The 922,746-nt window shown below is 35.7% G+C and carries 794 protein-coding genes, 16 tRNA genes, 6 rRNA genes, 2 other RNA genes, 2 pseudogenes and 3 riboswitches (2 of these 823 running past the window's edge); of the genes and pseudogenes, 454 read left to right on the top strand and 366 right to left on the bottom strand.

Annotation, left to right across the window (positions count from 1 at the left end; all coding sequences use genetic code 11):
• From PFY10_12430 to PFY10_12400, 7 genes are all read left to right on the top strand, one after another.
• Positions 1-756, top strand: the 3' portion of a protein-coding gene (locus tag PFY10_12430; protein ID WBV55044.1) for a DNA repair protein RecN. Its footprint begins 894 nt before the window's first position; 756 of the gene's 1,650 nt are visible here — the last part of the coding sequence; its start codon lies off the left edge, out of view; its stop codon occupies positions 754-756.
• Positions 757-804: 48 nt separating this feature from the next.
• A complete protein-coding gene (locus PFY10_12425) occupies positions 805-2,271 on the top strand; it encodes a DUF5687 family protein (protein WBV55043.1) in 1,467 nt (488 codons plus the stop codon).
• A 4-nt stretch (positions 2,272-2,275) separates the two neighbouring features.
• Entirely contained in the window at positions 2,276-2,983 is a 708-nt protein-coding gene (locus PFY10_12420; protein WBV55042.1) for an ABC transporter ATP-binding protein, read from the top strand.
• 24 nt (positions 2,984-3,007) lie between these two features.
• Positions 3,008-3,943 (top strand): Dyp-type peroxidase, encoded by a 936-nt coding sequence (locus PFY10_12415; GenBank protein ID WBV55041.1) that lies wholly within the window; start codon positions 3,008-3,010, stop codon positions 3,941-3,943.
• Positions 3,944-4,047: 104 nt separating this feature from the next.
• Complete coding sequence (locus tag PFY10_12410; GenBank protein ID WBV55040.1) at positions 4,048-4,608, top strand: RNA polymerase sigma factor; 561 nt, start codon at positions 4,048-4,050, stop codon at positions 4,606-4,608.
• A complete protein-coding gene (locus tag PFY10_12405) occupies positions 4,595-5,209 on the top strand; it encodes a hypothetical protein (protein WBV55039.1) in 615 nt (204 codons plus the stop codon). Before PFY10_12410 ends, PFY10_12405 begins: the two co-directional genes overlap by 14 nt.
• A gap of 27 nt (positions 5,210-5,236) precedes the next feature.
• Positions 5,237-6,274: an outer membrane beta-barrel protein gene (locus PFY10_12400; protein WBV55038.1), complete on the top strand. Its 1,038-nt coding sequence runs from the start codon at positions 5,237-5,239 to the stop codon at positions 6,272-6,274.
• A 71-nt stretch (positions 6,275-6,345) separates the two neighbouring features.
• Here PFY10_12400 and PFY10_12395 read toward each other — a convergent pair whose 3' ends face one another.
• Both PFY10_12395 and fumC read right to left on the bottom strand, forming a co-directional pair.
• Complete coding sequence (locus PFY10_12395) at positions 6,346-6,540, bottom strand: hypothetical protein (GenBank protein ID WBV55037.1); 195 nt, start codon at positions 6,538-6,540, stop codon at positions 6,346-6,348.
• 114 nt (positions 6,541-6,654) lie between these two features.
• Entirely contained in the window at positions 6,655-8,049 is a 1,395-nt protein-coding gene (gene fumC / locus PFY10_12390) for a class II fumarate hydratase (protein ID WBV55036.1), read from the bottom strand.
• A gap of 137 nt (positions 8,050-8,186) precedes the next feature.
• Between fumC and PFY10_12385 the strand changes: the two genes are divergently transcribed.
• Both PFY10_12385 and PFY10_12380 read left to right on the top strand, forming a co-directional pair.
• The gene (locus PFY10_12385; GenBank protein ID WBV55035.1) at positions 8,187-9,794 is read left to right on the top strand and encodes a fumarate hydratase; all 1,608 of its coding nucleotides are present in this window, start codon (positions 8,187-8,189) and stop codon (positions 9,792-9,794) included.
• Positions 9,795-9,889: 95 nt separating this feature from the next.
• Positions 9,890-10,168, top strand: a complete 279-nt coding sequence (locus tag PFY10_12380; protein WBV55034.1) for a hypothetical protein — start codon at positions 9,890-9,892, stop codon at positions 10,166-10,168.
• Between the two features lie 97 nt (positions 10,169-10,265).
• Here the strand turns inward: PFY10_12380 and PFY10_12375 are convergent, their stop codons facing one another.
• Positions 10,266-11,132 carry an AraC family transcriptional regulator gene (locus PFY10_12375; GenBank protein WBV55033.1) on the bottom strand — a complete coding sequence of 289 codons (867 nt, stop codon included), beginning with the start codon at positions 11,130-11,132 and terminating at the stop codon, positions 10,266-10,268.
• Between the two features lie 150 nt (positions 11,133-11,282).
• On the opposite strand from PFY10_12375, the gene PFY10_12370 reads away from it, so the two are divergent.
• Entirely contained in the window at positions 11,283-13,343 is a 2,061-nt protein-coding gene (locus PFY10_12370) for a T9SS type A sorting domain-containing protein (protein WBV55032.1), read from the top strand.
• A gap of 173 nt (positions 13,344-13,516) precedes the next feature.
• Here PFY10_12370 and PFY10_12365 read toward each other — a convergent pair whose 3' ends face one another.
• Complete coding sequence (locus PFY10_12365; protein ID WBV55031.1) at positions 13,517-14,542, bottom strand: alpha/beta hydrolase; 1,026 nt, start codon at positions 14,540-14,542, stop codon at positions 13,517-13,519.
• Between the two features lie 228 nt (positions 14,543-14,770).
• Here PFY10_12365 and PFY10_12360 point away from each other — a divergent pair, with 228 nt between their 5' ends.
• The 12 genes from PFY10_12360 (at position 14,771) to PFY10_12305 (ending at position 35,007) form a co-directional block, all read left to right on the top strand.
• Positions 14,771-17,608 carry an alpha-amylase family glycosyl hydrolase gene (locus PFY10_12360; protein ID WBV55030.1) on the top strand — a complete coding sequence of 946 codons (2,838 nt, stop codon included), beginning with the start codon at positions 14,771-14,773 and terminating at the stop codon, positions 17,606-17,608.
• Between the two features lie 187 nt (positions 17,609-17,795).
• On the top strand, positions 17,796-18,881 hold the full coding sequence (prfA, locus tag PFY10_12355; protein WBV55029.1) for a peptide chain release factor 1: 1,086 nt from the start codon (positions 17,796-17,798) through the stop codon (positions 18,879-18,881).
• Between the two features lie 318 nt (positions 18,882-19,199).
• The gene (locus tag PFY10_12350; GenBank protein ID WBV55028.1) at positions 19,200-21,302 is read left to right on the top strand and encodes a prolyl oligopeptidase family serine peptidase; all 2,103 of its coding nucleotides are present in this window, start codon (positions 19,200-19,202) and stop codon (positions 21,300-21,302) included.
• Positions 21,303-21,553: 251 nt separating this feature from the next.
• Positions 21,554-24,604: a M12 family metallo-peptidase gene (locus PFY10_12345; GenBank protein ID WBV55027.1), complete on the top strand. Its 3,051-nt coding sequence runs from the start codon at positions 21,554-21,556 to the stop codon at positions 24,602-24,604.
• Positions 24,605-24,738: 134 nt separating this feature from the next.
• Complete coding sequence (gene scpA, locus PFY10_12340; protein WBV55026.1) at positions 24,739-26,862, top strand: methylmalonyl-CoA mutase; 2,124 nt, start codon at positions 24,739-24,741, stop codon at positions 26,860-26,862.
• 59 nt (positions 26,863-26,921) lie between these two features.
• Complete coding sequence (locus PFY10_12335; protein ID WBV55025.1) at positions 26,922-27,428, top strand: hypothetical protein; 507 nt, start codon at positions 26,922-26,924, stop codon at positions 27,426-27,428.
• A 557-nt stretch (positions 27,429-27,985) separates the two neighbouring features.
• Positions 27,986-29,377 (top strand): RtcB family protein, encoded by a 1,392-nt coding sequence (locus PFY10_12330; protein WBV55024.1) that lies wholly within the window; start codon positions 27,986-27,988, stop codon positions 29,375-29,377.
• Between the two features lie 80 nt (positions 29,378-29,457).
• Positions 29,458-30,003 (top strand): hypothetical protein, encoded by a 546-nt coding sequence (locus PFY10_12325; GenBank protein ID WBV55023.1) that lies wholly within the window; start codon positions 29,458-29,460, stop codon positions 30,001-30,003.
• Between the two features lies 1 nt (position 30,004).
• Complete coding sequence (gene prfH, locus PFY10_12320) at positions 30,005-30,703, top strand: peptide chain release factor H (protein ID WBV55022.1); 699 nt, start codon at positions 30,005-30,007, stop codon at positions 30,701-30,703.
• The gene (locus PFY10_12315) at positions 30,690-31,175 is read left to right on the top strand and encodes a hypothetical protein (protein ID WBV55021.1); all 486 of its coding nucleotides are present in this window, start codon (positions 30,690-30,692) and stop codon (positions 31,173-31,175) included. The genes prfH and PFY10_12315 overlap by 14 nt, the downstream gene beginning before the upstream one ends.
• 98 nt (positions 31,176-31,273) lie before the next feature.
• On the top strand, positions 31,274-33,874 hold the full coding sequence (locus PFY10_12310; GenBank protein ID WBV55020.1) for a T9SS-dependent M36 family metallopeptidase: 2,601 nt from the start codon (positions 31,274-31,276) through the stop codon (positions 33,872-33,874).
• A gap of 137 nt (positions 33,875-34,011) precedes the next feature.
• On the top strand, positions 34,012-35,007 hold the full coding sequence (locus tag PFY10_12305; GenBank protein WBV55019.1) for a chloromuconate cycloisomerase: 996 nt from the start codon (positions 34,012-34,014) through the stop codon (positions 35,005-35,007).
• Positions 35,008-35,023: 16 nt separating this feature from the next.
• Here PFY10_12305 and PFY10_12300 read toward each other — a convergent pair whose 3' ends face one another.
• Together PFY10_12300 and PFY10_12295 are read right to left on the bottom strand one after the other, a co-directional pair.
• On the bottom strand, positions 35,024-35,311 hold the full coding sequence (locus tag PFY10_12300) for a cytochrome C (protein ID WBV55018.1): 288 nt from the start codon (positions 35,309-35,311) through the stop codon (positions 35,024-35,026).
• A 20-nt stretch (positions 35,312-35,331) separates the two neighbouring features.
• The gene (locus PFY10_12295) at positions 35,332-35,625 is read right to left on the bottom strand and encodes a cytochrome c (GenBank protein WBV55017.1); all 294 of its coding nucleotides are present in this window, start codon (positions 35,623-35,625) and stop codon (positions 35,332-35,334) included.
• A gap of 141 nt (positions 35,626-35,766) precedes the next feature.
• Here PFY10_12295 and meaB point away from each other — a divergent pair, with 141 nt between their 5' ends.
• Positions 35,767-36,762, top strand: a complete 996-nt coding sequence (gene meaB, locus PFY10_12290; protein ID WBV55016.1) for a methylmalonyl Co-A mutase-associated GTPase MeaB — start codon at positions 35,767-35,769, stop codon at positions 36,760-36,762.
• On the opposite strand, the gene PFY10_12285 is transcribed toward meaB, so the two are convergent.
• On the bottom strand, positions 36,759-37,298 hold the full coding sequence (locus PFY10_12285) for a DUF4251 domain-containing protein (GenBank protein WBV55015.1): 540 nt from the start codon (positions 37,296-37,298) through the stop codon (positions 36,759-36,761). The genes meaB and PFY10_12285 overlap by 4 nt on opposite strands.
• 106 nt (positions 37,299-37,404) lie before the next feature.
• Here PFY10_12285 and PFY10_12280 point away from each other — a divergent pair, with 106 nt between their 5' ends.
• A complete protein-coding gene (locus tag PFY10_12280; GenBank protein WBV55014.1) occupies positions 37,405-38,211 on the top strand; it encodes a M48 family metallopeptidase in 807 nt (268 codons plus the stop codon).
• Between the two features lie 65 nt (positions 38,212-38,276).
• Positions 38,277-38,588, top strand: coding sequence for a hypothetical protein (locus tag PFY10_12275; protein ID WBV55013.1), 312 nt, complete (start codon positions 38,277-38,279; stop codon positions 38,586-38,588).
• A 38-nt stretch (positions 38,589-38,626) separates the two neighbouring features.
• On the opposite strand, the gene PFY10_12270 is transcribed toward PFY10_12275, so the two are convergent.
• The 7 genes from PFY10_12270 to pgi are packed head-to-tail and all read right to left on the bottom strand — an operon-like array spanning position 38,627 to position 45,434.
• Entirely contained in the window at positions 38,627-39,244 is a 618-nt protein-coding gene (locus PFY10_12270) for an outer membrane beta-barrel protein (GenBank protein WBV55012.1), read from the bottom strand.
• On the bottom strand, positions 39,228-40,043 hold the full coding sequence (locus tag PFY10_12265) for an ATP-binding cassette domain-containing protein (protein WBV55011.1): 816 nt from the start codon (positions 40,041-40,043) through the stop codon (positions 39,228-39,230). The genes PFY10_12270 and PFY10_12265 overlap by 17 nt, the downstream gene beginning before the upstream one ends.
• Entirely contained in the window at positions 40,043-40,795 is a 753-nt protein-coding gene (locus tag PFY10_12260; protein ID WBV55010.1) for an ABC transporter permease, read from the bottom strand. The genes PFY10_12265 and PFY10_12260 overlap by 1 nt, the downstream gene beginning before the upstream one ends.
• Positions 40,796-40,829: 34 nt before the next feature.
• Complete coding sequence (locus tag PFY10_12255; protein WBV55009.1) at positions 40,830-42,200, bottom strand: exopolysaccharide biosynthesis polyprenyl glycosylphosphotransferase; 1,371 nt, start codon at positions 42,198-42,200, stop codon at positions 40,830-40,832.
• A gap of 43 nt (positions 42,201-42,243) precedes the next feature.
• Positions 42,244-42,873: a 7-carboxy-7-deazaguanine synthase QueE gene (locus tag PFY10_12250; protein ID WBV55008.1), complete on the bottom strand. Its 630-nt coding sequence runs from the start codon at positions 42,871-42,873 to the stop codon at positions 42,244-42,246.
• Positions 42,874-42,880: 7 nt separating this feature from the next.
• On the bottom strand, positions 42,881-43,765 hold the full coding sequence (locus PFY10_12245) for a bifunctional 5,10-methylenetetrahydrofolate dehydrogenase/5,10-methenyltetrahydrofolate cyclohydrolase (protein WBV55007.1): 885 nt from the start codon (positions 43,763-43,765) through the stop codon (positions 42,881-42,883).
• A 28-nt stretch (positions 43,766-43,793) separates the two neighbouring features.
• Entirely contained in the window at positions 43,794-45,434 is a 1,641-nt protein-coding gene (pgi, locus tag PFY10_12240) for a glucose-6-phosphate isomerase (protein ID WBV55006.1), read from the bottom strand.
• 349 nt (positions 45,435-45,783) lie between these two features.
• On the opposite strand from pgi, the gene PFY10_12235 reads away from it, so the two are divergent.
• A complete protein-coding gene (locus tag PFY10_12235; GenBank protein ID WBV55005.1) occupies positions 45,784-47,523 on the top strand; it encodes a T9SS type A sorting domain-containing protein in 1,740 nt (579 codons plus the stop codon).
• Positions 47,524-47,622: 99 nt separating this feature from the next.
• On the opposite strand, the gene PFY10_12230 is transcribed toward PFY10_12235, so the two are convergent.
• Entirely contained in the window at positions 47,623-48,531 is a 909-nt protein-coding gene (locus tag PFY10_12230; GenBank protein ID WBV55004.1) for a DUF4349 domain-containing protein, read from the bottom strand.
• Positions 48,532-48,728: 197 nt separating this feature from the next.
• Between PFY10_12230 and PFY10_12225 the strand changes: the two genes are divergently transcribed.
• Positions 48,729-50,087, top strand: a complete 1,359-nt coding sequence (locus tag PFY10_12225; protein WBV55003.1) for an acyl-CoA dehydrogenase family protein — start codon at positions 48,729-48,731, stop codon at positions 50,085-50,087.
• 25 nt (positions 50,088-50,112) lie between these two features.
• On the opposite strand, the gene PFY10_12220 is transcribed toward PFY10_12225, so the two are convergent.
• The 3 genes from PFY10_12220 to lon form a co-directional block, all read right to left on the bottom strand.
• Positions 50,113-50,490, bottom strand: a complete 378-nt coding sequence (locus tag PFY10_12220; GenBank protein ID WBV55002.1) for a DoxX family protein — start codon at positions 50,488-50,490, stop codon at positions 50,113-50,115.
• Between the two features lie 125 nt (positions 50,491-50,615).
• A complete protein-coding gene (locus tag PFY10_12215) occupies positions 50,616-51,728 on the bottom strand; it encodes an AI-2E family transporter (protein ID WBV55001.1) in 1,113 nt (370 codons plus the stop codon).
• Between the two features lie 233 nt (positions 51,729-51,961).
• A complete protein-coding gene (gene lon / locus PFY10_12210) occupies positions 51,962-54,367 on the bottom strand; it encodes an endopeptidase La (GenBank protein WBV55000.1) in 2,406 nt (801 codons plus the stop codon).
• Between the two features lie 258 nt (positions 54,368-54,625).
• Between lon and PFY10_12205 the strand changes: the two genes are divergently transcribed.
• From PFY10_12205 to serS, 10 genes are all read left to right on the top strand, one after another.
• A complete protein-coding gene (locus PFY10_12205; protein WBV54999.1) occupies positions 54,626-56,776 on the top strand; it encodes a SurA N-terminal domain-containing protein in 2,151 nt (716 codons plus the stop codon).
• 130 nt (positions 56,777-56,906) lie between these two features.
• Complete coding sequence (locus tag PFY10_12200; protein ID WBV54998.1) at positions 56,907-57,857, top strand: MlaD family protein; 951 nt, start codon at positions 56,907-56,909, stop codon at positions 57,855-57,857.
• 12 nt (positions 57,858-57,869) lie between these two features.
• Positions 57,870-59,201 (top strand): (Fe-S)-binding protein, encoded by a 1,332-nt coding sequence (locus tag PFY10_12195; GenBank protein WBV54997.1) that lies wholly within the window; start codon positions 57,870-57,872, stop codon positions 59,199-59,201.
• Between the two features lie 92 nt (positions 59,202-59,293).
• Positions 59,294-60,079, top strand: a complete 786-nt coding sequence (locus PFY10_12190) for a (Fe-S)-binding protein (GenBank protein ID WBV54996.1) — start codon at positions 59,294-59,296, stop codon at positions 60,077-60,079.
• Positions 60,080-60,111: 32 nt separating this feature from the next.
• Complete coding sequence (locus PFY10_12185; GenBank protein ID WBV54995.1) at positions 60,112-61,248, top strand: hypothetical protein; 1,137 nt, start codon at positions 60,112-60,114, stop codon at positions 61,246-61,248.
• Between the two features lie 23 nt (positions 61,249-61,271).
• Positions 61,272-61,760, top strand: coding sequence for a hypothetical protein (locus tag PFY10_12180; GenBank protein ID WBV54994.1), 489 nt, complete (start codon positions 61,272-61,274; stop codon positions 61,758-61,760).
• A 122-nt stretch (positions 61,761-61,882) separates the two neighbouring features.
• The gene (locus tag PFY10_12175) at positions 61,883-63,016 is read left to right on the top strand and encodes a glycosyltransferase (protein WBV54993.1); all 1,134 of its coding nucleotides are present in this window, start codon (positions 61,883-61,885) and stop codon (positions 63,014-63,016) included.
• A 4-nt stretch (positions 63,017-63,020) separates the two neighbouring features.
• On the top strand, positions 63,021-64,280 hold the full coding sequence (locus PFY10_12170) for a polysaccharide biosynthesis C-terminal domain-containing protein (GenBank protein WBV54992.1): 1,260 nt from the start codon (positions 63,021-63,023) through the stop codon (positions 64,278-64,280).
• A gap of 23 nt (positions 64,281-64,303) precedes the next feature.
• Positions 64,304-64,807 (top strand): hypothetical protein, encoded by a 504-nt coding sequence (locus PFY10_12165; GenBank protein WBV54991.1) that lies wholly within the window; start codon positions 64,304-64,306, stop codon positions 64,805-64,807.
• Between the two features lie 72 nt (positions 64,808-64,879).
• Entirely contained in the window at positions 64,880-66,148 is a 1,269-nt protein-coding gene (gene serS / locus PFY10_12160; protein WBV54990.1) for a serine--tRNA ligase, read from the top strand.
• 51 nt (positions 66,149-66,199) lie between these two features.
• On the opposite strand, the gene PFY10_12155 is transcribed toward serS, so the two are convergent.
• The 9 genes from PFY10_12155 to PFY10_12115 form a co-directional block, all read right to left on the bottom strand.
• Positions 66,200-66,937: a hypothetical protein gene (locus PFY10_12155; protein ID WBV54989.1), complete on the bottom strand. Its 738-nt coding sequence runs from the start codon at positions 66,935-66,937 to the stop codon at positions 66,200-66,202.
• Between the two features lie 17 nt (positions 66,938-66,954).
• Positions 66,955-67,680, bottom strand: coding sequence for a sulfite exporter TauE/SafE family protein (locus tag PFY10_12150; protein WBV54988.1), 726 nt, complete (start codon positions 67,678-67,680; stop codon positions 66,955-66,957).
• Positions 67,671-68,123: a FixH family protein gene (locus PFY10_12145; protein WBV54987.1), complete on the bottom strand. Its 453-nt coding sequence runs from the start codon at positions 68,121-68,123 to the stop codon at positions 67,671-67,673. The genes PFY10_12150 and PFY10_12145 overlap by 10 nt, the downstream gene beginning before the upstream one ends.
• A gap of 101 nt (positions 68,124-68,224) precedes the next feature.
• Entirely contained in the window at positions 68,225-69,679 is a 1,455-nt protein-coding gene (gene ccoG / locus PFY10_12140; protein ID WBV54986.1) for a cytochrome c oxidase accessory protein CcoG, read from the bottom strand.
• 94 nt (positions 69,680-69,773) lie between these two features.
• Positions 69,774-70,655 (bottom strand): c-type cytochrome, encoded by an 882-nt coding sequence (locus PFY10_12135; protein WBV54985.1) that lies wholly within the window; start codon positions 70,653-70,655, stop codon positions 69,774-69,776.
• A gap of 9 nt (positions 70,656-70,664) precedes the next feature.
• Positions 70,665-70,862: a cbb3-type cytochrome c oxidase subunit 3 gene (locus PFY10_12130; protein ID WBV54984.1), complete on the bottom strand. Its 198-nt coding sequence runs from the start codon at positions 70,860-70,862 to the stop codon at positions 70,665-70,667.
• 16 nt (positions 70,863-70,878) lie between these two features.
• On the bottom strand, positions 70,879-73,140 hold the full coding sequence (gene ccoN, locus PFY10_12125; GenBank protein WBV54983.1) for a cytochrome-c oxidase, cbb3-type subunit I: 2,262 nt from the start codon (positions 73,138-73,140) through the stop codon (positions 70,879-70,881).
• A 5-nt stretch (positions 73,141-73,145) separates the two neighbouring features.
• Positions 73,146-73,370 carry a cbb3-type cytochrome oxidase assembly protein CcoS gene (ccoS, locus tag PFY10_12120; protein WBV54982.1) on the bottom strand — a complete coding sequence of 75 codons (225 nt, stop codon included), beginning with the start codon at positions 73,368-73,370 and terminating at the stop codon, positions 73,146-73,148.
• Between the two features lie 109 nt (positions 73,371-73,479).
• On the bottom strand, positions 73,480-75,855 hold the full coding sequence (locus PFY10_12115; protein WBV54981.1) for a heavy metal translocating P-type ATPase metal-binding domain-containing protein: 2,376 nt from the start codon (positions 75,853-75,855) through the stop codon (positions 73,480-73,482).
• 90 nt (positions 75,856-75,945) lie between these two features.
• Between PFY10_12115 and PFY10_12110 the strand changes: the two genes are divergently transcribed.
• The 11 genes from PFY10_12110 (at position 75,946) to PFY10_12060 (ending at position 84,722) form a co-directional block, all read left to right on the top strand.
• The gene (locus PFY10_12110; GenBank protein ID WBV54980.1) at positions 75,946-76,659 is read left to right on the top strand and encodes a Crp/Fnr family transcriptional regulator; all 714 of its coding nucleotides are present in this window, start codon (positions 75,946-75,948) and stop codon (positions 76,657-76,659) included.
• Positions 76,660-76,721: 62 nt separating this feature from the next.
• Positions 76,722-77,537, top strand: a complete 816-nt coding sequence (gene panB, locus PFY10_12105) for a 3-methyl-2-oxobutanoate hydroxymethyltransferase (GenBank protein ID WBV54979.1) — start codon at positions 76,722-76,724, stop codon at positions 77,535-77,537.
• Positions 77,537-77,860 carry a hypothetical protein gene (locus PFY10_12100; GenBank protein WBV54978.1) on the top strand — a complete coding sequence of 108 codons (324 nt, stop codon included), beginning with the start codon at positions 77,537-77,539 and terminating at the stop codon, positions 77,858-77,860. The genes panB and PFY10_12100 overlap by 1 nt, the downstream gene beginning before the upstream one ends.
• A gap of 7 nt (positions 77,861-77,867) precedes the next feature.
• Positions 77,868-78,545, top strand: coding sequence for an RluA family pseudouridine synthase (locus tag PFY10_12095; GenBank protein ID WBV54977.1), 678 nt, complete (start codon positions 77,868-77,870; stop codon positions 78,543-78,545).
• 125 nt (positions 78,546-78,670) lie between these two features.
• Positions 78,671-78,768: riboswitch (TPP riboswitch) on the top strand.
• 64 nt (positions 78,769-78,832) lie between these two features.
• Positions 78,833-79,039 (top strand): sulfur carrier protein ThiS, encoded by a 207-nt coding sequence (gene thiS / locus PFY10_12090; GenBank protein WBV54976.1) that lies wholly within the window; start codon positions 78,833-78,835, stop codon positions 79,037-79,039.
• A 24-nt stretch (positions 79,040-79,063) separates the two neighbouring features.
• Positions 79,064-80,875, top strand: a complete 1,812-nt coding sequence (gene thiC / locus PFY10_12085) for a phosphomethylpyrimidine synthase ThiC (protein ID WBV54975.1) — start codon at positions 79,064-79,066, stop codon at positions 80,873-80,875.
• Complete coding sequence (locus tag PFY10_12080; GenBank protein ID WBV54974.1) at positions 80,872-81,477, top strand: thiamine phosphate synthase; 606 nt, start codon at positions 80,872-80,874, stop codon at positions 81,475-81,477. The genes thiC and PFY10_12080 overlap by 4 nt, the downstream gene beginning before the upstream one ends.
• 3 nt (positions 81,478-81,480) lie before the next feature.
• Positions 81,481-82,101 (top strand): thiamine phosphate synthase, encoded by a 621-nt coding sequence (locus tag PFY10_12075; GenBank protein WBV54973.1) that lies wholly within the window; start codon positions 81,481-81,483, stop codon positions 82,099-82,101.
• A complete protein-coding gene (locus tag PFY10_12070; GenBank protein ID WBV54972.1) occupies positions 82,098-82,871 on the top strand; it encodes a thiazole synthase in 774 nt (257 codons plus the stop codon). Before PFY10_12075 ends, PFY10_12070 begins: the two co-directional genes overlap by 4 nt.
• 11 nt (positions 82,872-82,882) lie before the next feature.
• Positions 82,883-84,001 (top strand): 2-iminoacetate synthase ThiH, encoded by a 1,119-nt coding sequence (gene thiH / locus PFY10_12065; GenBank protein WBV54971.1) that lies wholly within the window; start codon positions 82,883-82,885, stop codon positions 83,999-84,001.
• Positions 84,002-84,011: 10 nt separating this feature from the next.
• On the top strand, positions 84,012-84,722 hold the full coding sequence (locus PFY10_12060) for a HesA/MoeB/ThiF family protein (GenBank protein ID WBV54970.1): 711 nt from the start codon (positions 84,012-84,014) through the stop codon (positions 84,720-84,722).
• A 99-nt stretch (positions 84,723-84,821) separates the two neighbouring features.
• On the opposite strand, the gene PFY10_12055 is transcribed toward PFY10_12060, so the two are convergent.
• A complete protein-coding gene (locus PFY10_12055) occupies positions 84,822-87,044 on the bottom strand; it encodes an outer membrane beta-barrel family protein (GenBank protein ID WBV54969.1) in 2,223 nt (740 codons plus the stop codon).
• Positions 87,045-87,243: 199 nt separating this feature from the next.
• A riboswitch (SAM-I-IV-variant riboswitch) is annotated at positions 87,244-87,342 on the top strand.
• A 305-nt stretch (positions 87,343-87,647) separates the two neighbouring features.
• Between PFY10_12055 and PFY10_12050 the strand changes: the two genes are divergently transcribed.
• Complete coding sequence (locus PFY10_12050) at positions 87,648-90,404, top strand: TonB-dependent receptor (GenBank protein WBV54968.1); 2,757 nt, start codon at positions 87,648-87,650, stop codon at positions 90,402-90,404.
• Between the two features lie 74 nt (positions 90,405-90,478).
• Here PFY10_12050 and PFY10_12045 read toward each other — a convergent pair whose 3' ends face one another.
• The 4 genes from PFY10_12045 to PFY10_12030 form a co-directional block, all read right to left on the bottom strand.
• Positions 90,479-91,312, bottom strand: a complete 834-nt coding sequence (locus PFY10_12045) for a DUF5694 domain-containing protein (GenBank protein ID WBV54967.1) — start codon at positions 91,310-91,312, stop codon at positions 90,479-90,481.
• 149 nt (positions 91,313-91,461) lie between these two features.
• Positions 91,462-93,729: an aconitate hydratase gene (locus PFY10_12040; GenBank protein ID WBV54966.1), complete on the bottom strand. Its 2,268-nt coding sequence runs from the start codon at positions 93,727-93,729 to the stop codon at positions 91,462-91,464.
• 318 nt (positions 93,730-94,047) lie between these two features.
• The gene (locus PFY10_12035) at positions 94,048-96,828 is read right to left on the bottom strand and encodes a bifunctional aconitate hydratase 2/2-methylisocitrate dehydratase (GenBank protein WBV54965.1); all 2,781 of its coding nucleotides are present in this window, start codon (positions 96,826-96,828) and stop codon (positions 94,048-94,050) included.
• A 181-nt stretch (positions 96,829-97,009) separates the two neighbouring features.
• The gene (locus tag PFY10_12030; protein WBV54964.1) at positions 97,010-97,153 is read right to left on the bottom strand and encodes a hypothetical protein; all 144 of its coding nucleotides are present in this window, start codon (positions 97,151-97,153) and stop codon (positions 97,010-97,012) included.
• 121 nt (positions 97,154-97,274) lie between these two features.
• Here PFY10_12030 and PFY10_12025 point away from each other — a divergent pair, with 121 nt between their 5' ends.
• From PFY10_12025 to PFY10_11985, 9 genes are all read left to right on the top strand, one after another.
• Positions 97,275-98,048 (top strand): WG repeat-containing protein, encoded by a 774-nt coding sequence (locus PFY10_12025; GenBank protein ID WBV54963.1) that lies wholly within the window; start codon positions 97,275-97,277, stop codon positions 98,046-98,048.
• A gap of 209 nt (positions 98,049-98,257) precedes the next feature.
• Positions 98,258-100,369: a TonB-dependent receptor gene (locus PFY10_12020; protein ID WBV54962.1), complete on the top strand. Its 2,112-nt coding sequence runs from the start codon at positions 98,258-98,260 to the stop codon at positions 100,367-100,369.
• A gap of 152 nt (positions 100,370-100,521) precedes the next feature.
• The gene (locus tag PFY10_12015) at positions 100,522-101,274 is read left to right on the top strand and encodes a hypothetical protein (GenBank protein ID WBV54961.1); all 753 of its coding nucleotides are present in this window, start codon (positions 100,522-100,524) and stop codon (positions 101,272-101,274) included.
• Positions 101,259-101,783, top strand: coding sequence for an acyl-CoA thioesterase (locus PFY10_12010; GenBank protein WBV54960.1), 525 nt, complete (start codon positions 101,259-101,261; stop codon positions 101,781-101,783). The genes PFY10_12015 and PFY10_12010 overlap by 16 nt, the downstream gene beginning before the upstream one ends.
• A 171-nt stretch (positions 101,784-101,954) precedes the next feature.
• On the top strand, positions 101,955-102,890 hold the full coding sequence (locus PFY10_12005; protein WBV54959.1) for a 2-hydroxyacid dehydrogenase: 936 nt from the start codon (positions 101,955-101,957) through the stop codon (positions 102,888-102,890).
• 335 nt (positions 102,891-103,225) lie between these two features.
• Positions 103,226-103,636 carry a hypothetical protein gene (locus tag PFY10_12000; GenBank protein WBV54958.1) on the top strand — a complete coding sequence of 137 codons (411 nt, stop codon included), beginning with the start codon at positions 103,226-103,228 and terminating at the stop codon, positions 103,634-103,636.
• 215 nt (positions 103,637-103,851) lie between these two features.
• Positions 103,852-105,114, top strand: coding sequence for a serine hydrolase (locus tag PFY10_11995; GenBank protein ID WBV54957.1), 1,263 nt, complete (start codon positions 103,852-103,854; stop codon positions 105,112-105,114).
• 25 nt (positions 105,115-105,139) lie between these two features.
• Complete coding sequence (locus PFY10_11990) at positions 105,140-106,867, top strand: Ig-like domain-containing protein (GenBank protein WBV54956.1); 1,728 nt, start codon at positions 105,140-105,142, stop codon at positions 106,865-106,867.
• 7 nt (positions 106,868-106,874) lie between these two features.
• Positions 106,875-107,333 carry a heme-binding domain-containing protein gene (locus PFY10_11985; protein WBV54955.1) on the top strand — a complete coding sequence of 153 codons (459 nt, stop codon included), beginning with the start codon at positions 106,875-106,877 and terminating at the stop codon, positions 107,331-107,333.
• 74 nt (positions 107,334-107,407) lie between these two features.
• On the opposite strand, the gene PFY10_11980 is transcribed toward PFY10_11985, so the two are convergent.
• The 5 genes from PFY10_11980 to PFY10_11960 form a co-directional block, all read right to left on the bottom strand.
• Complete coding sequence (locus tag PFY10_11980) at positions 107,408-107,923, bottom strand: NUDIX domain-containing protein (GenBank protein WBV54954.1); 516 nt, start codon at positions 107,921-107,923, stop codon at positions 107,408-107,410.
• On the bottom strand, positions 107,923-108,834 hold the full coding sequence (xerD, locus tag PFY10_11975) for a site-specific tyrosine recombinase XerD (GenBank protein ID WBV54953.1): 912 nt from the start codon (positions 108,832-108,834) through the stop codon (positions 107,923-107,925). Before xerD ends, PFY10_11980 begins: the two co-directional genes overlap by 1 nt.
• 5 nt (positions 108,835-108,839) lie before the next feature.
• Complete coding sequence (locus PFY10_11970; protein ID WBV54952.1) at positions 108,840-109,262, bottom strand: dCMP deaminase family protein; 423 nt, start codon at positions 109,260-109,262, stop codon at positions 108,840-108,842.
• A 42-nt stretch (positions 109,263-109,304) separates the two neighbouring features.
• Positions 109,305-110,072, bottom strand: a complete 768-nt coding sequence (locus PFY10_11965; GenBank protein ID WBV54951.1) for an enoyl-CoA hydratase-related protein — start codon at positions 110,070-110,072, stop codon at positions 109,305-109,307.
• Between the two features lie 105 nt (positions 110,073-110,177).
• Entirely contained in the window at positions 110,178-111,665 is a 1,488-nt protein-coding gene (locus PFY10_11960) for a catalase (GenBank protein ID WBV54950.1), read from the bottom strand.
• Between the two features lie 118 nt (positions 111,666-111,783).
• On the opposite strand from PFY10_11960, the gene PFY10_11955 reads away from it, so the two are divergent.
• The 8 genes from PFY10_11955 to PFY10_11920 all read left to right on the top strand — a co-directional run bounded on the left by PFY10_11955 (position 111,784) and on the right by PFY10_11920 (position 119,286).
• The gene (locus PFY10_11955; GenBank protein ID WBV54949.1) at positions 111,784-112,734 is read left to right on the top strand and encodes a LysR substrate-binding domain-containing protein; all 951 of its coding nucleotides are present in this window, start codon (positions 111,784-111,786) and stop codon (positions 112,732-112,734) included.
• A 233-nt stretch (positions 112,735-112,967) separates the two neighbouring features.
• On the top strand, positions 112,968-114,248 hold the full coding sequence (gene metK, locus PFY10_11950) for a methionine adenosyltransferase (protein WBV54948.1): 1,281 nt from the start codon (positions 112,968-112,970) through the stop codon (positions 114,246-114,248).
• An 89-nt stretch (positions 114,249-114,337) separates the two neighbouring features.
• Complete coding sequence (locus PFY10_11945) at positions 114,338-114,826, top strand: hypothetical protein (GenBank protein ID WBV58939.1); 489 nt, start codon at positions 114,338-114,340, stop codon at positions 114,824-114,826.
• A 200-nt stretch (positions 114,827-115,026) separates the two neighbouring features.
• Positions 115,027-115,617, top strand: a complete 591-nt coding sequence (locus PFY10_11940) for a sigma-70 family RNA polymerase sigma factor (GenBank protein ID WBV54947.1) — start codon at positions 115,027-115,029, stop codon at positions 115,615-115,617.
• A gap of 198 nt (positions 115,618-115,815) precedes the next feature.
• Positions 115,816-116,511 carry a YjjG family noncanonical pyrimidine nucleotidase gene (locus PFY10_11935; GenBank protein ID WBV54946.1) on the top strand — a complete coding sequence of 232 codons (696 nt, stop codon included), beginning with the start codon at positions 115,816-115,818 and terminating at the stop codon, positions 116,509-116,511.
• A gap of 83 nt (positions 116,512-116,594) precedes the next feature.
• The gene (locus PFY10_11930; protein WBV54945.1) at positions 116,595-117,044 is read left to right on the top strand and encodes a PepSY-like domain-containing protein; all 450 of its coding nucleotides are present in this window, start codon (positions 116,595-116,597) and stop codon (positions 117,042-117,044) included.
• Between the two features lie 287 nt (positions 117,045-117,331).
• The gene (locus tag PFY10_11925; protein ID WBV54944.1) at positions 117,332-118,003 is read left to right on the top strand and encodes a response regulator transcription factor; all 672 of its coding nucleotides are present in this window, start codon (positions 117,332-117,334) and stop codon (positions 118,001-118,003) included.
• Entirely contained in the window at positions 118,000-119,286 is a 1,287-nt protein-coding gene (locus PFY10_11920; GenBank protein ID WBV54943.1) for a HAMP domain-containing sensor histidine kinase, read from the top strand. The genes PFY10_11925 and PFY10_11920 overlap by 4 nt, the downstream gene beginning before the upstream one ends.
• Positions 119,287-119,297: 11 nt before the next feature.
• Here the strand turns inward: PFY10_11920 and trpS are convergent, their stop codons facing one another.
• The 7 genes from trpS to ileS all read right to left on the bottom strand — a co-directional run bounded on the left by trpS (position 119,298) and on the right by ileS (position 126,244).
• Positions 119,298-120,266: a tryptophan--tRNA ligase gene (trpS, locus tag PFY10_11915; protein ID WBV54942.1), complete on the bottom strand. Its 969-nt coding sequence runs from the start codon at positions 120,264-120,266 to the stop codon at positions 119,298-119,300.
• Between the two features lie 314 nt (positions 120,267-120,580).
• Entirely contained in the window at positions 120,581-121,225 is a 645-nt protein-coding gene (locus PFY10_11910; protein ID WBV54941.1) for a YdcF family protein, read from the bottom strand.
• Positions 121,226-121,237: 12 nt separating this feature from the next.
• Positions 121,238-121,876, bottom strand: coding sequence for a lipoprotein signal peptidase (locus PFY10_11905; protein WBV54940.1), 639 nt, complete (start codon positions 121,874-121,876; stop codon positions 121,238-121,240).
• Positions 121,876-122,070 (bottom strand): hypothetical protein, encoded by a 195-nt coding sequence (locus tag PFY10_11900; GenBank protein WBV54939.1) that lies wholly within the window; start codon positions 122,068-122,070, stop codon positions 121,876-121,878. The genes PFY10_11905 and PFY10_11900 overlap by 1 nt, the downstream gene beginning before the upstream one ends.
• 18 nt (positions 122,071-122,088) lie before the next feature.
• A complete protein-coding gene (locus tag PFY10_11895; GenBank protein WBV54938.1) occupies positions 122,089-122,334 on the bottom strand; it encodes a rhomboid family protein in 246 nt (81 codons plus the stop codon).
• Between the two features lie 80 nt (positions 122,335-122,414).
• On the bottom strand, positions 122,415-122,795 hold the full coding sequence (locus tag PFY10_11890) for a TraR/DksA C4-type zinc finger protein (protein ID WBV54937.1): 381 nt from the start codon (positions 122,793-122,795) through the stop codon (positions 122,415-122,417).
• Between the two features lie 59 nt (positions 122,796-122,854).
• On the bottom strand, positions 122,855-126,244 hold the full coding sequence (gene ileS / locus PFY10_11885) for an isoleucine--tRNA ligase (protein WBV54936.1): 3,390 nt from the start codon (positions 126,242-126,244) through the stop codon (positions 122,855-122,857).
• A gap of 335 nt (positions 126,245-126,579) precedes the next feature.
• On the opposite strand from ileS, the gene PFY10_11880 reads away from it, so the two are divergent.
• Together PFY10_11880 and PFY10_11875 are read left to right on the top strand one after the other, a co-directional pair.
• A complete protein-coding gene (locus tag PFY10_11880; GenBank protein ID WBV54935.1) occupies positions 126,580-128,262 on the top strand; it encodes a M23 family metallopeptidase in 1,683 nt (560 codons plus the stop codon).
• Positions 128,263-128,363: 101 nt separating this feature from the next.
• Complete coding sequence (locus tag PFY10_11875; protein ID WBV54934.1) at positions 128,364-129,656, top strand: AMP-binding protein; 1,293 nt, start codon at positions 128,364-128,366, stop codon at positions 129,654-129,656.
• A gap of 58 nt (positions 129,657-129,714) precedes the next feature.
• Here the strand turns inward: PFY10_11875 and PFY10_11870 are convergent, their stop codons facing one another.
• Positions 129,715-130,968 (bottom strand): NAD(P)/FAD-dependent oxidoreductase, encoded by a 1,254-nt coding sequence (locus tag PFY10_11870; GenBank protein ID WBV54933.1) that lies wholly within the window; start codon positions 130,966-130,968, stop codon positions 129,715-129,717.
• A gap of 98 nt (positions 130,969-131,066) precedes the next feature.
• On the opposite strand from PFY10_11870, the gene PFY10_11865 reads away from it, so the two are divergent.
• From PFY10_11865 to PFY10_11815, 11 genes are all read left to right on the top strand, one after another.
• On the top strand, positions 131,067-132,593 hold the full coding sequence (locus PFY10_11865; GenBank protein WBV54932.1) for an aromatic amino acid ammonia-lyase: 1,527 nt from the start codon (positions 131,067-131,069) through the stop codon (positions 132,591-132,593).
• Positions 132,590-133,696: a WG repeat-containing protein gene (locus PFY10_11860; GenBank protein ID WBV54931.1), complete on the top strand. Its 1,107-nt coding sequence runs from the start codon at positions 132,590-132,592 to the stop codon at positions 133,694-133,696. The genes PFY10_11865 and PFY10_11860 overlap by 4 nt, the downstream gene beginning before the upstream one ends.
• A gap of 15 nt (positions 133,697-133,711) precedes the next feature.
• A complete protein-coding gene (fabG, locus tag PFY10_11855; GenBank protein ID WBV54930.1) occupies positions 133,712-134,443 on the top strand; it encodes a 3-oxoacyl-ACP reductase FabG in 732 nt (243 codons plus the stop codon).
• Between the two features lie 17 nt (positions 134,444-134,460).
• Positions 134,461-135,681 (top strand): beta-ketoacyl-[acyl-carrier-protein] synthase family protein, encoded by a 1,221-nt coding sequence (locus PFY10_11850; GenBank protein WBV54929.1) that lies wholly within the window; start codon positions 134,461-134,463, stop codon positions 135,679-135,681.
• Positions 135,682-135,686: 5 nt separating this feature from the next.
• Positions 135,687-135,941, top strand: coding sequence for a phosphopantetheine-binding protein (locus PFY10_11845; protein ID WBV54928.1), 255 nt, complete (start codon positions 135,687-135,689; stop codon positions 135,939-135,941).
• A gap of 48 nt (positions 135,942-135,989) precedes the next feature.
• On the top strand, positions 135,990-136,871 hold the full coding sequence (locus PFY10_11840; protein WBV54927.1) for a lipid A biosynthesis acyltransferase: 882 nt from the start codon (positions 135,990-135,992) through the stop codon (positions 136,869-136,871).
• A 200-nt stretch (positions 136,872-137,071) separates the two neighbouring features.
• On the top strand, positions 137,072-138,607 hold the full coding sequence (locus tag PFY10_11835) for an NAD(P)/FAD-dependent oxidoreductase (GenBank protein ID WBV54926.1): 1,536 nt from the start codon (positions 137,072-137,074) through the stop codon (positions 138,605-138,607).
• 70 nt (positions 138,608-138,677) lie between these two features.
• Positions 138,678-140,345: a C45 family autoproteolytic acyltransferase/hydrolase gene (locus tag PFY10_11830; protein WBV58938.1), complete on the top strand. Its 1,668-nt coding sequence runs from the start codon at positions 138,678-138,680 to the stop codon at positions 140,343-140,345.
• Positions 140,346-140,601: 256 nt separating this feature from the next.
• A complete protein-coding gene (locus PFY10_11825; protein WBV54925.1) occupies positions 140,602-141,693 on the top strand; it encodes a hypothetical protein in 1,092 nt (363 codons plus the stop codon).
• 23 nt (positions 141,694-141,716) lie between these two features.
• Positions 141,717-143,729 (top strand): FG-GAP-like repeat-containing protein, encoded by a 2,013-nt coding sequence (locus PFY10_11820; protein WBV54924.1) that lies wholly within the window; start codon positions 141,717-141,719, stop codon positions 143,727-143,729.
• Between the two features lie 124 nt (positions 143,730-143,853).
• A complete protein-coding gene (locus PFY10_11815; GenBank protein ID WBV54923.1) occupies positions 143,854-144,219 on the top strand; it encodes a hypothetical protein in 366 nt (121 codons plus the stop codon).
• A gap of 1 nt (position 144,220) precedes the next feature.
• On the opposite strand, the gene PFY10_11810 is transcribed toward PFY10_11815, so the two are convergent.
• The 21 genes from PFY10_11810 to PFY10_11710 all read right to left on the bottom strand — a co-directional run bounded on the left by PFY10_11810 (position 144,221) and on the right by PFY10_11710 (position 163,180).
• Positions 144,221-145,387, bottom strand: coding sequence for a DUF2062 domain-containing protein (locus PFY10_11810; protein ID WBV54922.1), 1,167 nt, complete (start codon positions 145,385-145,387; stop codon positions 144,221-144,223).
• Between the two features lie 4 nt (positions 145,388-145,391).
• Positions 145,392-145,877: a hypothetical protein gene (locus PFY10_11805; GenBank protein ID WBV54921.1), complete on the bottom strand. Its 486-nt coding sequence runs from the start codon at positions 145,875-145,877 to the stop codon at positions 145,392-145,394.
• Between the two features lie 5 nt (positions 145,878-145,882).
• The gene (locus tag PFY10_11800; GenBank protein WBV54920.1) at positions 145,883-146,254 is read right to left on the bottom strand and encodes a 3-hydroxyacyl-ACP dehydratase; all 372 of its coding nucleotides are present in this window, start codon (positions 146,252-146,254) and stop codon (positions 145,883-145,885) included.
• Positions 146,255-146,260: 6 nt separating this feature from the next.
• Positions 146,261-146,893, bottom strand: coding sequence for a hypothetical protein (locus PFY10_11795; protein ID WBV54919.1), 633 nt, complete (start codon positions 146,891-146,893; stop codon positions 146,261-146,263).
• Positions 146,859-147,485: an outer membrane lipoprotein carrier protein LolA gene (locus PFY10_11790; GenBank protein WBV54918.1), complete on the bottom strand. Its 627-nt coding sequence runs from the start codon at positions 147,483-147,485 to the stop codon at positions 146,859-146,861. The genes PFY10_11795 and PFY10_11790 overlap by 35 nt, the downstream gene beginning before the upstream one ends.
• Positions 147,482-148,234 carry a polysaccharide deacetylase family protein gene (locus PFY10_11785; protein WBV54917.1) on the bottom strand — a complete coding sequence of 251 codons (753 nt, stop codon included), beginning with the start codon at positions 148,232-148,234 and terminating at the stop codon, positions 147,482-147,484. Before PFY10_11785 ends, PFY10_11790 begins: the two co-directional genes overlap by 4 nt.
• A gap of 157 nt (positions 148,235-148,391) precedes the next feature.
• Positions 148,392-149,453, bottom strand: coding sequence for a beta-ketoacyl synthase chain length factor (locus PFY10_11780; protein ID WBV54916.1), 1,062 nt, complete (start codon positions 149,451-149,453; stop codon positions 148,392-148,394).
• On the bottom strand, positions 149,450-150,649 hold the full coding sequence (locus PFY10_11775; protein ID WBV54915.1) for a beta-ketoacyl-[acyl-carrier-protein] synthase family protein: 1,200 nt from the start codon (positions 150,647-150,649) through the stop codon (positions 149,450-149,452). The genes PFY10_11780 and PFY10_11775 overlap by 4 nt, the downstream gene beginning before the upstream one ends.
• A 3-nt stretch (positions 150,650-150,652) precedes the next feature.
• Positions 150,653-150,910, bottom strand: a complete 258-nt coding sequence (locus tag PFY10_11770; protein ID WBV54914.1) for a phosphopantetheine-binding protein — start codon at positions 150,908-150,910, stop codon at positions 150,653-150,655.
• Between the two features lie 53 nt (positions 150,911-150,963).
• On the bottom strand, positions 150,964-151,503 hold the full coding sequence (locus PFY10_11765) for a 3-oxoacyl-ACP synthase (protein ID WBV54913.1): 540 nt from the start codon (positions 151,501-151,503) through the stop codon (positions 150,964-150,966).
• Positions 151,504-151,513: 10 nt separating this feature from the next.
• Positions 151,514-152,647, bottom strand: a complete 1,134-nt coding sequence (locus tag PFY10_11760) for a beta-ketoacyl synthase N-terminal-like domain-containing protein (GenBank protein ID WBV54912.1) — start codon at positions 152,645-152,647, stop codon at positions 151,514-151,516.
• Complete coding sequence (locus tag PFY10_11755; protein ID WBV54911.1) at positions 152,644-153,072, bottom strand: acyl-CoA thioesterase; 429 nt, start codon at positions 153,070-153,072, stop codon at positions 152,644-152,646. Before PFY10_11755 ends, PFY10_11760 begins: the two co-directional genes overlap by 4 nt.
• A complete protein-coding gene (locus PFY10_11750) occupies positions 153,062-154,330 on the bottom strand; it encodes an ABC transporter permease (GenBank protein WBV54910.1) in 1,269 nt (422 codons plus the stop codon). The genes PFY10_11755 and PFY10_11750 overlap by 11 nt, the downstream gene beginning before the upstream one ends.
• A complete protein-coding gene (locus tag PFY10_11745; protein ID WBV54909.1) occupies positions 154,317-155,075 on the bottom strand; it encodes an ABC transporter ATP-binding protein in 759 nt (252 codons plus the stop codon). Before PFY10_11745 ends, PFY10_11750 begins: the two co-directional genes overlap by 14 nt.
• 1 nt (position 155,076) lies before the next feature.
• A complete protein-coding gene (locus tag PFY10_11740) occupies positions 155,077-156,072 on the bottom strand; it encodes a BtrH N-terminal domain-containing protein (GenBank protein ID WBV54908.1) in 996 nt (331 codons plus the stop codon).
• A 59-nt stretch (positions 156,073-156,131) separates the two neighbouring features.
• On the bottom strand, positions 156,132-156,536 hold the full coding sequence (locus tag PFY10_11735) for a hypothetical protein (protein ID WBV54907.1): 405 nt from the start codon (positions 156,534-156,536) through the stop codon (positions 156,132-156,134).
• 13 nt (positions 156,537-156,549) lie between these two features.
• Positions 156,550-156,990 (bottom strand): ABC transporter permease, encoded by a 441-nt coding sequence (locus PFY10_11730; GenBank protein ID WBV54906.1) that lies wholly within the window; start codon positions 156,988-156,990, stop codon positions 156,550-156,552.
• 5 nt (positions 156,991-156,995) lie between these two features.
• The gene (locus tag PFY10_11725) at positions 156,996-157,427 is read right to left on the bottom strand and encodes a hypothetical protein (GenBank protein ID WBV54905.1); all 432 of its coding nucleotides are present in this window, start codon (positions 157,425-157,427) and stop codon (positions 156,996-156,998) included.
• On the bottom strand, positions 157,427-158,566 hold the full coding sequence (locus PFY10_11720) for a beta-ketoacyl-ACP synthase III (protein WBV54904.1): 1,140 nt from the start codon (positions 158,564-158,566) through the stop codon (positions 157,427-157,429). Before PFY10_11720 ends, PFY10_11725 begins: the two co-directional genes overlap by 1 nt.
• 3 nt (positions 158,567-158,569) lie before the next feature.
• Positions 158,570-159,484 carry a dialkylresorcinol condensing enzyme DarA gene (locus PFY10_11715; protein WBV54903.1) on the bottom strand — a complete coding sequence of 305 codons (915 nt, stop codon included), beginning with the start codon at positions 159,482-159,484 and terminating at the stop codon, positions 158,570-158,572.
• A gap of 45 nt (positions 159,485-159,529) precedes the next feature.
• Positions 159,530-163,180 (bottom strand): MMPL family transporter, encoded by a 3,651-nt coding sequence (locus PFY10_11710; GenBank protein ID WBV54902.1) that lies wholly within the window; start codon positions 163,178-163,180, stop codon positions 159,530-159,532.
• Between the two features lie 185 nt (positions 163,181-163,365).
• On the opposite strand from PFY10_11710, the gene PFY10_11705 reads away from it, so the two are divergent.
• From PFY10_11705 to rrf (PFY10_11575), 27 genes are all read left to right on the top strand, one after another.
• Positions 163,366-164,373, top strand: coding sequence for a hypothetical protein (locus tag PFY10_11705; protein ID WBV54901.1), 1,008 nt, complete (start codon positions 163,366-163,368; stop codon positions 164,371-164,373).
• Positions 164,370-165,509 carry an EpsG family protein gene (locus tag PFY10_11700; protein ID WBV54900.1) on the top strand — a complete coding sequence of 380 codons (1,140 nt, stop codon included), beginning with the start codon at positions 164,370-164,372 and terminating at the stop codon, positions 165,507-165,509. Before PFY10_11705 ends, PFY10_11700 begins: the two co-directional genes overlap by 4 nt.
• 349 nt (positions 165,510-165,858) lie before the next feature.
• On the top strand, positions 165,859-169,341 hold the full coding sequence (locus tag PFY10_11695; GenBank protein WBV54899.1) for a T9SS type A sorting domain-containing protein: 3,483 nt from the start codon (positions 165,859-165,861) through the stop codon (positions 169,339-169,341).
• 251 nt (positions 169,342-169,592) lie between these two features.
• Entirely contained in the window at positions 169,593-172,124 is a 2,532-nt protein-coding gene (topA, locus tag PFY10_11690; protein ID WBV54898.1) for a type I DNA topoisomerase, read from the top strand.
• A gap of 109 nt (positions 172,125-172,233) precedes the next feature.
• Positions 172,234-173,304 carry a formimidoylglutamase gene (locus PFY10_11685; protein WBV54897.1) on the top strand — a complete coding sequence of 357 codons (1,071 nt, stop codon included), beginning with the start codon at positions 172,234-172,236 and terminating at the stop codon, positions 173,302-173,304.
• Positions 173,305-173,310: 6 nt separating this feature from the next.
• On the top strand, positions 173,311-174,312 hold the full coding sequence (locus PFY10_11680) for a glycosyltransferase (protein ID WBV58937.1): 1,002 nt from the start codon (positions 173,311-173,313) through the stop codon (positions 174,310-174,312).
• Positions 174,313-174,423: 111 nt separating this feature from the next.
• Complete coding sequence (locus PFY10_11675) at positions 174,424-175,542, top strand: MraY family glycosyltransferase (protein WBV54896.1); 1,119 nt, start codon at positions 174,424-174,426, stop codon at positions 175,540-175,542.
• Between the two features lie 36 nt (positions 175,543-175,578).
• The gene (locus PFY10_11670; protein ID WBV54895.1) at positions 175,579-176,457 is read left to right on the top strand and encodes a polysaccharide biosynthesis/export family protein; all 879 of its coding nucleotides are present in this window, start codon (positions 175,579-175,581) and stop codon (positions 176,455-176,457) included.
• A gap of 4 nt (positions 176,458-176,461) precedes the next feature.
• Complete coding sequence (locus PFY10_11665; GenBank protein ID WBV54894.1) at positions 176,462-178,945, top strand: polysaccharide biosynthesis tyrosine autokinase; 2,484 nt, start codon at positions 176,462-176,464, stop codon at positions 178,943-178,945.
• 167 nt (positions 178,946-179,112) lie between these two features.
• Complete coding sequence (locus PFY10_11660) at positions 179,113-180,051, top strand: DUF6089 family protein (protein ID WBV54893.1); 939 nt, start codon at positions 179,113-179,115, stop codon at positions 180,049-180,051.
• 5 nt (positions 180,052-180,056) lie between these two features.
• Positions 180,057-180,806, top strand: a complete 750-nt coding sequence (uppS, locus tag PFY10_11655) for a polyprenyl diphosphate synthase (protein WBV54892.1) — start codon at positions 180,057-180,059, stop codon at positions 180,804-180,806.
• Positions 180,807-180,835: 29 nt separating this feature from the next.
• Positions 180,836-183,391 (top strand): outer membrane protein assembly factor BamA, encoded by a 2,556-nt coding sequence (bamA, locus tag PFY10_11650; GenBank protein WBV54891.1) that lies wholly within the window; start codon positions 180,836-180,838, stop codon positions 183,389-183,391.
• A 7-nt stretch (positions 183,392-183,398) separates the two neighbouring features.
• Complete coding sequence (locus tag PFY10_11645) at positions 183,399-183,953, top strand: OmpH family outer membrane protein (protein WBV54890.1); 555 nt, start codon at positions 183,399-183,401, stop codon at positions 183,951-183,953.
• Between the two features lie 65 nt (positions 183,954-184,018).
• Positions 184,019-184,522, top strand: coding sequence for an OmpH family outer membrane protein (locus tag PFY10_11640; protein ID WBV54889.1), 504 nt, complete (start codon positions 184,019-184,021; stop codon positions 184,520-184,522).
• 69 nt (positions 184,523-184,591) lie between these two features.
• Positions 184,592-185,077, top strand: a complete 486-nt coding sequence (locus PFY10_11635) for an acyl-CoA thioesterase (protein WBV54888.1) — start codon at positions 184,592-184,594, stop codon at positions 185,075-185,077.
• Positions 185,077-185,940 carry a dTDP-4-dehydrorhamnose reductase gene (rfbD, locus tag PFY10_11630; protein WBV54887.1) on the top strand — a complete coding sequence of 288 codons (864 nt, stop codon included), beginning with the start codon at positions 185,077-185,079 and terminating at the stop codon, positions 185,938-185,940. Before PFY10_11635 ends, rfbD begins: the two co-directional genes overlap by 1 nt.
• Positions 185,941-185,946: 6 nt before the next feature.
• Complete coding sequence (locus tag PFY10_11625) at positions 185,947-186,630, top strand: hypothetical protein (GenBank protein WBV54886.1); 684 nt, start codon at positions 185,947-185,949, stop codon at positions 186,628-186,630.
• A 714-nt stretch (positions 186,631-187,344) separates the two neighbouring features.
• Positions 187,345-188,861, top strand: a 16S ribosomal RNA gene (locus PFY10_11620).
• A 214-nt stretch (positions 188,862-189,075) separates the two neighbouring features.
• A tRNA-Ile gene (locus PFY10_11615) sits at positions 189,076-189,149 on the top strand.
• A gap of 85 nt (positions 189,150-189,234) precedes the next feature.
• Positions 189,235-189,308 (top strand) — tRNA-Ala (locus PFY10_11610).
• Between the two features lie 172 nt (positions 189,309-189,480).
• Positions 189,481-192,235: ribosomal RNA gene (locus PFY10_11605) — 23S ribosomal RNA — on the top strand.
• A gap of 161 nt (positions 192,236-192,396) precedes the next feature.
• Positions 192,397-192,505 (top strand): 5S ribosomal RNA (gene rrf, locus PFY10_11600).
• Positions 192,506-194,213: 1,708 nt separating this feature from the next.
• Positions 194,214-195,730: ribosomal RNA gene (locus tag PFY10_11595) — 16S ribosomal RNA — on the top strand.
• 214 nt (positions 195,731-195,944) lie between these two features.
• A tRNA-Ile gene (locus tag PFY10_11590) sits at positions 195,945-196,018 on the top strand.
• Positions 196,019-196,103: 85 nt separating this feature from the next.
• Positions 196,104-196,177 (top strand) — tRNA-Ala (locus PFY10_11585).
• 172 nt (positions 196,178-196,349) lie between these two features.
• Positions 196,350-199,104, top strand: a 23S ribosomal RNA gene (locus PFY10_11580).
• 161 nt (positions 199,105-199,265) lie between these two features.
• Positions 199,266-199,374: ribosomal RNA gene (rrf, locus tag PFY10_11575) — 5S ribosomal RNA — on the top strand.
• The 16S, 23S and 5S rRNA genes sit together here with 4 tRNA genes alongside, the layout of an rRNA operon.
• 200 nt (positions 199,375-199,574) lie before the next feature.
• Here rrf (PFY10_11575) and PFY10_11570 read toward each other — a convergent pair.
• The 5 genes from PFY10_11570 to PFY10_11550 all read right to left on the bottom strand — a co-directional run bounded on the left by PFY10_11570 (position 199,575) and on the right by PFY10_11550 (position 204,169).
• Entirely contained in the window at positions 199,575-200,246 is a 672-nt protein-coding gene (locus tag PFY10_11570; protein WBV54885.1) for a hypothetical protein, read from the bottom strand.
• Between the two features lie 61 nt (positions 200,247-200,307).
• Positions 200,308-201,600: an MFS transporter gene (locus PFY10_11565; protein ID WBV54884.1), complete on the bottom strand. Its 1,293-nt coding sequence runs from the start codon at positions 201,598-201,600 to the stop codon at positions 200,308-200,310.
• 35 nt (positions 201,601-201,635) lie between these two features.
• Entirely contained in the window at positions 201,636-202,139 is a 504-nt protein-coding gene (locus tag PFY10_11560; protein WBV54883.1) for a DinB family protein, read from the bottom strand.
• A 23-nt stretch (positions 202,140-202,162) separates the two neighbouring features.
• Positions 202,163-203,050 carry a fumarylacetoacetate hydrolase family protein gene (locus tag PFY10_11555; protein ID WBV54882.1) on the bottom strand — a complete coding sequence of 296 codons (888 nt, stop codon included), beginning with the start codon at positions 203,048-203,050 and terminating at the stop codon, positions 202,163-202,165.
• Between the two features lie 36 nt (positions 203,051-203,086).
• Positions 203,087-204,169: a cupin domain-containing protein gene (locus tag PFY10_11550; protein WBV54881.1), complete on the bottom strand. Its 1,083-nt coding sequence runs from the start codon at positions 204,167-204,169 to the stop codon at positions 203,087-203,089.
• Positions 204,170-204,420: 251 nt separating this feature from the next.
• Between PFY10_11550 and PFY10_11545 the strand changes: the two genes are divergently transcribed.
• The 3 genes from PFY10_11545 to PFY10_11535 all read left to right on the top strand — a co-directional run bounded on the left by PFY10_11545 (position 204,421) and on the right by PFY10_11535 (position 210,051).
• A complete protein-coding gene (locus tag PFY10_11545) occupies positions 204,421-205,014 on the top strand; it encodes a PadR family transcriptional regulator (GenBank protein ID WBV54880.1) in 594 nt (197 codons plus the stop codon).
• 224 nt (positions 205,015-205,238) lie between these two features.
• A complete protein-coding gene (locus PFY10_11540) occupies positions 205,239-208,139 on the top strand; it encodes a SusC/RagA family TonB-linked outer membrane protein (GenBank protein ID WBV54879.1) in 2,901 nt (966 codons plus the stop codon).
• 10 nt (positions 208,140-208,149) lie between these two features.
• A complete protein-coding gene (locus PFY10_11535) occupies positions 208,150-210,051 on the top strand; it encodes a SusD/RagB family nutrient-binding outer membrane lipoprotein (GenBank protein ID WBV54878.1) in 1,902 nt (633 codons plus the stop codon).
• Positions 210,052-210,106: 55 nt separating this feature from the next.
• Here the strand turns inward: PFY10_11535 and PFY10_11530 are convergent, their stop codons facing one another.
• From PFY10_11530 to PFY10_11485, 10 genes are all read right to left on the bottom strand, one after another.
• Positions 210,107-210,622 (bottom strand): hypothetical protein, encoded by a 516-nt coding sequence (locus PFY10_11530; GenBank protein ID WBV54877.1) that lies wholly within the window; start codon positions 210,620-210,622, stop codon positions 210,107-210,109.
• A gap of 21 nt (positions 210,623-210,643) precedes the next feature.
• On the bottom strand, positions 210,644-211,174 hold the full coding sequence (locus PFY10_11525; protein ID WBV54876.1) for a hypothetical protein: 531 nt from the start codon (positions 211,172-211,174) through the stop codon (positions 210,644-210,646).
• Entirely contained in the window at positions 211,171-213,927 is a 2,757-nt protein-coding gene (locus PFY10_11520) for a hypothetical protein (GenBank protein ID WBV54875.1), read from the bottom strand. The genes PFY10_11525 and PFY10_11520 overlap by 4 nt, the downstream gene beginning before the upstream one ends.
• The gene (locus PFY10_11515; GenBank protein ID WBV54874.1) at positions 213,920-214,720 is read right to left on the bottom strand and encodes a DUF3324 domain-containing protein; all 801 of its coding nucleotides are present in this window, start codon (positions 214,718-214,720) and stop codon (positions 213,920-213,922) included. Before PFY10_11515 ends, PFY10_11520 begins: the two co-directional genes overlap by 8 nt.
• 97 nt (positions 214,721-214,817) lie before the next feature.
• On the bottom strand, positions 214,818-215,396 hold the full coding sequence (locus PFY10_11510; GenBank protein WBV54873.1) for a hypothetical protein: 579 nt from the start codon (positions 215,394-215,396) through the stop codon (positions 214,818-214,820).
• 281 nt (positions 215,397-215,677) lie between these two features.
• A complete protein-coding gene (locus PFY10_11505; GenBank protein ID WBV54872.1) occupies positions 215,678-218,026 on the bottom strand; it encodes a phospholipase C, phosphocholine-specific in 2,349 nt (782 codons plus the stop codon).
• Positions 218,027-218,107: 81 nt separating this feature from the next.
• Entirely contained in the window at positions 218,108-219,583 is a 1,476-nt protein-coding gene (locus PFY10_11500) for a SusD/RagB family nutrient-binding outer membrane lipoprotein (GenBank protein ID WBV54871.1), read from the bottom strand.
• 21 nt (positions 219,584-219,604) lie between these two features.
• Entirely contained in the window at positions 219,605-222,745 is a 3,141-nt protein-coding gene (locus PFY10_11495) for a SusC/RagA family TonB-linked outer membrane protein (GenBank protein ID WBV54870.1), read from the bottom strand.
• A 184-nt stretch (positions 222,746-222,929) separates the two neighbouring features.
• Positions 222,930-224,534 (bottom strand): hypothetical protein, encoded by a 1,605-nt coding sequence (locus PFY10_11490; protein WBV54869.1) that lies wholly within the window; start codon positions 224,532-224,534, stop codon positions 222,930-222,932.
• Positions 224,535-224,659: 125 nt separating this feature from the next.
• A complete protein-coding gene (locus tag PFY10_11485; GenBank protein WBV54868.1) occupies positions 224,660-225,448 on the bottom strand; it encodes an SDR family oxidoreductase in 789 nt (262 codons plus the stop codon).
• 417 nt (positions 225,449-225,865) lie between these two features.
• Here PFY10_11485 and PFY10_11480 point away from each other — a divergent pair, with 417 nt between their 5' ends.
• From PFY10_11480 to PFY10_11470, 3 genes are all read left to right on the top strand, one after another.
• Entirely contained in the window at positions 225,866-228,754 is a 2,889-nt protein-coding gene (locus PFY10_11480; GenBank protein WBV54867.1) for a TonB-dependent receptor, read from the top strand.
• Positions 228,755-228,778: 24 nt separating this feature from the next.
• Positions 228,779-230,287, top strand: coding sequence for a RagB/SusD family nutrient uptake outer membrane protein (locus PFY10_11475; GenBank protein WBV54866.1), 1,509 nt, complete (start codon positions 228,779-228,781; stop codon positions 230,285-230,287).
• A 223-nt stretch (positions 230,288-230,510) separates the two neighbouring features.
• On the top strand, positions 230,511-232,337 hold the full coding sequence (locus PFY10_11470) for an alkaline phosphatase (GenBank protein WBV54865.1): 1,827 nt from the start codon (positions 230,511-230,513) through the stop codon (positions 232,335-232,337).
• 94 nt (positions 232,338-232,431) lie between these two features.
• Here the strand turns inward: PFY10_11470 and PFY10_11465 are convergent, their stop codons facing one another.
• From PFY10_11465 to PFY10_11450, 4 genes are all read right to left on the bottom strand, one after another.
• A complete protein-coding gene (locus PFY10_11465) occupies positions 232,432-233,433 on the bottom strand; it encodes a phosphatidylinositol-specific phospholipase C (protein ID WBV54864.1) in 1,002 nt (333 codons plus the stop codon).
• A gap of 257 nt (positions 233,434-233,690) precedes the next feature.
• Positions 233,691-234,908: a 3-phosphoshikimate 1-carboxyvinyltransferase gene (locus PFY10_11460; protein WBV58936.1), complete on the bottom strand. Its 1,218-nt coding sequence runs from the start codon at positions 234,906-234,908 to the stop codon at positions 233,691-233,693.
• A gap of 164 nt (positions 234,909-235,072) precedes the next feature.
• Positions 235,073-235,399, bottom strand: a complete 327-nt coding sequence (locus PFY10_11455; GenBank protein ID WBV54863.1) for a nucleotide pyrophosphohydrolase — start codon at positions 235,397-235,399, stop codon at positions 235,073-235,075.
• Positions 235,399-236,805, bottom strand: a complete 1,407-nt coding sequence (locus PFY10_11450) for a hypothetical protein (GenBank protein ID WBV54862.1) — start codon at positions 236,803-236,805, stop codon at positions 235,399-235,401. Before PFY10_11450 ends, PFY10_11455 begins: the two co-directional genes overlap by 1 nt.
• Before the next feature lie 185 nt (positions 236,806-236,990).
• On the opposite strand from PFY10_11450, the gene PFY10_11445 reads away from it, so the two are divergent.
• The 8 genes from PFY10_11445 (at position 236,991) to guaB (ending at position 244,462) form a co-directional block, all read left to right on the top strand.
• A complete protein-coding gene (locus PFY10_11445) occupies positions 236,991-237,242 on the top strand; it encodes a type B 50S ribosomal protein L31 (protein WBV54861.1) in 252 nt (83 codons plus the stop codon).
• 588 nt (positions 237,243-237,830) lie between these two features.
• Positions 237,831-238,991 carry a GlmU family protein gene (locus PFY10_11440; protein WBV54860.1) on the top strand — a complete coding sequence of 387 codons (1,161 nt, stop codon included), beginning with the start codon at positions 237,831-237,833 and terminating at the stop codon, positions 238,989-238,991.
• Positions 238,992-239,089: 98 nt separating this feature from the next.
• Entirely contained in the window at positions 239,090-239,599 is a 510-nt protein-coding gene (locus tag PFY10_11435) for a sigma-70 family RNA polymerase sigma factor (protein WBV54859.1), read from the top strand.
• Entirely contained in the window at positions 239,574-240,242 is a 669-nt protein-coding gene (locus tag PFY10_11430) for a hypothetical protein (protein WBV54858.1), read from the top strand. Before PFY10_11435 ends, PFY10_11430 begins: the two co-directional genes overlap by 26 nt.
• 62 nt (positions 240,243-240,304) lie before the next feature.
• The gene (locus PFY10_11425; GenBank protein ID WBV54857.1) at positions 240,305-241,588 is read left to right on the top strand and encodes a DUF4252 domain-containing protein; all 1,284 of its coding nucleotides are present in this window, start codon (positions 240,305-240,307) and stop codon (positions 241,586-241,588) included.
• An 11-nt stretch (positions 241,589-241,599) separates the two neighbouring features.
• Positions 241,600-242,100, top strand: coding sequence for a DUF4252 domain-containing protein (locus PFY10_11420; protein ID WBV54856.1), 501 nt, complete (start codon positions 241,600-241,602; stop codon positions 242,098-242,100).
• 26 nt (positions 242,101-242,126) lie between these two features.
• The gene (locus PFY10_11415; protein ID WBV54855.1) at positions 242,127-242,834 is read left to right on the top strand and encodes a hypothetical protein; all 708 of its coding nucleotides are present in this window, start codon (positions 242,127-242,129) and stop codon (positions 242,832-242,834) included.
• A gap of 167 nt (positions 242,835-243,001) precedes the next feature.
• Entirely contained in the window at positions 243,002-244,462 is a 1,461-nt protein-coding gene (gene guaB, locus PFY10_11410) for an IMP dehydrogenase (protein ID WBV54854.1), read from the top strand.
• A gap of 103 nt (positions 244,463-244,565) precedes the next feature.
• On the opposite strand, the gene PFY10_11405 is transcribed toward guaB, so the two are convergent.
• The 5 genes from PFY10_11405 to PFY10_11385 all read right to left on the bottom strand — a co-directional run bounded on the left by PFY10_11405 (position 244,566) and on the right by PFY10_11385 (position 247,407).
• Positions 244,566-244,742: a hypothetical protein gene (locus PFY10_11405; protein WBV54853.1), complete on the bottom strand. Its 177-nt coding sequence runs from the start codon at positions 244,740-244,742 to the stop codon at positions 244,566-244,568.
• A gap of 209 nt (positions 244,743-244,951) precedes the next feature.
• Positions 244,952-245,470 (bottom strand): thioredoxin domain-containing protein, encoded by a 519-nt coding sequence (locus PFY10_11400; protein WBV54852.1) that lies wholly within the window; start codon positions 245,468-245,470, stop codon positions 244,952-244,954.
• Positions 245,471-245,475: 5 nt separating this feature from the next.
• Positions 245,476-245,940, bottom strand: a complete 465-nt coding sequence (locus PFY10_11395; protein WBV54851.1) for a redoxin domain-containing protein — start codon at positions 245,938-245,940, stop codon at positions 245,476-245,478.
• Positions 245,941-246,050: 110 nt separating this feature from the next.
• Positions 246,051-246,248, bottom strand: a complete 198-nt coding sequence (locus PFY10_11390; protein WBV54850.1) for a KTSC domain-containing protein — start codon at positions 246,246-246,248, stop codon at positions 246,051-246,053.
• Between the two features lie 88 nt (positions 246,249-246,336).
• Positions 246,337-247,407: a DUF4407 domain-containing protein gene (locus PFY10_11385; GenBank protein ID WBV54849.1), complete on the bottom strand. Its 1,071-nt coding sequence runs from the start codon at positions 247,405-247,407 to the stop codon at positions 246,337-246,339.
• Positions 247,408-247,634: 227 nt separating this feature from the next.
• On the opposite strand from PFY10_11385, the gene PFY10_11380 reads away from it, so the two are divergent.
• Together PFY10_11380 and PFY10_11375 are read left to right on the top strand one after the other, a co-directional pair.
• Positions 247,635-249,524, top strand: coding sequence for a zinc-dependent metalloprotease (locus PFY10_11380; GenBank protein ID WBV54848.1), 1,890 nt, complete (start codon positions 247,635-247,637; stop codon positions 249,522-249,524).
• 54 nt (positions 249,525-249,578) lie between these two features.
• Entirely contained in the window at positions 249,579-250,025 is a 447-nt protein-coding gene (locus PFY10_11375) for a hypothetical protein (protein ID WBV54847.1), read from the top strand.
• Between the two features lie 3 nt (positions 250,026-250,028).
• Here PFY10_11375 and ruvC read toward each other — a convergent pair whose 3' ends face one another.
• A complete protein-coding gene (ruvC, locus tag PFY10_11370) occupies positions 250,029-250,583 on the bottom strand; it encodes a crossover junction endodeoxyribonuclease RuvC (GenBank protein WBV54846.1) in 555 nt (184 codons plus the stop codon).
• A gap of 102 nt (positions 250,584-250,685) precedes the next feature.
• Between ruvC and PFY10_11365 the strand changes: the two genes are divergently transcribed.
• Both PFY10_11365 and PFY10_11360 read left to right on the top strand, forming a co-directional pair.
• Positions 250,686-251,177: a hypothetical protein gene (locus PFY10_11365; GenBank protein WBV54845.1), complete on the top strand. Its 492-nt coding sequence runs from the start codon at positions 250,686-250,688 to the stop codon at positions 251,175-251,177.
• A 2-nt stretch (positions 251,178-251,179) separates the two neighbouring features.
• Positions 251,180-252,544 (top strand): M64 family metallo-endopeptidase, encoded by a 1,365-nt coding sequence (locus tag PFY10_11360; GenBank protein WBV54844.1) that lies wholly within the window; start codon positions 251,180-251,182, stop codon positions 252,542-252,544.
• A gap of 51 nt (positions 252,545-252,595) precedes the next feature.
• Here the strand turns inward: PFY10_11360 and PFY10_11355 are convergent, their stop codons facing one another.
• Together PFY10_11355 and PFY10_11350 are read right to left on the bottom strand one after the other, a co-directional pair.
• Positions 252,596-253,117, bottom strand: a complete 522-nt coding sequence (locus PFY10_11355; GenBank protein ID WBV54843.1) for a 2'-5' RNA ligase family protein — start codon at positions 253,115-253,117, stop codon at positions 252,596-252,598.
• Complete coding sequence (locus PFY10_11350; protein WBV54842.1) at positions 253,117-254,196, bottom strand: serine hydrolase; 1,080 nt, start codon at positions 254,194-254,196, stop codon at positions 253,117-253,119. The genes PFY10_11355 and PFY10_11350 overlap by 1 nt, the downstream gene beginning before the upstream one ends.
• Before the next feature lie 275 nt (positions 254,197-254,471).
• Between PFY10_11350 and PFY10_11345 the strand changes: the two genes are divergently transcribed.
• On the top strand, positions 254,472-255,881 hold the full coding sequence (locus PFY10_11345; protein WBV54841.1) for a pyridoxal-dependent decarboxylase: 1,410 nt from the start codon (positions 254,472-254,474) through the stop codon (positions 255,879-255,881).
• Between the two features lie 26 nt (positions 255,882-255,907).
• Here the strand turns inward: PFY10_11345 and PFY10_11340 are convergent, their stop codons facing one another.
• Both PFY10_11340 and PFY10_11335 read right to left on the bottom strand, forming a co-directional pair.
• On the bottom strand, positions 255,908-256,627 hold the full coding sequence (locus PFY10_11340; GenBank protein ID WBV54840.1) for a diphthine--ammonia ligase: 720 nt from the start codon (positions 256,625-256,627) through the stop codon (positions 255,908-255,910).
• A 19-nt stretch (positions 256,628-256,646) separates the two neighbouring features.
• The gene (locus PFY10_11335) at positions 256,647-257,684 is read right to left on the bottom strand and encodes a hypothetical protein (GenBank protein ID WBV54839.1); all 1,038 of its coding nucleotides are present in this window, start codon (positions 257,682-257,684) and stop codon (positions 256,647-256,649) included.
• Between the two features lie 140 nt (positions 257,685-257,824).
• Here PFY10_11335 and PFY10_11330 point away from each other — a divergent pair, with 140 nt between their 5' ends.
• Positions 257,825-260,557, top strand: coding sequence for a pitrilysin family protein (locus PFY10_11330; protein ID WBV54838.1), 2,733 nt, complete (start codon positions 257,825-257,827; stop codon positions 260,555-260,557).
• Positions 260,558-260,626: 69 nt separating this feature from the next.
• On the opposite strand, the gene PFY10_11325 is transcribed toward PFY10_11330, so the two are convergent.
• Entirely contained in the window at positions 260,627-263,974 is a 3,348-nt protein-coding gene (locus tag PFY10_11325) for a methylmalonyl-CoA mutase family protein (GenBank protein ID WBV54837.1), read from the bottom strand.
• Positions 263,975-264,156: 182 nt separating this feature from the next.
• Between PFY10_11325 and PFY10_11320 the strand changes: the two genes are divergently transcribed.
• A complete protein-coding gene (locus PFY10_11320; protein ID WBV54836.1) occupies positions 264,157-264,489 on the top strand; it encodes a hypothetical protein in 333 nt (110 codons plus the stop codon).
• Here PFY10_11320 and PFY10_11315 read toward each other — a convergent pair.
• Complete coding sequence (locus PFY10_11315; protein WBV54835.1) at positions 264,486-265,583, bottom strand: DUF3667 domain-containing protein; 1,098 nt, start codon at positions 265,581-265,583, stop codon at positions 264,486-264,488. The genes PFY10_11320 and PFY10_11315 overlap by 4 nt on opposite strands.
• Positions 265,584-265,972: 389 nt before the next feature.
• Here PFY10_11315 and rplM point away from each other — a divergent pair, with 389 nt between their 5' ends.
• The 3 genes from rplM (at position 265,973) to rpsB (ending at position 267,767) form a co-directional block, all read left to right on the top strand.
• A complete protein-coding gene (gene rplM, locus PFY10_11310; protein ID WBV54834.1) occupies positions 265,973-266,428 on the top strand; it encodes a 50S ribosomal protein L13 in 456 nt (151 codons plus the stop codon).
• Positions 266,429-266,433: 5 nt separating this feature from the next.
• Positions 266,434-266,820, top strand: coding sequence for a 30S ribosomal protein S9 (gene rpsI / locus PFY10_11305; protein WBV54833.1), 387 nt, complete (start codon positions 266,434-266,436; stop codon positions 266,818-266,820).
• Between the two features lie 185 nt (positions 266,821-267,005).
• A complete protein-coding gene (gene rpsB / locus PFY10_11300; GenBank protein WBV54832.1) occupies positions 267,006-267,767 on the top strand; it encodes a 30S ribosomal protein S2 in 762 nt (253 codons plus the stop codon).
• A 70-nt stretch (positions 267,768-267,837) separates the two neighbouring features.
• On the opposite strand, the gene PFY10_11295 is transcribed toward rpsB, so the two are convergent.
• The 9 genes from PFY10_11295 to tsf all read right to left on the bottom strand — a co-directional run bounded on the left by PFY10_11295 (position 267,838) and on the right by tsf (position 284,324).
• Complete coding sequence (locus tag PFY10_11295) at positions 267,838-268,281, bottom strand: competence protein ComL (protein ID WBV54831.1); 444 nt, start codon at positions 268,279-268,281, stop codon at positions 267,838-267,840.
• Between the two features lie 123 nt (positions 268,282-268,404).
• Positions 268,405-269,082 carry a tRNA (guanosine(46)-N7)-methyltransferase TrmB gene (gene trmB / locus PFY10_11290; GenBank protein ID WBV54830.1) on the bottom strand — a complete coding sequence of 226 codons (678 nt, stop codon included), beginning with the start codon at positions 269,080-269,082 and terminating at the stop codon, positions 268,405-268,407.
• Positions 269,083-269,157: 75 nt separating this feature from the next.
• Positions 269,158-269,937, bottom strand: a complete 780-nt coding sequence (locus tag PFY10_11285; protein ID WBV54829.1) for a hypothetical protein — start codon at positions 269,935-269,937, stop codon at positions 269,158-269,160.
• 172 nt (positions 269,938-270,109) lie between these two features.
• Positions 270,110-270,898, bottom strand: coding sequence for a hypothetical protein (locus tag PFY10_11280; protein ID WBV54828.1), 789 nt, complete (start codon positions 270,896-270,898; stop codon positions 270,110-270,112).
• Between the two features lie 151 nt (positions 270,899-271,049).
• Entirely contained in the window at positions 271,050-274,448 is a 3,399-nt protein-coding gene (locus tag PFY10_11275; GenBank protein ID WBV54827.1) for a T9SS type B sorting domain-containing protein, read from the bottom strand.
• A 111-nt stretch (positions 274,449-274,559) separates the two neighbouring features.
• The gene (locus PFY10_11270; protein ID WBV54826.1) at positions 274,560-277,385 is read right to left on the bottom strand and encodes a T9SS type B sorting domain-containing protein; all 2,826 of its coding nucleotides are present in this window, start codon (positions 277,383-277,385) and stop codon (positions 274,560-274,562) included.
• 133 nt (positions 277,386-277,518) lie between these two features.
• Positions 277,519-280,320 carry a gliding motility-associated C-terminal domain-containing protein gene (locus tag PFY10_11265; protein ID WBV54825.1) on the bottom strand — a complete coding sequence of 934 codons (2,802 nt, stop codon included), beginning with the start codon at positions 280,318-280,320 and terminating at the stop codon, positions 277,519-277,521.
• Between the two features lie 127 nt (positions 280,321-280,447).
• The gene (locus PFY10_11260) at positions 280,448-283,255 is read right to left on the bottom strand and encodes a gliding motility-associated C-terminal domain-containing protein (GenBank protein WBV54824.1); all 2,808 of its coding nucleotides are present in this window, start codon (positions 283,253-283,255) and stop codon (positions 280,448-280,450) included.
• 241 nt (positions 283,256-283,496) lie between these two features.
• On the bottom strand, positions 283,497-284,324 hold the full coding sequence (tsf, locus tag PFY10_11255; GenBank protein WBV54823.1) for a translation elongation factor Ts: 828 nt from the start codon (positions 284,322-284,324) through the stop codon (positions 283,497-283,499).
• Positions 284,325-284,467: 143 nt separating this feature from the next.
• Between tsf and PFY10_11250 the strand changes: the two genes are divergently transcribed.
• A complete protein-coding gene (locus PFY10_11250; GenBank protein WBV54822.1) occupies positions 284,468-285,163 on the top strand; it encodes a hypothetical protein in 696 nt (231 codons plus the stop codon).
• A gap of 62 nt (positions 285,164-285,225) precedes the next feature.
• On the opposite strand, the gene PFY10_11245 is transcribed toward PFY10_11250, so the two are convergent.
• Together PFY10_11245 and gltX are read right to left on the bottom strand one after the other, a co-directional pair.
• Positions 285,226-286,182, bottom strand: coding sequence for an acetyl-CoA carboxylase carboxyltransferase subunit alpha (locus tag PFY10_11245; GenBank protein WBV54821.1), 957 nt, complete (start codon positions 286,180-286,182; stop codon positions 285,226-285,228).
• A 47-nt stretch (positions 286,183-286,229) separates the two neighbouring features.
• On the bottom strand, positions 286,230-287,741 hold the full coding sequence (gene gltX / locus PFY10_11240; protein ID WBV54820.1) for a glutamate--tRNA ligase: 1,512 nt from the start codon (positions 287,739-287,741) through the stop codon (positions 286,230-286,232).
• A 358-nt stretch (positions 287,742-288,099) separates the two neighbouring features.
• Here gltX and PFY10_11235 point away from each other — a divergent pair, with 358 nt between their 5' ends.
• A complete protein-coding gene (locus tag PFY10_11235) occupies positions 288,100-289,530 on the top strand; it encodes an MAC/perforin domain-containing protein (protein WBV54819.1) in 1,431 nt (476 codons plus the stop codon).
• A gap of 75 nt (positions 289,531-289,605) precedes the next feature.
• On the opposite strand, the gene PFY10_11230 is transcribed toward PFY10_11235, so the two are convergent.
• The 12 genes from PFY10_11230 to pdxA all read right to left on the bottom strand — a co-directional run bounded on the left by PFY10_11230 (position 289,606) and on the right by pdxA (position 300,317).
• Positions 289,606-290,643: a glycosyltransferase gene (locus PFY10_11230; protein ID WBV54818.1), complete on the bottom strand. Its 1,038-nt coding sequence runs from the start codon at positions 290,641-290,643 to the stop codon at positions 289,606-289,608.
• The gene (locus PFY10_11225) at positions 290,633-291,598 is read right to left on the bottom strand and encodes a lipopolysaccharide core biosynthesis protein rfaS (GenBank protein WBV54817.1); all 966 of its coding nucleotides are present in this window, start codon (positions 291,596-291,598) and stop codon (positions 290,633-290,635) included. The genes PFY10_11230 and PFY10_11225 overlap by 11 nt, the downstream gene beginning before the upstream one ends.
• A gap of 4 nt (positions 291,599-291,602) precedes the next feature.
• Positions 291,603-292,586: a hypothetical protein gene (locus PFY10_11220; protein WBV54816.1), complete on the bottom strand. Its 984-nt coding sequence runs from the start codon at positions 292,584-292,586 to the stop codon at positions 291,603-291,605.
• A gap of 4 nt (positions 292,587-292,590) precedes the next feature.
• Positions 292,591-293,340: a glycosyltransferase family 2 protein gene (locus PFY10_11215; GenBank protein WBV54815.1), complete on the bottom strand. Its 750-nt coding sequence runs from the start codon at positions 293,338-293,340 to the stop codon at positions 292,591-292,593.
• Between the two features lie 39 nt (positions 293,341-293,379).
• The gene (locus PFY10_11210) at positions 293,380-294,144 is read right to left on the bottom strand and encodes a polysaccharide deacetylase family protein (protein ID WBV54814.1); all 765 of its coding nucleotides are present in this window, start codon (positions 294,142-294,144) and stop codon (positions 293,380-293,382) included.
• Entirely contained in the window at positions 294,141-294,932 is a 792-nt protein-coding gene (locus PFY10_11205; GenBank protein WBV54813.1) for a glycosyltransferase family 2 protein, read from the bottom strand. The genes PFY10_11210 and PFY10_11205 overlap by 4 nt, the downstream gene beginning before the upstream one ends.
• Positions 294,932-296,179: an ornithine--oxo-acid transaminase gene (gene rocD, locus PFY10_11200; GenBank protein ID WBV54812.1), complete on the bottom strand. Its 1,248-nt coding sequence runs from the start codon at positions 296,177-296,179 to the stop codon at positions 294,932-294,934. Before rocD ends, PFY10_11205 begins: the two co-directional genes overlap by 1 nt.
• Positions 296,180-296,280: 101 nt before the next feature.
• Positions 296,281-297,636: an acetyl-CoA carboxylase biotin carboxylase subunit gene (gene accC / locus PFY10_11195; GenBank protein ID WBV54811.1), complete on the bottom strand. Its 1,356-nt coding sequence runs from the start codon at positions 297,634-297,636 to the stop codon at positions 296,281-296,283.
• 98 nt (positions 297,637-297,734) lie between these two features.
• The gene (gene accB / locus PFY10_11190) at positions 297,735-298,214 is read right to left on the bottom strand and encodes an acetyl-CoA carboxylase biotin carboxyl carrier protein (protein WBV54810.1); all 480 of its coding nucleotides are present in this window, start codon (positions 298,212-298,214) and stop codon (positions 297,735-297,737) included.
• Positions 298,215-298,337: 123 nt separating this feature from the next.
• Positions 298,338-298,541 carry a 50S ribosomal protein L32 gene (rpmF, locus tag PFY10_11185; protein ID WBV54809.1) on the bottom strand — a complete coding sequence of 68 codons (204 nt, stop codon included), beginning with the start codon at positions 298,539-298,541 and terminating at the stop codon, positions 298,338-298,340.
• A 69-nt stretch (positions 298,542-298,610) separates the two neighbouring features.
• Positions 298,611-299,141, bottom strand: a complete 531-nt coding sequence (locus PFY10_11180; GenBank protein WBV54808.1) for a DUF177 domain-containing protein — start codon at positions 299,139-299,141, stop codon at positions 298,611-298,613.
• A gap of 84 nt (positions 299,142-299,225) precedes the next feature.
• Positions 299,226-300,317 carry a 4-hydroxythreonine-4-phosphate dehydrogenase PdxA gene (gene pdxA / locus PFY10_11175; GenBank protein WBV54807.1) on the bottom strand — a complete coding sequence of 364 codons (1,092 nt, stop codon included), beginning with the start codon at positions 300,315-300,317 and terminating at the stop codon, positions 299,226-299,228.
• A gap of 49 nt (positions 300,318-300,366) precedes the next feature.
• Here pdxA and PFY10_11170 point away from each other — a divergent pair, with 49 nt between their 5' ends.
• Genes PFY10_11170 through PFY10_11160 form a run of 3 tightly spaced genes read left to right on the top strand, consistent with a single transcriptional unit; the run spans position 300,367 to position 303,102 of the window.
• On the top strand, positions 300,367-300,963 hold the full coding sequence (locus tag PFY10_11170; protein ID WBV54806.1) for a riboflavin synthase: 597 nt from the start codon (positions 300,367-300,369) through the stop codon (positions 300,961-300,963).
• Positions 300,953-302,407, top strand: coding sequence for a HAMP domain-containing sensor histidine kinase (locus PFY10_11165; protein WBV54805.1), 1,455 nt, complete (start codon positions 300,953-300,955; stop codon positions 302,405-302,407). The genes PFY10_11170 and PFY10_11165 overlap by 11 nt, the downstream gene beginning before the upstream one ends.
• The gene (locus PFY10_11160; GenBank protein WBV54804.1) at positions 302,407-303,102 is read left to right on the top strand and encodes a methyltransferase; all 696 of its coding nucleotides are present in this window, start codon (positions 302,407-302,409) and stop codon (positions 303,100-303,102) included. Before PFY10_11165 ends, PFY10_11160 begins: the two co-directional genes overlap by 1 nt.
• A 3-nt stretch (positions 303,103-303,105) precedes the next feature.
• Here the strand turns inward: PFY10_11160 and PFY10_11155 are convergent, their stop codons facing one another.
• Together PFY10_11155 and rpmH are read right to left on the bottom strand one after the other, a co-directional pair.
• Entirely contained in the window at positions 303,106-303,816 is a 711-nt protein-coding gene (locus tag PFY10_11155; GenBank protein WBV54803.1) for an ATP-binding cassette domain-containing protein, read from the bottom strand.
• A 157-nt stretch (positions 303,817-303,973) separates the two neighbouring features.
• Positions 303,974-304,132: a 50S ribosomal protein L34 gene (rpmH, locus tag PFY10_11150; GenBank protein WBV54802.1), complete on the bottom strand. Its 159-nt coding sequence runs from the start codon at positions 304,130-304,132 to the stop codon at positions 303,974-303,976.
• Between the two features lie 231 nt (positions 304,133-304,363).
• On the opposite strand from rpmH, the gene PFY10_11145 reads away from it, so the two are divergent.
• Positions 304,364-305,368: a bifunctional oligoribonuclease/PAP phosphatase NrnA gene (locus tag PFY10_11145; GenBank protein ID WBV58935.1), complete on the top strand. Its 1,005-nt coding sequence runs from the start codon at positions 304,364-304,366 to the stop codon at positions 305,366-305,368.
• A gap of 49 nt (positions 305,369-305,417) precedes the next feature.
• Here the strand turns inward: PFY10_11145 and PFY10_11140 are convergent, their stop codons facing one another.
• From PFY10_11140 to tilS, 7 genes are all read right to left on the bottom strand, one after another.
• Positions 305,418-306,221: a patatin-like phospholipase family protein gene (locus PFY10_11140; GenBank protein ID WBV54801.1), complete on the bottom strand. Its 804-nt coding sequence runs from the start codon at positions 306,219-306,221 to the stop codon at positions 305,418-305,420.
• 127 nt (positions 306,222-306,348) lie between these two features.
• A complete protein-coding gene (locus tag PFY10_11135) occupies positions 306,349-307,131 on the bottom strand; it encodes an alpha/beta hydrolase (GenBank protein WBV54800.1) in 783 nt (260 codons plus the stop codon).
• Positions 307,132-307,141: 10 nt separating this feature from the next.
• The gene (locus tag PFY10_11130; protein WBV54799.1) at positions 307,142-307,651 is read right to left on the bottom strand and encodes a hypothetical protein; all 510 of its coding nucleotides are present in this window, start codon (positions 307,649-307,651) and stop codon (positions 307,142-307,144) included.
• A gap of 66 nt (positions 307,652-307,717) precedes the next feature.
• Entirely contained in the window at positions 307,718-308,233 is a 516-nt protein-coding gene (locus tag PFY10_11125) for a biopolymer transporter ExbD (protein ID WBV54798.1), read from the bottom strand.
• A 197-nt stretch (positions 308,234-308,430) separates the two neighbouring features.
• The gene (locus PFY10_11120; GenBank protein WBV54797.1) at positions 308,431-309,957 is read right to left on the bottom strand and encodes a T9SS type A sorting domain-containing protein; all 1,527 of its coding nucleotides are present in this window, start codon (positions 309,955-309,957) and stop codon (positions 308,431-308,433) included.
• Positions 309,958-310,092: 135 nt separating this feature from the next.
• On the bottom strand, positions 310,093-312,168 hold the full coding sequence (locus tag PFY10_11115; protein ID WBV54796.1) for a thioredoxin family protein: 2,076 nt from the start codon (positions 312,166-312,168) through the stop codon (positions 310,093-310,095).
• Between the two features lie 3 nt (positions 312,169-312,171).
• Positions 312,172-313,485 (bottom strand): tRNA lysidine(34) synthetase TilS, encoded by a 1,314-nt coding sequence (gene tilS, locus PFY10_11110; GenBank protein WBV54795.1) that lies wholly within the window; start codon positions 313,483-313,485, stop codon positions 312,172-312,174.
• A gap of 86 nt (positions 313,486-313,571) precedes the next feature.
• On the opposite strand from tilS, the gene PFY10_11105 reads away from it, so the two are divergent.
• Entirely contained in the window at positions 313,572-314,405 is an 834-nt protein-coding gene (locus PFY10_11105; GenBank protein WBV54794.1) for an OmpA family protein, read from the top strand.
• 58 nt (positions 314,406-314,463) lie between these two features.
• Here the strand turns inward: PFY10_11105 and PFY10_11100 are convergent, their stop codons facing one another.
• The gene (locus PFY10_11100) at positions 314,464-314,610 is read right to left on the bottom strand and encodes a hypothetical protein (protein WBV54793.1); all 147 of its coding nucleotides are present in this window, start codon (positions 314,608-314,610) and stop codon (positions 314,464-314,466) included.
• A 180-nt stretch (positions 314,611-314,790) separates the two neighbouring features.
• Between PFY10_11100 and PFY10_11095 the strand changes: the two genes are divergently transcribed.
• From PFY10_11095 to PFY10_11075, 5 genes are all read left to right on the top strand, one after another.
• Complete coding sequence (locus PFY10_11095; GenBank protein WBV54792.1) at positions 314,791-315,438, top strand: O-methyltransferase; 648 nt, start codon at positions 314,791-314,793, stop codon at positions 315,436-315,438.
• 69 nt (positions 315,439-315,507) lie between these two features.
• Positions 315,508-316,224: a C40 family peptidase gene (locus PFY10_11090; protein WBV54791.1), complete on the top strand. Its 717-nt coding sequence runs from the start codon at positions 315,508-315,510 to the stop codon at positions 316,222-316,224.
• A gap of 10 nt (positions 316,225-316,234) precedes the next feature.
• On the top strand, positions 316,235-316,702 hold the full coding sequence (locus tag PFY10_11085) for a DUF1648 domain-containing protein (protein WBV54790.1): 468 nt from the start codon (positions 316,235-316,237) through the stop codon (positions 316,700-316,702).
• Entirely contained in the window at positions 316,683-317,027 is a 345-nt protein-coding gene (locus PFY10_11080; GenBank protein WBV54789.1) for a cupin domain-containing protein, read from the top strand. Before PFY10_11085 ends, PFY10_11080 begins: the two co-directional genes overlap by 20 nt.
• Before the next feature lie 3 nt (positions 317,028-317,030).
• Positions 317,031-318,266 (top strand): 3-deoxy-D-manno-octulosonic acid transferase, encoded by a 1,236-nt coding sequence (locus PFY10_11075; GenBank protein WBV58934.1) that lies wholly within the window; start codon positions 317,031-317,033, stop codon positions 318,264-318,266.
• On the opposite strand, the gene PFY10_11070 is transcribed toward PFY10_11075, so the two are convergent.
• Both PFY10_11070 and PFY10_11065 read right to left on the bottom strand, forming a co-directional pair.
• Positions 318,258-318,884: a deoxyuridine 5'-triphosphate nucleotidohydrolase gene (locus PFY10_11070; GenBank protein ID WBV54788.1), complete on the bottom strand. Its 627-nt coding sequence runs from the start codon at positions 318,882-318,884 to the stop codon at positions 318,258-318,260. The genes PFY10_11075 and PFY10_11070 overlap by 9 nt on opposite strands.
• Positions 318,884-319,636, bottom strand: coding sequence for a glycosyltransferase (locus PFY10_11065; GenBank protein ID WBV54787.1), 753 nt, complete (start codon positions 319,634-319,636; stop codon positions 318,884-318,886). The genes PFY10_11070 and PFY10_11065 overlap by 1 nt, the downstream gene beginning before the upstream one ends.
• Positions 319,637-319,782: 146 nt before the next feature.
• Between PFY10_11065 and PFY10_11060 the strand changes: the two genes are divergently transcribed.
• The 11 genes from PFY10_11060 to PFY10_11010 all read left to right on the top strand — a co-directional run bounded on the left by PFY10_11060 (position 319,783) and on the right by PFY10_11010 (position 330,252).
• Entirely contained in the window at positions 319,783-320,250 is a 468-nt protein-coding gene (locus tag PFY10_11060) for a lipocalin family protein (protein WBV54786.1), read from the top strand.
• A gap of 174 nt (positions 320,251-320,424) precedes the next feature.
• Positions 320,425-323,238: a leucine--tRNA ligase gene (gene leuS / locus PFY10_11055; protein ID WBV54785.1), complete on the top strand. Its 2,814-nt coding sequence runs from the start codon at positions 320,425-320,427 to the stop codon at positions 323,236-323,238.
• A 241-nt stretch (positions 323,239-323,479) separates the two neighbouring features.
• On the top strand, positions 323,480-324,343 hold the full coding sequence (locus PFY10_11050; protein ID WBV54784.1) for a MotA/TolQ/ExbB proton channel family protein: 864 nt from the start codon (positions 323,480-323,482) through the stop codon (positions 324,341-324,343).
• Between the two features lie 62 nt (positions 324,344-324,405).
• A complete protein-coding gene (locus tag PFY10_11045; GenBank protein ID WBV54783.1) occupies positions 324,406-325,014 on the top strand; it encodes a biopolymer transporter ExbD in 609 nt (202 codons plus the stop codon).
• 12 nt (positions 325,015-325,026) lie between these two features.
• A complete protein-coding gene (locus tag PFY10_11040; GenBank protein WBV54782.1) occupies positions 325,027-325,599 on the top strand; it encodes a biopolymer transporter ExbD in 573 nt (190 codons plus the stop codon).
• A gap of 23 nt (positions 325,600-325,622) precedes the next feature.
• Complete coding sequence (locus PFY10_11035) at positions 325,623-326,465, top strand: energy transducer TonB (GenBank protein ID WBV54781.1); 843 nt, start codon at positions 325,623-325,625, stop codon at positions 326,463-326,465.
• 77 nt (positions 326,466-326,542) lie between these two features.
• Positions 326,543-326,737, top strand: coding sequence for a DUF308 domain-containing protein (locus PFY10_11030; protein ID WBV58933.1), 195 nt, complete (start codon positions 326,543-326,545; stop codon positions 326,735-326,737).
• On the top strand, positions 326,727-327,599 hold the full coding sequence (locus PFY10_11025) for a substrate-binding domain-containing protein (protein ID WBV54780.1): 873 nt from the start codon (positions 326,727-326,729) through the stop codon (positions 327,597-327,599). The genes PFY10_11030 and PFY10_11025 overlap by 11 nt, the downstream gene beginning before the upstream one ends.
• A gap of 89 nt (positions 327,600-327,688) precedes the next feature.
• Positions 327,689-329,338, top strand: coding sequence for a tetratricopeptide repeat protein (locus PFY10_11020; protein ID WBV54779.1), 1,650 nt, complete (start codon positions 327,689-327,691; stop codon positions 329,336-329,338).
• Positions 329,339-329,421: 83 nt separating this feature from the next.
• A complete protein-coding gene (gene bshB1, locus PFY10_11015; protein ID WBV54778.1) occupies positions 329,422-330,141 on the top strand; it encodes a bacillithiol biosynthesis deacetylase BshB1 in 720 nt (239 codons plus the stop codon).
• Positions 330,142-330,176: 35 nt separating this feature from the next.
• Positions 330,177-330,252: transfer RNA gene (locus PFY10_11010), tRNA-His, on the top strand.
• 372 nt (positions 330,253-330,624) lie between these two features.
• On the opposite strand, the gene PFY10_11005 is transcribed toward PFY10_11010, so the two are convergent.
• Positions 330,625-330,960 (bottom strand): DUF3276 family protein, encoded by a 336-nt coding sequence (locus PFY10_11005; GenBank protein WBV54777.1) that lies wholly within the window; start codon positions 330,958-330,960, stop codon positions 330,625-330,627.
• 99 nt (positions 330,961-331,059) lie between these two features.
• The gene (locus PFY10_11000) at positions 331,060-332,721 is read right to left on the bottom strand and encodes an ABC transporter ATP-binding protein (protein WBV54776.1); all 1,662 of its coding nucleotides are present in this window, start codon (positions 332,719-332,721) and stop codon (positions 331,060-331,062) included.
• A 90-nt stretch (positions 332,722-332,811) separates the two neighbouring features.
• On the opposite strand from PFY10_11000, the gene PFY10_10995 reads away from it, so the two are divergent.
• The 5 genes from PFY10_10995 (at position 332,812) to PFY10_10975 (ending at position 336,693) form a co-directional block, all read left to right on the top strand.
• Positions 332,812-333,717 carry a transcription antitermination protein NusB gene (locus tag PFY10_10995; GenBank protein WBV54775.1) on the top strand — a complete coding sequence of 302 codons (906 nt, stop codon included), beginning with the start codon at positions 332,812-332,814 and terminating at the stop codon, positions 333,715-333,717.
• A 1-nt stretch (position 333,718) separates the two neighbouring features.
• Positions 333,719-334,225, top strand: a complete 507-nt coding sequence (locus PFY10_10990; protein ID WBV54774.1) for a DUF1573 domain-containing protein — start codon at positions 333,719-333,721, stop codon at positions 334,223-334,225.
• A 5-nt stretch (positions 334,226-334,230) separates the two neighbouring features.
• Positions 334,231-334,605 carry a preprotein translocase subunit YajC gene (gene yajC / locus PFY10_10985; GenBank protein ID WBV54773.1) on the top strand — a complete coding sequence of 125 codons (375 nt, stop codon included), beginning with the start codon at positions 334,231-334,233 and terminating at the stop codon, positions 334,603-334,605.
• A 154-nt stretch (positions 334,606-334,759) separates the two neighbouring features.
• Positions 334,760-335,494: an SDR family NAD(P)-dependent oxidoreductase gene (locus tag PFY10_10980; protein WBV54772.1), complete on the top strand. Its 735-nt coding sequence runs from the start codon at positions 334,760-334,762 to the stop codon at positions 335,492-335,494.
• Between the two features lie 350 nt (positions 335,495-335,844).
• Positions 335,845-336,693 carry a mechanosensitive ion channel family protein gene (locus PFY10_10975; GenBank protein ID WBV54771.1) on the top strand — a complete coding sequence of 283 codons (849 nt, stop codon included), beginning with the start codon at positions 335,845-335,847 and terminating at the stop codon, positions 336,691-336,693.
• Positions 336,694-336,758: 65 nt separating this feature from the next.
• On the opposite strand, the gene ligD is transcribed toward PFY10_10975, so the two are convergent.
• The 3 genes from ligD to PFY10_10960 all read right to left on the bottom strand — a co-directional run bounded on the left by ligD (position 336,759) and on the right by PFY10_10960 (position 340,095).
• Positions 336,759-338,636: a DNA ligase D gene (ligD, locus tag PFY10_10970; protein WBV54770.1), complete on the bottom strand. Its 1,878-nt coding sequence runs from the start codon at positions 338,634-338,636 to the stop codon at positions 336,759-336,761.
• Between the two features lie 71 nt (positions 338,637-338,707).
• Positions 338,708-339,310, bottom strand: coding sequence for a 3'-phosphoesterase (locus PFY10_10965; protein ID WBV54769.1), 603 nt, complete (start codon positions 339,308-339,310; stop codon positions 338,708-338,710).
• The gene (locus PFY10_10960) at positions 339,310-340,095 is read right to left on the bottom strand and encodes a Ku protein (GenBank protein WBV54768.1); all 786 of its coding nucleotides are present in this window, start codon (positions 340,093-340,095) and stop codon (positions 339,310-339,312) included. Before PFY10_10960 ends, PFY10_10965 begins: the two co-directional genes overlap by 1 nt.
• A gap of 180 nt (positions 340,096-340,275) precedes the next feature.
• Here PFY10_10960 and PFY10_10955 point away from each other — a divergent pair, with 180 nt between their 5' ends.
• Positions 340,276-340,845, top strand: coding sequence for a Crp/Fnr family transcriptional regulator (locus PFY10_10955; protein ID WBV54767.1), 570 nt, complete (start codon positions 340,276-340,278; stop codon positions 340,843-340,845).
• An 83-nt stretch (positions 340,846-340,928) separates the two neighbouring features.
• A complete protein-coding gene (locus PFY10_10950; GenBank protein WBV54766.1) occupies positions 340,929-342,218 on the top strand; it encodes an adenylosuccinate synthase in 1,290 nt (429 codons plus the stop codon).
• 33 nt (positions 342,219-342,251) lie between these two features.
• On the opposite strand, the gene aspS is transcribed toward PFY10_10950, so the two are convergent.
• Both aspS and PFY10_10940 read right to left on the bottom strand, forming a co-directional pair.
• Positions 342,252-344,006 carry an aspartate--tRNA ligase gene (aspS, locus tag PFY10_10945; GenBank protein WBV54765.1) on the bottom strand — a complete coding sequence of 585 codons (1,755 nt, stop codon included), beginning with the start codon at positions 344,004-344,006 and terminating at the stop codon, positions 342,252-342,254.
• A gap of 143 nt (positions 344,007-344,149) precedes the next feature.
• Positions 344,150-344,587 (bottom strand): ankyrin repeat domain-containing protein, encoded by a 438-nt coding sequence (locus tag PFY10_10940; protein WBV54764.1) that lies wholly within the window; start codon positions 344,585-344,587, stop codon positions 344,150-344,152.
• 257 nt (positions 344,588-344,844) lie between these two features.
• On the opposite strand from PFY10_10940, the gene PFY10_10935 reads away from it, so the two are divergent.
• On the top strand, positions 344,845-344,964 hold the full coding sequence (locus PFY10_10935) for a 30S ribosomal protein THX (GenBank protein WBV54763.1): 120 nt from the start codon (positions 344,845-344,847) through the stop codon (positions 344,962-344,964).
• A gap of 54 nt (positions 344,965-345,018) precedes the next feature.
• Here the strand turns inward: PFY10_10935 and PFY10_10930 are convergent, their stop codons facing one another.
• Together PFY10_10930 and PFY10_10925 are read right to left on the bottom strand one after the other, a co-directional pair.
• Positions 345,019-345,669, bottom strand: coding sequence for a DUF937 domain-containing protein (locus PFY10_10930; protein WBV54762.1), 651 nt, complete (start codon positions 345,667-345,669; stop codon positions 345,019-345,021).
• 118 nt (positions 345,670-345,787) lie between these two features.
• Positions 345,788-346,297, bottom strand: coding sequence for a DUF2480 family protein (locus tag PFY10_10925; GenBank protein WBV54761.1), 510 nt, complete (start codon positions 346,295-346,297; stop codon positions 345,788-345,790).
• 79 nt (positions 346,298-346,376) lie between these two features.
• Here PFY10_10925 and lpxB point away from each other — a divergent pair, with 79 nt between their 5' ends.
• The 9 genes from lpxB to PFY10_10880 all read left to right on the top strand — a co-directional run bounded on the left by lpxB (position 346,377) and on the right by PFY10_10880 (position 357,364).
• Entirely contained in the window at positions 346,377-347,480 is a 1,104-nt protein-coding gene (lpxB, locus tag PFY10_10920) for a lipid-A-disaccharide synthase (GenBank protein WBV54760.1), read from the top strand.
• Positions 347,481-347,876: 396 nt separating this feature from the next.
• Positions 347,877-349,400, top strand: a complete 1,524-nt coding sequence (locus PFY10_10915; protein ID WBV54759.1) for a ComEC/Rec2 family competence protein — start codon at positions 347,877-347,879, stop codon at positions 349,398-349,400.
• 146 nt (positions 349,401-349,546) lie between these two features.
• A complete protein-coding gene (locus tag PFY10_10910; GenBank protein ID WBV54758.1) occupies positions 349,547-350,209 on the top strand; it encodes a succinate dehydrogenase cytochrome b subunit in 663 nt (220 codons plus the stop codon).
• A 15-nt stretch (positions 350,210-350,224) separates the two neighbouring features.
• Positions 350,225-352,237: a fumarate reductase/succinate dehydrogenase flavoprotein subunit gene (locus tag PFY10_10905; protein WBV54757.1), complete on the top strand. Its 2,013-nt coding sequence runs from the start codon at positions 350,225-350,227 to the stop codon at positions 352,235-352,237.
• A 24-nt stretch (positions 352,238-352,261) separates the two neighbouring features.
• The gene (locus PFY10_10900) at positions 352,262-353,029 is read left to right on the top strand and encodes a succinate dehydrogenase/fumarate reductase iron-sulfur subunit (GenBank protein WBV54756.1); all 768 of its coding nucleotides are present in this window, start codon (positions 352,262-352,264) and stop codon (positions 353,027-353,029) included.
• Positions 353,030-353,166: 137 nt separating this feature from the next.
• On the top strand, positions 353,167-354,708 hold the full coding sequence (locus PFY10_10895) for a TlpA disulfide reductase family protein (GenBank protein WBV54755.1): 1,542 nt from the start codon (positions 353,167-353,169) through the stop codon (positions 354,706-354,708).
• 115 nt (positions 354,709-354,823) lie between these two features.
• Positions 354,824-356,230: a 23S rRNA (uracil(1939)-C(5))-methyltransferase RlmD gene (gene rlmD, locus PFY10_10890; protein WBV54754.1), complete on the top strand. Its 1,407-nt coding sequence runs from the start codon at positions 354,824-354,826 to the stop codon at positions 356,228-356,230.
• A gap of 29 nt (positions 356,231-356,259) precedes the next feature.
• The gene (locus PFY10_10885) at positions 356,260-356,739 is read left to right on the top strand and encodes a DUF6452 family protein (protein ID WBV54753.1); all 480 of its coding nucleotides are present in this window, start codon (positions 356,260-356,262) and stop codon (positions 356,737-356,739) included.
• Positions 356,705-357,364 carry a DUF6048 family protein gene (locus PFY10_10880; protein ID WBV54752.1) on the top strand — a complete coding sequence of 220 codons (660 nt, stop codon included), beginning with the start codon at positions 356,705-356,707 and terminating at the stop codon, positions 357,362-357,364. The genes PFY10_10885 and PFY10_10880 overlap by 35 nt, the downstream gene beginning before the upstream one ends.
• 30 nt (positions 357,365-357,394) lie before the next feature.
• Here PFY10_10880 and PFY10_10875 read toward each other — a convergent pair whose 3' ends face one another.
• Positions 357,395-357,838, bottom strand: a complete 444-nt coding sequence (locus PFY10_10875) for a hypothetical protein (GenBank protein WBV54751.1) — start codon at positions 357,836-357,838, stop codon at positions 357,395-357,397.
• Positions 357,839-357,926: 88 nt separating this feature from the next.
• On the opposite strand from PFY10_10875, the gene PFY10_10870 reads away from it, so the two are divergent.
• The 4 genes from PFY10_10870 to PFY10_10855 all read left to right on the top strand — a co-directional run bounded on the left by PFY10_10870 (position 357,927) and on the right by PFY10_10855 (position 373,146).
• Positions 357,927-359,945 (top strand): M43 family zinc metalloprotease, encoded by a 2,019-nt coding sequence (locus tag PFY10_10870; GenBank protein ID WBV54750.1) that lies wholly within the window; start codon positions 357,927-357,929, stop codon positions 359,943-359,945.
• A 276-nt stretch (positions 359,946-360,221) separates the two neighbouring features.
• Positions 360,222-363,140: a M12 family metallo-peptidase gene (locus PFY10_10865; protein ID WBV54749.1), complete on the top strand. Its 2,919-nt coding sequence runs from the start codon at positions 360,222-360,224 to the stop codon at positions 363,138-363,140.
• 360 nt (positions 363,141-363,500) lie between these two features.
• A complete protein-coding gene (locus tag PFY10_10860; GenBank protein WBV54748.1) occupies positions 363,501-366,521 on the top strand; it encodes a M12 family metallo-peptidase in 3,021 nt (1,006 codons plus the stop codon).
• A 169-nt stretch (positions 366,522-366,690) separates the two neighbouring features.
• Positions 366,691-373,146, top strand: coding sequence for a GEVED domain-containing protein (locus PFY10_10855; protein ID WBV54747.1), 6,456 nt, complete (start codon positions 366,691-366,693; stop codon positions 373,144-373,146).
• A 98-nt stretch (positions 373,147-373,244) separates the two neighbouring features.
• On the opposite strand, the gene coaE is transcribed toward PFY10_10855, so the two are convergent.
• From coaE to ruvB, 4 genes are all read right to left on the bottom strand, one after another.
• Complete coding sequence (coaE, locus tag PFY10_10850; GenBank protein WBV54746.1) at positions 373,245-373,874, bottom strand: dephospho-CoA kinase; 630 nt, start codon at positions 373,872-373,874, stop codon at positions 373,245-373,247.
• A gap of 7 nt (positions 373,875-373,881) precedes the next feature.
• A complete protein-coding gene (locus PFY10_10845) occupies positions 373,882-374,748 on the bottom strand; it encodes an MBL fold metallo-hydrolase (GenBank protein ID WBV54745.1) in 867 nt (288 codons plus the stop codon).
• Positions 374,749-374,769: 21 nt separating this feature from the next.
• Positions 374,770-375,381: an FMN-binding negative transcriptional regulator gene (locus PFY10_10840; protein ID WBV54744.1), complete on the bottom strand. Its 612-nt coding sequence runs from the start codon at positions 375,379-375,381 to the stop codon at positions 374,770-374,772.
• Positions 375,382-375,464: 83 nt separating this feature from the next.
• Complete coding sequence (gene ruvB / locus PFY10_10835) at positions 375,465-376,487, bottom strand: Holliday junction branch migration DNA helicase RuvB (GenBank protein ID WBV54743.1); 1,023 nt, start codon at positions 376,485-376,487, stop codon at positions 375,465-375,467.
• Positions 376,488-376,635: 148 nt separating this feature from the next.
• Between ruvB and hutI the strand changes: the two genes are divergently transcribed.
• The 5 genes from hutI to PFY10_10810 all read left to right on the top strand — a co-directional run bounded on the left by hutI (position 376,636) and on the right by PFY10_10810 (position 383,631).
• Positions 376,636-377,865 (top strand): imidazolonepropionase, encoded by a 1,230-nt coding sequence (gene hutI, locus PFY10_10830; GenBank protein ID WBV54742.1) that lies wholly within the window; start codon positions 376,636-376,638, stop codon positions 377,863-377,865.
• A gap of 216 nt (positions 377,866-378,081) precedes the next feature.
• Positions 378,082-380,079 (top strand): BCCT family transporter, encoded by a 1,998-nt coding sequence (locus tag PFY10_10825; GenBank protein WBV54741.1) that lies wholly within the window; start codon positions 378,082-378,084, stop codon positions 380,077-380,079.
• A gap of 102 nt (positions 380,080-380,181) precedes the next feature.
• A complete protein-coding gene (locus tag PFY10_10820; GenBank protein WBV54740.1) occupies positions 380,182-381,267 on the top strand; it encodes a DUF695 domain-containing protein in 1,086 nt (361 codons plus the stop codon).
• Between the two features lie 21 nt (positions 381,268-381,288).
• Positions 381,289-382,203 carry a formimidoylglutamase gene (hutG, locus tag PFY10_10815; GenBank protein ID WBV54739.1) on the top strand — a complete coding sequence of 305 codons (915 nt, stop codon included), beginning with the start codon at positions 381,289-381,291 and terminating at the stop codon, positions 382,201-382,203.
• A 135-nt stretch (positions 382,204-382,338) separates the two neighbouring features.
• Complete coding sequence (locus PFY10_10810; GenBank protein ID WBV54738.1) at positions 382,339-383,631, top strand: aldehyde dehydrogenase family protein; 1,293 nt, start codon at positions 382,339-382,341, stop codon at positions 383,629-383,631.
• A gap of 137 nt (positions 383,632-383,768) precedes the next feature.
• Here the strand turns inward: PFY10_10810 and pyk are convergent, their stop codons facing one another.
• The 7 genes from pyk to PFY10_10775 all read right to left on the bottom strand — a co-directional run bounded on the left by pyk (position 383,769) and on the right by PFY10_10775 (position 390,052).
• Positions 383,769-385,214, bottom strand: a complete 1,446-nt coding sequence (pyk, locus tag PFY10_10805; GenBank protein WBV54737.1) for a pyruvate kinase — start codon at positions 385,212-385,214, stop codon at positions 383,769-383,771.
• Positions 385,207-385,680 carry an IPExxxVDY family protein gene (locus PFY10_10800; protein WBV54736.1) on the bottom strand — a complete coding sequence of 158 codons (474 nt, stop codon included), beginning with the start codon at positions 385,678-385,680 and terminating at the stop codon, positions 385,207-385,209. Before PFY10_10800 ends, pyk begins: the two co-directional genes overlap by 8 nt.
• The gene (rnc, locus tag PFY10_10795; protein WBV54735.1) at positions 385,658-386,419 is read right to left on the bottom strand and encodes a ribonuclease III; all 762 of its coding nucleotides are present in this window, start codon (positions 386,417-386,419) and stop codon (positions 385,658-385,660) included. The genes PFY10_10800 and rnc overlap by 23 nt, the downstream gene beginning before the upstream one ends.
• Positions 386,420-386,428: 9 nt before the next feature.
• Positions 386,429-387,673: a beta-ketoacyl-ACP synthase II gene (fabF, locus tag PFY10_10790; protein WBV54734.1), complete on the bottom strand. Its 1,245-nt coding sequence runs from the start codon at positions 387,671-387,673 to the stop codon at positions 386,429-386,431.
• A 32-nt stretch (positions 387,674-387,705) separates the two neighbouring features.
• Entirely contained in the window at positions 387,706-387,945 is a 240-nt protein-coding gene (locus PFY10_10785) for an acyl carrier protein (protein ID WBV54733.1), read from the bottom strand.
• 299 nt (positions 387,946-388,244) lie between these two features.
• Complete coding sequence (locus PFY10_10780; protein ID WBV54732.1) at positions 388,245-389,138, bottom strand: helix-turn-helix transcriptional regulator; 894 nt, start codon at positions 389,136-389,138, stop codon at positions 388,245-388,247.
• 89 nt (positions 389,139-389,227) lie between these two features.
• Positions 389,228-390,052: an SDR family NAD(P)-dependent oxidoreductase gene (locus PFY10_10775; GenBank protein WBV54731.1), complete on the bottom strand. Its 825-nt coding sequence runs from the start codon at positions 390,050-390,052 to the stop codon at positions 389,228-389,230.
• A 210-nt stretch (positions 390,053-390,262) separates the two neighbouring features.
• On the opposite strand from PFY10_10775, the gene PFY10_10770 reads away from it, so the two are divergent.
• Together PFY10_10770 and PFY10_10765 are read left to right on the top strand one after the other, a co-directional pair.
• The gene (locus PFY10_10770) at positions 390,263-391,159 is read left to right on the top strand and encodes an oxidoreductase (protein WBV54730.1); all 897 of its coding nucleotides are present in this window, start codon (positions 390,263-390,265) and stop codon (positions 391,157-391,159) included.
• Positions 391,160-391,245: 86 nt separating this feature from the next.
• Positions 391,246-392,055 (top strand): AraC family transcriptional regulator, encoded by an 810-nt coding sequence (locus PFY10_10765; GenBank protein WBV54729.1) that lies wholly within the window; start codon positions 391,246-391,248, stop codon positions 392,053-392,055.
• A 138-nt stretch (positions 392,056-392,193) separates the two neighbouring features.
• Here the strand turns inward: PFY10_10765 and PFY10_10760 are convergent, their stop codons facing one another.
• Entirely contained in the window at positions 392,194-394,425 is a 2,232-nt protein-coding gene (locus PFY10_10760) for a M12 family metallo-peptidase (GenBank protein ID WBV54728.1), read from the bottom strand.
• Positions 394,426-394,909: 484 nt separating this feature from the next.
• Between PFY10_10760 and PFY10_10755 the strand changes: the two genes are divergently transcribed.
• The 10 genes from PFY10_10755 (at position 394,910) to PFY10_10710 (ending at position 407,466) form a co-directional block, all read left to right on the top strand.
• Positions 394,910-396,151 carry a tyrosine-type recombinase/integrase gene (locus PFY10_10755; protein ID WBV54727.1) on the top strand — a complete coding sequence of 414 codons (1,242 nt, stop codon included), beginning with the start codon at positions 394,910-394,912 and terminating at the stop codon, positions 396,149-396,151.
• Between the two features lie 15 nt (positions 396,152-396,166).
• Complete coding sequence (locus PFY10_10750; GenBank protein ID WBV58917.1) at positions 396,167-396,895, top strand: hypothetical protein; 729 nt, start codon at positions 396,167-396,169, stop codon at positions 396,893-396,895.
• A gap of 166 nt (positions 396,896-397,061) precedes the next feature.
• Positions 397,062-399,545 carry an N-6 DNA methylase gene (locus PFY10_10745; protein WBV58916.1) on the top strand — a complete coding sequence of 828 codons (2,484 nt, stop codon included), beginning with the start codon at positions 397,062-397,064 and terminating at the stop codon, positions 399,543-399,545.
• A 241-nt stretch (positions 399,546-399,786) separates the two neighbouring features.
• Positions 399,787-400,065, top strand: coding sequence for a helix-turn-helix domain-containing protein (locus PFY10_10740; GenBank protein ID WBV58915.1), 279 nt, complete (start codon positions 399,787-399,789; stop codon positions 400,063-400,065).
• Between the two features lie 72 nt (positions 400,066-400,137).
• On the top strand, positions 400,138-401,376 hold the full coding sequence (locus PFY10_10735) for a DUF5906 domain-containing protein (GenBank protein ID WBV58914.1): 1,239 nt from the start codon (positions 400,138-400,140) through the stop codon (positions 401,374-401,376).
• A 268-nt stretch (positions 401,377-401,644) separates the two neighbouring features.
• Positions 401,645-402,628, top strand: a complete 984-nt coding sequence (locus tag PFY10_10730) for a toprim domain-containing protein (protein WBV58913.1) — start codon at positions 401,645-401,647, stop codon at positions 402,626-402,628.
• Positions 402,629-402,907: 279 nt separating this feature from the next.
• Positions 402,908-404,068, top strand: coding sequence for a hypothetical protein (locus tag PFY10_10725; protein WBV58912.1), 1,161 nt, complete (start codon positions 402,908-402,910; stop codon positions 404,066-404,068).
• Between the two features lie 94 nt (positions 404,069-404,162).
• Positions 404,163-405,536, top strand: coding sequence for a DUF262 domain-containing protein (locus PFY10_10720; protein ID WBV58911.1), 1,374 nt, complete (start codon positions 404,163-404,165; stop codon positions 405,534-405,536).
• The gene (locus PFY10_10715; GenBank protein ID WBV58910.1) at positions 405,533-406,732 is read left to right on the top strand and encodes a DUF3696 domain-containing protein; all 1,200 of its coding nucleotides are present in this window, start codon (positions 405,533-405,535) and stop codon (positions 406,730-406,732) included. Before PFY10_10720 ends, PFY10_10715 begins: the two co-directional genes overlap by 4 nt.
• The gene (locus tag PFY10_10710; protein ID WBV58909.1) at positions 406,729-407,466 is read left to right on the top strand and encodes a hypothetical protein; all 738 of its coding nucleotides are present in this window, start codon (positions 406,729-406,731) and stop codon (positions 407,464-407,466) included. The genes PFY10_10715 and PFY10_10710 overlap by 4 nt, the downstream gene beginning before the upstream one ends.
• 567 nt (positions 407,467-408,033) lie before the next feature.
• On the opposite strand, the gene PFY10_10705 is transcribed toward PFY10_10710, so the two are convergent.
• Positions 408,034-409,128 carry a hypothetical protein gene (locus PFY10_10705; protein ID WBV58908.1) on the bottom strand — a complete coding sequence of 365 codons (1,095 nt, stop codon included), beginning with the start codon at positions 409,126-409,128 and terminating at the stop codon, positions 408,034-408,036.
• A gap of 1 nt (position 409,129) precedes the next feature.
• Positions 409,130-409,945 carry a sigma-70 family RNA polymerase sigma factor gene (locus PFY10_10700; GenBank protein WBV58907.1) on the bottom strand — a complete coding sequence of 272 codons (816 nt, stop codon included), beginning with the start codon at positions 409,943-409,945 and terminating at the stop codon, positions 409,130-409,132.
• Between the two features lie 379 nt (positions 409,946-410,324).
• Here PFY10_10700 and PFY10_10695 point away from each other — a divergent pair, with 379 nt between their 5' ends.
• The 5 genes from PFY10_10695 (at position 410,325) to PFY10_10675 (ending at position 416,969) form a co-directional block, all read left to right on the top strand.
• Positions 410,325-410,558, top strand: a complete 234-nt coding sequence (locus tag PFY10_10695) for a helix-turn-helix domain-containing protein (GenBank protein WBV58906.1) — start codon at positions 410,325-410,327, stop codon at positions 410,556-410,558.
• 410 nt (positions 410,559-410,968) lie between these two features.
• Entirely contained in the window at positions 410,969-412,021 is a 1,053-nt protein-coding gene (locus PFY10_10690; GenBank protein ID WBV58905.1) for an MBL fold metallo-hydrolase, read from the top strand.
• Positions 412,022-412,023: 2 nt separating this feature from the next.
• A complete protein-coding gene (locus PFY10_10685; GenBank protein WBV58904.1) occupies positions 412,024-413,298 on the top strand; it encodes a trypsin-like peptidase domain-containing protein in 1,275 nt (424 codons plus the stop codon).
• Positions 413,285-413,842 (top strand): hypothetical protein, encoded by a 558-nt coding sequence (locus tag PFY10_10680; GenBank protein WBV58903.1) that lies wholly within the window; start codon positions 413,285-413,287, stop codon positions 413,840-413,842. The genes PFY10_10685 and PFY10_10680 overlap by 14 nt, the downstream gene beginning before the upstream one ends.
• Entirely contained in the window at positions 413,832-416,969 is a 3,138-nt protein-coding gene (locus tag PFY10_10675) for an AAA family ATPase (protein ID WBV58902.1), read from the top strand. Before PFY10_10680 ends, PFY10_10675 begins: the two co-directional genes overlap by 11 nt.
• Before the next feature lie 123 nt (positions 416,970-417,092).
• Here the strand turns inward: PFY10_10675 and ssrA are convergent.
• Together ssrA and PFY10_10665 are read right to left on the bottom strand one after the other, a co-directional pair.
• Positions 417,093-417,495, bottom strand: a transfer-messenger RNA (tmRNA) gene (ssrA, locus tag PFY10_10670).
• Positions 417,496-417,620: 125 nt separating this feature from the next.
• Positions 417,621-418,376, bottom strand: coding sequence for a hypothetical protein (locus PFY10_10665; GenBank protein ID WBV58901.1), 756 nt, complete (start codon positions 418,374-418,376; stop codon positions 417,621-417,623).
• Positions 418,377-418,536: 160 nt separating this feature from the next.
• On the opposite strand from PFY10_10665, the gene rpsU reads away from it, so the two are divergent.
• The 39 genes from rpsU (at position 418,537) to PFY10_10470 (ending at position 453,415) form a co-directional block, all read left to right on the top strand.
• A complete protein-coding gene (gene rpsU / locus PFY10_10660; protein ID WBV58900.1) occupies positions 418,537-418,734 on the top strand; it encodes a 30S ribosomal protein S21 in 198 nt (65 codons plus the stop codon).
• An 87-nt stretch (positions 418,735-418,821) separates the two neighbouring features.
• Complete coding sequence (locus tag PFY10_10655; protein WBV58932.1) at positions 418,822-419,709, top strand: tyrosine-type recombinase/integrase; 888 nt, start codon at positions 418,822-418,824, stop codon at positions 419,707-419,709.
• Positions 419,706-419,996 (top strand): HPF/RaiA family ribosome-associated protein, encoded by a 291-nt coding sequence (locus tag PFY10_10650; GenBank protein ID WBV58899.1) that lies wholly within the window; start codon positions 419,706-419,708, stop codon positions 419,994-419,996. Before PFY10_10655 ends, PFY10_10650 begins: the two co-directional genes overlap by 4 nt.
• Positions 419,997-420,103: 107 nt before the next feature.
• Positions 420,104-420,177 (top strand) — tRNA-Thr (locus PFY10_10645).
• Between the two features lie 16 nt (positions 420,178-420,193).
• Positions 420,194-420,274 (top strand) — tRNA-Tyr (locus PFY10_10640).
• 86 nt (positions 420,275-420,360) lie between these two features.
• Positions 420,361-420,433 (top strand) — tRNA-Gly (locus PFY10_10635).
• A gap of 90 nt (positions 420,434-420,523) precedes the next feature.
• Positions 420,524-420,597, top strand: a tRNA-Thr gene (locus PFY10_10630).
• Positions 420,598-420,616: 19 nt separating this feature from the next.
• A tRNA-Tyr gene (locus PFY10_10625) sits at positions 420,617-420,697 on the top strand.
• An 87-nt stretch (positions 420,698-420,784) separates the two neighbouring features.
• A tRNA-Gly gene (locus PFY10_10620) sits at positions 420,785-420,857 on the top strand.
• Between the two features lie 42 nt (positions 420,858-420,899).
• Positions 420,900-420,971, top strand: a tRNA-Thr gene (locus PFY10_10615).
• Positions 420,972-421,130: 159 nt separating this feature from the next.
• Positions 421,131-421,811 (top strand): response regulator transcription factor, encoded by a 681-nt coding sequence (locus PFY10_10610; protein ID WBV58898.1) that lies wholly within the window; start codon positions 421,131-421,133, stop codon positions 421,809-421,811.
• On the top strand, positions 421,812-423,179 hold the full coding sequence (locus tag PFY10_10605; GenBank protein ID WBV58897.1) for an ATP-binding protein: 1,368 nt from the start codon (positions 421,812-421,814) through the stop codon (positions 423,177-423,179).
• Between the two features lie 71 nt (positions 423,180-423,250).
• Entirely contained in the window at positions 423,251-424,492 is a 1,242-nt protein-coding gene (locus PFY10_10600) for a TolC family protein (GenBank protein WBV58896.1), read from the top strand.
• 4 nt (positions 424,493-424,496) lie between these two features.
• Positions 424,497-425,579, top strand: a complete 1,083-nt coding sequence (locus PFY10_10595; protein WBV58895.1) for an efflux RND transporter periplasmic adaptor subunit — start codon at positions 424,497-424,499, stop codon at positions 425,577-425,579.
• A 50-nt stretch (positions 425,580-425,629) separates the two neighbouring features.
• Entirely contained in the window at positions 425,630-428,728 is a 3,099-nt protein-coding gene (locus PFY10_10590; protein ID WBV58894.1) for a CusA/CzcA family heavy metal efflux RND transporter, read from the top strand.
• A 145-nt stretch (positions 428,729-428,873) separates the two neighbouring features.
• On the top strand, positions 428,874-429,434 hold the full coding sequence (locus tag PFY10_10585; protein WBV58893.1) for a hypothetical protein: 561 nt from the start codon (positions 428,874-428,876) through the stop codon (positions 429,432-429,434).
• Positions 429,435-429,442: 8 nt separating this feature from the next.
• Positions 429,443-430,549 (top strand): hypothetical protein, encoded by a 1,107-nt coding sequence (locus PFY10_10580; protein WBV58892.1) that lies wholly within the window; start codon positions 429,443-429,445, stop codon positions 430,547-430,549.
• A 417-nt stretch (positions 430,550-430,966) separates the two neighbouring features.
• On the top strand, positions 430,967-432,178 hold the full coding sequence (tuf, locus tag PFY10_10575; GenBank protein ID WBV58891.1) for an elongation factor Tu: 1,212 nt from the start codon (positions 430,967-430,969) through the stop codon (positions 432,176-432,178).
• 53 nt (positions 432,179-432,231) lie between these two features.
• Positions 432,232-432,302 (top strand) — tRNA-Trp (locus PFY10_10570).
• A 12-nt stretch (positions 432,303-432,314) separates the two neighbouring features.
• Positions 432,315-432,521, top strand: coding sequence for a preprotein translocase subunit SecE (gene secE / locus PFY10_10565; protein WBV58890.1), 207 nt, complete (start codon positions 432,315-432,317; stop codon positions 432,519-432,521).
• A gap of 17 nt (positions 432,522-432,538) precedes the next feature.
• The gene (gene nusG / locus PFY10_10560) at positions 432,539-433,081 is read left to right on the top strand and encodes a transcription termination/antitermination protein NusG (GenBank protein WBV58889.1); all 543 of its coding nucleotides are present in this window, start codon (positions 432,539-432,541) and stop codon (positions 433,079-433,081) included.
• Positions 433,082-433,414: 333 nt separating this feature from the next.
• On the top strand, positions 433,415-434,047 hold the full coding sequence (locus PFY10_10555) for a hypothetical protein (GenBank protein ID WBV58888.1): 633 nt from the start codon (positions 433,415-433,417) through the stop codon (positions 434,045-434,047).
• 13 nt (positions 434,048-434,060) lie between these two features.
• Positions 434,061-434,708 (top strand): hypothetical protein, encoded by a 648-nt coding sequence (locus PFY10_10550; GenBank protein WBV58887.1) that lies wholly within the window; start codon positions 434,061-434,063, stop codon positions 434,706-434,708.
• Between the two features lie 7 nt (positions 434,709-434,715).
• Positions 434,716-435,384 carry a hypothetical protein gene (locus PFY10_10545; GenBank protein ID WBV58886.1) on the top strand — a complete coding sequence of 223 codons (669 nt, stop codon included), beginning with the start codon at positions 434,716-434,718 and terminating at the stop codon, positions 435,382-435,384.
• Positions 435,385-435,653: 269 nt separating this feature from the next.
• Entirely contained in the window at positions 435,654-436,097 is a 444-nt protein-coding gene (gene rplK, locus PFY10_10540; GenBank protein WBV58885.1) for a 50S ribosomal protein L11, read from the top strand.
• 11 nt (positions 436,098-436,108) lie between these two features.
• Positions 436,109-436,801 carry a 50S ribosomal protein L1 gene (rplA, locus tag PFY10_10535; GenBank protein WBV58884.1) on the top strand — a complete coding sequence of 231 codons (693 nt, stop codon included), beginning with the start codon at positions 436,109-436,111 and terminating at the stop codon, positions 436,799-436,801.
• A gap of 17 nt (positions 436,802-436,818) precedes the next feature.
• Positions 436,819-437,415, top strand: coding sequence for a 50S ribosomal protein L10 (gene rplJ / locus PFY10_10530; protein WBV58883.1), 597 nt, complete (start codon positions 436,819-436,821; stop codon positions 437,413-437,415).
• A gap of 48 nt (positions 437,416-437,463) precedes the next feature.
• The gene (gene rplL / locus PFY10_10525) at positions 437,464-437,832 is read left to right on the top strand and encodes a 50S ribosomal protein L7/L12 (GenBank protein WBV58882.1); all 369 of its coding nucleotides are present in this window, start codon (positions 437,464-437,466) and stop codon (positions 437,830-437,832) included.
• A gap of 555 nt (positions 437,833-438,387) precedes the next feature.
• Positions 438,388-442,209, top strand: coding sequence for a DNA-directed RNA polymerase subunit beta (gene rpoB, locus PFY10_10520; GenBank protein WBV58881.1), 3,822 nt, complete (start codon positions 438,388-438,390; stop codon positions 442,207-442,209).
• 110 nt (positions 442,210-442,319) lie between these two features.
• Entirely contained in the window at positions 442,320-446,585 is a 4,266-nt protein-coding gene (rpoC, locus tag PFY10_10515; GenBank protein ID WBV58880.1) for a DNA-directed RNA polymerase subunit beta', read from the top strand.
• Positions 446,586-446,669: 84 nt separating this feature from the next.
• Positions 446,670-446,978 carry a DUF3467 domain-containing protein gene (locus tag PFY10_10510; protein ID WBV58879.1) on the top strand — a complete coding sequence of 103 codons (309 nt, stop codon included), beginning with the start codon at positions 446,670-446,672 and terminating at the stop codon, positions 446,976-446,978.
• Positions 446,979-447,242: 264 nt separating this feature from the next.
• The gene (locus tag PFY10_10505; protein WBV58878.1) at positions 447,243-447,893 is read left to right on the top strand and encodes a Crp/Fnr family transcriptional regulator; all 651 of its coding nucleotides are present in this window, start codon (positions 447,243-447,245) and stop codon (positions 447,891-447,893) included.
• 130 nt (positions 447,894-448,023) lie between these two features.
• Complete coding sequence (locus PFY10_10500) at positions 448,024-448,866, top strand: DUF5777 family beta-barrel protein (GenBank protein WBV58877.1); 843 nt, start codon at positions 448,024-448,026, stop codon at positions 448,864-448,866.
• Between the two features lies 1 nt (position 448,867).
• Positions 448,868-449,218 (top strand): hypothetical protein, encoded by a 351-nt coding sequence (locus tag PFY10_10495; GenBank protein ID WBV58876.1) that lies wholly within the window; start codon positions 448,868-448,870, stop codon positions 449,216-449,218.
• 11 nt (positions 449,219-449,229) lie between these two features.
• On the top strand, positions 449,230-449,775 hold the full coding sequence (locus PFY10_10490) for a YceI family protein (protein WBV58875.1): 546 nt from the start codon (positions 449,230-449,232) through the stop codon (positions 449,773-449,775).
• A complete protein-coding gene (locus tag PFY10_10485; protein WBV58874.1) occupies positions 449,772-450,299 on the top strand; it encodes an ankyrin repeat domain-containing protein in 528 nt (175 codons plus the stop codon). The genes PFY10_10490 and PFY10_10485 overlap by 4 nt, the downstream gene beginning before the upstream one ends.
• Positions 450,300-450,303: 4 nt before the next feature.
• Complete coding sequence (locus tag PFY10_10480) at positions 450,304-451,065, top strand: T9SS type A sorting domain-containing protein (GenBank protein ID WBV58873.1); 762 nt, start codon at positions 450,304-450,306, stop codon at positions 451,063-451,065.
• Between the two features lie 115 nt (positions 451,066-451,180).
• On the top strand, positions 451,181-452,041 hold the full coding sequence (locus tag PFY10_10475; protein WBV58872.1) for a GNAT family N-acetyltransferase: 861 nt from the start codon (positions 451,181-451,183) through the stop codon (positions 452,039-452,041).
• Positions 452,042-452,134: 93 nt separating this feature from the next.
• On the top strand, positions 452,135-453,415 hold the full coding sequence (locus PFY10_10470; GenBank protein ID WBV58871.1) for an ectonucleotide pyrophosphatase/phosphodiesterase: 1,281 nt from the start codon (positions 452,135-452,137) through the stop codon (positions 453,413-453,415).
• 103 nt (positions 453,416-453,518) lie between these two features.
• On the opposite strand, the gene PFY10_10465 is transcribed toward PFY10_10470, so the two are convergent.
• Entirely contained in the window at positions 453,519-454,415 is an 897-nt protein-coding gene (locus PFY10_10465; GenBank protein ID WBV58870.1) for an NAD(P)H-binding protein, read from the bottom strand.
• Between the two features lie 95 nt (positions 454,416-454,510).
• Between PFY10_10465 and PFY10_10460 the strand changes: the two genes are divergently transcribed.
• On the top strand, positions 454,511-454,885 hold the full coding sequence (locus PFY10_10460) for a helix-turn-helix domain-containing protein (protein ID WBV58869.1): 375 nt from the start codon (positions 454,511-454,513) through the stop codon (positions 454,883-454,885).
• 75 nt (positions 454,886-454,960) lie between these two features.
• On the opposite strand, the gene PFY10_10455 is transcribed toward PFY10_10460, so the two are convergent.
• Positions 454,961-456,013, bottom strand: a complete 1,053-nt coding sequence (locus tag PFY10_10455; protein ID WBV58868.1) for an NAD(P)-dependent alcohol dehydrogenase — start codon at positions 456,011-456,013, stop codon at positions 454,961-454,963.
• A 53-nt stretch (positions 456,014-456,066) separates the two neighbouring features.
• Positions 456,067-456,279, bottom strand: a complete 213-nt coding sequence (locus tag PFY10_10450) for a hypothetical protein (protein WBV58867.1) — start codon at positions 456,277-456,279, stop codon at positions 456,067-456,069.
• Positions 456,280-456,531: 252 nt separating this feature from the next.
• On the opposite strand from PFY10_10450, the gene PFY10_10445 reads away from it, so the two are divergent.
• The 4 genes from PFY10_10445 (at position 456,532) to PFY10_10430 (ending at position 459,740) form a co-directional block, all read left to right on the top strand.
• The gene (locus PFY10_10445) at positions 456,532-457,434 is read left to right on the top strand and encodes a helix-turn-helix domain-containing protein (protein ID WBV58866.1); all 903 of its coding nucleotides are present in this window, start codon (positions 456,532-456,534) and stop codon (positions 457,432-457,434) included.
• Positions 457,435-457,570: 136 nt separating this feature from the next.
• Positions 457,571-458,905 carry a carboxylesterase family protein gene (locus tag PFY10_10440; GenBank protein WBV58865.1) on the top strand — a complete coding sequence of 445 codons (1,335 nt, stop codon included), beginning with the start codon at positions 457,571-457,573 and terminating at the stop codon, positions 458,903-458,905.
• Positions 458,906-459,250: 345 nt separating this feature from the next.
• Complete coding sequence (locus PFY10_10435) at positions 459,251-459,544, top strand: hypothetical protein (protein ID WBV58864.1); 294 nt, start codon at positions 459,251-459,253, stop codon at positions 459,542-459,544.
• A gap of 22 nt (positions 459,545-459,566) precedes the next feature.
• Entirely contained in the window at positions 459,567-459,740 is a 174-nt protein-coding gene (locus tag PFY10_10430) for a hypothetical protein (protein ID WBV58863.1), read from the top strand.
• An 80-nt stretch (positions 459,741-459,820) separates the two neighbouring features.
• On the opposite strand, the gene PFY10_10425 is transcribed toward PFY10_10430, so the two are convergent.
• The 6 genes from PFY10_10425 to lpxK form a co-directional block, all read right to left on the bottom strand.
• On the bottom strand, positions 459,821-461,293 hold the full coding sequence (locus PFY10_10425; protein WBV58862.1) for an alpha-amylase: 1,473 nt from the start codon (positions 461,291-461,293) through the stop codon (positions 459,821-459,823).
• Positions 461,294-461,339: 46 nt separating this feature from the next.
• Entirely contained in the window at positions 461,340-462,434 is a 1,095-nt protein-coding gene (gene dinB, locus PFY10_10420) for a DNA polymerase IV (GenBank protein ID WBV58931.1), read from the bottom strand.
• A gap of 48 nt (positions 462,435-462,482) precedes the next feature.
• The gene (locus tag PFY10_10415; GenBank protein WBV58861.1) at positions 462,483-462,941 is read right to left on the bottom strand and encodes a GNAT family N-acetyltransferase; all 459 of its coding nucleotides are present in this window, start codon (positions 462,939-462,941) and stop codon (positions 462,483-462,485) included.
• Between the two features lies 1 nt (position 462,942).
• Complete coding sequence (locus tag PFY10_10410) at positions 462,943-463,458, bottom strand: thioredoxin family protein (GenBank protein ID WBV58860.1); 516 nt, start codon at positions 463,456-463,458, stop codon at positions 462,943-462,945.
• Positions 463,459-463,564: 106 nt separating this feature from the next.
• A complete protein-coding gene (locus PFY10_10405; GenBank protein WBV58859.1) occupies positions 463,565-464,380 on the bottom strand; it encodes a purine-nucleoside phosphorylase in 816 nt (271 codons plus the stop codon).
• On the bottom strand, positions 464,364-465,389 hold the full coding sequence (gene lpxK / locus PFY10_10400) for a tetraacyldisaccharide 4'-kinase (GenBank protein WBV58858.1): 1,026 nt from the start codon (positions 465,387-465,389) through the stop codon (positions 464,364-464,366). The genes PFY10_10405 and lpxK overlap by 17 nt, the downstream gene beginning before the upstream one ends.
• A gap of 49 nt (positions 465,390-465,438) precedes the next feature.
• Between lpxK and truA the strand changes: the two genes are divergently transcribed.
• The 3 genes from truA (at position 465,439) to PFY10_10385 (ending at position 468,498) form a co-directional block, all read left to right on the top strand.
• The gene (truA, locus tag PFY10_10395) at positions 465,439-466,230 is read left to right on the top strand and encodes a tRNA pseudouridine(38-40) synthase TruA (protein ID WBV58857.1); all 792 of its coding nucleotides are present in this window, start codon (positions 465,439-465,441) and stop codon (positions 466,228-466,230) included.
• A 23-nt stretch (positions 466,231-466,253) separates the two neighbouring features.
• Positions 466,254-466,598, top strand: coding sequence for a hypothetical protein (locus PFY10_10390; GenBank protein ID WBV58856.1), 345 nt, complete (start codon positions 466,254-466,256; stop codon positions 466,596-466,598).
• A 136-nt stretch (positions 466,599-466,734) separates the two neighbouring features.
• Positions 466,735-468,498 carry an ABC transporter ATP-binding protein gene (locus tag PFY10_10385; GenBank protein WBV58855.1) on the top strand — a complete coding sequence of 588 codons (1,764 nt, stop codon included), beginning with the start codon at positions 466,735-466,737 and terminating at the stop codon, positions 468,496-468,498.
• A gap of 58 nt (positions 468,499-468,556) precedes the next feature.
• Here the strand turns inward: PFY10_10385 and PFY10_10380 are convergent, their stop codons facing one another.
• The 6 genes from PFY10_10380 to PFY10_10355 all read right to left on the bottom strand — a co-directional run bounded on the left by PFY10_10380 (position 468,557) and on the right by PFY10_10355 (position 475,534).
• Complete coding sequence (locus PFY10_10380; protein ID WBV58854.1) at positions 468,557-470,335, bottom strand: M43 family zinc metalloprotease; 1,779 nt, start codon at positions 470,333-470,335, stop codon at positions 468,557-468,559.
• Positions 470,336-470,515: 180 nt separating this feature from the next.
• Positions 470,516-472,798: a patatin-like phospholipase family protein gene (locus PFY10_10375; GenBank protein WBV58853.1), complete on the bottom strand. Its 2,283-nt coding sequence runs from the start codon at positions 472,796-472,798 to the stop codon at positions 470,516-470,518.
• 126 nt (positions 472,799-472,924) lie between these two features.
• Positions 472,925-473,557: a class I SAM-dependent methyltransferase gene (locus tag PFY10_10370; GenBank protein WBV58852.1), complete on the bottom strand. Its 633-nt coding sequence runs from the start codon at positions 473,555-473,557 to the stop codon at positions 472,925-472,927.
• Positions 473,558-473,629: 72 nt separating this feature from the next.
• The gene (locus PFY10_10365) at positions 473,630-474,223 is read right to left on the bottom strand and encodes a hypothetical protein (GenBank protein WBV58851.1); all 594 of its coding nucleotides are present in this window, start codon (positions 474,221-474,223) and stop codon (positions 473,630-473,632) included.
• Entirely contained in the window at positions 474,210-474,683 is a 474-nt protein-coding gene (locus tag PFY10_10360; protein ID WBV58850.1) for an RNA polymerase sigma factor, read from the bottom strand. Before PFY10_10360 ends, PFY10_10365 begins: the two co-directional genes overlap by 14 nt.
• The gene (locus PFY10_10355) at positions 474,683-475,534 is read right to left on the bottom strand and encodes an alpha/beta hydrolase (protein ID WBV58849.1); all 852 of its coding nucleotides are present in this window, start codon (positions 475,532-475,534) and stop codon (positions 474,683-474,685) included. The genes PFY10_10360 and PFY10_10355 overlap by 1 nt, the downstream gene beginning before the upstream one ends.
• A gap of 393 nt (positions 475,535-475,927) precedes the next feature.
• Here PFY10_10355 and PFY10_10350 point away from each other — a divergent pair, with 393 nt between their 5' ends.
• The gene (locus PFY10_10350) at positions 475,928-476,140 is read left to right on the top strand and encodes a hypothetical protein (protein ID WBV58848.1); all 213 of its coding nucleotides are present in this window, start codon (positions 475,928-475,930) and stop codon (positions 476,138-476,140) included.
• A 57-nt stretch (positions 476,141-476,197) separates the two neighbouring features.
• Here PFY10_10350 and PFY10_10345 read toward each other — a convergent pair whose 3' ends face one another.
• The 5 genes from PFY10_10345 to PFY10_10325 all read right to left on the bottom strand — a co-directional run bounded on the left by PFY10_10345 (position 476,198) and on the right by PFY10_10325 (position 481,823).
• Positions 476,198-477,490: an MFS transporter gene (locus tag PFY10_10345; GenBank protein ID WBV58847.1), complete on the bottom strand. Its 1,293-nt coding sequence runs from the start codon at positions 477,488-477,490 to the stop codon at positions 476,198-476,200.
• Positions 477,491-477,510: 20 nt separating this feature from the next.
• On the bottom strand, positions 477,511-478,923 hold the full coding sequence (locus PFY10_10340; protein ID WBV58846.1) for a porin: 1,413 nt from the start codon (positions 478,921-478,923) through the stop codon (positions 477,511-477,513).
• Positions 478,924-479,025: 102 nt separating this feature from the next.
• On the bottom strand, positions 479,026-480,294 hold the full coding sequence (locus tag PFY10_10335) for a HAMP domain-containing sensor histidine kinase (GenBank protein WBV58845.1): 1,269 nt from the start codon (positions 480,292-480,294) through the stop codon (positions 479,026-479,028).
• Complete coding sequence (locus PFY10_10330; protein WBV58844.1) at positions 480,291-480,968, bottom strand: response regulator transcription factor; 678 nt, start codon at positions 480,966-480,968, stop codon at positions 480,291-480,293. Before PFY10_10330 ends, PFY10_10335 begins: the two co-directional genes overlap by 4 nt.
• Positions 480,969-481,070: 102 nt before the next feature.
• Positions 481,071-481,823 carry a DUF3575 domain-containing protein gene (locus PFY10_10325; protein ID WBV58843.1) on the bottom strand — a complete coding sequence of 251 codons (753 nt, stop codon included), beginning with the start codon at positions 481,821-481,823 and terminating at the stop codon, positions 481,071-481,073.
• 194 nt (positions 481,824-482,017) lie between these two features.
• Here PFY10_10325 and PFY10_10320 point away from each other — a divergent pair, with 194 nt between their 5' ends.
• Positions 482,018-484,105 (top strand): TonB-dependent receptor, encoded by a 2,088-nt coding sequence (locus PFY10_10320; GenBank protein WBV58842.1) that lies wholly within the window; start codon positions 482,018-482,020, stop codon positions 484,103-484,105.
• 74 nt (positions 484,106-484,179) lie between these two features.
• On the opposite strand, the gene ribB (PFY10_10315) is transcribed toward PFY10_10320, so the two are convergent.
• From ribB (PFY10_10315) to PFY10_10255, 13 genes are all read right to left on the bottom strand, one after another.
• Positions 484,180-484,827 carry a 3,4-dihydroxy-2-butanone-4-phosphate synthase gene (gene ribB, locus PFY10_10315; protein ID WBV58841.1) on the bottom strand — a complete coding sequence of 216 codons (648 nt, stop codon included), beginning with the start codon at positions 484,825-484,827 and terminating at the stop codon, positions 484,180-484,182.
• Positions 484,828-484,917: 90 nt separating this feature from the next.
• Positions 484,918-485,043: riboswitch (FMN riboswitch) on the bottom strand.
• A gap of 139 nt (positions 485,044-485,182) precedes the next feature.
• A complete protein-coding gene (locus PFY10_10310) occupies positions 485,183-485,647 on the bottom strand; it encodes a DUF1772 domain-containing protein (protein WBV58840.1) in 465 nt (154 codons plus the stop codon).
• A gap of 275 nt (positions 485,648-485,922) precedes the next feature.
• Complete coding sequence (locus tag PFY10_10305) at positions 485,923-486,702, bottom strand: alpha/beta hydrolase (protein ID WBV58839.1); 780 nt, start codon at positions 486,700-486,702, stop codon at positions 485,923-485,925.
• 115 nt (positions 486,703-486,817) lie between these two features.
• Positions 486,818-487,342, bottom strand: a complete 525-nt coding sequence (locus PFY10_10300; protein ID WBV58838.1) for a DinB family protein — start codon at positions 487,340-487,342, stop codon at positions 486,818-486,820.
• 28 nt (positions 487,343-487,370) lie between these two features.
• On the bottom strand, positions 487,371-487,874 hold the full coding sequence (locus tag PFY10_10295; protein ID WBV58837.1) for a DinB family protein: 504 nt from the start codon (positions 487,872-487,874) through the stop codon (positions 487,371-487,373).
• Between the two features lie 138 nt (positions 487,875-488,012).
• Positions 488,013-488,858: a sialate O-acetylesterase gene (locus tag PFY10_10290; GenBank protein ID WBV58836.1), complete on the bottom strand. Its 846-nt coding sequence runs from the start codon at positions 488,856-488,858 to the stop codon at positions 488,013-488,015.
• A gap of 21 nt (positions 488,859-488,879) precedes the next feature.
• The gene (locus PFY10_10285; GenBank protein WBV58835.1) at positions 488,880-489,491 is read right to left on the bottom strand and encodes a TetR/AcrR family transcriptional regulator; all 612 of its coding nucleotides are present in this window, start codon (positions 489,489-489,491) and stop codon (positions 488,880-488,882) included.
• Positions 489,492-489,637: 146 nt separating this feature from the next.
• Entirely contained in the window at positions 489,638-490,708 is a 1,071-nt protein-coding gene (locus tag PFY10_10280) for a serine hydrolase (GenBank protein WBV58834.1), read from the bottom strand.
• 17 nt (positions 490,709-490,725) lie between these two features.
• Positions 490,726-491,085 carry a DUF2200 domain-containing protein gene (locus PFY10_10275; GenBank protein ID WBV58833.1) on the bottom strand — a complete coding sequence of 120 codons (360 nt, stop codon included), beginning with the start codon at positions 491,083-491,085 and terminating at the stop codon, positions 490,726-490,728.
• A gap of 29 nt (positions 491,086-491,114) precedes the next feature.
• Entirely contained in the window at positions 491,115-491,693 is a 579-nt protein-coding gene (locus tag PFY10_10270) for an AhpC/TSA family protein (GenBank protein WBV58832.1), read from the bottom strand.
• A 108-nt stretch (positions 491,694-491,801) separates the two neighbouring features.
• A complete protein-coding gene (locus PFY10_10265) occupies positions 491,802-492,311 on the bottom strand; it encodes a hypothetical protein (GenBank protein WBV58831.1) in 510 nt (169 codons plus the stop codon).
• 30 nt (positions 492,312-492,341) lie between these two features.
• Positions 492,342-492,716 (bottom strand): hypothetical protein, encoded by a 375-nt coding sequence (locus tag PFY10_10260; protein WBV58830.1) that lies wholly within the window; start codon positions 492,714-492,716, stop codon positions 492,342-492,344.
• A 100-nt stretch (positions 492,717-492,816) separates the two neighbouring features.
• The gene (locus PFY10_10255) at positions 492,817-493,197 is read right to left on the bottom strand and encodes a nuclear transport factor 2 family protein (protein ID WBV58829.1); all 381 of its coding nucleotides are present in this window, start codon (positions 493,195-493,197) and stop codon (positions 492,817-492,819) included.
• 89 nt (positions 493,198-493,286) lie between these two features.
• On the opposite strand from PFY10_10255, the gene PFY10_10250 reads away from it, so the two are divergent.
• On the top strand, positions 493,287-493,694 hold the full coding sequence (locus tag PFY10_10250) for a helix-turn-helix domain-containing protein (GenBank protein WBV58828.1): 408 nt from the start codon (positions 493,287-493,289) through the stop codon (positions 493,692-493,694).
• 9 nt (positions 493,695-493,703) lie between these two features.
• On the opposite strand, the gene arr is transcribed toward PFY10_10250, so the two are convergent.
• The 8 genes from arr to PFY10_10210 form a co-directional block, all read right to left on the bottom strand.
• On the bottom strand, positions 493,704-494,138 hold the full coding sequence (gene arr, locus PFY10_10245; protein WBV58827.1) for an NAD(+)--rifampin ADP-ribosyltransferase: 435 nt from the start codon (positions 494,136-494,138) through the stop codon (positions 493,704-493,706).
• A gap of 16 nt (positions 494,139-494,154) precedes the next feature.
• Positions 494,155-494,610: a MarR family transcriptional regulator gene (locus PFY10_10240; protein ID WBV58826.1), complete on the bottom strand. Its 456-nt coding sequence runs from the start codon at positions 494,608-494,610 to the stop codon at positions 494,155-494,157.
• 147 nt (positions 494,611-494,757) lie between these two features.
• The gene (locus tag PFY10_10235) at positions 494,758-496,842 is read right to left on the bottom strand and encodes a M48 family metalloprotease (protein ID WBV58825.1); all 2,085 of its coding nucleotides are present in this window, start codon (positions 496,840-496,842) and stop codon (positions 494,758-494,760) included.
• A 123-nt stretch (positions 496,843-496,965) separates the two neighbouring features.
• The gene (locus tag PFY10_10230) at positions 496,966-497,280 is read right to left on the bottom strand and encodes a hypothetical protein (GenBank protein ID WBV58824.1); all 315 of its coding nucleotides are present in this window, start codon (positions 497,278-497,280) and stop codon (positions 496,966-496,968) included.
• A 48-nt stretch (positions 497,281-497,328) separates the two neighbouring features.
• The gene (locus PFY10_10225; GenBank protein ID WBV58823.1) at positions 497,329-498,504 is read right to left on the bottom strand and encodes a T9SS type A sorting domain-containing protein; all 1,176 of its coding nucleotides are present in this window, start codon (positions 498,502-498,504) and stop codon (positions 497,329-497,331) included.
• Positions 498,505-498,517: 13 nt separating this feature from the next.
• Positions 498,518-499,279 carry a hypothetical protein gene (locus PFY10_10220; protein ID WBV58822.1) on the bottom strand — a complete coding sequence of 254 codons (762 nt, stop codon included), beginning with the start codon at positions 499,277-499,279 and terminating at the stop codon, positions 498,518-498,520.
• 56 nt (positions 499,280-499,335) lie between these two features.
• Positions 499,336-500,193 carry a GLPGLI family protein gene (locus tag PFY10_10215; protein ID WBV58821.1) on the bottom strand — a complete coding sequence of 286 codons (858 nt, stop codon included), beginning with the start codon at positions 500,191-500,193 and terminating at the stop codon, positions 499,336-499,338.
• A gap of 155 nt (positions 500,194-500,348) precedes the next feature.
• Complete coding sequence (locus tag PFY10_10210) at positions 500,349-500,534, bottom strand: SymE family type I addiction module toxin (GenBank protein WBV58820.1); 186 nt, start codon at positions 500,532-500,534, stop codon at positions 500,349-500,351.
• Positions 500,535-500,628: 94 nt separating this feature from the next.
• Here PFY10_10210 and PFY10_10205 point away from each other — a divergent pair, with 94 nt between their 5' ends.
• Together PFY10_10205 and PFY10_10200 are read left to right on the top strand one after the other, a co-directional pair.
• Positions 500,629-500,847: a helix-turn-helix transcriptional regulator gene (locus PFY10_10205; protein WBV58819.1), complete on the top strand. Its 219-nt coding sequence runs from the start codon at positions 500,629-500,631 to the stop codon at positions 500,845-500,847.
• 38 nt (positions 500,848-500,885) lie between these two features.
• Positions 500,886-501,074 carry a helix-turn-helix transcriptional regulator gene (locus PFY10_10200; GenBank protein WBV58818.1) on the top strand — a complete coding sequence of 63 codons (189 nt, stop codon included), beginning with the start codon at positions 500,886-500,888 and terminating at the stop codon, positions 501,072-501,074.
• Between the two features lie 278 nt (positions 501,075-501,352).
• Here the strand turns inward: PFY10_10200 and PFY10_10195 are convergent, their stop codons facing one another.
• The 5 genes from PFY10_10195 to PFY10_10175 all read right to left on the bottom strand — a co-directional run bounded on the left by PFY10_10195 (position 501,353) and on the right by PFY10_10175 (position 507,062).
• A complete protein-coding gene (locus PFY10_10195) occupies positions 501,353-502,447 on the bottom strand; it encodes a DUF2971 domain-containing protein (GenBank protein ID WBV58817.1) in 1,095 nt (364 codons plus the stop codon).
• A gap of 195 nt (positions 502,448-502,642) precedes the next feature.
• Positions 502,643-504,490, bottom strand: a complete 1,848-nt coding sequence (locus PFY10_10190; protein ID WBV58816.1) for an NACHT domain-containing protein — start codon at positions 504,488-504,490, stop codon at positions 502,643-502,645.
• A 233-nt stretch (positions 504,491-504,723) separates the two neighbouring features.
• Entirely contained in the window at positions 504,724-506,349 is a 1,626-nt protein-coding gene (groL, locus tag PFY10_10185) for a chaperonin GroEL (protein ID WBV58815.1), read from the bottom strand.
• Between the two features lie 110 nt (positions 506,350-506,459).
• Entirely contained in the window at positions 506,460-506,738 is a 279-nt protein-coding gene (locus PFY10_10180) for a co-chaperone GroES (protein WBV58814.1), read from the bottom strand.
• A 189-nt stretch (positions 506,739-506,927) separates the two neighbouring features.
• Positions 506,928-507,062 carry a hypothetical protein gene (locus tag PFY10_10175; protein ID WBV58813.1) on the bottom strand — a complete coding sequence of 45 codons (135 nt, stop codon included), beginning with the start codon at positions 507,060-507,062 and terminating at the stop codon, positions 506,928-506,930.
• 261 nt (positions 507,063-507,323) lie between these two features.
• Between PFY10_10175 and PFY10_10170 the strand changes: the two genes are divergently transcribed.
• Positions 507,324-508,505 (top strand): hypothetical protein, encoded by a 1,182-nt coding sequence (locus PFY10_10170; GenBank protein WBV58812.1) that lies wholly within the window; start codon positions 507,324-507,326, stop codon positions 508,503-508,505.
• Between the two features lie 52 nt (positions 508,506-508,557).
• Here the strand turns inward: PFY10_10170 and PFY10_10165 are convergent, their stop codons facing one another.
• Genes PFY10_10165 through PFY10_10155 form a run of 3 tightly spaced genes read right to left on the bottom strand, consistent with a single transcriptional unit; the run spans position 508,558 to position 511,759 of the window.
• Positions 508,558-509,772, bottom strand: a complete 1,215-nt coding sequence (locus PFY10_10165) for a cation:dicarboxylase symporter family transporter (GenBank protein ID WBV58811.1) — start codon at positions 509,770-509,772, stop codon at positions 508,558-508,560.
• 53 nt (positions 509,773-509,825) lie between these two features.
• A complete protein-coding gene (locus PFY10_10160) occupies positions 509,826-511,112 on the bottom strand; it encodes a citrate:proton symporter (GenBank protein WBV58810.1) in 1,287 nt (428 codons plus the stop codon).
• A gap of 41 nt (positions 511,113-511,153) precedes the next feature.
• A complete protein-coding gene (locus PFY10_10155) occupies positions 511,154-511,759 on the bottom strand; it encodes a DUF2490 domain-containing protein (GenBank protein ID WBV58809.1) in 606 nt (201 codons plus the stop codon).
• Positions 511,760-512,073: 314 nt separating this feature from the next.
• Here PFY10_10155 and PFY10_10150 point away from each other — a divergent pair, with 314 nt between their 5' ends.
• Together PFY10_10150 and PFY10_10145 are read left to right on the top strand one after the other, a co-directional pair.
• On the top strand, positions 512,074-513,105 hold the full coding sequence (locus tag PFY10_10150) for a histidine kinase (GenBank protein WBV58808.1): 1,032 nt from the start codon (positions 512,074-512,076) through the stop codon (positions 513,103-513,105).
• Complete coding sequence (locus PFY10_10145) at positions 513,098-513,799, top strand: LytTR family DNA-binding domain-containing protein (protein WBV58807.1); 702 nt, start codon at positions 513,098-513,100, stop codon at positions 513,797-513,799. Before PFY10_10150 ends, PFY10_10145 begins: the two co-directional genes overlap by 8 nt.
• A 54-nt stretch (positions 513,800-513,853) precedes the next feature.
• On the opposite strand, the gene PFY10_10140 is transcribed toward PFY10_10145, so the two are convergent.
• The 3 genes from PFY10_10140 to PFY10_10130 form a co-directional block, all read right to left on the bottom strand.
• A complete protein-coding gene (locus tag PFY10_10140) occupies positions 513,854-514,747 on the bottom strand; it encodes a hypothetical protein (GenBank protein ID WBV58806.1) in 894 nt (297 codons plus the stop codon).
• 14 nt (positions 514,748-514,761) lie between these two features.
• Entirely contained in the window at positions 514,762-517,137 is a 2,376-nt protein-coding gene (locus tag PFY10_10135) for a M1 family metallopeptidase (GenBank protein ID WBV58805.1), read from the bottom strand.
• 67 nt (positions 517,138-517,204) lie between these two features.
• A complete protein-coding gene (locus PFY10_10130; GenBank protein ID WBV58804.1) occupies positions 517,205-517,783 on the bottom strand; it encodes a HupE/UreJ family protein in 579 nt (192 codons plus the stop codon).
• 66 nt (positions 517,784-517,849) lie between these two features.
• Between PFY10_10130 and PFY10_10125 the strand changes: the two genes are divergently transcribed.
• Together PFY10_10125 and PFY10_10120 are read left to right on the top strand one after the other, a co-directional pair.
• Positions 517,850-518,353 carry a hypothetical protein gene (locus PFY10_10125; GenBank protein ID WBV58803.1) on the top strand — a complete coding sequence of 168 codons (504 nt, stop codon included), beginning with the start codon at positions 517,850-517,852 and terminating at the stop codon, positions 518,351-518,353.
• A gap of 426 nt (positions 518,354-518,779) precedes the next feature.
• Positions 518,780-518,974 (top strand): hypothetical protein, encoded by a 195-nt coding sequence (locus PFY10_10120; GenBank protein ID WBV58802.1) that lies wholly within the window; start codon positions 518,780-518,782, stop codon positions 518,972-518,974.
• 357 nt (positions 518,975-519,331) lie between these two features.
• Here PFY10_10120 and PFY10_10115 read toward each other — a convergent pair whose 3' ends face one another.
• The 3 genes from PFY10_10115 to radA all read right to left on the bottom strand — a co-directional run bounded on the left by PFY10_10115 (position 519,332) and on the right by radA (position 523,209).
• Entirely contained in the window at positions 519,332-519,925 is a 594-nt protein-coding gene (locus PFY10_10115) for an ACP phosphodiesterase (protein WBV58801.1), read from the bottom strand.
• An 80-nt stretch (positions 519,926-520,005) separates the two neighbouring features.
• Positions 520,006-521,547 (bottom strand): M12 family metallo-peptidase, encoded by a 1,542-nt coding sequence (locus PFY10_10110; protein ID WBV58800.1) that lies wholly within the window; start codon positions 521,545-521,547, stop codon positions 520,006-520,008.
• A 312-nt stretch (positions 521,548-521,859) separates the two neighbouring features.
• Positions 521,860-523,209, bottom strand: coding sequence for a DNA repair protein RadA (gene radA, locus PFY10_10105; GenBank protein ID WBV58799.1), 1,350 nt, complete (start codon positions 523,207-523,209; stop codon positions 521,860-521,862).
• Between the two features lie 60 nt (positions 523,210-523,269).
• Between radA and PFY10_10100 the strand changes: the two genes are divergently transcribed.
• The 4 genes from PFY10_10100 (at position 523,270) to yidC (ending at position 528,039) form a co-directional block, all read left to right on the top strand.
• Positions 523,270-523,680, top strand: a complete 411-nt coding sequence (locus PFY10_10100; protein WBV58798.1) for a hypothetical protein — start codon at positions 523,270-523,272, stop codon at positions 523,678-523,680.
• 61 nt (positions 523,681-523,741) lie between these two features.
• A complete protein-coding gene (locus PFY10_10095; GenBank protein ID WBV58797.1) occupies positions 523,742-524,311 on the top strand; it encodes a YceI family protein in 570 nt (189 codons plus the stop codon).
• Positions 524,312-524,438: 127 nt separating this feature from the next.
• The gene (locus PFY10_10090; protein ID WBV58796.1) at positions 524,439-526,046 is read left to right on the top strand and encodes a CTP synthase; all 1,608 of its coding nucleotides are present in this window, start codon (positions 524,439-524,441) and stop codon (positions 526,044-526,046) included.
• A 193-nt stretch (positions 526,047-526,239) separates the two neighbouring features.
• Positions 526,240-528,039, top strand: a complete 1,800-nt coding sequence (gene yidC, locus PFY10_10085) for a membrane protein insertase YidC (protein WBV58795.1) — start codon at positions 526,240-526,242, stop codon at positions 528,037-528,039.
• Between the two features lie 61 nt (positions 528,040-528,100).
• Here the strand turns inward: yidC and PFY10_10080 are convergent, their stop codons facing one another.
• Complete coding sequence (locus tag PFY10_10080; GenBank protein ID WBV58794.1) at positions 528,101-528,685, bottom strand: ribonuclease HII; 585 nt, start codon at positions 528,683-528,685, stop codon at positions 528,101-528,103.
• Positions 528,686-529,057: 372 nt separating this feature from the next.
• Between PFY10_10080 and PFY10_10075 the strand changes: the two genes are divergently transcribed.
• The 9 genes from PFY10_10075 (at position 529,058) to argS (ending at position 550,340) form a co-directional block, all read left to right on the top strand.
• Complete coding sequence (locus PFY10_10075; protein WBV58793.1) at positions 529,058-532,018, top strand: SusC/RagA family TonB-linked outer membrane protein; 2,961 nt, start codon at positions 529,058-529,060, stop codon at positions 532,016-532,018.
• Between the two features lie 10 nt (positions 532,019-532,028).
• Positions 532,029-533,651, top strand: coding sequence for a SusD/RagB family nutrient-binding outer membrane lipoprotein (locus tag PFY10_10070; GenBank protein WBV58792.1), 1,623 nt, complete (start codon positions 532,029-532,031; stop codon positions 533,649-533,651).
• Between the two features lie 485 nt (positions 533,652-534,136).
• On the top strand, positions 534,137-537,169 hold the full coding sequence (locus PFY10_10065) for a SusC/RagA family TonB-linked outer membrane protein (protein ID WBV58791.1): 3,033 nt from the start codon (positions 534,137-534,139) through the stop codon (positions 537,167-537,169).
• A gap of 5 nt (positions 537,170-537,174) precedes the next feature.
• Complete coding sequence (locus PFY10_10060; protein WBV58790.1) at positions 537,175-538,605, top strand: SusD/RagB family nutrient-binding outer membrane lipoprotein; 1,431 nt, start codon at positions 537,175-537,177, stop codon at positions 538,603-538,605.
• Between the two features lie 524 nt (positions 538,606-539,129).
• Positions 539,130-542,135, top strand: a complete 3,006-nt coding sequence (locus PFY10_10055) for a SusC/RagA family TonB-linked outer membrane protein (GenBank protein WBV58789.1) — start codon at positions 539,130-539,132, stop codon at positions 542,133-542,135.
• 12 nt (positions 542,136-542,147) lie between these two features.
• Entirely contained in the window at positions 542,148-543,569 is a 1,422-nt protein-coding gene (locus PFY10_10050) for a SusD/RagB family nutrient-binding outer membrane lipoprotein (protein ID WBV58788.1), read from the top strand.
• Positions 543,570-543,950: 381 nt separating this feature from the next.
• Positions 543,951-546,974: a SusC/RagA family TonB-linked outer membrane protein gene (locus PFY10_10045; GenBank protein ID WBV58787.1), complete on the top strand. Its 3,024-nt coding sequence runs from the start codon at positions 543,951-543,953 to the stop codon at positions 546,972-546,974.
• 10 nt (positions 546,975-546,984) lie between these two features.
• A complete protein-coding gene (locus PFY10_10040; GenBank protein ID WBV58786.1) occupies positions 546,985-548,412 on the top strand; it encodes a SusD/RagB family nutrient-binding outer membrane lipoprotein in 1,428 nt (475 codons plus the stop codon).
• A gap of 161 nt (positions 548,413-548,573) precedes the next feature.
• Entirely contained in the window at positions 548,574-550,340 is a 1,767-nt protein-coding gene (gene argS / locus PFY10_10035) for an arginine--tRNA ligase (GenBank protein ID WBV58785.1), read from the top strand.
• Between the two features lie 34 nt (positions 550,341-550,374).
• Here argS and PFY10_10030 read toward each other — a convergent pair whose 3' ends face one another.
• The 5 genes from PFY10_10030 to ccoN (PFY10_10010) form a co-directional block, all read right to left on the bottom strand.
• On the bottom strand, positions 550,375-551,313 hold the full coding sequence (locus PFY10_10030; GenBank protein ID WBV58784.1) for a YihY/virulence factor BrkB family protein: 939 nt from the start codon (positions 551,311-551,313) through the stop codon (positions 550,375-550,377).
• Between the two features lies 1 nt (position 551,314).
• Complete coding sequence (locus PFY10_10025; GenBank protein WBV58783.1) at positions 551,315-553,642, bottom strand: BamA/TamA family outer membrane protein; 2,328 nt, start codon at positions 553,640-553,642, stop codon at positions 551,315-551,317.
• Complete coding sequence (locus PFY10_10020) at positions 553,643-558,667, bottom strand: translocation/assembly module TamB (protein ID WBV58782.1); 5,025 nt, start codon at positions 558,665-558,667, stop codon at positions 553,643-553,645. It lies immediately after the preceding gene.
• A gap of 287 nt (positions 558,668-558,954) precedes the next feature.
• Positions 558,955-559,842, bottom strand: a complete 888-nt coding sequence (locus tag PFY10_10015; GenBank protein ID WBV58781.1) for a c-type cytochrome — start codon at positions 559,840-559,842, stop codon at positions 558,955-558,957.
• A gap of 19 nt (positions 559,843-559,861) precedes the next feature.
• Positions 559,862-562,141: a cytochrome-c oxidase, cbb3-type subunit I gene (ccoN, locus tag PFY10_10010; protein ID WBV58780.1), complete on the bottom strand. Its 2,280-nt coding sequence runs from the start codon at positions 562,139-562,141 to the stop codon at positions 559,862-559,864.
• Between the two features lie 189 nt (positions 562,142-562,330).
• Between ccoN (PFY10_10010) and PFY10_10005 the strand changes: the two genes are divergently transcribed.
• The 5 genes from PFY10_10005 (at position 562,331) to PFY10_09985 (ending at position 566,949) form a co-directional block, all read left to right on the top strand.
• Positions 562,331-562,624 carry a helix-turn-helix transcriptional regulator gene (locus PFY10_10005; GenBank protein ID WBV58779.1) on the top strand — a complete coding sequence of 98 codons (294 nt, stop codon included), beginning with the start codon at positions 562,331-562,333 and terminating at the stop codon, positions 562,622-562,624.
• A 114-nt stretch (positions 562,625-562,738) separates the two neighbouring features.
• The gene (locus PFY10_10000) at positions 562,739-564,166 is read left to right on the top strand and encodes an amino acid permease (GenBank protein WBV58778.1); all 1,428 of its coding nucleotides are present in this window, start codon (positions 562,739-562,741) and stop codon (positions 564,164-564,166) included.
• 152 nt (positions 564,167-564,318) lie between these two features.
• Complete coding sequence (locus PFY10_09995) at positions 564,319-565,122, top strand: AraC family transcriptional regulator (GenBank protein WBV58777.1); 804 nt, start codon at positions 564,319-564,321, stop codon at positions 565,120-565,122.
• A gap of 101 nt (positions 565,123-565,223) precedes the next feature.
• On the top strand, positions 565,224-565,838 hold the full coding sequence (locus PFY10_09990) for a hypothetical protein (protein WBV58776.1): 615 nt from the start codon (positions 565,224-565,226) through the stop codon (positions 565,836-565,838).
• Positions 565,839-565,893: 55 nt separating this feature from the next.
• A complete protein-coding gene (locus PFY10_09985; GenBank protein ID WBV58775.1) occupies positions 565,894-566,949 on the top strand; it encodes an agmatine deiminase family protein in 1,056 nt (351 codons plus the stop codon).
• A 203-nt stretch (positions 566,950-567,152) separates the two neighbouring features.
• On the opposite strand, the gene PFY10_09980 is transcribed toward PFY10_09985, so the two are convergent.
• Both PFY10_09980 and PFY10_09975 read right to left on the bottom strand, forming a co-directional pair.
• Positions 567,153-567,223: transfer RNA gene (locus PFY10_09980), tRNA-Gln, on the bottom strand.
• Between the two features lie 171 nt (positions 567,224-567,394).
• Positions 567,395-567,465: transfer RNA gene (locus tag PFY10_09975), tRNA-Gln, on the bottom strand.
• Positions 567,466-567,565: 100 nt separating this feature from the next.
• Between PFY10_09975 and PFY10_09970 the strand changes: the two genes are divergently transcribed.
• From PFY10_09970 to PFY10_09955, 4 genes are read left to right on the top strand one after another with little or no spacing between them, the layout of a single operon-like run.
• Positions 567,566-568,573 carry an AMP-binding protein gene (locus PFY10_09970; protein WBV58774.1) on the top strand — a complete coding sequence of 336 codons (1,008 nt, stop codon included), beginning with the start codon at positions 567,566-567,568 and terminating at the stop codon, positions 568,571-568,573.
• Positions 568,574-568,604: 31 nt separating this feature from the next.
• Positions 568,605-568,997, top strand: coding sequence for an alternative ribosome rescue aminoacyl-tRNA hydrolase ArfB (arfB, locus tag PFY10_09965; protein WBV58773.1), 393 nt, complete (start codon positions 568,605-568,607; stop codon positions 568,995-568,997).
• A 46-nt stretch (positions 568,998-569,043) separates the two neighbouring features.
• The gene (locus PFY10_09960) at positions 569,044-569,691 is read left to right on the top strand and encodes a hypothetical protein (protein WBV58772.1); all 648 of its coding nucleotides are present in this window, start codon (positions 569,044-569,046) and stop codon (positions 569,689-569,691) included.
• Positions 569,692-569,718: 27 nt separating this feature from the next.
• The gene (locus tag PFY10_09955; GenBank protein WBV58771.1) at positions 569,719-570,693 is read left to right on the top strand and encodes a deoxyhypusine synthase family protein; all 975 of its coding nucleotides are present in this window, start codon (positions 569,719-569,721) and stop codon (positions 570,691-570,693) included.
• A gap of 196 nt (positions 570,694-570,889) precedes the next feature.
• Here the strand turns inward: PFY10_09955 and PFY10_09950 are convergent, their stop codons facing one another.
• Positions 570,890-571,036, bottom strand: a complete 147-nt coding sequence (locus PFY10_09950) for a hypothetical protein (GenBank protein ID WBV58770.1) — start codon at positions 571,034-571,036, stop codon at positions 570,890-570,892.
• 87 nt (positions 571,037-571,123) lie between these two features.
• Here PFY10_09950 and PFY10_09945 point away from each other — a divergent pair, with 87 nt between their 5' ends.
• The gene (locus PFY10_09945; protein ID WBV58769.1) at positions 571,124-571,420 is read left to right on the top strand and encodes an MGMT family protein; all 297 of its coding nucleotides are present in this window, start codon (positions 571,124-571,126) and stop codon (positions 571,418-571,420) included.
• A gap of 3 nt (positions 571,421-571,423) precedes the next feature.
• On the opposite strand, the gene PFY10_09940 is transcribed toward PFY10_09945, so the two are convergent.
• Positions 571,424-571,804 (bottom strand): helix-turn-helix transcriptional regulator, encoded by a 381-nt coding sequence (locus PFY10_09940; protein WBV58768.1) that lies wholly within the window; start codon positions 571,802-571,804, stop codon positions 571,424-571,426.
• 149 nt (positions 571,805-571,953) lie between these two features.
• On the opposite strand from PFY10_09940, the gene PFY10_09935 reads away from it, so the two are divergent.
• A complete protein-coding gene (locus PFY10_09935) occupies positions 571,954-572,649 on the top strand; it encodes a hypothetical protein (GenBank protein ID WBV58767.1) in 696 nt (231 codons plus the stop codon).
• 459 nt (positions 572,650-573,108) lie between these two features.
• Here the strand turns inward: PFY10_09935 and htpG are convergent, their stop codons facing one another.
• On the bottom strand, positions 573,109-575,001 hold the full coding sequence (htpG, locus tag PFY10_09930) for a molecular chaperone HtpG (GenBank protein ID WBV58766.1): 1,893 nt from the start codon (positions 574,999-575,001) through the stop codon (positions 573,109-573,111).
• A gap of 156 nt (positions 575,002-575,157) precedes the next feature.
• Here htpG and PFY10_09925 point away from each other — a divergent pair, with 156 nt between their 5' ends.
• A complete protein-coding gene (locus PFY10_09925) occupies positions 575,158-578,055 on the top strand; it encodes a prolyl oligopeptidase family serine peptidase (GenBank protein WBV58765.1) in 2,898 nt (965 codons plus the stop codon).
• Between the two features lie 270 nt (positions 578,056-578,325).
• Here PFY10_09925 and recA read toward each other — a convergent pair whose 3' ends face one another.
• The 8 genes from recA to PFY10_09885 form a co-directional block, all read right to left on the bottom strand.
• Positions 578,326-579,333: a recombinase RecA gene (gene recA, locus PFY10_09920; GenBank protein ID WBV58764.1), complete on the bottom strand. Its 1,008-nt coding sequence runs from the start codon at positions 579,331-579,333 to the stop codon at positions 578,326-578,328.
• 165 nt (positions 579,334-579,498) lie between these two features.
• On the bottom strand, positions 579,499-580,695 hold the full coding sequence (locus PFY10_09915) for an oxygenase MpaB family protein (protein ID WBV58763.1): 1,197 nt from the start codon (positions 580,693-580,695) through the stop codon (positions 579,499-579,501).
• 96 nt (positions 580,696-580,791) lie between these two features.
• Positions 580,792-581,571 (bottom strand): LuxR C-terminal-related transcriptional regulator, encoded by a 780-nt coding sequence (locus PFY10_09910; protein WBV58762.1) that lies wholly within the window; start codon positions 581,569-581,571, stop codon positions 580,792-580,794.
• Between the two features lie 395 nt (positions 581,572-581,966).
• Positions 581,967-582,971: a type I glyceraldehyde-3-phosphate dehydrogenase gene (gap, locus tag PFY10_09905; protein ID WBV58761.1), complete on the bottom strand. Its 1,005-nt coding sequence runs from the start codon at positions 582,969-582,971 to the stop codon at positions 581,967-581,969.
• Positions 582,972-582,999: 28 nt separating this feature from the next.
• Complete coding sequence (pfkA, locus tag PFY10_09900; GenBank protein WBV58760.1) at positions 583,000-583,986, bottom strand: 6-phosphofructokinase; 987 nt, start codon at positions 583,984-583,986, stop codon at positions 583,000-583,002.
• Between the two features lie 83 nt (positions 583,987-584,069).
• Positions 584,070-584,933: a DUF4846 domain-containing protein gene (locus PFY10_09895; protein WBV58759.1), complete on the bottom strand. Its 864-nt coding sequence runs from the start codon at positions 584,931-584,933 to the stop codon at positions 584,070-584,072.
• Between the two features lie 22 nt (positions 584,934-584,955).
• Positions 584,956-585,714, bottom strand: coding sequence for a TIGR03915 family putative DNA repair protein (locus tag PFY10_09890; GenBank protein WBV58758.1), 759 nt, complete (start codon positions 585,712-585,714; stop codon positions 584,956-584,958).
• Between the two features lie 103 nt (positions 585,715-585,817).
• Positions 585,818-587,077, bottom strand: a complete 1,260-nt coding sequence (locus tag PFY10_09885) for a putative DNA modification/repair radical SAM protein (GenBank protein WBV58757.1) — start codon at positions 587,075-587,077, stop codon at positions 585,818-585,820.
• 141 nt (positions 587,078-587,218) lie between these two features.
• Here PFY10_09885 and PFY10_09880 point away from each other — a divergent pair, with 141 nt between their 5' ends.
• The 4 genes from PFY10_09880 (at position 587,219) to sucC (ending at position 591,734) form a co-directional block, all read left to right on the top strand.
• Entirely contained in the window at positions 587,219-588,547 is a 1,329-nt protein-coding gene (locus PFY10_09880) for a hydroxymethylglutaryl-CoA reductase, degradative (GenBank protein ID WBV58756.1), read from the top strand.
• Between the two features lie 196 nt (positions 588,548-588,743).
• The gene (locus PFY10_09875) at positions 588,744-589,130 is read left to right on the top strand and encodes a DUF423 domain-containing protein (GenBank protein WBV58755.1); all 387 of its coding nucleotides are present in this window, start codon (positions 588,744-588,746) and stop codon (positions 589,128-589,130) included.
• Positions 589,131-589,135: 5 nt separating this feature from the next.
• On the top strand, positions 589,136-590,413 hold the full coding sequence (locus PFY10_09870; GenBank protein WBV58754.1) for a chloride channel protein: 1,278 nt from the start codon (positions 589,136-589,138) through the stop codon (positions 590,411-590,413).
• A gap of 130 nt (positions 590,414-590,543) precedes the next feature.
• A complete protein-coding gene (gene sucC / locus PFY10_09865) occupies positions 590,544-591,734 on the top strand; it encodes an ADP-forming succinate--CoA ligase subunit beta (GenBank protein ID WBV58753.1) in 1,191 nt (396 codons plus the stop codon).
• A gap of 55 nt (positions 591,735-591,789) precedes the next feature.
• Here sucC and PFY10_09860 read toward each other — a convergent pair whose 3' ends face one another.
• Positions 591,790-592,680 (bottom strand): mechanosensitive ion channel family protein, encoded by an 891-nt coding sequence (locus tag PFY10_09860; GenBank protein ID WBV58752.1) that lies wholly within the window; start codon positions 592,678-592,680, stop codon positions 591,790-591,792.
• A 97-nt stretch (positions 592,681-592,777) separates the two neighbouring features.
• Here PFY10_09860 and PFY10_09855 point away from each other — a divergent pair, with 97 nt between their 5' ends.
• Entirely contained in the window at positions 592,778-593,413 is a 636-nt protein-coding gene (locus tag PFY10_09855; GenBank protein ID WBV58751.1) for a peroxiredoxin, read from the top strand.
• Between the two features lie 102 nt (positions 593,414-593,515).
• Here the strand turns inward: PFY10_09855 and PFY10_09850 are convergent, their stop codons facing one another.
• The 3 genes from PFY10_09850 to PFY10_09840 all read right to left on the bottom strand — a co-directional run bounded on the left by PFY10_09850 (position 593,516) and on the right by PFY10_09840 (position 597,075).
• Positions 593,516-594,109, bottom strand: coding sequence for a hypothetical protein (locus PFY10_09850; GenBank protein WBV58750.1), 594 nt, complete (start codon positions 594,107-594,109; stop codon positions 593,516-593,518).
• 161 nt (positions 594,110-594,270) lie between these two features.
• Positions 594,271-594,786 (bottom strand): hypothetical protein, encoded by a 516-nt coding sequence (locus PFY10_09845; GenBank protein ID WBV58749.1) that lies wholly within the window; start codon positions 594,784-594,786, stop codon positions 594,271-594,273.
• 96 nt (positions 594,787-594,882) lie between these two features.
• Positions 594,883-597,075 (bottom strand): TonB-dependent receptor, encoded by a 2,193-nt coding sequence (locus PFY10_09840; protein ID WBV58748.1) that lies wholly within the window; start codon positions 597,073-597,075, stop codon positions 594,883-594,885.
• Between the two features lie 181 nt (positions 597,076-597,256).
• Here PFY10_09840 and PFY10_09835 point away from each other — a divergent pair, with 181 nt between their 5' ends.
• Positions 597,257-598,312: a Gfo/Idh/MocA family oxidoreductase gene (locus PFY10_09835; GenBank protein ID WBV58747.1), complete on the top strand. Its 1,056-nt coding sequence runs from the start codon at positions 597,257-597,259 to the stop codon at positions 598,310-598,312.
• A 104-nt stretch (positions 598,313-598,416) separates the two neighbouring features.
• On the opposite strand, the gene PFY10_09830 is transcribed toward PFY10_09835, so the two are convergent.
• The 3 genes from PFY10_09830 to PFY10_09820 form a co-directional block, all read right to left on the bottom strand.
• Positions 598,417-600,309, bottom strand: coding sequence for an ABC-F family ATP-binding cassette domain-containing protein (locus PFY10_09830; protein WBV58746.1), 1,893 nt, complete (start codon positions 600,307-600,309; stop codon positions 598,417-598,419).
• Between the two features lie 113 nt (positions 600,310-600,422).
• A complete protein-coding gene (locus PFY10_09825; GenBank protein ID WBV58745.1) occupies positions 600,423-601,145 on the bottom strand; it encodes an SIP domain-containing protein in 723 nt (240 codons plus the stop codon).
• Between the two features lie 89 nt (positions 601,146-601,234).
• The gene (locus PFY10_09820) at positions 601,235-602,101 is read right to left on the bottom strand and encodes an AraC family transcriptional regulator (GenBank protein ID WBV58744.1); all 867 of its coding nucleotides are present in this window, start codon (positions 602,099-602,101) and stop codon (positions 601,235-601,237) included.
• A gap of 149 nt (positions 602,102-602,250) precedes the next feature.
• On the opposite strand from PFY10_09820, the gene PFY10_09815 reads away from it, so the two are divergent.
• A complete protein-coding gene (locus PFY10_09815; protein ID WBV58743.1) occupies positions 602,251-603,891 on the top strand; it encodes an alpha/beta fold hydrolase in 1,641 nt (546 codons plus the stop codon).
• Here the strand turns inward: PFY10_09815 and PFY10_09810 are convergent, their stop codons facing one another.
• The gene (locus PFY10_09810) at positions 603,892-604,755 is read right to left on the bottom strand and encodes a GH25 family lysozyme (GenBank protein WBV58742.1); all 864 of its coding nucleotides are present in this window, start codon (positions 604,753-604,755) and stop codon (positions 603,892-603,894) included.
• A gap of 65 nt (positions 604,756-604,820) precedes the next feature.
• Here PFY10_09810 and PFY10_09805 point away from each other — a divergent pair, with 65 nt between their 5' ends.
• The 5 genes from PFY10_09805 (at position 604,821) to deoC (ending at position 609,288) form a co-directional block, all read left to right on the top strand.
• Entirely contained in the window at positions 604,821-606,083 is a 1,263-nt protein-coding gene (locus PFY10_09805; protein WBV58741.1) for an NAD(P)/FAD-dependent oxidoreductase, read from the top strand.
• Entirely contained in the window at positions 606,080-606,751 is a 672-nt protein-coding gene (gene trmD / locus PFY10_09800) for a tRNA (guanosine(37)-N1)-methyltransferase TrmD (GenBank protein WBV58740.1), read from the top strand. Before PFY10_09805 ends, trmD begins: the two co-directional genes overlap by 4 nt.
• Before the next feature lie 346 nt (positions 606,752-607,097).
• Entirely contained in the window at positions 607,098-608,036 is a 939-nt protein-coding gene (locus tag PFY10_09795) for an endonuclease (GenBank protein ID WBV58739.1), read from the top strand.
• 31 nt (positions 608,037-608,067) lie between these two features.
• Complete coding sequence (locus PFY10_09790; GenBank protein WBV58738.1) at positions 608,068-608,538, top strand: Lrp/AsnC ligand binding domain-containing protein; 471 nt, start codon at positions 608,068-608,070, stop codon at positions 608,536-608,538.
• Between the two features lie 6 nt (positions 608,539-608,544).
• Positions 608,545-609,288, top strand: coding sequence for a deoxyribose-phosphate aldolase (deoC, locus tag PFY10_09785; protein WBV58737.1), 744 nt, complete (start codon positions 608,545-608,547; stop codon positions 609,286-609,288).
• Between the two features lie 59 nt (positions 609,289-609,347).
• On the opposite strand, the gene dusB is transcribed toward deoC, so the two are convergent.
• Together dusB and PFY10_09775 are read right to left on the bottom strand one after the other, a co-directional pair.
• On the bottom strand, positions 609,348-610,343 hold the full coding sequence (gene dusB / locus PFY10_09780) for a tRNA dihydrouridine synthase DusB (GenBank protein WBV58736.1): 996 nt from the start codon (positions 610,341-610,343) through the stop codon (positions 609,348-609,350).
• A 140-nt stretch (positions 610,344-610,483) separates the two neighbouring features.
• Positions 610,484-613,681 (bottom strand): hypothetical protein, encoded by a 3,198-nt coding sequence (locus PFY10_09775; GenBank protein ID WBV58735.1) that lies wholly within the window; start codon positions 613,679-613,681, stop codon positions 610,484-610,486.
• Between the two features lie 180 nt (positions 613,682-613,861).
• Here PFY10_09775 and PFY10_09770 point away from each other — a divergent pair, with 180 nt between their 5' ends.
• Together PFY10_09770 and PFY10_09765 are read left to right on the top strand one after the other, a co-directional pair.
• Entirely contained in the window at positions 613,862-614,701 is an 840-nt protein-coding gene (locus PFY10_09770; protein WBV58734.1) for a T9SS type A sorting domain-containing protein, read from the top strand.
• Between the two features lie 173 nt (positions 614,702-614,874).
• Positions 614,875-615,645: a T9SS type A sorting domain-containing protein gene (locus PFY10_09765; protein WBV58733.1), complete on the top strand. Its 771-nt coding sequence runs from the start codon at positions 614,875-614,877 to the stop codon at positions 615,643-615,645.
• Positions 615,646-615,719: 74 nt separating this feature from the next.
• Here the strand turns inward: PFY10_09765 and PFY10_09760 are convergent, their stop codons facing one another.
• From PFY10_09760 to PFY10_09725, 8 genes are all read right to left on the bottom strand, one after another.
• Positions 615,720-618,539 carry an aminopeptidase gene (locus tag PFY10_09760; protein ID WBV58732.1) on the bottom strand — a complete coding sequence of 940 codons (2,820 nt, stop codon included), beginning with the start codon at positions 618,537-618,539 and terminating at the stop codon, positions 615,720-615,722.
• 62 nt (positions 618,540-618,601) lie between these two features.
• Positions 618,602-619,969, bottom strand: a complete 1,368-nt coding sequence (gene pyrF / locus PFY10_09755; GenBank protein WBV58731.1) for an orotidine-5'-phosphate decarboxylase — start codon at positions 619,967-619,969, stop codon at positions 618,602-618,604.
• A gap of 123 nt (positions 619,970-620,092) precedes the next feature.
• Positions 620,093-620,440: a DUF1232 domain-containing protein gene (locus PFY10_09750; GenBank protein WBV58730.1), complete on the bottom strand. Its 348-nt coding sequence runs from the start codon at positions 620,438-620,440 to the stop codon at positions 620,093-620,095.
• 83 nt (positions 620,441-620,523) lie between these two features.
• Entirely contained in the window at positions 620,524-621,063 is a 540-nt protein-coding gene (locus PFY10_09745) for a TlpA disulfide reductase family protein (GenBank protein WBV58729.1), read from the bottom strand.
• Between the two features lie 38 nt (positions 621,064-621,101).
• Positions 621,102-621,665, bottom strand: coding sequence for a thioredoxin family protein (locus tag PFY10_09740; protein ID WBV58728.1), 564 nt, complete (start codon positions 621,663-621,665; stop codon positions 621,102-621,104).
• A gap of 17 nt (positions 621,666-621,682) precedes the next feature.
• A complete protein-coding gene (gene aroC / locus PFY10_09735; GenBank protein WBV58727.1) occupies positions 621,683-622,753 on the bottom strand; it encodes a chorismate synthase in 1,071 nt (356 codons plus the stop codon).
• A gap of 45 nt (positions 622,754-622,798) precedes the next feature.
• Positions 622,799-624,439: a hypothetical protein gene (locus tag PFY10_09730; protein WBV58726.1), complete on the bottom strand. Its 1,641-nt coding sequence runs from the start codon at positions 624,437-624,439 to the stop codon at positions 622,799-622,801.
• 52 nt (positions 624,440-624,491) lie between these two features.
• Positions 624,492-625,043: a YMGG-like glycine zipper-containing protein gene (locus PFY10_09725; protein WBV58725.1), complete on the bottom strand. Its 552-nt coding sequence runs from the start codon at positions 625,041-625,043 to the stop codon at positions 624,492-624,494.
• 1,028 nt (positions 625,044-626,071) lie between these two features.
• Here PFY10_09725 and PFY10_09720 point away from each other — a divergent pair.
• Positions 626,072-629,839 carry a fibronectin type III domain-containing protein gene (locus tag PFY10_09720; protein WBV58724.1) on the top strand — a complete coding sequence of 1,256 codons (3,768 nt, stop codon included), beginning with the start codon at positions 626,072-626,074 and terminating at the stop codon, positions 629,837-629,839.
• A 1,218-nt stretch (positions 629,840-631,057) separates the two neighbouring features.
• On the opposite strand, the gene PFY10_09715 is transcribed toward PFY10_09720, so the two are convergent.
• The 7 genes from PFY10_09715 to thrA form a co-directional block, all read right to left on the bottom strand.
• Positions 631,058-631,128, bottom strand: a tRNA-Cys gene (locus PFY10_09715).
• Between the two features lie 50 nt (positions 631,129-631,178).
• Positions 631,179-631,694, bottom strand: coding sequence for an RDD family protein (locus tag PFY10_09710; GenBank protein WBV58723.1), 516 nt, complete (start codon positions 631,692-631,694; stop codon positions 631,179-631,181).
• Positions 631,695-631,728: 34 nt separating this feature from the next.
• Positions 631,729-633,093, bottom strand: a complete 1,365-nt coding sequence (locus PFY10_09705) for a DUF4403 family protein (protein WBV58722.1) — start codon at positions 633,091-633,093, stop codon at positions 631,729-631,731.
• Positions 633,094-633,126: 33 nt separating this feature from the next.
• Positions 633,127-633,495, bottom strand: a complete 369-nt coding sequence (folB, locus tag PFY10_09700) for a dihydroneopterin aldolase (protein WBV58721.1) — start codon at positions 633,493-633,495, stop codon at positions 633,127-633,129.
• A 5-nt stretch (positions 633,496-633,500) separates the two neighbouring features.
• A complete protein-coding gene (thrC, locus tag PFY10_09695; GenBank protein ID WBV58720.1) occupies positions 633,501-634,805 on the bottom strand; it encodes a threonine synthase in 1,305 nt (434 codons plus the stop codon).
• An 11-nt stretch (positions 634,806-634,816) separates the two neighbouring features.
• Positions 634,817-635,746, bottom strand: a complete 930-nt coding sequence (locus PFY10_09690; GenBank protein WBV58719.1) for a homoserine kinase — start codon at positions 635,744-635,746, stop codon at positions 634,817-634,819.
• A 9-nt stretch (positions 635,747-635,755) separates the two neighbouring features.
• The gene (thrA, locus tag PFY10_09685; protein ID WBV58718.1) at positions 635,756-638,200 is read right to left on the bottom strand and encodes a bifunctional aspartate kinase/homoserine dehydrogenase I; all 2,445 of its coding nucleotides are present in this window, start codon (positions 638,198-638,200) and stop codon (positions 635,756-635,758) included.
• A 526-nt stretch (positions 638,201-638,726) separates the two neighbouring features.
• Between thrA and PFY10_09680 the strand changes: the two genes are divergently transcribed.
• From PFY10_09680 to PFY10_09660, 5 genes are all read left to right on the top strand, one after another.
• On the top strand, positions 638,727-638,894 hold the full coding sequence (locus PFY10_09680; GenBank protein WBV58717.1) for a hypothetical protein: 168 nt from the start codon (positions 638,727-638,729) through the stop codon (positions 638,892-638,894).
• Positions 638,895-638,935: 41 nt separating this feature from the next.
• A complete protein-coding gene (locus PFY10_09675; protein WBV58716.1) occupies positions 638,936-639,130 on the top strand; it encodes a hypothetical protein in 195 nt (64 codons plus the stop codon).
• A gap of 113 nt (positions 639,131-639,243) precedes the next feature.
• Complete coding sequence (locus PFY10_09670) at positions 639,244-639,429, top strand: hypothetical protein (protein ID WBV58715.1); 186 nt, start codon at positions 639,244-639,246, stop codon at positions 639,427-639,429.
• Positions 639,430-639,459: 30 nt separating this feature from the next.
• The gene (locus PFY10_09665) at positions 639,460-639,654 is read left to right on the top strand and encodes a hypothetical protein (GenBank protein WBV58714.1); all 195 of its coding nucleotides are present in this window, start codon (positions 639,460-639,462) and stop codon (positions 639,652-639,654) included.
• A gap of 53 nt (positions 639,655-639,707) precedes the next feature.
• Positions 639,708-639,881, top strand: a complete 174-nt coding sequence (locus PFY10_09660) for a hypothetical protein (GenBank protein ID WBV58713.1) — start codon at positions 639,708-639,710, stop codon at positions 639,879-639,881.
• A gap of 72 nt (positions 639,882-639,953) precedes the next feature.
• On the opposite strand, the gene nadA is transcribed toward PFY10_09660, so the two are convergent.
• The 3 genes from nadA to PFY10_09645 form a co-directional block, all read right to left on the bottom strand.
• Positions 639,954-640,973 (bottom strand): quinolinate synthase NadA, encoded by a 1,020-nt coding sequence (gene nadA, locus PFY10_09655; GenBank protein ID WBV58712.1) that lies wholly within the window; start codon positions 640,971-640,973, stop codon positions 639,954-639,956.
• Positions 640,974-641,072: 99 nt separating this feature from the next.
• The gene (gmk, locus tag PFY10_09650) at positions 641,073-641,636 is read right to left on the bottom strand and encodes a guanylate kinase (protein ID WBV58711.1); all 564 of its coding nucleotides are present in this window, start codon (positions 641,634-641,636) and stop codon (positions 641,073-641,075) included.
• A gap of 69 nt (positions 641,637-641,705) precedes the next feature.
• Entirely contained in the window at positions 641,706-642,563 is an 858-nt protein-coding gene (locus tag PFY10_09645) for a DUF1732 domain-containing protein (GenBank protein WBV58710.1), read from the bottom strand.
• Positions 642,564-642,655: 92 nt separating this feature from the next.
• Between PFY10_09645 and miaA the strand changes: the two genes are divergently transcribed.
• The gene (gene miaA, locus PFY10_09640; GenBank protein WBV58709.1) at positions 642,656-643,570 is read left to right on the top strand and encodes a tRNA (adenosine(37)-N6)-dimethylallyltransferase MiaA; all 915 of its coding nucleotides are present in this window, start codon (positions 642,656-642,658) and stop codon (positions 643,568-643,570) included.
• A 186-nt stretch (positions 643,571-643,756) separates the two neighbouring features.
• On the opposite strand, the gene PFY10_09635 is transcribed toward miaA, so the two are convergent.
• The 4 genes from PFY10_09635 to PFY10_09620 all read right to left on the bottom strand — a co-directional run bounded on the left by PFY10_09635 (position 643,757) and on the right by PFY10_09620 (position 650,513).
• Complete coding sequence (locus tag PFY10_09635) at positions 643,757-645,169, bottom strand: efflux transporter outer membrane subunit (protein ID WBV58708.1); 1,413 nt, start codon at positions 645,167-645,169, stop codon at positions 643,757-643,759.
• A 21-nt stretch (positions 645,170-645,190) separates the two neighbouring features.
• Positions 645,191-648,361, bottom strand: a complete 3,171-nt coding sequence (locus PFY10_09630) for an efflux RND transporter permease subunit (protein ID WBV58707.1) — start codon at positions 648,359-648,361, stop codon at positions 645,191-645,193.
• Between the two features lie 42 nt (positions 648,362-648,403).
• Positions 648,404-649,564: an efflux RND transporter periplasmic adaptor subunit gene (locus PFY10_09625; protein ID WBV58706.1), complete on the bottom strand. Its 1,161-nt coding sequence runs from the start codon at positions 649,562-649,564 to the stop codon at positions 648,404-648,406.
• A gap of 352 nt (positions 649,565-649,916) precedes the next feature.
• Positions 649,917-650,513 carry a TetR/AcrR family transcriptional regulator gene (locus tag PFY10_09620; GenBank protein ID WBV58705.1) on the bottom strand — a complete coding sequence of 199 codons (597 nt, stop codon included), beginning with the start codon at positions 650,511-650,513 and terminating at the stop codon, positions 649,917-649,919.
• A gap of 165 nt (positions 650,514-650,678) precedes the next feature.
• Here PFY10_09620 and PFY10_09615 point away from each other — a divergent pair, with 165 nt between their 5' ends.
• The gene (locus PFY10_09615) at positions 650,679-651,233 is read left to right on the top strand and encodes a thioredoxin family protein (GenBank protein ID WBV58704.1); all 555 of its coding nucleotides are present in this window, start codon (positions 650,679-650,681) and stop codon (positions 651,231-651,233) included.
• 129 nt (positions 651,234-651,362) lie between these two features.
• On the opposite strand, the gene PFY10_09610 is transcribed toward PFY10_09615, so the two are convergent.
• Positions 651,363-652,262, bottom strand: coding sequence for an AraC family transcriptional regulator (locus tag PFY10_09610; GenBank protein ID WBV58703.1), 900 nt, complete (start codon positions 652,260-652,262; stop codon positions 651,363-651,365).
• Between the two features lie 123 nt (positions 652,263-652,385).
• Between PFY10_09610 and PFY10_09605 the strand changes: the two genes are divergently transcribed.
• Genes PFY10_09605 through PFY10_09595 form a run of 3 tightly spaced genes read left to right on the top strand, consistent with a single transcriptional unit; the run spans position 652,386 to position 657,557 of the window.
• On the top strand, positions 652,386-653,615 hold the full coding sequence (locus PFY10_09605) for an MFS transporter (GenBank protein ID WBV58702.1): 1,230 nt from the start codon (positions 652,386-652,388) through the stop codon (positions 653,613-653,615).
• 1 nt (position 653,616) lies between these two features.
• A complete protein-coding gene (locus tag PFY10_09600) occupies positions 653,617-655,095 on the top strand; it encodes a trehalase family glycosidase (GenBank protein WBV58701.1) in 1,479 nt (492 codons plus the stop codon).
• A gap of 17 nt (positions 655,096-655,112) precedes the next feature.
• Positions 655,113-657,557: a TonB-dependent receptor gene (locus PFY10_09595; protein ID WBV58700.1), complete on the top strand. Its 2,445-nt coding sequence runs from the start codon at positions 655,113-655,115 to the stop codon at positions 657,555-657,557.
• Between the two features lie 96 nt (positions 657,558-657,653).
• Here the strand turns inward: PFY10_09595 and PFY10_09590 are convergent, their stop codons facing one another.
• Positions 657,654-658,292: an MBL fold metallo-hydrolase gene (locus PFY10_09590; protein ID WBV58699.1), complete on the bottom strand. Its 639-nt coding sequence runs from the start codon at positions 658,290-658,292 to the stop codon at positions 657,654-657,656.
• A 72-nt stretch (positions 658,293-658,364) separates the two neighbouring features.
• Here PFY10_09590 and PFY10_09585 point away from each other — a divergent pair, with 72 nt between their 5' ends.
• Entirely contained in the window at positions 658,365-659,576 is a 1,212-nt protein-coding gene (locus tag PFY10_09585) for a DUF5103 domain-containing protein (GenBank protein ID WBV58698.1), read from the top strand.
• 376 nt (positions 659,577-659,952) lie between these two features.
• A complete protein-coding gene (locus tag PFY10_09580) occupies positions 659,953-661,932 on the top strand; it encodes a M4 family metallopeptidase (protein ID WBV58697.1) in 1,980 nt (659 codons plus the stop codon).
• A 73-nt stretch (positions 661,933-662,005) separates the two neighbouring features.
• On the opposite strand, the gene hemH is transcribed toward PFY10_09580, so the two are convergent.
• The 3 genes from hemH to PFY10_09565 are packed head-to-tail and all read right to left on the bottom strand — an operon-like array spanning position 662,006 to position 664,463.
• Complete coding sequence (gene hemH / locus PFY10_09575; GenBank protein ID WBV58696.1) at positions 662,006-663,040, bottom strand: ferrochelatase; 1,035 nt, start codon at positions 663,038-663,040, stop codon at positions 662,006-662,008.
• 10 nt (positions 663,041-663,050) lie between these two features.
• Complete coding sequence (locus PFY10_09570; GenBank protein ID WBV58695.1) at positions 663,051-663,581, bottom strand: NAD(P)H-dependent oxidoreductase; 531 nt, start codon at positions 663,579-663,581, stop codon at positions 663,051-663,053.
• A gap of 3 nt (positions 663,582-663,584) precedes the next feature.
• On the bottom strand, positions 663,585-664,463 hold the full coding sequence (locus PFY10_09565; GenBank protein WBV58694.1) for a NifU family protein: 879 nt from the start codon (positions 664,461-664,463) through the stop codon (positions 663,585-663,587).
• A gap of 152 nt (positions 664,464-664,615) precedes the next feature.
• On the opposite strand from PFY10_09565, the gene PFY10_09560 reads away from it, so the two are divergent.
• Positions 664,616-665,131 carry a gamma carbonic anhydrase family protein gene (locus PFY10_09560; protein ID WBV58693.1) on the top strand — a complete coding sequence of 172 codons (516 nt, stop codon included), beginning with the start codon at positions 664,616-664,618 and terminating at the stop codon, positions 665,129-665,131.
• A gap of 94 nt (positions 665,132-665,225) precedes the next feature.
• Here the strand turns inward: PFY10_09560 and PFY10_09555 are convergent, their stop codons facing one another.
• Positions 665,226-665,594, bottom strand: a complete 369-nt coding sequence (locus tag PFY10_09555; GenBank protein WBV58692.1) for a hypothetical protein — start codon at positions 665,592-665,594, stop codon at positions 665,226-665,228.
• Between the two features lie 161 nt (positions 665,595-665,755).
• Here PFY10_09555 and PFY10_09550 point away from each other — a divergent pair, with 161 nt between their 5' ends.
• Positions 665,756-667,882 carry a helix-turn-helix domain-containing protein gene (locus tag PFY10_09550; protein ID WBV58691.1) on the top strand — a complete coding sequence of 709 codons (2,127 nt, stop codon included), beginning with the start codon at positions 665,756-665,758 and terminating at the stop codon, positions 667,880-667,882.
• A 32-nt stretch (positions 667,883-667,914) separates the two neighbouring features.
• On the opposite strand, the gene PFY10_09545 is transcribed toward PFY10_09550, so the two are convergent.
• A complete protein-coding gene (locus PFY10_09545) occupies positions 667,915-668,763 on the bottom strand; it encodes a M12 family metallopeptidase (protein WBV58690.1) in 849 nt (282 codons plus the stop codon).
• Positions 668,764-669,144: 381 nt separating this feature from the next.
• Between PFY10_09545 and PFY10_09540 the strand changes: the two genes are divergently transcribed.
• Complete coding sequence (locus PFY10_09540) at positions 669,145-670,149, top strand: LLM class flavin-dependent oxidoreductase (protein ID WBV58689.1); 1,005 nt, start codon at positions 669,145-669,147, stop codon at positions 670,147-670,149.
• A 66-nt stretch (positions 670,150-670,215) separates the two neighbouring features.
• Positions 670,216-671,337 (top strand): 3,4-dihydroxy-2-butanone-4-phosphate synthase, encoded by a 1,122-nt coding sequence (ribB, locus tag PFY10_09535; GenBank protein WBV58688.1) that lies wholly within the window; start codon positions 670,216-670,218, stop codon positions 671,335-671,337.
• 41 nt (positions 671,338-671,378) lie between these two features.
• Here ribB (PFY10_09535) and fmt read toward each other — a convergent pair whose 3' ends face one another.
• The 5 genes from fmt to folK form a co-directional block, all read right to left on the bottom strand.
• A complete protein-coding gene (gene fmt, locus PFY10_09530) occupies positions 671,379-672,326 on the bottom strand; it encodes a methionyl-tRNA formyltransferase (protein WBV58687.1) in 948 nt (315 codons plus the stop codon).
• Positions 672,327-672,473: 147 nt separating this feature from the next.
• Entirely contained in the window at positions 672,474-674,375 is a 1,902-nt protein-coding gene (locus tag PFY10_09525; GenBank protein ID WBV58686.1) for a RecQ family ATP-dependent DNA helicase, read from the bottom strand.
• 77 nt (positions 674,376-674,452) lie between these two features.
• Entirely contained in the window at positions 674,453-675,901 is a 1,449-nt protein-coding gene (locus PFY10_09520) for an OmpA family protein (protein WBV58685.1), read from the bottom strand.
• 50 nt (positions 675,902-675,951) lie between these two features.
• Positions 675,952-677,064 (bottom strand): OmpA family protein, encoded by a 1,113-nt coding sequence (locus tag PFY10_09515; GenBank protein WBV58684.1) that lies wholly within the window; start codon positions 677,062-677,064, stop codon positions 675,952-675,954.
• On the bottom strand, positions 677,061-677,501 hold the full coding sequence (folK, locus tag PFY10_09510; GenBank protein WBV58683.1) for a 2-amino-4-hydroxy-6-hydroxymethyldihydropteridine diphosphokinase: 441 nt from the start codon (positions 677,499-677,501) through the stop codon (positions 677,061-677,063). The genes PFY10_09515 and folK overlap by 4 nt, the downstream gene beginning before the upstream one ends.
• A gap of 19 nt (positions 677,502-677,520) precedes the next feature.
• On the opposite strand from folK, the gene sppA reads away from it, so the two are divergent.
• Positions 677,521-679,275, top strand: coding sequence for a signal peptide peptidase SppA (sppA, locus tag PFY10_09505; GenBank protein ID WBV58682.1), 1,755 nt, complete (start codon positions 677,521-677,523; stop codon positions 679,273-679,275).
• A gap of 73 nt (positions 679,276-679,348) precedes the next feature.
• Here the strand turns inward: sppA and PFY10_09500 are convergent, their stop codons facing one another.
• The 7 genes from PFY10_09500 to rpmB form a co-directional block, all read right to left on the bottom strand.
• Complete coding sequence (locus PFY10_09500) at positions 679,349-679,603, bottom strand: GlsB/YeaQ/YmgE family stress response membrane protein (GenBank protein ID WBV58681.1); 255 nt, start codon at positions 679,601-679,603, stop codon at positions 679,349-679,351.
• Between the two features lie 68 nt (positions 679,604-679,671).
• Positions 679,672-680,625, bottom strand: coding sequence for a signal recognition particle-docking protein FtsY (ftsY, locus tag PFY10_09495; protein WBV58680.1), 954 nt, complete (start codon positions 680,623-680,625; stop codon positions 679,672-679,674).
• Positions 680,626-680,635: 10 nt separating this feature from the next.
• Positions 680,636-681,109, bottom strand: a complete 474-nt coding sequence (locus PFY10_09490; GenBank protein ID WBV58679.1) for a RidA family protein — start codon at positions 681,107-681,109, stop codon at positions 680,636-680,638.
• Positions 681,110-681,220: 111 nt separating this feature from the next.
• Positions 681,221-682,165 carry an MBL fold metallo-hydrolase gene (locus PFY10_09485; GenBank protein WBV58678.1) on the bottom strand — a complete coding sequence of 315 codons (945 nt, stop codon included), beginning with the start codon at positions 682,163-682,165 and terminating at the stop codon, positions 681,221-681,223.
• Positions 682,166-682,269: 104 nt separating this feature from the next.
• A complete protein-coding gene (locus PFY10_09480) occupies positions 682,270-682,422 on the bottom strand; it encodes a DUF4295 domain-containing protein (GenBank protein WBV58677.1) in 153 nt (50 codons plus the stop codon).
• A gap of 20 nt (positions 682,423-682,442) precedes the next feature.
• Positions 682,443-682,625 (bottom strand): 50S ribosomal protein L33, encoded by a 183-nt coding sequence (gene rpmG, locus PFY10_09475; protein WBV58676.1) that lies wholly within the window; start codon positions 682,623-682,625, stop codon positions 682,443-682,445.
• A 7-nt stretch (positions 682,626-682,632) separates the two neighbouring features.
• Positions 682,633-682,872 carry a 50S ribosomal protein L28 gene (gene rpmB / locus PFY10_09470; GenBank protein ID WBV58675.1) on the bottom strand — a complete coding sequence of 80 codons (240 nt, stop codon included), beginning with the start codon at positions 682,870-682,872 and terminating at the stop codon, positions 682,633-682,635.
• A gap of 239 nt (positions 682,873-683,111) precedes the next feature.
• Here rpmB and PFY10_09465 point away from each other — a divergent pair, with 239 nt between their 5' ends.
• A complete protein-coding gene (locus PFY10_09465; protein WBV58674.1) occupies positions 683,112-684,824 on the top strand; it encodes a T9SS type A sorting domain-containing protein in 1,713 nt (570 codons plus the stop codon).
• Between the two features lie 149 nt (positions 684,825-684,973).
• Here PFY10_09465 and lnt read toward each other — a convergent pair whose 3' ends face one another.
• The 5 genes from lnt to PFY10_09440 form a co-directional block, all read right to left on the bottom strand.
• A complete protein-coding gene (lnt, locus tag PFY10_09460) occupies positions 684,974-686,608 on the bottom strand; it encodes an apolipoprotein N-acyltransferase (protein WBV58673.1) in 1,635 nt (544 codons plus the stop codon).
• A 126-nt stretch (positions 686,609-686,734) separates the two neighbouring features.
• Positions 686,735-687,538, bottom strand: coding sequence for a pyrroline-5-carboxylate reductase (gene proC / locus PFY10_09455; GenBank protein ID WBV58672.1), 804 nt, complete (start codon positions 687,536-687,538; stop codon positions 686,735-686,737).
• Between the two features lie 57 nt (positions 687,539-687,595).
• Complete coding sequence (gene murB, locus PFY10_09450; GenBank protein ID WBV58671.1) at positions 687,596-688,609, bottom strand: UDP-N-acetylmuramate dehydrogenase; 1,014 nt, start codon at positions 688,607-688,609, stop codon at positions 687,596-687,598.
• The gene (locus tag PFY10_09445) at positions 688,599-689,096 is read right to left on the bottom strand and encodes a hypothetical protein (protein WBV58670.1); all 498 of its coding nucleotides are present in this window, start codon (positions 689,094-689,096) and stop codon (positions 688,599-688,601) included. The genes murB and PFY10_09445 overlap by 11 nt, the downstream gene beginning before the upstream one ends.
• 8 nt (positions 689,097-689,104) lie before the next feature.
• Positions 689,105-690,310 carry a pyridoxal phosphate-dependent aminotransferase gene (locus tag PFY10_09440; protein WBV58669.1) on the bottom strand — a complete coding sequence of 402 codons (1,206 nt, stop codon included), beginning with the start codon at positions 690,308-690,310 and terminating at the stop codon, positions 689,105-689,107.
• Positions 690,311-690,602: 292 nt separating this feature from the next.
• Between PFY10_09440 and PFY10_09435 the strand changes: the two genes are divergently transcribed.
• The 6 genes from PFY10_09435 (at position 690,603) to PFY10_09410 (ending at position 696,666) form a co-directional block, all read left to right on the top strand.
• A complete protein-coding gene (locus PFY10_09435; protein WBV58668.1) occupies positions 690,603-692,390 on the top strand; it encodes a T9SS type A sorting domain-containing protein in 1,788 nt (595 codons plus the stop codon).
• A gap of 124 nt (positions 692,391-692,514) precedes the next feature.
• A complete protein-coding gene (locus tag PFY10_09430; GenBank protein ID WBV58667.1) occupies positions 692,515-692,970 on the top strand; it encodes a DUF1801 domain-containing protein in 456 nt (151 codons plus the stop codon).
• Positions 692,948-693,598: a YiiX/YebB-like N1pC/P60 family cysteine hydrolase gene (locus PFY10_09425; protein WBV58666.1), complete on the top strand. Its 651-nt coding sequence runs from the start codon at positions 692,948-692,950 to the stop codon at positions 693,596-693,598. The genes PFY10_09430 and PFY10_09425 overlap by 23 nt, the downstream gene beginning before the upstream one ends.
• A 157-nt stretch (positions 693,599-693,755) precedes the next feature.
• Positions 693,756-694,067, top strand: a complete 312-nt coding sequence (locus PFY10_09420) for a cysteine methyltransferase (protein WBV58665.1) — start codon at positions 693,756-693,758, stop codon at positions 694,065-694,067.
• A 112-nt stretch (positions 694,068-694,179) separates the two neighbouring features.
• Complete coding sequence (locus PFY10_09415; protein WBV58664.1) at positions 694,180-694,734, top strand: LemA family protein; 555 nt, start codon at positions 694,180-694,182, stop codon at positions 694,732-694,734.
• Between the two features lie 3 nt (positions 694,735-694,737).
• On the top strand, positions 694,738-696,666 hold the full coding sequence (locus tag PFY10_09410) for a DUF2207 domain-containing protein (protein ID WBV58663.1): 1,929 nt from the start codon (positions 694,738-694,740) through the stop codon (positions 696,664-696,666).
• Between the two features lie 53 nt (positions 696,667-696,719).
• On the opposite strand, the gene murA is transcribed toward PFY10_09410, so the two are convergent.
• Positions 696,720-698,027, bottom strand: coding sequence for a UDP-N-acetylglucosamine 1-carboxyvinyltransferase (gene murA / locus PFY10_09405; GenBank protein WBV58662.1), 1,308 nt, complete (start codon positions 698,025-698,027; stop codon positions 696,720-696,722).
• On the bottom strand, positions 698,028-698,687 hold the full coding sequence (locus tag PFY10_09400; GenBank protein WBV58661.1) for a DUF4290 domain-containing protein: 660 nt from the start codon (positions 698,685-698,687) through the stop codon (positions 698,028-698,030).
• Positions 698,688-698,876: 189 nt separating this feature from the next.
• On the opposite strand from PFY10_09400, the gene PFY10_09395 reads away from it, so the two are divergent.
• On the top strand, positions 698,877-700,310 hold the full coding sequence (locus tag PFY10_09395; protein ID WBV58660.1) for an alpha-amylase: 1,434 nt from the start codon (positions 698,877-698,879) through the stop codon (positions 700,308-700,310).
• 174 nt (positions 700,311-700,484) lie between these two features.
• Here PFY10_09395 and PFY10_09390 read toward each other — a convergent pair whose 3' ends face one another.
• A complete protein-coding gene (locus tag PFY10_09390; GenBank protein ID WBV58659.1) occupies positions 700,485-700,898 on the bottom strand; it encodes a DCC1-like thiol-disulfide oxidoreductase family protein in 414 nt (137 codons plus the stop codon).
• Positions 700,899-700,908: 10 nt separating this feature from the next.
• Positions 700,909-701,370 (bottom strand): heme-binding domain-containing protein, encoded by a 462-nt coding sequence (locus PFY10_09385; protein ID WBV58658.1) that lies wholly within the window; start codon positions 701,368-701,370, stop codon positions 700,909-700,911.
• A gap of 286 nt (positions 701,371-701,656) precedes the next feature.
• On the opposite strand from PFY10_09385, the gene katG reads away from it, so the two are divergent.
• A complete protein-coding gene (gene katG, locus PFY10_09380) occupies positions 701,657-703,933 on the top strand; it encodes a catalase/peroxidase HPI (GenBank protein ID WBV58657.1) in 2,277 nt (758 codons plus the stop codon).
• Between the two features lie 475 nt (positions 703,934-704,408).
• The gene (locus tag PFY10_09375; GenBank protein WBV58656.1) at positions 704,409-705,878 is read left to right on the top strand and encodes a S41 family peptidase; all 1,470 of its coding nucleotides are present in this window, start codon (positions 704,409-704,411) and stop codon (positions 705,876-705,878) included.
• Positions 705,879-705,966: 88 nt separating this feature from the next.
• On the opposite strand, the gene PFY10_09370 is transcribed toward PFY10_09375, so the two are convergent.
• On the bottom strand, positions 705,967-706,809 hold the full coding sequence (locus PFY10_09370; protein ID WBV58655.1) for a hypothetical protein: 843 nt from the start codon (positions 706,807-706,809) through the stop codon (positions 705,967-705,969).
• Between the two features lie 471 nt (positions 706,810-707,280).
• Here PFY10_09370 and der point away from each other — a divergent pair, with 471 nt between their 5' ends.
• Positions 707,281-708,591, top strand: a complete 1,311-nt coding sequence (gene der / locus PFY10_09365) for a ribosome biogenesis GTPase Der (GenBank protein ID WBV58654.1) — start codon at positions 707,281-707,283, stop codon at positions 708,589-708,591.
• Between the two features lie 116 nt (positions 708,592-708,707).
• Here the strand turns inward: der and PFY10_09360 are convergent, their stop codons facing one another.
• Both PFY10_09360 and PFY10_09355 read right to left on the bottom strand, forming a co-directional pair.
• On the bottom strand, positions 708,708-709,190 hold the full coding sequence (locus tag PFY10_09360) for a GNAT family N-acetyltransferase (protein WBV58653.1): 483 nt from the start codon (positions 709,188-709,190) through the stop codon (positions 708,708-708,710).
• Positions 709,191-709,202: 12 nt separating this feature from the next.
• Complete coding sequence (locus PFY10_09355; GenBank protein ID WBV58652.1) at positions 709,203-713,123, bottom strand: amino acid adenylation domain-containing protein; 3,921 nt, start codon at positions 713,121-713,123, stop codon at positions 709,203-709,205.
• A gap of 144 nt (positions 713,124-713,267) precedes the next feature.
• Between PFY10_09355 and upp the strand changes: the two genes are divergently transcribed.
• Positions 713,268-713,918 (top strand): uracil phosphoribosyltransferase, encoded by a 651-nt coding sequence (gene upp, locus PFY10_09350; protein WBV58651.1) that lies wholly within the window; start codon positions 713,268-713,270, stop codon positions 713,916-713,918.
• On the opposite strand, the gene PFY10_09345 is transcribed toward upp, so the two are convergent.
• The 3 genes from PFY10_09345 to PFY10_09335 form a co-directional block, all read right to left on the bottom strand.
• Positions 713,919-714,608, bottom strand: a complete 690-nt coding sequence (locus PFY10_09345) for an alpha/beta hydrolase (protein WBV58650.1) — start codon at positions 714,606-714,608, stop codon at positions 713,919-713,921.
• Between the two features lie 76 nt (positions 714,609-714,684).
• Positions 714,685-715,335, bottom strand: coding sequence for a double zinc ribbon domain-containing protein (locus PFY10_09340; GenBank protein WBV58649.1), 651 nt, complete (start codon positions 715,333-715,335; stop codon positions 714,685-714,687).
• Between the two features lie 77 nt (positions 715,336-715,412).
• Positions 715,413-716,897, bottom strand: coding sequence for a helix-turn-helix transcriptional regulator (locus tag PFY10_09335; GenBank protein WBV58648.1), 1,485 nt, complete (start codon positions 716,895-716,897; stop codon positions 715,413-715,415).
• Between the two features lie 126 nt (positions 716,898-717,023).
• Between PFY10_09335 and aceB the strand changes: the two genes are divergently transcribed.
• From aceB to PFY10_09295, 8 genes are all read left to right on the top strand, one after another.
• Positions 717,024-718,598, top strand: a complete 1,575-nt coding sequence (gene aceB, locus PFY10_09330) for a malate synthase A (protein WBV58647.1) — start codon at positions 717,024-717,026, stop codon at positions 718,596-718,598.
• A gap of 195 nt (positions 718,599-718,793) precedes the next feature.
• Positions 718,794-720,074 (top strand): isocitrate lyase, encoded by a 1,281-nt coding sequence (gene aceA / locus PFY10_09325; GenBank protein WBV58646.1) that lies wholly within the window; start codon positions 718,794-718,796, stop codon positions 720,072-720,074.
• Positions 720,075-720,269: 195 nt separating this feature from the next.
• A complete protein-coding gene (locus tag PFY10_09320; GenBank protein ID WBV58645.1) occupies positions 720,270-720,845 on the top strand; it encodes an OmpH family outer membrane protein in 576 nt (191 codons plus the stop codon).
• Between the two features lie 149 nt (positions 720,846-720,994).
• The gene (locus PFY10_09315) at positions 720,995-721,378 is read left to right on the top strand and encodes an acyl-CoA thioesterase (GenBank protein ID WBV58644.1); all 384 of its coding nucleotides are present in this window, start codon (positions 720,995-720,997) and stop codon (positions 721,376-721,378) included.
• A 72-nt stretch (positions 721,379-721,450) separates the two neighbouring features.
• The gene (locus PFY10_09310) at positions 721,451-721,897 is read left to right on the top strand and encodes a 6-carboxytetrahydropterin synthase (GenBank protein WBV58643.1); all 447 of its coding nucleotides are present in this window, start codon (positions 721,451-721,453) and stop codon (positions 721,895-721,897) included.
• A 25-nt stretch (positions 721,898-721,922) separates the two neighbouring features.
• Positions 721,923-722,714, top strand: a complete 792-nt coding sequence (locus PFY10_09305) for a UDP-2,3-diacylglucosamine diphosphatase (protein WBV58642.1) — start codon at positions 721,923-721,925, stop codon at positions 722,712-722,714.
• A 173-nt stretch (positions 722,715-722,887) separates the two neighbouring features.
• Complete coding sequence (locus PFY10_09300) at positions 722,888-723,877, top strand: acyl transferase (protein ID WBV58641.1); 990 nt, start codon at positions 722,888-722,890, stop codon at positions 723,875-723,877.
• Positions 723,878-723,972: 95 nt separating this feature from the next.
• The gene (locus PFY10_09295) at positions 723,973-724,518 is read left to right on the top strand and encodes a hypothetical protein (GenBank protein WBV58640.1); all 546 of its coding nucleotides are present in this window, start codon (positions 723,973-723,975) and stop codon (positions 724,516-724,518) included.
• Positions 724,519-724,552: 34 nt separating this feature from the next.
• Here the strand turns inward: PFY10_09295 and aqpZ are convergent, their stop codons facing one another.
• Positions 724,553-725,269 carry an aquaporin Z gene (gene aqpZ, locus PFY10_09290; protein WBV58930.1) on the bottom strand — a complete coding sequence of 239 codons (717 nt, stop codon included), beginning with the start codon at positions 725,267-725,269 and terminating at the stop codon, positions 724,553-724,555.
• 219 nt (positions 725,270-725,488) lie between these two features.
• Between aqpZ and PFY10_09285 the strand changes: the two genes are divergently transcribed.
• The 12 genes from PFY10_09285 (at position 725,489) to PFY10_09230 (ending at position 738,583) form a co-directional block, all read left to right on the top strand.
• Positions 725,489-726,109 carry a DUF5715 family protein gene (locus tag PFY10_09285; protein ID WBV58639.1) on the top strand — a complete coding sequence of 207 codons (621 nt, stop codon included), beginning with the start codon at positions 725,489-725,491 and terminating at the stop codon, positions 726,107-726,109.
• Between the two features lie 156 nt (positions 726,110-726,265).
• Positions 726,266-726,994 (top strand): hypothetical protein, encoded by a 729-nt coding sequence (locus PFY10_09280; GenBank protein WBV58638.1) that lies wholly within the window; start codon positions 726,266-726,268, stop codon positions 726,992-726,994.
• Positions 726,995-727,002: 8 nt separating this feature from the next.
• Entirely contained in the window at positions 727,003-727,626 is a 624-nt protein-coding gene (locus PFY10_09275; protein ID WBV58637.1) for a hypothetical protein, read from the top strand.
• A gap of 65 nt (positions 727,627-727,691) precedes the next feature.
• Positions 727,692-728,390 carry a histidine kinase gene (locus tag PFY10_09270; protein ID WBV58636.1) on the top strand — a complete coding sequence of 233 codons (699 nt, stop codon included), beginning with the start codon at positions 727,692-727,694 and terminating at the stop codon, positions 728,388-728,390.
• Entirely contained in the window at positions 728,374-729,051 is a 678-nt protein-coding gene (locus PFY10_09265) for a response regulator transcription factor (GenBank protein WBV58635.1), read from the top strand. The genes PFY10_09270 and PFY10_09265 overlap by 17 nt, the downstream gene beginning before the upstream one ends.
• A 153-nt stretch (positions 729,052-729,204) precedes the next feature.
• Positions 729,205-730,521 carry a DUF2235 domain-containing protein gene (locus PFY10_09260; protein WBV58634.1) on the top strand — a complete coding sequence of 439 codons (1,317 nt, stop codon included), beginning with the start codon at positions 729,205-729,207 and terminating at the stop codon, positions 730,519-730,521.
• Between the two features lie 158 nt (positions 730,522-730,679).
• Complete coding sequence (locus tag PFY10_09255; GenBank protein WBV58633.1) at positions 730,680-732,620, top strand: ATP-binding cassette domain-containing protein; 1,941 nt, start codon at positions 730,680-730,682, stop codon at positions 732,618-732,620.
• Positions 732,621-732,701: 81 nt separating this feature from the next.
• On the top strand, positions 732,702-733,058 hold the full coding sequence (locus PFY10_09250) for a hypothetical protein (protein WBV58632.1): 357 nt from the start codon (positions 732,702-732,704) through the stop codon (positions 733,056-733,058).
• 231 nt (positions 733,059-733,289) lie between these two features.
• Positions 733,290-735,674 carry a TonB-dependent receptor gene (locus tag PFY10_09245; GenBank protein WBV58631.1) on the top strand — a complete coding sequence of 795 codons (2,385 nt, stop codon included), beginning with the start codon at positions 733,290-733,292 and terminating at the stop codon, positions 735,672-735,674.
• 47 nt (positions 735,675-735,721) lie between these two features.
• Entirely contained in the window at positions 735,722-736,312 is a 591-nt protein-coding gene (locus tag PFY10_09240) for a hypothetical protein (GenBank protein WBV58630.1), read from the top strand.
• 138 nt (positions 736,313-736,450) lie between these two features.
• Positions 736,451-737,785: a trigger factor gene (locus tag PFY10_09235; protein ID WBV58629.1), complete on the top strand. Its 1,335-nt coding sequence runs from the start codon at positions 736,451-736,453 to the stop codon at positions 737,783-737,785.
• Positions 737,786-737,896: 111 nt separating this feature from the next.
• Positions 737,897-738,583 (top strand): hypothetical protein, encoded by a 687-nt coding sequence (locus tag PFY10_09230; protein ID WBV58628.1) that lies wholly within the window; start codon positions 737,897-737,899, stop codon positions 738,581-738,583.
• A 60-nt stretch (positions 738,584-738,643) separates the two neighbouring features.
• Here PFY10_09230 and PFY10_09225 read toward each other — a convergent pair whose 3' ends face one another.
• Complete coding sequence (locus PFY10_09225) at positions 738,644-739,228, bottom strand: DUF3109 family protein (GenBank protein ID WBV58627.1); 585 nt, start codon at positions 739,226-739,228, stop codon at positions 738,644-738,646.
• 7 nt (positions 739,229-739,235) lie between these two features.
• Positions 739,236-740,141 carry a DUF6427 family protein gene (locus PFY10_09220; GenBank protein ID WBV58626.1) on the bottom strand — a complete coding sequence of 302 codons (906 nt, stop codon included), beginning with the start codon at positions 740,139-740,141 and terminating at the stop codon, positions 739,236-739,238.
• Between the two features lie 42 nt (positions 740,142-740,183).
• Between PFY10_09220 and PFY10_09215 the strand changes: the two genes are divergently transcribed.
• Complete coding sequence (locus PFY10_09215) at positions 740,184-740,417, top strand: hypothetical protein (GenBank protein ID WBV58625.1); 234 nt, start codon at positions 740,184-740,186, stop codon at positions 740,415-740,417.
• Positions 740,418-740,494: 77 nt separating this feature from the next.
• On the opposite strand, the gene PFY10_09210 is transcribed toward PFY10_09215, so the two are convergent.
• The 5 genes from PFY10_09210 to PFY10_09190 form a co-directional block, all read right to left on the bottom strand.
• The gene (locus tag PFY10_09210) at positions 740,495-740,932 is read right to left on the bottom strand and encodes a universal stress protein (GenBank protein ID WBV58624.1); all 438 of its coding nucleotides are present in this window, start codon (positions 740,930-740,932) and stop codon (positions 740,495-740,497) included.
• Positions 740,933-740,991: 59 nt separating this feature from the next.
• Positions 740,992-741,597: a fumarylacetoacetate hydrolase family protein gene (locus tag PFY10_09205; protein ID WBV58623.1), complete on the bottom strand. Its 606-nt coding sequence runs from the start codon at positions 741,595-741,597 to the stop codon at positions 740,992-740,994.
• Positions 741,598-741,666: 69 nt separating this feature from the next.
• Complete coding sequence (locus PFY10_09200; protein WBV58622.1) at positions 741,667-742,065, bottom strand: hypothetical protein; 399 nt, start codon at positions 742,063-742,065, stop codon at positions 741,667-741,669.
• Positions 742,066-742,067: 2 nt separating this feature from the next.
• A complete protein-coding gene (locus PFY10_09195; GenBank protein ID WBV58621.1) occupies positions 742,068-742,832 on the bottom strand; it encodes an exonuclease domain-containing protein in 765 nt (254 codons plus the stop codon).
• Positions 742,833-742,907: 75 nt separating this feature from the next.
• Positions 742,908-743,606, bottom strand: coding sequence for a CDP-alcohol phosphatidyltransferase family protein (locus PFY10_09190; protein ID WBV58620.1), 699 nt, complete (start codon positions 743,604-743,606; stop codon positions 742,908-742,910).
• An 89-nt stretch (positions 743,607-743,695) separates the two neighbouring features.
• Here PFY10_09190 and PFY10_09185 point away from each other — a divergent pair, with 89 nt between their 5' ends.
• The 9 genes from PFY10_09185 (at position 743,696) to PFY10_09145 (ending at position 754,411) form a co-directional block, all read left to right on the top strand.
• Entirely contained in the window at positions 743,696-745,624 is a 1,929-nt protein-coding gene (locus PFY10_09185; GenBank protein WBV58619.1) for a sulfatase-like hydrolase/transferase, read from the top strand.
• 144 nt (positions 745,625-745,768) lie between these two features.
• Entirely contained in the window at positions 745,769-746,188 is a 420-nt protein-coding gene (locus PFY10_09180; GenBank protein ID WBV58618.1) for a DUF2147 domain-containing protein, read from the top strand.
• A 110-nt stretch (positions 746,189-746,298) separates the two neighbouring features.
• Positions 746,299-747,282: a pyruvate dehydrogenase complex E1 component subunit beta gene (locus PFY10_09175; protein ID WBV58617.1), complete on the top strand. Its 984-nt coding sequence runs from the start codon at positions 746,299-746,301 to the stop codon at positions 747,280-747,282.
• Between the two features lie 103 nt (positions 747,283-747,385).
• Positions 747,386-749,377, top strand: coding sequence for a KUP/HAK/KT family potassium transporter (locus PFY10_09170; GenBank protein WBV58616.1), 1,992 nt, complete (start codon positions 747,386-747,388; stop codon positions 749,375-749,377).
• A 65-nt stretch (positions 749,378-749,442) separates the two neighbouring features.
• Complete coding sequence (locus PFY10_09165) at positions 749,443-749,916, top strand: transcriptional repressor (GenBank protein WBV58615.1); 474 nt, start codon at positions 749,443-749,445, stop codon at positions 749,914-749,916.
• 3 nt (positions 749,917-749,919) lie between these two features.
• On the top strand, positions 749,920-751,665 hold the full coding sequence (locus PFY10_09160; protein WBV58614.1) for an organic solvent tolerance protein OstA: 1,746 nt from the start codon (positions 749,920-749,922) through the stop codon (positions 751,663-751,665).
• A gap of 111 nt (positions 751,666-751,776) precedes the next feature.
• Positions 751,777-752,952, top strand: a complete 1,176-nt coding sequence (locus PFY10_09155) for an aspartate aminotransferase family protein (GenBank protein WBV58929.1) — start codon at positions 751,777-751,779, stop codon at positions 752,950-752,952.
• 189 nt (positions 752,953-753,141) lie between these two features.
• Positions 753,142-753,528 carry an START-like domain-containing protein gene (locus PFY10_09150; GenBank protein WBV58613.1) on the top strand — a complete coding sequence of 129 codons (387 nt, stop codon included), beginning with the start codon at positions 753,142-753,144 and terminating at the stop codon, positions 753,526-753,528.
• Between the two features lie 73 nt (positions 753,529-753,601).
• Positions 753,602-754,411, top strand: coding sequence for an aminotransferase class IV (locus tag PFY10_09145; protein ID WBV58612.1), 810 nt, complete (start codon positions 753,602-753,604; stop codon positions 754,409-754,411).
• Between the two features lie 327 nt (positions 754,412-754,738).
• Here the strand turns inward: PFY10_09145 and PFY10_09140 are convergent, their stop codons facing one another.
• A complete protein-coding gene (locus PFY10_09140; GenBank protein ID WBV58611.1) occupies positions 754,739-755,287 on the bottom strand; it encodes a YqgE/AlgH family protein in 549 nt (182 codons plus the stop codon).
• A 24-nt stretch (positions 755,288-755,311) separates the two neighbouring features.
• Between PFY10_09140 and pdxH the strand changes: the two genes are divergently transcribed.
• Positions 755,312-755,953 (top strand): pyridoxamine 5'-phosphate oxidase, encoded by a 642-nt coding sequence (gene pdxH / locus PFY10_09135; GenBank protein WBV58610.1) that lies wholly within the window; start codon positions 755,312-755,314, stop codon positions 755,951-755,953.
• 73 nt (positions 755,954-756,026) lie between these two features.
• On the opposite strand, the gene PFY10_09130 is transcribed toward pdxH, so the two are convergent.
• Complete coding sequence (locus tag PFY10_09130; GenBank protein ID WBV58609.1) at positions 756,027-756,317, bottom strand: HU family DNA-binding protein; 291 nt, start codon at positions 756,315-756,317, stop codon at positions 756,027-756,029.
• A 397-nt stretch (positions 756,318-756,714) separates the two neighbouring features.
• On the opposite strand from PFY10_09130, the gene PFY10_09125 reads away from it, so the two are divergent.
• The 4 genes from PFY10_09125 (at position 756,715) to PFY10_09110 (ending at position 759,453) form a co-directional block, all read left to right on the top strand.
• Complete coding sequence (locus tag PFY10_09125; GenBank protein ID WBV58608.1) at positions 756,715-757,065, top strand: aspartate 1-decarboxylase; 351 nt, start codon at positions 756,715-756,717, stop codon at positions 757,063-757,065.
• Positions 757,066-757,068: 3 nt separating this feature from the next.
• Positions 757,069-758,097 (top strand): lysylphosphatidylglycerol synthase transmembrane domain-containing protein, encoded by a 1,029-nt coding sequence (locus PFY10_09120; protein ID WBV58607.1) that lies wholly within the window; start codon positions 757,069-757,071, stop codon positions 758,095-758,097.
• Between the two features lie 109 nt (positions 758,098-758,206).
• Positions 758,207-758,782, top strand: coding sequence for a TerD family protein (locus tag PFY10_09115; protein WBV58606.1), 576 nt, complete (start codon positions 758,207-758,209; stop codon positions 758,780-758,782).
• 2 nt (positions 758,783-758,784) lie between these two features.
• Positions 758,785-759,453: a TerD family protein gene (locus tag PFY10_09110; GenBank protein ID WBV58605.1), complete on the top strand. Its 669-nt coding sequence runs from the start codon at positions 758,785-758,787 to the stop codon at positions 759,451-759,453.
• A gap of 26 nt (positions 759,454-759,479) precedes the next feature.
• Here PFY10_09110 and PFY10_09105 read toward each other — a convergent pair whose 3' ends face one another.
• The 5 genes from PFY10_09105 to PFY10_09085 all read right to left on the bottom strand — a co-directional run bounded on the left by PFY10_09105 (position 759,480) and on the right by PFY10_09085 (position 763,676).
• Positions 759,480-759,917 carry a GNAT family N-acetyltransferase gene (locus PFY10_09105; GenBank protein ID WBV58604.1) on the bottom strand — a complete coding sequence of 146 codons (438 nt, stop codon included), beginning with the start codon at positions 759,915-759,917 and terminating at the stop codon, positions 759,480-759,482.
• Positions 759,918-759,963: 46 nt separating this feature from the next.
• A complete protein-coding gene (gene tyrS, locus PFY10_09100) occupies positions 759,964-761,163 on the bottom strand; it encodes a tyrosine--tRNA ligase (protein ID WBV58603.1) in 1,200 nt (399 codons plus the stop codon).
• 240 nt (positions 761,164-761,403) lie between these two features.
• A complete protein-coding gene (locus PFY10_09095; protein ID WBV58602.1) occupies positions 761,404-762,054 on the bottom strand; it encodes an NAD(P)H-dependent oxidoreductase in 651 nt (216 codons plus the stop codon).
• A gap of 75 nt (positions 762,055-762,129) precedes the next feature.
• Positions 762,130-762,954 carry an AraC family transcriptional regulator gene (locus tag PFY10_09090; GenBank protein ID WBV58601.1) on the bottom strand — a complete coding sequence of 275 codons (825 nt, stop codon included), beginning with the start codon at positions 762,952-762,954 and terminating at the stop codon, positions 762,130-762,132.
• An 89-nt stretch (positions 762,955-763,043) separates the two neighbouring features.
• Positions 763,044-763,676, bottom strand: coding sequence for a TetR/AcrR family transcriptional regulator (locus PFY10_09085; GenBank protein WBV58600.1), 633 nt, complete (start codon positions 763,674-763,676; stop codon positions 763,044-763,046).
• Positions 763,677-763,767: 91 nt separating this feature from the next.
• On the opposite strand from PFY10_09085, the gene PFY10_09080 reads away from it, so the two are divergent.
• Positions 763,768-763,899, top strand: a complete 132-nt coding sequence (locus tag PFY10_09080; protein WBV58599.1) for a hypothetical protein — start codon at positions 763,768-763,770, stop codon at positions 763,897-763,899.
• Entirely contained in the window at positions 763,892-764,251 is a 360-nt protein-coding gene (locus PFY10_09075) for a hypothetical protein (GenBank protein WBV58598.1), read from the top strand. Before PFY10_09080 ends, PFY10_09075 begins: the two co-directional genes overlap by 8 nt.
• A gap of 21 nt (positions 764,252-764,272) precedes the next feature.
• On the opposite strand, the gene PFY10_09070 is transcribed toward PFY10_09075, so the two are convergent.
• From PFY10_09070 to PFY10_09050, 5 genes are all read right to left on the bottom strand, one after another.
• The gene (locus PFY10_09070; GenBank protein ID WBV58597.1) at positions 764,273-766,651 is read right to left on the bottom strand and encodes an outer membrane beta-barrel family protein; all 2,379 of its coding nucleotides are present in this window, start codon (positions 766,649-766,651) and stop codon (positions 764,273-764,275) included.
• A gap of 108 nt (positions 766,652-766,759) precedes the next feature.
• On the bottom strand, positions 766,760-767,428 hold the full coding sequence (locus PFY10_09065; GenBank protein WBV58596.1) for a hypothetical protein: 669 nt from the start codon (positions 767,426-767,428) through the stop codon (positions 766,760-766,762).
• Positions 767,429-767,621: 193 nt separating this feature from the next.
• Complete coding sequence (locus tag PFY10_09060) at positions 767,622-768,728, bottom strand: TlpA disulfide reductase family protein (GenBank protein WBV58595.1); 1,107 nt, start codon at positions 768,726-768,728, stop codon at positions 767,622-767,624.
• A 126-nt stretch (positions 768,729-768,854) separates the two neighbouring features.
• Positions 768,855-769,655, bottom strand: a complete 801-nt coding sequence (gene dapB, locus PFY10_09055; protein ID WBV58594.1) for a 4-hydroxy-tetrahydrodipicolinate reductase — start codon at positions 769,653-769,655, stop codon at positions 768,855-768,857.
• Between the two features lie 30 nt (positions 769,656-769,685).
• Positions 769,686-770,837 carry an Atu1372/SO_1960 family protein gene (locus PFY10_09050; protein ID WBV58593.1) on the bottom strand — a complete coding sequence of 384 codons (1,152 nt, stop codon included), beginning with the start codon at positions 770,835-770,837 and terminating at the stop codon, positions 769,686-769,688.
• A gap of 70 nt (positions 770,838-770,907) precedes the next feature.
• On the opposite strand from PFY10_09050, the gene PFY10_09045 reads away from it, so the two are divergent.
• Complete coding sequence (locus PFY10_09045; protein ID WBV58592.1) at positions 770,908-771,720, top strand: AraC family transcriptional regulator; 813 nt, start codon at positions 770,908-770,910, stop codon at positions 771,718-771,720.
• Here PFY10_09045 and PFY10_09040 read toward each other — a convergent pair.
• From PFY10_09040 to PFY10_09005, 8 genes are all read right to left on the bottom strand, one after another.
• On the bottom strand, positions 771,717-771,869 hold the full coding sequence (locus tag PFY10_09040; protein WBV58591.1) for a hypothetical protein: 153 nt from the start codon (positions 771,867-771,869) through the stop codon (positions 771,717-771,719). The genes PFY10_09045 and PFY10_09040 overlap by 4 nt on opposite strands.
• Positions 771,870-771,962: 93 nt before the next feature.
• Positions 771,963-772,163 (bottom strand): YqaE/Pmp3 family membrane protein, encoded by a 201-nt coding sequence (locus tag PFY10_09035; GenBank protein ID WBV58590.1) that lies wholly within the window; start codon positions 772,161-772,163, stop codon positions 771,963-771,965.
• A 37-nt stretch (positions 772,164-772,200) separates the two neighbouring features.
• Positions 772,201-773,283, bottom strand: coding sequence for a serine hydrolase (locus tag PFY10_09030; protein WBV58589.1), 1,083 nt, complete (start codon positions 773,281-773,283; stop codon positions 772,201-772,203).
• 205 nt (positions 773,284-773,488) lie between these two features.
• The gene (locus PFY10_09025; protein ID WBV58588.1) at positions 773,489-773,797 is read right to left on the bottom strand and encodes a hypothetical protein; all 309 of its coding nucleotides are present in this window, start codon (positions 773,795-773,797) and stop codon (positions 773,489-773,491) included.
• Positions 773,797-774,156, bottom strand: coding sequence for a hypothetical protein (locus tag PFY10_09020; protein WBV58587.1), 360 nt, complete (start codon positions 774,154-774,156; stop codon positions 773,797-773,799). The genes PFY10_09025 and PFY10_09020 overlap by 1 nt, the downstream gene beginning before the upstream one ends.
• Before the next feature lie 20 nt (positions 774,157-774,176).
• Positions 774,177-775,607 (bottom strand): hypothetical protein, encoded by a 1,431-nt coding sequence (locus PFY10_09015; GenBank protein WBV58586.1) that lies wholly within the window; start codon positions 775,605-775,607, stop codon positions 774,177-774,179.
• Between the two features lie 82 nt (positions 775,608-775,689).
• Positions 775,690-776,421, bottom strand: a complete 732-nt coding sequence (locus PFY10_09010; protein WBV58585.1) for a class I SAM-dependent methyltransferase — start codon at positions 776,419-776,421, stop codon at positions 775,690-775,692.
• 69 nt (positions 776,422-776,490) lie between these two features.
• On the bottom strand, positions 776,491-778,509 hold the full coding sequence (locus tag PFY10_09005) for a M3 family metallopeptidase (GenBank protein ID WBV58584.1): 2,019 nt from the start codon (positions 778,507-778,509) through the stop codon (positions 776,491-776,493).
• Between the two features lie 164 nt (positions 778,510-778,673).
• On the opposite strand from PFY10_09005, the gene PFY10_09000 reads away from it, so the two are divergent.
• The 3 genes from PFY10_09000 to PFY10_08990 all read left to right on the top strand — a co-directional run bounded on the left by PFY10_09000 (position 778,674) and on the right by PFY10_08990 (position 780,414).
• Positions 778,674-779,204, top strand: coding sequence for an SRPBCC family protein (locus PFY10_09000; GenBank protein WBV58583.1), 531 nt, complete (start codon positions 778,674-778,676; stop codon positions 779,202-779,204).
• Positions 779,205-779,314: 110 nt separating this feature from the next.
• Entirely contained in the window at positions 779,315-779,764 is a 450-nt protein-coding gene (locus PFY10_08995) for a hypothetical protein (protein ID WBV58582.1), read from the top strand.
• 137 nt (positions 779,765-779,901) lie between these two features.
• Positions 779,902-780,414 (top strand): nitroreductase, encoded by a 513-nt coding sequence (locus PFY10_08990; protein ID WBV58581.1) that lies wholly within the window; start codon positions 779,902-779,904, stop codon positions 780,412-780,414.
• A 25-nt stretch (positions 780,415-780,439) separates the two neighbouring features.
• Here PFY10_08990 and PFY10_08985 read toward each other — a convergent pair whose 3' ends face one another.
• A complete protein-coding gene (locus PFY10_08985) occupies positions 780,440-782,068 on the bottom strand; it encodes a serine hydrolase (protein WBV58580.1) in 1,629 nt (542 codons plus the stop codon).
• 230 nt (positions 782,069-782,298) lie between these two features.
• Here PFY10_08985 and PFY10_08980 point away from each other — a divergent pair, with 230 nt between their 5' ends.
• Together PFY10_08980 and rimM are read left to right on the top strand one after the other, a co-directional pair.
• Complete coding sequence (locus PFY10_08980; protein ID WBV58579.1) at positions 782,299-782,868, top strand: 30S ribosomal protein S16; 570 nt, start codon at positions 782,299-782,301, stop codon at positions 782,866-782,868.
• 12 nt (positions 782,869-782,880) lie between these two features.
• Positions 782,881-783,423 carry a ribosome maturation factor RimM gene (rimM, locus tag PFY10_08975; protein WBV58578.1) on the top strand — a complete coding sequence of 181 codons (543 nt, stop codon included), beginning with the start codon at positions 782,881-782,883 and terminating at the stop codon, positions 783,421-783,423.
• 10 nt (positions 783,424-783,433) lie between these two features.
• On the opposite strand, the gene PFY10_08970 is transcribed toward rimM, so the two are convergent.
• A complete protein-coding gene (locus PFY10_08970) occupies positions 783,434-783,595 on the bottom strand; it encodes an AraC family transcriptional regulator (GenBank protein WBV58577.1) in 162 nt (53 codons plus the stop codon).
• A gap of 423 nt (positions 783,596-784,018) precedes the next feature.
• Between PFY10_08970 and asnS the strand changes: the two genes are divergently transcribed.
• Together asnS and rpoN are read left to right on the top strand one after the other, a co-directional pair.
• Positions 784,019-785,467 (top strand): asparagine--tRNA ligase, encoded by a 1,449-nt coding sequence (asnS, locus tag PFY10_08965; GenBank protein ID WBV58576.1) that lies wholly within the window; start codon positions 784,019-784,021, stop codon positions 785,465-785,467.
• Between the two features lie 158 nt (positions 785,468-785,625).
• Entirely contained in the window at positions 785,626-787,089 is a 1,464-nt protein-coding gene (rpoN, locus tag PFY10_08960; protein ID WBV58575.1) for an RNA polymerase factor sigma-54, read from the top strand.
• Between the two features lie 43 nt (positions 787,090-787,132).
• Here rpoN and PFY10_08955 read toward each other — a convergent pair whose 3' ends face one another.
• From PFY10_08955 to PFY10_08945, 3 genes are read right to left on the bottom strand one after another with little or no spacing between them, the layout of a single operon-like run.
• Complete coding sequence (locus PFY10_08955; GenBank protein WBV58574.1) at positions 787,133-788,758, bottom strand: AMP-binding protein; 1,626 nt, start codon at positions 788,756-788,758, stop codon at positions 787,133-787,135.
• 59 nt (positions 788,759-788,817) lie between these two features.
• Positions 788,818-789,492, bottom strand: a complete 675-nt coding sequence (locus PFY10_08950) for a beta-carotene 15,15'-monooxygenase (GenBank protein WBV58573.1) — start codon at positions 789,490-789,492, stop codon at positions 788,818-788,820.
• Complete coding sequence (locus PFY10_08945; GenBank protein WBV58572.1) at positions 789,485-789,976, bottom strand: sigma-70 family RNA polymerase sigma factor; 492 nt, start codon at positions 789,974-789,976, stop codon at positions 789,485-789,487. Before PFY10_08945 ends, PFY10_08950 begins: the two co-directional genes overlap by 8 nt.
• A 214-nt stretch (positions 789,977-790,190) precedes the next feature.
• Here PFY10_08945 and rnpB point away from each other — a divergent pair.
• Positions 790,191-790,514: RNase P RNA component class A (gene rnpB / locus PFY10_08940), an RNA gene on the top strand.
• 130 nt (positions 790,515-790,644) lie between these two features.
• Here rnpB and PFY10_08935 read toward each other — a convergent pair.
• Positions 790,645-791,514, bottom strand: coding sequence for a polyphosphate kinase 2 family protein (locus PFY10_08935; GenBank protein ID WBV58571.1), 870 nt, complete (start codon positions 791,512-791,514; stop codon positions 790,645-790,647).
• Positions 791,515-791,591: 77 nt separating this feature from the next.
• Complete coding sequence (locus tag PFY10_08930) at positions 791,592-792,062, bottom strand: DUF1573 domain-containing protein (GenBank protein WBV58570.1); 471 nt, start codon at positions 792,060-792,062, stop codon at positions 791,592-791,594.
• Between the two features lie 129 nt (positions 792,063-792,191).
• Between PFY10_08930 and PFY10_08925 the strand changes: the two genes are divergently transcribed.
• The 6 genes from PFY10_08925 to PFY10_08900 all read left to right on the top strand — a co-directional run bounded on the left by PFY10_08925 (position 792,192) and on the right by PFY10_08900 (position 798,804).
• The gene (locus tag PFY10_08925; GenBank protein WBV58569.1) at positions 792,192-794,807 is read left to right on the top strand and encodes a valine--tRNA ligase; all 2,616 of its coding nucleotides are present in this window, start codon (positions 792,192-792,194) and stop codon (positions 794,805-794,807) included.
• 202 nt (positions 794,808-795,009) lie between these two features.
• Entirely contained in the window at positions 795,010-795,645 is a 636-nt protein-coding gene (locus tag PFY10_08920; GenBank protein ID WBV58568.1) for a DUF4241 domain-containing protein, read from the top strand.
• A gap of 57 nt (positions 795,646-795,702) precedes the next feature.
• Positions 795,703-796,596, top strand: a complete 894-nt coding sequence (locus PFY10_08915) for a ribokinase (protein ID WBV58567.1) — start codon at positions 795,703-795,705, stop codon at positions 796,594-796,596.
• Positions 796,597-796,685: 89 nt separating this feature from the next.
• Positions 796,686-797,534, top strand: a complete 849-nt coding sequence (locus PFY10_08910) for an alpha/beta hydrolase (protein ID WBV58566.1) — start codon at positions 796,686-796,688, stop codon at positions 797,532-797,534.
• Positions 797,527-798,171: an HD domain-containing protein gene (locus tag PFY10_08905; protein WBV58565.1), complete on the top strand. Its 645-nt coding sequence runs from the start codon at positions 797,527-797,529 to the stop codon at positions 798,169-798,171. Before PFY10_08910 ends, PFY10_08905 begins: the two co-directional genes overlap by 8 nt.
• Positions 798,172-798,210: 39 nt before the next feature.
• The gene (locus tag PFY10_08900; GenBank protein WBV58564.1) at positions 798,211-798,804 is read left to right on the top strand and encodes a hypothetical protein; all 594 of its coding nucleotides are present in this window, start codon (positions 798,211-798,213) and stop codon (positions 798,802-798,804) included.
• Positions 798,805-798,896: 92 nt separating this feature from the next.
• Here PFY10_08900 and PFY10_08895 read toward each other — a convergent pair whose 3' ends face one another.
• The 3 genes from PFY10_08895 to PFY10_08885 form a co-directional block, all read right to left on the bottom strand.
• Complete coding sequence (locus tag PFY10_08895; protein WBV58563.1) at positions 798,897-799,127, bottom strand: hypothetical protein; 231 nt, start codon at positions 799,125-799,127, stop codon at positions 798,897-798,899.
• A gap of 188 nt (positions 799,128-799,315) precedes the next feature.
• Positions 799,316-800,206, bottom strand: a complete 891-nt coding sequence (locus PFY10_08890; protein ID WBV58562.1) for a DUF72 domain-containing protein — start codon at positions 800,204-800,206, stop codon at positions 799,316-799,318.
• 97 nt (positions 800,207-800,303) lie between these two features.
• The gene (locus tag PFY10_08885; protein WBV58561.1) at positions 800,304-802,343 is read right to left on the bottom strand and encodes a T9SS type A sorting domain-containing protein; all 2,040 of its coding nucleotides are present in this window, start codon (positions 802,341-802,343) and stop codon (positions 800,304-800,306) included.
• Positions 802,344-802,775: 432 nt separating this feature from the next.
• Between PFY10_08885 and PFY10_08880 the strand changes: the two genes are divergently transcribed.
• Positions 802,776-805,961, top strand: coding sequence for a TonB-dependent receptor (locus PFY10_08880; protein WBV58560.1), 3,186 nt, complete (start codon positions 802,776-802,778; stop codon positions 805,959-805,961).
• 139 nt (positions 805,962-806,100) lie between these two features.
• On the opposite strand, the gene PFY10_08875 is transcribed toward PFY10_08880, so the two are convergent.
• The 3 genes from PFY10_08875 to PFY10_08865 form a co-directional block, all read right to left on the bottom strand.
• Positions 806,101-807,759 (bottom strand): ribonucleoside-diphosphate reductase subunit alpha, encoded by a 1,659-nt coding sequence (locus PFY10_08875; GenBank protein WBV58559.1) that lies wholly within the window; start codon positions 807,757-807,759, stop codon positions 806,101-806,103.
• 59 nt (positions 807,760-807,818) lie between these two features.
• Positions 807,819-808,106, bottom strand: coding sequence for a hypothetical protein (locus PFY10_08870; GenBank protein ID WBV58558.1), 288 nt, complete (start codon positions 808,104-808,106; stop codon positions 807,819-807,821).
• Positions 808,107-808,188: 82 nt separating this feature from the next.
• Positions 808,189-809,163, bottom strand: coding sequence for a ribonucleotide-diphosphate reductase subunit beta (locus tag PFY10_08865; protein WBV58557.1), 975 nt, complete (start codon positions 809,161-809,163; stop codon positions 808,189-808,191).
• Positions 809,164-809,588: 425 nt separating this feature from the next.
• On the opposite strand from PFY10_08865, the gene PFY10_08860 reads away from it, so the two are divergent.
• From PFY10_08860 to PFY10_08625, 48 genes and pseudogenes are all read left to right on the top strand, one after another.
• A complete protein-coding gene (locus tag PFY10_08860) occupies positions 809,589-810,278 on the top strand; it encodes an ABC transporter ATP-binding protein (GenBank protein WBV58556.1) in 690 nt (229 codons plus the stop codon).
• A 44-nt stretch (positions 810,279-810,322) separates the two neighbouring features.
• Positions 810,323-811,552: an ABC transporter permease gene (locus PFY10_08855; protein ID WBV58555.1), complete on the top strand. Its 1,230-nt coding sequence runs from the start codon at positions 810,323-810,325 to the stop codon at positions 811,550-811,552.
• A gap of 59 nt (positions 811,553-811,611) precedes the next feature.
• Positions 811,612-812,883 (top strand): ABC transporter permease, encoded by a 1,272-nt coding sequence (locus PFY10_08850; protein WBV58554.1) that lies wholly within the window; start codon positions 811,612-811,614, stop codon positions 812,881-812,883.
• Positions 812,884-812,914: 31 nt separating this feature from the next.
• A complete protein-coding gene (locus tag PFY10_08845) occupies positions 812,915-814,108 on the top strand; it encodes an efflux RND transporter periplasmic adaptor subunit (protein WBV58553.1) in 1,194 nt (397 codons plus the stop codon).
• Positions 814,109-814,264: 156 nt separating this feature from the next.
• A complete protein-coding gene (locus PFY10_08840; GenBank protein WBV58552.1) occupies positions 814,265-815,779 on the top strand; it encodes a glycosyltransferase family 39 protein in 1,515 nt (504 codons plus the stop codon).
• 74 nt (positions 815,780-815,853) lie between these two features.
• A complete protein-coding gene (locus tag PFY10_08835; protein WBV58551.1) occupies positions 815,854-816,759 on the top strand; it encodes an NAD(P)/FAD-dependent oxidoreductase in 906 nt (301 codons plus the stop codon).
• Positions 816,760-816,984: 225 nt separating this feature from the next.
• Entirely contained in the window at positions 816,985-818,250 is a 1,266-nt protein-coding gene (locus PFY10_08830) for a serine hydroxymethyltransferase (GenBank protein WBV58550.1), read from the top strand.
• A gap of 59 nt (positions 818,251-818,309) precedes the next feature.
• Positions 818,310-818,771: a regulatory protein RecX gene (locus tag PFY10_08825; protein ID WBV58549.1), complete on the top strand. Its 462-nt coding sequence runs from the start codon at positions 818,310-818,312 to the stop codon at positions 818,769-818,771.
• A 438-nt stretch (positions 818,772-819,209) separates the two neighbouring features.
• On the top strand, positions 819,210-821,159 hold the full coding sequence (locus tag PFY10_08820; protein ID WBV58548.1) for a nucleoside-diphosphate sugar epimerase/dehydratase: 1,950 nt from the start codon (positions 819,210-819,212) through the stop codon (positions 821,157-821,159).
• Between the two features lie 72 nt (positions 821,160-821,231).
• Positions 821,232-822,038 (top strand): polysaccharide biosynthesis/export family protein, encoded by an 807-nt coding sequence (locus tag PFY10_08815; protein WBV58547.1) that lies wholly within the window; start codon positions 821,232-821,234, stop codon positions 822,036-822,038.
• Between the two features lie 212 nt (positions 822,039-822,250).
• Positions 822,251-822,958: a polysaccharide biosynthesis/export family protein gene (locus tag PFY10_08810; GenBank protein WBV58546.1), complete on the top strand. Its 708-nt coding sequence runs from the start codon at positions 822,251-822,253 to the stop codon at positions 822,956-822,958.
• An 8-nt stretch (positions 822,959-822,966) separates the two neighbouring features.
• Positions 822,967-825,303 (top strand): polysaccharide biosynthesis tyrosine autokinase, encoded by a 2,337-nt coding sequence (locus PFY10_08805; protein WBV58545.1) that lies wholly within the window; start codon positions 822,967-822,969, stop codon positions 825,301-825,303.
• A 73-nt stretch (positions 825,304-825,376) separates the two neighbouring features.
• Positions 825,377-826,705: a nucleotide sugar dehydrogenase gene (locus PFY10_08800; protein WBV58544.1), complete on the top strand. Its 1,329-nt coding sequence runs from the start codon at positions 825,377-825,379 to the stop codon at positions 826,703-826,705.
• 133 nt (positions 826,706-826,838) lie between these two features.
• On the top strand, positions 826,839-827,966 hold the full coding sequence (wecB, locus tag PFY10_08795; GenBank protein WBV58543.1) for a UDP-N-acetylglucosamine 2-epimerase (non-hydrolyzing): 1,128 nt from the start codon (positions 826,839-826,841) through the stop codon (positions 827,964-827,966).
• A 9-nt stretch (positions 827,967-827,975) separates the two neighbouring features.
• Positions 827,976-829,184, top strand: a complete 1,209-nt coding sequence (gene wecC, locus PFY10_08790) for a UDP-N-acetyl-D-mannosamine dehydrogenase (protein ID WBV58542.1) — start codon at positions 827,976-827,978, stop codon at positions 829,182-829,184.
• Positions 829,185-829,197: 13 nt separating this feature from the next.
• Positions 829,198-830,661 carry an oligosaccharide flippase family protein gene (locus PFY10_08785; GenBank protein ID WBV58541.1) on the top strand — a complete coding sequence of 488 codons (1,464 nt, stop codon included), beginning with the start codon at positions 829,198-829,200 and terminating at the stop codon, positions 830,659-830,661.
• Between the two features lie 4 nt (positions 830,662-830,665).
• Complete coding sequence (locus PFY10_08780; protein ID WBV58540.1) at positions 830,666-831,820, top strand: polysaccharide pyruvyl transferase family protein; 1,155 nt, start codon at positions 830,666-830,668, stop codon at positions 831,818-831,820.
• On the top strand, positions 831,820-833,019 hold the full coding sequence (locus PFY10_08775; GenBank protein ID WBV58539.1) for a hypothetical protein: 1,200 nt from the start codon (positions 831,820-831,822) through the stop codon (positions 833,017-833,019). The genes PFY10_08780 and PFY10_08775 overlap by 1 nt, the downstream gene beginning before the upstream one ends.
• Positions 833,020-833,057: 38 nt before the next feature.
• Positions 833,058-834,179 (top strand): EpsG family protein, encoded by a 1,122-nt coding sequence (locus PFY10_08770; protein WBV58538.1) that lies wholly within the window; start codon positions 833,058-833,060, stop codon positions 834,177-834,179.
• 32 nt (positions 834,180-834,211) lie between these two features.
• A complete protein-coding gene (locus tag PFY10_08765) occupies positions 834,212-835,138 on the top strand; it encodes a hypothetical protein (protein ID WBV58537.1) in 927 nt (308 codons plus the stop codon).
• Between the two features lie 66 nt (positions 835,139-835,204).
• On the top strand, positions 835,205-836,269 hold the full coding sequence (locus PFY10_08760; protein ID WBV58536.1) for a glycosyltransferase family 4 protein: 1,065 nt from the start codon (positions 835,205-835,207) through the stop codon (positions 836,267-836,269).
• Positions 836,270-836,366: 97 nt separating this feature from the next.
• Positions 836,367-836,453: pseudogene (locus tag PFY10_08755) on the top strand (hypothetical protein).
• 111 nt (positions 836,454-836,564) lie between these two features.
• Positions 836,565-836,810 (top strand): annotated as a pseudogene (locus PFY10_08750) (DapH/DapD/GlmU-related protein).
• Positions 836,810-837,844 (top strand): polysaccharide biosynthesis protein, encoded by a 1,035-nt coding sequence (locus PFY10_08745; GenBank protein ID WBV58535.1) that lies wholly within the window; start codon positions 836,810-836,812, stop codon positions 837,842-837,844. The pseudogene PFY10_08750 and the gene PFY10_08745 overlap by 1 nt, the downstream one beginning before the upstream one ends.
• Before the next feature lie 48 nt (positions 837,845-837,892).
• Positions 837,893-838,297 (top strand): WxcM-like domain-containing protein, encoded by a 405-nt coding sequence (locus PFY10_08740; protein ID WBV58534.1) that lies wholly within the window; start codon positions 837,893-837,895, stop codon positions 838,295-838,297.
• Between the two features lie 59 nt (positions 838,298-838,356).
• A complete protein-coding gene (locus PFY10_08735) occupies positions 838,357-839,475 on the top strand; it encodes an NAD-dependent epimerase/dehydratase family protein (protein WBV58533.1) in 1,119 nt (372 codons plus the stop codon).
• A gap of 11 nt (positions 839,476-839,486) precedes the next feature.
• On the top strand, positions 839,487-840,623 hold the full coding sequence (gene wecB / locus PFY10_08730; protein WBV58532.1) for a UDP-N-acetylglucosamine 2-epimerase (non-hydrolyzing): 1,137 nt from the start codon (positions 839,487-839,489) through the stop codon (positions 840,621-840,623).
• 4 nt (positions 840,624-840,627) lie between these two features.
• A complete protein-coding gene (locus PFY10_08725; protein ID WBV58531.1) occupies positions 840,628-841,836 on the top strand; it encodes a glycosyltransferase family 4 protein in 1,209 nt (402 codons plus the stop codon).
• Between the two features lie 28 nt (positions 841,837-841,864).
• Positions 841,865-842,767 (top strand): NAD-dependent epimerase/dehydratase family protein, encoded by a 903-nt coding sequence (locus PFY10_08720; GenBank protein ID WBV58530.1) that lies wholly within the window; start codon positions 841,865-841,867, stop codon positions 842,765-842,767.
• A 30-nt stretch (positions 842,768-842,797) separates the two neighbouring features.
• Positions 842,798-843,349 (top strand): sugar transferase, encoded by a 552-nt coding sequence (locus tag PFY10_08715; GenBank protein ID WBV58529.1) that lies wholly within the window; start codon positions 842,798-842,800, stop codon positions 843,347-843,349.
• 97 nt (positions 843,350-843,446) lie between these two features.
• Complete coding sequence (locus PFY10_08710) at positions 843,447-844,586, top strand: aminotransferase class I/II-fold pyridoxal phosphate-dependent enzyme (GenBank protein WBV58528.1); 1,140 nt, start codon at positions 843,447-843,449, stop codon at positions 844,584-844,586.
• A 112-nt stretch (positions 844,587-844,698) separates the two neighbouring features.
• Positions 844,699-845,283: a sugar transferase gene (locus PFY10_08705; GenBank protein ID WBV58527.1), complete on the top strand. Its 585-nt coding sequence runs from the start codon at positions 844,699-844,701 to the stop codon at positions 845,281-845,283.
• Positions 845,284-845,312: 29 nt separating this feature from the next.
• Positions 845,313-845,939, top strand: a complete 627-nt coding sequence (locus PFY10_08700; GenBank protein ID WBV58526.1) for a DUF3575 domain-containing protein — start codon at positions 845,313-845,315, stop codon at positions 845,937-845,939.
• Positions 845,940-846,138: 199 nt separating this feature from the next.
• A complete protein-coding gene (locus PFY10_08695) occupies positions 846,139-848,490 on the top strand; it encodes a polysaccharide biosynthesis tyrosine autokinase (GenBank protein WBV58525.1) in 2,352 nt (783 codons plus the stop codon).
• Positions 848,487-849,908: a lipopolysaccharide biosynthesis protein gene (locus PFY10_08690; GenBank protein WBV58524.1), complete on the top strand. Its 1,422-nt coding sequence runs from the start codon at positions 848,487-848,489 to the stop codon at positions 849,906-849,908. Before PFY10_08695 ends, PFY10_08690 begins: the two co-directional genes overlap by 4 nt.
• Positions 849,905-850,543 (top strand): CatB-related O-acetyltransferase, encoded by a 639-nt coding sequence (locus tag PFY10_08685; protein WBV58523.1) that lies wholly within the window; start codon positions 849,905-849,907, stop codon positions 850,541-850,543. Before PFY10_08690 ends, PFY10_08685 begins: the two co-directional genes overlap by 4 nt.
• A gap of 170 nt (positions 850,544-850,713) precedes the next feature.
• Entirely contained in the window at positions 850,714-851,655 is a 942-nt protein-coding gene (locus tag PFY10_08680; protein WBV58928.1) for an EpsG family protein, read from the top strand.
• Between the two features lies 1 nt (position 851,656).
• On the top strand, positions 851,657-852,520 hold the full coding sequence (locus PFY10_08675; protein ID WBV58522.1) for a glycosyltransferase: 864 nt from the start codon (positions 851,657-851,659) through the stop codon (positions 852,518-852,520).
• Between the two features lie 6 nt (positions 852,521-852,526).
• Entirely contained in the window at positions 852,527-853,540 is a 1,014-nt protein-coding gene (locus tag PFY10_08670) for a glycosyltransferase (protein ID WBV58521.1), read from the top strand.
• Positions 853,541-853,816: 276 nt separating this feature from the next.
• Positions 853,817-854,836: an NAD-dependent epimerase/dehydratase family protein gene (locus tag PFY10_08665; GenBank protein WBV58520.1), complete on the top strand. Its 1,020-nt coding sequence runs from the start codon at positions 853,817-853,819 to the stop codon at positions 854,834-854,836.
• A 12-nt stretch (positions 854,837-854,848) separates the two neighbouring features.
• Positions 854,849-855,595 carry a glycosyltransferase family 2 protein gene (locus tag PFY10_08660; protein ID WBV58519.1) on the top strand — a complete coding sequence of 249 codons (747 nt, stop codon included), beginning with the start codon at positions 854,849-854,851 and terminating at the stop codon, positions 855,593-855,595.
• 98 nt (positions 855,596-855,693) lie between these two features.
• The gene (locus tag PFY10_08655) at positions 855,694-856,641 is read left to right on the top strand and encodes a sugar transferase (protein WBV58518.1); all 948 of its coding nucleotides are present in this window, start codon (positions 855,694-855,696) and stop codon (positions 856,639-856,641) included.
• A gap of 13 nt (positions 856,642-856,654) precedes the next feature.
• Complete coding sequence (locus PFY10_08650; GenBank protein ID WBV58517.1) at positions 856,655-857,848, top strand: hypothetical protein; 1,194 nt, start codon at positions 856,655-856,657, stop codon at positions 857,846-857,848.
• Between the two features lie 37 nt (positions 857,849-857,885).
• A complete protein-coding gene (gene rfbC / locus PFY10_08645; GenBank protein WBV58516.1) occupies positions 857,886-858,431 on the top strand; it encodes a dTDP-4-dehydrorhamnose 3,5-epimerase in 546 nt (181 codons plus the stop codon).
• A gap of 93 nt (positions 858,432-858,524) precedes the next feature.
• Positions 858,525-859,826 carry a 30S ribosomal protein S12 methylthiotransferase RimO gene (gene rimO / locus PFY10_08640; protein ID WBV58515.1) on the top strand — a complete coding sequence of 434 codons (1,302 nt, stop codon included), beginning with the start codon at positions 858,525-858,527 and terminating at the stop codon, positions 859,824-859,826.
• Positions 859,827-860,234: 408 nt separating this feature from the next.
• Entirely contained in the window at positions 860,235-860,876 is a 642-nt protein-coding gene (locus tag PFY10_08635) for a hypothetical protein (GenBank protein ID WBV58514.1), read from the top strand.
• Between the two features lie 22 nt (positions 860,877-860,898).
• Positions 860,899-861,612 (top strand): hypothetical protein, encoded by a 714-nt coding sequence (locus PFY10_08630; GenBank protein WBV58513.1) that lies wholly within the window; start codon positions 860,899-860,901, stop codon positions 861,610-861,612.
• Positions 861,613-861,941: 329 nt separating this feature from the next.
• On the top strand, positions 861,942-862,313 hold the full coding sequence (locus tag PFY10_08625) for a septal ring lytic transglycosylase RlpA family protein (protein ID WBV58512.1): 372 nt from the start codon (positions 861,942-861,944) through the stop codon (positions 862,311-862,313).
• Between the two features lie 62 nt (positions 862,314-862,375).
• Here PFY10_08625 and PFY10_08620 read toward each other — a convergent pair whose 3' ends face one another.
• The 4 genes from PFY10_08620 to PFY10_08605 all read right to left on the bottom strand — a co-directional run bounded on the left by PFY10_08620 (position 862,376) and on the right by PFY10_08605 (position 867,050).
• Positions 862,376-863,140, bottom strand: coding sequence for an exodeoxyribonuclease III (locus PFY10_08620; GenBank protein ID WBV58511.1), 765 nt, complete (start codon positions 863,138-863,140; stop codon positions 862,376-862,378).
• An 87-nt stretch (positions 863,141-863,227) separates the two neighbouring features.
• Positions 863,228-863,608, bottom strand: a complete 381-nt coding sequence (locus PFY10_08615; protein WBV58510.1) for an MliC family protein — start codon at positions 863,606-863,608, stop codon at positions 863,228-863,230.
• A 119-nt stretch (positions 863,609-863,727) separates the two neighbouring features.
• Complete coding sequence (locus tag PFY10_08610) at positions 863,728-865,272, bottom strand: bifunctional response regulator/alkaline phosphatase family protein (protein WBV58509.1); 1,545 nt, start codon at positions 865,270-865,272, stop codon at positions 863,728-863,730.
• A 134-nt stretch (positions 865,273-865,406) separates the two neighbouring features.
• Complete coding sequence (locus PFY10_08605; GenBank protein ID WBV58508.1) at positions 865,407-867,050, bottom strand: S41 family peptidase; 1,644 nt, start codon at positions 867,048-867,050, stop codon at positions 865,407-865,409.
• 122 nt (positions 867,051-867,172) lie between these two features.
• Between PFY10_08605 and PFY10_08600 the strand changes: the two genes are divergently transcribed.
• From PFY10_08600 to PFY10_08565, 8 genes are all read left to right on the top strand, one after another.
• Entirely contained in the window at positions 867,173-868,399 is a 1,227-nt protein-coding gene (locus PFY10_08600) for an HD domain-containing protein (protein WBV58507.1), read from the top strand.
• Positions 868,400-868,471: 72 nt separating this feature from the next.
• Complete coding sequence (lpxD, locus tag PFY10_08595) at positions 868,472-869,503, top strand: UDP-3-O-(3-hydroxymyristoyl)glucosamine N-acyltransferase (protein WBV58506.1); 1,032 nt, start codon at positions 868,472-868,474, stop codon at positions 869,501-869,503.
• Positions 869,496-870,893: a bifunctional UDP-3-O-[3-hydroxymyristoyl] N-acetylglucosamine deacetylase/3-hydroxyacyl-ACP dehydratase gene (locus tag PFY10_08590; GenBank protein ID WBV58505.1), complete on the top strand. Its 1,398-nt coding sequence runs from the start codon at positions 869,496-869,498 to the stop codon at positions 870,891-870,893. Before lpxD ends, PFY10_08590 begins: the two co-directional genes overlap by 8 nt.
• Entirely contained in the window at positions 870,894-871,682 is a 789-nt protein-coding gene (gene lpxA / locus PFY10_08585; protein ID WBV58504.1) for an acyl-ACP--UDP-N-acetylglucosamine O-acyltransferase, read from the top strand.
• Between the two features lie 35 nt (positions 871,683-871,717).
• Positions 871,718-872,281 carry an elongation factor P gene (gene efp, locus PFY10_08580; GenBank protein WBV58503.1) on the top strand — a complete coding sequence of 188 codons (564 nt, stop codon included), beginning with the start codon at positions 871,718-871,720 and terminating at the stop codon, positions 872,279-872,281.
• Between the two features lie 67 nt (positions 872,282-872,348).
• The gene (locus tag PFY10_08575) at positions 872,349-873,251 is read left to right on the top strand and encodes a UDP-3-O-(3-hydroxymyristoyl)glucosamine N-acyltransferase (GenBank protein WBV58502.1); all 903 of its coding nucleotides are present in this window, start codon (positions 872,349-872,351) and stop codon (positions 873,249-873,251) included.
• A 91-nt stretch (positions 873,252-873,342) separates the two neighbouring features.
• Positions 873,343-874,215 (top strand): succinate--CoA ligase subunit alpha, encoded by an 873-nt coding sequence (gene sucD, locus PFY10_08570; protein WBV58501.1) that lies wholly within the window; start codon positions 873,343-873,345, stop codon positions 874,213-874,215.
• An 18-nt stretch (positions 874,216-874,233) separates the two neighbouring features.
• The gene (locus PFY10_08565) at positions 874,234-874,902 is read left to right on the top strand and encodes a porin family protein (protein WBV58500.1); all 669 of its coding nucleotides are present in this window, start codon (positions 874,234-874,236) and stop codon (positions 874,900-874,902) included.
• Between the two features lie 71 nt (positions 874,903-874,973).
• On the opposite strand, the gene PFY10_08560 is transcribed toward PFY10_08565, so the two are convergent.
• From PFY10_08560 to PFY10_08550, 3 genes are all read right to left on the bottom strand, one after another.
• A complete protein-coding gene (locus tag PFY10_08560; protein ID WBV58499.1) occupies positions 874,974-876,284 on the bottom strand; it encodes an ABC transporter permease in 1,311 nt (436 codons plus the stop codon).
• 4 nt (positions 876,285-876,288) lie between these two features.
• Positions 876,289-877,200: an ATP-binding cassette domain-containing protein gene (locus tag PFY10_08555; protein ID WBV58498.1), complete on the bottom strand. Its 912-nt coding sequence runs from the start codon at positions 877,198-877,200 to the stop codon at positions 876,289-876,291.
• 106 nt (positions 877,201-877,306) lie between these two features.
• Entirely contained in the window at positions 877,307-877,657 is a 351-nt protein-coding gene (locus tag PFY10_08550) for a T9SS type A sorting domain-containing protein (GenBank protein WBV58497.1), read from the bottom strand.
• Between the two features lie 120 nt (positions 877,658-877,777).
• On the opposite strand from PFY10_08550, the gene hemB reads away from it, so the two are divergent.
• Positions 877,778-878,767, top strand: coding sequence for a porphobilinogen synthase (gene hemB, locus PFY10_08545; protein ID WBV58496.1), 990 nt, complete (start codon positions 877,778-877,780; stop codon positions 878,765-878,767).
• 50 nt (positions 878,768-878,817) lie between these two features.
• Here the strand turns inward: hemB and PFY10_08540 are convergent, their stop codons facing one another.
• The 3 genes from PFY10_08540 to PFY10_08530 form a co-directional block, all read right to left on the bottom strand.
• Positions 878,818-879,000 carry a bacteriocin gene (locus tag PFY10_08540; protein WBV58495.1) on the bottom strand — a complete coding sequence of 61 codons (183 nt, stop codon included), beginning with the start codon at positions 878,998-879,000 and terminating at the stop codon, positions 878,818-878,820.
• Between the two features lie 46 nt (positions 879,001-879,046).
• Complete coding sequence (locus tag PFY10_08535; protein ID WBV58494.1) at positions 879,047-879,775, bottom strand: hypothetical protein; 729 nt, start codon at positions 879,773-879,775, stop codon at positions 879,047-879,049.
• Between the two features lie 64 nt (positions 879,776-879,839).
• A complete protein-coding gene (locus PFY10_08530; protein ID WBV58493.1) occupies positions 879,840-880,133 on the bottom strand; it encodes a TM2 domain-containing protein in 294 nt (97 codons plus the stop codon).
• A gap of 104 nt (positions 880,134-880,237) precedes the next feature.
• Here PFY10_08530 and lptB point away from each other — a divergent pair, with 104 nt between their 5' ends.
• Positions 880,238-881,299 carry an LPS export ABC transporter ATP-binding protein gene (lptB, locus tag PFY10_08525; GenBank protein WBV58492.1) on the top strand — a complete coding sequence of 354 codons (1,062 nt, stop codon included), beginning with the start codon at positions 880,238-880,240 and terminating at the stop codon, positions 881,297-881,299.
• A gap of 3 nt (positions 881,300-881,302) precedes the next feature.
• Here lptB and PFY10_08520 read toward each other — a convergent pair whose 3' ends face one another.
• Complete coding sequence (locus tag PFY10_08520) at positions 881,303-881,743, bottom strand: Rrf2 family transcriptional regulator (GenBank protein WBV58491.1); 441 nt, start codon at positions 881,741-881,743, stop codon at positions 881,303-881,305.
• Between the two features lie 6 nt (positions 881,744-881,749).
• Entirely contained in the window at positions 881,750-882,949 is a 1,200-nt protein-coding gene (hmpA, locus tag PFY10_08515) for an NO-inducible flavohemoprotein (protein WBV58490.1), read from the bottom strand.
• Between the two features lie 306 nt (positions 882,950-883,255).
• Here hmpA and PFY10_08510 point away from each other — a divergent pair, with 306 nt between their 5' ends.
• Positions 883,256-884,335, top strand: a complete 1,080-nt coding sequence (locus PFY10_08510; protein ID WBV58489.1) for a hypothetical protein — start codon at positions 883,256-883,258, stop codon at positions 884,333-884,335.
• 180 nt (positions 884,336-884,515) lie between these two features.
• Positions 884,516-886,237 (top strand): ABC transporter ATP-binding protein, encoded by a 1,722-nt coding sequence (locus PFY10_08505; protein ID WBV58927.1) that lies wholly within the window; start codon positions 884,516-884,518, stop codon positions 886,235-886,237.
• A 68-nt stretch (positions 886,238-886,305) separates the two neighbouring features.
• On the opposite strand, the gene PFY10_08500 is transcribed toward PFY10_08505, so the two are convergent.
• A complete protein-coding gene (locus PFY10_08500; GenBank protein ID WBV58488.1) occupies positions 886,306-886,767 on the bottom strand; it encodes a carboxymuconolactone decarboxylase family protein in 462 nt (153 codons plus the stop codon).
• Positions 886,768-886,844: 77 nt separating this feature from the next.
• Positions 886,845-887,414, bottom strand: coding sequence for a Crp/Fnr family transcriptional regulator (locus PFY10_08495; protein ID WBV58487.1), 570 nt, complete (start codon positions 887,412-887,414; stop codon positions 886,845-886,847).
• 100 nt (positions 887,415-887,514) lie between these two features.
• Between PFY10_08495 and PFY10_08490 the strand changes: the two genes are divergently transcribed.
• Positions 887,515-888,468, top strand: a complete 954-nt coding sequence (locus tag PFY10_08490; GenBank protein WBV58486.1) for a YafY family protein — start codon at positions 887,515-887,517, stop codon at positions 888,466-888,468.
• Positions 888,469-888,482: 14 nt separating this feature from the next.
• On the top strand, positions 888,483-889,583 hold the full coding sequence (locus tag PFY10_08485) for a linear amide C-N hydrolase (GenBank protein ID WBV58485.1): 1,101 nt from the start codon (positions 888,483-888,485) through the stop codon (positions 889,581-889,583).
• A gap of 85 nt (positions 889,584-889,668) precedes the next feature.
• On the opposite strand, the gene PFY10_08480 is transcribed toward PFY10_08485, so the two are convergent.
• Positions 889,669-890,160 (bottom strand): DinB family protein, encoded by a 492-nt coding sequence (locus PFY10_08480; protein WBV58484.1) that lies wholly within the window; start codon positions 890,158-890,160, stop codon positions 889,669-889,671.
• A gap of 169 nt (positions 890,161-890,329) precedes the next feature.
• Between PFY10_08480 and PFY10_08475 the strand changes: the two genes are divergently transcribed.
• The 5 genes from PFY10_08475 to PFY10_08455 all read left to right on the top strand — a co-directional run bounded on the left by PFY10_08475 (position 890,330) and on the right by PFY10_08455 (position 894,732).
• Positions 890,330-890,914, top strand: a complete 585-nt coding sequence (locus PFY10_08475; protein ID WBV58483.1) for a hypothetical protein — start codon at positions 890,330-890,332, stop codon at positions 890,912-890,914.
• Between the two features lie 113 nt (positions 890,915-891,027).
• Positions 891,028-891,597 carry a cob(I)yrinic acid a,c-diamide adenosyltransferase gene (locus PFY10_08470; GenBank protein WBV58482.1) on the top strand — a complete coding sequence of 190 codons (570 nt, stop codon included), beginning with the start codon at positions 891,028-891,030 and terminating at the stop codon, positions 891,595-891,597.
• Positions 891,587-892,234 (top strand): thiamine diphosphokinase, encoded by a 648-nt coding sequence (locus PFY10_08465; GenBank protein WBV58481.1) that lies wholly within the window; start codon positions 891,587-891,589, stop codon positions 892,232-892,234. Before PFY10_08470 ends, PFY10_08465 begins: the two co-directional genes overlap by 11 nt.
• A gap of 103 nt (positions 892,235-892,337) precedes the next feature.
• Positions 892,338-893,210 carry a tyrosine-protein phosphatase gene (locus PFY10_08460; GenBank protein ID WBV58480.1) on the top strand — a complete coding sequence of 291 codons (873 nt, stop codon included), beginning with the start codon at positions 892,338-892,340 and terminating at the stop codon, positions 893,208-893,210.
• A 130-nt stretch (positions 893,211-893,340) separates the two neighbouring features.
• Positions 893,341-894,732, top strand: a complete 1,392-nt coding sequence (locus PFY10_08455; protein WBV58479.1) for an arginine decarboxylase — start codon at positions 893,341-893,343, stop codon at positions 894,730-894,732.
• Between the two features lie 55 nt (positions 894,733-894,787).
• Here PFY10_08455 and PFY10_08450 read toward each other — a convergent pair whose 3' ends face one another.
• Complete coding sequence (locus PFY10_08450; protein ID WBV58478.1) at positions 894,788-895,450, bottom strand: HAD family phosphatase; 663 nt, start codon at positions 895,448-895,450, stop codon at positions 894,788-894,790.
• A gap of 184 nt (positions 895,451-895,634) precedes the next feature.
• Here PFY10_08450 and speB point away from each other — a divergent pair, with 184 nt between their 5' ends.
• The 4 genes from speB to PFY10_08430 all read left to right on the top strand — a co-directional run bounded on the left by speB (position 895,635) and on the right by PFY10_08430 (position 898,755).
• Entirely contained in the window at positions 895,635-896,489 is an 855-nt protein-coding gene (speB, locus tag PFY10_08445) for an agmatinase (GenBank protein ID WBV58477.1), read from the top strand.
• 68 nt (positions 896,490-896,557) lie between these two features.
• Positions 896,558-897,415, top strand: coding sequence for a methylated-DNA--[protein]-cysteine S-methyltransferase (locus PFY10_08440; protein WBV58476.1), 858 nt, complete (start codon positions 896,558-896,560; stop codon positions 897,413-897,415).
• 18 nt (positions 897,416-897,433) lie between these two features.
• Entirely contained in the window at positions 897,434-898,144 is a 711-nt protein-coding gene (locus tag PFY10_08435; GenBank protein ID WBV58475.1) for a class I SAM-dependent methyltransferase, read from the top strand.
• Between the two features lie 2 nt (positions 898,145-898,146).
• The gene (locus PFY10_08430; protein ID WBV58474.1) at positions 898,147-898,755 is read left to right on the top strand and encodes an alpha-ketoglutarate-dependent dioxygenase AlkB; all 609 of its coding nucleotides are present in this window, start codon (positions 898,147-898,149) and stop codon (positions 898,753-898,755) included.
• A gap of 122 nt (positions 898,756-898,877) precedes the next feature.
• Here the strand turns inward: PFY10_08430 and PFY10_08425 are convergent, their stop codons facing one another.
• The 4 genes from PFY10_08425 to PFY10_08410 all read right to left on the bottom strand — a co-directional run bounded on the left by PFY10_08425 (position 898,878) and on the right by PFY10_08410 (position 904,618).
• A complete protein-coding gene (locus tag PFY10_08425) occupies positions 898,878-900,737 on the bottom strand; it encodes a CocE/NonD family hydrolase (GenBank protein WBV58473.1) in 1,860 nt (619 codons plus the stop codon).
• 125 nt (positions 900,738-900,862) lie between these two features.
• Positions 900,863-903,634 (bottom strand): outer membrane beta-barrel protein, encoded by a 2,772-nt coding sequence (locus tag PFY10_08420; GenBank protein WBV58472.1) that lies wholly within the window; start codon positions 903,632-903,634, stop codon positions 900,863-900,865.
• 75 nt (positions 903,635-903,709) lie between these two features.
• Complete coding sequence (locus PFY10_08415) at positions 903,710-904,129, bottom strand: SH3 domain-containing protein (protein WBV58471.1); 420 nt, start codon at positions 904,127-904,129, stop codon at positions 903,710-903,712.
• A 6-nt stretch (positions 904,130-904,135) separates the two neighbouring features.
• Complete coding sequence (locus PFY10_08410) at positions 904,136-904,618, bottom strand: BON domain-containing protein (protein ID WBV58470.1); 483 nt, start codon at positions 904,616-904,618, stop codon at positions 904,136-904,138.
• Between the two features lie 200 nt (positions 904,619-904,818).
• Between PFY10_08410 and PFY10_08405 the strand changes: the two genes are divergently transcribed.
• On the top strand, positions 904,819-906,069 hold the full coding sequence (locus tag PFY10_08405) for a cation:dicarboxylase symporter family transporter (GenBank protein ID WBV58469.1): 1,251 nt from the start codon (positions 904,819-904,821) through the stop codon (positions 906,067-906,069).
• A gap of 15 nt (positions 906,070-906,084) precedes the next feature.
• Entirely contained in the window at positions 906,085-906,834 is a 750-nt protein-coding gene (locus tag PFY10_08400) for a phytanoyl-CoA dioxygenase family protein (GenBank protein WBV58468.1), read from the top strand.
• 90 nt (positions 906,835-906,924) lie between these two features.
• Here the strand turns inward: PFY10_08400 and PFY10_08395 are convergent, their stop codons facing one another.
• Positions 906,925-909,726 carry a GH92 family glycosyl hydrolase gene (locus PFY10_08395; protein WBV58467.1) on the bottom strand — a complete coding sequence of 934 codons (2,802 nt, stop codon included), beginning with the start codon at positions 909,724-909,726 and terminating at the stop codon, positions 906,925-906,927.
• Between the two features lie 67 nt (positions 909,727-909,793).
• Complete coding sequence (locus PFY10_08390; GenBank protein ID WBV58466.1) at positions 909,794-910,255, bottom strand: hypothetical protein; 462 nt, start codon at positions 910,253-910,255, stop codon at positions 909,794-909,796.
• Between the two features lie 157 nt (positions 910,256-910,412).
• Here PFY10_08390 and PFY10_08385 point away from each other — a divergent pair, with 157 nt between their 5' ends.
• From PFY10_08385 to PFY10_08360, 6 genes are all read left to right on the top strand, one after another.
• The gene (locus PFY10_08385; protein ID WBV58465.1) at positions 910,413-911,522 is read left to right on the top strand and encodes an Mrp/NBP35 family ATP-binding protein; all 1,110 of its coding nucleotides are present in this window, start codon (positions 910,413-910,415) and stop codon (positions 911,520-911,522) included.
• Between the two features lie 45 nt (positions 911,523-911,567).
• A complete protein-coding gene (locus PFY10_08380) occupies positions 911,568-911,816 on the top strand; it encodes a NifU family protein (protein ID WBV58464.1) in 249 nt (82 codons plus the stop codon).
• Between the two features lie 114 nt (positions 911,817-911,930).
• Positions 911,931-912,500 (top strand): serine protease, encoded by a 570-nt coding sequence (locus PFY10_08375; protein ID WBV58463.1) that lies wholly within the window; start codon positions 911,931-911,933, stop codon positions 912,498-912,500.
• Positions 912,501-912,520: 20 nt separating this feature from the next.
• Complete coding sequence (locus tag PFY10_08370; GenBank protein WBV58462.1) at positions 912,521-914,104, top strand: SPFH domain-containing protein; 1,584 nt, start codon at positions 912,521-912,523, stop codon at positions 914,102-914,104.
• 469 nt (positions 914,105-914,573) lie between these two features.
• Positions 914,574-914,816: a hypothetical protein gene (locus PFY10_08365; GenBank protein WBV58461.1), complete on the top strand. Its 243-nt coding sequence runs from the start codon at positions 914,574-914,576 to the stop codon at positions 914,814-914,816.
• 5 nt (positions 914,817-914,821) lie between these two features.
• On the top strand, positions 914,822-915,436 hold the full coding sequence (locus PFY10_08360; protein WBV58460.1) for a response regulator transcription factor: 615 nt from the start codon (positions 914,822-914,824) through the stop codon (positions 915,434-915,436).
• A 51-nt stretch (positions 915,437-915,487) separates the two neighbouring features.
• On the opposite strand, the gene PFY10_08355 is transcribed toward PFY10_08360, so the two are convergent.
• The 5 genes from PFY10_08355 to ppk1 form a co-directional block, all read right to left on the bottom strand.
• Positions 915,488-918,529 carry a choice-of-anchor I family protein gene (locus PFY10_08355; GenBank protein ID WBV58459.1) on the bottom strand — a complete coding sequence of 1,014 codons (3,042 nt, stop codon included), beginning with the start codon at positions 918,527-918,529 and terminating at the stop codon, positions 915,488-915,490.
• Between the two features lie 104 nt (positions 918,530-918,633).
• The gene (locus PFY10_08350) at positions 918,634-918,795 is read right to left on the bottom strand and encodes a hypothetical protein (GenBank protein ID WBV58458.1); all 162 of its coding nucleotides are present in this window, start codon (positions 918,793-918,795) and stop codon (positions 918,634-918,636) included.
• Positions 918,792-919,451 (bottom strand): NAD-dependent epimerase/dehydratase family protein, encoded by a 660-nt coding sequence (locus PFY10_08345; GenBank protein WBV58457.1) that lies wholly within the window; start codon positions 919,449-919,451, stop codon positions 918,792-918,794. Before PFY10_08345 ends, PFY10_08350 begins: the two co-directional genes overlap by 4 nt.
• 368 nt (positions 919,452-919,819) lie before the next feature.
• Entirely contained in the window at positions 919,820-920,704 is an 885-nt protein-coding gene (locus tag PFY10_08340; GenBank protein ID WBV58456.1) for an exopolyphosphatase, read from the bottom strand.
• On the bottom strand, positions 920,701-922,746 hold the 3' portion of the coding sequence (gene ppk1 / locus PFY10_08335) for a polyphosphate kinase 1 (GenBank protein ID WBV58455.1). The gene runs 27 nt beyond the window's last position; the window shows 2,046 of its 2,073 coding nt (coding positions 28-2,073); its start codon lies off the right edge, out of view; it ends in the stop codon at positions 920,701-920,703. The genes PFY10_08340 and ppk1 overlap by 4 nt, the downstream gene beginning before the upstream one ends.

Genomic DNA, 922,746 nt, shown 5'->3' with positions numbered 1-922,746 from the left:
TCTGAACTTAACAATAAGCTGAATGCATTGCTTTTAAAGCACAATGTTGCAGATGTAAGCGAATTGAAAGAAATCAGGGATCAGCTTGCAGGTGAACAAAAAGGAGCGTCCGAACTGGAAGGACTAATCAGTGAAATTAAGGAAGATATATTAAAGAAAGAAAAATCGCTTCTATCCCTTTCTGAAAAACTTTCCAAGAACAGGAAAAAAAGTATTCCTGTATTTATCAAAAAAGCAGAAGAGCTTTTAAAGAAATTAGGACTTGAAAAAGCAAAAGTAGATATAGAGCTAGAGACAGTACCGGATTTTAATGCTTTTGGTAAAGAAAATATCCAGCTTTTATTTCAGGCTAATTCAGGATTTCCTTTACGTCCTATTCAGACGGCTATTTCCGGAGGGGAAAGATCAAGAGTAATGCTTGCTGTAAAAAAGATTATTGCCGAAAGTGATGATCTTCCTACGCTTATCCTAGATGAGATCGATACCGGAGTTTCTGGAAAAGTTGCTGAAGAGATAGGAAATCTGATGCGGGAAATGTCAAAAGACATGCAGCTCATTGTGATTTCTCATTTGGCACAAGTAGCAGCCAAAGGAAATAATAATTACAAAGTGGTAAAGCAGGATGTTGCAGGAAGGACACAATCTACAATTATCCCGTTAAATGAAGATGAAAAGCTAAATGAAATTGCCCAATTGCTTTCTGGAAGTAAGATTACCGAAGCGGCTTTAGCACAGGCCAAAGAGCTTATAGGCTGAGTTTTGTAACATTTTTTACATTATATTTACTAATGTAAAAAAAAGGTTATGTTTTTAAAATTCCTCAGGTTAGAAATCAAGAGTTTTTTTCGTGGTACTTCCGTTGGGATTAACATGGCAATGAAGATCCTTCGTTTTATGGGGATTCTTTATTTTATGGCATGTTTAGCAGGTGGAGCATTCGCAGCTTTCTTTTATGTACAGGAAGAGCTTCATCAGGATCCCTTAAAAATAGTTTCAAGATTTTTAATTATAGGATGGATTATCGACCTTGCTGCCAAATACATCTGGCAAGAAATGCCTACTCAGAACATCAAGCCCTTTCTTACCCTGAATATTTCAAAGAAAACATTGGTTAATTATATGCTGGTAAAGACATTTCTGTCTGCATTCAGCTGGTTTAATTCTCTTTTCCTGATTACCTTTTCTTTGATCGCTTTATTCAATGGATACGGGTTTTTAGAAATTTTTGGGTGGTTCATAGGAGTCTCTTCTCTTTTTTACCTAAATAATTTTATTAATATATTTTTCAATGATAAAGAAAAGGTTGCCATCGCAGTAGCGATTGTCTTTGGAGCTTTTGCTTTGTTGAACTATTACCAGATTATTCCTGTTTTATCTTATTCAGAAACGGTGTTTTATAGCTTTTATGAAAAACCGTATTATGCAGTAATCGCCTTTGTTTTGTTTCTAGTATTGTGGTGGTTATGCTTTAATCATATCCGTAGGGAATTTTATCTTGATCAGGGACTTGAAGCTAAAAAAACGATTGGTAAAACAGAAAATATCGCCTTTTTGAATAAGTATGGCGTATTAGGAACTTTTATCAATAATGACGTAAAAATGCTCAGACGAAATAAGGTAACAAAAGGTATTTTATTGGGAAGTTTCTTTTTTGTTTTTTATGGTCTTCTGATGCTGGTCTCTCCGGTATATAAGACTCCGGCTATGATGATGTTTATGGGATTGTTTGTAACTGGAGGCTTTCAATTTTTATTTGGACAGAGAGTTCCTGCATTCGACAGTTCTTATTATCCGTTGATGATGACCTTAAATGTGCCCTATAAAGAATATCTTAAAGCCAAATGGTGGCTCATGAATATTATAACCTCTCTGTCAATGGTGCTTGCAGCATTTTATGTGTATTTCGGATGGGAAATATATATCACTTTTTTAGCGGCAGGCCTATATAATATGGGAGTTAACTCACAATTTACATTATGGTCAGGAGCGTTTAATAAAACGCAGATCGATCTTAATTCAAAGGAAAAAAGAATCGGCCAAAAAAATAGTTTTAATTTAAAAGCAATGTTATTGCTGATACCTAAAATGTTGTTGCCCATGGCTGTTTTTGCTATCTCTAAATATTCTTTCGGGATCACAGGAGGCGTAATCAGCATTGCAGTTTTAGGCGTGATTGGCTTCTTGTTCAGAGAAAAGATCTTTGATATCATTGTGAGGCACTATAAAAGAGAAAAATACAGTACACTAGAGGCATTTAAAAATAAAGATTAACAGAATGATCACAATACATAATTTATCCAAAACATACGGTACAGCTACTGTTCTAAACATTGAAAACCTTGAAATCCCTCAGGGAGAAACTTTTGGGCTGGTTGGAAATAATGGTGCAGGGAAAACGACACTCTTCAGTCTGATGCTGGATCTTATTCAGCCGACAACAGGCTTTGTGAGCATTGATGGTATCAAAGTAAACGAATCTGAAGCATGGAAAAGTAAAGTTTCTGCGTTTGTAGATGATACGTTTTTAATAGGCTATCTAACACCCGAAGAGTACTTCTATTTTATCGGTGAACTGCGCGGGCAAAACAAAGCCTCTGTAGATGAGTTTTTAAAACCGTTTTATGATTTGTTTAATGGAGAAATCCTTAACTCCGGTAAATATGTCCGGGATCTGTCAAAGGGTAATCAGAAAAAAGTGGGAATTGTGGGAGCGATTATCGGAAGTCCGGAGATCATTATTTTGGATGAACCATTTGCCAACCTGGATCCTTCAACCCAAATAAAGCTTAAAAACCTGATCAAAGAACTCTCCAAGCAAGAAGGAGTTACTTTTTTGATATCCAGTCACGATTTATCGCATACAACCGAAGTGTGCAACAGGATTGTGGTGGTTAATAAAGGAAAGATGGTTAAAGACATTCAGACTAATCCGGAGACGCTGCGTGATCTTGAGCAGTACTTTGCGGATCAGGTTTCCCTATAATTTTAATTTTAAAACAAAATACAAATGAATCAAGAGTCTCAGAACGTTACTGATTATCCTAACAGTAACACTATTTTTATGGTGTGGAAGCTACATGAGGGTCCTCAATTGAAAAAAATATTTCAGCAACTATGCGCTTTGGTTTTAAATCTTAACAATTCTGTTTTCAACAGATTTCCGGATAGCAGAGCAAGCTGTATTATGGCGATTGGATATGAAGCATGGAAAAAACTGGATCTCCCAACACCACTTCCTAAAGAATTAGCCAATTTCGAAGAAATAAAAGGGGTAAAGCATACTGCTGTCGCTACTTCCGGCGACCTGCATTTTCACTTAAGGGCAGACAATAAAAGTATTTGCTTTGATATGGCCATTGAGATATCAAAATTATTAAGCTCCGTTGCTGAAAGTATATTGGAAATTCATGGATTTAAATATTGGGATGCCAGGTCAATTTTAGGGTTTGTAGATGGAACCGAAAATCCGCACGGAGAAGACCGCGATTATTTTGCAAAAGTAGGAGACGAAGATTTAGCCTACAAGGGGGGAAGCTATCTTTTTGTTCAGAAGTACCTTCACAATATGGATGCATGGAAAGGACTTTCGACTGACGAACAGGAAAAAGTGATCGGAAGGTCAAAGGAAAATGACATTGAGATGTCTGATTCCGTAAAACCATCTAATTCCCACATTGCTTTAGCCAATATTGAAGGTGAAAATGGTGAAGAATTAAAAATCGTTAGAGATAACATGCCATTTGGGAATCCATCAACCAATGAATTCGGAACTTATTTTATCGCATATGCAAGCACCTTTACAACAGTGAAAAAAATGCTTACCAACATGTTTATTGGCGATCCGGCAGGGAATTATGACAGGATTTTAGATTTTAGCACTGCTAAAACAGGGACATTATTCTTTGCTCCAACCCGAGATATGCTGGACGCTTTTTCGGGATAAAATACGGATCAACTGTTATAATATTTATCAATTAAAATAAAAAAATATTTTTTGGTGTAACCTTTTTGAAATCCTGTTGTCTTTAAAGTAGAAACTAATCTTAAATGAAACTTTTGTTTGGAAATAAAAAAGAGGATTTGCTTAGCCGCCTGAAAAAACAGGATGCGGCTGCCCAGAAATTCTTTTATGATCAAAATGTAAAAAAATTTCTAAGTGTAAGCAAAAGCTACGTCAGTGATCTGTATCAGGCAGAAGATTGCCTTATCAGAGCATTTTGCAAGATTTTTCAACATATTGAAAGTTTCAGAGGAGAAGGTAACCTTGAGGGATGGGCAAGAAGAATTGTTGTTAATGAATGTTTAAACTTTATCAAAAGCCGTAAAACCGTTTTTTACCTCGATGAAATCAACCAATCTTTCATGGATGAAAGCAATGAAGAGGAGCTAGTATTTGATTTTAATGCCCAGGAGCTCTTGGATCAGTTGCCGGATGCATATAAAATGGTTTTTAACCTTTATGTTTTGGAAGGATACTCTCATCAGGAGATTGCCGATACACTACAGATCTCCGTAGCCATGAGCAAGACGCAATTATTCAGAGCAAAAGAGAGATTAAGAAAAATTTACTTTCAACAACAAAAAACACTAAAAAATGAACACTATTAAAAATAATTTTGAAAATAAGATCAGAAAACAAATTGAAGAAAGGGAAATAAATCCTTCCAGAGATTTGTGGTCTGAAATTCAGAATCACACACAGAATAATCGTCCAAAATCAAAACTTAACTGGTTATTGGTTGCAGCGTGTCTTATCCTGCTTTTCAGTTTAGGCTCTGTTCTGGTATTTTACAATAAACAAAAGCCTTCAGAAGTTCAGATTACAGAAAGAAAAATACCTTCCGGTGCAAAGAAAGTGATAAGAGAAGTGGTAAAAGAATCTCCGGCAATGGTGCTACAGGATGTAAAAAAGAAGGATGAGACAAAGAATACTGAACCATCTGAGAATTTAGGGGCCCCTGAGGCAGTTGTATCCAGAGATAACAAAAAATTACCGGTCATTAAAGAAAACACTTCTGAGTTAATACCTGTTATTATAGAAACACCTCCTGCCAAAATTATTGCACAGACGGATTCTGCAAAGGTACCGGCTGGCAGGAAAAGATATGTTGACCCCTCAACATTGCTTTTTTCGGTTGAACATAAAGATGCCATTGAAAAGACCAAAGGCAAAAGTAATGTTGCGACTATCGATCTGAACGGCAAATAATAATTTTAACGATAAAAAAATAATACTATGATCAAGAAATTTATCCTGATAGGATTCGTGTGCCTTTTTTCAGCCACAGCATATGCACAGAAAAAACCTACGTTTAATCTTCCTTCAAAAGAAGAATCCGATGTGAGTCCTATGGTCAAGGAAAAAGTAGAAGAATATGCTACAGAGATTAATACAATTATTCAGGAGGAGAAAAAACTTATGGAAGCTGAGCTTTTAGATCTTCAGAGCAAAGGACTCGAAAAGAATGAGTTTAATAAGCAGAAAGCAGACATTGCAGATCGCTTTTCAGAAAAAATTGACCAAAGGATACGGGATTTGGGTTTTGACCTCGATATGGTGATTCAGAAACAGGTGAGGTATTCACTTCTCAATACTGATGTTACTTCCAAGGAAGAACTAAGGGCGAAGCTTTTGAAGAAGTTCAGGCCGACAAGAAGTTTAGATGGTTATTTCTCTTATGGAGTAATGACGCTTACAAATAATTTGTCCGATAATGACCTCGATAAGCATATGGGATATTCCAATAATCTGGAATTTGGCTTTAAATTTAACTATCAATTTAGCAGAACCAGTCCATGGGGGCTTATTTCCGGTGTTGGATTTTCCTGGAGAACACTGCGTTTGGATGATAATATGATTTTTGCAAAGGATGCCAATTCGAATGTCTATTTGCAGAAATATCAGGGAAGTATAGATAAAAGTAAGTTGAGAACGGGCTATATCATGATTCCTCTGGGGTTGCAGTATAATTTTTCAAAACTTAAAAGTGCAGGAATGGATATTCAGTACAGAGACTATAATAAGGGATTCAAGGTTGGAGCTAATGTGTATGGAGGGATAAAAATGTCGAGTAATAATATCTTCAAAGGAGACGGATTCGACTCGAGAGACCGTGCGAATTACCAGGTCAATCCTTTCGTATATGGTGGTCAGGTTACACTTTCCTATAACGATTTCAGTATTTTTGTAAAGAAGGATTTCAGCAATTTCTTTAAAGATGATACTTTTAAAAATGATAAAGCACTGATTTTTGGAGTAGCCCTTTGGTGGTAAGAAAACACATATATTTATATAAATCTATTGAACAAAGGCCGGAAAATGATTTTCCGGCCTTGTTTATGAAATTACATTGGCGGTTCTTCCGAACACATGTCTGCTTCTACAAAGCACATTCCAGAAGTACATGGATTTCCTGAAGGTGCGGATAAGCAGCAGCCATGATATCCGTTGTAAATGATGTGACGGGTTCCACTCGGACAAGTATGTCCACCCACTATTTTCTTTAAATTTTCTCTGTTAAGCTTTGCAAGATTTTTCATAGTTATTAGTTTAAATATTTATGTATCACTAATTTATGAAAAAAAATAATCAGAAGATCAGTGCTTAAATGCTTAAAACAAAAGCCTTAGATTTCTCCAAGGCCTTTCTGTTTGTTACTTTAAGCTTCCGACCATGTCTTCCGGTTTTACCCACTCATCAAATTGTTCAGCGGTTAAAAGTCCTAGATTAACGGCTTCTTCTTTTAATGTTGTTCCGTTTTTATGGGCTGTTTTTGCAATTTTAGCTGCATTTTCATAACCAATATGGGTATTTAAAGCAGTTACCAACATTAAAGATTTATCAACAAGCTCTTTAATTCTCTCATAATTAGGTTCAATTCCAACGGCGCAGTGGTCGTTAAATGAAATGCATGCATCAGCAATTAACTGAGCTGACTGAAGAAAATTATACGCCATAACAGGCTTGAAAACGTTCAGTTCGTAATTTCCCTGGGTCCCGGCGAAGGAGATGGTAGTGTCATTTCCTAAAACCTGCGAACAAACCATAGTTAAAGCTTCATTTTGGGTAGGGTTTACCTTTCCGGGCATGATAGATGATCCCGGTTCGTTTTCAGGAATATGAATTTCCCCAATCCCGGAACGCGGTCCCGAAGCTAATAATCTTACATCCTGGGCGATCTTAAATAGTGATACGGCCAATTGTTTTAAGGCTCCATGGGATTCCACGATGGCATCATGGGCCGCAAGTGCCTCGAATTTGTTTTCCGCAGTTATAAAAGGATGATTGGTAAACTTTGCGATATATCCTGCTACAGCTACATCATAACCTTTTGGCGTGTTAAGGCCTGTTCCTACTGCAGTTCCTCCTAAAGCTAATTCAGAAAGATGCGGAAGAGTATTTCGTAATGCTCTGAGACCGAATTCCAGTTGAGCGACATAGCCTGAGAACTCCTGTCCAAGAGTAAGGGGAGTAGCGTCCATTAAATGGGTTCTTCCGATTTTTACGACATCTTTAAAAGCTTTAGCTTTTTCGGCTAACGTATTTTTTAGTTTTTCAACCGCAGGAATGGTTACTTCAACTACTTTTTTATAGGCAGCAATATGCATTGCGGTAGGATAGGTATCATTGGAAGATTGAGACTTGTTCACATCGTCATTCGGATGAATTTCAGATTTATCACCAAGTGTTCCGCCATTATTAACATGAGCCCTATTTGATACTACTTCATTGATATTCATATTCGATTGTGTTCCGGAGCCTGTTTGCCAGATAACCAATGGAAACTGATCATTGAGCTTTCCTTCCAGAATCTCATCACAAACCTTTGCGATCATATCTCTCTTTTCAGCAGGAAGAACTCCCAGATCGGTGTTGGCATAAGCGGCTGCCTTTTTCAGATAAGCAAAAGCTTCAATAATTTCATGAGGCATTGAACCTTCCGGTCCGATCTTGAAATTGTTTCTGGATCGCTCGGTTTGCGCTCCCCAGAATTTATCAGCAGGTACCTGCACTTCACCCATGGTGTCTTTTTCTATTCTGTAATTCATTGTGGTTGAAATTTTTATAAAGTTAAAGATAAACTATAAAATTCACAATTTATAATGGTTATAAATATGGAAGGTTATTGGTGATTTTACTCATGTTTTTTTAAGTATGTTTTATTTTTGCATAAAGAAAAAATTGAATGGAATTTAGATATCAGGATCCGTATCCGATTCAGAAAGATGATACGGTTTACAAGAAGCTTACATCAGACTATGTGAAAGTAGAACAACTTGGGGAAAGAGAGATTTTAACAGTGGATCCTAAAGGATTGGAGTTATTGGCTGAAGAGGCAATGGCTGATGTTTCTTTTATGCTTCGTTCTTCTCATCTTGAAAGCCTTAGAAGAATTATTGATGATCCTGAAGCTACTGATAACGATCGTTTTGTGGCGTACAACTTATTACAGAATGCTGCCGTTGCCGTAGAAGGAGCCCTTCCTTCCTGCCAGGATACCGGAACTGCTATTGTAATGGGGAAAAAAGGAGAAAATGTGTATACAGGAGTAGATGACGGGGAGTATTTAAGTAAAGGAATATATAATACATATCAGAAGAGAAATCTGAGATATTCACAAATCATTCCTTTGAATATGTTTGACGAGAAGAATTCGGGGTCAAATTTACCTGCCCAAATCGATTTATATACCAAAAAGGGAAACTCTTATGAGTTTTTATTTTTAACAAAAGGGGGTGGTTCAGCAAATAAGACCTTCTTATATCAAAAGACCAAATCTTTACTTAATGAAAAATCTCTTGAAGAGTTTATTAAGGAGAGAATTTCAGATCTTGGAACCGCTGCATGTCCACCTTACCACCTTGCTTTGGTCATTGGAGGAACATCTGCGGAAGCTAACCTGGCAGCAGTGAAAAAAGCTTCAGCTAAATATTACGATAATCTTCCTACTTCCGGAAATGAAGGCGGACAGGCATTCAGAGATCTTGAATGGGAAGCTAAGGTTCAGAAGATTTGTCAGGAAAGTGCAATTGGGGCTCAGTTTGGAGGAAAATACCTAACACATGATGTAAGGGTGATCAGACTTCCTCGTCACGCAGCTTCTTGTCCTGTAGGAATGGGAGTTTCATGTTCAGCAGACAGAAACATTAAAGGTAAAATTACCAAAGAGGGTATCTTCCTTGAACAACTGGAAGAAAATCCTAAAAGATTTTTGCCTGAAACAGCGCCCCACCTGGAAGAGGCCGTTGAGATCGATCTGAATAAGCCAATGCCGGAAATTCTGGCTGAGCTTTCGAAGTATCCGATCAAAACCCGATTAAAGCTAAACGGAACTTTAATTGTGGCAAGAGATATTGCCCATGCGAAAATTAAAGAATTGATCGACAGTGGAAAACCGATGCCTGAATATTTTAAAAATCATCCTATATATTATGCAGGACCGGCAAAGACCCCAGAAGGGATGCCTTCCGGAAGTTTTGGCCCAACAACAGCCGGAAGAATGGATGTATATGTAGATGAATTCCAAAAAAACGGAGGAAGCATGATTATGCTGGCCAAAGGAAACCGCAGTAAGGATGTAACAGATGCTTGTAAAAAGTACGGAGGTTTCTATCTCGGTTCTATCGGAGGTCCTGCGGCTATCCTTGCCAAAGACAATATTCTTTCGGTAGATGTAGTTGATTTCCCGGAATTAGGAATGGAAGCGGTAAGAAAAATAGAGATCAAAGACTTCCCGGCGTTTATCATTACAGATGATAAAGGGAATGATTTCTTTGCAGATCTTGCGCATTAATTAGTTTAAAATCAAAATAAATAATAAAAATAGAGCCTGTATCTTTTGTGTAAAAAGGAAAAAAGTTCTATTTTTGCCTAAAATCTATAAGAAAAATGATGTTATCAGCATTTTGGCCGTTTTATCAGTTCCTTTGGACCATCTATTTTGTAACAATGTTCCTGGTAGGATTCTGGTGTATCTTTATGTTTTTTGGATTAGTAATCCCAATGTGGTTAAGCGAAGGTTTGATGGAATACTTCGGTAAAGTAAAGCCTTTCGATCCGGAAGATATCAGAAGAAAAAAAGTATATGAGCAGGAAGGAGTAGAGGTAATCTTCAGCGAGCCTAAAGGTAACGGTCCTTTCTTACACGATAGTCACGGACATCATTAATTGATTGTCATTGCTTTTCCGCCTTAATTCCGGGAAAGTGATATCAAAGCAAAACAACATATACAAAACCACTTAATCTGATTAGGTGGTTTTTTTATTACTGGTTTCTCAATTTCTCCGGAGAAAGTCCGAATTTCTTTTTGAAGGCCCTTGTAAAGTTTTGTACATATTCATATCCACATTCTATAGATATTTCCTTGATCATGATCTCCTTGTTGATGATCATTTTTTTTGCCTTAAGCATTCTGAGGTCTGAGATATAATCTGTTATGGTCATATTATACTGGGACTTGAAGGCTTTTCGAATGCTATTCTGATTAATTCCTATAATCTTGCCGATTTCTTCTACCCTGATATTTTTATGGAAGTTTTCATCCACAAATCTTTTAATGGCTGATGCGGTTTTAGGAGAGATTTCATTTGTTTTTTTTTCAACAAACTGTTCAATCATTAAAATCAGGAGTTTGATTATTTTAGCTTCGATCAGTAATTTTTGTGTAATTCCTTTTTTGGGATTGCTTAATATTTCCTTGACGATCATATGCATTTCCACTGTCATAAGTGGTGGAGTTTCCTTATGAAGAAATATATAATTATTATTCACCATTTTTTTTAAGATATCTGCGCTTTCGTGGTCAGATTCAGGTTGAATCAGTTTTTCCATATACTGATAAGTAACCTGAATTTGGAGATATTTTAGTTTTTCGGGATTTTCTGTCCAGAGTAATGAGGTATTTTCCTGGGAGGAATAATGTAATATATATTGATTTTTTTTGAATAAAAACCTTGTTCTACAATCCTGGGCCTCCAGATAGATGCCTTGACTAAGTAAAAAGAGAAGATTGAAGGTATTTTGACCCTCAGTCATAATTGATTTCGAGGATTGTTCGGGGCAAACTTCTTCCTGTATTATTTTAAAGTCTGCGGATCTGAATAATAATCCTTTTTTAGATTGTTCCTTCATGTGGCAATCTCCTTACGATATGGTACGATTGATATTTAGTTAAACACCCGATAACAAAAAGTTTGAAAATGATAACTTCAGATTACCTGAGTAGAGTACTTTTGCGCAAAGTTAAATTTAAATTTAGAATAATTAAAAATAATATTCATTATGTTGAAAATTTTATATTTTACAATGCGAAAATTGGTGCTGGGACTAGGGTTGTTCATTGGTGGAAGTATCCTATATGCTCAGCAGTGGGAAAATGTAGGTTTGAGCACAATTGTTTCTGCGGGAGGGAGTAGTAATAATAATCTGGCTATAGATCATTCAGGGAACTATTATTTATCATATTATGATGTGTCTGTTGGGAAAGGCTCGGTTCAGAAATTTGACGGAACCGTTTGGTCTTACGTAGGCGGAAGTGCAGGGATAACAAACGGATCAGCCCTTTACAATTCGCTGACACTTGACAGTTCAGGAAATCCCTATTATACCAATCAGATCGGTTACCCGGGTTCCGGTCTGGAAGTACGTCAGTATACTGGTCTTGCATGGGCACAATTACCCAATGTTACATCGAATTCAGTAAATTATCATGCTTCGGCAGTATCATCCTCCAATGTTTTATTTATATATAGTAACGATGACTCCGGAACTGTTAAACGTTACGTAAACGGATCCTGGGAACAGGTTGGAAATAGTGGTTTTTCTAATGGAGCAGCATTTGCTGAAATGGTAATAGGATCAGATAATAAGGTATATACCTGTAGTGTAGCGAACGGAGTTAATGTATATCAAAATTCAACGGGGGCAACAGCTTCCGATAATTGGACATTGGTTGGTGGAAGTGTTGTTGATGCTTCTTCATCAGGAGAACAGTATTATTCAGATATTGCAATTGATAGCAATAATAATTTGTATGTTGCTTATGTTTCCAATGCTGCGAATGGAAGGAAAGTAAATGTTAAGAAATTTAACGGAACTTCCTGGGTTCAGGTTGGAAATGCTTATTTTTCATCAGGAGCTGTTCAGTATACCGCAATTGCAGTAACACCTTCCGGTGAACCTTATGTAGCGGTTAGTCGATGGGAAAATGATAATCATTTAAGAAATACGGTTTACAAATTGGACAATGTAACTCAGTTATGGGGTGCTTTTGGAGGGGATTTTATTTCCGATGGAGGAGCTACATTTAATGATCTCGCGATCGATACATTGAACAAATATCTGGTTTTGGCTTATTCTCAGGATGGAACACGCGTAAAAAGAATTTCAATTGCCGGTTCATCTCAAACCTGTACCAATGCAGATCCGGGAAATAATCCCGGAGATACAGGATGTGTTTCTTTTACCTATAACGGAAGTCAGGTTTCTTATTCTACTGTTAGAGGTAAGGATGGGAAAATATGGCTTCAGCAGAATCTGGGAAGCATTCAGGTAGCTACCTCAATGACAGATGAAGATTCTTACGGAGACTTATTTCAGTGGGGGAGATGGGATGATGGACATCAGAAAAGAAATTCTCAAACAGTAGGCATTCCTACGCCGAATTCTCCAGATGGGTTAACCGGAATTACTTCTTTTGTAACCGGATCCTGGTGGAATGCCAATTCATTAACAGATCACTGGTCAGCAAACAATATGAATGCGGTAAACTCAGGAAACGGATATGATCCTTGTAAAGCAATAAGCCTGGATTGGAAAATGCCGAGCCAGGCAGATTGGGCTGCATTGCAAAGTGCTGAAGTAATCAATAATCCTGCAACCGCATACAGCAGTACTTTAAAATTGTCTGCGGGAGGATACAGAGGAGCTTCAACAGCTGACTTTACTTTTGTTGGGCAAAGAGGCTATTACTGGAGTTCCACCCCGTCAGCCTTCGGAGCCAAATACTTTTATATCGGGAATACTATTGGAAATCCAAATGCAGGCGGACCAAGAGGCCAAGGACAATCGGTAAGATGTGTCAAGGATGTATCTGCGCTAAGTACTTCCGAAATCAGACTTAATACAATAAGTGTATATCCAAATCCAACGAATGGAATTGTTAACATTGATGTGGATTCAGCAATAGAAAATGTGCAGGTAATGAATGCAGTAGGGCAAATTGTCAAAATTCCGTTTTTCAATAACAAGATTAATATGCAAGGAATTGCTAAAGGAGTTTATATGGTTCAGGTAAAGTTAAAGAGCGGGCAAACTTTTTCAAAAAAAATCATTAAAAACTAATACTTTACTATTGATTATTTAGAAGGTAATCGGTAAAGACCTTTGTTTTCAAAACTTATTCATATTCAATATATGACATTTTAAAAGATAGTTCATTTTTTAGTTAAATAAACCCGCAGTGTATACTATATTGTACATTGCGGGTTTTGTTTTAGGTTAAATTTTTGATTGATTTAATTTGCCATAGAATCTGCTTCAATAATAGCTTCAGCAAAAGCTTTCGGAGCTTCCTGCGGAACATTATGGCCTATTCCATTGAGGGTTTTATGTACATATTTACCGGTAAATTGTTTGGCATAAGCTTTTCCATCTGCAGCGGGACCATCAAAATCACTTGCTATAGTAATGGTGGGTACATTAATAACGGGGCGTTTGTCCAAACGTTTTTCAAGATTGTCATATTTGGGCTCTCCTTTGGCCAGGGATAACCTCCAACGATAGTTATGAATAACAATTGCCGTATGATCGGGATTTTTAAAGGATTCGGCTGTCTGATCAAAGGTTGCCGTGTCAAAATTCCATTTTGGTGAAGCAGATTTCCAGATCAGTTTATTGAATTCATATGCATTTTTAGCATATCCTTTTTCACCTCTGTCGGTAGAAAAATAATATTGGTACCACCAGCCATATTCAGCTTCCGGAGTTAATGGATTTTTATTAGCTTCTAAATTTGTGACTAAATATCCGCTTACAGAAACAAGAGCTTTTACTCGTTCCGGCCATAACGCAGCCATAATGTCTGCTGTCCGGGCTCCCCAGTCGAACCCTCCAACTACTGCTTTGTTTATTTTAAGGGCATCCATCAAGGCAATGATATCCAGGGCAACAGCAGATTGCTGGGCATTTCTCATTGTATTTGGAGAGATAAAACGGGTCGTTCCAAATCCTCTCAGATAAGGAGTAATTACTCTGTATCCTTTTTGTGACAAAATCGGAACTACTTCATTGTAACTATGGATATCATATGGCCATCCGTGAAGAAGAATAACAGGAGTTCCATTGGCTGGTCCGGCTTCAGTATACCCGATATTGAGTACACCTGCATCAATCTGCTTTAAAACTCCGAGCGAACTTTCCTGATCCTGAGGATGAGCGGATGTTTGCTGTGCGTGGAGCGAGCCCGTTGTAATAAGAATGAGAAAAACGGCATTTAGAATCAGCTTTTCCATTACATTTTGAATTTTGAATCTTTGTAACATAGCTTTAGGTTTTTGATTTTTTGGAGTGATTTTTATTTATGATTCAAAAGTAGGACGATTCGTAAAGCCTTACCATTGTTACTTATTTCAACCGGGCATTATTAATCGTGAAGCGGTCATTTTAAATTGTGAATGATTAATTAGTAATTTTTGTGTATTATTTTGTTTAAAATAAATTGCTTTTAAGAAATTAAACTATTTTAGTATATAAATAGAAAAACGACCCTTATGAAGAAATTTTACTTTTTTATATTGCTGTTGATCAATTTTTTTGTGTTCGGACAAATCAACTATACCATTACTCCCGGACAGTTTAACGAAACAGATCAGATCACACTGACAGTTCCTGGTGATCAGATTGATGAATCGGCCTGGAACGTTAGTAACCACGCGATTTATATTTGGGCATGGTCACTGGATACCAACTACATGAATAGTCAGAATTGTCCTACAAATGGGAACTGGAACAATTCTGATGATCAGAATAAACTGAATTATAATTCAACGACAGATACGTATTCACTGACTTTTACACCAACAACTTTTTTTGGAAGAACAGGAATCGGAAGATTTGGTTTTCTATTAAAAGACAAGGCGGGAACCCATCAAACTTCTCCGGATATTTTTGTAAATGTAGGTGTATTAAATCTCACCCTGACAAATCCGCTGCCAAATAGCTTGACATCTGTACCTTCAGGAGGTTCTGTTTCTATATCAGCAACAACAAACGTCGCCGCTAATTTTCAATTAAAAGCTAATGGAGTTGTTGTAAATTCAACATCTACTCCTTCTGTTTCGTACTCTTACACCTATATGGTATCTGCAGATGCTGATATGGAACTCATTGCTACAGATAATTCCGGGACTAAAAATGCGAAATTCATAATACAGATTCCAAGAAATGTAATATCTCAGGCTATTCCTTCATGGATACGTCAAGGCATTAATTATCATCCTACCGACAATACAAAGGTTGGTTTAGCATTGTATGCTCCCCATAAAAACTTTGTGCATGTCATCGGAAGTTTTAATAGTTGGACAGTAAATGATAATTACCTGATGAAAAGGGATACTACAAACCCTGATTTATATTGGATTGAGTTAGATGGGATTACTCCGCAGCAGCTGTATACTTTTCAATACCGAACGAATGACCTGAAAAAAGTAGCAGATCCTTTTTCTCCCCAGATTTTGTCTTCTTACGACGACCAATGGATTCCGTCATCCACATATCCCAATTTGCCACCCTTTCCTGCGGGACAGAATTTTGAAGCTTCTATGTTTAAAACAGGGCAGCCAAATTATAATTGGCAGGTTACCAATTTCCAGAGACCAGATAAAGAAGATCTGATTGTATACGAGTTGCTATTAAGAGATTTTACACAGGAAAAAAACTGGCAATCTCTTATCAATAAGATTACCTATTTAAAGAATTTAAAAATTAATGCGATTGAGCTTCTTCCTATTATGGAATTTGAAGGAAATCTTTCATGGGGATATAATACCTCTTTTCATTATGCATTAGATAAAGCCTATGGGACACCGGAGAAATTTAAAGAATTTGTAGATCTGTGCCACCAAAACGGGATTGCTGTGATTTTAGATGTGGCATTTAATCATGCTACGGGAAGGTCTCCATTGGTAAGATTATGGAATATTGATCCTGACGGGGATGGATATGGGGATGTAGCAGCTAATAATCCTTATTTTAATCAGGTTCCCAAACATTCTTACAATGTTTTCAATGACTTCAATCACACAAGTTCAGCCACGAGATATTATGTTGAACGGACCTTGCAGCAATGGCTGACGGAATATAAAATTGATGGTTTCCGTTGGGATCTCACCAAAGGATTTACCCAAAATTGTTCCGAAAATGATGAGACCTGCACGAATGCTTATCAACAGGACAGGGTAGATATTTTAAAGTACTATGCGGATAAACAGTGGGCAATTGACCCTAATTCATATATGATTTTTGAACATTTAGGAACAGATGCAGAAGAACAGCAATGGGCCAACTACAGAGTTGCTGAAGGAAAAGGAGTGCTGCTTTGGAATAAGCAAACAGAGCCTTATAACCAGAATACAATGGGATATAAGGAAAACAGCAATTTTGACCGGATGAATCATCAACTTCACGGATTCACCAAAATGAATGCTGTAGGATATGGAGAAAGCCATGATGAGGAAAGACTTATGTTTAAAAATTTAGAATATGGCGCGATAAACGGGGCTTATAGTGTAAAAAATCTTGATACGGCTCTTGAAAGGATGAAAGCTTTTGGAGCGACCTTCTTTACCATACCGGGACCGAAAATGATCTGGCAATTTGGAGAACTTGGTTATGAATTCAGTATTAACCGATGTGCCGACGGAACCATTAATAATGGTTGCAGAACCGACGAAAAGCCAATTGCCTTTACATTAGGTTACGATAACAACCCAAACAGAAAAGCGGTCTATGATACGTGGGCGCAAATTATTACCATTCGGAATACATATCCCGTGTTTAAATCAAAAACCTATACAGTAGAATCCAATAACCTTTCTAATGATCCGGATGGATTGATAACCAGGATATTTGTTTATGACAATCTTCTTAATAACGGGATGAAAAATGTAGTAGTTCTGGCGAATTACAATACAACAACGAAGAATGTTATTCCTTATTTTCCATATACAGGTCAATGGCAGAACTTAATGGATCAAACTATTTCAAATATTACCTCGACTACCGCTCCTATTGTATTACAACCCGGAGAATTCAGGATTTTTGGGAATTATACAGGCAATTTATCTACTGTCGATGAAAATGCACCTCATAGACTATCTCTTCAGGTAATGGAGAATCCGGTGCATAATAAAGTAGTAAAACTAAAATATTATAAGGCTAAGAATGCAGTAATTGCCTTGTATGATATGACAGGTAAAAAGTTGGAATCATTCGCGCTCAAAAATGAGAGTGGAACTTATGAGTTTAAAATGGATTATCCTGCAGGAACTTATCTTGTTCATCTGAATTCTGAGTCGGGAATTGCGATACAAAAGATCATCATTAAATAGTTTGAATGTTAAATGATTCTTTTGTACAATTGTATACTATTTAGTTTTTTTACTTTGTTGATCGTGCAAATTAGTACTTTAAAGAAGTTAATATGTATAAGGGGGCCAAAGACGGTATAAATCAGAAACTAAAGGAGTTTCAAATTGAATTAATAATTCATATCTTTGCAGCCACAAAATTTCTATAATGTCCAAGTCATTAATTCCAAAACTGGAAGCTATAAAACAACGATATAATGAGGTTGCCGACCTTATTATCCAGCCTGATGTTATTTCTGATCAGAAAAGATATTCTTCTCTGAACAAAGAATATAGCGATCTGGGAAAAATCGTTAAAGTGTACGACCAATATAAAGCGGCATTAGATACAATTGAAGAATCTGATGAAATTATTGCTGATGGTTCAGACAGAGACCTGGTAGATCTTGCTAAAGAAGAAAAATTAGAAGCTCAGGCAAAACTTCCTGCTTTTGAAGAGGAATTGAAAGTATTGCTGATTCCTAAGGATCCTGCAGATGATAAAAATATCATTGTGGAATTGCGTGCAGGAACAGGGGGTGATGAAGCAGCTATTTTTGTGGAAGATATTTACAGAATGTATACCATGTATTTCAAAACTAAAGGTTGGAGACATGAAGTAACAGACTCTAATGAAGCTGCAAAAGGCTATAAGGAATTGATCATGAAAGTGGAAGGTGAAGGAGTGTACGGAATCATGAAGTTTGAATCCGGAGTTCACCGTGTACAACGTGTACCTGAAACTGAATCCCAGGGAAGAGTACATACTTCTGCCATTACTATTGCTGTATTACCTGAAGCTGAAGAAGTAGATGTGGAGATCAATCCTGCAGATATTGAAATGCAGACTTCGCGTTCCGGAGGAGCTGGGGGTCAGAACGTAAACAAGGTTGAAACAAAAGTTCAGTTGACTCACAAACCTTCAGGTCTTGTGGTGGTATGTCAACAGGCACGTTCTCAGCTGGCTAACCGTGAATTAGCAATGGAAATGCTTCGTGCAAAATTATACGACATCAAACTGCAGGAAGTTCAGGGAGATATCGCTGCACAAAGAAAAACGATGGTATCTACAGGAGACCGTTCAGCAAAAATTAAAACCTATAATTATCCTCAGGGTAGGGTAACAGATCATAGAATCAATAAATCGATGTATAATCTGGATGCCTATATGAATGGGGATATCTCTGAAATGATTGATGCTGTAATCATGGCTGAGAATGCAGAAAAAATGAAGGGAGAAGAAGATAATTATTAAATTTTTTAAATTAAATAAATAAAATAGCCTCTGTTTTCAGAGGCTATTTTATTTTAAATGTCTCATTCGTAACACCAATCTATATTATGAAAGCTTACAGAGCTATTATTTTTATAAAACGGTATTTTCCAAACGATTAGATTGTATGGTTTGAAACAAATGGGAGATGTCTTAATTGACAAACAGCCGGATCGGATTGTCCCTAACCTTACCGATTTTATTTTGAAAGTTTTAATGTAAAATATTAATCAAATTGAGCCTGTATAACAGGTTTTTTTTATTTGATGATATTATGTATTTTTGATAAAATCCTTTGAAATGAATTTTAAACCGATCTTATTAACAGCTGGAGTTTTATTTTCAGCATCTTTTTATTCACAAAAAATGACTTATCCTAAGGCCCTAAAAGGTAATCAGACTGATACCTATTTCGGAACTGCTGTGGCGGATCCTTTCAGAGATTTGGAAAATGACTCCCAGCCCACTAAAAAATGGGTGGATGAGGAAGTTGCTTTCAGCCAGAATTACCTTTCAAAAATACCCTTTAGAGAAAAAATAAAAAATCAATTGAGGAATATCTGGAATTATGAAAAGATTTCTGCACCTTCAAATGAAGGAGATTTTACTTATTATAATAAAAATGACGGGCTGCAGGCACAATCTGTCATATACAGAACAAATAATAAAACGAAGGCTACAGAAGTATTCCTTGATCCCAATAAGTTTTCTGAAAAAGGAACCACTTCTCTTTCTCAGCTTTCATTTAATAAAAAAGGGAATTTAGCGGCTTATTCTATTTCTGAAGGTGGAAGTGACTGGAATAAAATTATCATTATTGATGCTATCACAAAGAAGCAAATCGATGATACATTGACGGATGTTAAATTCAGTGGTATTTCCTGGCAAGGAGATGAAGGATTTTATTATTCCAGCTACGATAAACCGAAAGAGGGAACTGTGCTTTCAGGGATGACCGATAAGCATAAAGTATACTTTCACAAATTAGGAACAAAACAATCTTCTGATCAACTGATTTTCGGAGGGGATAAAACACCAAGGAGATATATCGGAGCAAATGTTTCTGAAGATCAGAGATATCTTATCATATCAGCTGCTAATACTACAAGCGGGAACGAATTATATATCAAGGATCTTAAAAATGGAGGTGATTTCATACAAATTAATAAAGGATTTGACATTAGTGCGGGTGTTGTAGATACGGAGGGAGATAACCTGTTTGTTTTCACGGATAAAGACGCTCCAAATATGCGTCTTGTAAAAACCAGCATTAAAAACCCTTCTCCTGAAAACTGGATCGATGTCATTCCTCAGACAGAAAATGTATTGGGAATTTCTACCGGTGGAGGATATTTCTTTGCAACATATATGGTAGATGCCATTGATCAGGTAAGGCAATATGATAAAACGGGTAAACTTGTAAGAGATATAGTTCTTCCGGGAAAAGGAAATATTTCAGGTTTCGGAGGAAAGGAAGATGAAAAAGAACTTTACTTTTCTTTTACCAACTATATTACACCGGGAACAACTTATAAGTTTAACGCTGATACTGGTAAATCAGAGGTTTACCAGAAACCAAAGGTAAAATTCAATCCTGAGGATTACATATCTGAGCAGGTATTTTATACATCAAAAGATGGAACGAAAATTCCTATGATGATCAACTACAAGAAAGGGGTAAAGCTGGACGGTAAAAATCCTACTATTCTTTATTCTTACGGAGGTTTTAATATCAGCTTACAGCCATCATTCTCTGTTGTCAATGCGATCTGGATGGAGAATGGAGGAATTTATGCAGTTCCGAATATCCGTGGAGGTGGGGAGTATGGTAAGAAATGGCATGATGCGGGAACAAAAATGCAAAAGAAAAATGTATTTGAGGATTTCATTGCTGCCGGAGAATACCTGCAAAATAAAAAATATACTTCGAAAGAGTATATGGCGCTTTCTGGAAGGTCAAACGGAGGATTGCTGGTTGGAGCTACGATGACCATGCGACCTGATCTCGCTAGAGTAGCATTTCCAGGAGTAGGTGTTCTGGACATGTTGAGGTATAATAAGTTTACGGCAGGTGCCGGATGGTCTTATGACTATGGAACAGCAGAAGATAACAAAGAGATGTTTGATTATCTAAAATCTTATTCACCGGTACATAATGTAAAGGCCGGAACTTGTTATCCGTCAACTATGATTATTACAAGTGATCATGATGACAGGGTTGTTCCAGCGCATTCATTCAAATTCGGTGCTGAACTTCAGGAGAAACAAGCCTGTAAAAATCCAATCCTGTTAAGAATTGAAAAAAATGCAGGACATGGAGCCGGAAGATCGACCGAACAGGTTATTGGTGAAAATGCGGATTTAATTTCTTTTGCTTTGTTTGAAATGGGAATTAAATTGTAATTGATTAATTTTTTTAATAAAATATACAAATTGTTAAACCGAAAGATCAATCTTTCGGTTTTTTTGCGCGAAAAAACGTGTAATTATTTAATTTTTTTTGCATTTATGGTTTATTTTTTTAATATCAAATGTATAAGGAGGGGTTAAATTGATGCTTTAGTTGATTATTAACTTTTTTGATGTGTTATTAGTATTTTTTGTTTTTATTTTTGTTGAAATGCTTAACGTTTTTATTAAAATAAATGTAATTTATGAAAAAGAAAGTTCTACTTATTTGTGCACTAGCTGCTGGGCTTACCAGTAGTTATGCTCAAAGATGGGAATCCGTATCTCAAAAGACTTCCCAGTTACGAAAAGAAGTAGAGGTTAAATATGCTTATAAAGTAGATTTAACTTCGCTCAGAAATTTATTAAAAGATGCTGTTGAAACAGGAAACAATGCCAAACCTGTTGTTATTAATTTGCCTACCGTAGAGGGAAAAATTGAAAAGTTTGCTGTGTACAGTAATCCTGTTATGGAGAAATCTCTGGCAGATAGATATCAGTTAGGTTCATATGTTGGGGTAGGTATTGATGATCCTTCCAAATATGTAAGATTCAGTACCTCCCCAACTGAAATGCAATCTATGATTATTAAGGATGGCGTATTTCAATTTATAGAACCTATTTCTACAGATAAGCAGACATATGGAGTCTTTTACAAAACCAAGAGGACTGAAGGAGATCATGGGTTTGAATGTACAAGTGAGGAAAAGAGCTTTAAAGATATAAAGACGCTGGAGGGTAACGGAAAAAAAAAGCTTTCTAGTGTAGGAATTACAAGTAGACCTTCCAGTACAAAGTATAGAACATATAAGCTTGCACTGTCTGTTACAGGTGAATATACCCAGCATTTTGGCGGAGTACCTGGTGCTGTTGCACAGATGAATACGACGATGACTCGTGTAAACGGAGTATTTGAAAAAGATTTTGGAGTTAAATTAATTGTTCAGGATTTGCCAACAATTGTTTATAGTAACCCTGCTACAGATCCATATTCTGATGCTGCTGCTGGATCGGCAGGAGCTTGGAACTTAGAATTACAAAATACTTTAACAGCCAATGTAGGAAATGCTAATTATGATATTGGACACTTATTCGGAGCTGATGGAGGAGGGGGAAATGCAGGATGTGTTGGATGTATTTGTGTAGATCCGTCGACTGCAGAGCCAGAAGGTAAAGGTTCCGGATTTACTTCTCCTTCAAATGGAAATCCAAGTGGTGATACTTTTGATATCGACTATGTTGCCCATGAAATGGGGCATCAGTTAGGGGGAAACCATACTTTCTCAAAAAGCACTGAAGGTTCAGGAGTGAATGTAGAACCTGGGGGTGGAACAACGATTATGAGTTATGCAGGAATTACACAGGACAATGTACAAATGAATTCCGATGCTTATTTCCACTATGCTTCAATCAATCAAATACTAACAAATCTTGAAGGTAAGCCGGCTGCTTGTGGTATATCTCAAGATATTACAACGAATACTCCACCTGTAATTTCTCCTCTTACATCTTATAGCATTCCAAAAGGAACAGCATATTATTTAGATGCAGTAGCAACAGATGCTCAAAATGACCCATTGAAATATACATGGGAACAATATGACAGTGTTGATGACTTCGCTTCAATTTCAGGAGATAGTGGATGGGGATACAATACTCAGGGATCCTTAGCAAGATCTTTCTTTGGAACAGCAAGTGGAAGAAGATATTTTCCAAGTCTACCTTTAGTAATGAATGGTACTCTTACCAATAAAGCGACATGGGAAACAGTTCCTTATGTGCCTAGAACTTTACACTATGCAGTGACAGTAAGAGATGAGAATACTGTAAGACCAATGTTATCTTCTTCTGAGACTACTGTAACAGTTGGTAATGATGGACCATTTAAATTTAACGGATTAACTGCTTCCTCGGTATTATATAATAATGCTTCAAACACGATCCAATGGGAGGTGGCTAATACCAATGCAGCTCCTTATAATGTTACCAATGTGAAAATAGATTATACAACCGATAACGGAAATACATGGACTGATCTGGTAGCCACTACTCCCAATACAGGCAATTATTCCGCACAAATGCCAAGTAATTTAACAGGTGCTGTTAAGTTTAGAATATCAGCAATTGGAAATATATTTTATGCGGTGTCTCCTCAGGTTACTATTGGAACAGCACCTACATCAACGACTAATGCACCTACAGGAGTTTTCGTACTGCCTTCTGAAATTTTAAAGACCACGGCAAGAGTTTCTTGGAACAGTGTTCCCGGAGCTAATACTTATTCTATTAACTATAGAAAAGTTGGTGAAGTAAATTGGGCTAATGCGGTAAGTAATACTAATTCTGTTTCTTTAACAGGTCTTGAAGACGAAACCAGTTATGAAACCCAAGTTGCAGCTGTAGTAAACAATGTACCTGGAACATTCTCTACGAATTATACTTTCAAAACGAAAGGTTTAAGAACAGGAGTTGACTACTGTTTGATGACTACAGGAGGGAATAATCTTCTTGCACCCTACTACAGCGGGCTTATTCAATTAAATCTGGCTAATGTTAATTATTTCTCAGGTAACTTGAATACTGCAGCTAGAACCTATTTGGATTTTAGTGAAGATGCCAGTAAATTAATCAACTTAACAAAAGGTACTCAATATACTATTTCATTTAGAAATTTAGGTCATGGTCTTGGAACTTATAATGACTGGTTAGAAATATGGATTGATTATAATAGAAATGGTACTTTTGAAGCCTCAGAAAAGATAGGATCTAGTGGTGCCGTTCCTGTTTATAATGCTGCAAATGATCTTAATTTCCATGATGGGACGATTGTATTTACGGTACCTGCAACTGCCTACTCAGGTGACAAAACATTAAGAATGAGAGTGGCAAGTACTTTCTTTAATCCTGCCACTGGGCCATGTGGTACTTCCTCTATTCCGGTAGGTGGCGGTGGAGTAATTTCAACGGGTTCTTTTAGAGACTTTTCTGTAAAAATTACAGGAGCACTTGCTGTGGATGAAGTAAAAGGAACAAAATCTGAAATTGAGATTTATCCAAATCCTGCCGATACCTTTGTTGAAGTTAAAAATCTTAAAGGAAAAGCAGATTATAAGATCTACAGCGCTGAAGGAAGACTAGTACAAAGCGGTAAACTGGAAGGTCAAAGAATTAATGTAGCTTCACTTATTAAAGGAATGTATGTTATTACCATTACCGGTGAAACTAAAACATACAGTACAAAGCTGATTAAGAAATAATAAAGTTAAAAATTAGATCGGAGCCGGACAATTGTCCGGCTTTTTATTTAGCTATTGGTTTTAATAACAGGTGTTTAACTGTAGTTTCATGTTTCATTCAAAAAAATTAACTTTACGGGGATAAAATTATTGAAATGCGAAAGACAATTTCTGTAAGAAAACTGAATCTGGATATTTTGCCTAAAGAAGGTGAGATTTATAATTTCGAAAAGGATGGGTTAGAATTAAAATCATCCTACACCCATGAAGATGTTAAAGATAAAGCTCTTACAGAGACATCTCCCGGAATTTCACCTTATTTAAGAGGGCCGTATTCAACGATGTATGTTCAAAAACCTTGGACAATACGTCAGTATGCCGGATTTTCTACCGCTGAAGAGTCTAACGCATTCTATAGAAGAAACCTGGCAGCAGGGCAAAAAGGATTGTCTGTAGCATTCGATCTTGCCACCCACAGAGGATATGATTCCAATCATGCAAGAGTTGTGGGAGATGTTGGGAAAGCCGGGGTTGCCATTGATTCCGTTGAGGATATGAAGATTTTATTCAATGAAATCCCTCTGGATCAGATTTCGGTTTCCATGACGATGAACGGTGCGGTCTTACCAATCTTATCGTTCTATATTGTTGCCGCAGAAGAACAAGGTGTTCAACAGGATCAGCTCTCAGGAACCATTCAGAATGATATTCTGAAAGAGTTCATGGTAAGAAATACGTATATTTATCCACCTACCCCTTCCATGAAGATCATTGCGGATATCTTTGAATATACATCTAAATACATTCCCAAATTCAATTCTATTTCGATTTCTGGTTATCATATGCAGGAAGCGGGAGCAACCCCTGTTCTTGAAATGGCATATACATTGGCAGATGGTTTGGAATATGTAAGGACCGGAATTAAAGCCGGAATGAATGTGGATGATTTTGCCCCAAGACTTTCTTTTTTCTGGGCAATAGGCATGAACCATTTTATGGAAATAGCTAAAATGCGTGCTGCAAGATACATCTGGGCTAATCTTTTGAAACAGTTCAACCCTCAGAATCCAAAATCTTTAGCGCTGAGAACCCATTCTCAAACATCAGGATGGTCACTTACAGAGCAGGAACCTTTTAATAATATTACCCGGACTGCTATTGAAGCATTATCTTCAGCATTAGGAGGAACACAATCCTTACATACCAACGCATTGGATGAGGCGATTGCTTTACCTACAGATTATTCAGCAAAAATTGCCAGAAATACCCAGATTATTTTACAGCAGGAAAGTGGAATTTGTGATGTGGTGGATCCGATGGGAGGAAGCAATCTGGTGGAAAGTCTTACCCAGCAGATGATTGAGGAGGCAATGAGGTATATCGATGAGGTGGAACAGGAAGGAGGAATGACGAAAGCAATTGAAGCAGGAATTCCTAAAATGAGAATTGAGGAAGCGGCAGCCAGAAAGCAGGCAAAAATAGATAGCGGTGAGGAATTTATCATAGGTGTCAATTCATTTAAATCAGCTCTAAAACAAGAGCCTATCGAGATCCTCGATATTGATAATACAGAAGTTAGAAGAAAACAAATTGAAAGACTGGACTCCATCAAGCAAACAAGAAATGGAGAAGCTGTTGAAGAGATCTTAAATGAGATCAGAGAGAGTGCAAAAACAGGTAAAGGAAATCTTTTAGCTTTATGTATTGAAGCGGCAAGAAGAAGAGTGACACTTGGTGAAATGAGTGATGCGATGGAAGAGAGCTTTGGAAGATACAAAGCCAATATCAGAACAATTTCAGGAGTATATGCAATGAATGCGAGTAAAAATGAATATTTCGAAAAAGCCCTTCATCTCACTCAAAAATTTGAGGAAGAAGAAGGACGTCGCCCAAGATTAATGGTTGCCAAAATGGGGCAGGACGGACACGATCGTGGTGCTAAGGTAGTGGCAACAGCATTTGCCGATATGGGATTTGATGTGGATGTAGCTCCTTTATTTCAGACTCCGGAAGAAGTAGCGAAACAAGCTGTAGAGAATGATATTCATATTTTAGGAGTGTCTTCTCTCGCAGCAGGCCATAAAACCCTCGTTCCACAGGTCGTGGAAGAATTAAAAAAATTAGGGGCAGATGATGTAACGATTGTAGTAGGTGGGGTTATTCCTCAGCAGGATTATGAATTTCTTTACGCAAACGGTGCAGACTTTATTTTCGGCCCCGGAACCAATCTTCCTAAATGCGCTGTAGAGATCCTGGATAAGTTTCTAAACAAAAGTTAAATATTTTAATATTGGCCATTGTTGTATGGTTTTTGCACTTTTAAGTGAAAAATTTAGATATGGCTTATACAGTAATTTCAATATTCCCTGCTAATGCAGATGTAGAAGGAATAAAAAAAGAACTACAGAATCAAGGATTTAAAGAAGCGGATATCATTGTTTCAAAATCAAAATTAGAAAACGGAACATCGGCAGATGATTACGAAGAAGATGAGAAGACAAAAAGTTTTTGGGATCATATTTTTGTAAATGAAATAGAGCTGCTTACAGCTTATAGAGAAGGAAGTATAGGTAAAATTAATATAATCGTCTATACGGAAAATATAGAGGATGCAAGAAAAGCAAAGGTCATTTTGAATGAAAGTGGTGCTATAGAAGTTAAAAAAGAAGCACAGAATACGGATCAATCAACAGATAAAGATACTGCAGGTTTACCGGAAGACGTTTATAAAGGGATCATTGCTAAGGCAAAACACAATGTTTATTTTCTGGACCCGGAAAGAGTATACCGTCCTAACAGTAGAGGCATGGATGCAAGAATGGATACTTTCGGCTCTAAAGATTAAAGTAATACATGCAGATAAAAAGCTTCAACAGGAAACCTGTTGAAGCTTTTTATTTTTCAAAAATTTATAATTAAATGATTACTTTTCAGAAAATTGTATATATTTGCACCTGAAAATAAAGTTTAACCATTTAAAAACAACGAAGCAAATGTTCAAATTTCAAAAGAATTCTACAGTTGGATTGCCCCTTATGGTGGTAAGGCTTCGTGGTTTGGTACATTCATAGAACAATAGTATATTGAAATATCAGAACCCGGAGTCGTATAGATTTCGGGTTTTTTATTGCGCAATATTTCAAACCTAAGTTTCCCCGAAATCTTTTAATTTTTTTTTTTGTCTTCCAAATAATTCAGGAGAAATGAAATTTCATTAATACATAGAAATTTTTATTCAATCCGTTTTACTGGAAAGGCTAAAATAGGATCATTCAGACGGAAGAAAAATCTCTGTCTGGTTATGATGTTATTACAAATCAACTAAAATAATAGTTGAATGGTGTCTGTATGCTTAGAAGTCTATGATTCAGCATCTGGCATCTCATATCTAAATTTAAAACAATGGGAAATTTAAAACTTAAAGGAAAAGATATATTAAAATTAGGCTATCCAAATAATCAAAGTGTCAATATAGCTTTGGAAGTCATGAAAAGAAATTTTGCAACAAAGAATATCCATTACGTTAAAGCACTTCTAAAAGAAATTATGCTTCATCCGGAGAACTTTGAGAAAGATTTGACCTTCGGACAAATTGCAGAGGCTTTACTTTCTTCAAAAAAGACAGAAAAGAGAATGCTGAATACACAAAGAGCATCATTTCAGATATTTGGTAACCATATTTCTGAAGAAGCAAAGAATCAGTTATATACTGCTTTAAAATTACCAATAGCAACTCAGGGAGCCCTAATGCCTGATGCACATAGTGGTTACGGACTTCCCATAGGAGGAGTGCTTGCCGTTGAAAACGCAGTGATTCCTTATGGAGTGGGAATGGATATTGGCTGTAGAATGAGCCTTAGTATTTTGGATACACCTGTTTCATATCTGGACGGCGCTAAAGATAAATATGAAAAAGCGTTGGCTGATCATACCAAATTCGGGATGTATGAAACCCATAAATCTCATATTGAACATGAGATCTTTGATCGTGATACATTTGATCTGATTCCTATTTTAAGGAGATTAAAGGGAAAAGCAATCAAGCAAATGGGATCTTCTGGCGGGGGAAATCATTTTGTAGAATTTGGGGAGGTTGAAATTACAGAGGAAGAAGCACAGATAGGTCTGCCAAAAGGAAGATATCTGGGTATTCTTTCACACAGCGGTTCGCGTGGATTGGGAGCGGAGATAGCACAGTATTATTCAAGGGTTGCGATAGAGCAATGTCCTTTGCCTAAAGAAGCTCAAAATTTTGCATGGCTGGATCTGAATACCCATATGGGACTTGAATACTGGACAGCAATGAACCTTGCAGGAGATTATGCTTCAGCATGCCATGATGATATTCATAGAAGGCTTGTAAAAGCCGTAGGAGGAAGAGTGAAAGCAAGAATTGAGAACCACCATAATTTTGCATGGAAGGAAATTCATAATGGAAAAGAGGTAATTGTCCACAGAAAAGGGGCTACTCCTGCCAATGAAAATGAGCTGGGAATGATTCCCGGATCTATGACAGCAAAGGGATTTATTGTTCGTGGAAAAGGAAACCCTGATGCGCTCAATTCTGCTTCTCATGGTGCAGGAAGAGCGTATTCCAGAGGAGAGTGCAGGAATATGTTCACCCAGAATGATATTAAAAAAGAGCTCAAGCTAAAGAATGTTGTGCTTATGGGTGGAAATGCAGAAGAAGCTCCTATGGCATATAAAGACATCAATGAGGTCATGAACGCACAAAGTGGATTGGTGGATATTCTGGGAACATTTCAACCACGGATCGTGAGAATGGATAAATAATCAAATGATAGTTTTTAGTTGTCAGTTAAGAAATTTAGCTGGCAACTATTAACCATCAATTTTTAATTAAAAAAAGAGAAATGGGAGCACCACATAATATAAAAAGATACGGCGAAGTCTGGCCGGGATTTAGAATTCATTACGGACTTGAAATTTTAGAAAAATTAAAAAATAAAATCATTTTATCGGGAGGCTGGGCCTGGCACTTTATGTCTGAAAAAGGACATACAGAGTATAAACACGCCCATGATCATAAGGATATTGATGTTTTTGTAAAGAAAGAAGATGTTGCGGATGTGGTAATGCTGCTTGTGAAAGAAGGCTTTCAGAAGGTATGGACGCGATATGACCATCTGCCAAGTGAGGAAAATTTTAGGAGATACGAAAAAACAATAGAATTGGAAAGCGGGAAGTTCCATAGAATTACCATCGATTTTTTTGAAAGGGATGACCTGGAAACCATATTAGCCAATGGATTTACGGTTGTAAAGCCTGAAGTGTTGCTTACTTTTTACAGAAATATTCATTCCAGTGACAAATGCTGGGCAGTGATAACCGCCAGGGATTTGTTGGAAAAAGGAATTGATCCAGTGGGGCACCCAAGATTAAGTGAAATACCAAAATAAAATGGACAAACTTATACAAATCACTTCGGGAAGAGGACCTTTAGAATGCCAATGGGTAGTTGCTAAAGTTTTGAAAGTATTCCTTGAAGAAATAAAACAGGAAAAAATACAATACGAAATCATCCACAGAGAAAACGGGGATGAAAATCTGACCCTAAAATCGGTTACCCTTCTTTTAAAAGGAAAGGATACATCCGGATTTTTAAAAAACTGGTTGGGAAGTATCTGTTGGAGCGGAAGAAGTACCTTTAGAAAACTGCATAAACGGAGCAACTGGTTTATTGGAATCTTTGAAATTGAAAACACTCACGAGGTGGGTTTTAGCGAAAAGGATATTCAGTTCCAAACGACAAGAAGCCAGGGAAGCGGAGGGCAAAATGTCAATAAGGTAAATACTGCGGTAAGGGCTACCCATATTCCGACAGGAATAAGTGTTTTTGCACAGGATTCAAGGTCGCAGTTGGAGAATAAAAAACTTTCTGTTATGAGATTAAAGGAAAAAGTAATGGAATTAAATATTCAACAAATGGCCAATAGGATGCAGGAAACCTGGACCCATCATCTGCAGGTACAAAGGGGAAATCCTATCCGTACTTTTTCAGGGACGGATTTTAAACATAATTATAAAGATAAATCCTTTAAAAAAACAAGGAGCAGTCTTAAGAATGAACTTAAAAATTTAAAAAATGACCTTAACTAAAAATAAATATTATTTTGAAGCATTGGATAACTATCCATATAATCTTCCTTCTTGTCTGGAAGCTCTGAACTATGCTTTATCCTACGATCCGGAAGACGCCGACAGCCTTTGCCTGATGGGGAGAATATACAGTGAAATGTTAACAGATTATGAAAAAGCAAAATTATATTTTGCGGAGGCAATGTTTCATAATGTTTCAAATCTTAATACTCCCCAATATTATATTAAATGTCTTTTAGATAATGAAGATCTTGATGAGGCAGAAAAATTGATTGAGTACGCTTTAAAGATCAAAGGGATTGATAAGTCCAGAATATTAATTCATAAATCTTTATTGTTTGAGATCAGATTGGAATATAGGAAAGCTTTGAAACCATTAAAAGAAGCCAGAAAATACAGCTATAATAAGGAAATGATTGATATTCTTGAAGAACGGGTTAAATTTATTAAATCAAAAATGCCGAAAAAATAAAGAATTTGAACATAAGAGTATTTTTTTGATTAAAAGCAGTAGTTTTTATTAAGGATATTCTGTAAAAATTGTATATTTATTGCTTAAAAATTATATTTATGAGTAAAAAATTATTTTTATTGCCTGTGTCTGTGGTGATGCTTTTTTGTTTTGATAAAATGAACGCTCAGAATTCTGAAAATATCATTCATGATTTTTACAAAAGAAATGGACAGCTAAATTTAAAGAGCGGTAATAATAGCCAGGTTGGGATTGAGATTTTAAATAATGATTCTTCCAAAAGTTTGAACGCTAATATTTTGGATGTTCAACAAACTTACAATGGACTTAGGGTTTATAATGCTTTAGGCAAAGTCATTATAAAAAATGATAAGATCATTTCCGAAAAAAATACCTTTAGTAGAAATATTGTTATTGCTAATCAGCCAAAAGTTTTGAAAAGCCTTTCAAAGGAGTTTCTCAAGCAGCAATTGGGATTACGCGAAATCGCAAACATAGATTATTTGACAGATGTATATTTTGAGAAAAATGGATTATATATTTTATCTAAAGAGTTATTTGTTTCAGATAAAAATACGTCAGATGTTTGGCATGTAATTGCCAATGCGAGTAGTGGAGAAATACTTAGTAAGGATAACCTGACACTTGATTGTAGTTTTGAACGGAATATCCATCCGCACGAAGCCTCTAACGGATTGGAGGCAACTGAAAAGATGAATAATGTACAAATGCTTCAAGGAGTGGCTAATAAAATCCCAAATACAAAGTTGGTTAATAGCTTGTTTCCTCCTTCCAATGCTTCCTATAATATTTTTCCTTTACCTCTGGAAGCTCCCACATTTGGTTCTCGTTCAACTATTAATAATCCATGGGATGTACAAGCCTCTCCCGAGGGATGGCATTCGGATGGGACAAATAATTACACAAACACGAGAGGAAACAATGTTTATGCCTATTCAGATCAAAATAATGCCAATGTTCCAGGATATTCACCAGATGGAGGAAGCACGCTTAATTTCGATTTTCCTTTTGCAGATGGAAGATATGATGATCCTTTTGCCTACAAAGACGCTGCTATCACCAATTTGTTTTATATGAACAATAAAATGCATGATATATTTTATAAATTCGGATTCACAGAAACGGCGAGAAACTTTCAGACGAATAACTTTAATAATGGTGGAATAGGGAATGATGCCGTGAGAGCAGAGGCTTTTGATGGAAGTGGACTTAACAATGCTAATTTTAGTTCAGGTTATGAAAGGGTTGTTGGAGGGCAGCCCCAGGTTTTAGCGCCAAGAATGCAGATGTATCTTTATGATAGAACACAGACTCCTGATGATCCTATCATAAGGTATCAATACAACACTCCTGCATCAATTACTAGCAGGCCAAAAGTATTAACAGGTGGAGCAGGATTTGGACCGGTTTTTGGCCCGCCAGTGACAGGAGACCTCATTGTTTCATCACCTACAGATGCATGTACAGCGCCAGCGCCGGGGAGTCTTACAAACAAAATTGCAATTGTAACAAGTACAAGTTGTGAGTATGGTCTCAAAGTATTGAATGCTCAGAATGCAGGTGCTGTTGGTGTAATAGTCTATAGACCTTCTAATGATACTCCCACAAGCATGGGTGCTGGATCCTATGGATCTCAAGTCAATATTCCTTCTATAAACATTGGGAAAACAGAGGGGCTTTTTCTGGTTGGAGAGCTTAACAATGGCAATGCTATTAATGCCACATTGGACTTTGATTATGATGGATTTAAACATTCGAGTTTTGATAACGGAATTATTGCTCATGAATACGGTCATGGTATTTCAAATAGATTAACCGGTCAGGGATACAGTTGTCTATCGACAACTAATACCATTGAACAAATGGGGGAAGGATGGTCAGACTACTTTGCCTTGATGCTGACTACAAGACCAGGTGACACATCATCCTTAGCAAGAGGTGTAGGAACTTATCCGAAAGGGCAGCCAGTTACAGGAGTTGGGATCAGACCGGCTAAGTATTCTCCGGATTTTTCTGTAAACGGGTATACATATAATAGTACCAATACTGCTGTAGTTCCTCATGGTGTAGGATTTATTTGGGCTACCATGCTCTGGGATCTTACCTGGAAGTATGTTGAAAAGTATGGATATAATAGTGATGTATTGGCAAACCCAACATCCGGTAATGCAAAAGCATTACAGATTGTGGTTGATGGGCTTAAGCTGCAACCATGTAGTCCAACCTTTATTGATGGTAGAGATGCTATTCTTCAAGCTGATGCTATAGGAAATGGAGGAGAAGATAAATGTATGATTTGGAAAGCATTTGCCAAAAGAGGATTAGGAGTAAATGCTTCTGCGGGAAGTAAAACGGTGGGAACTGATCAAGTAGAAGATTTTACTATTCCATCGGACTGTGATAGTGTGCTTGCAACTAAGGAAAGTAACCTTGCCAATAATCAATTTATTATATTCCCTAATCCTACTTATGATGAGTTCTTTGTTGGAAATATAAGTAAATCAAAAGATGAAGTAGAAATAAGAGTATTTGATATGTCGGGAAAAGTGGTGATTACTGATTCAAGAATGCCAGAATCTAAAAAAGCCATTTCTACAAAAAGTTTTCCTAAAGGAGTATATATGGTTCATATTAAACAAGGACTTAAAAGTCAAATTGAAAAGTTAATTGTAAAGTAAAAAACAATTGTTAAGATTAGAATAAGGTTGTTTCAAGAACACTTTTACTTTCGAAATTCTGTCTGATGGCTTTGTCATTCTGGAGATTGGAGAGTATTGTTGATCTTTTGAGACAGCTTTTTTTGTAGCTTTAATGTATGGAACTGCGTTTTGAAATCAAATCCCTTCGATTAAAAGAAACTTTCTCAATAGCTTATGGTAATTATAACACCAGAGAAAGTTTGCTTATCGAATTATCTCACCATAATTGTAAAGGATATGGAGAGTGTGTTGCCATTGATTATTATAAGATTAATCTGACCATGTTGGTTTCAAAATTAAATGAAATCCGTTCCGGAATTGAAGCACGAAAAATTGAACACCCAAAAGAATTTTATCAATTTCTTTCTTTTTCAGATTTACACCCCTTTTTAAAATCTGCCTTAGATTGCGCCTATTGGGACCTTTTCGGAAAACTTGAAAATAAGAGTTTTATGGAGCTCAATGATCTTTCTTCAAAAAAATTAGTGGATAGTTCCATTACTATATCTGTAGGAACTATAGGTGAGCAAATCGAAAAAATCGAAAAAAGCATCTGGAATAAGTTTAAGGTGAAATGCAGTGGTTTACAAAAGGATGGTGTAACCAGACTTTTACAATTGGACAGGAATATCGCTCTGGATTCGAATGCCAGCTTTACGGATGATGATTGTTTATGGCTTCAGGGAAATTCCGATGTGCAAAAATTCACATACCTTGAGCAGCCGAGACCAGTCGGCCATTATCAGGTTTTAGAAAAAAATGCTTATGCTAACTGGATGGCAGACGAGGACTGTCAGGAGATGGATTCTTTAGAAGCTTTAATACCTTATTATAGAAGTGTCAATATCAAATTAATGAAATGCGGAGGTTTGACCCCTGCTTTAGAAATGATAAGAAAAGCCAGAAGTTCATGTTACAAAGTAATGATAGGATGCATGACAGAATCTACAGTTGGGATTTCTGCAGGGTGTGTTTTAACCGGACTTGTCGATTACGTTGATCTCGACGGGGCAAATCTGATCTCCAATGATTATGCTACTGGGAACTTTGTAGAAAAGGGTATCATAATTTTATCGGAGAAACCTGGATTGGGAATAGAGTTAAAAAAATAAGCTTTCATTTGAAAGCTTATTTTTTATTTACAGAAATCAGATAATCATACACCATTTGATGCTGATCATCAGTCAGTTTAGCTTTTGGAGCCATTCTGCTTAACGTTTTGATCCATCCCTGGTCGTCGTGTTTTGCAGGATCCGGTAATTGATGGCATTTGTTGCAGGAATTTTCAAAAATGGTTTTTCCCTGAGTCAGTTGTTCAGAAGCTGTATATTTAGGTCCTGTTACTGCTACACTTTTCGGTCCGCACGAAACCATAAATGCAGATCCTAAAACAATACTTAAAACTAACTTTTTCATTGTAATATTTTTAGATATGATTATTTTTTTACAGAAACAATATAATCATATACCCATTGATGCTGCTCGTCAGTGAGTTTTGCTTTTGGAGCCATAGAGTTCATAATTCCTACCCATTGAACCGGATTATGTGATGTGGGATCCGGTAGTTTATGACATCTCGTACAAGAGCTTTCAAAAATGGTCTTTCCCTGAGCGATTTGTTCAGCAGTAGATACTGCAGGGCCTATAGCTGAAGTTGCCGTTGATGATTTTGAGGTGCATGATGATACCAGAACAGCAGTAAAAAATGCTATAGCGATTATTTTTTTCATTGTTTCTTATATTTGATTGATAACAAATGTAGCAAATTCCTTATGCTATTGATAAAATCAGGTGTAGTTTTAATTTAGAAGAAATAAAATTAAAAGAGCTTTATGAGGTAGTTTGATGCTTATTTTTATATTTTTGACCTAATGAAATTTTCAACAGAAGACTTGGTGGAAGGAATACGATCAGGAAATAAACGTCTGATCGCAAAAGCTATTACTTTAGTTGAAAGCAAAAAAGCCGAACATCGCCTCCAGGCAGACGAATTACTGAAGGCAATTATGCCATTTACAGGAAATTCCATACGGATCGGAATTACTGGAGTTCCGGGGGCAGGAAAATCTACTTTCATTGAAAATTTTGGACGACTGGCTATTGCTCATGATAAAAAAGTGGCAGTTCTTGCTATTGACCCGAGTTCGGCAATCAACAAAGGAAGCATTCTTGGAGATAAAACAAGGATGGAAGAGCTGGCAAAAGAAGAAAACGCTTTTATCAGGCCTTCCCCGAGTTCCGGGTTTTTAGGAGGTGTTGCCAATACAACCTTTGAAACCATGATGATCTGTGAAGCTGCCGGATATGATTATATCCTTATTGAAACTGTAGGGGTAGGACAATCTGAGGTTCTGGTTGCCGATATTACAGACGTATTCCTGTTTCTTAAGATTATTGGTGGAGGAGATGAGCTTCAGGGAATTAAAAGAGGGATCATGGAGATGGTAGATATTATTTTTATTAACAAAGTTGAAGAAAGTAATTTACAAAAAGCCAAAACCACCAAACTTGAATTAAAAAGGGCGCTCGATTTTATTCCCCCAAAAGAAAAAGGCTGGAAAGTTCCTATTTTATTAGGTTCTGCACTTCATAATGAAGGACTGGGTGAAATCTACGATACAATAGCTGAATTTATTGATCTTAAAAAGAAGGCCGGAACATTTGATGAAATCAGAGTTCAACAGGCTGAAAAACGTTTTGAATATTGGGTTCAGGAATATATTTTAGCCATGATGAAGAAGAGTGATTCCGTAGAAGAAGCTTATTTGCATCATAAAAAAAATGCTTCAGGAATGGTTTCCAACCCAAGTACTGAAGCTAAATTGTTTGTAGAAAGATTTTTATCTAACGGGACCCGTGAAGATTAAGGAGCGGGTTCAGGCTCGTTCTTAGAAACAAATCCATCATATGATATAGGCTGTCTGTCATTACTTCGTACAGAAGTAAATGCTTTTCCGTTTTTATAAACCTCAATAATGATCTCGTCTACATTGTTTACATCATTAGGCTTAACTCTTACAATCCAGTTTCCTTTTTTATTCTGGGATTTATTCACCGTATAATCTTTCGAAGTGAACCTGTAGCTGTTGCTGCTGGTATTACCATAAGTGGGGTTAAATAGTCTTCCGAAATAAGGAAGGGTAACTTCTAACTTGTTTTTTCTCAGCTCTACCGTGTAGTTGCCGTTAAGCTGAAGAATTCTTGTCGATGTTGAGTTGGGCATAGAATTCATAATGTTGATGACGTCATAGTTGGTAGGGTTTGCCCGTTCTGCGTGGAATGTAAATTCCTGCGAATTAATCAGCGAATCTGTAGTTTTAGAATCGCCGGTATTTTGAGAAGCACAACTTTGAAAAAAGAAGATAAATCCCAAAATATATATAAGTGAAATATATTTTTTCATGACCTTAATAATTATTAAATTTAAATAGCAAAATGTATGCAAATATATGGGTTGTAAAACTTTTTGGAATAATAATTGTTAAAGTTGAATTATTAACACTTAAACTATGAAATTAACTTATCTATTAGGAATAGGAGCAATTGCTTTATCAGTTGTAGCTTGTACCACGAACCCTATTACGGGTAGATCTTCGTTGCAGTTGGCAAATAATTCTGAAATATTAACGATGTCATCTCAGGAGTATAGAACAACATTGTCCAAATCAAAGATTATATCAGGGACGGCAGATGCTAAAAGAGTGGTAAATGTAGGAACAAGAATAAAAGGAGCTGCTGAAAGATACTATCAGAGTATCGGAAGATCTGCAGATCTGGCAAACTATAGCTGGGAGTTTAACCTTCTTCAGAGTAATGAATTAAACGCCTGGTGTATGCCTGGTGGAAAGGTAGCTGTATATACAGGAATATTACCGGTAACTAAAAATGATAACGGACTGGCAGTAGTTTTAGGCCATGAGGTTTCTCATGCTTTAGCAGGACATGGAAATGAAAGAATTTCCCAGGCAATGGTAGCGCAATACGGCGGGACTATATTAGGCGGAACTATTTCTAATTCCCAATGGGCTAATATTTTCCAGAAAGTATATCCGATTGGTTCGCAGGTTGCTTTGTTAAAATATGGAAGAAATCAGGAGTCGGAAGCTGATCAGATGGGATTGTATCTGATGTCTATGGCCGGATATGATCCAAGGGAGGCAATTCCTTTCTGGAACAGAATGGAAGCTGCATCTTCTGGAAGCAGACAGCCGGAGTTTCTTTCTACTCACCCAAGTCCGGGAACGAGAATATCAGATATTCAAAAAGATTTACCAAAAGCATTGGAATATTACAAAAATGCAGGTGGGAAAATTTAATCAAATTCAGCTTTGCTAAAATTTCACTACATTAGTAAAGACTAAATCACCAAAAACACAACATTATGAAAAGTATATCAATTACAGGCCTTATACTTTTAGCAGTATCAGCTTTACTTTTTTATTTAACAACAGACTTTGCTGTTGAACAGATCAAGCTTTCTCATATTATGGGAATTATGGGGGGAATTGGGATCGGGCTTATCATAGGTGGAATGGTAGGCTATCTGAGTAAAGGATCTGCTATTAAAGAAGAGCAAAGAAGAAGGGAATTTAAGCAGCTACAGAAAGAGAAAGAAGAGTTGGAAAAACAAGCTGTGGAAATTGCAAAACGACAAACAGAATTAGAAAACCAAAATAAAAATCCTCAGGTATAATACCTGAGGATTTTTTAATAGTTGTTATTTTCTTTCGGTTAAAATTTATAACCCAAACCTACCATAAAGAGATTAGGGCGATTATCATATCTGATTTCTTCACCAGATACTCTGTTTACAAAATTTCTTTGATCTTTACTAAATGCACCTTCATATCTTGCGTTGATAAGAAGTTTTTTAATTTCAAGCTGAGCTCCGAACTGGTATCCTACAGTAAAATTATCTCTTGCATTTTCTTTAAAATCATTAAATGTATCCTCCTTAGCCAGGTTATAGCTGGCAACAGGTCCAATGAATACACCCAGCATATCCCCTAATACTTTATGACCTACAAGTACCGGTAAATCGATACGGTTGTTTTTAACATCGAATGTAGTATTGGAAACAGGATCCGTGAATTCATTTTTAAAGGTGGTGTAATACAATTCCGGCATCAGGAAAAATGCCATCGGAAGGTTAGCTTTTAATGAAAGTCCAATATTAAATCCTACATTATTCTTTCCCTTATTGTCTATTGCCGCACTTGCCGTATTGGAGATATTTTTCCACGATGGAGATCCTGTTGGAAAAATTAAGTTTGCCTTACCTGCAAGAGAAATCTGTGCAGAAGCAAACATCGAAAGGCTTAATAGCGCTATACTAAATATTTGTTTCATTTTCGTCTAGTTTTGTGATCGTATTATCAATAGTTTTATTATTTTCAAGTAAATACACTCTCAATTCTTTAAATAGCTCTGAAGAATAAACGAAGTCAATAAGATTTTTATTGCCTGCTGTAATCAGAATGTCTTTATTTCCTTCCCACTCTTTAATTCCTAATCTCAGATAGACAATCTTTTCACCTATCGTCATTACGGAGTTCATATCGTGTGTATTAATGATCGTTGTTGTGTTATATTCTTTTGTTATTTCGAGCAGTAGATCATCTATTACATTGGATGTATAGGGATCCAGTCCTGAATTTGGCTCATCACAAAACAAGTATTTAGGATTGTTCACAATGGCTCTTGCAATGGCCACCCGTTTTTGCATTCCTCCGGAAATTTCGGATGGAAATTTTTTGTTGGCTTTATCGAGATGTACTCTTCCAATAACTTCAAAAACTCTTTTTTTCTTTTCCCTGAAACTTAAATTGGTAAACATATCAAGAGGAAACATAATGTTTTCCTCCACTGTCAGAGAGTCAAACAAAGCGCTTCCCTGGAATACCGTTCCGATTTCCGATCGCAGGTGCTGCTTTTCTTCACGGGTCATTGTATTGATGTCTTTACCATCAAAAAGAATTTCACCTGAAGAAGGCTGATATACATTTAATAAACTCTTAAGAAATACTGTTTTTCCCGATCCACTTTGCCCGATAATCAGATTTACTTTCCCTTTATCAAAAGAAGTTGAAATTCCTTTAAGTACTTCAACATCATCAAAACTTTTTTTAAGATTTTTTACCTCAATCATTAGCTTAATATTAATTGGGTTAATATTAATTCGGAAATGATAATAAATACCATTGTCCAAACCACGGCTTGTGTACTCGCTCTACCTACTTCCAGTGAACCACCTTTTACGAAGTAACCGAAGTATGAAGGAACTGTTGCAATAACAAAAGCGAAAACGATCGTTTTTATAAATGCATAGTAAACGAATAAATTAGGCATATACATCTGTATCCCCGTAATATAATCGGATTCCGTCCAGTTTCCTGTTAAAATTCCGGCAATATATCCACCGCCTATACCAAACACAATACTGATTGCAATAAGAAGCGGGTTAAAAATGATACACGCAATTATTTTAGGGAGTATCAGAAAATTGGGTGAGTTAACTCCCATGATATCCAATGCATCGATTTGTTCTGAAACCCTCATTGTACCTATACTGGATGCAATATATGAGCCTACTTTTCCCGCCAGAATCAAACTGATAATGGTGGGTGAAAATTCCAGTACAAGTACTGCTTTTGTAGCGTATCCCACGAACGAAGTAGGAATGGGAAATGAAGAAGCATCAAAGTTGTTGAACATTTGGATGGCAACTACTGCTCCCACGAATATAGATGTAAAGATAACCAACCCGAATGAGTTGACTCCTAAATCATTGATTTCTCTCATGAACAGCTTCCAGAAAACCCTCATTTTCTGAGGTTTTTGCATAGATTTACCAAGAAGAATAATGTATTCCCCTACGGCTGTGAAAAACTTTTTTAACATTCTGCTAAATTAGACTTTTTTTATTAAGCATTCTTTATTTTGCGTTTTTATCTCCACCTAAAACCAGTAAAATAGTTTTCAAAATGATGATAAGATCCAGGATGAAGCTCCAGTTTCTTACATAGAAGGCATCAGCCAGTATCCGCTTTTTCATTTCAACCTCCACATCCCCGGAATCACCCCTGAGCCCGTTTACCTGTGCAAGACCTGTAATCCCTGGATTTACAGTACTTCTAAGACTATATCTTCCTATTTTGGGTTTATAATAATTATCTACTGCCAGCATATGAGGACGAGGTCCTACAATTGACATCTCTCCCCTTAATACATTAATAAACTGTGGCATCTCATCCAAGCTTGTTTTTCTGAGAAACTTACCAATCCCTGTGATCCTTGCGTCATTTTCCGATGTTGTTCTCGTTGTTGACTCATCATTCACCACCATTGTTCTGAATTTTATACAGCTAAATACTTCCTCATGAAAACCATATCTTTTCTGTATGAAAAAAACAGGCCCTTTTGACGTCAGCTTGATAAAAATTGCAATTATCGGAAATAGCCACAAGCAGATACCTATCATAACCACAAGTGAAAAAACGATATCAAACAATCTTTTTAAAAGGTAATTGGAATAATAATCCAAAGGATACTTTGCCTGATTGAGAACCGGCTGAGTCTCTACATATCCCAGGTCGTAAGCAAAAAGATCAGTCTGAGATATATTAGGGATCAGCGAAATATGCACCTTGCTTGCTTCAGCTAATCTGAAAATTTCATCCTCCATCTGAGAGGTAAATGTATTTTCCAGTGGCAGAAATAATGTATGTATTCCATTGCTCTTCCAGAAGGACTGAAGCTCTTGGGTCTGAATTATTTCAGTAGGGTATTCAAAAATTCTGTATCCGAAATCTTTCCTTTCATTCAATATGTTTTTCAAAACATTCGTAGAGCTGTTCTCACTTAGAAACATCACATTCCTGTTGTTAATTCCTATAGATCTCAGATATTTTATTCCAAAATAAATAATGGATTTTGTAATCAATATAAAAGAAAACAGGTACAGCGACAACCAAGAAAGCTCTGAGCTGAAAAATTTATTATTACTTACCTTTCTTATTAATACAAGACCAATTACAAACAATATAAAATGAGTAACGATACGTTCTATAAAAGTTGTGTAGGTAAGGTTTCTTCTTATATTGTAAATTTTGGTTCTTCCACTCAGCAGAATCCAAAAAGAGATCAACAAAAGCAAGGGGAACGAATTTTCGTACCAAATATCCTTGTCGTGTATAAGATCCCGGTTTCTGCTTAAAAAAAAGAAAATAAAAACAGATGCAATAACCAAAAGGTCAAGCAAAAGGATAATCGATTTTAAATATCTAGAGTATCGAATTCTCTGCATCTATCGCTATATAAGGGATGTCAGGAGCTAAGATATGTAATTTTTACGGGATATTAAGATATTTATGCGTCTGAACTGAGGCCTGCCATTCCGGATTTGCTAAAATAAAATCAGTAATTTTCGGATACATTTCATCACGTTTACTCCATTCACTTTGAAGATACAGCTTACAATCTTTTGAAACCTTAGCAGCTTGCTCCTGTGCAAATGCAAAATCGTGATTATTGAAAATAATTACCTTCAGTTCACTGGCTTTCTCATATACATCTTCTTTTGGAAGACCTGTTTTCTTTGGAGAAAGGGTGATCCAGTCCAGTTGTCCGCTTACAGGATAAGCCCCCGAAGTTTCAATGTGTATGGTACATCCCAAGCCCTTTAGCTTGGAGGTTAAAATATCCAGATTCCACATCAAAGGTTCACCACCGGTTAAAACTATGGTTTTACAATGTTTTGCTGCTGTTTCTGCAATTTCTTCCGCATTCATCAATGGGTGAAGATCAGGATTCCAGCTTTCCTTTACATCACACCAATGGCAACCTACATCGCAGCCACCCAATCGTATAAAATAAGCGGCTTTTCCTGTGTGTGCTCCTTCACCTTGTAAAGTGTAAAAATGCTCCATCACAGGGAGCATTTTACCTTCATTTAATAAAATATCTTCTTCTTTATTCATTTTTAAATTAGTCGTTATAGACTGAAGTTTTATAAGCAATGATGGTGTTTTTCATCAACATAGCTCTTGTCATGGGACCAACTCCTCCGGGAACAGGTGTAATCCAGCTCGCTTTTGCAGCACAGCTATCAAAATCTACATCACCTGCCAGATAATATCCTTTTGGAGAGTCATCATCCACTCTGGTAATTCCTACATCTACAATTACAGCACCGTCTTTAATCATTTCTCCCTTTAAGAAATGAGGATCTCCCAAAGCCGTAATGACAATGTCCGCTTTTTTAGTATATTCTTCAATGTCCTTAGTATAAGAGTGTGTAAGGGTAACAGTAGAATTTCCAGGGAAGTCTTTTCTTCCCATCAAAATACTCATGGGTCTCCCTACGATTTTACTTCTTCCGATAATTACACAGTCTTTACCTTTAGTTTCAATATTATATCTTTCTAATAATGTTAAAATTCCAAAAGGGGTAGCAGGTAAGAAGGTATCCATTTCCAATGCCATTTTCCCGAAATTTTCAGGATGGAATCCATCAACATCTTTTCTTGGATCAATAGCATTAATGATTTTCTCCTGATCAATCTGATCCGGTAAAGGTAACTGAACGATGAATCCATCCACAGCTTTAGATTTATTCAGCTCATCGATTTTTTCCAGTAATTCAGATTCGGAAACCGTACTCGGGAATTTAATAAGGCTGGATTGAAAACCTACTTCCTCGCAATCCTTTACTTTAGCATTTACATAAGCCTTGCTTGCTCCGTTGTTTCCAACAAGGATGGCCACCAAATGAGGTGCTCTTCTTTTGCTTTCAAGAATCTTTTCAACTTCTGTCTTGATTTCTGCTTTTATTTCTTTGGATACTTTTAGTCCGTCAAGAATTTCTGCCATTTTACTTTTTTATTAGATATTACTTTCTTTATTTATTGTCCTTATAATAATTGATCAGCCCGTTAGTCGAACTATCGTGTGACCCAATAGTTGCATCATTCTCCAGTTCAGGTAGAATTTTGTTGGCTAATACCTTTCCAAGCTCTACTCCGAATTGATCAAAACTGAAGATATTCCAGATCACTCCCTGAACAAAGATTTTATGCTCATACATTGCTATTAACTGGCCTAATGAAAAAGGAGTTAATTCTTTGAATAATATGGAGTTAGTTGGTGTGTTTCCGTGGAAGACCTTGAAGTTTAACAGCCTTTCTATTTCCTCATCCGATTTTCCTGAATTTCTTAATTCTTCCTCTACTTCTTCTTCATTTTTTCCAAAAGCAAGCGCTTCCGTCTGAGCGAAAAAGTTAGCCAGTAGTTTGTCCTGGTGATCAGAAACCTTATTACTACTTTTTGCATAGGCTATAAAATCAGCAGGAATTAATTCCGTACCCTGGTGGATCAGCTGATAGAATGCATGCTGTCCATTTGTTCCTGGCTCTCCCCAGATAATAGGACCTGTTTCATATTCCACAAATTCACCATTTCTGTCTACGCATTTTCCGTTGCTTTCCATATCTCCCTGTTGTAAGTACGCAGCAAATCTGTCAAGATACTGGGAATAAGGCAAAATAGCATAAGTAGTTGCAGCATAAAAATTACGGTACCAGATGCCAATGAGACCCATTAAAACCGGAATGTTTTCTGAAAAGTCTGTGTTCTGGAAATGTTGATCAGTATCAAAAGCTCCTTTTAACAATTCTTCGAAGTTTTCATAACCTACTGCCAGAACAATACTTAGTCCGATAGCACTCCAAAGAGAATATCTTCCGCCAACCCAGTCCCAGAATTCAAAGATATTATCTTCTGCGATTCCGAAGCTTTTAACTGCTTCAATATTAGTGGATAAAGCTACGAAATGTTTGGCAACGTCATCCTGCTTTCCAGCTTGTAAAAACCAATCTTTTGCAGAGTTGGCATTAGTCATTGTTTCCTGGGTTGTAAAAGTTTTGGAAGCAACGATAAACAGAGTTGTTTCAGGATTTAAATTTTTAACGACTTCTGCAATATGGTTTCCGTCCACATTAGATACGAAATGAACGTCCAGCCTTGTTTTGAAGTGTTTTAGCGCAGAGCATACCATCACAGGACCAAGGTCAGAGCCTCCGATTCCGATATTAACTACATCCGTGATTTCTTTTCCGCTGAATCCTTTATGCTCTCCGGAAATTATTTTCTCGGAAAAAGATTTCATATGGTCAAGGACTCTTCTGATGTGAGGCTTTACATTTTCTCCATCTACCAAAATTTCCTTATCCGAAAAATCCCTTAAAGCTGTATGAAGAACTGCTCTCCCTTCTGTTTCATTGATTTTGTCACCACTAAACATTTTAGAAATGGCGTCTTTTAGCTGGCATTCTTCAGCTAAATTCAACAACAATTCTTTAGTCCTTGAATCCATCAGGTTTTTAGAGTAATCAAAAAGAAAATTTTCTTTTTTTATTGAGAACTCTTCAAAACGATTTTCATTGTATGCGAAAAGGGTTCTTAAGTCGAAATCATTTCCTGCAAAGTGTTCATCAAGGGCTTTCCAGCTGTTGGTGTGTATGGGATTTATTTTTGATAGCATATGTTCAAAGTTAAAATTCTAGGTTGAGAATCAATAATTTTAATGGAATCTTGAGATTAAAATGCAAATTTAAGGAAAAATAAAACCTCCGGGAAAAATTGGCCATGGTAAAATGTAAAATTATGGTGATCATCCTGATGTTGTATCCTTTTCATGATTGTTGAGCCAGGAAGTGAGATTAATATTTGTTAATTTTCAATATATTATAAATTGATAATTAGTTTTTTACGGGAACCTTTGTATATTTATACGCCGTTACGTAATTCTGAATAATGCATCTCTCGCATTACCACAAAGCCTTTTAAAAGAGGTGAAACCGTGAATACATATCACTTAAATATATCGTTAAATGAAAAAAATTATTAAAATCACAGTATTATTACTGGTGTATAACCTGGGATTCGGCCAGACCAATTATTATGTAGATAAAACAAACGGAAACGATAACAATAACGGAAGCAGCACCGCTCCATGGAAAACAATACAAAAAGCAGCCACTAAGGCTACCCCAAACAGTATTGTGAATATTAAGGCAGGTACTTATTACGAAAATGTAGTTATCAACGTAAGTGGAACCAGTGGAAACTATATTACTTTTAAAAATTATGCCAATGATAATGTAATCATTGACGGAACAAATACCCCGGGAAGTACTCTGTTGACGGTGACGAATAAAAGTTTTCTGAAATTTGAAAACCTGACCATCCAAAACAAAACAGTAAATGATGCGCAGGGAGTGCTTGTTCAAACAACGGGAATCGGTTCATCTACAGATCTCACGTTCAAAAACATAACGGTTACAAAAATTAATTGGAATGCAAATAAAGATATACCGGTTAATCCTAATAATAATGCGCAGGGCTTTATTGTGTATGGTCGTAATGGCGGAATTACCAATCTTACGATAGACGAATGTAAGGTGTTTAATAATATTTTGGGTTATAGTGAAGCATTGGCTGTAAATGGAAATATAGATGGATTTATAGTCAAAAATTGCAAGGTATATGATAATACAAATATCGGAATTGATATCCTAGGACATGAGGGTACAGCATCAAATACATCATTAGATGAAGCCAGAAATGGAGTAGTGATTAATAATGAGTGTTATAATAATGTTGCAAAGTATGCAACTTCCGCAGGGATTTATGTTGATGGCGCGAGGAATATTACTATAGAAAGAAATAAAAGTTATCAAAATGGATATGGAATTGAGGTCGGAGCTGAGCGAGATGGGATTGTTCAGCAAATTACTGTAAAAAACAATTTAATATATAAAAATAAAGAAGCAGGGCTTTCGATAGGAGGGTTTGATGATAATACTACAGGTCAGGTTATTAATAGTGTTATCCGAAACAATACATTCTTACAAAACGACACTGCGAATAAAGGATCTGGAGAAATTTCGATGAGCAAAGCTTCTAATTGTACTTTTGAGAACAATATTTTTTACACTGGCCCGGAAAATTTATTGATGTTTATAGATAACAAGAGTCCACAATCGAACAATACTTTTAATTATAATTGTTGGTATACTCCAAATAATGATCAAAATGATATCGCAGTAGATTGGAGAGGAACAACGTATGATACATTTGCAGCGTATAGATCTGCAACTGGCCAGGACGCCAATTCTCTTTATGCTAATCCAAGTTTAGTATCCATTTCAAGTACACCACCTATTGTAAAATTAAACGCAGCAAGTGTTTGTATAAATAAGGGAAAACCAACTACTGCTATTACTTCAGGAGAATTGGATTTTTATGGAGCTGGAAGAATTTCAAATACAATTATCGATATAGGGGCAAGTGAGTATAGTGCTACATTAGGGACTACAACCAATGAAATTTTAAATTTTGGAACGATTTCCCCTAACCCATCAAGTGGTATTTTTAATTTTGAATTAGATGCAGATAAAAAGCCGTATTTTATAACTGTATATAATATGGGTGGACAAGAATTAAAAAATTATAACTTTTTAACGAACCGATTTTCCATAGACTTATCATGGCTTACGGAGGGGACTTACTTTGTTAAAATGCAAAATAAGAATGGAGTGTCTTCTAAAAAAATTATAATAAAAAAATAAGGAGATCATGTAAATAAAAGAAAACCTCCGAATAAAATCGGAGGTTTTTTAAATCTAAAATTATGGTGATAACCCAAAGGTTAGGATAGCATTGTGTTATTATGAAATGGGTGGGTTCGTCTTTTGAATAGGTTTTCGTCTTCTGATACAATAGATGATCACTGCTGCGATTAATAAAACCGGCCAAATGGTGATCAGTCCCACTGCAATTTTTTGAATAAGATAAAACCCTTCTACAAAGGCATTCTTAGCATCATAGATAAAATTGAATTTGTATTTATTATCAATATTTTTAGTATTCGTTATGGCAATTTCCGCAATCCGGTACTTAGGTTCTTTAATGTAAATGTCAATTGTACTATATTTCAGATTGTCAGTAACTTCAAGATTAGCAAGTTGCTGAAGATTGCCTTCCGACATATTGTCGTCGTCCAGTTTTACCTTATCCTTGTTGTTCTTCAGCTGAGTGATATTTTCACCTGTTTTTTTGATCCTTCTTCCTTCTAGTTCTGCGTATTTTATGCTCGATGTTACATCTTCTGCATTGATTGATCGAAAGTTTAGGAATAGCTTTTTGTTGTTAATCAAGGTTAAGAATTCTCCTAATTTTGGCGTAGGAATACGTACCTGCATAGCATTTTCAGTCTGGTATTTTTTTACAAGTATGGCGTCTTCATTGGAAGTATTATAAGTGTCCTCTGAAATTATATTGCTTCGTAAGTTACTATGTGTAACAAATCCTCCCAGATCCTGCACTGATTTTTCAATTGAAACGGTTGCATCATAAACGTCTTTTACCTCCATATTGACATCTGCAGTTTTAATGAACTGTTTGTCTTTTATCTTCATTGTTGCAGCAGAAGATACACTATCGGATACCATGAACGAAGCAGAGTCTGTAGCATTTGCCGTTTCGTAATCTGCTGCTACCGCTTCTCCTTTTTTACACGAGTAAATACCTAATAAAAGAACAGCAGCCATAGATAATTTAATGTAAGTAGTTTTCATAATATTTATTTTTGTTGATACCAAAGTTCAGATGGAATGGTTTGTAAAGTTTGAAAATCACAAGTAAAAACTTTGTAAATAGAAAATGATATTTAATTCATTGTAAGTCATGTATTTGTAAAATAAAGATGGTTGTAAGAATTAAATTTCGGAGTGATTTTTGTATATCTTTTACAAATTAAATCACAACTGTAAATATGTCGAATACTTTTTCCAAAATCAGAAATGCTATAGAATTATTCAGATCAATAGATTTTGATCAGTTAAGCGCAATATCCAGAAAAGTAGATCTTCCGAAGCTGATGCATAATTTCTCAAAATTAGATGACAAACAATTAGGAGGTTTAATGAAAATGCTGGATTCCGATAAAAAGAAGAGAGAGCTACCGCCCATTGACGGTGATTTTTACGATATTTATCATACGCTTACGCCTGAACAAAGAGAAATACAGCTAAAGGTGAGGGCATTTATGGAAAAGGAAGTTAAGCCTTTGGTTAATCATTATTGGTTAAGAGATGAATTTCCTTTTGAACTGATACCTAAATTCCAGAAACTGAATATTTGCGGGGTCACCTATGAAGGATATGGTTGCCCCGGAATGCCTTTCCTAATGGAGGGGGTTATTGCAATGGAGATGGCGAGAATTGATGCTTCAATAGCTACTTTTTTTGGGGTGCAGTCAGGATTGGCAATGGGATCCATTTATATATGTGGTTCTGAAGAGCAAAAGCAAAAATGGCTTCCTCAGATGCAAAAGTTTGAAAAAATAGGAGCTTTCGGATTAACGGAACCTGAAGTAGGATCCGGCGCAGCAGGAGGATTAACTGCTACATGCAAGAAAACGCCTGAAGGATGGATTCTTAACGGAGAGAAAAAATGGATTGGAAATGCTACGTTCGCTGACTTGGTGATTATCTGGGCAAGAGATGTCGATAGCGGAGAGGTGAAAGGATTTATTGTAGAAAAAGATAATCCGGGGTTCTCTGTTGAAAAAATTAAGGGAAAAATGGCTCTTCGTATCGTACAAAACGGATTAATCACTTTAAAAGATTGTCTTGTAACTGAAGAAAACAGACTTCAAAATGCTAATTCTTTTAAAGATACAGGTAAAGTATTGAGAATGACAAGGGCCGGCGTGGCCTGGATGGCGACAGGTTGCGCAAGAGGTGCTTATGAAAGTGCATTAGACTATACCAGGAAAAGAGAACAGTTTGGAAGACCCATTGCTTCTTTTCAGATGATTCAGGGGCATTTGGTAGAAATGCTATCTAATCTTACTGCGATGCAGACGTTGGTTTTCAGGCTTTCTGAAATGCAGGACGAAGGGATTTTAAAGGATGAACATGCTTCACTGGCAAAGGTTTTTTGTACTTTACGTACAAGGGATATTGTATCCAGAGCCCGTGAGGTAATGGGTGGGAATGGGATCCTGTTAGAATATGATGTTGCAAGATTTGTGGCAGATGCCGAGGCGATATATTCTTATGAAGGAACTAAAGAAATCAATTCACTAATTGTCGGTAGGTCTATAACAGGTTTTAGTGCATTTGTATAAAAAAAGACTGCAATTGCAGTCTTTTTTAGCTTACTAAAGCTTTGTATTTTTTGCTGTTATCTGCGATTATCCAGATGTTAATTAGGAAAAGGACCAGGGAAATCGCAATCCCTGTTGAAGATGGGTCTCTGTATGTATTATGCAATACAATACCCACCATGACGGGTAAAATTACAATTGCTCCTAAAGCTCTTGTTTTTGGAAAGATAAAAAGTAATCCCCCAATAATTTCTACTACCCCCACTAAAGGCAGCAGCCAGCCGATTTCACCAAATGCAGTATATAACTTTATTTGTGCTTCGGTAAGTTTGGGTGCCGGATTGTAGTGCAGAAATTTGTCGAGCCCTGCATTCAGAAACATAAGTCCGAACAGTAGGCAAAGAATGAATTTTATGACTTTCATGATTGATGGATTTTCATCAAATTTACATAAAAATACAAGAAATTGATTAAAAATATCTTTAAATCTAATGAAAGTAATTTGATTGTAGATTAAATGTTGATTATTCTTTAATGGTAAATTGGTGTTCAGTCCATTTCTTTTAAAGTAATATTCTTCGAAATTTTATAACTCTTTTTCTTTTTATTAGGCTTTTCATCTTCACCCAGTAATTTTCCCCATGGCTGTAATCCATCCACTCTCTCAAAGATGATTTTAATAATAGCAATTGCAGGAATACAAAGGAACATTCCTGATATTCCCCACAGATGTTCCCCAACAATAATCCCTATGAAAGAAAATAATGCGTTGATCTTTACTTTCGAACCTACCACAAAAGGAAGTACAATATTTCCATCCACCACATGCACTCCTATGTAACCGATAATTACATATATACAAGTAGAAGGAGTAGTCGTTGCAAAAGCTATAAAACAAGAAATGACTAAGGAAATACAAATTCCCAGATAAGGAATAACGTTGAGCAATCCTGTTAACACACCTAATAAAATAGCATATTTAACGCCTAAAATTGCCAGGATAATTGACGTAAGGCTGGATACAATAATAATCTGTATGCAAAGGCCAATAATGTACTTTTTCGTCATGACGCGAACCTCAGATACTACTTCCTGTACACTTGCTTTATGTTTTTCACTAAAGACATTAACAATAAAGTTGTTAAGGATTCTTCTGTAATTTAAAATGAAGATGAAAAACAATATAAAAAATACAAGGAAGCCTAGGCCTGTAGAAAAGATTCCAAAAGTAAATCCCAGAATAACTCCTGAGGATGATAACAGTTTATTTAAAGCTTGATCAATGTAGTCGAGTTGCTCATGAATCTTAACATTGAATGTATGATATACCCATTTTTGAAGACCGTTGAAAACGGTGTCGAATTGCATTCTTAGGTGTGGGAGGTCCTTGGTAAAACTTGAAAGTTGAGATCCAAAGAAAAATATTAATCCTGCTAAGATCACCAACATACAAAGAACAGATATCATTGTGGAAACAGAGCGTGGAAATCTTAATTTTCTTTCTAAGAATGTAGAAAAAGGCAAAAATAACATTGCCATTAAAAAAGCAAGAAAGAAAGGAGCCAGGATGCTTTGTCCTAACTCTATAAGGTATCCGATACCTATAATTGAAATAATAACAAGGGTTAGTTTTAAAAGGAAGGGAAGCTTAAAAAAATTCATAACTCATAATCTGTTTTATAAAATTAGTAAAACCCATTGAATTGAAAGGCTTTTTATTCAATTAACTTGAATTCTTTTCAGAATATAAATTAATTTGATTAAAGATGTGGTATCTAACTTCTGAATCCTGAGTAATTCTTTTAGGAAGACTTATAACTGCATGCCATACTTTTAAACAAAAACACATCTCAAAACTGAGACGTGTTTTTTTGTTTATTGACTATATGATAATATTACTTTTCTATGGCAATATCAATAACATCTTCCATTTTGTTAACGTAATGAACGTTAAGGTCTTTCAGATAATCTTTTTTGATTTCTTCCACATCTTTTCTGTTAGCTTCGCAAAGAATAACATCTTTAATACCTGCCCTTGTAGCTGCGAGAAGTTTTTCTTTGATACCTCCTACAGGAAGCACTTTTCCTCTGAGGGTAATTTCTCCCGTCATGGCCAGGTGAGGTTTAACTTTCTTGTTTTTAAAAGAAGAAACCATTGAGGTTAGCATGGCAATTCCCGCGGAAGGCCCGTCTTTTGGAGTGGCGCCTTCAGGAACGTGAACGTGAATGTTTTTCTTTTCGATATCTTCCTGATCGATTCCTAATTCTTTATGTTTTGCTTTGATATACTCCAATGCTATTGTCGCAGACTCTTTCATTACCGTTCCCAGGTTCCCTGTCATTGTCAGTGTGCCCTTTCCATTGCTGAGAATACTTTCGATAAATAAAATATCTCCTCCCACACTTGTCCAGGCCAATCCTGTAACTACTCCTGGAACTCCTGTGATCTCGGATAAACTTTTAGGTCTTGGGACACCAAGGATTTCATCTATTTTTTCAACAGTTATCTTAGGATCATAATCTTTAAGCAATGCGGTTTGTAATGCCACCCATCTTGCAATAGAAGCTATCCTTTTTTCTAATGTCCTTACTCCGCTTTCTGAAGTGTGAGCCTCTATAATATGTTTAAGTTCAGGATTTCCAAGCTTGAAAGATTTTGAAGTTAAGCCGTTTTCTTCCTGTTGTTTTTTGATAAGATGCCTTTTTGCGATTTCTGTTTTTTCCTCCATGGTATACCCTGCAATCTGGATGATCTCCATTCTGTCAAGAAGCGGGGTTTGTATGGTAGAGAGAGAATTAGCTGTAGCAATGAACATTACTTTAGACAAATCATAACCCATTTCCAGGAAATTATCATAGAATGCATTGTTTTGTTCAGGATCCAGAACCTCTAAAAGTGCGGAACTTGGGTCTCCATGGATTCCCTGTCCTACTTTATCAATTTCATCCAATACAATAACCGGATTAGACGTTCCTGATTTTTTTATGGACTGAAGAATTCTTCCTGCCATTGCTCCTATGTAGGTTTTTCTGTGTCCGCGAATCTCACTTTCATCATGAAGACCACCTAAAGATAACCGTACATATTTTCTTCCCAGGGCATCTGCAACAGATTTTCCTAAAGAAGTTTTACCTACTCCGGGAGGACCTACAAGAAGTAAAATCGGAGATTTCATGTTGTTTTTTAATTTTAAAACAGCCATGTGTTCAAGGATTCTTTTCTTTATGTCTTCCAGCCCGAAATGTGCTTTTTCAAGAACTTTTTCAGCTTTTACAATGTCGAAAACATCTTTTGTATAAGTTTCCCATGGAAGGTCCGTGAAGAAATCTAGATAATTTCTCTGAACATTATAGTCCGGAGAATTAGGGTTTTGTCTTTGTAGTCTGTTGATTTCTTTTTGAAAATGTTCTTCAACCTCCTTGCTCCATTTTTTAGTCTTTGCCTTGTTGATAAGATCTTCTACATCTCCTTCTGCTCCACCTCCAAGTTCTTCCTGGATCGTTCTGATCTGTTGGTTAAGGAAGTATTCTCTCTGCTGCTTGTCAAGATCTTTTGATGTTTTCTGATGGATCTGGTTTCTTAATTCCAGTTTTCGGTAGTCCTCGTGCATCTTTTCATAACAGCTGTTGGCTCTTGCCATCAGGCTTTTTTCTTCAAGAAGCTTTTGCTTTTCTACAGAAGGGAAACTGGCATTGGTGCAAATAAAATTCAATAAATCATCGTTATTGTTGATGTTTTTTATTGCAAAATTAGCTGCGTTTGGAATATTTGGATCAAGCTCAATTATTTTTAAAGCTAAATCCTTAATATTTTCCAGTAAAGCATCATATTCATCCTGGTTTTTGGCTTTGGTATCTTTTAATTTAGAAATTTCAGCCTTAAAATAAGGTTGTGTTTCAATAAATTTTTTGACCTTAAAGCGGTGAAAACCTTTAGTAATAGCAGTAATATTTCCTTCAGGAAGTTTGATGATCTTTATGATCTTCGCCAGAGTTCCTGTTTGATATAAGTCTTTTTCAGTAGGCTGTTCTAGTTCTGAGTTTTTTTGACTTACAATCCCAATGAAATCTCCATTTTTCTGAGCTTCTTCAAGAAGCTGTATAGATGCTTTTCTTCCCGCGGTAATAGGTATTACTACATTTGGAAACATAACCATGTTCCTCACAGGAAGAATAGGAAATATTTTTTGTTCGGAATTTTTATCAGTTTCCGAAAAGTCGGAAAGATTTATCTCTTCCGCCACAATATCAAATCCATCGCTAATCATTTCCTCCAAACTAATATCTTCAAATTCTGTCATAGTAAATCAAATGACAAATTGTCATTCTCGTTTTAAATCGTTAAAGTGATTAAGCATAATATGCTAAGAAAATACCTAGTATATTATGTTAATGTAAGATGCACAATACCTATGCCATTTGTTTTTCATTAAAAAATATGGTCAAAATTTCCTTTTTTATGAAATTTGAATTTTAAAAATTAAAAAAAGCACTTGGATTTCTGTAATTTCTTAAAAATGTGTATTTTCGCAACCTGATAAAAAACTATAATTTATAAAATGGCAATTTTAGGACAGATTAGGAATAGACCTTGGCTTTTGATGGGAGTAATTGCACTGGCGCTTTTAGCGTTTTTAGTTAATCCTGATAGCATTGATAAGGTTTTTGGAAAAAATCCTGATGTTTTAGGAAAAGTAAATGGTGAAAAGATTACCCGTGAAGAGTTTAACGATCAACTTTTCGTATTGCAACAGCAGGCAGAGCAACAAGGTCAGCCCAAAAATGGTCTTGAAGAACAAGCTTGGCAGTTGTTGGTTCAATCAAAGCTTATCAAGCAGCAGTTTGATAAGATGGGGTTTGAAATGACAGATGATTACTTCTGGAGTCAGATTCAGTATGATCAGATGTTTGCTCAAAACAAACAATTCTTTGATGAGAAAGGTAATTTTAAGACTCAAGAGCTTAAGAAACAAGTTGAGGAATTAAAAACAACAAGTGCTGAAGGATACAATCAGTGGTTGAAAACCAGAAAATCTGTTGAATACAGAATTATGGCAAGACAGGTTTTTGCTAATATTTCTACAGGGATCACTACAGGTAAGAAAGAAGCTGAAGAGTTGATGAGACAAAGAGATCAGATGGCTGATATCGATTTTGTGAAAGTAGATTACACATCTTACCTTCAGAAAAATAATATTAAAGTTAAGACAGAGGACCTTGCTGATTATATTAAGCAACATCCGGTGATGTTTAAGACTGAAGCAAGCAGAAATATTGGTATTGCTTTCTTTCCTTCTCAACCGAGTGCAGCTGATGATGCAGCAGCTTTAAAAGAAATCAATAAAATATTCTCAGGAGGAACTGATGCAAGCGGTGGGAAAGAAAATTTCCAAAATACAACCAATGACTCTATGTTTGTAATGGCCAACTCTGATATGCCTTTCAATAGCCAATATTTGAAGCCTAATCAATTGCCACAGACAATACAGTCACAGATTACAACTGCAGCTGTCGGACAGACTTTTGGTCCTTATAAAGAGCAAAATTTCTATGTGGTTTCTAAGCTTTTAGGTAAAAAGACTTCAGATTCTACACTATCAAGACATATCCTTATAGCATTCAAAGGAAGTCCTGCAGGAGAAGGTGTTACAAGATCCAAAGAAGAAGCTAAAAAATTAGCGGACTCTATCGGAGCTATTGTAAAAGCAAATCCTGCTAAATTCACAGAATTCTTAAAGCTTTCCAGCGATCCTAATTCTGCCGCTCAAGGAGGAAGTTTAGGATGGACTACTCCGGAAACTCCTTTCGTTCCTGAGTTCCTTACTTATTTGGCTAATAATCCAAAAGGAGCAACAGGTGTTGTAGAAACGCAGTTTGGATATCATATCATCAACATTGAAGATAAAAAGCCTGGTGCATTAGGATATAAAGTAGCGAATGTTGTAAAAGCAATCAAAGCTTCTGATGCTACGGAAGCAGATGTTGATAAAAAAGCAAGAAGATTCATTCAGCAGGTTCAGGGTAAATCTTTCAACGATTTCGTGAATATTGCTAAGAAAGGAAATTATCAATTCTCAAATCCTAAGGCTGCCAAAAGATTCGATGGTCAGTTACAAGGCTTAGGAACTGAAAAAGACGGTGATATTCTTGCGTGGGCTTTTGATAAGAAGAGATCTAAAGGAGATACAGAATTCTTTACAGTAGACGGAACGGGTGATAAAATTGTAGTATACCTTAATGGGAAACAGGAGAAAGGATTGGCAGATCCTGAGTCTGTAAGAGATCAGATCGAGGTGGTTGTGAAAAATAAGCTGGCTGCAAAACAGATAGCTGATAAGATTACGGCAGCTAAAGCTTCAAATCTTGATCAGATTGCAAAAATGTTTGCCACTACAAAACAAAGTGCTCAGGTGAATCTATTAAATCCTTCAGTAGCCGGATCTATGGAGCCTAAAGTTGCCGGTGCTGCTTTTGGAGTTAAGAAATCTCAACTTTCTAAACCTGTAGAAGGAGGAACGGGAGTTTATGTTCTGATCAAAAAGAATGAAACTGTAAATAAACAACCTGGAGATCTGAAGCAATTTACAGAGTCTGTTACTCAAAGAAGTGCAGGAATGTTCGGACAGGCTTGGTTAAAAAGCTTGCAGGACAATGCTGATATCGATGATTACAGAATTGAAATCTGGAATAAGCTGGGAAATCAGCATTAATAAAAAAGTAATTTTATAGATACAAAAAGCGGCATAAAAAATGCCGCTTTTTTTGTATTTAACGCAGAGGAATAAACAGAAAGATTAATTTAAAATGTGCTATATTTGCTCATTAGAAAAAAATTAGCAAGTGAAGTTCAGTAAAGAATTAAAAGCTGGTGTAATTGCACTTTTAGCTATCGTAGGCTTTGTGTTATTATTTCAATTTATGAAAGGCCGTAGCCTTTTTACTACCGATAATATATTTTACGCGAAATATGATAATGTTGAAGGGTTGGCACAATCCTCAGCAGTATCCATCAATGGCTTGAAAGTAGGGCAGGTTGATAAGATCATTCCTCAGACAAGCAAAGATGGGAAAATCAATTTTGTTGTTAAAATTACGGTAGATAATAAATTTGAGTTTTCAAAGAACTCTACTCTTGAAATTTTTGAGCCGGGATTAATGTCTGGTAAAGAAATGCGTGTTAACCTTGTATATGGAGGGGCAACGGCAAAAGATGGGGACACTTTAAAAGGAGCTTTCAAATTGGGGACATTGGGAAGCCTTTCTTCACAGGTAGGACCGGTTAAGGATCAATTGCAATCTGTTTTACATCGTGTTGATTCTTTGATGGCCAATGCCAATATGATTGTCGATGGGCAAAACAGGGCAGAGATCAAAGCTTTGCTATCCAATCTTAATAAAACTGTAGGCGCATTACAAACAACAGCAGGAAGCGTTAACAATTTAGTTGGACACAATGATCCTAAACTTCAGAAAGTTTTAGATGATGCGAGCTTAACCATGCAAAGTGGGAAAGTGACTTTAGATAAATATGGCAACCTGGCAGAGAGCATTGATACTAAAAGGTTGAATGCTACCATTGCTAATCTGGATGCTACCGTTGGTAAACTTAACCAGGTAATCGGAGGAATAGACAACGGACAAGGGAGTTTAGGGAAGTTGATGAAAGATGAACAGCTGTATAATAATTTGAACTCTGCATCTACGAATCTTAATTCGTTAATTGAAGACATGAAAGCCAATCCTAAGAGATATATCAATTTCTCCGTTTTTGGTAAGAATAATAAAGACTAATATTTACACCTTATGCAGTACATCGATAACGTTATTTTTCTGATTTTATTAATTGCTGGGTTTGGGTTGTTTGCTAAAAGCCTGATGAAAATTTACAGAAATATTCAGTTAGGCAAAGAAATCAACCGAAGTGATAAAAAGTCCGAGCGCTGGGAAACCATGGCACGGGTTGCAATGGGGCAGAGTAAAATGGTAAAGAGACCTGTAGCGGGTATTTTACACCTTTTTGTTTATGTTGGTTTTATTATTATCAACATAGAACTTATCGAGATTATTGTCGATGGGATATTCGGTACTCACAGGTTCCTTGCTTCGGTTTTTGGCCATAGCTTCTATAGCTTCTTTACGGCAACCCTGGAAGTATTGGCATTATTGGTCATCATTGGAGTTGTTGTCTTTTTTATCCGTAGAAATTTTTATGGAGTAAAGAGATTAACAATGAAAGAATTGTTTGGATGGCCAAAACACGATGCCAACTGGATTCTTATTATTGAGTTTGCACTTATGATTGCTTTCCTTAAAATGAATACAGCAGATTGGGTACTTCAGCAAAGAGGGCTTCTTCCCGAGCATGGAAGTTTTCCAGTTAGTTCAACATTATTGGGACCTATCTTCAGCAATTTTAGTGATGGCTTTTTGTTTTTCACAGAAAAAGCAGCCTGGTGGTTTCATTTTGTGGGAATTTTGTTCTTCATGAATTACCTTTATTATTCTAAGCACCTTCATATTATCCTGGCATTCCCAAGTACATGGTATGCTAATTTGGAGAAAAAGGGGAAATTCAACAATTTGGAATCTGTAACGAAGGAGATTAAACTGATGATGGATCCTAATGCTGATCCATACGCTGCGCCGGCAGAAGGCGCTGAAGCAGATGTTCCTTCCAAGTTCGGTGCTGAAGATATATTTGATCTGAATCAGGTTCAATTACTGAATGCCTACTCATGTACGGAATGCGGACGATGTACTTCTGTATGTCCTGCAAATATTACCGGTAAAAAGCTTTCTCCAAGGTTAATTCTAATGAAGACCAGAGACCGTATGGAAGAGGTTGGAAGAAATATTGACAAAAACGGAAAGTTTGTAGATGATGGCAAAAAGTTACTGAATGATTATATAACGAAAGAAGAGCTTTGGGCATGTACTACTTGTAATGCTTGTACAGAAGCTTGTCCTATATTACTGGATCCGCTTTCCATTATTTTTGAAATGAGAAGATTTCTGGTAATGGAGCAATCGGCAGCACCACAGGAACTGAATTTGATGATGACTAATGTGGAAAATAATGCTGCTCCTTGGCAGTATAATCAGGCAGACCGTTTAAACTGGGCAAACGAAAACTAGATAATTAATCAATTTGAAAATTTGAAAAATTGATTTCACTCAACCTATTTTCAAATTTCCAAATCCTCATATTTTTCAAATCGTAAGAAAAGATGGATTTCAATATAAAAACAATGGCAGAATATGCTGCCGAAGGAAAAGCACCGGAAGTTTTATTCTGGGTGGGTTGCGCTGGTAGCTTTGACGACCGTGCAAAGAAAATTACGAAAGCTTTTTGCAAAATATTAAATAAAATAGGCGTTGAATTTGGGGTTTTGGGCCAGGAAGAAAGCTGTACAGGAGATCCTGCAAAACGTGCAGGAAACGAGTTTGTTTTCCAAATGATGGCATTAACGAATATTGAAGTCCTCAATGCCTATGAAGTGAAGAAAATTGTAACGGCATGTCCTCATTGCTTCAATACGCTTAAAAATGAATATCCAAGCTTAGGTGGACATTTTGAGGTAGTACATCATACTCAATTTCTTAAAAGTTTAATGGAGGAAGGCAGATTGAAAATTGAAGGTGGTGCCTTCAAAGGAAAGAAAATTACCTTCCATGATCCATGTTATTTAGGAAGAGCAAATAATGAATACGAAGCGCCAAGAATACTTTTGGAAAAACTTGATGCTGAGTTGGTAGAAATGAAACGTTGCAAAACCAACGGACTATGTTGTGGTGCAGGAGGAGCACAAATGTTTAAAGAACCTGAAAAAGGAAATAAGGATATTAATATAGAAAGAACTGAAGAGGCATTGTCTTTTGAGCCTAAAGTAATAGCCACAGGTTGTCCTTTCTGTAATACGATGATGACGGATGGGGTGAAACATTTCAATAAAAATGATGAAGTAGCCGTAAAAGATATTGTAGAGCTTCTTGCCGAGGCAGAAGATTTATAATGTCGGATCTATTGCTGATGTATTGATTCTTAATGAAGACAAAATGGAAAGTTTCCTTCCTTTTAGTAATTCTCATTTTATCTTACCTTACGTTTTGGAATTATAAAAACAGAATATACGATTGGGATATGCCAGGATATCTGGGGTGTTTATATACCTCCCGGTTTCCGGATTCTCCTGAAAAAGTAAGGAATCTTACTTTCGGTTTTATTGAAAAAGAAGCACCCGCAGAGCAGTATAACGACATCATCGGATTGAAACCTGTAGACAGGGCAAGACAGGTTTTTAAAAACGATACGCAATCTTTTACCGAACAAATTCCTTACTTCCAGATAAAGGCCGGATATAACCTGGCGATTTCCTTTTTTTACGAAATAGGATTTTCTCCTCCTATGGCAGTTTTAGTAGCAAGCCTTATTTCTTATTTTATATCCGGACTACTGTTATTTTATATCGTTACAATTATATTTCCTCAGAAATATCTCATTGCAGCCGGGCTTACTATTGTAATAGCTCTATTACCTCCGATGACTTATATGTCCAGGGTTTCCACACCGGATATGTTTATATTTCAATTTTTACTTGTTTTTGCGATAGGTTGGATAAAACACTGGAATAAATGGATCATGTTTTTGATTCTTTTAGGCATTACATTTACACGACCTGACTATATTCCTTTTACTTTGAGCTATCTGATGAGTGTTATTGTATTTGAATATTATAAGGATAAAAAGATTGATTTCTATATCCTGATCCAGGGAGTGGCACTTTTGTGTCTGTATATGTTTATTATCAAGTTTTATAATTATCCCGGATGGAAAAATCTTTTTTATGACTCTTTTATCTACAGAAGACCAACAATATCAGCTCAACCTGCGGTGTTTACTATTGAGGAGTATCTTCATATTCTTTTAAATAAGATTATTTATTTTAAGAAAGTAAGTTTGATCTCTTTAAGTATGCTTGGTGCTGTTTTTTATCTTTCTAAGGATCAGTGGGTAAGATTATCTGCATGTCTTATTTTCGCCAATATTTATATTAAATTTATTTTTTTTCCGCATTCTTCGGGTCTTAGGTTCTTTTTTGGATTCATTATACTCCTTTTTATAATATTGTTGTATGCCTTAAGTAAAAAATACAATGGTTTTAAACTGAATAAAATTGTGTAATTTTATACTTTAAATTTACAGCAATGAAGATTGAAGAATCCAATATAGTAGAAACAAGCGATTACAGAGTTATCATATATCCGGCGACAAGGCCTTTCACCACAAAAGAAGCTAAAGTTATTACAGAGAAACTGTACGACTTTCTGGCAGGGTGGGCAGCCCACGGGAAACCTCTTTCATCATCTTTTAAAATTGAAAAGAATCAGTTTATCGTGATCTGTGTAGATGAAGAAAAAGAAATGGCTTCAGGATGCAGCATCGATGCTTTGGGAAAGGTAATGAGAGAAATCGATGCGGAGTATGAATTGGGGTTATTTGACAGAATGAAGGCGAGTTACGTTGAAGAAGGAGAAATCAAAACATTAAAATTGATCGATTTTAAGACAAAGCTTAGAAACGGAGAATTATCAAGGGATATTCAGGTATTTGATTTTTCTAAAAACACATACCTTGATTTTTTGAGTCATTTCCTGTTACCTCTTGATAAGAGCTGGGCTGCTGATATTAAATAAATTTATCGAAAGTCAAAAGAAAAGAAAAGCGGATTGTTCCGCTTTTTTTCTTTTTAAAGTATATTTGTATCCAACCGGATTTTTAACTCATTTTATTTATCCGGCTATCATTTTCCAGAACCATGCCTAAAATACTTTTTCTAACCACCGCACATAGATATGATGATGACAGGATCTTCTATCATCAGGCTAAAGAGCTTAAAGGGAAGGGGTTTGACGTGAAAATCTGTAGTTTGAGCTCCGGATACAAGGGAATTATTGACGGGATAGAAATTGAATCTTATCCGGTTTTAGACCAAAGCACGAGCAGTAAGATTAAGATTTTTAAAAGGGTTTGTGATAGTTTCCAGCCGGACAGTATCATAAGTTCAGAACCACTGGCTGTTATAGCTTCAAAAAAGATAAAGAAGGAACGGGGAATAAGTGTTATCTATGATATTACGGAATGGTATCCCTCCAAAAGAATGGTTGAAAACTTCTCATTTTTTCTAAAAGGGATTCATGCTTTTAAATTTTTGATGATTCAATTGTATGCAGGATGGATAAGTACTCATTTTATTTTTGGGGAAAACACCAAAAAATTTCCTCTGGCATATGTCTTTCCGTTTAAAAGGAATATTACTTTGCCTTATTTTCCCAATGATGTTTATATCCATCCGAATATTAAGAAATTAGATCCGAATAAAATAACATTGTGTTATACGGGGCAGATTTCCAAAGAGAAAGGGATTGAAAATTTTTTTAAAGCTATTGATACATTAAGAAAAAAAAGACCGGAACTGGAGATTGCAATTCTGATTATAGGGTCATCAAGAAAGGAAAAGGATGAAAAATATTTTTCTTACTTACTTTCAAAGTACAAGTTGGAAAATATAACCATTAAAAAGCCTGCTTCTTTTGAGACTTTTACAGAAGCATATGCTGAAGCTGATTTATGTTTTGACCTTAGGGAAATGAGCTATGAAAACCATCATTGTTTACCAATTAAAATATTCTATTACGCTGCATCTGGAAAACCTGTTATTTATACCGATTTAAAAGCTACCCGGCAGCACGTAGATGTTTCTGAGTTTGGGGTTTTGGTTGATCCTGAAGATGACGATGCTATTTCAGATGCCATTATCAATTACATAGATCATCCTGAGGTATATAACAGACATGCACTGAATGCCAGACAAGAGTATGAGGAGAAATACAACTGGAATCTCATAAAAAAGCGTTTTACAGACTTCGTCAAACAATCACTTCATAATTGATATGATGAAGCAAAATACAATTGTGAAAACGTTTATTTCCCGCTTTTTAATATTGATATTAAATTTCGGGCTGGTCATTTATACAACCAATATGTGGGGCAGTGAAGGGAAAGGGACAATTTCCATTGTGATTGCCGACCTTACCATTGTAGGCTTTTTCTGTAACATTTTTGTGGGAAGCAGCGTCACATATTTTGCCTCAAAATATAAAACGGAACAAATTCTTTTGTATGCTTATCTATGGTCTGTTTTAATAGGGATAGCTGTTCCGCTTATTTTTAGTATTATTCGTCCGGTAGAATATTTATCCTATCTCATTGGACTGTCTGTTTTGTCTTCACTTCTTGCCGCTAATATTAACTTGTTTGTCGGGCAGCAGAATATCAGAATGTTCAATCTATATACTATTTTGCAGCAGGTAGTTCATATTGTTTTTATTATAATTATTGTATACCTTATTAACATTACGTCAGTTGTTTCTTACTTTATAGCCCAGCTAAGTTGCTTTGCCGTTTTATTCATAACCAGTAGCTTTCAAATCTTACGTTATTGTGAAATTGGCCGTATTTCATTTTCTAAAAAAATTCGTAATAAGCTGTTTGATTATGGTTGGAAGACACAATTAAGTGCTTTTCTCCAGTTTTTAAATAACAGGTTATCATTTTACTTTTTAGAATTTTTTAAGGGGATTACGAGTGTTGGTGTTTTTTCTATCGGAATTGCTTTTTCTGAGGCGATCTGGACTGTAAGTAAAAGCCTTTCTGTGGTTTTATATTCAGATGTGGTTAATACCAGCAATCATAACATCGCTATTGAAAAAACAAAGATATCTTTGAAGATCAGTTTTCTGGTTACCTTACTTTTTATTATCATCATTTTGCTTTTACCAGCCCAGTTCTATGTGATGATTTTTGGTAAAGATTTTAGCGAAACCAAACGGATCACCCTGTTTTTATCTCCCGGCATTCTGGCTATAGCCGTAAGTAATATAATAGGATATTATTTTGCCGGGGTGAATAAGCTGAGAATATTAAATATTAAATCTGTAATAGGGCTTATTTTTACGATCGTTTCATCCTTTTTTATCATTCCAAGGTGGGGAATTACAGGAGCCTGTATCATAACCTCTGTTTCCTATTGTATTTCATCCGGATTATTGTTCTGGAAATTTTATGAACTGACAGAGTTCCATATCCGTGATTTTATGATTTCAAAATCTGAAATTAATTTGTTGCTGAATAAAGTATTAAGAAAAAATAATTAAAATATGTTTTATCTTTGTTCGAAATGAGAAATGTTATATTCGGAATTCTGGTAGTTTTTTTTGCGCTTCTGAGCTGTAGAAGCGACGAGGATAGTATACAAAGGATAGATCAGATTGTTAATCTGTATATGAAGAACAGTGCCGGACAGGATTTATTGAATGCCAAAAAGAGCGGCTCATTTACCGCAATTTCAATGAATGATATCAATGGGATCAGCGATAATGCTCCGGTAAGTTTTGCATTAAAGGCTACGGCAGATTCTACACTTTATATTGAGTATATTGCGGGAGCCAGAAGAGTAACTGTAGATTCAATAAGCCCTGCAGATCGAACTTACGAATCCCGTATTACATTAGCACTTACAAAAAAGCTTACAGAAACCACCAATGATGTGACAAATGATGTTCTCAGAATCCAATATCATTGGACACCTTCCGTATTCGAAGTCTCCAAAGTATTTTATAATGATGAGCTGAAGTTTACAAAACAACCAGGTGCTCCAAATGTTGTTACCATTATAAAATAATTTTAAATTTGCAAAACTGTTAGCCTGGATGATCTATGGTTTAACATTCTAATCAACTAACATCCAAATAAAATGTTACAAGTTAATTTTTTACGCGATAACAAAGAGCGCGTTTTAGAAGGTCTGAAAAAAAGACAATTCAAAAATCTTGAGTTGGTAGACGAAGCTATTGCTACCGATGACGAAAGAAAAAAAATCCAGTTTGAATTAGATTCTCAACTTTCCGAAATCAATAAAATCTCCAAAGAAATTGGGCTTTTAATGAAAGAGGGTAAAAAAGATGAAGCAGAATCAGCAAAATCTAAAACAGCACAATTTAAAGAGTCGAGTAAAGAATTACAATCACAACTGGATGTAAAAGAAAAAGACTTATTAAATATCCTGTATCAACTTCCGAATATTCCAAATGAGCTTGTAAAGAACGGAGCATCAGCAGATGATAATGAAATCATTTATCAGTCTCATGAAGTTGAAGGTCTTGGAGAAGGAGCAATTCCACACTGGGAGCTGGCAAAAAAATATAACCTTATTGATTTCGAATTAGGGGTGAAGATTGCAGGAGCAGGTTTTCCTGTTTATTTAGGAAAAGGGGCAAGAATGCAAAGAGCATTGGTACAGTATTTTCTTGATAAAAATGTAGATGCCGGATATATGGAGGTAAATCCTCCTCACGTAGTTAATGAGGCATCTGGATATGGTACCGGACAATTACCGGACAAAGAGGGGCAAATGTATCATATCGGTGCGGATGATCTCTATTTGATTCCTACAGCTGAAGTTCCGGTAACAAATTTATATCGTGATGTTTTACTGGAAGAAAAAGATCTTCCTATTAAAAATACGGCATTTTCACAATGTTACAGAAGGGAGGCCGGTAGTTATGGAGCTCATGTAAGAGGATTGAACCGTCTTCATCAATTTGAAAAAGTAGAAATTGTAAGAATTGAAAAGCCTGAAAATTCTTATGCCGTTTTGGAAGAAATGGTTGAACATATCAAAGAGATTCTTACGGATCTTGAACTTCCTTACAGGGTATTAAGACTATGTGGCGGGGATACAGGTTTTGCGTCTGCAATGACATATGATTTCGAAGTATGGAGTGCTGCTCAGGAAAAATGGTTGGAAGTAAGTTCTGTTTCTAATTTTGAAACATTCCAGGCGAATCGTTTAAAATGCCGTTATAAAACAGATGGCAAGTCTCAGCTGGTTCATACCCTAAATGGTTCTGCTATGGCCTTACCACGAATTATGGCTGCATTGCTTGAAAATAATCAGACCGAAGAAGGAATCAGACTTCCGAAAAAAGTGGCTGAATATGCAAAATTTGAATTGATTAATTAATACAGAAATATATAATATGAAAACCACCGGCATGCCGGTGGTTTTTTGTTTTTATTCTGTTGTAATAATGATCATTTTATCATCATGTTTGAACTTAAATTCTTTATCATAAAGTGCTTTAATATCGTATTCTATCCTAATCGAATGATCATCAACCTGCTGTACCCAGTCATGCTTTCCGCTAATGGATTTTATTTTGTTTTCAAATTTCAGAGTAGTTCCGATCTTCTTAAAAAGCATAGGTAACAAACCTTCAGCACTCTCGATTTCTTCTTGTGGTGTTTTTGATTTGAGCGCTTCCTCAATATTTTTAAGATTAAGATTTTCTGTATTGATCGTTAAGGTTTTACCATTCCAGTCATTATATACATTTTGATCAACAGGGAGCTGATAGCCTACGGAAAGACGATGGAGTGCATCATAATCAGGTTTTGAGAAATGGTCTAGTTTTAAAGAAAATCCTGCATATTCATTATTTTCTTTATTGGATTTCATAAAAACCTTCTTTAATATTTTTATGGAATCCTGATCCTTGATTTTACCTTTGTTTTTTTCTTTATCCAACTCATACATGCTTGTCCAGGTTGTGGGAAGTTTATCCATTTCGCCAAGCTCCTTTTTCTGTAAAGAATCCGTTGTCATGGCTTTCATTTCGGCCATAAACTCACGCACATCGATATCCATAACCGTAGAGGACGCAGCATCTTTATAATAAACTATTTCAGAATTGATGGTACAGGATTGCAATGCCAAAAGGCACATCGTGAATAACAGGAATGTTTTTTTCATGGGTATAGTAAGATATTTTAATGACAGTTTACATCATGATTATGGCCTTTCTGGATTGTCATGGCTTCAGCTTTGGGAGAAATGTAAGGAATTCCCAATTCAAGTCCTCTAACGATAAAGAGCCCGCCTAAAATAATCATGATAATAGGGATTGCTTTTAAAACCTTCATCCTGAAAGCCTGATTCATGAGATTTCCGACAAGAACTACCGCAAACATGAACGGAAGTGTTCCTAATCCAAATAAAGCCATATATAAAGCTCCCTGCAATATTCCTCCACTTGCTAGACTTGCCGTAAGAGCCATATAAACCATTCCACAAGGTAAAAATCCATTTAAAATACCCGTTGTAAATCTTGAACGGTAGTCTGCTTTTTGAAGGAGCCTTCCTAAATTTGATTTTACTGAAAAAAGGAATTTGGAGAAAAAAGGAATTTTGGACGCAAAATCTTTTCCACCAAAAGAAAAAATGGCCATAATAATCAACAGGATTCCAACACCGATTGTTAAGTACCGCTGAAATCCTGCCATTTCAAATCCTTGCCCAATGATCCCAAGAATACCACCCAAAAGAGAATACGTAAATATTCTTCCAAACTGATAGGTGAGATTCTGAAGATAAAAATTAGTAGCCTGTTTCTTTGTTAATCCCATCGATAATGCAATAGGTCCACACATTCCGATACAGTGAAAGCCGGAAGCAAAGCCTAATCCAATTGCCGATAAAATAAGTGCTATTTCCATATCACATCATAATCCATTCTGTAGTTGACCTTGTCTCTTGTCCACATTAATCGTAGGGTATAACCTCCGGTTTTTAATACCTTTGAGGGAATAACAAACGATTGATTTGCATCCAATTGTTCAGATCTTTTGATATCTAAATTCTGGTCATCTGTTCTGTTTAAAACAAACTTTACAGTAGTATTGGAATTGTTATAATCTTTTGGGAATACTATTTTAATTCCATTTGTATCTTGAGTGTAAGCAGGTTTTTCCTTAAGTTCATCTGCTCTCCTTTTAGCATCTATCACATCCTGGTATTGTAATTCTTCTTCGTAATAATTATCAGTTACCATTTCTGAATTTTTCTGCCCGTTCGGGAAAAGAAATAACATAGATAAAATAAAGATAATAAATGCAGCTAATGCCAATACAACACCGTGTCCCCAACTAAAGTTTTTCATTGCTTCCGGATTTTTTTTATTTGTCTTGTAGTATATCATTAAAAAACCTCTGTCATTTTCATTTGACTACATAAATGCGAAAATATGGAGGTTTCTGAGAATTAAAAATCTAATTTAAATGGTCCTTCGAAATAAGTTTTATAAGAATCAACCAGTTTTCCTTTCATATCGTAAACACCAATTGTAATGTTTTGCTTAGATAACTTCATGGCATCTTCAGGGAAACTTATGTTGATTGTCCCTTTCGATATCTTATCTCTTTCTACAGTAATTTTACTCGATGCACTGTAGATAATTTCACCTTTAGCAGGCTCTATTACTTTGATGGTTACAATTTTCTTGTCGTTTGTCTTATTTAAGAAAGTGTAATTATATGTATTGGTGATCTTACCATCCCTTACAAAAAATGTACTTCCTGCAGGTTTAATGAATTTAGCCTCCATTTCTCCGCGGTTGTACAGAAGGTAGCCGAGGAATCCAACAAGCAGTACGAGAACAACGGCAAATCCTTTCATCCTTCCCGTAAATTTGAATGGCGTTTGATTTTCAATCTCATTTTCAGATGCGTAGCGGATCAATCCTTTCGGAAGACCTACTTTCTCCATCACTTCATCACAGGCATCAATACAAGCGGTACAGTTCACACATTCCAACTGTTGCCCATCTCTGATATCAATTCCTGTAGGACAAACTACGACACATTGATGGCAATCTATACAATCTCCTTTTCCCGCAGCTTTTCTATCCTCGCCTTTTCTCCATTTTGACCTGTTTTCTCCACGTTTGAAATCGTAGAATACATTGATGGTATCTTTATCAATTAATACACCTTGTAGTCTCCCGTATGGGCAAACCAATGTACATACCTGCTCCCTGAACCAAGCAAACACAAAGTAAAATGCTGCTGTTAGAAGAATCATTACGATGAAATTGGTTGGATTGGCAAAAGGACCTTCAGAAACAATTCTGAAGACTTCTTTATATCCCACGATATACATAAACATAAAGTGGGTAATGATCAATGATATTACAATGTATACAAACCACTTTAAACTTCTTTTCCAGATCTTTTCGCTATCCCATGGCTGTCTGTCCAGCTTCATCTGCTTGTTTCTGTCACCTTCGATAAGGAATTCTATTTTACGAAATATCGATTCCATAAAAATTGTCTGAGGGCATATCCACCCGCAGAAAATTCTTCCGAATGCAATCGTAAAAATAATAATGAATATCAAAGATGCTATAGCACCCAAAGTAAGGATAAAAAAGTCCTGAGGATAGAAAGGCTGTCCGAAAATAAAGAACTCCCTATCGATAACATTGAATAAAAGGAAAGGGTTACCATTAATTTTTAAGAATGGAACAGCAAAGTATATAACCAATAAAGTATAACTTACAATGTTCCTATAGTTGGTGTATTTACCTTTAGGTTTTCTTGGGAACACCCATTTTCTTTTTCCGGATTGCTCCATAGTCCCTATAGAATCCCTGTAAGTCTCAGGGTCCAGAACCTGTCCCTGTCCGCCGCGTACTTCTATTTCTTCTATGTCTGACATTTTGTAGTGTATTTAAAAAAAGAAAAGCATAATCGGTTACTATTTTTTTTCTAATAACAAATTATGCTTTTCATATGTTTTAATTTTCTTTAAATTATTCTTTTTCCCAATGAGCTTCTGTTCCCTGAGGAGCTGCTCCACCTTGAGCCGGTGTAATTGGTGGTTGTTCCTGATTGATGTGATATACAAAAGCTGCAATTTTCTCAATTTCGGCACCTGAAACCTCACCATTTTTACCAAACGGTCTCATGGCAGGGTTCGTAGGAGAACCATTCCAGTCCATATGGAAAACATTTTTAAATAAAGTCTTCTCTGGTTGGTTGATCCAGTAATTATCCGTTAAGTTCGGACCAATACCTCCTCTTCCGTCTTCTCCGTGGCAAGATGCACAGTTTGTTTTGAAAAGCTCTTTACCATCTGCAATATTATCAGCCGAATATTTCGCTGTTTCAATGGTTACAGGAGGCTGAGATTTTTCGTACTCTGCAATACTTGCGATTTGCTCTTTATATTCTTTTTCATATTCGCTTAATGGATGAGCGAAGTCTGTAAAAGAGTATGCACATATATATACAATACAAAAAGCAGTCCCAAAATAAAATAACCCTACCCACCATTTTGGTAATTGATTATCGAGCTCCATAATTCCATCGAAGCCATGGTCGATAAGGATGTCTTTTTCCTCTGTAACAGATTGCTTTTTGAATGCACTGTCATACATTCTTCTTAAGAAAGGAATCTTTTTCTCAGCAAGGTAAGCCGCTTTTTCTTCAGGAGACAATTTTTTGAATCTATTATTTTCAATCAGGTCTCCAATGGCGCTATGAATATAAGCTAAGATAGCACTTATCACAACAGTTCCCCAGAAGTATGGTGAAGCTAGAAACGAGTAGCTTTGTACAAATAAATAATAAAAAACTATTAAAAGTCCAATTATTATTAAAATGTTTACAACAACCGGTGTTCTTTGTTTCATAATAAATTTTTAATTTTTTAAATTAAAGTCGTCTTCGTCATCCTGCAGAGGAGCCTCTTCTTCTTCCTTGTAATATTTTTTAGGTCTGCTAAAAACATATATTACCAAAGCTACGAAGAACAGCATAAAGAAAATCAGAGCCAGCGTCTGGTAAAAACCAGCGTTTTCTGTATTGGATAATATATCTTTAAAGTTCTGAGGAATCATTGAGCTTTAATATTTTTTAGTTATTACTTGCTGTTTTTATTTCTGTTGTTTTGATATCAGTACCTAATCTTTGAAGATAAGAGATAAGGGCTACAACCTCTTTTTTCTCTAGTTCACCTTTAGGTCTCTTCGCATAAGCCTCTTTCAGGTCATTTGCTTCAGAGAAAATATCTTTTACAATCTTCGCTGCCTGGTTATCTGCCCACTTGTTTGCAGAATCTATCTGAGGCTTTGTATATGGTACATCGAAAGTATTTTTCATCAGTAACATTTTATCAACCATTTTAGATCTGTCTAAGTTCGTAGCGATTAACCAAGGGTAACGAGGCATGATAGAACCCGCTGATGTCGATCTTGGGTTATACATGTGCTTATAGTGCCAAGAACTAGGGTTTTTTCCTCCTTCTCTATGTAAATCCGGCCCTGTTCTTTTTGAACCCCATAGGAATGGTCTGTCATAAACAAACTCACCCGCTTTTGAATATTGTCCGTTTTTACCGTTAAATCTTACGATCTCATCTCGGAATGGTCTTACCATCTGAGAGTGACAAGCGTTACAACCTTCACGGATATAAATATCTCTACCTTCAAGTTCCAACGGTGAATAAGGCTTCACTGCTGAAATGGTAGGTACACTTTTCTTAAGTGATAGAGTAGGTATAATTTCAACTGAACTACCGATAGAAATAGTGATGAAAGATAAAATACCTAATAATACAGGTGTTCTTTCTAACCAAAGGTGAGTTCCTTCTCCTTCTTTTCTGTTTTTGCTGATGTTTGCTAAAGCAGGAGCTTCTGCAGGAACTTCTTTCTGGAATGATCCTTTTCTTACCGTTGCAACAACGTTTACGATCATTAAAATAGCTCCTGAAATGTAGAAGAATCCTCCTAAGAATCTCATTTTAAAATAAGGGATAATAGCTGTTACAGTATCCAACCAGTTTTTCCACAATAGTGTTCCGTCCGGATTGAACTGTTTCCACATCAAACCTTGAGTAAATCCTGAAATATACATTGGTACTGCATAGAAAATAATTCCTAAAGTCCCTAACCAGAAATGCCAGTTAGCTAATTTTACAGACCATAATTTTGTTCTCCACAGGATAGGTACAAGATAATAGATTACACCGAATGCCATGAAACCATTCCATCCTAGTGCACCTAAATGTACGTGTCCGATTACCCAGTCAGTAAAGTGACCGATCTTGTTGATATTTTTAGTTGCTAAAAGCGGTCCTTCAAAAGTTGCCATACCATAACATGTAACAGCTACCACGAAGAATTTAAGGATAGGATTTTCTCTTACTTTATCCCATGCTCCTCTTAAGGTAAGAAGACCATTAAGCATTCCTCCCCATGACGGAGCGATAAGCATAATAGAGAACCCTGTTCCTACTGCCTGTGCCCATGCAGGAAGTGCAGTATACTGAAGGTGGTGAGGACCAGCCCAGATATATACGAAAATTAATGACCAGAAGTGGATAATAGACAGTTTATATGAGAAAACCGGTCTGTCTGCCGCTTTTGGCAAGAAGTAATACATCAAACCTAAAACCGGAGTTGTTAATACGAATGCTACTGCATTGTGACCATACCACCATTGTACGATAGCATCTTTTACCCCTGCATATGCTGAATATGATTTCCATCCTGTGAAAGATAACGGAACTTCTAAGTTATTAAAGATGTGAAGCATTGCTACTGCGATCCAGGTACCAATGTAGAACCAGATAGCTACATAAAGGTGTCTTACCCTTCTCTTAGCAATAGTTAAGAACATGTTGATACCGAAAATGATCCATGAGAAAGCAATTAATATATCGATTGGCCATTCGTGCTCAGCATATTCTTTAGAGGTGTTGATCCCCATAAAGAATGTAATGAACGTAGCAACAATCATAAACTGCCAAGTCCAGAAATGTAACCAAGATAATGTATCGCTATACATTCTTGTTTTTAATAATCTCTGTAATGAGTAATAAATACCGGTATAAACGATATTACAAACGAATGCAAAGATTACCGTGTTGGTGTGCAACATTCTGATTCTACCAAAACCAAATGCACCATGAGTATTAATTAGCCCTTGGATGTTACCACTCTTCAAACTCTGAATGGTAGTATCATCTGTACCAAATAAAAATTCAGGAAGTTCAGGGTAGAAAAGCATTAAGGCTGCTGTAAGCCCGAACAAAAACCCTATAAGCCCAAAAACTATGGTCGCATAAAGAAATGCCCGAACAATACTGTTGTCATAACTAAACTTTTGTGTCTCCATATCAACTATTCACTTTTTTCTTCAATTTTATTATTTTCTCCTTTTTCTTTCTCGTCTGTTTTGTTGCCATCTTTCTCTTTCTCCTTTATTTCACCGGAGTCAAAAAGAATTCGTACAGCAGGAGATTCATCATCCTCAAACTGTCCTTTTCGGGCGTTAACTATAAAAACGACCAAGAAAATTGCAGCTAAAGAAACACTGCATAGGATCATTAAATATAGAATATCCATCAGACAACAAAATTAACCTATTTTCGGGGTTCAAATTTAGTGAAAAATAATGACATTCATCACGAAATACCGATTCTTGCTAATTTAAAATCAGTCTAAATAAGGGCTTCTACGCCTCTTTGGTAAAGTATTTCCGTCCTAAGATCCAGGTTGAAATTGTAGTGAATGCAACTACAGTGATTGAGCTTATTGGCATGATTATCGCTGCGAATAGCGGATGCATATGGCCTGTAACAGCGTAACTTAAGCCTACTATATTGTATAAAAAGCTTATTATGAATGTCATTTTAACAATAGTAATTGAGCCTTTGCAAACGTTCAGGTACCTGTCAAGGGTAACCACTTTGTCACCATTCATGATGACATCAGATGAAGGAGTAAAGGTATTGGTGTCATCTGCAATGGCTATTCCTACATTGCTTTGTTTCAATGCTCCTGCATCATTTAATCCATCTCCCAACATGGCAACTTTGTAATTTTTATCCTGGAGTTGCTTGATGTAATTTAATTTATCCTCAGGGCTTTGATTAAATGCCATCGCTTGATAGTTGGGGATAATTTCCTTTAACTGATTTTCTTCAGAAGAATTATCGCCGCTTAAAATGAAGATTTTATAATGGTTGAGCGTTTTGAATAAGTTTTTAAGGCGACTTCTATATTCATTTTTGAATATGAATTTACCTAGAAATTCATTGTTTTTACTGATGTAGACTGCCGTTTCAAGATTTTTAGATTCCTGATTATTATATTTTGCAGATCCTATCTTATAATGGGCTCCTCTTACAGTAGCCTCATATCCTTTCCCGGAGGTCTCAACGAAATTATCAACAGGGAAGTAGTCATCATTAATATCAATAAATTCGTATAAAGATTTTGAAAGCGGGTGATTTGAATTTTTTAATAAGGTTTTGATATTCAGTGAGTCGAATTCTGAAATGGTGGAACCTTCATACTTGATATTTGTTTTTTTGCGGTGGGTAATGGTTCCCGTTTTATCAAATACAAGCGTGTCGATTTTTGCAATTTTCTCAATGGTCAGGGTATCCTTCACATAGAATTTATTTCGTCCTAAAATCCTCATAATGTGCCCGAAAGTAAAAGGAGCGGAAAGCGCCAGCGCGCAAGGACAGGCAATGATCAATATGGCAGATACCACCTGGAACATTTTTTCCAGATCAATGAATGACCAGTAAATTCCTGAAATCAAAGCTATGCCTAAGATGATAAATGTGAAATACTTGCTGATGTTATTGGTGAGAGTGTCAAGTCCTGTTTCGTATTTCTTAAATGCTTCCTTATTCCAAAGTTGAGTAAGGTAGCTTTGGTCCACATTTTTGATCACTTCAAGTTCAAGAGAAGAACCTATCTGTTTTCCACCGGCAAAAATTTTATCTCCCGGTTGTTTACTTATGCTTTCACTTTCACCAGTGATGAAACTGTTATCGATATTTCCTTCCCCGTTAATAAGAATAGCATCTACGGGGATGATTTCCTGGTTTCTAACCAGAATCCGGTCTCCTACTTTAACTTCTGAAAGTAAGATATTGTCCTGCTTTCCATTAAAATCGACTTTGGTAACTGCAATCGGATAAAAAGATTTGTAATCACGGTCGTATGAAAGAGCGCTATAAGTTCTTTTCTGAAAGGTTTTTCCTAGCAGCATGAAGAATAATAGCCCACAAAGTGTATCGAAATAGCCAGGTCCGTAGTCTGTTGCTACCTCATAAATACTTCTTCCGAAAAGAACGAAAATACCCAAAACAATAGGAACGTCAATATTAACGATCTTGTTCTTTAAACCATACCAGGCCGATTTGTAATAATCTGAAGCTGAATAGAAAACTACAGGAATGGCAAGCAGAAACATTAATGTTCTAAAAAGTCCTTTGTAGTGCTGCATCCAATAATCTTCACCTCCAATATACTCAGGAAAAGCAAGGAACATTCCATTCCCAAACGCAAAACCGGCAATGGCAAGTTTAACAAGAAGGGACTTATCAAGATGATCCACGTTTTTCTCTGCCGTTTCCAGGCTAATGACCGGTTTGTATCCGAGGTTGGTTAAAAATTTAGCGAGTTCGCTTAGTTTTAGATCGTTATGGTTGAAAGAAACCTGTAGGGTCTTTCTGGTAAAATTGACCTGTGAATATTTAATGCCGTCGTTCAGGGTATGAAGGCTTTCCAAAAGCCAGATGCAAGATGAGCAGTGGATTACAGGGATTTTAAAAGTCACAAGGCTTGTATTGCCTTCTGAAAAATCGGTGACTTTTTCAAAAATTTCCGGTGTGTCCAAATAATCGAACTGAGAGGAATTTTCGTCCGGACGAATTCCTGCTCTTTTATTCAGTTCATAAAAATTACTTAGATTGTTGGTATTCAGAATTTCGTAAACTGACTTGCAACCGTTGCAACAAAAAATTTTTTCATCAAAAAGAATTCGTTCTTTTTCTATGCCTTGACCACAATGAAAACAGTTCTCGCTCACCTCCATAAATTATTGAGGTACAAAATTATAACAAATTTTTTTGTTTATCGAGTTAAAATGTTCTATTTTTGTGATAAATGTCATATTAAAATGTCGCAGGAACAACAGATTGCAATTGAAGAGAGGTTCGCCAGAGTTTTTAATGATAAATCTTTTAAGGAAAGACTTTCAAGCGCAGATTTTGAAAAATACATTAGCACAAAAAAGAAATTAAAATTTCAGAAACACGATACTATTTTCGAAGATGGAGAAACTCCAAAGGGAGTATATTTTTTAGAAAATGGTGCTGCTAAACTTTCTAAATCCGGAGCCTTTGGAAAAGATCAGATCTTAAGGTTTATCAAAGAAGGTGATATTATTGGCTACCGTTCTTTACTTTGCGGAGAAAATTTTCAGGCTAAAGCTGAAGCAATGACTGATATTGAGTGTACTTTTCTACCTGCAGATGTATTTATGTATCTTTTAGAGGTGGATTCTCAATTGTCTTTCGTAATGCTTCAGAAAATAGCTTATGAATTAGGAGAATCTTCAAACACGATTACTTTCCTTGCTCAAAAAACCGTAAGAGAGCGATTGGCTGAAATTTTATTGCTTCTGGAACAGAAATTAGGAGTAGATCCGGAAGGGTTTATCAAAATTTCTTTAACAAGAGAAGAAATTGCCAATATCATCGGGACAGCTACCGAGAGTGCTATCCGTCTGATCTCCGAATTCAAACAGGATGATCTGATAGAAGTGGACGGAAGAAACATCAAGATCCTCAACCACGACAAACTAATGAAACTAGGTCACGTAGTTTTATAAATCATAAAAAAAATTTAAGTCGGCGGAAGCCGACTTTTTAACTTTTAAAATATAGATACATTATGTCTGTTCATTCTGAAATAAAAAAAGTTACGACTGAAACCTTGCGTAAAATGAAGTTCGACAAGGAAAAAATAACAATGCTTACAGCCTATGATTTCACTACAGCAAAGATGGTAGATGCAGGAGGAGTAGATGCTGTTTTGATAGGAGATTCTGCAGCCAATGTAATGGCAGGTTTTGAAACTACGCTGCCTATTACTCTTGATCAGATGATCTATCATGCTCAAAGCGTTGTACGTGGAGTAGACAGAGCTCTCGTTATTGCTGACCTTCCTTTTGGAACTTATCAGAGTAATCCTGAAAAAGCATTAGAGTCTGCCGTGAGAATGATGAAAGAGGGCGGTGCCCATGCTGTGAAAATTGAAGGCGGTAAAGAGATTTCAAAATCAATCAAGAAAATTGTTAATGCAGGAATTCCTGTGATGGGGCATTTAGGATTAACCCCTCAGTCTATTTATAAATTCGGAACTTACAAAGTAAGAGCGAAGGACGAAGCAGAAGCTGAGAAACTGATCAGTGATGCGCAGCTTTTAGAAGAATTAGGGTGCTTTTCTGTTGTTTTAGAAAAAATTCCGGCAGATTTGGCTAAAAAAGTATCTGAAAGTATCTCGATTCCGACAATCGGAATCGGAGCAGGCCCTGACTGTGACGGACAGGTTTTGGTTTATCATGATATGGTAGGAATGAACCAGGGATTCAGTCCAAAATTTTTGAGAAGATATCTTGATCTTTACAGTGAAATCACAGGGGCAGTTGCACAATATGTAAAAGATGTAAAAGAGGTTACCTTTCCTAATGAAAAAGAAAGCTATTAATGAGAGATAATCAACAGACTATACAAGGAGTTATTTCCGTTATCGCATTGATCTGCCTTGCCGTAGGATGGTTCAATTTCTTTTCACCGGAAACTAATGATATCCTCTCGAAAAGGGTATTTTACATCGTCATAGGAATAAGTTTTGCCATTCAGGCTCCTTTTCTGTCTAACAGAAATTTTGTATATCCAATGTATGCTGCCGCAGGCCTTTGTATTGTTGGCGCTTTTCTTCCATTGGAATCAAGGCTGGCTGCAATGAAAACACTTGGGCTTCTTGCGGGGATTATTCTTTCTTTGTCGAACAGACGACAGACTAATTAAATGTAAAATGGAGGAGCAGATTGCTTATGAAGACAACCATCTCCTGGTTGTAAATAAAAAAGTCGGTCAGCTTGTACAGGGTGACAAGACCGGTGATGAATCGTTATTAGAATCAATAAAGAACTTTATAAAGAAAAGGGATGCTAAACCGGGAAATGTTTTTCTCGGTTTGGTTCATCGTATAGACCGTCCGACATCAGGTTTGGTTATTTATGCCAAAACCTCAAAAGCCCTTTCCCGTCTTACTCAGATGGTTAAAAACAGGGAAATTAAAAAAACATACTGGGCTGTTGTTGCTAAAGAAATGATTCCGCATCACCAGAAGCTGGTTCATTATTTAAAAAAAAACGAGAAAAATAATAAAGCCATTGTTTTTCCAAAGGCAACAGATGGAGCAAAAGAGGCAATTTTAACTTATAATGTTATTAAAACCCTGGACAATTATATGCTTCTTGAAATTGATCTGGAAACAGGAAGACACCATCAGATCCGGGCTCAACTTTCCAAGATTGGAGTTCCGATAAAAGGGGACTTGAAATATGGAGCACCCAGGTCCAATCCGGACGGAGGGATCAATCTTCATGCACGGATGCTTACATTCATCCATCCTGTGACCAAAGAAGAGATCAGAATTGTAGCTCCTGTTCCGCAAAATGATGCCATATGGAGAGCATGCGAAGAATAAGTCTGAATATAAAAGTTAATCTTAACATTATACTATTAAACATACAAAAGACCATCTAAAAACAGATGGTCTTTTTGTTTTTAATGAAATCATTTTGCCTGTTTTGAAAAAATAACTAACTTCGTCCCATACTTTAGGGGTGTCTGTTCACAAGCAGACTGAGACTTTACCCTTTGAACCTGATCTGGATCATACCAGCGTAGGGAAAAGTGAGATGACTTTTTGCTGTACATTTCTATTGTACAATTATAGCCATTCCTAAAGTGATTTATAACAAAAATCTTGGAATGGAACTTATAATCAATTACACACGGAAAACTTTCGATATTCCACCGGAAAACCTGGAGGCTTTGATGGCTCTGGAGGCACCCGGCCGCAAAAAAGGAATCGCTGTTGCCTTAAACAATCGTATTATTCCCATTTCCTCCTGGCAGAATACTGTACTTCAGGACCAGGATTCAATTTTAATTATTACCGCAACACAGGGCGGCTAATCTTCGTAAAACCCCAATAATTTTATGGCACATTCAATTACGCGTTCGCCATTTCCGAACTCAAAGAAAATTTATGTTGAAGGAAGCATTCATCCTATTAAGGTTGCTATGCGCGAAATCCTATTGAGCCCTACAAAGCTCAGCAATGGAACATTGGAGAATAACCCTCCTGTCACGGTTTATGATACGTCAGGACCTTATACGGATGAAAATTCGCAGATCGATATCCAGAAAGGACTTCCAAGAATAAGAGAGCAATGGATCCTGGAAAGGGGAGATGTAAAAATTCTCGACGGAATATCGTCCGAATATGGGAAAGCCCGTTTGGCAGATCCGAAACTGGATGAATTACGTTTTTCTTATAACCATAAGCCAAAAGTCGCTCTGGAAGGAAAAGAGGTAACCCAGTTATACTATGCAAAACAGGGAATCATTACTCCTGAAATGGAGTACATTGCCATCCGTGAAAACCAAAGAATAGAACAGCTTGATTTTGTTTCCAAAGAAATGTCTTCCCAGCATGCCGGGAACAATTTCGGGGCAAGAACTCCTAAAAATAAAATTACTCCTGAATTTGTAAGAGAAGAGATTGCTGCCGGAAGGGCAATCATTCCTAATAACATCAACCATCCAGAAAGTGAACCGATGATTATCGGGCGGAATTTTTTAGTAAAGATAAATGCCAATATTGGTAACAGTGCTGTTTCTTCCAGTATCGATGAAGAGGTCGAAAAAGCAGTGTGGGCATGCAGATGGGGTGCGGATACTATTATGGATCTTTCCACAGGAAAAAATATTCACGAAACAAGGGAATGGATCATCAGAAATAGTCCTGTACCTATCGGAACTGTTCCCATTTATCAGGCACTTGAAAAAGTGAAAGGAGTTCCTGAAGATCTTACCTGGGAAGTATTTAAAGATACTCTGATAGAGCAGGCGGAGCAAGGCGTTTCGTACTTTACCATTCATGCAGGAGTGCTGCTCAGATATATTCACCTTACCGTTAATAGAGTAACGGGAATTGTTTCCCGCGGAGGCTCTATTATGGCTAAATGGTGTCTTTATCATCATAAAGAAAACTTCTTGTACACCCATTTTGAAGAGATTTGTGAAATCATGAAAAAATATGATGTAGCTTTTTCTTTAGGTGACGGACTTCGTCCGGGATCTATTGCAGATGCTAATGACGCTGCACAATTTGCAGAGCTGGAGACTTTAGGAGAGCTTACGAAGATTGCTTGGAAACATAATGTACAGGTAATGATTGAAGGTCCCGGTCACGTTCCGATGCATATGATCAAAGAAAATATGGATAAGCAGCTGGAAGAGTGCCACGAAGCACCTTTCTATACGTTAGGGCCGTTAACAACAGATATTGCGCCGGGCTATGATCATATAACTTCAGGAATCGGAGCTGCTATGATCGGATGGTTTGGATGTGCAATGCTTTGTTACGTTACCCCTAAAGAACATCTAGGACTACCCAATAAAAAAGATGTGAAAGACGGGGTTATTACCTACAAGCTGGCAGCACACGCTGCGGATTTGGCAAAAGGACATCCAGGTGCTCAGTACAGAGATAATGCTCTGAGTAAAGCAAGGTTTGAATTCAGATGGGAAGATCAGTTTAATCTTTCCCTGGATCCTGAAACGGCAAAAGCATATCATGATGAAACATTACCGGCAGAGGGAGCAAAGATTGCACATTTTTGTTCCATGTGTGGTCCTAAATTCTGTTCCATGAAAATTACTCAGGAAATAAGGGAATCCGCTGAAATGGGGATGATGATAAAATCACAGGAGTTTATCGAGAACGGAAAGGAAATTTATTTATGATCATTGTTATAAGTCCTGAAAACATTTTAATCAATGAAGCAGAATGTGTCAATAAGATGTTTCAGGATGGGCTGGAATTATTTCATATCAGGAAACCTTTTATCACTGAGGAAGAAATGATCGTTTTTTTGGATCAGATCGATGCATCATTCCGTCATCGATTGGTAATGCACGGTTATTTTGATCTGGCAGCAGAATATGGCATTTCAAGAATACACTTCAGAGAAGAGGACCGTATTAATGGATTGCATCCATGGCGTGCAAAAGGTTCGGTAATCTCTACATCGGTACATGATATCATTTCTTTTAATGCTCTTGAACCCAATTGGGAATATGCTTTTTTCAGTCCATTTTTCTCAAGCATTTCAAAACCGGGATATGGAGAACATTCCAAGGTTTTGGAGAGGATAGGACTTCGGAATAATCATGATGTAAAACTTATTGCTTTAGGAGGAATCTATGAGGAAAACATGGAGATAGCACTGAGATCGGGAGCAGAAGGCCTTGCCTTGCTGGGAGGGATCTGGATGAATGAGCAACCTGTAAAGGCATTTAATAAGTGCAGGAATAGAATGTTGGAATATAATTATCAAAACAGGTAGAAATTGGTCAAAGAAAAATTACAATATATTTCCCAGGGAAATACGAAAGAAGAACAGGAATTGAATATTTACAGGGCTCTGGACGCCGGTGTAAAGTGGGTGCAGGTTCGTTGGAAAAACGCGCCTGGGAAAGAGCTTTTTGAATTGTGTGAAAAATCAAAATTACAATGTACCGAATACGGGGCAATATGTATTATTAATGATCACATACATTTGGCAGAACTCGTAGATGCTGATGGTGTACATTTAGGATTAGATGATGGTACAATCACTGAGGCAAGACAGATTCTGGGTCCTGAAAAAATAATCGGGGGAACAGCCAATACATTAGAGGACGTCCTGCAAAGAATTGATGAATCTTGTGATTATATCGGTTTGGGGCCATTGCGGTATACACCGACAAAGGAGAAATTAAGTCCGGTACTGGGCTTTGAAGGGTATCAGCAACTGATCCGGGATTTAGAAAAAAGATCGGTTAAAATTCCTGCAATCTATGCAATTGGAGGTGTACGTCTTGAAGATGTAGAATTATTACAGAAAATTGGAATCCATGGAGTTGCTGTCTCCGGACAAATTACAGGCAGGCCGTCTGTCGTTAATGAATTTATAAAATCTTTCAAATGAATCAAATACTAACAATAGCAGGAAGAAATTTCGAATCAAGGCTATTTCTGGGAACGGGTAAATTCGGAAATCTGGCAGAAATGACACAATCTATTATTGCATCAGAAAGCAATATGGTGACAATGGCACTGAAAAGAATTGATGCTCAATCTAAGGATGACGGTATTCTCACGGCACTGCAGCCCACCAATACCCATCTTCTGCCTAACACCTCCGGAGCCCGTACTGCCAAAGAAGCAGTACTGGCTGCGCAATTGGCCAGAGAAGCGTTAGAAACAAACTGGGTGAAACTGGAAATACATCCGGACCCTAAATATTTACTGCCGGATCCTATAGAAACATTATATGCAACGGAAGAACTTGCGAAGCTTGGGTTTATTGTAATGCCTTACATTCATGCTGATCCCGTTTTATGCAAACGGTTAGAAGACGCAGGGACAGCAGTGGTTATGCCATTGGGAGCCCCTATCGGAACGAACAAAGGTCTTCGGACGTTGGATTTCCTGGAAATTATCATTAGCCAGAGCAACGTTCCTGTGGTAGTTGATGCAGGAATAGGAGCCCCATCTGATGCGGCAAAGGCCATGGAAATTGGTGCTGATGCCGTGTTGGTGAATACTGCTATAGCCGTGGCAAAGGATCCGATCAGTATGGCAATTGCATTTAAGGAAGGGATTATTGCAGGAAGAAGAGCTTACGAAGCCGGACTGGGCCCGATCAGTTCCCATGCTGAGGCATCAAGCCCCTTGACTTCATTTTTATTTGAATAAATCGTATTAGAATGAAAAATTTTGAGGAGGTTTTCACATCCTATGAGTGGAATGATATTAAACAAAAACTGGAAAATGTCACTTTATCCGATGTAGAATACAGCCTTCAGAAGAAGCAGAAAACATTGGATGATTTCCTTAATCTTATTTCAATGGCTGCGGCTCCGAAATTAGAAGTGATGGCTGGCATGGCGAGAGCGATTACCCAAAAACGTTTTGGCAAAGTAATCCAGCTTTATGCACCTTTATACCTTAGTAACGAATGTCAGAACATTTGTACCTATTGTGGTTTTAGCTTAGACAATAAACTGAAAAGAAAAACACTTTCCGATACTGAGATTATGATAGAAGCAACGGTTCTGAAGGCGATGGGAGTAAATCATATATTGCTGGTAAGCGGTGAAGCGAATAAGACCGTAGGGATTGCCTACTTTCTGAATGCTGTTCGGTTATTAAAATCCCATTTTGCCAACATTTCTATCGAAGTACAGCCATTGTCAGAAGATGAATACCGATTACTCCATCAGGAAGGAGTTCATTCAATCCTTGTGTATCAGGAGACTTATCATCAGGAAGTGTATAAGCAGTATCATCCGAAAGGTAAAAAATCAAATTTTAATTTTCGTCTGGAAACACCTGACCGAATAGGAAGAGCAGGGATCCATAAAATGGGGTTAGGTGTTTTATTAGGATTGGAAGATTGGAGAGTCGATAGTTTCTTCAATGCAGCCCACATTGATTACCTGCAAAAGCAATATTGGAAAAGTAAATTTTCCGTATCATTTCCGAGATTACGGCCCGCTGAGGGAATCATAGAACCCAACTTCATTATGGAAGATAAAGAGCTTTTGCAACTCATTTGTGCTTACCGGATATGGAATGAAGATCTTGAAATTTCCATTTCTACCAGGGAGAATGAAAATTTCAGAAATCATATTGTATCTCTTGGAGCCACTTCCATGAGTGCCGGATCTAAGACTAATCCGGGAGGCTATGCTGTAGATCCTCAATCGTTGGAACAATTTGAAACCAGTGATGAAAGAAGCATGCAGGATATAAAAAATGTGATCAGGAATGCGGGATATGATCCTGTTATGAAGGATTGGGATTCTGTGTACAGTGGTTTTTAATAGAATGATCATGAATAGCGAAGAAATGTTTTCCAGATACAGCCGTCAAATTTTTATTGATGAGATTGGTACTTCAGGGCAACGAAAAATACTTAATGCGAAAGTGCTTGTTGTGGGGGCTGGTGGATTGGGGAGTCCTGTTATTCAATATTTGGCAGCGGCAGGAGTTGGCATTTTAGGGATCGCAGACTTTGATAAAGTAGAGCTTCATAATCTGAACAGGCAGATTATTCATAATGAAAAAAGTGTCGGGATATCCAAAGTGTCCAGCGCAGTACAATTTGTTGAAGCACTTAACAGGCATATTACTATTATTCCCATTGATGAAAAGATAGATCTTTCAAATATTGAAAGGATAATTTCCACATATGACCTGATTGTAGACGGATCAGATAACTTTTCTACAAGGTATTTAATTAATGATGCTTGTGTGAGACTAAAAAAACCGGTGGTTTATGGAAGTATTCTGGGCTTTTCCGGTCAGGTGGCAGTATTTAATTACAGAGAGAGTAAAAACCTGAGGGATCTTTTTCCTGAACCACCGGTGGATGAAGATACCCCGGATTGTGATAGTTTAGGTGTTCTGGGATCATTACCCGGAATAATAGGAAGTATGATGGCACATCTGAGCCTGAAAATAATTACAGATCTTCCTGTGAATACCAATCAGCTGACTTTGGTCGATACTCTGGACTGGAGATTTCACACCATCGATTTTTAATTATATTGTTTTTAAATAAATCGGGCAATAAGAATATTCTTACTGCCCGATTTTATGATAATTGATATGTTGATGTAGTATTAAAAGACTATAACCGGATTATTTACTATCCTGCTGCATTACCCCTCCGTTATCCTCTTTCTTGCTGCTGTTTAAGATATTCGGATCCTCTTTAGCCAGTTTGTTTTTGGTTGGGATCTTGTAATTAATGGAAAGTCCGAAATTTCTTGTGTCATATTTTGTTCTCAAAGTAACCGCTTCTCCGGATGGCGGATTAGAACGAACTTGCATTACCTGTCCGTTAAAAATATCATTAGCAAATACAGAAACAGTAAGACGATTATCCAAAAACTTTTTAGTCAGTGTAATATCCAGTGAATTGCTGAATGGTTTTTCTGCTGTGAAGTAGAAATAACCTGCTTTTGGCGTCAGGTAGCTGTAGTTTGCTGTTAGCTTAATCTGTTTAGGCAGAATAAGTTGGGTCATCACATTGAAAATCCAGAATCCTTTGTTGTTTAGATTATCAATATCATGTTTCTGATATCCGGCATACAGATACATAAAATTGATTTTGTCCGGATTAAAATCAAACTTCATGATTTCGCTCATAGGCTTACTAAAAATCATGAAAGGGACAGGAAGCCCTACATTGAAATTGTGGATCCTCATGCTGGAAATGTTTATCTGCTCATTAAACAGGTTTTTTCCATTTTTTCTGATGATCTGTGCAACCTGATTTTTAGCAGAACTTACACTATATCCGATGAATGCATAATCAAAGGCGGAAAGTTTTACTTCATAATTGTCAAAGATCGTAGGCTGCAGATTCGGATTTCCGGTAACCTGGGTATTCGGTCCCTGGAATGTAGTGTTATTGGGATTAAGTGCAGAAATACTTGGCAGACTGATTTTCTTGTTATAGTTTGCTGAAACAGAAACCTGATTCATAAAGCTGTACTGAACACTTGCATTTGGAAATAATTTAAACTTATTAAAAGGGATCAGATTTTTCTGAACTATTGCACCGGTACTGTCAATCACCCTTGTAATTCCAGAGATGTCATAATTTTCAGCCCTTGATCCTAATGTGAAATCGAATTTTTTCAATTTAGCCTGGAACTCAAGATAGGTGGAAGCGGTCTGTCGTTGATAGTCCAGATTGGTCAAACCTCTGCTTTGGGTATCGAAGTTTTGTTTTTCATATAATCCACCGAAACTTACCTTTCCTCCATCAAGGATCTTGATGGGCTGCGAATAATCCACTTTAAAATTAGCAATTCTCATGTCAGATTCATTGTTCAGTAAAAGACCATCCGAAAATCTTGGAAAGTTTTCGTTAGGATTGATGTAACTGATATCTCTGAAAATATTATTCTGATCAAATTTACTCGTTGATTTGGTATATCCGAACTGGAAATCCAGTTTTTGAGATTTATCACTAAAGCGTTTCTGATAGGTTACTACCGCTTCCTGTCTCAAATTATTCGTGTAGGCGGCATCAAATGCATGAAAATATCCTTCCCTGATACTGTCTTTAACAGGAATGTACGGTAGGTCAGCAAAACCGTTACTATCTGTGTAATTGCTGTTTTTATTATGATAGATATCGTAATTTAATAATAATCTGTCCTGTCCCAGATCAAATGTTAAGCCTGATTTCGCGAAATAACCACGGCCGATTCTATCCGTATTGCTTAATAATAAATCATTTTGATTCGAATTCAGCATACTTTCCCGATAGTTCTGTCCGATGTTCAGCTGCCATCCGAAATATTTATTACGGGCGTTTAAATTTAAAGAGTTGCTGGTTCTGCTTCTCAACTTACCGTAGTTGGTAAATGAATAATTTCCTGAATAAGTTGCCGTAAGATATTTATTAGCATTTTTGTTCGTAATGATATTCATAATTGCGCCCCCGGAAGTTGCCGGGAATTCAGCGCCAGGTTGAGTGATCACCTCAATTCGGTCTACAGAATTGGCAGGCATCCCTTCCAAAAATGAATTAAGTTCATTGGAAGTAATGTTTAAAGGGCGTCCGTTAAGATAAACATCAAGGATCTTTCCCTGATACATCATACCGGCAATATCAGTAGACACCAGACCCGGAAGTTTTTTGATACCCTCTAAAACATTTCCGTTGTTCAGCTGGGGCTGTTCTGAAAAATCAAAAATAGTACGGTCTGCCTTTTGTTCAACGGCTTTTTTAGTTTTGGTAATTACAACGCCTTCGATCTGCTTTTCCTTGACCTGGTTGTTGGTTTTTTCCTGAGCCTTTGTGACAATAATGCTTAAGGAAAATAAAACGAGTACAATTTTTTTCATAATGGTTTTTACTACTATTCAGTTAGACGTTTAAAATAAAAAAATGTTACAAGGAAAGTTTTTAGAGGGTTGTTTTATTCCATGAAATACCTCACAATAGAATATAATCATATTGCATCATCATACGACTTGGTTTTGCGATTAATTTAAAAATTTTACAAATTATTTTTTTATTTGTAAAATAGTTATATCTTTGCCTCACAATTATCAAGAATCTCATAGATGGGATAGCAACCTGCAAAACAAGCAAGGTGCTGAAATAGATAAGCCGGCAAGCTCCGGAAAAAATGTTTTTCTATTCATTCCCATCTTACAATTTTTGTTTAAAATTTAAAACCAATGTTTAAGAACAGGGAAAATTACAGCACAATGAATTTGACTTTTTGCCCGGCAGATATCGAAGCAAAGCTTCTGTATGCTGGTGATCACTCATGGCATTTCGTGATGTGTATGTGTTGTTGTTCTTAGCCTCTGGTTTCTATTAACTAATAAAACCGTTTATCATTTTTCTTTTAGCCTTGTGTTTTCAAGGTTACAGGATACTTTTTGCTTAAAATTTTAAGCAAACAAAAAAATTATAATAAAAATTTAAAAATAAAACACATGCGCCATTTTAAAAATAGAAGTATCATTGCTTCGGCCACTTTAATTTCGACGTTTTACTTCGCCCAGTCTGATACTCTAAAATCAAAAAAAATCGATGAGGTTGTTCTTCTCGGTTCAAGAGGATCAGGTAGATCATTAACAGATACTCCGGTTCCGGTAGACGTTATTAACATTTCAAAAATATTGAAACAAAGCCCGGTTAATAATATAAGCCAGGCTCTAAACTATATTGTCCCTTCTTTTTCCTCCACATCGCATACTGTAAATGACGGGACGGATTTTGTGGATCCTGCACAGTTGAGGGGTTTAGGTCCCGATCAGGTTTTAGTTTTACTTAATGGGAAAAGAAGGCATCAGTCTTCACTCATCAATGTAACCCTTACACCAGGTAGGGGTTCGGTGGGAACGGATCTTAATGCTATTCCGGCTTTTGCTCTGGATAAAATTGAAGTGCTTCGGGATGGTGCTTCTGCTCAATACGGATCTGATGCTATTGCAGGAGTTGTCAATTTAGGTCTTAAAAAAAGATTGGGGTTATCCGGTCAGTTATTTTTGGGAGGATATGCTTCACCGGTTACCAACAATTTTTCCGGTGGACTGGATGGAGAAACCATCTCTTTAGACCTGAATTATGGATTCAAACTTGGAAAACAGGGTTTCTTCAATATTACCACATCAACCCAATACCGGGATCCTTATTCCCGAGCTGGTGTGAGGAATGGCGATATATACAATGCCTATAATGCTATTAACTACAGGGCTGCTCAAGATGGGATAGATATAGACGGGCTTTATAAGAATATAAATAATACTTCCAATAGCCAGCAAATTATCAATACGATTAAACAATATGCAACAAAAGTAAATTATTTTTCATCTGATTTACAGAATAAAATTGCAAACGCCAATAACATTTCAACTTTACAGGGTTTATTAGGAGGGGATGTTACCAATGATGAACTTGCATATAGAGGACTTCAACGAAAAGATTTCAGTATCAGAGCTGGACAATCGAAACTGCAGTCAGCACAGGTCTATTATAATTCGGAAATGCCGATTAATGATGACTGGAAGGTGTATTCTTTTGGAGGATATAGCTACAGGCTGGGGAATGCCGGAGGTTTTTTCCGTTTGCCTAATAGCGAGAGAAATATCAATTTTATAACACCCAACGGATATCTGCCACAGATTGAGTCTACCATTAATGATTATTCATATGCAGCTGGGATCAAAGGAAAATGGAATGACTGGAATATAGATCTCAGTAACACTTTTGGAAAGAATACTTTCAATTTTGGAGTTGTTAATACTTTTAATTCTTCATTGGTCAACAACTCTCCAAGAAGATTTGATGCAGGTGGACTTGAGTTTTTGCAAAACACCCTAAACCTTGACTTTTCCAAAAAGTATGATGTATTGCATGGGCTGAACATTGCATTTGGAGGGGAATACCGTTATGAAAATTATAAGGTGAATGCCGGTAACGAGAATTCTTATGCCTCTTATGATATTTATGGAAATGTAGTGACCGTAAATACTCCAAAAAATGAGCTTGTGACTGATTTTTTTGGCGTAACAAGACCTGCCGGTTCCCAGGTATTTCCGGGATTTAGTCCGGATAATGCTGTTTCCGGAAATAGAAATAGTGTGGCCGGATATGTAGATGTGGAGCTGGAACCAACGGATTGGTGGCTGGTAGAAGGTGCTTTGCGCTATGAAAACTATTCAGACTTTGGATCTACCTTTAATTATAAACTAGCGACTAATGTGAAGTTGGCTGATAATTTTAATTGGAGAGGTGCTGTTTCTACAGGTTTTAGAGCCCCTTCATTAGCCCAGATCTATTATAGCTCAACATCAACCTTAATTCAACAGGGTAATACTACCCAGGTAGGAACTTTTAGGAATAATTCCGAGGCTGCACAGGCGCTTGGGATTCCAAAACTGAAACAGGAAACCTCTCAGTCGTACAGTACAGGACTTACTTGGAAAGCTCCAAATTTGAATCTTGTGGTTACAGCAGATGTTTATTATATTAAAATTAAAGATAGAGTAGTGCTCACTGATTTGTTTTTCAGACCTAAAGGTACTAGAGGTGTAGATTTTCCTGAAGGATCGGATCAGGCGATTCTGCAGGATGCTTTTGACCTTGCAAGAGCTAGTGCCGCCAATTTTTTTGCGAATGCTGTAGATTCCCAGACCAAAGGGCTTGATCTTACCATTTCCCAGACATCCAATTTAGGTTCAGGAATTAATCTGGAAAATAACTTTGGGCTCAATCTGAATCAGACCAGAAGAATAGGAAATATTCATGCCTCCCCAAAATTAGTTAGCCAGATAGACAGTTACTTTTCTGAGCCTAACAGGATTTATTTTGAAGAAGCTGTACCCCGTGTAAAAGCAACTCTATCCAATAATCTTAGAGTTTCCGGATTTAATATTTTATTGAGGAATTCTTTCTTTGGAAAAGTAACCGACGCTGATGTATTGGATGCTAATTTTGATGGTGTAGTAGGAAAACAGGAACACTTTGTATTGAATAATCGTTTTGTAACAGATCTTTCAGTAGGCTATGACTTCAGTAAAAATATATCTGCAACCATTGGAAGTAATAATATATTCAATGTGATGCCTTCCAAAAATCCACTAATCAATTCCCTGACAGCAGATAATCAGTTTGTATACTCCAGACAGGTTTCCCAATATGGTATTGGAGGACGATTTCTGTTTGCAAGGGTAGAATTTAAGTTTTAAATGCTCTGGAAGCTTTGAAGCATAAAGCCATATAACAAAGGCAGAGATTTCAACTTAAATCTCTGCCTTTATATTTATAAAGAAGAAAATTCTGTGAATTCATATTCTGCAGAGCAGGTTAAAAGTTGTCTGAGGACTGCTGCATGTCCGTTTCCTATGATTACTAGAATTCTGTCGTCACTTTGATGCGGAATATTCTGTATATTACGGAATATTCTCAGATTCCTGCTATACCAATCCATGGCAAGTATATCAGCTCCGTCATAATCCCTTAATTTAAAATCTCCACTCAGATAAGCGCCATATCCATATTCGTGATATTCTTTGCTGTTAAGATATTGGAAGGTGTTCATAAGTGAGCTAAAGTTTTTGGCTTCTGAATGATTATAGAAATCAGTAAAATTTTGAGAAATGGGGTCATCACTTTTATAATCATATCCCTCTGTAAGTTTCTTAAAATATAGTGAGTCAGTCTTTCCAAACTTTTCCGTAAGGTCTTCTAATACGGAAGAGGCGTCTACACTGAATAGTTCATTGATCTTCAGTTTATTGGCAATTCTCATGGCAAGCTGATACCGTTCGTCTCTTTTATCATGGTGTTTTCCTTCATTATACTCTTTGAGTTTTTGATTGGCGTTCCATTCGGGTGAAGCTTCAATAGCAATCTTTGTTGGCCTGAACTTCTTAATATAATTTACCAGATCGGTAACCTCTTTGGATGTTTTAGGAGATAGTACATCGATCTGGTCCTGTTTTTTGATTTTATGGGCATCCAGATTAGGATAATCAAAATGGAATGAACCAACCACTAAAACTTTTGTTTTTGGAGTAGGGAAGAAATCAGATGGTTTTTTTTGAGCCTGAACAAAGCAGGAAAATAATAGAAGAGTGTAAAGAAGTGTTTTCATGATATTTTATTACTATTATTAAAACAACTTATTATATAGATTTATTACATATTCCTATAAAAATTGAAGGTTATCATATAAAGTATACATATAAATAAAAAAAACATCCCGACCGGGATGTTTTTTTTATTATCGGGGCATAAATCTATTTATGCCTCTTGCTGTTTAATAAGATTCAATGCTGAACCAGCTTTGAACCAGTCGATTTGTTGATCATTATAGGTGTGGTTAGCCATAATAATATCCTTGGTTCCGTCAGCATGTACAAATTCCAGTGTTAATTGTTTTCCGGGAGCAAACTGATCTAAATCTAAGAAGTTAACAGTATCGTCTTCCTGGATTTTATCATAATCTGCCTCATTAGCGAAAGTTAATCCCAGCATCCCTTGTTTTTTAAGGTTGGTTTCGTGGATTCTTGCAAATGATTTTACCAATACTGCTTTTACACCAAGATGTCTCGGCTCCATTGCTGCGTGTTCTCTTGATGATCCTTCACCATAATTCTGGTCACCCACAACGATGGTAGGAATACCTGCCGCTTTATAAGCTCTTTGAACAGCCGGAACTTCACCGTATTCACCCGTTAATTCGTTTTTAACATGGTTTGTTTCCATATTATAAGCATTTACTGCTCCGATTAACATGTTATTGGAAATATTATCAAGGTGTCCTCTATATTTTAACCATGGTCCAGCCATAGAAATGTGGTCGGTTGTACATTTTCCAAAAGCCTTGATTAAAACTTTAGCTCCTGTAATATTTTTACCATCCCATGCAGGGAATTCTTCTAATAACTGAAGTCTGTCTGATGTAGGGCTTACTTTTACTACCACTGAAGAACCATCTTCAGATGGAGCCTGATACCCATTGTCATCTACAGCAAACCCTTTTGCCGGTAGCTCAGATCCTTTCGGTTCGTCTAGTTTAACCTGATCTCCATTCTCTGCAGTAAGCGTATCGGTAATAGGATTAAAGTCCAGTCTTCCTGAAATTGCTACAGCAGCTACCATTTCCGGTGAAGCTACGAAAGCATGCGTATTCGGGTTACCGTCCGCTCTTTTTGCAAAGTTCCTGTTGAAAGAGTGAATAATAGAGTTTTTCTCTCCTTTATCAGCTCCCTCTCTGTCCCATTGCCCTATACAAGGTCCACAGGCATTTGTAAAGATTCTTGCGTTTTCAAATTTTCTGAATGAATTTAAGAAACCGTCTCTTTCTGCAGTGAATTTCACCTGCTCGGATCCTGGATTGATACCCAAAATAGCTTTAGGTTTTACTCCTTTTGCCACAGCATCCTCAACAATAGAAGCAGCTCTTGATAAATCCTCATAAGACGAATTGGTACAAGAACCGATCAGTGCCCATTCAACCTCTAAAGGCCATCCGTTAGCTTCTGCCTTTGCTCTGAACTCAGAAACAGGAGTTGCTAAATCCGGAGTAAATGGTCCGTTTAAGTGCGGAGCCAGCTCAGAAAGATTGATTTCAATTACCTGATCAAAATATTGTTCAGGATTTGCATATACTTCGGCGTCACCAGTAAGGTGTTCAGCAATTTTATCAGCAGCATCCACAACATCCTGTCTTCCTGTAGCAGCCAGATATCTTCTCATGGAGTCATCATACCCGAAAGTAGAAGTGGTAGCTCCAATTTCAGCTCCCATATTACAGATGGTTCCTTTACCTGTTGCAGAAAGAGATTCTGCTCCTTCTCCGAAATATTCCACGATGCATCCTGTTCCTCCTTTTACAGTAAGGATTCCTGCTACTTTTAAGATCACATCTTTTGCAGAAGTCCAGCCACTCATTTTACCGGTTAATTTTACACCGATTAGCTTAGGCATTTTAAGCTCCCATGCCATTCCTGCCATTACGTCTACAGCATCAGCACCACCTACTCCGATGGCTACCATCCCAAGTCCTCCTGCATTTACCGTATGCGAATCAGTACCAATCATCATACCGCCAGGGAAGGCGTAATTTTCCAGTACTACCTGGTGGATAATACCGGCTCCAGGTTTCCAGAAACCGATTCCATATTTATCACAAACAGAACTCAAAAAGTTGAAAACTTCAGAGTTTTTATTAATACCTTCCTGTAAATCTGCTTCTGCACCTACTCTGGCCTGGATCAGGTGATCCGCATGGGCAGTAGAGGGAACGGCAACTTTGGCTTTGCCGGCTTGCATGAACTGCAAAAGTGCCATTTGTGCTGTTGCATCCTGCATAGCTACTCTATCCGGAGCAAAATCTACGTAAGAGCTTCCTCTTTCATGTGCTGTAGTTGCATTTCCTTCCCAAAGGTGGGTGTATAAGATTTTTTCTGAAAGTGTAAGAGGTTTTCCAACGATTTGTCTTGCCGCAGCAATTCTTTCAGGGTAACGCTCGTACACCTTTTTGATCATATCAATGTCGAAAGTCATATCTATTTTAATTTTTCTTTTTCAATTTTTTTTCCGGATTTAATTTAAAAATAAGAAGCGGAAATTCTTCGAGTGCAAATCATCAAATACTATTCCTACCTTCCAAAAATGGCATAAATAAGATGAATCATTACTATTTTTAATACCTATCAAGTTAAGGAAAAAATAAATTTTGAGTTGTTGACCTAGGTTAAAATAATTCTATTCACTCTTAAATGGAAAGATTCTAAATAAAAAAAGAAAGGTTTCAATCCAATAGATTAAAACCTTTCTTAAATTATCATATAAAAGAGTCCTTCGACTTATTATTTCAAGCTCTTAATGACCAACCTGAACAAGCTCTTTAATAGGTGGAGCAAATTTAGTAAGGTCAATACCTTCAACTGCAGCTTTATATTCATCTATATTAGGAATTCTTCCAATGATAGAAGATAGAACGACAACAGGTGTTGATGCAAGCAGGGATTCTCCTTTTTTACGTTCTGAATCTTCAACTACTCTTCCCTGGAAAAGACGGGTAGAAGTTGCCAGTACAGTATCTCCTTTAGCTGCTTTTTCCTGATTACCCATGCAAAGGTTACATCCCGGGCGTTCAAGGTACATTACGTTTTTATATTCTACACGGGCTTCTCCCTTAGGAGCATTATCATCAAATTCGAAGGCAGAATATTTTTCCAGTAGTTCCCAATCCCCTTCAGCTTTAAGTTCATCAATGATGTTATAAGTGGGAGCAGCTACTACAAGAGGAGCATTAAATTCTACTTTACCTTGCTGTTTTTCAAGGTTTCTTAGCATTTGGGAAACAATTTTTAAATCTCCTTTATGAACCATACATGATCCTACAAATCCAAGATCTACCTTTTTCTCTCCTCCGTAATAAGAAAGAGCTCTGATGGTATCATGTGTATATCTTTTGGAAACGTCTTCATTGTTTACGTCAGGGTCAGCGATCATCGGCTCTACAATAACATCAAGATCTACAACAACTTCAGCGTAATATTTAGCATTCGCATCAGGAGTTAAAGCCGGTTTTTCCCCGGATCTGATCTCTGCAATTCTTTTGTTTGCTTTATTGATCAATCCCTGAAGAACCTGATTTTTATTATCCATTCCTTTATCGATCATAATCTGGATTCTGCTTTTTGCGATTTCCAATGATTCGATCAGGGTATTGTCTTCAGAAATGTTGATGGATGCTTTTGCTTTCATTTCAGCAGTCCAGTCTGTAAAGGTAAATGCTTGATCAGCAGGAAGAGTTCCGATGTGGACTTCAATAATTCTACCCTGGAACACATTTTCTCCACCGAATTGTTTCAGCATCTGAGCTTGTGTTGCATGAACCACATCACGGAAATCCATGTGTTCTTTCATGTTTCCTTTAAAGGTAACTTTTACAGATTCAGGAATCGGCATAGATGCTTCACCTGTGGCTAAGGCAAGGGCTACTGTTCCAGAGTCAGCCCCGAAAGCAACACCTTTAGACATTCTCGTGTGAGAATCACCACCGATGATAATTGCCCATTCGTCTACCGTGATATCATTAAGAACTTTATGAATTACATCGGTCATTGCATGATATTCACCTTTAGGATCACGGGCTGTAATCAATCCGAACTCGTTCATGAACTTCATAAGTTTAGGAATGTTTGCCTGAGCTTTTTTATCCCATACTGAAGCGGTATGACATCCTGATTGGTATGCACCATCTACTACCGGAGAGATCACTGTAGCCGCCATCGACTCAAGTTCCTGAGAAGTCATAAGACCTGTTGTATCTTGTGATCCAACGATATTTACCTGTACACGAACATCAGAACCTGCATGTAATACTTTACCTGGTGTTGTTCCAACAGCATTTCTGTTGAATATTTTTTCTACTGCCGTAAGGCCTTGCCCTTCATGGGAAATTTCTTTTGAAGGAGCAAAAACAAGAGGAGTTTCTATTCCTAAAAGTTGTGCAGCGAATGTTTGAAGTTTTTTACCAAAAACAATGGCATATGAGCCTCCGGCTTTAATAAACTCCATTTTCTGAGGTGTGAGAGCCTTCGAAATATCAATAAGCTCCTGATCACCTTTATATAATTTTTTCTCTTTAATGTTGATTGTAAGTACAGTTCCTGTAGCTACAGAATAGGCTTCCTCAAGGATAGGCTCTCCATTTTCATTACGAAGAGGATTGCCATTTTCATCCAGTTTTTTCACCCAGTTTTTAAGGTCAATACCTATACCTCCTGTAACATCTACGGTTGTAAGGAATATGGGAGAAATACCATTTGTACCTCCAACAATCGGGGCAATATTTACAAACGGTACATATGGACTTGCCTGCTTACCTGTCCATAAAGCCACATTATTTACTCCGGACATTCTTGAAGAACCTACACCCATAGTACCTTTTTCTGCAATAAGCATTACGCTTTTGTCAGGATGCTGTGCCTGCAGAGCTTTGATTTCTTCCTGTGCCTGAGGAGTGATCATACACTTACCATGAAGCTCACGGTCAGATCTGGAGTGAGCCTGGTTACCCGGAGAAAGTAAGTCTGTTGAGATGTCACCTTCACCGGCAATATAAGTAACAATCTTGATTTCGTCAGCAATCTCTGGTAATTTTGTGAAAAACTCAGCTTTTGCATAGCTTTCAACAATTTCCTGTGCGATTTCATTACCATTATTGAATGCTTCTTTCAGACGGTTGGTATCTGCGTCATAAAGGAAAACCTGTGTTTTAAGAACGTTTGCTGCTTCTTTTGCGATAGAAATATCATTTCCTAAAGCAAGATCAAGGAGTACTTCAATCGAAGGACCACCTTTCATGTGAGATAGAAGCTCAAAAGCAAATGCAGGTGATATCTCCTCTACTACAGATTCGCCCAGAATGATTTCTTTTAAAAATTTTGCTTTAACACCTGCTGCACTGGTCGTTCCCGGAAGGGTATTGTAGATGAAAAACTTAAGAGAATCTGCTCGGTCTGCATTAGCCGGGTCTTTAATTTGTGCGATGATTTCGCTTAGCAATTCTGCACCATCAATCGGCTTTGGATGAAGCCCCTGGTTTTTTCTTTCCTCAATCTCTTTGATGTAATCCTTATAATTATTCATATAGAAGTCTTTTCAATATTAATTAAAGGTAGATTGATAACGCCACTTTTCCTTACCAGTCAGAATTAAACCATAATATGCCGTTTTTGAGCTTTGCATTTTGATATGTAACACGGACCGGTTAAAATAAGTACAATCTACATTGCTTTTATAAAATGAAAGATAATGTTTCATGCCAAAGCTAAGTATAAAGGACCTTATCGAAAAGTGTAAATGGCTTACCTGTAGTCTGTCTTGCCGCAAAAACTCTCTTTGTAACGTTGGAAAACTTTCTGATCATATCAATATCAAATCTTGTATTCCAAAGACGTTTTAAAATTATCAAACATTTAAAAATGCTCCCAAAAGTACGAATTTTTAATATTTTATAAGGATGAAATTATTTAGATTCTTTATAAATATGATTTTTATATTTTCTATTTTGGCTGTACTTTTGCAAAAAATAAATGATGAAAGTGAAAAATGTAATGGGTTTGCTATCCCTTTTTATTTCGATTTTTGTTTTTTCACAGGCTAAATCTGTGAAGAAATATCCGGTTAAAAAAGTTTCCAAAGCGGTTGTTAAAAAAGCATCCGAACCAAAAATCAATCCCGATCTGGTTGTTATTAATGACGAGATTCCTGTTCTGATTCCACAAAAGAAGGATGGCAAATTCGGTTATGTGAACCAAAAAGGAAAATTCATTATTCAGCCTGAATACCATATTGCTGTTTTTTTTGCTGAAGACTGTAATTTACTGTACTCCCCTAATGAAAAGGTCAGAAAATTCGGAACAAAAGAATATGCTACAGTTGAAAAAGATCTGATTTCTTATAGAATAGATCAAACCGGAAAAAGAGTATATCAGTATAAAAATTCCGATCTGGGACAATGTAAGATGGAATTTAAACAGCAACAATATCAAGCCTATATTTTAAATGGCTTTTACGGAATTATTGAACCTTCAAAATTTATGAATGCTGCTGATTACAGAGAATATCAGATCTATCCTCAATATGAATATCTGCATATCATGGAAGGAGATGATGTTTCTGATCCTATGATCGTCGCTTCTCATAATGACCGCTTTGGAGTAATTGATGTTCATAATAAAATTGTGATCCCTTTCGAGTATTCCAATATTAAAAGAAATTTCAGTTGGAAATTGGGAAAGATGTTTGAAGTAACAAAAGACGGAACAAACTATTATTATATAGATTCGAAGAATAAAGCGTACTAAGAAATGTGAGCCCCAGGTATCCACATGCCTCCCAATCTCATATATTTTTTGTAATTTCGCGGCTGAAATAAAGGGGTGCTTTTACAGGCTGAGATTATACCCACTGAACCTGGAACAGGTAATGCTGTTTAGGGACGCTCTGGCTTTTGCCGGAATTGTATAATATCTTATTGATCCCCTTTTATTCATTAAATTTTAAAATTTATAGAATGAAAGGATTATTTTTTTTAGGGCTTACTGCCAGTTCAATGGCTTTTTCCCAAACCCAAAATACAGATTCCTTAAAAATCAAGGAAATTGAAGCGGTTAATTTTACCAGGAGACTTCCCGTTGCAAAGGAGATCATTAATGTACAAAGAGACCTGGACAGCAGGAACCTCGGACAGGATCTTCCCATACTTTTAAAAAATCAGACTTCTGTAATTTCCACTTCAGATGCCGGAAACGGGGTGGGATATACTGGTTTTAGAATTCGTGGAGTTGCAGGAAGGGGAATAAATGTTATGATGAATGGAGTTCCGTTTAACGATTCGGAGAGCCAGGGTACTTTTTTTGTGAATGTCCCGGATTTGACAAGCTCGGCATCACAGATTGTGATTCAGAGAGGAGTAGGAACTTCCAATAATGGGGTTTCGGCTTTCGGTGCGAGTATCAATGTTATATCCAAAGATCCGGAAGATAAGTTTTATGTAAAAACAGATGACAGTTACGGGTCTTTTAATACCTATAAATATTCTGCTGAGGTAGGTTCCGGAAAGTTTTGGAATAATCGTCTGTCATTAATGGGTAGGTATACCCACATCAGTTCTGACGGATATATTGACAGGGCTTCATCAAGATTAGATTCTTATAATTTCACTGCCTTATTTGAAGAAGGAAAAACAAGGGTTCGTCTGATGGCTTTTGGAGGGAAGGAGAAAACATATCAGGCCTGGAACGGGATAGACAGGAAAACATGGGAGACAGATCCGAAGTTTAATTATTCAGGTGCAATTTATGGCGCTGATGGGAATATCACAGGTTTTTACAATAATGAAACTGATAACTACAGGCAAAATCATTATCAGTTATTATGGGAACAGGGGTTTAATGATCATTGGAATTTAGAGACAACTTTGCATTATACCAAAGGAAAAGGGTATTATGAAAATTATAAGCAGGGAGATCCGTTTTCAAGGTATAATTTACCCAATATCATAGAAGGAGGGCAGACCATAGAAACATCAGATTTTATCAGAAAGAAATGGCTGAACAATGATTTTTACGGAATTGTTTCAACCCTTTACGGAAAATACGAAAACCTGGATCTTAATTTCGGTGCCGTAGCAAATCAGTACTATGGAAGACATTATGGGAATGTGACGGGTGTGTTCTTTCCTATTGATGAGCATGAGTATTACAGAGGGCGTTCGGTAAAAAATGAGGTGGCAGGATTTGCAAAAGCTTTGTTTAGGGTCAATGATTTTGAGTTCTTTGGAGATTTGCAGCTTAGAAATATTGACTACGATACAAAGATTTTATTGGAAGGTGATGATGAAGGTGCCAATATCAAGAAAAACTGGTTGTTCTTCAATCCGAAAGCAGGGATAAACTACAGAATAGGAAATGGTAAAATATTTTTATCCTATGCACATGCTCAACGGGAACCGAACCGGGACGATCTTATTGCCAATAATGAAGTGAAAGCTGAAAAGCTTCATGATTTCGAAGCAGGGTTTGAAAAACAGCTTGGTATTATTTCATTGACGGCTAATTTGTATTATATGTATTATGTAAATCAGCTGGTGCTTAACGGAGAACTGAATAATGTTGGAGCTTTTATCCGTACAAATTCGGGTGAAAGCTATAGGAGAGGTATTGAGATAGGGGCAGTCGCAAAAGTTTCAAAGCAATGGGAGATTTCAGGGAATGTTAGTTTAAGTCAAAATAGGAACCAGGACTTTAAAATAGAAAATAAAACGGTTGTTAAAGAATTGGGAAATACACAGATTTCGTTCTCTCCTGATGTTGTTGCTAATCTGGGATTAAAATTTAATCCTGATAAAAATTTCCAGTTTTCATTGATGAATCAATATGTCGGAAAACAATATCTTGATAACACTGAAGATCCGAATTTACAGCTTAAAGATTACTTTCTTACCGATTTTAATGCACAATATCAGCTCAGGATTGCCAACAATGATATTGCTTTAAAGCTTTTGGTTAATAATATTTTCAATAAAAAATATGTCAATAACGGTGCTGTGTATGGCGGTGAGCCTTATTATTTTTCACAAGCGGGAATTAATTTTATGTTTGGAATAAGTTGGAAAATACAATAAGAATAATGTAAAAATAGTTGTTGTTTTTTTTGAAATATGCAAAAAAGATATTTAAACTCGGAAATTATATATGATAAGACTGCTCAGGCAGTCTTTTTTTATCCAAATAAATGTCATAAAAAGTCCTGAAAAAGTTATAAATTTGCTGCCAGATGAATATTTCAGCTTACATTCTAGAATATCTGAAACAATTTGGTTCTGTTACAGTTCCAGCGTTTGGCGTGTTTTCTCTGGAGAACTCGAAAGCGATTATTAACTCTGAAAACGGAAGTATACTTCCTCCCTCCAGTCAGATAGCCTTTGCGTCAGATTATGAGGTGGAATCAGAAGAACTGGTATCCTTTATAAGTAGTCAAAAACAAATTTCAATTGAGTCTGCACAGAATGAATTGCAAATTCAGACTGATTTCTGGAAGAAAAAACTCCAGGCGGATCAGATTTTGGAAATTCAGAATCTGGGAACAATTTTTATTGAAGATGGTGAGGCCCATTTCAAAGGAAAAAGACTGGAGTCCAACCATCCTGAATATTATGGCCTGGAAGAGATCAGGCTTTCGGATATTAATAGTGCACAGAAGCCTTTGGTTTCAGAAAATAAAGAGAGCGATTATAAATTTAATAAATCTATTCTTTGGATCTTTCTGTTCATTATTCCTGTTTTAGGAATTTTGTATGTAGCATTCTCACAGCAGGAACTATTGTTTGGGAAAAAATCATTCGATAGTGTTTCTGTACAGACAAAAACAAGAAGAATAGTAAAAGATACGGTAAAGATTAAAAAAGATTCTGTTCAGATGAAAACTTTAGATTCCCTGAAAAAAGATTCTTTACCAAAGCAGATTGAAAAAGGAGCAAACCTTAAAAACACTCAAAACAACACTAAGGCAACATGGCAAAAAAAATAAAAAAAGCGTCGGAATCCCTGACGATTATGACTAATATTGTTCTTCCCAATGAAACAAATTCTTTAAGAAACCTTTTTGGTGGAGAGCTTTTGGCAAAAATGGATCGTTGTGCCTCAATTTCGGCTGCAAGACATTGTGAAAGAAGAGTAGTGACAGCATCCGTAAACCATGTTTCTTTCAATCATCCTATTCCTGAAGGTGGAGTCGTTGTTCTGGAATCAAAGGTTTCAAGGGCATTTTCTACTTCCATGGAGGTGTATGTTGATGTTTGGTTGGATGATCCCATCAATCAAAAGAAAATGCATACCAATGCAGGTATTTATACGTTTGTTGCAGTGGATGAATTTAATCGTCCGATTCCTATTCCTGAAATGGTTCCTGAAACAGAAGAAGAAAAAGAAAGGTTTGCTGCTGCTTTTCGTAGAAAAGAACTTTCATTGATTCTTTCCGGTAGAATGAAACCTCTGGAATCGGTGGAGCTTAAAAAGCTTTTCCAGGAACCGAAATAAATACGAGTAGACAAGTGGTTGGTACAAACTTCACCACTGATTTTTGCCAACATATGATCAAAAATTATGAAAGCAGGTATTTCTGAGAATGAAATATCCGGAATTGCATACACAGTGATTCTAATTGGTGTTATTGGTTAATAAAATTTGTGTCATCAGTGTTTAAATATTATGAAAATCCTTCTTTTAGATAAAAATCATCCCCTTATCACGGAACAGCTTCTCGCAAAAAATTTTATCCTGGAAGAAGACTTTACGTCTTCTTATGATGAGGTTTGTAAAAAAATTCATCATTATGACGGTGTGATTATAAGAAGCAGGATTCCTTTGGATAAGCACTTCCTTGAAAAAGGGAAAAAGCTGAAGTTCATTGCAAGAGTAGGAGCAGGAATGGAGAATATTGATATTCCCGCCGCTGAAAAGTTGGGAATTCAGCTGATTAACTCCCCGGAAGGAAACAGGGACTCCGTGGCAGAGCATGTTGTAGGAATGTTGCTGATTCTTATGAATCGCCTGTTTATAGCTTCCCAGGAAGTGAAAAACGGAATTTGGCTGCGCGAAGAAAACAGAGGTGATGAATTGCTAGGGAAAACTGTTGGGCTGATTGGTTATGGAAATATGGGCAAGGCGACTGCGAAAAGACTTTCCGGTTTTGGCTGTACTGTGATTTTCCATGATATTTTACCTGGTCTTTCTGATGAATATGCTACACAAGTTTCTTTAAAAGATCTGAAGGAAAGGGCTGAAGTTTTAAGCTTACATATTCCTTTGACCGACGAATCTTATTATCTGATCGATGGACCATTCATTTCCGATATGAAAAATGATTTCTATTTTGTAAATACGGCAAGAGGGAAAAATATTGAAACGAAAAGTTTAGTTGAGGCTTTAAGAGCTGGGAAAGTAAAAGGGGCATGTCTTGACGTACTAGAGTTTGAGAAATCTTCTTTTGAAAACTTAGAGGCAGGGGAAAATGAAGACCTGCAATATCTGCTGGAATCAGAAAAAGTAATTGTAACACCACACATAGCGGGATGGACGCATCAAAGCAAAGAAAAATTGGCCCAGGTTATTGTGGATAAGATTGTCGCTAAGTTCGCTGGTTAAGAGTAAAACAATAATAAAAAAGTGCTATCAATTGATAGCACTTTTTTATTATTAATATACTGTAAAAAGAATAAAACTGACAAATATCATAGGCTGTATTATGTCCATGGCTACACGATTTTTTACAGATTTTTCACAATGGCTTTTCAAATAGCTGTATAATTAGTGACCTCCTTGAAAAAAATAACTACATTAGCGAATGTTAATTTAAGTTTCTGATAATCAGTTAGTTGAATTTAAATAATTTATTTTTATTATGCTATTCTAACTTAAATTATTAATTGAATTGAGTCATTTTGTTTAATAATTACAGCGAATTAACCAAAATACAAATTATGAAAAAGTTATTTTTACCGATGGTATTAGTCTTATTTTCTCTCAATTTTTGCACTGTTGAGAGTAATGATACCATATCAAATCAAGAAACAAGTGCGATACAATCGAATTATCAGGGAAAGTGGATTGTTAAAGAGTATTCGATACCAAGGCTGGGAGAACAATTTTTACCAGCTGATGGTAAGGGCTGGTATATTCAGTTTAATGAAGATCAGACATTTTCAACTTCTGCACCTAAAGGAACATTTTCCGGAACTTACGAATTTAGAGATGGCACCTTTCACTGTACGACAAGTGAAGGAGTTGTGTCTAAATTAGTTATTAAAGGGACAGATGGAAATAAAGTGATCATAGATAATCTTTCTGGTACAGGAGTTAAATTCTGTACTTTTAAGGTGCTGAAAGAATAATAAGATTGTTAAGGGCTACTCATTTTTCAGTGATATTGCCCGTGATAAAAATATCAAAGAACACAAACTATTTACTTTAAAAATGGCTCAATTAAGAATAAACTGTGTAATGCAGTTTATTTTTTTTAACGATACTGTTAAATAATTCATAATTCGTATTGAGGAGTCAATATTTATTTTGAGTTTTATTAAATTGCCGCTCATTTTTGATACTCATGAAGAAGCATAATTTTGTCCTTTTTTTAGCTGCTTTTGCATTTTTGTTTTCCTGTAAGAATAAATCCGAAACTAAAGAAGCTGTAGCAGAAAATACTACTAACCTACCCAACTACGGAAATGTGGACCTGAGCAAGGTTTTTACAAAAGCAGATGATCAATTGCCTAATAAAGCTTCTCTGGTACAATATATTGATCAGTATTATAAAAAAGTATGGGATGCCGGTGACTTAAGTGGTGGAATACTTGTTGCTAAAGGAGATGACATTCTATATGAAAATTACAGAGGTTTTGGAAGAGAAGGGAATCAAATGCCTATTGATAAAAATACACCTCTTCATGTTGCTTCTGTTTCAAAGACGATGACGGCGATGGCGATGATGAAGTTAATTGAGGCTGGAAAAATAAAATTGTCTGATCATTTAACACAATATTTCCCGGGATTTCCTTATCCGAATGTAACCGTTCAGAACTTGTTATCGCAGAGAAGCGGCCTGCCCAAATACGAATATTTTATTACTAAAATTCAACCGGTTCCCGTTGAGCTTTCCAAAACATTCATGACCAATCAGGATGTATTGAATATGATCATCAAATATAAACCTGAACTGGCAAGAGACACAGATACTGGTTTTATGTATTGCAATACAAATTTTGCTTTATTGGCATTGCTGATTGAGAAGATTACAAAAACTCCGTTTCCTCAGGCGATGAAGGAAATGGTATTTGATCCTCTTAAAATGAAAAATACCTATATCTTCCAGGAAAAAGATATACCTACCGCTGCACAGTCCTTTTATTACGGGCGAGGTAAGTTATATCCTTTGGACAGACTTGACCTTATTTACGGAGACAAGAATGTATATACTACTCCAAGGGATCTTTTTAATTTTTCAAAAGCAATGTTTTCCAAGGATTTCTTAAAGCCGGAACTTATGCAGATGGTTTTTACACCTTACAGTAATGAAAAAGCCGGAATGAATAATTACGGATTAGGTTTCCGGATGAAGATTTTTGATAACGGAGAGAAGCTTACCTATCACAACGGATGGTGGCATGGAACGAATTCTGTTTTTGCTCATTTGTTAAATTCAAAGGTGACCATTGTTGCCATTGGAAACAAATATTCCAACAGGGTGTATACAGCATTGGCATTATCCGGATTATTTGAAGATTTTCCTGTGCAAAAAGATAAACTGCATAGTGTCATGAACGATAATCAGGATTCTTTAAAAAATGGACATGAAGTTTTTGGAGAATAATGTTTACTTTTGCTTAAACATATTCATGAAAAGACTTTTTTTACTATTCATTATTGGCTTTCTTGTACAGTCCTGTGCAAGAGTAGGTTCTCCGGTAGGAGGTCCTAAAGATACGCTGGCTCCAAAGTTTTTAAGCTCAAATATAGATACAACCAGAGTAAATGTTCGAAGAGATATTAAAGAACTTCGTATCGATTTTGATGAATATGTAACGCTGAAAGATATCAACAAAAATTTAATTATCTCTCCGCCTATTAAAAAAATCAAGCGGATCTTACCTTCGAATATTGCCAATAAATATCTTTTGATCCAGTGGGAAGATACCTTACAGGCCAATACCACTTATAATTTTAATTTTGGAAATTCTATAGTAGATAATAATGAGTCTAACACACTTCGTTATTTCAACTTTGCTTTTTCTACGGGTGAGAAACTGGATGATCTTTATATCAGTGGTGATGTAAGAGATGCAATATCCTTTAAAAAGGAAACAAGCACAGAAAATAAAATGGTTGTAGGTTTATACAAGGTTCAGGATACCATGAATTATAAACAAAAACCTTACTATATCACAAAGGTAGATGACGATGGCTATTATGAGCTTAATTATTTGTCGCCGGGGAAATACAAGATCATTGCCTTTGAAGATGAAAATGGTAATTCCATGTATGATCCCGGAAAAGAAAAAGTAGGATTCCAGAAAGAGCCTATCGACTTTGAAAAATCCATTTCGGGATTGAACTTAAAAGTATATCCATCGAGAAAACCATTGAAGTATGTAGAGATGAAGGAAACACCGGGAGGTATCACAATGACGTTTGAAGGAAAGCCGGATAATGTAAAGGTTCTTTCTATTAATGATAAACTTCAGGATATAAAAGTAACCCACAGACCTAAATCGGATTCTGTAAAGATATGGTTTGATGCGGTGAAAAGCAATGTAGGACAGACGACTACTGAAAATTTGAAGTTTAGTTATGATGCTGATAATAAAAAGGATACGGTTTCTGTCTTTTATAAATACAATGCGAAAAACGGAATGACCCTTGACAACAATGACGGATCTCTTTTACCTCCTAAAACAGATTTCAGGATTACTTCCAATTACGTCATTGATAAAATAAATACGGATAAATGGGTATTGAAAAGTGATAGTTTAACGACTCAGAACTTCACGGCAAAAATTTCCGAAACCAATCCGTATCAGATCCTGATTCAATCCGATTTTGTTCCGGGAAAAAAATATCAGCTGGTTGTTCCTAAAACAACTGTTCTGTCATTCTATGATAAAAACCCAACATCAAAACGGTTTGACTTTGAGGCAGATAAGGTAGAGAACTACGGCAGCCTTGCATTCAAGCTCCAAAATGCCCCCGCTTCGAATTATTGGCTTCAGCTATTGGATACATCTGAAAAAGTGGTTTACCAGAAATATACAAAGGGGGACGCTGTTAAATTCGATATTCTGAAACCCGGAGATTATGTTGTAAGGGTTCTGGTTGACAACAATGATAATAAATATTGGGATGAAGCAGACTTTCAGAACGACGTGTTTGCGGAAGACTCTTATATTTTCTATAAAGCTGTTGTTGTAAGACCTTTATGGGACAGCAATGAAGAATGGGATTTAAAGGATACAAGAGTGCTGGATACAAAAGGATTAAATATTCCTAAACCGGTTGTTGAAAAGCCTGTTGAAAAGGATAATCCTGCACTTAAGTCCGGTAATTCCGTATTGCAACCTGTGAGATAGAGAACGTATGAAAACGATAAAGAAGATTGTATTCTGGAGCCTGGTTGTTTTTGCACTCATTCAGTTTATCCCTATAGACAGGACCAATATGCCCGTTGATCATAAGGTAAATTTTGTAGATGCAAAACAAACACCCGAAAAGATCACTAAACTTATAAAAGGAGCTTGCTATGACTGTCATTCCAACGAAACGGTATATCCTAAGTATTCTTATATAGCGCCTATATCATGGTCTATAAAAAGCCATGTTAATGATGGAAGAGAGCATCTGAACTTTTCGATCTGGCAAACTTACAATTCAGATTTGAAGATAAGTATGCTTAACAGTATTATTCCAACACTTCAAAGCAGGACAATGCCGATGCCCGGATATATTGTGTATCATAAGGAGGCTAATTTATCCGAAGCAGAGCGAAAACTGCTGATCAATTATTTCGAGGAAATGCTGAAATCAAAAACTTACTGATACGCTGGTTTGTAGCGTCGTAAAATAATAATAGCAGAGCTTTGGCCCTGCTATCAATATTTTAAATTGTGTAATTATAGATTGTTTAAATATTGCTTAAAAAATATTTTCTGAGAATCAAAAGCAATATCCTCCAGTTTAATATCTTTTAGTGGAATCCACTGTGCTTCCGATATTTCGGATAATTCAATGTTAACTTCGAATTTTTTATCCACGCGGTATTCATAAAACAAATCGATCGTATTGTAGTCGATCTCTTTATATTGATAGATATTAGGTAGGCTGGTAAGGTATTTTAAATTTGAAATATCGATATTCAGCTGTAGCTCTTCAAAAAGTTCTCTTTTACAGGTTTCTTCTGCACTTTCTTTCGGGTCAACAAAACCACCTGCTAGGTCCAGCTTTCCTTTTTTAGGATCCCGGTTTCTTCTTGTCAGGTAAATTTCATCACCATATCTTATAACAACAGCCACAGCTCCTGCTACATTGTTATATAAAGTGAAATTGCATAGAGGGCAGCTCCATTTTTTTTCGCCATCCCAGTGTAGAGATTCTTTGCCACAGTTTGGACAATATTTCAATAATTTCATTAAGCAATATTAATATTTCGGGGATGGTAATTTAAAATGACATCCCGTAGTTCTTCGGTTTTTAAATGAGTATAAATTTCAGTTGTCGTAATGCTTGAATGACCAAGCATTTCCTGAATATATCTTAAGTCAGCTCCGTTTTGTAGTAAATGTGTAGCAAATGAATGTCTGAAGGTATGTGGGGATATTTTTTTACTTACACCGGCTTTATCCGTGAGTTCTTTAATAATAAGAAATACAATCACTCTGGACATGGAAGTTCCTCTGCTGTTCAGGAATAATGAATCTTCATATTTCTTGTTGATCTTGTTTTTAGAACGCACCTCTTTGATGTAACTGTTCAATAATTCAGCGGTGTAATCAGCCAAAGGAACGAAACGGGTTTTATTTCCCTTCCCGTTCACCTTAATGTAATTTTCTTTAAAATTAATGTTTGAAATTTTCAGATCAATAAGTTCTGATACCCGAAGTCCACAACCATAAAGTACTTCTACAATACACTGATTTCTTCTTCCCAGATCCGAGTTCACTTCAATGGCTCCGATAATCTTGTTGATATCCATAAGGCTTAGTGTGTCGGGAAGGTATAATCCCAATTTAGGGCCTTCAAGCAATGCTGCCGGATTATCCTCACGGGCTTCATCCTCCAGAAGGAACTTGAAAAAAGCCTTGATAGAAGATATCCATCTGGCCTGCGACCGCTCACTGAATTTTTGTTTGGAAAGATTGAAGATATACTCCTGTAAATTATCGTATCCGATCACATCCGGTCCGATATTGTCGAGGTCTTCCTCAGCGTACTCCTTTAGTTTTTTAATGTCTCTAACATAAGCGTCTAGAGTGTTTTCTGAAAAATTTCTTTCGAAACGAAGAAAGATTTCAAAATCTTTAATTTTTTCATCCCAAGTCATTTGTGTTATTTTTTTAGTTCACAATCAGAAATTTGTTCTATTTCAATATTATGGTTTTTAAGGAATGATATCCCATCGTCATCCGAATACTCATTGATATATACCAGTCTTGCAATCCCAGCCTGTAAAATTAGCTTGCTGCACTCTTTACATGGAGAAAGCGTTAAATACAGCGTTGCTCCTTTTGCAGATTGGGTAGAAGCAGCTAATTTTAATATAGCATTTGCTTCTGCATGTAATACGTACCAATGTGTTTTTCCCTCTGCATCTTCACAACAATTCTCGAATCCCGAAGGAGTTCCGTTATAACCATCTGAAATAATCATCCTATCTTTTACGATAAGAGCTCCTACTTGTTTTCTTTTACAGTAGGAAAGTTTTGCCCATTCCTGAGCCATTTTTAGATAAGCTTTATCAAACTTATTCATACCGCAGCATTGTTTTTTTCGAAATAATTTGTAAAAATAATCTTAGAAGTTAGGTTTTCTTTTTTCCAGAAAAGCACTTACTCCCTCTTGTTTATCAGCTAGTTCAAAAAGCTCGCCAAAATACTTAATCTCAGTATCAAAGCCTTTATCCGTATCCGATAAATTCACTGCATGAATAGCCTTGGAAATTGCCATGGGTGAATTGAAGGCAATAACGTTTGCTAGTTCCTTTGTTTTGGTTAATAAGTCTTCAATAGGATATACTTCGTTCACCAATCCGATTTCTTTGGCTCTTTGAGCGGGAATCATTTTAGCTGAGAAGATCATTTCGTTGGCAATACCTTTTCCGACAAGCTTAGGAAGCCTTTGCGTTCCTCCGTAACCAGGAATCAGTCCTAAGGTTACTTCCGGAAGTCCTAATTTAGCATTTTCCGAAGCATATCTGATATGGCATGCCATAGCAAGCTCTAAACCTCCACCTAAAGCAAAGCCATTGACTGCTGCAATGACTGGTTTAGAGAGATTTTCTATTTTATTAAAAAGAGAATTTTGACCGTTTTTTGCCAATTCTTCAGCCTTTTCCTGTCCGAAATCACTGAATTCTTTGATGTCTGCTCCTGCAACGAAAGATTTCTCACCACTTCCTGTAAGAATAATCACCCTGCAAGACTTGTCCAAATCCAGGTCGTCTAAAGCTGAACTTATTTCCTGGATGGTTTTAGCGTTTAGTGCATTGAGACTTTCAGGTCTGTTTATTGTAATAATAGCTAATTTATCTTCTTTTTTTAATAATATATTTTCGTAACTCATTTTTCCACTTTAAATACTAACCCTTGCAAATTATCATTTTTTTACAAAAAAAAGGAAAAAAAGTTGATATTTTTTCCTTTTTTGTTGAAATATTATTTTGTTTGCTTATTTGATGTGATTCATCATATTGCTATCGATATTGATATTTAGCTGTGATGCTACTTTCATGCCAAGTTCAATATTCGCTCTGAAAAAATGACACAGCTGACGATTTATGATTTCATCTCTCTTTGGTCCGTCAATCCCCTTCATGCTTCCCACAATATTATGGACAAGGCGTTCCCGGTCTTCAGTATTCATTGCTTTTGTATAAAGCAGCCCGGGTTGTGTATAATGATCATCATCATTTTCATTTCTGTTGTAGAAAGCTACATGAGCGCTATCAAGTTCATAATCATAACCTTTATAAGAAGGATCCGGCTTGATGTCATCAAAGCTGTTAGGATGGTAGTTAGGCTTATCAGCATATTCACTGGAGTCAGCCATAAAACCATCTCTCTGGTAATTGTTGGTAGCAAAAGGGCAACGGTTCACTTCCAGCTGATGAGCATTTACTCCTACTCTGTATCTGTGAGCATCGGGATATGAGAATAATCTTCCCTGAAGCATTTTATCCGGAGAAAAACTAATTCCATTGATCAGATTGCTAGGGGAAAATGTGGATTGTTCTACATGTGCAAAATAATTAACAGGTACTTCATTCAGTTCCATTTCTCCAACCTCAATTAGAGGGAAGTCATTCTGGAACCAAACCTTGGTTACATCAAAAGGATTCCATCTGAAATCTTTTGCCTGCTCTTCAGTCATTACCTGGATGTATAAGGTCCATTTCGGGAAATCACCATTTTCTATAGCATTACAAAGATCTTCCTGCGCAAAGTCTGGATTTTCACCAGCCATCTTTACGGCTTCCTCATTGTTGAAGTTTTTAATTCCCTGTTTTGTTTTGAAATGGAATTTTACCCAAACTCTTTCATTGTTTGCATTAATCATAGAGAAGGTATGGGATCCGAATCCGTGCATATGCCTGTAACCATGAGGCGTACCTCTGTCGGACATTAAGATCAGAACCTGGTGAAGGGATTCAGGATTCAGGCTCCAAAAATCCCACATCATTGTGGCACTCTTTAAATTTGTTTTCGGCACTCTTTTTTGAGTATGAATAAAATCAGGGAATTTTTTGGCATCTTTAATAAAAAACACAGGAGTATTATTACCTACAAGATCCCAGTTTCCATCTTCAGTGTAAAATTTTAATGCAAAACCTCTCGGGTCTCTTGCGGTATCCGCGCTTCCTTTCTCACCACCTACGGTAGAAAACCTTGCAAACATTCTGCAGGAGTTTCCCACCTTCGAAAATAATTTTGCTTTGGTATATTTACTAATATCGTGTGTTACGGTGAATGTTCCATAAGCGCCGCTTCCTTTTGCATGAACAATTCTTTCGGGAATTCTTTCTCTTACGAAATGGGCAAGGTTTTCCTGAAGAATAAAGTCCTGCAATAGGACAGGACCTCTGGGACCTACCGTCTGAGAATCCTGATGCTCAAAGTACGGAGCACCGCTGCTTAATGTTAATTTTTTAGAATCCATATAGTTAAGATTTGATTTATTTGTTGTGTTTTTGGATGTAAGAATTATCAAATTTACTTGAATTTTTAATTGCTTATAGCAAAAACATCATATCTTTGTAATAGATAATATTAATCAGATGAACATTCAGCAATTGGAGTATCTTATCGCTGTAGATAAGTACAAACATTTTGGGAAAGCAGCTCAAGCATGCTTCATTACGCAGCCTACACTAAGTGCGATGATACAGAAATTTGAGGATGAACTGGATGTAAAGGTGTTCGACAGGACTACGCACCCGATCCGTACCACTGATGTAGGGCTTCAGATTATTGATCAGGCGAAGGTGATTATAGAATCTGTCAATGAGCTGAGAAATAAAGCAAACCTGCTTAATAACATTTTAGGAGGAACAATTAACCTGGGAATTATTCCTACAGTATCTTCCTTTATTTTACCTACAGAAATTTTCAAATTCCTTGATGAGAATCCGAAAATTCAGATGAACGTGAAGGAAATGACAACAGACAGTATTATCAAAGCTTTAAAGGCTGGGGAACTGGATGCTGGAATTATTTCGACTCCGTATGATACGGCGGATGAATTCTATCAGGATTTTCTGTTCAATGAAGAGCTGATGATCTACAGTTCCGATACACAAGCTAATAAAAAGAATTCCTATATTATTCCTGAGGAGCTTAATGTTGAAAAAGTATGGCTTCTGGAAGAAGGGAACTGTTTGAGAAATCAGTTTGAAAACATTTGTCATCTGAAAGAAAATACACTCAAGCCAAAAAATCTTGACTTCCTTGCTTCCAACATCCAGACGCTGGTTCATATGGTTGATAAGGTAGGAGGAATAAGTATTCTGCCGGAATTGGCTTTAAGCCAGCTTTCTGAAGAACAGAAAGGTAAAGTTTTCAGATTTAAGAAGCCTTTCCCTTACAGGGAAATAAGCATCATTTATTACAAACCGACTTTCAAACAAAAGATTATTGACGAATTGTCTTCTTCAATCCAGTCTTCTTTAAAAGAAAGACTTAATTATAATGAAAGTCCAAAAGATTTCGTAAGCATAAAACCACAATAGTTTTTTATACTCAATCGGGATAAATCGCTTGTTTCAAGAAATTTATAATTATTTCTTAAAAGTTTTGGCTATTGAAAAATAGTCCTTAACTTTGCCCCTGTTTACAAACGAGGAAAAATTTGACCTGATTGCAACCTCTATAAAAAAAAGCTAAAACAGTATTCTTTTTGAGCTTTCCATGCAATTATTCACGTTATTCCTCATATTTTTAATTTAATAAAACAAAGAATAATATGTCTTATTTATTTACATCTGAATCCGTTTCAGAAGGGCATCCTGATAAAATTGCGGATCAGATTTCTGACGCTTTGATTGATCATTTTCTAGCATACGATAAATCCTCAAAAGTAGCGTGTGAAACACTTGTTACTACCGGACAGGTAGTATTGGCAGGAGAGGTTAAGTCGGATGCTTATCTTGATGTTCAGACCATTGCCAGAGAGGTAATCAATGGAATAGGTTATACAAAAGGAGAGTATATGTTCAATGGAGACTCTTGCGGGGTAATCTCTGCGATCCATGAGCAATCACCGGATATCAATCAGGGGGTTGATAGAAAAGTAGCAGATGGGACTTTTGAAAGCAAGGCTAATGCACAAGGTGCAGGAGACCAGGGAATGATGTTTGGTTATGCTACTAATGAGACCGCTAATTATATGCCTTTGGCACTTGACCTTGCACATACTATTCTAAAAGAGCTTTCTGCAGTAAGAAGAGAAAATAAAGAAATTACTTATTTACGTCCTGATGCGAAAAGCCAGGTTACTATTGAATATTCTGACGATCATAAACCGGTAAGAATTGATTCTATCGTAGTATCTACTCAACATGATGACTTTGGATCCGAAGAAGAAATGTTGAACAAGATCCGTGAGGATATCAAAAATATCCTGATCCCAAGAGTAGTGGCTCAACAGCCGGAGGAAATCAAAGCTTTATTCAACGATCAGATCAAATATCACATCAATCCTACCGGGAAATTTGTAATCGGTGGTCCTCATGGTGATACCGGTCTTACAGGTAGAAAGATCATTGTGGATACATACGGTGGAAAAGGAGCTCACGGAGGTGGGGCATTTTCCGGAAAAGACCCTTCAAAAGTAGACAGAAGTGCTGCTTACGCAACAAGGCATATTGCTAAAAACCTTGTAGCTGCAGGTGTTGCAGATGAAGTATTGGTGCAGGTTTCTTATGCAATTGGTGTTGCTGAGCCTTGTGGTCTGTATATCAACACATATGGGACTTCAAAAGTAGATCTTCATGATGGGGAAATTGCGAAGAAAGTTTCTGCAATTTTCGATCTGAGACCTTACGCAATTGAAGAAAATCTGAAATTAAGAAACCCTATTTATCAGGAAACAGCTTCTTACGGGCATATGGGTAAAGAACACTACATTGCTGATAAAACGTTTAATAAAGGTCATAAAAATGAGCTTACGCTTAAAGACCTGGAATTCTTCACCTGGGAGAAATTAGACAAAGTAGAAGAGATTAAAACAGCATTTGGTATTTAATTTTTTCTTTGAGATATTTATACTGCTTTATCTTTAACAAGATAAGGCAGTTTTTTTTTAATTTTACACCTTAAATAAATAAAAAGATGATGAATTTCCGATGGGTAATAACGGTTGTATCCGTATTTTTTTTATCCACCTACGCAAGTGCACAATATACCATGCACAAAATGATTAGTGTTGGATATACATATCAAAACCAAAGCTTCGGAGAATTGGGTGGAAAATTACTTTTCCTTAAGAATGACGATGTTATTTACAGATTAGGAGCTTCCGCATTAATGGGTTCCACTAATTCTAAATTTGCCATCATGCCCAAAATTCAGGCAGATGTCTTGCTTAATTTTGAAAAAAATGTAGATTTTTATCACTCTTATTATTTTTTAGCAGGAGTTGAAGGGACCAATAAATATATTGCACCCAAAGTAGGGGTTACTTTATTCGGGCTGCTGGATTTGACTGCAGGGTATGCTTTTCCCTTTGGAGACGCTGAATTGAACGGAAAACAGCTAAAAGGAGTGAATGTAAATTTTACATTAAATATCCCAACTGTCTTCATTCATGATATGTTTAAGTGATTTTTTTTAAAAATTTTTTCTAAATATTAATAATAGGTTAACAGTTATTAAAATTTTATTATATTTACATCCATAAATAAACGAACTGCTTATTGATTGGACTTTACTCTGAAAAACTGTTTTGTATTTACAGCTAAAACCAGATAAAATATCTGGAAGAAAAACTGTCGGCAAATATATATTATATTGAGAAGAAAGTCATGAAATCAAAATCGGATTGCGTATTAATTTCCCTTTACCAAAAAGGAGACGAAGGAGCTTTATCAACTCTTATTCATCGTCATCAGAGAGAATTGTTTACATTCATTTTTTACAAAATTAATGATGAAGACCTAGCTAATGATGTTTTCCAGGATACATTCATGAAAATCATCGTGATGTTGAAAGAAGGACGTTATAACGAAGAAGGAAAATTTATTCTTTGGGCTAAAAGAATTGCCTATAATCTTATTATTGACCATTTCAGATTGAAATCGAAAAATATCAAGGTTTCGGAAACAACTTTTGAAACTGACGAATATTCTATTTTCGATTTAATCAGAGAGCCTTCAGAAAATATTGAAGATCAATTAGTGACTAATCAGATTCAGGAAGATTTATTGCGAATGCTGCAATACCTGCCTCAGAATCAGCAAGAGGTTATTAAGTTAAGATTTTTTGATGGGTTGAGCTTTAAAGAGATTGCAGATCACACGGAAATGAGCATTAACACTACATTGGGACGTGTAAGGTATGCGCTGATCAACCTGAGAAAAATCATGGAAGAGAATAATATTATCCTTACCAGATAATAATTATAAAAAATTCCCGTTTTAAGGATAAACATGTTTCGCCTATGAAAAAAAATGATTCCTTAAAAGTGAAAACTTTGAAACCAAAAAAACAAACTGTTGATTTTCTACTCAACTTTTCAAAAAATCTTGGAATAGTAAAAATCAAAGATAAAAATTATTCGATCTCTAAAAATTAAAGTATTAATTTTGTGCTGTATGAAAATTCAGCACATTTTTTTTGACCTGGACAATACGCTTTGGGATCATCGCAAGAACGCTTACCTTACCATCAGGGATCTTTTCGAAAAGCAGGAAATAACACTCAAATACAATATAGATTTCGAGGAATTTCATGAAGTGTATCATGAAATCAATGAGAGCTTATGGGAAAAAATCAGAGACGGCATAATAGGTAAAGAATATTTAAGAAAACACCGTTTTCTTAATACTTTTAAACATTTTGGAGTTGAAGATGAGCAGTTGTCAGATTATTTTGAAGAACACTTTCTGGATAAAATTCTTAATCACAATGAACTGGTAGAGGGAGCTTTGTATGTTCTTGATTATCTAAAATCAAAAGAATATACAATGCACATTATTTCCAATGGCTTTAAGGAAGTCACGGAAAGAAAATGTATACTTTCAGGGATTGATCATTATTTTAATACGATCACCAGTGCTGATGCAGTGGGGGTGAGGAAACCTAATCCTGAAATTTTTGAGTATTCTTTAGGTCGTGCACACGCGAATAAGGAAGAAAGTATCTTGATAGGGGATGATTGGATTGCAGATGCGGTAGGAGCCATGAATTTTGGAATGGATGTTATTTTCTTTGATGTCCTGAACGAAAACCGGACAGAAGAAAATGTAAAGACCATTAAGCATCTTCTTCAAATCAAAGAATATCTTTAAAATTTGCTGCTTACATTTTTCCTAATTCTTTCCTAAATTAATATAGAATTTTGCTTCATAATAAATGAATAAAATTTTATATTATGAAAAGTTTAAAGAAAATCACCAGCTTACTAACCTTTATCTTAGTTTTATCAGCAGGTTTCATATTTGCACAGGATAGAGCAATCAGTCCCAATCAATTACCTGTTACTGCAAAGAAGTTTCTGGCAGGAAATTTTAAAGGTATTGCAGTAGGTTCCGTTATAGAGGACCGTGAAATATATGGAGTAGACGAATACAAAGTATACCTTTCCAACGGTGTGAAAATAGAGTTTGACAGCCAGGGAAACTGGAAGGAAGTGGATGGTAAGCATCAGAAGCTCCCGTATGGCTTTATTCCTGCAGGTATAAGAAATTATGTGGTTAAAAGCTTTCCAAACACTTCGATTATAAAAATTGAAAAAGAAAGATGGTCTTATAAAGCTGAACTATCCAATGGCGTTGACCTGAAATTCGACAAAAATGGGAATTTTAGTAAGATTGATGACTAATACTATATTAAATTTTTATGTTATGGTAAATTGGAATATAATCAACAAAGAAAGCCGAAGAAATATACTTACTTTTCTTACTATATACCATCCATGTATGATCATTGAATCGGTAAAAGATATAAAGAATAAATACAAAATCCATGTGCTGAATGGGCAAACGCTTAGTTTTCATGTGGATGGTAGTTCTATCACAAATAATTTTTAATCTTGATAAATTATAGCCTCCCGGGAACAGGAGGTTATAATTTTATATATTTGATCAGAAAGTCAGAATAATACTTACTATGAAAATTTTACTTGTTGAAGATGAGGCGGAATTAAGAAATACTGTGCAAAGCTTTCTTGAAGCACAGCACTTTATAGTAGAGTCCGCTTCTGACTATAGTTCAGGTTTGGATAAAATCATTTCATATGAATATGACTGTATTCTCCTGGATATTATGCTGCCAGACGGAAGTGGGATGGATCTTCTTAAAGAAATTAAAAGTATGCACAAAAAAGATCCTGTAATCATCCTTTCTGCAAAAGATTCTGTCGACGATAAAGTAAGCGGATTGGAAATAGGGGCAGATGATTACCTTGCCAAGCCTTTTCACCTGGCAGAATTGATGGCCCGGATTAAATCGGTCATCAGAAGGAAAAATCAGGATGGAGAGAATATAATCACTTATAAAAACATCTTTGTGGATCCTGACAACAGAAAAGTAAAGATAGGTAATGAAGAATTGATCCTTAACCGTAAGGAGTATGATCTTTTGTATTATTTCGTGATACATCCTGAAAAAACATTACAAAAAACAATGCTTGCAGAAGCAATCTGGGGCGATTATATTGATCAGGCGGATAGCCTGGATTTTATTTATTCACAGATAAAAAACCTTCGTAAAAAGCTCAAAGCGTTAGGCGCTGAAGCTGATTTTCAGGCGGTTTACGGAATAGGATATAAATTTGTATGATGAAAGTTTCTCTGAAATATTATACCATAAAATACCTGATAACCATTCTGCTATTGATCATTGCAGTGTGGGCGGCATTATTTTACGCCTATATTCTGGACGAAGTGTATGATAATGTGGATGATGGATTGAAAAACAGAAAAATACAGATTATTAAGGCAGTATATCTGGATGAGCACTTGTTAAAGAATAATGAGTTTGGTTTTAATGAATTTAAGATCAATCCTATTTCTGCAGCAGAGCATCAGGAAAAGAACAAGCTTTTTAATAAGATGTATTACATGGAATACGATGATGAAGAGCAGCCTTACAGAGTTCTTGAGACAGATTTTATAGACCAGTTTGGAAAGTATCAGAAATTGACTATCCGAACGTCCACGGTAGAAGAAGATGAGCTGGTATATGACCTTACAACAGCTCTGATTGTTTTGTATCTGTTATTGGTAATAAGCATTATCGGGATCAACGGATTTTTACTTCACAAAGCGATGAAGCCTTTTTACCGTATTCTGGATAAGCTCAGAAAATATCAGTTTGGGATTTCTTCTGATAAAGAGTCTCCAAACTATTCCATCAAAGAGTTTGAAGAGCTGGATAGAGAGATCAACGAAATGATTGATCGTAACGAGCTCGCCTTTAATCAACAAAAACAGTTTATTGAAAATGCATCTCACGAATTGCAAACACCTTTGGCAATTGCAATCAATAAAATAGATCTGGCAATACAGAATGATCAGTTTGATGAAAAGGATATGAATTTCTTTACTGACATCAAAAATGATATGGGAAGGATGGCAAGCCTGAATAAATCGCTGCTTATGCTGTCTAAAATTGAGAACAATCAGTTCAGTACGTTGTCCCATGTAAATTTTACTGCGATGATTAAAGATCTGGTCAGTAGCTATGAAGATTTTATAGAATACAAAGAGATTAAAGTAAACCTGTTGGACAAAGAAATATTTGAAACTATCTTCAGCCCTGACTTAGCCAATATTTTACTTTCCAACTTACTTAAAAATGCAGTCAGGTATAACCATCAAAATGGGATTTTAAATATTATTACCGAAAAGGACAGGATGATTTTTCAGAATACCGGATCAATGAATCCTCTGGATGGAAAGAAAATCTTCAACAGGTTTTATAAGCAAGGCACGGATAGCAGCTCTACCGGATTGGGACTTTCTATCATTAAAACCATAATAAAACAATATCCCGGATGGGATATTGTTTATGATTTTGAAGACGGAATGCATAGCTTCATTCTATCAAAGAATAAAAGTTAGCTACCTATATATTAAACTCCTAGACTTTCCCTTACACGTTTAATGGTTTCCACTGCAATCACTCTTGTTTTTGCAGCGCCTTCCTGAAGTTTTGCTTCCAATTCATCCAGGTGGGTCATATAGTACGTAAATGTTTCTCTTTCCTTCTGGAAACGGGTGGTAATCAGGTTTAAAAGTTCTGTTTTTGCATGTCCGTATCCGAAGTTTCCTGCAAGATATTTTGCTCTTAGCTCCTCTGTCTGTTCAGGAGTTGCAATCAATTGATAGATTGCAAATACTTTGTCGGTTTCAGGATCTTTCGGCTCCTCCAATGATTTGGAATCTGTCTCAATGCTCATCACCTGTTTTTTCAGTTCTTTATCCGGTAAGAAAATATTAATAATATTTCCCATGGATTTAGACATTTTGCGACCATCTGTTCCAGGGACATATTTTGTATTTTCCTGAAGTTCGGCCTGAGGAAGTACCAGTACCTCTCCCATCTGATTATTAAACCTTGAGGCTACATCCCGGGCAATTTCCAAATGCTGAAGCTGATCCTTTCCTACTGGAACTATTTCTGCATCGTACAATAAAATATCTGCAGCCATTAAAATAGGATAAGTAAAAAGACCGGCATTCACATCCTGAAGCCTGTCTGCTTTATCCTTAAATGAATGCGCCAGGGTTAATCTCTGATAAGGAAAAAAACATGATAAATGCCAAGATAGTTCACAGGTTTCAGGGATATCACTCTGTCTGTAAAAAAATGTTTTTTCAGTATCCAGCCCACAAGCAAGCCAAGCCGCAGCAATCTCGTAGGTGTTTTGTTTCAGCTCTTTTGCATCCTTTATCTGAGTTAATGAATGCAGATTAGCGATGAATAAAAATGATTCATTTCCTTCCTGTTTCGATAGTTCAACAGCAGGAATAATAGCACCCAATAAGTTTCCAAGGTGCGGTGTTCCGGTGGCTTGAATGCCGGTAAGAATTCTTGACATTTTGTTTTATTATTTATAAAAATTAACGAACCACAAATTTACGAGGTTTGGCGGGAATAATAATTAAAAGATTAAAAGATTAAAAGATTAAAAGATTAAAAGATTAAAAGATTAAAAGATTAAAAGATTAAAAGATTAAAAGATTAAAAGATTTTTGGATAAATCTCGGGAATTTTTTACAAAAAAGAAGGATCAATAGGAGCGGACTTTAGTCCGCTTTCAAAAAAAATGATCATCCATAGGGCTTTAGTCCAAAGTTAAAATTAATTTAAAATAAAAATATGCTCAATCCTCAAAATCTGGGGACACAAAAACTATGGAATCACAATCTTTTCCCCACCGAATTTCGGTTGTACCCCAAATAAAAGATCCCAGTATACTTTGGTTTTAGCAAAATACTCCCTTAGATTGGTCTTTAAACCCGCATATTTATTCACATCATTTGCATTATAACCATAGGCTTCGATTCCGTTTTTACGGGCTAAAAATACGGCTCTTTCATTGTGGAACTTTTGGGAAATGATGATGAATCTGGTTTGTCCAAAAATCTCTTTAGCTCTGATTACAGAATCTAGTGTTCTAAAACCTGCGTGATCCAGAATTATTTTATCCTGGGGAATTCCGTATTTCATTAAAGCAAGCTGCATATCCTCAGGCTCATTATAGTCCGCAGTACTGTTATCTCCACTTACAATAATGTATTGTATCTTACCACTTTTATAGAGATCTATAGCGGATTGTATTCTGTTGTAGAAGTATGCATTAGGCATACCGCTGTTTAGTGTTTTACTTGTTCCAAGGAGGATTGCTGTTTTGGTCGAAGGTAATACTGATAAGTTATCTGAAATGTATGGGGCACTTTGTTTTTTGATATTATAGTTGGCAAAGGCAATAAAAATAATTCCTGCTACGAGAAGAAGCAGGAAAATTTTAAGAGTATTTTTAATCAGTTTTTTCATCTGTATTATTTTCTAAAATTCCAGTCCGTTGGGAAAGGCCTTTTTTCTGAAAATCAATAATAATATGGCTCCTACAGTAATGGCAGAATCCGCGACATTAAAGATATATTTGAAAAATTCAATGTGCTTTCCACCAATAAGAGGGAAGCTTTCCGGTACATTCCAGTCTACCAGTGGGAAGTGAAGCATATCCACTACACAGCCTCTCATGAAAGACGAATATCCCTGTCCTGCAGAAGCTATTTTCGAAATACCTCCGTATCCGATCCAGCGGTCGATGCTAGGATCATAAACGGTGCCGCTATCGAAAATTAACCCGTAAAACATTCCGTCGATAAGATTACCGATGGCTCCTGCAAAAATTACAGCCATTGGAATGATAAGATAATTGGAAGCTCCCTGCTGAAGCCATTTTTTGAACATATAAATCATCCCTCCGATCAGGAATATTCTTAGAATAACTAAAAAATATTTACCTATAACACCTCCAAAGTGAAGCCCATAAGCCATTCCTGGATTCTCTACGAAAGTAAGCTTGAAACCCGGAAGAACGGAAACGCTATCATCAAGGTTGAAATGAGTTTTTATATATATTTTTGAAGCCTGGTCGATTAACAATACCAAAAATGTAATAGCTAATATCTTTTTCATTACTGTCCTTTAGGTTTTGAGGATTTTGCAGCTGGTTTTACATTTTTATTATCGCTTGCTTTCTTGATCACTTTTTGTCCGTTAAATGAACTTTTAACATGAGCCTTTTCAAATTTAATGTTCATTTCCTTCAGAACACTTTTCAGTGCACTCAGCTCCATAGGATTTTTGGGATGTACTATTATAGATTCCATTGTTCTGGATTTAGATTTTTACTTCTTAGATAATTCGTCAAGTCTTTTTCTGTCTTTTGGAGAAAGATCATTGATGCCGTTTTTGCCCATCTTACCTAAAAGTTTGTCAATTTCTTTTTCCCTTTCGCGTTTATCGGAATTAAACTGATCATCGATTGTATAGTTTTTGTGCTGATCAGGAAAGAATTTGTTTTTAATCCTTTCCCTGTTGAAAAACCATAAAACCACAATAAGGATCAACCCTAAAATTAAATATTCGCTCATGGATATAAATTAAAAATTAGGTTTATAAAGTATTACTGCTAATACAATATAAACCCAAATTTATTTTACAAACCTTACGGTTATTTCTGCATATTTTTCGCTTCGATGCTTAAGGTAGCATGAGGAACTGCCAATAATCTTTCTTTTGGAATCAGTTTCCCTGTTACTCTGCAAACACCATACGTTTTATTTTCTATTCTGATTAAAGCGTTCTTAAGATCACGAACAAATTTTTCCTGTCTTCCTGCTAAGATCGAGTTTTGTTCCTTACTAAGAGTTTCAGCTCCTTCTTCAAACGCTTTGAATGTAGGCGATGTGTCATCAGTCCCATTATTCTGGTCATTGATAAAGCTTTCTCTTATCAGTTGTAAATCTTTTTCTGCTTTTTCTATTTTTTCTTTAATGATCGCTTTAAACTCTTGTAAATCAGAATCATTATATCTTACTCTTTCGTCTGACATGTTCTTTTCTCTTTTTTAATAAAATTATGAAATGGAATTTGAAATGCAATAACTATATGTTAATTTTTTTCAACATTTACCTTAAAATTAACCTCATCTATCTCAATTTCGTTAAAATTTGAAAGTGAAGATACAATTTCTATTTTATTTGACAAGACCTCTGCAGAAATATATTCTTCATTTTTCTTGATATTATCAAGGAATGGTGAATTTTCTTCTATGAAGATATTTATTCTGTCTGTCAACTCGAAGTCTTTGTCTTTTCTCAGGTTTTGAATTCTATTGATGAACTCTCTTGCCACACCTTCAGATTTCAACTCGTCTGTCAACGTCAAATCTAATGCCACAGTTGTTTTTCCATCAGAAGTTACTGTCCATCCCGGAATGTCTTTTGTTGAAATTTCAACATCATTCATTGTTATTTCGTAACCTTGGATAGCTATTTTGCCTTCTTTTTCTAAATCAGCAATTTGTTCTGATGAGAAATTAGCAATTTCATTTCCAACTACTTTCATATCCTTCCCTAATTTAGGGCCTAATGCCTTAAAGTTCGGTTTAATTTGCTTTACAATTAAATGAGAAGCTTCTTCTGCATTGATTAATTGTAATTCTTTTACATTCACTTCCTGTTTGATCAGTTCCGCAACTGCAAGAATCTGTTCTTCAGCTTTGGAATCTAATACAGGAACCAATACCTTTTGTAAAGGCTGGCGTACTTTTACATTCTCTTTTTTTCTAAGAGAGAATACCATGCTTGTGATTTGCTGTGCTAAATGGGTTTTTTCAACCAGATCCTGATCGATTAAACTTTCATCAGCAACCGGAAAATCTGTAAGGTGTATTGAATCACAGTTTTCTTTTCCTGTTACCTTATTCAGATCCTGATACAACTGATCCATAAAGAACGGAGCAATTGGTGCGGATAATTTAGCAACTACCTCAAGACATGTATATAAAGTCTGGTAAGCGGAGATCTTGTCATCGGAGTAGTCTCCTTTCCAGAAACGTCTTCTGCATAATCTTACATACCAGTTACTTAAGTTGTCATTTACAAAATTACTTATCGCTCTTGCTACTCTTGTAGGTTCATAATCCTCGTAGAATGCTTTAACCTCTTTAATTAAAAGGTTCAGTTCGGAAAGGATCCATCTGTCTATTTCCGGACGGTTTTCCACATCCTTTTCTGAATAATTGAATCCATCCACATTCGCATATAATGCAAAGAAGGAATAAGTATTATAAAGGGTTCCGAAGAATTTTCTTCTTACCTCATCGATGCCCTCAATATCAAATTTCAAATTCTCCCAAGGATTTGCGTTGGAGATCATGTACCAACGTGTAGCATCCGGGCCATAAACGGAAAGAGTTTCAAACGGATCTACCGCATTACCTAAACGCTTAGACATTTTCTGACCGTTTTTATCCAGAACAAGTCCGTTACTCATAACATTTTTATAAGCAACTGAATCAAAAACGGCTGTTCCGATTGCGTGAAGGGTATAGAACCAACCACGGGTCTGATCCACACCTTCGGCAATGAAGTCCGCCGGAAAGGCCTTTTTATTGTCTATTAATTCTTTATTTTCAAAAGGGTAATGCAATTGGGCATAAGGCATAGAGCCTGAGTCAAACCATACATCGATCAGGTCGCTTTCACGATTCATAGGTTTTCCTGATGCAGATACCAAAACAACTTTGTCTACCACATTTTTATGCAGATCTACCAAAGAGTAGTTTTCTTCCGTCATGTTTCCTATTTCAAACCCTTTGAAAGGATTTTCTTTCATGAATCCTTTTTCAACGGATTTTTCGATCTCGTTGTATAGTTCTTCTACAGAACCGATTACTATCTCTTCTTTCAGGTCATCTGTTCTCCAGATAGGTAATGGAATACCCCAGTAACGGGAACGTGAAAGGTTCCAGTCATTAACATTTTCTAACCAGTTGGCAAAACGTCCTTCTCCGGTAGCTTTTGGCTTCCAGTTGATCTCCTTGTTCAGATTCACCAGGCGGTCTTTTACGGCTGTCATTTTTACAAACCACGAATCCAATGGGTAATATAATACAGGTTTGTCAGTTCTCCAGCAATGAGGATAACTGTGGACGTATTTCTCTACTTTGAAAGCTTTATTCTCTTCTTTTAATACAATTGCCAAATGAACATCCCAAGATTTTTCAGGAGCGGTCCCGTCATCATAATATTCATTTTTGATATACTTTCCTGAGAATACTTCCGGAACATTTTCTCCTTTTATAAATCTACCCTGCAGATCTACTAACGGAACAAGATTGTCGTTTTCATCTTTTACCAACATTGGAGGAATACCTGCCTCTTTAGCAACTCTGGCGTCATCCGCACCAAAAGTTGGAGCGATATGAACGATACCGGTACCGTCTTCAGTTGTCACAAAATCACCGATGATCACTCTGAATGCCTTTTCAGGGGTTTCAGACGGCGTAAACCATGGGATGAGCTGCTCATACTGAGTTCCTGCTAACTTTTCTCCGTTAAACTCTTTCAGAATCTGGTAAGGGATTGTTTTGCTCTCCGATGTATAGTTGGCAAAATCTTCCGCTGTTCCTGCTACATATTTTTTACCAAAGTTCTTTTCCAAAAGAACTCTTGCCAACACAACCGTTACAGGCTCAAAAGTATATTGGTTGAAAGTTTTAACAACAACGTATTCAATGTCTCTTCCTACAGCAAGAGCAGTATTTGAAGGCAGCGTCCATGGAGTAGTGGTCCAGGCCAGGATGTCTACATTACCTTCTACATCGTTGAACAAATCACTGGTTTCTTTTTTTACTCTGAATTGAGCTACTATGGTGGTATCCGAAACATCACGGTATGTTCCGGGCTGGTTCAACTCATGTGAAGAAAGTCCTGTACCTGCTTTTGGAGAATAAGGCTGGATCGTATAACCTTTATACAACAACTCTTTGTTGTATAATTGTTTTAGTAACCACCAAACGGTCTCCATATATTTTGATTTATAGGTAATATATGGATCATCAAGATCCACCCAATATCCTATTTTTTCTGTAAGGTTATTCCACACGTCTGTATAACGCATTACCGCTTCACGACATGCTTTATTATAATCTTCAATAGAAATCTTTTTGCCAATATCCTCTTTCGTAATTCCTAGTTCCTTTTCAACACCAAGCTCCACAGGAAGCCCGTGTGTATCCCAACCCGCTTTACGGAAAACCTGTTTACCGTTCTGAGTCTGGTAACGGCAGAAAATATCTTTCAACGCTCTTGCCATTACATGGTGAATCCCGGGCATACCGTTTGCTGAAGGCGGACCTTCATAAAATACAAACTCAGGGCTACCTTCGCGAATTTCAACACTTTTATTGAAGGTTTTATTTTGTTTCCAAAATTCCGAAACATTGTCGGCTATATCAATAAGGTTGAGGTTTTTGTATTCTTTAAATTGACTCATTGTATTATCTCAATATCGTTGATTAATTAAGTTGGCAAATTTAGTGATTTTTTGTCGGTTTATAATACATGTTTTATTTTGATATCATCTATTAAAAACTTCAATTTCAGAAATATAAATAAAGGGATTGATTATTTGTGAATTTTGAAATGCAAAATTGAGCTTTTTTAAGGTTTTTACTGGATACTTCTATGACCTTTATTCATTAAAATTATTCTCATATTAATAAAAATGGGCTAGAGCCCACTTTCAAATTATACATTTTATCATTTGGTTTTAACTTTTCTGATAAATAACCAAAATTTCGTAATTTTAAGATAACACATAAAAACCATTTGAATGAAAACCATTTCCAGATTATTGCTTATTATTTATTTGTGAGCGGGAACCTGATGCTGGCTCAAAATAGCTATCCTCAAAACTACTTTAGAAATCCTTTAAATATCCCGATACAGCTGGCGGCTAATTTCGGTGCTGTACGGCCAAATCATTTTCACATGGGGCTGGATATACGGACGAACAGTCAGGAAAATCTTCCCGTAGTAGCTGCTGCGGAAGGTTATGTAAGCAGAATAAAGGTTGAACGCTATGGTTTTGGCAATGCTGTTTATATTACACATCCTAATGGTTATACTACTGTTTATGCCCATTTAAACAAATATTTTGATCAGCTTGACGCATTCGTAAAAGAAATGCAGTATAAAGATGAAAAGTGGGAGCAGGATATTACTTTTTCTCCACGCCAGTTTCCTGTAGCGAAAGGGCAGATGATCGCTTTAAGTGGAAATACCGGCGGATCCGCCGGACCCCATCTGCATTTTGAAATCAGAGATACAAAAACGGAAGAGTGTCTGAATCCGTTGTTGTTTGGTTTTAACATTCCGGACAATGTTGCCCCCATAGTGAGTGGTTTGTATTGGTATGACAGACGGTTCAGTAGTTATGAGCCTGGGGCGAATGATGTCTCTGTTAAAAAATCAGGAAATACTTATACGGCCAATATCATATACGTCAATTCTCCGGTTGTGAGCTTAGCCATTAAAGCTGTGGATAAAGCTAATAAGGGTTTTAATCTCGGGATCTATGAAGCACAGCTTTTGATGGATAATAAATTAATATACAGCTTTACAATAGATAAAGTGAGTTATGATGATACCCGTTATATCAATGGTTGTATCGATTACGCAAAGTTCATTCGTGATAAAATGAGTATTCAGCATTTGTCTGTATTACCGGGAATGAAGCTTTCTGATTACAGTTCCGGATCAAATGGGATTATAAACCTTCCTGATGATGCGATTCATGATATTGAAATTGTATTAAAAGATACTAATGGAAATACCAGTCGGCTAACAACCCAAATCCAATGGATTAAAACCTCAGAAGGAATAGTTGAGGGTGCCCAGACAATACATCCTAATGAAGCAAGGACAATAAAAACAGAGAATGCGGAAATCAATTTGAGCAAAAATGCTCTTTATGACGCAATTAATTTTAAAATGTCTGAAAGATCTGATTCGGATGCAGTTTCAAATGCTGTCATATTACACAATCTCTATGTTCCCATTCATGATCATTATGCTCTGAAAATAAAACCCAACCGGAAATTAAATGATGAAGAAAAGAACCGCTTGGTAATTGAGCTTAACTATGGAAGTGATAAAGAGTTTATTAAAGGAAAGTGGAATGGTAGCTATCTCGAAGGACAATTTAAGAGATTGGGGGTAGCGAGAATTCTTTTGGATAATAGTGTGCCATCGGTTTCTCCAAACTGGAAAGAAGGTGCGCTTATAGCAGGCAGTTCTTTGATCCTCAGAGGGAAAACGGATATTGGAGATGTAGAATCATTTCGTGCGGAACTGGATGGGAAATGGCTTCGTTTTGCCAGAATAAAAGATAATTTCGTTTATCTTTTTGATGAAAAATGTCCTAAAGGTTCGGGTGTACATACACTAAAAGTGACAACAACCAATACTGCAGGAAACATGAATACACAAACTTTTACATTTCAGAGATAACATGTCGGGGATACACGACAATTAAAAATCATGAATACATTATACCCGAATACATTCTACAATATTTTATTTAATAAATTTGTTACATAAAAATAAAATCATTGGAATTCTATCCATCAATCGAAAAATCAAACCTTCCTGAAATTAAACAGTTTCAGGAAAAAAAACTTCAGGAACTTCTAATTTATCTTGAAAAGAATTCGCCGTTTTACCAGAGATTATTTAAAGAAAATAATATCAGCTGTGGTGATGTTCAATCTTTGGAAGATTTACGGAAGATTCCTACCACCTCAAAGGATGATCTGCAGCAGCATAACCATGATTTCTTCTGTATTCCTCCAGGGGAGATTGTAGATTACAGTACGACTTCGGGAACTTTAGGAGATCCGGTAACCTTTGGGCTATCTGATAAAGATCTCGAAAGGTTAGCTTATAATGAAGCTATTTCTTTTGCTTGTGCGGGAGTACAGAAAGGAGATGTAGTGCAGATGATTACTACGATCGACAAAAGATTTATGGCAGGTTTAGCTTATTTTCTGGGACTGCGGAAAATGGGTGTCAGTGTTGTAAGGATGGGACCTGGAATTCCGGAATTACAATGGGATTCTATTTTCAGGTATAAGCCTAAATACCTGATCACAGTTCCTTCTTTTCTCCTAAAAATGATAGATTATGCAGAAAAGAATGGGATTGATTATAAAAATTCCAGCGTTTATGGAGCTGTTTGTATTGGGGAAAGTATCAAAAACCAGGATTTTACAGATAATATTCTTTCGCAGAAAATCAAGGAGAAATGGAATATTAAACTTTTTTCTACATATGCCTCCACAGAAATGAGTACGGCATTTACCGAATGTGAGTTTCAGGTGGGGGGACATCAGCATCCGGAGCTGATCATTACAGAAATACTTGATGATAATGAAAATCCTGTACAGGAAGGTGAAAGTGGTGAATTGACTATTACTACTTTGGATGTGGAAGCTATACCATTGCTTCGATTTAAAACAGGAGATATTGTAAAAGCACATTATGAGCCTTGTCAATGCGGGCGTAACACCATGCGTCTTGGACCTGTGATCGGAAGGAAGCAGCAGATGATCAAATATAAAGGGACAACACTTTATCCACCTGCAATGAATGATATTTTGAATGATTTTAATAATTTACAATGTTATCAGATTGTTATTCAATCTAATGAAATCGGGCTGGATGAGATCATCATTAAAATTAGTACGGATAGTGAGTCTGAAAATTTCGTAAGCGAAGTACGGGATCACTTCCGGGCTAAGCTAAGGGTAAGTCCTAAGATTGAAATTGTGGAATTTGAGACTTTATCTAAAGTTGTACATAATCCCAACAGCAGGAAACCGATTACTTTTATTGATATGAGATAGATAAAAGAAATAAAGTACTTTAAACTGATAGAAAAGCGGCCTGAAACTAGGCCGCTTTTTATTGTAATTCTTGTTGTTGTTTTTCTATTTTAATCAGGTTAGCAAGATTTTTTATGACAGTATCGTGCTTCTTTACAAAAGGATTGTCTTTATTCCACACATAACCCGCCAGGACTGCACATATTTTTCTTTTGACATCTTCGTTTTCCGGCCTGTGGAAGAACAGCTCCTGTAAGTTTCCTGTATACCATTCTTTTACATAAGTGGTAAAAACATCTACACCGTATAGTATGTAATCAGCATATTCTTTTTGCCAGTCAATAGTTTCCCCGTTCAATTGTCTGATGGCAAGTTTGGCCGCCAGCATTCCGGATTCTGTAGCAAATGCCATCCCCGATGAAAAAACAGGATCTAAAAATTCTGATGCATTTCCCGTAAGGGCGAACCCGTCACCGTATAGTTTTTTTACAGAGCAAGAGTAATCAACTAGTTTTTTAGGTTCAAAGATAAAGTCTACGTTTCCAAAACGTTTCACATAATAATCCGAGAGTGAAATTGCTTTTCTGAGAGCTTCCGTTGTGTCACCATTTTCTGCAAGCTTTTCAATATAATCTGTAGGACCTACAATTCCTACGCTTGTATTTCCATTAGAAAAAGGAATGACCCAAAGCCATACTTCAGTTTCAATGATATCGAAAGAGATTAAGGTTCCTTCCGTTCCCGTTTCTCTATTGATATCTTCAACATGCGAAAAAATAGCGGAGTGAGGAGATAGTTTTGAAGGTTTTTCCAGATCAAGTAAACGAGGCAATACCCTTCCATAACCACTGGAGTCAATAACGAATTTTGCATGAATCTCTTTCATCTCGCCATTCTTATTTTTTACGGTGGTCACAGAATCGGTTCCTTCAAACCTGATGTCGATTACTTCTGTTTCAAATTCAAGGTCAATTCCTTTATTGATGACTTCGTTGGCAAGTGTATTATCAAAATCAGCTCTGGGAACCTGCCAGGTCCAGTCCCAACCTTCTCCGAATTTGTCACTGAAATCAAACAGGCAGACTTCATCACCTCTCAGGAAGCGGGCTCCCAGTTTTTTTTCAAAGTTCATTTTGTCCAGGGCAGGGAAAAGTCCGGCTTCATCAAAGTGATCCATTACTCTGGGAATTAGGCTTTCGCCAACGACCAATCTTGGGAATCTGGCTTTCTCAACAACCTTTACATTGATGTTGTTCTTCTTTAAGTATGAGGAAGATACACATCCTGAAGGTCCGGCACCGATTACAAGAACGTCTACAAACTCTTTACCCATCTTTGATTTTTTATTTTAATAATAACTTCTATCTTTGCCGCAAAATTAGTGACAATTAATTAATATTTTATAAAATTATCTACTATTACTTCTGATTAATGAAAATAGACAACTTTTTAGAACTGAGGGATTTTCAAAAAATTATTATTGAAAATGAGAAAATAGAACTGGATGATACACTTTTAACAAGAGTGGAAGAAAGCTTTCAGTTTTTAAAAGAATTTTCAAAGAATAAAGTAATATATGGTGTAAATACAGGTTTTGGGCCCATGGCTCAATTTAAAATCAGTGATGAAGACACCCATCAGCTTCAGTATAACCTGATCAGAAGCCATTCTTCAGGAATTGGGAATCCTCTTCCTGCAGCCGAAGTTAAGGCTTGTATGTTGGCGAGACTTAATACTTTGTCTTTGGGAAATTCCGGTGTTCATAGTTCTGTAGTTTATTTACTTAAAGAATTGATAAACAGGGATGTTATCCCTCTTGTTTTTGAACATGGAGGAGTGGGAGCAAGTGGGGATTTGGTCCAGCTTGCCCATTTGGCATTGGTTCTGATTGGTGAAGGGGAAGTATTTTATAAAGGAGATAGGCAACCAACAAAAAAAGTTTTTGAAACGGAAGGATTAGAGCCGATAAAAGTTGAGATCAGGGAAGGATTAGCTTTAATGAACGGAACTTCTGTAATGTCTGGTATCGGAGCTGTAAATGCTTATAAAGCGAACCAGCTTACTGAAATATCCATAAAGCTTTCCTGCGCGATTAATGAGATTGTTCAGGCTTATGATGATCATTTCTCAGAGGTTTTAAACGGAACCAAAAGACATTATGGACAGCAGAAAATTGCTGAAAAAATGAGAGCCCATTTATCTGACAGTAAACTGATCAGAAAAAGAGAAGATCATTTGTATACCCACTTCGAAGAGCAGGAAAAAGTATTTAAAGAAAAGGTTCAGGAATATTATTCATTAAGATGTGTTCCTCAGATTTTGGGACCTGTACTGGATACTTTGGAATACACAGAGAAAGTCCTTGAGAATGAGATCAATTCCGCAAATGATAATCCAATCATCAACGTTGAAGATAAACATGTATATCATGGTGGAAACTTCCATGGTGATTACATTTCGCTGGAGATGGATAAACTAAAGTTGGTCGTAACTAAATTAACAATGCTTGCAGAAAGACAATTGAACTATCTTTTGAATTCCAAGATCAATGAAATTTTACCTCCTTTTGTTAATTTAGGAAAATTAGGATTTAACTTCGGAATGCAGGGTGTTCAATTTACAGCTACTTCTACTACTGCTGAAAGCCAGATGCTGTCGAATTCTATGTATGTCCACAGTATTCCTAACAATAATGATAACCAGGATATTGTAAGTATGGGAACGAATGCAGCGGTTATTTGCAGAAAAGTAATAGAAAATGCTTTTGAGGTGTTAAGTATAGAAGCGATCACAGTTGTTCAGGCAATCGAATATCTTGGTTTCCAGAATAAAGTGTCCTCTTCAACAAAAAGCTTATATGATGATATCAGAAAAATCATCCCGGCATTCTCTGACGATATGGTGATGTACCCTTATCTGGAAGAGGTGAAACAATATTTTAAAAACAACAAAGGATGAAAAAAGTGTTGATTCTTTCTCTTATCGTATTGGGGAAAAGTATATTTGCTCAGCAGCTTGCATTGGTAAAAGAAAAGGCGAAAATAGGATATATTGATAAATCGGGAAATTACGTAATTGAACCTGCATATGAAACAGCAAGAAGTTTCTCTGACGGATTAGCAGCTGTGAAAATCAAAGATATGTGGGGGTTTGTAGGGAAAGATGGTAAAATGGCTATCGAACCTTCCTTCACGAAGGCGAGGGATTTCAATGATGGACTTTGTGCTGTGGAACGTGATGGAATTTGGTTCTATATCAATAAGAATGGAGAAAAGCTAAACATGCCGTATTCGGATAAATTATACGATTTTAACAATGGACTTGCCTTAATAAAAGTTTCAAATAAAATCGGAGCATTTGATACGGGCGGAAAGGTTGTAATACCCGCAGAATATGATGTTATCAAACCCTTTCAAAATGGTTATGCGAGGATTTCTCAGAACGGATTATGGGGAATTATTGATACAGCCGGAAAAGTGATTGTTCCTGTGGAATATAACGATATCGGAGAATATAAGAACGGAGCAACCTGGGCGCAGAAAGGAAAAGCTTATGGTATTATTGATGGAAGTACTTTTTCCATCGCTGAAGGTGCGGATAAGGTCTGGGATTTTGGAAACCAGCCCATTACTTACGCCCGCAGAAACGGAAAAATAGGATTTGTGGACAAAGCAGGAAAATGGGTGATAGAGCCTAAGTTTGATAAGGCGAGGGCATTTAATCAAAATTTAGCTCCTGCATATTCAGGAGGAAAATGGGGATATATTGATATGAAAGGAAACTTTGTAGTAGAACCTGCATATAATGATGCTGAAGTTTTTAGCAATGATAACCTGGCTCCAGTAAAGGGAAAGAATTGGGGATTCATTGATACTTCCGGTAAGCTTGTTATTCCGATGGATTATGATATTTCAGTAAGCTTTGGGTTCAATGAAAAAAATAAAGGTTTTAATGACGGCGTTTCCAGAGTGAAGAAATCCGGAAAATGGGGTTTTATTGATAAAACAGGATCCCTGGTGGGAAATAAATGGTTTTATAATGCAGAACTTTTTCAAAATTAAAACTAATTCTAAGAGATGAAATGTGCAATTGTAACAGGTGGTTCCAGAGGTATAGGAAGGGCAATCTGTATAAAACTGGCTGAGGAGAAAAATTATCATATACTGATCAACTATACTTCTAATGAAGAGGCAGCAAAGGAAACATTGGCAAAAGTTGAAGAAGTTGGAGCCACTGGAGAAATTCTTAAGTTTGATGTGGGGAATGCGGAAGAAACCCTTAAGGTTTTAGGGGATTGGCAGGAAAGTAATGCCGATGCATTGGTTGAAGTGATCGTAAATAATGCAGGGATTACCAGAGACGGTCTGTTTATGTGGATGAAGAATGAAGACTGGAATAGTGTAATTAATACCAGTTTAAATGGTTTTTTCAATGTTACGAATTTTTTCATTCAGAAATTGTTGCGTAACAAATATGGCAGGATTATAAATATGGTTTCAGTTTCCGGTGTTAAAGGAACTGCCGGACAAACCAATTATTCCGCTGCAAAAGGAGCCTTAGTGGGTGCAACAAAAGCACTTGCGCAGGAGGTTGCCAAAAGAAATATCACGGTAAATGCAGTAGCTCCGGGATTTATAAGAACAGATATGACACAGGAGTTTAATGAAGATGAATTAAAGGCAATGATTCCTGCAAACAGATTTGGGGAGGCTGAAGAAGTGGCTGATCTGGTTGCATTTCTGGCTTCACGAAAATCCTCCTATATTACAGGAGAAGTGATTAATATTAATGGTGGTATTTATTCATAATCAATAGCATAAGAAAGATGGAAAATAGGGTTGTGATTACCGGAATGGGAATTTATTCTTGCATCGGAACTTCTTTAGAAGAGGTGAAAGAGTCCCTATATCAAGGCAAATCAGGGATCGTTCTGGAAAAGGAAAGAAAGGAATTCGGATACAGATCAGGGTTAACAGGACAAGTTCCTAAACCGGACCTTAAAGGTCTTCTGAACAGAAGACAGCGTGTAAGCATGGGAGAAGAAAGTGAATATGCTTATCTTGCTACAGTAGACGCCTTAAAACAGGCTCAGGTCAGCGACAGTTTTCTTGAAGATCATGAAGTAGGTATTTTGTATGGGAACGATAGCGTATCTCAGGCTGTAGTGGAAGCGATTGATATTGCCAGGGAAAAGAAGGATACTACATTGATGGGATCAGGTGCCATTTTCAAGTCTATGAACTCTACGGTGACTATGAATCTATCCACGATTTTTAAACTCAAAGGAATTAACCTTACCATCAGCGCAGCTTGTGCAAGCGGATCACATTCTCTGGGGCTTGCTTATCTGATGATCAAAAGCGGTCTGCAAGACATGATTGTTTGCGGCGGAGCTCAGGAGACCAATAAATACTCAATGGCCAGTTTTGATGGGCTGGGTGTTTTCTCTGTAAAGGAAGACGAACCTGAAAAGGCATCAAGACCTTTCGATTCTGCACGTGACGGATTGATCCCGAGTGGGGGAGCGGCGACCTTAATCGTCGAAAGCCTTGAATCTGCCCAAAGGAGGGGAGTTCCTGTTTTAGGAGAGATTATAGGATATGGTTTTTCTTCAAACGGGGGACATATTTCTACTCCTAATGTAGATGGTCCTGCTTTAGCAATGGACAGAGCTCTAAAACAATCCGGATTAAGTGCTAAAGATATAGACTACATCAATGCACACGCTACATCTACTCCGATAGGAGATGCTAATGAAGCACGTGCGATCTACGAGATTTTTGGCAGCGAAGTTCCGGTAAGCTCTACAAAATCAATGACAGGACATGAATGTTGGATGGCGGGAGCCAGCGAAGTGATTTATTCGATGCTGATGATGGAGAATGGTTTTGTAGCTCCGAACATCAATCTTGAAAATCCCGATGAAGAGGCAAAAAGGATAAATTTGGTATCTAAAACAAAAAATCAAAAAATTGACGTATTTTTGTCGAATTCTTTTGGGTTTGGGGGAACCAATTCGGCATTAATTGTAAAAAAATTTGATTAAAAAAGATGGAAAGAGAAAAAATTGTTGCTATCGTTAATGATTTTTTAGTAAATGAATTTGAGGTAGATGGCGATGAGATAAACAAAGACGCTAACCTTAAAACAACTTTAGGTTTAGACAGTTTAGATTATATTGACATGGTTGTCATTATTGAGGCTAACTTCGGAGTGAAGTTAGGCGAAGCCGATTTTAAAAAGATGGTCACATTTGATGACTTCTACAACACTATTGAAAACAAAATAGCTAACAAAAACGCATAACTATCGACTGAACTTTATTTTTTATTATAAAAATCAGGCAGATCAAAAATGAACAAGTGGAAAGGTAAGTCTAAAGGAACAATATCAGGATATAAGATATTTGTTTACTGTATTAGAAATATCGGCATCAGAAGTTCATATTTTGTGCTTTATTTTGTAGCAACCTATTACTTTCTGTTTCTAAGAAAGAGTAATCAGTATATCTTTTATTACTTCAACAAAAGATTAAAGTATAATTTCTGGAAGTCAAAAATCGCTGTATTTAAAAGTTACTTTACTTTTGGAAAGGTTCTTATCGATAAGACAGCCATATCGGTTGGCTTAAGGGATCGGTTTACCTATGAATTTGATGGGATCCAGAATCTTAAGGACCTTCTTAATGAAAAAAAAGGCGGCGTACTTATCAGTGCTCATATCGGAAATTTTGAAATCGCGGAACATTTTTTTGCAGATATTGATTTCGATTGCCAGATTAATTTAGTGACTACGGATCAGGAAGTTACAGCCATTAAAGAATATATGGACAGTATTGCTGTTAAAAAGAGCAATATCAAATTTATTTACGTTAAAGATGATATGTCCCATATTTTCGATATCAATACCGCCTTATCTAAAAATGAGTTGATTTGCTTTACAGGAGATCGTTACTTTGAAGGCTCTAAATTCCTGGAAACCGAATTGCTGGGGAAAAGTGCCAAGTTTCCGGCAGGCCCGTTTCTTATTGCTTCCAGGTTAGGAGTGCCTGTGGTGTACGTTTATGTTATGAAAGAAAAGAATCTCCACTACCATTTATATGCAAGGGTTGCACACGTAAAAAAACGGGACGCTCAGGGGTTATTAAACTCTTATGTCGAGAATCTGGAGAATATGATTAAAAAATATCCGCTGCAATGGTTCAATTATTTTGATTTCTGGGATGATATTAATTAATTTTCTATACTTTTAAGGCATAAAAACTAACAATAACTCCAACTGCTAAGATTTCTTTAGAAGTTTAGATCAATGAAGCTTACTGTATTTGTTTTTGTCCTTGCATAATCTTAATGTAAGGAAGAAGCAAAAATAAATACTCGTCTGCTTAATAATTTAACCTCTGAATTTCTTAGCTTTAAAGAAATGAGACGCTACTTTTGAAAAAAGAATATGACATACTTGTAATCGGCAGCGGTTTAGGAGGTCTTGTTTCGGCTTTGATTTTAGCGAAAGAAGGTCTTAAGGTATGTGTATTGGAGAAAAACAATCAGTACGGAGGTAATCTACAGACCTTTTCCCGTAATAAACTTATTTTCGATACCGGTGTTCATTATCTTGGAGGGCTTTCAAAAGGCCAGAACCTGAACCGTTTTTTTTCCTATCTGGAAATTATGGATGATCTGGAAATCCAGCAAATGGATCTAAACGGATTTGATAAAATAACTTTTGACGGAGATGATACAGAATATCCTCATGCGCAGGGTTATGAGAACTTTGTTTTTCAATTATCCCGTTTCTTTCCTCATGAAAAAGAAAATCTTGAAAGATACTGTGAGGGAGTACAATACGTCTGTAATCATTTCCCCAGATATAATGTGGTTGGAAAAGACCATTACAATGAGGAGATCCTTCACCTCAATACCCGGAGATTCATAGAATCAATTACTTCTGATAAGAAGTTGCAGGCCATATTATTAGGGTCTAATTTTCTGTATGGCGGAGATTCTGAAAAGACCCCGTTTTATGTGCATGCACTTACCGTTAATTCCTGTATTCAGAGTGCTTATAAATGTGTGAAAGGAGGAAGCCAGATTTCCAAGTTGCTCATCCGCAAATTACGGGAATATGGTGCAGATGTTCACAAGCATTCTGAAGTCTCTGAAATGATCTTTAATGAGGATGTTTTGGTTGCCGTAAGGACTAAAACAGGAAAGGAATATGCTGCTAAAAAGTTTATTTCCAACATGGAAATCCGTTCTACTCTAAAGCTGATCAATGAGAAAAGACTAAGAAAATCTTTTCTTAACAGGGTTTTAAGCTGGGAGCCTATTTCTTCCTGCTTCAGTGTCTATATTGTTCTGAAGCCGGGAATTATATCCTATTTTAATCACAACATCTACCATTATTCTTACAGTGAACAGGTTTGGAATGCTTATCAGTATAAGAATGAAACCTGGCCTGAGACGTATATGCTAAGCTCCACGCCATCGAAGCATCATCCTGAATTTGCAGAAAGTATGACAGCAATTACTTATATGGATTTTGATGAGGTGAAAAAATGGGAGAAAACAGTCAATACAGTAACGGATGAGTATGAAAGAGGAAAAGAATATGAAAAGTTCAAGCAGGAAAAAGCCAACAGGATGATTGATGCGCTGGAAAAGAAAATTCCGGATCTCAGACAATCGATTAAACATATATACACCTCTTCACCGCTTTCTTATCGTGATTATATAGGAAGTTTTGAAGGAAATATGTACGGATATATAAAAAGTTCTGAAACCCCTTTGAAAACAATGGTTTCACCAAGGACTAAAATTGATAATCTCTTTTTAACCGGACAGACTGTTAATATGCATGGTATTTTAGGCGTGACCATAGGTGCTTTTAATACCTGTGCCGAGATTGTAGGGAAAGAACTTATTGATGATCGTTTGAAAAAAATGGATACAAAGAGTGACAAAGAGAGTTAATTTCAGGTTTTCAATTCGGGATGATAGAAAGTGGAATGAGGGTTTTCAATCTTCCTTTTCTATCTTACGTATTGTTGATATCTGTAAGATAGTATGCTCGCTCTTATGCACTATTACGCTCGTCTCATGTGGTATCCAAAAATCCATACATCATCTTCCTGAAGTAAAACAATATGCTTTGGAAGTTCCCAAAGTAGAGAGGATTAACGATTCTACCTTTAGTTTTAATCAGAATTATTTAACAAAGAACCGGCAGCAGCTTTGGGAATTATATATCAAGGGAAATCCTTTACAGTTGGGATACAATAATGGTGCATTGACGAAAGACCTGATGCAGAAGCAGGAAGCCATTTTTTTCTCTAAGGTAGAAGGATTTGTACCATCCAATTTTAAGCAAAAATTACTACGAGGATTTCTAAAATGGTATAACAGGAAGATGTACCTGAATGTAAGGGAAGATTATCAGGCTGAACTATACGGATTGTCCCGTTACTCCTCTGATCAGTACAACTTTATTGCTCCAAGGTATTTAAGAAGCCTATATCTTCATGGAGCTCATGATATTGGCCACGCCATGCAGGATCTTGCTTTGGTGGGATGCAGCTCTCTGGCAGTTTGGAATGATAATACGGAAGATGGAGACCTGCTGATTGGTAGAAATTTTGATTTTTATGTTGGAGACGATTTTGCAAAAAATAAGCTTGTAGAATTTATAGAACCTGAAGAAGGTATTCCCTATATGTCTATCAGCTGGCCCGGAATGATCGGGGTGGTTTCCGGAATGAATAAAGAAGGAATCACGGTGACCATCAACGCAGGGAAATCCAAAATTCCCTTAACCGCAAAAACCCCAATATCTCTTGTAACCAGGGAGATTTTGCAGTATGCTAAAAATATTGATGAAGCCATTGGTATTGCTAAAAAAAGAAAGGTTTTCGTTTCAGAATCTATATTGGTAGGAAGCGCCAATGATAAAGATGCAGTGATAATTGAAGTTTCTCCCAACAACTTTGGAGTTTACCGGGTTCAGAATTCAAGTGGTATTGTTTGTACCAATCATTTTCAATCCGAGCCTTATAAAGATGATAAGAAAAACAGGAAACATATTCTGGAAAGCCATTCAGGATATCGATATGAAAAAATTCAGGAGCTTCTTCAGGAGAACAAAAAATTAAATCCGGAAAAAATGGCTTCGATTCTCAGGGACAGATCAGGTTTAAAAGGTGAAAAAATAGGATATGGAAATGAAAAAGCCCTTAACCAGCTGCTGGCTCATCATGCCGTCATATTTTCACCTCAGAAGAAATTAGTCTGGGTTTCTTCTAATCCTTATCAGTTGGGCGAATTTGTTTGTTATGATTTAAACAGGATATTTTCCGCAGATCGTTTGAAATCCGGAGAATTTGCTGTTTCCAGCCTCAATATATCTAAAGACCCTTTCTTAGACTCCCGGGAATTTAAAAATTATGAAGAATACAAAAAGCTTCATAACCAGATAGATGATGCTTCAGAACGTACGGGAGAAATGCTGTCAGAAGATTGGATCCGGCATTATCAATCCTTAAACCCTGATTTCTGGCTTGTTTATTACCAGACGGGAAAGTATTATCTCAGTAAGAAAGACTTTTATAAGGCAAAGGCAGCTTTCGAAAAAGCTCTGACGAAAGAAATCACTACTGTCCCGGACAAAAGAAAAGTTGAAAAATATCTGAGAAAATCCGATAGAAAATTGAATTAAGACTGTTCTATCTAAAACTTTCCCATTCCCTTTAATACTATTGAATATTAGTGATCATATTTTATCTGATTTTTATTGGGTATAAAAATATATGTGTTTGTGGGATTGCTTGTATTTTCAGTTATTTTATTGAGTAATTTGTTTTATTTAGGGTAATTTGTTTTATTATTTTAATTAAAAATTACTTTTAAGTGAAAAATATTTTAAAACATTTGAATTTATTAATTATATTCGTTTGTTTAAAATTAATAAATGAATGAAGAAAATCTATTTTTTATTTCTTTTGTCCTTTCTTATTATGTACTCCTGTAAAGATGAGAGAATCGAAGGAATAGGCGTTGAAAATCCCCGTGTTAATTTCGATATTAATGCTGTTCCCTATGCAAAATTATCTACTTATTCTTTTTTCACCGGCGAATTGAAGAACCTGGTTCCGGCAACCAAAGTAATACCTTATGAACCTGCCAGTTCGCTTTTTACAGATTATGCTTTAAAGAAAAGATTTATCTGGATGCCGGAAGGTACAAAAGCTACTTTTGATGGTGATAGCAAAACATTAGACTTTCCTGTTGGCACTGTATTGATAAAAAGTTTTTATTACAATACCATACAGCCCGGTAATACAACGAAAATTCTGGAAACGAGATTAATGATAAGAAAATCCAGTGGATGGATATTTGCCGAATATTTATGGAATGATGACCAGACAGAAGCCAACCTCGTATCCGGAAACGATTTTACCAGCGGAAGCTCCAAAAATATTACATTTAAAAAAGAAAATAATGAAATTCTGAATATTGACTACAGAATTCCATCGGAATCGGAATGCTATGCATGTCACAAATTAGACAATAAGCCTGTTCCTATTGGGGTAAAGCCCCAGAATTTAAATACAACATACAATTACCCTGGAGGAATTAAAAATCAATTGCAAAAACTGGTTGACGAGGGTTATCTGGTCAGCTATCCTGCAAACATCGTTTCTACAGTGAATTATAAAGATACGAGTAAGCCTGTGGATATCCGGTTACGATCCTATCTGGATATTAATTGTGCTCACTGCCATCAGCAGAATGCACGTTGTGATTATCGGGCTATCCGATTGAGCTTTAACCAGACTACAAACCTTACCAATATGGGAGTTTGTGTACTGGCAGATGAACCGATAGATGCCTCATTGGAAAGAATTATAACACCTGGAAATCATAACAAATCAGTGATGAGCTTCAGACTTTCTTCTGTAGATGAAAGTAAGAGAATGCCTTTGCTGGGGAGAACAATTGTGCATGATGAAGGGGTTGCCCTCTTAAATCAATGGATCAATTCTTTGAACCAAAACTGTCCCTAAAAACTAAACAACCTGAAGAAAACATGAGAAAAAATTTATCCCTTTTTATTTTGTTATTCAATATAACCTGGGGAATTGCACAATTAACGTGTGCTTCTGCATTGAATGTGGTGCTGGGAACAAATACAGCACCTGTAATTACCGGAACTGCAGCTACTACGGCATGTAATATCGGACTGCCTGGTACAGCCGGATTATGGTACAAATATACCGCGACCCAGGATAGGAGTGTTACCGTCTCAACAGTCATTACAGGACAAAATGTTGATACCCGGGAGATTATATTTAAAGGCACCTGCGGAGCATTGACCTGTGTAACGGCGAATGATGATTTTTTAGGAAACGCTTCTCAGGTAACATTTACAGCACAGGCCGGCACAACATATTATATTGTTTTTGATAATAAGTGGTCCAGTTCAGGATTCAATTTCACGGTATCTGAAACGGCTCCGCTTGTCAACAGGGTGTCTTTTACCCCGCAGTCCGGTAATGTTTATGGTACTTATAATAATTGTGTAGTAGATATGAACGGGGATTATCTGGATGATATTGTATCTGTTTTGAGTAACACGCAGATTGCAATCTCCTACCAGCAGCCTGGAGGAACTTTTAATCCGGTTACCTATAACGTTCCCAACACCACAGTTACCCCTAGCTGGAGCATAGCAGCTGGAGACTATGACAATAACGGATTTAATGATCTGATATATGGTTCGGGAAATGGCATTTGTTTTTTAAAGGCCAATGCAGATGGAACGGGGTACACTTCTGACAGAAAACCCCAAACATTCCTGACACAGCGTACCAATTTTATAGATATTAATAAAGATGGAAAGCTTGATGCTTTTGTATGTGATGATAATGCGCCGAACCGGTTCTATTTGAATGATGGTACTAATATGAACCATAACCAGGGAGGATTGGGAGATTTTCCTTCAGGAGGTAATTATGGTTCTATCTGGATTGATTATGATAATGACGGAGATATGGATCTTTATATTGCAAAATGCAGTGGTGGTGGTTCAGGGCCAGGAGGAAACGTAGATGAGCTGCACCGGAATAATGGTGATGGAACGTTTACGAATGTGGCAGTGGCAGCTAATATGGCGAATCCTACACAGACATGGTCCTCTGCATGGGGGGATTTTAATAACGACGGCTGGATGGATGCTATCATTGGGATAAATTCTACCTCAAACGGGTTGAGCAGAGTCATGAAAAATAATGGTAACGGCACCTTTACTGATGTATCTGCAGGCTCCGGATATGATATTATAAGCAATCTAAGCAGGGAATATGTGGCCTATGATTTTGATAATGACGGATTCCTCGATGTATTGGGAGCTGGAAATACAATTATGTTTGGCAATGGAAACTTCCAATTCACTCCTAACCTTAATCCTTATAGTCTTGACTTTAACAAGCGTCCAATAGGTGATCTGAATAACGATGGTTTCCTGGACATTCAAAGTGGACAAACGATCATGATTAATGACGGAAATTCTAATCACTGGTTAAAAGTGACATTGAGGGGAACCCAGAGTAACAGAAATGGAATCGGGGCAAGAGTTGAGATTTACGGAGAATGGGGTAAACAGATTCGGGATGTGCAAAGTGGGGTAGGTTTTATGAATATGAATACTCTTAATGTTCATTTTGGAATCGGGCAAGCAACAACGATCGGAAAAGTGGTCGTAAAATGGCCTTCCGGATTGGTAGATGTTATTAGTAATGTTACCCCGGATACAACATTGCATGTTGTGGAAGGAACACATCTTGATGTGAAGGAAGTGCAAAATACACAAGAACTGCTGACAGTTTATCCTAATCCGAGTGCGGACCTTTTAAATTTCAAATCCAACGCCGATTTCGTTCCGGTGGAGGCCAGATTATTTGATGCAAGCGGTAGAATAGCTTTGCAGACAAAAGTTGAAAGAAATACAATATCGATTAAACAGCTGAACACAGGTACTTATATTCTCGTGTTATTAGATAAGAATGGCAAATTATATTCGCAGAAAGTAACTAAAAAATAGTACTACAATCAATTAATAACTTCAAACTGCAAAGTCGAAAGGCTATGCAGTTTTTTATTTAAAATACTATATTGCAGGCTCAAAATAATATTACATTATTCTGAGAATAAGTAAAAACGATTCAATGATTTCGAAGAAGATTAAAATCTTATTTAGTATTCCTTTTATTATTATTGTGTGCTACACTTGTTATTTAGTAAGTGTATATGATTCCATTCCCGAGATTATTCCTATCCACGGATATGGAAAAAATACAGATGGATTTGGCAGCAAAATGTTTTTATTTTTTCCCATCATTCTTAACCTGATCCTGTTGTTGTTTATCTGGTGGATTATCAAAAGCCCTCATAAAATTAATTTTTCCTTTGAAATAAAAGAGGACGAGAAAGCCAGGACCTATGCAACAGCTCAAATGGTGTTGGTTATCGTTTCGATATTTATTACTGTTATATTAACCCTTTTGTTATTTTCAGGGGTTGTATTTAAATAAATTATTCAGGATTTACTTTATTAAGAAAAAGATAGACTGCAGCACCTGAAATAGCAGATGCTGTGCTTGCAAGGATCATACTGCCGATAACATATTGAAGGAGGTTATTCTTTACCAGATCGAAATTTAATTCCTGGTTAAAAACATTGCTTTCACCATGTACGAAAGGAGCTCCGATAAATAAAGAGATTGCTATGATAAAAGGAATAAGGGGAGGTAAGCTTATATTGGATGCGACAAAAGCCAACACCTTATTTAATTTAAATAATACTGATAAGGAAATAACAAGCAGTGTCTGAAATCCCCAAAAAGGTGACAGCCCGATAAATACACCTAATGCAACGGAAAAAGCTTTCGTTCTGTTACTGCCATCACTTTCAAGCACATCCTCTTTAATGAACTTTTTGAGACTTTTCTTACGGAAATTATTAATAAAATTTCTTGGAATAATGTAGAAAAGGGTAATCGTAACAAGAATGGTATTCAGGATACTTATCCGGGTAAAATCTTTAAATGGCCTGAAATGAGAAACCCGTTCTGCAGGATCATATAGAACCTTAACAGGGACATTCTTAACAGGAATATGCCGCCATGCAGATCTTACAATAACTTCAATCTCAAACTCAAATTTTGGGGTAAAATATTTCTTGGGGATCTTTAGTAATGGATACAGACGGTAGCCAGATTGGGTATCTTCTAATTTAATACCTGTTTCAAACCAAAACCAGAAATTAGAAAACCTGTTTCCAAAGCTGCTTTTCTTAGGAATTCCGTCTTGAGACATATTTCGGTTACCGATGAGCAAAACATCTTCTTTTTCTTTGATAAGGGCTTCTGTAAAAACCGGAATGTCATCCGGGTAATGCTGGCCATCAGAATCTATTGTTATAGCGTAATGAAATCCTGATTCTTTTGCTTTTCTGAAACCTGTTCTTAAGCCGTTTCCTTTACCTTTATTTTCCTGAAGTGTAATGACTGTAATTTGCGGATAGCCGTTCAGTATCTGAGCTGTGGAATCCGTGGATCCGTCATTGACCACAATAATGTTTGAAGTATATTCTAAAACACCATCAATAACTCTTGCCAGTGTTCTTTCATTGTTGTAGGTGGGAATTAAAATACAGATTTTCTTTTCGGAAATTGTATTTTGTACTTCAGGAAGGGTCATTGTTTTATTTTAATGAAGCTTTGTCTGCTGGAGTAAAAGTTTTAGACTGCGCTGCAAATCTCTGAATATAGCTTTTTAAAGCCTGATTCTGCTTGCTGTAATTGTTCAGAATGAATAATTTATCATCTTTTAAACTGGAATGGTATCCTACAATTTTAGGAATATTTTCCTGAACGCTCAGGCGGATCACTCTCAATTCAATATTGTTAGGATTATTTTTAATAATACTTTCAAGACTTGTTGCACCTGTTTTTACAAAAGATTTTCTCTTTCCTTTTTCAGTGGTTACCTTGGCTTCCATAATTTGTGCAGCTGCTTTATAACCGGAAATAACGGGATCAGTTGAAGACTGTTTTTCCGCGATATTGATAAAGGACTGAGTATTGGCGTTCGATTGATTGGCTTTCGCATAGCTGTTTCTCAATGACTCCAGATCAGAGGACTGAAAGAAAAATGTAAATACGGCTACCAGCGATAAGATGAATTTCATAATTTCTATCTTTTATAATGTACAGACATCTTTAATGCAATAGTCTCGCCAAATAAAGTCGTGTTCTTTACTTTAATCTCATCTTCTCCTTCATTAATATCGAGCTGTACAGTAAGGTCGGGTGTTTCAAAAGGATTAATGATGGCCATAAACTTCACATTGGAAGCTGTTTTTAAGAACAACTTTGAACCGGTGATCTCTTCTGTAAGTTCTTTTACAATTTGCATCATGCACACTCCGGGCGTAACCGGATTTCCCGGGAAGTGTCCCTTAAAAATTTCGTGATCACTGTTTAATCTGATATGGGCAACGAAGCTTCCGTTTTCCGCTTTGTCGTACGATTTTAGAGTATAAAAGTCTGTAAGAATGGTTTGCATCTGTTACTAGGTTTCTGTTATTTGAACTAACTTTATATTGATCTTGAAATCTTTATGTTGAAGATTGATACTATCCGCGAATATATGTTTTTTTGCTTCAAAAGTAAAATCGATTTTTGCTTTATTATTCCTTGTATACATGATCTGATGAAGCAAGCCGTCCTTTTTATCAAAAAACAGATAATACTTGTTGTGGTCTTCCTGAGAGACAAAAATCTTTGACTGATCATTTTCAAAACTTTCCTGTACCGGATAGGTCTGCTTCAGAAGATGTTGAAAATCATTCTTCAGGAAGTTTTTTACGATTTTCTTATCGAGATCAGGAATGATATAATTGATTTTGAAATCTTGATCTGAAATTTCAAAATCAATAAGTTTATTTCCAAAATCTGATGTCAATGCCACGCGATGTGTAGTTTCGTTGATCCTTTTTATGATAAGAATTCCACTGACGTGATTTTTATAAATATCGATCTGGCATTTATACACATAATCTTCTTTTGAAGAAAAATATAAGTTCTCAACAGATTTCTCAGTGCCTGGTGCAGGTTTTAAATCAGTAAGCTGATAGGTCTTACAGGATATGAAAAACAGTAGAAGAGTACTATAAAGAAAACTCTGATGCAGAAATCGGGGCATTGATCTTTGTGTTTTTGAAAACTATATTCGTCGTATCTCCTGATGCTTCCAGCATATTGACCTGGGCAACGGTGGATTCATTTTTAGGAAAATATAGCTCGATCTGTTTGATGTACTTCAGGAGCTGAGCAGATTTAGGAGTAAATTTTGCAATATTGTAAGCAGAACTTTTGAAGTAAGTGACGATGAATTCGGGATCACTAAACATTTTTCCATTGGAGCTTCCTACAATAAGTTTGTTAATTTTTTCAAATGTTTTACTTTTTGCATCAACAGAGGATTTCTTCCCCTGATCATTGATAAAGATCTTATTTTCCTTAAAAACAATGCTGTATTGATAAGGCTTGGTGTATTTCCAGCTTAGCATATTGGGCGATTTAAGAGACATCTTACCATAGGTGACAATGTTCTTATCCAGGAAATCCATTTTTTTGGTTTGGGTAAAGTCGCTCTGCAAAGTTTTGATTTGTTGTGTTTCAGATGATACCTTCGTTACAAACGCCTTTGCCTCGGTTCCTGTCATTGCTGTGTTTTGAGCAAAAAAGAAACCTGAAACCAATAAAAATGCTCCGAAAGCAATATTTTTAATCATTTTTTATTTGATTTTATAATTGAATCAATAGTAAAAGCAGAATACTTTTTATCCTTCAAAAATAGCAATAAATCTACCAAAACACGATAGGTCTTTTCTGAAGTGTCGTGAAGAAGCACAATGCTGCCGGGTTTTATTTTAGATGTAATCCTTTTGTAGATTTTCCTTTCATCTTCTATAACGGTGTCCAGCGATCGTACATTCCAGCCGATACTTATTTTTCCGTTTCTTTTAATTGCTTTAGCTATGGAAGGATTGGTCACTCCAAATGGAGGCCTGTATAATACGGTTGTGGTGTTTCCCACAGAAGCAATTATTTCATCACATTTTGCTATTTCATCAGTCATTTTTGCTGTCGGTAGAAAACCCGTTGAGTTAGAATGGGTATACGTATGGTTTCCAATGTTATGACCTTCGGCAATAATCCTTTTGAACGTATCAGGATATTTCTCAATTTGTTTTCCAATACAAAAAAATGTTGCTTTGATGTGATGTTCCTGAAGCAGATCTAAAAATTGAGGTGTAAACTCAGTCGGTCCGTCATCAAAAGTAAGGGCAACCTCTTTAACTTTTGTTTTTTTATGGGTAATGCTATTCACAAAATAGCCCAGCTTAATATCAAAGGAACCCCAAACCACAAATGCCGAAAAAAGCAAAAAGCAGAATACATATACCCAAAAGCTCCCGTGAAATGCATAAATAAATACATTACAGAATATATAAAACAGGATCATTGAATAATGCTTCATTGTATTGTTTTTTTGAATTTCCAATCTGAAATTTTTCATCCGGGGTTTGACACAGCAGAACGAAAAATCTAAAAAATTGAGAACATACAAGGTGTTACCCGCTTACAATTTAACGATTTTGAAATGTAAAGATTAAAAATTCCGTCCTTTTATCCTATCATACCTTTTCTAACAATACCAAACTATGATCATTTCCTAAAAGATGATTGTACAAAAGCACATTTTTAATCGCATTCTTTTTTATAGAATTGATCATCATGATCTCCGGGATTTGTTGATTTTTCAGAATATGACATGCCATGAATGTTGAAAAACCACTTGCCGTATTGTATTCTCCGCTTAAATGTTTATAATATAGCAATGCTGATTCAGGAAACAGATTCATTGCTGTTTTATAATACGTATCCGATTCCTGATCGCCACTGAATCCTAAAATTACGGCATCAATATCGGTAAGAGAAAGATTATTCTTCACGAGAAAAGCTTCAATAAATCTTTCGGTTTCCTGCTGTTCAAGTTTATTGGTTATTTGAATGTCCCTGATCTGGGCATAAGAATTTTCCGCCTTATTTTTTCCAATGACAAAAAAGCTTGAACCTTCACCCCATAGTACACCTTTTGTTGTTGATGTTAAAAAATCAACAGGAAAATGTTCGGTTTTTTTAATGATGTGGCGGAGCTGGTAAAGTTCCATTGTTCTTTCGGTCTGTTCATCCGTAGAGCCAACAAGTATATTTTCAGCCTCATCATCGGTAAGCTGAAGTTTGGCATCTAGTAGGGAAAACTCTAGAGCTGAAGAAGTATTGACATAAGTAAAATTATAAGCGTGGCATTGTAGAGCCAAAGCAATCTGGCCGGCTACGGTATTGTGCGTCGACTGAATAAAATAAGTTGGAGTTAAAAATTCCTCGTGATTGTCGATTACATTTTTTAAGAATTTTTCAGAATCCTGAGAACAGCCCATTCCGGTTCCTACAATAATGGCATCCGGTTTTTCTATTCCAGCCTCTTTCAAGGCATAGTGAGATGCGACCGAGCTCATTTTTACCGTTTTAGACATCCTCCTGATCATTGCTGCGGGAATAAATTCTTTATATGCCGGTTCTATTGCTTTTACAATTGGTACAGAGTTTTCAGGTTTGAACTGACCAAAAAAATCTTCAGCTAATGTATCCTGTACCGAAATACATGAGGCCCCATTGATATACACTGAACTCATGGCTTGGAGAAAATTAGGGTTGAACAATTTCCTCCGAATCCGAATGAGTTGGATAAGACATGGTTGATATTTTTTTTCCTAAGTTCAGTAACCGGAACCAGGTTGAATTCTTCCATAGGAGTTTTAAAATTCAAATTCGGAAATATAATGCCGTGCTGAATGGCTAAAATGGAATAAACTGCTTCTATTCCTGCCGCAGCGGCTAATGTATGTCCTGTAAAAGCTTTGGTGGAGCTGAATTCGGGAACATTTCCTTCTCCGAAAATACGGATCATTGCAATTCCTTCCGACAGGTCATTATTGGGAGTGGCTGTTCCATGAACATTGATGTAGTTAATTTCCTCTTTGTTGATTCCGGAAACCTTTAATGCCTGCTGCATCGCAAGATAGGCACCTTGTCCGTTTTCAGACGACGCGGTTTGATGATGGGCATCATTTGCATTTCCATAACCTGAAAGATAGGCAAGAACCTTTTTATTCTCTTTTTTTACAACTTCATCAGACTCCAGCACCAGAAAAGCTGCTGCTTCACCTAGATTCAATCCTTTTCTGTTCTGGTCGAAAGGAGTATTATAAGAATCAGTAAGAATCATTAGGGTATTAAACCCATTGAGTGTAAATTTGGATAAAGAATCTGTTCCGCCTACGATCACACGATCCAGCACCCCATTTTTAATAAGCTTAGCTCCCATCATGATCGCATTCGCTGCCGATGAGCATGCGGTACTTATTGTTGATACCATTCCTTTTAAGCCCAGATAATCTGCAATGGCTAAAGAGGAGTTTCCTGCATCATGAGCATCAATATATTTTTGCTTTTCAGGAAAGTCTTCATAGTTGTAGAAATACTTTTCAGTAATATCCATTCCTCCGACACTAGTCGAGGAAATCAGGCCTGTTCTGAAGGCATTGATATCGGAAATTCCTGCATTTTCTACAGCTTCTTTTGCAGCAATCATTCCCAATAAAGAGGTTCTTGTAACATTGTTGTCTTCATTCAGCTGAAGGTGTTGTACAAGTTCTTCATTAGACTGTTTTATTTCACCTGTTTTAATATGTCCTGCATGGCGGGTTTCAAACATTTGGATGTCCGAAATGCCATGCCGGCCTGTTGTCAGCGAAATAAAATTTTCTTCCACGTTGTTGCCAACGGAAGAAATGATGCCCATTCCTGTTATGGCAATTTTATGACCCATTAATTATTTTGTTCTGTTTTCTTCGATGAATTTTGCCATCGTATCGATAGATTGAAAAATTTCTTTTCCTTTCTTTGGATCAGCTAATTTTATTCCATAATCCTTATCCAGAAGAACAATCAGTTCTAACGCATCAATAGAGTCTAATCCTAAACCACCACCAAATAACGGGTCTGTGTCTTTGATTTCCTCAACAGCTACATCTTCAAGGTTAAGAACTTCTATAATTTTGTGTTTTAATTCTAATTTTAAATCTTCCATAATTATTATTTTAAGGTAACCCTATAACAATGTGCCAGATTACCAATGATATTTTATAATGCGAGCAAATATACAAAAGCTTTATAACTTTCCTGATATAGTTCCACCCAGCCACACAATACATTTTCTGCTTTTCCGGACTTCAGTAATTGCTGGGCATAATTGTTTAAAAAATTTTCATCAAATTCGTCTAAAACGAAAAAAGCATTTTCAGTCTGCATTTTATGTCGGATGCTTATTTCTCCTACACAAATGTTAGGCAATGTATACACAAAGACCGCAGGGCTGGGAAAATAATTCTCGTTGGAATTGATGCTTTCCTGATATTTAAAGTCCGTATCCAGGCTTGATGATTTATTGGCAAAAACCAAAGCGGTTTTGCTGTTATCCTGATCTTTCAGAAGCATTTCTGCGGCTAAAAAAGCAAGTTTGCTTAGCGGATCCATTTTATGGAACTTAGGATAATTAAGATCAAGGTTCTTGTAGGCTTCTTTAGCAAACTCCTGAAATGTTGTTTCCTTATTTGAGAAGACCATATTCCCGTTCATGGTAATTGTAGAGTTTTCTATAGTGCAAACAGCTGTTTTCTTCATCTTATCCGGTTTAACATTTTTCTAAAACAATTGCAGCATTACATCCTCCAAAACCTGAAGCGGTTTTTAAAATATATTTAATTTCTGAGTGTTGCTGTTCTTTTATAATATGCAGAGGTTGGGAGACACCCATCTCTTTAAAGTTTTTGGAGGGAAGAAGGGTATTGTGTAAAGCGCTTTCCATTGAAATGATACTTTCTAATAATCCCGATGCACCAAGACAATGTCCGTAAAACCCCTTCATACTATTCAAAGGGACATGTTGAAGCTCCATTCTGTTAAAAGCAACAGCTTCCATTTCATCATTATACAGGGTTGCTGTTCCGTGTGCAGAGATAAAATCAATATCAGTGACAGCTACTTTAGCTTCTGCCATGGCATTCCTGATACTTTTATACAGTCCGTCTCCTGTTCTTGAGGGACCTGAAATATGGTTAGCATCATTAATAGCAGAATCTCCGAGAATTTTAAACCTAAACTGATCGGTTGAAATTGTCCCGGCAGTTAGATATACCGCTGCCGTAGCCTCTCCGATATTAATTCCGTTTCGGTTTTTATCATAAGGCTGGCAAGGTTCTGTTGCCAGAGCCTGAAAAGAGTTAAAACCGGAGATAACAAACTCCGTGATTTCATCACCTGCAATGACAAAAGCATCTTTATAATTTCCCGATTGAATCAGGTTTTTAGCTACGCCAATAGCCATCACTCCTGAAACACAGGCGTTAGAAACAACAATGGGCTTTGATTTAAATCCAAAAAAATCAGCGATCTTTTGTGCCAGGACAGAAAGAAATGCCCCCTCTGGTAAAGAAGATTGATTCTTTAGTAAGCTCACATTTCCCTTTGTGGTAGATAATATAAAAGCTGTTTCTGTAGTAATGTCGTGCCTTTCTATTAAAGGTTTTAAGCACAACAGGAACATTTTTTCCAATCGGGTGAAATTCTGGTCGGGAAAATGGCTGTTGAATTCTGTATTTAATTTTTCAGTATCCACCATTGAAGCATATACTGCTTCCTGGTTCTCTAAAATTGGATGCTGAGCAACTCCGGACTGGTTTTGCAACAGAGCATGCCAATTGTCGTTGAGGTTCATACCCAGCGGAGTGACGCAGTTATAATCAGTTATGTAAATCTCCTTCATCATGACAATTTCATTTTATCTTTCCATTTCTGAAAAAAGTCGGGATTATAGAGGCATAAATTTCCGTCATTATCTAAAAATACCTGAATGGTCTCGCCTTTGCAAACCAGTTTATTATCCTGATTGAATATTTCATAAGTAAAGATCAGTTTTGCCGCAACCGAATTCACAAAAGTAGTTTCTATCCTGAAGGTTTCTCCGTATTTTAAGGGAAGAAAATGCTCGCATGTGCTTTTTACAATAGGAGTAAGGTAACCGGCATTCTGGATGTCGAGATACGAAAGTCCGTGCTCCCTTCCAAAAGCTTCCCTTCCGTCTTCAAAATAGACAATATAATGACCATGCCAGACAATTCCCAAAGGATCTGTTTCATTGAATCTTACTCTGACTTGTTCAGAAAAGGTAATATTTTTTTCTTTAGACTGCATTTTTTTTCCTTTCGTAAAAAATAGAAATTGTGACCATAGCGATATAAAATAAAAATAATAAAATAAGCTCTTTCGCTATATCGGTGATTCCACTGTTTCTTAAAATAATATCGTAATACGCATTAAGTCCCCAGTTCATAGGTGAGAACTTGGCCATATGCTGCATAAATTCAGGCATCAGGAACACGGGAACCCAGATTCCACCAATAGCAGCCAATACAACAACAGATGTTGCGCCAAAAGGCGCAGACTGTTCCTGAGTATCTGCAATGGTTCCCAATAAAACCCCAAACCCAATAGCGGCAAGCCCGGCAAATAAAGTAACCACAATAAGGTGGAACATTTTTCCCGACACATCGAAAGCCGGAAGATTCATGTATGGGAAAAGGTATATACCTACAGCAACCATCAGTAAAAACTGAATCATACAAATGATCAGATAAGTACATGTTTTACCGAGAATATGAATATAATAAGGTGTTGGACTCACTCTGGCTCTAACACTGGTGCCCTGGCTTTTTTCTTTAACCAGATTGATGGAAAGAGGGACTACAATGAAAAAGATAGCAAATAATGTCCATGCAGGAACGTTATGCTGAACAGAATTCGGGATTATCTCCACATTGCCTTTCGATGGAGTGATCTCTTTAAAGCTGATGAGATTCTTGTTTTCCTCCAGGTTTTCTGTTGTTCCGAGCTGATTCTGGAAAGCTTTGTAAATTTTTTTATTTTCAATCTCAAAGATCATTTTATTCACAGAATTCATCACGGAGTTTTTGAAGCCTGCATTGGTTGCAGGATCAAAATATAAATGAATATCTTTTGTCTTTGGAGCTGTTTTTTTTACAGCTGCGGAGTCAGTTTCCAGTCCGAAAGAACTTACGATCGTCTGAACTTTGGATTCTATATTTGAATTCAGGTTTTTGGTTAAGTCTTCAGGAATGACAATGGCCATCTGATATTCGCCCGAAAAAACGGCGTCCCGGGCGGACTTTTCGTTGTAATGGGTCAGAAGCTGAAATGTCTTGCTGTTTTCCAGTTCCTTTTTTATATTTTGAGAAACGTCAGACTTGTCTTTATCGATAAAAATGATTGGTATTTTGGATCCTTCCAGATTTTTAAAAGTCGAATCCTGAATCAATGTGATCGTAACGATAAGCAGCAAAGGCATCACAAAAATAATAACGATCCCTCCGATATCCCTTTTTAATAAAAGGATTTCTTTAATAAAACTTCTCCACAATTTATACAACAACATCTCTTAGTTCTTTTCCGGTTAATGAAATGAAAACGTCTTCCAGATTTTCGGCGGAAGCTATCTGTGCAACAAGCTCCTCCGGGGTCCCTGTAGCATGGATCTTCCCTCTGTCGATAATGGCAATTTTTGTACAAAATTCCTCGGCTTCTGAAAGATGGTGGGAGGTATAAATAATACAGGTTCCGTTTTTATTGAGTTCCTGAAGGAAATCAATGATCACTTTTTTGGATTGTACATCTACTCCTACGGTAGGCTCATCCAGGAAAAGGACTTTAGGATTGTGAAGTGTTCCTGCAATAAGATTACAACGACGTTTCATACCTCCTGAAAATTGTTCTACCTTTTTATTGGCAAATTTTGATAATCCCATAATTTCGAGGGATTCATCAATGCTTTTATGAAGTGCTTTATGCTTGAGCCCATATAAGCTTCCAAAGAATAACAAATTCTCTTTTGCAGTAAGGGTAGGATAAAGAGCATATTCCTGAGGAACTATTCCGATGATCTGCTTTATTTTAAAACTGTTTTTCTGTGGTGAAAGACCATTAATGGTAAACTGGCCGGAAGTGGGCTTGATCAGTCCCGAAAGCATGGAAATGAGGGTCGTTTTTCCCGCACCGTTTGGCCCAAGAATTCCATAGATTTCGTTTTTGTCGATATTTAAAGAAATATCATTGACAGAAAACTCATCAGAGTTCTTGTATTTTTTATAAAGATTTTTAATTTCAATAATATGCTCTGCCATATCAGATTGCTTTTCTTAGTTTTTTATAGAAAGCTTCTTCCAGATCTGCTATATGAAGCATTGATTTCGAAAGTTCCTGATAAATATTGCTTTTTGAATTCCTGTTTTTATAAACGCGGGCAATATCCACAGCAAAGTCTCTCCATAGATCACCTATGGCTGTAATTTCTTTTGACAACTCCCTTAATTGATCATTCTTAAGAATTTCTGCTGCTTCTTGTAAAAAAGCTCCGTAAATAAATCTGAATCCGCCACCGCCGGTTCCTATTTCTTCCTGCATTCTTATTAATTGCCCCAAATAATGGTTGGTCACTTTCGTTCCTTTTTTCTCAGTCCATTTGGGAATACTTTTCGCGACCCATCTCATGGCTTTTACTCCTATGAGAGGCACGGGAGCAAGCATATTTTTACAGGTATCTTTAATCCCTTTTTTTATGGCTTCTTCCAAATGGATGTTTTCAGGGATATAAACGGGATAATACATGTGGCCTTTTGGCGGTAATGCTCCCTTTGCATATCTTACTTTTTCGAGTTCAGCTTCAGATAATGTGGTTACGTAATCCATTACAGGATCACTGATCAGAAACCTTCCGTCTTCCTTTCCGTAAACGACAAGATTATGCGCATTAAAATGAAATTTATATTCTTCCGGGAAATACGTAAGGTTAAAAACCCCGACCTGAAGTCCTGTAGGGATATTGTTCTCTAAGTTTTTTTCTAATGCTACCTGGGCATCTTTAGGATTTGAGAATTTTTGTCTTTTAATTTTAATACCCAATCTTTTTGCTGCTTTGCTGAAAATAGCACCTGGCATCGGACGATAGCTAAAGCCCGGTGCAAAGTTTACTTTTAGGAAAGGCAGATACACAAAAAATAACCCCGAACCTATTCCGAAAATCATAGGTTCGCTTAATTTTATACCTTTATAGAGTAATAAATTAGAGGCAACACCGTTTTCGCAATGAGCGGTTTGGTGGTGTTCAAAATTCAATTTCATCCTTATATTTTTTTATTTCAGGGAAGATAGAATCAGTATCAATTATGTACTTTATCTTATTATCTTCCATTGAAATTTTTTAATTCTTCTACTGTGATCCCAAATGCATCAGCATATTTTTTCAGCACAGTATCGCTTAGTGTTCTAAATACTTTTGGTTTGGTATGTCTTTTTATCCGCCACTGCCACATTCCGACATATGCAGAAAGGACAGCCATATCCATTTTATTTAATTCCATGAAATAAATGATGGGACTTACGGTCTGAGCAGCAACGTTTTGCCGGGCTTCTTCTATCCTCTCATTAATAAGAGCCATGGATTCGTCAAGGGCAAGCTTTTTGGCTTCCCAGCCAATACTGTTTGCTGTTGTATAATTGTCATTTTCATCGGTAACATATACCACTTCGGTCATGTTCGCTGATTTCAGATTACTTTCGTCCTGTGGAAGATCCTGCTTTTTCATAGTCTGTTTTTTATTATGATAGTTTTTGAATAAACAGATTGATTTCAGCTCTTATCAATAATTCATCATTATTAAAAGTTTCGCAGAAGATATTGCATATATTCTCATATTTGGAAATAAGCGATGCCTTCGAAATGATCGTATCACCCACTTTCGGTAATGAAAAGACTTCGATTTTTTTAATATTGGTAATGAATCCGATCACTTTTGTTTCTATTTCGGGCCCTTCAAAAAAACTCTGGCCTACAATAGAGGAGCATGTTTGTGCGGAATTTTCGATTAATCCTGCTTCTACAAGTTCATTGTTATGAACAAAGATATTATCTGCTGTTATCAGAAAGGAAGTAATCACATTTTCTTCTGTTAATTCCAGAATATAATCCACCATCAGCATCGGTTCCCGATGAGGTAAAAAGTTATGGATATTGATGATATTGTCTTCCTTAATTTTCATTACTATTATTTTACAACAGTTTTCATTTGAGAGCTTGCGACAGTTAGTCCGTTCAGTTTCGTAATACAGTTAACTAATGTAACTCCCATTACTTCGTTGAGGATTGCCACTTCTGTTTTTAGCTCATCTCCAAGTTTGGGTAAAGATTCCGCGTCAAAAGATTTGATGACTCCTATATAACCCGTTGGAGCTTCTTTACCTAAAAGGTAATACTTATAGCCTGTATGCAAAGCTACGCTTTGAGCCTGATGTTCGATCAATCCCGATGCCTGGAATATTCCATCCTGCAAGAAGATATTGTCTTCTTTTATCGTAAAACCCGAGACCAAATGATTCTCAGAGTATTCAGTTAATTCATTCACCATGACAAAAGGAAACCTCTGTGGAATTAAACTTTCCACAAAACTTTTATCAGATGTTGGCAGATTGATTTCCATTAGCAAACCGTTAATAATGCACAGGAGTAAGCAAACCTTCCACTTTCAGGAACACAAAGAAGTACTTTTTCTCCCTTTTTCAGTTTTCCTGAATTCATCAGTTCTTCTAAAGCAATGAAAATAGAGCCAGCTCCAATATTTCCTACTTCGGAAAGGTTATAATACCATTTTTCCCATGGGAAATCCATTCCTTTTTTGGCAAATTCTTCCTTAAGCCCATTTTTAAAGTAACCGGATGAAATATGTGCCAGGACGTGATCTATTTTTTCAGGGTCTAGCTGGTGCTTGTCGAAAGAAGCTCTTAAACTTTCTGCCCCTTTTACTAATATATATTGATCCAGAAGCTTTGTATCCTGCTTTAATGCAAAAAGAGACTGCTTCAGCCATTCATCAGATGGATAATCTGCCCATGATTTTAAGCTTCCGTCCTCTTGCTTTTCACAGCCGGAATACATACAAGCTTCAATTTCATGTGCATAAGAATAGAAATCGATGAATTCTACTTTTAAAGAAATGCTGTTTTCCCTTGGTTTGTTTTCTAATAATAAAGCACCTGCACCATCGGAAAGCATCCATCTTAAAAATTCTCTTTTAAAAGCAATAATAGGTCTTTCCTCCAGTAGTTTCAGGTTTTCTGCTTCGTGATTGAATTTATCTGCTGTCATCCAGGCCGAAAATCTCTCAGAACCTACACAAACCGCATTATCACGTACACCGGCTTTTACAGAAAGAAAACCATAATTAAAGGCATTCATTCCTGAATTACAAAGTCCTGTTGAGGTATTGATTTCTATAGATTTTCCCACATTCAGCTCTCCATGAACCATCGAAGCATGAGAAGGCTGAATCTGATCTGCAGAAGTAGTTCCACAAGATAATAACTGAATATCATCTTTCGTGAAATTTTCATCAAACAACCCTTCTACAGCTCTTGCTGTGATCTGGGCATTGGTATGGGTAGGTTGGCTGTTTTTATCTAAAGCGTAATATCTTGTTTTAATCTGATTATTTCTTAAGATCAAAGCTCTTGCTTTAGAGGGGGTGTCATTGACCAAGCCAAGATAGCTTTCCATCTCATCATTAGAAACCGGATCATTGGGTAAGTATGTTGAAGCTTTGGTTATAAATACGTCGTTCATCTCTTATTTTAAATTTATTCCTTGTAAATATTTTTTTTCTTTCATTCTTTTAGATCTCAAAAGAGGTGCCAACAATATGTGAAAAACTAAAACAATAGGGGAAATAATCCATATCGCTGCCATCAAATATACCTTAAAGAATTTGATAAGCATAGGTCGCTTTTCTTTTTTCCTGATAATAAGGTTAGACCATACAGTAAAGATTTTGTTCCCTACTTTTTCCACCCTTACTAAAAAAGGTCTGATTTCTACAGCTCCGTTCTTTACCAGTTCAGGTTGCAGATTATCATAGTGGTTATTATCGAAATGCCTTTTGATGATGTTACCGTATTTTCCGGCTCCGGCAATCTCTTCATCGGAAATTCCTGCTGCCGGAAGCATTCCCGATTTTTCTTTTTTTCCAGTTGTCAACCAGCGCAAAATAGTCAATACACTGGTATAATTATCATGTCTGTCTACCAATGCAATGTTTCCGACCAGTTTTGCATTTAAGTTTTTTAAATATACCTTAAGTTTTTCCTGCGAAAGCATCCACATATTTCGGGTTCCTGAAACAGTAACGACAGGAGTGTCTTTTAAAATGTTTTCCGCATAACCGCTTTTTAAGAAAGAGATAATTGGAATTGAGGGAGTTAAATACCAAACCTGGTACCCGAAAATAATAAGATCGAATTTCTTATTCAATACTTCTTCGGGCGGAGGAAGGATTTCTCTTGGGATCTGTAAATAAGACTCCGGGAATGTATTGAAAAAAACATCACCTGGCCATGGAAAAGGGAAGTCTTCCTTAAGCTTAATGCTATAATAGGTGACATTATATTCGTCCTTTTTATCCTCAAAAGGCTGGGCAATATTCTTTACAATATCCTCTAATTGGCCCGTTTGTGTATAGTATAAGACAAGTATGTTCTTCTGCATGGAAATTTTTATTGTTTACAAAAATATAATTTTATAATTTATCTGTTATCTCTTATAGATTTTAATTGATTCTGAACTAAAATATAAATTATATTCGTCGTTTTGAAACAATAAATTTTTAATATTGAAGAAAATAATAATATCAGGAAGCTGATCAATACTGTTTAAAGCATAGTTTTCACTGGAAACTAAAAGTATACCAACCTTTTTATTAATCTCTGAAATTGTGGATATATAGTTTATTTTTCTTTTTTTAACGAGATAATTATGATCAGCGATTTCTCTTTTTTCAATATCCGGAATCAAACTGAATATCTTGCGGTTTGCCTGTTGAAGAGAAAGTAGGATATCAATCTGGCCGTAGTCATCTGCAATATGAAGAAGCGTTGCGTCTTTAGGAATATGCTTGTTCAATTCAAAGTAAGCAGACTTATTGATCCTGAAATCTTCTTTAACCTGTTTTACAATCTCATTTTCCTTATACAAAAAGCTCAGAAACAGCTTCTTTTTAAAGTAATCCTCATCCTCCAGCTCTTCTCTTAGCTTTGAAAACTCTTCTCTGAAATAAGCGTTTATTTTTTTTGTTCGTTCAGAATACGTGGACCCAAAACTCTCATCATTTTGATGGATACGATCTCCTACTTTTACCGTAATGCTCCCATCATAAATGATAAAGTCTCCTTTTGGCAATACTTCCGAGTTGCCATGAATATATACAGGCAAAATATCCAGATTCAATTGTTCAGAAAGGTAGAAAGCTCCTTTATGAAATCTTTTGATATCATTCGTATAAGAACGTTCTGCTTCCGGAAAGACCACCAGCGAATATCCTTGTTGTACCTTTTCTTTTAGTTTGTCAATTCCGTTTTCAATACCTTGGGAAACCGGATAAAAACCTAATGCCTTTACAAGTTTTCCAAAAATGGGTGAGTTATACACCCAATCATTTACAAGATATACAATCTTGTAATTGGTCATTGCCAGTGCTAGTGTATCCAGGAATGAAGTATGATTGGCAATAATAATAGCAGGTTTACTGAAATCTTCTTCAGGATTTTTTATCACCGTCTTTTTTACAAATGGATTACTATATAAAACAGAAGTTAAAAACCGGGCAATGAATATTTTGATATACCTGAGTGTATTTCCCTTGGCATTTTTAACAAAAAAAGCGCCAAATAAGGAAAAAAGAAATCCTCCCAGCCCATAGTAGGCAAACGATACCACGGAGTGAAGGAATAATCTAAAAGTAATAGGAGAAAGTCCCTTTTTTGCTCTGTTAATAATTAAAAGTCTGAACCAGAACGGATACAAAGTAGAAGTAATGATAATAACCGAAAACATTCCTATTAAAGCCACCAGTGCCAAAGAGTGTAATGCCGGATGCTTGGCAAAAATCAATGAGCCGATCGATAAAATAGTGGTGAAAACAGCTAATATGATTGAGATCCTGTAAGTAGGAAGTTCATTTTTACCTGTAGTATGTTCCTTTTGCATAGCCTTTGTCAGAAAGATGCTGAAATCGTCTCCGACTCCAAAGATGAGGGTACAGACTACAGTACTGAAAATATTGAGTTCCAGCCCTAAGAAATAAAGAATGCCAGCTGTAACCACTCCTGTTAATACAATAGGGAACATGGTAAGGACAGTGAGTTCAAAATTTCTGAAAAAGACAATAATAGTAAGGATGATGGCGAGTAGTGAATAATTGATCAGGGTGTTGAAATCTCTTTTCAATAATCCCAGAAAATTCTCATTCATTTGCTGGCGGTCAATAGCAAGAACATCCTGCTTTTTTTCTACATCTCTGATAAAGGCATCTCTTTTAGTTTCATCCACTTTTATAATATTGGAAATAGTATGAAATCCTTTTTCATTGCTTAAAAATTCAGATACCTGTAGTGCTTTTATTTTTTCATAATCCTCAATGCTGCGGGTGGAGTAGTTTTTGTTTAAAAGTTCTGTAAATTGCTTAAAAGCTGAACTATTAAATCCAAATTTGTTTCCATTGCTTACTAATTCTGAAACCGTTTGATTTTTCTTTTGGTCGTTCCAGAATTTTTTCCAGTTTTCAATCTTTTTTTGCTGATCCTTTTCAGACAGGACTACATTGCCCAGAGAATTATAGCTCAGGATTTTTCCTTCCTTTTTTTCTTTTTCCAGAAAATGGTTCAGTTGGGTGTTTCGGGTTAATGCTTCTTCTTCAGAATTACCATAGGAAATGGTGTAGATTGATTTTGAAGTAATATCTGAAAGCTTCTGTAATTTTGCTTCACTTATTTTCAGATCATTTGGAATGTAATTTAGATCTCCAATGTCTTCATTAAAACCCACGTGCCTGAATCCAAATAAGCAGGCAATAATGACCAGGGAGCATCCTATAATTAGGGGTTTGTTCTTTTCATAGGGATAAAAGCCGATCCTGTCAATGAAATTTGTGCTTGCTTTTTCCCCTTTTTCTTTAGGATTGTATAGTTGGGGAACAATAATCAAGGCTGAAATAGAAGAAAGCATTACGATTATGGAAGCAAATAGTCCCAGATCCTTTAAGGCTTCCGATCTTACAAAGACGAGACATAAAAAAGAAACCGCAGTGGTAGCACTGCTTAAAATAATAGGTTGGGTAATTTCTTTATAGAGTTCTTCAATATTATTATTGTGTTTATAGTGTGTAAGAATGTGCAAGGCATAATCTATTGTAATTCCGATAAGGATTGCTCCGACACTTAATGAAATTGCTGAGATCTTATCCTTAATAAAATATAATATAAGCAGTGCCAGCAGAACAGAAAATACCGTAGGAAGAAAAACAATAATCGGAGTGAAGAAATTCCTGAAATAATAAATAAGCAGGATCAGCAGTACAGTCATGGAAATCATTACTGTATTCTGAATGTCCTTTTTTATCTGTTCAGCATTTGCAACCGCAATTACGGGTGAACCAAAGTAGCTGATTTCTGTTTTTCCTTTAAATTCGTTATTAAGATCATCCTTTATTTTGTTGAGCTGGTCTACAAAAAATTCATTGTTTTTAGTGTCGTTACTTTTGTTTTTAGGATCAATAAAAAGTAATAGATTTTTTCCGTTTTTCGTTACAATAAAATTATCCTCCAGCTTAAAATCTTTGCTGACGTTAAGTGCATTCAATTTTTTAATGCCTAAAAAAGTAATTCCAAGAGGATCTTTTTTTATAAATTCTTTTGTAACCAGGCTTGTTGGAGAAGCAAGAGAGATGTAATTGTTTTCTACCTGTTTTGCAATGCTGTCTTTCTGAATCTTCCTGTTGATTTCTTTATAGTCATTTTCATCTAAAAACAAAGGGAGGTTTTGATTTACAAAATCAAAAGTCTCGGAAATTTCACTGTCATTTACCTTTCCCTGAATCGCTCCGATATACTTTTCTAAAGGAGAAATTTTTTCCAGAAAAGTATTGGCGGTTTCAGAAAGCTGAAAATTATCCTCCGAAGATTTATTCTCAATGATGACGATGATCTTATCTGAAAAATTAAGTTGTTTAAGAATTTTTGCAGTAAGATCAGATTTTTCACTTTTAGGAATGATCTGATTGATGTCTTCCTCGAAATTTATTTTTGATGCAAAAAACAGGCAAACCAAAGCAATTCCCACTGCAAATAATGCAGATAGAACTCTGTTTTTGGAGATTAAATAGAATAAAAATATAAAAAAACGATGCATCGCATTAAAAAATCAAGTTTGCAAATTTAATTTTTTAAGTATTAGTTCAAAACTTTTACCCCGTAAGTTTATTTTAAAATCAATAAAATGTTTAGGTAAAATAAAAAAAACTTATACTTTTGCAAATGTCCCTCCTAATAATATATTTTAAAACAAAATTATTCTGAATAAAAAGCTGTTTTGATATGTTGAAAATATTTGATGAAAAAATAAACGGATTTTTATTTACGATAATACTTCCGCTTTTGCTGTTCTCAATGTCCTATTATGGATTTGAGTCTTCCTACACAAGATTGAAAACAGCAGAAAGGCCGCCCGATTATTTGTTTTCATCGGTCTATGCTTATCGGGTACTTCCCAACTATCTCAGTTTGTATCTTACGGACATTGTGGGATATATTATTGAAAATTATCTGGGCTTTTTTCGGAAATTTCTACATAAAAACGGAACTGCATTTTATCATGGTCTTTTTCTGATGAACAGTTTTTTCTTTATTCTTTCTTCCGTTGTTTTTAATAAACTACTTTCCCTGAAGCCGGTTTCACTTCTTTTAAACATCAATCTAAAAAGAGTTATTCATCTTCTGGCCGTGTTTTTTATTGTAATCACGCAATATGCACCTACAAATTGTGATATGATGGCACTTTTTTGTTATCTGACAGGAGTGTTTTTAACATTAAAATATTTTCATACAAATAAGACGGCATATTTTTATATTCTAATTGCTTTAATATTTCTTTCCACGTTCGTTAGGGAGACGGCTTGTCTGAATATTGCTTTTTTTGCTGCGCTCTTCCTGGATATGGATGATCTCAGAAAAGGAAATTATACAATGGTCGCAAAAACAATTCCTCTGGTGATCTCTTTTTTAACAGCCTATTTAGGATTGAGAATGATTGTTGTTCAGGAAACCACTTTTGTAGAAGGCTTTTATATCAACAGGAACTTCGAAAGCCCGTTCAATCTGGCGGGGCTGTTATTTGGATCCATAGTCTTGTATTTTGTATACCTGTTGGGCGTATCTGCTGACAATAAAACGATATTTAAAAAGTATTTATTTTTCTCATTGCCTTATCTTGCTATGATTACCATGGTGGGACTTTACTGGGAGGTGAGGCTTTTCCTTCCACTTATTCTGACAGGAATTATAGTGGCTTATCATCAATTTAAAAATTCCCTGATCCTTTCATGAGTTTATTGCATCCATATTACATCATTGCGATGATCTACATGCTTATTTTTAGTGTGCAGGAGGTCTTTGGAAATAAAGTTGATAAAAAGTGGTTTTGGTTTTTAGGGGTTTACCTGATTATTATTGCCGGGCTCAGAGATAGTGTTGGGCCGGATTATGGGAGTTATAAAGGGATTTATATCTATTCAGATACAAAAGAATATTGGAGTATCTTTTTAAAGGCCCTTCACATAGAAGGTTCAGAGAATGTTGATATAGAATGGTTGTATGCATTGATCAATAAGATCATGCTTAATGTGTTCAATGCTCCGTTTTACATGCTGACACTCGTTATTGCTATTTTTGCTATATTTTTTAAGATAAAATATACAGAAGACAATACTTTTTATCCATTTACTTTTACGCTGTTTATGTTTATTCCCAATTTCTTCATTGGAGAAAGTGGACAGATCAGGCAGAATCTTGGAACTTTTATTATATACTTCGCAATCAGGTATATTAAAGAAAGAAAATTATGGCACTATTTATTCTTTGTATTCATAGCTTCAGGGATTCATAATGTATGTTATATATTTCTACCCATGTATTGGGTTGCACGCATACCTTTAAATAAAACAATGATGCTGGTATCTATTATTGTTTCGATCTTTTTGTCTCCATTCGAAGTGTATAAGGTTTTTGGTAACTTTTTGAGTAATATTGCCTCCGATAGTATGCTTGTGGAAGGTTTTAACGGATATGTGGATGAGACGGCGCAGCGATTAAATGGGGGATTTGGTATTCCCGAAGCGTTAATGGCAATTCTCACATTCTTTTTATTTGCATTTGATACTCCCATGAAGGAAAAATATCCATATTATGAATATCATAGGAACTATGCCGTCATTGGAATCTGTTTTTATTTCATATTCAGAAACAATCCGGTGTTCTCATCCAGGCTTGCGGGAGCGTTTATTGGTTTCTCATTTGTATTGATTCCTAATGCAATGTATGTTGTTTCGGCTAATAAAAAGAGATTAATATATTCCTTTATCATTGCATTGACCATATTCAACTTCGTGGTATTTTCCAGTTTCAGAAATATTATTGCAGGTAGGTTCACCATTGACCTCTATAAAAATCATATTTTACCTTAACAGTAAAGTAAATGTATTGACAAAAGGCGCACTTTAAAGATGCGTCTTTTTTCTGTTATCCCTTATCAATGCTCGTTTCTTTACGCTCCAGGCTGTATTTTTCCTTATTATTTGTGAACTTAATATACCACAAATTTAAAATTCAATACAATAATATTGTAGTTTTGTGCTGTTTTAATCAAAATAGAATATCTATAAATAATTGTTTTATTTAATAGTATTTATATAATAATTAACTTATTAAATATATATTTATAATATAAATCACTATTTATTGATGCGGGCTTAAAATTTGTATTGGTGTTTCTACACCAAACCTAAGGATATGAGAAACAGTATACTAAAAAAAATGACGGCAATTTTTTGCCTTGTGTCAGTGAATGCCTATTGTAGCAATGGGTATAGATATGATAAAGATGATGAGTGGCCAGGTGATCACTATACAAAAGTTAACGATTCTTTGGTCAGGATACCACAAAACTATGATCAAAGAGTGATCAATTCTGCTGATACCCAAAGTTTTTCATCCCAGCTTAATGTAAAAAGTAAAGTAAACCCACTTGCCTTAGATTGGACTAAGGCGCCCAATAGTTATATTTTTGATCCTAACCAGGAATATGCCGGTCTGCTTATACCGGTCAGAAAAGCCTATGCCATGTGGGAAGATGATAAATATATAGGCAGTGAAGGTATTCCCGAAGGAAAATTAACGGCTGATGTATTATGGGAGGATGTTCCTGGGCTAATAATAAGTGGAGGTAATTACGCTCTTGAAGTACTTGATACGGGGCAGAATGCCAAAATTAAAGTTCCTGTAAATAAATCAAAAGAGGGAAATGCTGTAATAGCATTTAGAATAAATGGCGAAATTTTTTGGTCATGGCATGTATGGGTTACTGATGATCCCACTAACGGATCTGCCTATAAAAGTTTTGAAACAATTAAAAGACAGAGAAACGATGGAGTGATTGAGCAGATCCCCGATTCGGACTGGAGGTGGATGGATAGGGATTTAGGCTCTGTAAGCGGAACGATCACAGGAACAGAATGGAACAGGAATTTAGGCTTACTCTATCAATGGGGTAGAAAAGACCCGATACCCTCTCTGGTATACAGGGGTAATGATTTCTATGAAGTATCAGGATCTATCGGAAGAATAAGGCACCGGGGAGCAAAAAATTTCACTAATGCCATTAAAATTGATGATCTCAGAAAGTTTGTTTTATTATCCAATGCTGAAGTAACCAATAATATCAAGCTTTCTGTAAAAAATCCTTTGAGTCTTATCTATGTGAATAAGGATGATAACTCTGGTCCCGCATATTATAATAACAATGCTAATCTGATGGTTAACTGGTTTGGAAAATCCTCTAATTTTAAAGACTACCAGTTATCTGAGCTTAATTTATGGTCAGACAATTCACAGGGGAAAATAAACGCAACTTATACCACTGATGATTCGGCTCAACCGTACCGTGATAAGTCATCTTATGATCCTTGTCCCAACGGATGGCGGATTCCATCGGTTTTGGTTGCTAATCTTGCCTCAGCAAATTATGTGGATGATATCAGGACCGATTTTTCTCCCTTTGGAGTAAGAACCAATATGGGGAAAAATGCTTTTGAATCCAATGGCTACCATATTATAAAACCCACTGATACGAATATGCCTTTATTTATGAAGGGTATTAAATTGTATTCCAATATCGGATTTGACCTTTCTCAGGTCGGAGGTTACGATATGGGATTGTTTCCCGGAACGGGGCAGGTAGCTATTGAAACACAGGCCGGACAATATGCGGACCAGCACCATACCAACATATGGACTGCGACGATGGCCAGACAGTTTGATGCTACTCCTGCTACTGTTGCAAGAGGCTTGTATATGATTCCGGATAAAGCCCAGCCTGACATTCCGGATTCAAATTTCCCTACGATAAAAGGTAGATTTCAATATGTGCCGTTAGCAACAATGAATACTTCAGAAGCTAATGGATGTCGTTGCGTAAAAGATCCTTTGTATGTGGTTGATAATTATGATTTTCCTACGGAATTTTTAAATATTTCCAATGAATATCTTGAAGGGTTAAATAATCCGAATACTTATCAGATCGTTAAGGCGACAACTGTATCTACCATAGAGATTCCAGTGAGTAAAGCATTTTCAGTTCAAAGTCAGCTTCTTAATAATCAGGAGATTCTTAATCCTTCCAATTATAACAACCTTAAGGTAAATGTACTTTGGACAACTAATACAAGTTTAATTAGTAATGTATCAATAGCTAATCCCTCTCCTGCGTCGCTGGGCGGTTTAAGCGGGTCTAAAATTGTAGTTGCAATTAATCCCAATCAAAGTGGAAATGCGGTGGTTACTCTTCATAATGGCAATATCACTAATCCTGTTTACTGGAGCTGGCATATTTGGGTTACTGACACGCCCGTGAACAGTCTTCAATATACAACAGAATTGCCGGCCGGAAATGCCACCAATTATGTCAATTATGTAGATAAAGCAGATATTCCCTTCCGGACCGAATTTATGGACAGAAATCTGGGGGCAACGGATGCATTTCCGATGGTTGTAAATAATCTTACCCCTACCTCTGCGGAATTATCCAGAATCAGGGCATCCACTGGGCTTCATTATCAGTGGGGAAGAAAAGATCCTATTCCAACATTCCAGTATGCTGATAACAGAGGGTCATACAATGTGTTTCTTGGGAATGTTTTAGCAACCGGAACGATTAGTTATACTACCCTTGCTGCGTCTACTTATAATAATATGTCCGGAAGTTATATTGTTCCTTATAATACTTATGCTGCGAATGCAAATCTCCTGGATACAGATAAGGTGTCTGACAAAATTTCGAAAATCTTGTCTTATTCTGTTAGAAATCCTTTAGTATATATGATTCCAAGTACTTTTGCTCCCTATAATAGCAGTACACCTAATTATACAAATGGAACGGATTGGCTATCTACTGAACCGAATCTGGCGCCGGACAGATGGGGAAGAGGAGGTGTGAAATCACCGTTTGATCCTTGTCCGGAAGGCTGGAGAATTCCTGATGTGTCTGGTGTTGCAATTGTTTCCGGTAAAGATTTTGGAATGACTCCATGGTATAAAAAGGATAAAAATGTTGCAACCATGTATAGTATCGTTAACGATTATCAGGGAGTGAGAGTCAGAAATCCAAGTACGACAACTACGATTGGCTATATGTTCAATCAGTCAGCATATCCTGTCGGCAATTATCCTAATTCCGGATCCAGAGGTTTCAGAAGTGTTACAGGGAATCAATCTGCCCAGGGAACTTATAACGTCCTTAATTATCAATATCCCGGATTCTGGACCGGTGCATTGGCGTCGAATTATACAGGGCGTTCTGTAAATATGTTATTCGATGCAGCTTCCTCTTCAAACCGTATTATGGCTTTTCATGATAATAACGACCCTTATTTTGGAATGAGCTGTCGTTGTGTAAAGGTTAAATATGATGAAGACGGAAATGAAGAAGGGGTAATTACAAAACTTCAGATTACATCTTTGTCAGCGACAAAAGCTGCAACACCTTTAAATAAAGATGAGTTTTTGGATATTATGGGAAAAGAGCAGGTCTCTGTTTTTCCTAATCCGGTAAAAAGTGAACTTCATATCAAGGCACCGGATACTACCGGAGGATATTATTATCAGATATATAATATGTCGGGACAACTGATCATGTCCGGAAAATTTGAAAATGATAAGACTAATCTATCTGCATTGACATCAGGAATATATTTGATCCGGATAAATAATTCGGATAAGATTATTAAGCTTATAAAAGAATAAAAATTTAAATATAAATAGGCTGTTTCAATCACGAGACAGCTTATTTTTTACTACTTTATTTACCGATCTTATAATAATAGGTGAAAAATTCTATTAAGATGTGTTTTACTAAATTAATTTTAAGTCAATCACTTGATTGAAAAGAATAAAACCAGTATATAAATGCCCTGTAAAGTCATTTCATTTTTAAATTAAACAAGTATTGCAAAACCTATGTAATAAAAAAGCTTTACTTTTGCAAAAATTTTAGAATGTCGAAAAATTTAGTAATTGTAGAGTCCCCGGCAAAAGCAAAAACTATTCAGAAATATTTAGGAAAGGATTTTGAGGTGAAATCCAGTTTCGGACATATCCGGGATTTACCTAAAAAAGGGATGGGTATAGACCTTGAGACATTCAGTCCTGATTACGAAGTTTCTGCTGACAAAAAGAAATTGGTAACAGAATTAAAATCTGCTGTTAAAAAAGCTGAAATTGTTTGGCTTGCTTCCGATGAGGATCGTGAAGGAGAAGCCATTGCATGGCATTTGGCAGATGAATTAAAGCTTAAGCCGGAAAACAGAAAACGTATTGTTTTTCATGAAATTACTAAAAATGCTATTCTAAAAGCAATTGATAACCCGAGAGATATCGATCAGAATCTGGTTAATGCACAACAGGCAAGAAGAGTCCTTGACAGAATCGTAGGTTTTGAAATGTCTCCTGTTCTTTGGAAAAAAGTAAAACCGGGATTATCAGCGGGTAGAGTTCAGTCTGTAGCCGTAAGATTAATTGTTGAAAGAGAAAAAGAAATACGCGCTTTCAATCCTAAAGCAAGCTTTAAGCTTGACGGGATTTTCGTGAATAAAGAAGATCAGGAAATCGCTGCGAAACTTAAAAAAGATTTCGAAAAAGAAGAAGAAGCTGAAAAATTTCTGGAAAAGGCAAAAACAACAGAGTTTAAAGTTCTGAATGTTGAAACAAAGCCTGGAACGCGTTCCGCATCTGCTCCTTTTACTACTTCTACATTACAGCAGGAAGCTTCTTCCAGATTAGGTTATAATGTAACAAACACTATGCGTCTTGCACAAAGACTGTATGAGGAAGGATACATTACCTATATGAGAACAGATTCCGTGAATCTTTCTCAGGAAGCAATCGAAGGATCAAAAAGGCAGATTATATCTGAATACGGTGCCGAATATTCCGCTCCGAGAAATTATACGACAAAGTCGGCTTCAGCACAGGAGGCTCACGAAGCGATACGACCGACTGATTTCGCAGTAAAAAGTATTGGGGATGCTCAATTAAACAGATTATATCAATTAATATACAGAAGAACGCTGGCCTCTCAGATGGCTAATGCTAAAATTGAAAAAACGGTCATTGAAATAGGTAATGCGAGCTTGCCTCAGCATTTTGAAGCTCAGGGTGAGGTTATTATTTTTGATGGTTTCCTTAAAGCTTACGGTATTGTAAAAACGGAAGATGACGACGAGGAAAATAATGAGAAATTACTTCCGAAAGTAAAAGTAGGAGAGGTTTTAAGTTATAAATCAATTACGGCAACTGAAAAGTTCACCAGACCCAGCGCAAGATATACAGAAGCAGGATTGGTAAGAAAGCTTGAAGAATTGGGAATAGGCCGTCCTTCAACGTATGCACCTACCATTCAGACCATCCAGAACCGTGAGTATGTTGATAAGCGTGAGATTGAGCCACAGATTCGTGAAGTGGTGAAAATGTCTTTGGTAAAAGATAAAATTAAAAAGGTAGTACTCGACGAGAAATTCGGAGGTGATAAAAATAAATTTGTTCCTACAGATATTGGTGAGGTAGTCAATGACTTTCTTATTGATCATTTTAAAGAAATTCTTGATTACGGATTCACGGCAAGAGTTGAAGAAAGTTTCGATGAAATTGCAAACGGAGATCAGAAATGGAAGGAGATGATGACGGATTTTTATTCCAAATTCCATCCAAGAATTGAAGACGTAGAAGAAAATGCAGACCGTGCAAATGGGGATAGGCTGTTGGGTGTTGATCCAAAAACAGGTAAAAATGTTCATGCCAGAATTGGAAGATTTGGAGCTATGATCCAGATAGGGGAGACTGAAGATGAAGAAAAACCTACTTTTGCATCGCTAATGAGTGGGCAGAATATTGCAACCATTACGCTTGAAGAAGCATTGGAACTATTCAAGCTGCCTTTTGATCTGAAAGATTATGAAGGCCAATCCGTTTCAGTAGGTGTGGGGAGATTCGGTCCTTATGTAAAGTGGGGTGAAACGTATATCAGTATTCCAAAAGGAGAGGATCCGCTTTCTGTAGATCAGAACAGGGCTGAAGAAATTATCGGAGAAAAGAAAAAAGCTGATGCTCCTATTGCAACCTACAAGGGAGAGCCGGTAACCAAAGGAACAGGAAGGTTTGGTCCATTTATCAAATATCAGAGTATTTTTGTAAACGTTCCTAAAAAGTATGATTTCGATAATCTTTCTCAAAGCGACATTAATGAATTAATTGATGCTAAACTGGAGAAAGAAGCAAACAGATATATTCAGCAGTGGGAGAAAGAAAAAATATCTATTGAAAATGGAAGATGGGGACCATTTATTAAGTTTGGAAAGAGCATGTTCAAAATTCCAAAGAAAAAAGATGACACAAAATATGATGCTGAAGAACTGAAAGAAATTTCATTGGATGAGGTGAAAAAGTGGATTACTGCCCAGGATAAAAATGCTTTTGCCGAGAAAAAAAAGCCGGCAGCCAAGAAAAAAGCGACTGCCACAAAAAAGAAATAAGAAGTAATGATATTACAAAGCCATTAACAAACAGTGTTAATGGCTTTTTTTATGACCATTAAATGATTTTATTTTAATATTTTTGGTTTTTAAGACTTAATTAGAGAGAATGAATTTTGAAGATTTTATAATTGCCCCTAGGAATTTCAAAACTGAGAATTGGCAGATTGGAAACCAGATTACCAAAGAAATAAAAGAAGACAGTATTGTTTTGCTTTTCGTATCAGATTACAGAGGATCAGGTGGCGATGCTGAAGTACAGGATTTTACCTCTGTAAGAAAGGAATTTTATAAATTATCACAGTTGGATTTTGAAATTCCCATCGTTGATCTTGGAGACCTTGTTTCCGGTAAATCTGTTCAAGATTCCCATTATATCTTACAGGAGGTTCTTTCTGCCTGTCACTATAAAAGAGCAATTCCTGTCATTATCGGAGGTTCTAATGATTTCGCCTTTTCTTTATTTTCAGGATTGAATTTTCATCAAAAAAATATCAATTATACACAGATCAGTAACGTCATCTCTCTTAAACAGGGTGAGCATATCAATGAGCATACTTTTCTAAGCAAAATTTTGGGTGCCAAGAATTTTTCGATTAAGAATTACCACCACTTGGGATATCAGAAGCACCTGAACGAAGTAGATTCTGTAAAGCTGATTAAAGAAGTTGAGTTTGATATTGTCCGTCTGGCAGAAATGATGAATTCTACAGAAAAAACAGAGCCCTTCTTCAGAAAGGCTGATTTGGTTACTGTCAATTGTGATGCAATTGAAAGTTTCGGAGAACCTTTTTCAATAAATCCGCAGGTGAATGGACTAAATAGACGGGAAATCTGCGCTTACATGAAGGAAGTTGGGTTGAGTGAAAATTTGAAGTCTGTCGGAATTTTTAATTATAACATATATTCGGAAAGCCAGTTGAATCATCAATTGTTGGCACAGATGATCTGGTATCTGATAGAAGGAATTAATATCCAAAGATCACACCCAAAAGAAAGGCACTACGAAATTTTTTATGTGTTGATCGATGATAGCCAACATACATTTAAGCGTGATACGTTTAGTAATCTGTGGTATTTTGGAGATGATGAGAATATTGAGAATTGTATTCCTTGTTCAAGAAAAGATTTTGATGAAGCAAAGAAAGGCTGGTTGAATGCAAGGCTGACGAAAATTTAATTTATGATGAATACTGTTCCCTCAAAAGTTTCTATCATAGTTCCTGTTTATAATGTTGAAAATTATTTGGCTAAATGTCTCGACTCTTTGGTTAATCAAAGTCTGCAGGAAATTGAAATTATCGTTGTGGACGATGGTAGCAGTGATAATTCTGGATTGATTGCACAGGAATATGGCCAGCGTTTTCCGGAAAGACTAAAAGTTTGGAAGAAAGAAAATGGAGGTTTAAGCGATGCCCGGAATTTTGCCATCGATCGGGCGACGGGAGATTATATTGGTTTTGTGGATAGTGATGATTATGTCGGAAAAACCATGTTTGAAGAAATGTTTAACCTTGCGGAAAAGCATAATGCCGAAATGGTCATCTGTAATATTCAAAAAGTGGACGAGTCGGGAATTGTTACCCAAAAGCTTACTCAAATTCCTAATATGCCGGAAAAAATTGATTTGGAGAAAAACTTTTCTGTTTTTTCTGATCTCAGCTATTTTGCATGCAACAAGTTGTTCCGGAAGGAACTTTTTAATAATAAAAGGTTCAAAAAAGGGGTGCATTTTGAAGACATTCAGCTCATTCCACAACTTTTACTCAAGTGTAAGATTGTAGCACAGACGCAAAACTTTCATTATCACTATTTGGAAAGAAATGATTCTATCACTAAAACACATACTGAAAAAGGATTGGATATCCTCAAAGCAGTAAAAGATGTAGAATCTGAATTTAAAACATCATCCTACTCAACAAAAAAAGAGGAACTGAAAAACTTCCAGATTTTAGAGGGAGTATATAGTTTTTTGGCCTATCTGGCGTTTGTAAAAGATGATAAAGTTTTTTATGATATGGCTGATCAGCTGAAAAATTTTATAGAGGAAAGGAATATTAAAATTAAAGATATATTGTTCTATAGTCGTTTTGGTAAGAATTATATTTTATATTTGCCACTGAAAAAAAAGATATTTTATCTATTGTTTTTTGCAGGGCAAAAAAAATTGATAAGAAAGTTGATTTAAACACAAATGTAAGTACTGTCATTTCGATATATTACAAATTTCGTAGATACTATTTAGCAGATCTTAAGTAATGAGTGCTAAAGCATAATGAAAGTACTTAAATAGGAAAAAATGAAGAATTTTGAATTGTTCTTAAGCGAGATGGATATTTCTATTTTTTATGTAAAAATAGGATTTGGATTCTTGTTTTCTTTTTTAATCACGTTTTTCTCTATCCCAACCATTATTAAAATTTCCAGAAGAAAAAATCTGATGGATGAGCCGGGGGTAAGGAGTTCACACTTGAGAAAAATTCCCAATCTTGGAGGAATTGCTATTTTCTATTCTATAGGTATTTGTACTTCTATTTTTGCCTATGAACTTTTTGATCTGTATAAGTTTTTATTTGCATCATTGCTCATTCTTCTTTATGTAGGAGTAATGGACGATATTGTAGTGATGAGAGCTTACAAAAAGCTTGTTGCCCAGATTGTGGTATCCACACTTATCGTTATAGGATCTGATATAAGAATCAGAAATCTCTTTGGGATTTTTGGCATTTATGAACTTGAGTATGTTGTAAGTGTTATATTTAGTGTCATTACTTTTATTGTTCTTATTAATGCATTTAATCTCATTGATGGGATTGACGGACTCGCTGGAGGGTATTCAGTGATATGCAGTGCATTGTTTGGGATAAGTTATTATAGATTAGGAGAATATAATTATCCTCTGGTCGTATTGTCCGTTGTTATCATTGGGGCTGTTTTGGCTTTTTTATACTATAACCTCTCGAATTACAGGACCAATAAGATATTCATGGGAGATACCGGATCTATGTTGTTAGGATTTTTATTGGCATTTACAAGCATCTGTTTTATCGATATATTTATAGACAAAAAGCTTCCGGATATTCCAAGGTATCACTTACAGTCAGCTCCGGCGATAGCTGTAGCCATATTGATTTTACCTATTGTAGATACTTTGAATGTTATCTTTGTAAGACTTTGGAATAAGAAATCTCCCTTTGATGCGGATAAGAATCATATACACCATAAGCTTCTGAAGCTTGACTTTACCCATAGAAGATCGGGTTTTTATATTGTCGTCTACTATCTTTTTATAGTAATGGTGGCTTATTTTTTAAGACATATAAATGTAAATTTATTGTTATTGGTGATACTTGTGCTAGGCTTTACTGGTGCTTATTTGCCGGATTTTATTTATCGGATAAGAAATAATAGGAAGTAACAATTAAATTTTTATTTTTGTAAACAACATTTGATTATGATAAGAAATTTTAAATATTTATCCCTTTTAATCCTGCCTTTTTTCATTACATCTTGTATCACAAAAAAAGATGTAAGATATATGCAGCCTAATGAAAATCTTGTGATCAATGAGGAAGGTCTTGTTCCTTACAACATTCCCGTATACAGGATCACGAAGAACGATATACTGAATCTCAATATTGTTACTACTCCAAAGGGCGATGCAGCGCAGTTTTATTCTACTTTAAATACTTCCGGCAGTACAGTTGCTCCCGGGGTTAATCCCACAACTATAGGAACTTTAGGACGTGTTGGAAGCGGAAGTGGAGGAAGTGGTGGCGGAGGAAATACCAATTTCTATTTTAATGGATTAAAAGTGGATTCCAATGGAGATATTAATGTTTTTGGAATCGGCTACATCAAAGCAGAAGGACGTACTATCGAAGATATCACCAAAGAGATCCAGGAGAAAGTAAATGAAAATTTCCAGGATGGAAAGTCTCAGGTGAGATTAAATACGGACGGGATAACTTATTATATTCTTGGAGACACGGAAGCTGTTGCTATTACAGGAGAAAAAGTGGCTCACAAAAATACGCTTACCATTACCGAAGCACTGGCAATTAATGGAGGTTTAAATAAAAGTGTAGATAGAAAAACAATTGTTATCCACAGAAAATTACCGGAAGGAATTAAAATTGCGAAAATAGATTTAACCCGGGAAGATGTAATGAATTCACCGTATTATTATGTGCAAAATGGTGATGAAATCTATCTTAATACCAGAGGAAAAAGCTTGAATGGATTGGGGAAAGACCCTGTACAGACTATCACAACAGGAATTTCATTAATTACTACAGCGTTGTCAGTTTATTTAATCCTAACAAGACTTTAATATCATGATTCCAGGAAAAGAAACTAACGTTGAGAAGAATAATTCTCAAAAAGATAAAACCGGTTCTTTTGAATTGTTTGATGTTGAGCACTTTTTAAGAAGGATATTAAAGAACTGGTATTGGTTTGTTTTAATGCTGTTTATTGGCTACTGTATCTCATGGATGTATGGTAAATATTATGCACAGAGTATTTATGCTTCAAACCTTTCTCTAAGTGTATCTAATAATACTTCCAGCTACTTTACTCCTAACCAGTCAATTAACTTTATTTGGGGACAGGGAGGAAATCAAGACGGGATTTATTTGAAAAAAATGCTTTTGTCAAGATCACACAATGAATTTCTTGTAAAGGAGCTTGATCTTTTTGTTAACTATTCTACAAAAGGATCTATAAAATCTACTTATCTGGATAAAGACGATTCACCGGTCTTTGTGCAGATTGATAAGAAACACCTACAACAGATTAATTATCCTATTACACTGATGCCAAAAGGAGGAAATACGTATGAAGTGGTATTACCCGATAAAGGAGAATCAACTCATTTGTATAATTATGAAGTGGAGGGGTTTCAGGATATTCATAGCTTCAAAAAGCCATCGAATAAAATAATTAAAGTAGGAGAATGGTTCACAGCACCTAATATTAAATTTAGACTGCTTCAGAATCCAATAACCCCAAATATTAAACTGGATAATATTATTGTTAATCTTAGTTCTGTCAATCAGTCCGTTAATGAGATTGTATCAACCATCGGAGTAGAGTTTGATAAGGAGATCAATTCTATTATGATCATTACAAAAACAGGTTTCAATCTTAATGGAACTGTAAATTTCCTTAACAAGTCTGTAAGTGAGCTACAGAAGAAAAGGATGCTTGATAAAATGACCGTTGATAAAAATACGGAAACCTATCTTCAGGATAATCTTACAGGAGTAAGAAAGAAACTGGATTCAAGTGCTACTGTTCTCAACTATTTAAAAACTTCGGAAAAGCTCTACGACATTAAAGATAGAGATGAAAAATCTCTGACGAAGATTAAGGAACTGGAAGCAAAAAAGGCGGACCTGACAAGTAAAATTAACTCCCTTAATCTTATTAAGAACACACTGGAGAACCAGAATTTTGATAAAATGATTAGTACAAATGCTGCAGGCTTCGAAGACGGAATGTTTACGGCTTCAGTTTCGGAACTTAAAGCATTGTATCTTAAAAGGAGAGAGATGGCTACGATTTATACGCCAAATTCAGAACCTATGAAAGAAATCAACAGGCTGATCAGTGATGCAAAATTAAGCTCTTCCAACTCTTTGAGCAATTACTATAATGGATTTAATGTTGAAATCAATAAGATTAATCAACAGGTAGCTGAAGCTAATGCGGATCTTGACGCTTACCCTGAAAAGGAAAGAAAGTATTTAGATGCAGAAAGAGGATACAATATGATTGAAGCCACTTATAATAGTTTACTGGGAAGGCAGAATGAAACTAAGATGAGGATGGCGACGAATCAATCTGATATCTCTGTTATTGACCCTGCTAAAAATGTAGGACAGTCTCCTATCGGGCCCAATGTAAAAGGAACGAAGCTGGTCATTATGGGAGGTTTATTACTTCTGCCGTTTTTGTTTATTTTAATCGGAGAATTGCTGGATAATAAAATAAGAAATATTAAAGAGTTATTGAGTGCTACCAAAATTCCATTGCTTGGAGTGGTAGGTAATAATAATAATGAGAATATGCTTACCGTGCTTGATCAGCCTAAGTCTTCAGTTTCTGAAGCATTTAGAGGAATAAGGGCGAATATGCGATTTTTGTCTGATGAAAATGAAAAAAGTAAGGTTGTTTTAATTACTTCATCGATTGGAGGGGAAGGTAAAACATATGTTTCAATTAACCTTGCTTCAGTTCTTGGTTTGAGTGATAAAAAGACTATTCTTTTGGGAATGGACCTAAGAAAACCAAAAATATTCGGTGATTTCAAAATTGATAATAAATATGGAATTTCGAATTATCTTACAGGCGAAGTTTCCATTGACCAGATTATCAATAAAACAACAATTCCAAATCTTGATGTTGCCACATCAGGGCCAATTCCTCCGAATCCGTCAGAACTGTTAATGAGTAAAAAGAATATTAAATTCATTGAAGAGTTAAGGGAGATTTATGATTTTATCATTATCGATTCCCCGCCGGTAGGACTTGTTGCAGACTCATATGAATTGATGAAATATTCTGATACTAACATCTATGTGGTACGTCATGAATATACTGAAAAGTATATGCTTAAAATGATTACGGAAAAATATCATAATAATGAGATTGAAAACCTTGGTCTTGTATATAATGATTATATTATAAAGCAGGGATATGGTTATGGCTATGGATACGGATACGGTTATGGCTATTTTGATGAGGACAAAAATTACAAAGAGCCGCTATTGATTAAAATAAGAAACAAAATACAGGCAATTTTTAATAAAAAATAAAACATTAAACCCTCATTTAATGAGGGTTTATTATATAAGGCTTTTATTGATTCTATTAAAAAAAGAATATTTTCGGTACTTTGTCGTTTACTTTATAACAAATTATGTTTTTTTGTTTGTTTTTAACTAAACATTAAGAATATCATTAATATAAAAATGTTTTATATTTGCAAAAATTAAATTTTAAAATAACCATAAATCCATATTCTTTTATGAATAAAAAATTATTATTTAGCTTCCTGGCCGTCCTTGGAACAATGACTGGTGTGAAAGCACAAAGAAACGAATTGGGAGTTCGTCTAGGTATGAGTAACCTAGTGGGTGATATAGGAAGTACGAGTTATATTTTACAAAAGCCGTTGGATTTAAGCAGAGCATCAGATTGGGGAGTTCCATTTTATGGTGGTATATTATATAGATTTAATTTTAATCCCTACCAAACTGTTAGACTAGATTTAGGTTATAATCAGGTACAGTTTAGTGATAAAGCAGCGAAAGAAGATTATAGAAGAAATAGAAACTCATTTGGAAAGAATAATGTATATGAAGCAAGTTTGGTATTTGAATATAATTTTTTCCCGGTAAATAATGAGCAGATAAGTATGGTTAGCCCTTATATATTTGGGGGTATTGGAGGTTTAATGTTTGATGCTCCTAAAGCGACTTTAGTGAATGACTTTAGAAGAGATGCAGATGGAGTAGCACAAGCTCCGATTAATGAAAGGGATTTTACTACAAGAGCAGAATATTCTCTGGGTAAGAAAGTAACAATGCATGTTCCTTTTGGAGTCGGATTAAAATATAAATTTAACCATAGTTGGGCAATATTTGCGGAAGCTACGTTTAGATATACATTAACAGATCAGTTGGATCATAGTAAAATATTAACTAAAGATGTTGTATCTACCTATAATGGAGATATAGTAAATCCTACAACAGGAGGGTCTTTATTGCAAACAGGAAATTATTATGCTGTTTCAAAAGAAAGAGAAGCTGCATTTGTTAATGGAAGAAATGTTGGAGATACAAAATCTAAGGATTGGATGAATACCTTTAGCTTAGGTCTTACATTCTCCTTTGGAAGACCTCCGTGTTATTGTGAGTAATTAGTATGTCGTTGATTAAAGATAAAATAAATTCAGAGAATTTACCAAAACATGTTGCTATCATTATGGATGGCAATGGAAGATGGGCAAAATCTCGTGGTGAAGAAAGAACTTTTGGTCATAAAAATGCCATTAATGCTGTAAGAAATGCCATTAATGCGTGTAATGAGATCAATATCCCATATTTAACATTGTATACATTCTCTTCGGAGAATTGGAACCGGCCGAGTGATGAAGTAAATACTTTAATGAATTTGCTTACTGAAACATTATTGCTGGAAGCGGAAGAAATCTTCAGCAAAGGTCTAAGAATGCATGTTATTGGGAATCTGGATAAGCTGCCACCTCTTGTAAAAGAGCAGCTGCTAAGAGTGGTCGAATTAACAAAAGAAAACACAAAAGGTAATTTAGTATTAGCGATCAGCTATGGCTCGCAAAACGAGATCCTGAATGCCGTGAGAAATATAAGTTCTGATGTAAAAGAAGGCAAGGTGGATGTAGAGAATATTGATGAGAAATTATTCGAAAATTATCTCTATACAAAAGATTTTCCACCTGTCGATTTATTAATAAGAACCAGTGGTGAAATAAGAATTAGTAATTTTCTTCTTTGGCAGATCGCCTATGCAGAACTCCAGTTTTTAAATGTTCTGTGGCCAGATTTCACAAAAGATATTTTCTTCCAATGTATTGTAGACTATCAAAACAAAGAAAGGAGATATGGCCTAACCGGCGAACAAATAAAAATCCAGTAAAATTTAAAGAAAAGAAAGACTACGATAAAATGAAGTTTAGACTATTACCCATCATCATGTTTGTTGCTTCTGCACATTTTTATGGACAGGTGACTCCACAGGATAGCACAAAAGTGAATAACCCTGTGCATGCAGAAAACCAAACAGGAACCTACGTTCTTAAAGACATTGTTGTAGATGGGGTTAAGAAATATACACCTGCGCAAATCTTAAGATTTACAGGATTATCTAAAGGAGAAAGTGTGGATATCCCCGGACAAAAAGTTAGCAATGCTATCAAAAAGCTTTGGGATACCCAATCATTTTCAGAAGTAGAGGTTTATGTTCAAAGTATTGAAGGAGAAACAGTAGTTTTGAAATTTTACTTGCAGGACTTAAAAGAACTTGGAGAAGTTAAATTTTCCGGTAAAGGAATTGGAAAGTCAAAAAGCGAGAAACTAGCTAAGGATAATAACCTTAAGCCGGGAACTAAAATTACACAGAATTTAGTTTCAAGCCTAAAAACAAATGTTCCTAAAGACTATATTAAGAAAGGTTTTGCAGATGCAAAGATTTCCATTCAGGATAAAGTAAATGCAAATGACCCTGCTTTAGTGGACTGGACCATCAATGTAGATAAAGGCAAAAGAGTAAAGATTGATCATATTGAGTTCGAAGGGAACGAAAATGTGAGCGATTCTAAACTTAGAAACAAAGCATTTAAAGAAACCAAACAAAAAAGATTTGGGATCGGTGGTATCTTGAAATCCTCAAAATTTATCGAAGATAAATATCAGGAAGATAAACAAAGCCTGATCAGCTATTATAACTCATTAGGTTATAGAGATGCTGCTATCGTATCCGATTCTGTTTGGAGAAATAAAAGAAATAATTACGAAATCAACGTAAAATTAAAAGAAGGTAAAAAATACTATATCGGAGATATCACTTTTACCGGAAATACAGTATATGCCACAGAATACTTGCAAAGACTTCTCGGTTATAAAAAAGGAGATATTTATGATGCAGTAGGTTTCAACAAAAAAGTTGGAGAAGATGGAGGTAAGGAGGATGATTCCGATATCAAATCGGTATACATGAATAATGGTTACCTTTTCTCTAATGTAACCCCTGTTGAAAAATCAGTATCTGGTGATTCTATTAATCTGGAAATCAGAGTAAACGAAGGAGAACAGGCAACTTGGAACAGAGTTACTTGGCAAGGAAATACAACAACTCATGACCACGTAATTCTGAGGGCATTAAGAACAAAACCAGGGGAGCTATTTAAGAAAACCGAAATCAAAAGAACTTATTTTGATTTAGCAGGTATGTCTTTCTTTGATCCGCAACAGATCGGTCAGGATATCCAGCCAAATCAGCAGGACAATACAGTAGACATCAACTGGAAACTTGTTGAAAAAGGATCCTCACAAGTACAGCTACAAGCGGGATATGGAGGAAATAGCTTTATCGGAACATTAGGTTTAACCTTTAATAACTTCTCTTTAAAGAACTTCCTGAAGTTTAAGGATTTCAGACCTGTACCTCAGGGAGATGGACAGACCCTATCTATTCAGGCTCAGGCCGGACAATATTTTCAGAATTATGGGGTGTCGTTTACTGAACCATGGTTATTCGGAACAAAGCCAACGGCACTTTCTGTAAGTATTAATAACTCAATTGTTAGATATAGTACGTCAGTTACAACGACAAGTACTGACGCATCAAGATTGAACATTTTTTCGGCATCTGTTGGGTTAAACAGGCTATTGAAATGGCCGGATGATTATTTCTCATTGTATACTGGGATTCAGTACCAGAAATATGATTTCAAAAACTACCCATTTGACTTTGGAGGAACTACAGAGAATTACGGGACTGCCAATAACTTAAGTTTAAACTTAGGACTAAGCAGAAACTCTGCAGGTATCGACCCGATATTCCCTACAATGGGTTCCAATATCGAACTTTCTGCTAAGTTAACTCCACCATATTCATTGTTTAGTAATAAAGACTATTCTACAATGTCGCCTACGGATAAATATAAGTGGATGGAATTTTATAAAATTAAATTCAAAGCTGATGTTTATAACGAAATTGCAGGTAAGTTAGTCCTAAGGTCTTCTGCCGAAATGGGCTTCATGGATGGTTATAACAAGCAGTTGGGAGCACCACCTTTCGAGAGATTCTATATGGGAGGAACCGGGCTTTTCGGAGGAAGATATGACGGTAGGGAATTAATTCCTTTAAGAGGTTATGAAAATGCTTCTACTTACGGAGGAGATGGTACTCAGGGAGATATCACTCCACAAGGAGGAGGTACCATTTATAATAGATTTACATTGGAGCTAAGATATCCGATATCATTAAATCAGACAGCAAAAATTTATGCATTAACCTTTGCTGAAGGAGGTAACGTTTGGAACTCATGGGGAAGCTACAATCCTTTCCAGTTAAAAAGATCAGTGGGTGTAGGGGTAAGAGTATATATGGGAGCATTTGGATTGATCGGATTTGATTTTGCTTATGGATTTGATAAACCAATAAACTCATCAGAGCCTTCAGGATGGAAGACACACTTCTTAATGAACCAATCATTATAATGATCACATGAAAAAAATTAAAATCATTTTCACATTTGTATTATTTTTGCTCTTCAGTTTTAGCAATGCGCAGAAAATTGGAGTAGTTGATACAGAATATATTTTGAACAAGCTTCCACAATATAAAGAGGCAGAAGCAAGATTAAATTCGCAGATTGATACTTGGGAATCGGAACTTCAGAGTTTGAATGCTGAGTATGAAAAGAAAAGATCTGCATTTGAAAATGAGAGAGTGTTATTAGTTGGAGACCAGCTCAAACTGAGAGAAAAGGAAGTAATGGATCTCGACAAAAACATTAAAACAACAACAAGTTTACGCTTTGGAACAAACGGGGAGATTACAAAATTGAGATCTAATCTCGTTGAACCTTTTCAGGATCAAATTTGGAACGCTGTAAAAACCATGTCCGAGAAAAATGGCTTGGGCATAGTTCTTGATAAAAGCAATAACATTAATGTTATTTTTCTTCAAAAAAGATATGACTATACAGACAAAGTACTAGACATTCTTTTAAAAGGAACAGAAAAGAAAGAAAAAACTAATACAAGAGGTAAAAAGTAATCGATGGAATTAACTTTTACTGAAATTAAAAATCTAAAACAAATTAAATTATTTATTTACCAATTATGAAAAAATTAAGTGTATTATTTGCAGCGGTAATGATGGTTGTATCTGTAGGTATGGCAAAAGCTCAAAAAATTGCTACTTTAGATGTTATAGGTGTTCTTAACGCAATGCCTGAAAAGAAAAAGGCTGATGCTGACTTAAAGACTTTCTTAGATACTAAGCAAGCTGAGATCAAAAAGAAAGCAGATGCTGGACAAGCTAAATTAAAGCAATATTCTGAGGAAGCTCCTAAGAAAACTGCCGATGAAAACAAAGCAAGAGAAGCTGAATTAGCTAAAATGCAAGAAGAAATTCAACAAATGAACGATAAAGCTCAGAAAGATTTTGTGGCTAAACAAGATGCTGCTTACGAGCCTATTGAGAAGAAACTAAACGAGGCTGTATCTAAAGTAGCTAAAGCTGCAGGATATGATTTCATTATGGATGCAAACTCTTCTGCATTTGTATACAAAGGAGGTCCGGATGCGACTCCAGCTGTAAAAAAAGAATTAGGTGTTCAATAATCTAACAAATTAACAAACATTTATAAAACTTACCACCTCTTTTAGGGGTGGTTTTTTTATTTTTGCCAAATGGAAAAAGAAGTATCAACAACGGTAAAAGTCAGATTCAGTGATTGCGATCCTATCGGGCATCTCAATAATGTAAAGTATTTGGATTATATGTTTAATGCGAGAGAAGATCACGTTGAAACATTTTATGGCTTTACTTATGAAGAGTACACCAAAAAAACTGGCTGTACCTGGATTGCTATACAGAATGAAATAGCATACCTGAAAGAAGTAAGATACAATACCCAGGTTGTAATCAGCAGCAAAACAATCGACATACAAGACAGAACTGCAAAAGTTGAAATTCTTATGAAGAGTCTTGATGAAAGTACAATTCATGCTGTTTTATGGGTTACCGTAATTTATTTTAATGTTAAAACAAGAAAATCAGATATACATCCTGAAGATATCAAAGAAATTTTCCATAAGTTCTACGTAGATTTAGAAGAAAAAGATTTTCAATCGAGAGTTAAGTTTTTAAGATCCCAAAACGCAAAAAATCCATAATGAAGAAAATAGTTGTTATAGGCAGTAATGGTCAGTTAGGCAATTGTATAAGGAAAATAGCCCCTGATTTTGAAAGTGATTATGAATTTATTTTTACGGACTCTCAGACCCTTGATATTACAGATGAAGATCAGGTAGACACCTTCTTTTACGATAATAAGCCGGACTTCTGTATCAATGCATCAGCGTATACAGCGGTAGATCTGGCTGAAAAAGAGAAAGAAAAAGCATTTGCGGTAAATGCTGATGGGGTAGCACATCTTGCCCAGGCATGTTCTGAACATAAAACAGTTTTAATACATGTTTCTACGGATTATGTTTTTGATGGAGAAACAAATTTATGCTATTCAGAAGATGACTTTACAAATCCGATTGGGGTATATGGAGCATCTAAATTAAGAGGAGAAGAACTTGCATTGGAAATTAACCCTCAAACAATTATCCTAAGAACCTCCTGGCTGTATTCTGAATTCAATAAGAATTTTGTAAAAACCATGCTGAACTTGTTTTCGCAAAAGGATGAGTTGGGAATTGTAGCAGACCAATTCGGACAACCGACTAACGCAAATGATCTTGCAGAGGCCATTATGGATATTATTAAAACCTCACGTAAGAACTTTGGTGTTTTCCATTTTTCAAATTATCCTGAAACCACCTGGTATGAGTTTGCAAAAAAAATTGCTGAATTATCAGAATCATCAGTTAAATTAAATGCACTGACTACTGAACAATATCCTACTCCGGCCAAAAGACCAAAGAGAAGTACAATGTGCTTAGACAAAATTGAAGAAGTTTATAAAATTGAACCCAAACATTGGGAGAATAGTCTTGAAGAATGTGTTAGCATTCTTTCACAACAATAAATATCTATGAAGAACCTTGCAATTGTAATTTTTGTTTTTGCCATTCATTTTTTTAATGCACAAAATGTGTATTTAACAAAAGTTGAGAAAACAAATGATAACTCAGATAAATTTTTATTTAAAATTAAAGAGGAAATAAAAGATGCGCAATATCTGGGAGAAGTTGAAGTGCGTGGTTTTTCGAAAGACGATGCTGCTGTTTTTTCTATGATATTTAAAAAAGCAAAAGAAATCGGAGCAAATGCAATTTCTTTACAGCCTTTTAACAATGTAGATGGATCTCATCAGGCTTTTAATCCTTCAAATTATAAATTGAATTTATATTATTTGCCAAAAGAAAAGTTTGGTTCACAAACAGATCATATATTTTTGTTTGCATCCTCGGATAAAGATCAAAAAATTAGTGTTAATAAGAAAGACTATTTATTATCTCCAAGATCTTTTTTTGTAATAGACGTTGTTCCGGGTGAAGTGTATACCATATCTACGAGGAAATTATTAGGCTCTACGATTAAAGTTCAGCCTAAGGCAAATGAAACCAATCAGTATTTCCAGGTGTCAGCTCTCAAAGTAAAATCTGATAATACCGGAGTTGGTGGATTAAACCTTAAATCAGGTGATATTATTGGACTGGAAAAATCTTTTGCTGAATTTTTAAGTTTAATATATACCAAATTAGATTCTAAATAAGAAGAATCTTCTTGTTTGTATAAATAACGACCTCAAATTCATAGAGGTCGTTTTTCTTTTATATATACTATATGTAAACTTTATCTAGTATTTACCCGTCTCTTCATCTTTTATACTTTTCTTTTTGATAAAAACCCTTCTTTTCATAGCTTTTAATTTTTCCCTTTTCCCTTGTTATGGCAGTTTTCTCTTATGTTTTTGCTTTTATCACTCTAAACCCAGGAAAAAGCATTGAAATTTTTGGAGTTGCTTATCAGTGAGTTAAGATCAAATATGAACTAAATATGAATTTAAGTATAAAATGATTTGGATTGTTTGATGAATAAGGTGTACTTTTGCCCCACTGAAAACGAGAGATAGTAGGTAGCGCAGAAGAGGTAATTATAAACGAAAGATTTAAAAAAATAAATAATAATTTATTTTGAAAATTGAGAAAAGTTTGTATCTTTGCAGTCCCAATTAAGGGAGCGCGGAGTAAGATTGAGATAAGTGTTAGAGAGGGATTAAGGTTACAGAAAAAACTTTAAAATTTTCTTCAAAAACATTTGGTCAGTTCAAAAACATTAATTACTTTTGCACTCGCAAATCTAAAGCAAAAACGACAGAAAAAAAGCTTTAGAGAAAAGCGGAAGAAAAGAGATCATTGAAATACAATATAACAACCAAGTAAGGAAAAACTAAAGCGTCAAAACTTTGAGTGAGTCAGACAAACATACAATGGAGAGTTTGATCCTGGCTCAGGATGAACGCTAGCGGGAGGCCTAACACATGCAAGCCGAGCGGTATAGATCTTTCGGGATCTAGAGAGCGGCGCACGGGTGCGGAACACGTGTGCAACCTACCTTTATCAGGGGGATAGCCTTTCGAAAGGAAGATTAATACCCCATAATATATTTGATGGCATCATTAGATATTGAAAACTCCGGTGGATAGAGATGGGCACGCGCAAGATTAGATAGTTGGTGAGGTAACGGCTCACCAAGTCAATGATCTTTAGGGGGCCTGAGAGGGTGATCCCCCACACTGGTACTGAGACACGGACCAGACTCCTACGGGAGGCAGCAGTGAGGAATATTGGACAATGGGTGAGAGCCTGATCCAGCCATCCCGCGTGAAGGATGACGGCCCTATGGGTTGTAAACTTCTTTTGTATAGGGATAAACCTACCCTCGTGAGGGTAGCTGAAGGTACTATACGAATAAGCACCGGCTAACTCCGTGCCAGCAGCCGCGGTAATACGGAGGGTGCAAGCGTTATCCGGATTTATTGGGTTTAAAGGGTCCGTAGGCGGACTCGTAAGTCAGTGGTGAAATCTCATAGCTTAACTATGAAACTGCCATTGATACTGCGGGTCTTGAGTAAGGTAGAGGTAGCTGGAATAAGTAGTGTAGCGGTGAAATGCATAGATATTACTTAGAACACCAATTGCGAAGGCAGGTTACCATGTCTTAACTGACGCTGATGGACGAAAGCGTGGGGAGCGAACAGGATTAGATACCCTGGTAGTCCACGCCGTAAACGATGCTAACTCGTTTTTGGGTTTTCGGATTCAGAGACTAAGCGAAAGTGATAAGTTAGCCACCTGGGGAGTACGAACGCAAGTTTGAAACTCAAAGGAATTGACGGGGGCCCGCACAAGCGGTGGATTATGTGGTTTAATTCGATGATACGCGAGGAACCTTACCAAGGCTTAAATGGGAAATGACAGGCTTAGAAATAGGCTTTTCTTCGGACATTTTTCAAGGTGCTGCATGGTTGTCGTCAGCTCGTGCCGTGAGGTGTTAGGTTAAGTCCTGCAACGAGCGCAACCCCTGTCACTAGTTGCCATCATTCAGTTGGGGACTCTAGTGAGACTGCCTACGCAAGTAGAGAGGAAGGTGGGGATGACGTCAAATCATCACGGCCCTTACGCCTTGGGCCACACACGTAATACAATGGCCAGTACAGAGGGCTGCTACCAGGCGACTGGATGCTAATCTCGAAAGCTGGTCTCAGTTCGGATTGGAGTCTGCAACTCGACTCTATGAAGCTGGAATCGCTAGTAATCGCGCATCAGCCATGGCGCGGTGAATACGTTCCCGGGCCTTGTACACACCGCCCGTCAAGCCATGGAAGTCTGGGGTACCTGAAGTCGGTGACCGTAACAGGAGCTGCCTAGGGTAAAACAGGTAACTAGGGCTAAGTCGTAACAAGGTAGCCGTACCGGAAGGTGCGGCTGGAACATCTCATTTTAGAGCGTTGAAGAACGTTAAACAAAATAAAGGTACTTAAGTGTACCATGTACTTACTTAAAGAGAAGCTTTAGTTTTTTATTTGGTTGATATATAAAAAAATACAACACCCACTAGAAATTAGTAAAGGGAAGAGAGACAAGAGGAAAGATAGAAGAAGAAAGACCATGTAAGTCTGATATCTGGGATCTTGAATCTGCAAGTCTAACAAGACAGTCTCGTAGCTCAGCTGGTTAGAGCGCTACACTGATAATGTAGAGGTCGGCAGTTCGAGCCTGCCCGAGACTACTAATTATAAGACGGGAAGAGATCAGATATAAGACATGAGACATTAAGTCTGAGATCTAGGATCTGATATCTGAAGTCTACTAGAGGGGAATTAGCTCAGCTGGCTAGAGCGCCTGCCTTGCACGCAGGAGGTCAAGGGTTCGACTCCCTTATTCTCCACAGTTTGTATATGTAAAAAAGAAGCATGTAAACCTCATGACGAGAGCCGTCATTGATACATGAATACGTTTTACATTAATACAGAAGAAATAAAGATCATTGACATTAACGGTAAAGACATCACAAAGAGAAAACCGAGCACTTATAAGTGCTTGAGTAACCTAAAAATAGGAAAGAAATCGTTAAGGGCGTATGGCGGATGCCTAGGCTTTCAGAGGCGACGAAGGACGTGGTAAGCTGCGAAAAGCTGCGGGGATTGGCACACACGAATTGATCCGCAGATGTCCGAATGGGGCAACCCAATACATTGAAGATGTATTACCTCGTAAGAGGAGCAAACCCGGAGAACTGAAACATCTAAGTACCCGGAGGAAAAGAAATCGAAGAGATTCCGTAAGTAGTGGCGAGCGAAAGCGGATTAGCCCAAAAGTCTTTATATATTTAGAAGAACGTACTGGAAAGTGCGGCCATAGACGGTGATAGCCCGGTATTCGAAAGGTATATATAGATGATAAATGAGTAGGGCGGGACACGTGAAATCCTGTCTGAATATGGGGGGACCATCCTCCAAGGCTAAATACTCCTGAAAGACCGATAGTGAACAAGTACTGTGAAGGAAAGGTGAAAAGCACTTCGAATAGAAGGGTGAAATAGAACCTGAAACCGTACGCCTACAAGCGGTCGGAGCCCACAAGTTGGGTGACGGCGTGCCTTTTGCATAATGAGCCTACGAGTTAATTTTACTAGCGAGGTTAAGGACTTCAGGTCCGGAGCCGGAGCGAAAGCGAGTCTGAATAGGGCGGATAGTTAGTAGGATTAGACGCGAAACCTTGTGATCTACCCATGGGCAGGTTGAAGCTCTGGTAACACAGAGTGGAGGACCGAACCGGTTGACGTTGAAAAGTCTTCGGATGACCTGTGGGTAGGGGTGAAAGGCCAATCAAACTGGGAGATAGCTCGTACTCCCCGAAATGCATTTAGGTGCAGCGTTGATTATAAGTTTATTAGAGGTAGAGCTACTGATTGGATGCGGGGGTTTCACCGCCTACCAATTCCTGACAAACTCCGAATGCTAATAAATGTTGATCAGCAGTGAGGGCATGGGTGCTAAGGTCCATGTCCGAGAGGGAAAGAACCCAGACCAACAGCTAAGGTCCCCAAATATATGTTAAGTTGAAGCAACGCGGTTGGACTGCATTGACAGCTAGGATGTTGGCTTGGAAGCAGCCATTCATTTAAAGAGTGCGTAACAGCTCACTAGTCGAGCGGTCCGGCATGGATAATAATCGGGCATAAACATATTACCGAAGCTATGGATTTGTACATTGTACATCTGGTAGGGGAGCATTCTGTTTGCGCCGAAGCAGTATCGTGAGGTATTGTGGAGCGGACAGAAAAGAAAATGTAGGCATAAGTAACGATAAAGGGGGCGAGAAACCCCCTCACCGAAAGACTAAGGTTTCCTCAGCCATGCTAATCAGCTGAGGGTTAGTCGGGACCTAACGCGAACCCGAAAGGGGTAGTGGATGGACAATGGGTTAATATTCCCATACTTGCTCACACTAAAAAGGGGACGGAGTGCCGTACCTGCTGGAGACTGACGGAATAGTCAAGGCCTAGCCTTCGGGCGAAGCTGCTGCAGGGAAAGTGCTTCCAAGAAAAGCCGAAGTGAAGCAACCCGTACCAAAACCGACACAGGTAGTCGAGGAGAGAATCCTAAGGTGCTCGAGTGAGTCGTGGCTAAGGAACTAGGCAAAATAGTCTCGTAACTTCGGAAGAAGAGACGCCATCAGCAATGGTGGCCGCAGTGAAGAGGCCCAGGCGACTGTTTATCAAAAACACAGGACTCTGCTAAATCGAAAGATGCTGTATAGGGTCTGACACCTGCCCGGTGCTGGAAGGTTAAGGAAGGGCGTTAGCGTAAGCGAAGCGTTTGACTGAAGCCCCAGTAAACGGCGGCCGTAACTATAACGGTCCTAAGGTAGCGAAATTCCTTGTCGGGTAAGTTCCGACCTGCACGAATGGTGTAACGATCTGGGCACTGTCTCAGCCACGAGCTCGGTGAAATTGTAGTATCGGTGAAGATGCCGATTACCCGCAATGGGACGAAAAGACCCTGTGAACCTTTACTATAACTTCGTATTGACTTTGAGTAAGTAATGTGTAGGATAGGTGGGAGACTATGAAGCAGGCACGCTAGTGTTTGTGGAGTCAACGTTGAAATACCACCCTTTACTTACTTGGAGCCTAACTTCCTTTAGGAAGGACATTGCGTGGTGGGTAGTTTGACTGGGGTGGTCGCCTCCAAAAGAGTAACGGAGGCTTTCAAAGGTACCCTCAGCACGCTTGGTAACCGTGCGTAGAGTGTAATGGCATAAGGGTGCTTGACTGTGAGACCTACAAGTCGATCAGGTGCGAAAGCAGGACATAGTGATCCGGTGGTTCCGTATGGAAGGGCCATCGCTCATAGGATAAAAGGTACTCCGGGGATAACAGGCTAGTCTCCCCCAAGAGCTCACATCGACGGGGAGGTTCGGCACCTCGATGTCGGCTCGTCACATCCTGGGGCTGGAGAAGGTCCCAAGGGTTGGGCTGTTCGCCCATTAAAGTGGCACGCGAGCTGGGTTCAGAACGTCGTGAGACAGTTCGGTCTCTATCTATTGCGGGCGTTAGATGTTTGAGAGGGCTTGATTCTAGTACGAGAGGACCGAATTGAACAAACCTCTGGTGTATCAGTTGTACCGCCAGGTGCACCGCTGAGTAGCTATGTTTGGAAGAGATAAGCACTGAAAGCATATAAGTGCGAAACTCGCCTCAAGATGAGACATCTTTTAAGGGTCGTGGGAGATGACCACGTTGATAGGCTACAGGTGTAAAGTTGGTAACAGCATAGCCGAGTAGTACTAATTACCCGTAGATTTATAGCCTATAGGTTACACTAATTCAAGTCTTATAAGTGCAATACTGGTTTTGCCTTTGTGATGAAATTTACCGATAAAACAGATGTCAGATACAAGACATCAGATAACAGACTTTATAATAGGTCTGAAATCTGAAATCTAGCCTCTGATATCTTATATACCTTCTTTAGGGTGGTTTTAGCGGTGGGGCTCACCTGTTCCCATTCCGAACACAGAAGTTAAGCCCACCAGCGCCGATGGTACTGCGACAAGCGGGAGAGTAGGTCGCCGCCAGTTTTTATTAAAAGTCTCATACATGAATTTGTATGAGACTTTTTTGTTTTATAACTATATCTATACACATCTATACCTACCATACCATAGGAATAAAAGATAAATGATCATTGATGAATGATAAATGGCTATTAATAAGCGATAAGAAATAAATGATGGATGATAAATGATAAAAGATCATCCATCAATTATCAATCATCAACTATCAATCATTATTGATTAACAGACAACTATCAATTAATAGCACTCATTTATCATTCATAGTTAGTAGGACTTTGTATTTTATTCCTCTTCCAACAACAACAACAACAACAACAACAACTACTACTACTACTACTACTACTACTACTACTACTACTTTAGGCTCTTTATTCTTTTACAAGCTTTCATCAATAGAGGTGGTCTTTAGCCCTTCAGTAATAGCCTCCAAAATCCTAGTGGGTTTAGCCAACTTAAAAACGTTCCATTTTTAATTTTCAACTTTTAGGTTTTAATCGCCAATCATCAATAATATCTTAATCAATTATAAATTATTCCATATTGTTATTGCATGCACGGCTTAATGAATTATATGCCTGGAAGAATGACCTTATCCGGAATAAAGATATCCCAGTATATTGCAATTGATGAAAAGCTTTCCTTTAGGAACAGGATCTAAATCCTAGGAAATTTGAACTCCAGATTTTATCCTGCCATCCCAAGCAATACAAGATATAATATGATCTATACTTTAATACCGGGCATAATGATATGGATTACGAATATCAATATAATAGGAGGGATCATATAAAGATTTTATCTTCTACCTTTACCAGTAATAAGTATGCTGATTTATTATACAGCTATCTATTATGTGCGAAATAAGAGGAGGAAATTTAAATAAAGAATAAAGAATAAAGAATAAAGAATAAAGAATAAAGAATAAAGAATAAAGAATAAAGAATAAAGAGATACTTATTGATCTTATAAAATGCTACATCATATTTTTTGTTGTGTTCAAACCGAATTTATTGCAGTCTTTTTTTAGTCAGATATTTTTTTCTTTACTCTTCAGCACTTCATTTTCCATTTTTCTCCTTACTTTTCCCTTTCTACTTCTTGTTTTTCCTGTCTCAACCCTCCATTTTTCCATAGAAAACCCTTCATTTTATAGCTTTTATTTTTTCCCTTGTTATAGCAGTTTTCTCCTATGTTTTTGCTTTTATCATTCTAAACCCAGGAAAAAGCATTGAAATTTTTGAAGTTGCTTATCAGTGAGTTAAGATCAAATATGAACTAAATATGAATTTAAGTATAAAATGATTTGGATTATGTGATGAATAAGGTGTACTTTTGCCCCACTGAAAACGAGAGATAGTAGGTAGCGCAGAAGAGAGTAATTATAAACGAAGATTTAAAAAAATAAATAATAATTTATTTTGAAAATTGAGAAAAGTTTGTATCTTTGCAGTCCCAATTAAGGGAGCGCGGAGTAAAATTGAGATAAGTGTTAGAGAGGGATTAAGGTTACAGAAAAAACTTTAAAATTTTCTTCAAAAACATTTGGTCAGTTCAGAAACATTAATTACTTTTGCACTCGCAAATCTAAAGCAAAAACGACAGAAAAAAAGCTTTAGAGAAAAGCGGAAGAAAAGAGATCATTGAAATACAATATAACAACCAAGTAAGGAAAAACTAAAGCGTCAAAACTTTGAGTGAGTCAGACAAACATACAATGGAGAGTTTGATCCTGGCTCAGGATGAACGCTAGCGGGAGGCCTAACACATGCAAGCCGAGCGGTATAGATCTTTCGGGATCTAGAGAGCGGCGCACGGGTGCGGAACACGTGTGCAACCTACCTTTATCAGGGGGATAGCCTTTCGAAAGGAAGATTAATACCCCATAATATATTTGATGGCATCATTAGATATTGAAAACTCCGGTGGATAGAGATGGGCACGCGCAAGATTAGATAGTTGGTGAGGTAACGGCTCACCAAGTCAATGATCTTTAGGGGGCCTGAGAGGGTGATCCCCCACACTGGTACTGAGACACGGACCAGACTCCTACGGGAGGCAGCAGTGAGGAATATTGGACAATGGGTGAGAGCCTGATCCAGCCATCCCGCGTGAAGGATGACGGCCCTATGGGTTGTAAACTTCTTTTGTATAGGGATAAACCTACCCTCGTGAGGGTAGCTGAAGGTACTATACGAATAAGCACCGGCTAACTCCGTGCCAGCAGCCGCGGTAATACGGAGGGTGCAAGCGTTATCCGGATTTATTGGGTTTAAAGGGTCCGTAGGCGGACTCGTAAGTCAGTGGTGAAATCTCATAGCTTAACTATGAAACTGCCATTGATACTGCGGGTCTTGAGTAAGGTAGAGGTAGCTGGAATAAGTAGTGTAGCGGTGAAATGCATAGATATTACTTAGAACACCAATTGCGAAGGCAGGTTACCATGTCTTAACTGACGCTGATGGACGAAAGCGTGGGGAGCGAACAGGATTAGATACCCTGGTAGTCCACGCCGTAAACGATGCTAACTCGTTTTTGGGTTTTCGGATTCAGAGACTAAGCGAAAGTGATAAGTTAGCCACCTGGGGAGTACGAACGCAAGTTTGAAACTCAAAGGAATTGACGGGGGCCCGCACAAGCGGTGGATTATGTGGTTTAATTCGATGATACGCGAGGAACCTTACCAAGGCTTAAATGGGAAATGACAGGCTTAGAAATAGGCTTTTCTTCGGACATTTTTCAAGGTGCTGCATGGTTGTCGTCAGCTCGTGCCGTGAGGTGTTAGGTTAAGTCCTGCAACGAGCGCAACCCCTGTCACTAGTTGCCATCATTCAGTTGGGGACTCTAGTGAGACTGCCTACGCAAGTAGAGAGGAAGGTGGGGATGACGTCAAATCATCACGGCCCTTACGCCTTGGGCCACACACGTAATACAATGGCCAGTACAGAGGGCTGCTACCAGGCGACTGGATGCTAATCTCGAAAGCTGGTCTCAGTTCGGATTGGAGTCTGCAACTCGACTCTATGAAGCTGGAATCGCTAGTAATCGCGCATCAGCCATGGCGCGGTGAATACGTTCCCGGGCCTTGTACACACCGCCCGTCAAGCCATGGAAGTCTGGGGTACCTGAAGTCGGTGACCGTAACAGGAGCTGCCTAGGGTAAAACAGGTAACTAGGGCTAAGTCGTAACAAGGTAGCCGTACCGGAAGGTGCGGCTGGAACATCTCATTTTAGAGCGTTGAAGAACGTTAAACAAAATAAAGGTACTTAAGTGTACCATGTACTTACTTAAAGAGAAGCTTTAGTTTTTTATTTGGTTGATATATAAAAAAATACAACACCCACTAGAAATTAGTAAAGGGAAGAGAGACAAGAGGAAAGATAGAAGAAGAAAGACCATGTAAGTCTGATATCTGGGATCTTGAATCTGCAAGTCTAACAAGACAGTCTCGTAGCTCAGCTGGTTAGAGCGCTACACTGATAATGTAGAGGTCGGCAGTTCGAGCCTGCCCGAGACTACTAATTATAAGACGGGAAGAGATCAGATATAAGACATGAGACATTAAGTCTGAGATCTAGGATCTGATATCTGAAGTCTACTAGAGGGGAATTAGCTCAGCTGGCTAGAGCGCCTGCCTTGCACGCAGGAGGTCAAGGGTTCGACTCCCTTATTCTCCACAGTTTGTATATGTAAAAAAGAAGCATGTAAACCTCATGACGAGAGCCGTCATTGATACATGAATACGTTTTACATTAATACAGAAGAAATAAAGATCATTGACATTAACGGTAAAGACATCACAAAGAGAAAACCGAGCACTTATAAGTGCTTGAGTAACCTAAAAATAGGAAAGAAATCGTTAAGGGCGTATGGCGGATGCCTAGGCTTTCAGAGGCGACGAAGGACGTGGTAAGCTGCGAAAAGCTGCGGGGATTGGCACACACGAATTGATCCGCAGATGTCCGAATGGGGCAACCCAATACATTGAAGATGTATTACCTCGTAAGAGGAGCAAACCCGGAGAACTGAAACATCTAAGTACCCGGAGGAAAAGAAATCGAAGAGATTCCGTAAGTAGTGGCGAGCGAAAGCGGATTAGCCCAAAAGTCTTTATATATTTAGAAGAACGTACTGGAAAGTGCGGCCATAGACGGTGATAGCCCGGTATTCGAAAGGTATATATAGATGATAAATGAGTAGGGCGGGACACGTGAAATCCTGTCTGAATATGGGGGGACCATCCTCCAAGGCTAAATACTCCTGAAAGACCGATAGTGAACAAGTACTGTGAAGGAAAGGTGAAAAGCACTTCGAATAGAAGGGTGAAATAGAACCTGAAACCGTACGCCTACAAGCGGTCGGAGCCCACAAGTTGGGTGACGGCGTGCCTTTTGCATAATGAGCCTACGAGTTAATTTTACTAGCGAGGTTAAGGACTTCAGGTCCGGAGCCGGAGCGAAAGCGAGTCTGAATAGGGCGGATAGTTAGTAGGATTAGACGCGAAACCTTGTGATCTACCCATGGGCAGGTTGAAGCTCTGGTAACACAGAGTGGAGGACCGAACCGGTTGACGTTGAAAAGTCTTCGGATGACCTGTGGGTAGGGGTGAAAGGCCAATCAAACTGGGAGATAGCTCGTACTCCCCGAAATGCATTTAGGTGCAGCGTTGATTATAAGTTTATTAGAGGTAGAGCTACTGATTGGATGCGGGGGTTTCACCGCCTACCAATTCCTGACAAACTCCGAATGCTAATAAATGTTGATCAGCAGTGAGGGCATGGGTGCTAAGGTCCATGTCCGAGAGGGAAAGAACCCAGACCAACAGCTAAGGTCCCCAAATATATGTTAAGTTGAAGCAACGCGGTTGGACTGCATTGACAGCTAGGATGTTGGCTTGGAAGCAGCCATTCATTTAAAGAGTGCGTAACAGCTCACTAGTCGAGCGGTCCGGCATGGATAATAATCGGGCATAAACATATTACCGAAGCTATGGATTTGTACATTGTACATCTGGTAGGGGAGCATTCTGTTTGCGCCGAAGCAGTATCGTGAGGTATTGTGGAGCGGACAGAAAAGAAAATGTAGGCATAAGTAACGATAAAGGGGGCGAGAAACCCCCTCACCGAAAGACTAAGGTTTCCTCAGCCATGCTAATCAGCTGAGGGTTAGTCGGGACCTAACGCGAACCCGAAAGGGGTAGTGGATGGACAATGGGTTAATATTCCCATACTTGCTCACACTAAAAAGGGGACGGAGTGCCGTACCTGCTGGAGACTGACGGAATAGTCAAGGCCTAGCCTTCGGGCGAAGCTGCTGCAGGGAAAGTGCTTCCAAGAAAAGCCGAAGTGAAGCAACCCGTACCAAAACCGACACAGGTAGTCGAGGAGAGAATCCTAAGGTGCTCGAGTGAGTCGTGGCTAAGGAACTAGGCAAAATAGTCTCGTAACTTCGGAAGAAGAGACGCCATCAGCAATGGTGGCCGCAGTGAAGAGGCCCAGGCGACTGTTTATCAAAAACACAGGACTCTGCTAAATCGAAAGATGCTGTATAGGGTCTGACACCTGCCCGGTGCTGGAAGGTTAAGGAAGGGCGTTAGCGTAAGCGAAGCGTTTGACTGAAGCCCCAGTAAACGGCGGCCGTAACTATAACGGTCCTAAGGTAGCGAAATTCCTTGTCGGGTAAGTTCCGACCTGCACGAATGGTGTAACGATCTGGGCACTGTCTCAGCCACGAGCTCGGTGAAATTGTAGTATCGGTGAAGATGCCGATTACCCGCAATGGGACGAAAAGACCCTGTGAACCTTTACTATAACTTCGTATTGACTTTGAGTAAGTAATGTGTAGGATAGGTGGGAGACTATGAAGCAGGCACGCTAGTGTTTGTGGAGTCAACGTTGAAATACCACCCTTTACTTACTTGGAGCCTAACTTCCTTTAGGAAGGACATTGCGTGGTGGGTAGTTTGACTGGGGTGGTCGCCTCCAAAAGAGTAACGGAGGCTTTCAAAGGTACCCTCAGCACGCTTGGTAACCGTGCGTAGAGTGTAATGGCATAAGGGTGCTTGACTGTGAGACCTACAAGTCGATCAGGTGCGAAAGCAGGACATAGTGATCCGGTGGTTCCGTATGGAAGGGCCATCGCTCATAGGATAAAAGGTACTCCGGGGATAACAGGCTAGTCTCCCCCAAGAGCTCACATCGACGGGGAGGTTCGGCACCTCGATGTCGGCTCGTCACATCCTGGGGCTGGAGAAGGTCCCAAGGGTTGGGCTGTTCGCCCATTAAAGTGGCACGCGAGCTGGGTTCAGAACGTCGTGAGACAGTTCGGTCTCTATCTATTGCGGGCGTTAGATGTTTGAGAGGGCTTGATTCTAGTACGAGAGGACCGAATTGAACAAACCTCTGGTGTATCAGTTGTACCGCCAGGTGCACCGCTGAGTAGCTATGTTTGGAAGAGATAAGCACTGAAAGCATATAAGTGCGAAACTCGCCTCAAGATGAGACATCTTTTAAGGGTCGTGGGAGATGACCACGTTGATAGGCTACAGGTGTAAAGTTGGTAACAGCATAGCCGAGTAGTACTAATTACCCGTAGATTTATAGCCTATAGGTTACACTAATTCAAGTCTTATAAGTGCAATACTGGTTTTGCCTTTGTGATGAAATTTACCGATAAAACAGATGTCAGATACAAGACATCAGATAACAGACTTTATAATAGGTCTGAAATCTGAAATCTAGCCTCTGATATCTTATATACCTTCTTTAGGGTGGTTTTAGCGGTGGGGCTCACCTGTTCCCATTCCGAACACAGAAGTTAAGCCCACCAGCGCCGATGGTACTGCGACAAGCGGGAGAGTAGGTCGCCGCCAGTTTTTATTAAAAGTCTCATACATGAATTTGTATGAGACTTTTTTGTTTTATAACTATATCTATACACATCTATACCTACCATACCATAGGAATAAATGATAAACGATAAGGGTCAGTGATCATTTATCATTGATGAATGATAAATGATAAAAGATCATTCATCAATCATCATTTATCAATCATCATTTATTATTAATGCTAGCTATCTAAACTCTTTTCGAAGAAACAATCCAACATTGGTTTTGGTTACAGGGTTTAAGCCATACTGATCAAAATCTATAGCAAGTCCATATTGAAAGGCTTTGTTGTCCAATCCTATCCGAAATTGTTGCTGACTTCTACGGTGTAGTTTAAAATCTAACCAGCTGGTAGTGGCCAGTAGCTGGGTAAAGAGCTGATAATCTCGATTGATTGGATACCGATAATTGATCATTACAATAGCTTCCCGCAAAGGAATATTGATTACCATGTAAGAAAGAAGTATTATAGCGGATAATCTTGGAGTACGTTTGGAATATTGTGCTGTTAGAAAAGGAGTAATTCCGGTAGTATTAACGAATTTCATTCCGGCACCCGCCGCAAAAGGACCTGCGTAATTATAGGTTACAGCCATATTACTAAATACTTCATCAAAACGGCGATCATCTTTAGTATAGAAGCTGTGTACAGCTGTTATGTTAAGAAAATTAAATTTCTTCTGTCTATCAATTTTTTTTGTAACAATTGTGGACAGCAGTATTTTTCTATAACCTGCATCAATCTCTGTTTGAATTATCGGTGGAGATGGGATACTATCATTGGTGATTTGTGCGTGAAATAAGTATGATAAAAGTAAAAGGCAATAGCTGAAATTTTTTTTATACGAATACAGCATAGAGATATAAGTTTTAAATGAACAATTAAAATAGGTTGTATCAAAAACAGTAAGAATAAATCTATCTTTGTTCTATTGTATTAATGTCTTTTCTTAGAAGCCCTGAAGCTTTCCAATAAATGATACTTGCTAGCAATGCTACACCTGTTGCAGATAACAATGAATAGCGTATGGCATTAACACTATATGTTTCAGACAAAAGATCATTGAAAAAGCCTGGCACAGAACTGCCAAATCCATGACCGATAAAGTTGCAGGAAATGGTTAATATTGCGGCAGCCAGTGTACGTACTTCAACACGTGTGACTGTCTGAGCTACACCCCAGGATACTCCAATATGAAATGCGAGAAAAAATGTTGTAATACCGAGTCCTATAATGGCCATAGTAGCATTTGTGGAAAATAGGAATACAAGAGAAAAGGCGGCACATAAAAATGTTGCTATAGCTGGGATTTGTAAGATATATTTATAATCTTTCTTTCCAAAGGTATTAGAAAGCCATCCTCCAAGAAAAGCACCTGCAAGACCCGTTCCCCCTTTCACCACTCCTACAATCAATCCTATTTGTTTTCCATTAAAGTGATAAATTCTTCTGAGGAAAGTTGCTTCCCACGTACTTAATGCATAAATCACGAAAGCTCCCATAGTGGTTGCGATGAGTACAAGAAGATAACTTTGCCGGCTAAAAATGTCTTTAAGGGCTTCTTTTAAAGGAATTCCAAGCTCTTTTAGTTTGTAATGTTCTTCTGAGCTGCCTCGTAATGGTTCTTTCATTGTTAAACGGATAATGAGAGCAAGTATAAGTCCTGGTGCTCCGGCAAAAAAGAAGGCATAACGCCATCCCAGCATTTGGCCTACAAGACCAGCAATGATATAGCCTAACAGTATTCCAATGTGAAGACCTCCGGAATAAATGCTGAAAGCTTTAGGACGTTTTTCTTTCGGGAAAAAATCGGAAAGAAGAGAATGACCAGGAGCAGACCCCATTGACTCTCCAAAGCCAACCATAATCCTGGCAATTGTAAGCTGAAGAGTATTAGCCACAAGTCCGCTAAAAGCAGTCATGGCACTCCATATAGTAAGTCCTGTAACCACAATATTCCTTCTGTTATATCGGTCGGCAAGTCTTGCAACGGGAAAGGTCATGGCAGAATAAAATGCAACGAAAGCGAAGCCTGATAATAAACCCATCACAGTGTCTGATAGGTGGAATTCCTCTCTGATAGGGTCCAAAAGTACATTGAAAATAACCCGGTCCAATAACCCTAGCGCAAATACCAGAGTCAGTAATAGTAGTGCATAATTAGGCTGGGTTTGCCCCAGCCTTTTATGCTCAGAAATTTGAGAGTCCATATAAGTTTTATTTTTTATGTGAATATATTATATCCCTAGTTGATCTGACTCACGACCCTGTTAATTTGGGCAACGTGGATAGCATCATGCTCAACGATAAAATGATCAATAAAATCCCTAAGCTTCATTAATCCGAATTTAGGATTCATATGCTGAATTTCCTTTTCTAGGTCGGAAGGGGTCAGCTTTTCAAATAAACGGGTAATTTCGGTATAGCTTTTTTCCAACCTGTCCCGGATTTCTGTTGGTGATGGTTGAGTCTTATCCGCTTCTTCTATATTGGCTAAACGAATTGGATTATCCATTTTTCTACCAATAGAAATAGAAGGATCATCCAATACTTTTTGAATTTCGTTTACAAAGAAAATCCGGGCTTCACCAATATGCCAGAATACAATACCACAAGACCACTCTTCGCTCGAAGGCCTTATATATAGCTTTTGTATGGGAACAACTTCGTCTAACAGATTCAGAAATTTTTTTTGGGAATGTTGAAGAGATTCCTTGATCTCCTCAAGAGTTAATGTTGTATTGCTCATGATTTATGTTTTAAGAATCGTATTTATTTAATAGTATTTTGTAGCAAGCCGATATTGGTAATTTCTACTTCCACTACATCTCCTCTTTGCATGAATACTTTTGGAGTTCTCCCAAATCCGACACCAGAGGGAGTGCCAGTGGCGATGATGTCTCCGGGATTCAGGGTCATGATTTCTGATATAGCTTCAATAAGGGTGGGAACATCAAAAATGAGATCACCAATAAAAGACTCCTGCATTACTTCTCCATTGAGTCGAAGGGTAATTCTGGAAGCAGTAAGATCTTCTATTTCGTCGCGGGTTACCAGCATAGGGCCTATAGGTCCATGTCCATCAAAGTTTTTTCCCTGCATCCACTGAATAGTTCTAAATTGATATTCACGTACTGTTACATCATTAAAGCATGAATACCCAGCTACATACTCCAAGGCATTCTCTTTTTTTATATTTTTCCCTTTTTTACCGATAATAACAGCCATTTCTGCTTCATAATCTAAAGAGTTAGAGAGGTCTATATACGGGACATCTTGTCTATGTCCGTTTAATGTCGTTGCCATTTTAGCAAATAATACGGGTGTGGAAGGCATTTCTCTTTTCATTTCCATAATATGGTGCTTATAATTCAGTCCCACACATACAATTTTTTCGGGAGATCCTACTATAGGAAGCCATTCAATCTGATCTTCTTTCCAAATCGCATTTTCCGGAAGTTGATTCCAGTTTGCCACAGCATATGCGATAACTTTTTCAGCATCTGATAATCCGGAACTGCTTTTTAGAGATTCTTGTATACTGGGAGGCAGGGAAAACTTTGCCAGGCGGGCAATTTCATTAAGATCAATGATTTTTTCCTGAACAAAAGCCCCGAATTTGGGCTGTGAAGAGCCCACGGTAAACATTAATAATTTCATTGGATGTATTTTAAAATTTTAAATTGATTAGAAGAATTAGAGAGGACTTTTAAAGACTTCGCGAACGGTTTGATAACCATCATTTTCGAGATAAGGTTCTTCTCTGTATTTATCGAGTGTCTGCATCAGCGGGGTATCATTTACGGAGAATAGGATTGCATCAGAATCCTCTGAAATGTTACAATGTTCATGATAGGCCCAGGTAGGAATCACAAAGAAATCCCCTTCCGACCAGTTAAATTGTACCCCATCTATCACTGAATAGCCATTTCCTTCAAAAACATAGTATACATTGCTGGAAACATGACGATGGGCTTTGGTATGTACTTTAGGACGGATCATTTGTATTGATGCACCAAAGGTTTTCATGACTGCCTTTCCATTGAATGAATTGACGTATTCCAGGGCAACATCATCATAAGGACTCGCTTCATCTGCTTCTTTAAGATCATTAAGTGCTTTTAGGGTGTCTTTCCATTTAAAAACTGATACCGGAGGATATTCATTATTAGAAGGTTCCCATAAAGGACGGTAATTACCATTGCCATGCTTCAGTACAGACGCATTCATTTTTTTGGTTATTTCCTGTTGATCCAAATGGTAGGATTCAAAAAAATTGGCATTGAGATAGTTGGTAAGCGGAATGTCTAAAGCGTCTAACCAGATCGCATGTTTATCATTGGTAGAGCCATGATCGTGCCACAGCATGGGGGGATTAAGTACATAATCTCCTCTTTCCAAAAAGATTCTATTTCCTTCAACTGTACTATAAGAACCCTCGCTTCGGATAATGAATCTTGAGGCCTGTGAAATATGGCGGTGTGGAGGAGCGATCTCTTTACCATTTAACCATTGTAATGCCATCCATAAAGTTTCAGTGGCATAAGGTTTTCCATTAAGCCCTGGATTGCTTAATCCTAAAGCACGTCGGTCCCCTCCTTCTTCAAGATTTACGAGCTTTCCGGAAGTTGCTGCCAGTTCATAAAGTTGATCCCATTTCCAAAGCCAGGGGATTGCAGCCGGATTAGGCCGTAGCGGTAATACATCTTGCTCGACAAGCCAAAGAGGAACTAGATTTTGTTCTTTTAGTTTGGAGTATAACGCTGCTTTTTCTTTCATAATATAGTATTTATGATATTATTTTACTTTGTTTTTGCAAAATATGGATTATTGCTTTTATGATGTAAATAATATGATGATGTTAAATTTAGATATAAATAAATGAATATTCCAAATTAAATTTGAATAAATTTAAATATTTTGATAATGCATTCTTTTTGTATTATTATTTTTAAATAGTATTTAAAGTAATATTTTGAGGTTGATGAAAAAATAGAATTGTAATGAGTATATTTGTATAAAACATCTGTATGTCGACCAAACACATCATTATGTCTATGTTGGAAATAGCCCCTATGACAGGTTACGAAATTGCTCAAAATTTGAGTACTTCAGTAGTTCCGTTTTGGAGTGCTACAGCTAGCCAGATTTATAATGCTCTTAAAAGTATGAAAGAGAACAACCTGGTAGAAACTGAAAATAGTATCAGGGGAGAAAAAATGAATGTGGAGCAGTATACCCTTACCGACACCGGTCGAAAAGAGCTTGATGATTGGATTCAGGATGATATTCAATATATCCCCATTCGGGAGCCTTTTTTACTTTGGTCTTCTTACATGGAAAAGTGTACTTTAGAACAGGCACTTTCTGTGATAGATAAACATATTGAAAAATTTGAAAAAAGAGCACGCCAGCTTGAAGAAGCTACCTATAAAATACAAACCAATGAGTACAAGCTGATGAAAATGAGATCGGAATCTACTCCAAAAGAGAAGTTTAAAAAAATTCAGATGGCGCGTGCTTTTGCTTATGGGGAAATTGCTGCCAAGGCAAGGTTTGAGGTTGAACAGGCAAAACGAATCAGACAATTTGCCTATTCTTTTTTTTCAGAAAATGATTTGTAAAAGCCTGTTAGGTAAATATTCTGATTTTCCTAATTGTTATAATGCAACAGAAACACGATATTCCGGTTAAAATATAGTGGAATATTTCACTTTGTCGTCATTTTTTTGATTTGAATATAAATGTGTTAGATTCAAATTTATACATTAATTCCTCTTTTTAGATTTTGCTACTTTGTTAAATAGTATTAAAATATTATGTTTGTGTCACATCACATTAATATAATATGAATAAAACACTATTTAGGATTGGTCTACTACAATCTGTATTCTTTTGTTTCAATGGGCTTTATGCACAATCTACAGATTCAATTAAAACTTCAAAAATTGATGAAGTAGTTGTTACTGCATATGGTGTGAAAAAAGAGAAGAAATCTCTGGGATATTCTTTCCAGGATGTTAAAGGACAGGCTTTAGTAGACGCTAAGGAAAACAATGTCACCAATGCACTAACAGGTAAGGTGGCGGGACTTCAGGTTGTAAAGGGCGGATTTGGACCAGCTTCATCTTCCAGAATCAATATCAGGGGATTCAATTCCTTTGAAGGAGATAGCCAGCCTTTAATTGTCGTGGATGGTATTCCCATTAATAATTCAGCCGGAGTAAAAGGCAGGAGCCAGGACGGGGCAAAGAATAATGATTTGTGGAACCCGGATACTGATATGGGAAATGGTTTAAGTGATATTAACCCTGACGATATCGAAACTATTTCTGTTCTTAAAGGAGGAGCTGCGTCGGCATTATATGGTGCAAGAGCTGGAAACGGGGTTATTCTCATCACAACGAAATCCGGCAAAAAGAAAGGAGGAGTTGGCATCACGTACTCCACAAGTTTAGGTTTTGAAAAGATATTTATGAAGCCCGACTTGCAAAGTAACTTTGCTCAGGGAAGCAACGGACTTCCAAATCTACCAAGTAATCTTGATAATACAAACAGCTGGGGACCTCAGATCGATGGAACAGATATGAAAGTCTATGATAACCTTAAAGGTTTTTTCAGGACAGGTACGAGTGTCCAACATACAATAAGTTTTCAGGAAAACCTGGGCGAGGGAACAAACTTATATACTTCCGGAAATTATTTATACGACAATAGTCAGGTTCCCAACTCGAAGTATGAAAGATGGAATTTTATGGCTAAAATGAATTCTAATTTCGGGGCACAAAAGAGATGGACAACTGATGTGAAAATCCAGTATATAAGTACCAAGGCAAATAATCGTCCTAATGGAGGTTTGGATAATAATACTTATGGTAGTGTCTTATTAATGCCGAGGAATATTGATATAAGAGATTACAAAGAAGGAATGACCGAGAATAACGTTACGCAGAGATGGATAACAAATAACGGAGTTAATCCTTATTGGGCTTCTTACAATAGGTTGAATGAAGATAAAAAAGACCGCTTCTTGCTAAGTGGCTATCTTAAATATCAATTCAATGACTGGCTGAGTGCGGATGTTCGCTTAGGAACGGACTTTTATTCTTTGGATGCCAATGCGAAAACATGGACGGGATCCAGGCTGAATAATTCTTATAATACAAGCCAGGAAAAGTTTTATGAGAATAATTATATAACGAGTTTGAATGCCAAAAAGGACAATATTATTGGAAAATGGGGTGGTTCCTTATCTATATATGGACAAATGATGGAAACAAGGACAAATGCGATCTATCTTTCAGCTCCCAATCTGACTTCTCCCAACTTTTTTAATATCAATAATTCTGTAGGTAATCCCGACATACGGGAAGTTATTTTAAATAAAAAAATCAACTCAGCTTTTGCAGCAGCAGAAATAAATTATGATGGATATTGGTTTATTAATGCTACAGCAAGGAATGATTGGTCATCAACGCTTACGGTAGAAAACCGCTCTTATTTTTATCCTTCAATAAGTACTTCATTGGTTATTACCGATATGCTTACAAAAATAAACGGGACCAAGCTCAAATTTTTATCTTTTGCTAAAGTAAGAGCTTCTTATGCTGTAACTGGAAACTCGTTGGAAGCTTATGAACTCTACAATACTTTTGAAGTTAAAAAAGATCCTAACGGAAACGTAACAGCAGATCGGAAAAAGATTTTATATGATCCGAACTTAAGGAATGAAAAGCTTAAAACATTTGAAGTTGGTCTGGATCTGCGATTATTTAACCGGATTTCACTGGATGTCAGTTATTACAATACCAAAGCAACTGATCAGCTGATCAACCTGCCAATGAATCCTCTTTCAGGGTATGAGAAAAAAAAGATCAATGCAGGAGGCCTGCAGAATCAGGGAATTGAAGTAGTATTCAATACGGATATTGTTAAAAAACAGGATTTTACATGGAATACAAATATCAACTTTTCCCAAATGACAAGCAGAATTGATAAGATCGATGGAGAGGTTACTAAATATTCGCTTGGCGGATTTGATGATGTAAGCATATTCGCAGAGGTTGGAAGAAGATATGGTGCTATATACGGCTCCAAATTTAAGAGGGTTGAAGATACAAGCAGTCCTTATTTTGGTAAACTGATCGTAGATGGAAATGGTGCGCCTCAAAAGGAAACCGGTCTTTTCTATTTGGGAAATCAGTCTCCTAAAGCATTATTTGGTTTTACCAATAGTTTTGTTTACAAAAATTTTGGCCTTTCCTTTCAGATTGACGGGCGTATCGGTGGAGAATTTTTCTCAGGAACACAATTAGCATTGCAAAAATCAGGTTTAGCGAAAGATACTGCACCTGGCGGAAAACGCGATAATTTTGTAGTGGACGGAGTCGTTGCCGGAAATAATGGAGGTTTTACAGCCAACACTAAAGAGATTACACAGCAGAATTACTGGGAAGCGGTTACCACAGGAAATTTAGGTATTACAGAACAGAATATTTATGATGCAACGAACATACGACTAAGAAATATTCAGGTTTCTTATAACTTTCCAAAGACAATGTTTGAAAAGTTTGTGATAAAAAGCGCTAAAGTGGCATTCACAGCAAATAATGTTTGGATGATCTATAGTAAGGCAAAGGGAATTGACCCCGAATCAGTGTTCGCTATAAGTTCAAATGCGGTAGGTTTTGAAAACCTTGCCTTTCCGACCATGAGATCATATTTATTTACCATAACCTTAGGATTTTAATACAATACCCATGAAAAAATATATAATTACACTTCTCGTATTAATTTTTGTAGCATTTTCAGGATGTAAAGATTTTGAAGAAATTAATACAGATCCGTTATCTGCCAATATTGATCAGGTGCAGCCTGAATATTTTTTAAACAGTTCAATCTTAGGAGCACAGCAAGATCCCAATATTGCAGAAAGAGTTTTTGTGTTATACTGGAAAACAGCAGCAAGGCAGCATCTCAGTACGGGTATAGCCGGCGGTACGGATAATGATGCGTGGAGTGTGGAATATTGGAAGTATATCTCACAATGGCTGAATAATGCCAATGCTACGATTCAAATTGCCAATGAAAAGAAAGCTAAGGGTCAGGGACTGCCTCATTATGACAATTTGATTCAGGTTGCCCGTATATGGAGAGCCTATCTAATGAGTGAGTTTTCGGATAATTTCGGACCTCAGCCGATCCAGGCATTTCAGGCAGTTAATCCTGATTTTAATTCTGAAAAAGAAGTATATTACTATATCCTGGAGGAATTAAAAGATGCTGTGGGCAAAATCGATCTTAATCAGCCGGTGCCTGCGGACAATATCTCAAAATATGATCTTGCCTATAAATTAAAATGGAATTTATGGGTTAAATATGCCAATTCGCTTCGCATGAGAATAGCAATGAGAATTTCTGAAGTAGATCCGGTTAAGGCAAAATCAGAATTTGAGGCGGCTGTGGCAACTAATAATTTTATAAGTGTAAGTACCGAAAATTTTAGTGTCGCGGAAAAGCCGGGATGGGATGCTCTTACCGGTGTGATGTCGCGTGAATGGAATTCACAGTTATTATCTGCTACTCTTAACAATCTATATGTTGGATTAGGAGGTATAAATTCTGCAGATCAACTTAGCGCTGATAAGCATAGTGCAATACGGGACGAAGATTATATTGGAATAAGATATGATGAGCAGTTCACAAAACTTACTAATGATCCATCCGCAGGATATTGGCTGGATGGAATTCCGAACAAAATGGATCCTAGGGCATACAAAACATTTTACATTCCCGGTGATTTCAACAATCCTATTTATTCTCTTTATCCTACTTATACCAACGATGCGAAAACCAATTATGGAGAACTGAAATTTTCAGATAATACGACCATTACTGTAAATGCAGTCAATACCTGGAATGCATTTACTATTGGAAACTGGGCCGAAAAAGGACAAAGGAATGGATTACGAGGATTAATTGGCCGTGCACCGGCGTTGGGTAAGCAATACAGGGAAAGCGCTAATTCCAGGATATTTTTTGCGAGCTGGGAATCTTATTTCCTGATTGCAGAAGCTTCTTTGAAAGGATGGTCAACTCCAATGAGCGATGAAGCCGCCTATAACAAAGGGATCCAGGATAGCTTTACTTATAATGGGGTTTCTCAATTTTACGGACAGTATATTGCTTCTACCGATTATAACCGTGACGGAACTTCTGTTGCATACAGTCATATTTCGGAACCTGGAGCAACACACACAATGAAGTACAAAGATCCGGCGACCAATAATTTGGTCTCAGTCTCTGTTAACTATCCTGTTAATACGATATACAAAAATGGAGCATTTAAAAATGATAAATTAACTAAAATCATTACGCAAAAGTATTTGGCTAACATGCCGTGGCTTCCGCTTGAATCATGGAATGACCACCGAAGGCTGGGATTGCCGTTTTTTGAAAATCCGGCTGTGGAAACTCCCTTAGTTAACTTACCAGCTATTACAACAGGTAATTATATGACCAATTCAATTAAGAATTTTCCTCAGAGACTAAGGTATCCAAGCAGTTTCCGTAATTCGGATCCCGATGGTTATCAGAAAGCTGTACAGCTTTTAGGGGCAGAAGATGCTATACTGACTCCGCTATGGTGGGCAAAACACTAATAAAAATAATTCTTTTTATCCCTGTTCAGACCTTGAGCAGGGATTTTTATTTGAATTATATCGGTCCTATTGTAAAAACTATCCTTGCGTTATAAGTTGCAGCCGGAATTGTTACAGATACTCCTGTTAATTCCAATTGAAGAGGAATATTGCTATATGAGGCAAGAGCTAATACAGCAGTAATTCTGAATAATTCAAGATCAGCTTGGGTAATAGCCTGGTAAGTTGTACCTCCGGTGATGGAGCATAATACGCAAACTGTGGTTCCGTTACCTGTTCTCCTTATATTTAAAACCAGAGAATTATTCCATGTGGGATCCGGTATATAGCGTACCGTTACCTTAGCCGTACCAAGTAATAAAGGGACACTTGCAGCCAGAAGAATTTGATTGGTTGCACTTTCATACGTTCCGGCATAATTTGTTCCTGCTTCAGTGATAGGAGGGATGCTTACGGTCCAGTTGCTGCCACCTACCGTTAAAGATTGTGCATGAGCAGAGCCCGTCAATATGATTAATAAAAAAACACACAGACTACTTATAGCGTGTTTTCCTTTCTTTAAAAAATTCATATTGTATTCCATTTCTTTTTTTTATTCGGTGATGGTATAGGTAATGACTACCGGAGTATTGGTACTCGTTATGTTTCCATAAGTACTGGGAACTAAGCTAATGCTTAGTCTGTGTCCATTGTTAGCTCCGTTTCCGGTAAATGCACCTCCTATGCCTGTAATGATATTAACTGCTGTTGTGGTTAAGGTTACCTGTGCAGCTGGAGTACCCAATGTGCCTCCACCCGAGCCGGATGCAGTAGCAGCTTGTAATCTTATATTGATTCCGGGAATTACCTGGTTAACAGATGCTGTGACTCTCCTTGTGAGGCCACCAGCAGCGATGGCCGAAGTATAGTTGATCCATTTTGTTGTATTTACTGCTGGATTTACCAAAGGTAGGCCTGCTTCAGTAGGGGCTACAAAACTTAATGTGATATTTCCTGCAGGTTCGATATCCAATAATGTTACAATAGGTAATGTCGCAGCAACTGAGATCTGGGAAAAAGCTTTGCCAGATATTGAAATTATTGAAATAAATATCACATAAAATAAGGCTGATAGTGATCTCATTTTTGTTTTTTTATGGTATTATATCCTACTTTTATGCTTTCTTTTTGATACTTAATTTCGGTTTGCTGCTTTACGACATCAATAACAAGGGATTTTGTTTCAGAAGGATGTAAGGTAAAATGAAAAGTATCCATTGATATTTTGTAGCGTTTGTCAAGGCCATTTCTATACAACTTAATGTCCCAATCTCCCGGGCGTAAATAGGTGAAATCGAAATTTTCTCCTATATAAGCTATTTTACGATAGGTCTGGTCTCCATTGGAAGCTTCAATAATGATGCTTTCTTTTCTTTTTTTCTCTTTCTTAAGCTGGAACTGAGCAAAACTGAGCTGATTGGGATCCGTAGTTTCCTTAAATTGAATAACTCCCTGAATAGCGGCAGCAGTAGTTAAACCAAAATTAAATATATTCTCTTTATTTGTTAACAATACGGTAGCAGGAAGGCTGATATCCGGAATATCATTAATGTCAGTGGTTGAACGGTCGATTTCTAAAATATAGTCTCCCGGATTTATATTTTTAAAAATGAAATTTCCGTTTTTATCTGTAATGGATAAATGATTTCCCATAGTAAGTCTTATGCCCTCCACTTTTTTAACTCCCAGATTTCCGATATTTCCAGATAGTGTTGTGTACTCTGCAGTTTTTTGTACCGGCATATTCAGACGCCAGGTGTATCGTAATGAAAAAATAAAATCTTTGTTTCCTAATTGTCCTCTCTGCAAAGCATATCTACCTGATACATCAAATTCATGGCCCGGAAAAATCTGCTGATGAAATAAGACCTCAAAAAGGTTGCGGTCATTAAAATATTCTTCAGGGATATAGTTATTCTGATAGAAAATACTAAGATTTGTTTTCGGTGAAAATCTACTTATGACACGGGCACCATAGTATATCTGTTCCTGGTCTTGTAACTGATACCGGGAAGTTATTGCGTAACTTCCAAATACATTGAAGGAGGTTTTCAGCTTTTCAAAAGCCAGATTTACAGTGTAAAAGCTGGAATTTCCCGTAAATCCACTCAGGTAATTATCTGTCTTTCCAAATTGCCCCTGAAGATTGACCTGAAAAATACCAATCTGCTGATCAATACTTACCCTTACGAATCTTTCATAATAGTCAAACTGTCTCGGTTCAAGACGATCTTTATATTTCTGATATCCGTTGTATAACATGATAGAACCATTTTTAAGATACCTGTAGCTTATTCCATATTGAAAATAATTTCTGTAAGGAGCTGCTAAAAACAAAGTATCTCTTTGAAAATTTCGGGCATCCTGAACATAATTGGCAAATGCATTGAGCCTGGAGGAGATCTTATACTGGACGTTACCGTTAAATGTGCTTGTATTGCTGAAATATCCTGCAAAATCAGGACTTGATTTCATATACATCAGATTTCCGTTGATTTTCGTGTAGCTGGCAAGAAGCTGAACCATGTAGGCATTTCCTTCCATTCGATCTGTTTTGCTATAGGCTACTTCACCGGAAACATCAAGATTTTTATTCAGTTTGAATTTTCCGGTAGCATAGGGAAGGTGAGCGTTAGAATCTAATCTCAGACCACTGAAACTTAAACTTGTTTCACCGGGTCTTGGAATCTTGTACAAATAACCTGCTGTAATTTCAGATTCTTTATGAAGCCTGAATGTGGAATATACATTGAATTCATCTTTGATATCCCGGAAAAATCTAGGGTGATTGTAAAATCCTCCGATACTGACCTTTTTGAAATTATAACGAATTTCAGCTCCACGGCCATATCGTGCATACTCGGTAAGATAAGAGGAAGAATAGGTCTTGTCTCCCAGATGAACGAAAAATTCATCCCGTCTGTAGTTAATAAAATATTCCTCATATTGGGTGAAGGAATTGAATTCAACCGGGTTGGAAGTTACAGCGTGAAATTCCAATGTCCCTTTATTTTCTTTATCCAGCGTTCCTTTACCATACAATTCACCCTGGAAGCCATCGTGGTATTCTCCTCTGTTTTTCATTCCAATAAAAGCCATCGAGGCGGAAACCGGTAAACGATGGTATATATCATCTTCATCAGGTTTAACAGAAATAATTTTCGTACTGCTGTAAGCCGTTTGGGTTTCTGCCGGATGATCCACTGAATACACGGACAGGTTAAGATTTTGATATTCATTTTTACCCAGATCCGGATTTGTGACCTTACTGATGTTGATTACTTTTGCTTCGCCTGGAGGTAAAAGGAGAGTTGCATCGTGATTTACCACGGCATTTTTACTTTCCAGGATCAGTTTTTCAGTAACATTTCCACTGTTTTTAAGTAGAAAAGAGGAGGTGATGGTTTCACCTGCTTTTACGAATTCCGGAGAATTGATTGCCGTTACTGAAAGCTTTCTGACCGGGAGAACATTTATTTCTGCCGTTTTAATAAATTGATCGGTTTTATCACTTCCCAAACCTCGTAATGTTATGGTATATTTTCCCTGCGGTGTTTCTGTGGCTATACGCAATGGAACCAGATATAGGTAAGTTTCGTCGCCTGCAATTGAAACTTGATTCTTCTTTAAAATGGGAATAATGTATTGATTTGAAGTTTCAATGACAATATCATAAACCTTATTCTGAGAAGTCGTATTTTCCAGGGAAAAAGAAATAGAAGAAGCCGTTCCCGGTAGTATACTATCTTTTTTATTGACAATTTCTCTGGATTGTTTTTGTGAAAAAATAAGTACTGGGAATAGTATGAAAAGATATAAGGCCCAATTTCTAGTCATTTTTTACTTCTAGTTCCACATTAATAGCAAATGCGTTTTCATCTTCATCTGTTGCAATGATGACTGCAGTATATTTATCGGGAGGCATTTTACTGATATCAATAGGAAAGGATTTGGAGGTTTGCGGTAATAGTCCCATTGCCTGTGATGAAAATGTTCCTATTTTCTCACCGTTCTTTCGGTTGTATATCTCAACGGAAGCCGTTGATCTGCAATAGATTGCTCCCTGGTTGGCGATGGCAATTTTTAATACTTGTCTGCCCTCTTCTTTTTCAACTTTAATATTTTCAAACTTTAGATCTGGTTTTACCTTTTCGGAATCAAAATCAGTTATGATCTGGATGGCATACCTTACAACAGAAGTAATATTAATTCCCTGCTTACTATCACTCGGTTTTATTTCATCTACAGGTTCAACGATGACAACACTCCAGTAACTACCGGGAGAATTTAATTGATTAGGAACGGTAATTTCATAAAAGACCTCTGTTTTTTCTTTAGCCTTTAAAGTAAGAAAGGTTGTATTAAGCCTTATCCAATCCGTATTGGTCCTTTCATTCGTATGCGGAGTTGTATAGTAGATAGAACCATTTGACTGGTAACTGAAGTCCTGTAAAAATATTTTCACATTTTGAGGTTTGTCACCGGTGTTTTGCAAGGCTATTTTTCCTTTGTAAATCTGTCCGTTTTCTACCTTGTAATTATGCGAAAGCCCATTAAGCACAACGATACCGGCATGCAAAAATAGGTAAGGTAAGATCAGGAAAGTAAGAAGAAAGATTCGCTTTGTCATTCTTATTAAAAATTTTAAGTTGAAGATCATGCAATAGATGAACAAGAAGAAACTGACAAAGCGATTTCTTCTTATTCAAATATGTATTTTTCAGATATTAATTGTCCGAAATAGTATAAGTCACAGTAGCAACAGTTGTCGCTGTAGCTTGTAGATCAGCGTAAGCTGCAACTCCGCCAGGTCCACTTCCTGCTGCAAGGGCATACGTAAGATTATGGCCGTTATTAGCTCCATTTCCGGTATAAGCACTTCCGATCCCAGAGATAATTGTCTGGTCTGCTGCACTTAATGTAATCAGAGCTGATGGCGTTCCTAATGTTCCCGCACCAGCACCTGTTGCCGCTGCTGCGGTAACTTGAATGTCTATCCCGGGAACTAAAGCATTTAATCGAACGGTAACATTACGGGATGGATCTGCAACTGATTTTATTGAAGAGTAGTTAAGCCAAAGTGTTGTATTGGCAGGGCTTGCAACAATAGGTTGTCCAGCTTCTGTAGGAGCTGTAAATCCTAAAGTAATATTTTTGGTAGCCGCAGGTTCAATATCAACAAGCGCAACTTCCGGAACGGAAATCGTAATGGTGTGATTGTCGGTGTTGGTATCTTGTGCGTTTACATGGGCTGAAATGGCCAACGCAACTAAAGATAATGATAATGGAAGTGTGAATTTTTTCATGGTAGTTAGTTATTATTAATTTTCAAGTGAAGTTAATAAAATAAAGAGAAAGTATAAAAGATTTTATCTTTTTTATGACTCCTTACCTCCTCATTTCTAATGCGAAACATAATGAATTTTTATCACAAAATAGAGAACTATTTGATTGTTGTTATTAATAATAATGCCTAATTTTTTTATATCCGATTAAAAAATAATTCAATATTTGAGAAAATGAAAAAGAAAAAAAGTCTCACAATGCTGTAAGACTTTTGTATATTTTTTTGAAATTTCAATTGAAATTATGCCCAATGTGGATCAGAAATAGAAACTTTTCCTGTCTCTACTCTTCCTGAAAAGTGCCACATGTGACCGGATGAACTTATTTTTACGTCATACCAGCCTTTGTTCTTTTTCAGATTAAGGGTTATTTTTTCTTCATCTTTACTAAGCGCAATTTTTTTACGGGTCTTTTCATACAGGTCTTCTATATCCATCATGATATTTCCATTTTTCTTCTTTTTAAATATCAATTGAGTTTCATTATTTTTCGTATCATTAAGCATTTGTATCTCTACTTCCGGTTTCTGCACACCTTTAAATTTCCTGAAGAAACCATTGGGTCCAAAAACTTCATAATCATAATTATCCAGATAAACAGCGTGTGACAATGTTTGTTTTGAGTATAAAGCATAGGAAAAATAATAATTACCATGATCATCTAGCTTTGTTCTGTCGTAGATTAATAATGGAACTCCTGCCTCCTTCAGGTTCTCCATTTTAATACTGTTATCTGCGAGATTAACATGGTAATTGTAAGGGAGTGCATTGGATGGCTTTATCCCTCTCTCCTGAATTTCCAGTAATGCATGAGATAGCTCATGTTCAGAATGCCATTTCAGATCAGGAACAGGCTTATTCTTGGCTGCATTAATGGTTTTGGTATATTCTTTTTGATTCAGATAATCCATTTTTGGGACCGTCACATTTGAATCATTAAAAGCAGAAGTCAAATCTCCACAAATGGCTCGTCTCCAGTCACTGATATTGTCTATGGTGACATCTTTACTGAATTTTTTCCTGATGAATTTCTCAAGAAACTGTAATACAGAAGTATGATCGGAAACCTCAGAATTTACAAAACCCCCTTTTGTCCATGGGGAAGCAATGATCATCGGAACCCTGTAACCAAGTCCAACTGTTCCTTCAATACGTTCATAATCTCTCAATTGAGATGACAGCATATATTCCTGATCTTTATTAACATATTCTACTCCTTCTTTTCCATTCATGTCTACCGGCTGACTTGGATTTAGTGGCGGAGAAAAGGGTAAAACATGATCAAAATATCCGTCATTTTCATCATAATTGATTATAAAAATGGTTTTTTTCCAGGTTTCAGGATCCTTCGTCAAGATATTTAGAACTTCAGAAATATACCATGCCCCATACCAAGGTGATCCCGGATGGTCCGAAAAGTGTTCCGGAGCAACCAGCCATGAAACCAAAGGAAGCTTTTTCTCTTCAACGTCCTTACGGAACTGAAATAATACATCTCCTTTAGGAACTACTAGTTTTTCTCCATGTTCATCATTTCCTGTTTCCAGATTCCAGAAATCAGGGTCTCCTGAATTATTGGTAAATGCTTTTTCATGAAGGTTTTTTTCCATTTGGGATAATTTTGCATAGTTATCAGGATGATACTTTACCTGATCTTCCTTCAGTTCAGCTATAAGTCTCTCCAACCTTTCTTTCTGATTAGGATTCTTCTCGATTTCCTTCTGCAGGTAGCTGATCATATGGGGAATATGCTTATAATATCCTTTAGAGAATTTTACGTTGAATGCCGAAAACCATTCAATGGGATTGTCTGTAAAATTGCTCAGCCAGGCTTCCTGTTCTCCGGACATTCCTTTTGGAAGACTGATTTCATTCTGATATATTTTCCATGAAACATTTTGTTCTTCCAGTATTTCAGGGAAGCTTTTCCATCTTGCCTGTCGGTTACTGTCATAATCAATATTTTCATTATAAACATTTGCTTTTACTTTGCCGTTTTGTTGCTCTCTTAAAGTACCTGACCAATGAAAAAGCCTGTTCGGCGTTGTGCCGGTAAGCGATGAGCAGAAATATTGATCGAATACGGTAAATGCATCTGCAAGCTGGTAATAGAAGGGAAGATCCTCACGATTATAATACCCCAATGTCAGGGGTATATTCTTGTAATCTTTATTTCCAGAAGCCTTAAACTGTAACCATTGATCATATTTTCCTTTGTTAAAAGCTTTCTGCTGGTCGGACCAGGAGTGAGGTAATGAGCTCATCCATGTGGATTTCGTATTTCTTAAGTCTAAACGTGCCGGAGCAGCGTACTTTCCGTCATTTCCTTTCTGGAAAAAAACAGAATGTCCGTCTTGTTTTACAAATGCTTTTTTATCAAGGAATCCTCTTACCCCTTTCAATGATCCAAAGGCGTGATCAAATGAGCGGTTTTCCTGCATCAGAATAACCACATGTTCGGCGTCATAAAATGTAGACAAGGCAGCGGGTTCTATTGTGAGCGCTTTTAAAATGGAAGGGTGCAAAACACTTGAAGTTCCTAAACCTGCCAGTAACAAACCTGATTTCTGTAAAAATTCTTTTCTGTTCATGCTGAAATAAAATAAGAAAGAAACCGCAAGATAAAAGTATTTCCCGCGATTTCTTTCAAGTAAATTAAAAATGTTAGAGTTTTATTGTAACCACCAAGGTTTGGAATTGATATTATCTGTTCCTCCATATTGAGCTGCTAATGCGGCTTTCAGGTTTACACTGTTGTAGTTATACTCACTTTGAGGATATCGGAATCGTAAAGGTGCAGCGACCCCAGTTTGTAAAGGATAATTGGGATAGCCGGTTCTCAGATAATCATAATAAGATGTCCATTGTGACTGGTGGAACATCGTCATGTACTTCTGGGTCATAATTCTTTCCAGTTGGCTGGATAACGATGCGGAATTATCATATGCCACTAAAGGAGTAGCTAAATAATTATTCACATTAAATCCTGAAAAATAAAGATTTGGATTTTTTACATATGTCTGATAAAAACTGAAACTTGCTTTAATCCCATTGTCATAATGTGTTTTTGCAGATCCTGAAATCCAGCCTCTTGCAGTGGCCTCTGCCAGAATAAATTCCAGCTCGGAATAACTCAATACCGAAGAAGGTTCATTCGTCGGATCTTTATAAAACCGATCATTGATTTTGGAGATATTTTTTGCAGCCACTAATGCAGCATTATCAGAATAGGGGGAAACAGGATTTCCTCCATTATATCCTGTAAAATCAGTAATAGGTTTTCCTGCCTCTTTTGCTGCGGTAGTTTGGGCAGCAAATGTGAATAGTCTTGGATCCTGTCTGTTTTTAAAGAAATTAATAAAATAATCGGCCATATACAAACTTGAACCGTAACCACTGTTATTAAACATTGTGTATCTGCTGTCAGCGGCATCTGCAAATTTAAGCTCTCCATTATCCGTAATAGAAGACATCAAAGGCTGGCTTCCTGCAATAGAGGCAAATTCTGTGGCAATATTATAATTCCCTACAGTAGTTTTTTTAGAAAGGGTAATTAAAATCTTAAGACGAAAAGAGTTAATCAGTTTTTTCCACTTCGTTGCATCTCCCTGATAAATAATATCACCTTCTATCTTATCGTTGCTGTTAATAAGGTCATTGGCCTCTTTTAATTCTGTTAATATTCCGGACATTACGGCTTCCTGACTATCATATTTAGGCTGGGTAATTCCAGACTCTCCTTTTACTGCTTCAGAATAAGGGATGCTTCCGGACTTTAAACTTAAGTTGAAAAAATAATAAGCCCTGAAAAATTTACCGATCGCGATATAATTTTTATTATTGATTCTCTCAGCCTCCTGCATCATTTTAACCGTATTAAGAAGACCATTGGAATAGACCTCAAAAGATGAGTCGTTCCATTTCATGTATTGATAAACATTTTCTCCGTCTATTCCGATCATCATCCTTGAAGCATACATATTATCACCATTTACCTGGAAAGCAGACTGTGAAACGTAAGTTAAAAGAGATTTAGGATCAATAGTAGCCTGATCATTTGGATTTTCATTGATTTTATCAAGGTTGCTTTCGCATGATGTAAGGGCGAATGCTCCTATAACAATTAATGATTTTATAATATTTTTCATTTTGACTGAAATGTTATTTAATTAAAATTTAAGGTTAAATCCAACTCCAAACCATCTGCTCGATGGATCCTGGATATCATTTCCTGTTTTTATCTGGAAATCAGGGTCAGAGTATAGATTTTTGGATTTTTTCCACATTGCAAGATTATATCCGGATATATTTACCGTGAAGTTTTTTACAAATCCTTTTGGATTAAGCAAATAAGAGAAGTCGTATTCCAGAACCACAGATCTAAGCTTTATAAAGGTCCTGTCAAAGACATTGGCGAATTCTTCACTTTCATCCTGTGTCACCCTTGCCTGATACGGATAGTTTTGTGCCCAGTCCTGAAAACTGATAGGTTTTGTGTGCGGAGTATAAGTGCCGGTAGCTGCATTATAATTTACACCGTCAGGAATAAAATAATAAGTTCCCGGATTTGCATATTCCTGGTCTCTGTAAGCTACAGAATTCGGATGTTTTCCTCCCCACCACATTTTCTCAACCACCTGAGATCTCATTACTCCGCCTATACTTCCGTCAATACCGATATTTAAACTCAGTTTTTTGTATTTGAATGTGTTATTAAAGCCGAACGTCCAATCCGGATTGAAATGTCCTAAATTCGTAGGAGTGGTTGCTTTAGTTGGCATTCCTGTTTCTGCATTCAGGATTACTTTTCCATCCGGAGACTTTTGCCATGTATAGTCATAGTAAGAATCCATTCTTTCACCTAGCTTAATGTTGTTATAGTTAGGCATGTTGTCATAAATAGATGTTAGTTTTTGTTCATACTTACTCCAGTTGATCAAAGATTTCCACATAAAATCTTTTGTCTTTACAGGTATCAGCCCTAAAGAGATTTCAACTCCTTTTGTAGTATATTCATTACCATTTACATATTGAGATTTGAAACCTGAAGATTCAGCACTCGGAAATTGTAGGATATTATTGTAATCCAAAGTTCTGAAATATGTTGCATCCAGTGTTATTCTATTTTTAAATAATCCGGCACTAAGGCCTAGTTCATAAGATTTAGTCTGTTCAGGCTTTAGTGAGTTTTCATAATTTAAAGTTGTAGGATAATAATTGGTTGGATTACCATTAAAAGTAATTCCATTGTTATTCATATAATAGTTTCTGATCGAGTAGGGCTGGAAATCGTAAGCCACTTTCGCCCAGGAAGCAGATAATTTCAGAAGGTTAATGGCTTCAGGCATTTTTACAAGATTCGAAATCACAGCGCTTAATGATGCAGAAGGATAAAAATAAGACCTGTTCGCTTTTGGTAATGTAGAAGACCAGTCATTACGTCCGGAAACATTGATGAAAAAGGCATTATACAATCCAATATCTACAGTTGCATATGTACTGTAAATCAATTTTTCTTTGAGGTAATCATAATACTTTATAGCTCCGATGGAATTTGATAATTCGTACAGTTCAGGAATCTTCAAACCGTCTGTTGAGGCATTATCTACATTATTTTTATAATAGAATGTGGATGCCCCGGCATTGATGGCAAAATCGAAATTTTCAGAGATCTTTTTCTTATAAGTTGCTAAAACATCAGAGTTGAGGTTCCAGGTTTTGGTGTCGTTCAGAATGTATCCGCCACTTCGTGGAGCACTGTAATTGAAATATGAATAAGGACTTAATATTTCCTGTTTATTGTGGTTTTCAACAATAGATATCTTACCTTTAATTGAGAAATCTTCCGTTGCCTTATACTCTAAACCTGTCTGTGCGTTAATAACATTGGTCCTGTTTCTGTTCTTGTAATAGTTGGCTCCAAACCACGGGTTATTATACCATGCGTAATTCCAGTTGGCTTGTAAAGTCCCTTCCTTTCCGGGCACCCACATGTGGTTTTTCAAATCCCTTCCGTCTACGTCACCTCCCATCCAGATAAGAATAGTGTACATATGGCCACTTGGGTTATAATCGTAATTGGGAATGTTTGGGGTAAAAGTCTGGGTGAAATTAAATTTGGTATCAAAGATTAATTTGTCCGTCAGGTGGTTTTCTGAAGAGAAGTTGATCCCATAACGCTGTAAATAAGCTTCGGGAATTCTGTCGTCATAGTTCATGAAGTTCCCGGAAAGCCTGTAAATATCTTTATTATTTTTATAGCTTACGGAAAAGCTGTTGTTGTTTATGACAGCTGGCTTTAGAAATGTTTTTAAATTATCATGATATTCCCAATCAATAGGAACCCTTTCATATCTTGATTTATCATTGTACTGACTTCCTGCAACGGTTCCATACCACGGAATGACCTGCCCTGTAACTTTGTCCCTGATCGGACTGTTCCATTGCGCTATTTTTAGTCCGGGAACAAATTTCGGACCCCAGATCATGTCTCCGTCATTCACTCCTCCGTCTGCTCCATCCCAGAATTCATACTTTCCGTGAGAGCCGTTTCCATATTGAGTCTGGGTCTTCGGAAGATTGGTAAACCCGGAAGTAATCATTGTGTTTTGAGAAAACTCTACTGTAAATCCTTTCTTTTTAGCACTTTTGGTAGTGATAAGAACGGCTCCGTATCTACCTCTGGAACCATATAATGCAGAAGCTGTTGCTCCTTTTAATACGTTAATATTGTCAATATTGTTAGGATCCAGATTCTGAAATACTTCCTTTTCTACAATAACCCCATCTATAACAAATACCAGATTGGAATTTCCTCTTAATGTAAATTGAGGTGCCTGCTGCATTCCCGTAGGATTGGAAACATTCAATCCTGCAACCTGGCCGGAGAATAAATTTCCGATACTCGGAGTGGTGATGGACTCAAATTGTTTTGTCCCCACTTCCTGTGTGGAATAGCCAATTTTTTCTTTCTTTTTGGCAATCCCTAAGGCAGTGATCACAACGCCTTCGATTTGTTTTTCATTTACTTTTTTTAGAACAATGGAATATTGTCTTCTCGAAGAAACTTCTATAGTGTAGGATGAATAATCAGGTGAGAAAAACTCCAGAATATCTTTTGGATTTGCTGAAATGGTGAAATTTCCATTTTCATCTGTAATAGCTGTTTTCCCAGTGTTTTTATCGGTGATGTTAACACCGGAGACTGTATTGCCGTTTTCGGATTTTACATTTCCGGAAATGTTGACTTCTTGAGCAGTTAGGTATAGGGGGAGCAAAAAAATTGCAAAAGTAGCTAAAGTCTTCTTCATTTTTTTGAGGACAAATTTAGCGCTGCATTGTTACCTATATCTTAATGATATATTAAGATAAAAATATCATTTGCTGATCTGTATCAAGAAAAGTTAATGTAATTATAAAACAGAAAGCCCATATATATCACTTTTTTACTTTACTATAAATGGTTGTTTTTTTAAATAATAAAAGCATTTTTCATTAAAATCTGCTTAAGATCCCCCAGTGAATTTTAATGTCGTTAAACTTGAATGGATTTCCGAACTCATTACCGTTTGAAATCTGGAAGCTCATGAGCCCTATCGGAATAAAGAAATTAAATCCTAACCCAATACTGTATAGCTTGGGTTTTACATTTAAGGATTTGTTGTTAAGCTGCCCATATTGTCCAAAGAAATCAAAAAATGCCTGGCTTCCGATCAGATAGCGGTATTCTAACCCGGCATAATAGTAAAAATCAGCGGCAAGGGATTTTTCATTAAACCCACGCATGGAATTCCATCCTCCAAAACGATACAATTCGTTGGCTGAAAATTCTATTTTTGAATCCATCATGGCGCCCTCTGCCTTTATGTTGAGGAAGTGATTGCCTGAAATGTGATAATTATGTTCCCCGAAAAAATAGAACTGATTTTGGTTGGCTTTAATATTATCTTTAGTATATGTTGTCGTAAGGAAATCGTAACCGGCGTTTATTTTTGTTTTGTAGAGAAAAAGATCGATGTCAGTAGGCTCTGTCATATCAAGCCATACTCCGATCCCTTTTTTGTTGTAATCTTTTCCCTGAACATATAAAGTGTCGATAATACTTGATGTTTCAAAAGTTCCTCTGAGACCTACTTTATACCTGTTGTTGATGTGATAGTATAATGCAGGCAGTAATTTTACATTCGCAAATGTTGAATCCTGCCGGAAGATATTGACCTTCATATTGAGGCCGACATTCGATTTAAAGAGATACGGAATATCTGTTTGTAAGTCAAAAGTTTGTCCTTTGTCAGGATTTCGCTGCCAATATAAATTGATCGTTTCAAAACCATTGAACATATTCCTGAAGTTCACATTCAATGTTCCGTTCAATGTGAATTTGTCCGTTTTATCATTCCCGAAACCAATAACCCCATCAAACGTATTGGTTTTTTTCTTTTCCATGAACAAGTAGATCTGGGTGGAATCTTTTGTAAAGAGCGTTTGAGGAGGACGTTCCAGTGAAACAAACGGATGACTCTGAAAATTTTTATTAATGGCAATCAGATTTTTATCATCATAGGTTTTTCCTTTAAAATCTTTTTCAAGGTTTTTGATAAATCGCTTAGGAACTCTTTCATATCCTTTTACAACAAAACCATCGATCGTTCTTTTATCATTCTTGTTGATTTCAAGTTCAACCATTGGATAGCCGTTCTTCTGGCCTTTGTATTTGGACTTGATCCGGCTGAATGAATACCCGTCATCAACGTACCTTTTATTAATGCTCTTTTTGGTTGAATCTAAATTTTTAGTAAAAAAATCTTTTTTGATCTTCAGTTTACCTACAATTGAATCTGAGATACTGACATATGTTTCATTGAAGTTTTTTCCTTTATCATAAATGATCTCCGTACTATCCCCTTTTACTTTCACCTCCTTAAGCTGGGTGAAAAAATAGTTGTTCTGAGCCAGAGAGTCAAGGAATTTTACTGCCGAAGCGGAATCTTTTACTTTTTTTGTTTGTTTGGTTTGGCTATCTGTAAGCCAATAGACTTTTTTTTGCGCCTGAACAAAAACGCAAAACAATACAAAAAATATTTTCAGAAATAACTTCAATACTCCATTTATTTAAACCATTCAGAAATCCGGTGAAGTGAAAATTGCCGCTCAATCACAATTTTGCAAATTATAGATTTAACGATTTTATTATTTTTCCTTTCCTCACTCAATACTAACCGGAATTAATCCAGTTTATTGTATTTTTTCATTAAATTTTCATAAGTTCCCTGTGGAAGAATCCATTTCAAAGGAACTCCTATTTTCTGGCCGAATTTTCCAAAATAATAATGGGTTTTCCACTTATTTTTTGTCAGAAGGTTTTCAATATATTCTGCGACTTCTGATGGTTCTGTTCCGTCACCGACATGAGAATTCATCAATGCATACACTTTATCGAAGACACTTTTATAAGGTTCGGAAACTTTAGTTCTTACCCTGTTTTCTGCAATATTGGTTTTGATGTCTCCTAAATGGAGAGAGCATACATCGATATTCCAGGGATATACCTCATAACGCATTGCCTCAGTAACCTTATCCAAAGCCGATTTCGAAGCCGAGTAAAATCCTCTGAATGGCAGTCCCATTTCACTTCCGATACTCGATATATTAATGATTTTTCCGAATTTGTGTTTACGCATTACAGGCATTACTGCACTCATCATCTGAACAGAGCCTACCAGGTTAAGGTTGAACAGCTTCAGGATATCTTCTTTCGAAGAATCTTCTACAGCTCCTACCATTCCCATCCCGGCATTATTGATCAGCACATCAATTCTTGTTTCTGTTTTTAAGATTTCAGTTATGGCATTGCCCACTGCTGTGTTATCTGTAATATCGGTAGGAATAGACTTGAAATATTGACTTTCAGTATGTTTTCTGCTCAATCCATATACATGATGTCCTTTCTTTCCCAGATATTCTGCTAAAACGAAACCAATTCCTGATGAAGTTCCGGTGATGATAATGGTCATTTCTTTTTATTGCTTTTAGAATTGTTGTTATTCATATTTTCCGGCTACTGATTATTGACAAGTTTTTTATATTCCTCATCAGACAGCACCGGACTCGTATTTTCAGCAAATGTAAAAAAAGAATAATGAACTCTGTAACTTATTCTTCCTGAAAATACAGACTAAAGATAAGTACCAATATGTAGATAGATTGATAAACACTTTTGTTACAGGGATAAAACTTAAAATAAACTTAACCTTAATGATGTAGGGAATACGTAATTAATGTTTATTTTATCAATATTTATTTGATATGTAGTGTTTTATGTGCGGGTTTTAACCGATTGAAAAACTATTTCTTAATAGAAATATAAAAAAATGTTAATAACCCTAAGGAGTATGCTGTTCTAATTTTGCATCCGAAATCAAAAGCATGAAATGACTGTACTGAAAACTCCTGTCTCGGTGGCCTATTTAACAGGCCGCGGACTACTAATCGGCGCACTGTGTATGTCTCCGGTGTTGCTATCTCAGAAAAAAGACAGCTTAAAAGAAAAATCAATCGATGAGGTCGTCGTCGTAGGATACGGAACACAGAAAAAGAGTAAAGTATCCGGTGCTGTTTCCGAAGCTTCATTAGATAAGCTCACTTCAAGATCACTATCCGGCATCGGTGAGGTCCTTCAGGGAAAAGCTCCGGGAGTAACCGTTGTTAACGAGGGTGGAGATCCAAACGGCTCCCCGAAGGTAAATATCCGTGGTTTAGGAGGAATCAACGGTGAAACCCCACTTTATGTGGTGGATGGTGTGGTGTTTAACGGAACTCCGGCTATTAACCCTAATGACATTCAGGATATATCTGTACTTAAAGATGCTTCTGCAGCTATTTACGGAGCAAGATCCTCCGGAGGAGTAATTCTTATAACCACAAAAAGGGGGAAGAAAGGATTGCTGACTGTAGATTTTGATGTGAAGTATGGTGTTAATAAAGCGTGGAGGTTGAAAGAATCATTAAATGCTGCTGAATTTCAGGATGTGATGCGTCAGGCCTTTGAGAATGCAGGTAAACTAAGCAGTTTACCTTTGGCATTTAATGCGGATAAATATCCGGATGGAAGAGTAACAAGGACCGACTGGATGAAAGAAATTTTTCGTACGGGAACGATCCAGGAATATAATCTTAATGTAAGTGGGGGAAGTGAAAAATCCCGTTTTTTTGTTGGGATGAACCATAGGAATCTGGAAGGAATATTATTGAATACCCAGGCAAAACGATATAATTTCAGAGTTAATTCTGAGCATAAGATCAAGGATTGGTTAACCATCGGAGAAAATATGTATTATAATTACTCAGATGGAAATACCGCGGATACCAAAAGTGGATATACAGGGGCATTGGTAGCCGCGATGTATTATCCGCCAAATGTTCCTGTATATACTCCGACGGGAGCCTTTTCAGGATTACCAATTGATGTGGCTGGAGGTTACGGAGATATGATCAATCCAGTAGCCTATCTGCAAAGAATCAGCATAAGAAATCCTACCCATGAAATTCTCATCAATCCTTATGCTGAGGTCACTTTAGCTAAAGATCTTAAGTTCCGGTCGAATTTTTCTCAGACATTTAAAATAGGGACTATTAAGAATTTTACATACAGAGTTTTGGAAGTGGGAAAGATTTTCGATACCAACAATCTCGAGTATCAGTCCAACAACTCTTCGACAGCCCTTGCAGAACAGCTTCTTACGTATAAAATAGCTCTTGACAAACATAATTTTGATTTTCTGGGTGGTTTTACATTTCAGAAAACAATTGATGAAGGTTTCCTGGCGAAAGCCTATGATTTCCGAAGCGAAGTAGAAGTTTTTCAACACCTTCAGAATGCTGCGGATACCAATAAAGATGTTTCCAGTTATAAATACCAGCAATCCCTGGTATCCTATCTTGCCAGGATCAATTATGACTATGCCGGTAAATATGTGATCAGTGTATTGGGAAGAAGGGATGGATCATCCTTAGTTGCGAAGCAAAACCGATTTGCCAATTATTATGCTCTTTCAGGAGCCTGGGTAATGTCCAGGGAAAATTTTCTACAAGACATTTCCTGGCTTTCAAGCTTAAAATTAAGAGGCAGCTACGGGATACTGGGAAATCTAGGAGGGATTTCACCTCAGGCTGTTAATCCTTTAATGATCAGGGATAATAATGTGATTTTCGGGCAGGACCCTTCTCAAAACATTGCATATTATGCTACTACCAGACCCAATCCGAATTTGAAGTGGGGAAAATCGGAACAGACGAATTTTGGATTTGATGCTTCTTTTCTTAAAAACAGCCTTTCTTTACAGTTTGATTATTTTACCAAAAATTCCAAAGATCAGATATTCAATGTAAGTTTACCAAGTACCGCTACCTATAATAACCAATATGTAAATGCTGGTTTATTTCAGGATAAAGGCTATGAGTTGGGAATTAATTATAACAGCAGAAGTACAGGAGACTTTTCCTATTCAATAGGAGCAACATTTAGTCAACTAAAAAATACGGTGAAGCAGCTGGCCGATGTTAATGAGATTTTTATTAACAGCAATGGAGTGCGTGGAGTATTGAAACCCACTCGTATAAGGGTAGGAGAGTCTTTGTATTCTTACTACGGATACAAGACCGGAGGCATTTTCCAAACACAGGAAGAGATCAACAATTATAAGGATGCGAACGGAAACCTCATCCAGCCCAATGCTAAGCCGGGAGACATCAAGTTCCTGAAAAAAGAAGGAAATACAGGAGTGCTGAATAATGATGATTTTGTAAATCTCGGAAATCCCTATCCCAAGTTTTCGTACGGACTTTCCTATAATATGACCTGGAAAAATTTTGATCTCAATGTATTTTTTCAGGGAGTGTACGGGAATAAAATTTTCAACGGACTGAAGTTTATTTCATTAAATCCGGGAGGAACAGGACAGAACTACAATATGGACAGGGAAATTCTTAACGCATGGACACCACAAAATACAAATACCGATATACCTAGACTCGTTCAGGGAGATCCAAGCGGGAATTACTCTAAAGTATCGGATTTCTACGTAGAAAATGGGTCCTACTTAAGACTGAAAAACCTTACCATCGGTTATTCTTTGCCTAAAGAATTGTATGGAAAGCTTGATGTCACAAAGCTGAGAATTTATATAACAACAAATAATTTGTTTACCATCACCAAATACACAGGCTTTGATCCGGAAGTGGGAATGGATACTTATGGAGTGGATACCGGAAGATATCCTCAGGCTCGCTCATTTATTTTCGGGGTGGAAATAGGATTGTAATTTTTTAACACTAAAAAAAGAAAGATGAAATTTTTAAAAAATATATTTTGGATATCAGGGATTGCAGTCGTGCTTTCATCCTGTACAAACGAGTTAGATGTTCAGCCGGAAGGTACACCTACCGAGGCGAGTTTTTGGAAAACAGAGAATGACCTGATCACCGGAGCTAATGCTATGTATAAGCCTTTGTCCGATAGTGAGTTTTATGGGAGAGGTTTATTCTGGTTCATTAATGCCAGCGATGATATGGTTACAGGACGATCAAAAAGTGAAGCCGATAATGCAAAGAATTTCAGCAGTAATTATATTGCTGCAGGTGATCTAGAAACTCAGTGGAATAAAAGATATAATGTAATAGGTGTTGCAAACCGTGTCATTCGGAACATCGATAATATTCAGACTACAGCTGCCGTAAAAAATAAATATCTGGGAGAGGCTTTATTTATGAGCAGCCGGATGTATTTTGAATTGGCATATAACTATGGAAATGACAAAGCTGGAGTTCCTATTATCGATAGAAATAAAGAAGCCGATCCTAATCCGATACCGAGAGCGGCCAATGTAATGGAGAACTACAATTATATTGTAACCGATCTTAAGAGGGCCGCAGAATTATTGCCTGCACAGGAAGAACTGCTGGCAAAAGACTTCGGAAGACCTCACAAGGTGGCTGCATGGGCACTTCTGGCGAAAGTGTATTTATTTATGAAAGACTGGCAAAATGCTGCATTTTGGGCGAATGAAGTAATGACAAAAGGAAACAGAAATCTACTGAATAATTACGCTGATGTTTTCAAAGCTGAAAATAATTATAGCTCGGAATATATATGGTCTATACCGAGTACCCCTAAATTTAATTCGGTAGGAAGTATTCTTCCTGGCGTTATGCTTGAAAATAAAGGATGGGGATTGTATAATGGTTGGGGATATTTTCAACCTACCAAAGAATTATATGATGAATATGAAGCCGGAGATCTAAGAAGAAGTGCAACAATTCTGAAATTGGGAGATCAGTTCACGTTTAACGGAAGTGTAAGAACATATGCTTCTATCAATTCCCTTACAGGATATCAGTTTAATAAATATATGGATGCATTTAAGTACGCATTAAACAGTGGGCATGTAAGCGCTAATGGAGATTATCCGTGTACCGACCTTGCTGTTCCGATTATGCGTTATGCTGAAGTTATTCTGATCAAAGCAGAAGCAAAAATTATGATGGGACAGAATGCGGACCAGGAAATTAATATGATCCGTAACCGTGCAGGATTGGCCTCGAAAAACGGATGTACATTGGCTGATCTGAAGCACGAAAGACGTTGCGAATTGGCAGGTGAATGGGCTGACAGGCACCGGGATCTTGTGCGTTGGGGGGATGCTCAAAGTACTTATGCACAGCCTTTACATGGGATTAATGGACAAGTAGTATGGGCTGCCAGAAATTTCAATCCTTTGGTTCATAATGTGTGGGCAGTGCCACAGGTTGAAATCGTGAACAGTCACGGGATCATCAAACAAAACCAAGGCTGGTAAAACTTTAGTTAATAATGATAAACTATACCATTGCTGAAACTATGCAGTGGTATAGTTTAAACTTTTATTTTTTATGGTCATCATTGGTTTCAGATTGAAACGAAGGGATATTGAATTTTTATCTTGATAAAGATGAACAATGCAAAAATAGAAATCACAATTGAACAGATTGCCTTTTTGCTTTCAGTCTCTAAACCCTTTAAACAGGTCTTTTTAAAATATTATGAAACAAATAAAAATATGGGCTTTGTTAGCCACCGCCATTTTTTCACAAAATCAGGCGCAGAATTATCTGAACTATACTGTAAGCAATGCGCACTCACATAATGATTATGAACAGAAAGTACCATTCTGGGAGGCATATTATGCAAACTTTGGTTCTGTTGAAGCAGATGTTTTTCTTGTTAATGGCAAGCTGTGGGTAGCCCATACAGAAAAAGAATTATCTCCTGATAGGACATTGGAAAGCCTCTATCTGGACAATATTTCAAAACAAATCAAACTCAATAAAGGAACGATTTATTCGGATTCTTCTAAAAAACTACAATTGCTTATTGATATTAAGCAAGATTATAAAACAAGTCTCAATGCTTTGTTAGCAACGTTGAAAAAATATCCTGAGATTACGGGTAATTCCGGGGTCAAAATTGTAATAACCGGTAACAGGCCTCAGCCTGCTGATTTCAAAAATTATCCGGATTATCTTTTTTTTGATGGGGATCTTGATAAAAAATATACTTCTGACGAGCTTGGAAGAGTAGGACTATTCAGTGCAGATTTGCAGGAGCTGGTAAAGTGGAATGGAAAGGGAATCCCCAGAGATGAAGAAACCGAAAATATAAAAAAGGCAGTGGAGGCTGCTCATGCCCGGCAAAAGCCAGTACGTTTTTACGGAGCTCCGGATTTCCCTAATGCATGGGTGAATTTTATAGATTTGGGAGTGGATTACATCAATACCGATCACATTCCCGATCTGAAAAAATTTCTCAATACCATTCCTAGGAATTTTTATAAAAATACCAAAGAATACGCTACATATGCACCTACCTACAAAACGGATGGAGTGGTTAAGAATGTTAAAAATGTGATTCTTTTAATTCCGGATGGTACCTCTTTGTCCCAGTATTATGCTGCCTTTACAGCGAATAAAGGAAAGTTAAATGTATTTAATATCAAGGCTACTGGATTGTCTAAGACCAATTCGTCCAATGCTTATATTACGGATTCTGCTCCGGGGTCAACAGCATTTGCTACGGGAGTGAAGACGAAGAATACCTTCGTTGGAGTTGATGAAAGAGGAAATTCTATTGCACAAATTCCGGATATCATTGCCGGCCAGGGAAAGGTTTCAGGATTAATTTCTACCGGAGACGTCACAGATGCTACACCCGCAGATTTTTATGCACATTCAGATAACAGAAATAGCTCGGAGCCAATCCTGAAAGGCTTTGTGAATTCCAAAACCAAGATTCTGATTGGCGGTCCTACCAGTGGATTGACGCCGGATAATGTTTTGAAAATTAAAGAAGCAAAAATAGATACTTACCAGGATCTAAAATCTGTGAAGAAAATTAATAACCGAACATTGATCATTGATCCTCTTGCTTCAAAAAGAATAACCGAAGGAAGAGGAAATTGGTTAGCTGATGCCTTTGACCTTACCCTCAATGATCTAAAAGAAAATAAAAATGGATTTTTCATGATGGTTGAGGCATCCCAAACAGATGGCGGTGGACATAGTAATAATATTGAGCAGCTTGTTACAGAATTATTAGACTTCGATCATGTGGTAGGAAAAGCCATGAAGTTTGCGGATGAAAATAAAGAAACATTGGTGATTGTTGTAGGGGATCATGAAACCGGAGGACTGACACTGCTTGACGGAAGTCTTAAAGAAGGATGGATTTTCGGAAATTTCAGCACCAATGACCATACTTCCATTCCATCTACTGTATTTGCTTATGGCCCCAATTCTAAAGAATTTACAGGATTGTTTGAAAATACTGAGATCTTTAGTAAAATACTCAGCGCGTACGGAATAAAGAAATAAAGCTTTTATTGGAAATAATGTAATAATCATTAAAAAAGTAGCAGCCTTTAATCAATAAAGGCTGCGATTTTATTTTTCAGTTTTTTTAAGAAATCTAGTTGAAGTTAGTTTTAATAATCAATTCTGAGAGTTCCGCACTGACAAAATCTATTGGCATTATTCCGTAAGTTCCCTGTGGACTGTTCTGAAATAAAGTTTTAAGTTTAGGATTAATAGTATTGGAAACTGTAGGAATACTGGGAATTCCAAATATTAAGGGTTTATAACCACTTGTAAAATTAATAAAAAATTTACTGCTGGTATCATTTTTAGCCTCATTGTAAAGAGCAGAAATCTTATTCCATTTATCATCATTATTACTTACCTGATAATAATCCTGAACTTTTAATGAAGCATTGGGATTATTGATTTCAAAGGTTGTATTATCTGCCCATGATGTAGCATCAATTCCTTTAGCTGTTTCTGCTGAAAACCTTCTTAGTAATTTTATTTTTCCTCTCACAGATCCTAAAGTAGGAATATGAGTTCCAAGATCCCATCTTGAAGGGTTTTTCTCGATGTAAGAATCAAATGTTTTCTCAAAGGTTCTTGTTGTATTCGAAGCATTATATTCTTCTTTTACAGACATGATGATGGTCTCTGTAGGATGACTGTCTAAAAATGAGTAGCATGCATTAAGAACATCATCAAAATTTAAATTCTGATAAATAGCACCATGATGGATAGCAAAAGAATTATCAATATGTCTGCAACGGATATCCAGAAAACGGACTCCTGCATTGAGTTGCTCGCTGATGGTAAGGTTTTGGGTCTTTGCCGTACCACTGTTCGAAGGAACCTCTCTCATTGCTCCTGAATCGTGAGTGCCGGGGATAGAAATTTTAGAAAGGGAAGTATTATCCTCTAATCCGGACATCCAGTTGCTGATACCAATAGTGGCCAGAGTAACTTTACCGGTATTCTTTGCCTGAATACTGAAGTTCTTATCATCAGAGTTCATAGCGGTTAGATTTTCTGAACATGAAGAAAGCATCGTTGAGGTAGCTGTAATACCGAGAAGGAGAATCGCAAGATGTCTCACATTAAATTTGGACATAGTTTAAGTATTTTTATTTAAACCTAAAATAAGCATATATCTATTATAAGGGAGTTAAATGAATTTTAATAGATAATTAAGTTATGATGTTTAAATGTAGAAATTCTCCTAAAAGGCAAAAATTCCAGAATTGCTGAAATTGCAAAAATCGTCTGTTTTCTAAATTAACTTGAGTAGCGTATTGTCCATATAAACACAAAACGACGATCTGATGAAAGGACCGTCGTTTTGTGTTGTCGTTTGAAATATTCTTTACATTACGATATAAGAATTGTGGAAAGATCTTTCCAGAACATAGGATACGATTTTTCAACCACATTTTCTTCCTCTATAGTAAGCTCTTTGATCAGGCAGAATGGAGCAAAACTCATGGCCATCCTATGATCCTGATAAGTTTTGATCGAAATATTTTCTTCCGGTTCTCCAAAACTCACTGATTCGATTGTGAAATCTGTAATTTCAGTTTCAGTTCCTATTTTTTTTAGTTCGTTATATAAAGCCTGTAATCTGTCTGTTTCCTTAACCCTTAAGGTTCCAAGACCTGAAATGGCGAAAGGAATTTTTAATGCAGCTGCCGTTACACAAAGAGTTTGCGCAATGTCGGGGCAGTCGTTCATGTCCAGTTCAATTTTTTCCGGAAAAGAAAAGTAAGGGTCAGCCTTTAAAGTAATTTTATGTTCTTCTTCCGAAAAAGTCGTTGTAATTCCAAAGAACTTCTCATAGATGTTTGCTATTGCAGAATCTCCCTGAGTGGATTGTTTATAGAAGCTTTTCAGATGAATAGTTTTCCTTCCCAATGCACAGATAGAGTAGAAGTATGAAGCAGAGCTCCAGTCACTTTCTACTTCATAATGGATAACAGAAGATGGGTTTGCAAAAGGTTCTACTTTAATCACATTCCCCGTAAAAGTAGCATTGATACCAAATCTGGTAATAATATCAAGCGTCATTTCTATATAAGACCTCGATGTGATATCGCCGACAAGATTGATCTCCAAGCCATTTTCCAACTTCCCTGCAATAAGAAGTAAAGAAGTAATAAACTGGCTGGAAATATTGGCAGGAACATTCACCACAGATTGTGTGATCCTCTTACCTTTAATTTTTAAAGGAGGAAAACCTTCGTTCTCCATATATTCAATATCAGCTCCCAGATCACGCAAAGCGTTGACCAGGTTTTTGATAGGCCTTTCTTTCATTCTTCCGGATCCGGTTAGGATAGTATCCCTGCCCTCGAGGATAGAAAAATATGAAGTAAGGAAACGCATGGCGGTTCCGGCATGATGAATGTCCACCACTTCAGAATTTTCTGATAAGGCTTTCGTAAGCATTTCTGTGTCCTGGGAATTGGAAAGATTTCCGATTTGTATGTTATTAAACAGGCTTTCCAAAATCAACAAACGATTCGAAATACTTTTCGAACCGCTGATTTGTATGGTTTGATCTCCTTCTAATTTTGATTTCTCTAACTTCATTATTTCTATAGGTTTCAGATTTAAGTCATCAGATTTCAGACGGTTATTGTCTGTTATCATCAACGTAGTCTCTGTTTCAATTTTATTATTCTGATAAGACTCAGTCTTTTAAAAGCAGATGATAAGCTAAGTAAAGTCCTTTGTATATATTATATCTGAAATCTTTACTTCAGTTTTTCATTATTCTGATGTCGGTCTTTATCGCGATCCGTTTTTAGCTTCATTTTTTTGTCGAAAGCTTCCTGTAGATTTACCCCTGTTTGATTGGCAAGGCATAAGGTTACAAAAAGGACATCCGCCAATTCTTCACCCAAATCTTTACTTTTGTCACTTTCTTTTTCACTTTGCTCACCATATCGCCTCGCGATAATTCTGGCCACTTCACCTACCTCCTCTGTCAACATTGCCATATTGGTAAGTTCATTAAAATAACGGACACCAATTGTTTTTATCCATTCATCAACCTGCTGTTGTAAATTCGTTATTTCCATTACTGATAAGCTCCAAGAGTTGGTTGGGTAGTTCTCGATACATTGGCTATATCTGTTGAAACCGTTGCTGCTACTGCAACATTTCCTTTATTTTTAGCCGGGGAGGTAGTCTTAACTCTTAAATTCTGATGAGCAATAAAATAATTGACAAATTGCGGGTCTTCATTTTTTAAACTCTGAATGACATTAGTATTGCTGTCAAAGTTAAAGCCGGCTTCCGAAGTGTTTGAATACTTTAGCAGGCAGTTTTGGAACTGAAAATTAAATAACTGTCCTGGAGTTTGTTCAAAATTAATCGAATTATCCCTGTCGGAATATACAATACTGTTTCTCACATTAAGTTGTAATGCACCTTGTTCTGTTTGCCCAGCATCATTTTTCCACTCATTGGTAGCAAAAATTCCGTTACGGTTGGAAGAAGAAAGCGTTTTCGAATAATTGGCAATGGTAGCGTGTGTATAGTTATGGTTTCCTCCTTTAAAAATACCTATTGCAGATTCCCCGCAGTTATTCATAACAAGATTTTTTCCATTCACTGTTGAATTTACAGCATATATACCATATTCCTGAAATGTATGAATAAATGAATTGCTGATTGTGGCATTCGTCTGCTTCATCTCCAGTCCTCTTGTTCCTCCGAAAAGCCTTCCGTAATTCATATTGAGGGTAGATCCTGCTTCCATACGGATTGAATTCCAGTTTTTAGGAATAGTATCATAGTACGGATCATTCCTGTCACCCCGAAGAACAACCTCATTGTTCAAGGTTCCGTTTATATTTAATGTAGCACCTGTGCCTACTTTCATTCCGCTGTTTTTATGGAAATATACTTTGGTGCCGGGTTGAATATCCAGGGTAACATTCGGATTTATCGTAAGGTCACCATAAATAATCTTCGCTTTTGTGTTACTCCAGGTTGTATGATTACTGATCACATTAGGGTTGGTTGGAGTCTGGATAAAGAATTCAGCATCCTGAACCACAGAAAATAAAGTGACATGCTGTTGTCCCGCAGGACTCGTAAATATCACACGGTCTTCAGCAATAGCCTCCGGACCGGTAGCTTGTGGGGCAATTTCAACAAAAATATAAAGACTGTCTTTTTTTCTCAGGGGAACATCTTTAAAATCATATCCTGCCTTTCCGTCTACATTGATTTTATATAATGAAGCTGCTCCTTTTTCAAGATTAATTCTGGGAATAGAAATATCTTTGTCTTCATTATTATATACTTTTACAACATAAGTTTCAGAGCGGACTTGGTGATAGACCGTATCACAAAACACAGTGTCCCTGGAAAATCTTAATTGCTGCGAAGGAGCATCAAAGCTGATATCATCTTTATTACATGATACCACCATCAGAAGCATCCAGAAAGAAAAAGCCAGTAATAATTTGAATTTCATCGAAATTAAAGTTTAATATAGATTCCAAATTTAACGAAAATACTTTAAATTTCTTATCAAGAAAAAAATATTGGACTAGCTATTTGGATATTAGAAAAAATATTGTATTTTTGCAGCCTAAAATTAGCAGAGAAATATCCATTACTATTTCGAAAGCAAACTTTAATTTTTTTAAAAATTGTATTATGAAAAACGGAATTCACCCAGAAAATTATAGACTTGTTGTTTTCAAAGATATGAGTAACGACGAGGTGTTTCTTTGCAAGTCTACTGCAGAAACAAAAGACACTATCGAGTATGAAGGACAAGAGTACCCTTTGATCAAAATGGAAATCTCTTCTACTTCTCACCCTTTCTACACTGGTAAAGTAAAGTTAGTAGATACTGCTGGTAGAGTAGATAAATTTATGAACAAATACAAAAAATTCGCTAAGTAATTTTTTGACATTTAAAGATATTAAGGGTCTTCCAAAATTTTGGAAGACTTTTTTTTGAGCTGAGATTATTTTTAGGAGCTTTTTCCCGCTATCCACTCATACTCCTCACGCCAGGGCTAATCCAATACTTGTTGCGGGGTATCCGTTTCTATCGGGGCTAGATTAATTAATAATAAATGATAATTGATAGACAGTTGTCAATATTATAAATTAACAATCATATTTTTACAAAAGCCTACAAGGATTCATGAAACAAATGCAAAAATCTGTATGAATCTGAGAAGATCAGAGTACTAAAATATAATATATAGTAAGTAACTAACAATGCTCACTTTGATCATTAAAAAAACAGATTTCTACCGAAATTGCAGCGGTCATTTATTAAAAGATAAGATCAGCATTTATGCTTGCACTTCATACCTCGGATCCCGCATCCCCGAAATACCTTTTCTGATTTCTCATATGTTTTTGTATTTTTGTTCTGAGTAGAAATAAGGAGCTCATATCCGGAAAACAACACCACAAGTACGGTATTACTTCCAGTTTCAAGCCTTTGATTTCTAACTTCTAACCTCTAACTTCTTAAAAATGCAATTAGTATTTTCAGATGCACAATATTGGGAAGACTTTCTTCCCCTTACTTTTACCCGCCCCATTGCAGAAATGCGTTGCGGAATCCTGACATTTTCAGAGAGATGGCAGAAATTATTGGAAAACTCTGAAATTTCCTATTTCACAGAAAATTACCTTCAGGAAAAATTTAAAAACCCGGAAGAAAAAGAAAGTCTTTTTCTCGTTACTAATTTTCTACCTACTGAGCAGGTCCTGCAACAAATAAAAGACCTTAAGCAAGGTGAAGCTTTAGTATACGAAGACGAATTGATTGCGGCAAAAATCAATATGAAGGGGTTTTCCCTGAATCAGATTGAAAAAATGACTGATATCAAAGAAGAACTTGTTTTCTTTAAAAAACCTAAAGACCTGTTTACCTATAATCATAAGGCGATTGATTTTGACTTTGATCTCCTTACCAAAGGAAGAACCTCTCAGGAACTTTCCTCCACCAATGGATTCTTAGGAGAGAAAAAAGATTTATTTATTGAAGAAGGGGCACAGATAGAATTCTCAACACTCAATACAAAAACCGGAAAGATTTATATCGGAAAGAATACGGAAATAATGGAAGGCTGCCATCTTCGTGGTCCTATTGTCCTTTGTGATGATTCTAAATTTAATCTGGGGGCAAAAATTTATGGAGCAACCACCATTGGACCTCAGTGTAAAATAGGAGGAGAGGTTAATAATATTATTGTATTCGGGTATTCCAGTAAAGGTCATGAAGGATTTGTCGGAAATTCGGTAATCGGGGAGTGGTGTAATTTTGGAGCGGATACCAATTCGTCAAATATGAAAAATAACTACGGAACAGTAAAATTCTGGAGCTACAGGACGAAGGCATTTGAAGATACAGGATTACAGTTTGCCGGGCTGATCATGGGAGATCATTCCAAGACAGCAATCAATACCCAGCTGAATACAGGAACTGTAATTGGTGTTGCTTCCAATATTTTTAAAGAAGGTTTTCCTCCTAATCTCATAGAGAATTTTTCCTGGGGTGGATTTAAGGGAGATGAACGATTTAAATTGGATAAAGCTTACGAAGTGGCAGAAAGAGCAATGGCCAGAAGAAAAGTGACTCTCACAGACGAAGATAAGAGGATTTTAAAATATATTTTTGACAGCTATTAACCCTGATTATAAAAAAACTTCATTTTTTTTGAAGTTTTTTTATTTTGTGATGTAATAGAATTTAATTTTTGATTGTCTTACTCATAGAAACAAAACTTATGACCCAAGAGACCTTTAAGAATACGGTGTTTATTCTCAAAAACGAGATGTATCGTTTTGCGAAGAGGTTTGTCATGAGCAGTGATGAAGCAGAAGATGTGGTGCAGGATCTTATGGTAAAGTTTTGGCAGAAAAGAGAAGAACTGGAGCAATTCGGAAATTTAAAATCCTATGCATTAAAATCCGTTCGGAATGAATGCCTTAACAGATTGAAGCATCATGATGTGAAGGCTGGTTTTGCAGATATGCAGATTCATCGGTCGGAACTTTACAGTATGGATATTAATAACCTTAAAGAACATATTATAGGATTTATTAATGAACTTCCTGAAAAACAAAAGATGGTTATCCATTTGAAAGATGTAGAGGAATATGAAGTATCTGAAATTTCAGAGATGCTGGAAATGGAGGAAAATGCAGTAAGAGTCAATCTTATGCGTGCAAGACAAAAAGTAAAAGAACAAATCTCACAACTGATGAATTATGAACAACGATCAATTTCAAGATAAGTACGACGAAATCTTCCGTGGTATGAAGGAAGAAAAGATGAATTGGGATTTTGAAGATTTTCTTCAAAAAGCAGAAGGTATAGATAATGATGATCATAAGATCATTCCTCTGGAAAAGAAAAAAACTTCTTTCCCCAAATGGTTCTGGATGGCTGCAAGTGTAGTATTGCTTGTAAGTGCAGGATTGATCTTCAATTACTACCAAAATGTTCCGGTAGCAGACCAGTCAAAATTGGTAGAAAACCAGATCAAGCAACAAAAGCAGGATTTCATTGAAGAAAATCATGAACCAGAACGACAGGTCGCTGTAAACAGTGCAGACAGTATTGCAGCAATAAAAAGTGATTCTGTCTTTCAGAGAAACACAGTTGCGGAAAAAGATGTTCTGGATGAGATTCTTCCTAAAAGAGGAAGACTGAAAAAAGAAGTAAGACCAAAATTTACAGATAATTCTTCTTATAGAAAATTGAATGTTGCTTCGAAAGATTCTACAGGCTACAATAACAATTATGTTATTGTAAACGGAAAAAGGATCGATAATGTTGAAGAGGCTATTAATGTGACTAAATATTCATTTCAAATATTTGCAAATAATGTTAGCGAAAAGTTAGTACAGCCAAAAGTAATGGATGATAACTATTAACAAAAAAAGAGACTACTCCCTGATCAGGTATTAATTATCAGCTTAAAATTAAAAATTGACTCATGAAAAAAATATTGATAATATTCGCACTTGCCTTCTCCCACTTCTTTACAGTATATGGGCAGGATGACAAATTCGATAAACTTTTTGAAAAATACCAGCAGGTAGAAGGTGTAACTTCTATTAAAATTGCAAAACCCATGTTTGGGATGCTTAGCAGCCTGAATATCGATGATTCTCAGCTGGATCAGATCAAACCATTATTGACAAAGATTAATGGATTAAAGATTCTGATTACAGAGAGCCCTGAAAACGTAAACTCTCCGGGAGGTAAAAAAATACAAAGTAATATCTCCCAGATCAATAAAGATATTTCTACCTATTTAAATAACCTGAACTATAGCGAAGTAATGAGCGTGAATAGTAAGGAAAACAAAATAAAATTTCTATCTTCAGGAGCAAAAGAAGGAATATTGGATGATGTCCTGTTGAGTATTGATAGTGGTGATGGCGGGAATGTTTTAGTAATGCTGGATGGGAAACTATCAATGGATGATCTCAGTAAGATTATAAAATCCAGTGAAACAAAAGTAAGCTCGAGTACCAATACTACACGAAGCAGCTTTACTTCAGAGAGTAGTACTTCATACCTGAATGGTGAAGCAAGAAATGTGGGTGAGTTCTCAGGAATTCAGGTGAGCACGGGAGTAAATCTCGTTTATAAGCAGGAAAGCCCGACAAGTGTAAAGGTTATTGCAGATGCGGATAAGCTTCAATATGTAATCACCAAAGTAGAGAATGGTATTTTAAAAGTTTATGTTGACAATAAGGGCGAACGAAATGTCAGATTTAAAAACTTAAGTGTAAATGTTTCTTCTCCAAGAATGAGTAGTGTGAAAGCATCTTCCGGAGCAAACTTTACAGCAGTAAATCCGGTAAAGGAGAACCGTATGGATATTGATGCTTCATCAGGATCTACAATCAAAGGAAAATTTAATGTTTCTGGTACCACAGACGTGAGTTCTACTTCAGGAGCCAGTATAAAAGTAAGTCTTAATACTTCGTCCGTCGTTGTTAAAGCTTCAAGTGGGTCAGATACCATACTTGAAGGGCAGGCAACTTCCGGAGTTATTGATATAAGCAGTGGTGCATCTTGTAAAGCAGAAAACTTAAGATTAAGTGAATTGGAAGTGGAATCTACATCCGGATCCAGTCTTACCATCAATGTAACGGATAAGCTTAAGGCTAAAGCATCTTCCGGAGGATCCATTAAATATAAAGGAAATCCGAGAATTGACTCCAATATCAGTAAGGTTTCCGGTGGAAGTCTGAGATCCATAAACTAAACCTGATGACCATGAAAAACTTACGAACCATTTTGCTTGCAGCTTGCACGGTATTTTTGCTTCAGTCTTGTGTAGTATCACACAAACCTAATATGGAATTCTTTTCGGACTCAGGCTATGATTTTAAAGGAGCAAAGTTTGAAAGCGTCAATGTACCCATGTTCCTGGCAAAACCTTTTATCAGAAAAGCATTAAAAGAAGAAGAGGATGGTGAGGCTACCGCTCAGTTGGTAAAGAAAATATCAAAAATAAAAGTATTGACGGTAGAAAACGGAGATCAGGAGATGTTAGCAGATTATGCAAGATATCTTAATAATAACAATTATGAAGACTGGGCGACCATAAAACATAATGGAGATAATGTAAATGTTCGTGTAAAGCAATCCGGGGAAACCATAAAAAATATGCTGATCACGGTAAATTCAGATAGAGAATTGGTATTCGTGGATGTAAAGGGGAATTTTACTCCGGATGATATTTCAAAATTCATTAATTCAGCTTCAGATAAATAATTTATTTTTAACAATAAATTATTTACATGGAAAAATTAATCAGAGAAGTGCGCATGCTGAAGATATATGCAGCATCGCTTACAGTAGCTTTTGTTTTGTTGTTTTTACTGGTTTTTAAAAGCAGTAATGACCATCAGAGGTTTGAGGAAATTGATGTTGAAAGAATTAATATTGTCGAAAAAGACGGAACACTCAAAATGGTAATCAGTAATAAAAAACGACAGCATCCAGGATTACTGAATAACAAACCTCTTAAAGCAAGAGAAAGGGAAGCCGGACTGATTTTCTTTAATTCTTTAGGTGATGAATGTGGAGGATTGGTATATGATGCCGATGAAAAAGGTTCAGGAATGGTATACTCTGTAGACCAGAGGAAAACGGATCAGATCATGCAACTTCAATATAGTGAAGGTATTGGGGCGGATAAAAAAAGATCATACGGACTCAAACTTTGGGACAGACCGGATGATTTCCCGCTCGAAAAAGTAATAAGGTTTGATGATTCTTTACAAAAGCTTAATGACCCAATAGCGCTGAAGAAAGCTTTTGCCAAATTGAAAGAAGAAGGAAAATTGGGGAGTGAGCGTTTTTTCGCCGGAAAAACAGCGAATGGCGATGTAGGACTTTTTATACGGGATGATAAAGGACGCATACGTCTTAAGATCTATGTAGATAAAAACAACCAGACGCATATAGAGAGTGTCGACGAAAAGGGACAGCTCACGGCTAAATAAAAAATATATTATATTTAGTTCATATAACTCATTTTATTTTGTACAAACCGCTTTTTATATAAGGGCGGTTTTTTGATTTAACTTATTGATTATTAATTTTTATTTAAACTATTAAAAAGGATTTTCATATCTCACTAAAATAGCCTAATTTTGCAAAGAAAGTAAAGATGTCTATTCATAACAAAATTGTAGAGACAGCCATCACTTTCGATGACGTTCTTCTAGTCCCTTCTTATTCAGAAGTTTTACCTAACCAGGTATCATTAAAATCAAGACTTACCGATAAAATTACCCTGAATGTTCCGATAGTATCTGCTGCGATGGACACAGTTACTGAAGGTGATCTGGCTATTGCATTAGCAAGAGTTGGTGGACTTGGTTTCATTCACAAAAATATGACGATCGCAGAACAGGCGGCACAGGTAAACCGTGTGAAACGTTCTGAAAATGGAATGATCTCTGATCCAGTTACCCTTTCAAAAGATCATACTTTAGCTCAGGCTAAAGAAATGATGTCCAAATATAAAATTTCTGGTTTACCGGTTGTAGATCCAAATAATGTTCTTATTGGGATCATCACAAACAGAGATGTTAAGTATCAGGAAAATCTTGATATGAAAGTTGAGGAGATCATGACGAAAGAAAACCTGATCACTTCCGATAAAAACACCAATCTTGAAAAGGCTAAAGAAATCCTTCTTAAGAACCGTGTTGAAAAACTTCCTATTGTAGACAAAGACAATAAATTGGTAGGATTGATTACGATTAAAGATATCGACAATCAATTGGAGTATCCTAATGCGAATAAAGATCAGAATGGCCGCCTTATTGTAGGTGCCGGAGTAGGAGTAGGAGAAGATACCATGGACAGGATTGCAGCGCTCGTAAAGGCAGGTGTTGATATTGTAGCGATTGATTCGGCTCATGGACACTCCAAAGGAGTTTTAGATAAGATTTCTGAGATCAGAAAAGCATATCCGGATCTGGATATCGTGGGAGGAAATATTGTAACTGCTGAAGCTGCAAAAGATTTGATCAAAGCAGGAGCAAATGTTCTTAAAGTAGGTGTTGGCCCGGGTTCAATCTGTACAACCAGAGTAGTAGCAGGAGTTGGGGTTCCTCAATTATCTGCGATATATAATGTCTACGATTATGCTAAATCTAAAAATGTAGCAGTAATTGCTGACGGTGGAATTAAACTTTCTGGGGATATTGTAAAAGCTATTGCGAGTGGGGCAGGAGCGGTAATGCTTGGATCTCTTTTAGCAGGAACTGATGAAGCTCCGGGAGAAGAAATTATTTTCCAGGGTAGAAAGTTCAAGTCTTACCAGGGAATGGGAAGTCTTTCAGCAATGAAACGAGGAGGAAAAGAAAGATATTTCCAGAGTGAGGCTAAAAAATTCGTTCCTGAAGGAATTGAAGGTAGGGTTCCCCATAAAGGAAAACTGGAAGATGTGATTTTCCAATTAACCGGTGGACTTAGAGCAGGAATGGGTTACTGTGGAGCAAAAGATATTGAGGCTTTACAGAAAGATACAAAAATGGTCATGATCACAGGAAGTGGATTGAAAGAATCTCATCCTCACGATGTGATTATCACACAGGAAGCTCCTAATTATTCCTTATAATTGTAGTAATAAGATTAATATAAAAAAAATACGGCTGGCTCAATATTGAGCCAGCCGTATTTGTAATTTAACAAATAAAATAATTTTTGAATAAAAGGAAAAATTACTGTGCAATACAAGATCCTGGTGGAAGATCTGCTATTCTTCTGCAACCGCCAGGTCCACAGCAGAAAAACTCTGCATCACCACAGCCGAAATTAGGTAACTCAGCATTACACATTTTAAATCCTCCCTTAATTGTTTTCAAGCTTTCTCTTGAAATTTTTTTTGAATTTTTCATAATAAGTTAATTGTTTTAGGTTTTGTACAACGTATCAAATGTAAATTTTTTTTTCACAATTTGAATGAATTTCTTAAAAAAAGAGAGTTACTAAGGAAAATAATAATTTAAAATTCAATTGTTCTATGCGATCATTTCAGTGAAGAAAATGTATGATATTCCTCAATATGGCTTTTATCCAAAATCTATTCGGAAATAGTATCGTTAAACTAAGAAATTAGGTCAATGAATGAATCATACGTTCCGTCATAATCTTCCCATTTTTGTCCATTGACGAAAAAAGATGGAGTGCCGTTTACTCCACTGCGTACACCGCCTTCAAAGTCAGCCTCAATCTTTGCCTGAAGTTCTTCGGTGTTAATCTCATTTTCGATTTTATTCACATCCAGTTTCAGAACTTTTACACACTCTTTGAGTAGTGCTTCGTTCAATATATTTTGATTATCATAGATGAGGTCGTGCATTTCCCAGAATTTTCCTTGTTTTCCTGCTGCCTCGGCAACTGTTGCGGCTGCCATGGCATATTCATGGGCATCAGTCAAAGGAAAGTTCCTGAATACAAATGCTACATCATCACTGTTTTCCTGAACAAATCTTCTTATTAAAGGAAAAGCGTGTCCACAATACGGACATTGATAGTCACCATATTCTACTAAAACTATTTTCGCGGTATCTGGATTTCCCTGAACGTGGTCGTTAGGACCAATGGGAATTCTTAAAGTAGACATAAATATTATTTTTGTTTTAAATTTTCTAAAGCATCAATGATTCCGTCAGCTCCCGGATTAATTCCATCGGGTGATAAGTAGCTCCACTGGATGATTCCTTCAGGATCAATAACAAATAGTGCTCTTTGTGAAGTTCCGTTATCTTCATTATAGACGCCGTAAGCTTTTGAAACTTCTCCCTTGGGGTTGAAGTCTGCCAACAGGGGGAAGTGTAGTTTTCTGTTTTCCATGAAAGCATCATGGCACCAGGCGCTGTCAACAGAAATACCCAGGATATCTGCATTATATTTATGAAAAATGGAAAGCATTTCATTATATAGGCTCACTTGATCACCACAAACCGGACTCCAGTCTGCAGGATAAAAAACTAAAATCAGGTTCTTTCCTAAAAAATCAGAACGTTTTAGTTTCTGGTCGGGAGTGGCATGGAGCTCAAAATCCGGTGCCGGGGTTCCTTGTTGTAGTATCATATTTTTGTGATTAGTTGTAAATTCTTTGAATGAAAAACTAAAATTAGGAATAAGAAATTAATTCATAGCCGATAACGACTTAAATTATTGTTAAAATAAGACGCAGAATGTTATTTTATTCTGGTATACTTAAATTTCTTTTTGATAACCTTATTAAGAAATGTCCCTTTAGAAGTAAAAGCTTTGAATTGATCAACAATGATCTGGGGTACTTTCAAATAATCATAAACTGCTCCCGACTGATATACAATTCTTAGTATTTCAGTTTCCGGAAAATATTCATAACTATGTACAACTGAGGAAGGCATGGTTTAGTAACTGCAAAAAATATTCCTACTGTATAAACAAAAAAGACCTTCCGTAAATATGAAAGGTCTTTTTTTAATATAATTTAAATTATTTATTTAGATTCTCTTTAAAATCATCGATTCTATAGTCGGTAAGGGCATTGCCTTTTTCAATTTTTTCTTTGGAGTACAATCGAAAATCATTTTCTGTTTTTTCCAAAAGATGATCATAGGGGCCTACATGAGAAATTAGCTTAACCAGTACAGGAGAAATTTCCAGACAAATGAAAAGCCCCATAATAAAGGCTGCAGCTAAACCTATGATTGCGGAATTTTTTCCTAACTCATCAAGCGCCTGCAAACGGGCGGCAAATCCATTGAACTTATCCTCAAAGGTTTCAGTAGATTTTCTTTCGGTTTCCAGATTGGTGTATACTTTTGAAATTTCTTTATCCAGATATTCCAACCTTGGAGCTACTTGCTTTTGATAACTCTCAAGATCCTGACGTCTTTGCTCCTTAAGCTCCTGTTTTCTTTTGGCATTAGATCCGAAACCTACTTTTCCACTCGTTAAGCCTGATTGTTTTCCGAGGATTTCTTTTTCTAGCTCTACAGCTGCCGAATCATAAGACTTTTGGTATTGTGCAATCTTTTCTGATATTTGTTTTTTCTCAGTTTCAAAAGGACCGCTTTGCTGAAGAATTCTGCCGGTCATTTCACCCTGAAGCTGCTTTTTATTTCGCTGGATGATCGTGTTCAGCTGTTTATTGACTTCCTTTTCAAAAATTTTAAGCTCTAAAGGTTTTGAAATGATAATTCCTAAAAAAGTAGCCAAAACCAGACGTGGAATAGCCATGAGTATCTGATTCCACCATGTTCCCGTTTTTTTGATGGAGGAAACAATGTAACGGTCCAGGTTAAATATCATTAATCCCCATAAAATTCCAAAACCAACAGATGTCCATATATTATCAAATACTGTATACATGGCATAACCTGCGGAAAGTGTAGCGAAAACTGCAGTAAATAAAACGATACCTCCGATACCCGAAAATTTATTCCATTCACTTGGTGTTTTCCTTAAAATATGGATGTTTCCTCCGGAGCATACCATCAGAAACTTCTGGAACCAATTTATTTTATGATTCACCTGATTTATAGTTTGTTGTTGATTTTTCATTATTGAAAATTTATACAAAAGTAATACTAAAAATCATACCAATGCTAAAGATAGTATTATGTTTTACCAAGTATGTTTACTTGTTTTATTTATGTCACTGTTAAACAATTAGTTATAATTTTTACATATTAACATAATAAAATTCTTTATGTTTTTTCAATATATTTTGTCAATTTGTTAAAATAAATAATAGTTTTGCATCGAATAAATTAAAAAAATAGTTGAATATGAAGAGAATAGTTCTATGTTTTGCGTTGATCCTTTGGGTTAATGCATTTTCTCAAAATGTGCAAAATATTTGTGGTTTTGACCAAGTCATGTCACAAATGGATGCTAAACACCCTGAACTAAAGAAAAACAGGGAGATTGTAGAAGCCAGATTAGCTTCCATGAATAAGCAGTCTTATCTTAATAAAGTTGGCGCTAGTACTTCGTGGAACGGACTTTATACCGGACAAATTTATGAAATCCCTGTTGTAGTACATGTTATTGAATCTCAGGCAACTGCTAATGCAAATTTACATGTTACTGATCAGGAGATTATTGACTGGATTGACAGAGCTAACAGTATGTATGCTACAACTTTTGGCAATGGATTTTACCCTGAAGGTTCCGGACCAACTGGAGGAGCAGTAATTCCTTTTAAGCTCGTATTAGCTAAAAGATCACCTAGCTGTACTCCTACTACCGGTATTGTAAGATATAATGGAAGTACTATTCCAGGTTATGATACAAGGGGAGTTAAAATGCAAAGTTCAAGTGGAGCTAGTGATAGCCAGATCAAAAATGAGTTAGCGCACCATTGGCCGGAAAATTCATACTTTAATATTTATGTAGTGATCGGTTTTGATGGCCAGCAGCAATTATCTTATGGATTAATGGGATACGCAAAATTCCCGGATTCTTATGCTTATGATTATGAAAGCTTTATGAAGGTGGCAACCATTAAAAATCAAAATGATACGACATTAACTCATGAACTTGGACATGCTTTTGGACTTTATCATACATTTCAGGGAGTTTCATATACTGATCAATCAAGTTGCCCTCCTAGTAATGATTGTGCAACAACAGGAGATAGAGTATGTGATACTTCACCATCTAGAAGCATGTATGGTGTTGCTGTTCCTAACAATACTGCTATTGATCCATGTACCGGACAAAACTACGACGGAACTCAATATAATGTTATGAATTACACCAATTCTAACCGTAAATTTACGGAAGGACAAAGAGACCGGGCTATTTTGTTAATGATGGAGTATAGAAAAGATCTGCTTAACTCTACAGCGGGTAAAGATCCGTCGATTGTTATTCCTTCGCCAGTTTCTGTAGTTGCAGCCCAATGTAATCCGCCAAGTACAGCGCACCCTACCAATAATAATTTCGCGATCGGTGCTACCAACGTTAAATTTGGAACCATAAACAGTACTACTAATGGCTACGATTCAGATGAAGCAACTCCTTCGTATTATGATAATTTTGCTTCTGCAAATTGTATCAGACCTGCATACTATACCGAAATACCGTCAACTACAGGAACGGAGCTGAAAGTGACTTATGCATATACTTTTAGTCAGGCAGAAAAGTTTAGAACAAAAGTCTGGATCGATTATAATAACAATGGGTCTTTTGAAGATAGTGAATTGGTCGTAAATCATTTATCAGGCAATTTGACCGGAACAGGGATGACCGTTACCAACACGATTACTCCTCCTGCCAATGCTGTGAAAAATACTTATTTGAGGATGAGAATTGCAGTGGATGCTGCGACGTATAATTCAGTAAATCTTCCTGATCTTACCCCTTGCTCTCAGTTACAATATGGACAAATGGAGGACTATGCAGTTAAGATTTTAGAAGCATTAGGAACATCTGAAGTTAAAGGAAGTTCGGAAAGTAAAATTGTTTATACAAAATCAGAAAATAAACTTCAACTGATAGGAAGTAAAAATGTAAGTTTTGGAGATTACCAGATCTATGACATGAGTGGAAAAGTATTGCAGAAAGGTACTTCTAAAACGAATGAAGTTCAAATCAACCAAACATTACCAAAAGGAGTATACATTATCACTTACGGTAATAAAAAAGAATCAAAGAAATTTATAAATAACTAATAGAGTAAAAGGCCCTTTTTTCAAAGGGCCTTTTTTACTAAAAGATGCTAAACAATGAAAAGATTAATTTTCTTATTAAGCTGTAGTTTTATGCTAAGTTGTCAATCACAATCTCCCGCAGTAAAAAGAAAGAGTCTGGAGAGTGATCAATATTACTTTATCGGAAAATGGAAATTAGTTGAAGAAACCTATAAAGATGGAGAGATAAGTAAAATATATCCACTTCACGAATGTACAAAGAAGACCACTTTATTATTCGAAAAAGAAAATGGAAATATTTTTTTTATTAAAAAGTATGCAAATGGAAAAAACTGTGAGATAATAAGTTCGTCAGCAAGAAATTTAGTGACGATTAATAAAAATTCATTCTCATATATGGATGCAGATCTAAAAGAAAATAAACAATTTAGAATCATTTCGAAAAACAGATTTTCCATTCTTTATAATGATATCATCTATGGAAAGGTTACTGCTATAGAAGATATTTATGAAAGACAGTAACGCTTATTTTAAACGGTCAGGATTCTGCTTTAAAAAACTTTCCCATCCGGAATAAGATTTTGTATCAGCAATTGTTCCTGAATTAAAATGATGACAAACAGCTACGGCAAGACCATCAGAAGCATCCAGATATTTTGTTGGAAATTCTTTTAGCTTCAGAAGGTTTTGAAGCATCCCTGCTACCTGTTCTTTGCTGGCATTCCCATTTCCTGTAATAGCCATTTTTATTTTCTTAGGTGAGTATTCGGTAATCGGAATATTTCGATGAAGGCTCGCTGCCATTGCTACCCCTTGTGCACGTCCCAGTTTTAGCATACTCTGAACATTTTTTCCATAAAATGGAGCTTCCAGGGCAACCTCGTCCGGGTGATACTCATCAATTAAGGCTAAGGTTTTATCAAAGATGTATTTTAGCTTTGTTTCATGGTTGGGATATTTTTTCAAAATAAGCTCGTGGATGGAAACCATTTCCATCTGACCTTTTTTAATGGAAATAATCCCAAAGCCCATTATAGCAGTTCCCGGGTCAATACCTAAAATTATCTTTTCTGCAATCATTTCGTCAAAGATATGACTTTCTGAATTTTTTCCCTTAGAAAAAAAACAGTAAAAATAAATCTTATTTTGGTGAAATCTTCTTAACTTCATCAAAAAATGATTATGAAAAATTTACTAACCTTTTTAATTCTTCCGACTTTTGTGCTGTATAGCTTTCTGACAGTGAAAGACTTAAGTTATGGGGGATCATCTGAGAATGTTAATTGTCAACAAGACAAAAATCAAATTGTGTACCTGTTTTTTAAGGTAGAAAAAACGAAATCCGGTCCTGAAAAAATTACCCTCGAATCAAAGAAAATTACTGAAGGAAAGTTGAAATCCATCCCTTCTTTTGACAGAAATTCAGCAGGTCTTGGTGATTTTATTATATCACTTACTGATGCCAGCGGAAAAGAAATTGTGAAACAGCTGGTGGAAGATCCTCTGAATCAGAATCTGGAAAGTTTTGATAAAGACGGAATCGGAAGACACAAAGTTTCCTCGGATAATGCTGAATTCAGTGTGCGCTATCCTCATTCCGGAGAAATCCAGATCGTGAAAGTGGAAAAAGTTACCCATGCAGGAAATCAATTATTATTTAACCAAAAACTATAGCCATGAAAAAAACTTTATTTCTCATATTAGTAAGTTCATTGTGCTTTTCACAAACCTTTCAGACAGTTTCTCTGCTTAATAACGGTTCAAACTCTAACCGGATCAATATCGCAGTATTGGGTGATGGATTTACTTCTGCTCAGCAAACTAATTTTGTGAATTCTGCACAGTCTACGATTAACTATCTCTTTACAAAAAGCCCATATACAGAATATAAAAATTATTTTAATGCGTATGCTGTAAAAGTAGTGTCAACAGAAACAGGTGTAAAACATCCTGGAACAGCAACGGATGTTACAGAGCCGGTTATTCCTGTTTCCAATCCCAATAATTACCTGGGCTCTTCATTTGACTTTGGTGTACACCGCTGTATTTACAGCAATAGTACAAATAAAGTAGCGCAGGTTCTCGCAGCTAATGTTCCTGATTATGATATTACGTACGTTCTGGGTAACTCTACAGAGTATGGCGGATGCGGAGGTGCTTATGCATTTGCGTCGCTAAATGGCTCTTCAAATGAGATTGTAGTACATGAACTTGGGCATTCCTTTGGAAAGCTTGCGGATGAATATTGGTTTGCAGGAACAGGGGAATCACCTAACAAGACACAAAACTCCAATACATCAACCATCAAATGGAAAAACTGGTTAGGATTAAACAGTGTGGGAGTGTATCCTTATACCGAAAGCCCTTCATGGTACCGTCCACATCAAAATTGTGAAATGAGATATCTGGACAGACAGTTTTGTTCCGTTTGTAAAGAGGCCATTATTGAGAGAATACATTCATTAGTATCACCGATTGACTCTTATACACCAGCCAACAGCAGCAATGTGAATGGTAATGCCGCGGTAACATTTACTGTAAATGAAGTTTTGCCAATCCCTAATACATTGGTCAATTCCTGGACTCTCAATGGAACGGCTCTTTCTTCAACCAGCAATACCTTAACAGTTTCTCCGTCACAACTGAATAGCGGTCTTAATACCCTTATTTTCTCTGTTACCGACAACAGTCCTTTAATAAAAGTTAACAGTCACAATACGGTTCATTTTGCCACGGTAACCTGGAAACTGAATAAGACCTCAACGTTAAGGATGTCTGAAATTAAAGCAGAAGAAAGAAGATTCGGAATCTATCCGAATCCGGCAGAGAATGAATTCTACATCAAAGGTAAACAGGACTTTTCAAAGAATGTAAAAGTAGCATTGTATGATGGATCGGGTAAATTGATTCCTGTCAAATTTGAAATGAAAAATACTTCTACGATCTTTGTTAATATCAGTACTATTCCTTCTGGAATCTATACTTTAGCTGTAAGTGAAGATGAAGGTCTGATCATTTCACAAAAAATTGTAAAAGAATAAAAGTAATCGAAAATATACATAACATTATGAATCGGCCCAGTGGCCGATTTTTTATTGTAGTTTCTTTTCTATGATGGGTACCCATTTTCCGTCATATCTCAGAAGCAGAATTTTATCAACGGTAAATTTATTTTCGTAAGGTTTGTTTTGATAAACTTTCCAGGCTTTCAGGTAATTTTCAAAACTCAAATCTCTGTATCCAACGGTCATATGAGGGTTGAAGGAGCCTTTGCCAAAGCTAAATTGTTTTTTTACTCGATGGTAAATATCTATAAGGCCCGGATTGTATTCAGGATGTACAAAGATCACCGGATTTTTTGGATTCGGAAAGCTTCCAAAGCCATTGAGAACGATTTCGAATGGGGATAGAGAAGTATCTATTCTTTCAAACGCTTCAATAATATCATTCTCAAGCTCTGTCTCTCTTGAAAATGGAGGTAACAAGGTGATATGAGCATCATTTTTAACCGCTTTTGAATTTTGATAATGGTAAGCAAAGTCTTCTTTGAAGAGTTTTATTTCATTAATGATCCGTTGAGGAGGATAGATAGCAATGAAATATAATTTTTTCATTACAATTCATTTTTATTATTACTTGTTCTTATCATTTGTTGTCTTAAGTCGATAACCGTGTTTTCAATAGCATCTGTGATTTTCTTTACCTCAATATGCGGTCTGAAAACTGAAGCTTTGCCCTTTGCCTCATCAGCAATATTAGACAATATAATGACTGAAGTTTTAGTATATGGGTAATAAATGTTTAGGGAAGGAGAACCCATAACATAGCCACTGTGGAAATAGGCTGTCGGTTCGCCTATATTGAGCATTATACCATATCCGTAACCCATTTTTCCTAAAATAGCATGATGTCTTTCGGAACTTTTAGAGATGAATTTCTGAAGGGTTTCCGGTTTCAAAACTTTACCACCATATAGAGCGTTATTCCAGCGGCGTAAATCATCTATGGTAGAAAGAATTCCACCTGCCGGGATCCCAATTTCTTTTCCTCCCAATCTGCGCGGCATATTAGGAACCCTTTCCGCATTCTTCTTATTTCCAATATAAGCACTTGCGAAATTCTTTCCCTCAAAAACATCTCCTGTTGAAGAATTTTTCATTCCTGCCTTTTTAAACAATTCCTGGACGTTTTTGTCATAAGAGTTTCCTGATACTTTTTCAACGATTTTTCCCAATGCATTAAAGCCATCATTGGAATAGAAAAAACCCAATCCACTTTTGAATAAAAGCTTACCTCCCAGCGTATTTAATCCGGAGGTATGGTTCAGAAGCTGACGGATTGTAATATTTTCGTATTCTTTTGTTTGAAATTCCTTGAGGTATCTGGAAACTTTATCTTCGATATTCAGCTTGTTTTGTTCCATTTCAAGTAAAACAAGAACTGCCGTAAATTGCTTACTTACAGAGCCGATGGCAAAAATAGTACTGTCGTTGATTTTTGTTTTATTTTCAAAGTTAGAGAGTCCGCTTTCTTTTTTATATAATTGTGTAGAGTCCTTGAAAACAGCGATACTTCCATTAAAATTAAATCGTGAGAATACAGAGTCGATCTGTTTTTCCAAAAGTTTTTTCTCGAAGGCGGTAATGGTGGAGTCTACGATTGCATTCCTGTCAACCGTTTTTATAGATTCCATCGAATTCTTGCATGCGGTTAATGAGAGTGTAAAAATGATTAATGGGAACAATAAGTGGGAAAATTTCAGCATTTGTTTTTTAATTTAAAGCTACAGCATCAAAAAGGATGCAAACCATGCCAAATAAATAGAAAAAATGATGTGAGAGCTCCGGGGCCGATTTTTAAATTATTGTAATCAAGGGAAAAGCTCTGCCAAATTATGAAAGACCTGTAAATTATATAAACTAAATTATTACAGAAAGTAATATTTTTGAATAGATTATTAATTCAAAAATGGAAAAACATCTTGAAAATGATTTGTCGGAAATCGGCAACTTATTAGAAACTATAAAAAAGCAGGGGCTTGCTTATCTGGATGCTTTACCCGATAGAAAAACATCCGTTGATTCAAAGGAATATGTTTCCGAAGACAAAGTACCGGAGTCCGGATATGGAACAAAAAAAGTACTGGAAGTTTTTAATGAAAGATTTGAACCGGTTATGGTTGGATCATCAGGTCCCAGATACTGGGGTTTTGTTACAGGAGGTTCCACTCCTGCTTCTATTGCCGGAGACTGGCTGGCTTCTGTTTATGACCAGAATACCCAATCAACAAAAGGACAGGGAGGTATTTCTGCGATTATAGAGCTGGAAACCATACAATTAATGCTCGATCTTTTGGGGCTCCCTAAAAATTTTCTCGGTGGCTTTGTAACCGGAGCAACAATGTCTAATTTTACCTGTCTTGCAGTAGCAAGACAATGGTTAGGAAGTGAAAAAGGAAAAGATATTGCAAAAGACGGCATTTCGATACCCATAAAAGTGCTTACCGCGACACCCCATTCTTCAAGCCTTAAATCACTATCACTTTTAGGGATAGGAAGCGGAAATATTGTGAAAATTAAAACAATAGAAGGGAATAGGGAAGCGATGAATATAGATGATCTAGAAAATCGTATCATTGAATTAAAAGAGGAGCCATTTATCCTGATCTCCAGTGGTGGAACTGTGAATACGGTAGATTTTGATGATTTTAAGGCAATAGCTGAACTTAAAAAAAAGCATAACTTCTGGTGGCATATTGATGCTGCATTTGGAGGATTTGCAGCTTGCTCAGATGAAACCAAACATCTTTTGGAAGGCTGGGAGCAGGCTGACAGTATTACTGTGGATTGCCATAAATGGTTAAACGTTCCTTACGAAAGTGCAGTGTTTTTCGTAAAAGATCAGTACAGGTTATTACAGGTAGAGACATTCCAGAATTCCAATGCTCCATATCTCGGGGATCCATTGGAAAACTTCAGTTATCTGAACTTTCTTCCTGAAAACTCAAGAAGGTTAAAAGCCTTACCTGCCTGGTTTTCAATAATGGCCTATGGAAAACAAGGGTATCAGGAAATAGTTGAAAATAATATAAGATGGGCCAAACAGCTTGGTCATTTTATAGATAGCAGTTCGGATTTTAAACTTCTGGCACCTGTCCGTCTGAATACGGTGTGTTTCAGTTTGAAAAATGAAGCTGATCACGATAAGGTTAATGAATTCTTAGAAAAATTAAATAGTACAGGAAAAGTATTTATGACGCCTACTTTTTATAATCAGCATAAAGGGATCAGGGCTGCATTTGTAAATTGGAGAACCAATGAAAATGATATAAGTATGGTTTTTGATCTCATGAAGGAGATATCAAAGACATTGAACTAAAAAATAACGCTGTAGAACCAATCGTTCTACAGCGTTTTATTTTTGATCAGATCACAAAACCAAAAGACATATTCATCACCATTTTCATGATCCTCTGCATTTGGTTTTGGATAGGTTTTTTTTACAATATCACCAATTTCAAACTGAATTGGTGTTTTAAAAATGGGACCATCAAAAGTAAAAGTATGGAACTCGCCATTTTCTCCGCAAGGGTCTACATTTTCAGGTAAGTCCGAGATGAAATTTTCATCAATAATCCTCCCTGCAAAACTTTTATCTAAATAGGTTTCATTGACGCAAATTACGATCGTTTTAAAACCCAGATCAAGAAATTCATGAATAAGTTTTTTCGTATCTTTTTTCCAAAGTGGAAAAACAGCTTCCATCCCGATGGATTTCAATTGGTCTTCCCTATATTTTCGCAGATCTTCGAGAAAAATATCTCCAAATATGGAATGGGTGACTCCACGGGACTTTATATCGGTCATCGTTTTGTTCATGATGTCGCGGTATTGTTCCATAGATGGTTCTTTAGGAAGTTCCATTTTAATTAAAGGAAGTCCTATGCTTGAAGCTTGTTCTTCCAATAGAGAAACATGAACCCCATGCATGGAAATCCGCTGATATTCCTGATTGATACTGGTAAGAAGACCAATTATATCTAATTTTTCCTCTTTAAAGGTTTTATATAATGCAAGGGCAGAATCTTTTCCGCTACTCCAGTTGAATAAGGCTTTGGGTTTCATGTATTACTATTTCAGATGCCTATTTTTGGATTTCTTTAATCGGAATAAATGCACCATTAAGGTAGTCAATCTTTAGTTCAAATGGGTAAGCAGAAGATGAACTGGAAGCAATTAAACCTCCGACAATCCCAAAAAATATAGACGCTGTGACCACATCTCCCATTTTTGCGCTTCCTTTTACTTTACCGGTAAAATAGAAATCACCATCCTTCTTTTCAGCTTTTGAGAAAGCATTTTCCATCGGGACATAGATATAAGGAGATCCTTGATATACCAATGCATAATAGTCATTTTTTTTGATCTCCTTTTCTTTTGTATCAATAGTTTCGTAAACCTTAATGATCTTTGGAGATTTGCCATAAAATTTGGCATTGGCAATTTGTTTTTCAGGTTCCTGATTTTTAAATGAATTATAATCTTTATATAAACCTTCCTTGAGTTGATCAGAGCTGTACAGACTCAGTTTTTGCTTTTCAATCGCATCAAAATTCTTTACATCTTCCAGAGTATAATGATCTGTTGCGGTTGTTTTTTTTGAAATATTTTTGCTGATAAAATTACTCACCATCTCACTCCCTTTTTTCATCGTTGCTTTGGTAACGTCCATTGAGGAATGATCAATAACAGAGTCGATTTTGTCAAGATAGGAGTAGGTTCCATCATCATTTTTTGCAAATAAAAATGCCTGAAAATAGCAATATCCATGTTCACTGAACGCTCCTGTTACTTCTGCAAAGTATAATTGTTTAAGATACATAACGATGGTGCCATCTTCTACATTGCTTCCATTAATATGGTTCAAAAGATTTTGAAACTGATTGGCAAGGCTTACTCCGGGAACAACCTTAGCCTTTGCGTTGAATGCTCCTTTCTGTACAATCCCCAGTGAAGTGGTATCTGTCCTTATATCAATAAGCTTAATGGTTTTATAATAGCTTTTCTCCAGTTTTTGATCAGGAAAACTGATTGAGAAATCTTCTGTGCGTTTTTGAGAAAATAGAAAGATAGAGAACAATAGCATTGAAAGAATGCTGATTTTGTTGATGTATATTTTCATGACAATGAATATAATGATGATGTTTTATTTGCGAAAATAAAGAATCTGCCTGAGATTAAATAGATTTTTTATTCGTATAAATATTTCAATCAATGATGAGAAAAACTTATTAAATTTAAGAACGAAATTTATTAAATACTATGAAAAACTTACTACTGGGGACAGCTGTCCTATTTTTTACAGGAACTATTAATCCTGTCTTTTCACAGAGTACCGAGACTCCTAAATTTATTGGCAATACGGAAGGTATTAAAGAGTATACTCTTAATAATGGGATGAAAGTTCTTTTGATTCCTGATCCTTCCCAAAGCAATATGGTTGTGAATATTGTGTATAATGTAGGATCAAAAGATGAAGGATATGGTGAAAAAGGAATGGCACATTTGCTTGAGCATATGTTGTTCAAGAGTACCAAAAACCTTGGAGATATTAAAAAGCAGCTTTCTGATAAAGGTGGGCAGGCTAATGGGACAACCTGGTATGATAGAACAAATTATTATGAAATTTTCCCATCCAATGAAGAAAACCTGAAATGGTCTTTACAGATGGAAGCTGACAGAATGATCAATGCTACGATTTTACAGAGTGATCTGGATAAAGAGTTTTCAGTGGTTAGAAACGAATTCGAAATTGGAGAGAATAATCCTACAAGAGTGATGATGCAAAATGTATTTTCTAATGGATACGTTTGGCACAATTACGGGAACAGTACAATTGGCAGTAAGGAAGATATTGAACGGGTAAAAGCTCCGACCTTAAGAAAATTCTATGAGAAATATTACCAACCCGATAATGCAACTCTTATTGTTGCAGGAAAATTTGATGAGAAAAGCGCATTGAAATATATTTCTGATTATTTTTCAGTAATTAAAAAACCTTCACGTGAATTAGGAGGAACTTATACCGTAGAGCCAGCTCAGAACGGAGAAAAGTATTTTGAAATCAAGAGAAATAATGATCAGCAGATTATAGCTGCAGGTTATCATACTTCTGCCTATGCAGATAAAGATTATGCTGCCTTATCTGCACTTTATGAGATCCTTACCTCAAATCCTTCCGGATATTTGTATAAAAGTCTGGTGGAAACTCAGAAGGTTTCCGGAGTCTGGACATTCAGCCCTGTTTTAAGAGATCCGGGGATGGTGTATTTTAATTTTGATGTTCCAAAAGATAAGAACTTAGACGAAACCACCAAACTCGTAAGGGCAGAACTTGATAAAATCTCTTCCATTCAATTTACTCAGGATGATCTTAAAAGAGCGAAAGCTAAACTGATTAAAGACATCGAAAACCAGAAAAATAATACCATTAATTTTGCAATTAATCTTACCGAAATTATCGGAGCAGGAAACTATAAATTAAATTTTCTGTACCGTGATCATGTAGAAAATCTAAAACTGGAAGATATCAGCAAGGTTGCTCAAAAATATTTTAAAAGCAACAACCGTACGATGGGTGTTTTCCGACCTTCTCCTAATGAAGAAAGGGTATTCCCTACAGAATTCAGGGATAACCAGATTGCAGATCTGGTAAAAGATTACAAAGGAAGAGCTTTGGAGAAAGAACCAGCCCCTTTTGAAGCTTCCATTGCAAATATTAAGAAAAACCTTACTGAAGGAAAGTTGTCTAATGGGATGAAGTATGGGCTTATCAATAAGGAGCTTAAAGGAGAAAAAATTCAAGCGAATTTCCGTTTAAGAATCGGAAATGAAAAAGACCTGCAAGGCAAAGAAGCTATTGGAAATATTACTGCTTCTTTATTGAAATCGGGAACCAAAACCAGAACAAAAGAGCAAATAAAAGATGAATTAGATCAAATGAAATCTTCTGTGTATGCTTACATATATGACCAGAATTTAATCATTGGAGTGAATACTTACAAACAGTATTATTCAAAAGTAATGGCCATCGTACAGGATATACTGACAAATTCTACTTTCCCGGAAAACGAAATTGCCAAAACTATCACTGAAGTAAATACTCAGTTGGAAGGACAATTAAAGGATCCTCAAGCTATTGCAGGTAATGAGTTACAGAGACTGGCATCCCCATACCCTAAAACGAGTATCTTCTATGTAGCTTCTCTACAGGAGCAAATTGATGAAAATAAAAAAGTAACTAAAGCCCAGATTGTTGATTTCTATCAGAATATTATGGGGGCATCCAATGGTGTAGGTACTGTAATCGGGAATATTGATCCAAAAATTGCTTCTTCTGAATTAGAGAAAACATTTGGGAAATTTACCGCTAAATCAAAATTTGTAGAGGTAAAACCAACATTCTTTGAAACTAAAAAACAAGATAAAAATATCATAACTCCAGATAAAGAAAATGCAGTTGCCCTTGGAACTTCAAGCTTCAAGATGTCGCAGGATCATCCTGATTACCCGGCTTTAGTGATGGCAAATGAAATTTTAGGAAGTGGAGGATTCCTTTCTGCAAGATTACCAATGAGGTTGCGTGAAAAAGAAGGGATTTCATATGGAGTTGGTTCATATCTGGATGTTCCTGTTTCAAATGATGTTGCTTCATGGAATTATTATGCTTTTTTAAATCCTACAAAAAGAAATGATGTAGAAGCTGCTATTAAAGAGGAAATTAACAAAGCATTGGCTTCAGGTTTTACGCAGGAAGAACTTGATTCCAATAAAAAAAGTTATGCTAATGAAAGGAAAACCAGTTTAGGCTCTGATGGAACATTGGCTAACCTTGTAAATACTCAGCTTCTTTTTGGAGTTTCATTGGATAAATTTGATGAACAAAATACAAAAATTCAGAACCTGAAATTATCCGAAGTGAATGCTGCTTTGAAAAAATATCTTTCTGAGAATAATATTATTTCTGTTTTCGCCGGAGATTTCAATAAAAAATAGAAGTCTTATCAGATACAATTCAAATAAAAAACCGCAGAAATCCTGCGGTTTTTTTTTTCATAATATTGATTACATATTACGTCTGTATTTACCTCCTACTTCAAATAAAGCATTGGTAATTTGTCCAAGAGAGCAATATTTTACAGCATCCATCATAACAGCAAAGAGGTTTTGCTGATTAATAGCTGCATATTGTAATTCTTTTAAAGCTGCCTCAGATCTATCAAGATTGGCTTGTTGGAAATTGTGAAGTGTTTCAATCTGAACCTGTTTTTCTTCTTCAGTAGATCGAATAACTTCTCCCGGGCGAACAGTTGGTGAGCCATCTTTACCGAGGAATGTATTTACTCCGATTATAGGATATTCCCCGGTATGCTTCAGCCATTCGTAATGCATGGATTCTTCCTGGATTTTTGAACGTTGATACATGGTTTCCATCGCCCCAAGTACACCTCCCCTTTCTGTAATTCTGTCGAATTCTGCATACACAGCTTCTTCAACCAGATCCGTTAATTCTTCAATGATGAATGAACCCTGAAGCGGATTTTCATTTTTCGCCAGACCAAGCTCTTTATTAATGATCAGCTGGATAGCCATTGCTCTTCTAACGGATTGCTCTGTAGGAGTCGTAATGGCCTCATCGTAAGCATTCGTATGAAGTGAATTACAGTTGTCATAGATAGCATATAAAGCCTGAAGAGTTGTTCTGATGTCATTGAAATCAATTTCCTGCGCATGCAGTGAACGTCCGGAAGTCTGGATGTGATACTTCAGCATCTGACTTCTTTCATCTGCTCCATATTTGATTTTCATGGCTTTTGCCCAGATTCTTCTTGCAACACGCCCGATCACTGAATATTCGGGATCAATACCATTTGAAAAGAAGAATGAAAGGTTAGGAGCAAAATCATTGATGTCCATTCCTCGGCTTAAATAATATTCCACATATGTGAAACCATTAGCTAATGTAAATGCTAACTGGGAAACCGGATTCGCCCCGGCTTCAGCAATATGATACCCGGAAATGGAAACAGAATAGAAGTTTCTTACTTTTTCTTTTATAAAGTACTCCTGAACGTCGCCCATTAATCTCAAAGCAAATTCCGTAGAGAAGATACAGGTATTTTGTGCCTGATCTTCTTTTAATATATCGGCCTGTACAGTACCTCTTACAGTGGCAATCGTATGAGCTTTAATTTTTTCATATTCTTCTTTAGGAATAATTTCATCTCCGGTAATTCCCAGTAATTTTAGTCCTAATCCATTGTTGGAAGGAGGAAGCTCTCCATTATAATGGGGCCTTTGCAATCCTTTGTCATCGAACTTGGCTTTAAGAACAGCTTCTACTTTATCTTCAAGTTTATGCTCCACAATATATTTTTCAACATTCTGGTCTATCGCTGCATTCATAAAAAAGGCAAGCAACATAGGAGCAGGTCCGTTGATGGTCATAGAAACCGAAGTCATTGCATTAATAAGGTCGAAGCCGGAATACAATTTTTTAGCATCATCCAGTGTCGCAATAGAAACTCCTGCATTTCCGATTTTACCATAGATATCTGGGGGTAAGGCAGGATCCTGGCCATATAATGTTACTGAATCAAAAGCTGTAGATAAACGCTTAGCAGGCATTTCCGCAGAAACATAATGGAATCTTCTGTTCGTTCTCTCCGGTCCACCTTCTCCCGCAAACATCCTTGTAGGATCCTCTCCGGTTCTTTTGAAGGGATAAATTCCGGCAGTGAAAGGGAAGCTTCCCGGAAGATTCTCTTTACCTTTCCATAGAATAAGATCTCCCCAGTCATTATATTTTGGTAATGCAATTTTAGGGATCTTCAGATGAGACAGGGATTCTGTTGAGGTTTCTACCTTAATTTCTTTTCCACGAACAAAATATGAATAGAATTCCTGATGAAATGCCTTTTTGGTGTCATCCCAGTTTTTAAGGAAATCAATATTCTCCTGCTGGAGGTCCTTTTCTGCCTTTTGGTATTCGGCATCTAAAGTTTCGTTAGAGATAATTTTTTTCACACCATCAATATGATACATTTTTCTGGCAAGCTCAGCCTGCTTTTCAATGTTTACATCATACTGCTTATTGTTTTCAACGATCTCTGATAAATAACGAACTCTTTTAGGTGGAATTATGGTCACTTCATCTGTGATTTCCTGCTCAACGAAAGTATTGAGGTTTAGCCCCGAAAATTTGTCGTTAACTTTAGAAATTAATCTGTTGTATAGTTCTGTAGTACCGTGATCGTTAAACTGTGAAGCCTTTGTAGCATATACCGGCATGTCATCCAATGGGCTCTCCCATAAAAGATGGTTTCTCTGGAACTGTTTTCTCACGGCCTGTAAAGCATCCAATGCGCCACGTTTATCCGATTTGTTTAGAGCTACAAGATCTGCATAATCAAGCATGTCTATCTTTTCCAGCTGTGTAGATGCTCCGTATTCAGGAGTCATTACATACATGGAAACATCTGCAAAGTCTGAAACTTCAGAGCCTGATTGTCCGATACCGGAAGTTTCAAGGATAATAACATCCGGGTGGGCAAGTTTTAAAACATTCAAAGCGGAATGAATAAATGGAGAAACGGATACATTGTTTTCTCTGGTTGCCATGGACCGCATATAAACTCTTGGATCATTGATCGCATTCATACGGATTCTGTCTCCAAGTAATGCTCCTCCTGTTTTCTTTTTAGATGGGTCAATAGATATAATCGCTATTTTCTTATCTGTATTGGAACGCAGAAAACGTCTTACCAATTCGTCAGTCAATGAGGACTTACCGGCACCACCGGTACCTGTAATACCAATAATGGGAATATTCAGATCTTTTGCTTTTTCATCGATAGCTTTAACAAGATCCGGTTTTTCATCAGAGAAGTTTTCAACAGCAGAGATAATTTTAGCAATGCTGGTTGAATTTTCGAAATTGATAGAGTCCAGATCCTGTGCTGTTACATCTTTTCCTGTGGCAAAATCTGATCTGTTAACCAGATCATCAATCATTCCCTGAAGGCCAAGCTCTCTTCCATCATCCGGGGAATAAATTCTGTCGATTCCGTAAGACATAAGATCTTGGATTTCTTCCGGCAGGATTACTCCTCCTCCTCCTCCGAAGATTTTGATCTGTGGCGAATTTTTTTCTCTCAGAAGGTCATAAATATATTTGAAATATTCATTGTGTCCTCCCTGATAAGAGGTTAAAGCTATAGCATTCGCATCTTCCTGGATGGCAGTATTTACAACTTCTTCAGCTGATTTGTCATGTCCAAGGTGAATGACTTCGCAGCCGGTTCCCTGAATAACACGACGCATAATATTAATTGCTGCATCATGTCCGTCAAACAATGACGCTGCTGTTACAATTCTAACTTTGTTTTTAGGGGTATATTTTTGGGTTTCCATAAAAAATCTAGAAAATTTCTGAATTTCCAAATATAACAATAATACAGAACATAATATTGAACTTTATATTCCTTTAATTCAAGTGTTTAGGTGTTTTTGCCGAAATTGAGGTTCTCCATTTCCTTTGCATTCTGCACGGAAATAATAGGTAAATTAATTACTTTTGCATCATATATTATTATATGCAGAAAGCTTCGATTTATTTTGCGATAGGAACTGTGATCAGTTTTCTTATTAACTATTTCTTCTTAAGCAGTCAGAATATCGGGCTAGACCTATATTATGCTGTTGCTTTTGGTTTTGCGTGGGGATTGGCTTATTATTTAGATACGCCTAATTTTTCACTGCCTCAAAAGTTGGGGTTGTCTTTCGCGGCAATGGCTGTTTTGGTATTGATGGGATCTGTTCTTTTTGATTTGAAACTTGCGATTCCTTCTATTCTTAAATTTTCTACTGTATTTGTTGCTTATTATTTAATTGCGAGTTTTAGAGGCAGTAAGTCTTTACGTAATTAATGCATCGTTATAAAACTGATGTAGCTTAATATCATTAGCATAAAGAGTAATCCTATACAGTTGATGATAAATAGCAATGAACCTTTTAATATGCTTTTCCTCTTACTGTTTTCATAAAGCCTGTGGTGGGCAATAAAGAAATAGGCTGAGGTATAAAAGAATAAAGCACAATAGAATAATCCAAAAATAATTTTGATAGGGGTATAGTTGGGCAGTATTGCTGTAAGATGGTTAGCGAGAATGAAGATCAGGGTAGTTAATAAGAGAAAAGAAAAGTAATGAAGGGTAAATATTCCATGATCAAAGTACCACCATTTTTTCTTATTGTGAAATACCCATAGAAAGAATGCGAATATAGGTAAGTAAATAAAAAGGGCTTTAGGGAAAGAGTGGATGAATGTATCTACAAAACGGCCTATTATTTCTTTTCTTTTCAAACCTCTGTCCTGTAAATGGAATATTTTTTTAGCAAAAGGTCTTAAAGATTTATAATTTCCACCTCCTTTTTTGCTTAGCGAATCATATTGTTTCATTGATGTCGCTCCTAATATTGCAAATTGGTCTTTTTCAGAACTTAGCACTTCTTTTTTGTCAATAAGATCTTCAATTTTTTTTATTTTGGATATGCTTTTATGTACAATGCTGTCATTTTTATTATACCCTTCTGCAAGCATTCCGGATTTTACACTATCAATTATTTTTGCAGTCAGTTCTTTTTTCTGCTCTTTTTCTTTTTGTATGGAATGTTTTTCAGTTGCTTCATCATCTGTATTTTCTGATTGGGGGAAAAGGGTAGGGACGAAAAAAGTTATAAAACTCACAAATATGTAAAGCTTTACAGGGGCCACGTAAATTTGTCTTTTTCCGGATAGATATTCTTTGGTCAATTTTCCCGGCTGGAATAGCAGGTACTTTATCGTTTTCCAGAATTGTCCATCATAATGAGTAAAATCTTCAATGAAATGGGTGAAAAGAAAATAGAAGGGTTGTCTGGGTTCTGTATTTTCCTGTCCACAGTGTGGGCAGAATCTCTCTTCTACAAGGTGTCCGCAGTTGAGGCAGTTTTTTTCTTCTCTTATTTTTCCGTGACTCATGACTATTAAAGCTTTGCGGCAAATATAATTATTTCGAGAATGAAAAATAATTTTTTACATCAAATTAATGTAAAATATAATTTCACGGATAAATAATTGATAATAATAATGGGGTATCTTTGAATAAAAGTTAATAAAGTAAGAGTTTAGTGACTAAACTCTTTACTTTATCACCTGTGTTTTTAGAATCTTCTAAAACTTTTTTTTCATCGAATATGATTTTGCAATATCTGTGCCAAGAATATTTTCCATAGATGAAATCTGTCGAATCGTTTAAGCTAAACCCATAACCTGCATATTAAATCAAATATGTTTTTCCATTACAAATTTAATTTGTATCTTTGCACACCCTTAGAGGGAAAATTATGTTTAATCTTTAACTAAAACGTGTGAATACATTAAGTTACAAAACTGTTTCAGCGAACAAAGCTACTGCTAATAAAGAATGGGTTGTGGTAGACGCTGAAGGACAACCGTTGGGAAGACTAGCTTCTCAGGTTGCAAAGATTTTGAGAGGTAAGCACAAAACAAACTTTACACCTCACGTAGATTGTGGTGATAACGTTATTGTTTTGAATGCTGGGAAAATTACGCTTTCCGGAAACAAGTGGGAAGATAAGACTTACATCTGGCATACAGGATATCCAGGAGGTCAAAAATCTATGACTGCGGCTGAACTTCAAAAGAAAGATTCTTTGAAAGTATTAGAAAAATCTGTAAAAGGTATGTTACCTAAAAACAGATTAGGTTCTGCTTTGTTCAAAAACCTTTACTTATATGAAGGAACTGAGCACAAGCATGAAGCTCAACAGCCTAAAACAATTAATATTAACGAATTTAAATAATTAATATGTCTACAGTTCATAAAATTGGTAGAAGAAAGACTTCTGTAGCAAGAGTTTACGTAAAGCCAGGTACTGGTAACATTACAGTAAACGGTAAAGATGCTAAAGATTATTTCTCTACAGACGTAATGGTTTACAAGTTAAATCAACCATTTATCCTTTCTGAAACTGTTGGTCAGTACGACGTTACCGTAAATGTTTTCGGTGGTGGAAATACAGGACAAGCAGAAGCTATCAGATTAGGTATTTCAAGAGCTTTATGCGAAATCAACGCTGAGTTCAGATTAGCATTAAAGCCAGCTGGTTTACTTACAAGAGACGCAAGAATGGTGGAAAGAAAGAAGCCAGGTCAGAAAAAAGCAAGAAAGAGATTCCAATTCTCAAAACGTTAATTTTTTTCAGACATCAGATTGGAGACATCAGATTTCAGACTTTTTCTTGTCTGGTATCTTATATCTGAAATCTATTAATCTAAATTTTAAATTGCCCGTTACGTTTAGCATCCAAACGCTTCTCCCATCTAAAGAAGTTGTTGATTGTTTAAAAGACGGAAAGTAAACTAACAAAAACAGAAAACATGGCAAAAGCAAATGTAAAAGACCTTTTAGAGGCTGGTGTACACTTCGGTCACATGACTAGAAAGTGGAATCCAAATATGGCTCCATACATTTTTATGGAGAAAAATGGTATTCACATTGTAGACTTACATAAAACAGCAGTAAAGTTGGATGAAGCTTGTAGCGCTTTAGAAAAACTTACTTCTGCAGGTAAAAAAGTTCTTTTTGTAGCTACTAAGAAGCAAGCAAAAGAAGTTGTTGCTAAGCACGCTTCAGAACTTAATATGCCTTATATTACAGAAAGATGGCCTGGAGGAATGTTAACAAACTTTGTTACAATCAGAAAGGCTGTTAAGAAAATGAACTCTATCGATAAAATGAAAAAAGATGGAACGTTCGAAACTTTATCTAAAAAAGAGAGACTTCAGGTAGACAGACAAAGAGCTAACCTTGAGAAGAACTTAGGTTCTATCTCTGACATGGTTCGTCTTCCTTCTGCAATATTTGTTGTTGATATCTTAAGAGAGCACATCGCTGTAACTGAAGCTAAAAAATTAGGTATTCCAGTTTTCGGTATCGTAGATACCAACTCTGATCCTAGAAAAGTAGATTTCGTTATTCCTGGAAATGATGATGCTTCTAAGTCTATCGATATGATCTTAAATGTTGTTTCTGATTCTATCAGAGAAGGTCAATCTCAGAGAAAAGCTGACAAAGAAAAATCTAAAGAAGAAGGAGAAAAAGTATCTGCTGATACAGATGCTGATTTCGATGCAGAATAATTAAAGATTTTCTTTATTATATAAAAGGCCACTAATACAATTAGTGGCCTTTTTTTATGATATAAAAACTTTAGTTGGATAAAGTGATAGAGTAGGAGTTTGTAATAAATTTTGTCGATTGATATACAGAGTTGCAGACCATCCCGGAAAGCTTATAACTTTGATTTTTGGGAAGCATTACGTATCCTATTTTGTTTGCTCCAATCGGTATTTTTCTGTAGTAATTGTTTCCGCTTATTGTAAGGACCATATTACAAGGAGATTTATTCTCTACAGAAAAAGAGGTTTGTGTACTCCCTGATGAGTCATTTAACAGGTCATTTAATACTTCAGTTGTTTCAGGCTTATAAGTCTTCATTAATTCATTATACTCACGTTCCGTACTTACGCGTGATGATGTTGCAGAAGTGGATGGAAAAGGATTTCTCCTGATTGGATAATTATTATAATTTACACTACAGCTGATCATTATTAATGAGAGAATGATGCCAGGTAAGAGTAATTTCTTTTTCATATATATTTTTGAACAGTAAATGTATGATTTTACTTTTTATCTATAAAATTCTATTTCCCTATCTATTCGCATCTTATTAAAGTCAGAATAGTTGTTTTTCATCAAATGTGTTTACATATAAAACTAACTTATTCTAAACTTTATATAAGTAATAGTCTTTCCTTTTGCGGAAAAAAGTGCTTCATAATACGTTTTTATATCCCTTAAATATTTTGTGTCGGGATCATACTCCGGAGCTCCGTAAATGTCGTGATGGGCAGTGATTATTTCATAGCCGGCTCCCTGTAGAAAACCTAACGTATAGCCGTGTAAAAATTCGGAATCTGTTTTCAAATGAATGATTCCGCCTGGTTTTATGAATTTTTTATACCGATCCAGAAAGTCAGGATGAGTCAGCCTGTGTTTTGTACGTCTGTATTTTATTTGAGGATCCGGGAAAGTGATCCATATTTCATCCACTTCATTTTCTGCAAAGAAGTGATCTACAAGTTCAATCTGAGATCTTAAAAAAGCAACATTAGGCATATTGTTTTCAACAGCCTCTTTAGCTCCGAACCAGAACCTTGCTCCTTTAATGTCTATCCCTATAAAGTTCTTTTCTGGGAATGCTTTTGCAAGACCAACAGAATATTCTCCCTTTCCACACCCTAACTCAAGAACAATAGGATTATTGTTTTTAAAGAAATCAGTTCTCCAATTTCCTTTAAGTTCGAAACCACTTAAAACTTCTTCCCTTGTCGGTTGAATGACGTTAGGTAATATTTTGTTTTCTTCGAATCTTGCTATTTTATTTTTACCCATGACTATAAATGAAAATCTGGCAAAAATAGTGATTTTTATGCATAACTGGTTCCTTTTGTTCTTAAAAAGAAAAGGTTAATTTTTAGGTTCCGAGGATCCCAGTGCAACCATAATCGGTTTTTGAATCGTTTTTTGAGAGGCATATTGTGCTCCGCAAACAATGCTTGTAAAAAGATAATCTCCTTTTTGTACAACTATGGAGTTTTCATTATGTGCCGGAACAGCGAGTCTGTATTTTGTAGTACCAACACCTTCCATTCTCACGATCATGTTACAGTCTGATTTGTTTTCTATAAGCACGATACATTCTTTGCTCATAGGATCATTATCAAACAATGAATTTAGGATCTGTACTGTCCTGTTCTTATGTTCCGTGGGAGAAACTGCCATCAGCATATTGAATTCTTCTGCTTCAGCATCGGGAATTGCTACCGTTGTTGAAGATGTGTTGACTACAATTGCATTTTGTGCATTACTGGGCGTATAAACGATTGAAGATTGTTTGGCAGCTAATTCTGCTTTGTATTTTGCGATCTGCTTTTGTTTAATAATAGCATTCATTTCATCAAAAGTGATCTTGGTAGATGGCCTCCTTTTAAGCAAAGCAAGCATTTCCTGCATTTCTTTTACTTTTTGATCTGCCGGGTGAGCATTCTTGATGTACTCCCTCATCATATCCATTACTTTAGGTTTTAAAACTGATCTACGGGGATCATCCGGATGGGCATCTCTAAGAAAGGCATTGATCTCATAAATGTTTTTACTTTTTAGAATATTCGTGTAGTCCTTTCCTCTTTTCTGAGCAGAAAGGCTAATAAATAATAGTGTACCAAAGAATAGAAGTAACTTTTTCATCTGACAAATATTAGGTTAAATGGTATCTCTCCTTAATTTGTATTCAGGTCAGTTAGTCTTTAAAAAGATAACGTACCAATATAATTTTTATTTTACACTAGTACGTGAGATAAATTTAAGAATATATTGTATATAAATACAATTTTTTTGTAAATATCTCAATAACTGTATATTATTTTACAATATCTTGCAGATGGGAGTTCTTTAGCCTTCTTTGATAGATGGGTAAATATTTTTCAATTGGAATTTTTACAGCTTCAAAGTTACCTGCCTGTACATAAGGTTGTATATTCTCTGAAGAATAAACAAATTGTAAAAAGTTATCAATTAAATTCTCAGGAATTTTAAATTTCAGGAAATAATCTTTACCCAAATAGTTCTTTATTTGAGTCACCGAATTATTCATGTTCTCGTAAGCAACATAACGTTGTTTCTTTTTTCTTTCTCCAGATAAAATATCGTAAATGCTTTCAAGACTAAATGTTAAGCCACCGTCACGAAGTCCCGCTACCGGAAGCTGCGGCGGATTGCCATCTCCCTTAGGTTCCGGAAGCCCAATTACTTTTTTCAGCTCAAGGGCTTTATCTTTCTTAGCTAAGGCATTAACATCATATCGTAAATTTCCTGTAGGTTTAAATCTGCTGATGACAACCTCCTGGATATCATGATAGGCAATTTTCAGCTCGATCAGGCTTTTAATGCCGAACATCTGAGGGGTAAGGCGGATATCTTTTCTTTCTGTAACGATTGAAGTAAAACGTATAACATCTCCCGGGTTAGCCTGAATGTTAAAATCACCATTATAATCCGTAAGAACGGTTCGCTGAGTATTCAGGTTTGTTACATAAACCTGATTTAAATATAATATGGAATTGTCTCTAAGGAATACTTCCCCGGAATATATTTGAGCATTGATCCTTGCAAGAAAAACCAATAGCAAGAGTGTTATAAGTTTCTTCATATAATGTGGCAAAATTACATAGAATTACATCAATTTATACCTAGATAGATAGTGAAAACAGGTTAAAGTTATATTAAACTTTAGTTCATAAGTGTTAATGAATGTTATAACGTTGATTTTTTAGATCATTTTTCTTTCTGTTGATGTTTTGCTATCTGTTTTTTACCAAAAGCCAGCTAGAATATTTTACGACAGTACTTGCCCCGTACTCAGTCCAGCTGATGGTATACCAGTATGTTGCTGTATTCACAGGTCTTCCTCCCAGCTTCCCATCCCAGGTATAACGATTACTAGCAGTGCCTCTGAAGATTTCCGCGCCGTACCGGTCATAAATTCTAAACTCAATATTATCTTTTGTCATCAATGCGGAATAATCTATTCCATCATTATGACCATCATCATTTGGAGTGATGGTGTTGATCAGATTGATGATGGTAAAAGGCCTCTGAACTTCATTACATCTTTTGGAATCCCTTACATAAATAATATAGCTCCCTCGTGGCAGGTTTTGAAAAACGTTTGAAATCTGCCAGGTCGTTCCATCGAGTGAGTATTCATAAGGAGGAGTTCCTCCACTTGCCCCTATAGTTACTGTATTCCCGTTAATCTCTATGGAAACAATGGCTGGAGATTGAGATTCGGTAACATTTACAAACTGTCTGTAAATACAACCATTGTATTGCAGGTCTACCCAATAACTTCCTGCAGGTACATTGGAAATAGAAGATGTTGTTGCCCCTGTGCTCCAAAGGTAGCTTTCAAAGCCGGGACCTGCATCTAAAGTAGTTTTGGTATTAGGGCATATAATCTGATCAGTAAGTAAGTCTGATCGTTTAGGAGTTTTTATGGTTATGATTATCTTTCCTATTTCTGCACAAACTCCCTGCTTTTGAAATCTTACGTAAGTAGTTTGGGTACCCGTAAGGATTACGGGGTTATTGATTGGATTGATGTTATTCTGAGCATCTGTAAGAGTTGCAAAAAAAGTAGCGTTTACTGAAGGGGCTGTTGTAAATTGTGTGATATACTGACTTAAATTTACTTGTTTTATTCCGTCCAGATCATCATCACAAAAACTCTCCGTTACTGTATTTTTAAGTAAAGGAACTCTTGCACCTAATGTAAATGTAAGGGGCTGGATTACCTTTGCACATCCGTCGGGAGAATCTACTCTTATATAAATGGTTGTGGTTGCACTGTAGCTCCAGGTGTTGGGTAAATTATTGGCATTTCCGGCATCAGCATCAGCTAGATTTGCATAATATCTTACGTTTGTAAAATAAGTACTGTTTGTAAGCACCAGGGGAGTAATATTTGATAATATAACCGTTACTATACCATCAAAATTATCATCACAGAAAGTACCATTGTAATTTTGCAGAACAATTGCTACCGGGTACAGATTGAGTGTGATCTGGGCAATGCTTTTACATCCGGAAGGGTTTTTTACCACGGCATAAATGATAGTTCCATTCGGAGCTGTATAGTTATTGGGATTTGTAATCAGAGCAGTGGCATTTTCTGTTTGCGCATCAGTCAAGGTCGGATAATAGGTAATGGTTACAGGAGTACTGGTAGTAACATTCGCTGAAGTGAGATTGAAGGTGCCCTGACCGTTGATATCGCAGGCAGATAAAGTAGCATTAGTTACCATTAAAATCTGAATGTGTATCGTAACAGTCACAGTTTCGCAATCAGGAAAATCCGGATCGTTTCCACAAAATGTGTAAGTAAAGGTATCTGTTCCGGCAGTTCCTGGATTAGTTACATTATATGTGATGGCCCCTGTAGTAGGATTTATCGTTGCTGTTCCTAATGTAGGTGGCGTTAAGATGGCTATTGTTGAGATTACAGGTGTCTGGGTAGAAGAACTAAATACAGGGTTAATTGTATGGCTTGTACAAACATCATATGAGGCGGTGCTGAGTTTAGTACAATTTAAGACTTTATAAGGCTCGGTAATTAATGGAGCACAGCTACCCATTGTAACGGCGCAAGTATAATTTCCGGACTGGGTTGGGGTATATGAAACATTCGTTGCTCCCGGAATAAGAATTCCATTGCGATACCATTGATAGGCGTTATAAATAATAGGATCTACGGTAAGAACAATTCCCGGAACACAGTCGCCACCTGATTTTAAAATAACAGGTTGGGTAGGGAAGCCTGCAAAAAATCCTCCATAACCAACAGCGTCACTTCCGGCATTGATTCCGGCAGTAATTGCTTTATCGGAAACAACGGTAATGGTTCCCGTAACATTGGGAATTCCATAAGTTACCCAGTTATTTGTCCCTGTCATATTAAACGGTCCTGTTGTGGCAGGTGGTGTAATGCCGTTCACTGTTACATTGGCTCCTTTTTCGGTGATAAGATTAAGTTTTGTTGGAATGCTGAGGATTCCATTTGGATTATTATTGGAGTGGACAAAATTTTCATCTATAAATCCCAGTTCATTAATTTGCTTGGGAAGATAACAGTTGAGGGCAGGGATAAAATTAAAGCCCCCTGTAGCCACCTCATTTCCTGCGGTTGCATCCCCGGCTAACATCTGATATACGTAAGTATTTTTTGTCGTTTTAATATATAAATTATAGTGACCGTTTCCTTGCAGCTGGTACTTGGTATCTGGAATAATAAAGTATTGTCCTGTATTTAATGTAGCAATAGGAACGACTTCGTTATTTACACGGATTTGGGTATTATCTTCTGTTGCAATTACTAATGCCTCCTCCATATTGGCGCCGATATTTCCGTTTCCTTTGACGAGCGCAAATTCATTTCCAAGCCTGTCAACGGGGACAGCCTGATCCATTAGAATATCTGAACTGGTGGGGTAATTCCCTGCATACTGGCCATTAAAATTTCCATTGGTGATATTTACAGGTTTATTAGCGGTTATTTTCGCTCCAATAAATCCGTCAAAGTTTCCGGCAATATCTCCGATACCATCTATAATGTAAGATTTCCCCTTATTAAGTGTAAATGTAATCACAGGGTTAGTAGCTCCTGTTGTTCCATTTGAAAACTGGACAGTAGGCTTATATCCAGATATGGTAACCGTTGTATTGTCCTCAGTGGCCAGGATACTGGTCATAAAGTTTAAAATAATATTAGTAACACTGATCGGAGCATTGGCTGCGTAAAAAACTTTTCCAGTTGAGGGAATACCTTTTGAAGTGATAATTTCAGCATGGTTGAATACGGAAAATCTCAAATTTGCGTAAAAAGGAAATTCTGCTTTTAAATAAAGTCCTTTAGATGTGGGAGTAAATAGGTCCGTTTGCTGTGTTGTGATGATATAATCCCTTAATACATCAAATTTTTGAGGATTATTCTTACTGATGTTTACGGTACCGATTAATACATTATTATTATAAATACTTACAGGGAATGATGTTGTCCGGTTGGTAGAAAGATACAGTTTCTGATAGGGATTCGGATTTCCGGTTCTGTCTACCATCGGAGCAAACCAATGTTCTCTGTCCAATTGGGCAGATACAGACGAGAAAATATAAAATATAAATAAAAAAGATAGAATTTTATTCATTTAGTACTAGCTTTTAACGCAAATTTAATAATAATAAGTAGTAATATGTTGAAAAAATAATAAAAAAACCACGATTCGAAATCGTGGTTTTTATTATTATTCAAGAAATTCTTATTCTCTGTTTTTTACAAGGATCCAGCCGGAATATTTTATTGGTGTTTGCTTTTTATTAGGCTCATTCCAGCTAATATCAAACCAATAGTTTCCTGTAGATACTCTTTTACTTCCATTGGTTGTTCCATTCCATTTATAGCCATTGGTTTTATCTCCCTGATGGATTTTAGCACCATACCTGTCATAGATATTGAATGTTAAATTTGGTTTGTACGATAATGACGAATAATCAATTACATCATTTACACCATCATCATTCGGGGTAATTACATTAACCAGGTTTGGAATAGTAACGGAAACATAAATAGGATCACAATCATAGGCGTCTTTAACATATACAACAGCATCTCCACGTGGAATATTATTAAATACATTAGAGTCCTGCCAGTTTATGTTATCAATTGAATATTTATAAGGAGGTGTACCTCCTATAGCATATACTGTTATAGCATTACTGGTTATGTCAACATTAGAAATAACAGGTTGTTCTGCGGGATATACATTAACTGTTTGTGTTGTTGTACATTCACCCGTTTTTAATTGGACGGAATAAGTGCCGACTCCCACGTTAGTAATTGACTGTGTAGTAGCTCCTGTACTCCATAGATAAGAAGCAAATCCGGGGCCTGCATCAAGTGTGGTTTTATCTTCCATACAGATGATTTTATCAACCAGTACTGTAGATTTTACAGGTGCTAGAACAGTCAGGGTAACTTCCGCAACTCTGTAACATCCATTGGCATTGCTTACTTTAATATACACAACTCCGGTTGGTGCAATGTAGGTAGTAGGATTTGTAATTTCATTTGTTCCATTTACTGCATCAGTAGGTGATGGGTAATATTTTTTTGTGGTTCCAGCCTGTGTGGTTACTGCAGCCAAAGTAAGATTAAATAGCCCGGTTGACGGATTTTGCTCCAAGAAGCAAGCTCTCAATGCTGCATTGGTAACAGTTGGCGTTGAAGAAACTGTTAAGTTTAACGTTACCTGTTCACAATCAATAAATTCCGGAGCATTTCCGCAGAATTTATATACAATGGTATCCGGACCAAAGTATCCGAAATTCGGAACATAAGTAATAACACCGGTTACAGGATCAATTGTTGCGGTTCCATTCGCTGGTGGAGTTACAATGGTTACCGTTCCCGGAACATAAGTTTGGGTTGAATTTGTAAATTCAGGGACAATCGCCTGGTATCCCTCACACATGATTAGAGATTTTGTAGATTGTTCAAGGCAAGAGAATACTTTGTATACAGGTGTTGTAGCAGGAGGGCAGCTTCCTACGGTAATTCTTACGGTATAATTTCCCGCCTGAGTTGGAGTGTAAGAGTTGGAAGTTGCACCCGGAATTGGATTTCCGTTTAGAGACCATTGGTAGGTTTCAAAACTGTCGTCTACCTCTAAAACTATTCCTGGAATACAGTCTCCGGTTTGCTTCGCGATTACAGGGATTGATGAGAATCCTGCGAAGTATCCGCCATAACCCGCCGTGCTATATCCACCGTTGATTCCGGCAGTTACGGCTTTTGTTGATGTAATGGTAACATTTCCTGTAATTCCTTGTATACCATATGTTACCCATTGTGTATTTCCTGTAAGAGGAAATGGTCCCTGTGCTGCGGTTGGAGTAGCACCATTTACAGTAACTGCTGCACCGGCTTCAGTTAAAATATTAAGTTTCAAATTAACAGTTCCTGTATAGGTTGGCATTTCCTGAATTTTCCCGATTTCATCTATTTTTCGGGGAAGGAAACAATTTAAAGGGGGGATGTAATTGTAACCTCCCGTATTATTAGCAGAGCCGGCACCAATTAATTGGTACAAATAAACATTTTTTGTAGTACGGATATAGATATTAGAGTGACCGCCCGCTTGAGTAGCATAGTCATTGGCCATAATTCTGTAATAGTCTCCCTCGTTAATGGTAGCAACTGGAGTTGTTCCCGCATTAAGATAAATTTCAGTATTGTTTTCTGTGGCAATTATAATTCCTCCTTCCATATTGTTCTGGCTTGTGGAAATACTTTTTACCATGGCAAACTCATTCCCAAGTCTGTTCGTTGGTACGGACTGGTCCATAATTAAATCCGAACCATCAGCAGATGTTGTTGTTGCATAAAACCCATTTGAATTACCATTGGTAACGGATATAGGTTTATCGGCAACAATCTTTGCTCCAATAAATCCCGTCTGGTTAGCAACGGTATTTCCAAGTCCGGCAAGAATATAAGATTGTCCCTTATTTAATGTCGTCGTAAGTGATAGTGGAGGAGTGGTATTATTAATGAATTGTATATTGGGATCATATCCGGAAATGGTAATGGTAGTATTATCTTCTGTTGCCATTATTCCCGTTGTGAAGTTATTAGATGTGGAACTAACAGTCATAGGGGTCGCTGCGGCATAAAATTGAGTTCCAATTCCCGCTTTCCCCTTAGAAGTAACAATTTCTCCGTGAGAAATATTATATATTCTTAAAGAAGCGAAATAAGGCTTGTCTCCTTTGGTATAAACTCCAAGATTTGTGGGAACGGCAGCACTTGAAGAGCTTGTTGTTCTGATGTATTGAGCACCCAAAGTAAAGGATTGTGGGCTGTTTTTACTGATAGTAACGGTTCCGATTAATGCATTATTACTATAAATTTTGACATCAAAAGGAGTGACAGAGTCAGTAGAAAAGTAAAGCCCGTGTGCGTAGTTTGTAGCTGACGAAGATGAGCTATCAAAATAAGGAGCAAACCAGTGGTCTGTATCTCTTTGTGCAAAAAGGCAATTATAGGATAATAAACATAGGAATAAACTAAGTAAAAATCTTTTCATAGATATGGGAATTTAGGATTGTTGCAAAAATAGGAGATTATTTGATATATCATCAAGTAATTTAAAAAAAATGCAATAAAATAATAAAAAGAAACCACAATTCTAAGATCGTGGTTTGGAAATATTGTCAAATTTAATTTCTGTTTTTTACCAAAATCCAACCCGTATATTTTACAGGTGTTTTTTCTTTGTTGGATTCATTCCAGTTAATGTGATACCAGTAAGTTCCTGTGGAAATTTTTTTGCCTAAATGTTTTCCATCCCATTTGTAATTATTGAATTTATCGCCGGTGAATATTTTATTTCCGTACCTGTCATAGATAACTAGAATAAGATTCTCTTTATATGACAAGGCACTATAGTCAATATAATCATTATGTCCATCATCATTAGGAGTTATGGCATTAATAAGATTGACAACTGTAATCTCTACAGAAATCGGTTTACAATTATTGGCATCTTTTACGTAGAATGTATGTTGACCTCTGGAAAGGTTGGTAAATACATTTGAATCCTGCCAGTTTGATGTTCCATCTACGGAATATTTGTAAGGTGGTGTACCACCAGTTACAATAACAGTTGCCGTATTGTTAGAGATTTCAATCTGAGTAATTACAGGATCCTGAGTTTTGATAACCTTTACAATCTGTGTAACAAAGCATCCGTCTTTTCCAAGAATAACGGTATATTCACCAACTCCTACTCCCTCTATGGATTGTGTAGTGGCACCCGTGCTCCATTGATATGAATCGTAACCAGGGCCTGCATCAAGATTGGTTCTAGAATCAATACAAATATATTTATCAAGCAGAGTAGGAGATTTCTTAATAGGTTTTGCAATTAGTGTAATCTTTGCAATTCCTGTACATCCTTCATTACTTGTAATTTTAACATACACAACTCCTCCTGTGGATTCGTAATTTTGTGGATTTGTGATCTGATTGGTATTAGCGTTCAGGTCAGCTAAAGTGGGGTAGTATTTTTTTGTTACTAAATTGAAGTCAATAACGTTTGCTGTTGTTAAATCAAAATAAGCTTTGTCTTCATATTGACAAGCTTCAAGGGTGGCATCTTTTACGATAAAAGGGACAACTGTCAGATTTACAGTTACTGTTTCGCAGTCGATGAATTCCGAAGCATTTCCACAGAAAGTATAAACGATTACATCTGGTCCAAAATATCCCGGCGCAGGATTGTAAGTAATTATTCCTGTAGAAGGATTTAGGATTGCTGTTCCGTGAATAGGTGCTGTTAAAATTGATACAGTACTCGGAACAGGTGTTTGCGTAGAGCTTGAAAAGGTTGGGGTTATAATTTTAGTGGCACATATATTTATGCTGGTTGTTGTATTTTTCATACAGGTAAAAACCTTATAAATTGGAGTTGTTACCGGACAGCTTCCCATTGTTACTTTTACAGTGTAGTTTCCTGATTGTACTGGAGCATAGGTGCTATTTACAGCTCCGGGAATGGCGACTCCATTTAAATACCATTGATAAGTTTCATATCCATCGTCAACTTCCAAAACAATACCAGGGACACACTCACCGCTTTTTTTCGTAATTACCGGGACAGATGAAAATCCTGCGAAGTATCCTCCATAACCTGCAGTGCTATATCCTCCATTAATTCCTGCAGTTACCGCTTTTGTAGATGTGATGGACACATTTCCTGTAATCCCTTCAATGGCATAGGTTTGCCATTGGGTATTGCCCGTCAAAGGGTAAGGTCCTTGTGAAGGAGTTGGGGCGACTCCATTGACAAGGACGGCTGCACCTGTCTCAGTGAGAATATTCAATTTCAGTGTTATTGGACTGTTTATATTAGGCATTTGGTTAATATTTCCAATTTCATCTATCTTCCTGGGCAGGAAACAGTTGAGTGGTGGAATATAATTAAATCCACAAGTTGCGTTACTGTCTCCTACAGCTACAAATTGATATAAATATACTTTTTTAGATGTGGAGATAAACATATTGGAATGCGTTCCTGCTCCGGTTTGTGTGACATAATTGGATTCATTAATTCTATACCACTGTCCCGCATTTATGGTAGATATTGGATTTGGAGAACCATTTAAAAATATATCAGTATTATCTTCTGTTGCAATAATAATCCCGCCTTCCATATTTTGAGATGGGGCTGTGGACCTAGTTTTGACCATGGCAAAAGTATTGCCAAGTCTTTCAATAGGAACAGATTGATCAAGAACAGGATCAGAGCCCCCCGAGCTGAGTATTCCGAAATTACCATTACAGCTTCCGTTAGTAAGAGCTACAGGCTTATCAGCTACAACCTTAGCACCTATAAAACCTGTAAGGTTGGCGCTGGAATTCCCGGAACCTGCAAATATAAATGATTGTCCTTTGTTTAATGTGAAAGTATGTGAATTTCCTGTAAATGTTCCTCCATAAAAAGTAACGCCTGTGCTATTCCATGAGACAGTTACGGTTGTGTTATCTTCTGTAGCAAGAATTCCTGCTGTAAAATTATAAATTGCACTTATTGCGCTATTTGGACTGGATGCTATGAAAAATTCTTTGCCAATACCTGCTTTCCCTTTACTGGTGATAATTTCACCATGTGCGCTTTGTGCCATTCTTAAGCTGCAGTAAAAGCGTTTATCACCTTTAAGATATAATCCTTTATTAATTACTTTAAATCCATCAGCTATATTAGTTGCAAGTATTACATTGTTATTTAGAGTGAATGTTTGTGGATTTCCTTTGCTGATTATAGCTGTTCCAATTATAGAATTGTTGTTATAGATTTTAACTTCAAATGGGATTACTGAATCTGTTGATAGGTATAAGGCATTAGTATATCCTTCAATAGTACTGTAATAAGGCGCTATCCAGTGGTCTGTATCCCTCTGGGCAAAGAGTGTATTAATTATAAAAAGAACCAGAACTAGACTAAAGAAATGTTTTTTCATGGTATTGGGAATTATAATTTTATACAAAAATAGTAGATTATTTGATATGTTTTAATAATAATCTATTACAACAATAAAAAACCACGATTAATTAATCGTGGTCTAATTATTTAATAATTATTTAATGTTAATTTCTATTTTTTACTAAAATCCAACCCGTATATTTTATAGGTGTTTTTTCTTTGTTGGATTCATTCCAGTTGATGTGGTACCAATAAGTTCCTGTCACTATCTTTTTATCGAAATGTCTTCCATCCCATTTGTAATTGTTGAATTTGTCGCCGGTGAATATTTTATTTCCGTACCTGTCATAGATGATAAAGCTAAGATTCTCTTTATAACCCAATTCACTGTAATCAATATAATCGTTGATATTGTCGCCGTTTGGAGTTATTGCGTTGATTAAGTTAGGAACCGTAATTTCAACAGAAATAGGTGTGCAATTATTGGCATCTTTTACGTAGAATGTATGTTGACCTCTGGAAAGGTTGGTAAATACATTTGAATCCTGCCAGTTTGATGTTCCGTCTACGGAATATTTGTAAGGTGGTGTACCACCATTTACAATAACAGTTGCCGTATTGTTAGAGATTTCAATCTGAGTAATTACAGGATCCTGAGTTTTGATAACCTTTACAATCTGTGTAACAAAGCATCCGTCTTTTCCAAGAATAACGGTGTATTCACCAACTCCTACTCCCTCTATGGATTGTGTAGTGGCACCCGTGCTCCATTGATATGAATCGTAACCAGGGCCTGCATCAAGATTGGTTCTAGAATCAATACAAATATATTTATCAAGCAGAGTAGGAGATTTCTTAATAGGTTTTGCAATTAGTGTAATTTTTGCAATTCCTGTACATCCTTCATTACTTGTAATTTTAACATAAACAACTCCTCCCGCAGAACCATAGTGTTGAGGCTCTGTGATCTGATTGGTATTAGCGTTCAGGTCAGCTAAAGTGGGGTAGTATTTTTTTGTTACTAAATTGAAGTCAATAACATTGGCTGTTGTTAAATCAAAATAAGCTTTGTCTTCATATTGACATGCTTCCAGGGTGGCATCCTTTACGATAAAAGGGACAACTGTCAGATTTACAGTTACTGTTTCGCAGTCGATGAATTCCGGAGCATTTCCACAGAAAGTATAAACGATTACATCTGGTCCTAAATATCCCGGTGCAGGATTATAAGTTATTATTCCTGTCGAAGGGTTTAGGACTGCTGTTCCGTGAGTAGGTGCTGTTAAAATGGATACAGTACTCGGTACAGGTGTCTGTGTAGAGCTTGAAAAGGTTGGGGTTATAATTTTAGTAGCACAAGCATTTATACTGGTTGTTGTATTTTTCATACAATTGAAAACCTTATAAATAGGCGTTGTTACAGGAGGGCATGTTCCCATACCAACTTTCACGGTATAATTTCCTGCTTGGGTAGGAGTGTAAGTGTTGGTAGTAGCGCCAGGAATGGCAACCCCGTTTAAATACCATTGATAGGTTTCATATCCATCGTCAACTTCCAAAACAATACCAGGGACACACTCCCCTGTCTTTTTACTGATTACTGGTACTGATGAAAATCCTGCAAAGTAACCTCCATATCCTGCGGAGCTATATCCGCCGTTGATTCCTGCAGTTACAGCTTTTGTAGATGTGATGGATACATTTCCTGTAATCCCTTCAATGGCATAGGTTTGCCATTGGGTATTGCCCGTCAAGGGGTAAGGTCCTTGTGCGGCCGTTGGAGCGACTCCGTTCACTAAAACAGCTGCTCCTGTCTCTGTTAAAATGTTTAGCTTTAATGTAATCCCACTTGAAATACCCGGCATCTGATTAATGTTTCCAATTTCATCAATCTTTCTGGGCAGGAAACAGTTTAGAGGTGGGATGTAATTAAATCCACAGGTAGCATTACTATCTCCTACAGCTACAAATTGATATAAATATACTTTTTTGGATGTGGAAATAAACATATTGGAATGTGTTCCCGCTCCGGTTTGTGTTACATAACTTGTTTCGTTGATTCTATACCATTGTCCTGCATTGATTGTTGCTACAGCAGTAGGAGAGCCATTTAAAAATATATCTGTATTATCTTCTGTGGCTATGATGATTCCGCCTTCCATATTTTGAGATGGGGCTGTGGACCTAGTTTTGACCATGGCAAAAGTATTACCCAGTCTTTCTACAGGAACAGACTGGTCGAGAACAGGGTCAGAACCTCCGGATCCTAATATCCCGAAATTTCCATTGCAGCTACCATTGGTTAATGTAACGGGTTTGTCGGAGACAACTTTAGCACCGATAAATCCCGTAAGATTTGGGCTGGAATTCCCGGAACCTGCAAATATAAATGATTGTCCTTTGTTTAATGTGAAAGTATGTGAATTTCCTGTAGGTGTTCCTCCATAAAAAGTAACGCCTGTGCCATTCCATGAGACAGTTACAGTTGTGTTATCTTCTGTAGCAAGAATTCCTGCGGTAAAATTGTATAGTGAACTTGTTGAAGTGTTAGGGCTGGATGCTACGAAAAATTCTTTACCAATACCCGCTTTTCCTTTACTGGTGATGATTTCACCATGTACGCTTTGTGCTAATCTTAAACTACAATAAAAAGGCTTGTCCCCTTTAAGGTATAGTCCCTTACTTGTTGCAGTAAAAGCATTTGCTGTAGTGTTGGCCATTATAAGGGCATTGTCCGTGATGGTATAGACTTGTGGGCTCCCTTTACTGATTGTAACAGTGGTAACCACGGCATTATTATTATAAATTTGTACATCAAAGGGAGTGACCGAATCTGTAGATAAATATAATGCGTTGGTATATCCTCCAACGGTATCATAATAAGGGGCTATCCAGTGCTCAGTATCTCTTTGTGCGAAAAATAGGTTAATTGTAAAAAAGAACAGTAATAAACTGAGTAGAAATCTTTTCATAAACTTGGGAATTAGGATTTCTACAAATTTAAAATAATATTTGATATATCATTAATAAATTACGGGCTAAAATAAAAAATAATTCATAATTATATGTCAAAATCTTTTGAGTGTATGAAAATTATAATCGTAAAAAGAATAATTTTTATCATGGCGATTTTAAATTCAAAAATAATAGTAAGAGCATAAAAAAATCCCGATGAATTTTCATCGGGATTTTATTTATCTTAAGAAGACAAGATTAGTTAAGACTTACTCTTACAAATCCTGTAACTTTTAAATCTCCATTAACAGATTTTACATAGTCTGCAACAGATTGGCTTCCATCTTTAATAAATGCTTGGTGAACCAAAGTGTTTTCTTTGTAGAATTTCTGCATTTTACCTTTAAGGATATTGTCGATAATGTTTTCAGGCTTACCTTCTTTAGTAAGAAGTTCTCTTTCGATTTCTAATTCCTTGTCAATAGTTTCTTGAGAAACTCTTGTTTCGTCAAGAGCGATAGGGTTCATTGCAGCAACCTGCATAGAAACAGCTTTAGCAGCTTCATCAGCTCCTTCTACTTTAGAAGAAAGAGATGTAATTGCAGCGATTTTGTTTCCAGCGTGGATATAAGCTCCTAAGAAAGGACCTTCTAGCCTTTCAAAAGCACCGATCTCAATTTTTTCACCAATAACTCCTGTTTGCTCGATAAGTTTTTCAGCAACAGTAATTCCGTGGAAGTCTGTAGCTAGAAGTTCTTCTTTAGTTGCAGCAAAAATTGCCATTTCAGCTAACTCATAAGCTAACTCGATGAACGCTTCGTTTTTAGCAACAAAGTCAGTCTCACAATTTAAAGAAATAACAGCACCTAAAGTGTTATCTTCATTTACTCTTGCAATAACAACTCCTTCAGTAGATTCTCTGTCAGCTCTGTTAGCCGCAACTTTTTGTCCTTTTTTTCTAAGGATATCTACTGCTTTTTCGAAATCTCCTTCAGCTTCAACTAAAGCTTTTTTGCAGTCCATCATACCTGCACCTGTTTGGTTTCTCAATTTTGCTACGTCTGCAGCAGCTGGTGTATAAGACATAATATCTATTATTTTTTTTATTAAGAATTAGTTTTGATTTTTTAGTTTATTTTTGAGCAGTGCAAAGATAATGATTTTAATGACAAACTAAAAATTGACTTTTCACGTTATTTATTTGTTAATAATTTTAAAATGCTTAGTTAATGAAAAAAATATTTCTCCTTATATTTTTATGCATTTTTACACTTGGCTTTTCTCAGAAGAAGAAAAGGGCCAAATCTAAAGCTGTTGTGGAAAAAGAGACTTTGATAATATATACTGAACAGGATGCTGAAAGTTCAAAGGAGGCAAGAGTAATAGCCGGATTTTTAAAACAAAACCCGAATCATGCAAAAACAGATTACTTTAAAAGGAAGCTGATAGAAATAATTATGGCGGATAATTCTCCGGAGGCAAAACCAACTATTAAGCCTATTAGTAAAGAAAAAATAGAAAAAATTGTTAAAAATAATGAATTGAACAGTGGCAAAACACTAGCCGTAAATTCAGCATCTGCACCTTCTGAAACAAAAGTAAATTATGCCAGCGTAAGCGGAAGCAAAAAATCAGAACCAAGTGAAGAGAATAAAAGGACAGCTGCTATGCTTACTCATCTTTTTAGCAATGATACTAATTTAAAAGAGGCATACATCAATATTAAAAATAGATCGAACTGTAATTTGATTGTAAAGATCAGTGGGAAAAAATATTACAATCTAAGTGTTCCTGCAAAAGGGCAGAATTTTATTTTAATAGATAAGGGAGAATATGTTTTGACAACAATGGTTTGTGATGCAAAATATTCCTCCATAAAAAAGATCAGCAAAGATATTGAGATTGAGCTGAATGTTTCTGAATAAAAAATTGAATGATCAATATAGAATAAAAAAACGGTTAAGAATTTCTTAACCGTTTTTATTTTTTATCCTTTAAATTGCCCCATGGCAATGAATTTTTCTTGACGTTGAGTTTCAAGTTCCTGTCCTGTAAACTTAGAGAAAGCTTTAATGTTTTGCAAAATTGAACTTTTCAAATTCAAATATGCTGTTTCAGGATCGTAGTGTGCTCCTCCCAGAGGTTCTTCGATAATCCCATCAATGAATTTTTCTCTTAATGCATCTTGCGGGGTAAGATTTAATGCATTCGCTGCATCTTCCTTGTGATCCCAGTTTCTCCACAATATAGAAGAACAACTTTCGGGTGCAATTACAGTATACCATGTGTTTTCCAGCATATATACTTTATTTCCAACACCTATTCCTAATGCTCCACCGCTAGCTCCTTCACCAATAATGTAAGTGAATATCGGAGTTTTAAGCTGAACCATTTCAAAAATGTTTCGGGCAATAGCTTCACCTTGTCCACGTTCTTCTGCTTCTAATCCAGGATATGCTCCAGGTGTGTCCACTAAAGTTACAACCGGGATACGGAATTTTTCAGCTAATTTCATTAGTCTAAGAGCTTTTCTATAACCTTCAGGATTTGGCATCCCAAATCTTCTGTGCTGTCTTTCTTTGGTTGTTCTCCCTTTTTGGGTTCCGATGATCATTACTTTGTGACCATCCAGAGTAGCTAAGCCTCCAACCAATGCCGGATCATCTGCAAAATTTCTGTCTCCGTGAAGCTCCAGAAAACTACCCTTGTCTGCAATACCATTGATATGATCCAATGCATAAGGACGATCAGGGTGACGGGATAGTTGTACTCTTTGCCAAGGAGTAAGGTTTCCATAGATCTCTTTTTTCTTCTCTATGATCTTATCCTCAATTTGACTACATGCTAATTTTACATCAACACCACTTTCTTCTCCTACTAAAGAACATGTTTGGTATTGGTCCATTAATTCTTTTATAGGAAGTTCGAAACTTAAATATTCCATTCTTGAAGTAAATTATATCGTTCAAATTTATGAAAAATTATGAAACTCTATTTAAAATTATTAATAGCATTGTCTATTCTTACTATAGTTTCTTCTTTTCCAAGCAGTTCCATGATATCTGGGACATCCGGCCCTTTCAATTCTCCTACAAGAGCGAGACGTAAAGGCATCATTACTTTGCCCATTCCAAGGCCCTTGTTATCTGCAAAATCATGTACCACCTGCTTCAATGTTTCTGCATTGAACGTTTCTGTTTTTTCTAAAACAACAGAAAGTTCACTTAAAATGGTTGCAGTGTCTTCATTCCACGCTTTCTTTGATGCTTTTTCATCATAGGAAGTAGGAGCTTCAAAGAAGAATTTTCCATTTTCATAAATGTCTTTTGGAAATGTTGCCCTTTCCTTCATAAGATGGATAATTCTGATTAGTTTATCATCAGAAATGTGGGATAAATCAAGATCTGTACTTTTTAAAATGTCAAGAAGTTCTTTATCAGACTTTAACTGAATATATTGATGGTTGAACCACTCCGCTTTCTCTTTACTGAATCTCGCACCTGCTTTATGAACTTTGTGAAGATCAAATTCTTTTATCATTTCTTTCAATGGAAGAATTTCCTTATCATCAGCAGGGGACCATCCTAAGAGAGCGACCATATTAATAAATGCATCCGGAAGATATCCGTTTTCTCTGTAACCTTTGGAGATATTTCCGGTTTCGGGATCTTTGAAATCTAACGGAAATACAGGAAATCCGAATTTATCACCATCTCTTTTGCTAAGTTTGCCTTTTCCTTCTGGTTTTAAAATAAGTGAAAGATGAGCAAATTGTGGAGCTTCCCATTGCATTGCTTCATATAATAAAGTATGTAAGCCCAAAGAAGGTAACCATTCTTCTCCACGAATAACATGAGTTATTTTCATCTCATGGTCGTCGATTACATTGGCAAAGTGATAAGTGGGCATTCCATCATTTTTAACCAAAACTTTATCATCTAAAGTATTGGTATTTACAGATGATTTACCACGGATAATATCCTCAAGATTTAAAATTCTGTCGACAGGCATTTTGAATCTCACCACGTAAGGTGTTTTTTCATCCAAAAGTTTTTGTACTTCTTCTTCGGATAATGCAAGGCTGTTTCTCAGGCGATTTCTTGTTTTGTTATCATAAGAAAAAACATCTCCTTTAGCTTCGTATTCTGCACGAATAGCATCCAGTTCTTCAGGAGTGTCAAAAGCCATATATGCATAATCCGTTTTTAAGATCTGCTCAGTATAACTGTCGTAAATTTCTCTTCTTTCAGATTGACGATAAGGAGCATATTTTCCTCCTTTTTTAGGACTTTCATCAGGAATGATTCCACACCATTCTAAAGCTTCTTCAATATATTCTTCAGCACCTTCTACATATCTTGCTGTATCCGTATCTTCAATTCTCAATACAAACTCGCCACCTTGATTTTTAGCGAAAAGATAATCATATAATGCGGTTCTTACACCTCCCAAATGCAAAGGTCCTGTAGGACTTGGAGCAAAACGTACTCTTACTTTCTCCATTATCAATTTTAATTTTTTGCAAATTTACTCAAAAATATATGGTTAACAGATATTTTGCGATTCTGATATTTTCTCTAGGATAAAATTCTTATAGTATTGTTAGGTAAGGATCATATATTCTTTAGACTGTTTAGAATAAATATATGTTTGGTTAAAATTAACAATTATATAATGATGAGCGTTGGAAATAATTAATAATTGTATTGATTAGACTTAAATTAATTCAAATATTTGGGAACGTTTGTTCTTTTATTTATAGGGGTTATGGATGTTGTACAATTCCTTCTTTTGTGATATCTATCATGTGGTCATATTTTTATCTCGTGGAATGGAATTTTATTTTTGCAAAAAAAGAAATATGATAAAAAAACAATTTTCATTTTGTATTAGTGCTATACTAATGCTTTTTCTAGCTTCATGTTCTACAGAAGAACTTAATAATGAGGCCACACCAGAAAACTTGGACCGCCTGAATCGTTCAGCAGCGGGAAAATCTGCTGGAGATGGCATATATGATGTTTTAGGACATGGGTATAATGCAACTGGTGAATATGCTAATGCCAATGCTGCCGGATTTCAGGTAATTGATATAGCAAGATTTAAAGCAGAGCAAGCTTCCAGATTAGTAACTGAGAATGTAGCTACTCAGGAGTATAAAGAAGAATACGGAGAAAATGCAGAAGCTTATTCTAAAATGGTATCAACTAAAGTAGGTGCTACAGTAGGATTTCCATTGTTTAAAAAAGTTCTCTCTGCATCTTTTAATTTAGCTGTAACCAATAATAATAAATTTGATGCTAAATATATATATGGAAGTTATAATCTTACAATTAAACAAAAGAGACTAAGGTTTAATACCACATCTGATGTTTTAGCAAACTATTTGACACCAGAGTTTACTCAGGACTTACAAACTAAAACCCCACAACAAATTGTTAATGATTATGGGACTCACGTATTATTAGATATTTATACAGGAGCAAAAATGGATATTTTATTCCAATCCGAAACGACTAATGAAAATCGTGAATATGCTGCTAGAGTGGGAGTTAAGGTTGCTGTAGCATCTATTGTTGATGTAAATGTTAACAATGATGTTGAAACTTCAAGCTCTAATAAAAATTATTCTAAAAAGCTTTCTTATAAGACAAGAGGAGGAGATCCATCGAAAGGGTTAATGGGAGAGTTAAATTTAGACCAAAGTAATCCTAAGATTAATATTTCAAACTGGCAAAATAGTTCAACACCGAATAACTCTGTTTTGGTAGATTTTGGGAATAATGGATTGGTTATTATTTATGATTTGGTAAAGGATCCAGTTAAAAAGGCGCAGCTTAAAGCCTATGTTGATCAATATTTGATTGATAATCAAGTATCTTTAGATTATACTACCACTATGTTATATGGTTATAAAAATGATCCAAGTAGTGATCATTACTTTTCTTTCGAAACTAATTTGCAACCATCCAGTTATTGGACGAATGAAGGGCCAACATTTAGAGCCTTTAGGTACAAAGCTCCTAATACAATTCCTATTTATTGCTACAAAAGTACTTCAGGATCAGAGCACTATTTTTCAAAAAGCAGTACGTTGCAACCTACTTCTTATTGGAACATCTACATGGGGTTAGCCTTTTATGCATATAAAGAACCTGGCGCTGGAAGGGTAGCTATATATAACTATAAAGCAAGAAATACGGGTGATCATTATCTTTCTACAAATCCAAACTTAGGCCCATCTAGTTATTGGGTTAATGAAGGAATTGAATTTTATGCCCCGGTAAATTAATTTTTTATATTAAAACAATTAAAAATAAAAAAGGCTGTCTGAATCTTCAGGCAGCCTTTTTATATATTTGCTCATTTACGAAAGTATCCTATTCCAAATATTTACGGTATCCAGTTCCTCATTTTTCAAATTATAATTTTGGGAAACAAAGTCTGAAGCCATTTTTCCTTTATGCAAGATCTCTGAAGGATTATTTTCATAAGATTTCAATGCTTCTTCTATTTTTTGGACAAACTCAATAATATTTCCATCTTCAACAGGACTTGAGAAATCATTTTTAAAATATTCTTTTCCTCCTTGCCCCCGATATCCTATAACATAGCAACCACAGGCCATAGCTTCTACAGGAGGTAAACCAAAGCCCTCTTTGTGATTAAAACTTAAAAATAGAATACTTTCCTTCATAATATTCGCAACTTCTTCCTCAGTTTTATTATCTATCGGAACAAGGTTCCAGCCATTTAAAGATTTCCTTTGTTTTAAGATTGAAATTACCTGTGTAACATCATCACCTAGTTTTCTTGGCATAAAACAAATCTGCTTTTCTTTTTTATCATGAAAATTAAAAACACTTGAATCTACTCCCAATCTCATTTTTAATATATTGGCTAAAGGGAACGTAAATTTCATGTAATTAAGAGCGTCCTCTGAAGCAACTATAGTAGCAAGCGTTTTTGGGTGATTATATGGGTTTATTTGATAATCTTCATGTATAGAAAAATATCCAAAAGTATAGTAGCAGTTCTGATTGAAAATAACCTTTGAAATGTCTTTTTCAATATTGTGTATGTGTGGACCATATATTTCAGGGAATACCAGGATAGAATCTTTTTCAATTTTTTTACTTTTCCTTTGAAGAAAGGAAAGTGCTATTTTTCTAAAAAAGTTAACTTTTTTCTCTTTGTATGAATATTTTAGTTTTTTGAATAGGTATGGGCTATATTCAATTGGTACCTCCGTCTTAAACCAATCATCTTTTTTACCAATTTTTTTATGTAAAATAACGGCATTAAAGCCATTCCGGTTAAGTGTTTCTACCTGTCGATAGATTTGCTTTACACCTCCGCTGGCAAACTTATTATTAGGACATACAAAGTATATTTTAGTTTTCATTTAAAGAAATTATTGATTTTATCCAGTTTTTAATGTAATATTTTTCTTTGATCCAATCTAAAGGCTCCTCATATGCATTTGTAATAAAATTCTCAGGGATGATCAAATTTTTTACATCTTCAACGACAAGGATGTTATTAGGGTTATAAAAATCATAGTTAATAATCTCTTTATTCGTTGTAATTAGTTTCTTGCTCAGCCCTAAAGCTTCATAAGGCCTAAAAGATAATCCCTTTTGGTGAGGATGGGCTAGATCCAGGATTATCTTACTGTCCAGATAATATTTATATGATTTTGAAAAAGGAATAATCTCATGAATTACTTCTATATTATCGGGTAAATCTTCTTTGATTGGGACTGATTTATATGTGAAAATTTTTCCTTTTGCAGAAATGTTGTTAGAATTAAAATAATCAAAAAAATGAATTGTCTCCTCTATTCTTTGATCATAAGTTGCTAAATAGCTTACATCATATTTTACAGCAGTACTTTTATTTTTAACAAAATAAAAGTTTGTTATATAATGTAAATGATAATGTTCACAATCTTCAGAATCAAAACTACAACAAATATTAAATTGGTTAATATATTCTTTTTGAGCTGGAATTTTTTTAATACTATCCCAAAATAAAACAATTGAGACTTTAGATTTTTGTAGTGCTGAAGCTAAGTCAGCTTGACTTAATACATCGGGCCTGTTAACAAGTAGTATATCATAATCATTACTGTTAATTATATGTTGGATGTGCTGTCCTCTTTTAATATTTTTTAAGTTTTTTCTTAGAAACGTTTTCAGAAAAAAATTATATACTTTTTCAAAAATATTTTTATATTGATATGGTAGAGTAGAATTAATATGAGTAACCTCACATTCACTATATTTTTTCAAACCATCAAACACAACTTCATTAAAACCATAATACCCCGGAGCTATAAATAGGAGTTTCTTTTTCATATTCTCAATTATTCAAATCAAATAATTTATTAGTCCAATTATCAATTGTGTAAAAGTAATAAATATTGTCTGGAATCTTCTCGTACGGCTGTTCAAAAAATTGGGTATTCAGATTACTGCAGGTTTCATCTAGAACTAGGATGTTGTTGGGATTATAAAAGTCGTAGTCTTTAATAGCTTTGTTGTCGGTAATGATTTTCTTTTCGAGTGCCATTGCTTCAAAAACCCTGAAACTTAATCCGTGTTGGTTTTCCCGTGTAAGATCGAGTAGGGCTTTCGAGTTTTTATAATATCCCGGAAGATCCTGATGGGAAATTTTCTTGATACTAAAGATAATGGATAAGCTTTCCGGCACAGTAATAAATAAATTCTTTAGTTGATTTTTCCAGCTTTTCTTACCGATAATCATAATTTGAAATTTTAAATTCAAAGCGATTAACTTCTTCGTAAGTAACTTAATAAAAGAGACTCTTTTATTGTCATAGGAAGTAATATAGAAAAGATCCATTTCCGGATTCTGCTCCTCTGAAGAATGGTGGTCCAGATAAATATAATTGGTCAGCTTTTCAAAAGCGTGTTTTTTAACATCAATAATATCAAATGAAAAAATTTTATCAAAAAGCTTAAGTTTTTCAATTTCAACGGGGAGCCTTTCAAGGCTATCGTATAGATAAGTAATAAGTCTTTTGCTGTATGCCTTAATTTCCTGAAGAGTAGATATATCAAATGTGTCAGGATTTAGAACCAAAATTTGATCCTGAGGGCCTAATGCTGCAAGCGAATCGATAACAAACTGTTGTCTTTTCTCTGTTTTCAGATTCTTATTTAAAAAAACCTTACTGATGGCATTAGTTGCTCTCTCCTGAAAGTTTGAATGCGTAACGTTTCCGATTTTAATATGATGTGCATCAATACCCTTTTTACATAGTGTATCTACAATATGTTTGTCGTAGCCCCAAAAATCATAACTAATTACACAAATCTTCATTCAACTATTTTTGTTCCTTTTTTAATGATTCATACGTTTCATACGTGCTTAACGCCTGCAAATATGAAAGCTGATAACCTTCTTTTCCATCTAATATTCCTAACCGCAAAATGTATGCCTTGAAAAACTTGAACGCTGTTTTGGAATATTGTGTTATTAGATTAAATTTTTTTCCTTTATTTGATAGTTCCTGTCCTTTCAGAATTCCATAATGAATCATTTTATTTTTATAAGACTCATAATCTGAAACGGAAAAATGAAGTAGTTTATTCTTCAATTCTCCAATTGTTCCGGAAACTTCTAATGTTTCATGTACTTTTTTTTCTGAAATATATCTCGCCTTTGACTTTCTGAACAATCTGAAGTTCTTGTCAGTCTGGGTTCCTGAATAATGAATAGGTTTCCCTGCAAAGAAGAATTTTCTGTAAAAATAATAAGCATCTTTTTTGTCCGGTTTTTCAAGTTCATTAATTATTTCAGCTTTAAGATCCGGGGTAATTCTTTCATCACCATCCAGAAATAGGACCCAATCATTTTTAGCCTGATCCAGAGCTATGTTTCTTTGTTTAGTAAAATCTTCAAATTTGTTTTGGATGATTTTTACATTAGGATTAGCTTTAGCAATATCTAAGGTTTTATCGGTGCTAAAAGAATCTACAATTATAATTTCATCACAAAAATCAAAACATTCAAGGACTTCCTGTATATTTTTTTCCTCGTTATATGTTATGATTAAGCCGCTTATATTTATCATAACCATTTAGATGTTTGAAAACCATTAAAGTTAGGTCTTCTAAAACAGTTTTAATTTTCCAAAGATAAGTTTTAATTTGAATTTTTCTATGGAGTCATCCCCTTTTATATCTATTCTACATAGCTCATATTTCTTAGATGGATAGTAATTTACTCTGTTTCCAATTCTTACGGCGAAATCAATTCCCAACTTTTTTAAGGTAAAAAAAAGCTTTTTCTTATCCTCACCTTTCTTGGGGTATTTTCCATAAGGATAAGCGAGGATCTTTTTATACCTAATATGATGGTCATTGAGAATTTGCATATTTGTTTCAAGATCCTTTTCGGTTTCTTCTGGTGTTAATGTTCTCAGATTTTCATGAGCATGAGTATGCAAGGCAATCTCAAAATAATTCGGATCAAGATTTCTGATATCTTCAAAAGTCATCATGGGATAATCTTTGTATCCCTCCTGAATAAATTTTGTAGGAATAAATATAACAGCTTTTAAGTTGTATTTTTCCAATAGGGAAGGGAGATAGTCGAAATTATTTTTATAACCATCATCGAAGGTTAATATAATGCTATTCTTAGTCGGAATGTTGATATCCGAAAAGAATTTAGAAGTGTAATTTTTGTCTTTCAGATATTTAAACTGACGCTCAAGATTATCAAGGCTTACCATGAGGGCATCTGTACTTTTTTCTCCTATCTGGTGGTACATGAGGATAATCAATCTGTTTTCAGTGAAGAAAATGAGATAGAGTCTGAAATGTATCACTAACAATACCAATATAATAGATATAATAATTAGGTATAACATCATAGGGCTTTCTTGTGGTATTTTTTTTCAAGTTCTTCTAATTTTATTTTTTCACGAAGTTTAATGTACTTGAGAAATGTATAATAAGACATAGTTTTAGCGATATAGTATCCGGCAAACCCATCCAGGAAGCCAAATTTAAAGATAAAAACTTTTATAAATTCGAAAACAGGGCTTACAATAACCTTAAAACGCTTGATTCTTTTTCCTTTTTCAAACATTTTCTCGGCCATCATATCAGAATATTTATTGATTTTTGATACATGGCAATGTATACTTCTGTAGGTATAGTGATCAAGCCTGCCATCGAGATTTCCTGCTTTTTTATCAGAGATCAGATATTCATGTACTTTATCATCTGAATATTTTGCCGAATCCTTCCTGAACAATCTTTCTCGGGATACAGTTCCCCAGCCTCCATACCTTATCAAATGAGTCCCTAGGTGGTTATTAAATTTCGTCTTATAAATATGATATTCAGGATTATTTAACGACGTTACATGCCTGATAGAATTTCTTAGTTCCGTATCAGGGACTTCATCAGCGTCCAGAAATAAAATCCATTCACCAGAACATAATGAAAGGGCATGGTTTTTCTGTTCACCATACCCGTTAAATTTCTTTTCAAAAAACTTGACCTCGGGATATTGTTGAAGGACAATTTCTTTTGTGCGATCAGTTGAATAGCTATCGACGATTATAATTTCATCGACGATATTATAAAGGGAATCTAAAAGTCTTGCAATGTTATGCTCTTCATTATAAGTAATGACAGCCAGAGTAAGAGACATTATTTAAACTCGAGAATCGTTTTTTTAATGATTTCTATACAATCAAGTAACTGCTCCTCTGTAATGACCAAAGGTGGTGCTAATCTGATGATATTTCCGTGAGTAGGCTTGGCAAGCAGTCCGTTTTCTTTTAATTTCAGACACAGGTTCCACGCTGTAGAACTGTCAGGAGTATCATTGATTAGAATCGCATTTAACAATCCTTTACCTCGTACTTTAGTAATAAGGTCAGATTTTTCAATTAATTTTTGAATCTCATTTCTGAAAAGCTGTCCTAATTGTTCGGCTCTTTCAGATAGGTGCTCATCTGCTACAACATCTAAAGCTGCTACGGCTACTGCACAGGCTATTGGATTTCCTCCAAATGTTGAACCGTGCTGTCCGGGTTTAATAACGTTCATGATTTCATTGTTAGCAAGAACAGCAGATACAGGATACATTCCTCCGGAAAGTGCTTTCCCTAAAATCAGGATATCTGGCTGCACATTTTCATGGTAACAGGCAATCAGTTTCCCGGTTCTTGCAATACCCGTCTGTACTTCGTCCGCAATAAAAAGAACATTATGTTTTTTACACAGCTCAGAAGCTCCTTTAAGAAAGCCCTCATCCGGAACATACACTCCGGCTTCACCCTGAATGGGTTCAACTAAAAATGCGGCAATATTTTCTGCTTCATTGTTTAATACTTCTTCCAGAGCTGAAAGATCATTATATGCGATTTTAATAAAACCCGGTGTAAAAGGCCCATAATTTTGATTCGCATCCGGATCGTTAGAAAATGAAACAATAGTAGTTGTTCTACCATGGAAATTATTTTCGCAAACAATTATTTTCGCTGCGTTTTCTGAAATCCCTTTAACTTCATAACTCCATTTTCTGGCAAGTTTCACTGCTGTTTCTACTGCTTCAGCACCAGAGTTCATCGGTAACACTTTATCAAAACCAAATAAAGTAGTAATCTTCTTTTCGTACTCTCCTAATTTTGAATTGTAAAAAGCTCTTGAGGTAAGGGCAAGCTTTTTAGCCTGATTTACTAAGGCATCTACGATTTTTGGATGGGAGTGGCCTTGGTTTACGGCAGAATAAGCTGAAAGAAAATCATAATATTTCCTGCCTTCTACATCCCATACAAACACACCTTCTCCTCGGTCTAAAACTACGGGAAGAGGATGGTAATTATGTGCTCCATGTTTGTCTTCAAGGTCAATAAAATACTGTGAATTTTTTTCTGTTTCTACTGTTGACATATTCTTTTGGTTTTGTACAAAGTTAATAATTTAATATGATAAGGTATCAATAAAAAACTGCCCCGATTTGAGGCAGTTTCTGTTTTTTATATTAAATAATCTTAATGATTATCATATTTTCTATCCATTACAAAGTCTTCCATGAACTTTGTAGTGTAGTTTCCTGCAAGATAATTTTCGTCATCCATTAATTGTCTGTGGAAAGGAATCGTTGTTTTTACTCCTTCAATATAAAACTCTTCCAATGCACGTCTCATTTTAGCAATTGCTTCTTCACGGGTTTGAGCCGTAGTAATTAGCTTTGCAATCATAGAGTCGTAATTAGAAGGGATCGTATATCCTGAGTAAACATGAGTGTCTACTCTGATTCCATGTCCCCCAGGGATATTTAATCCTGTTATTTTTCCTGGAGAAGGTCTGAAGTCAGCATATGGATCTTCAGCATTAATTCTACATTCAATTGAATGTAATTTCGGGTAATAATTGATTCCTGATATTGGAGTTCCTGCAGCTAACAGGATTTGCTCCCTGATCAAATCATAATCAATTACCTGCTCGGTAATAGGGTGTTCTACCTGAATCCTTGTGTTCATTTCCATGAAATAGAAATTTCTGTGTTTGTCCACCAGGAATTCGATTGTTCCCACACCTTCGTAACCAATGAATTCAGCTGCTTTTACTGCTGCTGCCCCCATTTTCTCACGAAGTTCATCGGTCATAAACGGAGAAGGAGTTTCTTCTGTCAGTTTTTGATTTCTTCTTTGTACGGAACAGTCTCTTTCAGAAAGGTGACAGGCTTTACCATATTGATCTCCGGCAACCTGAATTTCGATATGTCTAGGCTCTTCAATTAATTTTTCCATGTACATACCTCCGTTTCCAAAAGCGGCTACAGCCTCCTGAATGGCAGAATCCCAATGCTCCTTAAGATCTTCTGCTTTCCAGACAGCTCTCATTCCTTTTCCACCTCCACCGGCAGTTGCTTTGATCATTACAGGATATCCTGTCTCTTCAGCAACTTTCACTGCATGCTCGTATGATTCAATAAGACCGTCAGAACCTGGAACACATGGCACACCTGCAGCCTTCATGGTTGCTTTGGCGTTCGCTTTGTCACCCATTTTCTCAATTTGTTCTGGGGAAGCACCAATAAACTTTATCCCATTTTTCTGACAGATTCTTGAAAAATTCGCATTTTCAGATAGGAATCCATAACCAGGGTGAATAGCATCTGCATTAGTAATTTCTGCAGCAGCAATGATATTTGGAATTTTAAGGTATGAGTCTTTGCTCATTGCAGGACCAATACAAACTGCTTCATCGGCAAATCTTACGTGAAGACTGTCTTTATCTGCAGTAGAGTAAACTGCAACGGTTTTGATCCCCATTTCTTTGCAAGTACGAAGAATACGCATTGCAATCTCGCCACGGTTGGCTATTAATATTTTTTTGAACATCTTCTTCAATTTGAAAATTAGATAATTTGAAAATTAGATAATGTTATTTTAATGTAGAATTTAATCTAACATCCAATGTCTAACATCTAACTTCTAAATTAAGATGGATCTACTAGGAATAAAGGTTGGTCGTACTCTACAGGAGTAGCATCGTCTACCAATATCTTAACGATTTTACCGCTGATCTCAGATTCTATCTGATTGAATAATTTCATTGCTTCAATTACACAAACGATTTTTCCGTTGGAAACTTCATCACCTACATTTACAAAAACGTCTTTATCTGGAGATGGCTTTCTGTAGAAGGTACCAATCATTGGAGACTTAATAGTTAAATACTTGCTGTCATCAGAAGCTGCTTCTACTTTTTCAGTTGGAGTAGTGGCAGCTGGAGTTTGTACAGGAGCTGCTACTTGCTGAGGAGCAGTGTGGTAAACTGCTGGTTGTGCATAGTTTACTTCGCTTCCTGCTAATGGAGTTTTAATAGTGATTTCGAAATCTTTAGTCTTGTATTTAACCTCTGAAACTTCGGCTTTAGATACAAACTTGATAAGATTTTGTATGTCTTTAATGTCCATAAATTTGATATTTGATTTTGAGCCAAAGATACCAAAAAAACATAAAAAACAACAAAAAATCGCCCAATTTTGATGAAATTGGGCGATTTTTGTATTAAAATGAGGTTTTTTTAAATTTACCTCTTAGTTTTCTTCAGTAGTTTCCACTGTTTTCTCTAGTACTACTTTACCTCTATAGTAAAGTTTTCCTTCATGCCAGTGAGCTCTGTGGTAAAGGTGGTGTTCACCTGTAGTTGCATCTTTCGCTAATTGAGGAACTACTGCTTTGTAGTGAGTTCTTCTCTTATCTCTTCTTGTGGACGATTGTCTTCTCTTTGGATGTGCCATTGTGTAATAACTTTTTTAATTTGATGAGCGATGAGATTTTTTTCATCATCTCATCATATTTAAATTATTTTAATTTTTATCTTTTAATTTTTTTAAAGCTTCCCATCTTGGGTCACTCTCATGTTCTTCCTCTTCCTTTTCTTCAATATCTTTAGGACTGAACTGGTCCAAAATTTTTAAATCTTCATCACTTACGTCAGGAGATACTTTTTTCATAGGTATGGAAAGTACTACATTTTCGTAAATCAACTGTGCTACATTGAAAGCGTGGTCCGAGCTTGGAATAGTAATAACGTTTTCGTCACTATCATCATATTCTTCTCCAAACTTGACCAGGACTTTAATTTCATTTTCAATCTGATGGTCAAAATCGGCGCTTGTAATATCGCAAACCAATTCTACGGTTCCATCAATTTTTATTTCAAACTCTAAAAAAGTAGTATGCTTTTCCAAAAGAACATCTACTGTTATTCTAGGATTTGTAAATTCCTGTTCAGTGTCAAATAATTGAAAGAACGATTGGTCTATCTCAAATTTGAACTGATGCTTGCCGTTTTTTAATCCGGAAAAGCTTACGTCATAGTTTCTTAACTTGTCCATAAAATGAGTGTGCAAAAATATGCATTTTTTTTATAATTACAAATAAAATATCAAACAAATTAATTTTAAATGTGTTTGGAAGAGTTATGCTTCATTTTCATCAGGAAGATCTTCATCTATTCCATTATCTACAGCCATTTTTCTTGGCTGCATCCTATTGCTCATGAGATCGTTATATTCGCTTCTGTTCTTAAAAATTTTAATAGCTGTAAAAATAGCTTCTGTAAAACTCTGTTCATCGGCGATATTTTTTCCTGCAATATCATAAGCGACTCCATGGTCGGGAGAAGTTCTGATAAAAGGTAGTCCTGCAGTATAATTTACACCTTCTTCATAAGCCAGTGTTTTGAAAGGAGCAAGGCCCTGATCATGGTACATTGCTAAAACGGCATCGAAGTTTTTATATTTATTGGGTTGGAAAAAACTGTCCGCAGGAAATGGTCCGAAAGCTAAAACTCCATTGTCTGAAAGTTCTTTGATGGCTGGTCCGATAATCTCTATTTCCTCGCTACCAATTACTCCTCCGTCTCCGGAATGGGGATTCAGTCCTAATACGGCAATTTTGGGTTTTTGAATACAGAAATCTTCAATTAAAGTTTGGTTTAAGGCTTTGATCTGTTTTTTGATTTTTTCTTTCGAAATACTTTCGGCCACCTTAGCTAAAGGAATATGATGCGTAGAAACGGCTACTTTTAAATCATCCGTTACTAAAAACATTAAGCCTTTTTTATTGAATTTTTCTTCAAAATATCCAGTATGTCCAGCATGTTTAAAGCCTAGTTTCATCATTTCATCCTTATTGATAGGCGCGGTAACAAGTACGTCAATGTCTCCTTTGATTAAAGCTTCTGTAGCAGCCTCCAGAGAGGATATTGCCATTTGGGTGGATTCTTCGGTAGGAGTTCCCAACTCTACATTAGAATTTTCCTTGGCAAGATTGACCATATTCAGTTTTCCCGTCTGAGCCTGAGAGGCTTCATTGATATAATTGAAATTAAGATTCAGTTTGAAAATATTCTTCTGATAGGTAAATAATTTCCCGGATCCGAAGATTACAGGAGTGAAAAAATCTGTGATCGTTTTGTCTTTCAAAGACTTCATAATGATCTCAGGGCCGATGCCATTGAAATCACCTATTGAAATTCCTACTCGTACTCTATAGTTTTTTGGACTCATTTTGATTATCTTTGAAGATTATAATTTTACAAATTTAGCAAAAAATAATATGTTCACAGGAATTATTGAAGCAGTTGGAGTTATTGAGAAAATTGAAGAAAAAGGAAGTAATATCGACTTTACATTAACCTGCCCTTTTACCAATGAGTTAAAAATAGATCAAAGTCTTGCACATAACGGATGTTGTTTGACGGTTGTGGAGATTAAGAATGACCAATATGTTGTAACAGCAATTAATGAGACTCTGGAAAAGACTAATCTTGGAAAATGGGAAGTGGGAACAGTAGTAAATCTTGAACGTTGTATGAAGATGGATGGCAGACTGGATGGGCATATTGTACAGGGACATGTGGACAAGACAGGTGAGGTTGTAGGAATCGAAAATAAAGACGGGAGCTATTTCATTACAGTAAAATATGATAATGACGGTGATTTTGTAACAGTACCTCAGGGATCAATTACTATGAATGGAATAAGTCTTACCGTTGCTAAAAGTGAGGATTTCCAATTTTCTGTCGCAATTATTCCATATACCTGGGAGTTTACGAATATGCAATATTTAAAAATAGGTGATAAAGTTAATCTTGAATTTGACATAATTGGTAAGTATATTGCTAGGTTAATTAAAAAACAGAATGGCAATTAATAAGTACAAAGGATATAGCTTGAGGAATCGAGTGTTTTTCGGTTTCTTGCTGGTATGTCTTTTAAGTGTTGTTGCTTCATCCCTCGTTCCTTACTTTGTTTTGAGAAACCATTCTTTGCAACAAAGCAAAATTGACATGCAGGAGAAAACCAGTGCTGTAATGCGCTTTCTGGATTATGAAGTAAGCAGTACGGTACTCGAAACTAAAGATCTCCCTCAGGTTTTAGGAAATAAAATTTTTGAAATTGCAGATATCAATCAGCATGATATTGTGATTTATGATTTGAAAGGACATTATCTTCTTTCCAACAGAGATCAGGGGTTAGTATCTCAAAAATCAATTCCCGTAGATATTGTTAATCGAATCCTGGCGACCGATGCCAGAGTGGATATTAAAGGATATGATCAGGCAAAGGATGCGGTATTCACATCCTCTTATATGATCCTAAAAAATAATGTTCTGGAGCCTATAGGAATTGTATATATTCCTTTATATCATAATGAATCCGCTTATCTGGAAGTGCTTCACCAATATGTTAAATATATCCTTTTGGTTGATTTCTTTCTTATTATATTCAGTATCTGGATTAGTTGGGTAACCTCAAACAGTTTGGCTAAAAATATTACGAAATTCTCTGATATGATTACGCGTATTACTCTTTTTGAGAATGAGATGCGTCCTATCAGATATTATAAAAATGATGAGCTAAATGCTTTGGCAAGAGCTTATAACAGAATGATACTTCAGATTCAGGATCAAAAAGAAAGGCTTAGGTTCAAAGCATCAGAGGAAGCGTGGAGAGAAATGGCGAAACAAGTAGCCCATGAAGTAAAAAATCCTTTGACTCCGATGAAGCTTACCATCCAGAATTTTGAAAGGAAGTTTGATCCTCAGGATCCTAATGTGACGGAAAGGGTGAAAATGATGAGTAAAACGATGGTTGATCAGATCGATTTGATTGCTACCGTAGCCTCTGCTTTTTCAGAATTTGCGAAGCTTCCCGAAAAAAATAATGAGACCATCAACCTGAATGCGGAGGTTGCTGATATTCTACGTGTTTTCAGTGATGACAGTGTTTTCGTTCATACCAACAAGGCAAATATCATGATCAACATGGACAGGATCTATCTTTCCAGGATTATTACCAACCTTGTTACCAATGCGAAGCAGGCTCAGAGCGAAGATAGAAAATTAATTATCAATGTTGATATAGAGCAGCATCAAAGAAGAGTAATGATCTCTGTGCAGGATAACGGAGTAGGTATTCCGGATAATATGTATGAAAGGATTTTTGAACCTAATTTCACGTCCAAAAACAGTGGGATGGGATTAGGCCTCTCCATGGTAAGAAAAATGGTGGAAGATTATAAAGGTGAAATTTCTGTAAAATCAGAAGTTGATAAAGGCTCCACATTTACTATAACACTACCGACCAATCTATAGTGAAACCTTTTAAGTTTAAGCAGTTTGATATTCAGCAATCCCCGGATGTTTTTCGTGTAGGGACTGATGGTGTTTTGTTAGGTGCTTTAGCTAGTGTCGATCGGGCAGCCAAAGTTCTTGAGGTAGGAACCGGTACAGGCTTGATATCTTTAATGCTTGCTCAAAGGAATCTTAATGCTGTGTTTTTAGGGTTGGATATTCAGATTGGTGCTGTTGAATTAACCCGGAAGAATTTCCGGAATTCGGTTTTCAGTGAAAGATTGAAAAATATTCATCAGGATTTTAAAACTTTTGAATCAAAAGATACATTTGATCTTATTGTTTCCAATCCTCCGTATTTTGAAGAGTCTGATTCCGGTAAAGATAAAATTGCCAGGCAGACAATTGAGTTGAATTTCAGAGAACTAATCTCCAGAATTCCGTCGTTGTTGTCTGAAAAGGGTGTTTTTTCGGTGATCATTCCTGTTGAGGTGGGAGTGGATTTTATTGGTCTTGCAAAAGAATATCATTTGTTTTTGTTCAGAAGAATTCAGATCAAAGGAATTGAACATTCAAAAGTTAAAAGACTGATATTGGAATTTTCAATAAGGGAAGGTGAGGCCGAAGACTCTGAATTGGTGATAGAAAAAAGTCCGAGAAAATACTCGGACCAATATTTAGAACTCACTAAAGAGTTTCATGTTTTTAGTAAATGAAAATTATTCGAATAATTCCGTAGTATCAAGTACGGATACCTTTCCATCTTCACATCTGATCGCTTCACCAGGGAAGTTTTGGATCATATGATAATCGTGAGTAGCCATCACTACTGCAGCTCCGTTTTCTAAAGCAACCTGCTTAAGTAAAGTCATGATTTCATTAGACGTTTCCGGATCAAGGTTTCCGGTAGGCTCATCCGCAAGAATAAGATCCGGATGATTTAATAAAGCTCTTGCAATAGCTATACGTTGTTGCTCTCCTCCTGAAAGTTCATGTGGCATTTTATGCTTTTTGCTCTTCATGTTCACGCTTCCAAGAACTTCGTTGATACGGTCTTCCATTTTGATTTTATCACTCCATCCTGTAGCCTCAAGAACAAATTTTAAATTCTTTTCCACTGTTCTGTCTGAAAGTAACTGAAAGTCCTGGAAAACAATTCCTAATTTTCTTCTCAGGTTAGGGATGTCAGAAGTTCTCATTTTAGCAAGATCAAAACCTACTACATCTCCGTGTCCTGATGCCAATGGAATATGCCCGTACAATGTCTTTAAAAGTGAGCTTTTTCCTGATCCTGTTTTTCCGATAAGATAGCAAAATCTTCCTTTTTTAATATTGAGATTAACGTCAGAAAGAACAGTGAAGTTTTTTTGAGCAATCTTTGCATGCTGTAAACTTATAATGCTGTCTCCTGAGATATTTGTATGTGGCATAATTTAATTTTAAGAGGGCGATTTCTAAAAAAAATCTTTTCAGATTTTAAAAATAGAAAAAAGAAACTTAAAGAACCTAAATTTTAGTAAATTTTAACAACAAAAAATGCCTGAAAAACTTATTTTCAAGCATGATTTGTATATGATAATTTCGAGATTATCTCTTAGCGCGAGATGCACTTATCGTTAAACTCTTTCTGCCTTTAGCTCTTCTTGCAGCCAAAACTCTTCTACCGTTTGGCGTTGACATTCTTTCTCTGAAACCGTGTTTGTTTCTTCTTTTTCTTTCTGATGGCTGGAATGTTCTTTTACTCATTACTATATATTTAAATCGTAATTATCTATTTATTTTTCAGGTTGCAAAGATAAATATTTTTTTAGAAGTTACAAATTTATATTGTTTTTTTTTGAAATTAATTTAAGCGTTTCTGAAGGTGATATTAGAAAAGTTCACTATAAATAGGGTCCCTCAGCTTATTTAAATTAATGTATGTCTCATTTATTTAAAAGCTCTATCTTTGGAGACTCAAATTTAAAGAACATAATGATGTTTACACCTACTGAACTTTTAGAAATAAAGAATCTTCTTACGCCTGAAAATAAAATAGTTATCCTTACCCATTATAATCCGGATGGAGATGCTATTGGTTCCAGTTTAGGATTAAAACATTATTTGCACGCAAAAGGCATAATGGCAGAAGTGGTTGTGCCTAATGATTTTCCTAAATTTTTGAAATGGATGCCTGAAGCCAGAAAGAATATCGTTGCTGAATATAAAAGAAAGGTTGCATTTGATCTTATTAGTGATGCAGATGTTATTTTTTGCTTAGACTTCAATTCACCTTCACGAATTGGCATTCTTGGAGACTGGCTGGTAAAAGCTACCGCAAAAAAAATTCTCATTGATCACCATCAGCAGCCTGAAGAGTTTGACTATGTATATTCAGATACCATTATCCCTGCAACTTCCCAGATGATCTATCATTTTATTGAAGCAATGGAGGATGAGGATTTGGTTAATAAAGATATTGCAGAGTGTCTTTATACCGGGATCATGACTGATACAGGAGGGTTTCGTTTCCGCTCAACAAGCGCCACGACACACCGTATTATTGCTAACCTCATTGAAAAAGGAGCTGATCCTTCCGTTATTACATCTAATACTTGGGATACCAATACCGTTTCCCGTCTGCATCTTTTAGCTCTGATATTAGGAAGAATAGAAGTGGTAAATGAGGGTACAGTGGCTGTTTTATACTTAACAAGAAAAGAACTTCAGGAATATGGGTTCCAAAAAGGAGATACTGAAGGTTTTGTTAATTATGGATTGAGCATTATCGGAGTGAAAATGTCTGCATTTTTCATGGAAGACCTGTATGAAGATTTTATCAAAATTTCTTTCAGAAGTAAAGATGATGTTGATGTTAATAAGTTTTCAAGGAAGTATTTCAATGGAGGAGGGCATATCAACGCAGCAGGAGGTAAATCAAATGATTCTTTACCGGATACTCTTGAAATATTTAAAAACAGAGTGGCTGAAGAGAATTTGTAAAATGAAACAGAAGAAGGAAGATACGAATCAAATAGCATTAAACCTGGCTTCAATTGTCAATTTTTAATTTTCTGTATCCCTTGTCTTCCAGTTCTGCACATGTATATTCATACACCTGCTGAAACATTTCATCCATATATTTTTTGTTAAATAAGCTGAACTTGGTCATTTTAGGAGGATCAAGAAAGATCTTACATGAATTCACTTTAGAATAAACCGATTTTGCAATGGCTAAATGGAGAATTCTATCAAATTCCTTTAGCAGACTCATTTTTTTAAGTTCATCATAACTGATCGAATTCACATGTGATGCAATCAGGAAATCGCATTTATCAATGATTGGTTCTATGGGTAAGTTGTCTAAAACGCCACCATCTACATATATTTTTTCTCCAATCCTTACGGGTGGAAGTATAAAAGGAACGCTTGAAGATGCTAAAAGAGGTTGAAAAAGTGGTCCTTCTGAAAAGAAGCTTACAATGCCGTGGGTCATTTCTGTTGCAGCCACATAAACAGGGATTTTCAGGATTTTAAAATCATCCTCAGGAAAGTGATCTGTAAATAGTTTTAAAATAAAATTTGAGCTGAAAATGCCATTTTTGGAAAGTTTTAAATAAGACCTGGAAAAAAAAGTGGTGCTTTTAACGATTTCCATCATCTCATCGGGAGTTTTTCCAAAAGAATAAAAAGCGCCAACAATAGAACCGGCGCTGGTACCTGAAATAATATCGGGTTTAAGATTGAATTCTTCCAACGCTTTTAAAACAGCAATATGGGCAATTCCACGCATGCCTCCACCGGAAAGTGTCAAGCCGATTACAGGTTTCTTTTTGTTGAAGGAGAATAAGCTCATTGAGAAAATTAATCTTCACTAATATACAAGAAATTTCAGAACCTTAATTGGGCTTATTGAGGATAAAATAGCTTGACTGTATTTAGTAATAATATGGCTCGTGTTGGATAACAAAAAGCCTAAATGTTTATAAAACTAAGTTTTTCGGCATATTATGAAGAAGTTCAGTATTAATGATCTCTGCACAAATGCCTGGTTTTTCCCAATGTCCGTTATGTCCGCAATCCAGAATGTATGATTTTATATTCGTCCTGTCCGGAAGGTTATTGATGGTTGTTTCTGTTTTTACTGCATTATCATGCTTTCCTGAGAGGACTAATATTTTAGCCTCAAGATTTTCCAGAACATGTTTTTTGTCCGTTCGTTCTACCATTCCTTTTACGCAGGCTAATGCTCCCATATTATTGGTAGACAGTGCAACTTCCAGAGCTGTTTCTATTTTGCCTTCAAGAATATCTCTTTCGTTAGGGTTGAATAAATTAGGAATTCCGGCCTTTGCATAATTAGGAAATGCTTCCTGAATAATTCTGTAGCTTTTTATACGTTGTTTTTTCTTTTCATCATCATCCGGAAAGTAGGTGGAAAAAAATAAGGTAAGACTTTTTATTGATTCGGGATATTTTTCAGCAAATGCCAATGAAGTATAGCCTCCCATAGAATGTCCTAACAGGTGAACTTTTTCAAGCTTTTGATCGTTTAGAACCTTTTTTACTTCATCAGCCATAAGCTCCATCGTATGAACGTCAGCCAAAATTTCTGATTTTCCGTGACCAGGGAGATCTATTTTTAAAAGGGTGAAATTTTTAGATAAGTGCGGCTCCATATCACTCCAGATAGAAAGATTTTCCATGAAGCCATGGAGTAGTACTAAAATTTCCTTTCCGTTTCCTGTTTTTTCAAAATTCAGCATGTGTTCAGAATTAAAAGTGAATATCGATATAGTCTACAAATCCTGAGCCGTTTACCATATCCTGAAGCCTCCAGGTTTTTCCGCCGTCTTTAGATAAGAAAGTTTTTGTACCCTTTCTTATATCTATTTTCCCGTTTTCGTTTTCAGAGATGCTTTGCGAAATACTTCCTGTGAAATTCATATGCTTGTCGGAAACAACTTTCATATAGCCTTCAATATGTACATGATCTTTCCCTGATTTTATATCTCCAAGAACTTTATAATGATCCTTTTCACCCTCTGTTTTTTTGAAATTGACAGAGCCTGCTTTTTTGATGAGATTATGCGTGAATTGATGATCTCCGCTAAAGTCTTTGAAATGGTTTTTACTTCTAATGCTGTCATTTATTTTTGTACGGGCAGCATTAATAGAATCGATAATTTTGACGCTATCTGTTTGGTTTGGGGTTGATTGTGTTTCTTTTTTTGAACAAGAAAAAAGTAGGGCTGTAATTGCAGCGATCATTAGTATATTTTTCATCGAAGAATAAAAATTGTATTCTCAAAAGTAAATAAAAAAGAGCACTATTATAATGCCCTTTCTGTTTTATTTTATTAATTCTTCATAAACTTTCTTTTCCCAAGGTTTCATGTCGGTGATTCCATAACGTTCCTTTTTAGAGATGGCAATGTTGTCCAGCATATCTACAAAATTTTTATAATTAGAATCATCTGTAGGTTCAATGATAATTGTGAAATTATCTTTTATAGGTGCGTCATTGTAAGCCTTCGAAATGATTTTTGAAATATTAACCCCATTATAATCGGTTTCTTTGAGATTGCTGGTGTTTAAATCTCCTTTTGTCTCCTGATGATAAAATATCCTATTATCCTTTCCGATAATAAATGTAACCTGGTTTTTGTTGTCAACTACATTTGTTGGTGGATTTGGGCTTTTTGCCGGCAATCCCAGATCCATTACATTGGGTTTTGTAAAATTGGTTGTAAACATGAAAAAGGTTATTAATAAAAAACCTAAGTCTACCATTGGAGTCATGTCCACGCGGATTAATTTTTTCCGTTGTTTTCCTCCTGATTTTTCTTGTGCGATAACTTCAGCCATAAGTACAATTTTTAAATGTTAAACGGTTATTTGATAAAGATTGAATTATTGTTCTTTATCTGAAGGAATCCATACAAAGTTTGTACCTGATTTTTCAAAATCTCACAATTTTTTAAAATTTATTAAATGTTTAGCATAAAGAAACCTTAGCGTTTTTTATTTTACTAATATTTTATGATTAATTAAGAGGTTATGTGTTATTTCTCTATGATCAATTTCTCAGATAAAATATTTTTTCCCTTATGCTCAGCGTGGATAATATAAATGCCATTGGTTAATTGAGAGGTATTAATAGAGCTTTTTTTATTATTATATTTTTGACTTTGCAATTTTCTTCCCGACATATCTGTTATCTGTACCGTAGTTCCCGTAGGCAGGTTATCCAGATAAATAAGATCTTTTGCAGGATTAGGATACAAGGAAATATTGTTTTTAATATTATTTTCTGCGGTACTTAGCTGTTCAGTTTGGATTTTTACCATCCAGCCATCGTTAAGCCCTTTATTAATGGTGATATCCCCGTCGGTAGAATAGGTTCCGCCAACTACAATATAGGTCCCGTCAGCAATCTCTATAATACCTCTGCCCATTTCATTACTGGTGCCTCCCAACGATTTTTGCCACATGATATTTCCGGAAGAGTCAGTCTTAATAATCCAGAAGTCACTGCTTCCATGATTACCCGTCACATCTCCATTGGTTGATTGGGCGTTTCCGGCAATGATATATCCGCCATCCAAGGTCCGTTGGATGGCTTCTCCATAATCAGAAGACGTTCCTCCAAATGTTTTCTGCCATTGCAGGTCACCTGACGAGTTGAGTTTCAGCATCCATACTTCACCCTGACCGTGATTTCCTGTTATATCTCCATCACTGGATTGAGTGTAGCCTACAAGTATATATCCGTTATCACTGGTGTTTTGTATATCGTACGGGTTTTCCCTTGATGTTCCGCCATATGTTTTCTCCCAGATAACAACTCCTGATGGGTCTAATTTCAGAATCCAGAAATCCGAAGTGTCGGTTGAAGAAAAGTTGTAACTTCCGATAACGACATAACTTCCATCCGGAGTTTGCCTGATCTGATTTCCATCGTCTTGATAAAGAAAACCATACGTATTTTGCCATTGTGTATTTCCGGAACTGTCTAATTTGATGATCCACATATCCCTTTGTCCGTGATTACTTGTAATATCACCATCTGTAGAGTAGGTAGATCCTATAGCAATATATCCTCCTTCATTTGTCTGCTGGATATCAACTCCATCTTCATCAGCACTACCACCCAGTGTTTTTTGCCATACAATATTGCCGGAGTCATCAAGTTTAAGTATCCATAAATCATATCCTCCATGATTTCCCATAATATCCCCATCCGTGGAACTTGTGGATCCAATGGCGATATATCCGCCGTCAGTGGTCTGCTGAATCTTAAATCCTCTGTCTATATTGCTTCCGCCATACGTTTTTTGCCATTGGATGGTACCGGAACTGTTTACTTTTACAATCCAAAGGTCTGTGCTTCCATGGTTTGTAGTTACGTCGCCATTTGAAGAGGTAGTATCCCCAATAGTGATGTATCCGCCGTCATTGGTTGTCTGGATATCAAAAAACTCTTCTCTACCTGTACCTCCAAAAGTCTTCTGCCATACTATGGAAGGTGCCTGGGCGCTTAAAGAAAGAAAATTTAAAGTGAAAAATAAAAGATAAAATAGATTTTTCATGTATACTTTTATTCTAAAAATAAATAAAAATTATTGGGTTTATTTATTTCAATAAGTAAGTGTAGACATTTTTCTAATAAGTGTAAAAAGCCCTGTCAATTTAATTGACAGGGCTGTAATATTTTAATTGGTAAACTATTTATTCTGTTTGTAGTAATTTACTCCGCATTCCAGGAATTTTTTAAACTCCTCTTTCGGCATATAACCTGATACAGGAGTATTGATTACCTTTCCGCCCGGAGTTACCAAAACGTAATGGGGTTGGGAATTGTTATTGAAATTAACCTGCTGGAATAAACTCCATCTGTCTCCGATTGTTTTTACTTTTTTAATTTGACCGTCTCCCAGATCAATTTTGGTTTTCTGATCTTCCGGAAGTTCTTCTTTGTCGTCAACATACAGAGAAGCAAGAATGACATCGTTTTGAAGGATGGGTAAAATGTCGGGTTCGCTCCAGACAAACTCTTCCATTTTTCTACAGTTTTCACAACCATATCCTGTAAAGTCAATCAAAATGGGTTTGTTTTCTTTTTTGGCTAATTCTACAGCGCTGAAAAAGTCATGTTCCGGATGCATTCCCAGAATTCCGTCCTTTTCATTATGGAAATAGCTAACGTTAAGCGGAGGAAGGATACCACTCAGTAACTGAAGTTTTGGACGCTCAGAAGGGATCAATCCCTGGATCAGATAGATTACAAATCCAATTCCCAATACTCCCAATATTTTTCTGGTGATGGATATTTTGGGTTTTTTATCATCATGGGGGAATCTGATCAGTCCAAATAAATATAAAGCAAGACCAATTGTAATGATGATCCAGATAACAATAAATAATTCTCTTTTTAATAAAAATGTTTTAGAAACAAGATCTGCTTTTGATAGGAATTTTAAAGCCAATGCGAGTTCCACGAAACCTAGCACTACTTTTACTGTATTCATCCATCCTCCTGATTTAGGAAGGCTCTGCAAAGCTTGAGGAAATAATGCTAAAAGTCCGAAAATAATTGCCCAGGCCAAACCAAAACCAGCCAATGCAAAAGTTAGTAACATCGGTACATTGGTAGATCCGGTAACAGCACTCCCTAATAAACTTCCTAAAATAGGTCCGGTACATGAGAATGAAACAATCACCAGTGTAAGAGCCATAAAGAAGATCCCAATGATACCTCCTGCTTCTTCAGCCTTGGATGATTTATTGGCAATAGCGCTTGGTAGTGTAATATCATAGTATCCGAAGAAGCTTCCGGCAAAGAAAATAAATATGATAAAGAACGCTATATTAAGCCAAACACTTGTTGAAATTTCATTAAAGATATTTCCTGCAATTCCATTAATTAAATGGAACGGAACACTTAACAATACAAATATAAGCAGGATGAAAAAACCATAGATAAGAGCATCTCTTTTTCCTTTAGCTTTATTTTTATTTCCTTTAGTAAAGAATGATACCGTTAGAGGGATCATTGGAAAAACACAAGGAGTTAATAAGGCTATTAATCCACCGATAAATCCTAAAAATAAATACGTCCAGTAGTTTTCATCAACCTTTGAAGACTTAGTACCACAATCCGTTAAAGGCTTTTTAAAATCTATTGTTTCTATTTTCAATTTTTTAGGATCCAGATGCGAAACCTGTGATACGACAATTTCGTCTTTAGACGGATTTTCTACAGCAGTTACAGTCGTTTTTGCAGAATCTTTAACTGTTTCTGAAACAGCTTCAGGGGTTGCTTCTTCAGTTGCTCCTTTTGGAGTGACCTTTTGATTGAATTCTAATGTATTGGGAGCCAGACATACCCTGTCATCACACGTTTGATAAGTGATCTCCGAGGTGACATCTGCGGGTTTTGTAGGATCTTTAAGTTTGAATTTTTGTTTAAAGCCTGCCGAGTTTGAATAGAAAACAATCGTTCCGCCAAAAGCCTCAGAGAATTCTTCATGCTTCTTTCCAACCTCCTGAAATTTTCCAATCAGTTCAATGTTTTTTCCCGAAACTTTATATTCTGTGGGAATCCCTGTATCTTCAGGAATATCTCTCGAGTAAATATGCCAACCACTTTCCATCGTTGCATTAAGAACTGCCTCGTATTGATTATTTCCCAGATCATTGATCGTGAACTTGAATTTTACAGGATTTTTGATCTGTGCATTGAGTCCTGAAAATAAGAATACCAAAGCTAATAACAGCCATGCTTTAAATTTACTTTTCATTTTTTACTTTTCATTAAAAAGGTTTAGGGTATGCTTTGTTTTTTCTGTACACACAAATCTTCTGTCTTGTCTGTAAGGAATAATGCCTAAGACGTTTTTATTGCCGTCCGCCAATACCCAAATTTTTTGCTTCGCTAAAATAGATAATTTTTCATCCTTAAAAAACTTGGAAACTTTCTTTTTTCCCGAAAAGAGTAATGGATAAAATAAATCACCTTCCTCTTTTTTCCTTAAAATTAATGGGAATTGAAGCTGTTCTGCATCAAAAGACCATTTGAAACTCTTGCTGTGCTCACTACTGTCTGTAATGAATGTGGCAAGATTGATATCAACTGAAACTTTATTGAAATCAAACTTTTCAATTAAAATTATCTGTTCTTCCTCTTTTTTATCAACCTTATTGATTATGATAAGTTCATCCCGATTAACCATCAGTTGATAATCATTGGAAAAAAAAGAACTTCCTGTAGAGGCGGTGAAAATTTTCCTGATTTCTTTTTCTTTGTTGAATCCGTATTTTTTTAAAATTTCGAACTTTATAAAATCACTTTCTTTAGCCAGCTTTTGCTTAGATAAGATTCTCTTTTCCAGGTTAAATGTAGAAATACTATTTTCTACTTCTTCTATTTGTTTTTGTATAAAATCTTTTGCCTGATTCAGGTAAGAAGAGCTTTTTTTAAAATTTTCTAAAAAATGATCATTAGTTTCAAGAAGTTTCGGGACAATTTCATTTCTGATTTTGTTTCTTAAGTAATCGTTTTTTTTATTAGACGCATCTTCTCTGTATTCAATATTGTTTTCTTTTGCAAAACTATAAATCTCTTCTTTGGAATAACCTAAAAGAGGGCGCAGGATTTTGTTCTCATTAGCAGGAATGCCGCTCAATCCGTTAATCCCTGCTGCTTTTGACAGATTAATGATGAATGTTTCTAGTTGATCATTCAGGTGATGTGCGGTTACCAGGTATTCCAGCTTTTCAGCCTCTTGTACCTTTTTAAAAAATTGATACCGGAGTTCCCTGGCCCAAAGCTGAATGGAATTTTCAGGTTGTTGATCTTCTTCCGAAACCTCATATAAATGAAATCTGATGTCATTGGCCTGGCAAAAATCCTGAACAACTTTCTGATCCGAATCAGAGTTCTTACCCCGAAGTTTGTAATTGATATGTGCAATCTGAAAATTAAGACCCAGATTACTGAATAGAAAAGCTAAAACCATGGAATCTGCACCTCCGCTTACCGCTAAAAGATAATTGTGTTTTTCGGGTGAGTTAACCAGATTTTGCAGCTGTTCTTTAATACTTAATTTTTTCAACATAACTGTTGAGAATTTCATTTGTGCAAAGATAATTCATATAATTCAATTGAATTTTCTAACTTTGATCCGTCTAAAAAAGATTATTTATGAAGATATTAAAAATTTTAGCAGTTTCTGCGATGGCGTTGGGAATGACATCTTGTGTCAGCAAAAAACAGTATGATGCACTAAGTTCGAACTACAAACAGTGCATTGAAAATATTGGCGAAAGACAAAGAGAGATTCAGGATCTGAAATCTCAAAACTCCGCATTATCCGGTGAAAATAGTTTACTAAAAAGCCAGCATGATGCTCTGAAGTCATCTTTAGATGCATGCTTATCCAATACAGGAAAAAGCTCTGCAAATATTGATAAACTGGTAGGTGAGATTAATGCTTCAAACTCATACATCAAACAATTGATTTCTAATAATGCTAAAAATGACAGTCTGAATTTAGCATTGTCAAATAAACTGAAAAGATCTTTGGATAATGTAACCGATGAAGATGTTCAGGTAAAAGTATTGAAAGGAGTTGTAATGATTTCCCTTTCAGATAAAATGTTGTACAAAACAGGAGATTATAACATTCTGCCCGCAGCTCAGGAAGTACTAGGAAAAGTAGCTAAAGTGATCAACGATTACGATAAATATTCCGTACTTATTGAAGGGAATACTGATAATGCTCCTTTGAGCTCTGCTAATTTACCAAGAGACAACTGGGATCTTTCTGCATTGAGAGGAACTGCGGTTGCTAAGGTGCTGCAAACTCAGTTTGGTGTAGATCCTTCAAGAATTACAGCTGGAGGTCGTTCAGAATACAATCCTAAAGCAACGAACATGAGTGTTTCAGGAAGAGCAGAAAACAGAAGAACTGAAATTATCATTATGCCTAAGCTTGATGAGTTTATGAAACTGATGGATATTGCTCCTAAGAAATAATACTTGAAATACATAAACATAAATAAATCCCGGAGAAATTCGGGATTTATTATTTTAATCAAACTAATTCTTCTTGTTTCAATAATGAAATAATTCGCTTAATAAATGAATCGGATAATTTGCGTTTAGTTTTTTCAGAAGATACATTCTCTAATGATCCTGTAGCTTTTCTCTTTTTCTTAGTTAGGCTTTCTTCTGTTTCCATGTTTATGATGTTTTTGCGTTTGCTGCTTAGCAAAGGTACTAATGTCAAGTCTGCTAAAACACCCGTGTTTTTACGGTATTTTAGCAGGGTGATTTTCCCATGATTAAATTGTATCTTTTATCCACAATACCACCATTTTTTCTTTTATTTAATTAAATTTGAATAACAAAAATCGATAACATGAGTTTTTTTGAAGAAAAGAACCCGGAAATGGATAGGTATCTGGAGACCCACGCTTCTTCCGAACCTGAAATTCTGAAGAGATTAAGAAAAGAAACTTTCCAGAAAACAACACAGCCGCATATGATATCCGGTTATCAGCAGGGAAGGCTTTTAACGATTATTTCCCAGATGCTGCGGCCAGTAAATATTCTTGAAATAGGAACTTTTACGGGATATGCCACCCTTTGTTTAGCTACGGGCTTATCCAAAGAAGGAAAAATTACAACATTGGATGTTAATGAAGACCTGGCTTACCTTCCAAGAAAGTATTTTTCTGAAAGTGAATTTTCGGAGCAGATCTATTTTAAACTTCAGGATGCAAAAGACTTCTTAAAAGAAACAAATGAGATTTTTGATCTTGTTTTTATCGATGCAGATAAGGATAATTATGCAGAATATTTCAGATTAATAAAACCCCATACCCAATCCGGATCAGTGGTATTGTTTGATAATGTTCTATGGTACGGTAAAGTATTGGAAGAAAACCCAAAACAAAGATCTACCGAGGTCATTAAAGAATTAAATGATTTGATTGCAAAAGATGAAGATTTTGAAAATCTTATTTTACCTTTGCGTGATGGGGTTAATTTCCTTCGAAGGAAGTAAATAGAGAGGTTTGAAATTTAAATTTTTTAATTTTCAAATCCTTAGTCATTTAATATATAAAGAAAGTTGATGAATAAAGGAATCTGTATTGTTACTGTAGCTCCTGTCCGTGCAGAAAACTCGGACAAAGCAGAGATTGTAACAGAAATATTGTTTGGTGAAAGTGCTGATATTTTGGAAGTGAATAAAAACTGGACCAAAATAAAAATGCATTATGATGGCTATGAAGGATGGATGGATACTAAACAGATAAAACCGGTATCAGACGAAGAACTTGAAAAGAGAAAAGTTACTCTGATTACGGAAGATTTCTCCTCTGTATTGATGAATGATGGTAAAACATTGCTTTCTATGGGATCAGAAGTTGAATTTCCGGCTGTGGCTTCAAGGAGAAGTCATGATATTCGGGAAAGCATTGCTTTAACGGCAAAAGAATTTCTTAATGTTCCTTATTTATGGGGAGGAAAAAGCTTTTTTGCGGTAGATTGTTCAGGCTTTACACAATTGGTGTATAAAGTTCACGACATCAAGCTTCCGAGAGATACCTATCAGCAGGCAGAGGTGGGGGAACCTTTAACCTTTGTTGAGGAAAGTCAGCCCGGAGACCTGGCATTCTTTGAAAATGCCGAAGGGAAAATTATTCACGTTGGAATTATGTTAGAAAATCAGAAGATCATTCATGCCTCTGGTAAGGTAAGAATTGACACCCTTGATTCCTCCGGAATTTTCAATAAGGAATTGAACAGTCATACCCATAAATTAAGAGTGATTAAAAAAGTTTTGTAATAACCGAAGCATGTCTGGTAAACCATTACTCATTGTAAATATTCTCTTGCTTATTTCAATTTGGATTTTTACCGGATGGAAATATGCAGAATTACCGGAAATTATTCCTACTCATTTTATGGTTAACGGAAGAATTGACGGTTACGATCATAAAAGGACAATTTGGATTTTATCTTCTATTGCTACCTTCTTATCTTTTATTCTTTTTGCGGTTACCAGAGATCCCAACTCTCCCATGCTTACTATTCCGGATCACTTCCGAAATAAAAAATCTTTAGAGCTTTTTGCATACAGTATTCTGCTACCTCTGCTATTGTTGTTTGGGTATACTCTTTTAGAAACCGTTTGGATAGCTGAAAACAGAACAAGTACTTTGGGTAATATGTTTTTCGTTTTTTTAGGCTTGATGATCCTTGTAATAGGGACAAACATATTTGTAATGTTTAAAAAAGGAAAATATGATAAAATCCAAAAATAATTCTGATCACTATATATGGGGAGAGCATTGTGATAGCTGGGTACTGAAGGATACCCAGGAGCTTTCTGTAAAGCAGGAAAAAATGCCTTCGGGAACCTCTGAAAAACTTCATTTTCATAATAGAGCTAGCCAATTCTTTTATATTCTTAAGGGAGAGGCTTCATTTGAAATTGATCAGGAAAAGTTTTTTATAAAAGCGGGTGAAAGTATTTCTATTGAGCCGAAAGCGCAACATTATATTTTTAATGATACAGAAGAAGAACTTGAGTTTTTAGTGATCTCTTGTCCTTCAACAAATAATGACCGGGTTGAAATTGAAAAATAGATGATGTCTTTTATTTATAACATACTAATTAATATCCTCATTTTCGGAATGAAAGTATTTTCGTTGTTCAATGAGAAAACTAAAAAAGGAATTGAGGGACGAAAACATTCTTTATTACTTGTAAAATCTTCATTTTCAAAAACGGATAAGGTAATCTGGATGCACGCAGCAAGTCTGGGGGAATATGAGCAGGGGCTTCCCGTTCTTGAAAGGCTGAAAGAGATTTTTCCACAACATAAAATTCTGATTACATTTTTTTCACCTTCAGGATATGAAAATGTTATCAGGAAAAAACATATCGCTGATGTTGTTTGCTATCTTCCTTTTGATACAAAAAAATCTGTAAGCGAGTTTGTTGCACAGTTCAGCCCTGAACTATTCTTTACGGTTAAATATGATTATTGGTATAATCTTTTAGCTGAACTAAAAAAAAGGAATGCCAGAATTTATGTGATTTCTGCACTGTTCTATGAAAGGCAATCATTTTTTACATCTTACGGGAAATGGTTTGTTAAACAGCTTCAGTCAAACGTTGATTGGTTTTTTCATCAGACTGAATTTTCCTACGCTCTGGCTAAAAGTATAGGATTGGTAAAATCTTCTATAACAGGAGATACAAGGTTTGACAGGGTTAAGCAACTTAGGAGCAGGGATCATCATGTAAAATTTATCAAAGACTTTACAGGAGATCAAAAAACCATTGTTTTCGGAAGTTCGTGGCATGCTGAAGAAAAAATTGCAGAGCTGGTTTCTGTAATGAATCAGGATGTGAAAATTATTATTGCTCCTCATGATTTAAAAAGAGTCCAGAACTTAAAGCAGATGTTTCCCAATGCCTTATTGTACAGTGAGATTTCTGATTCCGGATTTTCGGCTTTCAATCCTCAGCTGTTGATTATTGATAGCATCGGGCTGCTATCAAAATTATATTCTTATGCTGATATTGCCGTAGTGGGAGGTGGGTTTCATGATGCAGGTCTTCATAATATTCTTGAAGCGGCGGCTTTTGGTGTTCCTGTTGTTTTCGGAAACCACTACAGAAAAAACCCTGAAGCAGATGAACTGATTTCAGCAGATGGAGGCAAATCTTTTGAAACCGAATATTTGGCTGCGGATTTTATTCTTTTTTTAACCCATAATGAAGAGGTAATTGAAGATATGTCTCAAAGTGCCAGAAAATTTGTAGATGATAAACCCGATTCTTCGGAGCTTATTATTGAAAAGATGACATTATTTTAAGAATCCCTGGCTTTTGATCTCTTTAATGATTAAATCCAGATTTTCAGGAATACGGTCAGATTTAAGCCATCTAATATCAAAACTATTATTGATACAAAGTTTCTGTAGGTAGCGGTTATTTTGAATTTTATCTTCCAGTTCACTCAATTGCTCATCGAACTCAATCCAGTAATCTTCATCAAGCTTTTGTATAGTAAGAAGCACCTTTATTGCTTTATTGATTATATAAATGTAAAGCTTATATACAGCATCGAACCTTTGATGGTTGAGCTGAGAATTTTGGTCTAAAATTCTGTTGATGAGAAACAGGTGAAGTGATACTTCACCGAATTTATCGGTAGTAACTTTTATGTGTTCAGTTATTTCAGCGCTTATTTTTCTAATAAGAACCAGGAAATATTTTGGATTAGTAATATATTTAGATGCGAAAAGAACTTTTTCTTCAATGATATCTTCCATCTGGGATCTTTTCTGATCCGTTGTTTCTGTATCAATTAACTCAAAATATAGTTTTTTAGAAAGGAGCTTGTCTTTTTTAAGAAGTCTGAAGATCAAACGGTCTTTTTCTATAGAAGAGAAATTACTCAGTGCTGCTTTGAATTCTTTTGAATACTCCATTAATTAAAAATTTTAGAATATTTCATAAACCCGTTCAACGCCCAGTTGGCAGTATAATATAGAGACTTTAACGTAGAAAACTTCATGAAATCTTTGTACACAAGGTACTGATCTTTTACGATATGCTGTTTTTTTCTGGAAACACTCGTTGAATGCATCCTGTATTTTGCCATAGTTTTTGGAAGGGGTTTTCCCACAGGAATTTTCTTTAGTAAATTGAGCCACATAACATGATCTTCCCGTTTGCTGCCTTCCGGAAAGTATTCTTTGCCTACCCTCTGGGAATCATACATCGATGATAGGAGGGATAATCGACATGTTTTCAGTAAATTGTCAAAAGTTACTTCCTTGTCTGCTTTGAAATCTTCAATCTGAGGAATAAGCTGTTCATTGCATCTCGCATAATTGGAATAGGCAATTTCAGCATTTTCGCGCTTCATGAAGCTGATCATCTCTTCTAAAAAATCAGGCTCCCAGTAGTCATCGGCATCCAGAAAAGTAATAAATCTTCCGGTTGCTTTTTCAAGAGATAAATTTCGAGCATGTCCTGCACCTCCATTTTTTTCCGCAACAGATAACTTTATTCTTGGATCATTTACCTTACGGATTATATCCACAGAATTATCGAAAGACTTGTCATCAGTGATTAGCCACTCCCAGTCTGTAAAAGTTTGGCTCATTACAGAATGAATGGTCTCTTCCAGAAATCTGGAAGAATTATAGCATGGAGTGATTATGGAAACCTCGGGCATACGTGTTTTTATGCAAATATAAGGTTTTAAAATATCTGTTTTATTGAAGGAATTTTAAGAAAATGAAAATTATAATTGCAAAACCTAAAAAAAATGACAGAGTATTTAAAAAAAATCATAATTTTAGGCCTTGAAAAATTTGATACATGAAGAAATTAGCATTACTATTTGCAGGTTTATCATTATTAGTAGCAACCGGATGTAAGGACGACGATACTCAACAGGTATTTCCAATTAACGGACTTTGGCAACCTGTTAAAGAAGTGATTACCACTATTCCGGCAAACGGATCCGGGGTTTCAGATGAAATTACTTTTACCACTTGCCAGAAAGAATCAAGATGGTTGTTCAATGAAGGAAATACCGGAAAAAGAACCGATAAGGATGAAATAGGAACCCCTGCAATATGTAGTACTGTTTCAGACCGAAATTTTACCTATACCTATAGTACAAGTGATAAGAGGATTGAAATCAAGTATCAGGGTACAGTAGTTCCGGACAAAGGAAAAGTAACTACACTCACTGATACGACGCTGAATCTTACCATTGAAGATACTACAGATCCTAATCTATACAAGTCTACCACATATACACTAAAGAGAATTCCTCAGTAATATATATAAGGTTGAAAATAAAGAATACAGATCTCATCTTCGGATGAGATTTTTTTGTTTAAATCAAAGTATGCTAATTAATTAAAAATTAAAGTTCTATTTCTTTTAAAATCTTTATTTTTGTACCTCTTCAAATTTTTTGAAGATTAATTTTAAATAAAATCTATACATAAAGTGTTTTACGATCATCAGCAGATAGAAAAAAAGTGGCAGAAATACTGGGAAGAAAAGCAGACATACAAAACTTCCGATACAACAGATAAACCCAAATTTTATGTTCTCGATATGTTTCCTTATCCATCAGGAGCAGGATTACACGTAGGACATCCTCTTGGATATATTGCATCTGATATTTATGCAAGGTATAAAAGACATCAGGGATTTAATGTGCTTCACCCGGTTGGTTATGACAGCTTTGGACTTCCTGCTGAACAGTATGCTATTCAAACAGGACAGCATCCTGCTATTACTACTGAACAAAACATTAACAGGTATGAAGAACAATTAAGAAAAATTGGTTTTTCATTTGACTGGAGCAGGGAAGTGAGAACTTCAAATGCTTCCTATTATAAGTGGACACAATGGATCTTTATCCAGTTGTTCCATTCGTGGTACAATAAAGATACCGATAAAGCAGAGCCTATAGAAACGCTGATTCAGCATTTTGAAGAAAAAGGGACACAAGGTTTAAATGCAAATCAAAATGACGAACTTGATTTCACGGCAGAAGAGTGGAAGAATGCTTCAGATATTGATAAGGAAGATATCTTATTAAATTATCGTCTGGCTTACAGAGCTGAAACGACGGTTAACTGGTGTCCTGCTCTTGGAACAGTATTAGCCAATGATGAAGTAAAAGATGGGAAGTCTGAAAGAGGAGGTTTTCCAGTATTTCAGAAAAAGATGATGCAATGGAGTATGAGGATTTCCGCATACTCTGAGAGATTACTTGAGGGATTAAATACAATAGACTGGCCACAACCTTTAAAAGATTCGCAGGAATACTGGATTGGAAAATCACAGGGAGCGCAGGTTAAATTCAATGTTGAGAATCACGACGAAAAGATCGAGGTTTTCACCACAAGACCTGATACTATTTTCGGAGCGACTTTTATGGTACTTGCGCCGGAAAACCCATTAGTTGATACCATTACTACGGCTGCTCAGAAGGCTGAAGTTGATGCTTACATAGAAGAGACTTCTAAGAAAACAGAGAGGGATAGAATGTCTGATGTAAAAAACGTGAGTGGTGCATTTACCGGAAGTTATGCAATCAATCCTTTCAGCAATGAGAAGATGCCGATTTATATCTCAGATTATGTATTGATGGGATATGGAACAGGAGCTGTTATGGCAGTACCTGCTCACGATGAACGTGATCACAGATTTGCAAAGAAGTTTAATCTTGAAATTAAAAAGGTTGTTGAGACCGATGAAGATGTTCAGGAAAAATCTTTTGACTCTAAGACCAGCGTTTGTGTTAATTCAGATTTCCTGAATGGATTATCTTACGATGAGGCTAAAGCAAAAATGATTGCCGAAGTTGAGAAGCGTAATATCGGTCATGGAACTACAAATTACAGACAGCGTGATGCTATTTTCTCAAGACAGCGTTATTGGGGTGAACCGGTTCCTATATATTATAAGGATGGAATGCCATATACTTTACCAATGTCTTCTTTGCCTTTGGAGCTTCCCGAAGTTGAAAAATATTTACCAACAGAAGACGGGGATCCTCCATTAGGAAACGCTAAGTTTTTTGCGTGGGATGAGACAAATCAAAAAGTTGTAGCTACAGAATTAATCAATGAGGTTAATGTATTTCCATTAGAGTTGTCCACCATGCCTGGTTGGGCTGGAAGCTCATGGTACTTCTTAAGATATATGGATCCTCATAATGAAGAAGTTTTTGCTAAAAAAGATATCACTGATTATTGGGGACAGGTAGACCTATATATAGGAGGAAGTGAACATGCAACAGGTCACTTGCTGTATTCCCGTTTTTGGAATATGTTCCTAAAGGACAGAGGATACATCAGTCAGGATGAGCCTTTCCAAAAGTTGATCAATCAAGGGATGATTTTGGGAATGAGTGCATTTGTGTACAGGGTAGAAGGAACAAATCAGTATGTTTCCAAATCATTGGCAACTCAATATAAAACACAGAAGATTCATGTGGATGTATCCTTATTAAAAGGAACATCTGATGAATTGGATACTGAAGCATTCAAACAATGGAGACCCGACTATGCTGATGCTGAATTTATTTTGGAAGACGGAAAGTATATTACAGATCGCGAGGTAGAGAAGATGTCCAAGTCTAAATATAATGTCGTAAATCCGGATGATATCTGTGCAGAATATGGAGCGGACGGATTAAGATTATATGAAATGTTCTTAGGACCATTGGAACAATCGAAACCATGGAATACCCAGGGACTAAGTGGAGTGTACGGATTCCTTAAAAAATTCTGGAACCTTTATTTTAACGGAGATGTATTTGAAGTTTCTGATGAAGAACCGACAAAAGCAGAATATAAAGTTCTGCATACTTTAATAAAGAAGGTGGTTTACGATATCGAAAACTTCTCTTTCAATACCTCTGTATCTTCATTTATGATCGCTGTAAATGAATTACAAAAAATAAAATGCAACAAACGCAATATTCTTGAGCCGTTAGCCGTTATCATTTCTCCTTATGCACCACATATTTGTGAAGAGCTTTGGAGTTTGTTAGGACATACCGATTCTATTGAATTTGAAAAATTCCCTGAATTAATAGAATCATATTTAGTAGAAGATGAAATTGAATATCCGGTGAGTGTAAATGGTAAAATGAGGTTCAAATTATCCCTATCTGCTCAATTATCACCCGCGCAAGTAGAAGATTTGGTGATTAATGACCCCAAAATGCAACAGATTTTGGAAGGAAAAACCCCGAAAAAAATCATTGTAGTCCCTCACAGAATTGTGAATATTGTAATTTAAAAAAAAATTAACATTGGCAAATTAAAAAAAATGAAGGCTTAATTTTTTGAAATTTTTAAAGTATTTAAAAATACTGAGAAATATCATTAAAAAAAAAGAGAATAATTGATTTATCGAAATCGTAATAATATTTCGTTATCAAAAAAATGCAAAATGTTTATTTGAGACTATTGTATTTTAATTAATTTTGCCTTTAATTTACAACTTGATAAAATTTTAAAACAATATAATTTAGTTAAATATGGAAATGAATGTTTCAAAAAATGATGAGCAAGTAATTGCTAGAAAGGCAGGAGGTTTAAACCCGGCTATTATTATTCCTATTTTATTCGTTATAGGAGTTTGTATTTATTTATTCGTGCTAGGGAGTCCTGGTAACTTCAAAGATGCAGATAAACTAGGTAGTGGATCTGTAGCTTTTTCAAGTGTTGAAGGAAAAGACATTCACCCAGAGTCGTTTTTAGGTATTATCTACAAAGGAGGGGTTATCGTACCAATCTTGATTACTTTCATGATCACTGTAATCGTTTTCTCTTTTGAAAGATATTTCGTACTTGGTAAAGCAGCTGGAAAAGGAAACTTGGATAGCTTCGTTGTTCAGGTAAGAAGCTTATTAAACCAAAACAAAATTGATGAGGCTTTAGAAGAGTGCGACAGACAACAAGGTTCTGTAGGTAATGTAGTAAAAGAAGGTCTTACGACTTACAAAGCTTTATCTCATGATACGACTTTAAACAAAGAGCAAAAAATGGTGGCTCTTAACAAAGCTATCGAAGAGGCTACAACTCTTGAAATGCCAATGTTGGAAAAGAACATGATGATTCTTTCTACTTTAGGTACAGTTGCAACATTAGTAGCACTTTTAGGAACCGTAATCGGGATGATCAAAGCATTCTTCGCATTAGGTTCAGGTGGTGGTACTCCAGATGCTGCTGCACTTTCTACAGGTATCTCTGAAGCATTGATCAACACGGCTTTAGGTATTGGTACTTCAGCTATCGCTATTATCCTTTATAACTTCTTTACATCTAAAATTGATGGATTAACTTATAAGATCGATGAGATCGCAATGAGTATCCAACAATCTTTCGCGGAATTCAACTAAGAATTTCCAGCAAGGAATTTGCATTAGCAATAAAAGAAGTTTAATTAAAAATAATAAAAATAATGGCGAGAGTCAAACCAAAAAGACATGGAGTAGTGACGGATATGACCGCGATGTGTGACGTTGCGTTCCTACTACTTACATTCTTTATATTGACCACTCAGTTTAAAAAACCTGACGTGGAGCAGATTAAACCGCCATCTTCAATATCAGAGAAGTTACTTCCTGATGCTAGTTTAATGACTATCAACGCTACTCCGGACGGGAAATTCTATTTCCAACCGGTAGAGAATGCATCAGAGAGATTACAGCTTTTAGATAAAATGGGTCAAAAATATGGTATTACTTTTGACAACAACGAAAAAGCTGCATTTCAAAAAGTACAAGCGATTGGGGTTCCAATGAACCAACTTAAAAGCTATCTTGATTTGCCAGATGACGAGCAGAAGAATTTTAAGAGTCCTACAGGGATTCCTATGGATAGTACAAATAAGCAGTTAGTAGACTGGGTACAACAAAGTTTGAGCGTAAATCCTGAATACAAATTAGCGATTAAAGGAGACGTTACTACTCAATACCCTAAAGTGAAAAGCTTATTTGAAGGTTTAAGAGATATTGATTTTCTTAAATTTTGGTTGATTACATCACAAGAAGGTAAACCTAACGAATAATATCGAGCAGAAATGGCAGAAGTACAAGTACAGGAAAAGGGCGCCAAGGGCGGCAAGGTACGTTCCAAGAAGCAGAGTACCAGAGTTGACATGACTCCGATGGTGGACTTGGGTTTTCTATTGATCACCTTCTTTATGTTCACAACCACGTTTAGTAAACCTAACGTAATGGATTTGGGTCTTCCGGCAAAACCGAAAGAAAAAGATAAAAAACCACCTCCAACTGAAATTAAACTTTCTAACTCAATTTCATTGTTATTGGGTAAAGACAATAAAATTTTCTGGCATCAGCAAGATAATACATCTTTAACTGATCAGAATCTGAATGAAACTACTTTCGATAGAGAAGGTGTTAGAAAGGTAATTGAGCAAGCAAAAGCAAATGCGGCTGATAAAAGTAAATTTACTGTAATTATTAAGCCGACAGATGACGCTGTATATAAAAACTTTGTTGATATTCTTGACGAAATGGCAATTACCAAAAGTGAACAATACGGGGTTACCGATTTGAAACCTTGGGAGGTAGCTATTTATAACAAGAAAGTTGGGAATAATGGGGCTGCGGCTGCACCAGCTACAAAGTAATTTAACCATAAAATTGTAAATCTATGGCAGATGAAAATGTATACAGTCAGAATCTTACTTTAGACGAGATTGTATTTGAAAATAGAAACAAAGAATATGGTGCCTATGATCTGAGACATCAGTATCCAAAACTTCTGACAAGATCTTTTCTTATCGGAACGGCACTATTCCTGATTTTGGCTTTGTCTCCTTTTATTTATCTTACGATTAAAAGACTTACTGCACCAGAGAAGAAAGAAGTAAAAGCTGATTTGGTGGAAATTCTTCAGGAAGATAAAATTATTGAGCAGCCAAAAGAAGAAGAACCACCTCCACCACCTCCACCTCCAAAAGAAGAGAAAATCGAGGTAATTCAGAACGTGGTTCCAGAGCCTGTAAAAGCTCCGAAAATTGAAACTCCACCACCACCGATTTCTAAGCAATTAGAAACAACAACTGGTTTGCAAAATCAGGAGGGGGTTAAAGCTCCGGCTTACACACCTCCACCACCTCCACCATCAACGGGGACTAAAACTTCAACTGCTGAAGTTAAGCCTCAGGTAAGTGACACTCAGGTGTATACAGAGGTAGAGCAAACTGCAGAATTCCCAGGAGGTATTAATGCCTTTAGAAATAAAGTGTCTAGTAACTTTGACGGATCTGCAATGAATGGTGATGAAGGAACTGTAAAAGCTGAAGTAACTTTCGTTGTTGAAAGAGACGGTAGTATTACAGACGTTAAAGCGAGTGGAAAAAGCTCAGACTTTAATGCTGAAGCAGTAAGAACTATTAAGTCTATTAAGACTAAATGGGCTCCTGCTAAGATTAATGGACAATCTGTACGTTACCGTTTCAGATTACCATTAACAATGAATTTTGAAGGATAATTTTTATCTTTAAATAATAATTAAAAAAGAGAAGCATATGCTTCTCTTTTTATTTTTTTTGGTATTTTTGTTATATGATGTTCAATTGGTTATCCCTGGTTACGGGATTGTTTTATATCGTTTTAGGAATTGTAGTTATTTTTTACAAATTCTTCTTTATTATTTTAGAGCCTACTGTAGCGTACCCTCTTGGAGGTGTTATGATTCTGTATGGAATCTTTAGAATTTACAGAGCGGTTTCAAGAATAAAAAATTCAGGAAATGAAGAATAATTTTAAAGTAATCATACTTTTTGTCTTAAGTATAGTTGCAGTAAGCTGTAAAAAAGAAGACAAATCCCCATCCTATTATAAGGGAGATCTTACAATCCTTACTGATGAATCCTTTAAAAGTGTTACGGAAGCCTTAGCCGACGGATACATGATTAATTATCCTGAAGCGCACCTAAAGGTAGTTACAAGGAAGGAAGACCTGGGCTTTTTAGACCTTCTGAAAGGAAAGGCCAGAGTAGCGGTAATGTCCAGAGATTTAAGTCCTGAAGAGCTTAAAGCTTTTAAAGAGCAGGTGGGTTCTAAATTTTTGCCTGCCAGATTTGCTGCTGACGCAGTTGTTTTTATTGTTCCAAAAAATTCTACCAGGACCAGTATTTCAATGGATGAAATTCAAAACGGTCTTCTTTCTGATAAAAAGGAATTTGTTTTTGACGGGACTAATTCTAGTAACTTAAACTATGTGGCTCAGAAGCTTAAGAAGCAGCCTAAAGATCTCCAATTTTCTGTGATTCCAGGTAGTGAAAATATCATTGAACAGCTCAATAAATATCCCGATAAAATTGGTGTCATAGGTCTTAATACCTTTAGCCGCCCTTATGATAAAACTTCTGAAAAATTAAGGGATATGGTTAAAATATTGCCGGTTGAAAACAAAGGAAAATTATATACTCCGGATTCTGCAGGACTACGTGAAATGAAATATCCTTTTACTAGAGTTTTGTATTTTTTAACAAATGAAGGAAACTTTAACATTGCCAATGGTTTCATCAGATATTCATGTACCCAATTAGGGCAAATGATTGTGCAGAAGGAAGGTTTGCAACCCTACAATATTTACAAAAGAGAGGTGCAAATGCGTTAAAAAATATTAAATTGACTTTATCCCCCAAATAAATACACTATTTTGGTCTGAAAATTGTGTATAATATTACTCGATTTAGAAAATATAAAATGAAAGATATAATGATTATGAATGTAAAAAAGATTGCTTTTGGAGCAGCGGTGGTATTTTTTGCCAATTTTTCGTTTGCACAAACATTGCAAGATGGTATTAACAGTATCGACAGTGATAAATTTGCCCAGGCAAAGACTCAGTTCACCGATATGATTGCTAAAGCTCCTACTGCTGAAAACTATTTCTATTTAGGAAATACTTTTCTAAGACAAGGTGAGCCGGATTTTGCTAAAGCAACTGAAAGCTTCAATAAAGGTCTTGCAGCAGATAGCAAAAGCTATTTAAACAAGATCGGATTGGCAGCTGTAAAGCTTGGAAAAGGTGATAAGGCAGCTGTTGCAGAAATACAGAAAATTGTTAGCGATTCAAGAGAAAAAGATGCTGAAGTATTGTTCAGAGCTGCAGAGGCTTTAACTTTATTTGAGAAAAATAACTCTCCTGATCTTGCCATTCAATTCCTTAATAAGGCAATTGAAAGGGCACAGAAAAAAGAAGTTCCTGCGAATTATTACTATACACTGGGAGACGCTTACAGATTGAAAAAAATCCCTGGTGATGCTATGACTGCTTATGATAAAGCGTTACCTCTGGCTAAAAATAAAGCTTCTGTTTATACCAGAATGGGTACTTTATGGATGGCTGCTCAGCAATGGAAATTAGCTAAAGAAAATATTGATAAAGCAATTGCTGTAGATGCTACATATGCACCTGCTTATAAAGCTTTGGCTGCCTATGATATTAAATATCAGCAAAATGATAAAGCGACTCAGGACTTGATCAATTATACTAAATATGCGGATGAAGATCCATATACACAATTAGAAATCGCTAAGCTTTATTTTACAAACGAAGATTATAACAATTCAAGAACTGTTTTAGATAAGATCTTTGATAAAATTGATGATCCTATTAAGTTCAAATTGAGAGCTTATCAATTATATTCTGAAGGTAAATATGCAGAGGCTAAGCAAAACATGGATACTTTCGTTTCTCAGGCGGATAAATCAAGAGTACAACCTGCTGACCAGGGATTACAAGGTTTAATTGCCGCTGGATTGGCTAAGGATGAAAAAGATGCAGCAAAGAAAACTGCTTTAACAACTGAAGCTCAGCAGAAAATAGCTATCGCAAAAGCTGCAAAAGATGAAACAATGAAATGGGATATGGAATTAGCTAAGATTGCCGGAGGAGGAGCTTCTCAGGGATCAGCTGATGCAGGACCTACAAACCCTACCATTGAAGGATTAAAGCAAAAAGTAGCAGCTAATGCGCAGGATACGGATTCATTATTCAAATTAGCGACTGCTTACCAGGATGTTAAAAACTGGAACGGAGCTATATTAACATGGCAGAAAATGAGTACACTTCTTCCTGATTGGGCTCCTGCTTATTACAGTTTAGGTTATTCTTACCAACAAGCTGGGAATAATGATGCTGCGAAAATAGCGTATGAAAAATTCATCACTACTGTTAAGCCAGCAGATGTAGAGGCTAATAAACAAACTTTAGCTTATGCTTACTTTGCCGTAGCTTATATGAGCAAAGATTCTGATCTAGCTAAAGCTAAAGATTATGTTGCTAAGTCTGTTCAGTTGGATCCGACTTATCAGGATGCTGTTAAACTTAACGGTGAGATCAATAAGTAATTTAAAATTTAAATTATATATATTAAAACTTCCCATTCATAATGTTTGGGAAGTTTTTATTTTAAGCCTTATCTTTGAAAAATATGAAAACAGACATACTTGCTTTTGGAGCGCATCCTGATGACGTAGAACTGGGTTGTGGAGGTACCATTGCCAAATTGATATCAGAAGGAAAAAAATGTGTTATTGTAGATCTTACAAAAGGTGAACTGGGAACAAGAGGTACAGACGAAACCAGAAAAATGGAGGCTGCTGAATCTGCAAAAATTCTTGGGGTTTGCGCAAGGGAAAATTTAGGTATGAAAGACGGGTTTCTGGTTAATTCGGAAGAATACCAGATTAGAATTGTGAAGATGATCCGCAAATACCGCCCGGAAATCGTCTTAGCCAATGCAATTGATGATAGACATCCCGACCATGCAAAAGGAGCCAAATTAGTTTCCGATGCATGCTTTTTAGCTGGTCTTAGAAAGGTGGAGACTGTAGAAGGAGGAGAAAGTCAGGACGTATGGAGGCCTAAGCATATTTTTCATTATATCCAGTGGAAACATATTCAACCTGAATTTGTAATTGATATCTCAAATTATCTTGATAAGAAAATTGAAGCATGTCTTGCATTTAAAACTCAGTTTTATGATCCGAATTCTACCGAACCGGTAACTCCGATTGCTACAAAAGACTTTCTGGAAAGCTTAACATACAGAGCTCAGGATTTAGGGCGTCTATCGGGAGTTGCTTACGCTGAGGGATTTACGACAGAGAAGTTAATTGCTTTGAAAAATTTTGAAGGAATTGTTTTGTAATTAAAAAATCTTTCCTATATTTGCAACCACAAAACGGTGATTGTAGCTCAGTTGGTTAGAGCGTCGGATTGTGGTTCCGAAGGTCGTGGGTTCGAGACCCATCATTCACCCAAAGAAAGTACACTTTTAAAGTGTACTTTTTTATTTTATACCTTTCTGATGTTTCATTTTTTTATCCAAAAAAATATCAAAAACTTTTAATTTTATTTTAGGATCAGGATAGATTTTTATTTTGATGCTGTTTTAAGGGGAATACTTGATTGAAATAGAATGTGAAGTGATAAATATTAGGAGAATACTTTAGAAGGAGTTTTATAGCATATTTCTAACATATTACTGTTAATGAGTGGTACATCATAATTAGTATTTAAAAGTACCCTTTTGCCCATCTTTAAATTCATTGTCCTTAGAATAATCCTGTAAAAAAATAGACATAAAAAAAGCACCTTTTTTCAGATGCTTGTGTTTTTAGATATTCTTTTTTTATACTTCGTCGTCAGAATCTATAGTATAAGATTTGCTTTTGAAGTCTTTGTCATGTTTTTCTGAAATTACATCCTCACCCTTTTCATTAATGATGAAATCTGTTGACTCATTGAACATTTCCTGGAAACTCTTAAAATCTTCTTTGTAAAGGTAAATTTTGTGTTTTTCAAATGTAGCCTCTCCATTTTCACCGAAGTTCTTTTTACTTTCGGTAATCGTAAGATAATAATCCCCCGCTTTCGTCTCACGCACATCAAAGAAATATGTTCTTCTTCCTGCTTTTAACACCTTCGTGAAAATTTCATTTTCATGGCGTTCCTTGTATTCACTCATTGTTAGATATTTTTTAATCTTGTTAAGAACAAATATAAAAGATTTCTTTTAATCACAAAATTTTTTTTATGATTTATTTAACAATTTTGAATGAATCGGCTAAGCAGTTACAGAATTGGTAATTTCAGTAAGATTAAGGATTTTGTCAGCTCTTTGTGCGCTAGACTCTCTGTGTGTGATAATTATGGAGGTTGCATTGTGGATTTTTGACTCAATATTTTGCAGTATATTTTGTTCGGTTTCGGTATCTAATGCAGATAAAGAATCATCAAAAATAATGATATTTGGATCCTTAATCAGGGCTCTGGCGATACAAATTCTTTGCTTTTGTCCTCCCGAAAGCATCACTCCACGCTCTCCAACCGTCGTTTTATACTGTTCTTTAAATCCTATGATGTTTTTATGAACGTCTGCGATTTTAGCATATTCTACTACTTTCTCATGGGACGGATGGTCGATCGCAAATCCAATATTATTTTCTATAGTATCCGAGAATAAATAGCTCTCCTGAGGAATATAGCCAATAAAATCCCTGTACACTTCGAGATTGTGGTCCTTAAGATTTTTCCCGTCAATCAGAATTTCACCTTCAGTGGGGTCTATTAAACGGCATAGCAATAAGGCGATCGTAGATTTTCCGCTTCCTGTTTTCCCCATAATCGCCAATGATTGTCCCGCATTAATTGTAAAGCTTAAATTTTCTAAAGCTTTTATTCCTGTGTTAGGGTACACATATGAAACATTTCTAAATTCAATATCTCCCTTGATTTTATACTGATCAGAATTTTTGTTAATGATTTCAGATTTTTTATCCAAAAACTCATTAATCCTCTGCATGGAGGCTTCTGCTCTTTGATTGACAGATGTTACCCATCCTACCATTGAAAAGGGAAATATAAGAGTGTTGATGTACATGAAAAAGTCGGCTATTTTACCAATACTCAATTGTCCTGCAATGTATTTTTGACCACCTATAACGATGATGGCTACGTTAAGCAATCCGATTACAAATAAAATAATGGTGAAAAAATAGGCTTCTGTCTTTGCCAGATCTAATGCCTTGTCCTGATAGTCGGTTACTTTTACCCCGTAATTCTTTTTGATGTAATTTTCTCTCGCAAAGAATTTTACAACTCTTATTCCCGAAAAGCTATCCTGCACAAAAGTTGAAATGCCGGATTGGCTTTTCTGCATTATTTTTGACTTCTTGTTAATGATTGAGCTTACTTTAAAAATAAGGTATGATAAGATCGGAAGCGGCAGTAAAGTCCACAAAGTCATGGACACATCCGTTTTTATCATGTAGATGCTGGTAATAAGAAGCAAAACCAATAAATTAACGACATACATTACTCCTGGTCCCAGATACATTCTTACTGCTACAATATCCTCGCTCAACCGGTTCATGAGGTCACCGATAGTCGTCTGCTTATAGTCTGTAAGGGAAAGCTCCTGATAGTGTCTGTAGATTTTATTTTTAAGCTCATATTCAATTCTCCTTGACGCTACAATAATGGTCTGTCTCATCATGAAAGTAAAGAATCCCGTCAATAACGAACAACCAACAATTATGGCAACGTAAATTAATACCTGCCTGTTGAATCCCATTTGTCCGTTTTTGGTAAGTTCATCAACCGATTTTCCTACAAACTGAACTTTATATGTATTAAAAAAATTACTGGCAATGATAAATAACAGCCCCCAAAACAACAATATCTTGTGTTTCCAAAAGTAGGGGTTCAGGGTTTTTAAAGCTTTCATATAGTTTTACAAAATTACAAAAATACCTTCACACTACGAATTCGATAAATTTTAAATTTTGTATCTTTGCACCCATAAAAAGCTCTTTGAATGTTAGGAAGAAGACAAATCCGTGAAAAAGTGGTGGAAAATGTGTATTCATACTACCAGAATCCGATTAAATTTGATGTTTTAGAGAAAAACATGTTTTCGGGTATAGAGAAAATCTATCATCTCTATATTTACCAACTGAATTTTTTAGTAGGTCTAAAGGCGCTTGCTGAAAACCAGATGGAAATTGGGAAGAAAAAATATCTGAAAACAGATTCTGATATTAATCCCAACCAGAAATTTATTAACAATCAGGTGTTGATCAAACTAGAGGAAAACCCTGAGAGGCTATTCTTTACAGGGCAACATAAAGAATTGAAATGGGATTTACATGATGATCTATTGGTAAAAACTTTCCAGAGAATTACAGCAGGGAAACGTTACCAGGATTTCATGAAAGTAGAAGAATATTCTTTTGAAGAGGACCAGAAGTTTATCGGAAAATTATTTTTGCGCTATATCGCTGAAAATGAAGATTTTCATGATTACCTTGGAGACAAGGAACTCACCTGGTCTGATGATATTCACATTTCCAATTCAATGGTTCAAAAGACAATTGGATTTCTGAAAGAAGATGAAGAAAGCAGAACATTAATCAAAATGATCAAGGATGAAGATGATAAGGCTTTTGCAGCTAAACTTCTAAGAGATACTTTGAACAATTGGGAAAATAATGAAAAGAAACTAAGTGAAAGATTGGAAAACTGGGATTTGGAAAGAGTTTCTTTAATGGATAAAGTTATTTTGTCTACCGCTATATCGGAACTTGATAATTTTCCTTTTACACCTTCAAGAGTTATTATCAATGAATATATTGAAATTGCTAAAGTATTTGCTACAGACAGATCAAATATCTTCATTAACGGAATTTTAGATAAATATTGTAAAGATCAAAATAGAATTTAACATGAAAAAGACGTTATCAATTATCGCTTTGTCTATTATAGGCTTTGGTTTAGTTTCTTGTAAAAAAGAAAACAAAGAGGCTCAAACTGCTGAATCTGTAGCAACAGATTCCTCTGCTGCTGCAACAACTCCCGCTGATTCTGCGGTAGCTCCTGCAACAACAGAAGCGGCAACTCCGGCTCAATCTAACCAACCTTCAACTTCACTTGCTTTATCTGAAAGCAACTTCGATTTTGGAAATATCAAAAAAGGAGATAAAGTAGAGCATGTTTATGAAGTAACCAATACAGGTAAAAATCCATTGGTAATTTCTGAAGTTAAGCCTGGATGTGGATGTACAGCTCCTGACTTTACTAAAGAGCCTATTTTACCAGGTAAAAAAGGAAAGATTACCTTACATTTTGATTCTTCAAGTTTCGATGGAAATGTTCAGAAATATGCTGACGTATATGCGAACGTAGAAAAATCTCCAATTAAATTAACATTCACTGCGAATATTCAACCTTAATTAAAATGAATACATTAACCATTTTTTTACAGGCACAGCCGGCAGGAGGATCATCTTCAATGATGCTGATCATGATGGGTGTGATGTTTGTAGGTTTTTATTTCTTAATGATAAGGCCACAAATGAAAAAACAGAAGCAGGAGAAAACCTTTCAGGAAAATCTGAAAGTAGGAAGCAGGGTAGTACTAACTTCAGGCCTTCATGGAAGAATTGCTCAAATCCAGGATGATGGTTTTGTTATTGAAACATTATCAGGAAAGTTAAAGTTCGAAAAAGCGGCTGTATCAAGAGAATTTACAGACAATCGTTTTGGAGAAAAAGCAACTAAAGCAGCTGAAAAAACTGCTGAGAAAAAAGAAATTGATACTGAAAAGAAATAATTTTTTAGTTTAAAAGATAATATAACCGGCGCGGCGAACTTTGTTCACCGCGCCGGTCTTTTATATAGAGATAAGCCGACAAAAATGGTAACCAATAAATCCCTGTTGGCATAAAATCCTTACTATTTTTATAGTTTTAAATTATCTTTGTCCGATGAAGCAAAGTATACACAAAACGGTTCTGATTTTAGGAGCAAATTCCGATGTTGCAAAACAATCTTTTAAGCAGTATCTGCAAAAAGGATACTCCGTAATTGCGGCTTCCAGAAATACGGCTTCGCTGGAAAATTTTGTTAAAGAAAATCAATTAGATCAAGCGAAAATTAAGATTATATATTTTGATGCTTCCGATTTTGCTTCGCATCAGCAATTTTATGATAACCTGATGATAAAACCGGCTATTGTAGTTTATGCAGCCGGATTTCTGGTTGACAATCAAAAAGCTTTGCTTGATTTTAAAGGTGCATACCAGATGATGCAGGTAAACTATATGGGTGGGGTTTCAATTCTTAATATTATTGCTATGGACAAAAGTAATAATAACCTTGAGAGAATTATCGGACTTTCTTCACTTTCCGGAGTAAGAGGAAGAAAAAGCAATTTTATATATGGAAGCACAAAATCTGCATTCACACAATATTTAGCCGGTCTCCGACAGGAATTGTCTTCAAGAAATATTATTGTCAATGCATTGGTCATCGGATATATTCGCACTAAAATGAATACAGGTCTGAAGCTTACGGAATCCCTGATAATGGAACCGGATTATGTTGCGGAATTTGTGGTCAATGCAGGGAGCTCATTTACTATAGTCCCGAATTTTAAATGGAAAATTATTTATTTTATTTTGAAAATTTTACCTGAAAGTATGGTGGCAAAATTACCATGATATTTTTCGCTGTAAATTTATTTTTATAAATAAATTTTTAATTAAACTCTTAAATCTGTTTATTTTTAATTTTTAAGTCTCAAAAAGACTGCTCTTTTTCAAAAAAGGAGTACGGTATAGAAATTGGAAATCATTCTTTTTTTCAGTATTTTTAAAATCTGAAATGATTCTTTTACCTGAATAAATTTCGAAAAATGATCATTGAGTGCACCTGAACAGGTCGTTCTGCTATCCAATACTTTTATCATATAGATTACTTTAAACCAGGGTTTAAGGTTAATTTTTTTATGGTATGTGGATCGTTCAGAATTTATCAGAAAAATAACATATCAATTTAAATAAATACAAAAATGGATGATTTAAAATTAGACAACGTTCAACAACAGTGGGACACCTTCTTGACCTCAGCTATTGCATGGGCACCGAAAATTATTACAGCTGTTATTTCAGCATTCCTGATATATCTGGTAGGATCGTGGATGATCAGGATGATTAAAAGACTTGTTGAAAAAGCCTTTAAAAGGCGTAATATGGAGCCGTCCTTACAGCTTTTTTTATTAAATATTATCAATTGGGGACTTAATATCCTGCTCTTTATTGTAGTGGTTACCCAATTAGGAGTACAGACTTCAGCCTTTGTCGCCATGATAGGTGCTGCCGGATTAGCGGTTGGATTGGCTTTACAGGGATCTTTAACGAATTTTGCGGGAGGCATTCTTATTTTATTATTAAAACCGTTTAAGATCGGAGACTTTATTTCGGCAAGTTCCGGAGTATCCGGAACAGTAAATGCTATAGACGTTTTCCATACAAGGCTTATTACGCCTCAGAATCAGTTGATCGTAATCCCTAATGGTGAAATCTCTAACAAGAGTATTACCAATTATACGCAGTTGGGAACAAGAAAAACGTGGTTTGATATAGGAGTTTCTTATAATGCAGATCTAAAGCAAGCTAAAGAAACACTGCTGGATGCAATACATCAGAATGAATATGCTCTTAAAGAACCTGCGCCACAAGTAGTTGTTACCGAGCTAGGAGATAGTGCAGTGAATTTGTCTGTAAGGGTAATGACCACTAATGAAAATTTTTGGGCAATGAATGAAGAATTGATTATAGCTTGTAAAGCAGCCCTTGATAAGGCAGGAATTGAAATTCCTTTTCCCCAAAGGGATGTACATGTATATAATAATAACTAAAAATCTTATAATGAAAAACCTGCATTTTATCAATGCAGGTTTTTTTGTTTCATCAAGGCGTTGATTTATCCTAAATTCTGCAATAAATCCAATGCCTTCATCATATCTATTCCCTTTCCTAAAACCGGTTTAAATAAATCTCCTTTTTCTTTAATCCTGTCAAGTGCGTTGTGGATATTGAAATCTGTAGGTTTTAATCCGGGCTTTAATTCTTCCCATGCAATCGGCATAGAAACCGAAGCTCCCGGTTTTGGACGTAAACTGTAAGCACTTGCCAACGTTTGTCCTGTTCTGTTTTGAAGGTAATCCAGATAGATTTTCTTATCATCCCTTTTTTGAAGGCTTCTTTCTAAGGTGGTTATTTTAGGAAGTTTTTCATTGACCTGTTTCATGACAATATGAGCAAAATCCTTTACCTGATCGAATTCATAATTACCTCCCATCGGAATATAGATGTGAATTCCGGTACTTCCTGATGTTTTACAATACCCTTTCACTTTAATTGACTTCAGGACTTCATTTACCTGTAAAGCGGTTTCAATAACATCATCAAATGTATTTTTTTTAGAGGGATCGAGATCAAGCACTAAATAATCGGGATGTTCAAGATCAGGGAGTGAACTGTTCCAAGGGTTGAGATCTATACAACCTAGATTATTAAGATAAGCGAGTGTGGCTTTATTATTACAGTAGATATAATCAATGTACTTATCGTTGGATTCAGAATAAACCTGTGTTGTTTTTACCCATTCCGGAGTATTGTCACTGGCATCTTTCTGATAAAAACCTTGTTCTTCAATTCCGTTTGGGAAACGGTTTAAGGATAACGGACGGTTTTTCAGATGCGGTAAAATATATCTGGCAACCGATTGATAGTATTCAATCACATCTCCTTTTGATATACCATCTTCCGGAAAATATATTTTATCTTGATTTGTCAATTTTACTTTATGCTTATCTAAAGTAACTTCCTTTTCTTTTTCAGTATTTTTTGATGATGTGGTGGCTTTCATTTTTTTAGGTTTTTCATTTTTTGGGTTCACTTTATTGGCGGAATCATTGATTTCTTCCGGATTTTTATCCTCCCGGATCGTGATAAAAACAGGATGTCTGAAAATTCCGTCCTTGGTGATTTCAGAATATTTGATTTCACAAACCAGTTTCGGCTCTACCCATGTGACAGGCATATTGGTTTTGGGGATCTTGTCAAACGGTGAATTTTTTATGGTTAATTTTTTCAGACGCTGATGAAGTTGATTCAAAGATTCACTATTGAATCCCGTTCCCGTATGTCCGGAGTAAATGAGCTCTCCACCTTTATATTTTCCTAATATCAATGCTCCGAAGCCTTTTCTGGAACCTCTGGGTTCTGTGAATCCACAGATAATGACTTCTTCAGTACTGGTGAATTTTATTTTTAACCAATCAGAAGTTCTATGATTTTCAACATACTGGCTATCGGATTTTTTTGCGATCATGCCTTCAAGCTGCATTTTTTCCATCTGATTAAAAAAACTGATTCCATTTTCAGGGATATGGTCACAATATTTAATCATTTCTGTTTCTACCAATGCTTCTTTTAACAGCTCTTTTCTTTGCAATAATGGGAGTTGTTCGGTAGAATGGCCATTCAGCCAAAGCAGATCAAAAACCTGATATACAAGGGCGAGATCAGGATTATCACCAATCTGTTGTAATAGTTGGAAATTGGGCTTTCCGTTTTCGTCATAGGCCACAATTTCTCCATCCAAAATCATTTTTTGCTTTTGAAGACTAAAGTCTTGGGTAACTTTTCTGAATTTTGATAAAAAAGAAATTCCGTTTCTTGAATAAAATAAAGGATCATTTTTGCTCAGATCGGCTATAGCCCTGTAGCCGTCCCATTTGATTTCAAAGATCCATTCCGGAGAATCAAATGCTTTTTCATAGGACTTCGCCAACATAGGCTTAATGAAAGAGGTAAGCTTCTTTTCATCAGCTAATGCATTGAATTTTTTAAATTCAGGCTTTGATGTTATGACTTCTTTTTGTTGTTTTTTGGGCTTTTTTTTTCCTCTAAGAATTTTGTCACCAAAGATTTGGGAGAGGTATTGTCTTCGGCATTATAGCCAGCTTCTGCAAAGTCATCCTTATGTTTTATGAGTAACCAGGAATTCCCTTCCGTGTTTTTCATTTTTACCAAAGCAAATTCACCTTTCAGCTTTTTACCGTGTAAAATAAATTTCAAAGATCCTGCATGAAGTTCTTTCAACAATTCTTTTTCGTCAGAAAGCTTGCTGTCTTTCTCTAAAGGTTCATAAGTTCCACTATCCCAGACTTCGACTTGTCCGGCTCCATAATTTCCTTCGGGTATATTTCCTTCGAAATCTTTATAGTCATAAGGATGGTCTTCAACCATCATAGCCAGACGTTTATCCTTTGGATCTAATGAAGGACCTTTAGGAACTGCCCAGCTTTTTAGAACCCCTTCCATCTCTAAACGAAAATCATAGTGAAGATGTGAGGCCGCATGTCTTTGGATGACAAAAATAAGCTGATCCTTACTCTTTTTTGTTTTGCCTTTAGGCTCACTTGTTTCGTTAAATTTCCTTTTTTCGTTATAATCTTTAAGAGCCATCAGGATGCGTTTTTAGATTTTGAACTTTGTAAACTGGCTTTTAATTGAGCCATCAAATCAATTACTTTTCCTTCTTTTGCAGGTTCAGCTTTCTGAGCCTTAACACTCTTACCTTTAGCTTTCTGTTTAATGATCTTCATGAGTGATTCAGAGTAAGTATCCTTATACATCGTAGGATCAAACTTCTGGGAAAGCTGCTCAATAAGGCTTACTGCCATTTTTAATTCTGCAGGTTTAGGAGCTTTTTTAGCCGGGATTTTTAAATCATGGTAATCTCTTATTTCCTGATCAAAGCGTAATCGGTTGAGAATAAGAACCTCTTCTTTGTATGGCCTGATCATCCCTATTGCTTCACTTTCGCGCAATACAAATGTTCCTACACCTACCATTTCGGTTTCTGTTAAAGCTTTCATGAGAAGCCTGTAAGCATTTTCCCCATTTTTCTGGGGCTCAAGAAAATATGGATTTTCAAAATAAACACTATCTACTTCAGATTCTTTTACAAACTGGTCGATCGATAATATTTTGCTTTTTTCAGGACTTGCCGCTGCATAATCCTCATCGTCGAGAACAATATACCGGTCTTCCATCAGGTAAGCCTTCACAATATTTTCCCACTTTACTTCTTTCCCTGTTTTTTCATTAACTCTTTTGAATTTAATATTAGAAAAGTCAGATTTATCCAGCATGTCAAGATCCAGTTTGCTGGTTTCTGTTGCTGAATATATTTTAACAGGGATATTTACTAAGCCAAAGCCAATGGCGCCATTCCAGATTGCTTTCATTGTACTATGTTTGTTTAGATAACGTACAATGATTGTGCCGTATGAAAAATATTTACGTAATGTGGTACTTTATTATGATTTTATAAAATGTAAAAAGAAAAATGTGTTTTTGTTTTATTCTCAATTGACAATTGAGAATAAAAAGTATTTGTATATCTTTAAAATACTAATGAATAAAGAATGAAAGAGCTATTCAGTTACATAAGGAAATTCGCGGAACTAAGTGAAGAAGAGGAAGACCTGATTGCTGTTGGAGTACAGGAACTAACTATCCAAAAAGGAGAGGTATTTGTAGAGGCGGGCAGGATAAGCCAGATGATTGCTTTTGTAAAAGAAGGTGTATTTCGTTCATTGTATTATAATAAACAAGGAGACGATTGTACACGATATTTTATTTATGAAGGCCGGTTTATCGGAGATTTTCAGGGTTTTGTTAATCAGACCCCTTCTAACGAGTATATAGAAGCAATTACGGATGGAACTTTATGGGCCATAGATTTTAATCATTTTAAAGCCATAGAAAGCAGAATATCTGTTTGGCCGGTTCTGATCGCTAAGTTGCATGCTTTTGTAGCAGAGAATAAGCTAAAGGTTGCCAGCACGATGCTGAGCCTGGATGCGAAATCCAGGTATCTTCATTTTCTGGATCATTATCCAGGATTGGCAAACCGTGTTCCTCAGGCAATGTTGGCATCTTATCTCGGAATTACACCCTCCTCATTCAGCCGGATCAGAAAAAATATAATATAGATTTCCCTTTCTTGTCAAATGACAATTGCCCCCTCGTATTCATGCTATAGTTTTGCTCTGTAAAAAGAGATAAATTATAAAATATGGATATCGTATTAGGATTACAGTGGGGAGATGAAGGGAAAGGTAAATTCATTGACCTGATCAGTCGGAATTATGACATTGTCGCACGTTTCAACGGAGGAGCAAATGCAGGACATAGTATTGAACGAAATGGAAAAAGAATAACATTGAAAACTCTTCCTTCGGGAATATTTATAGAAGGAGTAGACAATGTAATCGGAGCAGGGATCGTATTGGATCCTGTTAATTTCAAGCAGGAAGTTTTGAAACTAAATGCTTTTGATATGAATATTCAGGTTGAAAAACGCCTGGCTGTATCTAGGAAGGCACATCTTGTGTTACCCACACATACATTAATGGACGTATTTATGGAAGAGAATTCATCCTATAATACAATTGGTACAACTAAAAATGGTATAGGACAGGCCTATGCGAACAAAATTCTGCGGCAGAATCTAAGAGTGGGTGATATTGATAGATCCGACTTTAATGAAACAGTAAATCATATTGTAGAAAGAAACTATCAGCAGCTGTTAGATTATGGTCAGATACTTCCTCCGATAACAGATCTGAAAGATACATTTTTCGATGCTATAGAGTTTCTGAAAAAATTTCGATGGATAGAAGCTGAAGTGTTTTTAAATGAATCGATCAAGAGTGGAAGAAAAATTCTTGCAGAAGGTGCACAGGCAACATTACTCGATATAGATCACGGAACCTATCCTTACGTTACATCATCTACAACGATTGCTTCAGGAGCGTGCAGCGGTTTGGGAGTCTCGCCTAAAAAGGTAGGCGAAATCTATGGGGTTACAAAAGCATATTGTACCAGGGTAGGAAATGGTGCCTTTCCTACGGAGCTTTTTGGCGAAACAGGTGAGAAGATAAGGCAAACAGGTAATGAGTTTGGTTCTAATACAGGACGGCCCCGAAGAGTAGGGTGGCTGGATCTGCCTGCTTTAAAATATGCTGTAATGATTAATGGAGTGACTCAATTGATCATTACCAAAGCTGATGTCTTGAATGGCTTTGAGTCTGTGGCTATATGTACTCACTATAAAGTCAAAGATCAGACTGTAGTGTCAGGTTTAATGACTGATGATGAAGCACGTCCGGTTTTCCGTCGGATGAAAGGATGGAAAACTGAATTTTCAGAATGTAAAGATCCTTCCTCTTTACCCGAGGAATTATTGGAGTTTATTCAATTTCTTGAAAATGAGCTTGAAATTCCTGTGAGTTATCTTTCTACAGGACCTGGCAGGGAAGATATGATAAAGGTGACTTCAAAACTGATATCTCAGATAGTATAAAATAAAAAAGCGAGGTAAAAACCTCGCTTTAATTTATGCTTTTAAATTTAATTGTAATTCCAGTTCATCCAGCTGTGCATCAGCAATTGATGCCGGTGCGTCAATCATCACATCACGTCCCGAGTTATTTTTAGGAAAGGCAATATAATCTCTGATCACTTCATTTCCGTCAAGAATGGCCACCAAACGGTCAAACCCGAAAGCTAAACCACCATGAGGAGGAGCTCCATATTTAAATGCGTTCATCAAGAACCCAAATTGCGCTTCCGCCTCTTCTTTTGAAAAACCTAATAAATCAAACATCTTAGATTGAAGTTCCCTGTCGAAAATTCTGATTGATCCTCCTCCGATTTCATTTCCATTAAGAACCATATCATAAGCATTTGCTCTGGCTTTTCCGGGATCAGTTTCCAGCAGGTGAATATCTTCCGGCTTAGGAGAAGTGAAAGGATGGTGCATCGCGTGGTATCTCTGAGTTTCCTCGTCAAATTCCAATAGTGGGAAATCGACTACCCAAAGAGGAGCAAATACATCTCCTTTTCTTAATCCCAAACGGTTTCCCAGTTCCATTCTCAATGCGGAAAGCTGAGCTCTTACTTTATTTTCATTTCCTGAAAGAATAAGCATCAAATCTCCTTCTTTCGCCCCGAATTTTTCAATGATCTTTGTTAAGTCTTCTTCGTTGTAAAACTTGTTAACAGATGATGTTTTTACGCCATCATTCTGGAATTTTGCCCACACCATCCCTGAGGCTCCGATTTGAGGACGTTTTACCCAGTCCACCAATTCGTCGATCTGTTTTCTGGTATAGTCTGCACAGCCTTCAACATTAATTCCAACTACCAATTCCGCATCATCAAATATTTTAAAATCTTTTCCTTTTACCAGTTCATTAAGCTCCACGAATTCCATTCCGAAACGGATATCCGGTTTGTCATTCCCATATTTTTGCATCGCTTCTGCAAAAGTCATTCTCGGAAAAGCTCCGAATTCCTGCCCGGTAATATCTTTGAGCAATGTTTTGGTCATTCCCTCAAATACATTCATCACATCCTCCTGTTCAACGAAGGCCATTTCGCAGTCGATCTGTGTAAATTCCGGCTGTCTGTCTGCTCTCAGGTCTTCGTCACGGAAACATTTTACAATCTGGAAATATTTATCCATTCCACCTACCATCAGAAGTTGTTTGAATGTCTGTGGAGATTGAGGTAGTGCGTAAAACTGCCCTGGGTTCATTCTGCTTGGCACCACGAAGTCTCTCGCTCCCTCCGGGGTAGACTTAATTAAAACAGGTGTTTCTACTTCAATGAATCCTTCTTCGGAAAGGTAATTTCTCACTTTCTGAGCCATTTTATGACGGAAGATTAATTTATCTTTTACCGGATTTCTTCTGATATCAAGATAACGGTATTTCATTCTTAATTCTTCACCTCCGTCTGTTTCATCTTCAATTGTAAAGGGTGGAAGTTGAGAGTCATTAAGAACGCTTAGTTTTTCAACTAAAATTTCAATTTCTCCGGTTGGAATATTAGGATTTTTGCTTACTCTCTCAATTACTTTTCCGGTAACCTGAATCACAAATTCACGTCCCAGTTTTTTAGCTTCTTCCATTAATTGAGCTGAAGAGCGATCCTGGTCTAAAACCAATTGTGTAATTCCGTAACGATCCCGAAGATCTATCCAAATCATAAATCCTTTATCACGGATAGTTTGTACCCATCCTGAAAGTGTAACTTCTTCATTAAGATTTTTTAGAGATAATTCTCCGTTTGTGTGCGATCGAAACATTAGTTTTAGATGTTAGATATTATACTTTATATACCAGACTCATTAAGGTCTGAATTTTAAAGTGCAAAGATAAGATTTTTGAAAGTCTTATAAATAAAAAAAAACTTCCCAAAGGAAGTTTTTGAATATATTTTTTAAGAAAATTATTTTAGAATTTCTGTAAGAGCCGCCTGTTTATATTTTACTGAAATGTCTTTGGCTGTTTCTCCGTTTTCATTCTTCAGATTTTTTGAAGCACCTTTTTTTAATAATATTTTAGCCAGGTCAGGTCTTCCAAATTTAGCTGCGGCCATAAGCGGACTTAGATTGCTGCAGATTTTATTGACGTCTACATTATTTGTAAGTAAATAATTAAAAATATTTTTTTTGTCGAATCTTACACTGTACGCCAAAAGATTGTAGCTGATATTTTTTTCTCCCAGACATTTATCGTAGTCTTCTTTTGGAAAAGCTTTTTTAAATGTTTCAATATTATCTGTTTGAAAAGCTATTCTCTGTTCACTTGAAATTTGCTGAGCGAATAATGAACCAGCAAAAATAGAAATTGCGAAAACCAATGTAGTAGAGATTATTTTTTTCATGAAAATTTTATTTTAAGAATACACAAAGTTAATTTATTTTTTTGATACAATTTACTATGATTATGATTTCAATTTTTGAAATTAAATAAAATATATGCTATTTGTTAATAATGACAAAATTTAATTCTGCTTTTTTTAACCGGTTGTTTGTGAGAATTTAGTCTTTTGTATACTGGTTTTATAAAAATTTTAACGGCAATATTTTGTGCTTTTTTACAAGTTTTCTTACATTAGACGTAACCAACAAATAATTTATTATGGGAAAAGGAGACAAAAAATCAAGAAGAGGTAAAATTAATAATGGCAGCTATGGAAAAAGAAGACCAAGAAAAGCCTCTAAATCATTAGAAACTTCGGAGGAAAAATCAAAGAAGTAACAGAATAAAAAAGACCGGAAATAAATCCCCGGTCTTTTTTTTATACAAATTAAATTATTTTCCGAATATACTTCCCAGGATACCACCTAGTCCGCCTTGTTGTTGCTTTTGGCCTCCACCAAGAACGCTTCCTAAAATATCATTTAATGGATTTCCTGAAGATTGAGCCTGCCCGCCACCGCCAAGAACACTACCAAGAATGTCATTTAACGGACTTGATTGCTGAGCCTGTGCCTGATTAGAGGCATTTCCAAGAATTCCACCCAATAGATCTCCCAATCCACCTGCTCCAACATTGTTCTGTTGTTTTTCTTTGCCAATATAGCCCATAATAACCGGAGCAAGCATTGCCAAAACAGGACCTATTTTATCAATGGAAATTCCCGTATTTTGTGATAACTGATTTTCAACATTTTGTTTGTCGTTACCGAAAATGTGGCTAAGGATTGAGCCTCCTTCTGCCTGTCTTGCTTCAACTTGTGAAGCATCATCCAGGATACTTCCGTTATGGTCTTTATCCAGAGCATTGTTTAATGCTTCAGCTTCTTTAGAATCCTGAGATTTATTTCTTAAGTACGAAATAATTAGGGGTGCTGCTACAGCTAACAAAGCAATAATCTGGTTTTTGCTGATTCCAAATTTGTTTTCTGCCTGTACCGCAACCTGGTTGCTTGTGTTTCCTGTTAGCAAATCGATTAAACTCATGTTGTGTTTATTTAAATTGTTAATAAACCAAAGTTATCAAAAAATATTCCCTAATAATTTTTTTAATCTAAAATTACTGTTAAAGTTTTTTATTTTTTCTAAGCAGCTGGTATCGAGTTTAGTTTTTTAAAATAGGGACATTGGAACATGCTTCGCCAAACATCAGAGATTTTACGATCGGCTTCAATTGTTCTACCAATTCTACATACGCATTCTCAGGAATTTCCTTATCCGAACATCCTTTCACCAATACCCTTTTATCTCTTAAATCATCAAAGTCATAAGTCTGTATTGCATTGTGCATTAAAATAACTTCAAGATCTTCACGGTTACCAAAGACTATTTTCTTTGCAACATCAGTAAGTTTGGCTGTAAGGACAAAATAAGCCCACAATGGAACAATAGCATCTGCCGAATTGTAAATGTATATGTAAGCATCACTATATTCATCAGTATTGATAGCGGCCACCTGTGCACGAAATTCTTTTTCTTTCAAAATCATTTCCTGAAAAAGAAAATCTTTCAGGTCGATTCCTTTTCTTGTGCCTTTTGGAAGAAGCGTGGCAAGATCAAAATTTACAAGACCGCTTTCGTTTACTTTATTTCTGATTTCAAATTCTTCTGACATTTTTTATCATTATCTTTGAACAAATTTACAAATTAAGATCCAACAAAGTTTTAATTTGTTCTCTATCCTTATTATAGAAATGAAATATTATATCATTGCCGGAGAAGCCTCAGGAGATTTACACGGGAGTAATTTAATGAAGTCTTTAAAAAAGAAAGATCCGGATGCTGAATTCAGATTCTGGGGAGGTGATCTGATGGCTAAGCAGGGAGGAACCCTTGTAAAACATTACCGTGATCTTGCTTTTATGGGATTTCTGGAAGTTGCTATGAATCTCAGGACGATATTAAATAATATTAAATTCTGTAAAGAGGACATTAAAAATAATCAACCTGATATTTTAATCTTAATTGATTATCCGGGATTTAATCTAAGAATAGCCAAATTTGCCAAAGAACTTGGAATAAAAGTAGTGTATTATATTTCACCACAGCTTTGGGCATGGAAAGAAGGCAGGGTAGAGATCATAAAAAAATATGTGGACGAAATGATGGTCATTCTTCCGTTCGAAGAAGACTTTTATAAAAAACATGGAGTTCATTCCCATTTTGTAGGGCATCCTCTGTTAGATGCTATATCCAGCTTACAGGAAATCGATATTGATGCTTTTAAGAAGGAAAACGGCTTAAATGACAAAGAAATTATTGCCTTATTACCAGGTTCGCGAAAGCAGGAAGTTGAAAAAATGCTGGAAATGATGCTTTCTGTGAGATCATCTTTTAAAGAGTATCAGTTTGTGATTGCCGGAGCTCCAAGTTTACCAAAAGATTTTTATGAATCTTATGTAGATGATAATGTGCATTTTGTTTCAAATAAAACCTATGATTTACTTAGATGTTCAAAAGCCGCTTTGGTAACGTCGGGTACAGCAACACTGGAAACTGCTTTACTGAATGTTCCTGAAGTAGTTTGTTACCGGGGAAGTAAGATTTCTTATGCTATTGCTAAAAGATTGGTTAAAAATATAAAATATATTTCTTTAGTAAACTTGATTATGGATCGGGAGGTTGTAAAGGAGCTGATCCAAAATGATCTGAACACCGGAAATTTAATCGAGGAATTAAAAAAGATACTGGATGGAAATAAAAGATCACAAGTATTGAATGATTATGTTCTTTTAAAAGAAAAGCTCGGTGGAAGCGGGGCAAGTGATCATGCTGCAGATGTGATTTTGAAAGTTTGAAATATTCAATAATAAATAACATAAATCGTAGAATTTTTTTCTGCGATTTTTATTTTTTAAAACGAATTTAATAGTCTTTTAAAGATTCTGAAATTTTGATGTGCTAATTTTTGTCTCAATAAATATTTTTGAGTAACACAAATTTTCGAATTGAATAAGCAGCCACTTTTTATTCTTGTTATATGTTTTATTCTTGGAATCTTTTTTCAGGACTATGTATCACTTGATAAGAGATTTATTGTAATTGTAACAATTCTATGTTCAGTTCTTTTGCTCGCTTTGTTTCTCCGGTCCTATCTTTCCCATAGGGTCAGACCAATTTTTTTAGCGTTGATGTTCTTTTTTCTTGGCATTATTTTACATTCATTGAATACGTTTCCTTTGAATTCTGATGTAATGAAATCAAGGGAACTTGTAACATTTAAAATAGTCAGAAAGCTAAACTCAACTGAAAAATACAAGAAATATGAGGTTATTGCTCAGGCAGAAGGAAAAAACATCAAGTCAATTTTATTTATTCCTAAGAATGTTCATCAGCTTAACTTTGATTACTATTATAAAGGCTGGGTTTTTATTCAGGAATTGAAACCTCCTGTATATGATTTTCAATTTAATTATTCCGGTTACCTTAATCGCAAAAATATAAGGTACCAGATGTACCTATCGGGAGAACTGTTATCCGTTGCCAGAAACGATATGAGTTTAAAGGAATCTATTCGGCAGAGAAGGCTTGAAGTTTTGCAAAAAATTGACGGAATAAATATCTCTCCTAAAAACAGGGAGTTTTTAAAGGGAATTATCCTTGCTGATCGAACGGAAATGGATTCAGCGGTAATACAGGATTTCAGCAAATCAGGATTGGTGCATTTTCTTGCCATTTCGGGAACGCATATAATGGTGGTTTTTGGTCTGTTCTATTTTATTTTCAGAATGATCCTTCCTTTGAAATTCAGGAAATATACAGTAATACTAAGTTTAATATTTATATGGATGTTTGCTTTGTTTATTGGATTTGGAAATTCTGTTCTGCGGGCATGTATTATGCTTACTGTTTATTTTATCTATGTTTTACTCCAGAGAAAACCAGATGTACTGCATTCTGTAGCTTTGTCCGCTTTTATCATTTTATTTATGGATTCCCAACAGTTATTTACCATTGGATTTCAATTAAGCTTTATAGCTGTCATAGGAATATTCTGGTTGAATCAGCCATTGTTAAAATGCTTTCCAAAGCAGGATAGCTATTTTAAAAAATTGCTTTTCAATACGATATCTGTTTCTGTTTCTGCTCAGCTTGCAACAATTCCTTTAGTTTTATACTACTTTCATCAGTTTTCATTTATTTCCATTGTTGCTAATTTCATCGTGATTCCCTTTTCAGAGCTTATTATTATATACTCTTTTGTTATTGCAGCTTTAGCTGCATTTAATATAGATTTTAATTTGATCAACCAAGGATATGATATCATGATTAACGGACTGCTTACAAGTATCCGTTGGTTTGCTGATTTTAATACTCTTTTTTTTGAAAATATTTCGATGAATCTTGTTGAAGTCTTTATTTTATCTGTGTCTGTCTATTGGTTGAGGTTTGTTATACTGAAATTCAATTTTGAAAACAGGATGATACTGATTTGTTTTATTCTTTTGTTTTTTATTGCAAGAGCTATCTTTACGATTGTAGAAAATCAAAAGGATGAGGTTTTAATACACGATTCAGGAAAAAATAAAGTGCTTTCAATTAAATATGGCAATAAAGCCTTGTTTTGGATATCAGACTCCACTGACAGGGAGAAAATTATTAAATATATTATTAATCCTTATTGTACTTCACGAAGAATAAAAAGTGCTGAATTAAAAAGTCTGGCCGTAACCAGGAAAAAGATTATTTACAGGGGTAAGATTTATGAGATAAATTGATGCTTGTCATTCTCTGATTTTCGCTTATTTATTAAGCTTTTACAATCTTATTTAGAAAGATTACAAACTGGCTAATAGTGAGATTTCTCACTTTTCAGTATTGTTAACATTTCCTAATTTTGTAGAAATTCAAATTTAAACTTAATATGGCAGGTTTAACGAGTTCTACAATAGGTAGAAAATATGCTATGGCATTATCAGCTATGTTTTTGCTGATTTTTCTTATACTGCATTTAACAACAAATTTATTATCTGTTATAAATCGAGATGCATTCAATACAGCGTCCGATTTTATGGGGTATAATCCTTTTGTTCAATTCTTAATGCAACCTATTCTTGGTTTCGCAGTACTTTTCCATTTTATTATGGGATTTGTTTTGGAAGTTAAGAATAATAAAGCGCGTCCGATTAAATATGATTCCAACAATGCTTCTGCGAATTCTACATGGATGTCCAGAAACATGATCATCTCCGGAGCTGTTATATTAGCTTTTTTAGCGCTTCACTTTTATGATTTCTGGATTCACGAAATCAATTATAAGTACGTAGAAGTGCTTGCACCTGATGCAGAGCGTTTCTGGCCGGAATTGCATGAAAAATTTGCAGATATCTGGAGAGTAGCTTTATATGTAATCTCATTTGTTTTATTGGGACTACACCTTGCTCACGGATTCCAATCTTCTTTTCAGTCAATTGGAGCAAGACATCCAAAATATACTCCGGTAATTAAAGCGATAGGAACATGGTATTCAATCCTTATTCCTTTTGGATTTATTTTCATCGCGATTTATCATTTTATAACTCAATAATATCACTATACTAGTATGAGTAAATTAGATTCAAAAATTCCAGCAGGTCCTCTTAAGGATAAATGGAAGCATCATAAAGACCATATGAACCTTGTTGCACCAAACAACAGAGATAAGATTGATATTATTGTTGTAGGTACTGGTTTGGCCGGAGGTTCTGCAGCTGCTACTTTAGCAGAACAGGGATATAATGTAAAGGCATTCTGCTACCAGGATTCTCCAAGAAGAGCACACTCTATTGCAGCGCAGGGAGGTATTAACGCAGCTAAGAATTACCAGGGTGATGGTGACTCTACCTATAGATTATTCTATGACACTATTAAAGGTGGTGACTACAGAGCAAGAGAGGCTAATGTATACAGATTGGCTGAAGTATCTGCCAATATCATTGACCAGTGTGTTTCTCAAGGAGTACCTTTCGGGAGAGATTACGGTGGCCAGTTAGATAACCGCTCATTTGGTGGTGTTCAGGTAAAAAGAACATTTTATGCAAAAGGGCAAACGGGACAACAGTTATTGTTAGGTGCTTATTCTGCAATGAGCCGTCAGATCGGTAAAGGTAGAATCAAAATGTACAACCGTCATGAGATGCTGGACCTTGTTATTGTAGACGGAAAAGCCAGAGGTATTATTGCCAGAAACCTTGTTACCGGAGAAATTGAAAGACATTCTGCTCACGCAGTGGTTATTGCATCTGGAGGATACGGAAATGTTTATTTCCTTTCCACTAATGCAATGGGTTCAAACGTTTCCGCAGCATGGAAAATTCATAAGAAAGGAGCGTATTTCGCAAATCCTTGTTATGTACAGATTCACCCGACGTGTATTCCTGTTCATGGAACACAACAGTCTAAATTAACTTTGATGTCCGAATCTTTGAGAAACTCAGGAAGAATCTGGGTTCCTAAAAAGATAGAGGATTCTGTTGCAATCAGAGAAGGTAAATTAAGACCTGAAAATATAAAAGAAGAAGACAGAGATTATTATTTAGAAAGAAGATATCCTGCATTTGGTAACTTAGTACCTAGAGACGTTGCTTCTAGAGCTGCTAAAGAAAGATGTGATGCTGGTTATGGAATCGAAAATAATGATACCAAAGAAGGTGTTTATCTTGATTTCTCTACAGAGATCATGAAAAAAGGTAGAGAAGCAGCAATTGAAAAGCATATTCATAATCCTACAGATCAGCAGCTTTATGATTTAGGAAAAAAATGGGTGGAGGAAAAATACGGTAACCTATTCGTTATGTACGAAAAAATTACCGCAGATGATCCTTATAAGACACCGATGAAAATTTATCCTGCGGTACACTATACAATGGGGGGAATCTGGGTAGATTATAATCTTCAGTCAACAATTCCTGGATGTTTCGTAATTGGTGAGGCTAACTTCTCTGATCACGGAGCAAACAGACTTGGAGCATCAGCATTAATGCAAGGTCTTGCGGACGGATATTTCGTTCTTCCTTATACCATTGCAGATTATCTTTCTGCTGATATCAGAACAGGAGCTATTCCTACGAATACAGGAGCATTTGAAGAAGCTGAAAAAGGGATTAAAGAGAAAATAGATTTCTTCTTAAATAATAAAGGAACCCACTCTGTAGACCATTTCCACAAGCAACTTGGAAACATTATGTGGAACAAAGTAGGAATGGGAAGGACTCCTGAAGGTTTAAGAGAAGCGATAAAAGAAATTGAAGAAGTAAGAAACGATTTCTGGAAAAATGTAAAAGTTCCGGGAGAAGGAGAAGGAATGAATACTGAGCTTGAAAAAGCTTTCAGAGTAGCTGATTTCTTAGAGCTTGGACAGTTAATGGCTATCGATGCATTACACAGAAACGAATCTTGTGGAGGACATTTCCGTGAAGATCACTCAACTCCGGATGGAGAGGCTGAAAGAGATGACGTACACTACAAATACGTTGGAGCCTGGGAATATCAGGGAGCAGATATCAATAATGAAATTCTGCATAAAGAAGACCTGATATATGAAAACATTGAGGTTAAAACTAGAAGCTACAAATAATCTCCAACCTATAAATATAAAATTATGAGTGCAAAAAAAGGCTTACATCTTACGCTGAAAATTTGGAGACAAAAAAATAATAAAACCAAAGGTCAGTTTGAGACCTATAAAATATCGGATGTATCAACAGATTCTTCATTCTTAGAAATGTTGGATATCCTTAATGAAAATTTAATTAACGAAGGAAAAGAACCGATCGCATTCGATCACGATTGCCGTGAAGGAATCTGCGGAATGTGTTCTCTTTATATCAATGGTAGAGCGCATGGACCTGATACAGGTATCACAACTTGCCAGCTTCACATGAGAATGTTCAAAGACGGTGAAACAATCGTTATTGAGCCATGGAGAAGTGCCGCTTTCCCGGTAATTAAAGACTTAATGGTAGACAGAAGTGCATTTGACAGAGTAATGGCTGCAGGTGGATTCATTTCTGTGAATACTTCAGGAAACACATTGGATGCTAATGCAATCCTTGTTCCTAAGGATGATGCTGACAAAGCAATGGATGCTGCAGCATGTATTGGTTGCGGAGCTTGTGTTGCTACATGTAAAAATGGTTCTGCGATGTTATTTGTTGGAGCTAAAGTTTCTCAGTTTGCCTTACTTCCTCAGGGTAGAGTTGAGGCGAAAAGAAGAGTTCTTAACATGGTGCAGGCTATGGATGAAGAAGGATTTGGTAACTGTTCAAATACAGGTGCTTGTGAAGTAGAATGTCCTAAAGGAATTTCTCTGGAAAACATTGCAAGAATGAACAGAGAATATATGGCAGCACTGGTAGATAAAGGATAACACCAGCTAAAGTAAATAGAAAAAATCGTCTCCTTATAGGATGGCGATTTTTTTAGTTAAATCTTTCATAAAAAGTACTATTAAATTGTATTTAGTAATACTGAAAAACCTATTTTTGTTTAATTATAAAAATCAAAATGAAAAAATATCTTTTATTGTTTATCATTGCAATATTTGTAATGTCTTGCTCTAAAAAAGTTGAAGTAAAAGGAAAAATCACAGGTGGATCTCCATTGGAGAGAATAGAGTTCATTGAAGCTTCAGGAGTTGCTACATTACCGTTGGCAAACATTGGAGTGAAAAATGACGGAACATTCTCAGGGAGTTTTGAGGCTCCAAAAAACGGGATGTATCTTATTTCCTACGCCGGAAAACAAAATCTGGTATATCTAAAAGGAGGGCAAACACTTAACATTTCAGGTAGCGGAATGAATTTTCCGAATGATTATGTAATTACAGGTGATGCAAAAAAGAATAATGATTTCTTCACGGCAACTCAAAAATATCTTACCAATTACGCTCAAACAGTTAATATGAATGAGCTGATGATGAAAGATGAAAAGGGGTTTCTTCAGGGAATTCAGAAAGTTGAAAAGGATATCAATAATAATATTGAAGAAAACGTTAAAAAATTCAGTCCTGACAGCGAGGTAGTGAATTGGAAAAAGAATGATCTTTCTAGCACTTTGTTGTCCATCATCAATCAGTATGAAATGAGACAAGGTCAAACGCCTGGAAATCCATCTTTTAAAGCCAGTAAGACTTTCACTGATTATGAAAATAAACTTCAGGAAAATAAGGATGTTATGATAAAGGAGAATCCTTACTACAGACAATACTTATTGGCTAAAATGAGTCCTGATTTTCAAAAATATGCTGAAGCCAACAGCAAAAATAAAACAGACATCACTACTTCTGAATTATTTGCCCAGTATTTAAAAACAAAAAAGGATATTTCTCAAACCACGAAAGACTATCTATTAGCATTTGTTATGGCTCAGTCTGATATCCATCCTGGATCACCGGCAAAGGTGACGGATAAAATCAAGAAGATTATTGATGAGGATATCAAAGACGCAACCATTAAAAACGACCTTAATAAGATTCAGATAGCTGTAAATGGGGTTAAAATCGGAGAAGTAGCGCCAGATGCTACTTTAATAAAGCAAGATGGAAAATCCTATAAGCTTTCTGAAAATAAAGGAAAACCTTATATGCTGTTTTTCTATGCTTCATGGAATCCATACATCAGTGAGGCTGCTGTACCGGTACTAAAAGAAGTTGTTAATTTCTATAAATCAAAAATGAATTTTGTATTTGTAAATGTTGACGATACAAAAGATCAGTTTGTAAAAACAAGCAATTCTTTATTGAAAGGAATTCCGGGAACGAATGTTTATGGTGATGGGGGACTGAACTCTGATATTGCTAAAAAATACGGTGTTTATGGATTCAAGTTACCTTGTTTTGTAATTATTGATAAAGACGGTAAAATTGCCAGCAGATCTTTTGTAAATCTTGGAGAGCCTGAATTGGTAACGATACTGGATAAATTAACCGGACTTTCTGCGCCAAAAGTTAATCCGAATGTACAATTACAACCTGGTTTGGGAGCTGATCCTTCTGCTCAGCAAGTAAATCCGCAACCTGCGAATCCTCAACCGGCTCCAACAAAATAGTAAACTTTAACATACATGAAAAACCTTGTCCTAGGATAAGGTTTTTTTTATTGTATTTTTGCAAAATGAAACCGTAAGGTTACATTAGAACAGATAGAAAAAATAGAAATTACGGATGAAAAAGAAGAAGAATATTATTCTTGAAAATATAAGATTAATAGCAGCCGGAGCAAAAGGAGTTGCCATAGGTAGAACGGAGGAAGGCAAAACGGTATTGGTTTCAGGAGCTATTCCGGGAGATGTGGTAAATGCAAGGGTGAAGAAATCGAAGTCTAAGTATTACGAAGCAGAGGCTGTAGAAGTTGTGGAAAGTTCTCCGTACAGAGTAGATCCAAAGTGTATTCATTTTGGTACTTGTGGAGGATGCAAGTGGCAAAATATGAGCTATGAAAAGCAACTGGATTTTAAACAGGAAGAGGTATATAATAATATTAAGAGAATAGGAGGAATTGAGAACTTTGAAACGTTGCCAATTCTGGGTGCTGAAGAGCAATATTATTATAGAAATAAAATGGAGTTTTCTTTTTCCAATGCAAGATGGCTTACTCAGTACGAAATCAGTTCCGAAGAAAATTTTGGAAATAAAGATGCTTTAGGATTTCATATTCCGGGAATGTGGAGCAAGATTTTAGACCTGAAAGAATGTTTTCTTCAAGAAGACCCGTCCAATGCAATTCGTTTAGCCGTAAAAAATTATGCTGTTGAAAATGGTTTGGACTTTTTTGATGTAAAAAATCAGGAAGGTTTTTTAAGAACTCTGATGATGAGGCAGAATTCCCAGGGAGAATGGATGGTCTTGTTTCAGTTATACAGGGAAGAAACTGAAAACAGAGAGAAGCTTTTTGAATTTTTATTGGGTCAGTTTCCACAGATCAAAACATTGGTGTATGCAATTAATCCAAAACAAAATGATTCGATTTACGATTTGGATATTAATGTTTACTCCGGGGAAGGATTTTTAATGGAAGAGATGGATGGACTGAAATTTAAAATCGGGCCTAAATCTTTTTTTCAAACCAACTATAAGCAGGCATTAGAGTTATATAGAAAGACATTGGAATTTGCAGATCTGAAAGGAGATGAAGTAGTTTATGATCTCTATACGGGAACAGGTACTATTGCACAGTATGTGGCCAGAAAGGCGAAGCAGGTGATAGGTATAGAATCTGTTCAGGAGGCTATTGATGCAGCTATTGAACATGCTGAACTCAATGGTCTTACGAATTGTACATTCTATTGTGGGGATATGAAGAATGTCTTTAATGATGAATTTCTCGAAAATCATCCAAAGGCGGATGTGTTGATTACTGATCCTCCGAGAGACGGAATGCATCAGAAAGTGGTAGAACAAATATTAAAGCTTTCCCCTGAAAAAGTGGTTTATGTAAGCTGTAATTCAGCTACCCAGGCAAGAGATCTTGCGTTGATGAAAGATCAATATCAGGTTGTTAAGATATTACCTGTGGATATGTTTCCGCAAACCCACCATGTGGAGAATATTGCATTGCTGATAAAGAAATAATTTACCTAAATTTGAGTTTAAATATTATTATGAAATATTTTAAATTTCTCTTATTAACCCTGATGTTGGGAATGCTTTGCTCCTGTGGCGGAGATGATGATATCTGTGAGAGTGGTGAAGGTACGCCACGAATTAAAATTGCTTTTAAAAATGCAGATAATGACAAAATCATAACATTAGACTCTCTTTACGTAGCCGTAGATTATGGAAACGGAAAAGTGCAGTTGGGAAAACAGCAAAAAATAAGTTCAAGACTCATTCCATTAAGGGTTGACGACTCCCCTTATACAGACGTATATTTCCGGTTAGCGGACAAAGGGACTGAGTCAAAGGTAAGGATAAGTTATACCACTAAATCTACATATGTATCTCCCGGATGTGGATTGAAAAAAACATATGAAAACCTGAACTCTGATTCACCAACACCGAGCAATCCGGTAAAGAAAGTTGAAATAGGACAAAATAATATAGAGAATGAAGACAAAACTAATCTTTACCTTCTTTTTTAGCATAAGCCTGCTTGGATTTGCTCAGCAAAAAAAGCCTGTGGAAAAAAAAGAAAAATGGAAATATGAACCAAATTTTATGGTTGGTTTGGATCTTCTCAATACTGGGAGTGCCTTTTTTTCGGATAGAAAACTCTACCAAGGTTTTATATCTTCCAAAATAAACGGAAATGTACATGCAATTGCAGAAGCTGGTTTTGAAAAAAATGTATACCAGAAAAACGGATATGACGCTAAAGTGAATGGGCCATTTGTTAAGCTGGGAGCTTTTTACATGTTAGCCCAGGATCCGGAGAATGAATTTAATGGTTTTTATGCCGGAGGAAAGGCAGCAGGATCATTTTATACTCAGGAGTATATGGCTGTGCCTGTGCGGGGGTTTGGAGGTAGTAATTCTTCTGTAGCTTTTCCGTCTTCTACCCAATCTTCTTATTGGCTTGAAGGAGTGATAGGAGGAAGAGTACAGTTATTTGAATCCAATTTTTATATTGATGTCAACCTCCAGCCTAAATATATGGTATTTACAACCAAACAGGACGATATACAGCCCATGATTGTCCCTGGATTTGGAAGGAGTTCTTCCAAATTCAATATGGGATTCTCCTGGAATATAGCCTATAAATTTTAAAAATATCTGAACCTGAAGTTTTCTTCAGGTTTATTTTTTTAGCAGCAGGTAAAGAGTTTCCAGTTCTTTTGGAGGTGCTCCGGCATCGAATCCGGAAGATTGATATATTTTCCCCTTATAGGTAATAATGATTACTGAAGATAAAGCACTATCCGAAAAGCGACCTGTTGTTGGAGCGGTATAGGAAGATAGTTTATCCAGATTCAATGAACTGGTTTGTTTTACAATACTTGTCCATTGAGTATCATTTGATTTTGTGATCTTTGATTCTCCATTCAGATATGTTACTATAGAATCTGAGGTAAAAGTTATTTTTCTATCGGTACCTCGGGTTTGCTCTGTTAATTCAATTTTTTCCAGATCATTTTTCTGATTATTCTTTATAACATGCTTGTTTTCTGTGCTTTTTTGAGAGTGACAACTTCCAAAAATAGTTGTTGTTATTGAGAACAATAATATGATAATGTTTTTCATTTTGTATTTTTTTGTTTTATTTATTTAAATATAGTTAAATATATTAATCTAAACTGATATATTTGCGAATCTTATAGAAATTTATAGAATGAAAAAATCTACTACTTTGAAATTTCTTTTTTTATTACCTCTATTTGCTACGGTTGCTTTAAGCGCTCAGAGCAAAAATGGAGCTGTTAAAAAGAAAGCAGACTTTGTAAGCAAATCTTCTGAAGAACTTACACAATCGCATGGTTTTGAAAGATGCTCTACAGTAGAGTATGAGAACTATTTGCAGGCAAAATTCCCTGGCAGAATGAATGCTGACCAATTTGAAGCATGGTTGGCTCCATTGGTTCAAAATGCTAAAGCTAATAAATCCCAAAATGGTAATATCATTACAATTCCTGTTGTGGTGCATGTTATCCATAATGGTCAGAATCTGGGAGTTGCTCCTAATATAGTTGATGAGCAGGTTATTTCTCAAATTACCGTAATGAATAACGATTACCGTAGACTTGCGGGAACTCCTGGTTTTAATAATAATGCAGTGGGGGCAGACGTGCAAATCCAGTTTGCTTTGGCTAAGGTAGATCCAAATGGAAATCCTACGAATGGTATTGATAGAATTAACTTATGTCAGGCTTCATGGGCAAGAGCTGATATCGAAACTTTTGTAAAGCCTGCAACTATTTGGGATCCTACCAAATACATGAATATGTGGAGTGTGAAATTTAGTGATAATACCTTGTTAGGATATGCGCAGTTCCCTTCTTCGTCAGGACTACCTGGCTTGAATGTACAGGGAGGTGAAGCTTATTCAGATGGTGTTGTGGCTAATTATGCAACATTTGGAAGCAGCGATTATAATGTAAATAATACATTCCTTCTTGGGGCTCCTTATGATAAAGGGAGAACGATGACACATGAAGTAGGGCATTTCTTAGGTCTAAGACATATCTGGGGGGATGCAAATTGTGGTGATGATTTCTGTGCAGATACTCCTACAGCTCATACATCCAATTATACTTGTAATCCTGCAATCGCAAGTTGTACCAATCCTTCTGTATTCGAAATGGTTCAGAACTATATGGATTATACGAATGATACCTGTATGAATATCTTTACAATCAATCAAAAAGATAGAATTACTGCCGTAATGAATAATTCTCCAAGAAGAATGGAGCTGAAGACTTCAATTGCAGATCAGCCAATTCCTTTATTTCCAAATGATGCAGAAGTAAAGCTTGAAAGAGAATGTGCTACAGCAACCTGTGCTACTACAGCAGCTCAAAATCCAAAAATATCTTTATATAATAGAGGAACAAGCCCATTAACATCTGCGGTAATTACTTACTCTGTAAATGGTAATTCGAAAACATACAACTGGTCGGGAAATCTTGCTCAGGATAAATACCAGATAATTACACTACCAATGGATGCTAATGTATTAGGTGGTCAAATGAATATCAATGTAACATCAGTAAATGGTACTACGGATCAAAGAGCATCTAACAGTAATATCACAGTAAATTATCTGGGAGCTGTAGTGAGAGCTGACGCTAATGTTGTATTTAATCTTCAGTTGGATCAATATGGTTCTGAAACAAGCTGGACTTTAAAGAATAGCTCAGGGGCTACTGTGGAGAGTGGAGGTCCTTATACTGATTCATCAACGGGAGCTCTTCCTGCCCTGAAGACATTTAACTGGACCTTAAGTCCTGATGAGTGTTATACATTAACAGTTAATGATGAATTTGGTGATGGATTCTATCCGTATGGAGGATATTACAATATTAAGTCTTTATCAGGAACAACCCTTCTTTCCGGATCTCATTTTGCTTCAACGCAAAGCAGATCTTTAAAAGTACAGGTACTGGGAACATCAGAATCTAACATTAAAAACAGTGGAATTCAAGTGTATCCTAATCCGGTAAATGATGTATTGAACATTACTAAAGTTTCCAATAAGGCCAATTTTGAAATTCATAATGCTGTTGGGCAACTTGTAAAGAGTGGTACTATAACCAACAATCAGATAAGAGTAGCTGAATTGGTGAAAGGGGCGTATGTCATTTCAATAAAAGATAATGCTATTTCAGAAAGCATTAAGTTTATTAAAAAATAGATTCAATAGAACAATAGAAAATACCTCAGTTTACTGAGGTATTTTTTTTACTTATAATTTAACAATTGCTTTTGTGAATTATGATTTCCAATTGCTTTATAGGACTGATTTTATTATGGGTTGAATGGTTTATTAAAAATTCAATAATATCCTGATATTTTCATTTAATAGTTTATAAGTATAAATAATTTTTTTGATTTTATTGATGTTTTGTAGTATAAATATGTATTGGTTTCATATTTTTGTTTAACCAAATTTTTAAAAAGATATTAATTTATGAAAAAACTATTTTCTACTTTATTTTGTAGTTTAATTGGGGTTTCAGCTTTTGCGCAATGGACTCCAACTAAATTTGAAAGAAGTGACAAACTTGAATCCACTAATGTGAGAAATTACTATAAGCTGGATCTCGAGAAAATTAAAACACAACTTAGAGGTGCTCAGGAAATGGGTGCTAATTCTAAACCGGTAGAGATTTTACTGCCTACTTTGAAAGGAAAGATCGAAAGATTTGCGGTGTATAGTTTCCCTGTAATGACAAAAGAATTTGCAGAGCAATACCAGCTGGGGTCTTATGTTGGGGTAAGCATGGATGATCCGGGTAAATATTTAAGATTTTCTGTGGCTCCTAATGATTTTCAGGCGATGATTATACAGGATGGGCAATATGAATTCATTGATGCTGTAAATGCTGATAAAACAGTATATGGTGTACATCCGAAAACAAAAAAAGAGGGAGCTTTTGTTTGTTCAACAAAAGAAAGTGCTGTTTCTCAGCAACAGATTAAAGAATTGTTGAAGGAAGGGAAATCCTTTGCCCATCAGCCTACTTCATTCTCTAAATCTTCTGATAAGAAATACAGAACGATGAGATTGGCTATGTCTGTGACCGGAGAATATACTCAGTATTTCGGAGGGGTTCCTCAGGCGCTTGCCCAGATTAATGCAACAATGACAAGGGTAAATGGTGTTTTTGAAAAAGATTTTGCTTTGCATTTAAATGTATTAAGTTATCCTGTTCTTATCTATGCAGATCCTGCAACAGACCCATATTCTCCTGCAGCTCAGATGGGGAACTGGAATTTACAGCTTCAAAATACACTGACTTCGGTGGTAGGAAATGCTAATTATGATATCGGACACTTATTTGGTGCTTCCGGAGGAGGAGGAAATGCAGGATGTATAGGATGTGTTTGTATAGATCCTACAACGGCAGAACCGGAAGGTAAAGGTTCCGGAATTACTTCACCTGCTAATAATGTTCCGCAGGGAGATTCTTTTGATATTGATTATGTTGCTCACGAAATGGGTCATCAGTTAGGTGGAAATCATACATTCTCGCACGGTCTTGAAGGAACGGGTGTCAATGTAGAACCAGGTTCAGGGACTACTATTATGGGGTATGCCGGGATTACAGGTCCGAATACTGATGTTCAGCCTCATTCTGATGCATATTTTCATATTGCCACAATCAAACAGGTGCAGGCTAATTTAATAGCTAAAACCTGTGATGTGGAAACTACGGTTGCTAACAACCCTCCAGTAATTGCAGCTTTACCTACATATAATATTCCTAAAGGGACAGCATTCGTTTTAACAGCTTCTGCTACAGATGCTGAAAATGATCCCTTAACATATACCTGGGAAGAAATGGATAATGCAAGTGTTACCATTAATAAGAATAATCTGGGGACTACTACTACCGGAGCTTCATTCAGATCTGTAGTTCCTACGACAAGTCCTACAAGATATTTCCCTAAATTATCCTCGGTATTATCAGGGGTTCTTAATAACTCAAATAACCAATGGGAATCTGTTTCCATGGTGCCAAGAACAACGAAATTTACAGTAACGGTAAGAGATAATAACCCTGCGGCTAATCAGCAGCAGACGCAATACGCCGATCAAACGATTATCGTGGGTAATACCGGTCCGTTTAAGGTTAATACTTTGTATCTTAATGGTGGCGGAGCTTCATCTTTAGAATGGGATGCTGCCAATACGACTGCGGCTCCTTATAGTGTTGCCAATGTGAAGATCGATTATACAACTGATAACGGGGCTACATGGACAGTGCTTGCTGCCACTACACCAAATGACGGTTCAGAAAACGTTACTTTACCTTCTGCTCTGAACGGGCAAACTATTAAATTAAGAATTTCAGCAATAGGAAATGTTTTCTATGCCGTTAAATCAATCATGGTTACTACTCTTGTTCCTTGTACGAGTGCGGCACCAATTAATATTGTTGTTTCTAATATTACAGCAAATTCTGCGGATGTTGCGTGGCAGCCAGTTGTTGGAGCTACATATAAGCTTCGTTACAAGAAGGTGTCTGAAACAGTATGGACATCGGTGGATGTAACTACTCCTTATACTACATTGAATGGTTTGATAGATGGTACAGCTTATGAAGTACAGGTGGCTACTGTTTGTAGTGGTACAACAGGAACTTATTCAGCATCCACAAACTTCACAACACAAAATTTAGCATATTGTACTTCTTCTGCAAATGATTCTACATATGAGTATATTTCTAATGTAACGGTTGCTAATATAAACAATTCGTCTCTGGCAAGTTCTTATACCAACTATACAACTAACCCTGCTTTACAGATCAATTTGGTTAAAGGCAGTACTTATCCGATTTCTGTAACTATAGGTGATCCTGATACTGATGCAGTTGCAGCATGGATAGATTATAACAGAAATGGAGCGTTTGAAGACTCTGAAAAGGTTCTTAATTTCCCAGTAGCTGCTATATCTGCTCCTGTTACCGGATCATTTACAGTTCCACAGTCTGCGGTAACAGGCCAGGCTTTAAGAATGAGGGTTATCCTTCGTTATTCAACAAGTGCCGGGGCTTCATTGGGGGCGGCTAATACCTGCGGAACTTTTTCTTATGGAGAAGTTGAAGATTACAATGTGATGGTAACATCTAATCTCGGAACTTCAGAATCTTACGTCAAAAATGAAGGGATCCAGATCTATCCTAATCCGGCGAATGATGTGTTGAATATTACTAAGGTTTCCAACAAGGCAAGTTTTGAGATTCATAATGCGGTTGGACAGCTTGTGAAAAGCGGTGTAATTACCAATAACCAGGTAAGGGTAGCTGAATTGTTGAAAGGAGCTTATATCATTTCAATAAAAGATAATACTATTTCAGAAAGTCTCAAGTTTATAAAAAAATAAATAATGAAAGGTGATTTTTATTTTGAATATTATTAATAATAATCACTGAATTTGTTTAATTAATTTTATATTAAAATATTTAACCCCTATATTTTACAGTATAGGGGTTTTTGTATGGATGTTGGTTTTTTATGATTACCTGGTGATATAAAAGTTTTTTGTGTTAATTGTTGTTAAAGTGATGTGTTTTGTTTTTTTTTTAATATGATTTTTTATCTTAAAAAAATGTGTTATTTTTTAACTAATTAGTTAGTCTTTTAGTTGTATTGAGTTTATCTGTATATTTATTGTGTTTTATGTAAAATATCTCTTCTATATTTTATATTTTTGTTAAATGTGAATTTAAAAATATATTAATTTATGAAGAAATTACTTACTATTTTGTTTTGTAGTTTAGTCGGTGGTTCTGCCGTTGCACAATGGACGCCAGCTGCTGCTAAACTAGATAACAAAAAAAGAGGTGGTGATGTAAAGGCTGTGGCTGTTGCATCTTATTTCAAATTGGATTTGAACCAATTAAGATCTCAATTGAAAAACGCGCAGGAAGCTGGGCGTAATGCTAAACCGGTTGTTGTTTCTATTCCGACACTGGATGGTAAGATTAAAAACTTTAATGTTTATAGTTTTCCTGTTGTGGTGAAAGAGCTTGCTGATCAATATGAATTAGGCTCATATGTAGGAACAGCAGTTGATGATCCTTTACAAAGTATCCGATTTTCTGTTGCTCCAAATGATTTCCAATCGATGTTATTCAATAATGGGAGTTATGAATTTGTAGAACCTGTAGACAAATCAACAGGATTATACTATGTGCATCCTAAAACAGCAAAAACAGGAGATAAAGCATTTGTATGTAGTACAGCAGAAGCTCCATCTTCCGTAAAGCAAATCGATGAATTGCTTAAAAAAGGCAAATCTGCATCAAGTCAGTTAGGCTTTACTAATAAAAGTTATGATAAGAAGTATAGAACACTAAGATTAGCAATGTCTGTTACAGGAGAGTATACCCAGTATTTTGGAGGAGTACCTCAGGCTCTTGCGCAAATTAATGCTACGATAACAAGAGTAAACTTTGTTTTTGAAAAAGATTTTGCTTTGCATTTAAATGTATTAAATTATCCGGCGCTTATTTATGCCGATCCTACGTCGGATCCATATGCTACTGTTACAAATGCCAATCAACCTCCATCTTCATGGAATACGTCTCTTAGAGATATACTGGCAACTAATGTTGGACAGGCTAATTATGATATAGGACATTTATTTGGTGCTTCCGGAGGAGGAGGAAATGCTGGTTGTATTGGTTGCGTTTGCCTTAACCCTGTAGGGACTACTTATGATCCTGTAGCGGGTTATGGGAAGGGGTCTGGTATTACTTCTCCTTTAACAGGGAGTGTAAATCCTAGTGCAGCAGCTCCGCCATCAGGGGATACGTTTGATATAGATTTTGTTGCTCACGAAATGGGACATCAATTAGGGGCAACTCATACCTTTGCTCATTCTTTAGAGAGTGCAGGAACAAATATGGAGCCAGGGTCAGGGTCTACCATTATGGGATATGCTGGTATCACCGGAGCTACTACTGATGTTCAGCCGCATTCTGATCCATATTTCCATATTGTAAGTATTGACCAGATTAATGAAAACCTGATTGATAAAACTTGTGATGTAGAAACTACAATTACCAATAATCCTCCTGTGATTGCAGATATGCCGGATTATAATATCCCTAAAGGAACTGCATTTGTATTAACGGCTTCTGCTACGGATGCAGAAAATGATCCTATGACGTATGCATGGGAAGAAATTGATAATGCCTCCGTTGAGATAGATAAAGATAACCTTGGGACAACAAGTAGTGGTGCCACTTTCAGATCTGTGAATCCAACGACAAGCCCAACCCGTTATTTTCCTAAATTAGAATCTGTATTAAATGGATATTTAGATAATAGCAATAATACCTGGGAATCAGTTTCACAAGTTGCCAGAACTACTAATTTTGCAGTAACTGTAAGAGATAATAATGCTAATCCTGCTCAACAACAATCAGATTATAATATTCAAACAGTTGTTGTTGGAAACAATGGTCCATTTAAGGTTAATACACAATATGCCAACGTCAATACTCCTACACCAATAGAGTGGGATGTTGCAGGTACTACAGCAGCTCCTTACAGTGTAGCAAACGTTAAAATTGATTATACAACAAATAACGGGACAACATGGACTGTGCTTTCTGCCTCAACACCTAATGACGGATCAGAATCTTATACGTTCCCGACTTCATTGAACGGGCAGGTGATTAAATTGAGAATTTCTGCTATCGGAAATATTTTCTATGCTGTGAAGCCTATTACTGTTGAAGCTTTTGCTCCTTGTGATGGTACGGCTCCTACCGGAATTACTACAAGTAATATTACAATTAACGGAGCAACGATCAGCTGGACTCCGGTAGCTAATGCAACATATAATATCCGTTATAGAAAAGTAGGGCAGGCTGTTTGGCAACAAACAACTTCTACTTCTCCAATAGTAACATTAACAGGATTAACAGATGGAACAGCTTACGAAGTGCAGATATCTGCAGTTTGTTCTGGAACTCCAGGTGCATATTCAGCTTCGACAAACTTTACCACTTCAGCTGTAACTTACTGTACTTCATCAAGTACAAGTGGACAAGTTAATTATATTTCCAATGTAACGTTGGGAACAGTAAATAATACTACTGTAGGAAGTTCATACTCAAACTTTACCACTAATGCTGCATTACAACCTACTTTGTTGCCTAATAGTACGAATTCAATAAGTGTTTCCGTTACTACAACAATCAGTGGTGCTTCAGTTAATGGTATGGCTGCATGGATTGATTATAATAAGAATGGGGTTTTTGAAGCTAATGAAAGAGTTTTAAATATGCCTGTGGTAGCATTACCGGTTGGAGCTACAGTTAAGACAGGAAACTTTACGGTGCCTGCAAGTGCTATGACTAATACTCCTTTAAGAATGAGAGTTGTTACTGTTCTGATAAATCCTGCAGGTATAGGCGCTACTATTCCAGATTCTTTTGCATGTGGAGGTTTCCCGAACGGAGAAGTTGAGGATTATAATGTGATCATTGCTTCTAATTTAGGAACTTCTGATACTGCTATTAAAAATGATGGTATCCAGATATATCCTAATCCGGCAAGTGATGTATTAAACATTACTAAAGTTTCTGATAAAGCTGCATATAAAATTTATAGTGCTGCGGGTCAGTTGGTAGACAGCGGGAATATCAATGGTGGAAAAATTAATGTTTCTGCTTTGATCAAAGGTGGCTATGTAATTACAATTGATGACAAAGGAAAAGATGTATTTACTTCCAAATTCATTAAAAAGTAAGATATTATTTTTATCAATAAAAAATCCTCAGGTAATCCTGGGGATTTTTTTATTTTGAACTTATAAAATATATTATTGTGAAATTTGTATAAAAAAAATGATTGTAGCCACAAATTAATAATGAAAAATGATTAGATTTGTGTAATTAATATAATATATTGAGAAGCTTATGAAGAAAATTTTTACTTCTTTCTTTCTTCTCTGTCTGTTTGTGGTCACCAGTGCACAATGGAGCCCGACATCTTTCAGAGGAGATAAAATCAGAGGAAGTTCTGAAATTAAGAACTATTACTCTCTAGACATTCCCTTATTAAAATCCCAACTGGCCAATGCACAGGAGACGGGCAAGAATGCCCGACCTGTAACAATTTCATTGCCAACCATGGATGGGAAAATTGAAAGGTTTGCCGTTTACAGCTTTCCGGTTGTTGTAAAAGAACTGGCAGACGAGTATCAACTTGGATCTTATGTCGGAGTCGGAATCGATGATCCGGGTAAGTATCTGAGGTTCAGTTTAGCGCCGAATGATTTTCAGTCTATGATCATCAAAAACGGGATCGCTGAATTTGTAGAACCTCTAAATAGAGAAAAGACAGTTTACGGTGTGCATCCGAAAACTGATAAGAGCAAAGAAGGTTTTCTATGCTCCATGAATGAAAGTCTTTTGGATAAGGAAGAGATCAATAAACTTTATCAGAAGGGATCTGCATTTAGCAATCAGACCACTAATTTTGCGAAGTCTTCAGATAAGAAGTACAGAACGATGAGATTGGTAATGTCTGTAACAGGAGAGTATACCCAGTTTCATGGAGGAACAGTTCCTGGGGCGATGGCGGCTATTAATGCAACGCTTACCCGGGTAAATGGTGTATTTGAAAAAGATTTTGCATTACACTTAAATTTACAGAACTTTCCGGGTGTAATTTATACCAACCCGGCAACCGACCCCTATTCTCCGGCTGCTGCAGGAGCTGGAGGTGCATGGAATCTAGAATTGCAAAATACTTTAACGGCTAATGTAGGTAATGCCAATTACGATATAGGGCATTTATTTGGTGCTTCCGGAGGTGGAGGTAATGCAGGATGTATCGGATGCGTTTGCGTAGATCCAACTACAGGAGTTCCGAAAGGAAAAGGATCTGGATATACATCGCCAGCAGATGGGATTCCACAAGGAGATAATTTTGATATTGATTATGTTGCCCATGAAATGGGTCATCAGTTAGGAGCAAACCATACATTTTCTCACGGTCTTGAAGGAACAGGGGTGAATATGGAACCCGGTTCTGGATCCACAATTATGGGGTATGCAGGAATTACCGGAGCTAATACCGATGTTCAGCCTCACTCAGATGATTATTTTCATATCGCCAGTATCAAGCAGGTACAGGCTAACCTAATTTCTAAAACCTGTGATGTTGAAACTACAGTTGCCAACAATCCTCCTGTGATTTCTGCATTACCAACTTATAATATTCCTAAAGGAACAGCATTCGTATTAACAGCTTCTGCCACCGATGCGGAAAATGATCCAATGACCTATACCTGGGAAGAAGTGGATAATGCAAGCGTTACTATTAACAAGAATAATTTAGGAACAACAACTTCAGGTGCAACCTTTAGATCTGTATTGCCAACGACAAGTCCAACAAGATATTTTCCTAAATTATCTTCTGTGCTTGCCGGAGTTCTTAACAATTCGAATAATGGATGGGAATCTGTTTCTAATGTTGCGAGAACAACCAAATTCTCTGTAACAGTAAGAGATAATAGTCCCATTGCGAATCAACAGCAGACACAGTTTGCTGAACAAACAATTATCGTAGGTAGTGCAGGACCTTTTAAGGTTACAACAGCAACAGCTTATAATAACGGACCAAGCACTGTAACCTGGGATGTGGTAAATACCACAGCTGCTCCTTATAGTGTTGCTAATGTTAAAATAGATTACACTACGGACAATGGAGTTACCTGGAATGTTTTGGCGCCATCTACTCCTAATGATGGAAGTGAAAGCTTAACTTTTGGAGCTTTAACATTAGGGTCTACCGTGAAAATCAGAGTAAGTGCGATCGGAAATGTATTTTATGCCATTGGCAGTGCTACAGTAGCGAGTTTAGCTGCATGTACTGGAGCTGCGCCGACTGGTATTACAGTTTCTGCAGTTACTCAGACTCAGGCTACTGTTTCCTGGGCAGCTTCTGCCGGAGCAACTTACGTTGTTCAGTATCGTCCTGTTGGAAGCACAACATGGATTACAGTAAATGCAACGACCAATACTACAGTATTAACAGGTCTTACGGATGGAATTCAATACGAAGTTCAGGTTGCTAATGTATGTTCAGGAACGCAGGGTACTTTCTCTGCCTCTGTTAACTTTACAACACCGGGACTAAACTACTGTCAGATGCAGTCAAGCAATTCTAATGATGAGTATATTGCTAATGTTACAGTAACACCTACGGGGGCTGCCGTAATGAGTAATACTTCTTTAGGAACTACCTATACTGATTACACGACGACACCAAGTGCTTTGATAAATCTTGTGATCGGGTCTGCTAACAATACAATTTCTGTTTCGAAAGGGTGGACGGGTAGTACATATAGTGAAGCTGTGAATGTATGGATTGACTTTAACCGAAACGGAATTTTTGAAACAAATGAACAGGTAATGACTTCTCCGGCAAGTACAACTACACCGGTTACAGCTACATTCCCAGTTCCTGCCAATGCATATAATGGACCTTCTACAACAAGAATGAGAGTGGCTCTAAGCTTTAGCTCTCCTTCTGTGATGTGTCAGAACTTTACTTATGGAGAAGTAGAAGATTATGCTGTGAAATTAATTCAGCCTATACCTTGTACAAGTAATGCTCCATTGAATTTAAGCGTAACAAATATTACGGCTACATCAGCTTACGTAATGTGGGACCCTGCTGTAGGAGCAACCTATATACTTGAATACAGAGCTGTTGGCGCAACCGCATGGATACCTGTTCCATTAACAACCAGTGCTTATACGATTACAGGTTTAACAGAATCTTCACAGTACGAAGTTCGTGTGGCATATATTTGTTCCGGGACTACTGGAACGTTTACAGCTCCTGTTCAGTTCAGTACTCCGGCGGTTAACTACTGTACAGTAACAGGTAACAGTACTAACGGATATATTTCAAATGTTAAGATGACTCCGACCAATTCATATATTATGAATAATGATTCCGGAGCAAACTCTTATACTGATTATTCCGTTGATCCAACTAAATTGATTACGTTAGTACGTGGATCTGCAAATAATGCAATTTCTGTGAGCAAATCATGGATCACACCGAGTACATTCCCTCCGTCTCTGGCTGTCGGAGCATGGATCGATTTTAACAGAAACGGAATTTTTGAAAACAATGAAAGGGTAATCAACAGTACAACAAGTACTACAACTCCGATTACGGCAACATATACGGTTCCAAATACATCGTATAATGGTCCGCTTACCCTTAGAATGAGAGTCATCATTTCTTCATCAAATATCAATGATCCATGTGTCAATGTTACTAATGGTGAAGTAGAAGATTATGCAGTTAAAATTGTAGACCTACAACCATGTTCTACCGCTGCACCTTCACCAATTTCTGTAACAGGTGTTAGTGCATCTACTGCGACGGTTTCCTGGTTAAACTCTACAGGTGCTACTTATGTATTAAGATATAAGGCTACAGCAGCAGCAGCCTGGACAACCGTTAATCCTGTTCCGGCGCCTGGAAATACCTATACGATCCTTAACTTAAATGCAACCACTGCTTATGAAGTACAGGTGGCAACCATCTGTGGAGGAAATCAGGGACCTTGGTCTACATCTGTGAATTTCACCACACTGGCCGTTAGTTACTGTAACTCCGGTACTGCGACTGTAGGTGACGGATATATAAATAATGTAACTGTTACTCCAACGAATTCGATTATGATGATCAATAATTCTGGAGCAACGACGTATACAGATTATTCTACTGACCCTACTAAACTTATCACATTTGTTCGCGGTTCTACCGGAAATAATATTTCTATTGGTAGAGTGATCTTATCAAGTACTTATGCTACATCAGTATGGATTGATTATAACGGAGACGGCGTGTTTGATAATGGTACGGAGAGAGTAATGAATCTTGGATATTCCAGTACTACTCCTGTGACTGCTACTTTCACGGTTCCTGCTAATGCATATACAGGAACGAACATTGTCAAAATGCGTGTTATCGTATACTATAATACAATTGATAATGCATGTCAGAACTTAACAAGTAATGGTGAAGTAGAAGATTATGCAGTTAAATTTGTAGACATTCAACCATGTACGACAGCTCCTCCAAGCAATATTACAGTGTCCAACATTACTGCGACTACTGCTAATGTTTCCTGGTTAGCATCTACGGGGGCTACTTATGTATTAAGATGGAGATTAGGGGCTACAGGAGCATGGACAACAATTGATCCTGTACTTGCACCTGGAAATAGCTACACGATTACTGGTCTTACCGAATTAACCGGATATCAGGTACAGGTTGCCACAAAATGTAGTGGTACATTAGGTGCCTTCTCTGCTTCAATTCCATTTACAACGACTGCTATCAGTTATTGTAACATGACAGGAACAGGAACCAATGATTATATAGCTAATGTAACAGTGACTTCTGTAAATCCGGGAATTGCTCCAATGAGTAATACCTCATTACAGACAAACTATATCAGTTATACTACACCAGCTACGTTGATTAACCTTGAGCTTGGCTCAACGGGAAATAAAATCGCCGTAACTAAAGGATGGGCAGGAGCAACCAACAGTGATGCTGTAAGTGCCTGGATCGACTTTAACCGAAATGGGGTATTCGAGACAAATGAACAAATCATGGCAGTAGCTTCCAATTCAACAAGTACTGTTAATGCATTGTTCAATGTTCCGTCTACTGCATACAGCGGACCTCTTACAACAACAATGAGAGTGGTGCTAAAACGTTCCAGTTCTCCTGTAATGTGTCAGGTAGCTGTGAATGGTGAAGTGGAAGATTATGCAGTGAGAATAAGACCATGTGCAACAGGTACACCTACAAATCTTGCGTTTAATACGATTACCCATACTTCAGCAATAGTAAACTGGACTGGTGTAACCAATGGGCTTACCTATATTTTACAGTACAGACCTTTAGGATCTACTGCGTGGACGAGTATTAACGTTTCTACTCTTCTTGGTAACCCTCCAATTCAGTTAACAGGTTTAACTCCTGCTACTACTTATGAGGTGCAGGTTGCTGCAAGCTGTGGTACAACACCAGGTACATTTACTGCGATTAAAACGTTCTCTACCAGATGTGATCCTACGCCTCCTACTGTAACAATCAGTAACGTAACAACAAACTCTGCATTAGTAACATGGGCACCAATTGCGCCAAGTTCAACGTATGTATTAAGATACAGAGTCGTGGGAACAACCACGTGGGTAGATGTAACTGTACCGGTAACACCAGGGAACTCTTATCAGTTGACAGGATTAAGCCCTTACACTACTTATGAGGTTCAGGTGGCTAACAAGTGTGTGGGTGAGACTACAATCAATCCATATTCAAATCCTAAAGTATTTACTACGGAAAGGACATGTGAATTACCACCTCCGGGCTTAACCATTACTAACCTGACTCCTACAACAGCTGTTGTCGTTTGGGATCCATTCCCGGGAGCTACTTATATCTTAAGATACAGAAAAGTAGGTATTCCGAGTTGGACAACGGTTCCGGTGGCTACCAATACACTTACTCTTACGGGATTAACAGAGCTGACGAAATACGAATTACAGGTTGCTAATATTTGTAGCGGTACTCCTGGTACGTATACACAGCCATACTTCTTTACAACACCTACCGTTATTTATTGTCAGATGTCGTCTGGAAGTTCAGTGAGTGAATACATTTCAAACGTTACGGTAAAACCTACTGGTAAACCGCAAATGTCAAATGATTCAAATGCTCAGAATTATTCAGACTTTACCGGAGATCCTACCAAGTTTATTGAATTGATTCAGGGATCTACGGGTAATGAGATTTCAATTGCTAAATCATGGACAGGAACAACGAATAATGAAGGTATTGCCGTATGGATAGATTTCGACAGAAGTGGAACATTTGATCCTAATGAAAGAATCCTTGTGTCTTCGCCTAACTCAACAACCCCTGTTAAAGGAACGTTCAGTGTACCTGCGGATGCATTCATCAGCATGACGGATTTTAAATATGTTGTGATGAGAGTTGCCATGCAGAAAGATGCGATTCCTGTGAATTGTATAAGTTTTGCAAACGGAGAAGTTGAAGATTATACCGTAAGAATTTCTAAGCAGGCAGTACCTAATCCTGTTAACCAGACTGAAATTCTGATCTATCCTAATCCGGTAAGCAGTATATTGTATGTGAAAAATATTAGCAAGAAAGCTAATTATAAGCTATACAACGCAGCAGGTCAGCTTGTTTCCGGAGGAATTATCCTCAATAATAAGATTGATGTAAGCGGATTGATAAATGGAGTATATGTTATCGATATCGATGATGTTCAGGGCACAGCTCAGAAGAAGTTTATCAAAGAATAATTAAATTATTTACTATTAAAAAATGAGCTCTCAGAAATGAGAGCTTATTTTTTTACATAAAAAACTCGTTAGAATTATTTTCTAACGAGCTCTTTTTTTTATTCTATTTCGAAGATGGTGCGTTCTGTCCGCTCTTTTAAATCTTCTAAATTAGTGTCATTATAGATGATATAATCAGCAAGCCTTATTTTCTCTTTTTCGGGCATTTGCCGCTCCATAATAGCCTGTACTTCGCGATAGGTTTTGTTGTCCCTGTCCATTACCCTTTTTATTCTTATGTTGTCTTGTGCAGTTACTAAAAGTGATTTGTAGCACTGCAGATTAAGCTTTAATTCAAATAATAAGGCAGTTTCCTTAAAAACTAAATATTTTGACTGTTCTTTTACCCATTGTTCAAAATCAATTCGTACAGCGGGGTGTATGATTTCATTTAATTTTTGCAGTAGATCCGAATTATTAAAAACTTTGTCTGCAACATATTTCCGGTCATAAAGGCCGGTATTATCATAAGACTGTGCTCCTAAGAGCTCTTTAATCTTTTCTTTTAGGGTATCATTGTCATTGACAATGGTTTTTGCTCTGTCGTCAGAGTAATAAACCGGAAATCCGCATTCTTCAATAAAATGGGCTACCGTTGTTTTTCCTGAACCTATTCCACCAGTAAGGCCAATGATCTTGGGTGCTGGTTCCGGTTCTGCTTTTTGTGTTTCTGAATTCAATTCTTCCATACTTCAATTAATATCCGAAAACGTCATTAAAACTGTGAACTTCATCAAGCCTTACTCCTTTATCTGTCATTTTCAGACTGGCCAGCTCATTATGTGCGTCATGCTCGAAAAACAATAAATATTCGTTATCGACACATTGCTTTAAAAATTTTCCTTTTTCCTCCATTGTCAAGAGAGGTCTTGTATCATATCCCATCACATAAACCTGGTTGATATGTCCGGCTGTAGGGATAAGGTCTGCAGCAAAAACGATTGTTTTTTCCTGATATTGAATTACAGGAAGCATTTGCTTTTCGGTATGTCCGTCAACAAAAATAACATCCATTTTCAAGTCCGGGGCGAAACCATAGTTTCCTGTCGTTGGTAGTGGTAAAAAATTCAGTTGACCACTTTCCTGCATAGGAATGATATTTTCTTTTAAAAAACTTGCTTTTTCTCGCGGATTAGGCTCAGTAGCCCATTGCCAGTGGTTTTCATTGGTCCAGAAATGAGCATTTTTAAAAGCCGGTCTGTACCCCGTTTTATCGTTATTCCATTCGATGGCTCCTCCACAGTGGTCAAAATGAAGATGGGTAAGAAAAACATCAGTAATGTCTTCCTTTACAAAGCCATATTTTTTAAGGTTTTTATCTAAATTATCATCTCCCCAAAGAGAATAATGTCCGAAAAATTTCTCATCCTGTTTATTTCCCAGACCGCAATCCACTAAAATCAGTTTCTTACCATCTTCAATAAGCAAAGATCGAGTTCCCAGTTCTATCAGGTTTCTTTCGTCTGCAGGATTGGTTTTTTCCCACAGACTCTTTGGGACGACTCCGAACATAGCGCCGCCGTCCAGCTTAAATTTTCCACATTGTATTGGATATAGCTTCATATAATATTATGTTTTATGTATTTAATTTTTGTTAAGTTTCATTTTTTCAGCAATCTTTTTTCCCTGCTCATCCGAATTTTCAAGATGGGAAATAATATTTTGATAATCTTTTTCTTTCCTGTTTTGGGAAAGTTTTTGTTTAATAAAGATCTCCGTTGGTATTACTTTTATTCCAAATGCTCCTTTCATTTCTTTTTCTACAAAATCTTTACCCATATCCTTTACCAGTACAGGGCATTTTTGAAACTTTTCATACTTATTGGTTAACTTTTCCAGATGCGCGTAAAGTTCTTCATTATTCATAAGTTCTACTTTACCATGAATTTGTACAGCTTCATAATTCCATGTTGAAACATTGATATGATCATACCAGCTACTGGAAATATAAGTGTGTGCTCCTAAAAAGTCACATAATACCTCATCTCCTTTTTTCAGTGTTTTTGCCTGTGGATTGGCTTTGGAAATATGAGTTTCAATATAAATGTGATCCGGATCATCCTCATTAAGCATCATCATGGAATGAGTGGCCCGTATCTTGTCGACTGAAGAGATAAGTAAAGCGAAAGCATTGTCTCTAATGATTTCACGCATTACATTATAATCCTCACTTCTGTATAGCTTCGGTATAAACATTAATTAATAACTCTTTATATTTCTTATCATAAGGCTAAAAGATCAACACCTTTATCAGCTCGATTATATTTTAAATAACAAGCCTAAAAAAGCTCCCCCGGATTTTTAGGTATCGGAATCTGCAAGTGTTTATAGGCTTTTTCTGTCACCTCTCTTCCCCTTGGGGTACGGATAATAAATCCTTCCTGAATTAAGAAAGGCTCATAAACCTCTTCCAATGTCTCCGGGTTTTCAGCGATAGAGGTTGCCAGTGCTGAAATACCTACAGGTTTTCCTTTAAAATTTTCAATCATGACACGCATGATCTTGTTATCCATTTCATCCAACCCAAATTCATCAACATTCAGAGAATTGAGCGCATATTTTGTGATATTGATCTCTATTTCTCCATTACCTTTTATTTCTGCAAAATCTCGTACCCTTCGCAATAAAGCATTGGCGATTCTTGGAGTTCCGCGGCTTCTTCTCGCAATTTCAATGGCTGCATCCTCGTAAATTTTTACTCCAAGAACTCTGGAACTTCTTATGATGATCATGGATAAAAGTTCTATGGTATAATATTCAAGCCTGCTTTGGATACCGAATCTCGCCAACATGGGCTTGGTAAGCATTCCGCTTCTTGTAGTTGCTCCAACCAGTGTAAAAGGATTGAGTCCGATCTGTACACTCCTTGCATTAGGACCTGTTTCCAGCATAATATCAATCTTATAATCTTCCATCGCAGAATAAAGATATTCTTCCACAACAGGTGATAGACGGTGGATCTCATCAATAAAGAGAACGTCATTTTCTTCCAGATTGGTTAAAAGGCCGGCCAGACTTCCCGGTTTATCAAGAACTGGACCTGATGTTATTTTACAATTCACACCCAATTCATTCGCAATGATGTTCGCTAATGTTGTTTTTCCAAGTCCCGGAGGCCCGTGAAGAAGAACATGGTCGAGGGCTCCGCCTCGCTTTTTAGCCGCAGTTACAAATACTTCAAGATTTTCCAACGTCTTTCTCTGTCCCGCAAAATCCTTAAAACTCTGGGGACGAATCTGTTCTTCCTGCATGAGCTCTTCATGAGAAAAGTTTTCCTTATCTGGATGTAAAAAATCAGGCATTAATTCATTTCATTTACCTCAAAGATAGGAATTTTAGACTTAGGTTGGGGAAAAGGTTATGCTAAAAAATCAAGGTTAAAAGATATTTTTTAAGTATTTTTGGAATGGAAATTTAAATCCCAATACAATATTTTCTGACCATTTACTTATGAAATTAATAGGACCATTTAAGCAAATCATTACACTCGCTAATCTTTCACTGAGAGGAAAATTATCTGATCAACAACTTGAAATTATAATTGACGGAGGCATTTTGATTGAAGGTGAAACCATTCAGAAAGTTGGAAATTTCGAAGAATTAAGATCTAAATATCCCAATGTAACAATTGAAGAGGTTGAAGGTGAACAGATTGTGCTTCCTGCTTTCATAGATTCCCATACTCACATCTGCTTTGGAGGAAACAGAGCAAATGATTTTGCTATGAGAAATGCAGGAAAAACTTATCTTGAAATTGCTGAAAGCGGAGGAGGCATCTGGAGTTCTGTACAACATACAAGAAATGCGTCAGAAGAAGAGTTGCTTAAAACTTTATCAGAAAGGATCAATTTTCTTATTTCATTGGGAATTACAACCATTGAAGTGAAAAGCGGCTATGGTCTGGATGTGGAAAATGAGCTCAAGATGCTGAGAATAATAAAAAAAGCACAAACATTAACCAAAGCCACATTAATTCCTACCTGTCTTTCCGCACATTTGAAGCCGAAAGATTTTGAGGGAGACAATAAAGCTTATTTAGATTTTATTATCACAGAAATTTTGCCTAAAGTAAAAGAAGAAGGACTTGCTAAAAGAGTTGATATTTTTATTGAAAAGTCAGCATTCCAACCGGAAGAAAGTAAGGATTTTTTATTAAAAACTAAAGAGCTCGGTTTTGAAATAACTGTTCATGCAGATCAATTTACTCCCGGAAGTTCAAGGATTGCAGTAGAAGTAGGAGCACAGTCTGCGGACCATTTAGAGGCAACAATTGATGACGATATCATGTTTCTTGCTCATTCTAATACAGTGGCCACAGCACTGCCCGGAGCGAGTTTAGGACTGGGGGAGAAGTTCACTCCGGCACGAAAGTTGTTGGATGCAGGAGCTATTCTTGCAATAGCCAGTGACTGGAACCCGGGTTCCGCACCAATGGGTAACTTGATTACCCAGGCTTCCATTTTAGCAACATACGAAAAGTTAACGACCGCTGAAGTTTTAGCAGGTATTACATTTCGTTCAGCATATGCTCTGGGATTAGAAGACAGGGGAAGGTTAGAAAAAGGATTAAAAGCGGATTTTGTAACTTTTAAAACCGATAATTTTCAAAACGTATTATATAATCAGGGAAGTTTAACCGCTGAAAATATTTATATCAATGGGGAAAAGTGGAAAGTGTAATATAAAGTACCTTTTCTCCCGTTTATCTTATTATAAGTTTCTTAATATGCTCCTGTTATTTTTCCATGGGTGAAAAGTAATTCTGTAGTTCCTAAGTGTACTGATAAAGAAAGATCATATTATTTTTCTTACTTTTTGAATGCTTTTGTTGCGGCTATGCCTGAATAATGTATCAATAATTTAATTTGAAAAATAGATATGATGAAATTTCGAAGTATGCGATCAACATTTAATAAAGGAGTAACAATTCCAAGTCTTATTTTTATTATAGGAACTTGTTTTCTGTCAGCTCTTTACCCGAAATCTACAGAAAGTATCTTAAATGGAATTAAGGAATTCATTTTTGTTAACCTGAATTGGGTTTACGTTTGGGCAGTCACCATCTTTGTGATTTTTCTCGTGTACCTTATGTTTAGTAAATATGCTAATATAAAACTGGGAGCCAATGACAGCAAGCCGGAGTATTCTCTGTTTTCATGGATTTCGATGCTGTTTGCTGCAGGGATGGGGATTGGTTTAATATATTTTAGTGTAGCGGAACCTATGCAGCATTACTCCTCTGAAGTTTTTGGTAATAACCATTATGTAAACAGGGCGAAACAGGCACAGCTTTATACCTTTTTTCATTGGGGAATCCACGCCTGGGCCATTTATGGGATTGTAGGATTATCACTTTCTTATTTTGCTTATCGATACCGGTTGCCACTTTCCCTGAGAAGTTGTTTTTATCCTTTGCTTAAAGATAGAATCAATGGAAAATGGGGAAATGTTATTGATATTTTTGCCCTTTGCTGTACCTTCTTTGGAATTACCACTACATTAGGTTTTGGGGTCGTTCAGATCAATTCCGGCTTACACATATTGGGAGCAATCCCGGAAAATAAATTCATATACCAGATCATTATTGTTTTCATTCTCATTTCTCTGGCGGTCTTTTCGGCGATCAGCGGGGTAAACAAAGGTGTTAAGATATTGAGTAATATCAATGTCATCAGTGTAATTGTTCTTCTGTTGTTTGTACTGATATTAGGACCAACCGTTTACTTGATCGGAAGCTTTACCGAAGGTTTGGGAAATTATATCAATAATTTTTTCGATCTTACCTTTAGTACCCATGTTTACGAAAAAGATACACTGCCATGGTTTTATGACTGGACGATTTTATATTGGGCATGGTGGATTTCATGGTCCCCTTATGTAGGATTGTTTATTGCGAGAATCTCAAAAGGAAGAACCATTAAAGAATTTATTCTGGCTGTTTTAATACTGCCTACATTATTTAATTTTATATGGATGTCCGTTTTCGGGAACAGTGCCATTTGGTTTGATTTCAATATCGCGCATGGTAAGTTGAGCCAATTTGCATCTGATCCTGATGCTTTAATGTTTCGTTTTCTCGAATACATGCCTTTATCTACCATTACAAGCTTCTTCGTCATCGTTATCATTATAATCTTTTTTGTGACTTCAGCAGATTCAGGAATATTTGTAATGAATAGTATCGCAACCAAAAATGCGCAGAAATCTCCAAAATGGCAATTAATATTCTGGGGGCTTTTGCTAGCTGTACTGTCACTATTATTGCTTAATGTAGGAGGCCTGAAAGCACTCCAGAGTATGACATTAATCACTGCTCTTCCATTTTCAATTATTGTACTTTTATTCATTGTAAGCTTAATGAAGGCGCTGATCATCGATCAGAAATATTATGACAGGAACTTTTCGGCTTCTGCAGTTCCATGGTCCGGTGAATTCTGGAAAGAACGTTTGAAGCGTATTGTTTCCTTTAAGGACAACTCATCCGTGGATAGCTTTATCCATACCACAGTGAAAGAAGGGTTTCTGGAGCTGCAGAAAGAATTTGCAGATAATGGGATTGAAGTGAAGATGAATTACGGCGATAATCCTACAAAAATAGAAATAGAAATTCATCATGGAGTTGTAAATAACTTTATTTATGGAATTAAAAACCAGGAAAAGACGGTATCAGAATATATTATCCATGAGGAAAATCTTCCGGACCTGGAACATAATACCACCCATTATCCGAAATCATATTTTGGTGATGCAAGAGAAGGTTATGATGTACAATATTTTACTAAAAATGAATTGATCTCCGACGTTCTGAAACATTATGAGAGGTTTCTGGAGATTGTATCGGAAGAAAAGAATGAAATGTTTATCAGCAGCAATGCCAATCAGAATAAAGTATAAAAAGGAACATCGTGTAATTGATTAAAAGGAGTTTGAGTATATGCACAATATTATATAGTTTTACCGGACAAAACTCTATTGATGAAAATAAAATAAAACAGTATGGGATTCTTCGGTAAGGAAATAAGAAATATAGGTAATGCGACCAGGAATTACAATGATTTTTGGGATTGGTTTCTGACTAAGGAAAAGGATTTTTATGAAATTATAAAAAATCATGATCATATTGAAAGTGGTTTTTTCGATATTATTTCTCCCAAACTTAAACAGATTAATCAAGGATATTACTTTCTCGTTGGTATGTACGATGATTCTACTGTAGAACTCATTATTACCGTAGATGGCGAAATTAAAAATATTGTTTTTGCAGAAGAAATTGTTGAAGCTTCTCCTGTTTTGGAGCGTTGGAAATTTACCGCTTTAAAACCTGAGATGGATGCTGCTCACGGAATTCAAATGGACGGCCTAGAGTTTACCGGTGAAAACATTTTATTTTATCCGAATGAAAGCGAGGGATATCCTGATGAAATAGACATTACCTTTGTGTATGAAGGTTTAACCCCAGGGAATAAAGAATCTGTTGTAAAAGGGATCTGTGTTTTTCTGGATAATTTTTTAGGCGAATTGAATTTTGCGACACAGATTGACACATTTAATATTATAAGTAAGGAAGAAGCGAAAAAAGAACTGATTCCAGTCATTAAATTAAAAGATTTCCTTGCATGGAGGGAGAGAGAGTTTACAGAAAAATATAAAAATGTAAAGAACATTGATGATGAAGAACAGTTTTCGGTGTTGGAAGCAAGTTTGCAAAACGGGTTGCCACTTATTGCTACAGTGAACACATCACTGTTGACCTATGATGCCAAAGCTTCCTATCCATGGATTTCAGTGATAAGAATGCAATATGAAGGAAGAAGCAATAACGGACTTCCTGAAAATGATGATCATGAAAGGCTGAATGAGATTGAAGAAAAAATTATAAATAAATTAAAAGTAGAAGAAGGACATTTGTATATAGGACACGAGAGTGCAGATAATCTCAGAGAATGCTATTTTGCAAGTAAAGATTTCCGCGATCCTTCCAGGGTTATTCCGAAAATAATCGTTGAGCATCCTGAATACGAAATTTCTCTTGAAATTTATAAAGACAAATACTGGCAGAGTTTTGAACGTTACACTATATAAATTAAAAAATTAAATAAAATCATGATTTGGCAAGGAAGATTGGATGGTGAAGAATTACTTTATCACAGAATTTTTCAAAGAGTAAAAATTGAAAATGATTACGATGTTATTTCTACTAATGATTTCGTTTTGCATGGTTTTGCTGTAGAAGAAGGAGTAAAAAGGAATAAAGGAAGATTGGGAGCGAAAGATGCTCCGGATATTATAAGAAAGAACATGTCTAATTTTCCTGTAATCCTTCCCGATTTCTCGTTGTGGGATTTTGGAAATATTACCTGCGAGGATACCCATCTTGAAAAAGCACAGCAGAGTCTTGCTAAAAACGTATCAAAGGTTTTATTAAAAGGAGGTAAATCTCTCGTTGTCGGTGGTGGACATGAACTTACATATGCCCATTATCTGGGTGTAAAAACGGCATTTCCCGAACAGAAGATCGGGATTATAAATATTGATGCTCACTTCGACAACCGCCAACCGGAAGAAGGGGTAGGAGCAAGTTCCGGAACCGGATTCTGGCAAATTGCCCAGGAAGGTGATATTCATTCTCTGCATATCGGGATCCAAAGAAATTCCAATACACTGAAATTATTCGATACGGCCCATCAATACGGAATGAAATATATTTTGGCAGACGAACTATTCTTTGAGAATCTGCCGTCCATCTATCAACGTATTAATGATTTGTTGGATGAGGTGGATGTTGCTTACCTTACCATTTGTATGGATGTTTTTAATGCATCTGTAGCGCCCGGAGTTTCAGCTTCCGCCTATAACGGTATTTTTGCAGATAGCACATTTATGCATTTTTACAGGCATATTTTGAAAAATGAAAAACTGGTCGCACTCGATGTGGCAGAAGTTAACCCTTCTTACGATATTCAGGAGAGAACAGCAAGACTTGCGGCTAGCCTGATCAACGAATGGTTTATGGTATAACAAAAAATATATTCTTTTAATAGAGAAAATCATTATTTTATTTTGCTTAAAGGAACAAAATTTGTTGCTTTCATCCATGCTTTACGGTAAAGCATTCTAATTCATTTATTTTGAATTTGAAACAAAAATTACATTATGGAACAATCAATTGAAAATAAACTTATTATTGCAGATAAGGCTTTTTCAGAATGGAAAAAAGTGCCCTTTGAAGAAAGGCAAAAATTAATTGCAAAAGCTGCGGAGGTGCTAAAAGCGAATTCAGAAAAATTCGGAGAGATCATTACAAGGGAAATGAATAAGCCCATTTCACAATCAATTGCTGAGGTAGAGAAATCTGCATTAATGATGAATTATTATGCGGAGGCTGAAAATATTTTAAAACCGGAAAAAATAGAATCTGAATATAAGTTTTCTGAAGTCCATTATATTCCGAAGGGAGTGATTCTTGGTGTGATGCCATGGAATTTTCCTTTCTGGCAGGTTTTGAGATTTGCAACACCGGCTATTTTATCCGGGAACACTGTTGTGTTGAAGCATGCTTCCATCTGCTTTGGAAGTGGTAATGCCATAGAGCAGGTATTTTTGGAAGCTGGTTTTCCACAAGGAGTTTTCCAGAATTTAGAAGTGGGACATAAGGAAGTGAAAGAAATCCTGGAACACGATGCCGTGAAAGGAGTAAGCTTAACCGGAAGTGGAAGAGCAGGAGGGGAGGTAGCCTCTATTGCAGGATTGAATATTAAGAAATCTTTGCTTGAATTGGGAGGTAGTGATGCTTTTATTATTCTGGATGATGCTGATCTTGATAAAGCAGCAAAAGTAGGAGCTCAAGCAAGACTTCAAAATTGCGGACAGACCTGTGTTGCTGCTAAAAGGTTCATTATTGATGAAAAAGTTGAGGATGAGTTTTTACCAAAATTCATAGAGGAGTACAAAAAGTTTGTTCCGGCTGATCCGATGAATAAGGAAACAAAGATCAGCGGTATGGCAAGACCTGATCTGGCTGATGATCTTGAAAAACAATTTAATAAAGCTTTAGAAAACGGAGCAGAAATTATTATCCCTCTTGAAAGGATTTCCGATCATGAATTCAATCCTGGACTAATAAGAGTACAGGAAGGTAATCCTATTTTACAGGAGGAGTTGTTTGGACCATTAGGTATGGTGATGATTGCTAAGAATGATGATGAGGCTTTACAAATGGCAAATAATATTCCTTTCGGACTTTCCAATTCGGTTTGGACACAAAATGCAGACCGTCAGATGTTTTTTATTGAAAATTTGGAATCCGGGACTGTCAACATCAATAGAATGACCAGCTCTGATCCCCGTTTTCCTTTTGGAGGAACAAAAGCATCAGGATACGGTACTGAACTTTCTTTAATTGCATTAAAAGAGTTTGTTACTCCGAAGACAATTGTGGGAAATTGATTTTTGAACAGTAGATGTATTAAAGATTTTAATACTAAATTATAATTATAAAAAGAGCTCCTGAACATTTCAGGAGCTCTTTTTTATATCAATTTGAAAAGCTGTTTCGCCATTTTTGCGATTTCGCCTTTACTTTATTATACTGTCGTTAATCTCAGCGTATTTGTTTTTCCTCCTTCATATGACGGAGTTGCATTGATGTTGATTACAAAATCCCCGCTTTCAATATATCCGTAATTATGTGTAAGCATATTAACCTGGATAATTGTTTCATCCGTTGATTTGTTCATATCATAATAATAAGCATGAACACCCCAAAGAAGGTTAAGCATCGTAATTACTCTTTTATTACCACTGTACACAATAATATGAGAGTTAGGTCTGTGGGCTGAAAGCTGGAATGCCGTATAACCGGAGTGTGTTAAAGTAACAATTGCAGTAACATTTGTTGTTTTAGCAATTCTAACTGCGGCAAGGCATACCCTGTTGGTAATAAACCTTTCGTCAATACAATTATAATCTTTTTCGATAGGCTCATTTTTGTGCTGATAGAAATTTGTTTTTTCTATATTCTGAACGATTTTAGCCATGTTCTCAACTACCTGGATAGGATATCTTCCCACCGAAGTTTCTCCTGAAAGCATTACAGCGTCAGCACCATCCAATACGGAGTTGGCAACGTCATTTACTTCAGCTCTTGTTGGTGTTAAGCTATTGATCATGGTTTCCATCATCTGAGTGGCAATGATAACCGGTTTGGAATAGAATCTTGCTTTTTCAACCAGGTTTTTCTGGATCGCGGGAACTTCTTCCATAGGAACTTCTACTCCCAGGTCACCACGTGCAACCATTAATCCATCACATTCCAATAAGATCTCATCAATATTTTTTACCCCTTCAGGTTTTTCGATTTTAGCTATGATCGGTGTTTTAAATTTACCGTTCGGATGCTTGGCAATAAGGTCCTTAAGATCGATGATGTCCTGTGCATGACGTACAAAAGATAAAGCAATCCAATCTACCTCCATGTCCAGCATAAAGTTAGCATCCTGGATATCCTTCTCCGTTAATGCAGGAAGAGATACATTCGTATTAGGAAGGTTTACCCCTTTTTTAGAACTCAGAGGTCCCCCTTGTATGGTTTTGGCCTTTACAGTGTCCTTTTCGTTGGTTTCAATAACCTCTAGAACAAGCTTTCCGTCATCGATAAGGATTCTTTCCCCCACTTTTACGTCCTGAGGAAACTGTTGATAAGTCATATAAACTTTTGTAGAATCCCCTTCAATTTTTTCATTCGTAAACGTTAAAATATCTCCAGGATTAAGATATGATCCCTCCTTTACGACTCCCACTCTCAATTTAGGACCTTGTAAGTCTCCTAAAATACTTACAGAGTAGCCATGTTCCTTATTAAGTTCTCTAATGATATCAATATTAGTTCGAACTAAGTCGTAATCTGCATGTGAAAAATTTATTCTAAAAACGTCTACTCCTGCTTTCATAAGTCCTAACATGACTTCTTTAGATGATGATGCAGGGCCAAGCGTTGCAATAATTTTTGTCTTCTTTAAATACTTATTCATAATACTGGATAATTTGATATAGTTCCTCTTCAGAACTCAATGTGTAATCTTGAATTGGAAACACAAGATTTTCAGGGAGCAAAATTACGGAAAAATCAGGAAATTGTTCCGAACTATGCAGAATATATTCTACATCTACCTGATTATTTAATAAAAATTTAATATTTTCTTCTTCTGCGAAGAGCTCAGTTTGTATTTTTTTTTGTCTACTTTCACAGGATTTGTTGGAAATGAAAGTAAAGTAAGTCTTTGAAAACTTGTGATAACCCTCGAATCTTGAGAAATAATAGTCATAATATGATCCGTGAAAGACGAGGTCGTCTATCCTTGAAAATTTAAGATCGCTATTTTGATTTATTTTGAAAAAAAATTCATGATCGAATACATTTTTTGCTAATCTTACCAATCCGATGGCAATATCTTCAAATTCTATATCGTCGTGATCATAAAGTTTTTGAATTTCCAAGTATGTTCTCTTTTTTGTTTAAAATATAAAATGCTCGTTGTGCTGCTTTTTCTTCGGCTTTCTTTTTTGAAGTTTCAGTGGCATTGGCTATCTTCTCTTCTCCGAGCCAGACGTGGCAACGAAAAACGATTGATTTATTCCCCTGAGTTTCTTCACAGGTTTCATATTTTATATTTACTTTTTTCTTCTGGCTCCATTCCAGAAGAAGGCCTTTATAGCTCACAATTTTATTTTCGAGCTTATTAATTTCAGATGGCGTCAGCAAACGTTCCAAAATGATCTTTTTACAGGTGTCATATTGGAAGTCTAAATAAACAGCACCGATTAATGCCTCAAATAAATTTCCGGAGATATTTTCACCTAAAGCTACAGAATTTTGTTTAATTAAAAGGTCTGTAAGCTTTAAATCTTCCCCTAATTTATTAAGATTTTTCCTATTAACAATCTTAGATTTCATTTGTGTAAGATATCCTTCATTCGCTTGAGGATAAGTCTGGAACAAATGACAAGAAATAATTGTACCCAAAACGGAATCTCCTAAGAATTCAAGTCTTTCGTAATTGCTGTCTTGATTTTTAGAAGAATTTTTCAAAGAAAAAGCTTCCCGGTAAAGCGCAACATTTTGTATCTCAGAACCCAGCAGTTTATTTAGCTCGGTACTAAGGAAATAGTCTCTCTCCGATAATTTTCTTTTTCTTTGTTTGAGAAGGAATTTAGAAAAGTATTTCTGTAACTCCATTCAGTAAATTTAGATTTTCATAAACAGAACGCAGGCATTGTGCCCACCAAATCCAAAAGTATTGCTCATGGCTACTTTTACATCTTTTTTCACAGCTTCATTAAATGTAAAATTAAGTCTGCTGTCGATATTTTCATCATCAGTAAAATGATTAATGGTAGGAGGAACAATACCATGAATAATAGTTCCTAAAGCAGCAATAGCCTCAATTACACCGGCAGCCCCTAAAAGGTGTCCTGTCATTGATTTTGTAGAATTAATCTGAATGTCGTAAGCATGCTCTCCAAGTAATCTTGAAATTGCGTTGGATTCTGCAATGTCTCCTAATGGAGTAGACGTACCATGCATATTGATATGGTCTACTTCATCAGCAGTTAACCCTGCATCTTCCAGGCAACTTTTCATTACCAGATAAGCTCCTAAACCTTCAGGATGAGGTGCTGTCATGTGATGTGCATCTGCACTCAGACCGCCTCCTTTTAATTCTGCATAAATTGTTGCGCCCCTTTTTACTGCATGTTCATATTCTTCAAGAATAATACATCCTGCTCCTTCACCCAATACAAAGCCATCTCTGTCTTTATCAAAAGGTCTTGAAGCTGTTTTCGGATCATCATTTCTTGTTGAAAGTGCCATCATAGCATTAAATCCGCCCACACCACTCGCTGTAACAGCGGCTTCAGAGCCACCACATACAATAACATCTGCTTTTCCTAATTGGATTAGCATTTTAGCGTCGATTAGTGCATTTGCAGAAGAAGCACACGCAGATACAGTAGTATAATTAGGTCCGTGGAAACCATACTCAATAGAGATGTGTCCAGGCGTAATATCCGCGATCATCTTTGGAATAAAGAAGGGGTTGAATCTTGGAATATCCGTATTCGCCCATCCTAAAACTTCTGTTTCAAAAGTTTCCAAACCACCGATCCCGGAGCCCCAGATTACACCAACTCTGTTTTTATCAACAGAATCTTCGATAATTCTGGAATGTTCTACAGCTTCTCTTGCAGCTACAAGCCCAAGCTGGGTATTTCGGTCCATTTTTTTTGCTTCTTTCTTATCGAAATGTTGCAACGGATCGAAATTCTTGACTTCGCAAGCGAATTTTGTCTTGAAGTTTGTGGCATCAAAAAGAGTAATCGGAGCTGCACCGCTCTCACCTTTAACAAGATTTCCCCAGTATTCCTTCGCATTATTTCCAATCGGTGTTATTGCTCCAAAACCGGTTACAACTACTCTTTTTAATTCCATAAACTTTTTAAATTTTCCTTTGTTGAAGAATATTATTTATTTACTACTTCTTCGATATAAGCGATAGCGTGCCCTACAGTAGTAATTTTTTCAGCTTGATCATCAGGGATTTGAATATTGAATTCTTTTTCAAATTCCATGATAAGTTCAACTGTATCCAGTGAATCAGCTCCTAAATCGTTAGTGAAGCTAGCTTCAGGAGTTACCTCTGTTTCTTCAACGTCAAGCTTATCAGCGATGATAGCTTTTACTCTTGATGCAATGTCTGACATAGTAAATTATTTTTTTAATTGTTAGATGGTGCAAATATATAAAATTCTTTACGATAAAACATTTTTTTAGTCTTTTTTGTGGATAGACTATCCGTATTTTATCAGGATGGGATATAGTGTTTTCGTTTTCAGGTGTTTATAATTAGTATGCTCAGCAGAAGATGAAATTAATCATAGAGTGAACAACATGGTTTTGAAACTTATGCATTTATCCAGGTATGGAATTCCGTTCTTTTGCTGCTGTATATTCAGCTTTTATTGTTATTCTGAGAGACTGAAGTTTTATAGAATAGTTGAGATTAATTAATCTGCAGTTTTTTAAATTCTAAAGGCTTCATTCCGGTTTGCTTTTTAAAAAGGCGGGTAAAATAAGATGCATTTTCAAATCCTAATTCATAGGCAATTTCTGAAACGCCTTTTTCACCCAGTCTTAAAAGGTTTTTAGCTTCTGAAATCAAAAAGATGTGGATTAGTTCCATGGCTGTTTTACCTGTTTCCTGTTTTAGAAGATCACTCAGGTATCTGGGGGAAACAGAAAGCTGGCTGGCCAATTGGGTGACATTGGGTAGTCCGCTATCCTTTTTTAAATGGCCATTATGGATATAATTTTTTAGAGCATCATTAAATCTTGATGCCATTTTTCCGGTGATCTGTTCCCGTTCTATAAACTGTCTTTTATAATACCGTTGTGCGTATTTCAGAATTGTTGAAAGGTGGCTTAATATAATTTCCCTGCTGTATTCATCAGGGTTATTTCTATATTCATTATTAATCTTATCATGAAGTTCAATGATATTTTGCTCTTCCTTTGGAGAAAGGTGAAGGGCTTCAGTAACTTCGTAATCAAAGTAGCTGTATTGTTCAATAGCTTTATGCAGCTCATGTCCTTTAAGATAGTCTTCATGGATGAGCAACATGAATCCTTGTTCCTCGAACTCCAGGTCTCTCATCTCAATGACCTGCCTTGGTTTTGTAAAAAAAAGACAGCCATTGTCATGATCATAAGGTGTACGTCCGTACATAAAAATTCCGGATTTGATTTTCTTGAAGGCGACCATGTAACAGTCTGTGGTGAACTCCCGGTTTCCCATCGTGCATCCGGATAAGCATCCCACGATGCCCAAAAGAGGGTGCTGTGGAGCTTCCCAGTTGCTTTCTGAATGAAGTTCGGTAAGGGTCTTATAATGTTTCATCAGATTTCAAAAAACTAATTTACAATAATCTGCAGACAGGATCTATCTGCAGATTATTGAATTTGTCAATTAAGAGATACAATATATTATTAGTAGCCATGTGCCCTAACGCTCACTTCTTTCCAGTTTTCAATATCTTCAAGGCGGTCTCTGTATACCTGATTCATTGTGTGGTATGCTATTTTGCCAAGCAGTAAACGTTTTGGTGGGTTTACAGAATCAATAATATCTACTATAGGTTGTATTGTAGCTTCTGGTTTTCCCCAGATGTCAGGATTATCTCCGGATTTGGCGAATTCTTCTCTTACAGGGTTGTAATCGAAAATATCAGATGGAGTTTGTACCGCCGAAGCTCCTGCCCAGTCTGTAGCATATCCGTTGGGCTCTATTAATGTCGTTTTGATTCCCAGATGGGCTGTTTCCGTTCCTATAGTTTCCGTTAATCCTTCAATTGCGAATTTAGAAGCATTGTAGAGACCCAGTAAAGGTAATGTAGTCAAGCCTAGGAAGCTGGAAATCTGAATGATGTGACCACTTTTCTGTTTTCTCATTACTGGTAATACAGCCTGGGTTACCCATAGTGAACCGAAGAAATTAGTCTCCATTTGTTCTCTGGCTTGTTGTTCTGTAGTTTCTTCTACTGTCCCAAATAATCCAAAGCCGGCATTGTTGATCAGAACGTCAATACTTCCGAAGTGTTTTTCTATAGTATTTACAGTATCAAAAACATCCTGACGGTTGTTTACGTCCAGTTTTAATGGGAGAATCTGATCTCCATATTTTTTTTTAAGATCATCCAAGGCAGAAATATTCCTGGCAGTGGCTGCCACATTATCTCCGCGTTCTAAAAGTGCTTCTGCCCATAATTTTCCAAACCCTTTGGATGCTCCTGTAATAAAAATTGTTTTACTCATGATTTTGTATTTACATTATTTAATGATACAAATTTATTGAGGGGAGGTGTAGATAACTAGTTCATTTCAGCTGAATAATAGCACAAAAATACATGCAATGGGAATGGGAATAAATGATTGTTTTAACAAAGTGCATTTGAGCTTTTTAACAAAACGAATGTTATCCGGTTTGGCGGAACTTTGTCTCAATAAAATTTAAAATAAAAGACAATGAAAAAAGTTTGGTTTATAACAGGAAGTTCAAAAGGTCTTGGAAAAAGTCTTTTGGAAGCAGTATTATTACATGGAGATTACGTGGTGGCTACAGCCAGAAACCCCGAAATATTAAAAGGTTTATTAGAGGAATACTCTTCACAATTATTATTAGTAAAACTTGATGTTCAGGTAAAGGAGCAGATTTATTCAGCGGTTAAGGAAGCGGTTGATCATTTTGGAAGAATTGATATTTTAGTGAATAATGCTGGTTTTGGAATTACAGGAGCTGCAGAAGCGTTTACCGATGAGCAGGTGAGAAGCCAGCTGGAAGTTAACTTATTTGCACCTATTGAGGTGACAAGAGCAGTATTGCCTTATATGCGTAAGCAACGATCCGGACATATTTTGCAAATAAGCTCAGTAGGAGGAAGAGTAGGGAATGCTGGCTTGTCTATTTACCAGGCGGCAAAATTTGGTCTCGCTGGTTTTTCAGAGTCTCTAAGCAAGGAAGTTTTGCCTTTAGGAATTAAAGTGACTTCTATTGAGCCCGGAGGATTCAGAACTGATTGGGCCGGAGCTTCTATGAGTTTTGCTAAAGATGTGGAGGGTTATGAAGAAACAGTAGGCAGCATCAAAGAATATTTAACTTCCGGAAAATTTCTTCCGATGGGTGATCCGGCAAAGGCTGCAAAAGTAATGGTTGACCTGGTTGATCATCCTTCACCACCCATGCATTTGGTTTTAGGAAGTGAAGCTGCAGCTATCCTTCAAAGTGCAGATCAAAACAGGAAGAAAGAATTTGAACAATGGCGCGATGTAAGTATTTCAACCGATCATGATGAAGCGGTAAATGTGTTGCATTCGGAAGAAGGGAAACAGTTTTTAGCTAAAAAAGGAATTCGTTTGGATTAATGTCCAAATCTTCAATAAGTGCAAGAGAAATACTTGCACTTATTTATTAATTTATTCTGAAGATCCTTTATTATATTTGTAATGGAATGAAAACCACAAGACAAGATTACGGAAATATTGTGTATTCCTGTTATGTTCAGTTGAGCAGGCAGGGAGAGCATTTTGTATCCGATCATGTAATCAGCTATCAGGTTGCCGGAGATTTAATTTTAAGTGATGGGGTCCATGACTACCGGTCTGAAAAAGGTTCTATACGTTTTCTGAAGCGCAATCAACTTTTAAAGTTTACGAAACAACCCCCTCCCGGTGGTGAATTCCAATCATTATCCATTCATCTGGACCAGCAGACCTTGCAGGATTTCAGTCTTGCTTATGATGTGGCTTCTGAAAAAAAATGTTCTACGAACTCTTTAGTTGTGTTTGACTCCAGCCCTCAACTGAAAACATATATGGATGCTCTGATGATGTACCAGAAGTCCGGTCAGCTTTCAGATCCGCGCATGGTCGAACTCAAAATTAAAGAAGCAATTCTTCTGTTACTTCAGGCAAATCCAGAATTAAAAGATGTTCTATTTGATTTTAATGAGCCTGGAAAAATAGATATTGAAGCGTTCATGAGTAAAAATTATCATTTTAATGTAAATCTCGACCGCTTTGCTTATCTCACAGGACGAAGCCTGGCTACCTTTAAACGGGATTTTGAAAAGATATTTGGAAAAACTCCTGGAAAATGGCTCTTGCAAAAAAGACTTCAGGAGGCACATTACCTTCTTGCTGAAAAAGGAAGAATGGCTTCGGATATCTATATGGATCTCGGTTTTGAAGATCTTTCTCACTTCTCATTTGCATTTAAAAAACAGTATGGATTATCGCCGAGTAAAATTGGCGGATTTTAAGATAGAAAGCCTGAATCTAATTGACTCAGGCCTTTTTAGTTAGTAATCACCGGAATTAAATACCAGTTATTTTTTTAATGCAAAAGGTTGTTTTACAATGAAAACAACCTTTTATACTAAGCTCAGAGTAAGATCTTTTTATTCTTTAACCCATTTCAAGGTTTTCTCTATGTTTTTGGTTTTAATCTTAATAAGATAATCTCCTGTCATCAGGTGAGTTAAATTGAAAGTGCCGATTTTACCAGCATTTAATGTATTGTTCAATTGACTGAATGCCAGTCTTCCACTCGTATCATATATCATGATGTCATAATTTTCATTAGAGTTGGTAAACCTGATATTTAGAATTCCTTTACTTGGATTAGGATACACTACAAATGCATCTTTGGTTCCATTTACTTCATTGACAGCCAGATTCTGAGTAATGGTAAAGTTTACGGGATTGATATTATAAAATACATTACCTTGGCCCGCAACCATAATTCTCGCTTGTGTTGTATTTACATTAGGAATAGTAATTGTTTCTGTACCATCGTTAGCGGTAGAAGCAACGATCGTCGTTGGGTATGTAAGACCTCCGTCTGTTGAAAGTAAAATACTTACATTAGCGCAGCTCACGGGAGCAGCGGTCGTGTTTGCTACGTTCCAGGTAATGGTCTGGGTGGAGTTACCTGTCCAGTTTACGGCTGTCATAGGTGCTGTAACAGTGAACGGACCAGAATTTCCATCTACTGTTATAATGGCGTCATCATTAGCAACTCCGGCACAGCCTGCGTTATTATCCCTTACTGTTAATCTGAATTCCATAGTTCTTCCATACGAAGGCAGGATTTCCCCTTTGGTGGTAACGTTGTTGATTACGTCTGTAAGTTTTGGAAAGTATCTGTATGGAACTGTTACCGGTAAAAATGATCTGAATATAGCAGCATTACCTGTTGGTGCATTCCAGTTTCCTGCCGGTCCTACATCATTTTGTTCCCATGAATAAGTAAGCGCATTATTCTGCGCATCTGTAGCAGAACCTGTTAATTTAAACGGAGTTCCTTTAGGAATTGTGTAATCGTTTCCTGCATTCACCACAGGTGCTGTGTTGGTAACCGGAGTTGTTACCTGACAGCTTGTCGATTGAACTTTTGTAGTGATTGATTGAAATGATTTGGTATGAAAAGTAGGAATACTATTGGGTGCCAGATTATTGGTTGCCCCACAAATACCGGCATAAGCCATGATGGTAACACCACTTCCTGGTTCAACAGCATTGGAAGCGCTTCGATTACCCGCGCAACTTCCTGTTGTTGCATTGAATGTATGTGGCCCTCCAAACTGATGTCCTACTTCGTGAGCAACATAGTCTATATCATACGGATCTCCTACAGGATTAGAAGATCCGGTAATTCCGCTTCCTTTATTTCCTGTACTGCATATTACTCCTAATCCGGCAAGTCCACCACCTCCGGTACTGAAAGTATGTCCTATATCATAATTGGCATTGCCTATTAATGCATCAATCTGAGCCTGGCTTTCATCAATCAAAGTATATGCGTCATCATTACCTGTAAAAGGATCTGTTGTTGGATTTGTAAAGATGATATTAGTTTCATTGGGAATTAATATGAGCCTTACCGCAACCTCTTGTTCGTATACTCCGTTTACCCTGTTTACTGAGGTAACAATAGCTGAAAGAGTTTGAGCAACCGTGGGAGATGTTAATCCTGTTGCAGCTTGGGCATACTCACCGGTACAGGCTACTGCAAATCTGAAAATTCTAATTTGAGTACCTACGCTTGGAGTAACGCTTTTTTGTACGCTTTTTTTTTCAGGAACAATATCTTCGTCTTTGGTTGCACAAGTTCTTGGTTTTCTGTCAATCAGATCACTTTTTTTATAAATGATATAATTGTTGATGTTGTTTTTTGCGTAAGGATCAATGTAAGTATCTCCATTTACAATCGATTTTATCTGAGCATGAAATCCAAGCTCTGTAAAATCCAGCTTTATAGTAGCGTATTGATCGTCAACTCCTTGCCCTGTAAAGGTAACCAACTGTGGAAACTTCTGAGCAAGTTCGGGAGCCATCACTGAAGATTTCCAGATTTTAAATTTTGCTTTTGTACCATCTGGCATTGGAAGGACAATGATAGGTGCTTTGTCTTTAGGGTCATTGTCTTTTAGTTCAGGAACAGCACTGAAATAGCTCTTTATAGCATTAACATCCAGGCTGTACGTGAGGAACTTTTCAGGTTGTACCGTTCTGCTTTTAGGATCTGCTTTAATGGATCTTTCACTAATAGTAGTGAAAAAATCCTGTGCCTTCCCCAGGGTAATGGAAAGCATAAAGATTCCCAGATAAAATAATTGTTTAATTTTCATAATTTATATGTTTAATTTTATGATATTTCGGTTTTATTAGCTTTGTGGAAATAAAAAAAAATGAAAATCTTTTTTTAATTAATTTTAATAATTCAAAATACAAATAACTATAAAATTAATTAAATATTTGGAATAATTATAAGGAAAATACAATGTGAGGTGTTTTTTGTTGTTGTAAAAATTGTATTTTAAGTAATTTGAGATAGAATTCTCAATAAATATGGGATATAGTGAGAATATTAATCTGAATGTTAAATGACGTTTTTATAGTTTATCAATGTGAGAAAATAGAAACTCCCCATAATTAATAACTATGAGGAGTTTATTTTAAGTGGAGTTGGAGGTTTTCGAACCTGTTATATTTTAACATAACTCAAAATATGTAATTTGTCTATTTATCAGTATTTTAACTATATTTGTATAAGCTAATATACTTAGTTTTTATGTCTAAATATAGAAGAAGTAGCACCTAAACTGGCACCTGATGAATTACACTTTTAAACTTAAGCAACCCAATGGGACAAAGGAATCTCTAATTTATTTCCGTTCTTTTTTCAACAACGAAAATAAGAATTTCATCTATTCTACGGGTGAGAAAATAAAACCAAGCGAGTGGGATTTTGAAGGCAGACAACCAAATGACCTAAACGGAAGGAGTAAAAGGGCAGAAATTCATCGAAGCGTCAAGATGCAATTAGATCGCTACAGCAGTTTCTTTACAGAGATTGTTAATCGATATAAGAACATCAATGAAGAACTTACAGTCGATATTCTTAAACAAAGATTCGATGAAAAGTTCAAAAAAATTACTGTTAAAAGCGATTTCTTTAGAATTTACCAGGAGTTTTTAGATGAGAAGGAAAATGACTATACTGGTAATTCGATTTCAAACTCAACGCTAAAGCGTTACAAATGCAATAAGAATCTACTCGAAGATTTTGAGAGCAATTGTAAAGTTAAGATCAGTCTGGGAAAATTTGATGATAAACTTTACAATAGGTTTTTAAAGTATTGTATTGAAGAAAAAAAGCATTCTGCAAATACATTACATAGAAATGCCGGTCTGCTCAAAACTTTTCTTCTTTGGGCTCTCAATAAAAAATATACATACAATAACAATTTTATTACATTCAAAAAACCTGCGAAATTTACAACTGATGAAATAGCTTTAAATTACGAACAAGTCGAATTTATTTACAATTATGACTTCAGTGATAACAAAAGATTGGAGAGGGTACGTGACCTTTTTGTTTTTGGATGTACTACAGGGATGAGGTTTGGCAATTACAGCACGATTTCAAAAAGTGATCTTGATGGTAATTTCATAAGAGTTATCGATTTAAAAAGTAAATCTAAAAACTTAGCAATTCCTTTAAACAGTATTTCTAAATCAATACTCGAAAAGTATGATTATAACCTGCCTAGTATTACAAATCAGAAGATGAATGAATATATCAAAGAGGTTTTTAAAAAACTGGAATTTACTGATGAAATAAAGAAGACTATGAAGTATGGTGATGAGTTGGTAGATCAAAAAGCTGAGTTTTGGACAAGAATTTCCTCACATACTGCTAGAAGAAGTTTCATCACCATAATGAAAAACAAACGAGTTCCGGATAAAGTAATTATGAGTTACACTGGTCACACTAGCTTAGAAGTCTTTAATGCTTACTACAGACCAAGTGAGGATGATAAGATCAATTATATGAATGAAGTTTTTAAATAATCACAACTTTACACTATGGATCAAAAAAAACTTTACGGACGTTGGAATTTTTGGGAAGAATTTATAGGCTATCCAATGATGATTTATTTCCTGATTAGAAGGCAAAAAATTCAAGAACGTTTGCAAAGTAGAATTGAAAAAGCCAAGCAGAAATCCTCTAGAATCGTTCTCGATGAAAAGTTGAGAAATGAATTTTTGATTAGATATGAAAAGTTAGACAATTTCTTCAGTTTTCATTTCAAAGATATTAATGAATCAAGAAATCACAATTTTGAAGAAAAGATCCAATACTGTTTGGACCAATATAAAAAAGAATCAAACAGCCTGCTAACTTCAAGCAATCTGATGAAATTGCAGAGCAATTTTTTAAATGGTGCCGAAACTACACTATTTCTATATTTTGCTTTAGACAGCAAAACAGATAGGGAAATTCGTTTATCAGATATTATGATCGGTAATAACAGTTCAAAAATTTTTCTCAACTTTTTAAAAGATAAAAAATTCATTGATGAAAATCACAACCTGCTGGTAGATCAGAAATCTTCCTTTATAAGAATTCACCGTTTTCTAAAAGACAACCACATAATCAATCCAGATTTTCAGGATACTACAATAATCGAGGCTATGGAAAATGAATATAATACCAATTTTGACAAAGGAACATTTTCAAGAGCAATAATTGTTAAGCCAAATGATTTTGAAGAAAATATCTTCCAAGAATTATCCAAGTTGCTTAATGTATAATAATATTATTTATAGAATATAGAATTGTGTCAGCTTTAAATTATAGATATATTGAGCGTACTCACAAGCTGAGATTAAACAAAGAAGACCGCATTAACAATAGACAAAAACACAAACAACAAAAATAAAATCATAGATTTGCGACATTAAAGAATTAACAAAATAAATGGCGAAGAAAGAAATATTGACAGATTTGTGGGTTTACGAATTGCTAAAAGAAGCAAATGTTGATTTACATCCACAAGGAAGCAACATAAAAGACATTGACAACGCTTTAAAATCAGCATCAAAAGCTGGAACAGGCAAAGTAGGCTTTCCTGAATATAGCGGAATTGTTAAAGACTTCGTTTTGATTATTGAAAACAAAGCAGATGTTTCACTTCACATAAAAAGAAATGATAAAGATTTAATATGTAGCGAAATAACAAGTGTAAAAAATTATGCTGTTAATGGTGCTTTATTTTATGGTAAACATTTAGCTAAAAATACAAACTATAAAAAGTTCATTGTTTTTGGTGTATCAGGCAACGAAAAGCGACACAAAATAACACCAATTTTTATTGATGAAAGAGGAGGCTATAAAGAACTTGAAGATGTTGAAACGTTTACACTTTTCAACGAAAAAAATATTGAAGAATACTACACAAAGAATATTCTAAAAGAGGAAACACCCGAAGACAAAACAACAGAAGAAATCCTCAAGGATGCAAAAAATCTTCACGAAGATTTAAGAAATTACGGAAGTATTCAAGACAAAGACAAACCGCTAATTGTTTCTGGAATTTTGTTGGCTTTGCGTGAAATGGAACATAAAGGTTTCAGTATTGACAGTTTAATTGGCGATGAAACAAATACAGATGGTGAAAAAATTTATGAAGCAATTGAAAAAAACTTGCGTAGAGCAAATGTTTCTCCACAAGTAAAAAAAGACAAATTATTAAGCCAATTTTTGGTCATTAAAGACACAAAAGCAATAAATGAAGTAAATGAGTTTTTAAAAAAAACACCCTTAAAACATTTTACAGAGTTTCTTTATGAAAATATTTATAAAAACATAAAATACATATATTCTGCCGAAGATTACTTAGGAAGATTTTATGGAGAATTTATGTCCTATTCTGGTGGTGACGGACAATCATTAGGAATTGTTTTAACACCAAAACACGTTACCGAATTATTTTGTGATTTGGTAGAATTAAAACCTACTGATTCTGTCTTAGACCCTTGCTGTGGAACAGCAGGATTTTTAATTGCTGCTATGCACGATATGCTGCAAAAAACTGACAATCCCGAAACACAAAGAAACATTAGAAAAAATCAATTGCACGGTTTAGAATTGCAACCTTATATGTTTACCATTGCAACAACAAATATGATTTTGCGTGGAGATGGTAAAAGCAATTTGGAACAAGAAGACTTTTTAAAATTTAATCCGGCATTATTACAAGAAAAAGGATGTACAGTTGGTATGATGAATCCACCCTATTCTATGGGTAGTAAAAGTAATCCAAGTCTATACGAAATTAACTTTACTGAACATTTACTTAATTCTGTTGTTCAAGATGCAAAAGTGGTTGTTATTGTACCACAATCATCGATGAATGGTAAAACCAAAGAAGAACAAGCTATTAAAGATAATATATTAAAATTTCATACTTTGGAAGGTGTCATCACACTTAACAAAAATTCATTTTATGGCGTTGGAACTAATCCTTGTATTGCAGTATTTACGGCTGGAGTTCCACATTACAAAGATAAAAAGGTAAAATTTATCAATTTTGAAAATGATGGTTTTGAAGTGCAAAAACATCGTGGACTTATAGAAACTATTGAAGCAAGAGATAAAAAGCAACATTTACTTGATGTATGGTTTGACCGCTTAGAAGCAGAAACAAGTTTTTGTGTTAAATCAACTATTGAAGCAGAAGACGAATGGTTGCATTCATTTTACTATTTCAATGATGAAACGCCAATTGAAGAAGAGTTTGAAAAAACTGTTGCTGACTACTTCACTTTTGAATTTAATATGATTTTGCAAGGCAGAGAATACTTATTTGAAGCCATAAAAACAGAAATAATCCACGAATTTAAAGAAGTTGAGCAGCTTGAACTAAAAGAATGGAGTGAATTTTATTTAAAGGACATTTTTACAGAAATTCAAAGAGGTAAACGACTTAAAAAAGACGACCATATTAAAGGTACAATTCCCTATGTGTCTTCATCAGCTTTAAACAATGGAATTGACGGTTTTGTAAGTAACACTGAAAAAGTTAGAATTTTCAGCAATTGTCTTTCTATCGCAAACAGTGGAAGTGTAGGAGCAACATTTTATCAGCCCTTTTCTTTTGTTGCCAGCGACCACGTGACAAAACTTCAAAACGATAATTTCAATGAATTTATTTACCTTTTTATCGCAAGTGTAACCAAGCGATTAAGTGAAAAATATAGTTTCAATCGTGAGATAAATGACCCAAGAATAAGACGTGAAAAAATAGTATTGCCTATAAACAAAAAAGGACAACCTGACTTTGACTATATGGAAAATTACATCAAGAAAATGATATATAACAAACTGACAAAATACATTAACAAAAAAACAACGAATGCACAACATCAGTTTGGCAAAATGGCGGGTTCAGATATTAATTAATATTCCACTTTTACAATTGATAAGTGAATATTTACAAAAACTAGTATAGACACAACATTATAATTATATAAAATTTGAAAAATCATTCCTCTTCTTTAGAGTAGTGATGAAACAATTTAATTATATTGATATTACATACAAACGATTAATTATCAACTATTAAACTTCATGCAATTGAGTAGAATTGCATCATTAGTTATTTCAATCATACAATTTTGTCTGCAAATAAATATCACATATTATGCAGACAACAAATCCATTCCAAACCATTCTCGACGAATTAGGAGAAGTAAAAGACTTACTCTATTCTCTCAAAAAAGAACCTGAAATTGAGTTGAAAAAGAAACTGTATTCTATTAAAGAGTGTTCAGAAATTCTTAAACTTGATTACCAGACAGTACGCTCACATATTTTGAAAGGTAATATTAAAGCAGAACAAATTGGAAGATTCTACAGGGTCAACCATTTTGATCTGATGGATGCTTTAAACGAAGTCAAATCGCTTAAGTACAGAAGATAGATAAAGATTTTATTTATCCAACATTCTAATTCACACTTCTGTATTTCCTGTACAGAATCAAACCTTACAAATATGAGCGAAAAAATTCCATACCTCAGAGTAGGCACAACCTATTATAAGACCATTGAAAAACCATTAATCTCCGGAGACAAGATTTCAATTTTAGTGCGTTGGAATCGTGAAACTATTATTAGCGACCACGGAAAAATCTACGTTTCAAAAGTTTCAAAGTACGATGGCTTCTGCTGTATTCCTTCTCATCTGGACTATAAGCAGATAATAGACGGATTCTACAATATGTATAATGAGATTCCTTATCATCCAATTGATGAAAATATAAGTTCTGAAGCTTTAGAAAGTAAAATTCCTTTCTCACTAAAATTTATGGAACATATTTTCGGAGAGCAACTGGAATTAGGTTTAGATTACATAAAGATATTGCTTGAACATCCAACACAGATACTTCCGATTCTTTGTCTTGTAAGTAAAGAAAGATCTACTGGAAAATCTACTTTTATCAAATGGCTGAAATCCATTTTTGGATTAAATATGACCTACATCAAAGGAGACTCATTCAGCAGTCAGTTCAATTCAGATTGGACTTCAATGCTGATTGTTGCAATTGATGAGGTATTCTTTGATAAAAAAGAAATCACTGAACGCTTAAAGTATCTTTCTACTACTGACAAAGACAAAAAGGAAGCAAAGGGAAAAGACCGTGAAGAAGTTGAATTCTTTGGCAAATTCATTCTCTGTTCCAATAATGAAGATAACTTCATTCAGATCGATGAAAATGAGATCAGATTCTGGATTATCAAAGTAAAATCAATCAAAAGCGAAAACACCGAATTTCTAAAAAATCTCAACAAGGAAATCCCTTATTTTCTTCGATACTTAATTCAAAGACCTTTCCACAGTCATAAGCAGACAAGGATGTGGTTCACAGAATCCCAGATCAGAACAAAAGCTCTTCAGAAACTGGTTTGGAAAAATAATAACAAACTTGAATCGAAAATCATCGAGCTTTTATATGAGTTTTTTGAAAGTACAGAAGACAGCAAGATCCATTGTATTCCTCAGGATATTTTCAATATGCTTAGTAAGATGTTCAGTAAGCAATATTGGACAGTTAATGATGTACGGAAAATATTGAAAGAAAACTGGAAACTCGAACCTCAAAGTAATTCTTTGGCATATGTAAAATACGACCTCGATTATGGTTTAAGTTTTTTCCAACAGAATAAAACAGGACGGTATTTTACAATAGAAAGGAATTTTATTCTTCAAAAATTTGATGAAATGATGAATTGATTGATAATGAAAATAAAATCAATTAGTTATATCTCATCAAAAGCCTCATCAAACTTTTTAACATTGGTTTTTGATAAGAAAATGATGAGAAGAATATTTCCACTTTGATGAGTTGATGAGACTTTGATGATATTTTAAGGTGTTGTTATTCAGTTTTTTATATGGCTTTCTCATCAATTCATCAAAAATTATTAAAAAACAAACTCTTCCGCCTGAACTGACAGAACACATACTATTTACTGCTAAAAAAACATTAAAAATCACAAAAATGAACTGCAAAAAATTCAACAGCATATCGTTGGAAGAAGTCCTCCTTTCTCTCGGACACCTTCCAGCGAAACAAAATGAAAAAGAAGCTTGGTATCTCAACCCCTTTGCCACGGAATCCCAAGCCTCTTTCAAATTGGATAAAAGAATTAATGCCTGGTATCTCCATTCAGAAGGTGTAGGTGGGAATAACACCGACTTTATGAGGAAGTACCTGAATACTTCGGTTTCTGAAGTTTTGGAATGGGCAGCAAAGCAGAATTTTTCTTCTTTTCATCAGCAACAACACATTAAAAAGTCGGAACCAAATTATGCAATTGATGAAATAATGGACATCCAAAATCCCAACCTGAAAAATTATTTGCTGGAACGTGGATTAAGTCCTAAAATCTATGATTACATAAAGGAGGTGCGATTTACAGTTGGAGAAAAGAAACTCTATGCAATTGGCTTTGAAAATTTATCCGGAGGCTTTGAGCTTCGTAATTCTTTTTATAAAGGGTCATTGTTGAAAAAGGATATTTCAATACTTAATCTCAATAGTAATATACAGGATACATCAAATTTTCAAGACGAAAATATCAAAAGTGTAGCAGTTTTTGAAGGCTTTATGGATGCCTTGTCTTTTATCGAAATGCAGAAATCTTTCGTTGGAGATATTCTCGTTATGAATTCCATTGCTCTTTTAAATAAGTCGATAGAACATTTGAAAAACTACTCTGATATCAATCTGTTTCTCGACAATGATACTGCGGGAATAAAGTGTAAATCTCAGATCATAAAATCTTTTCAGGGATCAAAAGATCATTCCGGAGTTTATTCCAACCATAAAGATCTCAACGAATTTTTGATACATCAAATAAATAATGATGTCGATATTAAATCAGGAAAGCATTCTGAAAAATTTCCTGAAGCTGATAAACTCGAACAGAAAAATCAGAAACTTGAAATTAAAAACTCAAATGGTTTTAAAATGAAACGTTGATAATGCGCGCTGTATTTTTTACCAACTAACCCGCAGAAGTTAGGAGCGCATTCGCAACTTTGAAGGTCGTTCCTCCCAACAAAGTTTCAAATACGCTCTGCGAGGCTTCTATCTTGAGTAACATAGACTTAGGTTGACTGGTAATAACCTGTTAAAAAAATACGCAGGTCTATTAACGAAGGTGCGTAAAAAATGCACAGGTAAAATTAATTGCTGTATAATTTTTATACAACAGTTTTGATTGGAAACATATATCACAAACTTTAAAGATGAAAAATAATGAAGACTTCAATTAATTTTAAAGCTGTCAAATCGGATTCTGAAACTCATAATTTCAGGAAGAAAACTTTTGATTACATCCGTAAAGATCTGACACCAAAGAATGAATATTGGATGGAGCAGAAAATAGCTGACCGAATCCAAAAGATCGAAGCGTATTGTAAAGAAAAGTCCGGAAGGAAATTGCAGAAAAATGCAATGTCAGTTCGGGAAGCAGTTGTTGTTATCAAAGAAAATACAACGATGTTGGAACTTCAAAATTTAGCCAAGAGACTGGAAGAAGAATTAAAGATTCGTGTTTTTCAAATTGCTATTCATAAAGACGAAGGTCATACCGATAAAGACACGAAAGAATGGAAACCAAATTATCACGCTCATTTGGTGGCAGACTGGCAAGATTTGGAAACTGGTAAAACACTAAAACACCAATCTTTCCATTATTCAAAGATGCAGGATCTGACAGCAGAATGCCTGAATATGGAGAGAGGAATTTCAGGTTCCAGAGTAAGATTAGAAGCAATTGAGTTTAAAATTCAGCAGAAACAAGAAGATCTGAAAGTTTTGGAAGAAAGGTATGACATAATGAAATCTGAAATGAGTTCAACAAAATCAGAGGAGCTGATTGTGAAGGAAAATGATTTCTTGGGTTTTCAAAAGATTAAGACTGACAAAACAATTGCGAATTATGAAAAAGCATTCCGAAGTTACAGAAGTATAATTCAAAAAAATAAAACAGAATTAGAATCTAAGTCCAAGCAGATTAGCGAACTCAGTACAAAGGTTAATAGCTTAAATAAAGAGATTCAATTATTCAAAAATAAATATTCTACGCTATTAACTGAGCCAAATATTTTTGCTTCTGAAAAGAAAAAATATCTTGACGCTGTTATGAATGTGCTTGAAAAGGAAATCAAATTTAGCCGGTATAGATTTCCCGCAGTTGATAGATCTGATAGAGAAACTCTAATTTCTGAAATGGGCAAGATTGCAGAAAAAGTATGTAAAGAAAATAATATTCCTTTTTCAGCATTTAATGAGATCTTTAAAGATTCAGAAAATAGTGTTAGAATTTTATCTCTATTACGGTTTGGAAATGAAAATCTAAATTATAATAATGAGGAAACTCCAATTCAAAAGAAAAAACGTGGAAAGAGGTATTAATATGATTTACTTTTTTAGCTGTCCCACTATGAAATCTCTCCAAATATTATACAATCGATAATTAATTATAAATTTGTAAAATCAAATAATCAATATGATAGTAGAATTCAATATAGGAAACGATGAAATAATTAGTTTGTCGGTAATCAAAAAAGAAGATACCGAAAATAGGTATCAACTAGTTGATGATGATAAATTCGTTTGGATGGAGATAGAGTTGGTTGGCCAAAATCTTTTAGTTTTATTGAAAGATGTTAGAATTGTAGATAATAATGAAACTATTGAAAAGATACTTGACAAAGTTCTTTATGAAATAATTGAAGTTGAGAAATCTGGTGCGGATACCTTCAGTGAATCAGAAACAACAGACATTAATCCTTATGACCCAGATAAGATAAAGGTTAGATCTGATAAAATTGCTGTTTCCATTTTGAGTAAAATGATAGACAACCAGAGCATAGACCTTAATCCAGATTTCCAAAGAAATCTAGTTTGGAATAATTTCCAAAAATCAAGATTAATTGAATCCATACTTTTAAGAATTCCTTTACCAATGTTCTACTTTGCAGAGGATGATGAAGGCAATCTTTCAGTAGTTGATGGCTTGCAGCGTATTTCAACTATCAAGGAGTTTATGGATAACAAATTCCCTTTGAAAAATCTGCAATACCTGAACGACACTTGCGAAGGAAGGTATTATGAATCGAGAGGTAATAAGGTTGGACTTGATACCAAATATCTGAAATGGTTTGATTTGACTTCAATCTCAGCAAACATAATTGACCCATCTTCTCCACCAAAAGTTAAGTATGATATTTTTAGAAGAATTAATACAGGTGGAAGACCTCTCAATAATCAAGAAATAAGGAACTGCTTGATGGGTAAAGGGTTAAGAGAATCTTTAAAAACTATGGCTTCTTTGGAAGATTTTAAATCTGCTACAGATTACAGTATAAAAAGCACACGGATGGAAGACCAAGAAATTGCTCTTAGATTCTTATACTTTTATCAATTGTATGAACCAAATAAAAACATTGACGACTATAGCGGATATATGGATATAGTTCTTGATGAATATACCGACAAACATGTTAAGACTTTGCAGCAACATTTAGAAAGATATATTCAGAAGTTTACAAATGCAATGAAGAATGCTGAACATCTTATTGGCAGTAAGTATGCATTTAGAAAAATTCAGAATAAAGATATTCAACCAAATTCCCATAAACAATTAATTAACAAAGCTCTTTTTGTATGTTGTTCCATTTTGTTGGCTGACTATGATAATGATATAATTGCTAATAATAACAATGCAAATTCATTAACAAATTTACTTGCAGACAAGATTGAAAACGACAAACAATTAATTTACTATTTATCATACGGAACAAATGGTAAAGCCAATTTACTTTACACCTTTGGCGTTCTAAACGAATTATTTAAAAACAACATAGTATATCAACAATGATTACACTTACTATAAAAAATTTTAAATGCTTTTACGATATTGATGTTCCAATAAGTGACTTAACAATTTTTGCTGGAGGCAATGGCAATGGCAAAAGCACAGCTATTCAGGCTTTATTGTTGCTAAGAAGAACAATTGAACATTGTAGCGAATGGAAAGGCGACCACTTTGAATATAATGTAACAAACAAGTTAAATGTGGAACTAAATGAAGTTTATTGCTTGGGTTTAGGTAATAGTTTGAATGTTTTGCCATCTGAATTCAAAGAAACTGAAATTGAACTTGGTTTAAGTGAAGCAGAAAAAGGTATTGTTATAAAATATACAACAAACAACTTAAATGAGTTATGGATTACACCAAACGAACTTTTAAAAAAAGATTTTAAATTCCCTCAAAATCCCTTGATGTTTCACGAGTTCTATTATCTCAATGCTGAGAGGATAGGTCCGCGAATTAATCAAGGAATAAGGTTTTATGACTACCCAAATGTTGGGTTTAAGGGAGAATTTACTGCTCAAATAATTGCTGATTTGGATTCTCTTGAAATTGAAAGTAAATTCAAAATAGACCCTAACAGAATTCTTAACGACCCTGAATTTTTAAAGGGGAGTAAGTTTCAACATCACGTTAATGCTTGGTTGAGTAAAATAATTGACGGAGTGACAATTGTTCCTGTTAAGGATAGCGAAACACATACTGCAAGAATATCAGTAGATAATTTATACTCAAATGGGAAAGGTATTTTTCCGACAAATACTGGATTCGGTATTAGTTATTCTTTGCCAATAATTGTTTCTTGCTTGTTGGCAAAAAAGGACAGCATCTTGATCATTGAAAACCCAGAAGCACATCTTCACCCATCTGCTCAATCAAAAATGGGAGAATTTTTGGGAGTAATGGCAAATTCTGGACTTAAAATTATTGTCGAAACACATAGCGACCATATTATAAACGGAATTCAAATAGCTGTTGCCAGAAAAGCAATTAATTATAAGAATGTTATTATAAATTATTTTTTCAAAGAAGATAAGTCTAAACAAGAACTTCAAGAAGATAAAATCCTTGGAATTAAACAACAACCAAATCTAAAACCAATTCATATCAATGAGAAAGGTGAATTATTGGAGTGGCCTAAAGGCTTTTTTGACCAAACACAGATTGATTATGTGGAACTTCTAAACTTGAAAAAGAAATGAGCGACTTCTTTTTAAACAATCAATCGTTAAATACTGATGATTTTGAAATATTCAAAAGTGGTGTTATTCAGTTAATGAGTATTGAAAAAAAGCAAGAGCATATTTTTTTCAGAAATGATAGTTGCTATCAAATTCATCATTTTACTAATAGCATTTTTTCTAATATGCACGACATTGACATTTTTAATCTATACAATTTTTTTGCAAAGTTAAGTCCTTGTGATGCTGAAGTTCAAGACGAAATCACTGCAAACAATTATTGTAAAAGAAATATTAATGGCTTTCTTGGGATTGATTTTAATAATCAAGCAATAACAGACCACAAAAAAGTTATAGGTCCAGACTCATACTTAAACTGGATTCAATTTTATCAAACAAATTTGGAACACTTGATAGCATTTCTTGGCAATTCGGTAATCACTAAGAATTTTGAAAAAAGTTATGCTTCTCTTTCTGCTGATGCGCAAGAATCCATCAAATATGAGTTTGAGAAAGCATCCAATAGAAATCTCGCAACGAGATTTTATCCCGATACAAAAATAGTAAAGGATGTAAGTGTTTCAAAAAAGTGTACTGTTTATGAATTAAGAGTATATCAACCAGTAGCTCTTAGGGTTTACTTTAACGAGATTGATGATACAGTTTATTTAGCTTCTATTGAACAGAAATCAAATCCGGACCAAAACGAAGATATAAGGAAGGCAGAAAAATTATTGATTTTAATTAACCAATAGCATTTGCGAACTTTATTATCAAAAGCGAAATAGAATGACCTAATAAAAAGGAGAATACCAAAGTCATTTCTGAAAGTGTGAGCCTCTAATACAGTGAAATGTTGAACTTTGTGGATCTGACAAGTTTAGTAAATCCGCCTTCGCAAAGTGCAAAACCTTAGCATCAAGCCGAAAATATGTGGAAAGGCTACAAACAAAAATTATTTGACTTTTTGAAAAGAAACTGATCCAGAATTCGAAATTTAATATGATGATTCACTTTTTGGGATATTTAGTAAAGTTGAAAGGCAAATTGATTACCCTTACATAACATCGGCAGTAGTGGTAAAAATTTCACTTTCAAGTAAACTTAACAAGAGCGCTCTTTTATTCTTCGACAAAGACAGAAACCAGAATAAAAGATTTTTTTTTATTCAATCTATTAAGATTTGTATAATTAAAAATAATTTAATTAAAGATGTTCCCGATTCTAGAAAAAAAGAGCCCACGCCGTTGTATATACTATTAGAGTATTTAGTGAGTGTTCAAGACCTCACCCTGCGGGTGTACAAGCACCCTCTTATTTTTTTATCCAATGATTAATTCTATTCCGGCTTTTTCAGCTTTGTATTTTATTTTACTTTGCAACTCGTAATAACTCCAATTACGAAGCACGAATTCCTGTTCTTTTGCAATCCCAATTTTGTCATCTTGATTTTTAAGAATAAGTGTGCCTGCCTGTTGTTTTATGCAGAAATCGATAAGCTGTCGACTGTACACGTGAAGACGATTGCTTATATATCTGCTTTCCAAGTTCTTTGTTTTATACAATGCCTTTTGTTTCCGTTTTACTCCATTTCCTGAACGGGCATACGGTATACCATCTTGAATCCTTTTTTGACTTGCCTGAATTGCGAGCCTGCGATACAAATACTCTTCTTTTGAGCCAATATTGATTCGTACATTGTTAGCTTTTGCAACTATGGGGTGTTCCAGAGAGAGGGAAGCTTCCGCAATGATTTCTGGTTTTAAATGGTGTTCTTCTTTTTCAAATTCAAAAACTGCAAGCCAGAAGATTTTCCTGCCTTTCAGTTGGATTTGAGAGGTGCAAAGTTTTATCTCATTTTTTAGCAGCCGTTCCATAATCACTCGCTTATCAGTATAGTCTTTTCCTAAATATGTTTGGACAGGTATCGCAAATATATTGAAATAAAAGGCTTTCGTTTCTTCGTCATATCTCATTTTACTGATGCATTTAACAGGAAGTGGGATTGGAATGTCTCTTTTAAAATTTCTAAGTGATTTTGTTCCCTGCCAATAATCGGCTTTGTTTTTAGAGAAAGTTGATTGGATCGTATTGTTAAGGCTTCCCAGAATGTCTGTCGGGATTTCTCCTTTGAATCGGTCAAAGACCATTCTTGCTGTGCTATTTGTTTTCGAACGGTCAAACATTCCCATCTGATCTTTTTTTTCATCAGCTAACTTATATTGTATTTCTTCTGTAAGATAAAAGAAATCTTTGATCATTTCCTGAACATATAGATGGGAAGCTATTAAGTTGGCCGCTCGGAAACATCTGTTCTGATATCGATAGAGTTTTTCCCATATCTCATTTTTTTGATCAGACGGAACATTAATTAGTAATTGAATTTTTCGGGTCAGTGTTATTGTGGATTTTTCCATATCAAATAGGTGTTTCAGACTTGTTTCGATTCTGTAAAAATTGATAAGCATAAAGAAACTCCTGATGGACTTCTTTTTCAGAAAGTTTGAGTTCTCTTGCAATGACAGCAAATGAAGATTGCTGTTCAAATCTTCTGTTTAAAATTTCAATTTGTTGACTGCTAAGTTCAGATGGCTGAATTGAACCTGTCTGGCATTTTACTGCTGGCTTTTCATCAGAATTTGCTCTCAAGATTTTCCTCAGATCATCTATTGCCTTGCTTATCTCATTGCTAATGTCTTTTACACTGCTTCCCATTGCTTCTGCAATGGGTTTGTACCGAAAGCCATATTGAAGGCAAAGCTCGATTAGATGCTTTCGTTTTGGGTTTATCACCTTTAAGACCTTATTGACTTCATCAAAATCTTTTTGATCGGATTCCTGCTGAAGTAGATGTTCTTTGTCTTGCAGAGGATCATATCCTATAAGATAATCCTGATAATTCTCAAAACTTTCAAGCGAAGCTGTCAAACGAGCGAATTTATTTTTTGGAGCAGTAAAATAGGATATACAGTCTCTTTTCAAAACAAATCGCAGAAAGCCTAGAATATGATTTGGCGTTTCTATGGAATCACGGTGTAACCATAATTTTAGAAATGTATCCTGCACAAGTGTTTCCACGACAAAATCATCGTCAAGCATCTGTTTTCCGATCCAGAAAAGGAGTCTTTTGTACCGTAAATGGATATGTTCTAATGACGTGGGATTACCTTTTTTCAGTAGTTCGTATAACTGAAAATCAGTTAGTTTTCGGGGTGGTAAGCTTGTTCTTTTCATAAGCAGTGAATTAGATTTGACTATCCATTGAAGAACTGCTTCGATTAACAAGATGAATTCGCTATATCATTTAAAATTACTCACTCACAACATTTTGCCCAAAAGAAAGGCGTGGAACTCATCTTACCGACCGGTGGTACTGGCATACCAAGCAACGATAAGTGAGCCCACGCCGAAGTCGTGGGCACATTTACTTATCCTCTCGTTGCTTTTTGAAAAGTGCCAGTTTTCCAGTCGAGAATCTAAGCAATAGCTTCTATATTTCTTTGAACTATCGCAAAATTACTTTTATAAATAATTTATTCCAAATATAATAAAAATAATTTAATTACGGTCGAACGACCGTAATATTTCAATGTCAAAATATTTCTTTTGTTATATGATTGACATAAACGAGAAAATCTGTTCGTATATCACTAAAAATTGGTTGATTCCTTGGCTTAAAGAAAATAAGTCACAGAACTCGTTTGCTAAAAATCACGATATCGAAGAAAGTACTGTAAGAAAAATCAAGAGTGATGCTACATACAGAATTCCTGTTGAAACACTTTATAGAATTTGCAAAGCAAGAAAAATTACTCTTGAACAATTTTTTAATCTCTTAAATGAATAAAATACCGCCCACAATCGGTATTTTTTTCGAAAAATGACTTGTTATTATTTCTTTATTAAAAAACGAATGAAGAAACTTCAAATACGAGACTGAAATTATGATTGAAAGCTTTTCTATCATTTTGGATTTTGTTATATAAATCAAAAAAATCATTACGCTCCGAAAAGTCTATGGTTATTATCACTACTGAAGTAGATTTTAATGACTCGGGTCTATATATTTATACAGGAAATCTTAAATATTTCGCGCAAAATGTTCTTACTATTAATTTCCTCTCTAGGATTTTTTTTACTTATAATTTCTGGATTAATCTTGAAATTTGATTAATTTTATATAGTTTCAATCAATTTTATAGAAAATTACGGATTCCCGTAATTCAATACATATAAAAAAAACTAAATTTCCAAACTATGAAAATTCAATTTTTGCAAGCGTTTAACGGTGACTCTATATGGATTTCCTTCACAGATGCTGGAGGTAATAAAAACATTCTGATAGACGGAGGTACATCTACAACTTATTCTTATACGGATAAAAATAAAAAACATAAGGACGGTGCATTAAAACTTTTGATAGAATCCTTAAAAGAAAAAAAAGAAATTCTGGATTTGGTGATTCTCACACATATTGATGATGACCATATTGATGGTTTTTTAAAATGGTTTGGTAAAGACAAAGATGCCATTCAATATATAAAAGAAGTTTGGTTCAATTCCGGTAGAGCAATTAAAAAATATCTCAATGATGTTAAATCTGAAGTTGATTCTTTAAAATTCAAAGAAACTACAACGCTGACTAGTGTAAAACAGGGTGTTGATTTTGAAAATTATATAAGAGATTGTGGTGTCTGGGACGAAAGAATAATTGCTCAGAAGGATATACTCAACTGGAATAATATTTCCTTTCAAATTTTATCTCCCGGTAAAGAAAAGCTTGGTAAACTACTTAAGGAATGGCATAAAAAGAAACCTGAATCCTTGCTGGATACTTCCAGAAAAACTGACTATTCAAAAACATTGAAGCAACTAATAGAAGAAGATAGTTTTGAAGAAGATGATGACCCATATAATGGCAGTTCGATAGCATTTATCCTAAAAAGAGATGAGGAAAATTTTCTGCTTTTAGGAGATTCTCATCCATCGGAAGTTCTGATAGAGCTGGATTGTTTAGGATATGACGAAAACAATAAGCTATCAGTAGATATGATAAAACTATCACATCACGGTAGTAAAAAAAATAATCCAATTGAAATCTTCAAAATAGTTGATGCCGATAAATATATAATAAGCACAAATGGAGATACTCACAACCATCCGGATAAAGCTACTATTGCAAGAATCGTAGCTGTAAATCCTGAAGCTAAAATATACTTTAATTATCCCAATCTTATTTCAAAAATAATTTTGGGACAAGATAGAATTGATTTTCCAAATGTTAAATATTTAGGTACAGATTCATTTTAGTTATGAGAGATAGTTTACAGTTTTTCACGGTAAAAGTAGCCGATGGAAGTGGTTGTCTGTTTCAGCCAATCGACACCGAATATAGTTATGTTTTAACAGCTAAACATGTTGTTGATGGTCATGATAATATTGAAATTATAAGGCAATACATTAATGAAAATGGGCAAGTAGAAAACGAAAGTTTAGAAATTATTGGAAATCCTTTTTTACATATTGACCCTAACAAAGATGCATCCATTATAAAAGTTAAAAAAGTAGATAATATTGACGGTCTTTTAAGAGCGGATTTAGATTTAATAGAAAAAGAAAATTGGTATTTATGCGGACATCCCGAAACTCGTATAAATGGGAACTTCTCGTATAGAAAAAATAAACTTAAGATTGAAAATCCTGTTGAACTTTATATCGAAGCTGAAATTGAGAAAGCGGTCACACATTCAGAAATTGTAGGACAGTCTGGTGGTGGAATTATCAAATCTGAGAATTCTTGTTTTCTTCTCGCAGGAATACAGAAGAAAATGGCTGTTGAAGACGATGTAGAGTCTATTTCCAGAATTCATTTTGCTCCCTTATCATTTTTTGATGAAATTGTAGAACAAAATAAGACCCTATTATCACCTCTTTTTCCTCCTTATATAGGTACCTTTAATATTTTACTACAAGAGATTTTCCCCTTCGATAGTCTAATAATTAAAAAAGATGTAATTAGGAATACACTATTAAAAATATCAAAGGATATATGCGATGGTACTAATCCAGATAAGATTATTAAAGAGTACAAGGGAAAGTTTTTAGTAAATGGAACTCCTGACCATATTATTTATCATAAGTCTTTATGGAAATGTCTGCTTGAATTTTTTACCATAATTAAACTTTATGAAGAAACAGTTGACCTTGGTGATTTTGAAAGTATTCATAAAAAAAGGAAAATGTTAATTGTTGACACGGATGTATGGATAAAAAAATTAGAAGAAATTTATAAATCAGACTTGTCCGAAATCGAAAAAGGAGGAAGTATAGTTATTTGTGCAACGGAAGAAAAAGTTCCAAGTGTACAGGAAATTACTGAGGATTTACTGAGCATCCTTCCCGATATTTCTATTCCTTTGGATGAGATGAATATTAGTAATACTGTTCAAAACCCTTTTGTTGATTTGAAATTGGTCAATATCTTTAAATTCCAGCATCATATTATTAATAATGCGATTCAGTTGGCAAATGTAAATAGTGTAAATTCAAAAATGACAATTAAAGAATTAACAGATGGAATCATTTGATAGAATAGAAGATAACCAAAGTATTATAACTCAGATTAAAAATAATTTTGATGTTCAAGAGACAGTTGTTGGGAATTTGACATTTGGAAGTAATATTCCGGTCATCTTGGTTCAATTCAAAAGTTTGGATAATTTAGAAAAGCATTGGAAAGAGCTGAATAGTCTGGTAACAGCTGAATACCTTATTAAGTTGGATAATGATTTTTCCAAATGGAATTCTTATATCTTTTTTGTTACAGAAGAGATTCCGAAACCTCTAAAATATGAGATTGAGAATAATAAATTCAGCACGAGGAAAATTGTCATTGAAATGGAAACTCCGCTAATTAATGATGATGTAATCAACAATATTATTTCAGAACACATTGTAAATGATGATATTCAGTTTGAAGTACAATCCATAGATGTTGGTGAGTTTTCTAAAAATGATTTGGTAGGTAATATTTTTGATGATTTCATAAAAGATAATCCCAAAAAAGCTGATGACGATACTTTGATAGAACTATTAACCAAAATTGAAACAGGATTAGACAATGAAAATTAAAAAAGTAGAGATTCAGGCTTTCAGGGCTTATGATAAAGCAGAGAACAGCACATTTGATTTTGGAATCAATGATGGTAAATATGCTGATTTTGTCTCACTTTATGCGCCCAACGGGTTTGGTAAAACATCCTTCTATGATGCTGTAGAATATAGCATTACAAATAATATAGATAGATTACTGAAAAATAAAAACAAGGATGTTGCAAAATCCGAAAAGAACATTAACAAAAGTGAAAAGCAATATATATTAAGAAATCGTCTTTCTGACGCAAATTTAGAAAGCTATGTTAAACTTACTACCACCTCTGATGTTTTTAATAAGAAAATACCCACTCCAAGAAAGAATACTGCTGATTATAAATTTGACGAAAATGAAACCAAACGTGGATATTTTAGAGAAGTCATTCTTTCTCAAGATTGGATAAGTAGCTTTCTCAGAGAAGACAAACCGGATGAGAGATTTACAAAATTCATAGACTTTTTTGGAGATAAGGATTTGGATAATTATCGCAAGTCTTTGGATGAATTAATAACAAAAAATGAAAAACTTCTAAAATCTCTGCAGAATGATTTGAAGGGAATTCTACCTAAACTAAAATATGATGCAGATATTGAGATATTGTCTAAAATCAATGAAAAAATAAATTTATTAAATGAGTTGGGCAATCAGTTCAGAATTGTGGATACTTATACCTCCGGTAAAGATATCTTAGAGTTATCCAACACGATTTCTGAAAGGAAAAATGATTTAAACCATAATATCAGTAGATTAAGAGAAGTATTTACTGAGCTTGAACTTCTTATATCCGGGAATGAAAGAATTTTAAGTTTCAGGGGTTTTAGAGACTATATAAAAGAGCAAACGAATCTTGCAGAAAGATTGTCGGCTTTAGCGATAATCAGAACAAAATTTATAAACCTTAAACAGAAGAAAGACCAGATAGAATCTATACAGAATAAGAATAAGGAACTTGATTCTAAAAAAAAACGAAAAGAAGATATATTAAAAACCTTACCAGATTACACAAAAATTATTACTCAGATAGAACAAAAGGAAAAAGAGATTTCAGATTTAAAAATAGCAAAAGAAAGTTCTGCGAAAGAAATATCCGAAAGTGAGTCTACTTTAAATGAAAATACAGCGAAAACAGATAATTTTCAGAACCAATTGAATGAGGTTGAGAAAAAAATCGAGCAACTTCCTGAAATAGTAAACATTATAGAGAATAGTCAGAATAATATCACCAAAGTCAATGATGATATAAAACAAACTACTGAAACATTAGAAAAAGAAAAAAATAAACTTAATAGAATTTCCAATCGAATTGAGGGACTAAAAAAAGCTCTTTCAGAAATTAGTAACAAAAATTATCCGTCACAATTTGAAAGTACATTTGAAAAATATAAACTTTATATCGAAAAGATATTAAATTCTGAAAAATTATTAGAGGAAAAAAGCAAACAGTTACAATCTCTAAATCTTCAAATAGAAGGGCAAAAAAGTTTTCAGAAAGATTTGGAATTATTTGTTTCAAAAGGATTGTCTATCATTAATGAACAGAAAACAAGTTCGTGCCCGTTATGTAACCAGGACTATAAAACATATCACAATTTGGCTAATGCTGTGTCAAGTAATAAGCTTTTATCACAAAGGATGTCTGAACTTTTAAATGAAAAAAATGAAATTGAAAAATCTCATCAGGAACTTCTAGAAGGGCTGTCAAAAAATGTACAGGAACTTGTTGCAATAATAGGCAAAGATATTTCAACGGATGAATTGGCTGAAAAAGATATTAGTAAAAACATTTTGAGTATTAATAAAACTCTTACTGAACTTCAGAATAAATTACTAAGTGAAATGAAAATCTTGTCTTCTCAAAGAGTATTATTGCAAAATAAATCCAAAGAAGAATATGAAGCTTGGGCAAAAGAAATAATCAATTCTTATAGAGCTGAATTGGAAAAGTTAAAATTAACAATTCAAGTATTAAATAATAAACTTTTAAAAGACAGAGAGCAACAGCAAATAATCATTAAGAAATTAGAAGCAGAAAAGTCAGGACTTCAAGTATTGGAAAACTCAGATATTTTAAAAGAAACCAGAGATTTTTTCTTGAAAAATTATCCAAATCAGAAAATAGATTCCAAACAGTTGGATACTGATGTAGAAAATATTAGTGCTAATATTCAAAAGAATCTTAATAGCATACAAAACTTATCAGATACAATAAAGATATTAGAAACTGAACTTCAGGAATCCATAGAGGAAAACGTAACTGACGAAATCACTCAAATCAATGAAACCTTGATTCGGATTTCTGCTGGTGTTGATATTTATAAACTGAATGCTGGGAAATATATTAATTCTGATATTGATAAGATGGATGAAGATGTTTTTAATGACTCCATTGCGAAATCCAAAGAGGAAAACGAGAAAAAGATATCTGATTATAATGAGGAAATAAAACAATTAGAACTTTTATCAGAACTGAAGGATAATGTTCTTCCTTACTTGGAATTCGAAGAAAATAAGAAAATTGAGAACAATATCAAAAGTAATATTGATAAAAAGAAAAAGGTTACTAAATTATTAAAGGGAGAAATAGAAAAAGTAAATTCCCATATCGAAAAGCAGATAAAATCTTTCTTCTATGAAGACCTTATCAATGATTTGTATAAAAGAATTGACCCTCATCCCGAATATACGAAAGTGAAATTTATTCCTGATTTTAAAGATGCCAAACCAAAGCTAAACGTATGTGTCTATGGAAAGAATAATTCTGACGATTTTATTATTCCTAATTTATACTTTAGTCAGGCTCAGCTTAATATTTTAAGTCTTTGTATTTTTTTAGCAAAAGCTCTTAATGCAAAAGATGATGACGGGAATTCTATAGACTGTATATTTGTAGACGACCCAATTCAGTCAATGGACAGTATAAATATTCTGTCTACTATTGATTTGCTACGAAGTATTGTTGTTAACCACGAAAAGCAGATAATACTTTCCACTCACGACGAAAATTTTCATAATCTATTAAAGAAGAAAATACCATCTTCCTTGTTTAAATCAAAGTTTATGGAATTAGAAACTTTTGGAAAGGTCAGACCATCCACAATGGGGTGATATATTCGTTAATTTGATTATTTTGTATATAGCGGTATTGTAAGATATTAAAGTATATAATTATAGCACCTAAAGTAGCACCTTGAAATAAAAAACCCTGTAAATCAATAATTTACAGGGTTTTTGTGGAGTTGGAGGGATTCGAACCCTCGTCCAAACAAGCAATACATAAGCTTTCTACATGCTTATTCTACTATTGGTTTTCGACTGGAGGCAGAGAGCAGACACCCAACTTCCAGCTTATCTTCTGAGGTTTTCGAGTTTTAGCCGAAGCATCTAAAACCTTATTTCTGCATTCCTATATCCCAGGATCAAACGCCGCAGAACAGAGCATTTGTGGAATATCTTGCTTCCCTACTAAAATCTTCGGGAAAGCGCTTGAATCTACTAAACTTCGATATTAAGCTGCAAGAGCGAACTCTTCGTTGCCAGTTAAAATTTTGTAGCAAGGGATTATAGAGATCGCGCTACGGTTCTCTGCATGCTTACTTACCCATTGATCTTGCTGTCGAAACCAGTCAACCCCATGAATAAAGTGAGTGCAAAGATACTACTTTTTGTTTAAATAAATTTCATATTCATAAACTCTATTGTATGAGAAATGCCGGAAATTTTTCCGGCACTGTAATGTATTTTAATAATGTTATAAGATTAATACTGTTCAAATGCGAGTACATACATCTCATTATCCGGGCCTGCACCATTTCCATAATTATTAAAGCCATAAAAATTTCCTGCTAGTAAGTCATTGCTTCCCGGTACTACGCCACTGCCTGTGGAGATTTGATATTGATACCCCCATGAATTATTCCAAACTCCATTGGAAAGGCTTCTGGACCACGTATCCCAGTTTGTTGTAGTAAAGGTAACCGATTGTTTACCTCCATTTGTACTGTTTCCAAACCATAGCTCATTTGCATAGTAGGTGATCGTAGCTGCAGGTGCTGACAGTAATCTTACTTCAAGATAAGTAGATCCGGAAGTTGTTGCAAATCTGAACTCCATATTCATAGAAGGAACCTTGAGTGTTGGTTTATCATATCCATTGGTGTCAAGATTTCGACCTCTGTATTTTACTTTAGTCAATACGGTACCTTCCGTTTCTGAAACTACATTCAATTGGCCCCATTTTGTTCCGTCATTTAAATAGAGGCCAGGAGATAGTCCGTTTACAGAAGCTGTGTTATAAACTACCATTCCGGCTACATGTGCAGTAAGAGGAGCGGGCTGGGAGGTGGCTGTTAAAGCAACCCGGGGAGGTAAAAGTCCTTTGTTTGCCGAATTTACATCCAATACGGCATTAGTATTGGGATTTGTTGTATTAATGCCAACCTGTGCATGAGTTATCACAGGAAATGTCAAAGCAAAAACTAAAGGCAAAGCTTTTAAGGATAGATAATTTTTCATGTTTTTTTGTTATTTAAACTGTGTTTTTAAAATCGTATATCCCAAAGGTATGAAAAATGTATGCAATTCTGAAACATGAGTTATTTTAAATTAAAAGAAATAAATTTTGCATATTAATAAAAAAATATCTACTTTTGCAATCCAAAATGAGATGTAAAGTATGTTAATAATTCCTGTAAAAGATGGTGAATCCATCGATAGAGCACTAAAAAAATATAAAAGAAAATTTGATAAAACTGGAACAGTTCGTCAATTAAGATCGAGACAACAGTTTGTTAAGCCTTCTGTAACTTTGAGACAAGCTAGATTAAAAGCGGCTTATAAACAAAGAGCGTTAAGCAAAGAGGAGCAAGCTTAAGAAATTTTTCTTAAACAAATATTAAATTCACTTCTTAAATATACTTATATTTGAGGAGTGAATTTTTTATATTATATGTAATCCATGATGCTGAATAAATTTTTAGAATATTTACAATTCGAAAAGAGGTATTCACCTCATACTATTACAAGCTATAAAAAAGACCTGGAAGATTTTTCTTATTTTTTTCTCAAAACAGAATCTTCCGATGATATTTCCAAAGCCGATAAAAGGGTAGTCAGGAATTTCATAGTGGCACTAAGTGAAAATAATATATCCAAGAGGAGTATTAACCGAAAGCTTTCCTCTCTTCGAAGTTTTTATTTTTTTCTTTTAAAGATCGGTGAAATTACTGTTTCGCCCACTGAAAGTATTTCCTCTCTTAAGTTTTATGCCGAAAAACAAATTCCTATTTCACAAGAAGAAATGGAGGTGCTTAATAATACCATTTTTGAAGAGCCGCATGATATTCTTGATCAGTGTATCATAGAAGTTCTGTACCAGACCGGAATCCGTAAGTCCGAACTTTGTGGCTTGATATTTGAGAATGTAAACTTAGATGGAAATGAGTTGAAAATTATAGGTAAAGGGAACAAAGAAAGATATGTTCCCATATCTGAAGATTTGACTGTTTTATTAAGAAGTTATTTAACATTAAGAAGACCTCTCGATGAGTTTCAGAACTGTTTTTTCGTTAATAAGAAGGGGAAAAAACTCACGGAAAAATTTGTTTATGTAGTCGTAAATAAGTACCTTAGTCTTATAACTTCGAAGCAAAAAAGAAGTCCTCATATTCTAAGACATAGCTTTGCTACACACGTTTTGGATAATGGGGCGGAGATCTCAAAAGTAAAAAAAATATTAGGACATTCCAGTCTAGCCAGTACGCAGGTGTATACGAATGCTAATATAGAACAATTGAAAAAAGTGTTTAATCAGGCTCATCCTAGAGCGTCTAAAAAAGAAGAATTATGAAGATCACAGTACAATCAATTGGTTTAACTCCACACGAACCATTGGAATCACACATCGAAAAAAAAGTAAGCAAACTTGAAACGTTTTATGACAAAATTCACGAGTGCAAAATCTTCCTGAAGGTTGAAAATAATTCGGATAAATCAAATAAAACTGCTGAACTTATTTTGGCGGTTCCAGGTGACGATATCGTAGTAAAAAAGACGGCTGTAAGTTTTGAAGAGAGTTTGGATCTTTGTGTTGATACTGCTAAGAAGCTATTAATCAAGAAAAAAGAAACAGCTTAGAAAAAAAGTTTAAAATAATCGCGTAAAAATTTGAGAATTCAAAAAATCCGTTCTATATTTGCACTCGCAAAAAGGGAACAGTGATCTTTTGAATTCTTTTTTTAATTGCCTCCATAGCTCAGTTGGCCAGAGCACGTGATTTGTAATCTCGGGGTCGTGGGTTCGAATCCCTCTGGAGGCTCATTTAATATAAACTAGGGAAGATTCCAGAGTGGCTAAATGGGACTGACTGTAACTCAGTTGCTTCGGCTTCGCAGGTTCGAATCCTGCTCTTCCCACTGTTTATATTGAAAAAAAACTTGCAGATTTAAAAGGTTTTTTATAGATTTGCACAGCGTTTACCAATAGTTTTGGAAACAAAATTGCGGAAGTAGCTCAGTTGGTAGAGCGTCAGCCTTCCAAGCTGAATGTCGCGGGTTCGACCCCCGTCTTCCGCTCAGTAAAATCACACCACAAGGCGTGATTTTTTTTAAACCTGATACAGCTTAAGATAGATTGCCTTCGGATAGCCTCAGACAGTTTAAATTGCCTCCATAGCTCAGTTGGCCAGAGCACGTGATTTGTAATCTCGGGGTCGTGGGTTCGAATCCCTCTGGAGGCTCAATTTAATATAAACATGAGGGAAGATTCCAGAGTGGCTAAATGGGACTGACTGTAACTCAGTTGCTTCGGCTTCGCAGGTTCGAATCCTGCTCTTCCCACATTTTATATTTGAAAAAAAACTTGCAGATTTAAAAGGTTTTTTATAAGTTTGCACAGCGTTTACCAATAGTTTTGGAAACAAAATTGCGGAAGTAGCTCAGTTGGTAGAGCGTCAGCCTTCCAAGCTGAATGTCGCGGGTTCGACCCCCGTCTTCCGCTCAAAAAAAATCATGCTATTAAAGTGTGATTTTTTTGCTTAATGCCGACTTAGCTCAGCGGTAGAGTGCTTCCTTGGTAAGGAAGAGGTCACGGGTTCAAGTCCCGTAGTTGGCTCTGGCTTTAATCCCGAATTGTTTCGGGATTTTTTTGTTTAATGTATTTTCTGTTAATAAAATATATTCTTTTTTCTGATGCTTTTCATTTCAATCATCTGCAGATGATTTTCCTTAAAAATCATAAAAATTTTCGTTAAATTCGTATAAATATTTTTTGATGAATATACTTTTATTAGAAGACGACCTCATTCTTTCCGCGGAACTTTGTAAGTTTTTGGAATCAAACAATTTTTCATGTGATAAGATTTATGATGGGGAGACTTTTCTTCGTCAGATAAAAAATAATTCGTACGATCTCTATTTACTGGATATTAATGTTCCCAAAATAAACGGATTGGATGTTTGCCAAACCATTCGTTCATTCGATAAAAATACACCTATCATCATTATTTCGGCATATGGAGATCTTTCTGATAAGAAAGATGCCTTTACAAGACTTGCTGATGATTATCTTGTCAAGCCTTTTCAGTTTGAAGAACTGCTTTTAAGGGTAAATTCTCTTTTGAGGAGAAAAATGCCGGTAGATACTTCAGATCAGGAAATCATAAGAATTGATGATCTCATCATCAATAAGACTGAACAAAAAGTCTATAGAGGAGGAAACGAAATTACCCTAACTCTGAAAGAATTTCAATTGTTAGCTTACCTGGCAGAAGCCCAGGGAAGAACGGTATCCAAACAACAGATTACGGAGAATGTATGGGAACACAATTTTAATACAAATACAAATACTGTTGAGGTATATATTAATTTTCTAAGAAAGAAAATCGATAAAGATTTTAAAGTTAAACTTATTCATACCCGATCAGGCTTTGGATATTATTTAAGTCCACTATAAATGTCATTAAAAAGGAAGATTGCTTTAAATTTAAGTATTGCCTTCTCACTACTTTTTGGTATAGTGATGATGATTATATATATGTCTTTTAATGATTTTAGAAGAGATGAATTTAAAGAAAGGTTTCGCCAAAGACTCGAGTTTACCTCTCATTTTATCTCCGAATCTAAAAACTTCGAAGCTGAAGCTCCTCTTTTTTTCAATGAAAATGCAGATAATATCCTTCTCAATGAGAAAATCTTGATATTTAATGCAGACAAAGAATTAATCTATAGTACAATAAAAGACCGGAATGTTACCTGGGATGCTGCCTTATTAAAAGAGCTGGATCAAAGAAAAACGATATACACCGAGAAAACCATTCCCGAAATATATGCTGCACTTAAAAATATAAAAGGAGAAAACTACTATATTCTAACCAGTGCCTACGACAGCAATGGAAAATCCAAATTATCTTATTTAAAATATTTGCTTGTTACGGCTTATGTAATGAGTACGCTTCTCATTGGGCTTTTCAGTTATTATTTTATGGGGCAGTTTCTACGTCCCCTGGAAGATCTTAATAAAGAGATTTCAGAGGTTACCGCACATAAGTTAACTACACAAGTGCCCGTACAACAATCACAAGATGAAATTAGTATATTAGCACAATCATTTAACACCATGATTGTACGGTTGAACGATGTTTTTCAATCGCAAAAAGATTTCACGGCGAGTGCCTCGCATGAGATCCGAACGCCTATTACAAGAATGGCATTCCAGTTGGAGAATCTGATCAAGTTCGAACAGCATTCTCCGGAGACCTTATCTTCATTAAAGCAGATTCAGAAAGATGTTTATCAATTATCTGACCTGACTAATTCCCTGCTGCTTCTGACTAAATTTGACAAAGAGAACATTCAAAGTTTATATGAAGAAGTAAGGATTGATGAAGTTATATTCAGTTCCTTCGAAACAGTAGAAAAAAGTTATCCGGATCTGAAAATGGATTTTTTAATTTCTGAAGAAACTTCAGAACAAGCATTATTAACTATAAAAGGAATACAATCATTGCTGGACATCGTATTTATTAACCTGTTCAAAAATGCGGCGGTTTATTCGGATAATATTGAAGTAGATGTTCTCATTACTGAAACTGCTTCAAAACTGATTGTGGATGTTATTTCTCAGGGAAGTACAATTTCTGAGAATGAACAGTCGAAATTATTTGAGGCTTTTATGAGGGGGAATAATGCACAGAATATTTCGGGTTCCGGATTGGGACTTCGGATTGTAAAAAGAATTTTAGAATACCATGGTGCAGATATTATTTACTCTTCGCCATCGGAAAATATTAACAAGTTTAGTGTGGTATTTTCTAAAATTTAATTTTTTTTTAAGGCTCATTTAAGTTCGTTTTAATCATGTCTTAGCACTTTTGTTTTCATAAAATTGAAAGAATGAACAAAATTGCAGGACTGTTTGTTGTCATTTCCTCATTCATGACAGCACAACAGCAAATGTCTCTTCTGGATTGTGAAAAAGCTTTCCAGACGAACAACCTTCAGCTGCTCGCCCAGCAGTATAATATCAACATGGCCGATGCTGATATTTTACAGGCTAAGATCTGGGATCTTCCACAATTGAGCGGGCAGATCAATGCTTATAATCCTGAAGGTAAGAAAGTGTTTGATGTTGGACACGCAAAGGGAGCACAGGTTACACAGCTCATTCATATGGGTGGAAAAAAGAAAAATGAGATTGCATTTGCAAAATCTAATAAAGAACTGGCTCAACTTCAATTTTCCCAACTTCTCGTTGACCTCAAAACACAATTGCATACTACTTATTACAATCTCTACTTCCAAAAATTAAAGCTGGAAAATATCAACAAGCAATTGGGTTATATGAAAGAGCTTTTAAGCGCTTATAAGGTCCAGTCTGCAAAGGGAAATGTATCGCTTAAAGATGAGGTGAGGCTGCAGAGTATTGTAATTCAGCTAAATAACGACAAAGTAGAAATCAATAAAAATATTCTGGATGTTGAACAAAATTTAAAAGTTTTAACCGGAATTACGGAAGATATAGAACCTGAACTTTCTGAGGCTGAGGCACGGGAAATTTTGGCTACCCAACCCATCGGAGATGAAGAAGATCTGAAGCGAAAAGCATTGGAGAATAATGCAGATTATCAATATAACTTGAAGTTAATTGATAATAGCAAACTCTATGCTCAATGGCAGAAATCTTTAAATGTTCCGGATATTAATGTGGGAGCCGGATGGGATCAGAATGGAGGAACATTCAGAAATGAGATCAATTTAATGGTAGGAATTCCATTACCCTTATGGAAAAGCAATCAGGGAAATGTTGAAAAAGCAAATTACGCTATCCAACAGAACCAAAAAAATGCAGAGTATCAAAAACTCAATTTGGAAACAAAAGTACAATCCTTGTACAGGACATGGAAAAATCAATATGATCAATTAGCAGAAATTAAAGCAACAGATCTCAATAATCTGGATCTTGTTTATAATGGGATGTTAAACAATTTCAGAAAGGGAAATGTAAGCCTTATTGAGTTTACTGACTTTATGGAAAGTTACAGACAAACAGCCCTTCAGATCTATGATATGAAAAACGATATTATCCAATCGGCTGAACAACTTAATCAGCTAGTACAAACTAAAATATTCTATTAAAAAAATGAAAAAATATATAATTGTATTATTGGTAGCCATTGCATTATTGTCCTGCTCAAAAAAAGAAGAACAGAAAGTGACAATGCCGAAAGGTTTTGAACTAAGCAATACCATGCTTAAATCTATCGTCCTTGCAAAAGTTGAGAAGAAGTATATTGAAGATAATTATAATTTTTACGGTAAAATATCCGCAGATCAAAACAGTTACATCGATGTATATCCTTTGGTAGGAGGAAATGTTTTAAGTGTCAATGTGGAATTGGGTGATCATGTAACGAAGGGGCAGGTTTTGGCGACAATCAGGAGTACTGAGCTTGCTGAGGTACAGAAAGATGTAAGTGATGCAAAAACGGATCTGGTCGTTGCTCAGAACAATCTTCGTGTTGCCAAGGAAATGTACGAAGGTAAGCTTAATACTGAAAGAGATGTTCTGGAAGCCAAGAGCCAGCTGCAAAAGGCACAGGACCAACTGCAGAGAGCGAGTGCGATAAGTACGGTTTATAATGTGAAAAAAGGAAATATCTATAATGTTTTAGCTCCTATCAGTGGATACATTGTTCAAAAAAATATCAATAAGGATATGCAGCTTAGAACAGATAGGAGTGATAATATTTTTGACGTAGCCAATACAACCAATGTATGGGCAATTATGAACGTTAATGAATCGGATATTGATAAAATAAGTCTTGGAATGAAGGCTGAAGTTTCTACATTGTCATATCCTGACAAGGTGTTTTATGGGAAAATTGATAAAATATTTAAAATTATCGATCCTCAGACCAACGCCATGCAGGCGAGAGTTGTTTTGGACAATGCAAGCGGGCTGCTGATTCCTGATAGTAAAGCCACAATCAAAGTTTCAACTTCCGAAAATGATATGGCTTTAACGGTTCCTTCCAAGGCGGTTATTTTTGATGATAACAGAAGTTTTGTGGTGGTTTTTAAATCCAGAACTAATCTTAAGGTTAAAGAAGTTAAGGTTTTGAAGCAAGTAGGCGATACAACATATATATCTGATGGATTAGTTGAGGGGGAACAGGTAATTACCGAGAATCAATTGCTGATTTATCGTTCTCTTAATAACTAAATCAAAGTCATTTTTTTAAACGGCTTTTCGAGTCATCAATTTAAACTATTATGAATAAATTCATTAAAAATATAATTGCTTTTTCGCTTAAAAATAAAGCGTTCACCTTCATATGGGTCGCAATTTTGGCCATTTCGGGTTTTATCAGTTTCAAAAATATGCCGATTGAAGCATTTCCGGACGTAACCAATACCCAGATTGTGATTATCACCCAATGGAACGGACGAAGCGCAGAAGAAGTAGAACGTTTTGTAACGACACCCATAGAATTGGCAATGAGTCCGGTTCAGAAAAAGACAAGTGTACGAAGTACCACCATGTTTGGTCTTTCGATTGTAAAAATTCTGTTCGATGATGGGGTGGACGATACTTTTGCCAGAAATCAGGTTAATAACCAACTACGAACTATAAGCCTTCCTGATGCGGTAGATCCCGAAGTACAACCACCCTACGGACCAACCGGTGAGATTTTCAGGTACACACTGGAGAGTAAAAATAAAGATTCCCGGGAACTATTAACCCTGCAAAACTGGGTAGTGGATCGTGCTTTAAGAGGAGTACCAGGTGTGGCTGATATTAATGTTTTTGGTGGACAGGATAAAGTTTTTGAATTAAGTATTGATCCGAGGGCATTGGATAAATACAACCTGACCCCGCTTCAGGTCTACGATGCTGTTACAAAGAGCAATTTGAATGTGGGAGGAGATGTTATTGAAAAGAACGGACAGGCTTATGTAGTACGGGGAATCGGTTTGGTTAAATCGGTAGCTGATATTGGAAATATTACGATTGAAAATGATAGCGGTAACCCTGTTTTGGTAAAAAATGTCGCTGATGTTCATGAAAGCTCAATGCCAAGAGTAGGACAGGCAGGACTGAATAACCACGAAGACACAGTGGAAGGTATTGTCGTAATGAGAAAAGGTGAAAATCCGCGTGAAGTTTTGGTAGGTGTAAAAGCCAAGATCAAAGAGCTTAATGAGAAAATTCTTCCGAAAGATGTGAAGATGGTTACATTCTATGACAGGGATAACCTGATGGATTTCACAACCCGTACCGTAATGCATAACCTTATCGAAGGAATTGTGCTTGTTACTGTAATGGTTCTGATCTTTATGGCAGATTGGAGAACTACGTTGATCGTTTCTATTATTATTCCATTGTCATTATTATTTGCGTTTTTATGTCTGAAGCTTGCGGGAATGAGTGCGAACCTTCTTTCATTAGGTGCTGTGGATTTTGGGATTATTATTGATGGAGCCGTCGTCATGGTAGAAGGTATTTTTGTAATGCTTGATCATAAAGCCCATAAATATGGAATGGAGAAGTTCAATAAACTCGCTAAAGGAGGATGGATAAAACAAACAGGAACAGGTTTGGGTAAAGCGATATTCTTTTCCAAACTTATTATCATTACCTCTCTGATCCCTATTTTCTCATTCCAGAAAGTGGAAGGTAAGATGTTTTCACCTCTCGCATTTACATTGGGATTTGCTTTGACAGGAGCATTAATATTTACTTTAACATTAGTACCCGTTCTTACCCATATCCTTTTAAATAAGAATGTAAAAGAAAAAAATAATCCTTTTGTAAACTTCTGGGACCGGATTGTTTTAAAAGGATTTCGCTATACTTTTAAACATAAGAAGATGAGTTTAATCGTTGCCATTTCATTTTTGGTCGTTACTTTGTTTTCGGGGAAATTTCTGGGAACTGAATTTTTGCCACAGCTTAATGAAGGATCTTTATGGATCACCGCCGAAATGCCAATGAGCTCTTCTCTGAAAGAATCCTTAAAGACCGCAGATCTTTTGAAGAAAGATATTATGAGCTTTTCGGAAGTTACGGATGTTCTTGCACAAACTGGGAGAAGTAATGACGGAACAGATCCTAATGGATTTGGTTTTGTTCAATTCGCTGTAAATCTGAAACCCCGGGAAGAATGGAAGCGGAAAATTTCATACGATGAACTGATCAAAGAGATTGATAATAAACTAAGAAATTATCAGGGAATCACATTTAATTATTCACAGCCTATTTCTGATAATGTTGCAGAGGCGGTAGCCGGCTTCAAAGCCGAAAACGGGATCAAGATTTATGGGGATAATCTTCAGACTTTGGATCGATTGGCTGAAGAGGTTCTGAAAGAAATAAAAAATGTAGATGGAGTAAAAGATCCGGGAATCATAAAGAATATAGGCCAGCCGGAGGTAAGTGTGGTGTTGGATAGAGATAAAATGGCAGCCTACGGTGTAATGCCTGCTGACGCACAGGCTGTTCTTGAGATGGCTTTTGGAGGTAAAACAGCTTCCGAAATGTTTGATGGAGAGCGTAAATTTCCAATAAGATTGAGATATTCCCAGGAGTATAGAAAAGATGAAAATGATATTGCTTCATTGATGGTTCCTACACAAGATGGGGCAAAAATACCGCTAAAGGAAATAAGTAATATTGTTAAGAATAATGGGGCAGCATTCATTTACAGGGATGATATCAAACGATACATTGGTGTAAAATTTTCTATCCGCGACCGTGACCTGGGAAGTACAATTGCCGATGCTCAGAAAAAGGTAGCTAAAATAGAGCTTCCAGAAGGATATTCTATAGGATGGACCGGGCAGTTTGAAAATCAGCAAAGAGCCTCTCATCGCCTGGCACAGGTAGTTCCTGTGAGTATCCTCATGATTTTCTTCCTGTTGTTTATACTCTTCGGAAACATAAAAGATTCTCTTTTGGTACTTGCTAATGTACCGTTTGCATTAATCGGTGGAATCATAGCACTTCATGTAACGAGAATGAACTTTGGGATCTCTGCAGGTGTGGGTATGATTGCACTTTTGGGAATTTGTATACAGAATGGAGTAATCCTTATTAGTGAATTCCACCAAAATATTAAAAATGGTCTGGCATTGGATGAAGCAATAATGACCGGAGTGAAATCCAGGACAAGACCAGTCATCATGACCGCTTTGATGGCTTCTATAGGTCTTTTACCTGCAGCTTTATCTACAGGTATTGGTTCTGAATCTCAGAAACCACTGGCGATTGTTATTATTGGAGGATTAATTACAGCTACGGTACTTACTTTACTTATTTTTCCAATTATTTTCTGGATTTTCAACAGAACTAAAAAATCAACGTCAATTTAATTGACTGCTGAATATGATGTAAAATATTTGAAGCCTGTAAAACATATGTTTTACAGGCTTCAATTTACTTCGACGAATTGAAAAAAAAATTATATTTGCAAACATAATAAACACATTCCCTCATTAAAACACGATAATCCCCTTGATGAAACGTTATCAGAATAATATACTCCTGTTGTTTGGATTCTTTGGTATACTTCTACCTCTTCAATTATTTTTTAAAATAAGTCTGGAAGAACCCTATCCGTCATTTAACTTTCCTGGGTTTGCTTCTCTTCCGGTTAAAGAAGAAAGATATATTACATTTACAAAAACCACTGCTCAGGTTTTTTTTAAAGACGGAACGAATACTGTTTTAGTGAAAAATAGTTATCTGGGAGAGAAAATTCCAAGAACCATTCAGGTTACATTGATTAAAAATCTGCTTTTTCCCAAAGAATATCCGATACTTGATGCACGAATCAATTCTTTACCAACTTATAAAAAGGAATTGTATTTACTCAAAAAATCTATTCTTAACAGAAATATTAAAAAAGTTAATTTGGAAGAAAGTAAGGCTTTTGTTATCAAAAAATTGAAAGAAAATTTTCCGGATAAAGAGGTCACGGAGATCCTCGTTACCAATGAAAATAAGGATTTTGACATTGCGACGAAACAGCTTACTAACCGGATAACAAAAGACACATTGATCAACTTCAAGTTCTAACAAACATAATGATTGAAAAAATTAAAAAACTGGTCTTTACAAGCTATAAGCCTAGTTACGAATTTTTAGCTTTTTACAGAATTTTTTTCTCTTTGTACTTATTATGGATGGGGATTTCCAATGCAGATTGGGTATCTTATATTCCTGCTAGTGCGATGCAGCCACCAATAAGCATTTTATCTTTTACGGATACTGTTCCCGCGTCATGGTTTTTTACGGTTTGTTATTACGGCATGTATCTGTGCCTGTTACTTATTTTAATAGGCTTTAAGCCAAGGGGATTTGCCATAACTTATATGGTCATTTACCTTATAACCAGTAATTACGCTTTTTCTTTTGGTAAAATTGACCATACTTTTGTTTATGCCCTACCTATTGTTGTGATGGCTTTTTCACCATGGAATACTACTTATAGTTTTTTTCCGGAGCCTGAAAAAGAAACCGATATACTTTCGAGATCCTGGCCAATGTTTCTGCTTAGCATGTTTTTAGGATTTGGAATTTTTACGGCTGGCCTTGCTAAAATTTTAGGAGGCTGGCTTAATACGGATATACAGAGCACACAGATATTTTTCTATCAATACCGATATGGAGTAGGGTGGCATGATTTGATGTCTGATACGTTTGATAAGATCAACTCCCGGTTTTTCTGGGAATTTCTGGACTATAGTACTGTAATTTTTGAATCAGTTTTTATTATTGCTTTTTTAAAGCCGAAGTTTTTCAGATTGATGATATTAATAACTTTGTTTTTTCATTTAAATGTTCTTTTGATGTTTAATATAGCATTTACCTATGCTGTAGGATTCTATGCGTTGTTTATTCCCACAAGGGTATTACCTTCAACATTTAAAATGAAAATCAAAAACTTTTTGCAGGCTGTATTCCGGCCTAACTATAAGTTGTTGGGAATTGCATTTGTGATTCTATACTTTTTACTTATTATCTTTTTTGATTGTAATGCGATCAATTACATTTTTAATCAATTCTTTAGCCTGTTTGGGTCTGCTTATGCTTCATCTTTAATTATTTTGGGAGGATCTTTCCTTTTTGGGGGATATCTTTTTATCCGGTCGTTGAGAATTATGTCTGATAAAAAAGGTTACAAAGGATAATATTTTTCAGGTTTTACATAAAATTTAAAAAGTCCCGGAATGAACCTTCCGGGATTTCTTATTGTCAATAAATTGATAAGAATCTTTTTTACGATATTCTTGAGTGATTTTTTCACCAACCAGAATCTAAAATTATATGAAATCTTTTTCTTATTTACTCGCCTATTCATTATTTTTAATCTGCTATAATATTCAGAATTAATCAGATAGTTGAGATTTTAAAGAAAACGGTTGTGAGGATTTTTTCAATCGAGAAATTTGTGTAAATTTGCACTTCAATACATCGAAGTATAGTTAGGTTTGTAATTCTTTGGATTTGAATATTAAAATTTTTGAGAAAAAAGATTTTAGTATTTAAAAATTCATTATATTTGCACACCGAAAATTTGAATAAACAATAAATAAATAATTTAAATCATGGCAAAGGAAACGTTTAATCGTAACAAACCACACTTGAACATTGGTACTATTGGTCACGTTGACCATGGTAAAACTACTCTTACTGCAGCGATCAGTGCTGTATTGGCTAGTAAAGGTCTTGCTGAGAAAAAAGACTTCTCTGCAATTGACTCTGCTCCAGAAGAAAAAGAAAGAGGTATCACTATTAATACTGCTCACATCGAATACGAAACTGCAAACAGACACTATGCTCACGTTGACTGTCCAGGTCACGCGGATTACGTAAAGAACATGGTAACTGGTGCTGCTCAGATGGATGGAGCTATCTTAGTATGTGCTGCAACTGATGGACCAATGCCTCAAACAAGAGAACACATCCTACTTTGCCGTCAGGTAAACGTACCTAGAATTGTTGTGTTCATGAACAAAGTTGATATGGTGGATGATGCTGAGTTGTTAGAGCTTGTTGAGCTTGAACTTAGAGATCTATTATCTACTTACGAATATGACGGAGATAACTCTCCAGTAATCCAAGGTTCTGCTCTTGGTGCTCTTACTGCTGCTACAGCTGCTACTCCTCAAACTGATGATCAGTGGTTCAAAACTGTAGAAGAATTAATGGATGCTGTTGATACTTGGATCGAGCTTCCTGTAAGAGATCAGGATAAGCCATTCTTGATGCCAATTGAAGATGTATTCTCTATTACAGGTAGAGGTACTGTAGCAACTGGTAGAATCGAGGCTGGTGTTATCAACACAGGTGATCCTGTAGATATCGTTGGTATGGGTGATGAAAAATTAACTTCTACAATTACAGGGGTTGAGATGTTCAGAAAAATCCTAGATAGAGGTGAAGCTGGTGATAACGTAGGTCTATTGTTGAGAGGTATTGAAAAAACTGACATCAAGAGAGGTATGGTTATCGCTAAGAAAGACTCTGTTAAGCCACACAAAAAATTCAAAGCTGAGGTTTATATCCTTTCTAAAGAAGAAGGTGGACGTCACACTCCATTCCACAACAAATACCGTCCTCAGTTCTACGTAAGAACTACTGACGTTACAGGTGAGATCTTCTTACCAGAAGGTGTAGAAATGGTAATGCCTGGTGATAACTTAACAATCACTGTAGAATTGTTACAACCAATCGCTCTTAACGTAGGTCTTAGATTTGCGATCAGAGAAGGAGGTAGAACAGTTGGTGCTGGTCAGGTTACTGAAATCTTAGATTAATATCTTAAATAAATAAAGCTTCCGTAAGGAATTTCTTTACGGAGCTTTAATCTACGGGCATCGTCCAATGGTAGGATACCGGTCTCCAAAACCGTTGATCAGGGTTCGAATCCTTGTGCCCGTGCAAATAATAATTATGAGTTCATTTATCGATTTTTTAAAAGGTTCTTATAACGAATTCAGACATAAAGTTGAATGGCCAAAATGGGCTGATCTGCAATCATCTACAATTGTAGTTACTATTGCAACAGTTATTCTGGCATTATTTACCTTTGGAGTTGACGAATTGTTTTCAAAAGCAATAAGCAACATAATAGGAATGCTAATTAACGTGTTCAACTAAAAAAGTATTTTCCCATAATGAGCGAATTGAAATGGTATGTGCTGAAAGCAATCAGCGGACAGGAAAATAAAGTGAAAAACTACATTGAGACAGAAATCAAACGCTTAGGCTTTGAGCAGTACGTTACTCAGGTGGTGATTCCTATGGAAAAGGTTATTCAACTTAGGAATGGAAAAAAGGTTCCTAAAGAAAGACCTTACTATCCTGGTTACTTAATGGTTGAAGCAGATTTAATGGGGGAAATACCTCACATTATTAAGAATATTCCAGGGGTAATATCATTCTTAAGCTTAACTAAAGGGGGAGACCCTGTTCCCATGAGAAAGTCTGAAGTTAACAGAATGCTTGGAAGAATGGATGAGCTATCAGAATTTGCTACCGACCTTGAAATTCCATATGTAGTTGGAGAGAACGTTAAAGTAATTGACGGACCTTTCAACGGATTCAATGGGACAGTTGAAAAAATTCTGGAAGATAAAAAGAAAATTGAAGTTTCTGTTTTAATCTTTGGTAGAAAAACTCCAATGGAACTTAGCTACATGCAAGTAGAAAAAGTATAATAAATACTTATAATATATAAGCCACTCTAGATCTAGAGTGGCTTTTTTTGTTTATTTCAGGTATTTATAGATTCTCAGAAATAATGTTGTTTTAAGTTAAAATAAGTTTGTTGTTTATTTTATGCTTTATCCAGGCATGTTTCACATAGTTATTTAATTAAAACTAAATGTTTAGATTAAAAAATAAATTATGTGGCATACTTATTGTGAAGTATATCTCCGAAAAACATAAATGGCTTTCTAATGCGTTGATTTTTAACCTTATACTAGGTTGGGATCATTGTTCTGAATTCCTGGATTGTTTTTTTTAACACTAATTTAAACACTAATTCAATGACGAAAATTATTTCGATGGTACTTTGTACAAGTACCATTGTACTGATGAATGCACAGGCTACAGGAAAAGTAGGTATTAATACTAAAACGCCCGAAAAAGAACTATCTGTAAACGGAACAATGAAAACATCCGGAATGTTTTTTAAAGATCCGATAGAGAAATTAGGAGCCACTGAAAACTATACTTTTATCATTAAGTCTCCCGCTCCTGAAAACAAGATTACTGCATACAATGATTCTTTTGTACCCAATTCACCGGCACCAATTAATCTTATCCAGTATAAGATAGCCTGTGATCCGAGAGATAAGGATTGGGTTAACCAGTATGATACGAAGATCAATTCAGATAAGTTTCTGGTGGTTATCTCTTCTTTTGGTTTTACGCAACCGGTACGAACCAATAGTCCGGACTGGATAACTCCGGTTCCCCAGATATATGCTTACTATAATAATGGAACGTGGAAATTAAAGGCGGACTACCAAGGTTTTGCTCCCGCTTCCAATTTGCCGGCAGGAGAGTGGACTCTTAACTTACTGGTATTCGACAGAGCTTATGCTAAGGAAATCAATAAAACACAAGCGATGGGTGCTTCCACTACAGGATCTGCATCATCTCCTTTAATCCAATAAAAACATTTACATAATGAAAAAAATCACCATACTATTTTTTATGGCTTATGCCTTCATGGCTACCAAAGCCCAGGTGGGAATCAATACAAGCAATCCTCAGGGAACTTTAGATGTTGTAGGAGGAACACTGGTTGAATCTTATATTATAGATACCACGAATTCTCCTGCGACAGGAAATTATTTTCTTCTTACAAGGTCAAAGGATAGCACGCCTGTTGGTAAAGTTAAGATGCTTGATATTTCACTGAGAGATGTAGCTCCCGTAAACACATACAATGTTATCCTGAAAAATGTGAAACAAGATGAAGTTGTTAACCTGAATACTGGATTGGATGCTAATAAATATGTAGTCGCTATTACTGGTGCCGTATTTAGTGACGCTGTTTCAGCAGCAAATACTTCCACAACTCCAAAATCATATGGAGCCTATTCTACAGAGATAACTAAGGTTGTGAGCGGAGCCAATACTTATCACGGCATTAACCTTTCTTTTAAAGGTGCAGGAACTGTGTCTTCTAAAAATGGAACATGGACACTAACTTTGAATGTATACGAAAGATCATTGATTAAAGACTGGGGCACATTTACCGGATCGGTTTCAGCTTCGGCTTCACCAGGATATTCAGGAGTATCAACTAACACCCCAGCAGGACTTCAATAAAAAACTTATGAAAAAGAAATTGTATATCATCATTATGGCTTGCATGGGAATAATCATGCATGCCCAAACCGGAAATGTAGGAATCAAAACAACAACTCCGACAGAAACACTGGACGTAAACGGGAATTCCTTTACAAATTCCTTATATATGAGAAATCCGGGAGAACCAACCACTACGGGAGGTCACTTTCTGGCTACTTCACAAAATTCATTGCAGTTATATGATCCTAATCTGGAGAGCAGCGGATTGTTTAATTATATTAAACTTACTCTTACAGGTGTACCAGGTGCAGGAATTACGGATTATGATACAAAGATCGATGCCGATAATTTCCTTTTGGTTCCTCACAACTATTCATTTAAGCTTAATGACGGAACAACCAGTGTTGCTTTGGATTATAAAGATAATGGTATTAATGATAATGCACAGGGGTCTCCTAATGTGGTTGCATTTAAAAGCAATGGTACCTGGCATTTGAAGGCCGGATTTACAGACAGCAAGTTAATTGCTTTTACATCAGCTAATCCTTCCAGAACTTATAATAACTTTACTGTAGAGTTTTATTTAATGGTTTACAAGAGATTAATCACTAAGCAGAATATCGGCGATATTAATACTGATCTTGGCGGAACAAATGGATCTGCACAAACAATTAATAAACCATCAGGGTTTTAGAAAAAAATAATTTTAAAATAAGAAACCATATTCTAGTAAAGGATATGGTTTTTTTCTTCTATTGATATGGGTTACAGTCAGAAATAAAATTTTTTATTCTTGAAAGTTCTGTAAAAACTTTCTAAAAATCAATCGATTCCATTTGCTATTTCAAAAATATTTTATAATTTTGCAGTCCGAAAAGTAGGTTTACTATATGTGAGTGCGGTAACCTGCTGAATAATAAATGCTTCCAAACTCATTAATTATTCAAATTTAAAAAACAAAAAATGGCTAAAAAAGTCTTTAAAATGGTAAAGCTTCAGGTGAAGGGAGGGGCTGCAAACCCGTCTCCACCAGTAGGTCCTGCATTAGGTTCTGCCGGTGTAAACATCATGGAGTTTTGTAAACAATTTAACGGAAGAACTCAGGATAAGCCTGGGCAAGTTTTGCCAGTAGTAATTACTGTATACGAAGACAAATCTTTTGAATTCGTAATTAAAACTCCTCCAGCTGCAATTCAGTTAATGGATGCTGCAAAAATTAAAGGAGGTTCCGGAGAACCAAACAGAAACAAAGTAGGTTCTGTATCTTGGGATCAGGTAAAGAAAATCGCAGAAGACAAAATGGTAGACCTTAACTGTTTTACATTGGACTCTGCTCTTTCTATGGTTGCAGGTACTGCTAGATCTATGGGATTGAGAGTAACAGGAGCTAAACCAACTAACGCTTAAAACTTAGAGAAATGGCAAAATTAACAAAAAAGCAAAAGGAAGCTTTAAGCAAAGTAGAAAAAGGAAGAGCTTACAATCTTGAAGAAGGTTCTGCTCTTGTGAAAGAAGTAAACACTGCAAAGTTTGATGCTTCTGTAGATATCGCTGTAAGATTGGGTGTAGATCCAAGAAAAGCAAACCAAATGGTTAGAGGTGTAGTATCTCTTCCTCACGGAACTGGTAAAGATGTTAAAGTATTAGCTCTTGTAACACCAGATAAAGAAGCTGAAGCTAAAGAAGCTGGAGCTGATTATGTAGGTCTTGATGAATATTTACAAAAAATCAAAGATGGTTGGACAGATGTTGACGTGATCGTTACTATGCCAGCTGTTATGGGTAAATTAGGACCTTTAGGTAGAGTATTAGGACCAAGAGGTCTTATGCCAAACCCTAAGTCAGGAACTGTAACAATGGAAATTGGAAAAGCAGTAACTGAAGTAAAATCAGGTAAGATTGATTTCAAAGTAGATAAATATGGTATTATCCATGCAGGTATTGGTAAAGTATCTTTCGATGCTGCTAAGATCAAAGAAAATGCTCAGGAATTAATCCAGACATTGATCAAAATGAAGCCAACTGCTGCTAAAGGTACATATGTAAAAAGCATTTATTTGTCTTCTACAATGAGCCCGGGTATTGCAATTGATACAAAATCTGTAAACTAATATAAATCCTTAAGACAATGACAAAAGACCAAAAAGTTGTAGCAATACAAGAGATCAAAGATTTGCTTCAGGATGCAAAAGTAGTATACGTAGCAGATTTAGAAGGGTTGAACGCTGCTAAGTCTTCAGATTTCAGAAGACAGGCTTTCAAACAAAATATCAAAGTAAAAGTGGTAAAAAATACACTTTTGCAAAAAGCAATGGAGCAGATTGACGGAGTAGATTACTCTGAAATGTTCCCTACTTTCAAAGGGAATTCTGCGATTATGATTGCTGAAACAGCAAATGCTCCTGCAAAATTAATCCAAGGATTCAGAAAGAAAGAAGAAAAGCCGGCTTTAAAATCTGCTTATCTTCAGGAAACTTTCTATGTTGGAGACGAAAATCTAGGTACACTTGCTAATATCAAGTCTAGAGAAGAAATGATCGGAGAAATCATCGGATTGCTTCAATCTCCAATTCAAAGAGTTGTTTCTGCTCTTCAAAACAAACCTGAAACAGTAGAAGCTAAAGCTGAAGAAGCTGCTGCACCTGCTGTAGAAGAAACTCCTGCTGAGGCAGCTCCTGAAGCTCCTGCTGCAGAAAGCACTGAAGAAACTCCAAGTGCTGAATAATTAGACTCAAAAAATTAAATAAAATAATCAACAAAAAACATTACAACAATGTCAGATTTAAAAAATTTAGCTGAAACGCTAGTAAACTTAACAGTAAAAGACGTAAATGAATTAGCTGCTATCCTTAAGGATGAGTACGGAATTGAGCCAGCTGCTGCTGCAGTAGTAGTTGCAGGTGGAGGTGCAGGTGAAGCTGCTGAAGAAAAAACTGAATTCGACGTAATTCTTAAGTCTGCAGGTGCTTCTAAATTAGCTATCGTTAAATTAGTAAAAGATTTAACTGGTGCTGGTCTTAAAGAAGCTAAAGATATCGTAGATGGTGCTCCTGCTCCAATCAAAACTGGTATCTCTAAAGACGAGGCTGAAGCTCTTAAGAAGCAATTAGAAGAAGCTGGTGCTGAAGTAGAATTGAAATAATTCAATTTACCTTACAAATATAAACCTGGACCTCGGTCCGGGTTTTTTTATGGATTAGAATCATTAAGTAGATAGATTGATCAACTGATTATTGTAGGCGATATTGGGCAGGCTTGAGTACTAATTGTTACGGCTTATTTACATTGAGGACATCTGTAATATAGTTTGTGTTAATAAATTATAGAATAAATGTTGTGAATGTGGATAACTTTTTGTATCTTTGCTCCTCTTTTGGCGCTAATAATTGTTTGTAAATCTATAAAATATTGTAAATCAACTCTTTCATGGTAATGAAAGGGATTTTATGTTTATAGATATTGCGGCGTTTCTGCCTCAAAAGTATTAAAAATATTTTGCATTACGCTGTGAAAAGATATACCAGTGTTGCAGTTAGAAGTTGGATTAAAGACTTTTAGAATAAAGAACAAAGAATAAAGACCGATAATTGCGCCAAAATTTTCACACTTATTCTTGCTCTTATCTCTTCTCTCTTTTTGTCTTCTTCTGATATTTTTTTATAAATCAAAATATTTTTTAACCCTTCTTAAAAGTTTTATGAGTAAAACAGCAGCATCAATTAGGGGGAATCAGAGAATTAATTTCTCATCAGCAAAAGGAAAAATTATCACTCCAGACTTCTTGGATATCCAATTAGAGTCTTTTAAGGAGTTTTTCCAGCTTGATACCCTTCCTGAAGACAGGAAAAAAGAAGGTCTTCACAAGACTTTCCAGGAAAATTTCCCAATTACAGATTCAAGAAACCAATTCGTATTGGAATTCTTAGATTATCTGGTAGATTCTCCACGTTATTCAATCGACGAGTGTGTGGAAAGAGGTTTAACGTATTCAGTTCCTCTTAAAGCAAGACTTAAGTTGTATTGTACAGATCCTGAGCATGAGGATTTCCAAACAGTAGTTCAGGATGTATATTTAGGGCCGGTTCCTTATATGACACCTAGTGGTTCTTTCATCATCAATGGTGCTGAGAGAGTTATTGTTACCCAGTTACACCGTTCTCCTGGTGTATTCTTTGGGCAAACTTACCACGCAAACGGAACCAAACTGTATTATTCAAGAATTATTCCTTTTAAAGGATCTTGGATGGAATTTACTACGGATATCAATAGCGTAATGTACGCGTATATCGACCGTAAGAAAAAATTACCATTAACTACTCTACTTAGAGCTATCGGATTTGAATCTGATAAGGATATTCTTCAGATTTTCGACCTTGCGGAAGAAGTGAAAGTATCTAAAGCTGCTCTTAAAAAAGTAGAAGGAAGAACATTAGCTGCGAGAGTATTGAACACATGGTTCGAAGATTTCGTAGATGAGGATACGGGTGAAGTTGTTTCTATTGAGAGAAACGAAATCATCCTGGACAGAGAGACTATTCTTGAAAAAGAACATTTAGATCTTATTCTTGATGCTGGTGTGAAATCTATTTTGATTCACAAAGAAAACAGCAATGAATTCTCTATCATCCAGAATACATTACAAAAAGACCCTACCAACTCTGAAAAAGAAGCGGTAGAATACATCTATCGTCAGTTAAGAAATGCAGATCCGCCAGATGAGGAGACCGCTAGAGGAATTATTGAAAAATTATTCTTCTCTGAGCAGAGATACTCATTAGGAGAAGTAGGACGTTACAGATTGAACAAAAAGTTAGGTCTTAATATTCCTACTACAACTGAAGTTCTTACTAAAGAAGATATCATTGCGATTGTAAGACATTTGATCGAATTGGTAAATTCTAAAGCAGAAGTTGATGATATCGACCACTTATCAAACAGAAGAATTAAAACTGTTGGTGAGCAATTAGCAGGTCAGTTCGGTGTTGGTCTTTCAAGAATTGCAAGAACAATCAAGGAAAGAATGAACGTTAGAGATAACGAAATCTTTACACCGCTTGATCTTGTTAATGCTAAGACTTTAACCTCTGTAATTAATTCATTCTTTGGTACCAACCAGCTTTCTCAGTTCATGGACCAGACTAACCCATTGTCAGAGATTACTCACAAGAGAAGATTATCTGCACTAGGGCCTGGTGGTTTATCAAGAGAAAGAGCAGGTTTCGAGGTTCGTGACGTTCACCATACTCACTATGGAAGAATTTGTCCGATTGAAACTCCGGAAGGACCAAACATTGGTTTGATTTCTTCTTTGGGAATCTATGCAAAGATTAACAATTTAGGTTTCATCGAAACTCCATATAGAAAAGTAGAAGACAGTAAGATTGATCTTAATGCAGCTCCTATCTATCTTAATGCAGAAGATGAAGAAGATAAAGTAATTGCTCAGGCAAACGTTGAATTGAATGACAACGGTGAATTCGTTACAGACAGGATTATTGCAAGACTGGATGGAGATTACCCGGTAGTTGAACCTTCTCAGGTTAATCTTATTGACGTAGCACCAAACCAGATCTCTGGTATTTCGGCTTCATTAATTCCATTCCTGGAGCATGATGATGCGAACCGTGCATTGATGGGATCTAACATGATGCGTCAGGCCGTTCCTCTATTGAAGCCACAGGCTCCGATCGTGGGTACAGGGCTTGAGCAACAAGTTGCAAGAGACTCAAGAATTTTGATCAACGCTGAAGGTACAGGTACTGTAGAGTATGTAGATGCAGATAAGATCACTATTAAATATGAAAGAAGCGATGACGAAGATTTAGTATCATTCGAATCAGCTACTAAAACATATAACCTAACTAAGTTTAGAAAAACCAACCAAAGTACAACGATTACTCTGAGACCAAACGTAAGAGTAGGTGAAACAGTAGAAAAAGGACAGGTACTTTGTGATGGTTATGCTACTGAAAACGGAGAATTAGCTCTTGGTAGAAACTTGGTGGTTGCGTTCATGCCTTGGAAAGGATATAACTTCGAGGATGCGATCGTAATCAATGAAAAAGTTGTTCGTGAAGACTGGTTTACATCAATCCACGTAGACGAATACTCTCTTGAAGTTCGTGATACCAAATTAGGTATGGAAGAATTAACAGCAGATATTCCAAACGTTTCAGAAGAAGCGACTAAGGATCTTGATGAAAACGGTATGATCAGAATTGGTGCTGAAGTGAAGCCTGGTGATATTATGATTGGTAAAATCACACCTAAAGGTGAATCCGACCCAACTCCTGAAGAAAAACTTCTTAGAGCGATTTTTGGTGACAAAGCCGGTGATGTAAAAGATGCTTCATTAAAAGCAGATTCTTCATTAAGAGGTGTTGTGATCAACAAAAAATTGTTCTCAAGAAATATTAAAGATAAAAAGAAGAGAACTGAAGAAAAACTTAAACTTGAAGAAATTGAAAACACTTACAAGGCTAAGTTTGATGAATTGAGAAATACTTTAATTGAAAAATTAAATACTCTTGTAAGCGGTAAAACTTCTCAAGGGGTTCATAATGACCTTGACGAAGAAATTATCGGAAAAGGAGTGAAGTTTACTCATAAATTATTGACTTCAGTTGAAGACTATGTAAACGTTAGCGGAGCAGATTGGACTGTTGATAACGATAAAAATGAATTGATCAAGCAATTGATTCATAATTATAAAATCAAGTTCAATGATATCCAAGGGGTTAAAAACCGTGAGAAATTTGCAATTTCTATCGGAGATGAGCTTCCTGCAGGTATCATGAAGTTAGCTAAAGTTTATATTGCTAAAAAACGTAAACTGAATGTAGGAGATAAAATGGCAGGACGTCACGGTAATAAAGGGATTGTATCCAGAATTGTTCGTGAAGAAGATATGCCATTCCTTGAAGACGGAACACCGGTAGATATCGTATTGAATCCACTTGGGGTACCTTCCCGTATGAACATCGGACAGATTTATGAAACAGTTCTTGGATGGGCTGGTCAGAAATTAGGAATGACGTTCGCTACACCAATCTTCGATGGAGCAAGTCTTGAGCAGATTACTGAGTACACAGAAAAAGCAGGTCTTCCTAAATTCGGTAACACTCACCTTTATGACGGAGGTACCGGAGAAAGATTTACTCAGCCTGCTACTGTTGGGGTTATCTATATGTTGAAACTAGGACACATGGTAGATGATAAAATGCACGCTCGTTCTATTGGTCCTTACTCATTGATTACTCAGCAGCCGTTAGGAGGTAAAGCTCAGTTCGGAGGTCAGAGATTCGGAGAGATGGAGGTTTGGGCTCTTGAAGCATTCGGAGCATCCAATATCCTTAGAGAGATCCTTACTGTGAAGTCGGATGACGTGATTGGTAGAGCAAAAACTTATGAAGCTATTGCAAAAGGTGAGTCTATGCCTGAACCAGGTATTCCGGAATCATTCAATGTATTGCTTCACGAGTTACAAGGTCTTGGATTAGACGTAAGATTGGAGGAGTAAATTAAAGATTTAATTACTAAAAATTAAAGAATTAATAAACTCCGAGATGATAAGAGAGAAAGTAATTTTAAATCTTTCAATCTTTTAATCTTTTAATCAAAATAAAAATTATGTCAAATAAAAATAAATCAAGTAGATTTAATAAAATAACCATCGGTTTAGCTTCTCCCGAATCCATTCTTCAGGATTCAAGAGGGGAGGTTCTAAAACCGGAAACTATTAACTACAGAACGCATAAGCCTGAAAGAGATGGTTTGTTCTGTGAAAAAATCTTCGGTCCTATTAAAGATTACGAATGTGCTTGTGGTAAGTACAAGAGAATTCGTTACAAAGGGATCGTTTGTGACCGTTGTGGAGTTGAAGTTACGGAGAAGAAAGTAAGAAGAGAGAGAATTGGACACATTAATCTTGTAGTTCCTATCGCTCACATCTGGTATTTCCGTTCTTTACCAAACAAAATCGGTTACCTTTTAGGTATTCCTTCCAAGAAATTGGATATGATTATCTATTATGAAAGATATGTTGTAATCCAGCAGGGTATTGCTAAAAAATTGGACGGTTCTGACTTTGATAAAATGGAATTCTTAACAGAAGAAGAATACCTTGATATCATGGATACCCTTCCTGTTGAGAACCAGTATCTTGATGATTCTGATCCTAACAAATTCATCGCTAAAATGGGTGCTGAAGCTGTTGAGGAATTATTAAAAAGAATCGATCTTGATGCATTATCTTTCGACCTGAGACACAAAGCTCACAATGAAGGTTCTAAGCAAAGAAGAACTGAGGCTCTGAAAAGATTGAATGTTGTAGAAGCATTGAGAGGTGCTAATACAAGAATGATCAACAGACCTGAGTGGATGATCATGCGTGTACTTCCGGTAATCCCACCAGAGTTAAGACCTTTGGTTCCATTGGATGGTGGACGTTTCGCTACTTCCGATTTGAATGACCTTTATAGAAGAGTTATTATCAGAAATAACCGTTTAAAGAGACTTTTAGAGATCAAAGCTCCGGAAGTAATCTTAAGAAACGAGAAGCGTATGCTTCAGGAATCAGTAGATTCATTATTCGATAATACAAGAAAATCTTCTGCAGTAAAATCTGAATCAAACAGACCATTGAAATCACTTTCTGATTCATTGAAAGGTAAGCAAGGTCGTTTCCGTCAGAACTTATTAGGAAAAAGAGTAGATTACTCTGCGCGTTCCGTAATTGTTGTAGGTCCAAACTTACAACTTCACGAGTGTGGTATTCCTAAAGATATGGCTGCGGAACTTTACAAACCTTTTATCATTAGAAAACTAATTGAAAGAGGGATTGTAAAAACAGTAAAATCTGCAAAAAGAATTATTGATAGAAAAGAACCTGTAGTTTATGATATCCTTGAAAATGTGATGAAAGGTCACCCTGTTCTACTGAACAGAGCACCTACGCTTCACAGACTGGGTATCCAGGCTTTCCAACCTAAGATGATCGAAGGTAAGGCAATCCAGCTACACCCGTTAGTAACAACGGCCTTCAATGCCGATTTCGATGGTGACCAGATGGCGGTACATTTACCGTTAGGTCCTGAAGCAATCCTTGAAGCTCAGTTATTAATGTTAGGTTCTCAGAATATTTTGAACCCGGCTAACGGTTCTCCAATCACGGTACCTTCTCAGGACATGGTTCTTGGTCTTTATTTCATGACTAAAGAATTGAGCTCTACTGAAGATATGAAAGTGAAAGGTGAAGGTTTAGCATTCTATTCTCCGGAGGAAGCAGAAATTGCTTATGCAGAAGGAAAAGTTTCTTTAAATGCTAAGGTAAGATGTAGATTACCTGTTAAAGAAAATGGAGAATTGGTTACAAGATTAATTGAAACATCTGTTGGTAGAATTTTATTCAACCAGATCGTACCTAAACAGGTTGGTTATATCAATGAACTTTTAACTAAGAAGTCATTGAGAAATGTTATTGGTAAAATTCTTGCCGATACAGACTTCCCTACAACGGTTAAATTCCTTGATGCAATGAAAGACTTAGGTTATTCTAACGCATTTAAAGGAGGTCTTTCGTTCTCACTTGGGGATATTGTGGTTCCTGCTGAGAAGAAGCAGATGGTTGCTCAGGCAATCGGAACTGTAGATGAGATTAGAGCCAACTATAATATGGGTCTTATCACAGATACAGAACGTTATAACCAGGTAATTGACGTTTGGACGAACACCAACGCAGGATTAACTGAAATGATCATGAGCAGAATGAAAACCGACCAAGGTGGTTTCAACTCTGTATACATGATGCTTGATTCTGGTGCGAGGGGTTCTAAAGAACAGATCCGTCAGTTATCAGGGATGAGAGGTTTGATGGCAAAACCGCAAAAAGCAGGTTCTACCGGTGCGGAAATCATCGAAAACCCGATCCTTGCAAACTTTAAAGAAGGTCTTTCGATCCTTGAGTACTTTATCTCTACCCACGGTGCACGTAAAGGTCTTGCGGATACCGCTCTTAAAACGGCTGATGCCGGTTACTTAACAAGAAGATTGGTAGACGTAGCTCAGGATGTTATCGTTACAGAAGTAGATTGTGGTACTTTAAGAGGTACTGAAGTTACTGCTCTTAAGAAAAATGATGAGATCGTTGAGAAAATCTCTGAAAGAATTTTAGGTAGAGTTTCTCTTCATAACATCTATGATCCTGAAACAGATGAATTAATTGCTGAAGCAGATCAGGTAATCAACGAGCAGTTAGCGAGAAGAATTGAAGATGCAGGACTGGAAGCGGTTGAAGTTCGTTCACCATTAACTTGTGAAGCGAAGAAAGGTATCTGTGCTAAATGTTATGGTAGAAACCTTGCTACAGGTAAAATAATCCACATGGGTGAAGCGGTAGGTGTAATTGCAGCACAATCTATTGGGGAACCGGGAACTCAGTTAACATTGAGAACCTTCCACCAAGGGGGTACTGCGGGTAACGTATCAGAAAACCCATCAATCGTAGCAAGAAGAGATGGTATCGTTGAAATGGATGAAGTAAGAACAATTACTTCTGAAGATGAAAACGGAAATACAGCTGAAGTTGTAGTATCTCGTTCTACGGAATTCAGATTGGTTGCTGACAACGAATCCAGAACTCCTTTAATGGTTGCTAACGTACCTTACGGTTCAGTATTGGCTGTAAAACCTGGTGATAAAGTGAAGAAAGGTGATGTGATCTGTAAATGGGATCCGTATAACGCGGTTATCATTGCGGAAACATCCGGTAAAGTAGAATATGAAGATATTATCCAGGGTATTTCATTCCAACTTGAAATTGACGAACAAACAGGATTCGAAGAGAAAGTAATCTCTGAATCCAGAAATAAGAAAGCCGTACCTACCTTGAAGGTGGTAGATTCTAAAGGTGTTGAGCAAAGAGCTTATAACTTACCGGTAGGAGCCCACTTAATGGTTAATGATGGTGAGAAAATTAAGGCTGGTAAAGTCTTGATCAAGATCCCAAGAAAATCTGCAAAAGCAGGGGATATCACCGGAGGTCTTCCAAGGGTAACCGAATTATTCGAAGCAAGAAACCCTTCAAACCCAGCGGTTGTTACAGAAATCGATGGAGTAGTTTCTTACGGAAAAATCAAGAGAGGTAACCGTGAACTTATTGTAGAGGCTAAGACTGGAGAAAGAAAGATTTATTTAGTAAAACTTTCCAACCAGATCCTTGTTCAGGAGAATGACTTCGTGAGAGCTGGTTCACCACTTTCTGACGGATCAATCACTCCGGACGATATCTTAAGAATTAAAGGTCCAACAGCGGTTCAGGAATATCTTGTAAATGAAATTCAGGAAGTTTACCGTCTGCAAGGGGTGAAAATCGATGATAAACACTTTGAAATTATCGTTAGACAGATGATGACAAAAGTATCTATTGTTGATGGAGGTGATACTCAATTCCTTGAAGGAGCTTTAGAGCATAAATACGATTTCTTAGAAGAAAACAACAGAGTATTTGGTCTTAAAGTAGTTGTTGATGCTGGTGATTCTAAAGAATTCAGACCAGGTCAGATGATTACAGCGAGAGAATTGAGAGATGAAAACTCTAAATTGAAGCGTGAAGATCAAAATCTTGTTGAAGTAAGAGAAGCACTTCCTGCTACGGCTACGCCAGTATTGCAAGGGATCACAAGAGCGGCTCTACAAACTAAGTCATTCATGTCTGCAGCATCGTTCCAGGAAACCACTAAGGTTCTTAACGAAGCAGCAGTTGCTGGGAAAATTGATTTCCTAAGCGGTCTTAAAGAGAATGTAATTGTAGGACACAGAATTCCTGCAGGTACTGGTCTTAAAGAGTATCAGAATGTTATCGTAGGTTCTAAAAAAGAATTCGAAGATATTAACTAAAATGTATATAAAAGTTTCAGGATTCAAGTTTAAATTCTAAATTAGAGGCCTGAAACTTTTTAAACAAAAATATTTAAAGAAAACATGGACAATCAAAATCAAAATCCACAGGACGGAAACATCAACATCGAACTAAATGAAATGGTAGCGGCTGGAATCTATGCTAACTTAGCATTAGTAAACCACTCTCCATCTGAATTTGTAGTGGATTTCATCCAGTTAATGCCAGGTGTTCAGCAAGCTAAAGTAAGATCAAGAATCATTCTTGCTCCACTTCACGCTAAAAGAGTATTATCTGCTCTTCAACAGAACATTGCTAACTATGAGCAGCAATTCGGAGAAATCAAAGAAGTTGAGCCTTTCGTATTAGGTGGTAACAATGTACAAGCATAAGATTTTTCTTACATAAAACAACAGGATGCCTCAATGTATTGAGGCATTTTTTTATGCCTTATTTTAAGTAAAAATATTCGCATGATTATGATTCTCAGAAATAAATAGCCAATTCATTTAAATTAAATCAATAAAGGAATTTTTATTTATCATGACTTTAAATAAAGTAAATTATTCACAATTTAAATACAAATGATAAAAAATTAACATTTATTAAGGAATTCATTTTATATATTTGCTTTCTTATATAATTTGATATAAAATATGATAGATCATCAATTTATTAATAATAAATTCGGGTTTTTAGGCAATGATTTTATAAATGAAGTTCATCAACATGGCATCACAGATAAGATCAAAGCAAAAACTGAACTGATCAGTGAGGGGGAGAAAATCAAATTTATTCCTTTCATGATTTCAGGTTCTGTAAAAGTATATTGCCTTAACGATGGCCGTGAACTGATCTACTACTACGTAAGACGTAATGAAAGCTGTGTAATGACTTTTTCATCTATTTTCAGTAACTATATCAGTAAGATTTATGCTATTACGGAAGAAGATTCTGAGGTATTGCTGATTCCTGTTGCCATAATGCACGAATGGCTAATCCGTTTTCCGGCAATTAACAGGGTTTTTTATCAGGAGTATGACAAACGGTTTATTGACGTAATGAATATGGTGAATGAGGCTGTTTTCCACCGGTTGGATAAGAGGGTGTTAAATTATATCAAACAACAAATTGCAATAACGGGAAGTCATCCTATCAAATTAACGCATAAGGAAATTGCCAACAATCTTGGAACATCCAGAGAAGTGGTGAGCAGGGTTCTTAAGAAAATTGAAAACGAAGGAGAAATACTGCAGGGAAAAGATGGGATACGTGTTGCCGTTAATGAAAATGTTAGCCAATTCTAATAATAATTGTTTTTAATAGTTATTTTTAATAAAGTAATTGATAAATACAATTTGTTAGGTGACTTTTATCACCTACTTTTAAAATCGTAACTCTATAAGTTTGCCATACTAATATTTTATTAAGAATTGTATGGCAAAAACTCTCCTATTTTTGTCAGTGTTAGCTTCAACTCTTGCCTATTCACAGGAAGATTTGTTGAAGGACATTGACACCATTAAAACAAATACTGAAAATTCTCAACCCGCCTTTAAGGCGCTCCAGATTGTCACAGGACAGTCCACCAAACTTGCTGCTAAAAATGAATGGTATATTGTAGTCGCGCACCGTTTCGGTGACATCAGTACCGGGTTTAAAAACTTCTTTGGCTTAGATGATGCTTCTACCAAATTGGGAGCAATCTATGGTGTAACTGATTGGCTATCTTTAAACCTGTCAAGGGAGACCAACCAAAAAACATTTGAGGTTGGAGCGAAATATAAGCTTCTCAAGCAAAATGAAAACTTTCCGGTCGATGTCGTAGGATATAATGTTTTGGCTTTGAATACGGATTTGGATAAGGATAATTATCCAAATCTTCGTTTTAGCGACAGGCTTTCTTATCTTACTCAGGCGTTGATTTCGAGAAGATTTGATGACCGTTTGTCTCTTCAGCTTACTCCTTCTTATATCCATAAAAATCTTTATGACCAGAATATTGAAGATAAAAATCAATTCTTAACGGGGCTTGGGGGGCGTTATAAGATCTCTAAAAGAATCTCTGTGAATGCTGAATATTTCGTGAATTTTGATAACCATAGTTTTTATAAAAATCCTTTATCGGTAGGGATGGATATAGAGACCGGAGGTCATGTATTTCAGCTTGTATTCAGTAATTCGCAACTTAATTCTGATATAGGCTATCTTTCCAATGCTGTGGGAAATTGGGGCAAAGGGCATATTTATTTTGGGTTTAATCTTTACAGAGTTTTTTAAAATGAAGAAATTATTATACATCGTATCCTCGGCCGTTTTACTGATCTCGTGTGAAAGCAGAACCTATGATGAGATTTCAGATCATACGCCTATTACACAACAGGTAAAGTTTATAGCCGACATAAAACCGATTATCGATGCCAATTGTATTAGTTGTCATTCTGCAAACGGACCGGGCTCTTTTCAACCTCTAACCAATTATAATCAGGTGAAGAATAATATTGATAAAATAATAGATCGAATACAGAGACCTAACGGAGATCCCGGGAAGATGCCACAGGGCGGATCACTTTCCGCGACTCAGATTAATTTATTTATCAAATGGAAAGCTGATGGGCTTGTCGAAAATTAAAATTGAAAAAAATGAAAAAATTAGTAGTATTAATAATTGCCTTGCTATCCGGCAACCTTGTTCTGGCTCAGAAATACAGCTCTAAAACGGGTAAGGTAACCTTTGAAGCATCGGTACCGTTATTTGAAGATGTGTATGCCCAGGATGATAATAATGTAGCAGTAATCAATGCAGACACCGGGGATATAGCATCCATTTCGGTTGTAAAGAACTTTCATTTCAAAGTAAAGCTTATGGAAGAACACTTTAATGAAAGCTATGCCGAAACAGCCAAATATCCAAAGACAACCTTTACCGGAAAAATTGCAAATTTTGATAAAAGCAAACTTTCTGCAACCCCACAGAAATATACAGTACAGGGAACATTAAACTTTCATGGAGTTAATAAACCTGTTACCTCCACAGCAAGTATTTCTTCCAAGGATGGCAAAATATATATGCAGGGGACATTTGTAGCAAGACCCGCTGATTTTAATGTGACCATTCCAAAGATGGTGACCAAAAAGATTGCTGAGAATATTAATGTTGAATACAATTATATCCTGGTAAAACAATGAAAAACTTAATTCTGATCGTAAGTATGTTCCTGAGCTTTTCATTGACATCTGCCCAGGAAAAAGCAAAATCAATTTTTGATATTGCCAGAAGCGGAACTGTTGCTGAGGTTAAAGAGTTGATGAAGCAAGACCCGGATGTTATTAATAAGACAAATGAAAGTGGTTTTTCTCCTCTTATTTTAGCTTGTTACAGAGGGAATCTTGAAGTAGCTAAATTCCTCATTGAAAATGTAAAAGATGTTAATTATAAGAGCCGTGAAGGAACGGCCCTTGCGGGTCTTTCTGTTAAATATAATAAGGAATTGGTAGCGCTTTTATTAAAGAAAAATGCAGATCCTAATATTCAGGATTCAACCGGATCAACGCCTCTTTTCTGGGCCGTAAAGTTCGGAAATAAAGAACTAATAGAATTATTATTAAAGCATAAAGCTGATAAACAAATCAAAGATTCAATGGGGATGACACCATTTGAATATGCCTTACAAACAAACAATAAAGACATCATTAACCTTTTAAAAAATTAAGAATATGAAAAAAGTTTTACTAACATTAGGCCTTATAATGGCGAGTATGGTCTCGGCACAGTTTTTTTCATCAGGTACTGTAAACCTGGGATCAACCGGAATGAGTGTAAAATTAGATACTTCACCAAGTTTGGTTACAATAACCCTAAAGGGACCGGATACAACTTTTTTGGGAATAGGTTTTGGAAACGTTGGTATGGCTAATGGGGCTGACGGGTTTGTTTATAATGCAAATTCTACAGCGAATACAAATTTAGATTATACCTTTGGTGGAATTGGCTCTATTTCTCCGGATACTACACAGAATTGGACAATGACATCCAATACGACAAGTGGTGGTGTAAGAACTGTTGTTGCTACCAGATCTCTAACAGGAGGAGCGGAAGATTTTGCTATTTCAAATGCTGCGGGTTCGATTAACATTTTTTACGCAAAAGGAAATAACACGTTGAACTTGAGTTACCACGGTGGTGCAAACAGAGGTTATGCAACATTAAACATGGCTGGAGCCTTATCAACCGGTGAGGTTATTGCTCAAAATAATAAGGTGGTTCTTTATCCTAATCCTGCAAAAGAAACTGTAAACTTCAAAAATGCTGATAAAATAAAATCGGTCGATATTTATGAAGCAACGGGAAGAAAAGTAAGATCTGTAAAATTAAACGGTGAGAATATCATTGTTTCTGATTTAAAATCCGGAAACTATTATTTTGAAATCACATTGAAAGACGGGACTTTATCTTTTGAAAAACTGATCAGGGAATAAGAAAAAATTTTAAAGCTAAAAAATACCTCTAGAAATGGAGGTATTTTTATTATATATAAAACCCGCTTCGAATCCGGATTATTTCAATAATTTTAGTACCCACAAAATAAAATCAATGGAATTCAGAAATTTAGCAGACCTTACTTTTACGGACCTTTTAGATGTATTTAATCTTTCTTTTTCTGATTACCTTGTCCCTTTCCATTTAACACAAGAACAGCTCTCTTCAAAGATTCATACAGAGAAAATAGAGATGGATCTTTCAGTTGGTGCCTTTAAGGAAGGTCAGATCGTGGCTTTTATTCTGCATGCCGAAAAAACAGAAGATGGAAAGCGGGTGATATACAATGCCGGAACCGGAGTTGTACCTGATTTTCGCGGAAAAGGATTGGTGAGACAAATGTATGATTATATTTTTCCTGTACTTCAGGAAAGAAAAATAGATCTGATAATGCTTGAAGTCATTAATGGAAATGAGCCTGCTATCCGTGCCTATATTCATCTGGGATTCAAGACTACCCGAAGATTAGATTGTTATAAAGGAAATATAAAGCCTGCAGAGATAGGACCTGATATTACTATACAGCAGTTAAACAGTTTTCAATGGGAAGTATTTAAGTCTTTCTGGGATATTCAACCTTCCTGGCAAAGTTCCGTCATGGTACTTGAAAAAATGCGTGAAGACTTGATAATTCTCGGTGCATATAAAAAAGATGAGTTAATAGGGTACTCTATTTTTAATCCCGTAACCGGAAAAGTATATCAGATAGCAGTAAGTAGAGAGCATAGGAGAAATAGAATTGGAACGGATCTTTTAAGGGGTATTGCTGAGAAGAGTAAAGGAAAGATAATAAGTATAAATAATGTTGATGATTCTTCTGAATCTACCGCTAAATTTCTTAATGCGATGGGGCTTGAAAATTGGGTGTCGCAGTTTGAGATGGAGAATAGTCAACTTTTTAATTATTGTGTATAAATTTCATGAGTTTTCAATTTCTTTAATATAGTTTTAATCCATTAAACTTTCCCGGGAAGAAGATAGGGTGTAACTTTGCGGAAAATTTTTATAATGAAGCGCGGAATACAAATTTTACTTCTGTTTATTTCTATGATAGGGTGGGCTCAGAAAGCTCCTGTTGATACCACGCAGATCATAACTCCAAACCGATACAACAGCGTTGATGCTCAAACCAAACCATATGTGATCATGATTTCTACAGATGGTTTCCGATATGATTATGCTAAAAAATATCATGCTGAAAATCTTTTAAACTTATCCAATAACGGGGTTCAGGCAAAAGCAATGATTCCAAGTTATCCGAGTATCACATTTCCTAACCATTGGAGCCTGATCACAGGATTATATCCTGCCCATCATGGATTGATTGATAACTTCTTCTATGATTACAAGAGAAAGGAATTTTATGCAATGAGTGACAAGAAAAATGCTGAAGACGGGAGCTGGTATGGAGGGCTTCCTCTTTGGGGGCTGGCAGAAAAACAGGGAATGATTTCTGCGACAATGATGTGGGTAGGCTCAGCAAGTGATGCCGGTGGAGAAAGACCTACTTATTATTATGCTTATCACGACCAATTTACTCCTTCTGAAAAAGTAGATAAGGTGGTGAACTGGCTGAAATTACCCATGGATAAAAGACCTCATTTTATTACATTGTATTTCCCTGAAGTAGACGGGAGCGGCCATCATTTCGGACCGGATTCAAAAGAAACTGAAGGTGCCGTACATTTGATAGATAAAGCCATCGGAGAGCTTGTTCAGAAAGTAAATAACTTAGGACTGAAAAATGTGAATTTCATTTTTGTTTCAGACCATGGAATGATCAAAGTAGATAGGGGAACCCCTTTGGAAATTCCTAAAATGCTGTTCGATAAAAGTAGGTTTGATTTCTATAATTCCCAGACGTTATTGAGGGTTGTGGTAAAGAATCCTGAAGAAACTAAAACTGTTTACAATGAACTCAAAGCCGGTAAGACAGACGACTATGACGTGTATTTAGATAAAAGGCTTCCAAAATACCTGCATTTTGGAACCAGAGATGATCAATACCATAGAATCGGACAGATTCTTTTGATACCAAAAGCACCCAAGATATTTTTGGAAAAAGGAAAAACGACTTCCGTTGGAAAGCATGGATATAATCCAAGGCTTGTACCAGAAATGAAAGCAACATTTTTAGCCTGGGGGCCGCAATTTAAAAGTAATGTGGTGATTGATGAATTTGCAAATGTTCATGTTTATCCTTTAGTAGCAGAAATCTTGGGTTTAAAAAATGATCAGCCAATTGACGGAAAACTAAAAGTTCTGAAAGGAACTTTAAAAGATAATTAGAGTTTACTTCTTAATAAAAAGTTTCGGCGCACCAAAGGTGCGCCGAAACTTTTTCTATGATTAAGATTGTGATTCTTCCGCATCATTTTCTGAAAAGTTAATTTTAAGAATTAAATTGAGTTGCAAACTCTTTAGCAAACTCTTTAGCAAACTCTTCTAATTTAGTTCCTTCCGTGACAGGCGAGCCGTGTTCAACAAAATCTTTTTGGACAACTCCTGTTCGTATTCCTCTTCCCATTTCAGTATATAATTCTGCCATTTCCTGAGGAAGGCCTCCTTGTAGCGCTCCGTTCAAATACTCTTCATCTGTAAATTCTACCCAAGGCAATTCAGGTTTTCCTATGGCTGAGCCTAAAACAGAGGCAAAGTCAGAACCTGGACGGATATCACTTACGGCATATCTTATTTTTTTTCCATCGGCATTTTTAACCAGTTCTTCAGCGGCTATTTTTGCAATATCAACCGGGTGAACTACAGGAATATTTGTGTTTTCAGGATAATTTCCTCCTATAATTCCTGCGTTTTGTATCAATGGAATATCATTAAAGAAGTTATTATAAAAATAACCAGCACGAACGAATGTTACCGATGTGTTTTCTAATCCGTTATAAAGATTTTCAATCTGATGGAGACCTTTAATCGGACCATTTTCTATCGGAGAAGCTGCACCTACACTGCTTAGCATAACAACGCGTTTCACATTTGTTTTTCTGATGGCTTCTGTATAGTTTTTTCCAACACTGATTGTATCTTCAACGATTTGAGTAGCTCCCAAATTAGGTGGGGTCATTACAAATACGGCATCTGCACCTTCAAATGTTTTAATTAAAAAGTCCAGATCTGTAATGGATCCGATGGCTGCTTTTGCTCCTAAAGATTGTATTTCATTTTTTTTAGATTCGCTGCTGCTGATAACGGTAATATCATGCCCTTCAGCAATAAGTTGCTGAGCTAATGGTTGGGCAACATTTCCTAATGAACCTGTGATGATGATTTTCATATGTAAATTTTTTATTGTTTGTATTTTTTTATTTCTGAGAACAAAGTTATATTTGTACTTACTTTTATACAAGTACTTACCCTAAAGTATGTGTCATGACAGCAATTAAAGAAAGTTCTACAATTCAGGAAAACAAAAAGAATATACTGGACCAGTGCCCGGTAATGTACGTTATGGAAAAAATCGGAGGTTTCTGGAAACCGATTATATTATTTCAGTTGTCGACAGGAGGGAAACGTTACAGTGAGTTAAAAAGGGCAATCCCGGAAGTCACAGAAAAAATGCTCATCCAGCATTTAAAACAATTGGAAGCCGATGGTTTGATCATCAGAACTGCAAAGCCTGTGGTGCCTCCTCATGTGACCTATGAACTTAGTGAAGCAGGGAATAAGCTTGCTCCTGTAATCGATGCTATGGCAGACTGGGCTTTTCAGGATATGAAGGGACAGCATAACTGGAAACCTGTTTAATACATATTTTAAAATACAACATAACAAAAAGCCCTTCATCTGAAGGGCCTTTCTATTAAAAAAATATCCGAAGAATTATAAAGTCTGCATATCAATCACAAAGCGGTATCTTACGTCGCTTTTTAACATCCTTTCATAAGCTTCGTTAATTTCGTTCATTTTGATGATTTCAATTTCAGAAACAATATTATGTTTCCCGCAGAAATCAAGCATCTCCTGTGTCTCAGCAATTCCCCCGATTACAGAGCCTGCTACAGATTTTCTCCCCATGATCATTGGAACCGTTTGAAGGATAGGTTCAAGACCTCCGAGATATCCTACAAGAACCAATGTTCCGCTGATATTTAATGTTGTAATATAAGGGTTAACGTCATGAACATAAGGAACGGTATCGATGATCACATCAAATTTTCCCTTTACAGAATCCATTTCTGCCTGCTCTGTAGAAATAACTACATGATCAGCTCCTAATTGTTTGGCATCTTCTGTTTTTCCGGGAGTTCTTGAGAAAAGAGTTACTTCAGCCCCTAATCCTTTAGCCAGTTTAATTGCCATATGTCCTAATCCTCCCAATCCGATAACAGCAACTTTTGATCCTGGTCCTACATTCCAATGTCTTAGTGGAGACCATGTTGTAATTCCTGCGCAAAGAAGCGGAGCCACTGCTGCTAGATCAAGATTTTCAGGAATTCTTAAAACGTGGTCGGAATCTACAACCACTTTCTGTGAATAACCACCAAAAGTATGTCCTCCCAAATGTTTGTCTTTTCCGTTATAAGTTCCTGTAAAACCATTTAAACAATATTGTTCAAGATCATGTTTACAGCTCTCGCATGTCCCACATGAATCCACAATACATCCAACACCTGCAAGGTCTCCGACTTTGAATTTTGTAACTTCATTTCCGATTTTAGTAATTCTCCCTATAATTTCATGTCCGGGAACTGCAGGGTAGATCGTTCCTCCCCAGTCGTTTCTTGCTGTGTGAAGGTCAGAGTGGCAAACTCCGCAATAAAGTATTTCAATCTCCACATCATTAGGAGTTGGTTCCCTTCTTTCAATATTCATTTCTTTCAGGTCCGCTGTGGTAGACTCTGCTCCGTACGCTTTTACTGTGAATGTGCTCATTTGTTTTTAAATTTTAAGTTAGTGTTTTTGTTTATAAATTGTATTCTTCTCAATCACCGGATCCGTATATTTAATAATACCGTTTGGAGTATTCGGGTTGATGTTACTATTTGTAAATTTACTTCCGGACTAGTAACTACCTGGAAAATGTTGATGATAGCCTCAGGGTTCAGAAATCCATACATACTATCCTTTTTCAGGATGATAGAAAGTTTCTTGTTATTAAGATCAGTCTCAGGCATAAGAATGTCGTTATCTCTTCGCATTACCTTTTTGGTCTGGTATAACTTTAAGGGTTTAAGATACGTACCCGGTTAATTCCTCGGGGAAAGTATCCAATTGACTTTCTTATCCGGCAAACATCTTTTTGTTTTCTAATATTATCATTACAATGCAAAAGTCGATTCTTTTCGTTAAACAGCACTTATACAGATTACAGAAACATTTACCAATATTACAGACTCTATTAAAAGTAAAACAGAAAGTGGTAATTTTGAATAAGATTTAAAACGGATGCTATGGAAAATCAGGATATTAAAATAATCAACAGTGTTTCTGAATATAATAAAATGATGAATCATGAAACCTTGCATCCTTTGGTGAGCATTATTGACTTCTCTAAGTCCAATCCTATTTCCCAATATAGAAGGAGCTATGGTTTTTATACAGTATTTCTGAAAGATGTAATGTGTGGAGATATGTATTACGGAAAGAACAATTACGATTATCAGGAAGGGACGCTGGTTTTTATAGCACCGGGGCAAGTGTATGGGATGAGTAATGACGGGACCTATGTGCAACCAGGAGGATATGCTCTGATATTTCATCCCGATCTTATCAAAGGAACTAATCTGGGGAAAAATATTAAAGATTATTCTTTCTTTTCTTATGATGTTCATGAAGCTTTACACCTTTCCGAAAAAGAAAGAGAAATTATCCTGGAATGCTTTAAAAATATAAGGCTTGAACTGGAGCAATCCATTGATAAACACAGTAAATCCCTGATCGTAAACAATATCGAATTATTTCTCAACTATTGTTTGCGCTTTTATGATCGGCAGTTTATTACCCGTGATCATGTAAATCAAGGCGTTATCGGGAAGTTTGAAAATCTTCTGAATGATTACCTGAAATCCGATAAACCCAAGAATATTGGATTTCCAATGGTCAATTATTTTGCTGAACAACTTAATCTTTCGGCGAATTATTTTGGTGATTTAATTAAAAAAGAATTAGGAGTTTCTGCCCAGGAATTTATCCATAATAAACTGATTGATGTTGCAAAAGAGGAAATTTATAATCCATCGAAATCAATCAGCCAGATTTCTTATGACCTGGGTTTTAAGTATCCCCAGCATTTTACAAGGTTGTTTAAGGCAAAAGTCGGAGTATCACCAAGTGAATACAAAACTTTAAATTGATTGAATTATCGTCGAAGTTTATTTATAGATTTCTATCACTTGCGTTTAAACGAATCATCAGGATAGGTAATTTCTTTCAAATAGATTCGGGTTTTTCCGAAAAGTGAATTATTTTTAAGGAAGAAATTTCCGGATAATGAAATCACAGCAGAATATTGGCACTCATATTTTTCAAACCCCGTTCGCGAAAATTATTGCTTTAAAAGAAAATGGTGTTATCAAAGCCAAAAGTATTCGCTATGCCAGGTCTGTAAGATTTCAAAAACCCATTCCTGTACAGCCGTCATCCTCGGAACTTCTTTTTCCGGATAAAACACCGGTGTGCCCACAAAGTATAAGCCCTTTAATTGAAAAAATGATTGGCCCCACGGATCTTAATGGTTTTGAGATTGAAGAATCTACTCAATTTCTTTCGGTTATTCGTCCCGATAATGAACATACCAGTTTGCCTGTGATTGTTTGGATACATGGAGGCTCTCATGAAATAGGGTGTGGGGATCTTTCCACATCAGATGCGAGCAATTGGGTGAAGGAACAAGATATCATTGTAGTGTCGGTTTCCTATCGCCTGGGGTTGTTCGGTTTTTTAGGAGGCGATGAAGAAAGGCCTGCTAATCTGGGGTTATTTGATATTATTGAAGCATTAAAATGGATTCAAACGAATATAGAAAGCTTTGGAGGAAACCCTGAAAATATTACACTTCTGGGGCAATCATCCGGCGGAGATGCGATCGCCCATCTGATGATTTCAGAAGACGCTGAAGGCCTTTTCAAAAGAGTGATCATTCAAAGTGCACCGTTAGGTCTTCGCCACAAAAGACAAAAAATGTCAGCCGAATTTCTTAAAAATACGGATTCAATAAAACATGAAACCGATGTCTTAAAGATGATGGAAGAATACAAAAAAAGGATTCCTTCTGTTATTAAATACGGATTAAAAGCAGTGATGCCTTTTGGTATTCAATATGGATTTCCTCCTTTATGTAATGAAGATGAGTCAGAGGAAAGATGGAAAGCAAGTGCTGGAAAAATTGATGTTTTAATTGGACTCAATAATGATGAAACTGCATTTTATCTAAAAACTTCCGAGGCACTCAATACTTATTTTGGTAAAGGTTTTGGTCAGAAGATCATTAATAAAACAGTTCAGCTGACTACAGAAAAAATCTATGGGAAACCTGCAGAACTTTTTGCTGAAAATTATGCTAAAGCCGGAGGTAATGTTTATTTGTTCAGGATCTATTCCAGAATTACGGATAATGAAATAGGAGCTGCGCACAGTATTGATCTTCCTTTGCTTTTTGGTAATGAAGAAGCATGGCAGTCTGCAGGGCTTATAAAAAACATTCCCTGGGAGTATATCCATCATAATGGAAGAAAATTAAGAGCTGTGTGGGCAGAGTTTTCAAGAACTGGAAGGATATCCGGAGAATCATTGAAACCCGATATTTTGGAATTGAGAAAAATATAGTTTGGTTCCGACCTTCGTATCACTAAATATTTTTATCATTTAGGTGCTCAATTTTTTTTATCTATGTGAAAATTATGTAAGGCGGGGGTATGGCTACTTCATTCCTTGTTACCACTTATTTTTATTGCTTTGGTTTTGTGTTTTCATATGTGAAATCCAGTATTTGGTATTTTTTATTCAATATTGTGTGTGTTATTTTGTTATATTTGAGTTATTAATCCCTGGAATGTAATAATTATGGAAAATATTTTCACAAATTATTAATAAAATAAATGCTGAAACGGTAAGGCGGTGAGAGAGACAATTAAAGACTAAAATCTTTTAACCATATAAAACCAAGCAATTATGAAAACAAAATTTCAATGGAATGAATTGAGCCGGGAAGTACTCAAAAACTTACTGGCTGGATCTCCTGGGGAACCTGCTTATTGTGTTTCGGATACGGGTCCGGGAGAAGGGGGATGCAACCCGGGTTATATATGTGAGAATGGGAAGTGTGTTCCTTATAACCCTTCCGGTGGCGGAAGTACCGGAGGTGGAACAGGGGGAGGGCCGACAGGTCCAACGCATACCTGTTACTGCGGAACTTACTCGTATGTAACTTCTGATCCATGTCCATATACTTGTTTTAGTGACTAAACTTAATCAAATATTTTACAAAATGAAAAAAACTAATTTACCAGCAGGCCGTATAAGAAAAATAGAGAGGCAGGAACTTAAAGCTTTAAAAGCCGGAGGAATTATCCGTGACAGAGTATGCTGTACTTCAAATGAAGACAACCAATGCTGTGAATGGGCAAGTGATATATGGAATTGCAGATATATCTACTGCTAAAAGCCAACAGTATAAAGACATTTCAAATGTACATAACCGGATGATGCTTTCCTGGTTATGTACATTTAATTTAATTGTATCTATTCAGGAACCCAGACGCTTACATTTCCAGCAGGAACAGGAAAATTTCCCCAGCCTTTTTCATCAATAACTACTTTGTCTTCGAATCTTCCAAGCAGATCATAAAAACTTTGCCCCGAATACTTTTCCCCCATTTCCATGGGTTTATTGTAAGCATCTTTATTACTTAAGACAACGGCACAGCCCGTGTGCTCGTCATCTCCTTCACGAACCCATCCCAGGCAGTTAGCATCTTCAAAATAATCTTTCTGGATTCCGTAGGCATGTTCTTTCCGGGCCTTCAGCAGTTCTTCAATTCCATTTATTTTATTCAGGAAAATTTCCTGATCATTTCCCTCCCGGTCCTTATCTACGTAATGGGCTCCGTACAAATCGGGATAAAATACACAAGGATAGCCGTCTTCCCTGAGGAGGATCAAAGCATAGGCAAGAGGTTTGAACCACTCTTCTACAGGAGCTTCAAGATCTTGTAAAGGTTGGGTATCATGATTATCAACAAGACTTACGGAATGCAGCGGATCAGCCTGAGTAAGAGTGCCATCAAAAATCCTTCTCAGATCATAAGATCCTCCCTCTTTGGAAGCATTGTGGAAATTATTTTGAAGAGAGCTGTCAAATAAACTCATGCACCCTTCCGTAACTTCAATATATTTTTGGAGTAAATTCAAATATCCAGGTGCCCAGTATTCTCCAACGGCAAAGATATTTTTGCCTGAATTAGAACGGATAAGTGTTAGCCATTCTTTATAAAAATCAAAAGAAATATGTTTTAAAGCATCCAGTCTTACCCCATCAAAGTCGGTCTGATCAAAATACCATTTGGCCCATGCGTTGAGTTCTTCACGAACAAATGGATTGCGATGCTCAATATCATTATACATCAGATAATCATAATTGCCTTTTTCATCATCAATCATCTCTTCCCAGTCGTTTCCATATTCAGATTGTATTTTGAAGATATGCGAATCCATTCCTTCGGCATAATCTACGCCACTGAAACAAGTTGCATTCCATTCAAAGTCAGAATATTTTTTATTTCTTCCAGGAAAAGTAAACTTGGTATAGGACTGTATTTCGATAACATCTGAAATTACCTTTTCCCTGTTATTTTCATCCACTTTTACTGCTTTCATCGTTTCCAGCTCGTCACCACCGGCTTTATGCCCTAATACAACATCTACAATAACCTGGATATTTTGTTCCTTTAAAGCCTTTATTGCTTTTAAGTAATCATCTTTGGTTCCATACTTTGTGGGAATACTTCCTTTCTGGTCGAATTCTCCCAGGTCAAAAAGGTCATAAGCATCATATCCTGTTGAATAACCTCCACTAGTTCCCTTGTAAGCAGGTGGGAACCAAACTGAAGTTATACCAAGTTCGGCTAAATAAGCAGATTGTTTTTGAGCCTCCTTCCAGAGTGTTTGGTTTCCGTCTGAGTACCAGTGGAAAAACTGAATCATCGTTGGGTTCATACATTATAGAATTTGGTTACTACAATGTAGTGAAAATTTCTAATTATTAATGGCCAAACTCCTGAAACGGTATTTTTAGTTGAACGGAAACCTGCTTTTTTTCCTCAGTATTAAGGTGGGCAAGGGATAAGCCTAATAACCGGACAGGTTTATCAAAGGGTCTTAGTTCCCAAAGCTTTTTGGAGGTTTTGTAGTATTCTTCTTCAGAAATATAATAATCTTCTTTTGTCATGCTCCTGGTAAACAGTGAAAAATCTTTATACTTTATTTTTAAAGTAAGGGATCTGCCCAGAATATTATTTTTCTGTAACCTTTGATGTAGTTCTGCACTTAAGCTTTCCAGTTTCTCATTGATTTGCTGTTCATCATAGAGATCTTCAAAAAAAGTCCTTTCTACAGCTACACTTTTCTGGATGCGATGAGGTTTAACTTCTGAATGATGAATTCCACGAACAACATTGTAATAGTAGCTTCCTGATTTTCCGAACAGGCTTACTAATTCCTGTAATGTTTTTTTCTTTAAATCTTTTCCCTTGAAAATCCCCAGCGTAAACATTTTGTTGGCCGTAACTTTTCCTACTCCGTAGAATTTTTCAACGGGTAGTTCTTCCAGAAAACTTTCAATTTTGTCGGGGTGAATGGTTTTTTGTCCGTTCGGTTTATTGATATCCGAAGCTACCTTTGCTAAAAATTTATTAACTGAAATACCGGCTGAGGCAGTAAGACCTGTTTGTTCAAAGATTTTTTTGCGGATTTCTCTCGCAATATCATTGGCGGATTCTATTCCTTTTTTGTTTTCAGTCACATCCAGATAAGCTTCATCCAGGGACAATGGCTCTACCAGGTCGGTATACTCATGAAAGATCTCTCTTATCTTTCTGGAAATTTCTTTGTAACGGGCGAAGCGGGGGGGAACAAAAATGAGATGCGGGCATTTTTCTTTTGCTGTTTTACTTGGCATGGCAGAACGGACACCGAATTTTCTTGCTTCATAACTGGCAGCTGAAACTACACCCCGATGCTCTCCTCCCACGGCAATTGGTTTTCCTCTAAGCGCAGGATTATCATGCTGTTCCACAGAAGCATAAAATGCATCCATATCTACATGTATAATTTTGCGAATGGGAAAAGAAAAATCCATATCACAAAGATATGGATTCATTTATTTCTATATTTCAATAAATTAATATCATTTTTTCAATCTCATGGTAAGGAGCACAGGTTCAAATCCTACTTTTTCATAAGCTTTTACAGCAGATTCATTCTGATCATAAACATCTAATCTTATTTCTTTCATTCCCCTTTCTTCTGACCACTTTATGAGTCTGTCTATAACGGATTGATTGATTCCCTGTCCCCTGTGTTCCGGTTTTACATACATAAATCCCAGATATGCGTACTCTTTGAAATTAAAATAATCCTTTTCCGCTTTTTTAATCATCGCATATCCCGACGCAACGATTTCATGATCCTTTTCCGCTACAATAAGGGTAGCATCTTCAGACTCAATCAAAGAAACTAAATCATAATAATGAATGGTACCGTTAATAAGGGTAGGATTATAGGGCCTTTCTGCAGTAACTACACCTTGTTCGAATTCAAGAAGAGTTTTCAGGTCTTCTTTTGTTGCTTCTCTTAAAGTTACCATATTATTGTAAAAGTTTATTGATGGTGGCTTGTATTTCAGGATCTTCCGGTGAGATGGCGTAGTATTTTGCAATAGCTGATTTCTGGTCGATCACCATGTATCTCGGAATCCAGTTGAGGTCAATATAATTATTAAAGTCATTTTTCCATCCTGATGCAAACCAATAATTATCTTTGTCTTTCATATCAAATCTTTCAAGGCTTTTATCGAAACCTTCTTTCGATCTTTCCAGAGAAAGAAATACAAAGTCTATGTTCGGATTATTTTTTTCGAGTTCCTGTGCTTTTGGAAGTGCCTTCAGGCAATCTCTGCACCAACCGGCCCAAAAATCAATGACCACCACTTTTCCTTTGTGCTGGTTAAGAATTTCCTGTATAGTAATGCTCTTTCCCTCTTCATTTTCAAGCTTCTGTTGCAAAGCTTCTTTGGAAAAACTGGTTTTAAGTACTTTAGGAACCTCCTGAGAATAAAATGTCCCAAATGTTCCAAGCATAAAAAATATGAATAGCTTTTTCATTTTCAATTTCATTTTTTACAAATCTAAACAATGAAACGAAGTTATGAATTGCTTTTTGGATTAATTGGCAAAAATTTAAGAAATCGAAAAATTCGATAAAAAAGAACTACTGATAATTTTTAACAAGACCTTTTACTACCGTGATTACGTTGGGCATTGCTTTATTGGCTGCATTAAGAACTTCTTCGTGAGAAACGGCTAATGCAATATCGGGTCCGCCAAGATCCGTAATAACTGATATACAAAAAACATCCATATCCATATGACGGGCCACAATAACTTCCGGAACAGTACTCATTCCTACCATATCACCACCTATAGCTTTTATCATTCCATATTCTGCGGGTGTTTCAAAGGTAGGTCCCTGTAATGCGACATAGATTCCCTGATGAATTCTGATGTTATTTTCTGAAGCAGTGCGTTCTGCGATACTGATCATTTTTTTATTATAAGGCTCGCTCATATCGACAAACCTCGGGCCTAGTTCTTCTATATTCTTACCACGAAGAGGATGTTCAGGCATCATGTTGATGTGATCTTTCAGAATTACAATGTCAGCGACCCTGAATTCAGGATTTACTCCTCCGCAGGCATTGGAAAGAAGTAAGTTTTTAATACCTATCAAATGAAAAACCCTTACAGGAAATACCACAGTTTCGATAGAATGGCCTTCGTAATAATGAAAGCGTCCACTCATTATCAATATCTTTTTACCTTCTAAAATACCATATATCAGCTGACCTCCATGACCAGCCACTGTTGTTTGAGGAAAGTTAGGAATGTCTTTATATTCCAATATGTGTATTGGCTGAACTTCATCTTTCAGTTTTCCCAGGCCGGATCCTAATACGATTGCAAAATCAGGTGTATCCTGAATGATGTTTTTGATGAAGGCTGCGGTTTCTTTAATTTTTCCTAACATAATCCGAGATGATTTGATTAAACTCTTCCTTTTTGTCAATGATTACATTGATAGGCCAGTAATAAACAATATCTCTAAGATAGTCAAAGGTTTTTAAACGAACATAATCTTTCTCGGTTGTTAAGATCAGTTTATATTCGCCCAGTTTCTTATATTCAGCAATTATTTTTTTGATGTCGTCATCAGAAAAATTATGATGGTCCCTGAATTTAAGGTGTTTTACTCTATGTGAAAATTTTGCCAGATGTTCCAGCAATGGTTTTGGATTGGCAATTCCTGTAATTAAAAGAATGTCATAATAATTCAGGTTGTTATCGGGAAGCATTTTTTCTCTTCCGTATACATTTTCGTCATATCCGATAGATGAAAAGAATACTTTTTGGTGACGTTCAGGTCTTATTCTGGAAATATAATACTGTTTGGTCTCCTCCGTCAGTTCATCAGGACATTTGCTGACCATAATAAGATCGGCTCTTTTTACCCCGGCTCTTGATTCCCTGAGATCTCCTGCCGGAAGAAGGTGGTCCTTAAAATACGGGTCATTAAAATCCGTCATCAGAATATTAAATCCTGCTTTGATCGCTCTATGCTGAAAAGCATCGTCCAGTACCAGAACATCCAGGTCCATGTCATCAATGACTTTTTTGGCTCCAGGCACTCTTTCCTCAGAAACGGCAATAACGAAACGGTTCTTAAAACGTTCAAAAAGCTGCATCGCTTCATCACCTACCATTTTGTAGTTGCTGTCATAATTGGTCACCTCATAACCTTTTGTAAGTCTTCCATAACCTCGGGAAAGGACACCGGTTCTGTAATGTTTGGATAAAAACTGAGCAAGGTACATCACCATTGGCGATTTTCCACTTCCGCCAACGGACAAATTGCCGACATTGATGATCGGCGTTTTGAATTTCGTAGATTTAAAGATCCCCAGATCATACATTGTGTTTCGGATACCCGTTACCAAATGATAACCTACAGAGAAGGGATAAAGGTACCATCTTTTCATACGATTGCAAAAATAGTAATTTTTAAGAGGATTTGGCTGAATATTCTCAATGACTTTTCAACAAATATTTCATAAAATTAAAGTATTTTTGTGGAGTTATTATACTACATTGAGGTACTTTATAGAGTTTTCTTACAACGGTAAAAATTATTTCGGTTATCAGATCCAGCCGGACGCCAATTCTGTACAGGAAGAATTGGAAAAAGCACTATCCACTATTTTACGGGAAGAGATTAAAATTACAGGAGCCGGAAGGACGGATACCGGTGTTCACGCAAAAAAAATATTCGCCCACTTTGATACCCAGGTGGCATTTAATGATCAGCTCAGTCACAGGCTGAACAGCTTTCTTCCGCCTGATATTGCTGTTAAGAGGATTTTTCCTGTAAAAGATGATTTTCATGCCCGGTTTGATGCCACCTACAGAACATACGAATATTATATTTCTTTAGAAAAAAATCCATTTACACTGGAATCTGCATGGCAACATTGGAAAAGACCTTTGAGCATCGATGCAATGAATGAAGCCTGTAAAATTTTATTCGAGTATGAGGATTTTACGAGTTTTGCCAAATTGAAAACAGATAATAAGACCAATATCTGCCACATTTACAAAGCAGAGTGGGAACAGGAAGGAAGCGAACTTAAATTTACCGTTTCTGCCAACCGTTTTCTCAGGAATATGGTACGGGCAATCGTGGGAACAATGGTGGAAATCGGTGCAGGAAAAATGAAGCCCGAAGATCTGAGAAAAGTTATTGAAAATAAAAACCGTAATTCGGCCGGCACTTCTGCTCCGGCACAAGGATTATTTCTCGTAGATGTAGGCTACGAATTTTAAAAAAACAAAAAACTATAATCATTATGATGTCTATTTTTATCCTGATTGGAGCGTACAGATACTATGCTGCACTGGCAGAAAGATTTGGGAAAACCAAATGGCATTTTGGACTGTTGGGTATAGTGATCTATCTGGGGTTTCAGGTTGCGTTTTTATTTTGCTATGGTTTCTATATCGCACTTACTAACCCAGGTTCTTTACAGGATAACGATTATACCGGATATAGCCTCGTGAATGTAATAAGCTGGCTATGTGCAATAGCTGTTGTGTGGGGAATTTACCAGTTTCTTGAAAAAAAGTTTACAAAAGAAACCATCCATAAACCAAGCCTGGAAATTGAGGAGATAGGTAGCAAAGAAAATGTATAACAATAGGATATTCATATTTTAAATAATTAATATCCGTTATTTTCTATTGGTATTTGGATAAGTTGTTCTCGCTTTCAAATTATAAAGTGTTATTTTTGCATGGAATTTATTTAATTCTTTTCTTTCAATTTGTACAATGAAAAAACAAGATACCTGGGGAATTATTAAAAGGCTTTTCTTTATCGGAATGAAATTCCGGTCCTGGTTTATCCTTACTTTAATCATTTCCGTTTTACTATCCATCGTTTCTACTTACAGACCTTACCTTACCATGGAGGTTGTAGATAATGATATCACCAGGCTGCAGGATAAAGCTCTGATGATGAAGCATATCTACATTTTGGTAGGATTGGTTGTTGCAGAAACTGTTTTAAACTTTTTCCTGGTCTATTTCTCCAATTATATTTCTCAGAATGTAATCAGGGATATCAGAGAGAGGTTGTATTCTAAACTTATTTATTTCAGGACATCATTTTTTGATAAAACACCTATAGGACAACTGGTAACACGTGCCGTTGGGGATGTGGAAACCATTGCTACAGTTTATACGGACGGATTCCTTATGGTTTTCGGGGATATTTTGAGAATCGTCTTTGTATTAGTGATGATGTTCAGTACTAATGTTCATCTGAGCTATATTACACTGGCTATACTTCCTTTGATGGTGGTTATTACCCGTTTTTTTCAAAAGAGGCTGAAAAAAGCATTTGGAGATGAAAGAACCTGGACGGCGAATCAGAATTCCTTTGTTCAGGAAAGATTAGCCGGAATGCCAATTATACAGGTGTTCAACAGACAGGAAGCTGAATTTAAAAAGTTTGATGATATCAATATTACCCTAAAGGCTGCATTGCTGAAAACCGTTTTTATCTTTTCATTATTTTTTCCTGTAGTAGAACTTATTTCATCCCTATTTATTGGGTTTATCCTTTTCTATGGAGGATATATTACCATTAGTGCGGGGGTGGTTATTGCTTTTATCCAGTATATTTCAATGCTGATCAGACCTTTACGCCAGATCGCAGACCGATTTAATAATATCCAGCGTGGAATTGTAGGTGCAGAAAGGGTACTGGGATTAATGGATGAGGATTATGCGATGCCTAATCACGGAACAGTAAAAAAAGATCACTTCAATGGTAAAATTGAATTCAGGGATGTTCGTTTTGCTTACGATGAAAAGCAGGAAGTACTGAAAGGAATCAATTTCAAAGTGAATCCGGGAGAAACAGTTGCTATTGTGGGAGCTACAGGAGCAGGTAAATCTACGATCATCAGTCTGATCACGAGGCTGTATGATATCAATTCCGGAGAGATTTTTATTGATGATGTAGAGCTGAAAGATTATGAATTATATAATCTCAGAAGTCATATTGGGGTGGTATTACAAGATGTTTTCCTTTTCCATGGAAGTATCTTTGAAAATCTCTCTTTTGGAGATGAAGGTATTACCCTGGATAAAATAAAAGCAGGGGCCAGAGAAATTGAAGTGGATGAATTCATTCAGCAGCTTCCGGGTGGTTATGATTATGTAGTCAGTGAAAGAGGCTCGTCGATCTCATTAGGGCAAAGGCAGTTATTGTCTTTCTTAAGAGCTTATCTGTCCGATCCGAAAATTTTGATCCTGGATGAAGCTACCTCTTCAATTGATCATGAAAGTGAAAAACTGATTCAGAGGGCTACGGAGAAAATCACGAAAAACAGGACTTCGATTATTATTGCACACAGGCTTTCAACCATTGAAAAAGCGGATAAGATTATCGTAATGGAACATGGTAAAATTGTAGAAGAAGGAAAGCATTTGGAGTTGCTTGATCAAAATGGGTATTATTCCACATTGTATAAAGCACAGCTGAGACATGAAGTAGAAATGGAAGAAGAAAACCGGGCGTCAAAATAATAATCGTCATAGATAACAGAAATAAAAAAGAGAGCTGAAGTTGCTCTCTTTTTTGTTTTTAGAATTTTAGTTTTTGGGTGATCACTTTTCCGTTTTCCAATGTTGCCCGGACTGTTACTACTACATTTTTGGCATTTAATGGAGCGGTAATTTCTGTAGATTTCATATTGGTTTGGTTCACCAGAATTCTTCCTGAGGCATCATAGATCACTAGCGAGGTAATTTGCAGGTCACTTTTTATGTACACTGAATTTTCTGCCTGTGTAATAAAGGTTTTGTTTTCAATTGCATTTTTAGCGGACAGGGTTCTTGGTTCAATGATCACTGAATAATCTTCTATCTGCCCGTATTTAGGAATATAACAAGCGGTAACGGTTGTTCCGTTATATTCACCAATTACCCTCATTCTTAAAGGAGTATTGGCTACAGCATTTGAAGGTGGAGTTACTGATGCTGTTGCAGTGGAACCTGCTGCTATATTGCTTTGGTTCAGAACCAGCTCCGTTGTTTCATTAAATTGTCCATCGTTGTTGTAATCGATGTATGCTTTTATAATATGAGGATTGTTTGTTCCGGGAGTAATGGTAAGGGTCGTTGAGGTGCCCGAAGGTATTGTGGTTTTGGAAATTCCCAGACAATAATTTCCCGTAAAATTTTCGTAGAAATTATTAGTGGCAGCCTTATAATTGGTTGAATAATTATTAATGCTTCCAAATTTGACAGAAGTGATTCCTATGTTGTAATTTCCTGGATTCGTTATTGTTGTTGGGGTGCAAGCTGTGGTTAAAGATGTATTGTTGTTAGGTGTAGTGCTACTTGCGACCGGAGAATTGATTAAAGATTGTCTGTACTGTAAAAGCTGGGCTGTAGCTCTGTCGGATTGTCCCGGGGTAAAGAGATCTCTGAAACAGAAAGTATAAGACATTACATTTCTTTCACCTCCTGCATAGGTAACGCTTGTACATGGGTTGATCTGACCGGTCTGACATGTATAGGGAACGGAGGAGTGGTAAAGGCTTTTCATGGGTTCTGTATCGCATACCAGATCTCCTTGTAATGTACAATCGGTATTAGCAGGACAGGCCCCGGTAGAGTCGTTGAATCCTTCATGGGTGTGACGGAGTCCTAACGCATGTCCGAATTCATGTGCCAGTGTTTGCGCATTTACAGATGATGCACTTGTAGACATAAATGCATAATCATTGCTGCCACCCGGGTAATAGGCAAAGCCATTAAGGGTCCCTGAATTAGAGGCTAACTTTTTTACCACATAAATATTATAATACTTGCTGGTATCCCACATTCCCAGGGCTGTAATTTCGGATGCCGTTACAGCATTGGTCGTATTATCATTGTTTACACCACCGCTTACATATTTTGGAAGATGGGAAGCATTGATCCTGTTGATCCCGTTGGTCGCTGTACAGGTGGGACTGATTTTCGCAAAAACAAATTTTACAGGGAGTATGGCACTGGATGATGACATGCCGCTTGAAGAACTTCCGGAAAATACTCCGTTAGTATAATTAACCCATGCAATAATGTCGGCATCCGACTTGTTGTTTACTGTTCCGACCGCGCTTCCGTCCCCTACAACATGGACAACAACGGGAATTTCATATACCTGATTCTTATTAAGGGTAGATGCTAGTTTTCCACTTTTAATCAGTTTGGATAACTCTAAGTTAAAAGCATCATCCCGAGCCTTTTCTTCGGGATGCCGTTCATAATGTTTTCGCATTAATTCGTCGGTACCGCATTCTATTAATTCAGTTTTTTGAGCGTAAAACTGGCTGCATGAAGAGCCTAAAATAATAGCTAGTAGTAGTTTTTTCATAATATAATTGTTAGTGGTTTTAATATAATCATATTAAAAATAAACAAAAATATCAATAGTGTGGGAAATAATTTAATGCTTTTATAAAGACCTTGAAGGATTCGAAAAAGATGATATTGAATATTTCACAATAGCCTATTTCTTTAATTTCATCGTCCATTATTATTTTGTGGATACAAATCAGAATTTAAATCCGATACTAAAATAAGCCCGCCAGAAATTAAGTGCATCATTTCTGGATATATTTACGTTAATGGGACCTAAAATTGATTCATATCCCAGATTAAGTCCATAACCAATAAGTTTGGAATTGCTCTTGAAAGGGGATAGCTCGTCACTTATTGCAGCATAGTGAAAAGAGGGTGTGAGGAAAATCCTGTGATAAATCCGGTACTGAACCTCAAGTCCTAGCTTGGCAACTGAATTTATAGGAACTTCTTTTTGCCTGAACCCGTTAAATTCAGGATTCATTCCGTCAAAATTATATTCACTTCCTCCCAGATTGAATTTCTGATTGAGAAAAAGATAAGGGATACCCTCTGAAGATCCCAGAGTTTGAGGAGAGAAATTGGTTCCTAAAAAAGCATTTACCTTAACAGATACCTTTTTATTGATTGGAATAATATAATTTTCATTGAGCGTTAATGTGATCAGGTTCTTGGGTTTATAATATCCTTCAGCCCCGGGATTTAAGTATTCATAGAGTGTAGGTTGTATTTCTTTCAGATCATAAAGGTTGTATTGATCTCCAAAATAATACTTCGTTATAAATTGAAAATTGTTTCCTGAAGTAGGATAATATCTGGTATTGAAGCTGTTTTGATTGAATTTAAAATACAGGTCAAGATTGGTATGATAATATACCTTTTTGCTGTACAAGTCTGTAAAGGTCTGGCTAATCCTGTCTACAGACCGGTTTAATTTTTCAGCGTTGAACTCTAAGCCGAATGAAACCATCGTATTCGGATGAATCGAATAATTGACCGCTGTATTCGCTTTAATGCTTCTGTAAATATAGTTGGGGAAAAATAAATTATTTTCAACATCATTGTTTTCTGAGAATCTCAACAGGAGGTCATTACTTTTAAGAAAAGAAATATTTCCTTCTGTACTTAACCACCAGCGGTAATCCGTATCCAGGAATTTCTGGAACTGCAAACGGGCCTTGAAACGTTCCGAAATATCTACAGTTGCTATGGCCCGGAATTTTGCTTCTGCATAATCCCGGTAGGTATAATTCAGGATGATCCCTACGGATTGTTCATTATCATAGTGTAGGGCTAATTTAAGCATGCTTGGTGTGGATCTCTTTACGAAAATGTTCATAATTAAACCGTTTTCCGAATCTGTGTAAGTATAATACACCCTGTCATACTGTCGAATTCCAAAAACCTTGTCGATAGCAGCATTTACAGTTTTGGCATCGTAATATACACCCTCCTTTAATCCCATCAGGTTTTTAATAGTTTCAATCTCGGACGGATTAGTGATCGGTGTACCATTATCTTCACTATAAGTAAACTGTATGGTCGGTTTTTTAATCTCTTCAACAAGTTTGTGCTCATAAGTAATTCCCAATCTGCGTTGCTCGTTGGCTAAGGCTATAAATTCCGGAAGGTGTCTTTTAGCCTCTGCTTCTCCTATTTTTATGATTTCCTTGTATTTTCTGAAGTCTTTAGTGGTGTAATCATTAAGCGGAGTTACAAAATCCACCATGATATCCGACATCTTCTTTTGTTCATTAAAATCCTGTACGGAATGGAATGCATGTGTCTGATAGATCATTTTCATCGGATTTTTGATCTCATCTTTTGTGAAAAGCCTGAATCCTGTATAGCCTCCGATAATATAATCAGCTCCCATATCTTTTACTTCCTTTACCGGAAAATTACGGTCGAGGCCACCATCTACAAGAAGTTTTCCATCAATATAAACCGGTGCGAATGCGGCAGGTATGGCTAAGGTAGAACGAATCGCCAGTGCAAGAGAACCTTTTTTCTGCATAACCAATCCACCATTCACAATATCGGATGATGTAAGTTGAACAGGAATAGGAAGCTTACTGAAATCGTTAATATGTTTTGCCGGAAACGTTAATGTATTGAGAACTTCCCCCATATATTGCCCTTCTATAAAGGATCCCGGTAGGGAAGGCCGGCCATCGTTTACCGGAAATTCAAGAATATATTTATTGTACTCATCTTTTTCGCTGATATTGACCTTGTTGTAGGGGATTTTATTACTCAGGATCCTTTTCCAGTTCATGCCGTACACCATTTTTTTCAATTCTTCACCATTATATCCCATAGCATATAATCCACCGAGGATTCCACCCATACTGGTTCCGGTAATATAATCTATTTTAATCCCTAGTGAATCTATTGTTTTTAAAATTCCCAGATGCGCAAAGCCCTTGGCACCACCTCCGCTAAGCGCTAACCCAAACTTTGTGTCTTTTGTCATGGGAGGCATTTTCTTTATGGTGTCTTGTGCAGAAAATAAACAAAATATGCATATAAGAAAGACAGTGAGGAAATTTTTCATTTTAATAGGCTTACTTCAAATTAGCAAAAAAGACGATCGGGTCTATTAAGGATTTAAATAGGGGATCTTTTTTTTAAAACTACAGAATGTGAAATTTTGAATCGTGTCAAAAGGAGTTGTATGATCTGATGAAATACACTGTATCTTTTCGAAATGATTGGCAAACTGCTTTTCCATGGACTCCTCATCGTATTGCTTAATCTCCAGACCACTGCATTTTGTAGGTCCGTTTTTTGAAAAAGTTCCTAACACCATAAATCCTTTTATGCTTTTCCCTGCAATATCCAGATAGCTGGAGATTTGTTCTTCTTCGGTTAAAAAATGAAATGTGGCCCTGTCGTGCCAAAGATCATATTGGAATTCAGGTTCGAACTTAGTAATGTCCGTAACAATAAATTTCACTTTTTCGGATTTCTTTCCTAAACGCTTTTTTGTCTTTTCCAATGCATTCGCAGAAATGTCCAGCACTGTGATATCCTGATATCCTTTGTCAATCAAAATATCTACAAGATGACTTTCACCTCCGCCAATATCTATTATTTTAGCGTCTTTTTTCAAGCCAAATGATGCAATTAAATCCAGTGATATTTCAGGTTTTTCCTGTGTCCAGCTTACCTGATCAGGGCTTTTTGTCTCGTATACTATATCCCAGTGATTTTTATTCTTTGACAAATCCATAAGGAGTGTTGTTTTTAGCAGGGCTAAATTACAAAAGACCTGATGAAAGAAAATATTTTAATTGATTTATTTTTATTCAACCAGCTGTTTGTTGATTTCTTCGAATTTTTTAATAAGCTCATGGAGTTTTGACTGTTCTTTCCTTATGGTTTTAGGTCTTATGTAAAACCAGTTAAAGGCAATCCAAATAAAAGTTAATGAATACGCAAAAACAGCCATAAATGTTGTCATCCTTGAAGTGTATTCATACATGTAGAGACTGATTCCTGCCAATAACATAGTGAAGTAAAGATTGGTCATGAACGTTTGTACAAAACCCTGTTTGCTTTTCAAAACATACAGGCTATGCAAATAGTCACTGTTGGATTGGTCGGTGTTGGTTTTATAAAAGAATGTAAACAGCCTGTTGTAAGCAAACAGGAAAATTACCATTGCCAGAATAATCAGTACGATTCCGATTTTTGTGCTGAGTAGCTGAGGTTGATAATGATACCATATCAGACCTATAAATATACTGGTTAAAAGTAACATTACATTGGTCAATATAAGTTTTTTCAGATTTTTGCTTTTATAGGACTCCAGTTTAGCAAGCAAATCTTTAAGGTCGGGCTTATTTACTTTTTGTTGTTGCCAGATATTTTTAAAATCTATATTAGTAGGTTCCATGTTCCCTGAATTTTTGAGTTAATTTTTCTTTTATTCTGTGGATTTTTACCCTGACATTGGATTCTGATAATCCCACGATACTGGCTATTTCGGCCTGTTTTAATTCTTCCAGTTCTAAAGAAATAATAATACGGTCTGTTTCCGGCAATTCGGAGATGAATTTATAAAGAAGTTGTATCTCAGATTCCATGGATTCCTGTTTCTTTTCCTCTAAATTACCTGGTAAATCAGCTTTTGTGAATCTTTTCTCCCTTTCAATCTGTCTCAGGCAATTATTGGAGGCGATCCTGAAAATCCAGGTTCCCACAGAAGATTCATTTCTGAATTTAGGAAGTTGTTGCCATACAATGATAAATGTTTCTTGTGCAATGTCCTGTGCCCATTCGGAATTGTTTACATATCCCATACACAGGCGAAATATTTTTTGCCAGTATACTTCGTAGATTTCCTCAAATACCATTATTTTGCAGATAAGAAGTTATTCAACTGGTTGAAATACCATTCCTTATCATCATACATGATGAAGTGTAAACCTTTAGTAGCATATTGTAAATTTGCATTTTTCATATTCTTATATTGATCTTCCATGGCTGGTTTAAAATTAGTAAAATAAGACTCTAATAATATAAGTGAAGGGCAGTGTATATTTTTTATTTTTTCCCGGAGGTCAGTATTCGAGAAGTCACAATACATTTCTGCAAAAGTCTTCCGGTCTGATTGCTGACTCCATCCGATCACAGTTTCCTGCATGGAAGTATCCGCCAAAAGCTGGGGGATAGATTTCAGCTGCATCTGACGAAATTGATCATCTGTCATGGTTGTCATTTTATTGATGGTAGCAGAGCAATCATTGTTTTCCTTAGATGTAAAAGAAGGATTCATTAATGCCGATAAGCACGGCAAAGCATCTACAACAATAATCTTACCCACTAATTGTGGATGATCTGCAGCCAGAGCGAGGGCAAGGCCTCCACCCATACTGTGCCCGATGATAACAGGCTTGTCAATTCTCTGGTCACTGATGAATTCTGCAATTTTGTTTTCCCAGTTTTTAAAGCTGGCGCCGGGCTGAGGCTTTGCACCTGCGAATCCTGCCATTGTTAAAGTATAGCAAGTAAAATTCTTATCAAACTTTAGGGTAGTTTCATTCCATACATCTCCGGAAGAGGCAAAACCGGGGATCAAAATCAGGGCTTGTTTCCCACTTCCTGATTTTTTAACCTCAAAAGGATAGGATTTTGTTTGTCCGAACACATTAGCACATAGAGCTAAAAATAAAAATATCACGGCAAGGAATGTCAATTTTTTCATTTCATTTAAGATTTAATGGTTAATTTACCTTTTAGATACAGGCCTGAAAAAAATGTTACAAAATTTTTAAAATAATTTTAAATCTTATGAATAATTCCCGCAATACCCCTTTAATAAAGGGTATTTTAAATTGAAAGAAATCAGATTAAACCCTTGAATTTCCGGTTAGTCCTCATTTTGTGGAGGTTATCGGTTATTTTTTTTAAAATATTATGCATTACTTATTATAATAGGTACGGTTTTTGCAGACTATAGAAATTAATAAAAATTTTGTGAAGCCTGTTATTTGTATTCGAAAATTCACTAAATTTAATAAATATTTACAATTGCCCCTTATAATGATAGGGGTGTTGGAGATAAAATCGTAGTTTTTTAATTAAATCCAAAATACCAATGAATAATATACAAGATGAATTTCAAGTTCTGAAGGACGAGCTAAGAAAATTGAATATTGAAGTAAAGAAAGTAGTAAAAGTAGGAAACGGAAGCATGGACTTTCATGAGGTTTTCTACAAATCGCCAAGATATGAAGAGGTGAAAACAATTTATGTACAGCGTCATAATCTGGATGATCTTATTGTGAAATTCAGACAAGCTTATAGCTAAAATAAAAGACGCGCCGCAGAAATCTGCGGCGTGTTTCATTCAGGGTCAGTATATTTTTTAATCCTTATTTAATGCTGATGTTTCTTTGGTATCTTTCATTCTGGCGTAAACAATCAGTGAAAAGAAGATACATGCTGTAATATACCAATAGAAATAAGGTTCCATATCGGCCTGCTTAAGCCAAAGGGCAATATATTCCGCCGTACCTCCAAAAATAGCTACTGTTAAAGCATAAGGTAAGCCAACACCAAGTGCCCTTACTTCCGACGGGAAAAGTTCTGCCTTAACAACTGCATTAATGGAAGTATATCCACTTACAATAATCAATGCTGCCATAATTAAAAAGAAGGCTCCCCACATTGAGGTCGTCGTGCTTAATGCTGTAAGCAAAGGTACTGTGAAAAGAGTTCCTAAAATTCCAAATCCCAGAAGCAAAGGTCTTCTTCCTATTCTGTCTGATAATCCACCAAAAACAGGTTGAAGACAGGCAAAAATAAATAATGATACGAAAGAGATAAGGGTAGACTGTTCTTTTGTCAGATGAACCGTATTTACTAAAAATTTCTGCATATAAGTGGTATACGTGTAAAAAGCCAACGTTCCGCCTAATGTTAAACCCACTACGGTGAGAAGGGCTTTAGGATGTTTAAGCAATTCTTTTATGGTTCCTTTTTTCTTCTCGCTCATTTCCTTTTTGTTTTCAAAAGCTTCCGTTTCATGAAGGTTAGCCCTCAGATATAATGCAATAACGGAAAGGGCTGCGCCGATAATAAAAGGAATCCTCCAGCCCCAGTCTTCCAGCTGTGCCTCTGTAAGAAGTACCTTTTGTAGAACCAACTGGATCCCCAATGCAATTAACTGCCCTCCGATGAGGGTTACATATTGAAAGCTTGAATAAAACCCTCTTCTGTCTTCTGTCGCCATTTCACTGAGATAGGTGGCTGAAACACCATATTCTCCACCTACACTCAATCCCTGTAGTAGCCTTGCAATTAAAAGAAGAATCGGAGCCAGAATTCCTATAGTTTCATAAGTAGGCGTAAGGGCAATAAGTAAAGATCCGAATGACATTAGTAAAACTGAAAGGGTCATCGCTCTTTTTCTCCCTATTTTATCTGCAATACTTCCGAATAACCATCCGCCGATAGGTCTCATCAGGAAACCAACTGCAAATATTCCGGCAGTATTCATCAGTTGTGCATTAAGATCCGAATCAGGAAAAAATGAATTGGAAAAATAGATGGCAAAGGCAGCATAGGCATACCAATCGTACCATTCCACTAGATTTCCGATAGAACCACCCACAATGGCTTTAATCCTTTGGGCTGTTGTAATTTGAGTAGTATTCATAGGGGTAATATATTAAATTTTTAAAGTATAATTTGAAGTGATAGTAAAAATTCTCCTTTTCTGTCAAAAATTGTTTTGGAAACGAGATCATAGAGTGGTCTGCTGCTGTATTGTGCAACAATTCTGGCATTTTGGCCGTATAAGTAAAAATTTGCTCCCACATCATAATAACTGCCGTTCTGATTTAATGCTTTCATGTCCTTTAAAGCATAATTGAAGAAGGGCTGAACTTTCAGTATTTTACTGAATTTAGGAAGAACGAATCCTACCTGTGAAAACCAGATATTTCCCGTACCCATCAAAACCCTTTTATTTCCGGCACCTTCCAGTGCCTTTTGCCCTGTGAATTGTGGATCAGGAGTTCCTGGGTTCAGGAGTCCGCTTACTCTTAAATAGTTGGGTCCGTAATTATAATTATAGAATACAGAATACAAGGTCAGTCCCATTTCCTTACTTTTATTTCCCAAAGGCAGCTCTGAGTAGATATCTGCTCCGAAGACATTGGCAGCATGAGACTCGAAAACATTTTCTGAGGGTTGAGATTGTGTTGCATCTTTAGTACTGTAAAAACCCGTTCCGATATTCAAAACTTTTCTGGCAGCCAGATTATTACCCGGTAGAAAAGAAGTTACCGTTGTTTCTTTATTGAAAAACTGATAGAATGCATAACCTGAGTAAGATAGCTTTCCGCTTTGGTTATTATCCACAGCAGGTCCTCCTACAATGGGCTTCAGATTAGTAGCAAAAGGCTTGTTGATACTGAATCTGTAATTTAACCGATCAAATTCTCCATGTACAAAAATACCGAACTGTCTTGAAAACTGATCTGCAATTTCGATGGCCGGAAAATTGAAAACAGGGATGTCACCGGCAAGCATTTTTGTCGTACTTGCATTAGTCAATCTGCTTACGCCATTCCAGGAGTGAAGCCCGGCACCCAGATACAAATTGTTTTTATTGGGTTTTCCGGTCTGAAAATCATTTCGTGGTATAATAGCCAGCTCATTATAAGCATCATGAAAGAAAAAAGGGGCTTTCTTTCCGGCTCCATTATTTCCTGTTCCCGATCCTCCTCCGGAAATAAAAGACTGGTTATTAATTCCCATTTGTAGAAAAACTGAATAAAATGGTGTAAGCTGACTCTGAATAGTTAGCCTCATTCTTCGGATTCCTGCATCATATGTTTGCTGCTGGGGAACGCCATTCACGAGAGTTCCCGGATTATTATCAATACTTCGCAACCAGATCTGACTGGAAATACCAAATTTCAGCCATTTGTCTCCTTTGGGATTCAGGTTGATTTTAAGCTCTCCGATATCTAAAGGATTTTTTTCTGATATAACTTCTTCAGGATTTGTACTGACCTTTGCAGTATCCTGGCTGTATAGTAATTGTATGGCAGCCAGGCCGAAAATGATGAAAAGTTTTTTCATTGATGCTATTATTTGCACCTAAACAATACATAAATTCTGAAGTTTTTCTGAAGTTTTGATCAGAATTGAATATTTGTTGTTATGTTTTTGAATTCCAATCTTTTATTTTATGAAATTGATCTTTAAAGTATGAAAATTGTTTTCAAAATGATAAGTAATTTCAGTATCATAAATCTCCAAAATCTTCTTCACGAGTGCCAAACCGATCCCAATTGAGTTTTGATCAGGGTTTCCGCGCTTGAATCTTTTGAACAATTCTTCTGTAGGAATAGTTGGAGGATTTCCTGTATTGGAGATCTCAAAATAATCTTCTGTAAGGGTTACCGTGATCTTTCCATTTTCGATATTATGCCTTTTTGCGTTATTGATGAGGTTATTGATCACAATAATAGCCAGGTTCTCATCAAAATTAAGGTAAACCTCTTCCCGGATATTCCTGGTTAATGATAGGTTCTGAATTTCAAAGATATCCTCGAAATACTGAAGTCGTTCACTAAGCAGTTCTGAAAAGTTGATATGATTCGATTCGCTTTTTTCAAAATGCTCCAGCTTAGCTAATAGAATAAGGGATTGATTAATAGAAGAGAGCCTGTCCAGTTCATCGTTCATTGATGAAAGAGTAAGCAGTTGCTTTTCTGAGAGATCGCTATCCATCAGTAACTCGATCTTTCCTTTAATGGAAGCCAGTGGAGTTTGGAGCTCGTGGGAAGTGTTTTCCGAAAGTTCTTCTAATAAATGATAGTCCTTTTTTGAACTCTCGGACATTTTTAGCAAAAACCTGTTTAAGGATTTAAATTCTTCGGTCTCTGTTTTCATAAGGCTCATAGGCCTGTTATTCTTAAGACTGAATTTTTTGATCTCTTCTATGGCATGATAGAAAGGTTCAAGAATCTTCTTTGAAACCAGGACCCCAACAATGATCGTAAGAATAATAAGAAACACCATGATCCAGGCAACCACCATAATAATGCTTATCAGAAAATGGTTTTCAATGATGGTGATGTATCTTACGCTGGTTATGGCATATCTTTTTTTATGAATGACAGGGTAGGTTATAACGGTAATTTTATTGATGTAAGACTGTACACTTTTATTCCAGATGTACTTTTCTTCAATAATTTTTTCTTTGGTATTCTTGTAATCGGACGGTAGAAGCTTAACCTGGGTTTGTCTGTGGTGTATGGTAAGATAATCGTATGTGGAATCTTGTGCCAACTTATTGGCCACATAAGCATTAAGATCTTCAAGTTTGAGGATCGCTGAACGCATCGTTGCCCTTTCAAAGGCAAAATACAAAATCGTAAAACCTGTGGTAAGGACAAAGAAAACCAGGATAGTAAATGCTCTGGCAAAACGAAAGCTTAAATTCATTTATCAATCCATTTATAACCCAACCCATAAACAGTCTGCAGATAATCTTTGCCTCCTCCGTCAATAATCTTTTTTCGCAGATTTTTCAAATGCTGGTATACAAAATCTATATTATCCACACTATAAGTATAATCTCCCCACAGGTGACTTGCTATAGCCTGTTTGGAAAGCATTCTGTTTTGATTATTAATAAAATAGATCAGTAGGTTGAGTTCTTTTTTGGTGAGATTCAGTAGTCGCTCATTCACTTTACACTCTTTTGATTCCAGATCGATAGTAAATTCATTGAAACTTAAGATGCGGTTGGTTTCCGGTGTTTTTCTCCTGAGCACGGCTTTTATTCTGGAATGCAGTTCCGGTAATGAGAAAGGTTTGGTCATATAATCATCGGCTCCTTCGTCCAAACCTGTCAGTTTGGTATCCAGGGAGTCTTTGGCGGATACAATGATGATGCTGGATTCCGGAGCATCATTTTTAATATGTTTCAGTATTTCCAATCCATTTCCATCCGGAAGCATCAGATCAAGTAGGATGCAATCATATTCGAAAAGCTCAATTTTTTCTAAAGCTTCTTTTGCATTAGTCGCCACTTCACAAACATAGTCTTCTTTTTTAAGATAATCTGTGATGTTGGAAGCAAGATCTTTATGGTCTTCGATGATAAGGATTTTCATAAAATTATAATCCGAAATACATTATTAGGGCTTAAAGATATAAAAAAAGTGTTCTAATTTCCAGAACACTACCTGATCAATAATTTTTTATGTATCCAGGTTTTAAAAACGATATCCTAATGATAATCCGCTTCTGAAGCCTGCCCAGGGACCATCTACTTTTATCCGGGCTCCATTGGGATTGGTTTCTACGGTATATTTTACAAACGGGATGTCCAGATTTTCGATCTCTTTTTTTAGCTGTTGTTGCATTTCAGGGGTCAGCGGATAATCACTTGTCAGCGTAAAGTCACCTTTTCCACTACCATAATGTGCACCGGCAATCCAGAGATCTAAAACAAGATTTTGGCTTTTGGTAAGAAAGAATTGTACCCCGACCATTAATCCACCACTATTACCATTGGTATCTCCTGATCCTTTCAATGGAATCTGATAAGTAACTCCATTGGTGGGTTTAAAATCATAATAGAAATCAAAAGTATTAGAACTTACTTTTGAATATCTGTAATACGGGGCTACGTAAAAGCCTTTTCCGTATCCTGCTCCTAAATAGAAACGAGGTTCGACAGTAAAATTAGTTGCTTTAATCCTTAAATTCTGAAACCGCTCTTCATCTTTATCTTTTAAAAATGCATTAATGAACGGAACCTTTCCTTCAGGCATTGTTCCAAATCCTACATTCACAGAGAACCACTGATTGAAGGCTCTTTCATATGACAAATTAATGTTCCTGAATGCATATGCTGTGACATTGGTTTTAATGATATTCATTTTTTCTGCAGAAACAGGAGTGACCTCCTGTGAACAGACTTTCGAAAAAAGAAAAGGGAGGATAAACAGGAGATATTTTTTCATGATTCTAAATTTAATAATGGAGTTTATAATAATAGCAGCAAAAAATGGGCAATAGTGTATAGAAATGAATAATTAAATGAAAAATAAACTATTTATATAAAGTTAGTTAGGAATTTATTGATGACTTGAATCCGTATACCATGTAATACATATCAGATTCTGCTTGTCCTATTTTATATTATTCAATTTCTGACATGAAAAAAACAGTATGTGCCGCCCTTTTTCTTTGTGGAGTTTTTGTGTTTTCGCAGGAAAACATCAAAAGCGATACTATTGATCAAACAAAGACGGCAGAAATCCAGGAGGTGATTATAAAGTCCCAACGTAAAAAACAGTTTGCAGACAAAGCAGTATATACTTTTGATAAAGCAGCGTTAGAAAAGGCCCGTTACGCAAAGGACCTATTAAAGACATTACCGGAATTACAGTTGGATCCTGTTTCGAATACTTTGAAAAGTACGAAAGGAGGAACTTCTTTATTTCTTATTAATGGAATTGAAGCTACGGATATGCAGATCCGGAGTATAGCACCCAGTGAAGTAGTAAAAGTTGAATACTATGATATTCCACCCGCAAGGTGGGCAACAAGAGCGGATACGGTTATTAATGTGATTACCCGGTCTACAGAGACAGGATATGTTTTTGGAACCGATGTAATGACCGCATTGAATACAGGATTCGTAAATGGATCAGCATATGCCAATTTTACAAAAGGTAAAAATAATTTCGGTTTGGAATATTCCATGAATTTAAGAGATTATGACAACCGGAGAGTACGCAGTATCTATGACTATCAGCTTGATAATTCACATTATCTTTCCGATGAAAAGAAGAAAGATCATTTTGGATATACCTCTCAAAATATTGCTTTAAGGTATACCCGTATGGTGCCTGATAATTATTCATTTCAGGCAAAACTGAATATGGATATCCTTCATACTTTTGTAAATGGTAAGGGAGAAAGTACTTTCACAAAAGATGATGTTACGGAAGGGCATACCATGATGAAAAGGGGAGGGACGGATTACGTAACACCGACACTTGATCTTTACTTTTCAAAAAAACTGAGTAAAAAAGATGAATTAAGTTTGAATGTCGTGGGTTCCCATTTTACCACAGATACTTCAGAATTTACAAAAGAATGGATCACCTCTTCAGGGAATTCAGTTTTTGATAATGATATGAATCTTACAGCTAAACAGACGGGTTTTGTTGGAGAGATTGCTCATACTCATGATTTTGAAGGTGGAAAACTTTCTTCAGGGTATCGTATCTCGAACACTTCTATCTCCAATGATCTCCAAAACCTTGCAGGATTTTCACAGTACAAAGTGAATTATTTAGAGCAATATTTCTACACAGAATTTTCCGGTAAAATTGAAAAGTTTACGTACCGTGTTGGTGCAGGTCTTACCAACATTCATAATAAAAGTGCTGAAACTACTTTTGATGAATGGTCTATTACTCCAAAAGTTATTTTAGGATATCAGCTGAAAGGAAATCAGAGTCTTCGTTTTACAAGCAGCTATAAACCAAAGAGTCCATGGAGTGCTGCATTGAGTAGTAATGTGGTTCAGATGGCACCGAATATTGTGCAAAAAGGAAATCCATTTCTTAAGTCACAGCTGACATGGGGAAATAACCTGATCTATTCACTGAACAATAAGTATTTTGATTTTAATGCTAATTTATTTTATTCAGATACCCGTCGTACGATCAACCAGTTTTATGTGATGGACGATACTTTTGGAGGGTATGCCCTTACCTACGAAAATGCAAAAAGCTCGAAACAGTATGGACTACAGCTTACGGGGTCCTATAAGCCTTTTGGGAATAATCTTCTTGTGATCAAAGCTATGGTTGCTCCTTCATCTGAAACCGTAAGAACGAGCAAGGGCGCATTGATCAAAAATAATTATATCGCCAATAATCTGGAATTATCTTCGGAGTACAAATCATTCTCACTACAATATCAGGTCAATATTCCTGTGTATTTACTTAGTGGTGCATTTCTCAATACCAATGAGAATGCGAATCATGTTTTCGTCAATTATAAACACAGAGACTGGACATTCTCTACAGGATTGTACTGGATAGGAATGCCTTCGGAATACAAGACAAAAAGCCTTCCTGAAAGCGTGGTCAACTATTCACGGAACAGCCAGATTATGAATAATAAGTCGATGTTTGTTCTGGGCTTCAGCTATGATTTCTCAAAAGGAAAGAAAACGGATATGCAGAAAAAACTTAATAATTCTACAGCTCCTGCGGCTACTTTTTAATCATGCATATTTTTATCATAAGAACAGCTCCGGAGAATCCGGAGCTGTTTTCTGTACGTTAAATATTTTCTGTTTTAATTTTGCGCGATCATTCTGCGATAAGCATGAATGTCTTCAATAGTGACTACACTCATTCCTTTTTTTTCCGCGAAATCTACAATTTCGGGTAGTCTTGCCATAGAGCCGTCTTCATTGGTGAGTTCACAAAGAACCGCATCATCCCCAAGATTTGCCATCTTTACCAGATCAACACTTCCTTCCGTATGACCCCTTCTTTCAAAGACGCCTCCTTTTTTGGCAACAAGAGGAAAGACGTGTCCCGGGCTTGCAATATGGTCCGCCAAAGCATTTTCTGCTATGGCAGTTCTGATCGTGGTTACCCGATCCTTTGCAGAAACACCGGATTCCACTCCTTCTTTTGCTTCAATGGAAATGGTAAATGCGGTTTGATTTTTACTGTTGTTGGTCTCTACCATCGGGCGCAGATTAAGATGCTTGCTTTTTTCTTCCGAAATGCATAAACAAACAATGCCGCTGCATTCGCGGATCAAAAGTGCCATATCCTGTTCTGTAATGGTAGAGGCAGGGAAGATGATATCGCCTTCGTTTTCGCGATTCTCGTCATCCACAAGAAGGATGCCTTTGCCCTGTTGTAATTTTAAAAGTGCATTTTCTACACGTTCTCTGGAGGAAACTCCGAATTTTTCTAATAATTTTTCCATGTTATTTTACTTTAAAAGTTAAAATACACTTCGGTACATGGAAATGAAATACGCACCAATAAGTCCATAAGGCAAGCTTATTGATCGTTTCATTTTCTTCTCCCATCCAGACTTTAACTGTCGGTTTTGGAATTTCACCAAATCAGTCCTTTAATGAAAAAGGAGTCGCGGACTATAACCGCCGGTAGGGAATTTCACCCTGCCCCGAAGAAAACTTATGCTAAGTTTTACTGTATGTCTTGTTTACTTGTTTTTTTAATTCATTAATTAGTATTTAACGCACAGGCTGCTAATTTCGGGAAGTTTTTTGAAATGAGAAATGATTTTTGAAATTAATTAAGGATATCAGGATGTTTTACCGGTATATTTTATATAGAGAAATGCACGAAATTACAACTCCGGAAAGAAGTATCAATGAACGGATCCAATTCATGTGGCTCCATTCTTTCCACGTTTGCAAAGCAATTTTGGGATCGACGGGTTTTTGTCCGAAAAGAATATCATTTCTAGGAAAGAAATACAGTACTGTAAATACATCAGCAAGAACAAAAAGGATGAATGCCGAAATTATATACCCCCGGGTCTGAGGATATGGATTCCACAAAAAAATGATCACCGCTAATCCGATGAGGTGGTGGAGAGGTCCTGTTATTTTAAAGAAGTCTGCCGGTGTTTTCTGCTGAAAATAATTTTTTGCCGTTTCAAGGGAATCGGGAATGTTTCTACCCCAGTTCGGGGCATCGACAATGGAATTGTAAAGGTTGACAAATAATATTCCGCTTCCGATTATGATGTAGAGATATAAAATAAAAAGTTTCATAATAAAGTATGGTATTATGAAACAAAATTATTTCATAGAGGACATTGAAAATTGTATAAATCGGTCTTTTTGAATGGAAAAGGTATTTTTTTAAGCCAGATCATCCTATAAGGGAATGCTACTACTTTTCGATTGTTAATTAAAGAATGCTATAAAAATGGTATTTCATAGGGTAGAACTTGTTTTCTGTAGCTCGTCTGTGCTCTAAAATTACAATCCATTCAAGACTTTATTTGAATGGATTGTTAGTGATCTTTTAGTATTAATCTTGATGCTCAGTTTGTTTGTTCCAATATATTTTCCAAGAGTATATTAAATTCCTGAGGCTTTTCAAGCATAGGGTAGTGGCCTACATCACTTATATTTACATAATCGAAATCCTGTAAGTATTGGCGGTTGGCATCAGCATTTGTAGGTGAAGCATCTGAGTTGATTGCTCTTACGGGCACTTTAATCTGCGATGCGGCTTTCCGGAAATCGGTTTTGTATAAGGGAATGAGCAGTTCTATTGCCATCTCTCCCGTATTCTGAAGGAATTCTTTTTGTACTCTTTCCTTTACTGTTTCCGGAGTTTTTTCCACAAAAAGGAATTGGGGAAGAATATTTTCGACCGCATTTTTAAAATCATTCCGGTAATGAACAAATAAAACCTCTTCCACCTGTTCCATTGGGAAAGTTTCATCCAGATTTTTTAAGGTATCTACCAAAATCACTGACTTTAAATTGGGAATTTTCAGGGCAGCTTCCAGAACATAGGCTCCCGACATGGAGTGGCCAACTAGTATAATGTCTTTTGAATCGATCTGGCTGGCAACGGCTTTAATATCTTCAGCATATTGCTCACTCGACCAGTTTTTTCTGGATTTGTCAGATTTTCCATGGCCTGCAAGGTCCATCTGAACAATACGGTATTTATTTTTAAAATATTCCTTCTGGTTTTCCCACCATTCCGCATTTCCCAGCCATCCGTGAACAAGGATTAAGGCTGTATCTCCGGTGCCTGTTTCTTTGTAATGAATTTTTTGTCCATCCGATGATGATGCATATTTTTCCATATTATGGGTTTGTGATTTTATAAATTTTATTTGAAGTCAACAACTTTCTGATGATTTCCATTGTAATGTATTGACAGTTTATTAATGGTAATATATTTCCAAATACTATCCGATATTACCGGTCCAATATAGGCAGATAGTTTCTCCATGGGCCAACGTCATACTTGTATTGTTTTGCCATTACCCTTGATATTTGTGCAATATGGCCAAGATCATGAGCAACCCATGTTGATAACAGCTGTCTTAAAGTTGTATCACCAAATGCCGGGTGAATTCCGGTTTTGTCAAGATCTTCATCAGTTATATTCTTAGATTGTAAAATGATGAGGTTTTTCTTTCTCAGATCACGGAACTCTGTCAGTAATTGGGATAGTGTTTTGCCTTTGCTCTCTTCAAACTGTGCAAATCTGTCAAACGGAGTAAAAGTTTTCTCCGGTCCGTCAGATAGGGTTATTTCTGCCCGGATCATCCAATCTGTTTTTTCTCCGTGGATCAAGTGGCCGATTATATCAAAAGGGCTCCATGTTTCTTCTCCTTCGTTGGTATAGATCCATTCATCACTTAATCCCTCCAGTAATGATGTTAAAACATCGGGGGTACGTTCAAGAATTTCTGTTGCTTTATCTAAATTGAATGACATAATAATTTTAAATATGCTAAGGTTGAAATTATTGCTGATCTTTATAAATATTCCAGTAATTATAATCTGTCATGGGGGCGTCTGTGATCCCTATGTTCCTTCCCATGGTTACAATCTGTCCTCTATGGTAAGTTCCGTGGATAACTGCATGCTGGATATACTCATATTTAGAGAAATCACATTGAAACCATTGAGACTCTATTTTTACATTTTTTGCTAAATCCTCTTCGGATAGGCTTTCTACATAATCTACAAGTTTCTGAGAGTTATTTTTGATTGCGCTGAAAACTTCATCTTTAGTATTGGTGTTGGAAATTTTAGCGAAATCAAAGTCATTATTTTCATTGATATGGCTCCACCAATATTCCTGAGTTTGCCAGATATGATGCAGGGTCTTCAGGATGGTAGGGAAACTGGAAATCGTTTCCTGATTAAGCTGTTCATCCGATTTGGTAGAAAGCCAGTCAATATATTTGTTCACCACCCAGTTGTTGTACTGAACACTTTTCGTGACTAATGTTTTTAAGCTCATAATTATTGTTTTATTGTTATGGTGTTTTTTTACTGTATAATTAAGCACTAAAAATAAGTAAAATACTGATTGAATTTTTTCAAATTGAAAAACCGGTTAAAAAACCGGTTCCATTTTTATGATAGCTAAAAAGTAATGTTACTTAAGCTGGGCAAATTGTACCTGAAATTCATCCGCACTCACCAATCCCATCGCAAAATCATATTGAAGCAATTCGTATTTTTCATTTTTTGTTAATGGACGATTGTGAATCTTGTTCATTATCTGCTCTTCATCAGACAATATTCCTATAATATTGTTTTTTTGCTGAAAGGCTTTAAAATATCTGATGCCCAATTTTCTTTGAGAAACAGCATCAAAGTGGATATTGTCCGGATTACCTGTTAAACCTTCTGCAGATACAAAATAGGCATGCTCGTTATCTTTCGCATACTGAACTAAAGCCTCATTAATTTTACTGTATTCACTAAAGTATTGTCCATACATACCTTCCGTTAAAAAGCTCCCTAATCCTCCAACGATCAATGGAATTTCCGGAGTATTAAGCTCGTCTCTCAAAGTATTTATGATATGGCTTAATTTTTCGGTATATGACCTGTATTTTTGTCCATGACTGTCACTTTCCCCCTGATGCCAAAGAATGCCACTTAATGTGCTGATTTTTTGTGCCGCTTTAGCTTGAAAAATAGCATTTTGAAATAATGCTCCCTCCACTGACCAGTCATCCAGGCTTGTTCCGCCATCAGCACAAGGAATCAATCCGATATCATCTTCCTGATTATGGAATAACCGCCATGATGAAGCAAATGTTGTAGCCAGGCTGATTCCTGAAGTTGGTCTGTCAAAATTGATAGGTTCTGCCATCATTTGCCACCTCCCATTTCTTAGCATTTTAATTTTTTCATCAAGGATTGGAGGAACATCTTTTAGAAATCCACGTCCGGCCATATTAGACTGACCTATCATTAAAAATGAATGTGTCATTTTAATTATTATTTGATTTAATTATTTTTTTAAAGCTTTACACACTTTATGAAAGGTTGTCCATACCATTTCATCTGTGAGAGCAAAAGGTAATCCGCTGATGCTTTTTCCCTGTTGATGAAAACGTAGTAAATTATACAGAGGAGCAAATGCAATTGACCAATAAATTTCAAATGGGGTATCATCAATCTCTCCCCGCTGTATCGTATTTGAAATAAAGTTCAAAAGGTTATTTTTAAATTCACTCATAAACATTCCCGGTTTCTCATTAAACATTTGAGCAAATTGCTGACTGTAATGAGAATTATTGATTTGCTCAAAGAAGGGTAGGAGCAAAGGGTTTTTAATAGCATAGTTGTATCTGTTTGCCCATTGTACGCGCAACCCTTCTTCCAGACTGGATTTAGGATCGAATCCTTCATTGATGAGGGTTTCCATTTTGTTTCCTTCTTCGATAACAAGTTTGATAATGAGGTCATCTTTATCCTTATAATATACGTAAGGTGTACCTACAGAAACATTGCAGGCCTTCGCTAATTTGCTGATGGTAAAACCATCTAATCCATCTTTTACAATGATTTCAATAGCTTTTTGCTTTATTATATTTTCTTTGTTGAGATCTCGATTACGCATATTTAGTTCATTGTGAGTTATTTATAATTAAATGAATATTCATTTAATTATAAATGCAAATGTATATTTTTTTGAAGTAAGTACAAAAGTTACTTACAACATTTTTTGTGAGAGATCATGTATAGAGGAATAGCAGAATTATAAAACTACATCGTTTTGTTCATTTCAGGATAACTTAACTCATTATTGTAAACGATATCGACAATATCATCAATGAATTTGTCTCTTGGATATCTTTCACCATTTATTATTAACGATATTGATGTTTTTGTTTCTTTGTTGAATATCAGGATTGTATTGGTACCATAAGTGCCACCTGTATTTCCATAAAAATCAAGATTATGAAATTTAAATGTCATCAAACCTCTGCCATATTTTTCTTTTCCAATAATGGGCTGCATTTTTGAGACGGTCTCCTTTGATAGGATTTTATGATCAAATAGCAGATTGATAAATGTATTCAAATCCAAGGTATTAGAAGAAATATCTCCAACCCCAACAATATTTTTAAAATAAAAATCTTTGGTTGTGTTCCATGCATTATTTTCAAAAATATATGATCCTGAAACATCGTTAGGACTTTCAAGTGCAGATTTTGTTTTATTAAGTTTGAATGGGGTTGTAATTTCTTCTTTTAAAACATCGCTGTAATTTTTATAAAATTCTTTTTCAATAATCTTTCCTAAAAGATAATATCCTGAATTGGAATAAGCCACATTTTCATTGGGTGAAAATAAAACTCTTTGGTTTATAATTTCTTCAAAAATCTCTTCATTAGTTCTAGGTTCTTTGAGCCAGATTATTTTTTCGTCTTTTTTTACATAATTATTTAAGCCACTGGAATGTTCAAGCAGATTCTGAATAGTAATTTTATCAGCATTTTTGACTAAAGGAAAATATTTGTCAAGCGTAGAGGTCAGCGAAATTTTATGTTGTTCAATAAGTTTGAAAATTAATGTTGCTGTAAAAAGTTTTGTTACTGAGCCTACCTGATATTCAGTGTTTGGTCCAAACTTTTTATCCGGTATTTCTCCGAAAGACCTAAAATATATTTCTTTTCCATTTTTAAAAATGGAAATAGAGCCAATATCAAGGTTATTTGTTTGAATATAATCAATGTATTTATCTATTGATTTAGAATGGATGTTTTGAGAATATATATTTTGAATAAAAAAAAATGTAATTGCTATAATTAGAATTTTGCTTATACCTTTCATAAATGCTTTTAATAAAATTATTTCCTGAGAATTTTGTCCATTGATTTTCCCTTGGCGAGCTCATCAATCAGCTTGTCTAGATAACGGATTTTTCTCATGAGGTCATCTTCAATATCTTCCACACGGTATCCGCAAATTACTCCTTTTATCAAAGAAACATTGGGATTAATTTGTGGGGCTTGTTCGAAGAAATCCCTGAAATTGGTTTTATTCTTAATTATTTCCTGAAGTTCTTTTTCAGTATAGCCCGTCAGCCAAAAAATAATTTCATGTACTTCTTCTTTTGTGCGCCCTTTCTTTTCTGCTTTGGTAATATAGTGAGGATAAACCCCGGCGAACGACATGTTGTAAACCCTTTCGTAATTTGTGTTTTCCATCTTTTTGTTTTAGTGGTTCATCAATGAGCTTATTTCTTATTGGCTTTTATGCTGTCAAGTTTCTGGGCAATAGCCGAAATATTTCCTCCTCCGCATGAAGAATGGAGGACTTTGCCATCTATGCCAATAAGTACTTTTGCCGGATTGCAAAATACATTATAATTTAATTTCTCAGATTTATTGTACGACTTTGTATTGTCGATTTGTTCAAAAAGAACATTCGAGCGGGCAAGGTAATCTTTAAACTCTTTTTCATTTTCCACAAACCCTTCTACAATACCAATAAAATGAGCTTCCTCATTGTATTTATTGTATAAAGCATTAAATTCTTCCGCCATATCATAGGATTCGCTCTTTTTCAGATAAGATTTATCGTAAATAAAAATAACAAGGTTTTTCCCCTGGTAATTCCGTGAATTAAAGGAAGTCCCACTGATCGTTTTAGCTGAAAAAGGTATGGGCTTTGCACCCACAAACAGATCAATCTGATTCTTCTTCATGGCCTTTGCCTCTTCCTGGAACTCTTTAAAAATCCTTTCTTTTTTTGCTTCCTTGCTTTCACAGGATAGCATTAATAAAATAACTGATACTGCTACAATATTTTTCATAGTACATTTTGTGATGGATGATGCTTTGATAAATATACGTGAAAATCAGGTGATCAAAGATGCCGGGATATATTTATCCATGTGATGTTATTATTTCTTATTTTACAACTATATCTTCCGTTCATATAGCTTTGCTTTTTCAAGCCCGTAATTATTGATCCTAAGAGTCGGTGCATTTAAATCCCAATTCGGAAGGTTTTGCTCAAGCATGTGCGTCAGTTTTATAATTCCGGATATTTCCTGATCGAATTCATACTGATTTTTGTCGGTTATGATTTCAAGGCCTGCCTGTCTGTCGTCAAATAAAGGGATGCTGAATGAATAGACAGAAACAATTTCATCCCATCGGATAAATTCTGGCTGATTTTTGTGCTTATGGTAAAAACCATCTGCAGTGTATTTAAAATTCCCATCTAATTTCTCTAATCTGTCGGTTTCCTTTTCAATTGATTCATAATCTGTCTTAGTGTCAGAAGAATATATTTTAGCAATGGAAAAACAAAGAACTGTAAAACAGGAAAAAATGATAAAATAAGATATCCCTTCACTGTCAAAAACCGGATAATACATATAAACCCACAGTACAACAAGACAGCACATGATGATTATTATTTTCATGAAAGCGGGGAATTTAAAGAGGTTGTGTAATTACTTTTTAGACTTTAGCTGGAATACATTTCCTTCAGGATCAGTTCCGTCACATAACCAATAATCATAGTTTTCAAAGGTTTTAATTTCTCTCATCAGGATATTTTTCGATACGAACTCATCTCTTGCCTGTTCGATGTCTGTGTCAATTTCAAAAACGATCTTTGTATTATTATCGAATTGATGACCTGCATTAATTTTTTCCAGATAACGGTCTCCGATTTTATGAAATCCGATTTGGACCGATCCTGCATTAAAGAGCAGCCAGCTGGCGTCTTCCTCAATCACAGGGAGATTAAAATTTTCAGTATAAAATTTTTTTATCAATGGAATGTTCTGAACATACAGGATCAAGGTATCAAATTTTACATTCATTGGTCTCTTTTTTTAACAACGATAAATATAACAAAAAACCACTCCTGAAAATAGAATGGTTCTTTATTTTGATATAAAATATCCATGAAAGCCGGATGGTTTATGGCTTCATATTCTCCATAAAAGTTAAGGTATCAAAATACAGGGTTAGAGATTGTAATTTCCCATTTTTCACGGTCCAGTTTTCAGAAACATTACCATTAATTTTAGCGCCGTTCGGGAATTGGAAATCATAATTTCCGATGACACTGGCTTTATCATCTTCAATTACCATTTGTTTCACTCTCATGGCTTCAAAACGTTGTGAAAACCGCTTTATAATTTCAATATAAGCCTGCTTTCCAATAACTGGAGTTGTGTTGGTCATATCACCGCCGGTATATTCGAAATCGTCGGCTAATGTACTTTCCCAATTGGCTTTTGCTGCAAATCCCTTGTAATAAGTTTCAAGAAGTTGCCTTGTGTTTGTTTGATTTTCCATTGTATTAAAATTTGTGATTATCTTTGTTGTTGCAAAATGCAATAACAAAGATATAAAAGTTATTGCATTTTGCAATAACTTGTTTTTTTATGGATAAACAGAGATCAGATTGCCCAATTAGTTGTTCCCTTGATATTTTCGGGGATAAGTGGTCACTTTTAATCATCAGGGATGTTATGCTGAGAGGTAAAATGTCGTACAGCGAATTTTTACATTCTGAAGAGCGGATAGCATCAAATATACTGGTTAACAGATTGAGTGTTCTGGAAGCAGAGAAAATCCTTGTTAAGGAAGTATCACCGCTCAACAAGTCAAAATTTATCTACAGCCTCACAAAAAAAGGGGCAGATTTGTTACCAATCGTCATTGAACTGATGGATTGGGGAGCAAAATACAATGCCAACTGCCCGCGAAAAGAGCTGGGGAAAAAAATCCAGAAGGACAAAATAGGTGTCATCCGGGAGTTAAGTGATGACCTGAAGTCAAAGATCAAGTAGTGCCGCTTGTCAGTTTATAATTTCTGCATCAGGGTTCTCACGGATTTTTGCAATGTTTTCACGCCATCTCTGAAGTTCATCATCTGTTAGTTTGATCCATTCTTTCACTTCGCCGATAATCTTTAAAGGTTCCTTACTGCGGTAAGAACGGGTAGGATTACCTGGAAATTTTTTGTCTGTTACATTAGGGTCGTTTTCAAATTCACCAGTTGGCTCCACAATGTAAATCCTTTCACTACCATCTCCATTTGCCAATGCTGCGGCAAGTCCTGCTCCGTTTTTTAAAGCGGTAAAATAAATGTGATTCATAATAATTTCCGGATAGTAATTAGATGCGAATCCGGCGGTCAGCAGGTCTCCAGTTTTCAGATCCGCCTTTGTTCCATGATAAAACGGCCCTTTGTCTAAAACTTTATTTTCAGGTTCTTTATTATTCATTTCCATGATACTCATATTTTACTTAAGATTTTATTTTTTCAATTTTGGTATTCATTATTTCCAGGGCACTCCGGAAATATTTTTCCAGGGTTTTTAATTCTTCCGGTGAAAAAGAGGCAAAAAGCTGATCTGTATTATCCTGGAAATCCTGATATTGAGGAATAATAAGTTGGGCTATTCTGGCGTTGTCCGGGACAATGATTATTTTTCGCCTGTCATCCTTATCCGGTTGGCGGCGGACGAGTTTTTTCTTTTCAAACCTGTCGATCAGGCCCGTGACGGCACCTGTTGTCAATCCTGTGATGACAGCCAGTTCTCCGGCAGTCATTGATCCCTTTTGCACAAGAAATCCCAGATACTTATGATCGGTTCCGCTAAGGCCTATTTTTCTACCGATACTTTCGTGCATTTGAATCGAAGTATAGGTAAATTGTTGACTAAGTTTTCTCAGTTGAATTGCTTCTTCACTAATTTCCATTATTCTTATTTGCTAAATATCTTAGTTACAAAGATAAATTAATTTTGTAAATAAAAAAACCACTTTGAAAAAAACAAGGCGGTTTTAGATTGAATAAATAATCCTCTTTGAAGTCTGAAGACTTAAGAGCATTGTATAGACATTAATTTACGGGGCAAAATTGGAAGTGGTTGATATAGTGATTGGTTCTGAAACTGATTTGATAGTTTCAATATCCTTTATAACCTTCAGGAATTCCTTTTTTATCAGAAAATATTGTCTATGGAGAAAGTAAGGAAGTATGTTTATTGCCGTTATCAATAGTTGCAAATTAGCCGTGATATACTGATCGCTGCTGAAATAGACGAGTTCATTCTCGATGTAATACTTAAGATCTTTTAAGGTTTGTTCTTCAATATCATCAACTACTTGTGTATTCTCTAAATATGGGAGAATTTCATTTTTTAATTTTGTTTCAAGAGGTTTCAGGTTGGTAAAATTCTTTTTGATTTGTTCAAATTGAGTTTTTTCATTAATAAATGATGTTGCATTGATTAATTCAGAATATAAGATATATTTATCTTCATATTTACCATCATATTCTTCAAAATTACGGTAGCTATTTTCAAATTCATTTTTTCTGTTAAGAACAGTGGAAGATTTCAGGAAGTAGGTGTAAATATCCGAGTCATTCTGGTGGATTTGTTGTTTGATTTCAGAGATGGTATCATTCAATTGTGGAACAAGTTTTCCTGCTTCTCCGGAATTATATTTTTTCCCGTCATAATCAAAGGTCTTTAGAATGATTTCTTTTTTAGCGATGGCTTCTATTGTTTTTTTATCATTTTCCAAAGCAAGCAAAGTATAAACAAGTTCTACTTTGTCTTTTGAAAAAAGCTCTTCGAAAGAAAGATTGTTATTGGAATTTTCCGTAACAGTGAAATCAGGATTTTTATTATCATAATAACCATTGAAGATTTTATCAAAGGAATCTCTGTTATATTGTTCTTCAAATTCTGTAGTAAATGTTTCAAAATTAAGTTCGGTTCTTTCCTTCTGGTACTTTACTCTGGAAAAAAGTTTTGCGGTCAACTTTTCTTCTGTTTTCTCAAAATCCCTGAAAAGGTTTTTAGCCGGTGTGCTTTCATTATCTTTTATGATATTAAGATTTCTAAGCCTTATGATTCTGTCTTCGTTGGAGGGATGTGAAGCCCACTGATTTTCAATATTCAGTTTTGACTTGTTGAAAAGTCCGGATTCAGAAAGTTTTACATAAGGAAGCCCATATTGGGTTTCGAGCTCACTTTGTTTTGCGAGGAAATTCATTACAAAAAATTGTTCTTTGTAAATATTTGGACTTGCCTGGTTCTTTGAAACCTTTGCGTCATAAAAATTGATAACATTCTGGTATGAATTATGAGCCAGTTCCATTCTTAATAAAGACTCCTCCAAAGCCAGTGATCCTGCAATATTCGCGGCTACTTCATCTGCATGAAACTCCATCTCCCTTGAAAGTGCCATATGTCTGATGTTCACAAAAGAATACATTTTGGTGAGCACCCACTGGATTTTATTTGTGATAAAAAGTGCTAATGCTGCAAAAATTGAGAAGTAACCACTCATATTTGCCCATTTCTCAATAGAGTTACGGTACGATTCATCATCATTAACCAGATTAAAGATAATTTGATTCACATTATATACATAACTTCCAACTTTCATCGAGCGTTGGGAAAAATGCCCAAACTCATGGGAAAGGACAGCTTTCAATTCCTGTTTTGTCGAAGTATTAATCAGCCCAAGTCCGATGGTCAGATTTTTCTTTATAGGATAGAACATACTCCAAAAGCTGGAGTCATAGAAAACACTTGCATTGACATCGTATGCTAAATATATTTTTTTAGGAAAATCAGTTTCAGCCTCCTTTACAATTTCATCGATCATTTTAAAAAGCTCAGGTTCATCTGATCTTCTGATTTCAGTCAGAAAGCTTCTGTCGTTAATGTGTTTCTTAAACAAAAATTTAATAATAAAAAAGAATACGAAAACTCCTGTGCCTGCAAGCCCAGCTCCCAGCATGATGGTAATAAACATGGGTTTTACAGCAATTAATCCGATTCCTCCGATAATGCATCCTACTGCCAAGGCTATGGTAAAAAGGAACATGAGAAGATATATGAGGATGAATACAACAATAGCTGAAACAGCAGATTTACTTTTCTTTTTGAAATCCTCAGAAACCTGAATGTACATGATAATAATTTTTTTGCAATAATACATTCATAAATTTAAAAGGACAAGAAAAACTGTTCTGAAAATCAGGATGATTAATGAGATCGGTTTTTTTAAGCAGTATCTTTTTTTATATAATCCTTCTTATTTTTTTGTAGCGAAAATTATGGTCTTTATTGTGTTGTAGGAGTAATTCAATCGTTTTATTTCTGAGCTGTCCTTTATTACCTTAACGTTGTTTATCTTATCCCTCTGAATAAGATCTGTCAGGCTTTTGAGATCAGATTCTTTTTGATTTATGAGCACTAAGGTTTGTTTATTTTGCCTTTTAAGTTCCTTCGAAAACGAAAGCATGCGCTCATTTTCTGCATAATTGGTGCTATAATCAACAATAGGCTGAGTCGTTGTTTTATTGCAACTTGCTAATACGAGCATTAAAATAATTGTAAAATATTTCATAATGATAAAGTATGAATAAATATAAGTATTCTTCCAAAACACAGATCACTATCTCACAATTTTAATGCTTTCTAACTCCCCTTTTTCATTTTTAAAACGGAAAATATAAGTTCCCTTTCGGAACTTTGATAAATCTATATTTTGATTATAGTTGGTAAAACCTTTGAAGATTAATTTTCCATCTATTGAGAAAATGGAGTATTCAAATTGATTGCTATTATTTTTATTACTGATTATAAAACCGTCTCTATAAGAATTGACATAGGCTTTTGTTTTCAATGCCTGATCTTCCGCAGGTGTATCTCCAGAAAGTATATTTTCACTAATATCTGCCACTTGTATGCTTTTAATAGCTGAACTGGTTAGAGACGTTGTACTTCCACCGATGATATATAATTTATTATTATATACTTCCGCTGTAGCATGTCTTCTCGGAATCATATTGGAGGATAACTGATGGATTTTATTGGTTGTAGTATCAAAATAGGCAATAAAATTTTGATAATTATAGCCCCCTACAATGAAAATTTTATTGCCAGATACAGCTAGTGAATGTCCGGATATACCAACAGGCATAGTATATTGATCGATCCAACGGTTAGTCTCGAGATCGTAAACATTGATCAGGCGGGATGGAGTGCCATTAAAACCGCCAATTACATACAGCTTATCATTAACAATTTTCCCCTTTGTTTCCCTGGCCGTAGGCATATTGGGTAATGAATTCCAGGTGTTTGAAGCAATATCATAATACTGGAATTTATTAGAAAATACAGTGGTTGCGGCTCCGTTTAATCCGCTGCCACCAAACACATATATTTTGCCATTATAGATTGCAGAACCTGAATTTCCTGTATAGGAACGATTGGTTGCTCCCTTCGTGATGGTATTGGTGTCAAGATCTACAATTTCAAGGTGGCTATTTCCCCAACCGTTAAAAATATAAATTTTATTATTGTAAGTTTCTGAATTAGCAAATCTTTTAGGAAGTAGGGTAGAATTGAAAACACTCCATTTGTTATCGGTAATATTGTATTTCTCAATGTACTTGGCATCGCTTGCTTTTTCCTGATACCCATTGCTCACATATATATGATCATTCACGATTACGCTGGCTGTAGCACCTCGGCCGACGGACATATTCGCAAGATTTTTAAATTGAAGCGTTTGGGCATGTGCTAGCAATGAGCCGAAAAGTGAGAGAAGTAATAATTTTGTTTTCATGTCCTGAAGTTAATTAATAATCAATATATATTTTTTCCAAATTAGACATCATAAATAAATAACCGTCAATCTCATCTTTTGAAGGTTCTTTTGCATATTGTTTCTTTATTTCTCTTATTTCTTCTTTAGACAATTCTTTTGTGTTTTTATGGGATAGATCCCATTCTTTGTCTTCTTTGTGACGCTTGAGATAATTTTTATATTCAATTCTATATTCCTCGGTTTTTTGAAATGCTTTGAACTGATTTATTTTAAACTTTATGTAATCCTCGTTTTGTAACTCTTTACTTTTGGTTAAAATATCATTACTTAAAGTAAGAATCAGATAACTTGAATAGTAGCTTGAAAAACCAAAATTATCAGAATCAATAAAATCTCCATTCGGTACGGTAAGAATTCCTGAATAGTTCAATTTAGTTTTTTTATCAGGAAAGATTTTATTGAATACAGAAATTTGTGTTTCTGAATCACTGTCAGGATCTGCTATTGTAAGATCAATCAGGAATAACTCATTATCTATTATTTCAAAATAGGCAATATACCCACGATGGTTTGAGGTAGTCATTAAAAATGTTTCATCTCCGTTTTCATTCTTTCTTACAAACTTTTCTCCATAAACAGGATGATCTTCTGGATGTTTCTCAAAATATCCTTCTAAAGGATCATTCAGTAATTCATACTTTTTCCCGTCTATGTTGATGAAATTAGATTGCTGGCCAGTTGCAAAAATTTTTATAGATATGATTATAGATAGAACTAAAAATTTGAATTTCATAAGTCTGGGATAAAAGTAAATGTATTAGAATAGCAGAGTTGTTTAACAAATGCTTTTTATTTATATAATTCTCTTTCAATAAAATTATTATTTTTCTTGAAACTCTCCTGTGCCCTTTGTTCTTTTCCTCTAATAAGATCTTGTTTTGTTAGCGGACTTCCATTGGCATCGGAAAATAATGTTTCTGACATTTCTGAAGAACTGTGCATAGTTTTTATATTCTTTGCAGGATCTTTTTTAAATTCGTTCCAGAGTTTATTGAATTTTTCATTGGTCAGAAAAATTTCTTTCCTGCTTGAATTTATCATTAAAGGTTCATAATTGAGTTTTTTGCTTCCAACCAGATTGAAAATATGATCTCCTTTATCGTCTCCAATACTTAAAATTAAGCCAGGAAGACCACAGAATTTATAAGGCCCATCTTGAATTTGAATGTCATTAGTGAACCAGGCCTCCCAATTTCTTCCTCCAAATGTCGTGGTTGCTTTTTGAACTTTAAAACCCTCTATATTTTTTGTTTCAGGAAAAATAGTCCAGTTGATTTTATTATTTTCTTTTAAAGCGATGTTGTCGGCATTGATAGACGTATGATAAATTGTTTCCAAATTGGGGTAGTCTTTAGAAACACGAAAATTAACCTTTGCCTGTTTAATTTTTCTCAAATCAAAAACCATAGATTTCGAAGCTTTTCCTTTTTCAATTTCTGCTTTAAAAAGGGAATCTCTGGTGATGAGCAAAGCACTGTAGAAGTTTGAACCCTCTTTTGTAATGTCAAGATTCATGATTTCTTTTTGCACATTTTCTCTGTGTAAAGAATCCATTTTAAAAGAATATTCATAAGTAAATCTTTGATTTTGAGAAAATAATAAAGAAGTGGTGAAAATAAAAATTGAAAGGATAGTGAGTTTTCTCATTTTTGATCGATTGTTTTATGTGTACTTTTTGTTGAAATTACGGCTGATACTCAAATTTACAATTTACAATGATATTACGTACAAAAAATGCTTTGTAAAGAGTCAAGTGATTTGTATTGTAATAAACTTATAGGTTTTTGGTTTTAATTGGCTGATTACTTTTTATTGTCAAGTGTAATTATCAGTTTATTTTTCTTTTGCTCTATGTTGATTATTTTTCCTTCTTTAAACCCAAGCTTCTCAAGCCATTTTCCCTTAAGTCTAATTTCTGGAATAGTTATCAAACCATATGTCCTAATTTGATATTTAGTGTAAATTTTAAGCTTTCTTAGATTTGCCACTGTCGTATAATTATATGACAAATATAGATTAAAATTTAAAAATGTCAACTTTTTATATGACATTTTTGTCAACAAATTAGCTGACATTTGATTTGTGACTAGAGATACACTAAAAAAAGAACTTGGTAAACGAATAATCGAACTTCGTGAGCAAAAGGGCTGGAGCCAAGCAGACCTTGCTCGGGCTTGCAATAAAGATCGTCAGGCAATTGAAAAATTAGAAAATGGAAAAGTGAATCCTACGCTTTATACGTTGCTTGAAGTTGCAAACGCTTTGGAGGTTTCTTTGTCAGAGCTTGTGGATTTGGCGTGATGTGCGAAGTTTCTAATTGCTTTGATAATGATATTGCAATGAATAGAATTGAATTTCGAATAGTTTTTGGTAAAAGAGTTGAAAAATTTAGAAAGAAGATGGGATTAAGCTATCGGGAGTTAGCTCAGAAATGTGATGTAGATCATAGCAATATCAGTAAAATTGAAAAAGGGGAAGTTGATTTAAGAATTTCAACAATACATGAACTAGCTAGGCTTAGATTTTAAAATAGATGAGAAATCCTGACGAAAGTTGAGATTTGTGATTATTAATCTATCAGGTAATAGAATAACATTCTGTTCGTTTTGCAATGAAAGCTAACAGAAAAAGTATTGGCGAAGTGTGGGCTTTTGAAGAACAAAATATTCAAAAAAGACTAAACGTAGCCGATGCCTTTTCTTAGAACTAAATTAATAAAATTAATATGAATCGGCGGCAAGAAGAACAAATTTTTCTACTTTTTGTACTTCACCCATATTTTGCCAATACAATTTTAGCTGCAGGTTTAATTCAACAATTTGATAATTTCAAAAGTTCTAATTAATTTATATTTTGCTTCTTCTATTTTTTCAATATTCATTTTTTCTTTAGTTCTGATTAGATAAGGTTCATTGGTAGTGTTTAATTCATATTTTGCACCAGAAAAATAGAATTTATCACTGTATTTCCGTGAAATAATGTCTAAGAATTTACATATAGCGATATATTGCTCATCGCTGTTTCTTTTAACAGTAATAATAAATTCTTTGTCATCTATAATCCATTCTATTTCAAAATCTCTAGCTGTAATGAAATTCTGTCCCACAGAAATCTCTTCAATATCTTCTGAATTATATTTTATTTGTCTATGTCCATCAATTCCCTTATGATCAGGAATTAAATTTAGTCCAGATTTTGAGTATGGAATTCCCATATTCTTTTTACTCGCTATTATTCTCCATTCTTTTTCATACTGCCAATCATTAAGTTTTATATTTGACGCATAGGCTGTTGGAATATGAAAAGAGCGAAAACTTGAAACATCAATTGGTTTAAGTTCATTCGTGTAATTAATTGGATGAAACCCAAAGAGTTCACCATCATCATCATTAAGTTTATCTTTGACACTTTTAAGTAAACTTTTTACATTGAATTTGATTTGGAATCCTTTTTCTTGAGTATAATGAGGCCACATCAAAGTATTATTTTCTCTTTCTGACAGTGAAATTATACCCAACAAATTGAAAGACATATTATACATATGGTTAATGATTTTCTTACACTGACTAGATTCAACATCATCAGTATAAAAATCTTCCAATTCTTTTCTTGACCTGAAAATGTCTTTATAAAATCTCTCATATATTTCAAATGAAATTGGTCGTGAAGAATAGATTAAGAAAGGGCTACTATCTAAAATGTCATTTAATTCTATTGGGTGTGATGCGTACAGATAATTTTGAGATAATGCTTCAATACTATATTTAGATATAGAATAAAACTTAAAAATTGAATCAGGAATACTCTGTTTATGGATTATTTCTGGTATATTTCCTTGACTTGAATGATCGATTAAGTACGTGAAATTATTATATTCAAATTTTTCGATATTGTTTGTCATAAGCTTGCAGATAACGTCCCACGCCTTGGCGATAGTGGCGGATTAGAAAACCTAAATTTTCTATTTTGCACTAATTTAAGCAACAGCTTTTAATTATTTACTAAATTATGAAAAAAGAAATATATAAAGCTGTTGCGGATAAAAATCCACGAACTTTCTATTTTTCCCTTAAACCGCCATTTCGCCAAAACGATATTAGGCGTAGTCTTTTATTTTGTCAATTAAATCTTTACTTATAAATATTCTACCTGGTTGGCCACTTCGTCGATCCAAAGGAATATTTAGATCTTTAAATAAGTACTCAATTTCATTTTCGTAAGTAGAACTTTTGTTGTAAAACTTTTCAAATTGTCTATATGTCCTTGCAATATTTGTAGTCTCAATTAGCTTTGTAAATGTAACTAATGAATTTTCATCTTTATTTTTGTTAATATAAATAAAGAAAAATAACAAAGCGTAGTGACTATTATCAAAATCTGGTTTTTCATCTACTAATCTAGTGAAAAAAATATCCCAAAACCTAGAGTCAAACTTCATATATGAATTGATAAAATACTCAAAATATATATTGGGTTGAGAAGACAAACTCACACAAATGGCTAGTTCATTAGGTAAATTCTGAATTACATCAAATTCAGGAATTTTTGGAGTTTGCGATATATATTTTGCTGTTAAATATTCTTGTAATGATTTATGTGAAAACTGAAAATAATTATAACCAACTTGTACTAATAAACCTGTGTGATTTTCTAGTTCTAGTACAACTTTCTTAGCTTGTGATTTTGGTAAATCATGTGATATATAGATATCATTGTAACATTTTCTAATATCATCACTATTAAAAACATTTTTATTAAGATGATACGTTAACCAAAATGAAAGATGTGATAAAAAGTCTTTCTTTTTTTCTATGTAAAAATTAGCATAATTTGAAGGTCTAGTAATATTTCTTTCTTGATCCCAATCTTCAAGTAATAGTTTTACAACAAAATCATATACATATTTAGGTTTATCAGGTATATTTTTTTTTCGTTCATATATTGCACATAAATGTGATAAAGTCAAAGGTCTAATTGAAGTATCATAAAATGGTGAAATTTTTATTTTTTGAAATAAATCTTCGGCTTTTGTAGGACTATTTAACCATTTTTTAATTAGAGATTTAATTTGCTTGTCATTTAATGAGCATATTTCAAACGTGTCAGTGTTGTTTAATTTCAAATTGAAATCATTACTTCTTGAAGTCATTATAAATTTCGAATCTATTAGAGATAATGATAATTCTTCAAACTCTTTTTCAATTCTTTTTTTTAAATCTAAATCTGGTATTTCGTCAAACCCATCTGCTACTAATAGAATATTTGTGTTGTTGAAAAAATTAAGAATTGTTTGTTTAATACTATTATAATATTCATAGGGAAATGATTCATTATATTTATGAGGAAAATTAATTTCAATCCCTAAAATATCAAGTAAGATTTTGTAAAGACCGAAATTTTCATTTTTATAATGTGTATCATAATCAATCTCTCTGAACCTAATCATTAATGGGCAAGAGAAGTTGTTTTTATTTTCAGAATTCAAAAATTCTAGATAGAAATTCTTTAAAAGTGTTGTTTTACCTGCACCCGCACCACCATAAATTATAATGTTCTTATAAATATCTTCAAAAATTTTTTTGGAACTTATTGTCTTCGTTTTTTCATCAACATCAAATCGATTTTTTAAAGGTGATAAATATAAATCTATATCAACAAAAACTTTTTTTAATGATTTTGATTTTAAAGCAGCTCCAAAATTAATTTCACTTGCCCAGTTTAAACTAACTTGAACATTATGCTTAATTTGATTTAATACTTTTTCTTCTTCTATTTGAAAGTTATATATTTCTTTAAATTCTTCAAATTCATCTTTTTTTAGTTTTTTCTTTGCTGCTTTAATTGTGGATTTATATAAAGTATCAAAAACTTTACTTACATTTTTAATTCCATTTCCAATAATTATTTCAACAGATTTTTCTGTAAGAATATCATTCAAGTCCATATTTATTTTAAAGTGGTCGGTTTTTAAAATTACACCTAATTTTCTAATTTACGCATTGCATCAATAATGATAATAGATACTGCATCAATGCTATTTTGACTTTAGCTATCTATTGCCATCATTAAAATATAAATATACTTATAAATATATTATTGCCTTACGGAAAACCGTAATTCAAACAAAAAACCGCTCCACAAAAGCAGAACGGTTTTATTTATTTATAGCAGTTAAGACTACATCATTCCTGGCATTCCACCACCCATTGGCATAGCAGGTTCGTCTTTTTTCACTTCAGTGATTACACACTCAGTTGTTAAAAGCATACCAGATACTGAAGCTGCATTTTCAAGAGCAACTCTTGTTACTTTCGTAGGGTCGATGATTCCTGCTTCAAGCATGTTTACATACTCGTCAGTTTTAGCGTTGTATCCGAAGTCTCCGGAACCTTCTGCTACTTTAGCAACGATTACAGAACCTTCACCTCCTGCGTTGGCAACGATTTGTCTTAATGGCTCTTCGATCGCTCTTTTTACGATTTTGATCCCTGTAGTTTCGTCAGCGTTGATTCCTGAAAGGTTTTCTAAAGCAGAGATGGCTCTTACTAAAGCAACACCACCACCAGCTACGATACCTTCTTCTACCGCAGCTCTTGTTGCATGAAGTGCATCATCTACTCTGTCTTTTTTCTCTTTCATTTCCACTTCAGAAGCTGCTCCTACGTAAAGTACGGCAACACCACCAGCCAATTTAGCTAATCTCTCCTGTAGTTTTTCTCTGTCGTAGTCAGAAGTAGTCGTTTCCATCTGAGCTTTGATCTGAGCTACTCTTCCTTTGATTTTCGCTTCGTCACCACCTCCGTTTACGATTGTTGTGTTGTCTTTATCGATTGTTACTTTCTCAGCAGTTCCCAACATATCTAGAGAGATGTTTTCCATAGTGAAACCTTGCTCCTCAGAAATTACCTGACCACCTGTAAGGATCGCGATATCTTCTAACATTGCTTTTCTTCTGTCTCCGAATCCAGGAGCTTTTACAGCAGCAATTTTAAGAGAACCTCTTAGTTTGTTTACCACTAAAGTTGCTAAAGCTTCACCTTCCACTTCCTCAGAGATAATCAATAGAGACTTACCACCTTGTGCGATTGGCTCAAGAACAGGAAGCAATTCTTTCATTGAAGAGATTTTCTTCTCTACTAAAAGGATATATGGATTTTCTACTTCAGCTACCATTTTCTCAGGGTTAGTCACGAAGTAAGGAGACTGGTATCCTCTGTCGAACTGCATACCTTCTACAACATCTACCGTTGTATCGATACCTTTAGCTTCTTCTACAGTAATCACCCCTTCTTTACCTACTTTCCCGAAAGCTTCAGCGATCAAAGCACCGATAGTTTCGTCGTTGTTAGCAGATACAGAAGCAACCTGCTTCACTTTATCTGTAGAATCTCCCACTTCCTGAGACTGGGATTTTAGGTTTTCAACAACTGCAGTTACCGCTTTGTCGATACCTCTTTTAAGATCCATTGGGTTAGCACCGGCAGCTACGTTCTTAAGACCTTCTCTTACGATAGCCTGTGCCAAAACAGTAGCGGTAGTTGTACCATCTCCTGCAATATCATTAGTTTTGGAAGCTACTTCTTTTACCATTTGAGCTCCCATATTTTCTACCTTGTCTTCAAGTTCGATTTCTTTCGCTACAGAAACACCATCCTTCGTTACGTGTGGAGCACCGAAAGATTTTTCGATCACTACGTTTCTACCTTTTGGTCCTAAAGTTACCTTTACTGCATTTGCTAATGCATCAACCCCTCTTTTTAAAGCGTCTCTTGACTCGATATCGAATTTTATTTCTTTTGCCATTTTATTTAGATATTAGATGTTAGACGTCAGATGTTAGACGCCAAGCATTATTTGAAAATTATTTTTTATTCAGTTTTAAATCTGAAATCTGGTGTCTTATATCTGGAATCTTATCCGATGATTCCCAGTAAGTCTCCTTCTTTTACGATTAAGTAATCTTTTCCTTCCAATTTCAATTCGGAACCTGAATATTTTCCATAAAGAACTTTGTCACCTACTTTCACAGTTGTAGGCTCATCTTTTTTTCCAGGACCAACCGCTACTACTGTACCTTCTTGTGGTTTTTCTTTTGCTGTGTCCGGAATAATAATACCTGAAGCTGTTTTAGTTTCTGCAGCGATGGGTTCGATCAAAACTCTGTCTGCTAATGGTTTAAAGTTTACTGACATAATATATCTGTTTTTTTAATTATTTCTGCTTTCAAATTCTCTAAATGTGTGCCAAATGAGGTTGGTACTTGTCAGGCGATACTTCATGGTTAAAAATGGCAGAATTTTATTTTTGGTGTGAAATTTTGGCAGATTAAAAAAAATAAAGCCGGAAAAATTCCGGCTTACTTTACTGATCAATTTATGAGACTAAGGACAATATTGTCCCGGTCCGATCCATAATGTACATTTTCCGTTTTCATCACGTTCGCAGCAAACAAGTCTTGCAGCTCCGCCGTGGATGGTTTTCTGAGCATCTCTGCTTAATAATTTAGCATTTTTCATAAGTTAATATTTTGTTTTTCTGATGTTCCTGAACATTTATTGTCAATCAGGAGTTTTTTGACATGATCAAATATAAGCTTTTTATTCAATCAAAATGATGTTGTTTGTAGATAGTTTTTGGTGTTTTGTATTTTGATAACCAGTGGATTATACTGTAAATGGCAGCAGGGTTAATACTGTGCAAAAACAGGGATATTACTATGGTATTTGGTGATGCATTCCTTCAACTTTGTGAGACCAAATATCATAAAAACTGAAACAATGGAAAAATTAAAAAAAATCTTTCGGGATGCTCCGGCTGATTCACCGGTTCCCCGGGAATTGCTATTGGAGTATGAGAATCCGCTTCCGACTAAAGAACCGGATCGCAACTTATTTATTACAGATTCTGCCAAAAACTTCAGACTAACCGGAAAAAAAGACTCAGCAAAAATCTCTGTCTCAAAGCTGAACCGGGAATTTTACCAGCTGGACCAGATTTCACCCTTTGACTGGGGTATTCCCGGTAAATCCGAAGAGATCATTACCGTAGAAAAGCTTCGTGCTACAATTAAAACTAAGAAAATAAAAGTGACCGAAGCTGAAGCTTTTGTGCCGGAAACTCATATACTGGGACTTCATCCTAAAGTGGTTTTTCCGAATACGAAGTCTGTGAAGAGAAACCGTTTGAACAGATTGGTTACGAAAAGTGCCAATCATGTAACTATTTTCGGAAATGATGACAGGGTAAATATTTATCCTAATACCTATCCGGAATGCTGTGTGTGCAGGGTAGAAGTATATACCAAATTAACCAGTGTCTCATCATGGAATTATCAGGGAAGGGGAACCGGATTTATGGTAGGCAGAAAAATTCTAATGACCTCCGGACATATGAGGCCTCAAAAACCTTATGCATCATGGATGATCAAAGTGATTCCTGCATATTATGATGGACGATCCATTTATGGAAATTCATTTTATACTTATGGAGAAAGCTATGTGGCCTACCAAAGTGACGTGGGAAATGATATGATGGTGGTGAAACTGTATGATAATATCGGAGATACAACAGGTTATTTCGGGGCAAAAAGTTATAACGACGATTGGGAAGATATGAATGTGTGGACCATGACGGGATATCCTTATGATAAAGGAGAAAACCGACCTACTTATCAGAGCAGCATCAGTGTTGTGGATGATGATGACGGAGATGATGTAAAGCTTCCGGATGGAAATAGTGTGGATAGTACACAGATAGAAAGCTATGCAGACGAGGCAAGTGGTGCATCGGGATCACCGTTATATAGCTGGTTCACCAATGGACAGATGTATGCCATAGGTGTTCATCATGGTAATGAAACCGACTGGGAACTTTTCGGATCTGATCTTCATTCTGTGGCTTCAGGGGGAGATATGCTGCCGGCACTTGTGATCTGGGCAAGAAATAATTGGGGAAATTGAAAGGATCACCTTGAAGAAACAAAACACAAGTAATATAAAAAACGCTTCATTTTTATGGGGCGTTTTTTTCTATGGGCTGATTTATTTTTGAAATAATGGCTCCGGAAACGGCAATACCAATAAAATTGGTTACTGACCTCGCCTCGTTCATGAAACGGTCTACGCTATAAAGCAATGCAATATCATTCGCAGGGATCTTTCCAAACCTGTTCAAAGTAAAAATAAGAGCAAGAAAACCTGACCCCGGAACCCCGGAAGCTGTTTTAGATGTAACAGAAATGATAACAAAAAGCCATAAGTAATCATTGAAGCTTAATGAAATATTATAAAACTGAATCAGAAAACAGCAGGCTACAGAAATATAAATGCAGGCACCTGCGAGGTTGAAATTGTACCCCAGGGGAATAATGAATCTTAAAATTTTTTTGCTGTATCCCTCAGATTCCATCTTGTCAAAAATGATAGGAAAAGCTGTTTTGGAAGAAGAAGTGGTTATAACCAAAATGATCTCTTCTTTAATGCTTACCAAAAATTTGAGCAAATTGAATTTAAAGATATAAGAAACCAGTCCTAAAACTCCGAAGATAAAAGCAATATCGGCAAGGTATACGGTTCCCACAACTTTGCTTAATGGCAGCAGGGTATTAATTCCATATACAGAAATGCCGTAAGCAATGTTACAGAAAATGATAACCGGAAGAATGATATATAAATATTTAATAATATGATAAAAAATAACAAGTCCTTTATCAAGGATATTCAGAAAACTCTTTCGTCTTTTTGAAAGGTTCATGCATATGCCGATAATGATTGAAGCTATAAGGAAAATAGCGTACCTGTTGCGATACATCACAGAAGATAGGGAGGAGTCATTAATTTCAAACCTACTGGGAAGAATTACTTTTGTTTTAACGATCTGAATTCCCGTATGGGAACCGGGCTGAATAGCAAGTCCAAAAATAAATCCTATGGTAATAGCCACAGAGCTGATGATAAAAAAGTAGAGAATTGTTTGCCATACAATGCTCCCCGCATTTTTTATATCTGCCAGGTGACAGATCCCGTAAATAACTGCCATAAAAATAATAGGCAGGATGATCGACTCCAGAACCAAAAAAAAATACTGGCTGATTATCCCTAATTTACCGCTTATCTCGGGAAGGTATTGTCCTGTAAAAACACCACAGATAATAGCCACGAAAACATACAAAGAAAGATTCTTTAAATATCGGCTGGTGAATGTTTTTTTTGTATGGAAAAGATTCATTTGAGTTTTTTTCGCTGGATAAACGGACAATTCAATATAAATATATATAAATTTTATATTATCCCAAGAAGCAAAGCTCCTAATAACATGATAATGGAAGATCCGATAGCCCATTTCAATGTGTATTTCAAATGATCAGAAAATTCCACACCGGCGAGAGAGACCAATAGGTAAGTTGACGGAACCAATGGGCTCAGAAGATGAGAAGCCTGTCCGACAAGACTTGCTCTTCCCAGAATATCAGGTGGGATTCCCAGTTGTTGTCCGGTTGCTGCAATAATGGGTAATATCCCGAAATAATAAGCATCATTAGTCAGGAAAAAGGTAAGGGGAACACTGAAGACAGCAGTAATAATATTTAAAGAGCCTGCCATGCTTTTCGGAACGATTTCTATCATACTATTTCCCATAGCCTGCATAATACCCGATCCATTGAGGATCCCAGTGAAAATCCCTGCTCCAAAGATCATTCCTGCCACAGATAATGCATTTCCTGCATGTTTGGACATGAGTTTCTGCTGGTCTTTTAATTTAGGGTAATTGATAACAGAAGCTATGCAGAAAGCAATCATAAAGGCAATTCCCAAAGGAACAATATCTAAAATCATTACCGTTAACAATACGATGGTAAGGGCAAGATTAATCCAGATCAGTTTAGGGCGAAGAAGGGCTGGATCCGTTTCACCTGCGATATCGCTATTGCTGTACTTTGTGTATTTTCCATATTTTGCAATACGCTTTTTTTCTTTCAGTCCTAAAATATAAGCCACAAAGATTACCCAGCAAATACCAAGGACCATAATCGGAATCATGGGAACGAAAATCTCTGTGTGACCCAGTTTGAGGGAACTCATAACCCTTGCTGTGGGACCACCCCATGGAAGGATATTCATGATACCTCCTGCAAGCATTATGATACAGGTAAGGATCAGGGGATTCAGTCCCTGTTTTTTATATAGGGGAAGCATGGCTGCCACTACGATAATATAAGTAGAAGAGCCATCTCCATCCAGAGAAACTAATGTTGTAAGGATCGCTGTTCCGATGGTTGTTTTGATTGGGTTGTCTCCGACTGCTTTTAAAATAAGGTTAACTAAAGGTTGAAATAATCCTGTATCGATCATTAAACTAAAATAGAGAATTGCAAAAATCAGCATTACGCCTGTAAGTGCGATTTCTTTAACCCCATTTTTCATCATGTCACCCAGCTCATCGCCAAATCCTGCAATAAGAGCAATCACTACTGGAACAATTACCAAAGCAGTAAGTGGTGTCATTTTTTTATTCATGATAAGAACCATGAAAATAAAGATCATCAGAAACCCAAGAAATGTTAGCATAGCATTATATTAAATATTAAATTTTTTAAATTGATGTCCGGTTATTTTTGTTTTTTTCTCCAATCAAAACTGTTTCTGAACCCTATGTATCCGTAATTACTGGTTCTGCCCGGAGATAACTGATTAATGAAAGCCAGTTCAATTGCCGAGTTTTTCCCTGTTTTTATTCCAAGCCCTGCGGTGATACGGTTACTGTCGAAAGGGTCTTCCTTTTTGATGTTCATCCTTATCTCATTTTTTAGAATTCCATACAGTCTTTCTTTTTCACCCTTTCTGTTGAAAGGGATTCTCATAGAGATGAGATACCGGACCCTTAATACAAATTCGTCAGGATTATTCAGGAAACGCTCTTCTATACGGAATCTGCTGGAAACGGAAGATCTGCCGATATCATGGTCCAGGGTTACCTGTTGAAAGGCTCTTTTCTCATAGCGGGTCTTTTTCTGATCTTCTGTCTGGTAGGAATCCAAAATGAGAAACATACCTCCTACGGCAGGTCTTACTCCTTTGGTTACTTCATAATCCATATATGCATTGACGAGGAAGAGTCTTTTGTCGTAAGCCAGGTCAAAAGAACGGTATTGTGTAAGGGCTGTTAAAGTACTTTTGTCAGACACCTTGGCAGTCATGATATATTGGAACCACATATTGTATGTATCAGTGCTTTGACCTTGATAAAAATGATGAAGCACTAATAAAAAAATAAAAATTAATTTTCTCTTAATTTTCATATAATATTGGGTTAATATTGTTACTTCTCAAATATATTTATTCGATTTACCGGGTTTTTAATTTTTCAATCAATGACCTATTTTATCAGCGAACTGCATTTTCTGTTAAAAAACATCTTATATTTGAGAACCCAAGAAATCACGTTTTTAGAATGTTTTTAATTGTAAATATTATACTTATACTGTTGTTTTTCAGGGTTTTATTTAGTGATAAGATTCTGAAAAAACTGATGGACTACCGTTGGGGTTTTCTTTTGAGGTTTCAGCATGTTTTCTTCTTTTTTGTCTTTATTTTAATCACTTTTTTTACGGAAAATTACTTTCTTGATACCCCGGAGCTTATTTGGAGTGTTTTATCTGTAATGATTTTTAATATTGGGATTTATTATCTGGTGTATTATTATCTGGTTCCTCACTTTTACCTATCGAATAAATATCCGGAGTTTATCCTGTATGCCTTGATCTGTTTTTTGATGTCAAGTCTTTTCAGGATTTTGTTACAGCCTACCATTTTTAAAATGAATTTTAGTGAAACTCTTTCCAACACCAACTTCCTTTTTAATGTATATACGGCGCAGGGAATTGTGATTCTTGTTGCCTCCTTTTTAGGGATTACAAAAGATAAATTCCTTATAGAGCAAAATGTTGTGGATCTTGGGGAACAAAAAGAACAGCTTTACTTTGATCTTTTAAAATCAAAGATGAATCCTCATTTCTTATTGAATACTTTAAATAATATATATGCGAACAGTTTTATCCCATCGGGAAAAACTTCAGATTCCATCCTGCAGCTCAGTAAGCTTCTTCAATATATTATCTATGACAGCGGAAAAGAAAGAATTAGTCTGGCCCAGGAATTTTCGTCAATTCATTCTCTTACCATGTTGTACCAGTTGAAATATGATAACCAACTGAATATAGATTTTGATATCCGGAATGAGGAAACACTGGAATTAATTGAAATTCCACCTTCCGTTTTTTTGACCTTCTTTGAAAATGCTTTGAAACATTCAGGAATCGGTCTGGATCCCAATAGCTTCATAAAAGTTATATATGCTATTAACGACCGTGATTTGTTCTTCGAAATTATCAACTCTGTTCCGGAAAAAAAAGCTTTGGGAGAAACCGGATATTACGGGTTGGGAAATGAAGCAATCACCCAGATACTGGAAAAATACTATCCGGGAAAATATATTCTTTCTTCAGAAATGATTGAAAATAACAGATACAAAACAACTTTAAAAATTGATCTGAATGGCTAATCTATCCGTGATTAATGTGGATGATGAATATCCTGCGTTGCAACTTGTCCGGCAATATTGTGATCAAATAGAAGGTGTGGATCTCCAAAGCTCTTTTCAGGAACCGGAGAAGGCATTGGAATATTTAAAAGAGAATGTGGTGGATCTTGTTATTTTTGATATTAATATGCCGGGTATTAATGGAGTAGAGCTATTGCAACAGCTTCCTTATAAACCTCTCTGTATTTTTATGACCCTGGAGACCCAACATGCGGTAAAAGCTTTTGAGCTTGATGTTGTGCATTATCTTGTAAAGCCTGTAGATTTTGAAACCTTCAGGAAAGCCATCAACAAAGCCAAAGATTTTTTACAGTTTAAAAATTCTGCAGAACACTCAGAAAAAGAAGATTTCATCATGTTTAAATCCAATTATATCATGAATAAGGTTTTTCTAAAAGATATTCTTTGGGTACAGGGATTTGGGGAGTATATTATTTTAGTAACCTCTTTGAAAAAATATATGATCCTCGACAGGATGTCAAATTTTGAAGAAAAATTTCAGGCTTTTGGATTTATCAGAGTGCATAAATCTTATATCATATTGGCTTCTCATATTGAATCTTATGATGTGAAAAGCGTCTACCTTAAAAGTGGAGATAAAATTCCTCTGGGAAGAACTTATAAAAAGATACTGAAAGAGCATTTGGGAAAATAAAAAAACCGCTTTAAAGCGGTTTTTACAATAAAGATTCCTTTGGACAAAAGATAATCAATGACAGGATTCCTGATAATCTTCTATTAGTTTTCCGTACATTTTAGTATATAATTCTGTGCTGAATTGCAGGTTTAGTTTGGTGATTTCTACTCCTTTTTTTCCTCTTAATGCTTCTTTTTTTTCTTCTTCCAGAGCTTTCTTGTTTTCTTTGAAAGTTTTATTGGAAAAATAATCTTCACTTCTTGCCTGATCAACTTTTTTTAAAAATTCAGGACAATCCTTTCCAATGAGTTCGTATGCTTTGTAATATTTTTTATAAATATTTTTTAAATTAAAAATAGAAAAAGGAGTTACAGAATCATAGTCTGCTGGTGATATTGCCACCGTGTCATCCGGTTTACTGATATAGGTCATTACAGCGACCAGGGAACAATTATTTTCGTTTCCGTTATAAACAGTAGCAAAGCTGTCTCCGAAATTTGCTTTACATACGATATTCCTAAAACCGTACAAATTGATGTCTCCTTTTTTTATTAAGGGAAGCATGAGCACTTTCCCTTCGGATTCCAGCTCTAAATTATTGTTAATCTTCCTTACAATACGTTTATCCAATTGGAAAGTTTCATGTGTGTCTTCATTGGTATAGATAAGGCTTTTAATAACGGTAACCGGAATAAGCTGTATTTCCGGGTCTGTTTTAGAAGATTTGAATTTTATTTCTTTTCTGTCCAAATGGGCACCCTTTGCTGAAGTTTTTCCAATAAACTGAATCGAGAAAGTGACAGGATCTGGGAGTGTAAAATCTTGTGCAAATCCTTTTTTTATGCTTCCATCCTCCATGAGTATTTCTATGGGAAGGAAATCTCTTTTTCCCGTATAAATCTGTAGAGATTGTGCATAAGAAAATGATGCTGTAATCATCAGCATTACAAGAATGAGTTTTTTCATAGTTATGGTTAGGGTTATTTTTTTCCTGCGGCCTGCATTGGATTTACTTTTCCATTGGCACCGCCTCTTACTGCCCCTTCATGTTTTTGTTTGAATACCTGGAATCTGGAAGTCTCAGACGTACTACCATCATTGCTCCAGAAATTATTTGAAGTGTCAATATCTGCTGTTTCACGCATTGGGTCCAGCTGAATAGACTTTAATTTTTTCTCAAAATAATAAGTCTTTGTAGCCTTTTGTTCGTTGAGCCTCCAGATCTGAGCGGAAGATTTATCGTATAATTTCGTTCCATCTTCAAAAGTAAATTCCAGAATGATTGGCATCACCAGTCCTCCTTTGTTTACGAAGTCAATTTGATAAGCTTGAATGTTTTTGAACTTTTCTTTTTGCTGTTTATCAAGAGCCATATCATTGTCCTGTGTAAGGGAGTATTCTTTATTCTGGTCCACTTTTTCCTGGCCACGATCGTAACGATAGTAGAAATCCTGAGCTTCTTTATCCTTGTCTACATAGAACGTAATATTTTTATCTTCTCTGTTTCTGATTTTGGAAAGGTCTTCAAAATCATTAACAAGAGCTTTGTCGACTTTGTACTTTACTTCTTTAGGTGCAGGTACGGCATCTAAATCGGGAGTGGCAATGGTTACCTTATCAATAGCTATGTCAACAGGATCTGTGCCGTAAAACCATCCTCTCCAGAACCAATCCAGATCTTCTCCGCTTGCATCCTCCATTGTTCTGAAGAAATCGGCAGGTTCCGGGTGTTTAAAAGCCCATCTTTTTGCATAAGTTTTATAGGCCTTATCAAAAAGTTCTCTGCCCATAATGGTTTCACGAAGGATATTCAGGCCAGTTGCGGGTTTTGAGTAGGCATTAGGGCCAAACTGAACAATGTTTTCAGAGTTACTCATAATAGGCTCCAGCTGATCTTTTGGTAGTTTCATGTAATCCACAATAGTCCATGCAGGTCCTCGTTTTGAAGGGAACTTGTTATCCCATCTTTCTTCCGTAAGATATTCTGTAAAGGTGTTCAATCCTTCGTCCATCCAGGTCCACTGTCTTTCATCGGAGTTAATGATCATGGGAAAGAAATTGTGTCCTACCTCATGGATGATTACTCCGATCATACCATTTTTGGTTCCTTCTGAGTAAGTTCCATCTTTCTCAGTTCTTCCAAAATTGAAACAGATCATAGGATATTCCATACCATTTGCCGCTTCTACAGACTGAGCAACCGGATAAGGGTAAGGAATCGTGAATTCTGAATAAGTTTTTATTGTGTGTGCAACAGCTTTTGTAGAGAATTTTCTGTAAAGTCCGTAAGCCTCTTTACCATAGAAGCTCATAGCCATTACTTTATTATTGTTTTCCGGTATTACCACGCCCATTCCATCCCAGATGAACTTTCGGGATGACGTCCATGCGAAATCCCTTACATTATTGGCTTCAAAAACCCAGGTTTTTCTTTGTTTTGATCTGTTTTTTTCTGCTTTCTTCGCTTCATCGAGCGTTACAATTTCTACAGGCTCTGATGAGCTTTGGGCTTTTCTATATCGGGATAGTTGGTCTGAAGATAATACCTGTTCATAATTCTTACACTCTCCGGTACCTCCTACAACATGATCTGCAGGAACATTCATTGAAACTTTAAAATTTCCAAAGGCAAGGGCGAATTCTCCTCTTCCTGTAAACTGGTGATTCTGCCATCCATGAAAATCACTGTAAACACACATCCTTGGATACCATTGTGTCATTGTGTACAAATCATTTCCATCTTCAGGAAAGTTTTCATAGCCACCACGGCCACCCATTTTAATTCTGTTGGTGATGTTGTAATTCCAGTCTATTTTTAACGTGAATTTTTCTCCTTTTTTCAGGATTTTAGGCAAATCAATACGCATCATGGTTTTGTTTACAGTATACCGTAATGCATTACCGGTTTCGTCGGTTACTTTTTCCAGATGAATGCCGTAGCCATTGTCCTTTTCCGGAAGTTCCGTTATCTTTAACTTCTGGTCATTTATGGTTTTAGGAAGGGTTGTAGAAGTAGGATAATTGGCTTTGTTGATGCTTGATGCCTCGTTCTCATCCAATTGTAACCATATATAATCTAAGTCGTCAGGAGAATTGTTATAATAAGTAATCGTTTCGGAGCCCTTCAGGTTTCTTTTATCCTCGTCCAGATAGGCGGAAATATTATAATCTGCTCTGTTTTGCCAGTAACCATGTCCCGGAGATCCGGAAGCAGTTCTATAAATATTTGGAGTAGGTAAAATGGTTCCTAATTGTTCAAACTTATTTCCGTGATTACTTCCCGGGTTATTTTGAATATTTTGGGCTGCTAAACCTGCAAATGTGAATACAGAAAGTAGGGTTACTTTTAGTCTCATGACCGAAATGATTTAATAATTTTCAAATATAACAATAACTACTTGAAAAAATATCAATCAATAAGTCTTAAAATGGAATTCTTTCTATTGTCATTTTTAATGCCAGGGCAAAAACACCGGACGATATAAAGAGTATCCAATCTTTTCTATTAATTTTGAATAATGTTAATGCAATAAACAGCAAGATTAAAATAGCACAAACAATTACAATCTGTCCTACTTCCAAACCAATATTAAATCCTAAAAGAGGAATCGCAATACTCTGGCTTTTTGCAATCATCACTCTTGCAGTATTGGCAAATCCCATTCCGTGAATAAGTCCGAAAAATAAAGCCAGGTAATAATTTGTTTTGTCCAGGGCCTGCTTTTTATTCTTCATAATAATATTACCTAATGCTGTAAGGACTATTGTTAGCGGAATTAAAAACTCTACCCAATTTGAAGGCACTCTTACTATATCAAGGATACTTAATGCTAATGTTATGGAATGACCTATTGTGAATGCTGTCACCAGGATTAGAATTTTCTTGAGATCCTTATAAGAATAAACCGCAATTAAAGCTAAAACAAAAAGTTGGTGATCAAGCGCATCTAAAGAAATGATATGTTCCCAACCAAGTTTTAAATAGAATAAAAAGTCCTGCATGATATAATGTACTGTAAAACGTACGAAAATAATGATTAATTTCGAAAAATAATTAAGTCTGTTTTTATGAAAGGTTTGTGGATACTGTTTATTCCTCTTGTTTTTTTGTATTCTTTTACTATTATAAAGCATCCCTATCATGTAGGTTCCGTTGAAATCAATTATAATACAAAATCAAAGACATTCGAGGTTACCGGGCGTTTTTTTCTGGATGATCTGGAAAATGCCCTAGGTAAAAAATACAACAAGTCTTTCCACTTTAATGATCCGAAGTATAAGGTTCAGTTGGATGACGCTTTAAAAAATTATAGTGCAGAATATCTGAAACTAAAGTCCGACGGTAAGTTCTTAAGGGTAAATTATCTGGGATATGAAGAGGATAATGAATCTGTGAATATTTTTTTGGAAACGGAATCTGTTAATATGCCTAAGAAAGTTGAAGCTGCAGTTAGTTTTTTGTATAATCTGTTTGATGATCAGATCAACATTGTCCATATTATTTTGAATGGGAAAAGGAAAAGTGAAAAATTATCCTATCCCAATCGATATCTGTATCAACAGTTCCAATAATGTATTTAATGCGCTTTCAAGTGTATATGTAATTGTACATGTGTATTTTTTCTAATAATATTCTTTTTTGATGAAAATTAATACACCATTGCGTGATAAATATTAAATTTATATATTTGAGAAATATTAAAATAAAGGATTTTTATTTTTTTAACATTTATTTTAGATATTTAAAGGTCTTAAATATTTGCAAATTAAGGATTTTCTATATTTTGTTAAATCTATTAATAGTGACTAATTAATATTATTAATATTTTTTAATATTTGATCTTTATGTGTGTTTATTAAATAATTTTTTTTATATTTGATAGGGTTTAGATATGTTAATTTTTTATAAAATTATATATATTATATATTTTGTATTGGATTTAAAGAAGTTTTAAAAATTGTATTAATTCTTAGTTGTTAGAAATAACAATATTGCATATGGAAAATAAAGAAAGTAATTTTTTCTTGCATTTTTATCCCACATGTACTTTAATTAAAGAACAAGTAGGGGTTAATACAATAAAGACATCAGGTGTTTTTTATGCAGATGAAGCAAAAAATTATTTAACCCGGATTCTGAAAATAGGTAATCCTCCAAATGACACAATTGGGCTATCGATGGATTCAACGTAATTATAAAAATTGGAAATAGTAAAACAGAACATTATATTTTTATTTTATTGCTATTTGGAGAAATAGTTCCCACAAACTCCGGATAGGATCAGGCACAAAAAATTCTAACAACACAAATTCGACATATATATAGCGCTTATCTTAATGGTAAGTGCTTTTTTGTATAGATTTCAATATTAGTTTTTCTTTGCATAAATGGGATAAATGTTTTTATTTTGTAACTAACAAATGTTTGTTTGTAACATTTTGGCAATAAAATTGACTAATTAAAATATAATCTTCATATCAAATTATTTTTAGCGAAATACAGAAGATTATTAAGCGCTTACTCACGTAAGTGCTTTTTTATTTTAAGGGTTAATTGTCTATTTGTAAAAGAGCATTGATTCCTCTTGTATGCTCAAGTAAATCCGGAAAAAAATTATTGTAACATTCCTGAAGAAGATCTTTATTTTTTAAAAATGCTTCGAATACAGGAATATCTTTCTCCAGATATTGTGCTTTGTTAAGAACATTTTGAATACTGAATTTTATTCCCCAATCTTCTCTGTAATTATATAGCCAATCCTCTGTTTCCATCTTTACTAACATTCTCTTAAAATTTTCAGGAAGCCATTCTTGATTTTCATTAAGAGCCTTGTAAACCCGGAGGGAATGGTTTTTCCAGCCTTGCAGTGAATTAAGACTGAAGTCATTAGCCAGAAAATGATCCATAGATACATCTACAAATGCTCCTGCATATAGTCTTACCAAAGGGCTGAATATTTTTTTAGCTTCATGAATAGCCGGATGGGAGTCTGTAAAAGTATCAATAGCTCTGTGTAAGGTAATCCCATCCTGAATTTCTTTTGGAAATGAGAACCGCTCTTTGTTTCTGATGAAATCTTCGAGAAACTGTCCGACAATTTGCTGATCTGTAAAAGAGAGAAAAGAATGTGCTAAATAATTCATAGGATATCAGGTTATAAAAATAAAACCTTCAAATAAAGTTAAGGTATTTGAAGGTTTATAAACTAACTATTTAAAAGAAATTATCTAACAATAAACTTTTTACTTTCTATCAAAGAATTTTTGTCATCATAAATACTTAGGAAGTACTCTCCGGAAGTTAATCCTTTGAGGTGGATGGTAGTTTCCGTAGTTGATATTACGTTTTGGCCTGCAGAATTGTATACTTTAAAAGAATACTTGCCGGTTCTGTTTCCTGAAATCTGAATCATATCATGAGCAGGATTAGGATATAGTAAGAACTCTTGTGTTTCATGAATAGCTTCCTTTGTGGCGAGGAAAGATTGTGTTTCAGGCATAAAATTAGAAACGACACAAGCGAAACGTGCAAATCCAAAGGCTTCATTAGCCGGCTTGGTGTTTCCTATTGCTACCCCCGTAGGATCACTATTGTAGTTAATGTCCGGATTTGCCCACCTGTTGATTCTGGTACAGTTGAATCCTTTAGAGGAACATTCATCATTATAAGCCATTATAGTTCTCCATCTTTGAGAAGAAGTGCTCGAAGTTCCAAGATCTATTGCTTTTTTATTGGTGTATCCATGATGATGATCACATGGTGTGGTGCTGGAGTCTACGTACCAGTCATGTCTTAATCCCATATTGTGTCCAAGTTCGTGGGCAAGTGAGTAGTTGGATACAGCACAATTGTATAGGCTTACACAAAACCCTGAATTACTGCTGTAGTTGGTAGAACTTGTATTTACATAGCCTAAGCCGCAAGTGTTAGTTGGTGTTGAGGTAACTAAAGCGCATAGATCCGCTCCATAGGTGGTTCTTAGTGTATGTACATCATCCATATACCCATCATTATTATTTCTAAGCCTTGGAAGATCCGTACTCAAACTTCCGGATTCAGTGTAGCTGATCTCTCCGGAGTATACAAGATTAATGGTGACATTGGAAACCCCTGAATTGGTTAATGCAGTATTGAAATTGGTGATAGCAGTTGCTACAAACGAATTACTCTGTGAAAGCCCGCCCCATGCGTTTTTTGCTGCGGTAGTGAAAACTACCATCACATCTACTCTGGTAGCAGGGCATACAGGGGTTGTTGATAAGCAAACGTTAGAATTTGCTTTATTAAAGTTTTCGTTTTTGTCCATTACATAATCATCAATCGAATCCTGATTGAGGATTGTCGAATCGCTCACTTCGGATAATGCAAAAACGTTTGCATCAGTTTGGTGGAATATTACTTTTTCACCTGTGCCTGAAGCGTACATTCCTGTTACCACGCGATCATATTGTGAAAGTACAAGTTCGGCTCTGGGATCATTTTCAATAGTGTAAATATAAGATTCACTCTTATTGCTGTACGTTAAAGAACGGCTGAATTTGGCTGTGATCTCTTTACCGGTCGGGAGGTTGATTTGTAAATCGGATTTTAAATTAAAGGGAGCTTGGGAATAGTATTTTGTAACTAAATAAGAAGAGGATAGCTCCCTGCTTACTTTTTGGTTACTTTTTAAATTATTCTCATTAATAGCTGTTTGAAAAATTTTGTTTTGCCCAAATAGCATGCCGGCGCAAAACAACACGAAAATAGTGAATTTTGTTTTCATTTTATGTGATTTAGTATGGTGATATACAAATATATATAAAATATCAACATGTGGTGATTTTTTTTCAATAGATGATCGAAATTTCTGCGAAATATTTAATTTCAGAGCTTTGTTGCTATTAAATTGATCTAAGAAACTGCGGTTGAAGATTGTTTTTAATAACATCATCACTCTCTATCGAATATTCATATTCATATTCATAAAGAGTGATGATGCTTTTTATTTAATCCTTGTCTGGATTTTGGCGATAAATTGGAAACTAGTACGTTTTCTTGGTAAATTAATTAATGATGTTTTAGGACTGTCTTTTAATTAAAAGATTCGTTCATGGAAATCTTCAATTTTACTGACTTCCTCAATTTTAATCCCGAATTTTCTTTTAGGTATTTTGTTGAGGTTGGAGACAAAGATCTTTTCATATCCCAATTTTTCAGCTTCCGAGATGCGTTGTTCAATTTGAGCAACAGGTCTGATTTCGCCGCTAAGTCCGATTTCCCCGGCAAAACAAAAATGTTCGGATATTGCAATGTCTTCATTAGATGAAAGGATAGAGGCTACTACAGCGAGATCAAGGGCCGGGTCATCTGTCTTTATTCCCCCTGTAATGTTGAGAAAAACATCTTTAGCACCAAGCTGAAATCCGGCTCTCTTCTCCAATACGGCAAGCAACATATTCAATCTTTTAGCATCAAATCCGGTAGAACTCCTCTGAGGTGTTCCATAAACAGCCGTGCTTACCAGTGCCTGAATCTCCAATAACATAGGGCGATTTCCCTCAAGCGTTACAGCTACGGAGTTTCCGGAAAGCTCCTCGAATTTTTTTGTAATTAAAATTTCAGATGGATTTTTGATCTCTTTTAAGCCCTGGGAAATCATTTCATAGATTCCAATTTCCGAGGTGGAGCCAAAACGGTTTTTATTAGCCCGTAATAATCTGAAAAGATGATTTCTATCCCCATCGAAATTTAAAACTACATCTACCATATGTTCCAAAACCTTTGGACCGGCAATCTGTCCGTCTTTAGTAATATGACCTACCAGAAAAACTGGAGTATTGTTCTCTTTAGCATATTTAATGATCTCATTCGAACATTCTCTGATTTGGGAAACGGTTCCCGGTGAGCTTTCTATCAATTGGGACTGTAAAGTTTGAATGGAGTCGATAATGATAAAATCAGGCTCTAATTTTTTGGCTTCATGTAATATTTTTTCCAATGAAGTTTCGGTGTAAAGGAAGCAATTTGGGTTTTGAACTTCAGATAACCGGTCTGCTCTCATTTTGATCTGTGAGGCGCTTTCTTCTCCTGAAACATAAAATATTTTCTTCTTCATTTTTAATGCCAGCTGTAAAAGCAATGTCGATTTTCCGATTCCCGGCTCTCCTCCGATCAAAGTAACAGAACCTAAAACAATTCCACCTCCCATTACCCGGTTGAGCTCCTCGGAGGGTGTTTTAATCCTGGGTTCTTCAATTGCTTCAACTTCAATAATATTAATGACGTGTTGTTTTGTTTTCGAGGAAGGAAGACTTCTGCTGGATACCTTTTCCACGACCTCTTCAACTAATGTATTCCATTGCCCGCAGTTTTTGCATTGACCCATCCATTGTGAGTATTGGGTTCCGCAGTTTTGACAGAAATATGCTGTTTTAAGTTTTGCCATACTGCGAAGTTCAAAATTTTTTTTGAATTTTACTTCTGAATTTTTGGTTAATTTTCTAGTATGAAAAATATTTTAATAAAAAGCGTGGTTATATTCTTTATAATGACAATCCTTACTACATGGCTTGCAGATTGGCTCGTAGGATATTTGCATTTACCCGGCGGTGATTTTGGAATGCTTTCGTTGGCTGTTCTTATTGGGTGTATAATAAGCAGCGGAGTGGGACTTGTAACGGTTGTCATATTTAAAAGCACATATCAATCGGTGGTTAGGATTGCTATTTTATTTGAAGTACTCTACCTTTTTATGCTGATGATATCAGGAACTAATCCTTTTACTTATTTTTCTGAGAAAACAAACGCGAAACTTCTGAATGTACTTTTGTATATGAATGCAGTTGTCGTTTTTCTGATTGTAATTGCTATTCATTTTATGTATGTGAAAATAAAATCAAAGAAAAAATTATCATAGGTCAAGAGGTGAATGGGTTTATCACTTTATCTTTGGTGGGTAAAAAATAAAATATATTACAATGAAAAAGATACTATTAGCTTTTATGTTTGCTTTTTTAAGCATCGCAGGCTTTGCACAATCAACCTGGAAAGTAGATCCTATGCATTCTTCAGTTAACTTCAATATCAAGCATATGGGGATTAGTTTTGTGCAAGGAAGATTTGATAAATTCGATGGTACAGTGGTTTCTTCAGGGAAAGATCTGGATAAGGCAGCCTTCAATTTTAGCGTGGTAACCGGATCGGTAAACACAGGTGTTGAAATGAGGGATAAGCATTTGAAAAGTGCAGACTTCTTCGATGCAGAGAAATTTCCGACCATGACATTCGAAAGCGGATCTATTACGAAAGATAAAAATAATACCTACATTCTTAAAGGAAAACTTACTATTAAAGATGTGACAAAAGAAATCAGCATTCCGGTAACGTATGGTGGTGTAACAAAAAATCAGCAAGGGAAAGAAATTTTAGGCTTTCAAACAAAATTTACAGTAAACCGTTTAGATTATAATATTAAATATGATCCAACAGGAGCGGGTGTTGCAAAGGATGTAGATGTTAATTTATATTTTGAATTAATAAAGCAATAATTTTTTTAAATATAATTTGGTTTGGTTAAAGGTTTCTGAAGTAATTTTGAGGAACCTTTTTTTTATTTCTTAGCAAATAAATTGCCTCGTATTTCTTTTTCCCATAACTTTGCACAAACCTAATCTAATGAGTAAAAAGAATACTAAATACATCTTTGTGACAGGAGGTGTAACTTCATCTTTGGGAAAAGGAATTGTTTCTGCTTCTCTGGGACTATTGCTGAAATCACGCGGTTTTAATGTAACGATCCAAAAACTAGATCCTTATATTAATATTGACCCAGGAACTTTGAATCCTTATGAACACGGAGAATGCTATGTAACCGAAGATGGTGCGGAGACGGATCTGGATTTAGGTCATTACGAGCGATACTTAGATGCTCCCACTTCTCAAAACAACAACGTTACTACAGGAAAAATCTACCAGACTGTAATTGAAAAAGAAAGAAAAGGCGACTTTTTAGGAAAAACAGTTCAGGTAATTCCTCATATCACTAACGAAATCAAACGTAGAATTAAAATTTTATCCAAGCAGAACTACGATATCATTATTACTGAAATCGGAGGAACTGTAGGGGATATCGAATCTTTGCCATACATTGAAACTGTACGTCAGCTAAAATGGGAATTGGGAGAAAAGAATTCTATGGTAATTCACTTAACCCTGTTGCCATATCTGGCTTCCAGTGGAGAATTAAAGACAAAACCTTCTCAGCATTCCGTACGTCAATTGATGGAAAGCGGAATTATGGCAGATGTTTTGGTTTGCAGAACAGAGCATAAAATACCAAAAGATCAGAGAGCTAAATTAGCTCAGTTCTGTAATGTTCCTTTGGATAATGTAATTGAGTGCAAAGATCTGGAAACTATTTATGAAGTCCCTATGTACCTTCAGAAACAGAACTTTGATGATGTAGTTCTAAAAGAATTGGATCTTAAGAGTGATAAAGAAGCGGATCTTAAAGATTGGAAGAGTTTCCTTAAGAAATTCCAGAATCCAAAAAAGACTGTTGAAATTGCTTTAGTAGGTAAATATGTTTCTCTTCAGGATTCTTACATTTCTATCGCTGAAGCATTTAAGCATGCCGGAGCAGATCTTGAGACGGAAGTAAAAGTGAGATGGGTTTATAGTGGGGATATCACCCAAGAAAATATCAAAGAAACTTTAAAAGGAGTTAATGGAATTCTTATTGCTCCAGGTTTTGGAGACAGAGGTATAGAAGGTAAAGTATTGACAGCTCAATATGCAAGAGAAAATAAAATTCCTATGTTGGGAATTTGTTTAGGAATGCAGATTATGACTATTGAATTTGCACGAAATATTTTAGGGTATTCTAAAGCAAATTCTATGGAATTTGATACTGCTACAGAGCATCCAGTGATCTCTTTAATGGAAGAGCAAAAGAATGTTGTTGATAAAGGAGGAACGATGCGTCTTGGTTCTTGGAAGTGTTCTGTGAAGAATAACTCTAAACTTTCCGATATCTATGGAAGTAAGAATATAGCTGAAAGACACCGTCACCGTTATGAATTCAACAGTGATTATTTACAAGAATTTGAAAAAAACGGATTCTTTGCAACAGGTACTAATCCTGAAACTGGACTGGTTGAAGCTCTTGAGCTTAATGATCATCCGTTCTATGTAGGAGTGCAGTATCATCCTGAATATAAGAGTACGGTTGCAACACCGCATCCGCTATTCAGAGCTTTTATTAAAGCATGTGAGAAGAAATAAAGGAATTTATATCGATTAAACGTCATATTTAAACTCAGGTTGATTATTATCAGCCTGAGTTTATCATATTGTAATAGAGTAAAAGATAGAGTTTTGATAAAAAATCAGTATTTTTGTCAGCTCGAAATCCAGGGTGAAATTTAATGTTGAATTTTACGGTGGATTATGAAAAAATAATTTTAATAAAATCAAAATGCAACAGAACAACGGACTCGATAAAAGTCAAATGATTAGTTTTGCGGTTTTATGTTTGGTTCTCTTCGGATTCATGTTTTATTTTCAGAATAAACAACAGAAAGAGGAACAGTTGAAAGCTCAGCAACAAAAAACTGAACAGGTAAAAACTGCCGTAAAACAAACTCAGGCAAGTAATATCAATCCAAATGTAACTCCTAACGCTATTCAGGTTTCTACTTTAGGAAATAATGAATTGAAATTGGAATTTTCCAGCTTGGGAGGGCAAGTTTCTAAAGTAGAACTTTTAAAATACAAAGCGTATGATCACAAAAGTGATCAGGCTGATCTCCCTCTTTATTTAATCAATAAGAATAACTCAAACTACGGTTTTCAGTTTAAGGATAAAACGGGTAAGGTTATTAATACTAAAGACCTGGTTTTCTCTCCGACAGTGAATGGAAATGCTGTAACGATGACAGCTAATTACAATGGTGCTGTTATTCAGTTTATTTATACATTACTTCCTAAATATACATTAGACTTTAAAGTAAGAACTCAGGGATTGGCTTCAGTAACTTCTGATACCAAGGCTGATTTTCTTTGGAATTATAATGTGAGAAATTTAGAAAAAGGTAGAGCTCAGGAACAATCCCACTCAGAATTTTCTTATACATTTAATAACTATAAGAGCTATGATTACGATGGAAGAACGACCATGGAAGAAGAGAAAGAAACTCTTAACTGGATTGGTGTAAAACAGCAATTCTTCTCTTCTGTAATTGAAGCTAAAAACGGATTTACACAAAGTAAAGGAAATCAGGAATCAATAGAAGAGGGTGAATATTTGAAAAAATTCAACTACGAAGGATTTGTTCAAATGACAGGGAGTGAATTGAATCAGGATTTTACATGGTATTTTATGCCATTAGATTTACCGTTATTAAAATCATATGATAAAAACTTTGATGAGATATTACCTTTGGGTTGGTCATTTATCGGTGGGATGAACCGTTATTTCTTCATGCCAATGTATAATATTATTGCATCTTGGGGATTAACAGCGGGCTGGGTGATCTTCTTTATGACGATCATTGTTAAACTTATCCTATCGCCAATTATGTACAAGCAACATAAATTGAGTGCTATGATGAGGGTAATTCGTCCTGAAATTGATGAGGCTAATGCGAAGTTAAAGGATGCGGATCCGATGAAGAAGCAACAAGCTACAATGGAAATTTACAGAAAGGCTGGTGTTAATCAGATGGCGGGTTGTTTGCCGGCGTTGGTACAGATTCCTATCTTCTACGCATTATTCCGTTTCTTCCCTAACTTTATTGATTTAAGAGGGAAAGGCTTCTGGTTTGCAAAAGATCTGACCGCTTATGATGATTTAATCAGATTGCCATTTAAAGTTCCTTTCTTGGGAGATCATTTGAGTGTTTTTGCTTTAGCGTGTACGGTGGTAATTTTAATCTATACTATCATGACATCAGGAAATATCCAGCAACCTCAACAGGAAGGAATGCCAAATATGAAAGTATTAATGTACATTTTCCCAATTACATTTTTATTCTTCCTGAATACCTCTGCATCTGGTCTTTCATGGTATTACTTTGTATCCAATGCAATTAACATCTTGATTATCCTTGTTATTAAATATGTGATCCTGGATGAAAAGAAAATTCATGCCCAGATCCAGGCGAATAAGGAAAAACCAAAAACTGAAGGTAAATTCCAGAAAAGAATGCGGGAGATGATGGAGAAGGCTCAAGAACAACAAAGAGCTCAGGAACAACAGAGAAATAAGAAGAAATAATCTTATCATGATAATAAAAAAGAGGTGCAAATTATTTGCACCTCTTTTTTATTGTACCTCTTTAATCATATTTAAGTCTGAAGGATTGCCTATGGTGTACTGTGGGGCCAAACTTTATAAGTGCGTCCTGATGCTTTTTAGTAGCATATCCAAAATTAGTATCCCATCCGTATTCGGGAAACTCATCATGTAATTTAATCATCAGCTGGTCTCTGTAATTTTTAGCTAAGATAGAAGCTGCAGCAATTGAAAGGATTTTAGAATCTCCTTTAATGATGCACTGATGTGGAATGTAATTATAAGGGTGGAACTTGTTTCCGTCCACCAGAATCAGTTCCGGTCTTGTTGTTAATTTATCTAATGCCTGATGCATTGCATGGATGCTGGCATTAAGAATGTTGTGTAAGTCTATAAATGCAGGAGGTAATTCTGCGATAGCATAGTCTTTAACGTTATCTTTTATATAATTATCCAGATCCATTCTGGTTTTAAAATTCAATTTTTTAGAATCATTTACTAAGCTTTGTTTGAAGTTGTGGTCTAAGATGACAGCTGCAGCAACCACGGGCCCTGACAAGCACCCCCTTCCAACTTCATCACATCCTGCTTCTATGTAACTCTCTGACCAACTTTGTAATAAATCCATTAAAATAATATATAAAACACTATAATATTTTGTAAAAATAAAGAAAAATATATTTTGCGGCAATATGTGTAAATGGCAGTGTATTTATCTTATTTATTTAATATTTCTAGTTGAGTTATAAAATTTTTATCATATTTAAAAAATAACACGAATTAGTGATTTATGTTAAATTAGCATTAATTTTATCATATTTTTAAATATAATGGATAAGTGTATTTAATCGTTTAAAATTTTAAATATTTTTAACAAATAATTTGGTTAATTTAAGAAAGTTTTACATATTTGCAATTAATAAAAAAAATAATCAGTTTAAATATGAAGAAATTAACTACAAGTGTTTTAGCTATAGTTCTGACTTCATCTTTTGTGGTTGTGAACGCACAAAATACACAAGGTGATACTCTGAGAACGCAGGACATACGTGAAGTCGTTGTGACTGGAGCTCTTGGTCTTAAAAAAAGACAAGATGCTATTGTTACTAGTAATAAAGTGATTGATAACAAAGAGTTAAATCAAGCAGTAAATCCCAATGCTGCACAAGCTTTAACAGGTAAAGTGGCTGGTTTACAGATTAATACTACTAGTAACTCTGTTAATAGCCAGGCTACTGTTACGATTAGGGGGCCGAGATCAATATCAGGAAATAATGAAGCATTGGTTGTTATTGATGGAGCTATATCTACACTAAGTATTTTCCAACAATTACCTCCTGAGGTTGTTGAAAGCGTGAATGTTATAAAGGGTCAACAGGGGTCAGCTCTGTATGGTGAGAGAGGTAGTAATGGGGTTATTGTTGTTACTACAAAGAAGGGGACAAAATCTGAAAAAATACAGTTTAGTCTAACATCTTCCGTAGATGTATCTACAATTTATAAAACACCAATTCGCCAACAATTGTATGGCCAAGGTTGGACTGGAGAGCCTACAGACTTTAGCGATGTGGAATATGGAGGAACTAACTGGGTACCTTATGAAAATGGTAGCTGGGGGCCTGCTTATAATGATCCTCAAATTGGAGGTCAACTGTTAGTTGCTGGTCTACCTCAAGCTGATGGTAGTATAATATATAGCCCGTATGCACCAAGAAAGAATAATGCTGATAAATTCTTCAGAAATGGTGTATTATTACAAAATGGTATTTCTGTAAATGCGGGTGGTGCGGATTCTTATTCTTTTTTATCTTTTAATAGAGTGGAAAATGATTTCATGATTAAAGGAGACAAGCTTAAAAGAAATACATTCTTCTATAAAGGAGGAAAGCAGTTAGGTAAATTAAGGATTGACGCTACATTTAATCTTATCGATCAAAATACATCGCAAACAGGAGGTAATCTTTTTGGACAATTGATTCAGACTCCTACCAATATTGATGTTAGAAGATACGAAGCTGGAGGAATGGACGGACACTGGACCGGATTCTCTTATAGCCCCTACTGGTTAAGAGATCATCTACGTAATGATAACAACACAACAACGTTTAATGGTATTGTTTCATTAGGTTACGAATTTAACAAGAATATTAGTCTTACGTATACTGGAAATATGTCTACTGTGTCAAGTATTACAGAGACCCATACTGATGCTTATAATGCAGGGAATGTAAGACCATATACTAATACTGGAACTCCATATGATGGGACTAACTTTTTAGATTATGGTTCTGCAGCTATTGCATCAGCTTATAATAAATCAGTAACTAAAGCCTGGAAATATTATGGTGATTTAATGTTAAACTTTAATTATGACCTAACGGATGATTTGAATTTCAAACTTAATTTGGGTAATAATATGCAGGATGCAAAAGAGGATTATGCTCAAGTGGGTGGTACCAATTTACAAATCCCGGGATGGTATAATATTCAAAACGTTCTGAACTCAACTCCATGGTATAATCTTGAAAATGGAATGATGAGAAAAAGAAGCGTTGCATGGTTTTCTAATTTAGATCTAGGCTATAAGGATTATCTTTTCCTTAATGCAACATTTAGATATGAACAATCTTCTGTTTTAAGTATTCGAGAAACGCCAATAGTAGGGCAGGCTCCAAAGCCTATGAGAAATGAAGGGTATCCTTATTATTCAGTTGGGGCATCATTTATTCCTACAAAATTATTTAAAAATTTAACAAGTAGCGGTGTACTTACATATGCAAAAGTAAGTGGAGGGTATACAAGAACAGGTAACTCTATATTGGATGCTTATGCAGTTGACGAAGTGGGGGCTTTCCCGACTGGTTTTCCTTTTGGAACGCTTTCTTCTTATATCATTAACACAACACCTGTATCACAGGATATAAAACCAGAATTTAATAATACGGTTGAAGGAAACTTAAGTTTAGGATTCTTTAAAGATAGAATTACTTTTGATGGTTCGGTGTATCAAACTAAAACCGACGGATTGATTACTAATAGCGGGGTGTCTAACGCTACAGGATTTAGTAATGTTTTGGATAATGCTGGGGCGATGAGAAACAGAGGTTTTGAATTGGAGTTAGGAGTAACACCATTCAAATCTAGAGATTTTGAGTGGAATTTAAAAGGTTCTTATGCTCAGTACAGATCGGTTGTAACGAGTTTAGAAAACGGGGCAACTTCCGTTCCTAGAGGAGCTTCAGGACAAGGGATTCCAGCTGGACTTTATGCTGTTTTAGGAGGAAGCGCAAATACAATTATGGGAACTGCATATCAGAGAGATCCTGAAGGTAGAATTATAGTAGATGATTTAGGAATACCTGTTGTAAGTAGTCAGTATAAAGTTTTAGGAAAGCTTGATCCTGATTATATTTTAGCGTTTAGTACATCTGTAAAGGTGAAAGGTTTTACGCTTAGTGCAGTTGCAGATTATAGAACTGGAAATAGCTTTGTATCTGAAGCGAAAAATTTAATGTCATATGTAGGAACTTTGGAAAAACAGGCTGACTTTGACCGTTCTAAAGGATATGTTATTCCTAATTCGGTTCAGAATACTGGAAGTGCTTCAAATCCCGTTTATGTTCCTAACACAACTACTGTTGGTAATGATCCTACATATGCTGGAGCTGTGAATTATTTTACTACTAATTATGGAGATGATATCGCAGAAGAATTTGTAATTGATGGTACAGCATTGAAAATTAGGGAAATTGCTCTAAGTTATGCTATTCCAAAATCAGTTCTTTCTAATACATTTATTAACAGTATGAGTATTGGAGTTTATGCCAGAAATCCATTTGTAGTGTATGCTAAAGATAATAGAAACTTTGGTGATCCTGAAATGCAAACCGGAGCTAGCTTAGCTGTTTCTCGTTATCCAACTGCTAGGAATTTTGGTTTTAATTTTAATATAACTTTCTAAAAATTATAAAATGAACAAAATTAAATATATAATTTCGTCACTTATTGTGGCTGCATCTTTAACGTCTTGTAATAATTATTTGGATATTAATGAAAATCCAAATGATATCCATGCAGAAAATATTACTCCTGAATTAATATTTCCTGGGGCAGTTGCGCAGTCTTACAGAGCGCAAGCTGGAGATATGATGCAGTTTGGGAATCTAATGATGAACTCTTGGGCTGGCGACGTATATCATTATGGAGGTTTATATACAAATGAATTTTCTTTGTCCGCGGTAAACAGTCAGTTTTATGATGGTATTTGGGATAATATCTATCAAAATGTTAATAATTTTGTAGCGATTGAGAAATATCCTAATGAAAAACATGTACAGGATAAATATGTTGCCATGGCAAAAATTATGAAGGCCTTCTATATGCAATATATTGTGGATTTATACGGTAATGCTCCATATACTGAAGCGTTTAAAGGCCAAGCTAACCTTGCTCCAAAATATGACAAAGATGTAGATATTTATAAATCGCTTATTTCCAATTTAGATGAAGCGGTAACCTTAATAAATGCAAATAATCCTGACGCTGCCAATCCTGGATCTAAGGATATTATTTTTGGAGGAGATATGAACAAATGGAAATCTTTTGCATACACTGTTAAGCTTAGATTTTTGTTAAGAATGTCAAAAGTTACTGGTGATTTAGCTACATACCGAAATAATCAATTGGCTTCACTGAGTACTGCTACGAGTAATGGGGCAGGCTTATTAACGGTAGACGTTGTAGAGAATCCTGGTTATTCAACAGCTAATAATGATAAATTAAATCCTGTAGCATTTAACTATTTTTTTAATTCAACGCCTACGGAGGTAACGAATCATATAGTGCTTACATCTTCTGAACATCTGGCAATTGCTTTAAATGGGAATGTTGAAAATAGTACGATTGCAGAATATCAAAAATTTAATGGAATTACTGATCCTAGAGGTTCTAGACTATTTACACGTGTAAATTATAATGGAAGTGTTAGGGTAAAAGGCGTAAGACAGGGCGCTACGTCAGGTCAGCCAGGCGCGCCAACTGACAATCAGACTGTTTCGAAATTATTTGGAGGTATTTTTGGAACTACGTCAGGTAGTGCCGGAGCTATACTTAATGCTGCTAATACAAAAGGTGGAGTAGTAATGTCGCTCGCGGAAACAAAGCTTTTACTAACTGAAGCTTCGTTAAAATATCCTTCATTGTTTACAGGGGGGCAAGCTAGTTTTAATGATGCAATTACAGCTTCTTGTACTTGGATGGGGATTGCACCTGGTACTGTAAGTTCTTATCTTACAGCGATCTCTGCTAAGCCGGGATTGGGATGGGTAGGAACTGATGCTCAAAAAATGGAAGCCATTATGACGCAAAAATGGTTAGCGCTTACAAATGTAAACCCTACTGAAATGTATATAGAGTATAATAGGACAGAGCTTCCATATAACCCTGTGGCTGTAAATGCAGTTAAGCCAAGAAGACCATATAGGTTAGTTTATCCTAACTCTGAGTTTGCAACGAACTCTGCAAATGTTCCAAATATTGCGAGTGATGTTGTATTTACAAAAAATCAATACACTCCTTTCTGGAATCAAAATTAAATTCTAGAATATTTTTTAATATATTTAAAAAACCGCTTTTTGGCGGTTTTTTTAGTTCATTGTTTTCATAATTTATACTAATATTAATAAATTAATTGAAAAAAATATTTATTATGCAAATCATCGTATCTATATGGTTGCTCATTTTTATAACTATTCAGGTGTATTAATCTTTCTTTTAATTTTTATAATTATTTTGTAAGTGATTGTTTGTTAAATAGTTATTTTGTGTCTCTCTTGTTTTTATTGCATTTATATCACTTTTTATTGATTTAGTGTAGTATTTTTGTAGACTAGTCTTATTTCAGTAATTATTTAGGCTATTAAGTATATCATTTTCATTAAATATTTAAATTTTAACACAAATTAACTATTTAATGATGTTTATTTTTGGTGATTATTAAAGTATTGTTAATTTTTTACTATTTTCTTTTGTGTTATTAAGAAAGTTTTACAAATTTGTAGTATCACAAAATTAATTTAATATGAAGAAAATAACATCAGCTGTTCTGATTGTAGTATTGTCCTCATCTATAGCTGTTGCTAATGCTCAGCAAAAGAAAAGTGACACTGTAAGAACGCAAGATATTGAAGGTGTTGTAGTGACAGCCCTCGGTATTAAAAGAGAAAAGAAATCTCTCGGTTATGCAACTCAAGAAGTAAAAGGAGATGCTGTAAATAAAAATCCTACCACCAACTTTCTAAACAACTTATCGGGTAAAGTAGCAGGTCTGGAAATTAAACAGAGTACAAACTTTGGAGGTTCTATAAATGTTGTTACAAGAGGATATAAATCTCTCTTGGGAGATAATCAAGCTCTTTTTGTTGTAGATGGAGTTCCTATCCTAAATAAAAATATAAACACGGCCAATCAGGCGACTGGTGGTGGTGGGTATGATTACGGAAGCTCAGTTGCTGATATTAATCCAAATGATATCGAAACTTTAAATGTACTTAAGGGAGCTGCAGCGACTGCTCTTTATGGTTCCAGGGCCCAAAATGGAGCTATTATTATTACAACTAAAAGAGGAAAGAAAAATAAGGAAGGGATAGGAATGGAGTTCTCAAGTTCCATTACTATGTCAACAGTTGACAGATCTACTTTCCCTAAATACCAAACACAGTATGGGCAAGGGTATACGGGTAACAGTTTTAGCAGTGCTTTATACCAGGGAAGTCCAAGGGTTGTTTTCGGAAATGATGCTTCTTACGGATCCGCATATGATGGTTCCATGGTTTGGCAATATGGGGCATTTATACCGGGTTCTCCAACTGAAGGACAAAGAACGCCTTGGCAAATCGCAAAAAATGGGCCTATTAAATTTTTTAATACTGGAACCAATTATGTAAATACCCTTTCCTTTAGTGGAGGTGACGAAAAAGCAACTTACCGATTGAGTTATGCAAATACTGATGCCACAGATATTATGCCTAATAGCTCACTTATAAAAAATAACTTTAGTGGAAATGCATCATACAAACTCACAGATAAATTAACAGCAAATTTTTATGCAAATTATGTAACTCAAAAGACAGTTGGGCGTAATACTACAGGGTATAATGATAATATTATGACCAATTTTAGACAATGGTGGCCAACAAATGTTGATATAAATGATTTGCGAAATCTCTACATGGGATCGTATAAAAATTATACTTGGAACATGAAAAGTATTACGGACTTAACTCCGGCTTTTTGGGATAACCCTTATTTTCAGCGATACCAGAATTATCAGAATGATTCAAGGGATAGGTTTGCTGGAAATTTTAGTTTAAATTATGATGTTACAAAGGATATCAATTTACTTTTCCGTATGGGAAGAGATGGTTATACAATGATAACGGAAGACAGGAAAGCAGTAGGGTCTTATATTGGAAATGATTTTGGACTCAATGGAACTGTTGATCAACCTTCAGGTTATGCCACAAGTCAATATAAATTTTCTGAAACAAATTATGATTTCATTGGTACCTATAAAAAGAATATTACCGATGATTTCAATATTAATGCGTTGTTAGGAGGAAATATTAATGTTCAGAAAGTATATTCAAATCAACAATCGACCTCAGGAGGATTATACATTCCAGGTATTTATACAATCGCCAATTCAGCATCTTCCCCAGTTAGACCATTGATTTCAGATGTTTCCAAATATGTTTATGGTGCTTTTGCTCAGATTTCATTAGGTTATAAAAATACCTACTATTTAGAAGGGACGTACAGAAGAGATCAGTCTACGGCATTGCCTGAAAATGATGCAGTGTACTGGTATCCATCATTATCTGCCAGTGTTGTATTTTCTAATCTTATCAATGCTAAATGGCTTAACTTTGGTAAGATTCGAGCTGCTTATGCTGAGGTGGGTTCAGATACTCAAGCTGATCAACTATTGAATAGATATTTCAGCCAGCCTTCTTATGGAGATATTCCTGTTTATGCATATAATACAACGTTAAGAAATTTTGAATTAAGGTCTCAGAGTTTGAAAAATATAGAATTCGGAATTGAGGCAAGAATGTTTAAAAACCGCCTAGGCTTTGATGTTGCCTGGTTCCGTAATAAAGCCTTCGATCAAATTTTACCTTTACCAGTATCTTTTGCAAACGGCGCTATTGCTAAAACTCAAAATGCAGGAGAATTAACTACAAAGGGTTTTGAAGTATCCATTAATGCAACACCAATTAAAACAAGTAATTTTTCATGGGATCTTAATTTAAACTGGTCAAATCCATGGACAAAAGTTACGGCTCTTAGCCCGGGAATTGAAAATATAACGATGGGTAGATCACAGGGTGGTGTAAGTATTAATGCTCCTTTAAATGGAGATTATGGTTCAATCTGGACTTCTGATTATGTGAGAGATTCGAATGGACAACCAATTGTTGGTGCAAATGGAGCTTATTTAGTAACGGATACGCCGACGTATAATCAGGGAAGTTTTCAAGCGAAGTGGACTGCAGGTTTAAATAATACAATTAGCTATAAGAACTTTTCATTAAGTTTTTTAATTGATTGGAAAAAAGGAGGTAAAGTATATTCATTAGATCAGTTCTATGGATATGGAACAGGTGTTTATCCTGATTCTGTAGGAATAAATGATCTTGGAAATCCAATTCGAAATACTTTAGCAAATGGTGGAGGGGTCATACTACCAGGTGTAATGCAAGATCCTAATAACCCAGGTAGCTATATTCCAAATACAATAAGATTGGATAAATCACAATCAAGCCAGGTACTGGGAACAGATCTTCCGGGAGCTGCTTTTGTTTATGATGCCAGCTTTATAAAATTAAGAGAGGTTTCTATCACCTATAGATTTGATAAAGATTTTTTCAATTCTAAATTTATACAGGGAATGTCAGTGAGTTTAATTGGGAATAATCTATGGATTATGCATAAGAATTTACCATATTCAGATCCGGAAGCAGGGCTGTCTTCAGGTAATATTCAAGGGTATCAATCTGGTCCTATGCCAGCAACAAGAAACATTTCGTTTAATGTAAAAGTTAATTTTTAAAGAATATGAAAAAATATATAATAACACCAATATTAGCTCTTTTATTTGTAGGATGTACAACGGGAGATGATGTAAATTTGGATCCACATGCAGCTTATAATACGACTCAGGAGTCTTTAGTTACTTTTGCACAAAAAGAACTTAGTGATTACATGAATACGCCAAGTGTAAATGAGAATAATTTCAGATTGACGATGCAATACTGGCAGGAAACGATTTATGTGAATGAAAGTAATTATGATTTTACCAATCGGAATGTATCCAATAATGTCTGGACTGATAACTATGTAAATGTTTTGAAAAATTTAGACCAGGCAGAGCAGATAATTAAAGCATATGTACCACCACCTTCGGAATTGTCTACCTGGCCTGCAAAAAAAACAAATCAATTAGCTATAGTGGATATGATGAAGATCTATACTTATCAGGTATTGGTTGATACTTACGGAGATATTCCTTATACGCAAGCTTTAAATATTGATGTATATCCTCTTCCTAAATATGATAAAGCATCTGATATTTATTCTTCTCTGATAAGTAAATTAGAAACTGATTTAAATAATTTAGTTGTTGGAGGAAGCTCGTTTGCTTCCGGAGATATCTTTTATAAAGGGAATAACGCACAATGGAAAAAGTTCGGAAATTCACTGCTTTTAAAATTGGGAATCGCTCTTGCAGATGTTAATCCTGCCTTGGCTCAATCAACAGTTAACAAGGCGATTACTGGTGGAGTATTGGCTTCTTCTCTGGATGATTGTAAATTTCAATATTTAGCAGCATCTCCAAATGAGAACCCTATGTTTCAAGAAACAGGCTCAAGAGATGACTTTATTGCAGGTAAAACGTTGGTAGATTATATGAATAACTCTAATGATGCGAGAATTGCTAAGTACTATACTGATGTTGATGGTAATTATGTAGGTCAGGTTATTGGGGCACCTGGTGAGTTTTCTGAATTCTCGAATGCTGGTGAATTTGCCTATACTGCAACTACTCCTGGTGTTATTTTAAGCTATACAGAGGTTGCCTTCTATCTTGCTGAAGCTGCTGCAAGATGGGGTATAGGCGGAAATCCTGCTACTTTATATGGTGAAGCAATCACTGCTTCCTTTACTGAATGGGGTGTGGGTGCTGACGCAGCTGCATATATAGCTGCTCATCCTTATGATGCGTCCAACTGGAAGAAGTCTATTGGTGAGCAGGCGTGGGTAGCTATGTATAATCAGGCAGTAACTTCGTGGAATTTCTATAGAAGATTAGATTATCCACAGTTGGTTGCGCCTGCAACTGCAATTCCAAATGCTAATGGAAAAGTACCGGTAAGACTTCAGTATCCGGCTGCAGAGGCGACAACGAATGGTACGAACTACGCTGCAGCAAGTGCTGCAATTGGCGGTGACAGGCTTACAACAAAACTTTTCTGGGATAAATTTTAAACTAAGAAATGCAATAGATAAAATAGCTGGAATTTATTCCGGCTATTTTTTTTACAAATCATCTGATCTGATTTAAACTATAATATTTTTTTTATTCTAAATTTCAGAGAATGATGAATTATTTAAGGTTATGGGGAGAAAAATAAATTATGCAATGCATAATAATTATCGTTTGATTACTTCATAATGAGTACTTAATATATAGCTTATAAAGATTAGTGTTTATTTTTTGTTCTTTTTTAATTATATGATATACAGTGGTTTGTGTATTTATTTTGAATTTTTTCATACATAAATATCACCAATTAATGATTTAGTATGGCCTTTTAATAGACTGATTCTATTTTTGTAATTAATACAGGTTATAATTATCTATATTTTGTTAAAAAGCATTTTTTTAACATATTTGATGTGTTTCTGTTCATTAATTTTTGTTAATTTTTGTCTAATCGTTACTTTTTCGTCTATTTCTTTTGTGTTGTAGAAAAAGTTTTACAAATTTGTAACGCTAAAAATAATTTGATATGAAGAAAGTAACTACGGGTATCCTTATACTGGTGTTATCTTCATCCCTAGCTGTTATAAACGCTCAGCAAAAGAAGAAGAATGATACGGTAAAGACCCAGGACATTGAGGGAGTCGTTGTGACTGCCTTGGGTATTAAGAGAGAGAAAAAGTCTTTGGGGTATGCTTCCCAGGAGATTAAAGCGAGTGCACTCTCCGATGGTACTACAAATACGGGTAATATTGCAGCTCAGTTATCTGGAAAGGTTGCTGGTCTTAATGTTACTACCAATAATAATTTTGGAGGGTCCTCAAACCTGCTTATCAGGGGGATGAAAACATTAGGAGGAGGTAACCCGCTAATTGTTATTGACGGATCGCCTGTTAATAACTCCAACACTCAGGAAAAAAATATTGATTATGGTAATGCTCTTTCTGATATCAATCAGGACGACATCGAATCGATCAATGTATTAAAAGGAGCAGCAGCGTCCGCATTATATGGAGAAAGAGGATTAAATGGGGTTATTGTTATCACAACCAAAAATGGAAAAGGAAAGGATGATGGGTCTTGGGGAATTACACTTTCATCTGCTATACAAGTAGGATTTATTGATAAATCCACCTTCCCTGAATATCAGACAAGATATGGAGCAGGTTATTCTCAAAAGTTTGGATCGCAGGCAGCAGATGGTCTTAATAATGCTAATTATGGAGCTGATGCATCATGGGGCCCAAAATTTGACCCCAATCTAATGGTTTACCAATGGGATTCTTTTGATCCAACTTCTCCTAACTATAAAAAAGCGACACCATGGGTGGCTGCAAAAAATGGACCTATTAAATTTTTCGAGAACCCTGCCACATACATTAATAGCGTAACACTGGAAAAAGGACAAAAGGGGAAAAACATAAGCTTTACCTACGAAAATATGATGTCCGATGGTTTAATGCCTAACTCTCATCTCAACAAAAATAATCTTTCCCTAAAAATTAATTACGATCTGACTCCAAAATTGCATTCCACTTTTTATTCTACAATGACTTTGCAGGATACTAAAGGTAGAAGTATTACAGGATATTCAAATAATACAGCAACAGGTTTCAGACAATGGTGGCAAACTAACGTAGATGTGACCGATCTAGAAAGGGCTTATTTTGCAAATGTTGACCCTAGTGTTGCCAGTGCTGCAAATAATTATGGAAATGTTACCTGGAGTAGAAAATCGGCCGCTGATGGACGACCTGCATATTGGAATAACCCATATTTCCAGGCCTATCAAAATTATACATCAGATAAAAGATATAGAAACTTTACTTACGCACAGTTAAATTATGATTTATTAGATAATATTTCTATTACTGGAAAGGTTTCATATGACAGATCAAATCTTTTAGCAGAGAATAGATTAGCTGTTGGATCTTTACCACAGGCTTTCGGGCAATCAAATAATTCTATTGGTTCAGGTTACGCGAGACGTGATGTGTTAAGAACAGAGACCAATTATGATTTAATGGTAAATTATAAATTTGATATTACTGATAATATTAATGTTTCCGGGGTTGTGGGTGGAAATATTCGAAGAAATTACTATAATTCTGTGTATGCTTCAACAGAGGGTGGATTAATCGTTGCTGGGATCTATGCATTATCAAATTCTAAAAAATCACCATTAGCATCAGATGAAACTGAATATACCACACAAACTAATTCAGGATACGTTACTGCTTCATTTGATTTTTATAAAAAATTCTACGTGGATGCAACATGGAGAATAGATCAGAGTTCAACATTATTAGCTGGTAATAATGTATACAATTACCCTTCAGTAACCGGCTCTTTAATCATGTCGGAAATTCTTAATACGAAAAACTGGATGAACTTTTGGAAATTAAGAGCAAACTACGCAGAGGTAGGAGGTACGGCAGATCCTTATCAATTAGTTAATAATTATAGAGCCTCTGGAATCTTATCTGGAATAGGAATATATAATCCGATTATCAATCAGCCTTTTCTTAATTTACAACCTCAAAGAGCTAAAGAATTTGAGATCGGAACAGAAGCTCATTTTTTAAAGGATAGAATAACGCTTGACTTTGCTTACTATAAAACAAGAACTATAAATCAGATTCTTTCACCACTTCCTACATCGGCAGCTATTGGGTATTTAGGTAAAGTATTCAATGCAGGTAGAATTGATAATAGTGGAGTTGAAGTACAGCTAGGATTGGTTCCAATAAAATCTAAAGATTTTACATGGAATATTGATGCAAACTGGTCAAAAAATAAGAACCAGGTTGTAAGTATATATCCAGGAATTTCTAATCTTTTAGTAAATAGTTTCCAGGGTGGTGTTTCTTTAAATGCAAGAGAAGGAGAAGCTTGGGGCACCTTGGTTGGTGCTGATTACACATATTTAAACGGACAAAAAGTTATTGATCCTAAAACAGGTAAATATTTACAAAATCCTAATCAGATCATTGGTAACACGACACCTGATTGGATTGGAGGAATTAGAAATAGCTTCAGTTATAAAGGATTCTCCTTGAGTTTCTTGATCGATATGCGAAAAGGAGGTGATGTATTTTCAACGGATATGTATTACGGCCTTTCTTCAGGTCTTTATAAAGAAACAGCTGTCGGAGATTACAGGGATAAGCCTATTGTTCTGCCGGGAGTTCTTCCTGATGGCAGCCCAAATACTATTGCTTTATCGCCGGTTGATAACAATGGATCTATGGGATACAAAACACAACCGGCAAGCGCCTTTGTTTATGATGGATCTTTCATCAAGCTAAGAGAAGCAAGCATCGGATATATGCTTCCTAAATCTCTGTTAGCAGGGACTAAAATCTATGATGCTAAAATTTCAATAGTTGGAAGGAATTTGTGGATTATTCACAAGAATTTGCCATATGCTGATCCTGAGGCGATGGTAGGTGGAGGCCTTAACTCTTATGGGTGGTCTATCGGTTCGATGCCAACAACAAGAGATATTGGTGTTAATGTAACATTTAAATTCTAAATTACTTTACAAATGAAAAATATTATAAAACTAGGTTTGGTATCTGTATGTATTGGGTTGACTTTAAGTTCATGTCAAAGTGATTTAACGTCTCTTAACGATGATCCTAAGCATCCTTCAGTTCTTCCATCTGATAATTTGCTAGCTACTGCAATGTATCAGTCTTCCTACTATATGGATAATCCAAGTGTAAATTTTAATAATTACAGATTTTTTACACAGCAGTGGGCTGAAACTCAATATCCAGATGAAACTCAGTATAATTTAGTGACTCGTAATCAGCCTCGTAACCATTTTAATAGGATGTATGTTTACAGTATTAATAACCTGAGACAAGCAAAATTGAATCTGAAAAACGAGGTGGAGACAGACGATATCAGAACAAATAAACTAGCAACGCTGGAAATTGAAGAGATTTTTATCTGGGAAAATTTGGTGGATACATATGGTGATGTTCCTTATTCAGAAGCATTTAAGCCTGATGAAATTCTAACTCCGAAATATGATGACGCGAAAACAATTTATCTTGATTTGATTAACAGAATCGATGCTGTTACAGCTACCATAAAGCCTGCATCAACTGGTTATGCTGATCTGGTTTACGGAGGTAACATGGCCAAATGGAAAAAATTTGCTAATTCTATTAAACTAAGACTAGGGATGAATTTAGCAGATGTTGATCCTACATTATCAAAAACTACGGTTGAATCTGCAATTACTAGTGGTGTTATTTCTTCAGATGATGAAGCCTACAAGTTTAAATATGATGGAAATACTTTTTCAAATCCCGTATTTGATAATTTAGTGGCTTCCAATAGAAATGACTTCTTACCTAGCGAATTGGTAGTGAATACGATGAAAAACTTATCAGATCCAAGAATGGATGTATGGTTTACAAAAGTTGCAGGTGCTTATAAAGGAGGTGTTTTTGGTGAGTTAAATGATCCATATACTAATTTTTCTCAATTAGGTCCCTATTTTAGATCTGCAACTGCTTCGTCGAATTTATTGAGCTATGCAGAAGTTGCTTTTCTTAAAGCGGAAGCAGCTGCCAGAAATTATTCAGCTGGGGGTACAGCAGTAGATCTTTATACAGCTGCTGTTACAGAATCTTTAAGAGAGAATGGTGTTAGTACTGCTAATATAGCAACATATCTGGCAACTAATCCTTACAATGCGGCTAACTGGAAGCAATCGATTGGAGTTCAGGCATGGATTGCCATGTTTAATAAAGGATTTGCCAGTTGGAACTTTACAAGACGATTAGATAATCCAATTCTTGTGAACCCTCCAAAATCAAACTTGTCTTCTGTACCATACAGAATGCCTTATTCCGATCAGGAATATGTATTAAACGGTGCAAATGTGAAGGCAGCTGCGAATAAGATTGGTGGGGATAAAGCAACTACAAAATTATTCTGGGACAAGTTTTAATAATATATTTAAGATTCATATTAAACAATACTTTGTGTCAAAATGGTCGGGATTTATCCCGGCCATTTCGTTTTTTACCAATTAATAGCAATGAACATACAAGATGTAAATCATATTGTCAGATTATAACTATTTTAAAATAAAAGATGTTAATTTTCGCTCTTTTTGTAATGTATATATCCAATTTGATATTCTTTTTTACAGGGATATGCTAATTTTTAGCTTACTTATATTTATTTATTTGCTAATTTTTGGTTTAAAATATTAACAAAATAATGGATTAATTTCATTGTTTTTGAGTAATCGGTAATTTTGTGTCGTTTTCTTTTGTCTTGTTAATTAAAGTTTAACAAATTTGTGAGGCTAAAAAATTAATTATATATGAAGAAAACTACTGCTGGTGTTCTCTTACTTGTATTGTCTTCATCCCTAGCTGTGTCATATGCACAAAAAGGGAAAAGTGATACAGTAAGAACACAAAACATTGAAGGAGTTGTTGTTACCGCTCTTGGAATTAAAAGAGAGAAAAAATCCTTAGGATATTCAACACAGGAAGTGAAGGGAGACCAGATTTCCGCAGTACCTGTAGCTAATGTCTCAGATGCATTAGCAGGACAAGTTGCAGGTTTAAACATTACTCAGTCTGGCACAATGGGAGGATCCACCAATATGGTTATACGAGGCATTAAATCATTAACCTCAAGTAATCAGGCATTAATTGTAATTGATGGAACACCAATTAACAATGAAACATTTAATCAAAGTGGGATTGGCTCCGGAGGTGGAGGGTACGATTATTCCAATGGATTAGCAGATCTTAATGCTAATGATATTGAAAGTGTCAATGTATTGAAAGGTGCGGCGGCAAGTGCTTTGTACGGATCAAGGGGGATGAATGGTGTGGTCATGATTACGACAAAAAAGGGAAGAAAGAGCAGAAAAATTGGAATAGAATTTAACAGCTCAACAACTTTAGGATTTGTGGATAAGTCTACACTTCCAAAGTATCAACATGAATATGGTGGTGGCTATACAGGGAATTCTTTTTATAGTGGTGACATTAAAGGGAATGGTGTTGTGGAGAATAATATTGTTTACACCTATGATGATGCTTCTTTCGGAACCCGTTTTGACCCTAATCTTTATGTTTATAATTGGGATTCCCAATATCCTCAATTACCGGGATATCTTAAGACTACTCCCTGGGTAGCAGGCAAAGATCCTAATTCGATCTGGAATACTGCAGCAACATATCAAAATTCCATTGCCTTTTCTGCAGGAAATGAAAAAGGAAAATATAGATTGGGGTATACCAATTTTCTACAAGAGGGAGCTTTGGATAATAGCGAAATAAGAAAAAATACAATTGACTTTTCCGCGGACTATAATTTTACAGAGAAGCTTAATATTTTTGGTAATATAAATTATATAAATACTAACGGAAGGGGAAGAGTATATACAGGATATGAATCCAGAAATCCTATGCAGGGATTCAGGCAATGGTGGAATATGTCTGTAGACATGGATAAGCAGAGGGAAGCCTATAACCTAACGGGTCAAAATATAACCTGGAATATTAAGGATTACACAAAGCAAGAAGTAGGATATACGGATAATTATTTCTTTAACAGAAACCAGAATTATCAGTCAGATACAAGAAATAGATATTTCGGAAACTTTGGATTTAACTATAAGATTACTGATTGGATAAGTTTTATGGGAAGATATGCATTTGATACTTTCGACGAGCTTAGGCAGGAAAGAGTAGCAACCGGTTCATCTAATCAAGGGCGTCGCAGTAACGGAGGTAAAGGTGAATATTATTTTATGACCCACAAGGTTTATGAAATGAATTATGATGCTATTTTAAACATTAATAAAAATTTGGGAGCAGATTTTAGCCTGAATGGAAATGTAGGTTTTAATCTTAGAAGAAACGGAAGGTATGGTAATTCAGGACTAACCAATGGAGGCCTAAAGGTACCTGGGTTATATTCTATCACAAACAGTGCGGAACCCTTGACAGAAGTGAATGTTGGCGATTTCGATGAAAATAAAAGTGTTGACGGAATCTTTGCCCAGGCTAGTTTAGGATATAAAAATATGTTATTCTTAGACGGATCTATTAGAAGAGATAGATCATCAACCTTGCCGATTAGTAACAATACATACTGGTATCCTTCCGGTTCTGTAAGCTTTGTTTTTTCTGAACTTTTAGCTAGTAAAAATAAAATTAGCTTTGGTAAAGTTCGATTAAATTATGCCGTGGTAGGGAATGATACAGGACCTTATAATTTATTAAATACTTATCCTTTTAATCCTGCATTTAACGGGTCTTTCAATGCTAGTGCAAGAGATGTAGCGGCAAATCCAAATCTAAAACCTGAAATGCTGGATGAGATGGAAGCAGGTTTAGAAATGGGTTTCTTTAAAAATAGAATAAGTTTTGATGTTTCGGTTTACCAACAGAAAACCAAGGATCTGATTACCCCAACCAATATTTCAGGAGCATCAGGTTTTACAAGCAGATGGATAAATGCAGGTGATATTGAAAACAGAGGTATTGAAACAAGGTTAACTGTTGTCCCAATAAAAACTACTAAATTTTCCTGGGAAGTTACTGCCAACTGGTCTAAAAACAAATCAAAGGTTACTAAGATTTATGGAGAAACAGATTTCTTACCATTTGCTTCAATGTGGAATGTTACTTCCGGAGCAATGTTGGGAGAATCTACTGGGACTATCAGAGGAACTAATTATGTTTACCTAAATGGGCAACGTGTAGTTGATAGTAATGGTAAATATATGATAAGCACAAATCCACAAGAAAAAATTGGTGATGCAGTGCCGGATTGGAGAGGAAGTATTATCAATACAATCCGATATAAAAATTTAAGTTTAAGCTTTTTAATTGATGTGAAGAAGGGAGGTGATGTGTATTCGCAAGATATGGCATTTGGTCTTGCTACAGGATTGTACAAAGAAACAGCAGGACTTAATGATCTGGGTAATCCTTTAAGAAATACTCTTGCAAATGGAGGTGGAGTTATTTTGCCAGGAGTGAAGGCTGACGGAACACCTAATGATATAAGGGCTGGCTTTACAAACTATAGAAATCCATATGGCTACTATGGTGGACCAGAGGCAATGCATGTTTATGATGGCTCATTTGTAAAGCTTAGAAATGTAACAATTTCCTATAAATTACCTAAAGAAACTTTTGGAAATTCTTTCATTGACAGCATGACACTTTCTTTAATTGGACGGAATCTATGGATTATTCATAAGAATTTACCGTACGCCGATCCCGAAGCCTTAATGAGTTCAGGAAATGCATTAGGTTTTCAAAATGGAGCACATCCATCTATGAGAGAAATTGGTGCAAGTATAAAAGTTGAATTTTAAAGTTAAGAAAATGAAAAAAATAATTATAGGCTCATTCTTAAGCTTATCCCTGTTTTCATGTACTAATGAAGACTACGAAAATTTAAATAAAGATCCGAAAAATCCTGCAGAAGTTCCTGGGAGTTTTCTTTTTACAAATGGGGTGAAAAGCCTTTTTGATCAAATGGGTAATACCAATGTTAATCGAAATGTATTCCGGTTGTTTGCTCAGCAATGGACACAGACTCAGTATGTCGATGAAACCAATTATAGTATAAGAAACAGAAGTATTCCGGATAATCATTGGAACATTCTTTATACTAAAGTTCTTTATAATTTAAAGCAAGCCAAGGAATCTATTAATAAAGATCCTAAACTTACATTGGGACAGAAAAAAAATCAGACTGCCTACATTTCAATCATTGAGGTTTATACGTGGCAGCAATTGGTTGATCTATTTGGAAATGTTCCTTACTCACAAGCATTACAAGGGGTAGAAGGAACTTTGCCTGCTTATGATGATGCTTTTACTATTTATAAAGACCTGTTATTAAAGATAACAAAAGCTTATAGCGATATTGATCCTAAGTCGACTGGTTTTGAAAAAGATTTTGTTTTTGATGGAGACCACACCAAATGGAAAAAATTAGCTGCTTCAATAAGATTCAAACTTGCTATGAGAATAGCAGATGCTGATCCTTCATTATCAAAGACAGAAGCAGAAGCCGCTTTCACACAAGGGCTCATCTCTTCTAATCAGGATAACTTTATTCTAAGGTACGAAAGTAATATTGCTAATGCTAATCCATTGTATGCCGATCTGGTTTTAAGCGGAAGACAGGACTTTGTTCCTGCGGATACCTTCGTAGACTACCTAAATGATTTACAAGACCCAAGAAGGAGTGTATTTTTTGACAATAACAAAACTCCTTATGTTGGAGGTATTTATGGAAGTTTTAATACCTATACAGATTACAGCCATATCGGGAAAGTTTTTTTTAATCCCGACCTAAAAGGAGATTTAATGGATTATTCCGAAATCTCATTTCTACTTGCTGAAGCGAAAGAGAGAGGCTATAATGTCCCTTTACCTGCAGCGGCTTATTATACACAAGCGATTTCTGCAAATATGCAGTACTGGGGCATAGATTCTGTGGATATAGCGGCTTATCTTGCTAAGGCTAATGTAAATTATGCTACAGCATCTGGCACATGGAAGCAAAAAATTGGTAAGCAATTCTGGATTGCGATGTATAATAGAGGATTCGAAGCTTGGACTGTATGGAGAAAATATGATGCTCCTGCTTTAAGATTACCTGCAGCAACAAAAGCACCTGTGCCAAACAGGTTTACTTATCCTGTACGTGAAACTACTCTGAATGGAAGTAATTATAATCAGGCAGCTGCTGCCATTGGAGGAGATCAGTTACAAACAAAGTTATTCTGGGATAAATTTTAACACCTTAATATATTTCACATTCATGTTAGGCCGCCTTCGGGCGGTTTTTTTATTTCCGTATATTTGTACTTCAAAATTTTGAAATGAATCACCTCAGAAGTGTTTCATTTGCTCATGATTTGTTACAGCTAGTATTATAGCGGAAAAATAAAAATAATTACATGAATATTAAAGATATAATAGAGGAAAAACTTTCGGAGGTCATTTTGAATGTATATCAATTGAAAGATATCAACCTTGAAGTTCAGGAAAATAAAACTGAATATGAGGGAGATTTTACAATTGTCACTTTTCCATTGGTAAAGCAGTTGAAAAAAAATCCTGAAAGTATCGGAGTAGAATTAGGAGAATCACTTACTGCACAGACCGACTTGTTTGAAAGCTTTAACGTTATTAAAGGATTTTTGAACGTAAAGGTTAAAAACCAACTCTTTGTAGATCAGTTCAAATCAATAAGTGAAGACTTTTCAAATATTGATAAGAAAAATGCTACAGTTATGGTAGAATATTCTTCGCCAAACACCAATAAACCTCTTCACCTGGGGCATATCAGAAATAATTTGTTAGGGTTTTCTGTGGCCCAGATTTTAAAGGAGGCCGGATATGATGTGATCAAGTCGCAGATCATTAATGACAGGGGAATTCATATTTGTAAATCAATGCTGGCTTGGGAAAAATTTGGAAATGGAGAAACTCCTGAGACCACTCATACCAAGGGAGATAAGTTCGTTGGAAACTATTATGTAGAATTTGATAAAAACTATAAAAAAGAAATCTCTGATCTTGTAGAACAGGGAATAGGGGAGGATCAGGCTAAAAAAGAAGCTCCTTTGATGAAAGAAGCTCAAAAAATGTTGCAGGATTGGGAAAATGGTGATAAGAAGGTAAGAAGTTTATGGGCAGAAATGAACAGCTGGGTTTATAAAGGTTTTAATGAAACCTATAAAAGATTGGGAGTTGATTTTGACCAGGTTCAATACGAAAGCAATACTTATATTTTAGGTAAAGATCTTATTCAGGAAGGACTTGATAAAGGGATTTTGTATCAGAAAGAAGACGGATCGGTTTGGTGTGACCTGACGGATGAGGGATTGGATCAAAAGCTTTTATTGCGTTCGGATGGAACATCAGTTTATATGACTCAGGATTTGGGGACCGCAGTAGAACGATTCAAGCAGAATGATATTCAGAAACTAATTTATACTGTAGGGAATGAGCAGGATTATCATTTCCAGGTGTTGTTCAAGATATTGAAAAAACTGGGTTATGCGTGGGCCGATCAGCTGTTCCATTTATCATATGGAATGGTGGAACTTCCGGAAGGAAAAATGAAATCCCGTGAAGGAACTGTAGTAGATGCTGATGATCTGATGCAGGAAATGTACGAAACAGCTAAATCAAAGGCTCAGGAATTAGGAAAACTTGAAACGCTTTCGGATCAAGAAAGAGAATCTTCTTATGAAACTGTTGGGTTAGGTGCATTGAAGTATTTTATGCTTAAAGTAGATCCAAAGAAAAAAATGCTATTTAATCCGGCGGATAGTGTTGATTTCAATGGAAACACGGGACCATTCATTCAGTATACATATGCCCGTATTCAGTCCTTATTGTCAAAAGCTAACTATGAATATAAAGAAGCTTCTGCAGTAGAGCTGAATGAATTTGAAAAAGAGCTAATCATGTTACTGGCGAATTATAAAACTATTGTAGAAAGAGCTGCCGAGGCATTAAGTCCTGCTCTTGTCGCTAATTATGTTTACGATTTGGTAAAATCTTATAATTCATTTTATCAGAATCAAAGTACACCGATTGTAAAACTTGAAGAAGGAGATTTAAAACAAACCCGTTTAAATTTATCTGATCTGACGGCAAAAACTATAAAAAAATCTTTAGGGTTACTGGGAATAGGAACCGTAAACAGAATGTAAAATATAAGCCTTCTGGATTCGGGAGGCTTTTTTATTAAGTTTGTTGGTTTTGTTTTGATACATCTCTGTGACTGTCTTCATATAATTTTGCATCACTCCATTTGGCATGTTTGGAAGGAACAATTTTATAGCCTTTTTTGTAAGAGTATACTTTAGTGAATTCAGCTCCGAAAAATATCAACATACAGGAATAATTAATCCACATCATAATAAGGATCACGGTTCCTGCCGTTCCAAAGGTTGAGGTTGGTTTGAAATTACTGAAGTACAGGCTTAATAAAAATTTACCCAATGTAAATAAAATAGTTGTTAAAATTGCACCTTTCCATACAGGTTTCCAGCTGATCTGTACATCCGGGAGAAATTTGAACATCAAAGCAAATAGAAGCATAACGAGCGCAAAGCCAACAGCAAAATTGACCAGTTCAACCAGCATATAGGTCTCGAACCCGAAATAATTGGTGATCCATGTATTAAAAAGGCTAATCGCTGATGAAAGAATCATCGTGATCATTAATAAAAATCCGAGAATAAGAATCATTCCAAGTGAGTTCGCTCTATCAAGAAGAAATTTGATCAATGCTTTTTTGGGTGCTGATTGAACATCCCAAAGAGTGTTTAACGAATGTTGCAGCTGAAAAAATAAAGTAGTAGAACCAAAAACCAAAGAACCGATCCCTACTGCTTTCATGAAAATATTCTGCTTATCGATCAATGCTCCGGCAATCATATTTTCTACACTTTTAGCAACATCTTCCCCCATTAATCCGCTGATTTGAGTACTGATCTGCCCGCGGATGGCTTCTTCACCAAAAAAGTTTCCGGCTATCCAGATAATAATAATTAATAGTCCCGGGATTGAAAAAATAGCGTAATAAGCTAAGCTTGCCGAATCCCTTGATGCGGTTGAACTATTCCATTCACTAAACGTTTCTTTTAAAACTTCCCAGAAAAATTTTATATTATTGATCATATTAAAATGGATATCCGATTGCTATATTTAATACAAGATTATCTTTTCTCCAGCTGCTGTCCCCGAAATTAATTCTGTTAAAAGTCCATCGGTCCCCTTTTTCATAATAAGGAACACGTATCGGCATTGCTAAATCGAGCCTTAAAATTAAAATAGAGAAATCAAGTCTTAGACCAACTCCTGCACCTACAGCTATTTCGCTTAAAAAATCTTTGGAGAATTTTCCTCCTGGTCTATAAGGGTCACTATTAATTAACCAGACATTTCCAGCATCCACAAAAGCAGCAACATTTAAAAATTTATATAAATTTGCTCTATATTCTGCATTTACTTCTAGTTTAATATCTCCTGATTGATCAAATGAAAATCCTTGTGATAGGGACCTTGGATCAAAACTTCCCGGCCCTAATGTTCTTGCTCTAAATGCTCTGATACTGTTACTTCCTCCCACAAAAAACTGTCTGGAAAAAGGGATGAATTCTGAGTTCCCATAAGGATATGCAACTCCGGCAATTATTCTTGATGCGAAATTAGTTTTTTCTGAAAATTTATGGTAAAATCTAAAATCATTTTCAATTTTTGCATATTGACTGAATGGAACTCCAAAAATTTCTTTTTGTTTATCTTTTTTTGCATTAGCTCCTGTCAGCAAGCCTGTAATATTTCCTGCCAAGTCCAGTGTACCTTTATAATAGATAGTATTGGTTTGGGGTAACATGGTATTGGTATAAGTATAGGAGTATGTAGGCCCGAAAATGAGTTGCTTTTCTACAATTCTTTGTTGTGCTGGTGTGGTTGCAATAGAGTTATACAATGGAGTTACATTGGCAGGGGAAACCAACGTAATATCAATCACTTTCAGATCATGTTCTTTGCGAGCATTTTCCTTCCATACATAGCCGAAAGATGCTGTAAAGTTGTTCAATGTGTAATATTGCGTACGGTTCTGGAATTCATATCCTAAACTGATATTTGTTCTTGGAACAAAAGCACTCGAAGAATTAAAGCGGAAAGGAGCAACAATCCTAGGAATTGACAACTGTACATTAGCTCCCGCACGATACATATTCTTAGCTTCAGATTGTTGTCCTCCCATCTGTACATCAAATGCTCCGTATACAGATGCTTTGAATTGTTCAGCACCTTTGAAAAAATTTCTGTGGGTCCAGTTTAAGTTGAGCTCACTACCCGCGTAGCTTGCTGAATTGGTTCTCCCTAAAGCCTCAAGGCGTAAAGATTGTACTTCCCGAGGTGTTAACAGGTAATATGCATCAAATTTGTGTTGCAAAGAATCTGAAACGATAAACTCATTTTTCACAAACTTAAAAACCCCTAAACTAATCAGCCTGTTTAATGAAAGGTTATGATTTGTCCGGTTATAAAGATCTCCTTTTTTAAAATATAATGCTCTGTCAAAGATCTTAGGTTTGAATTTATGCTGCGGATCTATAACGTAGATATCATCATAAACATATTTTGATAGTGAATCCGGATTCATAGGGACACTGTATTTTCCCTGCTTTACATCCTGAAGATTATAATTGGGGAATACAATAACCTTATCGATACCGAACTGTTGTGTTGCAAGTTCAGGTGTATCATCTTTTAGTTTTACATTAAGCTCAACCTTATGATTTTTGGCTACTGTACTGTCTGCCTGAACAATAATATTGTCAGGATGAAAATAATAAAATCCTTTTTCTTTCAACCCGTTATCAATCCTGTCACGTTCCGACTTAATAACACCAAGGTCGAATGGATTTCCATTTTTCAGTAAGCTTTTATCTTTTAAATTTTGAATTTCGCGATTAACCAGAGTAGAATCTTTTTGAAATTTTACGTTGCTGATCAGATATTGGGCTCCTGGTCTTAATGTATAAATGACTTTTGCTTTTTTGTTTTTGGAAATCGTATCATAAGTGGCTTTAGCATTAAAATATCCTTTATTCTCGGAGTAATTAACAATAATGTCTTTATTGAATTCACGGTCAACGTCTCCTAATAAGACGGGTTTCTCACCCACCTTATATTTAAGCCAGTAATTGAATCCTTTTTCTTTTTTAGGTTCTTTGGCAATATTATAAAAATATAACCTTGGTCGTAGGCCCAGAATGGTTGAATTAGGTTTGGGAACCAGGTTTTCTTCCAAAGCGGCCTGAAGTTCTTTTTTCTCTTTTTTGGAGATGGTATCATTTTCAATCTTTACTTCACCACCGGTGTATAGCATTTGTCCTTCTTTCAGAAACTTTGTATTGCTACACGAAAGTGAAATGGCAGCGAATCCCGATGCACATAAAGATGTAAGATATATTTTGAATGTATTTCCCATTTATTTAAACTCTACCACTTGGTTATTTTTATTTTCTTTTTTTGGTTTGTCCTGTTTTGATTTCCTGAAAATATCCCGGAATCGGTCATAATCCAATGTAATAATGAAACCGACACCTGTTTCAATAATTTGTCCTTGCAGGGCTACCTGATATTCATCTTTACGATAAGCCCTCAGCATATATCTGCCATCTTTGGAAAGACTGTAATCCACAGTAACATTTCCTGCGATATTGGTTGTGTTCTCATTTTGTCTGGCATCACCTTCCAGGCCGAAATTGCTTCCCACCGTTACTTTAAGACGATCGTTTAGTAGCTTTTTACTAATATCTACGTTGAGGTCGGTTCTTGTATTTTTCTGCCCGGTAGAATAATCTTCGGAAGATTCCAGCCCAAAATTCAGATCAACTCCTTTAATAAGTCCTGAAGCCAGGTTATTCAGTTGCTGCGAAAGGATTTTACTTACACTTTGTCTTGCCATTGCTTCCGCAGACATTCCTGCGCTGCTTTGGAATGGATTCTCTCCAATAAAACGGTTCAATAATAACAAAGCGAAGACCTGTTTATTCATTTCCGATTCCTGGGTTCTGAGCTGGGTAAGTTTCTGATCAACTGCATCAGTTACAGTAGATGAAACAGCATTATTTTTCTTATCTGTAGTGATGTCAAATGTAATCTGTGGTTTCAGTAATTCACCTTTCATTTTTAACAACGTATTGAAAGGAATTCTTTGTTTGAATTGATTCAATGTAGCAGCATCACCCGTGAATTGTTGCTCAACTAGGTCAATTGGAGCCGTTTCGGTTTTATAAATGGCCGTAATATCCATAATGGCTGCAGTAGGCTCTCCTGTCCAGGTAATGGTACTCCCTTTCTGAATATCAAATTTTCTCTTAAGTACACTTACAGAAAGCTCATAAGATCCTTTTTCCACCTGATAAACACCCACAAGGGTAGTTTTTCCGGATGGATCAATGCCTCCGGTCAGTTCCGCCTCTCCCTGCAGTTTTACAAAATCACCATTGGCCTTATCAATAACAATTGACATTTTTGCTTCTTTACTTACTTCGATATTGACACTTACATCCATGCCTTTAATGCGGCTCTGAGCTTTCAAAGAGTCAGCTTTGATTGTTTTGTTTAAAACCACCTGATCCTGATCTACAAACTCCACGATTCCATCTCTTTCCTGCAATGACGGGCTGGATTGAGGAAGGACAAATGTAAAATCCGTATTATCCGCCACGGCTAATCTTCCATCTACTTTCGGAAGATCCAGATTACCACGGATATGCAGTCCTGCGTCGATAGCAAGAATCCCGTACATCATGGCATCATTGGATTTTTCAGAACTTACAACCTTAAAATCTTTAGCGTTTACATCAAGATTGAAGGCGAAGTCTCTATAGGTTTGTGTAAGGACCTGCCCGTCTACGACAAGTGCATTTCCATCCTTATCATTCACTTTAAATTGATTAAACTCAATTCCACGGCTGGTAAAATCGATCTCATCATTCAGTTTTCTGAAATCACTTCCCGTCTTTGCTATCTCAAGCCCAACATTATTAAATTTTACCTTACCGAGAATGTTAGGCTTATCCGTACTTCCTGTAATCTTAAGATTTCCGGAAAGGTATCCTTCCGTATTGGTAATGGCATTCATTGAGAAGCCTTGGGCACTTTTCATCTGAAGCTTATTGATAGCCATGTCTAAATCAAATGTGCTTGATGATGTATTATAATCTCCAATGATCTTTACATCATTATCATTGCCTGATAATGCGATATTGGCATTTAAAAGCTTAGGTGAAGTACTGTTAACCTTTACAGCAAGGTTCCCGATTGGATTTCCAAATACATAAAGATCAGAAACGTTGAGGTCTGAGGTAAATGTCATGTCCTTTGTAAGATCCCTTAACTGAGCTGTACCGTTGATCGTTCCCTTCGCCAGTAGAGAATCCTTTTTAACGATCTCTGTGATTGTTTCTATCTTGAAATCCTTTAATGAAATATTTAAAGGGCTGTTAGGAGATGTGCTTTCGGACTGAAGGGAAATTTCGCTTCCCGTGTTGGAAAGTCTGAAGTTATCTGCTACAATTCCTTTGCTGCTGATCTGTATTTTATTTCCTTCCGCAACGGTCCAGTCATTATAATTTAATTTGAGGCCGTTTGGATTTAACGAGATTTCTGTAATGTCATTCAGTGATTTGGCATTTCCGGCTATCAGGAATTGCGTCACATCTTTCTGATCTTTGGTCGTGATGTTATAATTAATAGTGTTGTCAGAAATATCTCCGCCAATATTTATTTTATTTAAAGCAAAACTTGAGCTTTTCAATCCGGCAACATTCAAATTATATTGCAGGGCTTCGTTTTCATTCGTTACTTTAAGTGAAGCATTTTCAATGGAGTTTTCACCATATAGTAATTGAGGAATTTGTCCGTCGATTTCAATTTTATGGGAGTCAGCATTATAATTTCCAGCTAAATTGATTGTTTCAAAACTTTTAAGATCCGGAACAAACTTTCTGATCAGATCATCATTTTTAATTTTTGCATTAAAGGTAAAATATTGCCCTGCATCGATCTTTTGAGATTTATCAGGTTTCTGAAACTGGTAATACTGGTTAATGGTCTGAGCCAAAGATCCGAAGATCTGCGTTAACCTGTATTTTCCTTTGAGCTCGACATCAGCAATCTGAGAATTGAGGACAATGCTTGTTGAATCATTTGCCGAACTTGCTTTCAGCGTTACTTCCTGAACAGGATAAACTTCTTTGGTATCCGAGAACGCGAAATTTTGGAGATTCAGATAACCATTAAGATGATCCGGATCCAGATTCGTAAAGTCACCCTCTATTTTTCCACCGATAATCATTTGTTTATCGTAGAAGCCTAGTTTATTGAGATCTACTTTGATAATATTTCCATTAACCTTTACCGTAGGATTTTTTTCATTATATATTCCCGAGGCTGTTAATTTCAGGTTGGCATTAGGATCATTAGAATCCAATAGGATATTATAAGCTCCATTATCAATTTTTCCGGTCAGGTTCATATCTCGGTACTGGTATCCTTTGTAGGTTGCTGAAGCAACATGTCCTTTAAGATCTGCTTTTGCTTTTTTGAAGTCAAAACTTTCTCCTTTTGCAGAGATTTGTGCTGTAACCGAGCCAATGTCCTTATTCTGTATAATTTTTCCCACCTGTATTCCCTGCAAATTAGCCTTTACATCATAGAGTTCCTGATTTTTTCTGCGCATATCCACCTTGGCAATAACTGCAGCATTTCCGAGAGTGGAATACAGGTTGAGGTTGGTATCAACCATCTTCGTGGTTCCTTTCGCTGCCCCTTTGATGCTGAAATTTGATGGAAGGGAAATATTCGATGGAATAGTATTTTTAGGTACCAGGTTAAAGATTGTTTTTGCAGAAGATGACAGTTCGCCAATTTTCAGATCATAATATAACTGATCGGGATTCATGGCGTTTTTAATTCTTCCTGATGCCGAAACCCTTAGTTGATCAAGCCCTGATAATTTAAAATTCTGGATCAGCAGATCATTTACATTTCCTTTTACATTTGCATTAACTGCAAGTATTGCATTAGGATATTTATTAAACGGAACCGTTGTCCTTAAAGTTGGAACCAGATTTAAAATATCGGCAAATCCTACTTTGGAATCTTTAATGTTAGCTGATATTTTTACTGCGCCTAGGTTTGAACTGAGTTGTTCGATTGAATTATACTCCAAAACAACCTCATCCCTTAGAATTGTTTTTGAGGTCTGCAAATAAAGGTCTTTCAGATAGGCCTGTCTTTCACCATATACAAAATCTGTATTGAATTTCTGTATATCCAGCCCACGACTTTCCTTAATTTCCGCAGAGCTTACAGTTCCTGCAAACGTATTGTTTTCCATCTTGAAACTACGGACCTCCACATTCATTTTTGAAAAATTAAGATGGTTAAAATCCATTCCCTGCTTTGTAGGAGTAATCGCGGTATTATTGTATGCTACTTTCACATCGTTCAAAACCATCTTCCCCAAAAGTATTTTCATTGCTTTTTCAGCATTCGCAGAAGGCTTAGGCTCTTCTTTTGAGTTTTTGGGATTGGCGTTTTGAGCCGGCAGATAAAGATTGGCATTAATATCTGCTCCGGAAAGAAACAGATTGGCTACGTTGTAAGAGTTGTTATCAAGATCCAGCTTATTGACCTTAGTACTTAATTCTTTAAATACAATTTTTGCAAAGGTTTTGGTATTGTCATCCCCATAATCTATATCAAAATTTGTCAGCTTAATTCCTCTTAATCCAATACTCATTGATTTTTTCTGGTTAAGAGAATCTACTTTCTTTTCAACTTTTTTTGAAACCTCTTCTACAATATCCTGCTTTAATTTGAGCTTCAGTCCATCGAGGTTGATATCATTAACGGCGTAGCTATTTTTATTTAAATCAAAAGTTTTTACCCTGGTGTCAAAAGATTTAAAATATAATTTAATATCGTTTCGGGATTGCTGGTCATTAAAAGTAACCCCGATATCTTTTAATTTGATTTTATCCAATGAAATAATAAACGGTTTCGAAGGACTTTCTTCTTTATCAGAAGTGGCAAAGGCATCGATAATATAATCAAAATTGAATTTTCCGTCTTTTTTTCTTACCACGTTGGCCTGTACCCCTTCAAGATCAACAGAAGTAATATCTGCTGTAGAATTAATAAGTTTAAGCATGTTCAGGCCTACATCGAGTTTCTTTACAGCAAGAAGTGTATCAATATTCTGCCCCTTTAAATAAAGATTTTCCATAACCAGGCTGTTAGGGAAACCTATATAGACCCTTTCAAGGCTTACTTTTGTTTTGATTTTTTTCTCAAGATAAACAATAAGTTTGTCTTTGATGAAGTTTTGAACTGCCGGAAGTCTCAAGCTTAAAATAAGTAAGGTAAGAAATACCAATATCGATATAATGGTAATGGCAGTGCGTCTTAGGAGTTTTCTTTTATTGATTTTCAGTTTCAAATGTGATAGGGTTTAGAACAAAGATAATTAATACTATTTAAAAAATTACCTGGTGTGGTACCCTCTGGAGAATGCAAAAATCCTGCCTTGGCTGCCATTTATGGAATTTTAGTTGTGTCGAAGTGAAGTGAATAATTGAGACAACAGCCAAAGCAAGGATTGATTTTTTTCTTTAAAAAAGCCCCCTTTTGTTTATTTTCAAGTATGAAAAAGGTATCGAAAATAATATAATGTTAGTTAGTTTTCAAAAGGGGGCGAGACATAGTTGAAAAGTTTAGTTTATATTTTTACTGATTATTATTCTCCCATTTTACTTCTTCACCTTGGGATGCAGCGCCACCCTGAGTAACAGTAATGGGTGTGGTTTCCTGATTGATGTGATAAACATAAGCGGCAATTTTTTCAGCATCCCTTCCGGTAATTGTCCCTTCTTTAATAAATGGCCTCATAGCTGGATTGTTCGGTGAACCATTCTCAAGCATCCAGAAAACATTTTTAAACAGGCTTTTTTCTTTAATATTGATCCAGTATGTATCCGTTAAATTGGGACCAATACCTCCTCTGCCACCATCACCATGGCAGGTTACACAATTGGTTTTAAAAAGTTGCTCACCTTCTGCGATGTTATCAGCGCTGTATTTTGCTGTTTCCAGATTAATGGTGGGAGCATTTTTTTCGTATTCTTCAATGGAAGCCAGCATTACTTTAGTCTCTTTATCATATTCTGCATCCGGATGTGCATAATCAGTAAAGGCGAAAGCCAGCATATAAACAGCACAGAAAATAATTCCGAAATAAAATAGTCCGATCCACCATTTGGGTAATGAATTATCCAGTTCCGTAATTCCGTCGAAACCATGATCGATGAGAATGTCTTTTTCCTCAGTTTGTGATTGCTTTTTAAAAGCAGAATTCCAGAGTTTCTGAAAATAAGGAGTACTTTTATCCCTAAGGTATTCTTGTTTTTCATACGAACTCAATCTGCTGAATTTTTCATTTTCCACCAGATCTCCAATCGAGTTCATGATCAAAAGGAGAATGGTGGCAATCAGTAATAATGCCCAGAAGAATGGGGAACTGAAATAACCGGAATCGTGAGCAAACATTTCGAATGCCATAACTGTTAATCCTACGGTTACAATGATGTATATAGAAATGGGTGTCCGTGTTTTCATTTTTACATGTATTTAATAATTAATCCGCACTTGCTGTTTTAATGTCCGTGGTTTTAATATCAGTACCTAATCTCTGGAGATAGGCTATCATTGCTATAATTTCTCTCTGTTCAAGAGGAATAAAGGTAGAGCCTTTTGCTGCTTTATCTTTCTGAACCTGGTCTCTTACGTCTGTTGCCTCCGAATAAATTCTTTTTACAATAGCCTGGGACTGATGATCTGCCCACTGGTTTGCCGAATCTATTTCCGCTTTTGTGTAAGGGATGTCAAAAGTATTTTTCATCAGTTCCATCTTGCTGATCATTTCAGAGCGGTCAAGTTTGTTGGTGATCAGCCATGGGAAACGAGGCATAATGGATCCTGCAGATGTAATTCTTGGATTGTACATATGTTTGAAATGCCATGAGTCAGGATTTCGGCTTCCCTCCCGGTGAAGATCAGGTCCTGTTCTTTTTGACCCCCATAAAAACGGTCTGTCATACACGAACTCACCTGCTTTAGAGTATTGTCCGTTTTTACCGTCAAATCTCATTACCTCATCACGGAAAGGCCTGATCATTTGGGAATGACATGAATTACATCCCTCACGGATATAGAGATCCCTACCTTCCAGCTCCAATGGAGAATAAGGTTTTACTGCCGTAATCTGTGGCAAATTGCTCTTAATGGTAAGGGTTGGTACAATTTCTACCAATCCGCCAACTGAAATTACAATGAAGGCCAATATAGAAAGTAGTTTTGGTGTTCTTTCAAGCCAAAGGTGGGCGCCTTCGCCTTCTTTTCTCTGGCTTCCGATATTTGCTAAAGCAGGAGCTTCTGCAGGAACTTCTCTTTGGAATGATCCGGCCTTAATGGTCTTAATAACATTCACAACCATTAATATGGCGCCGGAAAGGTAAAGGATACCTCCAATAAATCTCATTTTGAAATAAGGAATGATTGCAGTTACCGTATCCAGCCAGTTCTTCCACAATAGGGTTCCGTCCGGGTTGAATTGTTTCCACATCAAACCTTGAGTAAATCCTGAAATATACATTGGTACTGCATAGAAAATAATTCCTAAAGTCCCCAGCCAGAAGTGCCAGTTAGCCAGTTTTTTAGACCAGAGTTCCGTTCTCCACATAATTGGAATCAGATAATAAATAACTCCAAATGCCATAAAACCATTCCATCCCAATGCACCTAAATGTACGTGCCCGATTACCCAGTCCGTGTAATGTCCGATTTTATTTAAAGATTTTGTGGCTAAAAGCGGTCCTTCAAATGTTGCCATTCCGTAACAGGTCACAGCGACTACAAAGAACTTAAGGATAGGATTTTCTCTTACTTTATCCCATGCTCCTCTTAAAGTAAGAAGACCGTTAAGCATTCCTCCCCATGACGGAGCGATAAGCATGATAGAGAACCCTGTTCCTACTGCCTGTGCCCATGCAGGAAGTGCCGTATACTGAAGGTGGTGAGGACCTGCCCACAGGTAGACAAATATCAGAGACCAGAAATGGATAATAGACAGTTTATATGAGAATACAGGACGGTTAGCAGCCTTAGGCATGAAATAATACATCAGTCCTAAAACCGGAGTTGTTAATACGAATGCTACTGCATTGTGACCATACCACCACTGGACAAGGGCATCTTTTACTCCTGAATATACAGAATAAGATTTCCAGCTTGTGAAAGATAACGGAACTTCTAAGTTATTAAAAATATGAAGCATGGCAACAGCAATCCATGTAGCAATATAAAACCAGATGGCTACATAAAGGTGTCTTACCCGTCTTTTGGCAATGGTTCCAAACATATTGATCCCAAAAATGATCCATGAGAAAGCAATTAATATATCGATTGGCCATTCGTGTTCCGCATATTCTTTTGAAGTATTGATTCCCATCAGGAATGTAATAACCACACTGATGATCATAATCTGCCATGACCAGAAATGGATCCACGAAAGTGTATCGCTATACATTCTGGTTTTCAGTAAACGCTGCATACTGTAATAGGCACCACAGAAAAATGAATTACATACAAAGGCAAAAATTACGGCACTCGTATGCAGCATCCGTATTCTTCCGAATCCCATTGCTCCCTGTGTATTGATCAGCCCCTGGATATTGCCGCTTCGTAAACTCTGAATCGTTGTGTCATCGGTTCCGAATAAAAATTCAGGTAGCTCAGGGTAGAAAAGCATTAGTGCTGCCGTAAGTCCCAGTAAAAAACCGACCAGACCAAATGCGATAGTAGCATAGAGAAATGCTCTGACAATGGTATTGTCATAATTAAATTTTTGCGTCTCCATAATTCCAATAGTTGTAGAGAAAAATATTTATCATTAATAAGTGATCAGCTTTTAATTGTGAAGCTAAATTCCATTAAGAAATAAATATCATGTAACGTGTATAATGTTTTGCCAAAGGTATTTATTAACTTTGTTAGAGGCTAGTAGATATCCTTCTAAACTATACCAAAAACTACTAAAACAAATACAATGAAAGTATGCGGTCAGAACATCAGGAAAATCAGACGAACTAAAGATTTGACACAGGAGTATATGGCTTTTGAAATGGGGATTTCACAAAAGGCTTATTCGGATATTGAGAATTCTAAAGTGAAGATCAATCTGGATATCTTAAATAAAATCTCGCAGATTCTGGAAATTAAGCCTTCGGATATCTGCAGCATTTCACATAAATGCGGAATGGATGATTATGAAGACAAATACCAGTCTCTTTTGGAATATATGAAAAAGAATAATATTTCGGTTCCGGAAGAATATCTGTAAGAAAACAGAGTATTTTACTTTTTAATTCTTTAAAACTGAATGATTTGAATGTTCATGCTGCTTTATAGAAGCAAATTTCTTAAAGTTTTATATATTTAGGGCTTAATTCATTGTATGAACAACGAACAAAAAACCGGACCTAATGATGGGAATCTGGTTAGGGGATTAACCAACAGACATATTCAATTAATTGCTCTCGGTGGAGCTATAGGTACCGGTCTCTTTCTCGGTATTGGTCCTGCAGCTGTTTTAGCCGGCCCTTCCGTTATCTTAGGGTATGCATTAGCAGGGATCATTGCATTTTTTATTATGCGCCAACTTGGTGAAATGGTAGTTCAGGAACCTGTGTCCGGAAGCTTTAGTCATTTTGCATACAAATATTGGGGAAATTTTCCGGGGTTTGCTTCAGGCTGGAACTATTGGATTCTCTATATTCTGGTGAGTATGGCAGAACTTACAGCCATCGGACATTATATCCATTTTTGGTGGCCTGAAATTCCGCTCTGGGTTTCCAGTTTGTTCTTTTTTATCGTCATTAATGCGTTAAACCTTGCCTCTGTAAAAGTGTACGGAGAAACTGAATTCTGGTTTTCTATTATAAAGGTAGTTGCAATTATAGGAATGATTGTTTTTGGTATTTACTTATTGATTAGTGGTACCGGAGGGGATAAGGCAAGTATTTCAAATCTGTGGAATGACGGAGGATTTTTTCCAAAAGGTTTTTTTAATAAAACAGAAAATGGATATTCCGGACTTTTTGCGGCAATGGCCATGATCATGTTTTCCTTTGGAGGATTGGAATTAATTGGAATTACTGCTGCAGAAGCTAAAAGTCCGGAAAAAACGATTCCTAAAGCTACCAATCAGGTTATTTACAGAATTTTAATTTTCTATGTGGGGGCATTGGTTATTCTCTTTTCACTAAGTCCATGGAGAGAGATTACAGAAGGAACAAGCCCGTTTGTCATGGTTTTCCAAAATCTGAATGGATTTGCATTTACCATCTTTGGAAAAGTAATACACTTTAATGTTCTCATAGCAAATATTCTTAATCTGATTGTTTTAACCGCAGCTTTATCAGTTTATAACAGCAGTGTTTACAGTAACAGCAGAATGCTTTTTGGATTAGCGCAACAAGGAAATGCACCCAAATTTCTTACAAAATTAAATAAGAATAGCGTGCCTACCAATGCAATCCTTGTTTCCTCATGTTTTGCTGGGATCTGTATTATCATCAATAAGCTGGTTCCGGAAAAAGCATTTGAATATCTGATGGCCTTAGTAGTTTCCACTCTTATCATCAACTGGCTCATGATATGTTATACCCATTTAAAATTCAGAACGGAGAAAAATAAATCAGGAACAAAAACCAAATTTCCTTCTATATTTTATCCTGTATCGAATTACATATGCATCTTTTTCCTGTTGGCTATTTTAGTTTTAATGAGCATTACAGGAATGGAGATTCAGGTTATCCTGATCCCGGTGTGGTTGATTTTCCTCTTCATACTGTTTAAATTGTACAAGCCTAAAAACAGCTAGCTTTTTTACAGAGAATAATATAAAAAAGGATGGATATTTATCTGTCCTTTTTTTGTGAAGATGTTTTTTAGTAAATTCATAGGGTTATTAATTCATATGTGGCTGGCATTTTGTATAAACTGCAAAATCCATGTGAATTATAAAATACATTCATGCATACTCATTTTGGTGAAATACAAAAGATTGTGGACCTCATTGAGGAAAACTTTGACAGAGAAATCACGGCTTATGAAATAGAGAGCATGTCTCATTATTCCTATAGGAATTTCCAAAGGATCTTTTTTAGGATTTTTAATGAAACCATTTCCGGATTTCAAAAACGGCTCCGCCTTGAGAATGCTTATAAAAAACTAATATATACAACCGATACAATTTCTGACATTGCCTGGCAAATTGGTTATTTTAATATTCAATCCTTTTCTAAAGCTTTTAAACAACAATATCATATTTCACCGGCAGTAGCCAGGAAAAATAAACAGGAAATGTTTAGTCAGTTTATTGATAATACCCAAGGAAATCTGCCATATGAAATAAAATATAAAGATCCGGTTTCTATATACTGTAGGTTTATTAAAGCTGAAGATTATAATAATCAGGAAATTAATGATCTGTGGGAAAGTATTGAGAATGAAAATGAAATTTCTGATTCTGCCTATGGGATTATTCGGGATCAGCCCCTTATTACGAGCGTGCCTCACTGCAGATACGGAGCAGGTATAACACATATTTCTTCCGGGACATCGGGATTTCAAAAGAAAGAAATTTTTGGAGGCAAGTATATCAAATTTACCCATTACGGAAGCTTTGATAGTATTCTGGAAACGTACAGGATTTTTTATAGATTTTGGCTGACGGAGTCTTTGTTTATGCTGGATAATTCCGATGTTATAGAAGAATATACACAGTCCCCAACAGGAGAAATTATTACACACATTTATTTTCCGTTGTATTCATGAGGTTGTCCTTTTAGGACAATTTTTTGTTTTTTGACGATATAATTTTGCAGCCATCAATAACAAAGATGATTTATAAGTAAAGACTTTAGAAAACAATAATGATGAAAAAAATAGTATTTCCCGTAGCTTTTCTGTTTTCATATGGAGCAACAGCTCAAATTTCAGTACAAGGTTATGCAGGTATCAAGGAAACAGAAGTTTTAGGGATTTTTGATAAGGATTTTATGACAAAATGGAATTATTTCGCTTCAGGTACAGTTTCCTACGAATATGAGTCAAAGAAATGGAATGCAGAGTTATATCAGAATCTTAATTATTATATAGGAAGAAACTGGGGAATTTCAGGGGGAGTTCATGTATCTGCTGAAGATGTAATGCCTTCGCTTGGATTTGCCTTTATTAAAGAGAAAGGAGATTTTGGAATTAATTTATATCCGGCGCTGACTTATTCTTTCGATGGGAAAAAAATGGGATTCGGGCTTTATACATTAATGGAATATACACCCAGGATTAATGAGCGGTTTAGCCTGTATAGTATGTTGATTATAGATTCTGATTTTAGCTTTAAGGAGCATCAGATGAGTAATCAGGTCATCAGATTGGGAATAGAAACCCAAAAGAAGATGCAGTTCGGAATCGGAAGTACCGTTTCTCAGACCGGAAATAATTTTGAAACCACAATTGACTTTGGAATATTTATAGGAAAGAAATTTTAATAATATGAATAATAAATTTTTTGCATTTTTTTTAACATTAAACTCAGTGTTTTGTATGTCACAAACGTATTATTTCCCGGAAGAGTCATCCCTTCACGAAGGAACATGGCTACAGTGGCCACATCATCACCAGCATGGTAAGGCTTACAGGGAAAGGGTCGAGCAGACATGGATGGATATGACCAAAGCTTTACAGGTTAATGAGAAGGTCCATATTATTGCTTATGATGAGGTAGAGAAGAAAAGGATTTTACATATTTTAGAGGAGAATGCCATACCGATGAAAAATATTGATTTTAAGATCTATCCTACAGATGATGTATGGATCAGGGATAATGGACCTATTTTCGTGAAAGATAATAAAGGACACCTCCTGATCGAAGATTGGGGATTTAATGGTTGGGGAGAAAAATTTGATTTTGAAAATTGTGATGAAATTCCACAACGTATCGGAAAAGACATCGGGGCAAAGGTTATAGATCTGAATGAAGAAATGGTAAATGAGGGAGGTGCAATAGAAACTGATGGAAATGGGGTTTTAATGGCATGTAAAAGTTCCGTGATCAGCCAGAAAAAAGGTTCGGTAAGGACAAAAGGGATAACACAGCAGGAGGCTGAGGAAATGTTTAAAACCTATTATGGAGTATCAAAGGTGATTTGGTTGGATGGCGTTACAGGACTGGATGTTACTGATATGCACATTGATGGATTTATGAAGTTTATAGACAAGGATACCATGATTACGATGGATGAAGAGGATCTTGCAGAAATGGGGCTGTCGGATAAAGATATCAATACATTGTATACTGCCACAAACGTGGAGGGAAAAGAATATAAAAAAGTTTATGTGCCTGCTACAAAAAACAAGGTGAAAACAGCTTATGGTAAACAACTGGATGAAAAGGGCTCGTATGTAAACTATTACGTGGCCAATAAAATTGTTCTCGTTCCAAATTATGGTGACCCCAATGATAAAGTAGCAAACAAAATTATTCAGGATCATTATCCTACTAGAAAAGTGATTGGAATTGATGTTAGAAACCTATATGAAAATGGTGGGATGGTACATTGTGTAACCCAACAACAACCTGCCGGAGAATTGGCTAAATAATGATAATAATATTAAATAAATACCCCTGATCTATTAGATCAGGGGTATTTATTTAAAGTCTCTTTGTGCTTTTCAGACAATATTAAGTGGTAAATTAAACTTTATCTAAGAGTATGGCTGTTTGATGGATATGTTACGTTTGTTATCCAAAAATTTTGATCAATAATAGAAAAACAAAAGCCACTCTTAAAAAGAGTGGCTTGTAGACCCACAGGGATTCGAACCCCAGATGACTGAACCAAAATCAGTAGTGTTACCGCTACACCATGGGTCTGTGTTATTTTTTGTGGTGCAAATTTATAAATTTTTTCTTGATACACAAAAATCTGGCATAAAAAAATCATTTTAATACATCCTGAAATAATAAGTAGTTGTGTACTAGTATTTTATTAATGGGATTTTAAACATATATAATAAAAAAACCACTCTTAAGAAAGAGTGGTTGTAGACCCACAGGGATTCGAACCCCAGATGACTGAACCAAAATCAGTAGTGTTACCGCTACACCATGGGTCTGTGTTGTTTTTAGTGGTGCAAATTTAAAGCTTTTTTCTCTACATACAAGAACTTTTTAAACTTTTTTTTACATTTACATCACATTTTATTTGCGGAAAACATGGTGATAGATTTCAATAATCTCAAAATTAATAACTTATATCCACATACGGAATTCGAAAAAAAAGTCATTCTTTTTTTGGAAAAATGGACTTCCGGTTCGGAAACAGTTGATGTCCAAACTTCAGGATCAACAGGAGCGCCTAAAGTTTTTGAAATTGAAAAAAGGAAAATGATGAATTCAGCAGTTATGACGTGTAACTTTTTACAGTTAAAAGAAGGAGATACGGCTTTGCTCTGTTTACCTGTAGAATATATCTCAGGTAAGATGATGGTAGTTCGCTCCTTTGAGAGAAAGATGAAGCTGCTTGTGGAAGAACCATCTTTACAGCCACTTGAAGAAATTACTGCAGAAATAGATTTTTGTGCAATGACTCCTCTACAGGTGGAAAACTCTGTGGATAAACTTCACCTTATAAAGAACCTGATCATTGGTGGAGCATCCGTTTCAGAGAGCCTGAAAAAAAGGATATCACACCTCAATACAAACATATTTGAAACCTATGGAATGTCAGAAACTTTATCCCATATTGCCTTAAAGCAACTGTCGCCAAAGGCTGAAGATTACTTTACCGCTTTTGAACATGTTGAAATCTCTAAAGATGATCGAGGATGTCTCCGAATATTTGCTCCGGATGTCAACAGTGAGGTCCTTCAAACTAATGACTTAGTTGAAATTAAAAATTATAATCAGTTCAGATTTTTAGGACGTATTGATAATGTAATTAATTCCGGAGGGGCTAAAATTTTTCCTGAAGAACTGGAAGGATTGGTCAAAAAAGAAATTGCAAACGAAGCTGTATTTTTAGGATTAAAAGATGAAATTTTAGGCCAGAGATTAGTATTGGTTATCGAAGGGCAACGTTCGGAAAAATTGATTGAGAGGATTTCACAAATACCATTTGAAAAAAACTTTCATAAACCTAAAGAAATTATTTTTGTGGACGAAGTACCGAGGACTCCGAATGGTAAGGTGAACCGGCTAGAATTAATGAAAATGCTGTCGTGAAATTTTTATCTGTAACCCTTGTTTCAAAACCATGAAAGATTTTTCAAAAGAACTAAGCTATAGAACTTCCAGGAGCAGTGGAGCGGGAGGTCAGAATGTAAATAAGGTGGAAACATCTGTCACCGTACTTTGGAATGTAAACGGATCTGAGTTTTTTACTGAAGATGAAAAAGTTTTAATTCAACATAAATTAAAAAACAGAATCAATGCAGAAGGCTTGATGTTTTTGACGGTTTCTGAGAGTAGAACTCAATTGATGAATAAAAATAAAGCAGTTGAAAAAATTATAGAAATTGTAAATAAAGCTTTAATAATTCCTAAGAAAAGACTCGCAACCAAACCTTCCAAAGGTCAAAAGCAGAAAAGGCTTGATAATAAAAAGAAACTCTCAGACAAAAAGGAAAACAGACGTTTTAAATTCTGATTGTGCACTTCGGAAAAAATGTTATTTTTGCCGAAATTTAAAACAAATGATAAAAAAAATTACACTTTTAGGGATGTTTTCAATTACTGCTATGTCCATGGCACAACAAAAATTTTCAATCATTCCATCCGTGGGTTATGCATGGAGGGTAGCGAAAACTCCATCGAATATTTCAGGGGATACAAGAAACTACATTAAAGGATTAAAAAGCGGGATGAATTTTGATGTTTCTGCTTATTATAATGTGAAGGGGAATATACATTTAGGATTAAAATATTCCAATTACAGTGCATCCAGTGATGGAAGAATTACCGTAAGAGATAATAATGGGCAAACTATTTCAGGATATGTTAGCACCAAAGATAATATCAATTTCTTTGGACCAGCATTTATGTATTCTAACTTTAACGATGAGTTTAAACATAAATTCTATTATGATGTTGCACTGGGAGCTATTACCTATACAACAAAAACCGGTAGCGTTAAAGGAACGGGTTCAAATTTGGGATTGGAAGCTAATTTTGCTTACCAATATGCAGTCTTGAATAACTTTTTTATTGGTCCTAAAATCGGTCTTACAGCCGGTACATTAAGCAAAATGACAATTAACGGAAAATCTTTTAAGCTGGAGGATGATCAAAAGGAAGGATTAACAAGACTTTCTCTGAGTGCTGCCGCTACATTCCGATTTTAAGTTTTATCTTTGCAAAAATCAAAATAAATGAACAAGCCAATTTCTGAATTTATAGAGAAATATTACCTGCACTTCAATGCAGCTGCATTGGTGGATGCATCAAAAGGTTATGTTGCGCATCTTAAAGATGGCGGAAAAATGATGATAACTTTAGCGGGAGCAATGTCTACTGCTGAATTAGGAAAGATTCTTGCTGAGATGATCCGTCAGGATAAAGTAGACTTTATTTCTTGTACCGGAGCAAACCTGGAAGAAGACTTAATGAACCTGGTTGCGCATTCTCATTATGAAAGAGTTCCGCATTACAGAGATCTTACGCCACAGGAAGAATGGGACTTATTGGAAAGAGGATTAAACAGAGTTACAGATACATGTATCCCTGAAGAAGAAGCATTCAGAAGGTTACAGAAGCATATTGTGGAGATTTGGAAAGACGCTGACGCTAAAGGAGAAAGATACTTCCCGCATGAATATATGTACAAAATGATCCTTTCTGGAGTTTTGGAACAGTATTATGAGATTCCGAGAGAAAACTCATGGATGATTGCTGCTGCAGAAAAAAATCTTCCGATTGTTGTTCCGGGATGGGAAGATTCCACAATGGGAAATATTTTTGCATCCTACTGTATTAAAGGAGAGCTTAAAGCAACAACAATGAAATCAGGAATTGAATACATGATGTATCTTGCTGATTGGTATACTAAAAATTCAGGAGGGAAAGGTGTAGGATTCTTTCAGATTGGAGGAGGAATTGCAGGAGATTTCCCGATTTGTGTAGTACCGATGCTATATCAGGATATGGAGATGCATGATGTGCCGTTTTGGTCTTATTTCTGCCAGATTTCCGATTCTACAACATCGTACGGTTCATATTCCGGAGCAGTTCCAAATGAGAAGATCACTTGGGGTAAACTGGATATTACAACACCTAAGTTCATCGTTGAAAGTGATGCAACGATCTGTGCACCATTAATGTTCTCCTATATTCTTGAGAATTCTTAAGATGAAATTTCCGGGATATCCTGGATCATAAAATAAGAAAAACGCTTCATATTATGGAGCGTTTTTTATTTTTTAGATGTTGAAAAAATTCTCATGATATTCTAAAATAGCTAAAATCATCAAAAGTTCCGAGGCTTCAGAAATTGATTGGTCATATCGGGCTTAACAAAATATTAAAGCTTCCTTTTTATAGAATTTAATCCATAGAATTTATAAGCACAAAATAACGGTATGCAAGAATTCCTTTTTGTAACTTCGTTAGTGAAGAAGGATCCTTATCACTTAATTTGGGTAAGATCTTTTTATTGATCGCATTCAGAATGCGGAAAAATGATTTTTTCATAACTTTATAATTTTAATGAGAAACATCATTGAAATTATTATCATTCAAAAATGATGCAATTATTTTAACCAATATAAATGATCGTGTATGGACGAAATTTTTAAACAACAGGTTTATGAAATTACAAAGCTTATTCCCAAAGGGCGAGTATCTTCTTATGGAGCCATTGCCAAAGCAGTAGGATATCCCAATCATTCACGTCATGTTGGAAAGGCTATGGGTGGATGTCCAAAAGATGTTCCTGCCCATAGGGTAATTTCCAGTTCCGGAGTTTTATCTGTAAAAGAATTTCAGCCTAAGCTGGAAGCAGAGGGTATTGTGGTTGAAAATTTTAGAATTAAAAATTTCAAGAAACTTTTTTGGGATCCTTTAAGTGAATTGTAGAATTTACTTTCTTGCTTTCAGGGTTTTTATTTCTGCCTGTAATTTCTGGTTCTCGGCTTTTAATAAAGAAATATATTCCTGAAGGTTTTCAACAATGGAAAGTGGAATCGTATTGTTGTTATATTGATACACTCCCGATGCAGAACTGTCGTTAAATACAGGATGATCATTATTGACAACAATTTGGGCGTCATCTTCTTCATAAATGTCTTCCATAGTAACATCGAGGAAATTAGCAATCTTTTCCCATTCAGCCCTTACGATTTTTACGTCTCCACTTTCTTTTCTGCTGTAATTGGAAACATCCGTAGCAATGATATCAGCAATTTGTTGCTGAGTATATCCCTTTTTCTTTCTGATTGATCGTAGCTTTTCTTTTTGCATCTCGCATTTTTATACAAATATGCAAAAAATCACACAAATTTGTATCTGTGTTGTACATGAAAAATGCAAAAAATCTGCAACAGGATTATGCATTTTGAATGTTTTGACTTTTATAGTTTTGGAGTACAACAAATAAAAAAAACAACACAATGAGAAAAAAATTACTTATGGCAGGAGTGCTGTTCCTGCTGATTTTTCAGGCATGTTCTTCAAACGAAGATTTATCAACGGGACAGAATTCCAGCACAAAGACAATTCAAAAAAATGTTTTAAGAACTGCGAGATCAGATTCCGGAACTTTATCAGATTATGTATCTACCCAGCTCAGCATTCAGTCGGAAATCAAGAATCTGTTGGATAATGAAAAAGACGCAGATTTTTCACTGATTCAGTCGGGAATTGATAGGGTTAAGACCGTAGAAGAACTTGAAAGTCTTTATAATTCTGCAAAAATTGGAAGAAGCAGGGAGTTGATTTCTCTTTATGAGAAAATGAATGATAATAGTTTAGCCTTCAGAGAATCTAATGCTGATTTTTATTCAAAATATACAGAAGAAGAAAGAACAAGAATGCTGACAAATGAGGTAGATTTGCAATTGAATTATAAAGAAACTACTGATACTGCCGATCGTAGAAGGAATTGCCAATCAGCATTTGTAACTGCAGGTAATCGATGTATGAGAAATTATGCCATAGAAATTGGAGGCTCAGTTTTGGTTGGTGTTTTTACTGGTGGAGTTGGTGGAGTTATCGCAGGAGGTATGGCCACCACGCATATGATAGTATGTAATTCCGATGCTGAAACTGACTATAGAAGCTGTGTAAGAAGCGGAGGAATACGATAAGATTTTTTTAGAATATAGAAATAAAATATGAAACTTAATAAGTATATTATAATAATAGTAGTAGTTATGCTAATACTTACTCCACTAGTTACAAGGGATAGTGTATGGCGTATCATTTTTGAATGTATCTCTTTTATAATTTTCTTTACCCTTATTATTTCAGCCTGGAGGGAACGTAATAAAAATGCTGTTATTGCTTATACTTTTTTAATAGTTATTTCAACTATTCAATTATTTGATAAGGAAGATAGGTACTTTTTTGTTCAGGTAATTCTTTTGATGATAATGCTTGTTCTGGCAATCTTGAAATCGAACCGATCAGAAAATAAAAATGGTATAGAATAAGCGATCAAGGATGAAGCTTAGTTTTCTAAGAACTAACTAGGATTTAGACGAATTATCATAGAATAGTCTTATAAGAAAAAAGCGATACAGATTATCTGTATCGCTTTTGTTATTTTATTTTTCAAGCTGCTTGTAGCTTCTTTGGATGAAATCTGTAAGATCCTTTCCTTTCAATAAATTCTGAGAAAGTTTTGCAAGATCTAAAGCGTATTTAATCAGGCTTGCTTTCTCTTCCTGGTTTTCTGTTTTTAAGATTTGACCAGCGAATTCACTGTTAGAGTTTACTACCAGATTATACATTTCAGGGAAGCCTCCCATTCCAAACATTCCACCTCCGCCTGTTGCCTGCATATCTTTCATTCTTCGCATAAACTCAGGCTGCGTAATCGTAAAAGGAGCATCCGTACTGTCTAAGTCTTCCAGCTGAACCGTGAATTTTGCATCACTGATGGTTTCCTCTACATTCTTTTTCAATGATTCCTTTTCAGAATCATTAAGCTTGGAGATTACAGGTTCATCTTTTTTGATCAGATTGTTAACGTGATCCGCATCTACTCTCACAAATGAAACCTTTTCTTTAGTACTTTCCAGCTTTTGAATAAGGTGAGGTACAATAGGAGAATCTAAAAGAAGCACTTCGTATCCTTTATCTTTTGCAGACTGGATGTAGCTATGTTGCTCATCTGCGTTGGAAGCATAAAGAATGATCAGGTTACCATCTTTATCAGTTTGTGCAGGTTTGATTTTTTCAGTCAATTCATTCCATAGGAAGTAAGTTCCATCAACTGTAGGGTATAAAGAAAACTTATCGGATTTTTCATAGAATTTCTCTTCAGAGATCATTCCGTATTCAATTACGATCTTGATATCATTCCATTTTTTCTCATAGTCTTCACGGCTTTCATTGATAAGGGAAGCCATTTTATCTGCTACTTTTTTAGTAATATAAGAAGAAATCTTTTTTACAGCACCGTCAGCCTGCAGATAAGAACGTGAAACATTCAATGGAATATCAGGAGAATCAATGACACCACGAAGAAGCATTAAGAAGTCCGGAACAATTCCTTTTACTTCATCGGTAACAAATACCTGATTCTGATACAGCTGGATTTTATCTTTTTCAATATTAAGGTTGTTAGCCAGCTTTGGGAAAAATAATATCCCTGTCAGATTGAAAGGATAATCAACATTCAGGTGAATATTGAATAAAGGTTCTTCAAATTGCATTGGATACAATTCGTGGTAGAACTTTACATAATCCTCTTTCGTGAGATCAGTAGGAGCAATTGTCCATGCCGGATTCGGGTTGTTGATGATATTGTCCACTTCCTCTGTTTCAGCAACAGCATCTTCCGGAGCACCTTCGGGTAATGGAAGAGTGTGGGTCTTTGTTCCAAACTTAATCGGAACAGGCATGAATTTATTATACTTTAATAGTAACTCGCGGATTTTTGATTCCTCCAGAAATTCGGTTGAATCTTCTGCGATATGAAGAATAATTTCGGTTCCTCTTTCAGTTTTATCTGTAGTTTCTTCAAGTGTAAATTCAGGGCTTCCGTCACATATCCAACGAACAGCAGGTTCATCACGGTAAGATTTTGTAAGGATCTCTACCTTCTCAGCAACCATGAAAGCAGAGTAGAATCCAAGACCGAAATGTCCGATAATTCCTGAATCTTTTGCACTGTCTTTATATTTTTCCAAGAATTCTTCGGCACCTGAAAAAGCCACCTGATTAATATACTTTTCGACTTCTTCGGCCGTCATTCCTATCCCCTGATCAATAATATGAAGAGTCTTTTCTTCCTTATTGATTTTTACTTCAAGTTTAGGATTTCCATATTCCACCTTAGCTTCACCAATGCTTGTTAAGTGTTTTAATTTTAGAGTAGCATCAGTGGCATTGGAAATTAATTCTCTTAAAAATATTTCGTGATCACTGTAAAGAAATTTCTTGATAAGTGGAAAAATATTTTCCACAGAAACATTAATATTTCCTTTAGTCATAATAATTTAGTTTTGATTTGCATAATTCTTCTCAAAAAAAATACCATGAGGAAGAAAGTGACAGAATGACACTCTTGAACTTATAATGAAACAGGAATTTCATGTAATTTTGTCAAAGAAATATCTTACTTTTAAATCTCTAAAATTATTAAAAAAATGAAGTTGAAATGTACAGTTTTTATTCTGCTCATCATGACCTGTTTTATGTATGGACAGAAAAAACCTCTAGATCATTCCGTTTACGACAGCTGGCAAAATATCGGGACAAAAAAAATCTCAAATGATGGAAAATGGATTGCCTATTCCGTAGATGCTCAGGAAGGAAATTCTAACCTTTTTCTGCACTCAGTTAAAAATAAAACCTCAAAGAAGTTTGCAAGAGCAACAAAATTGGATTTTACCAATGATTCCAGGTTTGCTGTTTTTCAAATCCGTCCGCAGTATAAAGATATAAAGGCGGTAAAAGATAAAAAGCTGAAAAAAAATAAATTAACGAAAGATAGTCTTGCAATAGTTGATTTTTTCAATGATAAAACTGAGAAAATTCCTAATGTGAAATCATTTAAAGTTCCTGAAAAAGCAGGTTCTTTTGTTGCATACCTTTTGGAAAATACAAAAGATAAATCCTCGGATGATGCTTCTGATAAAGAAGATGGAGATGAAAATAATGATGAAGATAAAAATGTAAAACCATTACAATTGGTGGTACGGAATTTATTGGATGGAAAAAGTACAACATATGATAATGTAGTGCGTTATGAGTTCAGTAAAAACGGAAGACAACTGGTTTTTGTAACTAAAAAGCCGGAAGAAAAGGCTAAAAAAGAGAAAAAAGAAGATAAGGATTCTGAGAGTGAAAAATCTGCAGATAAAAAAGAAACTGACAAATCAAAGCCAAAGAAGTATGCATTTCAAACCGTACAGATAGTTGATCTGCAAAAAGGGACTGTATCTAAGGTTTCAGAAATGGAGGGCGATTTTTCACAGTTGTCTTTCGATGAAGAAGGAGACCAACTGGCATTTGTGGGAACTGCTTCTGCACAAAATGACCTGGTGAAATTATATCAGCTGTATTACTTTAATTTTAAAGGAAATAAGAAGGAGATTATAACCAATGAAAATGTACAGATGAAAAAGAATTGGGTAGTTTCTGAAAACAGGTTGCCTTTATTCAGCAAAAACGGAAAACAATTGTATTTCGGTGTTGCGCCAAAACCTGTTGCAAAAGATACTGCGATGATTGCCAACGATCATGCTGTTGTGGACATCTGGAATTATAAAGATGATTATCTTCAGACGGTACAGTTAAAAGAATTAAAAAACGATCTGAAGAAATCCTATGCCGCAGTAATGCAGACAGAAAAGCCTGGTTTCTTCAGAAATATTGATGGAGAAGATTTAGATACTTTAAGATTGGTGAACGAAGGAAATGCTGAATTTGCATTAGGGATTACCAGTATCAATAACCGTATTTCCTCTCAATGGGAAGGCTCTACAAAGAAAACCTATTTTCTGATTGATAATAAGACGGGCGAAAGAACAGAAATTATAAAAAATCTTGACGGGGCAGTTGCCATATCTCCGCTTGGAAAATTTCTTGTGATTTTCAACAAAGAAAAAGGAATGTGGTTGAGTTACAATATTAAAACAAAACAAACTCTTCCTCTCAATAGCGGGTTGCCGGTTTCTTTTGTTGATGAAGAATTTGATATGCCGGATTTTCCAAATTCTTATGGTATCGCATCATGGACGGATAAAGATGAATCTGTAATTATAAGAGATCGCTACGATCTTTGGGAATTCTTCCTGAACGGCTCAAAAAAGCCAAGGAATATCACGAATGGCTTCGGGCGCAAACATAAAATAACATTCGACACATACGATTTAGATAAAGATGTAAAAAGCCTGAACCGGAAATCTTCCATTTATTTATCAGCTTTTGATAATACATCCAAAGCAAACGGAATTTTCAGAACAACCATTCAGTCAGACGCTGATCCTGTAAAAATCCAAATGGAAAATGTCTGGGGGTATCGAAGCATTCAAAAAGCTAAAAATGCGGAAGAATATATTTTGGTAAAAGAATCCTATACAGAATCGCCTGATATTTTCGCAACATCAGATTTCTTGGAACAACAAAAATTAAGCAATACAAACCCACAGCAAGCTCTTTATAATTGGGGGACGAATGAATTGGTCAACTGGACAACACCAAAAGGCAATTCATCTACAGGAGTTTTGTACAAGCCTGAAGATTTCAATCCCAACAAGAAATATCCTATGATTGTTTACTTCTATGAGAAGCTTTCGGACAATCTGAACCGTTATGTTGCTCCTGCTCCGACACCATCAAGATTAAATATTTCTTACTTTGTGAGCAACGGATATTTGGTTTTTACACCGGATATTTCATATACCGATGGTTTTCCGGGGGAATCCGCAATGGAATATATTAATTCCGGAGTTGAAAAATTAAAGCAGAATTCATGGGTAGACGGTACTAAAATCGGAATCCAAGGACAAAGCTGGGGCGGTTATCAGGTTGCTTACCTTATTGCTCACACAGATATGTATACTGCTGCGTGGAGTGGTGCTCCTGTTGTCAATATGACCTCTGCATATGGAGGGATCAGATGGACCTCAGGAATGAACAGGCAGTTTCAGTATGAAAAATCACAGAGCAGATTAGGGAAAAATCTTTGGGAGGCACCAGATCTTTACATTAAAAATTCACCGCTTTTCACGATTAATAAGGTGAAAACTCCGGTAGTCATTATGAGTAATGATAAAGATGGAGCAGTTCCATGGTATCAGGGAATTGAAATGTTTACGGCATTACGACGTCTGGGAAAACCCGTTTGGCTTCTTAACTATAATGGTGACGACCATAATCTTGTAAAACGACAGAACAGGAAAGATATACAAATCCGCGAGCAGCAGTTTTTTGATTATTATCTTAAAGGAGCTAAAGCTCCGGTATGGATGACAAAAGGAGTCTCTGCAACCCAAAAAGGAAAAGATTGGGGCTTTGAACTGACGGATGATAAACCTTAACGATAAAAAATCGGCGGACGAAATGTTCCGCCGATTTTTTTTATTAAAAGATTAAAAGATTAAAAGATTAAAAGATTAAAAGATTAAAAGATTAAAAGATTAAAAGATTAAAAGATTAAAAGATTAAAAGATTTTTTTAGTAAATCTCATCAATATCTTACAAAAATACCGGCGCGCCAAAGAGTATTTCTCACTTGTGAGGGTAGGAAATAGAGTAAAAACAAAAGACAGCTTGAAGGCTGTCTTTGTTATTGATTTTGATTTGAAAAATTATTTTGATTTATTTTTCAATTCTTCTTTAATTTTATTCTCCAGTTCTTCAGAAAGTTCAGGATTGTCTTTAAGAACGTCTTTTACCGCATCACGGCCTTGTCCTAATTTTGTTTCATCATAGCTGAACCATGAACCGCTTTTCTTTACCACTCCTAGCTCTACAGCCTGATCAAGAATTTCTCCTGTTTTAGAAACTCCTTCTCCGTACATGATGTCAAATTCAGCTTGTTTGAATGGAGGGGCTACTTTATTTTTAACAATCTTTACTTTTACACGACTTCCGATTGCTTCGTCACCATTTTTGATCGGTGCACTTGCCTTTCTGATATCTACTCTTACTGAAGCATAAAATTTCAAGGCATTACCACCGGTTGTCGTTTCAGGGTTTCCAAACATTACACCAATTTTCTCTCTCAGCTGGTTGATGAAAATTACGGTACATTTTGTTTTTGAAATTGTTGCAGTTAGTTTTCTTAATGCCTGAGACATTAATCTTGCATGCAGACCCATTTTGGAATCACCCATTTCTCCTTCAATTTCTGCTTTAGGAGTAAGAGCGGCAACTGAGTCGATTACTACAATATCAATCGCTCCTGAACGGATAAGGTTGTCCGCAATTTCCAGGGCTTGTTCACCATTGTCCGGTTGAGATATAATAAGGTTTTCTAAATCTATTCCTAATTTTGCAGCATAAGTTCTGTCGAAAGCGTGCTCTGCATCAATAAATGCTGCAATTCCACCTGCTTTTTGAGCTTCTGCAATAGCGTGAAGTGTTAAAGTTGTTTTACCGGAAGATTCAGGTCCATAAATCTCAATGATTCTTCCTCTTGGATATCCTCCTACTCCCAATGCAATGTCTAATCCTAAGGATCCGGAAGGAATAACTTCTATTGTATTATCAACAGAATTATCTCCCAAAGTCATTACAGTTCCTTTTCCGTATGTTTTATCTAATTTATCAAGCACTAGAGCCAGTGCTTTTTTCTTATCGTCAATGTTACTCATTTCTAAAAAATAATTTCTCAAAAGTACATAATTTTGGAATCAAAAGCTAATATTTTTCAATTTCAAAGCGTCTTTTTAAAGTTAAAAAAACAATAATTCTGTTTGGTAAAATAGTGCCTATCTTATTATGAATGAAATAATAGCAAACTAAAAAAGCAGATCAATTTAATGGAAGTTGGAGCCCGATGTTATTCTTAAATAGTCTTCCAGAACTTTAAGGTGTTTTTTATTACCCGCTTCAATTCTTGCTTTTCGTCCTACTAAAGTATTATATATAATATTAGTTGCTTTTTTTACCTGAGGGAAAACTTTTTTATTGGAGACATCAGGAATATTCAATCGCTTACAAACCTCATCGTCCAGTAAAAACCAGGTGCAGCAAATATGAAGATACCGTAGATTTCTTCTTTGAAAGCTGAACTTTAATATAGGATTCTCCAGGGATTCATCGAGTAATGAATGGGCAAGGAGTACAGAGTCTTTATCCGAAGGAGGCTGGATGGATGACCATAGGTAAAAATATTCCGTAGCCTGTTTTTTATGATCAGGAAGGAGGTGTTCGGGAATGCCCAGCAAATAACCGACATATTTCCATAGGTGAAAAATACCAAGCTCCTCTTCATTTGAAAAGCTATTGCCCAGTTTTTTTAAGCTGTGAAGAAAAACCAAACTAAAACCTATATAGGTGGCCATCATATCCCAGGAGTTGATAGGTTCTCCCCAGTTTTCCGTATCCCAATCAGCATAATGCTTTTTGATCGAAAGTCTTGCATATGAATGAATAAGACGTGTTTTTATAGCAAATTCATAGCCTTTGGCATGAATATCCAGGGCATGGTAACGGGTTACATTCACCCAGAAATCCAATGTTTCAGAAAGACGTTTTACGGCTCCTTTTTTCAATGCTTCTGTTACAATAAGGGGTTTATTCAGGTAGGAGTAATCATAACCTCCGATCAAGCAATAATCCCTAAGAGAGATGAGGGCATCTAGTCCGCTTCGCATACAAAGCTCAGCGCCACTTTTCAGCAATTCTTCATTTAGCCATTCAGGTTTTTTCTGAACTTCTTTGAAAAGTCTTTTAACACTGTCCGGAACCTGATCGTTTTCAGAAACTCCATTTCTGATGTATTTCTCGATTTCCCTTGTAGCTTCGTGAAATTTTTTAGTAAAATAGACATCTTTTACCACCTGGTCACCGGTTTCGTCAACGTGATAATAATAGGGAGAAAATTGCTCAAATTCGCTGAAACTCACTTCTGCACCGGAAAATTCAATAAGCAGTTTTCCGTTACCCTTTTGCCAGAAATCTTTGAAATGAGGTGAATTTTTAAAACGGGGATGTACGATTGATCTTTCCATCAATTATAAAAGTACAAGTTTTACGCCGAAATACCTCTGTGAGATTTATCAGCATGGAGAGTATATGTTTACTTCAAATATATCTTTTTATAATAGTTATATAATGCCCCATTCAAAAGCCTTTTTCAAAAGCTCTTTACCATTTCTTGAATTGGTTTTTGTAAGGATGTTTTTTCGATGAGAACGGACAGTATGCTGAGATAAAATAAGCATTTCGGATATTTCTGTTCCCGAATATCCTTTTGCAATCAGAGAAAGGATCTCTACCTCTCTTTTGGTGAGATTTTCGAGTGTCTGATGGGTTGATGAGGAGGGATTGTCTATTGTCATCTGGTGAAAATCGGCTCTGGGGCCAATCCCTGAAATCAGGACGGTATAAGGATTTTGCTTTGTTATATGATTAATGTTGGTATGTATATTAATGGATTGTACGAGGTTCCCATTTTCATCCTCTAGGGTAGGAATAGCCTGGTGATGGAACAACTCATAATTTCCTTTTGCAGTTTTCATCCTGAAGCAGTAACTCGATTTTAAGTAGAGATGATGTTCCGGGCCAATTTCAATCATTTTAGATACAACGGCCTGTTCCGCTTTTATTACAAAAGGAATGTCTTCAGGATGTGTGAGATCTATGACTTCTTTAAGGTTTTCAGGATTTTTTTTTAAACCATGTAATTTTAAAATATTTTCATGATGATGAGAGAGGGTACTGTTTGTAAGATTTAATACATAATAATAAAATTCTCCGATTGCAAACATCTCACCAATGATACGTTCGATAGGGGGCGTCTTCAGTATTTCTTTTTTTTCCTTTCTTGTAGCGGGATATCTTTCCCAAACTTCAATCAAGGGATGTTTTTTTTCAGCGTCTTTCATGAAAATAGTCTTTTTTAGATAGTTAATATTTTCTTAAAAATACCCCTAAAGGGGGATTTTTTTGTGTTGAAAAAAATGCAAAATTTGTTATAAACTAATAACCCTGAAAACTTGATTTTCAAAACTGTTTGAGAAATTTTATTTTGATTATCTGTTATGGTAATTAATTTTATTTGTAAAATGCATTAATTTATTTAACTAAAATAAGCATAAAATAATATATTATTTTGTTTTTATTTGGTTTTTAATAATTGTATTTTAAGTTTGAATACGGAAAGGAAATGTTTTCAGGAAAATAATGGTTTATACTTTCTTTATTAGTTGTTTGGAAATGGTAAACTAAAAACCCCACTCACATCATGAGCGGGGTTTGTGTTATTTTAAATGTTTGATTCTTATAAAGAAGCAGCGTGAACAAGCATGTCAACTAATTTATTAGAATAACCCATTTCGTTGTCATACCAAGAAACAAGCTTTACGAAATTAGGTGAAAGCATAATACCTGCGTCTTTGTCGAAGATTGAAGTTCTCTTATCACCTACGAAATCCTGAGAAACAACTGCATCTTCAGTGTATCCTAAGATTCCTTTTAGTTCCCCTTCAGAAGCTGCCTTAATAGTAGCGCAGATTTCTTCGTAAGAAGTAGCTTTTTCAATTCTTACTGTAAGGTCAACTACAGAAACGTCTACTGTAGGTACTCTGAAAGACATACCTGTAAGTTTTCCGTTCAATGAAGGAATTACTTTTCCTACAGCTTTAGCAGCACCGGTAGAAGAAGGAATAATATTATTCAATGCAGCTCTACCTCCTCTCCAGTCTTTCATTGAAGGACCATCTACAGTTTTCTGAGTAGCGGTTGTTGCGTGAACAGTTGTCATTAAACCTTCAACGATTCCAAAATTATCGTGGATAACTTTAGCTAAAGGCGCTAAACAGTTTGTTGTACATGAAGCGTTAGATAAGATTTTAATATCATCTGTAAGTTCTTTGTGGTTTACACCCATTACGAACATTGGAGTATCATCTTTAGAAGGAGCAGAAAGGATTACTTTTTTTGCACCTGCATTAATGTGAGCCTGAGCAGAATCTTTAGATAAGAAAAGACCTGTAGATTCTACAATATAATCAGCTCCGATTTCATTCCACTTCAGGTTATTTGGATCTTTCTCAGCAGTTACTCTGATTTTCTTTCCATTTACTACAAGATCATTACCTTCTACAGATACTTCTCCTGGAAAGATTCCGTGTACAGAATCATATTTTAACATGTAAGCCATGTATTCTGCATTGATAAGGTCATTGATTCCTACTACCTCAATGTTATCTCTTTCAGTCATTGCTCTGAAAACAAGACGTCCAATTCTACCAAACCCGTTGATACCTACTTTAATTGTTGACATAATATTTTGATTTTTACAATTATAAAAATTAGATTGCTAATATTTCTGAAATCAGTAAAAGGTCTTTATTGATTTCATTATGTTTTTTAATGGCTTCTTCAATAGGAGTGTATACCATATCGTTAGAACGCATTCCTGCCATTACATTTGTTTTACCTTCCATTAATCCTACCACGGCTCCGTATCCCAGTCTGCTCGCAAGAACCCTGTCTGCACAGCTCGGAGATCCTCCTCTCTGGATATGTCCCAGAATAGCTACACGAATGTCATAGTCAGGAAACTCCTGTTTTGTCTGCTCTGCCAGCTCATAAATATTCGCCAGTTTCTCTCCCTCAGCAACAACTACGATACTGGAAGCTTTTCCGGTTTTTTCAGCATTTCTGAAAGTCGCAAAAAGCTCATCTACACTGTCCTTTTTTTCAGGGATAAGGATATCCAAAGCTCCGGTTGCCAGTCCACTGTTTAATGCAATAAACCCAGCATCACGACCCATAACCTCAACAAAGAATACTCTGTTGTGAGAAGTGGCTGTATCACGGATTTTATCAATAGCTTCCATGGCAGTATTCAAAGCCGTATCATATCCAATAGTATTGTCGGTACCGAAAATATCATTGTCTATAGTCCCCGGAACACCAATTACTCTGATACCAAATTCTTCATTGAAGATCTTCGCCCCTGTGAAAGTTCCATCTCCACCAATACACACAATTGCATCAACACCATGTTTAACGCAATTATTGTAGGCTTTCTGACGTCCTTCTTTAGTTCTGAATTCCTGGGATCTTGCGGACTTTAGGATAGTTCCGCCCTGGTTGATTATATTTTTTACGGAACGAGGACCCATTTTTAGGAAATCATCGTTGATAAGCCCATTGTAGCCTTCTCTTATTCCGTAACATTCGATATTATAATAATTTGCCGTTCTTACCACCGCCCTTAATGCAGCATTCATACCCGGGGAGTCTCCTCCGGAAGTAAGAACTGCAATTTTTTTTACAGCACTTTCTTTCATCTAGTAAAAAATTTCGAACACAAATTTACAAAAACAAGTTCAGATTATAGTAGTAAGTTGATAATACTTTTGAATATAAATTGTTAAAAACTTCTAAAGTTTGTTGGTTTAAAAATATATCTCGCAGTTTTTGTTTCGTTAGCTTTTACGTCTAAGTTGTACCACGGAGATCTGTTTTTATCAAAAGGATTGGAAAGAACATGGATAGATTGGGCAGGAGTGAAACCTTCACTTAGTAAAAATAACTTTTTCCCTTCTTTATTTCTGCAAGCGCCACTTATCAATACAACATGTCCAGGACTTCCTGGTGTAATAAGAATGTCTCCGCTTTTTAAATCCTCACTTTTTAAAACCGGTTTTGTTTCTTTATTTAATGAAATAGTTCCTGCATAATTAAAGATCAGATTTAGATAACTTCTGAAATTTTGAGGCGAGTCATCGAAAGAGGCTGTCTTTTTGAAATTAACAGAATTGCCATTGACAAAGGCCCGTGTTCCGTTTTTATAATCTTTCCAGCTCAGCAGATCACCATTTGTAAAATGAAATTGAATTTCATCTTGTCTTTTATTTTTAACTAAATATTCTGCCCTTAGCCGGATCACCGCATCTGCACATTGTTGAAGATCCTGATCTCCGGTATCGATATCAAAAATTGCTTCATGCAGATGCTGGGTAGATATTGGATTTCCGTCATATCTAAGTATCTTGCTTTTATAGGGTTTTAAAGTGAAATTTTCGAGAAAATACCCGAAAGATTCCTGTTTTTCATCAATCCATTCATATCCCTGAGGTGCAGAAAATCTTTCTTTGATAGTATTTTTATCGGTATGAACCAAAATTTCTGATCCTGTCCCGTTATCTATTTCAGATATTGCATTTCTTTTCTTATCAGGAATACAGCTGATAATACTGATTAACGCAATTGTACATAAAGTTTTTCCTGCCATCTTATGGTGTTTTTATTTTACATTACCTCTTTTCTGTCAGGTACTTCCAGTACCTTTTCGGGACATGCTGAATATGGAGCTTTAGATTTTTTCTTTCTGTAATATTGGTTTTTATAAAGTAACGTTGCCATAATTTTTGATATTGGCTCTCTTCATCATGGAATTTTTGCTCATATTGATCAAGATCCAGTTTTTCATCAGGATAAAAGAAGTCACAATTTTCAAGATCATACAAAATTCCATAATTTCTTCTGAGGTCATAAATCATCCACTTTTGATCCTGATATCGATCTTTAAAATGTTTTCTGATCAGGGGAATAACGTTGAAATCAGGATCTATTTTTGCAAAGAAAACACCATCCTGCATTTTCTCAAACCTTACAAATGCCGTCATCCGATGCCTTTCTCTGTCTACGGATTTACATATTTTCGAGATTTTTAAAATATCATTATCCGCATAATTCTGAAGGATATTTTCATGAGGATGCTGTACAGATAATTGTATGGCTGAAAGGATAATTCTTTCTGATTCCGGATCTTCTGATAGAAAAACTTTCAGCAATTGATGGATTCCAGATCTTCCTATGTTCTCTTCCAGCTTCTTAAAAACTCTTTCTGCCTTTTCTGTCTGAGTGACTACTTCGTGGGTTTCTGCAAAAATGTTTTCCTGATGATATTGATTTTTGCCGAAAATTTCAACGTCTTTATAACGGTATTCGAATACTTCAAACACTGCAGTTAAAAGTCCGTCAAAGCTTCCGTCGTAAAGTAGGGTAGTCATTTATTTTATATGGTAGTTTAATAATATAGAGATGTAAAATTTATAAACTTTTTAGAGATTTTTATCACAGTTTGCCTTTAAACAGGGAGAAAATCATTGTTTTTTAAAACAAGGTAAGTTGCTGTGAAAATTGATTATGAAATTTCGACGAGCTTCCTCCAATCAATAATTTCTTTAAATTTTGATTCGTTAAATATTTCAAAAAAACATTTCCTGCATTGAAGTCAATAAAGTATTTTGCTCTGTTTACAGCTGCTCCTAATTTCTTAAGATGATCCATGTTTAAAATCTGAAAACGTCTTGCTTGTACTATTTTTTTAGCTGTTTTTACACCAATTCCCGGAATTCGAAGAATCATTTGATAGTCAGCTGTCTGGAGATTGATAGGGAATTGATCAAGATGTCTTAATGCCCAGCTTAATTTGGGGTCAATTTCAAGATCGAGAAAAGGAAGATTGGGATCTAAAATTTCTTCTGCTTTAAAGCCGTAAAATCTCATGAGCCAGTCCGATTGATACAATCTGTTTTCTCTAAGCATTGGGACTTCAGTAGTTAATGAAGGCAATCTTTTGTCTTCTAGTACTGGTACATACCCTGAATAATAGACTCTTTTAAGGTTGTAATTTTTATAAAAATGATCCGCGACTTTTATAATCTGAAGATCGTTTTCATTGGTAGCTCCTACGATCATTTGGGTCGACTGACCGGCTGGTGCAAATTTCGGAACTTTCCGGAAAATCTTTTTTTCATCATTATATTGGGATATCCCTTTCTGAATATAACGCATAGGACTTATCATTTCGGCCCTGTTTTTTTCAGGAGCGAGTAGCTTGAGTCCGCTTTCGGTTGGAATTTCAAGATTGACAGACAGACGGTCCGCATAGAGTGCTGCTTCCTGCATTAATTCATCGCTTGCTCCAGGAATGGATTTTAAGTGAATATATCCATTGAAATTTTCTTCAAGTCGTAATTTTTTTGCAACTCTCACCAGACGTTCCATGGTCGTGTCAGCATTTTTAAAAATGCCTGAACTTAAAAAAAGTCCTTCTATATAATTTCTCCGATAAAAGTTAATGGTAAGATCCACTACTTCTTCCACCGTAAAAGCTGCCCTTTTGATATCATTGGAGCTTCTTGAAACACAGTATGCACAATCATAAATACAATGATTGGTCAAAAGAACTTTAAGCAGGGAGACACATCGTCCGTCTTCTGTATAGGTATGACAAATCCCGCTTATGGAACTGTCTCCCAAAGCACCTTTTTTATTTTTTCGTGTTCCTCCGCTGGAAGAGCAGGAAACATCATATTTCGCTGCGTCAGCAAGGATTTCGAGTTTTTCTTTTAGGCGGTCAAAGTTCATATGATATAAGGACGATTTAACTCTGTGAATTTTAATTCAAAAGTAATTCCAAAATTGAGAAATGTCACCCTTTTTAACATAAAGTTATCAACAGAATAAAGTATCAAAATCAGTATATTTACGGTTCTTTAAAGTTATACTATGAATCATCAACCGATTGAAGGTTTTTCCAAATTGACCAAACAGGGGAAAATAGACTGGCTAGTCAATGAATATCTTGACGGCGATCAGGAATATCAAAAAATATTAAAGCAATACTGGAACGATAATACAGAACTTCAGAAGCTTCATGATGAATTTTCGGAAAATACGATCTCTAATTTTTATATGCCCTACGGAATAGCACCTAATTTTTTAATAGATGGAAAATTGGTGGCTTTGCCGATGGCTGTTGAAGAAAGTTCTGTAGTGGCTGCTGCATCTAAGGCTGCCAAATTCTGGATCGATAAAGGAGGTTTTAAAACGACCATTATTAATACAGAAAAATTGGGGCATACTCACTTCATTTTTAATGGAGAATCTCATAAACTATTACATTTTTTTAATTTTAAATTAAAGAAAAAACTATTTGAGGCTACAGAAGCAATAACCGCTAACATGAGAAATCGTGGTGGTGGAATTCTGGATATTAAGCTGGTGGATAAGACTGCTGACATGACCCATTACTTCCAATTGAAGGCAAGTTTTGATACAGTGGATTCAATGGGAGCCAATTTTATAAATTCTTGTCTGGAGCAATTTGGGAAAACATTGAAAGAAGAAGTTGCTAAAGAAGAAGACTTTACCAAAGAGGAAAAAGATTCCTTACAGATCGTAATGAATATTCTCTCCAACTTTACTCCCGACTGTGTGGTTCGTGCTGAGGTTTCTTGTAAAATTGATGATCTTAAAGATGATAGCGGGATTTCCAACGAAGAATTTGCCAGAAAATTTAAACAGGCTGTAACGATTGCTGAAATTGAGCCGTTCCGTGCAACCACTCATAATAAAGGAATTATGAATGGAGTGGATGCGGTGGTGATTGCTACGGGAAATGACTTTAGAGCAACAGAAGCCTGTGCACACGCTTACGCTGCAAGAGACGGTCAGTACAGATCTTTGACTCATTGCACCACCGATAACGGAATTTTCAGATTTTGGATCGATCTTCCTATATCTGTAGGTGTTGTTGGCGGACTGACTAACCTCCATCCATTAGTCAAGTTTTCATTAGCTCTTCTTGGTAAGCCATCTGCTCAGGAGTTAATGAGTATCCTTGCTGTTTCAGGATTAGCACAGAATTTCGGGGCACTGCGTTCGTTAGTGACCACGGGAATTCAGAAAGGACATATGAAGATGCATTTATTGAATATTCTGAATCAGATGGGAGCAACGGAAGAGGAGAAGCAGCATTTTGTTACCTATTTCAAAGACAAAACAGTTACCCATCATGAGGTTATCACAGAGTTTAACAGAATGAGAGCCCAATAATATGTTTGGAATCATATTGTCAGCATTTATTTTAGCTTTCGGAATTTTTCTGAAAATAACCCGGAACCCCGGTTTTGCAAGAAGTAAAAATATGGCCTGGATGTTAATAGCTATCGGAGCTTTGTCTTTGGTGTTTAAAATTTTAAACTATAAATAAGACAGATTAATTGAAGATCTGATCTCATAAATTGATATAATGAAAACAATTACTTTAGTATTTGGTGCCGCTTATGGCATGTTATCGGTTATTTTAGGTGCGTTCGGTGCGCACGCTTTAAAGAAAATATTGTCAGTTGAAAGGCTGGAAAGTTTTGAAACAGGAGTAAGATATCAAATGTATGCTGCTTTCTTTCTGTTGATCATTGGATTCATTTTGAAATTTGAAACCTCTTCAGAAAAATGGGTTTCTATTTTGATGATTGCAGGAACAATGCTGTTTTCATTTAGTATATACTTCCTGAGTTTGCAGGATTATTTGGGAGCTAACCTGAAATTCCTGGGACCGATTACTCCACTTGGAGGCCTTTTAATGATCCTTAGCTGGGGAATGCTTATTCTTTATTTTGCTAAAAATAGGATCTAAACGCAATGAAAATCAACAGAAGGCGAAGGTTAATCAGAACATTTAATCTTTTAGATCAGCCCATTAGATTTAATCCATTTGTATTCAGCCGGACATTTTTTATGTGGGCTTTTACAGGATTGGTAGGTGGAGTCATTGCCGGACTGTATTGGATTGTATTGGAATATTTTACTGACTTTTTAGCTCAGTATCAAGGTTGGATGGTGATTCCAACAATGGCCGTTTGCGGATTATTAGCCGGTCTTGTTATTCACTTCATCGGTGATCCGGGTGAAATTCATCTGATTGTTAATAATATCAGATTTAATAAAGGAAAGCTCGATCCTAAAAATAACCCTTCCATGATCTTGTCGTCACTTTTTTGTGTAGCTTCAGGAGGTAGTTTAGGGCCTGAAGCTCCCTTGGTTCAGGTAACGGGATCTACAGGAACCTGGCTAGGGAAGATTTTCAGATTGAAGGGCGAGGAGTTGAGGTCTTTAAGTATTGCAGGGATGGCATCCGGTTTCACTGCATTATTTGGTGCACCACTCGGTGGAAGTCTTTTTTCACTTGAAATTTTACATCATAAGCATGCTGTTGAATATTATAAAGCAATAATTCCTGCATTGGTCGCAAGCTGTTTCAGCTATGTAATGTTCGCATTGATTATTCATCTCGGGATAGGTGCTACATGGAACCTGAAAGCGTATCATTATTCCGGAGTTTACGATTTTATGTACGCCTGTATGTTTGCTGTTGTTGCAACATTTGTAGGATGGCTGTTTATTTTTGTAGTTAAGTTTTTCAAAAAAGTCTTCGAGTACAAAAACTTTCCCATCTATGTAAAAACATTAGTAGGTGGAATTGTTTTGGGTATTATTGCGTTTTACTTTCCCATTACCAGATACTTCGGACACCATGAAGTTAATGAGCTGATCGGAGGGGATTTTTCTCTGAACTTTTTACTTTTAATTCTGGTCTTTAAAATATTAGCGATAGCAATCACAGTGACTTCGGGCTGGAGAGGAGGGTTCATTATCCCTTTGTTTTTTGTGGGAACTACTTTGGGGCTGATCATACATCATCTTTTTCCATCAGTAGATACGACACTGGCAATTGTAAGCTGCATGGCTGCAATTAACGCTTGTGTAACCAGGACGCCTATGAGTACAACTATTATTCTTGGTACTTTAACAGGATTTACTTATTTTGTTCCGATACTTTTTGCGAGCTTAACAGGATATTTCCTGGCTCCGAAAATCCCTTTTATAGGATCTCAATCAGAAAAAATAACCGAAGAATAAAGAAAATATCAGGACCTGTTAAAAATCAAGGTGCTTACAATTTAATTTTTGGACTTAGAATCTTGAACTTCCATGTCTTTTTAGTAAATTTGTCAACCTTTATAATTTAAAATAAAATAATAAAAATAATATGAATCTTCACGAGTATCAATCAAAAGAGATTTTATCAAAGTATGGAGTAGCTATCCAACGTGGTTTCGTTGCAAACAACGTAGATGAAGCTGTAGCTGCTGCTAAAAAACTAACTGCTGAAACTGGCGCTCAAGGGTGGGTAGTAAAAGCTCAGATCCACGCAGGTGGTCGTGGTAAAGGTGGTGGTGTAAAGTTCTCTCCAAACATGGATAAGCTTAAAGAAAACGCTCAGAACATCATCGGAATGCAGTTGGTAACTCCACAAACTTCTGCTGAGGGTAAAAAAGTAAATTCTGTTTTGGTTGCAGAGGATGTATATTATCCGGGTGAAACAGAAACTAAAGAATTCTATGTTTCTATTTTATTAGACAGAGCTGAAGGTAAAAATACAATCGTATATTCTACTGAAGGTGGTATGGATATCGAACATGTTGCTGAAGTAACACCTCATTTGATTCACAAAGAAATCATTGATCCTGCTTTAGGTCTTCAAGGTTTCCAGGCTAGAAAGATTGCTTTCAACTTAGGTCTTGAAGGAAATGCTTTCAAAGAATTTGTAAAATTCATCGGTTCTCTTTACAACGCATATACAGGAATTGATGCTTCTCTTTTCGAAATCAACCCTGTTTTAAAAACTTCTGATAATAAAATTATCGCAGTAGATGCTAAAGTAACTTTAGATGACAACTCATTGTTCCGTCACAAAGATTTAGCTGAGCTAAGAGATACCAGAGAAGAAGATCCAATGGATGTTGAAGCTGGTGAAGCTGGTCTTAACTTCGTAAAATTAGATGGTAACGTTGCTTGTATGGTAAACGGTGCGGGTCTTGCGATGGCGACTATGGATATCATTAAATTATCAGGTGGTAATCCTGCTAACTTCCTTGACGTTGGAGGAACTGCTGATGCTCAGAGAGTACAGACTGCTTTCGGAATTATCTTAAGAGATCCGAACGTAAAAGCAATCTTAATCAACATCTTCGGAGGTATCGTAAGATGTGATAGAGTAGCTCAGGGTGTTGTAGATGCTTACAAAGCGATGGGAAGCTTACCAGTTCCATTGATCGTGAGATTACAGGGAACCAATGCAGTTGAAGCTAAGAAATTAATTGACGAGTCTGGTCTTCCGGTACACTCTGCAATTACTTTAGAGGAAGCTGCTAACAAAGTAAAAGAAGTATTAGCATAAGCTAGCTACTTATTATAAAAATTAAAACCGCTTGAAAAAGCGGTTTTTTTATTTTCTATTTGTCCTGATTTGATGTAGGACTGCTATTGCTTTCTCCTCCTGTAATATTGATGCTGGTCGGGGTTACTAACAGGATGTTATCCGAATCAAGACGTTGCTTGATCTTCATATATGCATCACTCTTTACGCGGGTGATGTTGGCTCCAATGGTCATCCAGAATTTAGCCTGTAGATTGAATATCCCTTGTTTAAGATCGGTAAATACAACCTCAGCAGTATCCAGTTTGTCTACATATTCTAATCCTTTTATTACTTCCAGAATTCCCATTTGCGCCTTGTTGATATCTTCATCAGCCGGAATTTCAAAATTCAGGATTATTCTTCTCTGCGGAGAAGCAGTGATATTTGAAAAAGGAGAATTAAAAATGACCTGATTGGGAATATAAACCTTTTTACCGTCATCGGTTATAATCTTTGTTGTCAGAAAACCAATTTCCTGTACTGTTCCTGAGTTATTACCGATAGATACATAATCACCCACTTTAAAGGCTTTATCGATTCCAATAAGCATTCCTGAAAATATACTGGACACCAGATCCTTTAAAGCAACCCCGGCGATAACCCCTGCAACTCCCAGACTTCCGATGAATTTCCATAGAAAACTGCTGAATCCCATTATTTCTAATGCAATAAAACTACCCATTAGCATAATGATAAACCGGAATACGGCCAGTAAAGTTACCAATGAACTTTCTTTTTCACTTTTAGGAAATAATTTATGAAAGAGCTTTACGGCAAGTTTACTTAAATATTTACTTGAAAATAAGAAGAAAGAAAAAACCAGTATGCCCACAATCAATTTAGGGGTCAGTTCTGCAAATTTTAAATACCAGCTTTGTAGAACTCTGTAGACCACTTCAACATAGCTTAAACCAATTTTCTCCATGTATTAATTTTTTTTAATTTAATATGTAATTTTTCATCAAAAATTTTGCCAGTTTCAAAAAGTCTACTAAATTTGTAGACTAATAAACGATAATGTTATGTCAATCAAACTAGGAGATACCGCACCCAATTTTCAGGCAGAAACTACTGCCGGTGATCTTGACTTTTATAATTATCTGGGAGATTCCTGGGGGATTTTATTCTCGCACCCTGCAGATTATACTCCGGTTTGCACTACGGAGCTTGGCTTTACATCAAAGCTAAAGTCCGAATTTGAAGCAAGGAAAACCAAAGTAATTGCATTGAGTGTAGATGGAGTAGAAGACCATCAGAACTGGATCCGGGACATTAATGAAACTCAAAATACGGATGTGCAATTTCCTATTATTGCAGATAAAGACAGGAAAATTTCGGAATTGTATGATTTCATCCATCCTAATGCTTCAGCAACTGCAACCGTACGCTCTTTGCTTATCATTGATCCGGATAAAAAAGTACGTTTGATTATAACTTATCCTGCTTCTACGGGAAGGAATTTTAATGAAATTATAAGGGTTCTTGACTCTCTTCAATTGGTGGATTCCCATAAAGTGGCTACCCCTGTAAACTGGAAAAATGGAGAAGATGTCATTATTCCACCGTCTATATCAACAGAAGAAGCCCGGGAAATTTTTCCTAAAGGCGTTACAGAAATAAAGCCGTATTTAAGATATACGCCTCAACCGAATACATGATTTATTTGATTTTTTATAGTTTAGTTTTAATTTGTACGAAAAGCGCCTCGAAATTATTCGAGACGCTTTTATCTTTTTTAAGAAAAATAATTTTCTTAACGACTAGTTTTTAACGTCGTTTATGATTTGTTTTCCTTTAGATGTAGGTAAGAAAATGCTAAATCCTACGTTGAAGGTAAGGGTAGAAGTTAAACCGTTTTTACCGAAACCTGCAACACCATTGTATTTAACAAGTCCTTCAACACCGATGTTAGGTGTAATGAAGTAAGAGTATCCCGGACCTGCACCGAAATCTAACCCAGTGGTAGAGTTTCCTCCTTCGGTAGACGTTCCTCCAATACCAACGTTACCTTCGAAGAACCAACGTCCGTGATGTAAAAGATTATCTATACCTTTTTCACCTGGTGATACATAGTAACGACCTAAAGCCCCTACTTTGTAGACAAAGTTTGTAGGTGATCCTTTTGCAACTTTGTTAAATCCTAAATCAACATATCCTCCAAGTGCTACGTTATCTTCAATGAAATAAGCCGCTTTCGGTTGTAAAGAGATGTTATATCCTCCTCCCGTATTAAGACCAAAATTACTAGCTACAATACTACTACCAACCATCCAGTTACCTTTTTGAATCTGAGCATTGGCTGTTGTTGTTAATCCTGCTACCGCTACTATTCCTGCTAAAATTAGTTTTTTCATAATTTATAATTTTAATAATTAATGCTTATTTATTCTATGGGTGGTGAAAATCAATAAATGTGCCATAGTACTCATTTTTAGCTAATTTTACTAAAATAATGTTAAATTAAGAAAAATGAAAATCAAATTAATTTCCTTGTTTTATTGAATAAAATATAATTTTAGACAAGAAGTAATATAATGGAAACAACCAGTCCTAGAGCAGTAAAAAGCATTCCGCGTTTGAATGCTTTTGTTTTTGGATTAAACATCCAGAAGCTTGAGATCACAAAGAAGAATAGGGCAATTCCAAAAAAAGTGTTAAGAGGTGATAGTGTCTCTTTTGACTGGGATTTATGAAGTTTTGTCATTTTATCCAGGACAAATGGCAGCTCTTTTTTTACGTACTTTGCCTCCCCGGTTACCAGGTTATAGGCTCCCTGTTTGAAATATGCGATGTTTCCGATTCTATTTTCGATTTCTAGGTTTTTAATTTTTAATTCTTTTCCCAATTCCTTTTCAGAAAGGTTTTTAGCTACAATTTTGTCGTAATTTTTCTCCTTTTTTAAAAAGTCTGTATCCCTGTAAACCAGCAATACACCGCTTATCGCATAAACAGCCATAATTCCCGCAAGGAAGTATCCTAAGTAACGATGCGTAATCCTCATGAAACTTCTGGTATCTTTTATTTTATCCATATTTTATCGTTTTGCTTTTATTTTTTTAAATTTCAAAAGTGGAAACTGCAAAAATGCAGTTCCCACTTTTATTGAATAATTTTTATATTAAGAATTCTAAAGTCTGTATGTCAATGTAAAATAATAGTTTCTAGGTGTGATCGGATTCACTGAATAATTCTCATGAACATTGTAGTTTACGACATCAAACAGGTTGCCCACTTTACCCTGAATAGAGAACTTATTCCAACTGTAACCGACACTTATATCAACCGTCGTGAATCCATTAATATCAATCATTCTTGTTTGTTGTAATTGCCCTTTTACATCATTCCAGCCTGCTTGTCTTTTTCCGGTATAGAATGCTGTAGCTCCTAGCTTCAGGCCTTTTGCAAAATCCGTGAAGGTATAAAAAATAGACGCATTTGCTGTAAGGGCAGGAGTTCTTACCAATCTTTGATCTTCAACAAATCCGTTATCTGGAGTTTTTGTATACACAGTATTATTGTAAGAAATACCTCCTATTAAAGACAGGTATTTTGTTGGGTTTCCTGTGATATCCAATTCAACACCTCTACTTCTTATATTGCCGGCATATACTTTATATAATGCCACCTTGTTATCTGCAAGATATGGAGATGTGTAAGCATCCCTGTTATTTATTTGATAAGCTGTTAAGTTTACAGCGATAGCATTGTTCCATAAATTTTTCTTAACCCCTACTTCGTATTGATCAATTGTTGATGCTTTTAAAGATAGATTGTTTACATCAAACCCTGAATTAGGTGAGAATGAATTAGTATACGTTGCAAAAACAGATAAATTATCATTAGGATTATAGATTAATCCTACTTTTGGCGATAAGGCATGAGCTTGTAAACCGCTGTTTACTGTAGGCGTTTCTGTTCCTTTTAAGAAATCTTTTACTTCTGTATCTTCATTTTTTAAATAAGACCATCTTATTCCTGCCAATACTTTAAACTCTTTGCTGAGGCTGATCAAGTCTTGTGCATAAAGACCAAATCTTTTCGTCGCTATTCTGTTTCTTGATGATCTATAAGTTTCAGGCATAACACCTTCATTAGACCATGTGGAAGAATTATTTAAATATAATGTTCCATAGTTAATGCTGGTAGGATTAGTAAAGTTGTAAGCATAAGTATCAGCTAAACCATAGTCTCCATCTGCTCCAAATAGAACCTTATGGATAATATTTCCGGTTTTAAATTCTCCATTTAGGTTAACTTGTAATGAAGTGTAATTTTGTTCAGTATAATTTCTTCCCAAAGTTCTGTTCCAGGATGGGTCAAAATTTCCTTTTGCGGATTCATACTGCCATTGAATTCTTTCTGTTGAAAAATAATCTTTTGTATAATTCTGGTAGGAAGCAACTGCATTTAGACTCCATTTACTGTTCAATTGATGGTTTAAAACAACGTCTGTAGTGGCTTGTTGGTTGGTTTGATATTGCCAGTTGGCACCTAAAAAACTCCTGCGGTCAACTTCAGTAGCTAACCTGGATATTCCAGTGGTTTTATCAGTAACACTTCCAATTCCAAAATCAGGAGTGAAATTATGATATAAATAATCACCCTCTACAATTAGTTGTGTGTTTTCACTCAAATTAAAAACAAAAGACGGGTTGAAATAATGCTTTTTAGATTCTACCATATCTCTGAAACTTTCGGCATATTCATAAGTTCCATTGACTCTGAAGGCTACCTTTTGGCTTAAAGGTCCATAAATGTCAAATACAGGTTTATAAGAATTCCAGCTTCCACCGTTTAATCCGACAGATCCACCAAATTCAAATCTTGGTTTTTTAGTTATAAGGTTTACAATTCCACCTGGCCCTACATTACCATATAACATAGCATTTGCACCTTTTAAAACTTCAACTCTTTCAAGTCCACTTACTTCAGGAAAAACTCCACTGTTTACTCTTGCTCCATTTTTGAAGATATTATCATTTCCAAATATAAAACCTCTTCCTCCAAAGCTATCCTGAGATCCTCCTCTTGCAGATGTCAAATAAATACCATTCACATTTTTAATAACATCACTTAGCTGCTTTGCTTGTTGCTGCTCAATAATTTCATGAGTTACAATAGCTATGGGCTGAGGGTTTTCCATTACTGTCAGGTTTGATTTTGTAGATAATGTTCTTGCCTGGTTAGGATTTCCTGTTTTATGAAGATTGATGTCCTCAATGGTTTGAATTCTGATGGTGTCTGCTTCAGCATTTTTCATCTGTGAACTCACTGAAACAGCAGTAAATAGAAGACCTAAAGAAAGTAATTGTCTTTTCATTTTATTTTTATATAGAACAGTTTTAAATAAGCCGCAAATGTAAGTATTTGTTTAGAATAGATAAAAATAGTTTTATGATTTTAATCATATTTTCCGACTTGGTGAGATGGATTATTTCTATAGTTCCTTTAGATCGGGGAATAGAGAAGTTTTTATGAATATATTTGTTAAAAATTATAATATGCAATTGGTAAAAGCAGGGCTTTGTGCCTTTGGAATGAGTGGAAAAATTTTCCATGCACCCTTTTTGAAGGAGCATCCGGGATTTTTTATTGCTGCTGTGGTTGAAAGAAGTAAAGAAGAGTCTAAGGATCAATATCCGGAAGCAACCATTTACCGTTCTGTGGAAGAAATGCTTCAGCATGCAGATGTAGAGCTGGTCATTATCAATACACCGGTTCAGACACATTATGAATATGCCAAAAAAGCATTGGAAGCGGGTAAGAACATTATTGTGGAAAAACCTTTTACCGTAAATGTTTCTGAAGCGGAAGAACTGGTACAACTGGCTGAGGAAAAAGGACTGTTTCTTAGTGTATATCAAAACCGAAGATTTGACCGGGATTTTTTACAGGTTCAAAAAATTCTGGGTGAAGGAAAATTAGGAAACATTAAAGAGGTTGAGATCCGTTTTGACCGGTTCCGGACTACACCCAGCGGAAAACAACATAAAGAAAGCCCCGATCAATTGGGAGCCGGGTCACTTCATGATTTAGGAGCTCATTTGGTAGATCAGGCTGTACAATATTTTGGATATCCTGAAAAACTTTTTGCAGATGTATTTTCTATGAAAGGAGCGACGTTTGCCAACGATTATTTTGAGATTCTGTTATTTTATAAAGACGCTTTGAGAGTAAGGCTTAAATCTTCTGTTTTTAGTAAAGAAGGTCATTATGCCTATACCATTCATGGAGACCGGGGAACTTTCCTGCAGGAGAGAACCGATAATCAGGAAAATGAATTGGTAGGAGGCGCTGTTCCCACGTACGGAAAGGAATGGACACAGCCTTTGAAAGAAGCGGATGGAATTTTAAACTTTTTGAATGATCATTCAGAAACAGAAAGAGTGCTTACCTCAAGTGAAGCTGGAGATTATATGAATTACTATCAGCAGATTTACGAACATATCGTGTTTGGATATGCATTGCCATCTCCTGGAAAAGAAGTTATTCAGAATATGAAAATCATTGATGCTTCTTTAGAAAGTGCAAAAGAAGAAAAAGTAATTAAACTATAAAGATCAATTGTGAATGAGTTCAAAGTTTATGGTTGATATTCTTTAAAAATAAATTCCTCCTACTCTCTAACTCTTTGGACTCATTCATAACTGATCGTTTTATTTTAAAGGAGCTCCTGAAGTTCCAGCCATCTCATTTCATGGTTTTCCAGTTTTTCTGAAACCGTTTCCAACTCTGAAGAAAGCTTAGCTATTTTCTCATAATCTACTTCATTGTTAAGTTTGTCCAGAATTTTGGAGCGCTGTTCTTCAAGTTCAGGCATTTCTTTTTCAATCGTGTCAAGTTCCCTCTGCTCTTTGAAACTTAATTTTCGTTTCGTACTGGAAGGTGGTGTATTTTCCACTACAGGAACAGTTTCCTTAACCGGCTCAGTCTTTACAGCCGTATTTTTTTCTAATGCTTCCTCGCGACTTCTGGCTTCCCTGTATTCTGAGAAGGTCCCTACAAAATCTCTGATTTTTCCATTGCCTTCAAAAGCCAAAACATGATCTACAATTCTGTCCATGAAATATCTGTCGTGGGAAACTATAATCAAAGATCCCTGGAACTGTTGAAGGAAGTTTTCAAGGACTGTTAATGTTGGAAGATCAAGATCATTCGTAGGCTCATCAAAAATCAAAAAATTAGGATTCTGATACAGGATATACATCAGGTGCAATCTTCTTTTTTCCCCACCGGATAATTTTGAAATAGGAGAATATTGCGTTTGATCATCAAATAAAAACAACCTTAAAAACTGTGATGCCGAAAGACTCTTTCCGTTGGCTAAAGGATAGAACTCGGCAATTTCTTTAATAAAGTCAATGACTCTCTCATCTTCTTTGTAAGTGAGCCCTTTTTGCGAAAAATAACCAAAAGAAATGGTTTCTCCTGTTTCTATTTCTCCTTTATCTGCTTTTTCAAGGCCCTGGATAATATTTAAAAGAGTAGATTTTCCCGCTCCGTTTTTACCTACGATTCCAACTTTCTCCCCACGTTGGAAAGAATAACTAAAATCTTTTAGTAAAACCTTCTCACCAAAACTTTTATCTATATTCTTTAATTCTAGAATTTTATTGCCAAGGCGTTTCATTTCAAAATCCAGTTCCAGACCTTGTTTTGAAGTGTCTGTTTTTGCTACTTTTTCAGTTTCGTAAAAAGCATCAATTCTGCTTTTAGATTTCGTGGTTCTTGCCTTAGGCTGTCTTCGCATCCACTCCAGCTCTTTTCTGTAAAGATTATTAGCCTTGTCAATGGTAGCATTAAGATTATCCTCTCTGATCATCTTATTTTCCAGATAGGTAGCATAAGAACCATTATGGAAATAAAGGTTTCCGTCTTCCATCTCCCAGATAATACCGCAGACACTATCAAGGAAATAACGGTCGTGGGTTACGAGCAGTAAAGTAATCTTGGCTTTATTAAGATAGTTTTCAAGCCACTCTACCATTTCCACATCCAAATGGTTGGTTGGCTCGTCCATTATCAGTAATGTATGACGATGTTCTGCCCTGGTTTCCGTTAAAAGCTTGGCCAGTGCAACGCGCTTGATCTGTCCTCCGGAAAGTGTTCCCATCCTGGCTTCGAGATTTGTGATCTTAAGTTGGGAAAGGATTTGTTTCATCTCATTTTCCAGATCCCAGGCTTTATGGGCCTCCATATCCGCAAGAGCCTTCTCGATAAAATCAAGGTCCGTTGAGTGGAGTGACTGATGATAATTTTTAAGCGCTGTAATGGGAGCTGAATCAAGGGTCATCATGAATTCCTCAATGGTAAGTGTCGGATCATAATCAATTTCCTGGTCAAATAAAACAACCTGTATATCTTTATTGATAATTACATTTCCACTATCTGCAATTTCTTTTCCCATAAGGATCTTGAGCAGGGTAGATTTTCCACTTCCGTTTTTAGCAACAATGGCTATTTTGTCTCCTTCATTAATATTGAAAGAAATATTTTTGAATAAAACTTTTAGTCCGTAAGATTTGGTAAGGTTTTCAGCAGCAACGTAATTCATTTCTATAAAGATTTCGTAGCGCGAAAATACGAAATATTGAAGGTTTTACTGGATAAAATATTTTCTTTGGTTTTTTGAATGAGGTAAAGGGCTGACAGATTTTGTTTGCTAATTTATAATCCTTTTTTACCTTCGATCCAATAAGCCTGTGATCTTACATTGGTGGAATGAACACCTTTTTCTTTCAGATATCTGCGTAAAAAGGACATCGTTTTTCCGTTTCCTGTCAAATAAAACGTGACTTCTTGGTTTTCAATGGCTTTTCGCTCTTCGTGGAGAAATTCATTGATTTGATTTAATATTGCCATCCAGTTGTTTTTAGAAGTATAGTAGCCGTATAAATCAAGTTTTTCGAGGCTTAAAGGATCTTCAAGCTCATGCAGGCAAACAAAGGATTTAGAAGTTTTTTCTGCGGCCTCCCGGATGGCAATTGAACTTCCCAGGGAAGTCTCATCTCCGATTGAAAAATGAATTTTAGCCTCATGATCAAAGAATCTTTTTCCACGCGGTATAATCATTTTAATAGAATCCCCGGCTGTCAGTTGGTTGATGAAGTGACATCCTGCAGCTTGGGTGTCATGTACATGGAAAAGGATATCAAAACTTCCTTTTTCTTTATCAAAATGAAAAGGGGAATAGTTTCTGAAATCCCGGTCATTGATACGGAACCCTACCGCATATGCAGGTTCAAAGTAAACATCTGAGAGGTCGGTTTCAAAAGTTATCTGTTTAAGATCATCTGAAATATAGGTAGTTCTTGTAACGGTACAGTCTTTAAATTTTGATGGTAATAGATTTTCAACAGCGTCGTTGATCCATTTTGGTAAACTAGACATAATGATATTTTATTGCAAAGGAAGCTGCAAATGACAAAAATATCAATGGCCATTTTATGGAATTGATTGGACTATTCGTGGTTTACGAATTACTTTTTGCTTTTATTACGGAAAGATAATGGAGAGACTCCTTCCGATCTGGAAAAGAGACGTGAAAAGTAAGTATGATCATTATATCCCAGCTGATAGGCTATTTCTTTAACCGTGCAATTGGTGAAAAACAATAATCTTTTAGCTTCTATCAAAACTTCCTGTTGAATCCAGTATGATGGAGATTTTCCTGTTGCCTTGCTGATTACCTCAGTTAAATATCCTGGTGAAATGTTCATGATTTCTGCATACCCAGATGCGCTTTTCTGTGTAATGAAATTTTTTCTTACCAGGATCCTGAATTGTCTGGCCAACTCTAATGTTCTGTTTTCTTTTTGTTTTTTATGAGAGCTTTCATTCAGAAAGTGAGAAGCAAACATTCCGGTATAAGCATTAAGCAAAGATTTTATGATAAAGAAATTTTCTTTTGTGGCCATCATCTCTTCTGTGCATGATTCAAAAAGAACCTGAGCCAATTTGTTGAATTTTTCAGACTCGGAATTGCTTACAGGTAAAGGCATAATATCCACGAGATATTCTTCAAAAGCTGAGCGGACAAAGTCAGGAACCAGGTCAACGTTTAAAGCAATGAACCATCCACAAGCATTATTCATAAGAAGGCCCTGATGGACCTGACCAGGTAAAACACAGTAAATATGTCCGTTTTTAGCCTCAATGATTTTAAAATCCACCATCATTTTTACATGTCCGGTTTGGAGAAATGTAAAGATATAATGACTATCCCTGTGGATTCCTTTATCTAAAAGATTATCCTCCGAACTGTTGATTCGGTCCGTGATTCTTTCCACAATAAAACCATGATCGGAGATCGTACTGAGATCGTAGGTGGGAATTGTCTGTCTCATGTTGAATTATAAAATCAAAGCTAATAAGGTCTTACTGCGATAGCTTATCGTATTGCTTTTGAAAAATTTAACTAAACAAAGATAAAATTTAATAATATGTTATGAGCTTTTAATCCTGTAAATAAAGATTTTTGTGTCAAACCTTTACCATGAAAAAACTTAATTCCTTATTGTTCCTATTCTGTGTGTTGTTTGCTAATGCCCAGATAATTTCAGGAACTGTCCTTTCGAGAGATGAAAACCGGCCTATTCCTTATGTTAAAATAGGAGTTGAAAAAGAAAATATAGGTGTAATTTCCGATGAGAAAGGTAATTTTACTATTGACCTTTCCAAGGTGAATACTTCAGGAAAGATAAGGATAGAAGTTCCGGGATATGATAGTTATACAGTAGGTTTTCAGGATTTTATAAAAAACAGTACACAAAAGATTTTTTTAAAGGAAAAAGTACAGCATATCCGGGAAGTGAAATTGTCCCCTAAAAAGTTAGTAGATAAAAACTGGGGTGTCAATACAAAGACGAAAAGTGTCATGTACTCTGTAAATCCACAATTTAAGAAGGAAGACTTTTTGGGTGAAACAGCATTGGAATTTAATGCAAACAAAAGATCAAAAATAAAGAATATCAACCTGAATGTTGCAAGTTATGTTTCCGACAGGCCCGTGTTAATGCGTTACAGTATTTATAGTGAAAAGAATGGTTTTCCGGACAAGAACATCCTCAATGAAGAGATTACAGTAAAGCTTACAGAAGATATGATACAATCCGGAACATATACATTGAGTGTTGATGATCGTAATATTTGGGTACAGGGTAAATTTTTTATAGGAATTCAGTTTTTACAGGAGTTTAACGGTAAAGTGAATATCAGTGCCGCTCTCTTCAGAACAGGCTTCCTGAGGAAGTTTTACGGGGAATGGCAAAAAGTAACCTTAGCTGCTCCTGCGATAAATATCGATGTAAAAGTAGATAAAACAGGAAAAAACATGGAAGAACAATTGGAGGATGAGAGTCTTGCTGATCTGATTCCCGACCTTAGCAAATATTTTGGTGAGGCAGATCAATCAGGTTATGGTAAAAATCAGGACATAGGTAAAATAGTTAAAGTGAAAAATGCAGATTTATACTATGAGGTATATGGTGAAGGAGAACCACTGGTACTGCTGCATGGAAATTCAGGAAGTATTAAAGATTTTTATCAGCAGATTCCTGTTCTTTCCAAACATTACAAGGTTATTGCTTTAGATACAAGAGGTCAGGGAAAAAGTACAGATTCATCGAAAAAAGATTTGACTTATTCGGGATTTGCCGATGACCTTAAAGCGGTGATTGATCATTTAGGACTTGAAAAGATACATATAGCAGGCTGGAGTGATGGCGGGAATACAGCCTTGGAGTTTGTTCTGAAATACCCTGAACGGGTGAACAAATTAGTGATTATCGGAGCTAACATTCAGCCTGATGGTGTAGATAAGCGTCTTGTAAACCATATGAAAACAGAACTTCAGGTTTTAGAAATTGAAAATAATCCTCAAAAGTTTAATCAGACCAGGATTTTAAAGATTATGCTCAAGGAACCTAACATCAGTACAGGATCTTTACATAAAATCCATAATCCCGTGTTGGTTATAGCGGGTGAAAATGATGTGATAAAAAAAGACCATACCGAATTGATCGCCAGAGAAATTCCGAATGCAAAACTGAGGATATACAAAAATGCAACCCATTTTGTGCCGTTTGAAGAAGCTCAACAGCTGAATGAAGATATGATGAAGTTTCTGGGAAAATAATTAATCCAATGTCATTCTTTTCATAGACCAGGAACTACCATTGTACATATCCAGGTCAACTTTAGTATTGATTCCGTGGACGATTCCGTTTTCAGTAAATTGCCAGAAATCCCAAGCGTCATCAGGAGACGGAGTGGGTACATCATTATAATTTGCCAGCCACAGAGGATATCCGTCGAATTCACCTTTCAGAAAATCTTTATAATAATGGTAGTAAGTATAGATAATGGGTTTAGTACCGTATGTCTCTTCTATGATTTTACACCATACCTTAAGGTCTTCAACCAGTTTTTTATTGGTTTTTCGTTTTGGAATTTTTTCAATGTCCAGAATAGGAGGGAGGTCTCCGGTTTCCAGCTTTACATTGGCAAGAAAGTTATTAGCCTGAATAATAGGGTCTTCATCTGCTCTGTAAAAGTGATATGCGCCTCTTATAAGCTCATGCTTTTTGGCCTGGGACCAGAATTCATCAAAATGTTTATCAGCATTTTTATTTCCCATGGTAGCCCTCATAACCACAAATTCCAACGGAATGGTTTTGTTTCCAATGCTTAAACTATCCCATTTGATATCTTCTTTATTTTGATAATGGGAAATATCGAATCCGTATGTTTTATCGAGATTATCAGTGAGGATTTTTTGAATTCTCAGAGTTTCCTTTTCATTATTATGAAGCTTTTTATGGGTAAACTTATTAAAGTACAAAGCATAATAGTAACTGATGGATTGTTTAAGGTAAAAACCTGTGCCAATAAGTGCTACGATAAGAATAGCCAATAAAATCTTTCGACGAAATAAATAGTTTTTCCGTCTTTTATTATGAATGTTTTTGGCCGCTTTTTTGGTGTACTTTTTTTTCGTCATAAAGTTTTGCAAAACTAACTTTTTAACAAGTAAAATGCTAAATAAAATCTGTAAATTTGTATACTATGGAAACACGCGAAAAGATCATCATCATCGGAGGAGGTTTTGCGGGGCTACAACTTGCGAAAACACTGAACAATAAAAATAAAAAAGTAATTGTTCTCGACAGGGTAAACCATCATATGTTTCAGCCGCTTTTTTATCAGGTAGCGTGTGGAAGGATTGAACCTTCCAATATTTCCTTTCCGTTCAGGAAAATTTTCCAGAGATCCAGAAATATTCAATTTCGTTTGACAGATGTTAAAGAGATCGATCCTTCTCAGAATAAAGTGATTACCGATGAAGCAGAGTTTCGTTATGATAAATTAATTATCGCAACCGGCTGTAAGACTAATTTCTTTGGGAATAAAGATCTGGAGGGTAAAGCTTTTGGAATGAAAAATACTCAGGAAGCGATTAGTATCAGAAATCATGTCTTAATGACTTTTGAGAAACTAATTCTTGAGAAAAGCAGAAGTGACGATGGAAACTGGAACATCGTTATTGTAGGTAGTGGTCCCACCGGTGTAGAGCTGGCTGGAGCCTTTGCCGAAATGAAAAAAGAAATCCTGCCGAGGGATTATCCTTACATGAATTTTGACCAGCTTAAAATTATTCTGGTCAGTTCGACGGAAAAACCACTTGCCGTAATGAGTGACGAAGCTCAGAATAAATCTGAAAAATACCTTAAGGACCTGGGGGTAACTTTTCTAAGTGGAGAAGTTGTTACCGAATATAACGGAGATAAGGTAATGATGAAAAGTGGAAAAGAAATCCCTTCGAACAATGTGATCTGGGCTGCAGGTGTTACGGGAAATGTAGTAGAAGGATTTCCTGAAGAAAAATTAATCAGAAACAGATATATAGTAGATCGATATAACAGAGTTAAAGGATACGATAACATTTTTGCGATCGGAGATATTGCTTATATGGAAACGCCTAAATATCCGCATGGTCACCCTCAGGTTGCGAATGTAGCGATAAATCAGGCAAAAAATCTGGGTAAAAATCTTTTGAAAAACAATGAAAGTGAGTGGAAAGAATACGAGTATAAAGATAAGGGTTCTTTGGCAACCATTGGAAAACATCGGGCAGTAGTAGATTTACCATTTATTAAATTTCAGGGGTTCCTGGCATGGTATTTCTGGATGTTTTTACACTTAATGCTTATTTTAAGTGTAAGAAATAAGCTGGCGGTATTTTTCAATTGGATGTGGAGCTATTTTAATAAAGATTCGTCCCTGAGGCTCATTATCTCACCTACTAAGAAAAATGGAACATTACAATGAGAATTGATATTATAAGCGTACTTCCTGAGTTGATGGAAAGTCCATTTCAGACTTCTATTTTGAGAAGAGCAATGGAAAAAGGGTTAGTAGAAGTACATTTTCACCACCTGAGAGAATGGGCAATAAACAAGCACAGGCAAATCGATGATGAGCCTTATGGAGGAGGAGCCGGTATGGTAATGATGGTTGAGCCATTGGATAAATGCATCTCCCAACTTAAGTCAGAGAGAAGTTATGATGAAGTGATCTATCTTACCCCTGATGGGGTTACCCTTAATCAGAAAATTGCAAACTCCCTTTCTATAAAAAATAACCTGATTTTTATTTGCGGACATTATAAAGGAATAGATCAAAGAGTAAGAGATCTGCATGTTACCAAAGAAATTTCAATCGGAGATTATGTTCTAACCGGGGGAGAACTTGCGGCGTGTGTCTTGGCTGACTCTATCATCCGGCTGATTCCGGGAGTGCTTAACGATGAACAGAGTGCTTTAACGGATAGTTTTCAGGATGATCTTCTTTCACCTCCGATTTATACAAGACCGGAAAATTATAAAGGATTAGAGGTTCCCAAGGTTTTGTTAAGCGGGAATTTTAAGCAAATAGAAGAATGGAGACATGAAGAGGCCGTTAGAATAACAAAACAGAAACGTCCTGACTTGCTATAATTTATTGATCATATTTTTAAATTTCGTCCTGTTTTTTTTCTTTTTTTGCAATTTCATATAAAAATGGAATAATAATTGCTATAGAAAGCAGAATAATAAAATAACAACTATTATGTTTTTATAGTTGTTTTTAATTAATATTAAGTATTATTTGCTGTTTTGATTTTGCTTTGTGCGATTTTAAAACGAATTTGTTAAAAGTTTTAATATATTATATTGATTTGATTAAACTGTTTGAAAAAAATTTCTTTTTAAGACAAAATCAAAACGAATATTTCGTAATTTAACCCGGGAAAAATTCGTAATTTCAAAATTAAAACTATTGATTGAATAGAAATATGTGTTGATGGAGCTTTTTACTTTTTATAATGTAGAAAATTTATTTTTACCGGACATAAAACCAATTCATAAATTAGATCCGACGAAATCGGGTTTGAGGAATTGGGATGAACGTAAATATAATAATAAGCTTTTCAAGATAGCAAATGTATTTCAATTGATCAAAGAAGAAAATGGGGTCTTACCATTTTTAATTGGTCTGTCCGAGGTTTCCGGAAGGAAAGTACTGGAAGATCTTGTGAAGATGGATCCTTTTCATTCTGAATTTGGAATTGTGCATTATAACTCCATGGATGAAAGAAAGGTAGATGTAGCCATGCTATATGATAAAAGCAAAATAGAAGTAATAGACTCGGAGGCTATTACATTCTTTTTTGAAATTAAAAATAAAAACACAGAATATTACGATACAACTAGAGATGTACTCTATTCAAAATTAAAATATAAAGGAGAGATTATTAATGTCTTTATCGCTCACCTTCCCTCAAAGAGAGAAAAAGATGTTAATAAGCCTAAGAGAGACTTTATATTAGCAGAAATTCGTAACAGAATTTTAAATATTGTGAATAGCAGCAATGAGCATGTTGTTTTGTGCGGCGATTTTAATGAAAATCCGGATGATGAAAATTTAACTAATATCCTTTATGATGATAATCATAATAAAATATTAGAAAATCCGTTTAATGAATTGTTTTCAACAGGAAATTTTTCTACTTTTCATTATAAATCTGGCTTATTGTTTGATCAGATTATATTGTCGAAGTCATTTTTCAATGATCAGAACAATATAGGATTGTCATTTCAAAGTGCCGAAATATTTAAATCTGAAAAGATAAGCAGCCGGAATAAACAATTTTCAGGTCGACCTTTCAGAACATATGCAGGTACGCGATATTTAGGTGGATATAGTGATCATTTTCCGGTTTTTGTAAAATTTAAAGAATAAAAAAAACATAAATAATAAAAAAAATTACAAGATGAAAAATTCAACAAATGCTAGCTATCATTTAGACTCAATCGACAAAGAAATTATCTACATGCTGATGGATAATGCTAAAACTTCTTTAGCCCATATCTCAAAACATGTAGGGATTTCGACAACTGCAGTGCACCAAAGAATCAAAAAGCTTGAGCACGCGGGAGTTATTGAGAATTCTATTTCATTTTTAAATCCAAAAAAAATAGGATATAAAGTTATTTCTTATATCGGAATCTTTTTGGATCAGCCTAGCCACTACCCAGATGTAGTAAAATCTTTAAAAGAAGTTAATGAAGTAGTAGAAGCTCATTACACCACAGGAAATTATACTATTTTCCTTAAAGTTCTTTGTAAAGACAATGACCACTTGATGCAGATCCTTAGTAAACTTCAAAAGTTAAAAGGAGTAACAAGAACCGAAACATTTATATCTCTGGAACAGGGAATAAGCAGACAACTGAAAGTATAATAAGTTATGAATATTGCCCAATATTTGGATTCAACATACCTGAAAACTCCTGCACAGTCGGGGATATCAGAAAATGAAACTTTACAGAAAGATATAGATCTTACGCAGGAAGCTATTGATAATGGTATTTTTGCAGTGATGATCCGTCCGGATTATGTATCCGCGATCAAAAAATATATTCTGGAAAAGAATTCAAATGTTGTTGTTGGTACTGTGATTGGTTTCCACGAAGGAACGTATTCTGTGGAAGAAAAGATGGCAGAAGCAACAAAGGCAATTAATGACGGAGCCGACGAACTGGATTTTGTGATTAATTATAATGCTTATCTCAATGGAGATGTAGATTTAGTAAAAAAAGAATTTATACAATGTACTGCATTATGTGTACAACATCATAAAGTAGCCAAATGGATTATTGAAATTGCCGCTTTAACCAATGAACAAATTGCAGACCTTACTAAACATATCTCAGAATGGGCAGCAGAAAATTTTTCTGACCAGGACTTATCTTCCATTTTTGTAAAGTCTTCTACCGGTTTTTATGAAACTACAGATGGAAAGCCAAATGGCGCAACCTTCGAAGGTATCAGAATAATGCTTGATAACGCCGGCAGACTTCCGGTAAAAGCAGCTGGTGGAGTAAGAACACCTGAAGATGCGGAGAAAATGATCGGGATGGGAGTAAAGAGGATAGGAACTTCTTCAGCTCTATCTTTAATCAAAAATCAGTCAGCCTCTGAAGCTTACTAAAAAATAATTCAATTATAATTATAAAATAAAAAACCATCAGCATCTGATGGTTTTTTATTTTATACTTTTTCCTGATATTCTTCGTAGAAATGTTGGGTTTCTTTGATCAGAGCATCCATCTCAGCAAGAGTGAATACTTCAAGGAATTTTTTTCTGAATTCTTTGAAATGAGGAACACCACGGAAATAGTTGCTGTAATGCTGTCTCATTTCTATCAGGCCTAATCTTTCACCTTTCCATTCCGCACTCCATTCCGCATGCTGGCGAACCGCCAGTAACCTATCCGAAATAGTGGGTTCAGGAAGATGTTCTCCGGTTTTAAAGAAATGTTTGATTTCATTAAAAATCCATGGATATCCTATAGCGGCACGGCCAATCATTACACCGTCACAAGCGTATTTTTGTTTGTATTCCAATGCTTTTTCCGGAGAGTCAATATCACCGTTTCCGAAAATAGGAATTTCAATATTAGGATTTTGTTTTATTCTTGAAATATGTTCCCAATCAGCTTCCCCTTTATACATCTGGGCTCTTGTTCTTGCGTGTATGGTTAAAGCTTTAATACCTGTTTCCTGTAAACGTTCTGCTACTTCATCAATATTAATAGAAGTACTGTCCCATCCTAAACGGGTCTTTACAGTTACAGGCAGGTGCGTAGAGCTTACAACAGCTTTTGTAAGACGAACCATCAGGTCTATATCTTTTAGTACTCCAGCTCCCGCTCCTTTGCAAACTACTTTTTTAACAGGGCATCCGAAATTGATATCTACCAAATCAGGATTTACTGTTTCCACAATTCTTGCTGACATGGCCATAGCCTCCTCATCACCTCCAAAAATCTGTATTCCGACTGGTCTCTCATAATCGAAAATATCCAGTTTTTTACGGCTCTTTATTGCATCACGAATTAAGCCCTCGGAAGAAATAAACTCCGAGTACATCATATCAGCTCCATGCATTTTGCACAAACGTCTGAATGGTGGATCACTCACGTCCTCCATAGGAGCCAGTAAAAGCGGAAATTCCGGCAGTTCTATGTTGCCTATTTTTATCATGGTGCAAATTTACGAAATTCTAAACTTTCATAAAGACTGATATTATCTATTGGTGTGAATGATGAGTTTGAGAACCCAATTGTATACAATAAGCGTCTTATGGTAGGAACAAAAAAGAATTAAATGTGGGTCTAAAGTTTTTAAAAACTTGCTTTTACCTGCATGCTACCAATATGTATGGTACGGTCTCCGGAATTACGTCCTTCATAGTTCAGGTTCAGCTGTAAGAATGAGTTGATTGCCTGCTGAATAAAGACACTCCAAACCTGATTTTTTCCAGGCTTAAGGCCGTCCAGCATCTGATTTCCTACAATACTGAAGTTGTTTCCGGTAAAGTTGTTGTTGATGAATGAGAAATTTCCTCTGATAGAGGTTTTTTTACGCTCCCATTGTATGGTTCCAGTAACATCAAAAGCTTTTAGTAACTCCTCTCCGTCTATTCTCTGTTTCTGGCGGAAGGCGGAGGAAAGCTCTGCCTGTATGGCGTCTGTAAATTTATAGGTAGCTTTTGGCTTGGTTTCAAAGTTATTCAGTCTGTAATCCCTGGTCGCAAATAATTGTGAAGAATTTTTAATATCATGAACGGAATTTTCCCAGTCGACTCTGAATTCTTTATTGAACCAATATCCTAAATTCAGGAAGTGGGAGGTCTGCTCCCGTTCTTCATTACTGAAATTGGCATTGATGAGATTATCATTCGAGATAAACCGGTAATTTCCATTCCAACCCGATTTTTCCGTAGGGTTAAACTGTACGGAAGCCAGGATATTTTGATTTTTTAGAATCTGGTCGCTGTTTTTTTCGAACGGGTTGATGACCAGGACCTTATCTTTTTTATAAAAAGAGTTTTGAGAATTCAAGGAAATATTAAAATTCCACCGTTTTAAAAATGCATTTTCAGAATTAAGGACAATGGCCGGGTTAACAAACAACGCCAGCTGTAATTTATTCTTGTTGGATGGGATATACCGGACAGAATTGGTGTATACCCGGATGTACTTGGCCAGATCGGAATATTCGGCAATCTCAAATTCATCGAGCTGCTGGATGCCATCCCCATTGTAATCCGTCCATTTGTAAACTCCCTGTCCATCGGTTACTTTGATATATTGGAACTCTCTTTGTGCTTCCTGTCCGTTTCCGAGTTCATAGAATGCCTGTAAACGCATACCATTTCTGAAAAGCTGCTGATTATAAAGAATGTTCCCAACAACAAAATCATTGTTTCGACTTGTTTGCATATCCTGAATCTGATAGAAAAACTTCCTGTAATGCACTAACACATTCAAGGTTGTTTTTTCATTTTTGATCAGTTGACTTTCCGCCATGACTCCCAGGATATTATTCATATTCTGCAGCCTGTTGTCACGAACTGAATCATTATCCCTCATATATACTTTCGCAAGCAGTTTTGTTCTTGTACTGTCACCAATCTTCTTTTGAAGAAAAAGCTCTTTCCAGCTGAAACTGGTGACATCCATCAGCTGAGAATCATTGTATTTTTTTTCGTTATGTTCCATACTTCCACCAAAGGCCCAGCTTCCTTTTTTTCCGGTATATTCTGTAGAAGCTCCCCCTCGTATGAACTTCGTGTCCTGGAGAATAGCATTGGTACTTAAGTAAGACAGATTTCCCTTTGTGAAAAACTTTCCTTTAATCCAGCCAAAATCAAGATCATTTTTAAAACCTTTGTATGAGTTTTGTTCATCCAGATAGTTAAGGCGATAATTTAAAGTTGATTTGTTATTCCACTTGTTAAGGAAGCTGAATATGAATCGGTTCTGTGTTTTCTGGCTGAATTCCTGAGCTAAGTTGAAATCTCTGGAGAATTCTACATCATTAATTCTATCAAGAATGTGAAATTGCTTATCTATATATTGATACTCAAAACTTGGTGTTCCTTTCCAGTTATTTTTAGTGAAAGTTTTATTCCCGTAAATCCGGCCTGCATAGCCTATATTCTGATCTGAATCCTTCGAAGAAAATAAATTGACATCGTAGTTACTCAAAGATATATCAGCGCCAATTTTACCCTCTTTAAGTAAAAACTCTGAATTGACAGAAAACACCTGTGATTTCTGGGGTGAAGGCAGTTTTCTTACTGCTCTGTAATCTCCTGAATTTGGTCCTGTATATTCAAAAACACGACCGTTATTTGTGGTCTGGGATAATTTATAATCTCCCAGATTAGGGCCAAAATAAGTAAATGATACCTGGTAAAGTGTTTCGGCAGAATTAGTGGAAAATTCATAATGGCTGACTCCTGAATTCTGAACCAATCGATACAGGATCTTATTAACATCATATTCTGTAATGACTCCTGACGGGGCATACATCAGATTAGGATCATTTCCGGCATTGGCCAGAATTTGCTCATCCTCTTTAGATAAATTCAGAGCAAGCGGTGCATTTTTATTATCGTTTTCCATGAACCAGCTTAAGCCTACCTTCATTTTCTCTCTACGGTGTTCCACTTTTCCTGTGAAAAGATATCTGGAATAGTTTCTGTTGGTGTAATTGTAAGAAATAGTAATAAAGTTCTGTTGGAAAATTGGTCGGAAACTGGTGAAAGTAACTTCACCGGTGTTGTAATTTATGATGTAGTCCTGGTTTTCACCACGCTTCATTAATATTCCGTCAATAAATACCTGTTCAGATCCTGAAATCAGAGTAATGAACTGCTCTCCATTTTTTCCCGTTAAACGATAAGGGCCCTGGTTACCTTCAACCCCTTGAAAACGTACCCTGTGAAACTCACTTCGGGCCACACCCATTGAAACATCTACAAATGTTTTGTTTTCATTCCCAAATTCCGTCTGGAACTCAAGTCCCATGCTACGTCGCTGGTATTTTGCAAAATAATTCTTAGCTTCCACCAAGTCCAGATGTCCCGCTCTAAGGATGGATTTATCCTTAATGTTCAGCTGCATGTAGATTTTATCAAACTCTTCGAGTGTTTGAGTATAACCATCGGCCTGGATGGGAAGGTTATGATCAGAAATACTCGCAAGGATGGTAACGTCTTTAGAAAGTCTTCCCGATATCTGAAGGTCCATTGAACTTTGTACAGATTGTCCCTGATTGTTTCCGAAGGTAATTCCCCGGATGATGGAACCTTTTGAGTTGAGCTCGCCTAAGAACCTTTTTTTGTCATTTTTGGCAAGTACGGCCTCATCTACAATTATTCTGTTTCTTGTTCTTACGAAATCCAGTGTGTCCTTTGAAAAAATATCCTGTTCAAGCCTTGCTGCTAAAATACTATCCTTTTTTATGGTGTCTTCGGGAATATTGGGGTTCTTCCATGAGAAAATCTGAGCATTTGTTACCAATGTGCCCATGAAAAGAAACAAGAATACAAGAATAAAATTCCGCAAATTTTCCAAAATAATTGGTAAAAATACTTAAAAAATGTTAAAGGTAGCCAGTTTAGCTTTATTAACAAAAAATCGCCATATTTATTGTTTTTCGTCAGAGAATACTCTTATTTTTAAAAATAGAAAATTATAAAAAATACAAAGATGAAAAAGATTTATTCTCTATTTGTTGCTTTGGCAACCACAACAGTTATGTCCGCACAGTCTGTTATTACTCAATGGAATTTTGATGGAAATACAAATGCTGCCACCACAGGTTCGGGAACAGCAAGTGTTTTCGGAGTAAGTAATAATCCAACATTTGCTTCAGGGTCTCCGGGCAGAGCATGGAGTGTGAATGGGTTTCCTGGACAAGGGTCTTCATCGGGTACCGCGGGTTTCAAATTTGAAGTAGATACTTCAGGATATTCGGCAATCTCCGTATCTCTTAATATTGCGGGCTCCAATACGAGCTCAAAATATTTTCAAATGCAATACACAACCAATGGTACGGAATGGTTTGATGTAGGGAATGTAATTGAAATCGGACCTACATCATCCTCTAATTGGGTCAGCATGAATAATTCTATTCCGGCTGGAGCCAATAATAACACACAATTTGCGGTAAGGATTGTATCCGTGTTTGATCCTGCGAACAGCAGTACTTACACGGCGGTGGGTCCCTCATCAAATTACAGTACAAGCGGAGCCGCCAGGGTGGATAATGTAACCATATCCGGAACAGCATCCACTACTTTATCTGTTCTTGATGCCGGTAGTGAGAAATTTAGTTTTATAAAAAATACATTCATCAAAAATGAAGGTATTGTTTTCGGAACAAAAGTGAAGGATATCAAGATATTTAATATGTATGGACAGGTTATAAAAACAGCTAAGGTCAGTAAAAATCAGACTTTGGATATTTCTGAGCTACAAAAAGGAAATTATATTGTTACAGGTATCGTCAATAATCAACCGGTATCACAGAAAATTCTGAAAGATTAATTTTGATTTTTGAATGGAAAAACCACCGTTTAAAAAGCGGTGGTTTTTTTATAATAATAGCATATTGATTTAATATTCTTAATAGAAACTTAATCCATCCTTAATTTAGTCGCTTTAATTTAGGTGTAATTTTGTTGTAGAGATTAAAAAAACAAACATAAAAAAGAAAAATTATGAGAAAAATCTTTACAATTTTAAGCATTGCTACATCATTGATTTTTGCGAATGCACAAAATCTCGTACAAAATCCTGGTTTTGAAACAGGAACTTTAGCACCTTGGGCTGCTGGCTGGAATACGGTATATACAGCACCTAATATTACAGCAGATGCACACACCGGCTCTTTTGGAGCTAATTATGTACCAACAGCTACGACTGGTTTTTTTCAAAATGTTAATATTACAGCCGGAACGCAATATACACTTAGCTTTTGGTATAAAATAAGCGGCTCAGGTAATGGAGGAAGAATCTGGAGTAATTTTTTAGATGCTGGTGATAATCCGGTTAATCTTGTAACGGACGCTGCTAATGACCCATTGAGAAATAACAATCAATATTTACCTAAAAGTGCAGCCTGGCAACAAAAAGTAATCACATTTACGGCACCGGCCAATGTTAATAGATTACAGCTACATCTTCGTGCATACAGCAATTCAACCGTTAGCTTTGATGACTTTTCATTGACAACCGGAACATTGGCAACCGGCGAGGTTTCTGTATCTAAACACAGGCTTGTTAAAAATACTTTTATTCAGAATGATGGTATAACGTTTGGAGCTCAGTCTCGTGATGTGAAAATTTATAATATGTACGGACAGGTTGTAAAAACAGCTTCTGTAAAAGAAAATGAGGTTTTACATGTTTCAGAATTACAAAAAGGAAATTATATCGTAACGGGAATTGTGAACAATGAGCCTGTTTCGCAGAAAATTTTAAAAGATTAATTCTACTTTTCAGATATAAACACGGCCGCTTTTAAAGCGGCCGTTTTGTTTTTATAAAATTTTAGATTTTTTATTTAATACCATCCTCTTCTTGCGGCATTGATAATGGATCCGAGATTGAGAACTAAAGTATATCTGATTCGTCTTCCATAATCTTTAAATGCGGGTTCAAATCCCAGAGAGGATTGGATTGGGAAATAAATTTCGAGGAAATCAGGAACTATTTTTAATTTAATTCCGCTATCCCAGATAAATTGGGTAGGGTTGTTTCTGTTCTTATAAATTCCTGCATCAGCATACAAATGGAATATCTTCCATACGCTGGTATCAACATTTAAAGAAGTAATCCATTGATTTACACTTCCGGGAATAAAAGATTTAAATCCTCCGTCAGCAAGAATAAACTGCTGTGAAAGAAAACCACTGTTGGCACTTTCCCCTAAAAGATTATATGAAAAAGAGTAATTGGAAACCCTGGAAATCCCATAATTAAAAGTATTATTTCTCGTGTCATTTCTTATGAAATATCCTGCAAATAATCTTAGGCTGAGCTTTTGTTTAGGTGCAAATTCCCATCTGTAAAATCCTTCGGCAGTTATTTTATTAAAGTCTTCCATTCCCTGGGTGCTGATGCTGAGACTTTTTTCATGGATCATCTGGTTATCCGTATATCCATATCCGATACTCCACAGATTATACTTGTCATAGTCATTATTAGCTATCATAAGAGGGCTCAGGTCTCTCTCGAAATAATTATATGACATGCTTATTCCTCTGCTTACCGTACTTCTCGGATTCTTTCTAAAACTGATATTGGAAAAAACAGAGCCTTTCCTGTAAGCAAGATTATAATCATAATGGTAATATGCCCCGGATACTCCGAAGGTTAAACTGCGGATAATACTTTCTGCAGGAAGAAAAGAATATGAAACGGCACCTGAACCCGTTAATTTTCCGGTTCCTGTACTGTACGTAGGTGTAATAGAATAAAGGAATTTCTGATCAAAAAAAGATTGGTTTTTGAAATTAAATCCTAAAAGAAATTTATCATAAGTATTATTGAAACGGATTCTTGGACTGATGTAGATTTCATTAAACTCAGGATTGGGAATATCCTTTATAAGTTTAAGTTTTATTTTTTTTGCATTTGAGAATAAGCCTTTGGAGTAAAGGAAGTTGTCTCTGTAATTCGACTCTGGAAAGATATAATCATTATTTAAAGTGATCTTGTATATATCTAATGCGGGAATGGAAACCGTTTTTGTCATTTCCTCACCGTTGGTCTCTACCCAGTATTCTTTTTTTTCATCCTCTCTCGTTTTTGTTTCTAATTTAACAGGAATAGGAGCAGAGGTATTTTTATTGATTTTAATATGCAGTGAATCGTCTTGTTTCTTCAATTTCTGAAGCTTAAAGTTAACCCTGTTTTTTTGTTTTAAAAAATCGGTTAAATAAGCGGTCCTGTTATCTTTTTCTGCAAGTTCTCTGAGGAAATCTTTAGGATCAATTTGCTTGTCTGTATTTTTAGCTATGTAGTTCTGCAACAGGGTATTGAAGTTTTCATATCCCATTTTATCAGCAGAATAGTTGAATAAGCTTCCTGTTTCAAAGCTACTTATAGCCATTACATTGAAATTGCTCAGTACAGTAAACTTTTCTCCGATTTTCTGATCCAGATTCTGAGACATAATATATTGGTAGGTAAGGCCGTAGCGATCAATTAATTTCAAATTAGAGGCATGAAATAATTTTAATGGTCTGATTCCAAATATTTTTGATTCAGGTAGTTTTCCCAGCAGCTTTGTTTCGCCATAGAATTTTTTGATGTATTGAATTTCTATATAGGATTTCAATCCATTCTTAAACCAGTGATTATCCTGTTTATCTGTAATAATACTTTCGTCAAGGACTTTTTTGGTGATAATTCCCAGATAATCGAGATCTGCCTTTTCTGCATCTGTAAATAATTGAAACCGGAATTTCCAGAAACTAATATCATTATTACCAAAAAAATCTTCATTCGCTCTGAACTTTTCAGAAATAAAAAGTCTTGATGGAAGATAACCGATCTGTTCCTTTATAAATTTTAAATGCAGCGGAAGATAGAATTCTAAATTTTCCTTTTCCTGGGGTGTTAGAGGATATCCAAACCGTACTTCTGTGCTTATATCTCCTGTATTTACATTAATGAAAGGGTATTCGTCCTGGGAAATGATAAACTCGGGATCTGAATCCAGATAACCTTTGAATAAATTGGATTGATCCTGGTGAAGATTACTTTCAATAAAAGATTGGGCAGGAAGGTCAAATTGGACGGTCCAGTAGGTATTGAAACTTACGGACTCTTCGATATCATGGTAATATCTTCCTAAAATATTGTCCGGATCAAAATGATCCGGAACAATAAAGAAATATTTTAAAGCTATATTTCGATCAGCTGTACCGTATCCAGTAAATTTTTTATCCGGAAGCTGTATCTGATACTGCAGTTTTAGTCTTATGCTTTTTCCCGGTTGAAGAGGTGCATTTAAAGGAATAAAAAGATTTTCCGCACTTAAATTATTTACAGGAATAGCCTCATCATCAGGTCCTTTTATGCTAAATTGTAAAAGTTTCCCCAGTTGTTCAGGTTTTGCGAAATGAAGATCAGTATTACGATCTTCCAGTTTTCTGTAAACAAGTGAAGTTCCTCTTTTTTGATAAGCAGAAACCCAGTTTAAAAGTTTAACGGTACTTAAATCTTTTTCAGAGTTATTGTAATAAACAATTTCCTGATTTATATCCAGCGTTTTTTTATCTGAAGATAACTTCGCTTCAATAGAAATGCTGTCTTTTTGCGCAGAAACCTGCACAATTCCCAAAAACAAAATAAGACAAATACTGATCTTTCTCAATGTGGTGATAAAGCATCAAATATAACTCATTTTGTATAGACTTATAAATTTTTATTCTCGAATTAACCTTTTTTTAAAGAACTTATATAAGCTTTCCAGCCTTCGTTTTTATAAGTTAATGCGGCAGCTTCAGGATTTTCAGATTTGTAAATTCCTCTTCCTACGATTATAAAATCAGTATTCAGGCTTTTAAAAACATGTTCAGGAGTATTGTACTGCTGTCCTTTTCCATCTCCCGAATCTGAAAGATTTACTCCCGGAGTGAATAACAATAATTCTTCAGGAATTGGGTTTTGAGAAACTCCTCCGATTACATTAGGATGGGATAGAGATACTTTAAGAGCTTCTTCACGGTAGCTATTCGTTGTTAACGTTCCTTTTGAAGACATTCCTATAATTGCAACAACACCTACATTCTTAAAGCAGTCAAGAGATTCAAAACCACCGATAACCTGTGACGTTACAAAATCTGCCCAGTCGGTAATTTTAAAAACTCCACTCGTGAATTGTAATTCCTGTGTGTTTCCAATATCTGCAAATTTTCTATCTTCCATGAGTAAGAATTTATGCTTTTCGGCTAATTCTTTTAACGGAGTAATTGTTTTTTCAAATTCGAAATCTGAGATGATGTCGATATGTGTTTTGAGAGCAATAATATGAGGTCCTACTTTTTCAGCAAATTCCAGTAACTCTCTGGTTGTGGTAACATCTGCTGAAGCGATAAGGTTCGATTCTTTACTGATGGCTAGTTCTAATAATTTTTTAGAAACAGAATGTTGAGTGGATTTTAATTTCTGCTCATAAGAAGCTCTGATTTTTTCTTCAAATTGAATGTGGTTTCCTAAAAGGAAATCCTGGATCCTTTTTACTTCTTCATCTGATAATTCTCCTGTTTCCTGAAGAATAGTACATACTTCTGAAATATTAAATAGGGTATGAACTCTGAATCCTTTACTTTCCAAAAGTTGCTTTCCTCCCTGTTCCCTGTCAAGAACTACAACGATATCTGCTACTTTTAGATCTTCCTGTTCTACTTCAGCAATGGTTTCTAATAAAGATTTTCCGGAAGTGATCACATCTTCTACCAATAAACAGTTTTGTCCTTTCTGATAAATTCCTTCGATCATTTTCTTGGTCCCGTAATCTTTAGCCTCCTTTCTTTTAATGATAAGTGGAATATAACTTTCCAGAGACATGGCTGTAGCCATAGGAAGGGCGGCATAAGGAACTCCACAAATAAGGTCAAAATTATCCAGAGGAAGCATTTCCAATAAATAATTTGCAAGATTTTTCAAAATTTTAGGATCAGAAGCCAAAGGTCTCAGATCTACGTAGAACGGACTTTCAATACCGCTTTTTAAAGTGAACCTCCCAAATTTAATGATACCTAGCTTGTAGCACTCTAAAAAGAACTCTTTTTTACTTTCCATTATTTTTTATTAGATGTTGCAAATTTAAGGATTTGTAATAAGGCTCAAAAATTTATCCCTAAATTATAAATAAAAAGCCATCCCAAATTTTTGGAATGGCTTCAAATAATATATTTGCGTCAATTATTTTATAATTTGAGCATCGATTATCTTAGTATTACCTGTATTTAGTTTTTGTTCAGCTTCCCAAAGTAAAAACTTGTCCACTTCTTTGATTAGTTTAGGGATCACTAAGTATAAAACAGCCAGATCATCTAGGACTCCCAAAACAGGAACAGCTACTTCTGGAATTAAGTCGATTGGAGAAATGATATATAAAATCCCTAACATCGGTAAAATAATATCAATGGATTTCATAGGATAAATTCCTTTTCTCCAATATTTAACCATTCTGAAAATGTCAGGTATTTTTTTGACAAAGCCCTTATGGTTGATGGCTTCTTTAGCCAGGTTTAATTTAGAATATTTCATTTTGTGTTTGGTTTAAATAAATTCTTGACTTTACAAAATTCGCAAATTCTATACCAAATAATTATAAAAATTCGTTAAAAGATTTATTTAATAATATTGTCAATGAACTGATGTACAGACTCTGTATTCCAATCTCTGTACGCGTCTTCTTTGATCAGGATCCTTCCCGATTTATCCAGTAAAAATGTTGTCGGGAATGCTTTTGGTAACAGCTTTTCTGAAATCGGACTTTGGGCAATATAAACAGGGACCGTATAATTATTTTCCTGAAGGAATTTCCTTACTGCATATTCTTCATCTTTCATAGCAATCAGTACAAAGTCTACATTCCCTTTTCTGGTGTCGTAAAGCTTTTGAATGGTTGGCCATTCTTTTCTGCATGGCGGGCACCAGGTTCCCCAGAAATTTAGAAAGATAGGCTTATCTTTAAAGTTCTTCAGATTTGTACTTGGAACGTTAATCCCCTGTAAATCGATATCATAATCTTCCTTACTTACAGTTACTGCATTTTCTATAGTAGCAACAGGAAAGAACTGGTCCTTCACAAAATTTCTTACTCCTGGAATAAAAGCAATAATTCCTATAATAATGATAAGTACAAGATATGGTATATTTTTTTTCATCTGCTATTTTTTATTGTCATTTCTGACGCATACATTTATTACAATAACTCCAGTATTTCCTGAACAGCATCCTTACCTCTGTTTTTAGCATAGTAAATTTGCAGATCATTATAAAACTGATCTTTAGGATAAGCCTCCGGATCTGCCTTATATTTCATTAACAATTCTTTGCCGTACTGAGGTCGGGGTCCCCATGAGTTCTTTACCGTAAAATCATCATTCAGGATGATAACTTTAGGAATAGACTCTGTTCCATTCGTTAGAAACTGATTAATTAAACTTTTATCACTGTCTCTCAGGAAAATTCTTACCTCATTATGACCCTCAAAAAATTTAACAAGTGCCGGTACCGTAGAGCTGGCGTCACCACACCATACTTCTGAAATAATCAGAATTTTCCCGTTAAAATTCTTAGATTTTAATTCGTTAACCTGGTTTTCGTCAAGGATATATTTTTTTAGGGTTCTGTCCATCCTTTGAAGCCCCAGTTCATAATATTGTTTATAATCGATGTCATGTTGGTTGTCGGGAGTTTCAAGTCTTTGTCTTCCAATATGAACATATTCTTCAAAATTGATTGCTTTATCCCAATAATCTTTCATGGTGTATATTATTGTGTTTAAAAGTTATTTAGATTTCTTGTTTTGTTGATCAAAAATAAGTCGGCTAATACAAATGCGGCTAAACTTTCAACTACGGGAACCGCTCTTGGAACGACACATGGATCATGTCTTCCTTTTCCTTCAACAACAACAGGATTTCCATCTTTGTCTATGCTGTCCTGTGGTCTTAATATGGTGGCTACAGGTTTGAAAGCTACTCTGAAATAAATATCCATACCATTGGAAATACCACCTTGTATTCCCCCAGAAAGATTAGATTTTGTAGTAAAATCGGGATTAAAGGCATCATTATGTTCTTTACCGGTCATCTTAGCCCCACAAAAACCACTTCCATATTCAAAGCCTTTACAGGCATTGATATTCAGCATTGCCTTTGCAAGTTCAGCCTGCAATTTGGAAAAAATAGGTTCTCCAATTCCTACAGGAACGTTTTTTATAACACAGGTGATGGTTCCCCCGATGGTATTTCCTTCTTTTTTAATTTCTTTAATTCGGGCAATCATTTTTTCAGCTGTCTCAGTATCAGGACAACGTACATCATTGCTTTCTGTTTTGGAAAAATCCAAATCCTGATAAGGCTTCTCACAGAAGATGTCACCTACGGAAGAAACATAAGCATTGATATCGATATCTGATAAGAGCTGTTTTGCAAGCGCTCCGGCTACAACCCAGTTGATTGTTTCCCGGGCAGATGATTTTCCACCTCCGCGGTAATCCCTGATCCCAAACTTCTGATCATATGTAAAATCTGCATGACTTGGACGGTATGCATTAGCAATATGATCATAATCTTTTGATTTCTGATTTTCATTTTCGATGATAAAACCAATGGGAGTACCTGTGGTTTTTCCTTCAAATATTCCGGAAAGAAATTTTACCGTATCACTTTCCTTTCGCTGAGTAACGATAGCAGACTGGCCAGGCTTGCGACGATCCAGTTCATATTGAACCTGATCGAGATCAACTGTTAAACCTGCCGGAAAGTTATTGATTATTCCACCATAAGCCACACCGTGACTTTCTCCAAATGTTGTAAGACTGAGAAGATTACCTAAAGTATTGAACATAGCACAAATTTACGGCTTTTTATTAATATAATAATGCCTTTGTGTTTAGTTCTGTTTATTGTGGTTAATGATAATATTGATAACCCGCATTGCTTCTTTTTTCTCCTTCATATTCATCGTTTTCCATACAAAGCCTTCCCGGATATTATTTTTATTGATGGGTTGCGGAAAGATGTTTGCGTTAGCATTATCAATAATATAACTAACGGTCATAGAAGGAAGTGGAGTGCCAAAACTATAAGGATAGTTTTCAGGAACATTAAAGATAAGATTTCCGATTCTGAAAGACCTGAACGGGGTATATTGATATACAGAGGGTTGGTAAATCTGTTTTTTTTCAAACTTACCCATGAAACGGGCCATTTTGTAGCTTGGAATATGCGTTGCAATCAATGATGGAAATAAGAAAAAGAATATAACACAAGCGCCCGCTATTAAAAATATGGCTATTGATTTACTTCTGTTAATATAATGAGATAATAAAATAAAGGCTACAATAAAGAAAACATCAATGAAGAACCGGTACTGTGCAGAGAATAAAAGAACAAGGATTGTCTTGATAATTATTGAAATGGTGATAAGATTAATAACTCTGTTTTTCTTTCGAACAGAATACAATATCAAAAGAAGAAGAGTCACTATAAATAAAATATTGATCTTTGCTTTAATGCCTTTTAAAAAGAGCCAGTTTTTAATATAATCTATTGAAGAAAACTTTTGAATTTCTTCAAAAGTGTATTGCATGTCATAGGTTTTCTGAATGGCAAACTGAGATGATCTTTTAAGTATTTCAGGGTTGGTTTTCCATGATATTCCCAGGTCAACAAAAGCAATTGGAAATACAGGATACCCGAATGTCCAGATATTTTTTACGAAAAACAAAATAAGTATTACCACACCCAAAAAAATATTCTTTACAGGCGATTTGATAATAAAGACTGAATAAAGAAAACTAAGAACGGGAAGCCAGATCATGGTTGGCTTTATTGTGAAAATAAAAACAGAGAGTGCGAAAAGGAGAGCTGATTTTTTATTTTCTGATAAAATTTCATTTAAAATAATCAGCGAAAAAATAATAACCGGCAGATCCGGGCTTGGGGACTGAGAGAAGAGAAGCATAACCGGAAGAAACCCAAGTTGAATCCAGGATTTTTTTTCAATGATATAAAATGCATAAATGATTAATATGATGACGTTGATCCGTAGAAAAGGATCAGAAAAGTTAGAAAACCCTGCCTGGAATATATGCCATACCGACATTTGCCCTAATGTAAGGTCTAGATTAGAGATTCCTTTAACAAGGCCGTATTCCGTGAGCCATTTTATAGAGGGTACATAATAGCCGAAGTGATCCAGAATATAAGGATAATAAGAACCACAAAAAAGAATGATCAACACGATGGCAGTCAGAAGAATCATATCTTTTTTTGAAAACCGATAATATTCCAGATAGAGTTTATCTTTAAAAAAAAAGAACAAACCTATTGCAATCGTTGTTATTTCTAAGTTGATATTGAGCGGAATGAAAAATGCGATTAAGGTCCATATAACACTTATGATAAATATTCCCGAAAAAGCTTTTCCTGAAATACCTGAAAATAAAGTTCCTGAAAGCATATCCATAATTTTTCCCCATCCCAGAAGGGTGGAGATAATAATTACAGAGGAAAACAGAATTAGAATCATAAAAAAAGATTGCTTAAAAATAAGCAATCTTTTATTCTTTTATGTATAATTATTAATTACGAGGTTGTACTCTTCCGTCCTTTCTGTCTCCGGATCTACCAATTGCATATCCCGTTGCACCACCTACAACACCACCAATTACAGCTCCTAAACCTCTGTTGTTTTTACTGATAATAGCCCCAGCAGCCGCTCCACCTACCGTACCGATAATGGTTCCCTTAGCAGCCTTACTCATTCCTCTTTTCTGAGTTGTTCCCTGAGAAGCATTGCTTCCGTTGTTTGCGTAGTTTCCATTATTACTATTGCTTGAACCTGATTCTCTGTCTCTATATATGGTTCGGGTTTTTGTGATGACTCTTGGTTCTGAATTTCTTGCAGCTACAGCTTTTGCTTTATTGGATTCCACAATACTGTCTGCTTTCTTTTGAGATTCATAGGCCATTTTCTCTTTTTCAATCGCCAACTTTTGTTTTTCTATTTCAAGTTGTTTGGCCTGGAATTCAATTTTCTGTTGTTCCAGTGACTTTTCCGCCACCTGATCATCCTTTTTACAAGCTGTCAGTAAAAATACTGACAATAAACCTGTTATTACTATATTCTTCATAATTCAAATTTTTTAATCTAAGGTTGCCTCATCAAAAAGATGATAGCTTTCTAGGTATTTTCAATTATGAAGCCAAATTTTAGTTAACAAAAGTTAAAAAATTAGAAAGGAATCAGAAAAAGTAAAAATATATTTTAAAAATTTCAGAAAACAAGAGGGTTTTGTTTGTAAGTGTTTTATTGTCAGTTGGTTGTGGATTAGTTGTTTATAATAAAATCATAAGAAAGTTAATTTATTGTGAAGGATGTTAATTTTTTATGGGTAGGCATGAAAATTGCGGCATAATCCAAAGCTTTTAATCATTAAAAAGTTTTAATCTTCTAAAATATTATTCATCAAGATCCCTCGGATATACCAGGGATCTTTTATAATGTACATTTCATTTAATTATGGGTTTTGATTAAATTCATATTAAATAAGTACTTTTGAGGATAAGTATATTTTTGAAATATTGTTGATGAAATTAAGTACGGCAAAGTATTGTGATCATTTCCTAAAATGGGATTTAACAGTATTTTATTAATGGATTTTAGAAATAAATAGTATTTTTGGTTTTTTAAAAATTATATTTATACAAATTTTGATCGTACATTGTAGTTTAAATTCAATAATTACAAGTTTAATAAGCTTAATGAGTATATGATACAGCATTAATTGAGCGGATCAAAAGCAATAGAAAGCTAAATTTTATATTTAAGATATTCTATTTCGACTCTAGAAATAGATTTTTTTCATCATTTGTGTTTTTTGCGGCCTCTCAGGAGGCCGTTTGTTTTTTAATTTTAGTAAAAAATAATTTCCAGCATTGAATTTTACAATTCATTTTTTCAGTAAAAAAGTAGAGTTAAATGGGAACTCCAGTTTTTTTTGTTGGTTGCCATTTCTGTAAAGAGTGATTAATCCGTACTTTTTTCCGCTATCTCAATATTTGTTATTTATAACATTCATATAAAAAATATTAATTTATATACTAAATGTTATAAAAAAACGATTTAGATTTGTAGGATTAATATTAATAATGATAACTTATGAAGAGATTTTCTATTTTTTTAATACTTCTTCTTTGTTTGATCAACGTGAACTTGCTTGCGCAAGCCCCCGCCACGCTGCCGTATATTCAGGACTTTTCGACGGCAAATGATCTGACATTGGTTAATGGAAGTCAAACAAATAAATGGGAATATGGTTCCGCAACAGGAAATGCCGCCAATTCCATTTATATTTCAAATAACGGAGGAACGGCGAATGCTTATGATACTGGAAGTTCCAGCGTTGTACAAGCATATAGAGATATCACAATTCCTGCAGGATCCACAATTGCAACTTTAGCATTTGATTGGAAAGCAGATGGGGAAAGTACATATGATTATTTAAGAGTTTGGTTAGTTCCGGCTACATTAACTCCAACTGCCGGTGCACAGATTGGCACTGGTGGGGGAAATATTCAGCTGGGACAGTTTAATCAGCAGTCAACCTGGCAAACGTATTTAAATACAAGTTTGAACATCAGCAGCTTCGCAGGAAGTACTATGCGTTTAGTGTTTGAATGGAGAAATGACGGAAGTGTAGGAACCCAGCCACCTGTTGCAATCGATAATATTAATCTGTCGATTCCAACATGTTTACTTCCTACAGTATCACCGGTTTCAGCCATTACAGCCAATTCTGCAACGATATCGTGGACAGCACCTACGCCTGCACCTGCGAACGGATATGCTTATTACCTTACGACTACAAATACTCCGCCAGTTGCAGGAACAACCCCTACAGGAACTACTACTGCAACTTCTGTGAACTTAACAACTTTAACTCCTAATACTACTTATTATTGGTGGGTAAAAGCAATATGTAGCCCTACAGACAGCAGTATCTGGGCGAATGGAGATAATTTTACCACGACTCAAATACCGGCAACTATTCCATACAGTCAAAACTTCTCGACTGGGAATGATCTGGGATTCACGAATGGAACCCAGGTTAATAAATGGGTATATGGTTCTGCAACAGGAAATCCTGCGAATTCCATCTATATATCGAATAACGGAACCGATAATACTTATTCTACAGGAACAACCAGTATTGTTCAGGCTTACAGAGATATAATTATCCCGGCAGGAACTACTGCAACGACTTTGTCTTTCGACTGGAAAGCAGATGGGGAAAGTTCTTATGACTATTTAAGAGTCTGGCTGGTTCCGGCATCTTTTATGCCTGTAGCAGGAACTCAGATTACTGCCGGAGGAGGAAGAATCCAGGTTGGAGGTAATTATAATCAGCAAACGACCTGGCAGACTTATTTTAATACCAACTTAGACCTGAGCAGTTTTGCCGGAACTACAATGCGTTTGGTATTCGAATGGAGAAATGATAGCAGTGGTGGTACTCAGCCTCCTGTAGCTTTAGATAATATCAATTTAGCAATTCCTACTTGTGTGGTACCTTCAGCTTTGGCTGTAAATGGGGTAACTGCAACAGGTGCTGTACTGAGCTGGACAGGTCCGACGCCGGCACCTGCCAATGGATATGCTTATTATCTTACAACAACGAATACTCCGCCTGTTGCAGGTACTGCTCCAACAGGAACAAGTGCTACGACTTCTGTAAACTTAACGACATTAACGCCAAATACCACTTATTACTGGTGGGTGAAGTCTGTATGTAGCCCTACGGACAGCAGTTTCTGGATTGGGGGTCCAAGTTTCAGTACTACGCAGATTCCGGCAACGATCCCATATAATCAAAACTTTACAGGAGCGAATGATTTTGGATTCATCAACGGAACTCAAACCAATAAATGGGCTTATGGTTCAGCAACCGGAAACCCTGCTAATTCCATTTATATATCCAATACAAACGGAACTACGAATGAATATTCTACAAGTTCTACGAGTGTAGTACAGGCTTACCGTGATATTCTTGTACCGGCCGGAGCTTCGATTGCCACATTATCTTTTGACTGGAAAGCAGATGGAGAAAGTTCTTATGATTACCTAAGAGTTTGGTTAGTTCCATCATCTTTTATGCCTGTTGCGGGAGCTCAGATTACTGCAGGTGCGGGAAGAATTCAGTTAGGAAATAACTATAACCAGCAAACCACATGGCAGTCATATCTTAACAGTACATTAAACATCAGCAGCTTTGCAGGAACAACAATGCGTCTGGTATTTGAATGGAGAAACGACAGCAGTGGTGGTAATCAGCCTCCTGTAGCTGTAGACAATATTAAATTACTAATCTGTAGCACAGCAACACCAACTGTAGCTGTAAGTGCTATTACACATAATACAGCAATATTAACATGGCCACAAGATAGCGGTGGAGCTTCATACATTGTGAGATACAGACCGGTAGGTTCTAGTAGTGCATGGACTCAGGTAAGTGTGGCAGCGGCAGCGGCTCCTGCAACTACTAATACATATAACCTGGCAGGTTTATTACCGGCTACACTATATGAAGTAGAAGTAGCGGCAGTTTGTAACAGTATTCCTGGAACATATTCTCATAATGAATTTTTAACGAAATGTGACCCGACACCTCCGAATGTTACAGCAAGTAACATTACGACAACATCTGCATTGATCACATGGTCGCCACTTGCGGTAAGTTCATCTTATAAAATGAGATATAGAATTGTAGGAAGTGGTAATGCAGGATGGAGCGCTGATATTATTTTACCATTAGCGCCGACAAATACGTACTTATTAAGCGGGTTGAATGTCTATACAACTTACGAGGTTCAGATTGCCAATAAGTGTGATAATGAAACAACTTATAACGGATGGTCTTCTCCTGCTGTATTCACAACTGAAAGAACATGTGATTTACCTCCTCCAGGATTAACAATTACTAATCTTACAACTACTACCGCTACTGTAGTTTGGGATTCTTTCCCTGGTGCAACTTATATCTTAAGATATAGAAAAGTGGGTATACCAAGCTGGACAACAGTTGCAGTAACGAACAATAATTATGTGATCACAGGATTATTGGAGTTAACAAAATATGAAATGGAAGTAGCCAATGTTTGTAGTGGTACACCGGGAACTTATACACTTCCTTACTACTTCACAACACCTACAGTAATCTATTGCCCGATGAAATCCGGAAGCTCAGCATCTGAATATATTTCAAAAGTTACGGTAAAACCAAGCGGTAAACCGACTATGGAGAGCAGTACAGATGCCACTACGTATTCAGACTTTACAGCTGATACATCCAAATTTATTCAGCTGATTCAGGGATCTACAGGTAATGAGATTTCCATTGAAAAGTCTTGGACAGGAAATACATATAATGAAGGTATTGCTGTATGGATTGATTTTGACAGGAACGGAAGCTTTGATATCAATGAGAGAATTCTTGTGTCTTCACCTAATACGACAACACCTATTACAGGAACGTTCAGTGTGCCTTCTGATGCGTTTATAAGTACGACAGATTATAAGTATGTTGTAATGAGAGTTGCCATGCAAAGAGATGGTATCCCTGTAAATTGTACAGGATTTGCCAACGGGGAAGTTGAGGATTATACAGTAAGAATCTCTAAAAATCCGGTACCTAATGCAACCAACCAAACGGAAATATTGATTTATCCTAACCCGGTACATACAATATTGAATGTGAAAAATATTAGCAAAAGAGCTAATTATAAGATATACAATGCGGCGGGTCAGCTTGTGACAAGCGGGATCATCTTAAATAACAAAATAGATGTAAGCAGCCTGATCCACGGAGTATATGTTATCGATATTGATGATACTCAGGGTACAGCCCAAAAGAAATTTATCAAGGAATAATACATTAAATAATTAGTAAAAAATAAGCTCCCAAATATGGGAGCTTATTTTTTTTCTCAAGTCACTGTTACAAAGCAAAGGAAAATATTTCAATAAATGTTGAAATATTTAAAAATAAAATCTTACCTTTAATGGTGTGGTATTCAGTTGTTTATTTCTTATTAAATGAGTTTTTGATTTTTCTGAGTGTTAGTTTTCAATTTTGTTAGATAAGCATTTAGCCAAGATGAGACAAACTTAAACAAAAAGTCAAACGATCTTATTAAGAATTGGATGATTGTATACACAGGTAATATGATGATATGATATAAAAGTTTTTATTGTTTTTGAGACCTCTTGTATTAATGACGGGAGGTCTTGTTTTATGATACTGTACCATCATATAACTCCAAGCTTACAAATATATTTAAAGGTAAATTCTCAATTAAAATTAAAACCTCCTGGCAAAAGAGGAATACTATAGCGGAATGTATTGAAACTAAGTAATATTAGTAATTATGATTCTGATCATAATGTGTATTTTCCGGTTCAGGTATCTTTACTGTTCCATATATGTTGTAACCTTGAACAAAGGTAAAAGTTTGCCCCCTCAATTTGAGGGGTCTTTTAATGTTAAGAAATAATATTTATTTAATGCGAAATCTTAAAATTAAGTTAAAATAAAATAAATGAAATTCTTGGCACGATATTTCAATGTAAAATGTAACTCATGTTTAAATTGAGTTTTCATGGTTATTAGTTTTTATCCTCAACTTCGGTTGGGGATTTTTTATTCAAAGATGTACTTTAATTTTAAAAGACGTTTAGGACGTAAAATAAATTTATAAGTATTTGTTTAAAATAGGGTTGCGAGATCGTGATGAACTCTAATCAAATATATTCTGAACCTTCAAGCTTATTTATGACTTAAATCATAAATGTTTATTATTAGTTTTCTACAAAAAAAGGAGCCTTCCAAAAATTGAAAGACTCCAGGGGCTGTAATATTATAAGATCTAAAAAAGTGTTTCACATAAAAACTTCCCCATAAAGAGGAAGTAATAATTATCCATTTTAGTTAAAGACACTAAGTGATGATTATTAAAGGATTGTACAACAAACTTACTAGTAGTTTTTGATTTTTTTTATGACTGAGATCATAAGAAGGTGAATTATATTTGAAATTTAATATCATAGATATATAAAAAAAGCTTTCCAATAAAATAAAGGAAAGCTTTGAGGTACCTAGCGGATTCGAACCGCTGTAGATGGTGTTGCAGACCACTGCCTAGCCGCTCGGCCAAAGTACCATTTTTGAGGTGTGCAAATATAAAAATTTTTCTGACTTAATCAAAGTTTTTTAGATATTTTCTTTAGTTCCCAACGTGTTTATATCGCTTTTTAACTGTAACTCAGCTTCATAATTTTTCTTTACAACAACGCAGGTTTCACTCCATTTATCATGGAATCCACTTTTATCTGCTAAAAAAGATAACTGATCTACGAAAGGGATTCCTCGGATGATATTTCTAAGGAGATAATTACCGGCACCGGGAGACGTTCCGTCTATCATGACCACCTTTGTTCCGGTGATCAGTTTCCCTAAGCTTCTTCCCTGGGTGATCAGCTCTGTGAGGAACATCATCAGAAGGTAAGCGGATAAGGTGATCAGCCGGTCCAGTAAAGGATTCATATTTTCCATTCTATAACCTATTTCTTCTACGGTATTTCCTGTAATAAATGCATAGGTAATTCCCAATACACCTAATAATATAAGGATCAGAATATAACTGAAAATAAGGTCAATAATATAATTCGCAAGTCTGAGGCCTTGCGACGCTCTGTGTCTGTCAACAATCTGTAAGTATTTTCTCATGGTAATAGTTTAGTTTTTGGTGTTGTTTTTTTATTTAAATGCCATTGATAATGAGTTTTAAAGAAGCGTTAGTATCAATGACTGCAGTAATTCCTGATGTACCGAGAAGGATCTGGCCTGGCTTCAGATTAAAAACCCTTCCATTCATCTTTAGCCCTTTATAATATTCTTTATTAAAAGCTTCTTCAATACTTTTCTTTGAAGTATCCACCAGTTCCTGTGTTGGGATACCATATTCTTCTTCTATCATTCTTACGATTTTTCCCTGAAATAGAAGGCTTGCTGTTTTTTGGAGGATATTCATTGTCTTCAGCTTAAACTTAGTATCGGACAGTACAATTTTTTTCCTGGCATCATCATAAACAGGAATGCCCGAAATAAGTGCAGTTCCTTTTATATACCCTTCGGTCTGAGCTTCGATCATAATTCTGTTCTCAATGCCGTATACCCTGATATCGGTAATTTTTACTTTAGAATCGCGAACATCATATTCTTTTCCTAGGAACATTTTTCTGGCAATATTAGACGCTTCGGTAAAAGGAACATTGGCTGTTGTCTGAAGCGAAAACTGGTCTCCAAGTACAGGGGTGAAATTGAAGTTAGCTGCCGTTTTAATAGGAGCTGAAGATGCCGGTTTACTTCCGGTAAAGGTTTCGGAGTAAATGTCAATTCCGATATTGGCATCAATCTGATTTCCATAGAATTTCAATGGAGTAATATTTACATTTACAGGGGTTACTTTCAGCCATGTGTTGTATTCCTCCGAAATGTTAAAAGGCTGCGCGAAAACATTCCAGGCCATTACTGCATATTGCTGGAAATTAAGCTGGGTACCCATTTGCTGATCTATTGTTTTGCAAAATTTCAGTTGTTGCTCTTTCAGGCTTTTTTCAACAAGTGCGGTAATCGGGATCTGTATCTTTCCATAATCAAGAACCGGTTTGGTAACCCATTTGAATCCCATAGGCTGCGTATTGGTAACAATAGTCCAGTTATTTTTGAAATTAAGGGAGGTATTGAAATACATTACCGTTTCAAATGTAGTATTCTGGTAAGTATAAAGTCCCAGGGTACCAATCCCTTTCTCTGCCCATATTTTCAAAGGAACTTCAATTAAAAGGTTCTGATTCGTTCCCCCTACAAGTCGTATAGGCCGGGTTTTCCATACTTTTACTTTAAACTGGTCATTGTTGTTATCCGTGTAGGAATCATCCTGATAGATCAATTCTTTTACTGAAGAATTGATGATATTACCAATTTCGGCAAGCGGAATGGTAACCGGCATGGTAATGCTGGATTTTATCTTTGGAAAATTATAATCAGCCAGCTGGTTGTCAACTTTAGCCTGGCCAAAAATATTGATACAAAGCAGTAATAATATAATTTTAATGGATTTCAATTCTTTAAATTTTAGAGAGTGAAATTAATGATTTTAATTATTTGGATTAAAACTTTTTTCCAGTTCAATACTTGCACCTTTCATTTCTCCCTGCATAGGAGGAGCTGTTTTGGTGATTTTAAGCTTGATATAAGAAACCTCAGGAAAGTTTTCATTAATTTTTGAAATAATTCTTCCGGCCACATGTTCCAGAAGTTTTGATTTAACTTTCATTTCTTCAAGGATAATATCATTGATATCCGCATAGCTGATGGTATCATTCAGATCATCTGATTCTGCAGCTTTCCAGAGATCGGTATGGATCTCTAGATTTAAAATGTAGTACGTACCGATGATGTTTTCTTCAGGTAAAACACCATGGTACGCATATATTTTCACATCTTCCAAAAAGATCTTGCTCATAAAATTCAGTTTTTGTTCAGCAAAAATCGTTTTAATTCTTGAAAATCTGAATTAATTTCAACGGTTTTTTTATCCTTTTTCATTAAATCTGCCAATGATTCCGGAATATCAATTTCTTGTGCAATGGCTTTTTCCACAGCATCGGGGAATTTTACAGGATGAGCTGTCTCCAGGATAAAACCTTTCTTTTCAGGATTTTGCTTCAGATAGTTTTCTAAAGAAGTATAGGCAACTGCTCCATGGGGTTCGAGAAGATATGCATGATGTTTCCAGACTTTCCTGACGGTTGCTAAAGTTTCTTCGTCATTTACGGAATATCCGGAAATAATATGATTGAGATCTTCAAATTGGTGCTGGAACATTTCAAGAATACGGATGAAATTGCTGGGATTTCCGACATCCATTGCATTGGAAAGGGTTGCTACTGTTTCTTTAGGTTCAAAGATTTGTGTTTTTAAATAATGGGGCACTACATCATTGGCGTTACATGCAGCGATAAAATGGTCTGCAGGAAGTCCTCTCATGTAAGTCATCAATCCGGCGCAGATGTTTCCGAAATTTCCGCTGGGGACACAAATGACAGGATTTTCTTTTTCAGTTTTTTGCCACTGTTTTAAAGCCAGCAGATAATAGATCTGTTGTGGTAACCATCTCGCAATGTTAATGGAATTGGCAGAAGTAAGGAATAATTCATTATTGACTTCCGGATCTGAAAATGCCTGTTTTACAAGGCTCTGGCAGTCATCGAAAGTTCCATTTACTTCTAAAGCGGTAATGTTTCCTCCTAAGGCTGTCAATTGTTTTTCCTGAACAGGACTTACTCTTTCTTTCGGATACAAAATAACCACATCGATTCCATCCACATTATAAAAACCATGGGCAACAGCCCCTCCGGTATCCCCGGATGTAGCAACCAGGACTGTTACTTTTTTCTGTCCTCCTTTTAAGAAGTAAGATAAGCAGCGGCTCATAAACCTTGCTCCTACATCTTTGAAGGCGAGGGTAGGACCGTGGAATAATTCGAGTACGGATATGCTATCCGTAATTTTTTTTAAAGGAATGTCAAAAGAAATTGTTTCCGAAATAATTTGTCGTAATTCATTTTCCGGAATTTCCTCATCCACAAAGTCTTTCATGCATTGAAAAGCAATCTCTTCATCTGAAAACCGGTTCAGATTCTGAATGAAATAGGTATTGAACAACGGAATATTTTCCGGAAAAAACAGCCCTTTTTCTTTTCCCTGCCCCTTAATTGAAGCGGTTTTAAAACTTACCTTTTCCTTTTTATCTTTTAAATTGTAATAGTTCATCTTTCTGTTTTTTAGTTATTCTGTTCTTCTATGATGATCCCGGTAGAATTAATATCCGATACATACACCATGCTATTGATGTTGATCTGATCATAAACCGATTTCATCATCATGGCAATATCCCCGGCTGTTTTTTTCTTTTCCGTTAACATGAAAACAGAAGGCCCTGATCCTGAAATTCCTCCCCCCAGTGCTCCCATTTCCAGGCTTTTTCTTTTAATGGTATCAAATTCCGGAATCAAAATGCTTCGAACCGGTTCTACAATAACATCATTCAGGCTTCTCCCAATCAGGAATAGATCATTTTTCTCAATACCGGCAATGAGCCCGGCAATATTTCCCCATTGCGTTATGGCATCTTTCAGCTGAATATTTTTTTTAAGGATCTGTCTTGCGTCAGATGTTTTTACTTCAACCTGCGGATGCACAGCGGCAATGAACAAACCAGGAGTATTCAGGGAAATAATATCAATAGGATCAGAGGATTTCACAAGGGTGATCCCCCCATAAATACACGGCGCAATATTGTCCGCATGCCGTACTCCGGAAGCGAGCTCTTCTCCAAACATCGCAAAATGAATTGTTTCTTCCCTGGACAAAATATTTCCTATCAGGATATTTGCCGCAAAAGCGGCACCTGCAGCACTGGCAGCACTGGAACCGAGGCCGCTGCCGGGCTTGATGTGTTTATGAATAATGACTTCAAATCCGTTCTTCAGGTGAAGATGTTCCTGCATTTTCATAAGGACAATTCCTGCTACATTTTTTGAAGCTTCTTCCGGAAGATTGAAGCCATCGGTATGGCGGACAATAATATCAGGTGTTTCCAATAGTCTTACTTCCATTTCATCATATGGCTCGTTGATCGCCATGCCCAGGATATCAAAACCACAAACCAGATTAGCGACGGTTGCCGGGACTTTAATTTTTATACTTTTCATAGATTTTTTTTAAACGGAACGTACAATATCTGCAAAAACACCACTTGCTGTAACTTCAGCACCTGCACCTGCACCTTTTACAACCAGGGGTTGCTCGGAATATCTTAAAGTTTTGAAAATAACAATATTGTCTTTTCCGTACAGATGAAACAAATCACTGTCGGGCGCTATATGCTGTAATCCAACTTTTGCTTTACCATTGTCAAACTCTGCGACATATTTTAAAATTTTTCCGACCTTTTTAGCCTGGTCAAATAGATTTTTAAAATGATCCTCATATTTTACAAGCATGGTATAAAAATTTTCTACATCACCCTGCATGCATTCTTCCGGTAAAAAACTAATGTTCTCGATTTCATTAAACTGCAGAGGAAAACCGGCTTCGCGTGCAAGTATTAAAATTTTTCTCGCCACATCTGTTCCGGCAAGATCCAGTCTCGGGTCGGGTTCAGTAAATCCTTCTTTCTGAGCACGGGCAACAACTTCTGAAAATGATTGGGTTCCATCGTACTCATTAAAAACAAAATTTAAAGTACCGCTTAACACGGCCTTAATGGAAGTAATAGCATCGCCGCTTCTCACCAGATCATTTATAGTTCCGATAATAGGAAGTCCTGCCCCTACATTGGTTTCAAAGAAAAATCTACAATTGTGGTTTTTAGCTAGGTTTTTCAGCTTTTTATAATTTTCAAAATCTGATGCGGCTGCTATTTTATTACAGGCTACAATGTTGACACTCTTTTTTAACAGGTTCTCATAAATTTCCGGGATCTCAGCATTGGCTGTAAGGTCTACAAAGACCGAGTTTCTAAGATTTCTTGTTATGATCTCTCTGCTAAATTGATGAGCAGAAGCTTTTTCTCCGTTTTCAAGCAGGTTGACATAATCATTTTCCGGAATTCCTTCATTCAAAAATACCATTTTCCGACTGTTGGAAAGACCGGCGATTCTCAGGTTAAGGGATAGATGATCTCTAAGGTATTTATTCTGGGCATACACCTGCTGTATAAGCTTAGTGCCTACATTTCCTGTTCCGCAGATGTAAAGATGTACCTGTTTGATTTCTGACTCAAAAAACTCTTCATGCAGAATGTTTACTGCTTTTTTTGTGTCATTTTCAGCAATTACGATGCTGATATTTTTTTCCGAAGAACCCTGTGCAATAGCCCTGATGTTTATCCCGTTATTTCCAAGACAGCTGAACATCTTGGCGCTTACACCGCTTCTGCTTTTCATATTTTCTCCTACAACCGCCACAATGGAAAGCCTGTTTTCAATTTTTACAGGTTCAATTCTCTGAAGTTTCAAATCATCTTCAAATGCAAGATTAATTGCGCTTTCCGCGTGAAAAAGCTCTTTTTCATCAATTGCAAGGGTGATTGAATGCTCAGAAGAACTTTGGGTGATTAGAATAACGTTTATTTTTTCGTGGCTTAAACACTGGAAAAGCTTGGCAGAGATTCCGGGAATTCCAACCATTCCGCTTCCTTCAAGAGTGAGAAGAGCAATATTATTCATATTGGAAATACCAACAGCTATTTGTTCCGGATCAGTATTCTGCAGATCATGAGAGATTAAAGTTCCTGAAGCATCCGCATTAAAAGTATTTTTGATACGAAGATCTATATTCTTTACCATGACCGGCTGAATGGTGGGCGGATAAAGTACTTTTGCTCCGAAATGGGATAATTCCATTGCTTCCTGATAAGTTATTTCAGGAATAACTTTTGCCTGGGATACAAGCCTGGGATCGGCTGTCATCATTCCGCTGACATCAGTCCATATCTGAAGCTCCTCAGCGTTAATGGCTGAAGCAATAATTGCAGCGGAGTAGTCTGAACCTCCTCTTCCCAGAGTTGTTCTGTTGCCATGTTCATCACTTGCTATAAAGCCTGGTGCTACGTAAATCTGCCTTGGATTGGTTTCGAAATAATGTCTGAGATTATTATTACTCACATTAAAATCAACTTTTGCCCGTGTATAATGGGTATTTGTTCTGATATAATCAGCTGAATTCATCCATACGGCGTCCAGCCCGGCAGATTCAAACCTTGCCGTAATGATATTTGAAGAGAGGAACTCGCCATAAGAAGCGATCTTATCTTTAATTCTGGGGGTAAATTCTCCCAAGGTGAATATCCCGTTACAAATATCTTCAATATCATTAAAGTGCTTTTTTACAAAACTTAGCCATGCACTTTGTGCTGAAATGGGAAGAAGGTCTTTTACAAGGTTCAGATGTTTTTCTTCAAGGATTTTAAGATGATGAGGATAACTGTCATTAGCCTCGGAAGCTTGCTCTGCTGCCTTGATCAATAAATCTGTTACTCCATGTAATGCTGAAACTACAACGACAATTTGCTTAGCGGAAGATTCTTTTTTTATAATTTTTTCGACTTGCAGAACTGCCTGTGCATGGGCAACAGAAGTTCCGCCGAATTTTAAGACTTTCATTGTATATTTTTAAGGTTGGGAAAAATTAAAAATGTTACTCTTTAAAAAAAGAGTACGAGGTACCTGAAATAATATGTGAAAATCTACCCCGTTATGGGGTTGTAGTTGTAGTAGAAATAATAATGGATGATGCAACCGAAGCAGAGAACTCCGGATAAATAGTTACAGATATGTTTTGTACTGATTGCATCTTTGAAGTAACAAATGTAGAAGTTATTTTGGAAAATAAAAATTTTTAATCCAATTTAATATAATTTTTTTTGACTCAAATTTTAGCAGATGTATTGTAATCCTTTGATAGACATAGCTAAATACGATTTTGCATTTCTTTTTTATGACCACCTTTAGACTGTTAGAATGATTGCTTTTATATATACGGTTATTGGGAAATCACGAAAACAATAAAAACCTCTACACTTACTTATTGATCCTGTACAGATATTAAATACTGCTTTGTTTTATATTTTATGATTCTCACTTTTATATCAAAAATTTAATCCGAATACAAATAACAAAACTTGAGTGTATGGAAAAGTTAAAGAAGCTCTCCAGAGAAGAGCAAAAAAAAGTGAATGGTGGATTTACCCAATTTCAGATTGATACTTGTGGCGGAGCAGCATATGTGTGTTTCAGACAAGGAGGCTGGGGTTGCTGGCGCACCCCTGGAGGAACCTGTTACCCACCCATGGTGTGATGATCTGACTTTTAGAATTTAAATTGATTAAAATATTCATTATGAAAAAATTATCACGAGTAAAATTAAAAATGATTAACGGAGGATCTTGCCCTGGTGGCTGTCCGGCGGGAAATACTTATGGGCCACCGGGTTCAGGAGCTGCCCATTCCTGTGCTGCCTATCAATTGTTATCACAGTGTTGTAAGAATGAGGCGTTTCTGAGCCCTGCATGTGCCGGGCCAATTACAATGTAGCGTAAAAAAAAAGGTTATTCAAAATGAGTAACCTTTTTTATGTTTTAATAGGTTTAATTATCTGAAATTCAAATGTATTTGCTATATTTATAATTCAAACTTAATAGAATTATATGAAAAATCTAATCAAATTAAAACGGGAAAAATTAAAATCAGTTAATGGAGGAGCAACGTGTAACTATGCTTGTCCTCCGGGGCCTTACGGGCCTGGATTCCCCAGATCATGTGCGGACTATAATGCTTTGCCAGCATGTTGTAAACCTAAAGTTTTGTTAAGCTACGAGTGTGCACCGGACTAATTTTCACTAATCAAAAATGAAAAAATGGCTATGAAAAATCTAAAAGGAATCAACAGAAAGGACTTAAAATCTGTCATTGGTGGCGATACATGCAATGAAAACTGTCCTCCGGGACCTTACGGACCTGGATTCCCATACTCTTGTGATGCTTTTAAGGCGCTCCCGGAATGTTGTAAAACCAGAGTACTGGTAAGTGCTGATTGTTTTGACCTGACTACTAATTAGTAAATGTCTGATGTAATTCTGAATGAAATATTATATGTAAAAATAGATCAGACATGAAAAATTTTAAAATTTTAAACAGAGAACATTTAAAAGCAATTAATGGCAGTGGGAATTGTAATCACGTTTGTCCTTCCGGTCAGTTTGGTCCGGATCCGGAATCATGTGCTGTATTCAATGCAATGCCGGAATGCTGTAAAGCGAGATTAATAGAACTTCCTCCATGTTAATCCAGAGGTAAACACTTTTTGTTTCGAATAAAAATAAATCAAAAAAAGCACTGTGATAACAGTGCTTTTTATTTATTTGATGCTTTTTGAAAGATCAAGCATGGCTTCAATTGGCTTTAAGGCCTTCAAACGAAGTTCTTCGTCGATAAGAATTTCCGGAAGTTCATATTTCATACACAAATAGAGCTTTTCCATAGTGTTTCGTTTCATATAGAAACATTCTGAACAGTTGCAGCTTTCATCGAAAACCAATGCCGGAATCAGTTCCTTATGAGGAGCACGTTTTTTCATTTCGTGCAGAATACCTTCTTCTGTAGCGATAATGAATTTCTGGCAGTCGTCTTTTTCTACATAGTTTAATAACGCAGAAGTAGAACCTATAAAGTGGGCTAATTTTAAAACAGCTTCTTCACTTTCAGGATGTGCAATTAGTTTTGCATCCGGATTATCAGCCAATTGCTGAGCAATTCTTTCCATTGAAAAGGCTTCGTGAACTATACAACTTCCATCCCAAAGGATCATATCGCGGCCTGTTTTTTTAGAAAGATATCTTCCAAGATTTTTATCTGGTGCAAAGATGATAGGTCGGTCTTTAGGTAAGGCCTCAATCACCGTTTCCGCATTGGAGCTGGTTACAATAATATCACTTTCTGCTTTCGTTTCTGCATTACAGTTGATGTAAGTTGCGATTAAAGCATTTGGATGCTGTTCGCGCATTTTTCTCAATCCTTCACCACTACACCCGTCAGCCAATGAACATCCGGCCATGGTATCAGGAAGAACAACTTTTTTTGTAGGGTTAAGGATCTTAGCTGCCTCTGCCATAAAATGGACACCGCAGAATACAATCATATCAGCATTGGTTTCTTTAGCCTGTCTTGCCAGCTGCAAAGAGTCTCCCAGGAAATCTGCGATATCCTGAATTTCTCCCGGTTGGTAATAATGCGCTAATATAACCGCATTTTTCTCTTCTTTAAGCTTAAGAATAGCTTTCACCAGCTCTTCTCCCTGAGGAATCGCTATATCTTTAATATCTAAAAATCCCCTTACAGGAATTGCAGATTTAGCTTTTTCTAATGTTTCGGTACTCATATCAACCTCAATTTTTTTAATTACCAGAAGCTAGAGGTTAGAAATCAGAAGTGTGATTTTGGGCATTAGTGCTCATTTCTTACTTTGATCTTCCAGCGATTAGTTGCTGATAAAACTTTTTATTAAACTTTCTATTTCTTTTTTTGCTTGATCCAGATCCGTATTGATGACAATTTTATCAAATTCTCCGGCGTAGGTCATTTCCTCTTCCGCCTTTTCTACACGGGTTTTAATGGTTTCTGCATCATCTGTATCTCTCGAGATCAATCTTCGTTCCAATTCTTCAATGGAAGGAGGTTCAATAAATATAGATAATGCTTTTTCTCCAAAATATTTTTTTAAGGAGATCCCTCCTTTAACATCGACATCAAAAATAACTACTTTACCTTGCTTCCAGATGTTTTCTACTTCAGATTTTAAAGTACCATAATATTTGTCTGTATATACTTCTTCATATTCTACAAAAGCTTCTTCACTGATTTTCTGTCTGAATTCATCAGGTGTCAGAAAATGATAATCTACAGCATGTACTTCACCTCCTCTCGGCTGTCTTGTTGTACAGGAGATGGAGAATTTAAGCTCCGGAAATACGGATAATGAATGTTTTACCAATGTTGTTTTCCCGCTCCCGGAAGGTGCTGAAAATATGATCACTTTTTCCATATAGTTGTCAGTTGCTGGTTGATAGTTAATAGGTTACTTTCAACTGTTAACTATCAATTGTCAACTATTTTATAATACATTTAACGTTTGTTCTTTAATCTTCTCCAGGTCATCCTTCATCATCACCACCAGCTTCTGAATTTCAGCATGGTTTGCTTTTGAACCTAATGTATTGATTTCCCTTCCGATCTCCTGAGAAATGAAACCTAATTTCTTCCCATTGAAATCTTCATTATCCATTACCTCTTTGTAATATTTTAAATGTTGGGAAAGTCTCACCTTTTCCTCAGAAATATCAAGTTTTTCCGTGAAATATGCCATTTCCTGATAGAAACGTGTTTCATCTACATTTTCAAACTCTTTCAGGGACTTTTGATAACGCTCCTTTACACTGTTGATTCTTACTTCTTCGTAAGGAACAACTTCAGATAAATATTTGTCGATATTCTGAATATTCTTTTCAAGTTCAAGGTGTAAGGTTTTTCCTTCTGCTTTTCTGAATTCTTCAAATCTGTCAATTGAACTGTTGACAATAGCAGCTAAATTTTCCCATTCACCTTCTGTTAGTTCGTCGGGTCTGGAAGTGATGGCATCAGGAAGTCTTACTGCCATTTTAAGATATTCGAAATCCGGCCCGTCTGAGGCGATAGCACGAAGTTCATTGATGTAAGAGTCAATAAGATTTTTATTAATCTTTACATCGTTGGTTTCTTCAAGATTTTCCACAGAGATGTAGCAATCTACTTTTCCACGGATAATTCTGTCGTTAAGGATTTTTCTGATTTCGAATTCTTTTTCTTTATAGCGCAACGGTATTTTGATATTTAAATCAAAGCTCTTGCTGTTCAGTGATTTAATATCTACGCATATTTTTTTTCCTTCAAAAACATCTTCGGCTCTACCGAAGCCAGTCATTGATAAAATCATAGTTTTTTATTGTCGTACAAAGATAAACATTTAAATTAGCACTGTGAAATCTATAAAGATTCCATCTGACGATAAAAAATGAAAGTGAACTGATGAAAAATTTGATTTCAGTAGTGGGACCCACCGGAATTGGAAAAACAAGACTGGCAATTGATCTGGCTAAGCATTTCAATACGGAAATCATTTCCTGTGACTCACGCCAGTTTTTTGCGGAAATGAAAATAGGTACCGCCTCTCCATCAGCAGAGGAACTTGCCGAAGCTCCTCATCATTTTATTGGAAATCTTTCGGTCAAAGAATATTACTCTATCGGGCAATATGAAGAAGACGCCTTACAAAAACTAAACGAACTTTTTAAGAAATACAATACCGTGATTCTTGTCGGAGGAAGCATGATGTATGAAAAAGCGGTCATCGAAGGACTGAACGACCTTCCTGAGGCCAATCCAGAAAATCAACAAAAATTACAGGATATTTTTGAGACTGAGGGCATTGAAAAACTACAGGAAATTTTAAAAGAACTTGATCCGGAATACTATTCAGTTGTTGATATTCATAATCATAGAAGACTCTTAAGAGCCATTGATATCATCTGGCAAACTGGCAGAAAGTATTCGGAACTGATATCTGTTTCTCAGGATTCCCGTGATTTTAATGTAATCAGGGTGGGAATTGAAGCTCCCAGGGAAGAATTATATCAAAGAATCAACAGGAGAGTGGATATCATGATGGAGAAAGGTTTGCTGGATGAAGCTAAAGGGCTTGAAGAATTTAAACATCTTACTGCTTTGAATACTGTTGGTTATGCAGAATTATTTACATATTTTGAAGGAACCTGGAGTCTTGATTTTGCTGTTGAAGAAATTAAGAAAAATAGCCGGAGATATGCGAAACGCCAATTGACCTGGTATCGGAAAGCGGATGATATTCATTATTTGCAGGTAGGGTATTCACAAAATGATTTCAATAACCTGATTGAATATATTAATCGGAAAGCTTTACAATAATTCTTTTTAGTCTTTAGTACTTGTTAAACTTAAAAAGTAAATTTAGTTTAACTATGTTTTAAGATTAAGAAACGTCTCTTTGATTTTGTTTAGAAAACCATACCTACAGAATTTTTTTTCGCTTAAAGATTAAAAAAAAGTGCGATCCCTAAAGACCGCACTATCAACAATATTAAATTTAATTGACTACTTCCATCCTCCACCTAAGGCTCTGTACAGATCAACAATACTGCTTAATCTTTGTCTTTTTACAGATGCCAGGTTTAATTCTGCCTGAAGAGAGTTGGCTTGCGCCGTAATCACTTCAAGATAATTAGCTAAACCTCCTTTATAAAGCATTTGAGCACTTTTAATACCATCTTTTAATGTAGTTACCTGCTCAGTTGCTTTTTGTTCCTGAACTTTTAAATTTTCATTGGAAACCAACGCATCGGAAACTTCTCCCATTGCATTTAAAACAGACTGACGGAATGCCAGTACATTTTTCTCCCTCTGAATTTTTGCAACCGCAAGATCGGTTTTCAACTGTCTTTTTTGAAAGATCGGCTGTGTAATTCCTCCCAAAACGGATCCGAATAATGAAGCCGGAATCTGGAACCAATTGTCAAATTTAAAAGAATTGATTCCGCCGTTTGCTGTAATCTTTAATGAAGGATACATGTTAGCTTGTGCAATTCCTACCATGGCGTTGGACTCCAGTAATACCAATTCCTGCTGGCGTACATCAGGGCGACGGCTTACCATTTTTGCCGGAAGTCCTGTGGAAAGATCCTGAGACAAAGATGTATCAGACATTTCGATCCCTCTGTTGACTTTATTGGGAGCTTCACCGACCAATATGCTCAATGCATTTTCCTGGATTGCAATATTTTGCTGCAATTGAGAAATTAAAAGCTCTGTAGACTGCTTCTGAGCGGTAGCCTGCTGAACTCCAAGAGATGTAGTGTCTCCACTTTCCCACATTTTTTCAGTGATTGATAATGTATTGGTGCTTAGTTCCAGGTTAGATTGTGCAATAGTCAGCTGCTTATCCAGCATAAGCAGGTTATAATACCCCTGAGCAATAGCTGCAACAACCTGGGTCTGGATTGCTTTGGTCGCTTCATAAGTTTGCAGATACTGCATTCTTGAAACTTCCTGCTGATTTTTTATTTTACCCCAGATATCTGCTTCCCATGAAAGGTTGAATGCTGCGTTATAATCCTCTACATGATTTTTTCCTATAAAAAGATTAAGACTTTGCCCGTTCATGCTGTTTTTTGATGGCCTTGAAATCTGTCCTGAGACAGCAAAACCTATATCCGGATATTGAAGGTATTTAGCCTGTAATAATTTTTCCTGTGATGATGCAACTTGTTTTAAAGCAATTTGCAGATCAAGGTTATTTGCAATTCCTTTTTCTATTAATCCCTGTAAAATAGGATCTTTAAAAAAATCTTTCCATTGTAAATTCGCTACACTGGCTGTATCAGCCGTTGCCGTAAAGCGAAAGTCTTCCGGAAGCTGTAAGTCCGGTTCCGTGTAAGCGACCTTAGTCACACACGAAACCGCTATTACAGCCAATATAAAAGTTAGAAAAATATTCTTTATTAATTTCATTGTTTTTCTTTTAAGTGGACCTTAATGACCTGGCGCTAAAGCCTGATTTTGTTTTTGAAGTCTGCGTTTTTTTCTGCTAGGCATTTTTTCATGCAGATATTGGAAAATCACATACATCACAGGGATAATGAAGATCCCGAAAATTACTCCGGTTAGCATTCCCCCCACAGTACTGATACCGATAGAGTGGTTACCCTTTGCGGAAGCTCCCTGTGTCCAAACCAATGGAAGCATACCAATGATAAAGGCAAATGAGGTCATTAAGATAGGTCTTAAACGTAATCTTGAAGCCTGAAGAGCCGACTCGATCAATGTTTTTCCCGCTTTTCTCCTCTGAACAGCAAATTCTACAATAAGAATCGCATTTTTCGCCAGTAATCCCACGAGCATGATCAGTCCCACCTGTACATAAATATTATTATCTATTCCCGCTAACCCTGTGAAGGCAAACACTCCGAATATCCCCGTCGGAACGGTAAGGATAATCGCAAAAGGAAGAATATAGCTTTCATACTGTGCAGCCAATAGGAAGTAAACAAATAAAATACTCAACATGAAGATGAAAGCAGTTTGTCCGCTGGTTTTGATCTCTTCACGGGTAATACCTGTCCATTCATATCCATATCCACGCGGAAGAGACTGTTTAGCGACTTCTTCCACAGCTTTAATCGCGTCACCGGTACTGTATCCTGGTTTTGGAGTTCCGTTAATGGTTACCGCATTGAACAAGTTATTTCTTGTTACGGTTTCCGGCCCGAAAGTCCTTTTCAAGGTTACTAATGTTTTGGTAGGAACCATTTCTCCCTGTTTGTTTTTAACATAAATTCCCTCTAAAGAATTGATGTCTGTACGATAAGGAATATCAGCCTGTGCCATTACTCTGTAGTACTTACCGAATCTGTTGAAATCCGAAACGAAGCTACTACCGAAATAAATCTGCATGGTCTGCATCAGATCCGTAACAGATACACCCAGCTGGTTTGCTTTATCCGCATCCACTTCTATAGTGTATTGTGGATTTCCTGCAGCATAAGTGGTGAAGGCAAATGCAATTTCTTTACGTTTCATCAGCTCACCAATGAACGCCTGGGTATTAGCTCCCAACTGTTCAAAAGATCCGTTGGTTTTATCCTGTAACATAAACTCAAATCCACTTACGTTACCGAAACCTTGAATTGTAGGGAAGTTAAAGAAGAATGCGCTGGCATCTTTTACCTGGCTCACTTTTCCCGTTAACCCGGCAGCAATCTGATCCGGATCTTTTACATCACCTCTTTTGTCAATATCTTTTAATTTGATAAATCCGGCAGAGTAAGGAGAAGCATTTGCATTACTGATAAAGTTTACTCCATCCGCTACCCATAAGTGGTTGGTTGCTTTTTCTCCGTTTACGATTTTATCAATTTGTTTTGTTGCACGTTGGGTTCTGTCCAATGAACTTCCCGGAGGAGTGTTTACCGCATATAAAACAAAACCTTGGTCTTCTGTTGGAATAAATCCTGACGGTGCCTTTTTAATTAAGATAACACTTGCTGCAATTAATACGGCTAATCCACCTACAGCTACCCATTTATTTTTAATTAAAAATTTAAGGCTATAGATATATTTTTGAGTCATGTTATTGAAGCTGGTATTGAATGCATTGAAGAATTTTGCACCAAATCCTTTTTTCTCATGACCATGCTCTCCATCCTGTGGATCTTTTAAGAAAAGAGCACATAAAGCAGGACTTAATGTTAATGCATTTACAGCTGAAATAAGGATCGCAATTACCAAGGTGAAAGCGAACTGTCTGTAGAAGACCCCAGCAGGTCCCTGCATGAAACCAACAGGAATAAATACAGCACACATTACTAAAGTAATGGAAATGATCGCTCCAGAAATTTCACTCATCGAGTTTACCGTTGCGTTTTCCACAGGCATTCCTGTATGTTCCATCTTGGAATGGACTGCTTCTACCACCACAATGGCATCATCCACCACAATACCAATCGCAAGAATTAAGGCAAACAGAGTAAGCATGTTAATACTGAATCCGAATAACTGCAGGAAGAAGAAGGTACCAATAATAGCTACCGGAACCGCAATCGCCGGGATTAACGTAGATCTGAAATCCTGAAGGAAGATATAAACTACGATAAATACAAGGATAAACGCAATCACTAATGTTTCCACCACCTGATCAATAGAAGCATCCAGGAAGTCTTTGGAATTATACATAATAATTGGATTGACTCCTTTCGGCAGTGTAGTTTTAAGCTCGTCTACCTGCTTTTCAATTTCAGTAAGAATCTCATTCGCGTTAGAACCTGCAGTCTGCAAAATTGCGAAACCTGCTACAGGTTTTCCGTCCACCCTGTTGGTTGCTGTATATGTATAAGAGCCGAATTCTACTCTTGCAACATCTTTTAATCTCAGGAAGGAGCCATCATCATTTGCCTTAATAGCTATGTTTTCATAATCCGCATTCTTGTTCAGTTTTCCTTTATATTTAAGGATATATTCGTAAGTTTCCTTACTTCCCTGGCCAAGACGCCCCGGAGCAGCTTCAAGGTTGTGATCTTTAATAGCTGTCATTACCTCTTGCGGAGATAAATTATTAGCTGCCAGACGATCCGGTTTCAGCCATATACGCATGGAATAATCCTGTGTACCGAATACCTGTGCCTGTGCAACTCCCGGAATACGTTGTATCTGTGGAATTACATTGATCTTAAGGTAGTTTTGTAAAAACAGTTCGTCATATTGTTTCGGATCATCACTGGATAATCCCATAAACATGATCATACTGTTCTGTACTTTCTGAGTTGATATTCCGGCCTGAACCACTTCCTGAGGAAGCTGGCTCATTGCCTTTGATACCCTGTTCTGAACGTTTACCGCAGCATTGTCAGGATCTGAGCCCTGTTTGAAATAAACGCTCAAAGTCATCGATCCGTCGTTACTTGAATTGGAAGTCATGTAGGTCATATTTTCAACCCCGTTCACCGCTTCCTCAATAGGGACAGCGACAGAACGTGCTACCACTTCCGCATTGGCACCCGGATAAAAGGCCGTTACCTGAACGGTAGGAGGCGCGATATCCGGAAATAATGTAATCGGAAGATTGAAAACCGACAGTATTCCCAGTAATAGTAATATTATGGAGATGACCGTAGAGAGCACTGGTCTTTCTATAAATTGTTTTAACATAAGAAGTTTATTTTTTTAAGTCTTCTGTAATGGTACAGGTGTTTACAAAGGTTTTGATTTGAACAAGCTGTCAGAAGATACTGCTTTCGGTTGTATCGTAGCACCATCTTTTAAGCTTCCAAGACCTTGATATACAATCTTGTCACCTACAGAAATTCCGTCGGAAATGAAGTAATAGCTTTCTGTTTTTCCAGAAATAGTGATTGGTTTGCTCGTTACTTTTTTGTCTTTTCCAACGACATATACATATGTTTTATCCTGAATCTCAAATGTAGATTCCTGTGGAATAACCACAATATTGGTAAGAAGCTGAGGCATACGCACTCTTCCGGTATTTCCCGTTCTTAGTGCCCCCTGAGGGTTTGGGAATACCGCACGTACACTGATTGCTCCCGTACTTTTATCGAACTGGCCGTCTACAATGCTCATTTTTCCTTTTTCAGAATAGATGGTGTTGTCAGCGATTACCAATTCTACCATCGGCATATTTTTCAGTTTTTCCTCCAGAGACGCACCCGGGTATTTCTTTTGAAAAGCGATAAAATCAAGTTCACTTAGAGAAAAATACGCATATATTTCGCTGATGTCGGATAATAAAGTTAAAGGGTTTGGATCTGTTCTTGAAATTAAACTTCCTTTTTTATAAGGAATTCTTCCAATATAACCACTTACCGGTGCTGTGATTGTTGTAAATCCTACATTGATTCTCGCATTTCCTACCGATGCCTGAGCCTGTGATGCGGCTGCAACAGCGGCTGCATAATTTGCTTTTGCTGTTTTAAGCTGTACATCAGATACCACTTTCGCAGCTACTAACGGCTGAAGGCGGTCTACTTCTACTTTGGCTTTCTGAATATTAGCATTAGCAGCCTGTAAATTGGCCTGTGCCATATTCATTTGTTCACCATAAGCTCTTGAATCGATTTTGAACAGGGGCTGGCCTGCTCTTACGAAGGCTCCTTCTTCTACATATATTTTATCCAGGTAACCATCCACCTGTGATCTGATTTCCACATTGTTTTTTCCTTCCAATGCAGTCGGGAATTCCTGATATGTTGTAGCTGGAGAAGTAATTACAGTATAAACCGGTAATTCTGGTGCAGGAGGGGCCTGATTCGAATTTTCTGCGGCCTTACTGCAGTTCTGTAAAAGGATAATACTTGTTATAAGTAATAAGATCCTCATTGTTCCAGGTATTTTCATTAAAATTTAATTTGTTTTGTTAAGCGTTTGAAAATTTAATAATGTTGTTTTTTTTAATAATTCGTGTTATTTTTTCTAACGGTGTTAATGATAAGTTTAAAAAAAATTACAGAATTATTAATACTAGAATTAGATCGTCATTTCCATAATCATAAAGTTTTTAATGTTGTTTTTAAGTATATAAAGGTGAGGTGTATCGCGTTAATTTTACTAACAGTGTTAATGTTCAGGGTTGAATTTATGATTGTATTATCGTTAAATCCTTTGAAGTTATTAATGCTAATTTTGTTTAAAAATCCAATTTAATTGTGCTATTTTTCCTAACGGTGTTAAGGTTTGGTTCAAAAAAAATTTACAAAGACTTAATAAAAGCTGCCACTGTTTCATCCAGGGTAGTTTTGTTCATTGTGGCAGGAATATCAGAATTACGCATCATCATAATTGATATTAAACCATGTACCGCAGAAAACAAAGCATGTGACATATGGCATGCATTATCCGGATTAGATCCGTTTTTCTTAATAATATTGTATGTACAGTCGTAGATCATATCCTGGAAAGAAGAAAATTCTTCCTTCATTTGCCCTTTACCACTGCATTGCATTCCCAATCCAAACATTAACTGGTAATATTCTTTATTTTTAAAAGCAAATTTCCAATATGTATCTACAATGGCAGTAAGCTGCTCTTCAGGACTGTCATATTTTTTCTGAGCTTTTACCAATTCTTTGTGTAAAAGTTTAAACCCATTTAAAGAAATCTCAAATAAAATAGCTTCTTTATTTTCAAAGTAATCATAAACAACCGGAGCACTGTATTCAATCGCGTCAGCTATTTTCCTAATGGAAAGTGAAGCCCAGCCCTCTGTTTTTGCCAAAGTGAATGCCTCCTGCAAAATGTTTGCACGGATAGACTCCTTTTCTCTTTGACGGCGTTCATGTAATCCCATGATATTTTTTTACTAACAGCGTTAGCAAAACTACGAATATTAACTTGTAACTTCCAAATAATATTGAATAATATTTTTATTTTAACATTTAACTGAACTTTATAAAAACCTGAATTGCCCAATCATAAAAGAAATTTTATCTTTGTAGGCAAAGAAATAAAGGATATGAATACTCCCTCAAATATGTTGGCATTAGGAACAAGAGCTCCGTTTTTTGAACTTCCTAATCCGTCAAAAAGTAATGAAATTCAGTCATTGGATGATCTGAAAGGAGAAAAAGGAACGTTGGTGATCTTTATGTGCAACCATTGTCCGTTTGTTTTGCATGTAATCGATAAGATTAATGAGCTGTATGAAGACTATCAAGAAAAGGGGATTGAGTTTATAGCTATAAATGCAAACGACATTGAAAAGTATCCCGCAGATTCTCCTGAAAAAATGATCGAGTTCCAGATTGAAAGAAAATTTGATTTTCCTTATTTATATGATGAAAGTCAAAGTATTGCTAAGGCTTATGATGCAGCATGTACTCCGGATTTTTATTTCTTTGATGATAAACTGGATCTTGTTTACAGAGGTCAGATGGATGATTCAAGACCTGGAAATCACAAAGATGTTACAGGTGAAGACCTGATCATTGCTTTTGAAAACCTTCTGTTGGGAGAACCACAGGAAGAGATTCAAAGACCAAGCATGGGATGTAACATCAAATGGAAATAATTATTGAATTGAAATAGGGATTGAAATTCAAACCTGAATTTTATATTTTCTTTTCAACATATTATAATGATAAGATAGTAAAGCTGTTCCTTTTTGGAATGGCTTTTTTATTTGTGTAAGTATAAATATCTAAAAAGATTTCTGAACTACTTTTAGAGGTGGGTCCACGCTCTCAATCTTCTCATGTGAAGAATTCCTGATAAACTCTGAAGGTGTTTGCTCGGTGTATTTTTTGAACATCCTGTTAAAATAAGTTACATTGTTGAAACCACAGCTGTAACAGCATTCCGAAATGCTTTTATCCTGAACCATCAGCAGGCAGGCTTTGTTAATACGGTAACGGTTGACAAACTCTGTAAAAGTAATTTGTGTAGCTTTTTTGAAGAAATTGCAAAATGCCGGAAGCGTAAGATTGGCAAGCTTTGCGACGTCTTCTATATTGATGTCCTTATCGTAGTGATGTTCCACATAGGTGAATATATTTTCAAGCCTGGCCTTATTTTTTGAAATGATTGTGTAAGGCATAATCTCTTTATTGAGCAGATTATAATCCTTACGGGTAGAAAGATCAAAAAGAATATCAAGCAAAAGCAGATATCTTTTATAGCCTTCAGTTTCCAGCATTTTTTTCAGCTTAGGCAGTAATGCATTTTTTGTAGCCGGGCTGAAATGAATTCCATATTTGGAAAGCTCCAGTAAGTTTTTAACAGAGCGTGCTTCTATTTCCTGTTCAGGGAATTGTAATATCTCTTCACGGAACTGAAGGACTATTTCCTCATGTGGATCAATGGAATTCAGACCAAATCCGGAATGGGGAATATTCGAACCTATCAGTACCAGATCTCCATTTGAATAATTGCTTTTGTGATAGCCTACGTGCCGGGTTCCACTCCCGGAAATTACGCACACCAATTCAATTTCGGGATGGTAGTGATATTCCCATTTAAATTCAGAAATGGGGGAGTTATTATGTAATGTGCGAAAGGAGCTTTTCTCATTAGGTAAAACTCTTTCAAAGCTAACTTTCATTAGATTAATGATATTTATGGTATAAAAATAATAATTATATTAATATAGTTCAAATATATATTTACTATGTTAAATTAACGTTAAGGCAAATGCTTCTATCTTAGCCAACAAGAAATTAATTTAATGCGAAATTTCAACATAAAGGCTATTCTGTTTTTAAACTATTTTGTTTTTGCCATTCTTCTGAACTCAGTAGGAACGGTGATCCTGCAGATCCAGCAGAATTTCGGGATTTCAAAATCCTCAGCGAGTGTTTTGGAGGGTTTTAAAGATCTACCTATTGCTATCTGCTCCTTTATTCTTGCTTCATTCTTACCCAAAATCGGAATTAAAAATTCCATGCTGATTGCTCTTTTTCTGGTTAGTGGGATGTGCTTTATCATGCCTTTTTCAAATGCATTCTGGTTTTTCAAATTGTTATTTGCCATTGTAGGAGTTTCCTTTGCATTGATTAAAATTTCAGTTTTTACATCCATCGGGCTTGTGACCAATACTGATAAAGAACATTCCAGTTTTATGGGTTTTCTAGAAGGCTTTTTCATGATCGGTGTATTAGCGGGAAATGTACTTTTTAGTTTATTTATTGATGATCATAATCCAAGATCCACACATTGGCTTAATGTATATTGGGTCCTGGGTGCATTGTCTGCTCTGTCGTTTTTGTTTTTATTCTTCTCAAGGTTAAATGAGAAGGAAGCCAGAAGTGAAACGACAGATTTACTAGGAGATATTAAGAATAGCATAAGCTTATTCAGTTACAAAAAAGTATTGTTTTTTCTTGTGTGTGCTTTTCTGTTTGTCTTAGTGGAGCAGAGTTTTCAAACCTGGACACCCACTTTTTATAAGGAGATCCTGAGATTACCCACTTCGATGAGTATACAGGCAGGGGCTGTTTTAGCCGGAGCATTTGCATTGGGAAGGTTTTTATCGGGTTTCTTTTCCAAGAAATTCAGCTGGATTTATGTTGTGTCATTTTGTGTGATAGGTTTTGCCGTAAGCTTACTATTTGTTTTACCCCTAACCCATAACATTGAAATCAGTACAGGTACAACATGGTTCAATGCCCCGGTTGTAGTCTATCTGTTTCCCCTTATGGGAGGTCTGTTGGCTCCGATCTACCCGAGTATCAATTCTGTTATTTTAGCATCCATACCTAAATATTTACATAGTGCAATGTCCGGGCTTATTGTTGTTTTTTCCGCAATTGGAGGAACGATAGGTTCGATCATCACCGGTTTTGTATTTCAGGAATTCAGCGGGCAGCGTGCTTTTTATCTTTCATTGATACCACTCTCACTGTTGATCATATCAGCTGTTATTATGAATAAATTAAAAATAAACCCTAAAAAATAGAATGAATACACAACTTTATATCAGGGATATTCAGGCACTTTTTGATGATGTCCAAAGATCAAGGATCTTTGAAGATCAAAAGATGATGACAGATGCAGTACCTTTATTTCCTGTCGCAGAAATCAACGAGAAGTATGAAAAGGAAAGAGTTGCACCAGATTTTGATCTTAAAGCTTTTGTACTTTCCAACTTTGATTTTTTGGGTGCCACAGTATCTATCCAACGGGAGGATCATTTGCCGATTGATCAGCATATAGAAAAACTATGGGATGAGCTTACCAGGACAGCTTATGAAGAAAGAGGAACACTTTTAAAGCTTCCAAAACCTTATATCGTTCCGGGAGGGCGGTTCAATGAGTTTTTTTATTGGGATAGTTATTTTATTATGCTTGGATTGCAGGTTTCTGGAAGGGTTGAAATGATGAAAAATATCGTTGAGAACTGTTCTTATTTAATTCGAAATATAGGATTTGTTCCTAATGCGAGCAGGACCCATTTCTTAAGCCGTTCGCAGCCCCCTTACTTTTCATTGATGCTTGATCTGCTTGCAGAGAGTACAGGGGATGAAAATGTTTATATCGAATATTATGATACCCTTGAAAAAGAATATGAATTCTGGATGGATGGAGAAGAAGGTTTAAACAATGATACCCAAAGCAAAAGGGTGTTGAAAACCTACAATGGTGATATCCTGAACAGATATTATGATGCTGAAAATACACCCCGTCCCGAGAGTTACCTGATCGATATTGAAGATCATGAAAATGCTCCGGGAGAAGAGTTCTACAGAAACATCAGAAGTGGCTGTGAGTCCGGATGGGATTTTTCCAGCAGATGGTTTTCAGACGGGGAAACCATACAAAGTATAGAAACCCTGAACATCTCGCAGATAGATGTTAATTGCCTTTTGTGGCATCTTGAAAAAACTTTGGCGAAAGCTTCAGGTCTTAAACATTTTAAAGAAAAAGAAAAATATTTCAGTGAAAGGGCAGCAAAAAGGAGACAGGTAATTGATACATATTTCTGGGATCAGGATGCCCGGACTTACAAAGATTATCATATTAAGAAACACAAAAATACAGTGTCCGAACATATTGCTGCTCTTTATCCATTATTTTTAGGTCTGGCCAGCGATGAACAGGCAAAGGCGGTTTCCGAAATTATCGCTGAAAAATTTCTTTACAAAGGCGGTCTCGTTACGACAACAAAACGTTCCGGCCAACAATGGGATCTACCGAATGCCTGGGCACCTTACCAATGGCTTGGGTTTGTTTCGATGAAAAATTATGGATTTACACAATTAGCTAATGATATAAAAAACAACTGGTGCTCTAATGTCGAGAGAGTTTATGCGAATACAGGTAAACTTATGGAAAAATACAATGCATTAGACAATGAAGCGATAGCCGGAGGAGGAGAGTACCCTAATCAGGATGGATTTGGTTGGACAAACGGAGTCTATTTAAAATTAAAACAATAATTAAATTCTATATGGGCATGAAAAAAAAATCAATCTTTTTACTCGCAGGAGTCGCTACGCTATATTTTAATAATGCGTATGCACAGGAAACGGTTAAGGATTCTACCAGAACAGGATCTATTGATCAGGTAGTTATCACGGGTAATGCAAACCCGAAAAAGAAAATAGAATCAAGTACGGCAATTTCTACGTTCAGTGCAAAAGAAATCCAAAAACAAAATCCTATCAGTGCAGCGGCATTGCTGCAGCGTGTTCCGGGTTTTGCTGTTGAAACTTCTGGTGGGGAAGTGGGAAATAACCTTTTCGCAAGAGGAATTCCTTCTGCCGGAGCATACGAATTTGTTCAGGTACAGGAAGATGGATTACCGGTTTTTGAAGATGGAGCTTTGCAGTTTGCCAATGCTGACAACTTCTTCCGGGTTGACAATTCTGTAAACCGACTGGAAGCATTAAGAGGAGGTTCGGGATCAATTTATGCTAACAATTCTCCCGGTGGGCTAATCAACTTTATTACAAGAGAAGGAACCAATGATTTCCGGGGAAGTGCTAAACTGGAAACAAGTACTTATGGATTAATGCGTACTGATGTAAACGTAGGTGGCGCTTTGGTACAGGATAAATTGTTCTTTAATATCGGAGGGTTTTACAGAACGGACAGCGGAATCAGGAAAACAGGGTTTAAGGCCAATGACGGGGGACAGATCAGGATGAACTTAAAATATGTATTTGATAAAGGTTACGCAAAAGTATATTATAAGAAACTTGATGACAGAAATACCTTTTTCTTACCGATTCCATTAGTACAGAATGGAAATGACCTGAAAGAATTTCCTGGCTTCGATGCTAATTACGGGACATACAGTTACCGATCCATCAGCCAGCTGAATATTCCACAGCCCGGAGGAGGTTTCTTCAGAAGAAATCTGGAAGACGGAATTCATCCGAAAGTAGATGTCGTAGGCGCTGAATTCAAATATGATCTTGGAAACAATTTTACCGTTTTGAACAAGACAAGATATACGAATATCAATATGAATTATACCGGTATATTTCCTGCGGGAGCACCTCAACAGGCAGGTGCTTTTGCCAACAGCAACGGAATTGCGGGAAATAATTATCAATATTCTCTGGTAAGCAACGGGGCTCTTGTAAATCCGCAGTATGTGCAGAAGCTAGGATTCTGGGCGATTGATAAGCAGATGAATAATTTTGTCAATGATTTACAGTTCAATTATAAATTTGATAAAGGAAATGTAACGGCCGGATTTTATAAATCAAACTGGAAGTCTCATCAATACTGGAACTGGAGCAATATTTTGACCACAGCCACAGACAGGCCTCAGCTTCTTAATCTGGTAGATACCTCATTGAGCCCTACTGATGTAGGATATTCTAAAACTTATAACGGTGTTACAGATATGTCTTTTCTTGTGAGGGATTCTCAAATCCAGGGAAGTTTGAATGATGTTTACTTAAATCTGGATTATAATATTACAGATAATTTAAGCTTTAACGGAGGAATTCGTTACAGCCGTGATTATTATAAAGGATATGGAGTAAATACAACAACAGCAAATCTGAATAATTCTGGATTAACGACAGATGGAACTCATAGTTTTGCTACTACGACAGCCGATGACAATATGTCTGTACTGGGAAATAAATACAAATACTGGAATTACGATGTTAACAGAGTATCTTTTACAGTAGCTTCCAACTATAAGATCAATAAAGAAAATGCGGTTTATGCCCGCTTCTCAAATGGGTTTAGATCTCCTAATGAAGAATCATATTATAACAATATGGCAGACCTGAGCCAGATCAAACCGGTACAAACCAATCAATTGGAAATTGGATATAAGTATTACACCCGTACATTCGACATTGGAGTTATCCCGTTTTATTCAACTCTGAAAAACCTTTCTTTTACAGATGTATATTCTGACGGAACTTCAGAAAATAAATTTGCAAATACAACAAACATTGGAGTTGAGCTTGAAGGATTTGCCAGATTATTCAATAACCTTTTGGAATTATCATTCAATGGAACTTTCCAAAACCCGAAATACAAGGATTTCACAGGAAGAAATGCCGACGGATCAACATTTGATTACGATGGTAATCAGGTAAGAAGGATTCCCAAATTCTATTTTAATATTTCCCCTGCCGTTAATATTACGAAGCAGTGGAGAGCATATGTGAGCTATAATTATTATGGAAAGCGTTTCCAGGATGAGGCGAACAGTGATAAAAATATTTTGCCTTCATTCAGTGAGGTAGGGGCAGGAACCTCCTATCAGTTAGGTAATATCCGTTTTGCAGTTGACGGAACCAATATTTTCAATACCATAGGTATTACTGAAGGAGATCCAAGATCTCCGCTTACAGGAACCGGAGATATAAGAATGGCAAGACCGATCATGGGTGCTGCAGTGAGAGCATCCGTAACATTTGATTTCTAGATCTATCTCTCATATATGTAAAAACCGTCAGAACAGTCTGACGGTTTTTTTATTGAGTGTTATGACTAAAATCTATGAATAAAGATATTGCTAATATTATTTCAAAAAGGGATTATATTGTTTTTCAAAACCAATGGTCGTTGGATTTCCGTGACCTGAAAAAACCTGGGTCTCTTCATCTAATACAAAAAGTTTGGTTTTAATTCCGGTGATCAGCTGTTCGTAATTTCCTTTATACAGATCTGTTCTTCCAATACTTCCTTCAAACAAAACATCTCCGGAAATCATGAATTTCTGTTTTTCGTTGTGGAAAACAATGCTTCCGGGAGAATGCCCGGGAACATGATAGATTTTGAATTTTTCACCATCAAAGTCCAGTTCGTCGCCATCATTGATATATTGAACCTCTACTTTTATAGGGTCAATATTAATTCCAAACCTCATTCCGCTCATCTGAAGCATATCCAGAATTTCCTGATCCTGCTGATGCATATGTACGGGAAGGTTAAACGTGTCATATGCCCACTGCAAACCAAAAACATGGTCAATATGGGCATGGGTGAGAAGTATTTTTTGAATTTTTAAGTCGTTATCCTTAATGAAATTACTGATAAGGCTGGTTTCCTGCTCATTCATGTTTCCCGGATCAATTAACCAGGCATTTTTATGTTCATTATATAAGATGTAGGTGTTTTCGCTTGCAAAGTTGAATACAAAGGCTTGGATCTTCAGCATATTCTGATTGTTTTTTTATCCAAAAATACGATATTCCTAAGAAAGTGGTGATTTTTCGTTATCTTCGTCATAATGAAAACATTGCGACTACTTTTACTTTCTTTAGGGGGATGGGTGTTCGGACAGAACATCCAGAGCATTCAGCTTTTTAATCCCCAAACCAATGATGAAACTCCTGTGATCAACTTTAATCAGACATTGGTTCTTAGTTTTGATGATCTTACAAATGCCAGTGAGATCTACAGATATACCATAAAACACTATGACCGCAACTGGAATGATGATAATCTTTTCTTTACGGAAATTGCTAATGGAAGTCTTAATGGCTTATTGGATAAATTTGAATATTCATTCAATACGCTTCAGGCTTATACCCACTATAAACTCGTGTTTCCTAATGATAAAATACAACCGAAGATCTCCGGAAATTTTGAACTGATTGTGTACAAAGATTCTGCGGATAAACCTCTTTTTAAAAGAAGATTTTATTTGGTTGAAGACAATGTTTCCCTGGCCTTAAATGTATCGAGGATCACTGATAAAAACCCGAACATCAATCAAAGGGTAGAGGTGCAGGCGTTAGCAAAAGGAAATGATCTGTCGTCAAATGTAAATTCAATGACATTGAATGTCATGCAGAATAACAATCCCAATGTGGCTGTTAATAATCTGAAGCCGAGCTCCACTCTTGGGAATAAATTACTTTTCCAACAAATGAGCCTCACGTTCCCCGGAAATAATGAGTTTTATTATTTTGATAATAAAAACATGAATATGGCTGCTGATATGGTTCGAGCTACGGAAGTAAAAGACGGAGTTAATCAAACATACCTACATCCGGTGTGGGCTTTTCCTTTGAATTACCAATACCAGCCTGATGTAAACGGAGCTTATTACTTCAGGAGAAATGACCTGGGGCTTGAAAGAAATGCAGAAAGGGAAGCGGATTATTCATGGGTATATTTCTCTTTGGACTCAGATCCTGTAGACAAGGAAATTTATGTATTGGGAGGTTTCAATAATTTTATGCCTAGCAAACTGAATCAAATGCAATATGATGTTGCGGCTAAGAAATATGTGGCGAAGATCTTTCTTAAGCAGGGCTTCTACAACTACATTCTCGCAACAAAAGAGAGTAATGGAACCTTAAATTTTGGTGAAATCAACGGAAACTTCTGGCAAACAGAGAATCTATATCAGGCATTTCTATATTATGCTCCTTTTGGAAGAAATTATGATGGTCTGATGGGATATGGAGAGTTCAGAACCCCAATCGGAAAATAATTTATATTAAAAATTTAATCAATAGCATATAATATCTCTACGGTTAAAAAATTGGCCATCTCATTTGAGATGGCTATTTTTTTTTAAAAAACCATTTGTAGATAAGGATTTTTAAGAAATTTCACTAATATTTTACCAAACAATTAATATGCATAGCATATCGAAAAAATATTTCACTTGTGCATGATTTTTAACTTAATTTATTAATAAAAAAGAAGTTATGATTTGAAATAATAATTAATTAATTTTTTTTTATTGAAAAAACACATTGTATTTTATTTATGGATTTACCATATAAATTGATTTTTTTTCAATGGTTTATTTTTTTTATTGTAAAAAGTCTATAAATTCGCTAGACCATTTAATAAATATTTTTATGAAAACAAAATTTATCTTAGTGGCAAGTATTGCCGCTTGCTCTTTCGTATTTGGGCAGGACAAACCGTCAAAACTGATTTCTGGTAAAAACGGGTTACACGCAGAGTTTTTAAGATTTGATAAAAATGGGCCTTCTTTTCAGGGAAGTCCGGTTTTGTTTGATGAAGCTTCTCAAAGGTATATCCCAGCTGAAGCCAAAAAACTCAGCACAGAAAAGGACAGGTTGGGATTTGAAACCCATAGATTCCAACAAACTGTTAATAACATTCCTGTAGAATATGGAACAATAGCTGTTCAGACCAAGGGTGGAAAAATTGTAGGAGAATCTGGAAAATGGATTCTTAAAGTTCCTGAGAAGATTGAAAAAAGTACGAATATTTCCGAGGATATAGCATTGCAAAATGCATTATCATTTGTGGGAGCGGATTCGTACAAATGGCAGAATAAGGAGGAAGAGGATTTTATTAAAAAAGAATCCAATGATCCTAACGCAAGCTTTGCCCCAAAGGCAGAGTTGGTTTATTACTCAGATCCTACTGATGAAAAGCTTCGTGATTTGAAATTAGCCTATAAGTTTGATATTTATGCGGAAAAGCCATTGAGCAGACAGTATGTTTTTGTAGACGCTAAGAACGGGAAGATCCTGGGAACTGATGCAATAATTCATGATGTGAACGCTCCGGGAACTGCTACTACAGGGTATAGCGGAAACCGAAGTATTGTTGCAGATTCGTATAATGGAAGTTACAGATTGAGAGAAACCGGAAGAAATGCAGGGAGTGGTGCAGGGACTGCTGTAGAAACGTATAATTTAAAGAAAGGAACTAATTATTCTGCTGCTGTAGATTTTACGGATACTGATAACAATTGGAATAATGTAAATGCCAATAAAGATCAGTATGCTACTGATGCCCACTGGGGAGCAGAAGCAACTTTAGACTACTTGTACACAAAATTTAACAGAAAAAGTATTGACAACAATAATTTTGCTATAAAATCTTATGTTCACTATTCTACCAATTATACAAATGCATTTTGGGACGGATCCAGAATGACATATGGTGATGGCGCATCTAATACCACTGGCGGATTGCCACTAACTGCTCTGGATGTTTGTGGGCACGAAATTACCCATGGAATGACTTCTAAAACTGCAAACCTTGCCTACCAAAGGGAGTCAGGTGCGTTAAATGAAGGTTTCTCAGATGTATTTGGAAATTCAATAGAATTATGGGCGAGACCTTCACAGGCAAGCTGGAAATTAGGAGAAGATTTTAATTATGTCATTAGAGATATGTCTAATCCTAATGCTTACCGTCAGCCTGATACGTATAAAGGAACGTATTGGAAAGATGCGAGCAGCTCTTGTACTCCTCAGGGAAATCCTAATTTACCTGGATATAACGACTATTGTGGAGTACATACCAATTCAGGAGTTCTTAACTTTTGGTATTACTTGTTAGTAACCGGTGGTTCAGGAACTAATGATAATGGTTTTGCATATAATGTTTCGGGAATAGGATTGGATAAAGCCGGAGCTATCGCTTACAGAACATTGACCTCTTACCTTACTTCTTCATCTACTTATGCCAATGCAAGAACTTCTTCATTACAAGCTGCAGCAGATCTTTATGGTACAGGTAGTAATGAAGTTACTCAGGTAACCAATGCCTGGAATGCCGTAGGAGTTGGTGGTGGTACTTCCTCTGTAGGACGTGCTGTTGCTGAGCCAAATACTTCGCTATACACCATTAGTCCAAATCCGGCGACTGATAAATTTACAGTAATATTTGAAGGTAAAGCAGGAAAAGGAGTTGTTGAGGTAGTAAGCTTAACAGGTAAGAAAGAAATTTCTGAAAAAGTAGAGCTTACAGACGGGGTTAATAAACTTGGTTTACAGATTCCATCTACAATGCTTCCTGGAGTATATGTTGTAGTGGTTAATGGCCAGAAAGCTGGGAATTTAATCAAAAAATAATCTTAATATATTTAATTACAGAAAGGACATAAGAATTTCTTATGTCCTTTCTTTTATTGTATTGATCTGAATTTTATACGAAATAGAATTCATTCAGTTTTTCTTCACATAGCGTTTTTACCACTTCAATCCATCGATCTTCATCATTTAAACACGGTATATAATGGAAGTTTTCTCCACCGCCATGTAAAAACTGTTCTTTGCCTTCTACTGAAATTTCTTCCAGGGTTTCAAGACAATCTGAAACGAATGCCGGGCAAACAATAGCCAGATTTTTGACTCCTTTTTTAGGGATTGTTTCTAACGTTTCATCAGTATAAGGTTCTATCCACTTATCCTTTCCCAGTCTGGACTGAAATGAAACAATGGTTTTTTCTTTGGGTAATCCCATTTTTGCAATAACAGTTTCAGTGGTCTTATAGCACTGATGTCTGTAGCAACGGGCATTATGGGCTTCTATTGTACTGTTAATGCAGTTGGAATCATCGATCTTACACGTGTGGGAAGGGTCTGTTTTATAGATATGTCTTTCCGGAACTCCATGATATGAAAACTGCAAGGCATCGAAATTTTCAGGAAGTTTTTCCTTGATACTTTCTGCTAAACAGTTGATATAAATATCTCTATCGTAAAAAGGCTGGATATAATTGATCTTTACAGTAGGGAAAGTTTTCTTTCTTACTTCTTCTGCCTTTTCAATCACCGTTTCCGTCGTACTCATAGCATATTGAGGATACAATGGGAAAAGAACAATTTCGGAAACTCCCTGATCAACCAGTTTTTGAATTCCGGCTTCGATACTCGGCTGTGCATATCGCATTCCGATTTCCACAGGTACGTCAACCAACTTCTGTAACTTCTTCTGAATCTTCTCAGTGATCACTATCAATGGTGAACCCTCATCTGTCCATACGGTTTTGTAAGCTTCAGCAGATTTGGCCGGTCTTGTATTGAGTATAATACCACGCACAAGGAGAGCTCTGAAAATCCAGCGATAATCTATAACCCTTTCGTCCATTAAAAACTCGTCAAGATATTCCTTTACATCGTTTACAGCTGTAGATTTGGGAGAACCAAGATTTACAAGTAAAATTCCTTTTTTAGCCAATTTTTTTATTTTAATTATGAAAAATAGAGTTTTCGAAACTGATCATCAATTTTGATATCATCGCAAAGGTATTATTTTCAATGTTACCATTTTCATCAAATTTACCTTTGATCCCTTTTATAAGGAGTTGATGATCACTCTCCGTTGCAGCACCGAGTGTTCTTAAAATCAGTAAAAGTTCTTCATGTGCTTTTTCTCCCTGAGCCGAAGCTGTAATAACAGCCACAGGTTTTTCAGAAAAGATCGTAGTGGATACACACCATTCCAGAAGGTTTTTTAATCTGCTTGGAATACTGAAAATATATTCCGGTGTAGAAAATAATACACCTGCAGAACCTTTAATATCTTCTCTGATCTTTAAAATTTCTACAGGTGTATTATGATCCGTTTGTTGCGTGTCAAAATGAGGAAAAATGGAAAGATCGTCGTAAATCTCGAAATCAATGCTGCTCGTTTTAATGGCTTGCTGTATAAGTTTCCAATTACTTGAGTTCTTTGTGGCACTACCAATGATTACTACGATTTTCTTTCCTCCAGACATCAATTATCCATTTACAGCTTCCACTCTTTCTACCAAATCAGGAACGAATTGTTTTAAAATATTTTCGATCCCGTTTTTTAGGGTAGCAGTAGAACTTGGACATCCTGAACATGCACCCTGTAACAGCATTTTCGCTGTTTTGTTGGCTTCGTCATATTCCATTAATGAAATTTTCCCGCCATCATTTTCCACTGCAGGTGCAACGTATTCATTTAATATATCAGAGATTTTCTGTTCATCATCCGTATAATCTCTGTTGATGATTTTTTCTACCGGATTCTCGTGCTTCTGAGGTTCAAGGTTTGAAATCTCACCCCCGTTCTGAAGATATTCAGCAATAAGCCCGCGTACAGCCATCATAACCTGATGCCATTCTACAGAATCGTTTCTTGTTACTGCAACGAAATTATCAGAGATAAATACTTCTTTAGCAAAATCAAATTCCTTAAAGATAGCCTGAGCTAAAGGAACTCCATCAGCTTCAGTTCTTGATTTAACCTCTACAAAACCATCCAGTAATAATTTGCTGGAAACAAATTTCATCACATTAGGATTAGGAGTCATCTCTGCATAGATCTGATACATTTCCTTTTTCTTCTGAAGGTAAACCCTTGGGTTAGCAAGCAATTCATCTTCAATTACATTTTTCAGACTTTCAGCAACATGCTCCCACTCTACAGTATCTTGTTTTGCAACAGCTACAAAATTAGCCGTAATGAAAATTCTCTCTACAAAAGGGTAGTTGAAAAGTTCCTGGGCAATAGGAATTTCTGAAATATCTGAACTTCTGTCCAATTCAAGAGACCCGGGAATCAAATTGTAATCAGCAACAAATTTCATCACTTTTGGGTTTTCTGTTGGCTCTATAAGTATCTTACGCATTTTTTCGTTAAATTTGAGATACAAAAATACGCAATTAGAAATTAGGAGGGAGAAGGAAGAAGTTAGATTTTTGCTATCACTGTAATTTAAAAATAGAGATTGCTTCACCTGATTTCAGAAGTTACTCATTTTCAAAATATCAAATTAACAATATGGCACTTATAAAAGAACTTTTGGGCAAAGCACCACAAATAGGGGAAAATACTTTTCTGGCAGAAACGGCAACTATCATTGGAGATGTTACTATGGGAAAAGAATGCAGTGTATGGTATAATGCAGTAATACGGGGAGATGTTAACTACATAAAAATGGGGGATAAGGTAAATGTCCAGGATAACGTCATGCTACACTGTACATATGAAAAATATCCATTGGTTATAGGAAATAACGTTTCTATAGGGCATAACGCCATTGTGCACGGATGTACGGTTCAGGATAACGTTCTGATCGGAATGGGAGCAATTGTGATGGATGACTGCCTTGTGGAAGAAAATTCAATAATTGGTGCAGGATCGGTTGTTACTCAGGGAACGCATATTAAATCCGGAGAAGTATGGGGAGGCGTACCAGCCAGGAAAATAAAAGATATTTCCTCCCAGTTGCTTGAAGGAGAGGTTAACAGGATTGCCGATAATTATGTGAAGTATTCCTCATGGTATAAGGAATAAGATTAAAAATATGATATAAAAAAATGCTCTGTCATCTGACAGAGCATTTTTTTATCCTTAGTAAAAACTCCTGTTCGTGTATAAAAATATTGTTTTATTGTCCTTCAAATATAAGCTCGGCTTTTCCATTCTTGCATTTTATGCCCTTGGGTTCCGCAATTACAGAACAATCCGAAGTAATACCATATTTGGTATTAAACTCTGCTTCTTTCTTATTATAACCTTCTATTAAAGGTAAAATCTGCTCTTCTGAAACCTTAGGATAAGCAATGTAAAATTTAGGACCACCACAAGCTTTTGCTCCCATCGGTGCTATTTTCCAGTCATCAGGATTACTGCATTTTTCCTTGGCAATTTCTGATTCTACTACTGCTTTTGCTTTTTCCAATTGAACTTCATCATATTTCTTGCTGTTTTCATCAGCGGGTCTTTCTGAAATATCTTTAGGTAAATTATCTGTCATATTTTTTGTGCCACAAGAAGCCAAAGCCATTGTTATACATAGTGATATCACAGAAATCTTCGAGGGTACTTTTCCCATATTAGTTTTTATCTTTAAAAAACGAACTCAAAAGTTATGCCACAAGAAGGATTTCAAATTCATTTTCCGTAATTTTGAAGACGATGAACAATCATTTTTTTGACATAATAGAGCACACCAACAGAAGTGTTTTCCTCACCGGAAAAGCAGGAACAGGTAAAACAACTTTTCTGAATGATTTTGTAAAAAGGACCAAGAAGAAGCACATTGTGATAGCACCTACAGGGATTGCTGCCATTAATGCAGGTGGAGTTACCATTCATTCCATGTTTGGGCTGCCATTACGAACATTTTTACCTACCACAGAAAGAATCGATGGAAGTTTAGCAAATAATATTGCTGATCTGATGCCTCATTTTAAGTACCGTAAGGATAAACTCAAGCTTTTAAGGGAAATAGAAATTATCATCATCGATGAGGTCTCGATGCTCAGAGCTGATGTCCTGGACATGATGGACTTTTCTCTAAGATTTGTCAGAAGAAACAATCAAAGATTCGGAGGGGTTCAGATGCTGTTCATTGGAGACTTGTATCAGCTTCCGCCGGTGGTAAGAGATGAACATATTCTGAAGATGTATTATCAGTCTCCGTTCTTTTTCGATAGCCTTGCAATCAAGGAAATTCCTTTGATTACTATTGAATTGACAAAAGTCTACCGTCAGTCCGATCAGGAATTTCTGGAAATCCTGAATGCTATCCGGGATGGCGATATCGCCAATATTGATTTTGAACATCTTAATGAGAGGTATGACCCCGATTTCGAAACGGGACAGGATTCATATGTCTATCTGTGTTCTCACAATAAAATGGCAGATGAGATCAATCAGAAAAAACTCGCAGAAATAAAAGTTGATCCCAGCACTTATGAAGCGAAACTCTTTGGGGAATTTAAAGAAAACCAGTTTCCGAATGATCAGTTTCTGGAGCTGAAGATAGGAGCTCAGATTATGTTTATCAGAAATGATGTTTCTCCCGAAAAGAAATATTTTAATGGAAAGCTGGGGGAAATTGTGGGACTTGATGAAAATGAGATTCGTGTAGCTTTAGAAGGAAGTGAAAGAGAAATCGTCGTCAAAAGAGAAGTATGGGAACAGAAGAAATATTTCCTGGATACTGATAAAAATATTAAAGAAGAGGTTTTAGGAAGCTTTGAGCAATTTCCTATAAAACTGGCATGGGCAGTTACCATCCACAAAAGCCAGGGATTAACCTTTGATAAGGTAATTATTGATGCCGGGAAAAGTTTTACGGCAGGGCAGGTGTATGTTGCATTATCACGATGCAGGACGTTGGAGGGGATTGTTTTAAAATCAAAAATTACTCCTGAAGTCATATTTAAAGATACGAGGATACTTCAATTCCAGGGCGACACTTTTGCTAATGATCATGTAGAAGATATTTTAAACAGAGAAAAATACGATTACAGTATTAAAAAAGTGCTTCGTACAATTGATAGTTTATGGTTTCTGAAAGAAGTTGAAGAATGGAATAAGCTGTCTGTCGCTACAAAAAATATTGATCATGTAAAAACCAACCAGCTCTATCTTCAGCTAAAGCATGAAATCGTTCAGCTTGGAAAGATTTTTGGAAAACTGGAAAGGGTATTAACTCAAAAAATAGAGCTTCTTCTTGATAAGAAAGAGGAATGGTCTGAAATTGAAAATAAGGCAAAAGGGGCTGTTAATTTCTTTTTTACCGAGATACGTGACAAGGTTTTTAATCCTTTGAAAGATTTTTATGCTGAAATAAAAGGAGCAAAAGGACTTAAGCAATATAATGAAGAATTTAAAGACTGGCTGGAAGATATTGAAGAATACCTGAATAGCCTGAAAGATATTCATTTGCTGGATACTAAACTTCTGGATGAGAAAAACAACCAGGAGGTCAGCCTGAAAATTGCCAAAGTTCCATCTCAGGTGCTTACCTTTCAACTATTTGAGCAAGGAAAAACAATTGGTGAAATCTCACTGGAAAGAGGGCTTGTAAAAGAAACCGTTATCGGGCACCTGGCGAAATTTGCAGAACAGGGTTTACTGGATATCTCCAGAGTCATTACTTCAGATAAGATTAAAGCTTTTGAAAAAGAATTTTACCAGAAACCGCACGAGACATTGACGGAATGGAAGAATGCTTTGCCGAATGATTTTGAATTTAATGAAATAAGAATTCTTATCAACCACTATAATTACAAAAAGGAAAAGAATTCCTAAGAATTCTTTTCCTGTCTATAGCATATTGAAAATTAAGGATACATTGCATTGATCGTATTGATGTCTCCTGTCGTAAAGCCTGTCCTGTTGTAGGTGAAATTGGTATTATCCGCTTTTTTAATGGTAGGTAATCCATTTTTAGAATACGAGGTTGGCCAGTACATCATCACTGAATTAATATTGAAAGGCCCGATATCTGTTCCTGAATTATAAATATTGAAATTGTAAGCTTGTCCGCTTTGGATATTATCCCATTGGATGCTTACATATTGATCCCGGTCTTTACGGCAGTGCTCATGATAAAGCCCTACAGTATGTCCCATTTCATGGATCACTGACGCCGTAGAAATATTCTGATCCAATGAGATGTTTTGTTTACCTCCCTGGTATCCGATATGAGCCCACCCGTCATATCCGGAAGAGCTTCCGAAAATAAATTCTACATAATTGGATTGATTGGTACGGGGAATCCATTGGGTATTGGTTTTTGTATTATACTCATTGACTGCAGAAGTAATCTTATTTGCATTAATAGACCCCATATTGCTGGCTACGGTATAATAAATTTTGCCATTCGGCCACCTTGACAAAGTTGCTCCACCTTTATTTGCAGAATTATCTTCCGCTAATTGTTTATCGGACAACACGATGTCTCCCTGGAAAAAATTCATTCCATTCTTTCTCTCGTAGGTAATAACCTGTCCTCCTAATTTGCCCTGTTTAATGTTAGCTGAATTGAAAGCATCAGTTTGTGCTTCCGTCATCATTTCTTCATTGTTTTTACTGCATGATGTAAGAATCAAGGCAACAATCAGGCTGATCGATAGATTTCTTTTGGTTAACATTCTGCTTAAGAATGTTTTTTCAAATCGTTTTTTCATAATAATATTTTTTGTGGTATTAAACTATGATCCAATATGATAGGATCATATACAAATTTAATATTTTATTTCTCTTATATATGATTTATTTATATGGATGCAATATAAATTTTACTTATTGTTGATTTTTTTGATGCTACAGGCTTTTAAAAAGGGGATTTGGAAAAGTATTTTTCGATCTCATTTCTAGAAAATCCATAAGAGGTACGGATAAGGATTTTTTAATAGTTTTTGCCTGAAATAGGTCATCAGACTTATCAATTACAAAAAGTAACTAATGCAGTTTTTATGTGGTAAATTTGTATGTTTTTAAATCTCAATTTATAATTACGAAATTGGCAAAGGAGGTTTCAGATCTTCTTTAGAAAATAATGATCATCTATGAAAAATTTTGAAATATCTGTTTTGGATCTTGCTCCGGTAAAGCAGGGAAAAAGCATCCACGATACCTTTCAGGACAGTCTGTCCCTGGCAAATTATGCTGAAAATATCAATTATAAAAGATTTTGGCTGGCAGAACACCATAATATGGCAAGCATAGCCAGTTCGGCTACCTCTGTTCTTATTGGTTTTATTGCAAATGGAACCCAAAAAATAAGAGTAGGGTCGGGAGGGGTTATGCTTCCCAATCACAGTTCACTGGTCATCGCCGAACAATTCGGGACACTTGAGTCTTTATTCCCAGGCAGGATTGATCTTGGGCTTGGAAGGGCTCCCGGAACGGATGGCATTACCGCCCAGGCGCTGGGAAGGAATCCTGCAATTATCAACGAACAATTTCCCAGACAGATTCTGGAACTGCAAAGATATTTTTCCAAAGAAAATTCCAACTCTTTAGTTCGTGCGATTCCTGGTGAGGGACTGGATATTCCACTGTATATCCTGGGTTCGAGTACTGACAGTGCATGGCTTGCAGCAGAATTGGGCCTTCCATATGCTTTTGCGGGACATTTTGCCCCTGAACAGATGGAAATGGCTTTCAGTATTTACAGAGAACATTTTGAGCCATCCAAACAGCTTGACAAGCCTTATATTATGGCCTGTGTGAATGGAACTGCCGCAGAAACTTCAGAAGAGGCTCATCAGCTTTCTACCACATTATTTCAGGCATTTCTTAATATTATCAGAAATGATAGAAAGCCATTTGCTCCTCCTGTGGCGGATATGGATGATATATGGTCGCCTATGGAAAAATCGGCTGTGCTACAGAAATTGAGATACAGTTTTATCGGGGATCAATCTGAAATTGAAAAAAAATTAAAAGACTTCCAGGAAAAATTCAATGTAGACGAGCTTATCATCAATTCTCATATTTATGATCATCAGAAAAGACTTGATTCTTACGGGATTTTCAGAAAAGCTATGGACTCTTTAATCATAAAATAACAAACCATTTATATTAATTGGCGATGCCTTTTTTTATGAGTATCTTTGCAAAAATTTAAAGTAAAAATGTCTGATATTAAATTAAATACTATTCCTGAGGCTATTGAAGACCTTAAAAATGGTAAAATAATCATAGTAGTGGATGATGAGAACAGAGAAAATGAAGGAGATTTTCTTTGTGCTGCAGAACTTACAACTCCTGAACTGATCAACTTTATGGCAGTGCATGGGAGAGGACTTATCTGTATGCCTCTTCCTGAAAAAAGATGTGATGAACTAGGTCTTGACATCATGGTGAGCAGAAGCAGTGATCCTAAAGAAACAGCTTTTACGGTTTCCGTGGACCTTTTGGGAAATGGTACGTCAACCGGAATTTCAGCAGGTGACAGAGCTAAAACCATTCTTGCTTTAATGGACGAAAAATCCAAACCTACTGACTTTATGAGACCGGGACATATCTTTCCGCTTCGTGCAAAGAAAGGGGGAGTACTAAAAAGAGCCGGACATACTGAAGCGGCTATTGACCTTACACATTTGGCAGGTTTAAAAGAAGGTGGAGTAATCTGTGAAATTATGAATGAAGATGGCACGATGTCCCGTCTTCCCGACTTGTATGCATTTGCTCAGAAGCATGATATGAAGATTGTATCAATTGAGGATCTTATTCACTATCAGCTTAAAAAAGGAAATTTAGTTGACAGAATAGAAGAAAGAAAAGTGAAAACCCATTATGGGGAATTCGATTTTTATGCATTCAGGGAAACCTCTAATGAGCAGATTCATTTTGTACTGACCAAAGGTGCATGGACTATAGATGAACCGGTATTGGTAAGAGTACAGTCTTCTGATTCTTATTTTGATGTTTTAACAAGACTGAATAATGGGGAAACTCCGTTATTGGAGAAAGTAACCAAAATGATCAATGAAGAAGGGAAAGGAGTTATTATTTTCATTAATAATGTTTCCAATTCTGAAAACACATTGAAAAAATTACAGCAGTTCCTAGATTATCAGGATGGTCAGCAGCAACATCCGACATTAGCCTATAATTACAGGGATTACGGTATCGGAACACAGATTCTGAAAAACCTGGGAATTAATAAATTCAAAGTACTTACCCAGAATCCTGATGTAAAACCACAGGTAGGAGGATATGATGTGGAAGTTACTGAGATGGTGAAATTATAGAAATATGTACGACATTTCAATATAAAAAATGGCTTGAGTAATCAAGCCATTTTTATTTCGTCAAAATTTCTGAAACCATTCAGGAAATCTTTGATATTCATTCTTTTTTTACCTTCCAGTTGGAGTTCTAATGGCTCATAAATTCCGTCCTGGGTATAAATTTTAAAAGTATTTTTGGATATCTCCAGTGTTCCGGGAGTTTCATTATGATGGGAAACCTCAAATTTTCCTCCAAAAATCTTTAATCCTTTATCTTCTTCTCCAATCTTCAGGGTCGTAAAAGCAGCAGGATACGGGGACATTCCCAGAATAAACTGATGGATGACTTTAGACGGAGCATTCCAGTTGATTTTAGTATCTTCTTTAAAAATTTTAAAGGCATTTTTAGGATGCTCAACCTGTGGTTGAGGTATTTCCTTAATAGAGTTTTCAGCAAGGCCATCCAAAGTACGTACAACAAGCTTTGATCCTAATTGCATTAATCTGTCGTGAAGACTTCCCGCGTTCTCATCAGGCAGCAACTGTAATTCTTCCTGAAGAAGGATATTTCCTTCGTCTATTTTTTCGTTGATAAAGAAAGTAGTTACCCCTGTCTTTTGTTCACCATTAATTACAGCATAATTAATAGGGGCTGCACCTCTGTAATCGGGAAGGAGGGAAGCGTGAAGATTGAATGTCCCTATTCTTGGCATTTCAAAAAGAACTTTGGGCATCATTCTAAAAGCAACAACCACAAATACATCAGCATTCAGGTCTTTGATTTGTTGTAAGAATTCAGGATTTCTTAATTTTTCCGGCTGGAAAACAGCAAGGTTATGTTCTTCAGCATATATTTTTACAGGAGACTGATGGATTTTCTGGCCCCGTCCGCTCCCTTTATCGGCAACTGTTACAACACCAACTACTTCATGATGAGACTGGTGAATAGCTTCTAAAGCAGTTTTAGCAAATTCGGGAGTACCTAGAAAAACGACTTTTAATGATTTCATACTGCAAAGATAAGTTTTTAGTTGAAGTTGAATGGGAATTTAGAAGTTAGAGGTTAGAGGTTAGAGGTTGCTAATTGAATACTCATTAGAAATATTAATTTTTATCATTAATACATGAATACATAACTACATAAATACATTTTTCAACTAAGCTAAAGCATACGTCCTGAAATTCAGCATTTTTACTTTTCCGGAGTCCAATAGAAAAATCAGGTTTTCTAAGATGTTCTCTTTGGAATGATAACTCAGCTGGATGGAAAGCTCTTCAATAGTAGCCGGTCTCTTAGCCAATAATGTTATCAGCTGAGTCGATATATTCTTTCCAAAGATGGTTTGTTTATTCTTTTCGCAAATAGAACATTGCCCACAGGTTTTTGAATTTTTCTCTCCAAAATAGGACAAGATAAGCTTTATTTTACAATAATCTTTGTTTTCTACATAAAACTTCATCTCCTCCCATTTTTGGATTTTATTTCTTTGAATATGTTCAAAAAGCTTCCAGTAGGCGCCATTGATGGTTCTTTCATCCCGGGGTTTTAAAAACTTAATACTGGATAGGGCTCCGTCTACATATTCGAGATAATTTTTTTGCTGGAGTTCTTTAAGACGTTCCTTTATTAAAGGAATTGCAATTCCAATTTTGTTGCTTACATTTTGTTCACTGAACATTACTTTATGAGTTGTTATTCCTGATACAGTGCGAAGCATAAGCTCGATAAAGTAAGCATCTTTTTTAGGAAGCTGATCTATTTCATCAGCCTGTATCAGCAACTCAAGTGAAGATAAACTTTTATTGTCGTTGTGATAGATGATTTCCTGATTATGAAGAAAGTTCAGAACGTTTTTAATCTTGGCAACAGATAATTTTGTGAAATTCTGAATACCATTCATGTTCAATTGAAATACTTTTTCAGGAAGTTCATATTCGGCAACCTGAAAAACTGAGTAAAGGTAACTGATGATCTTCAGAAACTCTGCTTTGTTAGGAATCTGATTTTTTAATATCTGTTCAAAATTTACAATTTCCTGTTGGTTCCATAATAAATATGCAAAACTATCCTGCCCGTCTCTTCCTGCACGTCCTATTTCCTGATAGTAATTTTCAAGCGATGGAGAAGGGGAGTAATGAATTACAAACCGGACATTATCCTTATCGATTCCCATACCAAATGCATTAGTTGAGATCAGAACATAATCATTACGGGTGTTCCATAAATGTTGTTTGGCATTTTTTTCTTTTGTGGATAATCCTGCGTGAAAGTAATCTACATTTTTCAGTTGATTCCTGTGCAAAAATTCCGTTAGCAGTTCAGCTTCTTTTCGGGTACGGACATATATAATTCCTGAGTCATTATTGTACCTTAAAATATCATAAATCCGCTGGTATTTATCGGACACTTCTTCAGTAAAGATCCGTATATTTTCTCTTTTAAAGCTTTTTTGAAAAACTACAGGATTGATCAATCCCAGCTTTATCTTTATTTCTTCTAAAACTTTAGGGGTAGCAGTAGCAGTTAGAGCAAGGCATGGGATGTCGGGATTATTTTTTCTGAATTCCTTTATATTCTGATAGCTTGGACGGAAATCCTGTCCCCATTCCGAAATACAGTGTGCTTCATCTACAGCAATAAACGAAAGCTGTATTTCTTCCATATTCTGGATAAACTGTCTGTTCGTTAATCTTTCCGGTGAAACGTAAAGCAGCTTGGTTAATCCGTCTTTGCATCGGTTAAAAATAACTTCTGCATCATAGTCATCAAGTTCCGAAGACAGATATTCCGCTTCAATTCCTCTGAATTTAAGCTGATTTACCTGATCCTTCATCAGGGCAAGCAAGGGAGAGATCACAAGGCATACACCTTCCCGGAACAAAGCCGGAAGCTGATAGCATAGTGATTTTCCGGCTCCTGTAGGAAGTAAAACCAGTGTATCTTTTTCGTTAATAATAGAATTAATAATTTCTTCCTGAGAATCTCTGAAACTATCGTATCCCCAGAAATATTTAAGGGTCTTATATTTTAACTGGTCAAAATCGCTTGAAGAAATCATGGTATAAAAATAAGGAAAGTATCACAACAAAAAAAGTCACGCAATGCGTGACTTTTGTATAATGAATAAATAGTTTATTATTTAGCCTCGAAGTAAACTCTTCTGTTTGCTCTGTTTTTCCATTCAGGGCATTTAGTAGCTGGTTCACATTCAGGATATTTAAGGTCTTTTTCACCTTTACCGATAGCATTTAACTTACCTGTCTGAACACCATTTTTGATTAAATAATTCTTAACGTTATTTGCTCTTCTTTCAGATAATTTTTTGTTGTAAGCATCAGTTCCTCTTGTATCTGTTGCTCCAATTACGTTATAAGAACCAGTTGATTGATTAATATAAGTAACTGCATTGTTAAGAATTGGTGTATTTGAAGGTAAGATTCTGTCAGAATTTAAATCGAATTCAATTCCTTCAAGAGTTCTTTCTTCTTCTTTTACAGGTCCTGTAGTTGCTGTAGGACAACCGTTGTTTTCAACAGGTCCAGGAACAGTAACACACTTATCGTAAAGATCGATTACACCATCAAGGTCTGTGTCAAGGGCAACACCTGCACCGTCCACTCTTGCACCGGCAGGAGTATCAAGCTGTCTGTCCCAATCGTCACAAACTCCGTCATTATCAGCATCTCCTTTTTTACAAACTTCGATATCCTGGTTTTTGTTAGCCAAAACATCTAATTTATAATAGATTTCCTGTAATGGGTCATGCCACATTAAATGAGACTCGTGTTTTCCTAATTTTAAAGAAACCCCTAAAGTAGCATTGAAGAAATTATCAGACGTTCCTTCTTCTCTTTGGTTGATTGCACTGTATGGTGCACCTCCACCGTCGAAAGAATCATCACCTGTAACTACGTACATTACTCTACCTTCGATGTCTAAGCTTCTGTTTACTTTGAATTTAAGACCTGCTCCGGCTTGTCCAAACAGAGAGTTGAATTTAAAAGGTTTAACTTCTGTCATTAGCTTTTGCCCAGAAGGATCTTTTAAATAAGCTCTATATGCTAGAGTACCGATACCTGCATACCCGTGAAGCGCCCATCTGTAAGTTGAGTGATTATCAACTCTTCTTAATAAATTAGAGAAGTTAACATCCCCCAAGATTGAGATCGCATCGTATTGAGTTCTTGCACCAATTCTGTCTCTTACAGCTAAATCAGTAGGAGCTGAATTTTTTGTGTTGAAGAATCCTTGTCTGGTCTCTCCTCTGTCGTATTGTAAGTTAATACCAAAAGCATGAGTAATAGCTTTATCGATACTTACATATGCAGAATATCCGAAAAGATTTTTACCATTACCATTTTTGATAGATGTTAAATCCGCTGATTGCATTAATGGTACCCCGGCACCAAATGAAATCGCCCAGTCGTTGAATCTTTTAGACTTCTGTGTAAAAGGGGATACATTGGCAGAACCCGAAGAAAATGTATTAGGATATTCTCCTTTTGAAACTGCCGTTGAGTCTTGAGCAAAAGAAGCTGTTGGAACAGCTAATGCTAATGCTACAATTGCTAAACTTAATTTCATAGTGTATTTTTTTTATTTAGTTAATTAAATGATTTCTTTAGTCGTTGTGATTACTTTCCTGTCGGACAACCGTTGTTTTCAGCAGGTCCCGGAACTGTAACACATTTATCATACAAATCAATAACGCCATCAAGGTCCATGTCTAATGCAACACCAGCACCATCTACTCTTGCACCGGCAGGAGTATTAAGTTCTCTGTCCCAATCGTCACAAACTCCGTCGTTATCGTTGTCTCCTTTTTCACAAACTACAAGATCAGTTGTCGCTTTTTCTAGCTCTTCTGTTCTGTAATAAGCTTCCTGTAAAGGATCATGCCATGCCAGATGCGACATATGTTTTCCTAATTTAAAGGATACCCCTAAGTTTACGGTCCACATATTATCAGATCTTGATTTGTTGATCATGTTGTACTTGGATACTTTAGATGCAGGATCATAATCAGCAGGTCCGGCATTACCTCCACCGTCGAACTCGTCATCACCACTGATGATATACATTGTTCTGGCTTCAATATCGATAAGTTTTGAAACGTTATATTTCACTCCAAACCCGAATTGGTAGAAAATAGAGTTGATGTCTATATCCTGTTTGATAAATAAAGGAACTCTTCTTGGAGCATTACTCCATCTGAATTCGTTGTTGTCATGCAGGGAAGTGTTATATCCCATAACACCAATTCCCCCATATCCATGGAAAGCCCATCTGTATGGAGAATGATTATCAACTCTTCTTAATAGATTTGAGAAATTTACATCCCCCAATAAAGCTATCTGATCGTATCTTGTGTTGGCTACACCCACTCCAGCAGCTACACCGGCAGCACCGGCTAATTTAGCTTTTTGATTCGTTTCTCCTCTCTGGTAGATAAGGCTTACCCCAAAAACGTGAGAGATCTGTTTGTCCAAACTGATATATGCATTGTATCCCCAATTGATCTTTCCATCATAAAATGAAGTAAGATCGGCATGTGGCATAAATGCAGCACCTCCACCGATTGATATAGACCAATCGTTAAATCTTCTTGCCTTATTATCAAAAGGCTGAACATTAGCGGAACCCGAGGAGAATGTATTAGGGTACTTGTCCGACGAATTTACTGTAGTACTGTCCTGAGCATAAGTAGCAATAGGCAGCGCGGCCAATAATAATAAACCTAATTTCATACAATATGTTTTATGTTTTGTTTGATAACATCATTTAATAATACTCTGGAAAATTCCCTTTCATAAAGATGTTTGGTATGAGGGATTTCCAACCTTTCTGATATAAATTTTAACTCATCATACTTAACAATATCAATATCAATAATGCGGTCTTTATAACCTCCAGAGGATTTTGAATCGCTAGTTCTTCCCATTTCAAATTCAATACTTTTAACAAAATCAAGCAGTTGAATAGGCGAAAGATGTGTGCGTATTATTGTTGCAATATTACAAAAAATATTAGAACTAACAAACTCTACGGGGTCAGATGTTAAAAAAATGCTAATATTTAACATTTCAATTCCACCGGCTTTTAACATTTCAATAGCCTGTTCTATATTTTTTTTTCCATCCCCAAGGTTACTCCCTAGTAACAAAACTACCTTATGTTGCGACATATTAAAAAATGATTGATATATGAAAAGTTTTTTTAAAAATGTTTTAGCAAATATAGTGGCAATTGTCATACTATGTGCTGTATTTTTCTTCTTTTTTATAGTCATGCTGGTATTTAGTTCTATGAGTAGTGATAAATCGGTAGTGGTAAAAAAGAACTCAGTTTTAACGATCAATTTAAAGACGATCATAATTGATAGCCCTACTGAAGAACAAACGGGTGTATTTAATATGGGAAATCAGAATAAAAGCATTTTAATATATGAAGCTTTAGAAGCCATTGAAAAAGCTAAAACGGATGACAATATTAAAGGAATCAGTATTGAGGCGGATGATCTAAATGCGGGAATTACACAAATCGACGATTTACGGAATGCGATACAGGATTTTAAGAAGAGTGGAAAATTTGTGTATGCTTATGGAAATGCGGCTTCACAGTCATCTTATTACCTGGGATCTGTAGCGGATAAATACTTTCTGAATCCTTCCGGTATGATCGAATTAAAAGGATTGGCTACAGAAGTTACCTTTTTCAAGGATTTTGCGGATAAATACGGAATCGGAATTGAAGTGATCCGTCATGGAAAATTTAAATCTGCAGTAGAACCGTTTTTACGAAATGATATTTCTCCAGAAAATAAAGAGCAATTAAGTACTCTTCTTAACGATCTGTGGAAAAATACATCTTCGAAAATTGCTGCATCAAGAAAAATTGATTCATTACAGTTTAAGACTATTGTTGATAGTTTGTATGGTATGATTCCTGAACAAAGTCTGAAGTATAAACTGGCAGATCAGCTCATTCAGAAAACGGAATATGATGAGCTTATTAAATCTAAGCTAAGCTTAAAAGAAAAAGATAAGCTGAACAAAATTTCATTAGGAAAGTACATCAACTCTTATTCTGATGATGAAAAATCAGGAGATAAAGTAGCGGTATTGTATGCTTCCGGTTCTATAAACAATGGAGATGGTTATAATGAAATTTACTCTGAAAAATACATTAAGTATATTAAGGATCTTCAGGAAAATGATAAAGTAAAAGCAGTTGTATTCAGGATCAATTCCCCGGGAGGAAGTGCTAATGCATCCGATGAGATCTTGTTTGAGCTTCAGCAGCTAAAAAAGAAAAAACCACTGATTGTTTCTTTTGGTGATTATGCTGCGTCAGGAGGGTATTATATTGCAATGGCTGCAGATAAAATTTATTCCGAACCTAATACCTTGACGGGATCTATCGGAGTTTTTGGAGTAATTCCTTATTTTAAGGATATTGCCAATAAGAATGGAATCCGATCAGATATTGTCGCTACAAATGCCAATTCTCAATATTATTCAGGTTTGAACGGTGTAACTCCATATGGTGTAAGTATGATTACAAAAAGTGTAGAAGGAACATATAAAAGATTTGTACACTTTGTAACCCAAAACAGAAAACAGACATTTGAGCAGATCGATAACATCGGTGGTGGAAGAGTATGGAGTGGTGTAAGAGCTAAACAAATCGGTTTGGTGGATGAATTGGGAACATTAAATGATGCCGTAAAATTTGCAGCGCAAAAAGCCGGATTGAAATCTTATAATGTAGCATCGTATCCTAAGAAGATGTCTCCTTTTGAACAAATATTTAAAGACCTGAATGAAGATGATATTTCTGCAAGAGTTATCAAAAGTAAAATAGGTAAAGCCAATTATGAAATTTTACAACAGATTACAGAAGAGAAACTAAGATCTGAGGTAAAAATGGAAATGCCTTATCAGATAAAGATCAACTAAATTATTATATTGTTTTAAAAAAAGACCGGCTTGAATTTCAAGTCGGTCTTTTAATTTTTGATAAAATATTTTTTTAGCTTTTCTTTGAGGCCATTCCAAAAATCCAAAGGACGATAAGTGAACCTCCCACTGCTAATAACATGCTTCTGAAGTCAAAGTTTTCAACTGTTCCCCAGCCGATTAAACTTCCAACAAATCCACCTACGAAAGCTCCAACGATTCCTAGTATAATGGTCATAAGCCAACCACCACCTTGTGTTCCAGGCATAATAAGTTTAGCTATTGCACCTGCGATAAGACCAAAAATGATCCAAGTTAAAATTCCCATAGTTTTAAATTTTAATTGTTAATATGTATGAAATGTGTTTTGCAAATTCAGGAAGAATATGATATAAATCATCTCTTCTTGAAGAATGAGTCAACAAATTCCGTACCATTAAACAATTGCAAATCCTGCATTTTCTCCCCAACCCCTATGTATTTCACTGGAATCTGAAACTGATCAGAAATGCCTATAACCACTCCTCCTTTGGCTGTTCCATCTAATTTTGTAACGGCTAAAGCGTTTACTTCTGTGGCTGCTGTAAACTGTTTTGCCTGCTCAAATGCGTTTTGACCGGTAGAACCGTCAAGAACTAAAAGAATCTCATGAGGAGCATCAGGAATTACCTTTTGCATTACTCTTTTGATCTTTGAAAGTTCGTTCATTAAGTTCACTTTATTATGGAGCCTTCCTGCCGTATCAATGATCACAACATCGGCACCCTGGGCAACTGCACTTTGAACGGTATCAAAAGCTACGGAGGCAGGATCGGAACCCATTTCCTGCTTTACAATAGGTACGCCGACTCTTTCACTCCAAATGGTCAGCTGATCCACAGCTGCAGCTCTAAAAGTGTCTCCGGCTCCCAAAACTACCTTTTTGCCTTCCGACTTAAACTGATGAGCCAGTTTTCCGATAGTTGTTGTTTTTCCGACTCCGTTTACACCGACAACCATAATAACATACGGCTTTTTTGATGTATCAATATTTCCGGTTCCTGCATGCGGATTTTCGAGAAGTAAGTTTGATATTTCTTCACGAAGAATTTTATCGAGTTCACCTACATTCACATATTTATCTCTGGCAACACGTTCTTCAATTCTCTGAATGATCTTGATCGTTGTGGATGCACCAACATCCGAAGCAATTAGTATTTCTTCGAGGTCATCTAATACTTCATCATCTACGGTGCTTTTACCGACTACGGCTTTTGTTATTTTTTCAAAGAAACCCTGGCTGGATTTTTCCAATCCTTTATCTAAAGTTTCCTTTTCTTCTTTTTTGAAAATATTTTTAAACCAACTCATAGTTCCGTTCTTATTTATTTTTTTTAATAACTGCAGTTGCTTCCACTTCGATAAGCACATCATCTCTGAAGAGCTTGCTTACTTCCACAAGGCTGCTTACGGGAGGATTCTGAAGATGGATATACCGATCTCTGACTTTTCTGAAGTCTGGAGTCTTGGAAATATCTGTAATGAAAATTCCAAGCTTGATAATATCTTTCGTGGTTCCTCCATATTCTTTTAAAATGCTCTCGATATTTTTAAAGATTTGTTCCGTTTGCTTTTCTACGTTATCCATCCCAACTAAATTTCCTTTGGCATCCAGGGGAACCTGTCCTGATAAAAGGATCATTTTTGAGGATCCGCAATCTATGCTTACAGATTGGGAGAGTCCTTTTATCGGGAAAACATTTTCTGAATTTTTATATTCTATATTATTCATTGTGTTTTGACTGAATGAAAAAAGGAACATTGACGTAAAAACCAGAACAACAATCTTTTTCATATCCAATTGTATTAAATTATCTGGTGAGCAAAGATAACAAAAAAACTTCCTGAAAGCTGTCTTTTTTGGCTAAGCTTATTACAGCGGTTTTAAAACATCATATATATGAAATTATAATGTTACAATATCACCCATTCTTGCAATATTATATCCGTTTTTAATGACAGTCTTACTTTCGTTGCTCTCCGGATTTAATAGTTTATTGGTGTGATTGAAATGGATGAAATATACCCTTTTTTTATACTCCGGGCTTAAGTTGTTAAACAATTGCATGCTTTCTTCAACCAGGGGATGAGGAATGGTTGAAATATCCCGGTTATTAAGCTCTGTGGCATTGTAAAATGTTGCATCAATAAAAGCATAATCCACCTTTTTTATGAAGTCCGTAATATTGTATTTCCATTTCCCCCATTTGTCAATATCAGGAATAAACAACGCTTTTTTTTCAGGACCTTCGATCAAAAAACCAACCGTTTCTGAAAACTCATCACGGTGAGGGACCTGAATAGGGATGATTTTTAGATTAGGGCTTAAGGTAACAGGATGCTCATTTTGCATTTCGTTAACCACAATATTTTTTTGAGTCACCAATTGCGACCATGGTCCGTTGTTATTTAAAAATCCTGCTAATTTGGGCATTGCATATACGGGAATATTTTGTGTGGATGCACCTTCTTTTCCCAGATACATTAAACCTGTATAATGTCCTATATGAGCATGCGTTATGAAGATCCCATCAATTATTTTTGGTGTTGTATGTTCTTGTTGCAGTAATTGTAACTGAGAAGAAATATCAGGACTGGCATCAAGAAGATAGTTTTTTTGGTATTGATGATCCATTACTCCCATGGATATGATCTTTCGTTTTAAATCAGGATTTTTCCAAAGGTCTTTACAGCATTCTTTGTTACATCCTAATTGAGGAGAACCTGCGTCCTGAACATTTCCTAATACAATGAGCTGTATTCCTGTTTTACTTTTCTCTGCTGTTGGTGCTTTTCTACTATTGCAGCTAGCTATAAGTAGTAGGAATGTACATAAAATGAAATTTTTCATCAATATTTTTTTACTAAAATAAGTTGTTTTAACTTAAAATATGTAATAAGCAAAAAAACTACTCAAAGTATGAGTAGTTTTTATATTGTAAATAAAGTAGGGGATTATTTTTTCAAATAACCATCAACTTCGTCTGCATTCATTACTTTTTCTTCGAAAACGTAAGCACCTGATTTAGATGACTTCACCATTTTCACAACTTTAGTCATTTTTTTTGACTGACCGCTTTGTAGGGTTGCTACTACTTTTTTTGCCATGGTAAATTATATTTTATAAATTACTTGATTTCTTTATGAAGAGTATATTTCTTAAGAACAGGATTATACTTTTTAAGCTCTAATCTTTCTGTAGTGTTCTTTTTATTTTTAGTAGAAATGTATCTAGACATTCCTGCCATACCGCTTTCTTTGTGCTCTGTACATTCAAGGATTACTTGAACTCTGTTTCCTTTTTTTGCCATGATTCAATTACTTTTTAATCAATCCGTTTCTTACAGCTCTTTCAAGAGCTTCTTCGATTCCAATCTTGTTAATCACTCTCAATCCATGAGCTGATACTTTCAGTGTTACGTGCTTATCTTGCTCCGGAAGGTAAAACTTCTTCTCCAATAAGTTAATTTCAAAACGACGCTTCGTTTTGTTATTAGCGTGAGAAACGTTGTTACCAACCATTGCACGCTTTCCTGTTATTTGGCAAATTCTTGACATATCTCGATGTTCTTATTTGTATAATATTTGAGGTTGCAAAATAACGAAGAATTTTTTAGATAGGCAAATCTTTTAGAAAATATTTACAAATAACATCTTGATTAATAATATTGAAGATTACCTTATATAACAGCTGATTCCTGACAGAGAGCGGGAACTGATATATTTCATGTAAAGATCATAACATTAGATAAATTTATCATATATCTTTGTTTTTAATTAATCTAAATAAAAATAATATGAAGAAGGTCTATGTTTTACTATCTATGTTACCGGTCGGTATAATGGCACAAAACTTTTCTGAAGTACAAACGGATATGAAGAATTTTTATTATTCATCCTGTGATGTGGCGGATATTAATGGAGATGGTTTTCAGGATATAGTCGTTAATGGAGCAATAGATACAGATGGAGATGGTAGTGCGGATACTTCATTCAATGAAATATATAAGAATAACGGTACTACAATGACTTCCTATGCTAATCTGGGAGTAGATGTTACTCATCTGGGAGATATCAAATTTATTGATTATAATAATGACGGGCTTGCTGATATTATTTCTACTGGCTTAAGTTATATGGATATCGTTAATTACAAACATTACCAGTTCCGCAATACCGGTTCGGGATTTGTTAAGGAAGCTGAGCTTCCCGGTAAGGTATATGGTTCAATGGAAGTTTTCGATTTTAATCATGACGGGCTGCAGGATTATGCTATTAATGGAGCGCAATACATTAGCGGGACAGGTTTCGTTAATAAATTGGATTATTATCAGAATACAGGGAATGGATTTCTTTTGATTCCGGGTTGGATGGAAGGCACACAAAACAGCAGTTTTAAAATGGTGGATTTGAATAATGATCAGTTGCTGGATATGGTAATTTTGGGATATGATATCAATAGTAATCCGCTATTCAGGGTTTATCTCAATAATTCAGGGGTACTTACCCTGTCTCAGACGCTTTTACCTTTAGCAAGCGGAAAGCTTGAATTTGCCGATTTTAATGCAGATGGTTATCAGGATATTGTGGTAGCTGCTCAGGATGAAAATTATGAAGGGTATCTAGGTGTGCTGATGAATGATGGTGCCGGCCATTTTAATCTTCAGCAACTTAACATTCCGGAATTTTCAGAGCCATCCCTGGCAACAGGAGATCTGAATAATGACGGGTATTATGATTTTATACTGTCTGGAAATGATGAAAATAATAATGCCTTGGTTAAAGTGTTTTTATTTAGTCCTGCCGGTCAAACATTTACTGAAAATATAACAACAGGTTTACATACTTTAGGAGGCCCTGGTTTTGTGCATTTACTTGACTATAACAATGATCATCATCTTGATGTTGTATTGTCCGGATTTGATTGGGCAGATCCGGGAATGCCCTCACTAACTAAAATCTTCAAAAATGTTTCTACGGAAGCAAATTTAAAACCTTCGCCTCCTGTAAACCTGAATCTTACCAGAAACGGTAACAAGTTTAATTTCTCATGGAGTGGAGCAGGTGATGATAAGACGCCTGTAAATGCTTTGCGGTACGAAATCAAAGTTGGAAAGACTCCCGGAGCTTATGATGTGGCACGATATGTAGTAACAACGTCCTCATGGTTCTTAGATCTTGACCCATCCATTCAGAATTTATACTGGAGCGTAAGATCAATAGATGCCTCAGGAGTATATTCAGATCCTTCTGCAGAAGGAACCTTGGGAACTCAGGATATTATTAAAGATGATGAGTTTTTAATATATCCCAATCCTGCTTCGGAAAAAGTATTTATTAAAGGAAAGCAAATTACTGATGTTGAAATGTATGCAGTAGACGGAAGAAAGTTGACTGTAAAAAAGAATGCGGATCAGTCTGTAAATCTGTTCGGTTTTCCGAAAGGGATTTATTTTCTGAAAGTAAAAATAAAGGATCAATGGACTGTTAAAAAACTTATCATTAAATAATTGAACGTTTTATTAACCGGGAAAAACCAGGTGTCCAGCTGGTTTTTCTCTTTATTGTTTGTATTTGTTTGTGTCGGATCTTCAATATACTCAATCGAAGAGACGTCTATCAGGGAAGCTTTTGAGCTTCCCTTTTATTTAATTGAATTTTATTTTTTTTGAAGTCTGCCTTGAACTCTTTTAATTAAAAAATAGAAAAGCAAGAAGCCTAGTGCAAAAATCGAAATTCTTGATAAAAGGTCCCCTGTTCTTGTATAAAAAGTCTGTTGATCATACAGATTCACTTTCGCAAATAAAGTAGTTTTATCTCCGTAGAAAGTGTCGGCAACAATTTCTCCTCTTGCATCAATGTGTGCTGAAATTCCACTATTGGCTGCGCGGGCAATTTCTCTACGGGTTTCTATGGCTCTTAATTTAGCATAAGACAAAAGTTGCTTATGCCCTTCTGTAACACCCCACCAGGAGTCGTTGGTCATAATGGCTAAAAAGTTAGCCCCTTTTCTCACATAATCCGTAACAAACTCTCCGTAGATACTTTCATAACAAATAATAGGAGCCAGTTTTCCTTTATTGTAAGGGTTTGAAAAGGCTACCCTTTCTTTGTCTGTACCCAATGATGCTACGGTTCCTCCCAGGTTGAGCATAGCATCTCCTAAAATAGGCTTTAAAACATTCATGTAGGGGAATATTTCCACACCGGGAACTAATTTGCCTTTGTGATAGACTTCAACTTTTTGATTGGGAATTACCTGAATGGCTGAATTGTAGCTGGAAACCCACAGTCCCTGATTGATCTGATAAGCTTCTTTAGGAAGATTGTTCTGATTCAGGTAAAAACGATGCGAAGAAATTCCGGTAGCAAAAACAGAACCTTGATGTTTGGAGAGAAAGCCTTTTATGTTATTCAGAAGTACGCTTTTTTCAAAAGCAGTTTCCGAAATAGATCCTCTTCCCGGAAGTGCTGTTTCCGGAGCAATATAATAATCAATCTTACCTTTGGAGTTTCTCTCCGCAAGACTAAGAAGGTTATTTTCTATTGTCAGGCTGTCCGTCGAATACTTTTCTGCGTATGGATCAAGATCAGGTTGGAGTAATAAAACATTTACCTGGCCTGCCGGTTTTTCATCAAAATTATTATACTTAATTATTGAAATAATCATTGGAATGACGATTATAGCTGCAGCAATCGATGTATTTTTGATAAGATCTTTTCTTTTCCGTCCTGCTTCCCAGGTTCTTATGGTATAAAAAATAAAAAGGTTGATGATCAGGATCCAGAAGCTGCCTCCTGTAGCCCCCAGGGTATCATACCACTGGATTAATTTCGGATAATCGGAGAATGCATTGCCGAGATTAAGCCATGGCCATGTAAGTTCCCAGCTCATATGAAATTTCTCAAATCCCATCCAGATAGCGATAAGAAATGCAAATCCCCAGTAGGTTCCCTGTGCATTTTTATACCAATGGTAACATTGGAACATCAGGGAGTATAAAAATGAATTGACGAGAACAGGAAATACAACGGCCATTAATGAATGACTGCCATCCGGGTTTCTTGAACCGTACAGCCATCCTGTTGTCACAATATTCCAGATCACAAAACATAGATAGGAAAGTCCGAAAACTACCCAGCTTTTTCTGTTAAAGCTTGAAAATTTAGAAACGCCATGTTCCATCATAAGGAGAGGAACAAGAGCAAAGAAAATAAAGAACGGAATCCCGTAAGTTGGCCATGATATGGACAGCAGCATCGCTGAAATGAGCGTAAGTAGAACGTATTTCATTACATTAGATTAACATACAAATTTAATGTTTTTGAAATGAATAAATCTGCAATTGAGGGTAAAGAAATTGCAGAGGCTTATTATTATACCTCGAACACTATTTTTACTGTACCTTATGTAGTGGATTTAGCCGTTTAGTTCTTTAGCGCGATTTTCCGCATTTAGAATCCCTTTCCCGATAGCTTCCTTTAATCCTTTTTCTTCAAAAGTTTTTAGAGCTGCTTCGGTAGTACCTCCTTTCGAGGCAACATCTTTTATTAATTCTTCAAGGCTTTTTTCGGAGTTATTCATCAGATGGTAGGCGCCCAACATGGTTTGCTTAACGAAAAGTTTAGAGAGGTTTTCATCAATTCCCATTTCTACACCGGTCTTAATCATTGCATCAACAATGTAATAAAAATAAGCAGGGCCACTTCCGGACAAAGCGGTTACACCGTCCAATAGTTCTTCGTCTTCCAAATAAACCGATCTTCCTGTGCTGTTGAGAAGCCTTTCAATAATAATAAGCTGGCTGAAAGAAATACCTTCCGCGGAGGTATATCCCGTAATGCCCATTCCTAAAAGAGTGGGGGAGTTAGGCATCGCTCTGACCACCATGCGATGGTTTAATAATTTCTGAATCTTCTGTATTTTAATTCCGGCCATAATGGATAAAATCATCTGATTTTCTTTAAGAGTAAATTGAATCTTATCCACCACATTCTGAAAGTCCTGTGGCTTTACAGCGATAATAATAAGATCAGCATCCAGCTCCCTAACTTCATCGAACGTAGAAATTTTTGAATGGGGAAATTCTTCCGATATTTTGGCGAATTTAGATTCGTTTCTTGTAATCAGATGCAGATCTGCAGGTTTTATCAACTCATATTTCAGGAAAGATTTTGAAAATGATAACCCCATATTTCCTGCTCCCAGAATGGCTATTTTCATATTGTGCTTTTTTAATTCTAAACGAAAATATTATTTTTTGTAATTAGTTTTTCTATTTTATATGATATTTACTTCTCTCTCCAGCTCTATTCCAAACTTTTCCTTTACAGAGTTAATGATTAATGTGGAGAAATCATAAATTTCTTTTCCTGTAGCATTTCCTGTAGCGTTAACGATAACAAGCGATTGTAATCGGTGTGAAGCTACGTTTCCTATTTGCTTACCTTTCCATCCGCATTGCTCAATCAGCCATCCTGCGGGAACTTTTACCTGATCTCCATTAGGGTATCCCTGAATATTTTCGAATTTTAGTTTAAGGTCTTCAAACTGGGATTTTGGAATTGTCGGATTTTTAAAAAAACTACCTGCATTTCCGATCAGTTTAGGATCTGGAAGTTTGCTTTGTCTGATATTGATCACAGCATTGGAAACATCCTGTATGGTAGGATTTTTAATATTTAATTTCTCCAGTTCTCCTGTAATCGCACCATATTCAGTTTTGATGATATGATTTTTCGTTGTCAGCCTGAACGTTACGTCCAGAATCACATACTTTCCTTTTCCTTCTTGTTTGAAAATAGAATCCCTGTAGCCGAACCGGCATTGTTCCAGATCAAATATTTCAACTGCAAGGGTTTCCAGGTTCAGGACAGAGCATTGAACGAAGATGTCTTTTATTTCAGTTCCGTAAGCGCCGATATTCTGCATGGGAGAGGTACCCACATTTCCCGGGATTAAAGATAGATTTTCCAGTCCGCCATAATTATTATTCAGACAGTACATGACAAACCCATGCCAGTTTTCACCAGCATTTGCTGTTACCAGGATATTGTTTTCGTCATGATTTTTTTCAGTTATCCCTTTCAGATTGAGAAGGATTACAAGACCATCAAAATCTTTTGTAAGTAAAACGTTACTTCCGCCGCCCAAAAATAAGAGCGGTAAAGAATGAGATCTTGAGAATAGGATTGCTTCTTTGAGCTCATCAATGGTTGTTACTTCTGTAAAATATTTTGCTTTCGCTTCAACGCCAAAGGTATTGTAGGGTTTTAGGGAAAAATTATCGTGCATAGGCTTGTTGGTATTCTTTAGGAAGAATCTCTTCTATTCTGTTTTTAAGAGTTTGCAGTTGGGAATAATGAATCGTGTCCTGATAAGCATTCACGTAGACATGTGCCTTTTTCGGTGTCCTGATCTGAAAAGTTTCGTCAACTCCATCTACCGATTGGGCGCTGGGAGAGCTTTTAATGCTGTTCAGGGTTCGTATGTCAAGACTTGAAACCAGATGCTTCCATTTGTTAGCATGCATTGAAGAGCTCCAGTACTGGTGTGTCTTTTTTGCTGTGGTGCCTTTTTCTAGGGAAATGGAATCTTTAGTAACTTTTATAATCCTGTAGTCTCCAAGAATGCCACCAATATTTGAAACGCTTATGAAAGTGATTTCATTAGGATTTTGTGGAACAGGAGCTTTTTTCTCCTTTTGGGAGCATGAAAAAAATGTCAGCAATAAAAACATTGAAAATAATATTCTCAAAACTAAATTTCTTACTGCTGACATTGTGTTATTTATAGATTGAACTCTAATTTATATTGTTTTAGTGCTTCTTTTAGAATTTCAACACTTCTTCTTAAATCCTGCTCTTTTAGTACATAAGCAATTCTTACTTGTTTTTTACCCAGTTCAGGATCGCTATAGAAACCACCTGCCGGTGCTACCATGATTGTTTCTTTATTAAGCGAAAACTTTTCCAGCAACCATTGAGCGAATTTCTCAGTGTCATCTACAGGAAGTTGTGCCACACAATAGAAGGCTCCTTTCGGTTTAGGACAGATTACTCCGGGAATAGCATTTAACAGATCCACCAAAACGTTTCTTCTGTGGGTATATTCCTCTCTTACCGCGCGGATATATGCTCCGTCATTGTGGTGTGCAGCTGTAGCTGCAATTTGTCCTAAAAGAACAGGACTTAATCTGGCCTGTGCAAATAGCATTGCTGCATCGTGTATTTTTTTTGAACGCGTAATCATACAGCCGATTCTTACACCACACATGGAATATCTCTTTGATTCTGAGTCTATAATGATGCAGTTTTCACTTAATTCCGGAAAAGAAAGCATAGATACCTGCTGTTTCCCATCATATACATATTCCCTGTATACTTCATCGGAAATTACAACGATATCATATTTTAAAGCAATTTCTGCCAGCTTCTGGAGCTCCTCACGGGTATAAAGGTATCCGGTTGGGTTTCCGGGATTGCAGATAACGATAGCTCTTGTTTTTTCAGTGATCTTTTTCTCGAATTCTTCAATTGGAGGTAAAGCAAAGCCTGTTTCTATAGTCGATGGAACAGCTACAACGTTGACATTGAATGTGCTTGCAAATCCATTGTAATTGGCATAGTAAGGCTCAGGGATAATAACTTCGTCTCCATCGTCACATAATGTGGAAATAGCAAAATTTAATGCTTCAGAACCTCCGTTGGTTACAATGAAATTATCAGGAGTGAGATCCGCAAACCCCAAAGAATGATAATAGTCTGTAAGTGCTTTTCTATATTCCAGGTTTCCTTCAGAAAGAGCATATTCCAATACTTTTAAATCAATATTTTTTAAAGCATTTAAAGCCGTTTCCGGAGTTTCAATATCCGGTTGTCCGATATTAAGGTGATATACTTTAATTCCTTTCTGCTTTGCTTGAAGAGAAAAAGGAACCAGCTTTCTTACCGGCGATGGCGGCATATGTTGTGCTCTGTTTGATATATTCGGCATTGTTTGAAAAATTTGTATGGCAAAAATAACACTTAATTTTTCAATATTAAAATTATAAGGAACACTATATAATTATATTTCATGCATTAAATTGTTCTTTGAGGTTAAAATCTGTAATCCTCTGATTGTCTTTTCAATATTTATTTAATTTTTAATATTGATGATTGTTTTTAATTTTTATTTTAATTATTGTTGATTATGTATATTATAATATTAAATTATTATATATTGTTTAAATAAAGTTGTTTTGTGTTGATTTTTTTATAAATTTACTGAGCTAATGTTAAATACTATGAAAATAAATCTACTTTTTGGAGCATTAAGTACGTGTGCTCTGTTTTTCGGGTCACATGCGATGGCTCAAAACTTTCAAACAATGCCTGTACAATCAGGATATACTGCAGATGTTATTGCGAATGGGATAGGTTCATCCATGACGTCTACAACAATGGATGTAGATGGGGTTTCTTTTGCATTTGTGGCAAGGGACTTCCAGCTTACTTCCTCAAGTACCCCTATAAATTATGGAATTCCTGTAAATGGAATTATCAATTCCGTAGTGGGAAGTACACCGGGCCTCAGCTATCAACTGGGAGATCTAAGTGGAAATAACTCTTTAAGGCTTGCAACCATAGGCCAATCCGGAACTTTGGTTTTTGGGACTCCCAAGGCGGCTTTTAAACTGTACATGCTTTCAACAAGTGGTAGTGGGACATCTACCGTAAGTGCTACGGTAACTTTTACAGATAATACTACTCAGGTATTTTCAGGCCTTGCCCTTTCGGATTGGTATGGGGGATCGAATTATGCCATCCAGGGAATCGGAAGGATTAACAGGACAAATAACGTATTGGAATCCAGTACGACAAATCCCAGATTATATCAATCTGTACTTACCATTGATGCGGCTAATGTTACGAAACCGATACAAAGCATAACCATTGCGAAAAGTGCCGGGTCAGGAATTTCGAATATTTTTGCGTTTTCAGCGGATGCTTTCACAGATTGTTCGGCTCCGACGCTTCAGCCTGTAGGAACACTTACTTCAAATTCAGCGCAGGTTTCGTGGACAATTCCTCCGACAACAACAGCAGCAAGTTATGATGTGTATTACAGTACAACAAACACGCCTCCTACAAGTGCTACAACTCCGAATATTACGGGAGTTACCGGAACATCAACTACTATTGGAAGCTTGTCTTCATCAACAACCTATTATTATTGGGTGAGAACGAATTGTACAACGGCAACAAGCCAGAGCGGATGGTCAATTGGTGGTACTTTTACAACCTTATGCGGAGCAATGATACCTCCGTATACAAACACTTTTGATTCTATACCTGGAAATTGCTGGGCAAATAATCTTTCCGGAGGTACCCCTACAACAGGCCCTACGGGATCTACAACATATTGGGTGCAGGATGGATTTTTAAATGTAGGGACCACAGGTTCCATAAGAATCAATCTTTACACGACAAATAGCACAGGATGGCTAAAAACAGTACCATTTGATCTCTCAGCAGGTGGTTACAAAGTAAAATTTGATTACGGAGCAACAACCTATTCAGGAACTGCTTCTTCTCCAATGGGTTCTGATGATATAATACATTTTATGGTCTCCAATGATGGTGGAAGTACTTGGAATATATTGAAGACTTGGGATGTAAACAGCCCGGCTACTAATGTATCGACTAATTATTCTTATGATCTGGTAAGTAACACCAGTGCAAATACAGTCTTTGCCTTTTATGGAACGGACGGAACAGTAGATGATGCTCCGGATTATAATTTCTTTGTTGACAACTTTACGGTAGAATCTGCACAACTAAGCACTTCTGAAGTAAACGCAAACAAAAAAACGGTGAATGTTCATCCGAATCCTTTCAAAGATGTATTGTATATTTCAGATACCAAAGATGTTAAAGCTGTTACGGTTACGGATGTGGCAGGAAGGTTGGTGAAAACAATTGAAAATCCGACGAAAGAAATCAATTTAAGTACATTGAATTCAGGATTGTATTTTGTGAATATTCAATTTAAAGACGGTTCAAAAACAACAGTAAAGGCTATCAAACAATAGATCCTTAATGTAGATTATAAAGAAAGGCAGTTATGAGAATGACTGCCTTTTTTTATTTGATATATAATGATATGAAGTTGTCTTTTAATTTTGTTATTTTGGAAACTGATAAAACTGAACGAATATGCAAATCCATACAACCTCTATAGAAGAGTATATCGCCCGGATTCCTGAAGAAAGGAAAGAGGCTTTTAAAAAACTGTTTGATGCTGTAAACAATAATTTACCCAAAGGCTTTAGTAGCAATACTGGTTATGGAATGGTAGGGTGGGGCGTTCCGTTGGAAACTTATCCCGCCGGATACCATTGTACACCCGGATCACCTCTGCCGTTTATCAGCCTGGCTTCCCAAAAGAATTTTATTGCACTCTATCATATGGGAATCTACGCAAAGCCGGATCTTCTGGAGTGGTTTGTTGAAGAATTTCCGAAGCATTCAACGAAAAAGCTTGATATGGGGAAATCCTGTATCCGTTTTAAAAAAATGGAGGATATTCCTTTTGAACTAATTGCTGAGCTAAGTAAAAAAATGACCGTCGAAGACTGGATTGAATGTTATGAATCAAATTTTAAAAAATAACCCGGTTTATCCTGTTGTATGCATTGTTCTTTTATTTCTGATATCAGCATGCAAAAGCATTAAAAATGAAGATCTTAAAAATGGGGACTTACTTTTTGTAACGGCAAAAGAGTCTGGTTTGTCGGGAGCGATCAATAATGTAACACAAAGGCAAAAAAATGCTTCTTTTGATCATATAGGTATTCTGAAAAAAGAAGGTAATGCATTTTTTGTATTGCATGCAGCGCCTGAAGGAGGATCTCAAAAACAGTCCCTTAAAAATTTTGTAAAGGATCAGGTGAAGGATCAGCAAAATGTTGTAGTGTACCGGCTAAAAGATAATTATCAATATACCATTCCGTCTGCTATTGCAAAAGCTGAATCAATGATCGGGAAACCTTATAATTTCAATTATATTCTGGATGACAATTCCTATTATTGTTCGGATTTTATTGAAAGAGCATTTAGAGAGTATCATATTTTTAAGCTGGAGCCGATGACATTTATTGATCCTAAGACAGGAAAGACCAACCTGTTCTGGGAAGAATTCTATGAAAAAAAGAAAATTAAAGTACCTGAAGGAGAACCCGGTTGTAATCCTAATGGATTGGCTGCCTCAGATAAATTGGAAAGAATAAAACAGTTGTAAAAATAAGGAGAAGTGAAGAGCTTCTCTTTTTTTATGTTAAAATTGAAAAATATTAGTCTACTAATTTGGTGGACTAATATTTTTTTATATTTTTGCTAAAGATTTAACGCAATAAGAAAATGTGAAATCAAAGTAGTCTAACCAAAAAAGTTGAGTGATGATAACACCAAATCCGAACCTGCAGGTTTTACAAAATAAAATTAACCTGCCAAAAAAAGAATTAATACTGGAAATAGAATTAAATGGCAAAATGAAGTTTGAAAACATTCTGAATGTCATTTATAACCAGTTCGGAATTTGTCACAGGGTGTTATCTGCCAATGTGGAATATATAGAGGGACGTAATTTTGGTTCAGTACAGTTGTACATTAATGCAGATTCAGATGATTGCCGGCAGCTTGAGCATTATCTGAATAAAAATAAACTTTTAAATACCAGTGTGGAGTATACCTGCAGGAAGTATTTTTAGGGGAGATTCATATAGTTTTAATTACGAAAGTGTTCCGGTTTACCGGGCACTTTTTTTATGGTAAACAGTATCTGAAAAAATAGTACTTTTAACTACAATAAATTAAAAATCTATGACCATACTAATTATCATTGTCGCTGTAATTGTTTTGTTTCTTTTATATGGAGTTTCTATTTATAATCGTTTGGTGAAACTGAGGAACCTGGTTCAGGAAGGGTGGAGCAGTATTGATGTTATGCTTAAAAAACGTCATGATCTTATTCCGAACCTTGTAGAAACGGTGAAAGGATATGCAACCCACGAGCGTGAAACTTTAGATAGTGTTACAAGAGCGAGGTCTCAGGCTATAGGAGCTAATTCTGTTGAAGCTAAGGAAGCAGCTGAAAAAAATCTGAACCAAGCCATGATGAATCTTTTTGCCGTAGCTGAACAGTATCCTGATCTGAAAGCCAATACCAATTTTCAGCAGCTGCAATCGGAGCTTACTTCTATAGAGAATGATATTGAAAAATCAAGAAGGTATTACAACGGAACGGTTCGTGAGAATAACACGCTGGTAGAATCTTTTCCAAGCAATATCATTGCTAATATGTATAAATTTGAAAAATCTGCTTTCTTTGAATTACAAAATATAGCTGAAAGAGAAGTTCCATCTGTGAAATTTTAAGCAATGAAAAAAAATCTGTTGCTTTTTGTTCTGTTAGCATTTGTATTGGGTTTCAGTCAGGAAGAGCCCCGGCGTCCCGATCAAATGGCCATCGTAGAAAATACCGAAAAAATTCTCTCCTTTCATTCTGATATTGATGTCGATAAAAGTTCAGGTCTTACGATAACGGAAGATATCAAAGTTCATAGTCTGGGAGATCAGATTAAACGAGGGATCTATCGGGCATTGCCGCTTTCCAGAAATCTGAATAACAAAAATCAGAAAGTTAAGTATACCATCCTCTCCATTAAAAAAAATGGAGTAGAAGAAGATTATCATGACGTAATAGAAGATGGCTTTTTAAAAATATATGTTGGAAATAAAGACATTATACTGAGTCCGGGAGATTATGAATATGAGATCAGGTATAAAACAGAGAACCAGATCGGTTTTTTTGATAAATATGATGAGGTTTACTGGAATGTAAACGGAACCTATTGGGATTTTGATATTGATTCTGTCTCTGCTACAATTAACCTTCCGGAGGGCGCTAAAATACTTCAGAACTCCTGTTATACAGGAGCGTATGGCAGCAGTTCGCAGAACTGTACTGTAAAGGTTTTGTCTGATCGTTCGATAGAATGGACCGCGACAGATCTTAAGTCTAATGAAGGGCTTACTGTGGCCGTAGGATTTAATAAAGGAGTGATGATTCCTCCTCCGCCACCCACTTTCTTTGAAAAGTTTGGAATTTTAATTGGTGGGTTTATCGTTTTTATCGGATTGATCTTCTATTATTACTCAACATGGAGAAAATATGGCGTGGATCCTGAAAAACCAATAGTTTATCCGCAGTTTAATGTTCCCGAAAATCTTTCTCCTGCTTCTTTAGGGTATTTGAGAAATGAGAATTTCAAAAATAAATATCTGACGGCAGCTATTGTCAATCTGGCCATAAAAGGATATGTTCAGATCATTGAAGGAGAAGATTCCGGAATTCTTGGTCTTTTCAGTTCAAAAATATTTACCCTTAAAAAATTGAAAGAAGCAGATGAGTCTTTACCAAAAGAAGAAATTAATTTCATGAATACGCTTTTTTCAGATAACATCGATACTGTAAAGTTTGATGGGAAATATGATTCCAGAATTGAAAGAGTGGTTACGAATTTTAAGGAAACGCTGAAATTCCAACATGATAAATTTCTCAATGAAGGAAATAACACAGGAAAATTAGTATTGCCTACTTTACTTATTACAATAGTGTATATGCTTGGTTTATATATAAGTTATACTATTTATCCGGAAGCGGAAAAGGTTGTCATCGGAATTGCAGTGTATGTTATACTTTTTGTGGCATTTATTTTAGTTACATTTTTATTTAAAAGCCTTTCCTGGAAATTTCTCATTCCAATTCCATTTTGCATACTATTTGGAATAGGTGGCTTAATCAGTAACGGTCATGAAATAACTGAAAGCGGTAATTTCAATATCTGTTACATTTTCATTGCCCTGGCATTTACTTCACTGATGATCTATCAATATCTGATCAAAAGGCCGTCAGAAGAGAAATTACAGAAAAAATCACTGATTGAAGGTTTCAAAATGTACATGGGAGCAGCGGAAAATGAACAGTTAAAATTCCATAATCCACCACAATTGACACCGCAGGTTTTTGAAACTCTTTTGCCCTTTGCTATGGTTTTGGGAGTAGATGAAATCTGGGGTAAAAAATTTGATACCTTGTTGAAAAATATGGCTAACGGAACAGAATATGTTCATAGCTGGTATATTGGAAATTCTATAAATCATTATAGCTTTGGAAATACATTGAACTCGAGCCTTACCAAATCTATACAATCTGCATCTACACAACCTTCCAGTTCCGGAAGCGGATCTGGCGGTGGAGGTTTCTCCGGCGGCGGCGGAGGTGGCGGTGGAGGCGGCGGCTGGTAAACCAGGCCTTATAAAAAGAAAAAGCGTTCAGGGGTCCTGAACGCTTTTTCTTTTTATATTCTTTCGATATCCGCTCCAATTGCTTTTAGTCTTCCGTCGATATTTTCGTATCCTCTGTCAATCTGTTCAATATTGTGGATAATAGATTTTCCCTCGGCAGATAAAGCTGCAATAAGAAGAGCGTTTCCGGCTCTGATATCCGGGGAAACCATGGTTGTCCCACGAAGGGGAGCTTCCTGGTTAAGGCCAATTACGGTCGCTCTGTGTGGATCACATAAAATAATCTGCGCTCCCATATCAATTAACTTATCTACAAAAAACAATCTTGATTCAAACATTTTCTGATGAACCAGTATGCTTCCTTTCGCCTGTGTAGCAACTACCAGGATAATAGAAAGCAGGTCAGGAGTGAATCCCGGCCATGGAGCATCCGAAATAGTAAGGATAGATCCATCAATGAATTTCTGAATTTTATAATTTTCCTGAGCCGGAATATAAATGTCATCGTTGCTTTGTTCAAGCTGGATTCCCAATTTTCTGAAGGTATTAGGGATTACTCCCAGCTGATTCCAGTTTACATTTTTTATAGTAAGCTCGGATTTTGTCATTGCAGCAAGACCAATCCATGAACCTATTTCTACCATGTCGGGAAGCATCGTATGTTCCGTACCTCGCAAATGGGTAACTCCTTCAATCGTTAATAGGTTTGAACCTATTCCGGAAATATTAGCTCCCATTCTGTTCAGCATCTTACAAAGTTGCTGAAGATAAGGTTCACAAGCTGCATTGTAAATTCTTGTTTTTCCTTTCGCCAATACTGCTGCCATAACAATGTTTGCAGTACCGGTTACTGAAGCCTCCTCCAGTAAGATGAATTTCCCGTTTAGCTCCTTAGCTTTTAAAGAGTAAAAATATTCTTCTTCGTCATAGTGAAATTCGGCACCTAATTCTACTAACCCCTGGAAATGAGTGTCCAGTCGTCGTCGTCCGATTTTGTCTCCACCCGGAGTTGGCATATAAGCTTCACCATATCTGGCCAGCATAGGGCCCATAAGCATAATAGAACCACGTAATTTAGCACCGTCCTTTTTGAATTCGCTGGATTTTACATAGTCGAAATTAACGTGATCAGCCTTAAAAGTGTAATTTCCAGGCCCGTTTTTAGTGATTTTTACACCAAAATCGCCTAGAATTTCAATTAACCTGTTTACGTCGTGAATGTCAGGAATGTTTTTAATGGTTACCTCCTCATCAGTTAGTAAAACTGCACATAAAATTTGTAAAGCTTCATTTTTTGCCCCTTGTGGAGTAATTTCACCTTGCAGTCTTTTTCCTCCTCTTATTTGAAACGTTCCACTCATTTACTTTCTGTTTTTATGGTTGTTATTGTTATGTCTTCTTTTGTTGGTTTGATTTTTATTATTGCTGTTGCGATTACTATTGTTATTGTTGTTGCCTCGGTTGTTGGTATTGTAATAGATTTTACTTTTCTCAAGGGATTCTATACCTGTAAGGTCCAGTCTGTTTTCCGAAAGCTCTTTCAAATGACGGAAAATCACATCATCAGTAACATGCTCTTTATTATAAACATTATAGGATTTCTTCATGTTGTTGGCAATCACTTCAATAAGAGCTTCTTTTTCATCTCCGGCCTCAAGCTCTATAGCCTTTTCAATTAATTGAAGAATACTTTTTCCGTAAAATTTAAAATCACCCTGAAGTTTCGGGTATTCCATTCTCTTTGGCTTTTCTTCAAGCTGTTCTTTCGTCGGAAAAGGATAAGGAGAATCTACATCAAGATCATGATTGGCTAAAATGTAAAGATGATCCCAAAGTTTATGTTTATAATTTTCTTCGTCGCGAAGTTGTGGGTTTCTTTGTCCCATAAAATCGATGATTGCCATTGCCATTTCATTTCTCTCCTCTTTAGAAGGGAGTTCTTTGCAACGCTCAACCAACTGTTGTATAATTCTGCCGTATTCCGGCATATTAAGTTGCGTTTTTTGGGTGTTATATTCCATAATATGCAAATATATGGATTAAAAGAAAAATTGTGCCGATAATCTTAAAAGTTTATGATTTTTTAATGAAAATTTATGATACTATTTTAGAGCATATATTTGAGTCTAAGTAAATTTATTCACGTTAAGTGGAATTTATTTTAATAAAAGTGTAATTTAGTTATTATATTAATAATTAAAAAACAGACTATGAAAAAAACATCTTTCTTATTTTCATTAATGGCTTTGGGAATCATGAATTCCTGTGAAACCAATGATGAAGGAGTCGGGAACACTTCGGGGGAACAAGAAGTTCATTCCAAAATAGTACAGGTCACTCGTCATGATGGAAGGCCGTTCAGTACTGGAAAAGAGTCAGTAAATGGTAAATTTGTTGCAGGTCCGGGAGGAAGTGTTCTGATGCAGGGTTTCTACTGGGATGTTCCGGATGGCGGAAACTGGTGGAATACAGTAAAAGATAAACTTACCGGTTGGTCCAATGCAGGAATCGGGGCAGTTTGGTTACCTCCCGCATCCAAAGCACAGAACGGAGCTTATTCAATGGGATATGATCCTACCGACTATTACGATTTTGGAAACTTTAATCAAAACGGAAGTGTGGAAACCCGTTTTGGTTCGAGGGCTGAGCTGGAAGCATTGATCACCAAAGCACACTCAGAAAACATGCAGGTTTATGCGGATATTGTGATCAACCATAACAGTGGAGGGCAGTCGGAAGCAAATCCTTATACTGGAACCAATACATGGACGAATTTTTCAGGAATAGCTTCAGGAAAATTTACCAGAAACTACAATGATTTTTATAAAAATGCCTACGGAAATAACGACGAAGGCTCTTTCGGCGGTTTTCCGGATTTATGCCATGCTAATCCCCATGTTCAGGACTGGCTTTGGGGAAGAGATGATTCCGTTGGTAAATACTATAAGAATGTAATGAAGTTTGATGGATGGAGATTTGATTATGTAAAAGGTTTTGGTGCGTGGGTGGTTAATAACTGGAATGCGAAGGTAGGCGGTTTTTCGGTAGGGGAATTATGGGATTCCAATGTTAATACACTGGAATCATGGGCAAATAATGCAAACAGTTCTGTATTTGATTTTGCGGCCTATTATAAAATGGATGAAGCATTTGATAACGGAAATCTCAATGTTTTGAATGATGATATGATGTGGAAAAGAAATCCATACAAAGCCGTTACTTTTGTCGCTAACCATGATACTGATATTATTTATAACAAGATGCCTGCATATGCTTATATCCTGACTCATGAAGGGTATCCTACCATATTTTACAGGGATTACGAGGAGTGGCTTAATAAAGAAAGATTAAATAATCTCATCTGGATTCATAACAATAAAGCAACAGGGACAACCTCTATTCTCTACACAGATAATGATGAGTATATTGCGAGACGTAACGGATATAATGGTAATCCTGGACTGGTGGTTTATATTAACACTTCATCAAGCTGGCAGGAAAGATGGGTAGACACCAATTGGAGCAATCAGCAGATCAAGGATTTTACAGGAGCATCAACCTGGTATCCTACAACACAGGCTGATAAGAGAGTGAAAATTCAATGTCCTCCTAATAGTTATTCTGTTTGGTCATTAAATCAATAATTGTAGAACAGAATCCTAAATTTATTTAATGATTCAGCAAAGATTTATCACGTTTAATGATTTAAGGAAGAAAAAATTTTAGAATTTCGATACGAAAATCAGAATATGTAATATTACTTAATGGCAGGTATTGTGAAATCATATCATGATACTTGCCATTTGTAATTCAGGAATTTAAACTTCTATAAACTTTCTTTTCTGATTTTGATCAGGCAGATAGCATTTTTGAGCAGCAAGTTTCATTCTGTTTCTTGAAATCAAATCATATACCTGGTCACTTAAGAAAGTCGGTATGATTTTTCCGGCCGCAATAAGTTGGTATACGCCGCCCAAAAGTTGAGCAATCTGAAGAACAGCTCTAGATTTTACCAGATAGTACTGATTAGGTTTCCAAAGATACATTGTATTGAAAACAGTAGTCTCCAACCCTCTTTCGGATAAGAACTTCTGGCCGAAATCCGATTGTAAAGAAGCAAAAAGGAATTTGTTTTTTTTGTCGCGTTCCAGGATCCACTGTACCCAGAAATTACAAACTCCACAATCTCCGTCAAAGAAGACAATATATTTATCCTGCCAATTTTCCTGCATAACACTTTTTTTAAAATACCATCGACCGTTCAGTTTCTGCTTTTACTTTTTTAAAATATTGTATAAGCTGCTTTCTCTGTTCAGGGGTTAATTTTGCGTCCTGATGACCGACAATATAGGATTCCAGAGGCATTTCCTCTTTCTCAATCATTTCAATACATTCCTGCAATTTGTGTGCCTGTCTTTCAGGTTCATACATTGCAAAGGTAGAGAAATTTAAATTCTTTCTGCCTTCATCAATATGATTTTTGAGAAACCACGATGAAGGAGCAATGCTTGAGTACCATGGATACTTCGTTTCGTTGGAGTGACAGTCGTAGCACGATGTACGGATGAGTTTGGCGACCTCAGGTTGTGTTTTTTTTATTTTTAAAAAATCCATACCCGGATTCAGCGGTGGATTGGTCTTGTCAATAGGAAAAAACTGAATGATAATAAAAGCTACCAGAAGGATGATCAATATTTTTTTCATGCTTTTGAATTTTAGTGTTTATATGTTTAAATGTAATCTTTTTTTCCTTATTATGAAGGATAGAATCATTCTAAATAGGAGGCCTGTGTTTTGATTTTGCTTCATTTTCAATTAAATATAGCTAACTTATTGCAATAAATAAGACAAGGGCTGTAGAAGTTTTATTATAGTTTTTAACTATCGTAAAAATTTTATCAATAGATCGTATTTATTGAATGGGTTGTTGTAAGTTTGTCTTGTTCAGATCAGATAAACGGTATTAATCAATATTAAAATTTAAACGACAATGGAAAAAGATTCAAATGACATCAGTAAATGTCCGTTTCATAATGGAACAATGAAACAAAATGTAGCTGGTGGCGGAACTCAAAATCAACAATGGTGGCCTAATCAGTTAAGAGTTGATATTTTACGTCAGCATTCCTCTTTATCCGATCCAATGGATAAAGATTTTAATTATGCTGAAGCATTTAAAAGCCTGGATCTTGAAGCTGTAAAAAGAGATCTTCATGCATTAATGACGGATTCACAGGATTGGTGGCCTGCAGACTTCGGACACTATGGTCCTTTGTTTATCCGTATGGCATGGCATAGTGCCGGAACGTATCGTGTGGGAGACGGAAGAGGAGGAGCCGGAGCAGGTCAGCAGCGTTTTGCACCATTGAATAGCTGGCCGGATAACGTAAGTCTGGATAAAGCAAGAAGGTTACTTTGGCCTATAAAACAAAAATATGGTAAAAATATATCATGGGCGGATCTTTTGATTCTCACCGGTAATATTGCGTTAGAGTCCATGGGTTTTAAAACGTTTGGATATGCAGGAGGCCGTGAAGATGTCTGGGAACCGGATATGGATGTGTACTGGGGCTCCGAAACAACATGGCTGGGAGGTGATCTCCGATATGCACATGGTTCTGAGGGGGTAGTGGAAAATCATGCTGTGTTACCAACAGATGATAACGCGGATGGAAAAGTACATTCCAGAAATCTTGAAAAGCCGTTAGCAGCAGTACAAATGGGACTTATCTATGTAAATCCTGAAGGTCCGGATGGAAATCCAGACCCAATCCTTGCAGCTAAAGATATTCGTGATACATTCGGGCGTATGGCGATGAATGATGAAGAGACTGTGGCCCTTATTGCAGGAGGACATACCTTCGGTAAAACACATGGTGCAGGACCAGCCGACCATGTAGATAAAGAACCTGAAGGAGCAGGTATTGAATTGCAAGGGCTCGGATGGGCGAGCAGTTATAAATCCGGAAAAGGAGCAGATGCGATCAGCAGCGGGCTGGAAGTAACCTGGACAGAAACTCCTACCCAATGGAGTAATTACTTCTTCAAAAATCTTTTTGAAAATGAATGGGAACTTACCAAGAGCCCTGCAGGAGCTCATCAATGGGTAGCGAAAGATGGAGCTGAGATCATTCCTGATGCATTCGATTCTTCTAAAAAACATAAACCGACCATGCTTACAACGGACCTTTCCCTGAGATTTGATCCGGTTTACGAAAAGATATCAAGACATTTTTACGAGAATCCTGATGCTTTGGCTGAAGCGTTTGCAAAAGCATGGTTCAAACTTACGCACAGAGATATGGGGCCAAGAGCCCGCTATCTTGGACCGGATGTGCCGGATGAAGTACTGATCTGGCAAGATCCTATCCCTGCGGTAAATCATGCCTTAATAGATGGTTCTGATATTGAAACTTTGAAAGGGAAAATATTTGATTCGGGGTTAAGTTCTCAGGAACTGATCACAACTGCATGGGGTTCGGCTTCGACTTTCAGAGGAAGTGATAAGCGGGGAGGAGCAAACGGAGCAAGAATTCGCTTAGCTCCTCAAAAAGATTGGGAAGTGAATAATCCTGTACAATTACAAAAAGTTCTGAATGTGTTGGAAAATATTCAGGCAGAATTTAATGCTTCACAGACTTCCGGTAAGAAGGTTTCTTTAGCAGATCTTATTGTTTTAGGAGGAACAGCAGCTGTAGAAAAAGCAGCAAGAGCTGCAGGGCACGATATTTCGGTTTCCTTCACGCCTGGCCGTATGGATGCTTCTCAGGAGCAGACGGATATTGAATCGATGGGATATCTGGAGCCGGCAGCAGATGGTTTCCGTAATTATTTAAAAAGGAAATATACGGTTTCTACTGAAGCCCTATTAATTGATAAAGCGCAATTGCTGACCCTTACTGCTCCCGAACTTACAGTATTAATCGGTGGAATGAGAGCATTAGATGCTAATTTTGACGGCTCTAAAAACGGGGTGTTTACAGATCGTCCTGGAGTTCTTACCAATGATTTCTTTGTCAATCTGCTTGATATGGGAACTCAATGGAAAGCAGCCTCTGGTGACAATGAATTATACCTGGGAACTGATCGTAAAAGCGGACAGCCAAGGTGGACAGCTACCCGTGCTGATCTCGTATTTGGATCCAATTCAGAATTAAGAGCAATTGCGGAAGTATATGCAAGTGCTGATGCACAAGAAAAATTTGTAAAAGATTTTGCTGCAGCATGGACAAAGGTGATGAATTTGGACCGCTTTGATATAGCTTAATTTTATTGTTGTATTAAATATATAATAACAAGCCATCCTGATAAGGGTGGCTTTTTTACTGGGGCTCAGATATTTTGCGTTCATAATAAATTAAGTATAGTTAGCTTTCGACTTATGAGGATATGCTAAACCGCCATAAATAAAGGCTTTTCAGCCAAATGATATTTATCAGTTTGGGATCAATGGTATGTAATTTGTTTCTTAATTTTTATTTATTCTAATTTAAAACAATATAATGTTTAAACTTATTCCATTTTTAGTGTTTACACCTTTAGTGATCTGTGGAACATTAACGCTAGTAGTTAAAAACACTATTAAAAGAAATGTTGACCATCTGCAAGATCAACCGTTGGAGGATTATAGTAATGCTCGTGGGCATCCGAGAAATCCATATAAAAGGTGTAAGCTTTTTGTTAAATCCAATTTGTAAAGTCATGAAAATCATGATTCATTTTTTAATTCAATTTATAATATTATGATCAAAAAGATATTTGTTTTCTCATTACTATCTTTTTTTACCTCTCTTTTTAGTCAATATTCAATTTCTGAAATAAACAAAGATGCTTATCTTAAAGATTTTGATATTGCTACTGCTATTCTTTTAAATCAGCACCCTAATCCTTATAGATTTCGTAGCAAAGAAGCTATTGCAAAGAAGCTGGATTCCCTTCGGAAAGTAATTGAAAAAGATCCCAGCTATATTAATTTTAATATTAATAATCCTGGAAGGGTATTAGGTGACGGACATATTTCTTTTATTCCCGATTCTAATTATCATGAAGACTACCTTAATTCTACTTATTTTTTTCCACTAATTACTTATGTTAACAACGGAAATGTTTATGTAAATGCAGATAATAAATACAACATTGAGGTTGGGAGTAAGCTTTTGGAAATTAACAACAGAAGTGTTGCGGATATTTTAAAACAAATTCCTGAACAAGCAGATGGAAATATTAAAGTAGAAGACTTGGATATATCCATGTATGTTTCATTTATTAATGAAAATAAAGATCATACTTTTACGATCAAATATCAGGCACTTAACGGAGAACAGAAAAAAGCTAGTCTGGAAGGTATTACATTTACACGATTTAATTACGAATCCCGGCATGCTGTTTTACCAATTGATGTGAGTTCCGAAATCTATGGAATCTTTGGGTATGAAATTAGTCCTGATACATTTTATTTATCTGTAAGATCATTCTCTTATGATGAAAGTTTTTTTTATGAGAAGCTGAAGAAATATTTTCAGAAAATTAAAAACAAAAAATACAAAAATCTTGTTGTAGACATCCGTAACAACTCTGGTGGTTCTGTTACCAATATTCCACTTTTGTATTCATTTATGTCAAAAGAAAAGATCTTTACAAACTCTTATAAATACGGGAGTAAAGTCATTGATATCAATTATAGTGATTACCTGATAGATCCGCAGACTGACCGATATTACTCTGAGAAAGACATCAGGGATTCTAATAATTTTATGAGACAACGATTTGATAAATCTGAAAAGGGAGATTATTATTTTGGGAATAACAGGTTGGATGATACCTATATCAAAAACTATCCAAGAGATGGACTGTTTTTCGATGGAAAAGTTGTTCTCCTCATTAACAACCGTACATTTTCAGCGGCTACTTACTTTGCTTCTCTGTTTAAAAAGGAAAAACGAGGCGAAATCGTTGGAAAGGAAACGGGTTCTTGTAGTAATTTTACGACGGCAGCCTGGTTTCTTACTTATAAATTACCGAATACTAAAATGACCATATCTATTCCGCGTACAGAAATCTTTTTCAATAATAATGAAAATGATAATATTCCCAATTGCACAGGTGTAATTCCGGACTATAAGATTGATAATAATTTCTTCTTAAAATTGTTAAAAGAACGAAAAGATCCTGAGTTGCAATATTCGTTACAATTACTTTCTCGTAAATCATAAAGTAAAGTTGACGTTTGTGCTTTATAAAATTAATCCGTGGAATAAGCTGTTCCACGGATTAATTTTAATAATGAGGTTTCTGTTATTTTTATCTAAAACGTTTTGATTCAAAAATATTGATCGCTACAGAATTGATATTCCCTCCAGATAATCTGGCATATATTGCTCCGTTTTGATAAAAAAAGACCAAGCTGGTATTATTGGCTCCAAAGTTAAAAGTTGCATCAGCTGTATAAGAAGATATACTGGTATCACCATTATCAGATGTTGAACTCGTTACCGGATAGCGAGTTGATGTAGAACCGGAAGCGGAACTGAAATTAGATACTGAAAATCCGGAATTAACTCCGAAATTTATTGTTGCCAGAATATTCGATCCTGTACCAGCCGGACCTAATACCAAACCTGAATAAACTTTGAATGTTACAACACCTTTAGCTGTGATGTCTATAATTTTTATTCCGTCAGAATTATTAGGCACTGTGTAGTTGCCATCAAAACTTAAAGCAGTAGGAGAAGAAGGATCATAGGCTTTTACAATATGTCCATTTGAATCAATGTATAGAGGGGCTAACTTATTATAGTTTACACCAGGTCTAACTTTTCCATCCGACTGGTTTTCGGTGGAAGGAGGATTAATGAGCCTGAGATTAGATCGCGAGCTTTCGCCATACAGATTGAGTAATGCATCATTTGTAGCATCAGGTGTCTGATTATCTGGTTTTCCAATGTAGGTCCTGTTATCACCGTAGACTTCTAAATTATTGGAATCTGATACTTTCCCGTTTTGTACATAAAATGTTTTGTCGGTTGAGGCTGTATTTTGAGATTTTACATGTAAGGTCGCATCAGGAAGCTGTGTATTAATCCCTACCTGTGCAAAATAGAATGCTGGTAATAAACAAATACTTAAGGTAATGTTTCTTTTCATAACGTAAATTTTAAATTATCAATGTGTTTGTTAGATCTGTATTATGTTGGATATGCTGAAAATTTAAGGAGAGTTTAAAGTTGCTTATCTTAAATAAGCTATAATGTATGAATATAACAATGAATTTTTGTTACAGAAGGAAAAAACATGCCAAAATAATAATAAAATTAAATTTTTAATTTTTCTGATATAAAAGCTAAATTATGATATTTGGTATTTGCTTTTTTTTTAAATATTTTTTCAACTTTATAAAAAAAATAAATGGATGGTATTTTTGTATTTATTAGTGATATAGAAAATTTTTGATCAGCTAAATTTTATAAAAAATTGAAGGGATTAAATACTTTTAATACTTTGAGTTTCAATTGCTAGATATAAAGCCCTATCTTTGCAAAAAATTGAGCTCCAAAGGTTGGAGTAACTCATTAATAACTTGTCCTGAGAGAATCGAAGGATTATTAAACATTTTTTATGTCAAACATTGTCGCTATCGTTGGGCGTCCCAACGTAGGAAAATCCACATTATTTAACCGTTTCCTGGAGAGAAGAGAAGCTATAGTAGACTCTACTGCAGGTGTTACAAGAGACCGTCATTACGGAAAATCCGACTGGAACGGAGTAGAATTTACGGTAATTGATACCGGAGGGTATGATGTAGGAACAGAGGATATTTTTGAAGAGGAAATCCGTAAACAGGTACAGCTGGCAGTAGATGAAGCTACTTCTATTATTTTTATGCTTAATGTAGAAGAAGGCCTTACAGATACGGATTATGAAATTCATGAATTATTAAGAAGATCCAATAAGCCGGTTTATATCGTTGTAAATAAAGTAGATTCTGCAAAAGAAGAATTGGCGGCTACAGAATTTTATCAGTTAGGAATCGAAAAATATTATACACTTTCTTCTGCTACAGGATCAGGAACAGGAGATCTGTTAGATGATATCGTTAAAGATTTCCCAACCACGGATTATCAGGATCCTTTTGAAGGATTGCCTAAAATTACGATCGCTGGTCGTCCGAATGTAGGAAAATCCACTTTAACGAATGCTTTACTGGATGTGGAGAGAAATATTGTAACAGATATTGCGGGAACAACCAGAGACAGTATACAAACACTATATAATAAATTCGGGCATGAGTTTGTATTGGTAGATACTGCGGGGATGCGTCGTAAGGCTAAAGTTTCCGAAGATCTTGAGTTTTATTCTGTAATGAGATCAATTCGTTCTATTGAATATTCTGATGTAGTGATCATTATGGTAGATGCTACTCAGGGATGGGAATCTCAGGATATGAATATCTTTGGTTTAGCACAGAAGAACAGAAAAGGAATTGTGATCCTGGTTAACAAATGGGATCTGATTGAAGATAAGCAAACCAATACGATCCGTGATTTTGAAAAAGCAATTAAAGATAAGATCGGGCAGTTCCAGGATATTCCAATTCTGTTTGTATCTGCATTAACGAAACAGAGAATACTGAAGGCGGTAGAAGTGGCGATGCAGGTATATGAAGACCGTAAGAAGAAGATTAAAACTTCGAAATTAAATGAAGTGATGCTTCCTATTTTCGAACAAACTCCACCTCCGGCAAATAAAGGAAAATTCATTAAAATCAAATATTGTGTGCAGCTTCCTACGCCGTCACCGCAGTTTGTATTCTTCTGTAATCTTCCACAATATATAAAAGAGCCGTATAAGAGATTTACTGAAAATCAATTGAGAAAAGAATTCGGATTTACCGGAGTTCCTATCGAGGTATATTTCAGACAAAAATAATGACTTCGTCTGCGCTTATTAAAAAAGTGTCACAAAGTAATAATCGATATTTAAAAAGTTCTGGTAAGAAATATCTTACCAGAACTTTTTTTCTTTCATCAAATATATTTTATCCTTTACAGCCACTTTTCATACATTAACCGGACAGGTTTATAGCCTTGTTTATCAAGCCAGCTTTGCATAATATGGTTACTGCATAAAGTAAATCTGTAAATTTTCCGGATATTAAAATCTCTATAGGTTTCTTCAAATGCTTTGTTTAGGGCAGTGTAAACTCCGTGTTTTCTATATTCCTGCTTTACATATCCTTCAGAAACATACAGGTCGTCTGCATCTCCTAGTTCAAAGTTGCTGTCATCTTTTTCATCAATATACCCGAATAAAAAACCAATAGCTTTTCCCTCTGCGTCAGCAATAAGAAATGTTCCGTTATTCTCTTCCTCACAGTCGGTCATAAAGCGCAAATAATGTTTTCTGATCTTGCCCCAGTCGGCTGTTTTCTCATTCATTTCCTTTTCAGAAACATGAAGCTCTCCTACCAACTCATCCACAATGGGGAGATGGTCTGATATTTTTATTTTTCGGATTGTAAAGTTCATAATATAATTTTTTTATTTTCCTCGTATCGGGCTTCCGTGCCAGGATGTATTATCAGAAAGTACCTCGCCCTTCATGATCAGTGAAAGAGCATCAACATTTACATTATTACCTATTTCGGTATTGTAAAGAATAATGGTTCTTGAATTAATGGTTGTCTGCTTACCGATTTTTACACTTCCTATTTTCATAATACGATCTTCAAAAAGATGCGTCTGCGGCCCACAGTCTTCATTCAACATTGCTTCGTCATCTATCGTTACCATATCGTACTCTGTAATATCTGTTGTATTGAGCCACACCCTTTTACCGATCTTCACACCCAAAAATCTCATAAAGAAAGGAAGCCACATCGTTCCCCGCAGGAAATCAAGAAAGAAGATTACAGGGAGTGCCTCATATACTGTAGTTATTCCTTCACTCAACCAGACTTTTAGGCTGTACATGGGCATTTCTGTTTTTTTATACTTTCCAACGAGAACCCATTTAAGGATTACCGTAAAGAAAAAGGAAGGTAGGGCTACAATTCCCAGATAATAAAATGGAGAAAATAAGATCAAATGATGGATTCTTCCTTCAAGATAATTGCTGGTGTAGGCAATAAATAATACACTGCAGATAATAATAATGGTTTGAGGCAGAATAATCCGGATTCCCTCCACAATAGCACGTGCAAACTTAAGACTGAAGGGAGGGTTGTAGGTAAGGCTATTGTCAAAGCTCTCCGATTTTTGTCTTGAGGGAAGTCCGATTGGCGGAGATCCAAACCAGTCTTTTTCAGAAGAGTTTTTAAGTTGTTCTTCATTCGGAGCTTTGCTTAGCACGCCGATCAGCATATTATCTCCTAATTCATATCCCTGTGGGATCAATCCGCTGTTTCCTACAAAACTATTGTTGCCGATCTTGGTTTTTGCCAGGATCAGTTTTTCATTTCTTACATCATGTTCCCCCAGGATGACCGCGTCAGCAATAAAAGATCCCTCTCCAATTTCCAGAAGATTGTGGGAAACATCGCTTGCTGTAGAGATCTCTGAATTTCTGCCCACTTTAGCTCCCATCATCCTGTAAAATTTACTGATATAAATCGAAGCAAAAAGAGGATGTACGACGGTTAATGCAAGATTAAATATCTGATCTTTTACCCATTTCCGATAATAGATAAAACTGTAAACAGGATATATTCCCGGCTTCATACGGTATTGCAGGCACCTTGTGATAATACTGACAACCCCGATAAAAATTAATATGTAGATTGTAGATAGAATAGGTGCCTGCCATAGGTAATAGAAGCTGTAATCCGCTGAACGGTCGTCCAGATAATACAAGGTGTACAATGTTGGAGCAAGCGGTAAAACGATTAAAAGTGGGAAGAAAAAAAGAGAACATGCATATATGATAGCATACTTGTTTCTTTTTGCGACAGAAACCAGCTGTGGAATCTGCGTCTCTTCCTTACTTTTTGTTCTTAGCTTTTCAGCCGGGCTACCATCCCAGACTTCACCGTATCCGATCGTATTTCCTTCATTTAAACAGCTGAGATCCTGAAGTTCTCCGAATTCCTCAATGACAGTATTACCACATACGATAGCTGAAGAACCAAGATAAGCGTGTGCTTTAATATGTACTTTTCTTATTTTAAGCACTCCATTTTCTACAGATGCATTATCAATACTACATCCTGAGCTCGTGGTTACGTTTTGATCAATGGTAACAAGATCTTCAGCTGCAATAGGTAAAAGGCTAAGCTGTGCGCTCGGATGAACTTGTACACCTAATAATTTCAGATATTTCGGATACAATGGGGTTTCAACAATAAATTCTGAAGGCATCAGTCTTTTTACGGTTTTCCAAAGCCACCATCTGAAGTAATACCAGCCCCACAACGGATAATCACCTTCTTTTATTTTTCCGATAAAAAGCCACTTTGTTAAAAGAATAATAACAGAATAAACCGGTGGTATGAGTGTATACAAAAGAATAGCACTTAACAGGGCTAATCCGGTTCCGTACCCATTAAGCTGGAAATAATAATAACTAAGATAGGGGAAAAATATCTGTACACTAAATAATGCAAAAACAACCAGTAAAGAAATAGTCTGTGCAAGATTGCAGGCATAATATTGAAAGGACGAAACTCTTGTAAACGGTTCCTGATCGGATGCCTTTTCAGTGTGTTTATTTTTAAGGCAATCTGAATAAGCGGAAAGCGGCCTGTTTTCATAAATATCTTTTAAAGAAGCGTAAGGAATCCCTGCTTTTTGCCGGAGGTGAGAAACTAATGTTGCAGCAAGCAAGGAATGTCCTCCCAGATCCGTAAAAAAGTCCTGATGTAATTGGATCTCTTTTCCTGGAAACATCCAATGAAGGGTCTGCAAAAGTTTTTCTTCGATAGGAGCTTCAGGATTTATTTCAATGTCTTCACTTTTCTCATGACTGATGAAGCTTTCAGGAACCGGCAGTTTTTTTCGGTCAATTTTTCCACTCGGCATCCTGGGCATTTCCTTCATTTTGATGATCGAGACGGGAACCATATAAGGTGCCAGAAACTTTGCTAACTCTTTACGTATTGTATTTTCATCGAATTCATGATCGTCACTCATTACAGTATAGCCAACGAGTTGCCCCTGTCCGTTAGCGTCTTCTTTCACGGCAACAGCTGCTGAAGAAATGCCGGGAAGCTGATTCAACCGGGCTTCTATTTCTCCCAATTCAATCCTGTAGCCACGGAGTTTGATCTGGTCATCTATTCTTCCCTGAAAATCTATAAAACCGTTTTCCCGTATAATAACAGCATCTCCAGTTTTGTAAATGGTATCGCCGGGAAGTTCAGGAAATGGATTTTTCAGGAATTTTTGATCTGTTAGTTCCGGGAGGTTGAAATAGCCATTACTGACTCCGGGACCAGAAATGATCATTTCACCCCTTTCTCCTCGTGGTATGATATTCAGATTTTCATCAACCACAGCAAGATGATAATTGGGTAGAGGATGGCCAATCGTAAGCTCGTCATCATCCTTCAGCTTAGCCATGTTGGAAGATACTGTAGTTTCCGTGGGACCATAGCTGTTGATGAAGGTTCTGTAAGGCTTTGCCCATTTTTCCTGTACTTGTTTTGTGCATGCTTCACCCCCTGTATTGATGATCCTCACTGAAGGAACCTCCTCGATGATGGCTAAGATACTGGGTACTGCATGAAGAACAGTGATTTTATTCCTGATTAATACCTCACTTAATTCATCAATAGCTTTTACAGTAAGGGCATCTGCAATCCATATCGTTGCACCGGAAAAAAGACTGATCCATACCTCTTCACACCACATGTCAAAGGAGACAGAAAACCCTTGATATACAATATCGGTATCTTTTATTCCTATGAAATCTTCTTCAGATCTTATAAGATGACAGATATTCCTGTGGGAAATTGGAATTCCTTTAGGATTTCCGGTACTTCCGGAAGTAAATAACACGTATGCCCATTGATCGGAGCTAATCGGATCGCTGATTGGAGGGATAGTGGTGTCCGGTTGTGGGGCAATGGCTAGAGGCCGACAATGGATTCCGGCATCTGCATCAGAGAAATAAGCTTTTACATGAATGTCTGTAAAAACTTTTCTTATCCTGTCTTCAGGCATCTCCCGGTCCAGTGGAACATAAGAGGCTCCGGCCTTTAATATTCCTAAAATAGCAACTGGAAGCTCCATACTTCGGGGATACCAAACCCCGACACTATCGCCCGGCTTTATACCTTCATTGTGAAGCTGTAAAGCAATTGCATTACTCCAGTTATTGAGTTCTTCATAAGAGAGTTTTTTACCATTAAATATAAATGCTGTTTTATTTTTGTATTTTTCAAAAATAGGAGCTAATAACCCGGGAAGAGTCTCTTCCTTTAAAAATTCAGGAGCTATTTTTCCTAAGATTAAACTTTTCATCATTCAAGATTTTTTTATGTAAAGATGTGTTGGGAAACTTTCATAAATATACTTTATTTCTGTTTACGTTCAATCTCGGATTTCGTTTTTTAATTGTAATTTTGCAGGAATTAAAGCCCACCAACTCTAATTAAAATTTAAAATTTCATGGTTACTATTTTATCTGAAAACTTTTCTCTTGTTAATGAGTGGATTAACGAACTGCGTAATGTAGATGTTCAACATGACCGATTGAGATTCCGTAGAAATATGGAACGTATCGGAGAGATTGCCGCTTTTGAAATCAGTAAAGAACTTGAGCAAAGAGAAGTTGAAATCCAGACTCCTCTGGATACGATAAAGGTTAGGGAAATTGCAGTACAACCAGTGATTACTACTATTCTTAGGGCAGGAGTTCCTCTATTTCAGGGAATATTAAATTATTTGGATAAAGCTGATTGCGGTTTTGTAGCAGCCTATAGAAAACATGATGCCAACGATTATTTTTCGATCAAGCAGGATTATCTTACTTGTCCAAGTATTGAAGGAAGACCTTTAATCGTGGGAGATCCTATGCTGGCTACAGGAGCGTCATTAATTGAAGCAATCAAAGACTTACTCACACACGGAACACCTACTCAATTGCACATTGTAGCGGCCATCGCATCTAAACAAGGAGTAGAAACAATTGAAAAAGCTTATCCTGAAGCAAAAATTTGGGTAGGTGCTATTGATGATCAACTGACTTCCAAAGGCTACATTACTCCCGGATTGGGAGATGCCGGTGACCTTAGCTATGGTGAAAAATTACAGCGGTAATTAATACAGATTCCAGAAATCCTTCATTATATCCATCAATAATACCGGACGTACTTTTTCCATTGGATGTCTGGTGTCCGGAAGTATCATTAATCTTGCGTTAGGAATACGACGATAGGTTTGAACGGTCTCTTCCAATGTTACCATATTATCATGGTCTCCGGCCATGATCTGGACTGGAGTTGTAATCTTTGATAAACTATCTGAATTTAGCGGTGGTTTTTTACCTAAAGAAACCATCATGCCGGCAATTGCGGGAAGCAGCTCTTTCCATTGGGAGCCGTGTTGTAATTCCAGTTGTTCAGCATATTTTGGAATTTTTAAAAGAATGGTCTCAGGGTCAAGCATTGTACTTTCCTTTAAAGCCTGCTCCTCTGTCCAGTCGAATTTTGTGCCTAATGTCAATACGGAATTTACTTTTTCCGGTACCTGCAGAGCATAGCAGAGACCAACATAGCCACCCATGCTGTGTCCGAAAATATAAACATCATTGAGTTTTTGTTGCTTACAGTATTCAGCCAGTTCCTGAGTGTATTTTTCTATGCTGATACCATCTTGCGGAATTTCAGTGTTTCCATGCCCTGAAAAAAGAGGGGTGTGTATATTGAATTGTTTTGATAAGTCCTTTAGATAAGGTTTGAAAATATCACTGTGCCCTAAAGCACCGTGCAGTAAAAGCAGGTTTTTCATATCTATTAGTTTATCCGGAAAATTATGAAAAAGAATTGAAAGCTGGAAGTAAGGTGTAGAGGTTAGAAGTTAGAGGTTAATCTATTGCCATTACCAGAATGCTCACTTTGTTATTGCCGCTATTTAAGATTTCCCATGCTATAGTTGCGATCGTATTGCCGGTGGTAAAAACGTCATCAATTAATAAAATATGTTTGTCGGATAGCTTTTTGGATATTGAAAAAGTGTTGTCATTTTTTAGGCGATGTTTTTTATCTTTTAGGGCCTGAGCTTGTGAATAGTAATTTCTTTTGATCAGGTGATGGTCAAATGGAATATGATATTGGCTGGATAGTATTTCTGTAAACAGATGCAATTGATTATATCCTCTTTCTCTTTCTTTTTTAGGATGAAGTGGAACGCTTACCAGTAAATCAGGTTTGTTATTTTTAAAATCCAGTCTCCCGATTGTCCAGTTTGCAATCACTTTGCCGGTTTTTTCCCTGTTTTTATATTTTAATTCGTGGATGATCTTACGGCTTAAGTTTTCCTCCTCAAAATACATGAGCGCATATGCGTTTTCAACCGGAAACAATAATTTGCATTTTTCTTTAAACAGGTTATCTTCTAAATAATTGAAATGGGTAAAATGAATATGTTCAAAACAGGAGGAGCATACCAGAAGATCTGCATCGATGATCCGGTTGCAGTGGATGCAACGATTGGGGAAAAGAAGGTCAAGAATCATTTTTGTGTTTTTACTAATATAAGTTTATTAGCTGAAAAATGAAAGAGGTAAGAAGTAATGAAAGAATGTAATCCTTTTTAACCCTGAGATTCTACTTCCTTTCGGATTTTTTCAATGGAATTTTTCATACTCTGATTAAAATATTCCTTCTCAAGACGAACCGGTGGAGCTTGTCTTACTTCACAATCTGCAATACTGCAGGATTCACAGGTTACCCCCACGTTGATCGTTGGTAAACTTGGAGATTTGATAAAGTTTATTTTCTTTATTGTTTGAGGATTTAATAATATTCCCAGACAGTAGCTTCGGTTACTGCCGTCTGAAAAAGGGTTTTTCTGGGAAGTGGAAATAACGAGATAACTTATTCCCTGATCTTTATAATGGGAAATCTGAGCGTCCGTTAATGTTTCATTTTCCGTTAAATCCTGAAGATTTTTTACAGCAATCCATCTTCTGCAATAATGTTCATTCGTAGCATTAGCATGAGGAGCCTGCTGGTGATTCAGATGCAGTTCTTTTAAAATCTGAATTCTTTCGGAATCTTTCTTTTTAACCAGGCATAAATAAAACAAATCTTTTATTCCTAATTCTGAAGACAGGACATTAGTCAGCCTGTAATAAAATGTTTCCGGAGAATTCGTAAAGCTTTCAATGAGATGGATGAAGCTTTTGGGTTTCCAGCTATTTTGTAAAAAGAAGTCAGAAGTATTTTCTATAATCTGCTCTTTCGAAATCAATAGTGCGCCGGCGAAATAGGACGCATAGAAATTGTTCAGGATTTCCTCGAAGCTTCCAAAATCCAGCCATGAGTAGGTGTTGGGGCGGTTTTTTAATTCAAGAACATTAAAACCAATTTCTTTAGCGAGAATAAATGTCTTCTGGTCTTTTTCTAATTTGCTGTTGAGCAGTAAAAGTTTTTTTTCAGGAATAAATAATGAACGGAGATGCACGGATGTTCCAAAAGGTTCGAAATCTTTGGATTGAATCGTGTAATTGAATTTTTCATTGAGGATATTTTGTAAAATATCCGGATCCAGATTTTTACTGAACTCTAAACAATGCTCCTGAGCAAAGGATAAAACTTTTTCTTCGATATCAGGAAAATAATTATCATAAAGTTCCTGGAAGGATCGCAATACGGCAAAATAAAAACGCTCTTTTCCCAGATTGTAGTTTTGAGATATTTCAATCAGTGCATTGATAAAGGCGGTGACCTTTTTGGGGGCATCACTGATGATGCTGATGAGGTTATTTTTATTTATTCCGAAAAGGTCCAGGGGAACTTCTTTAAAAAAATCCGATTGTAAAATTTCATTAAACGGAGCCAGGCTTTTGTCTAGTTTCGTAGAAACCAGATCATCGAATGTGCAGTTCAGAGATTCGGAAAGCTGGATAATCTTATCGTGCTTGGGGTATTTTTTTCCGTTCTCAATTTCGTTGAGGTAAGATTTTGATAACCCTGTTTTTACGGCAAGGTCCTGCAGAGACCAATTTTTCTTTTGTCTCAGCTGCTTCAGTTTAAGACCGAAAACCGTTTTAATAAAATCACTTTCTGCATTCATTACTCAAATATAGATATTTGATTGCGATTATTCGCATAATAATTTTTAAAAATAATTAGCGAACGTTCGCTAATTGTGAAAATTTTTATTTATGTTTGTAATATCAAATCACAAAATCAATGAGTTATGGAAACAACCACCCAATTAAGAATAAAGGCTCAAAGCCAGTTTGAAGAGATTTTCAATCCCGAATTGATAGAGTTTCTGATTGAACTTCACCAGAACTTTAATGCTAAAAGGCTTGATCTTTTAGAAGAAAGAAAAGAAACTCAGCTTGATTTTGATCGCAGAAATCTTCCCAGGTTTTTACCTCAGACAGAAGAAATAAGAAATGGAGATTGGGTATGTTCGCCATTGCCTGAAGATTTACTTGACCGGAGAGTTGAAATTACGGGTCCGGTAGATCGTAAAATGATCATCAATGCGCTTAATTCTGGAGCATCCACATTTATGGCAGATTTCGAGGACAGCAATGCTCCTACATGGAAAAACTGCATGGAAGGGCAGATTAATCTTTCAGATGCTATTAGCAGAAGTATAGATTTTAAAACCCGAGAAGGGAAAGCATATCAATTGCAGGAAAAGACCGCCGTATTACTGGTTCGTCCAAGAGGATTACATCTTCATGAAAAGCATATCGAGATCAATGGTGAAGAGGCTTCCGGTTCATTGGTTGATTTTGGGATTTATTTTTTCAGGAATGCACAAAGGCTTCTTGAAAAGGGGAGTGGTCCTTACTTTTATCTTCCCAAACTGGAACACTATAAAGAAGCCAGATGGTGGAATGAAGTTTTTGATTTTGCCCAAAATTACCTTCAGATTCCAAGAGGTACGATTAAGGCTACGGTTTTAATAGAGACGATCACCGCATCGTTTCAGATCGATGAAATTTTATACGAACTAAAAGAACACAGCGCAGGATTGAACTGCGGACGATGGGATTATATTTTCTCATTTATTAAAAAATTCAGAAACCTTCCTGAATTTATAATACCGGATCGTGATCAGGTAACTATGACCTCCCCCTTTATGACTGCCTATTCTAAAAGGGTGATTGAAATTTGCCACAAACGAAATGTACATGCCATCGGAGGAATGGCTGCTCAGATTCCTATAAAAAATGATGATCAGGCGAATCATATTGCCTTTGAAAAAGTAAAAGCAGATAAGGAGCGTGAAGTAAAAAATGGGCATGATGGCACCTGGGTAGCCCATCCTGCTTTGGTTTCTTTGGCTAAAGATATTTTTGACGAATATATGCCTTCAAAAAACCAAATTGACAAGAAAGTGGATTATCAAATCAAGGAAAGTGATCTGCTGGAAATTCCTAAGGGAGAGATTAGTGAAAGAGGTGTTCGTAAAAATATTAATGTAGGAATTCTTTATCTCGAAAGTTGGTTGATGGGTATAGGTGCAGCGGCTATTTATAATCTTATGGAGGATGCAGCTACCGCAGAAATTTCACGGACACAGATCTGGCAATGGCTGAAGAATGAGGCTGTTTTAATTGATGACCGGATTCTTACCAGAGAAATGGTTCTTCAGTGGGAAAGAGAAGAGATGGATACCATTGAAAAATATGTAGGTGAAGAGCGCTTTAAAAACGGGAAATTTAATCTGGCTAAAGAGCTTTTTAACGAATTGATCTTCTCAGAAAAATTTGAAGAATTCCTCACTTTGAAAGCGTATCCTTTTATTTAGGTATCAACGCGTTTGAGAATGAAAAGTTGTGGGTAAGAATCCGATATAGTTTTTCGAGTTGGTTTTTGAAATCATTGAATCTATGAGCGATATGTTCTTTTTGGTCAAGCTGATGGAATTCCAATGATAAACCTGTAGAACTCGTATTCCGAATTTTATAAAAATAATTTATAACTAAATACAAATCAAAATATTATGAAAACGAAACAAGAAAAAATTCAGGCTTTAGAGCAGGATTGGCTGAACAATCCACGTTGGAAGGGAGTACAAAGACCTTATACAGCTGAAGAGGTTTTAAAGCTCAGAGGATCTTATACGATCGATTACACGATCGCCACTGAAATGTCTAAAAAATTCTGGGAGAAGCTTACGACTCAGGATTTTGTAGCAGGATTGGGCGCATTAACAGGAAATCAGGCAGTACAGGAAGTAGATGCCGGGTTGGAGGCTATTTACCTTTCGGGCTGGCAGGTGGCTGCTGATGCGAATTTATCAGGAGAAATGTATCCTGATCAATCTTTGTATCCAGCGAACTCCGTTCCTTCTGTAGTTAAGAAAATCAATAATGCTCTGTTAAGAGCGGATCAGATCCAGTCTGTAAACGGAGGTGGCGATAAAGAATACCTTGTTCCTATTATTGCTGATGCAGAGGCTGGCTTTGGAGGTAATCTGAATGCGTTTGAACTGATGAAACAGATGATCGAGGCCGGAGCTGCTGCGGTTCATTTTGAAGACCAGCTGTCTTCTGCAAAGAAATGCGGGCATTTGGGAGGTAAGGTATTGGTACCTACTCAGGAAGCCATCAATAAATTAATAGCTGCCCGTTTAGCTGCCGATGTAGCAGGGGTTCCGAGTGTCATTATTGCAAGAACAGATGCTGACGCCGCAGACCTGCTGACTTCAGATATTGATGAAAGAGATAAGAAATTTGTGACCGGAGAGAGGACTTCAGAAGGATTTTATGTTGTGAAGAACGGAGTGGAGCAAGGAATTGACCGTGGTTTATCGTATGCGCCCTATGCTGATCTGATCTGGATGGAAACGTCTAATCCTGATCTGGAACAGGCAAGAAGATTTGCTGAGGGAATCCATGCCAGATTTCCTGGAAAAATGTTAGCGTATAACTGTTCACCTTCATTCAATTGGGCTGCCAAATTAAGTGTTGAGGAAATGACTACTTTCCGTGAGGAGCTTGCCAAAATGGGATATAAATTCCAGTTTATCACGTTGGCTGGTTTCCATGCACTCAATACAGCAATGTTTGAGCTGGCATTAGCATATAAAGAAAAAGGAATGGCTGGATATTCCGAGTTACAGGAACGTGAGTTTGCTTTACAGCAAAAAGGGTTCAGGGCTGTGAAACACCAGTCTTTTGTAGGAACCGGATATTTTGATGAGATTCAGAATGTGGTAACAAGTGGTTCTTCAGCAACTGTCGCCATGAAAGACTCTACTGAAATAGCACAGTTTCATTAAAAAGTAAGTTTTTTCCACATTATACATATTGTTTGAAATCCTTCTCCATGTTGGGAAGGATTTTTGCGATGAAGAAATTAAATATTCTCAGGTCTGCAGGCTTTTGGACGGGAATAAAGGTTTAAAAAACTAATGAAAATTTGTATTATATTTGAAAACTAAAAAATAGTGTTTTTTAAACAATTTAATAAAAAAATGAAGTTAATTAAGGTACTTTTTATTGCAGCAGGACTTACGCTAACGGCTAACGCTGCTCACGCCCAACAGAAGATTGGCCATGTAAACTCTGATGATATTTTTGCAAGTATGTCTGAGGTGAAAACGGTAACTTCTACTATTGATAACCTGACTAAAACCAAGCAGGCTGAAATTGAGAAGTTGATCACAGAATATCAAACCAGACTTAAGGCAGCTCAAGATAAAGAGAAGACATTGAGTGAAGCCAATAAAGAGGCTGTTACCAAAGAGCTGATGGCTGCACAAACAGAATTACAGACATTAGGTAAAAAGATAGAAGATGCCAGAGGTCAGGCGGCGAAGGAGGTTTCTGCTAAACAGACCGAGTTATTTACTCCGGTACAGCAAAAAATCCAAAATGCGATTTCTGCTGTAGCAAAAGAAAGAAATCTGAGCTATGTATTTGATACTTCATCAGCGCAGGGAGCCAACAATCTGGTATATACAGACGGAAGCGAGGATATTACACCGGCTGTAAAAACCAAACTGGGAGCTACTGCAACAGCCACTAAACCCGCTGCAAAAACTAAGTGAAAACTTTTAAGTTATGATATAAAAGCAGAATCGGATTTATTCGATTCTGTTTTTTTTGATCAAATTAAAATAATAAAACAGGAAAGGTATTTCCTGTTTTGGCAGATTTTATTTTTTATGCCTTATTTTTGGATAAATTTTGAAGAGAGATGAGTCTAGTGTATGAAAAGCAGATCAAGGTAACAGAAGAAAATATAGATCAGAATAAGCATGTCAATAATGTACAATATGTGAGTTGGGTAGAGGAAATTGCAACCGAACATTGGGATTCTGTAAAGCATTTAACTGAATACCCTGAAGATATCTGGATGCTGCTTGATCATCATATCCAATACAAAAAGCAAGTCTATCTGAATGATATTATTACAGTAAAAACATATCCTAAAAATCCTGAAGGAATCAGGCAACCCAGGAAAGTTGAATTTTATTGTAATGGAGAGCTTGTGGTAGATTCATTAACACTTTGGGTTCTTATTGATTCTAAAACACAAAGGATTCAAAGGCTGAAAAGTGATTGGCTGGAGAAGATTTAAATATCACCGTTCATTTGATTGTACTCCTTGGCATGTGGCCCATACTCAGCCCAAATTCCTTATCTTTGCATCATGATACGTATTACAAAAATTTTTACATTCGAAACAGCACATGTGCTGTATAATTACGATGGAAAGTGTAAAAATATGCATGGACATTCCTATAAGCTGTTTGTAACAGTGAAAGGAAAGCCTATTAATGATTTGGAAAACCCTAAAAATGGGATGGTAGTGGATTTTGGTGATATTAAAAGTATCGTAAAATCTGAAATTGTAGATGTTTGGGATCATGCAGTATTGATCAACGGATTATCGCCGCATAAGGAACTGGGTGAAGATCTTGAAGAAAGAGGGCATAAAGTAATCTATTGTAATTTCCAGCCTACATGCGAAAATATGCTGTATGCTATCGCTGCTAAAATAAAATCTAAGCTTCCTGCTGAGGTTTCTTTAGCTTATCTTAAACTTCATGAAACTGAAAACTCTTACGGGGAATGGTTTGCAGAAGATAATGTATAATTGTATTCAATAAAAAACTCAACCAGTGCTAAAGACAACCATCAATTTACAACCTGGAAAAAAAGTATATTTTGCATCCGACCAGCATTTTGGCGCTCCTGATCCTAAACAAAGCAAGGTTCGTGAGGAGAAGTTTATACGCTGGATGGATGAGATAAAGGAAGATGCTCAGGTTTTATTTTTAATGGGTGACCTTTTTGACTTCTGGCATGAATGGAAATATGTTATTCCCAAAGGATACGTTCGTGTATTAGGAAAAATTGCTGAACTGAAGGATCGTGGGATTCATGTTTATTTCTTTGTGGGAAATCATGATTTATGGATGAAAGATTATCTGGAAGAGGAAATCGGATGTACTGTATTCTATAAGAGGCAATATTTTGAAATGGGTGGCAAGCAGTTCCTTCTTGCCCATGGAGATGGTTTGGGCCCGGGGGATAAGGGATATAAAAGAATGAAAAAGTTATTCACTAATCCTATTGCACAATGGGCTTTTAAATGGCTTCATCCGGATATTGCCATGAAGATTGCGTTATATCTTTCTCAGAAAAATAAAATGATTTCCGGTGAAGAGGATAAAGCATTTTTAGGAGAGGATAAAGAGTTTCTGATCATCTATTCAAAAGAAAAATTGAAAACAGAGAAAATTGATTATTTCATTTATGGACATCGTCACCTTCCCATGGTTTTAGAGCTCGAACATAAAGCTAAATACATCAATCTCGGAGATTGGATTTCTTACTTTACCTACGGGGTCTTTGAAAAAGATTTTGAATTAAAAACTTTTGATGATAAGGCAAAAAAAAATTACCTCTAAAAGAGGTAATCTTCGAATGAATAAATTCACTCTGTTTTTAATCCATATTCCGAAAATAGTATTGCAAGAATTTGACCAAAAATTTCAATTTATATTAAAAAAATATTAAAAAAGAATGTTGTAAGGATAACCGGTTAAAAATGAGATCAAAAGAATGTTAAAAATTTAGAAAATTGGAAAATATATTCAACATACGAACTGAACAGGATTTTTTAAATGCTTCATTAAAAACATTTCGCTATCAATATGAAAATGTTGATGTATACAGGAAATTTGTAGATTATCTGAAAATTGATCCTGACACTGTTGACACAGTGACAAAAATTCCATTTTTACCCATTGAGATGTTTAAAAATCATCAAATCCTTGACAAAAGAGTAGTCGCTGACCTATATTTTCAAAGCTCCGGAACCACGCAGATGAATTTGTCAAAACATTTCATTGCCAATGAAAATCTGTATAGGGAAAGTATTTATAAGAGTTTTGAACAGTTTATCGGAAAACCTGAGGATTTTATATTTCTTGGCCTTCTTCCGAGCTACCTGGAAAAGAAAAATTCTTCTCTGATTTATATGGTGGATTACTTAATGAATGTTTCTGCCCAGTCTGAAAACGGATATTTTTTATACAATCATGCTGACTTATTTGAACTTTTAAAAATTTTGAAGGGTAAAAAAGTAATTCTTTTCGGGGTTTCTTTCGCGCTTTTAGATTTTTTGGATTTTTGTGCCTCCCAAAGAGGTGATGAGCCGATTGGTTTTTCTAAAAATCTTATAATAATTGAGACAGGAGGAATGAAGGGACGTAAAGAAGAAATGACAAAAGATGAACTGTTGGTGATTTTACAAAAAGGTTTTAACACCAATGCCATATATTCCGAGTATTCTATGACAGAACTTTTATCACAGGCGTACTCTTTAGGAAATAACGAGTATGAATGTCCGAAATGGATGCGGGTGTTGGTGAGAAATGCTGAAGACCCTTTAACCTATGAAAAAGAAGGAAGAACAGGTGCTGTGAATATTATCGATTTGGCGAATTTTCATTCCTGCTCCTTTATTGCGACTCAGGATCTGGGTAAGATGCTTCCGAAAAATAAATTTCAGATCCTCGGAAGGATAGATCATTCAGATATCAGGGGATGCAGTTTATTGGTGAGCTGAGGTATGCGTAATGTGCAAGCCTTAGATTTCATCTCAAAGTTTCCAGAGCTTACCCTCTTAAATCTCTCGTTCCCAACCTTAAGCCCAAAAGAAATATGTTAAAAATTGAAGAACTTGTTCATGCATTCATTCATTCTCATTGTGACTTTGAGAAAGAACTTGTTTTAACCAATCATTTTCATTCAGATTGGGAAGCTGATATTTTGATTATTGATGCTATGGGGCTAAGCCATGAAATAGAGATTAAACTCTCTAAAAGTGATTTTAAGAATGATTTCAAAAAATCTTATCAGAATGCATCTACAGGAGAAAAATTTTTAAAACACGACAAAATTTCATGTGGTGATTATATTTGTAACGCATTCAGCTTTCTCCTTCCTATGGGAATGGTCGATCATGAACAGATTCCGGAACATTGTGGGCTTATTGAGTTTTATCATAATGAGGATACATGGGAAACGGAATTTTATCACATTAAAAAACCGGTACAGGTACATATGGATTCTTACTGGAAGCTTAATGATAAAGACCTTTTTATCCGAAAAATGGCTTTGAATTTACTTCAGAAAAAAATGGAAGTTAAAGGAAAACATGAAGAACTGATTTTTAAAAACCCGTTCGATATTAAAAAAAGAAAATAAAAAATCCTGTCAGATCGACAGGATTTTTTTATGATTAAGCAGCGACCTCATTGTCTGACCGCTGAAGTAAAAACTTATAAATTATCCCACCGGCAACTCCACCAAGGATAGGTGCGACCCAGAACAACCATAATTGGGACATGGCAGCTCCTCCTACGAATAATGCCTGAGACAAAGATCTTGCAGGATTTACAGAAGTATTTGTAATTGGGATGGAGATCAGATGGATCAGGGTTAAAGCAAGACCAATAGCGATTCCTGCAAACTTCCCATTAGCCCATTTATCCGTTGCGCCCATAATAACGATAAGGAAGAAAGCTGTTAACAGAAATTCTGCTAAGAAAGCTGCCCCCATTGAATAGCTTCTGTTGTTATAACCTGGCATATCATAGAAATTCGTTGCAAAGGCTCCGGGCCCTTCGGCGCTGAAAGCTCCGGCTCCATTCAGTATAATGTAAAGACATCCTGCTGCTGCAATTGCTCCGAGACATTGTGCGACAACATATGAAATCAGATCCTTGAAAGGAAATCTTCCTCCGGCTAAAAGGCCGAAAGTAACTGCAGGATTAAAATGTCCACCTGATATATGACCTACAGCGTATGCCATGGTAAGCACTGTAAGACCAAATGCTAAAGCAACACCTAAAAGACCTATACCGATATCGGGAACTCCGGCGGCAAAGACTGCGCTACCGCAACCGCCAAAAACAAGCCAAAATGTGCCGAAAAATTCAGCAAAAAGTTTTTTTATCATAATGTTTATTTTTATATTGAAACCAAATTTATAGTTTAAATTTCAGATTTTCAAATTAATTTTTAAAAAGAATTAAATTAAATTGATTAACGAGTGTGAATATGATAATGTAATATAGGATTTATTGAAGTATATATTTTAAATATACATCTCTTATGGTTGAACTACATTGCATAAATGTTTATTTTTCATTTTTTTAATTAAAAAAAACGGCGAATGAAAAAAATTCTTTGTTTGATTTTTGGATGTTTTATAGGATGTTTTCATTATGGGCAATCTTCAAAAAAAATAGGGATCTGTTACGATCTTGCAGAGGTTTTAAAGGTAGAGCCGACTCCGCTTTATAAGCCGCATCTCGATGCTTCAAGGAGCTTTGGTGTAAAATTATTAACAAATAGTAAAACGGTTCAGAAATACATCAACAGTGGAAAATTTCATAAAATAAAAAAGTTAGGAAAAGGTTATCGGGTTCAAAAACTGGATTATAGTAGGCCGTATATGGTTTCCAAGGCAAAAACAACACTCGAGAAAATGGGAGCCAGGTTCAGTAAAGAAACAAAAGGACATACTTTTACGGTTTCATCCATGACAAGAACGCTTGAGGATCAATGCAGGCTAAGACGAGTAAACTCCAATGCTTCCCTCGGAATCAGCTCCCACAACTACGGTAACTCTTTTGATATCTCCTATATACGGTTTAATGATGTCCTGAAGTATAATCCTAAAATGGAAATTGCCCTTGAAAAGGTGTTGAAATTTTATGCGAGTGCCGGGAGGATTTATTACATCAAAGAAAAACAACAGAGCTGTTACCATATTACAGTGAGGAACTATTAAGTCTGCTTGAAAGAAACGATAGCACTTCCTTTGGAAAGGCCTTTGAATAGGCTATTCTTATATATTTAAAAATATTAATAAATCTTCAATTATAGATGGTATATTTGCATAGGTAGTTTAGTTTACATAATTTTATGCCACTAAAACCATGTAAATATGATAATTTTCAACAGAGAAGAGTATGCCGCTGCAATCGCCGCATGGGATACCAGTTCTAAAGATTACTCAACGATAAAAAAACTTATTCCCCCCAATTATGTTTTTACCCTTTCCTTTGATCAGATTGATTGGTTAAAAAAGAACAATAAATGTGATGATTTTTGTTCTGAAATAGGGGTATACAAAAATCAGCTTGTACTGATCCTTTGCCCTCTTGATGTCAACGGACAAAAAATTGCTGTTAATGAATATCCATACAGTGTTCTTGCAGAACTTACATCGAATCTTACTTTAGTAGAAACCAAAGAATATACATTAGTAAAAAACGCCGTTCTTTCCAAGGAACTTCAGCAGGTAGATAAAACAGCGGATATGTATTTACCGGTAGCTAATATGCCGATAATGGAGCAGGATAAAGCTGTTGCTGCTATTGAGCTCTGGAGAGATGAAGGATCTACCTGGTTTTACAGGGAATGTGATGAATTCAAAGGAGCAAGGATTTTTAAGAGATTCTATGTGCCTGTTGAAGATTTGTGTCCATCCAAAGAAGGATTGAGCTATATCATATGCTCTTTCGGAATCAAATTTTCTGAAATTTATCAGAGACCATTGGTAACACTCATCTTTATTTCATTTTATAAAGATCTGCAAAATACAGGAAGTGTAGAAGTTATTTCCAATACCTACGACTGGTCCAGACCATGTCCTCCAATTTGTCAATTATAGAACAATAAATGCATAGCTATTTTATTACTACGTGGGGTATCACTAATTTTTTACTTCTTGTTTCCCTTATTTTTGGGATAGCAAAGTATTCCGTTCTTAAAAAGGAAGAAAAACAATATGTTTTTTATATCGGATTTCTTTTTTTCATTGAAGCGGCCACTAATTTTTTAACGGTTGTTCTGCATTACAAGGACACTTCATTTTTGTACCCTATTTATATAGCTGGCGAATTTTTCCTTTTGACAAGTTTATTCATTAGAAAGCTGGGAATATCTAAATACGGATGGATTCCGGTAGCAGTTCTTTCTCTCGGTTTTTTACTGATGAATAAAACGTTTAAGATTTACTTTAATGATGATGTTGTAAAAGTAACTTCCAACATCATCATTATTTGCTTTGCAGGATCTACTTTACTGCAACAAATTAAAAATAATAAAGCCATCAACAGGTTTATCTTGGTAGATGCCTGTATTTTTTTCTATTACTCTGTTTCGGTCTTTATTTTTATCGTTCAACATCAGATAGCCACCTTGTCAGAAGATGATTATTATACAATTTTAGGAACCAATAATATACTGTCAAGCATTTTGTATGGTTCGTTTATATATACTTTTATCAAATTAAAGAAATAACCTTACATATTGATTTTTTAATACTTATAATTGTTACCATAGCAATTATCGTAGTATTTATTTTGTTGGCATACAAAACTTTTGTCGACAGGATCATCAAAGAAAAGAATGTACAGCATGAAGCTGAAGTCCTTCATCAGAAAAAGCTTGTACTGGAAAATATTAAGGCCCAGGAGGAAGAACGGAAAAGGATTGCCGTGATGATTCATGATGATATGGGAAACAGACTCAATATTCTCTCTTTGTGGCTGAATAATCTCGATACAAAAGGCGATGAACTGATCAAAAAGAACATCAATGGGCAAATGTCTGCCCTTATCGATTCAGCAAGGACAATATCTCATTCCCTTTATCCTGTGAATCTGGAATCGGTAGGACTTGTCTTATACATCGAAGAATTAATCGCAAATCTATCCAACAGGGTTAATATTTCATTACATGTGGCATCTCATTATAAAAAGAAAGATATATTTATTGAGGTTCAGCTTTACCGGATTATACAGGAGTTTACGACCAATGTTATCAAGCATTCAGAAGCCACGAAGATTTGGATTTATCTTAAAGATTATTCGAAAATTACAGCACTTGTGGTTTCAGATAACGGACAAGGGTTTGATTATAACCTGGTAAAAAAAGGGATGGGCATCAAAAATATTGAATCCAGGATCAAATCCATTAATGCCATCCATAAGTGGAAGAATGTACCGGGTAAAAGAAGTCGTCTAATTATTAAAATTCCATGCAACAATGAATTCCAAGATTAAAATAGCACTGATAGATGATGAACAGTTAATTCTCGAGGGAATAAAGTTACTGTTATCAAACGAGCAGAATATTTCCGTGACCCTTACTTCAGATAACGGTCCCGATTTTATAAATAATTTAGAAAGTCTTGCGGAGAATAGTTTTCCGGATATTGCCCTCGTGGATGTGCAGATGCAACCTATGAACGGCTTTGAGTTGGTGGGAATTCTTAAAGAGAAATATCCTGATCTTAAGATCATTATTCTTTCCTCTCATTATAAAAGTTCCATTTTGGGGTATATGGTAAAGCTGGGCGTGTCTGCTTTCCTTCCGAAGAATTCCAATAAAAAAACATTTATTGAGGCCATTACCATGGTACATAAAAACGGAGTTTATTTTACGGCAGAAGATCATCAAATGCTTTTTTTATATATGAATTCTTCCAGTAAAAAGAAATCCTTATTTGAAATGGAAGATGAACTTTCCGAGCGTGAAAAAGATGTTGTAAAACTCATCTGCCAGGAGTTTACCAATAATGAAATTGCGGAAAAACTTTTTATAAGCCCTAGAACAGTGGAAAGCCACCGCCAAAGAGTCCTTGAAAAGATAGGAGCTAAAAATACAGTTGGTATTGTGATCTATGCCATCATCAATCATATTTATTCAATAGAAAAAATATGATTCCGTAGAAATACGGAATTTTTTATTTGGTAGCTTTTACTCTACTATTCCATTTTTTTTCACGGTTAATTTGAAATGTTTATCCTGCTGAAAGCTAAAATTTTTAAGGCTTACTGTTAAATGTGCAGAGGGTAAATGTTTAAAATTGTTATTATGGAGAATACTATAATATCCGTCGGAATTTTTTTTGATGGGGCAGGAAGTAACGGACTCAATGCAACTTCAGATAAAAAAACATTGACGGATCACATAAGTTATCACGCTTTGCCAACCAACATATATAAACTTTTTAAAGTATTCGACGGGAATGAAAAATTATATGTAGAAGGAATAGGAACAATAACAGGCTCCGAAGACAGTGATTTTGCAAAGGCTACCTGTAAAAATCCTATAGGATATTCCGGCTATTCTTCGGATGATAAACTTCGGAGAGCATATGCTTTTATTGAAGATAAAATAAGAGACACAACCAAAGAATATCAGTTTTATGTTTATGGATTTGGAAGAGGAGGTATGCTGGCGAGGAATTTTTGCTATGAACTGTTAAAGCGGGGGCCTTCAATTTCAGGGCATATAAAAATAAAGTTCCTTGGAGTGTTCGATACTGTAGAATCAGCTCCATTTAACCAATACCACGTAAAGTTATCGCAAGGAGTGGAAAATGCCCTTCACTTATGTGCGATGAACGAGTGCCGGTATTTTTTTCCGCTGACCGGTTTTTTTGAGAACTCCCGTACTATGAATGATTCCGAATTTATGACTGACAAATGCGTCTGGAAAGAAATTTTTGTTCCGGGTGTTCATGAGGATGTTGGTGGAGGGTATCTTAATAGCTCACAATCGGTATATATTTCAGGAAATTATTTTGAGGTTTCAGATGTTAATGATTATATTTCTCATGTAAAAGAGACAGCCAAAGACACAGAAGAAAATAAAATATGGGATATACCTTTAAGGAATCACCGGATTGATGAGGGGGATATCCTGTCCCAGGCATATGTTGAAAAAGAAATGGTATATAATGATCTTTCAAAAGTGTACGGGAGTTTAATGCTCATGCAGACAAATTCCGTGGCTCCGGTTTTTATCACTGACTTTAGTGAAAGTGATTTTACATTAGATCCGGAACATTTTTATTTGGAAACCCTTTATAATGAACTGGAAAAATACGCAGTTAATCTTAAATCAGGCCAGAAACCTTTATATGATTATGAAAAGCTTGCGTGCTATATTCATATTTCAGCCAATTTCGGTTTGTATAAAAAAGGGCAACTTCAAAAATCACAAGCTTTAATGTATAAGGAGATCATAAACAATGGACTGAATGTTCCGTGTAAATCCTTAGATAATAACTTTCATTCTGCTCTCCGGACCGAAATGTTTTTTCCGGAAGATATGGTCATTACAGATTTTGCTTATGAAAGTAATATTCCAAACAATGATGATTGGATACGGTCTATTATTTATTAAGTAAACCGATAAATCAGATGTTCGCCCTTTTTACTTGAAACTTATATAATAAAGCGCCGCATACAGGAGGCTTTTTTTATTTCTGGTCTATTCATTTCTTTTTCCGTATTTTTGCACCCGAAAAATATTCAGTATTAATTCTTAAATTATATCATTAAATGCTTTCGGTTCAAGGTCTAGGGTTACATCATTCGGGAAACTATTTGTTTCAAAATGTGAATTTCACAATTAAAAAGGATGATAAAGTTGGTTTAGTAGGTAAAAATGGAGCTGGGAAATCCACTTTATTGAAAATGCTTTCCGGAGAAATTACATTCTACGAAGGAAATGTAGTCCCTGATGGAAATATCACCATTGGTTTCTTAAAGCAGGATCTGGATTTTGTGAAAGGAAGAACTGTTTGGGATGAAACCATGCAGGCTTTTGAACAGATCAATGCCTGGAAAAATGAACTTGAGGAGGTGAATCATCAGATGACGGTAAGAACAGATTATGAAAGTGATTCTTATACGGATTTGATCAACAGAATGACTGAGTTAAACGACCTCTTAATGCACCATGATGCTTACAATCTGGAAGGCGATATGGAAAAAGTATTATTCGGGTTAGGCTTTAAAGCAGATGATTTTAAGAAAATTACGGATGAGTTTTCCGGAGGATGGAGAATGAGAATAGAGCTGGCAAAACTGCTTCTTCAAAAGAATGATGTAATGCTTCTAGATGAACCTACCAACCACCTTGATATGGAATCTATCATCTGGCTGGAAAACTTTCTTAAAGATTATCCTGGAGCGATTGTATTGGTGAGTCACGATAAACAGTTTATGACTTCTGTTTGTAACAGAACTTTTGATATTAATAACAGAAAGGTTGATGATTATAAGGCAAATTATACCAAGTATCTTGAACTCAGAAAAGACAGAAAAGAAAAGCTGATTCAGGCTAAAAAGAATCAGGATGCCGAAATAAAACACACCGAGGACCTGATCAATAAATTCCGTGCAAGTGCTTCCAAAGCCGCATTTGCCCAGTCGTTGATTAAAAAGCTTGAGAAAGTAGAACGTATCGAGGTGGAAAATGAAGATGTTTCCAAATTCAATATTCGTTTTGTGCAATCGGTTGTTCCCGGGAAAGTTAATTTTGAAGCCATTAATCTTGGAAAAGCTTATGGAAATAAGCAAATATTCGATAACGTAGACTTTATGGTCCAACGTGGAGACAGGATTGCTCTTTTAGGGCAAAATGGACAGGGAAAAACAACTTTGGCAAAAATTCTTGCAGGAGAAATCAAAGACTACACAGGAACCTGGAATTTAGGACATAATGTAAATATCGGATACTTCGCCCAAAACCAGGAAGAAGTATTAACACCGGATAAAACGGTTCTGGAAGAAGCGGAAGATGCTGCTACGGAAGAAACCAGACCTAGAGTAAGAGATTTGCTGGGATCATTCTTATTTCAGGGGGAAGCTGTTACCAAGAAAACCAAAGTATTGTCGGGGGGAGAAAGAAACCGTCTGGCGTTATGTAAATTGTTATTGCGTCCGTTCAACACGTTGATTATGGACGAACCTACCAACCACCTTGACATCCAGTCTAAGGAGATTATCAAGCTGGCATTGCAAAAGTTTGAAGGAACATTGATCGTAATCTCTCACGACAGGGAGTTCCTGCAGGGCCTTTGTGATAAGATCTTTGAATTCCGTGATGGGAAAATGAAAGAATTTCTGGGAGATATCAACGAATATCTGGAGTACAGACAAAAAGAATCCATCAGGGAAATTTCTGCGGAAAAGGCAAAGCTTCATAATGATGATGTAAAAGAAGAGGTTAAGCCAAAAGTTGAAACACCGGAAAAAACTGAAACAGTATCTCAGCCAAAATCAGGATTTGTAAGTAAGGAGCAAAAAAATATCCAGAACAAAATAAAGAAAGTAGAAGAAAGGATTTCCGAATTGGAAACTCAATCTGAAGAAATGGAAGCCTCTTTTGCAAAAGAAAATCCTTCAGAAGAGAGCCTGGAAAAATATAATAAAGTAAAAGCAGACCTGGAGCTGGCTTTACAGGAGTGGGAACATTTAGCATCTCAACTCGAGTAAACCTCGAAATATGATCAGATGTTTTAATTGAGGTTATTATTTTTATTGAATAATTACAATTATTATTGTTATTTTTGGTGCATGATTTTTAAGGAAACCAGACAATTAAAGAATTTTATCTCCAGACTTTTGTTTGGGATCTATTTTCTTGCTCTGTTTTCTCAAAGCTTTCACCACCATGATGTAGTGGATAACTTTAGAAATTTTAACCTCAAAAAATCTGAAAATACCGTTACAAAAAATGTAGCGAAAGAGAAGGTAGGCGATTGTTTAGCTTGTCATTTCCTGGCTACTGGTCATACTTTGGTACCCGAAGAATTTAATTTTTCTTTCGATGGGTATACACAAGAGGTAAAGCAGGTTATTACCATTCAGGAGATCATTTGGTCTCAAACCAAATTTACTTTTCAGCTTCGGGGACCACCCGCAATTTCATAAATTCATAGATCTTTATCGGATTTGTCTTATATCTGAGACTTCAATGTATGCCTGACAAGAAAAACATCAGGTAGGTACTATGAGGTACGATAGAAATAAGACTAAATGTATTGGAGAATTATCATTACATCAATACATTTTACTTCGTACAATTTAGAATTGTATAAAAAATAAAGCAACAAACTTTTACGAAAAAATGTACTTTTTAAGTACGCAATCTATCTATTTACAATGAAATTGATATATAGCTTATTACTGATCTTTTGCGGATTGGTATTAACAAACGCACAAAAAACTTATACCGTTGAAGGTACCGTCCAGGATTTTCATGATAAAAGCATGCTTGAAAATGCAGTCGTGAAAATAGGAGACTTTACGGCTAAAACGGATAAAAAGGGTAAGTTTTTATTCAGTAAAATTCCTTCGGGATCTTATAATCTCATTGCAAAGCATCCTGATTGCCATGATTATACTGAAAATATAGGAGTGGATCAGGATCTTCATTTAACGATCGTCCTGGAACATCATATTCAGGATATTGAGACGGTGACTATTCATGGAAACCATAAATCAAACGGATCTTTGATTATTAAGACCATTGATAAATCTGAAATAGAAAAAAATTCCACTGATAACTTGGGGAATTTACTATCCAAGATTTCAGGTGTTAATGCTTTGAAGACCGGAAATAATATTTCGAAACCCATTATTCACGGATTATATGGAAGCCGTATAGCTATTATGAATAATGGAGTAAGGCTAGCGGAACAAGAATGGGGAGTAGAGCATGCTCCTAATGTGGATATTAATAATTTCCAGCATATAGACGTGATCAAGGGGGCGTCTGCTCTGAAATATGGGAGCGATGCAATTGGAGGAGTTATAGTTATGGAACCTGAAATTTTCCCTAAAAAAGACACGCTAAAAGGTTCTGTGAATCTTTCAGGTATTTCAAACGGGAAAGGTCTTGGGTTAGATGTAAATGTTGCCAAGATCTGGAAAAACGGATGGGCGGTAAAATCCGGAGGATCCATTAAAAAATTAGGTGATCAGCATACTCCTGATTATAACTTAATGAATACCGGGATGGATTTTTCATCATTTAATTTTACAGTTCAGAAGAATAGCTATGAACAGGGAATTTCTTTTGATTATTATCTTACTAATCAGAATATTGGGATTTACAGAGGTTCGCATGTTGGAAATAATAATGATTTTTATAATGCGATGACGCTGAATATTCCTGTATATACGGGGAATTTTAGTTATGATATTGATAATCCAAGACAGGTTATAGAACATCATATTGCCAAAGTTTCTGCTTTTAAAAGATTTGAAAATATTGGTAAGGTATCTGCAAGTTATAGCTTTCAATACAACCATAGGCAAGAATATGATATAAGAAGGGGAGATTTAAAAGATATTCCCTCTTTGGATCTGGCATTGATGACTCATCAGTTTAATGTGAACGATTTATTAGAAAGAGAAAAATGGTCGTTGGAAACTGGAATTGACGCAAGTTTTCAGAACAATTATTCAGATCCGGCCACAAAAGCAAGACGTCTGATCCCTAATTATGACAAATATTCTGCGGGCGTTTACTCTGTTTTTAAATACAAAATTTCAGATGAATTGAATGCAGAGGGAGGTGTAAGATATGACTTTAACCGATATGATGTAACAAAATGGTATGACAAAAGTGATTGGGATAAATTATATAAAGCGACTTATCCTCAGTTTTATGTGAAAACAGATAAAAACAGAGTCTTAACACGTCCGAAACTTAATTATGAAAATATTTCTTTTAATGCCGGACTGGAATATCATCCTAGCTCAAATTTTAATCTGAAATTTAATTATGCTAAAGTAGGAAGAACACCTAATATTGCTGAATTATTTTCCGATGGGTTGCACCATTCTGCAGCGGTAATAGAAATTGGAGATATGGGCTTGAAAAATGAACAGGGACATCAATTTAATTTAGTTGCTGATGCTAAATTTAATGTACTGAAGGGATTAAACATATCAGTAAACCCTTATTTTTTCATAACTAAAAATTACATTAATGAAATTCCTACCGGGGTTCAGAATACGATAAGAGGTGTTTTTCCTGTATGGTCTTATCAACAGATTGATGCCAAAATGTATGGTATAGATGTGGATGTCAACTGGAAACTTACAGAAAACCTTACCTATATAGGAAGAGGAAGTTATGTTAATGGGCAGGACGATTCAAATAACGAACCATTAATCCTGATGATGCCACCTAATTTTTCGAATGCCTTACAGTTTAAAATGGAAAAATGGAATCAATTCTATTTCAGCCTTGAAAATCAAACCTTTTTAAAGCAAAATAGATTTCCTATTCATAATGCTCCCATTACTATTTTTGAAAATGGTGTAGAAGTAGAAAAGATAGTAGATTTCAGCACTCCCCCGAGCGAATATTCACTTTGGAATATTCAGACTGGTATTAATATCAGCAAAAACCTTTCTGCAGGACTTATCGTTAATAATCTATTCAACGTTTCATACAGAGATTATCTTAATCGTATGAGATTTTTTGCAGATGAAGCAGGAAGAAATTTTATACTTAATGTTAGATATCATTTCTAATATTTTACCATTACAAATCAAGATTTTAAAAATTTAAATTAAAAAAAATGAACAAATTATTTAACACTAAAAATATTATCAAACTAATAGGTATTTTATTCATCGCAGTTTCTATCGTATCTTGTCAAAGAGATAACTCAGCAGAAGAAGATGATCTGCCTCAGGAAGATCTTACTAATATTATTTTATTGGTAAAAGATGTTGCCACACAGGTAACTGTACCTTACAATTATAGTGTAGGTGCCGGAGGGGCACAGTCGATAAAATTAGAGAACGGGAAGACATATGAAGTAGAAGTGCAGTTCAAGAATGGTAATGAAGATGCAACCCAGGAAATTAAAGATGCAAAAGATGAACATTTTCTAGTGTACAATTTCCCTAATTCCGATCTTACACTAACCAGAACCGATGATGCAAGTTCTACAAGAGGTGATGGAAAACATGTAGGACTTAAAACAAAATGGGTAGTGACCAAGGCCGTAAAAAATGCATCAGCACAAAGCCAGCTTATTCTTACTCTGTATCACGAACCAGCCACCGTTTCCGAAGCTTCTTCAGTAAGTGGAAACGGAATAGTGTATGGAGCTCAAACAGGAGGAGAAACCGATGCTCAGGCTACTTATACGATTACAAATTAAAAAAAACAGCAAATAGATAAAACCACTGAAAAATTCAGTGGTTTTTTATTTATAAATATTTGATGCCGAAGAATTTATCTTTAATAGTTTATTTTGATAAAAATTTCATATTTTTGCAACCTAAAATTTTAATCAATAATGAAGGTTACCGCACAAAACCATGATGACGTAAGTGCATTACTTACTGTAACATTGGAAAAATCTGACTACAAAGACAAAGTAGAGAAGCAGTTGATTAATTATGCTAAAAATGCGCAAGTTCCTGGTTTCAGAAAAGGAAAAGTGCCTTTAAGTATGGTTAGAAAACAATATGAAGCAGGTATTGCATTCGAAGAGATCAACAAACAAGTTTCTGATGCTTTAAATAACTATGTAAACGAAAACAAGTTAAGATTAGTTGGCCAGCCTGTACCTCAACCTGTAAATGATTTCAATCATAATGCAGATCAACTTGAAGTTGCTTTTGAAGTAGGATACGAGCCTGAATTCACTATAGATTTAGCTAAATATGAAGCGCCTCACTATAAAGTAGAAGCTTCTGATAAAGAAATCACAAAAAGCATTGAAAACATGCAGAAGCGTTTCGCTGAGCAGGTTCCTCAAGATAAGATCACTAAGGATTCTTATGTTGCTTTAGAGGTTTCTCAGGTTGTAGAAGAAGATGCTGAAGGAGAACACCACCACCATCCGAAAAATGTTACTATTACAGCTGAAAACAAAGAAGCTTTCAAATTAGTTAAAGCTTTAAAAATGGACGGTTCTGTAAAAGTTTCTAAAGAAACATTGGCAGGTGATGAAGAATTAGCTAAAGAATTAGGGTTTACTAAAGAAGAAGTTGAGCATTTACACCATGCTGAAGTTGAAGTTAAAGTAAAAGATTTCTATAGTCTGAACTTAGCAGAACTTAATCAGGATCTTTTTGATAAAGTATACGGAGAAGGAAACATCAAGTCTGAAGAAGAGCTTAAAAATAAAGTTAAGGCTGAATTAGATGAGTATTTCCAGCAAAATGCTGACGTTCACTTTGTGAATAAAGTATTGGAACAAATTACAGAAAAAGAAGAAGTAAAACTTCCTGAAAATTTCCTTGTAAAATGGTTACTATTCTCTAACCAGAATATCCAAACTGAAGAGCAGGCAAAAGAAATCCTTGAATCTGAGAAAAAACAATTAAGCTATCAGATCATCGAAGGTAAATTGATGAATGATAACGATATTAAATTGGATTATGCTGATGTTCTTGCACAAGCTGAACAATTAGTAAGAAACCAATTGGCGATCTACGGAATTCACCATTTAGGAGATGAAGAAATTCAAAAGTATGCTGTTGAAATGTTGAAAGACCAGGAGCAGGTAAGACAGATTTCTTCTGAAGTAGCTATGACTAAATTGAAAGATGTAATTCTTGAAAAGGCAAGCAAAAAAGAAACTGCAATTTCGCATGACGAGTTTTTAGAAGAACTTAAAAAATAATTTATTTTTAAATAAATATTTTAAAACCACCAATTTTGGTGGTTTTTTGTTGTAAAAAACATAGATTTTATATCGGGCAATATTCCTATATTTACGTAATAAATAAATTATATGAAAAAGATAATCATTCCGTTTTTCTGTGCAGTGCTTTTTTCCACTTCAGTAGCAGCACAGCAAAAAACAACCGCTGCTAAAACAGAAGCAGTAAAATCGAAACTGACACCTAAAGAAGTAATAGATAATTATCTTAAAGCTTTGGGGGGAAGAGATAAATTAGAAGCTATAAAAACAACCGTTATAGAAAATACCGTTACTGTACAAGGGATGGAAATTGCTATGACGACTAAAAAGATGGGAAATAAATTCAAGTCCGTACAAAGCGTAATGGGGCAACAAATGACTCAGGTTTTCGATGGCGAAAAAGGAACTTTTGACCAGATGGGACAAAAAATGGATATTCCTGCGGATAAAATTGCTGACCTTAAAAAAAGCAAAACAGTTGATGCATTGGGATATGATCCTGCTTCTTTCCAATCCGTAAATGTAGAGAAGATAGATGGTAAAGATTATAATGTGCTAACTTCAGATAAAGGAAAATACTTCTTTGATGCAACTACAGGATTGTTATACAAGTCCGAATCAAAAGAAGGTACAGCGATTGTAAAAGATTACATGACTGTAGACGGATTGAAGTTCCCTGGAGAAGTAGATGCCGAAGGAAATGGACAGAAGGTAGTTATTAAAACCACTAAAATTGTTCTGAATTCCGGTGTTACGGACGCTGATTTTAAATTATAATAAGGTAAAACCTACAGCTTATAAAAAATAAAAACCGCAAAATCTGCGGTTTTTATTTTTTTAATTTCCATATTCTTTTTTCCATTCTTCAGCAGCTTCACTTAGAACGGTATAGAATTCATCACCGTATTTCCTGATAAGGGGTGTTTTCAGGAATTTATAAACAGGAACCTGCAATTCTCTTCCCAATGTACATGCATCGCTGCACACAGACCATTCATGGTAATTTAAAGCAGTAAAAGAAGAGTATTCCGTAATTCGTATTGGATACAGATGACATGAAATCGGCTTTTGCCAGTCAATAGCACCGTCTTCATACGCTTTTTCAATTCCGCATTTTGTAATACCTTTTTCATCGAATGTTACATAGGCACACTCGCGGTCTTCTACCATGGGCGTTACATACATTCCGTCAGAGGGATCGGTTGTCCATGTTCCCTGTTCTTCAAGAGCTTTTACACCTTCTTTCGTCAGATAAGGTTTGATTTTATCAAAGATATTATCTAAAATTTCAAGCTCGTTTTTATCTAAAGGAGCTCCAACATCTCCCTCCACACAACATGCTCCCTTACATTTGGTAAGGTTGCAAACAAACTCCTCGGAAAATATTTCCTCGGAGATTAATTTATCGTCTATCTGAATCATAATCTTTTTAAAATAAATTAAAATACGTACCTATTTTAAAGGTAACCAAACTCAAAATAATCAGCCAAAGGCTGACTTCCTGCATCCAGTATTTGGGCAAAAAACGCATCATCCGGCTCAGTATGATACTGGAAGGAAATGCGAGGAGCAGTAAATATTCATAGCTCTTATTCATATACAGGATAATAGTAACCAGCTGAGCTAAAGAGAAAACCAATAGGAAGGTATATTTATATCTGCTTATCGGGCTTTTTTTGTTGTAATTTTTAAAGTGATCATATACCGCATAGATCAGCATTAATGCAACCGGGATTAAAGGGATAATTCCTCTGTAATCTGTAATCAGTTTCATCTTTCCAAATGGGAAATAATCAAGGTTCCAGGTGGTAAAGTCCATAAAGAACATGACAGAAAAATAACTGAACACGATCAGGATAATTCCAAGTAAAAATCTGAATATATTTAAACTTATTTTTTCAGAGGTTGCAATAACGTGTATAACTACAAAAACGGCCATTGGCCATGTGGTAGGTAAAAAAATAAAATTCAATGCAACGATGGCACCTACCAGGACATATGATTTTTTCCGGGTATCTTCATTAGCGCTCGTCAGAAGAAGCAAAAGAAAGGAATTGGTAAGTAATGATACGGCAATTCCGATATCAAGATTTCCGGGATAGAGACCGAAAATGAAAAATGAATATAAAAATAAGGGAAGATGAGTCTGGTGATTAAGTGCAATACTGTGAAAACAGAAATATCCCAAAGCAATTCCCAGAAATGTTATTCCGGCAACAATTGCTTCATAAGTATTGAAATTCAGGATGTTAAATATTATTACTATTAAAAGAAGAAAACCAATATAAACAGGAATTGAAAAAATATTGCTTTCTTTTGAAAGTAATTTAAACATTTTTTATAAATTTGTACAAAGTTAATTTAAAAAAGGAAAATAATGACGTCTTTCTTTCTATTCTTAAGCAAAGTTTTCAAATGGTCTTTCGGTTTTTTTGATTCCTTTGGAAATGTTTTAAACTGGATCCTATTTATTGTTTGCTGTGTGTTGTTCACCTATTGGTGTTACGTTCTGGTGGTTACACTGGGAGGTGATAAAGATAAAGACTACTATTCTCCAACAGAGGGAAAACACCCTTATTATGATCCAAGTATCTACAAAAAAGAAGGTTAATTAATTGGTTATATAGTAAAAAGCCGATCAAATAATTTATTTGATCGGCTTTTTTATAACGGTTAAAATTTACTTTTTTATTCGTGAATAGGAAGTACCAAAACCGGAATTGTAGAGCTTTTCGTTAAACCTTTAGTCAGGCTGCCTACAAAAACATCATAAATTCCACTTCTTCCGTGAGAGCCCATTACGATATAGCTGGCATTTTTTGATTTAGCGTATTCCAGGATAATATCTTTGGCAATACCTTGTTTTAAAAGATGCTCGCATTCTACATCGTGAGAAATAATTCTCTGTTCAAGCCTATTCAGCTGTACCAGTTCTTCTCTGATCTCATTTTCTTCAACTTCAGGAAAATACTGAAATCCCATATCACCAATAGCAAATCCAATGTCTGTAGGTGCTACATGGATCAGATGAATCTTGCCATTTATCTCTTTGGCAAATTTGATCGCACCATCTACGAGTTGTTCTGTTTTATCCCCAAAATCCACGGGCAATATAATGTTTATCATAACCTTTAATTTTGTTAACTAAAGATAGTGAAAAAAATATGAAATACGCTGTTAAATACTTATAATATTCGGATATCCAGAATTTTTTCATCCTCAAGGAATGCTTCCAGAATATCATTTTCTTCAACTTTCCCAACTCCTTTTGGAGTTCCCGTAAAGATAAGGTCTCCCACTCTTAATGTGAAATACTGGGAAACGAACGCGATGATATCATCAAAACTGAATATCATATCCTTTGTGTTTCCGTCCTGTACCTTTTCTTTATTTTGCAGTAATGAAAAGCCTAAACTTTCCAGATTATAATTTTCTTTATTAAAGAAGTTTCCTACTACAGCTGAACCATCAAACCCCTTAGCTAATTCCCAAGGCAGGCCTTTTGATTTTAACTCTGTCTGCAGGTCCCTTGCTGTAAAATCTATCCCCAAACCGATTTCTTCATAATGTTTATGGGCGGAATCTTTTTGGATGTATTTTCCTCCTTTTGAGATTTTCAATACCACCTCAAGTTCATAATGAATATCTTTAGAAAATTCGGGTAGGTAAAAATCATTACTCTTCAGGACAGCAGTATCAGGTTTGATAAAGATTACAGGTTTTTCAGGAATTTCATTTCCTAATTCTTTCGCATGCTCACTATAATTTCTTCCTATGCAGATAATTTTCATATGCTTATATTTTTTTATTGCATGGTATGAAATCATTGACGATGATACCTTGCAAAAATTATTTAATTGTTAATGGGTAAATTCATTCTCACAGTAATAGCAGATGAACTTATGACTTGTTAAGATAGAAACTCCGAAAAAACTTGTAGCACTATCATCTCTGTAAATATGATTGGAGCCACATTTTGGACATACAAAATCGAATTCGGGATCTTCGATGGTATGCTCCACTTCAAGAGCCATATTCTCGTTTTCTTTGTAATCTTTCAAAATTTCCGTTGCTTTACCCAGGTCGTCTTCAAAAACCTGAAGCTGAATTCCTCCCACTGCCTGAGACAATAGCCAGTCCGACTGAATGAGCTGCTCATTAGCTATGAAGCTGTTAAGGCCTTTTTCTGCCAATATCTGTTTATCCCTATTGGCTTCAAGAGCCGTTTCGTAAAATTTAAAACGAACAAGTTTTGACATCCTTAGAATTTACTTGATAGTTGAATTTTTGTAAAGACCTTCTTTGTATACAAAGGAAAATCGGCGTTCTGTAACCAACCATAATATCCCAGGTCTTTCTGGAAAACTACTTTTACACATTGTCCTTTATATTTACCGAAGCTGAAAGTTTCCTCCATCTTCTCGTTGAATCCAATAAACCCCGCTAAATCCGCATTCTTATTATGAAATGTAAATTCACTCAAAGCAGCAATTTCATTCGGCACGTCATCATATTTTCCTACCTGGGCATCTAATACCTCAAAGGTTGCCATAACGTCAGCCTCAGCGGAGTGTGCATTCTCCAATGTCTTACCACAGTAAAACTGATAAGCGGCTCCAAGGTTTCTCGGTTCTTTCTTATGGAAGATGGTTTGGGCATCCACCAACTTGAATTTGCTTAGGTCAAAATCAATTCCTGCGCGCAAAAGCTCCTCTGCAAGAAGAGGAACATCAAACCTGTTGGAGTTGAAACCTCCCAAATCTGAGCCTGAAATCATTTCCATTACCTTCGAAGCAATGGATTTAAAAGTAGGAGCGTCCTTAACGTCTTCGTCATAAATGCCGTGAATCTGGCTCGATTCCAAAGGAATTGGCATTTCAGGATTAATACGCCAGGTTTTACTTTCCCTGGATGCATCGGGATTTACCTTTAGAATACAGATTTCAACAATCCTGTCTTTTCCGATATTTGTTCCCGTTGTTTCAAGGTCGAAAATGCAAAGAGGTTTATATAGTTTTAAATTCATACTGAAGATTTATAAGTTGAGATAGTGAATTTTGAAGTAATAATATATCAATTTATTTTAGTCAAAATTCTGAATTTATGTAAGTTGTTTTTGAAATATAAGTGAAATTAAAATATAATAAAGTATAACCATCGGGATTCCTACTGTTCCCAATATGATCAGAATGATAATGGAACCTATTAATAAAGCAAGTTTTGGATAATTGTCTTCCAGTTTCATGGATTTGAATTTCATGGCAATCATTTTAACAGGGCTTACCAAAAGTAACGAAAAGACAATGGTAATGGCTATCATCAGATATAGATTGGAAAATATAAGCTCATAGCTCTGAGTTTTTTTAAAGGCATAATACAAACCAAAAATTAAAATAGTATTGGAAGGTGTATTTAAACCTTTAAAGTAATACTTCTGATCTTCATCCAGATTAAAAATTGCTAACCTCAGGCATGAAAATACAGTAAGTAAAAATCCTGAATAAGCATACCATGGAATGTGAGAATAAGAATTGTCTGTGAGAGCAACAAACATGGTCAATCCAGGAATAAAACCAAAGCTTACCATATCCGCCAGTGAATCCAGCTGAACCCCCAGATTCGAATTAGCTTTTAAAGCGCGGGCAACAAAGCCATCAAAAAAGTCTAAAACCAGCGAAAGGATAAGGCAAATAGCAGTTATTTTATAGTCACCAAGGATAAGATGCACTGCCCCTATGCATCCGGAAAATAAATTTCCTAAGGTTAGGACGTTCGCAAGATTGTTTTTAATAAAATTCATAGTCACAAAATTACATTTTTTAAGAATTCTAGGTTAAAATATTCCCCACTAAAAAATACATTAATCTGAAATTGATGTAAATTTGCCAAATGAAATTTTTTAAAGAATTTAGAAAACAGGAAGTTCTGGTATTGGTATACCGGATTTTTTTGGCATATGTTTTTTATCAGATTGCCAGATTTTTGTTCTGGTATTTTAATAGAGAGCTCATAAAGGTAGATTCGGTTTCAGACTATTTTAGTTTATCTTTTCATGGAATCGCCTTTGATACTACTGCAATTTTATATGTCAATTCTTTATTTATTTTGCTGAGTCTTATCCCTGTTATAATCAATACCAGAAAAGGATATCAAAAAATGTTATTTTGGCTTTACTTTATTACAAATGGAATTGCCTATGTCATGAACTTCGGTGATTTTGTTTATTATAAGTTTGCCCAGACAAGATTAACGTCGGCTGCATTTCAGGTGGCCAAGCATGAAACTAATATCGGAAAAGTGTTTGGTGCTTCCATTGTTCAGAATCCTTTTGTTCTTATATGGTTTTTTGTTCTTATGGCACTGTGGGTTTTTCTTTACAAAAGGGTAAAGATCACAGAACAGAAGCCGGTAAGACTTATTCCTTATTTTATCCTTTCTGTCCTTTGTCTATGTGGAATTACAGTTTTGGTAGTAGGAGGGATCCGTGGAGACTTCAGACACAGCACAAGGCCTATTAATCTTGTGGACGCAAATCGTTTCGTGAAAATTCCATCTCAGGGGAATATGGTTTTGAACAGTACGTTTTCATTCTTCAGAACATTAGGAACCAATAATTTTAAAGAAGTTCACTTTGTAGACCAGAAGTTTATAGAGGATAATATCCAGCCTTATAAAATATACGACAGGCAGGTAACCAACCGTCCTAATATCGTAATATTTATTGTTGAATCCTTCAGCAGGGAATATTCCGGAGCTTTTAATAAGGATAAGAATATTAAAGATTATGTTTCTTACACCCCGTTTATTGATAGTTTAGCTGGTGAAAGTTTAATTTTTCCCAACACCTTTGCGAACGGAAGACAGTCTATCCATGGAATGAGCAGTGTGCTTGCCGGAATTCCGAGTCTTACGGATGCTTTTACAAGTTCACCATATTCCAATCAGAAAATACAATCTATTGTTTCTATATGTAATGATCTGGGTTATGATACCTCATTTTATCATGGAGCACCCAATGGATCCATGGGATTCCTGGGCTTTGGAAATATTTTAGGCTTCAAACATTATTTTGGAAAGACCGAATATAATCATGATGCCGATTTTGACGGAATGTGGGCGATCTGGGATGAGCCGTTTTTGCAATACTTTGCTAAAAATGTTGGGAAAACGCAACCATTTATGGCTACTGTTTTTACCGCTTCTTCTCACCATCCTTTTAAAATTCCTGAAAAATACCAGGGGAAATTTAAAAAAGGTAAAAATCAAATGCATGAACCGATACAATATACTGATTATTCAATAAAAAAATATTTTGAAACGGCTAAAAAACAACCCTGGTATAATAATACTATTTTCGTGTTTACCGGAGATCATACCAATGAAATCTATTATCCGGAATATCAGAAAAGTATGAACCGTTTTGCCGTTCCGATTATTTTATATTCTCCCAATCCCGAATATCATTTGAAAGGAGTAAATACGGAAGAAGCACAGCAGATTGATATTTACCCAACACTGGCAGATCTGATCGGATATAATAAAAGGATAAGAAGCTGGGGAAGAAGTCTCGTAAGTGATAAAAAATACCCTGCTATCATAGCAAATTCAGATGGCGGTGTGGAACAATTTATTATTGGGAATTATATCTATCGTTTCGACGGAAAAAATGTAGTAGGCATTTATGATAAATCAGATCTGGGATTGGAGAAAAATCTGACAGATCATTTGAATACACCGGAGACTGAAAAAGGAAAGGAGATTGCCAAAGCCTGGTATCAGGATTATATGGACAGGGTTATCAACCGTAAACTGAACTAAGAGGGTGTTTAATTTTTTAAATTGGTATGTGTCTTGTTATATATGCCTAGTATAATAAATGTTTTTGTTTGTTTAAAATTAATTTATATTTTTAGCGTTAAATAGATTACAAGAACAGTATATCAAAATTAAAATAACAAGTATATGAGAAAATTATTATTTACCCTGGCATTTTCTTTGGCAAGTATATTATCTTTTGCACAGATAGAAGGAAAATGGAAAACTATAGATGATGAAACCAAACAGGCAAAATCTATTGTTGAAATCTATAAAAAAACAGATGGGACTTATTATGGCAAGGTATCGCAATTACTTATAAAGCCTGCTGATCCTAACTGTACAAATTGTAAAGATGATAGAAAAGGAAAACCTATTCTTGGACTGGAAATTATCAGGGGATTAAAAAAAGAAGGTGACGAATTTACCGGAGGAACTATTACAGATCCGAAGACTGGGAAAACGTATAAATGTACGATTACAAGATCCGGAGATCAGTTGAATGTAAGAGGATACATAGGTTTATCCCTGTTAGGAAGAACGCAGACTTGGCAAAAAGTAAACTAATCTGTTTTAAATAAAATTAATTAACGGCATTTCATTTAAATGAGATGCCGTTTTTATGATGTGTGTAATAAAAAAACACTATTTTTGTAGTCTAAATTTTTCAAAGAAATATGGCAGAATATACTTTTCGTGAGGTAATTGCACAGGCAATGAGTGAGGAAATGCGTAAAGACGAATCCATTTATTTAATGGGGGAGGAAGTTGCAGAATACAACGGTGCGTATAAAGCTTCAAAAGGAATGCTGGATGAATTTGGTCCTAAAAGAATAATCGATACACCGATCGCAGAACTTGGTTTTACCGGAATCTCCGTAGGTGCAGCGATGAATGGGAACAGACCCATTGTAGAATTTATGACATTCAATTTCTCTTTGGTAGGAATTGACCAGATTATCAATAATGCAGCAAAAATCCGTCAGATGAGTGGAGGACAGTGGAATTGTCCTATTGTTTTCCGTGGTCCTACTGCTTCTGCAGGCCAATTGGGAGCTACACACTCTCAGGCTTTCGAAAGCTGGTATGCAAACTGTCCGGGATTGAAAGTGATCGTACCTTCTAATCCTTATGATGCAAAAGGATTATTGAAATCAGCAATCCAGGATAATGATCCGGTAATCTTCATGGAATCCGAGCAGATGTATGGAGATAAAATGGAGATTCCTGAAGAAGAATACTATCTACCGATCGGAAAGGCAGATATCAAGAAAGAAGGTAAGGATGTAACTCTGGTTTCTTTTGGTAAGATCATGAAAGTAGCGATTCAGGCTGCTGAAGATTTGGCTAAAGAAGGAATTTCTGTAGAGGTGATCGACCTTAGAACAATCCGTCCTTTGGATTATGATGCTATTTTAAATTCTGTTAAGAAAACAAACAGACTGGTTATTTTGGAAGAAGCATGGCCGTTTGCGTCTATCTCTTCTGAAATTGCATATATGGTTCAGCAAAAAGCTTTCGATTATCTGGATGCACCAATCAAGAGAATTACGACTCCTGATGCTCCTGCTCCATATTCAGCAGCTTTATTTGCAGAATGGTTCCCTAAACTTGAAAAAGTGAAAGAGGAGATTAAAAATGCGTTGTATATTAAATCATAGAGAAAAACTTCCGAAAGGAAGTTTTTTCATTTATTATATTCATGAAGAATAATTCATGAGGTCATAAATTTAGTGTAGATTTGCGCTTTTAAAATTAGCTGATATGTCAGAAGTTACAGAGGGTGGTCATCATTTTGACCTAAAGAAACTTTCATTTGTAGGGGTTATTGTGTCCCTCGGAATTGTTTTTGGGGATATTGGGACGTCACCATTGTACGTAATGAAAGCAATTGTGAATGCCCGAAAAGATGGTGCGGCAATGCCATTCGATGAATATATTGAAGGTGCATTATCATGTATTATCTGGACATTGACCCTTCAAACTACTATAAAGTATGTAATTATTGCTCTAAGAGCAGATAATAAAGGAGAAGGGGGAATTCTTGCACTTTATTCACTAGTAAAGAAACTCAAGAAGAAATGGCTCTATGTGGTTGCCATTATAGGAGCGGCAACACTTGTTGCAGATAGTGTAATCACTCCTTCACTAACGGTTATGTCTGCTATTGAAGGTTTAAAAATATATAATCCCGAGACACCGGTAGTTCTCATTACCCTGGTCATCCTGTTTGTAGTTTTTGTGGTACAACAGTTTGGAACGGCTTCTATTGGGAAATTCTTTGGACCCGTTATGGTAACCTGGTTCCTGGCCTTAGGGGTTTTCGGATCAATCCACCTTTTTGATCACATTGAAATTATAAGAGCATTCAACCCGATATATGCCTACAATCTTATTACACACTCTCCAAGTGCTATTGTTATCATGGGAGCAGTTTTCCTTTGTACAACAGGAGCTGAAGCTTTGTACTCGGATTTAGGGCATTGTGGTGCTAAAAATATAAGAATCAGCTGGGTGTTTGTAAAATTAATGCTTATCCTGAACTATCTGGGACAAGGAGCATGGCTGCTGGATAATTATCATCAGGTGTTCAGTGGAGTGAATCCATTCTTTGGAATTATGCCGCAATGGGCTGTTTTACCTGGGGTTATCCTTGCAACAGCTGCTGCAATTATCGCCAGTCAGGCCGTAATCACCGGATCATTTACTATGTTCTCGGAAGCCATGTCAGTTTCATTCTGGCCGAATCAGCACATTGAATATCCTTCGGGTATTAAAGGACAAATGTATATCCCGGGAGTAAACTGGGGATTAATGGTATTCTGTTTTGTTGTGGTTATATTTTTTCAAAAATCTGAAAGAATGGAAGCTGCTTATGGTCTGACGATTACCATTACCATGTTGATGACCACCATACTATTACTTTTCTGGTTAAGCAGAACACGGGTAAGCAAATTCTTTATCATAGGTTTCGGAGCAGTTTATCTTTTCCTTGAATCAGGATTTTTCTATGCCAATGTCATCAAATTTGTTGATGGAGGATGGCTAACAATGGTGTTAGGTGGGTTTATTGCAGTATGTATGTATGCATGGTATAACGGCAGACTGATTAAGGCTAACTTTATACAATATGTAAAGATCGATAAATATGTGTCTATTATTAAGGATATGAAACTTGATGAGACCATTCCTAAATATGCTACCAATCTGGCTTACTTAAGCAGAGCAAAAAGAAATGACGAGGTAGAGTCAAAGATTATTTATTCCATCATCAAGAAACAGCCTAAAAGGGCAGATCATTATTTTGTTTTAAGTATTGTAAATCAGGAAGATCCCTATACTTTTAAATATACGGTAGATGAAATATTACCGGGAACTGTATTTAAAGTGAATTTTCTTTTAGGATTTAAAGTAGACCGCAGAATCAATGATTATTTCGGTATGGTTCTGAAAGATCTTATGGCTGATGGAACTATTCCATCAAGAAGCAGTCACCCTTCTTTGAGAGCACATAATATACCTCCGGATCTTAAGTATGTGATTATAGATAATACATATATCAATGATATACTTTTGACGGTAAAACAAAAAATCACGCTTAATATTTACAATTTTGTGAAGTATATCGGAAGTGACGATTTCAAGGCCTGGGGAGTCACTTCACACAATGTAGTGGTAGAATCTGCTCCGATTACAGAGGAGACATTATATGATAAAAAAATTGAACAGGCGGGATTTTTACGCCATAACTTCTAAGCACCACTTTATAAGCATACTATCTATTTAAATAAAAATTAATAAATTTGTAGATAATTATTTTAATGGATACTATACAAAAAGAAAAAAATATAGCTCTTATCAAAGATGTTTTGAGAAACTACCTTTTAGAAAAAGGTTTCCGAAACACACCTGAGAGATACACCATATTGGAAGAGATCTATAATATGGATCACCATTTTAATGTGGATGATCTCTATCTGTTGATGATGCAGAAGAAATATCATGTTTCTAAAGCAACAATTTACAATACAATTGAGATCTTCCTGGATGCAGGGCTAATTCGTAAACACCAATTTGGAGAAAAAACACTGACGTCTTCATCTTATGAGAAGTCTTATTTTGATAAGCAACACGATCACTTGGTGATCTACAAAAAAGATTCTGATAAGGAGATTGAGGAAATTATAGAGTTTTGTGATCCTAGGATTCAAGGGATCAAAGAAGCTATAGAAGATGCTTTTGGCGTAAAAATTGATTCTCATTCGCTGTATTTTTATGGCATTAAGAATGACTAATCAATGAGACTGATTCTTTTTCTGATACTCTTTGTTTCTACTTTTATGTTTGCGCAAGATCAACAAAAGCCTGCGCAAAGGGATCCTTATTTAAAAGCTCCTGTAAATAATAATGCACCCAAGCAAATAAGACCTGAAGATAAAATTAAAATCATCCATGCGGATTTTGTAAAAAAAGATCCTGCAAAGTATGACGGAAACCAATATCTTGAGGGAAATGTAAAAATCGAAAATCAGGGTTCTATCCTTACGGCAGATGAAGTTGTGCTGTATAGCGAAGAAAACTTTGCGAAAGCGATTGGTAATACAAAGCTCCAGAACACAGATGGATCGGTAATTACTGCTGGGGAAATGGAATACGATGGGAATACCCAAAAGGGCGTTGCACGTAAGAACGTAGTACTTACCGACCCAAAGCAAACCATCAGAACCGATATTCTTTATTACGATAAACTTTCAAATCTTGCCTATTTTAATACAGGAGGAACGATTTCTGACGGACAGAATGTGATGTATACAAAATCTGCGACCTATTTTCTGGATACGAAGATGATCGATTTTGTAGGCAATGTAAAAATTGATACTCCGGACTATGTTATCGAAGGTCCCAACATCAAACAGAACCAGAATACTAAAGTTGCTGAGTTCTTTGGTCCCACAACGATAACCAACAGGGCCAATCCGAAAAACTATATATACACCGAAAGAGGTACCTATAAAATGGGTTCTAAAGAATCCTACCTTAATAAAAATTCGAGGATACATTATAACGATAAAATTCTGACCGGAGATGATATGTATTTTAATCAGCTCACAGGGTTTGGTACAGCTACCGGAAATGTGACATTAGATGATCCTAAAGAAAAAAGATATGTGAAAGGAGGTTATGGAGAAATTTTTCAAAAGAAAGATTCTTCGATCATTACCAAAAATCCATATGCCGTAAAGATCCTTGAAAAGGATTCTATATATTTTGCAGCTGAAAAGATAATCTCTTATCAGAAACCTGATGAAACTGATGCTACAAAGAAAAAAAGTTTTTTGAGGGCATTCAGGAAAGGAAGGTTTTATAAGTCCAATGCACAGGGAAGAGCAGATTCCATTGCATTTAACGAAACGGATGGTATTATGCATATGTATACTGCACCAATCTTATGGAGTGGAGAAAAGCAGGTGACAGGAGATAAAATCGAAGCTTATTTTAATACGGCAACTGAGGATCTTGATTCCTTGAAAGTAATAGGAAATGCATTTGCTATAAGTAAAGTTGATTCTTTGAACCTGAAAGATGAGTTCAACCAGGTAAAAGGAAAGCTCATGACCGTTTATTATGAAAAAAGCGAGGTCAAAGAAACCAAAGTTATAGGAAATGCACAGGCTATAAGTTATGCGGATGACTTTAACGAAAAGACTAAAGAGAATGAAAGAATAGGTATTACCCTTACCTCATGTGGAATTATTGATGCTATATTTGAAAGTAGAGTACTTCAGATTGTATCCTGTAATATCGGGGCAACGTCCGATACATATCCTATGAGTAAGATAGAACCTGCCAGAAGGAAATTTCAGGACTTTAACTGGAATACAAAAGACAGAATCAGGAAATGGCAGGATATCCTCGTAGATACTCCTGGATATGAAGAGATAAAATACGAAGCCGACACTGAACTTTATGATGCGGCTAAAGAAGCTGTTGAAAAGGAAAAAGCTAAGGAAGAAGCTAAAAAACCTAAGAGAGTCAGAAAATAAGTTTCTGTAAATATAAAAGGCCTGCCAAAAAGCAGGCTTTTTTTGTGTAATGATAATTTCGGGATTTAATGAATGTTTTTTAGCTTTGCTAAAATTTTATTTAAAATGGAATTGCAAAAAGATTTTTTTTCATACCAGGCACAAACTACACAATTTGCAGCAGGTTTTGAAGTTGAAAAAGCAGAAGGAAGCTATATTTTTGGAACGGACGGAAAGAGATATCTTGATTTTGTAGCAGGAGTTTCTGCCAATACTTTGGGACATTCCCATCCTAAAATCGTTAATGCAATCAAAGAACAGGCGGAAAAGTACCTTCATGTAATGGTATATGGTGAATATGCGCAGGATAAACCTGTGGCATTATGTCGTTTGCTGGCAGAAGCTACTCCGGATCCGCTGGAAGTTACTTATCTTGTCAATAGTGGAGCTGAAGCTATAGATGGAAGTCTGAAGCTGGCCAAAAGATATACCGGAAGGGAAGAAATTATTTCCTTTAAAGATTCTTATCATGGAAATACCCATGGAGCATTAAGTGTTTCGGGAAATGAGTATCATAAGAGGGAATTTCGTCCTCTTTTACCGATGGTATCATTTATTGAATTCAATAATGAAGATGATCTGGATAAGATTACTGAGAAGACAGCCTGTGTAATCCTTGAAACGATACAGGGTGCGGCAGGATTTTTAGTTCCTCAGAACGATTATCTGAAGAAATTAAAAAAAAGATGTGAGGAGGTGGGGGCTCTCCTTATCCTGGATGAGATACAACCGGGGTTTGGAAGGACAGGTAAGCTGTTTTCATTTGAGCATTATGGAATTGTTCCGGATATCCTTGTTATGGGGAAAGGAATGGGAGGTGGAGTCCCTGTTGGAGCTTTTATGAGCTCTAAGGAAATAATGAGCAGTTTGTCACATTCGCCGAAGCTTGGACATATCACTACATTCGGAGGGAACCCTCTTATAGCGGCATCCAGCTATGCAACATTAAAAGAAGTGCTAGAAAGTGGGTTAATGAATGAGGTGGACAGGAAAGAGGAACTATTCAGAGAATTACTGGTGCATCCCAAGATTAGTAATATAAACGGGAGAGGGTTGATGCTCGCTGTAAATTTAGGAAGCCCGGAATATACTTTAAAAGTTGCTCAGAAGTGTATGGAAAAAGGTCTTGTAGTGTTCTGGCAACTGTACAGGAATGAATATTTAAGAATTTCTCCACCATTAACCATATCTCTTGAGGAAATAAAAGAGGGATGCCAGATTATCCTTGAAGTTTTAAACGAAAATTAGATATCAATCTCTTCTTTCAAAGAAGAGATTTTTTTATGCCAAGCACTGTAAATTTTGCTTTTAAAATCCTTCACGATAGTGTCAGAACAACTGTGACAAATATCATGCATATTGTATAAAAAAGTAAATACATTTTTGTGTAATAAAAAAATTAATTTATATATTGCGGGACGATAAAACAAAGATTATATGGCGAAACTTAAAGTCCATTACGAATTTCCAATGCATTGTCTTTCAGAGATTTTATATGAGTATCTGGCGACGGCAGAAGGATTATCTGAATGGTTTGCGGATGAGGTAGTAGAGAAAGGAGATGACTTCTTTTTTAGCTGGGGTGGAGGCCCTGCTGAAAAGGCGACTTTGATTAGATATAAGCCAGAAGGTTTCGTGCGTTTCAGATGGGAAGAAGATGAGGGAACAAAGAATTTCTTTGAAATGACCATCACGATTGATGATATTACTGAAGATTTGGCTTTAAATATCACAGACTTTTGTGAAGAAGGAGATGAAGAAGAAAATGCGATGTATTGGGAGAATCTTATAGAAAATCTAAGAATAAAACTAGGGGCTGCTTAATAGTGGGCTGTACAAAATGATAAAACTGATGAACGATTTATCGTTCATTATTTTTTTATAAATAAATCATACATTGGAAAATCAATATTTTACATCAGACGAATTGAATGTGAAGAACAGGGCATTTCTCCTGGGAGATGCTGTAAAGGTTTCTTTTTTTATTAGGAACTCTAAGCTCATTATTGACGAAGAGTGTTATTTCTTCCTAATGGCCTCAATGAGAAAAATGAGAATGAATATTCCTTTGACTTATACTCTTGAATTTTTTCAAACTCTTTTTCAAAAAGAGGTGATTGAAGGAAAGAATAGTAAAAATGCGATTATTAATTTTCAGGTTTTCAGAAATTCAGATGAACTCACTTTGGCCAAATCATCAATTTCCTATTTTTATGAAGTCGATGAAAAGGATGATATTCTGGCCATTCATCAAAGGCTTCTTGAGCTTGACCTTATTAAAGAAATTAATGTAAATAATAATCTTTTGAGTAATATCAGGGTTCATTGTCCGGAAAACATCTATGGAGGGATTTATGCTCAGGAAAACGATCTGGATGATGTGATTCTGCTTAATCCGAATAAGAGGATTGCGAGATCTACTTCTGGAAACCTTCTGTTTTTAGAAGGAAATATCATTAAAGTTCCAAAACATTCTGAAGGTGCATACATTTCTCCTTTACTGGAAAATTTTGTTACTTTTTTACATAAGAATAATCTTGCTGATATTCAGGAGCATGAAATTATTGCATTTGAATCTCAGAAAGCTGAAGAAATTTTAATGATTTCAGATGAGAAAGGCATATTTTCTGTAGGAAAGATAAGAAATAAGACTTTTGGAAATTCCCGATTCACCGAATTGGTGGAAAAATGGAAGGAAAGTTTTTAAAATTGACAAACCCGGTAAACAACAAAAGTTCCAAAGTCCTTTACCGGGTTTTATTCTGAATATATCAGAAATTGTATTTTTTTAAACCTGCTGAGATGTATCTGGCAGACTTATTTACAATATTATTTTTATTTATTGCCTCGCTTCACCTTAATAGGCTTAAGAGTTAAAAATACTTCCGGAAAGAAAAATAAAATGAGTTGTTTTAAGATTTTCATTTTCACGACTTTTTGGTTATTCAAATAACGGAAATTCTTTCTTAAAAATTGGTTAAAGCAAGCTTAAAATTTGTTAATATTTTCTCTCTAATTCCCAATATAAGTAGAATTAATTCAATGAAATATCTTCCGGGGAATTAGCCCAGAGTAGATATTCACCACCCAGATTTTGCATGATAGTTTTCCATAAGGTCTGGTCATTGGGTAATGTATAGTCCAGATTATAGATATCGACTACAGTCCACATTTTTCTTTGAACCTCACTATCCAGCTGATTGGCTGTCCATCCTGAATATCCGGAAAAGATCTTGACATCATCTATAAGGAGGTCTCCACTTAAAACGGAGCTAATGATGTTTTCAATATCCTCTGTCAGATAAAATCCATCAGCAATATCAGTATATAGTTCCGTTACTTTCTTGCCTTTTACAATAAAGAATATCTTATCATTTTCCACCGGTCCACCATCGTACACATCGATTTTAAAATCAAAGAAGTTCTTGAACTTGCCACTCACCTGATTGTTTTTCTTATTTAATATTAAACCAAATGCGCCGCTTTCGTTGTGTTCTACGATAAGGACTACTGATCTGGAAAAAATATCTCCGGAAATATCAGGTGTGGAAATTAATATTTTACCTTTGTATGAGTAATGCATACTCAAATTTAATAAAAAATATTTATGGAAAACCTTCACGATAAGAGAAAAATCTATGAGAAATCCCAACTTATTGAAAGTGAGATAAAACAAAATCCGATTGAGCAATTCAGGGATTGGTTTCTTACAGCGTCAGAGAATCCAGATGTTTCCGAAGCAAATGCAATGGCTATATCAACTGTAGAGGAAGATGGATGCCCAAGGACGAGAATGGTTCTTTTAAAGGCATATACGTATGAAGGGTTTATTTTTTACACCAATTATTCAAGCAAGAAAGGAAAGGCAATTGAAAAAAATCATAAGGCCTGTCTCCATTTTTTCTGGCCAACACTTGAAAGGCAGATCATCATAAAAGCCAATTTGGAACGGGTAGCGGAGAATCTGAGTGATGGCTATTTTCATTCCAGACCAAAAGGCAGCCAGCTGGGTGCAGTAGTGTCGCCTCAAAGCCAGATTATTCCCAACAGGGAGTTTCTGGAAGAGAAATTAAAAGAGCTGGAGAAGCAATATGAAACGGATGAAGTTCCAAGACCCGAGAATTGGGGTGGCTATATCGCAAAACCTTATGAGATAGAATTCTGGCAGGGTAGACCCAATAGATTACATGACAGGATTATCTATCAGCTTGAAGGTCTCGACTGGAAAATTTCCCGTTTAGCGCCTTAATCCCTTTATCAAACTGAATAAACATAAAAAAACCTCATCAAAAGATGAGGTTTGCATTTTCTAATCTGAATGATTATTTTTTCTTAGCTCCAGAAACTGCTGTAGATAGATCAGCTCCAGCTTTGAATTTAGCAACTTTTTTAGCAGCAATTTTGATTGGTTTTTTAGTTGCAGGGTTGATACCTTGTCTAGCAGCTCTCTCAGCTACTGAGAAAGTACCGAATCCTACTAAAGAAACTTTTCCGTCTTTTTTCTTTAAAGTAGTAGTTACGTTAGAAATAAAAGATTCAAGAGCAGACTTTGCTGCAACTTTTGTAATTCCTGCATCTTTTGCGATTGCGTCGATTAATTCAGACTTGTTCATAATTTTTAATATTAAAGTTGGTTCGTAATTATAGCAAATATAATACTATTTTCTAATTGTGCAATTTTTTTATTAAATTTTGTGTTATTTTTTTGATTTTGGCGAAAAAACATCAAAATATCATAATTCGGTTTTTCACCAAAAATCTACGTTACCCGTTACTAAAATCATGCCAAATGCTTATGTGTATTGACTTTAGCTAAATCGGAATATTATTTTTTGTATTTATTAAATCTTGAATTTGTATTAAGTATTAATGTATTTGGTGATATGATTGTAGATTTAGTAAGTAAAATCCAAATATTTTAATTTAAAAAAAAATAAATACCTGTGTATCTGATGCTTTTAAAATGGTTATAAACTTCAATTTATAAATTTTTATTAATAAATTTGCAGCATGTTAATAGAAGTTTTCAAGTCAAAGATTCACAGGGTACGGGTTACTGCCTCAGACCTTAATTATATCGGGAGTATAACGATTGACGAAGATCTTATCGAAGCTGCCGGATTGGTGGTAGGTGAGAGAGTTTATATCGTAAACGTAAACAATGGAGAGCGTTTCGATACATACATTATAAAAGGTAAGAGAAAATCCGGAGAGGTATGCTTAAACGGGCCTGCTGCAAGAAAAGTTCAGAAGGATGATATCATCATTATTATAGCTTATGCACAAATGACGCCGGAGGAGGCAAAAAGTTTCCAGCCAAAGATCGTTTTCCCGGATGAAAAGACAAACCTTCTTACCTGATTCATGGAGAAAAAACAAACGAATCCCATAAAGTCAATAATTACAGTCGTAATTTCGCTTGCTTTTGCTGGCTTTTTTTTATGGCTTGCTTTAAAGGGACTTGATTTTAAGGTGATTCAGAAATCATTGGCAAAAGCAAACTACCTGTGGGTTTTATTTGCTTCTGTTTTTGGGATTTTAGCCTACTGGTTTCGGGCTGTTCGCTGGAATCTTTTATTAGAACCTATGGGGCATCAGATCTCTAACTCCAATTCATTGTGGTCTATTTCATTTGGCTACCTGATGAATCTTACCATTCCCAGAAGTGGAGAAGTAGCAAGGGCTACGGCATTGTATGGAGTGGAAGGAGTTCCGGTAGATAAATCTTTTGGAACGATTATTTTGGAAAGAGTAGTTGATCTTATTTGTATGTTGGGATTCTTGGGATTAACCTTAATCTTTAAATACAAGGCCATTCTTTCTTTTTACGAAAACTCAGGAATAGATATCAACCCAAATAAAATTTTAATCATTCTTTTAATTCTTGTAGTAGGAACAATACTTTTTTTTGTTCTCAAAAAGAAGCTTGCAACAATTCCTCTTTTAGGAAAGATTATTGGCTTTATAGATGGAATCTTCCAGGGGATCACTTCGATTTTCAGGCTGAAACAGAAAGGAAAGTTTATTTTGTATACGCTGGGAATCTGGATATCCTATTATTTTGCAGCCTATCTTGTATGTTTTGCACTTCCGGAAACTTCAAACTTCACCATTGCTGACGGTTTCTTTATTATTGTAGTAGGAACATTGGGAATGATCATTCCTGCCAGTGGAGGTATCGGAGCCTTCAACCTGGCTATGAAATTCGGATTTATGGCATTATTTATATCCATGGGAAAAAGTGCGGAATTAGGAGGTGAAATGGGACTTACTTATTCTTTTATTTCCTTACCTCTGCAAATTGTAATTATGCTGGTCATGGGATTGATTTCTATTCCAATGCTGGCGAAAGCAAGAAATAGCAGAGTCAGTCACAATAATTTTGAAAGTTAATATCCATTCTGATATACAATACAGCCCGGTCAATTAGATCGGGCTTTTTCTATTAAAATATTTGGATATTCGGGAAATCAAATTTATCTTAGATATTTAAGATTTTATTATGGCAATTAACCTACAGAAAGGACAAAGAATAGATATAGGATTAACAAAACTAACGATTGGACTAGGATGGGATCCTAATGATGGAAGAGGATATGATTTTGATCTTGATGCTTCTGCAATTATGATCGATGCGGAAAGAAAACTTGTAAGTGAAGATTATTTTGTTTTTTATAACAATCTAAGCTCTCCGGATGGCGCATTGACTCATACAGGTGATGATCCGAGTGGAAAGAACAGTGACGGGGATGATGATGAATCTATTATTATCGATTTGGAAAAAGTTGATGGAAGAGTAGAAGAAATACTCTTTGTGGTTACCATCGAAGATTTTGAAAGAAGAAAACAAAATTTTGGTCAGGTAAGAAATTCATATATCAGGATCATTGATAATAATAGCAACCAGGAAATCGCCAAATATGAACTGGATGAGGATTTTTCTATAGAAACGGGAATCGAGTTCGGCAGGTTATACAAGAGGAATGGAAGCTGGAAATTTGAGGCTTCCGGAATTGGTTACAGGGCAGACCTTTCTTTCTTCCTTGAAAAATATTATAAAGGGCAAATCATTAAATAACAATGGCAATTAATTTACAAAAAGGCCAAACGATAGATCTCAGGAAAAACAATCTTGGTGAAAGCGTTTATGATCTTTCTCAGGTCACTATCGGATTGGGTTGGGACGTTCGCAAGCAGGGAGGTTTCTTTGGGAGGTTATTCAGCAATGAACCCGAATATGATCTCGATGCTGTTGCTTTTCTTCTGGATAAAAACGGGAAAGTTGCTGATATGGGAAGAACTCTTCATGGGCATAATGGAAAACAGGTTGTGCTTTATGAAAGTGATGTTATTTACTTTAATTCGATGCGTCATCCTTCAGGTCACATCTGGTTGACGGGTGATAATAGAACAGGGGAAGGCGATGGAGATGATGAACAGATTATAGTGAAGCTGGATCAATTAAACGAACGTTATCAAAAGATAATTTTTGTCGTGTCTATATATCAGGGAAGGACCAACAGACAGCATTTCGGAATGATTGATAATGCTTTTATCAGAGCGGTTGATGCAAGAGGAAAAGAAATTACAAAATATAGTCTTTCCGGAGATAGCAGTATGAATGGCATGTGCTCGATGGTTTTTGCTGAAGCATATCGCCATCATGGAGACTGGAAATTCAGGGCAATAGGAGATCCTTACAGTACGGATAATTTTATAGATGTTCTGGTGCCTTATACGTATAAATAAAAAGTATGCTGAAAAGCATACTTTTTTTAATTAAAAAATTTCATATTATAAGAATGATCATCTTCATCGATGATTTTAAAACCTAAGCTGGAATAAAGTTTCTGTGCCCGATTAGTTTTTAAAACACTAAGGGAAACTGATTTCTGATCCGAAACCGATTCACGGATAATTTTTTCCAAAATAGATTTTCCAATACCCAGACCTTGTTGGTCAGGATGAATCTGAAGTTGTAAAATATCTATATTATCTGCAGTTCTGTTTATTTTTAACAATCCCATTGGGTTATCATTTAAAATGATGATATGAGCATTTTCAAATTGGTAAAGGATCCTTTGAAGAGCATATTCTTTTGTGGTTGGCAGATTCGAAGTGGCATAATGCTCAGTCATCGTTTTCATTCTCAGATCGAGCAGGAATTCAATATCGCTTTCCTTAGCTTTCCTGTATTTCAATGCAAAGTTCATAGTATATTCAGCCTTTTCAATACCACGAATATATTGAATTTAAGATTTAAAAAAGTTCGAAAAAAAATCTTTTTCCGATTTTGATTTTGGTGCCTCCTTTCAATTCAATTCTTCGATCGATATCTGTTATTTTCTCCTGATTAATCTGTACTCCTCCATTTTCAATCAATCTCCTTATAGCTGATTTACTCAGATCACTCTTAAGCTGGTGACACAAATCTGTAAGAAGGACATAATTTTCCGAGAGATGCAGGGAATCAATACCAACAGGTTTGAATGTCTTTTCTTCAAAGTTTTTATTTTGAACCTGATTAGCAAAAAAATCTTCTGCTCTTTTTGCTGAAGACTCGTCATGGTATTGAGTAATAATATTTTTAGCAAGTAACTTTTTAATATTCATGGGATTTTCTCCGTTTTCCATCCTCGATTTCAAATTCTGTTTTTCAACAGCCGAAAAGTCTGTGGTGAGATTCATAAACTCTTCGATTAAAGAATCAGGAATAGACATTGTTTTTCCAAACATCTCATTGGGTTCATCTGTCAGGCCAATGGTATTATGTAGTGATTTGCTCATTTTTTCTTTTCCATCAAGTCCTTTTAATAAAGGCAGGCACATCACAATCTGTGGTGAAAGCCCATACACTTCCTGTAATTGTCTACCCATTGTGCAGTTGAAAAGCTGGTCAGTTCCTCCCATTTCGATATCACATTCAATCTTTACGGAATCAAATCCTTGTAAAATAGGGTATACAAGTTCATGCATCGCAATAGGTGTATTTTCCGAAAATCTTTTATTGAAGTCGTTTCTGTGCATTAACTGGGCTACAGTTACTTTTGAAAGCAATCCGATCGCTTCAGAAAAGTTCAAATGATCCAACCAATCGGAATTAAAAACAATTTTTGTTTTTTTAATATCAATTATTTTAGATAGCTGATCGATATAAGTTTGGGCATTGTCATTAACATCTTTGGTGCTTAGCGGTTTTCGTGCTTTGTTTTTTCCTGTAGGATCCCCAATTCTTGCTGTAAAACTTCCGACAACAATAATAATCCGGTGTCCCAGATCCTGAAATTGTCTGAGTTTTTTTAGAACAACAGCGTGTCCGAGATGCAGGTCCGGAGCAGTAGGATCGAATCCCAGTTTGATGTTTAGTTTCCTGTTTTCGTCTTTAGCCTGTTGTAATTTTTTTTCCAGACCGTTTTGTGGTAAAATAATTTCCACATTTTCTTGTAATAAATGAATCATTTCTTTTAAAATTTTGCATTAAAAAAGCCCGAACTATAATGTTCGGGCTCTATATAATTAATTAATATTTTGTTATTGAATTATACACATAGACAGTCTTCCCGAACAGTACATCGGGTAATAATACTTATTAAAGAAAGGAAGACGTAATATGCTGTTTAAATGTTTCATATGAACAGCAAAGATAGAAAGTTTTTTCTATTGTAAGAATTCAATCAGGAAACTGGCTGATTATTTTCTTTAAGAAGATTGACGGGTTTGCAATGGATGAGTGTTCAATATTTCAGATTCATTAGCATTCGTTAAGCGATCATTGATTTCATAATATGTATTTCTAATGTGCTCTTTCCATATTTCCACTTGTTCAGGAGATACCCTGTCTGCTTTATCGAAGAAAAAATGTTGGTTGATCTCAAAACCGCAGTATGTAAATATACCTTTATCGGAAGTTAATGAAAGTGCTTTATCCATTCCGATTTGTTCATATTCTGCATGTGATTTACCATGCGTATTGATAATTACGGCCTGTTTTCCTGCCAATAAACCCTTTTGAATGCCCTGGTCATAACGGTAAGCGTAACCATAGCTGAAAACCCTGTCGATATATCCTTTCATAATAGCCGGCATTCCGGTCCACCAGATAGGATAGATGAAGGTAATATGCTCTGCCCATGTGATGAACTCCTGCTCATATTTGATATCATCGGCAAGAATTCCCATTCTCTGTTCCTGTATATCTTTTAAAGAAAACACAGGATCAAAGTTAATTGCATAAAGATCTCTTACAATAACTTCATGATTTTGGGAAGTCAGGCTTTCAACAACAGTTTCTAACAGATGGTGGTTTAAACTGTTTTCGTTATAATGTGCGTAAATAATTAGATGTCTCATTTTTTCTACTTTTTTATTGTTACAGGACAAAGGTAGAATAGCTGAGTACACAAAAATTGTAAGAAAACGAAGTGCCTAATCCGATTTTGGATTGCAGATGTCCTGCTGAAACTTCAGGAACTGTGAAGGTGAAAGATGTATGAAGTGCTTGAAATCATGGATAAGCTGGCTTTGATCGTAATAATTACACTCATCAACAATGGTAAACCATTCGACTTTGTTTTGATTGGCAATTTCTTTCTCAATAAGCTGGATGGCTTTTGAAAACCTGTTATACCGGGTGATCTCTTTGGATGAATATCCAAATTGCTCTTTTTGTTTTAGCTGAATACTTCGTTCACTTTGATTGGTCTTTTCAGCAATTGTTTTAATGGGGTTTAAATTTTTATTTGTAAAATCACTCAAGAGCTGACCTGTGAGATCCCGCTCCTGCAAATAGGGTTTACAAAACGCAAGAATATAATCTACCTGTTCCTGAGTAGAATTAATTTTTGAAATCTGATGCCATAGATTGGTAAAACAGTTTTCTTCAAGAAGCTCGTCAGGATTTATCGCGGCCTGATATGAGATGCATGCTTTTCCAAAAAAACGATAAAAAGCATCATCTTTGAAATTAGCTACAAGAATTGAAGTTCCGGAAGGCAACGTATAGTCGAAAGAGTGCCTGATAGGACCAAAAACGATACATTTATCTACCGTTATCATCGTTTTTTCCTTGGTTACCATTGATGCACTTTCCCCAAAGCAAAATAGCAATATCGTCTGATACGTGGGCAGCAATGTCTTGGTTACCGGAAATTCGGAATTGTTTTCAGCAAAATAGAAATGTGAAAATATATTCTCGAATTCCGGCGGAACTGAGATTCTGTAACCATTATATTGTGTTGATGATCCGGACATTTAAAAGCCATTTATTATGATGTAAAAATAAAGGATTTTTATTACTACATCGTTTTAACTGAATGGTAAAATTAAAAACAAATTGAGATTTATTTTTTAAGTTTTTGAATAAAATTCACTTGATATAATTTCTGCTGTTCAGGATTTAACAAAGGGTAAAACAAATTCATCTGGATAAGGCTGTAATGCTTAATTGCTTCTTCTTTTGGTAGATTGAGTGTTAGGCTATTATGGGTAACCCAATTATCAGCAATAATAAATATTTGGGTGCTAAGGTTGTTTATAATAAAATCAGGGATATCTTCCCGGAAGATCCTGTTCTTCTGAAAATCCAGAAATATAGATTCAAACTCAGTTTTCCTGTGCAAATTAATTTGTTCATACTGAGTTTTTATTTCGGGAATTTTTCTTAGAATATCAACGAAATTGAGGAAGATAAAACGATAGGAATAGAAAATTTCGTAAGTACGGTAAGTAAAGTCAAATAAGTTTTGTAAGGTCTTATGATCAGTTTGCTGAAGTGTATTCATCATTTCATCCATTCCCAGTAGGAGTTCGGAAAAAACAACTTTAATAATATCTTCAGAATGTTTGAAGTGATAATGCAGATTTCCCGGACTTATATTGAGTTCAGCTGCAATATGTCTTGTCGTGATTGTATTGTATCCTTTTTCGTTGAAAAGCTGAATTGCTGTTGAAATAATCTTTTCCCTGGTTTTCATGCCTCAAATATAAGAGAGATTTTCTGAATATTTTAAAAATTAGAACATTTGTTCTAATTTTTATATATTTGTACTCAGAAATCAAAATGCGATGGAAGGGAAACAAAAATTTGATTACGAAAAAGCGGCAGAGAGAGGAAAAGATGAAAAAGACTTGCAGGAAGTGATGGTCAAGGTTCTGCAGGTCATTTTAGGAATCATTATGGCGGTATTACATGCTTAGAAAATACAGGATCTCGGTCTTATTCTTATGTGGCTTATTCATCTGGTCAGCCATTATCATTTTCCGAAAGAATGGAATTATTATTCCCTGGTTCAATGATTATTTTACAGATCTTATTACAGTTCCCATGTACGGTTATCTGATAGAATATGGGATGAATAAAATATTGGGTTTCCGGTGGCAGCCCGATCTAAAGTTTATCATAAGATCGGTTATTTATCTCTCTCTTTTATTTGAATGGTTTTGTCCATTGGTTTCTGATCACTTTGTTGGAGATTTTTTTGATGTACTGGCTTATTCCATCGGAGGAATTGGATACCTTCTTTTTCAGTATAAAAAAGTACCAATCTAAACTGTTGTTGTCCTACTTATTTTAATTACCATTGCTTCCTCCAGCTCTGTTTGATTCTTCGAACTTCATTTGTTTGGTTGCTCCCTTTATATCATTATTACCGAATTTATAGGTTACTGAAAATAACATATTTCGTGAGGTTCCTTTGGAATAATACTCTACATTATAATTGGGATAATATTCTGTTCCCTTATTACGGTCGGTATTTAAAGCATCATTCAGGTATAAGTTGATCATTAATTTTTTCTCCATCAGGTTTAATTTTATTCCCGTATAAACCGATCCATTTCCATTGAAATAAGTATTTCCACTTCTGTTGGGAATGTTTGCCCATATACCTAGCATTAAAGTCAATGTTTTTTCCTTATTAAGAAAGAAGTTATTATCCAGGTTAATACTGGCTCCATATCCTGCCGGTGCTGCCACCGCTTCAGGAAGATATGATTTGGATTTGGCATAAAACCCATTTAAGAATGCACTAGATTCCAGCCACGTAAGCTTATTATAATTGTAGCTGATGTTAATACCCGCCTGATTTTGGTTATAGAAATTTTTGACAATACTGTATTTCAGATTTCCTTCTACCACCTGTATTCTATCCCAATTATCCTTATTGTAGTTGTAGTAGAGTGTAATGTTTAAATTATTTTTGAGCACGTAACCCAACTCAAAATTGTCTGAAAAAGAGGGGAGAAGATATGGGTTTCCGGTATTGTATTCATATTCTGAAGTATAATATTTGAAGGGATTAAGGTTTCCGAAATAGGGGCGCGAAATTCTTCTGGAATAATTTAATGTAAATGTATTGTTTTCGTTAGGTTTATAACTTAAATAAGCCGTAGGGAAAAATTTTCCGTAATTGATGTTGGCAGAAGAATTATCATTTAATGAAACGCCTTCCAGTGTAGTGTACTCATAACGAAGGCCCGCTTTTGCATTCCATTTATCATTGATTTTAAAACTGGTAGACAGGTATGCAGCAAAGTTCTCTTCATTATAGATAAATGTATTGGTCCTTTCTCTATTCAAAATATATTGTCCATTCTCAATGTTGAAGAAATTAAAATCAGATGCGTTTTTTATTTTGGTGTATTTCAAGCCTGATTCCGTTTTTATTTTGACAAAATTCTTTTCCAGATCAGCCTGGCCTGAATAGATCCGGTACCTGCTGACAGGATTGGTAAGAGTAGAAACTTTGGTATCGGTGACGGTATTGTAAAAGTTATCGGCGTGTGCGTTATTAATTAATACATTACCTGATATGCTAAGTTTACTTCCAATTGTGTCAAGCTTTATATCGTAAAAAGCATTGGTATTGTGAAGGTTTCTGTGATTTTTATTTTTACTGTCGGAGAATACATTGAGTTTCCCTGTTTCATTAAAAATAGATGTATAATTTTCAGCCTTTTCGAATGGGTTGCCGAAAGAATAATTATAATTGAATCCTACAAGGTGCTTATCGCTGATTTTATATTCTCCTTTCAGATTGGCTCCTTTGTATTTGTTATTATACAGTTCTTTGGAATCGGTGTTCCAGTAATTTGAGTTAGTAGTCACTGTTAAATAATTGTAAGATGAACTGTCCCAATAATTATCTCCTGCTGATAAATTGGCTGTAAGAGATAATTTATTCCCCTGGTAATTAAAACCGGCTCCACTTCTTGCACTGACGGTAGGTTTTCCATAAAAGTAACTTCCCGATGTCTGTAAAGAGCCATTCCATCCCATATCAGCCTTCTTTTTCAGAATAATATTTATCAGCCCGCTTTTCCCCTCCGCTTCGTATTTGGCAGGAGGTGTAGTGATAACTTCAATTTTGGCGACATCATCCGAGCGTAATGTTTTTAGATAATTGATCAATTCCTGACCGGATAAATTTAAAATCCGATCATTCACCATCACTGCAACATTGCTTTTTCCTGCAATAGAAATAGCATCATCTGTAGCCCGTACCATTGGAGTTTTTGCTAATGCTTCCACGACATCTATTCCTTGTGATGCAATAGAGTTTTCAACATTAAAAACCAATCGGTCGACTTTTCTTTCAAATAGCTTTTTCTTTATGGAAACAGAAACTCCTTCTATCTTTTGCTCAAAAGGTGTATTTTCTTTTATATGGATGTCTTTAGTAAGATTTCCGCTAACAGTTATTTTTTCGCTTTCTACTTTTATTCCATCATGAATAACCTCTAATAAATAAATTCCATTTTTATTCAGAACTATTTTAAACATTCCGTTCTGGTCTGTAATAGCAGAAAATTTTTCAGTATCGTTTGTTATAACCACTTCAGTTTCTACCGCAGGCTTGTGATGTCCGTCAATAATACTTCCTTCAATGCTTTGAGCATAGCTGAAAAGAGAAAATAAGAAAAATATGAAGGTAAATATCTTTCGAACCATATCATTATTTACTGACAGGGGCAATTTAAGAAAATAATGTTACATCATTATTCATTTGATAGTGAATTTTATAAAAAAATATGGTATCCTTATAGATAAATCTATATTTTAAGAGTCGTGAAGTTTGATAATAGGGTCTTTGTAAAATCGGGTAAGGTCATAGAGTTCACCGAAGTATGTTGAAAGTTGAACACCACTGTCAAAGAGTGATCCTGTTTCAGGATTGGTTTGAACAGCATTGAATTTGTCTTCAGCGAAGGAATATAAATCCTTATGATCCGGCTTTAAAAAGTCCATTAAAAGAATATGGCTGTTTTCTTTTTTATGGAACCGGCTGAGTAGTCCGGTAAAAAATATTCCATAGATAAGAAAAGGACTGAATTCTTCTGTATTGAACTTATAGGGTAAAGTGCTTTGAGAATATTTCTGATAATCGGAAATAATCTGGTTGAATGGAGTAACGTCAGGAGGAGAAATTTCGTAAAACTGATCAATCCCATTAATAAAAAGCTGATTAATTACTTCTTCCTTTGAATTTGATGGATCTGCACTTGTATCATGATATTCACCCTGAAACCAGTGAAAAATACTGCATAGTTCATCAGGTGTAAGATTTTCGACACTGTCTTTTACTTTAGCCTTAATAATTTCCAGGCTGGTTTTTTTGTCATCATCCAGATATCTGAGTGCTGAATTTTCCTCACGGCAAAGCTTATTGTACAAATTGATCTTGGCAATAGTAGGGTTAGTTTTTATGAAATAAATTTTTTCTGCCATAATTTTGTATCAAAAAATTAACAATAAAACCTTTAGATGTATTTAAAGATACAAATATGCGGTGATATAAGTTGAATATATTTTTTGGTTTTGTATGCAATGCTTTCTTCTGTCTTTTCAAAGTCGGATAAAGTTCAATTCTGATTTTACTGATGGCCGAAAAAATGACAACTGTTTGGCTGTCATTTTTTTATTATTGAATGTGCTTTTCTATTTCCCCAGCAATCTGATCCAGTTCGCCGAACTTTCTGGCAATGATCTTTCCATTTTGATCTACCAGAATTTGTAGAGGATATCCGGTAGCATGAAGCTTATTGAGGAATGCCTGATTCACATCGAAATAATTTTTCCAGCTTACTTTATTTTCGTTCAGTATTGTATTGGCACGATCCATTCTGTCTTTCACAATATCGTCAGCAACACTTATGAATTGCACACCTTTATCCTTATATTTTTCATATAAGGTGACCAGCTTGGGCAAATCTTTAATACAAGGTTTGCAGGTTGTAGCCCAATAATCTATCAAGGTAAGTTTGTGGTCAGAAAAACTGGATTTATTTATCTGATCGGTTGAATTAAGTTTCAGGTTCGGGAAATTTGCACCGACACTTGTAGCATTTTCTATTTTCAGGATTTTCTCAAATTCTTTATAACTGAATATCCCTTTTATCTTTTTAGAAAATAAGGGCATATTTTCCACATAGCTTGGGTTAAAACCGTATTTTGAGAAATCATTTACGATTTCCCAGAACGCCACATAGGAGTTTGGATTTTTAGTAATATAGGTTCTCAGCAGCTTTTGTTTACTTTCAATATCACCAGGATTATTGTCTTCATAAGGTTTTAATTTTTTGTCTGCTATCTCAAGTAACTTCTTCAGTTTTTTGTATTCGGCGTTGGTTGGCGTTTCAGAACCTGACGTAAAATTCAGATTTTTATCCACGATACTGATCTTGTAATCCCCTTTTTCAATGAAAAAAATATCAGAACCATATCCTCCCTTTTCTACAGCATTAAAATATCCAAAGATAACAGGCTGAGGATATTCTATTTGTCCGGTCACTGCCTTTGAGTCATCGATCCTGATAAATGCGGTATTAAAACCCTTCATAAATCTTACACCTTTTTCCGGTTGAATGGTAAAATTGTACAGTTTATGGGTTTCTCCCATTCCCATCGGAGGAGCAATGGTTATGGAATCTTTAGCAAATACCGGAGCACTGATATCCATTTTAAAATTGGTTTGGGAATAAATAGTACAGAATGATAAAAAAAGTAAGACCTGTGAAATTTTTTTCATAAATAAATTGAGATTTTAAAAAATTAAAGATATTGTTTTATGAGTAACTTCCGTTATTGTTTTCAGGAAATATCACAAAAAAAAGAGACTTATTTAGTCTCCTTTTTTTACCCTTTGTAATTTTATTTAAAAATCCATTACTGTATCCAGTCCTCTTCTGAGACCTTTGAATGTGCCTATTTTTTCAATAGCAAGTAACCCACCCTTTACATAAGGTTCTGCACTGGTTCCTGAATCGTGTCTGATGATTAATTTTTCATCTTTTAACCCAAAAATAGTTTCTACAGCAATAACATGTCCCGGAAGCCTTACGGAATGAACATGAACCCCTTCCATTTCTGCTCCTCTAGTTGCCTTTTCACCAACCAGCTGATCCGTAGGAATAGGGACAACGGGTTTTTGAACCTGGGCTAATCGGTGAGCGAGTTCCCTTACCGTTCCGCTTGGGGTATCGATTTTTAGCTCGTGTGCATAATCTATAATTTCATAGTTGGGAATATATTTTGCAGCAATTTCAGCAAACTTTTGAAGAAGAACAACTGTGATCGCAAAGTTTCCTACCGCCAGTACGGAAGTATCATTTTCAATGGCAGCTTTTTCTATTTCTGCATAATCTTCTCCTGTAAGGCCTGAAGTTCCCACAATAACTTTTTTACCTCTTTTTACGGCCGCCAGGACATTGGTTTTGGCAACATCAGGTTTTGTGTAGTCAAATAACACATCGAAGTCAAGGGCATCTAAAGCCTTCTCAATGGTATCAAATACCGGAATTTTTTCATTCCCTAAATCAAGGATCTCAGCGAGGTTTTTTCCACTGCCGGAACGGGACAATCCACCGACCAGCTGCATTCCCTTTTGTTTAAAAATAGCTTTGCTCAGCTCAGAGCCGGCCCATCCGGTAGCCCCTGCAACGAATATTTTGATCATGATTTTTTTGTTTAAGTTAATTAATATTTTTTACTCCACTTCAAATACGGCCTGAATCTCTACAGAAGAGTTAACAGGAATCGATGATGCTCCAAAGGTAGCTCTTGCATGCTTTCCTTTTTCTCCAAATACTTCTACAGTAAGATCGGATGCTATATTCATAAGATCTGCGTGTTTAGTATAGTCGTCTTTTGTATTAAATATTCCCGTAAGCTGTACACAACGTTTTACGCGGTTTAAATCACCACCCAAGGCCTCATTTAATACAGAAAGAACATTAAGCATGGTCACTTTTGTAGCTTCTTTTACCTGTTCTTCAGTAAGTGAAAGTCCTAGTTTTCCAGGATTAAGGATTTTCCCGTCTTTTAATGCAACCTGGTTAATGAAAACCAGATTTCCTGAACGTACATAGGGCTGATAATTTCCTGCAGGTTTAGGAACCTGTGGAAGAATGATCTGCTTTTGTTTTAAGACAGTGTTGATATTAGCTGTTTTTTCTTGGATATCATTTTCCGATGTCATCTTATGGGGAAAGATATCTTTCAATGCTGCTGCTATCTTAGCAAAGTTTTCTCCTTGCATTCTGGCAATATAACGTTCACTTTCGCTGGGGCGTTCTACATTTTTAACTGAAGCAAGGCTGGTTACTCCAAGAACGGTGTTTCCCTGTGGGGTATTTTTGTCTATGTTTTCTGCACCACGAATACCATTCGATACCAGTACCATTCCATGAACGGCCAGGCTATTCCAAAAAGACTGAATAGCCAGCTCCTTTCCTGCACCACTTCCTGCAGACATGAAGACGGTCGCCGGCATTCCTTCTAATGCATGGGTGGTCCATAATCCAACCGTTTTTGATAAGAACTCACTCATTCCCGTACTGATATTTCCAAAATAAACGGGTGATCCAAATGCAATTCCGTCGTAGGAAGAGAGTTCTTCGACGCTGGCTATAGGGATATCTTTTAATTTGGGATGGGTTGACGCTTTTACCTGTTTAATTACAGCCTGTACATTTCCTTTGGTTTCAATTCCTTTTGATATTTCTTTTGCTAATTCATAAGTTCCTCCATTATCCGAATAAAACAGAACCAGAACTCTAGCTTTATGTTCTTGTGCCATCATAGATTGGGTTATTATCAGAAGTAAGAAAGCAGTGATGATCTTGCTTATATTTTTCATATTTTTTTAAGGTCTAACATTCAGATACAAAATTAATAATGTCGTTTTTATTAACTTTGCCAAAAAGAATATGCAAAACGCCAAACTTAAATGCGGATTGATTGAAACGAATCAGGGTTTCTACAATGATACCATCTCGAAGGATGCCTATGTGTGGTATGAGGAAAACTGGAAGCATGATGAATATGAGCATATTCATGAAAGGGCCCAACTCACTTATGTGGAAGAAGGGTATCAGTATCTGCATATTCAGCAGAAAATATATCTTGTTCCCAAAAATCATGTGATCTGGATCCCTTCCGGAGTTAAGCACCGCACTACTTCTGATGCAAGATCAGTAAATCTGATGGTCATTTTATTTAAAAAGCTTTTACCATATGATTTTTTTAAAGAAGTGCATGTTTTTGCGGCACCTCCTGTTTTGAAAGAGATGCTTTTATATGCTTCAAAATGGAATCAACTGGATACTGAAGATCAGGAGCAAACCGTTTTTCTAAAAGCATTGTTAAATAGTTTGCCTAACTTTTGTAATGAAAGTCGTTTTCTGGAAATTCCTGTTCCTGAAGATCATCGCTTAATTCCTGTTTGTGATTATATTAACAGCCATTATCAGGAAAGTTTTAATGTGAGCGATATGGCAGACCTTGCAAAAATGTCTGTCCGAAGTTTACAGAGGATATTTAAAGAGCAGACAGGAATTACTCTTCAGAAGTACGGACAATTGATCAGGATTTTAAAGAGTGTGGAGCTTATCGATACCCGGCAATATACCTTAAGTGAAATAGCTTTTAAAATAGGATATAAAAGTCTTTCTGCTTTTACCTCTTCTTATGCTTCCATTATGAAGGAAGCACCGAAAGCCAAAAAAGATATTATTTTCTAGTCTGCATTGACTTTTTCTGTGTTTGGTTTTCTGCTTAATCTTCCTTTATTTTGAAGAGGTGTAAAAAGATCTACGGCTAGTTCCAGATCAATCTTTTCAGGGTAGACAGGAGTGGGCTGATCATCATAAATACAATAAAAACTCAGCATAGTAAAGTGTGTTTTTATGAATAATCAATAGCAATTTAGTTGCCTTCATTTCAGTAATTGATCTTCTTTCCAAACATCATAAGCTTAGAATAATTATCTCTGGCTTTCTTTTACTGCTTTGATGAGGTCACGGTTTCGCTTATCTGCTCTTTCATTATTCAGGGAGAGAGCTGCCCAAATTGCAGCAGGGACCCAGCCGATTACAGTGATCTGTAAAATCAGGCATAATATTCCGGTTAGGACTTTTCCACGAACGATAAAAGATAAAAAGGGTAATAAAATTGCTAGTAACATGATCGTAAGATTTTAAATAGTGATACTTTTCTTTTAATTAATTTCTGTTGATATTTTCAAGTGCAAGTCTGGTCATATTCCTTACCGTTTCAGTAGGTGAATGGCAATCACAATTACTGAATCCTACTACATACAGGTCTTCTGACGGAATATATACCCCCATTGATTTAAATCCAAAAATACTGCCTCCATGTTCTCTGGAAGCAACTCCATTAATGTCTTTAAGGTGCCAGCCATAACCATAGGTAAATTCTTCACCATTATTAAGCCTGTATTTTTGAAATGCTTTTTCGGTCTCCTGTGAATTTAGTAAAATATTTTTATTTAATGCATTTTGCCATTTCAGCATATCTTCAAGCGTGGACATCAGTGAGCCTGAGGAAAAAGGAACACTGAAACTGATAAGGGTCTTGTTTACGTAACCGGATTCTTTCTTATGATATCCAGATGCTCTCTTGAGAACTATTTTTCTGTCCGATGCATAATAAGAATGGTTCATGCCGGCTTTATCAAAAATATTTTTCTGGATGAAATTTTCATAGGAATCTCCTGAAATTAATTCAATCAGATGACCCAATACAACATATCCTGAGTTGTTATAATCAAACTTTTCTCCGGGAGCAAAATCTACCGGCTCATTTTTGAAAAAATCAACCATCATTTCTGGCTTCATTTCCTTTTGGGCAATCGTTGTGATAGATTTCATTTTCGTAAAATCCTTGATTCCTGAAGTATGGGTCAGTAAATGATGAATAGTAATTTTATCACCATTCGGATAGTCTTTGATGTACTTAGAAATAGGGTCATTAACGCTTAATTTTCCTTGTTGTTCGAGCATTAAAGTGGCTATAGCAGTAAATTGCTTGGTCATGGATCCGATCTCAAATACATAATCTGCATGAAGATTAGCACCAAGTTCCAGATTCGCCTTTCCAAAAGCCTTTTGATATAAGACTTTACCTTTTTGTGTAACCTGAAATACACCACCAGGACCTTTTGCATCACTGAATTCTTTAAGAATTACATCATCGATCCTTTTTTTCAGAGTTTGTGCAAAAATAAGACTTGAAGAAAAGAAGAATAACAAAATGAATCGGTTAAAAGTTTTATTTGAGTTCATAATAATCTATTGTGTTATGCAAAGATATAATTTAATTTCATTACTATGCAATACAATATAGTTATTTCTTTTGTATTAATTATAGGTATTGGTAACTTGGATTGCTATTAGAATAAAATGAATGGAATAGACGGTGTATATAGAGATAAAAATAGGCTACCCATTTGGTAGCCTGATATGATTTCATTTTTTATTAATTCTTAGATCAGTTTTTAGCTGAAATTTTTTTTAGTTTGCTAGCGTCTATTAAGCAACTAGACCAAGTGTTTTCAGAGGTTTTAATCCGTAGGCACTTTTTATCATTATCATACACTAGCGTAGCTTTAACAGGAATCAGACTTGTTAATCCTGTTGTTGATTCAGCAGAGGTTACACGTGGAATAACAAGACCCATTTCTTTATCCCTATTTTGGAGGTGGAGTATACCTTCTGGTTTATTCGTTCCGATAGCCACTTGTGCCTTTCCTAATGCACAACAAAATAGAAATACTGATAATATAACTTTATTAGCCATTATTTATTTGTATTTGTTTCAATATTATTTTTAGGATTGTTAAAACTTTTACCAGCAGACATTTGGCTAAGTTGCGTTTTGTCCAGCAGGCAATCTGACCAGTTTGTCTCTGAGTTTTTAATTCGTAAACAATGTTTACTCATATCATATACTAAGGTTGCTTCCACAGGAGTCATATTATCGGGTGTAGTTACAGAATCTACATTCTGTACTGTAGGCAGTACAAGTCCTAAATTCTTATTGTCTTTGTTCTTTATATGAAGGATACCTTCTGGTGTTTCTGTTTCTATTCCTACCTGAGCGTAAAATAATGGACACAGGCTGAAAAATATTAATAGTATTATCAATTGTTTTATCATAAGTTTATTTTTTATGAGTGTTATTGTAAAACATCTATGAGTAATGGATTGTTACCAGAATTTCCGGCTTTGCCTAATTGGTTATTAGAGCCGCTTCCTGCTCCATACAGTTTGAAATTCCCATTTTTATCTTTTACATGAATATACATATTGCTAACTCCAAAGGCAACATCAATCATCTGACCGTCAATATTACTTGTATCAGCTAATGTTAAAGTTTTAAGATGTGTGGTGCCACCTGTGGAAAGTCTTCCATTGGTGTTTCGCCCTGCCACAAAAAGTCTGTTTTTATTGGTAATTAAGGCAACACCGTAGTAATCTAAATCAAATCCAACAAATTTTTCATCAGCAGCGAGTAGTTCTGAAGTAACTTCGATGGGTGTAGTATTGGTTACACCTTGTATTCCATAATCGTACACGTATCCAAAAGTAAAATATCTTCCCTGATTGGTAATAAATCCACCACCGTTGGTTGTATTATCCATGGTAATTTGAGAGACTTTTTCTCCAGAATTGAATATAGAAGATGTGTCGAGTAGAGTTGGAAGATAAACATTTCCATCAGGAAGCCCGATACGTTTTACATATCCACCGTTTAGTCCCCATACGTAAATATTTCCATCACTGGTAACGGCTACTGCCTGCTGCATTCCAACCTCCATATCAACGACTTCCTTGTCATCAAAAAAGGCTATTTTCTTAAAAGGTCTCACATCAGCTGTTTCTCCACCTCCTGTTACAGAATAAGCATAGTATCCTGAAACGTATAACTTTTTATCCACCCCCAAAACGAGGGCATTAAAATATCCGGCTGTAACACGCTCTGCAAGAACTCCACCAGGTAACGGAATAACTTTTGGGGCAAAAACATTTCCGGTGTTTCCATCACCGATTCTTCCATAAGTATTCGTTCCCCAACCCCATAAAGTTCCATCTTTAGCAACTGCTAGTCCATAAGTTTGTCCCATAGAAACATCTTTGAAAGAGTTGTTTTTAATAACGGGTATTGAATAATTGGAGGAATTTGAGCTAGGAATTTGTCCACCGGTATTTGCTCCTAGACCATAGACTGCATCATTATCAATAGGATTAATATACACCATCGCATTATCCCTAACGACACCAATTTTTCTTCCTTTACGGCCTAATCTTATTTCCGGAGTTACATCATTTTCGTCTGCAAGACAATCCGACCAGCTTGTTGCTGAATTTCTGACCCTTAAACAATTCTTACTGTTGTCATAAACAAGAGTGCCTTCTAAAGGCTGGCTTACAGTAACTCCTGTTACAGATTCCGCAGTGGAAACTCTTGGAATAACGATTCCCAATTCTTTGTCTGTGTTTTGTAGGTGTAAAATGCCTTTTGGTGAAACTGTTCCTATGCCTACCTGTGCATGAATAAGAAGGTATTGCGCAAAATAGATAACTATTAAGCTAATTTTTTTGATCATTACTGTTTGTGTTTTTATTTTAGGCAGTAAAAATAATTTTTTTTAGAATGACTTAAGATTAAAATTTCATTAAAAATTAATTTCACTTTTCATAGCTCATTATGAGTATCATCGGCCTTCGCAATTCATCTTTCATTTCTGAAAATTGTTTGAGCATTTCCTCACTTGGTTGGGCTTCTACAACTTCCTTTAATTTGAATCCTTGGTTTAATAAACAGCTAAGGTATGTCGTTAATGTTCTGTGGTATTTAACAACATTTTCACCAAGAAATGTAGTGTTTCTCCTTCCTTCGATAAAATAGTTATCCACCGGCCAATGTTGCTTTTCTCCATGGGTATCATAACTCCAGTCCTGAGTGCCTTCGGCAGTAAAAACAGGATGTTCTACAGAAAATACAAACTGACCTCCGGGTTTTAACCATTTGTAGATATTTTGAGCAATGGTATCAAATGATTCTACATAATGTAAGGTAAGAGAACTTAAAATTACATCAAAGGTTTGATTTGGATAAGTTACCTCTTCAAGAGCACTCCGAAAGTACTCAATACCTTTTAGGTTATTGATCTCTCTGGCTTTTTCAAGCATTTTTTCAGAGAGATCAATTCCAATTACTGATTTTGCCCCTTGCTCTATAGCATATCGGCAGTGCCAGCCAAAACCACAACCGAGATCAAGTACATTCTTTTCTGTAAAATCGGGTAGCATATCCTTTAAAACATACCATTCTCCGGCTCCCTCCAATCCAAGTTGAGAGCGAAGCATTTTTTCATATTGTCTGAAAAAAGAAGGATCATCGTATTTGTTTTCTTTCATAATAAAAATGTACTTGTGAATCTGTTGTATAGATTAGCGGTCTTAATGCCTCATAATTAGAAATGGTAATTATCCAAATGCTCTTTTTAATAAACTTTCTACTTTCGGTTCACTTCCTCTGAAGTTTTTATATAATTCCATGGGATCTTTTGTTCCACCTGAAGACAGAAGGATTTTATATTTGGCAGCAATTTCCGGATTAAAGATTCCATTTTCTTTAAAATATTGGAATGCGTCCGCATCCAGAACTTCCGCCCATTTATAAGAATAATATCCGGCAGAATATCCCCCCTGGAAGATATGAGAGAAACTCGGACTCATAGCTGTTTCCGGATTCGTGGGATAGAGTTGGGTTGCTTTGGTGTATTTATCTTCAAAGTTCTTTACGCTTTCACTCTCTAATTCACCTGCATTGGTGTGGTACATCATGTCAAGTATTCCAAAACCTAACTGTCTCATCGTCTGATATCCCTCCATGAAGTTTTTAGATTGTTCAATTTTCTGAATCTTATCATCAGGAAGAACTTCACCTGTTTTATAATGCTTAGCAAAGGTTTTTAAAAATTCCGGCTCATAACAGAAATTTTCCAGGAATTGGGACGGCAGTTCCACAAAATCCCACTTTACCGAAGTTCCGGATAATCCTGGATACTGGGTATTGGCAAGCATACCATGTAAAGCATGGCCAAATTCATGGAATAACGTGGTTACCTCCTGAAATGTTAATAAGCTTGGAGTATCTTTGGTAGGTTTGCTGAAATTGCAGACGATTGAAATATGTGGGCGTGAGTTCTCACCATTCTTTTTATACTGACTTTTATAGCTGGTCATCCAGGCACCTGCTCTCTTACCTTTTCTGGGGAAGTAGTCGACATACAGCAATGATTTGTACTCTCCGTTTTCTTTTACTTCATAGGTTTTTACGTCGTCATGATATTTAGGAATATCGTTTCTTTCCTCAAAAGATAATCCAAATAGCTTGTTGGCTAATCCAAACACCGCATCCTGAACCTGATTTAAAGGAAAATAAGGCTTAAGCTCTTCATCATTAAGATCAAATTTTTCTTTGCGAAGTTTTTCAGCGTAGAAAGGATGATCATAACCTTGCATTTCTTCAATACCATCTTCTTTTGCCAATCCTTTTAATTCGTCAATTTCTTTTCCTGCATAAGGTTTTGCTTTGGTCAGTAATTCATTTAAAAAATCCAAAACTTTAGCTGGAGATTTGGCCATTCTTTCTTCTAATACAAAGTCAGCATAATTTTTATATCCGAGCAATTCTGCTTTTTTCTGTTTCAGATTAATAATTTCTTTGATAAGGTTTTGATTGTCAAATTCTCCGCCATCAAAAGATTTTTTACCATTGGCCAAAGCCAGTTCTTTTCTTAGTTCACGGTTTTCAGCATACGTAATGAATGGTACATAGCTTGGATATTGTAATGTAAGGACCCAGCCTTCTAGGTTTCTTTCTTTTGCTTCTTCAGCATATTGTTCTATGATGGCTTCAGGAATACCTGCCAAATCTTCTTTGTTGGTAATATGCTTAAAATAGGCGTTGGTTGATGCCAGTACATTTTGGCCGAATTTCAGGGATTTCAAAGATAAATCCATGTTGATCTTCTTTAACTTCTCTTTGTCCTCATCATTCAGTAGTGCACCGCTTCGTACAAAACCTTTATAGGTTTCCTCCAAAAGCATTTGCTGCTCTTCGTTAAGGTTATATTTCTCCTTCTCTTCATACACTTTTTTGATTTTGCTGAAGAGTGCTTCGTTTTGCGAAATTTTTGAAGAATATTCACTTAAAATAGGTGAAACTTCTTCTGCGATTTGTTGTAATTCATCGTTTGTTTCTGCAGAATTTACATTGAAAAAAATATTGGAAAGAATATCTAATTTTTCACCGGAGTAGGCGAGTGCTTCAATAACATTCTCAAATGTGGGAGCTTCATTATTATCAACAATAGCGTTGATTTCTTCCTCAGATCTCTGTATAAGTTCTTTAAAAGCGGGAAGATAATCTTCATTTCTAATTTGATCAAAAGGAGCAGTATGGTAAGGTGTTTTGAAGTTTTCTGTTAAAATATTCATTATTTTATTTTTTATTGATGTAAACTTGATTTTTGAATTCGTCAAAAATAATGCCTTAATTATCGGTTATGACAAAAAGTAGCGATCAGCATAATCTTGTCATAAGAAAAGCAGTGTTATAACAGGAATGCGTAATTTTGGCTTAACATTAAAATCTAAAAACTATGAAAACAATTTTGAAAATCTTAGGGATACTCATTGTTTTAGCTATTTTGTATGCCGTATTTGCTATGGTGGCTTTCGGCAACAAGTATCATTTCGAAAGATCAGTAGTTATCAATGCTCCGAAGGAAAAAGTATGGGAACATGTTGGATCTACAAAAGCTTTTAATACCTGGAATCCTTTCATTAAACCGGATAAAAACATTGCAATCAGCTATTCCGGTACCAGTGGTGAAGTAGGAGATTCTTACAAATGGAAGGGGAATAACGATGTTGGAGAAGGAGTACAAACCGTTACTGCAGTAACCCCCAATGAAAAAATAACCAGTAAACTTCACTTTATCAGACCTTTCGAAGGTGAAGCAGTTGCAAATTTTATCCTGACTCCGGAAGGAAACGGAACTAAAGTAACCTGGACTATGGATGATGAGCTCAGCACTATGATGAAACCTATGAAGCCTATGATGGATAGCCAGATGGGAAAGACTTTTGATCAGGGGCTCGGGGAACTTAAGAAATTAACAGAGCGGTAAAATAAGAAAAGCCTTGTGAGCAGACAGGGCTTTTTAAACCTGATTTTTAATTTTTCGGAGATAAATATATTTATTTAAAAAAATATTATCTTTATGTAAAGATTAGATTTATGGAGAAGATCGTATTTGAGAAAAGTGACATAAGAAATTATGTTAAAAACGTGATCGCCGAAAAGATTGAGAAGCTAAAGAATTTTATAGAATTCACTTTGGATGCGAGCCGAGACATTAAGAAGACTCCAAAATATGACAGCATGCGCGAAGAAATGCAGGAAGAGATTTATCAGATGCAGAAGCAGCTTGGAGCACTTAATGACCTGAAAAGGAATATGTCGAAAGTTCTAAATAATGCCACGGAAAAAGTTCAATTGGGTTCTTTGGTGATAACCAATAAAGCAAGATTTTACATTTCGGTTTCTTTGGGTGAATTCTTTTTTGAAGGAGATCGTTTCTATGCCATTTCACCGCAAAGCCCCATGGCTAAAAAGATGATGGGAATGAAACCGGGAGATGCTTTTACTTTGAATAATATTCATCAGAAAATTGTTGAAGTACTTTAAATTAGTACCATGTATTTTATGATTATCATTAAACATCAATAATACGGCGATTACTGAATAAGAAAAATTAATATTCATAATTAATAATATGCTTATTCGCAATCGTCTCACATCAACTTTTTCGTAATTTTGTCTCTATGAATAAAGCAGAAATTCTAAAAGAGATCATAGAACAAAGAAGAAGTATCTTCCCTAAAGATTATACCGAAACAAAAATCTCTCAGGATATCCTTGATGAGATTTTACATTCCGCAACACTGGCTCCGAATCATAAACGTACAAAACCATGGCGTTTTAAAACCTTCCGGGGTGAAGAAAAAGCTCAGCTGGCTTTAGAAATGCAGAATATTTACAAAGCAACCCAGTCCGAACAAACTTTCCTGCAGAAGAAATATGATGACATAGGCTTTAAAATAAACAAAGCTGATGTTGTTGTTTCCATTGTCGTCAACTTCAGTGGAATGGTACCGGAATGGGAGGAAATAGCAGCTGTTTCAATGGCTGTACAGAATATGTATCTTACTTGCACAGCCAATGAAATAGGGTGTTATTGGAGTTCTCCTGGAATTGTCAATCACCTGAAAGATTCTTTAACCATTGAAGAAAACCAAAGATGTTTAGGGCTTTTCTATATGGGAAGACAGGATTAAATTAATTATGTCTGTGAAATTAATTCTACCGAAGGAAGTTATTTTTAATCACCTGATAGGTAGGATTAGTTTCATCGGTCATATCCAAAATTACATCATAAGTACCTTCATTGGCTATTTTTATATTATTGCCATGTTCTACCAGTTTCCCATATCCGTTGATACCTAATTCTATTACCCATTCATTATTGCTTCTGAACTTTATTTCACCCGGTTTCAAAAGGATATTTTGAGCTTTCAAAATATTGGTGTTTTTGTTCTCAGAAATTAATTTTATATCTGGTCCGCCCCATCCGTTTGGAGTAGCACTTCCTGTAATTCCCCAAGAAAAAGAATCACTGGTCTTTTTAGCTTCTGTGATCTTCCCATCTGGAGAGGTTATTTTTAACAAATTGACTTTTCCGTCTTTATCAGATTCAAATTCAAATCGAATTTTGTTCCCGTCATTATCTTCAGTGTAAAACTTCCTGTCACTTTCCGGGAAGAAAACCTTGTTTCTTGTGTCAGAATCAACCAAAGTAAGCATACCATCATTAACGGAAATATAAAAATTAGAGTCTGAGGTGTTGTAAATTCCTTTTAATTGATTTAGCCTGTTGAAATCAATGTTAATACGGGTAGGAATCTGATAAGGCAGGTTATAACAAACAGAGACTATTTTGCTTGTCATTGAATAAAGACTGTCATCTCGCAGATTGCTTAATATGATAATGCTGATGTTGTCTTGTGGAATTGTAAAGAATCTTGAAACGAATCCAGGGCCACCACCATCATGCCCAACAGTTTCTTTTCCTTTTATCGGAGACATATCCCAGCCATAACCATAATGGTAATTATGAAATGGTGTTTGTGCTTTTTCTAAAGTTTCCTTTTTCAGAATTTTATAACTCTTAAGTCCCTCCTCGTATTTATACAAATCTTCCACTGTAGAATACATTGCTCCTGCAGTATGGGGATGGTCGTAATCATAGACTATACCTTCCTGGAAATTATTCTTTGATAAAAATTCATACCCCGTTGTTTTGTTTTTATTTTTCAATTCTTTAAACCCAAAACCGGTATTGGTCATTTTTAACGGATCGAGAATGTACTTTTGAATAGCTTTCTGGTAAGACATTCCAGCAGTCTTGTTGATGATATATCCTAATAAATAATAGTTGGAATTACTGTAATTCCATTGGCTTCCGGGAGAAAAATCCAAGGGTTGAGCTTTTATAAAATTTATAAATGTTTTCTCATCTTTTGTATCTTCAGGATTAGCATTATTCTGAATTCCGGAAGTATGAGTTAATAATTGTTCAATAGTGATACTATCTCCTTTTGGAAAGTTAGGGAAATACATTGTCAGTTTATCCTGTAAGGATAATTTTCCCATGTCATTTAATAGTAAAATTGTCGTTGCAGTAAATGACTTTGTTGTAGAGTATATTCTGTAGATACTTTGATTGGTGTTTTTTTCCTGTGTTTGGAAGTTTTTGATACCGTAACTTTTTTCAAAAATTATTTTTCCTTTTTCTGAGACCAGAACACTCCCGTTAAAACGATTGAGTTGGCTGTAAGCGCTAATTAATTTTTCAATCTTTTCCTTTTTAGATTGACTTTGTATACTTTGACATAACAACAGAATTGTAGCAAACAGCAATAAATTTTTCATCAATTTAGATTTTGTTCCCAAAGGTCTAAAAAAAAATGTATCCGGGACCTGTCTCCAAAAATAATTGTTTCCACTTTAACCGAACCTGGCTGTAATCCGGATTTCTTTTTTTACTTGTTATACTATAAGACAGATAAATTATTACATTTTTATTGATACATTAGAAATTTTATTTACCTTTGCACACTTAAATATTTAACTGGGACGAGTTCCCTTAAAATTCAAACATTATGTCAGTAAAAATCAGATTACAAAGACACGGTAAAAAAGGAAAACCTTTTTTCCACATCGTGGTTGCAGATGCTAGAGCTAGAAGAGACGGTAGATTCATCGAAAAACTAGGAACTTACAACCCAATTACTAACCCTGCAACAATTGATTTGAACGTTGATTCTGCTGTAAAGTGGTTAAACAACGGTGCTCAACCAACTGATACTGCAAGAGCTATCCTTTCTTACAAAGGAGTACTTTACAAAAAACACTTACAAGGTGGTGTTGCTAAAGGAGCTTTTGATGAGGCTGAGGCTGAAAAAAGATTTGCTGCTTGGGTAGATGCTAAAGAACAAAAAGTGCAAGGGAAAGTAGAAGGTTTATCTAAAGCTCAGGCTGATGCTAAAAAAGCTGCTTTAGAAGCTGAAGTTAAAGTAAATGAAGCTAGACTAGCTGCTGCTGCACAAGCTGAGGCTGATGCTAAAGCTGCTGAGGAAGCTGCTAACGCACCTGCTGAAGAAGTTGTTGCTGAAGAAACTGCAGAAGGAGAAGCTCCAGCTGCTGAAACTGAAGAAAACACTGAAGCTTAAGAAACACCCTGTATGCGTAAAGAAGATTGCTACTTTTTAGGTAAAATCACACGCAGACATGGCCTTGCGGGAAACGTTATCCTTAAATTGGATACCGATCAACCCGAACTTTACAATAAACTGGAATCAATATTCGTTGAAATCAACGGACTATTGGTTCCTTTTTTTATTGAAAAATCATCCTGGAGCAAGTCTGATGCTCTGAATATCGCATTTAGAAACTCTTCTGAAGCATTGGTGGATCAGTCATTGGGGAAAAGTGTATACTTACCGCTTGCTTCCCTTCCTAAACTCACCGGAAAACAATTTTATTACCACGAAGTAATTGGTTTTACTATTTTTGATGAACATGATAATGACTGTGGTGTTATTCGTTCAATCAATGATCAGACAGCTCAAACGTATTTTGTAACCAACCTGGATGGAAAAGAAGTTGTTATTCCTATCATTAAAGACTGGATTCTCGAAGTAAACAGAGAAGAAAGGTTTATTAAAATGCAATTGCCTGAAGGGCTTATTGATGTCTTTCTAGTTCCATCTAAGAAGGACGAGTAAATATATTGCATTACTTATTTAAAAGATTTCTATATTTTAACGGGGTAACTCCCATGTTTTTCCTGAGGCAACGGATGAAATGGCTCTGATCAGAAAAACCGCATTCAAGAGCGATATCTGTTAGGGATCCATAATTTCTATGAAGAAAATCAAGTGATTTATTTACTTTCAATTTTGGTTAAACCATCAAAATCAAGAGTTTGATTGGTTTGCCCGAAAAATTCACCTTTACGAAGTGTGTTCATTATCATTTTTCTGTTTAATTATTAATCGGCTCTTATATGGTATTTTACAATGCAGTTGTTTAAAAATTATTAAATCATTGGCAAATATTTGAAAATTGATTTGATTGATTTAATCACTTAGTTACTTTCAAAGTGACGGTATGGTGTTGTTGAGCTTTTCCCCAGCACGGAAAATAAGCTATGGAAAACAAAGAATGAGGCCTGTTTTTTTAATTAAAACCAGGTAAATAATAGATTTTATATTAAATAATGGGTCGGTAATTTTTTAAAGACGACGCAATCATCAACTTGCGCTGTTTTTTTGTAACTTTGCAGACATTAATTTTTATACGAAAATTTATAATCAACAAATGAAAAAGCAAACGATTAAAGAAATCCTACAGGATTACAAAAAGGTATTACATCATGACATTACGGTATACGGTTGGGTAAAAGCTTTCCGTGCAAATCGCTTTATAGCATTAAATGATGGATCTACAATTAATAATTTGCAAATAATTGTTGACTTTGAAAATTTCGATAAAGAAATTATCAATAAGATCAGTACAGCTTCTTCCCTAAAAGTGGTAGGAGAGGTTGTTGAAAGCCAGGGTGCAGGACAAACGGTAGAGATTATTGCTAAGAAGATTGTTATTTTAGGAGATAACTTTACGGAGGAGCTACAGACAACGATTCTTCAGCCAAAGAAACACAGTCTGGAAAAACTTCGTGAGCAGGCGCATTTAAGATTCAGAACCAATTTATTTGGTGCTGTATTCAGAGTACGTCATGCGGTAACTTTTGCTATTCATTCATTCTTTAACAAAAATCAGTTTTTCAACATTCATACACCGATCATTACAGGTGCAGATGCAGAAGGAGCGGGAGAAATGTTCGGGGTGACTGGTTTTGATCTGAATAATATTCCGAGAACAGAAGATGGAGCTATTGATTATAGTCAGGATTTCTTTGGAAAGCAAACCAATCTTACTGTTTCCGGACAGCTGGAAGGTGAAACTGCTGCTATGGGATTGGGAAGAATTTATACCTTCGGACCTACGTTCCGTGCTGAAAATTCAAATACTACCCGTCACCTTGCGGAATTCTGGATGGTAGAGCCAGAGGTTGCTTTCAACAACCTTGAAGATAACATTGATCTGGCAGAAGATTTCCTGAAATATGTGATCCAGTATGTATTGGATAACTGTAAAGATGATCTTGAATTTTTAGATAAAAGATTTGCCGAAGAACAAAAAGCTAAGCCTGAAAAGGAAAGAGCTAAAGAAGGTCTTATAGAAAAGCTTCAAAATGTAGTGGCTAAACGTTTTATGCGTGTAAGCTATACGGAAGCTATTGAAATATTATTGAATTCTAAAGAGAATAAGAAAGGAAAATTCCAGTTCCCAATCGAAAGCTGGGGGGCCGATCTCCAGTCTGAGCATGAAAGATTCCTGGTAGAGAAACATTTTGAAAGCCCGGTAGTTCTTTTTGATTATCCGAAAGATATCAAAGCATTCTACATGCGTTTGAATGATGATAACAAAACAGTAGGAGCAATGGATGTTCTTTTCCCTGGAATCGGAGAAATCATCGGAGGTTCTGAAAGGGAGGAAAGAATTGAGGTTCTTAGACAGAAAATGAAGGAAATGCATGTTGAGGAAGAAGAACTTTGGTGGTATATGGATACCAGAAAATTTGGTTCGGTACCTCACTCAGGATTTGGATTAGGTCTGGAAAGACTTATTCTTTTTGTAACAGGGATGATGAATATCAGAGACGTGATTCCTTTTCCAAGAACGCCGAAAAGTGCTGAATTCTAGATACAAAAAAAGCCTTAAATTTAATTTAAGGCTTTTTTATTTTTAATAATAGCTTATTATGTTAAATTATATAATGCAAAAATCATGCTAAATATGAAATTTTTAAAAAAAATTGATTAAATTCGTGGAATATCTTATGTTAAAACACAAAGAGTAATATGCTTAAACAACACTTACAACTCAAACTAGGACAAAAGTTGGCTCCTCAGCAGATCCAATTAATGAAGCTGATTCAACTTCATACTTTGGAATTTGAAGAGGAACTGGAAAGAGAGTTAGAAGAAAACCCAGCCCTGGAAATCGCAAAGGAGGAATCTAAAGAGGATGATTATGCTTCTCTTGAGGATTCTTATGAGAATGAAGGAAATGAAAGCATTGAAACTGATTTTGATGTGAATGAATATATCTATGATGATGAGCCAAGCTATAAAACTGCTTCGAGTAATTATTCTGCGGACGATGAGGAATTCGATAATGAAAGCCTTCTTACCGAAGGGCAGTCTCTATACGATTATCTATTGGAACAGATCCATCTGGCCAACATCAATCCTGAGGACATAAAAATTGCAGAATATATTATTGGGAATCTGGATACCGATGGATACCTTAGAAGGGAGATCAAGTCTATTGTAGATGATCTTGCTTTCTCACAGGGTATTTATACAACTATAGAAAAGGCTGAAGATATTCTGGAAAATTATGTACAGAAACTGGACCCGCCGGGAGTAGGAGCTAGGGGATTACAGGAATGTCTTCTTCTGCAAATCGAGAAGAAAGTAAGTTCGGATAAAGCTGTTTCTTTAGCAGCTAATATTTTGAGACATCAGTTTGATGCTTTAACCAATAAGCATTATAATAAAATCATCCAGAAGTATGATATCGAAGAAGAAGATCTGAAAGATGCTCTGGAAGAAATTTCGAAACTATCTCCTAAAGTCGGAGGTAATTTTGATACGCAAACGATAACGATCAATCAGGAAATTATCCCGGATTTTGTAATTCAGGTGAAGGATGGAGTGGTTATTCCGATGCTTAATAGTAAGAATGCACCTACATTAAGGGTTTCTGAGGAGTATAAAGATATCCTTACCACCTATTCTCATGATAAAAACTCTTCAGAGCATAAACAAGCTGCATTATTTATCAAGCAAAAGCTGGATGCAGCGAAATGGTATATTGATGCCATCAACCAGCGTCAGAATACCTTATTGCAGACGATTACGGCTATTGTAAAGTTTCAGAAGGAATATTTTATTACCGGAGATGAAAAATCTTTAAAACCGATGATTCTTAAAGATATTGCAGATATCACAGGTTTTGATATTTCTACGATTTCAAGAGTAGTAAAAAGTAAATATGCTGATACACCAAACGGTATTATTTATCTTAAAGACCTCTTTTCTGACAGCTTAACAAACGATGATGGAGAAGAAGTTTCTACTAAAGAAATTAAAACTCATCTTCAGGAAGTGATCAGTAAAGAAAATAAAAGAAAGCCTCTTACCGATGATGCCTTAGTGGTTATCTTAAAAGAACAGGGATATAATATTGCCCGAAGAACAATTGCAAAATACAGGGAACAACTTAACATTCCAGTTGCAAGATTAAGAAAAGAACTTTAAAAAATATAAATGCCCGGAGAGCCGGGCATTTTTTATGGTTATATTAATTGTTCCTTAAGTGGTCTAGTTTTAATTCTTTAACCGAGATTTCACGCATTTCAACCTTTCTTATTTTTCCTGAAATCGTCATTGGGAATTCTTCTACAAATTTCCAGTATTTAGGAATCTTGTAATGGGCAATCTTCCCGGTACAGTAGTTAAGAAGTTCATCTTCGGTTACATCAAAGCCATTCCTCACCTTCACCCATGCCATTACTTCTTCTCCGAACTTTTCGCTGGGAACACCTATAATCTGCACATCCAGGATGTTGGGATAGGTGTATAGAAAATCTTCAATTTCCTTTGGGGAAATATTTTCACCACCACGGATAATGAGATCTTTTATTCTTCCGGAAATGGTAATATAACCTTCAGAATCCATTACAGCAAGGTCGCCGGTATGCATCCATCGGGCATCATCAATAACCTTTCTTGTATTTTCCGGATCATTCCAGTACTTGAGCATTACAGAGTATCCCCGGGTACAAAGTTCGCCATGCTCACCACGTTCCACAGTTCTACCATTCTCATCTATGATTTTTATTTCAAGGTGATCTTGAACGGTACCTACGGTACTTACCTGTTTTTCCAAAGATGTTCCTATTAATGTCTGGGTTGAAACCGGTGAGGTTTCCGTCATTCCATAGCAAATACTCATTTCTTTGATATTCATAAGACTTTCCACCTTTTTCATGATTTCTTGTGGACATACAGACCCGGCCATAACTCCGGTTCTTAAATTAGAGAAATCAAATGTATTAAAATCTTTTACTGCCAATTCAGCGATAAACATGGTAGGAACTCCGTACAATGACGTGCATTTTTCATCAGAAACCACCTGTAGGGTAATGTCCGGATCAAAGCTCTCATTGGGAATTACAATACAGGCGCCATGTGCAGTACAACAAATGTTTCCTATAACCATCCCAAAGCAATGATAAAAAGGTACTGGAACACAAACTCTATCCTTTTCTGAGTAATGCAACCTTATTCCGATAAAGTAACCATTATTCAGGATATTATGATGGGAAAGGGTAACTCCTTTGGGAAAACCGGTTGTACCGGATGTATATTGGATATTAACGGGATCATCAAATTCGATATTTTCTTCAAAATTTCGTAAGGTTTCATCGGAAACTGAATTTCCTTTTTCCAGAAACTGTTCCCAACTGTCGTCAAAGAAAATAGCACCTTCCAATGTAGGGCATACTTCCTTTGCATATTCAACCATTTCTTTATAATTACTGGTCTTAAAGGATAAAGAAGAAAAAATAAAACGAACTTCTGACTGATTGAGAACGTATGTGAGTTCGTGAGTTCTGTATGCAGGATTTATATTCACTAAAATGCTGCCAATTCTTGCAGTAGCATATTGAAGCAGTACCCATTCATACCTGTTGGCAGACCAGATTCCTATCCTGTCACCAGATTTTGTGCCTAAGTGAATAAGAGCTTTAGCAACGGCTGTGGTCTGGTCATAAAATTCTTTGTAGCTTGCTCGATAGTTCTGCTGAACAGAAACTAAAGCTTCATGATCAGGGTATTTTTCAACTGTTCTTTTAAGGTTTTTACCGATTGTTTCTCCAAGTAAAGGAATATTTGAAGCTCCGGATACATAAGATAAAGCCATACAAAAAGATTTATTGATCTAAAATAACAAATAAATCCTAAGATAGCGCCTGGGAAAAGTTAATTTTCCAGGGAATCAATGTCTCTTAGCTGTGCAAGATTCTTATCAAGTTTTCTCATGATAATTCCATAAACAAGTCTGTAGTATAACCAGATCAGCAAAACACAGAGTCCGGTACTCAATACAGTACCTATGATGAAAATGATAACGGCCGAGTTGGCAGGTTCTACATTTTGAGAGTTTAACGCATAAAAAATAAAGACTGTAAAAATAGAAGTAAAAGCAACGAGTAAAACAATACTGATTAAAATAAAGGCATTAACCGTCTTCTTGAACTTAATAATTCGGGTAATAAGGCCTTTAAGGTTTTCTTCGATTTTTATTCTTCGATAATTCTGATAAAATTTATAGACAAAATAGGCAGTAACAAGTAAACTAAGAATCTTAAGGATCAGATATATCTTGTCAAAACTGTTTTCCACTTCGGGAGTTTTTCGAGCACCCAGTTTTTCTAAAACGTTGAGGAATCCATTGGTTTCTTCTCCCTGAAAGAAATAAAATAGCCCCATTACGGAGAAAAGTAAAAATTCAAAAACACTTATCCAGAAAATATATTTCACGTAGTTACGTGACTTTCTGTTGAGCATATTAAGAATCTCACTATTGTCGTATTTTTGCTGAACAGGCTGTTCCTGCCATGTTTTCTTAAAGCTGTCTAAATCAAAATCAGGCATATTTTTCCATCTGTTCTTTAAGGGTTTTCTTTAATCTGTTCATTTTCACACGGGCATTTACCTCAGTTATCCCGAGGTTTTCTGCGATATCCTTATAGGGCAAATCATCTAAATACATCATTACAATAGCTCTTTCTACATTAGGCAATGTCTTGATCACGGTGTATAGAAGTGAAATCTGCTGTTGTTTTTCATCATCATCCTCAATGAAGTCTTTATGATTGATGTCCAGCTCATTTGTAGGAAGGCTCTTGCTTTTTTTTCTGAAAAGGGTAATGGCTGTATTTAAGGCAACACGATACATCCATGTGGAGATCTTTGAGTTCCCTTTAAAGGAGTCATAGCTTCTCCAAAGCTGCAGGACAATTTCCTGAAAGAGATCTTCTTCATCTTCCAGAGAATTGGTATAAAGACGCGAAACTTTGATAATCAATCCCTGATTATCTTTTATGAGCTGCGCAAATTCTTTTTCTCTGGAAATCACAATTAGATGTATAACGGCACGAAGATAATAATAATGTGCTAATTAGTGAAGGGTTATGAATTATAAATTGCAAGTTTTGGTAATCGGCACTTACCATATACTTAAGCTTTATCGGATTGTTTGTCTTTGATTAAGAAAGCGTATTGTTCGGCAGGCTTATAAGTAATCGTCATAACATATAATGTAAAGCCTTTAATTCGTATCTTTGCGCCCACGAGAAAATCGGCCTGTTGATCTTTGTTTCGGCAAGGGTAGGAAAGTCCGGACACCATAGAGCAGCAAAGCGGATAACATCCGTCACCCGTGAGGGTAGGACAAGTGCAACAGAAAGCAAGTACAGTTCGGCTGTAGTGAAACCAGGTAAACTCTTTGCGGTGCAATGATAAGTATATCGGTTCTTTTCAGTAATGAAAATAGGAGTTGCTCGCTCTGAAAGCCGAGGGGTAATCAGCAAAAGTTTTGCAGCAATGTAAGACGCAGATAAATAACAGGCACTTCTCAGGAAGTACAAAATCCGGCTTATAGATTTTCTCGTGATTTTTTTAGATAACGAAATGACTATAAATAAAGCGGGGATTATTCCCCGCTTTTGTATTTCTGAGCCTGTTAAGATAATTAATATCGACTTGAAAATATGAATTTTACAAGTTGAAGCATTGTTTATGATGCTATTCGTTCTCAAGGGCTTTTTTAGCATCAACAAGTCCTTTCTTGTCCTTATCAGAAAGTGCCGGATATTTAAGGTCCATCTTTTCTAATGCATCAATAATGATCTGGATAGCGGCTACTCTTGCAAACCATTTATTGTCTGCAGGTAACACATACCACGGAGCATAATCTTTTGAAGTCTCATTAATAGCCTGCTCATAAGCGCTCATATATTGATCAAACAATGCCCTTTCCGGAAGATCAGCAGCCGAGAACTTCCAGTTTTTTTCTTGCTCGTTAATTCTGTCCAGCAGCCTTTGCTTTTGTTCCTTTTTTGAAACATTTAAAAATATTTTAATGATTTTAGTTCCGTTCTGAGAGAGGTGTTTTTCGAAATTTCTTATACTCTCATATCTGTTTTCCCAGAATTTGGCGTCAAAATCTTTTACGGACTTCCATGTTTTTTCACTGAGATTGTATTCCGGGTGCACCTTACAAACCAAAACACTTTCATAATGTGAACGGTTAAAGATTCCGATCATTCCTTTTTGAGGTAGTGCAATATAATGTCTCCATAAAAAATCATGGGCGTATTCCTTTGAACTTGGGGTTTTAAAACTTGTTACATTACAGCCCTGTGGATTTACTCCACCAAACACATGCTCAATAAGACTGTCTTTTCCTGCGGCATCCATCGCCTGTAAGATGATAAGGAGAGACTGGCTTCCATCCGCATACAACTTCTCCTGAAGGTTACGAAGTTTTTCTTTTTCTATAGCCAGCATTGCCTGTCCTTCTTGTTTAGTAAGAGGTCCCTTGTATTCCGTTGAGGTTTTTTTGATGGAAAATTTTCCTTTTACTTCAAAATCGTCTGAGAAATTGGTGTCCATAAATTATATATTTGAAATAAATGTAATAAAAAAACCGTCTACATGTAGACGGTTTTTTTATTTTTTCTGAGTAGAGCTTATTTTGCCGCAGCAACTTTTTTCGCTGCCTTAGCCGCTTTTTTAGCCGCTTTAGCATCTGCTGCAGTTTCAACCTTTGCAGGAGTAGCTGCAACTTCAGGAGCGTTAGCATCTACATTTCCTTTGATGTAAATTACACTTCTGCTGTTTGCCGGGTCATTAGAAAATACTTCAATCATTTTGTTGAATGGTCCGTTGATTGTCGTATTGTATCCAACTTTGATTTTAGCAGATTTTCCTGGCATTACAGGATCTGTACTAAATTCAGGAGTTGTACATCCACAAGAAGGTTTTACGTTAGAAATTACCAAAGGCTTATCACCTGTGTTAGTTACTGTAAAAAATCTTGTACCGTCTGCACTAGGCTTAATAGTACCATAATCGAAAGTGGTTTTATCAAAAGTAATAGTTTGTGCAGATGCAATAGCAAATGTTCCAAATAGTGCAATTCCTGCAATTAATTTTTTCATATTCTTGAATGTTAATATGTTTGTTTAGATAAACTTTAAGAAACAAAGTTAAAAATTATTTTAATTCATACTGAAAATTTTTTTTCTTTAAGCTATTTTTGCAAATTGTAAGCTAAAGAAATAGAATTTATGCAGATTTCAGAAAAGTATAATCCACAGGAAACAGAACAAAAATGGTACAACTACTGGTTGGAAAACAAGTTTTTCCATTCGGAGCCTAATGACAAGCCACCATATACCATCGTAATTCCTCCGCCAAACGTGACGGGGATCTTACACATGGGACATATGTTGAACAATACCATTCAGGATGTTCTGGTCCGCCGTGCAAGAATGCAGGGCTTTAATGCCTGCTGGGTTCCGGGAACAGATCACGCTTCAATTGCTACTGAAGCTAAAGTTGTTGCTAAACTGAAATCTGAGGGAGTCAATAAATCTGATATTACCCGGGAGGAGTTTTTAAAACATGCATGGGAATGGACTGACAAATATGGGGGAACCATCCTGGAACAGCTGAAAAAATTGGGTTGTTCATGCGACTGGGACAGAACCAGGTTTACGATGGAGGATAAGCTTTCAGCACAGGTAATTAAAAGTTTTGTTGATCTTTATAATAAAGGATTGATCTACAGAGGCTACAGAATGGTTAACTGGGATCCGGAAGCAAAAACGAACATATCTGATGAGGAAGTAATATTTAAAGAACAGAACGGGAAATTATATTTCCTGAAATATAAAATAGAAGGTTCAGAAGAATTCCTTTCTGTTGCGACGACGCGTCCTGAAACAATCTTTGGGGATACTGCTGTTTGTATCAATCCTAATGATGAAAGATATGCTCACCTGAAAGGTAAAAATGTGATCGTACCTATCGTGAACCGTGCGGTACCTATCATTGAAGATGAATATGTGGATATTGAATTTGGAACCGGGGCACTGAAAATTACTCCTGCTCACGATACCAATGACTACGCGATCGGGCAAAAACATCAGTTGAAAATGATTGATGCTTTAGATGATGATGGAAATCTTAATGAGTATGGATTACATTATGCCGGGAAAAACAGGTTTGAGGTAAGAAAACAGATTGCAAAAGAACTGGAAGAAAAAGATCTCCTTTTAAAAGCTGAGGATTATGTAAATAAGGTAGGTACTTCTGAAAGAACAGGAGCAGTGATCGAGCCTAAAATTTCTGTTCAATGGTTCCTGAAAATGTCTGAACTTGCTCAGCCTGCTTTGGATGTAGTAGTGGACGATGAAATTAAGTTTTATCCTGAAAAATTCAAAAATACCTATAAACATTGGATGGAAAACATCCGTGACTGGAATATTTCCCGCCAGCTTTGGTGGGGGCAGCAGATCCCCGCTTATTATTATGGAAGCGGAGATGAAGATTTTGTAGTTGCAGAAACAAAAGAAGAAGCTTTAGAATTAGCAAAACAAAAAACAGGGAACCAAAATCTTACAGCTGAAAGCCTTACACAAGATCAGGATGCTTTAGATACCTGGTTCTCATCATGGCTATGGCCTATGTCTGTATTTGACGGGCTTCTTGATCCTGAAAATAAAGATATTCAGTATTATTATCCTACTTCTGATCTGGTAACAGGTCCGGATATTATTTTCTTCTGGGTAGCGAGAATGATCATGGCCGGATTAGAATATAAAAAGACAGTTCCTTTTAAAAACGTTTATTTTACCGGTATTGTTAGAGATAAGCAAAGAAGAAAGATGTCCAAGTCTTTAGGAAACTCACCGGATCCTTTGGAATTAATTGATAAATATGGTGCTGATGGTGTGCGTGTTGGAATCTTACTAAGTGCTGCTGCAGGAAATGATCTCCTTTTTGATGAAGATCTTATGCTTCAGGGGAGAAATTTCATGACCAAGATCTGGAGTGCTTTCCGATTAATCAATATGTGGAATCATGAAGATAAACCGGCTAACGTAACGGAAAACGAGACAATAGAGTGGTTCGAAAATAAATTGAACAAAGCGATTGCTGAAATTAATGATCAGTTTGAGAAATTCAGAATTTCTGATGCTTTGCATTTGGTTTATAAATTAATCTGGGATGATTTCTGTTCGTGGTATCTGGAGGCTATCAAACCTAATTATGGTGAAGGGATTTCGAGAGAAGTATACGAAAAGACTATTTATTTCTTTGAAGAATTAATGAAATTACTTCATCCTTTTATGCCATTCCTTACGGAAGAATTATGGCAAACGATTTCGGAAAGAAGTATAGAGGAAGCGTTGATTATCTCTCAGCAGAAAAAAGCAGGAGAATTTAATGAGACTATTATCAAAAACTTTGAAATGGCTCAGGAACTTATTTCAGGAGTTAGAAACTATCGCCAGACGAAGGGGATTTCTCCTAAAGAGGCAGCTGAAATTTATACGGGTTCTTCAGAGTTTGCCAATGAAGCTGTTATCAGAAAACTGGCGAATATTTCAGACATTTATTTTGGTGAAAAAACAAATAAACCAAGTTTTACATTCCTGGTAGGTTCTACCGAAGTGTCCATTCCATTGAGCGAAAACCTGGATCTTGCTGAAGAGAAAACAAAAACGGAAGACGAAATAAAGTATTTGAAAGGATTTTTAATTTCTGTAGAAAAAAAGCTCTCCAACGAAAAATTTGTTGCCAATGCTAAAGCAGAAGTTGTAGAAGCGGAGCGTAAGAAACAGAAAGATGCACAGGATAAAATTGCTATTTTGGAAGAGAAGCTGAAGAGCTTATAAATCTTTTGGCACTTATCTTGAAATAAAACAAATATCAATCCGGACAATCCCGGAAACTATATCCATAAAAGAAGACCAGTTTAACTTGTCTTCTTTTGTGAATTTAATACAATAGTTCAGACATAATATCTGAAGAGCAGATGAGCTGCCAAAATAACTTGTAAGCGGATCAGCTCATCACCAATAAATAAAGACAATAAAAATGACGCACGTAGAGAATATAAAAAAGCTGTTTTCAAGAGATTTTGTAGAAAGTCCTTTGTTAGAAAGCTTTGAGGTTGGGAAAATTTACCTTTCTAGTGGAAAATTGGTAGCTTGTGACCCCTTGATCACAAATGATATGCAGCCTTTTACTACAGATTTCCCAAAAGGGGATTTTGCTGTTCTATTACATAAGGAGAGAGAAAGTAACTGCGTAGCCTATGCTGAAATTATTTTCAGTCACTCAGAAATCGCAGAATGGAAATTGGCAACTACTTCAGGTCAGGATATAAAAGACCTTGCAGAGGGTGAGATATTTGGTTATCCTGTAGAAAGTGGGATGGGTTGTTTTATGGATGTTGATACCCAGGAAAAACTTAATGAACTGGAAAAAAGATTGTATCACAGTAAAGGTGCCGACTTTATGGGAATTTATGAGGAGTTTTTCCACGAATATTTTTTCGATGAAAACGGAGCGATCGATCAATATGCCTTTTTGAAACCTGCGGATGAGCATCCGGGAACTATCTTTGCTTTCGAGACAGGATATGGAGAAGGTTTCTATGCCAGCTATATCGCGTATGATAAAAATAATGCGCCTGTAAAGGTAGTTACGGAATTTATTGAAATAAGTTAATTATTGTTATATTAGTATTCCTAATTTTTTATTTTTGTATAAACCAATTTAACCGCAATGAACTTTTCCTCAGTACAACCCAAAATTATAGTTGTTGGCAGCTCTTCCATAGATCTTGTTCTGGAAACTGAAAAACTTCCGGCTCCTAATGATACTGTTTTAGCCATTAATTCGGATAGTTATTTTGGTGGAAAAGGAGCCAATCAGGCTGTAGGAACTGCAAGATTGGGAGCCAGTGTTTATTTCATTGGATGTGTGGGGATGGACCCACTGGGACAGCAAATTATGCGTAATCTGGTGAATGAAAATGTGAATGTGGGATTTGTTGCAGAAACAGACAAAGAAGCTACAGGAACAGCTTATGTGACGACTTCTGATGGTAATGCTGCCATTGTTGTGGTACCGGCTGCAAATAAGCTTTTAAGTACCAAACATATTGAAGATGCAGACCGGTATTTTCCTACAGCAGATCTTATCCTGGTTCAGTTAGAAGTTTCTATAGAAGTTGTTGAATATACCATTAGAAAAGCAAAAAAATACGGAAAAAAAGTTGGTCTCTATGCTTCACCGGCTATGAAACTTAGTGAAGAAGTACTGGAAAATGTAGATTTTGTAATCGTAAAAAGTAGTGAACTCTATATTGTTTTTGGTGAGGAGGAAAAAGAGCGGGTTCTTGAAAAATATTTTAATAAAGTTTTTGTAAGAGATGATACGAATTCCACGATTTATTTTGATGGAACTGAAATGAAATACTTCAGAAACCATAACGATAATAAAACGGTACATAAAATGGGAATGGGAGATGCATTTACATCCGGATTTGCCATAGCCTTGTGTCATAATAATCCTATTGAGGAGTGTGTAAAGTTTGGAAATGAAGTTTCTTTAAAAGTCTCTACGAGAAAAGGATCGCAAACCGGATTGCCTAGAATGTCCGATTATGTTATTTAAAGCTATTTGGTACATATCGAAAGTATATAATTAACATAAAATAAACAGTAAAAATTTCCACTTTTGAGTGGATTTTTTCTTTTTACACTATGGAAAAACTAATTCTAAAAACCACAGATCACATTTCTATTGTCGCCCACCTTTTCCTGCCGGAACAGAGCAATAATAAATTATTACTAATCAATTCTGCTACAGGCGTAAAACAGCATGTTTACTTTTCCTTTGCACAATATTTTTCAGAGCAGGGATTTACAGTGATCACGTATGATTATCGGGGAATTGGGCTTTCAAAACCGGAGCAAATGAAAGGTTTCGAGGCTTCCATGCGAATTTGGGGTTCCCAGGATTATAAAGCAGTAACCACCTACATCAGAATCCGCTTTACAGGGTATGAGAAATATTGCCTGGGACATTCTGTTGGAGCATTGATCCTTGGGATGAATAAGGATTCGGAGATGTTTAAAGAATTCTTTTTTGTGGGAACACAAAATGCGTTTGTTGGGAATCTGAAATTCAGGACGAAAATAGAAGCTTATCTTGGATTTGGGATTGTCCAGCCTTTAGCCACGCAGCTTCTGGGTTATTTTCCGGCTCATTGGTTTGGACTTGGAGAAAGTCTTCCTAAAAATTGCGCTTATGATTGGAGAACCTTAATTTTGAATAAAAAATCAACAAACGGTTTACTGGAGAAAATTGATGATTATTCTAAAAAATTGACTCAAAAAGTTTTTGTAATCAGGGCTGAAGATGATGTCTGGCTTACGGATAAAGGAGTAAAGAGTCTATTAAACGACACGTATCCCAACCTTAAACCGACATATCGCCTGGTAAAAACTTCAGAATCTGAAAAAGGAGAAATAGGACATGTTAATTTTTTCAGGAGCTATAACAAGAAGCTTTGGAATATTATTTTAAATGAATTAATACATAATGAGTAGTGTAATTGAAAATACAATAGATTTTGTAAAGGAAAAACTTAAAGGAGCAGAAGCAGGACATGATTGGTTTCATATCGAAAGAGTCTGGAAGCTTTCCAGGAAAATTGCTGAAAATGAAAACTGTAACAAAGAAGTAGTAGAATTGGGAGCTTTGCTTCACGATATAGCAGATCCTAAATTTCATGATGGTGATGAAACAATTGCGTTAAAAGTGTCCCGTGAGTTTTTGGAAGAGCAGCATGTTTCAGAAGAAATTATCGGGCAGGTCCTTTTTATTATTAAGAATATTTCATTTAAAAACAGAGGAGAAGCTCCGCAGAATTTACCTATTGAATTAAAGATTGTTCAGGATGCAGACCGTTTGGATGCTATAGGAGCAATAGGTATTGCAAGAACCTTTAATTTTGGTGGATTTAAAAATAACCTGATGTACCATCCGGATATTAAGCCAAAGCTGAATATGTCGAAAGAGGAATACAAAAAATCTGACGGCACTACAATCAATCATTTCTACGAGAAATTATTACTTTTAAAGGATTTAATGAACACAGAGAAAGGAAAAGAACTGGCTCAGGAAAGGCATGAGGTGATGCTTCAATTTCTTGATCAGTTTTATAAAGAATGGAATGTTGATTAACGTTCTTTCTTAAAATTCTTAAATCAGTATATTTGCAGCATGGGATTAATCATCTTTGTTATCTTTCTTTGTTCTGTCCTCTCTCTTATTTTATCTAAGGTAAAATCAGGAAAAGGTGCTGAATGGGCAAAACTGTTCCGTATCGCAACGCTTATTTTTTCAATCTCGGTATTCACTTATTGGTTTATCAAGAAAAGTGCTGTTGGAGTGGTGAGTAATTCCGTTGGTTTGCAGGTTATTAATAAACTTCCTCAGACCCTGGATTTTTATGTCATCAACGTCAATAATCCGGATAAAAATGCAATGCAAGAGGCAAAGCACATTGGAAAGATACGCCCGGAATATTACAGAATAGAATACCTCAAGATGGATAAATCTGATGAGTATTGGGTTATCGGATATTTAGGAAAGAAAAACCTGGTTTATTTTTCACAGCATTCTGTTCCTAACAAAAATATTGATCAGATCGTTGAGGTGAACAACTATATCAATCAAAGTGTAAAATTATCTGAAATTGCTAAAAAGCAGGTGGAAGCCTATAATTATGAAAATGTAAAACTGGGGATCTGGGTATCTCTCGATTTTCTTTTGCTATTTCTGAATTTGGTCTTGCTTTTTAGAATTAAAAAATAAATGTAAACCTTTCAAAATAAAAGATGATCTGCTGAAGCCAGCAGATCATCTTTCTTTTTTAGTTAAATATAGTGTCGATGTCTCTTGTTACATCACGGATAATTTAAAATTATCATGATTTTTTCTTTAAGCTCTTCCGGACAGTTTTTGATGAGCTTATCCTTGCTTTGACTGCTGATCTGGTCATAGGTCAGCCATTCTGTTACATCCTGATGCTGGCTGGTACTGTCGTAGATTCTTTTAATCTTCTCATTTTCGTAAAAGGTGTAATTGTCACCAAGAGAATTGTTTGTAATGCTGATAGTACATATTTCCTTTTCCATAGTTTTGATTTTTACAGTTGGTAATAAGGGTTTTATACCTTACAATATATCATTTCTTGGTGAAAAATATTGCCTTTTGCTGATAAAAAATTTTTCACACCAAACAGTGATATATTTACTGTTAAAACATAAAAAAAAGCTATAAAATCTTAAATTAAATGATTAAATAGCTGAATATTTTTTTTATGCTAAAACAAACTTTGGATACTTTCTGTTGCCATTTGAGGCACATGGAGGTCGGTTTTCCATTCCTCATTCATTTTTTTGATGAGATAAGCAGATAATAAAGGGGACGCCTTTTCAATATTCTGATGGACGAAAAAGTATAAATTTTGGAGGCCTTCTTTTTTCCATTGTGTAACCCGCTTTAACCAATCATCCAATCTTTCGTAGTCACTTTCTGCATTTGCTCCTACATAACGGATGAAAGCATTGGGAGTGGTAAGACGCATATGAAGCATATCCCTTCTTCCGGCAGTATCTACAATAATATTAGTGATATGATGGGCTTCAAAAAGATCGCAGGTTGTATTTAAAATGTTTTCATCATTAAACCATTCCGTATTTCTGAGCTCTATAGCTAGTGGGACTTCTTTTGGCCATTCTTTGACAAACTTCTCTAATCTGTCATAATCTTTTGGTTTAAAGTTATCATGAAGCTGAAGAAATACCATACCCAGTTTTTCATCAAAATTAAGAACCGATGTTGCAAATTGGGTTACAGGTTCTGTTACATCAATTAATCTCCTGAAATGGGAAACCGTATTGGTAATCTTTGGGAAAAATTTAAACCCTGCCGGTGTTTTTTCTTTCCATGTCAATACCTGGTCAGGAGTTGGCATTCCGTAGAATGTCGCATTGAGTTCTATAGAATTGAACTGGGTAGCATAATAGGTTAATTCGTCTTTCGTTCCTTTTGGATAAAATCCTTTGAGGTCGGTTTTATTCCATTTGGCACATCCGATGGAGATATTCTCTAATCCCTTTTTATTTTGTTTAAGGATCTCTTTGGTTCTGCTGTGATCTTTGGGTAATGTAAAATCTATTTTTGAAGGATCTTCTACTTGTCCGAATTTCATATTTGAAGTTTTTAAGAATTAAGTATCTAACAAATATAAAATAAAAATAAGACAATTATTTTATGAATTTAAGCTAAAGATATCAAGGAAAAGGGAATCAGTTTTTTATTATTTTTTTTGAAATTTCAGTAGATTTCGTCTTTATTTTGATAAGATAAATTCCTGCAGGATAACCTGACGTATTAATAGTGCAATCTCCTTTGCCACAGCTCTGATGTGATACTGATCTCCCCATACTGTCGAATATATCTATTGTATTGACGGGTTCAGGGGATCTTATCTGAAGGATATTTTTTACGGGATTAGGAAATACATCAATTTTGGTTATTATATGGTCTAGCTTCGTATTTTTTGAATTGGTAGTAGACGGGCAATTGGTACTGAAATTAATGTCCGGATACATAGTTTGAAGATCGGTAAGTTGAGCAGGATCAACACAAATGGTTAAATTACTAGTGTACCCGGAAAAGTCACAACCCTCCAATGCATTGTTTTTGATATTCACCTGGATTAATCCGGACATGTTAAAGAATGCAATAGCTTCTAAAACGTTGCAATCCGATAAATTCAGATTGGTAATGAGCGGACAGCTTCTTAGGGTAAGGTACTTGAGTTGAACGTTTTGTGAAAAGTTAATATTGTTTACTAATGAATTATATTCAAGATCAGCAGATTCCAATTGTGGACATTGTGAAAGGTCTATCGTAGAAATTTTTGTGTTAGCAATACCTAATTCCCTTAAGGAGTTACACTGATTGATATTAAGGCTATTTAATTCCGTAAAGGTATCAAAAGGTGAGTTGCCTGGTAAATTAGGTCCAAGGTTCAATGTTTGTATAGCCGAACAATTCTGAAGGTCTAAGCTTTTCAGGTCTTTATTTCCTTTTATCGATAGATTGACCAAAGAAATACAGTTTTGTGCAGAAATCTGCTGCAGATCAGTATGTGGATTCAGGAAATTCAGATCACCGGGAATATCTGCTTTCAGAGTTTGGAGATGGGTAAGATTGTCTACATTCAAAACAGCCATGTAGCCACAGGAATTTGTGATGTCCATATCTTCCAAAGCAGCCGCACTATTAAAAGTAGCATTGGTTATTGGCTGATTGAAAGCTTTTAGTATTTTCAATTTGGGAAATCCGGATACATCCAAAGAGGTTACATTTCCAAAATATACTCCTGAAGTAGTATAATAACCATACCGGTTATAGAATGATGCATCAAGCTCTTCTAAATTGATTAATCCAGCATTGGAAAAATTGATTGAGGATGCATTAAGACCTTTGATTCTTTTTAACGAAGTACAGCCGTTTAGATCTACGGAAGTAAAATAAGCTCCCGTTGTTTCATAATGATCCGTATCTGCTATAACTTCTTCCAGGTTTGTACAAGATTTCGCAACAAGGTGGATATTCTGATTTCCGGATGGTAATATGGTTCCGGTAGATCCGGAAACTGAAATTTTGGTCAGTGAATTTAAATTTGGAACACTGATCTTATTTAAACGCTTACAGGATGTGAAGGTGAGCGTTTTTACATGGCAGTTTTTGATATGAAGCTCCTTAATGTTTTTATTGTTTAAGACAATATCATCCTTGATGAGAAGGCAATTTTTATATCTCAAAATTGTGGAGGGGTCGTAAGGAGATAAATTGATGTCTGCAACAAAGTCATTCACATTCTCTACGGCACCACAATTATCGAATGAAAAATCAATAGGAACACGGTGGCTAACTCCTAAATTGTTTACAAATCCACCACTTCCGGTGTAAAGAACTTTTTTAATTTTATTGTTGTTAACAAAACTAATGACCGCTGATTTTGTGTCATGGATGTAAAGTTCTTCGACATTGGGGAATAAAAGAGCATCGGTGATTTGGTTTGGAAGACTATTGTAAGTGGGAAGCACATTGAACTTTATATTTAAAGTTTTTACTTGCTGGGCTTCAGTAAGCTGAATCTGCCCATCTCCATTTGCATCAATTTTAATATTGTTGCCATTGATGTCTTTTGCAATCTGACTACCCGGACCTGAAGTTAGTAGTAAGGCCTTAAATTTGGCATCTGTAAAATTAAGGTTCTGAGAATAAGCCATGCAGGAAAAGCTTACACAGAAGATAAATAGCATTTTGTACATATTGTGTTTTTAAGGGGTTGTTAATTTTAATAAGGATATATCCAATGAAGGAAATTATAAACCTTAACCTTACAAAAGTACTATATTTTTAAACCTGGCAACTTAGAAATACTACTATAGTATTAATACTATATTTGTTAACCGTACAAATACTGATGAGTACCTCTACCATGTTTTCCGTTTTTTATCAAGGCTTTGATTTAGTAAAATGAACGTTGTTCATATTGTGTTCATATATCTTAAAATAGCTTCAATGCGGTAAAAGATTTATTTGTAAAATGTTACCAAGATCTCATCTTACATGTTTACTTTAAGCAATTAAGTTTTTTTTAAGGAAATATTAAACATTATGTTATATAATGTTAACTGTATGTTACCACACTTCATGATTGTTGCTTCTAATTTTGCCATAAAATTTAGAAGTATAAAAATATGAAGAGAAAATTGATCTGTGCTTTTGCTGTTTTGTCTTTTGGCTTAGCGTTTTCACAAGAAACCAGCTCTAAAATTTTCGGAAGATTAAAAGGGGTAAATTCTGAAGTTACGGTAAAAGTAGTTCACGTTCCCACCAACAGTACCTTTGAAACTAAAAGTAATAACAAAGGACAATTTAGTCTGGATAATCTACAACCCGGAGGACCCTACACGATAGAGATTTCCGATGGTTCGCAAATTATCTATTCGAATACCAATTTACAGCTTTCATTAGGAAGTAATGATTTGCCTGTAGTAGAAATCAAAAACAGAGAAAAAGTGATCGACGAGGTAAAGCTTACCTCGAAGAGAACCACTGTGAAAAACGGAGTTGCAATTAGCCAGGCTCAGATCTCCGGACTCCCAAATATTAACAGGGGTATCCAGGATGTTACCAAGTTGGTCCCTCAAAGTGCTAACAACTCTTTCAACGGAACCAATTTCAGGTATAATAACGTTACTATTGACGGGTCGATCAATAACGACGCGATTGGTTTTAGTCCGTCTTTGGGTGGACAAACGGGAACATCGGGAATGCCGGGAAGTAGTACACGCTCCAACTCAATTAGTTTGGATGCGATTCAGGATGTACAGGTTTATATTGCTCCTTATGACGTGAAATTAGGAAATTTCCTTGGAGGAAGTATCAATGCCGTTACACGTAGTGGTAGTAATAATGTGGAAGGATCTTTTTATGTATACGGACGTAATGCTGCTATTACAGGAAGAAATAGGGTAGGAGATAATTCAAAAATGCCAAGCTCTTTTCAGGATTTTATTTATGGAGGGAGAGTAGGATTACCTGTCGTTAAAGATAAGGTGTTTTTATTCACCAATCTTGAATATACAAAAAGAAAAGATCCTGTTTTTTATAATGCTGATGATCCTAATGCGTTGGTTAATAACGCTGTTGCTCAACAGATCTCAGATTTTGTTCGAACCAAGTATGGCTTTAATGTGGGAAGCTTTAATCAGTACACTAATTTTTCTGAAAGTGCAAAGCTTTTCAACAAATTAGACTGGAAGATCAATGATAAACATACATTATCCATTAAAAATAACACTGTATTCTCGCAGGCTTCCAACCTTGAAAGAGATGGTGCCAATTTCAGGTTTTCAAGCATGGACTATATTCAAAAGAACAATGCTTCAACGACGACTTTGGAACTAAAAAGCCGTTTTAATGATAAATGGAATAATAACTTAGTATTAGGATATTCTTCTATTAATGATTACAGGGATCCTACTTCTTCCAACGCTATGTTTCCACAAGTGGAAATAGGGTATAATGGAGGAACTATTTTATTAGGAAATGATAGAGAGGCAACGGTTTTCAATATGAAGCAGAAAACATTTGAGATCACCGATAATTTAACGTATAAGACAGGGAATCATACTTTCTTATTAGGAACGCATAATGAATTATACAATATCGATTATGGTTTTGTAAATGCATTGAACGGAAGAATCTCTTATAAGAATCTTGATGATTTTTATAACTCAAAACCAGCAAGGATAAGAGGGACTTATCCTTTCAATGGAGACAGCAGAGAGACGCTGTTTAATAATCCGTATGCATCATATAAAGTGAACCTTCTTTCATTATACCTTCAGGACGAGATTAATTTAGGAAGACTCCGTTTATCTCCGGGTGTAAGAGTAGATTATACTGATTTACCAAACAAACCTCTTTTGAGTTCAAAAGTTACTAATTCTCCTACCGATCCTAATATGGGGAATACCTACAGCTATACACCATTAAATCAGCTTACAAACAAATATCTTAATAAACCCACATTGTCTCCAAGATTAGGATTTACTTTGGATCTTACAGAAAACAGATCAGTTGTATTAAGAGGGGGGTCTGGTATTTTCGTAGGAAGAATACCGTTTGCATGGCTGGGTTATGCTTATTATAATGATGGAGTAGGTTTCGGAAGTTATGATTATAATGGTCCGACGGCAGCTCAAATGGCAGCTAATGGAGACCCATTGGTAAGCGGAAACTTTGCTAATTGGCAAAACTCTTCCAAAGTTCAGGTAGACCTTATTGATAATAACTTCAAAATGCCTAAAGTGTGGAGAAGTTCATTAGGAGTAGATTATACCGTTGGAGGATATAAGCTGACATTAGAAGGTATTTACACTAAAGTACTTTATGATCTGAAATTCCAGCAGGTGAATAAAACGGATAACGTAACGTATTACAGTTATGACGTGAATCACCAAATGCCTATTTATACAACGAATATCAACAGTAATTTTTCTAATGCGTACATGTTATCCAATACGAAGGAAGGTTACAGGTATAATATAACAGCACAGATCTCTAAGTCTTATAATTTCGGATTTAACTTCTTTGCAGCATATACTTACGGAGATGCTAAAGATATTACCAACGGGATCAGAAACTCAATGGAAAGTAACTGGCAGATGAATCAATCCCTTACACCTAATAATCCTCAGTTGACAACTTCTAACTTTGCTATTAAAAATAGAATTGTTGCCAATCTCGGATATGGTTTCAATGTTTCAGAGTCCAACAGATTGTCGGCCAACGTATATTTCAATGCTCAGTCAGGAAATCCTTTCTCATGGGGCTTTGTAAACAGTACTATTGCTAATACAGGACAAGCTGCCGGATTGGCATATATCTTTAAAGATGCTGCTGAAGCTGCTAAATATATTGTTCCGATAAAAGATGCTGCAGGGAATGTTTTGGTAACCGCCCAACAGCAGGTGGCTGATTATGAAAGCTTCGTTAATAATAATAAATACCTGAGCAGCAGAAGAGGGACGTTTACACAAAGAAACGGAGACTTTACTCCTTGGAATATTCAGGCAGATATCAGAATTATGGATGAGATCAGACTGAGCCGGAAGTCTAAAAATAATATCCAGATTTCTTTAAGTATCATCAACTTCACCAATCTGTTGAATAAGGATTGGGGTAAGATCTATTTTGTACCGAATACTTTTAATTCAACAGCAAGCGTTGGATTAACGAAAGTTGGAAACGTGGCAGCGGGACAGCCGGGGGCTGGAGATCCAACCTATAATTTCAAATCTCCGGGGTTGCCTTATACGATTGATCAGTTTGCATCAAGATTCCAGGCACAGCTGGGAGTTCGATATAATTTTTAATTTTTACTTTATATATTCTTTCAAGAGTCCAGATTTTCTTTCTGGGCTTTTTTTATTTTGTAATTCTGAACAAAACAAGATATAAGAAAAGCACGTTTAAAAAACGTGCTTCAATATATAATTGTTTATTATTTGTAGTCTAAGCTTCGCAGCTTGAACAAGATACAAAGTTCACCATCATTTCCTTAGATACTGATGAGCTTCTTTGATAATATAATGTTTTTACTCCTTTTTTCCATGCTTCGATGTACAGATAGTTTACATCTTTTACGGGCATGGTAGATGGAATTTGTAAGTTCAATGACTGTGCCTGATCGATATATTGCTGTCTCTGAGCGGCCTGGGAAATGATCTCCATTGGAGAAATTTCCTTGAATGTCTTAAATACAGCTTTTTCTTCGTCAGTTAGTTCAGTTAAATGCTGAACGGAACCATGGTTCAACATAATCGTTCTCCATGTTTCTTCGTTATCAAGTCCTTTTTCTTCTAATAATTTTGCCAGGTACTTATTCTTACGCATGAAATTTCCTTTGGCCAAACCGGCTTTATAGTAGTTGGATGCGAAAGGTTCAATTCCCGGAGAAGTTTGTCCCAAAATAGCAGAACTTGAAGTCGTAGGAGCAATAGCCATTGTGGTGGTATTTCTTAATCCATAACCTTTTAACAATTCAGGTTCTCCATAGATGTTAGCCAGTTCTCTTGATGCCTGTTCAGATTGCTCTTTAATATGTCTGAATGCTCTTGCATTAAACTGAGTTGCTTCAAAACTTTCAAACGGGATCATGTTCTTTTGTAAGTAAGAATGGTATCCTAAAACACCAAGCCCAAGAGCTCTGTGACGCATTGCAAAGTTTCTTGCTCCCTGTAGGTAATAATTGCCTTCTGTTTTATCAATAAATTCAGTTAAAACAGCATCAAGGAAATAAACAGCCAACTTCACTGCGTCCGTATCTTTCCATTCATCATATAATTCCAGGTTCATGGAAGAAAGACAGCAGATAAATGATTCTTCTCTCGTAGAAGGAAGCATGATCTCAGAACAAAGATTACTTGCATTTACAGTAAGTCCCAAATCTTTGTAAACCTGTGGTTTATTTCTGTTAACGTTATCCGTAAAGAAAATATAAGGAAGACCTTTTTGCTGACGGCTTTCCAAAACCCTTGCCCAGATCTTACGTTTTTCCATATCTCCATCGATCATATCCTGCATCCAGTAATCAGGAACACAAATTCCGGTAAATAAATTCTGAATAGGACTTCCGATATCTTTAATTGATAAGAACTCTTCAATATCACCGTGGTCGATATCCAGGTAAGCTGCAAAAGCTCCTCTTCTCACTCCTCCCTGTGATACTACGTCCATTGCCGTATCAAATAATTTCATGAAGGAAACTGCTCCCGAAGATTTTCCATTATCTGTTACAGCAGTTCCTCTGTTACGAAGTTCCCCGAAATATCCTGAAGTTCCACCCCCGATTTTTGTCTGCATGATGACTTCACCCATTTTATGAGTAATCCCTTCAATGCTATCCGGAATGTGTACATTGAAACATGAAATAGGAAGACCTCTCTGTGTTCCCATATTTGCCCATACCGGAGAGGAAAAACTGATCCATCCTTTGGTGATCATTTCCTTAAAAGCAGGTTGTAATTCCGGTTTGTATAGCTTTTTGGCAGCAGCAGTGGTAATCCTGTCGATAGCTCCGTCTACAGTTTCCCCTTTTAACAGATATCCTCTGTTTAGCATTTGCTCAGACTCCTCGTTGAGCCACCATATATTAGTATTTTGTTCCTCCATAGTTGTTATATTTTCAAATTCCCGGATATCCATGTCGTATATCCAGGAATTTTGTGTTATTAAATTGATTCTAAAAATTCTACCTTGTGGGAACCGTTAAGTCCACTCTCATCTCTTAATCGTTGAAATTCTTTAAAAGATGATGTATTCAAAACCTCATGTTGTACCTCTTCATTGCTGTAATTAGAATGATGTAAGAATGTAACACCGTCTTCTTTAAGAAAAACCTTGTATTCAAATGCCGACAGATCCAATTGTCTGAAATCATTCAGGAAATTTTGAATGTTTTCTTTGTTTTCTGAAACAAATTCTGGTTTTACGGTATAACTTACAATTACATTAATCATCTTTTGTGTTTTGGTTTTTATTTCATCCGAAAAGGATACTTCCTAATGAAAGATTGTTGAGCTATATACAGAGCTTGTTTAATTAAAACAAATCGTTGGCTGTAATACTCTTGTCGTGTTTCGTATAGTCAACAGGTCTTTTAGCAAAGAAATCATCCATAGAATTAGCAAAAACCTCTTCCTCAAACCATTTCATCGGACGGTATTGTTCCGGCGAAATGTTGTAGCGTGTATCCATATTGATTTTCTTTAAGCTGTCGTCAACACGGTATTTCATAAAGTTGAGTAAGTCTTCTTTTGAGAATACACTCAATTCTCCCAATTCAAAGATCCAGTCTAAGATTTCACCTTCCAATTCTACAGATTGATCTACCAAAGTATAGATATCTTCAATGTCTGAATCAGTTAATAAATCAGGTTGTTCTTCGCGGATTTTGTTTATCAGATAAATTCCTGCGTTAGCATGGATTTGTTCATCAACAGAAGTCCACGCGATAATATTGGAAACGTTTTTCATGTATCCTTTAAATCTTGTGAAAGAAAGAATGATCGCAAATTGTGAGAAAAGCGATACATTTTCAATCAGGATACTGAATAGTAAAAGAGAAGAAACATATTCTTTAGGGGTGGAAGAATTAGCATGTTTCAGAACATTTGATAAGAAGTCAATTCTCTTTTTTACAGCAGGAACTGCTATAACGTTGGTAAATTCTTCATTATATCCCAGTACTTCCAATAAACGCGAATAGGCTTCAGAATGACGGAATTCACATTCAGCGAAAGTAGCTCCTAAACCGTTCAGTTCAGGTTTTGGCATATGATTGTATAGGTTTCCCCAAAATGTCTTTACAGACACCTCGATCTGTGCAATAGCCAGTAAAGCATTTTTCACAGAATTTTTTTCGTGTGGTTCCAGCTGCGAATGAAAATCCTGAATGTCTGCAGTAAAATCCACTTCCGAATGCACCCAAAACGATTTGTTGATCGCTTCTACAAATTGAAGAACCTCAGGGTATTCAAATGGCTTGTAACTTACTCTCTTATCAAAAATTCCCATATTAAAAATGTCTTTAAATTAAACTAATTAGATCACTGTGGATAAAAATCAAAGAATAAATAACAGCTTGATTTGTTGGAACTTATATTTAAAAGTTTTTCACAAGAAAAGTGTCTTTATTATTTGCTAGTGCGAAGCACAAAGTTCGAAAAAAAGAAACGATTTTGAAAGGGCTAAACACTAATTGGTTGACTTTTAATCGTAAAAGTTTTCCACATTTACATGAAACAAGCACTGATATTGGTTTAGATACAATAATAAGCATAAAATAAATATTTTTGATAAGTTACAGTTAAACATAAAATCATAAAATACTATAAATAAAGGTGTATTATATTAAACACTAAAAAAATACAATAAATTTTGATTCTTGTAACAAATTGAAAATATCTTCTACTTATTGACTATAAAACATAGATCACTTAATGTTAGTAATTCAGGATTTAAACAAATCATACGATACAGGGAAAAGTAAACTGCACGTTCTCAAAGGAATTAATCTCAATATTTCCGAAGGCGAGTTTGTTTCTATTATGGGAAGTTCGGGTTCCGGAAAGTCTACCCTCCTTAATATTATAGGGATTCTGGATGAAAAGGATTCCGGGATTTATGAGCTGGACGGTGTTCCCATCGAGCATTTATCCGAAGTAAAGGCTGCAGAATACAGAAGTAAATTTTTAGGATTTATTTTTCAGTCTTTTAATCTGATAGGATATAAAACGGCTTTAGAAAATGTTGCTCTCCCTTTATATTATCAGAACGTACCCCGAAAAGAACGTAATCAGATCGCCATGGAATATCTGGAGAAAGTAGGACTCGCCCAATGGGCAACCCATCTTCCCAATGAGCTCTCTGGTGGACAAAAACAAAGGGTAGCTATTGCAAGGGCGCTGATCACAAATCCTAAAGTGGTATTGGCCGATGAGCCTACAGGTGCCTTGGATTCAAAAACAACCCATGATATCATGAAATTGTTACAGGATATTAATAATGAAGGAAAAACGATCATTGTAGTAACCCACGAACCTGATGTTGCAGCACAAACAAAAAGAAATGTGATTTTAAAGGATGGAGTTATCGAAAGTGATGAATTTATCAAACAGGTTGTTCTATAAATAGTGAATGTACATTGACTTTAAAAAAGTAAAAAAATAAAAATATGTTTGACCTGGATCGTTGGCAGGAAATATTCAGTTCCATTCGCAGTAATGTATTGCGGACGGTGCTTTCCGGATTTACGGTGGCATTAGGGCTGTTTATCTTTATCGTTCTTTTCGGAATCGGTAAAGGTTTACAAAACGCTTTTACAGAAGGTTTTGCAAGGGATGCTCAAAATCTTATTTCCATCTTTACAGGAAAAACAACCATTGCCTACAAAGGATTACAGTCGGATCGTAACGTAACCATGAATAATGATGACTATGACTTTCTGGTTAAAGCAGATAAGGAAAAAGTAGGCTATTCAACTCCAAGGTATCAAACCAGTTTGCTGGTGAAGTACGGAAAAGAAAGTGGGAATTATCAGGTTAACGGAGGAGATCCTGAAGAAAAGTTCATTGAAAACAGGAAAATTCTTGAGGGACGTTATATCAATCCTTCCGATCTTGAAAGAAAACAAAATGTTGCCGTGATCGGACGAATGGTACAGAGAGATTTGATCAAAAACGGAAGTCCGGTAGGAAAAGAACTGAATATTAACGGAACAATGTTCAAAGTAGTTGGAGTATTTTCCGACGACGGTGGAGACTGGGACGAAAGACATATTACAGTACCCATTACTACTTTGCAACAGATGAAAAAAGGTTCAGATACTGTAACAACGGTTTATATAGCCTATAACGAAAAGCTAACACCTCAGCAAGCTATAAAATATGGTAACGAGCTTAAAGATAGATTAAAAGCCAGGAAGAATGTTTCTCCTGACGATGAAAATGGGGTCCGGGTATGGAATAATGCAGAAAATATGAATGATACATTTATGTTTATGGCTGTACTTACAGGTATTGTTGGTTTTATCGGGATGGGGACTTTGATCGCGGGAATCATTGGAATCAGTAACATTATGGTTTACATCGTTAAAGAGAGAACCAAGGAGATAGGTGTTAGAAAGGCTATTGGAGCGAAACCAAAAAGCATTGTGGCATTAATTGTACAGGAGAGTGTTGTGATCACTGTGATCTCAGGTTTAATTGGGGTAGGTTTGGGAGTTTTAGCGCTTAGCCTTATGGGAGACAGCCTTGAAGAATTTTTTATCAAGAACCCTAGTGTCGGCTGGACCGAGATCTTTATGGCGTTTCTGGCATTGGTTTTTTCAGGATTGATTGCCGGTTTTGTTCCCGCTTACAGGGCATCGAAAATTAAACCTATAGAGGCATTACGAACAGAGTAATAGCTGATGTTCGTACATAATTATAAAAAAAGTATAAATCAAACTCATAACTAACACCAATGAACATCTTATTTAAAAAGGATACCTGGCAGGAAATTTATTATTCACTGAGAAATAATAAACTTCGGACATTCCTTACCATGATCGGGGTGGGTTGGGGTATGTTTTTATACGTAAGTTTGCTGGGAGCAGCAAAAGGAATGGAGAATGGTTTCGATAAATTATTTTCAGGCTTTGCAACGAATTCTATTTTTCTATGGGCTCAGAAAACCTCTATTCCATACGAAGGTTTTCCAAAAGGGAGAGAGATGAAACTGCATTTGCCGGATATGGAAATGCTTAAAAGAAAAATTCCTGAAATAGATTACATTTCACCACAGAATGCTCGGGGAAGTTTTACAGGAACACCCGGAGAATCTATGTCAAGAAACGGGAAAAGTGCTACCTATTCTCTTACAGGGGATTATCCTGTGGGAAATAAAATTTCTGAAAAGAAACTTATTTTCGGACGCTATATAAACGATGCCGATTTATCAGGCAATAAAAATGTTGCCGTGATCGGAGAAGAGGTATATAAAAACTTTTTTAATTCCAAAAAGAAAGAAAATCCTATTGGTAAATCAATAAATATAAAAGGGCTTTTCTTTAATATTATCGGTGTTTTCAGAGTGAAAAAAGGAGGCGGTTTTGAAAATGACCGTACTGTTTTCATTCCTCTTTCTTCATACACGAAAATGTATAATGCGGGAGACAATATTGATATGTTTGCTATTGTCAGCAGGCCGGATGCCGATTTAAAGATTGTGGAAGAAAAAGTAAAACAGGTATTAAAGCTTAAAAATAAAGTTTCACCTGAAGATACAAATGCATTTGGAAGCTTCAACCTTGGAAAAGAATTTGGAAAATTAACCGGATTCCTAACCGGAATGCAGCTATTAACAATTATTGTAGGAACACTTACGATTCTTGCGGGAGTTATTGCGATCTCAAATATCTTACTGATTACGGTAAAAGAGAGAACAAAAGAAATAGGGATCCGAAGAGCATTAGGAGCCAAACCTTCAGAAGTAAGAAATCAGATTCTGCTGGAAAGTGTTGTAATTACACTATCCTCTGGGTTATTAGGATTCATGTTGGGAATATTTGTCCTGATGGTCCTGAATATGGCTACACAGAATCAGGATGCCTTTCCATTTTATAATCCTACAGTAAACTACGGAAATGTATTTGCTGCCATGGCGGTGATGGTAGTTTTAGGATTGATTATCGGAATGATTCCAGCTCAGAGAGCTGTTAAAATCAGACCTATTGAAGCGTTAAGAACTGAATAAAAACCATTTAAATAAAAAATAAACTAGATATATGAAAAAGAAATTCACTTGGAAAAAAGCCATTTATATACTGTTGGGGCTTTTATTTGCAGTGGCATTATTCTCGGGAATCGGTTATCTGATCAAATCCAATTCTAAAGAGAGTGAAGCGTTCCTTACGCGAAAACCAACGGTCCAGAATATGGATGATAAAGTCATGGCGACAGGGAAAATTATACCAAAAGAAGAAATCGAGATCAAGCCTAATATTGCAGGGATTATTGATAAAATTTTAGTTGATGAAGGGGATAAAGTAGTTGCTGGACAATTGGTTGCAACGGTTAGGATTATTCCAAATATCGCAGATGTAAACAATGCACAGCAGGAAGTTCAGAATGCGCAGCTTCAGATCAGCAATGCCAAGCTGAATGTAGATAACATGCAGAAACAATTTGATATGCAACAGAAATTGTATAGTCAGGGAGTTATTTCCAAGCAGGATTATTTAAACTCTCAACAACAATTGTATTCTCAGCAACAGACTCTTAAAAACGCAAACCAGCAATTCCAGACGGCTCAGAAAAGATTACAAATTGTGAAAACCGGAGCAACTCCTGAACTTCAGGGTTTTGCTACAACGCAAATACGTTCAAAAGCTGCAGGAACGGTACTTGATGTTCCTGTAAAAGTAGGAAGCCAGGTTATTGAAGCGAACTCTTTCAACGCGGGAACAACGATTTGCTCTATTGCCGATCTTAATTCACTGATCTTTCAGGGAGAGATTGATGAAGCTCAGGCGGGAAAACTGAAGCAGGGGATGCCAATGAATATTGTGATTGGTGCCTTGCAGAACAAAACTTTTCCAGGGAAATTAACAATGATTGCTCCTAAGGGAAAAGATAATCTTGGAACGATAAAATTTCCTGTAGAAGGCGATGTAACCAATCCTAATAATGAATACATCAGAGCTGGATTTTCAGCAAATGGAGAGATTGTATTGAATTCCCAAAAGAATGCATTATTGCTTGACGAATCTCTTATTCAATATGAGAAAAACAACGGTAAAGACAGATCTTTTGTTGAGGTAAAGCAACCTGATGGAAAATTCAAAAAAGTATATGTGAAATTAGGAGCCAGTGACGGGATCAATGTTCAAATTCTTTCAGGAATAGATAAAAATTCTGAAGTAAAAGTATGGAACCCATCAGATAAGGACAAAGAGGAACTTAAAGAAAAGAAAAAATAATAAACTAATCAGATACATTTTATCTACAGTCCCGGGAATTTTATTCCGGGATTTTTTTTGCTCCTTAAAGTTGTTGCCTATTCCGTTAAACAAGGTTTGAAAATGTAATGAATAAGAAGCTTAAAATGTCTTAATTTTAATTTCAAACTTTGACCTATGAAGAAAAGCTATCTTATTCTTTTCGTTTTTATTATTGCAAAATTTATTCTTCAATATTTATTGATTAACCCCGAATACGAATTACATCGGGATGAGTTTCTTCATATTGATCAGGGAGATCATCTTGCGTGGGGATATTTGTCCGTTCCACCAGTTAGTTCTTGGGTGGCATGGTTAATTAAAATATTAGGTAGATCAGTATTCTGGGTTAGATTTTTTCCGGCTTTATTTGGGGCGCTGACTATAGTTGTGGTGTGGAAGATCATTGAAGAGTTAAAAGGAGGATTGTTTGCTCAGATTTTGGCTTCTTTTGGGCTATTATTTTCTGTGCTTTTGCGATTAAATATGTTTTTTCAGCCTAACTCTTCGGAAGTGTTTTTATGGACTTTATTCTTTTATATTTTAATTAAATACATATATACAGAGAAAATAAAATGGCTTTATTCCGGTGGGATAATTTTTGGTTTGGGTACTTTAAATAAATATAATATTGCTTTTCTGGCATTGGGTTTTATCCCTGCACTTTTGTTAACAGGCCAAAGAAAGATCTTTGCAAACAAGCACACCTATTGGGCTGCACTTGTAACTTTAGTTATTATTTTTCCTAATCTCTTATGGCAGTATAATAATAACTTCCCTGTTATTCATCATATGAAGCAGCTTTCAGAGAATCAATTGGTCAATGTGAATAGATTTGACTTTTTTAAATCTCAATTACTATTCTTTATAGGAGTTACATTTGTTATCATATTGGCTTTCTACGCCCTGTTATTTTACAAACCATTTGAAAAGTTCAGATTTTTCTTTTGGGGATATGTAATTGCAATATCTCTGTTTGTCTTTTTTAAAGCTAAAGATTATTATGCAATTGGTCTTTATCCTGTTTATATTGCCTTTGGGTCAGCTTATTTAGATCACATTTTAGAAAGCGGATGGAAAAGATTTCTTAAACCACTCTGTATACTTTTCCCTATACTATTATTTATTCCCATGTATTGTATTTTGTTTCCTAATAAGAGTCCTGAGTTTATTGTGAATAATCCGGAGCGTTATAAAAAATTTGGATTGTTGAGATGGGAGGATGGAAAGGATCACTCATTACCTCAGGATTTTGCAGATATGCAAGGGTGGAAAGAATTAGCACAAAAAGTAGATAAAGAATATTATAAATTATCAAAGATAGGAAAGACTTTAGTTTTATGTGATAATTATGGTCAAGCTGGAGCTATTAACTATTATTCAAAGATGGGAATAAAAGCTGTCTCATTTAATGCCGATTATATCAACTGGTTTGATCTTAAAGACAAATATTTTAACTTGATAAGAATAAAAGATAATGATAATGAGCTAAAAGAGACTGGTCCTTACTTTGAAATTTCAAGAAAAGCTGATTCTATTACCAATCCTTTTGCCAGAGAAAAAGGTACTCTTATTTTTAGTTTCAGTCGGGCAAAAATAGATGTTAGGCCGAAATTAAAAAATGAGATCGATGATAATAAAAGGGAATTTTGAAATAATTCATTATTGCAACTTTATTGCATTATTAAAAAATTATTTTATCTTTGTCTTAAATTTTATTTCACACCATGGAAGTAAACCCTTATGATGTTATAATAATTGGAGGCAGTTATGCTGGTCTTTCAGCTGCAATGGCTTTAGGAAGATCTTTGAGAAATGTATTAATTATTGATGGAGGAAAACCTTGCAATGAGCAAACACCTTATTCTCATAATTTTCTGACACAAGATGGAAGGACTCCCCGGGAGATTAGTGATGAGGCTAAATCTCAGGTGAAAAAATATAGTTCTGTAAAGTTTTATGATGGTATTGCGAGTAAACTTCTGAAAATAGATAACGGATTTGAAGTCGAAACTCAGTCACTAGAAAGATTCAAATCTAAGAAATTGATTATTGCCACTGGAATTAATGATATAAAGCCAATTATTCCAGGATTCAAAGATTGTTGGGGGATTTCTGTTTTACACTGTCCGTATTGTCATGGGTACGAAGTGAAAAATGAGAAAACAGGAATTATGGGTAATGGCGATTTTGCCTATGAGTTTTCAAAAATGATTTCACATTGGACGAAAGACCTTACTCTGTTTACCAATGGAAAGGCAGAGCTCACAGAAGATCAGATCAGAAAGTTACAAGAAAAAAAAATTAATATCAATGAAAATGAAATTACGGAATTGAAGCATAGGAACGGGATCATTGAAAGTGTCGTCTTTAAAGACGGATCAAAAGTTTCTTTAAAAGCTGTCTATGCTAAAGTTCCTTTTGAGCAAAATATAAACGTTTCACAGGATTTAGGCATCGAAATAACTGAGTCAGGCCATATAAAAACAGATGCTTTTTATAAAACCAATGTGTATGGTGTTTATGCCTGTGGTGATAGCTCTTCAATGATGAGATCTGTAGCAAATGCTGTCGGATCTGGAAATACCGTTGGTGCTATGGTAAATAAGGAGCTTATTGAAGAAGAATTTTAATTAAATTTTAAGTGTTTTTAGTATTCCTTGCTGTATTAATATAGCAGGGAATATTTTTTTTATAAGAAGTGATGGGCACTTTTTCACTGAGATTTTAAGCTAGATAGGGATTGAGAAATAAATTGTGTTTTATATTATTTTATCCCAAAAATCATATTTTTATGAATAAAATCTTGTTGAAAATTCCGTACATTTGGGGTGAAAAATCTCAAAAACTAAAAGTAAATGGATATTATTTTCGACCTGATTGAAAAGGAAAAACAAAGACAAACTCATGGATTGGAGCTTATAGCATCGGAAAATTTTGTTTCTGATAATGTAATGAAGGCGATGGGGAGTGTATTAACAAATAAATACGCAGAAGGGTACCCTGGTAAAAGGTATTATGGTGGATGCGAAGTAGTAGATGAGGTCGAAACATTAGCAATAAACAGAGCAAAGGAGCTTTTTGGAGTTGACTATGTAAATGTTCAGCCTCACTCCGGATCTCAGGCTAATGCAGCTATTTACCTTGCCGTTTTGAAACCCGGAGATAAAATTATGGGAATGGATCTTTCCATGGGAGGACATCTGACTCATGGTTCAGCCGTTAATTTTTCAGGAATTCAGTATAATGTTGTTTCTTATGGCGTACAACAGGAAACAGGTTTGATTGATTACGATCAAATGAGAGAAGTTGCTTTGAGAGAAAGACCGAAAATGCTTATTGCCGGTTTTTCCGCTTACTCCAGAGACCTGGATTATGCAAAATTCAGAGAGGTGGCAGATGAAGTAGGTGCTACTCTGTGGGCTGACATTGCGCACCCGGCAGGTTTGGTTGCAAAGGGATTACTGAATTCCCCATTTGAACATTGCCACGTAGTGACTACAACTACTCATAAAACACTAAGAGGGCCAAGAGGAGGAATGATCATGATGGGTAAAGATTTCGAAAACACGTATGGTCATAAGACACCTAAAGGAGAGATCAAAATGATGAGTCAGGTTTTAGATGGTGCAGTATTTCCTGGAATTCAAGGAGGACCTCTTGAACATGTGATTGCTGGTAAAGCAATTGCTTTTGGAGAAGCTTTGGATACTCAGTTTGAGACTTATGCAAAACAAGTTAAATCTAATGCTCAAGCTTTAGCAAAGGCAATGATCAGTAGAGGGTTTGATATTGTGAGCGGGGGGACAGATAACCACTTAATGCTTGTCGATCTTAGAAATAAAGGCGTTAATGGTAAAGAGACTGAAAAAGCATTAGTTCTGGCAGATATTACATGTAACAAAAATATGGTTCCTTTTGATGATAAATCACCATTTACTACATCTGGAATCAGACTAGGAACTGCAGCAATTACAACAAGAGGATTAAAAGAGCAGGATATGGAAACTATTTCAGAACTCATCTCCGAGGTTGTTGATAATATCAAGAATGAAGAAGTTATTGCATCTGTAAAAAAGAAAGTAAATGAATTAATGGAAGGGAAAGCTTTGTTTAATTACTAAATTTTACTTCAATTTAAATACTAAGAATGGGCACTTTGCTCATTCTTTTTTTATAATATATGGATAAGAAATCTTATACTTTTGAAGAAATCAAACAAAAGCTGGTTAACTATTGTGTTTATCAGGACAGATGTCATGCTGAAGTTGAACAAAAGATGAAAGAATTCATGCTGATCAACGAAGCTAAAGAGGAGATTCTTTTATATCTGATTCAGGAAAATTATCTGAATGAGGAGAGGTTTGTAAGAAGTTATATCAGGGGAAAGTTTTATATAAAGCACTGGGGGAGAAATAAGATTCGGATGAATTTAAAGCAAAAGCAAATTTCCGAAAAGCTTATTCAATCCTGCTTTAATGAAATAGATGAGAACGATTATTTTAAAACCCTTAAAAAGATTTTTGATGATCACTATTCCAAATCAAGTGGGCTGAAAGAGTACCAGAGAAAAACGAAAACAATCAGTTATTTAATAGGCAAGGGGTACGAATATGAAATAATCCTGCAGGTTCTTGAGAATTAATATATATGTAATTTACGTTCCGTTTATTTTCTGTTTAAAAAAAATAGCTTTGTTGAAATTTTAAGAATAATAAATTATAACAATTATACTGTGAATTGAGCTGTAGTTTTATATAAGACTTTTATATGTAATATCTTACATTGTTTTATTAAAAAAAAATTAAAATTTTAAAAGAAATTAAAGTAAGTGGCACGAAAAATGCATGTGGTTTGCAATATTTATATTTTGAAATTTATATCTGAAAAACAATGAAAATATGATATAAATAGCGTAAAAAGTATGGAGATTGTGTATAAATTTTTTTATAGACAATAATATGTGTTAGAAATAGTTTTTATTGGAAATAGATAAAGTAGAAAAAAGAAATTAAACAATTGCATTAAAATTATGAATAATATCTATTACCTTTGCCCCGCTAATAAAATCACCTAATGTTGAATGAAAAAGTTGCATGAAGCTTTTAATGCTCTTTACAATGGCGATAACATTGTGAAAATCACGAAATTGAGATATATACCGAGATGGTTGGTTATCATTATCGATATTTTAATTATCTTTTTTTCAATTTTGCTTTCACGTCTTTTCTTAAGGAATCTGGATGTAAAAGTTAATTTTCCGGAATATGTTGTTCAGAAAAGGATTTTAGTAATTGGGATTAATATCCTGTTTATGTATGTCTTCAAAACCTATGCAGGTATTATAAGACATTCTACTTTCTTTGATTTTTTCAAGATTATACTATCATCAGGAAGTACATTGGTCAGTCTTTTGATTATCAATTACATTTCACAGATGGCCATGGGTACATCACTCTTCCTGTATCCTAATCTGTTTTTATATTTCCTTATTTCGGTATCCATCATGTTCTTTTTCAGGATGGTTACCAAGCAATTCTTTAATATGCTGATTGATATTAAAGGTGCTTCTTCTAAAGTAAGAATAGCAGTGGTAGGTGTTGGAGAGGCTTCTGTAGCATTGGCTCGCGCCATTATGCATAATCCTAACTATCCCTATCGATTACAGGGATTTCTAACTGGAAGATCAGACTCAAACAGAGCTTTACTATTGGGCTACAAGATTTATAATAAAAATCAGTTTTTTAAAAGTGAAAAATTAATCAAGCAGTTTGATGCTGTATTGTTGATTAAAGAGATTATGACAAAGCAGGAAATCGAAGAATGGATGACCTTAGCTTTGGATAGTGGTTTAAGAGTGCTGAAGGCTCCGACACTTAGTAAGATGCGAGATAGTGATCTTGTTGGAGGAATCAGCCAGCTTCAGATTGAAGATTTACTGAATCGTAAACCTATAAAAATAGAGAGCGAAGATGTTAAAAAGAGACATTTTGATAAAAATGTTTTAGTTACAGGAGGTGCTGGTTCTATTGGAAGTGAAATTGTTAGACAAGTTGCGCAGTTCAATCCTGCATTAATTGTAGTTCTTGATCAGGCAGAGTCCCCATTATATGAATTGGAATTAGAACTTCTGGAAAAATTTCCTGAGCAACGATTTAAATTTGTATTGGCAGATATTTCTAACAGTTACAGATTAGAAAAAGTGTTTGAAGACTATCAGTTCTCAATGGTATATCACGCGGCTGCATACAAGCACGTTCCGTTAATCGAAGAAAATCCGCATGAAGCTATTTTTGTAAATATCTTAGGGACAAAGAACGTTTCTTTATTATCGAAAAAGTATAAAGTAAACCGTTTTGTGATGGTTTCTACCGATAAGGCTGTTAACCCTACCAATGTAATGGGGGCGTCAAAAAGAGCAGCAGAATTGTTTGTTCAGTCTTTACAGAATTCTCCGGGAAATACTACTAAGTTTATTACTACGCGTTTTGGGAATGTATTGGGATCAAACGGTTCGGTTATTCCTCACTTTAGAAAGCAAATAGAAAAAGGAGGTCCCGTTACGATTACTCACCCGGACATTATTCGTTACTTTATGACAATTCCTGAAGCATGTGAACTTGTACTTCAGGCAGGAACTATGGGTAATGGAGGAGAGATTTATGTATTTGATATGGGTGAACCTGTTAAGATTTTAGATCTTGCTAAAAGAATGATAAAACTATCTGGTTATACGCCAGATGTAGATATAAAAATTACTTTCATTGGTTTAAGACCGGGAGAGAAATTATATGAGGAACTTTTAAGTAATAATACTGTTACCATTCCTACACACCATGAAAAGATTTTGATCTCAAGAGATCCGATAATGGAATTCGATGAGGTGGATATGCTATGCAAGCAGATTATATTAGCTGCTGTTAAAAGAGATAAATTACAGGTAGTTAGAATTTTAAAAACTATTGTTCAGGAGTTTATAAGCAATAACTCCGAGTTTGAAATTTTGGATAAAGAACCATTAGTAGAAGACTAATTGAGTGTAATGAAATCAATGCATAGTTTGTAAAAAAATAATTATCCTATTTTTGTGGAAAAATTATCAGGAATGAGTTTAAAGTATTTTATTTATGGTGCTGTAAGTTTAGCAATGTTTTCTTGTACAACGAGACAGGATATCAATTATATGAAAGATATTGATAGTATTACACTCGAAAATTCGATTAAAAATAGCAGGATTGATTTTCAGCCTGGAGATCAATTGATTATTACAGTTTCAGCAAAGGATATGGATGTAGTAAAGCCTTTTAATCAGAATTATTCTTCAGGTAGTACAGTTGCTCAATACACATTGCCTAGTTCCAATAATCTTCCCCAGCAGGTTCCGGCGTCCGGACCAACTTATGTCATAGATACCAATGGTGATATTGTTTTTCCTCAGATAGGAAAAGTAAGCACTAAAAATGAAAATATTGAAACATTAAGAACCAAGCTCACAGGATTAATTTCGGAGTATGTAAAAAGTCCTATTGTAGATATAAAACTTATTAATTTTAAAGTTTCTGTTCTGGGAGAAGTTTCTAAGCCAGGGACATATGTGATACCAGATGGAAATACAACCTTATTAGGAGCGATTGGTCTAGCAGGAGATTTAACTGCTTATGGAGTAAGGAATAATATTTTAATTGTTCGAAATGTTGACGGGCAGATCAGTAAAGAAAGAATAGATCTTACAAGTGCTAATTTTATAAATTCTCCTTACTATTATCTTAAACAAAATGATGTAGTATATGTTCAGCCAAATGCTAACAGGGAAAAAGCAGCTAGGGTAGATCCTAATACTGGACTTTACATTTCTGTTGCCTCTGTAATTGCTTCAATAACTGTAGGTATATTGGCATTGATTAAAAATTAATAAATAAAATTTTAGAATAGATTGTCACCAGCAGGTGAACATTAAATCACAAATTAGTAGAAAAAAATAGCTTGTTCGGATGTAATCAATAAATAAAATTAAAGACAAGCGACAGTAGATTAAATAATATCATGAATAAAACTATTATTACTTACCTTATAATTTTGTCAGCGGTTTTGGCATCTTGCAAGCCTAAACAAAATATGGTATATATGGCACAGCATAATATGGAGGAGGAAGTGGCTAAAGCAAAATTTCAGGGGTTACATATACAAGAAAGTGATGTGCTTCTGATTCTCGTTTCTGCGCTTGATGAGATAGCAGTAAAACCATTTAACCTAAATACTGCAAATCGTGTTGGAAGTGAGTCTCCAAATGGTATAACTCAATATGTACAACCCAGTGAGTATATGGTAAATGAAGAAGGATATATTAATTTTCCTGTGTTAGGAAATGTTTATGCAAAAGGGATGACACAAATACAGTTAAAGCAGGAATTAGAGTCCCGTTTAAAAAGATATCTTACAGATCCTTTAGTTACCATTACTTTGAAAAATTTCAATGTTAGTGTTTTAGGTGAGGTTAAGCTTCCTGGCCAAAAAGAAAGTCCTACACAAAAGCTTAATATCTTTCAGGCATTAAGTCTTGCGGGAGATATGACAGATTTTGGAAATCGAACAAACGTAAAACTTATTCGTTCAGGAGACGATGGTTCGGATCAGGTTGTTAATTTAGACTTATCAAGATCGGATATAGTAAATTCACCTTACTACTACATGAAACAAAATGATGTTCTTTATGTAGAACCTGATCATAATAAGCAAATACAGGCAAACTCTAATCCAAATAGAGCTCTTACATTTCAAATTATTGCTTCAGCATTGGCAGCAGCAACCCTCGTTATTTCTTTAACCCGATAAACTAGAACATGCAGCATATAGAATTTCAGGAAAAAGAAGAAGTATTAGATATAAAGAAAATTATCGGGCAATATCTAAGAAAATGGCCCTGGTTTATTGGATCCATTTTAATGTTTATGATTGGAGCCTACATCTATCTAAGATATTCTATTCCTCAATATCAATCAAAAACTACTCTTAAATTTGATAAAAAGGAAACAGATCTTACTTCTGCACTTGCGGATTTGGATAATTTGGGGATAGGCTTAGGAAATGCTGATGAGATGAAAAGTGAAGTAGCTGTAGTTACATCCCGTCCAATACTTATGCAGGTTGTTAAAAACTTAAACCTAAGTGTTCAATACTTTAGTGCTGGAGAAATTAAGGATTCGGAATTATTTACACAGATACCGATTACAGGTAAAATACTTTCATTTAAAAATGAAAAGAAATTTAAATCTGCAGAATATAATGTTAGTGAAGTAGGTGATCATCAATTTACATTAATTGATGATAAGAAAGCTGAGTTTAAAGGAGAATTTGACAAACCTCTACATTTGAAGTTCGGAACAGTTATTCTACATAAAAATTCTGCAATTAAATTTCGTTCAAAATATATAATAGTATTTTGGAATCCGATTGAGAGAGTTAAAAAATTAGAGGAAAAGATTAAAGTAGATCTACCGGATCAAAAAGCATTGTTGATGGATATCAGTTTGATAGGTGGAGTTCCGGAAAAATCAGAAGCTATTCTAAATGAAGTCACAAAGCAATATAATTTGGATGGTCTGAGAGATAAAAATTTACAGGCAAAAAATACACAAGAATTTATTGATAAAAGGTTAGAGGTTATTACCCGTGATCTGTCTGGAGTAGAAAATCAAAAGGAGGATTTCCAGAATCGCAATCGTATCGTTGATCTTGAAATCCAGGCACAATTGGCACTTCAAAATACAAACGATAATACCAAAGCGCTTTTACAGCAACAAGCGCAGCTGGAGCTTTTGAACTCTTTAGCGCAAGAAGCTGCAAAAGGTGGAAACCAGCTTATGCCTTCCAATCTTGGACTCAATCTTTCACTGGAACAAGCTATTTCTCAATATAATACACTTCTTATTACCAGAAATAAAACACTAAAGCAGGCGACTAATGAAAACCCTGCTGTAGTGGAAATGAATAAAGAAATAGCTTCATTAAAAGAGATTGTTCGTGAGAATATTCGTCAGCAAAAGGAGACTGTGCAGGCAACTATATCACAATTTAATAATCAGATTGCAACAAGTAACGGACTTATTGAGAAGGTACCTGGACAATCAAAAGTGTATCGTGGAATAGAGCGTCAGCAGAATCTTAAGGAGCAACTATTTTTATTTTTATTACAGAAGAGAGAAGAAAATGCAATCAACTTATCTGTAAATGTTCCAAAAGCAAAAATTGTAAATCCCGCATTTACCGATGATATTCCCATATCACCTAAAAAGAGTATTGTTTTTCTGGGAGCTCTGTTCCTTGGAATACTGCTTCCCTTTGCCATATTTTATTTGTTCTTTATGTGGGATGATAAAATCTATAATCGTGACGATATTAAGGAGCGTTCTTCTTTAGGTATTTTAGCAGATATACCAACATTAAATGATAAAGAAAATCATTTAGTGCAAAAAAATGATTTTTCTGAATTAGCAGAATCTTTCAGAGTATTGGTTTCCAATCTTAAATTTGTGCTACCTGTTAAGGAATCAGCTAAAATTATTATGGTTACATCATCTGTTAAGGGAGAGGGAAAAACTTTAGTATCAGTTAATTTAGCACTTACATTAGGAAATAAAAATGGGCGGGCTCTACTTATTGGTTCTGATATCAGAAATCCGCAGATTCAGCGTTATGATAGTGAACCAGTGAAAAGAAAGGGGCTTACAGAATATCTATACGATGAATCTACTAATGTCCAAGATCTTATTCATACTTCAGATACCAATCCAAATTGTGATGTAATCTATGCTGGAAGTATTCCTCCTAATCCTCAGGAACTTCTTTCTAATGGTAGATACCAAAAACTTATCCACCAAATGGAATCACAATATGCATATATTATTATCGACTCTGCACCCCTTGTACTAGTATCGGATACTCTTAATATTGCAGATGTTGCGGATACAACTCTTTACGTGGTAAGGTCTGGGGTGTCAAGAAATGTATTAATAGATTTTACAAATGATTTAGTTAAAGATTCTAAACTTTCTAATGTATCCTTTGTTATTAATGATGTATCCAAAAGTGCTGGAGGTTATGGATATAATTATGGTTATGGATATGGATATACTAAAGATAAAAAGGAAAGCTGGTGGCAAAGATTATTTAAAAAATAATTTTGTTACTAAGCTATGGGATTAACAAGAGATATTATAATATTAGGAGTGACTTTTAGAAGGTACAATATTGATGGATACACAGATTAGAATTAGTATAATTGGTTTAGGATATGTTGGGTTACCATTAGCACGTTTATTTGCTACGAAATATCCAGTTGTTGGTTTTGATATTAACCAGAAAAGAATCGAAGAGTTAAATCACGGCACAGATCATACATTAGAAGTAGATAACAATATACTACAATCTGTCTTATCTAAAACAAACCCTTTTAAAGAGGCTTCAAACTCTAACATCTCACAAAAAGGATTGTATTGTTCATCAGAAGTAGATGATATTAAAGAAGCAAACATTTATATTGTCACAGTACCTACACCTGTTGATAAACATAACAGACCCGATTTAACACCATTATATAAAGCCTCAGAAACGGTAGCAAAAGTTCTTAAGAAAGGTGACATTGTTATTTACGAATCCACAGTATACCCCGGAGTCACAGAAGAAGAGTGTGTTCCAGTGTTAGAAAAAGTATCTGGTTTAAAATTTAATGAAGATTTTTTTGCAGGATACTCACCAGAACGTATAAACCCTGGAGATAAAAATCATACTGTAGAAAATATCTTGAAAGTAACATCAGGTTCTACAAAAGAAGTTGCAATTATTGTAGATGACTTATATAAGTCAATCATTAATGCTGGAACACATTTGGCTCCATCCATTAAGGTTGCAGAAGCATCTAAAGTTATTGAAAACTCCCAAAGGGATATTAATATTGCTTTTATAAATGAATTAGCTAAGGTTTTTTCGCTTATGAACATTGATACTAATGATGTTTTAGAGGCAGCTGGAACTAAATGGAATTTTTTACCCTTTAAGCCTGGTTTGGTTGGGGGGCATTGTATAGGGGTAGATCCTTTTTATCTAGCACAAAAAGCTCAGGAAATAGGATATTATTCAGAATTAATACTGGCAGCAAGAAGACTAAATGATTCTATGGGGGCATTTGTAGCCTCTCAGGTTATTAAGTTGATGATTAAAAGAGATATTAAAATAAAGGGTGCAAGAGTTTTAAACCTGGGTATCACTTTTAAAGAAAATTGTCCGGACATCCGTAATTCTAAAGTTATTGACGTTATTCAGGGATTAGAAGAATATGGTGTAGAAGTCACAACTTATGATCCTTGGGCAAAAAATGAGGAGGTCAAAGAGGAGTATGGATTTGAAATCATTAAAGATATTGAACAAATTAATGGTAGAATAAGCTCTCAAAAGTTTGACGCCATAGTACTTACTGTATCTCATAAGGAATTTTTAGACGTTGATTTATCAAAACTTTTAAAGGAAGAGGGAGTTATTTATGATGTTAAAGGCTTTTTAAGTCATTACGATTCTAGACTATAACCCTAAAAAATAAAATTATATTACTGTGCGATAGATTAGTAAAATTAAAAATCGCACGTGTTTTTTGATGATTGTAACTTTAATATTAAGAGTTCATCATAGATTTATTAAAAAAAGAATGGGAAATTAACTTATGAAAATTAAAAATCTTATCATTTTTGGGACACGTCCTGAAGCTATAAAAATGGCTCCGTTGGTAAAAGAGTTTAAAAAGAATGCTGATTTTGAAACCAAGGTTTGTGTGACTGCACAACATCGAGAAATGCTTGATCAGGTTCTGTCATTCTTTGATATCGAACCTGACTATGATTTAAATTTGATGAAACCTAATCAAAATTTATATTCACTAACAGCAGATATTATTACAGAAATGAAATCTGTTTTGGACGATTTTCAACCTGACTTTATTTATGTTCACGGTGATACTACAACCACTATGGCAGCAAGTATAGCTGGATTTTATTCCGGTGCAAAAGTTTGTCACGTAGAAGCTGGTTTAAGAACTCATAACAAACGATCTCCATTTCCAGAAGAAATAAACCGCCAGGTTACAGGACGTATTGCTGATTATCACTTTGCACCTACTGAGCAGTCAAAAAGCAATCTGATTTCGGAAAGTGTAGCTGAGAAAGATATCCTAGTAACCGGGAACACTGTAATTGATGCATTATTGGATAGCTCAGAAAGAGTTACGAAAATAGAAAACGATGAGATTGAATCTCTAAAAAATATTGTAGATACTAACAAAAGATTAATATTAGTAACCGGACACAGAAGAGAAAATCACGGACAAGGTTTTATTAATATTTGTGAAGCATTAAAGGAAATAGCGGTAGTAAATTCTGATGTTCAGATTATTTACCCTGTACATTTAAATCCAAACGTTAAAGGGCCTGTTTATGAAATTTTATCAGGAATAGATAATATTAAGTTAATTGATCCTTTAGCATACCCGGCTTTTGTTTGGTTAATGACACAATCATATATGATTATTACAGATTCTGGTGGCGTACAAGAAGAAGCTCCGAGCTTAGGAAAACCAGTATTAGTAATGCGTGATACAACTGAACGTCCTGAAGCTGTAGATGCTGGGACGGTAATTCTAGTAGGAACTGATAAAAACAAAATTGTTTCTGAAGCACAAAATTTACTGACAGATACCCAACGGTATCAAATGATGAGTGCCTTGCATAATCCTTATGGTGATGGAAAGGCATGTCAACGTATTGTCCAATTCATTAAACAAAATAGTAATATTTAAAATAAAAGTATGCAACCAAAAGTAGTAACGATAGGTTTAGGATATATCGGATTGCCAACATCCGCTTTAATTGCTAATAATAACATACCAGTACATGGAGTAGATATTTCTCAACATGTAGTGGATACCATTAATGCTGGTAAAATTCATATTGTAGAGCCGGATTTAGATGAAGCTGTGGCAGATGCAGTTAAAAATGGCTATTTAAAGGCGGACACAAAACCAGTGATTGCTGATACTTATTTGGTTGTCGTTCCAACACCATTTAAAGGAAATCATGAACCTGATATTTCATATGTAAAAGCAGCCACAAAGGTGTTGATCCCTCTATTAAAAGAGGGAGACTTGTATATTATTGAATCTACATCCCCTATTGGGACTACCGAAAAAATGATGGAATACATTTTTTCAGAGCGTCCGGAATTGGAAAATAAAATTTATTTGGCTTATTGTCCAGAAAGAGTACTTCCTGGCAACGTAATGTATGAACTGGTTCATAATGATCGTGTAATTGGAGGTGTAAATAAAGAATCTACCGAAAAAGCACTTGAATTTTACCGTCAATTTGTTAAGGGAGACCTTCATCCGACAAATGCTAGAACTGCAGAAATGTGTAAGTTAACTGAAAACTCCTCTCGAGATGTTCAGATTGCATTTGCTAATGAATTATCATTGATTTGTGATAAAGCAGGTATTAACGTATGGGAACTAATTCAATTGGCGAACAAACATCCACGTGTAAACATATTACAACCAGGTTGCGGAGTAGGAGGACATTGTATAGCTGTTGATCCATACTTTATTGTTGCTGATTTCCCTATGGAATCTCGTATCATCGCGCAAGCCCGTGCAACTAATAATTATAAATCATTCTGGTGTGCTGAAAAAATTAAGACAGCACGTTTAGAATTCGAATTAAAACAAGGGCGTCAACCTTCTATAGCTATTATGGGACTTGCTTTTAAACCCAATATTGATGACTTGAGAGAATCTCCAGCTATTCATATTGCAGAAAGGGTATTACAAGATTCAGGAGATGCTGACTTGTTTATTGTTGAACCTAATGTACAAGAACACAAGATTTTTAAATTAACAGATTACAAAGATGCAGTAAAGAAGGCGGATATAATTGTTTTCCTTGTTGCTCATAATGAATTTAAGAAGTTGGAAATTGCTGACGATAAAATCGTTATAGATTTTTGTGGCGTTAAATTATAATCATTAATATTTAATGATAAAAATTAAAAATCTTATTAACGATTTTAAAAAAAATACGCTTATAAAAGGTATTTTTTGGTCTTTCTTAGGAGTAATAGCCTCTAAAGGATTAGGCTTTCTAGCAATGTTTTTTGTTGCAAGAGAATTGTCCGTAGCTGATTTTGGTAATATAGGGATTCTACAATCCTATATTACCACTTTTTCATTGCTAAGTCTTGCAAGCTTTGGAGTTACTGCGACTAAATACATTGCTATAAATCTTCATGAAAATAAGAGAAAAACAAGTGAAATATTTTCTTTAGTACGATTATCTTCTTTTTTACTAGCCATACTTGTGTTAGTGTGTTCTTTATTTTTTAATAAGGAGCTTTGTGTATTATTGACAGGTAAAGAAGAAATATGGCAACCTATGTTGTATTGTTCTATTGCTATTTTATTTTCTTCTCTGAATGGTTTGCAAACCGGTGCATTGGCAGGATTTGAAAACTTTAAATCCATTTCTATAATTAATATTGTAAATGGATTATTATCCTTTCCTTTAATTATTATACTAACGGAAAGATATGGAGTGAATGGATTTGCTTTTGCACTTCTAATCACTAATTTTTCTATATGGCTATGTTCCGCGATATTACTTAGAAAAGTATGCAAAGAACATGGAATATGGTTTTCTCTTGATAATATAAAATCAAATTTTGAGATTATACTAAAATTTAGCTTACCTGCATTCATTAGCAGTTTAATGGTTAACCCAATTATTTTAATTTGTAATAGTATTTTGATAAAGAGAAATCATAATGGTTTATACGAAATGGGTATTTTTAATGCCAGCAATAACTACTCACAAATTTCAATGATTTTATTGAGTATTATTGGACAGGTTTTTTATCCTTACGCTATGAAGAACTTTGGAAATGGAAATAAAAAGTTTGAATTTCTAAATATAATCCATCCAATGTTTTTTGGTTTAATTATATGTCTGCCAACTGTTTTTTTACCTGAGGTATTTTCCTCTTTATTTGGATCACAGTATCATAACAATGATATGTATATTACGACAATATTAGTTTCTATATTTACTATTATAAATTCACAAAAACAGGGTATTGCCAGAAATTTTGCTGCAGGTAATTTCATGTGGTTTAGTGTTTTTAGTAATGGTTTCTGGGGTATTACGGCAATAGCATTCAGTTACTTACTTGTTGATTATGGAGCCATTGGCAGAGGAGTAGCCTTTGTGATTGCTTATTTTTTAAACACCGTATTATTTATTCCTTATTTTATTAAAAATAAACTGGTAAATAAGAAACTGGTGCTAACATGGTATAATCTATTATACTTTGGAATTGTACTTGGGGGGCTTTTTCTTTTTAAAATGAATGTCTCCGTAATTATTAGAGTGGTTTTATTGGCGGTGAGTTTATTATTGGTATTACTTACAATTAAGCGGTGGTATAATGTTTATATAAAGAATTGAACAAATGCAGAGAAATAGAAAAATCGACATATTAATTAAAGGAGCGTATGGAGATGCGAATGTAGGTGATGATTTATTGTTAGAAATGACTTTGGATCTACTTTCTCATGTTAATCGAAATATAGATGCAAAGATTGTTTGTAAAAAGGAAAAATATATTAAACAGCAATTCAGCAATGCCAAATTTCTAAGTTTAGCAGCATCTCGTTTTGAGTCAGCTGATGTTTATATTTTAGGTGGTGGAACCCAGTTCTTTTCATTTGAAAAGTCACAAAGAGACATATCATTAAGCTCCAGATACCAACTTTATTTTAATCTTTTATTAAAAGAACCATCTTTGTTGATCAGCTTTTTAACTTCAAAAGGTAAAAAGAAAAAAGATATCAAATTAAAACTGGCTTTAGGAATAGGGCTTGGACCTTTTGGTACAGAGAAGGATGAAGTTAATGTTAAGAATGACTTGGCATTGTATGATAAAATTTATTGCAGAGATAGTATTTCATTGCAATATTTAGAAAAATGGGATTTAAAAAACAGGCAATTTGGAGCAGATCTATGCTTAACGGACTTGTTCAAGAATAAATATCCATTAAATCATGAAGCCACTAAAGAAGACAGGCTAAAGCTTGGAGTAGTACTTAGAGATTGGCCTCATAACAATACAGGAGAACTCATTAACAGCAAAATCTTTAATTGGTTACCTGAACAAAAAGATTTCGAAAGAAATTTATTCATGTTTTCTGAATCAAAAGATGATGTATTAATTCAACAGGTTAAAAAAAGATCTGATTTAGGAATAAGGAATCTCATTATCTGGCACCCCTTAAAGTACAAATTTGTAGAGTTTTATGTGTATTTAAATGAATGTGATATTTTAATTACATCTCGTTATCATGCTGCAATTTTTGCTCTTAATCTGGGAATACCAACGATATGTTTAGGAATTGATCCAAAACTAAAAGCGCTTTGTGACGAAGTTAGTGGATTTTATTATTGGAATCCTGAAGAAGAAATCTCTGTTCTGGATAAATACATACAAAATATAAAAGGTAATTATCAGCAACATCAAGAGAATATAAGAAATAGCTATAAAACTCTTAATGCCAGAGCAAACGCAATGGTGGAAGATGTATTGAATGTTTTAAGAAATTTTGAATAATGTCAAAGAAAGTACTTTTTATTGCACCCAGTTCATATCCGGTTAATTCTCCTGAAGCTATTGTTAACATTAAGCTGCTGGAATTATTAAGTAATAATGGATATGAAATCGACCTCATTTCTAAAAAAATAAAATGGAGTAATTATCCTTCCACTCAGTCTTTAGAAGATTTAAATGTCAAAATTAATAGAAGTATCGTTGTAGAAGTAGATAATAAATTTACCTTAAAAACACTATTTCAGCATTTATACGTTTATTTTTTGTTTGGAACAGTATTTAAAGGAGCTCACTGGGCCTATGAAGTCATTTTTAATAATAAGTCATTTTTTAAAAATGAAAAATACGATTATGTTATTACAAAAGATACGCCTAGTTTTTTAATCGGATATTATCTTAAAAAGAAACTGGGGTTAAAATGGATTTCTACATGGAATGATCCGTATCCGCCACTTAAATATCCAGTTCCTTATGGTGGAGGATTAGATGCCAAGATGTCGTTTTATAACAAAGGTATTATTACTATAATGGATTTTGCAGATAAGCATATTTTCCCTAATGAACGGTTAAGAGATTACATGTTGAATTATCTTAATCCCGATAAGTCAAAGACTGTAATAATTCCTCATTTGGCATATGAGCCAATTATTGGAAAAAAAGAAAACAACGGGAAGTTAAGATTAATTCATTCTGGAAATGTTCGATCTCCGCGTGATCCTAAGATTGTTGTTCAGGCATTTGCCAAGTTCATTGCAGAAAGTGGTGCAAAAGATATTACTCTTGATTTTATAGGAATATTTGATAATGATTTGAAGGAATTAATTAAAAATGTGGAAGGTAATAATCAAATCAATCTGTTACCTCCTGTGGAATACAAAAAGAGTTTAGAACTTTTAAAAGAGTACGACGTAGCGTTAATAATTGAAGCACCTTGTGGTGAAGGTATTTTTCTGCCTACTAAAGTTGGTGATTATATGTCTCACAATACGCCGATATTTAGCATTAGTCCTTCAGTTGGTGTTTTAAATGATCTTTACCAAAAAAATGATGTACAATATTTTGCAGATATTAGTGATCATAGTATGATATATAATGAATTTAAAAAAATTTATAATGATTATAAAAATGGCCAACTAAAAAATAGTAGCTTTAATCACACTTATGGTAAAGAGTATATTTTGAATTTATATAATACATTATAATGCTTTTCTATATTGTAACATTCTTGTTGTGTATCATTATGGATAATCTACCCGATAGAAAACATATATTGGGTAAGAAGCTATTTCTTGTATGGATATATATATTTTTATGTTTTGGCTATACTGTTGGAACAGACTGGAGACATTATGAAGACTTATATAATTTTGCTACAGATAAAGACCTTTTAAGAAGAGATTATGAGCAGGGATTTTATTATCTCATATACTTGATACGACATATTATACCTGATTTTTGGTTGTTTCTTGGACTTGTAAAATGTCTCTATTTATATTCAGTTATAAAATTCATAAAAAGATTTATTAAAGGTGAGTTTTTAGCGATTGGGATCATGCTTAATTATAACCTCCTTTTTATGCTGATTGATAATCCTTTAAGGTTTATGTGTGGGTCAGTTATATTAGTTTGGAGTACAGTATATTTACTGGATAAGAAGTATGTTAAATTTATTATTGTTGCATTATTAGGACTTTTATTTCACATTTCATTAATTGCTCCAATTTTATTATCCTTACTAGTTGTATTTAGGAAAAAAATGATATATCGGTCAAATATTACTTTATCAATTTGGTATATTATAGCTTGTATTATAGGTTTTTTTCCACAAATTTTAAATGAGTTTTCAAATTATTTTGCCTCTTTGTTTCCAACAATAGCATATAAATTATTAAATGTTTATGTAGCGGAATCTAATAACGCAATATTCACTATTGGTTCATTGATTATGTTTTTCTTATTCTTCGTTTTGTTACGTTATAGAAAAGCAATTTTAAATAATCCTCATGGTGATATACTGTATTTTTTTGCATTATTATACATGTATTTATTTAGGATTTTATTGATCTTTCCAACAGGCTTTAGAATTACTTTATATTTTGGACTATTTTTTGCCGTTTGTTTAGCAATAATTATAAAATCTGCAAATTTCAAAATTAAATACTCTCTTTATCTATTAATAGGCTTAACTATTTTTAAAACAATTTGGAGTAGTTATCAATATCTCCCTTATACAAACAGTATATATCATATTTTGTCATCAGATCACCTACCAAAAAGTTATAGAAGCAATCTCAATAAGAATGCATATCACAAACGTACAGGAGAGACAATAAAAGAGAAAAGTATAAATATACCAGATTAATCGTTTATAAGAAATAATTAAATTTTATAACAATGCAAACAACAAAATACTTAAAATTAAACAGTCCATTGTTATTTTTAATAACAATCATATTGTTGGTATTTTCAAACAGAATGTATGGGCAACAACCTAAATTATACATAGGAATGACCGGCCTGAATCAATTGCAGGAGACATACATTAAACAGAATGGGTTAGAAAAAGCAATTATCTTTTATCAAAAAGATGTTACAACAGATGGAAGTAATCTTGATGTTGAATTATTTACAAAGAATATTAATGATAAGACATCTGCTGGAAGTACTGGGATTGCAGTTATTGATTGGGAAGGTCCTGCCATTAAAGCAATTTCAGGTTCTGATGATAAAAGTGCCAATTTGGCTATCCAGCAGTTCGTTAAAGCTGTTGAAACAGCTAAGAAACTTCGTCCCAATTTAAAATGGGGGTTTTATGGATTACCTGTTAGAACCTTCAAAGGAAACAGTAGTGGATGGAAAGATGTAAATGCGAGGCTGGCTCCGGTTTTTAACGCTGTAGATATTATAGCTCCTTCTTTATATATGTATAATGCTAATCCAAGAGTATATAATGCCCGATCTCCAATATTAGAAGTGGGAAGTGGGGATTATTTATATACTAACCTTGATTATGCTTTAGAGGTAGGTAAAAAGTACAATAAAGACGTTTATCCATTTATATGGCAAAAGAGAAATTCAGGAAACTCCAATATGGCGATGTCACTTATTCCAATCGATATTTTTAAAAATTATTATAAGATGATCACCTCTCGTGTTTCTTCCGGGAAAAAAGTAAGTGGTGTAATATGGTGGGATAGTCAAAAGTATTTTTATTTAAATAGACAAAAATACCCAGCACTTCAGAAAGAATATTCAAATGTAAAAGACGTTGAACAATATGATTTAGATGTTTTTAAAACATATTATAATGCAACTAAATAATTCTAAATTTTAAACCAATAAAGGGCATTTCGGATTAAATTTTCCGATGAATAATATTAAAAAAATATGAAAACCAAAGTTTTAATCATTTACAACAAAGTATGGTCTTATCGAGAAAGAATTTTTGAACTGATCAATGAAGAGTTTGACCTAACTGTTGCCTATTCTGATGAGAAATTTAAAAATAAAAAGTTTTCTTTTAAAACAATGTATCTGCCCGTTAAAAAAGCAGGACCTTTTGAGCTTCATAAAGATAATTTGTACAATATTGCATCTCAATATGATGTGGTAATTGGATTATCTAATCTCAGATGGATTAGTCTTATGTTACTTTGCTTAAGAAGAAATAGAAAATATAAGATTGGATATTGGGGAATCGGAGTGACTGCTTCATATGAAAATAGTTTTGACTCTAAAACGACATGGGATAAATTTAGGTACTATATTTCAAGAAAATCTGATTTTACGCTATTTTATAGTTCTTATCCGTTGGAAAGATATATAAAAGCAGGAATTCCTGAAGAAAAACTGTTTGTGGCTCATAATACTACAGAAGTTGAAAATGTAATTAAATCAGATGTTAATAATAAAAAAGATTTTCTCTTTGTTGGAACATTGTATCCGCAGAAGGGAATAGGAGAGTTACTTGAAGCATATTATCTATTGTACACAAAAAGGAACGATTGCCCTAAATTATTAATTGTAGGAGATGGCCCGGAAAAAGAGAAAATTGTAGAATTTATTAAGGAAAAGAACATAGCGGATAAAATTGTATTGTATGGAAGTATTTATGATGCTAAAGAACTTTCTAAAATATTTGCTGAATCCATCGCATGTATATCACCTAATCAGGCAGGTTTATCCGTTCTAAACTCTATGGGTAATAGTACTTCATTCGTAACGAGAGAGGACGCTATTACGGGAGGTGAAATTTTTAATATAAAAAATAAATATAACGGTATAATATACAAAGAGCAGGAGAACTTGGCAGATGTAATGGAATGGATTATCAATAATAAGGAGCAAGTTCATAAAATGAATGAAAATGCATATAACCATTACATCAATAATAGAACTCCTGAAATGATGGCCAATGAAATTAAAAGAGCTATTAATAAATCTTTAAGCTAAATCAATGAAAGGGATAATCCGACAACTATACAGAGACTTAAAAATGAGATTTTTTAGATTATCTTATGGACTCAAAAATGTACATAAAACATTTTATATGGGGGGAAAGTCAGAGATATCGGGAGACCTGCAAGCCGGAGAATACTCTTACATCGGACCAGGGTGTGTAATCTATCCCAAAGTTAAAATCGGGAGATATACAATGCTGGCTCCTCAAGTTAAGATTGTTGGAGGAGATCATTACTATAAGAATCCAAATAAACCAATCATTTTTTCTGGTAGAGAAGCAGAATTAGAGACCATAATAGGAGATGACGCATGGATTGGGTATGGTGCTTTTATAAGCAGAGGTGTTAAAATTGGTAATGGAGCAATTATTGCTGCTTACTCTGTTGTTACAAAAGATGTAGAGCCATATACAATTGTTGGAGGTTCTCCAGCTAAGTTTATTAAATATAGATTTACTGAAGAAGAAATTGATGAGCACAAAAAAATGCTAAAAGAAAATTTAGAAATAACGATTAACGACTATACAAAGTAATGCAAGGAATTAAAGATAAAGTATTATTAATAACAGGCGGTACAGGATCTTTTGGAACTGCTGTTTTAAATCGATTTTTACAAACGGATCATTTTAAAGAAATCCGTATATTTTCTCGTGATGAGAAAAAACAAGATGATATGCGTAACCTATATAAAAATGAAAAAATAAAATATTATATAGGTGATGTAAGAGACTATAATTCTGTAGAACCGGCAACAAGAGGAGTGGATTATATTTTTCACGCTGCTGCATTGAAACAGGTTCCTTCATGTGAATTTTTCCCTATGCAGGCTGTAAAAACTAATGTAGAAGGAACTCAAAATGTTATTCTTGCCGCTGCAGCAAACAAAGTTTTAAAGGTTATTTGTTTATCAACAGATAAAGCTGCTTACCCTATTAATGCAATGGGAATATCCAAAGCTATGATGGAGAAAGTAGCAGTAGCAGAAGCTCGTAATTTAAAAGATACTACAGTTTGCTTAACACGCTACGGAAATGTGATGGCTTCCAGAGGATCTGTTATTCCTTTATTTTTAAATCAAATTCAAAAGGGAGAGCCCATAACAATTACAGATCCCAATATGTCTCGTTTTTTCATGTCCTTAGAAGATGCTGTAGATCTGGTATTATTTGCTTTTGAAAATGCCAATCCGGGGGATCTCTTTGTAAACAAGGCTCCTGCAGGTAGTATTGGAGATTTAGCAAAAGCACTAATTGAATTGACAGGTAAAGAAGTCCCTGTTAAGATTATTGGGACACGTCATGGTGAAAAGCTTTACGAAACACTATGCACTCGTGAGGAAATGATCAAAGCAGAAGATATGGGGGATTTTTACCGTATTCCTGCAGATAATCGTGATTTGAACTATGCGAAATACTTCTCTGAAGGAGAAGAAGATATATCCAGAATAGAAGACTATCATTCTCATAATACAGAACAACAAGGTGTAGAAGGTTTAAAAAAATTGATATCTACTCTTCCGCTAATAAGGAAAGAAGTTTTTGGAGAGGATGTTATGCAATATCCTTAGAATTTATCAATTAAAATTAGAGTTTAAACAATTATCAAAATATAGTTGATGATATTAAAAGGAAACAGGAACGAAGATATAAGAGGCATTATAACCTATAACAATGAGTTTGATGCTACGAAAATTAAACGTATTTATACAATAGAAAATCATTCAACTGAATTTGTCAGAGGGTGGCAGGGGCATAAAATTGAACAACGTTGGTTTGCTTGTATGAAAGGGAAATTTGAAATATCTGTTATCGTAATAGATGATTTTGACAATCCTTCAACAAATGCGAAAATAAATAAATATATACTTTCTTCAGAAGCCTTAACCTATCTGCATATTCATGCTGGTTGTTTAACTGCTATCCAAAGCTTGGAAGAAGAAAGCAAACTGCTTGTATTAGCTGATTATGAATTGGGGGAGATTGAAGATGAGTATCGGTTTGAATTAGATTATTTTAAATAAAGTAATAATCTTAAACAATTAATAACAGATAACCCAATATTTGTTTTAAAAATAATTAAATGAAAAAAGTTGGAATTACTGGACAAAATGGCTTTGTTGGTCGTCACTTATATAATACTTTAGGATTATTTCCAGAGGAATTTGAGCGCGTTGAATTTAAAAAAGAATTTTTTGAAAGTCAGGAGAAGCTAGATGATTTCGTTTCTAAATGTGATGTCATTATTCATTTAGCGGCGATGAACCGTCATGAAAGTGAGCAAGTGATTTATGAAACCAATGTAGCCCTAGCTCAAAATTTAGTAAGTTCATTAAAGCGTACAAATTCCAGGGCGCATGTCCTGATCTCATCTTCAACGCAAGAGGAAAGAGATAATTTGTATGGCAAATCAAAACGTGAGGGTAGGGAAGCAATTATCAATTGGGCGAAGGCAAATGATGGTAAAGTAACAGGCTTGATCATTCCAAATGTTTTTGGAGCTTTTGGTAAGCCATATTATAACTCTTTTATTGCTACTTTCTGCCATCAGCTAACCCATGGAGAAACCCCTAACATTGCAAACGATGGTGAGGTAAAATTAATTTATGTTCAGGAACTGGTTGATCGTATTATTAAAGAAATCCGTTCAGGACAAAGTACCGAAGAACTTTTTATAGAAGCTACTGCATCCAGAAAAGTATCTGAGGTGTTGGAGCTGCTTATTCAATTCAAAAGTTTGTATTTTGAGAATGGTGAGATTCCTACATTAAAGAATTCTTTTGAACATAATTTATTTAATACTTATCGTTCTTATATTGATTATAAAACGCACTACCCGGTAAAGTTTACCCAACATACAGATCCCAGAGGTGCTTTTGTTGAGATCATCCGGTTAGGCATAGGAGGGCAATGTTCATTTTCAACTACAGTGCCTAATATCACAAGAGGAAATCATTTTCATACCAGAAAAATCGAACGTTTTGCTGTAATTAAAGGAAAAGCATTAATTCAGCTAAGAAAAATAGATTCTGATGAAGTCCTTGATTTTTATCTGGACGGGTCGGATCCCGCATACGTGGATATGCCGATATGGTATACCCACAATATTAAGAATATTGGTGAAGAAGAATTGTACACTATTTTCTGGATTAATGAAGCATATAATCCAGAAGATGCCGACACCTATTTTGTAGAAGTTTAAAATATTAATTAATGAAAAAATTAAAAGTAATGACGGTTGTTGGAACACGACCGGAAATTATTAGATTATCAAGAGTATTATCCGCTTTGGATGCATCTGAAGCAATAGAACATATCATCGTTCATACGGGTCAGAATTATGACTATGAACTTAATCAGATTTTCTTTGACGATCTGGGATTAAGGAAACCTGATTATTTTTTGGAAGCAGCTGGAAAAACAGCAACAGAGACCATAGGTAATATCCTTATTAAAATAGATCCTTTGCTGGAAGAGCTAAAACCAGAGGCTTTCCTTGTTCTTGGAGATACGAACTCCTGCCTGTGTGCAATTCCTGCAAAAAAAAGACACATTCCTATTTTCCACATGGAGGCAGGGAACAGGTGTTTTGATCAAAGAGTACCTGAAGAAACCAATCGTAAGATTGTAGATCACACAGCTGATGTGAATCTTACATATTCGGATATTGCAAGAGAATATTTATTGCGTGAAGGGCTACCTGCTGACAGAATTATTAAAACAGGGTCGCCAATGTACGAGGTACTGAATCATTATCTCCCTGAAATAAATGCTTCCGATGTGCTTGAAAAGCTTAACCTTGAAGAAGGAAAATTCTTTGTAGTATCTTCTCATCGTGAAGAAAATATTAATTCTGAAAAAAACTTCAGAGGACTTATAGATTCATTAAATGCCATTGCAGAACATTATCAGTATCCTATCATTGTTTCTACTCATCCAAGAACCAGAAATATGATTGATAAGATGAAAATAGAGGTTCGCCCTGAAATTCAGTTTTTAAAACCGCTTGGCTTTCACGATTATAATGCCCTTCAAAAACGTTCTTATGCTGTATTATCAGACTCAGGAACAATTTCAGAGGAATCTTCAATTCTTAACTTTAGAGCTCTCAACATACGTCAGGCTCATGAAAGGCCCGAAGCTATGGAAGAAGCCAGTGTAATGATGGTAGGCTTATCTCCGGAGCGTATTATGCAAGGGCTTGTGCAAGTACAACAACAGAGTATAGGGCAGCAACGTAATTTCAGACCTGTTGCCGATTATTCGATGCCTAATGTATCTGAAAAAGTAGTAAGAATTATCATCTCATATACGGATTACATCAAGAGAGTAGTTTGGAGCGAAGAATAAACTTATGAATATTCTTATAATAACACAGTATTTTTATCCGGAAAATTTCAAAAGTAATGACCTCGCTTTTGAACTAAAAAAGAAAGGTCACGATGTTACTGTATTGACGGGACTTCCCAATTATCCTGAGGGTAAGATCTTTGAAGGGTACGGTGTTTTTAAAAATAGAAAACAAATTGTTAACGGTGTAAAAGTAATAAGATCACTACTTCTTCCCAGAGGGAAAGGAGGCGGAATACGACTATTTATCAACTATTATAGTTTTGCTGTTTTTGCTTCGATTAAAGCCTTTTTAATGGGTTTTAATAATAAGTTTGATGCTATTATTGTACACGAACCGTCTCCAATAACACAGTATTATCCTGCTCTTCTCATGAATAAAATATGGAAGACACCGGTCTATTTCTGGGTTATGGATCTATGGCCTGAAAGTTTATCCATCGCGGGTGGAGTAAAAAACAAATGGATATTGAATTATTATGAAAATGTTATCAAAAGATTTTATAAGAATTCAGAGAAAATTTTGATTACTTCCCAGGGATTCAGAAAGTCAATCAATCAGAAAGGGAATTTTGATGACAAGATCATTTATTTTCCTAACTGGGCAGAAGATACGATATCAGAAGGGAATAAAGATTTTCCCATTCCATCCTTACCCGATGGATTTAAAGTGATGTTTGCTGGAAATATCGGAGAAGCACAGGATCTGGACAATATTGTAAAGGCAGCTTTGGAACTAAGAGACAAAAAGGATATTAAATTTATACTGGTAGGAGATGGCCGGAAAATGCCTTTCGTAAAAGAATTTATAGAAGAACATCAGTTACAGGAAACGGTTTTTACAATGGGTAGGTTTCCTGTAGAAGCGATGTCCAGTTTTTTTGATAAAGCTGATGTGATGCTTGTTACTTTGAAAGATGATCCGATATTTAACCTTACAGTGCCTGCGAAATTACAGGCCTACATGAGTGCTTCCAAACCTGTTATTGCAATGCTGAATGGAGAAGGGGCAGATAATGTTAAAGAGGCCGATTGTGGGTTTACAGTTTCTGCGGGAGATTATCAATCGCTTTCAAATACCATTTTAAAGGCTTCCGGATTATCAAAAGAAGTACTTACCCAATTAGGAGAAAACAGCAGGAGGTATTATGAGGATAATTTCAGAATGTCCAGTTGTATATCCAATTTAGAAAATATCATCAAAGGAAAATAATAACCTTTGTCAGATTAAAAAATATAGTATGAATATAACGATCACCGGTGCATCTGGGTTTGTAGGTAAAAATCTTTCAACGTTCTTAGAATCAAAGGACCATCATGTTACTTCCTTATCTCTCCGAAATGAAAATTGGAGAAATGAATTTCCTATGCATGGTGATGCAATAATCCATCTCGCAGGGAAGGCACATGATACATCCAACACTTCTGATGACCAGGAGTATTATAAAATAAACAGGGATCTGACAATTGAATTATTTAACAAATTCTTAAACTCAGAAATTAAAGAGTTTTTTTACTTTAGCTCAGTAAAAGCTGTAGCAGATAGAGTAGATCATGTTTTAACTGAAGAAGCTGAAGCAAACCCTTATACTCCATACGGGAAATCCAAGAAAGAAGCTGAAGAATATATTTTTAATCAATCTTTACCAGAAGGCAAAAAAGTATATATCATTCGTCCATGTATGATCCACGGTCCCGGAAATAAGGGGAATCTGAATTTATTGTATAAAGTGGTGAAAAGAGGATTGCCATGGCCTTTAGCTGCATTTGGGAATAAGAGGTCCTTTTTAAGTATTGATAACCTCAACTTCCTTGTCAATGAAATCCTCATGAATAAAAATGTATCCTCAGGGATCTATAATTTCGCAGATGATGATGCTATATCGACAAATGATCTCATCAGGACAATTAATTCTGCAGTAAATAAAAAAGCAAAGTTGTGGAGTATATCTAAAACAATGATTGAAGGAATGGCTAAATTGGGGGACAAATTACATTTACCCCTAAATTCAGAACGCTTAAAAAAGCTCACAGAATCTTATGTCGTTTCCAATCAGAAGATAAAAACAGAGCTGAAAATTAAATCTTTGCCTGTAACAGTTCAGGAGGGATTAACAAAGACCATTCAAAGTTTTAATATTTAATTAAAATCAACTTTTAAACATTTTATTATAATGATACGCGTACTTGATTTCTTATTCTCTTTTTTTGGAATTCTATTCTTATGGCCAATAGGAGTAATATTGTATATTATCGGTTTATTTGACACCGGCTCTCCTATATTCTTCCAGGAAAGAGTGGGGAAGCAAAAAAGGCCATTTAAATTAATGAAGTTCAGAACGATGCATGTGAATACAAAATCTGTAGCAACGCATCTTTCAAGTACATCTTCTGTAACTAAATTCGGAGGATTTTTACGTAAGTCTAAGCTGGATGAACTTCCTCAGCTTATTAATGTTTTAAAAGGGGATATGAGTCTTGTAGGTCCTCGACCTAACCTTTTTAATCAAACAGATTTGATTGAAGAGAGAGATAAAAGAGGGGTTTATAATTTCCTTCCTGGGATCACAGGTCTGGCTCAAATCAACGAAATTGATATGTCAACACCGGTTGAATTGGCAGAAAAAGACGCTGAAATGCTTAAAAATCTAACGGTATCGGATTACTTAAAATATATTTTTGCCACAGTTGGTGGAAAAGGTCAGGGAGACAGAATCAAAAAATAAATCTATTTTACTAAAAAAATACCAGTATTTCCATAAGTGAAAAAATGAATGTCAAAATTCAGTAGGAAAAGTTATATTTGCTTCTCAATAACACACGATGCACGATAAAATTTGGCTTTCCCCTCCTCATCTTTCAGGAAATGAATTGGAATTCATTGATGATGCTTTTCAGAAAAACTGGGTTACCTCAATAGGCAATAATATTGATGAATTTGAAAATGATCTAAGGAGCTTTCTTGGAGGCAATATTGAAGTTTGTGCCCTGAATTCTGCTACTTCAGCAATACATTTGGCTCTTATGCTTTTAGGGGTAGGTAATGAGGATGATGTTTTGACCTCAACTTTCTCTTTTGTTGCGTCAGCCAATCCGATTATCTATTGCAATGCCAATCCTGTTTTTATTGATAGCGAACCGGAAACATGGAATATGTGCCCTGTTACCTTGGAAGAGGCTATTAAAGACAGGCTTTTACAAGGAAAAAAAATCAAAGCTATTATTGTTGTACACCTTTATGGAATGCCTGCCAAAATGGATGAAATTTTATCTATTGCAGAAAAATATAAGATCCCGGTGATAGAAGATGCTGCGGAATCACTTGGATCCAGATATAAAGGTAAGCCTTGTGGTGGTTTTGGTCAATTTGGTATCATATCCTTTAATGGGAATAAAATTATTACAACATCTGGTGGTGGGACATTGATATGCCATTCTAAAGAAGATAAAAATAAAGCGATATTTTTGTCTACACAAGCCCGAGATGATGCTCCTCATTATCAGCATTCGAGTACAGGATATAATTATAGAATGAGTAATATTATTGCAGGAATAGGACGTGGACAAATGAAAGTTCTAAATAATAGGATTCAGGCCAGAAGAGATATCCATAATTTTTATACTGCTCTATTTGAAAATATAGACGGAGTTGATGTTTTTACAGAACCTAATGAAGATTTCTACTCGAATCATTGGCTATCTGCAATCACAATAAATTCTGAAAAAACGGGAAAAACAAGAGAGGATTTACGTCTCGCTCTTCTTAATGATAATATAGAATCAAGACCGCTCTGGAAGCCTTTGCATTTACAGCCTGTCTTTTCAAACTTTCCATATTATGGAGGACAAACAGCTGAGAACCTCTTTAATTCGGGGCTTTGTTTACCTTCCGGATCTAATCTTTCCATTGAGCATAAAGAAAGGATTGCTAGAGTTTTAAAAGATTTTTTCAAGCACAGTTGATTCTAAAATATGTCACAGTCATTGTATATAAATTCCAGGTGAATATTTTTTTAATAAATCGGTACACTTTGCTTATTTTTCTCATATTAGAGACATATTTCATATATTTGTAATGAATCCAGAGATTGTGAAAAAATACCCTATTTGGAAGATGTTGATGGACTACAGCATAGCTTTTTTTGCTGTCATTCTTTTATTACCTCTGTTTTTTTTATTAGTAATTATAGCTTCTATAGATACCGGTTTCCCTGGGATCTTTGTTCAGAAGCGAATAGGTTTGAATGGTGAAATTTTTAATGTCTACAAATTCAGAACATTGGATCCTAAAACATCTCGAAAATCAAGGATCGGCCTATGGCTGAGAAAATATAAACTGGATGAACTTCCTCAGTTGATTAATATTTTAAAAGGGGATATGTCTTTAGTTGGACCTCGCCCGGATATTCCCGGGTATTATGATAAACTTGAAGGAGAAAATCGCCTTGTTCTGCTTATTAAACCAGGGCTTACCAGTGAAGCAGGAATTAAATATCGGAATGAAGAACAAATACTTGCTCAGCAGAAAAATCCTTTACAATATAATGATGAGATTTTATTTCCGGATAAAGTAAAAATGAACCTTGATTACTATCATCATCTTTCCTTTAAAAATGACCTTTATATACTCCTCAAGACCTTTTCAGTACTCAAAACATAATATATTAATAAGAAAAATGTTATATTCTAATGAAATCTCTGATTAAAAAACTATGCTTTATAAGCAGCTTATTTCTGGCATCTGTCCTGAATGCACAAATAGAAGTAAAAGTAAACACTCTTTTTGCTCCGATAGGTATCTACAATATTGCCGTTGAAAAGCCAATTACAAATAAGATTTCATTACAAGCCGAAGCGTTTGTTTCCCCATGGAAATCTTTTGCTGGAAGGAATCTGCAGATTTATATGGGAACTCTCGAAGGAAGATATTATTTTGGAGAAAAAATGAAAAAGTGGTATATAGGCACCTATGTTTCCATGACTGCATTTAATCTTCAAAAATGGAATTACTGGAATGATAAACCAGTAGTAGATGAATTTGGTAACCCCGAGATACTTTCAGATGGGAGTGTTCGAGTTACTGGAAAATATCAGAAAGGAATTTCTTTTATTTTTGGTGTAAGTGGAGGATATCATTTTACTATTAATGATCGTTGGGGTTTGGATCTGTATGCAGGAATAGGGACTACACAATCCTTCTATAAAGGATATTTTAAAGATAATAATCAGAGGTACGAAGGAGCAACCAAATTTAATAAAAGTGGAGAGCTGATTCCTACCCGGGGTGGTTTGATGTTGACTTATAAAATAAAATAGCAAGATACATATGTAATTATAATTGCTGATTTATTTATAGTATAATAGCATTTTTTTTAAATGATATAACCGAAAAATACTTCTGGTACAATATATTTAATAAGTATTAAAAATAAATTATAAAATATTAGATATATTTGCAGACGTTTTAAAATAAGATCAAAACTTAATCTTCAATTTGATAATATAATCCTTAAAAATGGATAAAAATTACAGTAAGGAAACTGATTTAAAAGATTTTATACTTCCATATATTTATAAATGGAAGTATTTTGCAGTAATTATTGCGTTAATGCTTCTTTTTGCTGTTTATTATATAAAAACTACAGCTCCAGTTTATAAAATTCAAAATTCGGTATTAATAAAAGATGCTAAGAAAATGTCATCGGCCTCCGGTGATTTCGGTGTTTTACAAAGTTTGGGAGCATTGACCAACATGGGAACTAATAGTATCGAAAATGAACTGGAAATTTTTAAATCTAGAACTATTATTGAAGATGTACTCAAACAGCATAATTTTCAAATAACAGTCTTTGCAAAGCAAAAATATTATGATCTGGAGCTATATGGTCAGACTAATCCATATATTTTTAATGTAATTAATGAAAAGGGGGATGGGCAAGATCCTGAGAAGCCTCAGAAGCCAATTGATATTATTGTTAAAGGCAATCAAATAGTGTTGTCCTCAAAGAGCTGGGACAATGACATAAAAGGAACTTTCGGAAGAACTATAAGTCTTCCATTTGCAAATGTGATAATTAGTAAAAATCCTTTTTATAAGGCAAAGTCAGAAATAAATATGGAAAGAATATATTTTTCATATAATGATTTTGATAAAATGGTTATTGATTACCGAAGTGCCTTAAAAGTTAGTCTATTAGACAAAGATGCAACTGTTATAGGTCTTTCAGTAGAATTTCCTAATAAGGAAAAAGGACAGGATTTTCTTAATGCTCTGGTTCGTCAATATAATAGTTATGCTATAAATGATAAAAATTCTGAATCAAAAAAGACTAAGGACTTTATAGACGAAAGAATATTATTGATTTCAAAAGAGTTGGGAGATGTAGAAACTGAAAAGCAAAAATTTAAATCAAATAATAATATAGTAGATTTAGGCAGTGAGGCAAAAATCAATCTTCAGCTTAAGGAACAAACCAGGGCTAAAGCTTTAGAATTTGATACTCAGCTTGAGTTAAACAAAATTTTACAAAACTTTCTTGATCGCAAAAATGTAAGTGAAGTATTGCCTTTAAACATAGGGTTAGATAACGAAGCGGCAGCAAAAAATATACAGGAGTATAATCTGCTTGTTATGAAAAGAAATAAGCTTTTGGAAAACGCTACTGAAAATAACTCAGTAGTAAAAGAGCTTGACAAGCAGTTGAATGATTTAAAGGGCGCGTTGAGTGAAGGATTGCGGAAAAATCAGACAACATTGCAAATCGCAAAAAATAATACTTTATCTGAAATGGGTAACTCTGAACATAAAATAAGTCAGATACCGTTTCAGGAAAAGCTTTTTAGAAATATTGAAAGGCAACAACAAATTAAAGAAAACTTATATTTATTGCTTTTACAAAAAAGAGAAGAAGCCGCAATTACTATGGCGATAACTGCCGAAAAGGCAAGGGTTATTGATAGAGCATATGTAGATAAAAAGTTGGTGGCCCCTAGAAAAACGATTACTCTTGCTATTGCTTTATTAGGCGGATTTTTATTAGCATTTTCAATTATTTATTTAAAGATTCTTTTTAATAATAAAGTATCTAATAGAAAAGATATTGAAAAAATATCTTCAAGGCCAATTGTATCTGAGATACCGCATGTTGCGAATAAAAAATCTGAAATTATTAAACTTAATGATGTAACACCTATTGCTGAAGCATTTAGAATTTTAGTTACTAATTTGAAATTTATGCTTCCAAAGTATGATAAAGCTCCGGTAATTATGGTTACTTCATCTGTGAAGGGTGAGGGTAAAACATTTATTAGTGTAAACTTTGCATTGGCACTGGCTTCATCACTTAAAAAAGTAATTGTAATAGGAAGTGATATCAGAAATCCTCAATTACAAAGATATCACCAAGAATCTAAAAATCTAAAAGGGTTAACAGAATATTTGTACGGAGATATTGGTAAGGTAGAAGATATTATTTTTAAAAGTGGATTTAATGAAAACTGTGACTTTATCTATTCAGGAAGTATTCCGCCGAATCCTGTGGATCTTTTACAAAATTCCAGATATGCTGAACTATTAGAACAACTTAAAGAAAAATATGATTATATTGTAATAGATACTGCACCTCTACTATTAGTAACAGATTCTTTTTTAATTGCAGAACATGCAGATGCAACTCTTTATGTCGTTAGATCAGAAGTTAGTAAAAAAGATTTTATAGATTTCGCAAATAAGCAGATTGAGAGTGAAAGTATTAAGAACGTTGCCTTTGTTCTAAATGATATTAATAAAAATAACCTTGGATATTCCAACCAATATGGCTATGGCTACCATAGTGATAAGAAGAAATGGTGGCACTTTAAAAAATGATCTCTAACAATAAACTTTACAAAGGGTTAGTTTGGAGTACAGTAGATAAATTTCTTATTGTAGGGGTACAGATTCTAATTGAAATTGTACTAGCTAGATTTGTAAGTCCAAGAGAATATGGTATTATGGGGATGTTATTGATAATTATATCATTATCCCAGGTATTTGTTGATAGTGGGTTGGGAAGCGCATTGATTTTTAATAAAAATAGAAATGAAAAAGACTTTTCCACAGCCTTTTATGCATCAATAATGATAGGAGTGATTACATATTTATTTATTTTTATATTGGCTCCATATATAGCTACTTTTTTTAAAACTAACATTACACTGTACATAAGAATAATTTCTTTTACTATTATTATTAGTAGTATTTCTGTTATTTATAAAACTAGGCTTAATATAAATCTTGATTTTAAATCACAGGCTAAATTTTCCTTTTTTGCTATTTTTATTTCTGGTATTATTGGAATTGGAATGGCAGTAAGTAATTTTGGATTGTGGTCTTTGATCACACAGAATATACTGTTTAATCTGTTAACACTCGTTTTTCTAATTATTAACTTAAAATGGTATCCAAAGGAGAAATTTTCATTTCAAACATTTAAAAATCTTTTTCAATACAGTTCAAAATTACTATATGCAGGTATTTTTAATTCTATTTATATTAATTTGAATTCACTTTTTTTAGGGAAATTCTTTCCTGCAAAAGAATTGGGATATTACACAAAAAGTTATCAATTTACAATATTTCCTGCTTCTATTTTTACAAATGTTATCCAGAGAGTTTTGTTTCCCTACTATGTGGGACTTCAAACAGATAAATCAAAACTTTTCCAGAACACTTTACTGTTTAATAAAATAATATTTACAGTGATGATGCCTTTGCTAAGTATAGTCATAATTTATGCACATCAAATTATTATTTTTTCTTTATCCAAGGATTGGGAAAACATGGTATTGCCTTTTCAGATTTTACTTGGTTCAATCATCTTTTATCCGCTTATTGTTCTAAATATGAATGTTTTTCAAGTATTAGGTAAGACAAATAATTTTTTTTGGATAGAGGTTGGAACCAAAGTAATAGGTATTGTAATCCTTTTATTACTATATTCATATGGCATAAATGGTATTTGTCTGGGTATTTTTATTCAATTTTTCATTCAATATATCATTACGTCATATTTTGTCTCTAATATTACCAGACAAAGTTTTTTTAAAAGTCTAAACATTATTTTATATCTTATCTTAGGACTTATAATTCTTTTTGGTGTTTTGCAAATCATGGAAATCAGTAGCTCCTTATTGTTTAATAGTATACTACCGATATCAGTTTTTTTAATATTTTATAGTCTTTTTTACTATATCATATTTAGGAGGGAATTAGTTATTGTTTATAGCAAATTTTTAAAGAGATGATTTTTTATATTGTAAAGTTTTTTTTAAAAATTTTTTATGATCCTGTATTATTAGGAATCTATACTTATCGATGGAAGAAAATTAACAAGCATAATTTTACTTATCCTGTTGTTATTTTTCCCTTAGAAAAGGTTCTGGTAGGTAATAATACATATGGACCATTAGAAGTATATAGTTATACTCGGAAAAAAGATGAATTTTTATGTATAGGCTCTTTTTGCTCCATAGCCAAAGGTGTTAAATTTATTCTAGGCGGAAATCATTTTTCTAACTTTATATCGACATATCCATTTAAATCTTTTTTTCTAAATGAAGAAGAAGCTTTTTCTAAAGGTGACATTATTCTGGAAGATGATGTTTGGATAGGAACAGATTGTTTAATTTTATCTGGAGTAAAACTAGGTCAGGGGTGCGTGGTGGCTGCCGGATCTATTGTCACAAAATCTTTTCCTCCATATTCAGTGATTGGCGGAAATCCCGCAAAAATAATTAAAAAAAGATTTAATGATGAGATTATTGAAAAGCTATTGAAATTAGACTTTAATAGTCTTACTGACGATTTTATAAAGAAAAATATTGATATTTTTTATAGTGAAGACATAAATAAAAACCTATCATTACTAAAAAATGTATAAAACAAGAATTTGATTTGGCTATTCTAATTATTTTCACCATTATTTTATTTTATGTAGGACAATTTATTGAGCGACTACCTTCAAGATTTATTGCCTATGTATTTAATAGTCTCTTATTTGTAGGCTTGTTATACTGTTTTCTGGATCTTACCTATACCGCAGACTGGGGTATGTATTATTTGTTTTTTAAACGAGAGGAAACTTCTACAGATCCTGTTTTTTATTGGCTCACATTGATTTTTAAGAAAGGTCTGAATTTACAGTATACTGAGCTTTACCAGTTTCATATTTTTCTTATAATTAGTTTGTATTATTTTTTTATTTCCAGATTTACAAGGAATATTTTCTTTATTTTTTTAGCATATCTGATACTTGACAATGTACATTTGGCTAACCAGATCAGATACTATATGGGGTTTCCAATCCTAATGAGTGGTTTTTATTTTCTTTTTTACAAGAAAAAATATATCCTGTCAATAATATGCATCATCCTATCAATAATATGCCATTCCGGGCTTTCATTTTTACTTGTTTGCATTCCTGTATATTATTTTGTGCCAGCAAAGAAGTTTTATACTTATATTCTTAGTTTTTCATTACTTGTCTTTCTAGTTACATTCTATATTTATAACTCGACCTTAGGTGAAATTTTAAGTCATTACGGAGGCTATTTTAATGCAGGAAGTAGTTTTCTTGGAGGTCTTTTTAATGCGATTCCTTATATTTTGTTTACAGGATTTTTATACTTCGAAACATTTTTTTTATTAAAGAAAAACCCTGAAATTGTAGAAGATCCACAATTTAGGTTTCTCAATAAAATTGCATTTTTTCCAATAATTTTTATACCAGCCTCTTTTCTTATTCAGGTTATAGGACATCGATACGTAATGCCTTTTTCTTTTATATGGATGTTATATTATTATATTTTCTTTATCAAAAATCAGAATCCAAAGGTGAAATTGGGGCGATTTATAATTTTGTGTGGAATTGTGTTTATTAGCGCAATGTTTATTTATATTATTCCTGGTTATTTGTTTCCTGAAAACCACTTTATGGAGGAGTTTTTAGAAATGATAAAATCTTCAGATAACCTTAAAGGCATGATTGATTAATATGAAAAAAATATCTGTAATTATTGTCACCTACAATTCCTTGAATGATATTGTTAATTGCATCCATTCTGTTTATAGACAAAATGATCTTTTAGATGATGATATAGAAATTATTATTGTTGATAATAGTAAGATAGAAATCTTCATAGAAATGAAAAAGCTTATATCTGATAACTTCTCAAATGTTTTATTGATACATAATCCTTCAAATGGAGGATATGGACAAGGAAATAATGTGGGTATAAGAGTTTCCAAATCTGAAATTGTATGTATTGCAAATCCAGATATTATTATGGAAAAGCCTATGTTTAGTAGAATAATTGAATTATTTAAAATAAATAAAAAACTTGCTGTCGTTGGTGGAAAACAATTTGGTGGCATCAATTTATCTTTTTGGGTTCGTCCTGAATATGAATTTTTTTTATTTACTACCCCAATAATGATATTACTAAATAAATTGAATATATATCTGGAAAAATTTTGTTTTCTTTCTGGAGCATTGTTATTTATAGATAAATCTAAATTTGAAAAAATTGGATTGTTTGATGAAAATATATTTTTATATCGAGAGGAATCTGATATTATAAAACGTTTTATAGATTATAACTTCAAAACACATTTTGAGAATAAACTCATATATAAGCATCTAATAGATGATAGACAGAAAGTTAGTGTAAAGTCATTTGAAGAAGAAATGAAATCTACAAAATTATATTATAAGAAATTTAATTTTATTTTCGAAAAATTTATATTCCAAAGACTGTTTTCCTATTATATATTAAAATATCTTTTTCTCATATCCGGAAAGAAAAATTCCTATCAACAAACGATTGAAACAATTGAGAGATTAAATAAAATAAAATAAAAAGTAATGATACTGATTGATGCAATATATACTCATCAGACCGGGGGGAAAGTTCTTTTAGACTATCTGGTTTCTGAACTTGAGAAAACTGATGTCAATGTTTTTTATTTGTTTGATGATAGAATATCTAAAAATGCATATCAAATAAAAAAAACGAATAAAATTTTATTTGAAAAATCATCTTTTTTTAAAAGATTTAATTTTTACAGAAAAAATAGAAGCACCTTCACCAAAATCTTTTGTTTTGGAAATGTACCACCACCAATAAAACTGGAAGCAACAGTTTATACATTTTTTCATCATAGAATTTATTTAGAAATACCAAAAGAGCTTCCATTTAAAACTACTTGTGGATATATTGCTAAAACAATGATTATTAATTTTTTGAAACGAAATACAGATTATTGGATTGTACAGAATAGTAATATAAAGGTAAAATTACATGAGAAATATAACATAAAAGATAGTCAGATTGTGAATCTCCCTTTTTATCCGTGTATATCCGGAAATAAAAGTAGTGAGCGTAATAATTTTGGTTACATTTATGTTAGTCATCCTTTCTTACACAAAAATCACTTAAGATTAATCGACGCATTTTGTGAATTTTATGATGCTGAGAAAAAAGGAGAGCTTATATTAACTGTAGATCAATCTTTTCAAGAACTGTATAAATATATAGAGGATAAAATAGCTTCTAATTATCCTATAAGAAACATTGGATTTATAAAAAGATCGGAATTATACAAATACTACACAGCAAATAGATACTTGATTTTTCCATCTTTAAGTGAAAGTTTCGGACTTGGTATTATTGAAGCTTTGGATTGTGGGTGTGATATTATAGGAGCAGATTTGCCGTATTTATATGAAGTATGTGAACCATCAGTAATTTTTGATCCCAATAGTACTCAGGCTATAAAAGAAGCTTTTGTTAAATCTATTGATTTTCAATCTGTTAAAAAGTCTATTCCTAAGGTTAATGATAAAATTAAAACAGTAATAGAATTATTAACAAAATAACTTTATTTTTATGATTTAAAAAATGTTAGATATCATTTGTTATTCACCTGAATTTTTACAAGATAATAGTTCTTGAATATTAAATGAAGGCTACATAAAAATATTGTAAGAATATGCTCATGTTTATGAAATTATTCTGTGAGTTTTGGTTGTTTTAGTTATTAGGTCTATTTCTATTAAAAAGGGGAAATGTAGATTGGAAATTAAAAGCAAGATATTAATTTTGTAAAAGATTCTAAACGTTTAGAAAAATTAAAATTTAATGTAAGTACAGATATGAAAAAAATTGTTATACTGGGAGGTGGTGGCTTTATTGGTGGGCATTTGGCAAAAAGACTTAAAAGTGAAGGAAATCATATAAGAATTTGTGATATAAAGAAACACGAATATTTTAATCATTCTGAGATTTGTGATGAATTCATTATTGGGGACCTTACTGATCCTAGTGTTGTACGATTGGTTATTGAAGAAGATGTGGATGAGGTTTACCAATTGGCAGCAGATATGGGAGGAGCATTGTATATTTTCACGGGTGAACATGATGCTGATGTAATGCACAATTCTGCAATGATAAATTTGAATGTTGCAAGAGAGTGTGTTATAAAGAAAGTTAAGAAGGTTTTTTATTCTTCTTCCGCATGTATGTATCCGGAACATAACCAATTGGATCCAAATAATCCTAATTGTCAGGAGGATTCTGCATATCCTGCTAATCCCGATTCTGAATACGGTTGGGAGAAATTATTCTCAGAAAGACTTTACCTAGCTTATAATAGAAATTATAACCTAAATGTAAGAGTTGCACGGTTTCATAATATTTTCGGACCACAAGGAACTTGGACGGGTGGAAAGGAAAAATCGCCAGCGGCTATGTGTAGAAAAGTAGCAGAAGAAAATGAAAATGGGCAAATTGAGGTATGGGGCGATGGAAAGCAAACAAGATCTTTTCTTTACATCGATGAATGTATTGAAGCTGTCTTAAGACTGATGGAATCGGATTTCTTAGGACCTGTAAATATCGGAAGCGAAGAAATGGTTTCAATTAATGATCTGGCTCAGATTGCCATTGATATATCCCAAAAAAATATAAAAATAAGAAACCTTGACGGGCAAGAGTTTTTTGATAAATATGGATTTAAATGTCCCTTAGGAGTAAAAGGTAGAAATTCTCATAATAAGCTATACAATGAAAAAATTGGTTGGATGGTCTCTCAACCACTAAAAGTTGGAATGGAAAAGACCTACACGTGGATTTCAGAACAGGTTCAGAAAAAGATTTCAGAGTATTCCTTATAAATTAAACATGTTATGAAAATAAGTATCATTACAGTTTGCTGGAATAGTGAAAAATATTTGAGAACAGCAATTGAATCTGTTCTACAACAAACTTATAAAAATATCGAATATATAATTGTAGACGGAGGGTCTACCGATAACACTTTGGAGATTATAAAGTCATACGAACCCCTTTTTGAGGGAAAGATGAGGTGGATAAGTGAGAAAGATAATGGTATTTATGATGCAATGAACAAAGGAATTGAGATGTCGACAGGAGATGTAATAGGATTACTTAATTCTGATGATTTTTATATTTCAGAAAGTTCATTTAAAGAAATTTTAGACTGTTTTGATAAAGAGAAAGTAGATTCTGTGTTTGCTGATTTATACTATGTAAAAGAAAATAACACAGATAAAATTGTCCGAAAATGGAAAACAGGAACACGAAAAGCTTTCAGTAAGGGTTGGCATCCCGCCCATCCGTGTTTTTTTGTTAAAAAGGAGGTTTACAAAAGTTTTGGAGCATTTGATTTGAGATATAGAATTGCTGCCGATTTTGAAATTATGCTGAGGTTTTTAGAAAAGCATCAGATCTCATCATTCTACCTTGAGAATTTTATTTTGAAGATGAGATTAGGAGGGGAATCAAATAAAAGTTTATCAAACATTAAAAAAGGGAAACAAGAAATCTTAAATGCCTTTAGGAAACATGATATTAAAGTTCCCTTTTATTATCCATATAAAAGGTGGATTTCGAAGACTTTTCAACATTTATAGTAAAGTCTGAGATTTAAACTTTTTTTGTAAATTCAAATTATGTTGATGTTAATACATGATATAGAAATTTAAAAGTAGATTTGTGAGAAACACGTAGCATGAAAAAATATTTAAATCTTTCCAGTTTTAACGAAAGATATCTTTTTATAAATGTTAGTAATATAACATTAAAAATTTTAGAGGCAGAAAATTTTAAAAAATCTCATAAATCAGTATTTTTTAATTCAGATATTAATCACAGAAGTATTTTTGATTATATTAAAAAATTACACGTAAAAACTATAATTATCGAAACCTCAGATTTAAACCACCTTCCTGAAAAAATTACAAATGAAATTATTGAAGCTAAACTTCAAGGTATAAAAGTTTTTGAAGTTCACGAGTTTTATGAGCGAATTAATGGAAGAATACCTTTAGTAAAACTAAATGCCAATGAGTATTTAGCAGACGATGTATTTTCTATTGGATTAGAGAAAAACGACTTTGTTTTAAAACGGTTTATAGATTTATCTGTTTCTGTACTTTTGTTACCATTTGCATTACCTATAATAATTTTTGGTTCTTTATTAGTGTTTATCAATTCTCCCGGAAATGTTTTTTTTTCTCAGGAGAGAGTAGGAAAGAATTCTAAAAAGTTCAAAATATATAAACTAAGAACAATGAAGAATGGACATAACGGTGATTATACTAAGAATAATGATGATCGACTTCTTGCTGTAGGAAAATTTCTTAGATCTACAAAGATGGATGAATTACCTCAGCTTTTTAATGTTCTCAATGGTAATATGAGTTTAATTGGACCAAGACCTGAGCAGCAAAAATATGTTGAAGAATCAGTAGCTGAAAACTCTTATTTTGATTTACGTCATTTAGTAAAACCTGGTATTACAGGTTGGGCTCAGGTGAATTTGCCCAAAGCTACTCCTAAGGATAATTTAGAAAAATTGGAGTATGACTTGTACTATATCAAGAATTATTCTCCTTTACTTGACATTAAGATTTTGTTGAGGACGGTTAAGGTCGTTTTGACCTTAAATAGTAACTAATAATCTTAGACAAATGATTAGGAATTTAGTGATCATAGTATTTTTGTTGGTTTATAACATTGTAATATCTCAAGAGAAAAGGATGCCTATTTTTGCATTTCATGGGGTTCCTCCTGGAGAGTATTCAACTGTAAGTCAATTTTCAACTATGAAACGTGCAGGTATAGATATCTGTTATACACTTTATAATTCCGATCAAGAAGTTAAAACTGCTTTAGATGCTGCTAAAAAAGCGAACGTTAAATTGATCATTAGAGTTTCTTCACTATTTACCGATACAGAAGGTACTTTAAATCTTTTTAAAAATCATCCTGCATTGTATGGCTACTGCATCGGGGATGAACCTAATCCAAGTGATTTTGATAATTTAGCTATCCTTGCAAAAAAAATTAAAAAGATAGATCCTTATCACATAATTTACATTAATTTATTCCCTAATTATGTAGAACCGAAATTACTAAATAATATTACATATAGAGATTATTTAAATACTTTTGTACAGAAAGTACCCGTAAGCTTTCTTTCTTTTGATAATTATCCAATTGTAAAAGATCAGGTGAGAATTGATTGGTATAAAAATTTGGAGGATTTACGAAGTGTTAGCTTGAATAAGGATATTGATTTTTGGGCTTTTGCATGTTCAACAATTCATTATGACTATCGGCAACCTACAGTTTCAGGAATTAAGCTTCAACAATTTGGGAATTTATTATATGGGGCTCAAGGATTACAGTATTTTACCTATTGGACGCTGAATTATGAAGCCAATTGGAGAAAGGAAAATTATGGATATTCAATAGTTGATGATCGTGGTAATCCTACACCTACTTACAATGTAGTAAAAAGTGTTAATGAGCAAATACAAAGACTCGCATGGGTATTTTCAGGAGCTAAATCTGTCGCTGTTTTTCATACCGGTATTAATATACCGGAAGGAACAAAAAAATTATACTCTGTACCCGAACAATTTAAATTTTTTACAACATACGGAAAAGAGGCTATAGTTTCTATCATGTCTAATGGAAAGAATAAATTCATTATTGTACAAAACAAATCTTTGAGTGAAAATATGCGATTGGAATACCAACCCAAAATGAGAATGAGAAAAGTGGATAACAATACAGGCAAAAGCATGGAACTGTCCTTATTAAAAAAATATAATGATAGTATTTTACCAGGTGATATCATTGTTTTTGCTTACAACTAATAAAATACTGGATACTTAAATAAGATATATAAACTTTATGAAAATAAAAGAAACCCCACTTAAAGACTGCTACATTATAGAACCTACGGTTTTCGAAGATGATAGAGGTTATTTCTTTGAGAAATATAATGAAAAAAGATTTGAAGAATTGACGGGAATGAATGGACATTTTGTTCAGGATAATATTTCTAAATCATCTTATGGAGTTTTAAGAGGGATACATTTGCAAAAAGGTGAACACGCACAATCAAAATTAGTGTCTTGTCTTGAAGGGAAGGTTTGGGACGTTGCAGTGGATTTAAGAGAGGATTCTCCCACTTTTGGAAAATGGTTTGGAATTGAGCTTACAGGAGAAAATAAGCTTCAGTTGTATATACCAAGAGGATTTGGACATGGCTTTTCTGTATTAAGTGACACTGCTGTCTTTGCTTACAAATGTGATAATTTCTATAATAAAGAATCGGAAGGTGCAGTGAGATTTAATGATACAGATCTTAATATTGATTGGATGGTTGATGAAAAAGATATGCTTTTATCCGAAAAAGATAAAAATGCTCCCAGCCTTAAAGAAAAAAACTTCTAAACAGTTTACTGAAAACCACTTTATTAAAGTGGTTTTTATTTTTTGATTCAAACTTTTTAATATTTCGTATCTTTGCACACTCAAATCAAAAAGATGCGCACAAAATCTGTAGGTAAAAAGAAAATTAATATCGTAACCCTTGGTTGCTCTAAAAATGTATATGATTCGGAAGTATTGATGAGTCAGCTTAAGGCGAATGGTAAAGAAGTTGTACATGAAGACAAGGGAGATATTGTGGTCATCAATACCTGTGGTTTCATAGACAATGCAAAAGAAGAATCTATCAATACTATTCTTGATTATGTTGATGCGAAGAACAGGGGAGAGGTGGAGAAAGTTTTCGTTACCGGATGTCTTTCCGAAAGATACAAACCGGATTTGGTTAAGGAAATCCCTGATGTGGATCAGTATTTTGGAACCAGAGATCTTCCGATCTTGTTAAAACATTTAGGTGCAGATTATAAGCATGAGCTGGTAGGTGAAAGATTAACTACAACGCCAAAACATTATGCATATCTTAAAATATCTGAGGGCTGTGACAGGCCGTGCTCTTTTTGTGCGATTCCCCTAATGAGAGGCGGACATGTTTCTACACCAATTGAAAAACTAGTGCGTGAAGCTGAAAAACTAGCTAAAGTTGGAACCAAAGAATTGATCCTTATTGCTCAAGACCTTACATACTATGGATTAGATATTTATAAAAGACGGGCACTTGGAGATCTTTTAAAAGAGCTTGTGAAAGTGGACGGAATCGAGTGGATAAGACTTCATTATGCTTTTCCTAGTGGTTTTCCGGAAGATGTCTTAGATATCATCAGAGAAGAACCTAAGATTTGTAATTATATTGATATTCCTCTTCAGCATATAAATTCTGATCTTTTAAAATCAATGAAAAGGGGGACTACTCATGAAAAGACAGATGCTTTATTGGCAAAGTTCAGAGAAAAAGTACCTGACATGGCAATCAGGACTACATTGATCGTTGGATATCCGGGAGAAACGCAGGAAAGATTCCAGGAATTAAAAGATTGGGTAAGAGAGCAAAGATTTGATAGATTGGGTTGCTTTACCTATTCTCACGAAGAAAATACATCAGCACATGTTTTGGATGATGATATACCTCAGGAAATTAAAGAAGGAAGGGTTGAGGAAATCATGGAGCTCCAATCTCAGATTTCATGGGAAAAAAATCAAGAAAGAATCGGGGAAGTTTACAAATGTATTTTTGATAGAAAAGAAGGAAATTATTTTGTAGGAAGAACTGAATATGATTCTCCTGATGTAGATAACACTGTATTAGTTCCTGCTGATAATACCTATATTTCAATTGGAGAATTCGCTATGGTAAAAATAACCTCTGCAGAAGAATTTGATTTATATGGGGAGCTGATTTAAAAAAAATAGATAAAAAAAATATTTTCATAAAAATAATGTAGAGTCTTTAAACTTTACATTATTTTTTTTTTATAAAAAATAATATTGATTTATTTATTAACAATTCTGTTTTTTGTTTGTTTTGATTTATTTTTTACATTGTTTTGATTACCAGATTGTTGTGTTCCTTTTTCATTCCTTAAAATTAGAGTAAGACAGGGTGGATTTGAATTTTTAATAATTTAACTCTAACTTTGCAGAAGTAATAATTAATACTAGATCTGCAACATTAAATCACAAAAAATATTGGATTAAGAGTAATTTTATTTTTGCTTTTGTGATTAATATAGCATAGGTTGGGATCTGTACAAACTATGAATCTTGTATAATAATTATCACGAAAAATAATTAAAAATTCAAAAAACACGTATGAAAAAAAATTTATTGACAGCAGTAATGCTGGTTTCATTTGTTATGCTTTCAAAAGCGCAACAAAAAGGAGTTGGTATTAATACAATTTCGCCGGCAGCTACTCTTGACGTAGTAGCAAATGTTAGGGATAGGAATATGGCAGATGCCGTTTTAGTTCCAAGAATGACAGTTGCACAATTGGCAGATAAAGATGAGGCATATCAATCTGCTCAAAATGGAGCTCTCGTTTTTGTTACATCAGGTACTGGCACTCCGGGTAGTAAAACAGAAAACATTAACGGTACTGGTTTCTATTATTATGATGATCCCACCTCAAAATGGACTGCTTTAGGGGGGACTACAGTAGCTCCTACTACTTTTAGACTAAATCTGGCACAAGCTGCTTCTACTTCTTATGATTGGTCAAACTCTGATTTTGATTTCTGGGAATTTACATCAGGAACTCAATTAACATTACCAGCACCCTCTTCATACAATGGGAGAACAATATACATAAGAAATAATACCGGAGGTACTGTACAATTTAACGGAACAGATGGAGTGGGAACGCCAAAAGGTTTGGCCTCTTTTACAGCGCAAGCAGCAGTTAGAATTTATAGTAATGGAACAACATGGTATTTATTCTCAGGTAGAAATTAATTATTAAAAACACAAAGACGAAATGAAAAAGATTTTATTGGACATAACAGGTTTTTTTTTATTGCTTTTTAGCGTTAATGGTAATGCCCAGCTTTTGAGTAATGGAATTATTACACCGGCATTAGGAGATACAAATTATTTTATGGATGCCAGTAATTTTGAAGGATTAGCAAATAAAAATTATGGTAGAGGGCTTGGATTTCCCCGTACGGATCTAACGAATTTTAAATTTAATACGGCTGCTATGGAGGATGAAACTATTGTTTCTGAATTTGATGGTATGGTAGTATATAATACAGCAAGTGGAAAGACTCTTGCAGGTCAAGGTATTGTTACGGAAATTTCTCCGGGGTTTTATTATTTTTCAAACCCGGGAAATCCTGGAAATATTTCTAATGGCCGATGGGTTGCAATAGGTGGAAGCTCAAGTAAAACTAATATAACAAATTCTGAAACAGCCACACATACTCTAATAAACAATTCGCAGATATATGCTGTAAAAGGAACGTTTGCAGCTACAGGAACATCTAGTGCGGTAAATATCCCTTCACCAGATGGGATGAAATCAATGTATGGTATTACAATCTACAAGTCGGGTTCAGGAACAGTTTATTCGCGAGATTTGTATTCCTATACATTAGGAACTGCAGAAGGAAATGCGGTTACCGGGTCTCAAGGTATGTCTGTAGTTTATCCGGCAGGAACCTATGATTATGTATTAGAATATTTAAAATAATAGTATTTATCTTCTTTAAAAAGACCAATGAAATATTTCATTGGTCTTTTTTGTATTATATAAAGAATGATTTATTTTTTTTATTACATTGTATATCAGTCAATTATATATTATCTATGGATGATGTGTATCGCAATTAGTTAATTATGTTAACTTTTTGGGGGTATTTTTAACACTTTTTAACAGTGGGTTCTAAAACCCCTATTTGTAAAGGGTTACAGACGTTGTTAACTTTGAATTGGGTTTTTGTTAACAGTTTTTAACATATCGGCTATGGTCTTAAGCAGATTCATGATACATTTGCCAAGTCAAAACCAATAAAATTCAAAATGATGAAAAGATTCATTCTCGTAATCATAATGATGATTTCAGCCTTTGGTATTTATTCTTTCAAGAACAATGCCACAGATGCGAAAAAAACAAGTTATGCATCGTTCTATCACGATAAGTTTAATGGTAGAAAAACTGCAAACGGAGAAATTTTTGATAATTCAAAATTCACCGCTGCAAACAGAACGCTTCCTTTTGGGACTAAAATTAGAGTTACCAATTTAAGCAATGGAAAAGAGGTTACAGTGAGGATAAATGATAGAGGACCTTTCCATTCATCAAGAGCTTTGGATATTTCCAGAGCCGCGTTCGATGAAATCGGAAATACCAATCTTGGTACTATTCCGGTGGAATATGAAATTGTCGATTAAATTTATGATTTATTAAATTTTAAAAGCCAACTGATTCAGTTGGCTTTTTTATTTGAACGTTTTTATATGTCTAATTCCAGCAATGCGGGGCAATGATCTGAATGAACGGCTTCTTTTAAAATAACAGCTCTTGACAGCCTATCCTTTAAAGCATAAGAGGTAAAGTTATAATCCAATCTCCAGCCTTTATTATTTGCTCTTGAATTTTGCCTGTAGCTCCACCATGTGTAATTATCAGGCTCATTATTAAAAAACCTGAAACTGTCTATCAGTTCACATTCTTCGATGAAATTGGTCATCCATTCACGTTCCATAGGTAAAAAGCCGGAAACATTTTTTAAGCGCACAGGATCATGAATATCAATAGCCTGGTGGCAAATATTAAAATCACCCGAAATAATGAGGTTAGGAATTTCTTTTTTAAGGATTTTAATATAATTCAGAAAATCATGACAAAACTGCATCTTAAAGTCTAATCTTTCAATATTAGATGCAGAGGGGACATATACCGAAATTACGGAATAATCATCAAAATCTGCTCTGATAATCCTTCCTTCATTATCATAGCTTTCAATTCCGCAACCATATTCTACATGATTGGGCTGAATTTTAGAAGCTATTCCTACGCCGCTATATCCTTTTCTTATAGCAGAATGCCAGTAACTATGATAACCAAGTTTTTGAAGACTGTCGATGTCTATCTGGTCATTTCCTGCCTTACTTTCTTGAATACAAATGATATCCGGATCAGCAGTCTTTAGCCAACCCAAAAAATCTTTTGTAAAAGCTGCCCTGATTCCGTTAACATTATAAGTGATTAATTTCATACAAAAAATAAATTTTTTCAAATGTAGGGAAATTAAAAAGTCGGCCCTGAATTTCAAAACCGACTTTTTATCTTATTATAATAGATTTTATTTTTTAAAAACTACTTTTCCATCTTTTGTAAGTTCAATTTCTTCTCCTTTTCCTCTCAATTCATAGTGATCATTTTTATACCAGATTCCAGATGCGGGCTTTTGACCCTGTAATTCAATCGTTTCTTTGTTGAATACTACTGTTGCTGTGTTTTTGGTATTATTGAACGTCATTTCCAGTGTTTTTCCACTACTGTCTGTTGAGGTACTTTTTACAATTTCATCCTTACCGGCTGAAACAGCAGCTGAATCAGATGGTTTTGAAGATATTGTATCTACGGTTGCAGTTGTTGCAGTATCTGCAGGAGTTTTCTCCTTATTACATGAGGTTAAAAACAAAGCTGCTATAGCAGCTGTAGCAAAAATGCTTCTTTTCATAATAGCGTATTTAATTATTGTGTATGTATTAGTATACAAAATAGATGCCTTAAAAAAAGGCGGAAAAAATCAATTGATTTTTTCCGCCCTGAACCCAAAATTAATAAACTATGAAAAAACTACTTGGGTTCTAATATACTAATGGGAATAATACATTCTTCTAATGATATTCCTCCGTGTTGATATGTTTCTTTATAATAGTTGACAAAGTGGTTGTAATTCTTAGGATAGGCCAGGAAGATATTGTTTTTAGCAAAGATATACTTAGAGCTCAGGTTTCCTTTTGGTAAAAATAATTTCTCAGGATTGGTAATAGCCCATACATCCCTGTCATCATAAGTTAAACTTTTACCTGTTTTATAACGGATATTAGTGGAAGTTTCTCTGTCACCTACTACTTTGCTTGGCTTTTTCACATATACCGTTCCGTGATCAGTAGTAATCACCAATTTATAACCATTTTCAGCAGCGAGTTTAATGATCTTTAAGATGGATGAATTTTCAAACCAGTTATAAGTTAAAGATCTAAAAGTTTTATCATCCCGGATCAATTGGTCTACAATATGATTATCTGTTTTGGCGTGAGATAGTATATCGATGAAATTATAAACAATCACTAATAAATCATTATTCTTGTGTTGATTAAAATCATCATAGATCTTTCTCTCGAAATCTGCATTCAATACTTTTAAGTATTTCATTGATTTGGAACCGAGGCCAATTCTTTTCATCTGATCCTCAAGAAAATCACGTTCAAATTCGTTTTTATTTCCGTCTTCATTATCGTTAAACCATTTATCTGGGAAACGTTTTTCTATTTCAGATGGTAATAAGCCTGCAAAAAATGAATTTCTTGCATACTGAGTAGCTGTTGGAAGAATACTGTAATAATAATCTTCAGACACTTTATTATAATACTTTGTAAATAGAGGCTCAACTACTTTCCATTGATCATATCTTAGATTGTCTATCATAAGAAGAAGAACCTTACTTTTTTCTACCTCAGGTTTTACTTTATCTTTGAAAAGGGTATGGCTCATAGATGGTTTATCGCTTCCGCTTAACCACTCTTCGTAATTATTTTCAATAAACTTTGCAAACTGAATGTTGGCTTCTTCTTTCTGAGATTGTAGAAGATCTGCAAATTCATTATCAGTTACCTTATCAAATTTAATTTCCCAGTTTAGAATTTTCTTATAATATTCCGCCCATTCCTGATAAGATTTTAAATAAGAAAGTTCCATAGAAAGATTTCTGAATTCCTGCTGGTATTGCAAAATGGTTTTTTGTTCAACCAGATTATCTTCCTGAAGATTTTTTTTCAATGATAAAAGAATCTGATTCGGATTAACAGGCTTCAGTATATAGTCGGCAATCTGTGAACCTATTGCTTCTTCCATAATATGCTCTTCCTCACTTTTAGTAACCATTACTATCTTTAAGGAATTGTCTTTTTCTTTGATCATAGGAATTGCTTCCAAACCTGAGATCCCGGGCATATTTTCATCGATCAGTGTCAATGCAAATTTCTCAGAATCGATAAGCTCCAGTGCTTCATTTACATTATTAACAGGAGTTACCTGGTAGCCTTTTTTTTCTAAAAATACGATATGAGGTTTGAGTAAATCTATTTCATCATCTATCCATAATATTTTTTCGGACATAATATATATTTTTTACATGGTTATAGTATCAAAAGTGTGACCAAATCATTATAAAATCTGTCAAAATGAACAGATAAAAAGTTAAATTATAGTTAAATGGAAACTCCCTCTACTACTTATCTTGAGGATTACATCTAGCGGCCGGTTTTTAAATACTCCAGGGCTCTTTCCAAAACCTCATCCTTTCCTGCTTTTATTCCTTTTAAAGTTGGTCTGACAATGATGTCAGGAATAATTCCGATTCTCTGTGTTTCCCTTTGATCAGGATAATAAGCACCAAGGCCGCTAAAGCTGGTTTCCAGGCCTGCAATTTTAAACCGGATAACATCTCCGTTGGCTCCGGAAGTATGACTTCCGATGATTTTTGCTTTAGGATGCTGTTTGAACATCATGGTTGTTGTTTCAGCTTGGCTTTGGGTGTTTTCATCTACCAAAACTACTACATTTCCTTTATAGTATTGATCATTATTTCTTCCGATGCTGTTTTTTCTGATATAAAATAATCCCGGATAGGTCGTTTCCGGAAAAGTAAATTCATAATATAAACTTGTTTTCGGTAGAATTAATAGACTTAAAGGTCTTATTGTTTGTTTGGGATAATTTCTAAGATCAAAAATAATAGATTCGGTAGTTTTTAAATTTTGGTACATTTCATCCAGATCTTCTCTTTCAATAATTCCCATATTGACAATTCCAATCTTTTTTTCCTCATCATAAAATTGCCATTTCCGGGGAGTAACTTTCTTTTCATAAACGATATCCTTTAATAGATACGTTTTTGCTTTAAGTGCAATATTTTGTCCTTCTCTTTCTACTTTGACTTCGACACTGTCTGAATTGGAAAATAAAAAAAGATTTTTTACTTTTTTAATTTTCCCCCAGGTATTTGAGGCCGGAATATATTTTGAAAAGCTGTTAACCATTTGAGAGATCGTTTTACCGTTGATATCATAAATAATATCTCCCGGCTTTAAGACAGATTCCTCATTATATTGATTGGAATTGATTTTAGTGACAATAAGTTTCCCTTCTGCATAAGAGTATTCAACTGGGATTCTCCTTCGTCCATATTGGTTGATACTAATGAGTGGTGAAAATAAAAAAGCATGAGAATCATCAGTCTTTGTTACCAACTCTGCCAATGTTAAATGATAATTGACATCGTTGTCTATTGCCAGGAATTTAGGAATCATTTCTGTTAATATATCATCCCAGTTCTGATTTGTTTCATATTTATAAGGAAAGAAATATTCCACAAAATTCCAATATCTGAAAAGCTCCAGGAGTGCAATCTTTTTAGAAATGAATTTGGAACCCGTTGAATCATCATTGCGGAAAAATATTTTTCGGCCCCCTTTCCCAAAATAATAAGGGGTACCTACATATCTGTTTTCTTCAATAAATTGTAACCTGTTGGTGATACTTTCAATAAATATATTGTTGTCATTTATCCAGTCCACATTAAAATTTTTACGAAAATAGACCTTGGTGTTGGTCAGTTTACAGGAATTGCACTTTTCAACAGCACCAAGGCTATCAAGCCATTGAGTATACAAGATATTAAGCTGGCTTTTATCTTGAATGCCGTCTAGCTCATCTATCTTTTGGAGCAATTGCTGATCCCAATTGAATGTGCCGTCAGCAACATGAGGATGATAGTATTTTAAGAATCCCCATATTTTACATAGAGATTCCAGTTTTTGAACTTCAGAGATGGTTTGAGCGGAAAAGATATTTATACTGATAAACAGTAGTACAACAATTGAAAGCGCTCTCATAAATTATTCGTCAATTATAATTTCAAAGATAAAGATCTCTGCATTATGGTGGGTTATTCTTGAAAGCAAAACCTAAGATTAAATTTCCCTAACTTTGTTAGCTTAATACTTCAGTTTTTCAAATGCAGAATAAGCTAAAAATTATCAACGATCCTGTTCATGGATTTATTAGAATCCCACATGAAATCTTATTTGATGTTATTGAGCATCCTTATTTTCAGAGGTTGAGGAGAATTTCACAGACAGGACTTCTTAATCTTATTTTTCCGGGAGCAACCCACACCAGATTTCATCATGCTATTGGAGCGATGCATCTTATGTTTACTGCTCTTGAAACTCTAAAGCAAAAGGGCGTAAAAATATCTGATGAAGAAGAAAAAGGAGCTATGTTAGCTATTTTGATGCATGATATAGGACATGGGCCATTTTCTCACGCATTGGAAAGCATGCTGATGGATGACTGGCATCATGAAAACCTTTCATTATTATTAATGAACAGGCTTAATGAAAAGTTTGAAGGTCAGCTTACGGTAGCAATTGAAATGTTTCAGGGTAAATATCACAGGAAGTTTTTTAATCAGCTGATTTCATCTCAGTTGGATGTTGACCGTCTGGATTATTTAAAAAGAGATAGCTTTTTCACGGGAGTATCTGAAGGAAACATCAATACACAAAGGATCATTTCTATGATGAATGTTTGTGAAGAGGGAGAATTGGTGATTGATGCAAAAGGAATTTATTCTATTGAAAACTTTTTGACTGCCAGAATGTTTATGTATTGGCAGGTTTATTATCACAAAACATCAGCATTAGCAGAATTTATTTTGGTGAAAATTCTGGAAAGGGCCAAATATCTGGTTTCCCAGGGAATCGATTTGCCTGCCACTGAAAATCTGAAATACTTTTTATATAGAGGAAAAAGTGCCGCAACCAATGAAGATATTGAAAGGTTTACCCAGCTTGATGATAATGACGTAATCCAGGCGATGAAGCTATGGCAGAATTCCGATGACTTTATATTGTCTTACTGGTGCAAAAGTGTGATTAAAAGAGATCTTCCTAAAACCATTATTTCATCACATCCATTTGATAAAGAATTTGTTGAGGAAAAAATAAAAAATACGAACGAGTTTTTTGGAATTGATAATGGGGAAGAATTAGTTCACGAAATTAAGAGAAAACTTTTGCCATACAATACCAAAATGCAACCCATCTATTTGTTACAGAAAAATGGTGAGAAAATAAGACTCGATGAGTCTGAAGACCAGCTTTTATCGGGATTGATCGTTAATAAGACGACACGATATATTTTAACATTTCCAAGAGATTTTTCCAAAATAAATTCTTAAAGAATATTAAAATTATCGATCCGAAAACTAAAAAATGTTTACGAATTATAGAATTTCTTATCTTTGCAGAATATGGAATTTACAGCTTCGCAAATTGCAAGTTTTATTGACGGGAAAATAATAGGTGACGAAAATGCACTTATTAATGGCGTTTCACCAATTGAAAATGGAGAATCGGGACATCTTTCTTTTATAGCTCAGGACCGGTTTTCTCATTATTTGGATACTTCCAAGTGTTCAGTAATTATTGCTTCAGAAAAACTTCTTGTAAAAGATAGTTATACTCCTACTATTATTGCCGTAAAAGATGCATATCTGTCCTTTCAGGTTCTTATGAATCTGTATCAGGAAATGCAGGGAAAAAAAGAAGGAATCGAAGACGGAGCATCTATTCACGATACCGCTGTAATAGCAGATAAAGTATATATTGGAGCATTTACCTATGTTTCAGAAAAAGCTAAAATCGGAGAGGGGACACAAATCTATCCACAAGTATACATCGGAAAAGGTGTTAAAATTGGAAAGAACTGCAAAATAGATAGCGGAGCAAGGATCTATGATTATTGTGTTATTGGGGATAATTGTGTTATCCATTCCAATACGGTAGTCGGGGGAGATGGATTTGGTTTTCAGCCAACAGCTGAAGGATTTAAAAAAATTCCACAACTTGGAAACGTTATTATTGAAGATGATGTGGAAATTGGGTCAAACTGTAGTATAGACAGGGCTACCATTGGATCTACCATTATTGGAAAAGGAACAAAAATAGATAACCTGATTCAGATTGCGCATAACGTTAAGATTGGTCAGAATAATGTAATTGCAGCCCAGGCCGGAATTGCAGGCTCTACAACGATCGGAGACTGGAACCAGATTGGAGGACAGGTAGGTGTAGTTGGTCATATTAAGATCGGCAATCAGGTGAAAATTCAGGCTCAGAGTGGAGTGAACTCCAGTGTAGGTGATAAAGAAACTTTATACGGTTCACCTGCAATCAGTTATAATGACTATTTGAGAAATTATGTTCATTTCAGGAATTTTACTGAAATCGTAGGAAGAATAAATAATCTTGAGAATACCTCAAAAGATAATACTAATGAGTGATATGCAAAAAACACTTCAGCAAGAGGTAACTCTTTCTGGAATTGGCCTTCATACTGGTAAAGAAGTAAAACTTACCATTAAACCTGCTAAAGAAAATACAGGTTTTGTTTTTGTAAGAACCGATTTAGAGGGGCACCCTCAGGTTGAAGCAGATGTTAACTATGTTGTAGCAACAGAAAGAGGGACAACCTTAGAAAAGCTAGGCGTTAAAATTAACACATGCGAGCATCTTCTTGCAGCTTTAGTAGGCTGCGATGTCGATAACGCTATATTGGAGATGGATGCTTCAGAACCTCCTATTATGGATGGATCTTCAAAGTTTTTTGTTGAAGCTATCGAAAGTGTAGGGGTAGTTGAGCAGGCCATTGCCCGAGAATACCTTGTGGTAAAAGAAGTTCTTAGCTATACAGATCCTGCAACAGGTTCTGAGATTACCATTATTCCATCAGATAACTACGAAATTACAACGATGGTAGATTTTGGAACTAAAGTATTAGGTACCCAAAATGCCACACTTAAAAATATCTCTGAGTTTAAAGAGGAAATTTCATCAGCAAGAACATTCAGCTTCTTACATGAGCTGGAAATGCTTTTAGATCATGGTCTTATTAAAGGAGGTGATATTTCTAATGCAATTGTTTACGTTGATAAGGATTTAACTCCGGATACCACAGAAAAACTTAAAAAAGCATTTGGTAAAGACAATGTTTCTATCAGACCAAATGGTATTCTTGATAACCTTACTTTAAATTATCCTAATGAGGCAGCAAGACATAAGTTACTTGATGTAATTGGTGATCTAGCTTTAGCTGGTGTTAAAATAAAAGGTAAAGTTATCGCAAATAAACCAGGACATTTCGTGAATACTCAATTTGCAAAAAAACTGAATCGTCAGTGGAAACTGCAAAAAAAGAAAAATGTGCCTGATTTTGATCTTACAAAAGAACCGGTTTTTGATATTAACGGAATCATGAAACTGATGCCTCACAGACCTCCGTTCTTATTGATCGATAAGGTTCTGGAGCTTTCGGATTCTCACGTAGTAGGTTTGAAAAACGTTACAATGAATGAACCATTCTTTGTTGGGCATTTTCCAAAGGAACCTGTAATGCCGGGGGTTTTGCAAGTAGAAGCTTTAGCTCAAACCGGAGGAATTTTGGTTCTTGCAAGTGTTCCGGATCCTGAAAACTATTCTACTTATTTCATTAAAATGGATAAAGTAAAATTCAAAAGAAAAGTAGTTCCGGGAGATACGATGATTTTCAAAATTGAATTGATAGAGCCGATCAGAAGAGGTATCGTTCATATGCAGGGATACGGATATGTAGGAGATACAGTGGCTGTAGAAGCCGAATTAATGGCTCAAGTTGCAAAAAATAAAGTTGACTAAATGGTTCATCAATTAGCTGCCGTAGATAAACGTGCAAAAATCAGCAAGAACGTAATCGTAGAACCTTTTACTACTATTGCAGGGGACGTGGAAATTGGAGAAGGAAGCTGGATAGGTCCCAATGTTACCATTATGGATGGAGCTAGAATAGGGAAGAATTGCAGGATTTTTCCGGGAACTGTAATTTCTGCGATTCCGCAGGATTTAAAGTTTGATGGTGAAGATACTCAGGTAATTATCGGTGACGAGACTACAATCAGAGAGTGTGTTACCGTAAACAGGGGTACTAAAGCTCTAGGCTATACCAAAATAGGTAAAAACTGTCTGATTATGGCTACTTCTCATATTGCACACGATTGTGTAATTGGAGATCATGTTATCATAGTAAACGGTTGCGGTATTGCCGGTCACGTAGAAATAGGTGACTATACGGTAATGGGAGGACTAAGTGCTGTTCATCAGTTTGGGAAAATAGGAAAACATGTAATGATCTCTGGGGGTACATTGGTAAGAAAAGATATTCCTCCTTACGTAAAAGTTGCGAGAGAACCGATGTCTTATGCAGGGATCAATTCAGTAGGTTTAAGAAGAAGAGGATTCACAAATGAGAAAATTTTTGAGATCCAAAAGATCTACAGAGCTATTTTCCAGATGAAGATGAATGTGTCTCAGGCAATTAGTCATATTGAAAAAGAAATGCTACCAACGGCTGAAAGAGATGAAATCCTTCAGTTTATACAAAACTCTCCAAGAGGTATCGTAAAAGGTTATGGTACTGGAAAAGAGTAACTCATTTAAAAATAAAAAGATAATATAAAAAATTAATGGCAACAAGTAACGATATCAGAAAGGGACTTTGCATTGAATATAGCAATGATATTTTCAAGGTAATTGAATTTCTTCACGTAAAACCAGGAAAAGGACCTGCTTTTGTTAGAACCAAATTAAAATCTGTAACTAATGGAAAAGTAATTGATAATACTTTTTCAGCGGGACATAAAATAGATGAAGTAAAAGTAATTACCAGAAAATTCCAGTATCTTTATGATGATGAGAATGGATTCCACTTCATGAACAATGACGACTTTTCCCAGTTGTATATCAATAAGGAAATGATTGAAAACGCTCAGTTTATGAAGGCTGGTGAAGAAGTTACAATCATCCTGAAAGAAGCTGATGAAACTCCTCTTTCCGCTGAACTTCCACAATCTGTATTTTTAGATGTAATTGAAGCAGATCCGGGAGTAAAAGGGAATACTGCTACGAATGCTCTTAAGAATGCAATCGTTGAAACAGGAGCAAGAGTAATGGTTCCACTGTTTATTGAGCCGGGAGACAAAATCAAAGTAAATACTGAAGACGGTACTTATTTAGAAAGAGTAAAATAACAATATAATCTACATAAATTCGGTCTGCACCTGCAGTCCGAATTTTATTTTATAATAAGATTAATGTATGAGATTCCATTCTCCACAAAAGCTTAAAACAATAGCTGATTTAATTGGGGCAAGATTTATTGGCTCCGAAGATTTTGAAGTGTTGGGAACCAATGAGATCCATAGGGTAACCCCCGGGGATATTGTATTTGTTAACCACCCGAAATATTATGACAAAGCACTGAATTCGGCAGCAACGGTCATTCTTATCGATAAAGAGGTAGATTGTCCGGAAGGAAAAGCTCTTCTTGTTTCTGAAGATCCGTTCAGGGATTTTAATTTTATCAATACTCATTTTACAAGAATATATAATTTTACAGAAGAATTACATGATGTTGAAATTGGAGAAGGAACCAGAATTCATCCTTCTGCAGTGATTGGCAATAATGTGAAGATAGGTAAGAATACCCATATATTCCCCAATGTTGTCATTGGTGACAGAACCGTGATTGGTGATAATGTTATTATTCAATCCGGAACGGTATTGGGAGGTGATGCATTTTATTACAGAAAGCTGAATGGTAATTTTGATCGTCTTATTTCAGTAGGAAATGTTATTATTGAAAACAATGTTGAAATTGGTAATAATTGTACTATAGACAGAGGTGTTACGGATTCTACCATAATAGGAGAAGGTTCTGTATTAGACAATCTGATTCAGATAGGTCATGATACCATAATTGGTAAAAGATGTTTGATTGCTTCTCAGGTAGGAATAGCAGGATGTTGTATTGTTGAAGATGAGGTCACCATGTGGGGGCAGGTTGGAGTTGCATCAGGGATCAGACTGGAGAAAGGAACCATCCTTCTGGCCAAGGTGGGAGTGAACAGAGACCTGACTAAAGGAACCTATTTTGGAATGATTGCAGAAGAATTTCGTGAGTATTTGAAGAAAGAGGTAAAGCTGAGAAATCTCAAATAAACAATTCTTTTGGATTAGTCTAAAATCAAAGAAATTTAAGTAAATTTGTGAGCATTAATAAAATAGTAAATAAATTAAAAACAACAATAAAATGTCAATTTTAGTAAACAAAGATTCTAAAGTAATTGTACAAGGATTTACAGGAAACGAAGGTACTTTCCATGCTGGTCAGATGATTGAATACGGAACCAACGTAGTAGGTGGTGTTACTCCGGGAAAGGGAGGAAGCGAGCACTTAGGAAAGCCTGTATTTAATACGGTTGCTGATGCTGTTCAAAAAGCTGGAGCTAACGTAAGTATTATTTTCGTACCACCTGCATTTGCTGCTGATGCTATTATGGAAGCTGCTGAAGCTGGAATTAAAGTTATCGTATGTATTACTGAAGGAATTCCTGTAGCGGATATGGTAAAAGTAAAATCTTACATCGCAGACAGAGACTGTAGATTGATCGGTCCGAACTGCCCTGGGATTATTACTTCAGAAGAAGCTAAAATTGGTATTATGCCAGGTTTCGTTTTCAAAAAAGGTAAAGTAGGTATCGTTTCTAAATCTGGTACTCTTACTTACGAAGCTGCTGACCAGGTTGTAAGAGCTGGTTTTGGTATTTCAACAGCTATCGGTATTGGTGGAGATCCAATTATTGGAACTACGACAAGAGAAGCGTTGGAGTTGTTTATCAATGACCCTGAAACAGAAGCAGTAGTGATGATTGGTGAAATTGGTGGTGGACTTGAAGCTGAAGCTGCAAGATGGTACAAAGCAAGTGGTTCTACTAAACCTGTAGTAGGTTTTATTGCAGGACAAACGGCACCTAAAGGAAGAACAATGGGACATGCTGGTGCTATTGTAGGTGGAGCTGAAGATACTGCTCAGGCTAAAATGGAAATCATGAGAGAAAATGGAATTAACGTTGTAGATTCTCCTGCTGACATTGGCGTTACTGTAGCTAAAGTGCTAGGATAAACCATAAAACAAAACAATATGAAAAAACTTTTATTAGCCTCTGCCCTGGCTTTCTCTACCTTGTCTTTTGCTCAGATTAATTTCAGCGGGACAAGATTCGGTATCACGGCAGGAGGAAACTATTCCCGGGTGCAAAATGCGCACAACCCTTCCGGTCCCCGATACGCAGTACAGGCAGGAGCCTTAGCTTTGATTCCTGTTGGAAAGGGAAATCAATTCTATATCCAACCTGAAGTTTTGTACTACGGTGCAGGGGAAACAGGAAAAGATAAAGATGTTAAAGGAAGAGACGGATATGATGCGGTATATGCCAATAATTATCTAAGTGTACCTATCTATTTCAAAGGATATTTTTCAGAGGCAGAATCTGAATTTTTTGGAATGATAGGCCCTCGATTTAATTTTTTGCTAAATCAAAATGTTAAAAATGTTCCTGTAAGCAGACCATACTATGATCCGGATGTAACAGATCCAAAAAATCCGGGAGTAAGTGGCAAAGCAAACAGTTTTAATTTTGGACTGGGTGTAGGAGTAGGATATAGCTATAAGAGACAACTCGAACTAGCTTTAAAATACGATTTTGGATTTTCAAATACCTATCCTGATTTGGGAAAAGAACCTGGTGGAACTAGCAAAAGTAAGTCTGAACAAGTTCTTAGTGTAAGCTTAAGTTACATATTCAACTAAGACAACACTTGACATAAAAAAATAACCCCGGAACCATGTTCCGGGGTTTTTTTTTTATTGACTATATAGGATTAATTTCTAATCCATTTCCAAAGCTCCTTAAGCGTTGCTTTATTTCCATACATTAAAATACCGACTCTATAGATTTTACCGGCTAAAAAGATCATAAAAAATGTTGTCACTACTAACAGTGTTATTGACAGTGCGATTTGCCATGCAGGAACTCCAAAAGGAATTCTGGCAATCATAGCGACAGGAGACGTGAAAGGAATCATGGATAGCCAGAATCCCAGCGGACCGTCAGGGTTATTCATTAATGAAAAGCTGCCATACATCCCCAAAGTTAATGGCAATATAGCAAATAAGGTAAACTGTTGTGTTTCTGTCTCATTGTCCACGGCAGAACCAATGGCAGCGTATACAGAGCTGTAAAAGATATATCCAAGAAGGAAGAAAACAATAAATACAAAAATAATCAAAGGGAAATTAAGTTCAAGCAGACTATGGGAAATCTGTGTGGCGATTTGTGTTACATCCAGTTTACTTGCCATTCCTTCGCTTCCTCCGGGAATGTTTTTCTGAATAGATGAAAAGCCGGTATTCAATACCAGGGCTCCGATAACGGACATGGTAATCCAGATAATAAACTGAGTTAAAGCTACCATCGTTACTCCCAAAATTTTTCCCATCATAAGCTCAAACGGCTTTACGGAAGAAATAATGATTTCCACCACTCTGTTATTCTTTTCCTCAAGTACACTTCTCATCACCCGTACTCCATAGATAATAATGAACATGAAAGTTACATACATCAAAACCATACTTAGTCCCGATTTTACCCCGAAAGTAAGGTCAGAATCCTCCTTATTATCTTCAGAAACATTAATCGTTTTTAAGGAGAAGCTTTTATCAAGATTATTGAGCTGGGTTTCCGCAATACCCAATTCTTTGATTTTTTCCTTTTTAATGACATTTGAAATATCTGAAACGATACGTTGCTTAGTATCAAAACCTATTTTGCTGTTGATGACAAGCCTTGTGTTTTTTTCAAGATCATCAAAATTATGATTATTCAGTTCAGGTAGAATAAGAATTCCATCCAAAGATTCATTTCCTTTTAGTGTACTTATCTTTGATTTTTCTTCTGCAGCAGGAACAAAAATATAATTGAGTTTGGAATCTGAAGGTAGCTGATCCTTGAATAAGCCACTTCGGTCTACTACTTCAATGACGTTATGCGATTCATTGGCTTTAAACATCAGGCCTATAATTGCTCCAAAAGCAATGATCATAAGAGGAGCAAGTAAAGTTAATATAATGAAGGATTTCTTCTTGACCTGTGTAAGGAATTCCCTTTTGGTTATTAAAAAAATATTATTCATAAAATTAAGAATGATGGCCTACAGCGTTAATAAATACTTCATTCATGCTCGGAATTCTTTCGTCAAATGATCTGACTTTTCCCACATGTACCAAATCTAAAAGGATGTTGTTCTGATCACTTTCGTTTTTCAGATCAAAAGAAACAAGATCATTTTCATTTGAGAAATTAAACACCTCATATTTCTGTTTGAATGTCTCAAAATTTGAATCATTTACAGCAGAAAGGGTAATACCGAAGATGTTCTTTTTGAATTTTTCCCTAACGTCGAAAACTCTGCCATCCAAAACTTTTTTCGAATTGTCGATCAGTGCTACATAGTCGCACATCTCTTCTACACTTTCCATTCTGTGGGTTGACAGAATGATGGTGGTTCCGTTATTTTTAAGATCAATAATCTGATCCTTTATTAAATTTGCATTTACGGGGTCGAAACCTGAAAAGGGCTCATCGAGAATAAGTAAATGTGGTCTGTGCAATACCGTAACCACAAACTGGATTTTTTGTGCCATCCCTTTCGAAAGCTCGGAAAGCTTTTTCTTCCACCACTGATCAATATTAAGTTTTTCAAACCATTTCTTTGCTTCACTGAGAGCATCATTTTTGCTCATTCCTTTTAGTTCTGCGAAGTAAAGAATCTGATCTCCTACACTCATATTTTTATACAAACCTCTTTCTTCAGGCATGTAACCTATATTTTTGATGTGATCGGGATTTAACTTCTCTCCATTGATGAATATAGTTCCGGAGTCTGCCTGGGTAATTTGATTGATGATACGGATAAATGATGTTTTTCCCGCTCCATTTGGGCCTAAAAGACCATAGATGCTCCCTTTTGGGACATGTATGCTAAAATCATCCAATGCGGTTTTTTTTCCGGCATTGTAGGTTTTAGTAATATGTTCAGCTTTTAGCATTAAATTGTTTTTTTACTATTAGTATAAAAATGTCCCGAAAGTTACGGAATAATTAAAAGGACTACTAACGTAAAAGAAAAAATCCTGATGATTATCAGGATTTAATTTATTGTTTTACGATCTGGGTAACTTTTTGAGTGTTGTCACTTAAAATGTAACGGATCAAATATTTACCGGGTTTTAATTTTTCAATATTAATTTCTCCCGAATTCATATTAACCGCATAAGTGGCAACCTGTGTACCAAGAATAGAATAGAATGTAACATTTTTAACCTTCAAAGAAGGGTCTTTTGCTCGAATAATGAGGAAATCCTTCGCAGGATTAGGGTAAGCAATAAAAACTCCATCATCAGATTTTTGTGAGATGGAACCAGGCTCCCTGAGTTGTGCATTTAGATTGCTGGAAAATCCAACAAAAGTGCCTGCGAAAAGAAATAAAAGTAAAAGTTTTTTCATCAAAATATAATTTCTCAAGTATTTATAAAACAAAAATATAAAAAATCTACCACTCTCCAACATATTTTTTCATTTAACTTGTAGTAAATTTGCATAAACTTATTCAAAAAGTATTCCAAAATGATACATTCAAGAAACAGAAGGCTACGAGTAAATGAATCAATGAGAAGTTTGGTAAGGGAAAATGTACTTACAACTCATGATTTCGTAATGCCTATCTTCGTAATGGAGGGTGAAAACAAGCAGGAACCAATTGCATCAATGCCGGGAATATTCAGGCGGAGTATCGATCTTACAGTTAAAGAGTGTAAAGAACTGTTTTCTTTGGGGGTAAAATCTGTCAACTTGTATATGAAGGTGTCAGATCATTTAAAAGATAATACGGGAAAAGAAGCTTGGAACAAAAACGGATTAATGCAGAACACCATTAAAGCCATAAAAGATGCTCTTCCCGAAATGATCGTTATGCCTGATGTAGCGCTGGATCCTTATTCTATTTATGGGCATGACGGAATAATCGAAAACGGAAAAATTGTAAATGATGCAACTGTTGATGCACTGGCAAGAATGTCTGTATCTCATGCAGAAGCCGGGGCAGACATTGTCGCACCAAGTGATATGATGGATGGCAGAGTATTAGGGATTCGTGAAGCCTTAGAAGAAAGTGGATTTACAGATGTAGGGATTTTAAGTTATTCCGCAAAATACGCAAGTTCTTTTTATGGACCTTTCAGAAGTGCTCTGGATAGTGCTCCAAAAGATAATATGGAAATTCCAAAAGATAAAAAGACTTATCAGATGGATTTTCATAATTCCAGGGAAGCTTTAAATGAAGTATTTAAAGATATTGATGAAGGAGCGGATATCATTATGATTAAACCGGGGCTTCCTTATCTTGATATTGTTTCTAAAGTTCGTGAAGCAATTGATCTTCCGATTGCTGTGTACAATGTAAGTGGAGAATATGCAATGGTAAAAGCGGCTGCCCAAAACGGCTGGTTAGATAATGATAAAACGATCATTGAGAGCTTAACATGTTTTAAAAGAGCAGGTGCAGATATGATCTTCACTTATTTTGCAAAGGAAGCAGCAATGCTTTTAAATAAATAGTTTTAAAACAGATAAATAAAAAAACACCTCTATATAGAGGTGTTTTTTATTTATCCGAAACAGGCATTGTAATGAGATTTTCCCGGAACTATAGGGTCTTTACCTCCATTGTCGTAGACGCAGATATTACTAGGGCATAAAAACCAACCTGATGGGCAGTTGCCATTTGCATCGGGTGGTCTTATATTTCCACCGTTGATGGTTTTTAGATTTTTTTTCGTTAATTTTTTCATGATAATATTTATTTTTTTTAGATAAACTAAATATAATTAAAATTTATCACATTATATTGAAATCTTTACCTTTTGTAAATTTAGCAGCAAAGGGAGCCTGGTTACCAATATATTTTAGAACAAAATGTTTCTTAGTATCCGTATCTAACTTTGATTCCACTTCAATGTCCTGCGTTTGAAAGCTTACATCAAGAACAGTTGAAGATTCTTTTTCTAAATAAATCTCAACGCTTTCGGCATAAAATAAAGAAGTACTCAAATAATTAAACTTGATATTTTTTCTGTACGTCTTTGTTTTATCCTGGGTAAATGCTGAATAGTTTTTTAAGATTTCAATTCCCGGAGAATGAATGTTGGTGATTCTTGATTTTGTTACTCCATTGACACGGACAGAAAAGTTTTTAGCATTTTTTATATTTCCGTTAACTCCGATATTAAAAAGAGAAGGTAGCGAAAGGCCGTATTCGATCATGCTGTCTTTTGTAAATTCAAAATCAGGAATCAGAGCAGGATGTTTCGGAGCATTAATCAACTGGTTTTTTATTGTAGTCAGATTCTCTCCTGAAAAGAGATACCCAATAAGATTATTGCTGGTTGTTCTCCAGTTTCTGCCATTCCATTCAAAAATTTCACAAAGTAAGGTGTCTGTGGATGAATGGGGAAGGAGATCCATATCCTGCCATTTAAAAACTTCCTTAGCATAAGGTCTACGGTCAACCAGGTTGATTCCTAAATCTAATGCAAGGAGTTCTGTTAATTCTTTGTTATTTTCCATTAAAATTAATTTGCTGTTGGTGCAGTAAATGTATCAAATTCGTTAGAATATCTGATGCCTGGATTTACAGCCAGCCTTTTTTACCATATACATAAGTGTCATCAAACTGTTTGTCACTCATAAACAGGTACAATATACCTTCAATGAAAGGAATGATAGAAGCTGCCCCAAAAGTAACAAGGTTTAAAATAATCTGAATAATACCTTCTTTAGTATAGCCAAGATAAAATTTATTCAGGGCAAGCCATCCTACAAGTATACCTAGTATTGCAGCAGGGATCTTTTTTTCAGAGCGATAAGGTACATGGGCCTGCTGATCCCGGGTATTTTCTGTTTTTGTATAACCGTAATTTTCCATTTTAGTATTTTTTATGATAAAGTGAATTGTTTTTAACATAAGTCGAAGAAAAATATGAGTAGTTACAAAATCATAACTTAAAACAAATTTATATCTTTGCGACTATGATTTTACGAGGAGAAAACTTAATCAAAGAATACGGTCCAAAAAAAGTTGTAAAAGGAGTTTCTGTACAAGTCCAGCAGGGAGAAATTGTTGGTTTGCTAGGTCCTAACGGAGCAGGTAAAACCACTTCATTTTATATGATCGTGGGATTGGTTAAGCCGACATCCGGTAAAATTTTCCTGGATAAACAGGAAATAACAACTGATGCGATGTATCGCAGAGCACAAAAAGGAATTGGTTATCTTGCTCAGGAGGCCTCTGTCTTCAGAAAACTTTCTGTTGAGGAAAATATTATGGGAGTTTTACAGCTTACCAATCTCTCCAAGCGTGAACAGCAAATCAAATGTGATGAGCTGATCGAAGAATTTTCATTGCAGCATGTTCGTAAAAACAGAGGAGATCTTCTTTCCGGAGGAGAAAGACGTAGGACTGAAATTGCGCGCTGTCTTGCTACCAGCCCGAACTTTATCCTTCTGGATGAACCTTTTGCAGGGGTAGACCCCATTGCAGTAGAAGATATACAGAAAATTGTAAGAAGCCTTGTCGATAAAAATATCGGAATTTTAATCACCGACCACAATGTTCAGCAGACTCTCGCTATTACTAATAAAACATACATCATGTTTGAAGGCAGGATCCTGAAAGAAGGTCTTCCGGAGGACCTGGCAAATGATCCGCAAGTAAGGGAAGCTTATCTGGGTGAAAATTTTGTGTATCAGAGTATCCTGGATAAGCCTAAAAAGAAGAAATACGCATACAATATCTGGGCAGGGAATTTTGATTCGAAATCACAGCTTCAGAGTTTTGTTGATAATCAGTTTTCAGAATTTGATGATTTAAGGTTGATGTATGGATTTGAGGATATTAGTTTTGCATCGTTGGCAAATTCAGAGATAGAACACATCTTCAATGATGTGGTTGATAAAAATGCAAATAATTCATTTGTATTCCAGCGCAAAGAAATTACCTCCCAATATTCTCTGGAACAGGCGGAAGCGGAATCAAAAGAAGCAAGTAAACCCGAGCTTCATTACCTTACAACATATCTTTACGAAGGCTAAGTTTTAATTACTGGTATGCTGGCTCGCAAAAATGATATCCCAATTATTAAAAACAAGGTCGGATAAATAATGCTTGTTCATACTATCGATAAATGCCTGATAGGCGATGTCTAAAAATGATTTTAGCTGACAGTTATAAAACATAAATACGCACGATTTACTTTGGCAGTTGATAATCGGACTATCATCCTGTTCAAGTAGGTGAATAAGATCACCAAGCCCTGTCGTACGGGCCTTATCAGAAATAATGATTCCACCATTTTTTCCTCTTTTGGTAATAACAAATCCTTTCTGAGATAAAAACTGAACCACTTTAATAAGGTGATTGCGAAGAATATGCAACTTTTCTGATAATTCGTCCAATGAGCAGGACTGAGCCTTATCTTTTTTATTTAAATAGATTAAAACGCGCAAACTATAATCAGTAAAGTGGTTCAATTTCATTAATTGCTAATTTAAATGAAGGAGCTGAGGTCCGAATTCTTCGTAAAAAATATTTTCTCCGGCAATTCCTAACTGCATCAAAGAATTGTACTGCACTTTAATAAATGCTTCGGGACCACAAATATAATACTTTGCATTGTCAATAAGAATTTCTTCTTTCACTGCATGGAGGTTAATTCTTCCTTCATGTATTGCCGGGTCATCTTCTTTATTTTTATTTTCATAAAAGATGTGGGTGGTGAGCCATTCATTATTTTGTTCTAAATAGTCAATATGATCTTTGAAGGCATGAACAGCTTGATCCCTGCAACTATGCAACCATACAACAGGGTTACGATTGTTATTTTCATTTGTTTCCAGCATACTTAAAAGGGGAGTAATTCCAATCCCTCCACTTATAAGCACTAAAGGATATTCCGATAAAGGATTAATGTGAAAGATTCCCGCAGGTGCACTCACTTCTATTTCATCTCCAGCTAACTTAGAATGCATGATATGGGATACAATACCATCCGGATTAAATTGATTTTTCTCTTTTTTTACAGATATCCTGTAATATTTAGGAGTGAAGGCCGATGATAGACTATATTGTCTTGGTTGTTCATATCCCAGTGATGGAATATATGTTTTTACAGATATGAATTGACCGGGAAGGTATTCTGCAATTGGCTGCCCATCTTTAGGCTTAAGATAAAAGGATTTAACCTCCATGCTTTCCTGTATGATTTTACTGATGATGAATGTTCTCCAACCTTTCCATCCCCCATTTTTGTTTAGGTTAGAACAATATATTTCGTCTTCGATAGAAATCATTATTTGGGCAAGTTCATGATAGGCTTGCGTCCAAGCTTCCAATAATTCGTCAGTAGCCGCTTTTCCTAAAACTTCTTTTATCGATGAGATCAGATGAAGTCCTACAATATTATATTGTTCCGGTTTTATATTAAGGCTGACGTGCTTATTGCCTATAGATCTTAAAATATTAATTAGTAAAGTTGGATTTTCAATATGTTCAGCATAGGCAAGCACTGCTCCGGCTAGTGCGTGTTGTTGCTTGCCACTTGCCTGATGACTCATGTTAAAAAGATTTTTGAGCTCAGGATTATGGTTGAACATTCTGTTGTAAAAATATTGAGTGAGATCTGCACCGTTTGATTTTAAAACCGCAACGGTTGACTTTACTAAGGCTTTTTGTTTATTATTCATCTTGTCGTTTTTTAATGATAAAACAAATGTACTATAAATATTTAATTGTTGTATTTTAAATACAACAATTAAAATATGATATTTTACATACCTAGGAGAAAGGGTGGAAATTTTTTAAAGTACATTATTACTCTCCAAGAAAGAATAATAGCTAATTTTTAATATAGAATAAATTTTAAATTGATATTTTTCGTATTTTATATGAAAAGCACTTTTAAATTGTTTTAAAGGCCTAGTTTTTGTATTTAATTGTGTTAAAATGATAAAATAAATCATTAAATTTCATTATTAATAAAAAATACAAATATGTCATTACAAGAAAAATTACAAAAACTAGCCAATGAAAGAAATGAACCTTGTGTAAGTATTTCATTAAATACCCACAGAACATTTCCTGAAAACCAACAAGACGAAATCATTTTAAAAAACCTCATCAAAGAAGCAGAAAACCGTGTTATTGATGAGTACGGAAAAAGACCTGCCGCAGGAGTTTTGGAAAAGCTGGATCATATTGCAGGGAAAATTGACCATCAGTACAATCTGGATAGTTTGCATATTTTTTTGTCGAACGACACAGAAGAAATTATAAAATCTACATGGGCTTCAAGAGGAAATGTAACAGAAGTGGAGGAGAAGTTTGCTGTAAGGCCTCTGATCAAGGCTGCAGTAAGAGCTCAGGAATATCTCATCTTAGTTTTAACGCAAAGCGGTACCAAGCTGTACGAAGCATTAAATGATTCTATTGTCGGGGAAGTCCGAGAGGAAGGGTTTCCATTTCCCCAAAATCCCTTTTATATTACCCATTCAGATGTGAGAAGCGATTCCAAACAGGTAGATAATCAGATCAAAGAATATTTTAACAGGGTTGATAAATCCATTGTTGAAATTTACAAAAAATCAAATTTAAACGTAGTTGTTATTAGTACTGCGGATAATTATAGTAAACTTCTTGAAGTTGCTGACATTCCTAAGATCTATATTGGCCATGATAATAAAAATTATGTATCTGCTGATGAGCATCACATTGTAGAGCAGGCTTATGAAATTATTAAGGCTAAACAAAAAGAAAGTCGTGCATTGGCTATTGAGGAAGTTAAAGAGGCGGTGTCTCATGGAACGGTTCTTACGGATCTTCAGGAAATTTACCAGGCCGCTTTGGACGGAAGGGGTGATCTGCTGATCGTACATCAGGATTATGAACAGCCGGTAAAAATGATTGATGAACGTACATTTGAGTATGTTGACGATTCTAAAGAACAGGGAGTTGTTGATGATATTGTTTCCATGATCGCATGGGAAGTATTTTCGAAGAAAGGACGTGTTCACTTTACCCAGCAGGATGAGCTTTTAGAACTAGGAAAGATCGTTTTGAAAACCCGATATTAAAGAGAAATTTTTATAGCAAAAGAATGAGCCGGCTTTTATGCTGGCTTTTTTTATAGATTGTTTTAAAAAAGCTTTAATTTTACTAAAGATCTTATAATAATGGCGAAACCTTTTAATAGAACAGTTACTTTATTTGGAATATATAAACAGCTTATTCCATTTATCAGGCCTTATCGTTTGATGATTTACGGAACTTTATTCCTGACGTTTTTAGGAGCTCTTGCAGCCCAGGTCAATCCTTTGGTTTTGAAGTATACTGTTGACGAGGTAACCCTACTAACACATCTTCCACATCCTATGTCGGAAGGAATTCATGTGTTGGTAGTGATTTCCATAATATTACTGGGAAAAGAACTGTTGAATATTTTTATCAATTTCGGACAGAAATTCTATGGGGAAAAGATCCGGATCAATGTAAGTTCTGTTCTGGCTCAGTCAGCTATTGATAAAATACTGACGTACCGGGTTGCATATTTTAATGATGAAAACCACGAATCAGGAAAATTGCAGATCAGGATCGATCGTGGGATTGAAAGTCTCACTAAGCTTGTTCAGAATTTTTTCATAGATATTTTGCCTCTCTTTTCCAATGCGATCATTGCTTTGATCATCATGTATATGCAAAATGTATATGTTGGCATGGTATCCACCATAATTGTTCCTATTTATTTTTATATAAGTTCATTACAGGCTAAAAAGCTGGGTGGGGTTCGCAGGCAGCTGAGAAACCAGCGTGAGCAAAAGACTTCGGGCCTTCTGAACCTGATCAATTCGATTATGGTGATTAAAAGTTTTGTCCGTGAAAAATTCGAGGGTAAAAAGCAGTATGATCTTCAGATGCAATTAATGGAGAGCCAGATGTTCACCAGAAAAACAAATTTTATTTATGATGGGCTTAAGACTTTTATAGAACAGTTTGGGGTTGTACTTATCATTTTGCTCACCGTTTATCTTGTTCTGGACCAGCAGATGACAATTGGTGCAATTATGCTTCATATTATGCTCTTCAATAATGTTTCATCCCCGATACGCCAGCTTCACCGTATTTATGATGATATGAATGATGCGATGATTTATGCTGAAGGTTACTTTGATATTTTAAATGCTGACGATGAAAAAGAACCAAACGGGACATTTGTAGAAAGGGAAATTAAGGGAACATTTGAACTTAAAAATATAGACTTTACCTATCCAAACGGAACGAAAGCTTTACATGATGTTTCTATGAAAATTGAAAATGGAAAGACAACGGCTTTGGTAGGATTAAGTGGTGCCGGTAAATCCACAATTATCAATCTTTTGTGTAAATTTTACCTTCCGGATTCAGGAGATATTCTACTTGATGATGTCAATTTAAATGATTTTGATAACACATTTTTAAGAAATGATATAGGTCTTGTACTTCAAAGAAATCATATTTTTCAGGGAAGTATAGAAGATAATATCCGGTATGGAAATATGAATGCCAGTTTTGATGAAATCCGGGAAGCTGCAAAAAAAGCATACCTCCATGAACAGATCCAGGATCTACCGGATCAGTATAACCACGATGCTACCCAGCTTTCAGGGGGACAACAACAAAGAATTGCCATTGCGAGATTATTCCTTAAGAATCCGCCAATTATTTTTCTCGATGAGCCTACTGCTAGCCTGGACGCTATTGCAACAGAACAGATCAAAAACTCGTTAGATGCCATTAAAGAAGGAAGAACAGTAATCATTATTTCACATTCTTTGTCTCAGATTCTGGATTCTGATAAAATCTATGTTATGAAAAAGGGAAGAGTGGTTGAAAGTGGAACGCACAATGAACTGGTTCAGGAAAACGGGACTTACCGTGAAATTTTTGAAGCATCTGCCAGAAGTCTGAATCTTGATAAATTGATGAATTCCTTTAAATAGGATTAATATGATAAAAAATGAAACCTGTAAAAGAAATACAGGCTTCATTCAATTAATGTAAAAGTTTTTTAGTTCTTTTGAGGAACCTGATAAGTGCCTACTTCAGCTCCGAAGGCAATATTTATCCTATTGTAGCTGTTGATCGCGATAATAGCCATGGTAAGATCCACCATTTCTGTTTCAGAAAAATGGTTGCTTACTTCCTGGTATAGGGCATCCGCAATTTCTTTTCCGTTCAGTTCGGTAAGTTTTTCCGCCCATAAGAGACCTGCCTTTTCCTTTTCTGTGTAGAATGGGCATTCTCTCCAGGCACTTACCAAAAATATTCGCTGCTCGGTTTCACCCTTTGCCCTTAATTGTTTCGAATGCATATCCAGGCAAAAAGCACAGCCATTCATCTGTGAAACACGAAAATAAAGAAGTTCCAGAAAGGCATTGTCAAAAGATGAGTTTTCTACATGATATCCCATCGTGTGAAGTGCATTTACAGATTTATTTCCCATAGCAAATGCGTTGATTCTTTGTGACATAATTTTGTTTTTTTTGATTAATTATGTGACAAATGTAGATTGCAATTAATTCAGATTTTTTTACAAATGATAAAAAATCATTTTTGCGCACGGATCCTGCTTAGTGAAACCTGGGTAATGCCAATATAGTCCGCAAGGTCTCCCAGGCTGATACGCTGGATAAGTTCCGGCTTTTGTTTCAGAAAATTATGATATCTCCTCTTGCCATCATCTTCCAGCATTTCACTTATTCTACCCATCATGTTAACAGGTGCTTTTGAATATAGCTTACTGAAAAGGGTTTCTGCAGAATGGTATTTTTTACATAAGTCGTCGACAACAGATTTGCGAATGGAGTATACTTCCACAGGCTCTAGTGCTACAAACATATATTTGGATGGTTTACCGGTAAGAAATCCGCTCAATTCCGTAAAAAAAGAATTTTCAGCAAAAAAAGTCATGATAAAATCTTTATCCCCATTATCAAAGAACAATTTTACCAGTCCTTTTTGCAGGAAATAAAAATGTTTACAGGTTTCATCAGATTTTAATAAAAAATCTCCTTTTCTGTAATTTTTTAATTCTAACTTTGAAATCAGTTCATCAATGACAGCCTGTTCAGGATTTGAAATCCTTTCAATAGTCTGGATGAAATTGGTGTAGCTCATTAGTAATAAAATGTGATTCTTGAATATCTAAATATAGGTAAAATTGTCGGTTTTACTATATCTGGAATTATTGTATAAAAGTTTAGAGTGACCGGATAAAATGAATGACCATTATCTTAAAAAGCTTGACAGGGTAACAGCAATTCTTACTCAACTGCAATCCAAACCTTTGGTAAGGGCTCAGGATCTGGCAGAAAAGTTCGAAGTAAGCATCAGAACGATCTATCGGGATGTAAAAACACTTGAAAATGCGGGGATTCCGATTGTCGGAGAAGCGGGTAGCGGATATTCTTTAATGGACGGATATAAACTTCCTCCTGTCATGTTTACAAAAGAAGAAGTTTTGAGCTTTATTACAGCTGAAAAGCTGATGCAAAAGTTTTCTCACGAGAGTTTGGGCTCTCATTACCGGACGGCTATGGAAAAAGTGCGTTCAGTCCTGAGGCATTCCGATAAAAATTTAATACAGACAGTAGAAAAGCAGGTTGATGTTTTTAATTACCATGCTCAATCAACGGATTCTGTTAAAAATGTGATCCCCCTGATCCTTGAAAGTATTGCAGAAAAAATGCAACTGTCCATAGAATACAGAAGTATGGATTCAAAAGTATCTAACCGGATTATAGAAGCGGTAGGTTTATTTTTTGAATTTAATTATTGGTACATTATGGCTTTTTGTACGTTAAGACAGGATTTCAGACAATTCAGGGTAGACCGGATTCTTCAGGTTTCCAAAACCAGTATTCCTTTTTCAAAAGAGTATGGTGGAATTAATGATTATAGGAAAAATTCCGGTAATGATGTTACCAAAGTAAAATTGCTGGTAGATAAGAAAATAATGGGGCATCTCGTTAATTCTAAAAGATACTATGGTTTAATAGACGAAACTGAAACCGATGAAGGAGTTGTGATGACTTTTGAGACGGAGTGGATCAAAGAGGGATTTCCAAGATGGCTGATTACATTTGCGGATTACGCTGTAGTTTTGGAACCAGAAACACTCAAAACAAAAATTGGTGAGCTGATCACAAATATTTCTACGAAATTACAATAACCAACTGATTAATTATGAAATTTATATTGATGCGTTCTATGCTGCTCCTGGCTCTTCTTCATTACGGGATTTCTTCCGCCTGCTCAGCATTTTTATTAAAGGGTAATGATTATTGTGTAATCGGATTCAATGAGAATTGGAAAACAATGCCGGGGATGATCGTCGTCAATAAACGTGGGATTACCAAAAGAAATATAAGCTGGGAAAATCTTACCTCCCGACATCTGAATGCTGAAAAGGAATGGCAATCATTATATGGTTCTGTAACCTTTAATCTTCTAGGCTATGATTTCCCTTGTTACGGTGTAAATGAAAAAGGTCTTTTTCTGGTTGAACTTTCTCTGGAGGAAACCACAAAAGTTTTTAATCCCACACAGCCTAATATGTTTTGGGCACAATGGATTCAATACCAGTTGGATAATTATAAATCTGTTCAGGAAGTGATAGATCATTTGAATGGCGGTCCTAATATTGATTGGTGGCCTAGTGCCGGAGGAAGCCACTTCTTCGTTACTGATGCTAAAGGAAATACAGCAACTATAGCTTTGCTAAATGGAAAGTATAAGGTGCTTACAGGAAAGGATATGCCTATGCCTCTTCTATGCAATAATCAGTATAAGAAAGATATTGAACGGGTTCAAAGGTTTGATTTTTTAGGAGGTAATGAAAAATTTGATCTTGGTCAGCAAAATAAATGGGAAGACAGATATAGTAAAGCTTACTATATGCTTTATAGTTATAAGTATGATAAAAAGCCTGTAGAATATGCCTGGAATGTTCTTAATTCTGTATATGCGGGAGAATGGCAGACCGTTATTGATGTCAAGAAGATGAATCTTTATTTCCGGTCCGACCTTAAGAAAGAAGTTAAAACAATTGATATTACTCAACTCGATTTTTCAAAACAGGCCTCCATAAAATATTTGGATATTCATACAGATAAGCTGGGTAAAGTAAATGATGATTTTGAGGTGCTTACTTTAAATAAAAATAATGAGTATGTTGCCAAGGGATTTCCTATAGGATATGATAACAAAGAATTTGGAGCCTCAAGTGCCTTCGCCCAGTTAAAAGAGAACATTATTACTTTCTTTAAAAATATTTTGCCGGGTTAAAAAACAAAAGCTTTCAGAGAATCTGAAAGCTTTTGCATTCACTAAATTTAATAATTTGATAGAAGAAAAATATTTTTAAACAGAATTAAAATCTCTCCCAGAAAAACGGAGGTTCAATTCCTAATGATCTTAGATAAACATAACCTTGTCCACGATGATGGATTTCATTATCGATAAAATATAGGATATTCTGATATACCGGAAATTCATATTGGCCAAACAGATTGAATGTTTCCTGCATACGCTCTTCAGAAATCTGATTAAAATAATGGTTGATTACTTCTGTTTCTTCGTCCCATTTTTTCAGTATTTCTTCTTTTGTTTTAGGGTTGAATCCCTCTTCGTTATATGCCTCCATGTTTTTTTCATTGATTCCCTTTAATGCCGGTCCTGCAATGCTAATAAGCTCAACTGCCAGTTTAGCAAATGGTCTCATACCTGCTACAGAAAATTCGAATAATTCTTTTTCAGGAAACGCTTCAATTACTCTTCTGGTCAGATTTCTGTGTCCTTGCCAGTGCTCTAATAATTGGTCTGATGTCATAAACTGTTTTGTTGCTGTTGCTGTAGTTGCCATAATATTTTTGTTTAATTTGTTATTGTTGATACAAAGATAAGAGCAGGTTATGACAACAGTTTGTCAGTAGGATTTGAGGCATTAAAAATATTTTTTTCTCCTAAAATATCATTGCGTTTTTTACGTTTAAAAGAGAGATGTACCGGGTATTATTTATAATTTCAGAGAAATGAAGAAGCTAATTTTAGGAATTACAAGTGCTTTGTCACTACTATCGTGTAATAAAATCAGTGATAAAATAGATCAGACTGTACAGGAAACAACCGAAACAGTAAAGCAAAGGACCCAGCAGGCAGTGGAAGAGAGGGTGAAAAAGACCGTGAATGAGTCCATCAAGTCCCTGACAAATTCTGAAGATGTTCAATTTAATCAGGTTTTTCCTGGTTCAGGGAAAGCTGTTGTATCCGATGAAAACGGGAAAAAGTTTGTATTTCCAAATGGCACTACAGGATATATTTTTAAGTATAAAGCAGACAAAAAAGATATCATTCCATTTCTGGAGTCTCAACCTACAACGGATGAAACCCGGTCCGATAAGGCAGCCCGAAGGGTAGACGGACAAAATATAGTAGATAAAATAAGTTTTATTGAAAAGTTCCTGCCTGAAAATACAATTGATAAAAGCATTTTAGAAGATATAAAGAATGACAACGGTATCGAGTATTATAAATTAAAGCGGTTTCCCAATAAAAGTACCATTATTTATAATTCTAAAAACAAGACAGTGTTGCAATATGTTGAGGTAGATAAATAATTTGAAGATGGCTGGTTTTTACCGGTCATTTTTTATTAGCAGAATTACAAAACAAGATAAGAAACAAACCCGTAAGTATTGTAAAGCTAATTTTAAAAAAGTAATTTAGTCGTATGAAAATTTATACAAAAACAGGAGATAAAGGCCAAACCGCTCTTTACGGAGGAACAAGGGTTTCCAAGGCCAGCGCCAGAGTAGAAAGTTATGGTAATATCGATGAGTTGAATTCTTTTATTGGCATTGCAAAAAGTCATATTGAAGATGTTGAGGTTTTAAAGCAATTGAAGAAAATTCAGTTTGATTTATTTACAGTGGGCTCTGAAGCAGCAACTCCGGTTGATAAATTAATGCTTGCCAATGGAAAATCCAGGCTTCCGTTGATTATTTCAGAAAATGAGATTGAAGAATTAGAACATTGGATGGATGATTTTGATACCCAACTGGAGCCTCTTCAATATTTTATACTTCCCGGTGGCGGAAAATCTGCGACATTTCTTCATGCAGCTAGAACAATTTGCAGAAGGGCAGAACGTTCTCTGGTTTTCCTGAATGAAGCTGAAGAGGTTCGTCCTGAATTAATTAAATATCTCAACAGGCTTTCAGATTATCTTTTTGTTCTTGCCCGGTATATTTCAAAACTAAATAACGAACCGGAAGAATACTGGAATCCGAATGAAAGATAAAGCATTACTTTTTATTAACGGAGAACCTCCCAAATCCTTTCCTGACCTATCCGGATATGATTTAATTGCATGTACGGATGGTGCTTTTCATTACTTAAAAGAGAAAAGATTTCCTTTAGATAAATTGGACTTCATTTCCGGTGATTTTGATTCACACACAGGATCCGATGAAGAGGTATATCAGGAAAAATTTATTCTCACCCTGGATCAGGATAAAACAGACTTTCATAAAGCTCTGGAAATTATCTTGGATAAGGGATTTCACGCTATAGATGTTTTTGGGGCCAGTGGTGGAGAGCAGGACCATTTCTTAGGAAACCTTACGGTTGCTTATACCTTTAAAGACAGATTGGAGATAAAATTTTATGATGAATTTTCTGAATATTATTTTATTCCTAAAGATTTTACAGTGCAAAAGGTGAAGAATAGAATGATTTCTTTATATCCTTTCCCTATTGTGGAAAATATAACGACAAAAGGATTGAACTGGCCTCTTACAAATGGTAGCTTAAGCATTACTTCAAGGATCGGAACCCGAAATTTTGCTGTTGAAGATGAAGTATCCGTTCACTATGAATCCGGCGATTTGTTGTTTTTTGTAGGACGCGATGATATAGACTATCTACCAATATATTAAGCTGATGTTTGTTTTTAGAACGATAAGCTGAATACCTTTGAAATTGAGTATTCGGAGAAACTTTTGTATCTTGTATCGACATCGACTTAATTTTTCTAGAATATTGAAGAAATTACTTAAAATACTATTCCGTTTTACTGTGCTATTCTGTGCTTTTTCCTGTAAAACACAGAACTTCACTGCACCCGAGTATGGAAAAAGCCAGGCTGAAAATGCGGGAGTGAAAAAAGTACATAATTTCCGGACATTGGAAGAAATGAAAAATGTTGACGGGAGAACATTACGAAAAGGTGTTTTTTACAGGAGCGGGCATCTTAATAAGCTGAAGAAAAAATCATTTGACACGATTAAAAAACTGGGAATAGCGGAAGTGATAGATCTCAGAAATGAAAAAGAAATCGGTCTGAAGCCTGATCATCTACCTGCTCAGCTTAGCTATAAAAAATACTCAGCATTTGAAGATCAGGGAGACCAGCTATCACAAGCAAGGAAGCTGGTTTTAAAGGGAAAGGTAAATTCTGCCGATGCTGATAAAAGAATGGTTGATTTTTATCGTGAATATGTAACCGAAAATCCGGCAACAATCAAAAAGATTATTAGTGAAATTTTGGATTCAGATCAACCTGTTTTATATCACTGCACGGCAGGGAAAGACAGGACAGGTATTATTACGGCTCTTATTCTGACCATTTTAAAGTTTGATAAAGCAACAATTTATAATGATTATCTGATGTCTAACAACTACAGGGAAGATATGGTTATGAAGCGATTAAAGCTGGCTGGAAACCTGCATTTTCTATATCCTAAAATGGATATCAAAGTATTGGAAAAGCTCAGCTGGGTAGAGAGGAATTATCTGGATTCTGCATTTAATGAAATTGATAAGAAATACGGCTCTGTAGATGTATATATTCAACAAGTGTTGGAGATTTCTGATGATAAAAGACAATTCTATATTCGTAAGTTTACATATTAATAAACGGTGAATTAGCGGGTGCTGATTTCGATAGAGCCTTTCATGAAGATCAAATAAAATTATAATAATTTTAACATCAAAAAATCAAACTTTTTTAGCAATTTTGCATTCTTAATTCACTTGCTAAAAAATGAAAATAAAATACTCGGAACTTATTGATCAGACGTTATATTTTCCAACAGAAGAATTTAACGTTTCTGAAAACAATTTGTTGTTTCACGATATTCCTTTGATGGATGTTGTTGAAAAGTTTGGAACTCCTTTAAAGGTTAGTTACCTCCCGAAGATTTCTCAGAATATTCAGAAAGCAAAAGGCTGGTTCAAGGAGGCTTTTGAGAAAATCGAATATAAGAAAAATTACAGATATTGTTACTGTACGAAATCCAGTCATTTTAATTTTGTTATTGAAGAAGCTCTGAAGAATGATATTTCTATTGAAACATCTTCCGCTTATGATATGGATATTGTAAGGTCTCTTTACAAAAAAGGTAAAGTAGATAAAAATATTGAAGTAATCTGTAATGGATTCAAAACAGATGATTATCTGGCAAAAATTTCGGAGATGATTAATAATGGTTTTGAAAATATTACTCCGATCCTTGATAATTACAGGGAACTAGACAAACTTACAGAGAGTATCGATACTACTTTTGATATAGGGATCAGAATTGCTTCCGAGGAAGAACCGAAATTCGAATTTTATACATCCAGATTAGGAATAGGATATAAAGACATTATTCCTTATTACAGTCAAAAAATTGCTGAACACCCGAATGCGCGATTGAAAATGCTTCACTTTTTCATCAATACAGGGATCAAAGATACTGCGTATTACTGGAATGAATTATATAAATGTCTTCGTGTATATGCACGTTTGAAGAAAATTGCTCCGGAGGTGGATTCTTTGAACATCGGAGGAGGTTTCCCGATTAAGACTTCTTTGAACTTTGATTACGATTACCAGTATATGGTTGAAGAGATCGTTTCCCAGATTAAAAAATTCTGTGAAGAAGAGGGAGTAGAGGAACCGAATATTTATACTGAATTTGGAAGTTTCACGGTAGGAGAAAGTGGAGCTAACCTCTATAAAATTATTTCGCAAAAACGTCAGAACGACAGAGAGAAGTGGAACATGATCGATTCTTCATTCATGACGACACTTCCTGATACATGGGCGATTTCAAGACACTTTATCATGCTTCCTCTGAATCGTTGGGAAGATACTTATGAAAGAGTATTTCTGGGAGGCTTAACGTGTGATTCGGATGATTATTATAATTCCGAACAGCATACCAATGCAATCTACCTGCCTGTTTTCAGTGATACAAAACCTTTATATATTGGTTTCTTCCATACAGGAGCTTATCAGGAAACGATTGGAGGATACGGAGGAGTGCATCATTGCTTAATGCCTCAGCCAAGACATATTCTGATTCAGAAAGATGAAAACGGAGAGTTTCAATATGAAATATTCCGTGAAAGACAGGAGCCGGAAGATGTTTTAAAACTTTTGGGATACTAGCGCTCCTCTCGGAGACGGATCAATATAAAAAAAGGTTCTCGATCGAGAACCTTTTTTATTTAAAATAATCTGAGATTTTATCTAATTCCAGTTCAGTATAATCTGAGATGGTAATGTTAGCCAGGGAATAATCCTGATTATGGGAATGTTCACTTTTATAGGCGGCACAGAAAATTTTAGCATTATGAGCGGCCAGAATTCCATTGGTAGAATCTTCAATTACCAGGCAGTTTTCTATCGGCTGTTCAGCCAGCTGGGCTGCCAAAAGAAAAACTTCAGGATGAGGTTTTGATTCTTTTAACTCAGCACCACTGATTTTCCCGTTGAAATATTTTTCAAGTCCGAATTTTTCAAAAACCATATTGATGGTTACCATACTTGCGGAAGAGGCTACAATGAGCTGAATATTATTTTCATAGTAATGTTCTATCAGTTTTCTCACCCCGGGAATAAGGTCAAAATCGGCATCATTATAGAAGTAATCTTTAAAATAATCCCTTTTTATATTGGTCAACTCCTGATAAGTATGGTTAAGCCCGAATATCTGAATTAATGTTTCGCAGACTTTTTTGGTGGAAGCTCCGGTAAATGAAGTGTAAAGTTCTTCAGATACCTGAATTTTAAGATCTTCGAACATCTTGAAGTAAGCTTTTCTATGCAATGGTTCTGTATCTACAATTACCCCATCCATATCAAAAAGCACCGCTTTTAAGGACATATTTGATTTTTTTTGCAAAGGTAGTGAATTTTAGAGGAGATGGAAGAAGTTAGAATTTTATAGAGGCTGTGGGTTTGTTTGATACCTTCAAAAACTTCCCTTCTCTTGCTTCCGGCTTCCAACTTCTTTGTATCTTTGCGGGAAGTATTTCAAATTTTAAATCATTTAATTTTTAAATAAAAACATGAAAACATACGCGGGAATTCCTGAAGAAAATGCGTCATTAGAAAACTCAAAAGTAATGTTGGTTACCGTTCCTTACGACGGAACCTCAACATGGGGTAAAGGAGCGGATAAAGGTCCTGAATTATTCCTTAATGCTTCTGAAAACATGGAGCTTTATGACATAGAGACAGGAACCGAGCCTTACCTTGATGGTGTTTATCTTGCCGGAGAAGTATCTGAAAATGCTACACCTGAAGCGATGACCGAGGCCGTTTATCAAAAAACAAAAGAGCTTTTGCAGAATGAAGGAAAGTTGTTTACCCTTTTTGGAGGGGAACACTCCGTTTCTATTGGTTCGATCCGTGCAGTAGGTGAGAAATATGATAATTTAACAGTATTACAACTGGATGCTCACACGGATTTACGTCCTGAATTCCATGGTTCTACTTCCAATCATGCATGTGCTGTTTTTGAAGCTAATCAGAAGCACAACCTGGTTCAGGTGGGTATCCGTTCAATGGATGTTGAAGAATACCAGTATTTACCTGAAGGAAGAGTATTTTTTGCACATGAAATTGCTGTCAATGATAACTGGATCAATGATGTTTTAGAAAAAGTTTCCGGAAATGTATATATTACAATCGATTTGGATGCTTTTGACCCATCTATCTGTCCATCTACCGGAACACCAGAACCCGGAGGTCTGCAATGGTATCCAACGTTGGAATTATTAAGAAAAGTATTTGAAAAATGTAATGTTGTAGCTTTTGATATTGTGGAATTGATGGATTCTCCGATGGCTAAGCCAAGCGCATTCCTTGCCGCTAAACTATATTACAAAATGTTAGCTTATTATCACATCAGCCAGGATTAAAATTCCACAAGAATCGGATTTTTTCTGCGGGATTTTCTTTGGAAATTTGTGAGATAAAATACAAAGATATGTCTACACAAAGTCAAATAGATTACAACAGAATCGCTAAAGCGATAGAGTATATCCAAAGTAATTTTAAACTTCAGCCGAGCCTGGAAGAAGTAGCAGAAAAAGTGCATCTTAGTCCTACCCATTTTCAAAAAATCTTTACAGATTGGGCAGGAACAAGTCCGAAAAAATTTTTACAGTTCATCAGTATAGAACATGCCAAAAGTCTTTTGAAGGAAGAGAAATTGAGCGTATTTGATGCTGCTTATGAGACCGGGCTTTCCAGTACAAGCAGGCTTCATGATTTATTTGTAAAAATAGAAGGAATGTCTCCGGCTGAGTTTAAAAATGGCGGAAAAAGCCTGAGAATTAACCATAGTTTTTCAGAAAGTCCATTTGGAAACATTCTGGTAGCTTCTACCGAAAAAGGAATTTGCCATCTGGCCTTTGAAAATAATCAAGAAATGGCATTAGGAAATCTGAAAGCCCAGTTTCCTAATGCTTCTTTTTATGAGAAGCAGGATCAGTTTCAAAAAGATGCCTTGTCTATTTTCGGTAAAGACTGGAACAAGTTAAATACCGTAAAACTTCACCTTAAGGGCACTGATTTTCAGTTAAAAGTTTGGGAAAGCCTTCTGACAATTCCTATGGGAAAACTGTCTACTTATGGTAATCTGGCCGGGAAAATAGGCAATCCTAAAGCTTCCAGAGCAGTAGGAACAGCTATTGGAAGCAATCCTGTAGCCTTTCTTATACCTTGTCACAGGGTCATTCAATCATCAGGGAACATGGGCGGTTACCGTTGGGGAAAAGACAGAAAACAACTTATTATCGGTTGGGAAAGTTCACGCACTTCCAATGCAATAGATTCAATCTAGAAATCAAAGGATACAATCATGATCAAACATAAAATCTTATCTGCTTATGAGGAGATCGCTGAGAAATATAATGAGCTGATCGATCACAAACCACATAATGCCTATTATGACAGACCGAATACATTGGAGCTTATTTCGGAGGTAAAGGGTAAATTTATTCTTGATGCGGCTTGTGGTCCGGGGAAATATGCTGAAATCCTAATATCTGAGGGAGCGACAGTAAAAGGTTTTGATATCAGTCAGAAAATGGTCATGCTGGCACGTGAAAGAAATAATAATGAAAAAGATTTTTTCGTCCACGATTTATCTTTACCCTTTGAAATGTTTGAGGATCGAAGCTTTGATACTGTTATTTGTGCATTAGCGCTTCATTATATAGAGGATTGGAATTTTACCATTCAAGAATTTTGCAGGGTTTTGAAACCTGATGGTAGTCTTGTTATATCGATTGAGCATCCATTTTTTGAATACAATTACTTTCATTCAGAAAAATATTTCGAAATTGAACATGTAAATTGTATATGGAACGGATTCGGGAAACCTGTTGAAATTAACAGCTTCAGAAGACCTCTTAGTGAATGCATCACTCCGCTTACAGACAATGGTTTTTATATTGATAAACTGGTTGAACCAAAACCTACAAAAGAATTTGAAAAACTGGATCCGAAACATTTTAAAGAACTAAATGAGTTTCCGGCTTTCATGTGTATCCGTGCCATAAAAAAATAGGAATGAGTTTATTTGAAGAAATATATGATTTTCCGGTCAATATCCTTCCCAAAGACGGAACGGTTAATTATTACGGAACCATTTTCTCTAAAGAAAAATCCGATTTCTATTATAACTATCTTTTGAATCAGATTCCCTGGGAAAATGACGAAGCCATTATTTTTGGTAAACTTATTCTAACCAAAAGAAAAGTGGCGTGGTTCGGGGAAAAAGCATTTGAATATACCTATTCCAACAGAACCAAGTATGCGACGCTATGGACGCCTGAGCTATTGGAATTAAAGAAAAAGTGTGAGGAAATATCAGGAGAAACCTATAACTCATGTCTTCTCAATTTATATCATGACGGCAGTGAAGGGATGGCTTATCACAGTGATAGTGAAAAAGACCTGAAAAAGCATGGTGCCATTGCATCGGTAACCTTTGGAGCGGAACGGAAATTTTTGTTTAAACACAAACAAACCAAAGAGAAAGTGGAGATTTTCTTACAAAACGGAAGCCTATTGGTAATGAAAGGAATAACACAGGATAACTGGCTCCACAGGCTTCCCCCAACTACAAAGGTAAAAACTCCAAGAATAAACCTAACGTTCAGAACGATTGAAGAATAAAAAAAAGGTGGCTGAGATTTTCGAAGCCACCTTTTTGTTTATAAACAATGGTCTTTATTATAAAACCATACTACAAGTATTAGAAGAGAAGTGACTAAAGTTCTTGAAGTCACCCGATTTTTTTATTTTATCACCTCAGCTTCAATTGAGCTGTCATTATAAATTCTTATGAATGCTTTGGTATAATCTTCTTTAGAAGCCATGTTCGGATTATCCATGAATTTCTGTGGATTTACAGAAAAGAGCGGGAACCATGTACTGCTGATCTGGATCTGGATTTTATGTCCCTTTTTAAACGTATGAACCACATCCTGAAGTCTGAATTGAACCGCTGTTTTCTGACCAGGAACTAAAGCTTCGGCTTTTTCCCTTGAGTTTCTGAATCTCGCAGGCATAATTTCACTTCTTACCATCTGGTGATAATTACCATACACAACACCGTCTTTTTTCTCAACAGGTTTGAAATCCTCCGGATATACATCAATGAGTTTTACAGCGAAATCAGCATCTGTGGAAGTAGAGGCGATGTTTAATTTTGCCATAATCTCTCCCGCGAAAGTCATGTCTTCTGATAAAGCATCTGTTGTAAAAGTAACAACATCGGGTCTTCCTTCCGCAAACCTTTGATCTTCCGACATATAATTTCTGGGAGTAAATCCATTAAAATCCTTTAAGCTTGTTGAGCTTAATACCGGATTATTCGGGTCGCTATAATATTCTGAAAAACCTTGTTGAGAAGTACTTTTTAATGTTCCGTCAGCCAGGTAGAAATTAACTTTTTTAGCATCTTTTGGAGGATAGGATGCAAATTCTTTCCACTGTTTTGCTCCTGTATCATACATCATAGCTTCAGGAAGTCCTGCATCTTCTTTGGTATTTCCTTTCAGGTAGTGATTAAAAAACCGTGTCTCGATGTTCTTCTGGTAATAGGTAGCGAGGCTGTCCCCGAAATAAATTTCATTATGGAAATGTTTTCCCATTTCCTGTGACCATCCGCCATGAGAAAAAGGTCCCATAACAATGGTGTTTTTTGCTTTCGGGCTGGATTTTTCTATCGCTTTATAAATATTCAAAGGACCTGATAAATCTTCAGCATCAAACCATCCTCCAACGGTCATTACTGCATGCTTAACATTTTTAAGATGAGGTAAAAGGCTTCTTTTCTGCCAGTACTCATCATAATTGGGATGGTTCATTATTTCGGTCATGAAGAAGTTGTTCTTATAGTATTTGTTATAGCCGTCCTTTAAGGTTCCCATTTCCCTGTAGAATTTCAGTCCGTCTTCTGATGTCTGCTTTACAAAAGTATCCATGTACCATGCCTGTTTTTCAGCTTTGGTCTTCTGAACCCCAAAAACAGGGAAGGTTCTGAAGTATCCCAGCATAAATTTTCCGTTGTGAAGAAAATCGTCATTCCAGAAATCGGAAATAGGTGCCTGAGGTGATGATGCAACCAGTGCCGGATGATCCGCTAAAATCCCTACAGCTGTATAAAAACCAGGATAAGAAGTTCCAAATTGACCTACCTTTCCATTGTTGTTTTTGACGTTTTTCAATAGCCATTCTATCGTATCATAGGTATCCGTACTTTCATCGACATCTTTTTTCGATTGACGTTCTACCTGAGGCGTCATGTTCGTGAAAGTTCCCTCACTCATATATCTTCCGCGGACATCCTGGTATACAAAGATATATTTATCCTTCATCAGGTACTGATTAGGGCCTACTTTAGTTTTATATTCATTCTCACCATAAGGTGCAATGCTGTAGCAGGTTCTCTGCATCAGAAACGGATATTTGTTTTTATTGGTTATATCTTTAGGAATATATACTGCTGTGAAAAGTTTAACACCATCACGCATGGGAATATAAAATTCTTGTTTGGTAAAATTATCTTTCACAAAATTGTCCTTTTGTGATGCATTTTGTGCATTACCCAAAATGAAAATGAAAATAAATAAAATGGAAATATGGGTTTTCATAAATAAAATTTGAAGCTAATTTAAAAATAAAAACGCGTTTACCACGATAAATATTACCCATTACTGCCAAATAATAAAAAAGGCCGAATCAATTCGGCCTTTTTTTATATATTATCGTCCTATGGTTACTGATTACGCATCTTTTTTCCTGCAAACTTATTCAGCTTCATGCTTAAGGAGAACATAACATAACGTTTCAGGATAAGGTCATCCCGATCCTCAAAATATGAATTGGTAATGGTTCTTCTTACGCTCTGATTTTGATTCAAAACATCATATACTTTAATTTTTGCAGTAAGCTGTTTCTTGAAAAAAGAGTATCCGAAGCTTGTATTCCAGAAATAAAAATCGCGTTTGAATCCCTGAGCAATATTAGAATTTGTATTGTACTCAAAATCATTTCCAAAAACAAGATTGCTTTTAAAAAGATAATTGGTTAATTGGAGTTTTAATACCTGATTGGTGGTTTGAACTTTTTCAATACTATAATTGGTGTAGTTAGAAAAGTTGTATCCGATTGAGTAGGAGGGCTTTATGGTGAGCTTGTCTTTAACTTCATAAGTAAGATTTAATCCGGGATTAATACTGTATGACCCGCTGCTGAATTGTTGGCTATTGATAAAACCTCTGTTATAGCTGTAACTCGTATTAATTCTTGGATTAATCACAAGCTTATTTTCCTTCCATTTAAAACTTTTACTGAATCCACCACCAAGGTTGATATTTTTATTACCACTTATGTTGGCATACGTAACAAACTGTTTTCCCGAATTATCATAATAGGAATAATTGGTAACATCATTATTTCCGTAGGTAAATCCAATATTCACATAATAATTGATATCTTTTACCATATTATAATTACTGAAGTAAAGATAGGTTCTGTTGGTCCAGGTATTTTTAAGATCCGGATTTCCCTTGTAGGTAATTAAAGGATTGGAAAGGTCTTCATAAGGAGTTAGCTGCTCAGCACTTGGAATATTAAAGTCAGCATAATTGTAGAGGCTTAACCTTTTATTCTGGGAAAATTGATATTGCAGGTTAAGATTATAGCTGGGAAGGATAAAGCTCTTCTGAAGGTTATATTGTTGATCATTAAAAACAGAGTTCACTTTCATATCGGAAATCTGAAGATTCACTGAAGACCAGATGTTGATTTTGTTTTTATTGAGCTCAAAACTCAACTCCGGGGAAAGCTGATTAATTTTTTGATCCATGCTGTTTGAAAGAACAGAGTTGTATTTTGAGTACTGCCCGGTATTGGCATCAAAGTCATTAACGTTTCTCTCAGCTCCGGAGATCTTTGCTTCATAATTTAAATTAAGGCTTACGGTAGCAGAATCCGAAAGAGGTTCCGTATATCCTGTACTAAAACGGTAATTGCTGTTTTGTGTTTTATTTTTAGCGAGCTGGTTTCTGTCATCATTAGTCCCGTTGTTCTGATAAAATACAGTCCTGGACTGGTTTAAATTATTACTTTTAGATTCCGAAATATTGCTGTTGATGTTGGCGTATACAACGCGCCCTTTTTTTCTGAACTTTCTCGAAAAATAGATATTCGGATTGAATGAATTGCTCTCAGAATCTGTACTTGTGTAAGCATCACTTTCGTTGAGAAGGGTATTATCCCTGAAAGTGGATGATTTTGAATTATTAAAATTAGATCCTTCGCTTCTGGAAAATGAAGGTGAAATGTAAATACTGGTTAACGAATCTAATTTAATCCGTGCAGCAGTATCAAAATTATATTGTCTGTTTTCGCTTTCTCCACTGCTTTCGGAGTTGGTTTTTAAGGTATAATCCGGAAGTAAGGTTGTTCTTGAAACTTTAGATCGTGTTTTCAGATTATTATTCGAATGCATGAAGCTCATCGTCTCAAGGTCTGCATCTTTTCCCAATTTATCACTATAATTAAATCCTATCGTTGTAGACCTCTGGATTCCTCTGGTGTTGCCTCCTCCCTGGGAATAATACGTATTGCCTCCTACCGTCATTACGCTTCCTCCCTGCATCATCCAGGAATTTCTTCCACGTCCCATGCTGTCAAAGACCTCATCATTAGAAAAGCCCTGGGAATTAATATTATTGGATGAAGCCAGCAGGCTTATTTTCGTGTCCTTTTTAAAGTAGCTTATAAGGCCGCTTCCTTCATAACGTTTATCAGAACCATAGCCCAGAGTTAACCTGGAAATAAGTCCTTTGTTTTTCTTTTCGTCAATATTGAAGTTGATGGTTGTATTGTTTGATTTTGCCGTTTTTCCATTGAGCTCTTCCTCTTTGGTTTTAGTAGTCGTAAACTGAATATTTTTTATGATATCTGCCGGGAGATTCTGTAATGCAATTTTGCCGTCTTTATCGAAAAAAGGTTTTCCGTTGATCATGATCTGATCCACATCTTTACCGTTTACTGTAATTTTTCCTTCGTTACTGATTTCAACTCCGGGAATCTGTTTAAGCAGTTCCTCGATTTTACTATCAGGCCGTACTTTGATCGAGGATGCATTAAATTCGATAGTGTCTTTTTTAATTTTTACCGGAGAAACAGTAAGCTTCACCTCTTCAATATTAAAAACAGAATTTTTTTCCAGTTCAATAGAGCCTAATGAGAGCGATTGATTTATTTTCTCTATATTTTTAGAATAGGATACTAATTTTTCAGCATCAATTTTCAGAACGGTAGGTTCATTGGACGGATCCGTTTTTAAAGAAAATTTACCTTCTTTATTAGTGGGGGTATAATTGATAATGGAAGAATCTTTTTGTTTGAGAAGATAAACGGTGGCGTTTTCTACAGGCTTTTTTTCAAAATCCATCACTTTTCCATCGATGGCGAGTTTTTGACCGTTTAAGATCGCAGTATTGATCAAAATAATCAATACCAGCAAAATTTTCTTCATTTATTACTTTTTCGACTCAAAAGTAAAAAAAATCCCTGAAAGAAATTTCAGGGATTCAATATTTATTGTCATGAATTAAGCTCTCAAATATCTTGAATAAGCATATCCTTCTTGTCCGTCGGCAGTTTTTACTTTCCACCAATCGTCTGAAGTCTGTTCAATTAAAGTTACAGAAGAACCTTTAGAAGCTTTTCCTACAACAGCAGCTTCCGTAGAAGGCTCTTGTCTGATGTTCAGGTTTGAATCTTCAGTAGCCACTGTAAGCGCTGCTCCTGATGCAAGACCTGCAACCTGTACATCTACATTAATATCGGAAGCGGAGTAAGTAGAATCGATAGTCCCCAAAGCATTCCACACAGCATCTTTTGCTGCAGTATTGGAAGCTGCTCCTGAGATGTATAAAATTCCATCCTGTTCCTGAACCTGAAGGTTTGAAATTCCTGCAGACTGAGCTGCTGAAATTACACTTGAATATTTATCTTGTAATGTGCTCATTTTAAATTATTTTACAGTGTAGTTATAATTTACTTTTCCTGCTTTCAAAGCATCCACAGATTGCTTGATTTTTCTAGCCTGTTCTTTAGAAACGTTTCCAGTAAGCGTTAATTCACCGTTTACAACTTCTACTTTCACAGAAGGGAAATCTTTTACAGCATCCTGAACTTTTTTCTGAACTGCCGGATCTACTGCAGATTGCGTTTCAACCGGAGGAGTTGCAGGAGCAATAGTCGCCATATCCATAACGTCTTTTACACCATTTACTGCTTTTAGTTGTTTGATCATTGCATCTTTAGAAGCCTGATCAGGAAATGTTCCACTTAGGTGGGCTACACCATCTTTTACTTCAACGGAAGCACTTGGGTTGGACGTTACAATCGTGGTAGCTTGAGTCTGAAGATCAGCATCAGAAACTTTCTTTTTACAAGAAATAGCACCGAACGATACTGCCAGAGCTAAGGCAGCCATTGCAATAGTTTTTTTCATAGTTGTATATTTAATTTAATGTATTGATACTATAAATGTAACAATAAAATTTATACCAAATGATTAAAAATTGACTAAATGTTTCTTAATTTTTTTACAAAGTTTTTAAAACCAGTATTTTAATTTTAACTATGTCCAATTTAATAAGTAATAGCACACAATTTAAAAACTATTATATTTGCGCAAGTTGAATTATTTATATGAAAGGACAAAATAAGCTGTTTATAGCGATTATTATTGCACTTATCTTGGGTGTAGGAATTGGAGGAATTGTTCACGTACAGTATCCGGAAAGTGCAGAACCTTTTTCTAAAAATATTAAATTACTCGGAACTATTTTCATCAGGCTGGTACAGATGATCATTGCTCCATTGGTATTTACCACTCTTGTAGTGGGAATTGCCAAGATGAGCGATATCAAAATGATAGGCAGAGTAGGAACAAAAGCAATGTTATGGTTTATCTCTGCATCGCTGATGTCTCTTTTTATCGGGTTGATGTTGGTAAACTGGCTTGAACCCGGGCATGTTACCAAACTTCCGATTCAGGATGCTGCTTCAGCCGAAGAGCTTTTAAAAAGCAGTAAAGGATTTACTCTGGAAGATTTCGTAAAGCACGTTATCCCGAAAAGTTTATTTGAGGCTTTTGCAACCAATGAGGTATTGCAGATCGTAGTATTTTCGATTATGTTTGGTGTTGCACTGGCTAATCTGGGTGAAGAATATGCAAAACCTGTTATAAAGCTATTTGATATTGTGGCCCATGCCATTTTGAAAATGGTAGGATATATTATGTGGTTTGCACCATTGGGTGTACTTGGTGCTATTGCTGCTGTGGTAGCGGTGAATGGCTTTGAAATTTTTAAAGTATATGCAGTTTATCTCAGAGATTTCTTCTTTGCTTTAGGTGTTCTTTGGCTGGTGCTGCTATTGGTCGGATATCTGATTTTAGGGAATCGTTTGTTTGAGTTATTAAAAAGAATTAAAGCTCCTTTGCTTATTGCTTTTTCTACAACAAGTTCTGAGGCTGTTTTTCCAAAGTTGGTTGAAGAACTGGAAAAATTTGGTTGTAACAGCAGGGTAGTGTCTTTCATCTTACCTTTGGGATATTCATTCAATTTGGATGGAAGTATGATGTATATGACGTTTGCTTCAATATTTATTGCTCAGATCTATGGAATTGAGATGACCCTGGGGCAGCAGATCACGATGCTTTTGGTTTTAATGCTTACCTCTAAAGGAATTGCAGGTGTACCGAGAGCTTCACTGGTAATTATTGTGGCAACTTGTTCCATGTTCGGAATTCCACCGGAGGGAATTGCTTTGATTTTACCTATTGACCATTTCTGTGACATGGGAAGAAGTATGACAAATGTATTAGGAAATGCTTTAGCTACGTCCGCAGTATCCAAATGGGAGGGACAGCTTGAAAATCCTGCTGTAGAAGCGTAACTGATTCTGATTCAGATGAGCGGATTTCATTTACAGACTTTGAAAGGTGAGGTTGTTAAAAACGGATTTGCTGTTATTAACAATGTTTTCTCGGATGAAGAAGTTGAGGCTATAACCAACGTTATTGAAAATATAGATACATCCCGGGAAACATTCAGAAAATCAGAGGATCTGTTTGCAATAAGGCAGTTTTTAAAAGAAATTCCTCAAATTGTAACACCTGTTTTCAACGAAAAGGTCAAAGAAATCATCAGAGAAATTTTCGGAGATCATTATTTTGTTGTAAAAAGCATTTATTTTGATAAGCCCGAAAAATCCAATTGGTATGTTGCTTACCATCAGGATCTGACCATTTCAGTTGATAAAAAACTGGAATTGCCTGATTTTGGTCCGTGGACCACAAAGCAAAATCAATTTGCTGTTCAACCGCCGTTGAATATTCTTGAAAATATCTATACCATCAGAATTCATCTGGATGATACTGACGAAGAGAATGGAGCTTTAAAAGTTGTTACCGGATCTCATGCTAAAGGCATTTACCGACCAGAGACCATTAACTGGAATTTTGAAACGGAAAAAATCTGCAAAGTTTCCAAAGGTGGAATTATGATTATGAAGCCACTTATACTTCATGGCTCAAACAGGACAACGAACGGAAGAAAAAGACGTGTAATCCATATTGAATTCTCTGATAGAGAACTGCCATATGAGTTACAATGGTCAGAAAGATTGTCATTAAATGGAGCTTTAAATCATATTAAATAAAAATATGACGAATTGAAGATTCTCCTATGATCTAAATAAAAAACCTCTTTCAACTTGAAAGAGGTTTTTTATTTATAATTTATAATACAGCTATTGAGCGGAAATTTCGTCTATAAAGATGTAAGAATCACCGCCGGCTCCCTGGTGCCACTCCGGAAGTTTACCAAAATGATAAGCTTTTATTTTAATATACCGGGCCTCTGTAGGCAGAATATCTGCAGTAAAATCTTTGATCTGAACTTTCTCATCTTTAGAATCCACAGTATTATCAACGGTTTTCAATAGTATAAAATCTTTTCCGTTCATTGAAGCATAGTATTCTACCTTTTTAGGCATTAAAATCCATGCCCTGCTATCCTGAAGATAGGTTGAAGACAGTCGGGTAAGCTGTTGCGGAGATATAAAATCAAGAATAGCTTCAAAAGTTTGCCCCTGATAGCCTTGCCATTCTCCCTTTCTCCAGTTTTCAGTACCATTGATGCCATCAATAAGAGCGAGTTTGCCTCCTGCTGTGTATTGAGGATTCACCTTTGAGTTTACAGTAATATCCCAATGATTAGGCCTTCTGTTAAAATTAGCAGTGGTAACTGAGCTTTTTTCTCCGTTTCTTTGAGCATATGCAGAAACCTGGGTGGTTTTATTAATGGTAAACGGACCTTTGTACGTGGAGAAAGTTTTTCTTACATTTTTATCATTTTCGTCTATGGTCATGTAATAAACCTTGTCTTTTGGGTTGAGGGGAGTGATCTGTACTTTAGTAGAAAAATCAAAAAGCCTGTCAGCTACAATCACAGGAGATGCGGTTTGTTCATTGTATTTAAAATCTTTTATGGATTTTACATTTTCAAATCCCAGTTTCTTGAGCTCCTCTTTGCCTGTGTTTTTTGTAATCGTTCTGGTAGTGCCGTCTTCAAGGTGAAGCTTAATTTCATCAAAATAAGGGGTAACGGTTTCCCATTCCGGCTTACCCGGAGTTACAGAATAAATACCCATGGAACTTAAAACATACCATGCACTCATCTGTCCGCAATCTTCATTTCCGATCAATCCATCCGGAGTGTTTTGATAAAAATGATCGAGTATGTATCTGATCTTCTCGTCTGCTTTTTGTGGTTTATCCACAAAATTATACAGATAAGCAATATGATGGCTTGGTTCATTGCCTTGCGCATACTGTCCTATAAGACCTGTGATATCAGCTTGTTCCCTGCCCGTTGTTGTGCTAGGGGTGGTGAAAATGGCATCGATGAACTGTTCGAATTTTTCTTTTCCTCCATGGGCATCAATTAAGCCCGGAATATCCTGGGGAACAAAATAAGAATAATGCCATGAGTTCCCTTCCGTGTAATTGTTGTTTACCTCTCTTGGATCAAAAGGTTGATACCAGTTCCCGTTTTTTCTGGCCTGCATAAAGCCGTTTTCAGGATTGTAGAGGCTTTTCCAGTTCTGGGAACGGTTCATGAAATACCGGTAGTCTTCTTTTTTGTTTAAAATTTTAACCATTTGTGCAATACACCAATCGTCATATGCATATTCCAGCGTTTTGGAAACGCTCTCATGTTCATCATCTACACTGATATAATTGTTTTGCTTGTAAGCATTCAGTCCAAAAATATCCAGTATTGCAGAATTTTTAGAAGCTTCATACGCTTTTTCGTAATCGAAACCCTTGATTCCTTTGGTCATGGCGTCTGCGATTACAGAAACTGCATGATAACCGATCATACATTCTGTTTCGTTAGAGGCAAGCTCCCATACCGGCAATTTTCCACCTTGCTCGTACTGTCTGATGAAGGTATTAATAAAATCCGCAGTTCGTTTTCTGTCAATTAAGGTCATGAGCGGATGTGCAGCCCTGAAAGTATCCCATAGAGAAAAAACAGAATAGTAATCGAATCCGTTTGCCGTATAGAACTTATTATCACGACCCCTGTATTTCCCATCAACATCCATATAAATATTAGGCTGCGTAAAAACATGATATAAAGCGGTGTAAAAAATACTCAGCTTATTAGTGTCGTCTGATTTTACCTCAATCTTGGAAAGTTCCTTGTTCCAATCATTGTCAGCTTGTTTTCTTATGTTTTCAAAATCATTCGACTGACCTTCTGCCAGCATGTTTTTTCCTGCACCTTCATAGCCTGTTGGAGATAAAGCGACCTTTACGCTGATCTTCTCTCCCTTTTTAACAGGAGCCGAAAATGCTAAAGCCACCTTTGTTCCGGTATACATATTATTTTCCTGCTTTCCGTTAGCTTCTTTCTTCGTCAGTTTTAATGGCTTGGAAAATTCAATCCGGGCATAAATATATTGGTTTGTGGCCCAGGCCTCACTTCTTCTGAAGACCTCAATCGTTCTATCATCAATAATTTTCACCTCTCCTTCCAGAAGTTTATCCCTGTGATTAAGGTCAAGTATGATATTGGCATTTCCACTGTTGTTGAAAGTATATTCATGATATCCTACTCTTTTGGTTGTTGTTAAACGGACATCAATATTGTTTTTATCCAATTTTACAGAATAGAATCCGGCAGAAGCAGTTTCATTTTTATGGGAAAATTTTGAAGAATAGTCTTTGTTGTCCAGGCTTGGATTTCCCATGGTAGGCATTAGCATAATATCACCATAGTCTGAAACTCCCGTACCATTGAGGTGGGTATGGGAAAACCCATAAATGACCGAATCGGAATAATGATAACCACTGCACCCGTCCCAGCTGCCATCTATCCTGGTGTCAGGTGAAAGCTGGACCATTCCGAAAGGAACAATCGCTCCCGGAAAGGTGTGGCCATGACCTCCGGTTCCTATGAAAGGATTAACATACCGGGAATAATTCTGGGAATAAATAACCTGAGCAATAAATAAAGAAACTACTATGAAACCTTTTCTCATATCATAATTTTATGACGGTGAATATATTGAAAAATAGAAGAACTAAGGGTATGAAATGATTGCAGCCCTATACTTCTCCTTCAAAAAAATCATCCAGATACTGCTGTCTGTTGTTTTCCTGTTTGTCAGTTCCCAGAAACTTTTTCCAGGCTCTGGATTCATGGTATACAATTCCCATTTCCCAGACACAGTAGGTAGGAATGTGATTGTTATTTCTTTCCCAGGTTTCGAATTTTCCGGTTCCGTCATAATATACACTTTCCCACAATTCGTTTTCACTTCTCCAGGTACAAACCAGAAGTAAATAATTGCTGCCACATCTGTGGAGAATTACAAAACCAAGATCTTCAATGTCCTGAAAATGTTCAGTTGCATTTTCGATGCATGTTTTTGCATGGCTGATATCTTCAGAAGAAATGTCATTTGTATTTTCAGCTAAGTTATACCATTTGAATCTTGTTTTCCCCACGTTAAAAATACCATTGAATGTAGCAAATTTAGAGGGATAAGATTTAGGATTGGTGTTCATTTTTATAGAGTTTAAAAGTTTATTTCCTGAAAAGGGAAACCGGAAAAGTTGATTGATATATTTTTAGTGATGCGATTTATCACCTTGAGTTATAGATTTTATTCATTCTAAATTATAGAAAAAATCCGTAAATTTGTAAACAATTTATAGCAATTTTATGTTGACGAAAGAAAAGGTTCAAGATTTCCTTAAAGAAATAGAAGTAGATGATTTAGTTAATAATCTTCAGATTGTAGGAAATGATGTATATATAGATATGACGGCGCATTCACCGGCAATGCATGAAAAGAAAAAATTAGAGGCTGCAATGAAGCAGGCTTTTGCCAGTGAGTTTGGAGAAGATATCCATTTAAAGCTTAAAATAGTTTCTCCTGAGCCAAGTGAAATTCAGCAAAGCCAGATCAAAGGAAAGCAGATTCCGGGAATTCAGAATATTATCGCAATTGCTTCCGGTAAAGGAGGTGTTGGAAAATCTACCGTAGCTGCAAATATGGCAGTTACTTTAGCTAAAATGGGCTTTAAAGTGGGTCTATTGGATGCAGATATTTACGGACCATCTGTCCCTACCATGTTTGATACGGAAGGACAAAAGCCGATTTCTGTAGAGGTTAACGGAAAAAATCTAATGAAGCCTGTAGAGAACTATGGTGTGAAAATGCTTTCAATCGGATATTTCTCGGGAGCTAATCAGGCAGTAGTTTGGAGAGGTCCAATGGCTTCTAAAGCTCTGAACCAAATGATTAGAGATGCGAATTGGGGAGAGCTGGACTTTTTATTGATCGACTTACCTCCGGGTACAGGAGATATTCACTTATCAATTATTCAGGAAGTGCCTGTTACAGGAGCTGTGATTGTAAGTACACCTCAACATGTTGCATTGGCAGACGTAAGAAAAGGTATTGCCATGTTCCAGATGGAAAGTATTAATATTCCGGTTCTTGGATTAATCGAAAATATGGCGTACTTTACACCTGAAGAATTACCTGATAATAAATATTATATTTTTGGAAACCAGGGAGCACAATATTTAGCTGATGATCTTGGAATTCCGGTACTGGGAGAAATTCCTCTGATCCAGAGTATAAGAGAGGCAGGAGATGTCGGAAGGCCGGCAGCATTGCAGGAAAATTCCAAAATCGCAGATATTTATACGGAAACAGCACGTAACATGGTAGAAAGTCTTGTAGAAAGGAATAAAAACCTTCCACCTACTGAAGCTGTAAAGATCACAACTATGGCAGGATGCTCTCCAAAGGCAAAAAAATAATATTCAAATTAAATTTTGAAAAAAAACCGAATTGAACTGAAAAATATGGAAACAAACGTAGCACACGAAGATACTGTAACAAGAGTAATGGAGGCTTTAGAAAGTATCCGTCCGTTTTTGAATAAAGACGGAGGTGATATTGAGCTTATTGATGTGAAAGATAACTCGGTTTATGTAAAACTTTTAGGAAACTGTTCCGGATGTTCTTTGAACTTTTCAACACTTAAACTGGGTGTAGAAAATACAATAAAGCAGCACGCTCCGGAGATCGAAAAGGTAATAAGCGTAGAGTAACATCAATTAAGATGTAAAGATAACGAAGACAGGTTTTTATAGCCTGTCTTTTTTATTATGGTCCTTTTCCGAATCATATGGTGGTTTTTGTTATATTTGTTAAAACACATCAATATGTTTGGATTTATAGAAAATTTAGAACCTCTGAATCAAGGCTTTTGGTATATCGCTTTGGGTGCCAGTTTAATATTTTTAATTCAGACAATCCTTACTTTTATCGGAGGTGACCATACTGGGGCTGTTCATACAGATTTCAGTGGTGATGCACCGCATGGTGACAGTCCTTTCCAACTGTTTTCCTTCAGGAATCTGGTTAATTTCCTTTTAGGATTCGGATGGGGTGGAGTGGCCTTTTATGATTCCATAGGAAGCAAAGCACTGTTGTTTCTTGTAGCTATTCTTATCGGAACAGGTTTTCTTTTCCTTTTCTTTATTCTTATTCTACAGATTTTAAAATTAACAGAAGACAATACCTTTAAAATGGAAGATCTTATCGGAAGAACGGGTGAGGTGTATATCACGATTCCTCCAAAGATGAGTGGAATGGGAAAGATACAGATCTCCTTAAAAGGAACAAACCACGAGCTTCAGGCGATGACGGAAGCTGAAGAAAGCATTCCGTCGAGTCATTCTGTAAGAGTGATATACATTTATGACAAGATCCTTGTTGTTTCGAAAGTTTAATTAAAATTATAAAACGATATATGGAAATTCCCGGAACCCTTATTTTAACAGTTGTAATAGTCGTCGTACTATTTGTCACATTTTTAGCCCTTATTTCGCGATACAAAAGATGTCCTTCAGATAAAATTTTAGTGATCTACGGTAAAACAGGCGGAAGCTCTGCAAAGTGTATTCATGGAGGGGGAGCTTTTGTATGGCCGGTTATCCAGGATTTTGCTTATCTGGATCTGAAACCAATTTCCATTGAAGCCAATCTTACCAATGCGCTTTCGCGCCAGAATATCCGTGTGGATGTTCCTTGTCGTTTTACGATTGCCATTTCTACAGATCCTGATTCTATGGGAAATGCAGCAGAGCGTTTACTCGGATTATCTCCCGAGCAGATTCAGGAGCTTTCGAAAGATATTTTATTCGGGCAATTGCGTTTGGTTATTGCTACAATGACCATTGAGGAAATTAACTCGGACAGGGATAAATTTCTGGATAATATTTCTAAAAATGTTGATACGGAATTAAAGAAAATAGGCCTGAAGCTAATCAATGTAAACGTTACGGATATCAGGGATGAATCCGGATATATTGAAGCTCTGGGAAAAGAAGCTGCTGCAAAAGCGATCAATGAAGCGATTATCAGTGTAGCGGAACAGACAAAGATCGGTGAAACAGGAAAAGCTCTTGCTGATCGCGAGAAAGATACTCAGATTGCAGAGACACAGAGGGACCGGGATGTTAAGATAGCGATTACTCAAAAAGACAGGGAGATCAGTATTGCGGCCGCAGGAAAAGATGAGGCTATCGGTAAGGCAGAAGCTGCAAAAGAAGCACGTATTGCAACATCTTTGGCTAACTCTATTGCTGTAAAAGGAGAAAATGAAGCAAAAATTACCATCGCAAACTCCGATGCTGAAAGAAGGGAAAGAGAAGCGGAGGCATTAAGAATTGCTACTGCTGCTGAAAAGGTACAAGCGGCGAAATCACTTGAAGAGGCTTATGTGGCTGAACAGAAAGCAGAGGCTGCGAGAGCAGAAAGAGAACGGTCTACACAACAGGCTAATATTGTAGTTCCCGCAGAGATTTCAAAACAGAAAATGATTATCGATGCACAGGCTGAAGCTGAAAAAATAAGATTGCAGGCAAAAGGAGAAGCAGACGCCATATTTGCTAAGATGGAAGCTGAAGCGAAGGGTCTCTATGAGATCCTTACCAAGCAGGCTGAAGGATATGATCAGGTGGTTAAAGCTGCTGGGGGTGATGCTAACAGTGCATTCCAGCTATTGCTATTGGAAAAACTTCCTGAACTGGTAAAAACTCAGGTAGAAGCAGTTAAAAATATCAAGATTGATAAGGTTACTGTTTGGGATAGTGGAAATGGAAAAGATGGAAACAATTCTACGGCTAATTTTGTTTCAGGGATGATGAAAACAGTTCCGCCGTTAAATGATTTGTTCAATATGGCAGGACTTAATTTACCGGACTATTTAAAAGGAAAGCCGGAGGAGGTTCAAAAAGAAATTGTTAAGATCATTGAGAAGAAAGAGAAAAAGAATTTTGATGACATGACTCTTGAAAATGATGGATCAAAAGATGATTCTCCTAAGCCGTAAAAAGGAATTCATATTTGTATATATTTAAAAATTTCCAGTGAATTATTATTTTTAATAAATTATTCACTTAAAATAATGTAATATGTTTAAAGACAGGTTTTTATAGCCCGTCTTTTTTTATTGGTTACACTTATTAAATAAGGTGTATTAAACTAGAATTAATATTAAATTCATATAGAAATAATTCTATGTTTTTGTGAGTTTTATTAATGTTACTTTTGTAAAAAATTTATTTACAACACTATATGAGGTTTGGGCTGCTTCTGTTATGTTTTTTCTTTCCCTGTTTTATATACAAAACTCTTCAATTTGTTTCGGAGCGAGTAGTATCGTTTTACAAAAAAGATGGCAAAGCATTTCAGAAGATAAATCAGGTTTTGTATACCTTATAAAACCCATATTATTTCCAAATATATGATTCTACACTAATTGACAATACAAATAAAAAATGATCACAATAAGGTTTACTATGAAAAAGTCTAAAAACACATGGGGAATCGTCAAAATTGCCAATTTTGGGTATGGATTTTCTAAAGAAATAATAAATCGCTGTATAAATGCGGTGAAAGATCTTTATTACGGAGAAATTTATTTTCAAAAAGATCGTATCGGCCTACATGTTGTATTGCATCTTGCTAAAAATCGGACGAGGAAATGCACTCCAAAAAAATCATATCCATGGTTTCCTTTGGAAGTTATGATCAAAAACTAAGAACTATGAAAAAAATACTCATTGCGGATGACCATTATATTGTGAGAACGGGTACTGCGCTGCTGTTGGAATCGAAACTTCAATATCCCTGTACAATAGATTTTGCTGAAAATTATATTGAGACCAAGGACAAAGTTTCTAAAGAACAATATGATCTGGTGATTCTGGATATTGATATGCCTGACAGCACTTCGAAAACAATGGTAAAGGAATTAAAAGGAAAACAGGAAGATCTTAAAATCATGATCTTTTCTACTTATGATGAAAGTGTAGGCATTCAATATATTGAAGAAGGGGCGGAAGGGTTTCTTAATAAGGGTGCTTCAGAATCTGAAATATTGAGAGGCATTACAGCGATCTTTGAAGAGGGGTATTATTACCCGTCAAAGATGGTCAATAAATTGTTGTCCCACTCTAAAGATGGGCGTACTGTAGAAAAGCTTTCTAAAAGGGAATTCCAGATATTTAAACTTCTGGCTGAAGGAAACGGGAATATAGAAATTGCCAACATTCTCGACCTTAAAATGTCTACGATCAGTACCTATAAAAAGAAAATTTTTGATAAGCTAAAAATTAAAAATGTTGTAGATCTTGTTCGGATCTATGATGATATGCATTAATATAAAAAGCTCAGGAAAATCCTGAGCTTTTTTATCAATCTAATGTATATTCTATTTTACGATAAACCGTTTCAGTATACCCTCTGAAGTTTTAATGAGGTAAACACCTGTAGCAAGTGATGAAGTTTCAATAAGTAAAGAATTTTTCTCTTTTTTCAAAAGTTTTCCTGACATATCGTACAATTCATAACCTTGTGCGCGGTTGAAATATAGAGTATTTCCTTTTGTCACAGGATTAGGGAATACATTAAATGTGGCCTGCTCAGCTTTTACCTCACCCGTTCCCAATGTGGGAGGTGTTACTACTTCATACATCGATAAAGTTCCGCTGATTTCATTTGCAATAACTACATAGCCTTTGCCTGTTGTTGTATTTTGTGGAGCTATGTAAATAATTCCTTCGGGGCCGTTATCACCACCATATGCTGAAGTTGATCTCGAATTTTTGTAATCCGTAAAAGTTACATTATTTGGATCTGTAATATTATAAACCATTACACCACCGGTTCTTTCCAAAGTGATGAAGGCAAAAGTCTGACCGTTTATGGTTCCTAAAGCAACACCTTCTGGTTCCGGACCTTTGGCACGGCTTCTGCTTTTAACTGCATTACTTTCGTTATCTGCGTTAAAGATTAATGGATGGCTGTATGCAACATAACGTTCAAACTGATCTCCACTATCATATACAATCTGTTTTGTATCGGCATTGAAAATGGAAAAAGAACGTGCTCCCATTGCATTAATTTCTTCGTATTCGGCATCTCCGTCTGTATTGCCATTTACATTGGTTACCCTGAATCTTCCCAGGTTGTGAGAAGCTTTTAATATAGATGAATTAGGGAAATTTGTAGAATCTAAAAGATAGCCATTGGCTCCTACAGTTGTTCTTTCGCTGAACCCGGAAAGATCTTTTTCATCACCTTCATTAGCTGTTACGATATAATTGGTATTACCTGCTTTATAGTTTTGTACAGCATCGGGAGTATAAAATGTTTTTACCGGCCAATTGGCAATCAGTACCTCTCCGTTATTATCCGAAGCATCAAAACCGTTTCCGGGTAAACTCATATCTTTTTTGCCTAATCCCCAAATACTCGTTATGGATTTCGTTACCAGATTTACTTCAGCAATCCCATTGTTTTCCTGAAGAGTAACCCATGCCTTTTGGCTGTCTGAGCTTACCGTTATATATTCCGGTTCCAGATCCTGGGCCAGCGTACTCGTTGCCCTTACTTTTCTTAATCCGGTTGCAAAAAGAGAAGATTCCTGGGTGTTGAAATTGGTAAAATTGAGTGTGGTAACCTGACTTTGGATAAGATTGTTTATTCCTCCGGAAATGTCAATGATACTGATGGAGCCTTCAGGATCAACTGTGTAGGCGTCATTAGGTTCTCCTTCATTGGCTGTAATAACCTTTGATCCATCCGGAGTAAAAGTAATCATATCAGGTAAAGCACCTACAGTAACTTGTTTCAGGAAATTTCCGTTAATGTCAAAAAAGATAACAGATCCGTTTTGTTGTGGGTTTACATTTGGAGAAGAAACTGCGATAATTCCGTTTTTAACCGCGATACTAGTGATTCCTCCATAAGAAGCCATATTTACCGTTTTGATAACAACAGGAGCCGTTGGAGTACTGAAATCAATAATATCAAAAACATCGGTCAGTGAACTGATCGTAAACAACCTTTGAGTGGCAGGATCATGAACAACAATTTCTGTAGAACTGTTGTTGTTTCCGGAAGGATCGAAGCTTCCGATATAGTTCAAATGAATTTGATTTGAAGGAACAGGTGCGGCCTTATCATTATCTACGATATAAATTGTGGCTGAATTATCTCCTGTAATAGTTGCACCTACCGGGTTTTCAAGGCTTACTACAAAATATTCTGCCTGCTGTTCTTCGAGTATATCATCAATAATCGGAATATTTACAATATAGCTGGTAGTGGTTGGCGTAATAGTGATTGTTTGATTATTTACTGTAAAATCATTGCTGTCGGCTGTGCTGAAAGGAGCAGGCTTTACAACAAGATTTACTGTAGAGGCGGAAGGATTATTAATATTGATCTTGAAACTTAGGTTACCCGCATTTTCATTTACTTTGATGAAATTTTTATCGAGTGAAATAGTGGTACCTGCCGTAGTGAAAGTAGTAGAAGTAGCTGAAGTAACAGCATTATCACTAAAATCTTCAACGGTATTGGGTTTTAGTGCTAAATAATATGTTTGATTAGGAAGTAGGGGAGTGCCAGGAATAATCGTGATTGCATTGTTACTAAAAGTAGTTGTGAACGGTATCTGTGAGCCCGAAGCATTTGCCACCCTGAATTCAACAAGATTTTGTGCATTGGTATCAGTGATTGCAGCGTTATCAATATGTCTGACATTTTCATTAAACGAAATACTCGGATTTATTGTTGTGGATGTATTATTGGTATTATTAGCCGGAAGATACGTTACTGTAGGTGGAGTAGTATCTGTGGAACCGGTTGCTACAGCATCTACCGTAAAATTATCAAAACGATTATTTCCTGCATTTCCTCCCGATCCCGTAGCAAATTCAACTTTTAATTTAAAATTGGGGTTGTTGGAAACTCCTGCAATATTTGAAAAATCAAAAGTAACTAACTGAGGGACGTCATCCACCGGAGTAACGCTCTGGTAATTAGTAAAAGTATTTCCGTCAAGGGAATATGACCAGATTTGTGTTCCTGCCCCTGAACCAGATCTTCTGGTTGTAAATTTTACCACTACATTATGATATCCGGTAGTAGGCAGGGAAAATTGAAGTCCACCACCAATAGGGTTGTTAAACCTTAAATGGGTTCCGGCAGGATCATTATTCCTGGCATTTAAATTATTGGTGTCGAAATTTTGACCTGATCCTCCTGCAAAATCAATAACACTTGTTCCCCCTGTAATAGCAGCAAGTGAAGAGCCGTTTACCAGCGAGGATGTCGGAGTGGTAATAGAGGCTTGAGAAGCATTGTTATTGAAATTCCAGTAATGGATCAACGATTGTCCGAAAAGACCGCCTTGAAACAGGACAGCAATAGGCAGGAAGCCTCTAAAAAGATAGTTTTTCGTCATTTTTACCTTAAATTTTGATTAATGCAAAAATGAACTTTATACCTTGTAAATATTTTAATGCAATCTTAACAAATGATTAATAATAATGTAGGGGTCTATGCTTATTAGTTTCCAACCTGCTTTTGATTAATGGCTTTTTGCATCCATTGTTTTTCATTGGATGCTTTTTCAAGCGGATGTTTCTGGGTATACAGAAAACCTGAAATTGCTGTCAAAACCAGTAGGATAAAAATAACAAGGATAATTCTTTTTAACATTTCTCTCATATCGCAAGTTTTTTAATGTCTCGAATTTCTAAAACTGATGTTGGGTACCCCTTTTTTACTACATTGACCATAGCTCTTCCTACTTCATGCAATGTTAATGATTGAGACGGGAGTAAAACAGGAAAAAGCCATATAATAGGTTTGAAAAACCATTTGACATGAACCTGACCTTCTACGGGCTTCATAAATCCCGGACGAAAGTTATAGGCAGATCTGAATCCTAACTTCTTTAAAGAATTTTCGGTTCTTCCTTTTACTCTTGCCCACATTGTCTTTCCACTTTCTGTGCTGTCTGTATGGGCTCCGGAAACATAATTAAAAACCATTCCGGGGTTTTGCTTCAAAACAGCATTTGCAAAATGGAGAGTTGTATCATATGTTATTTTTGTATAATCTTCTTCATTCATTCCCACGCTGCTGATCCCTGCACAGAAAAAGCAGGCATCATAACCTTTCAGGTTTTCATCATTTTCAGTGATGCTTAGAAAATCTGGAACGATATACTCTTTTAATTTAGCATGCTTTTTTCCTGACGGTTTCCTGCTTACACTTAAAATTTCTGAAATACCGGGGTTTTCAAGACATTCCATCAGCACGCCTTCTCCTACCATTCCTGTGGCACCTGTTATTATTATTTTAATTGGGTTTGAACTCATGTTACTAAGATTATACTTTTATAACGATTTCGCACTTAAATTTACTTTAAAAAAAATTAACTTTTATAAAAAAAATTAAACATTTGCGTTTGATTAACTTTAAAATAAAAGGTAAATGTGCTCTCTTCCCAGAGGTTACCCATGTTTTCCGAATAATGAAATTTTCAAACATAACCATATTTTAAGTAAATTTTAATAAAAGAACATCGCGAAAATTCTTGTAAAAGGGTGCAGTGTCCTTGACCGATTGTTTTAAATTACCCCAAAAGACGGCCCAAGAAGGCAGATTTAATAAAAATTGGTTTTAAAAATAAAAAAGTCAGATGCGTAGTGGCAAATGACTTTTATTTTTATAATGTGCTATTCATTTATTTCTTTTCTTGTAGCTTACTGTAGATATTATGGATGAGCCCGTCCGCTACGGAAATCTTCGGAACAAAGATTCTGTTGATATCTGCCCATGCCATTACACTATTGAAAATCTTTAATGCGTGGGCCAGCACATCAGCTCTGTCTTCTCTCAGATTATGTTTTGTCATTCTTTCATCGACGCTGAGTTCATCAAATTCTTTATATACCTTTTTAAGATGAGCTAAAGACATTGGTTTTCCGTCTTTGGTTTTACTCATTGAAAACACTTTATTGATGTTTCCTCCAGATCCGATAGCAACAATCGGTTTCTTGCTCATTATATTTTTCTTGACCTCCTGCTTCATCTCATACCAGTTGTCCGGAGTAACAAGATTGTTGAGTAACCGGATGGTTCCAATATTGAAAGATTTTTCATACACCATTTTGTCATTTTCATAGAATGTAAGCTCAGTAGAACCACCGCCAACATCGATATATAAATAGGCGAAGTCTTTATCCAGACCTTCGGCCACATGATTTTCATACACCAGGGTAGCTTCTTCATCTCCTGATATAATTTCAATGTTGATGCCTGAAGTTTTTCTAACCTGTTCAATGATATCTTTTCCATTTACAGCATCGCGCATGGCACTTGTCGCACATGCCCTGTAGTGTTCCACTTTATAAATTTTCATCAGGTCACTGAAAATTTTCATTGAATCGATCACCATTTTTTCCCTTTCAGGTCCTATTTCTCCACGGGTAAAGACATCCATACCCAGTCTTAGAGGAATCCGCAAAAGATTAAGCTTTATAAATTCCGGGTGTTTGCCGTTATCTTTTACTTCATTGATTAAAAGTCTTGCTGCATTACTTCCTATATCTATTGCTGCGATCTTCATTTTGTACTCGTTTTAGCTTTTAAATATTTATAAGTTTCAATTTGAGAACGACATTCCTGCTTGTCATTTCTTACATATTCGTTACTCAGTTTTTTATCCAGAATCCTGGCCTTTACATTATCTCTCAATTGTATATCGAGGATGTCCTTCAGCTCTTTTTTCAGTTCTTTATCTGTTATTTTTACTGCCGCTTCAATTCTGTAATCAAGGTTTCTGGTCATCCAGTCTGCTGATGAAATATACATGTCTTCAGCTCCTTTGTTGTAAAAATACATGACCCTGGCATGTTCCAGATATTCATCAACAATACTTATACCTTTTATTTTTTCTTTAAATTCTTTTTGATTGACAGCGCAATAAATTCCTCTCACAATTGTTTTTATAACCACTCCTGCTAAAGCTGCATCATATAGTTTTGTAATTAAAGCACGGTCACTTACCGAATTAGCTTTAACAATAATTTCTGCTCTTCTCCCTGCTTTTGCTTCTTCGATCTCTTTATCGATATGATGGACGATCTTTTCACGCATGAATTGTGGGCAGACCATTAAACTTTTACAGGTTTTCAGAACAGCAAGGTAATCTTCCTTAGGTTTTTTAAGGACGTTGAAAACTTTATTGATATCTGCCATAATTCCTCTGTCTGCAGTCATTAATAAATGATCTCCATAAATTCTGGCCGTTTTTTCATTGAAATTCCCTGTACTGATAAATCCGTACTGAATGGTTTTGTTGTGGGCTCTTTTCTTGATAACACAAAGCTTAGCATGAACTTTTTTATCCGGAATTCCAACTAAAACGGTAATACCTTCCGGCTCGAGCATTTCTTTCCATTCAAGATTGGATTCCTCATCGAACCGGGCCTGAAGTTCGAGCATTACCGTAACCTCTTTTCCATTTCGTGCAGCATAGATCAATGCATTGATAATTTTCGAACTGCTTGCCAGTCTGTAAGCTGTAATCTGTATTGATTTTACATCAGGATCCATTGCCGCCTCACGAAGAAGATCAATAACCGGATTATATTTATGGTATGGAAAAGTGAGCAACACATCATTTTTCATGATCACATCAGTTACCCTTTCGCCATGTTCAAAAGCCTGATGGCTAAAAGAAGTTCTTTCCACAGGTCTGGCATAAGCTTCAAAAACATCCGGAAAATCCATGAAATGCTTAAAGTTATGAATTTTTCCACCGGGAATAATGCTGTCTTTTTTAGTGAGATTGAGCTTACGGATTAATAATTCCAGTAAAGCTTTATCCATATCTTTATCGAAAACGAATCTTGTCGGTTTTCCTTTTCTTCTGTTCTTAAGCCCTTTTTCTATTTTTTCTGCAAAATTGGTTTTGATGTCATTATCAAGATCCATTTCAGCATCCTTAGTTACTTTAAATGCATTTGCAGCAAATTCGTCATATCCAAAATAAGAAAAAATATGAGGCAGGTTGAAAGTGATAACATCCTCCAGTAACATTACATTTTTTTCCTTTGGATCTTCAGTAGGGAGCAAAACAAACCTTCCCACAAAGCGTGACGGTATTTCGATGATAGCATAATTACTCTGGTATTGCCAGTCTTTTTTTCTCATGGCAACACCCAGATAAAGACTTTTATCTCTTAAGTATGGCATTGATGTGTTTTCATGAAGAAGAATAGGAATGACATTGGATTCTACCACTTCATCAAAATATTTTCTGACAAATTCTTTCTGGAGTACGGTTAAGTTTTTAGCATTCTTGATGAAAATATTCTGATCAGCCATTTCATTCTGGATTTTTTTCCAGGTTTTATCAAAATTCTGCTGTTGTCTGATCACAATTTCATTGATCCTTTGTAAAATTTTCGAAGGTGGCTGGTAGAAGGATTCCGCAATTACTTTCTCCTTAAAATCCATGGCTCGCTTTAATCCGGCAACACGTACTCTGAAAAATTCGTCAAGATTATTGGAAAAAATTCCCAGAAAACGTATTCTTAAATGCAATGGAACATTTTCGTCCATTGCCTCCTGTAAAACCCTCTCATTAAAAGCGAGCCAGGTAAT

Source organism: Chryseobacterium daecheongense (genome assembly GCA_027920525.1).
GTDB classification, from domain to species: domain Bacteria; phylum Bacteroidota; class Bacteroidia; order Flavobacteriales; family Weeksellaceae; genus Chryseobacterium; species Chryseobacterium proteolyticum.
This window is presented reverse-complemented; position numbering and strand designations above follow the sequence as displayed.

Excerpts from the sequence above, each read along its gene's own strand:
- PFY10_10120 (WBV58802.1), top strand. The coding sequence starts at position 518,780 with ATGGAAAATAAAGAAAGTAATTTTTTCTTGCATTTTTATCCCACATGT.
- PFY10_10840 (WBV54744.1), bottom strand. The coding sequence starts at position 375,381 with ATGTTTATACCGAAGCTATACAGAAGTGAGGATTATAATGTAATGCGT.
- PFY10_11665 (WBV54894.1), top strand. The coding sequence starts at position 176,462 with ATGATTCCAGGAAAAGAAACTAACGTTGAGAAGAATAATTCTCAAAAA.
- pdxH (WBV58610.1), top strand. The coding sequence starts at position 755,312 with ATGGAAAACCTTCACGATAAGAGAAAAATCTATGAGAAATCCCAACTT.
- panB (WBV54979.1), top strand. The coding sequence starts at position 76,722 with ATGTCTGTTCATTCTGAAATAAAAAAAGTTACGACTGAAACCTTGCGT.
- PFY10_10175 (WBV58813.1), bottom strand. The coding sequence starts at position 507,062 with ATGAAAAATGCTAAATTATTAAGCAGAGATGCTCAGAAAACCATCCAC.
- PFY10_12260 (WBV55010.1), bottom strand. The coding sequence starts at position 40,795 with ATGTTAAAAAAGTTTTTCACAGCCGTAGGGGAATACATTATTCTTCTT.
- PFY10_10710 (WBV58909.1), top strand. The coding sequence starts at position 406,729 with ATGAGCGACTTCTTTTTAAACAATCAATCGTTAAATACTGATGATTTT.
- rlmD (WBV54754.1), top strand. The coding sequence starts at position 354,824 with ATGAAAAAGAAGAAGAATATTATTCTTGAAAATATAAGATTAATAGCA.
- accB (WBV54810.1), bottom strand. The coding sequence starts at position 298,214 with ATGGACATTAAAGACATACAAAATCTTATCAAGTTTGTATCTAAAGCC.
- rfbC (WBV58516.1), top strand. The coding sequence starts at position 857,886 with ATGAAAATAAAAGAAACCCCACTTAAAGACTGCTACATTATAGAACCT.
- miaA (WBV58709.1), top strand. The coding sequence starts at position 642,656 with ATGAAAAATTTGATTTCAGTAGTGGGACCCACCGGAATTGGAAAAACA.
- PFY10_08765 (WBV58537.1), top strand. The coding sequence starts at position 834,212 with ATGCAAACAACAAAATACTTAAAATTAAACAGTCCATTGTTATTTTTA.
- PFY10_11805 (WBV54921.1), bottom strand. The coding sequence starts at position 145,877 with ATGAAATTCATCTTATCGCTGGTAGCCGTATTTACATTTTTCTTTCAG.
- PFY10_10965 (WBV54769.1), bottom strand. The coding sequence starts at position 339,310 with ATGGCTCTTAAAGATTATAACGAAAAAAGGAAATTTAACGAAACAAGT.
- thiH (WBV54971.1), top strand. The coding sequence starts at position 82,883 with ATGAAAAATTTTGAGGAGGTTTTCACATCCTATGAGTGGAATGATATT.
- PFY10_10000 (WBV58778.1), top strand. The coding sequence starts at position 562,739 with ATGAACAACGAACAAAAAACCGGACCTAATGATGGGAATCTGGTTAGG.
- bshB1 (WBV54778.1), top strand. The coding sequence starts at position 329,422 with ATGAAAACAGACATACTTGCTTTTGGAGCGCATCCTGATGACGTAGAA.
- PFY10_10285 (WBV58835.1), bottom strand. The coding sequence starts at position 489,491 with ATGCGTAATCGAGATCTCAACAAAGAAAATATAATAAAGCAAAAAGCT.
- PFY10_09045 (WBV58592.1), top strand. The coding sequence starts at position 770,908 with ATGCAAAACGCCAAACTTAAATGCGGATTGATTGAAACGAATCAGGGT.
- PFY10_11515 (WBV54874.1), bottom strand. The coding sequence starts at position 214,720 with ATGACAAAGCGAATCTTTCTTCTTACTTTCCTGATCTTACCTTACCTA.
- PFY10_11625 (WBV54886.1), top strand. The coding sequence starts at position 185,947 with ATGAAGAACCTTGCAATTGTAATTTTTGTTTTTGCCATTCATTTTTTT.
- PFY10_12265 (WBV55011.1), bottom strand. The coding sequence starts at position 40,043 with ATGATTGAGGTAAAAAATCTTAAAAAAAGTTTTGATGATGTTGAAGTA.
- PFY10_09275 (WBV58637.1), top strand. The coding sequence starts at position 727,003 with ATGCATAGCTATTTTATTACTACGTGGGGTATCACTAATTTTTTACTT.
- PFY10_10755 (WBV54727.1), top strand. The coding sequence starts at position 394,910 with ATGAATTACACTTTTAAACTTAAGCAACCCAATGGGACAAAGGAATCT.
- PFY10_12195 (WBV54997.1), top strand. The coding sequence starts at position 57,870 with ATGCAGTACATCGATAACGTTATTTTTCTGATTTTATTAATTGCTGGG.
- ileS (WBV54936.1), bottom strand. The coding sequence starts at position 126,244 with ATGAGTCAATTTAAAGAATACAAAAACCTCAACCTTATTGATATAGCC.
- aceB (WBV58647.1), top strand. The coding sequence starts at position 717,024 with ATGGAAACAACCACCCAATTAAGAATAAAGGCTCAAAGCCAGTTTGAA.
- PFY10_11750 (WBV54910.1), bottom strand. The coding sequence starts at position 154,330 with ATGTTGTTGTATAAATTGTGGAGAAGTTTTATTAAAGAAATCCTTTTA.
- PFY10_08985 (WBV58580.1), bottom strand. The coding sequence starts at position 782,068 with ATGAAAAATTTATTGCTGTTTGCTACAATTCTGTTGTTATGTCAAAGT.
- PFY10_11510 (WBV54873.1), bottom strand. The coding sequence starts at position 215,396 with ATGAAAAAATTCACACTTCCATTATCATTATCTTTAGTTGCGTTGGCC.
- PFY10_11360 (WBV54844.1), top strand. The coding sequence starts at position 251,180 with ATGAAAAAAACTTTATTTCTCATATTAGTAAGTTCATTGTGCTTTTCA.
- PFY10_11415 (WBV54855.1), top strand. The coding sequence starts at position 242,127 with ATGGAAAAATTAATCAGAGAAGTGCGCATGCTGAAGATATATGCAGCA.
- PFY10_08895 (WBV58563.1), bottom strand. The coding sequence starts at position 799,127 with ATGGAAAAGGAAATATGTACTATCAGCATTACAAACAATTCTCTTGGT.
- PFY10_08770 (WBV58538.1), top strand. The coding sequence starts at position 833,058 with ATGGATAATCTACCCGATAGAAAACATATATTGGGTAAGAAGCTATTT.
- PFY10_09395 (WBV58660.1), top strand. The coding sequence starts at position 698,877 with ATGAAAAAAACATCTTTCTTATTTTCATTAATGGCTTTGGGAATCATG.
- PFY10_10665 (WBV58901.1), bottom strand. The coding sequence starts at position 418,376 with ATGAAAAATTATCTATCCTTAAAAGCTTTGCCTTTAGTTTTTGCTTTG.
- PFY10_11570 (WBV54885.1), bottom strand. The coding sequence starts at position 200,246 with ATGCTGTATTCGTATAAAAAAAATTTCAGCTATTGCCTTTTACTTTTA.
- PFY10_08800 (WBV58544.1), top strand. The coding sequence starts at position 825,377 with ATGGATACACAGATTAGAATTAGTATAATTGGTTTAGGATATGTTGGG.
- pyrF (WBV58731.1), bottom strand. The coding sequence starts at position 619,969 with ATGGAAAGTAAAAAAGAGTTCTTTTTAGAGTGCTACAAGCTAGGTATC.
- PFY10_08890 (WBV58562.1), bottom strand. The coding sequence starts at position 800,206 with ATGAAATTCGGACAAGTAGAAGATCCTTCAAAAATAGATTTTACATTA.
- PFY10_09635 (WBV58708.1), bottom strand. The coding sequence starts at position 645,169 with ATGAAATTAATAAAGAATATTTTTCTAACTTTTATATTGGCTGTAATA.
- rpmF (WBV54809.1), bottom strand. The coding sequence starts at position 298,541 with ATGGCACATCCAAAGAGAAGACAATCGTCCACAAGAAGAGATAAGAGA.
- PFY10_10930 (WBV54762.1), bottom strand. The coding sequence starts at position 345,669 with ATGAGTTTAATCGATTTGCTAACAGGAAACACAAGCAACCAGGTTGCG.
- PFY10_10725 (WBV58912.1), top strand. The coding sequence starts at position 402,908 with ATGAAGACTTCAATTAATTTTAAAGCTGTCAAATCGGATTCTGAAACT.
- PFY10_10915 (WBV54759.1), top strand. The coding sequence starts at position 347,877 with ATGAAATCAAGGGAACTTGTAACATTTAAAATAGTCAGAAAGCTAAAC.
- PFY10_09515 (WBV58684.1), bottom strand. The coding sequence starts at position 677,064 with ATGAAATTAGGTTTATTATTATTGGCCGCGCTGCCTATTGCTACTTAT.
- PFY10_09105 (WBV58604.1), bottom strand. The coding sequence starts at position 759,917 with ATGAACTTTGCATTGAAATACAGGAAAGCTAAGGAAAGCGATATTGAA.
- PFY10_10145 (WBV58807.1), top strand. The coding sequence starts at position 513,098 with ATGGCTAATCTATCCGTGATTAATGTGGATGATGAATATCCTGCGTTG.
- speB (WBV58477.1), top strand. The coding sequence starts at position 895,635 with ATGAAAACATACGCGGGAATTCCTGAAGAAAATGCGTCATTAGAAAAC.
- PFY10_08635 (WBV58514.1), top strand. The coding sequence starts at position 860,235 with ATGAAAAAAAATTTATTGACAGCAGTAATGCTGGTTTCATTTGTTATG.
- yidC (WBV58795.1), top strand. The coding sequence starts at position 526,240 with ATGCAACAGAACAACGGACTCGATAAAAGTCAAATGATTAGTTTTGCG.
- PFY10_09050 (WBV58593.1), bottom strand. The coding sequence starts at position 770,837 with ATGAAAAATATAAGCAAGATCATCACTGCTTTCTTACTTCTGATAATA.
- PFY10_10320 (WBV58842.1), top strand. The coding sequence starts at position 482,018 with ATGAAAAAAACAGTATGTGCCGCCCTTTTTCTTTGTGGAGTTTTTGTG.
- PFY10_09080 (WBV58599.1), top strand. The coding sequence starts at position 763,768 with ATGGAAGGGAAACAAAAATTTGATTACGAAAAAGCGGCAGAGAGAGGA.
- PFY10_09815 (WBV58743.1), top strand. The coding sequence starts at position 602,251 with ATGAAAAAACTTAATTCCTTATTGTTCCTATTCTGTGTGTTGTTTGCT.
- PFY10_09430 (WBV58667.1), top strand. The coding sequence starts at position 692,515 with ATGCAAATCCATACAACCTCTATAGAAGAGTATATCGCCCGGATTCCT.
- tuf (WBV58891.1), top strand. The coding sequence starts at position 430,967 with ATGGCAAAGGAAACGTTTAATCGTAACAAACCACACTTGAACATTGGT.
- PFY10_08565 (WBV58500.1), top strand. The coding sequence starts at position 874,234 with ATGAAAAAACTTTTATTAGCCTCTGCCCTGGCTTTCTCTACCTTGTCT.
- PFY10_11385 (WBV54849.1), bottom strand. The coding sequence starts at position 247,407 with ATGAAAAATCAACAACAAACTATAAATCAGGTGAATCATAAAATAAAT.
- PFY10_09025 (WBV58588.1), bottom strand. The coding sequence starts at position 773,797 with ATGGCTAATAAAGTTATATTATCAGTATTTCTATTTTGTTGTGCATTA.
- PFY10_10480 (WBV58873.1), top strand. The coding sequence starts at position 450,304 with ATGAAAAAAGTTTTACTAACATTAGGCCTTATAATGGCGAGTATGGTC.
- PFY10_09560 (WBV58693.1), top strand. The coding sequence starts at position 664,616 with ATGGCACTTATAAAAGAACTTTTGGGCAAAGCACCACAAATAGGGGAA.
- PFY10_11225 (WBV54817.1), bottom strand. The coding sequence starts at position 291,598 with ATGAAAAAGAAACTCCTATTTATAGCTCCGGGGTATTATGGTTTTAAT.
- PFY10_09625 (WBV58706.1), bottom strand. The coding sequence starts at position 649,564 with ATGAAAATACCTGGAACAATGAGGATCTTATTACTTATAACAAGTATT.
- PFY10_11000 (WBV54776.1), bottom strand. The coding sequence starts at position 332,721 with ATGAAAGCTTTAAAAACCCTGAACCCCTACTTTTGGAAACACAAGATA.
- PFY10_10425 (WBV58862.1), bottom strand. The coding sequence starts at position 461,293 with ATGAACCCAACGATGATTCAGTTTTTCCACTGGTACTCAGACGGAAAC.
- PFY10_10090 (WBV58796.1), top strand. The coding sequence starts at position 524,439 with ATGAGTAAAAAGAATACTAAATACATCTTTGTGACAGGAGGTGTAACT.
- PFY10_10380 (WBV58854.1), bottom strand. The coding sequence starts at position 470,335 with ATGAAAAAACTACTACTAGCTATTATTTTAGGCTCTTCATGCAGCCAG.
- PFY10_11640 (WBV54889.1), top strand. The coding sequence starts at position 184,019 with ATGAAAAAATTAAGTGTATTATTTGCAGCGGTAATGATGGTTGTATCT.
- PFY10_11470 (WBV54865.1), top strand. The coding sequence starts at position 230,511 with ATGAAACAAATAAAAATATGGGCTTTGTTAGCCACCGCCATTTTTTCA.
- sucC (WBV58753.1), top strand. The coding sequence starts at position 590,544 with ATGAATCTTCACGAGTATCAATCAAAAGAGATTTTATCAAAGTATGGA.
- PFY10_11425 (WBV54857.1), top strand. The coding sequence starts at position 240,305 with ATGAAAAAAATATTGATAATATTCGCACTTGCCTTCTCCCACTTCTTT.
- ribB (WBV58841.1), bottom strand. The coding sequence starts at position 484,827 with ATGGAAAAATTATTAGAAAAATTCGGAGTTTCCTCCAGAGAACGTGTA.
- PFY10_08600 (WBV58507.1), top strand. The coding sequence starts at position 867,173 with ATGCAGAATAAGCTAAAAATTATCAACGATCCTGTTCATGGATTTATT.
- PFY10_08690 (WBV58524.1), top strand. The coding sequence starts at position 848,487 with ATGATCTCTAACAATAAACTTTACAAAGGGTTAGTTTGGAGTACAGTA.
- PFY10_11135 (WBV54800.1), bottom strand. The coding sequence starts at position 307,131 with ATGCTGAATTTTGAAAAAACAGGAAACGGAAAGGAAATTTTAGTACTA.
- folK (WBV58683.1), bottom strand. The coding sequence starts at position 677,501 with ATGTCGCAACATAAGGTAGTTTTGTTACTAGGGAGTAACCTTGGGGAT.
- PFY10_10730 (WBV58913.1), top strand. The coding sequence starts at position 401,645 with ATGAACTGCAAAAAATTCAACAGCATATCGTTGGAAGAAGTCCTCCTT.
- PFY10_10005 (WBV58779.1), top strand. The coding sequence starts at position 562,331 with ATGAAAGTATGCGGTCAGAACATCAGGAAAATCAGACGAACTAAAGAT.
- PFY10_10750 (WBV58917.1), top strand. The coding sequence starts at position 396,167 with ATGGATCAAAAAAAACTTTACGGACGTTGGAATTTTTGGGAAGAATTT.
- PFY10_11675 (WBV54896.1), top strand. The coding sequence starts at position 174,424 with ATGAAGAATTTTGAATTGTTCTTAAGCGAGATGGATATTTCTATTTTT.
- fumC (WBV55036.1), bottom strand. The coding sequence starts at position 8,049 with ATGAATTACAGAATAGAAAAAGACACCATGGGTGAAGTGCAGGTACCT.
- PFY10_08920 (WBV58568.1), top strand. The coding sequence starts at position 795,010 with ATGACGCACGTAGAGAATATAAAAAAGCTGTTTTCAAGAGATTTTGTA.
- PFY10_08500 (WBV58488.1), bottom strand. The coding sequence starts at position 886,767 with ATGTCACAAAGAATCAACGCATTTGCTATGGGAAATAAATCTGTAAAT.
- PFY10_08760 (WBV58536.1), top strand. The coding sequence starts at position 835,205 with ATGAAAACCAAAGTTTTAATCATTTACAACAAAGTATGGTCTTATCGA.
- PFY10_11350 (WBV54842.1), bottom strand. The coding sequence starts at position 254,196 with ATGGAATCTATAAAAACGGTTGACAGGAATGCAATCGTAGACTCCACC.
- PFY10_10485 (WBV58874.1), top strand. The coding sequence starts at position 449,772 with ATGAAAAACTTAATTCTGATCGTAAGTATGTTCCTGAGCTTTTCATTG.
- PFY10_09095 (WBV58602.1), bottom strand. The coding sequence starts at position 762,054 with ATGAGACATCTAATTATTTACGCACATTATAACGAAAACAGTTTAAAC.
- PFY10_09595 (WBV58700.1), top strand. The coding sequence starts at position 655,113 with ATGAAAAAAAAATCAATCTTTTTACTCGCAGGAGTCGCTACGCTATAT.
- PFY10_10310 (WBV58840.1), bottom strand. The coding sequence starts at position 485,647 with ATGAAACTTTTTATTTTATATCTCTACATCATAATCGGAAGCGGAATA.
- PFY10_09255 (WBV58633.1), top strand. The coding sequence starts at position 730,680 with ATGCTTTCGGTTCAAGGTCTAGGGTTACATCATTCGGGAAACTATTTG.
- PFY10_11905 (WBV54940.1), bottom strand. The coding sequence starts at position 121,876 with ATGAAAAAGATATTAGCTATTACATTTTTGGTATTGTTAATCGACCAG.
- PFY10_11030 (WBV58933.1), top strand. The coding sequence starts at position 326,543 with ATGTTCAATTGGTTATCCCTGGTTACGGGATTGTTTTATATCGTTTTA.
- PFY10_09840 (WBV58748.1), bottom strand. The coding sequence starts at position 597,075 with ATGAAAAGACAATTACTTTCTTTAGGTCTTCTATTTACTGCTGTTTCA.
- PFY10_08415 (WBV58471.1), bottom strand. The coding sequence starts at position 904,129 with ATGAGCACATTACAAGATAAATATTCAAGTGTAATTTCAGCAGCTCAG.
- rplJ (WBV58883.1), top strand. The coding sequence starts at position 436,819 with ATGACAAAAGACCAAAAAGTTGTAGCAATACAAGAGATCAAAGATTTG.
- bamA (WBV54891.1), top strand. The coding sequence starts at position 180,836 with ATGAAGTTTAGACTATTACCCATCATCATGTTTGTTGCTTCTGCACAT.
- PFY10_11075 (WBV58934.1), top strand. The coding sequence starts at position 317,031 with ATGTCTTTTATTTATAACATACTAATTAATATCCTCATTTTCGGAATG.
- PFY10_12315 (WBV55021.1), top strand. The coding sequence starts at position 30,690 with ATGACCTTAACTAAAAATAAATATTATTTTGAAGCATTGGATAACTAT.
- PFY10_12380 (WBV55034.1), top strand. The coding sequence starts at position 9,890 with ATGATGTTATCAGCATTTTGGCCGTTTTATCAGTTCCTTTGGACCATC.
- PFY10_11555 (WBV54882.1), bottom strand. The coding sequence starts at position 203,050 with ATGAAATTATTAATGTTTACCGTGGGCTCTTCACAGCCCAAATTCGGG.
- rpmH (WBV54802.1), bottom strand. The coding sequence starts at position 304,132 with ATGAGTAAAAGAACATTCCAGCCATCAGAAAGAAAAAGAAGAAACAAA.
- PFY10_08555 (WBV58498.1), bottom strand. The coding sequence starts at position 877,200 with ATGCTAAAAGCTGAACATATTACTAAAACCTACAATGCCGGAAAAAAA.
- PFY10_11060 (WBV54786.1), top strand. The coding sequence starts at position 319,783 with ATGAAGAAATTAGCATTACTATTTGCAGGTTTATCATTATTAGTAGCA.
- PFY10_11940 (WBV54947.1), top strand. The coding sequence starts at position 115,027 with ATGAAATCAAAATCGGATTGCGTATTAATTTCCCTTTACCAAAAAGGA.
- PFY10_10720 (WBV58911.1), top strand. The coding sequence starts at position 404,163 with ATGATAGTAGAATTCAATATAGGAAACGATGAAATAATTAGTTTGTCG.
- PFY10_12370 (WBV55032.1), top strand. The coding sequence starts at position 11,283 with ATGTTGAAAATTTTATATTTTACAATGCGAAAATTGGTGCTGGGACTA.
- PFY10_10050 (WBV58788.1), top strand. The coding sequence starts at position 542,148 with ATGAAAAATATTATAAAACTAGGTTTGGTATCTGTATGTATTGGGTTG.
- PFY10_10825 (WBV54741.1), top strand. The coding sequence starts at position 378,082 with ATGCGATCAACATTTAATAAAGGAGTAACAATTCCAAGTCTTATTTTT.
- pfkA (WBV58760.1), bottom strand. The coding sequence starts at position 583,986 with ATGAAAGAAAGTGCTGTAAAAAAAATTGCAGTTCTTACTTCCGGAGGA.
- PFY10_10955 (WBV54767.1), top strand. The coding sequence starts at position 340,276 with ATGAAAGAGCTATTCAGTTACATAAGGAAATTCGCGGAACTAAGTGAA.
- PFY10_09480 (WBV58677.1), bottom strand. The coding sequence starts at position 682,422 with ATGGCAAAAAAAGTAGTAGCAACCCTACAAAGCGGTCAGTCAAAAAAA.
- PFY10_10015 (WBV58781.1), bottom strand. The coding sequence starts at position 559,842 with ATGAAAACACGGACACCCATTTCTATATACATCATTGTAACCGTAGGA.
- PFY10_11545 (WBV54880.1), top strand. The coding sequence starts at position 204,421 with ATGTCGACCAAACACATCATTATGTCTATGTTGGAAATAGCCCCTATG.
- PFY10_11245 (WBV54821.1), bottom strand. The coding sequence starts at position 286,182 with ATGGAATATTTAAGTTTCGAACTTCCTATAAAAGAATTAATGGACCAA.
- PFY10_12150 (WBV54988.1), bottom strand. The coding sequence starts at position 67,680 with ATGGAAATAGCACTTATTTTATCGGCAATTGGATTAGGCTTTGCTTCC.
- PFY10_08440 (WBV58476.1), top strand. The coding sequence starts at position 896,558 with ATGTCTACACAAAGTCAAATAGATTACAACAGAATCGCTAAAGCGATA.
- PFY10_09995 (WBV58777.1), top strand. The coding sequence starts at position 564,319 with ATGCATACTCATTTTGGTGAAATACAAAAGATTGTGGACCTCATTGAG.
- scpA (WBV55026.1), top strand. The coding sequence starts at position 24,739 with ATGCGAAAGACAATTTCTGTAAGAAAACTGAATCTGGATATTTTGCCT.
- aroC (WBV58727.1), bottom strand. The coding sequence starts at position 622,753 with ATGTTCAATACTTTAGGTAATCTTCTCAGTCTTACAACATTTGGAGAA.
- katG (WBV58657.1), top strand. The coding sequence starts at position 701,657 with ATGGAAAAAGATTCAAATGACATCAGTAAATGTCCGTTTCATAATGGA.
- PFY10_12255 (WBV55009.1), bottom strand. The coding sequence starts at position 42,200 with ATGCAGAGAATTCGATACTCTAGATATTTAAAATCGATTATCCTTTTG.
- PFY10_10340 (WBV58846.1), bottom strand. The coding sequence starts at position 478,923 with ATGAAAAAACTTTTCATCATTTTCGGCCTGGCTGCCATACAATTACTA.
- PFY10_11270 (WBV54826.1), bottom strand. The coding sequence starts at position 277,385 with ATGAAAAGATTTTTACTTAGTTTATTCCTATGTTTATTATCCTATAAT.
- PFY10_10580 (WBV58892.1), top strand. The coding sequence starts at position 429,443 with ATGATTGAAAAAATTAAAAAACTGGTCTTTACAAGCTATAAGCCTAGT.
- PFY10_11105 (WBV54794.1), top strand. The coding sequence starts at position 313,572 with ATGAAGATATTAAAAATTTTAGCAGTTTCTGCGATGGCGTTGGGAATG.
- PFY10_11775 (WBV54915.1), bottom strand. The coding sequence starts at position 150,649 with ATGGGTCATAAAATTGCCATAACAGGAATGGGCATCATTTCTTCCGTT.
- PFY10_09005 (WBV58584.1), bottom strand. The coding sequence starts at position 778,509 with ATGAATATTTTAACAGAAAACTTCAAAACACCTTACCATACTGCTCCT.
- PFY10_11765 (WBV54913.1), bottom strand. The coding sequence starts at position 151,503 with ATGAAGAAAACAGCTGTTTGCACTATAGAAAACTCTACAATTACCATG.
- efp (WBV58503.1), top strand. The coding sequence starts at position 871,718 with ATGGCAACAAGTAACGATATCAGAAAGGGACTTTGCATTGAATATAGC.
- PFY10_08700 (WBV58526.1), top strand. The coding sequence starts at position 845,313 with ATGAAATCTCTGATTAAAAAACTATGCTTTATAAGCAGCTTATTTCTG.
- PFY10_10260 (WBV58830.1), bottom strand. The coding sequence starts at position 492,716 with ATGAATGTAAAATTTGATACCTTGATCCTGTATGTTCAGAACATTCCA.
- PFY10_10510 (WBV58879.1), top strand. The coding sequence starts at position 446,670 with ATGGACAATCAAAATCAAAATCCACAGGACGGAAACATCAACATCGAA.
- PFY10_08925 (WBV58569.1), top strand. The coding sequence starts at position 792,192 with ATGCAGATTTCAGAAAAGTATAATCCACAGGAAACAGAACAAAAATGG.
- PFY10_08735 (WBV58533.1), top strand. The coding sequence starts at position 838,357 with ATGAAAAAAGTTGGAATTACTGGACAAAATGGCTTTGTTGGTCGTCAC.
- PFY10_10060 (WBV58790.1), top strand. The coding sequence starts at position 537,175 with ATGAAAAAATATATAATAACACCAATATTAGCTCTTTTATTTGTAGGA.
- PFY10_09125 (WBV58608.1), top strand. The coding sequence starts at position 756,715 with ATGTTAATAGAAGTTTTCAAGTCAAAGATTCACAGGGTACGGGTTACT.
- PFY10_12220 (WBV55002.1), bottom strand. The coding sequence starts at position 50,490 with ATGAAAGTCATAAAATTCATTCTTTGCCTACTGTTCGGACTTATGTTT.
- PFY10_08885 (WBV58561.1), bottom strand. The coding sequence starts at position 802,343 with ATGTACAAAATGCTATTTATCTTCTGTGTAAGCTTTTCCTGCATGGCT.
- PFY10_09910 (WBV58762.1), bottom strand. The coding sequence starts at position 581,571 with ATGAAAGACGCTGAAAAAAAACATCCCTTGATTGAAGTTTGGGAAAGA.
- PFY10_10745 (WBV58916.1), top strand. The coding sequence starts at position 397,062 with ATGGCGAAGAAAGAAATATTGACAGATTTGTGGGTTTACGAATTGCTA.
- PFY10_10150 (WBV58808.1), top strand. The coding sequence starts at position 512,074 with ATGGACTACCGTTGGGGTTTTCTTTTGAGGTTTCAGCATGTTTTCTTC.
- PFY10_12285 (WBV55015.1), bottom strand. The coding sequence starts at position 37,298 with ATGAAAAAATATATTTCACTTATATATATTTTGGGATTTATCTTCTTT.
- PFY10_10460 (WBV58869.1), top strand. The coding sequence starts at position 454,511 with ATGACAGCAATTAAAGAAAGTTCTACAATTCAGGAAAACAAAAAGAAT.
- PFY10_11815 (WBV54923.1), top strand. The coding sequence starts at position 143,854 with ATGATTTCGAAGAAGATTAAAATCTTATTTAGTATTCCTTTTATTATT.
- PFY10_09810 (WBV58742.1), bottom strand. The coding sequence starts at position 604,755 with ATGACGAAAAAAAAGTACACCAAAAAAGCGGCCAAAAACATTCATAAT.
- PFY10_11020 (WBV54779.1), top strand. The coding sequence starts at position 327,689 with ATGAAAGATATAATGATTATGAATGTAAAAAAGATTGCTTTTGGAGCA.
- hutI (WBV54742.1), top strand. The coding sequence starts at position 376,636 with ATGAAATTAATAGGACCATTTAAGCAAATCATTACACTCGCTAATCTT.
- PFY10_11210 (WBV54814.1), bottom strand. The coding sequence starts at position 294,144 with ATGATGTTATACCTAATTATTATATCTATTATATTGGTATTGTTAGTG.
- ribB (WBV58688.1), top strand. The coding sequence starts at position 670,216 with ATGTCTGATATTAAATTAAATACTATTCCTGAGGCTATTGAAGACCTT.
- PFY10_08850 (WBV58554.1), top strand. The coding sequence starts at position 811,612 with ATGAACATCTTATTTAAAAAGGATACCTGGCAGGAAATTTATTATTCA.
- PFY10_12425 (WBV55043.1), top strand. The coding sequence starts at position 805 with ATGTTTTTAAAATTCCTCAGGTTAGAAATCAAGAGTTTTTTTCGTGGT.
- PFY10_09130 (WBV58609.1), bottom strand. The coding sequence starts at position 756,317 with ATGAACAAGTCTGAATTAATCGACGCAATCGCAAAAGATGCAGGAATT.
- PFY10_09490 (WBV58679.1), bottom strand. The coding sequence starts at position 681,109 with ATGAAAAAGATTGTTGTTCTGGTTTTTACGTCAATGTTCCTTTTTTCA.
- PFY10_12230 (WBV55004.1), bottom strand. The coding sequence starts at position 48,531 with ATGAAAACTACTTACATTAAATTATCTATGGCTGCTGTTCTTTTATTA.
- PFY10_11840 (WBV54927.1), top strand. The coding sequence starts at position 135,990 with ATGAACAAGTGGAAAGGTAAGTCTAAAGGAACAATATCAGGATATAAG.
- PFY10_12295 (WBV55017.1), bottom strand. The coding sequence starts at position 35,625 with ATGAAAAAAATAATCGCTATAGCATTTTTTACTGCTGTTCTGGTATCA.
- PFY10_09765 (WBV58733.1), top strand. The coding sequence starts at position 614,875 with ATGAGAAAAATCTTTACAATTTTAAGCATTGCTACATCATTGATTTTT.
- murA (WBV58662.1), bottom strand. The coding sequence starts at position 698,027 with ATGAGTGGAACGTTTCAAATAAGAGGAGGAAAAAGACTGCAAGGTGAA.
- PFY10_11985 (WBV54955.1), top strand. The coding sequence starts at position 106,875 with ATGAAAACGATAAAGAAGATTGTATTCTGGAGCCTGGTTGTTTTTGCA.
- PFY10_08400 (WBV58468.1), top strand. The coding sequence starts at position 906,085 with ATGAGCGGATTTCATTTACAGACTTTGAAAGGTGAGGTTGTTAAAAAC.
- PFY10_09630 (WBV58707.1), bottom strand. The coding sequence starts at position 648,361 with ATGTTAAAACAATTTATAGAAAGACCAGTGCTCTCTACGGTCATCTCC.
- PFY10_11530 (WBV54877.1), bottom strand. The coding sequence starts at position 210,622 with ATGAATTTTTTAAAGAAAGGAAAACACGCTATAAGTAGTCTGTGTGTT.
- PFY10_10860 (WBV54748.1), top strand. The coding sequence starts at position 363,501 with ATGAAGAAATTACTTACTATTTTGTTTTGTAGTTTAGTCGGTGGTTCT.
- PFY10_11315 (WBV54835.1), bottom strand. The coding sequence starts at position 265,583 with ATGAGTCACGGAAAAATAAGAGAAGAAAAAAACTGCCTCAACTGCGGA.
- PFY10_08705 (WBV58527.1), top strand. The coding sequence starts at position 844,699 with ATGAATCCAGAGATTGTGAAAAAATACCCTATTTGGAAGATGTTGATG.
- PFY10_09710 (WBV58723.1), bottom strand. The coding sequence starts at position 631,694 with ATGAGAAAATACTTACAGATTGTTGACAGACACAGAGCGTCGCAAGGC.
- PFY10_11960 (WBV54950.1), bottom strand. The coding sequence starts at position 111,665 with ATGGATTCTAAAAAATTAACATTAAGCAGCGGTGCTCCGTACTTTGAG.
- PFY10_11130 (WBV54799.1), bottom strand. The coding sequence starts at position 307,651 with ATGAAAAATATACTAATGATCGCTGCAATTACAGCCCTACTTTTTTCT.
- PFY10_10230 (WBV58824.1), bottom strand. The coding sequence starts at position 497,280 with ATGAAATATTTTACAATTATTTTAATGCTCGTATTAGCAAGTTGCAAT.
- PFY10_09215 (WBV58625.1), top strand. The coding sequence starts at position 740,184 with ATGACGTCTTTCTTTCTATTCTTAAGCAAAGTTTTCAAATGGTCTTTC.
- PFY10_11565 (WBV54884.1), bottom strand. The coding sequence starts at position 201,600 with ATGGACTCTCAAATTTCTGAGCATAAAAGGCTGGGGCAAACCCAGCCT.
- PFY10_12205 (WBV54999.1), top strand. The coding sequence starts at position 54,626 with ATGGCAATTTTAGGACAGATTAGGAATAGACCTTGGCTTTTGATGGGA.
- PFY10_10350 (WBV58848.1), top strand. The coding sequence starts at position 475,928 with ATGAATAATATACAAGATGAATTTCAAGTTCTGAAGGACGAGCTAAGA.
- PFY10_09170 (WBV58616.1), top strand. The coding sequence starts at position 747,386 with ATGTCAGAAGTTACAGAGGGTGGTCATCATTTTGACCTAAAGAAACTT.
- yajC (WBV54773.1), top strand. The coding sequence starts at position 334,231 with ATGAATACATTAACCATTTTTTTACAGGCACAGCCGGCAGGAGGATCA.
- PFY10_10910 (WBV54758.1), top strand. The coding sequence starts at position 349,547 with ATGGCAGGTTTAACGAGTTCTACAATAGGTAGAAAATATGCTATGGCA.
- fabG (WBV54930.1), top strand. The coding sequence starts at position 133,712 with ATGAAATGTGCAATTGTAACAGGTGGTTCCAGAGGTATAGGAAGGGCA.
- PFY10_11375 (WBV54847.1), top strand. The coding sequence starts at position 249,579 with ATGAAAAGATTAATTTTCTTATTAAGCTGTAGTTTTATGCTAAGTTGT.
- PFY10_10990 (WBV54774.1), top strand. The coding sequence starts at position 333,719 with ATGAAAAAGACGTTATCAATTATCGCTTTGTCTATTATAGGCTTTGGT.
- PFY10_10595 (WBV58895.1), top strand. The coding sequence starts at position 424,497 with ATGAAAAAATATATAATTGTATTATTGGTAGCCATTGCATTATTGTCC.
- PFY10_08480 (WBV58484.1), bottom strand. The coding sequence starts at position 890,160 with ATGGCAACTACAGCAACAGCAACAAAACAGTTTATGACATCAGACCAA.
- PFY10_09940 (WBV58768.1), bottom strand. The coding sequence starts at position 571,804 with ATGCAAAAAGAAAAGCTACGATCAATCAGAAAGAAAAAGGGATATACT.
- PFY10_11800 (WBV54920.1), bottom strand. The coding sequence starts at position 146,254 with ATGCAAACCATTCTTACAGACTTTTATACTCTAAAATCGTACGACAAA.
- hemB (WBV58496.1), top strand. The coding sequence starts at position 877,778 with ATGATACATTCAAGAAACAGAAGGCTACGAGTAAATGAATCAATGAGA.
- PFY10_09415 (WBV58664.1), top strand. The coding sequence starts at position 694,180 with ATGACCATACTAATTATCATTGTCGCTGTAATTGTTTTGTTTCTTTTA.
- PFY10_10685 (WBV58904.1), top strand. The coding sequence starts at position 412,024 with ATGAGAGATAGTTTACAGTTTTTCACGGTAAAAGTAGCCGATGGAAGT.
- PFY10_08780 (WBV58540.1), top strand. The coding sequence starts at position 830,666 with ATGCAGAGAAATAGAAAAATCGACATATTAATTAAAGGAGCGTATGGA.
- upp (WBV58651.1), top strand. The coding sequence starts at position 713,268 with ATGGTTACTATTTTATCTGAAAACTTTTCTCTTGTTAATGAGTGGATT.
- ccoG (WBV54986.1), bottom strand. The coding sequence starts at position 69,679 with ATGTCAGACATAGAAGAAATAGAAGTACGCGGCGGACAGGGACAGGTT.
- PFY10_09385 (WBV58658.1), bottom strand. The coding sequence starts at position 701,370 with ATGAAAAAAATATTGATCATCCTTCTGGTAGCTTTTATTATCATTCAG.
- PFY10_12025 (WBV54963.1), top strand. The coding sequence starts at position 97,275 with ATGATGAAAGTGAAAAATGTAATGGGTTTGCTATCCCTTTTTATTTCG.
- PFY10_11250 (WBV54822.1), top strand. The coding sequence starts at position 284,468 with ATGAAAAAAATATTTCTCCTTATATTTTTATGCATTTTTACACTTGGC.
- PFY10_09280 (WBV58638.1), top strand. The coding sequence starts at position 726,266 with ATGATAATTTTCAACAGAGAAGAGTATGCCGCTGCAATCGCCGCATGG.
- PFY10_10135 (WBV58805.1), bottom strand. The coding sequence starts at position 517,137 with ATGAGACTAAAAGTAACCCTACTTTCTGTATTCACATTTGCAGGTTTA.
- PFY10_11215 (WBV54815.1), bottom strand. The coding sequence starts at position 293,340 with ATGATAAATATAAGCGGCTTAATCATAACATATAACGAGGAAAAAAAT.
- PFY10_10200 (WBV58818.1), top strand. The coding sequence starts at position 500,886 with ATGAATAGAATTGAATTTCGAATAGTTTTTGGTAAAAGAGTTGAAAAA.
- PFY10_08550 (WBV58497.1), bottom strand. The coding sequence starts at position 877,657 with ATGAAAAAACTTTTACTTTTATTTCTTTTCGCAGGCACTTTTGTTGGA.
- wecC (WBV58542.1), top strand. The coding sequence starts at position 827,976 with ATGCAACCAAAAGTAGTAACGATAGGTTTAGGATATATCGGATTGCCA.
- PFY10_08360 (WBV58460.1), top strand. The coding sequence starts at position 914,822 with ATGAAAAAAATACTCATTGCGGATGACCATTATATTGTGAGAACGGGT.
- metK (WBV54948.1), top strand. The coding sequence starts at position 112,968 with ATGTCTTATTTATTTACATCTGAATCCGTTTCAGAAGGGCATCCTGAT.
- PFY10_11740 (WBV54908.1), bottom strand. The coding sequence starts at position 156,072 with ATGAAATTGAATTTTGAACACCACCAAACCGCTCATTGCGAAAACGGT.
- PFY10_08915 (WBV58567.1), top strand. The coding sequence starts at position 795,703 with ATGAACTTTTCCTCAGTACAACCCAAAATTATAGTTGTTGGCAGCTCT.
- PFY10_10545 (WBV58886.1), top strand. The coding sequence starts at position 434,716 with ATGAAAAAGAAATTGTATATCATCATTATGGCTTGCATGGGAATAATC.
- PFY10_08560 (WBV58499.1), bottom strand. The coding sequence starts at position 876,284 with ATGAATAATATTTTTTTAATAACCAAAAGGGAATTCCTTACACAGGTC.
- PFY10_08535 (WBV58494.1), bottom strand. The coding sequence starts at position 879,775 with ATGGAAAATAACAAAGAATTAACAGAACTCCTTGCATTAGATTTAGGA.
- PFY10_12365 (WBV55031.1), bottom strand. The coding sequence starts at position 14,542 with ATGTTACAAAGATTCAAAATTCAAAATGTAATGGAAAAGCTGATTCTA.
- arr (WBV58827.1), bottom strand. The coding sequence starts at position 494,138 with ATGGAAATGAATAATAAAGAACCTGAAAATAAAGTTTTAGACAAAGGG.
- thiC (WBV54975.1), top strand. The coding sequence starts at position 79,064 with ATGGCACATTCAATTACGCGTTCGCCATTTCCGAACTCAAAGAAAATT.
- PFY10_09335 (WBV58648.1), bottom strand. The coding sequence starts at position 716,897 with ATGAATGCAGAAAGTGATTTTATTAAAACGGTTTTCGGTCTTAAACTG.
- PFY10_08520 (WBV58491.1), bottom strand. The coding sequence starts at position 881,743 with ATGAAATTGAACCACTTTACTGATTATAGTTTGCGCGTTTTAATCTAT.
- PFY10_12045 (WBV54967.1), bottom strand. The coding sequence starts at position 91,312 with ATGAAAACACTTCTTTACACTCTTCTATTATTTTCCTGCTTTGTTCAG.
- PFY10_10080 (WBV58794.1), bottom strand. The coding sequence starts at position 528,685 with ATGGATTTATTACAAAGTTGGTCAGAGAGTTACATAGAAGCAGGATGT.
- PFY10_10765 (WBV54729.1), top strand. The coding sequence starts at position 391,246 with ATGAAAACCACAAGACAAGATTACGGAAATATTGTGTATTCCTGTTAT.
- PFY10_11710 (WBV54902.1), bottom strand. The coding sequence starts at position 163,180 with ATGCATCGTTTTTTTATATTTTTATTCTATTTAATCTCCAAAAACAGA.
- PFY10_11155 (WBV54803.1), bottom strand. The coding sequence starts at position 303,816 with ATGCCACATACAAATATCTCAGGAGACAGCATTATAAGTTTACAGCAT.
- pgi (WBV55006.1), bottom strand. The coding sequence starts at position 45,434 with ATGCTATCAAAAATAAATCCCATACACACCAACAGCTGGAAAGCCCTT.
- PFY10_10610 (WBV58898.1), top strand. The coding sequence starts at position 421,131 with ATGAATATACTTTTATTAGAAGACGACCTCATTCTTTCCGCGGAACTT.
- argS (WBV58785.1), top strand. The coding sequence starts at position 548,574 with ATGAATATTAAAGATATAATAGAGGAAAAACTTTCGGAGGTCATTTTG.
- PFY10_12305 (WBV55019.1), top strand. The coding sequence starts at position 34,012 with ATGGAACTGCGTTTTGAAATCAAATCCCTTCGATTAAAAGAAACTTTC.
- lptB (WBV58492.1), top strand. The coding sequence starts at position 880,238 with ATGATTTTACGAGGAGAAAACTTAATCAAAGAATACGGTCCAAAAAAA.
- PFY10_10655 (WBV58932.1), top strand. The coding sequence starts at position 418,822 with ATGCTGAATAAATTTTTAGAATATTTACAATTCGAAAAGAGGTATTCA.
- rpsB (WBV54832.1), top strand. The coding sequence starts at position 267,006 with ATGGCAAAAGCAAATGTAAAAGACCTTTTAGAGGCTGGTGTACACTTC.
- PFY10_08810 (WBV58546.1), top strand. The coding sequence starts at position 822,251 with ATGGCACAGCATAATATGGAGGAGGAAGTGGCTAAAGCAAAATTTCAG.
- PFY10_11480 (WBV54867.1), top strand. The coding sequence starts at position 225,866 with ATGACTGTACTGAAAACTCCTGTCTCGGTGGCCTATTTAACAGGCCGC.
- prfH (WBV55022.1), top strand. The coding sequence starts at position 30,005 with ATGGACAAACTTATACAAATCACTTCGGGAAGAGGACCTTTAGAATGC.
- PFY10_09895 (WBV58759.1), bottom strand. The coding sequence starts at position 584,933 with ATGGCAGGAAAAACTTTATGTACAATTGCGTTAATCAGTATTATCAGC.
- PFY10_11040 (WBV54782.1), top strand. The coding sequence starts at position 325,027 with ATGGCAGAAGTACAAGTACAGGAAAAGGGCGCCAAGGGCGGCAAGGTA.
- PFY10_11295 (WBV54831.1), bottom strand. The coding sequence starts at position 268,281 with ATGAAAAAGAAATTACTCTTACCTGGCATCATTCTCTCATTAATAATG.
- PFY10_10935 (WBV54763.1), top strand. The coding sequence starts at position 344,845 with ATGGGAAAAGGAGACAAAAAATCAAGAAGAGGTAAAATTAATAATGGC.
- PFY10_12375 (WBV55033.1), bottom strand. The coding sequence starts at position 11,132 with ATGAAGGAACAATCTAAAAAAGGATTATTATTCAGATCCGCAGACTTT.
- PFY10_11955 (WBV54949.1), top strand. The coding sequence starts at position 111,784 with ATGAACATTCAGCAATTGGAGTATCTTATCGCTGTAGATAAGTACAAA.
- PFY10_11115 (WBV54796.1), bottom strand. The coding sequence starts at position 312,168 with ATGAAAAGTAAATTTAAAGCATGGCTGTTATTAGCTTTGGTATTCTTA.
- PFY10_10065 (WBV58791.1), top strand. The coding sequence starts at position 534,137 with ATGAAGAAAATAACATCAGCTGTTCTGATTGTAGTATTGTCCTCATCT.
- rpoB (WBV58881.1), top strand. The coding sequence starts at position 438,388 with ATGAGTAAAACAGCAGCATCAATTAGGGGGAATCAGAGAATTAATTTC.
- PFY10_09220 (WBV58626.1), bottom strand. The coding sequence starts at position 740,141 with ATGTTTAAATTACTTTCAAAAGAAAGCAATATTTTTTCAATTCCTGTT.
- PFY10_12180 (WBV54994.1), top strand. The coding sequence starts at position 61,272 with ATGAAGATTGAAGAATCCAATATAGTAGAAACAAGCGATTACAGAGTT.
- PFY10_09445 (WBV58670.1), bottom strand. The coding sequence starts at position 689,096 with ATGTCAGCAGTAAGAAATTTAGTTTTGAGAATATTATTTTCAATGTTT.
- PFY10_11720 (WBV54904.1), bottom strand. The coding sequence starts at position 158,566 with ATGAACGACGTATTTATAACCAAAGCTTCAACATACTTACCCAATGAT.
- tilS (WBV54795.1), bottom strand. The coding sequence starts at position 313,485 with ATGTTGAAAAAATTAAGTATTAAAGAACAGCTGCAAAATCTGGTTAAC.
- PFY10_09730 (WBV58726.1), bottom strand. The coding sequence starts at position 624,439 with ATGATTCTAATTCTGTTTTCCTCTGTAATTATTATCTCCACCCTTCTG.
- PFY10_10290 (WBV58836.1), bottom strand. The coding sequence starts at position 488,858 with ATGACACATTCATTTTTAATGATAGGTCAGTCTAATATGGCCGGACGT.
- PFY10_08630 (WBV58513.1), top strand. The coding sequence starts at position 860,899 with ATGAAAAAGATTTTATTGGACATAACAGGTTTTTTTTTATTGCTTTTT.
- PFY10_11780 (WBV54916.1), bottom strand. The coding sequence starts at position 149,453 with ATGAGTTCAGTGTATATCAATGGGGCCTCATGTATTTCGGTACAGGAT.
- trmB (WBV54830.1), bottom strand. The coding sequence starts at position 269,082 with ATGGGTAAAAATAAAATAGCAAGATTCGAAGAAAACAAAATATTACCT.
- PFY10_10365 (WBV58851.1), bottom strand. The coding sequence starts at position 474,223 with ATGGAACCTACTAATATAGATTTTAAAAATATCTGGCAACAACAAAAA.
- PFY10_11035 (WBV54781.1), top strand. The coding sequence starts at position 325,623 with ATGGCAGATGAAAATGTATACAGTCAGAATCTTACTTTAGACGAGATT.
- PFY10_11540 (WBV54879.1), top strand. The coding sequence starts at position 205,239 with ATGAATAAAACACTATTTAGGATTGGTCTACTACAATCTGTATTCTTT.
- PFY10_11970 (WBV54952.1), bottom strand. The coding sequence starts at position 109,262 with ATGAATAAGTTTGATAAAGCTTATCTAAAAATGGCTCAGGAATGGGCA.
- PFY10_11795 (WBV54919.1), bottom strand. The coding sequence starts at position 146,893 with ATGCCCCGATTTCTGCATCAGAGTTTTCTTTATAGTACTCTTCTACTG.
- PFY10_11450 (WBV54862.1), bottom strand. The coding sequence starts at position 236,805 with ATGAAATTCAAATTATTACTGGCTTTTTCTTTCTGGATGCTTCTGATG.
- gltX (WBV54820.1), bottom strand. The coding sequence starts at position 287,741 with ATGGAGAAAGTAAGAGTACGTTTTGCTCCAAGTCCTACAGGACCTTTG.
- PFY10_09915 (WBV58763.1), bottom strand. The coding sequence starts at position 580,695 with ATGGAAAGATCAATCGTACATCCCCGTTTTAAAAATTCACCTCATTTC.
- PFY10_08855 (WBV58555.1), top strand. The coding sequence starts at position 810,323 with ATGTTTGACCTGGATCGTTGGCAGGAAATATTCAGTTCCATTCGCAGT.
- PFY10_10780 (WBV54732.1), bottom strand. The coding sequence starts at position 389,138 with ATGAAACATTATAAGACCCTTACCGAACTTCATTCAGAAAGCAACTGG.
- pyk (WBV54737.1), bottom strand. The coding sequence starts at position 385,214 with ATGAATAAGTATTTAAAGAAGACAAAAATTATTGCAACGCTTGGCCCT.
- xerD (WBV54953.1), bottom strand. The coding sequence starts at position 108,834 with ATGACTTGGGATGAAAAAATTAAAGATTTTGAAATCTTTCTTCGTTTC.
- rpsU (WBV58900.1), top strand. The coding sequence starts at position 418,537 with ATGTTAATAATTCCTGTAAAAGATGGTGAATCCATCGATAGAGCACTA.
- PFY10_09520 (WBV58685.1), bottom strand. The coding sequence starts at position 675,901 with ATGAAATTAAGTTTAGCAATTGTAGCATTAGCATTAGCTGTTCCAACA.
- gmk (WBV58711.1), bottom strand. The coding sequence starts at position 641,636 with ATGGAAAAAGTGATCATATTTTCAGCACCTTCCGGGAGCGGGAAAACA.
- PFY10_12405 (WBV55039.1), top strand. The coding sequence starts at position 4,595 with ATGAACACTATTAAAAATAATTTTGAAAATAAGATCAGAAAACAAATT.
- PFY10_09260 (WBV58634.1), top strand. The coding sequence starts at position 729,205 with ATGGAGAATACTATAATATCCGTCGGAATTTTTTTTGATGGGGCAGGA.
- PFY10_12035 (WBV54965.1), bottom strand. The coding sequence starts at position 96,828 with ATGAATAATTATAAGGATTACATCAAAGAGATTGAGGAAAGAAAAAAC.
- folB (WBV58721.1), bottom strand. The coding sequence starts at position 633,495 with ATGAGCAAGATCTTTTTGGAAGATGTGAAAATATATGCGTACCATGGT.
- PFY10_09250 (WBV58632.1), top strand. The coding sequence starts at position 732,702 with ATGATTTTTAAGGAAACCAGACAATTAAAGAATTTTATCTCCAGACTT.
- PFY10_09585 (WBV58698.1), top strand. The coding sequence starts at position 658,365 with ATGAAAACATTGCGACTACTTTTACTTTCTTTAGGGGGATGGGTGTTC.
- PFY10_09230 (WBV58628.1), top strand. The coding sequence starts at position 737,897 with ATGAAAAAGATAATCATTCCGTTTTTCTGTGCAGTGCTTTTTTCCACT.
- ccoS (WBV54982.1), bottom strand. The coding sequence starts at position 73,370 with ATGGATATTCTATATTTAATGATCCTATGCAGTGTTTCTTTAGCTGCA.
- PFY10_10410 (WBV58860.1), bottom strand. The coding sequence starts at position 463,458 with ATGAAAAAGCTATTCATATTTTTTATGCTTGGAACATTTGGGACATTT.
- PFY10_09775 (WBV58735.1), bottom strand. The coding sequence starts at position 613,681 with ATGGGCACATTGGTAACAAATGCTCAGATTTTCTCATGGAAGAACCCC.
- PFY10_10925 (WBV54761.1), bottom strand. The coding sequence starts at position 346,297 with ATGTCAGAAGAATTTGAAATCAGAAATAAAGTAAACGAAAGCGGTCTT.
- PFY10_11910 (WBV54941.1), bottom strand. The coding sequence starts at position 121,225 with ATGAAAAAACTGATTAAAAATACTCTTAAAATTTTCCTGCTTCTTCTC.
- PFY10_10335 (WBV58845.1), bottom strand. The coding sequence starts at position 480,294 with ATGAATTTAAGCTTTCGTTTTGCCAGAGCATTTACTATCCTGGTTTTC.
- PFY10_08835 (WBV58551.1), top strand. The coding sequence starts at position 815,854 with ATGGAAGTAAACCCTTATGATGTTATAATAATTGGAGGCAGTTATGCT.
- ligD (WBV54770.1), bottom strand. The coding sequence starts at position 338,636 with ATGTTGGCGAAGTCCTATGAAAAAGCATTTGATTCTCCGGAATGGATC.
- PFY10_10550 (WBV58887.1), top strand. The coding sequence starts at position 434,061 with ATGAAAAAAATCACCATACTATTTTTTATGGCTTATGCCTTCATGGCT.
- PFY10_08510 (WBV58489.1), top strand. The coding sequence starts at position 883,256 with ATGTCATTACAAGAAAAATTACAAAAACTAGCCAATGAAAGAAATGAA.
- PFY10_11440 (WBV54860.1), top strand. The coding sequence starts at position 237,831 with ATGCAATTAGTATTTTCAGATGCACAATATTGGGAAGACTTTCTTCCC.
- PFY10_08340 (WBV58456.1), bottom strand. The coding sequence starts at position 920,704 with ATGAAGATCGCAGCAATAGATATAGGAAGTAATGCAGCAAGACTTTTA.
- PFY10_12165 (WBV54991.1), top strand. The coding sequence starts at position 64,304 with ATGAGAAATGTTATATTCGGAATTCTGGTAGTTTTTTTTGCGCTTCTG.
- PFY10_10870 (WBV54750.1), top strand. The coding sequence starts at position 357,927 with ATGAAAAAATCTACTACTTTGAAATTTCTTTTTTTATTACCTCTATTT.
- PFY10_11390 (WBV54850.1), bottom strand. The coding sequence starts at position 246,248 with ATGCCTTCCTCAGTTGTACATAGTTATGAATATTTTCCGGAAACTGAA.
- PFY10_10740 (WBV58915.1), top strand. The coding sequence starts at position 399,787 with ATGCAGACAACAAATCCATTCCAAACCATTCTCGACGAATTAGGAGAA.
- PFY10_08720 (WBV58530.1), top strand. The coding sequence starts at position 841,865 with ATGAATATAACGATCACCGGTGCATCTGGGTTTGTAGGTAAAAATCTT.
- rnc (WBV54735.1), bottom strand. The coding sequence starts at position 386,419 with ATGGAGTTACAGAAATACTTTTCTAAATTCCTTCTCAAACAAAGAAAA.
- PFY10_08505 (WBV58927.1), top strand. The coding sequence starts at position 884,516 with ATGATTTACGGAACTTTATTCCTGACGTTTTTAGGAGCTCTTGCAGCC.
- PFY10_10470 (WBV58871.1), top strand. The coding sequence starts at position 452,135 with ATGAAGCGCGGAATACAAATTTTACTTCTGTTTATTTCTATGATAGGG.
- PFY10_11365 (WBV54845.1), top strand. The coding sequence starts at position 250,686 with ATGAAAAATTTACTAACCTTTTTAATTCTTCCGACTTTTGTGCTGTAT.
- PFY10_09320 (WBV58645.1), top strand. The coding sequence starts at position 720,270 with ATGAAGTTAATTAAGGTACTTTTTATTGCAGCAGGACTTACGCTAACG.
- PFY10_09645 (WBV58710.1), bottom strand. The coding sequence starts at position 642,563 with ATGATTTTATCAATGACTGGCTTCGGTAGAGCCGAAGATGTTTTTGAA.
- PFY10_12330 (WBV55024.1), top strand. The coding sequence starts at position 27,986 with ATGGGAAATTTAAAACTTAAAGGAAAAGATATATTAAAATTAGGCTAT.
- PFY10_09205 (WBV58623.1), bottom strand. The coding sequence starts at position 741,597 with ATGAAAATTATCTGCATAGGAAGAAATTATAGTGAGCATGCGAAAGAA.
- PFY10_12095 (WBV54977.1), top strand. The coding sequence starts at position 77,868 with ATGGAGGAGCAGATTGCTTATGAAGACAACCATCTCCTGGTTGTAAAT.
- PFY10_09360 (WBV58653.1), bottom strand. The coding sequence starts at position 709,190 with ATGAACTTTACAATCCGAAAAATAAAAATATCAGACCATCTCCCCATT.
- PFY10_09035 (WBV58590.1), bottom strand. The coding sequence starts at position 772,163 with ATGTTACTAGCAATTTTATTACCCTTTTTATCTTTTATCGTTCGTGGA.
- PFY10_08650 (WBV58517.1), top strand. The coding sequence starts at position 856,655 with ATGATTAGGAATTTAGTGATCATAGTATTTTTGTTGGTTTATAACATT.
- PFY10_08665 (WBV58520.1), top strand. The coding sequence starts at position 853,817 with ATGAAAAAAATTGTTATACTGGGAGGTGGTGGCTTTATTGGTGGGCAT.
- PFY10_08745 (WBV58535.1), top strand. The coding sequence starts at position 836,810 with ATGCAAGGAATTAAAGATAAAGTATTATTAATAACAGGCGGTACAGGA.
- PFY10_09015 (WBV58586.1), bottom strand. The coding sequence starts at position 775,607 with ATGATCAAAAAAATTAGCTTAATAGTTATCTATTTTGCGCAATACCTT.
- wecB (WBV58532.1), top strand. The coding sequence starts at position 839,487 with ATGAAAAAATTAAAAGTAATGACGGTTGTTGGAACACGACCGGAAATT.
- PFY10_10255 (WBV58829.1), bottom strand. The coding sequence starts at position 493,197 with ATGGAAAATCAAACAAACACAAGGCAACTTCTTGAAACTTATTACAAG.
- rplL (WBV58882.1), top strand. The coding sequence starts at position 437,464 with ATGTCAGATTTAAAAAATTTAGCTGAAACGCTAGTAAACTTAACAGTA.
- PFY10_11280 (WBV54828.1), bottom strand. The coding sequence starts at position 270,898 with ATGAAGAAACTTATAACACTCTTGCTATTGGTTTTTCTTGCAAGGATC.
- PFY10_09435 (WBV58668.1), top strand. The coding sequence starts at position 690,603 with ATGAAAATAAATCTACTTTTTGGAGCATTAAGTACGTGTGCTCTGTTT.
- PFY10_09820 (WBV58744.1), bottom strand. The coding sequence starts at position 602,101 with ATGAGACAGACAATTCCCACCTACGATCTCAGTACGATCTCCGATCAT.
- PFY10_12350 (WBV55028.1), top strand. The coding sequence starts at position 19,200 with ATGAATTTTAAACCGATCTTATTAACAGCTGGAGTTTTATTTTCAGCA.
- PFY10_08610 (WBV58509.1), bottom strand. The coding sequence starts at position 865,272 with ATGTCCGAAAAAATATTATGGATAGATGATGAAATAGATTTACTCAAA.
- PFY10_12170 (WBV54992.1), top strand. The coding sequence starts at position 63,021 with ATGAAGCAAAATACAATTGTGAAAACGTTTATTTCCCGCTTTTTAATA.
- PFY10_10980 (WBV54772.1), top strand. The coding sequence starts at position 334,760 with ATGAAGCAAAGTATACACAAAACGGTTCTGATTTTAGGAGCAAATTCC.
- PFY10_09425 (WBV58666.1), top strand. The coding sequence starts at position 692,948 with ATGAATCAAATTTTAAAAAATAACCCGGTTTATCCTGTTGTATGCATT.
- PFY10_11505 (WBV54872.1), bottom strand. The coding sequence starts at position 218,026 with ATGAACAGAAAAGAATTTTTACAGAAATCAGGTTTGTTACTGGCAGGT.
- PFY10_11810 (WBV54922.1), bottom strand. The coding sequence starts at position 145,387 with ATGACCCTTCCTGAAGTACAAAATACAATTTCCGAAAAGAAAATCTGT.
- PFY10_11180 (WBV54808.1), bottom strand. The coding sequence starts at position 299,141 with ATGGACAAGTTAAGAAACTATGACGTAAGCTTTTCCGGATTAAAAAAC.
- PFY10_10435 (WBV58864.1), top strand. The coding sequence starts at position 459,251 with ATGAAAACAAAATTTCAATGGAATGAATTGAGCCGGGAAGTACTCAAA.
- PFY10_10360 (WBV58850.1), bottom strand. The coding sequence starts at position 474,683 with ATGGTATTTGAGGAAATCTACGAAGTATACTGGCAAAAAATATTTCGC.
- PFY10_08685 (WBV58523.1), top strand. The coding sequence starts at position 849,905 with ATGATTTTTTATATTGTAAAGTTTTTTTTAAAAATTTTTTATGATCCT.
- wecB (WBV58543.1), top strand. The coding sequence starts at position 826,839 with ATGAAAATTAAAAATCTTATCATTTTTGGGACACGTCCTGAAGCTATA.
- PFY10_11405 (WBV54853.1), bottom strand. The coding sequence starts at position 244,742 with ATGAAAAATTCAAAAAAAATTTCAAGAGAAAGCTTGAAAACAATTAAG.
- PFY10_10905 (WBV54757.1), top strand. The coding sequence starts at position 350,225 with ATGAGTAAATTAGATTCAAAAATTCCAGCAGGTCCTCTTAAGGATAAA.
- PFY10_10275 (WBV58833.1), bottom strand. The coding sequence starts at position 491,085 with ATGGAAAACACAAATTACGAAAGGGTTTACAACATGTCGTTCGCCGGG.
- PFY10_10430 (WBV58863.1), top strand. The coding sequence starts at position 459,567 with ATGAAAAAAACTAATTTACCAGCAGGCCGTATAAGAAAAATAGAGAGG.
- PFY10_09945 (WBV58769.1), top strand. The coding sequence starts at position 571,124 with ATGGACGAAATTTTTAAACAACAGGTTTATGAAATTACAAAGCTTATT.
- PFY10_10155 (WBV58809.1), bottom strand. The coding sequence starts at position 511,759 with ATGTGGTTCCAATATATCATGACTGCCAAGGTGTCTGACAAAAGTACT.
- PFY10_10875 (WBV54751.1), bottom strand. The coding sequence starts at position 357,838 with ATGAAAAACATTATCATATTATTGTTCTCAATAACAACAACTATTTTT.
- serS (WBV54990.1), top strand. The coding sequence starts at position 64,880 with ATGTTACAAGTTAATTTTTTACGCGATAACAAAGAGCGCGTTTTAGAA.
- PFY10_12070 (WBV54972.1), top strand. The coding sequence starts at position 82,098 with ATGAATCAAATACTAACAATAGCAGGAAGAAATTTCGAATCAAGGCTA.
- PFY10_10605 (WBV58897.1), top strand. The coding sequence starts at position 421,812 with ATGTCATTAAAAAGGAAGATTGCTTTAAATTTAAGTATTGCCTTCTCA.
- PFY10_11560 (WBV54883.1), bottom strand. The coding sequence starts at position 202,139 with ATGAGCAATACAACATTAACTCTTGAGGAGATCAAGGAATCTCTTCAA.
- nadA (WBV58712.1), bottom strand. The coding sequence starts at position 640,973 with ATGAGTACCGAAACATTAGAAAAAGCTAAATCTGCAATTCCTGTAAGG.
- PFY10_10880 (WBV54752.1), top strand. The coding sequence starts at position 356,705 with ATGAAGACAAAACTAATCTTTACCTTCTTTTTTAGCATAAGCCTGCTT.
- PFY10_11695 (WBV54899.1), top strand. The coding sequence starts at position 165,859 with ATGACGGCAATTTTTTGCCTTGTGTCAGTGAATGCCTATTGTAGCAAT.
- truA (WBV58857.1), top strand. The coding sequence starts at position 465,439 with ATGACTTTTCAACAAATATTTCATAAAATTAAAGTATTTTTGTGGAGT.
- PFY10_11790 (WBV54918.1), bottom strand. The coding sequence starts at position 147,485 with ATGATTAAAAATATTGCTTTCGGAGCATTTTTATTGGTTTCAGGTTTC.
- PFY10_08615 (WBV58510.1), bottom strand. The coding sequence starts at position 863,608 with ATGAAAAGAAGCATTTTTGCTACAGCTGCTATAGCAGCTTTGTTTTTA.
- PFY10_09390 (WBV58659.1), bottom strand. The coding sequence starts at position 700,898 with ATGCAGGAAAATTGGCAGGATAAATATATTGTCTTCTTTGACGGAGAT.
- gap (WBV58761.1), bottom strand. The coding sequence starts at position 582,971 with ATGTCAACAATTAAAGTAGGTATCAACGGGTTTGGTAGAATTGGACGT.
- PFY10_11550 (WBV54881.1), bottom strand. The coding sequence starts at position 204,169 with ATGAAAGAAAAAGCAGCGTTATACTCCAAACTAAAAGAACAAAATCTA.
- PFY10_09185 (WBV58619.1), top strand. The coding sequence starts at position 743,696 with ATGAAATTTTTTAAAGAATTTAGAAAACAGGAAGTTCTGGTATTGGTA.
- PFY10_12055 (WBV54969.1), bottom strand. The coding sequence starts at position 87,044 with ATGAAAAAAATTGTACTCGTTTTATTTTCCTTAAGCATTATTGTCACA.
- PFY10_09860 (WBV58752.1), bottom strand. The coding sequence starts at position 592,680 with ATGGAGAAAATTGGTTTAAGCTATGTTGAAGTGGTCTACAGAGTTCTA.
- PFY10_11995 (WBV54957.1), top strand. The coding sequence starts at position 103,852 with ATGAAGAAGCATAATTTTGTCCTTTTTTTAGCTGCTTTTGCATTTTTG.
- PFY10_08380 (WBV58464.1), top strand. The coding sequence starts at position 911,568 with ATGGAAACAAACGTAGCACACGAAGATACTGTAACAAGAGTAATGGAG.
- PFY10_09200 (WBV58622.1), bottom strand. The coding sequence starts at position 742,065 with ATGTCAAAACTTGTTCGTTTTAAATTTTACGAAACGGCTCTTGAAGCC.
- PFY10_11170 (WBV54806.1), top strand. The coding sequence starts at position 300,367 with ATGTTCACAGGAATTATTGAAGCAGTTGGAGTTATTGAGAAAATTGAA.
- topA (WBV54898.1), top strand. The coding sequence starts at position 169,593 with ATGTCGAAAAATTTAGTAATTGTAGAGTCCCCGGCAAAAGCAAAAACT.
- PFY10_09555 (WBV58692.1), bottom strand. The coding sequence starts at position 665,594 with ATGACAGATAATTTACCTAAAGATATTTCAGAAAGACCCGCTGATGAA.
- PFY10_10585 (WBV58893.1), top strand. The coding sequence starts at position 428,874 with ATGAAACGTTATCAGAATAATATACTCCTGTTGTTTGGATTCTTTGGT.
- rimM (WBV58578.1), top strand. The coding sequence starts at position 782,881 with ATGCGTAAAGAAGATTGCTACTTTTTAGGTAAAATCACACGCAGACAT.
- PFY10_09315 (WBV58644.1), top strand. The coding sequence starts at position 720,995 with ATGAGTCTAGTGTATGAAAAGCAGATCAAGGTAACAGAAGAAAATATA.
- lpxA (WBV58504.1), top strand. The coding sequence starts at position 870,894 with ATGGTTCATCAATTAGCTGCCGTAGATAAACGTGCAAAAATCAGCAAG.
- PFY10_11275 (WBV54827.1), bottom strand. The coding sequence starts at position 274,448 with ATGAATAAAATTCTATCTTTTTTATTTATATTTTATATTTTCTCGTCT.
- PFY10_09795 (WBV58739.1), top strand. The coding sequence starts at position 607,098 with ATGGAGCTTTTTACTTTTTATAATGTAGAAAATTTATTTTTACCGGAC.
- PFY10_11685 (WBV54897.1), top strand. The coding sequence starts at position 172,234 with ATGAATTTTGAAGATTTTATAATTGCCCCTAGGAATTTCAAAACTGAG.
- PFY10_11140 (WBV54801.1), bottom strand. The coding sequence starts at position 306,221 with ATGAGCTTATTCTCCTTCAACAAAAAGAAACCTGTAATCGGCTTGACA.
- PFY10_08740 (WBV58534.1), top strand. The coding sequence starts at position 837,893 with ATGATATTAAAAGGAAACAGGAACGAAGATATAAGAGGCATTATAACC.
- PFY10_09580 (WBV58697.1), top strand. The coding sequence starts at position 659,953 with ATGAAAACAAAATTTATCTTAGTGGCAAGTATTGCCGCTTGCTCTTTC.
- PFY10_08530 (WBV58493.1), bottom strand. The coding sequence starts at position 880,133 with ATGGAAAATTACGGTTATACAAAAACAGAAAATACCCGGGATCAGCAG.
- PFY10_10855 (WBV54747.1), top strand. The coding sequence starts at position 366,691 with ATGAAGAAAATTTTTACTTCTTTCTTTCTTCTCTGTCTGTTTGTGGTC.
- PFY10_08775 (WBV58539.1), top strand. The coding sequence starts at position 831,820 with ATGTCAAAGAAAGTACTTTTTATTGCACCCAGTTCATATCCGGTTAAT.
- PFY10_12415 (WBV55041.1), top strand. The coding sequence starts at position 3,008 with ATGAATCAAGAGTCTCAGAACGTTACTGATTATCCTAACAGTAACACT.
- PFY10_11065 (WBV54787.1), bottom strand. The coding sequence starts at position 319,636 with ATGCCCGAGGTTTCCATAATCACTCCATGCTATAATTCTTCCAGATTT.
- recA (WBV58764.1), bottom strand. The coding sequence starts at position 579,333 with ATGAGTAACATTGACGATAAGAAAAAAGCACTGGCTCTAGTGCTTGAT.
- PFY10_08495 (WBV58487.1), bottom strand. The coding sequence starts at position 887,414 with ATGAGCTACACCAATTTCATCCAGACTATTGAAAGGATTTCAAATCCT.
- prfA (WBV55029.1), top strand. The coding sequence starts at position 17,796 with ATGTCCAAGTCATTAATTCCAAAACTGGAAGCTATAAAACAACGATAT.
- ruvC (WBV54846.1), bottom strand. The coding sequence starts at position 250,583 with ATGATTGCAGAAAAGATAATTTTAGGTATTGACCCGGGAACTGCTATA.
- dusB (WBV58736.1), bottom strand. The coding sequence starts at position 610,343 with ATGATAAAAATAGGCAACATAGAACTGCCGGAATTTCCGCTTTTACTG.
- PFY10_12135 (WBV54985.1), bottom strand. The coding sequence starts at position 70,655 with ATGAAACAAAGAACACCGGTTGTTGTAAACATTTTAATAATAATTGGA.
- PFY10_12360 (WBV55030.1), top strand. The coding sequence starts at position 14,771 with ATGAAGAAATTTTACTTTTTTATATTGCTGTTGATCAATTTTTTTGTG.
- PFY10_12060 (WBV54970.1), top strand. The coding sequence starts at position 84,012 with ATGAATAGCGAAGAAATGTTTTCCAGATACAGCCGTCAAATTTTTATT.
- PFY10_08345 (WBV58457.1), bottom strand. The coding sequence starts at position 919,451 with ATGAGTTCAAACCCAATTAAAATAATAATAACAGGTGCCACAGGAATG.
- PFY10_09000 (WBV58583.1), top strand. The coding sequence starts at position 778,674 with ATGAAAACAATTTTGAAAATCTTAGGGATACTCATTGTTTTAGCTATT.
- PFY10_09295 (WBV58640.1), top strand. The coding sequence starts at position 723,973 with ATGTTAAAAATTGAAGAACTTGTTCATGCATTCATTCATTCTCATTGT.
- PFY10_10250 (WBV58828.1), top strand. The coding sequence starts at position 493,287 with ATGGATAAACAGAGATCAGATTGCCCAATTAGTTGTTCCCTTGATATT.
- PFY10_08830 (WBV58550.1), top strand. The coding sequence starts at position 816,985 with ATGGATATTATTTTCGACCTGATTGAAAAGGAAAAACAAAGACAAACT.
- trpS (WBV54942.1), bottom strand. The coding sequence starts at position 120,266 with ATGTCAAGAATTCTTACCGGCATTCAAGCCACCGGAACACCGCACCTT.
- PFY10_11535 (WBV54878.1), top strand. The coding sequence starts at position 208,150 with ATGAAAAAATATATAATTACACTTCTCGTATTAATTTTTGTAGCATTT.
- PFY10_10445 (WBV58866.1), top strand. The coding sequence starts at position 456,532 with ATGGAAAATCAGGATATTAAAATAATCAACAGTGTTTCTGAATATAAT.
- PFY10_12155 (WBV54989.1), bottom strand. The coding sequence starts at position 66,937 with ATGAAAAAAACATTCCTGTTATTCACGATGTGCCTTTTGGCATTGCAA.
- PFY10_08675 (WBV58522.1), top strand. The coding sequence starts at position 851,657 with ATGAAAAAAATATCTGTAATTATTGTCACCTACAATTCCTTGAATGAT.
- PFY10_09065 (WBV58596.1), bottom strand. The coding sequence starts at position 767,428 with ATGGCAGAAAAAATTTATTTCATAAAAACTAACCCTACTATTGCCAAG.
- PFY10_09285 (WBV58639.1), top strand. The coding sequence starts at position 725,489 with ATGAAAAAAATTCTTTGTTTGATTTTTGGATGTTTTATAGGATGTTTT.
- hutG (WBV54739.1), top strand. The coding sequence starts at position 381,289 with ATGATTTGGCAAGGAAGATTGGATGGTGAAGAATTACTTTATCACAGA.
- PFY10_08955 (WBV58574.1), bottom strand. The coding sequence starts at position 788,758 with ATGGCTTTATCTTATGTATCCGGAGCTTCAAATATTCCTTTACTTGGA.
- PFY10_11745 (WBV54909.1), bottom strand. The coding sequence starts at position 155,075 with ATGGCAGAGCATATTATTGAAATTAAAAATCTTTATAAAAAATACAAG.
- PFY10_10220 (WBV58822.1), bottom strand. The coding sequence starts at position 499,279 with ATGAAATTCAAATTTTTAGTTCTATCTATAATCATATCTATAAAAATT.
- PFY10_11920 (WBV54943.1), top strand. The coding sequence starts at position 118,000 with ATGATGAAAGTTTCTCTGAAATATTATACCATAAAATACCTGATAACC.
- PFY10_11770 (WBV54914.1), bottom strand. The coding sequence starts at position 150,910 with ATGGAAGATTTAAAATTAGAATTAAAACACAAAATTATAGAAGTTCTT.
- PFY10_09690 (WBV58719.1), bottom strand. The coding sequence starts at position 635,746 with ATGAAAAGTATAAAAATTAAAGTCCCGGCAACCGTCGCTAATCTGGTT.
- PFY10_09060 (WBV58595.1), bottom strand. The coding sequence starts at position 768,728 with ATGAAAAAAATTTCACAGGTCTTACTTTTTTTATCATTCTGTACTATT.
- PFY10_09565 (WBV58694.1), bottom strand. The coding sequence starts at position 664,463 with ATGCGTAAGATACTTATAGAGCCAACAGAAAACCCAAAAGTGATGAAA.
- PFY10_10240 (WBV58826.1), bottom strand. The coding sequence starts at position 494,610 with ATGGAAATTAGTGAAGAAGCAATTCAACTGAGAAAACTTAGTCAACAA.
- lpxB (WBV54760.1), top strand. The coding sequence starts at position 346,377 with ATGAAATATTATATCATTGCCGGAGAAGCCTCAGGAGATTTACACGGG.
- PFY10_10600 (WBV58896.1), top strand. The coding sequence starts at position 423,251 with ATGAACAAAATTGCAGGACTGTTTGTTGTCATTTCCTCATTCATGACA.
- PFY10_09440 (WBV58669.1), bottom strand. The coding sequence starts at position 690,310 with ATGCCGAATATATCAAACAGAGCACAACATATGCCGCCATCGCCGGTA.
- PFY10_11100 (WBV54793.1), bottom strand. The coding sequence starts at position 314,610 with ATGGAAACAGAAGAAAGCCTAACTAAGAAAAAGAGAAAAGCTACAGGA.
- PFY10_09675 (WBV58716.1), top strand. The coding sequence starts at position 638,936 with ATGAAAAAATTATCACGAGTAAAATTAAAAATGATTAACGGAGGATCT.
- PFY10_09030 (WBV58589.1), bottom strand. The coding sequence starts at position 773,283 with ATGAACTCAAATAAAACTTTTAACCGATTCATTTTGTTATTCTTCTTT.
- PFY10_09465 (WBV58674.1), top strand. The coding sequence starts at position 683,112 with ATGAAGAAGGTCTATGTTTTACTATCTATGTTACCGGTCGGTATAATG.
- arfB (WBV58773.1), top strand. The coding sequence starts at position 568,605 with ATGAAAGATTTTTCAAAAGAACTAAGCTATAGAACTTCCAGGAGCAGT.
- PFY10_09605 (WBV58702.1), top strand. The coding sequence starts at position 652,386 with ATGCGAAATTTCAACATAAAGGCTATTCTGTTTTTAAACTATTTTGTT.
- PFY10_09085 (WBV58600.1), bottom strand. The coding sequence starts at position 763,676 with ATGAAAACCAGGGAAAAGATTATTTCAACAGCAATTCAGCTTTTCAAC.
- PFY10_10680 (WBV58903.1), top strand. The coding sequence starts at position 413,285 with ATGGAATCATTTGATAGAATAGAAGATAACCAAAGTATTATAACTCAG.
- PFY10_09680 (WBV58717.1), top strand. The coding sequence starts at position 638,727 with ATGGAAAAGTTAAAGAAGCTCTCCAGAGAAGAGCAAAAAAAAGTGAAT.
- PFY10_10225 (WBV58823.1), bottom strand. The coding sequence starts at position 498,504 with ATGAAAACAAAATTATTACTTCTCTCACTTTTCGGCTCATTGCTAGCA.
- PFY10_11320 (WBV54836.1), top strand. The coding sequence starts at position 264,157 with ATGCAGAAAGCTTCGATTTATTTTGCGATAGGAACTGTGATCAGTTTT.
- PFY10_11435 (WBV54859.1), top strand. The coding sequence starts at position 239,090 with ATGACCCAAGAGACCTTTAAGAATACGGTGTTTATTCTCAAAAACGAG.
- PFY10_08870 (WBV58558.1), bottom strand. The coding sequence starts at position 808,106 with ATGATTAATGTAATTGTAAGTTATACCGTAAAACCAGAATTTGTTTCA.
- PFY10_08590 (WBV58505.1), top strand. The coding sequence starts at position 869,496 with ATGAGTGATATGCAAAAAACACTTCAGCAAGAGGTAACTCTTTCTGGA.
- PFY10_10885 (WBV54753.1), top strand. The coding sequence starts at position 356,260 with ATGAAATATTTTAAATTTCTCTTATTAACCCTGATGTTGGGAATGCTT.
- PFY10_11475 (WBV54866.1), top strand. The coding sequence starts at position 228,779 with ATGAAATTTTTAAAAAATATATTTTGGATATCAGGGATTGCAGTCGTG.
- PFY10_10165 (WBV58811.1), bottom strand. The coding sequence starts at position 509,772 with ATGAATCTTTTCCATACAAAAAAAACATTCACCAGCCGATATTTAAAG.
- PFY10_11925 (WBV54944.1), top strand. The coding sequence starts at position 117,332 with ATGAAAATTTTACTTGTTGAAGATGAGGCGGAATTAAGAAATACTGTG.
- PFY10_08805 (WBV58545.1), top strand. The coding sequence starts at position 822,967 with ATGCAGCATATAGAATTTCAGGAAAAAGAAGAAGTATTAGATATAAAG.
- tyrS (WBV58603.1), bottom strand. The coding sequence starts at position 761,163 with ATGATTCATTTATTACAAGAAAATGTGGAAATTATTTTACCACAAAAC.
- trmD (WBV58740.1), top strand. The coding sequence starts at position 606,080 with ATGAGAATTGATATTATAAGCGTACTTCCTGAGTTGATGGAAAGTCCA.
- PFY10_08845 (WBV58553.1), top strand. The coding sequence starts at position 812,915 with ATGAAAAAGAAATTCACTTGGAAAAAAGCCATTTATATACTGTTGGGG.
- PFY10_12300 (WBV55018.1), bottom strand. The coding sequence starts at position 35,311 with ATGAAAAAGTTAGTTTTAAGTATTGTTTTAGGATCTGCATTTATGGTT.
- PFY10_08900 (WBV58564.1), top strand. The coding sequence starts at position 798,211 with ATGGGATTAATCATCTTTGTTATCTTTCTTTGTTCTGTCCTCTCTCTT.
- PFY10_09925 (WBV58765.1), top strand. The coding sequence starts at position 575,158 with ATGAAGTTGAAATGTACAGTTTTTATTCTGCTCATCATGACCTGTTTT.
- PFY10_09570 (WBV58695.1), bottom strand. The coding sequence starts at position 663,581 with ATGTCTGGAGGAAAGAAAATCGTAGTAATCATTGGTAGTGCCACAAAG.
- PFY10_10845 (WBV54745.1), bottom strand. The coding sequence starts at position 374,748 with ATGAAGCTATATCCAATACAATGTGGAAAATTTAAGCTGGACGGCGGC.
- PFY10_10305 (WBV58839.1), bottom strand. The coding sequence starts at position 486,702 with ATGGAAAAATATGCATCATCATCGGATGGACAAAAAATTCATTACAAA.
- PFY10_11400 (WBV54852.1), bottom strand. The coding sequence starts at position 245,470 with ATGTCTACTTTAAGAATTCCCATTGGTCCTAACGACCACGTTCAGGGA.
- PFY10_10590 (WBV58894.1), top strand. The coding sequence starts at position 425,630 with ATGAATAAATTCATTAAAAATATAATTGCTTTTTCGCTTAAAAATAAA.
- PFY10_11645 (WBV54890.1), top strand. The coding sequence starts at position 183,399 with ATGAAAAAAATTAAAATCATTTTCACATTTGTATTATTTTTGCTCTTC.
- PFY10_10785 (WBV54733.1), bottom strand. The coding sequence starts at position 387,945 with ATGTCAGACATTGCATCAAGAGTAAAAGCTATCATCGCTGATAAGCTT.
- PFY10_08355 (WBV58459.1), bottom strand. The coding sequence starts at position 918,529 with ATGACGAAAAACTATCTTTTTAGAGGCTTCCTGCCTATTGCTGTCCTG.
- PFY10_11865 (WBV54932.1), top strand. The coding sequence starts at position 131,067 with ATGAAAATAGACAACTTTTTAGAACTGAGGGATTTTCAAAAAATTATT.
- PFY10_09235 (WBV58629.1), top strand. The coding sequence starts at position 736,451 with ATGAAGGTTACCGCACAAAACCATGATGACGTAAGTGCATTACTTACT.
- PFY10_09825 (WBV58745.1), bottom strand. The coding sequence starts at position 601,145 with ATGTCTAGTTTACCAAAATGGATCAACGACGCTGTTGAAAATCTATTA.
- PFY10_08785 (WBV58541.1), top strand. The coding sequence starts at position 829,198 with ATGATAAAAATTAAAAATCTTATTAACGATTTTAAAAAAAATACGCTT.
- PFY10_08420 (WBV58472.1), bottom strand. The coding sequence starts at position 903,634 with ATGAAGAAAATTTTGCTGGTATTGATTATTTTGATCAATACTGCGATC.
- PFY10_09540 (WBV58689.1), top strand. The coding sequence starts at position 669,145 with ATGAAAAATTTTGAAATATCTGTTTTGGATCTTGCTCCGGTAAAGCAG.
- PFY10_10195 (WBV58817.1), bottom strand. The coding sequence starts at position 502,447 with ATGACAAACAATATCGAAAAATTTGAATATAATAATTTCACGTACTTA.
- PFY10_11495 (WBV54870.1), bottom strand. The coding sequence starts at position 222,745 with ATGAAGAAGACTTTAGCTACTTTTGCAATTTTTTTGCTCCCCCTATAC.
- PFY10_08430 (WBV58474.1), top strand. The coding sequence starts at position 898,147 with ATGAGTTTATTTGAAGAAATATATGATTTTCCGGTCAATATCCTTCCC.
- PFY10_11735 (WBV54907.1), bottom strand. The coding sequence starts at position 156,536 with ATGAAAAAGCAGGATCTTCCACAGGACGAAAGTAATCTGAAATCAGCG.
- PFY10_09265 (WBV58635.1), top strand. The coding sequence starts at position 728,374 with ATGAATTCCAAGATTAAAATAGCACTGATAGATGATGAACAGTTAATT.
- PFY10_10440 (WBV58865.1), top strand. The coding sequence starts at position 457,571 with ATGAAATCACAGCAGAATATTGGCACTCATATTTTTCAAACCCCGTTC.
- PFY10_11125 (WBV54798.1), bottom strand. The coding sequence starts at position 308,233 with ATGGCTGAAGTTATCGCACAAGAAAAATCAGGAGGAAAACAACGGAAA.
- PFY10_09590 (WBV58699.1), bottom strand. The coding sequence starts at position 658,292 with ATGCTGAAGATCCAAGCCTTTGTATTCAACTTTGCAAGCGAAAACACC.
- PFY10_10270 (WBV58832.1), bottom strand. The coding sequence starts at position 491,693 with ATGAAAAATATTGTAGCAGTATCAGTTATTTTATTAATGCTATCCTGT.
- PFY10_10095 (WBV58797.1), top strand. The coding sequence starts at position 523,742 with ATGAAAAAGATACTATTAGCTTTTATGTTTGCTTTTTTAAGCATCGCA.
- PFY10_12325 (WBV55023.1), top strand. The coding sequence starts at position 29,458 with ATGGGAGCACCACATAATATAAAAAGATACGGCGAAGTCTGGCCGGGA.
- PFY10_08465 (WBV58481.1), top strand. The coding sequence starts at position 891,587 with ATGAAAGATAAAGCATTACTTTTTATTAACGGAGAACCTCCCAAATCC.
- PFY10_12250 (WBV55008.1), bottom strand. The coding sequence starts at position 42,873 with ATGAATAAAGAAGAAGATATTTTATTAAATGAAGGTAAAATGCTCCCT.
- PFY10_09875 (WBV58755.1), top strand. The coding sequence starts at position 588,744 with ATGAAAACAATTACTTTAGTATTTGGTGCCGCTTATGGCATGTTATCG.
- PFY10_09070 (WBV58597.1), bottom strand. The coding sequence starts at position 766,651 with ATGGTTCGAAAGATATTTACCTTCATATTTTTCTTATTTTCTCTTTTC.
- PFY10_11845 (WBV54928.1), top strand. The coding sequence starts at position 135,687 with ATGGAAAGAGAAAAAATTGTTGCTATCGTTAATGATTTTTTAGTAAAT.
- PFY10_10390 (WBV58856.1), top strand. The coding sequence starts at position 466,254 with ATGATGTCTATTTTTATCCTGATTGGAGCGTACAGATACTATGCTGCA.
- PFY10_09110 (WBV58605.1), top strand. The coding sequence starts at position 758,785 with ATGGCAATTAATTTACAAAAAGGCCAAACGATAGATCTCAGGAAAAAC.
- PFY10_11965 (WBV54951.1), bottom strand. The coding sequence starts at position 110,072 with ATGAGTTACGAAAATATATTATTAAAAAAAGAAGATAAATTAGCTATT.
- PFY10_11455 (WBV54863.1), bottom strand. The coding sequence starts at position 235,399 with ATGGAAATAACGAATTTACAACAGCAGGTTGATGAATGGATAAAAACA.
- dinB (WBV58931.1), bottom strand. The coding sequence starts at position 462,434 with ATGGATTTTTCTTTTCCCATTCGCAAAATTATACATGTAGATATGGAT.
- PFY10_08410 (WBV58470.1), bottom strand. The coding sequence starts at position 904,618 with ATGAAAAAAACTATTGCAATGGCTGCCTTAGCTCTGGCAGTATCGTTC.
- PFY10_12385 (WBV55035.1), top strand. The coding sequence starts at position 8,187 with ATGGAATTTAGATATCAGGATCCGTATCCGATTCAGAAAGATGATACG.
- PFY10_10140 (WBV58806.1), bottom strand. The coding sequence starts at position 514,747 with ATGAAAAAACTCATTCTTGTAATGCTGATGATTACAGCATCATTTTCT.
- PFY10_10300 (WBV58838.1), bottom strand. The coding sequence starts at position 487,342 with ATGTCATTCAATTTAGATAAAGCAACAGAAATTCTTGAACGTACCCCC.
- PFY10_11635 (WBV54888.1), top strand. The coding sequence starts at position 184,592 with ATGGAAAAAGAAGTATCAACAACGGTAAAAGTCAGATTCAGTGATTGC.
- PFY10_10495 (WBV58876.1), top strand. The coding sequence starts at position 448,868 with ATGAAGAAATTATTATACATCGTATCCTCGGCCGTTTTACTGATCTCG.
- PFY10_10465 (WBV58870.1), bottom strand. The coding sequence starts at position 454,415 with ATGAAAATCATCATCACAGGTTCATTAGGAAATGTTGCCCAACCATTA.
- PFY10_08385 (WBV58465.1), top strand. The coding sequence starts at position 910,413 with ATGTTGACGAAAGAAAAGGTTCAAGATTTCCTTAAAGAAATAGAAGTA.
- PFY10_09400 (WBV58661.1), bottom strand. The coding sequence starts at position 698,687 with ATGGAATATAACACCCAAAAAACGCAACTTAATATGCCGGAATACGGC.
- PFY10_11090 (WBV54791.1), top strand. The coding sequence starts at position 315,508 with ATGAATAAAGGAATCTGTATTGTTACTGTAGCTCCTGTCCGTGCAGAA.
- fabF (WBV54734.1), bottom strand. The coding sequence starts at position 387,673 with ATGGAATTAAAAAGAGTAGTTGTAACCGGTTTTGGAGCAATAACACCG.
- PFY10_11050 (WBV54784.1), top strand. The coding sequence starts at position 323,480 with ATGGAAATGAATGTTTCAAAAAATGATGAGCAAGTAATTGCTAGAAAG.
- PFY10_10940 (WBV54764.1), bottom strand. The coding sequence starts at position 344,587 with ATGAAAAAAATAATCTCTACTACATTGGTTTTCGCAATTTCTATTTTT.
- PFY10_09160 (WBV58614.1), top strand. The coding sequence starts at position 749,920 with ATGAGACTGATTCTTTTTCTGATACTCTTTGTTTCTACTTTTATGTTT.
- PFY10_09120 (WBV58607.1), top strand. The coding sequence starts at position 757,069 with ATGGAGAAAAAACAAACGAATCCCATAAAGTCAATAATTACAGTCGTA.
- PFY10_09225 (WBV58627.1), bottom strand. The coding sequence starts at position 739,228 with ATGATTCAGATAGACGATAAATTAATCTCCGAGGAAATATTTTCCGAG.
- PFY10_11380 (WBV54848.1), top strand. The coding sequence starts at position 247,635 with ATGAAGAGAATAGTTCTATGTTTTGCGTTGATCCTTTGGGTTAATGCA.
- PFY10_11085 (WBV54790.1), top strand. The coding sequence starts at position 316,235 with ATGTCTGGTAAACCATTACTCATTGTAAATATTCTCTTGCTTATTTCA.
- PFY10_09345 (WBV58650.1), bottom strand. The coding sequence starts at position 714,608 with ATGAAAAACCTGCTTTTACTGCACGGTGCTTTAGGGCACAGTGATATT.
- rocD (WBV54812.1), bottom strand. The coding sequence starts at position 296,179 with ATGTCAACAGTAGAAACAGAAAAAAATTCACAGTATTTTATTGACCTT.
- PFY10_09740 (WBV58728.1), bottom strand. The coding sequence starts at position 621,665 with ATGAAAGATTATTGGGATAAAGCAATCAATTTTGAAGAATATGTTCAT.
- tsf (WBV54823.1), bottom strand. The coding sequence starts at position 284,324 with ATGTCTTATACACCAGCTGCTGCAGACGTAGCAAAATTGAGAAACCAA.
- PFY10_11945 (WBV58939.1), top strand. The coding sequence starts at position 114,338 with ATGAATTTCCGATGGGTAATAACGGTTGTATCCGTATTTTTTTTATCC.
- PFY10_11980 (WBV54954.1), bottom strand. The coding sequence starts at position 107,923 with ATGAAATTATTGAAATATTGTCCAAACTGTGGCAAAGAATCTCTACAC.
- PFY10_11930 (WBV54945.1), top strand. The coding sequence starts at position 116,595 with ATGAAAAGTTTAAAGAAAATCACCAGCTTACTAACCTTTATCTTAGTT.
- thiS (WBV54976.1), top strand. The coding sequence starts at position 78,833 with ATGGAACTTATAATCAATTACACACGGAAAACTTTCGATATTCCACCG.
- PFY10_08620 (WBV58511.1), bottom strand. The coding sequence starts at position 863,140 with ATGAAATTAATCACTTATAATGTTAACGGAATCAGGGCAGCTTTTACA.
- PFY10_09850 (WBV58750.1), bottom strand. The coding sequence starts at position 594,109 with ATGAAAAAACTAATTTTAGCAGGAATAGTAGCGGTAGCAGGATTAACA.
- PFY10_11445 (WBV54861.1), top strand. The coding sequence starts at position 236,991 with ATGAAAAACGGAATTCACCCAGAAAATTATAGACTTGTTGTTTTCAAA.
- asnS (WBV58576.1), top strand. The coding sequence starts at position 784,019 with ATGAAAAAGCAAACGATTAAAGAAATCCTACAGGATTACAAAAAGGTA.
- PFY10_09075 (WBV58598.1), top strand. The coding sequence starts at position 763,892 with ATGCTTAGAAAATACAGGATCTCGGTCTTATTCTTATGTGGCTTATTC.
- PFY10_09805 (WBV58741.1), top strand. The coding sequence starts at position 604,821 with ATGGAAACACGCGAAAAGATCATCATCATCGGAGGAGGTTTTGCGGGG.
- PFY10_12270 (WBV55012.1), bottom strand. The coding sequence starts at position 39,244 with ATGAAACAAATATTTAGTATAGCGCTATTAAGCCTTTCGATGTTTGCT.
- PFY10_08930 (WBV58570.1), bottom strand. The coding sequence starts at position 792,062 with ATGAAAAAATTAATTGCAGGAATTGCACTATTTGGAACATTTGCTATT.
- PFY10_11870 (WBV54933.1), bottom strand. The coding sequence starts at position 130,968 with ATGGGTAAAGAGTTTGTAGACGTTCTTGTAATCGGTGCCGGACCTTCA.
- PFY10_09670 (WBV58715.1), top strand. The coding sequence starts at position 639,244 with ATGAAAAATCTAATCAAATTAAAACGGGAAAAATTAAAATCAGTTAAT.
- PFY10_09190 (WBV58620.1), bottom strand. The coding sequence starts at position 743,606 with ATGAATTTTATTAAAAACAATCTTGCGAACGTCCTAACCTTAGGAAAT.
- rpmB (WBV58675.1), bottom strand. The coding sequence starts at position 682,872 with ATGTCAAGAATTTGCCAAATAACAGGAAAGCGTGCAATGGTTGGTAAC.
- PFY10_12335 (WBV55025.1), top strand. The coding sequence starts at position 26,922 with ATGGCTTATACAGTAATTTCAATATTCCCTGCTAATGCAGATGTAGAA.
- PFY10_12175 (WBV54993.1), top strand. The coding sequence starts at position 61,883 with ATGCCTAAAATACTTTTTCTAACCACCGCACATAGATATGATGATGAC.
- PFY10_09960 (WBV58772.1), top strand. The coding sequence starts at position 569,044 with ATGATAAAAAAAATTACACTTTTAGGGATGTTTTCAATTACTGCTATG.
- rpmG (WBV58676.1), bottom strand. The coding sequence starts at position 682,625 with ATGGCAAAAAAAGGAAACAGAGTTCAAGTAATCCTTGAATGTACAGAG.
- PFY10_10700 (WBV58907.1), bottom strand. The coding sequence starts at position 409,945 with ATGAAAAGAACAAGCTTACCACCCCGAAAACTAACTGATTTTCAGTTA.
- PFY10_10030 (WBV58784.1), bottom strand. The coding sequence starts at position 551,313 with ATGATCAATAATATAAAATTTTTCTGGGAAGTTTTAAAAGAAACGTTT.
- PFY10_11860 (WBV54931.1), top strand. The coding sequence starts at position 132,590 with ATGAAAAAAGTGTTGATTCTTTCTCTTATCGTATTGGGGAAAAGTATA.
- PFY10_12015 (WBV54961.1), top strand. The coding sequence starts at position 100,522 with ATGAATATTTCAGCTTACATTCTAGAATATCTGAAACAATTTGGTTCT.
- PFY10_10735 (WBV58914.1), top strand. The coding sequence starts at position 400,138 with ATGAGCGAAAAAATTCCATACCTCAGAGTAGGCACAACCTATTATAAG.
- PFY10_10705 (WBV58908.1), bottom strand. The coding sequence starts at position 409,128 with ATGGAAAAATCCACAATAACACTGACCCGAAAAATTCAATTACTAATT.
- PFY10_10690 (WBV58905.1), top strand. The coding sequence starts at position 410,969 with ATGAAAATTCAATTTTTGCAAGCGTTTAACGGTGACTCTATATGGATT.
- PFY10_09245 (WBV58631.1), top strand. The coding sequence starts at position 733,290 with ATGAAATTGATATATAGCTTATTACTGATCTTTTGCGGATTGGTATTA.
- PFY10_12010 (WBV54960.1), top strand. The coding sequence starts at position 101,259 with ATGGCAAAAAAAATAAAAAAAGCGTCGGAATCCCTGACGATTATGACT.
- ccoN (WBV58780.1), bottom strand. The coding sequence starts at position 562,141 with ATGGAGACGCAAAAATTTAATTATGACAATACCATTGTCAGAGCATTT.
- PFY10_12245 (WBV55007.1), bottom strand. The coding sequence starts at position 43,765 with ATGGCAGAAATTCTTGACGGACTAAAAGTATCCAAAGAAATAAAAGCA.
- proC (WBV58672.1), bottom strand. The coding sequence starts at position 687,538 with ATGAAAATAGCCATTCTGGGAGCAGGAAATATGGGGTTATCATTTTCA.
- PFY10_08840 (WBV58552.1), top strand. The coding sequence starts at position 814,265 with ATGAAGAAAAGCTATCTTATTCTTTTCGTTTTTATTATTGCAAAATTT.
- PFY10_11265 (WBV54825.1), bottom strand. The coding sequence starts at position 280,320 with ATGAAAAAACATTTCTTTAGTCTAGTTCTGGTTCTTTTTATAATTAAT.
- PFY10_10415 (WBV58861.1), bottom strand. The coding sequence starts at position 462,941 with ATGGTAACTTTAAGAGAAGCAACAAAAGAAGACCTGAAAACTCTTCTT.
- PFY10_12420 (WBV55042.1), top strand. The coding sequence starts at position 2,276 with ATGATCACAATACATAATTTATCCAAAACATACGGTACAGCTACTGTT.
- PFY10_08625 (WBV58512.1), top strand. The coding sequence starts at position 861,942 with ATGATGAAAAGATTCATTCTCGTAATCATAATGATGATTTCAGCCTTT.
- PFY10_08395 (WBV58467.1), bottom strand. The coding sequence starts at position 909,726 with ATGAGAAAAGGTTTCATAGTAGTTTCTTTATTTATTGCTCAGGTTATT.
- PFY10_09790 (WBV58738.1), top strand. The coding sequence starts at position 608,068 with ATGAAAAATTCAACAAATGCTAGCTATCATTTAGACTCAATCGACAAA.
- PFY10_08475 (WBV58483.1), top strand. The coding sequence starts at position 890,330 with ATGAAGAAGCTAATTTTAGGAATTACAAGTGCTTTGTCACTACTATCG.
- PFY10_08490 (WBV58486.1), top strand. The coding sequence starts at position 887,515 with ATGAATGACCATTATCTTAAAAAGCTTGACAGGGTAACAGCAATTCTT.
- rpoC (WBV58880.1), top strand. The coding sequence starts at position 442,320 with ATGTCAAATAAAAATAAATCAAGTAGATTTAATAAAATAACCATCGGT.
- PFY10_08405 (WBV58469.1), top strand. The coding sequence starts at position 904,819 with ATGAAAGGACAAAATAAGCTGTTTATAGCGATTATTATTGCACTTATC.
- PFY10_11285 (WBV54829.1), bottom strand. The coding sequence starts at position 269,937 with ATGAAAAAGTTACTTCTATTCTTTGGTACACTATTATTTATTAGCCTT.
- PFY10_11785 (WBV54917.1), bottom strand. The coding sequence starts at position 148,234 with ATGAAGCATTATTCAATGATCCTGTTTTATATATTCTGTAATGTATTT.
- PFY10_09970 (WBV58774.1), top strand. The coding sequence starts at position 567,566 with ATGGTGATAGATTTCAATAATCTCAAAATTAATAACTTATATCCACAT.
- coaE (WBV54746.1), bottom strand. The coding sequence starts at position 373,874 with ATGGAAGAATTGAATTCAGAAACACAAAAAGCAGAACCGGAACCAGCA.
- PFY10_12020 (WBV54962.1), top strand. The coding sequence starts at position 98,258 with ATGAAAGGATTATTTTTTTTAGGGCTTACTGCCAGTTCAATGGCTTTT.
- PFY10_09090 (WBV58601.1), bottom strand. The coding sequence starts at position 762,954 with ATGTCCGGATCATCAACACAATATAATGGTTACAGAATCTCAGTTCCG.
- meaB (WBV55016.1), top strand. The coding sequence starts at position 35,767 with ATGAAATTTTCAACAGAAGACTTGGTGGAAGGAATACGATCAGGAAAT.
- PFY10_08670 (WBV58521.1), top strand. The coding sequence starts at position 852,527 with ATGATACTGATTGATGCAATATATACTCATCAGACCGGGGGGAAAGTT.
- PFY10_11230 (WBV54818.1), bottom strand. The coding sequence starts at position 290,643 with ATGAAAACTAAAATATACTTTGTATGTCCTAATAATAAGTTTGCCAGC.
- PFY10_09485 (WBV58678.1), bottom strand. The coding sequence starts at position 682,165 with ATGAAAAATTTCATTTTATGTACATTCCTACTACTTATAGCTAGCTGC.
- PFY10_10115 (WBV58801.1), bottom strand. The coding sequence starts at position 519,925 with ATGAATTATTTAGCACATTCTTTTCTCTCTTTTACAGATCAGCAAATT.
- PFY10_10810 (WBV54738.1), top strand. The coding sequence starts at position 382,339 with ATGGAACAATCAATTGAAAATAAACTTATTATTGCAGATAAGGCTTTT.
- PFY10_11025 (WBV54780.1), top strand. The coding sequence starts at position 326,727 with ATGAAGAATAATTTTAAAGTAATCATACTTTTTGTCTTAAGTATAGTT.
- PFY10_11345 (WBV54841.1), top strand. The coding sequence starts at position 254,472 with ATGGAAAAACATCTTGAAAATGATTTGTCGGAAATCGGCAACTTATTA.
- PFY10_09725 (WBV58725.1), bottom strand. The coding sequence starts at position 625,043 with ATGAAGAATATAGTAATAACAGGTTTATTGTCAGTATTTTTACTGACA.
- PFY10_09830 (WBV58746.1), bottom strand. The coding sequence starts at position 600,309 with ATGAATTACGTTGCTGCTGAAAACCTTACCAAATCTTACGGACTAAAA.
- PFY10_10500 (WBV58877.1), top strand. The coding sequence starts at position 448,024 with ATGGCAAAAACTCTCCTATTTTTGTCAGTGTTAGCTTCAACTCTTGCC.
- PFY10_11330 (WBV54838.1), top strand. The coding sequence starts at position 257,825 with ATGAAAAACTTACTACTGGGGACAGCTGTCCTATTTTTTACAGGAACT.
- PFY10_10960 (WBV54768.1), bottom strand. The coding sequence starts at position 340,095 with ATGAAAGCAATCTGGAATGGCGCCATTGGCTTTGGCTTAGTAAATATC.
- PFY10_10770 (WBV54730.1), top strand. The coding sequence starts at position 390,263 with ATGAAAAAAGTTTGGTTTATAACAGGAAGTTCAAAAGGTCTTGGAAAA.
- PFY10_12310 (WBV55020.1), top strand. The coding sequence starts at position 31,274 with ATGAGTAAAAAATTATTTTTATTGCCTGTGTCTGTGGTGATGCTTTTT.
- PFY10_09720 (WBV58724.1), top strand. The coding sequence starts at position 626,072 with ATGAAGAGATTTTCTATTTTTTTAATACTTCTTCTTTGTTTGATCAAC.
- PFY10_09550 (WBV58691.1), top strand. The coding sequence starts at position 665,756 with ATGAACAATCATTTTTTTGACATAATAGAGCACACCAACAGAAGTGTT.
- PFY10_10715 (WBV58910.1), top strand. The coding sequence starts at position 405,533 with ATGATTACACTTACTATAAAAAATTTTAAATGCTTTTACGATATTGAT.
- PFY10_08910 (WBV58566.1), top strand. The coding sequence starts at position 796,686 with ATGGAAAAACTAATTCTAAAAACCACAGATCACATTTCTATTGTCGCC.
- PFY10_10505 (WBV58878.1), top strand. The coding sequence starts at position 447,243 with ATGATAGATCATCAATTTATTAATAATAAATTCGGGTTTTTAGGCAAT.
- PFY10_10995 (WBV54775.1), top strand. The coding sequence starts at position 332,812 with ATGTTAGGAAGAAGACAAATCCGTGAAAAAGTGGTGGAAAATGTGTAT.
- PFY10_09885 (WBV58757.1), bottom strand. The coding sequence starts at position 587,077 with ATGAACTTTGACCGCCTAAAAGAAAAACTCGAAATCCTTGCTGACGCA.
- PFY10_10370 (WBV58852.1), bottom strand. The coding sequence starts at position 473,557 with ATGGATTTGTCAAAGAATAAAAATCACTGGGATATAGTATACGAGACA.
- PFY10_11670 (WBV54895.1), top strand. The coding sequence starts at position 175,579 with ATGATAAGAAATTTTAAATATTTATCCCTTTTAATCCTGCCTTTTTTC.
- PFY10_08875 (WBV58559.1), bottom strand. The coding sequence starts at position 807,759 with ATGGAGGAACAAAATACTAATATATGGTGGCTCAACGAGGAGTCTGAG.
- PFY10_10125 (WBV58803.1), top strand. The coding sequence starts at position 517,850 with ATGAAAGGTTTGTGGATACTGTTTATTCCTCTTGTTTTTTTGTATTCT.
- PFY10_11895 (WBV54938.1), bottom strand. The coding sequence starts at position 122,334 with ATGAGCGAATATTTAATTTTAGGGTTGATCCTTATTGTGGTTTTATGG.
- PFY10_11700 (WBV54900.1), top strand. The coding sequence starts at position 164,370 with ATGAGTTTATTGCATCCATATTACATCATTGCGATGATCTACATGCTT.
- murB (WBV58671.1), bottom strand. The coding sequence starts at position 688,609 with ATGCACGATAATTTTTCCCTAAAACCCTACAATACCTTTGGCGTTGAA.
- PFY10_08365 (WBV58461.1), top strand. The coding sequence starts at position 914,574 with ATGAAAAAGTCTAAAAACACATGGGGAATCGTCAAAATTGCCAATTTT.
- PFY10_08820 (WBV58548.1), top strand. The coding sequence starts at position 819,210 with ATGAAAAAGTTGCATGAAGCTTTTAATGCTCTTTACAATGGCGATAAC.
- PFY10_10330 (WBV58844.1), bottom strand. The coding sequence starts at position 480,968 with ATGAAAATCCTTATCATCGAAGACCATAAAGATCTTGCTTCCAACATC.
- nusG (WBV58889.1), top strand. The coding sequence starts at position 432,539 with ATGAGCGAATTGAAATGGTATGTGCTGAAAGCAATCAGCGGACAGGAA.
- PFY10_08815 (WBV58547.1), top strand. The coding sequence starts at position 821,232 with ATGAGTTTAAAGTATTTTATTTATGGTGCTGTAAGTTTAGCAATGTTT.
- PFY10_10215 (WBV58821.1), bottom strand. The coding sequence starts at position 500,193 with ATGAGAAAACTCACTATCCTTTCAATTTTTATTTTCACCACTTCTTTA.
- PFY10_10865 (WBV54749.1), top strand. The coding sequence starts at position 360,222 with ATGAAAAAACTATTTTCTACTTTATTTTGTAGTTTAATTGGGGTTTCA.
- PFY10_11730 (WBV54906.1), bottom strand. The coding sequence starts at position 156,990 with ATGAAAATTAAGGAAGACAATATCATCAATATCCATAACTTTTTACCT.
- PFY10_09175 (WBV58617.1), top strand. The coding sequence starts at position 746,299 with ATGGCAGAATATACTTTTCGTGAGGTAATTGCACAGGCAATGAGTGAG.
- PFY10_10040 (WBV58786.1), top strand. The coding sequence starts at position 546,985 with ATGAAAAAAATAATTATAGGCTCATTCTTAAGCTTATCCCTGTTTTCA.
- thrA (WBV58718.1), bottom strand. The coding sequence starts at position 638,200 with ATGAAAGTCTTAAAATTCGGCGGAACTTCTGTTGCCCATGCACAGGCA.
- PFY10_12275 (WBV55013.1), top strand. The coding sequence starts at position 38,277 with ATGAAAAGTATATCAATTACAGGCCTTATACTTTTAGCAGTATCAGCT.
- PFY10_09935 (WBV58767.1), top strand. The coding sequence starts at position 571,954 with ATGAGAAAAAAATTACTTATGGCAGGAGTGCTGTTCCTGCTGATTTTT.
- PFY10_11260 (WBV54824.1), bottom strand. The coding sequence starts at position 283,255 with ATGAAAAGATTTCTACTCAGTTTATTACTGTTCTTTTTTACAATTAAC.
- PFY10_11725 (WBV54905.1), bottom strand. The coding sequence starts at position 157,427 with ATGGAAATCAATCTGCCAACATCTGATAAAAGTTTTGTGGAAAGTTTA.
- PFY10_10295 (WBV58837.1), bottom strand. The coding sequence starts at position 487,874 with ATGAGCTTAAAAACATTAGTCACGAAAAGTGTTCAGTACAACAACTGG.
- PFY10_08470 (WBV58482.1), top strand. The coding sequence starts at position 891,028 with ATGAAAATTTATACAAAAACAGGAGATAAAGGCCAAACCGCTCTTTAC.
- hmpA (WBV58490.1), bottom strand. The coding sequence starts at position 882,949 with ATGAATAATAAACAAAAAGCCTTAGTAAAGTCAACCGTTGCGGTTTTA.
- PFY10_11145 (WBV58935.1), top strand. The coding sequence starts at position 304,364 with ATGTTTACACCTACTGAACTTTTAGAAATAAAGAATCTTCTTACGCCT.
- PFY10_11045 (WBV54783.1), top strand. The coding sequence starts at position 324,406 with ATGGCGAGAGTCAAACCAAAAAGACATGGAGTAGTGACGGATATGACC.
- PFY10_09985 (WBV58775.1), top strand. The coding sequence starts at position 565,894 with ATGTCACAAACGTATTATTTCCCGGAAGAGTCATCCCTTCACGAAGGA.
- PFY10_11890 (WBV54937.1), bottom strand. The coding sequence starts at position 122,795 with ATGTCAGACGAAAGAGTAAGATATAATGATTCTGATTTACAAGAGTTT.
- PFY10_09545 (WBV58690.1), bottom strand. The coding sequence starts at position 668,763 with ATGAAAAAACGATTTGAAAAAACATTCTTAAGCAGAATGTTAACCAAA.
- PFY10_09600 (WBV58701.1), top strand. The coding sequence starts at position 653,617 with ATGAATACACAACTTTATATCAGGGATATTCAGGCACTTTTTGATGAT.
- lnt (WBV58673.1), bottom strand. The coding sequence starts at position 686,608 with ATGAAATACGTTCTACTTACGCTCATTTCAGCGATGCTGCTGTCCATA.
- PFY10_10055 (WBV58789.1), top strand. The coding sequence starts at position 539,130 with ATGAAGAAAGTAACTACGGGTATCCTTATACTGGTGTTATCTTCATCC.
- PFY10_08455 (WBV58479.1), top strand. The coding sequence starts at position 893,341 with ATGAAAATAAAATACTCGGAACTTATTGATCAGACGTTATATTTTCCA.
- PFY10_10950 (WBV54766.1), top strand. The coding sequence starts at position 340,929 with ATGGATATCGTATTAGGATTACAGTGGGGAGATGAAGGGAAAGGTAAA.
- PFY10_10130 (WBV58804.1), bottom strand. The coding sequence starts at position 517,783 with ATGCAGGACTTTTTATTCTATTTAAAACTTGGTTGGGAACATATCATT.
- PFY10_10170 (WBV58812.1), top strand. The coding sequence starts at position 507,324 with ATGGAAAAATTAAAAAAAATCTTTCGGGATGCTCCGGCTGATTCACCG.
- PFY10_11205 (WBV54813.1), bottom strand. The coding sequence starts at position 294,932 with ATGTCTCTTACTCTGGCTGTCATTACTTATAATGAAGAGCATAACATT.
- PFY10_10345 (WBV58847.1), bottom strand. The coding sequence starts at position 477,490 with ATGAATACTACTCAAATTACAACAGCCCAAAGGATTAAAGCCATTGTG.
- PFY10_09665 (WBV58714.1), top strand. The coding sequence starts at position 639,460 with ATGAAAAATCTAAAAGGAATCAACAGAAAGGACTTAAAATCTGTCATT.
- PFY10_11485 (WBV54868.1), bottom strand. The coding sequence starts at position 225,448 with ATGACCATTATCATCACCGGAACTTCATCAGGAATTGGTTTCGTTTTA.
- PFY10_08540 (WBV58495.1), bottom strand. The coding sequence starts at position 879,000 with ATGAAAAAATTAACGAAAAAAAATCTAAAAACCATCAACGGTGGAAAT.
- PFY10_12050 (WBV54968.1), top strand. The coding sequence starts at position 87,648 with ATGCGCCATTTTAAAAATAGAAGTATCATTGCTTCGGCCACTTTAATT.
- PFY10_12410 (WBV55040.1), top strand. The coding sequence starts at position 4,048 with ATGAAACTTTTGTTTGGAAATAAAAAAGAGGATTTGCTTAGCCGCCTG.
- PFY10_09855 (WBV58751.1), top strand. The coding sequence starts at position 592,778 with ATGTCAATCAAACTAGGAGATACCGCACCCAATTTTCAGGCAGAAACT.
- PFY10_08375 (WBV58463.1), top strand. The coding sequence starts at position 911,931 with ATGTTTGGATTTATAGAAAATTTAGAACCTCTGAATCAAGGCTTTTGG.
- PFY10_09340 (WBV58649.1), bottom strand. The coding sequence starts at position 715,335 with ATGATTCTTGACCTTCTTTTCCCCAATCGTTGCATCCACTGCAACCGG.
- PFY10_12185 (WBV54995.1), top strand. The coding sequence starts at position 60,112 with ATGAAGACAAAATGGAAAGTTTCCTTCCTTTTAGTAATTCTCATTTTA.
- PFY10_10675 (WBV58902.1), top strand. The coding sequence starts at position 413,832 with ATGAAAATTAAAAAAGTAGAGATTCAGGCTTTCAGGGCTTATGATAAA.
- PFY10_08865 (WBV58557.1), bottom strand. The coding sequence starts at position 809,163 with ATGGGAATTTTTGATAAGAGAGTAAGTTACAAGCCATTTGAATACCCT.
- PFY10_09355 (WBV58652.1), bottom strand. The coding sequence starts at position 713,123 with ATGATGAAAAGTTTAATCTTAGGAAAAATAGCTCCTGAATTTTTAAAG.
- PFY10_08605 (WBV58508.1), bottom strand. The coding sequence starts at position 867,050 with ATGAGAGCGCTTTCAATTGTTGTACTACTGTTTATCAGTATAAATATC.
- PFY10_09180 (WBV58618.1), top strand. The coding sequence starts at position 745,769 with ATGAGAAAATTATTATTTACCCTGGCATTTTCTTTGGCAAGTATATTA.
- PFY10_09115 (WBV58606.1), top strand. The coding sequence starts at position 758,207 with ATGGCAATTAACCTACAGAAAGGACAAAGAATAGATATAGGATTAACA.
- PFY10_08950 (WBV58573.1), bottom strand. The coding sequence starts at position 789,492 with ATGCCTGATTTTGATTTAGACAGCTTTAAGAAAACATGGCAGGAACAG.
- pdxA (WBV54807.1), bottom strand. The coding sequence starts at position 300,317 with ATGAGTCCAAAAAACTATAGAGTACGAGTAGGAATTTCAATAGGTGAT.
- uppS (WBV54892.1), top strand. The coding sequence starts at position 180,057 with ATGTCGTTGATTAAAGATAAAATAAATTCAGAGAATTTACCAAAACAT.
- PFY10_10900 (WBV54756.1), top strand. The coding sequence starts at position 352,262 with ATGAGTGCAAAAAAAGGCTTACATCTTACGCTGAAAATTTGGAGACAA.
- PFY10_11165 (WBV54805.1), top strand. The coding sequence starts at position 300,953 with ATGGCAATTAATAAGTACAAAGGATATAGCTTGAGGAATCGAGTGTTT.
- sucD (WBV58501.1), top strand. The coding sequence starts at position 873,343 with ATGTCAATTTTAGTAAACAAAGATTCTAAAGTAATTGTACAAGGATTT.
- rplK (WBV58885.1), top strand. The coding sequence starts at position 435,654 with ATGGCTAAAAAAGTCTTTAAAATGGTAAAGCTTCAGGTGAAGGGAGGG.
- PFY10_09660 (WBV58713.1), top strand. The coding sequence starts at position 639,708 with ATGAAAAATTTTAAAATTTTAAACAGAGAACATTTAAAAGCAATTAAT.
- PFY10_08680 (WBV58928.1), top strand. The coding sequence starts at position 850,714 with ATGTATTATTTGTTTTTTAAACGAGAGGAAACTTCTACAGATCCTGTT.
- PFY10_10775 (WBV54731.1), bottom strand. The coding sequence starts at position 390,052 with ATGAGTAAAACAATTTTTATTACAGGAGCATCCAAAGGGTTTGGAAAA.
- PFY10_09770 (WBV58734.1), top strand. The coding sequence starts at position 613,862 with ATGAAAAAGATTTATTCTCTATTTGTTGCTTTGGCAACCACAACAGTT.
- PFY10_10385 (WBV58855.1), top strand. The coding sequence starts at position 466,735 with ATGAAAAAACAAGATACCTGGGGAATTATTAAAAGGCTTTTCTTTATC.
- PFY10_09745 (WBV58729.1), bottom strand. The coding sequence starts at position 621,063 with ATGAAAAAAAATATACCATATCTTGTACTTATCATTATTATAGGAATT.
- PFY10_12130 (WBV54984.1), bottom strand. The coding sequence starts at position 70,862 with ATGATTCCTCAGAACTTTAAAGATATATTATCCAATACAGAAAACGCT.
- PFY10_11420 (WBV54856.1), top strand. The coding sequence starts at position 241,600 with ATGAAAAACTTACGAACCATTTTGCTTGCAGCTTGCACGGTATTTTTG.
- PFY10_10280 (WBV58834.1), bottom strand. The coding sequence starts at position 490,708 with ATGAAAGGTATAAGCAAAATTCTAATTATAGCAATTACATTTTTTTTT.
- PFY10_10650 (WBV58899.1), top strand. The coding sequence starts at position 419,706 with ATGAAGATCACAGTACAATCAATTGGTTTAACTCCACACGAACCATTG.
- PFY10_10160 (WBV58810.1), bottom strand. The coding sequence starts at position 511,112 with ATGCTAACATTTCTTGGGTTTCTGATGATCTTTATTTTCATGGTTCTT.
- PFY10_09165 (WBV58615.1), top strand. The coding sequence starts at position 749,443 with ATGGATACTATACAAAAAGAAAAAAATATAGCTCTTATCAAAGATGTT.
- PFY10_09500 (WBV58681.1), bottom strand. The coding sequence starts at position 679,603 with ATGGGAATTTTAACTTGGATCATTTTTGGTCTTATCGCAGGTGCAATA.
- PFY10_12080 (WBV54974.1), top strand. The coding sequence starts at position 80,872 with ATGATCATTGTTATAAGTCCTGAAAACATTTTAATCAATGAAGCAGAA.
- thrC (WBV58720.1), bottom strand. The coding sequence starts at position 634,805 with ATGAACTATTACAATTTAAAAGATAAAAAGGAAAAGGTAAGTTTTAAA.
- PFY10_10455 (WBV58868.1), bottom strand. The coding sequence starts at position 456,013 with ATGAGCACATTCACAGTAAAAGCGTACGGAGCAGAGTCTACCACAGCG.
- PFY10_11395 (WBV54851.1), bottom strand. The coding sequence starts at position 245,940 with ATGATACTACAACAAGGAACCCCGGCACCGGATTTTGAGCTCCATGCC.
- PFY10_08390 (WBV58466.1), bottom strand. The coding sequence starts at position 910,255 with ATGAACACCAATCCTAAATCTTATCCCTCTAAATTTGCTACATTCAAT.
- PFY10_08725 (WBV58531.1), top strand. The coding sequence starts at position 840,628 with ATGAATATTCTTATAATAACACAGTATTTTTATCCGGAAAATTTCAAA.
- PFY10_10025 (WBV58783.1), bottom strand. The coding sequence starts at position 553,642 with ATGGGAAATACATTCAAAATATATCTTACATCTTTATGTGCATCGGGA.
- PFY10_10265 (WBV58831.1), bottom strand. The coding sequence starts at position 492,311 with ATGAAAATAATAATCATCATGTGCTGTCTTGTTGTACTGTGGGTTTAT.
- PFY10_10110 (WBV58800.1), bottom strand. The coding sequence starts at position 521,547 with ATGAAAACAAAATTCACTATTTTCGTGTTGTTTTGCGCCGGCATGCTA.
- PFY10_09890 (WBV58758.1), bottom strand. The coding sequence starts at position 585,714 with ATGACTACCCTACTTTACGACGGAAGCTTTGACGGACTTTTAACTGCA.
- PFY10_08370 (WBV58462.1), top strand. The coding sequence starts at position 912,521 with ATGGAAATTCCCGGAACCCTTATTTTAACAGTTGTAATAGTCGTCGTA.
- PFY10_09040 (WBV58591.1), bottom strand. The coding sequence starts at position 771,869 with ATGCTGAGTTTTTATTGTATTTATGATGATCAGCCCACTCCTGTCTAC.
- PFY10_09140 (WBV58611.1), bottom strand. The coding sequence starts at position 755,287 with ATGCATTACTCATACAAAGGTAAAATATTAATTTCCACACCTGATATT.
- PFY10_11430 (WBV54858.1), top strand. The coding sequence starts at position 239,574 with ATGAACAACGATCAATTTCAAGATAAGTACGACGAAATCTTCCGTGGT.
- PFY10_10235 (WBV58825.1), bottom strand. The coding sequence starts at position 496,842 with ATGTACATTCAGGTTTCTGAGGATTTCAAAAAGAAAAGTAAATCTGCT.
- PFY10_08435 (WBV58475.1), top strand. The coding sequence starts at position 897,434 with ATGATCAAACATAAAATCTTATCTGCTTATGAGGAGATCGCTGAGAAA.
- PFY10_08655 (WBV58518.1), top strand. The coding sequence starts at position 855,694 with ATGAAAAAATATTTAAATCTTTCCAGTTTTAACGAAAGATATCTTTTT.
- PFY10_09835 (WBV58747.1), top strand. The coding sequence starts at position 597,257 with ATGCAATTGGTAAAAGCAGGGCTTTGTGCCTTTGGAATGAGTGGAAAA.
- PFY10_12395 (WBV55037.1), bottom strand. The coding sequence starts at position 6,540 with ATGAAAAATCTTGCAAAGCTTAACAGAGAAAATTTAAAGAAAATAGTG.
- PFY10_10405 (WBV58859.1), bottom strand. The coding sequence starts at position 464,380 with ATGTTAGGAAAAATTAAAGAAACCGCAGCCTTCATCAAAAACATCATT.
- PFY10_09310 (WBV58643.1), top strand. The coding sequence starts at position 721,451 with ATGATACGTATTACAAAAATTTTTACATTCGAAACAGCACATGTGCTG.
- PFY10_12005 (WBV54959.1), top strand. The coding sequence starts at position 101,955 with ATGAAAATCCTTCTTTTAGATAAAAATCATCCCCTTATCACGGAACAG.
- deoC (WBV58737.1), top strand. The coding sequence starts at position 608,545 with ATGAATATTGCCCAATATTTGGATTCAACATACCTGAAAACTCCTGCA.
- PFY10_12190 (WBV54996.1), top strand. The coding sequence starts at position 59,294 with ATGGATTTCAATATAAAAACAATGGCAGAATATGCTGCCGAAGGAAAA.
- PFY10_09845 (WBV58749.1), bottom strand. The coding sequence starts at position 594,786 with ATGGATAAAATAAAAGATACCAGAAGTTTCATGAGGATTACGCATCGT.
- PFY10_11235 (WBV54819.1), top strand. The coding sequence starts at position 288,100 with ATGATAAAAAAACAATTTTCATTTTGTATTAGTGCTATACTAATGCTT.
- PFY10_09420 (WBV58665.1), top strand. The coding sequence starts at position 693,756 with ATGATAACACCAAATCCGAACCTGCAGGTTTTACAAAATAAAATTAAC.
- PFY10_08660 (WBV58519.1), top strand. The coding sequence starts at position 854,849 with ATGAAAATAAGTATCATTACAGTTTGCTGGAATAGTGAAAAATATTTG.
- PFY10_11355 (WBV54843.1), bottom strand. The coding sequence starts at position 253,117 with ATGAAAAAATTATATTTCATTGCTATCTATCCTCCTCAACGGATCATT.
- PFY10_12100 (WBV54978.1), top strand. The coding sequence starts at position 77,537 with ATGAGAGATAATCAACAGACTATACAAGGAGTTATTTCCGTTATCGCA.
- PFY10_11990 (WBV54956.1), top strand. The coding sequence starts at position 105,140 with ATGAAAAGACTTTTTTTACTATTCATTATTGGCTTTCTTGTACAGTCC.
- PFY10_10100 (WBV58798.1), top strand. The coding sequence starts at position 523,270 with ATGAAAAATATTTTAATAAAAAGCGTGGTTATATTCTTTATAATGACA.
- PFY10_11820 (WBV54924.1), top strand. The coding sequence starts at position 141,717 with ATGAGAAAAAATTTATCCCTTTTTATTTTGTTATTCAATATAACCTGG.
- der (WBV58654.1), top strand. The coding sequence starts at position 707,281 with ATGTCAAACATTGTCGCTATCGTTGGGCGTCCCAACGTAGGAAAATCC.
- PFY10_09195 (WBV58621.1), bottom strand. The coding sequence starts at position 742,832 with ATGAATTTAAAACTATATAAACCTCTTTGCATTTTCGACCTTGAAACA.
- PFY10_12400 (WBV55038.1), top strand. The coding sequence starts at position 5,237 with ATGATCAAGAAATTTATCCTGATAGGATTCGTGTGCCTTTTTTCAGCC.
- PFY10_08995 (WBV58582.1), top strand. The coding sequence starts at position 779,315 with ATGGAGAAGATCGTATTTGAGAAAAGTGACATAAGAAATTATGTTAAA.
- PFY10_09620 (WBV58705.1), bottom strand. The coding sequence starts at position 650,513 with ATGGGATTACATGAACGCCGTCAAAGAGAAAAGGAGTCTATCCGTGCA.
- groL (WBV58815.1), bottom strand. The coding sequence starts at position 506,349 with ATGGCAAAAGAAATAAAATTCGATATCGAGTCAAGAGACGCTTTAAAA.
- PFY10_09610 (WBV58703.1), bottom strand. The coding sequence starts at position 652,262 with ATGAAAGTTAGCTTTGAAAGAGTTTTACCTAATGAGAAAAGCTCCTTT.
- PFY10_11760 (WBV54912.1), bottom strand. The coding sequence starts at position 152,647 with ATGATGAAGGAGATTTACATAACTGATTATAACTGCGTCACTCCGCTG.
- PFY10_10555 (WBV58888.1), top strand. The coding sequence starts at position 433,415 with ATGACGAAAATTATTTCGATGGTACTTTGTACAAGTACCATTGTACTG.
- PFY10_10375 (WBV58853.1), bottom strand. The coding sequence starts at position 472,798 with ATGACAAAAGACACAAAGTTTGGGTTAGCGCTTAGCGGAGGTGGTGCC.
- PFY10_09370 (WBV58655.1), bottom strand. The coding sequence starts at position 706,809 with ATGAAAAGAAACATTACCTTAAGTATTTGTTTATTACCAGCATTCTAT.
- PFY10_09990 (WBV58776.1), top strand. The coding sequence starts at position 565,224 with ATGAAAAAAATAGTATTTCCCGTAGCTTTTCTGTTTTCATATGGAGCA.
- rfbD (WBV54887.1), top strand. The coding sequence starts at position 185,077 with ATGAAGAAAATAGTTGTTATAGGCAGTAATGGTCAGTTAGGCAATTGT.
- PFY10_11465 (WBV54864.1), bottom strand. The coding sequence starts at position 233,433 with ATGTCCAAATTTAATGTGAGACATCTTGCGATTCTCCTTCTCGGTATT.
- PFY10_11500 (WBV54871.1), bottom strand. The coding sequence starts at position 219,583 with ATGAAAAATATTATAAAATCATTAATTGTTATAGGAGCATTCGCCCTT.
- ftsY (WBV58680.1), bottom strand. The coding sequence starts at position 680,625 with ATGAGTTGGTTTAAAAATATTTTCAAAAAAGAAGAAAAGGAAACTTTA.
- PFY10_08825 (WBV58549.1), top strand. The coding sequence starts at position 818,310 with ATGGATAAGAAATCTTATACTTTTGAAGAAATCAAACAAAAGCTGGTT.
- PFY10_11120 (WBV54797.1), bottom strand. The coding sequence starts at position 309,957 with ATGAAAAATCTATTTTATCTTTTATTTTTCACTTTAAATTTTCTTTCT.
- PFY10_12000 (WBV54958.1), top strand. The coding sequence starts at position 103,226 with ATGAAAAAGTTATTTTTACCGATGGTATTAGTCTTATTTTCTCTCAAT.
- radA (WBV58799.1), bottom strand. The coding sequence starts at position 523,209 with ATGGCAAAACTTAAAACAGCATATTTCTGTCAAAACTGCGGAACCCAA.
- lon (WBV55000.1), bottom strand. The coding sequence starts at position 54,367 with ATGACAGAATTTGAAGATATTAGTTTGGAGGAAATGATTAGCGATGGA.
- PFY10_09150 (WBV58613.1), top strand. The coding sequence starts at position 753,142 with ATGGCGAAACTTAAAGTCCATTACGAATTTCCAATGCATTGTCTTTCA.
- rpoN (WBV58575.1), top strand. The coding sequence starts at position 785,626 with ATGCTTAAACAACACTTACAACTCAAACTAGGACAAAAGTTGGCTCCT.
- PFY10_09020 (WBV58587.1), bottom strand. The coding sequence starts at position 774,156 with ATGATAAAACAATTGATAATACTATTAATATTTTTCAGCCTGTGTCCA.
- PFY10_09375 (WBV58656.1), top strand. The coding sequence starts at position 704,409 with ATGATCAAAAAGATATTTGTTTTCTCATTACTATCTTTTTTTACCTCT.
- lpxD (WBV58506.1), top strand. The coding sequence starts at position 868,472 with ATGGAATTTACAGCTTCGCAAATTGCAAGTTTTATTGACGGGAAAATA.
- PFY10_11900 (WBV54939.1), bottom strand. The coding sequence starts at position 122,070 with ATGGAATCTATAATAGTACATCCCAAAAATCCTATGGAGCTGAGTGCA.
- PFY10_10490 (WBV58875.1), top strand. The coding sequence starts at position 449,230 with ATGAAAAAATTAGTAGTATTAATAATTGCCTTGCTATCCGGCAACCTT.
- rpsI (WBV54833.1), top strand. The coding sequence starts at position 266,434 with ATGTCTACAGTTCATAAAATTGGTAGAAGAAAGACTTCTGTAGCAAGA.
- PFY10_08980 (WBV58579.1), top strand. The coding sequence starts at position 782,299 with ATGTCAGTAAAAATCAGATTACAAAGACACGGTAAAAAAGGAAAACCT.
- PFY10_11460 (WBV58936.1), bottom strand. The coding sequence starts at position 234,908 with ATGAAGTTAGAGAAATCAAAATTAGAAGGAGATCAAACCATACAAATC.
- PFY10_08425 (WBV58473.1), bottom strand. The coding sequence starts at position 900,737 with ATGAAAACCCATATTTCCATTTTATTTATTTTCATTTTCATTTTGGGT.
- PFY10_09880 (WBV58756.1), top strand. The coding sequence starts at position 587,219 with ATGAATCATCAACCGATTGAAGGTTTTTCCAAATTGACCAAACAGGGG.
- sppA (WBV58682.1), top strand. The coding sequence starts at position 677,521 with ATGAAAAGTTTTTTTAAAAATGTTTTAGCAAATATAGTGGCAATTGTC.
- PFY10_11070 (WBV54788.1), bottom strand. The coding sequence starts at position 318,884 with ATGGAGTATTCAAAAGAATTCAAAGCAGCACTGAGTAATTTCTCTTCT.
- PFY10_11335 (WBV54839.1), bottom strand. The coding sequence starts at position 257,684 with ATGAAAATATACATCAACAAAATCAGCATTCTTTCAATGCTATTGTTC.
- PFY10_12215 (WBV55001.1), bottom strand. The coding sequence starts at position 51,728 with ATGAATTTTTTTAAGCTTCCCTTCCTTTTAAAACTAACCCTTGTTATT.
- PFY10_11680 (WBV58937.1), top strand. The coding sequence starts at position 173,311 with ATGAATACTGTTCCCTCAAAAGTTTCTATCATAGTTCCTGTTTATAAT.
- PFY10_10325 (WBV58843.1), bottom strand. The coding sequence starts at position 481,823 with ATGAAAAAATATCTCCTGTTTATCCTCCCTTTTCTTTTTTCGAAAGTC.
- rimO (WBV58515.1), top strand. The coding sequence starts at position 858,525 with ATGCGCACAAAATCTGTAGGTAAAAAGAAAATTAATATCGTAACCCTT.
- PFY10_08695 (WBV58525.1), top strand. The coding sequence starts at position 846,139 with ATGGATAAAAATTACAGTAAGGAAACTGATTTAAAAGATTTTATACTT.
- PFY10_08485 (WBV58485.1), top strand. The coding sequence starts at position 888,483 with ATGAAATTTATATTGATGCGTTCTATGCTGCTCCTGGCTCTTCTTCAT.
- PFY10_10450 (WBV58867.1), bottom strand. The coding sequence starts at position 456,279 with ATGCGAAGAGATAACGACATTCTTATGCCTGAGACTGATCTTAATAAC.
- PFY10_09615 (WBV58704.1), top strand. The coding sequence starts at position 650,679 with ATGAATACTCCCTCAAATATGTTGGCATTAGGAACAAGAGCTCCGTTT.
- PFY10_08880 (WBV58560.1), top strand. The coding sequence starts at position 802,776 with ATGAAGAGAAAATTGATCTGTGCTTTTGCTGTTTTGTCTTTTGGCTTA.
- PFY10_08905 (WBV58565.1), top strand. The coding sequence starts at position 797,527 with ATGAGTAGTGTAATTGAAAATACAATAGATTTTGTAAAGGAAAAACTT.
- PFY10_08860 (WBV58556.1), top strand. The coding sequence starts at position 809,589 with ATGTTAGTAATTCAGGATTTAAACAAATCATACGATACAGGGAAAAGT.
- rplA (WBV58884.1), top strand. The coding sequence starts at position 436,109 with ATGGCAAAATTAACAAAAAAGCAAAAGGAAGCTTTAAGCAAAGTAGAA.
- PFY10_09210 (WBV58624.1), bottom strand. The coding sequence starts at position 740,932 with ATGATAAACATTATATTGCCCGTGGATTTTGGGGATAAAACAGAACAA.
- htpG (WBV58766.1), bottom strand. The coding sequence starts at position 575,001 with ATGACTAAAGGAAATATTAATGTTTCTGTGGAAAATATTTTTCCACTT.
- PFY10_12110 (WBV54980.1), top strand. The coding sequence starts at position 75,946 with ATGTCGCAGGAACAACAGATTGCAATTGAAGAGAGGTTCGCCAGAGTT.
- PFY10_11095 (WBV54792.1), top strand. The coding sequence starts at position 314,791 with ATGAGTTTTTTTGAAGAAAAGAACCCGGAAATGGATAGGTATCTGGAG.
- PFY10_11325 (WBV54837.1), bottom strand. The coding sequence starts at position 263,974 with ATGGAAACCCAAAAATATACCCCTAAAAACAAAGTTAGAATTGTAACA.
- PFY10_09955 (WBV58771.1), top strand. The coding sequence starts at position 569,719 with ATGAACAAGCCAATTTCTGAATTTATAGAGAAATATTACCTGCACTTC.
- PFY10_11705 (WBV54901.1), top strand. The coding sequence starts at position 163,366 with ATGTTGAAAATATTTGATGAAAAAATAAACGGATTTTTATTTACGATA.
- fmt (WBV58687.1), bottom strand. The coding sequence starts at position 672,326 with ATGAAATCATTAAAAGTCGTTTTTCTAGGTACTCCCGAATTTGCTAAA.
- PFY10_10695 (WBV58906.1), top strand. The coding sequence starts at position 410,325 with ATGATTGACATAAACGAGAAAATCTGTTCGTATATCACTAAAAATTGG.
- ruvB (WBV54743.1), bottom strand. The coding sequence starts at position 376,487 with ATGCCTGATTTTTTACATCCAGATAAGGAAAACTTTTCTCATGAAGAG.
- PFY10_11340 (WBV54840.1), bottom strand. The coding sequence starts at position 256,627 with ATGAAACCCAAAGCCTTATTCAACTGGAGTAGCGGAAAAGATTCTGCC.
- PFY10_09525 (WBV58686.1), bottom strand. The coding sequence starts at position 674,375 with ATGATTTCTTCAAGCGATTTTGACCAGTTAAAATATAAGACCCTTAAA.
- PFY10_10475 (WBV58872.1), top strand. The coding sequence starts at position 451,181 with ATGGAATTCAGAAATTTAGCAGACCTTACTTTTACGGACCTTTTAGAT.
- PFY10_08350 (WBV58458.1), bottom strand. The coding sequence starts at position 918,795 with ATGAGAGAAATGTTAAAAAGAATTATCCTTGTTATTTTTATCCTACTG.
- PFY10_10190 (WBV58816.1), bottom strand. The coding sequence starts at position 504,490 with ATGGACTTGAATGATATTCTTACAGAAAAATCTGTTGAAATAATTATT.
- PFY10_11850 (WBV54929.1), top strand. The coding sequence starts at position 134,461 with ATGGAAAATAGGGTTGTGATTACCGGAATGGGAATTTATTCTTGCATC.
- PFY10_12145 (WBV54987.1), bottom strand. The coding sequence starts at position 68,123 with ATGAAAAACTTTAGTTGGGGACACGGTGTTGTATTGGCATTAGCTGCA.
- PFY10_09010 (WBV58585.1), bottom strand. The coding sequence starts at position 776,421 with ATGAAAGAAAACAAATACGATGATCCTTCTTTTTTCAGACAATATGAA.
- PFY10_09240 (WBV58630.1), top strand. The coding sequence starts at position 735,722 with ATGAACAAATTATTTAACACTAAAAATATTATCAAACTAATAGGTATT.
- accC (WBV54811.1), bottom strand. The coding sequence starts at position 297,636 with ATGTTCAAAAAAATATTAATAGCCAACCGTGGCGAGATTGCAATGCGT.
- PFY10_12040 (WBV54966.1), bottom strand. The coding sequence starts at position 93,729 with ATGACTTTCGACATTGATATGATCAAAAAGGTGTACGAGCGTTACCCT.
- PFY10_09870 (WBV58754.1), top strand. The coding sequence starts at position 589,136 with ATGAAAATCAACAGAAGGCGAAGGTTAATCAGAACATTTAATCTTTTA.
- lpxK (WBV58858.1), bottom strand. The coding sequence starts at position 465,389 with ATGAAAAGATGGTACCTTTATCCCTTCTCTGTAGGTTATCATTTGGTA.
- PFY10_12345 (WBV55027.1), top strand. The coding sequence starts at position 21,554 with ATGAAAAAGAAAGTTCTACTTATTTGTGCACTAGCTGCTGGGCTTACC.
- PFY10_11525 (WBV54876.1), bottom strand. The coding sequence starts at position 211,174 with ATGAGATCACTATCAGCCTTATTTTATGTGATATTTATTTCAATAATT.
- PFY10_11005 (WBV54777.1), bottom strand. The coding sequence starts at position 330,960 with ATGAGTGAATACAAGGAACGCCATGAAAATGAAATTTTCACGAAGGTG.
- PFY10_10975 (WBV54771.1), top strand. The coding sequence starts at position 335,845 with ATGGATGATTTAAAATTAGACAACGTTCAACAACAGTGGGACACCTTC.
- PFY10_11935 (WBV54946.1), top strand. The coding sequence starts at position 115,816 with ATGAAAATTCAGCACATTTTTTTTGACCTGGACAATACGCTTTGGGAT.
- PFY10_11755 (WBV54911.1), bottom strand. The coding sequence starts at position 153,072 with ATGCAGTCTAAAGAAAAAAATATTACCTTTTCTGAACAAGTCAGAGTA.
- PFY10_11715 (WBV54903.1), bottom strand. The coding sequence starts at position 159,484 with ATGCAGAAGAACATACTTGTCTTATACTATACACAAACGGGCCAATTA.
- PFY10_08935 (WBV58571.1), bottom strand. The coding sequence starts at position 791,514 with ATGGACACCAATTTCTCAGACGATTTTGAAGTAAAAGGAAAATTTTCC.
- PFY10_09410 (WBV58663.1), top strand. The coding sequence starts at position 694,738 with ATGAAAAAAAATCTGTTGCTTTTTGTTCTGTTAGCATTTGTATTGGGT.
- PFY10_11825 (WBV54925.1), top strand. The coding sequence starts at position 140,602 with ATGAAGAAAATCTATTTTTTATTTCTTTTGTCCTTTCTTATTATGTAC.
- ccoN (WBV54983.1), bottom strand. The coding sequence starts at position 73,140 with ATGGAGACACAAAAGTTTAGTTATGACAACAGTATTGTTCGGGCATTT.
- PFY10_11220 (WBV54816.1), bottom strand. The coding sequence starts at position 292,586 with ATGAAGATTTGTGTAATTAGTTATGATTTTTGGGGCTACGACAAACAT.
- PFY10_09750 (WBV58730.1), bottom strand. The coding sequence starts at position 620,440 with ATGAAATATTCTAAATTAAACCTGGCTAAAGAAGCCATCAACCATAAG.
- PFY10_10355 (WBV58849.1), bottom strand. The coding sequence starts at position 475,534 with ATGAAAAAATTGACATTCCTTGCCGTGATATTTTTATTTTTAGCTCTA.
- guaB (WBV54854.1), top strand. The coding sequence starts at position 243,002 with ATGTCTATTCATAACAAAATTGTAGAGACAGCCATCACTTTCGATGAC.
- PFY10_09950 (WBV58770.1), bottom strand. The coding sequence starts at position 571,036 with ATGAAAAAATCATTTTTCCGCATTCTGAATGCGATCAATAAAAAGATC.
- PFY10_11080 (WBV54789.1), top strand. The coding sequence starts at position 316,683 with ATGATAAAATCCAAAAATAATTCTGATCACTATATATGGGGAGAGCAT.
- PFY10_12235 (WBV55005.1), top strand. The coding sequence starts at position 45,784 with ATGAAAAAAATTATTAAAATCACAGTATTATTACTGGTGTATAACCTG.
- aspS (WBV54765.1), bottom strand. The coding sequence starts at position 344,006 with ATGTTTCGATCGCACACAAACGGAGAATTATCTCTAAAAAATCTTAAT.
- PFY10_08450 (WBV58478.1), bottom strand. The coding sequence starts at position 895,450 with ATGTCCTTAAAAGCGGTGCTTTTTGATATGGATGGGGTAATTGTAGAT.
- PFY10_08710 (WBV58528.1), top strand. The coding sequence starts at position 843,447 with ATGCACGATAAAATTTGGCTTTCCCCTCCTCATCTTTCAGGAAATGAA.
- PFY10_10045 (WBV58787.1), top strand. The coding sequence starts at position 543,951 with ATGAAGAAAACTACTGCTGGTGTTCTCTTACTTGTATTGTCTTCATCC.
- PFY10_08990 (WBV58581.1), top strand. The coding sequence starts at position 779,902 with ATGAATAAAGCAGAAATTCTAAAAGAGATCATAGAACAAAGAAGAAGT.
- secE (WBV58890.1), top strand. The coding sequence starts at position 432,315 with ATGAGTTCATTTATCGATTTTTTAAAAGGTTCTTATAACGAATTCAGA.
- PFY10_08575 (WBV58502.1), top strand. The coding sequence starts at position 872,349 with ATGAGATTCCATTCTCCACAAAAGCTTAAAACAATAGCTGATTTAATT.
- PFY10_12225 (WBV55003.1), top strand. The coding sequence starts at position 48,729 with ATGTCGAATACTTTTTCCAAAATCAGAAATGCTATAGAATTATTCAGA.
- PFY10_10895 (WBV54755.1), top strand. The coding sequence starts at position 353,167 with ATGAAAAAATATCTTTTATTGTTTATCATTGCAATATTTGTAATGTCT.
- PFY10_10180 (WBV58814.1), bottom strand. The coding sequence starts at position 506,738 with ATGTCAGTAAACTTTAAACCATTAGCAGACAGAGTTTTGATCGAACCC.
- PFY10_12280 (WBV55014.1), top strand. The coding sequence starts at position 37,405 with ATGAAATTAACTTATCTATTAGGAATAGGAGCAATTGCTTTATCAGTT.
- PFY10_11520 (WBV54875.1), bottom strand. The coding sequence starts at position 213,927 with ATGACTAGAAATTGGGCCTTATATCTTTTCATACTATTCCCAGTACTT.
- aceA (WBV58646.1), top strand. The coding sequence starts at position 718,794 with ATGAAAACGAAACAAGAAAAAATTCAGGCTTTAGAGCAGGATTGGCTG.
- PFY10_08715 (WBV58529.1), top strand. The coding sequence starts at position 842,798 with ATGATACGCGTACTTGATTTCTTATTCTCTTTTTTTGGAATTCTATTC.
- PFY10_10760 (WBV54728.1), bottom strand. The coding sequence starts at position 394,425 with ATGAAAATTAAACAATTATTTTATCTGGGAATCTTTATGCTTTCCATT.
- dapB (WBV58594.1), bottom strand. The coding sequence starts at position 769,655 with ATGATCAAAATATTCGTTGCAGGGGCTACCGGATGGGCCGGCTCTGAG.
- PFY10_10070 (WBV58792.1), top strand. The coding sequence starts at position 532,029 with ATGAACAAAATTAAATATATAATTTCGTCACTTATTGTGGCTGCATCT.
- PFY10_10820 (WBV54740.1), top strand. The coding sequence starts at position 380,182 with ATGGGATTCTTCGGTAAGGAAATAAGAAATATAGGTAATGCGACCAGG.